A 732,347-nucleotide genomic window follows, 5' to 3' on the forward strand; every position below is an offset into this window, starting at 1 on the left:
TCCTGCGACACGCAGTGAATACACTTTAGAAGATTACAATAACGGTAATGTAATTGCCGGTGTACCGGGCGCATTGAGTAACCAGCCTCCTGCTGATGCCTCTATCCCACAAGATGTGGCGCAGATGAAAGATGGCTCTCTGATGGGGCAAGGGGCTGTTCACAAAGAAGCGACCCGAAACTTTGAATTAGATACGACAATCAGCCACGAGCGCCGTCAAACAGGTGTGATTAACCGTCAAACTGTCGCTGTTGCAATTAAGAACCGAAGCAGCGTCAACCCGGAAACGGGTGAAGTCACCTATACACCTGTAAGCGATAGTGAATTGCAAGCCATTCGTCAGGTATTGGTTGGTGCCGTTGGTTTCAGTGAAAACCGTGGTGACTTGCTGAATGTATTGAGTATGAACTTTGCTGAACCCGAAGTTGAAACTATTGCTGATGTGCCAATTTGGGAGCACCCGAATTTCAACGATTGGATTCGTTGGTTGGCAAGTGCAGCAGTGATTATGGTTATCGTGTTGGTGCTGGTACGCCCTGCGATGAAGAAACTCCTCAATCCATCTGTGGATGACGATGATCAACTATACGGACCTGATGGTTTACCGATTGGTATCGATGGGGAAACCAGCCTGATTGGTAGTGATATAGAAGGTGGGGAACTGTTTGAGTTTGGCTCTGGCATAGACTTACCGAATTTACATAAAGACGAGGATGTACTCAAAGCAGTACGTGCTCTGGTTGCCAACGAACCTGAGCTTGCAGCTCAAGTAGTTAAGAACTGGGTGGCTAACGATGCCTAATGAAATAATCAATCAAGACAACCGAGAGCTAACTGAATTAGAAAAAGAAATTGCTGATATTCCCGGTGAAGAGCGTGCAGCAATTTTGCTACTGAGTCTCAATGAGGCAGATGCAGCGGCAATTATCCGTCACCTTGAACCTAAACAGGTGCAACGTGTGGGTAGTGCTATGGCGCGGGCAAAAGACCTGAGCCAAGGCAAAGTAACGGCAGTACACCGCGCGTTTTTGGAAGATATCCAGAAATACACCAATATCGGTATGGGCAGCGAAGACTTCATGCGTAATGCGTTGGTTGCTGCACTGGGTGAAGATAAAGCGAATAACTTGGTTGACCAAATCCTGTTGGGTACCGGTTCTAAAGGTCTGGACTCTTTGAAATGGATGGACCCTCGTCAGGTTGCGAGCATTATCGTCAACGAGCACCCACAAATTCAGACTATCGTATTGTCTTATTTGGACCCAGATCAATCCGCAGAAATACTGGCGCAGTTTGCTGAACGTGATCGTCTAGACTTAATGATGCGTATTGCTAACCTTGAAGAAGTTCAACCTTCAGCACTGGCTGAGTTAAACGAAATCATGGAGAAACAGTTCGCAGGTCAGGCTGGTGCACAAGCAGCGAAGATTGGCGGCTTGAAAGCGGCGGCAGATATCATGAACTACCTCGACAACAATATCGAGGGAGCTCTTATGGATCAGATGCGTGACCAAGACGAAGATTTGGCAACTCAGATTCAAGACCTTATGTTCGTGTTCGAGAACTTGGTCGAAGTCGACGATCAGGGTATTCAGAAATTGCTGCGTGACGTTCCGCAAGACGTTCTACAGAGAGCTCTTAAAGGTGCAGACGACACGTTGCGAGATAAGATCTTCAAGAATATGTCTAAACGTGCTGCTGAATTGATGAAAGATGACTTGGAGGCAATGCCACCGATCAAAGTTTCTGATGTGGAAACGGCGCAGAAAGAGATTCTTGCTATTGCCCGACGTATGGCTGACAACGGTGAGCTGATACTGGGTGGTGGCGCAGACGAGTTCTTATAAAACGAATGGTTGCTGAAATAGCACTGATGACTACATCGGTTTTGTAAAACAGGTCTTCTTAATATAGGACTGTTGTTCAGACAAGATAACAGCCCATAAGGCCAGCTTAACCAGCCGGCCTTTTTTATCTTTAGATAGGAAATATGATGTCAGGTGAAAGAAAGCGCGGTTTTATCCGCCTCGATTCTGATGAAACTGTTGAACAGACGAAAAAGTGGGGTCTACCAGACTACACCTCTGAGATGCATAAAAAAGCAAAGGAAACGGCGCTTAATTATGATCCGAGCTGGATTCCGAATTTCGATGAGCCTGAAACAGAAGAGCCTGTCGTTCTTACTGAAGAAGAAATTGAATTAATCAAACAAGCTGCTTATCAGGAAGGCATTGAGCAAGGCAAAGCAGAAGGTTATCAAGAAGGTTTCCAACTGGGCCAAGAAGCTGGTCATAAAGTCGGCCAGGAAAAAGGCTTTCAAGAAGGTAGTGCTGAAGGTTTGGAAGCTGGCCAGCAAGTTATCCAAGAACACGTTCAAATCTTTATGAGTCTTGCGAACCAATTTGCTCAACCCCTTGAACTGATGAATGCACAGGTTGAAAAGCAGCTGGTGGATATGGTGCTGTCACTAGTGAAAGAAGTCGTGCATGTTGAAGTACAAACTAATCCGCAGGTGATTCTCGACACAGTGAAAGCGTCGGTTGAAGCTCTGCCTATTGCCGGACATGCCATCACACTTAAATTGCATCCAGAAGACTGCGAAATCATCAAGCAGGCTTATGGTGAACATGAACTGGATACCCGCAACTGGACACTCATCAGTGAACCGGCTTTAAGCCGCGGCGATGTTCAAATTGAAGCGGGTGAATCAAGTGTCAATTACCGAATGGAAGACAGAGTTCGCAGTGTATTGCAGAGCTTCTGTGGAACTAACCGTCACCAACAGGGCCATGAATAATGCTTCAACTGGCTGATAGACTCTCACAATATAAAGTCCATGGACTCAAAAGCAGACCAATAGCCTCTGGCAAGTTGGTGAGAGTGGTTGGTTTAACATTAGAAGCCACTGGTTGTCGTGCGCCGATTGGCAGTCTGTGCTGTGTTGAAACCATGTCTGGCTCGATGGAAGCTGAGGTTGTCGGTTTCTCTGGTGATCGTCTATTTTTAATGCCCAGTGAGCAGATCACAGGCGTGCTTCCGGGGGCGAAGGTTACTCCTCTAACCGTCGAAGCAGGTTTGCCTGTTGGTATGGAATTACTCGGTCGAGTAATTGATGGTGTAGGAACACCTCTTGATGGCCTTGGTCCGATTTATACCGACCAAAAGGCATCATTTAACGCTGACCCAATCAACCCTTTAGCACGTAAGCCAATCAGTGAACCGCTAGATGTTGGTATTAAAGCCATCAATGGTCTATTGACGGTCGGTAAAGGCCAGCGTATCGGTTTGTTTGCCGGTTCAGGTGTCGGTAAATCGGTGACCTTGGGCATGATGACTCGAGGTACAACGGCACAAGTCGTTGTGGTGGGGCTCATTGGTGAACGTGGTCGCGAAGTTAAAGAATTTATTGAAGAAATTTTAGGTGTGGATGGCAGACAACGTTCTGTCGTTGTGGCTGCACCTGCGGATTCATCACCATTAATGCGTTTAAAAGGGTGTCAAACTGCGCTGACTATCGCGGAATATTTCCGTGACCAAGGTTTAGACGTACTACTACTCATGGATTCGCTAACCCGTTTTGCGCAAGCTCAGCGTGAAATAGCATTGTCAGTCGGTGAACCTCCTGCAACCAAAGGTTATCCACCTTCGGTGTTTGCTAAATTGCCTGCGCTGGTTGAACGAGCGGGTAACGGCGGTCCTCATCAAGGCTCCATTACTGCATTCTTTACGGTGTTAACCGAAGGGGATGATTTACAAGACCCAATCGCTGATGCTTCTCGCGCGATACTTGATGGTCACATTGTTCTGTCTCGTGAAATGGCCGATGCGGGTCATTACCCAGCTATTGATGTTGAGAAATCGGTCAGCCGTGTTATGCCGCAAATAACCACTGACGAGCATGTATTGATGTCAAAAGCCGTGCGTCAGATATTGTCTACCTGTCGTAAAAACCAAGATCTTGTTTCAATAGGGGCTTACAAACCGGGTACGGATCCTGCGATAGACAGCGCCTTTACTCTTAAACCAAAACTGGATGGTTTCTTACAGCAAACCATGAAAGAGTCGGTACCTTACGATATGTGTATCAGCATGCTTAAGAATGTACTCAATGTGGGGTAATGGCTGAATGGATAATGCTCTCGAATTTTTGCTTGAACAGGCGAAAAGTAAAGAAGATAAAGCAGTGATGGCTTTGGGCAAGGCTCGCAGCGAACTGGAAGACTATTATCATCAGCTTAAACAGATTGAGCAGTATCGCTTGGACTATTGCCAACAGCTTGTGTCACGTGGTCAAGCAGGATTAACCGCCAGTCAGTATGGACACTTAAATCGTTTCTTAACACAACTTGATGAAACCTTATCGAAGCAGCGACAAGCGGAACAGCACTTCAAAACACAAGTAGAGAACTGCGAGTCTTATTGGTTGGATGTCCGTAAACAGCGCCGTTCTTATGAATGGTTAATTGAGAAAAAACAGGCGGAACGTCAGCGTTTAGAAGAGAAACGAGATCAGAAGATGATGGATGAGTTTTCCACACTGAACTTTAACCGTCGACGCACAAATTCTTTGTAGAACTCACTTTTCATTGTCCAGTGAAACTGTCAATTGGCTCGTTTTTTGCAGTTCTTTATACAATTTTAACGCGAACAGATTAGCAACCCTTTGCTGACGGGAAATCCCCGTCTTAAGCGGCAAAGGTTTGCAGTGATTAATGCGAGTGAGCTGTGTATGAATGTCAATGTAACTCCTTCAGTAGAGACTTCGAAAGTCACCAATGTCGCTAAGCCTGCGTCTGCGCAGGATTTAGTGAGTGGTGATAGTGGAGAATCAAAAGGCTTTTTGGAAAGACTGGCTTCACTGCTGCTTGGTAAAAGTGATGCTCCTGCCTCTAGCGATAGCGCTTCCGATGCGAAGGATATCAAATCTGTAGAAGGCTCAGAAATGAAAGCAACCAGCACTGATGAGCTTCTTAGCCAAGGTGATGATGTTGATAAAATCGCTGTTAAAGCTGAAAGTGACGCTGACGTTTCCGTTGAGCCCAAGTTAGTGTCAGATGACGAGAGTGCTGAGGTTCCAGAAAACCTCAAGCGTTTCATTGCGTCTGAAGAGCCTGAACACGCTGAAATAAAAGCGAAAACGGCCAAGGCGATGGATGAGGGTGATAAGATCTTAGGCCGTTTGCAAGAAGCAAATCAAACTCTGGTTAAAAAGGATGGCAAGGCTTTGCCACATGAAAAAGAGACCGATCTTTCTGAGCAAATTGCACAATCTGAAAAAATGCAAAGTGGTGCTGATTCAGAACTCGATCCAGAGCTGGTCGCTCAGTTGAATTCGACCCAATCTCAAACATTGCAACAAGATCCACCTCTGAAGTATTCAGAGACTGATGTCGATGTACTGGCAACACCAGAAACAAACGCTAAAGATATCAAAGTGCTGAGTGACAGTGAACAAGCCGCCATTTTGGCTAACCAGTCTAAGCTCACTGAAGCGAATGTGCCAAATCAAGAAGCTTTGGCGGCTCAAGGTGTTAACGTTTCAAAAAGCGCCGCAGTTTCACAACAAGTTATGGACTCTCAAGATACCTCAGATTCACAAGATATGTTGGTTTCAAAAGAAGCGTTAGCACCTGCAGCGATTCCTTGGGGTAATATCAATACTGAAGCGGCAAATGTAGCGGCCGAGGTGAGCAGTCTCAGTGATGGCAAAGTCGCGGTTAAATCAGCAGCACATGCAGCGGTCTCACAGCCTTTGCTTCAAGGCGCACAAAACCCACAGGGAATGTTAAGCCAAGCAGACAAGGCGATGATGGCGCAATCTCAAATGCCTGTCCATGCTGAAGCTCAGGCACAGATGCAACAAGTTACGAACGTTCAGGCTAACCCAATGTTAGCTGGAGCGATGACAAATCAGATTGACCCGACAGTAAATCAAGCTGCTCTTAAAGCTGGTTTAGGCGCTAAAGCGTTAAATGCGTTGATGGAAGGTAATAAACACAGCGAAGGTGCCGATTCACATTTGGCACAGCAACTTTCAGCGGCAGCGGGCCAGCAGGGATTAAACAGTCCTCAAAGTTTACGTAGTGAGCCTCTACAAGTGGCTCAACAAAACATACCTTTGCAGTTATCCAGAGGTGATATGGCGGCTGAGCAGATGGCAGAACGTGTACAAGTGATGCTATCTAAGAACTTGAAGAATATTGATATTCGCCTTGACCCACCCGAGCTTGGCCGTATGCATATTCGTATGAATATGAATGGCGACGGTGCAACGGTACATTTTACTGTGGCTAACCAACAAGCTCGTGATGCTCTTGAACAATCCATGCCAAGACTGCGTGAAATGTTGAATAACCAAGGTGTTCAGTTAGGAGATACATCTGTTCAGCAACAAAGTTCTGGTCAGCAGCAGCGCTATGCGGCAAGTGGAGATGGTTCCGGTGGTCAATCTGCGAGCGGTGATAACCGACAAAGTGAAGAAAACCTTGATACAAACGTCAAACTTGATTTGAATGTGGCTTCAAAGCGTGATGGAATCAGTTATTACGCTTAAACTAAGTAAAAAATAACAACATAGAGAACATTATGGCTGTTGAAGAACTCCCAGCAGAAGCTCCGAAAGGTAAAAAGAAACTACTGATCATCATTATTGCTGTCGTTGTGTTGTTAGTTGGCGGTGTCGCAGCCTTTTTCCTCATGGGCTCCGACGATTCAAGTCAAGATAGTGAAATGAGCACTAGCCAAGCTTCTACTCAGGTAGAGCCGGTTTCTTATGTAAACATTGCTCAGCCGTTTGTGTTTAATGTGACCAGTGATACTCGCAATCGCGTAGTTCAAATTAAAGTACAGCTAATGGTTAGAGGCAGCGAGAACGACAACCTTGCTCGTTATCACTCTCCTCTGATTGAAAGTACATTGCTTGCAACGTTTGCCTCTGCAACGGTTGAGCAATTGCGAGAAGTGACAGGCCGTATTGAGCTACGTGATAAAGCGACCGATGACATTAAAGCCGTAATGACGAAAGTGGTTGGTAAACCTGTCATTGAACGTGTGTTGTTTACTGATTTTGTAATGCAGTAGGTGAAGAGTGACCGATCTATTAAGCCAAGACGAAATTGATGCGCTACTCCACGGGGTAGATACCGTTGACGAAGTAGAAGAAAACCTCGACACTGCGGATGAAAGTGCCATCTCGTTCGACTTCTCGTCACAAGATCGTATTGTTCGTGGTCGAATGCCAACGCTCGAACTTATCAACGAGCGTTTTGCCCGTCATATGCGGATCAGTTTGTTTAACATGTTGCGTAAAACCGCCGAAGTATCGATCAACGGCGTGCAAATGATGAAGTTCGGCGAATATCAAAACACCCTTTATGTTCCTACCAGTTTGAACATGGTTCGTTTCCGTCCGCTTAAAGGGACGGCACTTGTAACCATGGAAGCTCGTCTTGTTTTTATCTTGGTAGAAAACTTCTTTGGTGGTGATGGCCGATATCATGCGCGTATCGAAGGGCGTGAATTTACCCCAACCGAGCGTCGTGTTACTCAGCTACTGCTTAAAATTGTGTTTGGCGATTACAAAGAAGCTTGGTCTCCAGTGATGGGGGTTGAATTTGAATACTTGGATTCGGAAGTAAACCCAAGTATGGCGAACATTGTCAGCCCAACAGAAGTGATTGTTGTGAGCTCATTCCATATTGAAGTGGATGGCGGCGGCGGTGATTTCCACGTTGTTATGCCTTATTCGATGGTTGAGCCTATCCGAGAGCTTCTTGATGCGGGTGTTCAGTCAGACAAGATGGAAACAGACGTTCGTTGGAGCTCGGCGCTTCGCGAAGAGATCATGGACGTGCCTGTTAACTTCCGAGTGAATTTATTAGAACAAGATATTGCGTTACGTGATCTTATGGAGCTTCAGGCGGGGGATATCATTCCAATTAAGATGCCTGAACATGCCGTTATGTTTGTTGAGGAATTGCCAACCTATCGCGTCAAAATGGGACGCTCTGGTGAAAAAATGGCAGTTCAGATTTCAGAAAAAATTAGACGTCCTGATGTGGTTAAAACTGACCTCGCATTTCTTGGCAAAGATATTATTGCCGAGTTAGATGACGAGGAAGATGAAGACGACGAAGAGTTGATTGATTAATAGAATAGGTAGCCTAGATGTCAAAGTCAGATGATCAAAAGCTTGCAGATGAGTGGGCAGCAGCCCTTGGCGAAGATCCAAGCGCGCCAGATATAGATGTTGATGAAATTTTAGCGGCACCTTTGGATGAGTTAAAAGACACCACTTCACCAATTACGGATGATGAGCGTCGTAAACTTGATACCATCATGGATATTCCCGTGACCATTTCAATGGAAGTTGGGCGCTCTAAAATCAGTATCCGTAACTTGCTGCAACTTAACCAAGGTTCCGTTGTGGAGCTTGATCGTATTGCTGGTGAGTCTCTGGATGTGATGGTTAACGGCACGCTGATTGCTCACGGCGAAGTGGTTGTGGTCAACGATAAGTTCGGTATCCGTTTAACGGACGTAATTAGTCAAACAGAACGTATTAAGAAATTGAGATAACATTATGCGAAAATTCATAGTGTTATCTTTGATTACCAGCCCTGCGCTGGCAGCTCAAAGCGATCAGTTCGATATAGCGACTACATTAGGGTCGCTATTGTTCGTTATAGCCATCATCATTGGTATGGCCTGGTTACTCAAACGGATGCGAGTCCCTGCATTTGGTCAGCAAAAGGGCTTGAGCGTCGTTCGCCAGTTACCTATTGGCACCAAAGAGCGTTTGATGATAGTACAAGCGGGAGAGGAGCAATTTCTGATTGGTGTGACATCTCAGTCAGTTCAGTTGATCTCTAAATTGGAAACTCCATTGACTCAGGAGGAGCTAGAGTCGGTACCATTTTCTAACACTTTGACTCAGCTACTAAAAAAGAATGATAAAAACACACCTGTTTGATGTGTTGCGCAATCTATGGGCTCGCTTAGCGCTTATTGTCTGGGTGAGCGCTTTGGTATTTACGCCGTTAGCTTACGCGCAACAAGAGCTGGAAACACCTATCCCTACAACGGCTGCAGGTGCGCAGGATGTCACTGTGACTGCAATGCAAAAAGACCAAGGTGCTTCACGTACTATCGCTATGGGCAGTAGCAGTGGTGGTGCGGGAATTCCCGCTTTTACCATGACCACCAATCCGGATGGCAGCGAAGATTACTCGATAAACTTACAAATTTTAGCCTTAATGACCATGCTGGGCTTTTTGCCTGCCATGGTCATTTTGATGACTTCATTTACCCGAATCGTGGTGGTGATGTCGATACTTCGACAGGCGATGGGTTTGCAGCAAACACCATCAAACCAAGTCATCATTGGTATCGCCATCTTTTTGACCTTCTTCATCATGTCACCGGTGATAAACAAGATTAATGAAGAGGCGGTGCAGCCATATCTGAATGAACAGATGACCGCTAAACAAGCGTTTGATACCGCCCAAATCCCAATGAAGGATTTCATGCTCAAGCAGACTCGCGTGAAAGACTTGGAAACCTTCGTCAACATATCTGGCTCTGATGTGCAAAATCCAGAAGATGTCTCTATGGCGGTATTGATTCCAGCGTTTATCACATCTGAGCTGAAAACCGCTTTCCAGATTGGCTTTATGCTGTTTTTGCCATTTTTGATTATTGATTTGGTGGTGGCTTCGATATTAATGGCAATGGGTATGATGATGCTGTCTCCGATGATCGTTTCATTGCCATTTAAACTTATGTTGTTTGTGTTAGTTGATGGATGGAACTTGATTCTCTCCACGCTCGCCGGCAGTTTTGCGTTATAGCGAGGAGAGTGTATGACTCCTGAGGTATTTGTTGAAATCTTTCGCGACGCGTTATGGATGGTGCTCATTATGGTGTGCGCTATCATAGTCCCTAGTCTGCTGATTGGTTTGGTGGTGGCTATTTTTCAGGCCGCTACGTCAATCAACGAACAAACCTTAAGTTTTTTGCCGCGTTTGATCGTTACACTGCTGGCTTTGATGGCGTTTGCACACTGGATGGTGCAAATGCAGATGGATTTCTTCTATTCCATGATTGAGCGTTTGCCTCAAGTTCTCTACTAGGAGCAAGCATGGAGTACCCAGCCACCGTCGTCCTTGATTTTATCGCCAATTATTTTTGGCCATATACGCGCATCTCCGCGATGTTGATGGTAATGACGGTAACGGGGGCCCGCTTTGTTTCTGCTCGAATCCGACTCTATTTCGGCTTAGCCTTAACCTTGGCAATCATGCCCGCCATTCCAGCGGTGCCGGAAAACATTCAACTGCTTTCTCTTCAAGGGTTTATGATCACCTTGGAGCAGTTGGTTATCGGTGTATCGATGGGGATGGTGACGCAGTTTATTATTCAAACCTTCGTTATGCTCGGCCAGATACTTGGTATGCAGTCGAGCTTAGGTTTCGCTTCCATGGTGGACCCTGCTAACGGTCAGAACACGCCGTTGCTTGGCCAGCTATTCATGTTTTTAGCCACTATGTTTTTCCTTGCCAGTGATGGGCATTTAAAGATGATTCAACTGCTGGCATTTAGCTTTAAAAGCTTACCCATTGGAGGGGGAGGGCTGAACAACTTAGATTTCCAGCAGATGGCTTTATGGTTCGGAACTATATTTAAAGTGGCGTTGAGTATGTCGCTGTCGGGCATCATTGCGTTGCTGACAGTGAACTTGTCATTTGGTGTTATGACTCGTGCTGCACCGCAGTTGAATATTTTCTCATTGGGTTTTGCATTTGCCTTGATGGTAGGCTTGCTGCTTTGTTGGTTTATCATCAGTGGTCTTTACACTCACTACGAACTCTATTGGTTGCAAGGCGAGCAACAAGTGTGCAGCCTCATCCGGTTAGATTGTTAGCTTTAGGAGGCTGAGTTGGCAGAATCAGACGGTCAAGAAAGGACCGAAGACGCCACGCCCAGACGGTTGCAACAGGCCAAAGAAAAAGGTCAGGTTGCGCGGTCGAAGGAGCTGGCTTCTGTATCGGTATTAGTGGTTGGCGCAGTATCTCTGATGTGGTTCGGAGAAACGTTAGCTGGCGGACTTTTTGCTTCTATGCGACGTTTGTTCAGTTTGAGCCGAGAGGAAATTTTCGATCTCGGAAAGCTGTTTGATATCGCCTCATCGGCTCTCGTTAATCTTCTTCTTCCGCTTTTACTTGTGCTTATTACCCTGTTTATTGCTGCTTTGATTGGCGCTGCTGGTGTAGGCGGTGTGAACTTCTCTATGGAAGCGGCAATGCCGAAATTTTCGAAATTGAATCCACTCAGTGGCTTCAAGCGAATGTTTGGCTTACAAAGCTGGGTTGAGTTGATCAAGTCGATATTAAAGGTTTCTTTAGTCGCTGGAGTGGCGTTCACCTTAATCGACCGCTCAAAGCACGATCTGTTTCAGTTAAGCTTAGATGTGTTCCCGCAAAATATTTTCCATGCTTTGGATATCTTGCTTAACTTCGTGCTGTTGATTAGCTGTTCATTGTTGGTGGTTGTCGCAATTGATATTCCTTTCCAAATTTGGCAACACGCCAACCAGCTGAAAATGACTAAGCAAGAAGTGAAAGACGAGTACAAAGATACGGAAGGTAAACCAGAGGTTAAGGGCCGTATCCGAATGCTGCAACGTGAAGCCGCCCAGCGCCGGATGATGGCAGAAGTGCCTCAGGCCGACGTTATCATTACCAACCCGGATCACTTCTCTGTTGCGTTACGATACAAGCAAAATTCCGATAGAGCACCTGTGGTGGTCGCTAAAGGTGTTGACCATATGGCTATGAAAATTCGGGAAGTGGCGCGCGAGCATGACATCATGATTGTTCCGGCTCCGCCATTGGCGCGGGCCTTATACCATACCACTGAATTAGAACAGGAAATTCCAGACGGCTTGTTCGTGGCGGTGGCTCAGGTTCTGGCGTACATCTTCCAGCTTAAACAATATCGTCGTAAAGGTGGTCAGCGTCCGATACTTCAAGAAGAGAAGATGCCAATTCCGCCGGACATGCGTTACTGATCCTAAAAGACGTCATCTCAGATAAATGCTATGCATTGTCTGGGATGACGAAATAGTACGATTTATTTTTCTGGGATAGAAATCAAAACCAGCAGTGCGCCAGCGCCGCCAAACTCTAATGGCGCTTGATGAAATGCCATCACGTCAGGGTGCTGAGCTAACCACAGCGGCACTTTTTGCTTCAGAATATGCTTACCGATGCCGTGCTGCACACAAGCGGTGTGCACACTCTCTTTTACGCAGTAAGCGATCATTGCGCCAAGCTCACGTTTGGCTTCCTGCTGAGTCATGCCGTGCATATCTAAGAACACGTCCGGCACGTAGACACCACGACGAAGTTTTTTCACTTCATATTTAGACACATCATCACGAGCGTAGCGGGTTGGACCCTCTTCGCTGAGTAGAGGTACAAACTCGTCAGAGAAGTAAAAGTTACTGTCGCTGGCTTCACGTGAATCTTTGATGATTTCTTTTTGTTTAGCATTTCTGTTTGGCTGCTGGACTATGGTATCCTGCGTTAACTTTTTTACGCCCTTTACTGCATCGCGAAACATTGCAAAATCATCGTCAGCGTCTAAATAATTATTGTCGTTGTAATCGGTGTCTTTTTTGCTCATTAGAATTGGTTAATCAGTTACTAATCAATATTCGCAGTATTGTAGCGCTTTTCGGAGGCAATTTTGGATAAGATTTTTGTAGAAGAAGCCGTTTCGGAACTTCACACCCTTCAGGACATGATTCGTTGGACGGTTAGCCGTTTTAATGCAGCCAATTTATTTTATGGTCATGGAACGGATAATGCGTGGGATGAAGCGGTGCAACTTGTGCTGCCAACCCTATATCTGCCGATCGACGTGCCTCCTCATGCTTTGAACTCTCGCTTAACATCTAGCGAGCGTTTACGTATTGTTGAACGTGTTATCACTCGTATTAAAGATCGCACTCCAACCGCTTATTTAACTAATAAAGCGTGGTTCTGTGGGTTAGAGTTTTTCGTTGATGAGCGTGTACTTGTACCTCGTTCGCCAATTGGTGAGCTTATTCAAGCGCAATTCTCACCTTGGCTGGTTGAAGAACCAACTCGCATTATGGATCTGTGTACTGGCAGCGGTTGTATTGCGATTGCTTGTGCGTATGCATTCCCAGAAGCGGAAGTGGACGCGATTGATATTTCAACTGATGCCTTAGCGGTAGCAGAACAAAACATTCAAGATCATGGTCTTGAACAGCAAGTGTACCCGATTCGTTCGGATCTGTTCCGTGATTTACCAGAGTCTCAATACGATATTATCGTTTCTAACCCACCGTATGTGGATCAGGAAGATATGGACAGCTTGCCTGAAGAGTTCAAACATGAACCTGCGCTAGGTCTTGCTGCGGGTAGCGATGGCTTGAAACTGGTTCGCCGTATTCTTGCCAACGCACCTCGTTACCTATCAGAAAACGGTATCTTGATTTGTGAAGTGGGCAACTCGATGATTCATATGATGGATCAGTACCCACACATTCCATTCACTTGGTTAGAGTTTGAAAATGGCGGTCATGGCGTGTTTATGCTGACACGTCAGCAACTGCTCGAATGTGCTGAAGATTTCGTACTTTATATCGATTAATTTCGAACTCTCGTAAAGCGCCGACCTTAGTGTCGGCGTTTTCATTTTTGGGTCAGTTATTTTTGTCCAAATTGATGCGGTTAAGGGCTTTACATCAAAACGTAATAAAGCCACTATGAATCCACGAAGAATAGCTATCAGTATGTTGGAAGTAGTTCGTTCCTACTTTCAGCGCACTAATTTGAGGAAGTAATGGCAGGAAACAGTATCGGACAACATTTCCGAGTAACCACATTCGGAGAAAGTCACGGTATCGCACTTGGATGTATCGTAGACGGATGCCCTCCGGGACTAGAGATTAGCGAGGCAGATTTACAACTCGACCTAGACCGTCGTCGCCCGGGCACATCTCGTTATACCACTCAGCGCCGTGAACCGGATGAAGTGAAAATTCTTTCTGGGGTTTTTGAAGGAAAAACCACAGGTACGTCGATTGGATTACTGATTGAAAATACCGATCAGCGTTCAAAAGACTACTCTGAAATCAAAGATAAATTCCGCCCAGGCCACGCTGACTACACTTACCATCAGAAATACGGCATTCGTGATTACCGTGGTGGTGGTCGTTCGTCTGCTCGTGAAACGGCAATGCGCGTTGCTGCGGGTGGTATTGCGAAGAAATATCTTAAGCAAGAATTTGGTGTCGAAATACGTGCTTACTTATCACAAATGGGTGATGTCTCAATTGATAAAGTGGATTGGAATGAAATCGAAAACAACGCTTTCTTCTGCCCAGATGTCGATAAAGTGGAAGCATTTGACCAACTGATCCGTGACCTGAAAAAAGAAGGTGACTCTATCGGCGCCAAAATCCAGGTGGTTGCAACCAATCTTCCTGTCGGTTTAGGTGAACCAGTATTTGATCGCTTAGATGCAGACATCGCACATGCGTTGATGAGCATTAACGCGGTGAAAGGTGTTGAAATCGGTGATGGTTTTGATGTGGTCAATCAACGTGGCAGTCAGCACCGTGATCCACTCTCACCAGAAGGCTTTAAGAGCAACCACGCTGGCGGTATATTAGGTGGCATTTCTACGGGGCAGGACATTGTCGCGAACATTGCACTTAAACCAACATCGAGCATTACGGTTCCGGGTGACACAATCACTCGTGCTGGTGAGCCAACGCAACTGATTACGAAAGGTCGTCATGACCCATGTGTTGGTATTCGCGCGGTGCCAATTGCTGAAGCTATGCTGGCGATTGTATTGATGGATCATCTGTTACGTCATCGTGGTCAAAACTACGGTGTTACAACAGAAACGCCTCATATCTAATTTCAGCTCTAGTTGATTATTAACGCCCTCATTTGAGGGCGTTTTCTTTTGCGCACTCAAATGAGGAAGTAACGATGCTTTTAAAATGGGATCATAGTGGCAAGCTGCAGCTCGCAACGCTTTACCTCAGAGCAAAAAGCCGCGAAAATGCAGCTCGTTGTTAACTTCATTCGTCGCATACCCAAGAACTTGCTGTTATGTCTCACCAATACACTGATTTGATCGACATCTTTAACCAAACTTTCTTTAGCTCGTTTAACACTAAGCTGGAGTTAGGTGGAGATGAGCCTGTCTATTTGCCTGCAGATGATAAGGTGGACTATCACCGAATTATCTTTGCTCGCGGTTTCTATGCCTCTGCTTTGCATGAAATTGCGCACTGGTGTGTGGCTGGCCCTGAGCGTCGTTTATTGGAAGATTTTGGTTACTGGTATCATCCCGATGGTCGTTCTGAGCAAGTGCAGGCAGAGTTTGAGAAAGTCGAAATTCGTCCTCAAGCTTATGAGTGGATATTGTCGCTCAGTGCAGGGTTTCCTTTTACGGTAAGTTGTGACAACCTTAGCGGCGATTTTGAACCAGACCGTCTGGCATTCATGGCGAAAGTCCATCAAGAAGTCTTGAGTATTTTGCAACATGGATTACCTGAACGAGTGAAAATGCTTTCTCAGGCATTACAGTCGTTTTATCAGACACCGGAATTAACGGCTGATCAGTTTGTGATTTGTTGACCAATGCTTAACTGAACAGTTGTGATAAAACTAGGTATTCGTAAACATGATTATTGAATTTGAAGAAAAACTTTTAGAGCTGATTGATACACGTATTGCCACTGCATCGGATGATGAACTGTTTGCTGGTGGTTATTTACGTGGACACATCTCACTATCTGCCGCATCGTGTGAAGAAGAAGGCATTGAAGACGTTTCTGAGCTAAAAGCACGAATTGAAAAAAGTTTGGAGGAAGCTCGCACAGAGTTGACGCCAGCGGACCGCATTATTGTCTCGGACTTATGGAACGAGCTATCGAATCAAGCTTAGTCTCCGCTTAGAGTACGAAATATAAGATGGCAGCGATTACGCTGCTATTTTTATATGTGGATTATTCATCGATAAATATGGATATGCTGGCCGCTGTTTGTACCAATAATGCATCATTCAAAATTTTTGAATGACCTCATACAATAATTCGGCTTGTTGGCGAAGTGTTCAAAGTTTAATCTAATCACATCGAAACAGCACACAGGATTATCGTCATGAAAGTTATCGCATTTGGTGCAAGCACCAGTTCAACTTCTATTAACAAAGCATTGGCAACTTATACAGCAAATTTGATTGATGGTGCTGAAGTTCAAGTGCTCGATATTAATAATTACCACGTACCTATGTTCAGCGAAGATCTGGAAAAAGAGATTGGTCAGGCAGAGGGCGCATTAGGTTTCCTGCGTGATTTATCACAAGCTGATGCTTTTGTTATCTCATTTGCAGAGCACAACGGCCATTATCCGGCAGCGTACAAAAACCTGTTTGACTGGGCGACACGTATCGACCGTGAAGTATTCAAAAATAAGCCTGCGGTTTACCTAGCAACATCTCCTGGTCCTGGCGGTGCAACATCTGTATTAGCAGCAGCTTCTGGCTCTGCTGGTTACTTCGGCGGCAATGTAAAAGCGACAGTTTCTGTACCAAGCTTCTATGACAACTTCGATATGGAAAGTGGCGTCGTGACGAATGAAAGCATCGCGGCTCAACTTAAAGAAGCGGTAGCAACACTGGTTGCTTAAGCGCTTCGATTATAAAAACAACAAAGCCTCGCACTGCGAGGCTTTGTTGTTTCTGAGGACAAGATTACCAACCCATCTTACTATCATTTGGCTGAAAAATTATTCAGTAGATCATGACGATTTATCTAGGTAGTAACAATTTAATCACTAATAATTATGGCAATAACGATATGTCAATATTTATATTGATATTATCTTTCATTATTCGGTTAAAAACTCATCAATTAGTAATTATTTCACCATTTTAATGTAAAAAAATGTGACTCTTATTCACGCGGGTGAATATAATTTTGATTTTATAGTGTTTTGATGCATATATGCGTGTTCATTTAGTGACTTAGATAGTGAGATATATAGATATGTCTAAAGAAGGAAGTGTCGCGCCTAAAGAGCGAATCAATATTAAGTATGTACCTGCGACAGGTGATGCTCAGGCTGAAGTTGAATTGCCACTCAAAACATTAGTCGTTGGTGACTTTAAAGGTCATCCCGAAGAAACTCTTCTCGAGGAGCGTAGCACCGTTTCAGTCGATAAAAATAACTTCGAGTCGGTGATGCGTGAAAGTGAACTTAGTTTATCGACGTCTGTACGAAGCAAGTTAAGTGATGATGAAAATGTAGATCTACCTGTTGAACTACGTTTTAGCTCACTCGCTGATTTCTCACCAGATTCAATTGCGAATCAAGTACCTGAGTTAAACAAGTTGATTGAGCTTCGTGAAGCTCTTGTTGCATTGAAAGGTCCTCTCGGCAACATTCCAGCTTTTCGCGATCGTTTGCAAGAATTACTGCACTCTCAGGAATCTCGCGACAAACTGCTTGAAGAGCTCAGTTTAGTTAGTGAAGAAGCTAAATAAAATAATAGACTGAGAACATTCGTCATTTAATGGATTAGGAAATACCTGATGTCTACAGAAACGGTACTAGAAAGACCCCAGCTAGCTGAAGGCGGCTTACTCGATGAAATCATGGCACAAACCAAAATTGCTCCAAGTGAAGAAGGCTATGATATTGCTAAAAAAGGTGTTGCCGCGTTTATTGAGAATCTCATCGGCTCTCAGCAAGTGGGAGAAGCGGTGAATAAATCTCTCGTTGACCAAATGTTGGTTGAGTTAGATAAAAAAATTAGTGCCCAAATGGATGAAATACTTCACAACGAAAAGTTTCAACAAATGGAATCCTCATGGCGTGGGCTAAAACTGTTGGTAGATCGCACCGATTTTGGTGAAAACAATAAAATTGATCTTCTTCATGTTACCAAAGAAGAGTTACTTGACGACTTCGAATTTGCGCCAGAAACGACACAATCTGGTCTGTACAAGCACGTATACTCATCAGGTTATGGCCAGTTTGGTGGTGAACCTACAGGTGCGATTATCGGTAATTTTAGTTTTACACCTTCGACGCCTGACATGAAGCTGCTTCAGTATATGGGAGCATTAGGGGCGATGGCTCATGCGCCATTTATTTCAAGCGTTGGCCCTGAGTTCTTCGGTATTGATTCTTTTGAAGAACTGCCAAATATTAAAGATGTAAAATCGATTTTTGAAAGTCCGAAGTACACCAAATGGCGTTCACTTCGTGAGTCTGAAGATGCTCGTTACCTAGGGTTAACAGCCCCCCGTTTCCTATTGCGTGTTCCTTATGACCCAACCGAAAACCCAATTAAGTCATTTAACTACGAAGAGAGTGTCGCCCAATCCCACGAACATTATCTTTGGGGTAATACTGCTTTCGCGTTTGCGACACGTTTAACAGACAGTTTTGCTAAATACCGCTGGTGTCCTAACATCATTGGTCCGCAAAGTGGTGGTGCCGTTGAAGACCTACCAGTCCACGTGTTTGAGGCTATGGGAGCGCTTCAAGCGAAGATCCCAACGGAAGTCCTCATCACTGACCGTAAAGAGTTTGAATTAGCAGAAGAAGGTTTCATCGCCTTAACAATGCGTAAAGGCAGTGACAATGCTGCGTTCTTTTCAGCAAATTCAATCCAAAAACCCAAGATTTTCCCAAATACCAAAGAAGGTAAAGAAGCGGAAACCAATTACAAGTTGGGTACTCAATTACCTTACATGATGATCATTAACCGCCTAGCTCATTATATTAAAGTGCTGCAGCGCGAACAGATTGGTTCATGGAAAGAGCGTCAAGATTTAGAGCGTGAATTGAATACTTGGATAAAACAATTTGTGGCGGATCAAGAAAACCCACCGGCAGACGTTCGTAGTCGCCGTCCATTGCGTGCAGCGAAGATCGAAGTGGCAGACGTAGACGGTAATCCAGGTTGGTACCAGGTATCTCTTTCTGTTCGTCCTCATTTCAAGTACATGGGGGCAAACTTTGAATTGTCATTGGTCGGCCGGTTAGATCAGGCATAACCATTATGACGTACTTTGCTCCAGAAGAAAGTACGTTCGGTGTTGGCTTCTTTGAACGCTTAGAAGCCAATACTAAGAACGTTTCTTTAACGCAAGGTCCAGAGCCAAATGATGTTCTCAACTCAATTAAAAGTAACGTCTCCAAGATTTTAAATACACGTGTCGGTGGTGCCCAAAGTTCACCAAGCCTAGGGTTGATTGATTTCAACGATGCTACGCTAGATACCTTAGATCTATCGCTGAAGGTTAAATTAGCGATTCAAGACTGTTTACATAATTTTGAGCCGAGACTAAAGAACATTGAAGTGTTCGCCGAGACAAACAGTTTCAATCCGCTGTCGTTACAGTTCAGAATTACTGCAGAAATTAACAGTGATGCTATTCATGACCGCGTTCAAATCAGTTTGCTTCTGGATCAAAATAGAAAATATCTAGTGATTTAGGGATTATGACCCAAGACAAATACTTCAGAGAGGAGCTAGCTTTTCTCAAAGAGCAAGGGCGTGAATTTACTGAAATTCACCCTCAGCTCTCTCGATTCTTGCACGGAAGAACGATGGACCCCGATGTAGAAAGGCTGCTGGAGGGTTTTGCGTTTCTTACTGCGCGCTTGCGAGAAAAAGTTGAGGATGAATTCCCAGAGCTGACCCATTCAATGATCAATATGCTCTGGCCCAACTACTTAAGGCCAATCCCAAGCATGACGATCTTAGCGTTCACACCAGATAAAAGTGTCAGTGAAAAGCAGGTGATTGGCAAAGGAACTCAAGTAGATAGCAAACAAGTATTTGGCACAAAATGTCACTTCAGCACTTGCCGTGTTGTCGAGCTCTATCCATTAACCTGTAAGGATGTAAAAGCGCAACATACACGCGAAGCGACAACGATTGAACTATCACTTGAGATGTTAGGTGATACCACGGTAGGCAGTGCGCTACTGGATAACCTGCGCTTTTATCTGGGAGGTGATAAATACAGCTCACAGATGATCTATTTGTGGCTCAATCATTATTTAGACAAGGTCACCATCGACGTTAATGGTACTCAATTTTCACTTGGTGAAGGTTGCTTTAAAACGGTTGGTTTCGACAGTGATGACGCTCTGCTTCCTTATCCAACCAATGTTTATGAAGGGTATCGAGTTCTGCAAGAATACCTGTCATTTCCTGAAGCATTCCATTTCTTTGACTTGGTCGGATTTGATAGAGCAATACCGAAAAATGTCACCGGGGCATTCACAATTCAGTTGTATTTTTCAAAGACTCTACCAGCTGACGTTAGGGTCCGAAAAGATAACTTTCAGCTGTATTGCACTCCGATTATCAATTTATTCGAACACGATGCAGATCCTATAGCGTTATCCGGCCGTCAATCTGAATATCGTATTACGCCATCTAGCCGTTATCCATCTCATTATGAAGTTTTCAATGTTGAGTCAGTAACGGGTTGGCAAAATTCAGCGAATGAAGGTAGACGGGTTCGTGGTGCAAAACGCGTTTATTCCTCGTTTGAAAGTTTCCAGCACGAAGTTGAACGGGTACGCAATCGCAATGCTCTTTATTACCGCACTCGCGTTAAAGAGAGTATTCGTGGTGATGGATTTGATTCCTTTATCTCGTTTGTCCGCAGTGATGAAACGGTCTCATTCGATGTTGATGAAGCGGTTTCGATTAAGCTCAACTGTACCAATAGACTATTACCGCTAGAGCTTGGGATTGGAGATATTTGTCAGTCGACAGACACGTCTCCACCATTTGCAACCTTTGCTAACGTATCAGTGCCTTCACAATCACTTCGCCCTGTTTTGGACGGAAGTTTACTGTGGACGTTGATCTCTAACTTATCACTCAATTATTTATCACTGTTATCCAAAGATGCGCTTAGTAGTGTGCTACGAGCTTATGATTTTCGTGCATTGGTTGATCGTCAAGCTGAGCGAGTCTCGCGGCAACGTCTCGCTGCAATTCAGGAAATAGAATCAAAACCTGTTGATAAGGTATTGCGCGGGTTGCCTGTGAGAGGGTTACAGTCAACCTTGTATATTGACCAGTCTGGCTTTGGATCCGAGGGGGACTTGTTCCTATTTGGCACAGTGCTCAGTCATTTCTTTGCTTTATACGCAAGCATTAATTCATTTCATGAACTTAATGTAGTCAATATTACTAATCAGGAAAGATATACATGGGGTACACAGACGGGGATGCAGCCACTCATTTAACGGGTGACTTGAGGCAAACCGTTGAATCTGTGTTGCCACAAGACGTTCATGGCTACAACTTTTATCAACTTGTTGAGTTGCTACAAAAGTTATTCGAACTAAACCCAGAAAACGATGATTGGGAGCGTCAGTGCAAACTAGTATTCAGTGGTAACCCTAGCCTAGGTTTCTCGCCTAGCGATGTTAGTCAGCTAGAGAAGCGAGATGACGAACGTTTGGTAATGATGACTAATTTCTTTGGCTTGTCTGGTGCCCAATCGCCATTGCCTGGATTCGTGGTCGAGCAGTTGTTGAATGAATACCCTGGTGGGATGAAACAGCCATTCTTCGATTTTTTTAACAATCGATTAATCAACCTTGTGTATCGAATTTGGCGTAAGTATCGCTACTTCATACGCTTTCAACCTGATGCACAAGACGATTTTTCTGCTCAGTTGTTGTCTTTAGTTGGACTAGGCTCTCCGGATCTACGTGGTGAGACTCCGATCAACTGGTGCAAGATGTTGGCTTACTCTGGCACTTTGGCTGGACGTAGCCGTTCACCGCAAGTGGTGTCAGGGATTATTGCTCACTGTTTTGATTTGGAAGAGGTTGAAATTAGTCAATGGACTCGACGTAAAGTGAGTATTGATGTTGCTCAGCAAACTACGTTAGGGGGGCCAAATTCGCAATTGGGCGTGACCTCTCTAATAGGAGAATCCATCGTTGACTGCAATGGTAAGTTTACGATTTGTATTCGCCAATTGTCGCGCAGTAAATTTTCTGACTTTTTACCTTCAGGGCAAGAGTTTGAACCACTATGCAAACTGGTTGAATTCATATTACGCGAGCAAATGGCTTACGACTTGGAATTGACGATGGATGAAGATGAGGCTCCCGATTTCGTTTTGGGCGAACAGTCAGGTATCGCACTCGGTTGGACATCCTTTCTTGGCACCAGTTCAAGAGCGAAAAGTGTATTAATACAAGTGAGGCAATAACAATGGGTTCTTCGGATCAACCTAATTTAACCTTGTTGGTGATAAACGCACAGCAACTGGAATCCGGTCTTTCTGCTGTAACGCAGTGGCAGAGTTCTGGCGGCATAATCGGCTCAGGACATCTTAGCCAATGGGTTCTAAAGGACTCCGATGGTCAAATCAAAAGTGAGCACTGCGAAGTGCTGATGGTTGATGGCGCATTTTGTATCCGAGATTTAAGTGGGGATACATACATCAATGCAACGGAAATGCCGCTAGGTACAGGACAACTTGCCAAACTTGCCCACAAAGACCATATCAAAATTGGTCCTTACGAACTTAGAGTGATGGTGGGGGACTATGAAGATGACCATACTTCTGGCCCTTTAAGCCAACTGTTTGAAGAGACCACTGAAGACTTACTCGCGGATGACATGATAGATATCGACACTGTCGTCAAACAAGAACATGAAGTCAGCACCGAGCCGCTGGGTGCTTTAGATGTTCTTATGAAAGTAAATGATGAAGAGTCTTTCATTCATGATGAACTTGAAGTCACAACTGAGGAAAACCAGCCCTCTATCGTTCCTAACGAAGATTTAACGCTGCGTACACCAAATTTTACCGTGCAAGCCGATAGTGACAATGAAATTGGCTCATCAATGACGCTCAAACGCATTCTTAGCTTTGGCTTTGGTAAGAAAGCAGTAATTCAGAGTAAATCAACGCAACAACAAAATATTTATCAAGCTAATGAGCTTGAGCCAAACCAACAGACAACTCATGACAACGTTTCAGAGGGCCTCCATATGGACGAGCAAACATTAGATTTGCTAGAGGAAGAAGTAGCAAAAAGCATTCAGCCAGAAGCAAGTGTGACCAAAACCCAATCAGCAACGGGTGGTCATCTATTGACAGGACCTATGCTTACTGGCTTAGGCGTACAAGTTGACCAGACCGATGATATTGAGCGTATGCATATGCTCTCTCAAGAGATGGGCGAGTCTCTACAAGCTTGTATTCAAGGTTTGCTTGACTTGCATAAACAGGTCTGTGACGGACGATTTGGCACGTTAAACCGTAATTTGCAACCGATAGAAGATAACCCGCTACGTTTAGGGTTGTCCTATCAAGAAACGATTAAAACTTTATATGATGCAGAGAAAAGTGCTGTTCATTTGTCGGCACCCGCCGCCATCGCAGAAAGTTTGCGTAATGTTCAAGCGCACAACGAAGCGATGCAATATGCCACCAGTGAAGCCTTAAGACAAATCCTCGGCGCCTTTTCACCGCAAGTGCTGCAACGTCGTTTCCAAAATTATAAACGCTCTCATCAAGAAACCGCTCATAACACGGACGCATGGGCCTGGAATATGTACTGCAACTACTATCAAGAGTTAACGTCACATCGGCAAAAAGGTTTTGAAAAACTGTTCTGGGAGATTTTCGAGCAAACGTATGACAAGAAAATTCGAGAGAAACAACTGGAGTTTTAGTCGTGAGGAATCTGTTATGGATTAGCCTGCTTGCTCTAATCCTTACTGCATGTAGTAGTGAGCCTGAACGTTACGATCCTACCGAGTTACCTACTAAAGTGACGTTCAGTATTGTCGCTGGTGATGGCGTTAACCCGAGCCTTTGGGGACAGGCCTCGCCTGTCGAAATTCAGGTTTTTGAGTTGGCGGATGATTCGATGTTTATGTCATCAAGTTATGACCAGTTAAAAGCTGATTACGAGAAGGCACTGAAAAGCAATTTCGTCAGAAGCTACGATTACGTATTGATGCCGGGACAGTTCAAGTTTATCACCCAGATAGAAGTGGATGAAGAGACGAATTATATCGGCATCATGGCTAACTTTTCTGACATTGAGCTGAGTGAGTGGAAGAAAGCCGTCAAAGTACTAAATAAAGGAAGGGAGTATCACCTTTTGATGCTTCTCGATGAATACGACGTGAAGTTGGAAAAGGTGGAATAAACAAGATGTTTTCACGCAATCGTGTTATTTGGAATGAAGGCTTATTTATTAAGCCGCAACACTTCCAGCAACAACAAAGGTACACCGAATACTATATTGACGAACGAATGAGTTCTGTCAGCCGTTATTTATATGGTGTTTCAGAGTTTTCCTTAAATCCAGAATACCTATCGTTCGGTCGTATCGCTATTGAACGTGCTGTTGGCATCATGCCTGATGGAACCGCGTTCCGCATTCCTCAAGAAGACGCCGTACCTGATGCGCTAGAGATTGATGATGCATCTCTAGCTAATCAATTGGTGTACTTAGCGATTCCGTTACGTAGTGAGTCTTTGATGGAGGTTAACTGGCCAGAAGTTCAAGGTACGGGACGCTATGAAAACCGCCGTCTCGAAGTCCGTGACGTGCATACTGTACAAGGTGACATGACTACTATTGACGTGTCCCCTGTGCGGGTTCAGTTGATGCTAGAAAAAGAAGACCGCAGTGCTTACGCCTCGATGGCTATTGGTCGCATTTTAGAAAAACGTCCTGACGGGAGTGTGGTGATGGATGCAGATTTTATTCCGTGTCACCTTAACGTGGTCGGTAATTTGGCTCTGCACCGTTTTGTTAATGAAATTTCGGGTCTAATGCACGAACGTGCGAAGAATATTGCTCAGCGGATTAGTTCCCCGTCGCAAGGTGGCGTCGCAGATGTTTCCGATTTTATGTTACTTCAAGCTCTCAACCGTTTGCAGCCCCAACTCCAACATTTGGCGAAATTACGTAGCCTACATCCAGAGCGCTTGTTTGAGTGTTTATCGACGGTTGCTGGTGAGCTAGCGACCTTCACTGATGAAAGTCGCTTACCGCCCAAAATCCTCAGTTACAACCATGATATGCCGACGGAGTCTTTCTGGCCTTTGATTCGTAATTTACGTCAATCGCTGAGTGTTGTGCTTGAACCAAGAGCCGTTTCCATTCAGCTAGATAAGCGTAAATATGGCTTGATGGTCGCGCCAATTCAAGATCCGCAGTTGATGGAAAGTGCCGACTTCATTGTCGCTGTTAAGGCTCGTATGCCGATGGATGAGCTACGACGTCAATTTACTCAGCAAACGAAAGTTTCATCGGTTGAGAAAATTCGTGAACTTATTTCGCTTCAATTACCTGGTATCCCTTTGGTTGTATTACCTGTTGCCCCTCGTCAGCTTCCTTATCACGCAGGCTATACCTATTACCAATTGGATAAAACCAGCAGTGCCTGGAACATGCTTCAGCACTCTAGTGGTTTTGCTTTCCACGTTGCCGCGGCATTTCAAGAGCTGGATCTGCAATTCTGGGCGATTAGGAGTTAAGTATGGATATCAGTAAAAAAGAAAGCAAACTCAGTAGTTTGTTGTTTGATGGCGCCGAGAAGATAAATCATGACCAAGATTACTGGTTCCAATTGCGTGGTAGTTTGAATAATCCATTGATTGATGCTGCGACGCCATTGTTTGGTTTGGCATTGCGAGTTCGACAGTTGACAGAATGTGAAAACGTTGAAGTCATTTACCAGCAAGTGGTTGAAGAGATTAAAACCATTGAAATCGAGTTAACGGAGCTAGGTTATGAGCACGCAGTTCTAATGGCTTATCGTTATATTCTGTGTACGTTTTTGGATGAATCCGTGATGGGGACTTCATGGGGCGCCTCAACGGTTTGGGCGGAACATTCGATGTTATCACGCTTTCATAACGAAACTTGGGGTGGGGAGAAAGTGTTTACCATTCTTAAACGCCTTGAATCTGAACCCAAACAATACAAGTCGTTGCTCGAATTTATCTACCAATGTTTAGTTCTGGGTTTTGAAGGTAAATATCGCGTGATTGAATCAGGAAAGAGTGAACGCGAAAAAGTCATTAGCCAGTTGCACAAACTACTGAATCGAGATCATGAGGCGGATATCGTCCAGCTTACCAGTGCGACTGAGCATGTCGTGCGATCCAAATATCAATTAAGTAAGCAGCTACCTTTGTGGTCGATATTTGCTGGCTTTATCGTGATATCGATTAGCGTGTTTATTGGCTACAGCTATTTGCTGCATGTCAAAACCAGTGACGTAATTGAACAACTCAATCAAATTCTATAAATATAATTAAGGCTAGGTACTTGTCGTGATACGTATTGAACTACCAATTCTTATTGCCAAATTAAATCAACAAAGCAAACTTGCCCTAGAGCAGGCAGCTTCTCTGTGTATTGAACGTCAGCAAAGTGAAATTACTTTTGAACACTATCTTGAAGTGTTGTTAGACAATCCTCTTTCGGATGTTCGCGTTATTTTTAAGCAGTCAGATGTATCTATTGATGACATTAAACAAGCGATTGTGACTCTTTTTTCTCGCGAGCAAGCGCTTGATAGTTACCCGGTATTTTCACCGCTATTGGTAGAACTGCTTCAAGAAGCTTGGTTATTGTCGACCACTGAGCTGAATCAAAGTGAACTTCGTTCAGGGGCTATTCTATTGACGGCTCTAACCCGCGCTGATCGATACATGGACCACAAGTTGGTACGTATTGTCGATACCATCAATCGAGAGAGTTTGAAAAAGCATTTCGATATGATTCTCGCGCACTCGTCGGAAACTCAAATCGAGTTAGCTTCGCAAGGGGGAAAGGCGCTGGCAAAAGACGGCAGTGATTCGTCTATTTTGGATAAATATTGTACCAATGTTACCCAGCAGGCTCGTAAAAATGAACTTGACCCCGTTCTGTGCCGTGAGAACGAAATCAATCTCATGATTGATATCCTATGTCGACGACGTAAGAACAACCCTATTGTCGTCGGTGATGCAGGTGTCGGTAAAAGTGCCATGATTGAAGGTTTGGCGCTTCGTGTGGTTTCCGGCTCAGTGCCATTAAAATTGCAAGGCGTTGAACTTTATTCACTCGATTTAGGTCTGCTTCAAGCTGGCGCATCTGTGAAAGGTGAGTTTGAGAAACGCCTTAAGGGTGTGATAGATGCTATTAAACACTCACCCAAACCAATAATTCTGTTTATTGATGAAGCGCATACCTTGATTGGGGCTGGCAACCAAGAAGGCGGCGGAGATGCCGCTAATTTGCTAAAACCTGCTCTTGCTCGCGGTGAATTGAGCACCATTGCCGCTACAACTTGGAAAGAGTACAAAAAATACTTCGAGAAAGATCCGGCTTTAACGCGTCGTTTTCAACTTGTCAAATTGGAAGAGCCGAATGTTGAACAGGCCGTTGATATTCTGCGTGGATTGAATTCTGTGTATGAAAAAAATCATAACGTTCTGATCACCGATGACGCGTTGAAAGCGGCAGCCGAATTGTCGGTGCGCTACATATCGGGCAGACAACTACCTGATAAAGCGATAGATGTACTTGATACTGCTTGTGCTCGCATTGCGATTAACCTGACGGCACCACCCAAACGTATAGCGTTTATCGAAACGGCTTGTCACCAACGACAACTTGAAATTGATATGTTAGAGCGCGCCCAATTATTGGGTAAAGATGTTGATCGTGAACGCCTTGAAGAGCTGACAGAGCAAGAAGCGAAAGATGAGCAAGAGAGAGATAGATTGACCGCTCAGTGGCAGCAGCAAAAATTGCTGGTTGAAGACATTATAGATCTAAGAGCGTCACTTACTTCGGCTCAACAAGAGACACTTTCTTCCGAGCAGCGTGAGCAAGCGCTGGCTACTATTCGTGAAAAATATCAGCAGCTAGAAACTATACCGCATTCTGAACGTTTGATTCACCCCCAAGTGGATGCTCAGCAAGTTGCGGAGGTGATAGCAGATTGGACGGGTGTACCCGTTGATCAAATGAACAGTGATGAGCTGCATAAGATCACTCATCTAACGAGCATTTTAAGTCAGTCAATTAAGGGACAGGGGGTTGCGATTGAACGGATTCATAAGCACCTTCTGACCGCTCGCGCAGACTTACGTCGGCCTGGTCGTCCAAAAGGCGCTTTTTTGCTTGTAGGACCAAGTGGTGTAGGTAAAACAGAAACCGTGGTTCAACTTGCTAATCACCTATATGGCGGCAAACAATTCCTGACCACGATCAATATGTCTGAGTATCAAGAAAAACATACAGTATCGCGTTTGATTGGCTCGCCTCCGGGTTATGTTGGCTACGGCGAAGGCGGCATATTGACGGAAGCTATTCGTAAGATGCCATATTCAGTGGTTTTGCTTGATGAAGTAGAAAAAGCACATCCAGAAGTATTGAATCTCTTTTATCAAGCGTTTGATAAGGGGGAGATTGCGGATGGTGAAGGCCGAGTCATAGATTGTCAGAATATTGTGTTTTTCTTAACTTCAAATTTAGGCTTCGAAACGATAGTCGATTACGCCGATCGAGTTGAACAATTGGATGATGCTCTCTATCCACAGTTGGCTGCTTTCTTCAAACCCGCGCTACTGGCAAGGATGGAAATTGTTCCTTATATGCCACTGAATCCAGAAGTGCTTGAGTCTATCGTCCGTTTCAAGCTTTCACGTCTAGAAACACTATTCCATGAGCGTTACGCCGCTGAAGTTGTAATTGACGATTCCTTAATTGATGAAATTTTGTCTCGTGCGACTCGTTCTGAAAATGGTGCACGTATGTTGGAAGCGATTATTGATGGTCAATTACTTCCCCCTATTTCCTTGTCGTTATTGAACAAACTTTCTGAACAGCAGCCAGTGATTCGTATCTATCTGGCGGCACAAGACGGAGAGTTTATTGGAGAGGTTGAGTAGTGATGTCTAACTGGTTAGAGCGAATCACAGATCTTATTGGAATCAAGATCAAGAGTGAATTGATAGATCGGTTTGTAGAAATTATTGTTGCTGAGTTGAGCCTGTCTAATTGCATGGTGCTCATGCCTAACGCCGAGGGACGTCGTCTTATTCCTTATAATGGGAAGAATAACTTTTCGTGGCAGGTAGATGACCTCAACCATCCATTTAGTCATGTTTTGCAGAGTTCATTACCAATGACGCTCTCTTCGGATGAGTTGCTGTTTTGGCAATCTGACCGTGCGTTTAATGAGTTAGTTGCTGGTGTTGGTATGTTTGAAAGCGTTTGTATTTATCCTCTGCCGATTAACTCGAAACAAGTACAGTTAATATTATTCATGTTGGGCGACGAGCGCGCAGTAAGTCGAGCTTTTTCAAGTCAGGTATGTATTAAGTTTGTTGATGTATTTACTAAACAATGGCACTTGCTTGAGAAAATGGAACGTGAACAGCGGGATATCAAGGTGTTGTCTGAATCTCTCAGCGACATTCAGCGAGATACAAAGCAACGAGATATGGCGGATAAACTTTCTCTATCCTTGATAGGAAAAAGTAGTGCTATGCAAAAGCTTCGCCAACAAATTGTTAGTGCGGCAGAGTCAAAATTGTCGGTGATGGTTCAAGGTGACACAGGAACAGGTAAAGAGTTAGTTGCTCAGGCTATTCATCAACTATCCAATTGTAATGCAGAGCCATTGGTTGCTATTAATTGCGCCGCCATTCCGGAAAACCTGCTTGAAAGTGAGTTATTTGGATACTGTAAAGGGGCATTTTCTGGTGCAGAATCTGATCGTAAAGGCCTGATTGCTCAAGCGAATGGTGGAACTCTATTTCTTGACGAAATAGGTGATATGCCACTTTCTTTACAGGCAAAGCTGCTGCGCGTTTTAGAAACCAAGCAATTTCGCCCTATTGGGGGAAAGCAGGAATTGAGCTCTGATTTTCGTTTGGTTTCGGCCACTCATGTCAACTTGCTTGATCAAGTACGTAAAAATCAGTTTCGTCAGGATTTATATTACCGCCTGTTTCAATATCCTCTAACACTGCCGCGTTTGTCTGAACGTCTTGAAGATATCGCTCAATTAAGCCAGCACTTTGTTAGTGAGTTCAATCGACAGCATGGTACTCAAATACGCGGTTTACATTATCGTGCTTTGGATTGTTTAAAGCAGTACACCTTCCCTGGCAATGTCCGTGAGTTAAAGCATTTAGTGGAATTTGGTTGCGCCCAATGCCGCAATGAATCTGAAATCGATGAAAGCTGTTTTACGAATCGCATTGCTTGTTTGAATCTTGAGCGTGAAAGTGCCGAGCCTGTAATTCAGCAAAGAGCTGTATCTACGTTGATGAGTGAGCATTCTCCTGCTCTGTCACAAGGAAATCTATCGACCATCAATGATTTGAAACAAGCGGTTAATGAATATGAAGAGCAGATTATTCGTGAACGCTTGGAGCTATTTTCAGGTGATCGTAGTAAGGCGGCGGTGAGTTTAGGTATCCCAAAGCGCACTTTCGCCTATAAATGTCGGAAGCTGGAAATCAAATTGTTATGAATACTTCAACTTACATACTGACCGTATTGATGAGCGGAATACTGTTCAGCATTCAGACTATGGCGAATGATTCTGTAGTGTCACAGCTGGATCGTGCGCAGCAGTGCACTTTAATCCTTGAGCGCTTAGAGCGGCTAAGTTGCTTTGATCAAGTGATGGGCACGCCAACCCTACTGCCGTCTTCAACGATGAATGATGATAAACCTCAAGCGTGGTATACCGCGTTTTCTACGGCTCTGAAAGCTCAACCAATTAATGTCATTGAGCAAGGCGACAAAGAGAATGGCGATGCGTGGCTGACGCTATCCGTGCCGCAAACGCAAGAGCAGCTATCACCAGTGTTGATGATGAGTTGTATCAATAATATTAGCCGTATTGAATTAGCGCTACCCGTTCCGTTGGAAGATGCGCGCATTAAAGTCTCAGTCGCTTATGGCCCTAAACAATATTGGCGCAGCGATGATGTTGGAGTGCTGTTCTCTTCAGCAAGAGGGTTACCTGCGATTTCAATGATGAAAGCGATGACGAAAAACTCTCGGTTAATTCTGCGCTCAAACTCTCCCCAGATTGATGGCTTACAATTTGACGCTGGGCAGTTAAGTAAAGCTTTAGTCCCATTACGGCAACGGTGTGGATGGTAACGATGGATATTACTCAATATCGAGCGAGTATCGTTCGCCCAATTTGTACTGCGTCACCAACAGGTGAACGACTGTTAGATGAGCCGTTGTTTGATTTTATTGAAGATCAAATGATGAAGGTCGGCTCGCTATCTCATGCGGCTGTGCAGTGGCAGGAGGTCGAGCATAGCGTTGTCACTTTGTTGAATGAAAAAAGTAAAGATATCAAGCTACTGGTTTATCTTTTGCAGTGCTTACATCATCAATTGACTCCCAAACGCTTGATCACTTCTTTTGGCGTTATGAGTGATTTTATTGCGCACTATTGGCAAGACAGTTTTCCCGCACCAGGTAAGCGCGGCAATCTTCCTAGACGAAAGTTTTTCAGCCAAATCTGTCAACGCTTTGCACTGGCGGTTAATAAGTTTGATTTCTCGGTGCTCGATAGCCAAGACAGAGATGAACTGCAGCAAGTGGTGCAAGAGTGGCAGGCCGTGATAGAGGCGAATGAACTATTATCTGATGTCGCAGAGTCGGTCGCGATGACGACTTTTAGTCAACTTAAGAAAGCACAAGAGCGTGAGAAAGTGGCGCAAGCTGCTGATCAAAAGCCAGCCAAGTCGGCCAGTACATCTCCAAGTCCGGCATCTTCTTTAGCGATCGATAACTCGAGTGACAAAGCTGCGAAACAAACATTGCTAAAAGTCGCTGAATATTTGTCGGAACAAGAGTCCTCTGGCGCGTTAGCTATTCGTGTGCGACGTCATGCGTTATGGGGAGCGATTGCCACGCTTCCTGATCACGACCATTTAGGCCAAACCTTACTAAGAGGAATGCAAATCGAGCGAGTCAAAGAATATCAAGATCAGATGCATTCCCCTGATCTGGCGTTGTGGCGGCGCGTTGAACATAGCTTAACTATCTCACCTTATTGGTTTGAAGGTCAGTTAATGAGTCATGATATCGCTAAGGCATTAGGTCAAGATGGATGGTGTAAAGCTATTATAGAAGAAAATCAATCATTTATTGAACGTTTTCCCACAGTGCTAGATCTTAAGTTTAAAGGAGGATCGCCATTTGTCACTGATGCGGTTCGAGAGTGGTTAACGGCTTATCAAAGCTTTGATGCTACCGCATCCAATTCGGGGTGTTGGCAGGATCAACGCGAAGAAGCGTTCACTTTGGCTAAAGAAGGGGGCATCGCCGTGGCGATGTCAATGCTCAATGATGGTTTAGTGGCAGCAACAGAGCCTCGCGATCGTTTTTACTGGCGCTTATTGAGTGCTGATCTACTTAAACACAATCACCTAGATGCTATGGCTAAAGAACAATATCAAACTTTAAAACAAGAAATTATACAGACGAGCGTTACCGAATGGGAGCCGTCACTCATTGAGCAACTAGAACGAAACACCGCGTCAGATTAAGCTAAGGGACTATCCATGTGGAAAAGTATCATTGGGATCGTTAAAAAATGTAAGCCGGGTATAGCAGCAGCGCTTCCAATTCTGTTGTTTACACTCTTTATTTTATTAAATGTCGCTATTTGGTGGGCCGGTCCTTGGTTAGAGATTCAAGGCAATAAACCATTAGAGACTGTATTTGCTCGAGGTTTAGCGAGCGCGTTGTTTATTCTTTTTTCCTTATCTGCTTGGGGGCTTTTGCAATCGCGCAGACTGCGAGGTTTTAAAAATCAACAAAAGCACGAAGAGCAATTAAGGCAAGACCCTATACAGGTATATGAAATACGCCAAGAAGCAGAACTTAACGGCGTAATGAAGGAGATGAAACAAAGTCTCAACACTCGTAATTATCTTTATGCGTTACCTTGGTATTTAGTGCTTGGCTTGGAAAATGCGGGTAAAACGAGTTTGATTAACCGTTCTGGGCAGAATTTTGCTTTATCTTCCGTCATGCGCGCTTCTGGCCAAAAGAGTGAAAATCCATATTCATTTGATTGGTGGATTGGTAATGAATCAGTACTCATTGATCCTGATGGTGAATTGTTGACTCAAGGTAATCGCAGCGAAGACGATGATAGTGAACTTGAGCGCCGTTTGTGGCTTCACTTTGTTAACTGGTTAGAAAAAACCCGCAGTCGCAGGCCGCTAAATGGTGTGGTTCTCGCATTAGACGTGTCACATTTGGCAACTTCTACGGTGACTGAACGTAAAGCTTACGCCAATTTATTGCGTGCGCGTATTCGTGAACTAATGGAAACGCTGGCTACCCGTTTACCCGTGTACATTACTTTAACTAAGCTTGATCTTCTCTACGGTTTTGAACCTTTCTTTAAGCATTATTCGAAAGCGCAACGTGATGAGGTACTAGGCTTTACCTTTTCACTTGAGTCGGTCGATAACCTCGATCATTGGTTGGAAGAGTTTTCTCGTGATTACAGTCAATTTGTTTTAAGCATTAATGAGCTCTTTCCTCACGCTGTCGCTGAATCCATCGAACAGGAGGAGCGTGATGCTATTTATAGCTTTACGCGTCAAATGTCGGGTTTACAAAGTATCTTGAAACAGTTCTTCCAAGATGCACTTTCTAGTGATCAGTTTTCAACATCAGCACTGGTCCGTGGCGCATACTTTACGTCTGTTTATCAACAAGGTGTGCCGTGTAATGCTTTTGGTGATTCAGCTTCACGCCGGTATGGTCTATCTCATGCGGTTAACAAAGCTCAAAATGCCAAAAATTCAACGGTTTATTTTACTCAGCAGCTATTTAGTAACATTATTTACCCTGAAGCAGGACTTGCATCGGACAATTTCCGCGTTGCAAAACATAAACGCCGTTTAATGGGATTGTCATTTACCGCTTGTTTGGTTGCATCAGTACTGCTGTTGGGAGCTTGGCATCGTAACTACATCATTAACGTCAATCATTCTGACGCGGTGTTAGCGAAGGTAAATGAATATAAAGCTAAGTACCCCTCAAACCTAGAATTGGCATCGCAAAAGGATATATTGGGACCGCTGAACAAAATCCGTCAAGCGACGTTGGAGTTTGGCTTCTTTCGCGATAAACCACACTACATCTCGGATTTAGGTCTCTATCAAGGTCATACCATTGGGCCAATGGTCGAAAATACATACTTAAATTTGCTAGAGAGCCGCTTTTTACCGTTGTTGATGGCCGATGTTGTCGTAGCACTTGAGAAAGCTAAAACTGAAGAAGAAAAACTGGCTGTTCTGCGAGTTTATAGAATGATGGTTGATAAAAGTGGTCGTTATAAGGATTATGTTCTTGATTACTTTGGTAAGTATTGGCAAAGCGCGTATGCAGGACAAAAGCAAGTTCAAGGCGAATTGCTTGACCACTTAGATTATGCCATGCGACATACTGATTTGGCTGGAGATAGAGCGGTAGGTGATCAGTTCGCAGAGCGTGCAATGAAACCGTATGATCAAACGATTGCTCGTGTTCAAGCTGAACTTAGCAGTATGCCAAACGATCAGCGTGTTTATCGAAATTTAAAACTGAATGCGCAAACGGTGCTTGGGCCTTCTATTAGCATTCGTAATTTAGTCGGGCCCATCTTTGATATCGTATTCGAAGAACGAGTGTCTAACAAAAACTTATCTATGTATATCCCGCAAATGCTGACGAAGGAAGGTTTTGAGAACTATTTTATGCCACGTTCTGAGTCGGTTTCTGAGCTTGCTCTTATCGACAGTTGGGTGCTCGGTCAGTCAAAAACGGCACAGTTCAGTGAAGCAGACAAACAAGTGTTGCGAGAGAAAATACGTAATCTCTATGTTGCCGATTATGTGAATACTTGGCGCACGGCGTTGAATGAAATCGATATGAAATATTTTAGCGATATCAATGAAGGAGTGATGGTTTTAGAGAATTTAACTGGGCACGTTGAGCCACTCCAGAGATTGCTAAGAACGCTAGAGAACAACACGCAAGTCATCTCTGGACTAAACCCAGATAGTGAAGCAGGTGAAGAACTATTAAAAAGTGCTAAGTACAAGGTGGCTTCTAACATTCAGTCTCCTTTTGCTGAACTGAATTTGATGCTTAGACCAGTCGGTGATCAACCAGCATATATCAATGAAGTTTTGTCTTCTGTTGATGAATTGAAAAATTACCTGAAGTCAATTCAAGAATCACCTGATGTAGGAATGGCAGCATTGGATGCGACCAAAGCGCGTGTCAAATTAGTGAGTGCCGATCCTATTTACACTCTAAAGCGTATTTCGTCTGGTTTGCCAAGACCACTTGATAGCATGATCGCCAAGCTTGCTGATGAAAGTTGGTACGTGGTCAAGCAAGAAGCAATTAAACATTTGGAAGTTCGCTGGTATGAGGATGTTTACCAGCCTTACTACACCAAGTTAGCGAGTCGTTATCCGTTCAATGCGGAATCGGGAAAAGATGTAGCATTGGAGGATTTTGAATCCTTCTTTGCACCAAAAGGAACACTGGACAATTTCTATAATAATCAGTTGAAAGTCTTTATCGAAGAGAACATTGCGGTTGATGAATACGATACTGCACAGTCGCTTATTCGTCCTGAAGTTTTGGCACAAATTGAGCAGGCACAGAGAATTCGCCAGGCTTTTTTCAATCGTAAAGGGATTCTAGATGTAAACTTTTCTGTTGAGCCATTGCAATTGAGCGGCAACAAGCGCAGAAGTGTTCTCAACGTTGATGGACAGTATCTGACTTATAGTCATGGCACTCGCGAAGGGGTCGAGCTGATTTGGCCAAACACACTGCGTAATTCTGCGGTATCGAAAGTCACATTAGTGCCAACTAAATCGAATTTGTCTCCGAGAAGCATCAACATGAAAGGTCCTTGGGCATTTTTCAGATTACTGGACAAAGGTAATGTTATGTCAGCGAGTAAAACTTCGGTTGATTACCGATTTGTCGTTGATGGTGGAGATATGGTGTACCGACTCAATGCGGAATCTGATGCCAATCCATTCACGGAACGATTGTTTAAGTCGTTTAAGTTATCTAAGACTCTTTACTAAAACATGTTAAGGAGTGAGGTGGCTCGCTCCTTTCTTACCGGGACGCAGTATCTATGTCCAATACAGTTTTACTGGATCAAGTGGTTTACCATATAACGTCTGATTCAGACGCAATCAGACATCTAGATAGTTACCAAAAGGTGAGGGATGAAATTAATAGTCGTTTTAATCCTTTATCTGGAGGTACCAATTGGCAAGAGGTTTATCGCTGGAGTGAGCAATTAGCCCAAGGGGCTGGTGTTGATTTACTGATGAGTAGTTATCTCACAATTGCTAAGCTTAAAATCGAAGGTCTTTCCGGCTACGCAAATGGATTAGAGCTATTGATGCATTGTTTGAGTTTGCTACCTAAGCCGGATTCCAAGTCAGCCAAAATGCGCAAGGAAGTCTTGGATTGGGTTAATAGTAAGGCGATTATTGAGCTAAATAAGATGAAACCAGCTCAAGAACAGCTACGTGACCTTTATCGTAGTGAGAGGATATGTGGAACAATTCATCACTGGATGTCTATCCAACAGCCTGACATTAGTGTCGATTTTGAAGGGGTGGGTTTTGCACTCTTTGAGCATATTGATAAGATTGAAACTCGCTATTACACGGCGTTAAAACGCCAAGACAAGCAACTTAATGAAAATGCAGATCGTGTTTCGCGTAAACGCCATTACTATACTTTAGCTACAACATGTCTGGTTACCGCAGCCTTAAGTCTTACTGGTTTATGGCTTTACTATCATCCGAACTTGTGGAACAAATATCCGTTCAAGCAATCGCTTGAAGTTCCCGTTCTGACGACAAATAATCTTGATAGTTACGTTGCAAATACCCCACCGAATAGAATAGCTTCGGTTCAATCTGAAATGGTGTCTATGTATCAGTCTTCTATTGAAGAGAAAATACAAACATCGATTGAGCAACCGTACTTGAAGGCGATAGAGCAGCGTGATGTTTTACAGAGGCTCTATGCTGGAAATGAGCAAGTTAATCAGATCAGTCAGGTTCTTTACCAAGATCAGAAACTAGCTCTTGAACAGACGGATCAGTTCGTAGCCAAATTTAGTGAAATTCGAACGAAGATGGCCAATATTGCATTGTTAGCCAAGAAGCGTCGTTGGTCTCAGATATCAGACGAAACGAAATCTTTAGAGCAGTTTGCTGTCAGTTTATCGCCAATCTACGGTCGTGTTGGCTATATTGAAAGCTTGATAGAAGATCAACACTATCAACATGCACAAGAAGAGTTAGCAGAACTAAAATGGCGTCTGAACAATCTTAGTTGGAAGGTGGCGGCTTTAGATACCGAACTATCTACGTTACAGGACTAAGCTTAACGTCCTATTAGGTATTCCTAATAGGACGTTATCATTATTTCGTAGAGCAATTTGCCTGTTCCCATAGCGCATCGTAGTAATAGTATTGGGTTGAATTCCATGATTGAGCCAGAGTATTAGCATCGGTCAGTAACTCAGGCGAAAGAACACTGGACAATGTGTTGAGGTTTTCATCTATCTTTTTATAAAGACGACTGAAACGTGCGGTGCCAGCATTTTCAAGGTAGTTAAGGTAATAGGCGTACGCTTTGGCTAAATCTTGTGGCACAAAGTTGTATCTTTCGCTATTACCTTGATAAATGAGCCCCAAGCTTGCAACCGAAGGTAAATCTCCAAGTTCTGCATTTATCTCACGCCAGTATAAAGCTTGATCAAACTTTCCTTCTTGTTCGAGTATTGTGATGACGTGCCTAATAGCAGGGATAACCCCCTTTTTTGCTTCGGTTAAATATATTGCCTTGGCTTCTTCTATAGGTAGCTGCCCTGCGTAAGCTAAATATGCATTTGGCAGTTCAAGTTTCACTGCTTGTTGCAATTCATAATCTGACAACGCTTTGTGCTCGATGCTGTTGTGATACTGCGATAGTCTAAAATACGCTTGCGCTGGTTTTTCAGCACCTAAGTTTATCAATTGGTTGTAGTAGTGCTGCTGCCATTGTAAGCGTTCTTGTCTCGTTAACCACTCGCCCTTTTCATAGAGAAACCTCATTGACTCTAAGTGGCCTTGGTTAGCAACATTCTCTAGTTTTTTTTTGCTCTGCTCAGGAAAATTTTTCGGCTGTGTTTGAAAGGCAAGTAGTCTTGCGTTTAGATAGGCCGCATCTTGATTTCCTTGATCGGCAGCGTAGGTGAGCCATTCTTCGGCTTCAGTGAACTTATATTGTGCGTAAAGCAAACAACCTTTGTGGAAAGCATCATCCACTGAACCTTGGTTAAAAGGCTCATTATTTTTCGCCTGTAGATAAAAAGGCGTAAATACGCACCATAAAGAGAGCGGGATGAGGATTTTACTCACATTAAACGTCCTAGTTATTCTATTTATAATAGCTAAAGCAAAAAGCATTCCAGTTTAGAGTTCGTGTGTTTATGCGCTTCATACACACGTTTTTGGTATTCGAGCAATAAGTTGCCCGGCTTGGGCAACTTATTGCTCGATTTAGGCAACTTATTGCTCGATCCAATGAGGGATTAATTGGCAGCCCTTTATTCTTCAACACTTAGTGATTGGCATAGATATTGTTATATCGCTATTGTCATCCACATAAATGAAGGAATTTGTAATGCCAACTCCATGTTATATCTCTATTGACGGTGAAACTCAGGGTCTTATCACTGCAGGTGCATGTACCGCTGACTCTATCGGTGATTCATTTGTCGAAGGTCACGAAGACGAAATGCTGGTTCAAAAGTTTGACCACATTGTGACGGTTCCTACTGATCCACAATCAGGTCAGCCTTCTGGTCAACGTGTCCACAAACCATTTCAGTTCACGGTTTCTCTAAACAAAGCTGTGCCACTTTTATACAACGCACTTTCATCGGGAGAGAAGATGAAGACGGTTGAACTAAAATGGTATCGCACTTCTATCGAAGGTAAACAAGAGAACTTCTTCACCACTAAGCTGGAAAACGCATCTATCATAGATATTCGTTGTGAAATGCCACACTGCCAAGATCCATCAATGTCAGACTTTACTCAAAACCTAACAGTGTCAATGTCTTACCGTAAGATTACTTGGGACCATGTTAACGCAGGTACGTCAGGTGCTGACGACTGGCGTAAACCTATCGAAGCATAATTCAGCTTCATTTTCTGTGGCTCATCTACGGGTGAGCCCCTGAAAGTCTTAATGACAAATTATTCTCTAGGTGATGATTTGTCGTTAAGGTTTTTCGGTTGACGTAAAAAGGAGGGGAATCGTGGCAACATTGAAGTTCACCATGTACTCCTTATTTTTCATTTATCGATAGCCGAGTTGTGCTATCCGTTAGGAGGTATTATGCCACAAGCAGCAAGGGTGGGTGATATCGGCTCAGAGCATGATTGCTTTCCGCCGACACCTATTACGTCAGGAAGCTCTACGGTGATGATTAATTATCTGCCAGCGGTTCGGCAAGGCGATCCACTACAAGCCCATGGTTGTCCTTGTGACAAAACGCCTCATGGTAATCACCCTAGAAGTGTGGCAGGCGGTTCATCTGGTGTTTTTATTGATGGTAAACCAGCGGCTCGTTTAGGTGATGCAATTGATTGTGGCGGTACAATCGCCACGGCTTCATCTGATGTCATGATTGGATAGTGCAATGATGAAGAGTGCTGTTATCGATGTGTTGTGTCTTTTTGTATATGTTCATTGACAGGGTGTTTCATTCGCGTCGCATTAAGTCAAAAAGGTTTGATATCGAGCTAGTAAAATAATATGAGCATATGCTTCTAAGGTTGATTCCCAACCTTAGAATGCAAATAGTCAAAATGATAGTTTTGAGCAAGGTAATTAAAAAAGCTATCTCTTAACTTTCGTGAAGACTTAGCCAGTCAAAGCTTTCCCTTTACGTAACTTTCTTACCCACATTCTGCTTGGATGAAGCGTTTCAAGCACATCGTTAGGTAGAGGCATCGGGTCACCATTCATTTGCGAAGCAAGCAGTTCTGCCATTAGTGGCGCCGAACTCAAACCGCGAGAGCCTAATCCAATCAATGCGTACAACTGAGGATATTGGGCTATATCAGAAGCGTCGCTCTCGCTCATCCCGTTTAGTTTGGAATATTGTTCTGCTATTGCTTCAAAGTTCCCCAAGTTACCTACAAACGGAAGATGATCCCGACTTACGCAGCGAATGCCTTGGCGAGATTGGTTTTCGCTCACATCGACACTGTTTGGCCATGATTGCTGAGGTAAGCAGTTTTTTAGACGCTGAGCATTTTCAACTTGTGCCTGCGGGTCGAACTCGTGATCTAAATGGGAACGGTCGTAACTGGCACCAATACAGTGGTGCTGATTGTTTGGGTTACATGGCGTCATATAACCGTCGTAGCAGAGCACGGTTTTCAACTGCTGCAATTCGCTGTTGGTTGGAATATGGCTCACTTGGCCTTTTACTTTTCCAAGAGGGACAAATTGTGTCTGAGTCAGGCTATCAAACAGATGCCCAGTGGCGATAACAACCGCTTGGTGGTGAAGTTTTTTCTCTCCACAGGTCAGTTGCCACTGTTTATCTTCTTCTTGCCAGTCGAGCGAATCAATATGGTGCTGGTAGTAAACCTTTAGCCTAGCTTGTTGCTCTAACTCAGCAATTAAACCTTGAGTTAACTGAGCTGGGGACAGCCAGCCCCCCATAGGGTAGGAGATACTCTCAACATCTACTGGCAAACCCACTGTTTGGTTGGTCTGTTCAATATTATTCTTGAATACCAACTCTGGCGAAAAATCCGCTTTCAACATGGTGTGCAGTTTTTTGCTCGATTTGTCATCCCACATTAGCTGAGTCACGCCACTCCAGTCATGGTCAAACGAAACGGTCTTTGCTGCTTGGTCGATAAATTGGCGAGCAAATAAAAAGGCCGGAGCAAACACACGTGATACGCCAGAGTGTTCACCATTAAGCAGTGGATAAACAGCACCTTGACGATTGCCTGACGCGCCTTTCGCAGGGGCTTCATCTTTACAATAGATGGAAACGTTAATGCCTCTAGCCGTAAGCGTCTTCGCAAGCGTTGCACTGGCAATACCACCACCAATAATGGCAACGTTATGCAAATCTTCTGTTGCTTCGACATTAAACCAAGGCTTAATGTTGCTGTACGCCACTTTCTCTTTGAGCTTGCCAGCAATCATTTCTCGTTTAGTACCGAAGCCTTTGACTTTCTTCATATCAAAGCCAGCTTCAATTAATCCTCTACGCACGAAACCCGCTGCCGTGAAAGTTGCACAGGTACAGTCTTGCTTGGCCAGTTTTGCCATACCATCGAACAGATCTTGGTTCCACATTTCAGGGTTTTTGCTTGGTGCGAAGCCATCCAAAAACCAGGCATCAACAATACCTTGCTTTAGGGTTGGCACTTTTGGCATGCAGTCTTTAATGTCACCAAACCACAAATCGAGCGTAATAGCGCCGTTAGCTAAGATGATACGGTGACATTCCGGAACGGCAATCGGATAGAATTCATGGAGTTGTTGGGCGTATTCAGCCAGTTCAGGCCAAGATTCATGCGCTTTAATTAAGTCAGCCTTACTAAGCGGGAACTTCTCAAAACTGATGAAATGTAATGATTGTAGTATCGCTTCGGGGTTTTGCTGTCTAAACTTCTCAAACCAATGCCAAACTGCGAGGAAGTTTAATCCAGTACCAAATCCAGTTTCGGCAATAACAAAACGCTTTTGGTCATAATCTTGCCATCTTTGAGGAAGATTATTTTGAGTTAGAAACACATAGCGAGTTTCTTCCAGTCCATTGACGTTTGAAAAATAAACATCATCGAACTGGTCTGAAACCGGCGTTCCGGCATCATTCCAGCCAAGCTGTGCGTTAGTTATGGATGTCATAGTAGGAAAATTCTTTCAAATTCGGCGAAATATTGTCGAGATTGTACGGATTTATGGGAAAGCTGACCACTTTTGAAGTCCATCTTCGTTATCATTTAACGAATTATTGAATAATAGGAATGTCACATGAAACGAGTCGTAATCACCGGTATGGGTATTGTTTCAAGTATCGGTAACAACGTCGAAGAAGTTTTATCGTCTCTTAAAGCTGGCAAATCAGGCATCACAGGCTCTGAGCAATTTAAAGAGCAAGGTCTTCGCTCTCAGGTTTGGGGTAACTTGAAGATGAACCCTGCTGACCATATTGATCGCAAACAAATGCGCTTTATGGGTGATGCGGCGGCATTTGCTTACCTATCAATGGAACAAGCAATCGCTGATGCGGGCCTTGCTCCTGAACACGTTTCTAATGATCGTACAGGTATTGTTGCAGGTTCTGGTGGTGCATCATCACTGAACCAAGTGATCGCTGTCGATACTCTTCGTGAGAAAGGCGTTAAGCGTATTGGTCCATACATGGTACCGCGCACAATGTCTTCAACAGTTTCTGCATGTTTGGCAACGCCATTCAAAATCCGTGGTGTGAACTACTCCATCAGTTCTGCATGTGCAACTTCAGCACACTGTATTGGTCACGCAATGGAGCTTATCCAACTGGGTAAACAAGACATCGTATTTGCAGGTGGTGGTGAAGAGCTGGATTGGTCATTGACTATGATGTTCGATGCAATGGGCGCACTATCAACAAAATACAATGATTCACCAGACAAAGCGTCTCGTACTTATGATGCTGGCCGTGACGGTTTCGTTATCTCTGGTGGCGGCGGTATGGTTGTTATCGAAGAACTTGAGCACGCACTTGCTCGTGGCGCGAAAATCTACGGTGAGATCATCGGCTACGGTGCGACCTCTGACGGCTACGACATGGTTGCACCATCAGGTGAAGGTGCTGTGCGTTGTATGAAGATGGCAATGCAAGGCATCGACAAAGTGGATTACGTGAACACTCACGGTACTTCAACTCCTGTTGGTGACGTGAAAGAACTTGGTGCTATCCAAGAAGTATTCGGCGGCAACAGCCCAGCAATTTCTGCAACGAAAGCAATGACAGGTCATGCTCTAGGTGCAGCGGGTGTACACGAAGCGATTTACTCAACTCTAATGCTACACCACGGCTTCATCGCGCCAAGCATTAACATCGAGAACCTAGACGAAGCTGCAGATGGTCTGGATATCGTGTCTGAAATGCGTGAGCAAGAGCTGACAACAGTTATGTCAAACAGCTTTGGATTCGGTGGTACTAACGCCACTCTAGTAATTAAGAAGTACGAAGCTTAAGAGACCAAGGATACCGTAAGGTAATACCAATTGGAGTAATGACTTACTTAGATTGGTATTTTGGTTTCCAGAACCGATCAGCTTGACTGATCAAACAGACGCTGACTTTGTCCCATGGAGAGCGGGACGAGATCCTTTTGTTCTGGATATTGCCCAGTGGCTATCATTGCCACTGGGTATTTTTATTTTAGGGCTTAAGCCTATTATCCTCGACACCTCCCGCTCTTTTTTGCACAATGCCAGCTATAGAAGGGAAACAAGCCCCTATGGTTCAAATCAGGGTTAAATTCTGCAATGAAAATCTTAATCGATGAAAATATGCCTTACGCTGAAGAATTATTCAGCCAATTGGGCGAAGTGATTCTTAAACCCGGTCGTACTCTAACTGCTGACGATTTAGTCGATGTAGATGCGCTAATGATTCGCTCAGTAACCAAAGTAGATGAAGCGTTATTGAGCAAGGCTAATAAACTACGATTTGTCGGAACGGCAACTGCTGGTATGGACCATGTTGATCAAGCGTTACTTGAGAAACGTGATATTTTCTTTACCGCTGCTCCGGGTTGTAACAAGGTTGGCGTTGCTGAATATGTAGTCAGTGTTCTGATGGTTTTGTCACAGCAACATGGTTTTTCTATTTTTGAAAAGACAGTCGGTATTGTTGGGGCTGGGCAAGTAGGTACTTACCTATCTGAATGTTTAACAGGTATGGGAATTAACGTTCTTCTGAACGATCCACCGAAGCAGGCAGAAGGAGACTCTCGCGAGTTTACTCCTCTCGATGAGTTATTAAGTAAAGCAGATGTCATCACTCTGCATACTCCGATAACCACTGACGGTGAATGGCCGACCCATCATCTGATTAACGAACAAGTACTTGAAAACCTGAGAGACGATCAAATTCTGATTAACGCTGCTCGTGGCCCAATCGTCGATAACGCAGCTCTGAAAGCTCGTCTACAAAAACAAGACGGTTTTATCGCAGCTCTAGACGTGTTTGAGTTTGAACCACAAGTGGATATGGAGCTGTTGCCCCTGCTTGCGTTTGCTACACCACACGTAGCAGGCTACGGTTTAGAAGGTAAAGCTCGTGGTACCACAATGATCTTCAATAGTTATTGTGAGTACATCGAATCAAGTGCTTGGGCTAATCCTTCAGCTTTACTGCCAATCGCACCTATTCCTAAAGTTATACTGGAACGTGCTTGGGACGAAGCAACATTATTTAATTTGATTCAACTCGTCTACGATGTAAGAAAAGACGATGCGCAGTTCCGTCGTGAAATTAGTCAACCGGGTGCATTTGACTTAATGCGTAAGAATTATTGGGACAGACGCGAGTATAGCGCGATCACACTTGTCGGTGATGAGCTGTCCAACTTAGCACCGCTAGAGAAATTAGGTTTTAGAATTGAGGTAACCAATGAGCCAGCAATTTAATGTAGCAATCTTCGGCGCGACAGGCGCAGTCGGTGAAACAATGTTAGAAGTTCTCAAGGAGCGTAAGTTTCCTGTTGATGAACTGTTCTTGTTGGCGAGTGAGCGTAGCGAAGGCAAAACTTACCGTTTTAACGGTAAAACGATTGAGGTTCAGAATGTAGAAAACTTCGATTGGTCCCAAGCACATATCGCGCTGTTCTCGGCAGGTGGTGATCTATCTGAAAAATGGGCACCAATTGCTGCAGATGCTGGTGTAGTGGTTATCGATAATACCTCACAATTCCGTTACGACTACGATGTACCTCTGGTTGTGCCTGAGGTTAACCCAGAAGCGATTGCAGAGTTCCGCAACCGCAATATCATTGCTAACCCTAACTGTTCAACCATTCAAATGTTGGTGGCGTTAAAACCAATTTATGACGCGGTGGGCATCGAACGTATTAACGTATCGACTTACCAGTCTGTATCGGGTGCGGGTAAGTCTGGTATCGATGAGCTAGCAGGGCAAACTGCGAAACTGTTGAATGGTCTGCCAGCTGAGAACAATGCATTCAGCCAGCAAATTGCGTTTAACTGTATTCCTCAAATCGATGTATTTATGGATAACGGTTACACCAAAGAAGAGATGAAGATGGTGTGGGAAACTCAAAAAATATTCAACGATCCTTCAATCATGGTTAACCCGACTTGTGTTCGTGTACCTGTCTTTTATGGTCATGCGGAAGCGGTTCATATTGAAACCAGTTCGCCAATTGATGCAAGCCAAGTAATTGAGCTTTTGCAGCAAACTGAAGGTGTTCGAGTATTTGAAGGGAATGATTTCCCAACTCAAGTCCGTGATGCTGGTGGTATTGACGAAGTATTGGTTGGTCGCATTCGCAACGATATCAGCCACCACAGCGGTATTAACCTATGGGTAGTCGCTGATAACGTACGTAAAGGTGCGGCAACCAACGCAGTGCAAATTGCAGAAGTATTGGTTCGCGATTACTTCTAAGCGTTGAACTCTGGAAAAATAAGAAAGGGAGTGTGTAAACACTCCCTTTTTTCTATATAAAAAAACCGAGTGCATTAATCACTCGGTTTCTTCAATTAGAGGTACTGACAAACGTAATTATTTTTTCGATTTATGTGCGTCTGGATTATCTTTACACGTACCGTCACCACATTTACCGTACAAGTATAAACTGTGGTTGGTTAATTGAACGTTGTATTGCTGGGCAATCTCTCTTTGACGTTGTTCAATCACTTCATCAGAAAATTCAATGACTTCACCACAATCTAAACAAACAAGGTGGTCGTGATGGTGCTGAGTTGATAATTCAAATACTGACTTGCCGCCTTCAAAATGATGTCGAGTCACTATACCTGCATCATCAAATTGATTTAGAACTCGGTAAACAGTCGCAAGACCGATCTCTTCGCCAAGATCAATCAGCTTCTTGTAGAGCTCTTCAGCACTAATATGTTGGCACTCAGGCTGTTGTAAAACTTCTAAAATCTTTAGCCTTGGTAGGGTTACCTTAAGACCAGCATCTTTTAGCGCTTGGTTATTGTCTGACATATATCTTCCCGTTGATGATCTGCAGTAACTAACAGAATTCAATGTTGCCCAGCATTATAGGTTACTCGCACTGAACAATAAACCACGAAGTTCAGAGGGTTACTAGTGTTTTCTCTTAAAGTCGTGCTATGTCACTGATATAAGTGATTAGACCAGTTACAATTATTTAACATTAATTCTGTTTTTTATGGCGCCATAAGCGAATCCATTTGCGGGTGCAGGCGCAAAGCAATCTAGAGTCTAAGGCACGGATAGCATGAATAAAATACTCTCGAAGCTATATAAACCTAATATTGTGAAGTATGCATTGAATAGTTGGCCTCCTTTTTGGGGGGCGGGTATAAAAATAGAGTCGATTAGCACGGATTTTCGCGAAGCAAAAATGCGCTTGAAATTACGCTGGTGGAACAAAAATGCTAACCGAAGCCAATATGGTGGCAGCATTTTTTCTCTCACTGACCCCGTTTATTCGTTGATGTTAATGGGTATTCTTGGTGAGCAGTATTACGTGTGGGATAAAGAGGCGAGCATTAACTTTATTAAACCGGGACATTCCGATCTGTTTGCAGAATTTAGGATTACTGATGAGCAGTTAAATTCAATTTTAAAAATGACTGCGACAGGAGATAAGTGTTTTCCTGAATTCATCATTCATGTAAAGAATGCTCGAGGCGAAGTAGTTTCAGAAGTGCACCGAAAACTCTATGTTCGTAAGAAACCGAAGTATCGCTCCGAAGAAGATGAAGAGGTATGTACTGAGTCGGCTAATTAGAGCCGACTGTCGTTAAATATTCGCGACATAAATCCAACCATGCTTTTGCTGTTCGGGACACATATCTCTCCGAATGCCAAATCGCACCTAACTTCCAGTCAATACTTGGGATCATCGTCCTTACTATGATGCCTTCACCTTGGATTCGATGACATAAGGGCTCTGGCAAAAAAGCGACTCCAACACCACTTTTGACCAGAGCGACTAGAAAGTCCCACTGGCTGCTTCGGGCTGCAATGATTGGAACGATACTTTCACTCACACATGCCTGATCAATGTAATCGCTGAGTGTGAAGTCTTCGGTATAGAGGTAGAAAGGTTCTCCTTTTATATCTTGCCAATGGATATTAGTCATGTCACTCCAAGGTTTACAGTCAGGCAATACTACGCAGATAGGATAGGTATCTAGGGGTAAAGCGTTAAGCTCCAACGTGGGATTGAGAGAAAGCATAGTGACGGCAACATCCAGCTCGCCACTAGAGACCGCTTGTTCTATTTTCCTTCCGCCGTATTCTACTATGGTCATTTCTACTTCTGGATAGCGCAGACGGTACTGGCGAATCAACCCTGCGTAAACGTGACCAACCATTGGCGGAATACCTAAACGAAGATGCCCTCGTTTTAGTTCATTCAGGTCGATCAACTCGGCGTCGAGCTGAGACATTTGAGCCAGAATTTCTTGAGCCCGTTGATATACAATTTCGCCAGCATCAGTAAGAGAGAAAAGTCGTCCTTGTCGGTGTAATAATGGTTGATCGACTTCCTCTTCCAAGCTTCGAATCATTTTGCTGATGGTTGGCTGAGTAACAAACAGTTTCTCTGAAGCCCGAGTAAAACTTTTTTCATTAACGAGCTCTACAAAGTATCTCAGTGCTTTTATGTCCATGATTACAATCCGATGATTTTAACTATTCCATAATGGCATAAATTTTATAATAAAAAGTCATTTTATGAAGGTTTTACCTCTTCATATACTGAGAACAGTTATTTTGCGGTAAAGGAATATTGGATGAAAAAGTTAAGCGATGCCTTGTTCACTTTTCTTCAAATCTTTGCGTTAGCGTTGGTTTGGTTAGTCTCTGACTATCTAGTGAAAGCGTTTCATTTTCCGATACCAGCCAATTTGACTGGGCTAGTTTTACTGCTTGGTCTGATTTTTAGCAAAGTCGTCAATGTTGAATGGCTAAGAAAAGGGGCGACTTGGTTGCTGGCAGAAATGCTGTTGTTTTTTGTACCTGCGGTTGTTGCGGTGGTTAATTATCAAGATTTATTAAAGCAAGAAGGAATGAGAATTATGGCTGTGCTACTTGTAAGCACTGTGCTAGTCATTGCTTCAACGGCCTGGGTGGTGGAAAAGTTATATCGTTTTGAACTGAAAAGAGCTCGTCAAAAAAGTAATATTAACACCGTGGCAAAAAGCTTATGAGTAATTCGTTATTGGGCATTTTATGCCTGCTGTTAACCGTTGTTTTCTATTACGGCAGTAAATGGCTTTATCAGAGAAAGCGTACTATTTTGTTGACGCCTCTTTTATTGGCACCTTTATTATTGGTCGTGGTTGTTCTCGGTTTTCACATTCCCTATCAAGACTACATGACCGATTCGCACTGGCTACTGTGGATGCTTGGGCCTGCAACTGTCGCATTTGCTATCCCGATTTATGACAATCGAAGGTTGATTCAACACCATTGGCTTTCTTTATCGGTTGGTGTGTTGGTGTCTGTTTTTGTGGCAGTAGGCTCAACCGTGTTGCTCGCTCGCTGGCTTAATCTTTCTGAATTGCTGCAACGGAGCCTAGCAATGCGTTCTGTGACTACGCCCTTTGCAGTAGAAGCATCAAAGTCGATTGGTGGTCAAAGCGATCTGACGGCATTGTTTGTTGTAATAACAGGTTTGCTTGGTATGGCGATGGGAGAATTGATATTAACCGTATGTGCTATTCGTTCTAGGATGGGAAAAGGCGCGAGTTTAGGTGCTTCTGCACATGGTGCAGGAACGGCAAAAGCGTATCAAATGGGCTCCTCTGAAGGTGTTGTTTCCAGTGTCGCGATGATGATTGCTGGAATGGTAACGGTATTGCTTGCCCCCTTAATAGGCCAGTTACTTTGGTAGAATTGAGGCCATTGGTTAAACCGGAAGAATAAAAAAGCCCCCGCATGTGCAGAGGCTATTTATTAATCGCTAAGGGAATAACTTAGTCTTCAAGTTCTGCAAGACACATCTCTTCGTAAACTTGTTGTACCCACTTAGTGACGCGCTCTTCTGTCAATTCAGGTTGGCGGTCTTCATCGATACATAAGCCTACAAAGTGTTTTTCATCTACAAGTGCTTTAGATGCTTCAAACTCGTAGCCTTCTGTAGACCAGTTACCTACGATAGTTGCACCTTTCGCTTCAACGATGTCACGTACTGTACCCATCGCGTCACAGAAGTATTCTGCGTAATCTTCTTGGTCACCACAGCCGAAAATCGCTACCAGTTTAGTAGAGAAGTCGATCGCTTCTAATTCTGGGAAAAAATCATCCCAGTCGCATTGAGCTTCACCGTAGTACCACGTAGGAATACCTAGAAGTAAAAGATCGAAGTTATCGATGTCCTCTTTGCTGCTTTTCGCAATATCTTGAACATGAACCAGATTTTTACCGAGTTGTTTTTGAATCATCTTTGCAATCGCTTCGGTGTTACCTGTATCGCTACCAAAGAAGATACCTACACTTGCCATAGAGCCTTTACCTTTAAATTGTTATGGGTTGCGGGGAAATCGATGGGCTGGGTGAATTAACCCAAGCCAGTGCCTTCCCAACTGAGTTGGATAAGACCTTTTGCGATAAAGCCTGCACAACCTAAAAATAGAACTAACCAAACAATACGACGGCCAAAAACCGGTACATTACCTTGTTTTAATACATCTTTAATCGCCATACCGATTAAGAAAAAGATAGATGCAAAAAGCAAGTCTAGCCCGATAGATTCGAGCATATTCATGTAGTCGTACAGCATGGGTATCCTTTATGCCAATTTGCTTGCGCGCACTATACCACTGTTATTAAGCAAAGTTAATGGATGCAACATTACCGAATTCACACTTAGTTGGCTTATTGGCTAAAAATTGCTCTTTAGTCAATAAACTTACGAATTGCGCGTAATACTTCTGCTGGTTTTTCTGCATGTAACCAGTGACCTGTGTTAGCAATGACGTGTGCTTTTGCCTGCTTAAACTGCGCTTGTATTTGAGGTTGATGCTCAGAGGTTAAATAGTCTGAGTTACCACCTTTAATAAACAGAGTTGGAACATCACAAGGAGCAATGGGTTCCCAGCCGATGATATTCGAGTAATTCTGTTTGATGCTCGGCACATTGAAACGCCAAGTCATATGATCATCTTGTTTAGTGAGCGATTTACCCAAGAACTGGCGAACACCGTCTTCTTCGATATGCTGTGCTAATAACGCCATAACTTCACTGCGTGAAGAAGGTTTACTTTCCAGTACGGCATCTAACCCTGCGATAACGGCATCATGTTTGCGTTTGCTGTACTTGACGGGAGACATATCAAGCACCACGAGTTTCTCTATTCTCGACGCATCAATATCCGCTAGCTTCATCGCGACTTTGCCACCCATTGAGTGACCAATCACAATTGCTTTTGCGATGTTGAGTGATTCAAGAAGCTGCTTTACATCGTTAGCCATAACTTCATAGTCGTGTTCATCACTATGAAAGGACTGACCATGGTTGCGCAGGTCAACACTCAGTACTTGGTGATCGATTTTTAAATCGCGGGCGAGTAACCCCAAATTGTCTAAGTTGCCAAATAAGCCGTGGATCAAAACAACGGTGTGACCCTCACCTTCGAGTTTATAATTTAGATGTGCTGACATTTTATCTTATTAGTGATTGGTTTAACGTAGAGTCTCGGCAAAGATCTCGCTATAATCCCTCAGAGTTTAAACATTGAGATTGTGAAAAGCGAATGAAAACAATAGAGGTTGATGAGGATCTATACCGCTACATCGCGGGTCAAACCCTTCATATCGGTGAGAGCGCGTCTGATATTTTGCGCCGTCTGTTGGATGTAGATAACAAGAGTGCATCTTCTGCCAAGCCAGAAGCTCCTGCTGTGTCTGCTGTAGCTGCTGAACCGAAAGGTATCGTTGTGAGTAAAGATGCTGCTCAAGAAACGAAAGTAGATAGCGTAAAAGAAATGCGCACTTTACTGATTTCTGATGAGTTTGCGGGATTAAAGAAAGCAGTCGACCGTTTTATGTTGGTGCTGTCCACACTTTACCGTATTGATTCGGCAAGTTTCTCTGACGCGATGTCAGTTAAAGGCCGTAAACGCGTGTATTTTGCTGACAACGAACAGACTTTATTGGCGAATGGTCAAACAACGAAGCCAAAAGCAATTCCTAATACGCCATTTTGGGTTATCACTAACAACAACACCAGTCGCAAACAGCAGATGGTTGAACAAGTGATGACGCTAATGAATTTCCCTGCGGACATTATCGAGAAAGTAACTAACGCTATCTAAAACGAAAGTTAACTAAAGAGAAAGCGCGATCTAAATCTCGAACTGAAAAACAAAAAAGTCTGATTCAAACCTCATAATGCACAATATAAAGTTCGTATTATGAGGTTTTATTTTGTCTGAATTTTAGAAAGGATGTCATTATGGCTATGCACCCACGAGCAGGGCAGAAAGCGCAACAAGAAGATTTACATAACATTCCTGCGTTAGTTGCAAACTACTTCCTCCTCCAACCAGAACCCAGTAATCCGGCTCACAAAGTAGAGTTCGGCACATCTGGTCACCGCGGTACGGCGGATAAATCTACTTTCAACGAAAATCATATTTTGGCGATTGCGCAGGCTGTGGTTGAGGTTCGTGCAGAACAAGGTACAAAAGGGCCTTTATTTGTCGGTAAAGATACTCACGCTCTTTCTGAACCTGCGTTTAGCTCGGTGATTGAAGTCCTGATTGCAAATGGTGTTGAAGTGATTGTTCAAGAAAACAACGGCTATACACCTACTCCGGGTATTTCTCATGCAATCCTGACTTACAACCTAAAGCATGACGAAAAAGCAGACGGTATTGTGATCACTCCGTCTCACAACCCACCTCAGGATGGTGGTATCAAATACAACCCGACCCATGGTGGTCCTGCTGAAGGTCAGTTAACCAAAGCGATAGAAGATCGCGCTAACCAAATCATTGCTAACAATATGCAAGATGTAAAACGTGTAGCGGTTAGCGAAGCAAAACAATCTCCGCTGTTCAAACAAGTGGATTTGGTGAAGCCTTATATTGATGACTTAGTCAACGTTATCGATATGGAAGCGATTCAAAAAGCCAACCTGAAAATTGGTGTTGATCCACTAGGTGGTAGCGGTATTGATTACTGGCGTCAAATTGGTAAGGCATACAATCTAGATTTAACGCTAGTGAGCGAAGCAATTGACCCAACGTTCCAGTTTATGTCTTTAGATAAAGATGGTGTGGTTCGTATGGACTGTTCATCACCTTATGCGATGGCTGGTCTGCTTGCGCTTAAAGATGAGTATGATCTGGCATTTGGTAATGACCCAGATTACGACCGCCACGGTATTGTTACGCCTAAAGGCCTGATGAATCCAAACCATTTCTTAGCGGTGTGTATCGATTACCTCTACCGTCATCGTGAAGGTTGGGGCAAAGAGGTTGCAGTTGGTAAAACACTGGTATCTAGCGCAATTATTGACAAAGTAGTCGCAGACCTTGGTCGTGAACTGTGCGAAGTACCAGTTGGCTTCAAATGGTTTGTGGATGGCTTATACAGCGGCAAATTTGGCTTTGGCGGCGAAGAAAGTGCAGGTGCTTCTTTCCTACGTAAAGATGGCACACCTTGGTCAACGGATAAAGACGGCATCATTTTATGCTTACTAGCGGCTGAAATTACCGCTGTGACGGGTAAAAACCCTCAGCAATATTATGATGAATTGGCAGCTAAGCACGGTGAATCGAGCTACAACCGGATTCAAGCGGTAGCAAATGGCCCTCAGAAAGACGTACTAAGTAAACTTTCTGCGGAAATGGTATCTGCTCAAACATTGGCTGGTGACCCAATTACCGCTCGTCTTACTCATGCTCCGGGTAATGGTGCAGCGATTGGCGGTTTGAAAGTAACCACTGAATTTGGTTGGTTCGCAGCTCGTCCGTCAGGCACTGAAGATATCTATAAAATTTACTGCGAGAGCTTCAAAGGCGAAGAGCACTTAGCTCAGATAGAGAAAGAAGCTCAAGAGATCGTAAATCAGGTGTTTAAAGCAGCTGGCTTATAAGCAACGAAAGTTGAGAAGAGGCGACTTGTTCGCCTCTTTTTTTATGCGTCTAATTCTTGGGCCACTCTTCCGGCATGATAAACCAGAAAACGCCTGATTCAGACTGACAGTGAACAAAGCCCGATTCAGAAGGTGTGTAAATAGGCGAGGATTCATTTCTACCCGTTAACCACTGAGACTTTTCTATCACATAAAGCCGCTCTTCAACCTGATCAACTTGAGATTGATAGCACCAGTGTCCTGATATCTGGCTCGAATTCAGCTTATATCCTCCACACTCAGTGGGTGTTGGCTCAGAATTGAAAGGGTTGATGTATAAGCGCCCTTGCATAAGTAGCCGGGGAACAGCGTTTTTCCATAACGGATAACGTTTGGAAAATTGTTCATGACTGGAGAGAGGGAGCTGATGTTCAAGCATATGAGCTAATTTTAGGTCCAGTCTATCCTGAGCATTAGGTCCATACCAAAATCCTTGATGCAGTAGATAAAATTTTACTGCGACTTCCCAATGTTCAAACTGTTCACTTTTTTTGTTCTTTAGAATGAAATCGACAGCACCGATGGTTTTACCTTCGTGGTTAAGTTGGATTTCTTCTGCGATGGAGCTATAAGTGGGGGCTAGTGTGAATAGTTTTGAACACAAGTGTTGATAAACAAATCCCAGACGTCGGTTTCCTCGATAAGGACCCCAGTCAACCTCTGCGTTATGAATGAAAGGAGGGGTACTGACAATTGGTGGTTTCGCTTCAAATAAAGAAGGCGTTGTAATCACCCAATCGAATAGCGGTTTTAAGTCCATGCTTTCGCCTGTCCATGCTTTACATTAGAATTGTTATAACCCTGCTATAGTCAATAAGCAATGGAAATTAAAATGAATAATTTACAATTAGAAGCCCATTTAAACGAGCTTCTATCTCCGCAGCTAATTAAAGATTACTGCCCAAACGGTCTTCAAATCGAAGGTAAAAAAGAAGTCAAAAAAATCATTACTGGTGTGACTGCATCTAAAGCGCTTATCGAAGAAGCGATTAAGCACAATGCTGATGCAATACTAGTTCACCACGGTTATTTCTGGAAAGGTGAGAGCGAGTCGATACGTGGAATGAAAGGTCAGCGTATTCGTCAGTTAATCAAAAATGACATCAACCTTTTTGCTTACCACCTGCCGTTAGATATTCATCCGGATCTGGGTAACAACGCACAGCTCGCCAAGTTATTGGAAATTAAAACTGAGGGTGGGTTAGAAGGTCACCCGCAATCTGTGGCCATGTTTGGTTCGTTCGAACACCCACTGACAGGTCAACAGATTGAGCAAAGAATCGCACAAGTGCTCAATCGTCAGCCTTTGCATATTGCACCAGAGTATGCGGATAAAGAAATAAAAACAGTAGGTTGGTGCACTGGAGGTGGTCAGGACTATATTGAATTGGCAGCTGCACAAGGGTTGGATGCGTTTATCTCTGGTGAGATTTCAGAGCGTACCACATACTCAGCACGTGAAATGAATATTCATTATTTTTCGGCAGGGCATCATGCAACCGAGCGTTACGGTGTTAAAGCTCTCGGTGAGTGGTTGGCAGATCAGCACGGTTTTGATGTGACTTTTATTGATATTGATAATCCAGTCTAGTCGGTCATTGAAATAAAAAGAGCGAGATAATATCTCGCTCTTTTTTCGTACGTATTAATGCGGAGTTATTCGCGCTCGTGTAGAGGCTCGAAATCACGCATTTTCAGACCAGTGTACAGCTGACGCGGACGACCGATACGGTTCGAAGGATCGCTGTGCATTTCGTTCCAGTGAGCAATCCAACCGATAGTACGAGACATCGCGAAGATTACGGTAAACATAGATACTGGGATACCAATCGCTTTAAGAATGATACCTGAGTAGAAGTCTACGTTCGGGTAAAGTTTCTTCTCGATGAAGTACTCATCAGAAAGTGCAATACGCTCAAGTTCCATAGCAACGTCCAGAAGTGGATCGTTGATATTAAGCTCTTTAAGAACGTCATGACATGCTTCACGCATAACCGTTGCGCGAGGGTCGTAGTTTTTGTAAACACGGTGACCGAAGCCCATTAGGCGGAACGGGTCATCTTTATCCTTAGCACGCTCAACGTATTCAGGAATTTTATCTACAGAACCGATCTCTTCAAGCATACGTAGACATGCTTCGTTAGCACCACCGTGAGCAGGACCCCAAAGAGAGGCAATACCTGCTGCAATACATGCAAACGGGTTAGCACCCGAAGAACCAGCTAGACGCACTGTCGAAGTTGATGCGTTTTGTTCATGGTCTGCGTGAAGGGTAAAGATTTTATCCATCGCGCGAGCAACCACAGGGTTTACGTCATACTCTTCACATGGTGTTGCAAACATCATATGCAGGAAGTTTTCTGCATAGCCAAGATCATTACGTGGGTAAATGAATGGTTGACCTACAGAGTACTTGTAACACATTGCTGCCAATGTTGGCATTTTAGACAGTAGACGGTATGCCGCAATTTCGCGGTGTTGGTCATTATTGATGTCTAAAGAGTCATGGTAGAAGGCTGCCAGAGCACCAACTACACCACACATAACGGCCATTGGGTGAGCATCACGACGGAAGCCGTGGAAGAAGCTTGCGATTTGCTCATGTACCATAGTGTGGCGAGTTACAATTTTCTTGAACTCGTCGTATTTTTCACGAGTAGGGGATTCACCGTAAAGAAGGATGTAACACACTTCTAAATAGTCGGCGTTATTGGCTAATTGATCGATAGGGTAACCGCGGTGTAGCAGAACACCTTTGTCGCCGTCGATGTAAGTGATTTGAGATTCACAGGATGCAGTGGCAAGAAAACCCGGGTCAAATGTAAAGTAGCCATTCGCTCCAAGTTTGCGAACATCGATTACTTGTGGGCCGATACTCCCGTCCATAATCGGCAGTTCAATTGGCGCTTTACCTTCAATATGAAGGGTCGCTTTCTTATCTGCCATAACAATCTCCTTTGTTTATTATTTAATCCGTCCAGGATGTTTTGTGTGCCTTTTTTTACGTCTGATCTACATCAAAGTCAATTTTCTTCATCTGATGTGTGCACTTTCTTTGATTTTTTATACATATAAAGTTAAAAATCTGTTCTATGTAGCAAAAATTGTTACATCAATTGTATTAGAATGTTGCCAGCCGTATATTGGCGCAGTTAATTTTGGTGGAAACCTTATAAATTCAAGGCTAGAAACAATTAGAATGAGAGGTTTTTATTCTGGTTGTTAACAATTTATTTACAATTTAAGTGCTAGATATGGCGGTTATTTGTTAAGTAAGTGTTAAGTTTTATGGCTTTGCCACCAAAAAACATCCATAACTATAAATGCTCAATGGAGCTGAGTGAGCAAGCCCGTGAAAGAAAGAAAGTCAAGACCTGTTAATTTAGATTTACAGACCATTAGCTTTCCGATTAGCGCAATCGCATCAATCCTTCACCGTGTGTCAGGGGTTATTACGTTTGTCGCTGTCGGCATACTGCTTTGGTTACTATCCTTATCATTATCTTCGCCACAAGGCTTCATGGACGCGAGTCATCTTGTAGGTGGTTTTTTTGCCAAGTTTATTCTTTGGGGCATTTTAACCGCTTTGGCCTACCACATTGCTGGTGGTATTCGTCATTTATTGATGGATCTTGGTCATTTCGAGGAGCTTGAATCTGGAGCAATGAGTGCGAAAGTTGCTTTCGCTGCAACAGCCGTTCTATCTGTATTGGCGGGGATCTTGGTATGGTAAAAAACGTTTCTTCATTCGGTCGCAATGGAGTTCATGATTTCTTACTAATTCGCTCTACCGCGATCATCATGACTCTTTATACGATCTATCTCGTGAGTTTCTGCGCTTTCACAGATATCTCATATGTCTCATGGACGTCCTTCTTTGGAGGTACGTTTACTAAAGTCTTCACAATGTTGGCGTTAGTTTCAGTTCTTATCCACGGCTGGATTGGCTTATGGCAAGTACTAACTGACTACGTAAAGTGTTCAAAACTTCGTGGCGGTCTTCAATTAGTCGTCATTGCAATTCTGTTTGGATACTTCTTCTCTGGCCTGTTTGTTTTGTGGGGTGCGTAAGTGACTATTCCTGTTCGTGAGTTTGATGCCGTAGTAATCGGCGCTGGTGGTGCTGGCATGCGTGCTGCACTGCAAATTTCTGAGCAAGGCCTATCTTGTGCTTTGCTATCTAAAGTATTCCCAACTCGTTCACACACAGTATCTGCTCAAGGTGGTATTACCGTTGCTCTTGGTAACTCTCACAAAGATAACTGGCAGTGGCACATGTACGATACGGTAAAAGGTTCTGATTACATCGGTGACCAAAACGCTATCGAATATATGTGTAAGAACGGTCCTGAATCTGTTATCGAACTAGAGCGTATGGGGCTGCCATTCTCTCGTTTTGAAGATGGTTCAATCTATCAACGTCCGTTTGGTGGTCAATCTAAAGAGTTTGGTGGTGAGCAAGCTGCTCGTACAGCGGCTGCGGCAGACCGTACTGGTCACGCGCTACTGCACACTCTTTACCAACAAAACATCAAACATAAGACAACCATTTTCTCTGAGTGGTACGCACTGGATTTAGTGAAGAACCAAGATGGTGCCATCTTAGGTTGTACTGCTCTATGTATGGAAACTGGTGAGATTTGTTACTTCAAATCTAAAGCAACGATTCTGGCAACAGGTGGTGCGGGTCGTATCTACGCGTCTACGACTAACGCTCATATCAATACTGGTGACGGTGTGGGTATGGCACTGCGTGCTGGCGTACCAATGCAAGACATGGAAATGTGGCAATTCCACCCAACTGGTATTGCAGGTGCGGGTGTACTGGTAACGGAAGGTTGTCGTGGTGAAGGTGGTTACCTTCTAAATAAAGACGGCGAACGTTTCATGGAACGTTATGCTCCAAACGCAAAAGACCTAGCGGGTCGCGACGTTGTTGCTCGTTCAATGATGATTGAAATTCGTGAAGGTCGTGGTTGTGATGGCCCTTGGGGTCCACACATCAAACTGAAACTGGATCACCTAGGTAGAGATGTTCTTGAATCTCGTCTACCAGGTATCTGTGAGCTTTCTCGTACCTTTGCTCACGTTGATCCAGTAAAAGAACCAATTCCAGTTATCCCAACCTGTCACTACATGATGGGTGGTGTACCAACGCAAGTTTCTGGTCAAGCGATCAAACAAGATGCTTCTGGTAAAGATATGGAAGTTCAAGGCTTGTTCGCTTGTGGTGAGATTGCATCAGTATCTGTTCACGGTGCAAACCGTCTGGGTGGTAACTCACTGCTTGACCTAGTGGTATTCGGTCGTGCAACCGGTCTTCACCTAGGTGAAGCTCTTGCGGCGCAATCAGAAGCACGTCCAGCAACTGAATCGGATATCGAAGCTTCACTAGCGCGTACCATGCGTTGGGAAAATAGCAAAGGTGGCGAAGACCCATTCCAAATCCGTAAAGACCTACAACGCTGCATGCAAAACAGCTTCTCGGTATTCCGTGAAGGTGATGCAATGGCACAAGGTCTAGAAGAGCTGAAAGTGATTCGTGAACGCCTAAAAGAAGCTCATCTTTCAGACAAGTCTTCTGAGTTCAACACTCAACGTATTGAGTGTCTAGAGCTAGATAACTTGATGGAAACAGCATTCTCAACGGCTGTTGCGGCGAACTACCGTACAGAAAGCCGTGGCGCACATGCTCGCTTCGATTTCCCAGACCGTGATGATGCTAACTGGCTATGTCACTCTATCTATAACCCAGAGACGGAACAGATGAGCAAGCGTGATGTAAACATGACGCCTGTGCATCGTGAAGCGTTCCCTCCAAAAATCCGTACATACTAAGGGAGGATTAACCAATGAAATTGAACTTCTCTTTGTATCGTTACAATCCGGATGTAGACAACAAGCCGTATATGAAAGACTATGTGCTTGAGGTTAAAGAAGGTTCGGATATGATGGTTCTTGATGCACTGATTTTGCTGAAAGAACAAGATCCTACAATCGCATTCCGTCGTTCATGTCGTGAAGGTGTTTGTGGTTCCGATGGTTTAAACATGAATGGTAAAAACGGTCTGGCATGTATCACGCCTTTATCTGCTCTGAAAGGCGATAAGATAGTGATTCGTCCACTACCTGGTTTGCCAGTTGTTCGTGACTTGATCGTTGATATGACCCAGTTCTATGACAACTATGCAAAAGTAAAACCGTTCCTGATCTCTGAAGGTGATTTGCCACCTTCACGTGAAAACTTACAGTCTCCTGAAGAGCGAGCGCATTTAGATGGTCTGTACGAATGTATCATGTGTGCATGTTGTACAACTTCATGTCCGTCGTTCTGGTGGAACCCTGATAAGTTTATTGGTCCTGCAGGTCTTTTAGCTGCTTATCGATGGTTAATTGATAGCCGTGACACAGCGACAGATGAACGCTTATCTAATCTTGATGATGCATTCAGCGTTTTTCGTTGCCATGGCATCATGAATTGTGTAAGTGTCTGTCCTAAAGGGTTAAATCCGACGAAAGCAATCGGCCACATTAAATCGATGCTGATTAATCGTTCTGTTTAAATAGTCACAAGATTGCAGGCCTTAGGGCCTGCCTTTGTAGCTCGGCGTAGACCGAAGCAAACGTGAAACCTACTAGTTAAGGGAAAATAATGCACAACGGCGTGATGAAGGCATGGCTCGAGTCTTCACACTTGGCTGGCGCCAATGCAACTTATGTAGAAGATATCTACGAACTGTATCTAAGTGATCCCGATCTGGTAAGTGAGGAGTGGAAACGTGTTTTTGATGGTCTGCCTACGCAGCCTGACAATGTGGTTGAACAACCGCATTCACGTGTCCGTGATTACTTCCGACGACTCGCTCAAGAGACAAAGCATTACAATGTCCAAGTTAGTGACCCCGAAGTCGATGCAAAACAAGTAAAAGTATTACAGCTTATCAATGCTTACCGCTTCCGCGGACATGAAGCTGCTAAACTTGACCCCCTAAATTTGTGGAAACGCCCACCTGTGGCGGAATTGGATCCTGCTTTCCACAATCTTACCGAAGATGATATGGAAGAAACCTTTAACGTTGGTTCTTTTGCCGTTGGCACAGAAACCATGAAGTTAAAGGACATCTACAAATCTCTAGAACAGACTTATTGTGGTTCTATCGGTGCTGAATACATGCACATGACAGACACTGAGCAAAAGCGTTGGATCCAACAACGTTTAGAATCAGTAGTCGGTCAGCCATCTTTTACTCTTGAAGAGAAAACTACTTTCCTTGATGAATTAACCGCAGCGGAAGGCCTTGAGCGCTACTTAGGCGCAAAATTCCCAGGCGCGAAACGATTCTCACTGGAAGGTGGTGATGCATTAATCCCAATGACTAAAGAGCTGATTCGTCATGCTGGTAAAAACGGTATGCGTGAAGTTGTTGTTGGTATGGCGCACCGTGGTCGCTTGAATATGCTCGTTAACGTTTTGGGTAAAAAACCTCAAGGCTTGTTTGATGAGTTTGCTGGCAAGCACGACGAAACATGGGGTACAGGTGACGTTAAATATCACCAAGGTTTCTCAGCGGATTTCGCAACTCCCGGTGGCGATGTCCACCTAGCACTGGCGTTTAACCCTTCTCACCTTGAGATTGTAAACCCAGTAGTAATGGGCTCAGTGCGCGCACGTCAAGATCGTCTAGGCGATGAAGATGGCAGCAAAGTACTTCCTATTACGATTCACGGTGACTCTGCGGTTGCAGGTCAAGGTGTCGTAGCTGAAACATTTAACATGTCACAGGCTCGTGGTTACTGTGTTGGCGGTACGGTTCGTATCGTGGTGAATAACCAAGTTGGTTTCACGACTTCAAACCCTCGCGACACCCGCTCTACGATGTACTGTACTGACATCGCGAAAATGGTTCAGGCGCCAATCTTCCACGTTAACTCTGATGATCCAGAAGCGGTTGCTTTCGTAACTCGCATTGCCCTCGACTACCGTAATGAGTTCAAACGTGATGTTGTAATTGACCTAGTTTGTTACCGTCGCCATGGTCACAACGAAGCTGATGAGCCAAATGCAACTCAGCCTTTGATGTACCAAAAAATCAAAAAACACCCAACACCACGTAAGCTATACGCTGATGTGCTGATCGATCGTAAAGAATGCGATATTGAGACAGCCACTCAATTAGTGAATGAATATCGTGATGCATTGGATCGTGGTGAAGTCGTCGTTAAAGAATGGCGTCCAATGGCAATGCACTCAGTAGACTGGTCTCCGTATTTAGGCCACGACTGGAATATTGATTGGGACAGCCAAATTGATCTTGACCGCCTGAAAGAGCTTGCTTCACGTACTTGTGCGCATCCAGAGAGTCATAAACTACAAAGTCGTGTGGAAAAAATCTACAACGACCGTAAGTCAATGATTACTGGTGAGAAGAAACTTGATTGGGGTATGGCGGAAACGCTGGCTTACGCAACTTTGGTTGATATCGGTAAGCGAATTCGTATCTCTGGTCAGGATTCTGGTCGTGGTACTTTCTTCCACCGTCATTCGGTTCTACACAACCAAGCAGACGCGAGCACGTACATTCCTTTAGCTAATATTCATGACAATCAAGGTCCATTCGAAGTTCTGGACTCAGTATTGTCCGAAGAAGCGGTATTGGCATTTGAATATGGTTATGCGACAGCGGAACCTGGCGGTTTAACGATTTGGGAAGCACAGTTTGGTGACTTCGCGAACGGCGCTCAGGTTGTTATCGACCAATTCATCTCTTCTGGTGAACAGAAGTGGGCTCGCCTATGTGGATTGACTATGCTGTTGCCTCACGGCTACGAAGGTCAAGGTCCAGAGCACTCATCTGCACGTCTAGAACGTTACCTGCAGCTATGTGCAGAGCAAAACATGCAAGTTATCGTACCTTCTACACCAGCACAGGTTTACCACATGCTGCGTCGTCAGGTTGTACGTAAGATGCGTCGTCCGCTCATTGTTATGTCACCAAAATCTCTGCTTCGTCATCCTCTATGTGTGTCAAGCATGGAAGAGCTAGCGCAAGGAACATTCTTGCCAGCTATCGGTGAAATTGACGATTTGAACCCTGCTAACGTTAAACGCGTTGTATTCTGTTCAGGTAAAGTTTACTACGACTTGTTAGAGCAACGTCGTAGCAATGAACAAGATGATGTTGCTATCGTTCGTATTGAACAGCTTTACCCATTCCCGATGGAAGAAGTACAAGCGGCTATCGAACAATACACCAATGCTGTTGATTATGTTTGGTGCCAAGAAGAGCCTCAAAACCAAGGCGCTTGGTACTGTAGTCAACACAATTTCCGTGCGGCGATTCCAGCAGGCGCCGATTTGAAATATGCAGGCCGTCCTGCTTCTGCATCACCAGCAGTAGGCTATATGTCGGTACACTTGAAGCAACAGAAAGCGTTAGTTGATGACGCTCTGAACATAGCTTAAGAACTAGAAGTAAAAGGAAGAGACAGATATGACAATTGAAATTCTGGTTCCAGACTTACCTGAATCAGTAGCGGACGCAACTGTCGCGACTTGGCACAAAAAACCGGGTGATACGGTTGCTCGTGACGAAGTCATTGTTGAAATCGAAACTGATAAAGTTGTTTTAGAAGTACCAGCTCCAGAAGAGGGTGTACTAGAAGCGATTCTTGAAGAAGAAGGTGCAACCGTTCTTTCTAAACAACTACTTGCACGCCTAACTCCTGGAGTTGTAGCAGGCGAGCCAACTAAAGACTCAGCGGATTCAAGCACAGCTTCTCCAGACAAACGCCACAAAGCGACGTTGACTGAAGAAACGAATGACGCACTAAGTCCAGCAGTTCGTCGTCTTCTTGCAGAACACAGCTTAGAAGCGAGTGACGTGAAAGGTTCTGGTGTAGGTGGTCGCATTACACGTGAAGACATCGAAGCGCACCTAGCAGCAAACAAAGCAGCGCCAGCACCTGTTGCGGAAGAAGCAGCGCCAGCTGCGGTTGCAGCTCGTAGCGAAAAACGCGTACCGATGACTCGTCTTCGTAAGCGTATTGCCGAGCGTCTGCTTGAAGCGAAGAACAGCACTGCAATGTTGACGACGTTCAACGAAGTCAACATGAAGCCTATTATGGATCTTCGTGCGCAGTATCAAGACCAATTTGAGAAGCGCCACGGCATTCGTCTTGGTTTTATGTCTTTCTACGTGAAAGCCGTAACAGAAGCTCTAAAACGTTACCCAGAAGTGAATGCTTCATTGGATGGCGACGACATCGTTTACCACAACTTCTTTGATATCAGTATTGCGGTATCAACACCTCGTGGTTTGGTGACGCCAGTGCTTAGAGATGCGGATACGCTTGGGTTTGCTCAAGTTGAAAAAGGCATCAAAGAACTCGCACTTAAAGGTCGTGACGGTAAGTTGACGGTAGATGAATTAGTGGGTGGTAACTTCACTATCACTAACGGTGGTGTCTTTGGCTCGCTAATGTCTACGCCAATCATCAACCCACCACAAGCAGCAATCTTGGGTATGCACAAGATCCAAGATCGCGCGATGGTAGTGGACGGCAAGATTGAAATCTTACCTATGATGTACCTAGCACTATCTTACGATCACCGTTTAATCGATGGCCGTGAGTCAGTCGGCTTCTTAGTAACCGTTAAGGAACTACTAGAAGATCCTGCACGTCTGCTATTAGACATTTAATATCGCTAAAACGTCTAGTTGCCCTAGGGTGACTAGACGCCCATAGCGCCCAAGGCTAGACTGCCCAACATCTGGCCTTCATATAAGTTTCAACGACTTATTTGTAAAGCCCTACGAACGCGAACGCAGCCAAGACTGTAGCGTTATGGAAATAATAATTCCTTCAAAGGAAGAACAAACGGAATATCAAAATGAATTTGCATGAATACCAAGCCAAACAGCTGTTTGCAGAATTTGGATTGCCTGTACCAGAAGGTTATGCATGTGATACGCCTCAAGAAGCTTTCGAAGCAGCAGGCCGTATCAGTACAGCAAAAAAAGTCGTTAAGTGTCAGGTTCACGCAGGCGGTCGCGGTAAAGCGGGCGGTGTAGAACTTCACGATACTAAAGAAGGCGTTAAAGAGTTCGCTCAAAAGTGGTTAGGTAAAAACCTAGTTACTTACCAAACAGACGCAAATGGTCAGCCTGTTGCTAAGATTCTGGTTGAAGAAGCGTCAAACATCGCAAATGAACTGTACCTAGGTGCAGTTGTTGACCGTGCTACACGTAAAATTGTGTTCATGGCGTCAACAGAAGGTGGTGTAGAAATTGAAAAAGTTGCTGAAGAAACGCCAGAGTTAATTCACAAAGCAGCAATTGATCCACTCGTAGGCCCTCAAGCTTACCAAGGCCGTGAACTTGCGTTCAAACTGGGTCTTGCAGGTGACCAAATTAAACAATTCGTTAAGATCTTCTTAGGTCTTGGCCAAATGTTCTCTCAGTACGATCTAGCTCTACTAGAGATCAACCCGCTTGTTATTACTGGCGAAGGCAACCTATTGTGCCTAGACGGTAAAATCAACATCGACTCAAACGCTATGTACCGTCAACCTAAACTGCGTGAAATGCACGATCCTTCACAGGAAGACGAGCGTGAAGCACACGCAGCTCAGTGGGAACTGAACTACGTAGCTCTAGACGGTAACGTTGGCTGTATGGTTAACGGTGCTGGTCTGGCAATGGGTACAATGGACATTGTTAACCTACACGGTGGCAAACCTGCAAACTTCCTAGATGTAGGTGGTGGTGCAACGAAAGAGCGTGTAGCTGAAGCATTTAAGATCATCCTATCTGATGATAATGTGAAAGCCGTTCTAGTAAACATCTTTGGTGGTATCGTACGCTGTGACATGATCGCAGAAGGTATTATCGGAGCTGTGAAAGAAGTTGGCGTAAACGTTCCGGTTGTTGTTCGTCTTGAAGGTACGAACGCGGTACTTGGTCGCGAAGTTCTTGCAAGTTCTGGTCTTGATATCATTGCAGCTGAGTCGCTAACTGACGCAGCTCAGAAAGTTGTTGCTGCTGCGGAGGGCAAATAATGTCTGTACTTATTAACAAAGATACTAAAGTGATCTGCCAAGGTTTCACTGGTGGACAAGGTACTTTCCACTCTGAGCAAGCGATCGCTTACGGAACGCAAATGGTCGGTGGTGCTTCTCCGGGTAAAGGTGGTCAAACTCACCTAGGTCTACCTGTGTTCAACACTGTACGCGAAGCAGTAGAAGCAACTGGCGCTACAGCGACAGTAATCTACGTACCAGCAGCATTCTGTAAAGATGCAATTCTAGAAGCTATTGATGCAGGTATTCAGCTAATCGTAACAATCACTGAAGGCATTCCAACCATCGATATGATCGATGTGAAAGTGAAGCTGGAAGAAACTGGCGTACGTATGATCGGTCCTAACTGTCCGGGTGTTATCACGCCTGATGAATGTAAGATTGGTATCATGCCAGGTCACATTCATAAGAAAGGTAAAGTAGGTATCGTATCTCGTTCAGGTACTCTGACTTATGAAGCTGTTAAACAGACGACTGACGAAGGTTTTGGCCAGTCTACGTGTGTTGGTATCGGTGGTGACCCAATTCCTGGTTCAAACTTTATCGATATTCTAAAACTGTTCCAAGAAGACCCAGAAACTGAAGCAATCGTAATGATTGGCGAAATCGGTGGTACTGCGGAAGAAGAAGCGGCAGCGTTCATCAAAGAAAACGTGACTAAGCCTGTTGTTTCTTATATTGCGGGTGTGACTGCTCCTCCGGGTAAACGTATGGGCCACGCTGGTGCGATTATCTCTGGTGGTAAAGGTACGGCTGACGAGAAGTTTGCTGCACTAGAGTCAGCTGGCGTGAAAACGGTTAAGAGCCTAGCGGACATCGGTAAAGCTCTACGTGAAGTTACCGGCTGGTAATTTCATCCAAGATAAAGAAAACCCAAGCTTAGGCTTGGGTTTTTTATTGGAAGCTTTACTGTATTAAAGAAAATTAACTTCTTTTTACGATATGGCTCAGCATGAACAGTGTGCTTGCGCTAATAACAACTGACGGACCGGCTGGTGTGTCGAAGTGCCAAGATAAAGTCAGTCCGCACAGTACGCTGATGATGCCGATCAGAGCGGCAAACAGTGCCATTTGCTCTGGTGTTTGAGCCAGTCGTCTTGCGGTGGCTGCCGGAATTATAAGCAGTGACGTCATGATCAGAGCACCGACGAACTTCATCCCAACAGCAATCACCAAACCAACTAATAACATGAGTACCAAACGCATCAGGTCAATGTTGATGCCTTCTACCGAAGCAAGTTCTTCATTAACACTGCTTGAGAGCAATGGCCGCCAAAACAGATACAGAATCGCACCTACAATGACCACTCCGCTCCAGATAAAGATTAGGTCAGAAGGGTTTACTGCAAGTAGATCGCCGAACAGATAACTCATTAAATCGATACGAACGTTGTCTAGAAAACTAACAGCAATCAGACCGAGCGATAGTGAGCTGTGAGCCAATATGCCGAGTAGTGTATCGGTAGCAACCAACTGCTGCTTTTGCAGCGTCACTAAAATGAAGGCCAATCCTAAACAACAAATAAGCAGCGCGAAGTAAAGGTTGATGTCCAAAAGAAAGCCCAACGCAAGCCCCATAAGAGAGGCGTGAGCTAACGTGTCGCCGAAGTAGGCCATTTTGCGCCAAACGACAAAAGAACCTAGTGGTCCTGCAATAATCGCAATACCAATACCAGCAAGAATCGATGGAAGTAGAAATTCAATCATGTTGATGATGACCATGGGAGTGGTGAGAACATGTACCAGCATCGCCTTTTACAGGTTGACCAGAAAGATCGTGATGATGGTGCTCATGGTTATGATGATAAAACGCCAATGTTTCTCTGCTACGGTCACCGAACAAAGCAATATAACTTGGGTGTTTGGTGATGTGCTCTGGTGTGCCGGAACAACACACGTGGTGATGCAAACAAATCACCTCATCAGTTTTTGCCATTACCAGATGAAGATCATGGGAAACCATAAATACACCACAGCCGAAACGCTGACGAATGGTATTAATTAAATCGTATAAGTCAATTTGACCTTGCACGTCAACACCTTGAGCCGGTTCATCCAATACTAAGATGTCCGGTCTTTGTAGCAAAGCTCGTGCAAGCAGTACTCGTTGGTTTTCACCACCTGAGAGTTTGTGCATATCATTTTTTGCCAAATGTTCGGCACCAACCAGTCTCATCGCTTCGGTGAGTTCCTGACGGCTATACTTACCAGCGAGTTTAAGAAAACGTTCTACGGTGAGTGGTAACGTATCGTTAAGTTTAAGTTTCTGCGGGACGTAGCCAATCTTTACATTTTTAGCTTTGACGATATTACCTGAAGTCGGTGTATGAAGACCGAGTAGTACTCTAACTAAAGTCGATTTTCCTGCTCCATTTGGTCCGATAAGGGTCGTTATCTTTCCTTTTGAAAGAGCAAGGTTGACGCGATCTAATACTCGGAGTTGGTTGAAATCTACGCAGATATCTTGCAACTCAATAAGCGCTGACATTAATGGAACTCATTTGCAATTGACTGATGTTATAATGTAACATTTATCCAATATTAACGCCACAGGATATACAAGATCCCATGTTTTCAAGAATCACTCTTTTATTGAGTCTAATTGTTTTACCGTTTTCTAGTTGGGCAAATACCATTCTGACAAGTATTAAACCGATTCAGATGATAACGCATGAGTTGACTCTGGGAGTGACCGAGCCAGAAGTTTTGCTCTCAGCCAATGCGTCACCACACGACTACGCGCTACGACCTTCTGATGTGAAAACCATTCGTCGCAGTTCGTTGGTTATTTGGTTTGGTAAGGATCTGGAACCTTTTCTGGAGAAAGTTCTCAGTCAGCAAGACAACGTATTAACACTAAGTGAAATACCAGATTTGAAGCTGCGCTCTTATGGCGAAACGGGACACGAACATCAACATGATGGTCATAACCATGGAACTCATGACCCACACTTTTGGTTGGGCGTAGAGCCGGTAGAGCAGGTGGCAAAAGCGATTACACAAGCTCTTGTTACTTCAGATGTAGCGCATAAAGACATATACAACAAAAATTTGAGCGACTTTATTAACTCATTACATCAAACAGATAAAGAAATTGCCGCGAAGCTAGACCAAGTAAAGCATAAGCCGTATTACGTTTTCCATGATGCTTATGATTACTTTGAGCAGCATTATGGCTTAAACAACATTGGACATTTCACGGTGAGCCCAGACAGAAAGCCAGGTGCAAAGACTCTTATTAGCATACGTAAGGTTTTGGCTGCCAATGAAGCAAAATGTGTTTTTTCTGAGCCACAGTTTCAACCAGCGGTGATTGAGAGTGTGGTAAGAGGTAGTGATGCTCAAATAGGAGTGTTAGATCCTCTAGGCATAGATATTCCTGTAGAAAAAGGCAGTTATTTTGCTTTTCTTCATTCTATGAGTGACAGCTTTTATGGATGTCTCGCAAAATAACTTTGAGTACTCAGGCTATTACCTAACAATATTTGCGCATACTCACTCAATGAAAGGCGATGGTATATCGCTTTTCTTTTGTGATTCTCGCTGAGAAATCAAATTTTATTACACATACCCCTTCAACTGCCGCTGTTTTTCTATACAATGCGAGTTCTTTTTTTTCGCGAATTAACTTTCGCAACCCTCCTTGGTCGTAGAAAGGGCTTATTTTGTATCGCATCTTGTGTCTTGTCTTTGCTGTCTTCTACTTTGGCGTGTTTTCAGCAAACGCCATAGAAAAGTCTCCCTCTGTGTTTTATCCACTGCCAACTCAAACACAGGGTAAAGTCTACGCAGCTAAGAGTTTATTCGTTGGTGATGCGGGTGGTATTTGGCTGCACGATGTCCATGGCAAAATACGCTTTTTTGACGGGCAAGCGATTTTGCCTCGGCAAGGTTCCATCTTATCCAAGGATTATCAGCAGCTGGTTTATTTAAATAATGCTTTTTGGACAGTGTTAGGCGGGAGCCTCAATAAAATATCAACCAATGACATACGAACCCGTGTCGTGGATCTTCCTGTGGGGACTGTCATCGATAAGATAGGCGTCTCTGGAAAGTCTATTTGGATGGTAAGCAAAGATTATTTCTACACATACAACACCCAATCGCTATTGCTCGAGTCTTACTCGCTAAAAACACTGACCCATTTTGATAAGTCAAAGAGGGTCGTGGTTAATGATGCGACATTCGGCATTTCAAAGTGGGTTCTAGCAACAAACTCAGGTGTTTTCTTATCTGAAAATCACAGTTTCAGTCATGTGCCTCGTTCTGGAGATGATTACGTTGAAACTTTATTTTTTTCGGAAAAGCGTAGAGAGATGCTCGTTGGCACACTGGATGGTGTGTTGTTAGTCGATTTAAACAACAAATCACTAGAGCCTCAAAAGATTGCCAAATCGCATGTTCTGTCTATTGCCGAAACAGAAAATGAATATTGGATAGGGACCGAAAATGGTTTGTTTGTTCATTCATTGGTGAATCAAAGCACAACTAAGTTAAAGAGCAACGTACATAGCGGCTACTCGCTTAAAGGGCATAAAATATTTTCCCTAGTAAACGATGCGCAAGGGGGCATATGGATCGCTTCTGAAAAAGGTGTTTTTTACTACTCAATGTTTGGGCAGAAATTTAATCGAGTTTTGACCAAAAAGTTAACCAAAAGTGGTTTGAGCACAGATCTCAAGGGCATTGCATATTTGAAAGATAGCGATGAGTTTTTGCTCACAACATCAGTTGGCGTTACACGCATTAACTTTAAGCATCAATTACTAAAAGACCGTATTTATGATGGGCAAGTCAACGATAGTGTCTTGACGGGCAATGATTTATGGTTGGCAACCGATGAAGGACTCGTCAAGTTCGATATTACAGAATCAAAAGTAGTAGAGACATTGCTTCCGCTTTTACTCACTCACGTTAAAGTTGATCGAATTGAGGTGGATCGCCAAGGTGAAATATGGGGTGTTTCTGGTAATAAGCTGTGGTCATACAATACTGTTACCAAAGCGTTTGTTGAATATGGTGACGATTGGATAGTTGACGCTTATCTTCCAGCAACGATCACTCAATTAAAAGCTACGCGGCATAATGGCATCATAATAGGTACTGAGCACGGTACCTATTCGATTAGAAATCAGAGAATCACTTTTAATAGTGTGAGCAGTGAGTATGGTCAAAATCACTCGGTGATTGAAGATCAAGATGGAAGTGTCTGGTTCGCAAGTGATTATGGCGTGTACAAACAGCGTAATGAGAGTGGTGCTCTGCTCCCTATTATGTTGGCTGAAGATAGCATTAGCCCCAAATGCTTAATGGAAACGTCTGAAGGGATTTGGTTATCCTCATCTAGAGGATTAACCCTTTATAGTCATCAAGGTTTAGTTAAGAAACAATTTGGCGAGCCTTATGGTTTAATCAACAATGAGTTTCTTCCTAGCATTTGCGCTTCGAGCCAAGGTTCGGCGTACCCACAGCTAGTGATTGGCTCTGCACAGGGTTTAGTAAAGGTTTCTGCAGAAGAGCTGTCCGTCTCAAGTTTGCCTCATTCACCGGTCATTATTAGCCAAATCAAGGTTGATAATAAGCTTCTATCGGTAGGGGGACCGTCAGAGTTTAGGGTTGATTATGGCCGTTCACTGAGCCTGACTTTTGGTGCTTTACCTCAAACAGTGAACTTGAGTATCGAGTATAAGTTAACGGAAAGCAGTCCGTGGCTACCAATTGAGGGATCTCAGCTCACTCTGGAACATTTGCGTCCGGGGAATTATCAGCTCCTTCTGCGTAGTTCTACACTAGAACAGCGCCCCAAAATTGAAAGCTATGTATCTTTTCGCGTCATAGAGCCTTGGTATCTCTCTATGACGGCCTTTGTCGTATATGTACTGAGCCTTATCTCGTTGTTGATATTCGTTGTTTGGTGGCGCTCAAGAATGATGATGAAAGCAAACCACTTACTCCAAGAGCAAGTGGATTTGAAAACCAGTCAGCTTAGACACCAAAGTAAAATCGTGCTCAGTAATAACTTGCAACTTCGTAAACAGATTCAAGTTCGCCATGCACTGTTGGAAAACATTTTACTGGCGATAGAACCAAGGTTAGAAAAGTTAAAGCTTGGCGCTCGTGACGCAAATCAGGCCGAATTAGAAACACTAGTGGAAGAAGCTAGGATTGAGTTGGAACAAGTTAAAAATGTACGTTCAGATAGTGAGTCAACGACACTAACGCACAACTTATCTCTGGTTCTAGAATCTGTAGTAAGCAGTTGGAGTGATGAGTTCGGTATTGCTGGAATGATTCTCGATGTGGAGATTCAGAACAGAAAAAGCTATGTAGAATTACAGCAGTTTAATCTGGACGTGATTTTTAATGCCTTATTTGCGGAAGCAATGAAACGTCTATCCAAGAGTCAGACATTGATTGTTCGTTGTTATGAAGTCGATGCGCGTGTTTTTGTGACAATGAGTGACCAAGGCATAAGTGCCAAAAATGTCGAACAAACAATGACAACCACCTCAGGGTTCGCGCTCAATCAGCTCAGTGATCTTGTTGAGCAATCGGGGGGCGATATGAATGTGTATGTGACTAAGGAACAGAATATCGTACAGTTGTCTTGGCCAATTGCAGATATTGAACAATTGGAAACAGACCTAGGTTCATATTCAACCTATTCAGCGGACAGAATCTTGGATGACACAGAGTGTCAGTGGCTAAATAAAGTTGAACAGCTTGTTGTCGACAACTTTTCTGATGCTGAGTTTAGTACAGCCAACGTAGTTAAAATAATGTTTATGTCTGAACGGAGTTTCCAGAGACGCTTCAAGATGGCTACAGGTAAAACATTCAAAGAATATCTCAACGAAGTACGATTGGAGAAAGCGTGTCAACGCTTGTTAAGTGGAGAGAAGGTGTCACAGGCTGCGTTTGAGTGTGGCTTTAATGATCCTTCTTATTTTAGTCAGCGTTTTAAACACCATTTCGGCTTGTCACCTACTCAGTTTATTGATGAGCACCAAGATTAGGTACCCATCTTCCAGATTCCCGTCTTAAGTTTTCGGCTTATTCTTAAAAGCTTTCAATAGGCATAACTATTTACTCCTATTGGAAGCTTTCCTATTGGAACGCCTAGTCAAATCAACGCAAGTTAAAGCTACTGAATTGAAGGTTATTTTCACCAATCAAAGCTAATTGAAATGTCAGATAACGGCAGTAGGAGAGCGAGCATTAGTCTGTTCTTAAGTTCTTTTGGTTAGATATAAATGAAGGAACTTGATTCGGTGTCAGCAGATAAAAAAAACCGTGGTATAGCCGGGGGACTATACCACGGGTGCCAAAGACACCTTCGCTTGCTGCCGGAGTGACATAGCATCACTTCTGGAATAAATGTCTTCGAGAATGTGTGAAGACGGGAATGACTATAATCAAACCGTATTTATACCCTTATAAAATTAACGACAATTTTCTATAAGAAAAACGACAACACAATTCGTTTAGTTTAACTCATTGTTATTTATGGTTTTATTTTGTCTTTGCACGACGTATTGAAAAGCCAGTATGTTTTATTATTTAAAAGTACCTTTTGAAATTGACGTTTTTGACGAGATTAAAGAAGCCATTTAGAAGAGTTGTCATTTTAGCAATATTTGATTTCACGCAATATTTGTTGGCGAGTAGGAGGGTATCATTCACATATCAAATAAAAATGTTTCTCATTAACACTACGATTGGCGAAATGCATTATGAAACTATCTGACTTAAATGATGGCGACCGGGGCACTGTTCTTACAATGAACGGTTTGTCTAATGAGGTTAGGAAAAAGCTTATGGTAATGGGTTTATTGCCAAATACCGAAGTGACGCTGATTCGTAGAGCACCTATGGGCGATCCGCTACAAGTTGAAGTGAGAGGAATATCTTTAGCAGTGAGAGAGAGCATTGCATCGTCTATTGAAGTGGAGAAAGCATAATGCAATATCAAGTGCTTACGGTAGGTAACCCTAACAGTGGTAAAACAACTCTGTTTAATGGTCTAACTGGTGCAAAACAGCAGGTGGGGAACTGGGCAGGAGTCACCGTTGAGAAAAAAACTGGCCGTTATTCCCACTCTGGTGATGACTTTAGACTGACGGACTTACCGGGAATCTATGCATTAGACAGTGGTAACGATAGCAATAGTATTGATGAGTCGATTGCATCAAGAGCGGTATTAACTCATCCGGCGGATCTGATAATCAACGTTGTGGATGTAACCAGTTTAGAACGCAGTCTCTATATGACTTTACAGCTGCGTGAACTCGGCAGACCGATGGTTGTTGTTCTTAATAAGATGGATGCTCTCAAGCGTGAGCGTCAACGTATTGATACCAAATTGCTCGCGAAAATGTTGGGTTGCCCTGTATTTACCCTTTCAGCCAATAACAGAGAACAAGTTCGTCGTTTCAAAGAGAAACTGCATAAGCAACTTATTCAAGGTATCGCTCTCAAAGATATTGAACTGAATTATGGCGAAAACTTTGAAGCGTCAATTCAGCACTTAATCCCATTATTTAAAGAGCAAGATGTTTCTGCACGAGCTCTAGCTATTCGTGCTCTTGAAAACGATTTAATGGTCATTAACAGCTTGCCTGAAGCTGACCGCGCAGAAGTCTATAAACAGCAAAAAGAGTGCGGACTGGATATTGACTTACATGTGGCAGACACCAAGTACACTTTTCTCCATGAACAGTGCAAACAAATTCGTTGTAGTGAAGGTAAGCTGAGTCATAGCTTTACTGAGAAAGCCGATAAAATCATTTTAAATAAATGGATTGGAGTGCCTTTCTTCTTCGCCGTGATGTATCTGATGTTTATGTTCTCTATCAACATTGGTAGTGCGTTTATCGACTTCTTTGATATCGGCGTGGGCGCCTTGCTGGTTGATGGAGGGCATTATCTGCTTGATAATCATCTCCCCGTTTGGCTCGTGACTGTGCTGGTGGATGGTGTTGGTGGCGGTATCCAAACCGTAGCGACCTTTATTCCTGTTATTGCCTGTTTGTATCTATTCTTAGCTGTATTGGAAAGTTCAGGCTATATGTCACGTGCAGCATTCGTTCTTGATAAGGTGATGCAAAAAATCGGTCTACCGGGTAAAGCGTTTGTACCTTTGGTACTCGGTTTTGGCTGTAACGTGCCTGCGATCATGGCTACTCGTACTTTAGACCAAGAACGCGAACGTAAGTTAGCGGCTTCTATGGCTCCGTTTATGTCGTGCGGTGCACGTTTACCTGTTTATGCACTGTTTGCAGCAGCCTTCTTCCCGCAGAGTGGTCAAAACATTGTCTTTGCGCTTTATCTACTCGGTATTGTTGCTGCGGTGTTTACCGGCTGGGTTCTCAAGAAAACACTTTACCCAGGTTCAAGTGATAGCTTAGTGATGGAAATGCCTGACTATGAGCTTCCAACACTGCAAAACGTACTGATTAAAACGTGGCAAAAGCTTAACCGCTTTGTGCTTGGCGCTGGTAAAACTATTGTTCTTGTGGTGGCGATTTTAAGCTTCTTAAACTCTGTAGGTACTGATGGTTCTTTCGGTAATCAAGATAGCGAAGCCTCAGTGTTGTCCAAAGCTGCACAGGTTGTGACTCCGGTATTTGCACCTATTGGTGTGAATAAAGATAACTGGCCCGCAACGGTCGGTATCATTACGGGGATATTCGCCAAAGAGGCGGTTGTTGGTACGTTGAACAATCTTTACACCACAGTAAGTGATGAAGAAGGTGCCGAATTTGATTTAATGGCGAGTTTAGAGGAAGCGGTGATGTCAGTTCCTGAAAACTTAATGGGACTGAGTTTCTCTGACCCACTGGGTATTGAGATCGGTGACCTTTCTGATAATGAAGCAGTTGCTCAAGAACAGGAGGTGGATTCTTCAATCTTCGGTAACTTGCACTCACATTTCGAAAGTGGCAGTGCAGCATTTTCTTACCTGATCATGATTCTGCTCTACACGCCTTGTGTCGCCGCTATGGGTGCATACGTTCGTGAGTTCGGTAAAAAGTATTCTTACTTTATTGCCGCATGGACAATGGGCTTAGCATATGGTTGTGCGGCAATATTCTATCAAGCGGTAAATTTAGCCAGTCATCCGCTATCAAGCATCAGTTGGATAGTTGCCATTGTTGCTGTTTACTACACCGTTTTCCAAATGCTGAAGAAAGCTGGGCGTAAACAGCATGTTCTTGAGGTTCAAGTGGCATGATTTTGACCGAACTGAAACAGGCGATTGAGGAGCAGGGAAGTATCACACGTAAGGAACTGGCTAAGCGGTTTTCAATCAGTGAAGACGGTGTTGATGCCATGCTTGCTATTTGGATCAAGAAGGGAGTCATTTCGCGCCAGATAGATACCAATGCTGCTCAATATGTAACGCGAGTGCGTTATATCATCAACAAACAAGATAGCCTTTCAGTTACGGTCACAATGTAATAGAAATAATGTCATTGACGAAATAAAGAGAAAGCCGCATTAAGCGGCTTTCTCTTTGAGTATTCAAAGTTAATGGTTACACGCAACGTTAAGCGGTGACAAAAATGTTGCTCATCGACAGCAAACTGCGTAGCTTCACCAACATCTCTTCCTGTAGTTTCTCACTACGAACTGTACCCTTCGTATTTCCCCAAATAGGCCCAGGCCAAGCGATATCGTCTTCGAAGCGCGCAATATGGTGGATATGCAGTTGAGGAACCATGTTGCCTAAAGCGCCGAGGTTAAGCTTTGCTGGTTGGAATAACGCTTCCAAAGCTTGATTGACTGCCTGAGATTCGACAAGAAACTGCTGCTGTTCATTCATTGGTAAATGGTGCAGTTCTTTTAGATTCGCTTTTTTAGGTACCAAGATAACCCATGGCACAGCGTCGTCTTTATGGAGTAGAGCAACACAGAGCGGGAAATGGCCAATCACATCGGTATCTTTAGCAAGTTGTGGGTGAAGGTGAAAACTCATATAGAACATCCATGATAAAAACTGAAATGATTATACGATAATGCAGACAAAAAAGGTTGGCATGTTGCCAACCTTTTTTCACTTTGTTTGTAGTGACAAACTGTATTACATGCGCTCTAGTGTATTAATACCAAGCAATGACAAGCCTTGTTTGATGGTCTTCGCTGTTAGCGCAGCCAGTTTCAAACGGCTTTGTTTTACCTGCTCATCTTCAGCAACTAGGATTGGGCATGCCTCGTAGAAGCTAGAGAATTGACCCGCAAGTTCGAACAGGTAGCTACACATGATGTGAGGTTGACCTTCACGAGCTACGGCTTGTACTGCTTCTTCAAATTGAAGCAGTTTCGCGATCAATGCTTTCTCTTTCTCTTCTGTAACTTTGATGTCACCGCTCAGTTCATCCATTGACAAACCGGCTTTAGCAAAGATAGAAGCAACGCGAGTGTAAGCGTATTGCATGTACGGTGCAGTATTGCCTTCAAACGCTAGCATGTTGTCCCAGTCAAACACGTAGTCAGTTGTACGGTGTTTAGACAGGTCAGCATACTTCACAGCCGCCATTGCTACTGTAGTAGCAATCTCAGCTTTCTCTTCGCTTGATAGTTCAGGGTTCTTAGATTCGATCAGAGTCGCTGCACGTTCTTCTGCTTCATCGAGAAGATCAGCTAGACGAACAGTACCGCCTGCGCGAGTCTTGAATGGGCGACCATCTTTACCCAGCATCATGCCGAATGCGTGGTGCTCTAAAGACACTTCTTCTGGGATGTAACCTGCTTTGCGAACAATTGTCCAAGCTTGCATCAGGTGTTGATGTTGACGTGAGTCGATGAAGTACAACACGCGGTCAGCACCTAGAGTTTCGTAACGGTATTTCGCACATGCAATATCGGTCGTGGTGTAAAGGAAACCGCCGTCGCGTTTTTGGATGATAACGCCCATAGGCTCACCATCTTTGTTTTTGTATTCGTCTAGGAATACAACCTGTGCGCCGTCATCTTCTTGTGCCAAGCCTTTTTCTTTAAGGTCTGCCACGATAGCTGGAAGCATGTCGTTGTACATGCTTTCACCCATTACGTCATCACGAGTAAGAGATACGTTTAGGCGATCGTAGTTACGCTGGTTTTGAACCATAGTTACGTCAACCAGTTTCTTCCACATATCTAGACAGAATTGGTCGCCACCTTGCAGTTTTACAACGTATCCACGTGCTTTTACTGCGAACTCTTCGTCTTCATCGTAAAGCTTTTTCGATTCACGGTAGAAACCTTCAAGGTCAGAAAGCTCCATTGACACTTCGCCAGACTCTTGTTGGATACGCTCAAGGTTTGCGATTAGCATACCGAACTGAGTTCCCCAGTCACCAATGTGGTTAGCACGAATGACTTTGTGGCCCAAGAACTCAAGTGTACGAACAACCGCATCACCGATGATGGTAGAACGTAGGTGGCCTACGTGCATCTCTTTCGCAACGTTAGGAGCTGAGTAGTCAGCCACGATAGTTTGTTGTTCTTCAACTGCCACACCTAGACGTCGGTCTGCAAGCGCAGCTTCAGCTTGAGCAGCAAGGAACTCTTCGCTTAGGAAGATATTGATAAAGCCCGGTCCAGCAATTTCTGTTTTGCTTGCGATACCGTCGAGATCGAGAACATCCAAGACTTTTTGTGCGAATTCTCGCGGATTTGTACCTAACTGTTTAGCAACGCCCATCACGCCGTTGGCTTGGTAATCACCAAACTGTGCTTTTGCAGATTGGCGAACGGCAGCAGGGCTTCCTGCTGGTGCGCCAGCGGCTTCAAGAGCCTGAGATACTTTGTCATTAATCAGTGCTTGAATATTCACTCGGGTGTCCTTCAATTCTGGGAATTGGTTGCGTATGCATAAAAATCACTACATGGTTGTAAATCACCAGACAGTAGTGAATGCATATCTTGATCTAGTTCATAAATTGGCGCACATAATAACAATTTTATTGGCGCGCTTATAGGGAAGAAATTGCGAAATTTACTACTTTTCCGCGTGCTTTTGATAGTATCGGTGAAAAATCATTATTTTGGACGCGTAAAATGCTTCAGCCTTTGCTAGATGTAGGTCTTCATCCTAATCAGATGAAACAAAACTTAGGAAATTTTATCGAAAAAATTCAGCAATTAACGTCTGTGTTGCAGTTGGATTTATCGGCCTATCAACTTGACCATATCGCGATGCGGATCAACGACTTGGATTTAGCAAAATTAGCACATCAAGCTTGGGCTCATGAAGGGGAGGTGATCTCTCAAACTCAGATTAATGGCCGCCCAATTATTGTGATCGCATTTAATCAACCATTGGCGATTAAAACGTGGCAAATCGAGTGTTTAGAACTGCCTTATCCCGCAGAAGGTAAGATTTACCCTGAACAAAGTTGGGAACATGTAGAATTTGTTGTGCCTTCAGAAGCTCAAACTGCTGATGAATATCTGGAGGATTTGAAACAGGTGTTTCCTGATTTTGCGTTGAACTGGAGCAATCTTGCAGACAAAGGTGTCAAAGTGAAGCTATCGAGTCCCAAGGGCGAAGGTGAGCGATTGAATAACCCGACGGTGGCATTCAAGTGGCAGGGAGTATGTATTAAATTACACCCTCACTCGCTGAAAAATATCATTGAATCGGAACAGTAGCCGCCTGAAAGGACTATCAAATCACAAATAGGAGTTGTATTACGCAACTCCTATTTCTATGCAATTTTAGCCGATGTCATACGCTTTTGGTCTGAGCTGGAATTCTTCCGTTGACCCAATTTCTAGCCCTAAATGAAGGGGTTCGCAGTCCTGATGAGCATTGCCAAGAGTATGCATAATGAGTCGGTTGGCCGTTCTTGGTTTAAGTGTATTAACTACGAAACGAATCATATCGGATTTGCTCAGTTGTTTGAGCTCTTCAAGTACGATGTCCCGTTGATTGAAGTTCCAATCTTTATTGCCGATCGCGACCCATAAGCGTTGTGCTCGTGTTCTGAGTGTCGGATCTGGCGTAGAAATTTGATTCCACAAACCACGCTTACTGCTATGCCATTCGTAATCATTCAGTTCAAGCAGAACCAAATAAAATGCATTCAGAAACTCATCAATGGAAAAAATGAGATCGCTTGGGGCTGCATTGGGTGATTGTACGTAAAGTACCAAACCCGGATGACGATTCATTGGCATGTTGCCCGTCCCAACCATGTAGCCCAACTGCTGTTTGGTACGAATCTCATGGAAGAAGGTTGCCGACATTAAGTGATTCGCCAGCGAATAGAGCGCGATGTTGCGTGGCTCTGTATCTTCACACTGATAGTAAACCACAATCGCTGAATCATCTTGGTTGCAGTTCAGTTCACGCTGGAAAGTTCCGCTGTTACCCAACATCACAAGAGGGCGGAGAGACTCTTCGTACGTTTGGTTTTGAACTCTTAATGCATCTTTGAGCACTTCTGCCATATCGTGCGCGTCTTGTGTTTGCCAGTCGCCATAAACAAACATCTCGACATGCAAGTTGGCAAGAATCAAATCGACGAACTCTGCTAGATCGTCAACCTCTATTGTTTCTAGCGCTTCAAGCAGAGCAGGATAAGGCGGATTGTTGGGCTGCAATAGCCCCGTCATATTACTAAACAACTGAGAAATGGGTTTGTCGTGAGCCGCATTACGCCAGTTGCGCAGCATTTGTTGCTTGATGGTGTCGAAGCGTTTGGAACTGAAACTACGCTCCGCGAATTTAGACAAAATCATTTCCATCAACTGAGGTTGCTTCTGACTGAAACCAGAAATAGTGAGCGTTACGCCACCTTGATGGGCATACATGTTGTACCCCATACCTGCAATCTCTGCTTGATAGGTCTCTTTCGCCAATGAATCCAAAAACATCTCAACACAAAGACGTGTTTTGACAATGTTTTGCACATTCGCGACGGAGTGTGGGCTATCGATGGCGATGTAAATCACGCCTTTTGGTACACGAAATTTTGCGTCTTGCATGTGCCATAAACGGAAGCCGGGTAAGTCTTGCAATATCTGTGGTTGCGGTTGTGCATCGACAACAGGTTTAGGGTCCAGATCGTAACAGATGAACGGGTTTTTAGGCGGCAGAATCAGAGGCCACGTCTTGTCATTCGTAGCATAGATACTCTTTTGTTCCTCACTAAAAGGTTCAACAGAGTAAGGGGTAAAGTACCAGTTGGCTTCTTTATCGTAATTCTGCCCTTGGGCAATGACAGTTACCCGAAGGTTGTCTGGCGACAAATAAGGCAGAAAACTTCTTAGCAACGCCTCATCATAGCCTTTCATCAGGTAGTCGCCGTAAATGGTATCTTCAGCGGCGTAATGCTGCATATTGACGACTAAGTGGCTGACGATATCCATAGGACGGTTTGTTTCTTGGAAGCGGAAAGCCGATTCCAATACCGCACGTTTCTCAAGGTAACGCCACTCGTCCAAACCTTGTTCCTCAATTAACCGAAGGTATTGAAACAGTGCTTGAATAATTTCGTCTGTCTTTTTCAGCCCTTTCGCAGTCAGTGTGCAACTGATAGAAAATTCGCGATAATTGCTGCCACTGGCACCACCTCCTGCTGAAAGTGACGTTATCCAACCTTTATCTTTCAGTGCCAACAGTAAGCTGCCATCACCTTCATAACCGATTAAATGCGCAAAGTAAGACAAGGGTTTGTAGGGATAATGAGCATCTACGTTAGGCATAGGGAAGTTCATTACCAGCTTACGAATTTCTTTTAACGGCTCGACGCGAATGGTAAGGCCCGTTTGTTCAGGAGTGACAAACGGTTCGCTGATTGATTTTCCGCGTCTGTGTTTGTTTTCAATGGCTGAAAATTTATCGGTGACCCATTGTTCCATCTCATCAAGAGTTTGCGGCCCCATAAGCGTCAGCGTCATGATGTCTGACGAATACTGCTCGGCATGAAACGCAATAATTTCTTCACGGATGGATTTTTCTTCTCTGTCGCCTAATGTATCGAGATTACCTACAGAGAACTTTGCAAACGGATGGTGTGGGTTTACCGTCTCTTTTTGTACCTGATACAAGCGGCGAGAATCGTCATTGAGCTTCAACTTGTACTCTGAATCGACAGCGTGGCGTTCTTTGTCTAACGCTTCTTCATTGAATAATGGAGCGGCAAAAAATTGACTAAAACGGTCGAGTGCTTTTTCAAATGCGCTGGTTGTTACGTCGAAGAAATAACAGGTATGTTCTGTCCCTGTCCACGCATTATTGCTGCCACCATGTTGGCTGATAAAACTCTGAAATTCGCCAACTTTTGGGTAGGCTTTAGTGCCTAAAAACAACATGTGTTCAAGATAGTGAGCCATACCTTGACGATCAATAGGGTCATCAAAATGTCCTACGTTGACCGCGAGTGCAGCAGCAGATTTTTGCGCACTTTCATCTTGGATCAACAGCACTCTCAGCGCATTTGGCAGAGTGAAGTGTCGATAGCGGTTTGAATCATTAGGACTTATGTGCACAGGGAATCTCCGGAGTAGCACGGGATCTTAAGTATGGCGCTGATACTACTTACCGCAAATACGAGATCGGGTTTTTATGAACTGGATATTTATAAACGAGAGCGCTTATAAACTTGGAACTTTTAATAACACATTGTCATTTTAGTCTTTTCGCTGGGTTTTTAACAGACTGATAGTTTTGAAATTTACGCTAATTTGGGGCCTTTGAGCGATAAATGCAATGGATGTACCTAGACTCAACGGAGATAAATGGCATGAGAGTTGCGTAATATAAAGGACTCACAAATTGCGGCAAAAGTGGTCGCGAAATAGGGTGAAAGGCGATTATAATCGCCGCCAAGCAGCAACAGACTGCATTAAACCTAAGGTAAAAAAGATGAAAATTTTTATTATGCGTCACGGAGAAGCCCAGCATTATGCTCCCAGTGATGCAGAGCGAGCCTTGACGGATAGAGGTCGGAATGAGTCTGTCGCTGTTGCAAGAGCAGGGGTGACTCAGAAGAATATTACACATATAGACAAAGTGTTTGTGAGCCCTTACTTGCGCGCTCAACAAACTTGGCAAGAGATATCGCAACACTTTTCGGCAGATATGGTTGAAGTGTGTGAAGAGATCACACCATACGGTCAGTCAGAAGATGTCTTCGAGTTTGTTGCTGCCTGCGTTGAAACAGAACGACTGGAATCGGTTTTGCTGGTGTCACATTTACCTCTCGTAGGGTATTTGGTTTCTGAGTTTGTTCCGGGAATGGTTGCACCTATGTTTCCGACCTCTGGATTAGTGTGTATTGAATATGATGTCGCCGCTCGCAAAGGCGAACTGCTGTGGAATATTCACCCCTAATCAGACAAAACGTACTGAGGCTACCGCAAGGTGGCCTTTTTTGTGTCTAACGTTCTGTATATTTGTAAGTGTTTGTTTTGTACTGAGCAGCCATTAATTTGGCGCTATAGCATGGACTGAAAATTGCATCCTCCGGCTAAAATGTTGTCATTTAGAGACTTTTACGAACTTAGCTTCGTGAAAGCAGCAAACTAAATACAGCAACCCGAATTCTTAAATTTTAGTATTAACGAATAGTTTATAGGCCTATGAAGTTTACTCTGCCATTTGCGGATAAGTTACCTTCCATTCCACAGCGCAGCATGCCAGCAATTGGTGCGCCTATTATGGTGCTTGCGACACTGGGAATGGTCGTTCTGCCGATCCCTGCCTTTTTGTTGGACTTGTTCTTTACCTTCAATATCGCATTGTCGATGGTAGTGTTGTTAGTGACGGTTTATACCCGTAGACCTCTGGATTTCGCTGCATTTCCGACGGTACTGCTTATCGCGACCTTACTTCGCTTAGCTTTGAACGTTGCATCAACGCGTGTGGTTTTGCTGAAAGGTCATGAAGGGGGCAACGCGGCTGGTAACGTTATCGAGGCATTTGGTAGCGTGGTTATCGGTGGTAACTATGCCGTTGGTTTAGTGGTATTCCTTATCCTGATGATCATCAACTTCATGGTTGTCACCAAAGGTGCGGGTCGTATTTCTGAAGTTAGTGCTCGCTTTACCTTGGATGCTTTGCCCGGTAAGCAAATGGCAATTGATGCCGACTTAAATGCAGGTTTGATTGATCAAGAACAAGCGCGCACCCGTCGCTTTGAAGTGACGAAAGAAGCCGACTTCTACGGTTCAATGGATGGTGCTTCTAAGTTTGTTAAAGGGGACGCCATCGCTGGTATCCTAATTCTATTTATTAACATCATCGGTGGTTTGGCTATCGGTATGGCTCAATATGGTTTGGGCTTTAGCGAAGCGATTGAAATTTATACCCTATTAACCATCGGTGATGGCTTAGTCGCTCAGATCCCATCGCTCTTACTGTCTATTGGCGCAGCAATCATGGTAACGCGTCAAAATACCGATGAAGACATGGGCGAACAGGTCATCTTCCAACTTTTTGATAACCCGAAAGCGCTGATGATAACTGCCGGAATACTTGGTGTTATGGGTATTGTTCCGGGAATGCCTCATTTCGCTTTCTTGCTGCTTGCTTCGATTGCTGGTGGCTCTGCGTACTGGATTCAACGCAAACAGAAATCTGAAAAAGAAGAAACCACCAAACTTCCAGCCACAATAGATGGCGAAGCTCCATCACAAAAAGAACTCTCTTGGGATGATGTACAGCCAGTAGACATCATTGGTCTAGAAGTGGGCTATCGCTTAATTCCTTTGGTGGACAGAGATCAAGGCGGAGAATTGCTAGAGCGTGTGAAAGGGGTGCGTAAGAAGCTATCGCAAGACTTTGGTTTCCTTATTCCTGCTGTACATATTCGCGACAACTTAGAACTCACACCGAACAGTTACCGCATTACCTTGATGGGAGTTGCTGCCGGTGAAGCAGAAATTCGCCCTGACCAAGAGCTCGCTATCAACCCGGGGCAAGTCTACGGCATGATTGAAGGCGAACGCACCTTTGACCCAGCTTTCGGCCTTGAAGCTGTTTGGATTCGTGAAGACCAACGTGAGCATGCCCAAGCTTTGGGGTACACAGTTGTTGACTCGTCTACCGTACTGGCGACACATCTGAGTCAACTGTTAACCAATAATGCTTCCCAGTTACTTGGTCACGAAGAAGTGCAGAATTTACTTGAAATGCTTGGGCGGTCAACGCCGAAGCTGGTCGAAGGTTTTGTGCCTGATCAGCTCTCATTGGGCGTAGTGGTGAAAGTTCTGCAGAATCTTCTTAACGAAGCCATACCTATTCGCGACATCCGAACCATAGTTCAGACACTTTCTGAATACGCCAGTAAGAGTCAAGAACCTGACATCTTGACAGCGGCTGTGCGCATATCATTGAAGCGTCTAATCGTTCAGGAAATCAATGGTATAGAGCCAGAGCTACCTGTGATTACATTGATACCAGAGCTGGAACAAATATTGCATCAAACTATGCAAGCTTCAGGTGGCGAGTCTGCGGGCATTGAACCGGGACTTGCTGAAAGGTTACAAATGGCATTGAGCCAAGCAACACAAGAACAAGAATTGAAAGGTGAGCCAGCAGTATTGCTCACTTCAGGTGTTCTCCGCTCGACACTGGCTAAGTTTGTGAAAAATACCATTCCTAGCTTACGTGTCCTTTCGTACCAAGAGATACCTGACGAGAAACAAATTCGAATTGTGCAGGCGGTAGGTAATTAGCTGTTGTTAGATAATTAGTTCGCCTCACGTTAAAGACGGATATCAGCTTTGAAAATAAAACGATTTTTTGCCAAAGATATGAAAACTGCGCTACTCCAAGTCAAAGAAGAGTTGGGCGTGGATGCGGTGATCATGTCGAATAAAAAAGTCGCTGGTGGTGTCGAAATCGTGGCGGCAGTGGATGGTGAGCCGTCTGCGTCTCCAGCTGTATCACAGCCGAGAACTCAACAACCTTACAGCTCCCAACCAAGATTCAGTAACAGTCAGGTTTCTCAATCTTTGACGAGACAACCTGCCCGACGCGAACTGGAAGAAGACCGAGTCAGCTTGCAGGCTAGCGCAGCCGAAGGTCGCTCAATGACGCAACGTTTCGCTAATATGCTTAAGCAGTACAGCAACGGAGCAATGCCAGAACAAGACTCTCGTCGTTCGGAGAATGAAGATTCTCTTTCTGCTTTACTACAACGTCAAAGAGAAACCAGCCATTCAAATCAATCCAGCGCACCGCAATCTAAAGTAAGTCGTTGGGCTGAAGAAGAGACCAATCAAGAGCAACGTAAGCTACGTTTAGATCCATCTCGCTTTGAGCGCAATCATCCTGAAGAAGCGAAAGTTTCTGCGCAAGATTTAGAAAATATGCGTGAAGAGATGACTTCAATCCGTCGTCTTTTAGAGCACCAAGTATCTGGTCTGATGTGGCAAGAAGTTGAACGTCGTGAACCACTACGAGCAATGCTGATTAAGCGTTTAGAGCGTATGGGTGTATCACTCGATTTAGCTGACCAACTAGCTTGTTATATTCCAGAAGATACTCCACCACCTAAAGCTTGGAAAGCCTTGTTAGGCTTAGTGTCAGACCAAATACCAGTCGTAAAACAAGACATCTTAAAACGTGGTGGTGTTGTGGCTCTTTTAGGTCCAACAGGGGTGGGTAAAACAACTACAGTGGCTAAGCTTGCGGCTCGTGCTGCAATGGAGTTTGGCTCTGACAATGTTGCACTGGTCACGACAGATACCTACCGTATCGGCGCACATGAGCAGTTGTCGATTTACGGAAGAATTATGGGTTGTCCTGTAAGAGTTGCTAAAGATTCCAAAGAGTTAGCCGAAGTAATATATCAGTTGAGAAATCGCCGACTCGTTTTGGTCGATACAGCAGGTATGGGACAACGTGATGTTCGCTTATCCGAACAGCTAGATACCTTGATGCAAGAGAGTGGGGAAGTGATTCACAGCTACCTTGTTCTGCCTGCAACAGCGCAGAGAAAGGTACTGCAGGAAACCATCGAACACTTTAGAAGAATTCCTCTTTCAGGTTGCATCATGACTAAGCTCGATGAATGTTTGAGCTTAGGTGAGTTTGTCAGTGTGGTAGTTCAAAACTCATTACCTGTCGCGTACATAGCGAATGGACAACGTGTACCTGAAGACATTGTGCTTGCTCAGCCTAAATACATGGTGGCAAAGGCAAACGAATTACTAGAGAAGTCGACAGAAAATGAACCTCACTATTGGAATAGTGATTCAGAGAAATTCTAGGCGGCGTACAGATATGACGAATAAAATGATATATGACCAAGCAAGCGGCTTACGTCGCTTATCTCAGCCATCGCTAACCAAAGTCATTACGGTGACTGGTGGTAAAGGTGGTGTGGGCAAATCAAACGTAACCTTAGGCATGGCTATTTGTATGGCTCGCGAAGGTAAAAAAGTCATGGTTCTGGATGCAGACCTCGGCCTAGCCAATATCGACGTTATGCTCGGTATTCGTCCTAAGCGTAACCTAGGGCATGTGCTTGCTGGCGAGTGTGAGCTAAAAGATGCTATAACTGAAGGACCGCACGGTATTCAGATTATTCCAGCGACTTCAGGTACGCAGTCGATGACAGAACTGTCACATGCGCAACATGTCGGCTTAATTCGAGCGTTTGGTACGCTGGAAGATGAGATGGACGTGCTTTTAGTCGATACAGCGGCCGGTATTTCTGATATGGTTGTCAGCTTTGCTCGAGCAGCACAAGATGTTGTGGTTGTTGTGTGTGATGAGCCGACTTCAATCACAGATGCATATGCGTTGATCAAACTTTTAAGCAGAGAACACCAAGTTCGACGATTTAAGATTGTTGCAAACATGGTGAGAAGTTATCGTGAAGGTCGGGAATTATTTGCTAAATTGACATTAGTCACAGAACGCTTCTTGAATGTCAGCCTTGAACTCGTAGCATGTATTCCTCTGGACGATAATGTTCGTCAGGCAGTGAAAAGACAACGCAACGTGGTTGATGCATTCCCGCGTTCTCCGGCCTCTTTAGCGATTAGCTCATTGGCAAATAAAGCAACCACGTGGCCAATACCGAAAACACCAAGTGGCCATTTAGAATTTTTTGTTGAGCGGCTACTTAATCGATCAGAAACAGTAGAGGAACCATTTGGTGAATAAAGCGCTTACCTACAATCAATATGGAGCTTTGAACAGCCAACAGCTGTTTCTTGAGCAATATTCTGTATTGGTTAAGCGTATTGCACATCACTTGATTGGACGCCTGCCGCCCAACGTTTTGATTGACGACTTAATCCAAGCCGGGATGATTGGTCTGCTTGAAGCTCAAAAGAATTATGATGGGAGTAAAGGCGCTAGCTTTGAAACCTATGCAGGAATTCGAATTCGTGGAGCTATGCTCGATGATATTCGACGCGGTGACTGGGTACCGCGCTCGGTGCACAGACACAACCGAGAAATTAGCCAGGCGATCTCTGAATTAGAAGGAATACTAAATCGAGATCCTAGCGATGCCGAAGTTGCCAAGCATTTAAATATGCCGCTTGACCAGTATCATACTGTGTTAAGTGATATTAACTGCTCGCGCATTGTCGGCATCGAAGACTTAGGTGTTTCGGACGATGCTATTTCCCCACTGGAAGATGATGAGGATAACTCTCCATTTCAAGGTGTTGCTGATGAATCGTTCCGTAAAGCATTGGTTGAGTCAATAAAATCACTTCCGGAGCGTGAAGCCTTAGTACTTTCGCTCTATTATGATGAAGAGTTAAACTTGAAAGAAATTGGTGAAGTCATTGGTGTGAGTGAGTCCCGAGTAAGCCAAATACTAAGCCAATCTATGCAACGTCTAAGAACAAAGTTAAGTTCTTGGACACAAAATGACTAAATATCACTGATTTCGAACTCAGTGGAGGCAATTTTGAATAAAAACATGAAGATCCTTATTGTTGATGACTTTTCAACAATGCGCCGTATTGTAAAGAATCTACTTCGTGATTTGGGCTTCAATAATACACAAGAAGCAGACGATGGTTTGACGGCATTGCCAATGCTCAAAAAGGGTGAGTTTGACTTTGTTGTAACAGACTGGAACATGCCTGGTATGCAAGGAATCGATCTGTTGAAGCATATTCGTTCAGACGCTGAACTGAAGCATCTTCCTGTTTTGATGATTACTGCAGAAGCAAAGCGCGAACAGATCATCGAAGCCGCTCAAGCTGGCGTTAATGGTTACATTGTGAAGCCGTTTACAGCCGCGACCCTTAAAGAAAAATTAGAAAAAATATTCGAACGTCTATAACACTTTTGCTAGGACGAAGGTGCTCTATTCATTAAGCGTGTAAGGCTATATCAGAATGATTTCATTAGAACAAGCCAAAGAACTCGTTGAATTGCTAGAGAATGGATTGCAAGACGAAGCGAATCTATTTCTAAAGCGAGTCTTTGAGTCTGAACGTAACCCGATGTTTAAAGAGATCGGGGAACTGACCCGAGATCTACATGATTCACTTCAGCAGTTTCAAATTGACGATCGAATCACAGAAATTGCTAAGGATGAGATTCCTGACGCAAGGACTCGGTTAACCTACGTAATAGAAAAAACGGAAGTCGCAGCAAACAAAACAATGGATGCTGTAGACCGTTGTATGCCTATTGCTGACAGTCTACATGAAACATTACTGCTTGTTCGTCCTCAATGGAACGAACTTATGCGTGGTCAAATAGAACTCAGCGAATTCAAAGCGTTATGTCATCGTGTTGATGAACTATTGTCACAAGTTGAAGGTGACAGTAGTGAGTTGCGTGGTCAACTAACTGAAATATTGATGGCGCAAGACTTCCAAGATTTGACCGGTCAAATTATTCGCCGCGTTATTACTTTGGTGAACGAAGTAGAACAACGTTTGGTCGATATTTTGACGGCGTTTGGTAAAGAACAATCAGAACAACAGAAACAAATAGTTAGCGAGAAAAAAGCATCAACTCAAGCTGAAGGACCAATTTTGAATCCTCATCAGAGAGAAGATGCTGTCGCATCTCAAGACGAAGTAGACGATTTATTGTCGAGTCTTGGTTTTTAGGGGTAACGTATGAGCTACGATTTAGACGAAGACATTCTTCAAGACTTTTTGGTTGAAGCAGGTGAAATCCTCGAGTTGCTTTCTGAGCAATTAGTCGAGTTAGAAAATGACCCTGAAAACAAAGATCTGTTAAACGCAATCTTCCGCGGCTTCCACACAGTAAAAGGTGGCGCAGGCTTCTTATCTCTAACAGAGTTGGTAGAAACTTGTCACGGCGCGGAAAACGTGTTCGATATTTTACGTAATGGTCAACGCAGTGTTACCCCAAGCTTGATGGATACTATGCTTCGTTCACTTGATACCGTGAATGAACAGTTCCGAGCCGTTCAAGATGGCGAACCGTTGACACCTGCTGACCCAGCACTCCTTGATGAGCTACATAACTTATGTAAGCCAGAATCTGAAGATGCTCCTGCTGCGGTTGCTGAAGAACCTGTCGTTGATGAAATTGTTGAACAACCAGTCGTTGAAGCTCCGGTTCAAAACCCGCCAGAAGAAACGAAATTGTCGGCTGATTCTATCGACGAAATTACTCAAGACGAATTTGAAAAGCTATTAGATGAGTTGCACGGTAAGGGCAAAAGCCCAGCAGGCGTTGCGGCACAATCTGAAGCCGCTCCTGTGACACCAAGCGCATCGACAAATGCGGACTTAAGCGGTGATATCACCGATGATGAGTTTGAAAAGCTGCTTGATGAACTGCACGGTAAGGGTAAAAGCCCGACCAACAGCAGTGCACCTGAACAGCCTGCTGAGCCTGTTGCTCCAAGTAAGCCTGCTCAACCAGCGGCATCGAGTGCAGTAGGGGCTGACGGCGACTTAATGACCGATGAAGAATTTGAAAAACTTCTCGATGAATTGCACGGTTCAGGTAAAGGGCCTTCAATTGAAGAGCTAGATATGGCAACGCGTCCAGCGGCTGCCAACCCTCAGCCAGCAGAACCAGCAGCGGCAGCAAAAGCCCCTGCGCCAAAAGCAGTTGCGCCTACAGTAGCAGCGGCAGAGAAACCAGTGGTTCCTGCGGTGAAAGAACCTGCAGAAAAACGTGAAGTGGCGGCGGCTAAGAAACCGCAGAACCAAGCAGAAGCAACGGTGCGTGTGGATACTTCAACTTTAGATGTCATCATGAATATGGTGGGTGAGTTGGTGTTGGTACGTAATCGTCTGTTAAGCCTTGGATTAAATAGTAACGACGAAGAAATGTCTAAAGCGGTTGCAAATCTTGATGTCGTCACGGCTGATTTACAAGGCGCCGTGATGAAAACCCGCATGCAGCCAATTAAGAAAGTCTTTGGCCGTTTCCCTCGCGTGGTTCGAGACTTGGCGCGTAGCTTAAATAAAGACATCGTGCTTGAAATGCGCGGTGAAGAGACTGACCTCGACAAAAACTTGGTTGAAGCACTAGCGGATCCATTGATTCACTTGGTTCGTAACTCGGTAGACCACGGTATTGAAATGCCGGATGATCGAGCGATGTCTGGCAAGTCTCGTACCGGTAAAGTGATCCTTTCTGCTTCACAAGAAGGTGATCATATTGAACTGGCTATCGTTGATGATGGCGCAGGTATGGACCCTCAAAAACTACGTTCTATTGCGGTTAAGCGTGGAATGATGGATGAAGATGCAGCCTCTCGCCTGACTGACAAAGAGTGCTTTAACCTTATCTTCATGCCTGGTTTCTCCAGTAAAGAGAAGATCTCTGATATCTCAGGTCGTGGTGTAGGGATGGACGTTGTAAAAACGGCTATCAACACCTTAAACGGTTCAATCGATATCGATTCTGAGCTGGGTAAAGGCACTAAGATCACAATCAAAGTACCGCTTACTCTGGCGATTTTGCCAACACTAATGGTTGGTGTCGCAGGGCATCCATTTGCGCTGCCATTGGCTAGCGTGAACGAAATTTTCCACTTAGATTTAGGCAGAACTAACGTTGTTGATGGACAGTTGACGATCATTGTTCGCGACAAGTCGATTCCGCTTTTCTATCTGCAAAACTGGCTAGCACCGCAAGCGGGTCAAGTAGAAGCGCGTAAAGGACATGGGCATGTGGTTATTGTTCAGCTAGGCAGCCAGCGTGTTGGTTTCGTTGTTGATACTTTAATTGGTCAAGAAGAAGTGGTTATCAAACCACTGGATAAATTACTGCAAGGTACTCCGGGTATGGCTGGTGCGACAATTACCAGTGACGGACACATTGCATTAATTCTTGATGTTCCAGATCTTCTTAAACGCTATGCAGCCGCTTCTCGAGTTTAAGTAAGAGTATAAATTTAAGGAAAACTATGGCGATTAAAGTATTAGTTGTTGATGACTCAAGTTTTTTCCGACGCAGAGTAAGCGAAATCATAAACTCTGAAGCACGACTTGAAGTCATCGATGTCGCAACTAACGGTAAAGAAGCGGTTGAAAAAGCCGAACGTCTAAAGCCAGATGTGATTACTATGGATATTGAGATGCCTGTGATGGACGGTATTACAGCCGTCCGTCAAATCATGGCATCAAATCCGACACCGATTTTGATGTTTTCTTCGTTAACGCAAGAAGGTGCTAAAGCAACGTTAGACGCACTAGACGCAGGCGCTTTAGATTTCTTACCGAAGAAGTTTGAAGATATTGCACGTAATCGCGATGAAGCAGTGAGCTTGCTACAGCAACGAGTGATTCAAATCGCTGCGAAAAAGAGTTTTATGCGCCGTCCAATTGGCGGTGCAACGCGCTCTGCGACAACCTCTACTGCGACATCAACAACCAGTCCATTTGGACGCGCCCAAGCAAACACGACAGCGTCGGCTGCACCTGCAGCAAGACCTTCGTCTTCTATGGCTCGCTTCAAAGCTTCTGGTAAAAGTTATCAGCTAACTGCTATTGGTACCTCTACTGGTGGTCCGGTTGCGCTACAAAAGATTCTGACTAAACTGCCAGCCAATTATCCTCATCCGATTGTTCTTGTTCAGCATATGCCAGCAACGTTTACCGCTGCATTCGCGAGCCGTTTGAATTCACTATGCAAAATTCAAGTCAAAGAAGCTGAAGATGGCGATCCACTACGTCCAGGTGTCGCTTATTTAGCACCGGGTGGTAAGCAAATGATGCTGGAAGGCCGTCCGGGCGCTGCGAAAATTCGTATTCTGGATGGTGGTGAACGCATGAACTATAAGCCATGCGTGGATGTCACCTTTGGATCTGCGGCAAAAGTTTATAACGATAAAGTGCTGTCAATGATTTTGACCGGTATGGGTGCTGATGGACGCGAAGGTTCTCGAATGCTGAAATCTGCGGGTTCAACCATTTGGGCACAAGATGAAGCAAGTTGCGTGGTGTATGGCATGCCACAAGCTGTCGCGAAATCAGGTATTTCATCTGAAGATCTGCCACTAGACCGGATTGCTGAAAGAATGCTGGTTGAAGTAGGTCTTGCATAAGGATATTTAATGATTGTTTGGAGCGTTGCAAACCAAAAGGGTGGCGTAGGTAAAACCACAACAACGATTACGTTAGCCGGTTTGTTAAGTAAACAAGGAAAACGCGTCTTGCTGGTGGATACCGATCCACACGCATCGTTAACGACGTATCTGGGTTACGATTCAGATAGCGTTCCAACCAGCTTGTTCGATCTGTTTCAGTTAAAAGAGTATAACGAACAAAGCGTTAAACCTTTGATATTAAAAACCGACGTTGAAGGTATTGACCTGATTCCTGCGCATATGTCGCTGGCGACTTTAGACCGTGTTATGGGTAACCGTAGTGGAATGGGGTTAATCCTTAAGCGTGCATTAATGGCTTTGCGTCAACGTTATGATTATGTACTGATTGATTGTCCGCCTATTTTGGGTGTGATGATGGTCAATGCGCTGGCAGCAAGTGACCGAATACTTATCCCTGTACAAACTGAATTTCTAGCGATGAAAGGGTTGGAGCGCATGGTTCGTACTCTTGCCATTATGCAGAAGTCACGGAGTCGCGAATTTAAAGTGACGATCGTACCAACTATGTACGACAAACGTACTCGCGCATCGTTGCAAACCTTAACACAGCTTAAGAAAGACTACCCCGATCAGGTGTGGTCTTCAGCAGTACCTATTGATACCAAATTTAGAGATGCAAGTTTGAAGCGCTTACCTGCATCCCATTTCGCCGAGGGTAGTCGCGGCGTATTTGCTTATAAACAGTTGCTATTGTATTTGGAGAGGCTTGCTATTAATGAGCAGTAGCCATTCACTATCAAGTGAACAAGCATTAGATGATTATTTTACGGCTCTTCTAGAAGAAGAGTTGATAGAAGAGCAGCCCGTTGAAAAGGAGCTGGAACTGGCTCCTATGGTTCAATCTGTTCCAGAAAAAAGTTATTTGGATGATTCTCTAGACGACTTACAAGAACTAGAGATGCCCAATCTGGAAGATGTTCAGCGTCTGTTGAGCCAGATGGAAGCAAGTAATCCTGTGGCTGAACTCGAGCTTGAACAGGTATTGGAACAGAACACACTTGATATTCAAGTTGCGACGCAACCAGTTGTAGAAGAACCCAGTATTCAAGAACCCGTTATTGAAGAGATTCAAGAATGGGACTTAGAAACAGACATCACACAAGTTGAACCTGAGGCTAAAGTTGTAACGACTGAGGTCGAAGTAAAAGAAGTTAGTGTAGAAAACGAAATTGCAGACATTGAACCAGAGATTGTGGTTGAAGAGCACGTTGATGTTGAACTACAAACTCAATCAGGTGCAGCGGATCTTGGACATTGGGAAACACCAGTCAGAGACCAAAATTTCCAAGTTCTATACTTCGATGTCAATGGTGTAACATTTGCTGTTCCACTGGATGAACTGGGCGGTATCCATCGTAAGGCTGAACTTAATCACCTTATTGGGCGTCCAGCTTGGTACTTAGGTTTACAGACTAACCGCGATTCTCAACTTGATGTCGTTGATACGGCAAAGTGGGTTATGGCAGAAAAGCTGCGTGACGATAGTTACAAAGAAGCGTACCAATATATTGTTATGTTGGGAGAGAGCATGTGGGGTCTGGCGTGTTCTCAGCTGTTGGGGACAGAAACGCTAAGCAGTGAAAACATTCGCTGGCGAGAGCAGGTCGGTAAACGTCCGTGGCTTGCTGGTATGGTTAAAGAAAAAATGTGTGCTTTGATCCATGTTGAAGCATTGATAGCTATGCTTAATGCAGGGCTTGATGTAAAAGCATTAGATAAATAGCTCTGGATAAAATAATATTTTTGTCGGTAACGACTTAGAGAGGAAAAGGTATGTCTCAAGCTAACGAAGTTGAAGTTAGAAAAGAACACTCGAAGGATGAAGTACTTCAGTGGGTGACGTTCCAACTAGAAGAAGAAACCTATGGCATCAACGTAATGCAAGTGCGTGAGGTACTTCGTTACACTGAAATCGCTCCTGTACCAGGTGCGCCAGACTATGTCCTAGGTATCATCAACTTACGTGGTAACGTAGTGACGGTTATCGACACGCGTTCTCGTTTCGGTTTGATGCCGGGTGAAACCAGTGACAACACTCGTATCATAGTGATCGAATCTGAACGTCAAGTGATCGGTATCTTGGTTGATAGCGTGGCTGAGGTTGTATACCTACGTTCTTCTGAAATTGATACCACTCCAAGTGTTGGTACAGATGAAAGCTCTAAGTTCATCCAAGGCGTAAGCAACCGTGACGGTAAACTGCTGATCTTGGTTGACCTAAATAAACTGCTTTCTGACGAAGAATGGGACGAAATGGCTCATCTATAATGAATGAGTTGATGTCTTATGCATCTCCGTTTTTAGCGGGTGGTGTTGCACTGTTAGTGATGCTGATTGGTTTGGTGTGGGTTAGTCTACGCCGAGCCATGATACGTCAGGGTGACTATTTCAGGCAGCAACTTCGACATTCTGATAAAGAACAGCAGAAAGCGAGCAAGCAGCTGTTAGAGGTGCGCTCAGTCGTTGTTGGTCTTGGCAAAACAGTTAATGATCAACAAGAGATTATCAAGCACCTTAACGACAGGTTGAAGGAACTTGAAAACGCCGATACAGATGCGCGCTTATACAGTCGAGCGAGCAAAATGGTCAAACTCGGTGCCGATCTAGACGAACTGATCGAAGAGTGTGAATTACCGAAAGCTGAAGCTGAACTGATGATGTCTTTGCAGAAGAAACTGCAGGGTAAAGAGGCGATTCCGCCATTAGCGAGTCATCCAGAAGGCAAAGCGCGTGTGGTGCCGAACAGGCCGCCAGTGCGAAAGCAATCTCGTTAGAAACATTCATTAAGTCTAAAAGGAAGCCATTCGCTTCCTTTTTTTGTTTTTTCGAGGTGGTTGTTTTTAATCACAAAGTGGTAAAAGAAAAACAAATAACTAAAAATTAACAGATTCTTACGTAGTTTCGTGATTAGTAATACCCTTCATCTATTTTGTCTAAACTGTGGTGTGTTAATATAGCAGACCCTAATTTGTTCTATAGAAGCTCATGCTGGACGTTAACAATCTCACTGCTATTCGCGATGAAAAGGTGCTATTCGAGCATTTGTCATTCAATATCGACGCGGGCGAACTCGTCCAGATTGAAGGTCGAAATGGTACAGGTAAAACGACTTTGTTGCGTATTATCACAGGCCTTGCTGACCGCGACGAAGGCGAGATTTACTGGAACAAGGTCAATATCGAAGAAGATAGAGACAGCTACCATACAGATTTACTATTTTTGGGGCATCAAACCGGTATTAAGCGAGAGCTAACGGCCTTTGAGAATTTGCATTTTTACCAATCAGTGCATTCATCAAAAAATAGCAAAGAAGACATCTATCAAGCATTGGTGCAAGTTGGTTTGGTTGGTCGAGAGGATGTTCCAGTTGCTAAATTGTCGGCTGGACAACAGCGACGCGTCGCTTTAGCAAGGTTATGGCTAAGCGAACAGAAGTTGTGGATTTTGGATGAACCTTTGACCGCGATTGATAAACAAGGTGTGAAAGTATTGGAAGCTCTGTTTCTAAAACATGCGGAAAATGGCGGTATTGTTATTCTAACTACGCACCAAGATATGTTCGCCGATCACGACAAGTTGCGTAAAATCAAACTGGGAGACGCCTAATGTTTTCAACCATGGCGATGATCATTCGGCGTGAACTCCTAATCGCTTTCCGACGCCAAGCCGATATTTTTAATCCTCTGTGGTTTTTTATCATCGTGATTACTTTGTTTCCGCTCAGCATTGGTCCAGAGCCGGGGCTGCTTTCTCGGATTGCTCCGGGTATTGTATGGGTTGCGGCACTTCTCTCAGCTTTACTCTCTTTAGAGCGCTTGTTCCGTGATGACTTTCAAGATGGTGCTCTTGAGCAGATGATGATAATGCCAGCGCCACTTTCTGTTGTTGCTCTGTCAAAAGTGATAGCACACTGGTTACTTACTGGTGTACCTCTGATATTAATAAGTCCATTGTTGGCTATTCTGTTGTCGTTGAATTTTGATACTTGGCTTGGTGTGGTAGCGACACTGTTGCTTGGGACACCAACGCTGAGTTTTATTGGTGCTATCGGTGTAGCATTGACGGTTGGTCTACAAAAAGGTGGCGTGCTGCTCAGCCTTGTAGTCTTGCCTTTGTATATACCGATCTTAATTTTCGCTACCTCAGCGATAGATGCAGCTTCTTTGGGAATGGCTTACAACGGGCAATTGGCCATATTAGCTGCAATGCTGGTTGGAGCGATGACATTAACACCGTTCGCGATTAGCGCCGCATTGCGAGTAAGTGTTAACTAACAAAAAGTATTTTAATTTAGCCTAAATTTACATAAAAAACTTAACATCAATAAGTTAAGTATTAGAAGCAAAGTGAGGACAAACAATGTGGAAATGGCTCCATCCCTACGCTAAGCCAGAATCTGCGTATCAGTTATGTGGGAAGTTTTTCCCTTGGTTCACTGTTTTAGCTTTTGCCTGTTTGACCGCGGGAACAGTCTGGGGACTTGCATTTGCTCCGTCGGACTACCAGCAAGGTGATAGTTTCAGGCTTATCTATATTCACGTGCCTTCAGCAATTTGGTCGATGGGTGCTTACATGTCGATGGCAATCGCCGCCTTTATCGGCATTGTTTGGCAGGTGAGATTATCCAATATGGCAGCATTAGCCATGGCACCTATCGGTGCGGTATTCACCTTTATCGCACTTATTACTGGTGCAGTGTGGGGAAAACCTATGTGGGGTGCTTGGTGGGTTTGGGATGCTCGCCTGACTTCAGAATTAATTCTGCTTTTCCTTTACCTTGGCGTTATTGCTCTTTACCACGCTTTTGACGATCAAAAAACGGCAGCGAAAGCGGCAGGCATTTTAGCAATTGTCGGTGTGATTAACCTGCCAATCATTCATTTCTCTGTGGAATGGTGGAACACGTTACATCAAGGCGCAACGATCACTAAGTTTGAGAAGCCTTCTATCTCCGCCAGTATGTTGTGGCCTCTGTTACTGAATATTTTTGGCTTTGCCTTTTTCTTCGGTGCCTTAACAGTTGCACGCTTGAGAAACGAAATTATCAGCAAAGAGAGTCATCGTCCGTGGGTTATCCAACTAGCCCAAGCAGAGAAAGGAGAGTAACCATGCATTTTGAAACTTGGTCAGATTTTTTCGCGATGGGTGGCTACGCCAGCTACGTTTGGGGTGGTTTCGGCATTACCTATTTATCGATGGCTGTTTTATGGTTTTTGAGTATCAATCGTAGTAAGGCGCTGATGAAAGAAGTTAGAAATAAAATTAAGCGTCAAGAGCGTATTGAAGCGGCCAAACATATGGAGAACACACTGTGAACCCAAGACGTAAAAAGAGGCTCGGTATTGTCCTCGCTATTCTCATTGGTTTAGGCACGACAACAGGTTTGATTCTCTATGCATTAAGCCAAAATATGGACTTATTCTATACGCCGACAGAATTAGTGAACGGTAAAGATGGTAAGAAGCCAGAGGTTGGTCAGCGCTTACGTATTGGCGGAATGGTCACTGTTGGGTCGGTTAAACGCGATCCTAACTCGCTAAAAGTCAGCTTTTTATTGCACGACGTTGGCCCATCAGTCACTGTGGTTTACGAAGGCATTCTTCCTGATTTGTTCCGTGAAGGTCAGGGCATTGTTGCTCAAGGCGTATTAGTGGATGCGACCACAGTTGAAGCTTTTGAAGTGCTGGCTAAGCATGACGAAGAATATATGCCACCTGAAATTGCAGAAGCGATGGAAAAGAACCATGCGCCGATGACGTATACAGCAGAACAAAAACAAGGAAGTGATCAATGATTGCAGAAATAGGTCACTTTGCCCTGATTATTTCGTTGGGCTTAGCGGTATTGCTCAGCCTACTGCCTTTAGTTGGCGCATCAAGAAATAACACATTATTAATGAACTCCGCCCGTCCTCTGGCGTGGGGGATGTTCTCATTTTTGTTATTGTCATTCGGCATTTTGCTTTGGGCATTCTATACCAATGATTTCACGGTTAAATACGTAGCAAGTAACTCAAATAGCCTGCTCCCATGGTATTACCGATTAACTGCGGTTTGGGGAGCGCACGAAGGTTCGCTTCTGTTGTGGGTGTTAATTCAGGCTGCTTGGACTGTTGCGGTTGCAAGTTTTAGCCGTGGTATGCCGCAAGAATCGGTGGCGCGCGTACTTGCTGTTATGGGTATGATCTCCGTAGGTTTCCTACTGTTTATCATTGTCACCTCTAACCCGTTCTTACGCACATTGCCTTATTTCCCTATCGACGGGCGCGATTTGAACCCATTGCTGCAAGACCCAGGTCTAATCATTCACCCACCGATGTTATACATGGGGTATGTAGGTTTTTCTGTAGCCTTCTCTTTTGCGATTGCATCACTCATGACGGGACGTCTTGATACCGCTTGGGCTCGCTGGTCTCGTCCTTGGACAACGGCGGCTTGGTTGTTTCTGACTATGGGTATCGTTCTAGGCTCATGGTGGGCTTACTATGAACTTGGCTGGGGTGGCTGGTGGTTCTGGGATCCAGTAGAGAACGCATCATTTATGCCTTGGCTAGCGGGTACCGCTTTAATCCACTCGCTTGCCGTGACGGAAAAACGTGGCACGTTTAAAGCTTGGACGGTTCTGCTTGCGATTTCTGCATTCTCACTAAGCCTACTGGGTACATTCCTAGTGCGTTCGGGTATTCTGGTTTCTGTGCATGCATTTGCTTCTGATCCTGCACGCGGAATGTTCATTTTAGCTTTCCTAGTCTTTGTTATCGGCGGATCTTTACTGCTGTTTGCAGTGAAAGGAGCATCGGTACGAGCGCGAGGAAATTATGAGCTGGTATCACGTGAAAACGCGCTTCTAGCCAATAACGTATTACTGATTACCGCCTTGGTTGTGGTTTTGATTGGTACTCTGTTACCACTGGTTCATAAGCAGTTAGGTCTTGGATCTGTTTCAATTGGTGCGCCATTCTTTAACAGTTTGTTTAGCTGGTTGATGGTGCCATTTGCCTTATTGCTTGGCATTGGTCCACTGGTTCGCTGGAAGCGAGATAACCTTTCTGTTTTAGCGAAACCTATGGCTATTTCCGCTGTTGGCTCTCTCGCATTGGCGGCTGCTTGTGTATTCGTAACGGCAGAGTCGTATACCGGTCTGGCGTTTATGGGCTGGGTAATGGCGTGGTGGATTATCTTATTGCATGGTTATGAGGTTCATCAACGTGCCACTCACCGCCATACCTTTATGGTCGGTGTGAAGCAGATTCATCGAAGTCATTGGTCAATGGTTCTTGGTCACATTGGTTTAGCGATTACGATTATTGGTATTGCTATGGTGCAAAACTACAGCATCGAACGTGATGTGCGTTTAGCACCGGGTGAGCATTTCCAGTTGAACGAGTACGACTTCTATTTCAAAGGCTTACTTGATCGTGATGGGCCGAACTATGACGGCTATGTTGCTCAGTTCGAAGTTACAAAGAATGGTCAGTACGTCAATACATTGAATGCTGAGAAACGTTTCTACAATACAGCTAAGTCTATGATGACAGAAGCTGCGATTGACCGCGGAATTACTCGTGACCTTTATATCGCAATGGGTGAGCGCCTTGATAACAGTGATGCATGGGCCGTTCGTCTGTATTACAAACCGTTTGTACGATGGATTTGGGCTGGCGGTATATTGATGGCTATCGGCGGCATTCTCGCAATCAGTGATAAACGTTACCGCTTCAGAAAAACAGCAGTGAAGGAGGCTTAAATGAACAAGAAGATATTATTTATCCCTCTGGTTGTTTTTCTCGGTTTAGTTGCCATTTTTAGCACTCAATTGATGAGAAACGCTGGTGGTGACGACCCAACTAAGTTGGAATCGGTTCTTGTAGGCAAACAAGTACCTGAGTTTCGTTTAGAAGACTTAGCTGAACCCGGCAAGCTTTACGATCAATCTATATTCCGTGGCGAGCCGCTGCTGCTTAACGTTTGGGCGACTTGGTGCCCAACGTGTTATGCCGAGCACCAGTACTTAAATGAACTTTCCAAGCAAGATGTGAAAATTATTGGCTTAAACTACAAAGACCAACGCGATAAGGCCGTTCAATGGTTGAATGAATTGGGTAACCCATACCTTATCAGCCTGTTTGACGGCAACGGTATGCTTGGATTGGATCTTGGTGTTTATGGTGCCCCAGAGACATTTCTGATTGATGCTAACGGCGTGATTCGTTATCGCCATGTTGGTGATGTTAACCCGACTAACTGGAAACAAACATTGGCTCCGATATATGAGCAACTGTTGCAGGAGGCGAAGCAATGAGAGCTAAGTTATTCGCTTTAATCGCTGCCGCACTGCTGTCTTTTTCGGTCATTGCTGCTATTGATGTTTACGATTTCGATACACCAGAGCAAGAAGCTCAGTTTCATGAATTGAGTAATACTCTGCGTTGCCCTAAGTGTCAGAACAATTCTATTGCGGATTCTAACGCGGCGTTGGCTCAGGACTTACGTCAAAAAGTCTACGAGATGACCAAAGAGGGGAAATCCAAAAGTGACATTATCGATTACATGATTGCCCGTTACGGCAACTTCGTTACTTACAATCCACCATTAACGGTTTCTACCGCGATTTTGTGGGTCGCTCCTCTGTCTGTATTAGTGATTGGCTTTGTTGTTATTGTTTTACGCACTAAGCGCCGCAAAGTCAGTACTGAAGCTGGAGAGTGGGACGAAAACAAAGAACAACGTTTGAAAGCCTTATTGGAAGAAGATAAAGACGGAGATAAGCAGTAATGACTTTATTTTGGGTGTTAACGCTAATTCTTGTCGCGATTGCGTGTGTCTTTGTCGCTATTCCAATGCTTAAACCAAAAGCGAATAACGATGCTGCACTGCGTGACGATCTCAACAAAGCTTTCTACAAAGATCGACTTGCCGAATTAGCGGTCGAAACCGATGAAGGTTTAGTTGAAGACCAGCAAGAGCTGGTCGCGGATCTTAAACAATCGCTACTGGACGATATTCCAAATGACCAGAACAAGACCGAAGAGCGAGCTTTATCAACCTCTATGGTTCTTGTTCCTTCGCTTATTCTTGTGGTGGCATTGAGCTATGGCTTGTATGCCGTTTTTGGTAATTACCAAAAAGTGCAGCATTGGCAAGATATTAGCCAGAACCTTCCTGAGTTATCGAAGAAGCTGATGAACCCTCAAGGGGTTGAGCTGAGCGATAAAGAGATGGAAGACTTAACCTTAGCTTTAAGAACGCGTCTCCATTATGAACCACAAGATTCGACAGGTTGGTTGCTGCTAGGTCGTATCGGTTTGGCGAATCGTGATATGGAAACCGCGATTGGTGCGATGAAGAAAGCGTACGCCATCGAACCGCAAGATGGTGATATTAAGTTAGGTTATGCGCAAGCTTTGATGCTCTCGAATGACCAGATTGATCAGCAAAGTGCTCGCACACTACTGAATAAAATGCTGAAAGCTGACTACGTTGATTTACGTGTCTATTCGTTGCTGGCATTTGATGCATTTGAACGTCAGGATTATCCAACTGCGATTGAACACTGGAAGTCTATGCAACAAATGATTGGTCCTAATGATGGTCGTTACGAAATGTTGTCACGCAGTATCGCCAGTGCAAAAGCCAAAATGGAACCAACGGTGCTGGATGATCATTCAATTTCAGTTTCAATTTCATTGGGCAGTGAAGTGGTACTACCGAGCCAAGGTGTTGTGATTGTCTCTGTGCATTCAGCAGATGGTGCGCCAATGCCTATCGCTGCTGCAAGATATCCGCTGGGCAAGTTCCCGTTCACAGTTATTATGGATGATTCGAACAGCATGATGCAGGGACGTAAGTTGTCTGATTTACCAGCCCTGATTGTTCGAGTTCGAGTTGACTCTGACGGCAATGTGGCTACTCGAGACGGCGATTGGTTTGGGGAAAGCCAAGTCGTTGAACTGGGAAGTGAGGTAAAAGTTGAAATCAATAAACAGTTTTAATACTGTACCTTTATAAAAAACCAGAAGGTCAATGTTTTCATTGGCCTTCTGTCGATTGGTTAAGGAAATAATAATAATGATCAGCCGATTAACAAGGATTGTCTTACTGAGCTTGATGGTTGCCATCACCGGGTGTAGTTCCGTTCCTGACAATCAAAACGCGTCAGATCCACAAGTCAATGACCCTTTTGAAGGGTTCAACCGCACGATGTGGGCATTGAACTATGATTACCTAGATCCTTATTTTGTGCGTCCCGTTTCTCTTGCTTATGTAGACTACACGCCGGACCCTGTTCGCCACGGTATCTCTAACTTTCTTTCGAATCTCGATGAACCTTCGAGCATGATCAATAACTTATTGATGGGAAATGGTAAGAAAGCACTCGATCACTTCAACCGCTTCTGGATTAACTCAACGTTTGGTTTGCTTGGCTTGATCGATATCGCTTCCGAAGCTGGAATTACAAAACATGGTGAAAAGGCCTTTAGCGATGCAATTGGGCATCATGGTGTGGGGAAAGGGCCTTATGTCATGGTTCCAGGCTACGGTCCTGTTGTAGTACGCGAAGCTGGCGATGTGGTTGATGGCTTATATGCACCACTCTCGTACTTAAATATCTGGGCATCAGTAGGCAAATGGGCTTTGGAAGGTATGGAAACCCGTGCAGCTTTAGTAAACCAAGAAGCACTATTAGATAGTTCTCCCGATTCCTACTCTTTCACTCGCGCGGCTTATCTGCAGCGCAGAGACTTTACTGCTGAAGTGGAAAAGCCAACGGAAGTCGATAACAGCGAAGAAGATTACCTTGATTCCTATATGGAAGAGGGCTTTTAGTCTTTTGCTGATCACTATTCGTTAGGCTGACATTACTCGTCCGCTGAAATATTCATTCGCGACAATGTATTCTGTGTTGCGAATGAGATCATCCTGAACTTCTACCCAATGATTTTTATGCTTGCTAGCTGAAAGCATGGGAACAACGCCGCCTACTCGAATATTGAAAGGAACCAGCTCCTTCGCCCAACTTTGTGTAAATCCAGACACCATACAACTGGCATTTTCTATGCCGGAACAATCTTGGCTGTCATTGAGTGAAATGACATTCACAATCACTCCTTTGATGTTATGTTGACGCATACGTTCGGTGCAAGCCTGACCAAAAGAAAATAAAGAAGATGCCATTAAAGCCAGTTTCTTAATAAACAACTCGGTTGGCTTTTCATCGATCAGAGATGGCATTGGCGAAGACGGCCAATTGTTGATCAGCACATCGGGAACGGTGTGATAACTCGATTCAATACTGTCGAACATCCTATTTAAACTCTCTTGTGAATGGTCTCTAAGGTGGTAGCAATCAACGTGATTTGAGAGTTCTCTACAGCGGTTGAAGGTTTCATATAAACCTTGTTTATCTGTATCACATAAAATGACGGTTGCACCGAGGCAGGTGAAATGCGTCGCGAGAGTACTGCCTAGCTGTGAGCTTGCTGAAGTTATTAAAACAATGGCGCTTTTAATTTCCATAGTACGCACCTTCTGTTTGGTTTTTAGTTATTTCGATTAACTTTCGAACAGTAAGAATGGGTGAAGGATGTGACACTTTGTGTGAATGAACTCAAAGAAAAGGTTTAGTTTCTATTATCAGTGACCATTTTGAGCAGTGTTTCACACTCTAAAGCAATGACCTGAGAATGTTCGCACTAAAACTACTTGTTCGTTGACCTAAGTCTGTGCTCGCAATTGATCATGTCGATATGCGGTGGTCAGCTTATTGTACAGATCGAATGGTAATGTCTTTGGTGGCGTTTTTACCGCGAGATGGCGCCTCTCATGTCCGGAAAGGTTGAGATAAACGTCCTCTGGAAGATCTTGTGTATCCTCGGGCAAATAAGTCAGTACTTCAGGAGTGAGGTAGTGACAGAGTTTGGCGCTCGCAAGCCCCCCATGATGGAAGAGTTCTGCTTGTTTAGCGGATATCGCATAGGAACTTTGATCGTTCCTAAGTGGTTGTGGCTCTGCCAGCTCAAAGCGTTCTCGCAAGAGATCGTCAGTAGTTTCCGGCTGTTCAACTTGTTCAACGGGTGTATTGTCCCGAACATCATTGGAGAAGAGGGCGACAAGTAAAGAAAAGTCGGCTCGTCGTCCTTGATGGACGGCGTGACAAATCCCTGAACCTATGTTCAGTTCATTGATAATCCCCGCTTTATCTAATGTATGTACTTGCATTTTGTTCTCCACTTGATGCTCTTATAACGGCAACGAGAACAAATTCTTTAGTTTAGAAAGACAAAAAAAGCCTGCAAATTTGCAGGCTTAGCATCGTTTGTTTTTTAATCGCTTGAGCTGCGACTAGAAATTATTTAGCTAGGTTAGCAGCTACGAATTCCCAGTTAACTAGAGCCCAGAAACCGTTCATGTAATCTGGACGTAGGTTACGGTAGTCGATGTAGTACGCGTGTTCCCATAGGTCAACAGTTAGAAGTGGAGTTACACCTTCTTCTGTGATTGGAGTCGCTGCGTTAGAAGTGTTAACGATAGCTAGAGAACCGTCAGCTTTTTTCACTAACCAAGTCCAAGATGAACCGAAGTTGTTGATTGCTGAATCAGTGAATTTTGCTTTGAATTCTTCGAAAGAACCGAATGCTGCATTGATTGCTTCAGCCACTGCACCTGTTGGTTCGCCACCTGCGTTTGGCGCTAGACAGTGCCAGTAGAAAGTGTGGTTCCAAACTTGTGCCGCGTTGTTGAAAACACCGCCAGTAGAAGTTTTGATGATCTCTTCTAGAGTTTTGCCTTCGAATTCAGTTCCTGGTACTAGACCGTTTAGCTTAACAACGTAAGTGTTGTGGTGCTTACCGTAGTGGTACTCAAGAGTTTCTGCAGAGATATGTGGTTCTAGTGCGTCTTTTGCGTAAGGAAGAGCTGGTAGTTCAAATGCCATTGCTCGATTCTCCATATAGGTGAAGAGAGAGAACTCTCTCGATTGCTTCCAATGTCGTTTTTTGTTTTCGTCGATACGACTGACTGTATACCCAAGTAATTTCAAGATACTGGACTCAGAGCTTCATCAACGAGTTCAGATCAATAAAAATAACTGTAGAAATGGTCATCCCCTTTCAAAGCTATTTGCCGCCGAGATGGGCTCGTTGATGAGATCCCAAAGGGCGAGTTTTATTCGCTTTTATCCTACGTTACTGATTTTCAACGTAGAATGACTATGTTTGTAAATCAGTGCCTTGTTTAAAAGCGAATAAATTCTCGCTGAACAAGCATCTTGAGGTTACTTGGGTATATGTATTTTAGCAACTTTTTACTTTATTAAAACCCCAATTCATAATAAAAGTGTTTTATATCAGATCAACAACGACTGAGGCGTTTTAAACGCAAGCGGATATCCTTCGAAGCTGGTTAAGCTGATAGACTCCAAAAATAGTAGGCTAAGCTTTTAATAATTTCGAATGATATGGAGAGGATGAAGTTTAAAGTCCATACTGATAATGTGCTTTTTATTCTCACTTAATGATTTAGAATGTGGGCATCAAAGACGACCCCATTAAGAGGAAGCAATGGAAACCATCGACAAGATCAAACAGCAAATTGAAGAAAACGCGATCCTTCTTTACATGAAAGGCTCACCTAAGCTGCCAAGCTGTGGTTTCTCTTCTCAAGCTGCACAAGCGCTAATGGCTTGTGGTGAAAAATTTGCGTATGTAGACATCCTACAAAATCCAGACATTCGTGCTGAACTACCTGTGTACGCTCAATGGCCGACATTCCCACAACTTTGGATTGAAGGTGAATTGATTGGTGGTTGTGACATCATTTTGGAAATGTTCCAAAAAGGCGAACTTCAACCTCTAATTAAAGAAGCAGCAGCACGTTCTGCAAGCAACGAAGAGTAATACTGTTTAAATTTACAGTTTTTCTTGATTTATTAAGGCCACATTCGATAATGTGGCCTTAATTTTTTCAGCTACCTGTAACGATACCATGAGCCGATTATTCATCGCCGAGAAGCCAAGTCTAGGCCGAGCAATTGCAGATGCGTTGCCCAAGCCACACAAAAAGGATCAGGGTTTTATTCGATGTGCAAATGGTGACGTGGTGACGTGGTGCATCGGGCATTTGCTTGAGCAAGTTGAGCCAGATGCTTATGACGAACGTTATAAGAAATGGAACCTAGCTGACCTGCCGATTGTACCAGAGCAGTGGCAATTAAGGCCGAGAAAAACCGCCAGTAAGCAACTGACGGTAGTGCGTAAACTGATTAAAGAGCACTCAGAAATCATTCACGCAGGAGACCCAGACAGAGAAGGGCAGTTGCTGGTGGATGAAGTGATCGATTACTGCAAAGTTGCCAGCAATAAGAAATCGTCAATTCAACGTCTTCTTATTAGCGACCTCAACTTACCTGCAGTAAAACGCGCACTTTCTAATATGCGCAGTAATCGCGATTTCATTCCGCTGTCTGTTTCTGCATTAGCGCGTTCTCGCGCTGACTGGCTATATGGGATGAACATGTCACGCGCCTACACTTTGCTGGGACAAAAAGCTGGCTATCAAGGCGTGTTGTCGGTTGGTCGTGTGCAAACACCGATTTTAGGTCTGGTCGTTCGACGTGATGAAGAGATAGAAAACTTCATTCCACGCGATTATTTTACCTTGCATGCGTTAATTCCTTATCAAGACGCTAATGGAGCGTTTGATATCCGCGCTCGTTGGAAGCCGAGTGAAGCGTGTAAGCCTTGGCAAGATGATGAGGGTAGAGTTCTCAATCGTAAGCTGGTGGAAAATGTTGCTCAGCGGATCGCTGGTCAGCCTGCTAAAGTGGTGGAGTCTGAGCAGAATCAAACCAAGCAGTCTGCGCCATTACCTTACTCACTCTCAGCCTTACAGATAGATGCGGCAAAGCGCTATAACATGAGCGCGCAGCAGGTTCTTGATACCTGCCAGAGTTTGTATGAAAAACATAAGCTGATTACTTACCCGCGTTCAGATTGTCGCTATCTTCCTAAAGAGCATTTGGCTCAGGCTTCTTCCGTGGTCGATGCTATCGCCAACAATGCCAAGGAGCTTGATTCTGCCATTTCTGGAGCAAATTTATCTCTTAAATCCAGAGCGTGGAATGACGCCAAAGTGGATGCCCATCATGCGATCATTCCGACCCCTAAAAAAGCATCAGTCAATGCGCTCTCTAGCTATGAAATGAAAGTTTACCAGCTTATCGCTCGGCAATATCTGATGCAGTTTTATCCGCAAGCGGTCTATGCCGAAGCCAAGTTGGTGTTCGATATTGCTGGCGGCACTTTCATTGCGTCTGGTCGTCAACTGGTGTCCGCAGGTTGGAAAGCTTTAACGGGTAAGTCAGAAGAACAAGACGACGGCGTTGATACCGTGCCGCCTTTAGTCGTTGGTACGGAACTCATTTGTCGTGAAGGTGAAATTAAAGATAGAAAAACAGAACCGCCAAAGTATTTTACGGAAGCAACGCTACTACAAGCAATGACAGGTATTGCCCGTTTTGTTGAAGATAAAGAACTGAAAAAAATACTGCGAGAAACGGATGGTTTGGGAACAGAAGCCACCCGCGCAGGGATATTGGATACGTTGTTTAAACGTCAGCTATTAAAACGAGACGGCAAAATCATTCGCAGTACACCGGCGGGAAGGGGCTTAATCCATGCATTGCCTAGTGAGTCTACCTTCCCAGATATGACAGCTCACTGGGAACACCAACTGCAAGCGATGGCTGAACGAGGTCAAGCGTATCAACCGTTTATGCAAGCACTGCACGAGCGTATTGATCAGCTAATGGCACAAGTAAAAACTGGACCTGTACCCGAATCGTTAAGGTCGCTGCCTGCTGTTGAACGACCAGCATTTAAGCGTAAAAAGCGCAGCTATGCGAAAAGTAGGACAAAATCGAATGGGGCGTCATAATGCACGCCTCATATCATTGTTTAAACTGGCTTGTTAACCTGCATTCATCTGGAGTAATCAAGTAGCAGACATGATCCCATTGGTTTATCACTCTATTTATTCTCAATTGCCTTTACCGGAAGGGCATCGTTATCCCATCAATAAATACCGCCTGTTATATGAAGCCATTGTTGAGAAGCAACGTCATAATCAGGAGTGGAAATCTACTTTTCAGTTCAGGGAACCGCAAGCTCTTACTCTAAGGGCGGTCAAGCAAATACATGATGAGCAGTATGTGGAAGAGCTTTGCTCTGGTTCTCTTCCCGCCGCCAAAATGCGGCGTATTGGTTTTCCATGGAGTGAAGCTTTGATCGAACGGACACTGACCTCTGCGGCTGGTACCTGTTTAGCGGCTGAACTGGCGTTGAAACATGGTCGAGCTTTGCACTTAAGTGGCGGTTATCACCATGCACACAAAGACTTTGGTAGTGGTTTCTGTCTGTTTAATGATTTGGTGCTGGCAGCCCAACACGCTATTGAAAGCTTTGATATTGATAAAGTGCTGATCGTCGATAGCGACGTGCATCATGGTGATGGGACCGCAACGCTCTGTGCTGAACGAGACGACATCATTACGCTCTCATTCCATTGTGATAAAAATTTCCCTGCTCGTAAGCCTGAATCGAACTTAGATGTTGCGCTTCCCAGAGAGACTGGGGATGAAGAGTTTCTCAGCCATTTTAAGTCGGTGGTCGAAATGGCGGTGAATCTTTATCAGCCTGAGCTGATTATCTATGATGCTGGAATTGATATTCATCGTGATGACGAACTCGGGTATTTCAACATATCAACGCAAGCTATTTATTATCGAGACTGCTTTATGATGCAGTTGACTCGAAACAAACAGATACCGCTAGCGTGTGTAGTTGGAGGCGGTTACCGAAGCGACCATCAAACTTTAGTACCGATTCATATGCAGTTGTTTGAGGCCGCTTTGGCGGTCGGTCCATAGCTTCCTAGCAAGAAAAAGCCACTGCATGTCAGTGGCTTTCCTATATCGTTTAACGCTCAGTTTTTATAAAGCAGCAAACGCCTTAGCAACGCGCTCTACATTGTGCTCGTTCAGGCCAGCAAGACACATACGACCGCTATTGATGAGGTATATTGCGTGTTCTTTGCGTAGCGTTTCTACTTGTTGCTGAGTAAAGCCTGTATAGCTAAACATCCCTTTCTGTTTAATCAGGAAGCTGAAATCCGCCTCTGGACGCAAAGTAGCGAGTTGGTCATGCAATGTTTTACGCATGGTTTCAATACGACTGCGCATGCCTTCCACTTCATTAAGCCAAATCGCTTTTAACTCTTGGGTGTTCAGAACGTTAGATACAACCACTGCTCCATGTTTTGCTGGGCTTGAGTAGTTACGGCGGACAGTCGCTTTTAGCTGACCTAAAACCCGAGAAGCTTCTTCTTCATTTCCACAAACGACAGATAGTCCACCTACACGCTCACCGTATAGAGAGAAAGTTTTAGAAAAGGAGTTACTGACAAAACTGACGACATCGGTTTCTAAGGCAATTTTACGGATAACGTAAGCATCTTCACTGATACCTTCACCGTAGCCCTGATAAGCCATATCGAAGAAAGGAATCAGTTTGTTTTTCTTAACAACCTCAATCACTTGATCCCATTGAGCATTCGTTAAATCCACACCAGTTGGGTTATGGCAACATGGGTGTAGTAGGACAATGCTTTGTTCCGGCAAAGAGTCGATAGTAGAAAGCATGCCATCGAAGTCAAGCATTTTGGTCTCTGGGTTGAAGTAAGGGTAAGTATTCACTTCGAAGCCAGCACCAGCAAAAATAGCGTGGTGGTTTTCCCACGTTGGATTGCTAACCCAAACTTTTGAGTGTGGGAAATAGTGGTGAAGGAAATCCGCACCAACCATTAATGCACCTGAACCGCCCAAAGATTGAATGGTCGCAATACGATTTGCCTCTAGAGCAGGGTGACTTGCACCAAATACTAATTGCTGTACCGCTGAACGGTATTGCACCAGGCCATCCATGGGTAGATAAATGCATGGTTGGCTTTCGGCTTGTGCTAATTGTGTCTGTGATTTCGCGACTGAATCTAGCGTCGGGATTTTGCCGTTTTCATCATAGTAAAGACCAATACTTAGGTTCACTTTTTCAGATCTGTCATCAGCCATAAACTGTTCCATAAGGGACAGAATAGGATCTCCAGCATAAGCGGTTACATGGTTAAGCACAGAAATTCTCCTTAATATATTTGTTACTTGATAACGATCTGAGCGATGGTTGAATGCGATTTTTTAGTTGAGCACTCGTCCACATACTGTGGATAAAGGGTTTTAAGTGTCTGAACACGGATAGCGACACTAACATAATTGTTACATTAACAGCCATCAAAAACCTACGCGAAACGAGCGAAATATCGGGAAAAATGAACGCATGCAAATTGTTTGTTCAATTTGATGTAGAACTTGGTGTTACGTCTCGGCACTCACAAGAACTGAATTTTGCATTCTATTCCTAACAAAGCGGTTTGAATAAATGATCTGAATGTTTTTTAGTCAGCGTTTGGGAAGTTATGGCAGGAGAAATAATTCAATAGATGTAGGTATTTTCCTGTTTTGCAAGACCTTATCTTACGCACAGACTTCGTCTGATACTATGAAGCGTCGGAGGGGTTCAAATGTCTTTAAGCTTCAAAAATTACACTGTATTGGTTGCTGATGATTCTAGGTTGGTGACAAGCACTATTACGTCTTTACTGAAAAAGCTTGGCTGCGAGCAAATTCACTGCGCCTATAAGCCGTTGGATGTAATAGCGAAGTGCAGACAGAACCAATTTGATCTGATTATCTGTGATTACAACTTTCAGAGTTTTATTAATGGATTTCAGTTATTAGAAGAACTCAATCATTTAAAGCTACTTCCTTCACATACGGCTTTCATGTTCCTTACTGGCGAGAACGACTTACGTGTTGTGCGCTCCATTATTGATGCTGAGCCGGATGACTATTTATTAAAGCCGTTCAAAAATCAGTTCTTTATAGACCGTTTAACCAACGCGATTAAACGCAGACTGGCATTGTTACCGATTTACGAGCAACTGATTAAGCATGATTACTACGGCGTTATCAAAGCATGTAAAGAGTGTCTGGATACTCGTCCGGAATACTCTAAGTTGATTCGAAAATTCAAGGCTAATGCGTTGGTTCGTTGTAAGGAATATCACAGCGCACGAAGCGAATATGAACAAATGCTCAGTGAAGACAATTTCGACTGGATAAAGACCGCACTAGCTAACACCTTCATTGAAACTGATGATGTAAATCGTGCAAAAGAAATTCTCGAAACAGTAAAAAGTAAGGATGAAAACCCTTATTACCACGATGAAATGTCAAGTATTGCTGTGCTGAACAACGATCTTCCACAGGCAATCACTCATCTTAAGCAATCCGCGATGTTGTTAGATTCGGGCGCTGAGCGTGAGTTAGTGATAGCAAACTTGTCACTAGCCAATGAGAATTATGATGATGCGGTAACTTACATGACGCGTTATTACGAGAAGAATAGAAACACCTTCAGAGGCAGTGTTTACACTCAGCTGAATTTAGTGCGTTGCCACTTGTATAAGGCAAAAGGCATAAAAAATAAGAGTTTGTTTGAACGTCAGCTACAGTCACTCAATCCTTTTATTGATGAAGTGAGAAAGCGGCCCAGCCTTGAGCATGTGCATCGCCTAATCATTTCACACATCGCGTTGATTCGAGGTGATCTCAAATTGGCGATCAATGAACTCAAGCCAGTTATTCAGCATATTAAGAGTATGCATTTCTATGACATCTACCACTTGGGGTATTTGTTGGAGCAGTGTTCGTACTTTAATGAAGTAAAACAGATATTACCTCAATGCCGTGTGGCGATGGACGAAAACCAACATCCGAGTATTTTAAGAAGCCAAACACATATGCTTTTAAGCTTTGAGTCGAGATTACAGGGTGTGATTGAAGAAATTGAGACGCTACGAAAGCAAATTTCAGATGCCGTCATTACACAAGGGGATTCGGAGGCAATGACGCACTACATTGACCTGTATTTCCGTTTACACGAGCTATCACCTAACTCTAGAAAGCTATGTATGGCTATCGTTAAATTCATTGCTCAGTACCCATTTGAGTATGACGGTAACTATAAGATTTTTGACAAGATAAAAGAGTGTCATGAAGTAATCGAAAAATTGTCTACGGAAGAAGAGCTAGTCGAAGCAAATAGCCTGGTTCAATACGAAGCCGCCAAGAGGAATATCTCTTTAGTCCTCACCAATTAAAGCTGCGTGTCAGCTCTATTCTTTGAATCCGTGCACGGTTAATGGCTAGTAAGACAGGGGCTGGTTCTTTTGAGTGGTGAATAGAGCAATTCGGATAAGAAAAGATTTTACTTAATCAGAAAAGAAAAAAGCCTCTGAAATCAGAGGCTTTTTTCTAGAATGTGGCGGAGAGATAGGGATTTGAACCCTAGGTACGCTATTAACGTACGCCGGTTTTCAAGACCGGTGCTTTCAACCACTCAGCCATCTCTCCGTTGTTGAAGCGAATATTAACGACCTCTTGGATTCTTGTAAAGCCCTTAATTAACTGTTTGCTCTAATAATGAACGTTTTAGCGATATTTTTTTATTGTCGGCCTTTTTAACAGTTTGAATGTTATGAATAAGTTGAACAATTATTGGGGAAATGAAGAGAAAATCGAAGGGAGAGCGCTGAGTATGGCTTTTATGCGATCAAGTTTATTTGCTTCAATGAGAAAGCCCGTAGCTTATTCAGCTACGGGCTTTAGGTGTATGGTCGGACTGAGAGGATTTGAACCTCCGACCCCCGACACCCCATGACGGTGCGCTACCAAGCTGCGCTACAGTCCGATTCACGTAATCTAATCAGTTTTTTTGTGGTCGTCAATATGAAAGTATTTTAACTTGCTGATTTAATTGTCTTTCACGTAAAAACGTTGCAGCTCCGTGAACCCCTGCATTAAGACTGGCAGAGTCGGATTTTCTTCTTTTAAGCGTTGGTAGTTGTCGTCGTAGAGTTTGAAGTTACCGAACTTGTCTATCACTGTGGTTTGATCATCGGTGATAAGGGCTAATTCACGTGAATCACCAGCGAGAATCCACTTTCTCTTCGTTTCGTTAAACATGTTTCGGCCACTGCTGAAATCACTTGGGTTGGAAGATACCCCCAATAAATCCTGCATGATTGTGACAGAGAAATCTAAGTGGCTTGAACGGTGGTTGTAGACTCCAGCAACTCTTCCTGGCCAATGGACAATCATAGGCACTTGCAGTTGGAAACGGCTGTAGTTGCTATTTGAACCCCAGCTGTTTGTTTTCGTTTCATTAAACTCAGTTCCGTGGTTAGAGGTAATTACCACAACCGTGCTGTCTAACAGCTCCAGCTCTGCGAGTTTAGTGAACAGTAAGTGCAGTTCGTTGTCCGCTAGAGTCACGGAATGATTGTAGCCAGCGCGTAGTCGGTCACTGGTCGAACCGTTTGATGCCACACCATCGTACTGGTCGAAGTTATCAACGGTAGAAAGTTCTAAGTAGCTAAACCAAGGTTGCTTCTTCTGCTCAACCCAAGAAGACCAGCGAGCGATGGTTTGTTCATCGTTGCTTGTTTCTGGATCAAATGGCGCTTTAGACATTGGTAGCTTGCGGAAAATCGTTTCCTGATAGAGAGGATCTTCAAAGTTTACGCCGCTAAAGAGACCGAACTGGTAATTCTGTGATTCTAGTACATCGAGCATGATTGGCGCTGTGCCTTGCGCTTCAATGCTGCTCGCATAGCTACTCGGCAGGCCGTAGAACAGACCAAATAAACCAAACATATCGTTACTCGAACTGTAATGATTGGTGAAGTTTAGGTTCTCGCTAGCAAACTGATACGTGTTGGGCATCAGTTCTGGTGTTAACACGTCAGCGCGCAGATTATTGACGCTGACCAACAGGATATTGAGGTTGTTGGCTCGGCGGCCAAATTTGATTTCTTCGATTGGGTAGTTAACCAGATCAACCGTATTTTGAGTCTCTTCCAGTCGTTTGAGATATTCATCTCGATCCAATAAACCATGCTTCTCCATAAACGATTTCGCAGTCATAGGGTATGACAGTGGGAAATTCGATTTTTGGCTTGTCACTGGGCTGTAGAAATAAGCGTCAGACCAGACATAAATCAGATGGCTTGCGATAAAACTGACGAAGAATACTGCAGCGAGAGGGCGACCCACTCGTTTGTGACTTAACTTGCGTTGTTTACGCCATACCCACTCAGATAAACCAAGTTGCAGTAGGAAAATAAGAGGAAGTACGACAAATAGATGCTGCAGATCTGTTCTTACAGCGCTGCTCTCATCACTAAATAATAGCTCCCAAACCACTGGCGTTAAGTGCAGGTTGATGGTTTGGTACGCTTGGGTATCAATAAGCAGTACTGTGAGTCCGAATGTTGCGAAACAGACGGACACAAAACGGAACAGTGACCTTGAGGGAATTAAAAATGTTAACGGGAAAAGTGTTAACAGATAGATAGCAAATACTAAGAAGCCAAAGTGACCTACCCAAGATAGCGTGAGATAGAGCTGCCCTAAGAAAGTTTCTGGCCACGGCGATTGTGCGATGTATCTGGTACCAATCAGCATTGCTGCAATGATATTAAAGAAGGCAAACCAATGCCCCCAACCTACTAGACGTGATACGCGTTCGCTGTATGTGTTGCCGCTATCTACCATGTACTTTTCTATTTATCCGTATTTATTTAAATTCAGTCTGCTAATGAAGACATCAATGCTTGAGAAAACTTTTCCGCAATCGCTTTTCGTTGCGATGCAGCAACATTTTGATTTAAAACGTTGGTCGCGACATTTCCCGCAATCATCAGGGAAAGTTCAGGAGACGCATTATGTTTATCAAGAACGGCAGCGATTTCGGTCAGGATAGTTTCAACTTTTTCGTCGCTGTATTTCGATGTAATAGGCATAAATACTCTAATGATGATAGTAAAAACGGCTTATGATAACCTACTATGCCTTACAACTGAAACCAGAACGATGATTATTTCACTATGAGTCTGCACCTTTCTAATGTCATTTTGCATCAACTAAGCAAAAACAATAACGACGAGCTAACGGTTACCTTCCGTGCTCAATCTCTTGATAATGATACATCAACAGAAAACCTAGTATCCGAATTGCATCGAGTTTTTAATGCAAAAGCTGGCAAAGGTTTTGGCTCTTTCAAGTCTGACAGTGATTTTCAAAACTGGTTGCAAGAAATGCGTCAAAGCGAGCGTTCGTTTTACGAATTTTCTCAAATCAGTGCGCAACGTCTCAAAGACGAACTGTCGAAATATCCGTTTGCCGATGAAGGTATCTTGGTGATGGCTGAATATCAGTCATTAGCCACCGATTATCTTTTGATTGGTATTCTTCCTTTGAATCAAAGTTTGAAGGTGACAGAAGGCTTAGACATCAGTGCAACTGATTATCTGGATATCAATAAAATGGATATTGTTGCCCGCGTGGATTTGTCGAGTTTTGAAACGGACAAAGAATCGAATCGCTATCTTTCTTATATTAAAGGCCGTGTAGGACGTAAAGTTTCAGATTTCTTTTTAGATTTCCTGCAAGCGGAAGTTGGCCTCGATGCGAAAGTGCAAAACAAAGTTCTGATGCAAGCAGTTGAAGATTTCTGTAGCGATTCAAAGCTGGAAAAAGACGAAGCGATTAACTACAAGAAACAAGTTTACGATTATTGCAATGATCAGATAAAAGCGGGCGAAGAAGTTCAGGTGAAAGAGCTATCAGGCGAATTGCCTCCAGCTCAGGATGGCACCAGCTTCATGGATTTCACTCGCGAGCATGGTTACGAATTAGAAGAAAGCTTTCCAGGTGATCGCTCCACCATGAGAAAACTGACTAAATATGTCGGTGCTGGTGGTGGCTTGAACATTAGTTTCGACAGCTTACTGATGGGGGAGCGTGTATTTTATGATCCTGAAACCGATACCCTGACTATCAAAGGTACGCCGCCAAACTTGCGTGATCAGCTGACTCGGAAAAGCTAGCCACGTTTAAATGTTGTGAAACACAGAAAGAGAGCCTTATCAGCTCTCTTTTTATTTGCATTAAAACTTGAGTTTTGAGAGCCAATCTACGCAAGATGAATGTGGAAGGTATATGATTGTATTTAATCAATATTGAATGCTGGGACAAGGAATGTTTTTAGAGCGTCATCAGAGTAATTTTATCTATAAGTCGATAGCTATCATTGGTGTTATTTGGCTCCTGTGTGTGCTGGCGATTTTTGCTCAATATAGACAAACAGCAAAAATGAGCGACGATGTTGTTGAATTAGGTAACAACATAATGTCGTTTCATAACTCCCTTCACTTTAGATCTCCGTATCGTGTTATTCACACAAATGATATGTCTCTGAATATTCAATTAATCTATTCATTGCGAGTGCAGTTAGAAGCCGATTATGAACGCTCATTTTTTCAGCCAGATGTAACGCACTTACTCTATGTTATTGATAAATTTATAGAAAAAAGCCAGTTATTCTTAAGTTCGGACTTAGACATCCTCAATATGGTTGAACAACTGAAATTGTTACGTTCAGAGTATCAACATCAACCTGAAATTAGACATTTTTATGTAGATATAGGAGCGTATCTTTTCGAAGCTCTATTTACAGAAGGAGAGCAAAGCGCTGAAATCTATAGGTCTTTGGATCAAATAATGGTTGCATCACAGGCGATGTCGCCTGACGACAGGCAGCATCTACAGCTTACCTTGGCAAAGGTTTCCAAATTATTAAGTCATTACGCGGAAAGCGGGAACTTAGTTAACAGACTACTCCAGCATGAGGTTTATCAAGAGTTATATACTCTCGAGCACGAATATTTTAAGTTGTTTGGTTTTATAAATACTCTCTTGATGCTTTTAGGTGTTTTGCTTATTGCGAGTCTTATTATCGTTGTGCTGTTTAATCAAAGGCTATCCAGAAAAGCATTTGAATTGCTCGATAGCGACCCAGTCCAAGAGCAAGTGGCAGAAAAAAACAGCGCTCAGACCAAACAAAACAAAGAGAAAGAGAGTTTGGAGAGTGTTCAACAAGTTCCTTCTGTGAGTACATCCTTTGAATCCAAGATAGACATTCCGCAAATGCTAAGTTCACTTAATGATGATAAAGAATCGGTAAAAATGCTGTTGCGTGTATTTATCGAAGATCATTATGAAGATAGTGAAAAACTCCAACAGCAAATATCTTCTGATTTAGGAGCTGCAGTCAGAACAGTACACAGTTTAAAAAGTGTTGCAGGTACGATTGGTGCGACTGAGCTCAGGATGATTGCAATGGAAATTGAAGCCAAATTAAAACGAGAAGAAATGCCTTCGGAAAAAGAAATTCAGGAACTGGCTAATTGTCTAAATGAAAGCGTCAAAAGTGCCCAGTTTTGGCTAGAGCAAGCTTCGTTTTAGTGGTTCGTTCATGCTGGAAGTTATCGTCTAGCTCGCTGATTCCTATTTGACATGTTCTGTGCTGTTTTTTTGATGGAATTGGCGAGTAGTGTTAGGAATTTCTGTTTCTAATTGAAATATTTAGTTCTAATCCTATTAATTCTTGATTACGTGGTCGCATACTGTGCCGTTTGAAATCGGGTTTATCAGTTAGTGATATTGTTTTTACTGTATCTATTTGTTTTTTAAATACATATTGGTGGGTGTTATTTTCTTTTGTAAGAGGTTGTACAAAATTAGAATGATGAAATTTTGTTCTGATTCAAAGTTTTGTCGTCAAAATTCGCCGAGATAAAGAATATTTTGTTACTAATATGCCTTTTAAAGCCACATCATTATGTTAAGTTAATATACTTATAAGATTTGACGATGGAAGGGAGCGGGTTGCGTCGTATTCCTTTCTATGAAAGCAACAATATAATCATTTTTATAAGAAACGCTTGAGATTTTAGTCTGAACCACTTATAGATGGTGAATTGTTTTTATCAAGAACACACGGAGAATTAGTGCGATGAGAGTAGGTTTAGTGGGTTGGCGTGGCATGGTTGGTTCGGTACTCATGCAACGTATGGTTGAAGAAGGTGATTTTAATCTAATTGAACCCGTATTCTACAGTACCTCACAAATTGGTATCCCTGCGCCAAATTTAGGCAAAGATGCAGGAATGCTTCAGGATGCTTTCGATATTGAGAGCCTTAAACAGCTTGACGCTATTATTACTTGTCAAGGTGGTGGCTATACCGAAAAGGTATACCCAGCATTACGTCAAGCAGGTTGGAAAGGTTACTGGATTGATGCTGCATCGACTCTACGTATGGCTTCTGACTCTATCATCACGCTAGATCCTGTGAACTTGAAGCAAATTCAACAAGGCATCCACACTGGAACTAACACGTTTGTAGGCGGTAACTGTACTGTTAGTTTGATGCTAATGGGACTTGGTGGCCTATTTGAAAAAGGCTTGGTCGAGTGGACCAGTGCAATGACTTACCAAGCTGCATCAGGTGCTGGTGCACAGAATATGCGTGAACTTATTTCTCAAATGGGTGTGATTAATGATTCAGTGAGTTCTGAACTTGCGAATCCATCTAGCTCTATTCTTGATATCGATAAGAAAGTTGCGGAAACCATGCGTTCTTCATCTTTCCCTACTGACCAGTTTGGTGTTCCACTTGCTGGTTCTTTGATCCCTTGGATTGATGTGAAACGTGACAATGGTCAAAGCAAAGAAGAGTGGAAAGCTGGTGTTGAAGCGAACAAAATTCTTGGCACTCAAGACTCTCCAGTGTTGATCGACGGCACTTGTGTTCGTATTGGTGCGATGCGTTGCCACTCTCAGGCACTCACTATCAAGTTAAAACAAAATGTTCCAATGGATGAAATCGAAGAGATCATCGCTTCACACAACGAGTGGGTAAAAGTCATTCCAAACGAACGCGATATTACTTCTCAAGAGCTTTCTCCAGCTAAAGTGACGGGCACTATGTCTGTTCCTGTCGGTCGTCTGCGTAAGATGGCGATGGGCGATGACTTCCTCAATGCATTCACAGTTGGTGACCAACTACTTTGGGGTGCTGCAGAGCCGCTACGTCGTACACTCCGTATTATTCTTTCTGAAAAATAATACAGTGTGAAATATCAAAAGCGCCTTAGGGCGCTTTTTTTGTGTTTGTAATTCGGCTTAGTGGAGTCTGATCAAAAAGTACCACTAATTTCACTGGAGAATACGCACGCAGTGAGGGATTTATCCTACATCGCAAAAGGCATGCACCTATTTTTATTGTGTCTATGATTGCTAGCATTAACAGCCATAAATAGAAACGTTAAATAATACAAAAAGATTATTTTGCTGAATGTTTTCTATGTACTTGCTGAATGATTTTGAAGCGTGTTTTGTTGATGGCTGCAGATAGGTTTATGTCACTTATACTTAGCGTAAAAAAGTTCTTCATCGTAGTGTTTGCTACTCTTTTTGTATCTTTCAAAGCTTATGCTCTTGATGGAATTAAAGCATTTGAAGAGCACAAAATGGTGATGTTGCTTATACATCCCAAGACAGGGAGTATTGTGAAAGCTAATCCCTCAGCAGCAGAGTTTTATGGCTACTCAAAACTTGAGTTAGAATCTATGAAGATTCAAGAAATTAACACTCTGAGCCCTGAAGCAACTCACGCGGAAATGCAGTTGGCTCGAAAAGAGAAAAGAAACTACTTTATTTTTAAGCACCGCTTAAAAAATGGAAGCTTAAAAACGGTAGAAGTTTCGTCTATTCCTACAACCTACCGAGGTCATAACGTCCTTTTCTCAATCGTTCGAGATATTTCTGAATATCGCGCAGCTCAAGAAGGGCTTTGGCATTTCCAACACCGGCTCGACGATATGGTCAAAGAGCAATCTGCTCAACTGACATCTACCCATCAGCAGCAATTAATTATCTTTACAGTGTTATCGATGTTTTTAGTTCTTGCACTCGCTGCATTAAGTCGGGTACTGATAAAGCAGAGAAACACAAAAGCCCAGCTCGAAGACGAGAAGAAACGCCTCTCAGATGTTATTTGGGCTGCGAACATCGGCACTTGGGAATGGGATATTCAAAGTGACCAGTTAACCTTAAATGATTACGCTTATGATATGGTGGGTTATCAACGTTGGGCGGATTTTCCAATTAAACGCGCAGGTTTAAAGCCGCTTTGTCATTCTGATGACTGGGATAATGCACAAGAAAATATGCGGGCGAAATTGGCTGGTGAAGTGAAGTTTTTTCAGACCGAGGTTAGGGTAAGGCACAGGCAAGGTCACTGGGTTTGGATTCTGGTGAGGGGTCGAGTCATCAAGAGGACATATAGCAGTCAAACACCACTTACCGTTGCGGGCACCTATCAAGATATTACTTTGCAAAAAGAGCTCAACACCCAGCTATACCAATACGCAAATACAGACCAATTGGCTGAGATCCCCAACCGACGCTCGTTCCACAATCAACTCGATATGATGGAAGATAGTGAGCATCAATATAGTCTGTTTTACATGGATTTAAATAAATTTAAGTACGTCAATGATAAGTATGGGCACGCTGCTGGAGATCAGGTCATTAAGAATGTTGGTCAGAGGTTAAAAAATGTTCTTCGTGGCTCGGATAATGTTTACCGTCTCGGTGGTGATGAATTTGCAGTTATCATCAAAGGTCTGAAAAGTATCGCAGATGCTTCTGTTATCGCGAATAAATTTGTGAATGTTTTGTGCGAGCCACACATTCTAGAAGAGGCGTGGAATGCTAGTGTCGTCGTCCCACCAAGCATAGGTGTTGCATTCTATTCAGCCAATGGGCTTAGTTCTGAGGCTTTGATTCAGCGCGCTGATCAAATGATGTATTTAGCTAAGCATAATTATCCTGAAGGGGGGTATGAAATCTATCAAGAAAAATCAGCTGCCGCATAAACGGTTTTGCTGATTACCACCACTGGTGAACAATACTCAAAGTAAACCATAAACAATCTATAGAGCATACCGCATAGGAAATGACGGATGCTTACAAGCTCTATAATCACTAAGTTTTAGTTGTATTAACGGGTACTACTCGTTTATCTGGGTCGGCCAGCTCACTTCCACAATGCTTACAGAATAGGGCATCTGACTCATGTCCCGACAATGAACAGTTAGGACATTTCACTAATGCTCGGTGAGCATTCATCTCTTGATGTAGTTCCGCGGTAATAATACCTGTCGGCACGGCAAGTATTGAATAACCCAATAACATAGTGAGCGCCGCCAATCCTTTACCCAGCGTTGTCTGCGGTACAACGTCGCCATAACCTACGGTTGTGATGGTCACTATTGCCCAATAGATACTTTGCGGAATGCTGGTAAAGCCGTGTTCAGGCCCTTCAATGATGTAAATAAATGACCCCAAAATAGTGACCAGAATTGCAACCGTACTGAAAAAAATAATGATTTTCCTTCTGGCACCCAGCAATGACCTTAACAGTATATTGGAATCTTGAAGGTAACGAACCAGTTTAAGGATACGGAATATACGCATGACTCGCAGGGCTCGTACAACACCGACTAATGATGCGGAAGGAAACAAGATAACGAGATATGTCGGCAATATCGCAACAAGATCGATGACACCGTAGAAACTTTTTGCGTAAGCGGTGGGTTTGGGTGAGCAATAAAGTCGAGTTAAATATTCAATGGTGAATAGAGCTGTAAAACCGTATTCAATCAACTTGAACTCCTCACGCCATTTCGCATCAAGGCTTGGAATGGAGCTTAGAACCAGTACGATCAAAGAGGTGAAAATAGCGATGATAAGTGCAATGTCGAAAATTTTTCCCGCTTTGGTGTGGGTACCAAAGATGATGACATAGAGCTGATGTTTTAAATTTTCATTTGAGAAAGACATGATAGAGCGACCTAACGTTTTTTATCGCTCTATCATAGCCTTAGGGCAGCGTTTAAGCCAATCCTGGGAACAGGCTACGTAAGCCATTAGTGATAAATTCGATGCCTAACGCACCAAGTATCAAGCCCATGATACGGGTGATCACGTTGATACCGGTCTGGCCTAGCAGTTTCACAATATAAGGTGCTGAGCGGAACAGTAACCATGAGCACAATGCGAAGAAAGCGATAGTGACAACAATACCTGTGGTATCCATTAACCCAGGGTAACGAGAGCCATATACGATAGTTGAACTGATGGCACCTGGACCGGCCATGAGAGGCATTGCCAGCGGAACCACGCCAATTTGTTCGCGGCTGATGTATTCCGATTTCTCTTGTTTGTTTTGCTTATCTTCACCCAACTTACCACTCATCATTGAAAAGGCGATGCTCATAAGCAGTAAACCACCGGCTACGCGGAATGAGTCGAGAGAAATGCTGAACATGTCTAGCAACATTTGACCGCCCAGAAGCGCCGTGATCAGAATGACAGCTACAGCAATATTTGCAGTGGCCGCGGTTTTGTTCTTTTCCTCTGGAGTCATATGCCCAGTGAGGGAAACGAAAACTGGCATAATCCCAACAGGGTTAACTGCAGCGACTAAACCCAGAAAGAACTGGAGAAAAATAGCAATTTCGAACGACATGTCGGGTTCTCTTATTTTTCATAGGATTGAAATTAATTGCGCGTAATCTAAGTCAAACATAGCAAAATCACGAATGAAAAAATTTGCTGTTTTATGCAGCTTATACGTGAGAAAAACTAATTATGGTCGATAATTGATAATTAGTTGTTTCAGTTGTGTGTGTTTTAATTTGTTGTTTGATGGTGTTTTTTAACATATGTCCTATTTTGATAAAAAAAATCACATCTACTGGTGAGTCAAAGTGAAATGGATATACTATGAGTAGCACATAAAAGCTTGTCTACATGTAGTAATGTTGTACAAAAATGAAACTTTTTTACACGATGTTGTATTTTTTTTAGATTTTTGGTTCGAATGCGGTATTTTTAATCAGTTTATTTTATTAGGTATTTTTCAATAAATACAATTGGTTAGGTGGTATCTCTGGGGCTTTCTACCCATAAAGGGATAATTAGTTTTTCATAACTGATCTGAGTCAATTTTTTTCACGTAGTGAAATATTATACTCAGCCATGAAAGCAATTTACTAAGTTCGTTGTTATTAAGTCTCTGAAGTTTTAATAAAAATGCACATACAACATGCTTAATAAAGAGTTTTTAATTTTTAATTTTTTTATTTTAGGAGATCCATTATGCCTGTAACTAATCTGGCTGAACTAGATGCTCTAGTAGCTCGCGTTAAAGCGGCTCAAGCTGAGTTTGCTACTTACTCTCAAGAGCAAGTAGACAAAATCTTCCGTGCAGCATCTCTTGCAGCTAACCAAGCTCGTATCCCTCTAGCGCAACAAGCGGTAGCGGAATCTGGCATGGGTATCGTTGAAGATAAAGTAATCAAAAACCACTTCGCTTCTGAATACATCTACAACAAATACAAAGATGAAAAAACTTGTGGTGTGCTAGAAGAAGACGACAGCATGGGCACAATGACTATCGCAGAGCCTGTGGGCATCATCTGTGGTATCGTTCCAACGACTAACCCAACATCTACTGCAATCTTCAAATCTTTGATTTCTTTGAAGACTCGTAACGGTATTATTTTCTCACCACACCCACGTGCTAAAAATTCTACAAACGATGCAGCTAAACTGGTTCTAGACGCAGCAGTAGCAGCAGGCGCGCCAAAAGACATCATCGGTTGGATCGACCAACCATCTGTAGAGCTATCTAACGCTCTTATGAAACACGAAGGTATCGCACTTATCCTTGCTACTGGTGGTCCAGGCATGGTTAAAGCAGCTTACTCTTCTGGTAAACCAGCTATCGGTGTTGGTGCGGGTAACGTTCCAGTTGTTATCGATGAAACAGCAGACATCAAACGTGCAGTAGCTTCTGTTCTTATGTCAAAAACTTTCGATAACGGCGTAGTGTGTGCTTCTGAGCAGGCTGTAATCGTTCATAAAGACGTATACGAAGAAGTTAAAGAGCGTTTTGCTTCTCACAAAGCTCACGTACTAAGCAAAGCAGATGCTGACAAAGTACGTAAAACAATCCTTATCGACGGTGCGCTTAACGCGAAAATCGTTGGTCAACCTGCTGCAGCAATCGCAGAAATGGCAGGTGTTAAAGTTCCTGCAGATACTAAAGTACTTATCGGTGAAGGTCTTGGTAAAGTTGCTTACGAAGACGAGTTTGCGCACGAAAAACTATCACCATGTCTAGGTATGTTTAAAGCTGACAGCTTCGAAGACGCTGTTGAGCAAGCGGTAACAATGGTTGAGATCGGTGGTATCGGTCACACATCTGGTCTATACACAAACCAAGACGTTAACGCTGATCGTATTCGTTACTTCGGTGACAAGATGAAGACTGCTCGTATTCTTGTAAACATCCCTACTACTCACGGTGGTATCGGTGACCTTTACAACTTCAACGTAGCTCCATCTTTAACGTTAGGTTGTGGTTCATGGGGTGGTAACTCTATCTCTGAGAACGTTGGTCCTAAACACCTAATCAACAAGAAAATTGTTGCTAAGCGAGCTGAAAACATGTTGTGGCACAAACTACCTAAGTCAATCTACTTCCGTCGTGGTAGCCTTCCAATCGCTCTTAGCGACCTAGAAGGTAAAAAACGCGCATTCCTTGTAACTGACCGTTTCCTATTCAACAACGGTTACGCTGACGAAATCGTACAGCTACTAAAAGCTCAAGGCATGGAAGTTCAAACTTTCTTTGATGTAGAAGCGGATCCAACGCTATCTGTAGTAGAGAAAGGTGCGGCTCAAATGGCTAGCTACCAACCAGACGTTATCCTAGCTCTAGGTGGTGGTTCACCAATGGATGCTGCGAAGATCATGTGGGTAATGTACGAGCACCCAGAAACTCACTTCGAAGAACTAGCAATGCGCTTTATGGATATCCGTAAACGTATCTACAAGTTCCCTAAAATGGGTCAAAAAGCTGAGCTTGTATGTATCACTACAACTTCAGGTACTGGTTCAGAAGTTACACCTTTCGCGGTTGTTACTGACGACAAAACTGGTGCTAAATACCCACTAGCTGACTACGAGCTAACTCCTAACATGGCTATCGTTGATGCGAACCTTGTTATGAACATGCCTAAGTCTCTAACAGCGTTTGGTGGTTACGATGCAGTGACTCACGCTCTTGAAGCATACGTATCTGTTCTTGCGAACGAATACTCTGACGGTCAAGCTCTACAAGCACTTAAGATGCTTAAAGAGTACCTACCTTCAAGCTACGCGAATGGCGCTAACGACCCAATCGCTCGTGAGAAAGTACACAACGCAGCAACTATCGCTGGTGTAGCGTTTGCAAACGCATTCTTGGGTGTTTGTCACTCAATGGCTCACAAGATTGGTGCTGAGTTCCACATTCCTCACGGTCTTGCTAACGCATTGCTTATCTCTAACGTTGTACGTTACAACGCGAACGATAACCCAACTAAACAAACAGCGTTCTCTCAATACGACCGTCCACAAGCACGTCGTCGTTACGCAGAAGTTGCTGAGCACTTAGGTCTGGCTCAACCAGGCGACCGTACAGCACAGAAAATTGAACGTCTGCTAACATGGTTGGAAGAGCTTAAGAAAGATCTTGATATTCCACTATCAATTCAAGCAGCAGGTGTAAACGAAGCAGACTTCCTAGCTAAAGTTGATGAACTAGCGGTTGACGCGTTTGATGACCAATGTACTGGTGCAAACCCACGTTACCCTCTAATCACTGAGCTACAAGATGTTCTAAAAGCTTCTTACTACGGTAAAGCTTTCGTTGAAGGTGAAACTTTCGAAGGTACTACTGTAATCAAGAAGAAAGCTGACCAAGTAGCTCCAGCAGCTGCTAAAGCAGATAAAAAAGTAAAAGCTTAATTTGAGATAGGTTTTCGCTAGCACGATAACCAAATCAAGAAAGCAAAAGCCCCACCTCGGTGGGGCTTTTTTATTTTGATAAAAACATGACTGAAATCAATTAGATATGTTGCATGTGCCGCGTGTGCTTATTATCCTGTGCATGAAAATAATAAACATAGTAATAATAAATCTAAGGAAAATTGAATGAATAAAAAGGCTGTATTGCAAGTTTTGGGGCTTGCTCTAGTAACTAATTTCATTATTGGCTGTGCGAGTACTTCTGAATCCACATCTACAACTCAGGTTACTAATTCACAGGAAAATATTACGCAAGTAGCAGGGGATATTCCTGCTGATAGTAAGTTTTCAAAGATAACTGTTGGTATGTCAATGGGGCAGGTCTATGACACTATTGGCCAACCCACAGATACATTGAGTTATATTACAGGTAAATCATTTATCCCATTTTATTTTGGTAGTGATGCCGCGCGAGTTGAAGCTTTATATAAAGGAGAAGGTCGCATAGTCTTTACTGGTGGTACTGGCTTTGGTGCGAGAGTTTTTAAAGTGTATAAGGTTACATATAACCCAAGTGAGCCTGGCTACAACATGTAATCAATTTTAAAAGAAGGCAATATAAAATTGCCTTCTTTTTTAGCATTATGTCCACATCACCAAAATAGCCGCGAGAGCAACGAGAATCAATCCAAAGCCATCTTTGATTCGGACTTTTTGTTTAAGCCATAGAACAGATATCAACATAGTAAAGAAGATTTCAACCTGACCTAAAGTCTTTACATAAGGGACGGCTTGCAACGACATAGCGCTAAACCAGCCAATTGAGCCTAGGCAACTGGTGAAGCTGGTTAAGAAGACGATTTTGGGTCTAGCGAATAAGGCTTTTAGCGTATCCACATCTGTGAGGACTAAATAGCTGATTAGGATAAGAGTTTGAAGGGAAATAACTAAAAGTAATACCCAAGCCGCACCATAAGGAAAGGGCAACCCTAACGCGATACTGGCTTCTCGAACCCACAAAGACGTTAACGCAAAAGCGCTGCCACAGCTGATCCCCAAAATAACGGTAGGCAAGGATATTTGACGAAAACTGCCTTGAGTACTCAATAAGAATACGCCGATACCGCCTAAAAACACTCCGAACCACCCCAACAAAGTCAGTTGTGTGCCGAAGAAAAGCATACCTAACAGTGCCGCAACTAGCGCTTCGCTTTTGGCAAGCCCAGCTCCCACAGCGTAATTATTAAATTTGAACAATCTAACCATAAGTGCAGTAGCAAGGATCTGCATTGTCGCCGCGCCAACAATGTATGTGATGAAGAGGGAATTAAAGTTGGGTAGCGAGATAGGTTCTATGACATATAAAGAGATTAAATACAGAGCGGCTATAGGACTTGCCCAAAGAAAACGTGCCAAAGTGACGCCTGCCGTTTTCACATCACCTGACAAGTGACTTTGAAAAGCGTTACGCCAAGACTGCATAAAAGCAGCGAAAAGAGTGAACAGAATCCATGTCATGTTAAGAACATCCAAAGAGATAACAAAAAGTTGTCGTGCCAGAGGCGGCACGTGCACAGGCATATCACTATGCAACTAATCGGTTGCTATATCAAATGGAGAGATAAGAAAAAGCCTCTCAAATGAGAGGCTTAGATTTGTTAATTAACAAGAGGTCAACTAGCCAGCAAGTACATCTGTAGCAACTTTATAGCTAGGATCTTCTTTAACGTTTATCTCAACTAGGCTGCCCGCTTTATGCAGTAATGCACGACAGTCTTGGCTTAGGTGACGTAAATGTAGTGTTTTACCTACTGAAGCATAACGTTCAGCTAATGTTTCAATCGCCTCAATGGCAGAGTGGTCAGCCACTCGTGACTGAGCGAAATCGACAATGACATCTTGTGGGTCGTTTTGTGCGTCAAATAACTCTAAGAAGTTTGCGGCAGAACCAAAGAAAATAGGGCCATTAACCTTGTAAACTTTAGAACCTTCTTCATTGAGCTGGCTGCTTGCGTAGATGTGTTTAGCATGTTCCCAGGCAAACATCAGTGCAGAAGTAATTACCCCAACACCTACCGCAATAGCTAAGTCAGTAAATACAGTAACAACCGTTACCAGTACGATGACAAAGAAATCCTGCTTAGGTACACGACGAGCAAGCTTGAATGTCGCCCATTCAAACGTGCCTATGACGACCATAAACATCACACCAACCAGTGCCGCCAACGGAATCATTTCAATCAGAGATGCAGCAAACAGGATAAAGACCAGCAACATTACAGCAGCCACGATACCAGAAAGGCGTCCACGGCCACCGGAGTTAATGTTAATCATCGACTGACCAATCATCGCACAGCCACCCATAGCGCCAAACACAGAACAGGTAATGTTCGCAAGACCTTGCCCCATACATTCACGATTTGACTTACCTCGAGTATTGGTCATTTCGTCGAGAACAGTCAGCGTCAGTAAAGACTCAATCAAACCGATAGCTGCCAAAATGACAGAATATGGAAGAATGATTTGCAATGTTTCTAGTGTCATTGGGACAACAGGGAAAGCAAAAGTTGGCAGTGTACCAGCAAGCGTTGCGCCGTCATTACCCGACATCGCACGCAAGAAATCGACAACTGTACGCGTTTCTAAGCCGAGTCCTTGTACCAGTAAAGTGACGGTAACAATTGCGGCTAATGAAGATGGAACTGCAGTGGTGATTTTAGGTAGAAAGTGAATAATCGCCATAGTCAAAGCGACCAAACCTAACATGAGGAAAAGTTGATCGCTTGGAAGCCATGTAAGCGTGCCACTCAAATCAGGAGCTTTGAACTGACCTAATTGTGCTAGGAAGATAACAATAGCTAAGCCATTCACGAAACCGATCATTACAGGGTGAGGAACCATGCGAATGAACTTGCCAAGCCTAAATAAACCGGCGGCAATTTGCAGTACACCCGTAAACAAAATAGCGGCAAACAGGTATTGTACACCATGGCTTGATACCAGACTGACCATAACCACAGCCATTGCACCCGTTGCTCCAGAGATCATACCTGGACGGCCACCGAAAATAGAAGTTACTAGGCCAACAATAAAAGCTGCGTATAGGCCAACCATAGGATCGACACCCGCTACGAATGCGAAGGCAACCGCTTCTGGTACTAGTGCTAAAGCAACAGTAAGACCCGAAAGAACGTCATTTTTTACAGAGTGTTTGGAAAACTGGGGAAATTCAAACATGAGTTGAGTGTTTTTCCTGATAATTAATGGTGAACCGACTTTATCTAAAACGCTCATTGAATCGAAATGGGATGTACCAAATGAAACCTCATTCGGCAAAAAGGGTATTCAATAGGCTGAACGCGTTAAGTTAAAGATGAATGGCGGATGCTACAGAATTGTGTGATGAAGTTCAATAATGAACCAATAATCAAGAGCAATGAGTCTGTTGCAATAATAAAAAAGCCACCCGAAGGTGGCTTTTACAGGGTTTTTAATTAGTAACCTTGAGGTTTCGCCATGGCAGAACCCGCTTGGTTGCGAGCAACTTGGCTACCGGCACCGATAGGTTCGTATCGCTCAGTGCGGAAAGGAGCTGCATTAACTGCAATTTCCTTAACCTCTTGTGGGCCAGAAGCTTTAGTCATTGGTGATGACGCATGACCTTTTGCTGGGGCTGTCACACTGGCTTTCTTCGTCGGTTCAACAACTGGTTCTGGAGTCGTAGTGGCTTGCTCTGCTACTTCTTCGACTGCAACTTCAACTACAGGCGTTTCTGTTGTTGGTTGTTCAATGGTTTCAACTGCAGGAACCTGTTCAACTTCAGGTTGAATAGCCGCAACTTGTTCAACGACCGCTTCTTCAACAACAGTTGTTTGTTCCGCTGCGATGTTTTCAACTACTGGTGCTTCAATCACTGGCTCCGCTGCTTTTTCAACGGGTGCTTCCGCACGACGAACAATCACTTTACCCATCGCCATTTCAGGGAAAGCATAACCACCCATTACCGGAGCAGTTACCGCTGTATTTTCAATAGCAACTTCAGGTTGAGGTTGAGCTTTAACCACAGGTTTAGCTAAGTCGTAGCGTGGCATTACTTTACCCATAGCCATCTCTGGAGATGCTACACCACCTTTACGTAGGCGGAATGGGTTAGGGCGACGATCACGACCACGGCGACGACGTTGACCACTTGCTCGCAGGTGACGAGGAGAACGGCGATTACGACGCTGTTTCTGCTCATCTTGCTGCTCTGCATTATTATCATTGCCGTTGTTCTCTTGAGCTAAATCAGCCTTAGGTGCTTGAGCAACAGGCGCTTGAGTATCTGTCACTAGTGATTCATCAACGACTTCTGTTTCTTCAGATTGTTGACTGTTCACACGAACCTGTTTATTCAGCTTACGACGTTGACGACGTTCTTTAACCGCTGCCGCTTTAGTTTTCTGAGCCTCGCTGGTTGGCTTTTCAACCACTTCCTGCTGTGCTTCAGCCGCTAACTGGCGACCTTCTTGTTGAAGTTTGTTTGGCTTCGTATCATTGCGATCGCGTTTATTACGACGTTCCTGCTTAGGCTTACGCTCTTGTTGCTTGCTTTCGGCAGCAACAGGCTGGTTATTCTCAGATTTGTCGTTCGCCTTATCGCTTGGTTTACGGCGATTTCTGTCGCGAGAGTTGTTGTTACGACGGCGGTCGTTACGTTCACGACGTTGAGGTTGTTTCTTACGTTCGTTTTCCGCTTCGCTTGTTTCTTTTACCTGTTCTTTCTTCTCTTCTTCTGCAGAAGCGAAAATATTAGCCAATGCTTTAAAGAAGCGGCTAACCAGTCCAGGTTTTTGTTCAGTAATAACGGTTTCTTTAGGGGCTTCTACTTTTGGTTTTGCAACAGGCGCAGGCGCTGACTGTGCTGGTGATGCGAAGCCTTTCAGAGCAGGTTCTTCAATGCGTTTTGGACGGAAGTCTTGCTCACCCACTTCTTTACTTTCAGCTTCTTTTAGTGCTTCCAGCTTTCTTGGGATCAAGTAAGAAAGAATTTCATGCTCTTCACCTTCACGCACACGTACTACCTCGAAATGAGGTGTTTCCATGTCTGAGTTCGGAACAATAGTAATTTTAACTTCTTGGATACGCTCAATGTGATTGATAGAACGACGTTTTTCATTCAGTAGGTATGAAGCAATGGAAACCGGTACGACAGCCAATACTTGTGCTGTATTGTCTTTCAATGCTTCTTCTTCGATGAGACGAAGAACAGATAACGCTAAAGACTCGTTGTCACGAACCACACCCGTGCCCGAACAACGCGGACAAATGTGGTGGCTTGCTTCTGCCAGAGAAGGGCTCAAACGTTGACGAGACATTTCTAGCAGGCCAAAGCGTGAAATACGGCCTATTTGTACGCGAGCTCGGTCTAGGCGAACGGCATCACGCAAGCGGTTTTCCACTTCACGCTGGTGGCGAACAGGCGTCATATCGATAAAGTCGATAACAACGAGACCACCTAAATCACGTAGGCGTAATTGGCGTGCAATTTCATCTGCGGCTTCTAAGTTAGTGTTCAGTGCCGTCTCTTCAATATCGCCGCCTTTGGTTGCGCGTGCTGAGTTGATATCAATAGAGGTTAGCGCTTCTGTAGGGTCAATAACAATTGAACCACCAGAAGGCAGGCGAACTTCACGTTGGAATGCAGATTCGATTTGGCTTTCGATCTGGAAGTGGCTAAATAGCGGTACTTCGCCTTCGTATTTTTTAACACGGTTTACGAAATCAGGGCGAACTAGACGGATATGGTCCAGCGCGCGCTCATAGATAGTGTTGCTATCTATTAAGATTTCACCGATATCACGACGCAAGTAGTCACGAATCGCTCGCACGATTACGTTACTTTCTTGGTGGATCAGCAATGGTGCTGGATTCGAATCAGATGCTTGTTTGATTGCAGCCCAGTGGTTAAGTAGAACGTTTAAGTCCCATTCTAACTCTTCACCGTTTTTGCCAACCCCCGCAGTACGAACGATTAGGCCCATACCTTGTGGTAGTTCTAAAGAGCTCAATGCTGCTTTTAGCTCAGTACGCTCATCACCTTCGATACGACGAGAGATTCCGCCGGCACGAGGGTTGTTAGGCATAAGAACTAAGTAGCTACCAGCAAGAGAGATGAATGTTGTTAGAGCTGCGCCTTTGCTACCACGTTCCTCTTTTTCAACTTGAACGATAACTTCTTGACCTTCTTTAAGCACTTCTTTAATGCTTGGACGGCCTTGATAGGTATAACCTTCTGGGAAGTATTCGCGAGCAATTTCTTTAAGAGGGAGGAAACCGTGTCTTTCAGCGCCGTAATCAACGAAAGCAGCTTCTAGACTTGGTTCAATACGGGTAATACGGCCTTTGTAGATATTCGCTTTTTTAGATTCATGTCCAGGACTTTCGATATCAAGATCGAACAATCGCTGGCCATCAACCAAAGCGACACGCAACTCTTCTTTCTGAGTCGCGTTAATTAGCATTCTTTTCATTTAAAAATCTCGTAATTTTTTCTTTGTTTTGATTATTGTTCTTGTCGCGTTTGGTTCGTTTTCACGGTGCCAGATCCCATGGCTTAATTCATTACAGCCTCCCGGCTGGAGGGATGCTCTGAGGGCACGTCAGTCATCACAAGCATAAACAGCCTGTGATCCGCATAGAGGCGGATTTACTCATCATGAAAGGCGAAGAGTAGAGCAACAAGAAACCTTAACCTGAAATGTCTTACGCCAATGCAGCACCAAGTTATAGGTTTACTACTCGTTTATTGCTTTAATTAAACAGTAAAAATAGAAACATACCAGTTCAATTATTGCAGGTGTGAACTATAGCAGTGACTGCTAGTCACAGCAATGTGCTTTATTAGAAAGCGCTTAAAAATTTCAAGCTATCTCCAAAAGTGTTTCCTAGTCAGCATCAAATCTGAGCAAAATGGAAGAGAAGTTTGCATTTTATCAATAGCTAATAGCCCAATTCTCGGGCGTAATGAGCAATGTGATGTTTATTTCAACGAGTTATTAAAAAAAAGCATCCGAAAAGCGATTTTTAATCACGAAGAAAATGTGAATTCACGCAGATTCAGTTAGAATAGTTGCCATGAACGAAATCAGAACTCAAGTCCAATTCATCGACATAGATGAAGATATGGCTGGTCAGCGCATCGATAACTTTCTGCGTAACCAATTAAAATCAATCCCCAAAAGCATGATTTACCGAATCTTGCGAAAGGGAGAAGTGCGCGTAAACAAAAAGCGCATCAAAGCTGAATATAAGCTCGAAGCTGGAGACGTAGTTCGTATACCTCCTGTAACGATCGAAGCGAAGCCTGAGGAAGCAACGGCACCAAGTACAAAACTGAATAAAGTTGCGGAACTTGAGCATTGTATTCTTCATGAAGATGACCATGTGCTGATATTGAATAAACCGTCAGGAACAGCGGTGCATGGTGGGAGCGGCCTAAAGTTTGGAGCTATTGAAGCCCTGCGTGCTCTGCGTCCACAAGCTCGTTTTCTAGAACTGGTACATCGAATTGACCGTGACACATCTGGTATTTTGTTGGTTGCTAAAAAGCGCTCGGCATTGCGCCACCTACAAGCTCAGTTCCGCGAAAAAACAGTGCAGAAATACTATTTTGCTCTGGTAATGGGTGAGTGGGAGAGCAAATGGAAGGTCGTTAACGCGCCTCTGCTAAAGAACGAAGTGAATAGCATTGTTCGAGTCAATTCCAAAGGTAAGCCTTCAGAAACGCGTTTTAAGATCCTTGAAAAGTTTGAGCAGGCGACTTTGATTCAGGCAAGCCCGATTACCGGACGAACTCACCAGATCCGTGTTCATACCCAATATATGGGGCATCCTATTGCATGGGATGATCGATATGGTGATCGCCGTTTTGATGCCTACACAGCCCAGTTCGGTATTGACCGTTTGTTCTTACATGCTGCAAACATTCGATTTGTACATCCAGCGACTGAAGAGCAAATGGAAATTAACGCTCCACTGGATAGCAAACTAGAGAAAGCTCTTGTTCAACTGCGAGCCGCTAAGTAATGAGAAGGCTTGTGTTCAACAAGCCTTTTTTAGCTTGCAACATCAACGAAGTTTATAGAACTGGGAAATGTTCGTTTTCCAGCAACTGGATAAGCTGGATAAGCGGAAGACCGACTAATGTATTAGGGTCATCACCTTCGAGCTTGTCGAATAGGGTTATTCCCAACCCTTCACTTTTAAAGCTGCCAGCGCAGTTTAAAGGCATTTCTTTTTCGACATAACGTTCTACCATCTCTCGCTTAAGTGGGCGAAAATGCACTGTGAATGTATCAAGCGTAACCTGACTTTTCTGTGTCTCAGAGTTATACAGTGCTAAACCTGTGTAAAAGGTAATCGCTTTGCCACTTTGGCTCATTAATTGTTCAACCGCTTTTTGTTTGGTATGCGGTTTGCCAACTATTTGTCCGTCAATCACGCAAACTTGATCTGACCCGATGATTAAACTTGGTGTTTTCACAACACAAGAGCGTGCTTTTTGTTCCGCCAGTCTTTGTACTAAAGCTTGAGGTGACTCGCTTGTTTGGGGTGTTTCATCACAATTGGGTTGTGCCGTGACGAAGGGAATATCGAGCTTTTTCAGTAACTGCTGACGAAAAGGCGAAGTGGAAGCTAAAACTAGTTGGTAATTTTGCATTTTACATTACAATTATCGTTAAGTTTATGTGCAGCATATAGCATTCAATGTTGTTGACCATAATTCTCTCCGTGAAAAGGGAAAAAATTGTATTTTTTACCTTTTTCTTTGACTAAATTTGTTTTGGAAGATAATATTCGCGCCCTATGCAAAAGGTAAAGATACCGCGAACGGTTGATCCGGGTAAAGCGGCTCAAAAACGACTTGATTACGATGGCATCATCCAAATGAGTCTTTTGAAGCGCTTAGAGGAATCAGTCGCTAGCGTAAAACGCGACGCACAAGTCTCATTGTCATTTGGGCTTGATGAACAACAACTCGTAGTTATCTCTGGTAAAGCTAACATCGAAGTTGATTTAGAGTGTCAGCGCTGTAATGAGGTTTTCGCACATGAGTGCGAAGTTGAATTCACTTATTCCCCGATTACGGGCAAAAAAAGTGATGAAGAAATTCCCGAAGATTATGATTTGGTAGATCCTAATGAGTACGGTGAAATAGACCTAATTCAGCTAGTTGAAGACGAGTTCATCTTAAGTTTGCCTCAAGTAGCAATGCATGAAGATGCGGATTGTAGCGTGAAATCAGACAATATGGTGTTTGGTGACATTCCAGAAGAAATTTTGGAAGAAAAACCGAATCCATTCGATGTTTTAAAAAGTTTGAAGAAGTAATTCTTTAAGACCATTAACATAGGAGTAGGGTCAATGGCCGTACAAAAAAACCGTAAAACACGTTCTAAGCGTGGTATGCGTCGTTCACACGATGCGCTTTCTGCAGCTGCACTATCTGTAGACGCGACTTCAGGTGAAACACACCTACGCCACAACGTAACTGCTGAAGGTTACTACCGTGGTAAAAAGGTTATCAACAAGTAAGGTTGACCTTTGCAAAATTTAACCGTTGCACTTGATGCAATGGGCGGGGATTTCGGTCCTCGCGTAACAGTGCCTGCCGCCGTGCAGGCACTGTCGCATTTCCCAGAGCTAAAAGTGACTCTCATCGGTGATCAAACTGAGATCGCCCAACAACTTTCTTTCTTAGGTTACGAACCGAACGCTCGCTTGAGTGTCGTAAATAGTGACCGCGTCATTTCGAATTCAGAAAAACCCTCTTTGGCATTGCGTCACAGTGTTGGCACCTCCATGGGTATGGCTATTGATCTTGTCGCTGACGGTCAAGCCGATGCATGTGTGAGTGCTGGCAATACCGGTGCATTGATGGCGTTATCCCGTTTTAGGCTTAAACTATTGCCAGGTATTGATCGCCCAGCGCTAGTTTCAGCATTACCAACCGCATCAGGTGGTAAAACATGGATGCTGGATTTAGGCGCAAATGTTTCTAGTGATGCAGATTCTTTATTTCAATTTGCAGTGATGGGGGCAGCATTAGCTGAGCAACATTTAGGTCGACCTGCTCGTGTAGCGATTTTGAATATCGGTGCAGAAGAGATTAAAGGTAATGATTTAGTTAAACGTTGTGCAGAAATGCTGAGCCAAACACACGCTGTGAATTTTATCGGCTACATTGAAGGGAACCAATTATTAATTGATGCAGCAGATGTTGTCGTATGCGATGGTTTCGTTGGCAATGTTTGTTTAAAAGCCTGTGAAGGAACGGCACAACTTTTTATCGATAGGCTAAAAAATAAGTTTTTAGGCTCATCTATAAAAGGTTGGATTGCGAAAAAGCTGTTTTCTGAACTATTTACTGAGTTAAAAACACTGAACCCCGACCAGTATAACGGTGCAAGTTTGCTAGGATTGCGCGGCATTGTAATAAAAAGTCATGGAAGTGCTGATGTACCCGCTGTCGTGAATGCGATTTCAGAGGCGGTGCATGAAGTTAAACGACAAGTACCCAGCCGTATAAGCGATCGTTTGGAAGCGGTTTTACTCGAGAGGCATTATTAGTCTTCATGTATAGCAAAATTTTAGGTACTGGCAGCTACCTGCCATCTCAAGTGCGTACTAACGCTGATTTAGAGAAAATGGTAGATACTAGTGATGAGTGGATTGTCACTCGTACCGGTATTCGCGAGCGTCGTATTGCAGCTGAAGATGAAACAGTTGCCGATATGGCGTTTTATGCAGCACAAAATGCGATCGAAATGGCGGGCATTGATAAAAACGACATCGATCTCATTATCGTGGCAACCACAAGCAGCAGCCATACGTTTCCTTCATCTGCCTGTCAGGTTCAAGGGAAACTGGGCATTAAAGGCTGCCCAGCTTTTGACTTAGCCGCTGCGTGTTCAGGCTTTATTTACGCACTCTCGGTTGCAGATCAGCATATCAAGACCGGCATGTGTAAAAATGCATTGGTTATTGGTGCCGACGCGCTGTCAAAAAGTTGTGACCCAACGGATCGCTCAACCATCATTTTATTTGGTGATGCTGCTGGTGCAGTAGTACTGGGCGCAAGTAAAGAGCCGGGTATTCTTTCAACTCACATCTATTCAGATGGTGAGTTCGGTGAATTGTTGAGCTTACCAGTGCCAGAGCGTGGTGGTGATGCTGACAAATGGCTGTACATGGCTGGTAATGAAGTCTTTAAAGTGGCGGTGACTCAGTTGTCTAAGCTGGTTAAAGATACGTTAGAAGCAAACAACATGCATAAGTCTGAGTTGGATTGGCTGGTTCCGCATCAAGCGAACTATCGCATTATTTCTGCGACAGCGAAAAAACTCTCTATGTCTCTTGACCAAGTAGTATTAACGTTGGACAGACACGGTAATACTTCGGCGGCGACGGTTCCAACGGCGCTTGATGAAGCGGTTCGTGACGGCCGTATCAAACGTGGTCAAAACCTATTATTAGAAGCTTTTGGTGGCGGTTTCACCTGGGGCTCAGCTTTGGTTAAATTTTAACAACGTTACATTATAACCATACGGTTTTTGTAATAATTGAACGTTACTATAGTCTTTAAGGCGTTGAAATAACGCCTTAATCATTTTTGAGGAAACAGCAATGAGCAAGTTTGCTATCGTATTTCCAGGTCAAGGTTCTCAAGCTATCGGTATGCTTGCAGAGCTTGCACAGCAGTATGATGTAGTTAACCAAACCTTTGCAGAAGCATCTGATGCATTGGGCTATGATTTGTGGGCATTGGTTCAAAACGGTCCTGTTGAAGATCTAAACCAAACTTTCCGTACACAGCCTGCATTACTTACAGCGTCTGTTGCTATTTGGCGTGTATGGCAAGAACTGGGCTTGGAACAACCAACGGTTCTTGCAGGTCACAGCTTAGGTGAGTATTCAGCACTAGTGTGTGCAGGTGTAATCGACTTCAAACAGGCGATCAGCTTAGTTGAGCTTCGTGGTAAAGCGATGCAAGATGCCGTTCCTGCTGGTACTGGCGCAATGTATGCGATCATCGGCCTTGCTGATGAAGCGATTGCTAAAGCTTGTGAAGAAGCGGCACAGGGTGAAGTGGTTTCTCCAGTAAACTTTAACTCGCCAGGTCAAGTGGTGATTGCTGGTCAAAAAGACGCAGTTGAACGTGCTGGTGCATTATGTAAAGAAGCGGGCGCTAAACGTGCGTTGCCTCTGCCTGTTTCTGTTCCTTCACATTGTGCATTGATGAAGCCTGCAGCTGAACGTTTAGCTGCTGCTTTAGCTGAAATTGAATTCAATACGCCTCAAATCCCTGTGATTAACAATGTGGACGTTGTTGCGGAAACAGATCCTGCAAAAATTAAAGACGCACTTGTTCGCCAGCTTTACAGCCCGGTACGTTGGACTGAAGGCGTAGAGAAGATGAGTGAACAGGGCGTTGAGAAACTGCTAGAAATGGGTCCAGGTAAAGTTCTGACTGGCCTAACTAAACGTATTGTAAAAACCTTAGACGCAGCAGCAGTGAACGATATTGTTTCACTAGAAGCAGCTAAGTAAATATAGGAACCAAACATGAGTCAATTCATGAGTTTAGAAGGCAAAGTTGCACTAGTTACTGGTGCAAGCCGTGGTATTGGTAAAGCTATCGCTGAACTATTTGTAGAACGCGGTGCTACAGTAATTGGTACTGCAACGAGCGAGAGCGGCGCGCAAGCAATCAGCGCTTATCTTGGCGATAACGGTAAGGGTTTAGCTCTTAACGTTACTGATGCAGAATCTATTGAGACAGTATTGAAAGCAATCAACGATGAGTTTGGTGCAATCGATATTCTAGTGAACAACGCAGGTATCACTCGTGATAACTTGTTGATGCGTATGAAAGACGACGAATGGTCAGATATTTTAGATACTAACCTGACTTCGATCTTCCGTATGTCGAAAGCTGTACTACGCGGTATGATGAAAAAGCGTAGTGGCCGTATCATCAACGTCGGTTCTGTTGTCGGTACTATGGGTAACGCTGGACAGGCAAACTATGCGGCAGCAAAAGCAGGTGTGATTGGTTTTACAAAATCAATGGCACGTGAAGTTGCTTCTCGTGGTGTGACTGTTAACACTGTGGCTCCAGGTTTTATCGAAACAGATATGACAAAAGCACTGAATGATGAGCAACGTGCTGCTACACTTGCACAAGTACCAGCTGGTCGTTTAGGTGATCCACGTGAAATTGCTTCTGCAGTTGCATTTTTGGCTTCACCAGAAGGCGCTTATATTACGGGCGAAACTTTGCACGTAAATGGCGGCATGTATATGGTTTAATGCCATTTTTGTGCTAAGTTGGAAACAGAGTTGTATTTGTTAACGACTTTGTACATGAATTGATATAAAAATGCGCAAGATTTGTGCATGATATATGTCATAAATGGTGTGAATTTCGGTTAAAATCGCCAAATTTGTGGTTTGACCAGCAAGGACCCCCTTGCAACTTTCCCTAGTTAGAATAAACTACGGAATCATCGCATTAGGCGAAATCTGTAAAGGAAAAGAAAAAATGAGCAACATCGAAGAACGCGTAAAGAAAATCATTGTTGAACAGCTAGGTGTAGACGAAGCAGAAGTTAAAAACGAAGCTTCTTTCGTTGAAGATCTAGGTGCGGATTCTCTAGACACTGTAGAACTAGTTATGGCTCTAGAAGAAGAATTTGACACTGAGATTCCTGACGAAGAAGCAGAGAAAATCACTACTGTTCAAGCTGCGATCGACTACGTAAACAGCGCTCAGTAATGTCTCTTCCCAGGCGGTCATCTGACCGCCTGAGTTTTTCTCAATCATCTTTACCTCTCATAGAATTTTTCAATTCCCGGAGAATATGATCGTGTCCAAGCGTCGTGTCGTTGTCACTGGCATGGGTATGTTGTCACCAGTGGGCAACACAGTAGAATCTTCTTGGAAAGCCCTGCTAGCTGGTCAAAGTGGTATTGTTAATATTGATCACTTTGATACAACCAATTTTTCAACTCGTTTCGCAGGTCTTGTTAAAGACTTTAATTGCGAAGATTACATGTCTAAAAAAGAAGCCCGCAAGATGGATTTGTTTATCCAATATGGTATTGCTGCGGGTATTCAAGCATTAGACGATTCTGGTTTATCGATCACTGAAGAAAATGCTCCACGTGTTGGTGTTGCTATTGGTTCAGGTATCGGTGGTCTGGAATTGATTGAAAGTGGCCATTGTTCACTTTTAGAAAAAGGCCCACGTAAAGTTAGCCCTTTCTTTGTACCATCAACCATCGTAAACATGATTGCTGGTAACCTATCTATTATGCGTGGTCTACGTGGTCCAAACATCGCTATTTCAACAGCATGTACGACTGGTTTACACAACATCGGTCATGCCGCTCGTATGATTGCATACGGTGATGCAGAAGCTATGGTTGCTGGTGGTGCAGAAAAAGCATCAACGCCGTTAGGTATGGCTGGTTTCGGTGCTGCTAAAGCGTTATCGACTCGTAATGATGAGCCTCAAAAAGCTTCTCGCCCTTGGGACAAAGACCGTGATGGTTTTGTACTAGGCGACGGCGCAGGCATTATGGTACTTGAAGAGTACGAACATGCTAAAGCTCGTGGCGCTAAAATTTACGCAGAAATCGTAGGCTTCGGTATGTCTGGTGATGCTTATCACATGACTTCACCAAGCGAAGACGGTTCTGGTGGCGCACTGGCGATGGAAGCTGCGATGCGTGATGCAGGCTTAACTGGTGTTCAAATCGGTTATGTGAATGCTCACGGCACATCGACTCCTGCGGGTGACGTTGCTGAAGTGAAAGGCATCAAACGTGCGTTAGGCGAAGAAGGTTCGAAACAAGTTCTTATCTCTTCGACTAAGTCAATGACTGGACACCTATTAGGTGCAGCGGGTTCTGTTGAATCTATCATCACAGTTATGTCGCTCGTTGATCAAGTTGTTCCACCAACAATTAACCTCGAAAACCAAGAAGAAGGTTTAGACGTTGATCTTGTTCCAAACACTGCACGTAAAGTGGAAGGTATGGAATACGCAATGTGTAACTCGTTTGGTTTTGGTGGTACAAACGGATCATTGATCTTTAAACGCGTATAAAGTTCATCGAACTGTACTTGTTTTGAAACGGCTTGATGCTTAGCATTAGGCCGTTTCTTTATTTTCAGGGAGCGGAAATATGTTTTGGATAAATGGTGAACCGAATGACCTTATTTCAGTAAGCGATCGCTCATTTCAATACGGTGATGGATGCTTTACGACTATGTTGACCAAGCATGGTGAAATTCAGCATTGGCAATTTCATCTAGACCGTATGGAAGCGTGCTTAAAAGTCCTCGGTATTCCGTTTCCCGATTGGTTGCAAGTCGAACAATGGTTGAAACGAGCTCTTCTTTCTGATGAGAGGGCTGGTCTTAAATTGCATATTACCCGAGGCACAGGTGGGCGAGGGTACAGCCCGGCACAAGTCACGCAACCTAACGTTACGATTAGCAACTTTTCTTTTCCCTCTCACTATGCACAATGGCAATCCGAAGGTTTGCAACTTGGTATTTGTTCCCAGCGTATGGGATTAAATCCTATGCTTGCGGGGCACAAACATAACAATCGCCTTGAGCAGGTTCTACTCAAAAACGAAATGGATTTGGCTGGCTATCTCGATGGTTTATGTTTGGATATTCAAGGACATATTGTTGAGACTACTGCCGCCAATATTTTTTGGGTAAAAGGTGCTACTTTGTATACGCCTTCGCTAAAAAATGCAGGTGTTTCAGGTGTGGCTCGTAGAATTATATTAGAATACGCCCATCAACTTAATTTGAAGGTGGTTAAAGGTGATTTCGAACTCGATCATCTTGATAATGCCGAAGAAGTTTTTATCTCTAATTCACTGTTAGAGATCGCGCCTGTGGTTCAAATATCGGAGCGTAAGTACTCGATTGGACAACAGACGTTAAGAATTCAGGAGAAATTTAATTCGTGATTAAAAAGTTATCTTTTCTATTGGTCGTTCTTTTGCTGTGTGTAGCGGGTACCTATTTTTATATACAAAGCGAAGTGAACAGCTATCTTGCCCAACCTTTAAAAATAGAAGAGCCACAAATAGTCACTATTCAAAGTGGCACCAGCTTAAATCGAGCTATGTCTATGCTGGTGGAAAAGAGCTGGATCAATCCCACGTCATTGACTTCACTCATTCATCGATTGCACCCTGAGCTCGCTGGTTTAAAAGCAGGGACTTATCAGCTCACACCAGATATGACGTTAAACCAAGCATTGAGTCTAGTCATTTCAGGTAAAGAACATCAGTTTGCTATCACGTTCGTAGAAGGTAGTCGTTTCGCTGAATGGAGAGATATCCTCGCTAACAATCCTTATCTGAAACACACATTAGCTGGTTTGTCTGAGAAAGATATAGCTCAAAAATTAGGGATTGAACGAGATAAGCTGGAAGGTCTATTTCTTGCGGAAACTTACCATTTTACTAATGGTGTAAGTGACTTAGATATTTTGAAGCGTGCGCATGTAAAGCTGAACGACATTCTTACCGCTGAGTGGGATAAACGACAAAGTGGTTTACCCCTGAAATCGTCCTACGAAGCGCTGATTTTGGCATCAATCATTGAAAAAGAAACCGCAGTAGAAGATGAGAGAACGCAGATCTCATCGGTATTTGTTAATCGACTCAACAAGCGTATGCGGCTTCAAACAGACCCTACAGTGATTTATGGCATGGGTGAAAATTACGATGGGAACATTCGTAAGAAAGATCTCAAAGCTCCCACACCGTACAACACGTATGTAATTTTTGGTTTACCTCCAACGCCTATTGCTATGGCGGGCCCAGCGTCAATCAATGCGGCACTAAATCCAGACCAAAGCAGTTATTTGTACTTTGTCGCCAGTGGTAACGGTGGTCATGTGTTTTCCAAGACACTGGCAGAGCATAACCGCGCAGTACGCGCCTATCTAAAGCAGATTCGTAATCAATAATGAACTCAAAATTTATCGTAGTAGAAGGCCTAGAAGGGGCTGGGAAAAGTACCGCTATTCAAGCGATTGTAGAAACCTTACATGAATTTGGTGTCGACCAAATCACGCGTACTCGCGAGCCTGGTGGCACTGTACTAGCAGAGAAAATGCGTGAATTGGTGAAGCAGGAACACGAAGGTGAGGTACTGCAAGACATGACCGAACTGCTTCTTATGTATGCTGCACGTGTTCAGCTGGTTGAGAATGTTATTAAACCCGCTCTTGAAAAAGGAAATTGGGTGGTTGGTGATCGCCATGATATGTCTTCGCAGGCTTATCAAGGAGGAGGTCGCCAAATCTCACGTCAAACCATGCAAAGTTTGAAACAGACGACTCTGGGTGACTTCAAGCCTGATTTAACCCTTTATCTCGATATCGACCCTAAAGTAGGTTTAGAGCGTGCACGAGGACGTGGTGAGCTTGATCGTATCGAGAAAATGGATATCAGCTTCTTTGAGCGTACGAGAGAGCGCTATCTAGAAATTGCAGGTTCGGACAATTCGGTGATAGTAGTCAATGCAGAACAAACCATAGACAAAGTAGCGCAGGATATTAAGTACCAGCTACAACAATGGCTGAAGAGCATATAGGGAGCAATATGCGAGAACTCCATTCTTGGTTACAAAGCAGCTGGAATAGCTGGAAGCATCAATTAGACAGCAATAGTTTCGCTTCGGCGACCTTGTTGTCATCCTCTCCCGGCTTAGAAACATTTCAGTTAGCCGAGCAATTTGCACGTTCATTAATGTGCAGCACTTCCACAAGTGAACCTTGCGGCTTTTGTCATGGTTGTGATTTGATGCAATCAGGTAATCATCCTGATTACCATGTTGTAAAACCTGAAAAAGAAGGAAAGGCGATTACCGTAGAGCAGATACGACAGTGTAATCGCATTGCTCAGGAGTCTTCTCAGCTCTCAGGCTATAGGCTGTTCGTGATTGAACCCGCAGAGGCGATGAACGAGTCAGCAGCGAACGCATTACTGAAGACACTCGAAGAGCCGCCAGAAAAGTGTGTGTTTGTTCTTATTGCTTCAAAAGCCAGTAATTTGCTACCTACGATTGTTAGTCGATGTCAGCAAGTTACGATTCCGGACCCACAATCAGCGATCGTCACTCAATGGTTACAGAATGAATTGGGTGCTGATATTGAGCCCTATGTTGCTCACATTAATGGTGATGCTCCTATACAGACCAAAGCTTTTATTCAAGCCGGTGATTTAGATGCGTATAAGTCTATTGAAGAGAGTTTGATTGCTGCGGTGCAAGGCGATACAGAAGCCGCACTGAAATGCGCGAGTAAACTTAATGAGTCTCCGATTGTGCGCTTAACTTGGCTTTGGTATTTACTTACCGACGCTCAAAAAGCACATTTTGGTGTCGTTCAGCCAAACTTTACTCCCGGATGTCATACTTTATCATCAGTATTGAACTATGTTGTTTTAGAGCAACAGAGTTCAGAACTTGCCAACTTAATAGAAAAGCTACGCCATTTCACTGGTCTAAATAGTGAGCTTTTAATTATGGATTGGATATTTAAATTTAATGAGGAAACATGTTTGTAGATTCACACTGTCATCTGGATAAACTGGATTATCAAGATTTACACACTGATATATCAGATGTGGTGAACAAAGCCGCTCAAGCGAATGTAAAACAGCTATTGTCGGTTGGTGTTACGCTAGATTCGTTTCCTAACATGATTGAAATGATCACGCCATTTGAGAATGTCCATGCCACATGCGGTGTTCACCCATTAGATGTGGAAAGTGAGTTCGCGTTGGATAAGTTTCACGAATATGCCAAACATCCTAAGGTCGTTGCGATTGGTGAAACTGGCTTGGATTATCATTATCAACCTGAAACCGCAGAGTTGCAGAAGTTGCGTTTCTCCCAGCAAATAGAAACCGCAGTAGCACTCAATAAACCGCTGATCATCCATACGCGCAATGCACGAGAAGACACCTTGACGATGCTAAAACAAGGTGGAGCAGAACGCTGCGGTGGCGTGATTCATTGTTTCACTGAAGATTTAGCTTTTGCTGAAGCGGCGATGGATTTAGGTTTTTACATATCTATCTCAGGGATTGTTACATTTAGACAAGCAACAGAACTGAAAGAAGTTGTGAAAGTGCTGCCTATTGAACGCTTGCTCATTGAAACGGATTCTCCATACCTAGCCCCAGTTCCACATCGAGGCAAAGAGAACCAACCAGCTTATGTTGTTGAGGTTGCTGCGTACATAGCGCAGTTAAAAGGATGTTCACTTTCTGAAATTGCGGAAAAAACGACCCAAAACTACCATGATCTTTTTTTGCGATAGAAATCAACATTTGGTGTAAAAAGGAGCGTTTGCTCCTTTTTTTATTGGAAAAGTCGAGAAAAGTGGAGTTTAGGTATCTTGTTTACTAAATATGTTGATTTTGAGAGGCTAAAACAAACCAATGTAATTTTGTTACATAAAATAACATGATGCCCAATTTTATTTACGCAGTAAAATTATTGGTTTTAACTTTTAAAGCCATTAAAAACAAATAGATATGTAGCTTGTAATGCTTTTCAGAGGTCAGATCTGATTGTGATCTGCCTAATACTTTGAAACTTAATTTCGTAACTAAGTAGAATCCATGAGGAGCATCAATATATATTTAGAGCCGGAAAATATAATACATTTTGTGGTTACATTTTCATTGGGTGCTAACATTTAGGCTACGGGGGTGTGCCGTTAGAACCCAAAAATTCTAATAACTTAATCAGGAGCATAAACATGTTTAAAAACGCTTTTGCTAACCTGCAAAAAGTTGGTAAGTCCTTGATGCTACCAGTATCAGTACTACCAGTTGCAGGTATTTTGCTTGGTGTGGGTGCGGCGAACTTTAGCTGGCTACCAGAAGTAGTATCACACTTAATGGAACAAGCTGGCGGTTCTGTATTCGGTCAAATGGCACTTCTTTTCGCTGTTGGTGTATCTTTAGGTTTCACTAATAACGATGGTGTTTCAGGTTTGTCTGCGATCGTTGGCTACGGCATCATGATTGCTACGCTAAACGTGATGGGCGATGCAATGGGTGTTGGCCACATCGAAACTGGTGTTTTAGGTGGTATCCTTGCTGGTGGTGTTGCTGCTTGGGCATTCAACCGTTTCTATAAAATCCAACTTCCAGAGTACCTAGGTTTCTTTGCAGGTAAACGTGCGGTTCCAATCATCACTGGTTTCCTATCAATTGGTCTTGGTGTAATTCTTTCTATCATTTGGCCACCAATTGGTAGCGTGATTGCTTCTTTCTCTGATTGGGCTGCAAACCAAAACCCTGTTACTGCTTTTGGTATCTACGGTATTGTTGAGCGTTCTCTAATCCCATTCGGTCTACACCACATTTGGAACGTACCATTCTTCTACGAAGCAGGTACTTGTACAAATGGTGCTGGTGAAGTTGCTCACGGTATCATGACTTGTTTCCTTACTGCTGATGACGCTTCTCGCGCAGCGGGTAATGGTTTCGGTCAGCTAGCAGGTGGTTACCTATTCAAGATGTTCGGTCTTCCAGCGGCTGCAATTGCAATTGCACACAGCGCTAAACCAGAAAACCGTGCAAAAGTAATGGGTATCATGGCTTCTGCAGCACTGACTTCATTCCTAACTGGTATTACTGAACCAATCGAGTTCTCGTTCCTATTCATCGCTCCAGTACTATACGCAATTCACGCAGTACTAGCTGGCGTTGCATACATGCTAACGAACTCTCTAGGTGTTGTTCACGGTCACACATTCTCTAACGGTTTCATCGACTTCGTGGTTCAATCTCCACGCGCTGAAAACATGTTACTGCTTGTTGGTCTAGGCATCGCTTACGCAGTACTTTACTACGTAGTATTCACTTTCGTTATCCGTGCAATGGACATTAAAACTCCAGGCCGTGAAGACGAAACAGAAGATTCAACAGCGGCTACTGGTACTGAAATGGCTGGTGAACTTGTTGCTGCATTCGGTGGTAAAGAGAACATCACTAACTTAGACGCATGTATCACTCGTCTACGTGTATCAGTTGCTGATACTGAAGTTGTTGACCAAGACAAACTGAAAAAACTTGGTGCAGCTGGCGTAGTTGTAGTATCTGGTGGCGTTCAAGCTATCTTCGGTACTAAGTCTGACAACCTTAAAACAGATATGGATGAGTGGATCCGTAACCACGGTTAATCCTCAGACATTTCTTCCCCTATAGAAAAGGAGACTTCGGTCTCCTTTTTTTGTGTATAAATTCCTACAAATTTCTGATATTCCCTCACCGCACAATGACACAACTGAAAGGTTGCTTGGGTACCTTGTTACTTTTGTATAGCAATGGTACTTGGAATTACATATGAAGAAATTAGGGATTGTCGCCTTACTACTTGGCACCTCATTCGCTGTTCATGCACAACAAAACAAAGGCTTCGAAGTCGGTATGGCTTTAGACCAACAGCTAAGCGCTGTATTTGAAATCGACGACCAATATCGTTTTATTTTAGGTAACGATGGTGCGGCATTTGATTACATCTTCGCTCAGGGAAGCTTCAACAGCCCAGATGTGCCTTTTGACTGGTATGTCGGAGGTGGTGCGTGGGCTGAATGGGAAGATGATTTTGGTGCTCGGCTACCGTTAGGCATCAATTGGCAGTTCAACAACCGCTTTAACCTTTATGGTCAGGTACACCCTGAAATCAACTTCTATGGCGGCCCTGAATTGCAGATTGGAGCAGCATTAGGTCTCACTTATCATTTTTAATATCAGTACATATTTAGTTATGTGATTACCCGCCTTTCCCGACTTAAGTAGTTAACCGTATCATATAGGTGTGTTGTCTTAGCCATGCTGAACATGGCTGGACTTAATCCTATTTGAACAAGAGTGTGAACACTTGATGCTGGATGTTAAAAACAAAAACTTTATTGTCACCGGAGCGACATCTGGTATTGGGCGTTTGTTAACAAAGCGATTGGTAGAGTTAGGCGCTAATGTGGCTTTCTGTGGGCGCTCTGAAAGCAAACTCAGTGGATTAGTTTCTGAATTAACGAAATTTGATAGCCCAATTTATTATCAGGCATTTGATGCCACAAACGTCGAGTTGATTAATCAGTTTGTTGCTGACGTCAATAAAACATTGGGTAGTATCGATGTGCTGGTTAATTGTGCCGGTGCCAATACATCGAGAAGTGCTATCGCAGATTTATCAGTCGATGATCTAATGGGCTTAGTACAACTGAACATGATGTCTCCATTCGTCTTCATGAAACAAGTCTACAATGCTTCGATGAAGCCTAGAGGGCAGGGTGTTGTCATTAACGTTCTGTCTACCGTGTGTGGGTTTTCTAATGAAGGGATCGGTGCTTACACAGCCTCAAAGGCTGGAATGGATGCTTTAACGAAAGTTTTTCGAAAAGAAGTAAGGGAACGTGGCGTGAAAGTGTGCGCGATTTATCCCGGTGGTGTCGATACGCCTTTCCGGGCAGCCGATCGACCAGAGTACTTAGACCCAGAGCAAGTGGTGGATGCGATTTTGTTTATGGCGAGTCAAAACGGCATTTCTAGTGTAGATGAATTAGTCATTCGACCTTTGGTCGAGAAAAATTATTGCTAGAGCTTGGAAGTTCACCTGTCCATATCAAATAAAAAAACCGGCGTGATGCCGGTTTTTCTTTAACTGGATGATTTACTTGTCCATTGCTTTCTTGATACAGATAGCAGCGCCACCCCAAGTGATACCAAGACCAATGATCATCATAATAATTGCGCTAGCTGTCATTAGTTCGCCTCCTTACGGCTGGTTAGGTTAACAAGTACACCAAATACAAGTAGTACGCCAATGATTGCCCAACCTAGAGTTAGGTCGTAACCACCGTAGCCTTCAGTAAACAGTGTAATAAGTTTTGTAGCAATGATGATTGCTAGCATTACGGGAGTGACAAAACGTAAACAGATGTCAAACCATACGCCCACACTGAAATCCGAAATGCTGTTCACGTATTTACGTACGTCAGAGACTTTTAGCAACAAAGTCATTAGTGCGATTTCAACGAAACAACTTGCCATGATACCTACGTTGTTTGCGAAGTGGTCAACTAGGTCAAGTAACAGTAGACCACCGTTGGTCGCAAATGCCATAGAGATCACTACGCCTGAACCAATAACGATGTTCGCAGCTTTCTTGCGGCTCCAGTTTAGCTTATCGATCACTGCTGAAGTCACAGCTTCCATGATAGAGATGTGTGAGCTTAGACCCGCAACAACCAGTGCAAGGAAGAATAGTGGACCTAAAATGTATGGAACTGGTAAAAGGTTAATTGCCGCTGGCAGTGTTACGAATGCCAGACCAACACCTGCAGAAACAACTTCTGTTAGAGGTTTGCCTTGCTCTTGAGCCATGTAGCCCAGTACAGAGAAAATCATGATACCTGCAAGAATAGAGAAACCACAGTTGATCAATACCGTCATAAACGCATTGTTCGTGATGTCTGACTTCTCTGGTAGGTAGCTTGAGTAAGCCAGCATGATTGCAAAACCGATACTTAGCGTAAAGAAGATCTGACCGTAAGCTGCCGCCCAAACTTTCACATCCCAAATCTTACTGAAATCTGGTTCGAACATGTAGTTCACGCCATCAAGCGCACCAGGAAGGAAAATCATACGTGCAATCAGACCCACTACCATGATGAATAGGATAGGCATCATGATCTTAGAAGCACGCTCGATACCAGCTTTTACACCACCAACGATAGCTGCATAAGTGACTGCCCAAGCGATGAGCATAGCGAATGCAATATTCCATTGGATGTCACCAAGGTTGGTTGGAGAATTGTCGCCAAGCGCCAAGTATTCACTAAAGAAGAATGCATTAGTATCTGTACCCCAACCTTGAGTAAATGACAAACCAAAGTAAGAGATAGCCCAACCAATAACAGCCACATAGTACACTGCGATAAGCGCAGCAATACCTACTTGGAACCAGCCTAACCATTCGAATTTAGAATTGATCTTAGCTAGTGTAGATGGCGCTGAACCACGGTGCTTTTGACCCATGCTGAATTCAAGGATCATGAAAGGGATACCCGCAGTAAGCAGTGCGAAGATATATGGAATGAAAAATGCGCCGCCGCCGTTTTCATAAGCCATGTAAGGGAAACGCCAAATGTTTCCAAGACCGATTGCAGAACCCACTGCAGCTAGGATAAACCCAACACGGGATCCCCATTGTTCTCGCTTCATGTTTTACTCCTTTACGACACTCTGAGGTCTGAAGCTTCTCTGCGGCTATCACTGGCGAATATGGTTGTTGTGGATATTTTTAGCGTTCTATAGAACTGCCGAATAAATTATCTATCATCCATGATTCTGTGAAAAGTTAGAATTAAATTTTGTTTGCCTCAAGAAAACCTAGAGTTTTATTCTTTATTATCTGATGTGTGTTTGCGAAATCTGAAATATTCAGCTACGCATGGTATCGAGACTACAGATTTGTTCTGTTAATAGCAATAGATCATAAATGTTAGTTTTCTGTATTTACATAGTTTTATTGGGCGATAAATTGGTATTAATTTGGTTTAAAGTGTTGCTACTTTATTATTTGTTGGCTTAATTGATGTTTATATGGTGTGTTTGTAATTGATATCACTATTAAAAACTATAGTGTGTATGACTGAAAAATATACAATCGCCAGTGAATACCTCCACCTTTCACTCTTTATCTAAAATAAGAAGGGGTTAGGTACAGACATCAATAATCAATGGTTAAACAAGTACGTTATTTTGTTTTCTAGTGAATCTGAATACGTGATATGGCGATTGAGTTATTGTGAGGGCAATTGCATAATTGTATGTGAAAAATCGACAATTCTTGATGGCTCCCTTTACTGATGTTATTAATTTGTTAAGTAAAAGGAGGTCTGTATGGAACATGATCTAAAGTTTGCAGTGCTTGCCACTGCCGTTATCTTCACGGTACTTGTCGGTTTTGGATTGATTGCAATAACACACTAACTGATAAGGGTTCTACTTATGCCTAATAGTGGAACTGTTACTAATCTAGATAACAAAGTCGATGTGATTCGACTATCCAAATTCATCGGCGGTAAAAACGCTCTGGTTGCTCAAGGTGGTGGTCAGAGAGGAATATTTACCGCTGGTGTTTTAGATGCCTTTAATCTCGCCAACTTCGATCCATTCGATGAATTTTATGGTACCTCTGCTGGTGCACTAAATCTCAGTGCTTTTCTCTGTCGTCAGCACGGCCTAGGCAAAGCTTTTATCACAGAGTTAACGACCACACCCGAATTTTTCCATCTCTTTAGTTACATTCGTAGAAAGCAATATATGGATCTCGACTGGGCGTTAGAAAAAATTTGTGATTTCCCATTTTATATGGATATAGACATGGGACGCAGGGTATTGGGTTCTCGTAAAGCAATGGCAGCTGTGACATCCTCATTGACATTGAGCGATGAGTACTTCCCTATGTTAGCAAGTAACTGGAAGGATATAATGAGAGCCACATGCGCTATTCCTCGCTTATATCCAAAAGAAGTCGAGTTGAACAATAGGCTTTATATTGATGGTGGAGTCTCTGCTTCCATCCCCGTTCAGGAGGCTTGGCGTCGTGAAGCCCGTTTTATTACGGTGATCAGAACAGAAGAAATGGATTCTGAATCAGATTTGTTAATGCAGGATGAAAAACTTCGTCAGGAAGATATTAAATGGTTCAGAGATTCTTTTAACAGTATTCAAAACCAGTGGCAGAACCGTTTGGGTCAATGGAAGCAAGACTGGAATCGCTTCTTCCAGCAACAAATAGCACGTTCAAAAGAATTGAAAAATGAGCAAAAACACCTGCAAACGCTTAATGGTGGTCGTTGGTTATTTGGTGCAGACGATATCTATCGATTGAGTCATCTGCTTGGAGATAAATTTGATTCAGGGTTAGCAGATATGTTGATGGTGCATTATCAAACTTATTCTTTGACCAGAGAATTCCTGAACTCACCACCCGATGACGTTTTTATCGTGCAAATTGCACCAAGCAGCCCTCTTAAGTCATCTTCTCTGATGAGCAACAAGGAGGATCTGCTACACGATTATGAACTAGGTGTCGAAGCTGGAAATCGTTTTATCAATTTGTTTTCGCAAGCAGGAGAGATAAAAGCGGAACGCATTATTCGTGCAGATTTTAATTCTCTGGAAATTGGCGAATAACTCACTCTAGAACAAGTAGAGTGAGTTATTACGTCAGGGTATACCAGTTAGAAGACGGGCAGAATACGCATGCAGTTTGTTGAACCTTCAACTTCCATCACATCACCTTGAGTAATGATAACTAAGTCACCAAATTCCAACAGTTTCCTTTCTTTAAGCGATTCCAATGCAGATTGAGCTGCGATGAACCCTTCTTCTTGTTTACTATCGAAATAGTATGGTGTTACGCCTCTGTATAGCGCGCAACGGTTAAGTGCTCGCTCATTTCGTGACATGGCAAAGATTGGTAACACTGAGTTTAAGCGAGACGTCATTAATGCTGTGCGTCCCGATTCAGTCAGAGTGACCATGGCTTGCACACCTTCCAAATGGTTGGCCGCATAAATGGTTGACATGGCGATGGTTTCTTCTGAAGTGGCAAAAGAACGATCGATACGATAGTTCTGCTGATTCGATTCAATGGTTTTTTCCGCACCAATACAGACTTCAGCCATAGCTTTTACTGTTTCAACGGGATATTTGCCCGCAGCCGTTTCTCCAGATAGCATTACGGCATCAGTACCATCAAGTACCGCATTTGCTACATCCATGACCTCGGCTCGTGTTGGCATAGGGTTAGCTATCATCGACTCCATCATTTGCGTGGCGGTTATCACTACGCGGTTAAGTGCTTTCGCGCGGTGGATCAGTTTTTTCTGCACACCAACGAGTTCCGGATCGCCAATTTCGACACCCAGATCGCCACGAGCGACCATGATCACGTCAGATGCCATGATGATATCGTCAATATTTTCATCGTTCGAGACGGTTTCTGCGCGTTCCACCTTCGCTACCAAGCCTGCTTCTAATCCTGCGTCTCGAGCCAATCGGCGTGCGTAATTCATATCCGCCCCATTGCGAGGGAATGACACTGCAAGGTAATCAACTTTGATTTCAGCCGCGAGTAGGATGTCGCGTTTATCTTTCTCGGTCAGTGCATCGGCGGAAAGGCCGCCGCCTTTTTTGTTGATACCTTTGTTATTTGATAAAGGGCCACCAATCAGGACTGAGGTGAAAATCTTGTTGTGTTCAACAGACAACACTTGAAGTTGTACTCTGCCGTCATCGAGCAGAAGAATGTCGTCTCTTTTGACATCATTTGGTAGAGCTTTGTAGTCAATGCCAACAGCATCTTGATCCCCCATACCTGGGGCAAGTTCAGCATCAAGGATAAACCGGTCACCTTCATTCAATTGAATTGGTCCGTCTTTGAATGTTGAAACGCGGATTTTAGGGCCTTGTAAATCACCCAAAATGGCGACATGTTTTCCTAGTTTCGCTGCAATTTCGCGAACTTTTTGTGCTCTCAGTTTGTGGTCTTCCGCAGAGCCGTGCGAGAAGTTCATCCGTACTACGTTTACCCCTGATTTTATGATTTGCTCTAGTACGTCGTCTTTATCTGTGGACGGGCCGAGTGTGGTAACAATTTTTGTACGTCTTTGACCTGAACTCATGGTGATCTCCTACAGTGATCGGGCAGATAAGGTATCGAGGATTTTTTAATTATAAGCAACGCTTCATGCTACTTTAGATGATGGTTATAAAATTGTTACATAAGTCTGAGAATTTTGTGGGAATTTGGCCTTTATGCTCAATGTCTTCCAAATAATTTTGCTTTAAAAAAAAGTTTTCCAAACACTCATTGTGGGACTAGGTAGGTCTGACAATTTGACTGAATACACAAAGTTCTGAGTATATACGTGATGCTGGTCACGGGTATTTACCAAAGCCCTTCACAATTACTTCGCAAAGTAAAAAAATTGGCAGGTTGTTGTTTTTTGGAGCGTACTATGTACATGGCTCAACCAGGCCATATTGACCACATTAAGCAGGTCAATGCTGGTCGTGTGTATAAATTGATTGACCAAAAGGGTCCGATATCTCGTATCGATTTATCGAAAGAGAGCGAACTCGCGCCTGCAAGTATTACTAAAATTACTCGCGAGCTTATTGATGCGCACCTAATTCATGAAACAACGGTTCAAGAAGCTATCAGTCGTGGTCGTCCTGCCGTCGGTTTGCAAACCAACAATGAAGGTTGGCAGTTTCTTTCGATGCGTCTTGGACGAGGGTATTTAACGATCGCACTTCATGAGCTTGGTGGCGAAGTCCTGATTGATACTAAGATTGAAATTCATGAAATCGATCAAGACGACGTTCTTCAGCGCCTTTTATTTGAAATCGAAGAGTTTTTCCAAACTTATGCTGACCAACTCGATCGCGTAACGAGCATAGCGATCACCTTGCCGGGTTTAGTTAATTCGGAAAAAGGCATTGTTTTGCAGATGCCTCACTACAATGTGAATAATCTGGCATTAGGGCCAGAAATTTACAAAGCAACTGGGCTACCCGTATTTGTTGCTAACGACACTCGCGCTTGGGCTTTGGCTGAAAAGTTATTTGGTCATTCGCAAGACGTTGATAATTCAATTTTGATTTCAATACACCATGGTTTAGGCGCTGGCATCATTCTAGATGGCCGAGTGCTTCAAGGTCGTAACGGTAATATTGGTGAGCTTGGACATATCCAAATTGATCGAAATGGTAAACGTTGCCACTGTGGTAATATCGGCTGTCTCGAAACGGTTGCCAGTTCTCAAGCGATTCGAGAGCAAGTCGCAGAGCGCATTGCCAATGGTGAAGCTTCAAGCCTGAGTGAAATTGCAGAAATCACGATCGAAGATATTTGTTCAGCGGCTGCAGAAGGGGATCCTCTTGCGGTTGAAGTGATTGAGCAACTTGGTGCCTATTTAGGTTCGGCGATTGCTATCGTTATAAACCTATTTAACCCAGAAAAAATTCTTATTGGTGGGGTTATCAATCAAGCGAAAAGCGTGTTATATCCAGCAATTCAGCAGTGTATCGAACAACAAAGCCTGCCTGTTTATCATCAAGACTTGAAGCTGGTGGAGTCTCGTTTTTACAAGCAGGCAACGATGCCAGGTGCAGCGCTTGTAAAGCAAGCATTGTATGACGGTTTGTTACTGATGAAGGTCGTCGAAGGATAATTATCACATTACCTTCAGTACTATCATTTACATTTATCCTTTGTAGCTATACTGTTATTGGGTTTTAATAGTTTGCGGAATTTTCTATGTCAGGTGTTTTAAATTCAGTCGATCAACGTACTAACTTGGTTGGCGAAAACCGACTTGAGTTATTGCTTTTTAGCTTAAACAGCCGTCAATTGTTTGCTATTAACGTATTTAAGGTTAGAGAAGTCATTAAAGTACCTCATCTAACTAAAATGCCCGGGTCGCATCGCAATATTACTGGGGTTGCAACACTTCGTGGTGTACCAGTACCGATCATCGACCTGCGCCAGGCGATTGGGTTTCCTCCATCTCGATTAGAAAAGCCAGAACAAAACCTGATTATTACGGAATATAACCGCACAACTCAGGGGTTTCTCGTTGGTCAAGTTCGCAACATTGTTAACACTGCATGGACTGAAATTGAGCCGCCACCAAAGTCAGCGGGGCGTTCAAATTATTTGACTGCAATTACCCATATTAAAGAGCAGGATCAAACCAATATCGTCGAAATTATTGATGTCGAGAAAGTACTTGCAGAGATCATCGAATACGATGTTTCTATTTCTGAAGAACTGCTTGACCACAATATCTTGGGTGAAATGGTAGGTCGTAATGTTCTGATTGTGGATGACTCTTCAACTGCACGAAACCAGATTAAAGATACTTTGTCACAGCTTGGTCTTAATATCATTGAGTGTCGTGATGGTCTGGAAGCTTTGAATTTGCTCAAATCTTGGTGTGATGCGGGTAAAAACATCAACGATGAGCTTTTAATGATGATTACTGACGCTGAAATGCCAGAAATGGACGGCTATCGTTTAACCCATGAAGTTCGCAATGACCCGCGTATGAAAGATCTATTTATTACTTTGAATACTTCTTTGAGCGGCAGCTTTAACGAAGCTATGGTTCAGAAAGTCGGTTGTAACCGATTTATTTCTAAGTTCCAACCTGACTTGTTGGTACAGGTGGCTCAAGAACGTCTTCGAGAAGTTTTATAAGAGTAAAAAGGCGCTGAATATTCAGCGCTTTTTTGTATCCTTTGTTTGCTACCTTGTTGTTGCTTACAAGTGGAGCTCTTATGCGTTTCGGCTTAGTGAAAATCTCTCGATCGGCTTTGTAGCTGTGTTAGGTGATGAGTGATATCAATCAGTTTCCCTGCGATCACATGCACCACATTCTCTTCTTTCTCGACAATCCCTTTTACCATTAACACCTTGGCGCTGATATAAGCACTTTTTTGTGCTCTGGCTGTTGCTTGCCAAACAACAGTATTAATATTTCCGGTATCGTCTTCCAGCGTAAAAAACGTTACGCCAGCGGCAGTACCGGGAGCTTGTCGTCCGGTGACGACACCTGCGACGGTAACGAGTGACTTATGCGGGAGATTCATCAGGTCTTTATGACGAGTGAATTTGCCCAAAATGCCAGCTTTGTCTAATAAGGTAATCGGATGCTGGCTGAGAGACAGCCCTAGTGACGCATAATCTTCAATCAGATCTTCCATCGCTGATGGTGAGTGTTGAATCATGCGTTCATCTTCTTGATAGTGTTCAAATAACGGCAGGTCAGAAAGAGAATCCATGATCGCCCAGCGAGTGTCATAGCGGTTATTGGTCAAACGATGTAGCGCATTAGCCGAAGCCAGTGATTCCATATCTTTCTGATTAATTCCGGCACTTTTCAGCTGGTTAACATGTTGAAATCCGCGAGTAGGGCGAGCGCGAAGCAGTTGCTCGCTTCCTGAGTTGCTTAACCCTTTCACCAGACGCAAACCGAGTTGAATAGCAAAGCCTTGCTGGTGGCGGACGACTTGATGCTCAATAGCCGAATGATTAACGCAAACAGGCAAAACCACAATACCGTGTCTTTGAGCATCCTGAATCAGTTGTGATGGACTATAAAATCCCATAGGCAGACTATTGAGCAACGAGACGTAGAACGCTTCCGGATAGTAGTATTTGAGCCATGCCGAACAATATGCCAAAACAGCAAATGACGCCGAGTGGCTTTCTGGGAAACCGTATTCCCCGAAGCCACAAATCTGATCGTAGATCCGTTCTGCAAACTCCTTCTCATATCCGCGTGCCAGCATACCGTTGATTAATTTAGGTCTGAATTTATCCAACTCGCCGCTTTTTTTCCAAGATGCCATAGCACGGCGAAGCTGATCGGCCTCGCCTCCACTGAAGCCCGCTGCGACCATTGCAATTTTTATCACTTGTTCCTGAAAAATGGGTACCCCCATTGTGCGCTCCAAAACATCTTTCACTTCTTGAGATGGGAAAGTGGTTTGTTCAATGCCATTACGACGTTTCAGAAACGGGTGCACCATATCTCCTTGAATAGGGCCGGGACGCACTATCGCAATTTGAATCACTAAATCGTAATAGGTTCGAGGTTTGAGTCGTGGCAGCATGCTCATTTGCGCGCGCGACTCAATCTGAAACACCCCCACGGTATCGGCGCGTTGTATCATCCCATATACGTTTTCGTCGTCTTTTAGACGTGTGATGTCAGCAATACTGAGCTTTCGTTGATGGTGGTGTTCAATCATAGTGAAACATTTACGAATCGCTGTAAGCATACCTAGTGCCAGCACATCGACTTTCATAAGCCCGAGGCTTTCTAAATCGTCTTTATCCCACTGAATAATGGTTCGTTCAGGCATGGCTGCGTTTTCGACGGCGATGAGCTCATACAAAGGCCCAGAGGAAATAACAAAGCCACCCACATGTTGTGAGAGGTGACGAGGGAACGACTGAATTTCGTTAACCAGATCAATAAACAATTGCCCTTTGTGAGACTGCGGTTGTAGCCCTAACTCAATGATCTGGGCTTGCCAGCCGAGCTTACTGTCTCTGCGGTTAATATTTTTGATAAAGAAATCGAGTTGAGTTTCGCTAATCCCCAACGCTTTCCCCACATCTCGAATGGCGCTTTTTAAGCGATAAGTTATCACTGTCGCAGCCAATGCGGCCCGCTCTCTTCCATATTTCTGATATAGATATTGAATGACTTCTTCACGTCTCTCGTGTTCAAAATCGACATCAATATCTGGCGGCTCTTGTCGTTCTTTACTAATAAAGCGTTCAAATAGCACCGCGACTTGGCGAGGGTCGACAGCGGTTATCTCTAAGCAGTAACAGACAATAGAGTTAGCGGCAGAGCCTCGGCCTTGATATAGGATGCCTCTGCTTTTGGCGAACATGACAATGTCGTGAATAGTCAGAAAATAGAACGGATAATTGAGTTCATCAATCAGAGAGAGTTCTTTATCTATGGTTGCCTGAATATCGTGAGGTACGCCTTCGGGAAAGCGGAGAAGTTTGCCTTTTTCAACCAGCTGACGCAGATGTTCCATAGGTTTGGCGCCATCTGGAATCAGTTCGCTTGGATACTCGTATTGCAGGTCACTCAGTTTGAAGTGACACAGTTCTGCAATGCGTACGCTCTCTTCTAACCATTCACTTGGGAATATTTTGGAGAGCTTTGTTTTGCTACGCAGTGCCCGTTCAGTATTACCAATTAGGTGAGCCTGAATGTGTTCGACACTCTGGTTATGCTTGATGGCCGTCAGAACATGTTGCAGTGGAAGGCGCGTGGCAGTATGCATCAGAACACCGCCACATGCCGTGACGGGCAAACTCAGTTGTTGAGCCAGTTCCTGACAGTGCGAAATATAGTGATGATCATTCGCGCCGAGATGACGTTGAACGGCAATCCATAAACGACCTTGATGATATTGCTTCAGCCACTTTCCCCAATAGGTGTTGTTGTCTTCATCGGTTGGAAGCCATAGAACAAGGCAGTGTTTTGAGGACATTAAATCCCATTCAGACAACTGATAGTTGCCTTTTTCACTGCGCCTGCGAGCATTGGTAATGATTCGACACAACTCAGCATAGGCTTGACGGCTTGGGCACAAAAGTACAACTTGGCACTCTTCATTGAGCCAAAACATACTACCTACAATCTGTTTAATGCCGAGTTTGCGGTCTTTGATGGCAGTATGAGCTCTCACGACGCCAGCGATTGAACACTCGTCGGTAATTGCCAGAGCACGATAGCGTAGAAAATCCGCGTGTTGGATAAGCTCTTCAGCATGAGAAGCACCCGTCAGAAATGAGAAATTGCTTTGGCAAAATAGTTCAGCGTAAGCCATGTCACTACTCTTATAAAATCGTCTGTTCAAAGAGGCATGTTTGCTAAACAAGCCTGCGTTTTAGCTAAACTGGCCATGCAGAAACCATTGTTTATCTTGGTTGCGAAATACCCAAAGCCAGCGGCCTTGTTCGCTGTGGGCAATGAAATAGTCACGAGTAATGGGCTGGTTGTCCCACCATCCGGTGACTATTCGTTCTGGTCCGTGGATGAGCGACACAATTTCGCACAGAGGTTCTGGCTCAGGAAGCAGCAGGCTAGGGCGCAACTCTGGCCTGCGTAATGTATGGGATGTGGATTCTGTTGCTGCTATGTATTGGCTGCGCTTCTCTGGACGAGGGTCGTCACTGAGATTCGGCTTATTGACCCGTGTCTGACCAAGCTTGGCTTGCAGCAGAGTGATCAGCTCCAGTGCTGTCGTCTGACCTTTTTCTCCATCAAAAATGTCCGTCACGCTTTGGTTCATTTCCCCAGAACGAATGACTTTTAACGTCATTGCCAGTACGGGTTGGGAAAGTTGTATTGACTCTAGAGTGAGTTGACAGAGCTTCGCCCATTTTGCACAAGCATATTCTCCCTGTGCTGAAGTAAAATGCAGACTGTTTTTAATGTTATCTCGCTGAGTCAGTATCAGTTCAAGCTCAAAAGCGACCTGATTTCGCAGTGTTAGAAATTGTTCTAATCGTTTCAGCAAACGAGATAAAGGCTTCTCTAACCATTGAACATTCTCAATTTCATACAGCAATTCTAAGTGGCTACAAAAGGCTTCTGGTGGGTGATAGAAGCTTACTGGGTGCTTAAATTGCCCCAAGAGCTTGCCTACGTAGTTCACTAAATCGATATCAAACCGTCTTGCCAGATCTTGTATTGGTACGGCAAGAAGGGCTTTGATGTCTCGAATCCCGACTCTGGCGAGTTTTTCTACCTGTTTAAAATCCAGTTCTGTGGCACTGAGTGGGTAATCGTTAATGGCAGCAAGGATCTTGTCTTTATCATCAATGATGATATTTGAACCGCTTTTTCCAAGCAAAACAGCCGAAAGTGGCGAAAAACCGGAACCATAGCAGTAACGTGTTTTACGTAAACCAAGATGAGCACTCAATGTGTGCCAATAGTTATCCAGACCCGAATACAGAGACAGCATGTTAGTGACTCTTAGCAATATGCCTTTTGGTGGCAGCAACACGATGTCTGAGGTTACCAGATACAACCATTGTGCTATCTCTTCGATGGTTTGATTTTCAACATTCTCATCATAAGGATGAACTTGTAGATCGCTGCACATAGATGCCGCACTGCCTAGCCCCATCCCCATTTTTATGCCTTGCTTTAACGCAGATGTACTGGCTTGAACCACGTGGTTATCCCGCCCTTCAATGATAACCAGAGGGTATTCTTGCTCGGCGTATAAGGTATCCAGTTGTAGTGCTGGAAAATGAAGATAGATCCAAAGCGTCATCGTTAGCCCTGCATACGTTGAGGAAAGGCGATAACTTGTGAAGACGGTTTTGAAGATGACTGCGGGATCACCAAGTTTGGCCAGCGTTCATGCATAGATAACTTGAATGCGCTTAAAGGCCACCCACCTTTGCGTTTGGGCACACTAATTTGCAGACCTTGCGGATCAGCTTGTAGCGATAAACTGAGTGAAACTGGGAGCGAAAATACGCTTTCTTGTGGTGAACGGAAAAGAAACTGCAAGCAACTCCCTGTTTCACTGGCAACATTTAGGCGACGAACCTGATGGACTTCGAGCTTATCTTGCCAAAGCAATACTTGGCTGCATGCACCACTTTTTAGGCACTGCTCGGCAGCCCACAAGGCTTCCTTATGGTTTTTAGGCGTTAAAACCAGTACGTGCTCAAGGCTTATACCTTCACACGTCAGGCTTTCAGCATGCACTATGCCCGGTGGATTAATAAATACCGTTAATCGCTTATCGTGTTGTTTCAGATAAGGATAGATAAGGCGTAATTCACCAATACCCGACAGAGACTGAATTTCAACCACACCATGAGGAGGAAAGCCTCCGGCAAGTTTGTCATCCAGTGTATTGAATCCGGTCGAGTGGGCGCTTTGCTCATACTTTGTTTCAGAGCCTTGCCATAGCCAGTGTTTGTTCTTGAGGTGTTCTATCAGTTCATACATAATAATTTACCTGTATATTTGTACAGTATATTTTGTTGTTTAGAACATTCAAGAAAAAAGTAAGGTTTAGAAACAACAAAGCCTCGCTAAGTGAGCAAGGCTTTGAATCGTTTGATGAAACTCAGTAACTATTTTTTCGGCTGAGCATCAATGCACTGACCATTGACCGCTTTGCTTTCTGGCGCCATCAAATACAAGTATAAAGGCATAATGTCTTGTGGTGTTTTCAGTAGACCAGCGTCTTCCGCAGGGAAAGCTTTTGCTCGCATACCAGTACGAGTACCACCTGGGTTGATAGCATTGACGCGAATATTGGTATCGCTGAGCTCATCGGCAAGCACTTGCATCATGCCTTCAGTCGCAAATTTGGATATCGCATAAGTACCCCAGAACGCGCGACCAGAATGGCCCACTGTTGAGCTGGTGAAAATGATGCGAGCGTCTTCAGATTTGTGCAGCAGAGGCAGCAGAGCTTGAGTCATCAGGAACTGAGATTTGACGTTTACCTGCATCACATCGTCGTAAGAATCTTCGCCGATCTGTTCAAATGGGCTTAGCACACCCAAAATGCTGGCGTTGTGTAAGACACCGTCTAAACGACCGAACTGGCCTTCAATGGTATCCACCATATCCAGATAGTTTTGTTTTGTTGCTCCTTTCATATCTAAAGGAACAATAGCAGGCTGAGCATAGCCAGCGGCTTCAATTTCATCGTAGGTTTGTTCTAATTTCTTCACAGTGCGCCCAAGCAAAATCACTGTCGCACCATGTGCCGCATAAGTGATGGCTGCTTGTTTACCAATGCCGTCACCAGCACCTGTAACTAAAATTACTTTATCTTTTAGGGCGTTTGCAGACACTGAATAATCCACGTTACGTATCCTTATTGTTATGATTTACTTTAAGTCATGATGACAAGGTGGTTACAATACACCAATTCGCATTGAAGAGGATGAGTACATTGGAATTTTTGTTGGACTATGGCTTATTTTTAGCCAAGATCGCGACAGTTGTGGTTGCGATCGTTGTGTTGTTAGTCATTGCTAAATCCGTCGGCGGAAAAGGTGCAGCTAAAGGTGAGTTGGAAGTGACTGACTTAACTAAGCAGAACAAAGAGAACGCTGAACATTTGGAAGCGCACTTACACGATGAATCTTTTTTGAAAGCTCGCCACAAAGCGGAAGCAAAGAGCGAGAAAGAAAAACATAAACAACGCGAAAAAGCCGTTAAGAAAGCAGCAAAAGCGGGCGAGTTAAAAGAAGAACGTGAACCTCACTTATTTGTTTTAGACTTCCACGGCAGTATTGATGCCAAAGAAGTGTCTTCACTGCGCCAAGAAGTCACCGCGATTCTGGCTGTCGCACAGCAAGGTGACGAAGTGTTACTTCGCCTTGAAACGGGTGGCGGTATGGTTCACGGCTATGGTTTGGCGTCTTCACAGTTGGATCGAATTAAAGCCGCTGGCTTACCACTGACTATTGCGGTAGATAAAGTTGCAGCAAGCGGTGGTTACATGATGGCCTGTATTGCGGACAAAATTGTTTCAGCGCCGTTTGCTATTGTGGGTTCCATTGGTGTGGTGGCACAGTTGCCTAACTTCAATAAACTGTTGAAAAAACACAATATCGAATTCGAACAACTGACCGCTGGTGAGTACAAACGTACATTGACTATGTTTGGTGAGAATACGGATAAGGCTCGCGAGAAATTCAAACAAGAGCTGGAAGAGACGCATGTATTGTTTAAAGATTTCATCCGTGAACGTCGCCCAGAGTTAGACCTAGACAAAGTGGCTACCGGTGAGCACTGGTTTGGTACGCAAGCAAAAGAGCTTGGTTTGGTTGATGAAATCAAAACATCGGACGATTTAATTGTTGAAGCGTGCAAAGAGAAGACAGTTTTAGCCCTTCGCTATGTGCAGAAGAAAAAGTTAACCGACAAACTGGCAGGCGTTGCTGGAGAAGCGGCTGACAGTGTTCTACTAAAACTGATCAACCGAGGCCAACGCCCGATAGTGTAGTTGTTTGAATAAGTCTGAAGATCATTCTGAAAGCTACCTAGTTGATAAAAACCTGCTTAGGCAGGTTTTTTATTGTCTGTCGAAAATTAACGTTATAGAAAATGGCTGGTTGAATGTATCTCAGAAGCCAAAGAATCTCTATACGCTCACAGTTATTGGTGGAATGAAAATGTTAGGGTTTACAGTACTGTAGATGAAATAGAAACATGCCGAGATAAAAATGGTCAGGTTTGGCAATGTCGTTTCATTAAGAAAGCATAGTCACTGACTCTCACATTAGGTAGAAATAATGGATAAGATGAAATCATTTCTGAGTATCTTTACTTCGGCTAAACCCAAATCTAGGAAAGTGCATACCGTTAGAACAGACTTTTATCGAGGTCACTTCATAAAACGCAATGCTGATAGTTCAGAGCGTTGGTCCGTGGTATTAGGTGAGAAAATTGCTGTAGGTGAAATAAAATACATTAAAATGACCATCGATCATTGGGCAGATACGGGAACATATGTACCCCCGGAATATTTTAAAAGTAATGATGATCCATCGAATAGACAAACTTTTGATTACAAAAATTTTAAGATAATTAATGACCTTGGTGGGCTGAATGATTGGTATATCATTTACCGAGGGAAATTAATGAAAGGCTCTAAAGATAAAATCATTCAGGTGATTGATCGGATAGAAGAAAAGGTATCTGCCATTAAATAGTTGGCTACCTATCTCTGTAATTAAGGTATAAATATAGGACGTTTTTACTTCTTTAAGTATTGACGATTTTTCATTTCGGCAGTTGATGCCAGCAGTAAACCACCGAGTAAACCAGCCAGATGCGCTTCGGTTGCGACTCGTGCACCAATCATTTCTGCGGTACTGGTGGAGGCACCGAATAACTGCTCACTGGCGACTTTTAATATTACGCCAATAACCAGTAACCAGCTGCTCTTTCGCCCGTCTAAAGCTTCTTTCAACGCATAAAAAGCAAACAACCCATGCAGCGCTCCAGATAGGCCTACATAGCTACTCATATTGGTTAATAACAGACTCAAGCCTATCCAAGAACTGATAAGTAAAGTGAGCACGGCAAAGTTGCGAGATTTGGGTTGAAATAGGTAACCAATGACCCACAAACCTAACAGGTTCATCGCCAAATGGGCAAAGTTGGTATGAGTGAAGTTTCCTGTTACGATCCGCCACCATTGACCATTTTCTATTGCACCAGCTTGCCAAGCCATTATATGGCTGAGAGGCTCAAACTGAAGCCCAAAGCAAACGGCGGTGACTATAGATAACAGCAGGTAAAGATTCACAAAATGTCTCGTTATTGTTCTCAGTGTGGAAAGGCACGTAAAGCGTGTATCTGCGACAACATTGTTGCGCTTGATTCGCAGGTCGAGCTTATCATCCTTCAACATCCAACAGAAGAATACCGACCTATGGGAACGGCGCGCATTTTAAGTTTGTCACTGGCCAACAGCCGTCTGTTGGTTGGGGAAGACTTTCGCGAGCATAGTGACCTGAACCAACTATTAGCAGAGCCAGATGTTCAGCATTTTGTTCTGTATCCCAATGATGTTTCTCAATCGGCAGCGGACGTAGCGTTATCTGTTGAGAAAAAAATCCGCATCATTTTGCTCGATGGAACATGGAAAAAAGCATTCAAGATGTGGCAGCTAAATACTCAGCTTCACCATCTGCCTTGCTTGCATTTGCCAGAAGATTTGAAAGGCAATTATCGAATTCGCAAAGCGCCAAGCGAAAATGCGCTATCAACCGTTGAAGCGGGTTTCCATATTCTAAGCTTAATGCAGCCAGAGAAAGACTTTTCACCTCTTTTAGATACATTTGAAGCCATGATCGATTATCAAATTCAGCAAATGCCTGCTGGCGTATTTGAGAAAAACTATCGTTCTTAGGCCGTTCTTAAGCGCGTGTTAATAATGGGTGTGAGCAGAGAATAACTGCTGATGTAGTCGCTGTGCATAGGCATCTGTCATTGCAGAAATATAATCGCAAATAACGCGTAACCCATCGCCTGATGTTTGCTCTGCGTTGAGCCATTTTTCCTTGGTGGCGGAAGGAAGCAGCCTTTCCGGATCAGCGGCTAATGCTTCAAACATATCCATAATGATTTGTTGACCTTTGTACTCAACGCGCTGCACTTCAGGAATTTGAATGACATATTGGCTAACAAAGTGCTTAAGCACTTCCAAAGCCGTTGCCATGTGGGGTTCCAAGTAAGCATTTAACGCGAGCAATTCACTGTGGAAAGGCGCATCGACGGGCTGAATACTAATGCTGGTGAGCAGAGCATTGACTATGCCGCCTATAGCATCCTTGCGCACATGGTGTTTGCCAGAAAAAAGCATATCACTGAGCTTGCCTGTATTCTCACCAAACCAAGGATCGCCACATTTCTCCAACTGAACAGCCGCTTCACTCCACTGCTGACGAGTGACCATACCAAGTACAATCGCATCTTCTAAGTCGTGAACACCGTAGGCAATGTCATCGGCGAGTTCCATGATGGAACAATCAAGCGATTTAAAGCGAGTTTTCTGATGCTGATAGGGCGATTTTACTCCATCACGCATTTGGCTGATCAGTGCTCTGTCGTGAGTATCAAGAGGTTCTAAAACCCAGTCAAAAACAAAGCTATCACAGTTATAAACCCCTTTGGCAGGGGCCCAATCTTTTGCTTTTAACTGACGTTGGTGAGGAACGGATTCCGGTATTTTTTCTGCACGGGTTGCACTCAGTAGGGCGGGATATTTCAAGAGTCCGAGCAGAGTACGTCGCGCAAGGTTCATACCGTGATGTTCAGTGTAAGGTTCTAAGCTGGTGACAATTCTGAACGTCTGAGCGTTGCCTTCAAAACCACCATGTTCACGCATCATATAGTTCAATGCGACTTCACCACCGTGCCCATAAGGCGGGTGCCCAATATCGTGCGCTAAACAAAGCGAGTCAACTAATGTGTCGCTGCCTAATAATTCGCTGAATTCGGGTTGCTTGAGTTTGAGTTGCGCGACGATACCTGTACCAATTTGAGCAGCTTCCAAAGAGTGAGTCAGGCGAGTGCGGTGGAAATCGTTCAGGCTGGTACCGTGAACCTGAGTTTTTGCTTGCAGGCGTCGAAAAGCGGCGGAGTGGAGTATACGTGCTCTGTCTCGTTGGAAAGGGCTGCGATGATCGTTACGGCGAATTTTATGTTCGTCGTTCTTACGCTCTTGCCATAGAACATCATATTCGAGGTTGTTTTGCTGATCGCTCTCTTTATGATTTTCATTTGGAACAGATGCTTGCATGGCGAACTCCTACGACGTTTTTATAAAACTTACAGCGAGTTAACTGATTTCGTCCAGTGTTAATTCGAAGCTAGGGGCGAAGGTCTGAAGAAAATACTCCATTTCTTGCGAATAACGCTCTTTCAATGTTACGTCTAAGCGTTTTTTCGCTAATGCATATTCGTGATTACCCGCACTAAGCTCTTCTAAGCATTTCAGATAAGCACAGATGCAATCTGCTTGTTTGACGATAGCCGCATCATCTGGATGTGAAGATTCTGAGACTAAGAAAGGCTCGAAGTCTTCATGGAGTTCTTCAGGCAACATAGAAAGAAGACGCTTTTCTGCCGCCGCTTCTATCTTTTTGTACTCTTTAGCGATATCTGGATTGTAGTACTTAATAGGCGTTGGTAAATCACCAGTTAACACTTCGCTGCTATCGTGGTACATCGCCAAAATGGCTATGCGCTCAGGATTGAGTTTTCCACCAAATTTTTTGTTTTTAATCACTGCCAAGGCATGAGCAACAAAAGCCACTTGCAGGCTGTGCTCTGAGATATTTTCCTTAGAAATTGAACGCATTAATGGCCAGCGTTGAATCAGCTTCATTCGGGCGAGGTGGGCGAAAAAATGACTCTCTTGCATAACATTCCAACTTGTTCAGCATAAAAAACGGGCTCTCTTGAGTGTACAGAAGAGAGCCCGTTAATTCTAATACTCTTACCGCTTGGCGTTTCAGCGTAGTTGTCTGCTCTGATGACTTACATTCAATACACACCAAATGGTTCGTTCAGTTCCAAATATCGGCTTATTGACTGTAAGTGCTTAGGAAACGTTCAAAGCGTCCGATGGCGATTTCCAGATCTTCAACGTGTGGTAGCGTTACGATACGGAAATGGTCAGGCTTCGGCCAGTTAAAGCCTGTGCCTTGAACCAACAGTACTTTTTCCTGAACTAAGAAATCCAACACCATTTTTTGGTCATCTTTGATGTTGTACATCTTAGTGTCGATTTTCGGGAACAAGTACATCGCGCCTTTCGGTTTCACACAAGAAACCCCGGGGATCTGGTTAATCATTTCCCATGCTTTGTCACGCTGCTCTAACAGACGACCACCGGGAAGGATCAGTTCATTGATACTTTGGTACCCACCTAATGCCGTTTGAATAGCATGCTGCATTGGTACGTTTGCACACAAACGCATCGAGGCCAGCATTTCAAGACCTGAGATATAGCCTTTAGCTTGATGTTTAGGGCCTGTCAGGAACATCCAGCCACTACGGAAACCACAAACTCGGTAAGCTTTAGACAGACCATTGAAGGTCACAACCAGAACATCTTCTGTCAGCGTTGCCACTGAAGTGTGTGTTGCACCGTCATAAAGGACTTTGTCGTAAATCTCATCTGCGAAAATGATCAACTTATGCTGACGAGCAATTTCAATCACTTCTAACAGAAAATCACGGCTATAAACCGCACCAGTAGGGTTGTTCGGGTTAATCAGAACAATACCGCGAGTTTTTGGCGTGATTTTCTTTTTAATGTCATCCAGATCTGGATACCAGTCGGCTTGTTCATCACAGATGTAATGCACCGCAGTACCACCAGAAAGAGACACAGCGGCTGTCCATAACGGATAGTCAGGCGCTGGCACTAACATTTCGTCGCCATTATTCAGTAGGGCTTGCATAGACATTACGATCAGTTCAGATGCGCCGTTACCTAAGTAAACGTCTTCGACGTCTAGGCTGCGGATACCTTTCTTCTGATAGTGCTGAACAACAGCTTTACGAGCGGAATAAATACCTTTCGAATCACAATAGCCTTGCGAAGTCGGCATATTACGGATCACGTCAACCAGGATTTCGTCTGGGGCGTCGAAGCCAAATGGGGCTGGGTTACCGATATTTAACTTCAGTATTTTATGCCCCTCTTCCTCCATGCGCTTAGCATGTTTGAGTACAGGACCCCTAATGTCGTAGCAGACATTATCGAGTTTTGACGACATCCCGATATTTTGCATTTTTTTATTCCTGAGAAAGGTTGAATTTCTTTATTAAACTAACTCAAATAGAATTTTTTTAGAATATAAATCTGAAAAAAGTCTACTTTATGGTGAGTGAGCTGAAAGCTATTTTGTTTAAGTGATGTAAAAGATAGAGCATAACCTTGATTTAAATAAGTTCTCTCAATAGAGTAGCCAAAGGTATACCAAATCTCCTTAACTACGAGGTTGTTTTGTCTAAATTTTATCAAGCCGTTGCTCAGTTAATTGAGCAAGTAAGTAACGCGAGAGAAAACGATGTTCGTTTTGTCCAAGAGCTGGCAGATAAGCCACCATTCGCGTTTATAGATTGGCTTGAAGCCCAACCTATTTTCCCTAAATTTTACTGGCAATCCCGAGACACTCGTGACGAAGTGGTCGCATTAGGCCAGCTATACACTTTTACTGAACCAGAACCGGCTTACGCTATTTTGGGCGAAGGCCAGCGAGTATGGGGCGGACGTTCTTTTGATGGACGTACGGAAAAGAACCGTTACTGCATGGCTTCTTTTTTCTTTCTGCCACAGATTGAGTTGATCCGTTTTGATGATAAATGGTCATTAGCCGCTAACGTGAGCCACGAAAAACACCGGACATTAGCCACGCTCAACAAACTGCTAGTGGATGTTACACCAATTCGCACGCTGCAAAGTGAGATTGTGCATGTGACGCATACTCCGGACGAAGACGGTTGGAATCACCTTGTAGAGAAAGTGCTGCATGGGATAGAACAACAAGACTTCAAAAAAGTGGTTCTGGCACGAAAAACAAGCTTGCAATTAGACAGCAATTTAAGTGCTGCTCAGCTTTTAAAAGCCAGCTATGCGCAGAACCATCACAGCTTCCATTTTCTGCTATCGATTGATACAAAACACAGTTTTATGGGCTCTACGCCGGAACGTTTGTATTATCGCCAAGGAAGTGAACTGCAGACTGAAGCGTTGGCTGGCACAATCGGACGAGGTCACAATGCCAGTCAGGATTTAGAACTAGCAAATTGGTTAACGAAAGATACAAAGAATCTGAATGAAAACCAGTTGGTCGTGGATGATATCGTTGAGCGTTTACAGCCTCATTCTAATCAAGTGTTTGTTGAACAAGAGGCACGTTTGATTCGCTTACGCAAAGTTCAACATTTAAAACGTGCGATTCGTGCGGAGTTGAAAAAAGGTATTAACGGCATTCAATTATTGAGTGCGCTACAACCGACAGCAGCCGTAGCAGGGCTGCCTCGTAAAGCGGCGTTGGATTTTATTACCCAAAATGAGCCCTTCGCGCGCGGTTGGTATGCAGGATCTATGGGCTACTTTAGTCATCAAAAAGCGGAGTTTTGTGTTGCGATTCGCAGCGCATTAGTGCTGGAAAAAGAAGTTCAGCTTTTTGCCGGTGCGGGGATTGTTCCTGGCTCTGTTGCAGAACATGAGTGGCAGGAGCTGGATAAGAAAATGTCTACATTGCTCAGTTTAATCTCAGACAAGTTACCTCTGGGAGTGGCTTCATGAGCCAAGATCAAGCGGTACTGAACCGAATTTGGTGCAAGGTGATCTTAGAAGAGTTGGCGCGCTTTGGCGTGACCGAAGTCTGCGTGGCTCCGGGTTCTCGTTCTACTCCTTTGACACTTGAAGCAGACGCAAACGCAAAGCTAAACCTTCACACACACTATGATGAAAGAGGGCTTGGTTTTCTTGCATCAGGCTTAGCAAAAGCAAGCCACAAGCCTGTCGCAGTTATTGTTACATCAGGCACGGCGGTAGCAAATTTACTTCCAGCGATTGCAGAAGCAAAACTAACTGGTGAAAAACTGATTGTTCTTACTGCCGACCGCCCTGTTGAATTGGTGGGTTGTGGCGCGAACCAAGCGATTGTGCAGCATGACATCTTTTCTTCGCATGTGACCAACGCGATTTACCTGCCTAGTCCTGACGTGGGGATTTCCCTAAATTGGTTACTGACTACTGTTGATGATGTTTGTTATCAACAGGAGCAGTCGGGCAGTGCCATCCATATAAACTGTCCATTCCCCGAACCACTCTATTCTAATGGTGATGATTCACAGTATCAGGATTATCTCGCTACGATTGGTGAATGGTCGCAATCCGAACAAATTTACAGCCAGCGTCACTTTGGCGCTTCAAAGGTTTCTCTTATCTCCAATGAAATACTGAGTAAGAAAGGTGTTGTTATCGTTGGCTCGGTAAGTTTAAGAGAGGCTCTAGCGGCGAGACAGTTCGCCGAAAAACTGGGGTGGCCACTGTTGTGTGACCCTCAATCAGGTATTAACAGCCAATGGGCACACTTTGATTTGTGGCTGCAAAATGCTTCTGCAAAAACTCAGCTTAATCAATGTGAGCAAATTGTTCAGTTTGGCTCACGTATCGTCTCCAAGCGTTTAAATCAGTGGCTCTCGGAACAAGTGAGTCAAAGAAATTGCCAATATGGCTATGTTTCCTCTAGCTTGGACAGAAACAATCCCGCGCATCTTCCTCAGCAACATTGGGTCGCAGAAATTTCTGATTGGGTCACTTCTGCCATAGAGCAGTGGACTGCGCTAACGCCGTTGCAATCTGGCTGGGCGGACTCATTGATAGCGTATTCAACAGCCATTTCACAATTGGCGAAGTTGCATTTATCTCAGCAGCATTTAACCGAAATCGCAGTCGCACTTGAACTGAGTGACGCTGAAACGGATACGGCGTTGTTTTTGGGCAACAGCTTGATTGTGCGTTTAGCGGATATGTTCAGCGTGATAGAGCAACGTGACGTGTACTCAAATCGTGGAGCGTCTGGTATTGACGGACTTGTTGCGACAGCGGCTGGCGTACATCGCGCGATTGATAAACCTATGTTGATGATATTGGGTGATACCTCGCTGCTTTATGATCTCAACTCGTTGGCTTTAGTGCGCGCAAGTAAACACCCGCTGGTGATCGTTGTCTGCAATAACGATGGTGGAGCGATATTCGATTTACTTCCAGTACCTGCTGAAAAGCGTGAAGCGCTTTACCAGATGCCACATGGAATGAATTTTAAAGCCGCAGCAGCGCAATTTGGTTTGCACTATGCGCAACCTGAGACGCTTCAAGCTTATCACTCTTTGGTGCAAGAACATTTGCAGTCGGGTGAGGGATGCCTGCTGGTGGAGGTCATCACTCCACCTCAACAAGCTTCAGCACAAATCAAGCAACTGACCGCTCAGATTCATGCTTTATAGTCACTCTTGCTTTGAGCAAACCACCAAAGAAGGCGAGCCAGTTCTGGTCTTTTTGCATGGTTTGCTGGGCAGCGGCGAAGACTGGCAATCCTCGGTTGAACAACTGCCTAAGAGCAATTGGATCACCATAGACCTTCCCGGGCATGGTCAAAGTCAAGATCATACCTGTTCAGACTTTTCTCAGTGTTGCCAACAAATTTCTCACACAATTCTTTCCCAAATAGAACCTAATACACCCGTTATTTTGATTGGATACTCATTGGGCGGTCGCATCGCCATGTTAGGCGCTGCGCTTGAACTGTTTTCGAGTATCAACCTTGTTGGTTTGGTTATCGAAGGTGGGAATTTTGGTTTACAGAGCGAACTAGAGAAAAAACAACGCTGGGAAAATGATAGTCGGTGGGCGCAACGATTTCGATTAGAACCGATTGAGCAAGTATTGAACGATTGGTATCAGCAAGCAGTGTTTAGTTCACTAAATGATGAGCAAAGACAAACTCTGATCACAAAGCGCAGTGCTAATCTTGGGAACCACATAGCAAATATGCTGTTATCAACATCGTTGGCAAATCAACCATACTTATTACCTGCATTGCAGCAACTTTCGTTGCCAGTGCTTTATGTGTGTGGAGCAAACGATCACAAATTTCGTCAACTCGCCGAACAGAGCGGGCTGACTTACTGTCAGATTGAAAGCGCAGGACACAATGTTCATCAAGAACAGCCCTGTGCTTTTGCGAAGACAATTCAGCGATTTATAGACTCACTCCACAAAAAAGTGAGAAGCAACAATATTGGGAATCACCATGGCTAAAACAGTAGGCATTTCAGAAGAAGAACTATACGCACCAGTGGCGTGGCATGATTGCAGTGGTAGTTTTGAAGATATTCACTACCACAAATCTGAAGATGGTATCGCGAAAATTACCATCGCTCGTCCTCAAGTACGTAACGCATTCCGCCCTCAAACCGTAAAAGAGATGATCAATGCGTTAGCAGATGCTCGTTACGACGAAGGTGTGGGTGTCATTATCTTAACGGGTTTAGGTGAAGATGCATTCTGCTCTGGTGGCGACCAGAAAATTCGTGGCGACTACGGCGGTTACAAAGACGACACTGGCACTCACCACCTGAACGTGTTGGATTTCCAACGCCAAATTCGTACTTGTCCAAAACCTGTGATCGCATCGGTTGCGGGCTGGGCTGTGGGTGGCGGTCACGTGCTGCACATGATGTGTGATCTTACTATCGCGGCCGAAAATGCCCAGTTTGGTCAAACTGGACCAAAAGTGGGCTCATTCGATGGCGGCTGGGGTGCCTCTTATATGGCTCGCATCGTGGGGCAGAAAAAGGCACGCGAGATCTGGTTCCTTTGCCGTTTCTACGACGCTCAGGAAGCCTTGGATATGGGCTTAGTTAACACTGTTGTTCCACTGGCTGAACTTGAAAAAGAGACGGTACGTTGGTGTCGTGAAGTGTTGCAACACAGTCCTATGGCGCTTCGTTGTTTGAAAGCAGCACTGAATGCTGACTGTGATGGTCAGGCTGGTCTTCAAGAGTTGGCGGGTAACGCAACTATGTTGTTCTACATGACTGACGAAGGTCAGGAAGGGCGCAATGCGTTTAATGAAAAACGTCGTCCAGACTTCAACAAGTTCCCTCGCAACCCTTAATGTTGCAGACGCTTATGGTTAATGGCTGATCGTTTTTTAACTATTAGCCTTACGAAATTAGGGTCAGTAGTCTCGTTACTCTGACCCATAGTCAACAAAATTAGGTTTTATATGCGCAGTGCAAAACTGTACCGCTATGCATTACCCATGGATAGCGGAGTGATTCTTCGTGAAGAGAAACTGACTGTACGCGAAGGTTTTGTTGTTGAACTTCGTGAAGATGGAAAAGTAGGGCTCGGGGAAATTGCGCCCTTAAAAGGATTCAGCATCGAAACGCCAGATGAAGCGGGTGCGTTGGCAAAAGAGCAGCTTGAACTTTGGGTTCAAGGACAAGTACTTAATTACGATGAATTGTTCCCGTCAGTCGCCTTCGGGTTATCGATGGCGGAATTGGAGTTAGCTGGTGGTTTACCACAAGAGGGTGAGTATAACGCTGCACCACTTTGTACTGGTGACCCAGACGATCTCATTCCAACGTTGAACAATATGCCTGGCAGAAAAGTGGCGAAAATCAAAGTGGGTTTATACGAACCGATTCGTGACGGCATGTTGGTGAATCTATTCTTAGAATCCATGCCAGACCTTTATCTCCGCTTGGATGCCAATCGAGCTTGGACCAAAGAAAAAGCTGCGAAGTTTGCCCAATATATCGCGCCTTCAAGACGCAGTAGAATTGCTTATCTTGAAGAGCCGTGTATGTCGCCAAGTGACAGTCTGGCTTTTGCTATTGATACCGGTATCGGAATTGCGTGGGATGAAACCTTGCAACACTCGGTTCGCAGTGATGAATTCAAACTTGAACAATTGGTAGGGGCGAAAGCCATTGTTATCAAGCCAACGCTGATAGGTTCTGTTGAGCGTTGTAAGTCCTTGATTGAAAAAGCTAAGGCGTTAAACATTCAGGCAGTGGTCAGTTCAAGTATTGAATCAAGTTTAGGTTTAACTCAGTTAGCTCGTTTGTCTAAATGGCTGATGCCGGAAGAAATTCCGGGGCTAGATACGATAGGGCTGTTTAAGACTCAGCTTGTTACCTCATGGCCGTATTGCAATAGTCCGGTTGAGAACCTCGAAGACCAAGAGCTTATCTGGTCGTCGGAGACAGCATGACCCCTTGGCAATATTATCAACAGTGTCACCCAGATAGGGTGGCACTTTGCTTTTATGACCCACAAGGTGAAGAGCAGCGGTTGACGTGGCTGCAACTTAGCCGCCTTGTAGAGCAACACCAAGCGGCTCTGCTAGCGAAGGGAATCAAAGCGGGTGAGGTACTCACTTTAGTGGGTAAAAACCACATACAAATGCTTATGTGGTTTTTGGCTGCCCAACAATCTGGGGTAGTGTGCGCTTTTGCCATGCCTCAAACGATTTCTCAGCTGACGGACAAGCTCGATACCCTCTACAAACCATCTCAAACGGCTTATGTGTGGTTGGCGGATAGCGCTCAATGTCGAGCGGAAGACTTTCAAAACATTGAGAGAAAAATAGCGTTCATCGAATTTGACACTCATCTTTGCAACGCTAGTTCTGTTTCGCTTCACTCACAGTACAAGGCTGACAACTTAGCCAGCATCATTTTTACTTCAGGTTCCACAGGCAAACCTAAAGCTGTCGCTCATACTCACAGTCAGCATCTTGCCTCTGCTCAGGGGTTATTGGACGTTTTCCGTTTTCAATCTGGTGATACATGGTTACTGAGCTTGCCTATGTATCATGTATCTGGATTAGCGATTGTTTATCGTTGGTTATGTTCAGGAGCCTGCTTGAAAATAGGCTCTGGGGATCTTGTTCAAGATATCCAAGGTGTCACTCACGCTTCTTTAGTTCCCACACAATTAAAGCGTCTTCTCGATAGTAAGCAAACACTTACACTTACCCATGTGTTACTTGGCGGAAGCCATATTCCACATCAGCTTAGCCAACAAGCCGCGGCGTTGGGAATTGAAACCTGGCTAGGTTATGGGATGACGGAAGCCGCCTCGACAGTAACGGCGAAACGAGTTGATGACACAGCTACGACTGGCAAGGTACTTTCTCAGAGGAAAGTCATGCTGGAAGGCGAACGTATTTATATTGGCGGAGAGACGCTTGCTCAGGGTTACTACTTTCAGGGAGTAGTAACGCCGATAGTGAATGAGCAGGGGTGGTTTGACAGTAAAGATTTAGGTCAGTGGGTCGGTGACGAATTAGTGATTATTGGTCGTGCTGACAACTTATTTATCTCTGGTGGAGAAAACATTCACTGTGAAGAGATTGAAAGCGTATTGAACCAGCATCCAGATATTCAGCTTGCGATGGTTGTTCCGGTAACCGATGCAGAATATGGCGCTCGTCCGCTGGCAGTGATTCACAGCCAACAGCGTTTCGAAAAACCAGATGGCGATAAGTTATGCAGTGACAAACTTGAAAAGTTCAAATGGCCGATTGCGTATTTCCAGATGCCGGACAAACTGCTAGAAACAGGGATAAAAGTCTCTCGCAAAGCGGTCAAAGACTGGTTGAAGGATCATCAGAATCAATACACGCCGCTATGAACTGCACTTGTGAACTGAAAATCGAGAGTCTGTGAACTTAAAACCGAAAGTTAAAAGCTGCGGTTATGAGTTAGTCCAAAACAGAATTTCTCTTCTTATAACTCATGAGCATAATAGACCCAGATATTTGAGGATTTAAGACTATAGTGTCTATGTTCAAGGGGCTGTTATGTTCAAAGGGCTTTTTATTGTCACCATCGTGTTGCAACTATTGATTGCTCTTACGCAAAGCGGATGGGTACGCTCGGTGGCGGAACTGAGTGCATTTTTACTTGTTGTATTGTTCACTTTTACGGTTAAACCGCTCTCCGTCAAGCAGGAGTCTTTAAACGGTCAGAAGTAACCAGCTCAAAGATGATACCGATATCGTAATCCAAAGAATCACACCAAACAGTAGTGGCTTAGGTCCCGACGCTTTCAAACGTGCCGGCGAAATACTGCAACCAATCAAAAATAGACAGATCACTAATGCTTGTTTAGCAATCGAAAATACGCCTTGATAGATTTGTTGCCACTGTGGAAATAAGTCACTGAACCCAATTGCCAGACAGTAGAAAAGAATGAAATAGGGAATGGTCAGCTTACGTGAATGGCTCTTGAACATCCAAGCACTCACCAAGGCTACTGGCACAATCCAAAGCGCTCGCGCCAATTTAAGCGTCGTTGCTGTTTTAAGTGCTTCTTCACCATAAGCGGACGCTGCGCCAACAACAGAAGACGTATCGTGAATGGCAATAGCAGCCCACGTACCAAACGTATGTTGGTCGAGTGACAACGCGTGCCCAATCATTGGAAAGATAAACAGTGCGATAGAATTCAATACAAAAACAGTGCCCAAAGCCAAGCCGGTTTGGTCATCATCGGCGTTAATTGCCGGAGCGACTGCTGCTATGGCACTTCCGCCACAAATTGCAGTACCAGATGCAATTAAATGCCCCGTTTTCTTCTCAAGTCCCATTGCTTTGGCAACCAAAGTGCCAATAACGAGTGTACCGCAGATAGTTGCCAGAATAAGGCCAATACCATCACTGGTAACCGTTAACGCTTGTTGTAAAGGAATGCCAAAACCTAAGCCAACGATAGAGTAAGCCAACAGTTTCTTGGTGAGCTTTGCGATAGGAATGTGCGCGGGAACCCAGCCTAGGGAAGCCATCAGAAAACCCATAACCAAAGCACTAGGAGACGTAATCCAAGGAGAAAGGCAAAGTGCGCCACCCAGCCAAAATGGTAGGTGAATAGGTTTGATGTTCATAGTGACTACCTTACAACATTCACAGACAATGTTCGGAACCCCGTATCAACACGCGTTTGATAAGAAAGGCTTTCTAAACGGTTTGGATTGGCATTGTAACGAGAAGTGGTTGGTCAGGAAATCTTAATGTATTGAACATATGTTTAGATAAACTGAACAAAGGGTGTTTTCTGTGTTAGGTGATGTAATGAAGGCTTCCCAAAAAGGAGCCTTCCAACAAAATATTTCTTGATACAAGCGGCTATTATTGCCAATTACCGCGTAATTGAGACACCTTTTCGAACATCACTTCGGAGGACGCTTGTTCAGAAGCTACTGGTTGGCCTGCTTCAATTTCTAAGCGCGACCAAAAACGACTCGGCAGCCCTTTACAGGCACGCCCTTTACAGCGGCTAAAGTAACTGCCCCATAATCCTTTCAACGCTACAGGTATTACTGGAACAGGGCTGCGTTTTAGAATGATGTCTAACCCTCGCATAAACTCATTCATTTCACCGTCTGCCGTCAAACGGCCTTCAGGGAAAATACACACCAGATGACCTTCATTCAAAGCCTGTTCAACATCATTGAACGCTCGGAGTATAGAACGTCTGTTGCGAGCGCAGATAGGGATCACGCCTGCACGCTTTAAAAAGCCTCTTAACACCGGGAGGTTTGCATAGTCTTCTTCCATCACAAAGCGAATCAGGCGAGGGCTGGCTGCGCTAAGGAGCAAGGCATCCATGTAACTAACGTGATTGCAGACAAGCAACGCGCCACCGTGTTCTGGGATGTTATTAAGGTTTTTGTGTTTCACACGATAGATAGTATGGGTTAATGCCCAAACCAAAAAACGAACCGCAAAGATAGGAACCTGTAAGAACACAAACACAGCCGTTAATAGGTTGATCACCGAGATAACGACAAATAGCTGGGTTATAGAGAGTTCCAACACTGACAAACACACAATCCCAAGGATCGCACTGCCAACCATGAACAACGAGTTATAGATGTTGAGCGCCGCGATAACTTGTGCTCGTTGGGTCTCTTTAGCGCGTTGTTGCATTAAGGCATAAAGTGGAACAATGAATACACCACCTGATGCGCCTAGCAGCAGTAAATAGCTGAACAAAGGCCAGAGAGGCTGGTAGAGGACGAACTCACTAAACTGATGAAAGATAGGCAGTGATTCAGGAATGCTGGTCGCCATCAAATAGCCGAATACGGTAATGCCTAAGCTGCCGATAGGCACGATACCAATTTCAATTCGGTGATTTGACAGTTTGTCACAACTTAATGACCCGATTGCGATGCCGATTGAGAACAGGGCAAGCAAGAAAGAAACCGCACTCTCAGTGCCTTTGAGATGGAGCTTAGTGAAGTTTGGAAACTGAGTTAAATAAGTTGCACCAAGGAACCAAAACCAGCTGATTGCCATAATACAAAGCAAAATAGTGCGGTCGCTTTTTGCAATCGATAGTGTGTGGCGAGTCTGGCGGATAGGGCGCCAAGTAAAATGAATATGCGGGTTACCCGCAGGTGCTTGTGGTATGAAGCGGCTAGCCAGATAACCACAAAGTGAAAACAGAACCACACAACCTGCCGCAATGTATTTGGCGTGGTCAAGTGAGGCAATAACGCCTGCGCCAATTGTACCGATTAATATGGCAAGGAAGGTTCCTGCCTCTACTAGGGCATTCCCAGAAACTAGCTCATTGGCCTTAAGTTGTTGAGGCAATAGTGCATATTTTACAGGGCCGAAGAACGCAGATTGCGTCCCCATCAAAAACAACATCAATAGCAGTACAAGGTAGCTTTCGGTAATAAAGCCGATTGCTCCCAAACACATAATGGCGATTTCAATCAGTTTGACCTTGCGGATAAACCAAGACTTTTCATATTTGTCTGCAAGTACGCCAGCGGAAGCTGAAAAAAGAAAAAACGGAAGAATAAATAATCCTGCCGCTAAATTGATAAACAGATGACTTGAAATGGGCAGGATAGCACTGCCTGAGAAGGCGACGAAAAGCAGCAAAACATTCTTGAAAATGTTGTCATTGAAAGCGCCAAAAAACTGCGTCACAAAATACGGAAGAAAACGTCGCTGACTGAGCAACGGTGTGTGATGTTGTGACATCCTATGTCCTTATTAGTGTGCCCATTTACTCAAGTAGTTAGAGAGTAGGTTCTGAATCAGCTTCTTGCCATCAATCGGTTCGTCTGCGAAAAATTTGTCATCAACACTTAACAACGTAATACCATGTACACCAGCCCAAAGCACACGGCTTGCTTGCAACACTTCGCGAGGAGAGCGCTGCGGTGCAAATATTGTAAGTAAATCTTCCAGCATACTGGTCATATTATCAATGCGTTCAGCTTGCCATTCTGGGAGAGCTTCACCGTTCATCTTATGTTCGAAAATAAGTTGCCAACGGTGAGGGTTTCTTTGAGCGAAATCGTGGTAACAATAGGCGAGTTCGTAGAGGGCTTGTTCAGAGTCGTGACACTGACTGACCACCTCATTTGCTTCTAGAGCCAACTCGTCAAGAGTCTGAGCAACCACATGAAGTAACAACAGGTTATAGCTGCCGAACACATTCACTAATGTGCTTGGTACATAACCAATCATGTTTGCTACTTTACGCAAACTGAGTTCGTGATAGGAATGTTCAGTTAAAAAATCCTTTACGGAACTGAGTGTGAGAGTGATCAATTCCTCTCGTGTGTGATCGTTTCGTCTCGCCATAACCGGGATAGAATAATGAACAATGTTCGATATTCTAATAAGCATGGTCAGGGGCGTCAAACATTAGGTTTGCAATATTCTGATACAAGTCCTCACTGTAAAAGCGTTTTATTGTCTGAGTGAAGTGGATATGATGTGTTACAAATATAGGTAAACCCGTCTTAATTGAAGCCGCAGCGGTGTGAGCTACACATAGCCGCCCTACTGCAATCCAATGAATTTGGGTATAACACTATTGCACCCTCGTACAAATATAACGTGAAGGATAAGTATGAAACGTCTGTTCTCGCTGATCGCACTGCTGATGGTTTCTGTCGCTGTCTCACCGATAGCTGAAGCTAAAAAGTTTGGTGGCGGTAAGTCATTTGGTAAGAGTTTTAAAACAGCTCCTGCTCCTAAGCAGCAAAGCCAAAATACAAGTACCATCAACAAAGATACTTCTAAAGCTGCGCAAACTTCAGGCAAGAAAGGTCTGATGGGTGGTCTGTTAGGTGGTTTACTAGCAGGTGGTTTATTAGCTGCGTTCTTCGGTGGAGCGTTTGAGGGTATTCAGTTCCTAGATATTCTTATCATGGGTTTGATTGCTTATTTTGCTTTCAAGTTCTTGCGCGGTATGCTGGCAGCAAAACAGGGCAGCATGAATCAGAGTCAACAGCAGCCTGCTTTCGGCGGTGTAAACCGTAACATGCATGAGCAGCCAAACGTACATAACTTTGAGCAACCACAAGCAGCAGGCGGTTTCGGTACGACAGCAACAAGTGATGTACCGCACAACTACCCACCGGGTTTTGATCAATCGGCTTTCATCAGTGGCTCTCGCGAACACTACCGTATTCTTCAAGGCGCTTGGAACTTCAATCAACTTGAAACTATCGAAGAGTATGTATCACCAAGTCTATTCGCTGACCTTAAAGAAGAGCGTGCGAAGCTGGAAGGTGAACAACACACAGACGTAATGTATGTGGATGCTGAAATTGTTCGCGCAGACTATGATGCGGACAAAGCTCAACTTAGTCTTCAGTTCAGTGGTCGCTACCGCGACACAGTAGAAGGTGTCGAAGAGAATATCGAAGATATCTGGCACCTAGAGCGCGACCTAACAGTGCCAAATGCACCTTGGTTGATTGTTGGTATTCAAGCTTAATCAATCACGTCACAAAATTGCTTTTATATAACGCCCGAGCTTGTCTTGGGCGTTTTTTTATTGGCATGATAGTCAACAATCTAACCAGACAACGTAACGTTGAGTGGTAAAGTCAAACAACAAAGGGAAAAATCATGGCTGAATTCAAATACAAAAACCTAAGCCAAGAAGAACAAGACAAGCTTGATGCGGCGGTGTTTCGTCGCTTGTTAGCACATCTTGATGAAAATAAAGACGTGCAAAATATTGATTTAATGATACTTGCTGGTTTCTGCCGTAACTGCTTTTGTAAGTGGTATCAAGCCGAAGCAGAAAATGCAGGGAAAGATTTGTCGATTGATGATGCCCGTGAGCGTGTGTACGGCATGACTTATGATGAGTGGAAAGCAAACCATCAATTGCCAGCAACGCCAGAGCAACTCGCTGCATTTGAAGCAAAGCAGAAAAAATAGACACTTAAACAAATAAAAAGCCGCCAGTGTTGCCTGTTCTTGAGTAACAGTACAAATACAATGGCGGCTTTATTGTCTCTCAGATTTGCAGCAATACAGGTTAGGTTACTTTAGTGGTAAGTAAACATCGGTTTGCAAAGCGTTTTTGTCGGTGTCTGGAGCAATATTCAGGTAATGGAAAAAACAAGGTTTACCACTTGGCTGTTCGCCGCTGGAGGGTAACCAGTTTCTATACAGCTTATAGACTGTTTGGCTGATCAGATCCAAACTGCCGTAGTGTCTTAATACGGCACATTTGCCACCTGTCAGCATGCCGTTCACCACTCCGAAACGATTATCTGGAATATCTTCTTCGATACTTCCCGCGATATCAAAGCGAAAATTTTTGTTGTCCGTTTCGTTAGGGTCACTGTATGGAATACCGAAGGTGTCACTGGTTGTGATAGGGGACAATCCCGTTTCTTTGCGCCATGCCACGAAATTTTCTACACTGTTCATCAAATGCTCAGGCGCACCTTGATGAGTATAAATAGCCACTTTTCTAGGCGTAAAATCAACAATACGCACTTCCACTATGATTCTCCTGACTTTTCTTTGTTCAACAAGACTATAAAAGAAAAGTGGCAATAAATCTGTCTCTCAGTTCCTAATTCAACTTATGAGAAAAATATTACTCCAGCTCGCCAGTTTTAGAGAAAATTTCAAGCTTGGCTAAATATGGAGAAAGGTCGCCAATGTTTTTTTCTACCCAATCTGCGTTGTAATAGGTATCAAGATAACGTTCGCCGCTGTCACACAGTAAAGTCACAATAGATCCCGTTTCACCTTTGCGTTTCATTTCGCAGGCAAGCTGTAATGCACCATAGAGGTTGGTTCCTGTAGATGCTCCGGCTTTTCTGCCAAGAATGCCTTCTAACCAGTGAACCGTTGCCACACTTGCTGCGTCTGGAATCTGTAGCATTTCATCAACAACATTCGGAATAAAACTTGGTTCTACTCGTGGGCGACCTATACCTTCAATTTTGCTGCCGCAATCTAGCGTGATATCAGGGTTACGGGTTTTATAGAAATCGAAAAACACCGAGTTCTGCGGATCTACAACGCACAATTTAGTGTCGTATTGTTGATAGCGAATAAAGCGCCCGATAGTTGCGGAAGTACCGCCGGTGCCCGGGCTCATCACAATCCATGCTGGAACTGGGTGGTCTTCCATTTTCATCTGACTGTAGATGCTGTCAGCGATATTGCTGTTACCACGCCAGTCGGTTGCTCTTTCAGCATAGGTAAACTGATCCATGTAATGACCATTCAGCTCTGCTGCCAAACGGCGTGATTCTGCATAGATCTGATCAGAACGATCGACTAAATGTGCCTTACCACCGTAAAACTCTATTTGTTCAATTTTCTTAATTGCCGTGCACTTAGGCATGACGGCGATAAAAGGCAAACCGAGTAAGCGAGCAAAATAGGCTTCTGAAACAGCAGTACTACCAGAAGAGGATTCAATAATTGGGGTCTCTGGACCAATCCAACCATTACAAATGGCATAGAGAAACAGAGATCGGGCAAGGCGGTGCTTTAGGGAACCCGTAGGGTGGGTACTTTCATCTTTCAGATATATATCAATACCCTGTAAACACGGTAAATCAAGTTTGATTAAATGGGTGTCAGCAGAACGTTGATAGTCAGCTTCGATTTTTCGAATTGCGCTGTTTATCCATTGATGGTCGGTACACATGTTTTTTCTCCCTAAAGTTTATATTCATAATCTAGCGATTTATCAGGAGAAAAACTTTGCTAATTTTTTCTTGTTTGTTTAATTTTGGAGAAAATAATTCTCTCTGAATGGGTGTTTGTATGGCTTTGGATAAGGTTGACCGCAAAATATTAGCAATATTGCAGCAGGACAGTACGGTTTCTCTAAATGATTTGGCGGAAGCGGTAAACTTAACGACGACGCCATGTTGGAAACGTCTCAAAAAGTTGGAAGAGTCAGGTGTTATTGCTAAGCGCGTGGCGTTGTTAAATCCAGAATCGCTGGGTTTATGCTTTACCGTGTTTGTCTTGGTTCAGACCAGTGATCATTCCCATGAGTGGTATCAGAAGTTTGTCGTAACCGTGGAGGAATTTCCAGAAGTGATGGAATTCTACCGTATGGCGGGGGAATACGACTACATGATGAAGGTGCTCGTCAAAGACATGAAAGACTATGACCAGTTCTATAAAAAACTGGTCAACAGTGTTGCGGGTCTTAACAACGTGACTTCAACATTTGCTATGGAATCGCTGAAATACACCACTGAGCTACCATTAGGACATTAATTTTGGCCAATCTTGAAGAGAGTTAACCAAATATCCAAGCAATCAGAAAAATAACGGCCAGCATCACGCCAAACGCCTTGAGTAACGGTTTGATTTCAGTAGAGCCACCTTTCGGTGGTTGGTTACAACAGCCCATAATTTCCTCCGATTAGGTTAAGAATATACCGTTACTGTAATCCTTAACCTAAGGGGAGAGTAAAGAGGAAATTACGATTTATAGCGCATGACGCCTTCTTGAACGGCAGTCGCGACTAAATGGCCTTGCTGATTGTAAATTTCGCCACGTACTAAGCCGCGAGTGTTGCTTGCAGTCGGACTTTCAATGGCAAACAACAGCCACTCATCCATCTTAAATGGTCGGTGATACCAGATAGAATGGTCGATGGTCGCCACTTGGAACTTGGGTGTAAGCAGTGTGACCTCATGAGGATGTAATGCAGTGACTAAAAATCCCCAGTCAGAGGCATAACCCAAAATATATTGGTGGATTAGCTGGTTGTCCGGCATTTGGCCGTTCGCCTTCATCCACAGATATTGTTTAGGCTCGGCTTTTTGTGGTTTCAGAGGATTGATAACCGTAACAGGGCGAATCTCAATCGGTTTTTCACCACACAGTATTTTTTTAACCTTTTCAGGAAGCAGATGGGCGACTTGAGAGGCCAATTCGGATTCAGAGGCAAAGTTTTCTGGACCGGGAATATCAGGCATGGTGTTCTGATGTTCAAACCCATCAGCTACACCGTGATATGAAGCTGTGAGGTAAAAAATAGGGCGTCCGTTCTGTATCGCTTTGACTCGTCGGGTACTGAAGCTTTTTCCATCACGAAGATTTTCAACATCATAGATAATCGGTTTTTCAGTATCGCCTGGGTATAGGAAATAGCTGTGGAATGAATGAACTGTACGATCTGGATCAACCGTATAATGCGCAGCAGAAAGAGCTTGCCCTATCACTTGTCCACCATAGACTTGAGGTAATCCTAAGTTTTCACTTTCTCCACGAAATAAGCCTTCTTCTAATTTTTCTAGTTGCAGCAAGTTCAATAACTCTTGCAGAGGTTTACTCATAGCTTGTTACCTTTTCCTTATAATTCTTTATTTGACGCTGTTAGTTTGTTTATTGAGTCAATTGTTTGTCAATAGCGGATCTAACTCCGTGACTGATATGACACATCTCGACTATTATTCAGTTAACGTGTTGATTTAAAAACACAGCTATTGAATGAGTATTAAGTATATTAGTGGTAACTGAAGCAATATGACAGCCTAGGGCGCTGAATCTATACTGATTTGAATGAAACTAGCTTGGTCAAAAGATCTTAGAAGAGAGGCAAAATGAGAAAAATAATACTGTTGGTTGCATCGTTAGTGGTGGGGTCTATTTTTATGGTCGGTTGCCAAAGTTCTGAGGCGTCAAAGCCACAACAAAAAATCCAGTCTATTACCGGCACGGTCGCTTACCGTGAGCGAATTGCATTACCCGACGACGCGCAAGTTACCGTCGTATTGCAAGATGTATCGAAAATGGATACCGCAGCGGTAGTGATTGCAAAACAGCAATTTATTACCAATGGTCACCAAGTTCCTTTGACTTTTGATTTGGCTTACGACAGCACTAAGATTCAGGAAAATCATCGTTACAGTGTTTCTGCCCGTATTGAGGTGAACGGTAAACTGCGCTTTATTACAGATACTCACTATGCAGTCATTACCGATGACAATGCGACAACACACGTTGATTTGCGATTAATCGGCGTAGGGACGAAATAAGCCTACAGCGGTTTACCCCCGTTAAAAAGAATGGCAGCTTTAGGGCTGCCATTTGTATTTCTTAAGAGATATTTTTCCGTTGCTGCTTACAGCAATGCCTTCTGCGACTAACTGTTCTCTCTGTCTTTCCCAGTCAGGTCCTGTTAAAGAAATCTCACCTTTGCTGTTAATGACTCTAAACCAAGGCAATTTACTTCCTTCAGGGAGATTGCCGAGCGCTTTACCCACATGTCGTGCGTATCCGGGATAACCCGCCATTTTCGCTATCTCACCATAGGTAGACACTTTCCCTTCAGGGATTTGATAAATCACAGTGAAGATATGTGATAGAAATTGGTCCATACTGAGTCAGTCCTAGTTCGAAATTTACCAAAGGTCGGTTTAAGGTATAGGAGGTTTATTCTCAACTTTTCTGTTTAATACTGCAATGTGAGTGAATGCAAACACCGTTGTACCTGACTTTGTATTGGTAGTTTGGGTAAACTTGTTCGCGACCTTGGCTAACGAACTTTATATTACGCAGTTCCAATGAGCAGATTGAATGAAAATGCAGCAAAAAAATCAAATCTAGCGCAAAAATATACCGTACGGTTTGTAAAAGCTTTATGCAATCGAACTCAGTTTCGATACTATTATTCCATACAATAAATAAAAATTATTATTCTCAACGTCTATGTCCAGAACCATGCACATTTGTAGTTGGTTGTTGGTGCTTTTGTGTTCTTCTCAAGCATTTGCCGCTAATACCGATGACTCACATAAAGTCTATTTCGTCGCTACAGAAGCCGACGATGTAGTATCACGCGTTATATTTGATGATGTTGCATATCGCTTTAATATTGATATCGAATATGTCAATTACTCTAGTTTTGACGCCATTTTAAAATCCGTTGAAGCCGGGATCAGTGATTTTGCAGCGAATGTGACTTATACCCCTGAGCGTGCCGAGCGTTTCGATTTTTCTCGCCCGACCAATATTGAATATACCTACCTGTTTAGCAAAGCGAATCTTCATTTGGAGGACATGCATAGAGTTGGTGTACCTGCGGGCACTATTTATGGAGACTTAATTCTTCAAAACTATCCTAAGATTGAGTTGGTCGATTATTACGGTTCAGTAGAAGCAAAATCGCTGCTGGAAAACAACAGAGTTGATGGGGTGGTAGATGCGATAAACCAGCTAAAGCCGATGCTATTAGCGGGATTTGATGCCCAGCTTCTTAACGACAGAATCTCTATTCAACCCGTATCTATCGTGACGCCAAAAGGTGAAAACAAAGATCTACTGCTCGAAATCGAGCGCTACGTTCATTCCGCACGAGTGCAGAAGTTGCTACGTGAGTCTATACAAAAATATCAGTTTGATATTCGCAAGCATGCATTACGCCAAGCTGTGATAGACAGTGGTTTGAACATGCAGCGACCGCTAAAAGTGAAGTTGGAAAATGTGAGCCCTTATGCCACTTATCATACTGATGGTGGGGTAAGTGGCATCAGCGCAGATGTTGTTTTTCGCGCCTGTGACATTTTGCTGTTGAAGTGTGAGTTAGCCAGTAAAGCAAATGAAACATGGGAGAGCATGTACAATGATATTCGTCAGCAACACATTGACATCCTTGCTCCATTGACTATCACAGAGCAGCGTAAGAGCTTAGTTAATTTCAGCGAAAGCTATTACCATCCTGAAGCCGTGATGATCAAAAGAGAAGGTTACAAGGACTTTGTTTACAGCAATGTGTCTGAGCTAATCGCAGAGCGAATTGGCGTAATCAAAGACGATTTCTTTGAAGACCTGTTGCATCGCATGCTCCCATACAAAGAACTGTATACCTTCCTCACTCAAGAGGAACAGATTGAAGGGTTGTTGACAGGCAAGGTTGACTACATTGTTATGAGCCGAGGCAATTTCAATCTCTTTTTACGTGAATCCGATCAGTTGTTACCTTTTGTTGAAGATTCAATGATCGGTGGTTTCTATAAGTTTGATGTTGCTATCGGTTTTACCAAAACACCTTTGGGCGAATCGTTGGCATCACTATTTAGTCGCGCGATTAAAATGATGGATACGCAGAAAATCATAAAAACGTATGATTACCAGCCCGACTGGCGAGCTACGTTAGTGGTTGAAAAGCGTTTTACGCGTCATAGCCAATGGCTATTTGCGACAGCCTTTGCTTTATTAGTTATTGTCGTTTTCTATCTACACAAGCAATCAAATACCGATAACTTAACCAAATTGCGAAACAGACGGGCTCTGTATCGTCGATACAGCAGAGGGTTAGCAGGTAGAATCTCCGTTGTTTATCTCGACTTGAATCATTTCAAACAAATCAACGACAGTTATGGACACGAAATTGGAGACAAGGTGCTTAAACAACTTGCACATAGAATCCAACAAATCTGGCAAGGGCACGCATATCGTATTGGTGGTGATGAGTTCATTTTGGTTGGTAATATAAAACGAGAACAGTTGGAAGATATTCAAGCTTATCTGAAACGTTTTTTGTTTGTTGATGTTGAACGTGATGTGAGTTTTGACGTGACGGTTGCGGTGGGCATCTCAACAGGGCGTGATAGCTACATGTCTCTACAAGAGGTGTTACACCAAACTGATCAAGCTATGTATGAAACAAAACATCAAAGAAATGTAGTTACACCGATTCGAATGAGGCATCGATAAACGAATCAGATTCCTTCGATTTGTTTAAATGGTGTCCAATTGGTTCACAATCAAAGACATTACTTGGATTTAGGCTTGCAATGATGAAGTCGATGCTTGATAATCCTTCCCACTCTTTGGCACGAACCAAAGATGCTCTATGGGGGCCCTGGTCCTCCCGCAACACTAGTTCGTAAACCTGGTCAGGTCCGGAAGGAAGCAGCCACAGCGAATGACGTGTGTGCCGGGATGTGGCTGGGGCTTCCACCCATCTAAAACCCGCTAATTTCTTTTTTATCCTCTATCTAACGTAATAGACCGAATAGAAGTTTATCTCTCATTTACTTTCAATTTTCGGATTCAAGCGTTCTTGAAGGACTCTCAATATCTCAAGGCAATGGGCTATCACAGTATGGTTGTCACCACTCATATATGCGGTGGTAATAGCACCTTCTTTTAGCACACATATTGATTCAAATAATATCGGGTCTTTACTGCGAAGATGCCTTTGAATTACTTGGCGTACTTGCAGTTTGTGCTGGTTACAGAAACGAGAAATTTCACAACTAGTATCGCTAAACTCTGCGGATGTATTTATAAAAAAACACCCTCTGAAATCTCCTAACGCAGGTTCTTGATTATCAAACCAACTGGCTAACGACTTGAATAAGTTTTCGATGACACTGGCATCAGAGTCTGAATCGGAAAGCTTGCTTTCTAGCCAGTCAATAAAACGTTCATTACGTTGGTGTAAAGCCGCTAATATCAGCGCCTCTTTACTATCAAAATCCTTATACAAAGTTCTTTTCGCCACACCGGCGGATTTTAGAATTTCATTGATCCCTATGCTGTTGATTCCGTTCTGATAAAAAAGCTCTAACGCTGTATCGATTAATATCTGACGTTTTTTACTCATATGCACTCTCCTTAAAAACTATGTTGACACAAGTAGACCATTCTGTCTATTTTATAAATGTAGACAAGATGGTCTACCAAAAGGAGAGCAATTACGTATGAACAGTATTATTTTGTCAATTATTGCGGGGGTTGGAGCGAGTATCGCTATCGGCACTTTGTCTTATTTTGACCATACCTTTTACGACATCGCATTATTGATGGCACCATTTGGTGCTACCACGGTGCTGGTGTTTGGTGTTCCAGACAGTCCATTGGCTCAGCCAAAAAATGTGATTTTAGGGCATTTGTTAACAGCTTTTGTTGGGGTGTTTTTTGTACAGTATGTTGGCGTATCGCCTATATATTTGGCCTTGGCCACAGGAATTGCGGTTAGTCTGATGTTGGTGACGAAAACCACGCATCCACCAGCTGGCGCGAATCCATTGTTAATTATGTTATCAGGACAAAGTTGGGGATTTTTGATTACCCCAGTTCTCATTGGGGCTATCGTCATTGTATTGGTTGGCAAAAGTGTTGGGATTGTAAGGCAGAGATGGATTTTAAATAACTCCCAGTTTTGATAGCCAATAGTGCAAGGGTAACCAAATCTGAAGTTTAGGTGAGATCGTGTTCTGCTTTTGAATGGACTCACCTTTGTTCCATTCTGCTCATTCCTACACAAAAAGATAAAGAAAACATGAGAGCTGATGGCAGCATTTGTCGCTGCTGTATTACTATTTATAAATCAATCAGTTAATGCTGAACGTGATTCATCAAACATTAATAGGTTAAAAAATAACCAGTTCAATGAACTGAATCACATCTATTTGTTCAGCACTTTGATCCTCAATCTTTTGTCTGCAATTTTGATAGCTGAAACGATTCAGCTTAAATGTCAGAAAAATTATTTAGAGGATCAAACTATGAAAATCAAACCGCTTATTGCAGCTCTTACTTTGGTTGCACCGCTTTATGCCACTGCAGCAGAATTTACCCTAACCGATACTGCAACGAATACTTATGTTGAGAATTGGGAAATTACGAACCAAAAACTTGGTTTTGGAACTATCCCTTTTAGCATAGAAAAAGTGCGCTTACACGGTGGTAAGCAAGAAGGCGTTGACGTTATTGTTATAAAGAATGGTGAGCTAGAAGTGACCTTAGTACCAACCAGAGGCATGGGTATTTTTGATGTTAAGAAAAACGGAAAGCGAGTGTTAGGTTGGGATTCACCAGTAAAAGAAATTGTTAATCCGGTCTACATTGATTTAGAAAGTCGTAACGGGTTAGGTTGGTTGGATGGCTTCAACGAAATGATGGTGCGATGTGGTTATGAGTGGACGGGCCATCCCGGGGTAGATGAAAACGGTCAACTGCTCAGCTTGCATGGACGGGCTCAAAATACCCCTAGTTCAACAATTAAAGTTATTATTGGCGATGAGGCTCCACATACTATTACTGTCGAAGGTGAAATTTCGGAAAGGACATTTAAAAAAGCCGAATTGGTTACGAAAACGTCGTTTTCTATCACTCCGGGAGAGAACAGTTTCTCGCTCAATGATACTTTGACCAACAAATCTGATTATGACGATGAATACCAAATTATTTATCACTCTAACTTTGGCAACCCAATTTTGGAAAAAGGTGCAAAAGTGTATGCCGCTGCCAGTGAAATTTCACCATTCAATAGCTATGCCGACAAAGGTTTAAAAGATTGGCAAACTTACTTAGGTCCAACTAAGGGTTATGATGAGATGGTTTACAATCTAAAACCTGTCGCAGATAAGAGTGGAAACACATTAGCTGTTTTACATAACAAGGCGGGCAACCTTGGTGTATCAATGCAATACAATACCAGCCAATTGCCAGTTCTGACGATTTGGAAAAACACAGATACGTTGCAACAAGGTTATGTTACGGGAATTGAACCTGGTACCAGTTACGCCTATAACACCAAGTTCCAGCGTCCTCTGGGCCTAGTCCCAACGATTCATGCAGGAGAAAGCAAACATTTTGATCTTACGTATACTGTATTGTCTTCTTCAGCAGAAGTGGATAGTGCGGTTGAAGGAGTGAATAAACTTCTTGATGGTAAAGCAGTGAAGCAAGTGCATGAGCCAATTGTCGATCTAACTAAAGTTCAGTAAGCCATCATTGCAGAGGGGAGTTTATCCCCTCTGTTATTTTGTCAAATTGGAGACTCACGACTACCTTTATGAACGTTGCCAATTCGAACCTAATCTGATGGTTCCATTTTTTCTTCAGTATCTGCTTTCACATCCTCAAAGACGGCCTCTTGGCAATGTTTGACTAGGCTTCTTTTTGCCGTATTTACAATCAACCTGTGAGTGGTTTAAACATTAAAATCCCATGTTGTTATATCAATAGATTGAAATAAATCTTGCAAAATGTTTGAGTAATCAAGTATTGTGCAACAATTAAATCAACAAGAGGATCAAACGTGGATAACATTTCAATTATCACACAACAGGCATTTATAGGTTCACTGTTAAGTAAAAAATTGGACTTATCCCTTAGTGTTCATGGGGTTAGCTTCACGGAATTTACAATCATGTATCATTTGCATTCAGCTTTTGAAAGCAAACTGAGTCGTGTGCATTTGGCTGAAAAAATAGGACTGACAGCTTCTGGTGTAACAAGAGTATTGCTACCCATGGAGAAAAATCATTTAGTTTTCAAGGAGAGTAATCCCAGAGATGCGCGCCAAAGTTTAGTGGTTTTGACGGATGTTGGTCATGAAGTGCTAACAGATGCCCTAGTTACTGTTAAACATACCGCTGACTCCATATTTTCTTTATTGGATCAAGAAGAGCTGTCTACGCTGCAAGCCATCATCAATAAGCTGAAGCTCTAGTGTTTCAGCTTAGTTTGAAAGATTTAAATAACAGCAGGTTATTTAAATAGGAGCATGTGATGAAAAAGATTAATCACAGACAAAAACTCATTGAGAAAATAGGACATTCTGTCGTTCAGAAGGCGTTGATCTGTGATTCGATAAGGACAACCTATTTAACTATTGGAGACGGTTTTCCCGTTGTATTACTGCATGGAGCAGGTGCCGGAGCGGTCACTTGGTATCCGTCAATGGATGCCATTGCTAAAAATTTTCGTATTCTAGTGCCAGACATTGTGGGGTATGGAGAGTCGGATAAGCCAGACGCACTTTATGACCGAGCTTATTTTTCGGGTTGGTTGAAAGCATTTTTATCGGAGTTAGGAGAGGAAAAAGTACACCTTGTCGGATTAAGTCAAGGAGGTGCTATTGCTATTCAGTTTGCATTAGACAATCCAGATATGGTGGATAAGTTAGTACTTGTTAACTCGGGAGGATTGGGCGCACGGCCTTCGTTTTGGCCAATGATAGGAATGATTTGGATGAACAGTTTTCCGTCTTTGCTTGCAAGTCGTTTTAATTCTCAATATTTATTAACTCGTCCAGAGAATAGAGAACCGAGTCATATTCACTATTCTATTGAAGTACTGAAAAAGCCCGGTGGTAAAAAGGCTTTTGCTCAAGGCAAAGGGGCAGCTGTATCAGCAATAGATATGAATTTACTTGCTCAAATAACTCATCAAACCCTCGTTATAGTGGGGGAAAATGATAGATTGTTTTCTAGCGAATATGGAGAAAGGGCTAGCCAGATAATACCGAATGCGGAGCTTATTCGGATACAAGACGCTGGGCATTTGCCTTTAATGGATCAGCAGAGGTTTTTAATCAAGCCTTATGTGCATTTTTAGAACGTTAGTCTATGAATGCTGAGGATGTTGATTCTTCTCATTCAAAAGGACTAGATGACCAATGTCAGGCCATACAGTTTTTCTAAAGTACACTTTTCTAGGTATTGAAAACACTCCTCTTCCCAAGAACTTAGAAAGAGGAGCGAGTATTTAACTAGACTTTGAAGTATTCCAGTTCGTTTGTTTGAGCTTCAGCTAGCTGAGCAAGTTCGGTAGAAGCTTGCAGAGTTTGATGAATAGCGGAAACATTTCGGTTCACTAAATCAAATGTATGGGTAATGGACTGAGAAATTTCCTCAGTTACGGCAAACTGCTGCTGGGATGCTGTGGCCACCAAAGTGTTGATATCAGAAATCGACTGCGAAGCTGATGCTATTTCTTCAAATGCTGCTTTGATTTGATCTGCCAGAGCGACAGAATCTTCTATTAAATCAACATTTTCCATCATGTTTTTGTTGGCTTTATCTGACTGGCCGCGCAATCTTTCTATGATTTTTTGAATGCTGACCGTTGATTCTTGAGTGCGTGTTGCAAGAACCCTGACTTCATCTGCAACAACTGAGAAACCACGGCCTTGTTCACCAGCACGTGCAGCTTCAATTGCCGCATTGAGGGCGAGCAAGTTAGTCTGTTCAGAAATATTATTGATAACTTCGGTAACACTACCGATTTCCAACACCAACTGACTGAGTTCACTAACAATGCTTGCTGTGTTGGTCACCGATTGGCTGATCTTATCGGTCAAGACGATGTTTTGTTCGAGCGTTTGTTTACCGTTTATTACGCTGTCTTGGGTTTTTCTCGCTTCATCTTCTGCCATGACGGCTTTGTTGCTCACTTCTTGAGACGTAGAAGACAGCTCGTTGATCGCAGTAGAAACTTGTTCCATTTGTTGTAATTCATCTTGAGCGTTCTTTTGCGTTTCATTCATCACAACGTTCAGTTCTTGCGCTGAAGAGGATACATTTTCTGAAATGCTAAGCGAGTTTTTGATCAATGAAGAAAGCTGAGCTGAAAGGTTCACAAGAGAAAGGTATATACCCGTTTCTTTACCTGTTTGAGTAAAGTTGTGAGATAGATTACCTGTCGCCATTTCTTTCATCAGTGCTGCAATTTCATCCGGTGCACCACCTACAGGTCTTAGAACTAACTTATTGATGATAAACATTAATACTGCGCTAGCCAAAATAATAGAGATTAAACCCGTAATAGCTGCGTAAATAAGTTGGTCGTTCGCGCCTTGTTCGATTTCACTGTTAGGTGTGAAGGTAACAAAGTTCCAGCCACTGATTTCTAGATGGGTCCAAAAAGCGGTAAAATCAGTATCCTTTCCTCTCACAACAGCTGTGTAGCTTAGCTCAGGATTTGAATCATTAAACTCTTTATATCTTGGTCGCTCATCAAAGATATTTTTGCCAATAAGCTCAGGATAAGGTGAATGTAAAATTGATCCGTCATGAGCATAGAGGAACATGTCTTTTTTATCTGCAAAGGTGCCTAATACCGCGCTTGCTTTGACATTAGCTGTAATTGCTGTGTCATTATTTAGCTTGTAAATAACCGCAATAACTAGGTGTCCTGTGGCCGCAGATTTAAATGGTTCAGAGACGTAAAACTCTTTGCCTTGATTAAACACAGCATTGTAGTAAGAGCGGTTCATCTCTTTAGCATTGAAAGGTAATTTTTCACCTTCAGAGCTGAACAAACTACCATCACTGGTCAAAATCGCAACGGATTCACTGACATCTTGTTGAACTCGCTGCAAGGTTCTTAGTTGTCGGATTACATGAGAGGCTAAAGTGCCGCCTTCAGTATCACCTTCAAATGTACTCAGTGCGGCAAGCTCACTGCGATAACTTTCGAACTTGGCGTTTAGAGTGGCTTCAATAGTTGCGTTGTGTTCTCGCAACAAATCTTTATGCTGGTGAATGCTTTCATTTCTAAAAGCTCGGTAATCTAACGCTGCTATTAGTATTACAATAGCGGCAATGAGCAGACTCAGTGCGCCGATGGTCTGTAGTTTGAATCTATTCATGATCCCCTCATATGGCAATTCGCAATCTTTAAATATATACACTATGAATGAATAATCTATTTGTGCCGACTATATATTTTTTATCCCTAATTCGGTAGGCAAAGTTTATAGAGTTTTCCTAAAACATATTTTGGGTCAATTTCAGTCCCCAACTCTATATGAAATAAGGGTCTTATTGTGTGTATATTGAGTTTAGTTGGTAATCATGATGATGAGAAATTCATATGAGTGAATAAGATTCGGTTAATAATTCGACGCTAGTAGCGCACGATAAACATGCTCGTAACCAATACTTATAGCAACAAAAATAAGTAAAGCAGACATCAGAAAATTGAACGTTTTGAAATACATTGGGTTTTCAATGCGTTTCCCCATCACCATGCCAGCCAAGGAATAACTGCTCGGCGCGCCAAAGGCGAGAAGGGCTAAACCTGCAGACCAAACGACGATCGCACTGCCACTAATACCCGCTGCCGGAAACTGAATGGTTGAAATTGGCATAGTGGCAACCAGTGCTTTAGGGTTAAGCAGTTGCATAAATAACCCGTTATTAAAATTCAATACAGACACGTTTGCTTTATTGTCTGAGATATTGATATTTGCACGAAAGACTTTCCACGCAATATAAACAATGTAAATACAACCAATTAGACTGATGTATGGCAGTAGGGAAGGATTAATAAATTTAAGCCCAAGGAAACCGAGAAATATAAACAGAATCAACATGGCACACCCCACGCCAGCGAAAAAGCCAATATGTTCACGAGTTTTACCATTTAATCCACTGTGCAGACCTAATAGGTTAATTGGCCCAGGGGTGTACATTACACCAATGGCATAAGCGAGAATTTCTAACATTGAAAGCTCCAAATGTATGGAATTAAGAACAGAGTTGTAGCTGGTATTGTTTAGGCGTCATGCCAAACGTTCTTTTGAAATGACGATTGAGATGACTGTTATCCGCAAAGCCAGACAACTGGGCAACGTGGCTTGAAGGTAAGCCTGTCTCCAAATATTTACGCGCAGCATTAATTCGGCAGTTCAGCACGTATTGATGAGGGGTAATACCGAACTGACGATGAAATAAGCGAATAAAATGATATTTCGACATAGCCGCGGCTTGAGCAACGTCATCAATGGAAATATCTTGGTCAATATGATCGATGATGAAATCTTTTGCTCTGGTTAACAGGCTATCTTTTTTCGACAAAGGTGTATGGAAATCATGATTGAGTTTTCCAGCTTTGCGTACTAAAGAATGCGCAATATGAAATAGCCCGCTTTCAAACTCGATAGTCGAGTGGTTTGAATCACTGACGAGTTGGTGCATAGCCAGAATTTGGTGTCTTAGCACGGGGTCATTCAGTAACGGTTTCTCAACTCTTAAAGAGGCATCTTTGCTATAACCCAGAGCCTGAAAAAGCGGCTTCAATTCATTGGGATGAATATAGAGCATGACATATTCAAGGCTTTCACTAACGCCGGAATGACCGTCGTGCACATCCTCAGGGTTGAAGAGCAGTACTCCGCCTGCTGGGCTTTTATGGAAAGCGTTTTGGCAGAAAAAATCTTGGCGACCTTTCAGAGTAACGCCAAGGGAATACTCCTCATGCGCATGTTTGGTATAAGAAAAATCGCTCATAGTCGCTTCTAGTGTGGTGACTAGTTGCTTTTGACTACTGCTGAACTGAAAGCGATTTTCTTGTTTGGCACTCAAAACGATTCCCTTAACGTGTGATTCCTATAGTTCCCAGTATAGTTACTCGCTGAATCGAAAACTTGAACAAAATTGCTCATTATTGCTCTTGGACATCAAACTTAATAAATATCCATTTGTCTTGTTACCGCTGCCATGGCAATGCCTAAGGCAATGGCGGTTAACGGTCTTTTAGTTGTTAAAGCGAATATCGCTGTCATCGCAAGTGCGAGTTTTGCTCCCATATCACCTTGGATAAACAGCGGCGCAATAATCGCAACTAACACTGAGCCAGACATTGCCGCAATGAACTGTTGTACTTTGTGATTAATTGGCACAAAACTCATGACAAACACACCGCCCCAGCGAGTGACGAGAGTGACCAGTGCCATGATAAGAATGATTAGTAGAGTGCCAGAACCTGCGGTATCAATGCTCATGTGTTTCTTCCTTCAGAATAATACCCAGTAAACCACCGACTAAAGCGCCAGCAAAAACATGACTGTTTTCTGGTAGATATAAATAAGCTAAAACTGACGCCACGGCAGCGCCACCCCAAATGATCATGGTGCGTTGATCTTTCTTACCTTCCAGAACCATGGTGAGCAAAAAGCACGACATCACCATATCGAGACCAAAGGCTTTTGGGTCGCTGATAGAACTACCGAAATAGAGGCCTAGCCAAGTGCCTGCGATCCAGAAAACCCACATGGTTAACCCGCCACCAAGTAATATGCCCAACGCTTTGCCATATTCTCTGCGATTAAACGCCTGCAAAGACATCGCCCAGTTGGAATCGGATGCCACCATCATCACGCCGTAACGCTTTAACGGATGGAGATGTTTTAACCAAGGGTAAAGAGAGGCACCCATCAACAGATGTCTGGCGTTGATAGCAAAAACAGTGACGACCAGCGGGAGAATAGGCACTTCAGTACCCCATAAATCCAAACTACCAAACTGAGACGCTCCAGCAAAAACCGCTGCACTCATCAATACAGTAGAAACGTTGTCTAAACCCGTTTGTGAAGCAGCCAATCCGAAAGCGGCACCAAAGATAGCAACAAAGAGTGAGATAGGTAAGAATTTTCGAACACCAGCATAGAAGTGGTGGGCTGAAAACCTGAGATCGTTTAAATCCGTTTCCGACAAAAGAAGTCCCTTATGTTATCAAGAAGGCAATTATGCTTATGATTTCTTATGTTGAGGTTATAAGGAACTTTTTCAATCCATTAACAAAATAAAAACAACCGAGTGTGTTGAACGGGGAACTAGACGAAGTCGCTGGATACGTGAATTACTCTTTAATACTGTTTGTCAGCTTTCCATAGATATAGGCGAGTTCCGCAACAGTATGAGCTGAGAATTTCTTTAACAGGCTTGCTCTGTGTACTTCAACGGTGCGCATTGCAATGCAAAGTTCGTCAGCAATACGGATGTTGCGTTTGCCTGAAATAATCAGTCTGAGTATGTCTTTTTCACGCTTGGTCAGCGAGTCGTAACAAGCCTTGGCATCAACCCAGTCGAGTTTGGCCGCAGATTGGACTTGTCCATCAATAATGGCTTGTACCAATTCATCACCTTTTACCGGCTTTTGAAAAAAGTGAATTGCGCCTTCTTGCAAAGCGTCGACAGCCATTGGGATGTCACCATGGCCTGTGAGGTAAATGATCGCCAAAGGACTGTTGGCTTCATTAAGTATTTGATGAACCTGCTGACCTCGAAGTTGTGGCATACGGCTGTCCAATATCACACAGCCCGGCTTGGTTATGTCGACAGAATCCAGAAACAGTTGGCCGTCTGCAAATGTAGTCACTTTAAAATCGTGTTCTTCAAGCATAAAGGCGAGTGAATCGCGAACGGACTCGTCATCGTCGACGACATAAACAGGAAGTTGTGTATTGATGTGGTTCATAAGTGATATTCCTGATGATCCATTAAAAATAGGGCAGCGAAAGCGTGACCACACAGCCGTGAGGTTCTATAGACTCCAACAGAATCTGACCATGGTGGGTTTCCATAACATCTCGGCATATGGCTAACCCTAAGCCAAGTCCATTATCTTTGGTTGTAAAGAAGGTGTCGTTTACTTCATTTCCCGCTAACCCAGTGCCATTGTCTATGATCTTAACCAGCAGGCTGTCCTGATGGTATTCAGTCTCTACAGTAATGGTTGCTTGATAGTCTTCAGTTTTATGGCGTTGTTGGAAGCTGATACAGGCATCAATGGCGTTATTTAACAAGTTCACGAACACTTGCTGCATGCCCACGGAATCAATGTCAGCGGCAATGACGTCACCTTCCGTTTGGCGTACCAGCAAAACCGAGTGTTTCTGTAAGCGGTAATGCATTAACTCTAGGGTGTCGGTTATCAGATCTTCTACATTGTTCGGTTGCTTTTCGATGCTGCGTTTCTTAATGAGATTGCGTAGACGATGAATAATGGCATCCGCTCTATCCACCTCTTTTTGAATTTTATGAAAGACCGGCACGATATCTTCATTCGGTCTTTGTTTAGAAAGTCTCAATAAGCCACCTTCACTGTAATTTCGTATTGCAGCGAGAGGTTGGTTGATTTCATGTGCAAGGCTGCTTCCCAGCTCATCGACAATGGCTACGCGCTGAGAGTGTTCAAGCTGCTCACTTTTTTCTTTGAGTCGAGATTGTGTCTGTTCCAGAGCTTGCTTACTTTTGCTGAAACGGTATTCAAGCCAAAAGTGATAAGCGTTCAAAACGATGACAAATACAAATACTGCCCATGCCCATTCCTGATGAAACCGCAGCCAACGAAAAGCTTCTTTCCACCAGGGTTCTTGAAATGGGTGAAGGTCTAATGCCTGATAAAGTTTATCAATGGACAAAAGGCTGGCGGGAGATGTCCAGCCAGAGGCTCCGGCAGTGATGGCCGCTTGGCTGTCTGATGGCATTGCCAGTAAGGCGCGAGTGACCTGTTTTGCCAGTTGAGAAGATGCACGTTCCGTTTTTGCAAACGACCAGTTTGGATAAAGGCGAGTCGATACCTGACAAGGAAAATCATTGGGTGTCTGCGCGTTAATTACTCGATAAGCGTTGGCTTCCAATAATCCTTCTTGTTGCATGGTTTCGAGTAGGCACACTGGAACTATTGCTGCGTCGACAATCTTGTCTCGCAGTTGGTAGAGATTGGCGTCGATCGGAAAGCCCAGAAAACGAACATTGGCGAAGAAGTCATTCGGGTTGATTCCCATTTCTAACACTTGATAGCGCAGCGTCAGATAACCCCCGAACGCGCGTTCTGAAACCGCAGCCATCGGTTTTCCCGCCAACTCTTCGATTTTGAAATACGGAGCGTCTTTTTGTACTACCACAGCTGAGCCAATGGTGTGATTAAAGTGACCGGTTAGACCGCTGTTGAGGGTGGCTAACCACGACAGTTCAAACTGTCTGCCCAAACGTACCGCTTGGCCGGGATTGGTCAGGATGAAATCCATGCTCTGATTCTGAACGGCGGTTGCCATACTTTCTAAGTCCAGAGGATGGAGTATAAAGTCGCTATCAGGAATTTGTTGGCTCAGCCAATCCATAGTGGGTTGCCAACGCTGCTGTGCGTACAAATTGCCTCGTATGGCTAACACACCAATATCAACAGAGTGTTTCTCTGTTGATTGCCCAAAGCTGAACGCAGAAAACAGCAGAGAGATACTTGCCAATAGCAGAGCTGCAATGTGCTGTATACCCGTTCTCATCATCGCCTGAATTGTCCGTTTGAAATCCTTATATGGCTAAGAATAACAGCATCTTACTGCTAGCTACATTTGTTTTAGATCAACTTTGATCTGGGTATGTGGAAATCCACTATATCGGCAAGCGGGGGCTTTTCTGACAATAAACTCAGACCCCTTATAAATTTAGCAGGTGAGTGATGGATACGAGCAAAAGACGTTTCATGAGTGCCGTTACTGCTGGCGCTGCTTTGATTCCAATCACGGGTGTTGGAACTGCAACAGCAAGTACCGTGATACGAAATAACCAGTCGCCAGACAGAAAAGGACAAACCGGTAAGCGTTACGCCATGGTGATTGATTTGCGTAAGTGTGTTGGTTGTCAGGCGTGTACGGTTGGTTGCAGTGTGGAAAACCAGATGCCGATTGGTCAGTTCAGAACCACAGTCAAACAATACGAAGTGACTCTGGACGATGGCTCACCTTCAACGCAAAACGTAAAAGCTTTCACCTTGCCTCGTTTGTGTAACCACTGCGACAACCCTCCTTGTGTTGCGGTTTGTCCGGTACAAGCCACCTTTCAGCGTGACGATGGCATTGTGATGGTCGATAACAGCCGTTGTGTTGCCTGCGCTTACTGCGTTCAGGCTTGTCCTTATGATGCACGCGTCATCAACCATGACACTTTGACCGCCGATAAATGCACCTTCTGTGCTCATCGTCTTGAAAAAGGGCTGTTGCCTGCTTGCGTGGAAACCTGTGTAGGTGGCGCAAGGGTGATTGGCGACATCAATGACCCGAACAGTCACGTCAGTCAGTTAATCGCAGAGCATGGTGATGATCTCAAGGTTCTAAAGCCGAATGAAAATACCCGTCCACATGTGTTCTACATCGGCATGAACGAAAGGTTTGTTCATCCATTGCAAGGGCAATCTGTGATTTTTGAACCGCAAGGAGAATCAGTATGAACATTGCCGAAGTTCTCGTTCAACCTCAGGCTGTTGCTTGGCTGCCATGGGCCGTTCAGTATTTCTTCTACATTGGTTCGGCTTATGCAGCAGCGATACTGTTTGTGATTGCGTTAAAGTTTGATCAACAAAGTAGCCATCGTCTGCGTGCAGCGTTGGTGCTTACTATGGCGATTGGCGCTGTAGTTGGCCCGCTTGCACTGACTGGCGATCTTCATCAGCCGGGTAGAGCATGGCATTTCTACCTATATTTCACACCATGGTCATGGATGTCGTTAGGTTCTCTATTGTTACCCGTGTTTTCTGGCTTGGCGTTAATCACGGCTTGGTTGTATTTGCGTAATGACTTGATGAAATTAAGTGATAGCCAAGGAAAAGTGTTCAAATGGATTTCCAAACTGACGCTGGGTCAATGGCAGATCTCTCATAAACACATGCTGGCAGTGTCTCTGTTAACGGCTCTTTCTGGCTTAACCATTGCGGTGTATACCGGCGCAGAGATCATGGCAGTACATTCGCGCCCTTTGTGGAATCAGCCTGCGTCGCCATTGTTTTGGTTTGTGTCCGCTTTCTTAGGTGCTGTAGGTTTTACCCTGTTTGTCTGGCTGCTTTTCCCAAACAAAAGTAAACAAGAGTCACTGACGTCCTTCGACCTTAACCTGTTGAAAAAAACAGTCTCTTTGAGCAGCGTTCTTTCCTTAGTTCTTGTGCCGATTTGGGCGTCGAATAATCAGACGTTTTCGCTATACCTCAGCAATGAGTGGGTGCATCAACTGGCGATGATTTCAGTTTTGATGCTACTCAGCGTTATCTGGGGAATGTTTTGTCTGCGTGAGCATTACAGCAAGACAGGTTTGCTAGTGATGGCGTTGTTGGCACTTGGCGCTGCATGGGTTGTACGTTGGGTCACCATGATGCAGGTTCAGACCATTGCCAAATACGATATGGGACCGATTCCGTATCAGATTCCATTAGGCTCGGATGGCTTATTGGGCATTGTAGGGATGTTCGGTCTATGGCTGGCTCTTGCTCTGCTTGCCAGCGAGTTAGTTTCATCTAGTGCCCCACGACTCACATCTACTCATCAATAATTAGAGGAACAGTTCTATGGACAATAAACGTCGTCAGTTTTTGAAGTCTGGCCTCGCCGTTGGTGGTGTAGGTGCGTTTGCAGCAGGTTATGCGACCACAACGAAGCATATGGTAGAAGGCGCGGTTGAAGGTAAAGCTGGCAGCCCAACTAAGGATATTCATCATGGTAACTCACTTGAAGCTGAATACACGGTCAACGCAAAGGGGAATTTGATTCCCAATCCAAATCAGCGAGTAGCGCCTTCAATGTGTTTTGGTTGTTGGACGTTGTGCGGTTTGCGGGTACGTATCGATAATAAAACTGATGAGATTTTACGTATCAGTGGCAATCCGTATCACCCGTTGTCGCACCAAAATGCGATTCCATTTGAGACACCGGTTAAAGACGCATATTTGAGTTTGGCTGGTGAAGCTGGCTTGGAAGGACGCTCTACAGCATGTGCTCGTGGCAATGGTATGTTGGAGATTCGAAATAGCCCATATCGTATTACTCAGCCATTAAAACGAGTGGGTAAACGCGGCGAAGGACGTTGGATTCCTATCAGCTACGAACAACTTCTGGAAGAGATTATCGAAGGTGGTGACCTTTTCGGTGAAGGGCATGTGGATGGTTTACGAGCGATACGTGATGTAAAAACACCGCTCGATCCGGACAATCCCGAATACGGTCCTAAAGCCAACCAGTTGCTGGTTACTAATGCCTCGAATGAAGGGCGTGACGATATCATCAAGCGCTTTGCCTTTAACAGTTTCGGCACTCGCAACTTTGGCCATCATGGTTCGTACTGTGGTTACGCGTTTCGTGCCGGCAGTGGTGCTCTGCTTAATGATTTAGACAAATATGCCCATTTAAAACCTGACTTTGATAACGCGGAATATGTGATTTTTATTGGAATGTCGCCTGCTCAGGCGGGTAATCCGTTTAAACGTCAGGCGCGCCAGTTAGCGCAGGCCAGAACCAGTGGCAAGTTGGAATACACCATAGTGACGCCGAGCTTGCCTGCCGGTTCATCCAGTCTTGCCGCCGCAGACAGAAATAACTGGCTACCTATCAATCCGGGCAGCGACTCAGCTTTAGTGCTGGGAATGATTCAGTGGATCATTGAAAATCAACGTTACAACCATAGCTTTCTCGCCCAACCGGGTGTTGAGGCAATGAAAAAGGCGGGTAACGCTCATTGGTGCAACGCGACTCACTTAGTCATCAGTGACGAAACGCATACAAGAAACGGCAGCTTTCTTCGCGCTTCGGATATGGGTTTACCGTTTACGGGTGAGCCTCGTTCAGACACTGACCCTTATGTGGTTGTTAACGCAACAAGTGGTGAGTTCGCTTTACATACTCAGAGTGACGCAGCGGCTTTGTTTGTTGAAACAGAGGTCAAGCTGGGTAGCGAATTGGTTAAGGTGAAGTCCTCTTTACAACGTTTAAAAGAAGAGGCGTTCAAATATGATTTAGACTTTTACAGCCAACAATGCGGGATTGCTAAAGAAGACATTATTGCTCTTGCTAAGCGTTTTACCAGCTATGGCACTAAAGCGGTTGTCGATACGCACGGTGGTAACATGCATAGCAATGGTTTCTACAACTCGTTTACCATTTTGATGCTTAATGCGCTGGTGGGGAATATTAATCTCAAAGGCGGAGCAATGGCTAAAGCAGGTGGTTATCCGACTTCAGCTAATGGTCCTCGTTATGACTTCACTAAATTTGAAGGTAAAGTGGGGCCAAAAGGGATTTTCCTTTCTCGCAGTAAATTCCCGTATCAGAAAACCAGTGAGTACAAGCGACGGGTAGCGGCAGGTGAATCACCGTACCCTACGCGGGCACCATGGTACCCAATATCCGCTCCGCTTTTAACAGAACATTTATCCGCAGCTGTGGATGGCTACCCTTATCGCATAAAAGCGTGGATCAATCATATAGCGAACCCACTTTATGGTGTGCCGGGGCTAAAAACGTTATTGGAAGATAAGCTCAAAGATCCAAAACAGTTAGGTCTGATTGTGTCTGTGGATGCCTTCATCAACGAAACCACATCGCTGTCTGACTATCTGGTTCCAGATACCGTGACGTATGAAAGCTGGGGGATGGCTGGTCCATGGCACGGTGTGCCAGTAAAAGCGGTCACAGCACGTTGGCCGATTGTTGAGCCTCACACCGAAAAAACAGCGGATGGTCGTCCAATCTGTCTGGAAAACTTCTTGATCGATGTAGCGAAGAAAATGCAGTTGGGCGGCTTTGGTGAAAACGCCGTTAAGGATGCTCAAGGGCAGTGGCATGCCATTCATAGCGCCGAAGATTTTTACTTACGTTCGGCGGCCAACTTAGCTTATGTCAAAGGTGGCGTGCCTGATGTTTCTGCGGAAGACATTGCTTGGTCTGGATTGGAAAGACTACTACCAGCGATGCAGAAAGTGTTAACGCCTGAAGAGATGAAGAGAGTCGCGTTTATTTTTGCTCGTGGAGGAAGATTTGAGAACGCAACGGAAGCCTATAAAGGCGAAGAGATGAAGTATAAGTGGAATCATCCGGTGGCGATTTGGAATGAAAAGGTAGGTACTTCTCGTAATACCATGACCGGCGAACTGTACACTGGCTGCCCGAGCTGGCATCCGCAGAAACTGAGTGACGGTACGCCAATGGAGGATAAATACCCTAAGAGCGAATGGCCAATGTCACTCACCAATTTTAAATCCAACATTCACAGCGCGGTTTCGAACTTGTCACCACGTCTACATTCGATAAAAGGAACCAATCCGGTCTATATCCATCCGAAGGATGCACAAGATGCGGGTATTGAAACTGGAGACCTTTTTGTTGTGGAAACGCCGAGTGCTCAAATTAAGGCGACAGCTATGGTGCTTGATGGTATTCAACCGGGGACATTAGGTTTCGAGCACGGCTTTGGTCATACCGAATTAGGCGAACGCGCTCACTGGATTGGCGACAAACAACAGCCTGTGAAAATGAAGACCAGTGATGGTGTCAACATCAACGATATTGGCATGATTGACCCAACCCGTGAAGGCAAAGGCGTATTGCTCGACTGGGTGGTGGGTGCTGCTGCACGTCAATCACTGCCAGCTCGGATATATAAAGCATAAGACAAAGCACTTAGTGACTTGCAACACCGCTTTTCGTCGTAGTGATAGAGGCGGTGTTTTCTGTCGTTATGTGGAAATCCACAATAGTCGAATTACTAATAATCCTGACAATAGTAGGAGTGATAATAGAAGTAGTAATAGTGAGTCAGCATGTCAAATTTACAACTATGGGCCGCTTTGCCCATGCTGGTTGCTTCAGCCAGTATTCAGGCGGTGGAAATGCCAGCCAAAGCTGGCGTCTGTACCAGTTGTCATGGGCAGGATGGGAAAGGCCAGCCAAATATTGCTCCGATGCTAGCAGGGTTAAATGCGGAATATCTGGATAGTCAAATTCAGCTGTTCTTATCCGGTGAACGTAAAGATCCCCTAATGAGCCCTATGGCAAAAGAGCTGAGTGATCCTCAAATTCGCAAAGAAGTAACCGAGTACTATGCGTCATTGCCTAGCTATGAGTTTACCAATCTCGAGCAGCGCGGTTCTCAAGCCGATATCAGCACCCCTTATCGAAAACTGGTTTATCAGGGGGACTGGGACAGAAATATACCCGCGTGCGCCACTTGTCATGCAGCCAGTGGGATGGGCGTGGGCCAATTTCCTCGCTTAGCAAGTCAACATGCTTATTATCTGAAAAAGCAACTTCACGATTGGAAGAAGGGTTCCCGTAGTGGAGACCCACTCAATATGATGTCTACCATTGCCCAAAAGCTAACAGACGATGAAATAGAAAACTTGTCGTTCTACTTTGCGTCATTTCGATACTAGGAGTTTGCTATGAAAGTCATTTATTCATTGTTGGCGTTCAGCATGCTTTCTGTATCGGCAAAAGCAAATACTGAGTTGCCTGACCGTCAGGCTGAATTACCTGCAGCAAAGAAAAACAGCCAAGCCGAATATCTTGTACCAAGAGATTTAACCACTATCACCAACGATGAATTTGGAGAGAAGGTTAAACTCGGTTACTCATTGTTCGTTAATTCACAGCAGATGCGTGGAAAGTACGTTGGCAATGACCAGAACTGTGTGAACTGTCATATGGAAGCGGGTCGCAAGGCTAACTCAGCACCTTTGTGGGCTGCGTATATGGCTTATCCTGCATACCGTAAAAAGAATGATCGCGTAAACAGCTACGCTGACCGAATTCAAGGGTGTTTTACTTATTCGATGAACGGAAAGCCGCCTGCTTATGATTCTCCGGAATTGGTTGCGTTGAGTGCTTATGCTTATTGGTTAGCCATGGGCGGTTTGATGGATCAGCATGGTCTGGAAAATGAACCTGTGCCAGCTTTAGACGATAAGCAGTTGCAAATCGGTGGTAAGGCCGAGTCGTTTCCCATGCCAGAAGTTATCGCTCAGGCTCTTCCGGTTGATAAACGTGGCAGTTTAGTAGGGCGAGGTTATCCAAAGATCGCAAATCCTGAACTGGAACCTTCACTTGAGCGTGGAACGCAGGTTTATGCAGACAATTGCGCCGCTTGTCATATGAAAGATGGGCAAGGTGTCTCGGATAGCGAGGGGCACTCCTATATTCCGCCTTTGTGGGGCAAAAATGCATATAACTGGGGCGCGGGCATGCACCGTATTAATACTGCGGCTTACTTCATTTATGAAAACATGCCATTGGGTAAAAGCGTTCAGTTAACTGTACAAGAAGCTTGGGATGTCGCTGCCTTCGTGAACAGCCATGAACGCCCACAAGACCCAAGATTTAAGGGCAACCTTGAGGCGAATGCTAAAAAATATCACAACCACCAAGGCTACTACGGTAAGTCAGTAAATGGTCATGTGCTAGGTAGCGATGCTTTTCCTTCTGCGGTTGTGAAGTAATAAATACAGCACTCGTCATTGCTGCTGTTAAAGCCTAAAAAAAGGGCTCTACTGAAGTAGAGCCCTTTGTCGTTAACAGGAGATAAAATGTATGATTTAAGCTTGTTTGCGAATTAGGTAATCAAACGCACCTAGACTCGCTTTTGCACCTTCACCCATAGCAATAATGATTTGCTTGTAAGGTACGGTTGTAGCGTCACCAGCAGCGAAGACACCTTCCATGCTAGTTTCGCCGCGGCTGCCTACTTCGATTTCACCACGAGCAGACAACTCGACATCAGAATCCTTTAACCATTCAGTGTTTGGTACAAGGCCGATTTGTACAAAGATACCTGATAGCTCAATTTCTTTGATTTCATCTGTATTGCGGTCTTTGTATTTCAAGCTTGTAACACGCTTTCCGTCACCGACTACTTCAGTCGTTTGAGCCATTGTGATGATTTCAACGTTTGGCAGAGAGTTTGCCTTGTTGATCAACACTTGATCAGCACGTAGCGTGTCAGCGAACTCAAGAACAGTCACATGTTCAACGATACCTGCTAGGTCAATTGCCGCTTCGATACCTGAATTACCACCACCGATTACCGCTGTTTTCTTGCCTTTGAATAGTGGGCCGTCACAGTGTGGGCAGTAAGCAACACCTTTGTTACGGTATTCCTGTTCTCCCGGTACGTTCATCTCTCTCCAGCGTGCTCCCGGACTTAAGATGAGACTCTTACTCTTAAGGGTTGCACCGCTTTCAAGGCTGACATGGATGTAACCATCTTCTGTGTATTGAGCGCCCATTAGCTTGTCGGCTTGTTGCTCAGTAATGATGTCCACACCGTATTCTTTTAGGTGTTCACCTAAATCGTGCGCCAGTTTTGGACCTTCAGTATGTTTAACCGAAATGAAGTTTTCGATTGCCATGGTATCCATTACTTGGCCGCCCAAGCGCTTAGCTACAACGCCAGTGCGAATGCCTTTACGAGCAGCGTATACCGCAGCCGCGCTACCACCAGGGCCACCACCGATAACAAGAACATCGTATGGTTCTTTTTCGTTTAGGCTTGCTGCTGCTTTGTCTGCTGAGCCGTCATCAATTTTGTTCAGGATTTCAGTCAGAGACATACGGCCTTGACCGAACAGTTCGCCATTTACGAATACGCTTGGTACCGCCATGATGTCGCGAGACTTCACTTCATCTTGGAACAGTGCGCCGTCGATCATTGTTGTACGAATGTCTGGGTTGATAGAAGACATCATGTTGAACGCTTGAACGACGTCTGGACAGTTTTGGCAAGACAGCGAGATAAAGATCTCTACATCGAGCTTTTTGTCCAATTTAGCGATTTGTTCAATCGTTTCTGCTTCTAGCTTAATTGGATGACCACCTGAATGAAGTAGTGCCAATACTAGAGAGGTAAACTCGTGTCCCATTGGAAGACCAGCAAAACGTAGCTGAGTGCCTTTTTTAGGGTTTGTTACTGTCATTACTGGACGGCGAGCGCTTGCTGCGTCATCGCGAGTCACAGTGACTAAATCGCTTAGCTCTGCAATTTCGTTCGCTAGTGATTGGATATCATTGGATGCCTTGCTTTCATCTAGGCTGACCACTAACTGAACTTCTTCTTTAAGGTTGCTAAGATATTGTTTTAATTGTTGTTTAATCGCCTGATCTAACATTTTTGTTATACCTGTTCGTAATTCTATTAAAGAGAGCGGTCACTCTGGATAAATTCAATTATTTTATTTTGCTGAGGGGGAGAGCCAGTCAAGCTCGTAGGTCGTTAGGTACATTGCCTGACCAGCTCTCTAATTCAGCAACCTTCCTATTTGAAGCCGCCGAACAGCTACAAATGGATTAGGTTTTAAGCTTTATGCTTAGATTTTGCCTACTAGGTCTAGAGAAGGCGCTAGCGTTTCTTCGCCTTCTTTCCATTTAGCTGGACATACTTCACCTGGGTGAGAAGCAACGTATTGTGCAGCTTTGATTTTACGTAGTAGGTCTTCTGCGTCACGACCGATGCCTTCAGCTGTTACTTCAACTGCTTGGATAACACCTTCTGGGTCGATTACGAAAGTAGCGCGGTCTGCTAGACCTTGACCTTCACGCATAACACCGAAGTTGTTTGTGATGTTGCCAGTTTGGTCGCCTAACATGTAGTAGTTGATTTTGCCGATTGTGTCTGAGCTATCGTGCCATGCTTTGTGAGTGAAGTGAGTGTCAGTTGATACTGAGAACACTTCTACGCCACGAGATTGAAGCTCTTCGTAGTGGTCAGCTAGGTCACCTAGCTCAGTTGGACATACGAATGTGAAGTCTGCTGGGTAGAAGAAGAATACAGCCCATTTGCCTAGTACGTCTTTCTCAGAAATGTCTACGAATTTGCCGTCTTTGAATGCCGTTGCGTTAAATGGTTTGATAGTAGTGTTAATCATTTTTTTACCTTCCTAAAAGTTTTTTGGTTTGGCAATTTCTGTCTCTTGCCTTCGAGATGTATATTCACATGAAGAGGTGATTAAGAAAAATTGCTTGTTCTTATTGAATTGATTGGTAAAAGCTATTGGTTACTAAAAGGTGTTGGTTAGTAAAAGCTATTGGTAGGTATTGCAGACTTTGTTCGGTGAAACAAAAAGGGACGCTAAGCGTCCCTTTACTTTTTGATCAAGTGCCAACCTGACGTTGTAAGCGTGTTATTCGTCAGCAACGTGAGAAACAGCTAACACGCCCCGTACTGCTCGTTTCCAGCCGTTGTAACGTTGAGCTCGTTTTGCTTCATCTTGTGCTGGTTCAAAGACTCGGTCGATTTCAGCTTTATCAGCCACTTCATCTAAAGAGCCCCAGTAACCGACAGCAAGTCCCGCTAAGTATGCCGCGCCGAGAGCCGTCACTTCTGTAACCTTAGGACGTTGCACATCGGTATTGAGAATGTCTGATTGGAACTGCATGAGGAAGTTGTTCGCTACCGCACCACCATCAACACGCAGGGTCGCCAGTTTGATACCCGAATCCGCTTGCATTGCATCAATTACGTCACGGCTTTGATAGGCAATACTTTCCAATGTTGCGCGAATGATGTGGTTGATACCTGTGCCGCGACTCATACCTACGATAGTACCGCGAGCATACGCATCCCAGTATGGAGCGCCAAGACCTGTAAAGGCTGGAACCACATAAACACCATTTGAAGAGTCCACTTTGGTTGCAAAATATTCAGAATCTTTTGCATCAGTGATGAGTTTCATTTCATCACGAAGCCATTGAATAGCTGCGCCGCCAATAAACACTGAACCCTCTAGTGCGTAAGAGACTTTACCTTCAGGGTCACAAGCTAGCGTTGTTAACAAGCCGTTTTTCGACGTCACTTTCTCTTTACCAGTGTTCATTAACAAGAAACAGCCAGTACCATAGGTGTTCTTAGCTTGACCCGGTTGAACACACATTTGACCAAATAGCGCGGCTTGTTGGTCACCAGCAATGCCTGCGATTGGAATACGAGTACCGCCTTTACCACCGATGTTAGTTTCGCCATAGACTTCAGAGGATGCTTTCACTTCTGGCATCATTGATAGCGGAATATCCAGCTCTTTAAGGATTTTTTCATCCCATTGAAGAGTATTGATATTAAACAACAGGGTACGAGAAGCATTGGTATAGTCAGTGACATGGACACGACCTTGAGTCATTTTCCATACCAGCCAAGTATCAACCGTACCAAACAGCAATTTGCCTTCTTGTGCAAGTTCGCGTGCGCCAGCAACGTTCTCAAGCACCCATTTCACTTTTGTGCCAGAGAAATATGGGTCAAGCAGCAAACCTGTGTTTTCACGTACATACTCTTCAAAGCCGTCAATCTTCTTCAGCTCTGCACAGATATCAGCAGTGCGGCGACATTGCCACACAATCGCATTGTAGACAGGTTCGCCGGTTTCTTTGTTCCAAACAATGGTGGTTTCACGTTGGTTAGTAATACCAATCGCAGCTACTTGGTCTGAGCGAATGCCTTTTTGGCCTAATGCTTCAACCAATGTAGAGCTTTGTGTCGCGTAAATTTCTAGGGGGTCGTGTTCCACCCAACCCGATTCAGGGTAGATTTGAGTAAACTCGCGTTGTGCAACACTCACTATGTTTGCGTCATGATCGAGCACTACCGCTCGTGAACTTGTCGTGCCTTGGTCAAGAGCAACAATATATTTATTATTCATAGGTAGGGATCCTTTCACTTTATTGGATTTATTCTTTTTATTGCTCAAACCTGAGCTTCTGAATCTTCTGTAATTTCACATTCTTCGCATTGATTTGGAATAGTACAACCTGTCCCGACTGTCGGTACGTACGCACCAATAAATTTAGGATAAGCCCAACCACCAAAACAAGCACCAGCAACGGTTGCTACTATCGGAATGATAAAGTAGGGAATATCTTTAGCCCCACTAAGCGCGTAATCCCATCCTGCTAGGTATGCAAATAATTTTGGACCAAAGTCACGAGCAGGATTCATCGCAAAGCCAGTTAGTGGACCTAACGAACCACCAATAGTCGCAACTACAATACCAATCAGAAGTGGGTTTAGCGGACCGCGTGCAGCACCGTTATTTTCATCACCTAACGCCAAAATTGCGAACATCAGTACCGCTGTAATGGCAAATTCTACAGCAAATGCACCAGAAAAAGATAAAGCAGGGTTAGGGTATGTTGAAAAAATGCCAGCGGTAGCAAGTGCTTCTGGTGTATTACGAGCGATACCGTTTGTCACTTCCCACGCAGTAAATAAATTGCTGTAAAGTCCATAAACAATTGCAGCAGCACAAAATGCTCCGGCAACTTGAGAAGCTATATAAGGTATAACTTTAGATTTTTCGAAGCCATGAAAAGCGGCAAGCGCTATGGTCACGGCGGGATTAATGTGTGCGCCTGAGACACCCGCAGTGCAGTAGACAGCAATGGCAACTGCAAGGCCCCAAACGATAGAGATTTCCCATTGCCCAAACTGAGCATTGGTCAATACGAGTGCGGCTACACATCCGACACCAAAAAATATGAGCAAACCCGTACCTATGAACTCGGCAATACACTCACCAATGAGAGTATGTTGTTTTTTATTAGCCATAATATATTTCCTTGGACGTTGATTTGGCATTATCCCGTACAGATAATGTGGGCATTATGTTAATCAAAAGGATTCGCATGAAACTATATGGCGCTCTCAAAATGAGCAAACGAACAATTAAATGTTCATTTTATGTTCGCAATTGTTAAGCAATGCACAGTTTTGTATCAAATTAGTTCAATAAGGCAAAGTGGTGATAAAGAGCAAAGTTGTACAGATCAGCGAAGATTAAGTGACTTATTCAGCAGTGTATTTATCTATATATTTCAAATGTGAACATGAAGAAGTACACTGCTAGTTATTGGAAACAGTCAATCAGGATCTACTTTGAAAGCCATTAAACGTCATCAAGAAATCATCGAGTTAGTGAAAGCTCAGGGATATGTCAGCACCGAAGATCTTGTTGAGCGATTCAATGTTAGCCCTCAAACTATTCGAAGAGATCTCAATGAGCTTGCCGACCTTAACCAAATCAAACGAAACCATGGTGGCGCGACCATAGTCACCAGTTCTGAAAACTCTTCTTACCAAACGCGCAAAGTCTCTCATCAACAAGAAAAACAACGTATTGCATTGAAGCTGGCTCAACATATTCCAGATGGCGCGACCTTGTTTATTGATATCGGTACCACGCCAGAAGCCGTTGCAAGAGCGTTACTACAAAACCATCAGAACTTACGCATTGTGACCAACAATATTAATGTTGCGTCACTACTTATGACCAAGCCGGATTTCAAAGTGATACTGGCTGGTGGTGAAGTTCGCAACCGAGATGGCGGTGTGACTGGCGAGGCGACCATGGATTTTATTTCTCAGTTTCGCCTCGACTTCGGTATTTTGGGGATCAGTGGCATTGATTTCGATGGTTCGCTCTTAGACTTTGATTATCATGAAGTTAGAGTTAAAAAAGCCATCATCGAGAATAGCCGTAGTGTCTATTTAGGCGTTGACCATACTAAGTTTGGGCGCAATGCCATGGTAAAACTGGGTGGAATCGAGGAGGTTGATCTGGTGATTACCGATCAAATGCCGCCTGAGAGCATCTGTGCCATTATCCGCGAGCATGAGATTCAGCTCGATATTGTTTGATAATGTTCGTTTTAAAAACCAGTCATCGTTTTGACTGGTTTTTTTAGCTCTTTTTTATGTCATTCTTATGAAATGCACTCTATTTTTTATCATTTATCCCCATCCATTAGCTAAAATAAACATAATTTGTGCTCGAACGAACATTTTTAGTTAAATTTTCGCACATTTAATCTTTTTGATGTCACACTAAAAACGCGTTAATTAAGGGTGGGGCGACAATGAATTCTACAGTTCGATTTGAAACCGACGTTGTCATCATTGGTGGTGGTGCGACAGGTACAGGGATTATGCGTGATTGTGCTCTGAGGGGCATAAAGTGCATTTTGCTAGAGAAAGACGATTTGGCGTCAGGTACCACAGGGCGAAATCACGGCTTATTACATTCTGGTGCGCGTTATGCCGTCACTGATCAACATTCCGCAAAAGAATGCATTCAAGAAAACCGAATACTGAAGAAAATCGCTCGACACTGTATTGAAGACACTGGCGGTTTGTTCATCACATTGCCTGAAGATGATTTGGGTTTTCAAAAAACCTTTATTGAGCAATGTAAAGCCGCTGATATCGATGTAGAAACTCTTTCGCCAAAAGATGCGCTTCGTTTAGAACCGAATACTAACCCTGAGTTAATTGGTGCCGTCAAAGTGCCAGATGGCACGCTCGACCCATTTCGCCTTTGTTCGTCTAACGTACTTGATGCCAAAGAGCACGGAGCACGTTTGTTTAACCATTCACGCGTCGTTTCTTTGATCCGTGAAGGCGACACCGTACTGGGTGTGAAATGTATCAATACTCAAACAAACCAACCTTTTGAAGTTATTGCCCAGCAAGTGATTAACGCGGCGGGTATTTGGGGGCAGGGCATCTGTGAATACGCAGAGCTGGATATAAAGATGTTCCCTGCAAAAGGCTCGTTGCTGATCCTTGATTATCGAATCAATAATCTGGTGATAAACCGCTGTCGTAAACCATCGGATGCAGACATTTTGGTGCCGGGCGATACCATCTCTTTAATTGGCACTACCTCAGAGCATATCGATTACGACATGATAGACGATCTGCATGTGACTGCCGCAGAAGTGGATTTACTGCTGGAAGAAGGTATCAAGTTAGCACCGATCATGAGAAATACCCGAGTGCTTAGAGCTTATGCCGGCGTTAGGCCTTTAGTTTCTCTCAGTGGCGACAGCTCTGGCAGAAACATTAGCCGCGGAATTGTATTGCTCGACCATCAGGAACGCGATGGTCTAAAAGGTCTCATGACAATTACTGGCGGCAAGTTAATGACTTACCGCTTGATGGCGGAACAGGCAACGGATCTTGTTGCGAGCAAACTTGGCAATACTGCGCCTTGTATTACCCATACCAAGCCATTACCAGGGTCTGTCGAATCTCCGAAAGCTCTGCGAAAAAGCGCCAGCATCGCTAAACCTGTTTATGAATCCGCCATCTACCGTCATGGAGAAAGGGCAGAAGCTTTTCTCTCTGAACAACCTCGCAGTCAGGCGATTGTGTGTGAATGTGAAATGGTCACCGCAGGTGAAATTGAGTACGCAATTAAAAAACTGGACGTAAAAAACCTCGTGGATTTACGTCGACGCACTCGCTTGGGGATGGGACCGTGTCAGGGAGAACTGTGTGCCTATCGCGCTGCGAGTTTGTTCCAAGAGTATGGCGATATCGGTGGTCATGAATCGGCACTGCTGCTCAAAGAATTTTTGGAAGAGCGCTGGAAGGGAATTAAACCTATTTTTTGGGGAGATGCCCTACGAGAGGCGGAGTTCAGCTACTGGATCTATGAAGGGTTATTCGGCTGTGGAGACATTGAACCACAAGCAGAGCCTTTTATTGAACCAGCGAGTATCGACAAACCTACCATTACACCGTCAACGCAGGAGCAAGAACAGCAATGATGAATTACGATGTCATAGTGATTGGTAGTGGAATTGCAGGCTATTCGGCTGCCATTAAATGTTTAGAACACGGGTTAAAAACGGCGGTGGTGAGCAGTGGACAGAGTGCTTTACATTTTTCGTCCGGCTCTATCGATTTGCTTTCACATTCCCCGTTAACGCATAAGTTAATTGACGATCCTTGGGCTGAAATTGACGCTTTACCAAAAGCGCTTCCACAGCACCCTTATGCGAAAGTCGGCGGTAAAAATGTTCGTTCAGCCATGAACTGGTACCAGCAGATGCTTGCGGCAAATGGACTTGCCATGAGCACTTTGCCTTCGTCGCACAATCATTTTCGAATTACCACTCTAGGTACCTTGAAATCGACTTGGCTCTCTCAGCCTTATGTTGAAAAAATAGAACAGAATTTTTCAAATCTGGCGCAATTTAAACGCATTGTGATGATCGCTGTCGACGGCTTCAGAGATTTTCAGCCACATATTGCGCTTGGAAACTTGCAGCAACACCCAGCGTTTAAAGATATAACCATCAAAACAGCCAAAGTCAGCTTAACCGCGTTTGGGCAACTGAATCGTAACCCGTACGATCTAAGGTCGATTGATATTTCGAGGATCTTAAGAGATGAAGTTCAGTTCACCGAATTTGCCAATCAACTAATGAAAGTTGCCACGCAGGAAGATCTGTTGGTGATGCCGTCCATTATGGGTAATGGCGATGGCCTAGAGTTGATGCATAAACTCAGTCGTTATACGGGTCTCCATTTGCATGAAGTGCCAACCATGCCACCTTTACTGCTCGGTATTCGTATTGAGGATGTCATGATGCACGCCTTCATCAAAAAAGGCGGTGTGCTGCACAAAGGTGATGAAGTGCTTGGCGGTCAGTTTGAGGATCAAGGCGGCAGTATGAATTTGGCGTCTATCCAAACCAAAAAAATGGGCGATATGAATCTGACGGCGAAACACTACATACTTGCTTCCGGCAGCTTCTTCAGTAAGGGGCTGATAGCGAACCAGAACTCAATCAAAGAGCCCATCTTTAATTTGGACACGGAAGTGACGGGTGAAAGAGATGAGTGGCATCAGCATGATTTCTTCAGCTCTAAGCCGCATCCATTCTTGTCCTTTGGCGTTGTGACTGATAAGAATTTCTCCCCGTTTATCCAAGGGCAAAAGGTGAACAATTTGCATTGTATTGGCGCGATTTTAAGTGGCTACAATCCTATTACCCACGGATGTGGTGGAGGTGTAGCAGTCAGCACTGCTTATTGGGTTGTCGAGGAAATTGTTGCGGGTTTACGAAGCGAATTACTAATGAAGGAGGTGAGTGCATGACAGTGGCAAGCAGAGATACCACCTTTGACCAATGCATTAAATGCACTGTTTGTACTGTGTACTGTCCGGTAGCAAAGGCGAACCCAGATTTTCCGGGACCAAAACAATGCGGACCAGACGGTGAGCGACTACGCATCAAAAGCCCAGAGTTTTATGATGATATGTTGAAACACTGTACCAACTGCAAACGCTGTGAAACGGCATGCCCGTCAGGTGTGCGTATTGGCGATATTATTGCGGTGGCAAGAGGCAAGTTCGGCAAGCGCCCGATGAATCCTAAGCTGGTGCGTGATTTTGTCTTGAGCCATACCGATCTGTTCGGCTCACTCGCCACACCATTTGCACCGATCGTGAATGCCGCGACGCAACTGCCTTTGGTGAAGAAGATCATGCACAAGACGATAGGTGTGCATGAACATAAATCTTTGCCTAAGTATTCGCACGGCACGTTTAGAAATTGGTTTAAGAAAAACGTCACCGAACAGTCGATTTACCCGAGAGCGGTCAGCTACTACCACGGCTGTTATGTTAACTATAACCACCCTCAACTGGGGAAAGATTTTATTCGTGTGATGAACGCCATGAACATTGGTGTGCGTTTACTGGAAAAAGAAAAGTGCTGTGGCGTAGCGATGATAGCGAACGGCTTCCACGATAAAGCAAGAAAGAACGCAGAGTTTAATATTGAGCATGTAGGCAAGGCCATCGAACAAGACAGTATTGCCGTATTGTCTACCTCTTCAACTTGCTCTTTCACCTTGCAGGAGGAATACCCTCACGTGCTCGGCGTTGAAAACGAAAATGTAGTGAACAAGATCCACTATGTGAGCCGCTTTCTGTTGAAAGAGTTTATGAGTGGCAACTTGCCAAAAATGAAACCGCTCAATAAGAAAATTGTTTACCACACGCCTTGTCACCTTGAAAGAAGTGGAGGCGCCGTTTTTACCATTGAAGTTCTGAAGATGATTCCAGGTTTAGAAGTGGTTGTGCTTGATAGTGAATGTTGTGGTCTTGCGGGTACTTATGGTTTTAAAGAGGAAAACTACGATGTATCTATGAAGATAGGGGATGACCTATTTAGCAAGATTAGGCGTTCAAACGCAGATTACGCCATTACCGATTGCGAAACCTGTAAGTGGCAAATTGAGGAAAATACTCAGCTAGAGTGTATTCATCCAGTGAGTCTGATAGCAGAAGCGCTGCTTTAACAAGAGCAGCATTGATGATTGTCTGTCTGGTTATGCAGATGAAAGTGCTCAATATCGACGCCAACGCATCAGATATGATCATGTCTATGTTCTCGGGCATCATTAACTTAGGTATTGGCGCAGGTGCATTGATCGGCGGTAAAGTGATTCTCTATATGTCTCTTGAAGGCATCGGATACTTGAGTGCTATTTTCGTTTTGCTATCACTGCTCTGGATTTTGTTCCTGATGAAGCGATATACCGCAATTCGATAGTACTGTGATTTTAAATACCGGCTAGCTCACTTCTAGTCGGTGTCCCTCTTGTTTAGAATTAAAATGCTGCTAATTAGTCAAAATGCTTCAATTCTGACATGTAGTTATGTGGAAAATTATGAACATAACGTAGGATAAAACGGATTGGGGATGTGAAAGGTAAGTTGTAAATAATTGATTGATATAATTTTATTAATCATTAACGGCATTTACTAATCGCAATGAGCAATCGAAAAATCTTCATATCACCGATATTGAGAAGTAAGTTAAAAAAATCTCATATTATCTTGCCTAAAAAGAGCTTTTTCTCCGCGTTTAATCTGGCTTCCGACACGATTAAAATTGAACCTTATTCAAGATTCTGTAGCGGACGAAACTTATGTAACATGGGGGCGTTCTCGTATTCGAACTCTACTCTTGATCTGCATGCGACAGTAGGCAGGTATACGAGCATTGCTTCGAATGTAAGGCTGATGTCTATTGGGCATCCTCTGGATCGATTCACAACATCCAATATTAGTTATTGTCATCCTCGATATTTAAAGCACTCATCTTATAGATATTCACCATTTGAAGAACCCGAGGGAATCACTATTGGTAATGATGTTTGGATCGGCAATGACGTCCTGTTTAAAAAAGGTCTGACTATCGGTGATGGCTCAGTGGTGGCCGCGAACTCTGTAGTGACTAAAGATGTTCCACCTTATGCCGTCGTAGGCGGAGTTCCTGCAAAAATATTGAAGTATAGGTTTTCTGAAAGTATCAGACAAAAACTTCTCGAACTCGAATGGTGGAAATATGATTTTAGAGATTTCATCGGACAGAAAAATCTAGAAGTCGATTTAGATATAACAGCGTTTGTTCCGGTTCTAGAGGAGATGATTAAGGGTAATGAAATTAAACCCTATGAACCTCAACCTATTTGTATATAAAGAAGATGCGAGATTACTAGCTCTACTTCCTTCAAGTTAAACGAGTCACTTATCCGAGACGAGATTACCAATAGCTTGCGTGGACTCACGCGCGACCAATTCACCGTCGTATGCTTTATGGCTGGTAAGGTTGCTTTGCTTATTCGCCAGCATTAAGGCAAGGGCTGTAGCATCTTGGGTTAATCGGATAATCGGCAGTGATACCGTTGACAGGCTTGGAATCGCATAGGCGGCTGCAGGTTCGTTGTCGATACCAATCACAGACACATCTTGCGGAACTCTCAAACCGTGGTCGTGCAATGCACGGATTGCACCAATTGCCATATCATCGTTACAGGCAAAAATAGCAGTGAACTTGTCACCTGTTTGCAGCAGGATTTGCGCGCCTTTATAACCACCTTCTAAGGTGTTATCACCTTCCACAATCCAGTTTTTCTTTTCTGGTATACCAGCCACATTAAGCTGGTTTTTGTACGCTTCTAAACGTAACCGCCCCGTTTCACTTTGGATTGGAGAAGTAATACAAGCGATGTGCTTATGACCTAACTGAATAAGGTGATCCATCGCTAATGTGGCTAATTGAGTTTGTTTCAAACCAAAACTCGATAGCGATTCCGCTTTGAGCTGGCGGTTTAATATCACTAATGGCTGGGCGATTTTCTGTTGCAGTTCAACCAATTCAGATTCGGACAGATGACGACTATAAAGCAGAATGGCATCACAGCGTTGGTTAGCAATGGTTTCAACCGATTCGCGTTCACCTTCTGCGCTGTTCTTGCTGCGAATAACCAACAGCTTTTTGCCAGCCTGAAGGGCGGCTTGCCCAGCATGATGGAGGACGCTGCCAAAATAGCTGCTCCTAAATTCAGGAAGAACGAGGCCGATAGAGTTGGATGTATTGGTTGCCAAAGCCTGTGCAAGTGTATTGGGTTGATATCCCAACTCTTTCATTACAGAAAGAACCGCATTTCTGGTGACTTCTTTGACCTGAGGGCTGTTGTTGAGTACTCGTGACACCGTCGCTTTGGAAACGCCAGCGGCTTTGCACACATCATTTATGGTTGCCATACAATTCCTTATCTATCCGACTCGACATACCTACACATGATAGGCATGTCGAGAGGGAGACAAGTTTAGCCAATTTCAATTGAATTTTGAAAGGCTTATTTAGCGGATGTGTGGCGGCTAGATAACTTCGCCGTTGGTTTCGATAACTTTCTTGTACCAGTGGAAGCTTTTCTTCTTCGAACGCGCCATTGTACCGCTGCCATCATCGTGTTTATCAACATAGATAAAGCCATAACGTTTTCTGTATTCACCTGTGGTGAAAGAAACACAGTCAATACAGCCCCAAGGCGTGTAACCCATCACATCAACGCCGTCATAACTAATGGCTTGTTTCACCGCTTTAATGTGTGAGCCAAGGTAGTCAATGCGGTAGTCATCGTTGATTGAGCCGTCTTGTTCTAACTGGTCTATGGCACCAAGTCCATTCTCTACAATGAAGATTGGCTTTTGGTAACGCTCGTAAAGCTCTGAGAGGGCATAACGTAAGCCGTCTGGGTCAATTTGCCATTCCCAGTCAGACGCTGGTAAATAAGGGTTTAAACGACTTCCTTCAAACAGTGACGGAGTGTTGGTTGACTCATCGATTTTTACTGAAACGATGTTGCTCATGTAGTAGCTGATCGCCAGATAATCTGCACAACCTTCACGCAGAACAACATCGTCACCAGGCTGCATGTCGACGGTAATCCCTTTACGTTGCCACTCTTTGAGTAGGTAGCTTGGGTAGTAACCACGAACTTGCACGTCACTAAATTGGTATTTCTCACGCATCATTTCCTGTGCAAGCAGCATATCTTCAGGTCGGCATGAAGCTGGGTAGAGTGGCATCATATGGATCATGCTACCAATTTTGAAATCAGGGTTGATAGCGTGACCTAGTTTAACCACGAGTGCACTCGCAAGGAACTGGTGGTGAAGCACTTGATACAGCATTTGTTCAGGATTTTCGTAGTCGCTGTAAATCATCCCAGAATTGCAGTAACCCCAGATAGGCAGTTTCCAGTTACGTTGGTTGTTGATCTCGTTAAAGGTGATCCAGTATTTGACTTTATTTTTGTAACGTTCCATCACGGTTAAGCTGAATTTCACAAAAAAATCCATTACCTGACGGTTCTTCCAACTGCCGTACTCTTTTACTAAATGGTTTGGCATTTCGAAGTGAGAAAGGGTGATCACAGGTTCAATGCTGTATTTCAGCAGTTCATCAAAAAGATCATCGTAGTACTGAAGCCCCGCTTCGTTTGGCGTCTCTTCATCACCATTTGGGAAGATACGTGTCCAAGCGATCGACGTGCGGAAACACTTGAAGCCCATCTCAGCAAATAGAGCCACATCACCTTTGAAGTGACCGTAAAAATCAACCGCTTCGTGGTTTGGGTAAAATTTATCGGATTCAACGGTTTCGGTGATAACGCGAGGTATACCATGTGCACCTTTGGTGAGAACGTCAACCACGCTAGGGCCTTTCCCATCTTTGTTCCAAGCGCCTTCAACCTGATGCGCCGCCACTGCTCCGCCCCAGAGAAAATCCTTCGGAAAACCTTGTTGTGACATAGTGATACCTTCTCAAATAAAGTGAATGAGCCTAAATAGAATAGGTGAGTTATAGGCATTCTAATCCAGTTATTGATAAAATGAAACCGGTTACAATTTGGGTTTTGATAAGAACATAAGTGATAAATAGATATAGAAAGAAAAAAAGCCACGAGTGAATGCTCGTGGCGAAGGGAAGGAACGCTTAGAGTTTATAACCGCTAAAAACACGACAGCAGTGAATAAATGGAGCGGTTCAGAACACTAAGGTAGGTCAAAAACCAAGGCTGTTGCGCGCAAATCACTGTTGTTGTAGAAGCTCAAGTACTCCTCAGAAACGATTTTCGCGCCGTCTCCCGGTGTCAGTTGAGTATCGTTAACGAACAGTTCGCTGTTGATTTGATGAACATACACACGGCGACCCTTCTCAACCTGATAGCTGATCTCAGTATGAGGTTCCAAAATGAGTTGGTGCAGCTTTGCATCTTGTTTGATCTGTAATGTGCCGCTTTCGCCCGTAGGTGTGACAACGGTGGTTAATCCTGCTTCTTGTCCAAAATCTTTCTGTTGGTAACCCGGTTTGCCGCCATAAGTGTTTGGCTGAATCCATATTTGTAAAAACTTCAACGTCTCACTGGTGGATGCATTGAATTCACTGTGCGCAATACCACGACCAGCAGACATCAATTGAAACTCTCCAGCCGGAAGCTTTTCAATGTTACCTTCGCTGTCTTTATGCGCAATGGTGCCTTGTAGAACATAGCTGATGATTTCCATGTCCTGATGGCTATGGGTTTCAAAGCCAGCACTTGGCGTAACGGTGTCATCATTAATCACGCGAAGCTCAGAAAAGCCCATGTGTTTAGGATCAAAATAGCTCCCAAAAGAAAATGTATGTCTGCTGTCTAACCAGCCAAAATTCGCGCGGCCGCGTTGTGATGCTTTTCTAATTTCAATCATAGTGTTCTCCTCACTTGGCTCGCTCCCAAATGAACAACAGGGTCATTAACAGAAATGCCAATCTATGAAAGAGATGTTAGAGCGTTAAGCACTACGATTACAGCCGCTGAATTCGTTGCCCTTATTCGAAAATTTAGAATGAGAGCAACGTGACGGTTTGAGCCGAAAAGAGTGGGGCGTTTGTATTTTAACCTCTCCTTAACTACGGATGATTTAATCTGCTACCAGTTAAAATGTTATTTGTGAATTAGATGCGCCGAACCGTTATACGAAGGATTGCGAAAATAGTATCCTTGGCGCTTCTGTTTCGATATCGAACGGTAAAAATTGCGTTAGGAAGGTTAGGTTCGGCAAATGTTAAAGGCATTATTAGTTGAAGATGATTTGGATCTTGCAACGGCATTAATTGACTATATGTCATTGGAAGATATTGATTGTGACTACGCTTCCGATGGTCAGGTTGGCTATAACCTGATTATGGCTAATCGCTATGACGTTATTATTCTCGACCTGAACTTGCCGAAAATCGAAGGTTTAGTGGTTTGTGAACGTATTCGTAATAACGGGGTTGAAACACCCGTTCTGATGCTGACAGCGCGTGATACCCTTGATGACAAACTAGAAGGTTTTAGTCGTGGTACGGATGATTATCTGGTGAAGCCATTTGCTATGGAAGAATTGTTGGTTCGCATGAAAGTGCTGGCCAAACGTCGTAGTGGACAAGTTTCTAAACTAGCGATTGCCGATCTTGAACTGGATCTCAGTCACCGCCAAGCGACCAGAGCAGGAACCCTTCTTAAACTTTCACCTATTGCCTTGAAAATTCTTGAAATATTGATGAGAGAGTATCCGTCTGGTGTTTCAAGAGAAAAAATCATCCAAACGGTTTGGGGGGATGAACAGCCCGATAGCAATAGTTTAAAAGTGCATATTTTTAACCTAAGGAAACAGGTAGACCAGAATGATTGGATGCCATTGATTCATACGATTCCCGGTTTTGGTTTTGCGATTACTTCTCAGGTTGCGTCATGAAAATTCGCCGTAGTCTAAAAATATTCATTGTCTGCACAATTATGGGAATGGCGACCATCACGGTTGTCGGTTTCTCTACGCTAACCGCCAGCTATTTTGAAGAAGGATTAGACAGCGGATTGCGGATTAACATGCAGGAAATTGGCCGTTTTACTTCTGTGGATTCACCGAAAACCATTCTGGGTTTTCATGTCGTCCGTCAATGGGAAGATGTAGACCCCGAAATCAGACAAGTATTTCCCCAGCCAACCCAACATTTGGATTTCAATAAACGAGTCTTTCGAGAACATTGGTATTCTGAGCCAAATAGAGCCTTATTCTTGCTTAGATACGAACGCAGTAACAATGACGTTCTCTATATCTCACGTATTATCGACGAGTTTGAAGCGGCTGATCTTAGTGCCCGTCTCAACCAAGATAAGCTCCCTCATTTATGCCAAATTCTTGTTTATGCCGCGATAGCTCTGGCAATGTTCGCGGTGTGTATGTACTTTGTGGGGCAACTGGTAGCCAATCCAATAGAACGTCTAGCTAAATGGGCGAAAACGTTGACGCCATGTCAACTCAACCGTCCCCTTCCAGACTTCCATTATAACGAACTCAATCGATTGGCAATGATTGTCAAAAACAGCTTGTCTTCGGTAGAAGAAACATTACACCGCGAACACAAGTTTCTGGCTCATGCGAGCCATGAGTTGAGAACACCAATCGCGGTGGTTCGCAGTAATACGGAGTTAATGGCTAAATTGGTTGATAAACCCAACTCCATTGATAAGCAAAAAGAAGTGCTGGAACGCATACTAAGAGCGAGTGTCACTATGACTGACCTCTGCGACACGTTGTTATGGCTCAACAGAGGGCGACATAATGAATTGCAGCTGACACAAGTCAACCTTGGTGAGCTGATAAAACAGTTGTGCCAAGATTTGAATTACCTGATTCGGGACAAGGCTGTACACGTTGAGGTTAGCGTGTCCGGCGGAGTATTTGAGTTGCCCGCGACCTTGAGCAGAATCGTCCTAAGTAACCTGATTCGAAACGCTTTTCAGCATACTTTACGTGGTCAAGTGGTGATTGAGCAGGTTGGTTCACAAGTCACGATTATGAACCGTGACGAAAGTTGCGGCGATACTCAAAACCAACTTGGGTTTGGTTTAGGTCTTGAGTTAACGCAAAGAATTGTACGTCATTATCAATGGGACTTTACGATTGAAGAGTTCGCCGACGGCCGCGATGTTCGAATCAAATTTTCCACCCAATAGCAATATGATCCCTATTGCTAAAAGCGTTAGTTAGTAGCACACTCCGCGCAATTTGTATCGCTGCTGTTGCGTGGAGTTTTATTGAATGTTCGCCATCCCTCCTTTGTTAATCACTATTGGTTTATTGCTAATCAGTAATGTCTTTATGACATTTGCTTGGTATGCCCATCTGCGAGAGTTGGGTCACAAGCCTTGGATTGTCGCAGCCTTGCTAAGCTGGGGGATTGCGCTGTTTGAGTATCTCTTTCAAGTACCAGCCAACCGTATTGGTTACACGGTACTAAATCTTGGTCAGTTAAAAATATTACAGGAAGTGATCACGCTAACCGTGTTTGTTCCTTTTGCTCTTATTTATATGAAAGAACCCTTTCGGATGGATTTTGTTTGGGCTGGGCTTTGTCTATTAGGTGCGGTTTTCTTTATTTTCCGGCCACAAATCATCGCAGCATTTTCATAGTACTTCAGGAATTCAGGACAAAAAATACCCACTACAAAAGTAGTGGGTAATGAAAAGCGTAATAATTGAGGGGGATTACGCTAACGCTTGGGTATTTTGTTTCGCTTTAGCTCGAATACCTAGAACGATGGTCAAGCCGAACGCCACTGCAAATGAAATCGCCATGCCTACAACGTAGTAGCTAATTTTATCTGGAGTGATTGAGATAATGCCTGGTAAGCCAGCTGCACCTAGTGCTTGTGCTTTAACATTAAACAGTGTGATGAACGCGCTGGATACTGCTGCACCAGTGATAGCTGCAATAAACGGATAACGTAGTTTTAAGTTCACACCGAACATTGCTGGCTCAGTAATACCAAGTAGCGCTGTAATGCCGGAAGGAATAGCAATACCTTTTAGCTTGATATCTTTAGTGCTGAAACCAACCGCTAGAGCCGCCGCACCTTGTGCTACGTTAGACATTGCCGCGATAGGGAAGATGAAAGTACCGCCAGTTACTGCAATATCTGCAAGAAGTTGCGTTTCGATTGCGATAAAGCTGTGGTGCATACCTGTGATTACGAAAGGAGCGTAGATAAAGCCGAACAGTGCGCCGCCAACAAAACCTGCAGAATCGTATAGCCAGTTCAGACCATCACCAAGCATGAAACCAACATCACGAGTGATAGGACCAACTAATGTGAAGGTTAGGAAACCTGTGATGAAAATTGCCAACATAGGTGTAAGAAGGTTATCCAGCACTGATGGGATAAACTTACGCAGGCCATTTTCAACTTTGGCAAGGATAAATGCTGATACCAGTACAGGCAGAACAGAACCTTGGTAACCTACTTTTTGAATTTCTAGGCCAAGAATGTTCCAAGTCGGTACGGTTCCTGATACAGATGCGCTACCGAATCCCCAACCATTAAGAAGATCAGGGTGAACCATCAGCATACCAAGTGCTGCACCAAGGAAAGGGTTACCGCCAAATTTGCGAGATGCTGAGAATGCTAGCAATACCGGTAGGTATACAAAAGGGGCGTTAGCAAAAGTGTTAATCATGCTAGCGAGGTCAGCCAAACCTGGGTTAGCGTCGATCAGCGATTGTCCTTCAATGAACAGACCTTGTGCTGTTAAGACGTTGAATAGACCCATCAACAGACCGCCAGCTACGATAGCCGGAATAATCGGAACAAAGATATCCGAAAGTCCTTTCACTGCGCGTTGTACGATGTTCTGTTTTTCAGCGCCGGCGCTAGCAACGTCACTGGTCGACATTTCTGACATACCAGTTAATTTTGCCATCTCGGCATACACTTGGTTAACGATGCCAGAACCAAAGATAATCTGGTATTGACCAGCAACTTTAAATTGTCCTTTCACACCATCAAGTGATTCAATTGCCGCTTCGTCAATAAGAGCATCGTCTTTTAACGCTAAGCGTAAGCGTGTCGCACAATGTGCTAAAGCTTGGATATTTGCTTTACCACCTAAATGGTCGAGAAGCTGTTTTGCTATGACTGGATAGTCCATAACTCACCCCGTTTCATGTTAATAGTCAGTATATACCCGTCTCGTTTGGAGCTGCAGTTTCTTCACTGGCTTTCGCTCATCTGCTGTCTTTCTGCAAGCCCACTTGACAGGTTAGATTAAAATTGGTTCTTAATTTTTATTTTGGGAACGTTTGCAAAACTAATTCTTGTTAAAAAATAGCTCATGGTCAAAAGCAAACGGTTAATATTGTGAAGACGATCGCTAAAAGCATAGGCAGAAATGACAAAAACAAGGGTAGAATCACGATATATAAATCGAAGAATGCAAATAAAATTGCAATCAATCCCAATGTGATTTGATAGGGTGCTTTATGGCAAGTTTACACGATGTTGCTAGGTTATCTGGTGTATCGAAATCTACGGTATCTCGTGTTATCAATAACGAGTATGGTGTTAAAGAGTCAACAAAAATCAGGGTGTTAGAAGCTGTCAAAGAGTGCGGTTACGTAGTCAATCAGGTCGCAAAAGACTTAAAATCACAAAAGACTAATTTGGTAGGCGTGATTGTTCCCCGCGTCAGTTCACACGCGACAGCACAAGGTGTTGACGGTTTAACGGCCATTTTTGAGCAAGCGGGAAAGCATGTTTTATTAGCCAACACTCATCAGGTTCATGCAAAAGAACTTGAATATATTCAGATATTTAACCAAAAACGTGTAGAAGGGATTATTTTCTACGCGACACATCTAGATGCACCGTTAGTGAAAGCAATCCAGAGTTCTAATGTACCTGTCGTGCTCGTCGGCCAAGACGGTTCGATCTATAACATTCCAAGTGTGGTACATGATGATATGCGAGTTGGTTTCGAAGCGGGAAATCGTTTGGTTGCAGCGGGGTGCAAACGTGTTGGTTTTATCGGGGTACAGGCAGACGATATTGCTGTTGATATCCAACGTTCACAGGGTTTGGAGCAATCTTTAAACTTTCATCAATTGTCTCTTCTATTCCATACTCACAGTGACTTTTCTATTGAATCGGGTTATCGACTAACAAAACAACAGTTGAAAGCATTTCCGGATATGGATGGCTTGTTTTGTGCTACCGACAGGATTGCTTTGGGTGCTATCCGAGCTTTGCAAGAGCAAGGGGTTAAAGTGGGCAAACAGATTAAAGTACTCGGCGTTGGTAATGACGAGCTTTCTTCTGTCAGCACTCCTAGCTTATCAACTTTCAACTATGCATTTGATAAAGCTGGAGAAAATGCTGCAAAAATGCTGTTGGAACGCATTACAGGCAAAGGCCTGGAGATGAGCAAAGTTGTACTCACTTTCCAAAATATAGACCGAGAAACCTGCTAGTTTCCTACCTATAGGTTGTCTGGGCTTTGTGCCCAGCTTCACACTAAACAGACTCTTTCTTCATCTATCCGCTTAAATACTTGCTAAATGAGTGGTTGTTTTATATTTTGAGAACGTTCCCGAAATAATTTGCAAGAAAACGCATATTTTCGTTTTCGCTAGAATTTAACTAGGTAAGACTATGTCTCTACAATTCCTTATCGAACTCGCTGGTGGTGTTGATAACATCGTACGTATTTTGGCTCCAGAAGGGCAGGTGGTTGTTGCCGTAAAAGAGGCTGAAAAGGTGTTAAAGTGTCCAGATTCTGTGAAAGCAGAATCGGTGTTAGGTGAATGGCAATTGTCCATGCCGAGAAGCAGCGCCATCGCCATCAACGATGAGGATTTGGCATCCTTAGGTCGTTTGATTGCCAAGAAGCAAATCGCATCTGCTCAAGAACATCTGCAACCTGCGCACTGTTCTTATCGTCCACAATGGCACATCTCACCACCGCAAGGTCTGTTAAATGATCCCAACGGTTTTGTTTACCACAATGGTGAGTACTATCTGTTCTATCAGTGGTATCCCTACGCTTGTGAGCATAAAGACAAATACTGGGTTCTGTTAAAAAGCCGCGATTTGATCAACTGGAATTGGCAATCTATCGCTCTTACACCTTCTGACTGGTTTGATAGTCACGGAGTGTTCTCTGGTCATGCTGTGAGCCACGAAGGGGAGTTATTGCTTTTCTATACTGGCAACACACGTTTAGGTCATGATCGTCAAAGACAAACGATGCAATGTGTCGCACGTTTAAACGAAGACAATACGACTGAGAAACTGGGTCCTGTGATCCGCACTCTACCCGATGGTGTGACTGAACACTTCCGAGACCCCAAAATACTTTATCGCCAAAACAAGTGGCATATGTTGCTGGGCGCGCAAACTACCGATCTGCAAGGGCGTTTGGCGGTATATCACTCAAATGACTTGATGAACTGGGATTTTGACTCTCTTTATGGTGATGAAATCGCACCTTTTGGCTACATGTGGGAATGCCCAGATATGTTTGAGCTAAGCGGTGATCTCTTCTTCGTGTTTGGGCCACAAGGGATTAAATCTGATAACCCGAACCATACCATTGGGCATCAAAATCGCATTTATCATGTTGAGCAGGATAGTGAAGGGAAAATTCATTTCCTTGACGGTTGGCAACTGGATGCGGGCTTTGATTTCTATGCGCCTCAAACCCTGCAAACGGAAGATGGCCGAAGAGTGATGGTAGGTTGGATGGGGTTACCCGATGAAGTTAACCAACCAAGTTGTGACAATGGTTGGATACATCAGTTGACTGCATTAAGAGAGCTTAAATGGGTGAACGGAAAGATTGTTCAAACCCCAATTCGTGAGCTTTCTGAACTCAGAGAGTCAACATCAAGCTTGGAGCTTGGTATCAATCCTGTTGATGTCAAAACCAAAAGCTTTGAGCTTAACGTGGAACTGTCTTGGGGAAGCGCATTGATACTAATGGCTGACGAAGACTATGGCGTGAAGTTACAGCTTGATACAGAGAAGGGCGTACTTCGTTTTGACCGTAGCCAAACTCAAATTAGAGAAGGCGATGTTATTCGTGAGTTGCCTTTAGATACAGACAAAGCGGTTCATTTGCAAATACTTGCCGATAACTCATCGTTGGAAGTGTTTATCAACCATGGTGAATATGTAATGACGGGCAGAGTGTTTACACCTGAGTCAGCAACACGAATCACTTTAGAAGGTTCGAACGCTAGCGCTGAGTTTGCACCATTGAAATCGGTTGTGGAATCGACGTTTGCGCCAGTTGTCTAGCTGAAAGTAGACAAACGTTTGATAAAAGAAAGCCACCTCGAATAGGTGGCTTTGTTGTATTTAAAAGCGGTTACTTTGAATGCTTACTGAAGGAATTCTTTCAGCGCTTGTTGATTTGGCAAAGCCGTCATTGCGCCTTTTTGGGTGGTTGCTAAAGCGCCGCAACCGTGAGCACATTCGACTGCAAGAGCAATATTCTCTGCTGTTTGCCAGTCTGGAGTTTGCGAAAGCTGGTATAACAGTCCTCCGACAAACGCATCGCCAGCACCTGTAGTATCAACGGGTTTCACCACTTTACCGCTGACTAACGTCTGGTTTTCTTTGGTTACGACAAGAGCGCCTTTAGCCCCTTGAGTAATGATGACCAGAGGAATATTCAGTTCTTTGACGACATTCAAACCTTGTTCTATGGAATCGGTATTTGTAAGCAGTGTAAGTTCTTCTTCTGAAAACTTAACCACATCCGCTTTCGCGACTGCTCGCATGACTGTTTCAATAATCTCTTGCGGTTTCTGCCAGACTTCTGGACGAAGGTTAGGGTCAAAGCTAAAGCTTCCTCCCGCCTGCTTGATTTGTTCAATCGCTTCGAAAGTGCTGCTACGGCTAGGTTCATTTGCGAGAGCAATTGAGCACACATGCAGCCAGTCACCCTGATGGAAGTTTGGAATGTCACTGGTTTGCAGAAATTGGTCAGCACTCGGTTTCACCATGAAAGTGAAGCTGCGTTCACCACTGTCATCCAGATCGACCACCACAGTAGAAGTTCGCTGGTCGTTATCCAAGACAAGATAGCGGCTATCTACCTGTTCTTGTGAAAGCGTCTGGTTCATAAATCTGCCCATCGGGTCATTTCCCACTCTGCCAAAGAAGGCGCTTTGCCCACCAAGACGCGCAATCGCCACTGCGACATTTGCCGGAGCACCGCCAGGGCATTTGAGATAATGGTTTTCTCCGTCAGGAATTAAATCAACGACAGCGTCGCCAGTTACCCAAACAGTATTCATTGTGTCTCTCCATCGAATCTTAACTTCAAATGCGGCTAGTATAATTGAGTTTTCGGTAACGTTCCCGAAATTGATTTAATTATCCAATCTTGTTAACAATTTTTATCGAAGTATAGGATAGGAGACAAAAAAACCGCCCTTTTTATCTTACGAAATAAGGACGGCTTTAAAACTTATCGCTGACATTTAAACGGATTGCTGGTGGTTAATCGGCAACTCGTTTGAAGATAATTGAGGTGTTAATGCCACCGAAAGCGAAGTTGTTACTCATTACATAGTCGATTTGCATTTCACGACCTGTGCCTGTGATGTAATCAAGATCGCCACACTCTGGGTCAAGATTATTGAGGTTAAGTGTCGGGTTAAACCAGCCAGTATGCATCATCTCTAAGCTCAGCCAAGCTTCCACCGCGCCACAGGCACCAAGAGTATGGCCAAAGTAGCTCTTAAGGGAACTGATTGGCACTCTACCGATGGCTTTTTCAGTTGCGTTGCTCTCTGCAATATCACCACGATCGGTCGCTGTACCATGCGCAGAGACATAGCCAATTTTATCAGGAGAGAGGTTCGCGTCTTTCAGCGCCAACTCCATACAAATCTGCATAGTTTCCATTTGAGGCTGAGTGACGTGTGCCGCGTCGCAATTGCTGGCGAAGCCAACGATTTCCGCGTAGATCTTCGCACCGCGAGCTTTGGCGTGTTCGTACTCTTCTAAGACCAGAGTGCCCGCACCTTCACCAATCACGAGACCATCACGATCTTTGTCGTATGGGCTAGGGGTGGTCTTTGGCGCATCGTTTTTCAGACTGGTTGCAAATAGGGTATCGAATACCGCTGATTCAGTCGGACAAAGTTCTTCACCACCGCCAGCGACCATAACCGTCTGGTATCCGTGCTTAATCGCTTCATACGCATAACCAATCGCTTGGCTTCCTGATGTACAGGCACTGCTGGTTGGAATTACACGACCACGAAGGCCGAAAAACAGACCTACGTTGACTGCAGTGGTATGGGGCATCATTTGCACATAAGTCGTCGCGGTAATCGCTCTGGTGGTTTTCTCATTCAGCATTACGCCGAATGCGCCAACAGCGTCGGTACTGCCTGTTGAAGAGCCGTAAGCGATACCTGTTTGGCCGTTAGTGAGGACTTCGTTACCGATTAAGCCTGCTTGAATCAGTGCATTCTCTGTGGCGACTGTTGCCAGCATAGAAACACGTCCCATCCCACGAACTTGCTTACGTTTATAGTGTTTCGGTAATTCAAAATCAGTGACTGGTGCCGCCAGTTTTGTATTCAGTCCGTCATATTGTTCATATGAGGACATATATTGAGTAGCGTTTTCGCAAGCGCGCAAACGAGGTTCTATGCTCGCCCAGTCGTTACCAAACGCAGTAACTCCGGACATACCCGTTACAACAACTCTGCGGTTCATACGAGACCTCCGTTTACAGAAATAACTTGGCGAGTGACATATCCAGCAATATCCGACATCAAGTAACTAACTAGACCTGCCACTTCTTCTGGCTCACCCATGCGGCGCAGAGGAACAAGTGGCAGTGCATGTTCTTTGACGTGTTCATCAACCATGCCAGTATCAATTAAGCCTGGCGCGACACAGTTCACCGTGATTTTACGTTTTGCCAGCTCTAAAGCCAGTGACTTCGTTGCACCAATTACACCAGCTTTTGCCGCGCTGTAGTTGGTTTGACCACGGTTACCCGCAATACCTGATACAGACGCTAAAGTGACAATTCGCCCGCCTTTACGTAGTTGGACCATAGGCATCACACAAGGGTGCAACACATTGTAGAAACTGTCGAGGTTGGTATGGATAACGCCATCCCACTCTTCTTCTGTCATTGCAGGGAACGCCGTATCACGAGTAATACCTGCATTATTCACAACACCGTAATAAGCACCGTGTTGTTCAATATCGGCTTCAATCTTACTTCTGCATTCTGCTCGATTGCTAATATCAAATCTGATCAACCGGCCTGAGCCGCCATTTTCGACAATCGTATCAAGTGTTTCTTGGGCACCGTTTTGGTCTCCCATGTAATGAACGACGATGTCGAAGCCATCTTTACCTAGCGCAATAGCAATGGCTTTGCCTATCCCTTTACTGGCACCAGTGACGAGAACTTGTCGGGTCATACATGACTCCTAATTTTCATTTCTTGTAATTTTTCTTGTGTAGGAACATAAACGTTCAGTTGGCACTGAGCAACTACATTCCCTTGGTATTCTATTCGGCCGGAAAAAACAGCCATTCCATTATCTTCCATTACTTGCTCTGCGAAGATATCCAGCGTCTGACCTTGGGTGAATTGGTCACACTCTGTGGTGTAGCGACGGCTGCCTAATAAAAATCCGATGGGCGGTTCTTGACCTTTTTGCAGTGCTTGATAACCAGACCAAGCCGCGATGGATTGCGCCATAAACTCAATGCCAACATAAGCGGGTACTGTATTGGTCTCAGGGTTGAAGAACATTAAGTGTTTATCAATATCCACCTGACTATGGATGGATTTCTCCCCGATAGACAAAGCGCGGTCAACCAGAATCATTGGATTATCATGAGGCAGCAGTGTTTCGATTGCAGGTAATTTAGTCATGGGTATATCCAAAAATTAAGCTGATGTTGTTGCCACCAAAAGCAAAAGAGTTACTGAGAATAGCTTTGCCGCCCAGATATTGTTCGCTTTCTACCAGTGCAATTTCAATATCGTCTGCTTTGTTTGCACAACGCTGCATAGGCAGTGGTAACTGATGACGCAAAATGTGCCAAGCAATAGCGGCTTCGGTCGCACTCGCTGCACCAAGGGTGTGACCCGTTAAAGGTTTGGTAGAACTGACGGGAACGCTGTCACCAAAGACGCGGTAGATGGCTTTGCTTTCCATGCTGTCGTTCAGTGGGGTTGCGGTGCCATGAGCATTGATATAACCAATATCTGTGGGTGTGAGCCCCGCATCTTCAAGCGCTTTTTGCATGGCTTGTTCTGCTCCATTGCCTTCAGGATGAGGCGCGGAAATGTGGTGAGCATCAGAGCTGTCACCTGCCCCCAACAATGCAATATCACTGGGTTCTGTGCTTAACAGCATAAATGCTGCGGATTCACCAATATTAATGCCAGAACGGTCAGCGCTAAATGGTTGGCAAAGCTGATTCGACAGAGCTTCTAGGCCATTAAAACCATTCAGTGTCAGTTTACAAATGGAATCGACACCACCAACCAATACAGCATCAACAATGCCTGCCTGAAGCATACGTTTTGCACTGATAAAAACGCGGCCACTGGAAGAGCAAGCGGTTGAAATAGCGTAGCAAGGTCCGGTGATATTGAAGTAATCCGCAACGAAATGAGCACTGTCACCCAGCTCTTGCTTGGTGTAGTGATAATCTTCTGGGAAAGCTCCTTGGTCGATTTTTTGCGCGTAGGCTATTTCACCATCGGCAATACCAGAGGTACTGGTGCCAACAATGACGGCAATCCGATCTACCCCGTATTGTTCAATAGCATTTTCGACGCTGGATTTGATCTGTAAGAGAGCAGACAAAGCGAGCTGATTGTTGCGTGTCGAATACTTTGACAATGGCTGAGGGATCTGTGGAAGCGCCTCAGTGACTCGCCCAATCACAGTGGGTGTATGGGTGTTGAGAATTTCGTTGTCTATGAGCATGCCTTTTGACTGCCCAGATTGTAGCGCTTGATGAATAGCGTCCGCTTCACTCCCTAGCGCAGAGTGAAAACCACAATCATGAATAAACACAGGAAAAGAAGTTGAAGAATTCATCTAGGTTTTCTACTGTTCTGACGTTATTAATTTAGCTTGATGACTTAATGTCTGGATAGTGATCGAATAGTTCAATGGCTTATTTAAAAACTGAATATCACCGTCGAGTGGTGTTTTGCCAGCATAACTAATGATCAGTACGGGTTCCCCAGCTTCGTTTTTAATTGTACGTTGATGTGGCTCATCAACGATTGACCACCTTACCTTATTTAACGGTGCTTCCCAAGCACTTCGAGGCCATAGGGTGATCATCAGATTAAATAACACTTGTTCAGGTTTCGGTAGGGTATTTTCTAAACCGTTTAACACCTGGGTGGAAATATTTTCACCATCGTAATCCAATGACAGCAATCGAGTTCCCCAAGAAGAGAAACCCGCTAAAACAATATGCTGCGCATCAATTTGTAACTGCACGGGCAATTGTTGAGTTTGCGTATTACCTTGCTCATCTTGCCACTGCGCCGAGATTAACTGAGTCGCGTTAAGAGACTGATCCAACTCATTGGGCAATGGCAGTTCTACCCAAATATCCTGACCGATTTCCACTTGTGTCGAAGAGGTGTGGGGTTGCAAACTACAGCCACCAAGCCATATGCAAGTAAAGAGTGTTATGAGCCATTTCATTGATTTATTTGCCTTTTAATTGCAAGTGGAGAAAGCAACCAAGCGACAAAAATGCCGCTTAATGTCGTTAAGCCGAAACTGTGAATGGCGTGGGTTTCACTCAATGACAACAAGCCAAATGAAAGTAGCGTGGTCATAGCTGACAGAGTAATCGCCAGTAAAGTGCTCCGGCTTTGTTCCTGTTCGGCAAAAAATAGTGTGTAGTCAATACCTATCCCTACGACGAGTACTAACGCCAGCAAGTTAAACAGGTTAAGTGTTGAACCCGTTAGTGTGGTAATCGCGATGCCGACTAAGCAGGCAACCACACACGGGAACACAATTCGTATTGTGTGTGCAAAACCGTAACGTTTAGTCAGTAGCAAAGAGATGCCGATCAAAGCTACCGCTAACAGTTCCATCACTTTGGTTCGATATTCGCCAAACAAAGCAGAGATTTCTCCGGCTTTATCCAAGTAACTGATGTCTACCCGTTGGCTGGCAAAAGTGCGTATTTCATCCGCATTACTTACATCTCTGAGCATGATGACAGACGCAACGTTCCCTCCAATTTTACCTAGATAAAGGAACTGAATTGGTTCTGAAACGCTTTGGTTTAGGTAGTCCGATAAACTAACCGGAATCATGGGCTCAGTCAGCGTTGGTTGTGCAGACAATTTTAAGGACTCAGCAAGTGATGCGCCATAACTCTGATAAAGATTGCTAACCAGTTGATAGTCAGATTCTTGCCTCGCAAGTGAGGGTAGATACTGGCTTAGACTCTGATAGCCGCTGATGACTTGTTGCTGTTTCCAGTGAATCAACGTGTTGTCTAGCTGCTCAAGTTTTGTCAGTAGTTGTTCATCCGTTTCTGCGCGTACAACCAACATCTGCTGCGAAGATTTCACACCAGCGACTTGATTAATCAACTCTTCCTGTTGCTTGAGTTCTTTGGGCATAGCTTGTAGCTGGCGAATGTCATCATCGTAGTTCACTTGCGTTAATTGAACTGCGCTGAAAATCAGTAACGCCAAAGGTAGAGACGTTCTGACACTGCGTTTTTGCCATTGTGCTAACCACCAACACCATAACATTTCGCCGGGTAACGGACGTTTTGCTGTCGCTTTACGTGCAAGGATGGGATACCAAGCGACCACTGTTGCGTAGGCCGCAATTAAACCGATGGCTGAGAATAGCGCGAGTTGTTGCAAACCGGGAAATGGCGCAATCAGTAAGCCTAAGTAGCCAATTAAACTGGTAATCAGTCCAAGAGTAATGGCGGTGAAGATATGTTGCAGTCCTTTGACGCTGTCCCACTTATCTTGCGCGGCTAAGCGATCGGTTAGGTAATGAAAGGCATAATCGATAGAAACACCGATTAAACTTGCACCAAAGACCAAACTGAACAAATGGACTTTACCGAAGATGACTGTGGTTGCTACAAGCGCGACCAAAAGCCCGACGCTGATGGAGAGTAGAGCTAACAGTAAAGGCGCAGCACTGCGAAAGACAAATAGGACAATGACAACGACACCCAGTAGCGAGAACAAGCCAATGGTACTGATCTCTGATTTCGCACTTTGAGTGCCAAAGTCCGCATAGAACAGCACGCCAGTGTGCGAGCTATCCACATCGTATTGCGCTTTTAAAGACTGTTCTAAACTGTTGAGTTTTGGAACCACTTGTTGAGCGCTCATACTGTAGGGTGAATCAACCAAAGTGGCAGTGATCAGCACATAGGTGTCGTTTTGATAGTGTGTCGTCAGGAAACCTTGCTGAATCTGAAATTGAGTTGTGAGTTGGTTTAGGTGACTCAAATAATCACGAAACAGCAAAAACGGGTCGCTGCTTAATTCAGAACCAGTAACACCAGAAAAAGGGTTATAAATGGTTTGAATGACTTTCTGAACTTGCTGCTCTGGAGCATGTTCAAGACGAGAGCGTTGCTCGTCGGATAAAAACTGAAAACGATGAGAGAAGTAGTAACTACTCCAAGCATTTTGCTTCTGTTGATCAATTTTGCCACTAACTTGGGCAAATTCGGTCAGGCTTGATAGTGAGTTTTGTAAACTTTCAGCTGCACTAAACAGTTGTTGGTCGTTGTTGCCCTTGAGGACAAACACCACCTTGTCACTGACACTGCTGGTGACTTTATCAAAAGCCAGTTGAGCCAACGGGTCTTGGCGGCTTTGAGGAAGCAGCTTCATAATGTCAGTTTCAATGGGTACCGATGAGCTAAAGCCCCACTGTTTCAACAACAGGGCACAGCTAAGTACGACCAACACAAGCCAGAATATCGCCAGCTTGGAATGATTAAAACTGGAACTGAGCTTGTTCAGCATCCGTCAAATTCTCAGGTTGGTGAGTTTGATTGGTAAAGGTGATTTCAGTTTTGTCGCCTCTTACTTCCTGCAGAACTAATGAATCAATATCTTGATTGCCTTGTAAAACGATCGACTTGAACACCGCATTCAGCGGCGCTTCTTTTGGTATCATCACCAACTGCCAGTGTTCATTTTGAGGAGCAAATTGCAGATCAAACTGACTCTTAAGCTGTTGCGTATCACCGTGAAATACGGACAAAAAGATTTTGCTGAAGTAAAACGCCATCGGGTTGTCTTTGGCATTAATCACTTGTGCTGGCTGATTGGCGAAAGTTTGTCGCAGCTTGTCCTGAGTCAGCACCAGATTGACAGGAAACGGTGTGTTTTGCAGCCATAGTAATCCGTGTTGTTTTTCAAGCAGAAACGAGCCTTTGGATACCAAAGGCTGTTCAAACATGGCGAGGGTTCGGCTTTGGGTAAAGTCTCCACGCACAATCGAATGCTGCTGTAATTGGGTTTGCAATGAGGCCAAATCCGTCACTTGAGCAAAAGCGCTAGCGGTCGCTAGTAAGCTCAATGCAACAGACTTTGTGATGCATTTAAATGCCTTCATCATTGCAAACACTCCCCAGTTTGATGCCAATGTTCAACTTTATCTAAGAACAGTTTCGGTGAGACAAAACACATTTCTTGCTCAGCGATGCTGACTGCGACTTGAGTGGTATGAGCCTTACACATTCTTTGGCTTGTTTTGGCGTCAAAAATGACGTAATCAATGCGTAGACGGTTTTCCCACTCGGTCAGCTTGGCGCTGATACGGATTTCATGGTTAAACGGGATGGCTTTTACATATTTCACGCGAGTATCAATAACAGGCCACATGTGGCCTGATTCACTCATCGCTATGTAGCCGTAAGCGATTTTATCCAGCAATACACGGCGCGCTTCTTCAAAGTAGCGGAAGTAGTTGCCGTGATAAATCACTCCCATAGGATCTGCATCTTGGAACGAAGTGGTCACTTTCACTTCGGCCTCTAATGGGAAATTGATGTTCTCCATTGACACTCCTAGTACAGCTTCCAGTGTTGTGACTGAATGCGCTCAATACATAAACGCAGCTCTGTTTCTAACGGACGATCTTCTACCACAAACATAAAGTCCTGCTGAACATTGGCAACAATCTGATTGACGCTGGCGCTCATATGACGCTCATCAATCTCATTCTGGCGCTTGCGCAGCTCAATAGCTTGAACAGAGGCAAGCAGCGAAGCCGCAGCTACTTGTTCGGTCAATTGCAATACGCGCAAACAGTCGCGAGCGGCGATTGTGCCCATGCTCACTTTGTCTTGGTTGTGGCACTCTGTAGAACGCGAGAATACGCTCGCAGGCATGGTGTGTTTCAATGCTTCTGCCGTCCAAGCTGAAATACCAATTTGTACCGCTTTAAAACCGTGGTTGATCGGTTTACGTTCGCCTTCTGCACCAGTTAAGTTAAACGGAAGACCGTTATTGAACTTGTAATCCATTAACTGTGCCATTTGACGATCCAGCAGGTCAGCTAAGTTCGCAACGCAGGTTTTGAGTGTATCCATTGCCATGGCAATATGACCGCCATAGAAGTGACCACCGTGCAGTACGCGTTCGTTATCACCATCAATTATTGGGTTGTCATTGGCGCTGTTAAGTTCATTTTCGATCAGCTGACGCAACCAAGGTAGGGCATCTTGCACCGTGCCAATGACATGTGGTGCACAGCGTAGTGAATAGCGGTCTTGTAAGCGGTCACTATTACGAGGCGGACGCTCGGCTTGTAGATCGGCTCTTAACCAAGCTGCAATTTGCTGTTGACCAGGGTGAGGCTTCACTGCAAATAACGCTTCATCAAAATGGAAGTCGTTACCTTGCATGCCAATCGAAACAAGAGCCGTGATTTTAGTGCACAGCTGAGCCAGATATTCAGCGCGCTGATAAGCCAAACAGGCTAACGCTGTCATCACTGAAGTACCATTCATTAAAGCTAAGCCTTCTTTTGGCTTAAGTTTAATTGGCGTTAAGCCAAGTTCTGCGAACACCTCTTGTGTTGAACGAATTTCACCTTTGTAAAGTACTTCGCGTTCGCCAATCAACGTTGCTGCAACGTATGAAAGTGGTGTTAAGTCACCACTTGCACCTACAGAACCTTCTTGTGGAATACGTGGCGCAATATCGTGATTAATCAGATTGATTATTTGATTGAGCACATCGTGTGACACGCCTGACACACCCTGAGCGAGTGAGCATAAACGAGTTGCCAATACTGCGCGTGATTGTTGGTGAGTAAGTACTTCGCCCAAACCACAGCCATGAAATCGGGTTAGGTGCAATGGCAGTTCTTCTACCAAGTTTGGCGGAATCGCGACGGTACAAGAATCACCATAACCTGTGGTTACACCGTAAATGACACCTTCTTCTTTGAGCAGGCGTTCTAAAAAGGCTACGCCTCGGTCGATCTTCGCAGTAAATTCGGCTGAAGAGTTAATCGAAGCTGAAGCGCCTTGTGCGATCGAAACAACGTCCTCAATGGTCAGACGCTGCGCGCCGAATAAAATGTTATTGTCGTTTGTCTTCGTCATGGTTTTTGCTTAATTCCCAGAAGTTGAAGAAGTTGTACCACTGTAATGGTGCTTTCATTGTGTAGTGTTGCAAGCGATCGGCATATTGCTGAACCACTTGTTGCAACGATTGTTGCCTTGTTGCACGAGGCAATTTAATACTGTCACTAAAATGCTCAAAGTAAACATCGAAATGCGGATGCCTACTTTGGTCATCGCGCAGTCCAAAAATAAGGTATACAGGAGCCTCTAGCACGGAAGCCAACATAAAGGGGCCTTGAGGAAAAGGTGCAGGTTTGCCAAGAAAATCTGCCCAAACAACTCGGCTTTCTACGCTGGTGGAAGTTCTGTCACCTACGATCACCACCCATTCACCACGTTCGATCATTTGCTGGAGCATAATCGCTGTGTCAGGACCAAGTTTACTCACTTGTATAAGATTCAGTTCTGATTTTGGATTGACTGCTTTCATGACAGCGTTGAAGCGTTCGGCATGCTCTGTAAACACCAAAGCGTTTATCTTTAAATGCGTGTGGCGTCGACTCAACGCACGGCACAGTTCAATATTGCCTAAATGCGAACCTAGTAGAAGCAGGCCGCGCTTTTGCTCAACCAGTGATGTGAGTTGCTCTTGACCATGTATGGTCAGGTTATTGATATTGAAATCGCCTCTCCATGCCGCCAGTTTATCGAGCATGGTTTCACCGAATGACAGTAAATGGTTATAGCTGGTTAGATTTTTGGCAAGTGGCAACTGTTCTTGCTCAGCGAAAGCTTTTACTTGAATAAGGAACTGTTCTGATGAGGTTTTCGCCTGCCTGCCAGTGAGGTGATAGTAGCCCATAACCAGCTTTAATATGGCACGAAAGACCTTGCGTCCCAGTAACTTGTAGACAGCCATCAGCACTTTAATACCCAGTACAGTCCCGCGTTCTTGGCGTTTAGACCAATGCGCTTCGGTGTCTTGATTTTTTTTACGCAGCAGTAATTGAGGAATACGTGGCAGCATGCCAAAAAATAGCCGTGTATGCATCCAGCTAATTTTTACGTTATCCCAGAGTGAGTCGAAGTGGGATATACCGTTTTCTGGATAAATAACCCGAGTATTGACGAATTTAAACTGCACGCCATTCCAGAACATGCGAACAAAGATTTCTGTGTCGAAATCCATTCGACTGCCGATATCGTTGTGATTCATTACTTCAATCGCCGCTTGTACCGGATAAGCGCGGAAGCCACACATGCTGTCTTTAATTTCTAAAGAGAGTGTTTCAATCCAAACCCAGATGTGTGTGACGTATCGGCCGTATAGGCGAGCTTTCGGAACGCTCTCGTCATAAACGGGTTGTCCCGAAATCAAGTGATGAGGATGAGTCTTCGAAGCTTCGATAAGATTCGGCAATGCACTGATGTCATGCTGACCGTCAGCATCAATCTGAATCACATGGCTGTACCCGAGCCAATGCGCATGACGTATCCCTGCAATCACTGCACCACCTTTGCCTTGGTTTTTAGGCAAAGTAATTAGTGAAACATTTTCTCGTTTAGCCGCTTCTGACAGAGCAAACTTGGTCTCTTTATCACTGCCGTCATCGACGAGGAACACGGGAAGATTGAAACTAGCGAGTGAGTCCAACACTCCAGCCACGGTTCCACCATGGTTGTAACAGGGAATCAAAAAGCATGGGCGATAATCAAGCTTGCTCACGGGAATCTCCCAGCTTCATTTTGCCTGATGAATGGGTTACTGCTTCGCCATTTCTATTAGACTGATAGTTAAACGCTAGCTTCTGTTTGTTCTCATCCCAAGTTAAGCTCAAAGTTACTTCGGTATTGGGCAAGATAGGTTCCTGAAACTTAATCACTTCCATGCCCTTAAAATGCGCAGGCGTATTGAGATATTGACGCGCATAAAAGATCGCCCAATCGATTTGGGTGACGCCAGGGAGAAGGGGGAAGTGATTAAAATGCCCCTTAAAATCTTCGATATCTGCGTCCACTTTAAAAGTGAGCAGTACATGGTGTTCTGTTTGCTCGCAAGCCAGTAACGTTGGTTTTCTTTTAGCCATCATATAATCGGCGTTTTCTTCGTTTTTATTGGAATAATGTTTCAAGCTCGGCGACTTGGCGCTTACCTTGACTGTTTAATGGGATCTCTTTTACCACTCTAAAACTGCGTGGTACAGCAATAGGTTCTAACCAACGTCTCAGTTCATTGCGCAGTAGTAGCCAAAACTTGCCTTTGCCAAGCTCAGTCAGTTTTGTTTTACCGCTCTCTGTCAGTACTATTGCTGCCGCTAAAATTAATCGATCTGCCTGTTGCATTGGAATAACTGCACACTCTTGAACGTAGTCTAACTGGTCAACGCGTTTTTCTACTTCTACCAGTGACACACGTTTCTCTTCAACTTTGATTATCCGATCCGTGCGACCTTTCAAAATAAACTGATTATCAGACACGAATTCACATTCGTCAGCAGTTTGATACCAGCCAGTTGGGTCGATATGTGCAGAACGTAAGCGTAAGCAACGCTCGTGATTTAACTCTGCTTCCACTTTGGGAAACAGTGACCACGGGGTTTGCTCTGTCGTTTGCTGGCGATAAGCGATACCGCCAGTTTCTGTACTACCAAATACTTCTATTGGCTTGAAGCTAAACAACTCTTGTGCGTGGTTTGCCGCCACAAAAGGCAGCGGTCCACCTGATGAAAAGAGGCATCTCAGTTTTGTAGGCTGGTGTTCTTCAGTCAATCGTTTTAGTAGTGCAGGGCTGCTAATTAAAACCGTATCTTGATTAGCATGATGCGTGATTTGTTCGGGAAACTCTAAATTGTGTCGGGCGAACGGGTTGGCCGAGCATAAAGGCCACAAAACTCTGAACAACAACCCATAAATATGTTGATGAGAAACCGTACTCTCAATTCGGCTGTTAGAGATTTGTTCTCCCCACAACGAATGTAGAATATCAACTTCAACACTGAGCTGACTTAAGGTCTTATGAATCGCTTTTGGTGTACCACTAGAACCTGAAGTAAACAGAATAAGTTGGATGCTTTCTGGAGAAAGAGCAGCAAAAACGAACGGGCTACTATTGTGGCCTGTAGTGATAAGCTTTGTCTCGGTATTGCGTAATGGTGAGATTGATTCATCGCACAATAATAGGTCAAATTGCGAACTCAGCTCTTCCAAAGCTTCCGGTTGATAATTACCCGGCAAAATGACCGTTTTTCCCGCATAGAATAGGGCAAATAAGCCAACGCTACACAAATAGCTGTCGCGAGCACAAAGGGCGACTTTTTGGTGTGGAGTTTCATTTATCAAGTTGATGTGATAACTCACATCGGCAAGAAACTGAGTCCAAGTAATGTCGCCCTCAGAGCCAAACGCAACCAAAGTATTTTCGCGTTTTTCTAGTAACAACTGAGAGAGAGAACTAAATGCCGTACAGCTTGATGTCATTGAATTGCTAATCCTTGCGAACAAATTGACGTACCACCCATTCGACTGCAAAAAGAGCACCAATCAAAAGGTAGCTAATCAGACCGTTATATAAGGTCCAAATCTCAATGGGTAAGAAACAGGTGTATAACGCTGTTATGCCGTTAAATAAGAAAAACAGACACCAGATTTGAGTCACTTTCCGTGTGTAGTCAACACCACTCTGTGGAAGGTCTGGCTCTTGTAATCTGGCGAGCCTTTCGATGATGGTTTGCGGTTGCTTTAAACTGCTTGCGAACACCATCAACATGCAAGCATTGACGGCAACAGGATAAAACAGCAGCCAGCCTTTGCTGCGAAACAGAATTCCTAAAACAATTAAAGTGATCCCGATAAGACCACTTATAATTGCTAACTGTTTGAATTCTTTAAGTTTGGTTCGACTTGCTGTGAAAATGCGTAATACAAAGAATACAGCAAGTACTGCACCTAAAATACCGAGGCCGAACTTATCAATACCGAAGTAAATTGCAAATGGATACGCGAGCAGGACAATTGCAGACAAACCTGTCAGCAAGTGGCGCATTAGGCTTCCTTCAGCAGTTCTACTACTGATTCAACCACGTCATCGACAGTACGTACCATTTTAAACTCTTCTGGTTTGATTTTTTTACCAGTCACGTTTTGCAGGTGTACCACGAGGTCAACGGCGTCAATGCTATCTAGATCAAGATCTTGGTATAGATGTGCTTCAGGTTGAATGTCTGCTTCATCAATTTCAAAAAGTTCGACCAGAGCATCTTTTACTTGGTCAAAAACCTGTTGCTTATTTAAATCTTTCATAATCGTTTCTACAAATTAGTTGCTAGTTTGAGATGAAATATACGCTGCTAGGTTAGCCACTGATGCGAAGTGTTGGCGCGTATTTGAATCATCAGCATCGATTACGATGTTATATTTCTTTTTAATTGCCAAGCCAAGCTCAAGTGCATCGATAGAGTCTAGTCCTAGTCCATCCCCGAATAATGGCGCTTCTGTTTCAATTTCATCAATTGAGATGTCTTCAAGGTTTAATGCGTCGATAATCAACTGCTTAATTTCGTTATGTAGTACTTCCACGGGAACCTACTTAGTTATTATTGATAGATGGAAAAATAGCTTCAGCAAGATGGCTATTAAGCCTTCTTGCTGCTGAAGTTGGGTTATTAGTTTGCTCTATAAAGGGCATGACCTCAACTTTATCCTTAACTTCAACATGGAAAAAAGGCTTGGTATCGGGAACTTGATACCATTTTTTTTCTTTTGTGAGAAAGCTAGGAGAAACGGAAATATGTATTATGCGTAAGTCTCTTTGTGTGCGAATGGCTATTTGAGCCGCACCGCGCTGAAGCTTCGACGCTTTCCCCGGAGTTGTGCGGGTCCCTTCTGGGAATACAAGTAGAACGTTACCTCGTTCAAATCGTTCGTCGCATAAGTCAAGCAGATCATCTGGCGTCTCATTGGGAATATAACCCGCCGCTTTAACAATATGCTTCATAAATGGATTCGACCATATGGCTGCTTTTACTAAGCAGTCGCATTGCTTTAGTTGTGAAGCGACTAAAACGTAATCAATCAAGCTAGGGTGATTGGCGACAATAAGGCAGTCCTTATCGCTGGCTAGAACATCTGCGCCGTCAATTCGGTAATCAATAGCACCCGTCAATTTCATTAAACGACAGAAAAAATTGAATGTAATACGAATGACATTTTGTACTCGATATTCACGCTGAATCGTGTTTGGGGTAGTCAGCCTAATTAAAGGAATAATGATGAAACTGAGTGTTAAACCGCCTAAACCAAAAATTGCGAAACAGAGTCCAGTCGCAAAAATTCGCCAATATTTATTTACAGCATTCATGCTTGCTGCCATTCCCATGATGTTCTTTCACCTTCAATTATCCAGTGAGATTGTTTGCATAAATAGTTTGTCAAAAAGCAAAGCGCTTGAGGTAGGGGGGTGATACTAGCTGATTTTTTGCATTGTGCAACTTGCCACGTATTACCAGCGGATAAAATTAAACCTAATGCATATCCTTTGAACTGTTTGTCTTCGTATACTGAATAATCTTCAGGCAGAGGTTGATCAAAATCGACCAGTAATATTTTGGCATTTGGATACTGCTTAAGATACAACCAAGCTTCGATAAGTGCACTGTGGAAGGTGTTTTCACCAGCAGCAATAGAAGTGACTGGAATCGCTTTTTTTGTCGCTATGGTTGTTAAACCTGCCGCCGTGTTATGCACCGATTGAGAAAAGTTCATCGGAGAAGCTTCTTCGCCAGCAAGGATATTTTTGATTAACTCTGCACTTCGATGCAGTTCACCATGACGACTTGAAAATACCAAGTAATCAATGGGTTTTTGTTGTAGAAGATGAATCGCCGTTTGTACCGCGAGTTTACTCAACGGACTCATACGACGGCGCATCATTGGCGGTATTAGGCCTGACTCGATGGTTTCATCTTCTGGCCATTGATGTGTTTGAGACCACTGTTCCCATGCGGCCTGCTCTTGAATACCCAAGCTATTTGCTGACCAAGCATCGATATTAAATGAGACTAAATGCAACTGATTTGACATAACGTATTGATTTGTTGTTGAGCACATTAAATACTATGCTCGTTTATTAATATTCCCCAATCAAAGCAAGGAAATGCAATGAAAGCAATAAAATACACGATTTCGATTCTATTAGTTGTTCTTTTAGCTGGCTGTGGACGTGTTCAACCAATAATGAACGTAGAGAATACTCCGGTTGCGTACAATCTTCAAAGTGATGAAGTGAAAGCCGCGATTGTCGTTGCTGCAACTAATAGAGGTTGGATGATATCAAACAGCACTCCAACTGAATTAACTGCCAAACTTGTGGCTCGAGATCATAGCGCAGAAGTTCGCATTCCTTATAGTGACAAATATTATTCCATCATTTATGTCGGTTCTGTGAATTTGAAAGCGGGTGGTGGCAATATTCACCGTAATTACAATCGCTGGGTTAATAATCTGAACGTGGATATTCAGAAACAATTGGCTAGAGCGTCAGTAAAATAATTTCAAATAAATATATTTAGGCTTTTTCGTGTTTGAACAAAAACAAGATCCTTATAACGCTCTAGAAGCGAAAACCGAGGCGCAGAAGCTATCTTTTGCGCCGATTATTTTTCATACCGCACGTACATTACGTGATTTAGGTATTTTAACTGAATTGGATAAAGCGGGTTCGCAAGGCGCGAACGCAGAAACGCTTTCCAAAGCGACTGGTGTCTCTGAGTATGGAGTAAAAGTCCTTCTTGATATGGCGATTAGTGCCCATATCGTGCTGTGGGAAAAGCCAAATTATATATTGGCGAATCTCGGCCATTTCATTCTTCATGATGGTATGACTCGCGCCAATATGGATTTCACGGCGGATGTTTGTTATGCCGCAATGATGCATTTAACAGAGTCTATTACGGAAGGTAAGCCTGCCGGACTTAAAGAGTTGGGAGAGTGGGAAACCATTTACCAAGGTCTTTCTCGTTTACCAGAAAAAGCAAAGCAGAGCTGGTTCCAGTTCGACCATTTTTACTCTGACCGCTCTTTTCCAATTCTTCTTGAACGTGTATTCGCTTCAAAACCTAAATCTTTGGTTGATATTGGTGGTAACACGGGTAAATGGGCGATGAAGTGCTGTCATTATGACCAAGATGTTCAAGTAACGATTGTTGATCTTCCTCAACAGCTTGAAATGGCACTCAAAAATGCCGAAGAAAATGGGTTTTCGAAACGCGTGAAAGGCTATCCAGCCAACATGTTAGATAAAGACCAATCTCTTCCAGAGCAAGCGGATGTGTGGTGGATGAGCCAATTTCTAGACTGTTTCTCGCCGATGGAAATTCTGAGTATTCTGCAAAGAGTAAAACAGCAGCTAAAGCCAGATTCAAAAGTCTATATTTTGGAGTTATTCTGGGATGCGCAGAAATATGATGCAGCTTCATACAGCTTGAACGCCACCTCGCTTTATTTCACCTGTCTAGCAAATGGTAACAGCCGTTTCTATCGCAGCGATGATTTTCTAGAGATCGTTGATGCGGCTGGATTAGAAGTGGTGGAGCGCACAGACCATATTGGTCTAGGGCATACGTTATTAGAGCTAAAAGCAAAATAAAAATAATAGTCAGAGAATATTTGTAATGGACATACAGCAACGTCAGGTCGTTATTATTGGCGCCGGCCCGTCAGGTTCGACGGCCGCTGCTTTGCTTAACAAGCAAGGTATCGATGTTTTAGTGCTTGAAAAAATGCAGTTTCCTCGCTTCTCCATCGGAGAGAGCTTGCTGCCCGCGTGCATGGAAGTGGTTGAGGATGCCGGTATGCTGCAAGCGGTTGAAGAGGCGGGATTCCAGTTTAAAAATGGCGCTGCTTTTCGCAAAAATGGTGTCTATATCGAATTCGACTTTTGCAATAAATTCACTCCGGGCCCAGGTACAACTTTTCAAGTACAAAGAGCAAACTTCGATAAAGTTCTTGCTGACAGTGCTCAAAGCCAAGGGGTCGAAATTCGCTACCAGCATGAAGTGAAAAGCATAGAATTTGAAGACTCGATTTCGATCCTGTCGGTAGAGGACGAGCTTGGCAATATTTATCAACTTCAAACATCGTACGTGTTAGACGCTAGCGGCTTTGGTCGAGTGTTGCCAAAGCTATTAAGTCTTGAAGAACCTTCGTGCTTACCTGCACGCAAAGCTATTTTTACCCACACTGTCGACCACATAGATGCAGATAAACATCTCTATGATAGAAATAAAATTCTTATTTCTGTGCATCCGCAGCATTCGGATGTGTGGTATTGGCTCATCCCTTTCTCTAACGGAGTTTGCTCAATAGGTGTGGTAGCAATGCCAGAGTTTTTTGAAGGCTATTCTGAAGACAAAATAGAAGCGATTAAACAACTGGTGCGAGAGGAACCATATTTGGCACTATTGCTTGATCACGCAGAATATCCCAACGCAGCCGGAGAGCTCAAAGGGTATTCTGCCAACGTTAAACATTTGGCTACGTCGCATTATGCGCTGCTTGGAAATGCCGGAGAGTTTCTTGACCCAGTGTTTTCATCTGGTGTGACAATTGCAATGAAATCAGCGCAATTGGCCAGTCAATGTGTACTTCGCCAAATAAATGGTGAACCTGTTGACTGGAAGAATGATTATGAAACACCGTTGATGGTTGGAGTGAATGCGTTTAGAACGTATGTTGAAGGTTGGTACGACGGTACACTTCAAGATGTTATTTACTACGAAAAGCCAAATTCAAGAATTAAGCAGATGATCTGTTCGATATTGGCGGGTTACGCTTGGGATTCCAACAATCCTTATGTGAACGAATCTAAGCGCAGATTGACTAGCTTAGCTGAACTTATTCGCAGTTCATAAACGCTCGACAATAGAACTCATAGAGTTGCAGAGTGCAATTCTGCAGAACTATTCAGTACATCAATAATGATCTCTGATGCTCTCAAACTGGGCACAGAGATCTATCTTAGTGCAGACGAGTGAGATCGCTCACAAATCCTTCTCATTGGATGAGATGAAAATCACACAAACTCCCTAAAATTGTGCACAAAATGTTAATTTCATGGTTATTTTCTAGCGCAAGATGCTGAGAATGCGGCTTTGGTTAGACAAATCGAGATTTAAATCTGATGTAAAGGATTACTTTCCATTGTTGTCCTGAAAATTCGATCTAAGTTGGGTTTAGTGTCTGAATATTCATTATTGATAAGAATATAATCTCTTTTTATTCTGATTTTGTGGCAAATTGCTTCAATGCTTGATAATGTTTGCCGCATTCTTTGTATGGAAATGTCTAGAAATAGTCTATTTCATAATCTTTCTGGTTAGCCGTTCTAGCCGATATGCAAAGAAGTCATGGATGCAAAATTAAAACTTGGAGTTTATACAAATGTATAAGAACAAAATCACACAGGCACTATTACTAGGTGCTGGTCTCGCGGTGGCAACAACTTCTCTTACAGCTTTTGCTGCTAACGTCCCAGCAGGTACTAAGCTAGCACCAGTGCAAGAGATTGTTCGTGGTAACGGTACAGAAGTCGCTACTATCGATCCGCACAAATCTCAAGGTGTTCCAGAATCACACGTTATTCGCGACCTACTAGAAGGCTTGGTAAACCAAGATGCTGACGGTAAGGTTATTCCTGGTGTAGCAGATCGCTGGGAAACATCAGACAACAAGACGTTCACTTTCCATATTCGTGAAGGCGCTAAGTGGTCTAACGGCGATCCTGTAACTGCACAAGATTTCGTATACAGCTGGCAACGTGCTGTTGATCCTGCAACTGCTTCTCCATACTCTTGGTACATGGAAATGACCCAGATGAAGAACGCAGCTGACATCATTGCTGGGAAAAAAGACAAGAGTGAGCTAGGTGTACACGCTAAAGATGCGAACACGCTAGTTGTTGAACTAGACTCTGCAGTTCCATATTTTGTAATGATGACTGGTCATACAACAATGAAACCAGTAAATCAGGCGACAGTTGAGAAGTTTGGCGACCAATGGACCAAACCTGAACACTTCGTTGGCAACGGTGCTTATGTTGTTGATAACTGGGTTGTGAACGAGCGTTTAGTACTTAAACGTAACCCTCAATATTGGGATGATTCACACACTGTAATCAACAAAGTAACTTTCCTACCAATTGAAAACCAAGTTGCTGAAATGAACCGCTTCCTAGCAGGCGAGATCGATATCAGCTACGACGTTCCTGTTGAGCACTTCCGTCGTCTTAAGAAAGAGCACCCAGATTTGGTTTCTGTAGTGGGTAACCTATGTTCTTACTACTACTCATTCAACACTAAGAAAAAGCCATTTGATGACGTACGCGTACGTAAAGCAATTTCTTACGCAATTGACCGCAACATCGTAAGTGATGCAATCATGGGTCAAGGTCAGAAACCAGCTTACTTCCTAACGCCTGAGATCACTTCTGGTTTCAACCCTGTGATGCCAGCTTACGGCAAGATGACTCAGAAACAGCGTAACGAAGAAGCAGCTCGTCTACTTGCTGAAGCTGGTTACGGTAAAGACAACCCACTTAAGTTCACTCTTCTTTACAATACTTCAGAAAACCACAAAAAGGTTGCTGTAGCGATTGGTTCTATGTGGAAGAAAACTTTGGGTCTAGATGTCACTCTAGAAAACCAAGAGTGGAAAACTTACCTATCTTCTAAAGACCAAGGTGACTTCGAAGTTGCTCGCGCTGGTTGGTGTGGTGACTACAACGAAGCGTCTTCATTCCTAACTTTGATGACAAGTAACAACACTACTGGTGGTCAACACTGGGGCAACAAAGAGTACGATGCAATTATCGATAAAGCTCTGACTTCTACTTCTGAAGAAGAACGTCAAAAACTTTATGCAGAGGCGGAAGCTCTAATGGCGAAAGAAATGCCTATCGCTCCAATTTATCAGTATGTTAAGACTCGTCTGCTTTCTCCGAAAGTAGGTGGTTTCCCTGCAAACAACGCAGAAGAAAAGATCTACTCAAAAGATCTGTACATCAAAGCTGAATAAATTAGCAAAGCTATAAAATTATAATTAAGTAATATTCTGCATGTGCTTGAGGTTCGCGGATGGTACATGCAGTATTTTTTTGTTTTAAATAGTCACAGACTGGAAGAGTGAGTTTATGTTTAAATTCATTATTAGACGAGTTCTGGAAGCAATCCCAACTATGTTGGTATTGATTACAGTTTCGTTTTTTCTCATGCGTTTCGCACCAGGAAACCCTTTCTCAAGCGAGCGCGCATTACCGCCAGAAGTTATGGCGAATATTGAAGCAAAATATGGGCTTGATAAGCCTGTATTAGAGCAGTACACCACATATCTAACTAATGTTTTACAAGGTGATTTTGGTCCTTCATTTAAGTACCTTGATTATTCGGTAAACGAGCTGATTTTTGCAGCGTTACCAGTGTCAGCTAAAGTAGGCTTTGCCGCTTTCATCTTCACTGTAATTATGGGTGTCGCTGTCGGAACACTTGCCGCTTTGAGGCAAAATACATGGCTGGATTACTCAATTATGGCTACGGCTATGATAGGTGTTGTAATGCCATCGTTCGTTCTTGCACCTGTATTGATTTATATCTTCTCTATTAATTTAGGTTGGTTCCCTGCTGGGGGCTGGTTAGATGGGTCCTTTAAATATATGGCTCTGCCGGTTCTTGGTATGTCTCTGTTATACGTAGCAACGTTTGCACGTATTACTCGTGGTTCAATGATTGAAACTCTAAACAGTAACTTCATTCGAACGGCTCGAGCAAAAGGGTTGAGCTATCCTTACATCGTCGTTAAGCATGCCTTGAAACCTGCTATGTTGCCTGTCGTTTCTTATATGGGACCTGCGTTCGTAGGTATCATTACTGGTTCGGTTGTTATCGAAACCATCTTTGGTCTTCCAGGTATCGGTAAGCTGTTTGTAAACGCGGCATTTAACCGTGACTACTCTCTGGTAATGGGTGTAACCATTCTTATTGGTTTCTTATTTATCCTGTTCAACGCAATTGTAGATATTTTGTTGGCAGCGATTGACCCGAAAATTCGTTACTAAGGAAGTATTACTATGTTGACGAAAAAAGAAAATCTGGAAGCGATTGAAAAGTTTTCCGAAAATCTTGAAATCGAGGGTCGCAGCCTGTGGCAGGACGCTCGTATCCGCTTTATGCGAAATAAAGCAGCGATGGTAAGTTTATTTATTCTCATGCTTATGACGTTGGCGGTTATTTTCTTGCCAATGATTGCTCCTTTTACTTATGACGATACAGACTGGTACGCAATGCACGTTGCACCAAATGCAGAGCATTGGTTCGGTACAGACAGTTTAGGGCGTGATATCTACGTTCGTACTTTGGTCGGTGGCCGAATCTCTCTGATGGTCGGTGTCATGGGAGCACTGGTTGCCGTATTGATCGGTACGCTTTACGGCGCGGCGTCTGGTTTCATCGGTGGTCGTGTTGACCGTATCATGATGCGTATTCTTGAAATCCTATACGCAGTACCATTCATGTTCTTGGTTATCGTATTGGTGACCTTCTTTGGGCGTAATATTGTTCTGATCTTCGTGGCTATCGGTGCTATTGCATGGCTTGATATGGCGCGTATCGTACGTGGTCAAACACTGAGCCTGCGTAGCAAAGAGTTCATCGAAGCGGCGCACGTCTGTGGTGTGAGCAACTGGAAGATCATTACTCGTCATATCGTTCCAAACGTATTAGGTATTGTTGCAGTTTACTCAACACTACTAATCCCAAGCATGATTCTGACTGAATCATTCTTATCTTTCCTTGGTTTAGGTGTTCAAGAGCCTATGACAAGCTGGGGGGCACTATTGCAAGAAGGTGCAAACACAATGGAAATTGCAGTATGGCAGCTTGGCTTCCCTGCGGCATTCATGGTGGTCACACTGTTCTGCTTTAACTATGTGGGTGACGGTCTACGTGACGCGCTGGATCCAAAAGACAGATAAGAATTGAGGAAGTAGTAATGGCTTTATTAGATGTCAAAGACCTGCGTGTAGAGTTCACTACCCAAGATGGTATTGTTACCGCAGTAAACGATTTGAACTTCTCACTGAACCAAGGTGAGACACTAGGTATCGTTGGTGAATCTGGTTCGGGTAAATCCCAAACAGTATTCTCAATCATGGGCCTGTTGGCTAAGAACGGTATCATTTCTGGTAGCGCAAAGTTTGAAGGAAAGGAAATTCTAAACCTACCTGAAAAAGAGCTTAATAAAGTTCGCGCTGAACAAATTGCAATGATCTTCCAAGACCCGATGACATCGCTTAACCCTTATATGAAGGTTAGCGACCAGTTGATGGAAGTGTTAATGCTGCACAAAGGCATGAGCAAAGCAGAAGCGTTTGAAGAGTCTGTTCGCATGTTGGAAGCGGTTAAAATTCCAGAAGCTCGCAAACGTATCACAATGTACCCGCATGAGTTCTCTGGCGGTATGCGTCAGCGTGTAATGATTGCGATGGCTCTGCTATGTCGTCCAAAACTGTTGATTGCTGATGAACCGACCACGGCATTAGATGTAACGGTTCAGGCTCAGATTATGGATCTTCTTAATGAACTGAAATCTGAATTCAACACGGCAATCATCATGATCACGCACGATTTGGGTGTGGTTGCCGGTTCTTGTGACAAAGTGCTTGTGATGTACGCAGGTCGTACAATGGAATACGGTACGGTTGATGAGATCTTCTATCAACCGAGCCACCCATATGCGGAAGGCTTGTTGAAAGCAATCCCACGCTTGGATACAGAAGGTGATGTGTTACCAACCATTCCGGGTAACCCGCCAAACTTACTTCGTCTACCACCGGGCTGTCCTTATCAAGAGCGCTGCCATCGTGTAATGGACCGCTGTAAACGTGAAGCGCCGATCCTGACTCCATTTGGCAATGATCGTCAACGCGCATGTTTTTCTGACTGGGAGACTTGGACGAAATGAGTGTAGATAAGAAATTACTGTTAGATGTTAAAGAGCTAAAAGTACACTTTGACATTGCGACTAAATCAGCATGGCCTTGGGCTAAACCGTTAAAACTGAAAGCGGTTGATGGTGTTAACGTTCGCCTTTACGAAGGTGAAACCCTAGGCGTTGTAGGTGAATCAGGTTGTGGTAAGTCCACATTTGCTCGTGCAATTATCGGCTTGGTACAAGCGACTGAGGGTGAAGTTGTGTGGTTGGGTCAAGACTTGACTCGCATGCAAGAGGTGAAGCGTCGCGAAACTCGTAAAGAGATTCAGATGATTTTCCAAGACCCTCTAGCATCATTGAACCCACGTATGACGGTTGGGGACATCATCGCTGAGCCACTTCAGACTTTCTACCCAGAGCTTTCTAAGCAAGAAGTGAAAGATCGCGTTAAAGAGATGATGGCGAAAGTAGGGCTATTACCAAACGTAATCAACCGTTATCCGCACGAATTCTCAGGTGGTCAGTGCCAACGTATTGGTATTGCTCGTGCATTGATTCTGAATCCGAAGATGATTATCTGTGATGAACCAGTGTCAGCACTCGACGTATCGATTCAGGCTCAAGTGGTTAACCTGCTACAAGAGTTGCAACGCGAGCTGGGTTTAAGTTTAGTTTTCATTGCTCACGACTTGTCGGTTGTTAAGCATATTTCTGACCGTGTGTTAGTAATGTACTTAGGCAACGCTGTTGAGCTTGGTGAAGCTGAAGCACTGTTTGCCAATCCTAAGCACCCATACACCAAAGCTTTGATGTCTGCTGTACCCATTCCAGATCCAAAACTGGAACGTGCAAAGACGATTCAAATGCTTGAAGGCGATTTACCTTCGCCAATTAACCCGCCATCGGGATGTGTTTTCAGAACTCGTTGCCCTCAAGCGACAGAGATCTGCGCTCAAACTAAGCCACAAATTCAAGGGTCAGATACCCATGCAGTTTCGTGCTTACACGTTGAGATGTAAATTCAGCCTGTGACGGGCATAAGCGCGGCTTCTTTTTGAGTCGCGCTTTTTTTGTGCCCTAGAAACCTTCAAAAAATTCGAATGACTAAGCCAAAACCCTTCGGGTGAGTATTCAGCTCCATCAACTATAATGACCCCCAGAAGTAAGTATTAGTGAAGGGGTGATTAATGGGAAAGTTAGTTGAAGGTGTCTGGCAAGATGTTTGGTACGACACGAAAAGCAATGACGGAAAATTCGTTCGCGAAGACGCAGGATTTCGCGATTGGATTGACAATCGTACTGACGCCAAGTTTTCACCCGAAGCTGGTCGTTATCATTTGTATGTCTCTTTGGCTTGCCCATGGGCGCACCGTACACTGATTTTTCGCGAGCTGAAGCAACTGCAAGACATTATCGATGTCACCATTGTTTGCCCAGATATGCTCCATGATGGTTGGAAGTTCGGCATTCCTGAACCTCTATTTGGACACACTAAACTTCATCAAATCTATACCCAAGCGAAACCAGACTATTCAGGCCGCGTTACTGTGCCAGTGTTATGGGACAAGAAACATCAAACCATCGTAAGTAACGAATCGTCTGAAATTATTCGCATGTTTAACCGTGCGTTTAATGAGTTAACAGATAATCACGTTGATTATTATCCAGACGCGCTACGCAATGTTATCGATGAGTGGAATGACTATATCTATCCAAACATTAACAATGGCGTTTATCGCTGTGGTTTTGCAACTACTCAGGAAGCCTACGAAGAAGCGTATGAGTCTTTGTTTGAAGCATTAGACAAAGTGGATGCACATCTGGCTCATAATCGGTACCTAGCGGGCTCTAGCATCACAGAGGCAGACTGGCGTCTATTTACCACGCTTATTCGCTTTGACTCAGTTTACGTTGGCCATTTTAAGTGCAACAAAAAGAGAATTGCAGACTACCCAAATTTGAACGGTTATTTGAAAGAGCTATACCAAGTTCCGGGAATAAAAGAGACCACTGACTTTTACCATATCAAGCGGCACTATTACTTCAGTCATACCAATATTAATCCGACCCAAATCGTTCCGGTGGGGCCAGAATTGGATTTAGAGTCTCCTCATTGTAGAGGATAAAGAAAAAGCGCATCAAGGTGATGCGCTTTATAAAATCTATAGAAGTGGTTTAATGACCAGACCAAGTATAAGTTGTCGTTAAGAAGTATAAGGTTGGGTCATTGAAACTGCCTTGACCATATGCACCGAATTCAGCGGCGTTAACTTTTGAATCATCAATCAGTGCTACCTCAAATGCTAAACCGATTGTGCTTCCATTACTGAGTGTGTATTCAGCTCCAGTACCAATTCGCCACGCATCACCCGTTGGGACTGTAAAGTCACCCGCAGATTGGTTCTTATACATGCCAGAGTCAAAGGCAACACCTGCGTTCCAAACCAATCTTTGGTTAATTTGGTAACGAGAGCCAACAGATAAATGATAGGTATCTTCGGTTGGTGTGCCAGTAAGAGTATCGTATTCACTCCAGTCTTCCCATCCAAGATTCCCCATAATAGCTAGCTTATCGTTAAGCTGGTGGAAAGCACTGAAGACTAACGTTTGTGGTATCAGTGCTTTTTGAGTACCCATTGCGCCACCATCAAAACTGAGTTCAGTTTCAGAAGAGTAGCCAAGTCCCAGACGAGTATCGGCGTTTAGAGAATATAGTAAGCCCAATTTAGCGTTATAAGCGATGTCTGTATCATCTTCTTTTATGTCAGTACCCAAATTTGCATCAATGTCAAACATGCCATACTGAATGCCAACTCCTGCGCCTACAGACCATTGGTCATTAATTTTGTAAGAAGCGGTTGGCTGAATGGTGAGAGCCTGTGTTACAGCGGTTTTAATTGGAAAGTTGTCATATTCTAGCCCCAGACCATAAGTACCATATACACCTAAGCCTAATGTCACCTTGTCATTCATTTGCTGACTGTAGAATGCAGAGCCGAGTGGCACGAAACCGACGATGTTGCCAGCGCTATTGCCGTTATCCATTTGGTATTCTGTATCGCCATACAATGCCATTAAACCGCCTGTAAACGATTGCCCTTCGACATTTGATAAACCAGCAGGGTTAGCAGCCATAACCGATGCGTCTTGCGCGCGAGCGGCTTTACCTGCAGAAGTTAAACCAACATCATTGGTACCAAGTTCGCTTAACAAAACACCAGCGGAGTATGCGGAAGTGCTCGCTAGAATTGTGCTAGCGATGAGGGGTTTTTTCAGTAGATTCATGTTATTAGACTTATAAAGTGGAAAATTAGTAGCCGTAGTATTCTATTGAGCGTGGCTTGGTAGATATGTAGGAATTTACGACAAACACTTGTTGGAAGGGATTAAACTTTGTTAAGAATAAAAAAAGCCGCAACCTAAGTTGCGGCTTTTACAAATAATATCCAGGAGACCTAAGTGAAGACTATTTTGCTTCTTGGTCTGCTTGGATAGCGGTAAGAGCAATCGTGTACACGATATCGTCAACTAACGCACCACGCGAAAGGTCGTTAACTGGCTTACGCATACCCTGTAGCATAGGACCGATTGATACAAGATCTGCAGAACGTTGTACGGCTTTGTAAGTCGTATTACCAGTGTTTAGGTCTGGGAATACGAATACTGTCGCTTTACCTGCAACTGGAGAGTTAGGAGCTTTAGACGCTGCTACGTTTTCCATGATTGCTGCATCGTATTGTAGAGGACCGTCGATCATAAGATCTGGGCGTTTCTCTTGAGCAATACGAGTTGCTTCACGTACTTTATCAACGTCTGCACCTTTACCAGATTCACCAGTAGAGTAGGAGATCATTGCTACGCGTGGGTCGATACCGAATGCTGCAGCAGAGTCAGCAGATTGGATAGCGATTTCAGCAAGTTGTTCTGCTGTTGGATCTGGGTTGATTGCACAGTCACCGTATACCAATACTTGATCAGGCAGAAGCATGAAGAAGATTGAAGAAACGATAGACGCATTTGGTGCAGTCTTGATGATTTGGAACGGAGGTACGATAGTGTTCGCAGTTGTGTGAACGGCGCCAGACACTAGGCCGTCAACTTCGTCCGCTTCAAGCATCATTGTGCCTAGGAAAACCGAATCTTCTAGCTTTTCACGAGCTACAACTTCAGTCATGCCTTTCGCGCCACGTAGTTCAACTAAACGAGCAACGTAGTTTTCACGAACTGAATCCGCATCGATGATTTCAACGCCAGCACCTAGCTCAACACCTTGTTGTGCAGCAACGCGACGAATTTCGTCTGGGTTACCTAAAAGTACACACGTTGCGATACCGCGCTCAGCACAGATAGCTGCCGCTTTTACTGTACGTGGCTCATCACCTTCAGGAAGAACGATACGTTTACCTGCGCGACGAGCAAATTCAGTTAGCTGGTAACGGAATGCTGGTGGGCTTAGACGACGGATGCCTTGAGTGCCTTCAGATAGAGAATCAATCCAAGGGCCATCAATGTGGCTTGCTACGTGTTCGCTGATGAACTCGATACGCTCTTTATCGTCAGCAGGTACTTCTAGGCTGAAGCTTTGAAGATTCAGTGAAGTCTGCCAAGTGTTACCTTGCGCTTTGAAAATTGGTAAGCCAGAGTCAAATGCTGGTTTACATAGGTCTACGATTTCCGATGGAATATCGTAACCGCCAGTAAGCAGTACCGCACCGATCTCAACACCGTTCATTGCCGCAAGAGAAGCCGCAACGATAACGTCTGGACGGTCTGCAGAAGTTACTAGTAAAGAACCCGGTTTGAAGTGTTCAATCATGTGAGGGATTGAACGTGCACAGAACGTAATGCTCTTAATACGGCGAGTATTGATTTCACCAGCACTAATGATTTCTGCATTTAGGTGCTTAGCCATATCCACTGCGCGAGTCGCGATCAATTCGATGTTCCATGGCACACAACCTAGAACACGGATAGGACTAGTATTGAAGATTTGCATTACTTCAAGATTTGTTTGAATCGCACTATCTGCGTCATCGAACATTTCTGAAAGGTCTGGACGAGTACGACCAGCTTCATCAACAGGAGCGTTAAGCTTGTTGATAATCACACCTTTAATGTTCTTGTTCTTAGTACCACCAAAGTTTGAACAAGCGATTTCAATGCGCTCTTTCAGCTGAGTTGGATTGTTAGTACCAGGCGTTGCAACGAAAACAATCTCTGCACCAAGAGTTGCTGCAATTTCAGCATTCACTTGGTTCGCAAATGGGTGTTTGCGAGTTGGAACAAGACCTTCAATCAGAGTAACTTCTGAATCGCTGTTGATTTGGTTATAACGCTCAACGATAGTCTCAAGCAGCTCGTCCATTTTCTCTGAGCCGATTAGAGTCTCAGCTGTAGACATTGGTAGCGGTTCAGCAATTTTTATATCGCTGTTACGACCGATGATGGTTGAAGTTAGATCTGGCTGATCTTCACCACTGCGTGGCTGAGCAATAGGCTTGTAGAAAGAAACGTTTACGCCTTTACGCTCCATAGCGCGTAAAATACCCATGCTCGCACTGGTTAAACCCACGCCAGCACTGATAGGGATAAGCATAATAGTACGGGACATCTGTAAAGTACCTCAAACTATTGGATGCAATCTAAGAGATAGATTGGATTGAAATAAAGCCTAGCTAAAAATTCAAGAGTGAATATTAACGAAGCCCCTATAGAAATCTGGCTAACCTTTAGGTTAGCCAGTTAGAAACTTAAAGACCTGTTAGAGTCGCGGTGTCTTCAGCAATGACCAACTCTTCGTTGGTTGCGATAACCATTGCTGGTACGCGGCTTTGAGCTGTAGTGATAACGCCTTCGCCACCGAAACGTGCTTTCAGGTTTGCTTCACTGTCTACTTCGATACCGAAGATAGCTAGACGGTTAAGAACCATTTCACGGATTGGTGCTGAGTTCTCACCGATACCGCCGGTGAATACGATAGCGTCTAGACGACCTTCCATGCTTGCAGTGTAACCAGCAACGTACTTCGCTAGACGGTGACAGAATACATCCATCGCACGAGTCGCTTCTTCTTTAGTACCGTAGTTGTCTTCAACAAAGCGGCAATCAGATGTCACACCAGTTAGGCCAAGTAAGCCAGATTCTTTTGTGAACATGGTATTGATTTCTGCCACGCTCATGTCAAGTTTATCGTGTAGGAAGAACACTACTGCAGGATCTAAGTCACCACAACGAGTGCCCATTACCAGACCTTCAAGTGGAGTCAGACCCATAGAAGTGTCTACTGACTGACCGTTCTTGATTGCACAAACTGAAGCACCGTTGCCTAGGTGGCAGTTGATGATGTTCAGTTCGCTTGCAGGCTTACCCAGACGCTCAGCTGCTTCACGAGCAATGAAACGATGAGATGTGCCGTGTGCGCCGTAGCGACGGATACCGTGATCAGTGTAAAGGTTATATGGCAGTGCATACAGGTACGCTTCTGCTGGCATGGTTTGATGGAACGCAGTGTCGAATACAACAACGTTTTGAAGCTCTGGGAACGCTTTTTGCGCTGCACGAATACCGATCACGTGAGCTGGGTTGTGCAGAGGTGCAAAGATAGCTGCTTCTTCAATTCCCTTGATAGTTGCTTCATCAACCAACATAGAATGTGTAAATTGCTCACCGCCGTGTACAACACGGTGACCGATGGCTTTCAGTTGCTCTGCCAGTTCTGGCTTAGAAGCAAGAATAGTTTCAACGATGAAAGTCAGAGCTTCATCGTGTGCAGCGCCTTCACCCAATTGTGCCTCGTGCTTACCATCAAGTTTCCACTTGATTCGTGCTTCTGGAAGGTGTAGACATTCAGCAAGGCCTGAAAGGAATTCGTCGCCATTTTGTGCATCGACAATAGCGAACTTCAGTGAAGAACTACCGCAGTTTAAAACTAAAACTAGCTTAGACATGTGTGACTACCTGTAATAATCGGTTAGGACAAAATCAATGACAAGAATAGTAGATGCATAAGCAATTGGTACTAATCTTAATCAATAAAGCTTTAACTTCCTTATCAAGAGACGAGACTTCGTCATTGAAATCGTCTGCTGCTTTCCTTGCAGATTAGTCTTAAAGTTGCCTAAATTGTAAATAAGGGCAACAATGAGATTGAGAGTCCGCAAAGGATAGCGATAATGGGGTAATATAACAAAAAAAATTTGAAACAATATTAGCTTTTATCAAATTTTTACGTTATTCGTTGAACTATTCAACTATTTTTTAGCGAATTCGCCCGCAAGAGGCGATAACTGAGAGTGAGGAAGTGGTATGAGTAATCGTGTCGGAATCATCCACAGCTTGAAAGACGGTCAAAAGTACATGCAAGTTTGGCCCATGAGGAAGGAGCTGAATTTGCTTTTTCCAGAATCGCGAATCATTAAAGCGACGCGTTTTGGTATCAAAGTGATGCCTGCTGTTGCTGCTATTAGCGTGTTAACTCAAATGAGTTTTCAAAATGTTCAAGCTATGCCACAAGCGGTTGTCGTTGCTTTATTTGCTATCAGCTTACCGTTGCAAGGTATGTGGTGGTTAGGTAACAGAGCGAATACACAGTTACCTCCAGCGCTTGCAGGTTGGTATCGCGAAATTCATGCAAAAATTGTTGAAACAGGTTCTGCTCTCGAACCGATAAAATCCAAGCCTAGATACAAAGAGCTGGCTATGGTACTGAATCGTGCATTCCGTCAGCTTGACAAAACCGCTTTAGAACGCTGGTTTTAACTAAACGAATTTTTAAGGCTCTAATCCATCGATTGGGGCCTTTTCGTTTTCCGATATGAAGCTATCTTCACTGCTATTGTAATGGCTTTCTGTTGAGTAAAAAATAGTCGTTATTTGCCTTCTTTTGACCACTTCACTCAAGATCCTGTTTCTTCCTCTCTTTTTGTTATTTCGCTGTTAAATGTTTCTTCCCTTTCCTCATAGTTACTGGTAATAATGTCCATAAGTGCATGCTAATTGCACAATAACTAAAAAACATTACACAACATCATATTACTATATGCTTTAAATCAAGGAGTTAAGATGAAAGCAAGCAAGGTCATTGCTACCGCCGTTCTAGCCGGAGCTGCATTACTTTCTTCCCACAGCATTATGGCTAAAACCGCTAAAGTTGCGGTTTCACAGATCGTAGAACACCCAGCACTCGATGCAACACGTCAAGGTCTACTTGATGGCCTGAAAGCTAAAGGCTATGAAGAAGGCAAAAACCTAGAGTTTGACTTCAAAACAGCACAAGGTAACCCAGCTATTGCTGTGCAAATTGCACGTCAATTTGTGGGTGAAAACCCAGATGTATTGGTCGGTATTGCAACACCTACGGCACAAGCTCTAGTGTCTGCGACTAAAAATATTCCAGTTGTATTTACTGCGGTAACTGACCCAGTAGGTGCAAAGCTGGTAGCGTCAATGGAACAACCCGGTAAAAACGTTACAGGTCTTTCAGACCTTTCTCCTGTTGAACAACACGTAGAGTTGATTAAAGAAATCATGCCAAACGTGAAATCAATTGGTGTGGTTTACAACCCGGGTGAAGCAAACGCTGTAAGCTTGATGGAGTTACTAAAAGCAGCTACGAAGAAAAACGGTATTACTCTGGTTGAAGCAACTGCTCTGAAAAGTGCAGATGTACAGTCTGCGACACAAGCAATCTCTGCAAAATCAGACGTTATTTACGCTCTGATTGACAACACTGTTGCGAGTGCAATTGAAGGTATGATCGTTGCTGCAAATCAAGCTAAGACACCTGTTTTTGGCGCGGCTACTTCTTATGTAGAGCGTGGTGCAGTTGCTAGCCTTGGCTTCGACTACTACCAAATCGGCGTTCAAACAGCGGATTACGTAGCCGCTATTTTGGAAGGTGCAGCTCCTGGTTCTTTGGATGTTAAAGTTGCTAAAGGTTCTGATTTAGTGATTAACAAGACTGCGGCTGAAAAGCTAGGTCTAGTAATTCCTAAGTCCGTAATGGATCGCGCAACAAGCGTTAAATAGAACCATTGTTAAAAGAGTTGGCGTAGTAGTACGCCAACTTGATTAAGCAGAGAAGGGAGTTTGTATGTCTGCTTTTGCCTTTTTTGGCGCCTTAGAGGTTGGCCTTATCTACGGTCTGGTAGCACTGGGTGTTTACCTGACTTTCCGAGTTCTTGATTTTCCAGATTTGAGTGTTGATGGTAGTTTCCCTATGGGTGCTGCTGTTGCTGCAACCGCGATTGTTTCTGGTATCGACCCATGGATTGCTACAGGGTTAGCTATCATTGCTGGTGCGGCAACGGGGTGGGTAACGGCGTTTTTAACGGTTCGTTGCGGAATTCTTCATCTATTAGCATCAATCCTTACTATGATTGCTGCGTTCTCAATTAACATCCGAATTATGGGACGTCCTAACTTAGCTCTGCTAGGTGAAGATACGATCCTGACACCATTTGAATCGATGGGCGATCCAATGCTCATTCGTCCTTTGATTGTAGCGGTACTAGTACTTATTTCTGCTCTGTTCGTTGTTCGTCTACTGAACAGTGATTTCGGTTTGGGGCTTCGCGCCACTGGCGTAAATGCTCGAATGGTTGCAGCGCAAGGCGCGAGCACGGCATTTTATACTTACTTTTGCTTAGCGCTTTCAAATGGCTTTGTAGGCTTCGCTGGTGCTTTGTTTGCACAAACCAACAGCTTTGCCGACGTAACTTCCGGCGTGGGTACTATCGTAGTAGGTTTGGCCGCTGTAATTCTAGGTCAAACACTGATTCCTGGTCGTAAAATTTGGGTGGCTGTCACTGCAGTTATTGTGGGTTCAGTTCTTTATCGTTTAGCGGTGGCATTTGCATTGAGTTCGGGAATGTTTGGTTTACAGGCATCGGATTTAAACCTTGTGACTGCTGTACTGGTTGCTCTGGCGTTAATCATGCCGAGAATGAAAAGGAATCGAAAACCAAAAAAGGGTAGTGAGCCTGCTAAGAAGTCAGTGGTATCTAAGCAGGTTAAGTCGTCAGGAGAAGTATTATGATCCATTTAGAAGATATTCAAGTTACGTTTAATCCTGGCACTATCCTTGAGAACCGTGCGTTAAGAGGTGTAGATCTGAAAGTGCCAGAACACCAATTTCTTACGGTTATCGGCTCAAATGGTGCGGGTAAATCAACACTACTAGGTGCGGTAACCGGTGAAACGCCTATGGTTGGTGGTAAGGTCAATATCGATGATATTGATGTGACTCGCCGTAGCGTGGACCAACGTGCTAGTTTGTGTGCTCGTGTGTTTCAAGACCCGTTAGCGGGCACTTGCGGTGCGTTAACCATTGAAGAGAATATGGCGCTTGCCTATATGCGTGGCAAACGCCGTGGTTGGAAGCACTCGCTTTCTACCAATCGCCGCAAACTGTTTCAGGAGCGAATCAGTATCCTTGGTTTAGGTTTGGAAGACCGTCTTGGAGACAACATAGGATTATTGTCTGGTGGTCAACGTCAGGCTGTAAGTCTGGTGATGGCAACACTTTCAGACAGTAAGTTATTACTACTTGATGAACATACTGCGGCTCTAGATCCTCGCATGGCTGCTTTCATTATTGATTTGACTAAAAAAATCGTTAAAGAGTTTAACCTCACGGTAATGATGGTGACTCACTCAATGAAAGATGCGTTAGCGTGTGGTGATAGAACAGTAATGTTGCACCAAGGCGAAATCGTGTTGGATGTGTCCGGTGAGCAGCGCGCAAGTATGCAAGTGCCTGACCTTCTAGAAATGTTCTCTAAAGTTCGCGGTGAAGAACTGTCTGACGATAGCTTGCTACTGAACTAACTTTTCGTTCTCATCCTACTAAACGTGATCCTCTTTGCACTATGCGTAAATCGCAAACTGTGTAAGGAGGATTTTTCTTTTTAAACAACGAGGTAAGTTAACAGGCAACAGGAATCATATATCAGGGGAACAGCATGTCCTTACCTTTCGCTTTTCATGCCCAAACATCTGACGGTTTGTCTTACCAAGAGGGTCAGTTGACACTTGTCCTAAACACAGAGTCTGATTTGTATCAGAAGGTGTATGTGAGACATGAACCGGATAATGAAGAATCACTGGTGGAAATGAAGCGTTGTGGAAAGTTAGGACGCTTAAACCAATGGAGCGCAACTATCCCTGTCAATCCGGATAAATCACTTACCCATTATGTGTTTAAGATGTTAAGTGCCAATGCGCAACATTGGCTTGATGCCAGAGGTGTGCATAACCGGATTCCACCTCGTGAGTATCATTTTAAATATGACGTTTTACACCAGCCTCCGGAGTGGGTAAAAGAGCAGATTTTCTATCAAATATTTCCTGACCGCTTCTGCAACGGTAATCCTGACATCAGCGTTAAGACCAATGAATATTCTGTTCGTGGCGGCAAACGCAATGTGATCGCAAAACAGTGGGGTGAACCGGTCAGCTCCCATGACTCACATGGTTCTTTGGAATTCTACGGAGGCGATTTGGCGGGTGTCAAAAGTAAGTTAGAGTATCTAGAGCAACTCGGTATCACGACTGTCTATCTGAACCCTATATTTACCTCACTGAGTAATCATAAATATGACACGACGGATTACTTCAATGTTGACCCTCATCTAGGCACCAATGAAGAGTTTGCTCAGTTGTGTGCTGAGATTCATCAACGTGGAATGAAGGTTGTACTTGATGCGGTGTTCAATCATACCTCCGCTGAACATCCTTGGTTTGACCGTTTCAACCATTATGGTAATGGCGCGTATTGCTCTGAGAAATCACCTTATCGAGACTATTACTTGTTTGATCAAGATAACTACTACGCTTGCTGGAAAGGTGTTGAGAACTTACCCGTGTTGAACTTTTTAAACGAAGAGGTGCGTGATTATATTTATCAGGGCAAGGATTCGGTGATTAAACATTGGCTGCGTCCGCCTTACTCAATTGATGGATGGCGTTTTGATGTGATTCATATGCTGGGTGAGGGCTCAGGAGCCATCAACAACGCCTACTACGTAAAACAGTTCCGTGATTCGGTGAAACATGAGAATCAACAAGCTTATGTTTTAGGGGAACACTTCTTTGAAGCGACTCAATGGCTTCAGGGAGATCAAGAAGATGGGGCGATGAATTACTATGGTTTTGCGCACCCTGTTCGAGCATGGTTGACGAAGCAAGATATCGCTTATGACCCTATTTCCATTAGCGCAGAGGAATTTGTGGAGTGGATTGTTGAAGCTCAGGCGAAAGTGCCTTGGCTGAATCAATTGGCGCAGCTTAATCAACTGGATAGCCACGACACTATGCGTTGGGCAAGCTTGGTTAATGGTGACGAGGCACTGATTGAAATCGGCTTAGTGTTGCTGATGACTATGGTGGGTACACCCTGTATTTACTATGGAACTGAGGTGAATATGCAAGGTGGGTTAGACCCTGATAACCGTCGCTGTTTTCCTTGGGAAGAGGTTGAGAATTCTGAACAGATAGAGCGATTCAAAAAGCTTGTAGAGTTGAGAAGAAAACATCCAGCATTACAACAGGGCGCTTTGCAGATTTTGTATGCTCAGGATAATTGTATTGCTTATGCACGTACCTATGGTGAAGACGTGGTCATCGTTGTGGTAAACACTCATTCCGATACGACTAAGCAGGTTTGCCTACCAATATGGAAACTTGGTTTAGAACAAGGCGTGGCAGAGTATTGGGATACAAGCTCAAATAAAGTTTTTGAAAACGGTGAACTCGTTGTCCATATAGAAAGTAGAAACGCACAGATAGTTGTTTTATAAATTTTCTGTCCATTTAATTGTAATTTTCATGTACTTAATTGCATTATAGAGACGATGTGAGCAACTGTTCAGTAGTTATTTGTACTACGATATTGTGTAGAAAACTGCGGTTGGTTAAGTTCTTTTTATCTCTAATGTGAAGCACATATTTAATGAAAAAAAATCGTTTTAGTTTAAAAGCTGTCTTATTTGGTCCATTACTGTTCTCTATGTTGTTAGTAGTAACGATCATTTACAGCTATGTTCGCTTCATGGATAGTCTTATTGATGATGAGTACTCGCGTATAGAATCGACGCTTGTGCGAACAACCAAAGTTATCAGAGCGTTAGAATACAGCCTAACTCATTACGTAAACTCAGATTCATTACTACCTATTGAGCATAAAAGCTTTGTTGAAGGAGACTTGTGTAAGATTACGCCTGCAGAAGACGTATCACTGTTTCGAAGCGAAGATACGAGAGCTGTTAAGCCGCAAGAAATGAGCTATATGATGGTCGGTCGATTTGACTTGTGTGACGAAAACCGTCTCATAAGCAGACAGGTCATGAAAAGTATGTCGTTAGCTCCACTGATTTCTGTGCTTCACGGTTTAGATGACTATATATTAGGCGTCCACTTTGTTAGCAAAGATGACTATGTTATTTCTTCACCAGACAGTTTAGCTAAGAGTTTAACTTCAGACATTTTAGCAACGTTGAAGTCCAGACCGTTCTGGACCAATACTATCGATAACGAAGATATTATTACTGTCTCGGGACCTACAACTTTCGACAGTTTGTTTTTTGGTAAGGAAATTCTGGCGTTATCGATTCCAGTCGTTTATCAAGAAGCTTTTCAAGGCGTTGCTCTTGTTCAGCTTGATATTGGCAAGCTAATTGGCGAAACAAAATTACTCGCTGGTAAAGTTAGAATGGTGAATACGGAGGCTGAACCGCTACCTACAAATGCCTATAGAGTAAAGCCTGTAGAGTTGGCTGATCTGAAGCTTAATCATGCTCTCTATTATGAGCTTAATTGGCCAGTTGAATTTCATTATTTCCTGAGCAATCAAACGAGCAGCATAGGTTTGGTGCTTATTATCTATTTTGCTGGCGTTGTAGGCTTCTTCTACATGAATACCCGTCAGGAAAACTCCTATTTTAAACGCTTGGCAAATCGTGACCCGATGACAGGGCTTCTAAACAGAAGAGGTTTAGAAGCGTTCCTCCATGCAACGAATCACAATAAATATTTTTCTATTTCCGTGTTGGATATTGATAATTTTAAATCGATTAATGACACTTACGGTCATGATGTTGGTGATGACGCCATTCGTTACATTGGGGAACAAATAGAAAAAAGCATTCGTGATTCAGATGCGGTGGCACGATTTGGTGGAGAAGAATTTGTAGTATATGTAACTGCGTCTGAGAGTAATCAGATAGAGCAGATCATGCATAGGGTTACGCATGCAATTAACGTGGACTCCAAAACCATTACACCTAGTGGTTTTACGGTCTCGGGCGGTGTTGTGATTAGCGAAAGTGCTCAAGGCTGCGATTTCGACAAACTGTTCAAAATCGCAGACGAGAAGCTTTATCAAGCAAAAACAACGGGTAAAAACAAATTGGTGTTTTAGGCAAAGTGTTACGCGTAAAGAGAATCTCTATAACGTTTTAAATGATCAACCATGGCATCAACATCATTTTTAACGCGAATCTCTCGGAATAATTCTGCTGCGTCAGGGTAAGCCTGACGCAGATATGAAAACCACTGCTTCACTCTATTTGGGTAGTATTTAGCTTTATCGCCATTCACTTCAAATTCAGAGTATTTAATTAGCAGTTCCACCACCTCATTCCAAGACATAGCTTTTTGGTTGTGCTTCACCATATTGCCTAGGTTAGGTATGTTCAGAGCGCCACGGCATACCATAAGAGAATCGACACCAGTAGTTTTTATGCAATCCTGACCGTCTTGATAGCTCCATACTTCACCATTGGCAATCAATGGAACGGATGTTTTTTGGCGAATGTTATCAATGTATTCCCACTTGATTTCACTTGCCTTATAGCCGCCCATTTTGGTTCGAGCATGAATCGTTAACTCATCGGCGTTAGCTTGTGACACAGCGTCAACGATCTCGTAGCAGTCTTCAGGGTCTTCCCAGCCAAGGCGAATTTTAGCGGAAACTGGGATGTGCGCTGGAACCGCCTCTCTACATGCTTTAACCACTTGATAGATAAGTTCTGGCTGTTGTAACAGAGCAGCACCGCCTTTGCTTTTATTGACGGTTTTCGCAGGGCATCCAAAGTTCAGATCAATACCGTACGCACCTAGGCTTGCTGCTCGAACGGCGTTTTCTGCCATCCAAACCGGTTCTTGTCCTAGTAACTGAACTTTGACAGGTACACCAGATTTAGTCGCAGAACCTTGCTTTAGTTCCGGACAGAGACGATAGAACATATGATCTGGAAGCGTTTGGTCGATGACACGCACAAACTCAGTGACGCAGAAATCATAGTCATTGATTTCTGTCAGCATTTCACGCATCAGGCTATCTAATACGCCCTCCATAGGGCCTAAAACAACTCGCATACTAAGATCTTATTACTACCGTCTAAAATGGAGGCGAGATTGTAGAGGTATGATGGTGAAATGTCACGAAATCCGCACTAGACCTTTGTGAACTGAGTTGGCAGGCATGCCTTACGTAATCAAATATGAGCTTTAGGAAACAATCAGGAGAAACTTCGGGTGATACGCACAAGAACTTATCGGAAAGTTCAGGTTATAATGCGCCAATAATCGTAATTATCAAAAATCTAGAAGAGTTTAAATGAGTTATCAATTTGTGAATTTAAGTTCAGTGGAACGCAGTGAATCACCTGCTTTTATCGAAGGTGTTGTTCTGGCTGCAAACTTAGCGACCAAGCCTTTAGATCCTGAAACATGGTTAAGTTCAGTATTTGGCGACCAGGCTGAAACTTTAAAGACTCTGATTACCGATCAAATCAACGCTCAATATCACGAGCTTAAGCTCAACGAATATGGGTTGCTCTATATGCTTGAGCAGCAAGACTCGGGTTTTGACGAGGCGTTGGCGGACTTTGCTGAAGGCTTTATGACACTATGGCCAACAATTGAGCCTTTGTGGCAAGAAGTCGCAACGTCAGATGGTTCTATTCGAATGCTACAAGCACTACTGACAACACTGATGCTTGCTATTGACGAAGAACAGACTCACGAGCAGATGCAGCAAGCGGGTTTCACTGAGCTGCCAAAACTTGAAAATATGGTGAAACAATTGGATCTGATGATTCACGAAGTCGCTCTGGCCGCTGATGAAGCCATGATTGGCGCAAAAACTCAGAACGTAAACCCATATAAAGATATTGGGCGCAATGAAATTTGCCCATGTGGAAGCGGTAAGAAGTTTAAACATTGTTGCGGAAGCTAAGCCTCTTTTTCCGTTGTACAGCAGCACTAACTTTCGCTAAAAGTGGCGAGTTTCGAACTTTTTCCACACAAGATTGACATAACAAGGAAGAATCTTAGATATAACTTCCTTACATCAATTGGCTAGGAGCCGAATAGCAATGAAAAAATGGTTAGCTCTTTTATTCTGTAGTTTCTCTGTATTGGCGACGCCTAAAGAGAATTTAAGTGAGCGTCTCGCGTTGGCCGACGGGTTTAGCGCCAAGTTTGAACAGCAAGTGATTAGCCCAGATGGCGAAATCGTAATGGATGGTAGTGGTTTAGTGGATATCGCTCGTCCAAGCCTTTTCCGTTGGGAAACACTTGATCCAGATGAAAATTTGCTGGTTTCTGATGGCGAATCGCTCTGGTATTACAGCCCATTTATCGAACAGGTCACGATCTATAACCAAGAACAAGCGATGGAGCAGACTCCATTTGTATTGCTTACGCGCAACCGCACCAGCGATTGGGATGCTTACAAAGTTGAACAAGACAATGATGTGTTTACCTTAACGCCAACGGCTGTTGAATCAAATCAGGGGCAATTTCAAATCACGATTGATGAAAAAGGCGTGGTAAAAGGTTTTAATGTAATAGAACAAGATGGTCAGAGAAGCCTGTTTAGTTTTAACAATGTAAAACAGCAGAAGCCAGCAATGGATCGATTTACATTTAATGTTCCCGAAGGCGTGGAAGTTGATGACCAACGTAACTAACGATGGATCTAGGTAATTGGTACAGTGAGTAACTACTCTTTAGATTTTTCAGGGGACGAAGATTTTCGTCCCCTTGCCGCACGTATGCGTCCGCAAACCGTTGAACAATATATTGGTCAACAACATATATTGGCTGTCGGTAAGCCTTTGCGTAAGGCTCTGGAAGCAGGGCAAATCCACTCGATGATTTTGTGGGGGCCTCCGGGTACCGGTAAAACAACGCTGGCTGAAGTGGCAGCAAACTATGCAAACGCTGAAGTAGAGCGCGTTTCCGCCGTTACCTCAGGTGTAAAAGAGATCCGTCTTGCGATTGAAAAAGCTCGAGAGAACAAGCTAACTGGACGTCGCACCATACTGTTTGTCGATGAGGTTCACCGATTTAATAAATCACAGCAGGACGCTTTCCTGCCACATATTGAAGACGGTACGGTTACTTTTATTGGCGCAACTACCGAAAACCCTTCGTTTGAACTTAACAACGCTCTGTTATCACGAGCGCGTGTTTACAAGCTAACGTCATTAACTAAAGAAGAGATTCTTCAGGCGTTGGAGCAAGCCGTCAATGATTCAGAGCGCGGTCTGGGTAAAACTAAAGCCATATTTAAAGACAACGTTTTGGAGCGTTTATCTGAGCTGGTGAATGGTGATGCGCGAATGTCACTCAACTACCTTGAGCTGCTTTATGATATGGCGGAGGAAGATAGTGATGGGAACAAGCTGATTACTTTAAGTCTTCTGGCTGAAGTCGCAGGGGAGAAAGTCTCTCGCTTTGATAACAAAGGTGATATTTGGTACGACTTAATCTCAGCGGTTCACAAGTCTATCCGTGGTTCAAACCCGGATGGCGCCTTGTATTGGGCTGCACGTATGATTTCTGCTGGTTGTGACCCTTTATATATTGCTCGACGTTTATTGGCGATTGCCTCTGAAGATATTGGTAATGCTGACCCGCGAGCAATGCAAGTGGCTTTGTCTGCTTGGGACTGTTTTACCCGAGTAGGTCCAGCAGAGGGTGAACGTGCTATAGCGCAAGCGATTGTTTATTTAGCCTGTGCACCAAAAAGTAATGCGGTGTATACAGCATGGAAACAAGCATTGTCAGACGCCCATAACTTGCCTGAATATGAAGTGCCTCATCATTTACGAAATGCACCAACCAGTTTGATGAAAGATTTAGGCTATGGCGCTGAATATCGCTATGCCCATGATGAACCCGGTGCTTATGCCGCTGGTGAGCGTTATTTGCCGCTTGAAATGACAGGAACCCGCTACTATCAGCCAACAAATCGAGGCTTAGAGACCAAGATTGGTGAAAAGTTAGATTATCTGGCGGATTTAGACGCAAAAAGCCCACAAAAGCGCTATGAAAAATAGTGTCTTTTCGTTATCTTTGACAAGTTAAAAATTCAATACGTATGGCTTGCTTAAAAAGCAAGCACTTACGTCTTTTCGATACTCAAAAGCATAGGATTAACAATGCTGGATTCTAAATTACTTCGTACAGAGCTGGATGAAACAGCTGCAAAACTGGCACGTCGCGGTTTTAAACTCGACGTCGATACAATTCGTACACTTGAAGAACAACGTAAGTCCATTCAAGTAGAAGTTGAAAATTTACAATCCTCGCGTAACTCGATCTCTAAGCAAATCGGTCAATTGATGTCCAAAGGCGACAAAGAAGGCGCTGAAGAGATCAAAAAGCAGATCGGTACATTGGGTGACGACCTTGATGCAAAAAAAGTGGAATTGGACCAAGTTCAAGCTCAGCTAGATACAATTACACAAACGCTACCAAATATCCCAGATGATTCTGTGCCAGACGGTAAAGATGAAAACGACAACGTAGAAGTTGCACGTTGGGGCGAGCCAAAGACTTACGACTTTGAATTAAAAGATCACGTAGACCTTGGCGAAATGGGTGATGGTTTAGATTTTGCGAGTGCAACGAAAATTACTGGTGCACGTTTCATCGTAATGAAAGGCCAATTCGCGCGCCTTCATCGTGCAATTGCGCAATTCATGTTGGATCTGCATACAGAGCAGCATGGTTACACTGAAATGTACGTTCCTTACCTAGTGAATGCAGACAGCCTGTTTGGCACGGGTCAGCTTCCTAAGTTCGGCCAAGACTTGTTCCATACTGAGCCGCTAACTGAAAAAGTGAACGATGAAGAGCCTCGTAAGCTTTCATTGATTCCAACTGCTGAAGTGCCTGTAACAAACCTAGTGCGTGACACCATCACTGATGAAACAGATCTTCCGTTGAAGATGACGGCTCACACACCATGTTTCCGTTCTGAAGCAGGTTCATATGGCCGTGATACACGTGGTTTGATTCGTATGCACCAGTTCGACAAAGTTGAGCTAGTACAAATCACTAAGCCTGAAGATTCTATGGCAGCGCTAGAAGAATTGACGGGCCACGCTGAGAAAGTATTGCAGCTTCTTGAGCTTCCATACCGTAAAGTTGTGCTATGTACAGGTGATATGGGCTTTGGCTCTCGTAAAACATACGATTTGGAAGTTTGGGTACCAGCTCAACAGACTTACCGTGAGATCTCTTCATGTTCAAACATGTGGGATTTCCAAGCTCGTCGTATGCAAGCGCGCTTCCGTCGTAAAGGCGAGAAGAAACCTGAACTTGTACACACACTAAATGGTTCTGGTCTAGCAGTTGGCCGTACAATGGTTGCAATTCTAGAGAACAACCAGCTTGCAGATGGTCGTATCGAAGTCCCAACTGTACTTCAGAAGTACATGGGTGGCGCGACTCACATCGGCTAATGCTGATAGGCTAATCAAGCAATAACGACTAAACACCGAGCTCGAAAGAGTTCGGTGTTTTTTTATGCCTTTAAATCGAGACTGGTTTTAGGATATTTGCGAATAGGTTCCTGTTTTTTAACAATTAAACTTAAATAACTAGAACTGCGCCGATGCAAATTAGTTCATAAGTTTACGAGTAATAGGCGACTCAATACCCTCTTTGAAATGTGATCTTAGTGCAAAAAGTTGCACTGATGATATTTTGATAAGGAGCTATTGTGAAAACACTTAGACTATCGATTCTTGCCATATCTGTTGGTGCCATTGTTGGCTGCGGTGGTGAAGATTCTTCTCCGGCGAATACCACAAGGGAAGCTACTGTTTATAAGGCAGAAGTGGCCGATGAGTATCTTGAAGATGCACTTGTTTGGTTAGATTTGAATAATAATTACCAATTAGATGCTGGAGAACCCAACTCATATACCGACTCGGCTGGTAACGCGTTGTTAGAAATAACAGCGATCGACAATGTGCCTCAAGCGTATTCTCTTATTGCATCCGCAATGAAAGATCGCACCATCAATAGAAAAACAGGCGATAAAGTCAGCAAATCTTACATGATGGTAGCGCCCGCAGGGGTTCAAAGAATTTCACCAGTTTCACATCTAATCTACTCCAAGCAAAAAACAGAAGGTTTAGATTTTGAGCAAGCGGCATCGACAGTTGCTGCTATTGTTGGCGAGGTTAGCGAGCAAGAATTGCTAAATTTCCTCAACAAGCAAGAAAATAAAACACTTCAAGCACTGTCTCATACTTTGGCTAGCGTCATGCCTGAAGCTGACATCCCATTAACACAGCAACAACTTGTTCAATCACATCCAGATTTGGAAAGGGTGGTTGTGGCTTTTAACAATCGTTCAAATAAAAAGTTAGAAGCAGATATTGAATCTGTAAGCGCTGAAAACCTCATACCTGTAGCACTCGATGAAACCGCAACTACTGATGTCAGTGAGCCAAGTGACAGCAAAAAGATAGTTGAAGTGGGATTACCAGTGCTTAACATCCAAAGTTCGACGCCAACCACAACAACCAATACTAGCGTTTTAAGTCAGCCCGTTGAACCAGCTCTCGTAAAAGCAGTAATCCCAACACTGGAAGTAGTGGGGGAGACATCAACGACAGATAGTCAGACTTCAAATGAGACAACTCCAACGTCAGAGGCAGTAACGACGAAAACGGGTGATCAAGGTACGGCACAACTTCCAGTGAGTAATACTCCAGCGACAGACCAACCTTTAAGTCCTGAACAAGGAGTTCAAGACAGTACTTCACCTAGCGTTGTGACTGAAACAGAAACTACAGGGAAGAGCCTGCCAAACGAGGCGCTTCCGACTACAGCTGCAGTAACGACGGGAACAGATACTCAAGGCACGGCTCAACTTCCAGTGAGTAATACTCCAGCGACAGACCAAGCTGTAACTACCGCACAAGGAATTCAAGACAGTACTTCACCTAGCGCTGTAACTGAAACAGAAACTACAGGGAATAGCCTGCCCAACGAGACGCTTCCGACGACAGATGCAGTAACGACGGGAACAGATACTGAAGGCACGGCTCAACTTCCAGAGATTAATACTCCAGCGACAGACCAACCTTTAAGTCCTGAACAAGGAGTTCAAAGCAGTACTTCATCTGGCGTTGTGGCTGAAACAGAAACTACAGGGAATAACCTGCCAAACGAGACGCTTCCGACTACAGATGCAGTAACGACGGGAACAGATACTGAAGGCACGGCTCAACTTCCAGAGATTAATACTCCAGCGACAGACCAACCTTTAAGTCCTGAACAAGGAGTTCAAAGCAGTACTTCATCTGGCGTTGTGGCTGAAACAGAAACTACAGGGAATAACCTGCCAAACGAGACGCTTCCGACTACAGATGCAGTAACGACGGGAACAGATACTCAAGGTACAGTGCAACTTCCAGAGAATAATGTTCCGTCGACAGACCAAGTTTTAAGTTCCGAACAAGGAACTGGTGAAGGGTCTTCATCTGGCGTTGTGGCTGAGACAGATAATACAGGGAGTATACTCCCAAGCGAGACTTTGCCAACGTCAGAGGTAGTGACATCGGGTACAGATGCTCAAGGTACAGCGCAACTTCCAGAGAGTAATCCTCCGGCGCCAGAGCAACCTTTAAGTCCTGAGCAAGTAACTAGTGAAGGTTCTTCACCTAGTGCTGTGACTGAAACAGAAATTACAGGGAATAGCCTCCCAAGCGAGACTGTGCCAGCATTAGAGCCAGCAACAACTGGAACGGATATTGAGGCGAAGACACAAAATCCACCTCCCAATAATGCTGAAGAACAACCCTTTCAAACTCTGGTTGCTACTGATTTAGACATACTAGTCACAAGGGTTTCGGCTGATTTTGTTGCTGCAGAAGAAAGAAGTGCCCTAGGTCAGTCTAAGAGCTTAGATGTTTTGGCATCGAAGCTTCGATACGACCTACAAGCGGATGGTCGTTGGTTGGATATAAATTATGAGCGAACAAATAGCGATCAATGGCCTGCAGAACAGCACTTAAAAAGGTTGGAAACAATTGCCGCGGCGTTTCACAAAACTAACAATCAAGAATATAAGCTGTTTGCAAATAAAGCCTTAAAGTTCTGGTTGATAACGAAACCCATTATGACAGGATGGTGGAGTGAGTATGGTGAGTACCACTCATTGGCACAGGTTGCCTTCTTATTGGGTGATGGTTTAGAGGTAGACTTGAAGTCGCAAGTTATAAGTCTCCTAGCGAATGCACCTAGCAAGCAACAACTGGGCTTAAATCGCGTTGATGAAGCAGTGACCAGCATATATTACGGGTTGTTGAGTCAGCAAGAATCTCTTGTGAGCGCTGGTCTTGAAGAGTTGGCCCAGATAATACTAGATACTGCAGTGATTGGTGAATCACCAGATTGGTCTTCGTTTTTAAGCCAACAATTAAATAGTGGAAAAACAGGAGAGGAGATTTTTTATTCCATCTTACGTTGGGCCTACAACGTAAATGATCTTCCTTGGAAGTTTAGTGAGTACAGTGCTCAAATTTTAGCGAGCATTTTACTTGACGGTATACGTTGGATGCAGAGTTTTGAACAGTTGGGTTTAGATGTACCCAGTGGAGAAATTGGTCAGCAAATTGAAGCGACTCAGTCTGGGGCGAGCACTGGCACATTACCTACCAGCATGGATATGGTCGCAGCACTTTTCCCCACTCGTAACAACGAGGCGATAGCTTACAAGGGCCAAGTGTATGACAACCAAGTTACTGGACTGAACGGCTTCAAACAGTTTTTGCTTGCTGATTCAACAGTGACTGCGACGGATAACTTCATGTTTGGTATTAAAATGGACTCAATACGTGCTTTACCAGAAGCCAGTGATGATGCGCATATAAAATTTTGGACGGGACTTGGCAGTACGTCATTAATTCAATCGGGTAAGGAACATGAGAGTCTTAATTCTGTGCTCGATTTTACGAAAATCCCTGGTGTTACTGCACCGCAATACCCTATGCCACCAACATATGATTCAGATACCTTACGTTATATGGAATTTTATGGTGGGGCTACAAACGGCAAAGTGGGTGTGACAACGGTATCTATAAATATGAGTGCATACCGTGTCGTGGGGAGTGGTCCAACTCAACAGTATGTTTGGACACCCTCAACGACCGTTCGAGATGAACTTTTCGCCAATAAATCTTGGTTCAGTTTTGGTGAACAGATTGTTGTACTTGGATCTGGCATTAGTTCAACACATTTAGAACCTGTATTTACAACCATCAACCAAACAGCATTAAACGGGCCAGTAACGTTAAGCAACAGAGACAACTTAGTCATTGGTAGTCACGATATCTCACCGTATCCTTGGATACACCATGATGGGGTAGGTTATGTTTTCTGGGATCACTCAAAACGTTCGGCTTTGATCGATAGTCGTCAAGCGGTTGCAGCTGATGGCACTAAAGTAAGCAAAGATGTTTTTACTTTAACTATTCCACACGATCCGGAACCTAAGGATAAGTCGTATCAATATATTATGCTGCCGAGTATAGATGCTCAGAAAATGTCTGAGTACCAACAGAATATACCAGTTAAAGTACTGTCCAACACAAGGGGAGTTCATGCTGTTGAAGATACGGAGAAAAACATCATTAGCGCAGTGTTCTTCGCTGCTAGCGAGTTAGAAGTAGATCCAGATTATAAGATTAAAGTGGATTCTCCTTCTGTGGTGATACTGGATAGAAGTGGATTTAATACAAAAGTGAACGTGTCTACACCCGCTAAAGATTATCGAGGTATTAACATTACTATCACCGCTAATGGTGTGCCGAAAACACACCGTGTAGTAACTCCGGGAGGGGAGAAGACGGGCAGCAGCGTGTCTTTCGAATTTGAATCAAATCAGGGGATTTATTCGCTTGATGATCCCCAAGAATTTAATGGTTATATGACGCATCTGCCAGTAGAGGATGTGTTCGTTCAAGGTGGTTGGCACGTATCGACCCAATACGGAAGCTTGGGGTATATGCAGCTTAAAAATGGTACGGATGTGAATCATCGCAGAAGTTTAGTTCGATATGATCTTTCTCTGGCTGAACCTCAACAAATTAGCAGAGCGACTCTAAGATTGTTTGTTCGAGGTATCAGAAATGATGGAACATTAAAGCGTTCAATCGTTGCAAGATTAGTGCATACGACGGATTGGAATGAGCTCAACACCACCTACAGCACATTCCCTCAAGTGACGATAATCAAAGAGTCGCAACCGATTTATGTAGGTAGGGAAGTAGAAGGGAAATGGATTGATATCGATGTGACAGACTTGATGCGCGATGTTCAGCCAGACCAGAAGGATAACATAGTGTTTGAACTCGCTGACTTAACACCAGATTATTTGGGGGATTATATTAGTTTTGCGACCAAAGAATTTGGCTATAAAGGCCCTCAGCTAATTTTGGAATAAGTTGTAAGTAGCAACAAGGCGGATACTTCTTTGGGGTTAGTGTGTTCGTTGTTGTTTGGAGCAGGTTTGCACACAGTTAGTGCGTGGCTGAACCATCTCATTTAGCTAATATGTTGATTTATAGTGATATTGCTGTTGGCATTCGTATTGCTATAACAAATTAAAGCAAATCTGATTAAAGTTAACTTGTCCAAGTTGACCGTAATAGGCAAAGACGCCTTACTTCCCTGAGAAGTAAGGCGTCTTTTTATTTGTCATAAGAGCAGGGAAGTGATGATGGCAGTAAACAAAACTCAAACAACATGCCCGTACTGCGGTGTCGGCTGTGGTGTGGTGGCAAATAAAGATTCAATAGAGGGTGATAAGCAACATCCAGCCAATCAGGGCGCTCTATGCGTCAAAGGCTCAGCATTAAAAGAGAGCTTAGCAATGCCATCTCGTCTCCTTTATCCCAAGATGCAAGGACAAGAGATCTCTTGGGATCAGGCGAGTGATGAGATAGCACAAAGAATCCATCAAGCAATTCAGAAGCATGGTCCAGACTCTGTGGCTATGTACGTCTCAGGGCAAATACTGACTGAAGATTACTACGTTGCGAACAAGCTGATGAAGGGCTACGTAGGTAGCGCAAATATCGATACCAACTCTCGGCTTTGTATGTCTTCTGCAGTTGCGGCGCATGTGCGTGCTTTTGGAGAAGATGTGGTTCCAGTAAATTATGACGACATTGCTCATGCTGATTTACTTGTTCTGATTGGAGCCAATACCGCATGGACCCACCCAGTATTGTTTAGGCGTATTCAACAAGCCCGTGAAAATAACCCTGATTTAAAATTGGTAGTCATTGACCCAAGAAAAACGGTGACCGCTGAGCAGGCTGACTTGCATCTTGCGATCGAAAATGATGGTGACGTCTTGCTGTACAACGGTTTACTCCGTTTCCTGATAGACCAGAATGCGTTGAATGAAGACTATATTGATGCATCAACAGAAGGCTTTTCTGAACTGGAAAAAGAAGTGAAGTCCGAGCGTTACAAGTTAGAAAATGTGGCGCGCGCATTAAATCTAACTCTGAATGAAGTCACCACTTTTTATCGCTGGTTTAGTCATAAACCCAAAGCTCTGAGTTTGTTTTGTCAGGGTATCAATCAGTCTGAATCTGGTGTGGATAAAGGCAACGCGATTATCAATGCGCACCTTGCCAGCGGAAAAATCGGCAAACAAGGGTGTGGTCCCTTTTCTCTAACAGGGCAACCAAATGCGATGGGCGGTAGAGAAGTTGGTGGACTAGCAAACCAGCTCGCCGTGCATCGTGGCTTTGATACTGAATCAGTACGTTTAGTTAAAGAGTATTGGCAATCACCATCGATTGCCACTAAACCGGGCCTTAAGGCAGTCGATCTTTTTGAAGCTGTCGAAGCGGGGAAAATCAAGGTGCTGTGGATTATGGCAACCAACCCTGTTGTTTCGTTACCGAATAGCGACCAAGTCCGCCGAGCTTTGAAACGTTGTGACTTTGTGGTGGTGTCTGACATTACCGAACAAAGTGATGTGGCAGAGTTCGCTGACCTCGTGCTGCCCGCTGCAGGATGGGGTGAAAAACAGGGGATGGTGACTAACTCTGAGCGTCGTATGTCTCGTCAGCGCGCGTTTCTACCCGCACCGGGAGAAGCAAAACCGGATTGGTGGGCAATGACTCAGGTAGGAAAAAAACTGTGCTCAAAGTTGAACTGTGAATCCGGATTTGAGTTCGACAGTGAAGCGGCTATTTTTCGTGAGTTTGCGGGTCTCAGCGCAATCAACACAGATTCCAATTATCTGTTCGACCTCTCTAAATTCGCTTCCATGAGCGATGACGAGTATGCGAACTGGCAGCCAACGCAGTGGCCGTTAGAAACAGAAGCGCCTTACCGTGATGGCGTGTTTTCTACCTCTTCGGGTAAAGCTCAATTTGTTGCGGTAACCGCACCTTCGGCACCAAATAATGGCTGGTGGCTCAACACGGGTAGATTGCGAGATCAGTGGCATACCATGACGCGAACAGGCCATATCGCAAAACTCGCTGCGGGAGAAGTTGAGCCAACGATTTATGTCAACAAACTCAGCGCAGAAACCATAGGGCTACAAGAAGGTTACTGCGCTGCGATACGTGGTATCTCGGATGAATCCGATTCGTGTATTTTTGCCAAGGTGAAATTTGATGATGGGCTCAGCGGTAAACAGCTATTTATGTCTATGCATTGGGCGGGGCGCTATGGTGGTCAATCTCAAGTCAACCGAACGGTTTCAAACGTGGTCGACCCTATCTCGGGTCAGCCGGCATTCAAATCTTCAAACGTGCATATTGCTGCCGTCCAGATGCAAAGCTATGGCATCTATGTTGGGCTGGAGAGAGATTTACCCAGCTGTGATTACAGTAGTTATCAACTGGATGATAACGCAGCCATTATGCGTTTTGCGAACCTCACCACATTAGATAAATCGATGTTTGCTGTTAGCCAAGGAGAAAAAGTTTTCCGCTGGGATCTACCACAAGGCTGGATGATGGTGATAGGCCGTCAAACTGGCAACCAGCAGCAAATGACAGTGACGGGTGTGTTGCTTATTTCTCCGCAACCACTGGAGCAAGATTACACCGCTATCACAGCCTTAATCGGCAAGCCACTAAGCTTGAGCTCTATTATCTCGATTGCCGGAGAAAAGGCGCAAAGTCAGCTGGTATGCAGCTGTTTTAGAGTGACCGATAAGCAGATTCAAACCGCCATAGAAGAGGACGGCTGTGTATCGTTAAATCAGCTCCAATCCAAACTGAAATGTGGCTCGAATTGCGGTTCATGTCTGCCGGAAGTCAACAAAATTCTTAAAAGCTATCAGACGATTGCTGTGAGCAAGGCATAAGGAATTTGCTATGAAAATGAGATCCAACACAACAGCGCATACACATGAAAGCTTCACTGTTCATGAGCGTCATTATTGTGAAACACTTAATTTGCCGCGCCGCAGTTCTTCGAATGGAACACAAGGCTTTGTCTACTTGGTTGGAGCAGGACCAAACGACCCTGATTTATTGACGGTGAAAGCACTGAAAGTTATTCAAACGGCAGATGTGGTGGTGTATGACCGATTAGTTGGGCGTGAGATACTCGACCTTGTTAATCCCGACGCAGAAATGGTCTACGTAGGCAAACGCTGCGGGTTACCTAGCCTCAAACAGGAGGAAACTAACCGCTTGCTGGTGGAGTTTGCACAAAAAGGACTGCAAGTTGTGCGTTTAAAAGGCGGAGATCCGTTCATATTTGGCCGCGGTGGTGAAGAAGCGCTGGAACTGGTTAAACACAATATCGCTTATCAAGTGATTCCGGGGATTACTGCTGCTATCGGTTGCTCATCAAGCGCTCTGATCCCTTTAACTCATAGACAAGTCTCTCGTAGTGTTACGTTAATTACAGGTCAAGTGGTCACTGGCGCTCTTCCTGCATGGGCGGGGCTGGTGGCTAGCGGTCAAACTCTGGTTTTCTATATGGGGCTGGAGAATGCAAGTTCGATACAAGAAGGCTTAATTCAGCATGGTCTGTCGGCGGACACTCCTGTTGCTGTGGTTGGACAAGGCTGCTCAGTCAATCAAACGGTTGTTACCTTTGAGCTTCATCAGCTCACACAAACAGCAAATGATCTAAAAGGATTAAGTCCTGCATTGATTATTATGGGCGATGTGGTCAAGCTTAGAGAACAGTTAATTCAAACCGCACAAGCGACACGTTTTCAAGCGGAGTCTGCGCATCTATAAGCTTTATTTGTAAGCGATGAGGTTGTCATGAGCATAATAAAAGAGTGTATTCGAACAGTAGGACGAGGAGAGAGGGGAAGAAAACCGCTCACCTTTGATCAAGCATTTCAGGTGATGGATGAGTACCTCAATGGTGAATGCGATGATGATCAAATGGCGATGCTTCTGATGCTGATTCGAGTACAAAATGAAACCAACGACGAAATCGCCGGTTTTGTAAAAGCATTCCAATCTCGGGTTCCGAATCTTGGGGCAGATATTGACTGGCCGTGCTATGCGGGAAAACGTGCAAGCGCCGGAAAGCCTTGGCATCTGTTGGCGGCAAAAATCCTCGCTGATAACGGTTTTAAAGTGTTGCTTCATGGCTACAACGATAAGCCAGCTTCACGTGAACATGCTGAAGACTACCTGCCTGCCCTCGGCATTCCTATGGCGTCAAACACGGAACACGCACAACTGCTATTGCAGACAGGAAGCATTGCCTATTTGCCTCTGAACGCATTTGCACCACAAGCAGAGTTAATGATCAGTTGGAAAAACCGCTATGGGTTAAGAACTCCCATTAATACTGTTGTTCGAGCACTCAATCCCGGTGGAGGCAAGATTGGTATTCGCGGTAGTTTTCATCCCGGTTTCCAACAGTTGCATGCAGAAGTCGAACATGTCATTGGCAAAACCTCACACGCGGTAGTCTCGTTTAAAGGCGTGTCAGGGGAATCGGAATACAACCCTAAAGTCAGCCAGACAGTTTGGTTGAGTCAGCCATCAGGCGTTGAATCTTTCTATTGGCCAGAGCAGTACATATCAGAAATTGAAACAGTGGCGAACTGCCCGATGAATACGCCACAAGAAGACTTGAAGATGATGGCTAACACTGTGGTATCGACTATGGCAGCAGTGTTGTTTGCGCAGTGTCATGACAGAGAAAAAGCGTATGAAACCGCTTATTTGTACTGGAAAACTCACGTGCACAATCATTAATCTGTGTTTTGATTATTTTAACATACCCATAAAGTAGTAATTATTTAACGAAATCAACTCTAACTATATGTTTTTATTATATTAAATTTTAAATAATTGGATTGGTACATTCCTTGCTCAATTGAATACAGGATTCGATCAAACAGGGAATGGTTATGTCACTTTCAACAGCTTCTCAGCCAGTCATTGTATGCAGTGATAATATTAGTGACCAAGCAGATATCAGCGCCAAATTGGCGCTGCATTACGATCACATTCTGGCCTGTCAGCTAGCTCAGTTAGAGAAAATGGTTGGGTGTGATAATGACTCAATTGTGGTGGTCTCTTGGCGTCAGCCAACGGCTGAACTGCGCTTGATAGTCGAGTTTTGCAAGAATAAGAAAATCCCTCTCCTTGTCATTCTTAAGCAGCTAAATTCTAATGATATCAGCAGATTGCCTCAGTCCAATGATTTCGTTGTTCTTCCTTTTGATTCTTCATTTGACCTCAAACCTTGGATTGATTACTCAATTCAGGTTCGTGATCAAAGCATCGCGTTGCAACAAGAAATACAGATGCTTACGTCGAAATTGGAAGAGAGAAAATGGGTTGAAAAAGCCAAAGGATTGCTAATGAAAATGCATGCGATCGATGAAGAGAATGCCTATCGCGTGTTAAGAAGCTCGGCAATGCAATCCAGTTTATCTATGGCGCAGGTAGCGAAGAACGTGATTCATACTTTCGATAGTATCAATGGTAATTAATACTTTGGGGGTAGGAGGAAATTGTTGATTTGGTGCAGGTTGCACTTAGAAATGCAGGATAATTGCTATAAATTTAAATGTTTAATGTTAAGTCGTTGAAAAATAATAACTATAAAATGTGGCATACAAATTGGATTACTGTTTACAGATAAAATTTAAGTAAGACTTCAGACATCATCAACGGCGGTGATGAAAGAAATAGCAAAGGTGCTACTGCTCAATTGGGCAGTAGCACCTTTTTTTGTTTTTGGGATTCGTTATAAGGAAAAGGAGTATTGCTATGCAATATATCAAGCCATGGATGCGCACTTTAGTGCTCGGCGCTTCACTTGCAACTTCAGCTTCACTGCTCAGTACCACTGCGTATGCAGAGATTGGTGAGCCGGAAATTGAAGATCTTAAATTTGGATTTATTAAGCTAACCGATATGGCACCCCTCGCGGTTGCTTATGAGCAAGGTTATTTTGAAGACGAAGGTTTATACGTCACGTTAGAAGCGCAAGCAAACTGGAAAGTACTGTTAGACCGAGTGATTGACGGTGAGCTGGATGGCGCACATATGCTAGCAGGTCAGCCTCTTGGTGCCACTATTGGCATAGGTACAAAAGCAGAAGTCGTCACCGCGTTTAGCATGGATTTGAACGGCAATGCGATTACGGTATCGAATAACACTTGGGAGCAAATGAAGCCATTTCTTGCCAAAGAAAGTGACGGAAAAATTGCTCATCCAATTAAAGCGGACGCTTTGAAACCTGTTATCTCTAAGTATCGTGACGAAGGTAAGTCGTTCAACATGGGGATGGTCTTCCCTGTCTCGACTCATAACTACGAATTGCGTTACTGGTTAGCCGCAGGCGGTATCAACCCGGGTTATTACGCGCCTACTACCGGTGATAACAGTGGTCAGCTAAAAGCCGATGTTCTGTTAAGTGTAACGCCTCCTCCGCAGATGCCATCAACCATGGAAGCAGGCACGATTCAGGGCTACTGCGTTGGTGAACCGTGGAACCAACAGGCGGTGTTCAAAGGGATTGGCGTCCCAGTGGTAACGGACTACGAGATCTGGAAAAACAACCCAGAAAAAGTCTTCGGTGTGTCAAAAGCTTGGGCAGATAAATACCCGAACACGCATCTTCGTGTGGTGCGAGCTTTGATTCGAGCTGCGTATTGGTTAGACGAGAACAACAATGCTAACCGACAAGAAGCGGTGAAACTGCTGGCGAAAAGTCAGTACGTGGGTGCAGATGCAGAAGTCATTGCCAACTCCATGACGGGTACGTTTGAGTACGAGAAAGGAGACAAGCGTGATGTGCCTGATTTCAACGTTTTCTTCCGTCATAACGCGACTTATCCGTACTACAGTGATGCGATTTGGTATCTCACTCAAATGCGTCGTTGGGGCCAGATTCCCGAGGAGAAATCTGATAATTGGTACATGGATATCGCCAAAGAGGTCTATCGCCCTGACATCTATCAACAAGCGGCTGAGTCTTTGATTGAAGATGGCACGTTAACAGCGAAGGATTTCCCTGATTTCAAACAATTGGATGGATTCCGCGCTCCGCAGAAGCACTTCATCGACAACATAGTGTATGACGGCCATCAGCCGAATGCTTATCTGGAGAAGTTCTCTATCGGCCTAAAAGGCAAAGACAAAGTTTAAGCCTTTCGCTTGGAGGCTCGGTGAGTCTCCAAGCAAACAGATATACAAGGAAGTTCTAGGGTGACAGACCCTAAAAGACAGATAGCCAAGGAGTTTGCTATGTCGACTAATGTTATTTCACTGATTCCCAGCCGCACGCAAGTCGTGAGCCGTAGCAAGATGGTCTTGTGGCCAATGCTCGGAATCTGCTTTTTTCTTATGTTCTGGCATTTGGCTGCCAAACAGGTAGAGACCTCATTAGGTACCTTGCCGGGCCCAGTTCAAACCTTTACACAGTTCAGTAATTTGGTTGATGAGCACTTTAAGGAACGAGAGAAAGAAGTGGCATTTATTGAGAGGCAAGAAAAACGCAACCAAACCAAATTGGCTAAGAATCCGGACGCAAAAGTGAAGATTCGTCCATACACAGGCAAACCAACCTTTTTTGACCAAATTGGTACCAGTTTAGTCACGGTTTCCGCAGGCTTTTTGTTGGCTTCCGTTATCGCCATTCCGCTTGGCATTGTGTTGGGGCTAAATCAAGGGATGTATCAGGCATTTAACCCGATTATTCAGCTACTCAAACCCGTATCACCGCTAGCATGGTTACCTATTGTCACCATGGTGGTGAGTGCGACTTATGTCAGCGATGACCCAATGTTTGCTAAATCGTTCGTCAACTCACTGTTTACCGTCGCTCTTTGTAGCTTGTGGCCAACGCTTATCAATACTGCGGTGGGTGTGACCAGCGTGGACAAAGACCTGCTCAATGTGAGCAAAGTCTTGCGCCTATCTTGGTGGGCACACATTCGTACCATTGTTCTACCTTCTGCGATTCCAATGATTTTTACCGGTTTACGTCTATCGCTGGGTATTGCGTGGATGGTTCTTATTGCGGCTGAAATGCTGGCACAAAACCCAGGGCTCGGAAAATTCGTTTGGGATGAGTTCCAAAATGGCAGTTCGGCCTCACTGGGCAGAATTATGGTTGCGGTGTTTGTCATCGGCTTTATCGGTCTGTTACTGGATAGAGGCATGCTCAAACTGCAAAAACGCCTGTCTTGGAACAAACAACAAGAACTTCGCTAAAGGAGAAATCTCATGTCAAAAGCATTTTTAGATCTATCACAACTCGGCATGCGTTTCCCGACGCCACAAGGTGAATTTGTGGCACTGAAAAACGTCGATTTGCAAATTCAAAAAGGCGAGTTCATTTCACTTATCGGTCACTCAGGCTGCGGTAAATCAACTGTGTTAAACCTTGTTGCTGGACTGCATAACCCAACTGATGGCGGTGTGATTCTGGACGGTCGCGAGGTTGATGGTCCGGGACCTGAGCGTGCCGTTGTATTCCAGAACCATTCTCTATTGCCTTGGTTGACCGTGTATCAAAACGTTGAACTAGCGGTGAAACAAATCGCCAAAGGTCAATCGAAAAGTTGGATTAAAGAGCAGGTGGAACACTACCTGAATTTGATTCAAATGGATCATGCTGCAGATAAAAAGCCGGATGAAATTTCAGGTGGTATGAAGCAGCGTGTAGGTATTGCGCGTGCACTGGCGTTGCAACCGAAAGTGCTGTTGATGGATGAGCCGTTTGGCGCACTGGATGCATTGACACGTGCACGTTTGCAAGACGCCACGATGAAGATTCAGGCAGAGCTGAATAACACCGTCATCATGATTACTCACGATGTGGATGAAGCCGTATTGTTGTCAGACAAAATCGTCATGATGACCAATGGTCCTGCTGCCACGGTGGGCGAAGTGCTTGAGATTGATCTACCAAGACCACGTGACCGAGTCGCGTTGGCAGACAACCCGACGTATCAAAAATATCGTCAATCGGTACTGCGCTTTTTGTATGAAAAGCAAACCAAAACAGAAGCAGCTCAAAAAGTCGCTGCTCCTATGGCAAAAACGGCTTAAGGAAGAGTCTCATGATGGAACATATCGTTATTGTCGGCAACGGAATGGTTGGACATCACCTTGTTGCGAAATTGGTTGAGCAGCAAGCTCATTTAGAAAAACGTATTACTGTGATTGGTGAAGAGCGGTTTATCGCCTATGACCGTGTACAACTCTCTTCTCTGTTTTCAGGTAAGTCCCATGAAGACTTAATGTTAAGCAGTGAAGAGTGGTATCAAAAACACGGCATCAATCTGATTTTAGGCAGTGAAGTGACGGCGGTTAACCGTGTTCAAAAAAGCATTATTTTAGATGGTGATGATGTTTTGGGGTACGACACGCTTGTACTAGCAACGGGTTCATATCCATTTGTTCCGCCAGTACCGGGTCATGAACGTGATGGCATTTTTGTCTATCGCACGCTTGATGATCTTTCTTCGATTCGCAACGCTTGTGATAAAGCAAAAACGGGTGCTGTGATTGGCGGTGGTTTGCTGGGTTTAGAAGCGGCAAACGCGTTGCGCCTTTTAGGTGTTGAAACCCATGTCATCGAATTCGCACCTCGTTTAATGCCTGTGCAGTTAGATGATGGTGCGGGTACGGTTTTGAAAGAGAAAATCGAAAAGCTCGGCTTAACCGTCCATACCTCTACTGCGACAGAAAAAATTATTGATGGAGAAACCGCGAAACACCGCATGGTGTTTAAAGATGCCGAACCTTTGGAAGTGGACGTGATTGTATTTTCGGCAGGTATTCGACCGCAAGATGCGCTGGCTCGCCAATGTGGCTTAGAAATCGGTGAACGTGGCGGTATTGTGATTAATGATAGCTGCCAAACCAGTGATGCAAACATCTACGCCATTGGTGAGTGTGCACTATGGCAACAACGCATCTTCGGCTTGGTTGCTCCGGGGTATGCAATGGCTCGTGCGGTAGCCGGACAAATCATGGGGCAGGGCGGTGATTTCACTGGCGCTGATATGAGTACCAAGTTAAAGCTGTTGGGTGTGGATGTGGCTTCGATCGGCGATGCGCAGATGCAAACTGAAGGTGCTCAAGAACTTGTTTTGCAAGATACCTGTACTGGAAGTTATAAAAAACTGGTGGTCGATCAAAGTGGTACTCAGCTATTGGGCGCCATTCTTGTTGGTGATAACTCAGATTATGATGCGCTGCTGCAAGCTTACTTAAACAAAACGGTGTTACCGGAACATCCCGCTTATCTGCTGTTTGACACCTCTTCACTCAGCGGTGAAGTCTCTGACGACACTATGATCTGTTCTTGTCATAACGTGACGAAAGGCGCACTGGTTCAGGCTATTCATGCAGGCGCGGTAGAGTTGAATGATCTCAAAGCCGTAACCAAAGCGGGTACTGGCTGTGGTGGCTGTTCAAGCATGGTGAAATCAGTGCTAGATGCAGAGCTGGTGGCAATGGGTATGGAAGTGAACAACCACGTTTGCGAACACTTTGAGTATTCGCGCCAAGAGCTGTTCCATATCTGTCAGGTTGAAGAGATCAAAGATTTCGATAGCTTACTGGAAAAACACGGGCATGGTTTAGGATGTGATTTATGTAAACCAACCGCGGCGTCAATTTTCGCTTCCCTGTGGAATGAACACATTATGGAGCCGCAATTAAGCCGTTTACAGGATACCAATGACGCATTTATGGCGAACATGCAAAAAGACGGTTCTTACTCGATTGTGCCACGTGTTCCGGGCGGAGAAATTACACCGGATAAGCTAATTGTGTTGGGTGAAGTCGCTAAGAAATATGATCTCTACACCAAGATAACCGGTGGTCAACGGGTCGATCTGTTTGGCGCGCAAATGGAGCAGCTACCGGAAATCTGGCGTGAACTGATAAACGCGGGTTTTGAAACAGGGCATGCTTATGGTAAGTCTTTGCGCACAGTGAAATCTTGCGTCGGCTCTACTTGGTGTCGCTATGGTGTGGATGACTCCGTGGGCTTGGCGATTGAATTGGAAAATCGCTACAAAGGTCTGCGTTCACCCCATAAAATTAAATTTGCAGTATCTGGCTGTACTCGTGAATGTGCTGAAGCACAAAGCAAAGACATTGGTGTGATCGCCACTGAGAACGGCTGGAACCTTTATGTTTGTGGTAATGGCGGTATGCGTCCGCGTCACGCCGACTTACTGGCATCTGATCTTTCAAAAGAGCAGTTAATTGCGTTGATTGACCGGGTACTCATGTTCTATGTGCGCACCGCAGATAAACTGCAACGCACGTCAGTATGGCTGGAGAACTTAGAAGGCGGATTGGACTATCTGAAACAAGTCGTCATTGAAGACTCTCTAGAGTTGTGTGATCAGTTGGAACAGCAAATGTCAAATGTCATTAATTCCTATCAATGTGAATGGAAGAGCACTGTGGAATCGGAAGAGAAATTGCGTAAATTCCGCCCGTTTATCAATCACGACGAGGGAAGTATGGCGTTGCCTTATCAACGTATACGTGAACAGCGTATCCCAGTAGTTCAGGAGCTTTAATTATGATGGAACGTATTTGTAGACTGGATGATCTAATGCCGTTACAAGGCTGCGGAGCGTTGATTGGTGGAGAGCAAGTCGCACTGTTCTTGATTCCTCATACCGAACAGAAAGTGTTTGCAGTGCAAAACTGGGACCCTATTGGTCAGGCGAATGTGATCAGTCGTGGTATCGTTGGTGATGTGAAAGGAGAGATTTGCGTTGCCTCCCCACTGTATAAACAACACTTTAAACTCGAAACGGGTGAATGTGTCGAGAAGCCAGAATTCCAGCTAAAAACGTGGAATGTTTTCATTGAAGATGGGGAAGTGTATCTAGCAAATTCAAACGTTGCTGCGGCTTAAGAGATCGCTAAGGGTTTCATCGAGCGTTCGAGGGCGGATACAAAACAGATACGGGCGTCTTACACAGGTAAGACGCCCTTATTATTTAATGTTTGTCGGCGATAACAACGACAGGTTTTTTCTTAAATTTCTCACGCAGTGTTTGCATCATCACAAAGAACACTGGGGTGAGTAGGGTGCCAACAAATGTTGATAAGATCATGCCACCAAACACAGCGAAACCGAGAGAATGGCGAGACGCCGCGCCTGCTCCCGATGCAATCACCAGTGGGAATACCCCCCAGATGAAAGCAAACGCAGTCATCTGCACAGCTCGGAAACGTATTCGAGCTGCTTCCATTGCTGCCTCAAGGATTGAGAGCCCTCTGTTTTCGCGTAGAACTTTGGCGAACTCAACAATTAAAATCGCCACCTTGGCGGACATACCTATCAGTATCACCACACCTATCTGTACATATAGGTCGAACGCTTGCCCTGCCATGATCAATGCTGCAACCGCGCCCAATACCGCAATCGGTACTGCCATCATTACCGCTGCCGGAATGGTCCAACTCTCATACTGAGCAACCAAGAACAGGTAGGTGAATATCAAAGAGAGTGCAAACGCAATCGGTGCCATGTTGCCCGCTTTCATTTCCTGATACGTCATACCTGACCATTCGTACGAGTAGCCGCTTGGTAGCTCTTCAGCAGCCAGCTTTTCAATCGCTTTCACCACATCGCCAGAACTGAAACCTGCGGCAGGAGCACCATTGATAGTCGCTGCACTGAACATGTTGTAGTTTGAAAGCGTATCTGGGCCAAATATCGGTTTGATTTTAATCAGCGTACCTAATGGCACCATATTTCCCGTTGTACTACGAACATAGAGACGGCCAATATCATCAATATTGTCGCGATATTGTTGTTCTGCTTGAACTTTCACCTGATATGAACGACCAAATTTATTGAAATCGGAAATATAGGCACCACCCAGTTGTGACTGTAAAGTGGAGAATATTTCGTTCAACGGCACGCCCAATGAGATGGCTTTATCTCGGTCGACATCAATGAAACGCTGCGGAATATTGGCGCGGAATATTGAGAATGCTCTCGCGACTTCTGGCAGTTGGTTTATTTTGGCTACGAAATCCGCTGTGGTGCTCGCCAGCTCTTGAGGAGAACGACCTAAGTTGTCCTGTAATATCAAGTTGAAGCCATCAACTGCACCCATACCTTTTATCGCGGGGGTTGCGAATACAAATGAAGCTGCATCTGGGTTGGCATTGAGCATTTGTGTAACTTTTTGCATCAGAACACGTTGGTGTAAAGCCGGATCTTTACGTTGGCTCCAGTTATCTAGTTTGATGATCAACATGCCTGAGTTGGGAATCGCAGCCATGTTAATCACTGAGAAGCCCGCAACAGAAACCACGTTTTCTACGCCGTCGAGCTGGCGCAGTTCATCCACGTATTTTTCCATCAATGGCGCAGTACGCTGCAAAGCAGCGGCGTCAGGTAAGCGCATTTCCACCATAAATACGCCCTTGTCTTCGTTTGGAACGAAAGCAGAAGGAAGCTGCATAAAACTGAAGAACAGTGTGGCAATTAAAGCGCCATAGATCACCACACTCAGCAACATGCGCTTACCAAGAAAGCCTACTAATCCCCGATATTTTGATGTGATAGCTTCAAACCCGCGGTTAAATGCGCGTAAAGGAGCGATAGGCGTAGAATGCTCGGATTTCAACATCAAAGCACACAGCGCTGGTGTTAGGGTTAGCGCGTTCACGGCAGAAATCAACACCGATACACAAATGGTCACGGCGAACTGGTTGAACATTTTGCCAGAGATTCCCGGCAGTAAGGCCACTGGAACAAATACAGCAAGAAGGATCAGAGTCGTCGCCAGTACAGGCCCCGTGACTTCTTTCATCGCTTGAATTGTGGCGGGAATAGGGTCTAGATGTTCTTCATGGATGACCCTTTCCACGTTTTCGACCACGATGATGGCGTCATCCACCACGATACCGATGGCGAGAATCAGACCAAACAGCGAGATGGTATTGATGGTCATACCCATAACACCCATCACAGCAAAGGTTGCAATGATTGAGACCGGAATCGCAAGGGTTGGGATGATGGTTGCACGCCAGTTTTGCAGGAACACGTATACCACCAATGTCACCAGTAACACGGCAATAATCAGCGTTTCATAAACTTCATCAATTGATGTCTCTACATACTCTGTAGAGTCGTATGCGATGTCATACACAAGGTCATCGGGGAATGATTGTTCATATTGTTGCATCGCTTCTTTAATGCGTTCCATTACCTCCAACGCATTTGCAGTAGGCAACTGATAGAGTGCAAGTACAGCAGCTGGCTCGTTATTCATCCGGCCATCGGCTTCATAACCTTGAGCGCCGACTTCAATGCGCGCCACGTCTTTTAGACGAATTAATGAACCATTCGGATTGGCTTTAACGATGATCTTTTCAAATTCTTCCGCGGTTTGTAATCGCCCTTTAACCTGCAAAACATACTGATGTTGTTGTTCGTCTGGAGCTGGCATGCCGCCAATTTTACCGGCTGCGACCTGTACGTTTTGCGTTTTGATTGCTCCAATCACATCCGATGCCGACAGCTTTAGAGACGCCAGTTTATTGGGCTGTAACCAAACACGCATCGAATAGTCTTTTTTACCCAACAGGGTAATATCACTCATGCCTTCAATACGTTTTAAGCGTTCTACGATATTCAGGTCTGCATAGTTTGAAAGGTAGATGCTGTCGTGTGTCTGCTTCGGCGATCGCAAAGTGATTACACCAAGCATGTCGGAAGATTTCTTGCGAACAGTAACGCCAATTTGGTTAACTTCTTGTGGCAGAGAAGAAGACGCTTGAGAGACAAGGTTGTTGACCCGAACTTGGGCCATATCGCCATCTGAGCCAACACGAAAGTAGACGCGCAAGGTATACGTGCCATCATTACCAATAACGGAGGACATGTAGATCATGTCTTCAACGCCATTCACCTTCGCTTCAATTGGCTGAGCAACGGTTTTTTTCACCACATCAGCACTTGCTCCGGGATACATAGTACTGACGGTTATCACGGTAGGTGAAATTTGTGGGTATTCCGACACAGGCAATACTTTTAGAGCGATAAGCCCCATCAGTGTCATCGCCAGCGAAATAACCAGTGCAAATTTAGGTCGATAGATAAAAAATTTACTTAACATAATTATGCCTAACTCGCTTTATTCGCTGGAACAGTGACATCGTTGGCTTGTACTTTCATACCGACACGGACTTTTTGTAGTCCTTTTACAATCACTTTTTCGTCTTCTGCTAATCCGGCGGTCACTGCTTTGTTGGTGCCGTATGTTTGTCCCAGTTCGATTTCACGACGATCGACGACGTCGTCACTGTTTACTACCATAACGTAGTCTCCAGATTGGTCTTGCTGCACTGATGCTGCAGGGACGAGTAACCCTTCGATGGTTTTGCCTTTTAGGCTAATGGTTAAGTTGCCGTATTCACCCGGCATGAGCGAGTATTTGGTATTGGCGAAGGTGGCTTCGGCTTGGATTGAACCTGTATCAAGGTCGATTTTGTTGCCTACTGCGTAAATTTTACCGTCTGCTGGGTATTCACTGCCGTCAGATAAATTTAACGCCAAGTCCACATCAAGTTTGCCTTCATCGGCTCTTACTGCATCGACAACGTTGCGTATACGTCGATAAAGTTTTTCATCAATATTGAATCGAAAGTGGATGGGGTCGATTTGGGTCAGGGAGACTAAAGGTTTTAACTGCAATGTTGTGATGCGGTCACCCACTCGATAGTTACTAAATCCGACTCGGCCTGAAAATGGTGCTCGAATAGTTGAAAAATCGAGATCGAGCTGCGCTGAAAGCAACGAGGCTTCCGCACCTTTCACAGAGGCTGTCGCTGTCGCCTGTTTAGCGATGGCATCATCGTACTGCTGTTCGCTGATGCTTTTATCTTTAATCAGCTTCTTCGCTCTGTCTGCTTCGCGATTGGCGAGAGAGAGCTCAGCCTGAGCTTTTTGTAATGATGCTTTCGCGTACGCCAGTGCTGCTTTATATGGGCGGGGATCGATTTGGAACAAAATCTGATCTTTTTCCACCATATCACCATCTTTAAAATGAACTTCAGTCAGCTCACCGTTGACTCTTGGCATTATGTCGATGTCGTTTTCTGCGACCGTTCTACCAATAAAAGAGTGATAAGGCGTAATTTCCGAAGCATGCATTGTCACAGTTTCGACGATAGGCGCGGCAACTTGCTGTTTTTGTGTGACGTCCTTACAGCCCAAAAGAAGTAGGGAAACAATAGCTGTAGAAGTTAGGACATACTTGTTGTCGAATCTCATTATTAGGACCTGTAGGTTTGATAGTTATTCTCTTAACGCAGCTTTTTGCTGTCATTGGATGAGCCTGCTTTGAATAGACAACGTGGTTAACTTCCGTCTTAGCGATGAGTCGTTCAACGCTAAGTCAGAAGCTTTTGCTTTTTTTGTTTTCGCGAATCGAGTTTGTAATAGAAAGTTACAATTCGCTTTGGGGGCAATATTAAATAAAAGGAGGGGGTAGAAATGTCCGATAATGTTTAGTTTTGCAATTTCGTCGGGAAAACCGTACTTGCCAATTTGGAAAGTTTAACTCTCATTTCGGGCAAAACAGGCTGGATCCAACAACGCTGCGCTAATAGCTTTAAGCAGTTTGTGCAGGTGCTCTGGCTGGCTAATGTATGGCGGCATAATGTAAATCAAGCGACCGAAAGGGCGAATCCATACGCCCATCTCAACAAACAGAGCCTGAATATTTTCCATGTTGACTGGATGATGGGTTTCAATCACGCCGATAGCGCCTAAATAACGAATCTGTTTCACCTCAGAATATGACTCAAACTGCACCAACTCTTCGGCAAAGAAAGCTTCAATTTGCTTAACCTGCTTTTGCCATTGTCCAGAGGCAATGATATCTAAGCTGGCTGAAGCGACAGCGCAAGCGAGCGGGTTACCCATAAACGTTGGTCCATGCATAAAGCAGCCGGCTTCCCCACCACAAACAGTATCGGCAACTTTTTGGGTGGTCAGAGTGGCAGAAAGAGTCATGTAGCCACCCGTTAATGCTTTGCCTACACAAAGAATGTCTGGCTGTACATCGGCGTGTTCACACGCAAATAATTTGCCCGTTCTGCCAAACCCTGTCGCGATTTCATCCAATATCAACAGTAGGTTGAATTCATCGCAGAGCTGTCGAACTTGGCGCAAAAACTCAGGGTGATAGATACGCATCCCGCCTGCACCTTGCACAATCGGTTCCATTATTACAGCGGCTATCTGCTGGTGATGCTGGGTTAGCTTATGACGAAAATCTTCGATATCTGACTCATCCCACTCTTGCCAAAAGTCGCCTTGTGGTGAATCTGCAAAGATGTGCTCTGGAAGAAAACCTTTATAAAGGCTGTGCATCGAGTTATCAGGGTCGGTCACGGACATCGCCGCAAAAGTGTCACCGTGGTATCCGTGGCGTAGTGTCAGGAATTTTGAGCGGCTCTCACCTTTTGCATGCCAATACTGCAATGCCATTTTCAGGCTAACTTCCACGGCAACAGATCCGGAATCTGCCAAAAATACCTGCTGCAAATTACTTGGAGCGAGCGAAAGTAGTTTTTTACACACATCAATGGCTGGCTGGTGGGTTATCCCGCCAAACATCACATGAGACATCTTATCAATCTGCTGATGTGCCGCCAGATTAAGCAGAGGATGGTTGTAACCGTGTATCGCCGACCACCAAGAAGACATGCCATCAACCAGTTGATTTCCTTGTTCTAAATAGAGGTGAACGCCTTCTGCGTGTGTCACAGGGTAGCAGGTCAGAGGTGCCAGCGTGGAAGTGTAAGGGTGCCATATATGCTGGCGATCAAAGGTTAAGTCCATTCTAAACTCGCAATCAAAAGTGATTAAGAAATAATCTAACGTAAACTTTTTGTGATCTATCGTGTTGACAGTCTATCGCGTGTCGTTAGACTAACCAAGCATAAATGCCTAGAAGTGCTCGGTTTTTGATCGGCGAGTTAAGCGAGAGAAGAGCCCTCAGTGAGAAAGGCACAGAACAATAATTATCAATAAGGATTACGCGTGGAAATTCGTCATAACTGGACAGTGTCTGAAGTAAAAACACTGCTTGAAAAGCCATTCATGGATCTACTGTTTGAAGCTCAGTTGGTTCATCGTCAATATCAGCCTCACAACCATGTTCAAGTAAGCACATTGCTGTCAATTAAAACCGGTGCTTGCCCTGAAGACTGTAAATATTGCCCTCAAAGTGCTCATTATCGTACCGATGTCGAGAAAGAACGCTTAATGGAAGTCGAGCGTGTACTGGATGCCGCACGTAAGGCGAAAAATTCAGGTTCAACACGTTTCTGTATGGGTGCCGCGTGGAAAAATCCGAAAAGCAGGGATATGCCATACCTTAAAGAGATGATTTCTGGCGTGAAAAATATGGGCTTAGAAACCTGTATGACGCTGGGAATGCTTAATGCAGAACAAGCGAATGAACTGGCTGAGGCTGGCTTGGATTATTACAACCATAACCTTGATACCTCACCTGAGTATTACGGAAATATCATTACAACCCGTACTTATCAGGATCGATTAGACACACTCTCTCACGTGCGCGAAGCAGGGATGAAAATCTGTTCGGGTGGCATTATTGGTATGGGTGAAAGTACTAATGACCGTGCAGGTTTGTTAGTTGAACTGGCTAACTTATCGGTTCAGCCTGAAAGTGTGCCAATTAACATGTTGGTGAAAGTAAAAGGTACGCCGCTGGAAGATGTTGAAGATGTTGAACCTTTTGACTTCATTCGCTTGATTGCTGTGGCTCGTATCATGATGCCTAAGTCTGCGGTGCGTTTGTCTGCAGGGCGCGAAAAAATGAACGAGCAGATGCAGGCACTATGTTTTATGGCTGGCGCAAACTCAATCTTCTACGGTTGCAAGTTATTAACCACACCGAACCCTGCAGAAGACAGCGACATGCTGCTGTTCAACAAGCTTGGCATTAACAGCCAGCAAGTTGTACAGAAGCCGGATGAAATCGCTGAGAATGAGTTGCTTGATCGCGTAGTAGAGCGTGTTGCCTCTCGTCCAACTGCCGACGATTTATTCTATGACGCTACAGTTTAAGTCTCGCATTCACGAGGCATTACTTGAACGGGAAAATTTCGGTTTAACTCGCTCGCTTCAGGTGCTACAAGGCGGAAATCGGGTCTCAACTCAGTGTGGTGACACTGAGTTTATCAACTTTTCCAGCAACGACTATCTGGGGCTTGCCAGTGATAAAGCGCTGACTAGTGCGTGGCAAGCCGGACTGGATATTTACGGCGCAGGAAGCGGTGCTTCTCCTTTGGTTACTGGGTTTTCAGCGGCGCATGCCAGCTTGGAACGTTCGCTATGTGAGTGGCTTGGCTTTGATCGAGCGATACTGTTTGGCTCTGGCTTCAGTGCTAATCAGGCGTTGCTTTTTACTCTGATGCGTAAGGACGATTTGCTGCTACAAGATAAGCTGAATCATGCTTCATTAATGGAAGCTGGGATGCTTTGCCAAGCAACAATGAAGCGCTTTAAGCACAACGATCTCCAACACCTATCTCAACTGCTCTCTGGTGACCACAATGCGTTGGTGGTGACGGAAGGTGTGTTTAGTATGGATGGCGACAGGTCTCCACTGGAAGAAATTCATCAATTAACACGAAACAATGCTTGGTTGATGGTCGATGATGCCCATGGCGTCGGAGTTTTAGGTGATAACGGAGCCGGTAGCTGCAATGCGGCGGGTATCCAGCCCCAAATACTGGTAGTGACGTTCGGTAAAGCATTTGGACTCTCGGGAGCGGCTATTCTGTGTAGCGAAGAGGTGGGAAATTATCTTACTCAGTTCGCTCGACATCATGTCTATTCGACAGCAATTCCTCCTTCGCAGGCGCATGCCATTACTCATGCCGTTGGCATGATTCAAACTCAGCAATGGCGGCGTGAAAAGCTGCATGAGCTGTCTCAGGTTTATGATGAACTATTGCAGTCAGTTGACGGCTATGTAGAGACGTCTACACCGATCAAACCTTTTATTTTGGGGAAATCTCAGCAGGCACTGAACGTTGCTCGACAACTGAAAGAAAAGGGATTTTGGATGACTGCTATTCGTCCACCAACAGTTCCTGAAGGTTCAGCGCGATTACGTATCACGCTCACTGCAAATCACAACGTCAAAGATATTTGTGCGTTAGCGAGCGCTTTAGCTCAGTGTATGGAGTCAAATAAATGAGTGAATTAGCCTTACGCTCAGAGATTGACAGCAAAGACAAATCCGCCATTTCAAGCGCCTTTAGCAAAGCCGCATCGACCTATGATAAACATGCGGCATTTCAGCGCGATGTTGGTCATCGTCTGTTAAAGCTGCTACCCACAGATTTATCTGGGCTTCGGGTTCTCGATTTAGGCTGTGGTACGGGCTATTTTTCACGACAACTTCAGCAGCTCGGAGCGAAAGTGGTGTGCGCCGATCTCTCTCCGGCTATGCTCGAACAGGCGAGAGAGCGTTGTGGTGAGGACTCGCTCACGTATGTTCAAGCCGATGCGGAACAACTGCCTTTTTCTGCTGGCGAGTTTGATATTGTTTTTTCAAGTCTGGCTCTTCAGTGGTGTGACGATTTATCCTCGCCTCTGGCTGAAATACGACGTGTACTCAAACCATTAGGTCGTGGTTACTTTTCCACTTTGCTTGATGGCTCCCTGATTGAGCTTAAGCAGTCATGGCGGAAAATTGATTCTCATCAACATGTTAATGAGTTCATTTCTTTCAATCAGGTAAAAATTGCGTTAGCGCAAGCCGAGGTTCCTAAGCATCACTTAAACTTGGCCGAGATGATTGTTTGGTATGACACTGCTTTTGAGCTGATGCGCGATTTAAAAGGCATCGGGGCGAACCATATCCATTCAAGATCTCAGGGGTTGACGGGAAGACGGGCACTGATTCAAGTCGAACAGGCCTACGAGCGATTTCGAAGTCAGCAAGGTTCTTTACCTGCAACATATCAGGTTTGTTTAGGGGTAATTTATCGATGATAAATGCATTTTTTATTGCGGGTACGGACACCGATGTTGGTAAAACAGTGGCTTCAAAAGCGATATTGCAAGCGATTGCCAGTAAGGGCTTTACAACAATTGGCTATAAACCAGTAGCCGCGGGTTGTGAGAGAACAGAGCAGGGTTTACGTAACTCTGACGCGCTCCATCTCATGAAAGTAGCGACACAAGAGATGCCGTATGACGACGTCAATCCATACGCGCTAGCATTGCCTGCATCGCCACACATTGCAGCTAAGCACGAGAATCTGACTATTGATTACAAGGTATTGAGTGACAAGCTTGATTACTTGAAAACAAAAGCGGATACCGTATTGGTTGAAGGTGCGGGTGGCTGGAGAGTGCCAGTTTCTGATACAGACTGTTTATCGACTTGGGTTAAGCAAGAGAAATTACCAGTTGTATTAGTGGTAGGGGTGAAACTTGGTTGCTTAAGTCACGCTCTGCTTACGGCGGAAAGTATTGAAGCGGACGGTTTGACGATTGTTGGTTGGGTGGCAAACCGTATTAACCCAGGCACTGAGCACTACGCTGAAATTATTGAGGTGTTGGAATCTCGTATTCGTGCACCAAAACTGGGTGAAATCCCATATGTTCCAAGTGCTAAACGCACGGAACTTGGTAAATACATCAACCTTGAACCTTTGATGGAAAAGGAGCTCGCGTAGTCGGGTTCTAAACCAAACATCCTGAGATAGCTTGGGTATAAGGCAAACAAAAGGGCTGCATTAGTGCAGCCCTTTTTAAAATCTGTTTGATTACATTTCTTTGTTCAAACCAAGCATAGCGAATGCTTGTTGAGTTTCAGCAATATGTTGTTGCACTGACTGTTGTTGGTCAATTCCTAGTTGCAACTTCGCCTCTTCTTCAGTTAAGCCTAAATGGCAGCGGAGTAGGTCGATTGCCATTTTATAACTTTGAGCTTCAGCCATGATGATATCCTTCGTTATGATTTCTCTCTCACTGTTCGGAATTTAATCTCTTTCGACTTGTGTCTCAATACGACAAAAGTCTAACTCAGTAGAGATCGGATCTGTTTACATTATAGCCACATAATTGACATTAAATGTTTCAATTTAACACTTAACCTTGTTTTTTAAATCGCAGACACTATGTATTAGAAAACTCCTGAAGCCTTTGTGTGGAATACCTTAGTGACTTTGGGTTAATAGTCAGCTTTCCTCAACGGAGATAATTAATGAAGCGAGTATTGTTATTCTTGGCAACCAACCTAGCCGTCGTAATGGTGCTAAGTGTTGTTTTGAATATTGTTTATGCCACTACAGGGATGCAATCGGGTAGTTTGTCTGGCTTGCTCGTAATGGCAGCCGTGTTTGGTTTCGGCGGTTCATTTATTTCACTCTTGATGTCAAAGAGGATGGCTCTGAGTTCGGTGGGTGGTGTTGTGATTGAAAACCCACGTAACGAAATGGAGCACTGGCTGCTGGAAACGGTGAAGCGTCAGTCGCAGCAAGCAGGTATTGGTATGCCTACTGTTGCTATTTACGATTCTCCAGACATGAATGCATTCGCAACTGGCGCAAAACGTGATGATTCATTAGTGGCGGTTTCTACAGGTCTGCTACATAACATGACACGTGATGAAGCCGAAGCAGTGCTTGCTCATGAAGTTAGCCACATTGCAAACGGTGATATGGTTACCATGACCTTAATGCAAGGGGTAGTGAATACATTCGTGATCTTCTTGTCGCGCTTCATTGCTAACATTATTGCTTCTCGTAACAGTGATGAAGAAGGTCAGGGCAGCAACATGATGGTGTACTTCGGTGTTTCTATGGTGCTTGAATTGGTATTAGGCTTCTTAGCAAGCTTCATTACCATGTGGTACAGCCGTCATCGCGAGTTCCATGCCGATGCGGGTGCTGCCCAATTGGTCGGTAAGCATAAGATGATCGCGGCACTTGAGCGTTTGAAGATGAGCTACGAACCTCAATTGGAAGGTTCTATGATGGCGTTCGGTATCAATGGTAAACGTACGATGACTGAGCTATTGATGAGCCATCCACCGCTTGATAAACGTATTGCGGCATTGCGCAATTCTTAAAATATAAGAGCCAGCTTCCGAGCTGGCTTTTTTGTCCCACCAATTTCCCCTTAACATCCCGTTAATTTTTTCTGCTAATGAATTCTTACAAAAAGTTGTACAAATATTTTTTTGTACAACTTTTCTTTGTGCGCTATCCTAACACTTAACTTATACGGAAAATAAATTTGTACAGGTTTAGCGAATATGGATATCCAAGTTATCGCCCAGTTTTACCAACAGCTCAGTAAAGACAATTTGCATTTACTGCCAGAGGTTTATCACGAGCAGGTGGTATTTGAAGATGCGGCACATCGGATAGAAGGGCTGGAAGCACTGCAAAGCTATTTTGCTAACCTTTATCAGAATGTTGAGCGATGTGAGTTTTCAATTGCCGAGCAACATCAGTCCAACAATGACGGATTTATTACTTGGACTATGCATTTGCAACATCCCAAGTTATCCGGTGGTAATCCAATTGATGTTACTGGTATGAGCCACCTTAAGTTTGCCGATGGCAAGGTTATATCCCACCGAGATTATTTTGATCTGGGCGAAATGCTTTACGAGCACATCCCTTTACTTGGTGGAATTATTAGAAGTATTAAGCGGAGGCTGGGCCAATGAGTGCAGTACTGATTACCGGAGCAACATCTGGCATTGGGCAGCAACTGGCCTTGGATTATGCCAAACGAGGATGGCAAGTCATCGCTTGTGGGAGAAATAAAGAATCTTTGGCTAGGCTAGATGAAGCGTATCCAAATGTTGACACTTGCGAGTTTGATATTACTGACCGCGTGCAGACATTCAACGCTTTGCGCAGTTTACCGTTGACTCCAGACCTTTGGCTTCTTAACGCGGGTAATTGTGAGTATATCGATAATGGAGAAATGGACTCGAAACTGGTTGAGCGAGTGTTTCAAACCAATGTATTTGGTTTGACCAATATTATTGAAGCGATAGAACCTCATTTAGTTTCAGGGCACAGAGTGGCGGTGGTCAGTTCAATCGCGAGTGAGTTGGCCTTGCCAAGAGCGGAAGCCTATGGTGCGTCCAAAGCTGCAGTCGGTTATATCGCACGCTCATTACGCTTGGATTGGCGCGACCGAGGCGTGGAAGTGTCTACAATTTTTCCAGGTTTCGTTGATACACCGCTTACCGCAAAAAATACATTTTCTATGCCTATGCTCGTCAGCGTAGAACAAGCATCACAAGCAATTCAGAAAGGTTTAGACAAGGGGCTAGCGAACATTTATTTCCCCAAACGATTTACCTGGATTCTAAGAATACTCGGGTCATTACCTTACTCATGGCAGCACTCTGTGACTGGTCTGCTATTTCGGTCTTAAAAGGAAAACAAGATGAAGATTGCAATTATTGGTACAGGTATTTCTGGTTTGTCTTGCGGTTACTATCTGCATGAACAACATGACATCACGGTATTTGAAGCCAATGATTACATTGGTGGTCATACAGCAACGGTAGACGTTGAACTCGGTGGAACAACTTACGCCGTCGATACCGGTTTTATTGTTTATAACGATCGTACTTATCCTAACTTTATTAGTTTAATGGCCGAGTTAGGGGTGAAAACCACGCCGACCGAAATGAGTTTCAGTGTTCGAAATGATGCGAATGGTCTTGAATACAATGGTCATACGATCATGACTCTGTTTGCTCAGAAACGTAATTGGCTGAATCCTCGTTTCTATCAGTTTATTTCCGAAATTTTGCGTTTTAACAAGTTAGCCAAACAAGAAGCTAAGGAGTCTGAAGTCAATCTGCAAACTCTTGGGCAGTTTCTCAATCATCACGGTTTTTCTCATTATTTCTGTGAAAACTACATTCTTCCAATGGGTGCTGCGATTTGGTCATCGTCTCTGGCGGATATGCGTGCGTTTCCACTCACATTTTTCCTACGATTTTTCTTAAATCACGGGCTGCTTGATATCAGCAATCGTCCGAAATGGAACGTGATTCAAGGTGGGTCTCGCTCTTACATTGAGCCGCTTACCCAAGGGTTTAAGCAGAGTATTCGAACCAGTTCACCTGTCGACAAAGTAAAACGTGTTGCAGGTGGCGTTGAAGTAACAAGTCTTGGTAAAACCGAGTGGTTCGATGAAGTGATTTTTGCTTGTCACAGCGATCAGGCGCTTTCGATGCTGGAAGACTCCACAGAGAACGAGCAGCAAATTCTGTCTCAGCTTGGTTATCAAGCGAACGAAGTCATTCTACATACCGATACGAATTTATTGCCTAAGCGTAAAGCGGCTTGGGCGTCATGGAACTATTGGTTGAGAGGAGATGAAGGGCAGGATTCTCTCCTACCTTCACTCACCTATAACATGAATATTTTGCAGCATATTGATGCGCCAGAGACTTTCTGTGTGTCACTAAATAGCAGTGAGCACATCGATCCGAGCAAGATTCTTCGCAGCTTTGTTTATCACCATCCAGTGTTTACTGAAGAGTCGATTAAAGCGCAGCAGCGTAAATCAGAAATCAGCGGCGAAAATCATACTTGGTTCTGTGGCGCATACTGGCACAACGGTTTCCATGAAGATGGTGTGCGAAGCGCTTTGGATGTGGTGACGAACATAACGCGCGTGAATGATGCCAAGATGAAAGGGGCTGCGTAATGTCAGCCTTGAATAGCCAACTACTCGTCGGCAGTGTGAGGCACAGACGCTTCACTCCTAAGAACCATGCGCTGACCTATTCCTTGTTTATGCCCTGCATTGACTTGGATGAATGGACTTCGCTGTCACAAAAAGTATGGGGACTAGGTGAAAAGTGGTGGCATTGGGCAAGGTTGCGCCGTGAAGATTATCTCGGAGGTGGAGAACTCAAGCAGGCTGTTCAAGATAAAGTGTTCGAACTCACAGGTGAGAGAGTTGAAGGCAGGGTGTTTGCAGTGATCCACTTGCGCTACTTAGGTATCTATTTCAGCCCTGTAAATTTCTATTACCTCTATGACGAGAATGATGAGTGGCGTTATTTGCTGGCAGAGGTCAGTAACACGCCTTGGAATGAACGCCACTACTACGCGATACCAGCGGAAATGGGTGCAGACGGAGAGAACTGGCAACACGACAAAGCGTTTCATGTCTCTCCGTTTAATCCGATAGATCAGCAGTATCAGTGGAAGTTAAAACCGTTGACTGAGTCTTTAATGGTGCATTTGGAGTGTCATCGCGAAGGTAAAGCGTTCGACGCAACTCTGGCAATGAAAGGGCAAGAGTTCACCACTAAGAGTTTGCTTGCTTTGCTAGTAAAAACACCGGTAATGGCGATTAAAGTGACATTAGGGATTTACTGGCATGCGCTGAAACTATGGATGAAAGGTGTGCCGATTCATGATCATCCGAACACACAAAAAAAAGAAAACAATCGTAGTAAGGAGAATACGCAATGATAAATGTGACTTCTATGGATATGCCAATCAGCTTATCTGTGTGGCAGAAAAGCGCTCGCAACGTTGCATTTAAATGTTTGCAGTACTTGGATGTCGGCAGCTTAACGATTGTGGAGTCTTTTTCTGATCAGGCGTCTAATCAGCAGCAGTTTGGTCATAAAAATCAAAATGAACCTCATGCTGTGATCTGGGTTAAGCATCCTGATTTTTATTCGCGACTATTGAAAGGTGGCAGCATTGCAGCCGCAGAAGCGTATATGGATGACTGGTGGGATAGCCCAAATCTAACGGTTTTAATGGAGCTCATGGCGAAAAACATGAGTGCGTTAGACAGAATCGAGCAACGCAGCAGTTGGTTAACACAATGGGCGTATAAGGTTGGCCATTGGTTTAAACGAAACTCGATTGATCAGGCAAAAGAAAACATCGAAGCGCATTATGATCTCGGTAATGAACTTTACAAGACTTTCCTAGATAAACGAATGCTCTACTCAAGTGCGTTGTACTCGTCGCCAAATGACACGTTAGAGCAAGCTCAGATTAACAAGATGGAACGCCTCTGCCAGCAGTTAGAACTGAAACCGAGTGACCACGTGATTGAAATCGGTACCGGTTGGGGCGCTATGGCGATTTACATGGCTCAAACTTACGGATGCCATGTCACTACCACCACCATTTCGGAAGAACAATACAGTTATGCGAAGGAGCAGATAGAGAGAGCGGGTTTGGGTGACCGTGTCACCTTGTTGAAGCAAGACTACCGATTGTTGGAAGGTCAGTACGACAAACTGGTTTCTATCGAAATGATTGAAGCCGTCGGTAAGCAGTATCTCAAGTCTTACATTAAGAAGTGCCAGTCGTTACTAAAACCGAAAGGTTTAATGGCAATACAAGCAATTACCATCGCCGATCAACGTTACGACTATTACAGCAATAATGTTGATTTTATTCAGAAATATATTTTCCCGGGTGGTTTTTTGCCTTCAGTCACCGTACTCACTCAAACGGCTACTCAGCACAGTGATTTAATTACTCGAGATATTTTTGATTTAGGGCTCGATTATGCGCAGACGCTGAAAGACTGGAGGCTACGTTTTGAACAGTCGTTAGAGCAAGTTTCACTACTTGGCTATGACGAGCGTTTCATTCGTATGTGGCGTTACTACTTCTGTTATTGCGAAGGTGGCTTTAACGCACGAACCATCAGCACTATCCATATGACACTGCAACGAGGCTAACTGTGGGGCGCTTATTTGTCGTATCACTCTGGTTCCAGATAATCTGGTTTCTTGCTGTTCTAGGGCAGGAACGCTTTCAGTGGCTGACTCTGGCTTTGGGGCTATTGACCTTAGGTTACGCAGCGTATTCGAGTCGTGATGATATTGGCAGGGTATTAGCGCTTGGCGTCGGCGGAGTTGCTTTAGATTCTTTTAATAGTGCATTTGGCCTATTGGTATTTAAAAGCGCGCATGTACCTGTGTGGCTAGCCGTGCTCTGGTTGGTTTTTGTCTGGTACGCAAGACAATGGGTACCGCACCTAAGCAAATATCCTAAAGGGTTGGTGATGCTGTTTGTCGGGGTCTGTGGTGCCTTGAGTTATTGGGCTGGATATAAATTTTCAGCGGTTGAATTTTCATATTCCGTTGTAGGGTCACTCGCTGTTTTAACTGTGCAATGGGGTGGTGTAGCGTGGCTAATCATGAGGGTGTTTGCAAATGATTACTCAGTTTCGAACAATAGTCCTGATACTGCTAGCTCTCGTCAGCGTTAGTGTCTGCGCAACGGGAAATGCAAATAATGTTGTTCGCCAGTGGCAACAGTGGCCAATTGTTGGTCAGGCGACGCTGTCTTGGCTCTGGTTGGATATTTACTCTTCTCAGTTACGTTCGCCGGATGGCAAATACAAGCTGGAGGGAGATATTTCACCGCATCCAATTGCGTTGGAAATTCGCTATCTCAGGGATATTAGTAGTACTCAGTTGCTAGAAGCAACAGAGGAGCAATGGCAAAAGCAAGGTTTCAGTGATGAGAAGATCGCCACTTGGATGCCCACGTTAACGGCTATATTCCCTAGCGTGAAGACGGGTGAAAAGCTGATTTATGTTACAGATGGAAGTGCGGGCGAGTTCGTCTATATCTCCGATTCTGGTGAACAAAAAGTGGTGGGGAAGATTGATGACGAATCATTAAATGATGCGTTTCTTGCGATTTGGTTATCACCTAAAACGGAATATCAAACCTTGCGTCAACAACTATTAGGGATGAATCGATGATGAGTTGGGTTAAAAAGAGTTTCGTAGCGTCATTATTATTGCTGTTGACGGCATGCAGCGCCGAATTGTCGGATTATCAGCAAAGTGAACCTAAGTTTGACTTGTTTGGTTATTTTGAAGGTAATACAAAAGCTTGGGGAATGGTGCAAGATTATACCGACAAACAGAATCGTCGTTTTAAAGTGGACATTGAAGGGCATATTATCGGCAACACTTTGACGCTGACTGAAGATTTTGTCTTTGATGATGGCGAGAAGAGCCAACGAGTTTGGGTTATACAGCGTTCATCGAACGGTTTTTATCTTGGGCGAGCTGACGATGTTATTGGTGACGCTATCGGGCAGGAAGTCGGTAACGCACTTCAATGGAAGTATGATTTCTTGTTAAAAATGGATGATGGAGAAATTGAGGTTACTTTTGATGATTGGCTTTATCGCCAAGATGAGACTCGGGTATTTAACATCACTAAAATTAAAAAGTTTGGCATTGAAGTGGGGCAGGTAACGCTGTTCTTCGAAAAGAGTCAATAAACAAACTTATGGTAAATAAAAAGGGAGGCACAGCCTCCCTTTCTTAATGTATTTAAAGCTTACAGCTTGTCAGTTAGCTCAATAGCTTGACCGATATAGCTTGCAGGAGTCATTTCTTTCAAACGTGCTTTTTCTTCTTCTGGCAGTTCTAGGCCATCGATGAAGTTACGCATCGCTTCTCCGTCAACACGCTTACCACGAGTCAGCTCTTTTAGCTTCTCATATGGTTTTTCAATGCCGTAGCGGCGCATCACTGTTTGTACTGGCTCTGCCAATACTTCCCAGTTCTTGTCCAGTTCAGCCAACAGTGCTTCGCGGTTCACTTCTAGCTTGCTGATACCTTTCAGAGTCGACGTGTAGGCAATGATTGCATAGCCAACACCCACGCCTAGGTTACGTAGTACAGTTGAGTCTGTAAGGTCACGTTGCCAACGAGATATAGGCAGTTTTTGTGCTAGGTGAGTAAACACTGCGTTCGCCAGACCCAAGTTACCTTCAGAGTTTTCGAAGTCGATTGGGTTAACTTTGTGCGGCATGGTTGAAGAACCGATTTCGCCAGCAATGGTTCTTTGCTTGAAGTGACCTAGAGCAATGTAGCCCCAAACGTCACGGTCGAAGTCGATCAGAATCGTGTTGAAACGTGCCACGGCATCAAATAGCTCAGCGATGTAATCGTGAGGTTCGATTTGAGTTGTGTACGGGTTCCAAGTTACGCCAAGAGATTCTGTCACGAACTCTTCGCTGAATTTGTGCCAATCAACTGTTGGGTAAGCAGAAAGGTGTGCGTTGTAGTTACCTACAGCACCGTTGATTTTCGCTAGGATCTCAACGTTTTCGATTTGCTTGTATTGACGTTCCATACGGTACGCAACGTTCGCCATCTCTTTACCCATAGTCGATGGAGAAGCCGGCTGGCCGTGTGTACGAGATAGAAGTGGGATATCACGGTATTCAACCGCTAAGCCACGGATAGCATCAATGATGTTACGGATTTCAGGAAGAATAACCGTATCACGAGCTTCTTTAAGCATCAGCGCGTGAGACGTGTTGTTGATGTCTTCAGAAGTACATGCAAAGTGAATGAATTCATTAACTGCGTGAAGCTCAGGAACGCCAGCAACTTTTTCTTTTAAGAAATATTCCACTGCTTTTACGTCGTGGTTAGTTGTGCGCTCGATATCTTTGATACGTTGTGCATCAGCTTCACTGAAGTTTGCTGCAACGCTATCAAGGAATTGGTTTGCTTCTTCACTGAATGCAGGAACTTCTGCAATCTCAGCTGTTGCTGCAAGCTTCTGTAACCAGCGAATTTCAACGATAGTACGGTATTTAAGTAAGCCAAATTCACTAAAAATACTGCGTAGTGCAATAGTTTTACTGCCGTAACGGCCGTCTACTGGTGAAACAGCAGTCAATGCTGACAGTTCCATGATCTTCTCCTGAATTGGTTTCTAAATTTCGTGTGCTTTATACCAGTATCAATGGCAATTGTCACTAATATTGCGCAAACGATTGCGCGAGATTTATGTTACTCAAAACCGTTGAGTAAAAAATTAGCTCGCATTGTGCGAGCTAATGATCACATTCTGGCCAGTAATATCTTGGCTTGATCAACCATCTTCTTACGTCCGAAGACCAAATGAAGACGTCGTCCGCCTACTTGACGCCAAAGTACTGCACAACGAATACCAGATAATAATAGTGCACGTACTTTTTGTTGGTTAGCCGTTTGCTGCAATACCGCTGGAGTTCCCGCAACTTGAATGCGAGGCCCGATAGGGCTAATGACATCGAGATAAACACTTGCTAAGTTGCTGATCATCTGTTCATCAAGCAAATCGAAATGTTCGACTTGACGTTCGATCATTTGAATACGGTCACCCAGTTGAGACATCGCATCTCTGCGGCTGGTCAATTTACGTTCTAAAGCCAGTAAGCTAATAATATAGCGAGTGATAGCACTGCCCGCAGGGGTGCTATCAATACCATTCACCAGACACTCAAGACCAACTTTCAAATCGGCTTCGCTACCAAAAACACTGATGGTGTTGCTTGGATTGGTCGACAAAATGGCACGCAGTGAAGTTTCAAACGCGTCTGAATCACAGTAACCGTCTTTCGCTACTTTTTGCACTAAAGCGACAGCTTGGCAAATTCCAGCAAATGCGATAGTTCGGTCATAAATTGTGTTAGCCACGTAAATACTCCTTAGGGTCTGTTAACCTTTTGAGGTTAAATTTTGTTCGAGTTAAAAGCGTTTTAATCACGGCGCAAGGAATTTAGCTTAGTTATTCTAAGTGAATAACTTGCTAACAAATACGTTGTTCAATAATGCCGCCACCCAGACATACATCGCCTTGGTAGAAAACAGCAGACTGTCCTGGGGTAACTGCGACTTGTGGGTCATCAAACATCACCTTGATGTTGTTGTCATCCACTGGGATAACGGTACAAGGAATGTCCGTTTGACGGTAACGAGTCTTCACTGAGCAACGGAACGCCTCTTTTATAGGAGTACGGTCAACCCAGTGCAGTTGTGAAGCCATTAATCCGTATGATTTCAATAACGGATGGTCTGCGCCTTGCACAGCGATAAGCACGTTACGCTTGAGATCTTTCTCTGCTACATACCATGGTTCTTCGTTACCGCCGCCGCCTTTTTGGCCACCAATGTGCAGTCCTTTACGTTGACCTAATGTGTGGTACATAAGGCCTTGATGTTCGCCAATAACTTTACCTTCAGGGGTTTCAATTTTACCCGGTTGGGCAGGCAAATAGCGAGACAAGAAGTCTGTAAATTTGCGCTCGCCGATAAAACAGATACCGGTTGAATCTTTTTTCTTCGCAGTGATTAAACCTTGCTCTTCGGCAATACGGCGAACTTCTGGTTTCTCTAATTCACCGACCGGGAACAAACTGCGTGCAACCTGTTCGTGGCTCAGTGTATATAAGAAGTAGCTTTGGTCTTTGTTGTTATCTTTACCACGTAGCATTTGTGGCTTTTCACCCTCTTCTACGAAGGTGCGACGAACATAGTGACCCATAGCTATATAGTCTGCATCTAACACTTCATCTGCAAACTCTAAAAATGCTTTGAACTTGATTTCTTTGTTACAAAGAATGTCTGGGTTTGGAGTGCGACCCGCTTTGTATTCCGCTAAGAAATATTCGAACACGTTGTCCCAGTATTCCGCTGCGAAATTGATCGTGTGTAAATAGATACCAAGTTTGTCGCAGACAGCCTGTGCATCGGCAAGATCTTCTGCTGCCGTACAATATTCTTCGTTATCGTCTTCTTCCCAGTTCTTCATGAACAAGCCTTCTACCTGATAGCCTTGTTGTTGAAGAAGATATGCTGAAACGGAAGAATCAACGCCACCTGACATGCCTACAATGACTTTCTTTTGGCTGTTTGCGTTGCGGTTATCTGACATGACTTAATACCACTTGATTGACTTGGACGCAGATTCTAACAGAAAGACTTTTTTGAGGACAGATCAGAGACTGAGTTCACACTTCTGATTTGGTGTGTTTTCGCTTCATTGATGCGGTAAATGGAAATGTAATCGTTATCTAAAATACTTGTGTAAAAAACTTTTACTACGTAAACGTTTGCTATCCTTTGTTGAGTTGCTGCCGTATTAGACGCAATGTAAAATTCCGGCTCTTTTCTTCTCACGCACCTAATTAATCGTTATGAAATTTCCTGGCCAACGTAAGTCAAAGCATTACTTTCCAGTCGATGCTCGTGATCCATTAGTCATCCAAGCGCAAGATAATAAGATATTGTCTCGCACACATATTATCGGTATTGATCAGACCTTGGTTGATATTGAAGCCAAAGTGGATTCCGAACTCATCGAGCGTTATGGCTTGAGCAAAGGACATTCTTTAGTCATTGATGACCAGACGGCGGAAGCTCTATACACAGAGCTAAAGCAAAATGGTCTAATCAAAAATGAATTTGCGGGTGGGACGATCGGTAATACGTTGCACAATTATTCTGTGCTAGCAGATGACCGTTCAACTTTATTGGGCGTGATGAGCCAAGATATTAAAATTGGCAGCTACGGTTATCGTTATTTATGTAATACCTCTAGCCGAATGGACCTAAATTATCTGCAAGGTGTTGATGGTGCGATTGGTCGTTGTTTCGCGTTAATTACAGAAGACGGAGAACGTACTTTTGCAATTAGCGAAGGCCAAATGAATAAGCTTCATCCAGACAGTATTCCTGAAAAAATATTTAAAAATGCATCTGCTTTGGTTATCACTGCATATTTGGTTCGTTGCAAAGAAGGCGATCCAATGCCACAAGCAACAATGCGCGCAATTGAATATGCAAAGAAATATGATGTGCCAGTTGTATTAACGCTAGGAACAAAATTTGTTATTCAAGATGACCCTCAATATTGGCAGGAATTTTTGCACGACCATGTTTCTGTTGTCGCGATGAATGAAGATGAAGCAGAAGCATTAACTGGCGAAAGTGATCCATTAAAGGCATCGGATAAAGCATTAGATTGGGTTGATTTAGTGTTATGTACCGCTGGGCCTGTAGGTTTATATATGGCGGGTTATACCGAAGAAGAAAGTAAAAGAGAGACTTCTTTACCATTATTGCCGGGTGCTATTCCAGAGTTTAACCGCTTCGAATTTAGCCGCCCAGCAACCAGATTGAGCTGCGAAAATCCAACTCGAGTTTATTCTCATATTTCACCTTATATGGGTGGGCCTGAGAAAATTAAGAACACGAATGGGGCAGGTGATGCAGCTTTGTCAGCATTACTTCATGATATGGCAGCCAATAAATACCATAAAGGTAATGTGCCAAATTCAAGTAAGCACCAACATAATTTCTTAACCTATTCTTCTTTCTCACAAGTTTGTAAATATGCAAACCGCGTAAGTTACGAAGTGTTGGCTCAGCATTCTCCACGCTTATCTCGTGGTCTTCCTGAACGTGAAGACAGCTTAGAAGAAGCGTATTGGGAAAGATAAAACTAGCCTAAATAAAGTTATATTTATCAATATGACCAAATAATAGGTATAAAAAAGGCTCCGAGTTCGGAGCCTTTTTTTGACAACTAGAAAATTAAATTTCGAATTGTTCTAGAGATTTGCCTTCATCTAAAGCTTTTTGAATTGCTGAAGGTGTGCGGCCTTGGCCTGTCCATGTTTTCTCTACGCCATTGTCCATGTATTTATATTTCGCTGGACGTGGTGCGCGTTTACCTTTTGCTTTTGATTTAGATTTTGTTTCGCCAGCAAGAGCAGAAATTAACGCTTCAACATCAATACCGTCATTTGCAATTTGTTCAGCAATTGCTGCTAATTTTGCTTCTTGTTCAGCTTGAGCCGCTTGTTCTTTTTCTTCAGATTCTCTGCGCTCTTCAACTACGATCGTTAATTTATCAAGCGCTTCTTCAAGTTGCTCTAAAGTTAGATCGCGTGAAAATGCACGAAGACTACGAATATTTAATAGAGTTTTAGTGATTTCCGACATTTCTTAATCCTGTTTAATTTAAATAATTAACTGGGTAATAATAAACTGACTTATTAGTTCTTACAATATAATTAATCCAACATTAATGTAAATATTCTGAAATTTCCACCATAGTCGTAATTAAAGTTTACCCTTTAAATTTTAGCCATAAAAATAGAAAGGAAATATTAGAACATCAGAGCATCAGACACGTGTCATTTTTATGCAATTAATCTAATTAGGTCTAAAGCGATAAGCTTCAGATTATGAAATATTATTCATTCTCGCAGTGAATAAATGGATGCAATGAAAGTTGAAATTCTATGTTGCATTGATAGTTTTGTTAAGTACAATACGTCACACCTAAAGCGGAGTATGTTTAATGATCACGCAATATCTAGATTGCGTAGGTGATTGTTCTGTCTCCGACGTAGAGGAGCGATATTGATCAGTATCCAGTATTGGGGTGATACCAATGAGTACCGGAGAAAGGCCATATCGCCGAAGTTAGTCAGTTCATCAAGCTGCTAGCTGGGGTTGTCATCGAATAGGGACAACACTGCCATAGTCTATATTGTTGTTAAACTATGGAGCGCTACTGTAGGGTTGGGTGGAGTGTTCACTTCCCTTTCGCTTAGTTCAACATTAATTGCATTGAATATATTCGATGTGGTTTATCTGCAGTAGATCTCTAACCGAAATATTATTGGTTTTTGAAGATCATGAATTTATTAGATTTTGCATCGTCTCCTTTGTCGCTAATCCCAGCGTTAGTGGCGTTGAGTCTCGCTATTATTACTCGTCGTGTACTTGTTTCTCTTGGAATGGGTATTGCCCTTGGTGCGTTATTACTTGCTGATTACTCAGTAGGTGATGCCATTAGCTATGTTGCCACAAAAGTAACCAACGTATTTGTTGAAGACGGCGGTCTGAATACTTGGAATATGAGTATTGTTGGCTTCTTGCTGCTATTGGGCATGATGACTGCACTATTAACGCTTTCTGGCGGTACTCGTGCATTTGCAGAGTGGGCTCAAGTTCGCGTAAAGAGTAAACGTGGTTCAAAATTACTTGCTGCGTTCTTAGGTGTTTTCATTTTCGTTGATGACTATTTCAACAGCTTAGCGGTTGGCTCAATTTCTCGTCCTGTTACTGACCGCTTCTATGTGTCTCGCGCTAAACTTGCTTACATCCTAGATTCTACTGCTGCGCCTATGTGCGTTGTTATGCCAGCTTCAAGTTGGGGCGCGTACATTATGACGATTATCGGTGGCATTTTGGTGTCTCACGGTATTACCGATTATTCGCCTCTAGGTGCTTACCTGCGTTTAGTTCCGATGAACTTCTATGCTGTGTTCGCTCTATTAATGGTGTTTGCGGTTGTCTGGTTCCAAATGGATATCGGTCAGATGCGTCGTCATGAAATTAATGCTTCTCAAGGACAAGGTTTCGACGATGACCTGTCTGAGAATGACGAACAAGCTCGTGATTTAAATGATGAGCTTGATATCCGAGAAAGTGATAAGGGTAAAGTCTCTGATCTTATTTTCCCAATCGTATTACTGATTATCGCAACCGTTGGTTCAATGCTGTATACCGGTGGCAAAGCATTAGCAGCCGATGGTAAAGCGTTCGACGTACTTGGTGCATTTGAAAATACCGATGTTGGTACATCACTTATTTACGGCGGTTTAGTCGGTTTAGCGGTTGCTCTGTTCACCGTAGTCAAACAAGGTATCGCTATTTCTGAAATTGCACGCACGCTTTGGATTGGTGCTAAGTCGATGTTTGGTGCGATCTTAATCCTTGTATTTGCATGGACGATTGGTTCAGTCATCGGTGACATGAAAACGGGCGCGTACCTCTCTTCTTTAGCTCAAGGTAATATCGACCCACATTGGTTACCAGTTATCTTATTCTTGCTATCAGGCATTATGGCATTCTCTACGGGCACTTCTTGGGGCACATTCGGTATCATGCTGCCAATCGCGGGTGATATGGCTGGCGCTACAGAAATTGCTCTGATGCTACCAATGTTGAGTGCGGTGTTAGCAGGCTCGGTTTTTGGTGACCACTGTTCTCCAATTTCAGACACAACCATTTTGTCTTCTACAGGCGCACGTTGTAATCATATCGACCACGTAGCGACTCAGCTACCATATGCATTAGCGGTTGCTGGTGTATCATGCGTTGGTTTCATCGTTCTTGGTATGACGTTGTCAGTACTGGCTTCTTTGGCTGCATCGACAGTGGCATTTATTGCCGTATGCTTTGCGTTTAACACGCTAGCAAAATCTAAGTTGGTTACCCTCAAAGAAGCTTAATATTTTATATTTCTGCATATTAGAGGAGGCTTAAGCCTCCTTTTTTTGTGCTCGAAAAGTAGCAGTCAGAAAAAGATGACAAAAAGTGAAATTTTTTGTTGAAAAATGAGACGAGCTTAGATAGTGTTGAAAGCAATCCAGTGAACACATTCGGTGTAATTAAGTATGCGTAATTTTGTCATGAATATTCATCATCACCATCATCCCTAAGAGTCTTTCGGGAGATGTACGCATACCCGGGAGACAGGAATCTCCCGGCGGCTAAATCAAAGCATTTTTAAGATTTTAGACCCTTGGGAGACCAATCTCTCAAGGGTTTTTTACTATCTAGACTATTTAAAACTTAAAGATTTCAATATTTTACGAAGGAAGAATGTAATGCAAACACAACGCCTAAGAATAGCAGTACAAAAGAAAGGTCGTTTAAGCGACGAATGCCAAGGTTTACTGAAGAAGTGTGGTGTGAAGTTTAATGTCATGGGAGAGCGTTTAGTTGTTCACTCACTAAATATGCCGATTGACCTGCTTCTTGTCCGTGATGACGATATCCCAGGTTTGATTATGGATGGTGTTGTTGATCTGGGTTTTGTGGGTGAAAACGTGTTGGAAGAAACCCGTTATGATCGTATTGCTCTAAACCAGCCAAGCGAGTTCGTTGATCTTCGTCGTATGGACTTTGGTGGTTGCCGTCTTTCAATCGCAATTGACAAAGATGTGGAATACAACGGTCCACAAGATCTCAAAGGCAAACGTATTGCAACTACCTATCCTCAACTTTTAAAAGCGTATATGGCTGAACAGGGTATCGATTTTAGTACCTGTATGTTAACTGGCTCGGTTGAAGTTGCTCCTCGTGCGGGTCTTGCTGATGCGATAGCGGATTTAGTTTCAACAGGCGCTACACTTGAAGCAAATGGCTTAAAAGAAGTTGAAGTGATTTTCCAATCAAAAGCGAAACTGATTCAACGTACAGGTGAGTTCGCGCCAGATAAAGCTGAGCTGATTGACCGTCTTCTGACTCGTATGAACGGTGTGCAACAAGCGAAAGAATCCAAGTACATCATGCTGCACGCGCCTGTAGACAAACTACCGCTAATCACCGCTTTACTTCCAGGTGCAGAAGATCCAACCGTGCTGCCACTTTCAGCCGATAAAACTCGCGTAGCCGTACACCTCGTCAGTGCAGAAAACTTGTTCTGGGAAACAATGGAAAAGTTAAAAGCCCTTGGTGCAAGTTCTATTCTTGTATTACCAATTGAGAAGATGATGGAGTAATCCCGATGAGAACGATCGTTTGGCAATCGCTGAGTGAAACTCAGCAAGACTCAGTATTGGAACGTCCAGCTATCGCTGAAGGTGCGAACATCACTGCTGCGGTTGCGGAAGTTATTGCCAAAGTTCGAGCGGAAGGTGACTCTGCTCTATTAGAACTTACTGAGAAATTCGATAAGTGTAAGCCGGAATCAATTCGAGTTTCGGCAGCAGAGATTGATGCGGCATGTGAACGTCTTGATGATGAAATGAAGCAAGCGTTGGAATTGGCTTACAACAACATCTCCAAATTTCACAAAGCACAAAAAGCAGCGCCAATTAAAGTTGAAACGATGCCGGGTGTTGTGTGCGAACAGGTGACTCGCGCAATCAATAAGGTTGGCTTGTACATTCCGGGCGGAAGCGCACCATTACCGTCAACCGTATTGATGCTTGGTGTGCCTGCGCAAATTGCGGGTTGTCGTAAAGTGGTACTTTGTTCTCCACCGCCAATTGCAGATGAAATTCTTTATGTGGCGAAGCTTTGTAAGATCGATGAGGTTTATAACGTAGGTGGCGGCCAAGCGATTGCAGCAATGGCTTACGGTACCGAAAGCGTAGCGAAAGTGGATAAGATTTTTGGTCCGGGCAATGCCTATGTAACGGAAGCAAAACGCCAAGTCAGCAATGATTTTCGTGGCGCTGCGATTGATATGCCTGCTGGGCCTTCGGAAGTATTGGTGATTGCTGATGAAACAGCGGATGCTGATTTTATTGCCGCAGATCTTCTTAGCCAAGCCGAGCACGGTCCTGATTCCCAAGTTGTATTGGTAACGCCTTCACCTGTGGTTGCGGATCAAGTGGCAGATGCGGTTCAAAAACAGCTTAAGTCACTATCTCGCGCAGCTACCGCAGAGAAAGCCCTCGCTTCAAGCTTAATTATCATTGCTGAATCGTTAACACAGGCTGTCTCCATCTCTAACTACTATGGTCCAGAGCACCTGATTGTTCAGACTAAGAATCCTCGTGAATTAGTTCCTCTGCTAGACAATGCAGGTTCAATTTTCTTAGGTGACTGGTCGCCAGAATCAGTGGGTGATTACGCTTCAGGCACTAATCACGTGCTACCAACCTACGGATACACTCGCACATACTCAAGTTTAGGTTTAGCGGATTTCAGCAAACGTATGACAGTGCAGGAGTTGAGTGCTGATGGTCTGAAAGCACTGGCACCAACCGTTGTTAAAATGGCTGAAGCGGAAGGTTTAGATGCACACAAACGAGCCGTTACGATCCGTATTGAAAAGCTTGGTATTGAAAAAGGACAAAAGGCGTAACCATCATGGAAAAACTCGCTCGCAAACAAGTTCAAGAATTAACGCCTTATCTTTCTGCTCGTCGTATTGGCGGCAGTGGTGACGTTTGGTTAAACGCCAATGAGTCACCATTCAACAACGAATACAAAACCAATTTCGCTCGTTTAAACCGCTATAGCGAATGTCAGCCTCCTGAGCTAATTAATGCTTATGCAGCATACGCTGGTGTTAAACCTGAGCAAGTACTAACTTCTCGCGGTGCCGATGAAGGTATTGAGCTACTGGTACGTGCTTTCTGTGAGCCAAACCAAGACGCGATTCTATTCTGTCCGCCAACTTATGGTATGTATGCGATTAGTGCTGAAACCATTGGTGTTGAACACAAGAAAGTACCTCTCACAGCAGAATGGCAGTTGGATTTAGCTAACATTGAAGCGAACCTAGACAACGTGAAGCTGGTGTTTGTATGTAGTCCTAACAACCCAACGGGGAACTTGGTTAAGCGTGAGGACATTGTTGCTCTGCTAGAAATGACCAAAGACCGCGCGATTGTTGTGATGGACGAAGCGTATATCGATTTCTGTCCAGAAGCATCAACGGTCGATTTATTAGCACAGTATCCAAACTTAGCGATTCTACGCACGCTATCAAAAGCGTTTGCTCTTGCTGGCCTTCGCTGTGGTTTTACTCTTGCCAATGAAGAATTGATTAATGTGCTGTTAAAGGTCATCGCACCATACCCAGTGCCAGTACCAGTGGCGGAAATTGCGACTCAAGCACTGTCAGAAGCTGGTCTTGCTCGTGCTAAATACCAAGTGCTGGATTTGAATGCCAACCGAGCTTATATGCAAGTGGGACTTTCGATGGTCAGTGGTGTCGAAGTGTTTGAAGGTTGGGGCAACTATTTACTGGTTAAATTCCCTGATGGCGATGCGTTATTCAAAGCCGCTTGGGATGCAGGAATTATTTTGCGCAACTCACCGATTGAAGATTGCGTGCGTATTAGCGTAGGCAACAGAGAAGAGTGCGAAAAAACAGTCGCGTTTATTCGTAACTACTACCAATAGAAAGGATTCTACAATGAGCACCCAACAGAAAATTCTCTTTATCGATCGTGATGGCACCTTAATTGTTGAGCCTCCGGTGGATTTTCAGGTTGACCGTTTAGACAAACTTAAACTGGAACCGTTTGTTATCCCAAGTTTGCTGACTCTGCAAGATGCTGGCTATCGCTTAGTGATGGTCACTAACCAAGATGGTCTGGGCACGAGCAGCTACCCACAAGAAGACTTCGATGCACCACACAACATGATGATGGACATCTTCTCTTCTCAAGGTGTGAAGTTTGACGATGTGCTGATTTGCCCACACTTTGAAAAAGACAACTGTTCTTGCCGTAAGCCGAAGTTAGGTATGGTGAAAGAGTACCTTCAAGGTGGCAAAGTCGATTTCAAATCATCAGTTGTAATCGGTGACCGAGTCACGGATCTGCAACTGGCAGAGAACATGGCTATCCGTGGTATTCAGTACAATCCTGAAACCATGAACTGGCCACAAATCGTAAAAGATCTCACCGTTAAAGCTCGTACAGCAAGTGTGGTGCGTAAGACCAAAGAAACCGATATCAAGGTAGCGGTGAATTTGGACGAGACTGGCGGTAACGAAATCGAAACAGGTCTGGGTTTCTTTGACCACATGCTTGATCAAATCGCCACTCACGGTGGTTTCCAGTTGAAGCTTAAAGTGGATGGTGATTTACACATCGACGATCACCACACCGTTGAAGATACAGCGTTAGCTTTAGGCCAAGCGATTAAAGAAGCCTTAGGTGATAAGCGTGGTATTGGTCGTTTCGGATTCACACTGCCAATGGACGAATGTTTAGCGCAATGTGCATTAGATCTATCGGGTCGTCCTTACTTGAAATTTGACGCTGAGTTCAGTCGTCCAGAAGTTGGCGATTTATCCACTGAGATGGTTTATCACTTCTTCCGTTCACTGACTGACACACTAGCGTGCACTCTGCACTTGTCTTCTACTGGTGAGAATGACCACCATATTATTGAAAGCTTATTTAAGGCGTTTGGTCGTACACTGCGTCAAGCTATTCAAGTACAAGGAAACGAGTTGCCAAGCAGCAAAGGGGTTCTCTAATGGCGAAGGAACAAAAAGTTGTCATCATTGATACTGGCTGTGCCAACGTTTCATCAGTGAAGTTCGCGATTGAACGTTTGGGCTACCCAGTCACTATCTCAAAAGACCCAGCAGTAGTTCTTGCTGCGGATAAGTTGTTCTTACCGGGGGTAGGAACAGCCAGCGAAGCGATGAAGAATCTTGAAGAACGTAACTTAATCGAGCTTGTGGCGAAGGTAGATAAACCGCTACTAGGTATCTGTTTAGGTATGCAGTTACTCGGCAAGCTTTCTGAAGAGAAAGGGCAGAAAGCGGATGAGATCGTTGAGTGTCTTGGATTGGTTCAAGGTGAAGTTCGCTTAATGCAAACCGGCGATTTGCCATTGCCTCACATGGGTTGGAATACAGTTTCGGCTAAAGCTGGTAACCCACTATTCAAAGATATTGAAGAGGGTGAGTACTTCTATTTTGTACACAGCTTTGCAATGCCAGTGGGTGATTATACGATCGCACAATGTGACTACGGAAATCCATTTAGCGCAGCGATTCAAAATGGCAACTATTACGGTGTTCAATTTCACCCAGAGCGTTCATCAAAAGCCGGTTCTAAATTAATTCAGAACTTCCTAGAGCTCTAAATGATAAACGAAAGCTGTAAGCGATAAAGCGGCATATCGAATAAGGAACAGAAATGATTATTCCCGCATTAGATTTAATTGAAGGTCAGGTTGTTCGCCTATATCAAGGTGATTACGGCCAAGTGACGGAATATAAAGTCGACCCAATTGAACAATTTAATTTGTACAACAAAGCTGGTGCAGACTGGCTTCACCTAGTGGATTTAACCGGCGCGAAAGACACCAGTGCGCGTCAGTTAGACCTGATCGCTAAGTTACTCGCGGGTACGCCAGCTAATATTCAAATTGGTGGTGGTGTTCGCAGCGAGCAAGACGTTATTGATTTGCTTGAAGCTGGTGCGCAACGCGTTGTGGTTGGTTCAACAGCCGTCAAGCAGCCTGAACTCGTTAAAGGTTGGATGAGCAAATACGGCGCTGAGAAAATTGTCTTGGCTCTGGATATCAATATCGACGCTGACGGTACGCGCAAAGTGGCGATTTCTGGTTGGCAGGAAGATTCTGGTGTCACCATTGAAGCCCTGATTGAAGATTACCTAACAGTCGGTTTGAAACATGTACTGTGTACGGACATTTCACGCGATGGCACTTTAGCTGGCTCTAACGTTGAGCTGTATGTCGACCTGTGCAAACAATACCCACAAGTTCAGTTTCAATCTTCAGGTGGTATCGGCAGTTTAGCGGATATTGAAGCGCTAAAAGGCAGCGGTGTGGCAGGTGTGATTGTTGGTCGCGCTCTGCTTGATGGCAAATTCACCACAGAGGAGGCGTTCGCATGTTGGCAAAACGTATAATTCCTTGTCTGGATGTTCGTGACGGTCAGGTTGTAAAAGGTGTTCAGTTTCGTAATCACGAAATCATTGGTGACATCGTTCCGCTAGCAAAACGTTATGCGGAAGAGGGCGCTGATGAATTGGTTTTTTATGATATTACGGCATCAAGTGATGGTCGTGTGGTCGACAAAAGCTGGGTGGCTCGCGTTGCAGAAGTCATCGACATTCCGTTCTGTGTGGCTGGTGGTATTAAATCAGCCGAAGATGCGGCACGCATTCTTGAGTTCGGCGCAGATAAAGTCTCGATTAACTCACCAGCGTTAGCCAACCCTCAGCTAATCACTGATTTAGCAGATAAGTTTGGAGTGCAATGTATCGTTGTCGGTATCGATTCATACTTTGATAAAGAAACCGGTAAATATCAGGTTTACCAGTTCACGGGTGATGAAGCGCGCACTAAAGCGACCCAGTGGGAAACCAAAGATTGGGTTCAGGAAGTTCAAAAACGTGGTGCAGGCGAAATCGTATTGAACATGATGAACCAAGACGGCGTACGTAACGGTTACGATCTTGAACAACTCAACATGGTTCGTTCTGTGTGTCATGTGCCATTAATAGCTTCTGGCGGTGCGGGTGCAATGGAGCACTTTGCCGACGCATTCAAATTGGCGAATGTAGACGGTGCTCTAGCAGCGTCTGTTTTCCACAAGCAAATCATCAATATTGGTGAACTCAAGCAATATTTAAAACAACAAGCGGTTGAGGTGAGACTATGAGCCTAGCGGAACGTATTAATTGGGAAAAGGTTGATGGTCTTGTTCCTGCAATAGTGCAGGATTTCGGTTCAAGCCAAGTGCTTATGATGGGCTACATGAACCAAGAAGCGTTAGCTAAAACATTAGAAACAGAGCAAGTTACTTTCTATTCGCGCACCAAACAGCGTTTATGGACCAAAGGCGAAACTTCGGGCAATGTGCTGCAATTGAAAAATATTGCTTTGGATTGTGACCAAGATACCTTGCTAGTGAAAGTGAATCCGATTGGACCAACCTGCCACACGGGTACAACAACTTGTTGGGACAGCGATGCACAAGAGGAGTCACAAATGGTGTGGCTTCATCAACTTGAGCAGCTATTGGCTGCCCGCAAGAGTGCCGACCCTGAATCTTCTTACACTGCGAGTCTTTATGCCCGTGGCACCAAACGTATTTCGCAGAAAGTGGGCGAAGAAGGGGTTGAAGTTGCGCTTGCGGCGACGTCGGGCGATAAGGCGGAACTAGTTTGTGAATCAGCGGATTTGATTTATCACTTGTTGGTACTGCTTCAAGACCAAGGCTTATCTATGAGTGACGTGATTAATAAGCTGAAAGAGCGTCATAAGTAGTCGCTTAAAGTCTATAAATTAGCGCCACAATGAACATCCAAGTAATCTGAGTACTTGGTAGGCCAGCCATATATGAACACGGCACTTTGAAAAAGAGCCGTGTTTAATCTCAGAAGCCGTACAAACAGGTGGTGTTGAGCTACAAGTGAACGATCCGCCACAAAGTGTCCAAGCAACGATTTTCGTACAGATTTCACTGATATTCCGTATATATTTAATCAAGGCGATCATCAACCCATCAGCTACAAATTCGGCTACCCTTGAAACTCGTTAAACGTCTGATTAGGTTGAACACAGACGGTACAGTTTCTTCCTCCGTTTTTGGCATCGTATAGCGCTTGATCACAGAGCTGAATTAAACGTTCAAATGAAACATTGTTTCCTTGGTATTGAACAAGTCCAATGCTGGCTGTTGACTGAATGGTTTGAGATTCCAATAAGTTCAATGGTGACGTCGCCCATGTCTGACGAAAGCGTTCAACAACGTTAAGCCCATCGCTTAGATTGGTTTCGGGCAGAAGGATGACAAATTCCTCGCCACCATAACGAAAACAGACGTCATTAATCCGTAAGATTGTTTTTGCTAAACTAGCAAATTCTTTAAGGACTAGATCTCCAACTGAGTGGCCATATTGGTCATTAACTTTTTTAAAATGGTCAATGTCGACCATTGCGATACAATAGGGGCGGTCTTTTCTCTCGCTGGCCTTATGCATAACCTCAAGCCGTGACATTCCCTCACGTCGGTTAGGAAGCCCTGTTAACTCATCGGTAGAAGCCAAATCTGCCAAAGAATATTCCAATCGTTTTCTTTCCGTTATATCGAAGGCGACGCCTAAAAGCCCTGCTACTGCCCCATATGAGTCAGTAAAAGTTTGTTTGTGAAATTGTACTGCGTGAAGTAATCCTTGAGGTGAAGTAATCTCGGTTTCATAAATGTCCACACCTCCGCGGTCTAACAATTCTTTGTCTTTAGCAAAAAAGACATCCGCATCAGCTTTATCCCATATGTCGTATACTGTTTTCCCAATTAATTGATCGCGTTCTAGTGACATAAAATCCATGTACGCTTTGTTGCATTCGGTATATCTACCATCTTTATCTTTAACGAAGATGGGAATTGGAATCAGATCCGTAAAAAGATCAAGTAGATGGCGATTGGTGTTGATGAACTCGATAATATCTTTGCCCATGCATGCTCCTCAGATAATTATTGTATTAAGTATGAAACATAGAAGCGCTTCTTCCAATCTTCTCATTTTTCAAGGATTTTCGTTTTGTTGAAATTACACCTCTTTAATTTACAGGTGAATCGCAGACATACTTCTATCTGCGTCATTTCTGAGACTCACTAGTAATTGAATTGCAAAGAACTCGTTTGGATAAAATTGCCGCATGTTTAGCTAGAGGAATTGCCACTTTAGAAAGTGACATTTTTTGAACTTCACTGCCAATTTGCTTTTTTCTAATATAAACACGCCACTATTTAATAGGCAGGATATATAGACCAAGAGCTCATCTTCCGCTTCTTGGTAGGCCGTGCGGGGCTCGAACCCGCGACCGATTGATTAAGAGTCAACTACTCTACCAACTGAGTTAACGGCCTACGTATTGGGAAGAACACTCTTACACAACGAATTATAGTCTCGATTTGGCTACTTTTTCGTTGTAAAACATATAAATTGCAGAAAAGACAATTTCATTGTTATTCTGTCCGCCATTAGTCGGGGAGCCTTTGGGCTGAGATCGCATTGCGAGACCCGTTGAACCTGATTCAGTTAATACTGACGTAGGGAACTAATTCAATCTTTGCGATTGTTTATCTCGTCTTGTCGTCTCTAGCGGATGCGTTGTCGAGAAACTGTTCCTGTACGTTTACCTTTAAGGAACAGTTATGCCTAAAACCAATTCAATTCCCGTTGTACTGACGATTGCCGGATCGGACAGTGGTGGTGGTGCGGGTATTCAAGCGGATATCAAAGCGATATCAGCGACTGGCAGTTACGCCGCTTCGGTTATCACGGCCATTACCTCTCAAAATACCTTAGGTGTGTTTGATATCTTGCCTGTGCCTCTTCCTCATATCGAAAGTCAGTTAGATGCCGTATTCCAAGATCTTAATATTGTCTCAGTAAAGATTGGCATGCTGGCAGATAGCGATATCATCAATTTGGTGGCGGATAAGCTAGAACAGTATCGACCACAACACATTGTGTTGGATACAGTCATGGTGGCAACCAGCGGTGATTTACTGTTGAAAGAAACTGCAATCGATAGCCTGAAGGAGCGTTTATTGCCTCTCGCTAGCATTATTACGCCCAATCTGCCAGAAGCCGCCGCGCTGACAGGGCTAGCAGTGCCAAGAGACACTAAACAGATTGAGTACATGGTCACTGCAATGCGTCAGTTAAGTACTTCTGCAGTGTTGCTCAAAGGTGGGCATTTAGAGGCGTCTGCTAATAGTGACGATCTGCTGATTACCCAGCATGAAACTCACAGGTTAAACGCTGAGAGAATTCACACTCTCAACACCCATGGTACGGGCTGTACTTTGTCTTCAGCAATAGCGTCGTTTTTGGCTCAGGGAGAAGATATGCTTTCAGCGGTTAGTCATGCCAAGCAATACATTACACAAGCGATAAGGCATGCTGATTCACTCAATGTTGGACAGGGCCGAGGCCCCGTCGATCATTTCTTTATGCTGCATCAATAGTAATTTCTTTCCACTCGCCGGGCTGAAGATCGCCTAATTCTATGTTGCCCATTGAATAGCGAATCAGACGCAGAGTAGGGAAACCAATATGCGCTGTCATGCGTCTTACCTGACGGTTACGACCTTCAATGATGGTAATGGCAAGCCAAGTGGTTGGAATGGCAGCTCGAAAACGCACTGGTGGATTTCGCGGCCACAACTTGGGTTCATCAATGACCACAACTTGAGCTGGGAGCGTTGGCCCATCTTTTAGGGTTACTCCGTTTCGAAGTGGCTCTAAATCTGATTCTGTCGGTGCACCTTCAACCTGAACCCAGTAGGTTTTAGGCGATTTTGATTCTGGCTGAGTCAGTTTGGCTTGTAAAATACCATCGTTGGTTAATACCATCAGACCTTCGCTGTCGCGATCCAGTCGGCCTGCCGCGTACACATCTTTGACTGTTATGAAATCCGCGAGCGTTTTTCTGCCTTCACCATCAGTAAATTGGCTCAACGTGTCATAAGGTTTATTAAAAACAATGACTTTACGATCTTCAATGTTCACTTTTGGCTTTTGAACCGCAGGTTTACGTACTCTTTGTTTGGTCGAAGTGCGCCCTGAAGAACGATTTCCTTGTTTGAAACGCGGTTTATGTGTCGAGTGAGGAGCCTTAGCTGTGCTACTACGCGAGCTGGATGACATGTTAACTACCTTGCAAAAATGTAAATGAAGTGTGTTTGAAAGTTTTCTGAAACTCGCTTTTGCGCTATCATTTTCGCGCCCAGAAATAGGATAAACGACAAGATGATAGACTATTATCCTAGTTTTGTTTAATTATAACGATCTTCACTCAAGGACTGTCTCGAAGACTCATTATGGTGGTTCGCACAAAGAAGTTATTCGAACACAAAAGGAAAGAGTGAGACTATCGTGCACAAGTTTGGGATGTTTCCCGCTTGAGCCGTACATTCACACAACACATGCCCGTGTGTTGTTAGAACAAATAGGGAAAGTTCATGCCAACAAATAAACCTACAATTATTTATACAATTACAGACGAAGCCCCAGCTCTAGCTACATATTCATTGCTGCCAATTATCCAGTCATTCACGGCATCGTCAGGTATTGAAATTGAAACTCGTGATATTTCTTTAGCAAGTCGTATTCTTGCTAACTTCCCAGAGCATTTGAAAGAAGACCAGCGTGTTGGTGACGCTCTGACGGAACTCGGTGAACTTGCACAAACTCCTGAAGCGAACATCATCAAACTACCAAACATCTCAGCATCGGTTCCACAGCTAAAAACGGCGATCAAAGAACTCCAAGATAAAGGTTTTTCACTTCCAAATTACCCAGAAGAGCCAGCTTCTTACGAAGAAGAAGCGATTAAAGCGACTTATGACAGAATCAAGGGTAGTGCGGTAAACCCAGTGCTACGTGAAGGTAACTCTGACCGTCGCGCTCCTGCATCAGTGAAAAACTACGCGAGGAAGAACCCGCATTCAATGGGTGCTTGGTCTGCGGATTCTAAATCTCACGTTTCGAGCATGAATGATAAAGATTTCTTCGGTACTGAAAAATCAGTCACTGTAGACGGTGCAACAGAAGTTTCTATTCAGTTTGTAGGCAAAGATGGTTCAACGAAAGAACTGAAAAAGCCTTTTGCACTGAAAGACAAAGAAATTATTGATGCAAGCGTTTTGAACAAAAAAGCTCTGGTAGAGTTTTTCGAAAAAGAAATTGCGGAAGCAAAAGAACAAGACGTTCTGCTTTCTCTGCACATGAAAGCAACCATGATGAAAGTGTCTGACCCAGTCATCTTTGGTCATGCAGTTAAGGTTTACTACAAAGAAGTGTTTGAAAAGTACGGTGACGTATTTGAGCAACTTGGTGTTGATGTAAACAACGGTCTAGGTGATGTGTACGCGAAAATCCAATCTTTACCTCAAGCACAACGTGAAGAGATCGAAGCTGCACTTCAGGCGGTTTATGCAACTCAACCGCCACTAGCAATGGTTGACTCTGATCGCGGTATTACCAACCTACACGTACCTAGCGACATTATCGTTGACGCGTCTATGCCAGCGATGATTCGTTCATCTGGTCAAATGTGGGGTCCAGACGGTAAGCAGAAAGATACTAAAGCAATGATCCCAGATCGTTGTTACGCTGGCGTTTATCAAGCAGTGATCGAATTCTGTAAAGAGAACGGTGCATTTGATCCAACCACTATGGGTAGCGTACCAAACGTGGGTCTTATGGCTCAAAAAGCAGAAGAATACGGTTCACACGATAAAACTTTCATCCTTGATGCAGACGGTGCTGTGCGTGTTGTTGACGCGGCAGGTAACGTATTGCTTGAGCAAGAAGTTGAAGCGGGTGATATCTTCCGTATGTGCCAAGTTAAAGACGCACCAATTCAAGATTGGGTTAAGCTTGCTGTAAACCGTGCTCGTGCAACGAATACACCGGCAGTATTCTGGTTAGATGAAGCACGCGCTCACGATGCTGAACTGATTAAGAAAGTGAATCAGTATCTGCCTGAACACGATACTTCTGGTCTGGAAATCAAGATTCTTTCACCTGTGGATGCAACGCTATACTCTCTAGCACGTATCAAAGAAGGTAAAGATACGATTTCTGTAACAGGTAACGTACTGCGTGATTACCTAACGGATTTGTTCCCAATTCTTGAGCTAGGTACTTCTGCGAAGATGCTTTCAATTGTTCCACTAATGAACGGTGGTGGTCTGTTTGAAACGGGTGCTGGTGGTTCGGCACCTAAGCACGTGCAACAAGTTCAAAAAGAGAACCATCTACGTTGGGATTCATTAGGTGAATTCCTCGCGTTAGCGGCTTCTCTAGAGCATCTGAGTGTGGTGACTGGCAACGCGAAAGCACAAATATTGGCTGATGCATTGGATAAAGCGACAGGTAAATTCCTAGACCTTAACAAATCTCCATCACGTAAAGTCGGTGAGCTAGATAACCGTGGTAGTCATTACTACCTAGCAGCATACTGGGCGGAAGCGCTAGCAGCGCAAACTCAAGATGCCGACCTTGCAGCTGAATTTGCACCAGTGGCTGAGCAGCTACTTGCTAACGAAGAGAAAATTGTGTCTGAGTTAAATGGTGCTCAAGGCGTTGCGGGTGATTTAGGTGGTTACTATGCGTTTAACGATGCCTTGGTTTCTAACCTAATGCGTCCAAGTGCAACACTGAACAGCATCGTAGATCGCGCATAAGTTCAAACGGTTTACGAAAAAATACAAAACCCGCCAAGAGGCGGGTTTTTCATATCTATCAATTAATAAATCGTTAGCGTTCAAATGACCTGTGGGTCAGTTAATTGTAAGGATTTACTTGGCAGCGAACTATTTAGATTGTTGCCCTTCAATAGGCACGACACTACTAGCGTGGTAGCCTTTAGGTCCCTGTTCAACTTCATATGCTACTTGCTGTCCCGCTTTCAATGTGCGGTAGCCATCCATTTGGATAGTAGAATAATGAGCAAAAATGTCTCCATCTTCGCCTTCTGGACAGATAAAACCAAATCCTTTGGCGTTATTGAACCATTTTACTGTACCTGTAGCCATGCTATACGTCCCTCATGCATTTTGTTACTGATGTTGTTGCGGAGAAATTACTCTTATTGATTTACTACGTAGATAGTTTGATCAAATGACTTGATGTTTATAACTCCAATTAGTGAATATAGATTCAGCCGCTGCCAAATTTTTAGTCACTATTTGACCAATGTAGTCAATGATTGACCACAGTCAATAGGAGATTGGTATAAAAATGCATACTTTTATAGCCAAATCACTTTTGAGAATTCCATAACCAGTGTTTCTTGAAATTAAAGTATGCTATTCATGCTTTAAATGCGTTAAAAAAATGTGACTAATAAATGAACGTTTGACTTAAAGTTGATTGATAATAGCGATGTTTTATTTGCAGCGATGCAATTGCTGCATTAGTCTCTAAGTAAGGTTGTTTCTTCATCTTTACTGACAATTCCTTAATCTATGAACTGTAAGACGCGTAAGTTTAAGGTGTATTTTATAGGAATAGCCCCACAATAACCGACATGAATAAAAATTTCGAATGGGTAACTCCAGACTCAGATCTACTGGAGAGAGAGAAAACAGCAACAAAACCACCGTCGATGTATAACGTTATACTGAATAATGATGATTACACGCCGATGGATTTTGTTATAGAAATCCTTGAACGCTTCTTCTCTATGGACATAGAAAAAGCGACACAAGTGATGCTCAAAGTTCATTATGAAGGGAAAGCAATTTGTGGCACGTTTACTGCAGAAGTAGCAGAGACGAAAGTCGCTCAGGTGACAATGTACGCACGGGAAAACGAGCATCCACTGCTTTGTACGATGGAAAAAACGTAACATTTGCAGACGTGGTTGTTCTTTAAGGAGGCCTTATGCTTAACAAAGAACTAGAGTCGAGTCTAAATGGCGCGTTCGCTCGAGCGCGGGACAAAAGACATGAATTCATGACCGTCGAGCACCTCCTACTAGCATTGTTAGAGAACGATGCGGCGAAGGAAGCATTATTGGCCTGCCAGGCAGATATAGATGTTTTGCGTCGAGAGCTTGACGTATTTATTGATCAGACAACACCTCTTATCCCAGATAACGATGAAACACGCGAAACTCAGCCAACGCTCAGTTTCCAACGTGTATTACAACGTGCAGTGTTCCACGTTCAGTCATCTGGTCGCAGTGAAGTCACTGGTGCAAACGTTCTGGTCGCTATTTTTAGCGAACAGGAATCTCATGCAGCTTATCTATTGAAAAAGAACGATATTAGTCGATTGGATATCGTTAACTACATTTCGCATGGCATAACCAAAGCATCCAGTTCAAGCGAAGATCCATCTTCTGATTCTTTTGGTACGGAGAGTTCCGACGAATCTCCAGCTGATGAAAGACTAGAAAGCTTTGCAACAAACTTGAATCAGTTAGCTGGACAAGGCCAAATCGACCCTCTAATAGGTCGTGATAAAGAACTCGAGCGTACGATTCAAGTGCTATGCCGTCGTCGCAAGAATAACCCATTGTTGGTTGGTGAGGCAGGTGTAGGTAAAACCGCTATTGCTGAAGGCTTAGCGTGGAGAATTGTCGAAGGGCAAGTACCGGAAGTCATTCAAGATAGTGTCATCTACTCACTGGATATTGGCTCATTGCTTGCGGGTACCAAATACCGTGGTGACTTTGAGAAACGTTTCAAAACGATTCTTAAACAGCTTGAGAAAGAGAAAGATGCAATCCTCTTTATAGACGAAATTCATACCATCATTGGCGCTGGTGCTGCATCTGGTGGTCAAGTTGACGCTGCGAATCTAATTAAACCTCTACTAAGTAGCGGTAAGTTGCGTTGTATTGGTTCAACTACCTATCAAGAGTACAGCAACATTTTTGAGAAAGAGCGTGCGCTTTCTCGTCGATTCCAAAAAATTGACGTTGTAGAACCATCACTGGATGACACAACCAAAATATTGATGGGATTAAAGCCTAAATACGAAGCTCACCATGATGTGCGTTACACCAATAAAGCACTTCGCGCTGCGGTTGAATTGTCAGCGAAATACATCAATGAGCGTCACTTACCAGACAAAGCTATTGATGTTATCGATGAAGCTGGTGCGCGTGTTCGTCTAATGCCAGTGAGTCGTCGCAAGAAAACCGTCGGTGTGGCTGAGATTGAGTCTATGGTTGCAAAAATGGCTCGCATCCCAGAGAAGTCTGTTTCTTCTTCGGACAAAGACATTCTGAAAAATCTTGATAAGAAAATGAAGATGCTGGTGTTTGGACAAGATGATGCGATAGATGTGTTAACCGAATCCATCAAACTAACTCGTGCTGGTTTGGGGGCAGATAACCGTCCTGTCGGTTCATTCTTGTTTGCTGGCCCTACGGGCGTAGGTAAAACAGAAGTAACGGTTCAACTCTCTAAACTGTTGGGTATTGAACTACTTCGGTTTGATATGTCTGAGTACGGTGAACGTCACTCTGTAAGCCGTTTGATCGGTGCTCCTCCGGGTTATGTTGGTTATGACCAAGGCGGCTTGTTAACGGATGCAGTGATTAAGAACCCACACGCTGTGGTGCTTTTAGACGAAATTGAAAAAGCACACCCAGATATCTTTAACTTGCTATTACAAGTAATGGATAACGGTACGCTAACAGACAACAACGGTCGCAAAGCGGATTTCCGTAACATCATCCTAGTGATGACAACCAACGCTGGTGTGGCTGAAACAGTGAAGAAATCGATAGGTTTGATTCAGCAGGATCACAGCCATGATGCGATGTCTGAAATAAAGAAAGTGTTCACGCCAGAATTCCGTAACCGTCTAGACCATACTATTTGGTTTAACAGTTTGGATGAAAGTGTGATTCACCAAGTGGTTGATAAGTTCATCGTCGAGCTACAAGTTCAATTGGATGCTCGTGGCGTTTCTCTTGAAGTTTCAGAAGACGCTCGTCACTGGTTAGCTCTGAAAGGCTATGACCGTGAAATGGGTGCTCGCCCAATGGGACGAGTGATTCAAGAACAATTGAAGAAACCATTGGCTAATGAGCTGCTATTTGGTGCATTGGTTGATGGCGGTACGGTGAAAGTGGCTCTGAAAGATGATCATCTTGTCTTTGAGTACTTAGGTGCCAAAGAAGAAGTGCTGCACTGAGAACCTAACATCATATAGCATCAGTCAAAGAGCAAATCTTTAAAATGTAATACCCGTCAGATTAAGTAATCTGACGGGTATTTTTGATCTTGTAACTAATATGAGATTTTCTAATAACAATTTATCCGTTTCCGTGTATTAAAAATAAGCTGGTTTTTGTGAAGTAAATCTAAAAATAGCGCGTTGATTTTATGTCTGTGAATACTGTATCTAAAACTTTAGTTTTGGATAAAATATTCACATTTTATAAATTAGTGGTAATCTTGCATCAATATGCACATATAGATTTTCTATTTAATTTTACTGCTAGTTATCAACCTAAGCCTTTATATGAAAAAAGTTCTAGTTATTTCTTACTCTCAAAGTGGCCAGCTTTCTAAGTTTGTTGAATCATCAACAAAACCTCTTTGCCAAAGTGATGATATACATGTTGATTATCACATTTTGGAGCCAGTGAAACCTTACCCATATCCATGGTCTTTTTACCCTTTTTTTGATGCGTTTCCAGAAGCAGTTTATATGAATGGATGTGAGTTAAAAGCCGCTTCAAATTTAGCTGATGAGTATGATTTAGTTATTATCGCGTATACAGTCTGGTTTCTGGCACCTGCTATTCCAATTACTGGTTTTTTAAAAACAGAGCAGGCTAAAAAGCTATTAAAAGACAAACCCGTTGTTACTCTTATTGCTTGTCGTGATATGTGGGTTATGGCTCAAGAGAAAATGAAATCTCTAATAGCCGAATGCGGTGGGCATTTGATTGATAACGCGGTATTAACCGATCAAAGTGGCACTATTTACTCATTTGTCACTACGCCTCGTTGGTTGCTAACCGGTAAAAAAGATCCTTTTTGGATATTTCCGGCGGCCGGTGTCAGCGAACAAGATATTAAAGAAAGTGCTCGATTTGGCGAACGCTTAGCATCGGCATTAGCGCAGGATTTGGAAAAAGAGAAGAAACCGCTATTGACCAATTTGAATGCCGTTAAAGTTAACGGTAAGTTAGTTAGCTCCGAAAAAATAGCGACCCGCTCGTTTATGATTTGGGGAAAACTAATTCAATTATCAGGAAAGCCGGGTGCTTTATCCCGTAAAGTTATCATTACTGTCTATGTGATGTTTTTAGTTGCAATGATTCTCACTTTGGTACCCATTAACTTACTTGCTAAGAAGCTTATTTCACCCTTGATGAAAGATTCGATTGATAAAAGTATTAAATACTATGAAAAACCCTCCGGACGATAAAATGAATAAAAAAGTATATATAAACGATGTCCAAGCTTTTTTGCCGAATGAAGCGGTAAGCAACAAGCAGATAGAAAGCGTTTTAGGACAAGTTGGCGATCGTCCATCAAGAGCTAAAAATCTTATATTACGTTCCAATCAAATTAAGCAGCGATATTATGCGATTGATCCTGAGACAGGAAATACAACACATACGAATGCACAATTAACCGCAGAAGCAATCAAACGGCTTAACTCAGAAATTTTTAATATCAAAGATATAGAGCTTCTTGCTTGTGGAACAACTATCGCCGATCAACTACTGCCAAATCACGCGTTAATGGTGCATGGCGAACTTAACATCCCTAGCTGTGAAGTGGTTGCATTGGCGGGAATCTGCTTAGCAGGAACAATGTCACTAAAGTATGGCTATATGTCTATATTAAGTGGTCAAAGCAACAATGCAGTTGTAACCGGTTCCGAAAATGCTTCTGCTATGATGAGAGCGAGTCAATTTGAAGCGGAAGTATCAAGTAAGGTAGAAGAGCTAGAACGTCAGCCAGAAATCGCGTTTGAAAAAGACTTTTTGCGCTGGATGCTAAGTGATGGAGCAGGAGCTGCACTTCTTAGCGATCATAAAAATGACCATGGTATTTCGCTTGAAATAGAGTGGATTGAGCAGAAGTCCTACGCGAACGAGCTAGATGCTTGTATGTATGCGGGTGCTGAAAAATTAGAAGATGGCCGTTTACAAGGGTGGAGAGAATACTCTGCTCAGTCGTGGTTAGACAAATCAATATTTTCTGTAAAACAAGACGTAAAACAACTAAATGAAAATATTGTGGAATATACGGTGACACGACCGCTCAGAGATCTTGTTGCTAGCGGCAAAGTGAATCCTGATGAAGTCACTTACTTCCTTCCTCATTACTCTTCGGGATATTTCCGCGATCGATTATATCAAGGCATGTTAGAGGCTAATTGCGATATCCCACAAGATCGCTGGTTTACAAACTTATCAACCAAAGGGAATACCGGCTCTGCGTCTATCTATATTATTTTGGAAGAGCTGTTCCATTCAGAGCGGTTAAAAGTGGGTGACACATTGTTGTGTTACGTACCAGAAAGTGGGCGTTTTTCTACGGCCTTTATGCAGCTTAAGGTGGTGTAATGGAAGCGAATAAGGTACCTCAAGACCACTCTTCTACTTACGCTAACAACGCTAAAGCTTTGTATGCGACCAGTGAGTCTGGTGAATATAGTGTTGTGAAATCGTCGGGCTGGGAAGCTGAAGAGCTGGTGACCAAACAAGCTCTCAATGAATTTGAGCGTCAGGCTATTGCAGCTTATAAACGGGTCGAAAGTGGAGACAGATCTCCCTTGTATTACCATATGTATGCTCAACGCATGGATATCACAGTCTTGGCACAGTCTGTCGGTTGGTTCCAGTGGCGAGTTAAACGTCATATGAAACCTACAGTTTTTGCCAAGCTTTCAATAAAAAAGTTGAATGCATACAGTGATGCGCTTGGGATCAGCGTTGAACAATTATCCACCTTGCCAGAGCTCAATGTTGAGGAAAACGATCATGAGTAGTAACGGTTTTTCCCACAAACACTATGCACACTGTGAAAGTGGAGTTATGTCATCGATACTGACTCATCATGGTTTGCCTTTGTCTGAGCCAATGGTATTTGGCTTGTCCAGTGCTCTTACCTTTGCTTACCTTCCGTTTGTGAAGTTAAGCGGAATGCCTTTAATCGCTTATCGTTCTATGCCTAAATCAATCATCAAAGGCGTGCAAAAAGCATTAGGGGTGAAGATGAAAGTTGAGACATTTTCTAAACCCGCTCAAGGCACAGAAAGGCTCGATTCGTTGTTGGCTGACGGAAAAATCGTTGGTGCGCAAACCTCTGTATTTTGGCTTCCATATTTCCCGGAGGAGATGCGGTTCCATTTTAATGCTCATAATCTCGTTGTTGTTGGCAAAGAAGATAGTACCTATACCATTAGCGATCCGGTGTTCGAACATCTGGTTTCTTCCGATGAAAGTGCATTGCAAAAGGCCCGCTTTGTGAAGGGAGTTATGGCGCCTAAAGGTGCATTGTATTATCCGACCTATGTCCCTTCATCGGTTGATTTTCCTGTGATCATCGAAAAGAGTATCAAAAAAACCGCTAAATCGATGTTGAAAACTCCGGTACCTATTGCGGGACTTAAGGGGATGTATTTTCTGGCCAAACATATCCGAGCACTAGAAAATAAAGATGATCACTACGCTAAATTATTTTTGGGTCATATCATCCGCATGCAGGAAGAAATTGGTACGGGCGGGGCAGGTTTCCGATATATCTACGCGTCATTTCTACAAGAATCTGCGGCACTTATTAATAATCAAGCTTTGGAAAATGCATCAAAAGATATGACGATGATTGGTGATGAATGGCGAGAGTTTGCGTTATTGATTGCTAAAGCAATCCGTCCCAAAAATAAACAAGCGATTGATTATTCGATGATTGCATCCAAATTAGAATCCATTGCTGGTCAAGAACAACAGCTTTATCAATCACTTCTGAGAGCCTTTTAATGATCCAAATCGAGGCACTAACCAAGTCATACAATGAAGTTAAAGCGTTAGACAAATTATCACTAGTTATTCCTTCCAACTGTATCTTTGGTTTACTCGGGCCGAACGGGGCAGGGAAAAGCACGCTTATGTCTATCTTGAATGGTTTACTCGCTTATGATGCGGGTAGCGTAACTTTCTTCGGGATGCCTTTGACGCAAAACCTGAAGGAAATTCGCGAGCGTTGTTCGTTGATACCTCAAAGTCTCGCCTTTTATGAACATTTAACGGTGAAAGAGAATTTGAATTTTTTTGCGGGTATTCAGGGAATTAAAGGTGAACGTTTTCATCAAAACTTTGAATATGCCATTGAAACAAACCGTTTATCTTCAATGCTGGCGCGAAAGGCATCAACGTTGTCTGGTGGACAAAAACGTCGGCTTAACATCGCTATTGGCTTGTTGAACAATCCTGACATCCTGTTTTTTGACGAACCAACAGTTGGTATCGACCCTGAGTCACGTAATGAGATTTTGGACGGTATTAAAGCTTACGCCAATGACAATAAAACGATTGTCTATACCTCTCATTACATGCCTGAAATTGAAAAGATTTGCGATGAAGTTGCGATCATTAACGCAGGGAAAATAATCAAACAGGGAACCATCGATGAGATGGTTAACAATCATGAGGCGCAACAAGTTGTTGTTGAACTCTATCCTCAAACTCAATCTGTTGATGGTTTATTTGAAACGCAGTCGCTGGTGCAAGTGATCAATAACGAAACTTTGTTGCTCAATACCACTGAGGCTTCAGTGATTGCTCAGGTGCTTAACGTGCTGGAAGCAAATCGACTTAAAGTAAAAAACATTCGTTATGGAACAACAACCTTAGAATCGATGTTTATCCAGTTGACGTCTAAGGAGCGCAGCGATGTTTAGAGCGATGCTGACCAAAGAGTTCTTGCTGATAGGTCGTGATAAACATGCATTAGCGGCACTGTTTATTATGCCAGCAGTGTTTATTCTGATCATGTCTATCGCCTTAAAAGATGTCATGAATGACGATAAATCGCTAATGAGTTATATCGTGGTAGACAGAGACCAAAGTCATGCGAGTCAAACATTAGTAACGGAATTAGCAGAAACGCCATCTTTCTCACAACTGGAGTTCAGTGGAGAGTCTTACCTCACCCCTGAAGAGGAAGGGGTTCAGTTTATAGTTGATATACCTGAAGGCTTTGAAAGCGACTTATCGAAAATAACGTTGACGGTTGCCGCCGATACTTCGCCATCATTGCTAAGTATTTTTAAAAGTCAGATGTCGCTGATTGTGATGAAAAATCAGTTAGACACCATGAATTCAGCTATTCAAAAGCAGTTTGGTTCCCGTGGCGGGCAAGAAGCTAAGTCGTTTAACGATGATTTTATTGAAGTAAATTATGCCAAGTTTGCACAAAATGAAAAACCGACCTCAACACAGCAAAGTGTACCTTCTTGGATAGTCTTCGGTTTATTTTTCGTCATCATTCCGATGTCCACCATCTTTATCAATGAGAAAAAGCAAAACACATTAAGACGGCTTCTGACGATGAATGTCAGTATTCTTAATTTATTTGCTGGGAAAATCCTTCCCTATATGCTGATTAATCAAGTTCAGGTATGGCTAATGATTGGGGTAGGCATGTTCGTCGTTCCTTATTTCGGTGCGGCACCGTTGACGATTTCCGGTTCTGTTTTTGGATTGATGCTGGTCTCTTTAGCGTTAAGTATCTCTGCTATTGGCCTGTCTATTTTAATTGCGACTTCGGTAGATAGTGTGGAACAAGCAACAACCATAGGTGGGATAATTAATATTCTCCTAGGTGCTATCGGCGGCGTAATGGTGCCAAAAGTCGTGATGCCAGAATCTATGCAGACATTGAGTAACCTATCTCCGATGTCATGGGGGCTTGAGGGCTTCCTAGATATATTTTTGCGTAGCGGTGGAGTACAAGACATTATTCCAGAAGCTATCGCTTTGACTCTGTTTGGTTTTATATCTCTTAGCCTTGCGGCTGTTATATTTACATTTAAAAAAAGGAAAGAAGCATGAGAGGCTCTTTAGATAATGAATTCAAATTAAAACTAAAGACAATGATTCTTGAAGAGTGCGATCGTGATGATGTTGATGCAGATGATCTCTCTGACGACGTCATACTGTTTTCTCCGGAGAGTGAACTTGAGTTTGATTCCGTTGATGGATTGCAGATCTCGATGCTCCTACAGCGACACTTTAACTTGCGTTTAGTGGACCCGAAAGAGTTCCGCCGTGTGGTCACGACGATCAATCATCTTGCCGACCATCTGCAACCGGAATAGTTTCATGATCACTATTTTAGCGGGAGAAGTTCTCAGTGCTTTGGGCGACAAACAACAGCAAGTAGAAGCGTTACAGAAAGGTGAGTTTTTCGTTCAGAGTAAAACCCTACAGGTATTCGATCAGCAACAAACGATTCCTTACTATTCGATACGTAATGAAGGAAAGTTCGATGCGTTGTTCGACCCTGTTCCATATTTGACAGCATTAATCGATTTGATTTTCGAACAGTGTTCAATTGAGCCTAGTCAGCGTTCACGGTGTGGCTTGTTTGTTGGCTGTGCTGCTAATGATTTATCTTTGTCTGTTCCTCTTGGTGAGAGCATCAAGCAGCAAGAAATACTCTCCATTGCAAAACAGAGAGTTGGAAATGGGCGATATGCAGAACGGCTAAGTGAGCATTTGGGGTTGAATGACTTTAGCCTTACTTACAATACAGCCTGTACTTCAAGTTCAAATGCGATTTTAGACGCCGCTACTATGCTTGAGAGTCAGATATTGGATTACGCGTTAGTCGTTGGGATTGAAACCTTTGCAGATCACTCAGCAGAGGGGTTTGTCTCTATGCAACTTTTGGCGACTGAAAGTTGTAAGCCGTTTGATTTGACTAGGGATGGTTTGATACTGGGCGAGTCATTAAGTGTGATTCTCATGAGTCGTAGCGATATTAAGCCATCTCCTTGGCATTTTCTTGGCGGGGATGGCCGTTGTGAAACTCACAGTGTCACAGGTGTGAATCCCGATGGCTCTGGCGTGGCGAAAGTGATTCAACAAGCTTTGGATAATGCAGGTATTTCTTCTCAGGATATTCGAGCTATTAAGGCGCACGGCACAGCGAGTCATTTGAGCGATTTAGCCGAGATTAATGGTATTAGGTCAGTGTTTAAGGCAGCCCCTCCGTTTTTCTCTCTGAAGCCCTATATAGGCCATACTTTAGGAAGCTGTGGAACGAGCGAATTAGTATTGATGATGAATGCCATTGATCAAGGTTTTATTCCACAAACGCCCAACTTTGCAACTATTGACCCTGAAATGAGCTTATCTCCTACTCAGGAGCCGATTTCATGTGAACAAGGTATCTTTTTGATCAATTGTTTTGGTTTTGGCGGCAATAACAATGTTTTTGTGATTGAAAAGCAGGAGGCATGATGTATATCCACCAAGTCTCTTCATTTTATGTTCATCGGGATCCTTCTGTTGATATCAAGCAAGAATGCAAGAAAGTTGCGTCGAGTTATATTCGTAGAACGGACCGATTTATTCAACTGGGAATATTGGGTGTCTCAGGTATAAAGGATATATCTTCGGATACCGCTCTTTATCTGGTTTCAGGGCAGGGTGACTTGTCAGTATTTTGCCGTTTATGTGAGCAGCGATATATTGAAAAAACACCACCAAAGCCAGTGGATTTTATTAACTCACTAAGCAACACCGCAGGTTTTTACATTAGCAAATATCTCGGTTTAGACAGCTCTAATCTGAATTTATCGCATCAAAGTTTTGTGGTTGAGAATGCATTGCGACTTTCCAGCGCCAAATTAAGCCTGAAGCGAGAATCCCAGATTTTATTCGGTGGAATCGATGAGCGAGCCAGCGAAACAAGTTCTCCTCATCGCTACTTAGATTTAAATGATGACGTGGCGATTGGCGAAGGTTCGAATTGGTTGCTCCTGAGCCAAGAGCAAAACAATGCATTAGCTCAAGTTGTGCATGTATCAGAGATGATGGATTACGATGGTTTTACAAGGTATTTAGATTCGATAGAAGAAGATTGCTATGTTGTGATGAGTGACAGAATGAATGACATATCTCGCGCGAAGGTAATGGGGTGCGAATGTCTTGAATTGTTTGATGTAGCTTGCGACTTTTATGAAACGAATGTGCTCTATGCTATAAATCGATTTGTTGAAACTAGGTCAGGTAAACTGCAATTTATCAATTGCTTAGATGGAAAGTATTGTGTCACGGTGATAAATACAGAAATTTAGTTGTAAAGAATCAATAGTGAAATGAAAGGGAAGCATTTGCTTCCCTTTTTAGTGTTTTACGCATCAAATCTTTCGACTATTTAAACATGCGCTTTTAATTCTTTGGAACAGCAACAAAAAACGGAGCCCTAAGCTCCGCTTTTTGTTATATTCGAAAATCAGAGATTAACGAGCACGGAAGACGATGCGGCCTTTTGATAGGTCGTATGGAGTCATCTCAACAGTAACTTTGTCACCCGTTAGAATACGAATGTAGTTTTTACGCATTTTACCAGAGATGTGAGCCGTTACTACGTGACCGTTTTCAAGCTCAACACGGAACATTGTGTTTGGAAGAGTATCAAGGACAGTACCTTGCATCTCAATTACGTCTTCTTTAGCCATTTAATCCTCTTTAGAAATGTGGCGCAAATCAACGGCCTATCGTGCCGATGATTGTTAAACAAGTTAAGTTGGGGCGTATTCTACCCTTGCCAACGCTGATTTACTAGCCTTTGATGGCGTTGGAAGCGCACTTTATAGTTCATAGCGGGGCATTCGTCGATTTGATAGCCTAAGTAAAGCCACTGTTTATGGGTGTTTCTGCAATATTCAAGCTGAATTAAGACAGCCAGAGTACCAATTGAAAGTGGGGATGCTGGGTCAAAAAAAGTATAAAACGCACTCGCGCTATTGGGCAGAATATCCGTCACTGCAACCGCAATAAGCTGATTCTCTTCATAGATATGAAGAAACTGGGTGTTTAGCCATTGGGAATTGGCGAATTTATCAAATTCATCTTTCTGTGGTGGGTACATGGTGCCATCACGATGACGTGCCTTAATGTACTTAGCGTAGAGAGAAAACCAGTTCTCATCTAACTTGGGTTTGAGTTCCCAAGTTAGATGCTGTTTTATCTTGTTGATTAAGCGTTTCTGACTTCTCGAAGGGGTAAAGCCAGGAACGGAAACACGCAAAGCGTGGCAGGCGCTACACGTATCGCAGTGCGGTTTGTAAATCGTATCGCCACTTCGGCGAAAACCATTGGCGAGGAGAATTTCATAGTTTTCATCAGACTGCATACTGCTATCGAGTGCGACAGCAACACGTTCCATGCGGTCTTTGAGATAACTGCATGGGTGATTGTTTGTCAGGCCAATTCTAATTTGGTGTATATCAGAACTCACGCTTTACTCCTAAACAGACTCAGATTCATCTGCAATGCCAATACTGAGCCACTGGCGTTTGAAACACGCTTCTTTTATTGTTTTGTCCCTAAAAGATAGCAATGAATGTATAAATTCGTCACGTGGCAATTCAAATGCGCCTAATGAAGCGAGATGTGGGTTCATTACTTGGCAGTCAATGAGCTGTCCGCCGTATTTTGCAAAGTGACGACAGAAATACCACAAGGCAATTTTCGAAGCATTGGTTTGCGTACTGAACATAGATTCACCGCAAAAAATCTGCCCCATCTGAATACCGTATAAACCACCGATAAGCTTTTCGTTCTGCCATACTTCAACAGAGTGGCATTTACCTAGATCCGCCAGTTCACCATAGGCTTCGCGCATTTCGGTATGAATCCATGTCTGCTCGGGCGAGCGAGTGGCCGCGCACATTTCAATAACTTTCTTGGTTGCGTGGTTGATGCTGACCAAATATTGCTGCTTGCGCTGAAATTTTTTCACACTTTTGGCCGCTTTGAATGTCTTAGGATCAAACACTGCTCGCGGAGAGGGGCTCCACCATAAAATGGGCTCACCGGGTCCATACCAAGGGAAAATGCCATTTCTGTAGGCGTTATAAATTCGATTTGGATTGAGATCTCCACCAAAAGCGAGCAAGCCGTTAGGGTCTTCTAGTGCTTCATAGGGAGAAGGGAAGCCGTAATCATTAGCAGACAGCTCTGGAAGATAAATCGTCATCGAAACCCCAGGGTTGATTAGGAGAGAAAATGAAAAAGTGGATTTGGATCATATTGATTTTTCCGTTGTTTGCCAATGCTGGTTATCAACGTAACCAAGCCAGAGCCGTAAACGAAGTCGTTTTTGGAACGATAGAAAGCGTACGCTATATTTCTCAACAAGAGGTTGTTCAGTCTAAAGCAAATGGCTGGGAAACTTTGCTTGGCGCTGTGGTTGGTGGTGTGATTGGCAATCAATTTGGTGATGGTCATGGACGCGAGGTCGCCACGGCAGTCGGTGCTATTGCAGGAGGAAGTATCGCGCATAAGAATGCGAATCGAACCTACAGCATTGAATATCGTTTAGTGGAACTTTTGATAGAAACGAAAGACGGAAAATGGATTGATATTATCCAAGATGTCGACCCCCAAATGCTGTTCAGCAAAGAAGATAGAGTGCGAATTTTATACTTTGATGATGGCGTCCGTGTGGACAAAGAAATGTGATGACTAAAAATTCACGACGACTAGAGATTTAGGCTAGTTTTCATGGTTGAATTTCGTTAGTCTGCCAGTACGAAGAATTTTACATCGCTCCAGATAAAAAGAGATATGAGAGCGGTGCAAGGAAACACAGCATTAATGGAAAGCCTTACGTTACAACCCATTCAAAAAATCAGTGGGGAAGTGAATCTCCCAGGTTCGAAAAGTGTATCAAACCGCGCCTTGTTACTCGCAGCTTTGGCTAAAGGAACAACGCGACTCACGAATTTGCTCGACAGTGACGATATTCGCCATATGTTGAACGCACTCACCAAACTTGGTGTTCAATATCAATTATCTGACGATAAAACAGTGTGTGAAGTTGAAGGTCTGGGTAAGCCGTTTACCGCAGATCAGGCTCAAGAACTGTTTTTGGGTAACGCGGGTACAGCAATGCGCCCGCTTGCGGCAGCATTGTGTTTAGGCTCGGGTGACTATGTTCTGACTGGCGAACCTCGTATGAAGGAACGCCCAATTGGTCACTTAGTGGATGCCCTGCGTCAAGCAGGTGCGGATATTGAATATCTGGAAAATGAAAACTTTCCGCCACTACGCATCAAAGGCACTGGTTTAGAATCCGGAACGGTAGAAATTGATGGTTCAATTTCAAGCCAGTTTTTGACCGCATTCTTGATGTCTGCTCCGCTTGCGAAAGGCGATATCACGATCAAAATTATTGGTGAATTGGTTTCTAAACCTTATATCGACATCACCCTTAATATCATGCAGCAGTTTGGCGTTCAGGTTGAAAACCATGATTACCAAGAGTTTGTTGTTCGTGCTGGTCAAAGCTACGTATCACCGGGTAACTTTTTGGTTGAGGGTGATGCCTCTTCTGCCTCTTACTTCCTTGCTGCTGCGGCAATTAAAGGTGGTGAGATTAAAGTGACGGGTATTGGGAAAAACAGTATTCAAGGGGATATTCAATTTGCTGATGCGCTTGAGAAAATGGGCGCAGAAATTGAGTGGGGCGATGACTATGTGATTGCACGTCGCGGTGAGTTAAACGCAGTTGATCTTGATTTCAACCATATTCCAGATGCAGCGATGACTATCGCTACAACCGCGCTTTTTGCCAAAGGCACTACAGCAATTCGTAACGTGTACAACTGGCGAGTGAAAGAGACTGACCGCCTTACAGCTATGGCGACAGAGCTACGTAAAGTGGGGGCAGAAGTGGAAGAGGGAGAGGACTACATCATTATCACTCCTCCAGCTAAGCTCACTCACGCTGCCATTGACACTTATGACGATCACCGCATGGCAATGTGTTTCTCACTCGTTGCGTTAAGTGACACGCCAGTGACGATTAATGACCCTAAATGTACATCAAAAACTTTCCCAGATTATTTTGAGAAATTTGCAAGTTTGAGTCATTAATTGATTGAAATAAAAGCCTCATTTGAGGCTTTTATTATTTTTCGACACTGAACTCTTTTGACAGTTGATGAGCTAGGTATTTGAACATATTAAATACCACTGTCGTTTTTTCGGTTGGTAAGCCGTTTTCGTCTAGAAAGTAGTTACCTTTGAATACCAGAACATCGTCTTTTTCTTCAACACTGTCCGCTCTTAAACCTTCGAAGTACTGCTCGTGGTCTTGAATTAATTGGTTCGCAATAAGCAGCAGTTCAAATTCACTGACTGTTTTTTTGTCATTCATTAATGTGTTACCTCATAAAACGAAATCTGAAACTGAATTGATTGGGTAATTAAATTGCCATAAGCAGGTGTTGTCAATTCAGCATACTATTTGAGTAATTATGTGGAAGTGTAATGTGACTGGCAGTCAATTCCATGATCAAAAACAGAAATGGTAGGATTTGTGAAATGGCAACTTTTGTGATTTGCTCCATATTTAATGGGTTTATAGTCGCGTCTCGGAATAAGCCATTCTAGTATGTGCGGGTTTTTGAACGTAGAAGCACAATTCGTCGATTTGTCGAGCAAACAAAGAGGATTTTAAAAAAACAAGTTGATCTTCTTGTTGTTCGGCTCGATAGTAAAAAAAGAAGCAACCTTGTAGAGCGCCGTTTGATTGAGCGTTTTCATAGTGATTAAGGGCATTTGAGTCAAATTATGGGTAAATCACTCGTTATAGTGGAATCACCAGCCAAGGCGAAAACAATTAATAAATACCTTGGTAAAGACTTCATTGTTAAGTCTAGTGTCGGTCATGTCCGCGATCTACCAACTGCAGGTCAAAGCACTGCAACAACAGCTGCCAAAAAAGCTGCTGCGGTATCAAAAAATTTAAGCGTAGAAGAAAAAGCTCGTCTAAAAAAAGAGAAAGAGCGTAGCTCCCTAATCAAAAAAATGGGTATCGACCCTTATCATGGTTGGGAAGCGAATTACCAAATTCTGCCGGGTAAAGAAAAAGTTGTAGCAGAGTTACAGAAGCTGGCGAAAGATGCTGACCACGTCTATCTCGCAACCGATTTGGACCGCGAGGGAGAGGCTATCGCTTGGCACCTTCGTGAGATCATCGGTGGCGATGAAGAGCGATACAAACGTGTAGTGTTTAACGAAATTACTAAGAATGCTATCCAACAAGCCTTCCAAAAACCGGGAGACTTGAACATGGATGGCGTTAACGCGCAGCAAGCACGTCGTTTTATGGACCGTGTCGTGGGCTTTATGGTTTCCCCTCTATTGTGGAAAAAAGTCGCTCGTGGCTTGTCTGCGGGGCGCGTGCAATCAGTAGCGGTAAAACTGCTGGTAGAGCGTGAGCGTGCGATTAAAGCATTTATCCCTGAAGAGTTTTGGGATATTCACGCCGATACCACTACGCCGGCTAAAGAAGCGTTTCGTCTTCAAGTCGCGCAGAAAAACGGCGAAGCCTTCAGACCAACAAACGAAACTGACGCTATGGCGTCTGTGGCTACATTACAAAAAGCCGCTTACGAAGTTTGCAAACGTGAAGATCGCCCAACCAGCAGTAAAGCAAGCGCGCCGTTCATTACATCGACACTGCAACAAGCAGCGAGTACACGCTTAGGCTACGGTGTTAAAAAGACCATGATGTTAGCTCAGCGTCTTTATGAGGCAGGTTACATCACTTATATGCGTACTGACTCAACCAATTTGAGTTCAGAGGCTGTAGATGCGGTTCGCGAATATATTAACTCTGAGTTTGGTGCTGATTATTTACCTGCGAAAGCGAAAGTTTACGGTAGCAAAGAGGGTGCTCAAGAGGCGCACGAAGCGATTCGTCCTTCAAGTGTGGATGTGAAAGCTGAAGACCTTGATGGTATGGAAGCGGACGCTCATAAACTTTATGCACTGATTTGGAACCAGTTTGTTGCTTGTCAAATGACAGATGCCAAATACGATTCAACCACAGTTAGTGTTAAAGCTGCTGAATACACGTTGAAAGCAAAAGGTCGTATTCTGAAATTCGATGGCTGGACTCGCGTTCAACGCCCATTGGGTAAAAATGAAGACCAAATTCTTCCAGCGGTTAAAGTCGGCGATAAGCTTTCACTTGAGAAGTTGGACCCAAGACAGCAATTTACTAAACCGCCAGCTCGTTATACCGAAGCTGCATTGGTTAAAGAACTTGAGAAACGTGGTATTGGTCGTCCTTCGACTTACGCTTCAATCATCTCAACCATTCAAGACCGTGGTTATGTAAAAGTTGACCAGCGTCGTTTCTATGCTGAGAAAATGGGTGAAATCGTCACTGACCGTCTAGACGAAAGTTTCGATGATCTTATGAACTACGACTTCACTGCACGTATGGAAGAGAAGTTGGACCAAATCGCCGTTGGCGAAACCAGTTGGAAAGAAGTTCTAGATAGCTTCTTTAACGATTTCAGCACCGATTTGGAAAAAGCAGAGCAAGATGAAGAACATGGCGGTATGAAACCAAATCATATCGTAGAAACCAGTATTCTTTGTCCTACTTGTTCACGCCCGATGGGTATCCGTACTGCATCAACAGGTGTGTTCCTAGGCTGTTCTGGTTATGCCTTGCCACCAAAAGAGCGTTGTAAAACAACGATCAACCTTGGTGACGAAGAAGGCATTATCAACGTATTAGAAGAAGACGTAGAAACCGCGGCTCTTCGTGCGAAGAAACGTTGCCCAATTTGTGAAACGGCAATGGATGCATATCTGATTGACGATAAGCGTAAGTTACACGTTTGTGGTAATAACCCGAACTGTGATGGTTACATCGTCGAACAAGGTGAGTTCAAGGTTAAAGGTTACGACGGCCCTGTTGTTGAGTGTGATAAATGTGGCTCAGACATGGTGCTAAAAAATGGCCGCTTCGGTAAGTACATGGGTTGTACTAACGAGGAGTGTAAAAACACTCGTAAGATTCTACGTAATGGTGAAGTCGCTCCACCAAAAGAAGACCCTGTGCATTTCCCAGAACTACCATGTGAAAACTCAGATGCGTATTTTGTTCTGCGTGACGGTGCTTCTGGACTGTTCTTTGCTGCAAGTAACTTCCCTAAATCTCGAGAAACTCGTGCGCCATTAGTTGAAGAGCTGGCTAAGTATCAGGAACGTCTCCCAGAGAAATTCCATTACCTAGCAACAGCACCAGCAAAAGATCCAGATGGTCGTCCGGCTGTAGTTCGTTTTAGTCGCAAGAGTAAAGAACACTATGTCCGTACCGAGAATGATGGTAAGCCATCAGGCTGGACTGCGCTTTACATTGATGGCAAGTGGGAAGTAACAGATAAGCGTAAAAAAGCTTAATTGATGTTCTCGAAAGAAAACCAAAAGGGTAGCTCATAGCTACCCTTTTTGCGTTCTTGGATTTGTTTTTTCAATTTGCGCGACTCGCTAACGAGTTATTGTCTGGTTAGTGTAATTAAAATAACCGAACTTGTGCTGGAACTCATAATTTAGAATATTACCCATAACTAATGAATGACTATGTCATCTTTTACATACTTTCTACTGCTATAAACTACTCAGCAGATATGTAACTTATTGCTTTTCTTGTCAGTTATTTGAAAAAACATGGAGCAGTCTGCAACGCTACCTTGCCCCCCCCCCCCAATTAAAAACACAAGGTAGACGTAAATATAATAAATGGAGAGTTATATATGTTTGGTGTATTAGGAATGATATTGGCTGGAGGCGAGGGATCTCGTTTGATGCCATTAACCGAAACGCGTTCAAAACCCTCAGTGCCTTTCGGTGGCAGCTACCGGTTGATTGATTTTGCTCTAAATAATTTTGTGAATGCTGACTTAATGAGAATTTATGTATTAACTCAGTTTAAGTCGCAATCTCTTAATATACACATGAAGAAAGGTTGGAACGTCTCTGGTATTACAAATCGTTTTATCGACATTATCCCAGCGCAAATGCGGGATGGTAAACGTTGGTATGAAGGGACAGCAGATGCCATTTATCAAAATATTGTGTTTGTTGAACAATCGGGTGCTGCAGATGTTTGTATTTTTGGCTCTGACCACGTTTACAAAATGGATGTGCGTCAAATGCTTGATTACCATCTTAAAAAACAAGCAAAGCTGACGGTAGCGGCTTTGCGTATGCCAAGGTCAGAAGCTTCAAAATTTGGCGTTATTGAGGTGGATGAAGAAGGGAAGATGATTGGGTTTGAGGAAAAGCCTGATAATCCTAAACCAATTCCGGGAGATCCAGACTGGAGTTTAGTTTCTATGGGAAACTACATTTTTAAGTCAACGGTTCTCTGTGATGAGTTGAGAGAAGATGCGGTGAATCCTGATTCAAGCCATGATTTTGGCAAAGACATCATCCCCAAGATGTTTTCTCAAGGTGGCGTTTATGTGTATGATTTTTCTCAAAACAAAATAAAAGGTGAGATAGAAACGACCTATTGGCGCGATGTAGGTACGATAGAATCCTATTGGTCGGCCCATATGGATCTGCTATCTAAGAATCCTCCGTTCTCTTTGTACAACCGTAGTTGGCCCTTACATACGTATTATCCACCACTGCCTCCTGCGACTTTTGTCGATTCTGGTGAACGTAAGGTCAAAATTACAGACAGCTTAATTTCCGGCGGCAGTTATATCCAAGGTTCAACCATTTACAAGTCAGTTTTGGGGTTCAGAAGCAATATTGCGGCTGGTTCTATGATTAGTGAATCCGTTATCTTAGGTGACGTAAAAATAGGGGCAGGGTGTTCAATTAAGCGTACCATTATCGACAAGCATGTCGAAATCGCCCCCGGTACTGTCATTGGTGAAAACTTAGAATTGGATAGACAACGGTTCCACGTATCTGATGAAGGAATAGTGGTCATTGCCAAAGGGATGAAAGTGGGATTCTAATTAACTTGTGGTAATGGCTATAAAGGGAAGCGTAATGCTTCCCTTTATTAATTTAAACTTAAGGCTATGATTTTTATAAATTAATAGCGAGATGCAAAAGGCTTATTGGCGGGGTGTTGGAGCAATAGGCCCCTATTGGGATGCCGAGATGGAACTCTTGTCTAAGAACCCACCGTTCTCTTTGTACAGTCGAATTTGGCTATTGCATAGCCATGATCCACCGTTATTACTTACAACTTTTGTTGATTCTGGTGAGCGTAAGGTTAAAATCAAAGACAGTTTGATTTCAGGTGATAGTTATATCCAAGGATCAACGATTTACAAATCTGTTTTGGGATTTAGAAGCAATATTGCAACTGGCTCTTTGATTAGTGAATCTGTTATCTTGGGTGATGTGAAAGTAGGAGCGGGCTGCTCGATTCGCGAACCATCATCGACAAACAGGTTGAAATCGCCCCGTCACTATCATTGGTGAAAATTTAGAATTGAACCGACAACGATTCCATGTATCTGACGACGGAATCGACGTCATAGAAGAAGGAACGAAAGTTGGATTCTAGCAAGGAACAACTCAATGTGTGGTTTACCGTTTCGGAAGTTCAAGGACTAGTAAAAAGTGGAGGTTTGGCTGACGTTGCCAAGGCTCTGCCAAAAGCCTTACAGGAACTCGGTCATCAAGTCGCCATTGTTTTACCAGGCTACCGCACGGTACCAGACAAAAATTCATCGCCAGTGATTCTCGAAACAGAACTCACTCATTGGCCTCATATTCGTTATCAGGTGCGCCAAATAGAACTAGAAGGCGTGCCAATTTATCTTGTTGATTGCGATGCTTACTTTGACCGTCCTGAAATGTACGCAGAGAACAATCAAGCCTATCATGACAACGGGGAACGCTTTGGTTTCTTCTCCTCCGCTTGCTTGGATGTTTTGCCTAAGTTAGGAATTAAGCCTGATATCATTCATGCCAATGACTGGCATACGGGTTTAGTGCCTTTCCTCTTGAAAACTCGTTTCAAGAGTGACCCATATTTTGCGGATGTGAAAAGCGTCATTACCATCCATAACGCAATGTTTAAAGGCGTATTCTCTCATCATCAATTGGAAGTAATTCCAGAGCTCAACCTCTCTGGGATGGAGTTTCTAGAATATGGTCACGACCATATTAGTATGCTCAGAGCAGGTATTGCATTTGCCGACAAAGTAAATGCGGTAAGCCCGAATTACGCGTCAGAACTTCTTACTCCTCTTGGCTCTCATGGTTTGGTTGATGACTTTGTGCGTCGTGCCCGTGATTTACATGGCATCGTTAACGGCTGTGATTATAGCGAGTGGAACCCTCAAACTGACACATATTTGCCTGAAGTATATTCAGACGATGCTGAGTCATTGAAGAAAGGGAAAGCTGCAAGCAAGAAAGTATTGCAAGAAGAGTTGCAGCTACCGCAACGCGATGTCCCAATGTTTGGGATGGTGTGTCGACTGACTCACCAGAAAGGTTTCCATTACATTCTTCCTATTTTGGAGAAGTTTCTGCACAACGATGTGCAGTTGGTTATTGTGGGAACGGGAGAGCCAGAAGTGGCTGCTCAGCTACATAAAATAGCAAGCATTTATCCTACACAGTTTGCGTTTGTTGAGGCATACAGCAACCGATTTGCACACCTAGTCGAAGCTGGCTCTGATTTCTTCTTGATGCCTTCTGAATTTGAAGCGTGTGGGTTAAACCAAATCTACAGCATGGCATATGGCACTCTGCCTATTGTACGAGAAGTTGGTGGTCTCAAAGATACGGTATTAGATTATGACAAATACCCGAATGAGGCGACGGGATTTGGATTCCTCGAGCCATCGCCAGAAGCTTTACTGATCACTATGCAACGTGCACTACTGTTTTATCTACAGCACCCAGATTTGCTGTTAGAAGTTCAGCAGCGGGCAATGAGGCGTGACTTTAGCTGGCGAGAATCTGCGTTAGAATATGTAAAAATGTATCACTACGCGATTTTTGACTAGAGATTCAATTCAATAAAAACAGAGCCTTAGTGCTCTGTTTTTGATCTGGTTGGCGTTGAAAGACATTTTTTAACAACTCCAATCACTCTGAAAGGCAAGTCTGTGCTAATCTCTGTGTCATCTTTTTGGCTTCAATTAAGTGGTATCAATGCCCCAAAGCATGCTTTTTCATAAAACTTACAATCATCCAACAAGTCAGGAATGGGTGGTATTTGTTCATGGTGCAGGAGGCAGCTCAGCTATTTGGTTTAAGCAAATTAAAGCGTATAAACAGCACTTCAACTTGTTGTTTGTTGATTTGCGTGGACATGGTAAATCACCTCAACTCATCAAGGATCTGATCAGTAATAAGTACACGTTTAAGTCAGTAACATTAGATGTGCTACGAGTGCTCGATCATCTTAAGATTCAGTCCGCACATTTTGTCGGAATGTCATTGGGCACCATTATTGTTCGTAATCTTGCTGAGCTTGCTACGGAGCGAGTCAGTTCTATGGTCTTGGGTGGTGCGGTTACCCGTTTAGACGTGCGTTCTCAAATATTGGTTAAGCTTGGGCATATGAGTAAAAACTTTGTGCCGTACATGTGGCTCTATCGTTTATTTGCTTACATTGTTATGCCTCAGCGTAGTCAGAAGCAATCACGAAACTTATTTGTTAGAGAAGCAAAGAAACTGTGCCAGAAAGAGTTCAAGCGTTGGTTTACGCTTACCGCGGAAATTAACCCAATGATGCGTTGTTTCCGTGACAGAGAGTTGCCGATTCCAACATTGTATTTGATGGGAGAGCGCGACTATATGTTTATTCAGCCAGTTAAAGATATGGTTGAATTACATGAGAAGAGTGAACTTTGGGAAATTCCGAATTGCGGTCATGTATGCAATATTGAGCAGCCTGAAGTGTTTAACCAAGTTTCTATCGATTTCATCAACAAACAGTTAACCATTAAAGCTTAATCGCTTCCTCAACGTCCTCAACGTCCTCAGCGCCGCAGTTCCAACATAACCCGAACTGCGGCTCATTGTATTCTCCACAGTGTTCACAACACCATTCAGGCTCATTTCCCTCTATGGGTTGCAGGTAGTCATGGACAATGGCTTCTGACTGCTTGATGAAATTCAGGTTCAGTAACCAGACATAGGGTGAGGACGACTCATCAAATGGGATTTCCCCTCGGACGCTAAAAAGGGTTTCGCCTCTTACTTCGCAAGGAATGTTTTGTTGACGTAATAATCCGCACACGATATGTGCTTCAGCTGGATGCTGAGCGATGAATATTTTCATTTTACTCGTTGGTGACGGCTCTCTTTTGAAGTTTAGACAGTAACCATTTAGCAACGAAAGGGAATACACCCAATAAAGCGAATGAGAGCAGAACCGTTGGTGAGACGATCCCCGCTAGCGTTTTTATATCGGCCAACTGTGTGCCCGCGTTAAGGTAAACAGCGGTTCCCGGTAACATACCTAACTGACTTACCAAATAGTAACGAAGGGTGGAAATGGGTGTTAGTCCCATTAAAAGATTGATGAGAAAAAAAGGGAACACGGGAATGAGTCTTAGTGTAAAGAGATAAAAAGCACCGTCTTTTTTTACTCCCGCATTGATCGCTTTAAGTTTGTCGCTAAAGCGTTGTTGAACCCAATTTCTAAGTAAATAGCGGCTGCTGAGAAAAGCGAGCGTTGCGCCTATGGTACTTGCAAAGGACACTAGAGCAAGACTAAACCAAAAGCCAAACAGAGCTGCTCCCAATAGAGTGACAACCGCTGCGCCGGGAATGGAAAAGGCTGTAATAACCACATAGGCAACAAAATATATCAGTGCGGAGTAGAAAAGGTTTTGCTCAATGTAGTGAGAAAGACTTGCTTGCTGTGCTTTTGCATTTTCAAGAGTCAGATATTGGCTAAACTCAACACCCAAAAAAACAACCACAGTAACTAAAACTAATCCCAGTATCAGTTTACGACTCATCAAATACTCCAAAACAGTCGGACAATCATCATTATTTATATTTCTACTATCTATGGTTGATTAGAAAGGCAAAGTCGAACTTTAATTTCACTTTGGGTTCAACTTTTCTTAAAACAGAAAGCTTCAGAAAAACAAAAAGCACTCCAAAAGAGTGCTTTTATACATTAGGTAGTTTTTAGATTTATAACTTCTGCATGAGCTCGTCGCGACGAGATTGAGGAATCACCGACCAGTGTTTACCTTCAATTGCGCCTTCTAATGCCCACAGCAACTCTAAACCAACCGTTGTCGTTTGAGTTTCTTGCACCGCTCTAAACGCAGCGACTGCTCCTCTCTGTTGCAGCATGTCAACAGAATCGATGCCAGCTTTTTTCAGCATACGTTCAGTTGCTAAACGCATGTTGGGGAGATCTTTCAGACGATCGGGTTTAGCTTTTGCTTGAGCTTCTCGTTCTTGCTTTGCGGCTTCTAAAGCTTGTTTCGCTTGTTCAATAATCTGCTCCGGGGTTTCCCAAGCATTTTCAGGTAAAGCGAAGTATTTTGTGACAACAGGGAACCCACGTTTTTTATAAACGTATGGCTCATACCCTTGTTGTTGGAAGTTCTTTGAGGAGTGATCATCCGCGCGAATGTGTAGGCGGTCATTAACCACCAGAGCAAACATCGCGTCGTCGATGAAAATGCCGAACCCTCCAAACATTGAACGTGATTTCACACATCCAAGCTGCTCGAAAAGCCGCATTGAGTCTTTTAGTACTGGTTTATCCATGCTGTTAATCTCGGTGTATTTACTAATACGCCACCAAATTCAGGTCCGAGAGAATAGCAAAAGAATACATAGAGTATGTCAATCAATGGTCAACTCATGTATATCTTTTTGCCATCGGCAACCCCGCTACCTACCACTAATGAATAAACATTTTTGGTTTAGGCCGGAGGCTTTGCGTCCCACCTTTTCAGATGGTTTGCCCTGTGCGTGACATTACTTACAAAATAATAATCAAAAATTTGAATAAGCATCACACTTATCTGCACTAAATGTGATTTTAGTTCAAAAAATTAACTTTATGTTTGCTGTTTTTATTGCTAAGGAAAATTTTGTGAGAGATGTCTCTAAAGCCCTAGAGAGTTCTAGGGCTCAATTGAGAGTAACTTATTATTTTGTTAGATCTTTTACTGTATCGCGTTCAACGATTTCTGGATGCATTTCAAAGATACGGCGTTCGTGTTCTTTATCTTTAATACGCTCTAGCAGGATCTCGAAGGCGTTTTTACCCACACGACGCTTCGGCTGGTGGATAGTTGTCAGTGGTGGAGAGAAGTACTCAGCCAACTCAATGTTGTCGTATCCAATGACTGAAATATCGTCAGGTACTCGAACCCCTTTTTGCTGCAGACGTGACATTAGCCCAAGTGCCATTGTGTCATTGAAGCAGAATACTGCAGTTGGCATTTTGTCCATCGCAATGATCTTATCCGCTGCTAGAACGGCAGTGTCACACTCAAAGTTACCTTCTAGAATCCAGTTGTCATTCACAACTAAATTTGCTTCTTCCATTGCGCGACGGAACCCTGCGATACGTTCCTGACAAGCCAGTTTGTTCAAGTGACCGCTAAGACAAGCGATGTCTTTGTGGCCTCTGTCGATAAGGTACTTAGTGGCTAAGTAACCACCCAGTTCAGAGTTGTCTATAATCTTGTCGGCTTTAGACGCTTCAGGGCCCCAATCCATAATAACTTTTGGTATGTCAGCATGTGATTCAAGCATTTCTGACAGTTCTTGAGTTAAGTCAGAGCACATCACCAGAATGCCATCAACACGTTTTTCCGCCAGCATGCGGATGTAGTCTCTTTGCTTCTCGTAAATGCCACCAGTGTTACACAGAATGAGCGTGTAACCTTGGCGATAACAGTAGCTTTCTACACCATCAATAACTTCAGAGAAGAACAAGTTGGTAGATTGAGTCACCAACATACCAATAGTGCGTGTAGTGTTACATTTCAAGCTACGTGCTACTGCACTAGGTGCGTAGTTTAGCTCTTTTACTGCTTCAAGAACTTTCTCTTGAGTTGCTTCAGCAACAAAGCGAGTCTTATTTATTACGTGTGATACGGTTGTGGTTGATACGCCAGCTAAGCGAGCAACATCTTTAATCGTAGCCATAGATTTGTCCTGTTTTGACTGCTGATTTTAGCTAAATTTTATTAGGTCAAACAAACCTGATTACTGGCCATATTCAGCAGCGGCGAAGTTGAAAAGCTTCTTGCCTAAAGTCACTAAAACACAAAAACCGCTTTGAAACAGCGGTTTGCGTTTTAAATAATGATTCATCATATTTTGCTGTTGAGTTTAAACCGCAAACGGTTAGCTCGCAACGTCAAATCATATGCGTAAACTTAACTGCAGTCACAATTCATTGCCTAAGTTGAGACACTGATGAGAATCAGTTGCCAGTAAGGTAATGCAGGTCCAGTTCTAAAAAAGCGACCAATAATACGGATATTGATGAATAAAACCCTAGTTTATCGACGCTTGAGCAATGAAAAGAAAATTCTGGTACCCAGCTCAGCAAATGATTACGGATATATTGCGCTTGGAACTGAAGTGCTTTCTCCATATGGGGTTCTTTTTCTAACTCGTTCGAACGGATAATTAGATGACCAAGAAAATCCAATTCGATAGAAAGATGGTCATAGGACTCATCTGACTGCTTTTGTACGTGAACCCCGTTTTGTTCCATGAGCAGAGCAATTGCTTGCTCCGGGGTTTCGTCAACACACTTAGATTTATCAAAATAGAGCGATGCATAGGGGAGTGCAGAGTTTTCATCACACTTGGAAAATAGATGATAAAAGCTGTTGGCTATTTGAACTTGGGCATCTTGTTGTTTGAGGAGCCGGTTGAGAACTGAAATGAACTTTTGGCTAGCATCAGCCAAATGTGCATTCTCTCCAAGTCCTGCTAGGAAGTTATGAATTTCTGGAGAGTCATAACGGGCCACTTCTTGCTCGGTCAGTTCATTGGCAAACAGACCTGAAAGCCACCAGTAAATTTCAGCACGTTTTTCATTGAATGCTTTAATTTCTTTCATCGTTTAGCTCCGGTTCAGCCTTTTTATAAGTCTAAGCAATAATTGAGCTTTATATGAAATTTACCGTTCAAATTGTTCAGAAGTTGTACTGTGTGGATAAGAAAAAACCCGCACTAGGCGGGTCTTATATAGAGAGTGAAAGATTATTGCTGGTTTTGTGTCGCTGTTTCTTCATAACCTGCAACATAGTCACGAAGACTCTGCCAAAGTTGACCTAAGCTCTCGTGCCAGAATCTCTCTGTTTGTTCCAAATAACGCGCTTTCGGCGTGTATTTCTCCCAAGGCTGAGCAATGTTCACCTGCGCTAGGAAGTTGGTTGGCGCAGGGATAGGGTTTAATCCTGCCGATTCAAACTCTTTAATCGCTCTTTCCATATGGCTAGCAGAAGTCACAAGTACCAGCTTTCTGTTTTGGACGAAAGCGGCGGCTTGCCTAGCTTCTTCCCATGTGTCTTTTGCCGTTTCCAACAATACAATGTCAGATTTAGCGACGCCAAGTGCCAAAGCAACGCGTGCAAGCATTCGAGCATGGCTGAACTCACTGCCACCGGAGTAGCCAGAAAGAATCAGTTTAGATCCCGGATACATGCGAACAATCCGAATACCTTCGGCTAAACGCATCAATGCAGTACGAGAGAGTTCGGACGTAGGAGGTATGTCGTCGTCAACGACATGACCGTTACCTAAGACCATCACATAGTCAATGGTGCCCTCCACAGGAAGGAACGCAGAGTATTGACGCTCCAGCGGCATCAATAAACGGGTTGATATTGGTTGGAACGAAATAAGGAAAAGACTGGTGAGTGAAAATAAAACGATGAGGCTGCCAGTCTTTCGCTTGGCAGTAAACATAATCAGCATTAAGCCGATAAATCCCACAATCAGCAGTGCTGGCAAGGGCATTAAAAAGGATGAAACAATCTTTTTCAGCTCAAACATAAACAAAATAGTCCGAAAAAACAGCACTTGATAATAAAAAGGGATAAACCCTCTTTATTCCTGCTATTCCTATGACAAAATAGCAGCACGAATTCGTTATGATAACTCAAGCCGCCGTGACAGAAGATCGCAATTTCGACGATATTGCCCACAAATTTGCAAAAAACATTTATGGCTCTGACAAAGGAGAAATCCGCCAAGTCATTGTTTGGGAAGATCTCGCACAGATATTAACCAATTTTGACCAATCAGAATCTCCATTGCATGTACTTGATGCTGGTGGTGGGCTCGCACAGATGTCGCAGAAGATCGCCAAACTCGGGCATCGGGTCACCTTATGTGATCTTTCTTCTGAAATGCTCAATCTTGCAAAACAGGATATTGCCAATCATGGCTTGCTTGATCAATATCATCTGGTTCATTCTCCTGTGCAAAATATTCAGGAGCATTTAAGTGAACCGGTTGATGTACTGATGTTTCACGCAGTGATGGAGTGGTTGGCAGACCCTAAACCGGCATTGGAAAACTTGTTAGATCAGGTTAAACCAGGTGGTATGGCGTCTGTCATGTTCTACAACTATCACGGGCTCGTTTATAAGAATGCGGTTTGTGGCAACATTCCTCATGTATTAGAGGGGATGCCGCACCGGAAACGATTCAAGCTACAACCTCAAACCGGATTACTTCCTACGGAAGTGTACCAATGGATAGAGGATGCAGGGTTTGAGATACAAGGAAAATCGGGTATTCGCTGTTTCAGTGATTATATTGGCAATGTGAAAAACATGGGCGAATACCAATACGATGATGTATTGGCTTTAGAACGAAAATTTTGTCGTCAAGAGCCATACCTCTCATTAGGCCGATACATACATGTATGGGCTAAGAAAAAACAATAACAGGAATAACAATGGGTGAGTTAACTCAGGAAGCTGTTGAGCAACCTATTGATGAATTGGTTAGCTGGGTAAAACAGCATGATTTCTCATTAAATCTATCGACTGAGCGACTCGCATTTCTCATTGCAATCGCAGTGCTGAGTAACGAAAGATTTGATGAAGAACTCGGTGAAGGCGAGTTGCACGATGCATTCACTATAGTCACTCGAATGTTTGAAGATACAGGTGAAGCGTCGGCTTTTCGTGCTAACAACGCCATTAATGAGCTAGTTAAACAACGCCTAATCAGTCGCTTTACCAGCGAACTCACTGAAGGCGCAAGCATATATCGCCTGTCGCCACTGGCGATAGGTATTACTGATTACTACGTTCGTCATAGAGAGTTCTCTAAGCTTAAGCTATCTATCCAACTCTCAATGTTGGCAGACGAAATGGCAAAAGCCGTGGAATCTGCGCAGCAAGGTGGTTCAGTTGGATACTGGAAAAAGAACGTTTTCGGTGTATTGAAATACTCTGTGGGTGAAATCTTTGACCGCATCGATTTAAACCAGCGCGTCATGGACGAACAACAGCAATCCGTTAAAGAGCAAATCGCAGAGCTTCTGAATAAAGATTGGCGAGAAGCGATTAATAACTGTGAAGCGCTGCTTTCAGAAACGTCTTCTACGCTTCGTGAGTTGCAAGATACCTTGCAAACCGCAGGCGATGATCTTCAAACTCAGATTTTAGATATTCAGGAAATCGTGTATGGCGATCCTGAACTTGAGTTTATTGAAGAGACCTTATACAGCTTGCAGATGAAACTTGACCGTATAACGAGTTGGGGGCAGCAGGCGATTGACTTGTGGATTGGTTATGACCGCCATGTGCATAAGTTCATTCGCACCGCTATTGATATGGACCAAAACCGCGCGTTTAGCCAACGTCTTCGTCAATCCTTTAATGACTACTTTGAGCAACCTTGGTATTTGACCTATGCCGATGCTGAACGTCTGATGGATCTACGTGATGAAGCCTTAATACTTCGTGATGATGAAGTCACAGGCAGCGTTCCAGACGAAGTGGAATACGAAGAGTTCCAGCAAGTAAACGATGAACTTGCTGAGAGAATTGGCGCTATGCTGCAAGTGCATAAAGACCAAGGACAAGCGATAGATTTGGGTGCGGTATTGCGCGATTACCTCGCCGCTCATCCAAAAACTCATCATTTTGATTTAGCACGAATTGTTGTTGATCAAGCCGTTCGACTCGGTTACTCCGAATCGGATTACCGAGCGATTCAGCCGGACTGGCAAGCAATCAACGATTTTGGTGCAAAGGTACAAGCAAATGTCATCGACAGATATTAATGAATACATGCCAGAAAATCTGGCAAAAGCGATCAGCAATCCGCTTTTCCCTGCACTGGATAGTGCCTTGCGTGCAGGTCGACATGTTTCCAGCGACGATTTAGATAATCACGCATTCCTATCGGATTTTGAAACGGAACTGGCGCATTTTTACCAACGTTATAACACAGAACTGGTACGTGCCCCTGAAGGCTTCTTTTACTTGCGTCCGCGTTCTACAACATTGATCAGCCGCAGTATTTTGTCCGAGCTGGACATGCTGGTGGGTAAAGTGTTGTGTTTCCTCTATCTCAGCCCAGAGCGTTTGGCTCATGAGGGTATCTTTACCAATCAAGAGTTGTATGAAGAGCTGCTTGCGCTAACCGATGAGAAAAAGCTCATGAAGTTAGTGACCAACAGAGCGAACGGTTCTGATTTGGATAAAGAGAAACTGTTTGAAAAAGTTCGTGCATCACTTCGCCGTTTACGTCGTCTAGGCATGATCATCAATATCGGTGAAACCACAAAATTCAGTATCAGTGAAGCGGTATTCCGTTTCGGCGCTGATGTACGAGTCGGTGACGATATGCGTGAAGCGCAATTGCGCCTAATCCGTGATGGCGAGGCTGTTGTGCATACACAGGAACCCAATCAACATAGTTTGTTAGATGAAGGTTTATTAGAGGAAGGCCTGTTAGATGAGCACTCGCTAACAGATGAAGACCCCCTAACAGAGCAAGTCGATGAAACAGAATTGGAAGGTGACGCATGATTGAAAGAGGTAAATATCAATCGCTGACCATGGTCAACTGGAACGGCTTCTTTGCTCGTACTTTTGATATTGATAGCTTAGTCACGACCTTATCAGGTGGTAACGGTGCTGGTAAATCGACCACTATGGCTGCATTTATCACTGCGCTTATCCCTGACCAAAGCTTACTGCATTTCCGAAATACAACAGAAGCGGGTAGCTCGCAAGCGTCTCGTGACAAAGGTCTGTTCGGTAAGTTGCAACCGGGGGCCTGTTACGCGGCACTTGATGTGGTGAACTCTCGCAAACAACGATTACTGTTTGGTGTGAAGCTGCAACAGGTTGCTGGCCGTGATAAGAAAGTGGATATCAAACCATTCCTTATTCAAGGTTTACCTAGCCACATCAAACCGACGGACATCCTAATCGAAACGGTTTCAGACAAACATGCGCGCGTACGTCAAATCAACGACGTAAAAGCTGCTGTGTCTGCAATTGAAGGCGCGCACTTCAAAGCGTTCAGTTCGACTGTGGATTACCACGCGCAAATGTTTGAGTTTGGCGTTCTGCCGAAGAAACTGCGCGGTAGTAGTGACCGTTCTAAATTCTATCGTTTAATCGAAGCCTCTTTGTACGGCGGTATTTCAAGTGCGATTACTCGTTCGCTTCGTGATTACCTGTTGCCACAAAATGGCGGGGTAAAGAAAGCGTTCCAAGATATGGAATCAGCGTTGCGTGAAAACCGCATGACGCTGGAAGCGATCAAATCAACCCAAGCCGACCGCGATCTGTTCAAGCACCTAATTACGGAATCGACCAACTACGTAGCGGCTGATTACATGCGTCATGCCAATGACCGCCGTAACAAGGTTGGACAGACCCTAGAACTGCGCAAAGAGTTGTTAAGCTCCCGTGAAACCTTGATTGAGCAAAACAGTTTGCTTAACCGAGTGCATGAAGAACTTGAAATGTTGGTAGAGCAAGAATCTGCACTTGAGCAAGACCATCAGGGTGCTTCTGACCATCTGCAACTGGTTCAAAACGCATTGCGCCAGCAAGAGAAAATTGAACGCTATCAGGATGATCTTGAAGAGCTGAACATGCGTCTTGAAGAACAGATGATGGTGGTGGAAGAAGCTCAGGAGCGCTTATTAGAAGCCGAAGAGCAGGCGACAGTTGCGGAAGAAGAGGTGGATAGCCTCAAGACGCAACTGGCCGATTACCAGCAAGCTCTGGATGTTCAACAAACCCGTGCACTGCAATACCAACAAGCATTGCAAGCGCTAGATAAAGCGCAGCAGCTACTGGGTGATGATGCTATCAGTGCTGAAAACGCCGTAGCGAAAGTGGCAGAGCTTAAGCAGCAACAGGAAGTGCGCACTTCAGAGTTGCTGTCTCTGAAACACAAACTGGATATGTCGTCTGCGGCAGCGTCTCAGTTTGAGAATGCGTTTAGCTTAGTGAAGCGCGTGTTGGGCAATGTTGAACGCCAAGATGCAGCTCAACAAGCAAGAACACTGATTCGTCGTGCTAATGAAGCCCAACAAGTGACGCAAAACGAACAACAATGGTATGCGCAGCAACGAGATTTAGAACGTCGCTTAGAGCAACAAACCGCTGTTCGTAAACTTGTTGATGACTACCAAAAACAACACAAAGTCACTTTGAGTGATGAAATGGCGGTAGAGCAAGAGCTAGAGCGCCATCAAGCGGTATTGGAAAACTTAGAATCGACACAAGAAGAACTGCGTGAGAAACGCAGTGAACAGCGTCGCCTAGAGCAAGACCAACAGCAGAAAATTACTCAGCTTGAAGTTATCGCTCCTGCTTGGATTAAAGCAAACGATGCACTAGAAGTTCTACGTGAGCAAAGCGGTGCAGAGCTGGCTAACAGCCAATCTGTTATGGCAGAAATGCAGCAGGTATTGGAGCAGGAGAAAATCCAATCCAACGCTAAAGATAAGCTTGCTGAGCGTCGTGAGGTTCTAGATCAAGAAATTGAACGTTTAGCATCTCCAAGTGGTTCGAACGATCCTCGTTTGAAAGGTTTAGCCGATACGCTAGGTGGTGTATTGCTGTCGGAAATTTATGACGATATCACCATTGACGATGCGCCATATTTCAGTGCGATGTATGGCCCTGCACGTCACGCGATTGTGGTTTCTGACCTGACAGGTATCAAAGAAAAACTGATTGAACTGGATGATTGTCCTGAAGATCTCTACCTGATTGAAGGCGATGTAGACGCGTTCGACGACAGTTCATTCAATGCCGAAGAACTGGATGGCGCTGTTTGTGTTCAGTTCAATGACCGTCAGATCCGTTATTCACGTCTGCCAGCTATCCCTCTGTTTGGTCGCGCTGCGCGTGAACAGCGTTTAGATCTATTACGCTCTGAGCGTGAAGACGTAGTTGAGCAACATGCGAAAGCTGCTTTTGATTCGCAAAAGCTGCAACGTCTATACACCAGCTTCAATGAGTTTGTCGCCAAGCATCTGCACGTGGCGTTTGATGCAGATCCAGAGCAAGCAATTCAAGTGGCGCGTGATAAACGTAACCAAATCGCTCGTACTTTGGCTGAGTTAGACAGTCAGGATCAACAACAACGCAGTCAAGTGCAGCTCAGCAAACAAGCGATTTCTGCACTAGATAAAATTGCGCCGAACATGTTGCTGATTGAAGATGATTCTCTAGCGGAACGAGTAGAAGAAATCGCGCAAAAGATTGCTCAGTTGAGTGAATCGAAAAGCTTTATTTCGGCTCATGGAAAGACGATTGTTGAGCTCGAAAAAGTGGTCAATGCGCTGGATGCAGATCCAGAGCAATTCGACGCACTGGAAGAGCAATATCAACAAGCGGATGCAAACCTCCAACAATTGAAAGCGCAGATTTTTGCGTTGTCTGATTTGGTTGAACGCCGTCATCACTTTGCTTATTCAGACTCAGTGGATATGTTGAGTCAAAGTAGTGAATTAAGTGAGCAGTTGAAAGCGAAGCTAGTGCAAGCGGAAAGCACCCGTAATCGTACTCGTGAAGAGCTGAAACAGTCTCAAGCACAAATTGGTCAATACAATCAGGTATTGGCATCGCTAAAGAGCTCGCATCAGGCAAAACTTGAAACGGTTCAAGAGTTTAAGCAAGAACTACAAGAGTTTGGTGTTCATGCAGATGAAGGTGCGCTTGAGCGTGCACAACGTCGCCGTGACGAACTGAATGAACGTCTGCATACTTCTCGAGCTCGTAAGAGTGAGTACGAGCGTACCATTACCTCTACCGAACTTGAGATGAAGTCTCTGGCGAAGCGTCTTAAGAAAGTCGAGAAAGACTACCGTGATTTACGTACTTTCGTTGTGAATGCAAAAGCGGGCTGGTGTTCTGTACTGCGTTTAGCGCGCGAAAACGATGTAGAGCGCCGTCTGCACAAACGTGAACTTGCTTATTTGTCGGCGGATGAACTGCGTTCTATGTCAGACAAATCATTAGGTGCGCTTCGTTTAGCGGTAGCAAATAATGAAGATCTGCGTGATGCGCTACGTCAGTCGGAAGACAATGCTCGCCCTGAACGTAAAGTATTGTTCTATATCGCTGTTTACCAGCATCTTCGCGAACGCATTCGTCAAGACATCATTCGTACTGATGACCCAGTTGAAGCTATCGAAGAGATGGAAGTGGAGCTGGCACGTCTAACCGAAGAGTTGACTCAGCGTGAGAACCGTTTGGCTATCAGCTCTGAATCGGTGGCGAGCATTATTCGCAAAACCATTCAGCGTGAACAGAACCGAATCCGTATGCTGAACCAAGGCTTGTCAAACATTGCCTTTGGTCAGGTGAAAGGCGTTCGTCTGAATGTTAAAGTTCGTGAAAGTCATGAAATCCTATTAACAGGATTGTCAGATAACCATGAGCAGCACAGAGATCTTTTTGAAAGCTCTCGCTACACCTTCTCAGAAGCGATGGCGAAGCTATTCCAACGTGTGAACCCGCATATCGATATGGGGCAGCGCTCGGCTCAGGTTCTGGGTGAAGAGATGCTGGATTACCGTAACTACTTAGAACTGAGTGTTGAGGTAAGTCGTGGTTCAGATGGTTGGTTACAAGCGGAATCTGGAGCACTGTCTACCGGTGAAGCAATTGGTACCGGTCAGTCAATTTTGCTGATGGTGGTTCAAAGCTGGGAAGAAGAGTCTCGTCGTCTGCGTAGTAAAGATATCGTTCCATGTCGTCTGCTGTTCTTGGATGAGGCTGCGCGTCTTGACTCTAAGTCAATTGCAACGCTGTTTGAGCTATGTGATCGCTTAGATATGCAGCTTCTGATTGCGGCACCTGAAAACATCAGCCCAGAGAAGGGGACAACCTATAAACTGGTGCGTAAGGTGTTTAAAGACCACGAGCACGTTCACGTGGTTGGCTTAAGAGGCTTCGGACAAACGGAAAAACCGAAATCCGAAGAGCAGTTATTAGCCGAAGAGCTCAGTTAATAACGGAAACCTAATAAAAAACGCCTTCTTGAAAGAAGGCGTTTTTGTTTCTAATCACACAAGGTTAAAGGTAGTAAACATTAAGCGCAGTTGTATTTGTTAACTTAAATAAGCCTTACTAACAGAAACACACTGATTCACGACGTCTGCAATAGAACCCGTAATATCGATTTGGTGAGTATTTGGTTCTTGCGATGAAGGCATTTCAAGAGTAGCGAATTGGCTGTCGAGCAGTGACAACGGCATAAAGTGACCTTCTCGGTTTTGCATTCGTTGTGCAATCACTTCTTTGTCGGCATGAAGATGCAGGAACACCACATTGTTATTATCTTCACGTATTTTGTCGCGATACGTCTGCTTTAACGCCGAGCAAACTATCACGCCGATTTCGTTTTTCTTTTCGATGCTAAAAACAGAGTCACGGACTCGCTCTAGCCAAGGGGCTCGGTCATCATCATTCAGTGCTTGACCTTGAGACATTTTAATTACGTTGGCTTTAGGATGCAGATCGTCACCATCAATAAACTTACCGTTAATGGCTCTTGCGAAATGCTCACCTACGGTTGATTTTCCTGTGCAGCATACGCCCATGATGATGAACACTGCAGAATGTTGGTTTTTGTTATCGCTCATAGTTTGACTCAAATTGATTTTAGTTTTTGTTAGAGGCTTCATTGATGAGGCTAGGGAATAGGTCAGAGAGGTTAACTCTGACCTATGGATCGGTTCTTAGGTTGGGTTGCTAACGATGAAAGATGCGAACAACGACCTCGTAAGTCTTGCCCGCAGTGATATTTTCAATCACGTTCGATGATAGGCAGTGGCCGTCTACAACAATGCCTGCTTCACTCTCACTGCTTACCGCTTGGTATTCAACATCGAATGTCGCACCACGGAATTGACGCAATACATGAGCATGTTTCCAGTCAGAAGGTAATTGCGGTGCAATCACAAGACCTTGTTGGCAACCTTTCAAACCAAATAACTCCTCAATCACTAAGCGGTAGTACCATGCGCCAGTACCTGTATTAAACAGGTTGCTTGAACGTCCTGCGGTTTCAGGGAACTGGTAGTATGCCCCGCGATAGTAATTTGGAATGTATACAGGGAGCTGACCTCGTTGAGCAAAGGAATCACTTTCTGGATCGGCTAACATCTTTCTCAGGGTCTTAAAGGCTCTGTCGGACTGTTTAATGTTGTACATACTCGCAGCATAAAAAGCAGCGGCATGGTTATAGACAGAACCATTCTCACCAGAGCCTGGCCATTTTTGCGTAACACGGCCAACATCTTCTCGCATAGCTGTAAATGCAGGGGCGCATAACATCACACCATAAGGCGTATCCAATTGCTCATCTACGGCTTTGAGCATTCGTGCGGTTTGTTGTTCATTAGGCATATTGGCTAGGAAAGCCCAACTTTGTGTATTTAAGAAGATACGTCCTTCTTTGTCCTCAGGTACGCCGAAAGTCACACCGTCATCAGTGATACCACGAGCATACCAGTCACCCTGCCATAAATACTCGTCGGCAATAACCGCAAGTTCATCGACGGTTTTTTGGAACTGGTCGATTTTCTCGCTGTGATTAACACCGCGAGATTGGTGAATCCAAGATTGCAGAGCAAAACTTAATGCTTGAGTTAACCAGCCTGAAACTCCTTTGCCTTTGTAACCCACCATATTCATCGGGTCACACCAATCTCCCTGAGCAATATAAGGCAAGCCGCGTTCATCGCGTGCGTGACACATGTACTCCATGGCAAGGTTCATGTGTTCCAGTACGCAGCTCTTCTCGTCGGAATCAGCCCAAGCGACAGGTTCATTGAGCAGAGCCCAATCATTGGTTTCATTTAAATACGCTTCCAGAATCAGCGTCAGCCAGACTGAGTGGTCTGTATGAGGGATCTGGTTGATATATTTTAATTCGGCTTCTGGTGTTAACAGAATGCCATCAGGCATTTCACCATCGCGTTTCTGCTGTGCCAAAGAAGTGAGAATAACCTGCTTAGTCTCATGGCTGTTGACATAGGCCATGCCCATGCCATCTTGCAAATAGTTACGTGTCTGTGGGTCAGTGGTTAATCGATGCGTATCCCCATGGTAGAACACCTGACGAGGCAACCAGTTATTAACGAACTGATCAAAGATTTTGTCCGGTGTTGATACCTGTAGCACCCCTTTACCCGACTCAATGTAGTTTTCGTAACGAGTGACAGTCTGGTTCCTATTTGCGCCCAGAGTCTGCTCTAGGGTGTCGCTGATCTCGGCTTTATCCAATGCTGGTCCGAATACAAAGTTAAACTCTTGTTCTTCTTCAGATTGCAGGTTTAGTGCAAACTGCATTATGCACGCTGGCATTTCATAGTAGTTGGCTTGATCACTCAGCGCGTTACCTTGTTGTAGGGCTGTTGGATTATGTAAGCCTCCTTGCCCTTCAAAGCGGGGAATGCTGGTTTCAAAATGAGTCGGGCGCACATCACAAGCTAAGTATGTGATGTCTTTAAAATGTTTATTCTTCTCGTAGTCCTCAAGCTTTTGGTATGGCGTGATCGAGGTACAAACAATCGAATTCAGCGTTTCATCGTAGTGAGCCGCCATGTTCATCCAAGACATATAGCCGACCGGAAAGTAGGGGACGAGCGAGATCTTTCTCGCCTTATTGTCACGATTCACAACCTTGACCTTCCATAGTTCAGCAACAAAATCAGCGCTAAGGGTGAGAGTTATCTCCAGTTCAATACCGAAACACTTGATGTGCCATTTAATATCGTTGAGGCCAGGTAGGAACTGATAGCTATCGAGCTCTTTCTTCATTGGTGCAAATGGTGCTGAGAACATCTCACCGCTTTCATCATCTCTCAGATAAAAAAAGCGACCTGGATGGTGGGCGAAGTACGGTTGCTCTGGCTGCATAAAACTGGTGGCCGCCATATTCGGATTGTGAGCGTATTTTTTAGGCTCAGGGTTCATATATTGAGCTACAGCGTAACCTTGACAATTCACATGAATCATCATCTTCTTATTCCATAAATATCCCGCGCTGTTGGGTACTAGTGTTGGGTCATCTAGTAAGAAGCGTTTGCCGGAGTCAATATAGTGTGTCATTCAATAGGCCTCTGAAATACTACTTAGTTTCCAATTGTTTTACTGAGTGGGTTGAATTGCGGATAGATAACGTTGGCTCAAAACGAGTCTTTATTGGCAGTGATTCGCCGTAACATAAATTGAGGATCTGGTGGCAAGCATTGATAGAGATTTCTTCTAGTGGAATGCGCACGCTGGTTAACGATGGCGAGGCATATTCAGCCAAGTCAATGTCGTCATAACCAATCACCGATACCTGCTTGCCAACGACGATACCTTGTTCGTTCAGTGTAGAGATCGCCGCCATGGCGCTATTGTCGTTACCACAAAATAGAGCGGTAAATGGGATACCTTTATCAATCAGGCGTTGAGTGGCAGCGCGGCCCAGTTCGAAACTATAGCCGCCGGATTCAATTAACTCTGGTTTCACCTGTATGCCAGATTCAGCCAGACGGTCGATGAAGCCTTGATGACGACTGATAGCATCTTGTGCATTCATACGTCCCGTGACGATGGCAATCTCGGTGTGTCCCAACTCAACTAGGTGTTCCGCGGCTAAGCGACCACCTTGGTAATGATTAGCACAGAAAGTTTTGTCTATTAATTCTTCGACATCACGGTTAATAAACACCACTTTAGGGTAGCGAGCTTCGATTTTCGCTAGTTGGACAACGGATAACTCAGGGCATGACATCAAAATGCCGTCGCAATCACGTTCAATCAAGTAATCGAGGCACTTGATTCGTTCTTCATCGTTTTGTGCATCTTCAGCGTTGGCCAGAATGATGTGCTTGTCCCGCTTGCGGAGTTCTCGCTCAATGGTTTGCAACATTTTTCTATGAAATGAGCCAGAGAAAGAGGGTACCCAAAGGCCAACAATATCTGAACGTTTTGACGACAGTGAACGCGCCATACTGTTCGGACGATAATTTAATTCTGCCATCGCAGCTGCGATTTTTTTGCCTGCTTTGGGTGAAACAGAAGCGTTTCCCGAAAGGTGTCTGGAAACGGTTCCGACTCCAACTCCCGCCAATTTGGCTACATCTTTTATCGTCGCCATAGATTTCTACTCACTTACCTAAACTACTGCTTTTAGCTCATGTTAGAGCCATATTTTGCATATTTACAGATTTTTTTCGCCTAAAACTATTAATTTATGCATTTAGTGATCAGTTCCTCATATTGATATATTTAATAAAAGATCTTCTAGAAGAGTCTTATTTATAGATATATAAAATATAAAAATGGAATCGATTCCATTTTAAACCATTATGATTCACGTTAATTATTATTAATAGACACAATAACGAACTCTAAAGGTACCCCCATGATTAAGAAACTTACTTTGGCTGCCGCTATTACCCTCGCTACCGCGCCAGCTTTTGCTAAAGAAGAAGCAGAAGTGATGCACTGGTGGACTTCCGGCGGCGAATCTGCAGCGATTAAGGTCTTAGCCGATGCTTTTGAGGCGCAAGGTGGAACTTGGAAAGATAGCGCAGTGGCGGGTGGTTCAAATGCTCGTAGTGCCGCAATCAACCGTATGATTGGTGGTTCCCCAACGACAGCGGCTCTATTTAATACTTCTCAGCAGTATCACGAGATGATTGCAGAAGACATGCTGAACAATATCGATGAAGTAGCGAAAGCCAATAACTGGGAACAAATCTTGCCGCAACCGACTTTGAACGCCATCAAGGTTAATGGCCATTTCTATGCGGCTCCTGTGAACATTCATATGCCGGGTTGGTTCTGGTATTCAAAAGAAGCATTTGCTAAAGCGGGTATTGAGAAAGAGCCTACTACGGTTGATGAACTGTTTTCAGCTCTAGATAAACTTAAAGCTGCAGGCTATATCCCTCTGGCTCTAGGTGGTCAAAACTGGCAAGAAAACCTAATGTTTGCCACCGTTCTAAGTAACGTAGGCGGCAAGCAGCTTTACCTTGATGCGCTAGGTAAGCGTGATAGTAAAACACTTAACTCAGCGGAATTTAGAAAGGTTGTTGATACTTTCTTGAAACTTAAGCCATACGTAGATGCAGGTTCTCCGGGGCGTAACTGGAATGATACAACCAGTCTCGTTATCAACGATAAAGCGGGTATTCAAATCATGGGTGACTGGGCGAAAGGTGAGTTCACTCAAGCCAACAAAATTCCTGGTCAAGATTATGGTTGTTTCCCAGGTCTAGGCGATGATTCTCTTTACATCGTGGGTGGTGACGTATTTGTATTCCCGAAAACCGACGATAAAGGACAAATCGCAGTCCAACATAAACTGGTTGAATCAATGCTAAGCCCTGAGACGCAAGTTAAGTTCAATAACTTGAAAGGTTCGATCCCAGTGCGTACCGATGTCGATGTTTCAAGCATGGATATTTGTGCACAAAAAGGTGCAGCGATCCTAAAAGTGGCTGACCGTCAGGTACCTGATGGCTCAATGCTGATGGAAGAATATCTATACGGTTCACTTAAAGATGCTGTGACTGAAGTATGGAACGCGCAAGAGATGACAACAGACAAAGCAGTAACCATCTTTACTCAAGCTCTTCGTGACTAATATTGCTTTCACTGATAAGGCGTACTTCGGTGCGCCTTTTTGAAGTTTGTCTCTCTTATTTTGACTTATCTTGGAGTGCATCGATGAATGTTGCTGCGGTGCAAAGACACCTAAAACGTAACGCACTTGCCTATTTGGCAGCCTTACCGATGGCACTGACCGTGTTGATTGCCTACATGGGCACTATGTTCTGGTCGGTTCGTCTTTCATTTTCTAGTTCAAGAATGTTGCCTAAAAGTGACTTCGTTGGGTTCTCTCAGTATGAGCGACTATTCAGCACTTCCCGCTGGGTCACCTCGCTGGAAAATTTACTGGTCATTGCTTTTCTATTTCTCGCAATCTGTTTTGTGCTGGGTTTTTTATTGGCTGTTTTTATAGATCAAAAAATTAAAGCTGAGAGCTTCTTCAGAACCGTATTTTTGTTCCCTTATGCCATGTCTTTTATCGTAACGGGTTTAGTGTGGCAGTGGATATTTAATCCACAGTTGGGTATCCAAAAAACAATGATTTCCTTGGGTTGGGAATCTTTCTCTTTTGATTGGATTGTTAACCCCGATATGGTGCTCTATACCGTCGTTATTGCTGCGGTATGGCAGGGTGCAGGTCTTGTAATGGCACTGCTTCTGGCTGGTCTTCGTGGCATTGATGACGATTTATGGAAAGCGACCAAAATAGACGGCATTCCGACTTGGCGTGTCTATATCAGCATTATTCTGCCTATGCTACGCCCAATGATTATCACGACAGTCGTTTTACTCTCTATCAGCATCATCAAGATGTATGACGTTGTTGTCGCAATGACTGGCGGCGGACCCGGTGTGGCAAGTGAAGTTCCGGCTAAGTTCATCATGGATAACCTATTTGAACGCGCCAATATCGGATTGGCGACTGCAGCATCGACCGTGATGCTAACGACTGTCTTGTGCTTAATCGCGCCATTCATCTACTCAAATTACATTAAGAAATAAGGTGGGTAACTTATGTCGGCGACACATTCACCTACAATGAAATTGACCGCGTCAGAGCGACCGATGTCCGTTAAAGCACAATGGGGACGCTTTGGCGTTTACGGATTTTTAACCATTACAGCACTGTTCTTTTTGTTGCCTCTGTACGTGATGCTGGTGACGTCATTTAAAGAACTGGACGAGATTCGCTTATCTTCTATTTTTGCGCTTCCGCAAAACTTCTCATGGGATGCATGGAAAGTGGCATGGAGCAGTGCATGTACAGGCTTGCAGTGTAATGGTCTACAAGTAGGTTTCTGGAACTCAGTCCGTATCTTAATTCCAAGTGTGGTTATCTCTGTGCTATTCGGTGCCATCAACGGATACGCTCTGTCATTTTGGAAAATTAAGGGCGCGAACCTGCTTTTTGCTTGCCTACTTCTAGGCGCATTTATCCCTTATCAAGTGTTTATCTATCCCTTGATTCGAGTTTATGCAGATATTGGTATTTACGGCACTTTGACTGGCGTAGTGGTATCTCACGTCATTTTCGGTATGCCAATCATGACGCTGTTGTTTAGAAACTATTACAGCACTCTACCGATGGAGCTGTTTAATGCTGCGCGCATAGACGGAGCAGGTTTCTTCAAGGTGTTCTTCAATATCATGCTGCCAATGTCAGTGCCAATTATCATTGTGGCGGTGATCATGCAGGTGACCAATATCTGGAATGACTTCTTAATCGGTTTGGTCTTCGCGGGTAACGACAACCTGCCAATGACCGTCCAACTCAATAACATCGTGAATACAACAACAGGCGAGCGTGCCTATAACGTCAATATGGCCGCTACCATTCTTACATCACTTGTACCGCTAATCATTTATGTCGCTTCTGGGCGTTGGTTTGTTCGTGGTATCGCCTCTGGTGCAGTAAAAGGGTAATTTTATGGGAATCGTAAACATCAGTAAGCTCGACATCAGCTACGAGTCGACAAAAATCGTTAAACAGTTAGACCTTGTTATTGATGATGGTGAGTTTCTCGTACTGCTCGGCCCTTCAGGCTGTGGGAAATCTACGCTACTTAATGCAATCGGTGGTTTGATTGATACCAGTGGTGGAAGCATCCATTTTGATGGTAAAGACGTGACTTGGGCAGATCCTAAAGATCGTGGCATTGGCATGGTCTTCCAGTCTTATGCTCTGTACCCAACCATGAGTGTTGAGAAAAACATGTCTTTCGGGTTGCGTATTGCCGGCGTAGATAAGGCAACCATTGATAAGAAGGTTGCTTGGGCTGCCAAATTGTTGCAGCTAGAGCCGCTACTAAAACGCAAACCTTCAGCACTTTCAGGCGGACAACGTCAACGTGTTGCGATTGGCCGAGCGTTAGTTCGCGATGCGGATATCTATCTGTTTGATGAGCCTTTATCGAACCTAGATGCGAAACTGCGTGCGGAATTAAGGCTAGAAATCAAAAAGCTACATAAGACGCTCAAATCAACAATGATCTATGTAACACACGATCAAATTGAGGCGTTGACTCTAGCAGACCGCATTGCAGTAATGAAAGATGGCATTATTCAACAATTGGATACCCCTCATAATGTCTATAACAAACCGCAAAACCTGTTTGTTGCGACGTTTTTAGGTTCTCCTGCAATGAACTGTATTAAAGGGCATCTAAGCGTAAGTGCGGATAAAGTGTTGTTTAAATCAGCGGATTTGCATATCGATGTGAGTGGGTACCCATTTGTTGAACAGCCTGTGGATGGTGCGTCAGTAACGTTAGGTGTGCGTCCTGAACACTTAATTGCAGAGCATAATGAAGACGCCTCTGACAACGTTATTCAAGGGGTAGTGGAGTTGGTTGAGCCTATGGGTTCTGATACCTTGGTTTGGACCAAGTTTACCGAGCAACACACTCTATCTCACCGAGTGACGTCGGAAGACCAACTGTCTGTAGGCGATTCATTTAAAGTGAAAGTTGAAGCAACCAAATGCTCGATTTTTGATACTCAGTCGACTCAGCGTCTATAACGTCGTTGCGCTGAAAAATCCTGTGACGTCTTTTTCTTTCTGTCACTCAAAGGAAAGCGAGGCTAAGGTTTAGTTCATGTGTGTTAAACCTTAAACTCGTAGATAACGTGGAGAAGCTGGCTTTGAGTCGGCTTCTTCATTTTGCTTTTTGGGAAAAAAATAACAGGGAACATTTATGTCTGAAACTACCTTTAACTGGGGAATTATTGCCCCAGGTCGGATTGCCCACAACTTCGCTAAAGCCCTTAAAATTGTACCCAACGCAAGTTTGTACGCGGTTGCCAGTTCTAACCTAGAGCGAGCGCAAGCTTTCGCCCTAGAGTACGATTGCGAGAACGCTTACGATGAATACCAAACTCTCATTGATGACCCTCAAGTAGATGCTATCTATATAGCCAACCCACATCGCTTTCACTTTGAGTGCGCTAGAAAATGCCTGATAGCGGGTAAGGCAGTACTGTGTGAGAAACCTATAACCGTCAATGAAGCTCAAATTCAAGAATTGATAAGTTTGGCGGAGAAGCATCAAACCTTTTTGATGGAAGCCGTATGGACACGCTTTCTACCCGTTTGGCAACAGGTGATGACTTGGCTTAGTGAACAACGTATTGGCGATATACGCTTTATGAGCTCGTCTTTTTCTTTCAATGTTCCGCGAGATGAAAGTGACCGTTTGTTAAATAATGAGCTTGCTGGTGGCGCTTTGCTTGATACTGGTATTTATAACCTCACGATGTCCCAATTTGTGATGAAGTGTGAGCCAAGCTCAATCGTTGCCAACGGTATGATAGGTGAAACCAATGTCGATGAGCGCACAAGCGTGATTCTTGATTACGACGGTGTTGCTAGCCAGTTCACTTGCGGGCTAAATGTTACCTTGGACAACAACTTTAAACTCTATGGCAGCAAAGGTAGCATTACCATCGACCCAATGTTCTGGGCGGCAACCAAAGCAGTTCTAAGTGTTAACGGGGAAGATGATCAGGTTATAGAGCTTCCTTTCAGAGCTACCGGGTTTGAATATCAAATCGAAGAGGTGATGAACTGTATTGCTCAAGGCAAACTGCAAAGTGACGTTATCAGCTGGCAGGACAGTATTAATACTATGAAAAACATGGATGAAATTCGCCGACAAATTGGGCTGGAATACGCATTCTTAAACCGTGATTAGTCGCTTGAGTACCGTCAGCTAGGCGGCAGTACAAATAACGCCTAAAAGATAACTTCCAACATTCAGCCAGCTATTTAAACGCTGGCTGAGTGCTTTCTAGTTAAAGTGCAATAGCACGAACTCGATGAACAGACGCACTCGCATTGGTAGGTTATCGCGGTCGCGATACAGCATATGTAATGTGCGAGCTTTACTACTCCAGTCGGGTAGCACGTGATTCATTTCACCTTGAGCGACCATAGGAAGCGCAAAGTAATCGGGCACGTATCCAATACCTAAGCCTGTTTTAATAGCGTGAGTTAGCATTACAATTTCATCCACTTCCAGCCTTACACCCTTATTAGGATGATAATCAAACTCTTCGCCACTCTCTTTGTGTACCAACTGCCACGGTATCATAGGGCGGCAAACGACTGTGGGATGACCGCATAGCTTGTCTGGTGTGGTTATGCCGGAAATATCATAGTCGGGATGAGAGCACAAAATGAAGTGGATGTGCTTTAACGGCCTTGCAATCCAGTTGTCGACCACGGTGTTCCCAACTCTAAACACCACGTCCATGCCTTCCGCTTCAATATCAATCAAGGTGTTGGAAAAACTAAGATCTAGTTGAATGTCGGGATATTTCAGCAAGAACTCATAAAAAATGGCACGCAGAAACTGAGACCCTGCATTGATTGGCGCGGAAATGCGGATTTTTCCTTGAGGTTGATATTTATCCCGATGCAGATCTTCGTCAATATCATTGAGTTCATCAAACAGAGCGACTGAGCGTTGAAAATATTGCTCACCGATACTGGTTAAGACTACGCGATGTGCATCTCGATTGAGCAGACGAAGTTGTAAATCGGTTTCTAGCTGTCGTATGCGGCGACTCAAAGTTGAGAGAGGCATACTCAAAGATTGGGCGGCATCTTTGAAGCTGCCCAAACGTGCTACAGTACAAAAACAGCGCAGATCGTCTAACGAATAGCTAGGTTTCATTATTGGCATTTACCGTCTTAATATTGCTTGTTTATCCAACTATTGAAATCAATACACTAAGGAATACATTTTTACAAGTCATCTGGAGTGACGATGAAATCTGATTCAACGATGAAAGCAGTTATCCTTCTTATTATTTGTACCTTCTTTTGGGGTAGTTGCTTTCCAATTGGTAAACACGTTTTAGAGGAAGTTCATGCTCTTACATTGGTGTTCTGGCGCTTCGTCGTCGCGGCTTTGTGTCTGGCTGTATATCTCAAGGCTGTGCGCATACCTAAATTGAACTTGAGTTCGAATCAATGGGTTTGGGTTATAGCCGTTAGCGCTGTGGGAATAGGTGGGCTGAATCTCGGTTTGTTTACTGGCTTGGCTTCTACCAATGCAACGAACGGTTCATTAATTATGGCACTTAGTCCTTTAATGACATCTCTCATAGCCTGTGTTGCGCTTCGAACTCTACCGTCTGCTTTGCAGTGTTTTAGCTTGCTGGTCAGTTTGACGGGGGTTCTGATGGTAATCACCAACGGGCATTTTGAGACGCTATATTCTATGCAAATCAACCACGGTGATAAGCTGATATTCTTTGGAATGCTGGCATGGAGTTTCTACACATACTTCAGCCAAGGTATCAGTCGCTGGATGCCAGTGATTCCTTATACCTTCGTGGGAATGTTAAGTGGAGCCGTTGTTATTGGTGTTATGTGTTTGGCAACGCCAGAGGTGCATCCATTCGCTGAGTTATGGAATAGTTCAGCCTTGGGTGTATCGGAAGTATTGTATATAGGGGTATTTGGTACCGTTGCTGGCTATCTGTTGTGGCTAAACGGTGTGCGACACTTAGGTTCTGCCAATGCGGCGTTGTTTTTCAACTTTGTACCCATTTTCTCGGTATTGACCTCGTATATGCTCGGTCAAGCGGTGACAGAATTACAATTGCTTGGCATTGCCGTTGTTATCACAGGCTTATTACTGCCACGTATTTCGCTGTTTAAACGCGGGTCAAAAACCTGCTCAGAATCCTAGGTGGGAACACTATCATTTCAATCATAAAGGCGGAAACTTTCCGCCTTTATCGCTTAAGAATTAAGCCCTAGCACTTTGCAAACGTGAAGGCATTCTTGCCCGATTTTTTCACCTTATACATTGCATCATCTGCAATCTTTAGTAGATCTTTCAGGTTATCAGCATCTTCCGGATATGAAGCGATGCCGATACTGGCATTCACTTTAACGATGCCGCTAGGCAGAGAAATAGGTTCAGCTAAACAATTAAGGGTTCGCATAGCAATACTCTCTGTATCGTTGGCACCGAGTTGCAGTATGACAAACTCATCACCACCGACACGAGCTAAAATATCTGACTGACGAATTACGGACTTAATACGCTGTGCAACAATTTTTAGTACTTCATCCCCAATATCATGACCATGTTTATCATTGATTTGCTTAAAACCATCAAGATCAATAAACAGTGCTCGTACACTTTCACCATGTGTTGTGGCATCGTTCAAAAACTGCTTTGCGGCTTCTTGCATATGATGCAGGCTAGAAACTTGAGTCAAAGTATCGGTCATGGCGATATGGTGTAAGTTTTCATGTGCCTGTTCTAGTTCCGCTAATGCTTCATAAAGTTCGGTCACATCATACTCAACCACCAGCAACAAAAACTCTCCAGTTAAAGGGTGGCGAGTGCGTCTAATATCGAGCGAATGCTGACGCTCGCCTTCGGCTGTGCGCATAATGTAATCCCAACGACCACCTTTTTCCTCGATTGCTTTCGCCAGACATTCTCGCCCCTGTTCTGGAGATGCGAAACGCGCCACGAACACACTCTGTCCTTCGGGTATTGGTTTGCTATTTAAATGAGCATAAGTTTCTGTGGCGGCAGGATTTTCAATCACGATTTCGCCAGCATCGGTAAAAGTAGTCGCAGCGACTCGTGTATAACGCATAGCTTCTACCAACAATAGATTCTCGGGCTGCTGACCCAATTCTACTTTCTCGTTAATAAAAGCAATGATTCCACGATGCTTTTCAGGACCTAATAACACAGCCCTATGCATCATAAAGACAGTTTTGGGTTTTCCGTTAGGGTAGGTTGTCCATGGATCTATCGTCAGACCATTTTTAGCCGCAAGTTCAAATGTCTGCGCTGTTCGATCTTTTGCACCTTGAGTGTCACCAGAGAGGTCTTTATCAATAAGTTGTTGAACATTGTCTAATCCCCAAAAGTCGACGGCGGCCTGATTTCCCCACCACCAACCATGTTTATCGAGGTCAAAAAACCAAACCACATTAGGAATGAGTTCATACAAAGCTAATTCATCGTGGCTTTTGATATGGACCAAATGGTCGTAGTTACTTTTGCTTTCCATGCTCTAAGTCAACTCATCTACAATGTCTGAAAACAGTAAAATCATCATATCATTGCATTTGAGAGAGAACAGTAGCTCGGTGCATACCTATCTCACACTAGTGATAAATCCCCACTGAGATTAGTGACATGAACGTCGAATTTATTCATCACGATAAAGCAGTGCTGGATTCAAAACAGTTATGCATGAGTTTTTGGTCAAACATTGCTAGCCATAAGGCGACTCAATTTGTACAGCTTTATGATGTTAAGCTCTAAATAACACCAGATTTAGCAATAAAAATATCGCCATGCTAGCTACTGTTGTAAGCAATACATTCTTAGTTTTCCACGCCAGAATTCCTGCCAGTAAGGACGCCCAAATGTAAGGATTCGTGGTATCCAACCACAACAATTTTTCATGGGTAAACACAATCGGTGCCCAGATTGCGGTAAGCACTGCTGGACCAGAATAACTTAAAAAACGTTGTAGGTTGGGGCTTAGACGCAGTGGCAACATAGGTTCTAGAAACACATAACGGCTCAAGAAAACTAATGCTGTCATTGCAAGTATTGATAACATAATCATACACGTACCCCTTGCAACTGTTCGGTAGCATAACCCGCTAGCATCGCGCCAACACTAGCGACCATAAGGCTGCCATCTAGATTGATCACTGTTAAGCTCACTGAAAGTAGTATTGCTACCAAGACAGACACAACCATTGGCAAACTCTTTATATTTGGTATCACGATTGCAATAAATGTCGCCGCGACAGCAAACTCCAGCCCTAGTTCGTTCAGTGAAGGGATGTGACTACCAGCAACAATACCAACGAGAGTCGCGAAGTTCCAAATCAGATAAAAACTTAATCCAGCACCGAGCGCGTACCATCGGTTGAACTGCTGCTCTTTCTGTTGGCCACACAACGCAAACAACTCATCGGTTAACAAAAAACCGAGGATGAGTCGCCAACGAGTTGGCAGTGGACTGATTTTACTACGCATCGACACACTATAGAGAACATGACGAGAGGTAATAAATAGTGTGGTGAGCAACATAGTCATCAGGCCTGCACCTGCTTTGATCATCCCGGTTGCGACAAGTTGCGCTGAACCAGCAAATAAAATTGCTGATAGCGCCTGACTTTCAAACGGATTCAATCCAGCATCAATAGCGAATGAGCCTGCAAGTAGCCCCCAGGGCAAAACAGCCACGCTCAACGGTAGCATGGCAATGGTTCCTTGCCAGAAGGAACGGGATTTTGATTCAGTGTATGAATGCCGTGACAAAACTGTACTACTCATGAAGTCATCCTAGTTGTGAATACTAACGTTATACGAAACACGCTAAATTTAAGGTTTGAAGCTGAAATTAGCTGGAATCATGACATCACAGTGGTGAGGAAAATACTTGTACAAAGTTGCTGCTTAAAAAGGGTAGTAACGACTTAATGTTGAATGTATTGCTTGGGTGTAATTCCCATCGCTTTTTTAAAGTGGCGGTGGAGATGGCTTTGATCGTGAAAGCCGCATTCATGTGCGGTATCGGAAATCGAATGTCCAGCTTTGAGTAGCCTACGGGCATAACGTAGTCGAGCCTGAATTTGGTATGCGTGAGGTGGAAATCCAAATTGTTTCTGAAATGCCCGTACCAAATGAAACGGACTGATACCGGCCAATTTAGCAAGTTCCTCCAATGAAACATCGGCCTGTGGAAAGTCATCGAGAAACTCTTTTACCAAAGTTAACTGCTGCTGAGCTTTGGATATTTCAACTGGCTTAGGCGGAGTTTTACCATGACGTGCCATTAGCTTGACTAAACTGGCGTACACCAGAGTTTCGCGCAGTAGGCGGTTATCGGATTTTTCTAGAGTAGAAAATACTAGGCGAAATTGATTGGCAAGCTCTGGGTCATTTACCACTGCTTCGGGAAAGTAAGGAGTGCCATAACTGCTATTGCCGAGTTCTCGGCTAATGGTCTGAAACTGATCGGGTAGTGGATACATTGCTTTGTAGGCCCAGCCGCCTTCTGCTGCTGAATGACCAGTATGCATTTCGTCAGCATTGACCAGAATAATAGTGTCTTGCGGGGCTATGTGATTTGCTCCCGTACGATAGAAACGCTGTGCACCGCGTTCAATTACACCGACAGTGTATCCTTCATGGCTGTGACGGGAGAAATTCTGGGTCTCATATTTAGCGTCGAGTAGCTCAATTCCACCAAGTTCATCTGCTACTTGAAACTTTGCACTTTCCTTTGATTTGAGGGAGCGTTGTTTGTCCATAATCCACTCTTTGTACGACGGCTGTTTAGTTTACACCTAAATCTGCTTTGTGTTTTGTACAAAATTGCTCACATGACGGAGGATAAAATAATAAACATAGTTTGTTTTATTGTTTGGATTATAGTGATTCCTATTGTCGCTGATAAAAAACGAAATCTATTAAATTTGGAATGGACAGCTTACAGACTGGATACCCGTTCTCTTCGGGGTGTGTTGCTCGGCATTTTGTTACGTAGAAATGCCACTTTCTTTGCTAGAGCTGGCACTTTTACAGTTTAATCCGTTTCTCTTTGGCTTAATTAATTTCATACCACCATTATGAAATAGAGTGTCTATGATATTGGTGCCTATTTCGGTATCAATTGTCGCCCAAAGCTTAATGACCGTGTTACTTTCGATTTGAGTGAAGATAATCAAGGTCGAATGAATGCTACGAGTGTGTACATTGAAGGTATACATGTACCTATAATCGTTTTATTCAGCTAACCCATAGTAAATGCTGCTACTCACTAACACTCTGACTACAAATTGAAGTGACTAAATAAACGAGGCATGATGGTTACAATCTAATCGGTTCGTTTTGTAACATACCTGAAGGAATGTTTAGATTTATGGAGATTAAATAATGGACTACTTGTTATTTTTGCTGATTTGCATTGTTGCAACGTTTACGCCAGGCCCAGCTGTTTTTCTAGCTGTAAAGAATACCGCTATCTACGGATTAAATAAGGCACTTTGGGGTATGCTTGGTAACGTGTTGGCTATGTTGAGTATGGCTGCATTATCGGCTGCGGGATTGAGTACAGTGATTCTCACTTCCGAATATCTGTATTTGGCTATAAAAATATTAGGTGGTTCGTATCTTATTTATCTTGGTATTCAGTATTGGATTTCGAAAAAAAATAAAGTTATTTCCGAGGAAAGTTATACGACTGATAAAAGCAATCTTCGCTTATTTTTTGAGTCCTACCTCGTAGGAGTAACGAATCCCAAAGCCATCGCATTTTACACAGCTTTATTTCCTCAGTTTTTAAATGTAGAGCAACCAATTATGTCGCAGTTTTTTGCGCTTTCTCTGACGTTTGCTTGTTTTTCTTTCTCCGCCCTTGTTTCTTATGCTCTTGTTACCTCTAAATTTTCAAGTTTGTTCTCCAGAAGTCATCTAAGCAGATTAATTAACAGGGCTGCGGGTACAATATTTATTGGCTTTGGTATCTCATTGCTATCGAGCAACAAAGCATAGCTGGTCATTTAAATTAATTTTTTCACTTGAGATTATCCAGTTTTGCGGTTCAGTTTTTTTGCAACTAACTTGTGCCCCAAGACGTGCTAGAGCTGTTACTCGCAACATTTCTGCCAACTACCTAATGACTTAAATTGACTAATCCGAAGTAATAATTGTCTACTTGGCAATAGCTGATGTGGGTATGTGAGCAGCTAAGCCATCTATTCATTAATAGCGATACTTCGCACATGCAATTCTTGATTTTATATAGTTTCCGAGCCACTTTTATATGTGCAGCTTTATGCATTGGTCTAGCTTCACTATTTAAAGGATAACTGGGTACATTATTATGAACACATGGAAGCTCTCACATCTCGCAACCGCTACAAGTTGCTATATAGCGACTCTCATTTTGGCACCTTATGCTATCGCAAATACATCTGAAAATGATGTGCCTAAGAATCCGTTAAAAGAAGCCTACTTTGGTGAGCAACACGTCCACACTGGTGTATCTATGGATGCGTTTATTGCCGGCAACAGGCTAACACCAGATGATGCGTATCGATTTGCTCAAGGCGAAGAGATCATGGTTAACGGCAGTATGCACAAAATCAAACGCCCACTGGATTTTGTCGCAGTGACCGATCACTCTGAGTTTATGGGAGAAGCATATAGCCTGATGAATGAAGGCGCTCCGGGTTATGATCATGAAATTGCTGTCGCGTTTCGCGAAGCGCCGGATCTTGATACGGCATTGAAGCTTTACGGTAAGTACGTCCTTGCGCCTTTAGCTGGTGGCGGTGACCCTCACCCCGAATTTTTCCAAGGTATCAAAGCGATAAAATCGACATGGAAGAAAAATTACGAAGCAACAGAAAAGCATTATCAACCGGGTAAATTTACTACTATTCATGCCTATGAATGGACCTCTGCACCTGGCGGCTCGAACCAGCATCGCAATGTTTTCTTCCGCGATACAAATGTACCCGAAATGCCATTTTCCTCAAACGATGGTGCGGATCCGGAAATGCTATGGGCTTGGATGCAAACTCAACGTGACGATGGAAAAAAGGTATTTGCTATTCCTCATAACTCTAATGAATCAAAAGGTTTGTTATTTGCAGAAGCGAGCCTGACTGGTGTGCCAATTAACGAAGAGTATGCCAAAACTCGGGCAAGTATGGAGCCGTTAGTCGAGATGATGCAAGTCAAAGGAAATTCTGAAGTTGTCCCAAATTTCTGGCCAAACGATGAATTTGCTGATTTTGAAAACGCTTTGACGATTCAAAAATTTAACGGCCGTGGTTTCATAAAAGAAAACTTCGTCCGTTATGGATTGGGTCGAGGTATCAAGTATCATGCTGAGCTAGGAATTAACCCATTTAAGTACGGCTTTGTTGGCGGAACAGATAGTCACAATGGTACGCCGAGTAACGTTGAAGAAGACAATTACAAAGTGGGTAGCCATGGTTACGCAGATCAAACTGCTCAAGTTCGCTCTACATCAATATTAGAAGGTGAGATGTCCATCGCTGATTCTAACCCTGGAGCTCTTACAGCAGTTTGGGCAGAGTCGAACACACGCGGTGCGATTTGGGATTCGATGCTCGCGAAGGAAACTTTCGCAACAAGCGGTCCTCGAATGAAAGTACGTTTCTTTGCCGGACAAGGCTTCTCGAAAAGCTATGCGAGTTACGAAGCATTGGTCACCGATGGTTATAAAAAAGGTGTACCAATGGGAGGTGATTACAAAGGTTCAAAAGCGCCTCAGTTCCTAGTTTGGGCGATGAAAGATCCTATTGGTCCTAATCTAGACCGCATCCAGATTATTAAAGGCTGGATTGAAAATGGTGAGCCGAGAGATACCGTTTATAACGTTGTCGCTTCGGGTAAACGTTTGAAATCGGATGGAACTGTCGCACCTATTGATGCGCCAATAAATTTAAATACTGGTGAGTTTAACTCTGAAAAAGGTGACCCTGAGTTGATGGGTGTTTGGACTGATCCGAACTGGAACCCTAAACAGGAAGCGTTTTATTATGTTCGTGTTCTCCAGTTGCCAACGGCTCGATGGACACTTTACGACGAGTTACGTGAGGGTGTGAAGTACCCAGATGATGTGAAGCGACAAATCGTTGAACGTGCCTGGGCGTCGCCAATTTGGTATGAGGTGAAGTAAACTCAACATGATTAAAAGTATTATTAGAGAACCCCTTTTTCATTTTGCTGTTTTAGGTGGTCTGCTTTTCTCAGCCTGGTCGTGGGTAAGCCCATCGACCTCGGCTGAGAGCAATAAAGATACGATTGTGATCGACCAAAGCCGCCTTAATCATCTTGAGACGCTTTGGAAAGCTCAGTGGAAACGCGACCCCGCTCCTGAAGATGTGGCTGCAATTATCGATCGTCATTTACGTCAGGAGGTGTTCTATCGTGAAGCGCTCAATATGGGGCTTGATAAAGATGATGATATAATACGGACTCGCTTGGCGCAGAAAATGGAAGCAGTCGCGAGTGATTTGAGCTCTCTTATGAAGCCACCTACTGATGCCGATCTGCGAGCGTTTCATCAACAGCGAGCTGATCTCTTTACCCTCCCTGATGCAATAGCTTTCGAGCAGATTCTTTTCTTACCTTCAGAAATGGACAGTCCAGAATTAGAGCAGTTGCTGGCGGATCTTCAAGTAGGTGGTGAACTTCCTGACGATAGGCTGAACAAACTTTCGGTTTCATCGGATTGGGAACTCACCTCAGTGCAAATCATTAATAATTCGTTTGGAAGTGATTTTTCTGAGACTCTAGCTCAAACTCCGGTGGGGGAGTGGGTTGGACCAATCCGATCAGGACTTGGATATCATCTGGTGCGAGTTCGAGAAAGTGAACCCGCTCATTTGGCACCTTTTGACGAAATTGAAGAGTATGTCGCGCAGCAATATGAATACTACGCCGTATTAGATGCTCAGAAAGAGATGTTCCAGGCGTTATTGGATAGATATCAGGTGCAGATCACCGCGAATAATGTTCCTGAACAAATAATGCAGGAGTACACACAGCCATGATGTTTCGCTTTGTGGTTAAATTGCTGGTCTGTCTACTTGCTTGTCTCTCTGCCGCACAAGCTCACGAAGTGAGGCCAGCCTATTTACAAATTGATGAGCAGTCGCCAAAGCAATATGAGCTGTTATGGAAGATCCCGACGAAAGATGGCATGGTTCAAAATATCCGTCCCGCATTTGATTCAGGTTTTACGCTGACACCACTACCGGGTCAAAACGTTATCAATGGCTTTGTTCTTTTCCGCTATCGCCTGATTGGTGAAAAAGATCTTGCGGGTTCGACACTGGTGATCGAAAACCTTAACCGTACGGCAATGGATACATTAGTAAACATTTCGCTACTTGATGGTTCTCACTACAGTTTATTGCTGAAACCGCGAGAAAACGCCATTGAGATACCACAGGCTGAAACTGGCTTGCAGTTGGTCTTTTCCTATACGCGTTTGGGTATCGAACACATACTTGAAGGCTGGGATCATCTGGCCTTTGTAGCGGCGCTCATGTTGATTGTGAGTGGATGGCCGATGTTATTTAAGACCATTACCGCATTTACTGTAGCGCACTCGATTACATTGGGTCTTGCAACACTGGATTATGTCTCTTTGCCGCCGCCGCCGGTAGAAGCGATGATCGCACTCAGTATTGTTCTGATTACAGCCGAAGCGATACAGCTTCGCAATGGTCGTCAGACTCTTGCCAGTCGCTGGCCTTGGACTCTGGCTTTTACCTTTGGCTTATTGCACGGTTTTGGTTTTGCAGGTGCACTAAAAGAAATCGGTCTTCCGCAAGTCGATGTTCCTGTAGCACTCCTGTTCTTTAATGTGGGGGTGGAATTGGGACAACTGCTGTTTATCGCTACCTTGCTGGCTCTCATTGGACTCTATCGCAAGCTCGCCACATTTCCTAAAGCAGCGCCCGTCTATTCCGCTTATTGTATTGGCACTTTGGCGACATTCTGGTTGATAGAGCGCTTAGATTCGATGTTTATCAGCTAGTAAGGTTTTGTTCACCGGAGTCGTCGGTGTGAGTTCCGTATCGTGTCGGCCGACACGAATCTGTCCCTTTTCTTGCCAGTAACCTTCTACCTCACAAATCACAGTGAGGTGGTTTGACCTACTTCTTCTAATCAGCATAGTGTCTATGACAGTGGGGTCTTACCAACTTAGCCAACTAGTTCGAATAGGCCGTCTTATTTCTATTTTTTAACCTACCGAAGAAACGTGTTCTCTGTTAGAGTCACCGTCAACTACGCTATTGAATAAAGACACTCACAGATCGCATGTCATTGATGGATTTTTATTCACCCTTAGAACTCATTTTAGGAATCCCTAGTGACTAACAACGAAATTTTACGTCGTATCCAACACGCGTTAAACCTTAAAAACGCGCAGATATTGAAAGCTTTCGGGCAGGCCGAAGTCACTGTGGCTCACGATAAAGTGGCAAACTGGTTAAAAGATGAAAGCGACAAATCTTGCGTTAAGATGAAGGATCAAGAGTTAGCGGTATTCTTAAATGGCTTTATTAACCTCAAGCGAGGAAAAAAAGACGGCGAGCAACCTAAGCCAGAAGTCACGTTGACCAACAACATGATTCTCATGAAGCTGCGCATTGCGCTAGACATGAAAGCAGAAGATGTGTTGGACGTATTAGAAGTGGTTGGTACTAGTTTAAGTAAATACGAAATTGGTGCGTATTTCCGCAAGCCAAACAACAAAAACTACAAACAGTGTGAAGACCAACTGCTGTGCGACTTCTTAAATGGTGTGCAGTTTACCAATCGTCCCGATTCTGAAGAGTTTACTGGGTAATTTTTATCTCGAATCGAACGTGGTAATTGATTAAAAAAGCGAGAACCATTTTATTTGGCTACTCGCTTTTATCATGCTAAAGACCGATATTAGAGCTTCACAATCGCGTCTACTCTTTGTCTTTCTTCAGTAGATACCTATCAAACCACGCTGAAATCTGGTCGGCTTTTAGAATCAAGACACACACCGCCTCCTATGACCCTACCAAGATAAACCCAAGCTAAAACCTTAAGCCAGTTAGGGGCCACTATTCTGGTCAAGATGTTCCAGACATCTTGTAGTGATTAACTAAAACTGGCCACGTATATAGAGTTTCCCATGCTTTTGGTCATGTGTGCAGAGTCACGACTGACGCCATTGGTAACACGAATTTGCTCCATTTATTGTTCATCGGGTTCCTCGAACAGATTGTATAGAGGATCACCTAACACATTTTACTAATGCTACAAGGCGAATAGTTTTTGGATTACTGTTCAAACCTCATGTACAACCATTGAGGCTCTCCTTACTCAATACACATATTTACTGACTAAAATGGGAACAAAGTATTTACTTTTGAATCCAAGAGAGATTTCAATTTATTAAGCCCTTCGCATAGCCTCGCTTCAGTGCTGACTGACATTAATGAAAGACGGATATGACCAGTTTCTATGCCATTTACGTCAAAATAGCTACCACTGCTGACAAGGATATTCTGATTTTTAGCTTGTTGGACTAGGTGCTCAGCTTTCCATTGTTCTGGTAAAGGTAACCAGATGTGATATCCAGTGGATCTGCATTGAATCGTTGGGATGATCTCGCGAGCCATTAACTGCCTTTCTTGAGCAGTGCTACGTTGAGAGTTTGCTAATTCAAATGCTTCTCCTGTTTCTATCATGTGGGTTGCAGCGCTAAAGTTGATGGGAGATGGAAGCCAGATAGTCGCTCGTATATGGGCATTTAGCAGAGCAATCTGGCTATCGGGCGCTTTGATATAGCCACATCTCATAGCTGGACTGATTGCTTTCGAAAGTGCCGAGATATGAAAGGAGAGTTCTGGAATAAAGTTACTGATAGCGGGTATTGGCTTCTCATCAAGAAAACAGTAAATGTCATCTTCAACAAGCCATATATTATGTTGACGAATAACCTTAGCTACTTCTTCCCGGCGAAATTCAGGCATCGTGATTCCAGTAGGGTTCTGGTGCGATGGTACGATAATTACCAACTTAGGTTTGTGCTCAGCAATAACAGAATCTAAAGCGTCTGGAGATACGCCATATTCATCCATCGGAACACCCACGATATTGCGCTCAGAAAGATTGGCTATAGCAAAAATACCTGGATAAGTAAGAGACTCTACAGCGATGGTATCACCAGGTTTCGTCATGGCGTCGATGAGTAGAGAGAGTGCATGTTGTGCGCCACTGGTCAGAATTGTATTGTTGGCATTCCCACCTTCCAAACCATAGTGTTCAGCCCAAGTTGCCCCAGCCTGACGATGGGTTTCATGTCCTGAATGCTCAACATAGCCGATCAGTTCCGATGTTATTTTATTCGCTGTGGATTGATAAGCTCGTTGAAGTGAATCAACATTTTTGTGCAGACAAGGCTGAAGAATAGAAAAATTATAATCGTCACTATGTTCAGGGGCCTGGATCGCTTTACCCAAATCAGACCTTTCACATACATAAGTTCCCCGACCAACGTGTGATTCAATTCTCCCTTTATCTGCAAGTAGGTTGTAGGCTTTGGCGACGGTCGCTGGTGTCGTTTCCAGTTCATCGGCAAGCACTCTGTGAGTCGGTAGCTTTGAGTTAGGTTTATATTCTCCCATTTCTATTCGACTCTCGATGATCTTGGCAATTTTGACAAACTTGGCGTTGCTCACTGGCGCTCCTACAGATACTTCAATAACTCTCAAAGATAGTTACCTAGTTTAATTCATTTAAAAAATTATAAACATAAGTAAATTGCTCATATTGACATATGTCAATGTGATCAATTAAGGTATTTCAATGTGATAAACATCGTCAGTAAAAAGGGAACAACATGAATAATTCAAATAACATTTCAAAAGTCGCTTTCATTGGTTTGGGTGTAATGGGATATCCAATGGCAGGACATCTTTCAAATCGTGGCTTTGACGTTACTGTCTATAACCGTACGACTTCAAAGGCTCAAAATTGGGCAACTGAATATGCGGGTAAGTTTGCGGTTACACCATCAGAAGCGTCTGAGGGAGCCGATGTTGTTGCACTCTGTGTCGGAAATGATGATGACGTTCGAAGCGTCATATATGGTGATACTGGTGTACTTAACAGTATGTGTGCAGGGTCGGTATTGCTCGATCACACAACAACATCGGCTGAGCTGGCTGAGGAACTTGCTTCGAAGTGTGCAGCGAAAGGCATACATTTCATTGACGCTCCAGTGTCAGGTGGTCAGGCAGGCGCTCAAAATGGCGTGTTAACCATCATGTGCGGTGGGCAAAAAGACGTTTTTGACGCCATTTCTCCATTACTTTCAAGTTATTCAAATCAAGTCGTTCTGCTGGGTGACAACGGTCAGGGGCAGAGATGCAAGATGGTTAATCAGATATGTATTGCTGGGGTTTTAAAAGGACTCAGTGAAGCGGTGCTTCTTGCCCAGAAATCAGGTCTGAACATAGAGCAGGTTGTTGATGTGCTAAAGCATGGAGCAGCAGGATCATGGCAGATGGAAAACCGTGCAGTCACTATGTCTGAGAACAAGTTTGACTTTGGGTTTGCAATTGACTGGATGCGCAAAGACCTCAGGTTTTGTCTTAACGAAGCAGAAAAGCATGGGTTATCTCTCCCTCTTACTAAAGAAGTTGATCGTCAGTACCTCTCTTTGCAAGAAAAAGGGTTCGGTCGTCTTGATACATCAGTGCTGATAAAAGCATGTGGAAATGAATAGTTGGAGAGATACCGATGGAATGGTTAGGAAGTGATATCACGCTTTTAATACTAATAGCATTAATGGTATCGGCCTTTGCGGCCGGTTTCATTGACTCCGTAGCCGGAGGAGGAGGGCTCATTTTAGTTCCTTCTTTTATCCTTGCGGGATTACCGCCTCAATTGGCTCTGGGGCAAGAAAAAATTGTCAGTACGTTAGGAACTATCGCAGCTATTCGAAATTTTGTTCGAAATAAGAAAGTAATTTGGACCGCAGTGGCAACCGGTATCCCAGCCGGGTTAATTGGTGCGTATGCTGGTGCACAAGCGATTCTCTACTTTAACCCTGAGACAATCGGAAAAATCATTCTTTTTATGCTTCCGTTCGGAATTATTTTATCTTTCATTCCTAAGAAGGATCGCAATGAAGAAAACTCAGCTCCAATCAATAAAACAGTCATTCTATTTGGTGTTCCGGCTGCTGTATTTGTAATTGGTTTTTATGACGGCTTTTTCGGTCCAGGTACAGGTAGCTTTCTGATTTTAGCTTTGCATTACTTACTGAGATTTGATTTAGTTTCGTCATCAGCCACTTCAAAGTTGTTTAATTTTTCTTCTAATATCGGCGCGTTATTTGCCTTTATGATTGCAGGTAATGTCCTATATATGCTGGCCATACCTTTAGTAGCAATGAACTTATTAGGCAACCATGTTGGGAGCTCATCAGCAATGAAGTATGGCGCCAAATTGATTCAACGAACCATTTCAGTATCACTCAGTCTACTGATGATTTCGCTGGGTTATAAATTCCTGTTCTAAAAACTAGACACTAAATTTATACGATAGAACTCTGATCCAATGCGGATGAGAGTTCTAGTATTAATCTAAGCTATCTGAACAACTACACTGTCAGCCAAGATTATGTTTTTTCCCATACCTGACTTAATCCGCATTTTCCTAAATTAAGTAGAAACTCTAACGCGCTTCTGTCCAAATAGTTTGTTACAACTCTGCAGTTCGTGTGTGTGATCACCAAGTGATTTTGTGTTTGAAAATTTACATATATGGAATTTCAGATATATGATATTCCATATATATTAATCGTAAATTCTACTTCGCACTATGCTCGAGCCAATCCTGCTTTACAAAGCACTTTCAGAAGAAACTCGCCTAAAATCTCTGCTTTTAATGCATAGCCAAGGGGAGCTGTGTGTCTGTGACCTAATGGCGGCGCTTAGTATCAGCCAGCCCAAAATATCTCGGCATCTTGCCGAACTACGAAAGCACGGGCTTGTTCTGGATGAGCGACGTGGTAAGTGGGTTTACTACCGAATCAGTCCCACGCTAGCTCCTTGGGTCAAGCAAGTGCTGGAAATCACACTTAAACATAATTTGTCACTTATCGAGCCAGGGTTGCAGTTCATCAAAGGTACATCATGTTCGAATGGCGTGAACGAATAATGCTCTATTCCGTTGGTTTATCAATTTCAAATTAAAGAGGTTTGTATGGGTAATGTCTCAAGCAGTGTCGATACCAGCGCATCTGAAAAAATGAGTTTTCTTGATCGATACTTAACCGTATGGATTTTTCTTGCAATGGCAGCTGGTGTAGGGATAGGGGTGTTATTTCCTCAAGTCGCTCAGTGGAACGAAAGCCTATCTGTTGGTTCAACCAATATCCCACTTGCCATTGGCTTAATCTTAATGATGTACCCGCCATTGGCGAAAGTGAACTATAGCCTTTTAGGTGAGGTGACTCGTGATAAACGCGCGATAACACTTTCTTTAGTGATGAACTGGCTCGTGGGACCGCTTTTGATGTTCACATTAGCCATCATTTTCTTACGCGACCAGCCAGGTTATATGGTTGGATTAATCCTGATTGGGCTTGCACGATGTATTGCAATGGTCTTAGTCTGGAACGATATCAGCGGCGGCAACAAAGAGTACGGGGCAACCTTAGTCGCCTTAAATAGCGCGTTTCAAATTGTCACTTACAGTTTTATGGCATGGCTGTTTATCACTGTTTTACCCCCTTACTTTGGTCTTGAAAGTTTCGTCGTTGATGTCACGATCTGGGATATTGCACAAAGCGTCTTAATTTACTTAGGTATCCCTTTCATAGCGGGATTCTTAAGCCGTAAGCTATTGGTCTCAGCAAAAGGTGAACAGTGGTACAACGAAGTCTTTATCCCTCGTATTTCGCCAATCACTTTGATTGCACTTTTGGCAACCATCGTTTTGATGTTTAGTCTGAAAGGGGAAATGATCATCGAGTTACCAATGGATGTTTTCAGTATTGCTGTGCCATTGATCATCTATTTTATGGTGATGTTTTTTGCGAGCTTCTACATCGGTAAACGTATGGGGATCCCTTACGACCAAAATGCTTCTATCGCCTTTACTTCATCAGGTAACAACTTCGAACTGGCTATCGCCGTATCAATCGCTGTGTTTGGATTAAACTCTGACCAAGCGTTTGCTGGTGTAATTGGACCTTTGGTAGAAGTGCCAGTCCTAATCGCTTTGGTTAACGTCGCTTTGAGAGTGAAGAGGAAATACTACGCTTAACAGTGATGTCTACATGTTTCAAAATTAGTGCGCATTTCACGGTTGGCGCTTCTAGCTCATTCTTGCTTGGTTAACCCGAAACCTTACTTATACGTTTACGTTTTTACCATATTTTATGTTATTCGAGAGGGAGCTCTGAATATATTTGTTCTGTATCATCATAAATATCAGTAAATTCAATAAATTATTTGAGATTAAAAACGGTTTTGAGTATTTATATTGAGTAACATGTCTACCTTTATAAAAATAGAAGAGCAGGTTTTCATAGCTGTCCGATACTGCAAGAGATGTGGTTAAGACACCGAGCACCTCGAACTTATTAAGCAAAAAGCATCCAAATATGGAAAGAGTAAGAAGGAGCAGTTCAAAGCATTTATTGCGGGTTTCTTCGGTGGAATAGCTAACTTTAATTGATTTCTAATATGAGTACTTTTATCAAAACCCTCACGCTTGAAGCCGCCGTTGTTTTAGCAGTCATGTACGGTGTCCGTACCTTTTTCGATTACTTATCTGTGATAGCTCTTGTTGATTACTTAGCGTATAGCGGCATATGCATATTAATACTAGCTGTGGTTTCTATAGAGGATAGCACCTCTGTTAGTCTGAATTTGTTCGGCAACATGATACAACGTGAAACTATTCGTAGTGACGACAAAAGGTTGGGCAGTGGTAACAAAGGCACCTTTTCCATTCGAATGGGAATTATTGGTATATCGCTGCTCATGGTTAGTGCAGCAGTCGCTTACTTAGCGGAGTAACGAGTATTTAAATTCTGCAGATAATCTGGATTAAGACTGATACCTAAGTCGGCTGTATACCACTAGGAGGTCTCTTCGGTGGATTTTCTGCTTTGTTTACCATCTAAGCTTTTAAGGAAAAAATGAAAAAAATTGCTTTTGCAATCATTTGTTTAATAGCTCCAAGTTATTGCTATTCCAACACAGAAATTGGGTTTCCTTTCCAGAAGAAGTTTGAAATTTTTAAGGTCGTTGGAAATAGTGCAGATGAAATTGAGAATTCTTTTAGTGGAAGTAAGCCAAATTTTCTTAAAATGAAGGGTTTTGACGGTTATACGGCATGGAAGTATAACTTTCACACAAACGATGAGACTTGTGAAATTTATGACTTTGGCTTGCGGATTACCTATACGCTCCCGCAACTTGAAATGTCGATACTTTCACCAGAATCAACAAAAGAGTATCGTTCTTATATAGAAAAGCTCTACCAACATGAGCAGGTTCATTGTGCTCTTACTGTAAAATATATGCGTGAGATTTTTCTCGCTTTTAAAGCAGGACAACATGGAGAGTGTGGTTCTGCTAACCAGAGAACTATAGAGTTAGAACGTGAGTTAAAAGAAGATAACGAGCTTTTTGATGTCTATACATCACATGGCGAAATTGAACTGGCTGAGTCGCCATTCGGTGAAGAAAGCTACTTAAAAGTATGTGAAATACCATATGAACCAATTTCACCACACATATAACAAACGTCTAAGCCTTAAACATCCTTTTTCTGATCTGAAAGAAGAACGAACCGTATTTCTGAAGCTAGCATCAACAGCACTCCATTAGTTACTCAGGCTTCGGCCAACAAAAGTAATTTTCCATAGAATTTCTTCTCGACCTAATGCTGCTTTGGCTTGTTGTCTGATAATGCAAGAACCATCGAGCATAACTAATGGTACAGGTTTAGTGGTATCAAGAAATTCTTTAAAATATTTGTTTGCAGGTCCATACCAAGTGTAACCCTCCTCGAGTTAAAACACGAAGAGGGTTTGTTTTTGAGGCTAAGCAATCAGCTCTTGAGTTTCCACGGATGCTTCTGGTTTCACATGCGAAGCTGTTTTTCCTTTTAACTCCATCATGAGTTGTTTAACTAAAACTCCGTAGATAAACATCATTGGTAGTCCCGCGACCACGCACAATGATTTAATGGTATTGATGTTGCCACCCGTTAAGAACACGCTGAAACTGATTAGTGCAATCGCTCCTGCCCACATCAGTTTGACCTTGTTGTCTGGGTCTCCGTTTAGGGATAGCTGATTGGTCGTTAGCATTGAGGTGGCGACACTTGCGCTCGACATCGTGGTCAACATCAAGAAGAACTGAATGACCAAAAAGACCGCAAGAACCACGTTATTTGCTGGCAAGGTTTTTATTAAAGAGACGACGGCAAACGTCAATCCGCCACTGCTCATCCACTCTTGAACTGGGTAACCACCTAAAAGTTGGGCCCAAACAGCATACCCGCCAAAGATTGAAATAAAGAATGCACATCCTAGCGCTCCCATTGAGATGGTATACAAGATGACTTCACGAATAGTGCGGCCTCTCGATATCCGTGTAATAAACAACCCCATCATGATTAAGTACGCGTAGTACCAGAACCAATAATATTGAGTCCACGCTTGAGGGAAACCACTTTTCTGCACCGGATCTGTCCAAAGGGACATGCGGAAGAAGCTATCTAGCATGACACCGAGCGAATCCGTCGCGTTGTTCAGCACAAATTGGGGATTTGATGAAAACAGCACAAACAAGGCGAAGAGAATCGCAGCGATGACGGTGTAATCAGATACCTTGCTGATGCCTTTGTTAAAACCCACCAGTGTCACCGAGAATAAAACCAATACGAACAAGAAAATGATGCCGCCTTGTAGCATCAAGTTGTTCTCTATCCCAAATAGCTCTGCCGTTCCCGCACTGAGCAGCGTGACCGTTAACGCTAATGAACTCGCAAAAGCCGCTAGCGTTCCGAAGATAGCTAATAGATCGACGCATTTACCCACGACAGGGTTCTTACCTAGTACTGGTTCACACAATGTGGATAGCTTCAGTGTGCGGCGTTTTTGTACGTAGAAAGCATAAGCAAAAGGAATTGCTGGAAAGCAATAGATCGCCCATCCTGTAATCCCCCAGTGGAACATTGAATAAGTGACCGACCAGGCCGCTGCGGTGTAACTGTTCGCTTCTGCAAATAATGGTGGAGATTGTAGGTAGTACATCGGTTCACCGATGCCCCAATAAATGAGCGATGCACCAACACCAGCCGTAAAAATCATGCCGCCAAAAGAGAAGTTCGAGTACTCAGGTGTTCCTTCACCTAATCGGATATCACCATACTTGGAGAATGCCAACCAAAGCAGAAAACCAACAAGAGCAAGACTGCTGATTTGTACCAACCACCCAAACCAGTAGGTAACAAACGTCATGCCGTTACTTGCCATTGCTTGTGACTGCTCAGGGAACATTGAAGAGACAAGCAAAATAAGCAGGACAGTGATAATCGCAGGAATGGTGAGTCCGAGATTAAGATTCTTCAAGAGTGTCTCTCCACGCCGTTAGCACTTCAATGTGACTAGGCTCAATGCCACAACAGCCGCCAATGATACTCGCCCCTAAACGGTGCCACGTTTTAGCGTATTCTAAATACTCTGTTGGAGAGAAGTTTCTAAGTCCTTGATATGACTCATTAGCTTGGTGATTCGCTTTAATCGGCGCAAAGCTGTTGGCGTAAACACCAATAGCCAGCGTTTTTCCTGTGCGTTCCAATACCAGATTCACGTCTTTGAGGGCTTGTTCAATCACTTCAGGAATTGAGCAGTTAAAGAAAACCCCCGTTGCTTTAGTATCAAGAAGTGCTTCCACGGCGTCTGTGACAAGTTCACCAGAGCGCAGACGGGATACTTCACTGACTTCATCTTCTAAAGTGAAAGAGATATAAGAGGGTTTGTCGGTTTTAGACAGGACTTTGGCTACTACTCGAGCTTCACTAAGGCTTGCAACGGTTTCTGCCAACCAAATATCAACATGTGGCTCCTGAGCTTCAAATAAACTGACAGCGATGTCGTAGGCGCTCTTTTCTTCAAACAAATCAGGTCGATAAGAACCAAACGCAGGAGGAATAGAGCCAGCGATAAGCACTTCTTTTTGTGACAGGGTCACTGCATCGCGTGCAGTTTTAGCTGCTTTTTCTGCCAGTTCACGTCCTCGCTCTTCATACAGCTCTTCACCTAGATGAAACGGAACACATGCATAGCTGTTTACGGTAATAATTTGTGCGCCCGCATCAATAAAACCTTGGTGCGCTTGCTTAACATGTTGCGGGGATTCAATCAGTGCCTGAGCACTCCAAAGAGGTTGAGAAAAAGGTGCGCCGATGCGTTTTAGCTCGCGCCCCATGCCGCCATCCAATATTGTAAGATTCACTATTTAGACTTCCATACTGCTAAACTCTATATGAACATTCAATCACAATATGAAGTAAGTGAAAGTTACATTTCATCATAATCAACATGAAGAAACTTCATGTTGAAGCGTTGGAGATAGATGCTTACATGATCTGTACCATCGAAACTAGACTGTAGATAAAGAGATTTTTCCTGAAGTTATTCATGAATTGCCAAATTAAATAGAAATCCTAAGGCGGTTTTGTCCAGATGTGTGCGAGAGACGGTTCTCTCTAACAAATAGTTATCCAGATAGCTGTCGTGCTTTCGCCATTCCGGGCTACCGAACTTGAAAGCAAAAAATATGAAGAGAGTATCTAGTATCGATTTAACTTTTGTCGTAAATACCATCTATGGTCATAAGTTACGGTTCCGTTTGTGGCTAGAAGTTTATTTCTGACCAGCTATGCTCGCATTTTTGGATAGAAGGGAAAAATAACGATGACTACGAACTTTATAGTGAAGCCACTTGAGAAAAACATTTTTGCTGAACTGTTAAATCAGAGTGAAGAACAACTAGCAGAAGTTAATGCTAGATGGCTGATTGCAGACTCAAAGCCTGGCTATCCTTGTCGAGTATCATTGATAGAAGCTGAAGTTGGAGAGCGAGTTTTGCTCATCCCATTTAAGCATCATGATGTTCCATCACCTTATCAAGCCTCTGGCCCTATTTTCATTCGCGAAAATGCTGAAACAGCCGAGTTGGAAATTAACGAAATACCTGAAATATTAACAAAAAGACTGTTGTCTGTGAGGGCATACAATACTGAGAACTTGATGATTCACGCAGAAACCGCACAAGGTGCAGAATTGGAAAATGTTATCCGTAATCAGTTTTTTAACAGTGAAGTCGCATACCTGCAAATTCATAATGCAAACCCTGGTTGTTTCAATTGTAACGTTCACCGAGCCTAGTAAGCGTACGAGCTTTCAACATACTATTCCCGATGAACCAACTTAGAATGATACTTTCACTTGGTTTGTGTCCAAACCTTTTACCCATACAAAAAAGCCAGAGAATTCATCTCTGGCTTTGTGTTTTAGGAGAAGGGGGGAGTGATTACTCTTCTTTGGCTCCAAAATGTTTGGCGGCGTAAGCAACACGCTCTTCTGCTGATGGGTAAATCATCGGTGTGCCGAGACTCTCAATATGTTGCAGACGAGGTAGAAGACCAGCACCGTTTGCGATTTGAATCGCTAGACCGGGGCGGGCGTTAAGTTCTAGCACCATAGGCCCTTCTTCTTTGTCGAGCACCATATCCGTACCCATATAACCAAGGCCTGTCATTTCCCAAGCACTTGCCGCAAGCGTTAACAAACGTTTCCAGTGAGGTACCTGAAGGGTATTCAGTTCTTTTCCGGTATCAGGGTGAAGTTTGATAGGGCGGTTGAACTGAACAGCACGCACCGCTTTACCCGAAGCAATATCAATACCCACGCCAACAGCACCTTGGTGCAAGTTCGCTTTACCGTCAGAAGCGGATGTGGAAAGACGCATCATCGCCATTACTGGGTAGCCTTTAAATACGATAATACGCACATCGGGCACACCTTCGTAACTGAAGCCGTCAAAACAGTCATCGAACTTAATCAGGTTTTCAACGACAGCAACGTCGTTCTTACCACCCAAAGAGAACAGGCCAGCCAATGCATTGCTCACATGGCGTTCTACGTCTTCTTTGTTGATGGTTGAACCCGAAGGTTTGGTATACACGCCATCTTTGTGTGACGTGATAACCAGAATCCCTTTACCGCCACTACCACGAGCGGGTTTGATAACAAACCCCTGCCAGTCTTTGACCATCTCATGGATATGCTTTACGTCACCTTGGTTGCTCACGACACCGATGAGCTTTGGTACCGTTGCGCCAGCTTGCTGAGCAATCAGCTTTGTTTTGAGCTTGTCATCCACCAATGGGTATTTAGAACGGTCATTGTAACGACCAATATAAGCGTGGTTACGCTTGTTCATTCCCATAATCCCTTTGTGCTTTAGCTTAAAGGGTGATGTGTATTCTGAGAGATTAAGAAACATATTAATCTCCGTCTACAAGAGGCTTAAATCGACGCAACTCTGTGATGCGGTAACCTGTGTATGTACCTAGTAGCAAGATGATACCCAGAACAATCAGTTGTAGACCGATGAAGTTAAAGGTCAGGTGCTGTACATAAGAGTTGGTCATTGCCAAGTAAATTAATACTGCCGTTAGAAGTGAGCCGCCGCCTTGCAACACGACTTCTTTCGCGCCTTCTTCTTCCCATAGGATAGACATACGTTCGATTGTCCAAGAGAGGATAATCATAGGGAAGAAAGTAATGGTTAAGCCTTCTGTTAAGCCAATCTTGAAGGCTACAACAGTAAAGATAGAAATAATCAATATTACCGCGATGATAACTGCGGATATCCGCGCGACCAGTAGCAAGTTCAGCTTGGATAGGTAACTTCGAATAATAAGCCCCGTCCCGACAATAAGTAGGAAGCCAATAATACCCGTTGTTAGCTGTGTCTGAACGAATGCCACAGCAATCAGAACAGGCATGAATGTGCCGGATGTCTTAAGACCAATGATCACGCGTAGGAACACAACAATCAGTGCGCCAATCGGGATCAGCATGATGGTTTTAAACATCGCTTGTTCTTCAAGTGGCAAGCTGTGAATCGAGAGGTTTAGCAGACCATCAGCATCAACTTTGTTGTCGGTTGCCTGCTGTGGTGACACTTCTTGAGCGATCATGCTGAAGTGCACTTGGCTATTACGGCCACCAATCACATCCAATAGCGATACGTTCGATTCATCCCAAACGAGTAGGTTTGGATGAGAAGGTTGCGTGCCCGTTTCTGGGTTGAAAAGAACCCATTTCTTACCATCCCACACTTGGTTCATGTGTTGAATGGTTTGACGACGACGCCCATCTTCAAGATGAATAACACCCACAACTTTGTTTGGAATCTGAGCGTAAGAAAGTAGCTTTTCCGCCGCTTCTACTTTACTCATCTTATTGGTAAGTAACGCCGCGTTTTGGCTTTCAGAATCGTTCAGGTTTTTGATTAATTCGCGCGAGAAAGAGATATCGTCGGCAGAGCGTTCGGTAGCGCGGTTAATCAGAGCAATTGCAGCGGTTTCTACAGGGCCTTCAAACGTCGGTTTGACCACTTCTTGCATTGGAGGAACCGTGGTGACTTTTGCTTGAGGGTCTACAAGAAACTGCGTTTTGTAGTAAATCGTTTGAGGACCTTGAGCTTGTCGGATAGACCATTCAGCACGTCGGCCAGATTGGTCACTGACATAGGAAATGCCGTAACCGGGTGAAGAGGCGGTTTCGCCGATAAGGGTGTAGCCATTTTGCGTGTGAGGAGCAGCAAGAGAAACCTTAGCTTCTTTGCCTAATGCGTTAAATTCTATCCTAGCTTCAACATCCCAAATTTGGCGGGTTTCACCAGGTGTCCAAGGTACTCCATAATTTTGATGACGGAGCACACTTAAAGCAATCCCAGCTGCAATCAGTAAAAAAACTGATAGATAAAATGGAACTCTTGACGTCATAAGTTACCTTTATTTTTGTTATTAATTTGTCTCTGTGTGAATGTATTTACGACTGACATCCACTACAGCTATGTCACGAATAAACTCGCGCCCTAGCAAGATAGGATGGCTCATTTGAGAGCGGTCTGCCAGCGTAAATTCTGTTTTTTCGTTGATGCTACCAATTTTAACCCATAGCTGAACAACTGCACGTCTTTCAGTCTCTTCATTGGTCGATTGGCGAATTCGTACGTAACGTATAATTGGCGATTCTATCCAATTTGAATCATCAGGTTTGTTTTCTCCGTCTGATAAATGAAAACGAACCCATTTCTTACCATTACGTTCAAATTCCGAAATATCAATCGCATTGAGTGAAGACGTTGCTGCACCAGTATCTACACGGGCATCGAACATTTGATCAAGCGCTTTAATTTCTACGTGTTCGATTTCACCCAGAACTAACTTATGTTGCGGTTGTGGCTTGGGCACGAATTGTTGTTTAGAGGTAGGAGACTTTTTAACGCTTTTCGGTGCACGTTTTGCTGCGATGACTTTTAGTTCTTTCACATCATCCGCTAAGGTCAGAACTTTGCTTTCTAGGCTATCGATATAATCATTCTGATTACTAAGTTGAAGCTGTAAATTGGTTATTTCATTAGTGATTTGGGCATTTGACTGCTGAATCGCAGTAAGTGTGGCTTGATGATATTCATCACCATTCATTAGGGTACAACCAGAAAGTAAGCCTAGAGCTACAATTGGTGCTATGCGCTTAAACATTTACGGCCTTATTTATTTGTTTTTACAGTGATATTTGACGACACAAAGATGACGATTTCATCCAGCCGATAGGATAACTTTGAAAGAGGGAGAGAGAGTTAAAACTGTGTCAAAAGATCCCGGATTTACTTATTCCTTCAGCGCTGCCGGAGCTTACATAGCCACATAAAGTTGCAGTACTGCAACTTTATGTGATTTGAGAACGATCTGAAGGTGATTAAGGGTTCTTTGCCACCAAAATTGCACGTCTTGGTGCTGGATAACCTTCAACGGTTTTGCTTGGGTCACTTGGATCAATGTAATCCGGCAGAGAGTTATGGGTCATCCATTCGGTTGTGCGTTGCTCATCAACGGATGTTACGTTCTCATCGACGATTCTCACGTCAACAAAGCCCACTTTTTCTAGCCATGCTTTTAACGCCAAAGCGGACGGGAAGAAGTACACATTGCGCATTTGTGCGTAGCGATCAAACGGAACCAATACGGCATTTTCGTCGCCTTCGATGACAAGCGTCTCCAATATTAATTCACCACCAGAGACGAGCTGGTTTTTCAGTTGAATCAAATGGTCGATCGGAGAACGGCGATGATACAGAACACCCATGCTGAATACTGTATCAAACGCTTTCAGTTCAGGAAGTTGCTCAATACCTAACGGTAACAAGTGCACCTTTTGGTTATCACCCATTAGCTTACGTACAGCTTCAAACTGAACTAGGAACAACTCTGAAGGGTCAATACCAATCACTTGATATGCACCTTCACCCAGCATGCGCCACATGTGGTAGCCGTTACCACAACCCACATCCAATACGGAACGGTTCTTTAACGGTGAAATATGTGGAAGCAGACGATCCCATTTCCAGTCTGAGCGCCATTCAGTATCGATATGAATGCCGTGCAGGTGGTAAGGGCCTTTACGCCAAGGGTGGAAAGTCTTGAGCAAATTCTCCAGTTTTTTCTGTTCACCATCAGCGAGTGGTTCACTGTTGCTGACAGTTACCGACTCTTTCAGGTCGATATGATCTGGTTGCGAGCTTGAAATTTTGTTTAAAGCGCGCAACCAGCGATCCAAGTCACCGTGAGGTTGTTGTTGCCAGTCAGTAAGTTGTTGAGGCAAGACATTGAGCCAAGGTTGCAGGCGTGTGTCTTGCGCAAGCAATTGATAGACATTAGCAAAATTCAACATGGAGAATCCTAATCAAAAATTTGAGACCCTAAAAACAATAAAGAGAAGCTGAAGGTAAGGGCGGTACTTCAGCCTCTAAAATCTTATTTGATGGCAAACATTGAGCCGAAGTTAAAGCACTGGAACCAAACTTCGAAGCTGGAGAAGCCCAATTTTGCAAAACGCTCTTTGTGCAGTTCGATAGAATCTGGAAGCATAACGTTTTCAATTGCACTGCGCTTTTGGCTAATTTCCAATTCGCTATAACCGTTTGCACGTTTGAAATCATGATGCAGGTCGATAAGCAGTTCGTGGGCACTTTCGTTATCGAAAACGAACTTCTCTGACACAATCAGAATGCCGCCCGGACGTAAGCCTGCATAGATTTTTTCCAGCAAAGAGTAGCGATCTTCTGGAGATAAAAATTGCAAAGTGAAGTTCAGCACAACCATAGATGCATTGCTGATTTCGATATCGCGGATATCCGCTTCAATCACTTCTACAGGGGTATCCGAACGGTAAGCGTTCACATGCAGTTTGCAGCGTTCAACCATCGCATGAGAGTTATCAACTGCGATGATGTTGCAGCCTTCCTGTTGAATGTGGCGGCGAATTGATAGCGTGGCAGCACCAAGCGAGCAACCTAAGTCGTACACTTGAGTGTTTGGTTTTACGAATCGCTCTGCCAACATACCAATAGCAGAAATGATGTTGCTGTATCCCGGAACCGAACGCTGAATCATGTCCGGAAAGACTTCAACCACACGCTCATCAAACGTGAAATCGCCAATCTTATCGATTGGGGCAGAAAAGATAGTGTCTTTTGGGCTCATTGTTGACCTCACGCCGAAGCAAAATGCCTACTTAAACAGTAGATGGTTCAAGAAAAGGCGCGTATTTTATGAAAAAATGTGGCGTCTGTCATTAAATGCAGCTTATGTATTTATTTCTAAAACATACTTAGTTGATTTGTATCGCTTTGAGCGGGGAATTGCGCTAAATCCGGCAGAGTGACTACGCTTTGCAAACGTTGGTAAATCGCCAGCGCTAACTCCGGAGCATAGTTGTTGTCTGGAGTATGAATCATCACATAAGGTTGTTTTCCCTCGGCAATCCAAGTCGGCAGCTTTTGAACCCAAGGTTCGAAGAAGGGCATGTTGGCATCCATGTCTGGATGACCGATAAAACGAATCATCGGTTTATTTCCGGTCGAAATTGCGTGAACCGGCACTCTGGGTTTTTTCTGCTGCGCATCAATAATGACATCAGAGTTTCTTTCTGCTGAGAAAAGAGGGCGACTATCCATAATGATGCGGTCGATGTTTTCTTCGTTCAGCCACTGATTCAGTGCTTTCTCTGCCTCCCCTTTAGTGAAAAAACTTGGATGTCTGACTTCCACACCCAAAGGAAATTGCGCTGGGAAATAACGTCGAAACTTCTTTAATTGTTCCAGATGAGTTGGGCCAAAAGCGGCAGGCAGTTGAATGGTCCACATGCCTACTTTTTCATGTAACGGTTCCATCAAGCTCATAAAGGCTTTCAGTTCGTCCTGACAACCATTCAACATGTTCTGGTGAGTAATGGATTTCGGCAGTTTAAAAGTAAATCGGAATGACTCTGGTGTTGCCGCTTTCCAATTGTTGACTGTCGCGGGGGACGGAGAGGCGTAAAAGGTAGTATTGCCCTCTACCGTATGAAATACCTGAGCGTATTTTTCGAGTCGCTGTGATGCTTGAGTACCACTTCCGTAGAAATGCTGCTGCCAGAAAGGGTGAGACCACATCGTCAGTCCGAGTCGAAGAGGGTATTCCATTGCATCCATAGCCAGTGTTGTTTGCTCTTTTTGTTGTTTATCGTCACGAGAGTTTTGAAGAATACGATACTTTAGCGCTATAATCAGCGCCAATTTTTCCATGTTGCAGATGCTATTGTCGCTAAAATGGCGGTTTATTGTACTAAATGTCAGCAACGATGGATAAAACACAACAAATTGTATTCTGGAAGGTCGATTTTATACGTCTTTCAGCGTATAAATGGAACTTTTCCGTGGCAGAGTCCTTTCTTGAAGAAAAGTTGTTCTGAACAACTACTTCAACAGAGTTGATTGTGTCGCATAGAATTTGATGACTTATTAAGAGATTGGGAATTTCATTATGCGTAGCCATTATTGTGGTCACCTGAACAAGTCCCTTGCAGGACAAACTGTGGAGCTGTGCGGTTGGGTTAACCGTCGTCGTGATTTAGGCGGTCTTATCTTCATTGATATGCGAGATCGTGAAGGTATCGTTCAGGTGGTTGTTGATCCGGATATGGCAGACGTCTTTGAAGTTGCTAACCAACTTCGTAATGAGTTCTGTATCAAGTTGACGGGTGAAGTTCGCGCTCGTCCAGATAGCCAAATCAACAAAGACATGGCAACCGGTGAAGTAGAAATTTTGGCAACTGGCCTTTCTATTATCAACCGCAGTGATGCACTGCCTCTAGACTTCAACCAGAAGAACTCAGAAGAGCAACGTCTGAAATACCGTTACTTGGACCTACGTCGTCCAGAAATGAGCGACCGCATTAAGCTACGTGCAAAAGCATCAAGCTTTGTTCGCCGTTTCCTAGATAGCAACGATTTCCTAGATATCGAAACACCAGTACTGACGAAAGCAACACCTGAAGGCGCTCGCGACTATTTGGTACCAAGCCGTGTTCACAAAGGTAGCTTTTACGCGCTTCCTCAGTCTCCTCAGCTATTCAAACAGCTGCTGATGATGTCTGGTTTTGACCGTTACTACCAAATCGTTAAGTGTTTCCGTGATGAAGACTTACGTGCTGACCGTCAGCCTGAATTCACTCAGATCGATATCGAAACGTCATTCATGAGCGCAGAACAAGTTCGCGCTGTGACTGAGAAAATGATCCGTGAAATGTGGTTAGAGCTGAAAGGTGTAGATTTGGGCGAGTTCCCAATCATGCCTTACTCAGAAGCGATGCGTCGTTTCGGTAGCGATAAGCCGGATCTACGTAACCCACTAGAGTTGGTTGATGTTGCTGATCTGCTTAAAGAGGTAGATTTCAAAGTATTCTCTGGCCCAGCGAACGATGAGAACGGCCGTGTGGCTGCTTTACGCGTACCTGGCGGTGCTGCACTGAGCCGTAAACAAATCGATGAATACACTTCATTCGTCGCGATTTACGGTGCGAAAGGTTTGGCATGGATGAAAGTGAATGACCTAGCAGCAGGTGCTGAAGGCATTCAATCTCCAGTAGCGAAATTCCTGACTGCAGAGATCATTGCGTCTATCATCGAACGTACTGGCGCTCAAAATGGCGATATCATCCTATTTGGTGCAGACAAAGCGAACATCGTTGCTGAAGCTATCGGTGCGCTACGTTTGAAAGTAGGTAAAGACCTAGAGCTAACCGATACTTCAACTTGGGCTCCACTATGGGTTATCGACTTCCCAATGTTTGAAAGCGATGGTGAAGGTAATGTTGCAGCAATGCACCACCCATTCACGTCTCCTCTGAACATGACTCCAGAAGAGTTGAAGGCAAACCCAACTGCTGCGCTTTCTAACGCATACGACATGGTACTAAACGGCTACGAAGTGGGTGGTGGTTCTGTGCGTATTCACGATGCACAAATGCAAGCAGCAGTATTCGATATCCTAGGTATTGAAGCTGACGAGCAACAACTTAAGTTCGGTTTCCTATTGGATGCTCTTAAGTTCGGTACGCCTCCACACGCAGGTCTTGCATTCGGTCTTGACCGTCTAGTGATGCTGCTATGTGGTACTGATAACATCCGTGATGTTATTGCGTTCCCTAAAACAACCGCTGCTGCGTGTCTGTTGACTGATGCGCCAAGTTTGGCAAACCCAGCGGCTCTTGAAGAGCTAGCAATTGCTGTAACTGTTGCGAAAGAAAAAGCAGAGTAATTCCTGCGTTGATTTGAGGGTGGCTAACTAGCCACCCTTTTTATTGTCTAACTGATAGTGGATCAAAGTAAGTATTCTCTTTGCTTTGTATAATCCCCACAAAATGATTTTGAATAAGATAGGAAATTTGTCCCTTGGCTCAGATGTATTTTTACTACTCTGCAATGAATGCAGGTAAATCAACCACACTGCTGCAATCGTCTTTTAACTATCAAGAACGTGGGATGACACCTGTTATCTTTACCGCAGCAATTGATGACCGCTATGGCATTGGTAAAGTGAGTTCGCGTATTGGTCTGGAATCAGAGGCGCATCTATTTCAAGCCGAAACAAACCTTTTTGAAGCGATCAAAAGTCTCAATGAAGATGAAAAACGCCATTGTGTATTGGTTGATGAGTGCCAGTTCCTGTCTAAAGAGCAGGTTTATCAGTTAACAGAAGTGGTTGATAAGCTACATATCCCAGTACTGTGTTATGGTCTGCGCACAGACTTCCTTGGTGAACTGTTTGAAGGCAGTAAGTACCTGCTTTCATGGGCAGATAAGCTGGTGGAATTGAAAACCATCTGTCATTGTGGACGTAAAGCGAACATGGTTATCCGTACCGATGAACATGGCAATGCGATTTCAGAAGGTGATCAAGTCGCGATTGGTGGCAACGATAAATACGTCTCTGTCTGCCGAATGCATTACAAAGAAGCATTGGGTAAATAGCGAAAATAAATAAAGAAAAAGGATGGCATTGCCATCCTTTTTTGCTTCACAAGCTCCGTATCTATTAGGCGGCCAGTGGCTTTAATGCTGAATAGGCTTGTAATACTTCCTCTGGGATTTCCTGTTCAATCTGGAAACCTTTGGCAGGGTAGCTTTGAATACGCTCAAAATCGCCAATCAGCGCTTCAACGACGAAGTCTAACGTCAGGTCTTCAGTCAGATAATCAAAGAAACTATTCGCCTGAGACGTCACTTGCAGTGATTCCAGTTCCTCTGGCCATTGCTGCATAAAAGTCGCATACGCTCGTCTTTCCATATAAGGCTTCTGAACTAAAATGATTTTTTTGGCTGTGATGCCTTTTTTCTTTAGAAGCTCGTAGGTGAAAAGTACATTTTCGCCACTGTTAGAAGAACGCGGCTCTAGCAGTATGGCGTCACTTGGTAAGCCGCAATCTTTTGCCACTTCAGCGAAAGTTACTGCTTCGCTGCGTTCAAATAGTCCTTCAGTGAAACGACCATGACCGCCAGAGAATACAACCAAAGGAGCCAAGCCTTGATGATAAAGGGACGCTGCAACTTCGGCGACACGAGTATCGTTGCTTCCAAGAACAATGATGACATCGGCTTTCTGTAGCTGGTGTCCCATTTGCATATATTGCCAAAGCGTTTCTAAATGCTGATAAATTCGTTTACTCATCGCCTTACAAGGCCTCCAGAGTGTGAGAATAGTGAAACTTGTATCCCGCTTTGATGAGTTTGTCACTGACAATTCTCTTGTCTGCAACATCAACAATTGGAGGGAGTTCTTCATCCAAATTTGCGGCTTTAAGAGCGGCTTGATAGAACTCAGCTTTGCTCACAGTCGCAGGAGTGGTGGCGTTAACTATCGTATGGTTGAGGTGCTCAATAGCAAAAACTGTCGCACCGATAGCATCGTTGAGGTGCAGCATGTTTGCTGGCGCCAATCGACTGACCTGCTTTAACTTAGCCGCAAAGCGGGAAGGGTGACGATTGGGGCCAATAAGACCACTGCATCGAACAATGACGTAATCTAAGCCTGAGTCTATTACAGTTTGTTCCGCCTGCAACATCTTCTTCGCATTGGCTGAGAATTCATCGTTATTTACAGTCAGCTCAAGAGATGCATCTTGTTCACACATTTCGTCTGCTCGGTCGGGATAGACAGTGGTTGAACTGATCATGACCAACTTTTGAACTTCCGAAGACAGAGCTTTTTCAGTTAAGGTTTGCCATTGGGTAATGTATTCATCACCTTGTCCACGGCGAAAGCCCGGGGGGAAACTACCGACAACGGTATCAATGTTGAACTTGGAAAGTGTATCAGCTAGACCTTGGGGGTTATTGAGGTCACAAACAAAACCAGCGATTCCATTTTCTTTAAGCTCTAATAGACCTGCATCGGATGTTCTGCTGGCGATCACCGAATAGCCTTGCTTATCTAGCTGTTTGGCGAGCGGTAAACCTAACCAGCCTGCACCAATAATAGCGATTCGTTTCATCGTTTTACCTTTAACAATGGCTTTGTCTAAATACTATCGCTTGTAACGGCTAAATACTAATTGTTCTCTGAAGGTGGAGGATTATTAAAATTCATTAACGCCATTTTCAGCATTAAAGAACTAATCTTAAGAGTTTTAACTCACAAATAACATTACAGCTCTCATGGATAATTAATTCATCGACGCCAAGCTGATGAAAATAAATTAGCGAAGCGTTGGATAGTTTCCAATAACAATAATAGGAATTTCCATGAACATGAATATCAAAAGTGTAATGATTGGTACCGCCCTAGCTTCTGTAGCGTTTATGCCGTTGAGTAGTGCAGTGGCAAAGGACTACCCGCCTAAAACTATGTCTTTTATTGCTCCCGCTGGTGCAGGTGGTGGCTGGGACTTAACCATACGTACAGTCGCTAAAACGTTGAAAGACACCAAGCTAGTTAAATCGAATATGCCGATTACTAACCGACCTGGTGGTGGTGGTGCAGTGAACCTAGCTTACATGCAGACTCAGATGGGTAAAGACAATTTAATCTCTGTTTACTCCCCACCAATTTTGCTCACACATTTAACCGGATCAAGTAAATATAGCTACAAAGATACGACTCCTCTCGCTCGATTAATTACTGATTACGGCGCGTTTGTTGTTTCTAAAGATTCCAAATATACCTCGATTAAAGAAGTAATGGATGCTCTAAAAAAGGATCCAAAATCGGTGAAAATTGGTGGTACTTCTTCTGCGGGTAGTATGGACCACATTCAGTTCCTTATGGTTGCGAAGGCGGCTGGTGTGCCGAAGTTAAACCAAATTGACTACATCTCTTTCCAAGATGGTGGTGCGGTTGCTCAAGTATTGGGTGGACACGTAGACCTTATCTCTACAGGACTTGGTGACGTAGTTCAGTTGGTGAAAAGCGGCAACTTGCGCGCATTAGCACAAACAGCAGATAAACGTGTTGGCGAAGGTGTTATCGCGGATATCCCGACAGTGAAAGAACAAGGCATTGATACAACGTTTGAAAACTGGCGTGGCCTGTTCGGACCAAAAGATATGCCTGATTACGCGGTTGCTTACTGGGGCACAACGCTTAAAAACATGGTTGAGTCACCGGAGTGGGCCGAAGCTCGTAAACGTAACGGTTGGGATGCCGCATATCAAAATGGTGAAGATTTCACTAAGTTCCTAGCCAAAACTAACGACCAATATAAAGAAATTTTAGACGAAATTTTCGCTAAAAAATAATGTTCTGTTCCTACTACATAAGAGGGGAATATTCCCTCTTATTCTTGATTTAAAAATAATTAAATCTAGCAATAAGGTCTTGTTCCTATGAAGAAAAATGATGTCAGTCCTAATTGGGACGCATTCACGGGATTATTTGCAATAGGTTTTGGCGTTATTTACGGATATATGTCGTATTCGATGCCAAGAGCTGCATTTGGTAATCCTATGGATCCAATTTATTTCCCTCTTGGAGTATCCGCAATTTCATTTTTAATCGGTATTCTTTTACTGGTTAAAAGCAATTTTAATGCTTCAGTACAAGCATATAAAAACTTGATTAACGAAGATGCTAGCAAGAAAAATGACCGTCGCCGTATTTTATATACCTGTCTTCTTTCGGTTGGCTACGCGCTTATATTTGAACATCTAGGATACGTTATCAGCACATTTCTATTTATGGTTGTGATGATGACAATTACTAGTGGGAAAGAGGATTGGAAAAAAAGTGTCGTTATCTCGCTTGTATTTTCTGTCGGCGTTTATTTCATATTTAACACGCTATTAAGTATTAGCCTTCCACCATTACCATTCGGGGAATAGGGTGAACTATTATGATGGATACTTTATCTAACTTAGTGAATGGATTTGGCGTCGCTTTACAGCCTTACCATCTATTACTTGTAACTGTGGGCGGCGTACTCGGCACTATCGTCGGTATGTTGCCTGGCTTAGGCCCTGCGACAGGTGTTGCGGTGCTATTGCCGATGACTTTTGCGATGGGACCTACGGCTGCATTGATCACTATGACTGGTGTTTATATCGGTGCAATGTTCGGTGGTTCGCGCAGTTCTATTTTGATTAACACTCCGGGAGACGGTGCAGCCTTGGCCGCAACTTTTGATGGCTACCCAATGGCAATGAAAGGCCGTGCTGAATCTGCGTTGGCCATTTCTGCAATAGCGTCATTAGTCGGCGGTACTATTGCGGCTATCCTGATGACATTATTGGCTGAGCCAGTGGCGAGTTTTGCCTTAAAATTTGGTCCTGCTGAGTACTTCTTGTTAATGGTCGCCGCGCTATCTATGACAGCTTCCATGTCTAAAGGAAACATGCTCAAAGGCTTCTTCTCTATGGTGATCGGCTTAGCAATAGCCACTATTGGTATCGATGCGCAGTCTGGGGTTGAACGTTTCACTTTCGGTAACCTTGAGCTTCAAACGGGTGTTGATTTCCTTGTTGTTATTATTGGTATCTATGCACTAGGTGAAGTATTTAAGAGCTTCCGTTCATTAAGTGAAGGTACGAAGAAAGCGCAAACCAAGTTCAAACGTATTTGGATTAGTGGTGATGATTGGTCTCGTTCAAAATGGCCGATTCTACGTAGTGCTCCAGTTGGGTTTATTATCGGTTCTCTACCCGGTGCGGGCGGTACGATGGCATCGCTTATGTGCTACAACAATGAGAAGCAACTCTCCAAAAACAGCGAAGAATTTGGTAAGGGTGCTATTGAGGGGCTAGCTGCACCAGAATCTGCAAATAACGCAGCGTCTATCGGTGCAATGATCCCAATGTTATCACTAGGTGTACCAGGGTCTGGTACGACGGCTGTGATGATGGGTGCACTATTGATGTTGGGTATTCAACCAGGGCCGCTTCTATTCACTCAATATCCAGAAACAGCATGGGGTCTTATCGCGAGTATGTTTGTTGCCAACATCATCTTAGCGGTGGTGAATATCCCACTCGCTGGTGTATTGGTTCGAGTGCTAGCCATTCCACCAAAAATGCTTTACCCAATTGTATTAGGTCTTGCATTCATTGGTTGTTACGCAATTAGTAACTCAGTTATTGACTTCTATATCCTAGCTATTTTAGGTGTGGCTGGTGTAGTGATGAAGCGTGCTCATGTGCCTACAGCGCCGATGATTCTTGCTTGTATCGTAGGTGGCACGATGGAGCAGTCATTCCGTCAAGCATTTAGAATCTCAAACCAAGAATTGTCGATCTTTACTCACTCAACCGTTGCTCAAGTGCTCATTGCTATTACTGTTTTGTCAATTGCCGTACCTCTGATTGGTATGCTACGTAATCGCAAACAACAAGCTCAAGTGGCTTAAATGGTATCTCAACAGTGAACTAAGAAGTCAGCTCGGATTTATCTGGGCTGGCTCTTTTTTGTTTATGAATGGGTTTTCAATTTAGAGCGTGATGCTCACCGTGAGAGAATAAATTCATAAACGCCATAAACAGTTTTAATGCTTCTTTATAGATTGCTCGAAAGTCACTAAATTATTTATAGGACTTAAGATAATTCGTTATCCGTTTTGTTGTTGAGAGATCGCTGTGTTTGATACATACCAATTCCAGAAAATTAATACTCAAAATAGCAGCCAAATGGAAAAGGTGCGGCAGTTCTTGCTTAGTATGGGGTTAGGGATAGATGCCGATGTCGAGTTTTTTGTCATTGCTTTGAATTCTGCCGCAGTTGTTGGATGCGCGGGGTTGGCTGGACACACACTCAAGTCGGTAGCCGTTTCTCCGGACTTACAGGGAACGGGGTTGTCAACGCGATTACTCACTGAAGTTGTCACGAATGCTTATGACATGGGACGTTATAACCTGTTTATCTACACCAAGCCAGATAATTACCGCATGTTCCACGAAGCGGGATTTCACCAACTTACCGCCGTAAAAGACAGAGTTGTCTTATTGGAAAACAGCAAAACAAGACTTAAGGAACATTGCGAAAATTTAAGTAGCTTTGCTCAACCGGGTGAAAAAATTGGCAGTATTGTTATGAATGCCAATCCGTTTACCAACGGACATCGCTATTTAGTAAAGCATGCTTCAGAAAACTGTGACTGGGTGCATCTGTTTGTTGTGAAGGAAGACCGTTCTTTCTTTTCCTATTCAGACCGCCTAAATATGATCAAAGCGGGCGTGAAAGAGTTTAACAACGTCACAGTTCATGCTGGCTCTGACTACATCATATCCAGAGCGACTTTCCCAAGTTATTTTCTAAAGGATGAGGGAGTAATTAATTACTGCCATACCGCTGTAGATTTGCAAATTTTCCGTCAGTATATTGCTCCAGCCTTAGGTATAACGCACCGATATGTAGGAACGGAACCGATTTGTAAGGTAACCCGTTTCTACAATCAGCAAATGCACCAGTGGTTATCGACACCAACCATTGACAGCCCTAAAGTGACTTACGTAGAAATTCCTCGCTGTGAAGAAGCAGACTCACCAATATCGGCTTCTTTAGTTAGACAGTTATTATTTGAAAACAACTGGCAAGCTATTGAAAAAATTGTTCCAGAAACGACTTATGCTTATTTACATCAACTGTTTAAGGAAGACACTTCCGCCTATCACGCGAAGAGAAAACAAGCGGCGCTAAGAATTGCCCAAGCAAAGCAATTGAGCATGAGTTGACAGTAGAACTAAGCTGACGGTCGATCAGTAAAATAAAAAAGAGAACTGAGCGGCTTAAATAGAGGGGCGGTCAGTTCCCAATAATAGAGAGATAATTTTTATGGTAACTCGCACAGAGTTAAACAGAATTAGAACTGTGCGATGATTGAGTTGATTTTGTGCTTTATTTCATCAACAGAATGACGATGATTCATTGAACAGTAACTGGCGGGATATTGGCACAGAATGCAGCGTCTAGGTTCCATCTGAGAACCTCTCCTGGAAACCGCATAGCCTTGCGGGTCAATAATATCAATGTTGAATAGGTCGCCTAGTGGGTGACTGTTTTCAATTTTCACCATAGCACGCTTTAAATTTGTCGTAGTGATACCTTTCACCACAAACACTGATTCTAGATTCGAATTATTGGTGGCATCTTCGTGCTCTAGCACCATCGCATTCAAGAGCGCTAATTTTTTGTTCACTTCTTCTAACGCCAACTTATAAACAAAATGAGCCTGTTCACTTTCATTAAGCTCACTGGAAATATTCGTTTTGACGATAATTAAAGGAAGTTCATATTTTCTTGTTAATTGAGTTTGTCGCTTTAGATTATTTAAACAAATTTGATGAACATCATACAAAGACATAACACTCCCCATGATGAGTTTTCCTCTTCAGACCAATATCCCACTAATGCTAATAACAGAGGTATCTAGTAACTGAGGAGTGAAATACAAATTATGGTAAATCTTGTGTTGTTAATGGATTAAATGAATTTATTTCTTTGAGTGTATCTTTCAATTTGGGCAAGAATCTTGGGTGAAACCAATTAAATTTATTTACGCCATTTAATACGTTTAATGGTTCCAATTGAATGATGTGCTTCACGAAGTCCATTCCTTCTATTTCGTTAGACTATTTGAACTTTCAATATCCAAAGGTTCGAAAGATGAACGAAGGTCCAATTATTCTTGAAGGCGTCAATCTTATGTTTCTGGGCATGGGATTCGTTTTTTGTTTTCTAGCGCTCCTAGTCGCGGCAACCCGTCTGTTATCCATTTTATCGATTAAGTTTTCACCCCCTGAAAAAGCGGTTGTTTCAACAAATAAACCAGTTTCTACCGTCGCGCAGGATGACAATTTGGTCGCCGCGATTTCCGCAGTACTACACCACCACAATCAAAAAATTAATAAGCAAGTTCAGGCTTGAGGTTAGAGGAATTTAATATGTCTAAAATAGCTAAACCACTCGGTATTACTGACGTTGCATTGCGTGACGCACATCAATCGCTACTCGCTACGCGAATGAGATTAGATGATATGTTGCCGATAGCATCTAAGCTCGATGAAATTGGCTATTGGTCACTAGAATCTTGGGGTGGTGCGACTTTTGACTCCTGCATCCGATTCTTAGGCGAAGATCCGTGGGCGCGTCTAAGAGAGTTAAAAAAAGCAATGCCAAACACCAAGCAACAAATGTTATTGCGTGGTCAAAATATCCTAGGTTATCGCCATTATGCCGATGATGTTGTCGATAAGTTTGTTGAGCGTGCTGTAGTCAATGGTATGGATGTTTTCCGTATCTTTGATGCATTAAATGACACTCGTAACATGAAACGCGCAATCCAAGCGGTAAACAACCAAGGCGCACATGCACAAGGTACCATCTGTTATACAACCAGCCCTGTTCATACCATGCAATCATGGGTTGATGTGGCAGAGCAACTTTTGGAATGTGGCGTTAGTTCGATTGCGATTAAAGATATGTCCGGTGTTATGTCTCCGTACGAGGCTTATGAACTGGTTTCTAACTTGAAGAAACTTGTGGATGTTGAGCTTCATCTTCACTGCCACTCCACAGCGGGTATTGCGGATATGACATTGCTTAAAGCGATTGAAGCTGGCGTTGACCGCGTAGATACCGCGATTTCTTCTATGAGTGGTACTTACGGTCATCCATCGACTGAATCGATCGTTGCGGCATTGAAAGGAACGGAACGCGACACTGGGTTAGATATCGAGAAATTGGAAAGCATTGCCGCTTACTTTAGAGACGTTCGTAAAAAATACCACGCTTTTGAAGGCCAACTAAAAGGCTCCGATTCACGCATTCTTGTTGCTCAAGTTCCAGGCGGAATGCTAACGAACATGGAAGGTCAGTTAAAGCAACAAAACGCGTTGGATAAAATCGATGAAGTACTGACAGAAATTCCGAAAGTCAGAAAAGACCTAGGTTATATCCCGCTAGTAACACCAACTTCTCAAATCGTGGGTACTCAAGCCGTTATTAACGTCATGATGGGTGAACGTTATAAAACCATCACCAAAGAAACGGCAGGGGTATTAAAAGGTGAGTATGGTAAAACACCAGCGCCAGTTGATTCAGAGTTGCAAAAACGTGTACTCGATGGCGCTGAAGTGATCACTTGCCGACCAGCAGATCTCATTGAACCTGAAATCGACCAGCTAATGGAATCGGTAGTGAATCAGGCGCAGGAAAAAGGCATCGAACTGGCTGAAAATAGCATTGATGATGTACTAACTGTCGCTCTGTTTGACCAGGTCGCGTGGAAGTTTTTGGCTAATCGCAATAATCCAGAGGCTTTTGAGCCAGTTCCAACTGTTGCCGAAGTGGTTAAACAGCCTAAAGCAGCGAAGCCTTCAGACAAAGCTGTATACACAGTGAACGTGAACAATCAGGCTTACGTAGTTCAAATCAACGAAGGTGCTGATCCTGAAGTTCTGGCTGCTTCAACGAGTGCTCCTGTTGCCGCAGAACAGCCGGTTGTTTCTTCGGGTTCGGCTGAACCAGTTTCCGCTCCGCTAGCAGGTAACATCTGGAAAATTCACAAAAAAATTGGTGATATGGTCAAAGAAGGTGAAACATTGCTAATTCTCGAAGCGATGAAAATGGAAACCGAGATTAAGGCGTTTCGTGACGGTAAAGTCGAGTCAATGGCTGTATCAGAAGGCGATGCGGTTCAGGTCGGTGATGAACTATTTGCATTGGCATAAGGATCTGAAATGGACAGTGTAATCGGTTTAATCAGTGATTTTGGCATTCTCCATCTTCAATGGGGCCAATTTCTGATGATTATCATTGGTATGATTCTGCTCTATCTGGCAATCGTGAAAGGTTTCGAGCCATTGTTGCTCGTGCCTATCGGATTGGGCGGAATTCTTTCAAACTTGCCTGACGCGAACCTCGCCATTAATGCGGTAGATGCTGCTATTCACGCTGGCAAAGCAGATGTAATGCAAGCATTCGCGCAGATACTCAACGTTGTAGAATCTACGCCGGATGCGATCAAGCATGCTGTGCAGATGGCCACTCCTGAGCAGAAGATGCATTTGGGTTTGCTTGCTGAGCAATATCAATACTCTGACGGCATGCTATACACCTTTTACCATGTAGCCATTGCCTCTGGGGTAGGGCCTCTGGTGATATTTATGGGTGTAGGCGCTATGACGGACTTTGGTCCGCTATTAGCCAATCCTAAAACTTTGCTACTGGGAGCCGCTGCGCAATTCGGTATTTTTGCCACGGTGTTGGGTGCGCTTGGTCTAAGTCAGCTAGGGATAATGAATTTCAGCGTAGCTCAAGCTGCAGCTATCGGCATTATTGGTGGTGCAGATGGGCCTACGGCTATTTATGTATCAAGCCTGCTCGCTCCTGAACTCCTAGGCGCGATTGCTGTGGCAGCATACTCATATATGGCATTGGTTCCTATGATTCAGCCACCGATCATGCGTGCGCTGACAACAGAGGCGGAACGTAAAATCGAAATGAAGCAACTTCGCAAAGTCGGCAAGATCGAGAAAGTGTGCTTCCCGCTAATGTTGCTGGTTCTTATTGCTATGTTGTTGCCTTCAGCAACACCACTGATGGGAATGTTTTGTTTTGGTAACTTGATGCGTGAATGTGGTGTTGTCGAACGCCTTTCTGATACAGCACAAAATGCACTTATCAACATAGTGACGATATTCCTTGGATTATCTGTGGGTTCAAAACTTATGGCAGATAAGTTTTTACAACCACAAACACTTGGAATTTTGGCTCTAGGGATTGTTGCTTTCTGTGTGGGAACCGCAGCAGGCCTTTTGATGGCGAAACTAATGAACAGGCTCTGTGTTGAAAAAGTTAACCCATTAATTGGTTCTGCAGGTGTATCAGCAGTGCCAATGGCAGCTCGAGTATCAAACAAACTGGGCTTAGAATCGAACTCACAAAACTTCCTACTTATGCATGCAATGGGTCCTAATGTTGCGGGCGTTATTGGGTCAGCGGTTGCCGCCGGCGTAATGATTAAATATGTACTTGGCTAATCATTGGAGAAATCAGTAACGAAGGAGGGAGACAGCGTTCTCCCTCTCTGCGTTTTCATCATCTTTTGACACACATTACTAACTTGGCTGGCGAAACAGGCTAACATTCGTATCTGAATTGAGCACTTTATAAGTTCGCATTAATTAATAATAAGGAAATAAATGTATGAATATGATGGAAAAGATGAAGACTGGAGCTTCTTTTCGCGTCAAAGTTTTTCTTCTTATTTTTGCTCTTATGAGCCTTCAAATGATTTTCATGGGTGTGAACTTTCATCAGTCCTTACTTGATACGCTTGAGCATCAGGTTGGAACACGAGCGCTAATTCAAGCGAAGGAAATTGCTAGTGACCCGAACTTAATTCAGGAAGTTAGGATAAAAAACATCCCAGCAATAGAGAGAATCATTAATCGTTTAACCAAAATATCGGATGCGAGTTTTATTGTCATTGGTGATGACGATGGCATACGCTTATCTCACCCGATAAAAGAAAATATTGGTTTGCCGATGCAAGGCGGGGATAACGCTGCCGCATTAGAGAGGGGTGAATCCTATATATCTGTTCGCAAAGGTTCTTTGGGATATGGCGTTCGCGGTAAAAGTGCCATTGTAGACTTCGACGGTGAAATCATTGGTGTTGTTTCTGTTGGGTACCTGTTTAACCGATTTGACCAATGGCTTGTATTCTATGCAAAACCAGTTTCTTTTGAACTGGGAGCAATTCTGCTGTTAACGCTGATAGGCGCTTGGCTTTTCTCCAGTCATATCAAAAAGAAAATGAATGGAATGGAGCCTTCAGAAATTGCGTTAGCACTTTACTTGCAGCGTTCTATTTTGCAATCCGTGTATGAAGGGATCATCGCCATCGATAAAACTGGCAAGATTCTCGTAGTAAATAAAAGTGCGATTGATTTGCTAGGTACCGATAAACAAGTGAGTGAAATAAAGAATAGAAGCATTTTGGAATATCTCAATCACACTCAGTTCTTTTTTCAAACTCCCTACGAAGAAAATATAAAAGATGAAATTGTATCTATTAATGGACAAACTCTGATTGCTAATAGAGTCGCCATTTTTGATAAAGATATGTTAATTGGTTGGGTAATCAGTTTTAGGCACAAGAATGATATAAATTCATTAACGGCTGAATTGACTCAAATCAAACAATATACAGATAGCTTGAGAGTAATGAGGCATGAGCATGCGAACAAATTATCAACAATATCGGGTTTAATTGAGATTGGTGAATATGAATCTGCGCTCTCATTAATTAATAATGAAAATACGAAAAAACAACAACTTATTGATTTCATACGTGCAAGAATAAAATGCAAACAAGTCGCGGGTATATTACTTGGGAAATATGCTCGATCTCAAGAACTGGGACTTCAGTTACAGTTTGATCCTACCTGTCAGTTATATAATTTACCGGACAATATTGATGATGATGAATTATCCGCAATTATAGGTAACTTGATCGACAACGCATTTGAAGCGACGCTTAAAAATCCTGAAAGCGATAAAGTAATAACATTACTTATTACAGATGCAGGAAAAGAATTAGTTATTGAAATTGGTGATAATGGATGCGGCATTGATCCTGAAATAGCAGGAACGATTTTTAACCGAGGCGTTACAAGTAAAAATGATGATAAAGGGCATGGTATTGGCCTGTATCTGATTAATCGTTATGTAACGAATGCCGGTGGTGTCATCTTGGTCGACAACGCAGAGCCTAAGGGCACTATTTTTTCTATTTTTATTCCAAAGAACGGTAACAGATAATGGACTCTATAGATGTTTTAATCGTTGAAGATGAAGTTGGAATTGCTGAGTTACATGCACAATTTTTAAGGCAGATGATGCGTTTTAGGCCAGTAGGTATCGCTAATACTATTAGCATGGCTAAAACAATGCTCAAGGTTAATAAGCCGAAATTAATTATATTAGATAACTTTCTTCCCGACGGTTTAGGCATTGATTTGTTAAGAAGTATCGTTGCGGATAAATCAGATTCAAAACCAGATGTTATATTGATCACAGCTTCTAGCGAAATGGAAACGGTTAAAGAGGCAATGCACTGTGGATGCTTCGATTATTTACTAAAACCCGTATCGTATGTTCGCTTGAAGGATACATTAAATCGCTATGTTCAATATAATAGTGCAATAAATGCTTACGATAATATTAGCCAACGCCATGTCGACGACCTTTTCAATATTCAGGCTAGAGAAAAATCAGCGAATACCTTGCCGAAAGGTATTGGTGAACTGACCTTAGATAAAATAAAGCAGACCTTTATTGAAAACACGGGGATTAAATATACGGCTGAAAGGCTAGGAGAGCAGGTCGGCATCAGTAAGACAACGGCGAGACGTTATTTAGAGTATTGCTCAGCAAATGGTTTCTTAGATGCTGAGAATGAGCATGGTCGAGTGGGACGTCCTGAGCGAGTCTACGTAAAAACCAATTAAACACTTCTTAATTTGAAAAACGGCTAAAGATATCTTTAGCCGTTTCTTTATTGCCCCAGACTAAACGAAATAATTTAAACCATTTAAATCATTAATGGTTTTTAGCTTCCGACTAAACATGATTAGCATCGCCAAAAACATCGCGGATAGCAAAGAGAATAGACGTTAGTTATTCGGCAGTGACTTTCATTGCCTTTATTCAATTTCCTGCCATCCGAAATGGGGTCCATGAGGTGCACATATGATAATCAGTCAGCGATCATACGCTGGAACATTGGAATCTAGCGACTTACTCGTCGAAATAGTCCCGTCAGCCACAAATAGCTTGGATATAGAAATTACCAGTTCCGTTGAAAAGCAATTTGGAGAGTTAATCCGAAATACGGTCATCAGCACTTTGTCAGAGATGGGCGTTCAGTCTGCGTTGGTCAAGATCAACGATAAGGGTGCTTTGGACTGTGTCATCAAAGCCAGAGTTCAAGCCGCTGTGATTCGTGCAACAGCTGCCAATGATATTGTTTGGGGGACTTTAAAATGAGCAAGTTACGCAGAAGTATGTTGTTTGTCCCCGGTTCAAATGCCGCGATGTTAAGTAACTCATTTATTTATAACCCAGATGCCATCATGTTTGATTTGGAAGATTCCGTATCAATACGTGAGAAAGACACCGCACGAATGCTCGTCTTCAATGCACTTCAACATCCTATGTATAAAAACATTGAAACCATCGTGCGCGTTAACGGTTTGGATACGGACTTTGGTCCTCTTGATGTAAAGGCAGTGGTAAAAGCTGGCGTGAATGCTGTGCGTTTGGCTAAAACGGACAGTGCACAAGATGTGCACAATATGGAAGCACTCATTACTGAAGCTGAGATGGAGTTTGGTCGTGAAATTGGCAGTACAAAAATGCTTGCTGCGATTGAATCTGCAATGGGGATCAATAATGCAGTTGAAATTGCGAAAGCATCAAGCCGATTGATCGGTATCGCTTTGGGTGCGGAAGATTATGTTCGTGACCTCAGAACCCAACGCACTGCTGAAGGTGTAGAACTCTTGTTTGCACGGTGTTCCATTCTTCAAGCCGCAAGAGCAGCAGGAATTATGGCGTTTGATACTGTCTATTCTGACGCAAACAATGAAGAAGGCTTCATTCACGAAGCTGAACACATCAAATCTCTAGGCTTTGACGGCAAATCACTGATTAACCCTCGCCAAATTGAAATTATCCACAACATCTTTGCTCCGACCCAAAAAGAAGTTGATCACGCAAATGCCGTGATTGAAGTGGCGGCAGAGGCAGAAGCCCAAGGCTCAGGCGTTGTGTCGCTTAACGGCAAGATGGTTGACGCGCCAATCATAGAGCGTGCTCGGTGGACACTACAACGTGCGCAATCAGGAATCAGACAGTAGGGCAATATGATGACAACTATGACTAATGCAATTGATCGTAAAATAGATATTGATGTTGAGAGATGCCCAACATTGTTGCCATATTCTGGTGCGCATGAGCTGACTTCTCATCTGCTAAACAGAAACACCAAAAGAAGCCGCAAACTGTTTGAAAGCGTAGAAGAGGCCATTAAAAGCGTAGGCTTGGCTGATGGCATGACGATTTCGTTTCATCACTCATTCCGAGGCGGAGACAAAATCATCAATATAGTGATGAAGGTGATCGCTTCGATGGGCTTTAAAGATCTTACTTTAGCTTCAAGCTCACTCTCTGATATTCACTCGCCACTTGTTGAACATATAAAAAATGGAGTAGTGAAGAAAATATACACATCTGGAATGCGTGGACAATTGGCTGACGAAATCTCCCGAGGTTTATTGGCTGAGCCAGTTCATATTCACTCCCATGGTGGGCGTGTTCACCTCGTGCAGAGTGGTGAACTGAATATCGATGTCGCGTTTATCGGCGTATCAAGTAGTGATGAATTCGGTAATGCCAATGCGGTAAAAGGGCAGTCTCGCTGTGGTTCTCTTGGATACGCACAAATAGATGCTCAGTATGCGAGAAAAACTGTTGTGCTTACTGAGTCTGTCGTTGATTTTCCAAACACACCAGCATCAATCGCTCAAGACCAAGTTGATGCCGTTGTGAAGGTGGCAGAAGTAGGGGATGCATCCAAGATTGGTGGCGATGCAACGCGTATGACGACCAATCCACGTGAGTTGTTAATTGCTCGCAAGGCGGCAGATGTTATTGAGCATTCAGGTTATTTCAAAGTTGGCTTTAACTTACAAACCGGTTCTGGCGGCGCATCTTTGGCGGTGACTCGCTTTTTAGAAGATAAGATGGTCAGACGAAACATTACGGCGAACTTTGGTCTCGGGGGCATTACGGCCACAATGGTTGCACTGCACGAGAAAGGGCTCATTAAAACGCTACTTGATGTGCAGTCATTCGATTCTGTTGCTGCCGACTCATTAGCTCGAAATCCTAATCATATTGAAATTTCTGCCAATCAGTACGCAAACCCTTCTTCTAAAGGGGCGATGGTCGATCGATTGGATGTCGTTATTCTCAGTGCTTTAGAAATAGATACTGAATTTAACGTCAACGTTATCACGGGTTCAGACGGTGTGATACGAGGAGCGTCTGGTGGTCACAGTGATACCGCTGCGGCAGCAAATCTCACTATCGTTGTTGCTCCGTTAATCCGTGGTCGAATCCCAACCGTTGTTAACTCTGTATTGAATGTCGTGACTCCGGGGACGCAAATTGACGTACTAGTCACCGATCACGGTATCGCTGTCAATCCGAACCGCGAAGAAGTTAAGGCTCGGTTGAACAACGCGGGAATTCAGACCATGGATATCCATGAACTGCAACAACGCGCTGAGTCTTTGACGGGTATACCAAAGCCCATTGAGTACTTAGATAATGTCGTTGGCTATGTACGTTACCGTGACGGTTCTGTGATTGACGTGATTCGTCAGGTTAAGGAGTAAATCGTGTATCGAGGACCAGCAATTACCCTAGAGCAGGTCTTAGAGAATCGAGAGCTTCGTGCGCATCGGCAAAGAGAATGGGTTTCGACCCATTCTCTGCCTATTGTGAGCTTTACGATTAATATGCCCGGTAGTGTCAAGCTGAATCAAATATCTCAAATCGGATTTAAAGCTGGTCAGGAAGAAATCAGAAAGGCCTGTATGCAGTCGGGTTGTTCGAGTTTTATCAGCCAATCGTTCATCAATGATTGTGGTTGTGAATCGATAAGTGCGATTGGCGGCATTTCTCCCCAGCAGTTGAAGCGTTTGATGATAGAGGTGGAAGACACCCATCCATTAGGTCGTCTGTTTGATATCGATGTTTTTGATTCTCAAGGCGTGGCGCTTTCTCGCGACCAGCTTGGGTTTGCAAGACGGCGATGTTTCATTTGTGGCAGAGACGCAAAATTGTGCGCTCGAAATCGAGTTCATCCACTTCCGGCCCTGATTGACAAATTGAGTGAGATTATTCATGAATACCACTAATTCTTTACGTTGGCTTCTGAGCGACTGTTGCTTATATCAGAAAACAGATTGTGGAACCTTTGAACTCAATATTTGCGAACTGGTAGGGAATCTGGCCTATCATGCGATGATGCTTGAAGTTCATCTGACGCCAAAACCTGGCTTGGTTGACTGTGTCTCCACCGGAGCACACCGTGACATGAACATCGATACCTTTGTAACAAGTGCAAATAGCCTGCGCCCTTACATGCTGAAGTTTGTTAAATCCGGTTACGATCAATATCTAAATGCGCCCTCGAATCTCCTTCCTAACCTTCGTAAAATTGGCATCGAAGCCGAAAGAGCAATGTTTACCGCGACCGCGGGCGTTAATACCCATAAAGGGATGATTTTTACGCTTGGTTTGATTTGTGGCGCAGTAGGCTGGTTATACAAAAAAGAATCCACATTCGAATCTTCTCGAATTCAATCGGTAATTAAGGAATGCTGCGCACAGTTGGTTACTGATGAGCTTGAGAACTCAAATAAAATTCCCGTTACGGCTGGGGAACAAATGTATCGCCGTTATGGGTTAGCGGGAATCAGAGGTGAGGCGGCAAGAGGCTACCCTATGATTTTTGATTGCGCTCTACCAACTTATGAGCTGGCAATAGAAAAAGGTTTATCTGAAGAACAAGCCATGTTTAAGACCTTGTTGATGATTATGTCGCGTAATGAAGATTCAAACTTAGTTCATCGAGGGGGGATTGAAGGTCTTGAATATGTAAAGGGACATTCAAAATCATTGTTGGAAAGCTGCGCAGTTGATGATGGCAACTTTGAACAACGAATGCTGGATTACGATAAACAACTTGTAGAAAAAAATCTAAGTCCAGGTGGAAGCGCAGATTTACTGGCCGCTACTTGGCTGATTGCACAGCTAAACTTACTTAATCGCTAATCGCTAATCGCTAACCGCCATAATCGAAATCGAATAGAAGTTCGTTACTCAATAAAAAAAGGCAATGGAAAAGAACTCCCATTGCCCACCAACAAATCCCTACAATTAAATCAGTGTTGATCAAAACCTATTGGAACTACTTCGATATCATTTTCCAGCTCAATTGGGTTGTGGAAGTTTTCGTAGTGATGCTGGCAAAGGGGTATCTGAAATACATCGTCGGTTTGGTTATTCGAAGAGCTTAGATTTTGGCTTTTAACCAGAACCTGACGCGTATATTTGTTTGTACAGTTTACTTCCGCACAAAATGTATTTTTTAATTTGTTTTTTGAATCAGAGAATTCATTTATCAGATTTGATTCACTATCTAATATATTGTTTACGAGCATATCGTAATCCTTTGACGTTCTTTGTTTATTATTCGATGGATAATCGCTATAAAGTGAATCCGATAGGGACAAGTTCAACATTGTCCAGGATTTCCAATTGACTGCATTCTTTGTTCCCGTGCTCTGTGCACAACGGGATCACGTAGATAGACTCTTTTTGATCATTAGGGTCAGCAACAAAAATGGCTTGGTTGTGATTTCTTGCACAGTTAGGCACTGAACATTTTTCATGGCTACTTTTACTAAAGTATTTCCAATATGAGAGCCAGTTTTCTTTTGCTTTTTGAGTAATGAATTCTTCAGGTAATCGTGAAACTAACATGATTTTATCCTCTTGGACTAATAATCTGCTTGCCGTTATTACAACGCCTATTGGCGTTTCAGTTTCTAATTAAATTCATATGTTTTTGTGGTTTTTAAAGAATATTTAAATTTTATGGAGGAAATCTAGTCAGAAATTTTATTGAGGATATTTTTGTGATTAAAAGTAAGCAACTTGCGAATAAGAAAACTACTCAGAGCGGACTTAATACGCTTCGATGGCGAGGTTAGCGACGGGAGCATCAAACGAGACTCTGATGTGTGCGATGTCCGTTTCTTAGCACGCAGCGTGTTAGCTGTTCATTCTGTAATTTATGTTTATGAAAAGTTTGTGTTTTATTATTTTTATCTATGAATTAAAGTGCCTTAGCTCGCTATGTTTTCGTTAAGGCGTCATGTTTTCGTTGAGAACATACCTCAGTCAAGATGGTGGAGCAGGTTGGCACTATTCAGTTGTAAAAATAATAAGGTCTAATCAATGACAAATATTAGAATGACACTACTGGCTTCAGTGGTCGTCTTTGCGCTTGCAGGATGTCAAAGTACATCCGAACCCGTTTCTCTCACCCAAGAAACAAATCATGTTGAACAATCTGTAGAAACTCAGTTCGCTGAGATCGATCAGGTCTACCAAAACTGGTTGGAAGTACTGAAAGACAGCGATGGCCTGTCACTGTATTCACCAAGCCATTTCAAACAACTGGCAGACGCGTGGTCAAGTTCTACAGACGTTTATAAACAAGTCGAATCTGAGCCAGCGTTAATTAAGAAAGACTACTCGTTATTCTCCAGCAAGAGTTATAAGCAAGTCTTTGAAGAGAACATTGCGAAGGTAGAAACTTCTTATCGCGAGCTTCAAGGGTTTAAGCTGAAAGCAGACAACGCGTTAGCCGACTCAATTGCACAAATGGCGTATTTAGATAGCATCGCAACCGTTAGTTATTTCCCTTCTGACTACAAAAAAGTAGATGCAGACTATCGCAATTTGTTTATCGATGTACGTGATGACAAGCTTGAAGCTGCGCAGGAAAAACAAGTGAAATTCCTAGCGAAGGCAAAACTGTTAGAGGTTAAGGTTAACCACAAAATTTATATCGAACCTTTAGAGAAGCAAGCAGCAGTACTTAAGAAAGAAGGGCTGTCTCGCGTTGCTCCGTTAACCTTTAACCGAGTAGAAGGTGAGATTACCTTAGCGACGAATGTTGTTTCTACTAATCCTAGAGATACGCAAAGTGTTCAGAACGCCGTTAAGCGAGTGGAGTTTGAGTTGAAACACGTTGCTCAAGTCGCGCATCAAGTTAAGTTGTTAGCCGCTATTGAAGACAACAAGTTCGAGCCCATCGTGCTTGAAATGGAAAATAACTTATTTGCTATCTCTCAGAAAATCGATGGTTCCGATTACCGTGACACTATGTTGCGTGAACAGGCAGAACGCATTCTTACCAGCGTGGAAGGTCTAGTTGCGGCTGATAAAACCAATGCTCTAAAAGAGCAGGTAAATGCGTTAACAGTTAAAGTCGAGACGTTAGAAGCGGATAATAAGAAGCAAGTTGAGGCTCTTGCACAAGCCTCAGAGAAAGAGCAGCAGCTTCAGCAACAGAAAACGCGCGATGAAAAGTATATTCGCCGTATGGATGAGTTGGTTGCTTCTTTAAAGCAGCTTCAGGTTGCACCAGCTACTAAACCCGCAAGCGAAGTTGAAGCTCCGGTAAACGCAGCAACACCAGTGGAAAGCGCACCGTTAAGTGAAGAGATTGCAATGCCGGTTGAAAGTGCAGCACAAAGTGATGCTAGCTAACTCAATTTAAAACAGCAGAAACAAGAAGAGCGCCATTGGCGCTCTTCTTTATTGATTTCAGGATGTTTATGCCGTCAATACTCTCAAAATACGGTCTGCGTTTTCAGCCATTTCAATACCTTCATCAGTCAGGTATCCACCGTCAGGCAGAGTGCATAGACCTTTATCATGGAGTCGTTTTGCGGCTTCTTGCATAGCTTCGCCCGCTTCGTTATGTACTTTAATACCCGTTGCAGCACTGCTGATGTCAAATTGCACAAGAAGATTTAATTCATCTAAGTGTTGTTGGGAAAATTTCATGACACACCCTTCTTACTCGTTAAGTTAAGTTCACAATAGGCGTAGCCATAAAAAGACGCAACGACCTAAAAACAGAAGTGTTAGCTAGAACCAATATGGGCGTTTTTTACACATAACAAAAACTTTACAACCTATGTGGTATAAGGCTTTAGTAAATTACATTACGTTATTAAAATTCTGTTTTTTATTATCAAACAGTATTTAATTTGTCTGTGAGGTATTTCGAAGTGCTCCCGAAATAAACATTTTTAGTTAACGCAAAAATAGCCCTTGAATAATCGTGGTTTTGGAGCGATTATCGCGAGCTATCTTTGTATCAAAATGTAACTTTTAATTATGGAACATAGTCAATTCGATTCGTTGCTCCCTCCTCAGATGGCTGAACGTGCCGCTGAGACAGGTGTTGGTAAAGCAACCAAAGCCGCATACAAATCTTTTCTTCTAGCCATTTCTGCGGGTATTCATATTGGTATTGCATTTGTGTTTTACACCGTAGTGACCACTGGCGCTCATGATTTACCTTATGGCGTTACGAAATTATTGGGCGGTATCGCGTTCAGCTTAGGCCTTATTCTTGTCGTCATTACTGGAGGTGAGTTGTTTACCAGTACCGTTCTTACGCTGGTGGCAAAAGCGAGCGGAAAAATTTCATGGCTTCAGTTGATGAAAAACTGGACGGTGGTATATCTGGGTAACCTTGCAGGTTCTGTCTTATTAGTCGCTATTATGTTGTCTACGCGTCAATACATGGAAGATGGTGGTCAGCTTGGACTGAACGCTATGGCAATTTCACAACACAAACTTCATCATACTTTTCTTCAGGCGTTTTCTCTGGGTTTGATGTGTAACATTTTGGTTTGTTTAGCCGTTTGGATGACGTTCAGTGCTCGCTCATTAACAGACAAGGTTATGGTATTGGTGTTACCTGTCGCTATGTTTGTATCATCTGGTTTTGAACACTGCATCGCGAATATGTTCCAAGTACCTATGGCTATCGGTATTAAAAATTTTGCTCCGGAAGCATTCTGGCAAATGACTGGTGCAAATATCGCTGATTATGCTGATCTCAATATGATGGAATTTATCGTGAATAACTTAATTCCGGTAACTCTGGGCAACGTTGTTGGCGGTGGTGTGTTTGTTGGTATGTGGTACTGGTTGATTTACCTGAAAGATTAGTCCTGACGGACGTTAATATCAGACTAAAAAAGAAAAGCGGCAAAAATGCCGCTTTTTTCATGATTTCTATCTCAAGCTTTTGTTGCGCAACAAAACTCGTTATTCACCTTATCCACAATTTCTGTGGATAACCTGTTTTAAATACAGTGTGTAAACGCAACTAAATGATTTTTTCAATAATTGTGCACAAATTACGTGCGACAAACGCACTATTTTAGGGTGTTAAATAAAGGTGATAATTTGTACTGCTTTTCAATTTCTAGTCACGAAATGTCACATTTACGCGACCTTCTTTGGTAAAAGTAGCCTTTAAGGTCAAATGAATGGATAAAGTGAGAGAAATCGTCATCATCACAAAGATGGCTATCATAATCATCAATTGATATTTGATGGCGACAAGGGGGGAAGCCCCACCCAGTATTTGCCCTGTCATCATACCTGGTAGTGTTACTAAACCCGTTGTTGCCATTGAAGCAAGAATAGGAGCGTTTGCTTTTCGTAGTGCGTTCCTGACAAAATCCCGCGAAGCATATTGAGGTGATGCACCTAATGAGATTGCCGCTTCGTATTCACTCTTTCGCTCTTCGAAAGCTGTGAATAAGTTCTGCAAAGCAACGATGTTTCCACTCAGGCTATTTCCTAGAAGCATTCCGGCTAACGGGATCAGATATTGTGCACTGTACCAAGGTGATGGTTGAACAATACCGAAACAGAGAATGGTCACAATCGGGAATAGTCCTGCAGCTAAACCCAAAGTAATGGGTATGAGCAACTTATTGGTTGGAAGGCGGGTTTTTGAAACGATAGAACTGGCTCCGACAAGTATCATCAATGAGAGCCAAACAAGGTTGACCCAAATGCTGTTGAGCTTGAAGAGATATTCCAAATACATACCTACGAGCACAAGCTGTACCGTCATTCGCCCGACGGAAATGAAGATCTCTTTACCGATACCCAGTTGATAAATTCTACTCACCATCACGGGAATAATGAGCACCGAACTAAAAATAGCTAATTGCCACCATGCGATATCAATCGTGCTGTTCACCTTTTCTCCCGTTTAAATGTTGTTCGTCTTTGAAATCTGTTTGCTAATTATTACTTAACTCATGATTCCAACAAGCAAAAAATCGATGAGTTAGTCACTCTTTATTGATTTAGCTCCATGAAGAGTTCCGCAAAATAAGTACAGTACTCATCTTTATGTGTTGTTTACCCTTAGGGTCAGAATAATAGGAAAAGTGATGATTTTAGTAGTCGGTCATAAGAATCCAGACAGTGATAGTATTTGTAGCGCATTAGTGGCTGCCGAACTGTTGAAAGCTCGCGGTTTAGAAGCAAAAGCGGTACGCCAAGGCGAAATTAATCGTGAAACTCAACATATCTTGACGACCGCAGGCGCTGATCAACCTGAATTGCGTACTAGCGTAGCAGGTGAAAAAGTTTGGCTAGTGGACTACACCGACTTAGCTCAAGCTCCTGATGACTTAAATGATGCAGAAATTTTAGGTATTGTTGACCACCACCGTTTAGGTGACGTGATGACAGTGAACCCACTGGAAGCATGGATTTGGCCTGTAGGCTGCACCAGCACCATTTTGTTTAACCTATTCAAAATGGAAAATGCACCCATCACTAAGCAAACAGCAACGCTTATGATCTCTGCTATTCTTTCTGACACTGTTGGCTTTGCTTCTCCAACTTGTACTCAAAAAGACAAAGATGCGGTTGCTGAGCTGGCTGTTCTGGCTGAAATCGAAGACTTAGAGGCATTTATCCAAGCGCTTCTGATTGCTAAAACAGACATTGAAGGCTTATCTGCGGCTGAACTGGTTGAGAAAGACTTAAAAGCGTACCCATTTAATGGTCGTGATGTTGTCGTTGGTCAAATTGAATTGGCGACATTAGACCAAGTTACCACTATGATTGATGCGCTAGAAGCGGATTTGGAGCGTCGTTGCGAACAAGAGAACCTCGCGTTTGCAGCTCTAATGTTGACTGATATCACTACAGCACAAACCCGTTTGCTGTTTAAAGGTGAATGGTCAGAGAAACTGGCGAAGCATCTGTCTGATGGAGTATTGATGATGGAAAATACTCTAAGCCGTAAGAAGCAAGGCTGGCCTTGGTTACAGACTGAGCTAGCTTAATCGCTGATTTCGGGTATGATGCCCAGCCTAATAAAGGTTTTAACGCCCATAGCTTAGAAACTGCTGTGGGCGTTTTGTTTGGAGGCTAATATGTCCAATGCGTTAACCGCGGAACAAATCGCGACAATTAATCAGTACGATCAAGAGCAGCGCTTTAAATACTGTATTAAGGAAATTGTAGCGAACCAGCAAGTGTGGATTCTTAAAGATGAACACGGTTGCGTGATGCTCAATACTGAAGATGACGATTGTGTGCCAGTATGGCCAAATCGTGAGTTTGCTGAAGCTTGGGCAACTGGCGAATGGAGTTCGTGTGAAGCAGAAGCGATTTCATACAACAAATGGCGCAGTCGTTGGACAAGCGGCCTAGAACAAGATGATTTGTCAGTGGTTGTTTTTCCAAATGAAAACGAAGAAGGTGTTGTGTTGTTTCCTGACGAGTTTGATTTCGAACTCGACAAGCAGAACGCTCGTCGTTAATTAGCGAAACCACTGATAGAGTGGTGAAGATTGAGATTCTTTAAGGGCCTGCTTTAGCAGGCCTTTTTGTTGATACTGTTTTATTAATTTTCTGAGCACAGGGCGTGCTTGTGATTCGGTCATGCCGGTTTTTAATTCTGGTTCATAGAGTAACTTCAGCAAAACCACATCCAGAGGTGAGAGCAAGTCTTCGGGTGTTTTATCATTAAAAATGGAAGGGTAGGCGAACTCAGAGTCGTTTGGTAAACCAAGGGTTTGCGTGATTTCCTCGACAATACAAGCGACCAGCTTTCCGTGGCTGCGAGCTTGATCTACAGGGATGACCACTGTCGCAGAGATAATCTCATGGGTTTTCGGGTTCGTTTTGTAGCCAGCTTGGCATACGGCTCCGAACATATGTTTGGCCGATTTTTCCCCCATCTCTCGCTTAATATCTTCACCCCAGCTTTTTTGTTGGGTGAAAATCCAAACGATGTTGGCTTCTTGGCGCGTATTCACTCTGTAGATCGGGTGATTAATGATTTGATTGATATGTTTGATATGAGCATCGGCCAGTTCATCATGCAAGGCTTGGTCGCCCACTTTATGCTGTATCCAGATTTTTATGGGTTGCTGCCACTTTACTAACGGCTTTTTGCCCACGGAATACTCATTTCTCAGTGCTACATGGATAAATGCCCGTTCCACGAATGAGGCGTCTTGCCAGTTGTTTTGAGCGTTAACTTTGGTGCTGACAAGCAGCACCAAAAGAAAGGAAAGAGTTATATACGTTCGGCCTATTTGAAGCATGGGGCCTTATTGAAATGGCTCTCAATCATACGTTGAGTAATAGGGTGTTGGGGTTCAGACAATACTTCTAGTGTGTCGCCAAATTCGACCACTTCGCCTTCATGCATGACCATCACTTTGTCTGTGATGTGTTTAATCACACCGATATGCTGCGATACGTAGATAAACGATACGCCCATCTCTTCTTGCAGCTCTAAGAACAAGTTGATGATCTGAGAACGCATTGCCATATCCAATCCATTCAGAGCTTCATCTGCGATGATGATAGAAGGCTGCAAAATCAAAGCTCGCGCAAGACACACACGTTGTTTTTGACCTGTAGCTAGCATCTGTGGATAAAAGTAGGCGTGTTCTGGCAGTAAGCCAACTCGAAGCAATGTCTCTTTGACGCGCTTTTCTCTCGCTTCAGGTAGCATACTGGTGTTCCGTTTTAACGGAGCTTCCAAAATGCGACCAATTGGAAGTCGAGGGTTGAGTGACGTATTCGGGTCTTGGAAGATCATTCGTATCAGCTTACAGCGTGTTGAATAATCTTTGTGCTCGAGTAATTCGCCGTTAACGCGAATTTCGCCACCTGTTGGTTCAATCATCCCCGCCAGCATACGTGCAAGGGTTGATTTACCTGAACCATTCTGGCCGATAAACCCGAGCGTTTGGCCCGCTTCAAGAGTAAAGCTCACTGGTTTAACCGCTTCTTGTACTTTCTTACGGAAAAGACCAGAGCGCGTTACAAAGTTCTTTTTTAGGTCACTGACTTCTAGTAATGAAACGCTCATGATTTTTGCTCTACGTTAAGAGGGAAGTGACAGGCAAACTTATGGCTTTTAATGATCTTAGTTCGCGGAACTTCAACACATTGCTTTTTCGCGTACGGACAACGAGGGCCCAAGCGGCACCCAATTGGTAAATGCTGTAACGGAGGAATGGAGCCGGGCAGTGAATGTAACTTCTGTTTATGTGGAATCCAGTCGCTGAAATCCGGCATCGCTTTTAGCAACGCTGACGTATAAGGATGTTTTGGCTCAGTGAGAATCTTGTTGGTGTCTGCAGACTCTACCGACTGACCACAGTACATCACAGTGATGCGGTTTGCCCATTGAGTAATGGTGGTTAAGTCATGACCGACAAGCAGAATCGAAGTATTGTTAACCTGATTCATGCGGCTCAATAAACGTAATATTTGCGACTGCGTGATTGGGTCTAAGTCATTAGTCGGTTCATCCGCAATGAGTAGCCTAGGTTTAGCGGCGATCGCCATCGCAATCATCACTTTTTGACATTCACCATCCGTCAGTTCATACGGATAGCTGCTCATCAGTCGTTTATGATCTTTGATGCCTACTTTGTGTAACAGCGCAACCGCTTGCTTGTGACGCCAAGTGAAGCGTTGCCACCATTTGCCTTCAAATGTGCGTGTCGGGATCGATTCTATCAACTGTTTGCCCACCTCTTCTGAAGGGTCCAAACAGGTTGATGGTTCTTGGAATATCATCGCGATATCGCGAGCAATCACACGGCGCCTTTCTCGCGGAGTTAATTGCAATAAATCAATATTGCCCAGACGCATACGGTCTGCGGTAATTCGCCAGTTGTCTTTGCAAACTCCGACAATCGCTTTCGCGACCAAGCTCTTACCAGAGCCGGACTCACCCACTAGGCCGCGAATTTCACCTTCGTTAAGGGTTAGGCTCATACGGTCTACCGCTTTAACGATGCCTTGAGGAGTATCAATCTCAATAGTCAGATGACGAATATCTAATAATGGCATTATTCGACTCCTGCATTTAATGCTTGGCGCGCGCCTTCACCGACAAGGTTAATCATAACTACGGTGTACATGATCGCGAGGCCGGGTAGGGTGACTGTCCAAGGGGCTAAGTAAATGAGTTCTACAGAGTCACCCAAAATAGCCCCCCATTCAGTACTTGGCGCTTGTGCCCCAAGCCCCAAGAAACCTAATGCTGTTATATCAAGAATAGCAATAGACAGCGCCATCGTTATTTCTTGGGCCAACATTGGCAGAGTGTTTGGCAGAATAGAATGCCATAACAAGTAGAAGTCACTTGCACCATCAAGACGCGCCGCCATGATGTAATCTTTCTCTATCTCGTTGTGCACGGCGATATAAACCGAGCGTACGAACCTTGGAATCAGAGCGAGACAGATCGCCAGCAATACGTTGAACTCACCAAAGCCAAGGAAAGCGACGAAAATAATCGCCAGCAGTAATGAAGGAATGGACATTACTGTATCTAACAGGTGGTTCAATGTACTGGATAAAAGACCTTTGGTCATACCGGCAAGAATACCGATAACACAGCCGATAACGGCTGCGATAAAGGTAATAATGACCGAAGCGCCAAAAGTGAGCAGAGACCCATCAATAAGGCGTGACAAGATGTCGCGTCCTAAGTCATCTGTGCCTAGGAAGTATTCAACTGAACCTGAAGGATCCCAAGATGGGGGCATTAAAAGATGACCACTTGGACTATGAGGGTCATGAGGCATTAGCCAAGGTGAAGTGAGCGTAATGACGATGATTAGAGCTAAGCTCCACAATCCAAACATAGCAAGGCTGTTGGCTCGGTAGCTGCGCCAAAAACGTTCAAACTGTGTGGGAATGCGCTCTTCCTGATAAATATTATTTGTTAGCATACCATTCCTTTCTCACCAGAGGGTTGATCATCGCGCCGATCAAATCCGATAGGATATTCGCGGTTAATACTAAAGATCCGACCGCAATCACACCTGCTTGAATAGACATGTAGTCTTTATTTGATAATGCATCAAGCAACCAACGGCCAATGCCAGGCCAGTTGAAAATCGATTCAGTGATGATGGCAAGAGTCAGCATGCTCGAAAGCTGAACACCAAATTTTGGAATAATGGGTGGAATCGCATTACGCAACACGTGTTGAGTAATAATTTTGTAGTAAGACAAGCCTTTAATACGCGCAGCGCGCACGTAGTTTTGCGACATAACATCAGCAACTGACGCTCGCATCAAACGAATAACCTGAGTGGTTGGTGCTAATGCTAATACAAAACACGGCAAAATCATGTGTTGAAATACGCTATGCAGAATGTTGGCACTATTAACGCCTTTGGCTAAGAACGCATCTATAAGGATGAAGCCTGTTACTGGTTCTACTTCATACAACAGGTCGTATCGCCCTGAGACGGGGAACATCCCATAATGCAGTGAGAAGATCATGATCATCATCAAGGCTACCCAATACAGCGGAGCCGAGTAACCCATCATCGAAGTGAACGATATAACGGTATCAATCCATTTGCCTTGCTTCATCCCTGCAATGGTGCCAATGGGTAGCCCGATAAATAGAGACAGCAAAAAAGCAATCAAACATAGTTCAAGTGTGGCAGGGAAAACTTTGACCAATTCAGACGCAATATCAACACCGCCTTTCGTTGTGCCAAAATTGAACTGATAAAGCTCGCCAAGATACATCCACCAACCGTACCAGAAATCTTGAATAGCCCATGGAGACTCAGGTTCAAGGCGTAGCAGGCTATAACCAACCAAAGTCAGAATAAGCAATGTGATAATAAATAGGTTAAAGCGGCGTACCGTATAGATAAACATTATTCGGCAATCCTCTTAACATTATTAAACGGTTCGACGCTAAACGGACTTAGACGAAAGCCAGTTAACGTTTTGTTGTACGCTTTAAATTGCATTCCATGTGCAATCGGAATGACAGGAAACTCTTGGTTCAAAATGGTCTGTGCCTGTTTATAAAGATTGAGTCGATATCGAGGTCGTTCAACTTCTAATGCTAAATCGAGCAGAAAATCGAAATCACTGTTACACCACATAGAGGCGTTCAGCCCAGCACGGTTTGCACCACATGAAAGCAGTGGACGCAAGAAATTATCCGGGTCACCAGTATCACCTGTCCAGCCTCTTAGGAACAGGTCAATATGACTCTTTTCTGCCAATTGAGAACGGTTGACATTACTTTCAGGAATCAGGTGCAGAGTCACTCCAACATCCGCAAGATTTGACTGAATCATTTCAGCCATTTTTCGAGGGCTTGGGTTGTAAGAGCGAGGTTCGATAGGCACAGACATCGACAGTTCTAGTCCATTCGCATACCCAGCATCTCTTAACAAACCAAGTGCGTAGTTACGGTCATAGCGGATTTGAACATCGTCTTTTTGATAAGCCCATGAGCTTGGTGGCAAAATATTGTAAGCAATACTGCCTGTGCCGTAATAGACAGAATCGAGAATGTTTTGACGGTTAATTGCAAAGTTCAGCGCCTTACGCACGCGTACATCATTCAGAGCTGGATGAGAAGTGTTCACTGCGATAAAAGCCACGTTCATCGCGGGCTTAATCGAAAGGTTGATGTTGTCTTGCTTTTGAATAACAGGTATCTGACTGGAAATCGGGAAACTCAATACGTCACATTCGTTACGAAGTAGCTTAGCTAGTGTACCAGTACCACGTTGAGAAATATCGAACACTACCTGCTTCATAATGGCAGGATGTTTCCAATATCCTTCATGACGACGCAAACGCACTAGGTCGTTAGTTTTAAACTCATCAAGATAAAAAGGTCCTGTGCCGACAGGTAAATCGTCGATATTGTGTTTTTCGTCTTTAATTTGCAGTTGCTGACCATACTCTTCTGACAAAATAACCGCGTGAGTGGTTGATATATTTGATAAAAAGCTATTATCTGGACGGCTAAGAGTGAATTTTACGGTTTGGTCATCAAGCGCAGCTACGTTTTTCAGAAGACTGCGAAAGTTAATCCCAGCAAACCAAGGGTAGTTGCCATTGCTTACGTAGTGGTATGGATGAGTGGGATCAATGATGCGTTTAAAGCTGAATACCACATCTTTGGCATTAAGTGTACGTGTTGGTGTGAACCAAGATGTGGTGTGGAAATTAACACCGCTACGTAAAGTAAACGTGTATTCGGTTCCGTCTTCACTGACTTGCCATTGAGTTGCAATATTGGGTACGGGAGTGTGTGTATCCGGATCAAGCTTTAGCAGAGTATCGTACAATTGCGGGCTTAATGCTTCAGATGTAATACCACTATCGACTAACTGAGGATTAAAGGTATTAGGGCTGCCTTGACCACAATAAACAAAGCCGCTTTGGCGGATTTTTGTATGATCAATTTCTTCTCCACAGCCAGCAAGAAGGCTAAGTCCGCATAATCCGAGCGTGATTCGTAATAAAGTGTTCATATAGAAAAACAGTGTGGGAAACGAAGCAAAGTAACTAGTCCATTGAAGTTGCGAGCGACATGTGGTCGAAAAGCGCTAAAAGTAACAATCACGTTTGCCTCAAAATCCTGCTAATTTACCATTCTTTCAGGTGTTAAACCAAGAAAAAGGTTACTGCGTATACCCAAGTAAGCTCACGATGCTTGTTCAGCGAGAATTAATTCGCTCTTAGGCAAGGCACTGATTTGAATACATAGTTATTCTACGTAGAAAATCAGTAACGCGGCATAGGAGCGAATTAAACTCGCCCTTTGGGAGCTCATCAACGAGCTCATTTCTGCGCTCAATAACGTTGAAAGGGAATTCCATTCCTTCCGTTATTAATCTTGATCTAAACTCGTTGATGAAGCTCTGAATCCTGCATCTTGAGCTTACTTGGGTATATAGGGTTATTCGCTTTTGGAAAGTTGATACTTTCTCATCAGCCCTCGAAATTGATGATAGCTTAAACCGAGCGATTTAGCGGCTTGCCTTTGATTAAACTTGGCATATTTCAGCGATTCGTTGATAACGTATTTGTCTTGCTGTTCCTGCCACTGTTTAAAATCCATTGGGAAATTGAGCTCAGTTTGGCTTTCTTCTTGCCGGTTAAGTGTTTCACAAGGCTGTTGAGGTTCTTCTAGTTGCCAATGTTTTTGGAACGGATCAAAAATTAATGCATCGATCGGAGAGTCAGCTGTTCCGTGTTGGTATACCGCACGCTCTACAACGTTTTTCAGCTCTCGAATATTACCCGGCCATCGATATTCTGTAAGGCTTTGTACTGCTTGGGGGGTAAAACCAGCAAAGAAAGGCAGTTCAAGCTCTCTGCACATACGGATAGCGAAATATTCCGCCAGCAGAACAATATCGTCCTTGCGCTCTCTAAGAGGTGGAAGGTGAATAACATCAAATGCTAACCTATCAAGCAGGTCAGCTCTAAAGTCACCCTCTTGAGCAAGCCTTGGTAAGTCAGCATTGGTCGCACATACTAAGCGGACATTAGCGTTGAGGGCCTGATTGCCGCCAACACGTTCATATTGTCCGTATTCAATGACCCTCAGCAATTTCTCTTGTACCGACAATGGTGCCGTAGCGAGTTCATCCAGAAACAAGGTTCCCCCTTCAGCACGTTCAAAGCGACCTTGGTGCCGGCCTTTCGAGCCCGTGAAAGAACCTGATTCATGGCCGAAAAGCTCGGAATCAATTAAACCTTCGCTAAGCGTAGAACAGTTCAGTGAAATTAACGGTTGGTCCCAACGTTTTGACAGATAATGCAAGCGTTGTGCGATCAGTTCTTTACCAGTTCCGCGCTCACCGACGATAAGTACCGGACGCTCAATTGGAGCCAAGCGAGAGACTTTGTCCAGAACGGTGTGGAACGCTGGGGATTCCCCAATTAAATTTTGTTGCACAGTTATCTCTCTCTATCCATAACAAGACGTTATCGGTCACCGCATCTGTTTCGCTAAGTAACGGATGAATAGTTGGTGAAATTTACCAACAGTTGGCTAAATCGTTTATAGCATAGTCCTGTCTTTTGGGTAATTCAATGTAAGTTACTGAAAAATAAAGTCATGAAATTTGGCATGGAACTTGGAATACACAAGAGGTAACTAGGCTGTGACAGGTTTGAACAGCGAATTGATAACTAAGGAGTCAAATATGGGCATTTTTTCTCGTTTTGCAGACATCGTAAATTCCAATATCAGCGCATTACTAGATAAAGCGGAAGATCCTGAAAAAATGATTCGTCTCATTATTCAAGAGATGGAAGATACTCTGGTGGAAGTTCGCACTAATTCCGCCAAAGCGATAGCAGACAAAAAAGAACTCGCACGTAAAGTGGCAAGTATCGATGATCAAATCGAAGACTGGCAAAACAAAGCGACATTGGCACTGAACAAGCAGCGTGACGATTTAGCTCGTGCCGCTTTGATTGAAAAACAGAAATTACAATCGGTTCTGAAAAGCTTACATACAGAACAAACATTGGTCGAAGAAACCATTGATAAGCTCACTGGTGAAATCACTAAGTTAGAAAGCAAAATCACGGAGACACGCGCTAAGCAACAGGCTTTGGCTATCCGTTCTCAATCGGCGGTAAACCGTCGTAATGTGCAACGTCATTTGCATACCAGTCGCACAGAAGAAGCGATGTCGAAGTTTGAACAATACTCACGTAAAGTGGATGAGTTAGAAGCAGAAGCGGATCTTTACGCTCAGTCTGCGCAAGGAAAGTCTCTCGACCAAGAATTTGCAGAGCTTCAGGCGCAAGATGAAATTGAGCAAGAACTGGCAAAGCTTAAACAGCAAATGAAACAAAATCAGCAATAGAACAATAAAATGAATAATAGGAGGAGGCTATGACCTCAGTATTTTTTGCTGGACCTCTCATCGTCTTTCTGATTTTTGTCGCTCCACTGTGGTTGCTTCTTCACTATCGCAGCAAACGTAAAGTGGGTAGTGGGCTTTCTTCAGAAGACTATGAAATGCTGCAACAGCTTTCGGAAAAAGCGAGTGGCTTACAATCGCGAGTAGAAACACTGGAACGAATTCTGGATGCAGAATCTCCAAATTGGAGACGTAACTATGACTAGCCGAGAATTATATCGAGACCCTATCAATGGCAAAATAGGTGGCGTGTGCGCTGGTTTAGCGAACTACTTTGGCTTAGAAGTCTGGATTGTTCGCATACTGGTTATCTCTGCGGCGCTCTTGGGCGGCGGCTTTTTGATTGTATTAGCTTATCTTGCATTAATGTTGATGCTAGAAAAGCAGCCTTATCAGTATGAGCAAACCGTTAAGTCTCAACGTGAACATACATTGAAAAGCAAGCCGTGGGAGCAGGGGCAAACCGCTGGAGCATTGCTGAATACTTTGAATGGAGACTTAGCCAAAGTAGAAAAACGGGTGCGCAATATGGAAGCATATGTCACTTCAGACGCATTTAAAGTGAATCGAGAATTCAATAAGTTATAATCCACTCATTGAGCGGACTAACAAGGAACAATTTGATGTCAGATAAGGCAGATAACACGTGTGCTTGGGCGATGAAGAATCCTCTAGAGCGAGAGTATCATGATGCAGAATGGGGCGTTCCTGTGCATGATGACGTCAAACTGTTCGAATTTATCACTCTAGAAGGTGCGCAGGCTGGTTTAAGTTGGATAACAATTCTGAAAAAACGAGAAGGCTATCGCCAAGCGTTTGAGAATTTCGATATTAACCAGTTAGCGAAGTACGATGAATCGCACGTTCAAAAGATTATCGAGCATTATGATGTGGTTAAGCACAAAGGGAAAATTGCGTCTGTGTTTTCTAACGCCCGTGCCGCGATTGAACTTCAGAAAGAGTTTGGTTCGTTAGATAAAGCGCTATGGCAGTTTGTTGGTGGTCAACCTAAAGTTAATAACTGGCAGGAGATGAGCCAAGTGCCCGTCTCGACAGAAGAGTCAAAAGCCATGAGTAAGTTTCTTAAGAAGCGAGGCTTTAAATTTGTCGGCGAAACCATCTGCTACTCCCTCATGCAAGCCGTTGGTATGGTGAACGATCACCTTGAGCATTGCCCTAAGAAATAAGATCTAGGCGAGAACATCGCCGTAATAGTCAGTAGCAATAAAAAAGAGCACTTAGGTGCTCTTTTGCTTTTGGATTTTTGTCTTTTCTGGTCGATTTTCTGCTGTTAGGCGGTAACCGCCTGCTCCAAAATAACCGAATTGTAGCGAGATAATCCGTCTTCTAAATCGGCAATCAAATCGTTCACATCTTCAAGACCAATATGCAGACGAATTAACGTACCTTCAAAGTTAGGGTGTGCTACTGTGCGCAGGCTGTTAAAGCTGTTTGGCTCATTGGCCAAAATCAGGCTTTCAAAACCACCCCATGAATAACCCATGCTGAAATGTTTCATTCCATCTAATAGAGCGGTGGTTGCTTTAGGGCAACTTGTTTTCAGCACAAATGAAAATAGACCGTTGCCGCCAGTGAAGTCGCGTTTAAAAATTTCATGACCGGGACAAGAAGGTAAACCTGGATGGCGAACATGATCGACCTCTGGGCGTTCTGCAAGCCACTGAGCAACTTTGATACTGCTTTCAGCATGTTGGCGTAGACGAACATCAAGAGTGCGTAACCCTCGTAAACCCAGATACGCATCGTCTGGCGATATACATTGCCCCATCAAATAACTTTGTTCACGCAGTTGAGGCCAGTATTTTTCAACGCAAACCGCAGTACCTAACATGACGTCTGAGTGACCAACGATGTATTTCGTTGCTGCTTGAACCGAAATATCAACACCATGATCAAATGGGGAGAAGTTCACACCTGCGCCCCAGGTGTTATCTAACACCACAATAATCTCATGCTCGTGAGCAATGCTTGAAAGCAGAGGAACATCCTGAACTTCCATGGTGATAGATCCCGGAGATTCTAAAAACATCATCTTGGTGTTTGGTTTGATGAGTGTACGGATGTCTTCGCCAATCATTGGGTCGAAGTAGGTCGTTTCTACGCCTAACTTAGCGAGGATTTTTTCGCAGAAATCACGAGTCGGTTCGTAACAGGTATCCACCATCAGAATATGGTCACCAGTTTCAACAAAAGACAAAATGGTGTTGCTTATTGCTGCTGTACCGCAAGGGTAGAGCGCACAGCCAGCACCGCCTTCAACTTCGTTCATTGCTTCCTGAAAAGCGAAATGTGTGGTTGTGCCACGGCGTCCATAAAACAAAGTTTTGTTGGCGCGGTTGATTGTTGCGTGATTTTTTTCCGCAACGCTGTTAAACACGATTGTTGAAGCTCGTTGAACGGGCGGGTTAACTACACCGTTGGTCCATTTTTTGTCGCGACCAGCGGTTACAAGCGTAGTCTTTTTTCCTTCTGCCATGGTTTGTCCTTGTTAAATGCATCGTTTGACTATTTAAAACATGGAGGCATGTTTAAATGCAACCCTGCAAAGGCAAAAAGATCAAAGAAGTGGGTTAAATAGGTAGAACACACGTTCGAGGAACCTATGGCTAAGCGGACGCTTTTCCCAGTTCTCATATTCCACTTGTTGAGACTGTTCAATATAGCTTTGCTGCAACCAGTACATTTCTTCGGTGAACTCTTGGTCGTCTACTGCGAGTGTTACCTCGAAGTTGAGCCATAAGCTGCGCATATCCAGATTAACGGTTCCGACTAAACAGAACTTTCTATCAATCACTACGGATTTGGTGTGCAAAAGGCCGCCATAAAACTTATGGATGGTGACCCCGGCTTCCAACAATTCGCCGTAAAAAGATCGAGATGCCCATTGAACCATTAAGGAGTCATTCTTCATTGGAATGATTAAGTCGACCTTGATGCCACGCTGTGCAGTCATTTTTAGTGTGGCTAGCAGGTCTGCACTTGGCACGAAATACGGTGTCGTAATACACACAGATTCGTTCGCTTGATTGATGGCTAAGGTTAAAACCTGAGAGATCAAATTCTCTGGCATACCTGGGCCGGAAGGGACAACCTGAACAGGATGCTGCGGCAAAATTGGGTTAATTTGGCATTCAGGTTGTGGCGGTAGTTCACGTATCCCGCTTTCAACTTCCCAGTCCCAACAGTGAATAGCAGAAAGTACGTTTACCGTTGGACCTGTTATCCGAACCATAATATCAATCCACTGCCCGACACCGGAATCTTGTTTGAAATAGGCAGGGTCAACCATGTTCATTGAGCCGGTATAAGCCACTTTGTTATCAATAACGATGATTTTTCGATGTTGGCGAAGATCGAGACGACGAAGGAATATACGCCAAGGACTCACTTCCAGTGCTTGAATCAGTTCAATGCCCGCATCACGCATCATCTTTTCCCAATGACTGCGGAAAAAGCGAGGGCTGCCAGCGGAATCTAAAAGCACTTTTACATCGACCCCACGTTTCGCCGCCTGAATGAGTGCGGATGCAACGGAGTCGGCTAATCCACCCGGATGCCAAATGTAGAAAACAATTCGTATTCTGGACTTCGCTTGCTCAATGTCTTCAATGATGGAGTGAAGGATCTCATTGGGAGAATTTAACAGTGACAAGGTATTACCCGATAGAGCGGGGATGCCCATTCGGTAATTACATAGCTCATCAATCTTAGAAATATGCGCACCCATCGCTTCAGGCATATGTGCCTTACATGCATTCAAAGACTTAAACCATTCACCAAACGGAGTGAACATCTCTTTCGCTCGGTCTGCGCGTTTGCGCCCTAAATTCAGTTCACCGAAAAGGAAATAACAAATCACACCCAGTATCGGCAGGATATAAATGACCATTAGCCAGGCTAAAGAGACACTAACAGAGTTGCGTTTAAGTACCACACGTATGGTGACACCAGCCACAAGGAACCAGTAGAGAGCGATGCCTGCTAATGTTAAGAAATGATAAACCTTATCCATGAGTCACTTATATATAAAAAACCTAATTCTGATATTAAGTCGAAAGCATAAGTGAAGAAAGAAATTAGCGTAAATGAATGTAAAAGATAGGCAGACGGATACTTTTGATGCGAAGAGTTTGTAGGAATAAATTCTTACAAAAAGACCAAAAAAGCATCATTTAATCTATTAAATAGACATCAATGCCATAAATTAGTCTGTTCGGGCTTCCAATTTTATTCTCAAACTGTTTTACTTGCCACCGCTTCGATATCTATTGATAGATTTGTTTGTGTAAAGATAACTTTACACTCAAATATAGATATCGACATACATATAACGTAAACACACACATCGGTATAAAAATTATGGCAAGTAGTTCTAGAGGACAGTTTACCTCTCGATTTGGCTTCATTATGGCAGCAGCAGGTTCCGCTGTAGGCTTAGGAAATGTTTGGGGCTTTCCAACCCAAGCTGCCAGTAATGGTGGTGCAGTATTTCTTTTTGTTTATTTGCTGATGGTTTTCCTACTTGCATTTCCAATGTTAGTAGCAGAGCTGACTATTGGTCGTTATGGTCAGTCGAACTCAATCAGTTCGTTCAAATCAGTTTGGCCTAAAGGAAAAGCTGGCGCTGTCTTTCTTGGTGTTGTTGGCCTAATCGTGGTGTCTTTGATTCTGGCTTTCTATGCAATTGTTGCCGGTTGGCTGATTGGATCTTTCTTCGGTAGTGGCTTAACTCTGATTGGAATGGACAGTGCGGCACACTGGCTAACCAGTTTTGGTACGGAACGTAACTTAGTTCTTATGGTGGCATTTATGGCTATCACTATGTACGTTGTTCGCAGTGGAGTCGCTGATGGTATCGAAAAATGGTCAACTCGTTTGATGCCAATATTGTTTGTGTTGTTTGCTCTATTAACGGTTTACATCTTTACTCAAGAAGGCTCAATGGAAGGCTTGAAGATGTACCTTATCCCTGACTTTTCTCACTTCACGCCTTCTTTAATTGTAGGTGCGATGGGGCAAGCGTTCTTCTCTCTGTCTTTAGGTGTGTGTGTAATGACCACTTACGGCTCGTACCTGAAGAAAGATACTAATATTCCGAAAACAGCAGCGCAAGTAGCTTTGATCGATACGGGCGTTGCGTTTATTGCTGGTCTAGTGATTTTGCCAGCGATGTTTGTTGCTAAAAACCACGGTGTTGAAATCTTCTCTGAATCTGGCGAACTTTTGAACTCGGATACACTTGTGTTCACAGTGCTTCCTGCGATGTTCGATACCATGGGTGCTGTTGGTGCAATCGTAGGTTTGGTGTTCTTCTTACTGATGATCATCGCGGCGCTGACGTCTTCAATTTCAATGCTAGAAGTTCCTGTTTCTTGTGCCACGGAAGAGCTAAAACAAAACCGTAATACAGCAGTACTTTGGATTGGCGGTTTGGTGACGATTGCGTCTGGTGTGATTGTTATGAACTTCTCAAGCCTATTCGGTTTGGTGATTCAGTTCACGACGGTTTACTCACAGCCAATTATCGCACTGTTAATTACGCTTCTTGCGGGTTGGATTTGGAACCGTAACCAAGTATTGAATGAACTTAAGCAAGGCTACCCAGAAATTGAAAGTAGCTGGTTCTGGAAAATTTGGCCGACTTACGTACGTTTCGTATGTCCGGTACTGATGCTGCTGGTGTTCTTCGCATAATTCGTTATCCGCATCATTCCAAATGTTTGATTTGATAAGGCCGCTTTAAGCGGCCTTTGTTTATCTGAATGCTTCTGTATCTGACAGAAGTCAGCAACATAATGTTTTACTGACCTTTAGTCTCAGTTGAGTATAATGGCCGTCCATTATTGAGGGGCATCATGTTCGATATTCTATTTACTCACTCTGATTTTCTCGTCATCAATAAGCATCCGAATGTTTCGGTACACAAAGATGATGGCGATACCATGCTGTTACAAGAAGTTGGCAAAGTCAGCGGCGATTCTCAGCTTTATTTAGTTCATCGACTCGATAAAATGACGTCAGGGATATTATTGCTTGCGCGAAATTCCCAAGCTGCGCGTGAACTTTCTCAAGCATTTGCTCACCGTGATGTTGAAAAGTTCTATTTAGCCCTTGGCAGTAAGAAACCAAAGAAAAAACAAGGCCTAATCAGTGGTGATATGGAGCGTTCTCGTCGGGCGTCTTGGAAACTGATTGCAACACAGAATAACCCAGCAGTGACTCAATTTTTCTCAGCTTCGGCAGAGCCGGGTGAGAGACTATTCTTGTGTAAACCACATACAGGAAAAACGCATCAGATTCGTGTGGCGCTTAAATCGATTGGTTCAGCAATCGTAGGTGATCCCATTTATAACGCTTCAGATGACGCCGATCGCGGGTATTTACACGCCTTTGCTCTTAAGTTTATTTATGCTGGCGAAACCTTTCAGTTTCTATGTGACCCAAGAGGAAAAGAGTACCTTGGGAAGAAGTGGAACAGCGAAGTGGTGAGTCAAAACATCGAATTATGGTTACAACCTTGGTCACTTAACTGGCCAACAGTGAAAAAGTAATATTATGCAACTATCAGCTTTACCCGTTTTTTTTGAAGAGCTCAATGCTCAGCTCGCACAAGCCCCAGATGAAGTTCGTCGACTATTTCATGGTCGAGGTCAACGTTGGGAAGGTTTGGAGCAAATTACTTGTGACTGGTTACAAGGGCAACTGGTTGTAAACTTGTTTAAAGAAGTGGAAGAAGAGTTTCTTCAAGCATTAGAACAAGGCTTGCAAGCTTTATCGCAATCGTCGTTATGGCAACAGCGAAACGGCAGCTGCATTTTGCTTCAACACCGTTACGCTGACGGAGCGCCTTCCCAAGTGCTATGGGGAGAGTTGAATTCAAGACCTGTTGTGGTTGAAAGCGGATTGAAGTATCAGCTTGATATTGGCAGAAACCAAAACTTTGGCTTGTTCCTCGATATGCGTTTAGGCCGTGACTGGGTGAGAGAACACGCAAAACATAAGAACGTACTTAACCTGTTTGCTTACACCTGTGGCTTTTCTGTGGCCGCAATTGCTGGTGGAGCCGATAAAGTCGTCAATGTCGATATGGCGAAAGGTTCTTTGTCGAAAGGGCGTGAAAATCATCTGATTAATGATCACAACCTCAATAAAGTGAGTTTTCTTGGTCACGATATCTTTAAATCGTGGGGGAAAATCAAAAAAGCGGGTCCTTATGATCTGATTGTCATTGATCCGCCTTCTTTTCAGAAAGGCAGTTTTGCGTTAACCAAAGACTACCAAAGAATTCTTCGTCGTCTTCCTGATCTATTGACGGAGGATGGGGAAGTGCTGGCTTGCGTTAACTCGCCAATGGTAAGCAGCGATTTTCTGATTGAAGGAATGAAAGCTGAAGCACCAGACTTAAACTTCCAATATCGTTTGGATAACCCGCCAGAGTTTGCAGATATCAATTCTGAATCAGCACTGAAAGCCTTGGTTTTTAGTTAAAGTGTTTAGCTAACGGACGTTTAGGTGTGCGTTTAACCCGAAAACAAAAATAGCAGCCAATGGCTGCTATTTTTTTATGATTCATTTTATGTGACTAAACGCTTAGTTCATGTAATCGCTAAGTTTAAATGTTAATGTGTGGACTTCGGTTTTTAGTACCAATGAATCTTTAGTGAGTGTCATGTCGCTCCACTCTTGTAGCGTTTGAGAAACCGCTTGTTCAGTATCCATGATGTCACCGATACACATTTTCATGGTTTTGCCCATTTTCTCAATACGGAACTTGTTGTCTTTCACTTCCGCTTGACCGAAAAAGTTGTTACAGCCAGCGTTGCCATTGGCAATCATTTTTTCGCCAATTTCTAAGTTAGGAGTTTTTAAGCGTTCATTCTTCACTAGATCTTTACCATCAACCTGAACAAGTTCCCAGTTGTGGTGTTGTAGGTCTTGAGCCGTAATTTGCACTTCATCACCAGTACTTTTACAAGCCGTTAGAATTACAGGTAGCGTTACCGCCGCAAGTAGCGATTTTGAAATCAGCTTCATATGATTCACTCCGAATATGGAAATTCCGCTCAGTATAGTCAATAAAACACTGTTTTTGTCAGCATGCGGTCATAGATTGAGCCTGAAATCACATCAATTTGCTTGTTACTTATTGAAATGTATAAATATTGTCTGATTGTTGATTGCCGTATGTAAGACAATTCCTAAAGTTGTTTAACACTTTTACGAACGATAAGTGTTGGTTCGAGTTGAATAATCTCTGGCTGATTGCTCAGCTTATTGATTTTTTTAAGCAAAGTATCAACAGCCGCTTTACCTAAGCGATATTTAGGCTGGTGAATGGTTGTTAACGACGGAGACATGAACTTGGCAATGTGAATGTCGTCGTAACCTATGATGGAGATGTCATCAGGAATAGAGAGGTTGTTTTCATTCGCCGCGTTAATCACACCCATTGCCATCATGTCATTACTCACAAAGAGAGCGCTGGGCAGCGAGTTTAACTTCATCAGTTTGATAAAAGTGTCATAGCCCCCTTGGCATTCAAAGTTAGACTCCAAGACCCACTCTGGGTGTATTTCCAAATGAGCTTCACGTAGTGCGCGTTTATAGCCTTCATAGCGCATCTGAGCCTGATGATGATTCAAAGGTCCCGTAATACAACCGATCTCTTTATGACCACTCTCGATCAGATGTTTGGTGGCCATGTATCCACCGAGCAGAGAGTTATCCTGAATCTTATCGCTGGAAAATGACATCGGTCCCCAGTCCATCACCACGACAGGGATATCAGGGTAGCGTTCAAACTCATCAATGCGTTCACCCACCAATGTTGAACACATCAAAATGATGCCATCTACGCGTTTTTGCAGCAGGGTATTGATTGAGGCTTTCATACGTTCGTGATCGCCTTCAGTGTTACACAAAATCAAGTTGTAACCCTGTTGGTAACAGTTACGTTCAACACCTTTGACCACTTCACCAAAGAAAGGGTTGGTTGATGTTGTCATCAACATACCTATGGTTTTGGTGCGGTTCATTTTCAGGCTGCGAGCTAAAGCGGATGGGGCGTAGTTGAGTTCTTGAGCGGCTTTGTTAACCCGTTCCGCAATCTCATCGCTTACGAAACGGGTCTTATTGATCACATGGCTAACAGTCGATGTTGAAACTCCTGCGAGTTTTGCTAAATCCTTCATTGTTGCCATGTCATCAGTATCCTTTACTTTTGTTCAGCTAAGAATGCATCAACCTCAGAGCGTTGTGGGATAGAGGTCTGCGCACCAAAGCGGGTGACAGAAATCGCTGCGGCTGCATGTGCAAATTTAATTGCTGATTCTAAAGGCATTTCTTCTAACAAGCCAGTAACAAAAGCACCGTTAAAGGTATCACCAGCTGCAGTTGTGTCTGTCGCTTTTACTCTGAATCCTGGAATAATGATGCCTTTGCCATGCTGACTTAACCAGACGCCTTTGGCACCGAGAGTAATCATGACGGTTTCGATCCCTTTACTGTGAAGGACATCCGCCGCTTTCTGTGCTGATTCATCGTCGCAAACGGTAACACCTGTCAGCACTTCCGCCTCAGTTTCATTCGGTGTAATGATATCGACGCAGCTCAACAGTTCGTCTGGCAATTCACGTGCAGGGGCAGGGTTCAGAATGACCTGAGTCTGCGCACTTTTTGCTACTTGAGCGGCTTGAATAATCCCATCTAGTGGTGTTTCAAGTTGAGCAAGCAGGTATTGCGCATTACGTATTTGCTCAAGATGCGGTTCAATGGCTTGTGCGGTCAGCTTTGCATTCGCTTCGGCAGAAATACAGATGCTGTTTTCGCCGCTGTCAGAGACCTGAATCATCGCGATACCCGTAGGGCAGTTTGGTTGGAGTTTGACCCCTGAGACGTTGATGCCATCTACTTTAAAGCTTTCGCGAATGTTAATGCCGAACGGGTCATCACCCACACAGGCAATAAATCCGACATCGGCTTTCAATCGAGCTGCCGCTACAGCTTGGTTTGCACCTTTGCCTCCTGGTATCACTTGGTAATTGCGGCCGTGAAGTGTTTCGCCTGGGCGAGGAAAAGTCGGTACTTGAAGAACATGGTCTGCATTGACACTACCGAATACCACCAACTTATTCATAGAAGAAGTCCTCAGTGTTTTAGGAAAAAAGAGAGGTTTAAGGTCTTTATTTACTTAACACGTTAAAGTTTAAACATTAAAACTGTCTTTTTTCACCCTCCCCGCAAGGAGAGGGTGCGATTAGAAATTAAGAATTGATTCGCAATTACTTAGTGATGACTTTTAGTGGAACTGGGATGTACTCGTCCACTTTTTCGCCTTTCAGTACTTTGTCAGCGGTTTCTACACCTAGCGCACCGATCATATCAGGCTGTTGAGCGACAGTAGCGGCCAATTTGCCACGCTGTACTGCTGCAATACCGTCGTCTGTGCCGTCAAAGCCAACAATCATGACGTTTTTACCAGAAGCCTGAACTGCGCGAAGTGCGCCTAGCGCCATTTCGTCGTTCTGTGCAAATACCGCTTCAACATCTGGGTTAGCTGCTAGTAAGTTTTCCATTACGTTCAGACCTTTCGTGCGGTCGAAATCTGCTGGCTGGCTAGCGAGTAGTTGCATTTGGCTGCCTTTAACCGCGTTCATAAAGCCTTCACCACGCTCACGAGCTGCAGATGTACCAGCAATACCTTCCAGTTGAATAACTTTGGCTTTCTCACCCACTTTTTCCATGATGAAGTGACCCGCCATTTCGCCGCCAACAATGTTGTCAGATGCAATGTGGCTCACAACGTCACCACGGCTTGCACCACGGTCTAGTGTTAATACTGGAATCTTAGCGTTGTTCGCAATGCGAATTGCGTTCGATACTGCATCTGAATCCGTTGGGTTGATTAGGATTGCTTTCACGCCACGAACAGTAAGATCTTCCACGTTTGAAAGCTCTTTACTTGGGTCGTTTTGTGAATCTAAAACGATAAGGTTATAGCCGAGCTCTTTTGCTTTTGCTTCTGCGCCATCTTTCATCGTAACGAAGAATGGGTTATTCAGCGTAGAGACGACAATTGCCATCGTATCTTGCGCGTATGCAGAGACAGAAACAGAGGTAGATAGCAGTGCAGCTGAAATCAGAGTTGCCAATTTTTTCATTTTAATTTCCTTATGCTGGGGGAGACCTAACCGAAGTTAGGTCAGTTGTTTCACGGGTTATTTGTTTTTATTGTCTACAAGTACTGCAAGCAGGATAACCACTGCTTTTGCAATCATTTGGTAGTAAGAAGACACATCTAGTAGGTTGAGTGCGTTGTTCAGGAAGCCGATAATCAAAGCACCAATCAATGTGCCCATGATCTTACCGCGGCCGCCGAGTAGGCTGGTGCCACCTAATACAACTGCTGCAATTGCATCGAGCTCATAGCCCATGCCTGCTGTAGGTTGCGCAGACGATAGACGCGATGTCACGATGATGCCTGCTAGTGCTGCAAGAAGGCCACAGATTGAGTAAACGCCGATTTTAACTTTGTCTACGTTGATACCTGAAAGACGTGTCGCTGATTCGTTACCGCCTGATGCATATACGTAGCGGCCAAAACGAGTGTGATTTAGAAGGTACCAAGCAGCGGCAAATACGATTGCCATCAACCATACCGGAACTGGAATACCTAGCATGTAGCCTGTACCAAACCATGCAAATGCATCCGCCGTATCGGTAAAACCAGTAGAGATTGGTCGACCGTCGGTGTAAACCATGGTTACACCACGTAGCAAAGTCATGGTAACTAGGGTTGCGATAAATGCCTGAACTTTACCTTTGGCAATCACGAAACCACTGATTGCCCCTAGTGCAGCACCAGCGATAAGTGCTGTTGGTACAGCAATTAATACCGGAACTTCAATGGCAATAAGACTTGCAGCGAAAGCTCCACAAAGAGCAAGTACAGAACCGACACTCAGGTCGATACCACCAGTGAGAATAACTAACGTCATACCTACGGCGATAATTGCGTTTACCGATGTCTGACGAAGAATGTTCATCAGGTTATCCATGGTAAAAAAGTTTGGGTTTAAAAAAGAGACAACCATGATCAGAAACAGCAAAGCGATCAGTGATTTCTGTTCGATCAGCCACTCTTTACTCAGCCACTTCTTTTCGCTGACAGAATTTATTTTATTCATAGTGTTAGTACTCATGCTGCTTCCTCGTTCACCGTTTTACCCACGGCACACGCTAATAGATTTTCTTGGTTGGCGTCTTTAGCTGAAAACTCACCGCTGATTCGACCTTCATGCATCACAATGATGCGGTCACTCATACCCAAGACTTCTGGCATTTCTGAAGACACCAAAATGATGCTCATGCCTTCCGCTTTGAACTTATTGATTAACTGATAGATTTCTTTCTTCGCACCGACATCGACACCGCGAGTAGGTTCATCAAGAATCAGTACTTTTGGACGGGTCATTAAACCTTTAGCGATAGCCACTTTCTGTTGGTTACCACCGGACAAATTGCCAATGATCTGATTTCTTGATGGTGTTTTGATATTGAAAAGCTGGATAAAGTCTTCCACTGCAATAGCTTCATCGTTGTGTTGAAGCTGAATGCCTTTAGAAAGCTTATTCAAAGCGCAAAGAGACATGTTTTCTTTCACGGACAGCCCCAATACCAGGCCGTCACCTTTACGGTCTTCAGAGATGTATGCGATACCGTTAGCCAATCCGTCTTGAGGGCTGACTGGGTTTATCGTGCGTCCATCTAAATTAATGACGCCACTCTCTGATGGCAGTGCGCCATAAATGACTTTCATCAACTCAGTACGACCAGCACCCATCAAGCCAGATACGCCAAGGATTTCACCTTTTTTGAGAGTAAAGCTCACGTCGTGAACACCGGAGCCTGTTAAGCCAATCACTTCTAAACAAGTGTCACCGTGTTTAACCTCAATACGTGGGTACTGCTCTTCTAGCTTACGGCCCACCATCATTTCAATCAGGCCATCTTCATTGATATCGGCGACTGGGCATTCACCGATAAACTTACCGTCACGTAGTACCGTTACGTCATCACAAATTTCGAAGATCTCTTTTAAGCGATGGGAGATATAAACAATTCCGCAGCCTTGTTCACGCAGTTCGTTAATGACTTTGAACAACGACTCTGTTTCAGTATCGGTAAGCGCATCTGTGGGTTCGTCCATGATGATGACTTTGGATTCGAACGATAATGCCTTGGCGATTTCTACCATCTGTTGTTCGCCGAGGCTCAGTGCGCCTAACTGAGTTTTTGAACTGTATTTTACGTTTAGGCGAGCGAGTAACTTGTCCGCTTGCTGATACATTTCATTCCACAGGATGCGCCCCATTGGGCTGGTTTTTTCGCGACCAAGAAAGATGTTTTCTGCAATCGTCAGCTCTGGGATCAGGTTAAGCTCTTGGTGAATAATGCTGATACCCGCTTGCTGAGAATCTCTTGGTCCTTTAAACGACGCAGGTTGTCCTTGATATTGAATGTCACCAGCATCTTTGGTGTAGATGCCAGTTAACACTTTCATCAAGGTTGATTTGCCAGCACCGTTCTCGCCCATAAGCGCCATGACACGGCCGGGATAGACATTCAGACCTGCTTGATCGAGCGCTTTAACCCCCGGGAAGGCTTTATCAATGTTGCTTAGCGCTAAAATTGGTTGAGTCATGCTCTTTCCTCAATTGTTGAGTGGGAGATGGAATTAAAAAACCACACCAGCTTGGAAAATGACGTTTGCGTACGGGGTACATTCGCCCGTTCTAATAACCGCACGGCTATCTTGAGTGCGTACTTTGAATTCTTCGTGCGACACGTAAGCAACATTGATGGTTTTGCCACCGCGTGACTCTTCGGCTTTGAGTTCTTGAAGTAAAGCAGCATGAAGTTCAGGGCTAACCTGAGAGAACTCGCTGGCCATTACGACCCCCTCAATTTGAGACTCAGACAGAATGACGCGAACGGTCTCTAAGAAACTAGGAACGCCATGAGTCAAGGCTAAATCGATACGCAGTGTTTCTTCCGGAATGGGCAAACCAGCATCGCAGATAGTGATCTCGTCGGTATGACCTAATGTTGCTGTCAAGTAAGAGAGTTCTGAGTTCAGTAGGGCGCTTTTTTTCATTGTTTTACCTTTGTAATCGCAAATGTTTTGTCTTTGGAACAAAGTGTTTTTATCGCTGTAACGGTAAAAAAACAGTTCATCGAAACGTTTCGATGAACTCTAGGCGATTAATTTGAAGCTGAACAGTGAGAGAAATTTCTTGTGTGATAATGATCGACGAAATTGACTGATAGGATGAAGATTAGGTGATCGAAATCACTTTGTTTATAGGTTTATTACCTTTAAGGCGGTCAAACTTACTTAAGAAATGCTAAATCACGCAAATTGGTTAGAATTTGTTGATTGAACCAACGCTTTTCTATACTTATAACTGTAAAAACAGGCTAAAAGTAACAAGCTTGAAACATAAGACTTGATGAACCAATCAGCGAACAGAAGGAATACTCATGGAGCAGCTTGAATTTTTTACTGTGCCCAGTCCTTGTATTGGTGTTTGCTCGATGGACGATAAAGGGTACTGCCGAGGCTGCATGCGTAAGCGTGAAGAAAGGTTTGGATGGCTGGAAATGACGCCAGCGCAGCAAATTCATGTAATCAAACTGTGCAGGCAGCGTTATCGCCGAAAAATGGCACAAAACAAAGCATTAAACGAAGGGGCTCCCGAATCCGAGAGCCCGCAACAATCCTTGTTTTAGGACGATGTAATAATGACTTGGTCTATTTTAAAGACCAAAGATCACTGACCCAGCCACCAGCATGAGCGTCAAAGTGTGCCCCGCTAAATTTGCTGTTCACATCTTTAAAAGGTTCAGAATTACATTGTTCGGACATGATTGCTCGTATATGGCAAGCCATTGGGTCAGTAGGATCGGCGTTGGATGCTTGTGTTCTGATTGCCACTTCTTTGATCAGTTGCAATCGGTAGCTGTTACTCGCGCGTTTCATTTTGACCTCCGTAAACGATGTGACCATTAAAAAAGTTAGGATCTGCTCATTTTTTAGTCAATGCAGAACCTGCCATATTTTTTCTAATGCGTAATCGTTCACAAAGTTGTTTGAGACACCATGCAAGCGTCATTCAATTATGAGTTGCGACAAATTCTCACAGCATAATTCATTGCTCTAATCTAAAGATTTCTTGAATCGCAACGATGCGACAATCAATCCCAGTACGGTAAATCCTGCTAGCCATATCGTATCTTTCCAAAGGTCCGCCAAATCCGCTCCTCTTAGCACAATGCCCCGAATCAGGCGCATAAAGTGGGTTGCAGGTAATACTTCGGATATCCATTGTGCTGCGACGGGCATCCCTTCATACGGGAACATAAAACCTGAAAGCAAAATTGAGGGAAGTAGGATAAATACTGTCATCTGCATGGCTTGAAGTTGAGTGTTTGCCAGCGTCGAAATCATCAGGCCAAGGGTTAAACTCGCAGAAATAAACAGTAAGGTACCAAATAAAATCTGGCTAATATCACCGTTAATGGGTACTGCAAAAATGTAGTGTCCTAAGCCGAGAATGATGAACACCTGAATCAGACCAACAAAGATATACGGAACAATTTTCGCAACCATCAGTTCGATAGGGTGTATCGGCGTTGTGATCAGCAATTCCAAATTGCCTCGTTCTCTTTCACGCACAATGGCAGCGCTGGTAAAGAGGATCATTGTCATGGTCAATATGACGCCTAAAAGACCGGGGACTATATTGACGGCTGAGCGGCGGCTCGGGTTATACAGTAACGTCACTTCGAATGTAGGCGTGATCGCGGGTTTAATCTTGAAATCGAAATCAGTAAGGGGCATGGCTCTCAGACCCATGATAGATCCGGCGATAATGGTGTCTGAACCATCAACCAGCCACTGTCCCAACTCTCTGCCTTCCTGCAAACGTTGAAGTAAGCCTTTTGGCAAGATCAAAGCCGCACGAACCTCTCCTTGTTCAATGGCATGCTCCGCCTGTTTAGCGGTTGCGAATTGCTTGGTCACTGTGACCACTTGTGTGGCTTTGATTGATTCAGTAAGCAAACGGCCAAATGCGCTCTGGCTTTGGTCGACAACGGCTACCGGAATGTTGCGTACATCAGTATTGATCGCATAACCAAATAACAACAGCTGAATCAAAGGAATCATTACCACCATGCCAAACGTGATACGGTCACGGGACAACTGGCGCAGTTCCTTGATCATCACCGCTTTCATTCGAAACAGACTATTCATTGGCGGCCTTTCCCTGTAACTGAGACAAACACATCTTCTAAGCTAGGACGGGCAATCGTCAGCTCCGCAGTGACTAAACTCGGTTCGATGGATTTTAACCACTCGATTGGATTGGTGACTTCGCGATGAATAAGAACACGTAGTCGCACGCCGAGTTGCGCTGCTGAACGAACTTGCGGATATGAGGTTAACGACTCTTTGAGTTTGCGAAGATTTGCCGCCTTTACTTCAACAATGTTCACGCCCATTTGCTGCATGAGTTTTTCCGGCTCATCATCAGCGCGAATTTCACCTGATTCCATGATTGCAAGCCTATGGCAACGTTCCGCTTCATCCATGTAATGGGTAGTGACAAGAATGGTTGTTCCTTGAGAGGAGAGATCAAACAGCTGTTCCCAAAATTCACGGCGGTTTTCTGGGTCAACGGCGGAAGTCGGTTCATCAAGAAACAGCAGTTCAGGGTTGTGCATAGTGGCTGCTGCGAGAGCGAGACGTTGTTTCTGTCCGCCACTCATACTTGATACGCGCTGTTTTCGGCGTTCATCTAAGCCGTAAGTTTTCAGTTGTTCGTTGGTTCGTTGTGTGAGCGCTTTTCGGTTCATACCGAAAATCTGACCCATAAACTGCAAATTTTCTTCAACGGTGAGTTCGTCGTAGAGTGAAAATTTTTGCGTCATATAGCCAATTTTCAAACGCAATTGTTCTGACTGTCTGGGGATCTCTAAGCCCAAAACATTCACAGATCCGGACGTGGGGCTTAACAAGCCAGTAAGTACACGAATCGTGGTGGATTTCCCGCAGCCATTGGGTCCTAAAAAACCATAGATACTGCCTTTGGGTACGTTTAAATTGATACCTTCTATTGCCGTAAAATCGCCAAACTTCTTAACAACGTGTTCTGCCTGAATTGCGTAATCTGTCATTGTCGCTCCTAAGGCAAATCTACTTGCGCAGGAATGCCTGATGGCAAGCTTTGCGCATCATCGGATAAATCAATTTCTGCCAGATACATTAATCGCGCTCGTTCATTTTCAGTCAGCGCGTAGTAGGGCGTAAATGAAGGTTCGTTTGCTATCCAACGCACTGTGCCTTGGTAGGTTTGTTCCAAACCATCCACATGCACTTGTAACTGTGTCCCTTGAGTCAGCTTAACTCGATAAGGTTCTGGTACGTATACGCGCGCATAGGGGGAATTATTGGCTTGAACCACAGCCACAATACTGCCGACAGAAACACGTTCGCCTAGATTGTAAGGAAGATTATCAAGTACACCATCACGGGTCGAGATAATGGTCAGCTCATCGAGTTTCTGCTGTTGTACCGCAGTGTTGGCTATGGCTGCATCCAGTTCTGCTTTTGCTTGTTCAATGTCTTCTAAGCGAGTGCCTGCAGTGAGTTTTGCAAATTCTTCTTTTGCAGAGTCAAGTTCGGCTCTTGCTGAGTCTCTGGCGGATAAGGCGGTATCTTTTTCTGATTCACTGATGAGGTTTTTGGACACCAGCTCTGCTTTGCGGCGATAGTTTTTGTTTGCTTCGGTCAACTTTGCTGTTGCTAAGGTCACTTTAGCTTGCGCTACGGCAATGTCTTCTGGGCGTTCACCATTAGTCAGCTTGGTCAGATAAGCCTTTGCTTTTGCTTGTTGTGCAATCGCTTGTGCAAGCATTGCTTGTTGGCTGGTGGTATCCAATCTAACCAATACGTCGCCAGTTGTAACTTGACTGCCTTCCTTTACAGGAAGCTCCCTGATGATCTCGTTGCTGGTGGCCGAAAAAGTAACTCTATCTCGTTCCAATGTCCCGAGAGCTTGAGGACTTTCGTCAGCGGTACAGGCAACGAGCAGCGGTAAAAGGAGCAACAAAGCGCCGAGTGATTTCATAACAGGCTCCGTGGAAATCCAATAATTAGTCGATTAGAAAACAAGCAGTATAAGTTTATGTTCATTAAGGGCTTTCATGCACTCATTATTAACAAAGGGTGTGAGCTAAGAAACCTCATTTCTCACAATCAAGTCATTCCAGCTCGATTAACTTCTCGCAATGCATCCCGATTGAATATGCTTCGCAGTTATTTACGGAACATGAAGACAATTTTTATCATCAGTCTCAGAAAGCCGAAGAGTAAGTAACGTACGGTTTCGCTTCCTTTTTATGATGCGACCCAGTTTATCAACTGGTTAATAAATAAGGATAAAACGTGAAGACTTTCAAATATTCACTTTTAGCCATTTCGTTAATGGCGGTGATTGGTTGTAAAGAGAGTGCTCCTACCCCCGAGGCTCAAAAAAATTCTAAAGGAGCGACCCAAGTGACTCAAAACGATGGATCCGAGCACAGGGAAAGAAAAGTCAACACTCAAGACTTTGAAGTTTTGAAGCAAAGAGTTATTCCTGATTTTGTCGCAAGCTCTGAAGCTTCAGCTAAGAAACAAGGTAAGACATTGGCAGCATTGAGCGATGAATATCTCGCTTCGATTTCCGAGCAAGGATCATGGGCGGATGTTAATTACCAGCAAGTTGAAAAGCCGGGGTGGCAACCGAGTTTACACTTGGACCGTTTAGTGATTATGGCGGCTCAATACAATAAGAATCCGTCGCCGGAATTAGGTAAATCGGTCAGTAACGCGCTCACCTATTGGCTAGATGCGGATCCGAAAAGCTGGAACTGGTGGTGGCACGACATCGGGATTCCAAAACGCATAGGTTACAGTGCAGTGATGGCTAAAGAGGCTTTAGATGGCGTTTTACTCGAAAGGATTGCTCGCTATTTGCCTGATACACCAAACTACTCGCCAAATAACCCCAACAGCCCGATCCCGAAAGCGGCGAACCGAACAGATATTGCTTTAGCGGTATTAAACAGAGGTTTACTCACCGGAGATGCCGAAATGGTCGGCAAAGCAATTTCAGACATTGAAGAGACTATTGCTGTGAGCACGGCAGAGGGGATTCAGCACGACTACTCTTTCCATCAGCACGGACCACAACTTTATACGTCTGGTTACGGCCCTGTGTGGTTTGATGCCGCAGCAAAATGGGCGAGTTTTGTTGATGGCTTACCATGGCAATTTGCAGCGGAGAAAACAGAGATTCTCGTATCGTACATGATGGATGGGCAACGTTGGTCTAAACGTCATGGTCAGTGGGACTACAACACGATGAGTCGAGGCATTAGTCGCGTAAAAGCAACGGAATATATGGCCGAAGCTGCAAGAGGGTTTCCCGAAAACACACCCATGGATTTAGTTGCTAAATGGGCGCCAGAACGAGCTCAAGATGCGCAACATTTTAAAAGCCATGAGTTCGGAGATGCAGGTTCAGGATTAAATGGTTTTAAACACTTCTGGCGCAGCGATTATTCAGTGAAATCCGCCGATGGACATATGTTCAGTATCGGAATGAACTCTCAACGAGTTGAACCAGCCGAAGCAGGTAATGGTGAAAACTTAAAAGGATTCTGGCTTGGGTTCGGTAGTACCTTCTTGCTACAACGTGGCAATGAGTATCACAACATCTTCCCTGTATGGGATTGGTCACTTGTTCCGGGTGTTACCGCTCCTGAATACGTAGGGCAAGCCGCAGATTGGGGACGCATCATGCAGCCGGATGTGTCGTTTGTGGGAGGTGTGTCCAACGGCAAGTTTGGTGTTACCGTGATGGATATGGATATTGACATTCGACATGCAGAAACGGCGCATTCAACTCAGCCAAATTTCTATAAGTACGGAGAAGGGAAAGGGCGAACCCAAGCGAAGAAAGCATGGTTTAGCTTTGCGGATGAAGTGGTTGCCCTTGGTGCAGGTATTTATTCTACCCACCATGAAAACGTCAATACATCGGTTAACCAAGTTCTGCTTAATGGACAAGTTACGGTTGATGGCAAGACGCTCGAACATGGGCAGCGTGTACTTTCTGACAGCAAATGGGTACACCACGATAACGTAGGTTATGTGTTCCCTGAAAACTGGCATGGCAAGCTTTCCAATCAGACACAAACCGGTGATTGGAATTCCATTCGAACCGCGAATAAGTCCGAATCAGTAAGTAAAGAAGTGTTTACTTTGTCGATCAGTCACGGAGTTAAACCGGAGAATCAAAGCTATCAATACATTATGGTTCCAGGATCGCAAGCTGAACAAGTTGCCATTTATGCATTGAGCATTCCGGCATCCGTAATAGCAAACACCGAAAAAATTCAAGCGGTTACACATAAAGGCCTTAATGTCACGGGGATTGTTTTCCACCAAGCCGGAGAAGTGGAACTGGGTGAGGGAACAGTAGTAAAAGTTAACCTTCCAAGTGTGCTTCTCATTGATGAAAGTGGTGAAAAACCTTTGTTGAGTGTGTCGACTCCAGGTCGAAGCTTTGCGCCTCTTGAATTAACTCTGGAGTCTGCAAAGTATGGCAACGTGACTCATTCTATTTTGACTCCGGGTGGTGAGGCAGAAACAGGACAAACACTGACGTTCTCTTGGGAGGAGAAAATTGACAATTCGTCTCGCCATGCCGCACTCGTGCAGCAACAAAAAGCGTTAGCGAGCCAAAGCGAGTTTGAACTGTTCGCCGAAGCGGACACGGAAGTTCAAGGTGGTCGCTATGCGGATGAAAATTTCGACATTGTTTCTCGTTGGGATTTGTATGTTGGTCAAATAGCTGACAAAGAATCGCAAGAGGCTAACGCTACCAAAACTTCAAAATCGCTGCTTAAGTTTAATCTAGAACGATTAAAGGATACGCCAGTTAAGAAAGCGATGTTGAAACTCCATGTTCGTGACGTTAGCGGTGCGGCAGAGCAAGTCATTAACTTACTTAAACTGGACAATACCGACTGGCATGAAAGTTACGTTACATGGAATGATGTTGATGGTACGGCATTGCCAACCAATCAGGCTTACACCATTAGTGACAAAGACAAGAAACAATGGGTTGAGTTAGACGTGACGGAACTTGTTGAAATGGCTCGTAAGCAAGGTGTTTTAAGCTTGATGCTTGAGAATGCAAGCGAAGGTTTTGTCGCTTTCGGATCGGATGAAACCGAGCAAATTCCAATGCTGGCAATCGAACGAGTGGTAGATACTCAATAGCAGAGTGATGAACAACAAATAGATGTTGTTGAAGTACAAACGGTGGTCAATGACCACCGTTTTTTATCCCTATTACTTTGTTGCCGTTCTTCCAATAACGAAAAGCCTGTTTCGTCTGTTTTGGATCAAAGTAGAGTAGGTGGGTTGCCGCTAAGGTAAACACAGTTTTCGCTAAGTTGATGGAGACAACTTAAATGAACAAATGTGGACAGTGTCGACAATTTTCCCGCACGCCTGACAATCAAAAAGATTTGTGTGGTGCTTGGGAGCAACCTACCTCTGCAACGAGAGTGGCGTGTGAGTACTTCATGCCGAAAAAGCCACTTCGCAATGTGGAACCGATAACGAAGCAGCCTTAGCGTTAGTTCAATATTCCTACTTGTTAAATGCCTCTATTGCTTAGCTTCCAGTTTGTCCAGCAGCGCTTTTTTCGGTTTTGCTACTACACCGTAAATGAAAGCGACGGGTAGACCTACTGCCAAAAGCAGAATGATAGACACCACGATAATCAGGGTAATTACCAGTTTCCACATCACGCTATCCAACACATTCAATGAAATGCTTGGGATATGGTCTTTGGATACATCAAACAGTTTTTCTGTGTTGCTGACAAAATCAGGATACTGTGCCAGCATTTCGAGCACGTCGTTATTGATGGACTCAAGGCTAAGCGCAATTCCTGCTAAGGAGTCGTTAACCTGAGGCAGTTCGCGAGCCGTGTTAGGAATAGTTTCCAGCATGGTATTCACAGAGTTGGTCAACTGAGTAGCACTTCCAATCATTTCAGATAGCTTTTGTTGGTTATCTGGCGACAGTTCCACATCACTTTTCGCTAAGGTGTCCAACGAGCCTGATAAGGCTTGCATCGCTTCAGCCAACTTCTGAGTGGCTTCACCGACGGTGGTTAACTCAACATTGACTGAGTTTACGTTGACATCTAGAACGGGCGATTTAGCGGGTTTAGCCTCTGTTAACGGAGCTTCGGCTGCAAAAATAGAGGCGCTAAAAAGTAGAGAAAGAAATAGCCCTAAAGTAGGTAACCTGCGGGAGAGGATGTTCGCTTTCATCATGTTGCCTTAGTAAGTGGAAGATAACGTCATTATAACCATGAAACTAAGTACATATAGTTCCGCATCCCTTATTTTTTTACAGTATTAATGGTGAGAAAGTGAAAAGGAGCACAGGTAAGTGCTCCTTTTTTGATGTTCGGGAGTGAGGGTTAACCGATTTTAAACTGGCCTACATCTTTAGACAGTTTATTAACTGAACTGCCTACCCGTTTCGCTACTTCGTTAATCTCATTAGACAAACCTTGGCTCACTCGGTTTTGTTCGTTTAAGTGTTCAAGGTTGGTGCTCAACTCTTCTGACACACTGCTTTGCTCCTCAGTTGCTGTGGCGATCTGAGTTGCCATGTCACTAACGATTGTTGCGGAAGACTGAATTGATTCAAACATTTGCTGAATGTTTAGCGATAACTCAACGTTCTTCTCAACACGGTTTGAACCATCTAAGATTGAACTAACCGCATCTTTTACACCACTTTGTAACTTGTCGATCATGTTCTGAATTTCTTCAGTGGATTTTTGCGTTTTGCTTGCCAGAGAACGAACTTCGTCAGCAACCACTGCGAAGCCTCTGCCTTGTTCACCGGCTCGCGCTGCTTCAATTGCGGCATTAAGAGCGAGCAAGTTAGTTTGTTCTGCGATGTTACGAATCACTTCGAGTACTGTAGCGATATTGTTTGATTCACTCGCCAACTGCTCAATCACTTGGTTGGCTTTTTTGATGGAATTCGCGAGTTGGTTAATCTCATCCACTGAGTTGTCAATAATCTTCATACCCTGAGTGGTGAGCTCTGCGGTGTGATCCGTTTCGTTCGCTGTGCTTAGAGTCCGTTCTGCCACTTCGCGAATGGACACACTGAACTCATTCACCGCCGCAGCGATTTGCTCAATGCTTCTCGTTTGTTCATTACTTACACGTTGAGCATTCTCGTGAGTATTTGTAAGTTGAACCGCATTGTTTTCTAGCGACGTGCTGCTTGACGATATTTCAGAAATGAGGGTTTGCAGTTTAGCCACAAAATCATCGAATGCCGAAGCCAACTTACCCAGTTCGTCCGTGCGTTTGGAGTTGATGCGTTGTGTTAAGTCACCATCTCCTTCGCTGATCTCTTTGATACGTCGAGATAGATCATTGACACTGCTGACCAGCACTTTAGGAACGACATAACTTAACGCTCCAGTAAGGATGATGATGAAGGTTACGAATATCAACATGTAGAGCTCCATTTTTGAAGTCTCTTCTGAGAATTCATTTACTTCGACGTTGGCCTGTGAATCTAGCTCTTGACTGGCAATATCATAGAGATCTCGTAAACTCTGGAAATCATCAGAAACTGTTGAACCAAGTAACGCTTCAGCTTCTTTGGTATTACCTTTATCTACCAGTTTGAAAAACTCATTCGATGACTGCTCCCATTTTCTAAAACGGTTTTCAAAGTCATTCACTTTGCTCGTAATTGCAGGGTGGTCATCCATCAGATTTTTAAACTTCATCATGCGGTCATAAGCTTGCTTAGCATTGTCTTTGAAGTCTTTTAAATCGTCTTGCCCCGGACTGAGCAAATAATGGAGTTGAGCAACATAAGCTTGATATAAATCTCGGTCTGCATTGAGAACGAAAGAAACAGAAGGAAGGAACTGATGACCAAAATCATCTACACCTTTGTTTAGTTTTTTGGTTAGCGTGCCGTAGGTTAGAAATAAGATAATGAGCGATAAAACTGCAATCCCCATTGATATAGAAAGTTTCGCTCTAATGCTCTTTGTTACTATCCCGAACATAAATCACCTCATGTGACAAAAATGCAAGTACAACACTGACGATTTATTTTCTTATTATTTGTTTTAATTTAATTGATAAACAAAACAACTGCAATGCAGACAGCCAATATGCATCAATACATGAAAGTGTGTGGATAAAACGTGAATGTTGCTTAAATAAATATTTCTGCGTTTGAAAGTTGTTTTTTGTTAGCTAATTGTTCTGAGGATGTTCGTTTAGAAGTGGTATTTGTTTTGATAAAAATATATTAGAGTAAATACGTCAATTAAAAAATCATTAAAATAAAATTTATGTAAATAAAACATAGTGTTAGTGGTTTTGTTTCTGTTTTTTACTTTTATTTCAAGGTATTAAGTTAGGGAATGGTGAATGTCAAATGCAGATTCGGTTCTTTCTATCTCTTTTTAAATGTCGGATGTAATCAAAATGTCGATTGTCTAGTGTTGTTCGCGATAAAAATATAGATGAGAAACATGTTTAAGTACAGTGACATAGTTATTTTCGTAATAAATAGAAAGAGTAGATAAATATGGATAGAGACAACCTAAATGTTGTCGAAAACCCATTAAACGTTTTATACAGCTATTTTGTAGAGTGTGATGACAGTGATGCACTAGATCTTCTCTACAAGTTGGAACAAGGATGTTGCTAGTTACCAAAGAGAGAAAGACCATATTGAGTGGGCTTTTCTCTCTCTAACATTTTGCGCTTATGCAAGCCTTGAAACATCAACAGAAACACTCAATGCCTGAGAGTCTCCACCATCGAAAATAACACCTTGTAGTGGCGTTACGTCTGCGTAATCTCGTCCCCAACCGGTGACGATGTGTTGCTCTGAAGGTATTAAGTTGTTGGTTGGATCGAACTCAACCCAACCTAGCTCTGGTACAAAAATCGCGAACCATGCATGAGAGGCATCTGCACCGATTAACTTTTCTTGTCCGGGAGGCGGTAGGGTTTCAATATAACCGCTCATATAACGAGCTGGTAAACCTACCGAACGTAAACATCCAATGGCAAGGTGCGCAAAATCCTGACAGACCCCTCGTTTTTCTTTCAACACTTCTTCAGCTGGCGTAGTGACATCTGTTGCTGTTGGATCAAACGTGAACTCGGAGTATATGTGATGCGTAAACGCTTTTGCCGCAGCTAGTACAGGCTGATTGTCTGCAAAAAAGGGCAGAGCGTAATCGCGCAAGGTTTCTGAACACATGATTTGTTCTGAATCCAAACAATATTCTTTGGCCATTCTTAAGGCTGAGGTATCTGCGCTATTCAATAATGAGCGAAGCTCCCCACAGGTCAGCGGATGCTGCTCGGTTTTATCCGACCAACTTGGTGTATTGATATCAAAATAACTCACCACATCAATGGTGAGTTTTTTATGCGATTCCTGAATAGAAAAGTAGAAAGTCGAATTACCGAAGTAGTCTTTGCCTTCTCGCTGATATATCGGCGTAGGATGCACCTGAATTCGGCGGTTAAGACAGCGCTGACGCTCTGTATCTCTTGGTAGCAAGTGCGCCATGTTATAGCACAATGTTACTGGTGCACTGTATTCATAGGTAGTAGTGTGTCGCACGCGGTACTTCATACGTCCAATTTCCATTTCGGTTTAACTAACTGTTGTGGTCCCGCAGTGTGGTCGAAATACTTATCGCTGATCAGTGAAGTAAACTGCTCCAATTGCTCGGTAATTTTGGCCATCAGCTGCGACAGTTGTAGACGAGTTTCCGTTTCGTCATTAATTTGCGCTAACGCTTCCAAATCGGTTAGTTGGATATCCGTTAGAGTTTGAATGATCAAACGGCTCTCTTGAGTTAATCCACCTGGAATGTAATTTTGGTGACGCGGCAAGACATTGAGAAATTCACGGAGTCGTTCTAACTGGTACACCAGCGCTCTTGGGTTAGTGGTATCTACCATTAATAGATCGAGACCGAATGCCACTCTCGTTCGTGTATGATATCTACGACGGAAGGAGATCAACGCTTCCATACTCAAAAGAACGGATTCCAAAACTTGCTGTTGAGCAAGGCCAACCAAAGGCTTTGTTAGTGTAGATTGCAGAAGATTTGCAGTTTGAAGCGCACGTTCAGTTCGGCGTCCAATTTGCTGGAAGACCCAATCTAGTCCACGTAGCATACTTTCATGGTTCAAACCAGAAAGGGCTAGTAAAGTCGTCACTAATCCATCCAATGATTCTTCAGGAATGGCAGGCAAACCAAATTCATAAGCACGATCAACCGCTGCAATGTGGTCTCGTAGTTCGTTAAGAATGATTCGGGTATCCGCAGATAGCATCTCTTTCACTTGTTCACCGCAAGCCAACAAGGACTGTAAGTTCGCTTTAATACTTCCTACACGGCTACCGTTAGTGACTAGGTCGGCTAGCTCTTTGTTTGGATTTTCAAACAGCGCCGCATCGCCTGCTGTAAAGCCAGGTAAGCAGTGTGTTTGATGGGAAATTGCTTCTAGCAAAATATCTCGGCTTTCAGGGGCCAGAGACTCTAGACCATTAAGCTGTTTGAATACTGTCCTCATTAAACGCAGGCTAATTTCAGCGCGTTCTGCGTAACGTCCAAACCAGAACAAGTTCTCCACTACGCGACTTGGCATACTGGTTTGCTGCGCCACATCGATTGACTTATCAAACAGAGACTGATGAGAGAGATCAGGTCCGTGGGACATGATCCAAGTATCTTTACTGCGTGAGCCTGAGAGTTTAGTAACGATGTAATCTTCAGTAGACTCTGCTACACGAGTCAATCCACCGGGCATGACGGTGTAGTGGTCTTTGTCTGCAACGGTAAACGCTTTTAACAAGCTTGGTCTGGCTTGGATGTGTTGCTCTGACCAGATAGGTAACATCGATCCCGGTACATAGCTTTGAGCAACGTACATATACGGACGCTTTTCAATCATGGCTAACGTTTTGACACGGTCTTCGTCTGACAAACAGTGACCGTAAATCGTTGGTTGCCCCATGCTACGGCACGCTGGTTTGATTATTAGCTGCCCAAGATTCTCTTTGACATAGCCTAGGCTCGATTTGTCTCCACACCACCATGTGTTTACTGTTGGGATAAGAAGTTCTTCGCCTAGTAAATATTGACAAATCTTTGGCAAGAAGGCGTAAAGAGCCGGAGCTTCTAGAACACCACCGCCAAGTGGGTTTGCCAAAATAACGTTGCCAGCACGAGCAACCTCTAGTAAACCGGGAACGCCGAGTAGCGAGTCAGCGTTTAGCTCTGCTTGGTCGCAGTATGCATCATCAAGACGACGCAAGATAACGTCTACTTGTGATAAGCCATTTAGGGACTTTAGCCATACTTTACCGTTACGTACGGTTAAGTCAGCGCCCTGAACAAGCGGGTAACCTAAGTAGTTTGCCAAATAAGCGTGCTCAAAGTAGGTGCTACTATATGCACCCGGAGTGAGCACAACGATAAGTGGTGAATCGGCTTTGTGACTGGCTAGGTGTGAAAGAGTATTGCGCAGCGTGTGGAAGAAAGCAGATAGGCGTCTCACATTTCCTTGGCGGAAGATGCTCGGCATTACGCGTGAAATAACGGTGCGGTTTTCTAAAGCATATCCGAAGCCCGAAGGTGCCTGCGTGTGGTCGCCAATAACAATATGGTTACCTTGTGTATCACGTACTAAATCAACGGAGTGCAGGATTAACTGTTTCTCACCAGGCATTTTTATACCGTGGCATGCGCGCAGAAAGCCGGGATGACTGAATATAATTTCAGACGGGATAATACCGTCCTTAATCAGATTTTGTTCACCGTAGATATCTTTTAAAATGAGGTCATAGAGATTCGACCGTTGAACTAATCCTTTTTCCAGCTTTTGCCATTCCTGCCAATGGATCAAATTAGGAATGACATCTAATGCCCAAACATCTGGTGCGAGTGGGTCATTTTTTAAGTCGTAAGTAGCACCATCGTCACGCAAAATGCGCTGAGCTCTTTGGTGGCGATCATCTAGACCATCAACATCCAGCTTATTCAAATGTTCAAGCAAAGGTTTCCAGTGCGAGCGTGGTGTGCTCTGTTCATCATACACTTCGTCAAAAGCACAAGAAGAGGCTGGATAAGGACGAGCAAGGAGCGATGTTTCCATCTGTTCTTGCTCGTTTGAGTTGCTTGACTGGTCAGGTCTGGATTGTTGCATCATTATTTCTTCTGACTACCTCACGTAATAGGACGTTAATTATACACATTCGTTTTAAAGTTAGCGCGAGCCATTTTACTGGCTCGCGTTATCTCTTCTATTCAAGTTTAGGTTTGGTTGTACAAGAACTTTGTATAAGTGCTATTTAGAGTACCTAGCCTTAGCCTGATAATCCCGTTTTCTGAGATCTAGCGTGTGAGGATATTCATTGCAAATCTCTTCACTTGGTGGAGACATCGGCCGCGGAACATCGGTATGTTCATAGAACTGACGTAGCGCATTGAACTCAGGTTTTACTTCAAAAGGACCTTGTGTAAACCCGTGATCCCAGAATCGGTTGACCCGACGAGCTTCGGCTTCATTGCTGTTCACTGGCAAAGTTTCGTACGTTCGACCACCCGCGTGGCTCACGTGATAAGTACACCCGCCAATGGATAGACCATTCCAAGTGTCGATAATGTCAAACACAAGTGGTGCATCGACACCAAGTGTCGGGTGTAAAGCGGACGGTGGCGACCAGGCTCGATATCTTACAGCCGCAACATATTCACCTTTACGACCCGTAGACCGCAGCGGCACTCGGCGTCCGTTACAGGTGAGTAAATAGCGACCTTCGGTTAAGCCAGTAATACGAACTTGTAATCGTTCTACGGATGAATCCACATATCTTGCAGTTCCTGAATGAGTAATTTCCTCACCGAGTACATGCCAAGGTTCGATTGCCCAACGCAATTCCAGCTCCATATCATCGATTTGCTGGCGGCCATAATGTGGGAAGCGGAATTCTTCAAAAGGAGCAAGCCATTCCAGCTTAAACGGATAGCCGTGACGTTGCAGATCTTCCACCACTTCTTTAATGTCCTGCCAGACGTAGTGAGGCATCATAAATTTGTCGTGTAGGGAAGTACCCCAACGAATCAGGGGTTTGTGATAAGGATTTTTCCAGAATCGGGCGACCAGACAGCGCAATAAAAGAGTTTGAACCAGCGACATTCTGGCGTGTGGTGGCATTTCAAATCCACGAAACTCAAGGATACCAAGACGTCCGCTGCTACTGCCTGCGGAGTAAAGCTTATCGATACAGAATTCAGAACGATGTGTATTGCCTGTGATATCGACCAGTAGATTGCGCATCAGCCGGTCCACAAGCCATGGTTCATCGACTATCCCTTCAGGCATGTTCTGGAACGCGATTTCCATTTCGTACAGCGCTTCATCTCTACCTTCGTCAGGGCGAGGAGCTTGGCTAGTTGGACCGATAAACATCCCTGAAAACAGATAGGACAAGCCCGGATGGTGTTGCCAGTAATTAACAAAGCTACGCAGTAAATCCGGTTTACGCAGCATTGGGCTGTCAGAAGGTGTCGCGCCACCAAGCGTAATGTGGTTACCGCCACCCGTACCCGTATGACGTCCATCAAGCATGAACTTCTCTGTCCCTAATCGGCATAGGTGAGCCTGTTCGTAAAGCGTTTCGGTGTTGTAAACCAGTTCTTTCCAGCTATGCGCGGGATGAATGTTAACCTCGATAACCCCCGGATCGGGCGTGATTAATAGCTTTTGCAAGCGGTAATCTTTCGGTGGTTCATAACCTTCAATCACAACGGGCATTGAGAGTTCAAGCGCGGTCACTTCAATGAAATGCATCAAGGACACATAGTGTTCTAAAGACGTCATCGGAGGCAAAAACAGATGTAAGCGACCCTCTCTTGGTTCAATACAAAGCGCAGTATGAATAACCGCTTTCGATATGGTCTGCTTTTGTTCTACCTGTGCTTGTTTTTGATAGCTTTGAGCTTGGTTTAGCGATTCAGTAAACGAGTAAACAGGCAGGGCTTCTCTTTGTTCGAACGGATCGCGCTCGGGAACAATCTCTTCCTGACTGATTGGGGGAAGCGAGTTTAGAGGTAAGCGGAAACCCATTGGGCTATCGCCGGGAATTAAGGTAATGACGTCACTGCGCATTGGCCACATAGAGCTTTGCCACTGACCATCAAAATAGCTCAGTGGAAGCACATAACCTGTTGATGTATCGAGCCCTCGGGTCAGCAGTTTTGCTAAACGTCTGCGTTCCAAATCGTCTTTAAGGGATGCTTTTTTCGGATTCACCGAGTCGGGTAAAGATCGTTCCAGCCACAAATAGTAGAGTGAATCTTCATAAGCGGGTTGCAGATACTTACGGTCTAGCGATAGTTGCTGACATAAGGTTTCACCAAAGCGCTGTGCGTGTTGCACGTTGTATTGATAGTCTTTGTCGACACGAGCCAGCAACTGAGGGTGACTCCATAACGCTTCACCATCGGTACGCCAAAAATAACCGAGCGCCCACCTTGGTAACTCTTCACCCGGATACCATTTCCCTTGCCCATAGTGGAGTAAACCCTCTGAACCAAATTTGTCTTTGAGCTTGAGTAATAGATCCTTGGAGAGACGGAGTTTGTCAGCGCCCAGAGCGCCAGTGTTCCATTGCTCAGAGTCCATATCATCGATGGAGACGAATGTCGGTTCTCCACCCATTGTTAGGCGAACGTCTTCTTCGTCTAAGACTTTATCGACAGCATTACCCAATGCTTTGATATTTTCCCACTCATCATCGCTGTAAGGTTTTGTCACACGGGGGTCTTCATGAATACGAATGACCGTGTTGGTGTAGCCAAATTCGCATTCACACTCATCCACCATGCCCGTAATCGGTGCGGCAGAAGCAGGGTCTGCGGTACAGGCTAAGGGAATATGGCCTTCACCAGCGAACAAACCGCTGGTGGGGTCTAAACCTACCCAGCCAGCACCCGGAAGATAAACTTCGCACCATGCGTGCAAGTCGGTGAAGTCTTGTTCTGGTCCAGAAGGGCCATCCAACGCTTTGACATCCGCGGTAAGCTGAACCAAGTATCCAGACGCAAAGCGAGCCGCTAATCCAAGATTACGCAGCACTTCAATTAATAGCCATGCAGTGTCTCGGCAAGAACCTTTCTTCAGTGCGAGAGTCTCTTCGGCACTTTGAACTCCCGGTTCTAAACGTATGCCGTATTCAATTTGTTGTGAAAGCTGACTGTTGAGCTTAGAAAGAAAAGTCACAATCGGTGTTTCACTCCGGTCGACATCCTTTAACCAAGCTGAAAGCAACGGATTTGGCTCATCGTGTTTTAAATAAGGAGTCAGTTCTTCTTCAAGTAAGCTGTCATATTTGAACGGATAAGTTTCCGCGTACTCTTCAATAAAGAAATCAAAGGGGTTAATCACCGTCATATCGGCGATGACTTCCACTTCAAATTGCAACTTACGCATTTTTTCTGGGAACACTAGCCGCGCCTGATAGTTTCCAAATGCATCTTGTTGCCAATTGATAAAGTGCTTTTCCGGTAAGACTTTGAGTGAGTACCCATGAATGTGCGTGCGCGAGTGTGGTGCCGGACGGAGGCGCAACACATGCGGAGAAACATTCACATCGCGGTCAAACTCATAGGTTGTTTTGTGTAATATCGCAACGCGAATGGTCATGCAGCTTCTCCATGTCGGAAGTGGAACCAAGTTTCTCGTATCTGACTATGTAGGTCGATAATGGCTAACTGAACGTCATTGAGATAGTTACTAAATTCGATATTAAGCTCTTTAGCATTTTCGACACCGTTGGTGTTTTGCAGTAGACGATTAACTTCAACAACCACTTCTTCCGCACTAGGTAGGGCTTCGGCTGCGATTTTGAGTTGCGTTAAGCAAAATGTTTGAGAACGAGGGAAGAACTCATCCATTAACAAGAACGTAGCCGCATCTTCACCAGTGACTGAAGCACGCATCGTTCTGCGATAGTTAAGATAGGCACTCTGAGATTTAAGGACTTTTGACCATAATACTTGCTCAAGGTGAAGACGCTCTTCTTCACTTGATTGGTTCATGATAGACACTGCGGAATCCAAAATGCGCGTATTCATATCTGCACGCTCTAGGTAGCGACCCAAGATAATGAAGCTCCAGCCTGCATCGCGGCGCATTGCATTAGCAAGAAGGCCAATCACTTTTTGGCATCCTTCAATGATTTCGTTCAAATAGACATGGCGATTTGAACGGTTGATTCCTGTCTGAATGTGTTTTTTTGCGTAGATGTTCAGTTCGTTGATCTGCTCCCACATCTCTTCAGGAACGACATCTCGAGAGGTACGAATATTTTCGCGTACCATATTGAGAGACGCGAGTAGGGAACTAGGGTTATCCATGTCAGAAAGTAAATATTTCACCACATTACGTTCGCCGTGATCTTTGTATTTGCTGGTGTAATCAATAACGCTGCCGTTGATTTCAATAAGGTTGTACCAAGAAATTCGAATGTCTCTTGGTAAGTCATACAGCAGTTCATCGTAAACATTTAATAAGCGAGCAATGTTCTCGACTCGCTCCAAATAACGTGCGCTCCAGTAAAGGCGTTCAGCAACTCTTGATAACATTGTTACTCTCCTTTTGACTTAACAATCCATGTGTCTTTACTACCACCGCCTTGTGACGAGTTAACGACAAGGGAGCCTTTTTTCAACGCAACGCGAGTCAGTCCACCCGTCGTGACATAGATTTTGTTACTTTGCAAAATGAATGGACGTAAATCCAAATGACGAGGTTCGATACAATTGGTGTCGACCAGTGTAGGTGCAGTGGAGAGTTTTAGTGTTGGTTGCGCTATGTAATTACGTGGGTTCTTTTGTATTAAGTCAGCAAATAGAACACGTTCTTCTTCTGTAGAGTGGGGACCAACAAGCATACCGTAACCACCGGACTCGTTGGCGGGTTTTACGACGAGTTTATCAAGGTTAGCTAACACGTAAGCACGTTGTTCTTCGTCTTCACACAGGAAGGTTTCTACGTTCGGTAGAATCGGTTCTTCATCCAGATAATAGCGAATCAGAGCAGGAACGTAGGCGTAAACCACTTTGTCGTCGGCTACCCCAGCTCCTGGTGCATTAGCCAGTGCTACATTACCAGCTTTCCAAGCACGCATTAATCCGGGAACACCAAGCATAGAATCAGGATGAAACACTTCTGGGTCAATAAACTCGTCATCGATACGGCGATAGATAACGTCAACTCGCTCTGGTCCATAGATGGTTTTCATGTAGACACAGTCGTCGGTATCGACATATAAATCGCCCCCCTCAACCAGCTCAACACCCATTTGCTGCGCAAGGAATGCGTGTTCGAAATAGGCAGAGTTATAGATGCCCGGAGTCAGCACTACAATTTCTGGATGTTCGACGGCGCGGGGTGAAAGTGCTGCCAGCATATCAAACAGTCTTGATGTGTATGAGTCGACAGGAAGAATATCGTCATTTTCAAATAACTCTGGAAGAACGCGTTTTGTTATGGCTCGGTTTTCGAGCATATACGATACGCCTGAAGGAACACGTAGGTTATCTTCGAGCACATAGAATTGGCCATTGTCGGCACGCACCAAATCGGTGCCACAAATGTGAGCCCAAACACCAAAAGCGGGCGACACCCCGATGCACTCAGGTCGGAAGTTTTTCGATTCTTCAATAATATGTTTTGGAATTATGCCGTCTTTGATGCACTTCTGATCGTGATAAAGGTCATCAATAAAACGGTTGAGAGCGGTGAGTCGTTGTTTTAATCCTTTTTCAGCAACCTGCCAGTCTTTGGCATCAATGGTGCGCGGTATGATGTCGAAGGGCCAAGCTCTGTCGATATTTCCCTCTTCGGTGTAAACCGTAAAACTGATCCCCATTTCCTGAATGGTGACTTCAGCCGTAAGCCTACGTTTTTCAAGTTCTTCAGCAGGTAATGATTCTAAATAGGTGAGCAGTTGTGATGCCGATTGACGAGGCTGACCTTGACTATCAATGAGTTCATCAAAGAACAGTTCGGAGTTGTAGTTGTTAGTTAATTTATCCATGGGCGTTCCGTCCTTGTATGGCAACCAACCGTGAAGATGTGATCGGCACTTTCAGCAATGGTGTGCCTAATCAAAGTTGGTTGCCTTTTAACTTCCTGTTAAGGCTTAATTGAAGTTAATACTTCTCTACCTGAACCTTGTTGTAAGGCCTGGTACATGGTTGCATAAGCAAAAAGTAAGCCAGAGCTATGAGTAGAGATAAACGTTTTGGAAAGCTGGTGTTACGTCAAATGTGTTGTTTCAAATTGAAAACAAAGAAGTGCGCGCAAATTTAACAATGCGGCACTTCAGTAGGTAAACATAGGATAGACGTTAATAATTACTAAAGTAGATTGTTTTTTAAGGAAAAAAGAAGAGGGCTACTGTGATTTCTTTGAGGCATGAAAGTTCAAGACGCAAGTTTTGCATACGCAGGCTTTTCGTCTCATTTCAGGTGGGATTTGTAAAAGCAATTCTTCAGGGAAGGCGATTGCAGGGTCGTTGCACCAACAGGATTTCTTAATATCGAGCGCACCTAAGTTAATACAGGAATTCGGTTTACCACATAAAGGGCAAATGAGTGGGTCAGGTTTAAGTCCAGTAATATTCAAAACTGAGTTCTCTTTGTCATACTCGCTTTCGTTACGTATCGAGAGTTATACACTGAGTTTAGATACATTGCATAGTTAAAAAGCATGGCGTATGCCTGCTAGAGCCATTACGTTGTGATACTTCATCTTGGGATTCAAAAGATAAAAGAAAATCATGGTCATATCAAAGAACTACTACACTGATTGAATTAACGTATTCACTGATTATTAATTACAAGGAAAGTGCTATGTCCCTAGAAAATGGTAAACAGGAAGTGACAGTTGTTGATATTAAAATGCCATTTATGTCGATGGTCGTTTTTATGGTGAAATTTGCCATCGCTTCAATTCCAGCGTTCATCATTATAAGCCTCATATTGACGTTGCTAATGGCTCTATTCGGAGGCATGTTTCATGGAATGGGGAGATATTAGCGCTACTTAAACGACGAACCTACGATATGGTGTAGAGCTATAATATCAATCTGTTGTGTGTTCTTTTCGCTATTTAACTTAACTCATAAACAACTGTTTTGGTGTTAGATTATTGCGGCTGTCATGGTTGAGTTTCTTCGAGTTACGTAAACAAGGTGATTAAGCTATAATCTCACCCTTTTTTGTATTTAAGAACGCGGTAATAACGTGATTCTTTTTGAACGGTTTGATAATGCACACACTTGAACAATTGCGCTCTGGAGAGTTACATGGGATTCGTCGATTAAAACTGTCCTGTGGTTTAACTGAGTTTCCTCAAGAAATTTTCTCGTTGTCTGAAACGTTGGAGATTCTCGACTTAACAGGAAACCAACTGTCATCACTACCAAACAACCTAGAGCAGCTCACCAAGTTAAGAGTGATTTTCTGTTCGCAAAATCGATTTAAACAATTGCCCACAGTATTAGGACGGTGCTCGTCATTAAGTATGGTTGGTTTTAAATCCAATCAAATTACAGATGTGCCAGCCGCTTCTTTACCACCCCAATTGCGCTGGCTTATTTTGACGGACAACCGTGTTCAATCCCTACCTGAAAATATTGGCCAATGTTCCAAGCTGCAGAAACTGATGTTGGCAGGAAACCAGCTTTCCTCTCTGCCTGAATCATTAGCTCTCTGCCATCGTTTGGAGCTAATCCGTATGTCAGCGAATCAGCTTGAAGCTTTGCCTGAGTGGATATTCACTTTACCCAAGCTAACGTGGTTAGCTTATGCGGGAAATCCTTTTGTAGAGCGATTGGAAGCGCAAGCTTTAGAAAACTCGATGGCGGGTATTCATTGGCATCAGCTAGATATGAATGAACTGCTCGGTGAAGGCGCTTCAGGCTTGATATATCGCGCTAGCTTATCTCGTGGTGAGGTGAATCATCCTGTAGCGGTGAAACTGTTTAAAGGGGCAATGACCAGTGATGGATTGCCAATGTGCGAAATGGCCTCAACGATGATAGCAGGTCAACATTACGCTTTAACGCAGACTCTTGGACGTATTCAACACCATCCTTCCGGTACAGATGGCCTTGTTATGGAACTCATTCCTGATGAATTTAATAATTTGGCTCAGCCACCAAGTCTTGAATCTTGTACGCGTGATGTTTACTCACCGGAAAAGCAGTTTTCCACGTCAGCGTTATTTAGCGTTGCAGTCGCTATCGCAGACGCAGTAAATCATCTTCATCAACAGGGTGTAATGCATGGCGATTTGTATGCTCATAACATACTGACCACACCATCAGGTGAAGCATTGCTAAGTGATTATGGAGCGGCATCCTTTTTTGATGCAGATGAACATTATCAAGCTGCGAGACTGCAACGTATAGAAGCAAGAGCGTTCGGATGCTTGTTGGAAGAGTTGACAGAACGTTGTGATGACTTAAATGAAGACGTTCGAAAGAAACTAGATGCACTGATTGAGAATTGTCTGGAGCCTGAAATCATGGCTCGACCTACATTCGAGAATATATGTAGCGCTTTACGTTCTATCCAGTCATTAGCTTGATCATTTGCTAAGTTAGCAATGATTAATGTGCCGCGAATCATTCGCTGAAGTCGCCCAGAAGAATCTGGGCTGACTTAAGTATCGATCATCTGGTCGCAGAGATTACTCAACTATGAGAAAGGCAAACTAGCTCAAGCCTATATTCTACCCACATCGAATTACAGAAGTCAGAAGTCTTAAATACCTACCATTTGTGGCTAAAAAAGTGCTGGCGAACCTGTTTCAGGCCTGTCTCAATTGAACAACAGATTATAAAAAGGCTATTTAGATCAAATCAGTAGTCAATCTCATTTATAAATCTAAGCGGATGATAATTAGATGTCGTTTTTATGCCAAAACGAGCCTGTAAACGAGGCTCTTATAACTGCTGCGCGTTGTTTTCCTCATCAGGTAGCGCGTGTAAAACTAAGTAAAACTCAGTTGAAAGTATTGGATTCGATCAAGGTGGGGGAGCAGGTCACTGCAGTAGAAGTTGCCGCTCGCTGCAGCCTATCAACCTCATTTGCTAGTACATTGCTTAAGACACTGATGCAGAAAGAATATTTAACAAGAAAGGCTATGACGGAACGAACGGGTGGGGTAGAGTTTGGGTATATGCTTTTGTAGTCGGGGAAATTATATGAAAAAAGATGAGATAGCAGAGTTGACGAAAGAAGCGATTGAATTAGCCATTGATCAGCTCGTGACAAATGAATTAGTTAAAGAGATTCCTGTGGTGAATGTTGTGGTTAATCTGCTTAAGCTTGGAACAAATAGCATCCCAGATTACCTTTTTGCACGAAAACTAAATGTATTTCTAAATGATTTGGATTCTGTCCCAGAAAAAGAAAAAGTTAAGCTGAAGAACAAACTAGCGAGTAAAGAAAAAAATGTAGAAAGACTATATGAGCAATTGCTCAATTGTATTAACAAGCTATCTGATGAACGAAAAGCCAGTTTTATAGCCCGTGTTTTTCTTGGTTACATTAATGAAGTGGTTGATTTGAAAACTTTTAAACGTAGTTTAGAAGCAATAGATATGGTTTTCGTAGATGATTTGTATCTATTTGTCGATGAATGTGCAAAGAACGATGGAGCATTGCCAAGTAACCAAGAGATTTTTGACAATATGCCATCAATATTTAATAGTTCTTTAGCCATTGATAACGCTCAGACGATGTCTTCTCCTTATTCTAATTCTCAGTGTTCTAATTATCTAGGAACTCTATCAGCTAGAGATATTATCCAGAAAGAAGTTTCTCCTTTGGGGCTAAAGCTGCTTTCAGCTTATGAGTATGGTAATGACTTGCTGTGTAAAAGATAGGTTCTTCTGAGGATTATTGATATTCACACGAGGCCAACTCGCGCGAAATAAAAATTTTTCGGTGCTCTAAAGCACCACCGCCAAAACGCTAGTTAATATTCTTTTTGAAGCTCTTGAAGTAAACGTGATGCGTAACGCAAGTGATTGCAGACATTTAGTTGATAGTATGATAAACGGTAACTCTATGATTATTAGCATTATAGCTGTTAAGTGTCAGGGGGATGTTTGAAAACACTGCTTAACTCACTACAAGAAAACACTATTAGTAGATTAAAAAATCCTCTTGTTGGAGCCTATGTATTTTCTTGGACTATTTGGAATATCACTGATGTTATTGTTTTTTTGTTGAGCGATACCAATGGAAAAATTGCAATGGTCAAAGGGTCTACGTTTGAAGTTCATAATGATTTCTTAGTACCTCTAGGACTATGTTTTATTTATCTTGTTTTTGTCCCAGTACTTAACATGTGTTACGAAAGGATTGTCGATGGAGTCATTAATAAGCGACGTAATGCTTTCAAACAAAAGACTCTGCAAGATCATTACTATTCGGTAAAAAGAACTACTGTTGCTAAGTTAGATTCTGACGAAGAAGAAAATAGGAAATTACGAGATAGGCAGTTAGACAATTGGGTTGTTGAAAAGCAGAAAATGTCAGAAACGATCATTCAGTTTAGATCTGAGCACGCTGATAAAATGGCCAAAATTGACACTGAAGTAGCAAGTTACCGAGAGGAAATTCGACGCTTAAATGGAGATGTATATGATGTTACTACAGACGCGGAAACAATAAGGGCAGACCTAACACGTACCGTCAAAGAGATAAGGGAGAGTATTGAGAAACTGAAAAATATCAAAACGCTACCTGTTGAAGCTTTAAGTATCAGTGACGAAATAATTCATTCCATTAATCGTTCTCGTAAAGTACTACAATTACCTTTAGAACTTCCAAGGCGAAGGAATTTTGAAGAGTATCCACAGTATCTAGAGCCTCCAATGGATTTTGATGATGATATTCCGTTCTGAGATCACGTAGAAACCCCAAGCCAATGCTTGGGGCTTCTCTTTCCATCCTACCTACGTAGCAACATCGCTTGCTCAGCACACATAGCTAATTGAGATAGGGCAGTATCGGCAACGTTCGTAAAGTAACCCGGCTCTTTTAGTAACTTCGGAATATCCTCAGTGCGGAACACTACACAGTCTTCAGGAATGGGTTCCATTGATACAACATGACCCTTTTCCATGCTCATCAAAACACGCATGCTGCTTGGTGGCATTAAAGGCATTATTTCGTTGGGTGTGTTTTGCTTTGTCCAGTGCTTCCATAGGACATCATCACATTCATTTTGGTATTGAAGTCTTTCTTGATTCCTAAATCAAGGATAGCTCTCTTCATAAAGTAAAATCAGCTTAAAAAGAACGCTTTTTAGGCTAGAAAAATTTCTACGACTCAGATCATAAAATAATCTCCACATCAAGTACTTAAGTGATTTATTGGTATATTGTTCCATAAAATCCAAATCAATAGACGTAGTAATTTGAAGGAAGGAACGCGTATGACTGAATTAAATCGTAGAATTGTACATGCCTTGTATTTAGATGACTGGCAGTACGAAGGTGGTAATCGTGCTACGTTGCTAAGGAGCTCAGTACGAGTAAAACCTGATGAATATGAAGTTGAAATGAGAGATCATATTTTCTGTCCAGAGTGTTTTACTAATTTAATACGTGTCCCCCAGGATAAAGACCATACAACATCTAGTATGGAAGCTCATTTTCGTCATCTTGGCCGATATAGTGGCGTTAAATGCCACTTAAGATCTGGTAAAAAAGCACCTGGCAAAAAATACACTAGTTTCGAATCAGTTACTCAAGCAATAGATAATGAAGAATTGGTTATTGTTAGTGGATTTATGAAAGACAAGCCAGAACAGCGTCCAGTTGGTACTCCTACTCCATTTGATGAAGCTCAGATTGAAGACGTTGATGGTCCTGAAGCTGAAGTACCTCTTGGTGTTCACGATGGTGAGACATTTAAAGTGCCTAGCAAAATCACTTCTCTGAGAGGGATCTGCCGAGACTTCGATAAAAACTACTATAGATACTATTTTTTACCGGGGTATCAACATGCAATAGCCTTAACCTCATTGTTGCACGATGTAGCAGGTGTGACTAAAGAAGATACTAAACCTAAATTGTATTTTGCGAAGTTAAGGAATTCCGTCCATCACGGTAATCCACCAAAAGATAGTAATATTCGAATGACCTACTTAGACAAATCTCCGACCGTTAAAGACTTCTGTATTAAAACGCCACACTGGTTACAGCATGAACATGGTATAGGAAATAATACAGAAGGGCGTTATGTACTTATTTACGGAAAGGTTACAGAGAACGGTATAGGTCTGTGTTTTGAAGATCTAGGATGGGGTGAGTTAGCTCTAGTTCCAGAGAAATACAACTACCTGATAGAGGATGTATATGCTGCTGCTCACGCCGAAGATTAGGAAAATGAGGGCAATATAAACTACTGTATAATACCACCTTTATACCACCCTAATTACACCCATAAACTAGTCAAGTATTCTAAGTGTTTGTAATTGAAGGTTAAAATGGCTTTTTTCGGCTTTTAAAACGGTGAAACCCCGATGTTGGTAGCATCGGGGTTTCGAATTTTTAGACTTATCAGATGGTAAGGCTGATTTATCTTATATATGCAAAAGGTGGATTCTATCCAGCTAATTCCTTGGTGGGGAATTAGATACGGATGAAGTCCATGTGCTCAACTTTTGGCTTAAACACGTGACGTTGTACGTCTTGTGGCTTAACCTTAACTTCAGCACCATCAATCACTAGAACGATACCTTCGTAGAACTCAGGTTTGTCCATTTGGTTAATCACTTCGTCGTGGTTTAGAGTGATTGATACAGGCGCTGCCTCACCACCGTAAACGATAGCAGGGAATAGGCCAGCGTGACGTAGGCGGCGGCTCGCACCTTTACCTAGTTCAGTACGTACTACTGCTTCAAATTTCATAGTATTTACTCTCAAAATTAGTAAAAATTGGATGCACAACACAATGCGACCTTGTGTTGTAATAACGTTTGATAAATCAAGTGTGTCTATCAAAACGAGCGCGGATACTATCATTCAATCAGGGATGTAGCAATAAAAATGTCGTGATGAAGGTGAATCTTATCCATATGTATCCCTTATTGAGCAAGGATTCATCAAGCTGTTGTTACAGGTAGAGTTAATGTTGCCTTTAAGCCGCCTAATTGCCCTTTTGAAAGCGACAATTTTCCTCGGTAACTGTGTGCCATTTCGCTCACGATATTGAGCCCTAAACCTGTTCCCGGTACGGTTTCATCTAAACGAATCCCGCGCTTTATCGCATGCTCTATATCTTCTTCACTGATACCCGCACCATCATCTTCCACACAGATATTGATTCGTTCTTTGCCTTCAGCAACGCTGTAAACCCTTATTAGTGAATTTGCCCACTTGTAACTGTTCTCGAGCAGGTTGCCGATCATTTCATCGAAATCTGTCGGTTCTACCGCAACGGAGAGGTTTGAGTCTAATTCATTGACCAATGTGATTTCACGTGCGGCATAAACTTTATCAAAGGCCATTGAAATAGCATCCACTCGTTCGCAGGCTGAGGTTTTCACTGCGAGAATGTTCGCAGAGCCTGCCATACGTGCTCGGCCGAGATGGTAATCTATATGTTGCTGAATTTGCTCGATAGGTTCCTGTAGCTTTTCTTTGTTCTCTTCACTCAGAGTTGCTACTTCGTTTCTAAGTACTGAAAGCGGAGTTTTTAGAGCATGTGATAGGTTACCTGCATGGTTGCGAGCGCGTTCTAACAGCTCTTGATAGTGGAACAGCAGTGCGTTGAGGTCTTTAACTAATGGGTAAACTTCTTTCGGGTAATTTTCATTGAGGCCGGACCGTTCACCTTTGCGCAGCAAAGCGAGCTCATTTTGCATTTTTCTTAGTGGCCAAAGCGACCAGGAAATCTGTGCACTTATCAGTATTAAAACACCGGAAAAGAGCAGGGCAAGAATGATCCAAAGTTGACCAATCACTTGCTTGAGCGTCTGCTGAATAGGGGATTCATCCATACCGACGATGATGTGGATCGGGCGAGAGTATTCAGGCAAATAGATATTTTGAGTGAGAACAACTAAGTTTTCGTCTTTTGCTCCCTTATAAAGGGTTTTGTGACCGTGCTGCTCGGAAACCAGTGTTTTGTCCCAGAGTGATCTGGAGCGAATGGAGTTTTCGCTACCATTTTCATCAATAGTCATAGACCAATAAACACCACTGTAGGGTTGGTTGAATCTGGGATCGGAAAGACGGCGGCTAAGACTAAGTCTGCCGTTACTATCTGCTTCCAAATTAGCTGTGAGTTCATCCATTGAAAGACGCAACTGACTTTGGGCATCTTCAACCAAGTAGTCTTTTACCATACTAGGGATAAGATAACCGGCAGCAAGTATCATGGCGCTCAGCCACAGAATGGCAGCCAGCAGTAAGCGGTTTTTAATACTGAGATGTTTTAACGGTGTGTATCTTAACGAAAAGTGTCTATTGGGCATGCAGTTGATACCCCAAACCTCTCACTGTTTTGATGACATCCGGTGCTACTTTTTTGCGAATACGGCCAATGAACACTTCTATTGTGTTGGAGTCTCGGTCGAAATCTTGTTTGTAGATATGTTCAACCAGTTCACTGCGTGAAATCACCTTATCCGGATTATGCATGAAATAAGCGATGACTTTGTATTCCAGTGCCGTAAGGTTTAGCGGTTGGTCTTTCCACATTACAACGGAGCTTCTGGTGTCGAGGCTGAGGTTGCCAACCTGTAAAACGGGCGATGCGTTACCGGAAGCTCGGCGTAATTGGGAACGAATACGCGCGATCAGTTCAACCAGTTCAAAAGGTTTGGTTAGGTAATCATCAGCACCTGCGTTTAAGCCTTCAACGCGTTGTGTCAGTGTATCGCGGGCACTGAGTATGATCACTGGTGTATTGATTTGCTCATCACGCAGGTTATTCAGTACCGATATACCGTCTAGTTTAGGCAAACCTAAGTCAAGAACGATACAATCCCATTCCTCGGTTGTTGCTCTGTATAGTGCGTCTTCGCCGTCAAAAGAAGCTTCTGGCACCCAGCCAGCGTCCTCTAACGCCGCTATAATTTGTTCACTGAGTTTGTGGTCGTCTTCAACTACAAGAATCTTCATTGTGCGTCTCTGTTTTTAATTATGCTAAGCACGTCTCTGCCTTTGATAGACATTAGCTCAAGAGTTGTTGCGTTGTACTCAACACGTATCACTTTATCTTCATGAACTAATTTTAAATCGTAAATCCATTCAGAGTCATCTTCTTCAAGTTCGACTTTAATAAGACGGCCATTAAGTTGATTGTCTATTGCTGCGTAGAGCTCTGAAAAAGGTTTGATCAGTCCTTTTTGAACGGCGTCATACACTTCATCCTGATCTTCATCGATTTTGACTTGAGTCCCTTCTTTATAGGTATCCTGAATGGGATCATTAAGCGCAGGTTGCTCGGCAAAGGCTAGTGAGGTTGCCCCTATAGAACACAAGCCTGCCAGAAGAGCAATCAAAGAAGCGGTATGGAGTTTTGAGTTAAGCATGTGAAGCGTCCGTTACGTCATGATTGGTGCAGTATAAAAATCGCAATATGAATAGGATGTGAATTCTATCGTCCTGAAAGACCGAGAAGTTACACTAGCTCATCTGCGAATATTTTGTCGCGCATTTTCCAGAATCGGCCAGATTTTCTGGCAATCACAAATTGTGGTGGACGGAAACGATGTTGATTATCGACCACTTTTGATGGTGAAGCCTCTTCGAAAGGACGGTGTCTGTCTGCTAAATGAGGGCGGACAAAACGTTCTTTAAACACGGCTTTCTGTTTGGGAGTGGTCAATGCCCAGAACTCATGAACCTGCGCATTATTGTCACCAATATAAGTCACTTTTAACTGCGATTTGCCTTTGTCATCTTTGTGAACGTTTAAGGTCATGTTTAAACATTCGAACACCAAGGCATCTTTAAGATTCAATGCTTCTTTAAGTTTCTTATCTGGGTCAACCAAAGTGGCATCACACTCGTGGCAGATGCGTGCTGCGATATCGTTGTCTGCTCCGCACTCACCACAATACTTGGCTCTGAAACGGTATCCACAATGTTCGCGCTCGTTGGTTTCTTCATCGGTGAAGTAGCCTTGGCATTTTCGCCCGTAGTGCTCGATAAGAAAGCCGTTTGCATCAAGTTTGCCCCAGAAGTTATTGTTGAATCCGCAGGCAGGACAGGGAATCGTAATGATTTCGCTGGTGGAGTCAGGCTTAGGGTCGCCGACTTCGGGTTGATAAAGGTCGTAGGTATTACCTGCATAATCGAGCACGAGACACTCGTCTTTTCCTTCAGATAAACGAAGCCCACGCCCCACAATTTGTTGGTACAAACTGACGGATTCTGTCGGTCTCAGAATGGCAATCAAGTCGACATGCGGTGCGTCAAACCCTGTTGTCAGTACTGACACGTTGACCAGATACTTAATTTCACGCTGCTTAAATGCTTGAATAATACGGTCACGTTCTGGTGAAGGGGTATCACCGATCACTAGCGCTGAATGCTCTTCAGGCAATAACTCCATGATTTCTTGCGCGTGACGCACAGTGGCAGCAAAAATCATCACACCTTGTTTGTCTTTAGAAAGCTCAATGATTTGAGTCACAATCTGCGGCGTTGCACGCTTGGATTGCTCGATGACTAAATCCAGTTCAGATTCTTTGTATCGTCCAGTATTAGCAGGTTTGAGTTGAGAAAAGTCATAGCTGAGAACGGGCGCGTCAATTAAGCGTGCATGAGTTAAGAACCCTTCATCCAACAAGTACTGAATAGGCAGTTCGAAGATGCAGTCACGAAAGAAACGAGTCTCTTCGCTGCGCACGAGTCCGCGAGTGTGATACTGATAAATCCAACCCATGCCTAATCGGTAAGGCGTTGCGGTTAATCCAAGAACTTTCATGCCCGGATTCAGTTCCAACAGATGGGAAATTACCTTTTGATAACTGCTGTTTTTATCGTCAGGAACGCGGTGGCATTCGTCAATAACCAGCAGAGAAAACTGGTTTTTAAATGAATCCAAATTGCGCACTACAGACTGAACCGATGCAAATACTACTTGTTGATCCGTTTCTTTTCGCCCTAGACCTGCCGAGAAAATGGATCCTGTTAAACCGTAACCTTCATACTTGGCATGGTTTTGTTCTACCAACTCTTTTACGTGAGCGAGCACCAGAACGCGTCCTTTCGCTAATCTTGCCAATTCTGCAATGACCAAGCTTTTGCCCGCACCTGTTGGCAGCACTATAACTGCAGGTGTGGAATGCTTGCGAAAGTAGTGAATAACAGCTTTCACTGAGTCAGCTTGATAAGGGCGAAGTGTATACATGCAAATGGGCGAATAATTCTGTGAAATAGCTCAACTAATTTGAGTGACTTGCGTATAATACCCGACTTCAAGCAGATGAGGTATTCATGCGTTTAGATAAATTTTTGTGTGACGCGCTAGGTACAACGCGCAAAGAGTCGACTCAAATTATTAAAAGTGGCGAAGTCACCGTTGAGGGTGTTGTTCAGAAAGTCGGGTCGTTTAAAGTGACAGAGCAGTCTGATGTTGAATGGCAAGGCCGTGAAATAAAAATCAGCGGTCCGCGTTACATCATGCTTTACAAACCACAAGGTTATGTTTGTTCGCATGAAGATGGTTTTAATCACACCGCTTTTGTTCTGCTTGATGAAGTGAATATGAATGACTTGCATTTTGCAGGGCGATTAGATGTCGATACGACGGGCTTAGTGCTTATCACCGATGATGGCCAATGGTCTCACCGCATTACTTCTCCGAAACACAAATGTGACAAATTATACCGTGTTTGGCTTGATGACCCTATCCAAGCAGACTACCAAGAAAAATTTGCAACAGGCATCGAACTGCGTAACGAACGCGAGTTGACACTTCCTGCACAAATGGATGTGATTGATGAGAAGCAAGTACTTCTGACGATTCATGAAGGTAAGTATCACCAAGTGAAACGAATGTTTGCAGCACTGGGTAATAAGGTGGTGGGACTTCATCGTGAGCGTGTAGGTAGCATCGTTCTGGATGAATCATTAGAACCTGGCGAGTATCGCTACCTTACCGAAGACGAAGTTGCTTCAATCTGGAAGTGATCGCTTCATTAACTATTTGTTTTTGAATACATTGATTATCGCTAAACAAGCGAATCATGAGGAAGCTATTGTTTCCTCCAAAAAGCAGCATTCCGATACAGTTCTTGTAACTTGGACATTGAGTCCTTCCTTATAAGCTATTATTGAGTGCGTCATTTCGATGATGTGCTTGTTCTAACATCGACCGGAGATATATGACACCAAATACTACGTCGCCCGCTAGTGACGCCGCTAAGATCAGCTTTGTAATGTTCATCGTTTTAGGTGCGATAGGTGCCTTAACACCTCTGGCCATTGATATGTATTTGCCAGCAATGCCAGCGATTGCCAAAGATTTAGGCGTAAGCGCAGGGGCGGTACAAATTACGCTGACAGCTTATACCGCAGGTTTTGCTATTGGTCAGTTGCTGCACGGGCCATTGGCGGACAGTTTTGGTCGCCGTCCAGTGATGCTTGTGGGCATCGCCTTATTTGCTATTGCCTCTATTGTCAGTGCAACCACCAATGGTATTGATGCATTAACGTATATTCGTACCGCACAAGGCTTTGCAGGCGCTGCGGCAGCGGTAGTGATTCAGGCGGTTGTGCGCGACCTGTATGATCGTGAAGATTTCGCGCGTGCGATGTCATTCGTGACACTGGTGATTACTCTAGCGCCTCTGGCTGCGCCTATGATTGGTGGTCATTTAGCCGTATGGTTTGGCTGGCGGTCGATATTCTGGGTTTTGGCAATCTTTGCCTTTGTTGTCATCGTAATGGTGCTTTGGAAAATTCCAGAAACACTCTCAGCTGAAAATCGTCAACCCCTGCATTTCCGCAGTACTATTCGCAACTATGTGCAGTTGTGCCGCGCTGGCTTTGCGATGGGTCTGATATTCTCTGGCGCGTTCTCGTTTGCCGGTATGTTTGCTTTCCTGACCGCTGGCTCATTCGTTTATATTGATTTGTATGGCGTTAGCCCAAGTGAGTTCGGTTATCTGTTTGGTCTTAACATTGTCGCTATGATTGCTATGACTAGCCTTAACGGACGTTTCGTCAAGAAAGTGGGCTCTCATGCCATGCTACGTTTTGGCTTATTCATTCAGTTAATGGCGGGCTTTGGTTTGTTCTTAAGCTGGCTGATGGGTTGGGGGCTGTGGGGTACAGTGCCATTTGTCGTGATGTTTGTGGGTACGATTTCAACCATCGGCAGTAACTCTATGGCTCTATTATTAAGCCGTTACCCTAGGATGGCGGGCACGGCCTCGTCATTAGCGGGAACGCTAAGATTTGGTACAGGTTCGGTGGTTGGTGCTATCGTTGCATCAATGCCTAGTGGTGTTGCATGGCCGATGATATTGGTTATGTCTGCCTGTTCAGTACTTTCAGCAACCTTCTATTGGACATTAGGAAGAAAAGCATAGTGTCAGAATATTACTTAGAAATTCAAAATGTCGTTAACTCAGCATTGAGTGAATTAGCCGCTGAGCATGAATCCGGGAAACTGGTGAATGCGCCAGTTGCCAACAACCATTTTCTTGTTCATTGGGTATCTAAAGCGATCAAAGCACAACGTTTTGACCGCTGTGTCGTTGATGACTTAACTCGTTGGCTGAAGGCTGGTCGCTCTAAAGGCAATCAGTCAGAGTTACTGTTTACTTTCAAACGTATCTCGGCTTTTTATAAAAATTTCTATCAAAGTGAAACGAATAACGTCATCACTGATAGCAAGATTGAAGCGTTTTTAGATCAGATGGAGCAGGCTGATTGGGAAGTTTCAACTTCTGAGCCTCTGGTTGGTGCTGGCAAAGTACAGATCTTTACTGACGGTCAAAACTCGTTGGCTTTGTGTTCGGAGCAGTGTGATTCTTGCTTTGATGGTGAACTGATGGTGAAGCCGATGAACTGGTTTGTGCGCGGTAATCATGCCCAGTTTGTTGAAATGGCGAGTGCCGCGGGCTTTATGGTGCATAAGCAAACCGACTATAAATCGAATGTGAAATATCACGGCGAGTATCTTGTTTTTCCCGCTAATCAGGGCAAACAACAGGCAGAGATTCCGTTGTCGTTTAAAGCGGAATAGTTTGTCTTTTTAGTATTTTGAAAGGCTCTGCGAGAATTCTCAGAGCCTTTTTTACACTCCACTTATGGCTTATCTTTTGCCTTTCTGACTATCGGCTTTTCTGACTATCGCTTTAACCATGCCGTTAAAGATAAACAAGTGTGCAGGCATCATCACGAACCAATACATGAGACCGAGGAAGCCCTGCGGGTGCCACCAAGCGGTAACATTCAGTTCACGCTGGTCTCCATAGTCTTTAATGGTAAATTCTAATCGCCCTAAACCGGGGCCTTTCATTCCAAAAAACAGCGATAAAAACTGATTGGGGTCACAGCGAATAACTTTCCATGAATCGATATAGTCGCCAACTTTGAGTTCTGGACCTTCGGGACTGCGACGAACTGGACGTCCGCCACCAAAGAAAATATCTAGCCATTCTCTAGTACGCCAAAGCGAATTGGCGAAGAAGTAACCTTCTTCTTTACTACCAATGGTTTTAACGATTTGCCATAACTCACTGTTGGTTAAATCGGTTGTTATCGTTGCTCCCGCTTGTTTTGGATAATAACCAAAACCGGGTTGCCATCTTTTTAATGCGTTAGGTTCAAAGCCCCAAACTTTACTGCGAACAAAGGTTCCCTCGTGTTCGATAGTGCTTTTTACTGCATCACGGTAGGGGATCAGTGTTTGTGGATACAGTGCGGTTAGTTGATGAGAATCGGCCACGTAGTCATGTTCTAAACCCGCAAGAAGAGCGCGCCCAATATTTGAAGGAACAGAAGTCACAACCCCTAACCAGTAAGAGGCCATTTGCGGGGTAAGCAGTGATGTAGACCATAACCGAAACGGCTTACCTGCCAAATCACAAATGATCTGAAATTGCTCACGATAGGATAGGGTGTCAGGGCCGCCAGCCTGATAAAGCTGATGAGAAGTCGGTTGCTCTTTGGCAAGTTGCAGCAGGTAGTGATTCAAATTTTCTAGTGCGATAGGATTCGCTTTTGAATCCACCCATTTCGGTGTGATGAGAACTGGCAGGTTGTAAACGAAATCTCGCATGATTTCAAAAGCAGCAGAGCCTGGACCAATAATGACACCCGCGCGCAGCTCTGTAATTGGGACATGACTTTTTCTCAGTATTTCACCCGTTTGCTGACGCGCCTTTAAGTGCTCTGAATTTCCAGTTTGTGGCTGAAGCGCACTGAGATAAATCACGTGTTTTACCTGACTTATATCCAGCGCCTGTTTGAAATTACTCGCTAAAGAGAGTTCATACTCTGCAAAATCATGACCTTGAGCCATTCCATGAACCAAGAAGAACACGAGATCGAATTGCGGTACTAACTCCATTGTCGCCTTTTTATCGGCAAGGTCGAGATGGGTGATGGTCAGTTTTGCATGGGGTGCTACGCGAGCTTGTAAGTAGTCAATGTGACGAGCTGCGGCGGTAACTTCGTAGCCTTCGTTGAGCAGTAACGGTAATAGCTGCGAACCAACATAGCCAGATGCGCCAAGCACGAGTACTTTTTTCATTCATTATCCTTGCATTATGTTGGTTAGATTATGCACTAATGAGTATAATAGCCACTTACTTTTTCTCTTTCTATCAATCCTTTGTCTCTAGGGGTGTCGTTTGTCTCTGTTATCCCAAGTTCTACTCCATACAAAAGGCGATTTTTTACGTCGCTTAGTCGCGATAGCGCTTCCTATTAGCTTGCAAATGTTGCTGCTTTCGAGCCGTGGATTGGTCGATGTATTAATGCTTGGTCAGTTGGGAGAGGCAGAAATAGCCGCAGTTGGTGTTGCTGCGCGTGCTACCTTTGTTTCAACCATTATGCTTGTTGGTATTTCAGCGGGTGGCGCTTTGCTTTCTGCGCAGTTCTGGGGGGCAGGAGATCGCGACGGACTAAGAAGCAGCACAGCATTGACGTGGTTAATGTCGATGACATTTGCTCTGTTTACGGTCGTCTTGTTTGTCATTTTTCCGCACGACATTATGGCGTTGACGACAGATTCAGAAATGGTCAACGAACTTGGCAGTCAGTATTTAGTTATTACTTCCGTAAGTATGTTTGCCATAGCCAGCGCAAACAGTATGGCTGTCGGACTTCGAGCGATGCATAAGCCGGGAATCAGTACTTTCTTTAGTGCCATTGGCATTGGCTCGAACGTATTGCTGAACTGGGTTTTTATCTTCGGGAAATTAGGTGTTCCGGCTTTAGGTATTAAAGGGGCGGCTATTGCTACAGTGTTAAGTAGTGCGATAGAAGTGGCGTGTTTATATGGTTACCTCTACAGCAAAAAACACCTATTGGCGTTTGGTTTTGAGGACATACGTAAAGTAGTTGAACTGAACAATGTGGTTCGGTTCTTAAAACTGTCGTTGCCAACCACGTTCAACTTCCTTGCTTGGTCTGGTGGATTATTCGTTTATCACGCGATCATGGGGCAAACCGGCGTGCAGGGGCTTGCTGCGTTATCGGTCATGACTCCGGTTGAATCTATTTCGCTAAGCTTGTTGATCGGTCTCTCCAACGCAGCCGCGGTATTAATTGGTAACCAGCTAGGTGCAAAAAATTATGAGGCGGTTTACTACCAAGCTATTGGAGTGATTGGCGTTAACTTTATTACCGCCATTTTTATGTCTGGATTGCTGTATCTGCTGCAAATTCCTATTCTCAATTCGTTTAGCGCTCTAACGGAAGAGACGCGAGTACTTGTCGAAGAATTTATGCTGATTTTGAGTTTGGGTATCGTTCTTCGTTCAATACCAATGGTAGCGATTGTCGGTGTACTGCGTGCAGGTGGAGATGTGAAATTCTGTCTAGGTCAGGATTTGATTGCCCAATGGGTTGTTGGTATTCCGCTTGCTGCTTTTGCTGCGCTTTATCTTAATGCTAGCCCTGAATGGATCTACTTTTTGTTTTTAAGTGAAGAGGTGGTGAAATGGGTGGGGTGCTTTTATCGCGTAAGAAGTAAGAAGTGGATGCGAAATTTAATCGGAAGTTGAATTTTGTCTACCGAGTTGCTGTATTTTACAACAACTCGGTGTGAGAACGCTGCAAAATACTTCCTACTGAAAGGGAATTAGTGTAGATTCTGAGTCCAATTTTAGTCTACGGTGATGATTGATGTTACAGCTGGTAAACCTGAGCAAAGGATATGTAGATGGTGGTGAATTCCATCCTGTGCTGCAGGGCGCTGAACTGACGATTCATCAAGGCGATCAACTGGCTCTAATGGGCGAAAGCGGTTCTGGTAAAAGTACCTTGCTAAACCTTATTGCGGGCTTAGATGTTGTTGATTCCGGTGAAATTTGGTTTCCAGATTTCGCAATGCACAACACTTCTGAATTTCAAAGAACGGCTTACCGTCGTAACAACATCGGTCATATTTTCCAGCAGTTTAACCTCCTTCCTACGCTTAATATTGCCGACAACATCCGTTTTTGCCGCCAATTAAAAGGCTTGCCTGAAGATACAGGATTATGGCGTCAGATCATTTCTGCGCTTGACCTAATGCCACTGCTAGGTCGATACCCTGAAGAAGCTTCGGGTGGTCAGCAGCAAAGAGCAGCGATTGCGCGTGCTTTATATATGGAACCTAAGATCCTCTTAGCTGACGAGCCGACAGGTAGTTTAGACGAACGCAACGCTGAGGCAGTGATGAGGCTGCTGACTTCACTGGCAAGGCAACTTAAATGTACCTTGTTTCTTGTGACTCACAGTGAGAGGGTTGCAAAGCATATGGAAGGATGTATTCGTCTTCAAGGGGGACACCTTCATGTTATGGCCCGTAGTTAAAGCACTACTCGGTCACTATCGTCGTTATCCTTTACAGATCATTCTCGTCTGGTTTGGTCTTACCCTTGGTATTTCTCTTCTTGTTGGTGTAACTGCGATTAATCAACACGCTCGTCAAAGTTACGAAAATGGTGAAAAACTTTTTGCCAATCCTCTGCCTTATCGCATTCGTACGAAACAAGTCGCTAATAAAATTCCCCAAGGTTTTTATATCCAGTTACGCCGTGATGGTTTTCATCAGTGTGCTCCTCTTGATAGCTATCGCCTGACAACGAAACTTGGTAAGGATATAACGCTACTCGGTATTGATCCTTTAGCTTTTGTTCCTGCCGTAGGCAAAAAAACACTGAGCGATATCAAAGCATTGGAACTGATGCAACCTCCGTATCCGGTTATGGTTGGGCAAGAGTATGCAGCTCACCAAGGCTGGGAAGATGGCGATATGATTCAATTGCACGACGGTGAGCAACTTGGTCCGTTGGTTATTGACCGCCATGGTATGGTGAGTGGTACCCGATTAGTTGCTGATATGTCTTTGGTGCGACAACTGAAGAAAAGCTCAGGCTTTTCCGTGATTGCTTGCGGCCCAATGCCTGAAGAAAAGCTTGAAAAACTGGCGGGCAGTTTGCCAAACGGCATGATTTTGGTTCGTAGTACACGTTCAGAATTGGAATCACTGACCAAAGCGTTCCATATGAATCTCACCGCGATGGGTATGCTTTCTTTCTTAGTCGGACTGTTTATTTTTTACCAAGCGATGTCTTTATCGTTGATTCAGCGTCAGCGTTTAGTGGGTATGTTGCGTCAAACTGGTGTGAATGGTTGGCAATTGGCGCAAGCGCTAATGCTTGAGCTTTTTGCGTTGGTTTTTGTGAGCTGGGTTTGCGGTAATGGCTTAGGTCTTTTGCTGGCAAATCAACTGATTCCTTCGGTGTCAGTCAGTCTCGCCGATTTATATAACGCAAATGTAGGTTTGTCGATCGACTGGGACTGGGAATGGAGCAGTTACAGCTTGTTGATGGCAGTGTGCGGGACTTTTGCTTCTTGTGCTTGGCCTTTGGTACGTTTATTAAAATCTCAGCCTATCCGTTTAAGTACCCGTTTGTCGCTCGCAAGATTTGCTGGTTCGGAGTTTAGCATTCAGGCTTTTATCGGTGGCGCTTTGGCTGTTGCCGCTATCGCTATTTATCAGGCGCCCAAAACACAATCAACGGGTTACACGATTATTGCATTAATGCTAGTGAGTGCTGCACTGTTTACCCCATTTGTAATTTGGAAACTATTTAATAGCTTTTCCTATAGTTTACGTTGGGTAAAAGCTCGCTGGTTCTTTGCCGACGCGGCTGCAAGCATGAGTTACCGTGGCGTAGCTACCATGGCATTTATGATTGCAATGGCAGCCAATATAGGTGTGGTTACCATGGTGGGTAGCTTCCGAGATACCACTGACAAGTGGCTCAATCAACGATTAGCAGCAGACATGTATTTATATCCTACGAACAGTTCTGCTTCTATGATCAGTGGTTGGTTAGGTAATCAGTCTGAAGTTAAAGATGTATGGTGGCGCTGGGAAAAACAGTTTCCTTCCAATAAAGGTACGTTGCAAGTCGTGAGTACTGGTGATTCCGAAGGTGAGGCGAACTCACTGACGGTGAAACTTGGTATTCCTAACTACTGGTACTATTTGCATCACTCCAAAGGCATTATGGTCAGCGAATCAATGGCCATTAAACTGAATCTGAAACCGGGAGATATGGTAGATCTCTCAGAGCCTCTTGGTTCAGGCTGGCAAATTGTCGGGGTATATTACGATTATGGTAACCCTTACAACCAAATCATGATGTCACACGAGAACTGGTTACACGCTTTTGCTGGCACTGGCGATGTTGCATTGGGTATTGTTCTGAATGACGGAGCAGAGGGTGAGAAGCTCAATAGTAAATTGCATTCGCTTTTCCACCTTGATGCAGAGCGTGTAATGGATAACAGTACTATTCATCGTCAGGCAATGCGGGTGTTTGATAGAACATTTGTGATTGCAGATACTTTAGGCAACATAACTTTGCTTATCGCTGTCTGCGGTATCTTTTTTGCGACTTTGGCGGGTGAGCTATCTCGTCAGAAACACATCGCTTTGTTACGTTGTTTAGGTGTATCTACAAAAGAGTTGGTTGGTTTGGGTGCATTGCAGCTGTTTGTTTTTGGTTTGATTTCGATGTTGATTGCAATGCCACTAGGCTTGGGGCTGGCGAAACTGGTTGTCGATGTGGTGATCCGTCCTTCCTTTGGCTGGACGATGGAGCTGATAATTGTTCCAATGACCTATGTAAAAACGGTCGTCCTTTCGATGTTAGCGCTGATCGTTGCAGGGGCTCTACCTATTTTCCGTTTAGTTCGTAAGTCACCGATGAAGTCATTGAGGGATGCTTTGTAATGAAAGTTCGAGTAAGCCTCAAGTATCTGATTGGTTTATTGATTTTTGCCTCAGTCGTCTCTGTTACGAGTATTGTTTATCATGACTATCAGTTTGAAGACGAAGTTGAGCCCAACAATGAGATAAGAGCGCTTTTGTCTTCGGATTCAAAGCATGCTTTCTCACCAGTGTTGCCAAATAATCCTGTTACTTTACCAAAAGATTCACCTTTTCATCCTGACTATCAGCAGGAATGGTTTCACTATTTTGCCAATGTCCGTGACAAACAAGGTCATTCTTATTCTGTTCAGTGGAGTTTTTTCCGTATCGCTCATGACGAGCGGCTAGAGGAACTTGGTTGGTTAAACTCGCAAGTTTATTTCTCGTCCGCAGTGATTTCTTCAAACAGAAAGGTTTGGCGAGAGCAGCGAGTAGCTCGTGGTGGTATTGGTCAGGCTGGAGTCAATGCTTTGCCTCTGCGTATGTGGATTGATGATTGGGCATGGCGTGCATTGGGAAGAAATCTTTTTCCTGGGCATCTTGACGTTAAAACGGATACCTTCAGTCTTTCTCTATACAGTGATTTAAGTGGACCGTACGTTTTACCCGGAGACAAAGGTTTTCAAAGAAAACACGAAACAGAACCAACGGCGACATACAACCTGGAAGCGCCATTTATTAAGGTTTATGGTCAGCTAAAGTTGACGAAGGACACTGATCCAATTGCGGTTGAAGGCTCGGCTTTCATGAGCAAAGAATGGGGCAGTGGTTTGATGTCGAACAAACAACAGGGCTGGGACAAGTTTGTATTGAAGCTCGATGAAGACACGACTTTATCTGTAAATCGCTACCGACATGAAGAAGAACTGCCATATTTGTTTGGAACCTTGTCTTCAAAAGAAAAAACCATCGTTTTGCAGAACAAAGATATTGCTATTCTACCACTCAATAAAACAGTGATAGAGGGGGGTAGAGTATTACCTTTGGAATGGCGCATCTTGGTACCCAGATACAACATCGACCTGAAAACAGCACCAGTGAACAAACAGTCTTGGTTACCTTTTGTTGTTCCTTATTGGGAAGGAGCAATAAAGACAACGGGTACCGATATAGCGCAAGGCTATATGCAGCTAACAGGTTATTAGCGGCTAGTTAAAATGATGAATAGAAAGGAGCGAATGCTCCTTTTTCCGTATTTGGAGGTGAGATATTTCAGTAACCAACATTGTTTAGACAATTAATTCTTTCCTATACTTACCAAATAGTAGTTAATACGGAATATGTGTTCTAAATGTTTGTTTGTTTCGGAAAAGCCGAAGGGTGGAGTCATTACAAGCGATTGTTCAAGAATGTTCTAAAGCACTAAACTCCTGTGCATCTGTTCTAAATCATGTATCGAGATAACGAAATTATAAGGACGATAAATGACTGATATCATTCGCGACTTTTTAAAAATGGAGTCTGCTGGTGGCATAATTTTGGTAATTGCAGCCGCTGTAGCTATGGTAATTGCCAACTCTCCGCTTAATGAGTTCTACCAAGCGGGTCTTCATACGTACATTTTGGGTATGTCTGTTTCACACTGGATCAACGATGGCTTGATGGCTATTTTCTTCCTGTTGATCGGTTTAGAGGTAAAACGCGAATTGCTCGAGGGAGCTCTAAAATCGCGTGAGACCGCGATTTTCCCAGCAATTGCGGCTGTGGGTGGTATGCTTGCCCCTGCGCTTATTTATGTGATGTTTAACATCTCTAACGAAACCGCGATTCAAGGTTGGGCCATTCCAGCAGCAACGGATATCGCATTTGCTTTAGGTATCATGGCATTACTGGGTAGCCGTGTTCCAATCAGTTTGAAGGTATTCTTGCTTGCTTTGGCAATTATCGATGACTTGGGCGTGGTAGTCATTATTGCATTGTTCTATAGCGGCGATTTGTCGACGATGGCGCTTGCTGTTGGCTTCCTGATGACGGCGATATTGTTCATCATGAACGCGAAGCATGTGACCAAGATTAGTTTGTACTTAATCATTGGCTTTATTCTTTGGGTGGCGGTACTGAAATCTGGAGTTCACGCAACGTTAGCGGGTGTGGTTATTGGTTTCTCTATTCCTTTAAAAGGTAAAGATAAAGAGCATTCGCCATTGAAGCATTTGGAACACGGTCTTCATTCATACGTAGCTTTCGGTATATTGCCTCTGTTTGCATTCGCTAATGCGGGTATTTCACTTGAAGGTGTTTCACTGAGTGGTTTGACTCAAGCTTTACCATTGGGTGTAGCGCTAGGACTGTTTATTGGTAAGCCGTTAGGTATTTTTAGCTTCAGCTGGGTTGCGGTAAAACTGGGTATTGCGAAATTACCTGAAGGCATTGGCATGAAACATATATTCGCGGTGTCTGTACTTTGTGGTATTGGCTTTACAATGTCGATTTTCATTTCATCGCTGGCCTTTGGTGCGGACTTTGTAAACTTCGATACCTATGCTCGTCTTGGTATCTTGATGGGTTCCACCTTAGCGGCTGTCGTTGGTTATTTCCTGCTAAGTGCGTCACTGCCAAAGAAAAAAGCAGCCTAATCGACGTTTTTAACATAGACCTTGAAAACAAAAAGCGACGAAGTTTGAAAACAAAAAGCCCCTCGATTAAATATCTGAGGGGCTTTTTTTATAAGCGGAGCGTTACACTAACGTTTTTTCAACGTTGAGAATATGGTCCACTCTTCGACGACTTTTTCTTTTAGACCAACCACGGTCGCTGTTACTTTTCGGTTTACCGCATGCGCAGCTGGGTCATCTCCTGGGTTTTCTAAGCGGCTTTCACCATAACCAACAATTCTGACTCGGTTTGGGCTGATATCGTACGAAAGCAATTTTTGTTCTACTGCTTCCGCTCGTTTCTTAGATAGTTCCAAGTTGTATTCATCGGACCCTACTTTACTGGTGTAACCTTGAATTTCTATAGAAGCTGATTTGTACGTTTTTAAAAAGTCGGCCATGGTTTGTATTTGGTTCGCAAATACAGGGTTGATTTCATAGGAATCATTGGCAAACAGTATACGCAGTTGACGCTCATCTTGGTCCCGTCGCACTTCGCCGCAGCCATCATTGTCTACTTCAGAGCCCTCAGGGGTTCCCGGGCAGATATCTCGACCATTCACCACGCCATCTTGGTCGTCATCTTGTAAATCGGCAATTTGGTTGGCCGTCGGTGTTGCCATGTATTCGTACTCTTCAGCACTGTATACCGACGTTGATAAGGTAAGGCCAGCGAGTATTGCTAGTGACAGAATGTTCATCTTCATAATTAATACTCCACTTCCTTGGTCCATTCTTCAGGAATATCAACCAGAAGTGCGTCGATTAATACTCCCGTCGCGTTCATTACACGATATTTAGCGTATTGCTCGGCATAGTGAGCATCTAGATACTCTTTACGAGCTTCAAATAACTCGTTTTCGGTGTTTAACAAATCAAGCAAGGTACGTTGACCAATGCCATATTGTTTCTCGTAAGCAATAACGGTTTGCGCAGATGAGTCAACATGGTCAGCTAAGAAGTTTTTCTGTTGAAGTGTTAAATCGAGAGCACTCCAAGATAAGCGCAAGCTTTCTTCAATTTGACGATAAGCGCTGTCTCTTAAGTCTTTTGCCTTATTTAATTGGTAAGCAGAACTTTCACTGCGGTCACTATCGCTACCACCGTTATACAAGTTGTATCTCATGCGCAGCATTGCAACGGTTTCATCGGCATTCCCTTCATAACCTCCTGCATCGTCTCGCCATGTTTGGCGTGCTTCGATGGAAAACGTCGGGTAGTAAGGCGCTTTAGACTGTTTGTATTGGAAACGCGCCGCATCTACATCTGTTTTAGCGATTTTGATGACAGGGTGTTTATCAAATGCCTCAACTAACGCATCGGTCAGCGATAAAGGAATTTTTGATTCATCGGCACGAGGGTAAATCAACCCTAGAGGTTCTTGTCCTACAAGTCGGCGAAACTGAGTATGAGTATCAAAAAGGTTGTTCTGAGCCGCCAGTAGATTACCTTGTGCCTTTGCAATCCGAGCCTCTACCTGAGTTAAATCTGCCGTTGAACCTACACCTGAGTCGACTCGTTTTTTAATGTCTCGGTAAATATCAACATGCACAGATAAATTGCTTTCAGAAAGAGCTAAGATCTCCGTGGCTTTCACTGCATTGAGATAGACATCGGTGACTTGGAGTGCCAAGTTTGATGCGTCATCTAACAGTTGCAACCTCGTGGATTCTGCTTCAGCGGCGGTTCTATCCATATCGTTTAATGTACCATTACCATCCCACAAAAGTTGGTTGAGGATAATGCTAGCTTCTTTTCGGGTGAGGTCGGTATCGTCACGTCCGCTCGTTGAAGCTGGGCGAATACCTTCGTAGCCAATGCCTGCGTCCAAATCAATAGTAGGAAGATATTTACCGCCTGACGCTTTGCTGTCATTAACGGTACTTACGTATTGGTTGTAGCTAGCTTTTATATCAGGATTATTTGCTAATGCTATGGCGACGGCTTGCTCTAATGTTTGCGCATAAGCAGAGGCGGAAGCCAGTAGCAAACATCCTGTTAAGAATGAAAGTTTCCGTTTCACTATGAAGCTCCTTAATGTGGAATTATCTCTTACTCGACCATTGAGATACTTCATTTTTGGGGGCGAGTGATAAAAGGTCATGCCTTAGTTTATGCAAGCTTAGTTTATAAATTAGGATTTTGAGAGTTTAGTTCAAAAAAGTACCAATGATTATTTCCCTTATTTATTGAAACCTTAGTTGATGTTTAGGCCTTTGCTCTACTAAATCAGTTGAATGTCCAATTAGCTCTTACTAATGTTTAAGTATGAAAACTGCTCACGCAGTGGCGTGTGAACACCCATACAAGTTGTAGTGTAAGAGACGGTGGGCATACGTGTTATTGACACGCTCATAGGGAATAGGCTCATGAATGCACGTACACTCAGCCAATTTATGTTAGCTAACATAACTTTGGTCATAGATAGGCAAGGTCAAATTCGAGAACTTACCGCTGGCGCTGCACCTGCTCCCGGTGAGGTGGTGATGACGGTGAGTGACGGGCCTGATCCACAGGTCCAAGCCCAGTTAATTCAACCTGATAATCAACCAACCCAGCTCAACCTCGATGATGAGATCGCTCAAATTCTCGCGCAATTAGAGCAAGGTGTTGACCCTACATTAAATCCTGATCAAGCAACCGCCGCTGGTGGAGCAAATGGTTCCAGCCCTACTGACACGGGTACCATTGATATGACACTTGCTGAGGTACTAGCTCAAACAGCATTTGATACTCATGGTCTCCAAGATTCAGGTCTCTCTCAAACACAAAGTTTGGCTATTGACTTAGTCGTTGCACAAGCTCTCGCACCTATCGCTCCTGTTGTAAGTGCCGCGGCATTAGAGGCAGATCAATCGCCTTATTTCGTTGACGACGGTTTAGATGATGAAGATACACACGATACATCTGTAGATGAAAATGAAGATGGTCAGGTAGAAGCGTACAACATAAGCTATTTTGAAAACAGCGTCGGTATTGACGGCGAAAATCCAACTGTTTTGGGGCAAGTAAAAGCATTTGACCCTGATTTCCCTGATGGTGGTGGCACGCTTGAATTTTCACTTGAGGTAGACCCCGACCACCCAAATGATATTAACTATTTCACTATCGATAAAGAAACAGGTGAAATCTATTTAACAGCTGAAGGCGCTGCTGCGTATACAAATGACTTTGAAGATTCAAACGGACCAGACAACGAGCATCATGTTTACGTTGTGGTATCTGATGGGTTTAACCCTTCTGTAAAGGTGCCTGTTACACTTAATGAAATGAACGTAAATGAGCCGCCAGCCTTTGTTGATACGTCTTACTCTGATAAAACAGACGAATCTGATGACCCAAATAATTATTTGCCAGGAAATGACTTTGAAGAGGCGACGAATGATGGCGAAAGTCCTGCAATAGCAACTTATAAATTTTATTACGACGAAAATAAAGGCGAAGGAGATACTATTGGCCAAGTTCAAGCTACTGATGTTGATACTGTTAACTTAAACTACGGTATTGAAAATAATGTATCGGTGACTGTTGGCGAAAATACGTTTGATTTATACCAAATCAATTCTTCGACTGGTGAAATTAGTTTAACCGCTCTCGGTGCTCAATATTATTCAAATTATGAAGATGGGGATAATGACCATCAAATAACAGTTTATGTACAAGAAGATTTTGGAGAAGGAGAGCTCGGAGACAAGGTGTATGCGACTGTAGAATTATTTGAACGAAATGTAAATGAATCGCCTTTGGGTGAAAACTTCACACTGGACGTAACCGATGCCGAAGGCGTTCTGTTTGATTTCGGTGACGGTAAAGGAGAAGTTAAATTAGTCAAAGTTGTGTTTGATAATAACTTGGTACCTTCGGAAGATCACATCTCAGATGAAGATGTAGATTACTTATCAACTAACCCTGTACTTGATGACCCAAATCAAGACCTGATCGAGTCGCAAGAACTGTTTATTTATATAAGCCAATTGCCTGAACAAGGTTCTTTGTACTATTGGAATGCTGAACAGAATAATTATGTTCTTATCGAAGAAGGTGATCTGTACGTAGACGGTAACGCCAGTCCTACGAAATTTGACCCAAACAGCATTTATTACAAAGCTGGGGAGCCAAATGCATTTACGATTAATGAAGATACAACCTACACAAAATATGAAAATGGTGATGCTTTCTATACCTTGAGTAATGGAGCAATAATAATTGTATCTGCGACTAGTGAGCTGGGTGGTGGTTCTAAGGGAGAAGTGTCATTTGAAACAAATAATGGTAACGATGATAACAACCAAGGAGAGGGCTTTGGTGTCGACACGGGTAATGGGATCAATAATGGCGAAACCTTAATATTCGATTTAAGTGCTAACCCACTTAGTTCAGTTTCATTCGGCGTTGATGGTTTGAACAGCAATCATCAGGCAACGGTCGTTTATACGTACCTTGATGGAACGAAATCAGACCCAATGTATTATGGTGATGGTTCTGTTAGTCAAAGCTCAGACGTTAGCTATTCTGCTCCTGATGATAATCCAATAGTCCAGATTGAGTTCAGTGAATCAACTCACACTAGTGGTAGTGAGTCGAATTCTAGTAGTGGCTCAAACTATGTTGTTTCTTATATCTCTGGTGAAGAAGCGGTTCTCAACGACCCGGTTTTCGAATACACGGTGGTTGATTCTGAAGACGCAATGCCATTAGATGAAAACGGGGAAGTTATAACTTACCAAGTATCTTTAGATGTTGAAAACGCATATGAAAGTAATGTGGTTTATGCGAATACAGGAAACGATGAACTGGTGGGTGATGATGGGACAAACATCTTCACATGGCTTGATTCCGCTTTAGATAACAGCACTGACACAGTTAAAAACTTCGCGTTAGGTAGCGATAAAATTGATGTTAGGGACATCCTTGAAGAAGATGGAAACGATGCAAATAATTTACAACAGTTAGTAGAGAACATTGATGTTTCAGTTGTTGATAACGATGTGACTCTTGTTGTTACTCACGATGCTGGTGAGCAAAGCATTGTAATTGAAAATCTTGATTTAGCCACATATGACGTAGGCGGAAGTTTTGATGCAGCAGCTTTCTTGAATGATGTATTAAAAACCACCGACACCACATCATAGTTAATATTAGCGATTCAAAGCCCTTGCCATGCAAGGGCTTTTCTTTTTTGTATCGTTTATATACCGAACAATCCTTCACTGTTGCATGTTCTTTTTGTAAGAAAGATCGATATTCATAGTCAATTTTCTATTGCTAAAACTATCAAAATTATGTTAATTTCCGCTCCAATCTCGGACTGAGTTTCTGGGGGATACGCGTAATGACCATTCAGGCTGATTGTGACATTACGTAGGGTAGGTATCAGCAAGTCCTTTTGTTGATAGACGGGATACTTAATGCTGTGGGAACAGCATACTTATGGGAAACCCAACATTGAATTCATTTAAACTACAACCAGTAATCAGCTTTGTACTTCCAGAATGCCCTGTTTATGAAAACAGCAGCATTACAGAACCTTGATCCTCTGTTTTAGTTAATTGCTATCAAAAAAGATGGCCCAGTATTCCGTATCTGTGTTTTACAGACGGAACGTTTTGCTATTTGTCGTTTCTCTTATTTAAGTCAGCGTAGAGAAATGAACAGAAATTTATTATTTTTCAAGGTGATGGAAATGAGTACAGCCTTTGAAGTCGATAACACTATCGCAACCGTAATTTCAAACCAAATTCCAGTCGTAGACGGTGTTTACGATCTTACTCCTGATGAAGTTCTCCTTGAACAAGCAGAACACGAGTCTGAAGTACGTTCATATCCACGTCGTTTACCTATTGCTATCAAACAAGCCTACGGCTGTTTGGTAGAAGATACTCGTGGCCAAATCTTTCTAGATTGTTTGGCAGGTGCGGGTACGCTGGCGTTAGGTTACAACCATCCTGAGATTAATCAGGCGCTTAAACAACAGTTAGATACGGGTTTACCGTACCAAACGCTTGATATTGCTACTAAGTCTAAAACAGACTTCATTAAAGCAGTGAAAGGTTTCTTACCTTCTGAGCTTGGTGATAACTGTGTAGTTCAGTTCACTGGCCCTTCTGGTGCCGATGCCGTTGAAGCGGCAATCAAGCTTGCAAAGCAAACCACGGGTCGTAATACCATGTTTGCCTTCCGTGGTGCTTACCATGGTATGACAAATGGTACTATGGGCATGATGGGTAACCTAAACACGAAAGCGCGCCGTACTGGCTTGATGTCAGACGTACACTTTATGCCTTTCCCGTACAACATTCGTTGCCCATTCGGTCTGGGTGGTGACGAAGGCGCGAAAGCGAGCATTCGTTACATCGAACGCCTGTTGAACGATGATGAATCTGGCATTATGAAGCCCGCCGCTATTATTGTTGAACCGGTGCAGGGTGAAGGTGGCGTTATACCAGCACCTACGTTCTGGCTACGCGAGCTACGCCGAATCTGTGACGAGCATGAAATCCTGCTCATCCTCGATGAAATACAGTGTGGCGTTGGTAAAACTGGTTACAACTTCGCATTTGAAGAAGCGGGTATTGTTCCTGACGTACTTTGTCTTTCTAAAGCCATTGGCGGTGGTTTGCCAATGGCGCTATTGGTGATCAACAAGAAGTTTGATACATGGAAGCCAGGTGAGCACACCGGTACGTTCCGTGGTAACCAATTAGCCATGGTTTCTGGTGCGAAAGCATTGGAAATTATCAATCGTGACAGCCTAGTAGAGCACGCAAACATTGCGGGCCAATACCTACGTATGGGCTTAGAAAAAATTCAAAGCCGCGTGAACTGTATTGCAGAAGTACGTGGTAAAGGTTTGATGCTGGGTCTTGAAATTAAAGATCCAAGTGGTGAACTGAATAAGTTTGGTGAGCCAAAATCTGCGCCCCAATTAACGCTTGGCATTCAGCGTGCAGCGCTTGAACGTGGTCTGATGGTTGAGAAAGGTGGCCGAGATGGTTCGGTTATTCGTTTCCTTCCACCATTGATTATCTCTTTTGAGCAAATCGACTTCGCACTGCGTACTCTAGAAGAAGCGATTCTTGCTGCTGGTGGCGGTCATAAAGACCCAGAGCCAAGCAACCAAGAGTGGAAGAAACACTTCATCCAAACAGGTGAGATGGGCAGCACTGAGTTCTCTAAAGTGATGAACCACACGACTGCGGCTATGAAAGCGGTATTCGAACAAGTGAATGCACCATACTCAGGTATGGATCCAAAAGCGTTAGAAGAAGCGATTTACGCGGTTGACCTTGATAACAAGAATGCTTCCCTAAACGAAGTGATTTCAGACACGGCTGATTTGGTCGCGAAGAACTCTATCATTGTTCAACACCCAGACTGTATCGCTCACCTTCATACTCCACCGTTGATGCCATCTGTGGTTGCTGAAGCGATCATTGCGTCTTTGAACCAATCTATGGATTCATGGGACCAGGCTTCTGCCGCAACATTTGTTGAGCAGAAAGTGGTTGATTGGATGTGTGCTAAGTATGAACTAGGCGCAGACGCTGACGGTATCTTCACCAGTGGTGGTACTCAGAGCAACCAAATGGGCTTAATGCTGGCTCGTGACTGGATTGCTGACAAACTAAGCGGTCACTCGATTCAGAAACTGGGTCTACCAGATTACGCAGACAAACTTCGCATTATCTGTTCGAAGAAATCGCACTTCACAGTGCAGAAGTCAGCTTCCTGGATGGGCTTAGGTGAGAAAGCGGTTCTGACAGTCGATGCTATGCCAAACGGCACGATGGATGTGACTAAGCTTGAAGCCGCTGTGGAAGCAGCGAAAGCGGAAGGTTTGATTCCGTTTGCAGTGGTTGGTACAGCAGGCACGACTGACCACGGCGCGATTGATGATCTAGCGACTATCGCTGATGTTTCAGAAAAACACGACCTATGGATGCACGTAGACAGTGCATACGGTGGCGCGTTGATTTTGAGCAGCCATAAAGACCGTTTGAACGGTGTAGAACGTGCTCACTCAGTGAGCGTGGACTTCCACAAATTGTTCTTCCAAACCATCAGCTGTGGCGCTCTGCTTCTTAAAGATAAGAGCAACTTCAAGTTCCTGCTACACCATGCAGATTACTTAAACCGCGAACACGACACTTTGCCAAATTTGGTTGATAAGTCTATCGCGACAACAAAACGATTTGATGCCTTGAAAGTGTTTATGACCATGCAAAACGTTGGTCCTAAACAACTGGGCGCAATGTATGACCACTTATTAGAACAAACTCTGGAAGTGGCCGATTTGGTTCGTCAGCATAAAGCGTTTGAGCTTTTGGCTGAACCATCTTTGTCTACCGTGTTATTCCGCGCTGTAGACAGCCAAGCGACTGATTTTGATGAGCTTAACAAAGCTGTTCGAATGGAAGCGCTGGTACGTGGTATCGCTGTACTTGGCGAAACCATTGTGGATGGCAAAACTGCCTTGAAATTCACAATCTTGAACCCATGCTTGAAGATTTCGGACTTCGAATCTCTACTGGCTAAAATTGAAACTCTAGCGTCAGAGCTAGCGAAATAAAGGTATAGGATATAATGTCAATTCTACAGATTGGTGCGGGCGGTGTTGGTTGGGTCGTTGCACATAAAGCGGCTCAAAACAACGACGTGCTGGGTGATATTACCATTGCTTCTCGTTCTATCGGGAAGTGTGAGAAGATCATTGAATCAATTAAGGGTAAAAATAACTTAAAAGATTCTACTAAGAAGCTAGAAGCTCGTGCGGTTGATGCAGATGACGTAGACGCGTTGGTTGCATTAATTAAAGAGGTTAAGCCAGATCTTGTGATTAACGCTGGCCCTCCTTGGGTTAACGTTGCAATCATGGAAGCGTGTTATCAAGCAAAAGTATCTTACCTAGATACATCAGTAGCGGTAGATCTTTGCTCTGAAGGTCAGCAGGTTCCTGAAGCTTACGATCCACAATGGGCGTTCCGAGAGAAGTTTAAGGAAGCGGGTATCACTGGTATTCTAGGCGCTGGTTTCGATCCAGGCGTAGTAAGTGTATTTGCGGCATATGCAGCGAAGCACTTGTTTGATGAAATCGATACTATCGACGTCATGGATGTGAACGCAGGTGACCACGGTAAGAAGTTCGCAACCAACTTCGACCCAGAAACCAACATGCTTGAAATTCAGGGTGATTCTTTCTACTGGGAAAATGGCGAATGGAAAGTGGTTCCATGTCATACACGTATGCTTGAGTTTGATTTTCCGAACTGTGGTCCATTTAAAGTGTACTCAATGGCGCACGATGAAGTTCGCTCTCTGAAAGAGTTCATTCCAGCAAAACGTATTGAATTCTGGATGGGCTTCGGCGATCGCTACTTAAATTACTTCAACTGTATGCGTGATATTGGTCTATTAAGCCCAGACCCAATCACACTGCAAGATGGTACTGTAGTTCAGCCTCTACACGTTCTGAAAGCATTGCTTCCAGACCCAACATCTTTGGCACCAGGTTACACTGGCTTAACTTGTATTGGTACTTGGGTACAAGGTAAGAAAGATGGTAAAGAGCGCAGTGTCTTTATCTACAACAATGCAGACCACGAAGTGGCATACAAAGATGTAGAACATCAAGCGATTGCATACACTACTGGTGTTCCTGCAATTACAGCTGCTCTACAATACTTCCGTGGCGAATGGGCAGAAGCTGGCGTGTTCAACATGGAGCAGCTAAACCCAGATGTGTTCTTGGAGACTATGCCAGAGATTGGTCTAGGCTGGGATGTTCTGGAATTAGAACCAGGTCAACCAGACATTAAGATCCTTAAATAAGATAGAGTCTTTAACTCACTTATTTAACAGAAAGCCGATGCGTTAGCGTCGGCTTTGTTCAATTTTAGAGTGAAGGTAGAAATGCAAAAAAGCGAACTAAAAACTCCGTACTTCATGATTGATGAAGACAAGTTGATTGCGAATTTAGAAATCGCTAAACGCTTGAAAGAGCTGTCAGGTGTTAAATTGGTTTTGGCGCTGAAGTGCTTTTCCACTTGGGGTGTGTTTGACATCATCAAACCGTACCTTGACGGAACAACGAGCTCGGGTCCATTCGAAGTTAAATTAGGCTACGAGAAGTTTGGCGGTGAAACTCACGCATACAGTGTTGGTTACAGCGAAGATGACGTTAAAGAAGTGGCGGACATCTGTGACAAGATGATCTTCAACTCACAATCTCAACTTTCTGCGTACCGTCACCTTGTGGAAGGTAAAGCGTCAATCGGTTTGCGTCTTAATCCAGGTGTTAGCTACGCAGGTCAAGACCTTGCTAACCCAGCACGCAAATTTTCTCGCCTAGGTGTACAGGCAGATCAGATTGACGAGTCGGTATTCGATTCGATTAATGGTGTGATGTTCCACATGAACTGTGAAAACAAAGATGTGGATGCCTTCATCGGCTTGCTGGATTCTATTTCTGAGCGTTTTGGAGAGTACCTAAACAAACTGGATTGGGTAAGCATGGGCGGTGGCGTGTTCTTCACTTGGCCGGGTTATGACGTAGAAAAACTGGGCTTGGCACTGAAAGCGTTCTCTGAAAAACATGGCGTGCAACTATACCTAGAGCCGGGCGAAGCGATCATCACTAAAACAACTGACTTAGTAGTGACAGTGGTTGATATCGTAGAAAACGGTATGAAGACGGCGATTGTCGACTCTGCCACCGAAGCACACCGTTTAGATACACTTATCTATAATGAGCCTGCTTCAGTACTGGAGGCCAGTGAATCTGGCGAGCATGAATACGTGATTGGTTCGTGTTCATGTTTGGCTGGTGACCAATTCTGTATTGCTAAGTTTGATCAGCCACTGCAAATTGGTCAGAAGCTTCACATCTTGGACAGTGCGGGTTACACCATGGTGAAACTCAACTGGTTCAATGGCTTGAAGATGCCTTCTGTTTACTGTGAACGCAGCAACGGTGAGATTCAAAAGCTGAACGAGTTTGGTTACCAAGACTTCAAACGTTCGCTTTCTCAATGGTCTGTTAAATAAGACGTTGCGAATAATGAAAAACCACCGCAAACCGCGGTGGTTTTTTTATACGGTCGGTTATTAAGATTCAATAATAACGCGAGTATCTTCACTTAGTGCTTCTAGTTCACTCGCCACATCTTTGATTTGACGCTCAACAGGTAAACGCACGGCTAAGTTTGCAGTAAACAAGCTAGAGCTTACACCACCTCCGCCAGCAATAAACACGCGTTGGCAATCCATATCAAGAATATGTACATCTTGTTCATCAAGAACATGGGTGATCTCGTTAACTACTCCGTAGCGGTCGTTAGAATCAATACGAATTTGGTAGATCTTATCTTCGAGTTGCACGTGCTCAGCGACGTCGACTATTTTTACCAGTAGATCTGGCGTTGCATAGAATGCTTCCTTGACAACATCTGCATTCTCTTCCGGTATTTCGATTTTGATAACTGCGGCAACTTGGTCTTCAATAAAATTAACTTTACTAATTAGCCATTTACCATTATTTTCATTTGTCGCAGCGGCCAAGGATTTGATTGTTGCGGGTGTTGCTTTTCCAACGAAACTTACAATAAAGGTACAAGTCATATGAGGCCTCCGAACATCATTACAAAATCACTTTTCTATTTGAGTTTAGGCGTTATATGTCTTTGAGACTTGACCCATGTCAATTTTTTGATGTCGCGATATTCTAATATTTTCATTTATTTAACCCTCAGCACAATTGTTCAAGCCTGTGTCCGTCGAACCTGTTAATTGCTCTCTTATAAAAATAGCTTGTTTGTTAATTAATGTTTAAATCCTGTGATCATCCGCATAGACTTATAGTAACAGTTACCGGTAACATTGAGTCTCAAGGTTACCGGTAACATAAAAATATAATCCGGTATTTACGTGAAGCAAATAAGGATAGACAAATGAAAGCTATGACGAGAACGCTTATCGCTACTGCTGTGACAGGCCTAGTGTCCATGTCAGCGATGGCGGCTGATTTCAAACTGAAAATTCAGTCTTCTGATCCATCGGGTGACCGCAACTTCCAAATTCAACAAGTTTGGGCTGATAACGTTGAAAAAATGTCTGGCGGTCGCATCGACATTGACTTGTTGCCAGTAGGTGCAGTTGTTAAACACACAGAAACGCTAAGCTCAATCAAAATGGGTATTCTTGATGGCCACGTAACAGCTACAGAGTTCTTCTCTGGTCAAGATCCAGCATTCGGCCTATTAGGTAACATGGTTGGCGCTTGGTCTGACACGACTCAACTTCTTCAATACATGAACTACGGCGGTGGTAACGAGCTTCTAACTGAGCTTTACAAACCTTACGGCGTTAAGTTTATTGGTGCATCGACGACTGGTGTAGAATCTCTTGTTTCTAAAAAGCCGCTTGATAGCGTTGCAGATTTGAAAGGTCTAAAACTACGTGCTCCAGAAGGTCTGGTTCAGCAAGTTTTTGCAGCAGCAGGTGCAACTCCAGTTAACCTACCGGGTTCTGAAGTGTTCACTGGCCTTAGCAAAGGCGTTATTGATGCAGCGGACTACACAGTATTCTCTACAAACCAAAAAGCGGGTATGAATGATGTTGCGGCACACCCTGTTCAACCTGGTTTCCACTCTCTACCGCTGATCGATATTTCTATTAGTCAGAAGAAATGGGACAAGATGCCTGAAGATTTGCAACAAATCCTGAAGACATCTGTACGTGATTTCTCTTACGACATTACGACACAGCTAAAAATTGCTGACCAAGCGGCAGTAAAAGAAGCGAACGCGAATCCAAATATCACGATCCACAACTGGTCTGATGAAGAGCGTAAGAAGTTCCGTGCTATCGCTCGTGAACAATGGAAAGTATTTGCTGAGCGTTCACCAAATGCACAAAAGGTTTACGAGTCAGTGACTGCGTTCCTAGAGAAGAACGACCTACTGTAATCGAAGTACTTCCTTTATTTAGAGAGGGTGTTTCGGCCCTCTCTCATTTCACTAAAAGAGTTCGTTATGAGCGAGAATAAGCTACAGGCTACATCACACCTTGATGATCAGCCAAAGAACGCATTAGACCGAGCAATCATACGTATCGGAAACACCCTTAGCTTGTTGTTTCTTTTGACTGTTGCGATTTCTTTCTACGAAGTTGTTATGCGCTACGTTTTTGACGCACCAACGACGTGGGTACATGAAACGGCAGCCTTTATCGGCGGATGTTTGTTTGTATTCGGTGGTGTGTATGCAATGGCTTCGAACAAGCACGTTCGAGTGGTTCTTATCTACGACAATGTTTCAAAGCGCGCTAAACACTATCTCAATATGGTTCACCATACTGTCGGTTTGGCGTTCGCATTAATGATGGCTTATGCCTCATATATCACGGTAGAAAGTGCATGGTTTGCTCCTTGGGGAGAGATGCGTTTAGAAACATCCGGTTCAGCTTTCAACCCGCCTTATCCTGCGCTGCTTAAAGCGGTTATTTTTATCACTTTGGTCATTTTGGTAGTGCAGTTTGTTCTGCATATGATTCAAGAGATTCAAGCCTTAAGGAATAAACACGATGTTTGATTTATCTTCTATTGGTATTGAATGGGGCAGCTTGCTGATGCTGGTCATGATGATCGGCTTATTGCTGACCGGTATGCAGCTTGCGTTTGTTACCTGTTTTGTCGCTATCGTATTTACTCTTGGCTGGTTTGGTGTTGACGCGATTCCTTTGGTCACCAGCCGCATGTACAGTTTTGCGTCGGACTACATTTTCTTAGCCATTCCGATGTTCGTATTAATGGCAGCCATGCTGGATCGCTCGGGTATCGCCAAAGATCTGTTCGACGCTATGAAGTCTGTGGGACGTAAAGTTCGCGGTGGTGTTGCAGTTCAGACTCTATTGGTTGCGGTTCTACTGGCATCAATGTCTGGTGTTATCGGTGGTGAAACCGTTCTGTTAGGTATTTTGGCACTACCGCAAATGCTTCGCTTGGGCTATGACCGTAAGTTAGCTATTGGTACAACGTGTGCGGGTGGGGCGCTAGGTACTATGCTTCCGCCAAGTATCGTTCTTATCATCTATGGTATGACCGCAAGCGTATCGATTGGTGATCTGTTTAAAGCGGCATTTATCCCTGCATTTATTCTAGCGACTTGTTATATCGCTTATGTATTGATTCGTTGTTATATCAATCCTTCTTTGGCTCCTGATTTTAGTGATGAAGATTCAGCAGACGATAATAAGCCAAGTTACTTCAAAGCACTTTTCTTCCCATTGTTATCCGTGGCAGTGGTTCTCGGCAGTATTTATAGCGGTGTTGCTTCTGTGACTGAAGCTTCAGCTCTTGGTGTCGTTGGTATCATGATTAGCGCGGTAATCCGTAAAGAAATGAGCTGGAAGATGCTGCAAGAGAGTGCGATGGCGACGATGCGTACCTGTGGGATGATCATCTGGATTGGTATTGGTGCGAGTGCTTTGGTTGGTATATACAACCTGATGGGTGGTATCGACTTCGTTGAAGAAACCATTCTTACTCTTTCTGGTGGCAGTGCATTCGCAACGCTGTTCATTATGATGGTGATTCTACTGGTACTAGGTATGTTCTTGGACTGGGTTGGTGTTGCACTGTTAACCATGCCAATTTTTGTACCTATTATCACGAATTTAGGATTTGACCCGATTTGGTTTGGTGTCGTGTTCTGTCTGAACATGCAGGTATCGTTCTTATCACCACCATTTGGTCCAGCTGCGTTCTACCTAAAATCGGTAGCACCAAAAGAAATCAGTTTAGGCGAAATATTCCAATCACTGATTCCATTCATATTTATGCAAATTTTTGTTCTGGGTTTGGTCATTGCTTTCCCGCAGCTCGCTATGTGGTGGAAATAAAAGCAACCCTTTTTATTGAATTTAGTAAGGCGGCTACGGTGAGAGTAGTCTAGGGAAGTGTGTTCAATGAACCCAAAAAAAATATTGGTTATGGGAGTTTCAGGTTGTGGTAAGAGCTCAGTTGGCAGCGCTATCGCAAAAGCATTGAACCTGAAATTCTTTGACGGTGACGACTACCACTCTGAGCAGAGTGTAGAAAAAATGAAGCAAGGAATTCCTCTTACTGATGAAGACCGTATTGGGTGGTTACAACGTTTGAACACTCTGTTTTTGGAGCATGAGTCAGCGGTGATCGCTTGCTCTGCTCTTAAACCAGAGTACAGAGACATTCTGCGTAACAACAATCAGGATTTAGCTATAGTCTATTTGCAAGGTGACTACGACACCATTTGGGCTCGTTTGTCGCAGCGCGCAAATCACTATTTCCATGGCGAGAAGATGTTGAAAAGTCAGTTTGATACTTTGATTGAACCTGAAGATGACGAAGCCATTTTTGTTGATGTTTCAGCATCAATGGAAGAGGTATTAGAGCAGGCTCTGCAAGGACTTCGCTACAAAGGAGAAAGCGCTTGAGTTATCAGATTGCAATGATTGGATTAGGCGTTATGGGCAAAAGTCTTGCGCTTAATCTGGTTGATCATGGGTTTTCAGTGGTGGGCTTCGACCTGAGCCAAAGTCACTGTTTACGAGCAGATAAAGAAGCTCAAGCACTCTCATTGAACCGGAATAAAGGGCAGTTCAAAGTTGCTCAGAATCTGAAGGATTTGCTTTCTTCTTTGGCATCGCCAAGAGTCATCGCATTATCGGTTCCTGCTGGCGAGGTTGTTGATCAAGTCATCGAGCAACTACTGCAAAATGGCTTGGAAGCGCAAGATATTGTTATCGACACTGGTAACAGTTTGTGGACTGACTCGGAGCGTAGAGAAGAAGTGTTCGCTGATCGTTTACGCTTTTTCAGCACAGCGGTGTCTGGCGGTGAACAAGGTGCTCGACACGGCCCATCTTTAATGGCAAGTGGCGATCCTATTGCATGGAAGCACGTTGAACCTATGTGGACTGCAATTGCCGCTAAGGTCGATTCGAACGGCTTATCCATCGATTCTCATCAGTCAGGTGAGGCATGTGCCGCATACTTAGGTCCGGCTGGTGCAGGGCATTACGTGAAGATGGTGCACAACGGCATTGAATATGCCGATATGCAAATTATCTGTGAAGCGTATCAGTACATGCGCCAAGTTTTGCTGATGTCTGCCACCGAAATCGGTGAAGTGTTTACTGTCTGGAACCAAGGTGCGCTCAACAGTTATTTGATGGAAATCAGTGCAGACATACTCAAGCAACAAGATCCAAGAACGGGTAATTCGTTGGTGGATATGATTCTGGATGTCGCGGAGCAAAAAGGTACTGGGCTATGGACAGCGGTCAATGCGCTGCAAATGGGAAGCCCTGCAACCACGATTGCTCAGGCTGTGTTTGCCAGAGCATTAAGCGCTAACAAAGGGCGTCGAGCAAAAGCCTCTTCCATATTGCCTTCAGTGAAGCAAACTTGCTTAGAAGACAAGACACAGGCTCTGAAAGCATTAGAAGATGGCTTGTATTGCGCGAAATTAGTCACTTATGCCCAAGGTTTTGACTTACTCAAAAGTAAATCAGAGCTTGAGCGCTGGCAGCTTAATTTCTCGGACATTGCGAAAATATGGCGTTCGGGCTGCATTATACGAGCGGCATTCCTGCAAAACATTTCTGCTGTATATGAGCAAAATTCTGAACTTGAACATCTGCTATTTGCTGAAGATTTCATTGAGCAGCTTTCCAAGCGAGTATTAGGGTGGAGAACGTGCAGTGCTCAGGCAATATTGTCAGGTGTTGCTATGCCAGCAATGACCTCCGCTCTGAATTACTACGACGCTTTGTCGAGCTCACAATCGCCAGCTAATTTGTTACAAGCGCAGCGAGACTATTTCGGTGCGCATACCTATGCGCGGGTAGATGAGCCGTCTACGGAAAAGTTTCATTTGCTCTGGGAGAGTGAAACTCGGTTAGAAACTAAACATTAATCAATAAGCGCTCTTTATGTGGGCGCTTTTTTGATAGCGGAGTCAAATAAATAAGTGTCATTAAGTCTATTTCTCTATTGATCTCTTGAGTACAATGTTACCAGTAACAAAGAGAATAATTATTTATGGTGAGTAAGAAAAAACGTCCGACGCTTCAGGATGTAGCAAATTTAGTCGGAGTGACCAAAATGACAGTCAGTCGCTGTCTACGTGACCCCAATTCTGTCTCTCCAGCTGTAAAAGAGAAAGTCCTCGCTGCGGTCGAGGAACTGGGTTATATCCCCAACCGCGCGCCAGATATCTTATCGAATGCGAAAAGCCATGCGATTGGTGTTTTAGTCCCGTCTTTAACTAACCAAGTATTTGCTGAAGTTATTCGAGGCATCGAGCAAGTGACTGGCCCCGCTGGCTACCAAACTATGCTTGCGCACTATGGCTATAGTTCTGAACTGGAAGAGCAGAGTGTGGCTTCATTACTCTCCTATAACGTGGACGCTATTATCCTGTCGGAAAATGTTCACTCAGAAAGGGTGAAAAAAATGCTGCAAGTCGCGTCTATTCCAGTGGTTGAAATTATGGACTCGATTTCGCCGAGAATTGAACAAGCCGTGGGTTTTGACAATTTCTCAGCGGCGAAAGATATGACCAAAGCAATGTTGGCAAAGGGATGCAAGCAGATTGTCTATTTAGCAGCTCGTATGGACGAACGTACCCGTCAAAAAATGTCTGGTTTTAATCAGGCGATGAGTGAGGCTGGCTTAGAACCTTTGGCGCTCCAAACGGAATCGGCCTCATCGTTTACTTTGGGTGCAAAGTTATTAGGTGATGCAATTGAAAAACATCCCAAGGTTGACGGCATATTTTGTACTAACGATGACTTAGCGATTGGTGCGTTTTATGAGTGCGTAAGGCGAAACATCTCTGTTCCTAAGCAAATTTCAATTGCAGGTTTTCATGGGCACGATATTAGTCAGGCTATGACACCTAGGCTAGCAACCGTGGTCACACCACGTGAAAAAATCGGGCAGATAGCGGCAAGAGAGATCATGAATCGACTCAATGGCGAGAAGGAATACCAAGAATGTATTGATCTTGGCTACAGAATTGAGTTGGGAGAGAGTATTTAAAAGCGCCAACACGGCGCTTTTAAATATCAAAAATTGAGATTAGAACGTTACTTTAAAGTTTAAAGAGTAGAACTGATCGTCGTAAGGTACACCTGAACTTAGCGCGAAGTTCGCTGCATCACTGTTTCCATACCAAGGGTCCGTTTGCAGCTGAAGTTCGGCTGAACCTCCCCAAGCATTGCTCACCCAGCCGTGTATATGACCAACAGGGTTTAGGAAAAATAAGCTTATGTCGCCGACTGTTTCTGAACCTAGGACTTCACCGCCATTGGCGACAATTTCTTGCTCTGTCTCGAACATGATTTCGCCAACAACCGCGCCAAAGAATGGTGTGATAAATAGATCTTGATAGGAAGGTACTTCTGCAAACGCTTCTACGCCGTATTCCCAGAAGAACGCAGACATTGTGAAAGAATACAAGAAAGACTGAAACTCGTTGTAACCAGCATGACGTGCTGCTGTGTAGTACACGCCGCCAAAATAGGGGTGCATGATGTAGTTTAAGTAGTGTTCGTCTCTGTCCCATACTGGTCCAGATGAGACATTATCTTTCCATTTCTGCCCTAAGCCGCTAAGGTTACGATCCTCTGCATCCCATTTAGTGACAGATTCAGGAAGAAGAGTCATCAAAGCCACTGTAGCAACGCTCAACCCTAATATGGTATAGGTTTGCTGTCTTAAATACTCTTCGTCTTTTTCATTAGATACAGTCAGGTAGCGGGGAAGTGGTTGATCTATTTGCAAGTCTTGTTGCTCAGAGAGGCTCATCGAAAATGGAGATGGTGCCTGATAAGAAAGTGGAGTACTAAACGCACAAAAAGAATCAGCACAGTTTACTGAGTAGTCAAGTTCAAGCGGGTGTTGGTCAAAGTATGTCGTTGCATTTGCACATGCAGACATTGATAACGTGAGGGCTGTGATGGTTTTCTTTAGCACAAAAGGCTCCAAGGCACTGTTTTTGATGATCACTGTCACAATTATCCATTAAAGTCTTGAGCATGGAAACATCAAATTGCACATAAACGTAAAACTTCTGGAGAAATAGCTCATTCCAGAGGATATAGTGAACGTTATATAGCCGAGTATAGGTTAGGTAAATTTATTAAGGGTGAGAATATGCTCAAAGTTGCAATGTTAAGCACTGGCGAGGAAGTGTTGCATGGAGATATCGTTGATACCAATGCAGCTTGGTTGTCACGAGAGTTTTTCCAAAATGGTTTTGCGTTAAACAAACGCTCAACGGTAGGAGATGCTAAAACGTCATTGGTCGAAGAGCTATTAATGTTGAGCTTCAACGCCGATGTGGTAGTTGTCAACGGTGGCTTAGGACCAACAACTGATGATCTAAGCTCTGAGTGCGCAGCGTTAGCCGCAGAGCAAGACCTCAAACTGTTTCCAGAGTGGCTAGAGAAACTCGAAGCGTTTTTTGCGAAACGTAAAATCAAAATGCCGGAAAGCAATATAAAACAAGCCATGCTGCCTGAAAAAGCGATCATCCTTGATAACCCAATTGGCACAGCCTGCGGGTTTAAGGTTCAAATTAATGATTGCTGGTTCTATTTCACGCCGGGTGTGCCAAAAGAGTTTAAGCTCATGGTCAGTGAGCAAATATTGCCAGACTTGAAAAAGCAGTATCCACAACAGGCAGGTTTAGAGTGTAGTCGTCTTTATACATTTGGCACGACAGAGTCGGGTATATCCGACAAGTTGGATAAACTTCAGCTTCCTCAGGGCTATGTGCTGGGTTACCGCTCTTATCTGCCGTTTATTGAAGTAAAGCTGTTTGGTCCTCGGAATGACATAGATACGCGAGTAAAACTGCTACAAATGATATACGCGCATTTAGAGCAACATGTTGTCAGTGTGGATGAACCAATGCTAGAACACATTGGTCATCTTATGGCTGAAAAAGCGATGTCACTTGCTCTGGCTGAACAATCAACTAAAGGTTGGCTATCTAATTGGCTGCTGAGCAATGCAGAGATAGAGAAGCTGAGTGGTCATAGTTGGATACTAAGCCATAAGGCGGAGGAAGGTTTGGGGCATCAAGACCCGCTGGCAGCTTCTTTTGCATTGGCAGCGGCAACGAAAGAAAAGTGCGCGACCGATCTTTCACTTGTGACGGGTATGCTCAATGAAGAGCATTTCACGGTTTCCCTGTCTGCTCCACAAGGGGAATGGGGGCAAACGTTGAAGTTCAACCGCGCTTATACCACGTCAGAACAGAGGCAACTTATCGGCACCATTGCCGCTGATATGTTACGTCGTTACTTGGAAGGAAAACCTATTCTTGCCAAGTACAGTTCAGTGACGACAGCTAAAGACATGTATCTTCCCAGTAGTGTTTTGAGTTGATCTACACTCCTTAAGTCCTACCAAGTTTTATTTTCCGTATGATGAATGGTAATAAGCTGATGAATAATTAGCTTATTACCAAAGTCGGCTTTATCTCTTTTCTTATGCGTAAATTGTCTAAGTTCTAAACCGATGATTTTAAGAGAGGTAAAAATTCGTCTCATAAATGAGTCCGAAATTTCTTAATTTTGTTTGTAAAATGAAAACTCGTCGCTGTGACTTCGGCAGGAGGCTGGATATGTTTTCACAATCAAAAATCTTAGTGTGGTACGAAATTGCAAGCCAAAAAGTAGTGTTAGGAGAGGCACTTACCGGCAGTGGTGAGGATCATGATGTTGTTTCATTGTGGCGCCATGCGCCAGTCGATAACAATAATTCAAGCTATCCAGGCTATCGCTTGTCTTTGTATGACGATGGCGGTAGGGAAATCGGTCATAAATCTGTTTCTATGGGAACGGCAGATGAGATCCTATTTGGAATGAACAAAGCCAGAGCTTAGCTCTGGCTTCAATGTTATTTCTGCTTATACGAGTGAATAACCTAGGGTTATGCTCGTTTCGCTTTCGGCTGGTAATGCACATCGGATAGTTCAACTGGCGTTTTTGCTTTACATATGCAAGGCAAAATTTCGTTGCTTTGCGTATACGCCATTGCAAAACCAACATACTCGACTTCGCCGGAGAGAAGCGTGCAACGACACGCTCCACAATGACCATCTCGGCAGTTGTATTCCGGCTCTAACCCAGCTTGCTCCATGGTTTCAAGCAATGTGTTTGAAGGGTTAGATTCAATAGTGATTATTTTGTTGATTTTGACCGTTGCCATTACAGCTCAAAGCCCTCGAAATCATCTGCGCCAACTTCGTTATCGATCTGACCAACGAGGTATGAGCTGATTTCTGCTTCCTGCGGAGCAACTTGAACGTTATCAGACGATAACCATGCGTTGATCCATGGAATAGGGTTGCTGGTTGCATTCGGGTACGCTGCATCAAGGCCAACCGCTTGCATACGGATGTTAGTGATGTACTCAACGTATTGAGACAGAATATCTTTGTTCAGACCAATCATAGATCCGTCTTTGAACAGGTATTCAGACCACTCTTTCTCTTGTTCAGCTGCAGCTTTAAACAACTCAAAACACTCTTGTTTACACTCTTCTGCAATTTGCAGGAACTCAAAATCATCCATGCCGTTACGAAGCAGGTTGATCATATGCTGAGTACCGGTAAGGTGCAGTGCTTCGTCACGAGCAATAAGCTTGATGATTTTCGCGTTACCTTCCATTAATTCACGTTCTGCAAAAGCAAATGAACAAGCAAAGCTTACGTAGAAACGAATCGCTTCTAGTGCGTTTACTGACATCAAGCATAGGTATAGTTGCTTTTTAAGTGCAGACAAGCTTACTTTGATTGTCTCGCCATTAACCGTGTGAGTACCTTCGCCGTATCGGTGGTAATCGTTGCTTAACTGGATCAGCGTGTCATAGTAATGTGCAATGTCTTTCGCTCGTTTGATGATGTGTTCATTTTCTACGATATCGTCAAACACTACCGCTGGGTCATTAACGATGTTACGGATAATGTGTGTGTACGAACGAGAGTGAATCGTTTCTGAGAAAGACCAAGTTTCAATCCACGTTTCCAACTCTGGTAGTGAAACCAGTGGAAGTAGGGCAACGTTAGGGCTGCGGCCTTGGATTGAATCAAGCAGAGTCTGATATTTCAAGTTCGAGATGAAAATGTGCTTTTCATGATCAGGTAACTTGTTGTAATCAATACGGTCACTTGAAACGTCAACTTCTTCAGGACGCCAGAAGAACGAAAGTTGTTTTTCGATCAGTTTTTCAAAAATGTCGTATTTTTGTTGGTCATAGCGAGCCACGTTAACTGGCTGACCAAGAAACATTGGTTCTTTAAGTTGGTTATTCTTTTTCTGAGTAAAAGTACTGTAAGCCATTTGCTGTCATCCATTTTGCCCTTTGCCTTCGTCAAAGGGCATTCAAATCAGTTAAAAATTCGAGTCAATTAGATTAGATCTTACAACCGCCGCCAGCGCAGTCGTCATCTTGTGGCTGCACCACGTCTTTTTGATCGTCTTTCGCACCATCACGAGTGTTATGGTAGTACAGCGTCTTCACACCAAACTTGTATGCAGTCAGCAGATCCTGAAGCAGTTTCTTCATTGGCACTTTGCCAGATTCAAACTTGCTCGGGTCGTAGTTGGTGTTCGCTGAAATAGCTTGGTCAACGAACTTCTGCATAATACCAACTAGGTGTAGATAACCATCGTTAGAACCAATGTTCCAAAGCAACTCGTAGTTTTCTTTGTATTTAAGGAACTCTGGTACAACTTGCTTCAAAATGCCGTCTTTTGATGCTTTTACCGATACGTAACCACGAGGTGCTTCAATACCGTTAGTTGCATTCGAAATCTGAGAAGATGTCTCAGAAGGCATCAGTGCAGTCAGAGTTGAGTTACGTAGACCGTGCTCCATGATTTCTGTACGTAGCGCGTCCCAATCGTAATGAAGTTCTTCATCACAGATTTTATCGAGATCACGTTTGTACGTATCGATTGGTAGCAAGCCTTTCGCGTAATTAGTTTCGTCAAATAGAGGACACTTGCCGTGTTCTTTCGCTAGCTGTACGGAAGCTTTTAGCAAGTAGTATTGCATTGCTTCAAAAGTACGGTGTGTCAGAGCATTTGCGCTGCCGTCTGAGTATTTAACGCCATTCTTCGCTAGGTAGTATGCGTAGTTAATCACACCTACGCCAAGCGTACGACGATTCATAGTTGACTTATAAGCGGCTGGTAGTGGGTAGTCTTGATAATCTAACAAAGCATCAAGCGCGCGAACCACTAGGTCTGCTAGCTCTTCAAAATCGTCTAGATTTTCAATCGAACCTAGGTTGAATGCAGACAGAGTACAAAGTGCAATTTCACCATTGTCATCTTCAACGTTAGTTAAAGGTTTGGTTGGTAGTGCAATTTCCAAACATAGGTTTGATTGACGAACCGGAGCCACACTCGCATCAAACGGACTGTGAGTATTACAGTGGTCAACGTTCTGAATGTAAATGCGGCCTGTTGAAGCTCGTTCCTGCATGAGTAGCGTGAACATTTCAAGAGCTTTAACAGTTGTCTTCTTAATCGACGTATCGTTCTCGTACTTCACATATAGACGCTCGAATTCTTCCTGATCTTGGAAGAAGGCATCGTAAAGTCCAGGTACGTCAGAAGGAGAGAACAGAGTGATGTTTCCGCCTTCAACTAAACGTTGATACATCAGTTTGTTTAGCTGAACACCGTAGTCCATATGACGAACACGGTTTTCTTCAACACCACGGTTGTTCTTAAGAACGAGTAGAGACTGAGCTTCGCCGTGCCATAGAGGGTAGAATACAGTTGCTGCACCACCACGGACACCGCCTTGAGAACAACATTTCACTGCTGTTTGGAAGTATTTGTAGAATGGAATACAACCTGTGTGGAAAGCTTCACCGCCACGGATTTCTGAGCCCAATGCACGAATACGGCCGGCGTTGATACCAATACCTGCGCGTTGAGAAACGTAACGAACAATTGAGCTCGCTGTTGCGTTAATAGAATCTAGGCTGTCACCACACTCAATCAGAACACATGAACTGAACTGACGGGTAGGGGTACGTACACCAGACATAATTGGTGTAGGTAGAGAAATCTTGAATGTTGACGTCGCATCATAGAAACGCTTGATGTATTCCAAACGTGTGTCTTTTGGATATTTCGCAAACAAACATGCTGCTACAAGAATGTATAGGAACTGAGCACTCTCATAAATCTGACCTGTTACGCGGTTTTGTACAAAGTACTTACCTTCAAGCTGTTTGACTGCAGCGTATGAGAAGTTTAGGTCACGACGGTGATCGATGAAGCTGTCTAGCTTGATGAAATCTTCACGCGTGTAATCTTCCATTAAGTGCTTGTCGTATTTGCCCTTTTCCACCATCGACGAAACGTGGTCTAATAGTGTTGGTGGCTCATATTGACCATAAGCTTTCTTACGTAGGTGGAATACCGCTAATCGAGCAGCTAAATATTGGTAGTCTGGACTCTCTTCAGAGATCAGGTCAGCTGCTGATTTAATAATCGTTTCATGGATGTCTGATGTGGTAATGCCATCGTAGAACTGGATGTGAGCACGAAGTTCCACTTGTGATACAGAGACATTTTGTAGGCCTTCAGCAGCCCATGTGATCACTCGATGGATCTTATCCAGATCAATAGTTTCTTTGCGGCCATCACGCTTTGTGACAGTGAGTTGTTGGTTCATTCTGCTTCATTTCCCTAACAAAACTGATTAAAACCGTTTTTATATGTAATTCTTGTAAAATTATTAACGGTTTTGTGATTATGCTCTTCCTATATGTAGTGGCCTAGACACTACATATAGGGGTGCATCAGTGTTCGAGTTACAACATAGTGCTATAACCCCTTTAATGCAAGTTACAGTTTAGGGGAAACTTTGTGGATAACTTTGAAAATGAAAAAAAACGTTAGTAGCCACTAACTGATGATCTAAGAACAGAGTTGATTGTAAAAAATCGAGCTTTCAAGATTGGTTTATTCGTAACCGATCGAAAAAAAATTTCCTTGATCTTTAACTAAAAATTCGAGCCAAATTTTGTTGATTCAAAATGGAACACAATGCACGAAAAACGTGCATAAAAATGAAATGTTTCTCGAAGAAAATGAGGGTTAAAAAACCCTCATTTTTGCGACCAGAATATTTACCATCAGAACAAACGTGTGTGAACGATGTAGTTCACATCGACATTTTTCCCTAAGCGATAGCTATCAGTTAGCGGGTTATAGAGAAGTCCGGTAATACCTTGCTCTTTAAGGTGCGTTTGATCGACCATTTTAAGTAGCTCAGAAGGACGGATAAACTTCTCGTGGTCGTGGGTACCGTCAGGGACAATCTTCATTAGCTTTTCCGCCCCTACAATAGCAAAAAGATACGACTTAATGTTGCGGTTCAAGGTAGAAAAGAAGACGTGACCGTTCGGTTTGACCAATGCTGCGCAGGCCTGAACGACTGAAAGCGGGTCAGGGACGTGTTCCAGCATTTCCATACAAGTCACCACATCATAGGTTTGTGGGTTTTCTTTTGCGTGTTCTTCGATTGTACTCTGAATATAAGTGAGCTTAGTTCCCGTCTCTAATGCGTGAAGACGAGCAACCTCCAGAGGTTCTTTGCCCATATCTAAGCCAGTCACTTCTGCGCCTTCACGAGCCATGCTTTCTGCCAAAATGCCTCCACCGCAGCCAACGTCCAGTACTTTCTTGCCAAAAAGACCATCGGCTTTGTCGAGAACGTAATTGAGACGAAGAGGGTTAATCTGGTGAAGAGGTTTGAATTCGCCTTCTAGATCCCACCAACGAGAGGCCATGTCCTCGAATTTTTTTATTTCGTTAGGGTCGACGTTTTGATTTTGAGTTGTCGTCATAGTGAATTTGCCTTTAATACTCATCCGTGGTTACGTTGGCATTATAACGTTATGAGTAAATCAAACCAGTTGTTCTCTGTTGGTTTAACCAAGATTTGATTGTTTCGTAAATATATGGGTAAAAATTAACCATTTATCAGTTGGATATGGGAGAAGTGTGTAATTTCTCCACATTTTAGAGGCAACAAACATCACAACCTGATAAAAGGGCAATGAAAGTTATGCCGAACCGTTATAAGTTGTGTTATATTTTTTCACCTTATAAGTATCAATAATATCTGGAAATTGGAAAACAGTGTCTATTCGGCTTATTTATAGTAATAGCTCACTGTCTGGATATACCGATCAAACTATAGAGGGATAAAGGCTCTATGAGCGATCTAGCTAAAGAGATCACGCCCGTAAACATTGAAGATGAGCTTCGAGGTTCATACCTAGACTATGCGATGTCAGTTATCGTTGGTCGTGCTCTTCCAGATGTGCGTGATGGTCTAAAACCAGTACACCGCCGCGTTCTATTTGCTATGAACGTGTTGGGCAACGATTGGAATAAACCATATAAGAAATCTGCCCGTGTGGTAGGTGACGTAATCGGTAAATATCACCCACATGGTGATAGTGCTGTATACGATACGATTGTACGTATGGCACAGCCGTTCTCACTTCGCTATATGCTAGCGGATGGTCAAGGTAACTTCGGTTCAATTGATGGCGACTCTGCTGCGGCAATGCGTTATACCGAAGTCCGCATGGCCAAAATTGCCCATGAATTGTTGGCTGATTTAGATAAAGAAACGGTTGATTACGTAGATAACTACGATGGTACTGAGCAGATTCCTGCAGTATTACCAACTAAAGTTCCTAACCTGCTTGTGAATGGTGCATCAGGCATCGCAGTAGGTATGGCAACAAATATTCCGCCACACAACTTAACCGAAGTTGTGAATGGATGTTTGGCATTCATCGACAATGAAGACATCACTATTGATGAGTTGATGGATTACATCCCAGGACCAGATTTCCCAACCGCTGCATTGATTAGTGGTCGTAAAGGTATCATCGATGCCTATAAGACTGGTCGCGGTAAAGTTTACATGCGCTCTAAAGCTGATATTGAAGCGGATAAGAGTGGCAAAGAGACCATCATCGTTTCTGAAATTCCGTACCAAGTGAACAAAGCTCGCTTGATCGAGAAAATTGCAGAACTTGTAAAAGATAAGAAAGTTGAAGGCATCAGCGCACTACGTGACGAATCTGATAAAGATGGTATGCGTATTGTTATTGAATGTAGACGTGATGCAGTAGGTGAAGTTGTTCTGAATAACCTATATGCAAACACTCAACTTCAAACGACTTTCGGGATAAACATGGTTGCCCTTGAACACGGCCAGCCAAAACTGTTTAACCTGAAAGAGATGATCAAGTGCTTCGTTAACCACCGTCGTGAAGTGGTGACTCGTCGTACTATTTTCGAATTACGCAAAGCTCGTGAACGTGCTCATATCCTTGAAGGTTTAGCACTAGCATTGGCAAATATCGATGAAATTATCGATTTGATTCGTAAAGCTCCAACGCCAGCAGAAGCAAAAGTTGGCCTGATTTCACGTGGCTGGGATCTAGGCAACGTAGCGGCAATGCTTGAGCGTGCTGGTACAGATGCAGCTCGCCCTGAGTGGTTAGAAGCTCAGTATGGTATTCGTGACGGTCAATATTTCTTAACAGAGCAACAAGCTCAGGCGATTCTAGAACTTCGTTTACACCGTTTAACAGGTCTAGAACACGAGAAGATTCTTGATGAATACAAACAGCTTCTAGAAGAAATTGCAGAGCTACTGCATATTCTTAGCAGCACAGAGCGCTTGATGGAAGTCATCCGTGAAGAGCTAGAAACGGTTCGTGATGCTTTTGGTGACGCACGTCGTACAGAAATCACAGCAGCAAGCCATGACATTGATATGGAAGAGCTGATTGCTCGTGAAGATGTTGTTGTGACTCTATCTCACGAAGGTTATGTGAAGTATCAGATTCTAAGCGATTATGAATCTCAACGTCGTGGTGGCCGTGGTAAGAGTGCAACGCGCATGAAAGACGAAGATTATATCGAACGTCTACTTGTCGCGAACACTCATGACAACATTCTATGTTTCTCAACGCGTGGTAAGACATATCGTCTGAAGACGTATCAATTGCCATTAGCGAGCCGTACTGCTCGTGGTAAGCCAATTGTTAACTTACTGCCACTTGCAGAAAACGAACGTATCACAGCGATTCTGCCTGTAACTGAGTTCAGTGAAGATAAATTTATCTTTATGGCAACCGGCGATGGTACTGTTAAGAAGACGTCTCTAGACCAGTTCGCTAACGTGCGTGCAAACGGTCTGATTGCTCTTAACCTACGTGATGAAGACTCGCTAATCGGTGTTGATATTACAGACGGTAACAACGACATCATGTTGTTCTCGCAATCAGGTAAAGTTGTCCGATTCAACGAGCAACAAGTTCGTGCAATGGGACGTACTGCAGCTGGTGTCCGTGGTATGAAACTGAACGGCGATGATCAAATCGTTTCTCTGATCGTTCCTAAGACTGACGGTAACGTGCTGACAGTAACCGAAAATGGTTATGGTAAGCAGACTGTTCTAAGCGAATACCCAGCGAAGAGCCGTGCAACACAAGGTGTTGTGTCTATTAAAGTCTCAGAGCGTAACGGTCTCGTTGTTGGTGCGGTTCAAGTGGAAGAAGGCGACGAATTCATGATGATCACTAACGCAGGTACACTAGTACGTACTCGTGTTGCTGAAGTGAGTCAAGTTGGTCGTAACACTCAAGGTGTAACACTTATCCGTACAGCGGAAGACGAGAAAGTTGTAGCACTACAACGAATCGAAGAAATTGAAGAATCTGAACTTCCTGAAGGGGAAGAGGGTGATGAAGTCGTTGATTCGTCAGTAGAGTCGGCGGATACCGTTGACATTGAGAGTGATGATTCTGGCGCTGATAGTGAAAGTGAATCAGAATAAATAATCTTCACCGTATAAAAAGCCGAGTATTTAATACTCGGCTTTTTTTATCTAATAAATTTTCAACACCACTTAATTGAAATATCTACGTAAATAAAAAGCCCTAATTAAGTCGAAATCCAAATAAATAAAATATTAGTATTTATTAATGTATAGCCAATAGATAATAAATGATAAGACGTCACATTAGAGCGCAGTAACTATGAATAAACAGCAGAATTCTACACAGAAATCTTAGTGATCATTAGGCTAAGGTAATTGATCTATCTGCATATTTTGGATCAAAAATGCTCCTATAAAAAATCAAATGTAAAGTGTGATGATAGTTCCATTAATATGTTTTTTGTCACAAAATTGAATTTTAAATGGTATTATTTTTGAGAATTAATGCTTATTAATGGATTAAGGCAGTGGACCAACTGATGATTTATAAATTGAAAGAAGCTTTTCATGAGCAAATTAGTTCTCTGCAACCATATACTTCTACTCAGTCTAAACCAACGTTATCGTTATTAACTGCAGAAGAATTGAAAGAGCTAGAACAGATTTGGATTGACTTCACTATGTGGAAAAAAACTCAGAAAAGCTAAGTCAATCTAGTACTTTTTACCCAGCTTAATACAGCTGGGTTTTTTATTGCCGTTTTTCCAAATTGTTATATTATAACAACAAAGCTTAATGAATCTTACAGAGCGCGTTTCTATAAGTTACTTGAGTGGATAAAGAGATTATGATCTTTTCATTGAAAACTAGCGGGCCAATCCCCATAGTTATGGCAAGATTAACTGATTCGAATGCATGGACTCTCGACGTGGCTGAGCATTAGCTCTGCTAAATATGAGAAGAAGATAAATTATTACCACTGTGCATAAGTAATGTTTGAGTGAAGTGAGTACAGATATGGCGGAAGTAAGAGCCAGAGTTGACTTTAAGGTCGGCGCTAAAAGCAGCATTGATGCTGAAATCCTCTCTTTCAAAGGATTAAAAACAGATAAAGAGCACGTTGCTGTTATCTTCAAATCCGTTGATAAGTCCCAAGAGATTCCATTAGTCCGTATGCACTCGGAGTGTTTAACTGGTGATGTATTCCATTCGTCGCGTTGCGATTGTGGTGAGCAGTTGGAAGAAACCATTGAAAAGATGGGTGAGTTTGGCGGAATTATTCTCTATCTGCGTCAAGAGGGCCGAGGTATTGGTCTTTATAACAAGATCGATGCTTACCGCTTACAAAGCCAGGGGATGAATACCTACGAAGCCAACAATCATTTAGGTTTTGGCGACGATCTACGAGATTTCACTGAAGCGGCACAAATGTTAAAAGCCTTGGGTGTAAGTAAGATTCGATTGATTACTAATAACCCTAAAAAAGTCAACGAACTAAAGCAGCATGGTATTGAGATCGTTGAAGTTGTTAATACAGCTGCCCATATTAAATCAGGCAATGAAAGCTATTTAAAAGCAAAAGTCTCACATGGAAAGCACAACTTAAAACTTTAATTGTTCGTCACTTTTGCATAAAAAAACCTCACTTCGGTGAGGTTTTTTTTGTTACAGCTTGCAAATAAATTGTAAATTTGTATTATTCGTAACTAATAGTGCAAATGATAATAATTAGCACTACCATTAAAGTTGCTCAACAAGGATGCTTCAATGAAAGTGAAATCGTTTTTAGTCCAATCTATCGCCGCTTCTTTAACTTTAGCGAGTGCTGCAAGCATGGCCGCAGTTACCCAACAACAAGTTGTAGAAAATTATGCAGATATTGCGCACGCAGTATTCGCTGACTCATTGACTACAGCAAAAGGGCTTGAAAAGTCAGTGAATGCTTTTCTAACTGCACCTTCAGAAACAAATCTACAAGATGTTAAAAAGGCTTGGCTAGCTGCGCGCGTACCGTACCAGCAGTCTGAAGTTTTCCGTTTCGGTAACGCAGTCGTTGATGACTGGGAAGGGCAGCTAAACGCTTGGCCTTTGGATGAAGGGTTGATCGATTACGTTGCGACCGATTACCAATATGAACTTGGCAATGAAGGCGCAAGTGCAAACATTATTGGTAACAAGGCTATCACGATCGGCGCAACGACAATTGATGCATCTACCATTACACCTGAACTCATTGCCAGCCTGAACGAAGTTGGTGGTTCAGAAGCTAATGTAGCATCTGGATACCATGCCATTGAGTTCTTGCTTTGGGGGCAAGATCTAAACGGTACCAACCCCGGTGCTGGTGAACGTCCTTATACCGATTATGTTCAAGGTGCTGAGTGTACTAATGGTCACTGTGACCGACGCGCTCAATACTTAAAAGCTTCAGTTCAGCTTCTTGTACAAGATCTAGAGTGGATGGAAAAGCAGTGGTCAGCATCAGAAAAAGGCAATTACCGTCAAGAGCTTCTTTCAGACTCAGCAACCAATGGCATTCGTAAAATGTTGTTCGGCATGGGTTCTTTGTCTCTTGGTGAGTTAGCTGGTGAGCGTATGAAAGTGGCGCTAGAAGCCAATTCTACTGAAGATGAGCACGATTGTTTCTCTGACAACACGCATAATTCTCACTACTTTAATGAACAAGGTATTTACAACGTTTACACGGGGTCATATTCACGTGTAGACGGTTCTAAACTTTCAGGGGCCAGCATTAATGATTTAGTCGCTGACAAAGATTCATCAACGGCGAAAGATATCCTGGCTCAGTTTGAAGCCTCTCGTGTACAAGTGGGTGAGTTAGTGAAATCAGCTGAACAAAACAACCAGCACTTTGATCAGCTAATCGCAGCTGATAATGCTGAAGGCAACGCACTGGTCAACAAGGCTATTGCTGGTTTAGTTGCTCAGACGGCTTCTATTGAGCGTGCAGCAAGTATTATCGGTATCGATAATCTTAATCCCGATAGCGCCGACCACGAATTTTAATTCCGATGGCCAATGAGTTCTCTCAGAGAGTTTAATGATGAAGAGAGAACTCATCTATACCCAATCACAAGACCTTCAAACGAGGTTCCACTGATTGGGTTTCTTGCTTTTTAAATGATGAGAAAGACGTAATGAAGTCGTATTTTTCAGTACTAATATTGAGCTTGGTCTCTTGCTATGCTTTGGCTGAAGATGTGAAATCCGGTGGCAGTACCAGTACAACGAAATCTGGTCCTAATGCTTATTCTCTGCCAGCATCAAACTTGCCAATGGCAAAGCGCTTAGATTTTAGTGTGGGTAACAGTTTTTTTCGTAATCCCTGGGTTCCTGCTCCTTCATCAACCGACGCCCGCGATGGTCTTGGTCCTCTTTTCAATACCAATGGTTGTCAGAATTGCCATATCAAAGACGGACGCGGTCATCCGCCTGAAGAAAATGATACCCAAGCGGTTTCTATGCTTGTACGTTTGAGTATTCCTGCCGAAACAGCAGCACAAAAAGCCATTTATGATCGGGCAGGCGTAGTACCTGAACCCGTTTACGGTGATCAGCTACAAGACTTCGCTCTTCCGGGGAAAAAAGCGGAGGGCTCGATTGAAATTACATACGATGAAGTCGTGGTCAAGTTTGCCGATGGTACTCCTGTACTATTACGAAAACCGAACCTTTCTATTCAAAAACTAGGTTATGGCTCCTTGCATCCGAAGACTCAGTTTTCTGCGCGTGTCGCTCCGCCTATGATTGGCTTAGGTCTGTTAGAAGCCATTCCAGAACAGACGATTCTTTCTTGGCAAGATGAGAACGACACTGATGGTGATGGAATCTCTGGTCGTGTAAACCGAGTGTGGGATGTCCGTGAAGATAAAAAGGTCATAGGGCGTTTCGGTTGGAAAGCAGGGCAACCTTCGCTCATGCAGCAAAATGCCGCAGCTTTTAATGGTGACCTAGGGTTGACCAGTAGTCTCTTCCCAAAAGAAAACTGCAGTGTGCATCAAACACTTTGTCGTCAAGTTCCTAACGGTGGCGAACCAGAAGTGAGTGACAATATACTCGGCTTCGTAGAATTTTATTCGCAACACTTAGCCGTACCAGTGCGTCGAAATGTGGATGATCCTAAAGTACAGCACGGTAAAAAGCTGTTTGCCGAAGTAGGATGTAATCGCTGTCATAAAACACAAATTAAAACGGCGAAGTTAGAAGGCAGGCCTGCTTTGTCAGAACAAATTATTCATCCATATACTGATTTACTGTTGCACGATATGGGTGAGGCTCTAAGTGATGATCGCCCAGAAGCCCTTGCATCAGGTAACGAATGGCGAACGCCGCCGCTATGGGGCATTGGTTATACAGAGGAAGTGAATAACCATACTTACTTCCTTCATGACGGACGAGCACGAAATCTTATGGAAGCGGTGCTTTGGCATGGGGGTGAAGCTCAATCTGCCAAAGAAAAAGTACTTCAGTTCAATAAGCAAGAACGAGAAGCCTTAATCGCATTTTTAAATTCTTTATAAAGTCATTCTTTGTTAGGTGTTTATATGACCTTCAAACAGTTTCTGCCAAGTATATTGGTACTGAGCTTAACCGCTTGCCAGACAAGCCAGATAACTTCGCACGCGCAGCAAACCCAACACGTAAGCCAAGCTACTTACTTGGTGGAGTATCAAGCTGCAAATCATTTTTCTTTGCAGGCCCATTCATTAGCCGAGGCGTTTTCTGAGTACTGTCAGACAGATTCCGTGGACATCGCGGAGACCAAACAACAATGGCATAGCACTATGCTTGCGTGGATGGCATTACAAGGTCAGGAGCGGGGACCTGCTGATGCTCTTGCTCAAAGTTGGAATGTGCAATTTTGGCCAGATAAGAAAAACACTACTGGTCTGAAAATGGGGGCGCTAACTAAGCAGGATAAAGCTTGGACGGCCTCCGACATTGCTGAAAACAGTGTCACGGTACAAGGTCTTGGCGCGATTGAATGGTTACTCTACGATTCCAAATCGCCGCTGACCACTTCGAAGGTTAAGGCATGCATGTCAGCTACGGCAATCAGTGAAAATCTGGCAAACAGAGCAGATACCATTGAAAAGGCGTGGCGCACAAACCCTTGGACAAAACTGGATGCTCAAACATGGAGATCGGAATACATAGCGCTGTTATCTAATCAGCTAGAATTTTCCATGTCTAAGTTAAGCCGTCCTCTAGCGAATATCGGTAAACCTCGCCCATATTTCTCTGAATCATGGCGATCTAAAACGTCTCTGTTCAACCTACAAGCCAATATTGAAGCGATGCAAGCGCTGTATTTATCTGATGGCGATGGTTTAGACAAAATGCTGAGAGACCGTGGGCTGATTGATTTAGCCGAACGCGTGAAAACGCAATATGCGAACCTTGTTGCGACGTGGCCTGAAGAGGGCAGTTTGTTCGACCTGTTGCAAACAAAAGAGGGATACCGAACTGTATTGTCTCAGTACAACAAATTGGATCAACTTAAGTACTTACTGCATGACGAAGTATCTGTGGAATTAGACGTAGTGATAGGATTTAACGCAACCGATGGTGACTGATAATACTCGCCGCTCATTGCTGAAAGCGGCGCTCTTCGGTGTTTGCACGCCGGTAATTCCATTTGGTTGTGCAAGCAATAGTAATCAAAATCGAGCTGTACTAGTGGGCTGCGCAGTCAAAAATCGCAATCAATTTAGCGCGGTTGTGGCTGATAAGCACGGGCAATCCATTCTTCAGTTACCTTTACCTGCTAGAGGGCATGGGGTCGCTATTCATCCTCATATGAGTCAAGCCGTTGCCTTTGGCCGCCGTCCGGGTGAGTTTATGATGGTTTTTGACTATCAGAGTGGCGAGATGATAGCGCTCAATTCGTCCGGTTCTCAGCGACATTTTTATGGGCATGGTGTGTATTCCAATGATGGCTTCTGGTTGTTTGCTACTGAAGGTGAGAGAGGAACCAGTAGGGGGATCATTGGTGTTTATGACGTTCAAAAAGGCTACCAGAAAATCGATGAGCTGACAGGGTTTGGTATTGGTCCACATGAGGTGATTATGATGCCTGATGACACTCTAGCGATTGGTGTTGGTGGTGTTCATACGAATGGCAGAGCGCCTTTAAATATCGAGACGATGAAGCCAAGCCTTACCTATCTGTCTATGAATGGAATGGTATTAGAACAGGTTTCATTACCTGATCATCATTTAAGTATTCGTCATCTTGCTCATGACGGCAGTGAAACTGTGTTGTGTGGGCAACAATATCGTGGGCAACCAGAAGATACGCCGTCATTGATTGCCATGCATACCCGTGGTGGAGAAATGCAGCCTTTGCTTGCTGAACCTGAAGAATGGGCTCGGTTTAATCATTATATTGCAAGCATAGCGGCTACGGATAAATGGATACTGGCTACATCTCCGGTCGGCAACTGCTATGGTATTTGGTCGAAAGAGACTCGTCGCTTAGTTGAACTGGCTCCTTTACCGGATGCTTCAGGTGTTGTTGTGCATGGTGACCAGTTTCAGGTAAGCTCAGGTGCTGGGATGGTAGTGAGAAATCAATATCCTCATGGCGCGGAAACAAGTGTATCAAATGTGCAATGGGATAATCACTGGTCAGCAATTGTTTAATTTTGTCATAACAATTGACTATTTCTTTGCCATACTCAATTTATAGGTTGTTGAGTTAGGCGTCGTTATATGAAGAAAAATCGTTTTTTTGCAGTGTTGCTTATTTTGTTCAGTGTTTCGATTTCAGCAGCAGAAAAACGGCTTTCTGAATTGGGTTGGATTGAACCTGATTCACCGGTCTTGTCACTGTTAGCATATCCGCAACGAGTTGAGCATATATATCAAGAAAATAATGCTCAACTCATTTGGATCGATTTAGTCACCATTAAAAAGTTCGAGCAGCAACTTGAAGTCATTCATCGCGCTGGTATCAGTCCACTGCTTGATAGACGTCTAGGATACTTGCAAAAGTACCGTGAGAAGAATGCGTGGTTTGAGTATGACTTACTAGCCACCGATACGCTTATCATGTATCTGAGTTACGCAGAGCAGGCAACCAAGCTAGGGCAACAATGGTTCTTTGAAGGTAAAAAACTCACATACACCCTCCCATTACCTAGTGAAAATGCCTTTGTTTCTCTAGAAGTCGCTGTGGCCACAAATGGTATTGCTGAGCTGGTTCAGTCTTATACGCCTAATGATGTGTCATACAAGCCTCTGATGACGGCATACAATGCTCTGCTTGAAAAAGAATCAGAGTCTATTCCTCGTTATAACCAGAAAGGTTTAATAAAACCGGGTGATAAACTTGATGACAGAGCGTTGTTGATCGATCGCCTGTCTCTCGTCAACATAGATATGAGTCACGTGAGTGACAGTGTCACATGGTATGACAACAGTCTGATGAAAGTGGTTAAACGATTTCAACGAATGCATGGCCTCAAGTCAGACGGAATTATAGGTCCAGACACGTTAAAATGGATCAATCTTTCAGTGAAATCCCGCTTAGCCCTTCTGGCTTTGAATGCGGAACGCAGTCGCTTATGGTCACAGGAAGAAGATACTGTGATTGTGGTCAATATCCCCGGTTTTGAAATGAAATACTGGTATTCCGGTAAACCCGTATTTTCGTCAAAAGTGGTGGTGGGAAGTGTTAAACGCCCAACCCCATTAATGTCGATTAAGCTTGATTCCGTGATTTTAAATCCTACTTGGAATGTGCCCAGAAAAATCATGGTGGAAGATATCCTTCCACTGGCGAAAAGAGATGCAAACTATTTTAGTCGCCACCATATTGAAATTATTAAAAGCTGGAACTCAGACAAGATTTTGGATCCCAAAGGGATAGATTGGACAAGTGTCGACCCAGACACATTCCCGTACCGAATGCGCCAGCAATCAGGACGTCAAAATGCTCTGGGTTTGTACAAATTTAATACGCCGAATGCCCGTGCTATTTATTTACACGATACGCCAAGCAAACATCTGTTCAACAGTCCATCGAGAGCGTTCAGTTCAGGTTGTATTCGTGTTCAGGACGCGTCGATTTTTGCCGCTAAAATATTCGAAACTCAGGGTATTGATGAATCCAAACTGAAAGATGAGCAGAAGCCCAGCAACAAGTCGATTGCTTTGAAGAAGCGAATCCCTGTTCACATCATCTACCAAACTGTTTGGTACGAAGGCGGAAGTCTTCAGTATAGGGACGATGTTTACCGTTTGGATGCTCAAGTCCGTGGATGATCGGCAAAGGGCGGCAATCCAGCCGCCTTTGTAATTCACTTCAAAGTTTACTCAAAATTTACACAATAAAGTTTTTCTTTATGTTCAATCACTAAAGCTATAAATCACCGTATAAAGAGATTTTGTGCACAAAATATGCATTTGACCTTCACTGGCGAGTCCGTTAAGTTTCGCGCTCTGTTTGAAATTTAATCAGTAGTAAAGGTGTTGGTTTGATTGTATCTCGACGTGATTTTTTGAAATATGCTGGAAGTGGTTTAGTGGTTGCTGCCTGTTTGCCTAACATTGCACAAGCCTCTCTTCCTGATGAACCTCGTGTTTTAGCGCTGAATAACCTGCACACGGGTGAAACGTTAGAAAGCTGTTATTTCAATGGTCAACGATATGTGCGTTCAGAACTTAAAAGACTCAACCACATCTGCCGAGATTTCCGTCGTAACGAAGTTCATCCTATGGATAAAAAGTTGTTCGACCAGCTAACTCGTATTCAAACTTTACTCGGCTGCGAAGCTGAAGTGCAGATTATTTCTGGTTACCGCTCTCCGGCAACGAATGAAATGCTTCGTCAAAACTCAAATGGTGTCGCGCAGAAGAGCTTCCATATGATGGGAAAGGCATTCGATTTCCGTCTTGATGGCGTTTCGTTGAAACAAGTTCACGAAGCTGCACTAAGCTTAAAGGCGGGCGGTGTTGGCTATTATCCTCGTAGCGGCTTTGTACACATTGATACTGGTCCAGTGCGTAACTGGCAAGGCGCGTAGCTTGTCAAACTAAGGCTCTAGTGGCATAGTTCGAACAATTTCGAATATCGAACAAGGTTTGTTTTATGTCTTTACAATATCAAGTTGTCCCCGTGACGAGCTTCGCTCAAAACTGTTCAATCGTTTGGTGTGATGAAACCATGGAAGGCGTTGTTGTCGATCCGGGTGGTGACGTCAAACAATTGAAAGCGATAATCGATGAGCTGGGCGTGAAAATCCTTCACATTGTGCTTACTCATGGTCACTTAGATCATGTTGGCGGTACGGAAGCATTGGCTGAACAGCTTGGCAATATCGATGTTGTTGGTCCACACAAAGCCGATAACTTCTGGCTACAAGGTTTAGAAGGCCAAAGCCAAATGTTTGGTTTTCCACTCACAGAACCGTTTGAGCCAAACCAATGGCTGAATGAAGGTGATACGGTAACTTTCGGTAAACAGACACTCCAAGTCATTCATACACCGGGCCACACTCCGGGCCATGTTGTTTTATTTAGCGAACAAGCGCGACTGGCTTTTGTTGGTGATGTACTGTTCCACGGTAGTATTGGTCGTACAGACTTCCCTCAAGGGAATCATGGTGAATTGCTCAACTCTATCAAAACCAAGCTGTGGCCATTAGGTAATGATGTAACCTTTATTCCGGGACACGGTCCGAAATCAACATTCGGTCATGAGCGATTACACAATCACTACGTTGCTGATGAAATGCCACTTTATTGATCGAAATTTTCTGGCTCGGCGGCTGCAAGGTAGCGCCGAGCTAACCCTACAAATTCTTCTGCACTTCTGTCTAAATCATTGGCAGAGATAAAAACGTCATAATCGTAATATTGACGTTGATACTTCATTCTATTTGCCAACATAGCCATTAATCCTGAGTAGCTTTTAGTTGCAGACTCTTTGTACTGCTGAGCATCCAACACCATATCTTCAAATTTCGTTTCCTGATTTTTTTGTCGAGCGCCTAGATAGAGCAGAGCACGCTGACTTAAAAGGATTTCAGAGGCGATGCGCGGACAAATACTGTCAAGGTAAGGAGAGTAGTGTCTGAGTTTGATGCCAATCCATGGCAACGGATGATGCCATCCATCTTGTTCGAACGTACAAATGCCGATTTTACTAATGTTATTCCAACGTAAAACCCAGCCACCACGAAAAAGGTGCTGCTGAAAGTGAGTTGCTGTGAAGGTGTAGCCAACTCGACTTTTTCTAATCAACCAGTATCCAACCACTAACAATACACAAATAGCGATAACAGCGACTAAAGCTTGTCGCCAACTGGGTGACCAAATAACAAACCCCAAAGCCAAAAAAGTAGCCGCGATGACTACCCATCTCACATAGGGAGAACGCAAGTCAAAGTGATGATTGGCAATATGAATACTCTGCATAGAAATAACATACACTCTCAATAAAACTGTTTTTATCCTCAGTATTACAACTGTGGCACACCAAAATATACATGTATAAATTGTAGCCATAAACGTGCGATAGATGCATTTTTGCGGGAGAACTTGACCTCAATGCTACAAATGACAGCTGAATTTTGGTATAAAACGCGCTTCAAATTTTCACCACTGCGAAAAAAGCAGTGAAATGGAGACATACTCGATGAGACTTGCTCATAAGCGCAAAGTGCAGGCTAAACTGCAAAAGCGTGTTAAAGCGACTGTAGCGAACCTATCTTCAGCAACGAAAACTGCGAAACCTGCAGCTGAAAAGAAAGTTGTAGAGAAAAAAGTAGCTAAACCAGCGGTTGAAAAAGTTGTTGCTCAATCAGCAGCGATTAAAGTTGACGTAGAATTAACGCCTAAGCAACAACAGGTTCTTGATATTGTTGTTAAAAATGCGGAAGGCATTAATCCTAAGTCTATTGGCCTAGAAGCAGGTCAAGAAGACGCTAAAGCGGCTTCTTGGGCAACAGGTGCACTTAAAAAACTACTTGAAGAAAACCTTGTAGTGAAAGAGCAGTTAGCGGGTAACAAAGTCATCTACAAAGCGGTGTAGTTTATTTCGCAACTTCAATCTTTAAAGCCCCGGTATCACCGGGGCTTTTTCATTTCGGCTTCCCAACCCAATTTAAAATTTTAAATTGCACTTAATGTCCTCTGTCACAGTTTCGAAAACAAAACGTAAATTTTTGATCTGGAAAAGCAGTTACGTAGAAATTCAAAGTCTGAAAATTTCATCTTCAGTAAATAATATTTAAAACATATAGATACAAACTTCATGGTGTATAGAGTACGTATATATACGTAAGACTATGGTTTTATATGGTGCTCGTGATGTTATTTCTTTGCGTAATCATGCTCATTTTTTATTGATCAAAGTTCACCCAGAGTGTGTGGTGAACTGAAGTGCTGCTGAAGTACCACTGCACTGACCAATAACAAAAGGACGTGAACAATGAGTCTGATTCATCAATCTGTAAAACGAGTTATGACAACGAGTATGGTAGCGCTTACAGCGTGCTTTGCTCTACTGTCAACATCGGCGTCTGCTGATGAAAAAGTGTACCGCTTAAAGCTAGCTGAAACATGGGGACCAAACTTCCCGATTTTCGGCGATGCAACGAAGAACATGGCTGCGATGGCAAAGAAAATGTCTAACGGTCGCCTGCAAATTCGCATCGACTCAGCTAACAAACACAAAGCGCCGTTAGGCGTGTTCGACATGGTGAAGTCAGGTCAGTATGACTTGGGTCACTCCGCATCTTATTACTGGAAAGGCAAGGTTCCAAACACGCTTTATTTCACTTCTATGCCATTCGGTATGACTGCGCCTGAACAATACGCTTGGTTCTATCACGGTGGTGGTATGGAGCTGATGGAGAAAGTGTATGAACCTCACAACATGCTGTCTTTCCCTGGCGGTAATACCGATATCCAGATGGGGGGTTGGTTCCAAAAAGAGATCAATTCACTGGAAGATCTTAAAGGTCTGAAAATGCGTATTCCTGGCTTTGCTGGTGAAGTGCTTGCTGAACTGGGTGCCAAGCCAACGAATATCGCACCGGGCGAGCTATATACCTCGCTAGAACGCCGTACAATCGATGCACTTGAGTGGGTTGGTCCATCTCTTGACTTACGTATGGGCTTCCACAAAATCGCTCCTTACTACTACACAGGTTGGCATGAGCCAGCTACAGAGTTGCAGTTTCTAGTGAACAAACGTACTTGGGAAAAATTACCTGAGGATCTGCGTGAAATCTTGCGTGTTGCAATGCGCACGGCTGCTTACGACATGTATGCACAATCTGTACATGAAAGTGGTAAGAACTGGGTTTCAATCAAAACTGAGTATCCAGACGTAAAAGTAAAAGACTTCCCACCAGAGGTAATCAAAGCACTTCGTGATGCAAATGGTCGCCTACTTGCAGATCACGCAGCTAAAGATCCACTAGCGAAAGAGATTCAAGAGTCACAAGAAAACTATCTGAAACAAGTTCGCCAATGGACTGATATCTCTATGCGCGCGTATCTAAACAACGAAGCACAGTAGTTTTAATTAAAAGCTGCTGAGAAGCCCAAGAAAATATAACTAAGCTCCGCTAGCTCATTCCAGATATACAGGGTTAAGCGGAGCATATTTGCAAATTCCATGGAGTCGGGAATGAGAAGTCTCATCTATATCGAAAGACTGTTTAATCGCATCAGCGATTTTCTTGGTTGGTTATCCAGCATTCTATTCGTACTGCTTGTGGCGAACGTGGTTTACGACGTCATTATGCGATACGCCTTTAATGACGTATCTATTGCCTTTCAAGAGCTCGAATGGCACCTGTTCTCTGCCGTGTTCATGCTTGGTATTCCGTATGCGCTAAAAGCGGGTGGTCATGTTCGGGTAGACATCTTCTATGAGCAACTCTCTAACAAAGCACAAGCAGTCATCGATCTATTAGGCACTCTTATCCTGTTACTTCCGTTCTGTCTGCTGGTGGCTTACTTCGGTATTGATTATGCCAAAGAGAGTTATGAGCTTGGTGAAACATCGGGTGACCCGGGTGGTTTACCTCATCGATGGATTATTAAAAGCCTAATTTCAGTGGCGTTCTTCTTTATGGCAATGAGTGGTATCGGCATGATTCTGCACTCGCTGAACCGAATCGTGAACCCACAGCTTTTGCATACCAACTTTAAAGATTCGAAGTAAAAGGAAAAAACAATGATCGGAATCGTGATGTTCTTTGTAGCGCTATTTGCACTACTTCTAGGTTTCCCCGTTGCTTTTACCTTCGGAGGAATCGCACTGATATTTGGTGTTTGGGCGGAAGGCATAGAAATGTTTGCTTTTATGCCGTATCGAATTCAATCCATCATGCAAAACACCGTGTTGATGGCCGTGCCGCTGTTTGTATTTATGGGTTTGGTACTGCAAAAAACACGCTTAGCTGAACAGTTGCTGGAGTCTATGGGACGCCTGTTTGGTGGTGTGCGTGGTGGTATCGCCATTTCAACCGTATTGGTCGGCGCTCTGCTTGCCGCATCAACCGGTGTTGTTGGTGCTTCAGTGGTGGCGATGGGGCTAATTTCTTTACCTGTGATGCTGAAATATAACTATGACAAAGGCCTTGCTTGCGGAACGATTTGTGCGTCGGGAACACTGGGACAAATTATTCCACCCTCTATCGTGTTGATCTTGCTTGGCGATGTATTGGGTGTACCTGTTGGTGACTTATTCCAAGCTGCATTGTGGCCGGGTTTGGTCTTGGTTGGCGCTTATATTGTTTACATTCTGATTTACTCAAAAATGAATCCAGAAGCTGCAATGCCTATTGGCCGAGATGAATCTATTTCTCGCAAAGAAGAAGTGATTACTGCCTTAAAAGCGGTGATACCACCATTGGCACTGATTATCGTGGTTCTTGGCTCCATATTTGCGGGTGTTGCCACACCAACTGAATCAGCAGCATTGGGTGGTGCTGGTGCTTTGATCCTTGCGATGCTTTACGGTCAATTTAGCTGGAAGATGGTGTATGAAGCGTCAAAAGAGACGGTCAATGTAACAGCGATGGTGTTCGCAATTTTGCTTGGCGCGACAGCATTTTCTATGGCATTTACCTACACGGGTGGTGACATTCTAGTTGAAGAGTGGATGCTATCCATTCCCGGTGACAAATGGGGCTTCCTCATTGCAACTATGATTGTGATTTTGATCCTCGGATTCTTTATCGATTTTGTCGAAATCTGTTTCATCATCGTGCCGATTCTAGCGCCTGTTGCGAGTACGCTCGGTATTGAAATGACTTGGTTTGCTATCTTAGTGGCGATGAACTTACAGACATCTTTCTTAACGCCACCATTTGGTTTCAGTCTGTTCTATTTAAAAGGAGTAGCACCGAAATCCGTTACTACCATGGATATTTATAGAGGCGTAATGCCATTTATTGCGATTCAGATATTGGTGTTGGCTTCGCTTTTAGTCTTTCCAGAATTCTACGGAATGTGATCCAATTCTTGGTTGTACAATGAATTGGTCAAACACACCTTAGAAGTTGCTAAAGTATTGCAGCTTACTGATTGTCGAACTCTCGGCGGCCAGTAAGCTGTTTTTATTTTTGCAAAGAGATCTTTGGGAAACGGAATGCCTTTAAAAGCTAAACTGATACTGCTGACGTTATTGCCCCTGCTTCTTGTGACCGCAAGTATTAGTTGGATCTCAATTCATCAGGCGAAAACACTTGGCCAGCGTGAAGTTGAAATTTTTCGCATCAATCTAATCAAAGCACGAGAAACAGCACTTAAAGATAGTGTCGATCTCGCGCTGGATTCGATCTCTCATATCTATAACAACGATTCTTTACCCACAGAACAAGCGCAAGAAGAAGTGAAAGCGATTCTAACTAAGCTTCGTTATGGCTCTGATGGTTACTTTTTTGCGTACGATGGTAATGGTGTCAATCTGGTTCACCCCATACAACCAGAATTAATCGGTCAAAATTTACTGCGTTTGCAGGACAAAGAGGGCGACTTCCTGATTGAAGCTCTTCTTTTTCAGGCACAGTCTGGTGGCGGTTTTCATCAGTATTTATGGCAAAAGCCGTCAACAAAAGAGACTGTAACGAAACTCAGCTATGTCGCGTGGTTGGACAAATGGCAATGGATGGTGGGCACGGGTCTCTATATCGAAGATGTAAGACAAGAAGTCGCATCCATGCAGTCGGCGATAAACAAAAACATCGAAACGACCTTCTTCTCTGTGATGGTGATTCTAGCGGTGACAATGGCCGTGATCATCGTGCTGACTCTGGCCATTAACCTTCATGAACATCGCCTTGCTGACAAGAACTTAAAAGAGCTGGCTCATAAAACGGTGATGTTTCAGGAGGATGAAAAGAAACATTTGGCACGTGAACTTCATGACGGCATCAATCAGTTACTGGTGTCGAGCAAGTGCCATTTAGAACTGCTCGATCATAAACTGAAAGGGGATACCTTAGTTTTGCATGTTGAAAAGGCGCAGCAATCATTGATGACCGCGATAAATGAAGTGCGGCGTATTTCTCACAATTTACGCCCTAGTGCTTTGGACGACATCGGATTGCAAGCCGCGCTTACGACATTGCTGGAAGATTTCCAAGCGCACTCAAATATTCAAATTGAGACCTTGTTTGATACCCAACCGGATAAACTGAAGTCGGAAGCAGCGACTACTTTATATCGGGTGGTTCAAGAGTCCCTAAATAATATTCGCAAACACTCCCAAGCGAAGAAAGTAACGGTGATTCTGCATCAAATGGGTAATATGCTTCAGTTAATGGTGAGAGATGACGGTGTTGGTTTTAACGTTAAAGAAGCGCTCAACAAGCGGGGAATAGGCTTGCGTAATATGCGTGAGCGCGTCGAGTTTATTGGCGGTGAATTTGAGCTAATCAGCGAAGCTGGTTTTGGTACAGAGATTACGGTGTTATTGCGATTGGATGGATTAGTGTATGGAAAAACCAATTAGAGTTGTCATAGTCGATGACCATCAGGTGGTGCTGGAAGGTTTCATGGCTCGTCTTGAATTGGAACCAGAAATAAAAGTCGTCGCCACTGCAAGTAATGGTCTTGAAGCCTTAGATGTGGTTAAACAACATCAGCCGGACGTCATTCTGATGGACGTCAGTATGCCGATAATGAATGGCATTGACGCGACTCGATTAATCAAAGAAGAAGTGCCTGATGCAAAAGTACTGATGCTGACTATGCATGATAATCGTGAGTACATAATGAAAGTGATGCAGGCGGGAGCCGTGGGTTATATGCTCAAAGAGATTTCTGCATCTAAGATGGTTCAGGCAATCAAAACAGTGAATCAAGGTTCCACGTATTTTTGTGAGTCGGTGACACAAACACTGTTCACTGGTGAAATCACACCCGCCATCAATAAACCTAACCCTCTGAGCCGGAGGGAAGAAGCAGTGTTAAAACTGGTTGCACAAGGTTGTAGCAGCAAGAAAATTGCGTCTCTATTGAACATCAGTTATCGCACAGTTGAGACACACCGACAAAATATTAAACATAAGCTGGATATACACTCGACAGCAGAGTTAGCTAAGTACGCGGTGCAACACGGTTTGTTGGAATAAATGTGCTTAAGAGTTTGTAACTAAAATAAAAAAAGGTTGGGATATCCCAACCTTTTTTCATTAAATCATCTATTCTTCATTTTTAGTGATGCTACCGATTTCGAGTAGAGGTGCGACGTCTATGTTTTCCGCATTCATCATTGAGGAAAGTCTTTGAACAGAGGAAAGCAATAGGCTTTGCTCCCAATCGGCGAGTTTTTGGAAACGCTGAACAAAGCTTTCTTGAAGTGGCGCAGGTGCTTGTTCTAACAACACTTTTCCGGACTCGGTGAGATGCGCGTGAACCTTACGTTTGTCTGCAACGCTACGAATACGCTGAACATAACCGTTTCGCTCAAGACGATCGAGTATGGTTGTTGCAGTGGCTTGACTCATATTCGTGTGCTTGGAGAGTTCTCTAATTGTGACTTCACCTAATTCTTTAATTGCACGCATGAGAATAAGTTGCGGCCCCGTTAAGCCTGCATTTTTGCTAAGCTTCTTAGAGTGTAGATCGATGGCTCTAATGATCTGGCGAATTGCCACTAGAACTTCTTCATGTTTTTCCACGGTTAGCTGTCCAGTAAAAGCGTTGAGATTTTCTAGCGCGACAATAGCGTAGTTGGTCGCTATTGAAAAGCATAGAAGTCAAACTTTTTATCTTTACAACGAGGCAATGTATAACTGGCTTAAATCATAATAATGTTTCGTGTACAAATCATATTGAATATCTTTTGTGGTGAAATATTAGTCGTTCAAACATAATTATTAATTAATATTGTGTTTATTTTGAGCTATTTGTAGATTTGAAAATGGTCACGTGTACAATGTAGACCTCTTATTGTTGAGTTAATAGTTATGAGTACAAAGTAATTTTTGGGACTTCAGTAAGAACTTACTTCTTACTCATAGTTATTTGAGTTCAATTTAGATTGATTCAAAGAGAGGACAAATGACAAAAGGTATTGATAAATACAGTATTGACAGTACCGACTATACGGTAGGTCAAGACAACATTCAGAAGTGGGGATTTGATGTCCACAACTCTGTATTCGGTATAAGCGCTGGCTTAATATTGCTGTTCTTGTTGACAATTTTAGTTGTCGACGCAGATACAGCAAAATCAGCATTGGACGGTTTGAAGTGGCAGATCATTGGGTCATTCGACTGGCTATTTATATGGGCTGGTAACATTTTTGTTCTTTTCTGTTTAGCCTTAGTAGTCTCTCCATACGGTAAAATTCGCCTTGGCGGTGATGATGCCGTAGCGGATCACTCATTTATCTCATGGCTCTCAATGCTTTTTGCTGCGGGTATGGGTATAGGTTTGATGTTCTGGAGTGTGGCTGAACCAGTCGCTTATTTTACAGGTTGGTATGAAACACCTCTCGGTGTCGCCGCCAACTCTCCAGAGGCTGCAAAACTGGCTCTGGGTGCAACAATGTTCCACTGGGGCTTACACCCTTGGGCGATCTACGGTGTTGTGGCGCTTTCGCTCGCGTTCTTCTGCTACAACAAAGGACTGCCACTCTCTATCCGTTCTATCTTCTATCCAATTCTAGGTGATAGAGCATGGGGCTGGGCAGGGCACATTGTTGATATTCTAGCGGTAATTGCAACGCTGTTTGGTCTTGCAACGTCGTTAGGTCTTGGTGCGCAACAAGCGGCTAGTGGTATCCATCATGTGTTTGGAATTGACGCTGGGATTGGTTTGCAGGTAGCCGTTATTATTGTTGTTACACTACTGGCAACCATTTCCGTCGTCCGTGGTATTGATGGTGGTGTAAAAGTTATCTCTAACATCAACATGGTCGTAGCGTTCCTGTTACTGATTTTGGTGGCACTGATTGGCTACACAGTTACCTTTGCCGCGATTCCGACCACGTTAATGTCATACATTGAAAACATTCTTCCATTGAGTAATCCACATGGCCGTGCTGACGAAGCGTGGTTCCAAGGTTGGACTGTATTCTACTGGGCTTGGTGGATTTCATGGTCACCATTTGTAGGTATGTTTATCGCTCGTGTATCTCGAGGTCGTACTATCCGTGAATTTATTACCGCCGTTCTTATTGTTCCAACAGTCGTCACTTTGATTTGGATGTCTGTGTTTGGTGGCTTAGCTGTTGAGCAAGTGGTCGACAAAATTGGCGAACTCGGCTCACACGGTTTGACGGACGTCTCTCTGGCGATGTTCCAAATGTTTGATAGTTTACCTTACGGTACTATGTTATCCATGATTGCGGTGATTCTGGTATTGGTGTTCTTTATTACCTCTTCAGATTCGGGTTCATTGGTTATCGATAGTATTACTGCGGGTGGTAAGCTTGATTCTCCTGTTGCTCAGCGAGTGTTCTGGGCAATGATGGAAGGCTTGATTGCGATTGCTTTACTTTGGATTGGCGGTACAGAAGCGGTACAAGCGCTGCAAGCCGGAGCGATTTCAACGGCGTTACCATTTACGTTTGTACTACTGTTGATGTGTGTCAGCTTAGTGATGGGCTTACGTACTGAAACGTTTAAACGATAGGTTATACAGCTCATAGTAAAAAGCCGCCTTTCGAAGGCGGCTTTTTTGTGCATGTTGGTTAGAGTTCAGAACACCAGCTCTTAACGCCAGAGTGTCCGAATATTTAGCTGCGGACTGTAATGATAAGCAACTTGAGCTTGGAAAAGTTCTGCGGTCGCGACAGCGTCCGTCAGGGCATGGTGAGGCGTGTAAGCAGGTAGACCATAGCGAGCTCTTGATTGTCCAAGTCGCACCGACTCTTGCTTTTTACCTTTTAGCTTATTCCATATGCCGCTGGTTGTTCTTTTCTGAATGAGGGATTCGATTTCCATCGTATCGACAACCGGAAATTCGATACCTTCATTGATTCTGAGCTTTAAGGCTTTATCCAGAAATTCACGTTCGATATGTCGGTAGTGAACCACCATGATTTTACCTGACAACTCAGCGAGTACCTCTTCCATAATACCGGAGAGATCTGGGGCATCGATGATGTCACTGTGGGTGATACCATGTATCACTACCGAATGTTCGTCCAGCTTTTGTCTTGGTCGTACTATCCAGTGCTTGGCTCGGTTGAGATATATTCGATTCAAGGTAAAAGGCACAATGCCAATGGTGATGATATCGTCTTTATCGGAGTCCAATCCTGTGGTTTCAAAATCCATAGCGATAAACTCAATATCGCTAATTGGTGTACTGCCATCGACCATTTCTGGCTGATAAAAGTTCTTTAGCAGCGGGTGAGTCACTACGTTTCTTTTGCTTTGATATTTGTAGGGCCAGTCAATACTTGGCGCCTGAAACAGACGTTTCATGGTGTCCCTTATTTAAATTTATTACTGGCTTGATAGCGGTATTTTAAGAAGTTCTGAGCATTACTTAAAATTTGGAAGGCGTCTTTTAAGTTACGTCGTTCAAATTCAGAAAGATTCTCAGGTTCGATATTGTTATCCGCTTCGATATTGTTCTCAACATCAAACGCTTGGTGGCGAATACGTACCATGGAGATGAACTCAAGAGCATCGCGCAAGTCTTCACCTCTGCCTTTAGGCAAAATGCCTGCGTCGATAACGTTGTCGAGGCGTTCAAACGAGTTTTTCGCCCGCGACCCTACGGCCAATGCATGTACCCGTATTAAGTCAGCAAGTGGTGCTGTTCCACGTCGCTTTAAGTTGATGGAGTTGTTATGACGCCCATCTTTCTCCATTACAAAGCTTTTGAAGAAGCCAAGAGGCGGTGTTCGGTTCAGCGCGTTACGTGCTAGGCAAGCTAAGAATCGATTGTTTCTACGGGCACGGCGAACGATGAAACCATTCAACATTTCTGCCCATTTTAAGCGACCATAAACACCGTCTAGGTCGAAGAATATCGAAGCATTCAAAAGTGCTTTAGGGTTCGGATTATCAATCCAATCGGCAAAGCACGCTTCCCATTCTTGGCGTGTCATACGCCACATTGGATTGGTCGCCATGATATCACCGGTGCAATAGCTGTAACCGCACTGATCCAAAGCATCACAAACGAACTTGGCTAGGTTGGCAAAATACTCTCCATGAGCTTCTTCGTTGTAGCTATCGTCTAAGATAATGGCATTATCTTGGTCAGTGACGACCAGCTGTTCATCCCTTCCCATCGATCCAAGCGCCAAAAAGCAGTAAGGAATAGGAGGGGGGCCGAAGGTCTCTTCCGCCAGCTCCAAAATACGTTGTTTAAAACTGCGGCCAATGGTCGACATCGCAGTGCCCACCATGTGCGAGTTGGCGTCCTCATTGACAAGTCTGACAAAGGCGTCTTTAACTTGCTTAGACAGTGTTGCTAAGTCATCAACACTGTTTTGTTGGAATATGCTACTAACCAATAGTAGTGAGTTTTGGGACTCATAACGAATGATGTCAGTAATGTTCAGAATGCCAATTGGCTTTTTGTCTTTTAAAACGGGGAGGTGATGGACGTTATAACGCAGCATCATCAACATCGCTTCGTAAACGTAGGCGTTGTGATCTAAGAACATCACTTCTGATGTCATCACATCAGTAATCGGTGCTTGATGGTCAATACCGGTTGCCAATACTCGATGGCATAAGTCTTTTTCTGTGATGATTCCAATGACTGGGCTTTGATCATCTTCGTTATCTTCAAAGATTTCAGGGTCGATCACCAATAGTGAAGAGTCATTTTCCTCCGCCATTTTGATAGCGGCTTCTTGTATAGTGGCGTCTTTGAATACGTAAGGCGCTTCACCCGTTAAAATGCGTTTTACTTTTGATGTGGTTAAGTCATTTTGTTCTGAACTGTTTGACACGGCTTGGCGAAGACGAGCGTTATCTTCGACTTCAACATAATCGGCAAAAGCATCGTGTTCTTCATAGAGTGACTGAAACACAAATTCTGGAATGCAATAGACAAGCGTATCTTCAATGGCGGTGACAGGAAAACGTACTTTGTTGTTAGTGAGCAATCCCATTTGACCGAATAGTCCGCCTTCGGTTAATCGGTTATACAGTTCACCTTTACGTCGATAAACTTCAACCGTGCCACTGCGAATCATATAGAGATCTTGGATATGATCGCCAAGGTGGATGATTGGTGTGTCCTGTCTGTAGTAAGCAATTTCTATATGGTGAGCGATATGTTCTAGAATTTCTTCTGGTAACTCAGAGAAAGGGATGTGTTGGCTAAGGAAATTCTTAATTTCTGATAGCTCGGCTTCCATATAGGCTCCTTGAAAGATGCGTTATGTGGACGTAATGAACGTAAGAGTCTGTCAATACAAGAAAATGTAAATTGTACACGACTTTTCTCGTGAACGCAGATTCTATGGCTGTATCTCATAATCTTTTGCTACTTTCGACTAAGCTAAAGGAAGTGAGGCAAGAAATTCAAGGAGTTGTTGATGAAAAAATGGGCAGTGCTTATCTCATCGATGTTGCTATCTTCATCTGTTTTTTCACATGAGCTAACTGAAGCGACTCCGCTTCAGTATGATTATGTATATGGAAGTGTTAGTTCAGGCTCTTACCGATCTTATTCAACCGATGGCGACAATGCGAGTGCGGTTATTGTTGGAATAAACCATAAATTTGATGACAGTAACTTGCTGTGGAGTGCAGATTATGGCTCTCGGTTTGTTCACCCTAACAACGTAACTATTGATCACTATTTACTCCGTGTTGGTATCGGTTATCGTTGGTTATTGGCTGACAAACTGGATTTAGTCACTAATGGCAAAATAGGTGCATTAAGAATCGATGCTGGAGATAAAGAAACCGACTTTGTTTATAGCGTAGACCTTGGTTTAAGGTATGCCGTTACCAAAAAATTCGAAACGTCACTGTTTGCTGAAACACTCAGAAATAAGTGGCTGGATGAAAATGTCTATACATTGAGTGGCGATTATTATTTCTATCCTAAATTTGCTCTTGGTGGTTTTGTCTCTTACCGCGATGGCGAGCGAGGCACATCGATTCGAGAAGCGGGTATCTTGGCAAAATTCAATTATTAACGAGTTTCTAAACAAACATGTACAAAAAAGCCGACCAAAGGGTCGGCTTTTAGCTGTCAGATAAGGATTAAAGTACCGCTTTAATACCTTTGCAAAGAGGAAGCATATTTGACTTAGTCATGCCCGCTACGCTGATACGGCCAGAACCAACGATGTAGATGCCAAATTCTTCTTTCAGACGAGCCACTTGCTCCTTGTTTAGACCAGAGAAAGAGAACATGCCATTTTGACGTTCGATGAAGCTGAAGTCTGCAGTCACACCTTGTTCTTTCAGAGTAGCAACGAACAGTTCACGCATCTCTTGAATACGTTCACGCATTTCCGCCACTTCCGCTTCCCATTCTGCGCGCAGCTCAGCGTTGTTCAGAATGTATGTAACTACTGCTGCACCGTGTGCTGGTGGGTTAGAGTAGATAGAACGAATGATAGCTTTAACTTGAGAGAACGCTGTCTCTGCAACTTCAGAAGAAGGTGCAACTAAAGTGAACGCACCAACACGCTCGTTGTACAAACCAAAGTTCTTAGAGAACGAGCTTGCTACAAGAATTTCGCTGTTGTACTTAGCAAAAATACGTAGACCTTCAGCATCTTCTTCTACACCTTTTGCGAAACCTTGGTATGCAAAGTCAAACATAGGTAAAAGACCTTTTTCAGCCACTAATTTAGCTAGCGTTTCCCACTCTTCCGCTGTTGGATCGATACCCGTTGGGTTATGACAGCATCCGTGTAGCAATACAATATCACCAGCTTCTGCTTTCGCTAGGTCAGCAACCATAGCTGCGAAATCTTTATCTTTCGCTTCTGCGTTGTAGTAAGAATACTGTGCAACTTCCAGACCCGCGGCAGAGAACACACCGTTGTGGTTCGCCCAAGTTGGATTACTGATCCATACTTTCACGTCACCTAGTTGACGTTTGATGAACTCACCCGCCACACGTAGAGCGCCAGTACCACCAGGTGCTTGAGCTGTTTTCGCTAGCTGCTTAGTTACGATGTCTGAGTCTGCACCGAATAACAGCTTTTGTACTGCCAAACCGTACTCGGCCGTACCTTCGATAGTTAGATAAGATTTTGTTTTTTCAGATTCAAGTAGAGCCGCTTCTGCTTTTTTAACGGTAGCTAAAACAGGGGTTTGGCCTGCTTCATTTTTATAAATACCAACGCCCAGGTTAATTTTCTCAGCGCGAGGGTCTTTTTTAAACTCTTCAGTTAGGCCAAGAATAGGGTCAGCAGGGGCCGCGACAACTTTTTCAAACATAATGCTCATCCATGTAAGTTAGGTGGAAGGAAATCCAGTCAAATTTATCGTATTTATACCTTTCTGTACCAACGCTGACAACAGTGGTGTTTAGAAAATTTCAAAATAATTTAACTTGCTTGATGATTAATGCTTAAAGGTCGCTTTTCTTATGAAAAGGTTATCGTCTTTTGCAGGAAATGAAGTAGAAAAGTGTTACGAACTTGTTTACGAAAGCTGTTCGAGAGTACTGGAATGACCAGAGAACAGTGGTGTGTAATTGCAGTCTGGGTGGCAGTAATTACTGAAATGAGAATGAAAGGCTAATACCGGTTTCACTGCCGCTAAAATAGGGCGCAATTTTCACATCAGAAATAGCGTTAACTTGTGTATCTACTGTGTATTGCAAACCTGCTGAAATCGCGATTGCAGCGGCAGCACTCGGTAAAAAATTGCTGTCACTATTTTCATCAAGATAACCCACTAAGGTTGATGCTGCGACAGTTGAAAGATCTAAGCCGCTGGTTTTGTTTGTTTTATAGGTTGTGTATTGTTCGTTTGAGGCAACTTGCATCGATGAATCGTTGACTGCAAACTGATCATTAGTGAATGCATTAGCAGCAGTATGAATTAAAAGTAATCCAGCAAAAGAGGCAAAAGCGAGTTTTGTCATAATGCTCACCGACTCATACAGTTAGTTGATAGGGGACAACAGTGTCTTTCTGAAACGGATAGTGCAGGGAGTAACTTAAGAAAAACTTAAGAAAGTGGAAAAATCTTAAGGAAAGGCTTTGTTGTTCACAAAATTGTAGTCATAGAAAGAGAAAAACCTCCGTAATAGGAGGTCTTTCTTCAACGCATTCACTGGTCAGCCGTGGTTAATCTTGATTTTCGTTGAGATGTTTAACGATGGCTTTCTTTGCATCTTCTTCTGTGGGGATTTGACCTTCTTCGACATCCAACGGTTGTTTTGGGTGTAAGCCCAATGCATCTTCCGCAATATGTAACCAATCTGGGCGCCAATAATAGGGATCCGGAGCTTCTGGATGGTCCCAACTGTGCACGCTATCTTTTATGCCGTTGTAGTTGAGATCTTCCAATCTAAAGACTTTCATAACTTCCTCCAAAAAAACGTTATTCCTTTGAAAGTATGGAACATAATTTTTCCAAGTGAAAGCAAGTTTTAACACCACCAGCGACTCGACACCGCTATGTATGTTAATGGCGCATTAGAAAATGCCATCAAAAATAAGTGAGCCACGAGCATCTGTTTAGGTATTTATCACAACAACTGTATCGGTTCACCTTTCTCTTAATGTGGTTTAATCAACGTAAAACAACCTCTTAGTTAGGAGTGATGATGAAAAAGCAGTTGGTAAAACATGAACTAACACTGATTACAGTGGCGATATTTAGTGCTTTCTTGCTTGTGTTTGCACACCTCATTTTGGCCAAATCATTTGCACAATATGCGTGGGTTGAATACACCGCGGCGGTCATTCCGTTCGTTATCTTTAGCCTGTGTTTTGTGGGCGTAAGGTATGCGTTGAAAGCAGATCAAGAAGAAAGATAACTTGTTTGAGTGCCAGACAAAATAAAAGACCTCCACTTGGGAGGTCTTTTAACATTACGTATCACCAAAAAGGGATTAGAAGTTCGCTGAGCGAGGAGTACGAGGGAATGGAATCACGTCACGAACGTTACCCATACCTGTTACGTAAGACACTAGACGCTCGAAACCTAAACCGAAACCAGCGTGAGGTACAGTACCGTAGCGACGTAGGTCGCGGTACCAGCTCATGTGCTCAGGGTCGATGCCCATCTCAACCATACGTGCATCAAGGATGTCTAAACGCTCTTCACGTTGAGAACCACCAATGATTTCACCAATACCCGGTGCTAGAACGTCCATCGCAGCAACTGTTTTACCATCGTCATTCAGACGCATGTAGAATGCTTTGATGTCTTTCGGATAGTTTTTAACGATTACTGGTGCTTTGAAGTGTTCTTCTGCAAGGAAACGCTCATGTTCAGAAGACATGTCGATACCCCATTCAACAGGGAACTCAAACTCACGCCCAGAATCCAGAAGAATTTGGATTGCGTCAGTGTAATCTACTTGTGCGAAATCAGATTTAACGAACTGTTCCAGACGAGTGATGGCTTCTTTGTCGATACGTTGTGCAAAGAACTCTAGGTCATCACGACGCTCTTCAAGTACAGCTTTAAATACGTACTTAAGCATGTCTTCAGCAAGTTTCGCTACATCATCGAGTTCAGCAAATGCAACTTCAGGCTCAACCATCCAGAATTCAGCAAGGTGGCGGCTAGTGTTTGAGTTTTCAGCACGGAAAGTAGGACCGAAAGTGTACACTTTGCTCAATGCACAAGCGTACGCTTCTGCGTTTAGCTGACCAGATACAGTCAGGAATGTTTCTTTACCGAAGAAATCTTCGTTGTAGTCTACATTGCCTTTGTCATCCAGAGGAAGGTTAGCGTGATCCAAAGTCGAAACGCGGAACATCTCACCAGCACCTTCTGCATCAGATGCAGTAATTAGTGGTGCAGACATCCAGAAGTAACCTTGCTCATGGTAGAAGCGGTGAATTGCCTGAGAAAGGCAGTTACGTACGCGAGCCACAGCGCCAATCACGTTAGTACGTGGACGAAGGTGTGCTACTTCACGAAGATACTCGATAGAGTGACGAGTTTTTGCCATTGGGTACGTATCCGCATCTTCAACCCAGCCAACAACTTTTACGCCAGTTGCAGCCAGTTCGAAATCTTGACCTTTCGCTGGAGACTCAACAATCTTACCCGTTACTTCAACAGAGCAGCCAGTAGTTAGCTTTAATACTTCGTTTTCGTAATTATTAAGATTATTTGGGACCACGGCCTGAATCGGGTCGAAACAAGAGCCGTCATAAATGGCAAGGAAAGAGATTCCAGCTTTGGAATCACGACGTGAACGGATCCAGCCGCGTACAGTGACTTCACTGTCTACTGCTAGCTTGCCGCCAAGTACGTCAGTTACAGGCGCGTAAGTCATGTTTGATATAGTCTCCATTGAGGTAAACATACAACCCAATGAGTTTTTCGTCATTATTGTTGATTAAATAGACGATTCATTGGGTTGGATAGAATTCTTATTAATTCAACGGGACATATTACCTGTCAATTCGTCAGCTTCAACCTTTAATCTTACTTTGGTGGTTAATTCTTACGCGAAAGAGTAAATTGATTGAGCAAAGATTCCAGTTGTTGCGACAATTGCTCTAGATTTAAGCTGATTTCTCGTGTTTCTGTTGCTGAATGAGAAGTGTCTTGCGCATGGCGCGCGATCACTTCTACTTTTTGTTGAACATTCTGGCTCACTTGCGTCGTCATTTGTGTCTGACTCTGAATACTTTCTGTGTGTTCAAGAACCTGTTTCATTTCAGTGACCACATTTCTCATCGCAGCAGAGAGCTCCTCAATTTCGTTTGAGCGTGTATGTGCTTCTGAACAAACGCTATCTACAGAGACCATAGACTCTTCGCTCTCTTTTTGGAACTGGGCGATAATCTTTTCAATATTCCCAGTCGCTTCTGCGGTGCGTGAAGCGAGATTACGAACTTCGTCAGCCACCACGGCGAACCCTCGGCCTTGTTCGCCTGCTCGTGCAGCTTCAATCGCAGCGTTCAGTGCCAGAAGGTTAGTTTGTTCAGCGATCCCTTTGATAACACCTAATATGGTAGAAACTTCCCCTGTTTGGTTGTTCAGTTGCGCTATCTTGTTTTTCACGTCTTCAATGTCACCGACTAAGTTCTTAATGTCTTCGCTGGCAGAATGCGCTTGCAAAGCGCTGCTTTGGGCGACATCAGTGGTGTGTTTTACTAACACGGCTGCATCGGTGGTCGACATTTCAACTTCGTGTTGTTTGTTCTGCATTTCTTCGATGTTGTACTGTACGTCGGAGGTTTCACTCTGTTGATTATTTGCTGCTCTATCTGTCACCTGCGCGACACCCGTTAACTGATTAGCGGAAGAGGCGAGGGAATGTGAGGTCGTTTGGACTTGTTGCAAGCTGTCCGATACCGTGTCCATCAGGGAGTTGATAGAGGCGGCGAGTTGACCCAGCTCATCCTTTTTACCGTTGTCGAGTCGTGGTGAAAGGTCTTTGCTTTTACTGACCTGACTCATAAACAGTGTGGTTTTCTGTAGAGGTCTAACAATGAAACGTTTAATCAGCGTGAGTGTAATCAAGAAACCAACTATAGCGATAGCGGCCATGATTCCTACACCGACTAGTGTTCTGTGGTTAATCAGGCTGTTGATATGACTTAGGTTGTATTCAAGGCGGATAACACCCAGCACTTCACCCTCAGGAGCCATATGACACGCGACGCAGTTTGTACCACGGTAGTTCTCGCTGGATTTCATTGGCAGAGCGACAACAATGCCTTTACCCCAACTTGCTTCGATCGGCTCTAGGATGTATTCGCCTTTCAGAGCACGTTTATCAATATCATCAACGGGAGCTTGGTTTTCCTGCCCCGGACCATAAAGTTTACTCACTAAATCAGAGCGCAAAACACGCACTTGTTCGATACCATCTTGTGCCAAGGCTTTTTGACGTAGAGTTTCTTTCTGAGCCATGGTGCCGGTAAGCATCATCATGTTGAGGCTATCGAAATAGTTGCTTGCTTTATCGTGTAGTTGTTCACCCAAGACGGAGTTAATCAGATCACGTTGCTGAATAGACTGATAGATGGTCGAACTAGCCAGAACCAGTGCGAAAACCGTCACCAGCGTCAGAAGTAGTTTAGAGGTAATTGTTGAGCTCATAATGGTCTTATTGTTATAGAGTTATTAAATATTATTTAAGTAAATATAGACGTTAGAAATTAAAGGGAAAATGAGTGTTTTTGTTACTGTGACCACATACAAAATATGGATTTTATATTTGTGACACAGAAATGCTGTGCTCAGAAATTTGACGCTGCTGCCATAATTTCGACATCGAATTATTGTTTTGTTCAAACTGAAATTGCAGTGAAAAGTGAGATCCTACGCTTGTTTCCTAGTGTCAGATTACTTACTATTGCGCCTCATTTTTACTAGCCAGATTGATAGACTGATCACCAATATGAAGACTGAAATTTACAAAGAGTTCATGTTCGAAGCCGCGCACCACTTACCGCATGTGCCAGAAGGGCATAAATGCGGGCGTCTGCATGGACACTCATTTTTGGTTCGCCTATACGTAGCTGGCGATGTTGACCCACATACTGGTTGGTTAGTGGATTTTGCAGAAATCAAAGCTGCATTCAAACCTATCTATAATAGATTGGATCACTACTACCTGAATGATATTGAAGGGTTAGAAAACCCGACCAGTGAAGTTCTTGCGAAGTGGATTTGGCAACAGTTGAAACCATCTTTGCCTTTGCTGAGCAAAGTTGAAATCAAAGAAACGTGTACTGCTGGCTGTATCTATACTGGCGAAGCTTAACTCTCTCTGTAGCGGCTGATTCGTCGAAGCTTCAAGCTGAAAAAGAAAACCACCTTAGCTCTGCATCGTTTAACTTTATATCGTTTAACAATGCATGAAGTGTCAGGTGGTTTTTTTGTACCTTGAGTTTGTTAATTCAGACTCTTTTATTCAACTTTAGAACGTTGTATTTCATCTGAAGAGGCTTTTTCAAGCTTGATTGCGATGAACTTAGACGTTGGAGTAAAGGTTCTTTCCCCATAACTATCTAAAGGAACAAGGGGATTGGTTTCAGGGTAGTAGGCTGCTGCCTGACCTTTAGGGATATCGTACGCGACTAAGGTAAAACCTTGCACTCTACGTGTAACGCCATCTTCCCAAAGCGACACCATATCCACCTTATCACCGTTTTTAAATCCAAGTTTGGCAATATCATCTTCATTGATAAATAGCACTTCACGCATGCCAAATACACCGCGATAGCGGTCGTTCAAACCATACAGAGTGGTGTTGTATTGATCGTGTGAACGCATAGTTTGCAGAATCAGATCGGGCTTATTGCCTTGCTCTAAAACAGCCTCGTTGATGAGTTGTTTGGGTAATGGGCTGTCACTAAACTGTGCTTTGCCAGATGAGGTATTCCAATTGCGTTCTGTTGCAGAGTTTACAAGGTGGAAACCACCTGGATTACGCAGTTTTTGATTGAAATCGGTAAAGCCTGGAATAGTCTCAGAAATCAAATCGCGGATACGTTCGTAATTCTGAATTACCCAGTTCCAGTCAATTGGATGGCAGCCCAAGGTGGCATGTGCAATTCCGGCAATAATCGCTGGCTCTGAACGTAAATGTTCCGAGCGCGGCTCTAACTGACCATAGGAGATGTGGACCATACTGAAGGTATCTTCAACGGTCACGCCTTGCGGGCCGTGATCTTGAACATCGATCTCTGTGCGTCCTAAACATGGAAGGATAAGAGCATCTTTTCCTGTCACCAAGTGTGAGCGATTGAGCTTGGTTGAGATATGAACCGTCAGGTCGCAATTTTTCATCGCCAAATGTGTACGTTCAGTATCCGGAGTCGCTTGAGCGAAGTTGCCCCCTAAGCCGATAAAGACTTTCGACTTGTGTTCTTCCATCGCTTTAATCGCTTGGACTGTGTTGTGGCCAACTTCACGAGGAACACTAAAGTTGAAGCGGCGCTCAATGTTATCAAGAAAGGCTTTTGACGGTTTTTCATCAATGCCCATAGTGCGGTCACCCTGCACGTTACTGTGACCGCGAACGGGAGAAAGACCAGCGCCCGGTTTACCTACGTTGCCTCGCAACATTTGCACGTTCGCTACTTCTTTAATGGTTGGAACGGAGTGACGATGTTGGGTCAAACCCATAGCCCAGCACATGATCACACGATCTGAACGGCGATACATATCGGCGACCATCTCAATTTCGCTCAATTCGAGACCAGATTGCTCGGTGATGTGTTCCCATGTGGTCGCATCGACTTCTTTTAAATATTCGTCAATACCAATGGTGTGCTCACTGATGAACGCTCTGTCAAATACCGCTTTTCCATTGGTTTCCAGAGCTTCGCGCTCCCATTGCAGCAAGTATTTAGCAATGCCACGAAAGACAGCCATATCGCCACCGAGAGCTGGTCGCAAGTATGCAGTGTTGGTTGGCTTAGAACCATTGCTGAGCATTTCAATTGGCACTTGCGGGTTTTGAAATCGCTCCAGTCCTCTTTCTTTCAGGGGGTTTAGGCAGATCACTTGCGCACCACGTTTAACAGCTTCACGCAAAGGTTCCAGCATACGTGGGTGGTTGGTTCCCGGATTCTGACCAATCACAAAAATTGCATCGGCTTTGGCAAAGTCGTCAAAAATCACCGTTCCTTTGCCAACACCAATGGTGTCCTTCATACCAATTGCACTTGCTTCATGACACATGTTGGAGCAGTCAGGAAAATTGTTAGTACCGAAAGCACGTACGAACAGTTGGTATAAGAATGCCGCTTCGTTGCTTGCGCGACCAGAGGTATAAAACTCAGCCTGATGCGGCGATTCAAGCTGGTTGAGATGTTTGGCGACTAACTGATACGCCTCGTCCCAGCTCACCGGAACGTAGTGATCGCTAGCAGAGTCGTATTTCATCGGATGAGTAATACGACCTTGATATTCAAGCCAATAATCGGTTTGTTTCAATAGTGATGAAACGCTGTGAGTGGCGAAAAACTCTGGGTCAACCACGCGATTGGTCGCTTCCCAGTTAACCGCTTTTGCGCCGTTTTCGCAGAAATTTACTTTTCCGCTTTCCGGTGATTCTCCCCATGCACAACCAGGGCAGTCAAAGCCCCCATTTTGGTTCGTTTTAAGCATGGTACGAATGTTTTTAACCGCATTCTCGCTGCCCCACCAACTTTTAGTGACGGCTTTCAATGCCCCCCAACCACCAGCAGGACCTTTATATTGCTTTATGTGTTCTTTTTGACTCACGACTTTACTCCTCACGAACAGGAACAACAGCAAACAGGAGTACCGGTGAAAACAGGCGCGATATGGGAATAAAGCGGAAGTAGTAATACGGCTTATTTTGGTTTTAGAAGAGTCCTGCTTACTGCTTTTAAATTTCAGATTTGGATCTGCTGACATTATGTCTTGATCTAAATCAAAGATTATTGTGTCCCAAGATATGCGTCCAATTGATATTACCGACTGAGTGATAAACAGAATCTATGACGAATGGAGAAAGGGAATGAATAACTACTGATAAACCGCATGTATCAGCTAGGACACAATATGGCTGAAAATACGGCTATTGCGCTTGTATTTCCTTGTATGGCAAATGTTTGTCTGATAGCAGTTATCTATCACGCTATAGATAATTTAGATTTGACCCTTGTATTTGATAAGAATAACCTTGATTTAGATCAATTATTGCTGCGTTTTTTCCTATTCGTCATTTCCTGAAAAAACGCTCTTTTCACATACGGTTTAGGTCTTGTAATCGACAATGGATATCAAACAACTTAAGTACTTAATCGCCTTAGATCAGACCAAGCATTTTGGTCAGGCGGCGGCATTGTGTCATATCACGCAGCCAACATTGTCGATGAGGATTAGACGTTTAGAAGAAGAGCTCGAGCTTGAACTCATCAAAAGAAGCCAACGATTTGAAGGGTTTACCGAAGCGGGTGACCGGATTCTTGCTTGGGCAAAAACGGTATTAGCTGCTCACGATGGGCTACAAGCTGAAGCGGCTAACTGTCGAGGACAGTTGGTTGGTTCATTGAGATTGGGCATGGTTCCTTTGGCAAGCCAGAATCCAATGCAGCTCATTAAACCACTGTCAGAACTCTATCCAGAGTTACGTTTTCAGATAATGTCTATGGCTTCTGAGCAGATCATAGATAAGCTCAATCGTAATCAGCTTGATTTGGGCATGTGTTATATCGATCAGGTAAATACGAGCTATTTTGACGTGGTGGAAATGAGCTCTACAGATTTAGGCGTGCTTTACGATCATCGTTATTTTGACTTTGCTGAAGACATTGTTATGTGGGAGTCCTTAAGCAGCATTCCGTTAGGCTTGTTATCAAAAGGCATGCACTACCGCCATTCCATTGATTTGAGCTTCGGTAGCAAAGGGCTTGTGCCACAAACGGTGATTGAAAGTAATTCTACTTTTCACCTCATCCAAGCCGTCACCAGCGGGCTTTGCTGTGCAATCATGCCGCTGAATTCAGGGTTAGCAGAACTCAACGAACAGCTACGTATCGTCCCGATTGAGAAAGCGGTGGTGCATTCACCTCTGGTTTTACTCAAACGTAAACAAGAGCCCTCATCGGCACTTGTTGATCAGTGCTTTGCTGAAGCGAAGAGTCTGTTTGCTAAGCCTAAGCCATGCATTCAAGCTGTGGAGGTGATTTGATGTCCTGTACCATAGATAGCCAAAATTACAGTGAACTGCATGATTTTAACCAAGCCCCAGCTGCACCGATCGCGCATTACTACCGTGAGTTAACGGGTGAAAGTGAAGTTCTGGATGCTCCGTTAGCCAGTGAATCGGCTTTGGCAATCAGTTACAACGGCATCAATCAAGCGGTGATGATGGTCACCCCCGGTCATCTTGAAGATTTCGTTCGCGGCTTTAGTCTTAGTTCAGGTATTGTGAGTAGTTTTAGCGAAATTAGAGATATCGAAATTGGCGGGCAGGGCGATTCTCACTTCGCAGAAGTGGAAATCAGTAACCGCGCTTTTTGGGATCTGAAGAATCAACGCCGTCATATGGCCGGCACTACTGGTTGTGGTATCTGTGGTGTAGCCGCTCTTGAACAGGCTCTTCCTGATTTATGCCCGCTAGATTCATCGTCACCACCTAATCCGCTAGTCTTTGAAGGGTTGAGAGAGAGAATATCTCAGCATCAGAAAGCGGCAAAAATTTCCGGAGCACTGCACGCCGCGTTATTTGCCAATACGAAAGGGGAGATTGTGCTCTGCCGCGAGGACATTGGTCGTCACAATGCGCTAGATAAACTGATTGGTGCAATGGCATCAGAGCAGTTAAACACCAAAAATGGTTTTGCAATAGTGACCAGTCGTTGCAGCCTAGAGCTTATCCATAAAGCCGTAAGAGCAAAGCTTTCAACGCTGGTGTGTTTATCTGCCCCAACCGCATTAACAGTCGAATGGGCAAGAAGAAATAATCTTAACCTGATTCATCTGCCTCATTCTGGCTCGCCGAGGCTATATAGCCCTGCGCCATAGCTTCAATCTTTGATTGTTTATGTACATGTTTTAAAAACAAAAAAGCCTGACGATAATTCATCAGGCTTTCATTAATGAGATCAGAAGCTAACGATTAGCAGATCACTTTAACCGCTAAACCACCTTGTGATGTTTCACGGTATTTTGCGTTCATGTCTTTACCGGTTTCCAGCATGGTTTCAATCACTTTATCTAGAGAAACACGTGGTGCTGAAGAACGGCGCATCGCCATACGGGTAGAGTTGATCGCTTTGACAGCAGCAATACCATTACGTTCGATACATGGTACCTGTACTTGTCCCGCTACTGGGTCACACGTCAGACCTAAGTTGTGTTCCATGGCAATTTCAGCCGCCATACACACTTGTTCAGGGCTTCCACCTAACAGTGCAGCAAGACCGCCAGCCGCCATTGAACAAGCTACACCTACTTCGCCTTGGCAACCTACTTCCGCGCCAGAGATAGAAGCGTTTTGCTTGTACAAACCACCGATAGCACCAGAAGCTGCGAAGTAACGCGTATAATCTTTTTCCGTTACCGTCTGGATGAACTTGTCATAGTATGCAAGTACCGCAGGGATGATGCCACACGCGCCATTAGTCGGTGCTGTAACCACACGGCCACCCGCTGCGTTTTCTTCATTCACAGCGAAAGCGTACATGTTTACCCAGTCAACAACCGCCATAGGGTCATTCGTGATTTTTTCAGAAGTCAAAAGCTGCTGACGTAGCGCAGCAGAGCGGCGAGGTACACGTAGCGGACCTGGAAGAATACCTTCAGTACCCATACCACGTTCCATACACTCTTGCATGGTGCGCCAGATATTTGCGAAGTACTCTTTTACTTCAACATCACTATGAAGGGCTTTTTCGTTCTCCATTACTAGTGTGCTGATAGAAAGTCCACTCTCTTTACACTGGTTAACTAGCTCTTCTGCTGTGTTAAACGGGTAAGGAACGGATACCTCTGTTTTTGCTTTCTGACCGAAATGCTCTTCATCAACAATAAAACCGCCACCGATAGAGTAGTAGGTTTTGCTGTAAACAACGTCGTCATTGTTCCACGCGTGAATGGACATGCCGTTTTCGTGCAGAGACAAGAAGCTCTTATGGAACACCATGCCATATTCACGTGGAAAAGCGACGGTATGATTGTGCGTACCAACAGGAAGACGTTCAGTCTTCTGAACGCTTTCAATAAAACCTGGAATACTATCGATATCAACATGCTCAGGAGTGTTACCTGCTAAGCCCATGATGATAGCAACATCTGTATGGTGACCTTTCCCTGTCAGCGATAATGATCCATAAACGTCAACGGTAATTTTGGTGATGTCCTGCAGCTTATCCATTGCGATTAAGTCATCAACAAATTGTTTACCGGCTTTCATTGGTCCAACTGTATGTGAGCTCGAAGGACCGATGCCAATTTTATAGATATCAAACACACTAATCATAGCGATTACCTCAAACTAAGCCTCCTATATAAAGGAGGCTTATTACTATTATATTTTTAGTTTAATCGGACTTTACAAAGTTTGGGACTAAAACGCGCCGTAGATTACAGAACTAATCGCTGCAAGACCACAAATAACTGTGAAAATTTGTACCGGAGCTGAAGTCTTGTACTTCGCCATCGCAGGAACTTTATGCATTGCGAATACAGGCATTAAGAATAGGATAGCAGCAATCATTGGTGCACCCATTGTTTCAATCATGCCTAGGATGCTTGGGTTAACAATTGCAACGATCCAAGTAGTAAGAACGATGAACAATAGAGACGTTTTTTCAATCTTGCTTACTGGTGATTGTGAGCGAGATTTGATTAGACCAACCAGACCTTCGTGAGCGCCAAGGAAGTGACCGAAGTAGCTAGATGTAATAGCAGCGAAAGCAACCAGTGGGCCCATGTAAGAGATCAGTGGAGATTCATGAATGTTAGCGAGGTAAGACAAAACAGAAATATTTTGAGCTTTTGCTTCTGCTAGTTGCTCTGGAGATAGAGAAAGAACAACAGAGAATACAAAGAACATAACAAAACCCATCAGCATCATAGCAGCGCCGCCAGTGATTGAGTCTGTTTTCTGAACTGCGTCTTCACCGTATTTCATACGCTGTTCTTTAGAGAACTGAGAAATGATAGGGCTGTGGTTGAATGAGAACACAATAATTGGGATAGCTAGCCAAATGATTGAAGGCATTGAAGACCAATCAGGTGCCACTTCTACCATTGAGCTGTTCCACTCAGGGATAAGATAGAAAGACAAAGCCAGCAGAATGGCTACAAGTGGGTATACCATCGCTGAAGTCGCTTTCAGCATCAGTTCTTTACCAAACAAAACACCTGCAGTCATTGCAGCGATCAATAGGCCAGACAATAACCAGCGAGGAATGGATTCCATACCTATTTGGTTTACTAGGAATGAATCAACCGTATTAGTAATACCAACGCCGTAAATAAGAACGATAGGGTAAATAGCGAAGAAGTAAGCGAAAGTAATAAGGTTTGCGCCAGTTTTACCGAAATGTTCTTCTACTGTGTCAGTGATGTCTGCTTCAGGGTTTTTCGCTGAAAGAACAAAGCGAGCCAAACTTTTGTGAGCAAACCATGTCATTGGGGCTGCGATCAATGCCAAAATAACTAATGGCCAAAAACCACCCGCACCCGCTTTAATCGGAAGAAATAGTACACCTGCACCTACAGCTGTACCAAAAAGTGAGAGAGTCCATGCAAAATCTTGATAAGTCCATTTATTAGAAGATTGTTCTGATTTTTCGATAGCAATCGATGTGTTCATTTTTTATATCTCAATTTTTTATGGGAAAATAATTTCGGGTGCAATTCTCTTTGTTTGAGTTGCAAAAAAAGTTGATATAAATCACATCAAAGTACAGGTGACTAAGTTGTTTATTCAAAATAACATCTAGATCACGATTATCACGTGCTACATATGAATTATTTTGAGGGTTTTGATTAAAATAACTAATGCGAGGTTGCCAGTATTGAAACTATCTATGATTGCGCTTAAGTCGTACGCATTATTTATGTTAATAATTCAGGATTTATTTGTATGAGATATTGATGTGGCGTTGCAAAGCTTGGATGATTTGTGCCGTCATCCCCCAAATGAAGTGCCGCTGATAGGGGATGGCAAATATTCGGTGAGGCTGACTTTTAACCTGAAAAATACCCGAATAGAGTTTGTTTTTATCCAGTAGATGATCGGCGGGAACTTCAAATACCTCTTCAACTTCATTCGGATCGATTGCCGCCTGATAGTCTGGATTAATAAAAGCCATAATAGGTGTGACTGAGAACTTACTGATGGTCACAATTTCTGGTAACTGACCGAAAGTTTCGATGTCAGAAGCCGTAATACCAATTTCTTCTTCGGCTTCACGAATCGCTGTTCTGTACAGGGTTCTATCGCCTTCTTCGTATTTGCCACCCGGAAAGCTGATTTGACCAGGATGATGCTTGAGATGTTCTGCGCGTTTGGTCAAAACAATGTTCAACCCATGCTCTCTTTGTACAAATCCAATCAGTACCGATGCTTTGCGTAGTGAATCTCTTGGGATTTTGTCGTAGCGACGCGTTGATTCAATATGATAATCAACGGTTTGATGAAGTTGGAATCGTTGTATAAGTTCCGCTTTAGTGAGTGGTGATCTTGCTTTCATGCTGATCCAATCGCTTTATTTCGATGTTTTTAGAAAAGACAACCAGACAAGTGTTCGTGTTAGGCAGAGACTTATCTGGTATTCCACTTATCTTTCTAATATAGGCAAGATTCTACTCAGTTTGTCCAACGTTTCCTGAAATTCTGATTCACATTGGCTGTCAGCAACCACGCCACCGCCAGCCCAAGCATAGATTTTGTGATTGTGGGCAACAAGGGTGCGAATTGTAATGCTGGTGTCCATTTGCCCGTGGCGACTAATGTAACCAATAGAGCCACAATATGCGCTGCGACGGTGAGGTTCGAGTTCTTCAATGATTTCCATCGCACGCACTTTCGGAGCTCCTGTAATAGAACCGCCCGGAAAGCCTGCTTTTAGTAAATCACAAGCAGAATACTGGCTATCTAGCTTGGCACGAATGGTACTGACAAGATGGTGAACTGCAGGGAAGCTCTCAATATGAAACAGTTTAGGCACATGTACAGAGCCTGGCGCGGCCACACGACCTATGTCATTACGCAGCAAATCCACAATCATCAGATTTTCGGCCTGATCCTTCTCTGCATTAACAAGTTCTGATGCGAAAGCATCATCTAATACTTTATCTTGGCTTCTTGGGCGAGTGCCTTTTATCGGTTTGGTTTCGATGTCGTCTCCACGCAACTGTAAGAAACGCTCTGGCGAAACACTTAAAATTGCCCCTTCTTCAGTACGAATAAAGGCAGAGAAGGGCGCTTGGTTGTGGTTTTCTAATTTAAGATACGCTTGCCATTCAGAGCCTTGATAATGAGCTTCGAAACGCTGTGCAAGGTTGATCTGATAACAGTCACCAGATTTTAAATACTCCTGAACCTGCGCAAACTTTTCAGCATAGCTTTCCGGGGTCATGTTCGATTGCCAAGCAGTTGTGAGTGAAAAGGCTTGTTTGGCTTTTGAGTCGTGGTTGTCGCCGCCTTGCATTTCCAGCCACTGTTGCGCCTGATCCAAGTTAATCCCAACCCATTGAGCCGTTTTGTTATGGTGATCGATCACAATCGCCCATTCATAAATACCCACAGCCATATCTGGCATGTTGATATCGTGTTTGGCAAGAGTAGGGAGTTTCTCGACTCTGCGGCCTAAATCATAGGAAAAATAGCCGACCGCGCCGCCGACAAATGGCAGGCTCTCACTATAACTTTGCTCAGGCAGATACTGATTTTGCAAAGTAGCAAGCAGTGCAAATGGGTCTTCTAAAGATGAAGTTACACCGGAGGGTTCAGTGATGATGGTTTCTTCATCGGTGGTTGTGAGTGTCGCTATTGGGTTCGCAACCAAAATGTCGTAGCGGCTGTCGATATGTGTCTCAGAAGCAGAGCGTAACAGCATGGCCCAAGGGTGGTTTTCTACCTTTGAAAACAGTTGAGTTGCAATATCCGTATGATAGGTAAGTGCTTTTGACTGAATGCTTTTTTGTTCGTTTTTATTCATTTTAATAGATTGTCATTTTAGTAATTTGTGACAAAGAGACCGTTCACCGAATGGCGCGTTGAGGAAAGCAAGAGTATCATAAAGCCACTTGATGGGCTCACCAATTCCATGCAATTTTCTGATTCAAAGGTAAGCTCTTTAAAGCTCAAGGAAGCATAACAATAAAAGAGGCAAGCAATGACGGTAATTCGACAACAAGACGTAATCAGTAGTGTAGCTGATGCTCTACAATACATTTCTTACTATCACCCGCTAGATTTTGTCAAAGCCCTAGAAGAAGCCTACAACAAAGAAGAAAGCCAAGCTGCGAAAGATGCTATCGCGCAAATCCTGATAAACTCTCGCATGTCGGCAGAAGGTCACCGTCCTATCTGTCAGGATACAGGTATTGTAACTTGCTTTGTTAACATTGGTATGGCTGTTCAGTGGGACTCTACTGATATGACGGTTCAACAAATGGTGGACGAAGGCGTTCGTCAGGCATACACCAATCCCGACAACCCACTGCGTGCATCTGTTTTGATGGACCCGGCTGGTAAACGTATTAACACCAAAGACAATACGCCAGCGGTAGTACATATCAATATGGTTCCGGGTAATAAAGTTGAAATTCAAATCGCAGCTAAAGGCGGCGGTAGTGAAAACAAAACGAAAATGGTGATGTTAAACCCGTCTGACGATATTGCAGAATGGGTAGAAAAAACACTGCCAACTATGGGCGCTGGTTGGTGTCCTCCGGGTATGCTAGGCATTGGTATTGGAGGCACAGCTGAGAAAGCGGCTGTGTTGGCGAAAGAATCATTGATGGAACACATCGATATTCAAGAGCTGATTGCTCGTGGACCACAAAATGCGGAAGAAGAACTGCGTATTGATATCTTTAACCGTGTAAACAAATTAGGTATTGGTGCTCAAGGTCTTGGCGGTTTAACCACTGTTGTTGACGTTAAAATCAAAACAGCACCAACACACGCAGCGTCTAAACCAGTGTGTTTGATTCCAAACTGTGCAGCAACGCGTCACGTACATTTCACTCTTGACGGTTCAGGTCCTGCGGAACTGACGCCACCGAAGCTGGAAGATTGGCCACAAATTACGTGGGAAGCAGGTTCGAATACTCGTCGAGTTAACCTGGATACCGTGACGGCAGAAGATGTACAGTCTTGGAGAACGGGTGAAACAGTACTGCTTTCAGGCAAGATCCTAACAGGTCGAGATGCTGCGCATAAGCGTATTCAAACCATGCTACAAAATGGCGAGAAGCTACCTGAAGGTGTCGATCTAAAAGACAAGTTTATTTACTACGTAGGTCCTGTTGATGCTGTGGGTGATGAAGCGGTTGGTCCTGCTGGTCCAACAACCTCAACGCGTATGGATAAATTTACTGACATGATGCTGGAAGAAGTGGGCATTATGGGCATGATTGGTAAAGCAGAGCGTGGCGCGGCAACGGTTGAATCGATTAAGAAACACAAAGCGGTTTATCTGATGGCAGTAGGTGGTGCAGCTTACCTTGTTGCTAAAGCGATTAAGAAAGCTCGTGTGGTTGCTTTTGAAGACTTAGGTATGGAAGCGATTTACGAGTTTGAAGTGGAAGATATGCCAGTGACCGTTGCAGTTGACTCTACAGGAGCAAATGCACACCAAACTGGTCCAGATACTTGGCGTGTGAAAATCGCTGAAGCGGCCAAGTAATTCTTAATAAAGATAATATTTACCAATAAATCACAAAAAGTGCGGCGAAAGCGGCACTTTTTGTCTATATAATGCTTTAATAATTATTGGCTTGTTAACTTATTGAAACGTCAGGAGAGCATGATGCCTCGCTTTATAAAAATTCTTCAAATCCTCATAGCCGTGGTTATCGGTGCATTTGTGGGCTACGACCTTATTCTTCATGGGATCAGCATCTTTGATGATAAGTACGTAACGATTACTTGCGTACTGTTTGTTATGTTGGAAATCGCTCTGTTTGTTATTTACAAGCTGATTGAAGAAGATTAATCGTTTAAAAACGAATACTAAGCCTCTGATTTTATTCAGGGGCTTTTTTATTCATCTCGTATTAAGATTAACAACGTCATGATGCGCTAAAGATTTTCTGGGAGACTGTCAATGAAGCGAATTCGCCAAGAAGTGAATGACTTAATTAATCGTGGTTTAGATGCTCATGTGAGATTAGCCGTTACGGGACTGTCCCGTGCAGGCAAAACCGCATTTATTACGTCGTTGGTGAATCAACTCCTCCATACGTCCACACATGATAATTTACCGTTGCTTGCGGCAGCGCGAGACAAGCGAATTATAGGCGCGAAACGCGTTCCTCAAACTAATCTAATGGTACCGCGTTTCGGCTATGACGAAGCAATGGTGCAATTGCAATCTACGCCACCAGAATGGCCAGTGCCGACTCGCGATGTGAGTGAAATTCGTTTAGCGATTAAATACAAAACGAAGAAGCGAACGAAAAAGTTACTGAGTAGTACATCGACTCTGTATATGGACATTATTGATTATCCAGGGGAGTGGTTGCTTGACTTACCCATGCTTGAACTTGATTTTGCTACGTGGTCCGCTCAACAGTTTAATGCCATGCATGGGGTGAGAGCGGAATTGGCGAAACCTTGGCTTGAAGCGCTAGACAAACTCGATTTGAATGAAGAAGCGAACGAGAAAACATTGGCGCATATTGCTTCGCTTTATACTGACTACTTGCACAAATGTAAGGAGTCTGGATTGCACTGGGTTCAGCCAGGAAGATTTGTTTTACCCGGAGAACTGGAAGGCGCACCGGTGCTGCAATTTTTCCCTTGTCGAAATGTTGAAGCATCGTCTAAGGCAGATAAACATAGTGTTTTATCTCTGCTGAAAAAACGTTATGAGGAATATCAAAACAAGGTGGTTAAAGCTTTCTACAAGCATCATTTTTCAACCTTTGATCGTCAAATCGTATTGGTCGATTGTCTTTCCCCTCTGAATGACGGCCATGAATCGTTTATGGATATGCGCAGTGCGCTTGAACAAATTATGCATAGCTTCCGTTATGGCAGAAATGGTTTATTGAAACGTATCTTCTCTCCTAAGATTGATAGAGTGCTGTTTGCGGCAACCAAGGCTGATCACATAACCCCTGACCAATATGGAAACTTAGTGTCACTGCTTCAGCAGATGATACATCCCGCTTGGCAATCGGCAGCGTATGAAAACATTGAGATGAGCTGTATTAGTATGGCTTCAATTCGCGCAACCAAATCCGGTCATATTGATACTAGCGAAGGCAAAGTGCCAGCTATTCAGGGTATCACTGAGGCGGGAGAGTCGCTTACTTTGTATCCGGGAGAAGTGCCGAACAAGTTACCAAATCCTGATTTTTGGCAAAAAAGCCGTTTTGATTTCACTTCCTTCCGCCCAGCGAACATGAATCATGATGAGCCTTGCCAGCATATTCGAGTAGACAAAGCGCTAGATATTTTGATTGGAGATAAGCTTCAATGAGCGATTTAAAAGCCAAACAAGTCTTCACTCAGTCGTTAGACAAAGAAAATGATGAGATTGAACTCACCGCGCAAAAGCAATTTTCTGAGCAAGAGAAGTTCGTCCCATCAGTTGCTGAGATTGAAGAAAGTAAAATTGAAACGCAGCTAGAGCAAATTATCCGACCTAAGCGAGGTCGCCGCTGGCTGGTCTCCGGCTTATTAGTGGGCTTTGGCGGTCTTGTTACATGGCAAGCGATAGACTCTGTAGTTCAGGCGATTCAAAGTTCGGATTGGTTGAGTCTTGGCTGGACAGGTTTTATTGCTACTCTGGCATCTTTAGGATTAGGAGCGCTAGGACGAGAACTTTGGAAGCTGCGTAAGTTGAGAAATCATTTTTCAACTCAGGAACACGCGGAAGCCCTAATGACGAAAGACCGAGTTGGTAAGGGAGAGGCGTTTTGCGAATCACTGGCAAAACAGAGTGGAGTGTTACCTACCGCACCAGCTTATGAGCGCTGGAAAAACAGCGTTAGTGACAGCCACAGTGATGCTGAAATACTAGATATGTATGATGCTATGGTCGTGAGTGAGCAAGATAAGAAAGCCACTCAGCTTGTGTCTAAGTTCTCGACTGAAGCAGCAGCGTTGGTCGCCATAAGTCCGTTGGCTATTGCGGATATGTTGCTGGTGGCTTGGCGCAATTTCACCATGATTGACCAATTAGCGCAGTTGTATGGTGTTGAACTTGGTTATTGGTCTCGTTTGAAGTTGTTTAAGTCTGTATTAGTCAATATGGCCGCCGCAGGGGCAAGTGAGTTGGTCATTGATGCCAGCATGGATCTGCTATCTATGGATTTAGCGGGTAAGGTATCGGCACGAGCAGGACAAGGGATCGGTGTCGGTATCTTAACGGCGCGTTTGGGTTTAAAAGCAATGACTTTGTTACGTCCGTTACCATGGCATAAAGATCGCGCTGTAAAATTGAGTGCAATACGCAAACAAATCGTTACGAAAGTTACCGCATTGACTGTTAAGTAAGAGAAAACACACGGTAAGCACACAGATTACTTGACGCATTTCAACCCTTGATAGAAACTACTGTCAACTTTTCGTGACACTTTCTTATTAGGGAAATCATTCTGTGCGCCTTGAAGTATTTTGCGAAGATAGACTTGGTCTGACTCGAGAACTCCTCGACTTACTCGCCTCTAGAAATATCGATTTACGCGGTATCGAAATTGATATTTCCGGAATCATTTACTTAAACTGCCCAGACATTGATTTTGAAACTTTCAGTGAGTTAATGGCGGAAATTCGTAGGATTTCCGGCGTTAAAGACGTGCGAAAAATTCAGTTCATGCCAATGGAAAGGCACAATACGGAACTGATTTCCTTATTGAATAACTTGCCCGATGCGGTGCTATCGATCGACCTCAAGGGCTCAGTTGATATGGCTAACCATTCTGCATTGTCTCTGTTTAACAAAGACACTGGCGATATGAATGGCGTACACATCTCAACGCTGTTACCAAGTTTCAATTTCCAACGTTGGATAGAAGGCAGCAAATCCCGTTTGCGCGAGGAAATCGTGTTGGATGGTTTGGATTACTTGATGGAAATGATGCCTGTTTACATCACAGGCGAATCTAAAGAGTCGACCTTTGCCAGCGCTATGATGATCATTCGCCCTCGAGTCTCGGGCGTTGCAACTGAAACTCAGCTTTCTCTGCATAACAACCTTGGCTTCGAACATTTTGTTGGGATTTCGAATCGTCATAAGGCGCTTATCACCCAAGCGAAAAAACTTGCGATGCTCGATCAGCCCCTGCTAATTGAAGGGGATACAGGTACGGGTAAAGAGATGCTTGCACGAGCTTGTCATAATCGCTCAGACCGCGCCGCTCATCCATTCTTGGTTTTAAGCTGTGCTTCTATGCCTGATGACGTAGCAGAAACAGAGTTGTTTGGCCATGCTCCCGGTTCGTTCAATCATGAACAAGGTCACAAAGGCATTTTCGAGCAAGCGAATGGCGGCACGGTACTGCTGGATGAAATCGGTGAAATGAGCCCGCATCTGCAAATTAAGCTGTTACGTTTCTTGCAAGATGGCACTTTCCGCCGCGTTGGTGAAGAACACGAAATCCATGTCAATGTGCGTGTGATTGCTTCTACACGTTATAAGCTGGCTGAGTTGGCTGAATCCGGCAAGTTCCGCGAAGATCTTTTCTACCGTCTCAATGTTCTGACTTTGACTATTCCACCGCTACGAGAGCGCCCGAGCGATGTTCAGCCTCTATTGGAACTGTTTATTGCCAAGCACACAGCAAAATTGGGTATGCCTAAGCCGAAACTCGATGACGGCCTGCTCGATCAACTGGCTTTGTATCAATGGCCGGGTAATATCCGCCAACTAGACAATATGGTTTTACGTGCACTTACTGAGTTGCAAGGCGATGTGATTACCGCAGAGCTTTTCCATCTACCACAGTTGGAAAGCAACAATGTGGGTACTACCAATATTAACCTTGATGGGTCTCTGGACGACATTATGAAAGAATACGAAGCTCAAGTGCTTGACCGTTTGTATCAGTCTTTCCCTTCAAGCCGTAAATTGGCGAAGCGCTTAGACGTGTCACACACTTCTGTTGCCAACAAGCTTCGAGATTATGGGATTAAGAAACGTTGATTGAATCTAACAGCACGCCATCTTCAGTCTACGAAACGGATGGCGAAATACGATTGGTTACCGCTCAGTTGAGCGATGCGGAGCGTATCGCTCAATACTTCAGAGAGAACCGAGAACACTTAAAACCTTGGGACCCAGCTCGTGAAGAGGCATTCTTTACTGCGGAAGGTTGGCAGCAAAGATTGCTGAAGCTCACAGAGGTACACAAGCTTTCTTTGGGCTACTACCTGCTGATTATTGATGCCAAGACCGATAGAATGCTTGGCACAATCTCATTTAGCAATTTAAACCGTTTTCCTATTCACACCTGTAACGTTGGATATTCACTTGCCAGTAATGCGCAAGGCAAAGGAACCATGACCCGCGCATTACAAATGGCATGCAACTACATGTTTTCTGTTCAGAATATGCATCGCATTATGGCGGCTTATATTCCCCGTAACAAACGCAGTGAAGGTGTACTTGAACGGGTGGGTTTCTTGCACGAAGGGCACGCCAAAGACTACATATTGATTAACGGTAAGTGGGAAGACCACAATCTCATGTCTCTCATTAACGCGCACTGGAAAGAGGAATAATATGAATCAACGATTGCAACAACAGCTCAATCTGGTTTTGGAATTAGACAGACTAAAATCTGTGTTGCGTCGTACTCGTATTCAATGTGCGGAAGATAGATTAGAAAACAGTGCAGAGCACAGCTGGCACGTGGCTATGATGGCTCTTGTGATGCAAGAGCATGCGAATGAACCTGTCGATATTAGTCGGGTTTTGAAAATGTTATTGATGCATGACATGGTTGAAATTGATACTGGCGACACCTTTGTATATGATGCAGCAGCTTCAAAAGAGCAAGCACAGAAAGAGCTGGCTGCCGCTGAGAGGTTGTTTGGGTTATTACCAGATGATCAGGCTGAAGAGCTGTTTTCTCTATGGCGCGAATTCGAAGCCGCCGAAACCGCGGACGCTAAGTTTGCCAAAGCGCTCGACAGATTGATTCCAATGATGCTGAATTTCAACAATCAGGGGATTGGTTGGAGAGAGAACAACGTAACTCGCCAACAAGCATTAACCGTGAATCGTCGTATTGACGATGGTTCACATACGCTGTGGGAATATGCGCAGCAAATGATTGAACAAGCCACCGAAAATGGATGGCTCAAAGCTTAAGGACATTTCATGTCGTATTTGCCTTTGGATGATTACCAAAGAAAATGGATTTTTACTCATCAATCTATGCCGGTTCCTGAAGAGGATTTGGCACAGATTAAACCTATGACTCAACTTCGAGCCGCTCAGTATTGGAAAGAAAACCTCAGCTCGCAGAGCCCAGATGCCGAACGTTTTAGCTCTCAAGACTGGCCAAGTAAGGCTGGCAGCTGGTCGAACGAAGTGGACTGGATGGCAGAGTGGGAGAGTGATGATGAAGCACTACCACAAGCTGTGTTAGAACATATTGATTGGCAAGATGATGTAACTGTGTATTTTTGTTATGAAAAATACAATGTGATTGAAACCAAATGGTCAGTATTTAAACGTCACTGGAAGAATTTCTTATTCTACGATGACGGACCAATTCTGCTTGGTCGCCGTCGCAAAGAGGCGCTGTGGTTTAATACCAATGGCAAAGTGAAATTGGGCAATCATGACTAAACACAATCCGGCTTAGGCCGGATTTTCTTTTTCTTCATTTTTCTGTTTGATGCTAACGGACACGAGTTTGTGTCTAAGCCCTCATTTTTGACATGTTGTTTTGAGGGAACACTGAATCGTTGATCTCACTCCTAACTTTTTGTTTTCTCTCTTCCATAATGTACCAGTTAGTTTGAATAGCGGTGTCATATCAAAATCTGTCATTTTTCTTTCAAGCAATTGCGCTAAGAACATCGCTTAGGGCAATACAGAACGGATTATTGTTGGCGTTGGTATTGATACTCCATTTTTTCAAATTGGTTTAACCAGCAGCAAGGAAGAGCAGTGATGGTACGCCCTTACTTAAAATTTATTATTCCAATTGTAATACCTTTACTTATTTTGCTTATGCCGTTGTCGGCTTTTCCGTTCGATGGTTTAACGCTTATCCAGCAACGTGTCATTGCAATTTTCTTACTTGCGGCACTTTTGTGGGTGTTTGAACCGATCCCAATTTATGCCACTTCTGTCGTCATCATTGTCCTCGAATTGCTGATGCTGTCGAATAAGGGGCTTATTCTTTTTCGTTTAAACGAATCGCAACCTGAGTTTGGGCACTTGCTTAAATACAGCGATATCATGGCAACCTTCGCAAGCCCAATTATTATGCTGTTTCTCGGCGGTTTCTTTTTGGCGATGGCGGCAACTAAGTACCGATTGGATGTCAACTTAGCTCGGGTATTGCTCAAGCCTTTCGGTCAGAATCCGAAATACGTAATGCTTGGCTTGATGCTGATCACGGGCGTTTTTTCGATGTTTATGTCCAATACGGCGACAACAGCGATGATGCTTTCTATTTTGGCACCGGTTATTGCGGTATTTGGGCCTAAAGACCCGGGAAGAATCGCGTTTGCTCTGTGCATTCCTGTCGCGGCTAATATTGGCGGGATCGGAACGCCTATTGGGACTCCGCCCAACGCCATCGCCCTTAAATATCTGGTCGGTGACAATCTCATCACATTTGGCGAATGGATGGCATTCGGTGTGCCATTTGTCGTCGTAATGATGGCGTTATCATGGTTTCTAATTTGCTCAATCTACAAAGCGGATCAGCAACGAATTGAGCTGACGATCAAAGGCAAATTCCTTAAGACACCAAAGGCTATGGTTGTGTATATCACTTTTGCAGCGACTATTTTGCTTTGGTTGGTTGGGGATTTACACGGTATGAACTCCTATACCGTGGCTCTAATTCCTGTCGCGGTATTCTCAGTAACAGGGATCATCAATAAAGAAGATTTGAAAAAAATCTCTTGGGATGTGCTCTGGCTGGTATCCGGCGGTATCGCATTGGGTCTGGCGTTAGATAAAACAGGGTTAGCCGCACTGGTTGTTCACAGTATTCCTTTCGGTGATTTTTCTCCGTATGTGGTGTTGTTCGGTGCAGCATTGTTATGTCTGTTGATGGCTAACTTTATGTCTCATACCGCAACCGCAAACTTACTGATGCCGATAATGGCAGCGTTGGGTGCTTCTATGACATCTCTTAACACGCTGGGTGGTGAAGTTACGTTAATCTTAGTTGTTACCTTTTCGGCATCTTTGGGCATGTCATTGCCTATCAGTACACCTCCTAATGCTTTGGCTCATGCTACTGGCTATGTTCAAAGTAATCAGATGGCAAAAGTTGGCGTTATTCTGGGGGTGGTAGGGGTGCTTTTGAGTTTTGTTATGGTCGCGGCACTGAATGTGGTCGGATTCATTGGTTAGTCGGCAAATAGCATGAATGAACAAGAACGCACGCTTGTAGATCGTTACTTCAGAAACAGTGATAAAACGATAACCCTGCCTTCAGGCAGTAAAGTGATTCAACAAGATGGTTACAACGACCGTCTCTACTACGTCCATTCTGGTGAACTGCTGGGGGATTATGAAGAGTTTGAAGGTCGTCATGTAAAAGTGTTCTCTGCCTCTAAAGGCGCGTTCATTGGCGTACACAGTTTTTTTTCTGGAACATGGACTGCTTCGTCAACCGTTGTCGCACAAACTGAGGTAAAACTGAGTTGGATTGACAGGCACACGGAAACCTTGGACGCCGAGACATTTGGTCCACTCAGTACACAGTTTATGCCAGTTATTGTTGCAGAATTGAATCGTCGCCAGCGTCGCGCGCATCAGGAAGCAGTGGCAAAAGAGAAAGCTTTAGAAAAACTGCACTCGGCTGAACAGATGACCACATTGGCGCAGTTGGCCGCTGGCATTTCCCATGAGCTGAACAATGCAATTGGTGTAGTGAGCAGCAAAAGTGAGCGTCTTGAAAGCCTTTTTATGGAACTGTTGGAAGAAGTTCACCCCGAGGCCAGTCAGTTTTTTGATTATGGATTAATGCATGGTCAAAAAGTCTCTTCCAGTGAAGCCAGACGGCGAGGATTGATTTTAGAACGTAAGTATCAACTGCCTAAAAACGTTGCGAGAGAACTTGCGCGCGCCGTACCGGAAGACGAACTTTCATCTCATTGGATAGGTAACGCCAATCTTGCCATTCGATATTGGCAAATGGGAAGGGATTTACACGATTTACGTGTGGCGTCGAGCCATGCAGTAGGGATTGTGAAGTCCGTCAAGCAGCTTGCCAGAAGTGAAGTCAATCTCAATGAAGAGCTAGATATTAACGACACCATAAACAGGGCATTGACTCTTTTGCAAAGCGACTTACGCAGGGTGTCAGTGAGAATGAGGCCGGGTAATTTGCCCAAGTTAAAAGGTTCACAAACAGAATGGGTTCAGGTGTGGGTCAACATCATTAAGAACGCTTGTGATGCGATGATGGTGACATCAGAACCAAGATTAGATATTCAAACCAAATATAGTAAGCATCGCCTTCTTGTGACTTTGACCAATAACGGCCCTGAAATTGGTGAACTTACAAGGCGAAAAATATTTCAACCGAGCTTCACGACTAAAAAAGATGGTCTGTCGTTCGGTTTAGGTCTGGGGTTGTCTATCGTGAAGCGAATTGTTTCAAGTTATGGCGGAAGTATCGCGGTCAAAAGCGATCAAGAAGCAACCATTTTCAGAATAAAGTTACCAGTAGAGGATGACCATGGAGAAACTTAATATCATATGCGTGGATGACCAAAGGGAAGTGTTAAGTGCCGTCCTGCAAGACCTTGAACCACTTTGTTTCTGGCTGAATATTGAAGACTGTGAATCAGCCTCTGAAGCGTTAGATCTTATGGATGAACTCGATGCTAACGGTGAGCATGTTGCTTTAGTCATCTCCGACCATGTTATGCCAGAGAAAACAGGAGTTGAACTCCTTACAGAAATTAGTGCCGATACTCGTTTTATCCATACCAAGAAAGTACTTCTCACAGGGCAGGCAACCCATTCTGACACTATCAATGCCATTAATAACGCTGGTATTAACCGCTACTTTGAAAAGCCTTGGGGTACAAGCGAATTAGTGGAATGTGTCAGGACATTAGTCACTGAATTCATCTTTGATAAAGGCCTTGATTATACTGAATGGCAAACGAATCTAGACCAGTCTGTGGTGCTGAATCGATTGCGTTAAGTCTTAGTCTAAGAAGGCTAGTTCAAGATTAACTTCAAGTTAGTATTATCTGAAAACAAACCGAAGTTGTGACTTTTCTTTGGGGCTCCTGAACTGTGGTGGTTAATGTTTAGGAGTACTCAATCTTCGTTTCTGAATAGCTTTGTTCGCTGATTCATCCATTCAAAAACTCATATCTTTTTGGAATTCCGTCTTTTTTTAAGTCACTCGCATAAATTTGTGTGCATTTAGGTGCGCATTAATCAAAGGCGTATATTCACTAGGTGTTTAACGCAAAGAGAATATTCCGATGACTAGATACTGCAAGTGTTGCAAAGTTCCGACAGAACATAAAGAGAGCCTAGTGCGTAAACCGTCGAGTTATGACACCGACAAATCGATACTAGGGCGTGTCACCTTGTTTATACATGAGTTCATTAATGGCGGTCATTACTACAACATGAATCGCTATGTCACCTGCACAATCTGCCGTAAAAAGACACTTGAGAATATGGGCAATGAGTTCGAGTAAGGCTCTTGTTTTCATCGCTTTATCTTGTTGGTCAAGCGCATTGAACTTTACGTTGCTGGTTAGCAATATAGGCATCGAACAGTAACAAACCAATAAACGAACATATGATAGCGCCTAAGCACAGCAACAGTGGTGCTTTAAAACCAAAGTATTGTGAGATAACACCCATGGTACTCGTTCCGATCATAGTACCTGCAAGCATCGAATTTGTATAAAACGCTGACGCTTTACCTACCGTTGTAGGAGCAAAATCTTGCATGATGGTAATGCCAAGGCCAACAAAAATGCCGAAAAAGAGCCCATTTAAAATCTGCAAAGCAAACAAAATATTCAGCGAGGTATTGAAATACATACCTATATAGAAAGCAGCGCCCGCTAAAAACCCCAAACGCAACACTTGGCTTTTACCAAAACGCTGTGCCCAGCCAACGGCTAACAGCATCACAGGAATTTCAATCGCTGCTGTTATTCCCATTAAGATTCCAGGATACGATTTCGATAAGCCGAGTTCTTGCGTCATAAAAAGGGGCATAGAACTGATATAAGTACTGTTTGCTATGTTAGTGATAAGCACCACAATTCCAAGAAACCAAACCGCAGCAGGCAATTTGGTTTTAGGTTTATTTTTTATTTTGTCGGTTTCTAAGACTGGCATTTGGAAGAAGAGCATAATCCAAATCATCACAAAGCTTGCAATAGCTGCTGAAATATAAAAGTTGTTGTCAAAACCAAAGTGGTCAACCGAAAAAAACGCTAAAGGTGGACCAAATATCCAAAGAAATGAAACCGAAGAACGCATTTGAGAATTGAGCTTGGCGCTGTTTTTTCCTGTTGAATCTGCGTAGCGCCTTATCACGGCCAAGATAAGAGGAATAGAGCTTGAAGCTACAGGCATTAAGAGACAACCAATAACGATGGCATGCCAAAATTCTGTAGCGAGAGAAAACATGATGGCCGCAGAAAAAATACCGGCAAGAGAGAGTAACAGCAGAAACTTGCTTGGTACGCCTTTATCAATCAACCCCGTCAGCTTTTGACTGACAATCATTGTCATCAATGCCGTTAAGGATGTATAGAGCCCAATCAAGGCTGGTTCTGTATGAAGCTCACTAACAAGAAACAAGCTCATAATGGGCATAATAAAAGAGAAAGCGAGAGCGGTGAGTCCATTTACTGCGAACAAAACCGGAGTTTGGCTTTTAAACAACGTCTATCTCCTATGAGTGTGAGTAGTGACAAATGCTATTCCACACTCCGTAACGTGACATTTTTTATGAGCTTGGACGTAAATATCTCATATGCCTTGGGCTGTGAATGAATGTTAAATTTAGGTTGATGTTCAATCAACTAAGAACTGACTTACACGACCAACTTCTGCTAAAGCGATTCGGTCAGCTTCAGTTGCAACAGGGGCGTTATCAATGTCATACCAGTTAACTGCGTCCGCTTCTAATGGAACAATTGCTCCTTCCCATTCGGTAATAACGTAATAGTGCAATAGCTGAAGTTCAATGGTTGGATGATAGAGTGAACATAGATACTTCGCATTTTTAGGTGTTATATCAAGCTCTTCTTTTAGTTCTCGTAATAACGCTAGCTGCTGAGTTTCACCGACCTCTAAATGACCACCGGGTATTGCAATCATGCCGGGATCAGTTTCTTTTAACTTTGACCGATGTTCCAATAGAACTTGTTTATCTTTCAACAGGATGAATGACACACATTCAAATACTTCCATTCTTATTTCCACTTGATAATCCTTCGATTAGTTTGAAAGCATAGCATGAACATCCTGTGTCGAAGAGAGGGTCACAAAAAATCGTGTTTATTGTTATCGGGTAAAAAAAATTATTAGGATCTTAAAACATAAAAACTTATTTGATCGAAAGAATAACCTAAATAAAAGAGTTGTTTCTATATAATTGATTTAAATATTGAAAGAGTAATCGCTCTAAAATAAGTTCTTTGATTTTCTGGAATTAAAATAAGTAGATTTTGGTCACAGCCTTTCTATATGATACACGCTATATCTCATATATAAGTAGTATCTAAAGTTAGTTAGCTTATTGTTTATATTGATTATTAAAATAAAATAAATTCATCTCGTCGAACGGCAACATTCTTATAATCAATAACTTAAGGACATAAGAGATGTACCATTCTTCTTCGCACACACCAACATTGCTCGTCATAGACGATATCCCAGAGAATCTCAGTTTAATGTATAAACTGTTGAAAGATGATTACAAAGTTAAAGGTGCCAATAGTGGAGACAGAGGCTTAGCGATAGCTATTTGTGATCAGCCAGACCTAATTTTACTCGATGTTATGATGCCTGATATGGATGGTTTTGAAGTCTGTTCATACTTAAAATCAAACCCTTTAACTAAAAATATCCCCGTTATATTTATCACTGCAAAAACTGAAAATGTTGATGAAAGGAAAGGTCTAGAACTTGGTGCTGTGGACTACATTACTAAGCCGATTGTACCCGAAATCGTCAAGGCTCGGGTTAAAACGCACTTATCACTAAAAATGGCATCAGATCTCCTGAAAGGTGAAAAAGAATCATTGGAAAAGGAGGTTCAAAAGAGAACTCAAGAGAGCATTAAGCAACTTGAAGAAATGCATGTTATTCAGGATATCGCGTTTAATGCGATGATTTCACTTGCGGAGACTCGTGACAATGAAACTGGCAATCACATTCGACGCACGCAGCATTACATTAGGCTTCTTGCAGAACGTCTACGTTTAGAACCTAACTACACCAATCAGTTGGACGACAATGTCGTCAACTTGCTCTTCAAGTCGGCACCGTTACACGATATTGGGAAAATTGGCATCCCTGACCACATCTTGATGAAGAAAGGCAAGCTAACGGTGGAAGAGTTTGAAATTATGAAAACTCACACCACAATTGGTTTTGAAGCGATCAACAAAGCTGAAGAGATCAATGGTAAAGCCACAAGTTTTCTCCGTATTGCAAAAGAGATAGCGCATTCTCATCATGAGAAGTGGGATGGTACGGGCTATCCGCAAGGGTTATCTGGTGAAGACATTCCACTTTCGGCACGACTTATGGCGATTGTTGATGTTTATGATGCGTTAATCAGTAAGCGCATATATAAACAGGCCTTTACACATGATGAAGCTATCAGAATGATTCGCAGTGAAAAAGGCGCTCATTTTGACCCAATTATCGTCGACGCATTTCTGGATATTAAAGAGGATATCCACTCGATTGCCTTACGCTACGCGTGATTTACTATGAATAAAGAAAACCAACTAAGTGTACAAGCATGGGTGTGGCGTTCCATGGTCAAAACCGGAATCATTCCGTTGATTTTGGTTGAACTGTTGCTCGTTACCATCTACTTGATCAGTAACCATTTCATCAGTTCTGACAACATGGACTACATACATTCTCAGGTTAATAACGAACTCTATATTACTTCTTCTATCGAAAGTGATTTAGTGCGAGAGCGCATAAGTTCGGTATCTCGGCTTGCAGAAATATACAGGAATGAAACGCAAAGGGTGTTAGCTGAAGAACTGCGTCCTGATGAAGTTGATATGTCTAATTTGGCATTCAGTGATAATGGCGTTTTATATACCAAACAGGATCATGGTGGTGCTGCATCTTTTTATTCCTCCTACACAAAAAAGACAGACAAGGATTTGGATAGAATATTTAAACTTGCCAAATTAGACCCTTTGATGAAAGAAATTAAACGTAGCGATCCATTTATTGCTGCTGTCTATTTTAATAGTTGGGATTCTTATAATCACATCTATCCTTGGTTTCACACACTTGAGCAATACCCAGCGGATATGAATATCCCAGAATACAATTTTTACTATTTGGCTACGGATGAATATAACCCAGAGAGAAAGGTTGTGTGGACCGAAGTCTATATTGATCCTGCAGGGCAGGGTTGGATGACTTCAGCAATTGCGCCTGTATATAACGGAGATAAATTGGAAGGTGTGATTGGTATAGACATTACTGTGGATACCATCGTCAATAACATACAAAACTTGATTGTTCCCTGGAATGGCTACGCAATTCTCGCAAACAGCGAAGGAACTATCATGGCTCTGCCGCCGAAAGGTGAACAGGACCTTAATATTAAAGAGCTGAAACAGCACAATTATAAAAGCGCAGTCACACAAGAGATGTTCAAGCCCGAAGACTTTAATCTGTTCAAAAGGGCAGACACAAAAGCTTTGGAGCCGCAATTTGATGGTCAGAATCAAGGGCTGACTAAGCTGGTACTTAACAACGAAAACAAGTTGGTCTCTTGGGTAACTATTCCTGAAACAAACTGGAAAGTGCTTTTTGTTGTTGATGAAAACGAAATGTACCGAGAGTCGATGGCCTTAAAAGAGAAATATCAGGGTATTGGGTACATCATGATCTTTGGGTTGATCGGATTCTATATCCTCTTCTTAGCTTATACTTGGATGGTATCCAAACGAATGAGTGAAGCGATTGCGGCACCGCTATCGCAAATCAGAAATATGTTCCATAAGATGAGTTCCGGTAATTTTGATGTTTCTCATGAACAGTTTAATCTCAAAGAGTTAAATGACACAGCCAAGGCAACCATAATAATGGGTGGTCGATTAGGCAAATTAACTAATGAACTGAAAACGGCAAAGATAGAGGCTGAGGAAGCAAATATAGCCAAAAGCCAGTTCATTTCAAATATTAGCCATGAAATTAGAACACCGATGAACTCAATCTTGGCTCTGTCAGATATGTTACTCGCCAACACTGTTAATAACGAACAGCGTGATTCTTTGGTGAGAATTAAAAAGTCGGGTGAACACTTATTATTGGTCATTAATGATGTGTTGGATTTATCAAAAATCGAATCCGGGCACCTTAATATAGAAAAAATCCCATTTAATATTTATTCCATTGCTCAAGATGTGTACGAGCTTTGTGAAGCAAAAGTTTCCACAAAAGGTTTGGGTTTGCACGTTGATGTAGAGGAAAATATTCCAACATTATTAGGCGATCCATTACGTATCAAGCAAGTTTTACTTAACTTTGTCGCTAACGCCGCTAAATTTACTGCTCAAGGAAGCATCAGCGTCACTATACATGTTGTCTCAACTTCAGGTGACCAAACGAAACTACGCATCGAAGTAAACGATACTGGAATTGGTTTAACTGACGAAGAACAGTTAAAAATCTTCGAAAGCTTTCAGCAAGCTGATACCTCAACAACTCGCAAATATGGTGGTACAGGGTTAGGTCTAACAATTTCTAGGAGCATAGCTAAATTGATGGATGGTGAGATCGGTGTTGATAGCAGACCGGGAGAGGGCAGTACTTTTTGGTTCGAGGTTACGCTGGATACGAGTTTCGAAGAGAGTTCTGAACAGCTTAATAATTCAATGCGATTAAGCAATCTTGACTATAACACGAAGTATCAAGAATCAGATGCTGAGGATTTGGAAGATATCGATTTAGAACAGTTGATTGAAAAGCTTAACTATTTGAATCAACTATTGAATGATAACAACCTCGCTGCGGAAGAATACTTTCAACAGCAAAAACTCTATTTTGATAAAGTAGTACCCAATTGCAGTAACCAATTAGCCGCGTTCATTTCTAGTTGTGACTATACCAGTGCACTTGCCGCTACAGACAGAATAGAAAAATCGTTAAAAGAGAAAGTGTGAATCTACACCCATCGCCGTTAAGATGTTTCGGCGTTATAAAAGGCAGTAACGGGAATAGCCATTACTGCCTTTCTATTGACTGCTGATTTTCTGTTACTTTTACATCGATTAATGGTTTACCGATGTTGAATAAACATTAATTATTACCGTCCCCATCAATATAAAACTCATCCCAACAATGGCGTAAATATCGAGTTTTTGCCCATAAATAAGCCAAGATATACTGGCAACCAGAACAATTCCGACTCCGCACCAAATGGCGTAAGCAATGCCTAAAGACATAGCGTTTACTGTAATTGACAAGAAATAAAAGGCGAGAGCATAAGTAATCAGCACGCCTGCCGTAACTGGGAGGGAAGTAAACTGATTGGTCTTCGGCAAATAAGATGTTGCGATAACTTCTAATAAAATTGCGATCATCAATGTCGCTAGAGGAGGTAAAGCAAGCATGAGACGAGTATTCCGATGAAATTAAGAGCTTAGTTGCCTAATAATAAACCTAAAATGTTGCGGATTTTTTAAATCGTCAACATCAAAGGAACCAAACAGTAGAGTTAAAAGTCATCGATAGAAGAAAAGCAAACGTCGAGTAAGCTGTTAACGCTTTGGCGTTGGTTCTTTGATGGTGTAGAGCTGAGTTTGATGCTCTTCGCAGGTTGTTTCACAGTTACAAACTTTATCAACTCCCACATTTGATAAGCCACCACAACTACCTTGAATAGGCTTTCTTTTGGCCATCACTCCTAGCGTCATTAGTAAAACAAAAGCAATAAAAGCAACGAAAGTAATCAGGTAAATCATATTGGCCAACTCCTCTTAGTGGTGAAACTTGTGAAGACTGCGGAGGTTTCTTAGCGTCTTTGCATCAAGACGGCTTTCATTAGGTTCCCATTTAAAGGTAGAACTAGCTTGTTTGTTTTTACAGCAAGTATGGGACTTATTCTGTTTATTGACGGAAGGTTTTGCGTAACTTATGTCTTCAATTGGAACCAGTTGAGAGGCGTCAAATGCATGAATATCAGCCCCCCTTTTGAGTGTGAATACTTTTATCCCCTGAGCAAATAAGCTGGAAAGCATAGCTTCACCGATGTTTTTGATGATCACGGCATCTACATTGTGAGCGGCTAACAGAGAAAGCATTTGAGCCTTCTTACCACAGGTTTGAGACTTTTCAGGTGTTATTAAGTCAATCGTTTCTTCTTGTTTAGTAACATCATCGATAACCAAAAACTGAGGTGCTTTGGAATAGTGATTAAACAACTTGTCATTGCTGACAGGAATTGCGTATTTCATAACCTTGTCCTTGTTTGTAAATTATATGCCCGATAAAAAGACGATTTCGTTGATTTGTTAAATCTTTACATGATTTGACATGTTACATCGGGGTGATACAGCAGATAATGAACTAATAAATGGCATATGCCAATTACTTATTGTGAAATTTAAGTATTCAAATTTTGTTCATTTACAGGTATAACAAGGGTCTAAGCTTAATCTGCGCCAAAAAGCGCAATTCTTGATAGCATATTTTAAATGTGAAATTCCATGTTTATATATGAACGAAATGTTGTTTTAATGTGATCTGCATCACTTGGAAAACGCGAAATAAGTCTCGCTGTTACACTATGTTACGTACGAGGTCTGTTTTTGCATGTGGCCTCAAACAATTTAAACAAACAGTTACAATTGTTAATTACGTCTAACAAAATCCTATCTGGCTCACACAATTCGTCCTGTTTATCAATATACTTCAATGCGTAAACGTTTTCATTGGAATGGTAAACGTTTCCCTACACGTATATTAATAAAGACAAATAGGACACTTACATGAGAAAGCTAACTGCACTTGCTATGCTAACTGCTGGTATGGGTTTCGCAACACAAACTCTAGCTGACACCACTTTGGGTTTCACTATCTACAAATATGATGACAACTTCATGTCTGTTGTACGCCAAGCTATCGAAAAAGAAGCTGCTGGCGACAAAGACGTTCGTCTTCTAATGAATGACTCTCAAAACAGCCAATCAATGCAAAACGACCAAGTTGACGTTATGTTGGCTCGTGGCGTTCAAGCGCTTGCTATCAACCTTGTAGACCCAGCTGCAGCACCTTCTATTATCAGCAAAGCGAAAATCGATGATGTACCAGTTGTTTTCTACAACAAAGAACCAAGTGCAGCAGCACTTGCAAGCTACGATAAAGCTTACTATGTAGGTACTGACTCTAAAGAATCAGGCGTTATCCAAGGCGACCTAATCGCACAACACTGGAAAGCGAACAAGTCTTGGGACAAAAACGGTGACGGCGTTCTTCAATACGTAATGTTGAAAGGTGAACCAGGTCACCCAGATGCAGAAGCTCGTACAACTTACTCTGTTAAGCAAATCAATGAGAACGGTATCAAAACTGAAGAGCTTCACATGGATACTGGTATGTGGGATACCGCAATGGCTAAAGATAAAATGGATGCATGGTTATCTGGCCCTAACGGCAGCAAAATCGAAGTTGTTATCGCAAACAACGACGGTATGGCAATGGGTGCAATCGAAGCACTACGTGGCGCTGGCCAAAAAATCCCTGTATTCGGTGTTGACGCACTAGCTGAAGCTCTAGCTCTAGTTAAGTCTGGCGAAATGGCTGGTACTGTACTAAACGATGCAACCTCTCAAGCTAAAGCAACATTCGAACTAGCTCGTAACCTAGCTGAAGGCAAATCAGCAACTGAAGGTACTCAGTGGGAAATGCAGGACAAAGTTGTTCGCGTTCCTTACGTAGGTGTTGATAAGTCAACTCTAGAGTAACAGACGTTATATTTAGGGGGCGCTCAGCCCCCTATATTTACCCGTTAATATCTTAATTAATATTCTTTAATTGATATTTATTGGTTTCAAATTAAAAACAATTAAGTGATGCCATGGTAGATCAAACACATGAATTCCTGTTAGAAATGACAGGGGTGAGTAAATCATTTCCAGGTGTAAAGGCATTAGATAAAGTTAATTTAAAAGTTCGACCGCATTCAATTCACGCTTTAATGGGTGAGAATGGTGCGGGTAAATCGACGCTATTAAAATGTCTATTTGGAATTTACGAAAAAGATGAAGGCGATATTATTTTCTTAGGAAAACATATTAACTTCTCCTCTTCTAAAGAAGCATTAGAATCTGGCGTGTCCATGGTTCACCAAGAATTAAACCAGGTTAAACAATGTTCAGTAATGGATAATATCTGGCTTGGGCGCTATCCAAGAAAAGGTTTATTTGTTGATCACGATAAAATGTATCGAGACACAAAAGCTATTTTCGAAGAGTTAGATATTAATATTGATCCACGAGTTAAAGTTGCGACTTTATCAGTGTCTCAAATGCAGATGTTGGAAATTGCGAAAGCATTTTCTTACGATGCAAAAATAGTGATCATGGATGAGCCGACTTCTTCACTAACAGAAAAAGAAGTTAATCACTTATTTACCATTATCAACAAGCTGAAGGATAAAGGCTGTGGTGTGGTATATATCTCTCACAAAATGGAAGAGATATTCTCTATCTGTGATGAAATTACCATTCTACGTGATGGTCAATGGGTAGATACACGCCCACTGAAAGGCCTAGATATGGATAAGATCATTTCGATGATGGTAGGCCGAGAACTCACTCACCGTTTCCCAGAGAAGACTAACGTTCCTAAAGAAGTCATCTTAGAGGTGAATAACCTGACAGCGTTGAACCAGCCTTCAATTCAAGACATCTCGTTTGAACTTAGAGCGGGCGAAATTCTAGGTGTAGCAGGTCTTGTTGGTTCACGTCGTACAGATATCGTTGAAACGATTTTTGGTATTCGTGAAAGAAGTGAAGGGCATATTGTTCTTCATGGACGTGAAATGAAAAACCGCGATGCACATGAAGCTATTCGCAATGGTTTTGCATTGGTAACTGAAGAACGTCGTTCAACCGGTATTTACGGAAACCTCGATATTACTTTTAACTCATTAGTTGCAAACGTTGATGAGTATAAAACTAAAACTGGTTTATTAAGTAATAAAAAAATGAAGAGTGATACTCAGTGGGTAATTGATTCGATGAGTGTTAAAACACCAACGCATCAAACTCAAATAGGTTCACTTTCAGGTGGTAACCAACAGAAAGTTATTATTGGGCGCTGGTTGTTAACTCAGCCAGAAATATTAATGTTGGACGAACCAACTCGTGGTATCGACGTGGGCGCAAAATTTGAAATTTATCAACTAATGTTGGAGCTCGCGAAGAAAAATAAAGGAATCATTATGATTTCTTCTGAAATGCCAGAGTTATTAGGTACTACCGATCGAATTTTAGTAATGAGTAACGGCCGCGCAGCGGGAATCGTTAATACTAAAGAAACCACTCAGACTGAAATATTAGAGCTAGCCTCTCGTTACCTCTAGGGAAACTATTATGGATGCTGTTAAGTCATTTGCATTAAAGCACTTAAAAGAAGGTGCTATTTACGCGGTTCTGTTTATTTTATTAGCGGTTATCGTTATTCAAGAACCATCATTTTTAAGCTTACGAAATTTAAGTAACATTCTTACTCAGTCTTCTGTGCGCGTTATTATTGCGCTTGGTGTTGCGGGTCTTATCGTTACACAGGGTACCGACTTATCTGCAGGTCGTCAGGTAGGTTTAGCTGCGGTTATCTCAGCAACCTTGCTACAGTCGATTGAAAACGTTAACAAAGTGTTCCCAAGTATTGGTGATGTGCCAATCGTAGCGGTTATCCTTTGTGTATGTTTCATTGGTGCAATCATCGGTCTAGTGAACGGCGTGATCGTTGCTTACTTGAAAGTAACCCCTTTCATCGCAACACTGGGCACCATGATCATCGTTTATGGTATTAACTCTCTTTACTACGACGCAGTAGGTGCTTCACCAATCGCGGGCTTTGACGAGCGCTTCACTGTATTCACTCAAGGCTTTATTCGATTTGGTGGGTTCCGATTCTCGTACATAACCTTCTACGCCATTATCGCTGTAATATTCATGTGGATACTTTGGAACAAGACAGTATTTGGTAAAAACATCTTCGCAGTTGGTGGTAACCCAGAAGCGGCAAAAGTATCAGGTGTTAACGTACCAATGACTCTACTAAAAGTGTACGCACTTTCAGGTGTCTTCTATGCGTTCGGTGGTATGTTGGAAGCGGGTCGTATCGGTAGTGCAACTAACAACTTAGGTTTCTTGTACGAACTTGATGCAATCGCAGCCTGTGTGGTAGGTGGTGTATCCTTCGCCGGTGGTGTTGGTAGTATCGCCGGTGTAGTAACGGGTGTTCTAATCTTCACCGTTATCAACTACGGTATGACTTACATCGGTGTTAGCCCTTACTGGCAGTACATCATCAAAGGTTCAATCATCGTATTCGCGGTAGCATTGGACTCAATGAAGTACGCAAACAAGAAATAAGATTCATCTTCGAATCATACATAGCGCTGCTCCGGCAGCGCTTTTTTCATATTAAGAAAAGTGAACCCGTTCATTAGAACCTAAGAATGAGCAGCAAGGTTATGAGTCTCTTCCTTGACTCATCTTGTCTAAGTGCACTATTCTACGTCCATCATTTCTTTAGGAGATTACGCCAATATGAATAACTAAACCTGTTATCCACTTTTACTTTATTTTTTGGATTCACAGGGTTAGTAGGCGTAGCTCACTTTCTGATATTTAATTGCAGCCATGTTTTGGGTATATATTGCCTGAATTTGTGTTTTTGCAACGATCTCATCTCTAAATATTTATGCTACGGCCTTTGTCCCTGTCATACAGGAGGCAACTTATGCCATTTTTACAAGCAAATAATTTAAGCTTTCAATTTGATAACGGAGAGATGTTGTTTCAGCAGGTCTCTTGTTCGATGACTACTTATCGTGTTGGGTTGGTCGGACGTAACGGTATCGGAAAATCTATCCTTGCCTCGATATTAATTGGGGAACAAACACCTTCCGATGGCTCAGTATCAGTACCCCAATCATACGCTGTTTATCGCCAGCAACCTTCGCATTTGTTATCCGGTGATTTATCGATTGCACAGTTTTTAGGTAAAGACGACATACTGGAAGCTCTTAAGCAGATTCAATCTGGTGATTGTTCTGAGTACTGGTTCGAAGTGGTTGGGGAACAATGGGATATTTTCAATCGCCTGAGTCAGCAGCTTAAGCAGATGGGCTTACCACCTGATCCTGATTTCCCTTGCGCTAAACTAAGTGGCGGACAACTCGCTCGACTACAACTTTGGCAGTTGTTGGATAGTGACGTTGAGTTATTGATTCTTGATGAGCCTTCCAACCATCTTGATAGCCAAGCAAAGCAGTGGTTAATTGACGCAATGCGCGTTTTCGACGGCGCTATTCTGCTTATCAGCCATGACCGCGAGTTACTCCGTGAAATGGAAGAAATTTGGGAGCTTTCAGGGTTGGGGTTGCAGGTGTTTGGCGGTAATTACGACATTTACGCTGAACAGAAACGCGCCGAGCTACAAGCTGTAGAGCGACAACTTAATAGCATTGATAAACAGAAAAAGAAGCTGGAAGAGCAGGCGCAGCGAAATCGGGAAAAGGCTGAACAAAGAGCAGCACAAGGTAACAGGTTACGTAAGGAGGGGAGTCAGGCGAAAATTCTACTTGATGGTAAGAAAGACAAGGCAACGGCGAGCGCTTCAAATCGCAGTAAAAACGAACAACATCGTCAAGTTTCTCTGCAAGAAAAGGCACAGACCTTGAAAGCCAGAAAAGAGCTGATGAAAGAGCAAAAGATTTATTTGGCTGACAGTCAAAGTCGCTTACGAAAAGTGGTAACAATGCTCGAAGGTGTATTGCCTTTTGGTCGCTCTGAACCTATCACGTTACAAATTCATAGTGATGACAAAATCCACCTTACGGGCAGAAATGGATGTGGGAAATCCACCTTTTTAAAAACGTTATTAGGTGTGTTTTCACTTAAGAAAGGGGAAATGCAATTGAATACGTCATTGTATTATCTAGACCAACACTTCGGATCTATTCACCCCCAGTTATCGATGCTGGATAACTTGATAGAACAGTGTCATGGAATGAAAGAAAGTGATGCACGAACCTTGCTTGCCGGAATAGGGTTTCGGCGTGACAGTGTCTTTCGTCTTGGACATATGCTGAGTGGCGGTGAAAAGATGAAGTTAGCTATGTTGATTGTTAGCCACCAGCTAGAGCAACCTTTGCTGTTACTTGATGAGCCCGATAATCACCTCGATCTCGATTCTAAAATCATGCTTGCGCAGGCTTTGTCGAATTACCGAGGAGGCTTCATTCTCGTTAGCCATGATCATGATTTTGCTGATGAATCTGGCGTGAATCGGAAAATTTGTTTTTGAGCTTGATACTTTTTACGCTTCATACATAGCGAGATAGAACTTGTGGAGCAATATGGTGTTGCTCCATTTCTCTTTGTACTCATGTGATAAGAAATGGTTCATCTTGTTTGTGTTACATTTTCATTGATTCAAACAAAGTATACTGGTGGTTTCGTCCCCTTATATGATGTCTACATACCTATAGCTGAGGAGTTGCTGTGGATGTAATCAAGAAATTAGAGCAGATGATGGTGATGGATGAATCGAGTTGGCGTAGACATTCAAATCCATGGAGCGTCTATAGCCGTTTTTCGGTTTTGCCAATTATCTCTCTCGCATTTTGGTCGCGGGAGTGGATAGGAAGCTATTCAATAATTGCGATTGTGTTCGCTTTTTGTTGGCTGTGGCTCAATCCTAGATTATTTCCAGCGCCAGAGAAAACAAACAACTGGGCTTCAATGGCAACATTCGGTGAGCGTATTTATCTAAAAAGAAAGGTTGAACCCATACCTCATCACCATATCAAACCAATTTTAGTTCTGCAGTCGCTAACGTCTTTAGGGATACCTGTATTTATCTACGGCTTGTGGAGTTTAGATCTAAGCTTGGTGTTGGCTGGAAACCTTTGGATAATGGTGTTCAAAGCTTGGTTTGTTGATCGAATGGTATGGTTGTACCTAGATATGAAAGACTCTAAAACGGAGTATGCAAGCTGGCTTAAATAACGCCAAGCAATACCACTTCAACTATCTTAGTACTGATTGGTTTGAATGTTTGCAGATTCAAAACTCTGAAATCAACTACCGAGAGTTATTCGGTAGTTGATTTATATTGACGTGTATTTACTCGACGTTGTTTACCCATTTATCTGATTTGAACCATTTATCATGGATACGTTGGTAGGTTCCGTCCCCTTTAATTTGACGCAGATAATTGTTCAGGAAGTTTAGAAAATCAGCATCGCCTTGGCGTACCGCCCAGCCCAGAGGTTCAAAAGTGAAACTCTCATCTAAATGAACCACAGTGTCTTTGTGCTGTGTTTCATACATAGCGTTGTAAGGAAAGTCATAGACAAAAGCATCTGCTTGCCCATTTGCAATTTGCAGTGCAGCGTCGGCAGACGTTTCATAAAGATCGATTTTGGCACCGTATAAGTACTTTTTAGCCGCTTCCGCACCAGTAGTACCCATTTGAGTTGCAACTGTGTATTGCCCATTGTTCAGGTCACGGAACGAATGAACTTTGTCTGCAAGCTTCGGTGAAATAAGAATGGTCTGGCCAACTTCAATGTAAGGTTCGGCAAAGTTGACGCTCAAATTACGTTCAGGTGTAATTGTCATACCGCCGATGAAATCACATTTTCCGGTCTTTAGCGCAGGAATAATACCATCCCAAGCCGTATTCACCGGAACAAACTTAACATTGATCGAGCGTGCCATCTGCTTAGCGAGGTCGATATCAAACCCGACGTAATTTCCTGTTTTATCAGTCATTTCGAATGGAATGTAACCAGACTCAAAACAGAACTTAAGCTCACCTGAACTTAAGATCCCATTCAATGCCGATTCTGCAGCATTTGCATTTACTGGGGAAAAAAGAGTGAAAAGCGCAACTGAAGAGGCGAGCACGCCTCGAAATTGTTGTTTAAAAGGTTTTAACTTCATTTTATACATCCAAATGTTTTTATTTTTTTAGTGTTGTGTCTGGTCTGAGAATATCAGACGGTAAAGCCTATGAATGATGAAGAATTTACACGAATAATCAATACATTATTCTTTATAAGATATTCTAATTTTTTCCCCCATTCAGAATACATTCTCCCAGCACCTTTAATGGTTAAAAACTGTTCTGTTGGTTGAGGGGGATCTAAAAGGCATTAAGTAATGACAGCGATAACTGGCACACTCACTTGGCGATAGTTAGTCCGATTATTGCGCTTAACGGTTCCGTGCAATACGATGAGGAACAAGTTTAACGGTGTGGAGTGGAATGCTGTGGCAGAGACTGTTCGGGATGTAAATCAGCGTTTTTGGAACAATAAGGACATTCCCTATTTAACGATCAGAACCACTTGTCACAGTACACAGAGTTACAAAGCTCATAGCCACAGTGAACTGTCCATAGGTATTATTGAGTCTGGAGAGACACGACTATCTCTACCTGATGGCAATGTCGTTCTCAAAAAAGACGATATTATTCTGATAGAGCCTAATATTGTCCACGCCTGCAACCCTGTCGCAAACGGGCCTCGTAGCTATCACATGTTATATATCGATAATGGCTGGTGTTGTGAGACGTTGTCGAAGATCTACGGATACGAGGTCACCCAATATCATTGTGAGCAGAAGCTGCACTCTGTAATGGAAGGGGACACCGACTTATCCGGTTTAATGTTCAAATTGTTGGATCAGCCATCTCAGAGTGTGGTGACTGAAGTTGAGAGTCGCTTATTGAATTTGGTGAGTCGTCACTGTGTACCGCAACGGCACAATGAAGTCGAAAGTGAGTTAGTTGCACAGTTACGAGACCGACTGCTTCAGGATATTGCTAGCGCGCCATCTCTGGACGTTGTGTCGCAGGAGCTGGGGCGACCCAAAGAAACATTGATTAGACTATTTAAGAAGCAGCTTGGTATTACGCCCAAGGCATTTTTAAATAACAGCCGTATCGAAAGAGCGAAGATCTTACTTAAGTCGGGGATGAACATTGTTGATGTTGCGGCAGAGGTCGGTTACTCCGACCAGAGCCAATTACATCGCACGTTCGTCAACTATACCGCCTCAACACCACGTCAATATCAGCAAGTAACGTCAATTTTCGACAATAATTGTTAAGTTGGAAAACCTATAGTCTGACAACAGTTTTGGCTATAGGTAAATATTCATGTCACTTTCAACTCTTTTCCCCGTTGCTTTTCCCGCATTGGCGCTGGCTCACTTTGTTGCACTTTTAAGCCCTGGGCAGGACTTTTTCTTAATTGTTGGTCACTCTATTCGTCATAGATTGCAAGGTAGTCTATTTATCTGCCTTGGTGTCGCGCTAGGTAATGCGCTTTATATAGCACTAGCCATACTGGGTTGGACAAACATTCGAGACAATCAGCTCGTGTTTTCCTCGGTGGAAATGTTGGGGGCTATCTATCTTTTGTGGATAGGGCAACGTTTACTGAGAAGTCAAAAAACAGAGACATTAGTCGAGGCTGAACATGAGCAAGGGAAAGCTCCGTCAGCTATCAACCAGCTGTTCCTTGGTTTGAATTCAGCGTTGCTCAACCCAAAGAATGCTCTGTTCTACATGAGCTTAATGACCGTTATTCTGGGTAGTGAAGTCACATTGATTCAGCAAGTCTCTTGCGGAGTATGGATGTTTTTTGCGGTATTACTCTGGGATCTATTTATCGCATCTGCGATTGGGCGTCCACGCATTCAGAAGCAACTCAAAGCGGTGATACACATTATAGAAAGGGTGGCTGGATTAGTGCTGATCTTCTTTGGAATAACGTTATTTACGGGCTACTTAGCCTAACGGCGCTACCAAAAACTTAGTTTTGATATGGCTACACTTAACCACTTTGCAAATGGTGTGTATTTGAAAGCGAGGTTAAAACCCTCGCTTTTTCCAGAACTGTCCTTCATCGCGGGCAACAACTTTGAATGACTTCTCGGCAATGGTTTTACCTTCCATTTCTAACGTCATACGCCATTCGCCGAAGTTGCTCTCTAGTCCGTTAATCGGGCAGAGCACTTGAATCGTGTCTCCGAGATAGAAGTTCCAGTCGTTGCTGCGAACATACACCTCACCATCAAATGGCGCTAAAACTTGCCCTTTTTTGTTGATAATACCGGGATGGTGGATACAAAACTGAAGAAGCTGACCCTTAGCTTTTTTAATATTGACGATAAAACCAAACTCAATCTCTTCCTCGGCGGTAATCACCTGAGTAAATTCTTTTATTTTCGGCAGTTCTTTGGCTTTGGCATCCCAATGGGAATAGATCCCATAGGAAGTCATTTCTATCAGAGGAGTACGTTTTGCCACTGGTTCATGCTCGCTATTTGAATGTGTGGCGATTCTACTTAAATACCTAGGGGTGTTCAAACGACGTCTTGATCAAAAAAGATAAGCAAAAAAAAAGCGCCCGTTGGAGGGCGCAAAGATAACACAGTGATAAACATTATTTATCAATTAAGAACGACAGCTAGCGAATAAATCCATATTAGGATTGTAGGCTTTAGTGCTTACATCCATGATGCCAAGCAATGAATGGAACACATTGTCTTGAGAGTACTGGTGGCTTGTAGCGTGATTTTTGAGACAGTCTGTTTTTAGATGCTTCTCTTGTTTAAATCCATCAGACAGCCAAACAATAAGCGGTACATGCGTTTGGTTGTCTGGTGCCAAGCCGTAAGGCATACCATGTAAGAACATGCCGTTTTCACCCAATGATTCACCATGGTCAGAGATATAAACCAGTGCTGTATTGTATTTGTCTTGCAGCGCTTTTAATTTATCAATAGTTTGTGCAACCACGTAATCGGTATAAGCGATGGTGTTGTCATAAGTATTGACGATCTGGTCAACACTGCAGTTTTCGATATCGCTACGAGGACAGTCTGGTTGGAATGCACCCATCTCTTTTGGATAGCGTTGGAAATAAGTAGGACCGTGGCTACCAATAAGGTGCATCACCATCATGCGGTTGCCTTTTAGCTCATCCACTTTTTGGTCGAAGTTTTCCAGCATTGCCATGTCATAGCAGGTTTCACCGTTACACATATCATCAACACGTTTACGATTGATTTCGGTTTTCTTAATACGTTTTGCAACTTCTTTGTCGCCGCCATCGTTCTCTTGCCAAGCAACGTCTACGCCAGCGTGACTCAGAATATCCAGCACGTTGTCTTGATTGTCAGCAACATCACGACTGAAATCGCTTTTGTCCATTGCCGAAAACATACAAGGTACGGAAACCGCTGTGGCCGTGCCACAAGAGCTCACATCTTTAAACGAAATTACGTTGAGATCTCGGGTGTAAGGGTTAGTCGGGCGCTTATAACCATTTAGCTCATAGTTATACGTACGCGCCGTTTCACCAAGTAAGAAAACAAACAGTGTTGGCTTGGTATCAGCCGCTGCTAATGCTTCAGGCGATTGTTTTGCGTCTAGGCCAAGCTCGTGATAGACAATGGGCGTAGAAAAGTATTTCTGTTTTACAAATTTAGTGGTGCTGTATACAAACTGAGTAGGAATGATCAGCTTTTTCAAGTAACTATTGTTACGACCCACAGATGCGTAATCCTGATAGTACATCATGGCAACCACACCAATTACTACCAATGATGCCATCATTGAACCCAGTTTTTTCAATGTGAAGTTTAACCATGAGCTCGGTTTTTTGATTTTGGTAAAGGCGAGTATACCTGCTGGAAGTAGTCCAAATAGGGCAACCCAACCAAAAGAATATAGACTTAGGTAAGAGCCTGCTTCACTAGAATCGGTTTCAACAATATTGTTGATCATGTCTGTATCAAACAGTGTTCCGTAGTTATAACTTGCGTAACTGACAAAGCTAGAGACGATGATTAACGTGATGAAGAAAGGCTTAGTAATGTATGGCCAGCTAAACAGATTGAACAAAAAGTTCAAAGCCGCTGCGAAGAAAAAAGGCAAAGAGATAATGAAGCCGATTTTCACACTATCAAGTTTACCGAAAATATCGGCCAGCGCTGAATACACGGGTAGATTCATTACTAAAGCGAAAAACGTGGCAAGTACTAAGGTAATACCAGCATAAGAAAGCGAGAAGTTTGGTTTAATTAGTTTCATAGTGTTACACCAAAATTATTAGCCAAGTAAAAGCAGCAAATGCCAAAGCAACAAACACCGCCGCCGAGCCAATATCTTTGGCGCGTCCGCTGAGTTCGTGTTTTTCACTACCAATTCGGTCAACTACGGCTTCTATCGCTGAGTTGAGTAGTTCTGCGAGTAAAACCAGTGTTAAAGAACCCACCATAGCGATGCGTTCCAGGTTGGTAACAGGGAGAAAAAACAGACTCATGGTGAGTAGGGCAGAAGCGACCAATTCCTGACGAAATGCGGCTTCGTTAATCCATGCAGCTTGGAGCCCTTTTAATGAATAGCCTGTTGCGAAAATAATGCGTTGAATACCTGTTCTACCTGGCTTCACGGTTTGTACCTCTAAGAGAATTTGTTTCTATACCGCAGATACTACGAGTACAAGCGTGAAATTTATGTCGACAAAAAATAAAGAACTCACTCATAAGTTTATTTTTTCAAATACAAAAAAAGCCTAGTGCGAACACTAGGCTTGAATAAATACGTTGGATGAGTAACTACGAAACTTTGGCCGTTTGTGGACGACGGAGTTTCTGGGCGATCAATACTGCAATTGGGCTGGTGAGTACTATCACTGAAATCACAGTAAATGCCAGTGTGATAGGACGTTCCCATAAGAAGCTAATTTCACCGTCAGAGATCATTAACGCGCGGCGTAAATTCTCTTCCATCAAACCACCCAGGATAAACCCAAGTAGTAGGGGAGCTAACGGGAAGTTAGCCAGACGTAATGCAATAGCGCCCATCGCAATAAGAATCATAATAAACACGTCCATCGTGTTAAATGAAACTAAGTACACCCCTGTGATTGAGAAGAACAGAATCATTGGCAGCAGTACGGTTCTTGGCACAGCCAATAACTTTGAAATGTATGGGATCAGCGGTAAGTTCAAAATCAGTAGAACAATATTGCCCACATACATAGAAATAATTACCGACCAGAAGACGTCCGGGTGGTCAACAAACAGTCTTGGACCCGGTTGAATACCATAAGCAATCAATGCACCAAGCATAATCGCAGTGGTACCTGACCCCGGAATACCCAGCGTAAGCAGTGGAACAAAGGAACCGCTTGAAGCCGCGTTATTTGCTGATTCTGGAGCCACTAAGCCACGTAATGAGCCTTTACCAAATTCTTCACGCTTGTTTTTCGGTGCAAGGTTACGTTCCATACCATAGCTCAGGAACGCTGCAATGGTTGCACCTGCGCCCGGTAAAACACCGGTAAAGAAGCCGAGGAGTGATGAGCGAAGTGCTACTGGTGCTGCTTCACGTACTTCTTCCTTTGTCACTTTCATACTGCCGATGTTTTTAAGCTTATCGCTTTCATCATTTCGCGTATCCGTTTCAGGTTTTAAAATCCCCATTAAGGTTTCACCCAGTGCGAAAGTAGCCATGGCCAATAGTAAAAAGCTGAAACCATCCATCAGGTCCGTTAAGCCAAAGGTAAAGCGTTCAACGCCGATGCCTTTATCGATCCCCACAGTGGAAAGCATCAAACCGAGAATCGTCATCATCCAAGCTTTAAGTACTTGCCCTTTGCCTGCAAACGCAGCAACGGCAGAAAGCCCCATCATCATCAACGCAAAGTAATCTGAAGATTGGAAACTGAGCGAGACTTTCGCCAGTGCAGGAGCGGCAACCAACAACATGATGGCTGACAAAGTACCACCCGTGAATGATGCATAAGCTGCCAATGCTAATGCTTTACCCGCTTGCCCTTTTTGAGCCATAGGGTAGCCATCAAAAGCGGTAACCACGGTCGACGAACAACCCGGCGCGTTGATCAAAATGGACGATGTTGAACCACCAAAAATGGCGCCATAGTAAACACCGGCCATTAAAATTAAACCTGAAGAAGGATCCAAACCGTAGGTGATAGGGATCATCAATGCTATAGCTGAGATAGGCCCTAAGCCCGGCAACATACCAATGAAGGTACCGACAAAACATCCGACGATAACCATTAATAAGTTAAATGGCATTACGGCGGTAGAAAGCCCTTGCAAAATTCCGTCTAACATAATCCGTTCCTACCAAATAGAGAAAATAAGACCGGGCTCTAGGTATACATCCAGCCCTTTGGTTAATAACAAATAGAATGCGAAAACAAACGGGAAAGAAGCGCCAAACAGCACAGACTTACGACGTTCGCCCAGTAAATAGAAACCCGCTAAAAGGAAAAAACCCGTTGCCAGCACAAAGCCTAAATAAGTTAAGCCAACGCCATACAGCGTCATCAGCACCAGAAAACCAATCAGCAGTTTCCAGTTGAAATCTAATACCGCACCGCTCTTCTTATCTGGTTGACCTGCAATCAACAGAAGAAGCGATAATCCAACACCGATATAGGTCAAGATAGTGGGTAGTGTTCTGGCGTTGAAGGGTTCATATTCATCGCCGGGAAACATAGGGATCTGAGAGGTTTGATACCCATAGCAAAGACAAAGCACTAGAAAGACCATTGCGCCCACTCGATCGCGGCACAATAAGTTTTCTTTGCTGAATAAATTCGTTGGCGACTCCGACATATCCAACTCCATGTTTTACGTAGTCATTAATTTGGAAAAAAAGAACCGTAATTGAGCAAGGTAATGAACATCATTAACCAAAAGTAAGTCATTCGCTGCTAGTCGAATTTCCAACCAATAAACAAAGGAGTAATAAGCACACTCAATTACGGGGAAAATGTGGGGCAAGGATGAGTTGCCCCATTGGAGAGATTATTTCAGGAAACCTAATTCGCGCATTAGATCACCCATTTGCTTTTCTTGATCTTCCAAGAATGCAAAGAACTCTTTATCTGCTTTGTAGGTGTCAATCCAACCGTTACGGTCACGAACCACTTTCCACTCATCCGTCGTGTACATTTTGCTAAGAGCCGCATTCCATTCGTCGATTTTCTCTTGGCTTACGCCCGGAGCTGCGAAGAAACCACGCCAGTTAGCAAATACGGTTGGGTTGTTGTAGTCACTAAGAGTTGGAATATCAGGAGCAGATTCAAGACGTTTTGGTGCCGTGATAGCCAGAACTTTTACCTGACCATTGCGAGACATTTCCAGTACTTCACCTAAACCTGTAGATAGAAGCTGAGTTTCGCCAGAAAGCAGTGCCGCCATTGCTTTACCGCCTGCATCATACGCAATGTAACGTACGGCTTTAGGGTCTAGTCCTTGACCTTTAAATGCAGCTGCTGCAACTAAGTGGTCCATACTACCGCGAGCCGAACCACCAGCAATTTTCACGCTTTTAGGGTTGTTTTTGAAATCAGCAACCACTTCTTCCCAAGAGTTGTACTTTGAATCGGCAGCGACCACGAGTGCGCCGTAATCCGCGACAGTTGCTGCGACTGGTGTCAAATCACGAAATGATTGAGGGAACACACCTGAAAGAGAGCGAACAACGATAGGTGTAGAGTTCACCATCAAAGTATCTTCTTGGCGTTCTGCTGTTTCAATAAGGTGTGCAATAGCTTTACCGCCGCCGCCACCAGAAAGGTTTTGGTAAGAAACACTGTCGATTAGGTGCGTTTTCATTAACACGTCACCAGTACCACGAGCAGTCATATCCCAACCACCGCCAGCGCCACCAGGGATTAAAAAGTGAATTTTTTCTAGCTCTGCAGCCATGCTAGGTAGTGAGAACATAGCCGCAAGAAGCGACGCAGTGAGGGTCGGTTTAATATGTTTTAACATTTTCACGTTCCTTATGTGTACGCATCATCCAGTCACGGATGACGCTTATAGTTATGTTTCCCGTATGTAGGGCATAATTTGCTTAACGGGTAGTGAAATGTTATGAGTGTGTTAACGATAAGTCTTTAAAGACGAGATAAAAATAATATTGTTTATTGCGTCGATTTTGTTCATAAAGTTCACGCCACTGCTAGCGAGAATGTGTCGTGGATAAACTGGTGAGCAAATCGCAAATTAGTGCAATTGCTCACTGTGTTTAAAAGTAAATATGTGGCTTAATTCAGAGTGTTGGAAACGGTGGAGAACACAACATGGCAGTTAGGTTGTATTTGGGTGGCGCTCGCAGCGGAAATACCTCATTTGCGGAGCAGCAAGCGATGACATTGTTAAACCAAGGGAATGGCATTCATCCATACACTAAGTTGCACTATGTGGCGACCGTAGAAGCTTTCGACCAAGAAATGAAAGCGCGTATTTCTTTGCGTCAAGCACGCAGAGATGAACAGTGGAACCATCATGAATGTCCATTAGAGTTAGCAAAAATACTGATGAGTTTTAATGAGCAAGACATAGTGTTGGTCGATTGTCTGGCGGTTTGGCTTAATAACCTGATTCATTGCCTGGGAGATAATGCAGATAGCGAACAGATAAAGCTGAAACTGGACGAGCTAACTCAAGCGCTGGCCGAAACACATGCCACCATACTGTGTGTTTCAACTGAAGTAGGGTTGGGTATTGTGCCGAAGAATGCGCTGAGCCGGTTGTATGTCGACCATTGTGGATGGATGAACCAAGCCGTTGCTAAAGTCGCCGAACAGGTCGATTTTGTTGTTGCTGGATTACCAATGAATTTGAAGAGGTTTCAATGAGTCTAAGTGCAAACATGTTTAATCTTTATCTCTTGAGACATGGAAAAACCCAAGGTAAGCCAGCACTAAACGGTCATATAGATGTGGTCGTTCATGACTCTATCCAAAGTGCTATCGCGCACTCTGTTTTACAGAAGTACACGTTTAGCAAAGTCTATTCTTCGCCTCTGACACGATGTAAAAGAGTGGCAGAACTTATCACTGAACTTAATCCTGCTTTAAAACTCGTTATTGATCCAAGATTAAAAGAGCAGAACTTTGGTGATTATGATGGCGTACCTTTTGATGATTTAACTCAGGAATGGAAAAAATTGGAGCAGTTTTGGGCTAATCCTGCACAGAACACCTTACCTAATGCTGAAACTCTGAAAGAGGGGTATGAACGGGTTACTCAGGCTTGGGAGCAAATCGTTCAACACTGCGTGCAGGATACTTTGATTGTGGCTCACGGTGGCCCCATTCGTTACATCATTGCACATGTTCTTGGACTCGACTGGCAAAACCCTCAGCTATATACCTCTTTATCTATTGCGAATCAGAGCATCACACATATTCAAATCAGCAAGTTTGGCGACAAAGTGTTTTTCTCGGTTAAAGGCGTCGCGATACCACTGGTTTAATACATCTATTCTACTGGTTTTATAAAGCTGCATTCAGTTTACTGAGTTTATTGGATGCGTTTACAGTTCTTTTTTTGTCCAAATATACATAATTTACATATTCAGTTTTTTTACCTTTCATATACTTAACTTGGAAGTTGCTTAGATTAAAGTAACTTCTGGTTTTCAAAGCGGTCGCAAGCATTTATGTCATTTTAATTCAATAAATACAATTGGTTATTAGTTATTCTTGAGTTTGTTATTGTTTTTTAGAAAGCAAGTAATGCCAATTCGAGAGGCTTTGTGACTCTACCTTGTCAAAAAATTAATGCTTAGATGATCACGAAAATGAGGGTTAGATCTTACTTAATTATGATGGCGAATGTTAACCTGAATTGTAAACGTTTCCATATTGCTTTAATGAATGGTGAACACGGAATGTTTTCATCGTGCAAATCAGTGGTTGGTTGAAGTGATATGGCACCCTACTCATAAAAAAGAGAATGTGATTATGAATAAGAAAATGCTTAAGAATATGCTTGCAACCTCAATTGGTTTGGCGTGTTTCAGTAATGCAGCACTTGCCGACGAAATTACCGTGTGGGCTTGGGATCCAAACTTTAACGTTGCGATTATGGAAGAAGCAGCGAAGGTTTACATGAAAGACCACCCAGACACTACGTTTAATGTCGTGGATTTTGCGAAAGCTGACTTAGAGCAAAAACTGCATACTATGCTTGCATCAGGCGTGACGTCATCACTTCCTGATGTGGTTCTTATTGAAGATTACAACGCTCAAAAATACCTTCAGTCTTACCCAGGTGCTTTTGCGCCTATGACAAAAGACGTTGATTACAAAAACTTTGCTCCATACAAAGTAAACCTTATGACGCTGAACGGTGAAGTGTACGGCTTGCCTTTCGATACTGGCGTTACGGGTATGTACTACCGCACTGACTTGCTAGAGAAGGCTGGTTTTACTGCTAAAGATTTAGAGAACATCACTTGGGAACGTTTCATCGAAATTGGTAAGCAAGTGAAAGAGAAGACAGGCGTCGCTATGCTGGGTATGAACCCGGATGATCTTGGTCTGGTTCGTGTCATGATGCAGTCGGGTGGTGAGTGGTATTTCAATAAAGACGGTTCTTTAAATATCACGACCAACGAGTCACTGAAAGAAGCACTAAAAGTATTTAAAGATTTGATGAGCCCAGAAGTCTCTCGCCCAACAATCGGTTGGTCTGAGTGGGTTGGTTCATTAAACCGTGGTCAAGTGGCTTCTATTGTTACCGGTGTATGGATTACGCCATCTGTTGAAGCGGGCAAAGATCAGGCTGGTAAGTGGGCGGTAACAGCGACACCACGTCTACAAAAAGCTGGCGCAGTAAATGCCTCTAACTTAGGTGGTTCTAGCTGGTACGTACTGAACTCTTCAAAAGAGAAGCAAGAAGCGATTAAGTTCCTTAACGAAACCTTTGGTTCTAACGTGCCATTCTACGAAACCATTCTTAAAGAGCGTGGTGCAGTTGGCTCCTATATGCCTTCTGGTCAATCCGCAGCTTACCAGTACAGCAATGCGTTTTTTGGTGGTCAGAAAATCTACGCCAATTTCACGGATTGGCTAGGTAAGATCCCAGAAGTGAATTACGGCATCTACACCTATGAAGTTGACGCGGCATTAAGCTCAATGTTACCTGCGATTGTTCAGGGGGCGCCAATCAAGAAAGTGTTGGGCGATGTTCAACAACAACTTGAGTTCCAACTACGTTAATTGTCTTCCTTAGGCACCTATAAAGGTGCCTAAGTGCCTTGTTTTCAATGCTTTCTTGGTTGTCTTATGGATACTTCTACTGCCATCAGTAAAAAACAGAAAAAGAGCAAAAAAAGCTTTCACCGCTTTTACGATATTAACGGTTGGTCGTTTGTTCTTCCTGCTGTCGTTCTCGTCAGCCTCTTTATGATTTACCCGATTTTGAGCTCGCTCTGGATGTCTCTGCATTCTGGGCGTGGCGTCATGATGCAGTTCGTCGGTTTTGACAATGTATTGCGTCTGTTTAACGACCCATTTTTCCTAAAATCACTGAAGAATACCTTCATCTTTCTTGTGGTTCAGGTACCAGTGATGATTTTGCTTTCACTGATTCTTTCTTCGTGCCTGAATGCACCTAACCTGAAGTTCCGTAGCTTGTTCCGGCTCGCGATTTTCCTGCCTTGTGTTACGTCGCTGGTGGCTTACTCAATCCTATTTAAGAGTATGTTTTCGTACGAAGGGATCATTAATTCATTCTTACTGTGGACGCACATTGTGAGTGAACCTATCCCTTGGTTGTCTGATCCTTTCTGGGCCAAAGTGACGATTATTATTGCGATTACTTGGCGTTGGACAGGATACAACATGATTTTCTTCCTTTCTGCGATGCAAAATATTGATAAGTCGATCTACGAAGCCGCACGTATGGAAGGGGTGAGTCCAACTAAGCAGTTCTTCTTTATTACCGTGCCTTTGCTGAAACCGGTGATTCTGTTTACTACTGTAATGTCGACGATTGGTACGCTGCAATTGTTTGATGAAGTGGTCAACATTACCGCTGGTGGTCCAGCGAATGAGACCATGACGCTTTCGATGTACATCTACAACTTATCGTTCAAGTTCGTACCGAACTTCGGTTATGCCGCAACCGTGTCATACGTCATCGTATTCTTCGCTGCCGTACTTGCGATTATGCAATTTAAGATCGCTAAGGATAAATAACGATGGATAAGAACAAACTTAACCGCGCTTTGATGTATCTATTCCTAACCGTGTTCTCTTTAATATCGCTATTCCCGTTTTACTGGATGGTGGTATCGAGCACGAATACGGCAACGGACATTAACAAAGGCAAATTCAGTTTTGGTGATCAGCTATTCGCCAACATCAGTCGATTGAGCGAGCAGGTGGATCTGGGACTTATTTTCTGGAACACCAGCAAAATCGCCATTGTCAGTACTCTGGTGACTCTATTGATCTCTTCAATGGCAGGGTATGGCTTTGAAGTTTACAAAAGTAAAGTGCGCGACCGTGTTTATGGTGCATTACTGCTGACTATGATGATACCGTTTGCCGCGCTGATGATTCCGCTATTTACACTGATGGCGAAAGCACAACTGTTGGATACCCACGCCGCGGTAATGCTGCCAACTATCGCATCAGTATTCATTGTTTTCTACTTCCGCCAATGCACCAAAGCATTCCCGCATGAGTTGATTGATGCGGCCCGAGTGGATGGCGTAAAAGATTGGAAAATCTATCTATTTGTTTACATCCCTGTGATGAAAACCACTTATGCCGCTGCGTTTATCATTGTGTTCATGACATCGTGGAACGCATTTTTATGGCCACTGATCGTGTTGCAATCTGCCGAATTAAAAACAATTAACCTCGTTTTATCATCTTTATCGTCTGCCTATTTCCCTGATTTCGGAATCATCATGGTGGGAACTGTTATTGCGACGCTTCCGACACTGGCTGTGTTTTTCGCGATGCAGAAGCAATTCGTTGCAGGTATGACAGGTTCGGTGAAATAAGTCTGGAATAATAAAAATGAGAACATTTGAACAAATTATTAGTGCTCGCGAATGGGAAAATCAGCATGTAACTCATCACAATGTTGTTGCTGCTCACGCGCCGCTTAAAGCGTACACAAGTAAAGAAGCCGCATTAACAAAACAAGAGTCTGAGAACCAGTTATCACTGAACGGTGAGTGGAAATTCAAGCTGTTTGACCGCCCTGAAAGCGTATTAGCGGCGTCGGTTGAATCGGATTTCGATGATTCCGCGTGGGACACAATTGCAGTACCTAGCAACTGGCAATTACAAGGTTACGACAAACCGATTTACACCAATGTGAAGTATCCGTTTGCGGATACTCCTCCTTATGTACCAGAGGAAAACCCGACGGGTTTGTATCGCCTAAACTTTAACGTGCCAAAACACTTCGCAGGTAAGCGTCAAACCATTACGTTTGATGGTGTGAACTCTGCATTCCATCTTTGGTGTAACGGCAAGTGGGTAGGGTATTCACAAGATAGCCGCCTTGCCGCAGAGTTCGACTTAACTGATTTCTTAATGGAAGGTGAAAACCAGCTTTCAGCGATGGTGATTCGTTGGTCTGATGGTTCGTATCTTGAAGACCAAGATATGTGGTGGCTAAGCGGTATTTTCCGTAACGTTACACTATTAGCGAAACCACAAATCTCAATTCAAGACGTGCAAATATTAACGCCACTGGATGCGTGTTATCGCGATGGTTGGTTGAATGTTACAACCAGTATTAGCGAGAAAAATTCAGCGAACCGTGTTGATGTTGAGCTGTTTGACGCACAAGGCAACTCAGTGTTTGGCGTGAAGTCTGCAAACTGTGGGCAACGTATTATCGACGAGAAAGGTCCGTGGCTAGAGCGCGCAGAGCACAACATCTACGTTGAGAACCCACATAAGTGGAGCGCCGAATCGCCATACTTATACCGTTGCGTTGTCACTTTATACAGTGGTGAAGAGCAACTTGATTGCGAAGCTTACAATGTGGGTTTCCGTAGTGTAGAAATCTCCGATGGCCTGCTTAAGGTTAACGGTAAAGCGATTTTGGTTCGAGGTGCTAACCGCCATGAGCATCATCCAGAAACCGGTCATACCATGAATCGTGAAACTATGCTGCAAGATATCAAACTGCTTAAGCAGCATAACTTCAATGCAGTTCGTACCGCTCACTATCCAAATGATCCGTTGTGGTACGAGCTATGTGACGAATACGGTTTGTATTTGGTGGATGAAGCGAACATTGAAACGCACGGTCAGTTCCCGATGTGTCGTCTTTCTGATGACACCACCTGGCTAAATGCCTACATGCGCCGTATTACTCGTTTGGTTGAACGCGATAAAAACCATCCGTCTGTGATCATTTGGTCACTCGGTAACGAGTCGGGTATTGGTGGCAACCATCATGCTATGTATCAATGGACCAAACTGCGTGACCCATCACGCCCGATTCAGTACGAAGGTGGCGGTTCAAATACAGCAGCGACTGACATCATCGTGCCGATGTATTCACGTGTCGATAAAGACCAAGTGCATCACATCGACCCAACGGTGACTCCGAAGTACGCATTGAAAAAATGGCTAGGTTTACCGGGTGAGCATCGTCCACTGATTTTGTGTGAATACGCTCATGCGATGGGTAACAGCTTGGGTAGCTTCAACAAATATTGGCAAGCCTTCCGTGATTATCCACGTCTGCAAGGCGGCTTCATTTGGGACTGGGTTGACCAAGGCATCACTAAAACCGACGAGAACGGTACCAAATATTGGGCCTACGGTGGCGATTTCGGTGATGAAATAAACGACCGTCAGTTCTGTATCAATGGTTTGATTTTCCCAGATCGCACTGTGCATCCAACTGTTTTGGAAGCGAAACACGCACAGCAGTTCTACCAGTTTCAACTGCTTGGTACTGAACCATTAATCATTAAAGTGACCAGTGAGAACTTGTTTACCTCTTCAGAGAATGAACAGCTTTCTTGGACGATCACAGAGGACGGCGCAGTTATTGAAAGCAGTGAAATGCCTCTGGTTGTCGATGCTGAGCAGTCTATTGAGCTACTACTTACTCAGGTATTACCGGAAGCTAAAGTCGGTAAGTCGTATCACTTGAATCTTAAGGTTAGTTTGATTAGCGATACTGCATGGGCACAAGCGGGTCATACTACGGCTACTCATCAATTTGAATTGCCATCAGCACTATCACTGGCATTAAAGAAAGCAAAACCAAGAGGTGTTTTGACTTCATCAATGTTTGCAGATAACGCAATGATAAGCGGTGAAGGCTTTTCTATACGCTTTAATAAAGAAACAGGCGTGATTGATAGCTGGATTGTGGGTGGCGAAGAGAAATTAGTTTCTGGACCAAAAGACAACTTCTATCGCGCACCGTTGGACAACGATATCGGTGTGAGTGAAGTTGACCGCGTCGATCCAAATGCATGGTCTGCTCGTTGGGATGCTGCAGGCATCAATCAGCTTGATGTTGAATGTGTTGAGTTACAACTGTTTGATAAACCAAATGCAGTTGAGGTTGTGACTCAGTTTGCACACAAAAACTCACACGGCGTGTTAATGGCGACGGTATGGACATACCGCATTTTCGCAGATGGAACGGTATCAATAGATGTTGATGCTCGCGTTGCGAAAGGTGCGCCTCCATTGGCACGTGTCGGCATGGAACTGGCGTTACCGCAGAAACAGCAATCGATAGAGTGGCTTGGTCGCGGCCCACATGAGAACTACCCAGACCGTTTGGATTCAGCGCACATTGGTTGTTACAAAGCTAGCCAAGATGAGATGCACACTGGATACATCTTCCCATCAGACAGCGGTTTACGTTGCGATGTAAAAGAAGCGCAAGTTGGCGAGCTTACTGTACAAGGAGATTTCCATTTCTCAGTAAGCCGTTTTGCTCAAGACAACATTGCTCAAGCAAAACATACCAACGAATTGAAAGACAGTGGCAACTTGTTCGTGAGAATAGATGGATTCCATATGGGTGTTGGCGGCGATGATTCATGGACACCTAGCGTGCATGACGAATTTAAACTCGACCGCGAACGTTACCGTTACCAAGTTGAATTGAAGTTTTAATCAGCTGCCGTCTGTGCTGGCAATTGTGTTGCCAGCGCATTATCGGTAGAGAGCTATCGAATGGCTCTCTAAAGACGCAAATTTAAGGATGTAAAGATGGCAAATATTAATCTTTCCAATGTTGTTAAACGCTATGGCGAACATACAGTGATTCATGGTGTTGACCTCGATATTAAGCATGGTGAATTCGTGGTGTTTGTTGGCCCGTCTGGTTGTGGGAAATCAACATTATTACGCCTTATCGCTGGCTTAGAAGACATCACCGATGGCGTTTTGTGTATTGATGATGAAGTGGTTAACCATGTTGACCCAGCAGAGCGTGGCATTGCAATGGTGTTCCAGTCTTATGCTCTTTATCCACATCTAACTGTGGAAGAGAACATGGGCTTTGGCATGAAAATGAACGGTTTTCCTAAAGCTGAAATCAAACAGCGCGTTGATGCCGCTGCCAAAGCACTGCAACTTGACCACTTAATGGATCGCAAACCAAAAGATATGTCCGGCGGACAACGCCAACGTGTCGCGATTGGCCGAGCGATTGTACGTAACCCGAAAGTGTTCTTGTTTGATGAACCGTTATCCAACCTTGATGCTGAGCTGCGTGTTGATATGCGTTTGCAGATCTCCAGTCTTCATCGTGAACTTGCGACTACCATGATTTACGTTACTCACGATCAAGTAGAGGCCATGACGCTAGCGGACAAAATAGTAGTGTTGAGAGATGGCCGCATTGAGCAAGTCGGTTCACCACTTGAACTCTATAATCGCCCAGCGAATGAGTTCGTCGCAGGCTTCATTGGTTCCCCTAAAATGAATATGCTGCCAGCGAAAGTTACTCATATTGGTGAAGATGGCGCAACACTTAAACTGCCGGACGGTCAATCCGTCACTCTGCATATTGACCTTTCAAAAGTTGCGGTAGGAGATAAGCTGACTTTTGGCTTGCGCCCTGAACATCTTACTGTTGGTGGAGAGGGTGACTATATACTGCATTTCAAAACGGAAGCGGTTGAACGACTAGGCAATAGCACGTATCTGTTTGGCGTTGTGGGTGGATTTGAGAACAACAAAGTTCATCTATCTGGTGATGTTGCTGTAAAACGTGGTGAAGAGATTGAGCTCACGTTTAACCGAGAAAATTGTCACGTGTTCAAAGACTCTTTATGTATTTCTAACCTTTAGTTTTTGAATTTAAACCTTTATTTATTGGCGGATACGGTTAAACGTTCCGCCTGTATTATATTCCTAACTTTGATAAAGGGCTTTTAACCCCACTAGCACCACGATTGATAACGTGCGTGTAGATCTGTGTTGTTTTGACGTCTGAGTGGCCGAGTTGTTCTTGGACAGTACGTATATCACTTCCTGACTCGAGCAAATGGGTAGCAAATGAGTGCCTGAATGTGTGGCAGGTGATCGTTTTATGCGAATTCATTTTAGCCGATGCTTTTCTGATGATTTTTTGTAATGAGTTACCATGAAGATGGTGTCGAAACCATCTAGTATCCAAACCAAATTGGCTAAGATGTAAAGACGGAAACAGGAACTGCCAATCTAAACTCTTAGCTGCATAAGGGAATTTTTCTGCTAAGCGGTAGGGGATGGTTGCTCCAGAATACTCCGGTGTAGTTATATCTTGCTGATGAATCAGGCGTACTTTAGTGATTTGGTTGTACAAAGGAGCATGAAGTTCTTCAGCCAGCGTAACTACTCGACTTTTCCCTCCCTTACTGTTCCAAATACGTACAGCACCGTAGTCAAAATCAATATCCTTCACCCTAAGGCGGACGGTTTCCATCAAACGCAATCCAGAACCATACATCAATTGAAAAGGTAAACGCGATTGAACAGGAATAAGCGAGAAAACTTGTACTACTTCTTTTGGTGTTAGAACGACGGGTAGCTTTTTGTTCTTTGTCGACTTTTGGAATCTCATATCCAAATCAAGAGGCTTAGAAAGAAAATCGCGATATAAAAAGACAAGGGCATTTAAAGCAAGAGCTTGTGTTGCTGCAGAAACTTTTAGCTGGACGACCAGGTTTGTTAAAAATGCTTCAACTTCTTCTCGACCTAGCTTGTTGGGATGTTGGTTGTTGTTGAAACGAATGAATTGAACTATCCAATAACAGTAAGTATGAACGGTGGTTTTGGCGTAATGCCTCGCGATCATAAATTCGGTTAAGTCATTTAAAAATGGAGACTTCATACTCTTACCTTAGAAAGTGATTGGCAGCTTTCGGTATGAAACCATGGTGTGGGTAGATTAACAGGAGTAAGTCCACATTTTGAGAGGAGACTTTAAGTAAATAATGCAGAACTCATTATTTTTTATTAAGTTAACAGACATTATGTAAACATTAAATTCAACTTATATGGCACAGTTCTAAGGGAGTCGTTCCATATAAGAACTGTTAGTAGGTCAGGATGAATAAACAAAAACTCAAGCATCTAATTCACCAAGTTCCAGAGTTGATCGAAACAGCTGAAGTGTGCCTGGAAGTAGGGTTGCCAAACTTTTATATTGCAGGCGGTGCTATTACTCAAATCATCTGGAATAGTCTCGAAAGTAAACCGCTGCTTGCTCAAGTTAAAGACTTTGATGTTGTCTATTTTGACAGCTCTAATCATGCTAACGAAGATGAATTCAAAAATCGTATTTGTTCACGGTTAAGTCATGGTGTCGACGTTGATGTAAAAAACCAAGCAATCATACATGAGCGATATTCCAAGAAGTTTGGCTGTTCCATACAGGCATACGAGCGGGTTGAACAAGGTATCGAATCTTGGCTTTCTGCCTTTGCTATTGGGTTCACACTAGATAGCTCAGGAAACATTAAATTGTTTTCCCCTTATGGGTTAGAGGACGCATTTAATATGTTGATCAAACCTAACAAAAAAGCAATGACAGAAGCTAACTACAACAAAATGACCGCTGGCTATAGGGCTAGGTGGCATAACGTACAGGTGCTCCCTTGGAGTTGACCTACTAACAAACAATTTAAGAGGGATTCACAACGCTTGGCATTTTTGCTTCTACTTCAGATTTAGTGTTTATGGCACAATGTCTTAGGTTGGGTGGTAGCGTTGCTCACCCCTTAATTGGTCGTTATATTTTATGAAGGGAGTTAGAAATGCAGCAATATGAGCTAGCTGTCAAATTTTATGAGGCAGCAAGGGCTGAGTTAATCGAACGAATTCGTCTTCGGGAAAATATTATTTTGTTCTACGTTGGTGCCGTCGCGACCTTGCTTGGTGTTGCTTTCGGAAAAGAGAATGTAAATAACGAGATTTTGTTTGTTATCCCTCTTCTTTCCTTGGCTGCGTCGATACTGGTTTCACATCACAACTCTCTTATTGGGGCATTAGGTTTATATTGTTCAGTCGAATTGAAGAATAGCCTGAACTCTAATCTTGAAAATCCAGTTGTTCAGTGGGATGAGTCAAAAGCGCTAATTCAAGGCTCCTCTAAGGCTGTTCGAACCCGCCTCATTCCCCACTTACTTGTTATCTCTGCTCCTGCTTTAATCGCGTTGATTGTCAATATTCATTACCTCTCAACTTTGTGGAGTTGGGATGCAGTCGTCTGGTTCATGGGTTTTTGTTGTTTTATTAGTAGTATTATTTACATATGTTTATCAGGACGAGATCGAAAACGTAATTTTGGGGAAATATGTCGTAAAAATAAAATATAACAATCAATTTAAGAGGGATTCACAACGCTTGGCATTTTTGCTTCTACTTCAAAATTAGTGTTTATGGCACAATGCTTTAGGTTGGGTGGTAGCGTTGCTCACCCCTTAATTGGGCGTTAGCTGGAAAATTAAAAGAGCCGTTTTGTTCCGGTTTTGTGGTTAAAGCTTTACACCTGAAATTTCGCGTGTTTCAACTATCTCGCCAGTGGCACTTTCATTTAAGTGGTTGAATTCGGCTAAACCTTTTTACTTTTAGTGGTGTGTTTGTTGAGTTCTTTGGTGTGGCTTCTTTGAAGTTGTAACTGGCTCGTGACTAATAAAACTCTTCGCTTATTATTGTTGGCTTCATCGTAATTTTTCTTAGTCAGTTATGTTTCGTGGACTAGGTTTCAGTTTTATAGCTGCACCTTTACATTGTGGTCGTATAGTCATAATGTATTTCAAATTATGCATTTGGGTGCAAACATCACACTCCAACGCAACCAGCTAACAAGGCGCTTAAGTCGGACTGCAAACCTGTGGCGGTTTTGGTTCAATTGGGTAGGGTGTTTACGGTGGTTATTTTGCGTTTAGTGGTGTTTGCAGCCACTTAGCTTAGCGTTATGTGCTTCAAGGGAGAATTAGGTTGGATACCAAAGTAATATACGTTGAGAGAGATAAGCACTATCTGGAATTTACCGCATTATTCGAAGAATACGCATCAGATTTTCCCGAGGAAATTCGGTCGAAAGTCGTAGGACAGTTATTTGAGTTACCGTATTTTCATGGATTTATTTGTTTCGTGAATAATCAGCCGGCAGCGTGCGCTGTATGCTACGAATCGTTTTCGACATACCGTGCCATGAAATTACTCAATATTCATGATTTTATGGTTTCAGAACGCTATCGAGGAAAAGGATTGGGTAAGGTTCTACTTAATGGTATTGAGCAATACTGTAACGCTAATGAGTATTTAAAAATCACCTTGGAAGTAAACAACAACAATGCAGTGGCTAAAAAGTTATATCAGTCTTGTGGCTTCCAAGATTATCAAGTTGAGCAAAAAGACTTGAATCATTGGCAAAAATATCTCGTTTAGAACGCACATAACAAGGCGCTTAAGACGGACTGCAAACCTGTGGCGGTTTTGGTTCAAGTTGGCTAGTGTGTTACGGTGGTTGTTTTAGCTTAGGTGGTGTTTGCAGCCACTTAGCTTAGCGTTATGTTGCTAGGTGAAGTGTAAGGGGTAAGATGCTAAATTTATTGTTGTTAGCAATCTCATTACAACTGCTGTTGTGGTCGTATTTGAAGAGTCTACGGGGTTCTTTGGTCTTAATTTTTGGTCTGACTATGCTTTCTTTGTTGTGATGACCCTTTGGGGAATAGCAGCATTATTCTTTATGTATCCTCCAGAAGGTGGTTTTGGTGGCGATGAAGCGGAAAGGGTAGCTGGTTCAATGGTAGATGGCTCGGTGGCTGATGAAATTGACGACGAACGTTTTTCATCAAACACGATATTATGCATCAAGCTTTTTGTTTCTGGGCTTACCAGCGTTTTTGGCGTGCTTAATAGCGAGCTTCGTAACATAACAAGGCATTTAAGAGGGATTCACAACGCTTGGCAGTTTTGGTTTAAATTTGCTTAAGTGTTTATGGCACAATGCTTTAGGTTGGGTGGTAGCGTTGTTCACCCCTTAATTGGGCGTTAGGTTTTACAGTGAATATGCATTTGAATGACACTGTATTTGCATACAGTTATTGTGCTACTATTCATAGCATTTAATGATGGTTAGATAGCAAAATGAAAGAGTTTAAACTTAAAGATAATGTAGTTCTTAGATATCACGACCTTCCTGGCGAGGAAATTCCAATTATTTTCATTCATGGTCTTGGATGTGCATCTTCATTTGATTATCCACAAGTAGCTACAAATGGTGGCTTAGTTAATCATAGATGTATACTTGTCGATTTAATCGGCTCTGGATACAGTGACAAACCTGCGTTGTTCGATTATACAATAGCTAATCATGCTAAATATCTCGAAGAGCTATTAAGATATTTGCGCATAGATAATATTGTAATCTTTGGTCACAGCATGGGTGGTGCGGTATCTATTGCATTAGCAAACTGCGTAAGAGATAAAGTTAAAGCTATTATTCTAAGTGAGGCAAATCTTGATTCTGGTGGTGGCTTTTTCAGTAAAAAAATCGCAAATTATAGTGAAAGTGATTTTATGAAATTTGGGTATGCGAACATTCTTCAAGAGAGTATTTCAAGTGGCAATACTGAATGGGCGGCAGGGCTATCAAACAGTTCACCAATAGCCATTCACCGAAATTCAGTATCTTTGATAAAAGGTCAAACGCCAAGTTGGCGCCAAATCTATTATTCACTGGATGCCTCTAAAACATATATTTATGGAAGTGAAAGTTTACCTGACCCAGATTATGATGAGTTGGTTAGTCATAATATTAACGTTGCAGTTGTAGCCAATGCGGGACATTCAATGGCATGGGAGAATCCAGAAGGATTGGCATCAATAATTAAGAAGTCGATTCAACAAACCTAACAAAGCGTTTAAGAGGGATTCTCAACGCTTGGCATTTTCAGTTTGATTCGGCACAATGGTTTAGGTTAGGTGGCAGCGTTACTCACCCCTTAACGCGGCGTTAGTTTGCCCACCGACTACAATCAGTCGGTAGGGAATTTCTGCTTCTGGTGTAGAACTCGCATTATACGAATTACTGAGCCGTCAACCCAGTAGGAAACAATCATCGAGATTTCGGGGGTAATTAGTAGTCGCCCTCGAATACCATCTCGTTGAACACCCATCAGTGGTTGTTCAAGTAAATTCTCTACTTTAGTTTCGATGATTTCGTCAGTTTTATCTGCCGCGTCAGGGTTGAAGTCATAAAGAAACTCAAAGATCTTTTCACGATCATTTAGCGATTCTTCTTCCCATAAAATCATTGTTGACCTCGGTTACGAATCTTAGCTTTTCGCTCAGCCATTCGTGCTTTTGCTGAGTCGTGATCAACAAATGAAGCTTTTCCTGAGTCAAACTTCTCAAATGCTAGGTTTACTTGTTCAGTCAACCAATTGTCGTGAGATAATGCTTTTCGTTGTTGCTCAGCCATTTGCTCGGTAAGCTCACGGCAAGCATCGCTAAGTGTGCGTCCTTGGCTCTCTGCCATTTGTTGAGCTAAGCGTTTAACTTCGTCATCAACACGAAATTGAATTCTAGTGTCCATGAGTAACTCCTAAATTTACGTGTGTACAAATGTTAGCACTAGCGTTAGGCAAGGGCAACTAACAAAGCATTTAAGACGGATTCCCAACGCTCGGCATTTTTGCTTTGCTTCAGTTTCAGTGTTTACGGCACAATACTTTAAGTGTGGTGGTCTGCGTTGCTCACCCCTTAACAGGGCGTTAGTTTACCAATTAAGTTCTTCACCCTAAATTCAAGTGAAGGGTGAAAAATCAATCATAAGTGGTTTTGTGGTAGTTGTGACTGACCAAGTACAGCTACAACCAAAATGAAGCTGTCTTCTTTTGTAAAGTAAGCTGTGTGCTTACCAACAGGGAAGTAAAACCCTTTGGGGTATAGTTGATCGCAACTTCGACCAACTTCTGGATTGTCAGCAAGCATTTGAAACCCAGTCAGTAACGTATCTTTATAGTTGCGCCACTGCATCTCTGAAAAGTTATTAACGGTGTAGTTTCTTATTTTTAGTAAGTGGGCCTGAGCTAATTTGCTAAGTTTGTATTTATTCTTTTGCATAGGGGATTACAAGGCGCTCAAGAAGTCTTCACCATCGACCACGTTGCCTTGCGCTAAGTCTTGTTTGGCTGACTCGAAGCAATGTTTAAGGTAGTCAGCTTTCATTGCCTCCAGATCTTCAAAATCTTTAATAGACATCACTACTACGGCGTCTTTGTTGTTTTTGCTAATCTTTACTGGTTCACGTTGGGCGCTAAGAAGTAGCTCACCAAAATTACGTTTCGCATCATTTGCGGTTAATGTGTGCATGGCCAATCTCCAAACCTGGAATTACAATAGATTATAGCTGGTCGCATGAAATGGTCAATTTAATTAAATCGTGCGATTTATGCGAAAAGTAAACTAACAAACTCTTCAAGAGGGATTCGCAACGCTCGGCGGTTTTAGTTTGATTTGGCTATTGCGTTTACGGTGTAATAATTGATTATCGTGGTAGTGTTGCTCACCACTTAAGCGGGCGTTATGCTTCAATGAAGAGACAGTCAGGAGGTTATTATGGATTTGACCCAAATTACCGAGTTTATCGGGTGGTGTGCTGTTATTAATGTTTCTGTTTTAATCATCACTAGCATTTTGTTGATGCTGCTAAAAGATCGAGTCGCTTCTTATCACAGTAAGTTATTCAATATTCCAGCGGATAGTTTAAATACTCTATATTTGAGTTACTTGAGTTACTTTAAAATCGTTACGCTCACATTCTTTATTGCGCCATATTTAGCTTTAAAAATCATAGTGTAAGTAGTGTGAGCCAGAAGCATAACAAACGCTTTAAGATGGATTCGCAACGCTTGGCATTTTTGCTTCTACTTCAATTTTAGTGGTTACGGTACAATGCCTTAGGTTTGGGTGGTAGCGTTGCTCACCCCTTAATTGGGCGTTATAACGCAGTAGAGTTCATCACACATATTAAGGATTGTATGGAAGAATATTGGAATCCAATGGTGCCAGAATTATCGGTATCAGACTTCTCAAAATCACGGAATTTTTACTGTGAAATCTTAGGATTTAAGGTTAGAAGTCAAAGAACAAAACCAGATTTTGCTTACATCGAATTTGAACAAGTACAAATCATGTTGGAGCAAATTCATGATAACGGTTGGGTGACAGGAAGCTTAGAAGCGCCGTTCGGGCGTGGTGTAAATTTTCAAATTGAACTATCGAATATCGAGCCTGTTTATGAACGTCTGAAGTTAGCTGGGATATCATTGTTCAAAGAACTAAAAGATACATGGTATGACGTTGGCCATAGCCTTTCTGGGCAGCGCGAGTTTTTAGTGCAAGACCCAGATGGTTACCTTTTGAGGTTTTCGCAATATCTTGGTGAAAAGTCTAAGTCATAAAAACAGCGTTATAACAAACGCTTTAAGACGGATTCGCAACGCTTGGCGGTTTCGGTTTGATTTGGCTTTTACGTTTACGGTGTAATAATTGATTATCGTGGTAGCGTTTCTCACCACTTAATGTGGCGTTAACTGGAAATGTTAAGAGCAGCTTTGTCCAAGTTTTGTGGTTCGAGCTTTGTACCAGAAAGTTCAGTTATTTCGACTATCTCGCCAGTGGCACTTTCAATTAAATGATTGAATCTGCCCAAGCCGCTTACTTTTAATGATGTGTTTGTCGAATTCTTTGGTGTGGATTCTTTGAAGTTGTAACTGGTTCGTGACTAATATAGCTCTTCGCTTGTTATGGTTGGCTTCATAGTAATTCTTGGAGCCAGTTATGTTTCGTGGGCTAGGTTTCTGTTTTTTAGCTGCCCCTTTTACATTGTGTTCGTATAGTCATAATGTATTTCAAATTATGCATTTGGGTGCAAATATCAAACTTCAACGCAACCAGCTAACAAGGCGCTTAAGCCGGACTGCAAACCTGTGCCAGTTTTGGTTTTAATTGGGTTTTGTGTTTTCGGTGGTTATTTTGAGTTTGTGGGTGTTTGCAGCTACTTAGCTTAGCGATAGTGCTAAGGCGAGTGTAGTAGGAAAATTATGAGTAAATTAAGAAAATTATGTAAAGAGTTAGAAAATCGGTTTTCGACCAAGTTCTTTGTATATTTGCCAAAAGAGTACAATGAAAGGGATGATAAATGGCCGCTTATAGTTTCACTACATGGAAGTGGGGAACGGGGCTCCGATCTAGAACTGTTGAAGAAAGAAGGGATACCAAAGCTGATTGAGGAGGGTGCCGACTTTCCTTTCGTGATGGTCTTTCCTCAATGTGAGGCTTTCTCGGCTTGGGATCCTGATAGAATTAAGTTACTCGTTGAAGAACTTGTTAACTCCTACCATATTGATCAATCTAGGTTATACCTTACCGGCTATAGTCTGGGAGGATACGGAACTTGGGCTACCGCCATTAAGTACCCTGAACTGTTTGCTGCAATAGCCCCAATTTGCGGATTTGCTCTGTTGAATGATGTTGCTAGACTCTCCAGTATTCCGGTCTGGACTTTTAATGGCGAAAATGACGAGGTTATGCCGTATAAGGTAACGGAAGAGATAGCTAACATTATCAACAAGAGCGGTGGTGATGCCAAGTTTACTCTATATGTAGATACTGGCCATAATTGCTGGGATGAAACGTATAGAAATGAAGAGCTTTATACGTGGTTTATGTCGCACAAAGGGCACTAACAAACTGCTTAAAGGGACAAAAAAAACAGGCCACTTTTTGCTCGGTTTGGTTTTGGGATTACGGCTGGTCCGGTTGGGTGCAATAGTATGTTTTTTGCCCATTAGCAGGGCGTTATGTAGCAAGGAGGTTCGGTGTGCTTAAGTTTTTGAATAAAAAGTCTTATGTTCAGTCAGTCGCTCAAGATGTTGCTCCTAAACTGTGTGCTAAATTTGGGAAAAAGCACGTCTATTCGTTTCAGGAAATTAGTTGGGTATTGAGCGAGAATAAGCGCAGTGATGACCAGTTCTATAAGTCAATTTCTTATGGCATGTTGCTGCCTTACAGCAAAGAGTTGGCTATCGAGTTACACGAAGACTTAGGTGACTTATTAGAGTTTCAAAAGTCTGTCGGAAAGATCTTATTTAACGTGTTGGAAGTTCCTTCTTTTGAAAGCTACTTGTTATATGCAGACGTAAATGTTGCACCGAAGGGTAAAGTTACGAACACGAGTTTAGACAGCTCTGGTGGAATAGACTTTCTTGATTTGGGTAGTAGTGACTAGCTACATAACAAACGCTTTAAGACGGTTTCGCAACGCTCGGCGGTTTTTGTTTGATGTGGCTTTGTGTTTACAGCGTACTAATTAAGTGTTGTGGTAGAGTTGCTCACCCCTTAACAGGGCGTTATGTGACTACGAGATATGGAAAATAAAAAGAATAAAAAGTTGTTAGTTGTTGGTTCGCTATTTATTGTGGTCGTTTTATTTTTTGTCGGTAAACGAGGTGGTAAGGAATTGTCACTTCCTGTTTGTGAACCAATTTCTAAAGTTTATACCCCCGTACATTTTTTTGTTGATGATTCAATTAGTTCGCTGAGAATTGAAGAGTTTATTGACTATTCAAATCTTGTTCTAGAAAACTCGTGCATCCCAATAAGACGTACACTTACTGGCATCACTAAACTTGATCTTACAGGTTTCAAAAGCGAAGACAGCGGTAAGTTACACCAACAGTTAGTTCTCAAGGTTGGTAATGCGACTCTTGAGCCATTGCAAAAGACTGGAAGCTATTATGTGCTAGTTCTTCCTAAAGAATTTCCTTTTTCTCAAAATAGTGCAGGAGTTGCTCATGTAAATTTTAGTCGTAGCTTTTTGGTTTTATCGTCTGATGCAGAACCCCATGTTTTAGAACATGAGTTAGGGCATCTAGCGTGGGCATGGCACGACAATACGCCGATACACTGGTTAAAAGGGCAGCTTTTAACAGAACATCACAAGCAAATAAAGCCATATGCATTTGGAGCACAGTGCGACGAAGCTGGAACGGTCATGACAAATGCAGAGAAATCATTGCCAGTCTACTCATCACCGAATGTTAAGTATTATGGTAAATCTTGTGGGAATGCTGAAACGGCAGATAATGCACGTCATATGCGCGAGTTCGCTCAATCGCTGATGTCTGTGCCGTAACATAACAAGACGCTCTGCAAACGCTTGGCAGTTTTTGTTTAATTTTGCTTTTGCGTTTACGGTGTAATAATTAAGTATCGTGATAGCGTTGCTCATCCCTTAACAGAGCTTTATACGGAGAAATTGAGATTGAAGAATGTGGAAGCTTTTTTGGTTAATTCCTTTACTGCGAATGGAACTGGTGGAAATCCTGCGGGTGTAGTGCTCCACGCCGAACATTTGTCGAACGAAGAAAAATTACAAATAGCACAAGTTGTTGGTTATTCGGAAACTGCGTTTGTTTCTCGCGATGACGAAGCTGACTTTGAGTTGTCCTTTTACACCATAACAGGTGAAGTTGATTTCTGTGGACATGCCACATTGGCTGCATTTTCGACAATGTATCAAGACGGAATCATAACCGAAGGTAAATATCTTCAAAGGACTAAAGCAGGTTTGCTTGTGGTAACTATAGAGGCTAATGGACATATCGTTATGGAGCAGAAGTTACCAGAATTTCTTGGAGAGTTTAGTTATGAGGTTATATCGGAGTTAATTGGACTAGACTTGACAATACTTGAGTCAACTCAGTTACCGGTTGAGGTTATTTCAACAGGCTTACCTGATATTATTGTCCCAGTGCCTTTTGGGTATCTTGATAAAATTCAAGTGAATGAAAATTTAACCAGTGAGTTCTGTGAAAGGCATGATGTAATTAGTATCCATGCTTTTGAGTTGTGTGAGAAAACAAGTAAAGTGACAGCAAGTTGTCGTAATTTCGCTCCATTGTTTGGCATTCCAGAGGAGTCTGCGACAGGGAGTGCGAGCGGAGCATTAGCATGTTACTTGGCTAAACATCTTCCTAATACACATTCGAATAGCTTTACTTTTGAGCAAGGTCGGGCGATGGAGTGTGTTTCAAGAATTACAGCGTCTGTGGAGTCGAGCGATCAGGGAATTATGAAGGTTAGGGTTGGTGGTTTTGCTCATAAAGTTGGCAGGAAGAAAATCACCGTATAACAGAGCATTAAGAGTGATTCGCAACGTGTTGCAGTTTAGTTTTACGGTGAATATTGTTTATGGCGCAATGCGGTAGCTTTTGTATGGCGTTGCTCACACCATGACAGGGCGTTATAAGTAATTGTCAGTCTCGGATCTAGGAACGAAAAGATGAAGTGTTCAGTATTTATAGCAACCAGTACAGACGGTTATATCGCAGATGAAAATGGCGGTTTGGATTGGCTTCAAGTATCAGGTAACCAGGAAGCTGATATGAGTAAAAACCCGGATATGGGCTTTGCTGGTTATATAAGCTCCGTTGATTGTATGGTCATGGGGCGTAAATGTATGGAAACTATCTCTAGATTTAATCTTACCTCTGAGCAGTGGCCTTATGGTGATATAAAAATTTATGTCTTGAGCAATACACTTAAGACAGCGCCTGAAAACCTTTCAGATAAAGTTGAGATGTACTCTGGATGCCTATCAGATTTAGTGCGTAAACTTGATCAAGACGGTTATAAGCACGCTTATATTGATGGTGGCGCTACAATTACTTCATTTTTAAATCAACAACTGATCAATGAAATCACAATAACAAGGGTTCCTGTGATTCTAGGTGGAGGTATTCCACTTTTTGGTAAATTGGAAAAACCTGTTCAGCTCCGAAAAGCTTCAGCAACAGTGTTTCCTAATGATTACATTCAAACCAAGTATTCAGTAAATTACTAATAACAAACGCTTTAAGAGGGATTCGCAACGCTTGGCGGTTTTGATTTGGCTTAAGTGTTCTCGGCACAATGGATTAGGCTAGATGGTGGTGTTGTCACCCCTTAATGCGGCGGGAGGCTATCGGTGAAACCAATAGATATTGGAAAGGCGTATGATCAAATTACTCACCTTTGGGAGAGCAAAGATTTCAATATGAGTAATGGTATTGAAGCACATCAGAAAGCTATTACTTTTGCTAAAGGTCGTGGTAATGCTTTGGATATTGGGTGTGGTTGTACTGGACGTTTTATTGAATTGCTGGAAAACGAGGGGTTCATTCCTTCAGGTTTAGATGTTTCAACAAAAATGTTACAGCTTGCTCGTAACAAATACCCTAGTGTTGACTTTGTTGAAGCAGATATTTGTAGTTATGAGTTAACTTCAAAATATGACTTTATTACAGCATGGGATAGCATTTGGCATATCCCTCTTTCAGAGCAGCGAAATGTCCTTTCGAAAATCGTAAATGCTCTAAATGTAGGCGGCGTCCTTATTTTTTCATTTGGTGGTACTGCTGAGGCTGGCTCCCATACTGATGACTTTATGGGGCCTGAAGTCTATTACTCATCGCTAGGCATAAATGGCTTCTTAGAATTGTTCATAGAGCTAGGTTGTATCATTAGACATTTAGAGTTCGATCATTATCCAGAGTTACATACGTACTTAATAATAGAAAAAGCCTAACAAAGCGTTAAAGGCAGATTCGCAGCGCGAGGCATTTTTAGTATAAATTGGATTTGGTGTCTACGACACAATGGTTTAGGTAGGGTGGTGTCGCTCACCACTGTGTTTCAGTAAAAAATACAAGGACTATGTATGTTTATCATTTCTTTGACTTATCAGGTGTCTCTAGACAAAGTGGATACTTTTCTTTCTGAACATGTGAATTATCTCAATGAGCAATATGCCAAAGGCTACTTCATTTTATCTGGGCGCAAAGAACCAAGAACTGGCGGTGTCATTATTTCCACTATTTGCGACCGAAACAAACTGAATGAAGTGTTAGCTCAAGACCCTTTTCACAGAGAAGGTTTGGCTTGCTATGAAGTAACAGAGATAGTGCCAACAAAAGCGTCAGAAAGGCTAGAATTCCTCGTTTAGTATCTGGTACATAACAAGGCGTTCAAGACGGATTTGCAATGTGCGTAGGCCTTGGCTAACAGGAACAGTGATTTTTGAATTCGTGGTGTTTGCGGCCACTTAGCTTATAGTTATATAAAATAACCTCATCCTTGAGGTTATTTAGTTGCTATAGCGCTCGAATCTTAGTGATTTCGTCGTGAGAAATGCCTAGAGACTCAAGGAATTTCTGGTGTTCTTCTGGTTCCAGCTCTTCAAACTTTTGATGCCACTTGACCATATCAGTTTCTGTGAATCCCGCTGCAACCATGATTTCTACCCAACGTTCTTTATTCACAATGTTTTCCTCTAATAGACTTGGTTCTTGAAGCAAAACGACAACAGCTTTTTGCTGTGCTCGTAAGTTTTGGATCTCTCTTTCTAGCTCATTGAAGTGATCTTTCAATATCTGAGATTGAGATTCCCCATTTCGGTTTAATAACGTGCGAATGCTGGCCACTGACAGTCCATACGAACGGTAGGAGGTAATAGCTTCTAGGCGTTTAATCTCTTTCTTGCCATACCAACGGTATCCGTTCGCAGAACGGTGAGATGGCATCAAAAGCTCTTCCTTTTCGTAGTACAAAATAGTTGTACGAGAAATTCCGAACTGTTTCGCGATTTGGGTGACAGTCAGCATATATGCTCCATTGTTTGACCGAATGTGCATCTTGAACCCTAGCCTTGTAGACGGGTCAATAGTTTAATTGTACATTCCTTTGATGTGGCATGACGTGCATAACAAACGCTTTAAGGTGGGGCAGCAATACTCGGCACTTTTCGGTTTGATTTAGTTAGTGCGTTTACGGTGTAATAATTGAGCATTTTGGTAATGTCGCTACACCTAAGCGGGCATTATGTACATAGGAGTATAATGGAAATTACGAAAGCGCAACTCAGTCATCAAGATCAGTTTAAAGACTACGCTCAATCTTGTATCGCAGATGGCTTAGTGCTTTATGATGAAGCAAAAATTGATAGTAGTTCGTACCTAAAAAAGAGAATCGCATACTCCAAAGGACTAGAATTGCCTGATGGTTGGGCACCAATAACAACTTATTTTTGTATGGAGTCTGGTGTAATTCTTGGTTCAATCAGAGTTCGTCACGGTACAAATGAATACATTGAAAACGTCATAGGTCATATCGGCTATGAAACTAGACCAACAGCTCGAGGTAAAGGCGTTGCCTCATTCCTGCTCGCTTGGGTTCGTGACAATGTTGTATCTGACTCAGTCATTGTTACCTGTTCAATTGACAACCCAGCATCACAGAAGGTTATCGAAAATTGTGGTGGTGAATACCTTGGTAACTACACCGATGACAGCGAGGGTGTGGTAAGGCGCTACCGTTTAACGCGCAGATAGCAAAGCGTTCGCAACGCTTGGCATTTTTCATTCTAGGCCTATTTGTGTTCATGGCACAAAGGGTAGCTTTGGTTATGGATCCTTAACGCAACATTATACAAACTTGCAAAATTTAATATGGAAAATGAATTGAAAGATTATGACGTTTATCTGTTCGATATGGACGGAACATTGGTAAATTCAGAGCCTTTAAAGGGTAAAGCGTTAGCATTAGCTTGCTTGGATTATGGTGTGCAAGTTGACCACAACATCTATAAAGATGTCATGGGTGAAAGTTGGCAGGTTGTAACAGGGCATTTTTTTGTTCATGCAAATATTTCACCCGATTTAACAGAGTTTAATCGTTTATTTCGAGCTCACTACGAAAAGATGCTAAATGACGAACTTGAACTCAATACGGGCGCTAAGGCGTACATTGAGCAGTTGAAGCAATCAGGCAAAAAATGCGGAGTTGTCAGTTCAGCAGCAACGTGGATGGTTGAGAGTATTTTGACCTCATTGCAGCTAGAGAATGCTTTTGATCTGGTTATTACTCAAGAGCACGTCACTAAGCATAAGCCAGACCCTGAAGCCTATAATCTTGCGCTTGCCCATTTTTCCGTATCACCAGAGCAAACCATCGTGTTTGAAGATTCCACTGCGGGTGTACGTGCAGGTAAATCTAGCGGCTGTGATGTTATCGCTTTTCAACATGACTTTAATGGCAAAAATGACCTAAGCGATGCAATCAAAGTAATTAGTACATATGAAGAAATGTTTGCATAACAAGGCGCTCAATTCAGACTACAAACCTTTGGCGGTTTAGGTTCAGATTGGCTTGTGTGTTTACCGTGGTTATTTTGAGTTTAGTGGTGTTTGCAGTCACTTAGCAAATCGTTAACCCAATCCAGAAAAAAGGAGATTTATATCCGCATGGAAGTTGTATTTGTAAGGCATGGAGTTCCTGACTACTCGTTATCTGACGAGCGAGGAATGAGTCAACTTGAAAAAGATTATGCGCCTCTACATAGAGATTACATACGTGAGTTGCACGCTGTTGCTCATGACATTCAATTCGAGAATGCAGAAGTTATTATATCGTCACCGTATACAAGAGCGCTTCAAACAGCAGAAATTATAAACCGTAAACTTGGTTTAGAACTCTTTGTTGAACATGATCTGCGAGAATGGCGAGCTGACTTGGATGGTGGCTATGTAGATCTTCAAGAAAGAGATCGCCGTTGGCATGAGTATCGCGCCACACTGAAAAATAAAGTGGAACCTAATAATGTTCCTTATGAGTCTTGGCTAGAACTAAGAAACCGTACAGAAAGTGTGTTATCGCGATACAAGCATTACTCTAAGGTAATCGTAGTATCACATTTCAATGTGTTTGAAAGTTTGGCTGGATATCAAGAACAGGGTATTGGTTGTGGTAGCTATCGTTCGCTAACGTTGGATAACTTGGACTAGCACAGTGCATAAGAAGGAATGCCATCGCATGGCGTTGTCGGTCTAGTGAGTATTTGTGGTACGGCATTTAGTTGAGCGATGCGTTAACGTAGCCAACCTCTTAGGCGAGTCTTATGGCTCACAAGATAAGCAATCTCAGAAATAGAGGTTGTTCGCATTCAATTTACGGTATCATGCTCAATTGACCAAACTGTAGATATCTATGCTTATACCAACTAAAACCACTTATACCTCAAATGTCTCTTGCTCAAACTGCAAAGCTTGTTGTTGCCGTCTTGAGGTTATGATCATCTCGGATACTGGCGTGCCAGAAAAATTCATCGAACGAGACCAATATGGCGGTGAAACAATGATGCGATTAAATGACGGTTGGTGTGCCGCTTTAGATAGGGACACTCACATGTGCACAATTTATGAAAATCGTCCTTGGATATGTCGTGAATTCGAAATGGGATCTAATGAGTGCCTAGATGAACGTGTTAAGTTCCTATAAGGCAATTTGTTCCACGTGAGCAAATTGTTGCCCTGTCAATTTTGCACAACATTTGGTTAGAATCGGGTCGAGATGTACCTGCTATTGCTACAAGTATAACCACTCAAAATCATGGTTTAACCATACGGAACCAATGTTTAATGCACATTCTATCGTGAAGCAGTTTGGTATGCGGTTGGTCTAAGTATCCATTCACTCTGTCGTGCGGCGTTACGTGCTATAAAATATGACATACCCAATATTTATTTAATTGCTTAAGTGTAACTATTGTCTTGCTCAGGGTAGAGCTGAAATGTCTGGTAATAAAAATGAGCAAGGTAATTCTAATTTTTCTGGTTAGTCTAGGTGTTACATCAGCTGCATTTGGTCACTCTGGCGGTACCAATTCCAGTGGATGTCATACAAATCATAAAACGGGTGACTATCACTGTCATAATCGTAAGTAATACTAATAATTAAAGGTGTGTTATCTCATAGCGTTTATAGATAAAAAGGAGCTAAAGTCGGATTGCAAATCCATGGCGGGTTTGATTTGAATCAGATTTAGTGTCTACGCAATAATGGGCTAGGTTGGTAGCGATGTATGCTACTTAATTGGGTGTTTTATCAACAATTTAGGAGATATATCAATGGCTTATTCTGAGGCGAGATGCCTTTGCGGTTCCGTAAAAATTACGGCTGAAAACATCAATCCTAAGTTCACGGTTTGCCACTGTCAGTCATGCCGAACTTGGGGAGGTGCTCCATTCTTTGCTGTGAAATGTGGTACTCAAGTGAAAGTAGAGGGCGGCGAGAAAGTAAAAATGTACGAGTCTTCTTCTTGGGCTTCTCGAGGTTTCTGCACTGAATGCGGAACTCATTTGTTCTATAAATTAAAAGAAACAGGTGAATACAACATGCCAGTGGGCCTATTTCCCAATCTAGAAGGGTTAGAAATGGATATGCAATATTTTAGTGATATGCGCCCAAGTTATTATTGCTTTACCAATGAGACTAAGGAAATGACAACGGAAGAAATCATGGCCTATTTTGCCGATAAGCAATAGCAAACCTATAAACAGGTGTTGAAGCCAAACTGCAAACCTGCGTTGGTTATTTGGGGTTTAGTTGTGGTTTGCAGCTACTTAGGCTAGCCATTATGTTTTTAGTTGAGCAAACAAAAAGGATTTACTGATGAATGTGGATAAAGCGAAAAAACGAATATTGAAACGAGTACAAAGAGGTTTCAAGGGTTATCCGCAAATCTCAATAGAGTATTTCGGTAAAACAACAGCTATGGCTACGGAAGTCGCTATCACCTTTTTATCTGAAGAGAATAGCGAGCCTCAAATACAACGATTCACGAGTGATAAAGACGTAAGAGAAGACGAAGCGATTCAGTCGGTATTGTTAAAAATCATTGAGCGAGCAGAAGCTAATACAGTATTAGAGAGTCGAGTCATATCGGTTTGTTAAAGGTTTCCGGTATGTTTCATTGTGCTTTCATTTGAGCGTTGAAAAGGGAACATAATAGGGTTTCAAGTAAGGGGGCAATCTTTTGGTGTGTTTAGATTAAGACGTCTAGCTTATTTGATTCTGTCATTTTACCCCCTTTATTTCAGATGCTTATCTAGTAGTTATACGGATTGGCTTTAGGGTGATGACAAATTTTTTCGGGTTCTATGGTATGGTTTTTACCCATAAGCACGGTGTTGGTGGATGGGGTATCCAATGGACAAATTAGTTAAGGATCGCTTTGATGAATATCCTGAGAGCGCTCGAGTTCGATTAGAGAAACTGAGAAGCTTAGTTCTTCAAATTGCCACTGAATTGAATTTAGGGGAAGTTGAGGAGTCTCTAAAATGGGGTGAGCCAAGCTACAGTGTTACAACTGGCAGTCCCGTAAGATTGAACTGGAAAATGAAGTCACCCAATAATTATTATCTGTTCTTTAATTGTCAAACCAGCCTAATTGATACTTTCCGAGAGCTGTATAGTGAAGAGCTAGAGTTTCAAGGAAATAGAGCAATAATCTTGTCCTTATCAGAACCGCTACCAGAAACGCCTATCAAGCACTGTCTAGAGTTGGCTTTAACTTATAAGCTGCGTAAACACTTACCTCTTCTAGGGACGACTTGCCCTATGCTAGGCTACTAAATTAAAGACGTTTTATTCATGAAGTGTGCAGGGAACAGCTGTACTATACACATGATGAAAATGTTATGTTTACGGAGAAAAGATGATTCAGTGGCCATGTGTTTTTAAGTTAGATGGTGATGCGGAACTGATGTTTATGTCCTCTGAGATTCAGTTGAGTAACGAGTTAAATGCACTAATTTGGGATAGTGCAGACCGTTTAATTGATATTAGTGGTCAATGTTACGCAATAAAAACGGCTGAGAAAGGCTACAGGTATGAACCAGAAGGTGAGTGTCTCTCTTTAGAGGATGTCACTCATTTAGTTAGAGAACATGAGTTTTCTAAAGCAGCTATGTGCATAACTAAAATACAGTTTTCTTCTATTCAACAAGCCATTATGTCTCTGGCAACTGACAATTGAACACCACAAGACATAGAAGCCTAGTGAACAGTGTGAGTGTTGAGGGTGGCAGCAGAATCTTAACAAGCTATTGCTTACGCTTGTAACGTACACTACCGTCGGGTTCTTGGACGATCATGTTCAAGTAAGCCGTTTTTATATTAGTAATTTAGTTTTGGCATTGTACGTACTATTAACGCTGTTGCGAAAGGTTCTTACATGTCGCATTAAAAGGAATAAATATGGTTGTGCTTAGGAAAATGCGACAAGAAGAATATCCTGCTTATTGTCACTACTTTATCGACGATTACAGTCAAGAAATAGCAGCTAATTATGGTCACTCTATAGAGTTGGCAACCGAGCAGGCTAAAAAGGAACTGAACCGTTGCTTCCCCAATGGTTTAGAGGGGTGTGAGCATGAATTGTTATGTATTGAAGCTGACGTTGAGGGGCAGTTGATCCTTGTTGGTTATTTGTGGCACTCAGTTAATGTCTCTGAACAGTCTACTTTTATATATGATTTCTTTGTGTCCGCTGAGTATCGAGGTTTTGGCTTTGGAACTCAAGCCATCTCAGCTTTGGAAAAACAGATGCAAGATGCAGGTGTTAAGCAAATAAAGTTGAGAGTCGCTTATCAAAATGAGCGAGCCCTCAAACTGTATCAAGAAGTCGGCTTTGTTATTACGGGCTTTAATATGTCGAAGAAAATTGGTAACGAGTAACTACGACGTAGCAACAAATAACATGCGAAGTTTTTAAGTCGGTTTTTGCAGTTTTGGAACAATGGGTTGATTGAGTTTTACCCCTTTATGGTCTTTGGAAAGGAGACAGAAAATGAGTTCTGATGAGATTAAAAACGTAGTTTTTGACATCGGCAATGTTGTCGTTCGTTGGGCTCCGCTGGAGATTATCAGACTCACATTTGGCGATAGCAATACTGTTGAAGAAAGAGCGAAGTTAATATTCCAGTCTGAAACTTGGCTACGTTTGAATAAAGGTGAAATAACAGAAAACGAAGCGAAGGCTCAATATAAGGACGCGCTAGGTTTAACGGAATTAGAATGTGAACGCCTGTTTTATTACGTGAAACAAACTCAAATACTCATTTATGGCTCTGTTGACCTAATAAAACGCTGTAAATCTGCCGGTTTCAATGTTCTAGCGTTAACTGACAATGTTCACGAAATTGTCTCCCACTTAAAATCAACCTACACATTTTGGGATTTGTTTGATGGAGCAATCGTTTCAGCAGAAGTGGGGCTGTTGAAACCTCAACCTGAGATCTACCAGTTACTGCTTTCTCGTTATGCTCTAAATGCATCTGAAACGGTGTTTATTGATGATATGCCAAATAATGTGAAAGGGGCAGAATTCGTCGGAATATCGGTGATTCAGTTTGAAAACGTAGTCCAGTGTGAGCTGGCCTTGAGGTTATTAGGCGTTCGTGTTTAATGGTAAAACACCCTTTGCTTGATGTCTTTGTGTACATAATAAATTATTGCTTAATCAAGGAATCTAGATGCTTAACAAGGAAAATACAGGCCTGATAGTTGTAGATGTGCAGGGAAAACTTGCCAGAATAGTCTCTGGCAGTGAAGCGGTGATTTCAAACTGTGCAAAATTGGTTAAAGGAGCACAAGTTCTTCAGTTACCCACTATTTGGCTAGAACAAAACCCAGACAAACTGGGGAAGACGGTTGAAGAGTTGCAAACGCTACTGAATGTTCAAAATCCAATTAGAAAATTTACTTTTGATGCCTGTAGAGAGCCTGCTTTTGTAGACGCAATTAGAGCATCCGGTAAAACCTCTTGGTTAGTTTGTGGCATTGAGGCTCATATATGTGTGTATCAAACGGTTATCCATCTCAAAGCAATGGGTTTTGAGGTTCATCTAGTCTCAGACTGTGTTTCATCTCGTGACCAATCGAATAAAGATCTCGCGATACAGAAACTGGTCAGCTCCGGAGTTGATATCACGGGGTTAGAGATGTGTCTCTATGAGTTGGTAGAAGACTGTCGCGCGCCGGAATTTAAAGATATCCTTAACTTAATTAAGTAGATAACTACTTGTGTTCCAATCTTTTTGTCTACGCCTAGGCATCTGCGGTCATAAATCTGTTCAGTTTCAATGCCGAAGTATTTACTGGCTAAAGCGGTAGAAAAATAAACGAGTTAAGAAACATGTGTCTTTGGGAGGCTTCATGAAGAAAATTTTGCTCGTCATCAGCGCGCTGATTTTAGGTGGCTGTCTTGGCATGCCGGAAACAGTAAAGCCTGTAAGTGGCTTCGAACTTCAAAATTACCTTGGTAAATGGTACGAAATTGCGCGTCTAGACCACTCTTTTGAAGAAGGGTTAAGTCAGGTCACGGCTGAGTATTCGCTTCGAGATGATGGCGGGGTGTCGGTATTAAATAGAGGATATTCGGCAAGTGACGATGAATGGAAAGAAGCTGAAGGCAAAGCTTACTTTGTCAATAGTGATTCAGAAGGTTACCTCAAAGTTTCATTCTTCGGTCCATTTTACGGCTCATATGTGGTTTTTGCCTTAGAGCGTAACAATTATGACTATGCATTTATCTCAGGTCCTAATACTCACTATCTGTGGCTATTAGCGAGGACGCCAACCGTAGAATCTGAAGTTATAACTCAATTTGTCCAAATGGCGAAAGAGCGTGGTTTTGATACGGATAAGCTGATTTTTGTTGAGCAGGAATAAAGCCTGTTTGATTGAAGTGCTATTAAACGGGCTACAGCTGTAAAAAGGATGGTAGAATACGCGCTCAGAATAACTATCCGCCAGAAGACTATTATGACTCGTGATTACTCCTTTGACTGCCTTGTAACTATGCCTCGCCATGAATTGGAAGAATTCAGCGTGAGAATGATCAGCAAAATGGTTCCTGAAGACGTAATGAATGAAATCTTTACGTTTGAACAAGAAGAAGTTGATAGTGAAGAACGCATGATGTCAGCGCGTTTAGATGCAATGCTGCGTATGACAGCCATTGCGCTAAGTGAAATTCAACAAGCTTTTGATGATTCAGAAAATGCTAAACAGAACAGTGAAAGAATGACCCGCTTGGTTCTTTGGCACTTCTATGCGATATCGTTCAACTTGGAGCAAGCGATTACGCTCGAAACACATTGTGAACTGGTTGAACAGTTGTTGGCTAAAGCCCCCGTCGATGCATTTGGTTGGGTTAATGCGCTCACAGAGCTTTTGCACACCTATGCGGATATTAACGCAAAGCAAAACCCTCAAGATTAGATTAACTGTCAACCATTGGAAAATAAGGAAATACCTGTGGAGCTATACGTCTATCAAGTCGACTCATTCACTTCTGAAGTTTTCAAAGGCAATCCAGCAGGGGTGTGTATTACCGATACCGCGCTAGATGAATCTACAATGTTCGCAATTGCTGCTGAAATGGCGGTCTCAGAAACCGCATTTTTGGTGACAGACACGATGCAGTTACGTTGGTTTACTCCTGAGGTTGAAGTAAAGCTTTGTGGTCACGGCACTCTAGCGGTTGCGCATGTTTTACAAGAGCAGGGGCTGTATCAAGTTGGTGACCGTATTGAATTTAATACTCTATCTGGTGTGTTAACGGCTGAGTTGGGAACTGAGGATATTCATCTTACATTTCCTGCACCTGAACTAAGTATGGACGTGGAAATTGACGAACAACTCATTGAACGTTTAGGTATACCAAGACCCCAAGTTGTTGATTACGGCTGCTTTGATTCTAAACAGTTGATCGTCATTAATGACGAAGCACATCTGCATCAACTTAATCCCGATTTTAGTGGTCTTCTTAAACTCAAAGGTCGAGGCCTAGTGGTTACAGCTAAATCGAAGGATGACGTGGACTTCGTATCTCGATATTTCGCACCTTGGGTTGGCGTTAACGAAGACCCTGTAACAGGTTCAGCACACTGTGCTCTGAGCGTCTATTGGTCAACGGTACTTAATAAAACTAAGTTGAAAGGGTACCAAGCGTCACGTCGGGGTGGTTTTGTTGATGTTGAGCAGCTCGACGTTAATACAGTAAAGCTTTCTGGCAAGGCAGTTACGGTACTGAAAGGTCAAATGAGGATCGCTTGAACCCACTGTTAGTAGGGAAGGACTTGTTTTCTCTGTATCGCTTCTCTAACGCTTGTATTTGGCCACTTTAACTTACAAAAGAGATTGATTCGTTGGAGAAGTCATATTAGTCTGCAGACGTCTATACATCTAAATAAAGAATATAAGGGAGTTTGTATGTCAGGTCAGCAGTTGGTTACCATATTAGATGGCGGTATGGGCAGAGAGTTGAAGCGCCGTGGAGCTCCATTTCGTCAGCCAGAGTGGTCAGCATTGGCTATGATGGAAGCGCCGGAAGTTGTGGGTGAAGTACACCGTTCATTCATTCAAAATGGTGCTCAAGTAATTACGACTAACAGTTATGCACTTGTGCCTTTCCACATTGGTCAAGAGTGCTTCGATGCTCAAGCTCAACTATTGGCAGACCGAGCGGGAAAGGTCGCCAGAGAAGCAGTTGTTGCAGAAGGTAAGCAAACGTTAGTTGCGGGTTCTATTCCTCCATTGTTTGGCTCATATCGCGCCGATCTCTATCAACCTGAAAATGCAGAAAAGATTGCGTCGCCACTTATCAAAGGGCTAGATGCTCATATTGATGTATGGCTTGCTGAAACACAGAGTCTGATTGCAGAATCCACTACTATTTATCAACAGGTAAGAGCACTAGGAACAGGAAATAAGCCATTTTGGGTTTCATTTACCCTAAACGACAGTGAGAAAACTGACGTACCGCAGCTTCGCTCAGGCGAGACTGTTAAACAGGCGGTTGAAGCTATGGCAGCACTGAATGTGAATGCAATTTTGTTTAACTGCAGTCAACCAGAAATTATGGAAGATGCTTTAATTGTTGCGAGAACGACGCTGGAATCACTTAATGCCGAAGGGATTCAACTTGGTGTTTATGCAAATGCATTTCCCCCTACAACAAAAGAAGCAACAGCGAATGACGGATTAGATGAACTCCGTGATGATCTCAATCTAACCGTATACGCAGAGATTGCAGACAAATGGCATAAGCAAGGCGCGAGTTTGATTGGCGGTTGTTGTGGCATAGGTCCTGAGCATATCAATGAGTTGAGCAAACATTTTTCTGCTTATCTTCGTTAATAGAAGCTTAGACAACAAATAAAGTCTCATATTGAGCACACTAATTTAATTAAACTGAAGGTTGGTTGTTAATTTCAGCTATCTTTTTGGGGAGAGTTACTTGTTTAGCTCTCCCTTATACCCACCTAATTTAAAAGTGCTTTCCAAATCGTTATAAAAGCATCGTCAGGTAATTTCCTTTGCTCCTGAGCATCCCCAAATTGGTCTTCAGAACACTAGGTATACAAATTGTGCTCTATAGTTGACCCAAGATGAATTCGTTTTGCTTAAACGTCTGCTAACAGCTAACTTCAATATAAATAACGTTTTAAAAACTAACAGATATGATTGATAAAACAGTTAAACCTGCGGATTACAATAAGATGTCTTGCAAACAATGCTTAGAGAATAGCGATCTTGGCTTTGACTTCACAATGGCCTTTCAACCCATTATTCAATATTCAACCCAAACGGTATTTGGCTATGAAGCATTGGTAAGAGGAACGCATAATGAATCGGCGTTATCTGTTATTGAGAAAGTGAATGATGAAAACAGATACCGGTTTGATCAACTTTGTCGAGTTAAGGCAATTGCTCTTGCTTCGAAGCTATATATTGATGCTGTTTTGAGTATTAACTTTCTGCCTAATGCCGTGTATCGACCAGAACTTTGTATTCGTACCACGTTAGAAGCTGCAAAGGAGTACAGCTTCCCAATCGAAAACATCATGTTTGAATTTACGGAAGTGGAACAAGTTAAAGATAATGCGCACATAAAGCACATTGTTGAGTGTTACAAAAATTTAGGTTTCAGAACGGCGGTTGATGATTTTGGATCGGGTTACTCAGGGTTGAATCTTTTGTCAGGCTTTCAAACAGACATCGTTAAACTGGATATGGAGTTAATCCGAAACATAGATAAGGACCCTGTTAAACAAACGATCATAAAACATTGTTTGGCTATGTTTGCAGAACTTAATATTACGCCGCTTGCAGAGGGTATCGAGACCAAAGAAGAGGTAATTTTCTTGAAAGATGCCGGTATCGATTTAATGCAAGGTTACTATTTTGCCAAACCCGGATTCGAATCCCTTCCTAGTGTCGACTTCAATCTTCTTTGATTCTGTCTCTACAAGATCAAGGCTTTCAATAGAAAAGATCTTGTTTATTGTCGACACATTTTGTTTTTCATTAATGTTGTCGACAACCCATTTCCCTCCCTATAAAACGAAATAATCACATAAATATTAAAATACATTAGGTTAGGGTAATTTGTTGCCTTTAATGATAAATTGCTAATGTTATACCTTAGTCTAAGTTGTCGACAATTAGCTTGATTGTCGACAATCTGATCGTCTAAAGTAACGTCATTCCTTGATGAGCGTTTAAGCAACAGAGCGCTGAACAAGCAAAATGAAGAGACAACATGAATAGTGAATTAAAAAAGCCAGCGAACAGCGACAAAGAAAATACCAAGTCAGAAAACCTGACAGAGTATTTAATTGAAGCGATTGTAGAAGGGCAAATTGCTCCTGGTAGCAAGATCTCTGAGCCTGAGCTAGCCAAGCGTTTTCAAGTAAGCCGCGGACCTTTGCGTGAAGCGTTAATGCGCATTGAAGGTTTAGGCTTAATTGAACGAATTCCTCATGTTGGCGCACGAGTCATTCAATTCTCATCTGAAAAGTTAGTAGAGCTATACGCTGTGCGTGAAGCATTAGAAGGAATGGCGGCGCGTCTTGCTGCTCGTAATATCACAGAAATCGAAATTGCAGGTTTGGAAACACTATTGTCGACACACTCTGCACATATCGATCAAGTTGACGGTGCCTCTTACTTCCACCAGCAAGGTGATTTTGACTTTCACTATCGCATTATTAAGGCAAGCCGCAATAGTCAGCTAGTTTCTCTTCTGTGTGATGAGCTTTATCACTTGCTGCGCATGTATCGATACCAGTCTCCACGTGCACAGTCTCGTCCTGTTGAAGCTTTGGACGAACATAAATTTATCCTGCAAGCGATTCGTAATAGAGATGAAGAGCTGGCAGAAATGCTGATGCGTCGCCACATATCAAGAAGCCGACGTTTAATAGAACAACAGATTCTAAGCGAAGCTAAAGATCTAGATTAAGGAGAATCACATGTTGAGCCCAGGAGCAAAGTTTCGACTTGCAGTTAAAACCAATAACCCACTACAGATTGTTGGCACTATAAACCCATATTGCGCCATGATGGCGAAAAAATTGGGCCACCAAGCGATTTATCTTTCTGGTGGCGGCATTGCCAATGCGTCATACGGATTACCGGATCTTGGAATCACCACACTCAATGACGTACTGGTGGATGTTGACCGCATTACTAATGCGTGTGACTTACCACTTCTTGTCGATATCGACACTGGTTTTGGTGGTGCTTTCAACATTGGTCGCACTATTAAAGCTATGGAAAAAGCGGGTGCTGCTGCGGTTCACATGGAAGACCAAGTGGCGCAAAAACGTTGTGGTCACCGTCCGAATAAAGCCATTGTTAGTTTGGAAGAGATGGCTGATCGAGTTAAAGCCGCGGTTGATGCTCGCTATAACCCAGAGTTTGTGATTATGGCTCGTACTGATGCGCTTGCCGTGGAAGGTATGGACAGTGCCATTGAACGTGCCATTGCTTGTGTTGAAGCGGGTGCAGATATGATCTTCCCAGAAGCTATGACGGAACTTCAACAATATGAACGTTTTTCAACGGCTCTGCATTCAGCAACAGGTAAACACGTCCCAATTCTTGCCAACATTACTGAATTTGGTCAAACACCTCTGTACAACTGCGAAGAGCTAGGGAAATCAAAAGTCGATATGGTGCTTTACCCGCTCAGTGCATTCCGTGCAATGAACAAAGCGGCTGAAATGGTTTACAGCCATATTTTGGAAAACGGTAATCAGGAAGCTCTGCTCGATAGTATGCAAACGCGAAAAGAGTTGTATGAATATCTGAATTACCACAGTTACGAAGACAAGCTAGACCAACTGTTTAGCAAGTAACCGTAATCAAGATTCAATCCCTACTTGTAGCTGTGCTGTAAGTGGGGAAGCCCAAGAAAACTGAAAATAGTGTTTAGACAAGGCTTTTAAAGAAACATAGAAACATAGTAAACGTATAGCTTACGTTTTCTCTAATAATCCAATAACGTGAAACTGCTGAGCAAAAGCACCCACGAGGTGGACCCAAGGAGGTCGGCTTTTATAGCCCGAAGCAAAGCGACAAAAGGAGTTCAACATGCCTCATTCCCCTAAAGGAGAGCTAGGCGGAGCTGGCCTACGCGGTCAAAGTGCTGGAAGCACCGCTTTATGTACGGTTGGTAAAACAGGTACAGGTCTAACTTACCGTGGTTACGACATCACAGATTTAGCCAACCATGCACAGTTTGAAGAAGTTGCTCATTTACTGTTAGTAGGGCATTTGCCAAACCAAACTGAATTAGACCAATACAAAACGCGTCTGATTGGTTTGCGTGGCTTACCACAACCTCTCAAAGAAGCACTTGAGTTAATTCCAGCAGACGCTCATCCCATGGATGTGATGCGCACTGGTTGTTCAATGCTAGGTAACTTAGAAACTGAACAAGATTTTTCACAACAAGTTGCCGCTACGGAAAGAATGTTAGCCTTGTTCCCAGCCATTATCTGTTATTGGTATAGATTCAGCCATGACGGCGTGCGCATTGATACCGAAGATCGCAGCGAAGATTCGATTGGTGGTTACTTCTTAAAAATGCTGACAGATAAAGTGCCAAGCGAGCTGTTTAAACAAGTGATGCATACTTCATTGATTGTTTATGCTGAGCACGAATTCAATGCTTCAACTTTTGCTGCACGTGTGTGTGCTTCAACGTTATCTGACTTGCACTCATGTGTGACAGCTGCGATCGGCACTTTGCGAGGACCACTGCATGGTGGTGCAAACGAAGCTGCGATGGAAATGATTGAAAACTGGCAGACACCGGATGAAGCAGAACAAAACATAATGCGGATGCTGGCGAACAAAGACAAAATCATGGGCTTTGGTCATGCTATCTATCGAGAAAGCGATCCGCGTAATGCACTGATCAAACGATGGTCAAAAGAACTTTCTGAATTTGTTGGTGATAAACAACTTTACGCTGTTTCTGAACGTGTCGAAGCCGTGATGAAACGTGAAAAAGACCTGTTCTGTAACGCTGATTTCTTCCACGCCTCTGCTTATCACTTTATGGGCATTCCAACTAAGCTATTCACGCCAATATTTGTGATGAGTCGTTTAACTGGTTGGGCAGCACATGTGTACGAGCAACGTGCGAATAACCGAATTATTCGTCCAAGCGCAGATTACACTGGCCCAGATCATCAAGAATGGGTGCCAATCGAAAAACGTAGTTAACCGTCTAAAAGGCGCTGTACTTATAAAGTGCAGCGCCTTGTTTAATACACATTAAAGCCACTCTTACAAAATCAAATAGGACGGAGTGAGAAGGAAGAAGCGATGAACAATACTTATAAAAAAACGCTTCCGGGAAGCCAGATTAGTTATTTTGACACTCGTGAAGCCGTTAATCAGATATCTCCAAATGCTTACGAAAAGCTGCCTTATACTTCGCGCGTACTTGCGGAAAATTTAGTGCGACGCTGCGATCCTGAAACATTAGTTGATTCACTAAAACAGATTATTGAACGCAAACGCGATATGGATTTCCCTTGGTATCCAGCTCGTGTGGTCTGCCACGATATTTTAGGACAAACCGCCTTAGTTGACCTTGCTGGTCTGCGTGATGCGATTGCAGATCAGGGTGGTGATCCAGCCAAAGTTAACCCAGTGGTTGAAACTCAGCTGATCGTTGATCACTCGCTTGCTGTTGAACATGCCGGATTCGATCCCGAAGCCTTTGATAAAAACCGTGCGATAGAAGAACGTCGTAACGAAGACCGATTTCATTTTATCGAATGGTGTAAAACCGCATTTGAGAATGTCAGTGTTATCCCTGCGGGTAACGGCATCATGCACCAGATCAACCTAGAAAAAATGTCGCCAGTGATTCAACTTAAAGATGGCGTCGCATTTCCTGATACTTGTGTGGGGACAGACAGTCATACGCCACACGTCGATTCACTCGGTGTAATTGCTATCGGTGTTGGTGGATTAGAAGCTGAAACCGTCATGCTAGGTCGTCCTTCAATGATGCGTTTACCGGACATCGTTGGTGTGAAACTGACTGGTAAGCGTAAACCGGGTATTACCGCTACTGACATTGTGTTGGCTATTACCGAATTTCTGCGTAATGAAAAAGTAGTCTCGTGCTACTTAGAATTCTTCGGTGAAGGTGCCAAAGATCTCACCATCGGTGACCGTGCAACCATCTCTAACATGACACCAGAATACGGTGCGAGCGCGGGTATGTTCTACATCGATGAGCAGACCATCAACTACCTAAAACTGACTGGTCGCGATGCTGAGCAAGTTGCCTTAGTTGAGCAATACGCTAAAGAGACGGGCTTATGGTCTGATAGCCTTGAAAACGCAGAATATGAGCGTGTGCTTGAGTTTGATTTATCAAGCGTAGAGCGCAACTTAGCTGGTCCTTCCAATCCGCATCGTCGCCTGCCTACTTCTCAACTAGCTGCTCGCGGTATTGCGGGTAAGTGGGAAGAGGTCGAGGGAGAAATGCCGGACGGTGCAGTGATCATCGCGGCAATTACCTCTTGTACCAACACCAGCAACCCTCGCAACGTGGTTGCTGCCGGTTTGCTGGCTAAAAAAGCCAATCAGCTAGGGCTGGTTCGCAAACCTTGGGTGAAAACTTCATTCGCACCAGGTTCTAAAGTGGCAAAACTTTATCTAGAAGAAGCAGGATTATTACCCGAACTTGAACAGCTAGGGTTCGGAATTGTTGGGTATGCTTGTACTACCTGTAATGGTATGAGTGGTGCGTTAGATCCTGTGATTCAGCAGGAGATCATTGACCGGGACCTATACGCTACCGCGGTATTGTCTGGTAACCGTAACTTCGATGGTCGTATTCATCCTTATGCCAAACAAGCATTTCTGGCGTCTCCGCCGCTTGTGGTTGCGTATGCTTTAGCGGGCACCATTCGTTTTGATATTGAACGTGATGCGTTAGGCCATGACGCAAATGGCAATCCTATTTATCTCAATGACGTTTGGCCAAGTGATGAAGAGATCGATCAAGTTGTGGGTCAACACGTTAAACCAGAGCAGTTTAATCAAGTCTACATTCAGATGTTTAAACTGGATGACGCGGAAAAGAGCAGCAGCCCACTGTATGACTGGCGCCCGATGAGTACCTATATTCGTCGACCACCATATTGGGAAGGCGCGCTAGCTGGAGAAAGAACTTTAAAAGGTATGCGTCCATTAGCGGTATTGGGTGACAACATCACTACTGACCATTTGTCGCCTTCGAATGCGATTCTGGCATCCAGCGCGGCAGGGGAATACCTGACGAAGATGAATGTACCAGAAGAAGATTTTAACTCTTATGCGACACACCGTGGCGATCACTTAACCGCGCAACGTGCAACCTTTGCTAACCCGAAACTGTTTAACGAAATGGTGAAGGAAAATGGTGAAGTGGTGCAGGGCTCTCTCGCTCGTATTGAACCAGAAGGCAAAGTGACTCGCATGTGGGAAGCGATTGAAACCTACATGGAACGTAAACAACCGTTGATTATTGTTGCGGGTGCAGATTACGGACAAGGTTCATCGCGAGACTGGGCTGCCAAAGGTGTTCGTCTTGCTGGTGTTGAAGCGATCGTCGCAGAAGGCTTTGAACGAATTCACCGCACAAACTTAGTCGGCATGGGCGTACTTCCATTGCAGTTTAAAAACGGCGTGAATCGCAAAACTTTGTCCTTGGATGGTACTGAACTTTACGATGTGGTAGGTGAAATTAAACCGGGTGTGGATTTGGCATTGGTCATTACTCGTAGCAACGGTGAAAAGCTGGATGTGGCGGTAACGTGTCGATTGGATACTGCTGATGAAGTGAATGTGTATAACGCAGGCGGTGTATTGCAACGCTTTGCTCAAGATTTTTTAGCGCAGTAGGAGGTAGAGAATGGCTTCTCAAGTAAAAGTTCCTGCAACCTACATGCGTGGTGGAACCAGTAAAGGCGTGTTTTTTAAGCTTGATGACTTACCAACAGCAGCGCAAGTTGCGGGGGAGGCGCGCGATAAACTTCTGATGCGCGTTATTGGCAGTCCAGATCCTTATGGCAAACAAATTGATGGTATGGGAGCGGCAACGTCCAGCACAAGCAAGACTGTGATCGTGTCGAAAAGTGAACGTGCTGATCACGATGTTGATTATCTGTTCGGTCAGGTGTCTATCGATAGTCCGTTTGTCGATTGGAGTGGTAATTGCGGCAACTTATCTGCAGCCATTGGACCGTTTGCTATTCATGCCGGTCTCATTCCTGAATCGCGGATTCCTGACAACGGCATAGTAGAAGTGCGCGTGTGGCAGGTGAATATCAGCAAAACTATTGTGGTTCATGTGCCTATCGTTAATGGTTTGGTTCAGGAAACGGGTGATTTCGAACTGGACGGTGTGACTTTCCCTGCCGCTGAAATTCAAGTCGATTTTATGGATCCTGCTGACGGTGAAGGTTCTATGTTCCCAACGGGTAATTTGGTGGACGATTTAGTCGTCCCGGACGTTGGTACGCTCAATGTCACCATGATTAATGCAGGAATACCGACTGTTTTTGTTGATGCGGCTGCGATTGGCTATCAGGGCACAGAATTGCAAGATGACATCAATAACGACGTCGAAGCATTGGCAATGTTTGAAAAAATTCGCGCTTATGGCGCGTTAAAGATGGGCTTAATCCAAGATATAGAAGAGGCGAAAATACGCCAGCATACGCCTAAAGTGGCGTTTGTTGCGAAGCCGAAAACGTATCAATCGTCGAGTGGTAAAACCGTTCTAGAGTCAGATGTTGATGTACTGGTTAGAGCGCTCTCTATGGGTAAATTGCACCACGCAATGATGGGGACAGCTGCCGTCTCCATCGCTGCGGCGGCTTGCGTACCCGGCACCTTAGTTAATTTGGCTGCTGGTGGTGGAGAAAAACAATCTGTTACTTTTGGTCACCCGTCTGGAACATTAAGGGTAGGGGCAAAAGCCAGTGCGACAGAACAAAACGGCTGGAAAGTAGAAAAAGCCGTGATGAGTCGCAGCGCACGAGTGTTAATGGAAGGATGGGTAAGAGTTCCCGCTGAAACCATAGAAACTTGTTAAGCCAGAACATTATTCCAAGTTGCCTTTGGCGACAAAACTTGGGGTATAAAAAGGAGAAGCACAATGTCTGCGTATTTGAAGGAATATCTATGGGCAAAAGAGCAACCGGAATCGTTCTGGCATGCGCAAGCCCAGAAAATCGACTGGTTTGAATTTCCGCAAACTATTTTAAAGAAAGATGAAAACGGCATCGAACGCTGGTATCCCGATGGTTTGCTCAATACATCTTGGCTTGCATTGGATTATCACTGCGAGCAAGGTCGAGGCGACCAAACCGCACTCATTTATGATTCGCCTGTGACAGGTAAGAAACAGCGTTATAGCTATTTCGCATTACGTGACACTGTAGCGCGTATCGCTGGCATGCTAGCTGACCAAGGTGTCACCAAGGGTGACCGAGTGATTATCTATATGCCGATGATCCCGGAAGCGGCAATGGCGATGTTAGCTTGTGCTCGTCTTGGTGCAATCCATTCTGTGGTATTCGGTGGTTTTGCACCAAACGAGCTTGCCGTTCGTATTGAAGATGCCGAACCTAAAGTGATCATGACAGCTTCGTGCGGCATTGAAATCAATAAGGTTATTCCATACAAGCCTATGGTCGATAAAGCCATTATGGATAGCCGCTGGAAACCAGAGAAAGTGGTGGTATTCCAACGTCCAGAATGCCTAGCAGACCTAGATAACGAACGCGATTTAGATTGGAGCGCACAGTTCGAGAAAGCGCTGCCTCATGCGTGTGTACCCGTGTTGGCAACAGACCCGCTCTACATTCTCTATACCTCAGGTACCACGGGTAAGCCGAAAGGCGTGGTTCGTGATAACGGTGGACACGCCGTTGCCATGAAGTACTCAATGAGCTGTATCTACGATATGCCGCAAGACGGCGTGTTTTGGGCAGCGTCAGATGTGGGCTGGGTAGTAGGGCATTCCTACATTGTGTACGCGCCGCTTATTCATGGTTGCACGACGATTTTATACGAAGGTAAACCTGTAAGAACGCCGGATCCGGGCGCTTTCTGGCGTGTTTGTCAGGAATACAAGGTGACGGCTTTGTTCTCTGCGCCAACGGCTTTCCGTGCCATTAAGAAAGAAGACCCGAATGGCGATCTTTTAGAGAAGTACAATCTGAATCATCTGAAAACGATTTTTATGGCTGGTGAGCGATTAGACCCACCAACTCTAGAGTGGGTGCAAGAGAAAACCAACAAACCTGTGATTGATCACTGGTGGCAAACAGAAACAGGATGGGCAATTGCGGGCAACCCGACAGGTATTGAACTGATGCCTGTAAAAGCGGGGTCTGCGACTAAGCCGATTCCGGGCTATCAGGTCGAAATTTTAAACGAAGTGGGTGAGGTTCTTCCGCCCAACCAACAGGGGTTTGTGGCACTGAAAAGGCCGTTGCCACCAAGCTGCTTAACGACAGTTTGGCGTAACCATGATCGCTTCGAAACGGGGTATTTAGCCCAGTTCCCTGATTATTATGTGTCGGGTGATGGTGGTTATCTGGATGAAGACGGGTACCTGTTCATCATGGGACGAATTGATGATGTGATTAACGTTGCTGGACACCGACTCTCAACTGGTGAGATGGAAGAGATTGTTGGCGCACACCCAGCGGTGGCAGAATGCGCGGTTGTCGGTGTGCATGATGAACTCAAAGGCCAGCTTCCATTGGGCCTAGTTGTATTGAAAGACGGTGTAAAAGTTGATCTAGACTCGTTGGAATCTGAATTGATCAGTAGTGTTCGTAGCCATATTGGTGCCGTCGCATGCTTTAAACATGCTTTGGTGGTAGAGCGCTTACCGAAGACTCGTTCAGGAAAGATATTACGCCGTATTATCCGTCAGATTGCAGACGGAGAAAGTTACACTGTCCCTTCTACAATTGATGACCCAGGTAGTTTGAATGAGCTAGAGAAAGTTCTGCACGTTTAATCTGCTGTTGTTGGTACATATTTTCTACTTCTATGTTCATGGCGAACATTTGTGCTCCGTTCTCGGGGCACTTTTTTTGCTCCATCATTTTCCATCTTTCTCTTCACCTTCTAGAACTTAAAAAAATTACACTTTGAAACATTTTGAAAAACAGAGAGTTACTGTTCTATGTATAAATTTAATGAATCAATAGGCTTTACATATAATAAGTAATGCTTACTATATGTAATAACTTGTTACATGTACCATCCTGTAAACCTCAAAAACAACCAACATAGGTAATGTTATGACAACTCCATCGATAGGGTATTTGCTTTGGGATGTGACTCGCATCGTACGTAAACGCTACGAATCTGCGTCGAGTTCTACATGCTTAACGCTGGCTCAAGCAAAAGCGTTGTCGCACATCGCTTGTCGACAAGGTGTTAAACAGGTCGATTTGGCGGAAGTGTTAGACATCAAACCTATGACGTTAGTCAGAGTGATCGATTCACTGGTTGAGGAAGGATTTGTTGAAAGACGTCCTGATCCCACAGACAGACGTGCTCATCTCATTTATTTGCTTCCAGCGGCGGATGAGCAACTCAAAAAGGTGAAAAGTGTCGCCAATGGTATCTGGGCAGAAGCGCTGGACGGCCTTTCGGAACAAGAAATCGAGCAGTTTGTTAAAACGCTCAATCATATACATAGCAATCTTTCTTTAGAAAACAAACCAAAGTCTTAATTTTCAGGAACACCTCGTATGTCTAATTCCAAACCAGAGCATGAACAACCGGTTTCAACATTAGTGCCTAAATCGCGTCGTAAAACCAAGCGTGCCGTTATGCTCTTTATCGTCCCTTTACTCGCTGTGGCTGGCGGTGTCGCCATCTATCTGCATGGCGGTAGATATGTTGAAACAGAAAATGCTTATGTTAAAGCGGATAAAACTTCCATCACTTCTGAAGTCTCTGGACGTATTGTTGATGTGCCAGTGAAAGAGAACCAGTTTGTGAAAGCAGGGGACTTGCTGCTTCAAATTGATCCGACGTCATACAAAATCGCCGTCGAACAAGCACGCGCCAATTTGAATGATGTAAAGACCACGCTAACGACATTGAAAGCTGAATACCAAAGCAAACTGGCTAACATTGAAGTATCAAAAAGCCAGCACGAATACCTGAAGAAAGAAGAAAAGCGTCAACTTGACCTACTGAAGAAGAAGTACACCTCTCAATCACAATATGATTCAGCTCGTCAGAATACGCTTCTGGTTGAACTCGAAGTGAATGCGCTTAAAAAAGGCTTAAAACAAGTAGAAGAAAGCTTAGGTGGTGACGTAAATGCACCTATTGAACAGCATCCCAAATATCGTGCAGCAGTAGCTGCGCTCGACAAAGCAGAAAATGACCTTGCTCACGTGAGTTTGTACGCACCTGCTGATGGTGTTGTGACTAAAGTGGTTGAAAAAGGTCAGTACATTTCACCGGGAAGTCTGGCAATGATGTTGGTGTCGGATTCAGATATCTGGGTTGAAGCAAACTTCACCGAAACTGAGCTCACTCATGTGAAAGCCGGTCAAGAGGTTGAAGTGAAAGTAGACTACGCTCCAGGCTTTACTTGGAAAGGTAAAGTGGAAAGTTTAAGCCCAGCTACGGGCGCTGAGTTCTCGGTTATTCCTGCACAAAACGCAACGGGTAACTGGGTGAAAATCGCGCAACGTTTACCAATCCGTATTCATTTAGATCAAGAAGAAGGTGCGCCTAAATTGCGTGCTGGTTTGAGTGCTGTGGTAACGGTTGATACTCACTATCAACGTCACTTGTCACTGTAAGCGGAGCTAGACGATGAATAGTCACGTCGAAGCAGTAGCGGAAGAGGAACCATCCAGCAAACGGGCATTTATCACGCTGTCGGTTATGCTCGCTACTATTATGCAGGCGCTGGATACCACGATTGCAAACGTAGCACTGCCTCATATGAAAGGCACCATGAGCGCAACTCAGGATCAGATTTCTTGGGTACTGACGTCTTATATTGTTGCTTCAGCCATCGCGATGCCGTTAACGGGATTTGTGGCTGCACGCATTGGTCGTAAGCGCTTGTTTTTGTATTCAGTGGTGGGTTTTACTTTTGCTTCTGTACTTTGCGGTGCAGCACAATCTCTGGAACAAATTATTTTGTTCCGTCTGTTGCAGGGCATTTTTGGCGCCAGTCTGGTGCCACTATCACAGTCCGTTTTGCTCGATACTTACCCGACAGAACAGCATGGCTCCGCTATGGCAATGTGGGGTGTTGGTGTCATGGTTGGCCCTATCTTAGGTCCATCACTAGGCGGCTGGTTGACCGAGTATTACAATTGGCGTTGGGTATTCTACATCAACGTACCGTTCGGCATTATGGCGTGGTTGGGTATTGCGGCTTATGTAAAAGAGACCAAACTCGACCCTGAGCGCCGCTTTGACCTTTTTGGTTTTGCATTGTTGGGTATTGCGATCGGTAGCTTACAGATGTTCTTGGATAGGGGAGAATCACTTAACTGGTTCTCAAGCCTAGAAGTGATCGTTGAGGCTTCTTTAGCGGTTATTACCTTCTACATGTTTGCCGTGCATATGTTTACCCATAGGGCGCCATTTCTTGATCCTATGATGTTCAAAGACCGAAACTACGTTGTCGGTTTGTTGTTCGGCTTTATGATTGGGGTAATTTTGCTGGCAACGATGGCTCTACTTCCGCCATTTTTACAAAACTTCATGGGCTATCCAGTACTGGATGTCGGTTTGTTACTGACGCCCCGTGGTTTCGGAACCATGACCGGAATGATGATTGTCGGGCGCTTATCAGGAAAAGTGGATCTGCGCTATCTAGTGACGATTGGTTTGTTACTGATGATTGTTTCACTGTGGCAAATGACTAAGTTCTCAGTAGACATTACACGTTGGGAAATTGTCTGGACAGGTACTGTTCAGGGGCTTGGCTTAGGTTTGGTGTTTGTGCCGCTGTCGACATTAACCTTCTCTACGTTAGCACCTCGTTACCGGAATGAAGGTACCGCGTTGTACAGTTTAGTGAGAAACATAGGCAGTAGTATCGGTATATCTTTGGTGACGACTTATTTGTCTCACCGTGTGCAAATTAACCATGCTGTTTACTCCGAACACATCAATCACTTTAACTCTGCTTTACAAGATGCGGTTCAGAAAGGTGTTTACGATCTTTCAACTACCGCAGGGTTAGTGAACTTAAACAACGTGGTGACCAAGCAAGCGTATATCTTCGGTTATCTGCAAGATTTTCGTTTTATGATGTACGTGTGCATCATCATGCTACCTCTATTGGTCTTATTACGCAGACCGGGAGCCAGTAAATAGCCTCTAACAACAGAAACGTCCTTAATTGGACGTTTTCTTTTTTAATTTCAAATAAACGCCGTTAGCAGTGCTCTTTTCAACGTTATCTTATAAAATCCAAATAAGCTTAATTTTTAACGGCATACAACCATGTCCAACCTTTCGATTGTTGCTGCTCGCGCAGAAGATTTAGAAGTACTCAATGATTTGATGTATGAATTGCATCATGAGCATCACTGTGCCTGTCCTGAACATTTTAAAACTGCTGAAGAAATCGAACAGGAAAAAAGCATTGGTCGCTATCTCGATGATCCGGAATGTCTGGTTTATGTCGCCAAGCAACATGATTCGATCATTGGTTTTATCACTGGTCATTTTTGTGAATTAATTTCGACAGTCAGTAAACCTGTGCCTATGGGCAGTATCGATGAACTGTATGTTTTACCTGAGTTTCGCCAACAGGGTGTTGCTACTTTGCTTTATAAGAAGCTCGAAACAACCTTGATAGATTATGGCGTTAAACAAGTCTTTGTAGAGGTGTGGGCATTTAATCAAAATGCTCATCGTTTCTATGAGGATTCAGGATTTGAGCCTCATATTGCATGGCTGAGAAAATCGGTTAAGCATAACTAATATAACGAATAAATAACGTAGAGTAAGTTTAGTGTTTCAACGTCGGCTGTTAGAAGTTTTTGCCGTTTTTTGGCTTTTATACCTGTTACCTGTTCAAGCCCAAGAGCAGGAGGGCTCTGCTACGCCTGAAGTATCAGCTACTCCGTATAAAGGCGCTTTGTGTCTGATTAAGGCGGATGACAAGATTGTTCTGGTTAAGGAAATTATCACCAAACAACTGTCGATTCCCGGTGGTACCATCAAACCCGGTGAACCACCACAACTTGCTGCTCAAAGAGAAACCTGGGAAGAAACTGGCATTGTTGTTACGGTTGGGGAAGAGCTAGGTCATACAGATAAAGCGGTATTCTTTAATTGTGTCAGTTCATCTGAAATTGTTGCTTATCAATACCGTAACTCAATGGGAGGATATGAGTTACCCGTTTGGTTTGCTCCGCATTATGGTGTTGAAGTGTCGAGTGCAATGCTGATAGATCCGCTATATGTGGATGCAGAGCAATATCGTTTTCCCAACGAGTGGGACTCAACCATTGAGATGTTTCAACGTGTTACCGACCAGCCCACTAAATTCGTGACAGACCTTGTTCAGGCAGCTCCGAGTGTTCATCAAACTGAACTGAAATGGATTCAAGCCTTCCAGTTATGGGTGAGTAAATTGCCTGAACAATGGCGTAGTTTTATCCATAATTTTTTATTTAGCGGGAATATATTGGCGTCGCCTATTTGGGGGATTATTCTCTTTCCTTTGCTCTATTGGCGTTGTGGTAAATCGGTTTGCTACAAAGCGAGTTTTGCTATCAGCATAACGTCATTGGTGTGTTTGTTTGCTCAACAAGGATTTACCTTGCCTCGGCCTCACGTTTATCTACCGTCACTGCAACTGATCTCAAGTTACGGCAATAGTTTTCCAAGCCTACCAGTTGCTGTGTGGAGCAGTATTGGTATCTTGCTTGTGACTGAAAAGGAGAGGCTAGGTGGACATCGGTTTGGTGTGGCTTACTGGCTTTCTACCATTTGGTTAATATTGTCGAAGTTTTATTCAGGAAGCGCATTTATTACCGATATGGCTATAGGAGTGTTTCTCGGCCTGTTAATTACTTGGAATGTTATTCGTTTCGATATCAAAAGAACGGAGCAAGCGCGTACGTTCATGGGCTCTCGCCGTGCCTGGTGGGGTATCAGTTTGGTTGCTGCTATTTTGGCTTACTACTGGCAGTTACCCGTTTTTTCTGCTTGGTTGGTGGTGCTGATTGTTATAGCACTCATGACGACTACCCTGAAGAATCAAAGAGAGTACTTGTCACTGATTCAATGTGTACTGTTTACTCTGTTGTTATCCGTTACTTATATGATGTTCTCTTACTTCGCGACTTTTGTGTCGTCTAGTGGTATCTGGTCTTTGGCCGTCGAAATTTCACGGTATCCGGCAATGATTATCGTATTCGTAGTGATGATTAAACTGACCTCATCACCAAGCTCAGTGACCAAAAAGCCCAGTTAAACTGGGCTTTAACTTAACATTAGCAGTGAGAATTAACGCATTAGATAGGTTCTGATGAATTCGCTGATCTTGATCAGATCCGCAACCGCGATGAACTCTTCGGTGGTGTGCACTTTTGACATACCCGTTGACAGGTTAACCGTGGTTAAGCCTTTTTCATTGAAGTTATTCGCATCACTACCGCCGCCCGTGCTTTTCGTTCTAGGTTCAATATCCATAGATTCGAACACTTGCTTGATCGTTGCGATGTGCGGGTGAGAATCATCCATAACAAAGGCGTTGTAAGAGCGCTGAGAATCAATTTCTACTGTCGCTCCGTGTTTTTCAGCGACCGCTTCAAAGGTATCGACCATATGTTTTACTTGAGCTGCCAGTTTTTCATTGTTGAGAGAACGCGCTTCAGCGACGATGGTGAGTTCAGGCATTACGATGTTTGTTGCCAAACCGCCGTTTACCATACCGATGTTCGCTGTCGTTGTTTCATCAATACGCAATAAGTTCATTTGCGTAATGGCATCCGCTGCAACGGAAATTGCGCTAATACCTTCTTCTGGCGCTAGTCCTGCGTGTGCAGGTTTACCGTGAATGGTGACATTCAGTTTTTGTTGGCCGGGTGCCGCGGTAATAATGGTGCCAATTGGACCGCCGGTATCAAGAACGATCGCTTTGTCCGACTGAATGTAGTTCATATCAAAGTGTTTTGAACCCATCAAGCCGCCTTCTTCGTGAACGGTAAAAGCGATTTCAATAGTTTGATGTGCGGTATTTTCTTCTTTCAGACTTTTGACTGCTTCAAGAATGGCAGCGATACCTGATTTGTCGTCACCACCCAAAATAGTATTACCCGCAGAGCGAATAATGCCATCTTCAATGACTGGTTGAATTCCATTTCCCGGGCTTACCGTATCCATATGGCATGAGAAAACTGTGCTTCCAGCAAGCGAACCTTCTAGGCGAGCATAGATGTTGTAGCCGTTTGAAACGCTTTCTGGAACAGGAAGTTTGTGCACTTCAAACCCAAGGTCTACAAGTTGAGCTGAAAGGACATCGGCAAATGCCTTCTCTTTGCCTGACTCACTGTCGATTTGGATGATTTCTAGAAAGTGTTCAATAAGACGCTGATCGTTAATAACAGGCATAACATAATCTCTAAGGAAAACAGGAGATGTACCATGCCTCTCGACGTTGCGTTTAGCCCTGAGTTAAATCAACAAATGTTCGAAAAATAATGCGGTTATCGACAGCGGGCACGAAAATGAGAACCTAATTCAATAGGCTATTCCTATTGAATTAATGGATTCATACGATTTCTATTTAACATCACCGGCGCTTATTATTCTCTCAACGAAGCAAAGAATATCAACATAAGAGGTGATGTTATGAAAAAGAATCTTATTGGTCTCGATAAAGAACAGAGCCTAGAACTCGCAGAAGCATTGAATAATTTACTGGCTAACTATCAGGTGTTTTACATGAACACTCGTGGTTATCACTGGAACATTAAAGGTAAAAAATTCTTTGAATTACATGCAAAATTTGAAGAAATCTATACAGATCTACAATTGAAGATTGATGAAATCGCAGAACGTATTCTTACTCTTGAAGTTCAGCCTGTACACAGCTTTAGCCAGTATGTAGAGCGTTCAAAAATTAACGAACACACCAATGCTACTGATGGCGACAGCACCATGAAAGGTCTAGTGGAAGGTTTCAGCTTACTGATTGGACAACAGCGCAAGGTACTGAGTTACGCGTCAGAAGTGGGTGATGAAGGTACTGCAGCATTAATGAGTGACTACATTCGTGAGCAAGAGAAGCTAATCTGGATGTTAAGTGCTTGGCTTGATTAAAACTTGTTTGCTCTGCCGATAATCTTTCGAACGCTAATCACTTGTTGATTGGCGTTTTTGCGTTTGCTCCTAAGTCAAATCGCGTAATGAGTTGGACATTGACCTTGTGATTGACCTACATCAGAATAGCGGGAAATAATCGTTGGCTTTTAATTTAAATTAAAACAATGTTTCAATTATCACGTTTTATCCTAGTGGATAACGGTAAACTGCGTGCAGTTGTAACACTTATATAGGATCCTTGTCGTGTTTGTAGGTAAAACGTCACACCTTGAGTTTGCTGGCTTCTTAGCGCCAGAGCTTAAAAAAATAATTACATCAGTATTGGATCGTTTAGAGACGCCAATTGAAAATGGTCGTCACGAAATTGATGGTTCAAATGTATTCTTTATGCTGGTGGATGACCACACTCAGCTTTTAGAACAACGTAAATCCGAATGCCATAGTCGTTATTTAGATGTGCAAATTCTGCTTGAAGGTAAAGAATCGTTTGGCTATAGCTTAACGCCATTTAAAGGCTTGGATGAGGATTTTCTTGCTGAGAAAGATCTCGCATTCAGTGAGCAATTAGCGTCTGAACAATTTGTATCACTTACTGCTGGTGAGTTTATTGTTTTCTACCCAGGCCAACCTCATCGTCCATTGGTAGCAACGGATAACAAACCAATGCCAGTGCGTAAAGCGATCATCAAAGTAGATAAGTCATTATTCGCGTAATTACTCAGCTACCTAAGTTAGAACGCCCGCAATAGCGGGCGTTTTTGCAACCTAATGATCATTTAACTGAGTTAAATTAAATGAAGCGACTTGGCCAGTCAGAAAATATGGCGTCAACTTTGTCGAGATGTGGGAAGCGTTCTGCTTCATTGACTGTATAACACCAGATTTGAAAGTGGTGCTGTTTCAAATACTGGATGTGCTTCTCAGTGATCCACTTATAGTTCAGGTTGCAGCTAAAGGCGTTGACTTCATCAAGAAGCGCTTTGTCTTTTGCAGATAAACGCTCACTCAGTACGCCTAATTTATAGCCAGAGCAGTGCTGGTGTAGTTCGCGGATGATCTCGTGGCTAAAGCTCGACAACACAATCTGCTCTTTAGCGATAGGGTGCTGATCCAATTGCTGTTTGAGTTGAGAAACCACACTGGTGACATCGTGTTTATCGACTTTGACTTCGAGATTCAGACCTAGATGATGACGTTGCGCCAGTTCAAGCAACTCATCCAGCGTCATAATACTTTCACCTGTAAATTGCTCAGAGAACCATGCTCCAAAATCAAAATTCTTGAGCTCTGCAAGAGTATAAGCATCCACACGACCTTTACCGTTGCTACAGCGATTAATGGTGTGATCATGACAAACGATAAGTATGTTGTCCTTGGTAGGTTGAATATCTACTTCGACCCAGGACAAACCCATATCGATAGCCGCTTGAACACTCACACGAGTATTTTCTGGATAGGTGCCTGCAACACCTCGGTGACCGACAACGATCAGAGACATACAAATTCCTTTATTGAAAATGAGAGCTGAACAGTTCTACGCAACCACCAGTTCAACTTGGTGGGAGTGGCATAACGTCATAAATTCATTGGTGGCTTCATCGGCAAATAGTCGCTTTATTTCTGATAGTTCGCCACTCACAACGGGAGCATAGCGCCCCAACTTTGTTTTGTCTGCAACTAACCAACATTGTTGACTTTGTTCGATGATCGCCCGCGTTAGTCCTGACTCTTCTGGCGTAAAATCCAGTAATTGTCCTTTATCGTTAAAGCCTCCGACACCGAAAATTCCAATTTTAATGTTGAACTGTCGGTAAAACCCGGTAGTGGTTTCACCCACGGTATCTTCATCCGAAGGGCGAACAGCGCCGCCCGCCAGATAGACAGCAATATTGGGGTTGCGGCTTAAGGTTAACGCCGCATTGATATTGTTGGTTACGACTGTTAACCCCGGATGGTCAAGCAGAGCCTGTGCAACGTATTTGGGGGTTGTTCCAATGCCGAGAAAAATACTGGTGCCCTCGGGCAGCTCTTTCACTACTCGTTGTGCGATTTTTTGCTTTGCAGAAAGATTGACCAACTCGCGATTGGTAAACGACAAATTGTCATTCGGGCTGGGTAGGGAAATGCCGCCGTGCACTCTGCGAACCATACCTTTGTCGCTAAGGTCATTCATATCTTTGCGAATTGTCTGAACGGAGACATCAAAGCGCTGTGACAATAGGTCGCTGGACAACACGCCGTGAGCGTGTTGTAGGTACTCCAATATCTGTTTTTGTCTGGTAGATAAACTCACATCAATCCTTACGCTATGGCTCGTTTAGCAAGAGATACAGGGCAAAGACGTTTGCCTTGTTCGTCAAACAGATGAAGATTAGTGCGAGATACCGAAATACTCAGTGGTGCGTTGTTGTCCAGATTCATTTCAGGCGTCACGGCAATAAAACTGTCGTCGCTATCTATGCTGTTTAAGCTGCCATGAACAAGTTGGTTTGGCCCCAAAGGCTCAACAACATGAATGGATAATTCCAGTGTAATGGCATCACTACTTGAATTTGAATGAGTAATCTCTGCGTGTTCAGGACGAACTCCTAGCGTGAGGTTTTCCATACTCAGATCTTCATATTCAGGTAGAAAGAACTGCTTACCAGCGACGTGTAGCTGACCATGAACTAAGGATGCCGGTATAAAGTTCATCGCAGGGCTACCAATAAAGCTCGCAACGAATGTACTTGCCGGCTTGTGATATACCTCTGCAGGGGTGCCAACTTGTTCAATACCACGATGCGATCGGCCAATGTCATTGCTTCCACTTGGTCATGGGTAACATACACGCTGGTTACTCCCAGTTCTCTTTGCAGCTTTTTGATCTCTAGTCGCATGTGCGCGCGAAGAGCCGCATCAAGATTCGACAAAGGTTCATCAAATAGAAACAGTTGAGGGTCACGAACGATCGCGCGTCCCATTGCGACACGCTGACGCTGACCGCCAGAGAGCTTTGCTGGTTTTCGGTCAAGGTATTCTTCTATTTTCAGTGTTTTAGCAACTTTTTGAATCTTCTGCTCTATGGTGCTTTTATCAACGCCGCGATTCTTCAAACCATAGGCTAAGTTGTTGTAAACACTCATGTGCGGATAAAGTGCATAGTTCTGGAATACCATCGCAATATCGCGTTTTGCTGGCTTTTCTGTGTCTACGCGACGTCCCGCCAAATGAATTTCACCGCTGGTGATGCTTTCCAAGCCTGCGATTGAACGCAAGATCGAAGACTTACCGCAGCCAGATGGCCCTACTAGTACCAAAAACTCGCCTTCGTTAATGGAAAGGTCTACGCCTTTCACTGCTTGGTGGCCGTTTTCGTATGTTTTTACTAATTGTTTGATATCTAACATTACGTTGTCCTGCTTAATGCTTGCAGAGCTATGTACCAGATGCATTGCGTTATTATTTTTCACTTTCAATTAATCCTTTAACGAACCAACGTTGAAATATCACTACAACCAATACTGGCGGTAGCATCGCGAGAATGACCATGGCAAAGGCATAGTCGTATCTAGGGCTATTGGTTTCATTGATGTTATTGAGAATCTGCTTGATGCCCATGACGATGGTGTTGTAGTGCTCATTTGTGGTCATCATGATCGGCCACAAGTACTGGTTCCAGCCCACAACAAACATGATGATAAAGATGGCAGTCATCATGGTTTTCGATAGCGGAAACAAGATATCAATGAAGAATCGAACAGGGCCTGCGTTATCTAATTGCGCTGCTTCCAACAGTTCATCCGGGATGGTTTTAAAAAACTGACGAAAGAAAAAAGTTGCGGTGGCAGAAGCAATTAAAGGCAGGATTAATCCTGAATAACTGTTGAGCATACCTAAGCTCGATACCACCTCATAAGAGGGAATGATTCGAACCTCAAGCGGCAGAAGTAGCGTGACAAATATCAGCCAGAACCACGCGCTGGCATAAGGCAGGCGGAAATATACCAGCGCATAAGCTGCCATCATTGAAATGATGATTTTGCCGATAGCAAAGCCAAGCCCCATGATCACCGAGTTGAAGATCATGGTTTTTGCTGTGACATCCCCAGTAAAACCAAGGCTTTTGTTCCATGCTTCGCTATACACCGCTGACAGGTTGTTGCCGATATCCCATTGCAGACCTTGGCTTACCAGAACGTTAGGTTCATGGGTTGAACTGGCAAAAATCAACCATAACGGCACCAGCATAAACAGGGCACCAAGAATCAATATCAAATGATCGGAGAGAGAATTACTTTTCATCGGGTTCCCTTAGTAATGCACGCGTTTTTCAACAAAACGGAACTGTATAAAGGTCAATGCCAATACCAGTAGTAACAGCACCACTGATTGTGCTGAACTGCCGCCCAAATCTGCGCCAACAAAGCCGTCACGGTAGACTTTGTAAACCAGCGAAGTGGTTGAGCCCCCGGGACCGCCGTCTGTCAATGTGTCAATAACGCCGAAAGTGTCGAAAAATGCGTAGGTGAGGTTAATCACCAGCAGGAAAAATCCGGTTGGAGCGAGAAGCGGGAAGGTAATGGTCCAGAAGCGTTTGCTGTCACTGACACAATCCAGCGTCGCAGCCTCTTTTACGGCGTACGAAATCGACTGAAGACCTGCGAGGAAGTAAACAAAGTTCACCGCAACCTGCTTCCACACAGAAACCAAAATAAGTGCAATGGTGGCATCAAACGGGTCGGTTTGAACACTGAATTTCCAACCCAGATGTTCTAAGAAATCAGTAAGAACGCCAATATGCGGGTTAAATAAGAAACCACCTATGATGCCAGCGATCGCGGGGGCAACCGCATACACCCATGTGAGCGTAACTTTGTATGCGCTTTGTCCGTGAATAATGTTGTCAGCTTTTACCGCAAGTAAAAGCGCAATCGCTAGTGACAAAAACGATACTAGGATGGAGAAAATTAGCGTGAATCCGAGAGATTCTAAATACTCTGAAGATTGAAAAAGAATTTGGTAATTTTCAAACCAGACAAACGTTGAAGACATGCCCCATGGATCTTCAAGCATGAAAGAGAGATAAACGGCTTTTGCTGCAGGATAAACGAAAAAAATGGCAATAATTGCGATCTGCGGAGCAAGCAAAAAGTAGGGCATTGGAGAGTGAAAAAATTGTTGTCGACGTTCCACAAGCTTTGTCCAATTGATAAAAAGAAATGCCCACTGAACCTAATGTCCAGTGGGCTGGTACAGAGTTATTTCACTGTGCGTGCAAAACGATTCAGTAGTTTGTCGCTTTCGTCTTCCACTTTGTCCAGACTTGCCTGAACAGTTGAACGACCTGCGAAAATGTTGTCGAATTCACGGTGCATTACTTCACGAATTTGTGGGTAGAAACCTAGACGATAGCCTTTGTTCCATTCGCCTGAAGCTAAGCTTAGCTGTTTAACGCCCACTTCCGCATCTGGCTGTTCATTGTAGTAACCAGATTTCTTAGTCAATTCGTAAGCAGCATTGGTAACAGGTACATATCCTGTTGTTTTGTGCCAATACATTTGTACTTCTGGCTTAGTCAGGTAAGCAAAGAAGTTCGCAACACCTTTGTCTTGTTCTTTACTGTGACCACTCATGGCAAATAGCGCAGCACCACCAATAAAGGTATGCACACCTTTGTCATTGAGTTTTTCCCAATAAGGAAGGTAAGTGGTGCCCAGATCGAACTTCACTCGACTGCGTAGGCCGCCGAATGAACCTGAAGAACCCATCCACATTGCCACTTCTTGACGCTCGAATGGTGTTTGGTTTGCGTCCCAGTCACTACCGTAATACTTGAAGTAACCTTTGTCCGACCACTCTTTAAGTTTGTTGAAATGCATCACCATGTCTTTGGTGTTGAACATAATTTTTGAGGATAGATCTTTGTAACCATTTTCTTTATCAGCGAGAGGTAGGTTATGACGAGACTTAAAGTTCTCGAACATGATCCAAGGCGTGTGTGATTCTGAAAATGCGACATAACCTTTTGCTTTTAGCTTTTTGGCCAAAGCTTCTAGCTGCTCATAGGTCTTAGGTGCTTCGCCACCGACTTTCGCTAAGATATCTTTGTTGTAATAAAGAACAGGTGTAGAACTGTTAAATGGCATACCGATCATTTTGCCGTTGCTGTCCGCATAGAAATTACGAACACCCGCTAAGTAGTCTTGTGCAGAGAATGGGAAACCTGCATCAATCATAATGTCCTGAACAGGTTTCGCTACGCCCGGAGCATTCATAATCGTCGCGGCACCAGCATCAAACACTTGAAGAATGTTTGGTGATTGACCAGCACGAAACGAAGCAATACCCGCGGTTAGTGTTTCTGTGTAAGAGCCTTTAAATACAGGCGTGATTTTGTATTCGTTTTGCGAAGCGTTAAAGTCCGAAGCGATTTTGTTTACTGTTTCGCCCAGTTGTCCGCCCATTGCGTGCCACCACGTAATTTCAGTCGCTGCAAATGAAGTTCCTGAAACTGTTGCTGAAAGCAACCCTGCTACCCATAGCTTATTCATTGACTTTATTCCTTGTTAGGTTTCGAACGATACTGTTTGTGTTTCGTTTGATGCTATGGTGGCGAAGAAATGTTTCACATAGGTGGACGAAAAATGTCACTAAGGTTAAAGATTTATGGATCAGGTGACTTCAATCACATTAATAAAGGACAAATGACTTGCACCAATTTGGAACATGGCGATTGACTAATGAACTATAAAAGAGCGATATTGCAGCCAATAACGCCATAATCTAGCTATATTGCAAAATATAATTGGAATGAATGTTGCTAATACTAGTAAAATCTACAATCCTAAGTTTGATCTTGTTTAAGTTGTTCAAGGAACGAATATGAAAATTGGTGTTATTGGTGCTGGTGCTGTTGGAGTAGGTATCTGTAACTACTTATTAACTTTAGGTAGTGTGAGTGAGTTGACGATTCTTGACCGCGATGTAAAACGTGCAGAAGGCGAAGCTTTCGATTTCAGACACACAGCGGCACTGACTTTCTCTAAAAATACCCGTATTACGCCGACCGATGATTACATGGAGTTGATTGGTGCTGATATCGTGGTCATTACCGCTGGGGCTCAAATTCAACAAGGCCAGACACGTATGGACTTGGCAGAAATCAACGCAAAGATTGGTGTTGATATTGCGAAGAAAATCGAACGCGTTGCACCTAAAGCGATACTTATCGTTGTAACCAACCCTTGTGACATTGTCACACATAGTATTGTGGCGAACACAGGTTATAGCCCTTCACGCGTTATTTCCGCAGGTTGTGTGATTGATACGGCTCGTTTGATGGCGATTGTGGCTCAGCGTGTCAACCTAGACCCTAAAAATGTGTTTGGTTATGTGTTAGGTGAACATGGTAGTGAGTGTTTTACACCTAAGAGCTTGATCAGCATTGCAGGGCAGCCTGCTGACTATTACTGTGATTCGAACAATATTCCACGAATTGATGCAGATGAACTGCTGGAATCGGTAAAGCAGGCAGGTTTTGAAATCTTCAAACGCAAAAACAATACCGTACATGGTATAGCGGCAAGCGTGTTCCGTATTATTCAGGCAATTATGATCAACGAACACTCGGTGCTGCCAGTCGGTACACTGTTACGTGGTGAATATGGCTACAAAGATGTTGTTCTGAGCTTACCTGCGGTAATTGGTAAGAATGGGGTAGAGAAGATACTCATTCATCCTTTTACAGAAGAAGAAAAGCAACGTTTGGACGAGATTACAGCAAACTTACGTAATCAAATGATCCATGTGGCTAAGCTTACTGGACTAAGTTACTAAAATTAGCGGTTATGAAAAGGTGGTTTATGCCACCTTTTTTCATTCTTAACTCCATTACTTATCTCAATTCTCTTTAAACGCTTTTCATCACTTCGAATTCAGCACATTATTGGTTGCAACTAAAAAAGGTTCTAACTAGATAATCACGATAGTTCAAATTACAGTTGATAATGAGAGCCTTTATCATTAACATCCAAACACAATAATGCGCTATTTGATTAAGATGATGAATTTTTTAAAATCCAGTTTTATCCTTATTTCTGCATCAATGGCTTTGCCCATTCACGCCAATACGCTTGATGACGCAAAATCGATTCAAGACAAAACCAATGCGGCTTCAGCTGCGAGTCAGAAGAAAATCGATAAGAGTTCTGATTCTGCAATCGAGCTGCAGGCTGAAATTGAACAGCTCAGTGAGCAAGTAAAAAATTTAGAAGTGTATCGAAATCACTTACGGGCTCTAGTGGATAATCAGAAACAAGAAATGGTGAGTCTGGATAAGCAAATCGAAGAGATCAAAGATACACGTCAGGGCATTGTTCCCCTTATGTATAAGATGATTGATGGTTTGCAGAGTGTTCTTGAGCAAGACAAACCTATCCGTTTACAAGCGCGTACCAATCGTCTTGAGCAGCTAAAATCTCTTATGCCGAGAGCGGATGTCAGTGATGCTGAAAAATTCAGAAGAATTCTCGAAGCCTACCAAATCGAAATGGATTACGGCCGTAAACTTGGTTCTTACAAAGGTCAAATTAGTTTAAATAACAACGAGTCAGTCGATGCCGATATTCTCTATCTGGGTAGAGTGGCTTTAATTGCCCGTAATCCAAATGCAAGCCAATATTGGACTTGGGATCAAGCGAAGAAGCAATGGCAACCGCTTGAAAGTAGTTATAAATCAGACCTTGATACAGCTTATAGTTTAGCGGCGAAACAAATAGCGCCAACGCTGGTTACTCTGCCTGTGTCACTTGTTAATGCGGAGGCAAACTAATATGAACAACAAATTTGCTCCGTTACTCTGTGCTGTGTTGTTCATCGGTGCAAACGCATCCACTGTTGCGGCGACGGATATTGTTAGCAAAGCGAAAACAGAAAATACAGTACAACGTAATCACGATGTAAAACGTGAAGCGGAATTTAAGCTGACTGAGCAACAACTGAAGGATAAAAAGGCTCAGTTGCTGGCGATGCGTAACAATTTGCAAAAACAAGCCGATAAGCTTTCTGCCGAGTTTTCTAAAAATGAAGATTCACTGGCACGTTTAGAAGAAAAACTGCGTCTGGAAACGGGTAGCCTTGGCGAAATTTTTGGCGTTGTTCGTCAAAACGCGAAAGAAATTCAAGGGGATCTTTCTCAATCTGTCACCGGTGTTGACCGCCAAGTCAAAGCTGGCGTGATTGAAGATATCGTTGCTGCTAAATCTTTGCCTTCGATGAAACAGCTCACGGGTTTATGGCAATCGATGCAAGAGCAGATCACCGCGAGTGGAGAAATGTCTACCACAAATGTAACTTTGATTGATGGAGAAGGGCGCAAGCAGACAGTTGAGGCTACTCGTCTCGGTGCTTTTGGATTGGTTTCAGACCAGGGATACCTGCAATGGAATAATGGCCGAAAAGACGCTGTCGCGTATTCAGTTCAGCCCGAAAATGCACCGACGCTTAATTCGTTAACGGCTTTAAAAAATGGCGTTGTTTCATCCGTTGTTATGGACCCATCACACGGTATTTTGCTACAGCAGTTAGCTTTAACGCCTACGCTGGAACAGCGACTAGAAGCGGGTGGTGTAGTCGGAAAGATCATACTTGTGCTATTGGCTATCGGTTTAGTGATTGCTTTATATCGTGGTGCTTCGCTGGCGATTGCTCGTCAAAAGATCACTGCGCAGCTTAAAAGTCCACAGCAGCCCGGAAACAATCCGCTGGGTCGAGTTCTTTCTGTTCACGACAAAGAAAAACATCGTAGTGTTGAAGCGCTAGAATTGCGTCTTTTAGAAGCCGTTGTTGATGAACAAACAGGTTTAGAAAAAGGTTTGTCAATGCTTAAGCTGCTAGCAGCACTTGCGCCTATGCTTGGTCTGCTTGGTACCGTAACAGGCATGATCGAAACTTTCCAAGTTATCACTCAGTTCGGTAACGGCGACCCTAAAGTTATGGCGGGCGGTATTTCGATGGCGCTAGTGACTACTGTATTAGGTCTTGTTGCTGCAATGCCGCTGTTACTTGCACACAATATTTTAAGTACTCAGGCAGAGAACATCCGCAATATTTTGGAAAAACAGGGTATTGGTTTAGTCGCAGAGCAAGCTGAACGCGAAAGCTGCGAAACTGGTTCTGCGAACATGGTCAATGCGGCATAAGGGTTGAAGATGCAAGCTGACTGGTTAATGTCACTCAATGATCTGTTTTTACCACTGACTGAGTTTATGGATCAGGGTGGTGCAGTATTGTGGTGGTTAGCAGCGGTTGTTGCGGTGTATTGGTTGTTGGTTATCGAACGTATTCTTTATCTGGTGTTTACTTTTCCTAAGCAGCGTAAACAGTGGATTGAGCAATGGCATCAGCGTAGTGAGCATCACTCATGGCACGCTCACGCCATTAAGCAAGGTTGGATTGGGCAAGCACACATCGCCTTAACTCAGAATCTCAACGTCATTAAAGTGATGGTTTCTATCTGTCCAATGCTGGGTTTACTAGGCACAGTGACGGGGATGATCTCCGTCTTTGATGTGATGGCAACACAGGGCAGCAGCGATCCAAAATTAATGGCGTCAGGTATTTCACTGGCCACGTTGCCGACCCTGGCTGGTATGGTTGCTGCGTTAGCCGGTATGTTTGTTCATGCTCGCCTAGTGAAAACCTGTCGTCTGTTAGAAATGAAATTAGAAAAATCTTTAAGGAGTCAACGATGAGACTCGGTCGACGTCAATCACAGCAAGAAGAGGCTCAAATAGACCTCACATCTATGTTGGATATCGTATTTATCATGTTGATTTTCTTCATCGTGACCAGTTCCTTTGTGCGTGAATCAGGTGTGGAAGTCAATCGTCCTACGGCTTCAAATGTGGTCAGCCAAAAAGACGCAGGTATTTTCGTAGCCATTACTTCTGCGAACGACATTTTTATTGATAAACGACAAGTAGATGTTGAACGAGTGCAGGCGACACTAGAGCATCTGTTATTGGAACAACCTGAAGCGTCGTTGGTGATACAGGCTGACGAACATGCTTATAACGGTACTGTCGTAAAAGTCATGGATGCCGCCAAAGGTGCTGGGGTTAAGAGTATAGCACTTGCTGCGGAGAAGCGTTGATGCTGCGTTTATTGTTCGCAACGCCGATAGCTGCACTTATCTCTCTCAGCCTGTTTTCATTTATGGCTTGGATGATTGACAACGGCAATCAAGGTGCGCCAAAAGCGAGCCAACCTCTTAGCTTTAACATGGTGATGTTAGAGCAAAAAAATCAAGTGCAACGCAGACAACGAAGTGTTCCAGAACAACCCGAATTACCAGAACCGCCGCCTGAATCGCCTGTTTCGAAAAAACAGACTGCTGTAGCAAACAGTTCTCAACTTTCGAGCGTTCCATCACTTGGTTTAGATACAGCAATCAATGGTATTGCTATCAACGCTCCAACCTTTGGCGATATTAGTGCGAATCAACAAGCGATGCCACTCCATCGTGTCGAACCAACATATCCAGCTCGTGCTTTGCAAAGGGGCATTGAAGGCCATGTGGTGATGAGTTTTACCATTGACGAAACAGGTCAACCAACAGATATCGAAGTTCTGGAAGCTGAACCTAAACGAGTGTTTGAGCGTGAAGCGACACGAGCGCTGAGAAACTGGAAGTACCAACCCAAACTAGTAGATGGCAAAGCGGTTACTCAACCCGGACAATCTGTGAAATTGGAGTTTAAGTTAGCCAAATGATGAAACGAATGATCATCGGTCTACTACTGATGAGTTCCGCATCTTGGAGTGCTGCTGCGGAGTTGAGTCAGTATGCAGCAAACAAAGCGATGAAAGCTAATCAGTTAGCGCAAGACAACAAATTGTCTCAGGCGATTGAAACGTTGAGTATGGCCGATGTTTCTCGAGCTTATGATAAGGCTTACTTTTCTCGAATGCTTGGCGTTTTCTATTGGCAGAATGAACAGCTCAAACCGGCCATCACGGCATTGGAACAAGCAGTTGCAAGTGGCGAACTCAAAGATGACCAAGGTTGGCTTACAGAGCGTATGTTAGCGGATCTGCTGTTGATGAATCAGCAGTATAAGCAAGCGTTGCCTCATTACTATAAGTTAAGCAAAAACATACCAACAACGCAGAATGCCAGCGAACTATGGTTAAGAATTGCTCAAGTTCACTACCAGATGGAGCAGTGGCAAAAAACACTGGCTGCAATCACTGAATATGACAAATTCAAACAACCGGATAGCGTAACTCCTCTTTCGGTTAAATTGGGAGCACAGCTTCAGCTTGAGCGCTGGGAGCAAGCGATTCCAACTCTCAAGAAACTGATCAACCTGGAGCCACAGCGCAGCAATTGGTGGTTGCAATTGGTTAACTTGGAGCTGAAAACCGGCAAGAAAAAAGACGCATTGAGCAGTTTGGGTTTAGCTCAACTGCAAAAAATCGAATTGAGTGATGCTGATTTACGTTTATTAGCTCAACTTTACGCACATAACGGTGTTCCTGAGCGTGCTGGGCTTGTATTAGAGCAGTTGGAAGATGCGCAGACTAATGTGGATTTGATCACCGAGCGTGCTTATTACTGGCAACAAGCAAAAGAGTGGGACAAAGCGATCGATGCATGGGCGTTAGCTGCCAAATTTGATGCGAAGTACCACTGGAATATCGCTCAACTACTTATTCAGCAAGCCCGTTATGAAGACGCATTATCTGAACTGGACAATGTAAAAGAGAAGGCAAAACAAGCTCAAGTTGCTTTAGCCCGCACCAAGGCTCTGTACAAACTAAACCAGCTTGAACCTGCCCTGATTGAAGCGAAGAAAGCGAATAATCTTGAGCCCTCAGAAGAAGCAAAAAGCTGGATAAAGTATTTAACTCAGTTACGCAAAGTAAAAGAGAACCAAACTTCTTGAGAAATAGCCTATTTATAGGCCAGCTTGTCGCGAAATTATAATATATATCATTTGAAAGTTTTTAATGGTACGGCTGTTATCAATGGGTTTATCCACTCTACATTTCGAAAAATTATTCCTTCATGCTAGGCAAATTACACCGTATTTGGATGGTTACCTTGAAGATACAACCACATTCAATGAGCCGACCCATTCTTTAAGTCCTGAGTCGATTGAACTCCTATATACAGAAATCGCCAAGAGTAATCCGGAAGCTGGTCAAGCTTATTGGCTAACTCGCACATGGGATTTGCTTTGTTGGCAGCCAATTTTCGTTTCTTTTGTGGCGATCTATACACAGCGAGCGCTACCTGACGTTTCAACCATTTTTCAACACAAACAAAACTGTTTTATTGCAGGGTTTAGTTTTAGAGATCATGAATGGACACATGCTTGTCGTACAACACTCATTAATAAAGCAGGGCAGCAATTATCTCATCTGTTTCAAACTTATAGCGATGCGATCAATCAGTGGGGAAGAATTCGTCCGGGTTTCACGCATCATCTATTCGCTGATCAGCTGTTAAATTGCTTAGTACGTTTACAAGAAATCAGACCAAGTTACTCAAATAACACCATTCGTCGGCAAGCAGAGCTTTGGTTAGATGCATGTAATTTACCGAACAAACATATCAATAGCTTAAAAGTGGACGAAACCTCGAACAAACTGAAACTTGTTAGAACAAGTTGTTGCCTGGTCCATAAATGTAAGGGGCGGTCACTATGTGCAAATTGCCCGCGCCTCGAAGAAAACAAATCCGCCAAACAGATTGCAGCTAAGCAAGCTTTTGTTTAATCGGATATATCTATCCAATTGATAAATCAAACCCATTTGCTAGCTTAGCCACTAACATTTATCTTTATACGGTAACGACGATAACAAGGATTTAAATAGTGTCAGGACAAAAAGCATTAGTAGTAGAAGGTGGGGCAATGCGTGGCATTTTTGCCAGCGGCGTGCTTGATTCATTTATGGAACTAAACCACTGCCCATATGATTTTGTAATGGGAGTTTCTGCTGGCGCTTCTAATCTTGTCAGTTATTTGTCCAATCAACCGCTGCGCAGTTATCAGGTAATCACACAACTGGCTACCAGTAGCGAGTTCTATAATCCGCGCCGCTTTCTAAAAGGCGGTGATTTGGTCGATGTCCGCTGGCTGATTGATGAAGCGAATAAACGTTATCCCATTAATGAAGAAGCGCTTTTTTCTTCCGTACCGTTTTACGCTGCCGCGACAAATATCCAAACAGGCAAGCCAGACTACTATCAAGTGACACCAGAAAATTTTGTTACTGCTATTGAAGCGACATCAGCCTTGCCTTTGGTATATAAGAAAACGCCTTGTTTTGATGGGCAATGTTATACCGATGGTGGTGTATCAGATTCTATTCCAGTTAAAGAGGCTTATCGTCGAGGTGCCAGAGACATTACAGTCGTGCTTTCACATCCAGAAAGTTACGAAATGCCGAAAGTGAAAAGCGAATGGATGATGAAAAAATTATTTTCTCGCTATCCAGAAGTCGCTAAGTCAGTCACTGCGCGAGCTGAAAAGTATAACGGTTCACTTGAGTTTATTCGTAACCCGCCTAAAGACGCTCATATACGGGTTATTGCACCACCTGAGCATTTTGCGGTTAAACGCCTAACCATGAACAAAGCGGCATTAGATCATGGATACAGTATGGGCTTGATTGCCGGTCGTATGCATGTCCATAGTTTGAAAGAGTAGGAGCACATTATGAGCTTTATTGAGAAAATGATCGTCTTTGTGTGTGAAATCGACACATATCAGAGTGTAATAGCAGGATTAGAAGATACCTATTTAGAAAGTGAAAACGATTAAACCACATAAAAAAGGTCAGCAATAGCTGACCTTTAATCTAACATTCAAACCCATCTACTTAGATGCGAAATCCAGCTGAATTTGTTCGTCCTGTTTTTGTATCCATAGCAGTCTCAAGCTCAACATTATCGCCGCTGAGCTCAGTCCCACGATAAAGCCTATCCAAAAACCTTTGGCGCCCATTGGTTCAACAATCCAATCTGTCATCGCCAGCACATATCCGGTTGGTAAACCGAGCAACCAATAGGCAATAAAAGTTCGCACAAATATGGCATTCATATCTTTATATCCACGCAGAGAACCAGCAGCGATCACTTGAATTGCATCAGTACATTGATAAATAGACGCAAAGATTAGCAATTGCATGGTCAAGTTAATCACTTCTCTGTTGTCGGTATAGAGGTACGCGATTTGTTCACGGAATATCAGCGTCAGGGCTGCAGTCAATAATGCTGTTACAACACCGACAAATAGTCCGACGTGCGACGCGACTGCAGCACCTTGAACATCTTCTTCACCCAAAGTATGACCTACACGAATTGATACTGCCGCACCAATACTCATCGGTAACATAAAAATTAAAGAAGAGAAGTTGATGGCTACTTGATGAGAAGCAACAACCAGTGAACCCAGAGGCGCTAAGGCAACAGCTACAACAGCAAAGAGTGTAACCTCAAAAAAGATAGATGCTGCAACCGGTAATCCAAGCTTGAATAAACGCCATTGAGGCTTGAATTCAGGCTTGTGGAATTGTTCAAACAACTTAATGTGTGCAAGACGGTTCGATGTCGCCACATAGAACAACAACATCAAAAACATTAGCCAGTAAACGATTAGAGTCGCTACGCCACAACCAACACCGCCAAGTGCAGGTGCGCCTAACTTACCATAAACGAAGATCCAGTTGAGCGGGATGTTGATCAATAGGCCAAAGAAACCAATCACCATCGCAGGTTTAGTCAGAGACATACCTTCGGCAAAACTGCGCAATACCTGAAATAGCAAGAATGCAGGCACGGCGAAGATCATCGCAGTGATATAACCGATGGTTTTTTGCGCCATTAAAATTTCAACTTCCATTACTTCCAAAATAGCACCAGCTTGTAGAAGCACTATGATGGTTGGAATCGAAACGATTAAAGCTAAAAATCCACCCTGATGTATAGTCGATGCGATTTTATGCTGTCTTCCAGAGCCATTTAGCTGAGCAACAACAGGCACTAATGCCATCAAAAGCCCAATACCAAATAGAATGGTCGGCATCCAAATGCTTGAAGCAACGGATACTGCCGCTAAGTCGGTCGCGCTTACGCCACCAGCCATAACGGTATCGACAAAACTCATACCGGTTTGAGCTATCGAAGCAATGAGAACTGGCGTTGATAACTTTACTAATTTCTTTATTTCATTTTTATAATGTTGCACAAACTTCTCCGAACGGAATATTTACTGCTTAATTAATCGGCGGGTCGTACTGGTGGGAATGATAAAGAAATGTCACACTGATCACCACGAAAAACTATCGGAAATACTAAATGTTTACTGGGATTGTGCAAGGCATGGCGAAAGTCGTGGCTATTGATAAAAAAGACAAATTTCAAACCCATGTTATTGAGCTAGAGGCCCCATTAAATCAAGGGATATCTATTGGTGCTTCAATTGCACACAACGGTTGCTGTTTAACCGTTACTCATATCGATGGAAATCGTGTTTCATTCGATTTAATGCAAGAAACACTTAAGCTGACTAACCTAGGTGAGATCGAAGTCGGCTCCATGGTTAACATCGAAAGAGCAGCTAAATTTGGTGATGAAATTGGTGGGCACACTATGTCTGGTCACATTATGGATACCGCTATCATTAAAGACGTGATTGAAACACCAAACAACAAAACGATTTGGTTTGAACTGTCACCGCAATATATAAAGTATGTTTTGCCGAAAGGATTTATTGGTTTAGATGGCTGCTCGCTGACAATAGGAGAAGTCAGAGAGAATAGTTTTAATGTTCACCTCATTCCTGAAACGTTACAGAGAACGCTCTTTGGTCAACGAACTGTCGGTGACAAAGTAAATGTTGAGCTTGACCCACAAACTCAGGCGATTGTAGATACCGTTGAACGAGTGCTGGCTACCAAACAATAAGTTCTTTGCCAGACCAAAATCAAAAGCGGTTAGAAAATTTGTTCGTCATCCGCATCGACTTGAAGTTCTACTATGTCTAATTGCTCATTGATCATCAAATTCATGTGGATCGGATTACAGCATGCCGGGCAGTCATCATAAAACTCTTGGCTGCCATTCGATGAATCCAACGTCACTGGAACATGGTGCCCGCAATGGGGGCATAGAATCGATTTTTGTATGAAGTTTTTCATTTTGATTCTCGCTTTGTTTTTTTGTTGTTCTCAATTTAATAGTAAGACGAGAAGTTGATTCTGAACGAGAAATAAGTGCAATTTTCGACTATGTCACAAAGAAAAAAGAGCTAACGTTGTTTAGCTCTTTTCTTGTTTAATTTTAGTAAGATACTTATCTCATCGATAAGTTTAGAACGACAGAATTTTCTTAACTAGATACTCAGCTTCATCTAAGTAATGACCACCAAAATGATTGTAGTGGTTAAGTATGTGATAGAGGTTATAAATGTCTTTGCGTTCAACATATCCAAATTCTAAGGGCAGTACTTCTTCATACGCTTGGTAGAACTCAGGCTGAAACCCGCTGAACAGCTCTGTCATAGCAATATCACACTCTCTGTCACCCCAATAAGAGGAAGGGTCGTAACAGATAGGGCCAATCGGTGAATTTGCGACATTCTCATTCCACAAATTTCCATGAAGCAATGATGGTCGGGGAGTGTGGTTAGCGAGCCTTTGCTTAATCACTTCAACGAATTCGTCGATGTTAACTAGGTGAATGCCTTTTTCATGCATCAACTGAAGTTGCCAACCAATTCTTTGTTCTGCAAAAAATTGGCACCATTTTTTGGTCCAATTGTTCGGTTGAACAATACAACCTAAGTAGTTATCGATATCGAAACCGTATTCTTTTTGATCTCCCCATTGATGTAACTTAGCCAGTTCAAGCCCGAGTTTGAAGCTGTTAGTCGCATCATCAAGAGGTTTGGTAACTAGGTAGTTGAGGATGATAAAAGAATGATCTTTGGTACTGCCAGTAAGCACATGTTCGGGAACATGAATACTGTCACTCTCTCGTAGAATACGGAGGTTTTCGGTTTCAGCTTCAAAATTCGGTAAAAAATTACGATCATTTAGCTTCACAAAATACCGCTCTTTACCGTCGGTAATCATATAACTTTCACTAATGTCCCCACCTTGTAATTTTGTTTTCTCAACAAGGTCAAACTGGAACATTAAAGTATCGGAGAGTTGTTGGGTGATAGCTTGCCACATAGTATGAACTCCATGACCGTCTCTTAGTCCGTATTAGTTTAGAACATCCGATGAGACTTTACTGAACCGTAAAGCAAATAATTTCATTAACTTAGTTTTGCTATGCAGTTAATCAGCATATTTGTGAACTTACTCATAAAACGTTTCACGAACGATATTGCCTTTTGATTGAATAGAAAGTCACAATGAGTTTAATAAAATAGTTAAGTCGCTAATTAAGAGCATAAAGCCTATAGCTTTCTTGTACTAAGTTAGATTTTTATCAATGAATCGTTTGATATTTCATCAAGCAAACATATCAAATGTGTGAAATTTTCCTCACATGGCTTAGTATTATTGAAGGTACAGTGAGTTACTGGTGACGAAGCAGTAAAGCGGAGAATTAAAGTGGTTGTAGAAACCGATGGTTATTTAGCGCTAATAGAACATCTTGCGTTCAACATGGATGTCTTCACCCGTGGCGGCGACACCGGTGAAGAAAGCGTAGAAGATGTCGTTACTGATATGGTAGCGAGTAACATTATGGCTGTTTTTGAACAAAACCCTGAGCTTCATTCGAGTGTACGTTTCCAACTTCTTAAAGAAGCGGATTCTGTAGTAGAAGATTTGGGAGAAGTGTTAGCCGGGGTATGGGCAAAACCTGCGACGAATGATCAAATCATTTTTCTGGATGAATACATCGCGCTGGTTAAAAATTTATTTGATACAGCAGTAGCGACTTACGATTAAATCAATTAGTCATGCTGTCCACTCTCCTGAATTGCCAAAATTTGGATGCCCAATAGGGGTTATCAAGACGAGATATGATGACCCCTTGTGATGTGGATGCATGCATGAATCTGAGATTCCCCAAATATACACCAACATGATTCGTTGTTTTTGACGTTTTAAAGAAGACTAAATCTCCGTATTTAGCCGCGTTATACTTAACACTCTCACCTATTTTACTTTGTGACTTAGTCGTTCTTGGCAAAGGTAGCTGCCAAGCATCACGATAGGCTATCTGCACAAATGCCGAGCAATCAATTCCATTTTTATTATTCCCACCTAAACGGTAGGGCACGCCTTGCCACTGGTTGTAGACACTAAAAAACGACGCTTCGCGCTCGGCAACTTTTTCAATTCCGGTATTTGAAGATAAAAGGCTTTTGTCTTGAGTTATTGAATATTGAGAACTCTGATTTTGAGCACATCCTGTGACCAATGAAAGCATAAAAAACCAAGACAGAGGGCGGTAAATTATTGGTTGTTGAAATAAATTTGTCATAAAAAATACCTAATATACCGAACGTTATATTTGAACTGGTACTGGACTACCTTTGAAATGAATAATTCTGCCAAGCACCGAATAACGTTTTCGCTTATTCAAACACTTTCCTTTATTTTTATCACCATAACCATACTTGTCATAGCGCTTTCTGTCACCAGTGTTCGTGGCATAGACAAAATCGGCTATCAATTTAGTCACTTATCAGAACGAGCATTACCGTTATCAACCAATAATGCTGCGTTAACGCAAAACATTCTTGAACAAGCGAAATACATTGGTTACAGCACCAGAGTAAAAACCGTTGATGAACTGAATAATATCCGAGCTGAACTATTAACTCTGGATCAAAATGCGGATCTTCGTTTAGAAGAGATGAAAGGAATTACTCAGGAGTTCGGGACGTTGATTGACCCGACAATACAAGAAGAACTAACAAAAAATATCGATAAGTTTTCTCAGCTTTCCGCTGCAATTACACAGTCACAGCAAACTCAGCTTGAGCAAACTGCGAAGATTACCGAACAAGCTACAGGTTTCCGATATGGATTAAGTTCAATTGGACCCGAAATGAACCGTATCGCCTCTTTTTTAGCTGTGGATAATCCAGAGTCAATGGATGCGGCGAATCGCTTTGTCGCAGCTTCAGGCGTGATGGAAAGCACCTTCCTGCTCTTCATGGTTCAAGAAGATATGGAACTGGCGAAAAAAGAGTATAAAGAACTGAAAACGCGTATCTCTGGTTTAGAGCTGGCTTTTGACGATTTCAAAGAGTGGCACCCTGATGTCAATGAGTTTGCAAGTCTGACTGCGCCTTACCAGATGGTTCTCGACGGGTTTAAATCGGGCGGTATTCTCGATCAGATCATGGTTCGTTTGGAAACCGCACAAACACAAAATGCTGATTTTACTCAAGCGGCCTTAATGGCGGATACCATTGCGGCACAACTTTCGACACTGTCTAACATCACCACCAATATCATTCAAACTAAAGAGCATGAAGTACAAAAAACCATTAGTGATATGACTCTGGCATTGCTTATCGGTGGAGGGGTATTGGTTGCTATCGTTGTGCTCTCTTGGCTTGGTTTACGTGTTTGGGTAAACAAAGGGATGCGTAACATTACGAAGAATCTAACCTATATGACAGAGCATGATTTCAGTCATACAGCTCAGTTGGTTGGACCTATGGAATTCCATAATCTTTCTGAAAAACTTAATCAAGTTATCCAGTCGACTAATGAGTCGTTGACAACCGTCACCTCTAACTGCGAATCGCTTTATCAAACTGCGCAGTTTAGCCATGACGCGGCGGAGCACTCGAATCATGGATTAACTATCCAGAACGAAGCACTGTTAAGCATGGTCACAACGATAAACCAGCTAGAAGCCTCGATACGAGAAATCGCAGGGGTGACTAATGATTCCTATACAGATTCGGTTACAGCAGCAGAGCATTCTTCTCAGGGTGTGAAAGCGGTGGAGCAGAATCGTTACCGACTGGAAGCGTTAGAAGGGTCTTTGAATACCAATGAATCTGCGATGTCTGAGCTGGATACCAGCGTTTCACGCATTAGTGAATTGGTCGATCTCATCACTGGCATTGCAGAAAGCACAAACTTACTCGCGCTAAACGCGGCGATCGAGGCTGCACGTGCCGGTGAACATGGTCGTGGTTTTGCCGTGGTTGCAGATGAAGTACGTAAACTGGCGAAAGATACAACGCAGCAAACCGGTAGTATTCGTGACATGATGAGTCAGCTTGAGGCGTCTGCTGCGAAATCTCGTCAAGCAGTGATTGATTCTAGGAATGAAATGGCGTCTGCGCTTCAATCAAGCGAAGAAGTAAAACTGACTTTTGCGGATATCGAAAGTGCTGTGAACCATATCAGAGCAAGAATAGAGCAGATTTCAGTTGCAACGGAAGAGCAGGAGCGTGCGACCGCGGATGTCAGTCGTTCAATCGTACAAATTTCAGATCAGGCAACACAAACAAAGCAGCAGATAGAGTCTATGGTTGACAGCTCGCAACAAGTCTCAGACATCGCAGGACAACAAAAAGCGATGCTTGATAAATATGCTTTGAGCTAATCAACTCGTCACTCTCTACTTCTCTCTAAATGGTTGGGTAAGCATTTTATCCAACCATTGTTCTCTAGAACGCTTGAACATCGGTAAGCCAATTCTCATCTCATCATGCCCAAAATAAGGCTGAGCGATGTAGGTACCGAACAAGCGATCCCAAATAGATAAGAAAAAACCAAAATTGGAGTGGGTTTCTCGCTCAATGACTGAGTGGTGAACTCTGTGCATATCTGGCGTTACGATAAGTTTTCGTAGCCAAGCATCGAGTTTTAATGGCAGTCTTGCGTTGCTGTGATTGAACATCGCGCTAGCGTTTAGCACAACTTCAAATGCAACCACAGCCCAGACTGGCGCACCAATTAAGGTTACCGCTCCGATTTTGATCCACATAGAAATCAATATTTCGATAGGATGGAACCGTGCCCCAGTAGTCACGTCAATGTCCTGATCAGCATGATGCATGCGATGCAAACGCCAAAGAAAAGGAATACTGTGGAACATGATGTGTTGCCAATAAATCACACCATCAAGTAACACAACAGAAAAGATAAGCGCCCAGAACGGAGAAATATCCAGCCAGTTCATAAGGCCAAATGAGTGAGCTTCTGCCCAGCTTGCCGCCGACATGGCGACAACTGGCATCAACAGCGCAATCAACATGCTGTTCAATCCGACTAAACCTAAATTGTTTATCCAGCGAATCGACTTGCTCTGAGAAAGGTGTTTACGAGGCGCATTTGACTCCCAAAATGCGCAAATAAATAACACAAGAATAAAAAACGCTAGCCTGACGGTTTCTGGTTGGTAGGACATATCCACCTCCGTGTGGTACCCATTTACGATTTTACAATGTTGATGTAATCCAATCCGTGTCTCCAATTCAAATTGCGCTGGAGAACTCAAGTAACAGCAGTTAAACTCTGCGCCACTTTTAGTCATTCTAAGTTTTCAGTACTTCTAACGTATCAGTACTTCTACCAAATATGAGAATCCATGCTTTCCATCGTTTGTACCAATATCGGCTCGAACGATCAACAAAACCTTTTCTTGCACGCGGATGTAAAATTCAGCGTTGTGCGTATTGTAATGTCGGTCTGACTCATTGCTTGTGTCAACATCAGCCAAACATTGAGACGCAAGTAGCGGTTTTACTTATTGTTTCTCAGCAGGAAGTCTTTAAGCCGAGTAACACTGGCAGACTTATTGCCGACACAGTGAAAGAAACTTATGTCTATCAGTGGAGCCGTACAGATCCTGATTCTCAGATGTTAGATCTTTTACAAAATCCTGCTTACTTTCCAGTTCTCGTGTTTCCAGCAGAAACGGAAGAAGAACATTCAAGAGTCATGCATGAAGTTGAGAGCATCGCTGCGGGCAAAAAGCCTTTGCTTATCTTTGTTGATGGTAGTTGGCGTGAAGCAAAAAGAATCGTTCGAAAATCACCTTATCTCGCTGGTTTACCACTGATCTCCATTGAGCCTCAGGTACTTTCACAGTATGTGATGAGAAAATCAGATAATGAGCAACATCTTGCTACCGCTGAAGTTGCCAGCCTGGTGTTGGACAAGTTTGGTGAACGTCTTGGTGCAGAAACGTTGCGTCTATGGTTTGAAACGTTCAAAGAAAGCTATCTTCTAGGCAAAACTCGAATCAAACCGAAAGAAGAAAAAACCGCATTGCGAGAGTATTTGCTGTTCAAGCAAAGTTTAGATTGAGACTCAGCACTCAATACTGCTTCACATTTACGCAATCAGTATTTGTAGCCAGATAAATAAGTGTTTGGTCACGGATTGCATAGGGTCTGTTGTGGATAATAAGCCAATATTTTTTAATCGCGAATTAATTGCGCAAATATCAAGAACATACCTAAGCTTTATATCGGTTAACAGATGGCGCAATTGGTGAGTGAGTCGATTTGAATAATTTCCCTATTACTGGGATAGAGTAGGAGAGGTTTGCATGTATTACGGCTTTGATGTCGGTGGCACTAAGATTGAATTTGGTGCGTTCAACGAGAAACTTGAACGCGTTGCAACTGAACGTGTTCCGACACCAACGGAAGATTACCAACAACTTGTTGAAACCATTGCTGGCCTAGTTGCTAAATATGACGCTGAATTTGGTGTAGAAGGTACGATCGGTTTAGGTTTACCGGGTATGGAAGACGCTGACGATGCAACTGTATTGACAGTAAACGTGCCATCCGCAAAAGGTAAACCACTACGTGCCGATCTAGAAGCTAAGATTGGTCGTAGCGTAAAAATTGAAAACGATGCGAACTGTTTTGCACTTTCTGAAGCATGGGATGATGAACTGAAAGACGAGCTATCAGTACTTGGTTTGATCTTAGGTACTGGATTTGGCGGTGGCCTTATCTATAACGGTAAGGTGTTTTCAGGTCGTAACCACGTAGCGGGTGAAATCGGCCATATGCGTCTTCCTATTGATGCATGGTTCCATCTAGGCGGTGATAGTAAAGCACCTCTTCTAGAATGTGGTTGTGGCAATAAAGGCTGTATGGATAACTATCTTTCAGGTCGAGGTTTTGAGCTGATTTATGCTCACAACAACGGTGAGAAAAAGAAAGCTATCGACATCATCAACGCTTATAACGAAGGTGAAGAGAAAGCAGTAAAACATGTTGACCTTTTCATGGAACTACTCGCAATCTGCTTTGGTAACATTTTCACTGCACATGATCCACATGTGGTTGTTCTTGGTGGTGGTCTATCAAACTTTGAGTTGATTTACCAAGAAGTGCCAAAACGTATTTCTAAACATCTGCTTTCTGTGGCTAAATGTCCGAAAATCATCAAAGCCAAACACGGTGATTCAGGCGGCGTACGCGGTGCAGCATTCTTGAACATCAAGTAATGCGGTAGAGAATAAAAACAAAGAAGGGCTTGATTATTCAAGCCCTTCTTTTTTACTTCTAGTTGCTTACTTAACTTGAGGTTTTGGTTTTTTACCCACACCTAAGTTTTCTTTTGGTTTTAAGGTGATGACACCAAAACCTAGCTTTTTGAAATGGTTGTCGCGATAGTTGCGAACTGCTTTAGAGTCAGAAATTAGTTCTAGCTGCTGCTCCATTTTCAGATAGTCGGTAATGTCTATGCCTTCTGCTTCAGCGACAGCTTCGTGGATATTTCTGTGCTGTTGGTAAGAGAAAGTCAGCGTCTTCTCTTCGTCTTTGTAGGTATAAATAATCGTGCGAGCCATAGCTTCTCTCGTTTGCAGCAAATTCTAAGCGCTAGATTCTGCCTTGAAGCGGGATAATTGTCACGCTTTCGCCGACTTTAACTGTGTCTACTGCCGGAGATATTTCAATTAAGCAGTTGGCTTCACTCATAGAGCGTAAAATCCCTGAACCTTGTTTGCCTGTCGATTTTACTGTCAGCTGTCCAAGTTCATTAAAGCTGTAAATGCCACGAGTGAACTCAGTTCGCCCTTGGCGTGAACGGAGATCTTCTGTTGCAACCGCAGGCACTTTCAATGGATTCCAGTTTACTTCACCTTGCATTTTACGCAGGGCTGGCTCGACAAAATTAATGAACGAGACCATAACGGCAACCGGATTTCCGGGTAAACCAAAGATAGGTGTATCGTTAATTTTTCCGAATGCGAGAGGTCGTCCCGGACGCATGTTGATACGCCAAAATTCTATCGTGCCCAAGGACTCAAGCGCCGACTTAATGAAATCGGCATCACCGACAGAGACACCACCAGAGGTCAATACAACGTCTGCTGATTGAGAAGCGTTGTTCAAAGCATCAATCATGGATTGCTCATCATCTTCGATGATTCCAAGATCTATGGTCTCGCAACCTAAATGAGCTAACAGCCCCATAAGTGTGTATCGATTAGAATCAAATATGTGTGAATCACTGGCAGCTGTGCCTGGAGCCTGAACTTCGTTTCCTGTAGAAAAAATAGCGACTTTTAATTTGCGATAAACCGGAGCACCGTTCATTCCCAAAGACGCCAGCATGCCAATTTCAGGTGAAGATAAACGCTGACCTATTGGGAAAACGTTCTGGCCTATGGCTAAGTCTTCACCCGCTTGGCGGACATTTTGACCAGCTTTAATTGTTGCGCTGCCAAAAGTCACTGTTTCGCCAGTTACGATTGCTTGTTCACGCATAATGACAGTGTCAGCACCTTCGGGAACCGCAGCACCAGTCATAATCTTCACAGCCTGACCCTGTTCAACAACGTTTGCGTAAACATCGCCAGCCATTATCTCTGCTACAACTTGATAGTATTCTCTATTTAAGTCGTTGCCTCGTATTGCAAAACCATCCATAGCCGAGTTTCTGTAGCTCGGCACATTGACTGGTGACGTAATGTCTTTCGCCAATACTCGGTTATAGATTTGCGATAAATCGATAGCTTCAATATCTGTCAGAGTCTGCACACGTTCGAGTATCGCTTGTCGACCTTGTTCTACCGATAAAAAAGAAGGAGACAAGGTATCACAGCTACCCGAGGTTGGTTTTTCTGCGCCAAAATCATTGGCGTAATCCACAACAAACTGAGCGATGACATCTAAATCGTTGATGTTGAGCTGCGGCAGTTCGCTTTCAACCACTTCGTCTGCAGCAATCGCAATAATGTTTTTATCGTTTGGGTACAACCAAGGTTTATTGAGTTCGTTTCTGTGTAACTCAACTTTGGGAAAGGCAATGTTTTTACAACCTTCGACCAAGATAATGTCTAATTTTTCGCTGTCAAAACGGCTAAGCAGATAGTTGAACTCTGCTTCTGCATCCGGAGTTTCCGTCATCATGACATGACGATTACGTGATGCGATGAGCATTTGGCTTGCGCCAGCTTTGCGTAATCGATAACTGTCTTTGCCCGGAATATCTACATCAAAGTCATGATGAGCATGTTTTAAAACACCTAAGCGAAGCCCCGCATTCGTTAATTTAGGAATGAGCGCTTCGAGCAATGTCGTCTTGCCAGTTCCTGAGTATGCGGCGAAACCTAATAAAGGCAGAGAAGGGCGTTGAGGACTCATATTTGTAACGCTCCGAATTGCGCCAGCTCATCTGGCGTATTTAAATTGACAAAACACTGTGGCGAATCACTGAAGTCGACGTAGTCAGTATGGCAGTCGTTATAAAGCAAGATTATCTTTCTGTCGCCACGCTCTAAGAATGCAGTAAGTTTTGGCAAAACACGTTTATGGTAGAGCGTAAATACAGGCTGAGAATGCTCTCCATCGTGCGCAACGACAATATCGCTTTCGTCGTTGACTGCCTGACAAAAGCGTTCAACAAGATCATCGGATATTAACGGACTATCACAAGGGACAAAACCGACCCAATCCGTCTGTGCATTCACTAAGCCACTGTGAATTCCCCCTAAAGGCCCGGGGAAGCCATTAAAACTGTCGCTAATGACGGTTCCATAGTGGCGATATTTATCGAGATTGCGATTGGCATTAATCAGGATTTGCGAAGCCTGTGGCTGTAATCGTTCAATGACATGTTCAATTAGCGGTTTGTTATTAAGCTTAATAAGCCCTTTATCATTTCCACCCATTCGAGTCGCTTGCCCACCGGCAAGAATGACCCAACTAGTTTGAGAGGGAAGTAACATTGGTTCTCTCTTTTTCTGGTTTTACTATGTGTAGCAATGGTGTTTCGATAAGCGTGCAATCATTAATCCACCACTGTTTTTTGCATATTGCAGTTAATGCGTTCGCTTGATGACTGGTGATAACAAGGCTGGAACCTCGAGCCAACAAATCCTTCGCCATGATAACGAGTCTGTCGATGGATTCCTGGTCGAGTGACGCACTCGGTTCGTCCATGAGCAAAATAGAAGGATTAAGAATCCATGCTCGAGCCATAGCTACACGCTGCTTCTCCCCGCCAGACAAAACAGAGATATGTTCGTCTGCGAGAGTTTCTAAACCCACCATACGTAATGCATTTATCACTGTAGAGCGCTTTTCTTTTGCGTTAAGTGAAGAAAATTTAATTCCGTACAGTACGTTTTGATAAACGGTAGCATCAAACAGATAGGGTGTTTGATGCAGATAAATAACTTCATGGTGAGCAGATGGATGTATCAATCGCTGCCACCAACGAAATGAGTTTGAAACACTTCCTGTTGAAGGTTTCTGCAAACCCGCCAAAATTTTAAGTAAGGTTGTTTTTCCGACGCCATTATCACCTTTTAGATAGATAGCATCGTTTGGCCCAATAGACAGACGATCGATATGGAATAGCACTCGATCTTTAAAACGCATTGATAATTTTTGAGCGCTGAGTGTTATTGTCATTCTTGTCCTTACGTTCTCAAAAAGCCTTTTCCGCGCATTGCGGAAAGTGCAAAATTCAAGGCCAATGCTAAGCATAGTAGCACCATTCCTAATGCAACTCCTTGAGCAAAAGCGCCTTTACGGCTCTCCATAGCAATTGCGGTCGGGATATTTCGGGTCAAACCCATTATGTTTCCGCCCACCATCATCGAGCAGCCCACTTCAGTGACGATTCTTGAAAAGCTTGCGATGACGGCCGCCAACAACGGAAAACGTGTTTCCCAGATAATAGTAGCGGCGATCCTTGGTGTTGAAGCCCCTAGAGTCATCGCAGTTTCGACAGAACGTCGGTCACTGGATTGCAAAGTGCCATGCATCATAGACACCAGAATAGGGAAGCAAATCATCATCTGACCAAGGATCATCGCCTTTTGCGTAAAAAGTAGAGACCAGTTTCCCATTGGTCCTGAGCGTGACAGTAGCATGTATAAAAGCAAACCAATCACTACTGTTGGAACCGCTTGAAGTGTGTTTATCACTGACAGCAGAAGCCATTTTCCGCGAAAGTTGCTGTAAGCAAGCAAAAACGAAAAAAGCATAGCCGGAATTAACACCATACAGATTGCTGATAACGAAACGCTGAAGGAGACCGCAACGATCTCCCAAAGTTCAGCGTCAAAATTGATCAGTAATCTCAGTGCGTCTTGAGTAGTCTGCCAGAGGCTCATACACGACCGTTATTTGTCTGCGTTCGCAACAAAAAGTTGTTGTCCATTAAGGGTAAAACTGTTGATTTTCTGTTGTCCTTCTTCAGAAACCAGCCAATCACTAAACGCTTTGGCACCTTGGTAATTTGTTGCTGGGTAACGTTCATGATTGATGAGAATCACTTGGTATGGGTTAAACAGTTTGTCATCACCTTCAAACACAATTTTAAGGTCAAGTTTGTTCTGATAGGCGAGCCAAGTGCCGCGGTCTGTAAGCGTATAAGCTTGAAGTTCAGAAGCCATGTTAAGTGTTGGCCCCATTCCTTGACCTACCGACTTATAACCACCAAAGTTTGGTTCAATCTTTGCCTGAGCCCAAATACCAAGCTCTTTCTTGTGTGTACCAGAATCATCACCTCGGGAAATGAATGTCACACCATCTTTAGCAATATGACTAAAAGCATCTAGGATATTTTTTTGTTGCGCGATTTTAGCTGGATCATTGTTAGGGCCAACTAAAACAAAATCGTTGTACATCAGTTTGCGAGGCAGTACACCGAATCCTTTATCAACAAAGTCTGCTTCTGATTTCGGCGCGTGTGTCATAACCAAATCGACGTCACCGTTTTCACCCATTTTTAGCGCTTTACCGGTACCCGTTGCGATGACATCCACTTTGTAGCCTGCTTCTTTTTCAAAAGTTGGCAGAAGGTAGTCTAATAACCCTGAATGGTAGGTACTGGTCGTGGTGGCTAAGCGTATACGGTGTGTATCATCAGCGCTTGATGCTGAGTAACTGACTAAAACCAATGACGTTGCTGCAAGAGCAAGAGTAATCTTATTATTCATTTTGAAATCCATTTTAATTGTAATTGTGGGCTGAGCTAGATTGATTGCTAATCTACCTACAAGCGATGAATGAATCGCCTTATAGCACACCAGACATAGCAAACTAGATGCCAAAATTAAAGCTAGGCTTTTTGTGTGGGAAATAGACAATATCATGATTATTCTTACAAAATTAGGCGATAGCGCACATTTGTAGGGACAAAATGTCTCAATAAGGACACATCGGTAGTATGGTTATGTGAGTCGTTATGTCCTAATGAATTATCTTTGAGAAACTCATGAGCAATACTATAGATTCAAAGCAAGCTCCTTTATATCAGGCGTTTTCGGTTCTTGTTGTCGACGACGAAATAGGCATGCAGGCCATTTTGAAAAAAGCCTTAAGCAAATGGTTTTCTAAAGTGGATTGTGCGAACTCTATTGAAGAAGCGGAATCACTGCGTACGGCGAATCACTACGATTTAATCATTCTGGATATCAATTTACCCGGTCGATCCGGTATTGAATGGGAAGAAGCCTTTAGCGACGAATATCATAAAGCTGAAGTGATCTTTATGACTGGTTATGCCGACTTGGAAACCGCGATTAGAGCGCTAAAACTCGGTGCGTCAGATTTCATTCTCAAACCCTTCAATTTAGAGCAGATGATGCAGGCTGTTAAGCGCTGTATGGACAAATGCTTAAGTGCCCGCATGCAATATGCGTTAAAGCATGACTTCGAGCGCCACACTACAAGTCAAATTATTGGTCAGTCAGACAAAACGAAACAACTCAAGCAGTTAATCTTACAGTTTGCCCCCTCAAGAGCCTCTGTATTGATTGAAGGTGAATCTGGAACAGGTAAAGAACTGGTAGCACGAGGTATTCACGAGGCCAGTGGACGCAAAGGTCCATTTGTTCCCGTTAACTGTGGTGCCATTGCTCCAGAATTACTAGAAAGTGAACTGTTTGGCCACACGTCTGGAGCGTTTACTGGCGCGAAGAAAAGTCGTGAAGGTCTATTCAGAGTTGCTAATGGTGGCACTCTGTTTCTCGATGAGATCGGAGAGATGCCTTTAACCATGCAATCTTCTCTGCTACGAGTTTTAGAACAACGAGCGATTCGTCCCGTAGGTTCTGAAAAAGAGATCAATGTCGATGTACGAATCGTTGCCGCAACTAACCGCAATTTGCAAAAAGAAGTCGAACATGGCCGATTCCGCAGCGATCTTTATTACCGTCTCAACGTACTAAAAATTGATGTTACTCCTTTACGTGATCGTAAGAGCGACTTAAGAGAACTGGTGCCATTTTTTACTCAAAAACTGTGTAACGAACTTGCAGTGCCAGTACCTAAATGGGCGCACGAAGATATTAGCGCAATGAATGATTACGATTGGCCGGGTAATATCCGAGAACTAAAGAACCTGATAGAGCGCTGCATATTACTGGGTAAACCTCTTGCGCATTATTGGCGAGAAATGAATGGAATTGCTCAACCAACCAATATTTCAGTGACGGTGTCACATGTTGCAGGTGTGCCTGAGTACATTGATAACAAAAAAAATGATCTGGCTGCGGGCTATCCTAATGCTTGGACACTCAAGGACGTCGAGCGTGCGCATATTGAGCAACTGGTTGATTTTCATGATGGTAATAAATCAGCTGCCGCAAGAGATTTGGGTGTAGCAAGGAAGACATTAGAGCGTAAGTACAAAGAGTGGGAAAGCGAAGGTACTGAAAATGTGGAATGATTTTCCACTGTGGCGTAAATGGAAACATCGCTTCCAGACGATGGTTCGCTATCGTCTTTTGATCCTGACTTCAGTCCCCATAGCTTTCACTTTACTTGCGTTGATTGCGATTTCAATTTACTGGTCTCTTCATTACACATGGCAAAGTACACTTGTTGATGTTGCTGAAAGATTGAGTGTTGCAAACAAATCAATTTCAATTCAACAACAGAATCAAGCAGACCGGATTCAGGCACTTGCGGACTCTTATGAATTTCAGGTGCGTTTGAACCAACAATCAGTGAGTTCGGTTGAAACTTGGGTAAAAAGCCAGAAACAACGTTATCAACTCGATTTCCTGGCTTTTAAGCCCGTCAGGACGTTAGAGAACAAAGCCTACTATGACGAGTTGAGTCGTAAAAAGACCTTTTTTGATGTGCTGGATGGTCAAACGCTACAAGAGTTAGAACCCCATTTGGCACAACGCGCAAAAGTGAAAGTGTTGAACGGTGATGATGTAGAAAGCAGAGGATTAGTCAGCCGTTCGGTAATAACGGTGTACGACAGTGCCAACAAAGCGATTGGCTTTCTTGATGGTGGTGAGCTACTGAACAACAGTAGTGGATTGATCGACGAGATTCGCGATATTGTTTACCCGTATACTGACGATAAGTCCAAGCCAATGGGTACCGTTACTTTATTTTTAGACGACCTACGCGTCAGCACCAACGTGCCTCTCGATAGTGAGGAAAGAGAAGGGCGTGCAATAGGCACCCGAGTATCTAACGAAGTAAAGCATTCTGTTCTTGGTAGTGGCGAAAATTGGATTGACCGAGCATATGTTTATGATGCTTGGTATATCACTGCTTATCAGCCGATCCGCAATCACAACAATCAAGTCATCGGCATGCTATATACCGGCTATTTAATGTGGCCGCTTGTCAAAACTTATCTTACTAACATTTTTGAAATCGCGGTGACGACCTTAATACTGCTGGCGGTATCAAGTCTGTTTGTCTATCGCGGGTCTCGCGATCTTTTCCGCCCCATTGAGCGTATACATCGCGTAGTGAAGCTTGTTCAGTTGGGTAAAAACCAGCGTATTGGTCCACTTGGTTTAGATGAAAAGCATGAGTTAGCACAACTGGCAAAGCAGTTTGACAACATGCTTGATCTACTTCAGCAGCGAAATGATGAAATTCAGAATGCAGCTTACGAACTGGAAGAAAAAGTTCACTCTAGAACGACCAAGCTGAGAGAAAAAACCGAACAACTAGAACACCATATTGAACTGCTGCACACCACGCGCGACAAATTGATTGTGCATGAAAAACTGGCTGCTCTGGGTGAATTGACCGCGGGGATCGCCCACGAAATCAATAACCCAACAGCAGTGATCTTAGGTAACACTGAGTTAATTCAATTTGAATTAGGTGAAGACGGCGCTCGTATTGAAGAAGAGATTCAGGCGATTTTGGAACAGGTGGATAGAATCCGAAATATTACTCGCAGTTTGCTTCAATATAGCCGACAAGGTGGCGTGCAAGATGAAATTACCTGGCAGCACGTCAACCCAATCATTGAAGAAAGTATCACACTGGTCAAAACTGGCGCTAAAAAGCGAGATATAGAGTTTGTTGTTGATCTTAACGCTCGTAAATCCGTCGAAGTTAATCGCCATCTGCTGTTGCAGATTCTGGTTAACTTGCAGATGAATGCTATCCACGCTATGAACGGTAAAGGCAAACTGACGATACAAAGCCAAGATTGGATTGAAGACGATCGCTGTGCTGGCGCTATCATAACGATTGAAGATCAAGGTTGCGGCATTAAGCCAGAAAATCTTAAACGTATTTTTGACCCGTTTTATACCACTAAGCGTGATGGTACCGGGTTAGGCTTATCTGTATCTCAAAGTATGCTCAGTCAAACCGGTGGTGAGATCAGAGTGCAGTCAGAAGTCGGTAAGGGCAGTGTGTTCAGTGTTTTCCTGCCTGTAAAAGTAGAAACAGACCAGATCATCGCTAAATCAGTCTCTTAATGTCGATAAAGCAAAATGCCTCGATACGGAGGCATTTTGTTATCAGTCTAAAACTAGCGTTTCAAATAGTAGCGAAGATCTATTGTGCGTGAATCGCAATTTTCGGTGGTTTAATCCCGTGTTGTTTGAATTCATCCATGACCCGCAAAGTAATATCTGTCTCAAACAACTTCTCATACGCTGTATCGACCACATAAGCTTTACAGGTTAACTGAACCGCCAAATAATTATCGGTAATGGTTTGTTTCACCAATACAGTTACCGGTTTAGGTAAATGAATATATCGGCTGGAAGAGGCGGCCTCTTGGATAAGATTGCGCGCTAAAACGATGTCTTCGTCCATACCAACATAAAAAGGAATCACCACCTGCATATCAAGGGCACCATAATTACCACTGACGGCTACTTCGTTTAAGAACTTGTTGTTTGGGATGGTAATGATGTCGTCTGACAGAGTACGCATACGGACAGAACGCAAGCCAATGGTGATGATATCGCCATAATGCCCTTCAAATGTGACACGGTCACCAACCTGAAACGGGCGGTCTATCATAACCGTCATCCCTGCGATAAACGATGCTGCCAAGTCTTTTAGAGCAAAGCCGACGGACACCGCTAACGTACCACCAATCAAAGCCAGAATATGGTCATTGATCCTGAAACTAAGGACAAACACCACCACACCAGCGCCCATGTAAATAAAGAACTGGAGAAACGATTGGAGCTTTTGCAGCAACATTCGATATTGCGCAAACTGACTGCCAATTGTCTCAACTAATGAGCTCATGAACTTCAGCAACAGCCAAGTGGCAGCAATGATTAGGATAGAGAATAGTACGCCGCTCCATCGGACTAAGCTGGCGATCTGTTGAAAGCTCTCGGCACTGACGGACTCTTCCGTCGCATAACTTGGTAATGCAAGACAGAGTAAAGCCAAAGCAATAAAACGTGAATACATGTGAGTAGTACTTTTCTTCATTGTTTATTTCACCAGTAGATGTTGGCGATCGAGAACGTTGGTAATCGTGCGATACCAGTGATCAGACACACGAGCTTTATCTTCCGCCCATTCCAGATATCCACGACTTTGGAAATAACGCACGATACCGATGACTTCAGCAATACTTAGCTGAGTGCACTTGGACAACTCTTCACTCGAAGCCACCTCAAGCTGCACAATAGACCGTAGAACTGCCAACATAGGTTTGGGCATCTGCTCCAGATCTTGCGAGTCGGGAACATGGAACAAATTGACATTAACTACTCCCGTTTCTTTATTGCGGTTCAAAGAACGGCGGAAGAAACGCAACGCAACGGTAGGGTTCCCGTCGGAGTAGTGCCAAAGAATACGGTAGAAGCCTTGTTTTGCGCGTTCGTCATCGCTGGAATCATCTTGATCCCACTGACGAGGTACAACAAGCCCTTCAAAACTTACAGGTGATTCAATCTCTTTATTAATCCGACTATCGAGTAGCTTAACCATCTGCTTTTCATTCCAGCGAGGAAGAACCGTAACCCAGTCAAACAACAAACGTTCGCCACGTGCTCTATCAACAAAGCGCCAGTTCGACTTCTCAATGGCCATAATCACGCGGTGATTTTTCTTAGAGCGACGAAGTAGGTTGGTGAGCTTCATTAAACTGTTTAATCCACCGACCATAGGTTTCACCAGACGTTGAGCGTTATCTATTGCAATTAGATAGGTTTGCTCGCTCTTACGTAAATAGGAGAGGATTTGAATCTCTGACGAATCGGCATCTAAACCTAAACTTAACGCCAGCAGTTCCAGTAGTTCTGTGTAGCCAGAATAAGGGCAGTTCAGATACAAAGGTTCGGCGTTTTTGACCTTATGCAGCAAGGTATAAAGCAAAGTCGTGGTACCGATACCCCGTTCACCAGTAACGACGCAGATTGCCGGACTGTCAGTCAGTAAGTAGCGGGATAACTGCTTTATTTCGTCAGCGGCATAATCAATCAGTTCGCTATCCATAGACCCCGGTAGAATGTACTCAAAGGCTTCATCACCTTTGATACGCACGTGGTTATGGTCAGAAGTAATACTTTCATTCTGCTTGGCCACTTCAATTCTAAACAGATAAGCAAGAGCCTGACTAAAGAAGGTGTAGTTTGAAAGCGCTGCAATAAGCCGGTATTGCAACGTATGCATTAACAGCCACGCTAGAGTAATGGTGGTAGCGAACACTCTGACAGCGAACGAATCTTTCTTACTGATGGTCCAGTTAACCCAAAGCGGTCTGTCTGAGGCTTTTTCTGCATACGCAAAAATACGTTCGCGCCACAGATTTAGCACCGACACGATCATGACAAAGAACCATGCATACATGGTATTGAGAATCCAGTAGTAGATGGTTCCTTTACCCAATGTGCGCATCGAAAGTTGAAGAATCACACCCGTAATGATCACCGTCCAAACAATACGGCGAATAGTGCTGAGTCTTAACGCCATTAGCGCTTTATTCGAGGTATGGCTGGTTCTGTAGGTAAATTCCAGAATCAAGCTGACTGCGATAGAACCGCCCCAAATCCACCAAATGAAAATTTCGAGATAGACGAGGTGCTGTAAACTCTTAATTTCAGCAAGGACTTGCAGTGAGAAAGTAATCGCAACTAACCAAGCGATAGCTTTATTAGCTTTGCTGGCATACCAGACAATGCGTGCCCAAAGCGAAGGTTCTGATTTATCTTTTAAATAGGTATTGCGAAACAGCTCAATGAGTCGTCTGCTGTGTGTTAGCCACCATACCAATAAAAAGTAGATAAACAGCACCTTACACACTGACCAGATAAAAGGTACAGGTGAAATTAACAAGTCATCGAAGAGTGATTGGAAACTACGAATCTGAAAATAAAACAGGTATTCGGCACTCAGTTGAGCAACTTTCCATTCCTGTTTGAATTGGAGTACTCCTGTCGGGCCAAATCCAGTCACTTCAGCACGAATTTGTTCATCAGCTAAACGAAGTAACTGCTGTTTTGAATGAGTTAAACTCACCTGAGTAAGATAGGATTGTTCTAAGTTAAACCAATTGAAGTCATCATTTTGATTACGATAGGCGACCAAAGCCTGTGAGAAATCAGTAATGTTATTCGATTGAAGAGATAACGTTGAGCGTAACAGGTTGGCGACTTGAACATATTCATTTTGGGTCATGAATAGAGAGTCTGGAAGTTCCTTTATCTGCTGCTCAATTTCTAAAGCACTGTTGTTTGCTGTAGGCGTGGTATTGATATCATTAATATCCCATTCGGCATGGGCTATTTGTCCATTCACTAACCAAAATATCAAAAAAAGACGTAACAGAATTTGCATATGCGTTGTCATTAAAGTAAGCCATTGATTTCATAAAACAGTGTAGATCGTATATCCGGTTTTAGATACAGATATCCAGACTTAAAAATGCAATCAAAATAACGCGGTATCAAATCTGATACGCCATTGTATAAAGCTTTATTTTTCTATGGAATTGCAGCCATTATTAGCATTCATCAGACAAATGGCCTTTAACATCGAACTGAATTTTCTCAATGCCACTGTAGACCTGAAAACGGCGGCCCTTCGCTCGGGCAATGGTGGTGATACCAAACTGATGAGCAAGTTCTAATCCCATTTGTGTCACGCCAGAACGAGATAACAAGACAGGTATTCCCATTTGAGCAACTTTGATGACCATCTCTGAAGTTAATCTGCCTGTGGTATAAAAGATCTTATTATCGCCAGTTTCACCTTTGATCCACATTTCACCTGCCAGAGTATCGACGGCGTTATGGCGACCAACATCTTCGACAAAAGAAAGGACTGAGTTGCCTTGGCAAACGGCGCAACCATGAACGGCTCCGGCAGCTTTGTAGGTGTCGTTATGATGGGTTAACGCTTCGAGCGCGTCATATATTTCAGACTGTTTAATTGCCGTTTGAGGAACCTTGTAGCCTTCAAGCTGCTTCATCACATTGCCGTACATAGTTCCCTGACCACAACCAGAGGTAACGGTTTTTTTCTTTAGTGCAGGTTCTAAGTGTTCAAGAGACTCTTTAGTAACAATAGCTGCTGTATTGGTTTCCCAATCAATGATGACAGATTCCAACGCTTCAGGATCGCTAAGAAAACTTTGGTTCTTCAGATAACCCAACACAAGAGATTCAGGGCGAGAACCCAGAGTCATCAGCGTCACAATCTCTTTCCAGTTAAGCATTACCGTTAACGGACGTTCACATGCGATAGATTTGGTCAGACGCTCGCCATATTCGTCAAAGACTTCAACTTCGATAGTTTGAAATGGGTTTTCACTGGTTTTTATGATTTTAGGTTGTGCCACGTGAGTTTCCTGATGGAGTAATAGGAGTACAACGAAACAGCAAGTTTCATTCCATTGCTTTTGTTTGGTGATTACGTCGATTAGGACATTTTCATCATTTAACCGCAAATTAATGCGACATTTAACCCATGACTTTCGCAAATTTCCAACTAGGCTTGAGTCAATGGCTCATTATTTGCTTTGTGTCACCTTAAACATAAACCAGAACAATCATTGATTAGGTTTCCTATGTCAGAAAAACAAATACAAGCTCAACCTCTTGTAGCAAATCAACCTTTGGCAAAAACCGAAAACAGTTGGCCGATAAATTGTCGCCTTAAAGAACATGAAATCACGGCAGGAATGTGGATCACTACACAATGGCAGTTGCTTGGCTTTGACTTGGTTGTAGACGAGAACTCACAGCATGTTGCAACGTTAGAGCTATACCGAGATGAACGAACAGATTATCGCTTTAACCTCAGCTCCCAAAGCCCAAAACTGTTTTTAATTTTGGAACAGCCAGAAGACGGAGAAACACCGAAAATTATCCGCTTGATCGCCTCACAAAGTGTCGCTGGTCAGTATATGGATGGTGAATATTTAGTCCTGTCGAATGACATGCCGCTACCTGTGCAAGCGTGGATGGAAGCTTTCATCGGCCGACACGGCGAACTGTTAGAAGTTCGTGGTAAGAAGCGTAAAGGCGCGGGGAGGTCTAGTGGTCAATGATTCATTCTTAACGCGCTGGTCAAAACGCAAGCTTGAGGGAGATAAAGACACTCAGGTAGAAGATGCGAAGGCAGGATTGGAGGCTGATTCAGCTAACTCTGATGCTGCCATTGACCTAACAAGCGAACACAGAACAGACGAAAACCTATCTTCAGACGTTGAAACGTTACAAGAAACTGGCAAGGCTCAATCGCTTGCCTCTCTGCTGACTTCAGAAGCAGATAAAGAGATCAAAAAGACCGCATTACGTAAGCTATTCTTCGGTGGTGAGTTTAGTGAAGTATGTCAAATGAATGATTACGCTCAGGACTTCAGTACCATCAAACCTCTGTCATCTGATGTTGCTAATACATTGAGAGGATGGTTGAAAGAGTCGACCGAAAACTCTGAGCAACAGGAAGAGCTTGAGTCTGAACAACCAGAACTGCTTGCGCAGCATAGTAAGGTGGAAGAAGCTGAGCAAATTGAAGAAACAGCAGTAGAGGTTGACTCTGAACTCTCTGATTTAGAAGGTGAGACAAAAAATACCATATAAAACATAGGTACATTTTGACTAAACGGTAAGTTAGCTGTTGGGACAAATTGTCTCACAAGGCAACAATACCCTTAGTTAGCTTATTGTTATCCTTGTATCTTGTTGTAAATATTGAAAAGTTTTCCTGGAACGCTATTTGCTAATGTAGGTTCATATCCAGATAAAAAGTGTGTGGATAAACACTGGAAGCGAGCAAATGCTAAAACAATATTTACAACAATCGACTTCGCAAAATGGAATCGCACGGTACTCTGCCATTGAAAATACCGTCGAATTATCTAACCTCATTCCGCCGACGGTGAGTTATGAGTCCTCTGGCGATACTTTGATTATTGGGCCTACCAGCCTGATTGAACGTATCGCAGAACAATTACCTCAAGTTCAATCTATCTCCTTACTTTCCATTGACGGGGAAAAGGGCAAACAATCCAATATCTACTTTGCAGATAGTGTCCAGATTAGTGGATATCTCGGAAGCTTTGACGTGCTGGTGCAAAATCATGGCGTTACCACCAGCCTATCAAAAGTCGCTGTAGGAAAAGATTCGTTCGATATCATCCTTGATATGTCACTCAACGGCGTTATGACTGAAGAGGTTCCTGTTCCGGGATATTTCCCTGTAGGGCGAGGGTATCCAAAACTGGCTGACGCACTCGAGCAAATCCCTAATTTGGTCGGCACTTTTGATAAACCGAAATATTTCCGACTAGATACGGACTTATGTGCGCATAGTTCACGCGGTGTAAAAGGCTGCGAACGTTGTGTGGATGCCTGTCCTGCGGGTGCGTTATCAAGCGAAGGTTCAGAAAAAACAGGGCATAGAATTGAGATCAACCCTTATCTGTGTCAAGGCGTTGGTACCTGTGCCACCGCTTGTCCTACCGAAGCTATTCATTACGCATTACCTACACCTAAAGAGACACAAAAGTTTGTCGAGCGTTTGCTCAAAAACTATTTTCAAGCGGGCGGAGAAAAACCTGTTGTTCTGATTTGTAGCTCAGAACACGAGACGTATAATCTGATGACGTTAAAGGCTCTGCCTGAAAACGTTATTCCGGTGACTGTCGATGAACTGCCATCCATCGGTATTGATACTTGGTTTGCAGCATTAACCAATGGAGCGACTCAAGTTCTTTTCGCTGCTAGTCGTCGAATGCCGAAAACCATTCAACGTATTCTGGAACAAGAAGTAGCAACCGCTCAAACCTTACTTTCTCAGTTAGGCTTAGCAAAAGAGACAATAAACATCCTCTATTTAGAGTCGCTTCGCGAAGGGGCTCCGACTCTAATCACTGATGATCTTCAATTACGTTTAGGTGAATTAGAAGGGAACAAGCGTGCCCGTTTATTTACCTCGCTTGATGCACTTGCTGAACAATTCAGTATCGAGAAAGTGGCGCAGCCATTAGAAGCTTCTTCCGTTTACGGGACAATTGAGTGTTCAACTAAAGATTGTACTTTGTGTATGGGATGCGTTGCTGTTTGTCCAACAAGAGCACTTCATCATGAAGGAGATATTCCGGGGATTCAGTTTGTTGAACAGGACTGCGTTCAATGTGGCTTGTGTATCAAAGCTTGTCCTGAAAATGCTTTAACAAGTGTTAAGCAAATGAACTGGGATAAAACAGCACGTCAATCGGCGATCACGCTCCATCAGGAAGAACCAGCGAAATGTCTACGCTGCCATAAGCCATTCGCTCCTCAATCTATGATCACTATGTTGCAGAATAAGTTACAAGGTCACTCGCACTTTGCGACTGCTGAATCTTTGAACCGTATTGCTATGTGTGAAGACTGCCGTGTGATTGATGTATTTGAGTCTATGGCTAACGATCCAGAACAACAGTTGAGATATTAGGAGTAGCAAATGAAACAGGCACAATCAATGCGTTCAGATATCTATCTGTTATTGGCGACGCTATTTCGCCAAGTGCCCAGCAAAGAACTGCTCGATTTTCTCGCTGAGTTAGAGTTTGAAGACAACGGTACGCCTATGGCGCAGGCTTGGTCTGAAATCGTTCATGCATCGAAGAATACCAATGTTGAGCAACTGGGAGATGAATACCAAGAACTGTTTATCGGTATCGGTCGGGGTGAAGTCGTACCTTTTGCCTCTTGGCATTTAACAGGCTCGCTAATGGAAAAACCGCTGGCTGAAATTCGAACCTTTCTAAGTCAGCTAGGTTTAGAGCGAAAAGAAAATGTGAAAGAACCTGAAGATCATATTTCAGCGCTTTGCGAAACCATGGCGTATTTGTGCGAGCAACCAGAACCCGTTCAACAATCATTTTTCAATCGTCATTTAGCGCCTTGGTATGAACGTCTTGCCGTTCAAATTACCGGAGCGCAACACACCCGTTATTACCATGCTGTTGCCACGTTAATGCGTGCATTTTTGTCGTTAGAAAATGTGTCATTTACCGAGGCGAAGGTAAGTAAACGTAATACTCACAAAATAGAAGTAAAGAACCTGACTGAATAAGCGCGTAGAGCGCTTTCAGACTTACCTTGTTGGCAACAATAGGGACGAGATAAGGAAGCAAAGATGAAAAAACAACAACAAGACATCGATAAAAGCAGACGTGACCTGCTCAAAGGACTTGGAACTGCCGCGGTTGCCGGTGCTGTGGGCTCAACCGTTTCTCAGAGTGTCAGTGCGCAAGAACCGTCTTTGAATGTATCTACAACAAAAAAAGAAGGTTATCACGAGACACAACACATTCGTGATTACTACGACACTCTATAGGAGCTCGCAGATGAGACTAACTAAACGTTCTGATAACGTAACAAAAGAAAAGAATCAGCTCGGTATTAGCCGTCGTGCCTTCATGAAAAACAGCTCTTTAGCAGCTGGTGGTGCAGTTGTCGGTACAAGTATGTTTTCTCCGGGAATGATCAAAAAGGTGCAAGCAGAAGAAGTTGATCGTAATGCCAAAACTGAAGTGAAGCGTACTATCTGTTCTCACTGTTCTGTGGGTTGTGGTATCTATGCTGAAGTTCAAAATGGTGTTTGGACAGGTCAGGAACCCGCGTTTGACCACCCATTTAACGCTGGTGGACACTGTGCAAAAGGTGCTGCTCTGCGTGAACACGGCCACGGTGAGCGTCGTCTGAAATACCCGATGAAACTCGAAAATGGTAAGTGGAAAAAGATCTCTTGGGATCAAGCCATTAACGAAATTGGTGACAATGTTCTGAAAATCCGTGAAGAGTCAGGTCCTGATTCTGTTTACTGGCTTGGCAGTGCTAAACACAGTAACGAACAAGCGTATCTGTTCAGAAAAATGGCATCGCTATGGGGCACTAATAACGTTGACCACCAAGCGCGTATTTGTCACTCAACAACAGTAGCCGGTGTAGCAAACACTTGGGGCTACGGAGCCATGACCAACTCTTTTAACGATATGCACAACAGCAAATCGATTCTGTTTATTGGCTCTAATCCTGCTGAAGCTCACCCTGTGGCGATGCAGCACATCTTAATCGCTAAAGAGAAGAACAATTGTAAGATTGTTGTCGCTGACCCAAGACGTACCCGTACTGCGGCAAAAGCAGATCATTTCGTCTCTTTGCGCCCAGGTACCGACGTGGCATTTATCTGGGGTTTGCTATGGCACGTATTCAATAATCAGTGGGAAGATAAAGAATTCATTCGTCAGCGTGTATTCGGTATGGATGAAATTCGCGCTGAGGTGGCGAAATGGAACCCGAAAGAAGTAGAGCGTGTTACAGGTGTGAGCGAAGAAGATGTTTATCACACGGCGAAATTGTTATCCGAAAACCGCCCCGGTTGTGTGGTCTGGTGTATGGGGGGTACTCAGCACACCACAGGTAACAACAATACTCGCGCATACTGTGTACTTGAATTGGCTCTCGGAAATTTGGGCAAATCTGGCGGTGGTGCAAATATCTTCCGTGGTCACGACAACGTTCAAGGTGCAACGGACTTAGGCGTACTTTCTCATACTCTTCCGGGTTACTACGGCTTACTTGATGGTTCTTGGAAACATTGGGCTCGCGTGTGGGATGTCGATTTCGAGTGGATTAAAAATCGATTCGACCAGAAAGAGTATCGTGGTCACAAGCCAATGAACAACATGGGTATTCCTGTATCGCGTTGGATTGATGGTGTGCTTGAAGATAAATCTAACATCGAGCAGAACGACAACATTCGCGCCATGTTCTACTGGGGCCATGCTGTAAACTCGCAAACTCGTGGCGTTGAGATGAGAAAAGCGATGCAGAAATTGGACATGATGGTCATAGTCGATCCATATCCAACAGTCGCAGCGGTGATGAACGATCGTACAGATGGCGTTTATCTGCTTCCAGCAACCACTCAGTTCGAAACTTACGGCAGTGTGACGGCATCTAACCGTTCTATTCAGTGGCGTGATCAAGTCATTGAACCATTGTTTGATTCGAAACCAGACCACGAAATAATGTATTTGCTTTCAAGCAAACTGGGGTTCGCAGATCAGCTGTTTAAGCACATTAAAGTCGAAAATAACCAGCCAGTCATCGAAGATATCACTCGTGAATTTAATAAAGGGATGTGGACGGTTGGTTATACAGGACAAAGCCCAGAGCGCCTGAAGGCGCATCAACAAAACTGGCATACCTTCCACAAAACAACACTCTCTGCAGAAGGTGGGCCAGTTAACGGTGAAACCTATGGTTTGCCTTGGCCATGTTGGGGCACACCAGAAATGAAGCATCCAGGTACACACATCCTGTATGACACATCTAAAGCAGTTGCCGATGGCGGTGGCACTTTCCGTGCCCGTTACGGTGTTGAGTTCGAGGGTAAAAACCTGCTTGCTGAAGATAGCTTCTCCAAAGGAAGTGAAATCGAAGATGGTTATCCAGAATTCAGCGCTAAGCTACTGCAACATCTTGGTTGGTGGGATGATCTTACTCCTGAAGAGAAAGCCGAAGCGCAAGGCAAGAACTGGAAAACCGATTTATCCGGCGGTATTCAGCGTGTAGCTATCAAGCATGGCTGTATTCCATTCGGTAATGCAAAAGCGCGCACCATCGTATGGCAGTTCCCAGACCGTGTGCCGTTGCACCGAGAGCCGTTATACACACCACGCAGAGATTTGATTGCTGATTATCCGACTTGGGATGATGCTGAGTCTATCTATCGTCTGCCAACGCTTTATAAATCCATTCAGGATCAGGACAAGTCGAAAGAATACCCAATTATTCTGACTTCAGGTCGTTTGGTTGAGTATGAAGGTGGTGGTGAAGAGACACGTTCAAATCCGTGGCTAGCTGAACTTCAACAAGAAATGTTTGTTGAGGTGAACCCTAAAGATGCCAATGATTTAGGCTTCAGAGATGGCGATATGGTTTGGGTTGAAGGTGCGGAGAAAGGGCGCATTCACGTTAAAGCGATGGTTACTCGACGTGTACGTCCGGGAATGGCATTCATTCCGTTCCACTTCGGCGGTAAGTTCCAAGGTGAAGACCTAAGAGGCAGGTACCCTGAAGGTACACAGCCATATGTTGTTGGCGAGTCAGCGAACATCGCAACCACTTACGGTTACGATCCAACGACTCAGATGCAAGAAACGAAAGTCACACTATGTAACATCCGTAAAGCGTAAGGAGCACCGCGATGGCTAGAATGAAATTCCTATGTGACACCAAGCGCTGCATCGAATGCAACGGTTGTGTGACTGCATGTAAAAACGAAAACGACGACGCATTAGAGTGGGGTATCCAACGTCGACGAGTTGTAACACTTAACGATGGCGAACCGGGTGAAAACTCGATTTCTGTTGCGTGTATGCACTGTACCGATGCGCCTTGTATGGCAGTTTGCCCAGCAGACTGTTTCGTACACACTGAAGACGGTATTGTTCTGCACAACAAGGATCTTTGTATCGGTTGTGGCTACTGTCTGTTCGCTTGCCCATTCGGTGCACCACAATTTCCCAAGCAAACGGCATTTGGTGAGCGTGGAAAAATGGACAAATGTACTTTCTGTGCAGGCGGCCCTGAAACGGAAGTGGGTTCTGAAGAAGAACGTAAAAAATACGGTGCGAACCGCATTGCTGCAGGCAAACTTCCAATGTGTGCTTCACTGTGTTCAACCAAAGCGCTTATGGCGGGTGATGCCGAGACAGTTTCAGATATCTTCCGTCAACGTGTTGTTGAGCGCGGTGCAAAAGGTGCTGGCTGGACCAATGGTGAAGATCTTTCCTATGATGCAACGAGGAGCTAGTAGCCTATGCGAAATTTAATTGTTCGCGTTGCTGGTCGAGTGCTGCCTTTATTGGCAGCACTGCTTTGCTTAGCTTTTCCACCTGCGTTTGCAGAAGAAGGTGGCAAAGCCGTAAATGGCAAGGCAGATGTTGCGCAGAGTGAGATGAGCCAACTCGCTGGTGCTGATTACTGGCGACAAGTTCGTCAAGGTGTGTCTGGATATACCACCTCTCAGTCACCTGAGCATGGTGTTTTGATCAGTAAGCCGGGCGAAACGTGGTTTATTTTGAAAGAGAAATGGATGTCTCCAGCGGGTGCTGTCGCGATTTTCGGCAGTATTGCTTTGGTTATTCTGGCGTACGTAATTGTTGGCCCGATTATGTTGAGTAAACCAAGAACGGGGAGAAAGTTAAATCGCTGGTCTAGGTTAGATAGGGCGCTGCATTGGTCTATGGCGTTCACATTCTTGACGCTGGCGTTCAGTGGTTTGATGTTGGTGTATGGCAAACACTTCCTAAAGCCGTATATTCCGTCTGAGCTTTGGGGATATATAGTTTTTGCCGCTAAGCAATATCACAACTATGTGGGGCCTCTGTTCTTTGTACTGTTAGTGTTTATCCTTCTTAAATGGTGGCGTAAATCGCTGTTCACTAAAGTGGATGTTCAATGGGCAATGAAACTGGGTGGAATGGTTGGTAAGCATAAAGGTACACATCCGTCTGCAGGATTCTCAAATGCTGGTGAAAAAGCGGTGTACTGGTTGTTGATTGTGTTTGGTGCCTTCGCAGCTGTGAGTGGTTTGTTCCTTGATTTCCCTATCTTTGGTCAAACCCGTCGCGATATGGAGATGTCTAACCTTGTCCATATGTTCTCAGCACTGATTTTAATCTGTGGTTTCGTGTTCCATATCTATATTGGTTTGTTTGGTATGGAAGGTGCGTTAGAAGGCATGGTCACGGGTAAGGTCGATGAAACTTGGGCTAAAGAGCATCACGATTTATGGTATGAGGAAATGAAAGCCAAAGGAGAAGTTGAAGAAGCGGATGCCGTTTCCAACAAGACTCAATCTCCACCGATGGGGGAGCCAATGCATGACAAGCGCTAATACTATGCAAGCTTCGGATAACAAGTCCGTGTGGTTTGTTTACATCGCTAACCTGTTAACACCGTTTACCTGCTTAATCTCCGGCGTAATCGGCATTATTTATGCCGGATATCGTCTGGATAAAAATGAGGATGGGGAAGTCGCCAATTCGCATTACTATGGTTTGATCCGTAGCTTCTTCCTCTTTTTGACCTTCTTTGTGGTACTAATTGTCACTGTCGCCACTACCAACGGGCTTATTATGGGTGTTAACCGTTACTGGTACGCACATTCATGGTTAACCACCGTTGGCGGCGCTATTCCCTATATCGGAGCATTAATCGCTCTGTTTGCCATTTCACTTTGGTTTATAAGAATGGTTAAAGGAATGCAACAGTTGAAAAATAACATTCCTCATGCACCTTCGAAGGGGCCGAATTTGTAGAACTCTGCGGAAATTATAAGCGAACATCAGGATGAAATAGACCTAATCTAAGTTATAGAAAACAACGGTTTCACTAAAAAATCGCCTTATTTGAAGAGGCGATTTTTTTTTACAATTCAGTAAATATTGTTTTTTGTGATCGCATATTTTATTACTTAAAAGTTTATGTAGTGCGCCTGATTTGTAGTGTTTTTACCAGAGCTTTAATGCAATTTTTATTAATAATTGATGGCAGTTATATAAGCAATATTGAAATAATAAGTAACGACTTATTATCGGAAATAACCTACAAAAATAATTAATTAAACTTAAATACATCAGCATTAATTTTTGTTGTTATGTGAAGTAATAATTGATGTTCTTTATTGGCTAAAAATAAAGCAAATAAAGAGCAATCTAACATAGGTTAAATTTTAAACAGGCACAGGCATATAAGCCCATCTGGTATCGCTGGGATTAATACCGGAGGATTGATAACCAATAGACGTGCCAAGCCTAGTAATAGGAATCAAATTTAATTCCGTTAAAAGCATCGATAATGGCGTGAGTTATTATTTCTTTTTAAACAAACATATACAGATAGTTAGTGCGTAATGTGCATAAAGCACTAATCTAACGGAGAGAAAAATGAGTGCTAAGATTCGGTTTCTCAGTTTTACTGGTGGACTATTATCTACCGTTATAGTTTTAATCACGCTAGTAAGCTTTTACAACTTCAAGTCTTCATCGGTGTCTGGTTATACCAATCAATTGCAAACACAGGCACAACTGATTTTGGAATCCGTAGACCAAAAGATTCAACGTTATTTTGATAGCCTAAACTTAATGAGTGATATGCTAGCTATTGATGCTCAGGGGAATATCGATGTCGAAAAAGTAACAGGTAAACTAACGCATATGATGGAGAATCTAAATATAGTCTCTGCTTATGTTGGGTTGGAGAGCGGTGTTACTTACTTACCTTCTGGTGAAATAAAAAACTTTAACGCCAAAAAACTTAATCGAGAATGGTACACGCGTATATTTTCCGGAGAAAAGGAAATTATTACAACTCCGTTCACCAGTTCATCCGGTGATCTTGTTATGGCCTTGGCTGTTCCTGTCACTAGACAAGGAAAAGTTGTAGCAACACTTAACTTGAATATTCCGATCAATTCGATAACGCACTACATTGAGAGTCTTTCTGAATCAAATCAAATCTTTACCGCTCGCGAAGATGGTTTCTTGCTAAGTGCCATCTATCCTGATTTCATCGGCAAAAACCTATACGAAAAGCGTCCATCCTATAGTGCTTATCGTGATAGACCTGGCGTCGGTCACTATTATAACTCTAATGGTAAAACCTATTTTGTTATCAATGCAAAAGCAAAAACAACTGGTTGGACAGTATGGGCTTGGGATACAAAAGAAAATATTGAATCAGCCTCGAGACATAATCTCTTCCAAAGTATCGGTCTATCAATAGTACTTATAACAACAACACTCGTGGCGCTGTACTTCTTAATCACTAAACTCATGTATGTTCCTATCGGCGGAGAACCGAAGCAGATAGAGCGTATGGTACAGCAGGTCTCGGAAGGCGATTTAACGATATCCAACACCAACTACCAGAATACGACGGGTATTTTGGCCGCTACGTTATCAATGGTGGCAAATTTCCGTAATATCATTAAGCAGATAAACAGCGCCACTGACCATTTAGGTGACGCTTCACAGAGAATATCGGATGTAGCAACAACCGTTAATCAAAGTTCAGAAAATCAGATGGAACAGCTTGAACAATCAGCAACAGCAATGAATGAAATGTCTATTACTGTATGTGAGGTTGCGAGAAATGCTCAAGATGCGTCAGTGGCTGCTGAGCAGGCATATTCACACTCATTACAAGGCATGAACGTTGTCAATGACATGAACAACAGCATTAACAATTTAGTTCAGGGGATCGAGAATGTTGTTGAGGTTAACTGTAAACTGGAGGCCGAAACACAAAGTATTGACGGCATTTTAGAAGTCATTGATGGTATCTCAGAACAAACTAACCTGTTAGCACTAAATGCAGCGATTGAAGCAGCAAGAGCGGGCGAGTATGGACGTGGTTTTGCTGTGGTAGCAGATGAGGTGCGTAGCTTAGCTAACCGCACTAAGGAGAGTACCAGCGAAATCCAGACAATGATTTCCCACTTGCAAATTGAGGCTAAACGTTCTGTAAAACTCATGCAAGCCAATATGGCAGATGCTTTGACGACGTCAGAAAAATCTGGTGCTGCTAACGACGCGTTGGTGTCTATACAAACCTCTGTATCCGCTATTCAAAATATGAACGAGCAAATAGCGACTGCAGCTGAACAGCAAACGCTCGTAGCAACAGAGATTAATTCCAATATTACAGCAATCAGCGAGTTGGCTAAGTCTACCTTTGAAAGTTCCAACAGTAATATGGCTATGGCCAACGAGTTAACTGATATTGCTGAATCGTTGAACAAATCAGTAGATCTGTTTAAGTTATAGGGGGATTGGGCCTTAGCCTTTTTAGCAATTAAGGCCCATTGAATTTGAGCAGAAACCGTCCTGATTCTCGTTGAAAATTTCTACAAAACCCACCCATATTAGTTGTGGGTGGATTTTTGTACAATAATAGTGCGCACCATAATGGTTCATTTGTACCAATGTGGTGCTATTTATTGCTCCTACATCTTTCCTTTCTCAGTTCTCTATTCCTTATCAAAATTGATAATTTATTAATATTCAAAAGGTTAACTTTTTAATTATTGATTTTATTAATATTGGAATACATCTTGCTCATGCAGGGCATAAACATAATAAATTCACCATCATTGTGAATTGCAAAACATTTAGCACCTAGTTGGTGCGATTTTTATTCTGCATGGAGTGTAACGAGAATGACTCAAACCGAAAGTCAGGTTTATGGAGCTGTACAAGCCCTGACCCAAAGTTCAGATACTTTATTTTTGCTGCTTGGCGCCATCATGGTGTTTTTAATGCATTCTGGGTTCGCATTTTTGGAAGTAGGGACGGTTCGTAAGAAAAACCAAGTTAACGCATTAGTAAAAATTCTAGCGGACTTTGGTGTATCAACTATCGCTTATTTCTTTATTGGTTACTGGATTGCTTACGGCGCTAACTTTTTTGCTGACGCAGAAACATTAGCTCAAGGTAATGGTTACGAGTTGGTAAAGTTCTTTTTCCTTCTTACTTTTGCGGCAGCTATTCCAGCAATTGTATCGGGTGGTATCGCTGAACGCGCGCGCTTTTATCCAGTTCTTATTGCAACGTTTTTTACTGTCGGTCTCGTTTATCCTTTCTTTGAAGGGATCATCTGGAACGGAAATTATGGCATTCAAGAAGCTTTCGAAAACCGTTTTGGTGCAGGTTTCCACGATTTCGCCGGTTCTGTTGTAGTACACAGTGTCGGTGGCTGGATTGCACTCGTTGCGGTTTACTTTTTAGGTATGCGTAAAGGTCGTATTCGCGCTGGTAAGCATACTAACTTTGCACCTTCAAACATTCCATTTTTAGCCTTAGGTGCCTGGATTTTATGTGTTGGTTGGTTTGGGTTTAACGTTATGTCTGCGCAAGCAATGGCAGGGATTAGCGGCCTAGTTGCGATGAACTCATTGATGGCAATGGTAGGGGGTATCCTAGCTTCGCTTGTGGTTGGCAAAAATGACCCAGGCTTCATTCATAATGGACCTTTAGCAGGTCTCGTCGCTGTATGTGCAGGCTCTGATATCATGCACCCGCTTGGTGCATTGATCACAGGTGTTGTCGCTGGTGCACTATTCGTATGGCTATTCACACAACTGCAAAACAAAACCAAAATTGATGATGTGCTAGGTGTTTGGCCTTTACATGGTGTGTGTGGTGCTTGGGGTGGTATCGCTGCTGGTATTTTCGGTCAAACGGCTCTAGGTGGCTTAGGTGGCGTAAGTTTAACCGTTCAAGTGATTGGTACTCTGATGGGTATTGCTGTTGCTCTCGTTGGCGCATTCGTGGTGTATGGAGCGCTAAACGCTTTAACTGGCTTGCGTTTATCGGAAGAGGAAGAATTTATTGGTGCTGACTTAGCTGTACACAAGATTTCCTCTGTGAACGAAGAATAGCATTTCGCTTTGTTTTAGTATTCGAGCATTTAATAAGAGCAGGCCAATGGTCTGCTCTTATCTTTTCTGAATCACATAACAACTAATTAGTACTAAAATTAAGACTATTGTCTAACGGCGAAAACTACAGTTGAGTTGGCTTCAGTGCTAATCTAGCTCAAAGCTATTCAGTATAAGGATGTCGTATGAAATTTCCGTATCGCAATGTTGTTGTGCTCACTGGAGCTGGAATCTCTGCGGAATCGGGTATTCAGACCTTTCGTGCTCAAGATGGGCTTTGGGAAAATCATCGAATCGAAGATGTTGCTACACCGGAAGGTTTTGCTAAAGATCCAGATTTAGTTCAGGACTTTTATAACCAACGTCGCCGCAAGTTACAGTCTGATGCCATTAATCCTAATGCAGCGCATATTGCTTTGGGTAAGCTTGAAAAAGAGCTTGATGGCAAAGTCACCATTATCACTCAGAACATTGACAATTTGCATGAACGCGGCGGAAGCCAAAACATCATTCATATGCACGGCGAACTGCTAAAAGCGCGTTGTAGCGTGTCTAATCAAACCATAGAGCAGAAAGGGGATTTGTTGACTGGCGACTTGTGCCATTGTTGTCAAATACCTGCGCAGATGCGTCCTCATATTGTTTGGTTTGGCGAAATGCCCCTGAGAATGGGAGACATCTACTCAGCGCTTGAAGAAGCAGACTTGTTCATTTCAATTGGTACTTCTGGAGTGGTTTACCCTGCAGCAGGTTTTGTACATGATGCAAAAATGCACGGTGCACACACGATTGAGATAAATTTGGAGCCGAGTGCGGTGGAAAGTGAGTTTGCTGAAAAACGTTATGGTAAAGCGAGTATAGAAGTTCCTCGTCTAGTCGAAGAAATTCTGGAACTTCAACAACCTGATTTCAAAGTCGGCAACCATTAGTTCCTTTGTTATTCTTAAACTTTCTACTATAACTAGCACGCCCAAGGCGCTAGTTTTAGCAGACAAAAAAAGCGGCTAAAAGCCGCTTTTTCAATACACTTCGTTCGATTACATATCAACTTTAAGTTTTTGGAAGTATTCTTCGTAAAGAACGCTAGCCTCACCAACTTCGTCTTGCCATTCACCACTGTCCATAATAGCTTGCGGTGGGAAGATATTTGGATCGTTTGCAAATTCTTCAGGAAGTAACTTATATGCTGCTTTAACGGGTGTTGGGTAACCGATTTCTAGCGCAATTTTCGCTGCATTATCTGGACGAAGCAGGAAGTTGATCATTTTATGAGCTGCTTCAATGTTCGCCGCTCCAGCTGGAATTGCTAGGCTGTCCATCCAAAATATCGCGCCTTTTTCTGGCCAAATAATATCGATGTTTGCACCTTCTTCACGAGCCATATATGCAGAACCGTTCCACAGCATGCCAAGCGATACTTCGCCTGCTAAATAAGGGTTTGCTGGGAAGTCTGAATTGAATACCAATACATTTGGCATTAACTTTTTCAGCTCTTCATAGGCTGCTTCAATTTCTTTCGGGTCGGTAGTGTTAGGAGAATAGCCTAGCTTAACTAAAGCAATATGGAAGACTTCACGAGAGTCGTCCATCATCATTAGTTGTCCTTCCCATTTTGCATCCCATAAATCGCCCCAATTATGGATGGTTGATTTATCCAGCATATCAGTGTTAATGCCGATACCTGTTGCGCCCCAAATGTAAGGGATTGAATAGCTGTTGTTTGGATCAAAAGGTTTATTTAAGTAGTTAGGATCCAAACCTGCAAAATTAGAAAGCTTAGACTTATCAATTTCTAGAAGCATACCTTCCTTACGCATTTTAGAAACAAAATACGTTGAAGGGACAACTAAGTCGTAGCCTGAACCTTGTGTTTTAAGCTTAGCGTACATACTCTCGTTAGATTCGTATGTAGAGTAGATGACTTTAATACCTGTTTCCTTGGTAAAGTCTTCTAGAACTTCGTTTGGAATATATTCTGACCAGTTATAGAAATAAAGTTCTTGGTCAGTAGCCATTGCATTGGTAGTGAATAGAGTCGCGGCAAATAGAGCGCCAGCATACAGTTTACTTTTCATTACTTTTCCATGTTTTGTGCAAGAGCCTACCTAGGCAAACGCGTGATCAAATAGAAAAAGTAGTATAACAGCTCGAAAAAAAATAGGCAGCCAAAGCTGCCTATTTAATTCTTTTTATAGGGTTATTGACCCGCTTTAAGCTTCATGAAGTAGTCTTCATATTTCACTGTTTTGTCGCCAACAGCAGCTTGCCATTCCACACGATCAAGATCTTCTTGAGAAGGGAACAGTGGTGCTACGTCTTTGAATTTTTCATTCGATTGAGCAACAGCTGTTAGGTAACCAGTGTCGTTAGAGATTTGCTCAGCGATTTCTGGACGTAGTAGGAAGTCGATCATCTTATGAGCTGCATCGATGTGTTTTGCACCTGATGCAATAGCAAAGTTGTCAACCCAACCGATACCACCTTCTTTAGGGAACACAAGTTTAAGTGGTAGGCCTTCTTTTTGTGCAGCTGCCGCAGAACCGTTCCAAAGCATACCTAGACCAACTTCACCAGCTAGGTAAGGGTCAGCAGGGTTGTCTGAGTTAAACACCAATACGTTTGGCATTAATTTTTGTAGCTCAGCATATGCTTCGTCGATTTGTTTTTCGTCAGTGGTGTTGCCTGAATAACCCAATTTACGTAATGCGATGTGGAATACTTCACGAGTATCGTCCATCAGCATTAGTTGACCTTTAAGCTCTGGTTTCCATAGGTCGCCCCAGCTTTGGAAGTCGTTTGGATCATACATGTCTGTGTTTACCGCAAGACCAGTAATAGCCACAACGTGTGGGATAGAGTAGTCGTTATTTGGATCGAAAGGTTTGTTTAGATAGTTAGTATCCAAATTTTTGAAGTTGGTAAGTTTTGACTTATCAATCTTCTGAATCATGCCTTCGTCGCGCATTTTAGATACGAAGTAAGTTGAAGGAACAACAAGGTCGTAACCTTCGTTGTGAGTCTTCAGCTTCGCATATAGAGTTTCATTCGACTCGTAAGTTGAATAGATTACTTTGATACCGGTTTCCGCAGTAAACTGCTCTAGGATACCGCTGTTAATGTACGGTCCCCAGTTCATGAATACCAGTTCTTTATCCTCTGCTACTGCTTGCGCAGATAACAGTGAAAGCGCACATGCACTACCAGCTAATAAAGTAGCCCATTTTTTCATTGACGTTAGCTCCAAACCAAACGTTGCCCCAAGGGCATTTTTAAAGGATAACGGAATAACATGTGCTATTCCGTTTCGAATTTCAGTTAGTCAATTAACTGAAAATTATTTCACTTTCTCTTTTGCCAGCAGTTGTGAAGTCACAACAAGTACCAGCGAAACAACCAACATTACGGTTGCCAGTGCGTTCACTTCCGGTGAGATACCTACTTTAACCATTGAGTAGATCTTCAATGGCAGAATTTCGTATGTCGGACCTGTCACGAACGAACTGATAATTACGTCATCCAGAGATAGGGTAAAGCTTAATAACCAACCAGCTGCGACCGCAGGTTTAGCAAGAGGTAGAATGATTTTCTTCAATATTACCCATTCACTCGCACCCAAATCTTTTGCTGCTTCTAACATTTTTACATCGAAGCCATTAAGACGACTGAACACAGTCACAACAACAAATGGCAGACAGAACGTAATATGAGCGATGAGTAGCGTCAAAAAGCCAAGCTTCGCGCCTAACACTAAGAATAGTGCAAGCAGCGAAATTGCCATAACGATGTCAGGAGACATCATCACAACAAACAACATACCATTAACCATGTTCTTTCCACGGAACTGGTAACGAAATAGGGCAACAGCCGTCAAACTACCAATGATAGTGGCTGCAGTCGCAGAAAAAACAGCAACGCTAATAGAGTGCCATGCCGCTTGCATTAAGCTGTCATTGTTCACTAAAGCGTGGTACCACTTGGTGGTGAAGCCACCCCATTTAATACCGAATTTGTTCGCATTAAATGAGTTTGCAATTAACACAATGATTGGTAAGTACAAAAACAAGTACACTAAGCTCATAAAGCTAAATCTAACAACTCTTCCCATTAGTCTAGCTCCACTTTCTTATTCAACAATTTGCCAGCACGGTAATATGCGTAAAGCATGACCGCCATTGCGATGGTCAATGCAATACTTGTTGCTGCACCAAAAGGCCAGTCGCGTGCGTTCAATACTTGGCTCTTTATCACGTTACCAATTAGCAAGTTTTTCGCGCCACCAAGTAAATCTGAAATGTAGAACATTCCTAGGGCGGGCAGAAGAACAAGCAAACAACCGCCGATAATGCCTGGCATAGTCAGAGGCAAAATAACCTTGGTTAACGTTTGGAACTTATTCGCACCAAGATCACGAGCGGCTTCAATATATGTGTCATCCAATTTTTCGATCGCTGAATAAAGCGGAAGAATCATGAATGGCAATAAGATGTACACCAAACCAATCATTACTGCTGTTTCTGTATACATAAGACGCAGCGGAGCATCGATAAGGCCGATGCCCAACAGTGCCTTATTCAAAATACCCTGTGTGCCTAGAACAATCTTCAAGCCGTATGTACGAATTAATGAGTTTGTCCAAAACGGAACTATAACCAAAAACAGCATAATCGGACGCCATTTCTCAGGCATCTTAGCGACGATATAAGCAAACGGATAACCGAAAATTAAACACAAAATAGTTGCTACGATCGCCATATAGAAAGAATGAAGCATTACTTTCCCATATAGCGGATCTAACAATCTTAAGTAGTTATCGAAGGTAAACGTCATCTCAATCAGATTCGCTTCGTCACGAGTTAGAAAACTCGTTCCGATAATCATCAGGTTAGGAATCAGAACAAAAAGTACTAACCAGCCAACAATTAAACTGATGATTGAAGTCTGAAGATTAAGCTTCTTGCTCATCATTGAGGACTACCTCCCAGCTTTCTACCCAAGTGATAGTAACTTTTTGGCCGATAGAGTGGTCAACGTCAGGATCATCTTCGTTAAAGAATTCACTAACCATAACACTCATGCCCGAATCCAGTTGTACTACGGATTCTAAAGTCATGCCTTTGTAGGTGCGATCTGTCACGTGACCAACGATGCCTCTGGTCTCTGACTCTTTGATCTCTTCGATGCGTAAATCTTCAGGACGAAGAAGTACTTGGAGTTTGTCACCAGCATTAACAGGTTTGTCGTAATAAACCACAGATTCAACGCCTTCGATATCAACTAGAATACGTTTTTCATCAAGACGTTTAATGGTAGACGCAGAAAAAACGTTAATTTCGCCGATAAAACGAGCAACAAATAGGTTCTTAGGCTCTTCGTAAATTTCACGTGGCGAACCATCTTGTTCGATATTACCGTCACGCATAACGATGATGCGGTCAGACATTGACAAGGCTTCTTCTTGGTCGTGAGTTACAAAAATAAAGGTGATGCCAAGTTGACGCTGTAAATGCTTAAGTTCGCTTTGCATCTGCTTACGCAATTTGTAATCAAGAGCAGAAAGAGATTCATCTAACAGAAGTACTTTTGGTTTATTCACAACTGCGCGCGCAATAGCGATACGTTGTTGTTGACCACCCGAAAGTTGGTGCGGCTTACGTTGCGCCATTTGTTCCAAACGAACCATGCGCAATGCTTCCATTACTCGAGGTTCGATATCATTGGCAGGTACTTTTTGCATACGCAGACCAAACGCTACGTTTTCAAAAACCGTCATGTGTGGGAACAGAGCGTAACTTTGGAATACGGTATTGACGTGTCGTTGCTCAGCAGGAACTTGAGTAACGTCTTGACTATCCAGTAGAATCTGACCGCTATCAGTAGATTCAAAACCTGCTATCATTCTTAAAACGGTAGTTTTACCACACCCTGATGGGCCAAGAATGGTTAGGAATTCACCATGATTAACATCTAACTGCAAGTTTCCAATGATCTGTTTACCATCAAAACTTTTACTGATACCAGATAGTCTAACAACTGGTTTTCCTACTGAATTTGGTTTGTTCAACGTCTGTCTTTCTCCACCCTGATCCGAAGATAAGTTAACTAGAAGGTGTAAACTATCTACTTGTTGGACCTGTTAAATAAGTACAAATTAGTGGCGCATGATAATCACGAAAAAGGCGATCTCAAAGAGTTTTCTTATCTTGAAACACAAAAAGTTTTGCAGTTAAAAGCAAACTTTCATTAACATCCAGCTTGTAATAACTATCAATGCTTTCAGTTGGTTAATTATCAACCATATTAATAGGAAAGCAAGACGCAAAACGAGATTCGATTTTAGACTCGGGTGCATTTCAGTATAATGAATCAAAATTTCTGTTGTCATATTGCTAACCCAAATATGACTCGCCAACTTAGGGCATTTTATGAACAAGGATATAGAGAGAGATTTCAACGTAGGTGGTACTGTAGAGCAAGCGCTGTCAGGCCAATACCAACTGAAAGTTGGTGAGGTTCTGAAAGAGTCTTGGGATACAACACTAAAGCATTTTGTCTCTTTTTCCCCAGCAATCGTAGTAATGATTGCCATACAAATTGCAATATTTTTCGTCGCACTGAAGCTTCAGCTTGGTGATCCTTCTGCAATTATTACTGCGTTAGAGCAAGGTTCTAATTTCCCTGAGGGGATGATTGAGGCAATTTTCATTGCTAACTTTAGTTACGAAGTTGTCAGTGCGCCTATTTTTGCGGGCGTGAGTCTGATGGCGATGAGCCATGCTGCCGGCTTAAAAACGAAAACTCGACACATTAGTAAAGGTCTACAGTTTACTATCCCTGTTATCTTGGCTACGTTAGTCGGGTTGGTGCTTCAAGGAATCGCAGGAATGATTTTTCCTTTGCTTTCTATGTATCTTTCTATCGCTTTTAGTAACTCTATCTTACTGATTTGTGAGAAGAGAGTCCCACCTATGCAATCGTTGTTTCTATCACTTCGTGCAGCAAATAAAAAGCTTTTGCCCCTCGCATCGCTTTACTTAATTGTGATGATTATGTTTGTAGCAGCTGCGCTCATGTACGGAATAGGCTTGATTTTTGTTGTTCCGTTTTTCTTCCACTTAAAAGGAATTATTTACCGCAACATGTTTGGGGTACGTTTAAAGATCATCACTACCAGTAAAGATAATGATGACAATCAGGATAATAACTCTCAGGTATTCAATGCATAAATTTTTTCAAGTTACCGTTTTGGGCGGAATATTCGCAGTTGCTGGTTGGGGCTATTACAATTTTGAAAGCCAAAAAAGCCTGACTGAATCTGTTGTTAATAAAGGTAAAGCAGTTTCAAAGGCACCAGACTTTACTGCTTATACCGATGTGAATGAGAAAAAACACGCATTCTTCTCATACCTAAAACCTGGGATTGCTTTAGAAAACCAACGAATAGAAAAAGAAAGAGAAAGGCTGATTCGTCTTAAAGAGCATCTTGAATCTGGTTCAATGGCTGACTCTGACATCGACGATGCGAAACACCTCTCTCGACTCTATCAGGTTGAAATGCAAGGTGGAGTAGTCACTGCCGATTGGATAGACAACATGCTGCATAGAGTCGATGTCATTCCTGAAGCTTTAGTACTCACGCAAGCCGCAAATGAGTCTGCTTGGGGCACATCACGATTTGCTCGCACGGCAAAAAACTATTTTGGCCAATGGTGTTATAGCAAAGGATGCGGAGTGGTTCCGTTACAGCGTAGCGAGGGGATGACTCATGAAGTGGCAAAATTCAAGTCTGTTCAGGAGTCTATTCATCGTTATTTTATGAATGTGAATAGAAACCAAGCTTACTTTGACTTGCGCGAAATCCGTTTCCAACTTCGAGAAGACGGCGCGGATTTATTGAGTATGAGTAGTGCAATGGAAATGAGTAATGGCTTAACGAAATATTCTGAAAGAGGTGAAGACTACATTCAGGATTTACAGGCCATGATGCGTCATAACGAACAATTTTGGACAAATTAATGAAAGGAATTACCTCGTTAGCCTTAGGGCTAATTTGTGCCAGCTTTTCTATCAATGCTGTCGCTCAAGAATACATGTTTACTTATAGCAAACTGTATTCATCTATTAAAAACAACAACAAACCTGAATACCCAGATGTAAAAGTCGGTGTTTTTTTCGTCAATGCTGATACCAAAAAGCTATGCACGATTGAAAAAGCATGGATGGAGAAAGAAAAGCATTACGAACTGGTTCCTAGCAGCAACATCCATGAACTTCTGCTACCTATTGATGAAAACCTTAAACAAGCGAACCCACTAGTGTTTGTTGATACTCCGCAGGATTTTCGTTGTGATTTTTCCCTAGTCGTAATGACAAAATCCGCTCTATCTGGGCAAGTTCCGTATGCTGACGTAGAAAAATTGCTTCCACAGATGCAGGAAATGCTCGAATCGTTAGGCGGTATGTTCTCTAGTTGGTTCACACCTGAAGTTGAAGGTGTGACATTAGAGTTTGCGAACAACTTGAATGGCTTCATCCAGTTAAGTAACGGTTCAGACGTTGAAATAGTGAATGGCAAAGCTCAGGTATCTTTATCGCAGATTGGAAAAGATGGGTGGATGAAACTCCCCGAAGAAACCACCCGAGTTCTGCCATATTTACCAACGGCAAAAAAATGACATCAAAAAGGCTGCAATTTATGCAGCCTTTTTACTCTCTGTACACCTGTATCAGGTATCAGGTATCAGACGTTAGTCACGTCCAATTTCAAGCTTGGATCAAATTCCATTACGCTATCTTCGTCCTGAATTGGCATTGCCGGAATATCTTCCTTATCAAAACCAATATCGCCACCGTTAATCACACCAGACTCACTGTTAATAGATTTAAAATCAAACAGTTCGAAATCAGCTAAGTGACTAGGCACGACATTTTGCATAGCGCGGAACATAGACTCAATTCGACCAGGGAATTGCTTATCCCAAGTATTCAGCATCTGCTTAATATTCTGGCGCTGTAGGTTTGGCTGTGAGCCACACAGGTTGCACGGAATAATAGGGTAGTCACGCATGCTTGCGTACTTGATGATATCTTTCTCACGGCAATATGCCAGAGGACGGATTACCACGTGTTCACCGTTGTCAGAAACAAGCTTAGGTGGCATACCTTTCATTTTTCCGCCATAGAACATGTTGAGGAACAAGGTCTCAAGAATGTCGTCTCTATGGTGCCCAAGTGCAATTTTAGTCGCACCTAATTCTTTAGCCGTGCGGTACAAAATACCACGGCGTAAACGCGAGCAAAGGGAACAGGTTGTTTTACCTTCAGGGACTTTATCCTTCACGATTGAGTAGGTGTCTTCTTCTACAATTTTATACTCAACGCCAAGCTGCTCTAAATACGCAGGTAGAATGTGCTCTGGGAAACCAGGCTGCTTCTGATCAAGGTTTACTGCTACCAACTCAAAAGAGACAGGTGCGCTCTTTTGTAAGCTCATTAAGATTTCAAGCATAGTAAAGCTATCTTTGCCGCCAGATAGACAGACCATGATACGGTCGCCATCTTCAATCATGTTGAAATCAGCGATTGCTTGGCCTGTATTACGACGAATACGCTTTTGCAATTTGTTGAAATTGTATTGTTGAGCTTTGGTTAGCTCTTGAGTTTGCTCAGTCATCAGGTTGCAGTCTTTAATCTTAGAAACAAAATGAAGTGCGTATGATACGGATAAATGAACGATATGCCAGAGTTAAGCGTTCAAGCACAAAAAAAAGTCCCTAGACTTCGTTTAGGGACTTTATGACGTTTGCAGATTGTTATGAAGCAATGGTTGGATCAAGTGGGCTAACATACCCTTTAGGTTTTAGTGCCATAACATCACAGTTAATTTTATCAATCACTTGCTCAGCAGTATTACCTATAAACACTGCAGACAAACCTGTTCGACCAGTCGTGCCTAAGATAACCATCGCAGCATTGAGCTTTTCAGCCGCTTGAGGAATGACATCTTCAGGTAAACCTTGTTGAACGAGTGTGTGTTCTTCATCTATACCATGCTTCTGACGTAACGCCTTCATGGCAGTTAAATGGTGCCCACGTACAGCATCTGTGTAGGTTGTCGGGTCAAACTCCGGCAGTTCGATTGTGATATTTGCTGGAGTAACAGGATAAGCGTTAACCAAATATGGGGTTGTTCCTAAACGTTCAGATATATTTAAAAGCTGCTCGACCATTCTGTCATTAAGATCTAAGTGTGTTTCAACTTCAGAACCGACATGGACAGATGCAAGAATGTTCGCATTCTCTGGCCAATCTGAATTCTTAACTAACAAGACCGGAATAGGGCATTTACGGAGTAGATGCCAATCAGTAGGAGTGAAGATCACTGACTCCAAAACGTCATGCTTACGAGTACTTTTGATTAATATATCGTGCTCACCAGCAAATACCTCACCGATGATTGCTTCATAAGGACGATTATGCCAGACGACTTTAACATCAAAAATGATCGATTCTTTGATGTATGGCTCTGCGACTTTCTTCATCCACTGTTCGCGCTGATGGATAACACCACGTCTCATAGCATCTCGTTCTTCACCAGATAACATGGATGTCATGTCATAGGAGAAGTCATAGATAGATAGAAAAAACGTTATATGACTTGTTGAGCGACTTTTCTTAGCTAATTGAATAGCTCGGGCTAAAGCGGGTTGTTCATCATGATTTATATCAGCTACAACCAAAATTTTGTTGTAAATACTCATAACAAACTCCTTATCGTTTCGGAGATTTCTTGTTTAAGAGTAGCTTAGAAGTTGCGAGAGGTTTAGCAAAAAAAGAGGGATTATAGAAGAAGTATGACGTAGCTCATTATTGAGCTACGTCATTGATGTTTATTTACTTTCTTTAGAGACGCCAGCCAATTCCATCAAAGCATCATGATTGATAATAGTGATGTATTTGCCTTTTACACTCAGGATTTCTGATTTTTGGAAACGGCCAAGTAGGCGACTAATTGTTTCAACAGTCAGTCCTAAGTAGTTACCGATATCACCACGAGTCATGGTTAATCGGAATTCTCTTGGACTAAAACCACGTTGAGAAAAACGAGTAGAAAGGTTGAACAAGAAAGCCGCTAGACGTTCTTCAGCGTTCTTCTTAGATAACAGGAGAATCATCTCTTGGTCGCCCTTAATTTCATTACTCATTAAGCGCATAATTTGTTGGCGAAGTTTAGGCATTTTGCCTGAAAGGTCATCTAAGATTTCGTAAGGAATTTCACAAACCATAGAAGTCTCAAGCGCTTGAGCAAAACTAGGGTGTGCATCACCGGTAATTGCATCAAAACCGACTAGATCACCAGCAAGATGGAAAGCTGTAATCTGTTCGTCACCTTGTTCAGTAATGGTATAGCTTTTGATCGTGCCTGAACGAATTGCGTATAAAGACTTCAGCTCGTCACCAGCTTTAAATAGTTCCTGACCTTTTTGAATTGGCTTTTTTCGCTCAATAATTTGGTCAAGTTGATCCAATTCAGACTCGTTTAGAGTGAATGGAATACATAGTTGGCTAATACTACAATCTTGACAGTGAATTGCACATCCACCAGATTGAATTCGCTTCGCAGCAGGCTTTTCCGAAATCATAACGACCTTTCACTAATTGATTTACATCAATATTTTAGCATCCCTTCACACTAAAGGATAGTTAAAAAAATCATTTTGCTAATCAATCATCTAACTAAGATTAACCAGCATATTAATCGCGCTGTAACCGGTATATATGCCGTAACAAATGATTGAAATTGCAGCAATAGTCCTAAAAGTAGGTGATTGCTGTAACTGCTTAATCTGTGTTGCTCCAAATCCAACAAGTAACATAGATGGCAAGGTTCCAAGGCCGAATGCCCCCATAATCAGAGCTCCCTCAGCGGTACTACCGGAAACAGCCGCCCACGTTAGCGCAGAGTAAACTAAACCGCAAGGTAGCCACCCCCAGATAATTCCAAAAGGTAGAGCGTGCCAGCTTTTTTTTAATGGAAGAAGTTTTCGCCCCAAAGGAGAAATGAATTTCCATATGCCAGTACCGAGCTTTTCTAATTTGAGTAGACCAAACCACCAACGACCGACATACAAACCGAGAATAACCATCATAACTGCTGACAAAATTCTCAGCCAAATTAGTGAATGATTGAGTGTCGATATTTGCGTTAATGTTGTGGCTAACCCACCAATCAGTGCGCCAAAAACGCAGTAACTGAAAATACGCCCAACATTATAAAATAGGATGGGTAGAATCGATTTATTAGATCCTTGACCAATACTCAGCAGGCTACCTAAACCACCACACATTCCAACACAATGGCCAGTACCTAATAGCCCAACAAAAAAAGCGCCAACGAAATCAGCGTTCATCTTTCTTTTCGTTATCAGAAGGACTCTTTGGCGTTAAATGCTCATCCTCATCAAATAAGATATTGTGACCTTGGCGTTCTAGATCTTCGAACTGATCACTTTTGACCGCCCATAAAAAGATGGCAACTGCTACGGCCACAATGACTATCGCGATGGGAATTAAAATATACAAGCTTTCCATTTAGTTATTCTGTTCCTTCAATAATCGAAGAGAGTTAGATACTACTATAATCGAGCTCGCAGACATACCTACAACCGCGACATAAGGGGCAACAAACCCTGCAACAGCCAAAGGTAAAATAACCACGTTGTATCCCAAAGCCCAAGCAAGGTTTTGCCTGATAATTCTGCGAGTCTTTAAAGCGAGTTCTCTAGCATCAAGTAGGCGATCGAGTTTGTCTCCAAGCAGCACCATATCAGCAGAAGCTTTTGCAACATCAGTACCACCGCCCATAGCAACAGACAGATGAGCACCAGCAAGGGTTGGGGCATCATTGATCCCATCACCGACCATCAATGTGATGTCTTTCGAATCCAGAGAACGCAAATAGTTCAGCTTATCTTCAGGCTTAGCTTGTGCAATAACGTTATCGACACCGAGTTCACTTGCGACGGTTTCTGCATTTACTTGAGAGTCACCCGTTAATAATGTGATTCGAATACCCGCTTGGTGGAACTTATTAATGAAGCTCTTGGCTTCAGAGCGAATAGGGTCTTGATAATAGAAAGTCGCCACATGCTGTGAATCAATAGACATATATACCGCATTTCGCTCGTTGGTGATGCCTTTGTTAACAAGTGCGTATTCCGCGTTACCAACACAAATATGGTGTTCGTCAAGCGTGCCTTCTATCCCTGAACCTATGATGTTTTTAACGTCGGACGCAACAACGTCAGCATTCAGGTAAGGTTTGAATGCACGAGCAATAGGGTGGTTTGCGTATTGTTCCAGCTCAGCCGCTATCGCTAAACATTGTTCTTTTGTCCACTCTTGCGAATGTACTTTGACACTACTGATTTCGATGTTGCCACGAGTCAACGTACCCGTTTTATCCAAAACCAGATGATTCACATTACATAGAGTTTCAAACACATGGTTTTTACGAAGTAGGATGCCAAAACTGCCAAGGCGAGAAGTGGCACAGGTTATTGCCGTTGGTGTTGCTAATGAAAGAGCACAAGGGCAGGTAGCAACAAGCACAGATAACATAATCCAAAAAGCATCGTCTGGACGCGAGTTATGCCAGAACAGCCATGTACCTAAAGCAATGACCAAAATGATGGCGACAAAGTATCTCGCCACAACATCTGCTATTTCAGCAATTTTCGGTTTCGATGATTGAGCATCGTCTTGGAGGCGAACGATATTTGAAATTACCGAATCTGCTTTTGTCGCCGTGACTTCAAGGTCAAATGATTCATCGCCGTTTAGTGTCCCTGCGTATACTGCATCGCCAATATTTTTAACAACAGGCAGAGGCTCACCGGTTAACATGGATTCATCAACAAGAATTCGGTTTGAAATAACCGCACCGTCTGCGGGAATGTGCTCTCCGGGCAAAACGCGAATTTTCTCTCCAATTTGCAGAGTCTTAACTGGCGTTTGAGAACCATCTAGACGAGTGGCGATTGCTGGAATTAATTTTAATAGGTTTCCACTGGCCGCCGCAGCTTTTCGTCTTGCTCGCATTTCCAGAAAACGTCCCACCAGTAAGAAGAAGGTGAACATGGAAATGGATTCAAAAAAAACTTCGCCTTTTTGAGTAACCGTTGCAAATAAACTTGCGACATAAGCAAAGATCAAAGCGATAGACACGGGAACATCCATGCCCAATGTACGACCTTTAATGCTTCGCCATGCATTGACATAAAATGGGAATGCTGAATATAGAAGCACAGGAGTAGCAAACAACAAACTTACCCAGCGAAAATAGTTTTTAAACTCACCGTCCAGATCACCAAAAGCTTCCAAGTACAAAGCAACCGCAAGCATCATAACTTGCATAGTCGCTAGACCTGCAATACCGAGTCGATATAGATATTGCTTCATTGATTGGTGATATTGAGCTTCGTGCTTATCGGCTTCAAAAGGCGCAGCTTTGTAACCTAGATTATGAATGCGAGAAAGTATATCGCTGAGTTTTGCCGAAGACTTATCCCAACTGAGCAAAGCTCTATTCGTAGTGGTATTGACACGAATACCGATAACACCGGGCTCTTTAACTAATTGTTTTTCTATCAGCCAAGCACAAGCCGCACAGGATACACCTTCGAGTGACAATGTCACTTCGGAATGAGAATCCACATTTCTCACGAATTCGGCTTGGACATCTGAGTTATCGTAATGAATTAAGGCTTTTAGCTGTTCCGGAACTAACTCCACTTTATCCGCAGTGGTTGTTCGGTATTGGTAGTAGGACACGAGTCCATTCTCAACGATAGTTTCTGCCACAGTTTTACATCCTGGGCAGCACATGTCGCGCTCTTCGTTGAGAATCGTTACTTTGAAATCGGTGTTGTCTGGTACTTCTTCACCGCAGTGGTAACACGCTTTGTTCATATCACTAGTTCATCAGTTGGGTCGGTGAAGCAGAAGGGAATGTAACTCGACCTTGAACTAACCATTCACCATTGTGTGGGGTTAATTCGATGAACCAAGGACCTTGCATTTCTTCATCGCGAGTAATCTTATAATTACCCTTTGCATCAGCGGTAATCAGCTGTGAAAAGTCTCTATCGGCAAGGGTTCTGTGAGCGAACATTGCTTGTATAGCAGGATAGTGATCCAATTTACCTTTGTTAAACTGGATAATAATTTCATTGCCTTGAGAGCTAACAGTAGCATTAAGACCGAGATCCTTGGCTATGTGTATCTTAGACAAATCGACATTAATACCTTTACCTTTTTTATAGTAATCCTCAGTAACCAATGAAACTGAGTTATTCGAAAACACGATAACCGTAACGATTGTCCATACAACAACAGTAAGAGGAAGGATAATCAGGAACCACGGCCAAAATTGTTTATACCAAGGCTTTACCATAAAAAAGTTCTCTACAACAAAAAGAAGGGCTTAAACTAAGAAGTTTTAAATTTAAGAAAAAATCAGCCCCTAGGAAAGGGGCTGTTATTAGATTTTTACTATTTATCTGAATTACTTAGGCTCCAGACATAAGAAGCAACGAGTTGCACCTTGTCTTCACCTAGAATGTCAATCCATGCAGGCATTACACCTGAACGACCGTACATAACTGTTTCAGTTACAGCGGCACGTGAATCGCCGAACAACCAATCTTGGTCTGTCAGGTCAGGCGCACCTACAGCAGGGTTACCTTTACCATCTGTACCGTGACAAGCTGCACAAACAACGAAGCGGGCTTTACCTGCTTCAGCTTCACGAGCATTGACAGAACGACCACTTAGGCTAAGTGCGTAACTTACTACTTCAGCTACACCTTGCTCACCCAATGCATCCTTCCATGCTGGCATTTGACCGATACGACCGTGACGAATCGTTGTCACGATTGCATCAGGTTCACCACCGTATAGCCACGCGTTATCAGTTAGGTTAGGGAAACCTTTCTGACCGCGAGCATCAGAGCCGTGACACTGAGAACAGTTTTGCAGGAACAAACGTTGTCCAACTTTCAATGCATCAGGATCTGCTGCAATTTCAGGAACAGGGCGCAGTTCTGTACCACCATCTTTGTATGCTAAACGCTTGAAAGCTTCACCGAAGTACGCATCAGCGTCATCAAGTTCTTTCGCGTATTGAACAAGAGTTTTTGTTTCTTGAGCTTTAGCGATAGAAGCTTTTGATTCTTCCAATGTACGTACTTTTTGGTCTGAACTTTGCCAGCCTAAAACACCTTTAAAATTTCCCAAACCTGGGTAAAGCGTTAGATAGACAGCAGCAAAGATGAACGTACTAACAAATAGATAGGTCCACCACTTAGGCAGTGGGTTGTTTATCTCGCGAATACCATCGTATTCGTGGCCCATGTCAGCGCCTTCTTCAACACCCATTTTGTCTTTAAGACACCAAACGAGAAGAATTGCGCATCCAAGTAGGGTACCAACCGTAATTACGATGATCCAAAGACTCCAAAATGTCGTCATTACTCAGTCACTCCTTGTTCTTATTAGAGGGTGTTTCTTTTTGTTCGTCTGCAAAGATCAAGTTTGCGGCTTCGTCAAAACGCGCTTTACGCTTTTTGCCAAACGCCCACCAAACAACTCCGATGAAGCAGACAAACAACGTTATGGTCCAAATACTGTGAATAGTACCGATATCCATAATTACCTCTGTTATTTCATTGCGTGACCAATAGACTGAAGGTAAGCAATGATGGCATCCATCTCTGTTTTTCCTTCAACATCTTTCGACGCATTCGCTATTTGCTCATCTGTATATGGTACGCCAAACTGATTGCGGAAAAGCTCAAGTTTCTTCTGAGTGATTTTTCCATCCAGTACGTTTTCAGCTAACCAAGGGAAAGCAGGCATATTCGATTCAGGAACTAGCTCACGAGGATTCGTCAAGTGAACACGGTGCCATTCATCTGAATAACGACCACCAACACGAGCAAGGTCAGGACCAGTACGCTTAGAACCCCATAAGAATGGATGTTCCCAAACACTTTCACCTGCTACAGAGTAGTGTCCATAGCGTTCTGTTTCAGAACGGAAAGGACGAACCATTTGGCTGTGACACACGTTACAGCCTTCACGGATGTAAATATCACGACCTTCCATCTGCAATGCAGTGTATGGTTTCAGGTTTTCTACTGGCTCAGTAGTTTGCTTTTGGAAAATCAACGGTGTGATTTCAACTAAAGCACCCCAACTGATGGCGAATACAATCATAATTGCCAACAAACCGACGTTACGTTCGATAATGCCATGGCGATTATTAGAATCTGAACTCATTCTTTAAATCTCCTTACGCTGGTTGTTGGATAGCTTTTAGGCTGTGATTCGGAGCTGAAATCGTCTTATATGTGTTGTATGCCATTAGGAACATGCCAGATAAGAAAATAAAACCACCGATGAAACGTACGGTATAGAACGGGTACGAAGCCTGTACAGACTCTACAAAGCTGTAAGTTAGCGTACCGTCAGAGTTAACTGCACGCCACATCAAGCCTTGCATTACACCCGAAATCCACATCGCCACGATGTACAGTACAGTACCGATTGTTGCTAACCAGAAGTGAGCATTAATTAGGCTAACTGAATACATACGTTCTTGATTAAACAGGCGCGGGATCAAGTGGTATACAGAACCAATCGATACCATTGCAACCCAGCCCAAAGCACCAGAGTGAACGTGACCAATCGTCCAGTCAGTGTAATGAGATAGTGCGTTGACTGTCTTAATCGACATCATTGGGCCTTCGAAGGTAGACATACCGTAGAAAGACAATGATACGATTAGGAAACGTAGGATAGGGTCATAACGTAGCTTATGCCATGCACCTGACAACGTCATGATACCGTTGATCATACCACCCCAAGAAGGAGCGAATAGAACCAAAGACATCACCATGCCCAGAGACTGAGTCCAGTCTGGAAGAGCGGTGTAGTGTAGGTGGTGAGGACCGGCCCAGATGTAAAGTGAAATCAATGCCCAAAAGTGAACAATTGATAAACGGTAAGAGTAAACTGGACGTTCTGCTTGCTTAGGTACGAAATAGTACATCATACCTAGGAAACCAGCGGTTAGTAGGAAACCTACTGCGTTGTGACCATACCACCATTGCACCATAGCATCGACAGCACCTGAATAAATCGAATATGACTTAGTCATTGATACTGGGATTGCCATGCTGTTAACAATATGTAGAACAGCAACAGTAATGATGAAGGCTCCAAAGAACCAGTTTGCTACATATATATGAGACGTTTTACGTTTCACAAGTGTTCCAAAGAACACCACTGCGTAAGAAACCCATACTACTGCAATAGCAATATCGATAGGCCACTCTAACTCAGCGTATTCTTTACCAGAGGTAAAACCTAATGGTAGAGAAATTGCTGCGGATAAAATGATTGCTTGCCATCCCCAAAAGGTAAATGCAACAAGCGGCCCACCAAATAAACGAGTTTGACAGGTACGCTGTACAACATAATAAGATGTTGCGAACAGGGCACTTGTACCAAACGCGAATATCACCGCATTAGTATGCAATGGACGGAGACGACTATACGTCAGCCACGGCGTATCAAAGTTTAGCTGTGGCCAAACTAATTGAGCGGCAATCAAAACACCTACACCCATTCCTACAATACCCCAGAGAATAGTCACTAAGGTAAATTGACGAACGACTGTATAGTTATAGTTTTGTTCAAGCTGCTTTTCTTGGCTCATTTTGCATGCTTCCAATGTCTAATTAACTACACTTTTCTTCCAACACGACAAATGTCGCAATGCCACCCAAATCCACAACAAAATTAAAGTTTTATCAAAACGTTAATAGCTATTGCTGACTTTACGAAAAAGTGGCATTTTCAAGCAAAAAAGTATACTGCAATTAACAATTCAATGACAGTGTAGTAACCTTACCCTTTATCAGGTTTTGCCCTTTTATTTCAAAACTTTGAACTTTGTTACACGAGGAACCCGTTCAAATGGCTGCTGAAAAGCTTACAAAACACAGGCTTGCTCAAATTATCGTCACTTTAGCCTTGCTTCTCGTCGCATTTTTTTGGAGAACGATCACATATACAGAGTTCGTCACTGTTACTTGCAGTCCGCAGCCAAATTGTTTTGTATTTGTAAATAATCAAAAAATAACTGTTACAAAAAATGATAGGCAATCGGGAGTGTTGAATGTTTATCCAATCCCATTAGATTGGGACGTTACCTATGATGGAGAGTGGATCCGAAACGCTCAAAATGTTGTCCTTTTTCCTAAAGCCGACAAAGTTAATAACGTTGATGCCTTTATTATTAATAACTCGGTAAAGGTTCAGGTTGAAAACTAGTTCATATCGTTCAATTTGTAAGACAAATGTGACATAGGGAGGGGCGTGTCAAACATATCTAAATTATTATGAGGTATAAATTAATTAGGATTGTACTTATAAGTAATTCGTAAATGCGACTTGAAACAGCTATTTCAAATAACCCAGATATAAATGATGCCATCAAAGAAATTAAGGGCTCTATCAAACTTGCAGGAATCAGTGCAATAGTCTGCTATTACACCGAAGCTTATAGTAATCAAAACCTTTCCCATTATTTCTCAAGTCACTTCTCCAACATCCCCCTAATTGGTTGCTCCTCATGTAATGGACTGATGACGGATACTGGCATACACAGCGGCACCGTCATTGGTGTTATGGCCATTTACGATAACTCAAAGAGCAGTGCTTACGGCACAGCTTATGCCAGTATCAAAGATTGCACTAAATACGAAGATGTCGTGCGCTTTGCAGTCTATGAAGCTCTTCTCAAAGCGAACCGAGTCGGTGAGGTCCCAGATTTTATCCTTCTTCATTCTACACCAGGAAATGAAGAACGTATTATAGAAGCAATTGACTCACTGTTCGGAACCCAAGTGCCCATTATCGGTGGCACAGCGGCCGACAATAATATCGTCGGAAACTGGTCAGTCTCCAATGAACATTACGATTCATCTGATGCTTTAACACTGCTCGTCGGTTTTCTTTCCATCCCTGTAGCCACGAGTTTGAGTGTCGGATATTCACCGACTGAGCACTCTGGTTTGGTTACCGAAGCCAGTGGTCGCTATATCTACGCTATTGATAAAAAACCAGCAAAACAGGTCTATCAGCAATGGTTGAGTGAGCACTCAGGGCTATCGAATTTAGATGAATATTTGTTTGATTATGTCTCTGAATTTCCTATCGGCAATGTGGTTGGCCAAATAGATAATCACCCATATTTTAAATTGTCACACCCAATACGTATCACTGACGATGATGCTTTAGAAATGTTTTCCGAAAGCAAAGTAGGAGAGACCATTACTTTAATGACTGGTTCAAAAGATCACCTGATAGAGAGAGCGTCTAGATTTGTAATAGACGCAAACACAAAGCACTACAATGAAACAGAGATGATTGGCGGTGTAATAATTTTTTGCGCCGGTTCTATGCTGCATTTAGGAAAACAAATGAGAGAAGTGTATGAAAAAATCACTAATCAAATGAATGGTTGTCCTTTCATCTGTCCTTTTACCTTTGGTGAACAAGGAAAGCTTGTCGGTGGTGAAAATGCCCACGGCAATTTAATGATTTCATCTGCAATCTTTTACGAGTCAGAGCACTATCTATGAAGCAGCAATACATTGAACATTTCAACGAGACGCTGCTTGAGTTAGAACGTAGTAGAGAGCGCGAACGCCTAATAACCGAAGAAAACCAAGTCATCCTAGCGGCTTTATCTGCACTTAGCCGAGCAGAAAACAAGTATCAAATATTCGATGAACTCAAAAGAGTGTTAAGACGATACATTAAATTCAATGACTTCATCGTAATATCTAAAGGAAAAGACAGTACAAGATACTCTACATTCCTGACTTCAAATATTGCGTTTACAGGGAAGAACTGGTTAAACGGAACAAAATTTCAGCGCGTACTTGATGGCGAATCCATCATACTTTTTGAACCCATCAAGCTTGATGAGTTTAAAAACCTTAACAGATTTCTAAAAAATCAGATTGAGTCGGCTCTCATCACCGGCATTCGAACTCAAACGTCAGATTCAGTGTTGTTACTGCTCGGGAAGAAAAAAGGTCAATTCAGTCTAGATATGAAGACAACGCTACTTCGATTTAGGCCGCTTATAGAAAGAGCAATCAGCGATATTGAATATAAAGAAGAGTTACAAAGACTTGTTGATATAAAGACCAAAGAACTGGTTGTGGCACAACAACTTGCAGAGCAGGCAAACAAATCTAAATCTCAGTTCTTAGCCATGATGAGTCATGAGTTAAGAACACCGCTGAATGCTGTGTTAGGTTTAATTGATGTATTAAGAGATACATCTAGCATTCATCAACTGGATCTGTTGGAACAGATGGAGCATTCCGCTGAATTGCTGCTAGTGATCATCAACGATGTACTGGATCTGAGCCGTATTGAGTCTGGGCACTTTAAGCTACAGTGTCACAAAGTAAATCTATACCACAAACTAAATCATGCTCTGGAATACCACCGCCAGCTTGCTGAAGATAAAGGCATAGCTTTTTGCGTTGATGTCAAACTTTGTCCTACAACAGAGTATCTAGTCGATCCTGTTCGTTTAACTCAAATACTGTTTAATGTTGTAGGTAACGCCGTTAAATTCACAGAGAAAGGCATAGTCACAGTGTCACTTTATGACCTCGACGGAAAATTGAATATTCAGGTCAACGATACGGGTATAGGAATAGAAAGCGACAGAGTTGAACAACTGTTCTCACCATTTATACAAGCGGATAGCTCGCATACTCGAAATTATGGCGGCACAGGGCTAGGGTTAACCATAACCAAACATCTTGTAGAACTGATGAACGGAACAATTTCTGTTAGCAGCACATTACATAAAGGAAGTTGCTTTGAAATTACGATTCCTCTGAAAGATAGTTGCAAGGAAGTATCCAAGGGCACAATAACCAATGCGGCAACTAAGAAGAACCAAGAGAAGACTTATAATATTCTGGTAGTGGAAGACACGAAAACTAATCAGATAGTAATACAGTTGATGCTGAGCCGCTTGGGTTACAACGTGACACTCGCAGATAACGGCAAACAAGCCGTAGAACTCCTTAAACACGACGAACAATTCGATTTGGTTTTTATGGATATTTCGATGCCAGTGATGGATGGAATTGAAGCAACGAAACAAATTCGAGCCAAAAACATAAATATTCCAATCATTGCGCTAACAGCACATACCATGGATGACGATAAAGACGAATGCCTTAAAGCAGGCATGAATGACTTTATGCTTAAACCAATGCGTATCAATGAAATTTCTTTAGTAATAGAAAGGTTTACCGTCTAATAACTACATTTTTATCACAGATGATAAATGTAGTTATTAGGTATTTTATGGTAAATGCTAATTATGTAAAACGCAGCGGCAACAGAGTAGTTATACGTGCAATACAGGTATGTTATTCGAAGCTAGAAAAGTCTATTTAACATAACATACATAATACGTAGTCTCTAATGGGCTCTAATGGGGCGACAATCGCACCGCAAATCATTGATATTGCTGTAAAACCTAGCCCGTTATACTTTTTTGCAATGTTAGACCACAGCATTTTTATGTCTGGATTGTCATTTCTATCAGCGTGACAACCTAGTAAAGCAAGCTCTGGGTCGATTCCTGCATTTTCTGCGAGAAAAACTGCTTGTGAATCAGTCATGTAGCGCTTACAACTTCTGAATTCAGATATTCTAGACGCAGATATATTCATATCTAGCGCAATTTGCTTGTCTTGTACGTAGTTTTGAGCCTGTTTATAGGCATCTAACAGTTCATTTTGATACATGGCAAGTCCTCCATTTTCCTCAAGTTTAGCTCAATCGTTCCCAAAATTGGTATCTTGCGCTTCCCGAATCTGGGATTTATAGTTCCCAAATCTGGGATTTAGACCACTTCGGGCGTTCGCCCTTGAAGCTTTCGCTTGTTGTGGTCGCCTCTATTTCAACTGTTCAAGGTGGTTGGTATGTTTCAAATTGTTGGTGGTTGTCTTTGCTCTGAATCTCTCATGATTCATCCTACGGATGATAAATATTCTTTTGTTGCGTCTCTTGATTATTGTAACGCTACTGTTTACACGTGGATGGAGCATGATTTCACGGTAGAACATTTTCATCATTCGGTGGTTGTTAACGATGAAGATAACGTTGTTTATCAGAAATTACAGTTCGGTCAGTCACTCACCTTTACCTTTGAAACTAATTTAGATTTTCTTACTTTCTGCTCGTTTGTTGGTCTTGACTTGCTTCCTAAATCCATTGAGGAGGCTTGAATGGAAAACGCTTTATTAATGACGGCTGCTGACGTCGATATGATTGCTCAAGCTATCGCAATGTACTGCATGGTTTGGTACTTCGTTTGTCGTTTGGGTTATGAAGCAATTATTTATCTTGTTCATCATCTCCATAGCTTAAAAAAATCTGCCGAGGGCAAATTCGATGCGTGAATCTGTCTTTGACCTCAAAACTCAACGCTTTGAAACAGTAGACTTTCAAGCGGTTCAAACACTGAACACTGCGCCTCATGTTTATGATAACCAGTTAGTTAGACCGTTTACTTTTGTCGACCATGCAAATCCGTCTTTAAGTCCTCGTCGTCAAGCCTTGCTTTCACAGATTCATTCTGTAGACGTGAGTGACAATGTCACGCATAAACCGTCCTTGTGTACAGAACTCTATGCCGTGACTCGTCGTCATGGTGACTTTGCGCCTTACATGGTTCAGGCGTTTACCAACATCACCAAACAAAAAGACGCAATGACCGCCTTATCAATGATTCGTGAAGCCGATGAACGTTTGCGCTCTGGTGGTGTTCGCGTGTCCCGCACTGATGAAGAAGTCATTGAACTGGCTAAAACCAAATCCAAAGCGTTCAGCAAAATTCTTTGTCGCATTGATGATATTGATGCCCGTTTTGCCAAAGCTGAAAAACTGCTTTCTGGTTTGGGGCTTTCGTTCCGTGAAGAGTTGGTCAAACGCATGAAAAAATCGGGGCAACTCGAATCTCTTTGTAATCGCGCATGTTGTGATAAATGGCTTCGTCGTCAACTTCGTCGCCAGTATTTCGCGCAAGTTGAAGCTGTGGCGCGTGACTTGCTCCTTGTGAACGCAAAGGAAAATCCATATTGCTCAATGCACAGCGTAAAGACGCTCCGTATGCGAAATTCTGAAACGCTTCAGGCTTTATCTAATACCGTGTGTTATGTCGAAGATGACCCTGAAACATGGTTCACTTTACAGGAGCTTTCCGCTAAATCGACGGCTAACCCTGTGATTCGTCGCGCTGAAATGTTTGTACGCCTCAAAGCGTTTGAAGAAATCTGCAAGGATTCGGGTCACGTTGCCATGTTCTACACGGTCACAGCCCCTTCTCGCTTTCACGTTTACCAAGGTGACAAGGTGAATCCTAAATGGGAAAAGGCGGGTAAACCTACCGCTATTGATGCTCATAATCACCTTATGCATGTGTTAGATGCGTTTCGCAAAGACTTAGATAAACAGGACGTGAAAATCTACGGTCTTAGAATCGTAGAGCCTCACCATGACGGTACACCGCATCATCACATGTTGTTCTTTATTCATCCTGACCACAAAGATTTGGTCACTCGTACGCTCAAGCATCACGCTTTAGCCGATTCGCCAAAGGAAAAAGGCGCGCAGAAATACCGCTTCAAAGCAGAAGAAATCGACTTCAAAAAAGGCTCTGCGGTGGGCTATGTCGCCAAGTACCTTTCTAAAAATATCGACGGACAACACATCGACAAAGACCGTAATTCTGACAAGTCCGGTCAAGATGCGGCTGAATCCGTTGTCTCATTTAATCGCGTTAATGGGGTTCGCCAGTTTCAGTTTTATGGTGGTCCTTCGGTTACTTCGTGGCGTGAAATGCGTCGTTTCCGCGAAGAATTCAAAGAGGACGATGCAGTGATTACCAGTAACCAATTCACCAAAGAAGAGCATTTTGTCCTTGAATCGATTCGCCGTGCTGCGGATATCGGTGATTTTAAAGCGTTTGTCATGGCTATGGGTGGCGTTTTCGTTCGACGTAACGACCAAACAATCCGACCTGTTTACGCTAAGAAAATTGACGTTGCAGGACTCTTCAAGCAAACCCGATACGGGGATGAAATGAGCGCGGCTATTCAAGGCATTCTCTTCAAAGGGAAGACCATCCCTACCCGCTTTAAAGACTGGAAATTTGAGAACAAGCGTAACTTCGTTCGTGGTATTCGCAACATTATGAACGGCACCAAAATGGTGTTTGAAACGTTAGAAGACGAATTTGAGTACCACCGCATGCAGCTTGAAGAGTTTCAACGCCTGCAAGATGAAGCCTTTTTTATGATGCAGGATTACGCCTCTATTGAACCCTGCGTTATGTATCAAGATGAAATCTATTTCATCGATGACGCTCTTTCCTTCGGGTCGGACGGGCGGGCGCAGCCGCCGTCGACCGGAGGCTTGGACTTGTGTCACTAACTGTCGCCATTCATTTTTAATAAGGAAACACACATGATTGCTAAAGGTATGATTCAGGATATTGACGATATCCAACAAGTTAGCCGCACTAACCCGACTACAGGTGAACACACTCAATCGGGTGTGATCAAAGTGCTGACCTCTAAACCCACTCAAGTTATCGACGTTCGCGTAAACGTTGACCTCTGGAAAGAGTCACAAAACGGCAAGCACTTTGAATCTCTTGTCGGTAAACAGTTCGAATTCTTAGTTGAGTACAACCAGTACAGCTTCACGGATGCCTCTGGTGCGGCTCGTTCTGGTACGACTATGAACCTGTTTAACCTCCCTGCTGCACCTAAAGCAAACTAATTCAACCGGAGGCTAAACCATGATTTGTGTTCAAGCTGTTAATGACGTTCTTCAAGTCGTGAACTTAGCCGCTGGTGAATCTTGTCCATATATCTCTTTGTATGACTCCTCAGATTTTGGAAACCCTGACGGTGTTCTTACTTTAGCTGATATTGCCAGTTTGGCTGGTGCTGCTGCGGGGCTGTATGGACTTGTTTTTGTTATAAAACTTGTAATTTCACAACTCGGTTTTAGATAAGGAATCTATTATGAAAAACTTACTTGTTAAGGCTGGCATTGTTGCGGCTACTGCTGTTCTTACTTCCCCTGCTTTCGCTGCTATTGATGTAACTGCTGCTACTACAGCAATTACTGATGATGGTGGTGCCGCTATCGCTGCTATCGGTGGCGCGTTGATTGGTCTGGCTGGTACGGCTGTTGTCTTTAAATGGGCTAAAGGCGCTATCTTCGGTTAAACCTCAGTCCCCAAAGGAGGAGTTTTCTCCTCCTTTTTCTCGTTGGAGTTCGTCATGCCTACTTATATACACGTCAATGACATTGTTTACCTGTTTGTACTCTTCGTCACTGTAGACGCTATTCGTCGCATGTTTTAGGTGGGTTATGAAAAAATACATTCTTCTGATTTTTTTATCTTTTTCTTTCTACACTCATGCTGAAATTGTCAGATATTCTAGCTATGGCAATAACTACAATCTTGTTGAAAAGTGTTCTGGCTTAAAGCTTGGTGATGTCATCGAATCCAGTTCACTGTCTTCTCTTTGTCCTTCTGGTAAATCTTGGACAGACGGCTATACCTACACTGTTCAGAGTTCTTACTTTAGTTATCCCGGCTTTTTTGTTGATGTCTCTCGTAGTGATGGGCGTATGTTGTATGGATCGATTTCTCTTTCTACTGCTACGTGTGACAGCCCTAATGAGATAAACCCGCAAACTGGTAAATGTGAAGAACCTCCTGAAGACCAATGTCAAGCTGGTTATGTTTATGACTACAACACGGAATCATGTGTTGATGACCCTGATGATGATTTTTGTGGTGAGATGTTCGCGTCTTCTTATAATTCTTGTTGGGAGTCTAACGGGAAATTTAACCACTCTGCTTGGCAATGCGATGAGTCATCGCATGATTATTCTTATTCCTGTGATGTGACGGACGCTGATAAATGTTATTTCGGTCAACCTAGTTATCCTGATTGTTTAGGTAATTCTGACAATGCGGACGCTCCTGACTCTAACTATAATCCCGATTCACCTAGTTCTATTACACCTGATGCCCCTTTTGAAAAATCTGAACCTGATGCCGTAGCACCTACGGACAACACAGACACGGCTGTTTTAGCTGCTATTCAAAACATGAATAGGGACTTAAACAACGCAAACTCACAATTGTCTGCTGACCTCAATAATGGCGTTGCTTCGCTCAATATGTCGATTGACCAGACAAACAAAAACCTTGATTCCATTGGCGTACTACTTGAGAACTCTTACAACCAAGATACCCAAGCACGTCAAGAAGCACTTAACTTTTATGGTCAAAATCTGGCGGGTTTAAGTTCGCTTAATAATTCGGTCAATGGTGTTAATGGTTCACTTGGTAAACTCAATTCTGACTTAAACAACGGATTTTCTAATTTAGGCGAATCGGTAGGTACTGGCTTTGATTCCCTTAACACCACTCTTGGTGAACAGTTCGGCACACTTGGTGAAGGTCTTGCTGATGGTTTTGGTTCGGTTACCGATGGTTTGAACAATCTCAAAGACTCTATTAATGGCACCGTGAGCACTTCTGCTTGTGACACCTTCAGTTGTGATGGTTCTGCTGCTGCTTGTTATCTTGCTCATCAAGCTTGGTTTGATGAATGTTCTGCCAGTGCTGCAAGTCTCAATGTTACTGAAGAAGGGTCAAATCTTATTAGTGACCTTAAGACTATGGGCGAAGGTGCATTCGACGAAAATGGAGCACTTAAGAATTTTCATACTGATAGCGAATCAACAATGGAAAACTATTTGAAAGCGTACACCACAGAAAACGGATTCCGTTTCTCTGCTAGTTGTCCTGAGCCTCGCACCTATGATTTAAAAATTGCCCGAATGACATTAGACATGTCTCCATTTTGTTCATTGGCTTTGGTGTTCAGGGCACTGCTAATGGCTGGCGCTTCAATTATGTCACTCCTTATGTTTGCTAAACACTTATAGGTGATCACATGGCTATCATCGTTAATATCATTACTTATTTAATAACCCTCTTTCGTGCGGCTTTACCTTGGATTGCTGGCGCGATTGGTGCGAATGTCGGTCAATTGTTCCTTAGCATGGGATTTGGTGTCGTTTCGTTCGCTGGCTTTGATTATCTCATTGGTTACTTTATGGATATTGCTGTCAGCTCATTAAATGGGCTCGGTGATGTGGGCTATTTTGGCGCCGATATCGTTAACCTGCTTGGTTATATGTGGCTTGATAAAGCGCTTAACCTTTTGTGTTCGAGTGCGGTTGCATTGCTTGTTATTAAAGGCGTTCGCGGTGGTGTGCTTACTCGTCAAGTTTGGTACAAGCCAGGCACTAAAACGGGAGGCATGGAAGGATGATTTATTTACGAACGGGTTTACCGGGTGCGTCAAAAACACTTAATAGCTTACGTGAATTAGTTGTCTCTTATGATGCTGAACGACCAAAATTTTATAACAACATAAAACTATTAATGCTTGATATTGAGGTGTGCAAGTCGTTCTCTGGTTGGTTCTATGGTTGGTATTTTCCACGAATCAAAGATAATGCCGCTAAGAAAAAATTGATTAAGATAATGAAGCCGATTCACGATGACGGCGAATTTTTATCGCTGTCGGATGCGCCTTGGCTTAACACTCATTATGAAAGTCACAATCACTTTGATACTTGGTTATATTGGGTTGAACGTGTCTACCCTAAGAAAGCTATTGAGAAATTGAAATTGATCTTATCGGCGGCTAGTGATGATTATGCTGATAAGTTTGAATTAGTACTCCCTTTGAATCTTCACTTTCAGCATTTTGAAGACCCGCATAAGTGGATGCAGCTTCCCAAACGCTCCATTATCTTGATTGACGAATGCCAGCAATTTTTCCCTCCTCGTGCAAATGGCTCTCGCGTTCCTGACGCTATTGCGGCACTTGAAACACATCGACACGGTGGCTACGACTTACACTTTATTACTCAAGATAGAACGCTATGTGATGCCAACTTAAGAAAGCTGGTAGGTAAACATATTCACTTTTTCAATCCGTTTGGTGGCGCTCGTGTAACTCGTAAAGAGGCACAAAAGACCTTTGATCCGAATGATTATCACGACTCCAAACAAGCAACTAAGAAAGTCATTAAACGGGATAAGTCATTCTATGGGGTCTATTGGTCTGCTGAGATTCATACTCATAAGGGCAAAATCCCGATGATGTTTTATGTGGGACTGTTTTTGATATTGGGTATCGCGTTTGCGGTCTATACGTTCAGTAATAAGTTTTTGGTGGAAAAGCCCAAAGTTGAAACGACAATCCCAGATGTATCAAGCTCTACAACCGTAAAAGATACCGGTTCTAATTCTACTGACACCTTAGAAGAACAACTAAAAACGCAGCTTAGCCAATTGGTCAAAGATGTTTATATATCGGGTTCAATCATGCGCGTAGGCTCTAAGTTCAAATCTTATGAATATGTGTTTTATCGTGCTACTGATGAAGCAATTTTTGACCCATATTCTATTGGCTTGGTTGTTGAACCTATGGACAAGTGTCTTGCAAATGTAAAGCTTGGAGGCATTGTTTACCCTATCACTTGTAACCCGTTTTATGTTCGACAAGTTGTTGAAGATACTGATGAAAGTAGTAACGATATGGAGGGACTAGGTTCAAATCCTGATAAGCATAAGCCTAATATTAAGCTGTTCTAGCCCCGCAGGGATAA

General features: G+C 43.5%; 673 protein-coding genes, 3 tRNA genes, 1 other RNA gene, 5 pseudogenes, 3 riboswitches and 1 other annotated feature (1 of these 686 only partly in view). Of the genes and pseudogenes, 439 read left to right on the forward strand and 243 right to left on the reverse strand.

Annotation, left to right across the window (positions count from 1 at the left end):
• The 14 genes from fliF to flhB form a co-directional block, all read left to right on the forward strand.
• Positions 1–802, forward strand: the final stretch of a protein-coding gene (gene fliF / locus HUO09_RS01655; protein ID WP_167412966.1) for a flagellar basal-body MS-ring/collar protein FliF. Its footprint begins 947 nt before the window's first position; only the last 802 of its 1,749 coding nucleotides appear in the window; its start codon lies beyond the left edge, outside the window; the stop codon is at positions 800–802.
• The gene (fliG, locus tag HUO09_RS01660; protein WP_167412965.1) at positions 795–1,847 is read left to right on the forward strand and encodes a flagellar motor switch protein FliG; all 1,053 of its coding nucleotides are present in this window, start codon (positions 795–797) and stop codon (positions 1,845–1,847) included. Before fliF ends, fliG begins: the two co-directional genes overlap by 8 nt.
• Positions 1,848–1,993: 146 nt before the next feature.
• Positions 1,994–2,797, forward strand: coding sequence for a flagellar assembly protein FliH (gene fliH / locus HUO09_RS01665; RefSeq protein WP_188232780.1), 804 nt, complete (start codon positions 1,994–1,996; stop codon positions 2,795–2,797).
• Positions 2,797–4,119 (forward strand): flagellar protein export ATPase FliI, encoded by a 1,323-nt coding sequence (gene fliI, locus HUO09_RS01670; RefSeq protein WP_167412963.1) that lies wholly within the window; start codon positions 2,797–2,799, stop codon positions 4,117–4,119. The genes fliH and fliI overlap by 1 nt, the downstream gene beginning before the upstream one ends.
• 7 nt (positions 4,120–4,126) lie before the next feature.
• Positions 4,127–4,573, forward strand: coding sequence for a flagellar export protein FliJ (gene fliJ, locus HUO09_RS01675; protein ID WP_167412962.1), 447 nt, complete (start codon positions 4,127–4,129; stop codon positions 4,571–4,573).
• 156 nt (positions 4,574–4,729) lie between these two features.
• Entirely contained in the window at positions 4,730–6,553 is a 1,824-nt protein-coding gene (locus HUO09_RS01680) for a flagellar hook-length control protein FliK (protein ID WP_188232781.1), read from the forward strand.
• A gap of 32 nt (positions 6,554–6,585) precedes the next feature.
• A complete protein-coding gene (gene fliL / locus HUO09_RS01685; RefSeq protein WP_188232782.1) occupies positions 6,586–7,080 on the forward strand; it encodes a flagellar basal body-associated protein FliL in 495 nt (164 codons plus the stop codon).
• A 7-nt stretch (positions 7,081–7,087) separates the two neighbouring features.
• A complete protein-coding gene (gene fliM / locus HUO09_RS01690; RefSeq protein WP_167412959.1) occupies positions 7,088–8,149 on the forward strand; it encodes a flagellar motor switch protein FliM in 1,062 nt (353 codons plus the stop codon).
• Between the two features lie 17 nt (positions 8,150–8,166).
• A complete protein-coding gene (gene fliN / locus HUO09_RS01695) occupies positions 8,167–8,577 on the forward strand; it encodes a flagellar motor switch protein FliN (RefSeq protein WP_102963102.1) in 411 nt (136 codons plus the stop codon).
• A 4-nt stretch (positions 8,578–8,581) separates the two neighbouring features.
• Positions 8,582–8,971 carry a flagellar biosynthetic protein FliO gene (fliO, locus tag HUO09_RS01700; protein ID WP_188232783.1) on the forward strand — a complete coding sequence of 130 codons (390 nt, stop codon included), beginning with the start codon at positions 8,582–8,584 and terminating at the stop codon, positions 8,969–8,971.
• On the forward strand, positions 8,949–9,848 hold the full coding sequence (gene fliP / locus HUO09_RS01705) for a flagellar type III secretion system pore protein FliP (protein ID WP_167412957.1): 900 nt from the start codon (positions 8,949–8,951) through the stop codon (positions 9,846–9,848). Before fliO ends, fliP begins: the two co-directional genes overlap by 23 nt.
• Before the next feature lie 12 nt (positions 9,849–9,860).
• Positions 9,861–10,130 carry a flagellar biosynthesis protein FliQ gene (gene fliQ / locus HUO09_RS01710; protein ID WP_188232784.1) on the forward strand — a complete coding sequence of 90 codons (270 nt, stop codon included), beginning with the start codon at positions 9,861–9,863 and terminating at the stop codon, positions 10,128–10,130.
• 8 nt (positions 10,131–10,138) lie between these two features.
• Positions 10,139–10,921, forward strand: a complete 783-nt coding sequence (gene fliR / locus HUO09_RS01715) for a flagellar biosynthetic protein FliR (RefSeq protein ID WP_167412955.1) — start codon at positions 10,139–10,141, stop codon at positions 10,919–10,921.
• 15 nt (positions 10,922–10,936) lie between these two features.
• Complete coding sequence (gene flhB / locus HUO09_RS01720; RefSeq protein ID WP_167412954.1) at positions 10,937–12,067, forward strand: flagellar biosynthesis protein FlhB; 1,131 nt, start codon at positions 10,937–10,939, stop codon at positions 12,065–12,067.
• Positions 12,068–12,129: 62 nt separating this feature from the next.
• Here the strand turns inward: flhB and smrB are convergent, their stop codons facing one another.
• Complete coding sequence (gene smrB, locus HUO09_RS01725) at positions 12,130–12,684, reverse strand: endonuclease SmrB (RefSeq protein WP_188232785.1); 555 nt, start codon at positions 12,682–12,684, stop codon at positions 12,130–12,132.
• A 63-nt stretch (positions 12,685–12,747) separates the two neighbouring features.
• On the opposite strand from smrB, the gene prmB reads away from it, so the two are divergent.
• From prmB to HUO09_RS01825, 20 genes are all read left to right on the forward strand, one after another.
• The gene (prmB, locus tag HUO09_RS01730) at positions 12,748–13,680 is read left to right on the forward strand and encodes a 50S ribosomal protein L3 N(5)-glutamine methyltransferase (RefSeq protein WP_188232786.1); all 933 of its coding nucleotides are present in this window, start codon (positions 12,748–12,750) and stop codon (positions 13,678–13,680) included.
• 192 nt (positions 13,681–13,872) lie between these two features.
• Positions 13,873–14,958, forward strand: coding sequence for a chorismate synthase (gene aroC, locus HUO09_RS01735; protein WP_167412951.1), 1,086 nt, complete (start codon positions 13,873–13,875; stop codon positions 14,956–14,958).
• Between the two features lie 197 nt (positions 14,959–15,155).
• Positions 15,156–15,686: an elongation factor P hydroxylase gene (locus tag HUO09_RS01740; protein ID WP_167412950.1), complete on the forward strand. Its 531-nt coding sequence runs from the start codon at positions 15,156–15,158 to the stop codon at positions 15,684–15,686.
• Positions 15,687–15,732: 46 nt separating this feature from the next.
• Entirely contained in the window at positions 15,733–15,996 is a 264-nt protein-coding gene (locus HUO09_RS01745; RefSeq protein WP_167412949.1) for a YfcL family protein, read from the forward strand.
• A 215-nt stretch (positions 15,997–16,211) separates the two neighbouring features.
• On the forward strand, positions 16,212–16,739 hold the full coding sequence (locus HUO09_RS01750; protein ID WP_167412948.1) for an NADPH-dependent FMN reductase: 528 nt from the start codon (positions 16,212–16,214) through the stop codon (positions 16,737–16,739).
• 359 nt (positions 16,740–17,098) lie between these two features.
• Positions 17,099–17,596 (forward strand): type VI secretion system contractile sheath small subunit, encoded by a 498-nt coding sequence (tssB, locus tag HUO09_RS01755; protein ID WP_167412750.1) that lies wholly within the window; start codon positions 17,099–17,101, stop codon positions 17,594–17,596.
• A 45-nt stretch (positions 17,597–17,641) separates the two neighbouring features.
• On the forward strand, positions 17,642–19,117 hold the full coding sequence (gene tssC / locus HUO09_RS01760; protein ID WP_175579752.1) for a type VI secretion system contractile sheath large subunit: 1,476 nt from the start codon (positions 17,642–17,644) through the stop codon (positions 19,115–19,117).
• 5 nt (positions 19,118–19,122) lie between these two features.
• Positions 19,123–19,560: a type VI secretion system baseplate subunit TssE gene (tssE, locus tag HUO09_RS01765; RefSeq protein ID WP_188232787.1), complete on the forward strand. Its 438-nt coding sequence runs from the start codon at positions 19,123–19,125 to the stop codon at positions 19,558–19,560.
• A gap of 5 nt (positions 19,561–19,565) precedes the next feature.
• On the forward strand, positions 19,566–21,335 hold the full coding sequence (gene tssF / locus HUO09_RS01770) for a type VI secretion system baseplate subunit TssF (RefSeq protein WP_188232788.1): 1,770 nt from the start codon (positions 19,566–19,568) through the stop codon (positions 21,333–21,335).
• Entirely contained in the window at positions 21,299–22,315 is a 1,017-nt protein-coding gene (gene tssG, locus HUO09_RS01775; protein ID WP_188232789.1) for a type VI secretion system baseplate subunit TssG, read from the forward strand. Before tssF ends, tssG begins: the two co-directional genes overlap by 37 nt.
• Positions 22,316–22,317: 2 nt before the next feature.
• Entirely contained in the window at positions 22,318–23,790 is a 1,473-nt protein-coding gene (tagH, locus tag HUO09_RS01780) for a type VI secretion system-associated FHA domain protein TagH (protein ID WP_188232790.1), read from the forward strand.
• A 2-nt stretch (positions 23,791–23,792) separates the two neighbouring features.
• Positions 23,793–24,272, forward strand: a complete 480-nt coding sequence (gene tssJ, locus HUO09_RS01785) for a type VI secretion system lipoprotein TssJ (protein WP_167412744.1) — start codon at positions 23,793–23,795, stop codon at positions 24,270–24,272.
• 5 nt (positions 24,273–24,277) lie between these two features.
• A complete protein-coding gene (gene tssK, locus HUO09_RS01790; RefSeq protein ID WP_167412743.1) occupies positions 24,278–25,612 on the forward strand; it encodes a type VI secretion system baseplate subunit TssK in 1,335 nt (444 codons plus the stop codon).
• Between the two features lie 2 nt (positions 25,613–25,614).
• Positions 25,615–26,388 carry a type IVB secretion system protein IcmH/DotU gene (gene icmH / locus HUO09_RS01795; protein WP_167412742.1) on the forward strand — a complete coding sequence of 258 codons (774 nt, stop codon included), beginning with the start codon at positions 25,615–25,617 and terminating at the stop codon, positions 26,386–26,388.
• 25 nt (positions 26,389–26,413) lie between these two features.
• The gene (tssH, locus tag HUO09_RS01800) at positions 26,414–29,023 is read left to right on the forward strand and encodes a type VI secretion system ATPase TssH (protein WP_188232791.1); all 2,610 of its coding nucleotides are present in this window, start codon (positions 26,414–26,416) and stop codon (positions 29,021–29,023) included.
• 2 nt (positions 29,024–29,025) lie between these two features.
• Positions 29,026–30,615: a sigma-54-dependent Fis family transcriptional regulator gene (locus tag HUO09_RS01805; protein WP_188232792.1), complete on the forward strand. Its 1,590-nt coding sequence runs from the start codon at positions 29,026–29,028 to the stop codon at positions 30,613–30,615.
• Positions 30,612–31,256 carry a type VI secretion system-associated protein VasI gene (gene vasI, locus HUO09_RS01810; protein ID WP_188232793.1) on the forward strand — a complete coding sequence of 215 codons (645 nt, stop codon included), beginning with the start codon at positions 30,612–30,614 and terminating at the stop codon, positions 31,254–31,256. The genes HUO09_RS01805 and vasI overlap by 4 nt, the downstream gene beginning before the upstream one ends.
• Before the next feature lie 2 nt (positions 31,257–31,258).
• Complete coding sequence (gene tssA, locus HUO09_RS01815; RefSeq protein WP_167412738.1) at positions 31,259–32,662, forward strand: type VI secretion system protein TssA; 1,404 nt, start codon at positions 31,259–31,261, stop codon at positions 32,660–32,662.
• Positions 32,663–32,722: 60 nt separating this feature from the next.
• Positions 32,723–36,226 (forward strand): type VI secretion system membrane subunit TssM, encoded by a 3,504-nt coding sequence (gene tssM, locus HUO09_RS01820; RefSeq protein ID WP_188233178.1) that lies wholly within the window; start codon positions 32,723–32,725, stop codon positions 36,224–36,226.
• 53 nt (positions 36,227–36,279) lie between these two features.
• Positions 36,280–37,548: a type VI secretion system ImpA family N-terminal domain-containing protein gene (locus HUO09_RS01825; RefSeq protein WP_188232794.1), complete on the forward strand. Its 1,269-nt coding sequence runs from the start codon at positions 36,280–36,282 to the stop codon at positions 37,546–37,548.
• A 40-nt stretch (positions 37,549–37,588) separates the two neighbouring features.
• Here the strand turns inward: HUO09_RS01825 and HUO09_RS01830 are convergent, their stop codons facing one another.
• Positions 37,589–38,569: a sel1 repeat family protein gene (locus HUO09_RS01830; RefSeq protein ID WP_188232795.1), complete on the reverse strand. Its 981-nt coding sequence runs from the start codon at positions 38,567–38,569 to the stop codon at positions 37,589–37,591.
• Positions 38,570–38,834: 265 nt separating this feature from the next.
• On the opposite strand from HUO09_RS01830, the gene HUO09_RS01835 reads away from it, so the two are divergent.
• Both HUO09_RS01835 and HUO09_RS01840 read left to right on the forward strand, forming a co-directional pair.
• Positions 38,835–39,353 (forward strand): Hcp family type VI secretion system effector, encoded by a 519-nt coding sequence (locus HUO09_RS01835; RefSeq protein WP_167412734.1) that lies wholly within the window; start codon positions 38,835–38,837, stop codon positions 39,351–39,353.
• Between the two features lie 201 nt (positions 39,354–39,554).
• Positions 39,555–39,854: a type VI secretion system PAAR protein gene (locus HUO09_RS01840; protein ID WP_167412733.1), complete on the forward strand. Its 300-nt coding sequence runs from the start codon at positions 39,555–39,557 to the stop codon at positions 39,852–39,854.
• Positions 39,855–40,082: 228 nt separating this feature from the next.
• Here the strand turns inward: HUO09_RS01840 and mnmC are convergent, their stop codons facing one another.
• Positions 40,083–42,098: a bifunctional tRNA (5-methylaminomethyl-2-thiouridine)(34)-methyltransferase MnmD/FAD-dependent 5-carboxymethylaminomethyl-2-thiouridine(34) oxidoreductase MnmC gene (gene mnmC, locus HUO09_RS01845; protein ID WP_188232796.1), complete on the reverse strand. Its 2,016-nt coding sequence runs from the start codon at positions 42,096–42,098 to the stop codon at positions 40,083–40,085.
• Between the two features lie 126 nt (positions 42,099–42,224).
• Here mnmC and fabB point away from each other — a divergent pair, with 126 nt between their 5' ends.
• The 3 genes from fabB to HUO09_RS01860 all read left to right on the forward strand — a co-directional run bounded on the left by fabB (position 42,225) and on the right by HUO09_RS01860 (position 45,873).
• Positions 42,225–43,436, forward strand: coding sequence for a beta-ketoacyl-ACP synthase I (gene fabB, locus HUO09_RS01850; RefSeq protein WP_188232797.1), 1,212 nt, complete (start codon positions 42,225–42,227; stop codon positions 43,434–43,436).
• Between the two features lie 294 nt (positions 43,437–43,730).
• A complete protein-coding gene (locus tag HUO09_RS01855; RefSeq protein ID WP_167412946.1) occupies positions 43,731–44,876 on the forward strand; it encodes a 4-phosphoerythronate dehydrogenase in 1,146 nt (381 codons plus the stop codon).
• A complete protein-coding gene (locus tag HUO09_RS01860) occupies positions 44,860–45,873 on the forward strand; it encodes an aspartate-semialdehyde dehydrogenase (protein ID WP_167412945.1) in 1,014 nt (337 codons plus the stop codon). Before HUO09_RS01855 ends, HUO09_RS01860 begins: the two co-directional genes overlap by 17 nt.
• Positions 45,874–45,990: 117 nt before the next feature.
• Here HUO09_RS01860 and fcrX read toward each other — a convergent pair whose 3' ends face one another.
• Complete coding sequence (fcrX, locus tag HUO09_RS01865) at positions 45,991–46,440, reverse strand: ferric iron uptake transcriptional regulator FcrX (RefSeq protein ID WP_167412944.1); 450 nt, start codon at positions 46,438–46,440, stop codon at positions 45,991–45,993.
• A gap of 256 nt (positions 46,441–46,696) precedes the next feature.
• Between fcrX and HUO09_RS01870 the strand changes: the two genes are divergently transcribed.
• Positions 46,697–47,212, forward strand: a complete 516-nt coding sequence (locus HUO09_RS01870) for a DUF4442 domain-containing protein (RefSeq protein WP_167412943.1) — start codon at positions 46,697–46,699, stop codon at positions 47,210–47,212.
• Here HUO09_RS01870 and HUO09_RS01875 read toward each other — a convergent pair.
• On the reverse strand, positions 47,205–48,098 hold the full coding sequence (locus tag HUO09_RS01875; protein WP_188232798.1) for a LysR family transcriptional regulator: 894 nt from the start codon (positions 48,096–48,098) through the stop codon (positions 47,205–47,207). The two genes, HUO09_RS01870 and HUO09_RS01875, sit on opposite strands and share 8 nt — an antisense overlap.
• A 123-nt stretch (positions 48,099–48,221) precedes the next feature.
• On the opposite strand from HUO09_RS01875, the gene HUO09_RS01880 reads away from it, so the two are divergent.
• Positions 48,222–48,638: a CidA/LrgA family protein gene (locus HUO09_RS01880; RefSeq protein WP_167412941.1), complete on the forward strand. Its 417-nt coding sequence runs from the start codon at positions 48,222–48,224 to the stop codon at positions 48,636–48,638.
• Complete coding sequence (locus tag HUO09_RS01885) at positions 48,635–49,324, forward strand: LrgB family protein (protein WP_188232799.1); 690 nt, start codon at positions 48,635–48,637, stop codon at positions 49,322–49,324. The genes HUO09_RS01880 and HUO09_RS01885 overlap by 4 nt, the downstream gene beginning before the upstream one ends.
• Before the next feature lie 82 nt (positions 49,325–49,406).
• Here the strand turns inward: HUO09_RS01885 and fldA are convergent, their stop codons facing one another.
• The 3 genes from fldA to HUO09_RS01900 all read right to left on the reverse strand — a co-directional run bounded on the left by fldA (position 49,407) and on the right by HUO09_RS01900 (position 51,093).
• The gene (gene fldA, locus HUO09_RS01890; protein ID WP_188232800.1) at positions 49,407–49,934 is read right to left on the reverse strand and encodes a flavodoxin FldA; all 528 of its coding nucleotides are present in this window, start codon (positions 49,932–49,934) and stop codon (positions 49,407–49,409) included.
• 56 nt (positions 49,935–49,990) lie between these two features.
• A complete protein-coding gene (locus HUO09_RS01895) occupies positions 49,991–50,212 on the reverse strand; it encodes a DUF2788 domain-containing protein (RefSeq protein WP_039424790.1) in 222 nt (73 codons plus the stop codon).
• A 116-nt stretch (positions 50,213–50,328) separates the two neighbouring features.
• The gene (locus HUO09_RS01900; RefSeq protein ID WP_167412939.1) at positions 50,329–51,093 is read right to left on the reverse strand and encodes an alpha/beta fold hydrolase; all 765 of its coding nucleotides are present in this window, start codon (positions 51,091–51,093) and stop codon (positions 50,329–50,331) included.
• Between the two features lie 92 nt (positions 51,094–51,185).
• Between HUO09_RS01900 and seqA the strand changes: the two genes are divergently transcribed.
• A complete protein-coding gene (gene seqA, locus HUO09_RS01905) occupies positions 51,186–51,746 on the forward strand; it encodes a replication initiation negative regulator SeqA (RefSeq protein ID WP_167412938.1) in 561 nt (186 codons plus the stop codon).
• 140 nt (positions 51,747–51,886) lie between these two features.
• Positions 51,887–53,533 carry a phosphoglucomutase (alpha-D-glucose-1,6-bisphosphate-dependent) gene (gene pgm / locus HUO09_RS01910; protein ID WP_188232801.1) on the forward strand — a complete coding sequence of 549 codons (1,647 nt, stop codon included), beginning with the start codon at positions 51,887–51,889 and terminating at the stop codon, positions 53,531–53,533.
• A 49-nt stretch (positions 53,534–53,582) separates the two neighbouring features.
• Here the strand turns inward: pgm and HUO09_RS01915 are convergent, their stop codons facing one another.
• Positions 53,583–54,332, reverse strand: a complete 750-nt coding sequence (locus tag HUO09_RS01915) for a DUF1853 family protein (protein ID WP_188232802.1) — start codon at positions 54,330–54,332, stop codon at positions 53,583–53,585.
• Between the two features lie 72 nt (positions 54,333–54,404).
• On the opposite strand from HUO09_RS01915, the gene HUO09_RS01920 reads away from it, so the two are divergent.
• A complete protein-coding gene (locus HUO09_RS01920; protein WP_188232803.1) occupies positions 54,405–55,163 on the forward strand; it encodes a Nif3-like dinuclear metal center hexameric protein in 759 nt (252 codons plus the stop codon).
• A 65-nt stretch (positions 55,164–55,228) separates the two neighbouring features.
• On the opposite strand, the gene HUO09_RS01925 is transcribed toward HUO09_RS01920, so the two are convergent.
• Positions 55,229–56,518, reverse strand: coding sequence for a citrate synthase (locus HUO09_RS01925; RefSeq protein ID WP_167412934.1), 1,290 nt, complete (start codon positions 56,516–56,518; stop codon positions 55,229–55,231).
• A 394-nt stretch (positions 56,519–56,912) separates the two neighbouring features.
• Between HUO09_RS01925 and sdhC the strand changes: the two genes are divergently transcribed.
• From sdhC to sucD, 8 genes are all read left to right on the forward strand, one after another.
• Positions 56,913–57,305, forward strand: coding sequence for a succinate dehydrogenase cytochrome b556 subunit (gene sdhC, locus HUO09_RS01930; protein ID WP_188232804.1), 393 nt, complete (start codon positions 56,913–56,915; stop codon positions 57,303–57,305).
• Positions 57,299–57,643 carry a succinate dehydrogenase, hydrophobic membrane anchor protein gene (gene sdhD, locus HUO09_RS01935; RefSeq protein WP_167412932.1) on the forward strand — a complete coding sequence of 115 codons (345 nt, stop codon included), beginning with the start codon at positions 57,299–57,301 and terminating at the stop codon, positions 57,641–57,643. Before sdhC ends, sdhD begins: the two co-directional genes overlap by 7 nt.
• Complete coding sequence (sdhA, locus tag HUO09_RS01940; RefSeq protein ID WP_188232805.1) at positions 57,644–59,410, forward strand: succinate dehydrogenase flavoprotein subunit; 1,767 nt, start codon at positions 57,644–57,646, stop codon at positions 59,408–59,410. It abuts the gene before it with no gap.
• A gap of 14 nt (positions 59,411–59,424) precedes the next feature.
• Entirely contained in the window at positions 59,425–60,135 is a 711-nt protein-coding gene (locus HUO09_RS01945) for a succinate dehydrogenase iron-sulfur subunit (protein ID WP_167412930.1), read from the forward strand.
• Between the two features lie 89 nt (positions 60,136–60,224).
• The gene (gene sucA / locus HUO09_RS01950) at positions 60,225–63,035 is read left to right on the forward strand and encodes a 2-oxoglutarate dehydrogenase E1 component (protein ID WP_167412929.1); all 2,811 of its coding nucleotides are present in this window, start codon (positions 60,225–60,227) and stop codon (positions 63,033–63,035) included.
• Between the two features lie 28 nt (positions 63,036–63,063).
• On the forward strand, positions 63,064–64,272 hold the full coding sequence (odhB, locus tag HUO09_RS01955; protein WP_167412928.1) for a 2-oxoglutarate dehydrogenase complex dihydrolipoyllysine-residue succinyltransferase: 1,209 nt from the start codon (positions 63,064–63,066) through the stop codon (positions 64,270–64,272).
• Positions 64,273–64,463: 191 nt separating this feature from the next.
• Positions 64,464–65,630, forward strand: coding sequence for an ADP-forming succinate--CoA ligase subunit beta (sucC, locus tag HUO09_RS01960; protein ID WP_188232806.1), 1,167 nt, complete (start codon positions 64,464–64,466; stop codon positions 65,628–65,630).
• A complete protein-coding gene (sucD, locus tag HUO09_RS01965) occupies positions 65,630–66,502 on the forward strand; it encodes a succinate--CoA ligase subunit alpha (protein ID WP_188232807.1) in 873 nt (290 codons plus the stop codon). The genes sucC and sucD overlap by 1 nt, the downstream gene beginning before the upstream one ends.
• Positions 66,503–66,575: 73 nt before the next feature.
• Here sucD and znuB read toward each other — a convergent pair whose 3' ends face one another.
• Both znuB and znuC read right to left on the reverse strand, forming a co-directional pair.
• A complete protein-coding gene (gene znuB, locus HUO09_RS01970) occupies positions 66,576–67,358 on the reverse strand; it encodes a zinc ABC transporter permease subunit ZnuB (protein WP_167413682.1) in 783 nt (260 codons plus the stop codon).
• A complete protein-coding gene (gene znuC / locus HUO09_RS01975; RefSeq protein WP_188232808.1) occupies positions 67,351–68,139 on the reverse strand; it encodes a zinc ABC transporter ATP-binding protein ZnuC in 789 nt (262 codons plus the stop codon). The genes znuB and znuC overlap by 8 nt, the downstream gene beginning before the upstream one ends.
• An 80-nt stretch (positions 68,140–68,219) precedes the next feature.
• Here znuC and znuA point away from each other — a divergent pair, with 80 nt between their 5' ends.
• The 5 genes from znuA to HUO09_RS02000 all read left to right on the forward strand — a co-directional run bounded on the left by znuA (position 68,220) and on the right by HUO09_RS02000 (position 76,112).
• Complete coding sequence (gene znuA, locus HUO09_RS01980) at positions 68,220–69,104, forward strand: zinc ABC transporter substrate-binding protein ZnuA (RefSeq protein WP_188232809.1); 885 nt, start codon at positions 68,220–68,222, stop codon at positions 69,102–69,104.
• A gap of 212 nt (positions 69,105–69,316) precedes the next feature.
• Entirely contained in the window at positions 69,317–72,667 is a 3,351-nt protein-coding gene (locus tag HUO09_RS01985; RefSeq protein ID WP_188232810.1) for a helix-turn-helix domain-containing protein, read from the forward strand.
• Between the two features lie 717 nt (positions 72,668–73,384).
• Positions 73,385–73,612 (forward strand): FeoA family protein, encoded by a 228-nt coding sequence (locus tag HUO09_RS01990; protein WP_102940817.1) that lies wholly within the window; start codon positions 73,385–73,387, stop codon positions 73,610–73,612.
• Positions 73,612–75,885: a Fe(2+) transporter permease subunit FeoB gene (gene feoB / locus HUO09_RS01995; protein ID WP_188232811.1), complete on the forward strand. Its 2,274-nt coding sequence runs from the start codon at positions 73,612–73,614 to the stop codon at positions 75,883–75,885. The genes HUO09_RS01990 and feoB overlap by 1 nt, the downstream gene beginning before the upstream one ends.
• Positions 75,882–76,112 (forward strand): FeoC-like transcriptional regulator, encoded by a 231-nt coding sequence (locus HUO09_RS02000; RefSeq protein ID WP_188232812.1) that lies wholly within the window; start codon positions 75,882–75,884, stop codon positions 76,110–76,112. Before feoB ends, HUO09_RS02000 begins: the two co-directional genes overlap by 4 nt.
• An 88-nt stretch (positions 76,113–76,200) precedes the next feature.
• Here the strand turns inward: HUO09_RS02000 and HUO09_RS02005 are convergent, their stop codons facing one another.
• Positions 76,201–76,629 (reverse strand): HIT domain-containing protein, encoded by a 429-nt coding sequence (locus HUO09_RS02005; protein WP_188232813.1) that lies wholly within the window; start codon positions 76,627–76,629, stop codon positions 76,201–76,203.
• 105 nt (positions 76,630–76,734) lie between these two features.
• Positions 76,735–78,468, reverse strand: coding sequence for an arginine--tRNA ligase (argS, locus tag HUO09_RS02010; RefSeq protein ID WP_188232814.1), 1,734 nt, complete (start codon positions 78,466–78,468; stop codon positions 76,735–76,737).
• Positions 78,469–78,692: 224 nt separating this feature from the next.
• On the opposite strand from argS, the gene HUO09_RS02015 reads away from it, so the two are divergent.
• Positions 78,693–79,286, forward strand: a complete 594-nt coding sequence (locus tag HUO09_RS02015; protein WP_188232815.1) for a VOC family protein — start codon at positions 78,693–78,695, stop codon at positions 79,284–79,286.
• 66 nt (positions 79,287–79,352) lie between these two features.
• On the opposite strand, the gene HUO09_RS02020 is transcribed toward HUO09_RS02015, so the two are convergent.
• Positions 79,353–82,130 carry an insulinase family protein gene (locus tag HUO09_RS02020; RefSeq protein ID WP_188232816.1) on the reverse strand — a complete coding sequence of 926 codons (2,778 nt, stop codon included), beginning with the start codon at positions 82,128–82,130 and terminating at the stop codon, positions 79,353–79,355.
• Positions 82,131–82,506: 376 nt separating this feature from the next.
• Here HUO09_RS02020 and sixA point away from each other — a divergent pair, with 376 nt between their 5' ends.
• From sixA to HUO09_RS02135, 24 genes and pseudogenes are all read left to right on the forward strand, one after another.
• Entirely contained in the window at positions 82,507–82,974 is a 468-nt protein-coding gene (sixA, locus tag HUO09_RS02025; protein ID WP_167412998.1) for a phosphohistidine phosphatase SixA, read from the forward strand.
• 248 nt (positions 82,975–83,222) lie between these two features.
• The gene (flhA, locus tag HUO09_RS02030; RefSeq protein WP_167412999.1) at positions 83,223–85,319 is read left to right on the forward strand and encodes a flagellar biosynthesis protein FlhA; all 2,097 of its coding nucleotides are present in this window, start codon (positions 83,223–83,225) and stop codon (positions 85,317–85,319) included.
• A 48-nt stretch (positions 85,320–85,367) separates the two neighbouring features.
• A pseudogene (locus HUO09_RS22575) lies at positions 85,368–85,796 on the forward strand (flagellar biosynthesis protein FlhF); the annotation flags it as partial.
• Between the two features lie 45 nt (positions 85,797–85,841).
• Positions 85,842–86,858 (forward strand): annotated as a pseudogene (gene flhF, locus HUO09_RS02035) (flagellar biosynthesis protein FlhF); the annotation flags it as partial.
• Between the two features lie 13 nt (positions 86,859–86,871).
• Positions 86,872–87,759, forward strand: a complete 888-nt coding sequence (locus HUO09_RS02040; RefSeq protein WP_042483851.1) for a MinD/ParA family protein — start codon at positions 86,872–86,874, stop codon at positions 87,757–87,759.
• Positions 87,752–88,486, forward strand: a complete 735-nt coding sequence (locus HUO09_RS02045; protein WP_167413001.1) for an RNA polymerase sigma factor FliA — start codon at positions 87,752–87,754, stop codon at positions 88,484–88,486. The genes HUO09_RS02040 and HUO09_RS02045 overlap by 8 nt, the downstream gene beginning before the upstream one ends.
• Positions 88,487–88,531: 45 nt before the next feature.
• A complete protein-coding gene (gene cheY, locus HUO09_RS02050) occupies positions 88,532–88,900 on the forward strand; it encodes a chemotaxis response regulator CheY (RefSeq protein WP_167413010.1) in 369 nt (122 codons plus the stop codon).
• 55 nt (positions 88,901–88,955) lie between these two features.
• A complete protein-coding gene (locus tag HUO09_RS02055; RefSeq protein WP_167413002.1) occupies positions 88,956–89,681 on the forward strand; it encodes a protein phosphatase CheZ in 726 nt (241 codons plus the stop codon).
• Between the two features lie 9 nt (positions 89,682–89,690).
• A complete protein-coding gene (locus tag HUO09_RS02060; protein WP_167413003.1) occupies positions 89,691–91,940 on the forward strand; it encodes a chemotaxis protein CheA in 2,250 nt (749 codons plus the stop codon).
• 26 nt (positions 91,941–91,966) lie between these two features.
• Complete coding sequence (locus HUO09_RS02065) at positions 91,967–93,106, forward strand: chemotaxis response regulator protein-glutamate methylesterase (protein ID WP_188232818.1); 1,140 nt, start codon at positions 91,967–91,969, stop codon at positions 93,104–93,106.
• Between the two features lie 9 nt (positions 93,107–93,115).
• Positions 93,116–93,895 carry a ParA family protein gene (locus HUO09_RS02070; RefSeq protein WP_167413005.1) on the forward strand — a complete coding sequence of 260 codons (780 nt, stop codon included), beginning with the start codon at positions 93,116–93,118 and terminating at the stop codon, positions 93,893–93,895.
• Entirely contained in the window at positions 93,885–94,892 is a 1,008-nt protein-coding gene (locus HUO09_RS02075; RefSeq protein ID WP_188232819.1) for a chemotaxis protein CheW, read from the forward strand. Before HUO09_RS02070 ends, HUO09_RS02075 begins: the two co-directional genes overlap by 11 nt.
• Before the next feature lie 50 nt (positions 94,893–94,942).
• Positions 94,943–95,437 carry a chemotaxis protein CheW gene (locus tag HUO09_RS02080; RefSeq protein WP_042483825.1) on the forward strand — a complete coding sequence of 165 codons (495 nt, stop codon included), beginning with the start codon at positions 94,943–94,945 and terminating at the stop codon, positions 95,435–95,437.
• Positions 95,413–95,943, forward strand: a complete 531-nt coding sequence (locus HUO09_RS02085; protein ID WP_188232820.1) for a DUF2802 domain-containing protein — start codon at positions 95,413–95,415, stop codon at positions 95,941–95,943. Before HUO09_RS02080 ends, HUO09_RS02085 begins: the two co-directional genes overlap by 25 nt.
• 211 nt (positions 95,944–96,154) lie before the next feature.
• On the forward strand, positions 96,155–96,775 hold the full coding sequence (gene ccmA, locus HUO09_RS02090) for a cytochrome c biogenesis heme-transporting ATPase CcmA (RefSeq protein ID WP_188232821.1): 621 nt from the start codon (positions 96,155–96,157) through the stop codon (positions 96,773–96,775).
• Positions 96,775–97,443 carry a heme exporter protein CcmB gene (gene ccmB / locus HUO09_RS02095; protein ID WP_167413009.1) on the forward strand — a complete coding sequence of 223 codons (669 nt, stop codon included), beginning with the start codon at positions 96,775–96,777 and terminating at the stop codon, positions 97,441–97,443. The genes ccmA and ccmB overlap by 1 nt, the downstream gene beginning before the upstream one ends.
• A gap of 85 nt (positions 97,444–97,528) precedes the next feature.
• Positions 97,529–98,275 (forward strand): heme ABC transporter permease, encoded by a 747-nt coding sequence (locus tag HUO09_RS02100; RefSeq protein WP_188232822.1) that lies wholly within the window; start codon positions 97,529–97,531, stop codon positions 98,273–98,275.
• A 2-nt stretch (positions 98,276–98,277) separates the two neighbouring features.
• Positions 98,278–98,484 (forward strand): heme exporter protein CcmD, encoded by a 207-nt coding sequence (gene ccmD, locus HUO09_RS02105; protein ID WP_042483811.1) that lies wholly within the window; start codon positions 98,278–98,280, stop codon positions 98,482–98,484.
• A complete protein-coding gene (ccmE, locus tag HUO09_RS02110) occupies positions 98,481–98,963 on the forward strand; it encodes a cytochrome c maturation protein CcmE (RefSeq protein ID WP_167413383.1) in 483 nt (160 codons plus the stop codon). Before ccmD ends, ccmE begins: the two co-directional genes overlap by 4 nt.
• Entirely contained in the window at positions 98,960–100,915 is a 1,956-nt protein-coding gene (locus HUO09_RS02115; RefSeq protein ID WP_188232823.1) for a heme lyase CcmF/NrfE family subunit, read from the forward strand. The genes ccmE and HUO09_RS02115 overlap by 4 nt, the downstream gene beginning before the upstream one ends.
• On the forward strand, positions 100,916–101,470 hold the full coding sequence (locus HUO09_RS02120) for a DsbE family thiol:disulfide interchange protein (protein WP_188232824.1): 555 nt from the start codon (positions 100,916–100,918) through the stop codon (positions 101,468–101,470).
• Positions 101,467–101,943, forward strand: coding sequence for a cytochrome c-type biogenesis protein (locus HUO09_RS02125; protein ID WP_188232825.1), 477 nt, complete (start codon positions 101,467–101,469; stop codon positions 101,941–101,943). Before HUO09_RS02120 ends, HUO09_RS02125 begins: the two co-directional genes overlap by 4 nt.
• On the forward strand, positions 101,943–103,160 hold the full coding sequence (gene ccmI / locus HUO09_RS02130) for a c-type cytochrome biogenesis protein CcmI (RefSeq protein WP_188232826.1): 1,218 nt from the start codon (positions 101,943–101,945) through the stop codon (positions 103,158–103,160). The genes HUO09_RS02125 and ccmI overlap by 1 nt, the downstream gene beginning before the upstream one ends.
• A gap of 76 nt (positions 103,161–103,236) precedes the next feature.
• A complete protein-coding gene (locus tag HUO09_RS02135) occupies positions 103,237–103,995 on the forward strand; it encodes a VacJ family lipoprotein (protein WP_188232827.1) in 759 nt (252 codons plus the stop codon).
• A 21-nt stretch (positions 103,996–104,016) separates the two neighbouring features.
• Here HUO09_RS02135 and HUO09_RS02140 read toward each other — a convergent pair whose 3' ends face one another.
• The 3 genes from HUO09_RS02140 to sodB form a co-directional block, all read right to left on the reverse strand.
• A complete protein-coding gene (locus HUO09_RS02140; protein WP_167413377.1) occupies positions 104,017–104,685 on the reverse strand; it encodes an SDR family oxidoreductase in 669 nt (222 codons plus the stop codon).
• 198 nt (positions 104,686–104,883) lie between these two features.
• Positions 104,884–105,387 carry a VC2046/SO_2500 family protein gene (locus HUO09_RS02145; protein WP_188232828.1) on the reverse strand — a complete coding sequence of 168 codons (504 nt, stop codon included), beginning with the start codon at positions 105,385–105,387 and terminating at the stop codon, positions 104,884–104,886.
• Between the two features lie 130 nt (positions 105,388–105,517).
• Positions 105,518–106,102 carry a superoxide dismutase [Fe] gene (sodB, locus tag HUO09_RS02150; RefSeq protein WP_042483784.1) on the reverse strand — a complete coding sequence of 195 codons (585 nt, stop codon included), beginning with the start codon at positions 106,100–106,102 and terminating at the stop codon, positions 105,518–105,520.
• A gap of 625 nt (positions 106,103–106,727) precedes the next feature.
• Between sodB and HUO09_RS02155 the strand changes: the two genes are divergently transcribed.
• From HUO09_RS02155 to HUO09_RS02165, 3 genes are all read left to right on the forward strand, one after another.
• Positions 106,728–107,063, forward strand: coding sequence for a Grx4 family monothiol glutaredoxin (locus tag HUO09_RS02155; protein WP_167413375.1), 336 nt, complete (start codon positions 106,728–106,730; stop codon positions 107,061–107,063).
• Positions 107,064–107,151: 88 nt separating this feature from the next.
• Positions 107,152–109,101, forward strand: coding sequence for a DNA topoisomerase III (locus tag HUO09_RS02160; protein ID WP_188232829.1), 1,950 nt, complete (start codon positions 107,152–107,154; stop codon positions 109,099–109,101).
• Positions 109,102–109,171: 70 nt separating this feature from the next.
• Positions 109,172–110,092, forward strand: coding sequence for a histone deacetylase (locus HUO09_RS02165; protein ID WP_188232830.1), 921 nt, complete (start codon positions 109,172–109,174; stop codon positions 110,090–110,092).
• Positions 110,093–110,155: 63 nt separating this feature from the next.
• Here the strand turns inward: HUO09_RS02165 and HUO09_RS02170 are convergent, their stop codons facing one another.
• Positions 110,156–111,349, reverse strand: a complete 1,194-nt coding sequence (locus tag HUO09_RS02170; RefSeq protein ID WP_188232831.1) for an amino acid aminotransferase — start codon at positions 111,347–111,349, stop codon at positions 110,156–110,158.
• Positions 111,350–111,795: 446 nt separating this feature from the next.
• Here HUO09_RS02170 and HUO09_RS02175 point away from each other — a divergent pair, with 446 nt between their 5' ends.
• The gene (locus HUO09_RS02175; RefSeq protein WP_167413371.1) at positions 111,796–113,436 is read left to right on the forward strand and encodes a response regulator; all 1,641 of its coding nucleotides are present in this window, start codon (positions 111,796–111,798) and stop codon (positions 113,434–113,436) included.
• A gap of 162 nt (positions 113,437–113,598) precedes the next feature.
• Here the strand turns inward: HUO09_RS02175 and HUO09_RS02180 are convergent.
• The 4 genes from HUO09_RS02180 to HUO09_RS02195 form a co-directional block, all read right to left on the reverse strand.
• Positions 113,599–113,689 (reverse strand) — tRNA-Ser (locus HUO09_RS02180).
• 260 nt (positions 113,690–113,949) lie between these two features.
• A tRNA-Pro gene (locus HUO09_RS02185) sits at positions 113,950–114,026 on the reverse strand.
• Between the two features lie 62 nt (positions 114,027–114,088).
• Entirely contained in the window at positions 114,089–115,891 is a 1,803-nt protein-coding gene (locus tag HUO09_RS02190) for a DUF3413 domain-containing protein (RefSeq protein WP_167413839.1), read from the reverse strand.
• Between the two features lie 32 nt (positions 115,892–115,923).
• Positions 115,924–116,139, reverse strand: a complete 216-nt coding sequence (locus HUO09_RS02195) for a YejL family protein (RefSeq protein ID WP_042483648.1) — start codon at positions 116,137–116,139, stop codon at positions 115,924–115,926.
• Positions 116,140–116,223: 84 nt separating this feature from the next.
• Here HUO09_RS02195 and yejK point away from each other — a divergent pair, with 84 nt between their 5' ends.
• The 4 genes from yejK to HUO09_RS02215 all read left to right on the forward strand — a co-directional run bounded on the left by yejK (position 116,224) and on the right by HUO09_RS02215 (position 122,119).
• Positions 116,224–117,225, forward strand: a complete 1,002-nt coding sequence (gene yejK, locus HUO09_RS02200; RefSeq protein ID WP_188232832.1) for a nucleoid-associated protein YejK — start codon at positions 116,224–116,226, stop codon at positions 117,223–117,225.
• A 151-nt stretch (positions 117,226–117,376) separates the two neighbouring features.
• Entirely contained in the window at positions 117,377–118,642 is a 1,266-nt protein-coding gene (locus HUO09_RS02205) for an Hpt domain-containing protein (protein WP_188232833.1), read from the forward strand.
• A gap of 550 nt (positions 118,643–119,192) precedes the next feature.
• A complete protein-coding gene (gene asd, locus HUO09_RS02210) occupies positions 119,193–120,305 on the forward strand; it encodes an aspartate-semialdehyde dehydrogenase (RefSeq protein ID WP_167412085.1) in 1,113 nt (370 codons plus the stop codon).
• Between the two features lie 251 nt (positions 120,306–120,556).
• Positions 120,557–122,119 carry a diguanylate cyclase domain-containing protein gene (locus HUO09_RS02215; protein WP_188232834.1) on the forward strand — a complete coding sequence of 521 codons (1,563 nt, stop codon included), beginning with the start codon at positions 120,557–120,559 and terminating at the stop codon, positions 122,117–122,119.
• A gap of 109 nt (positions 122,120–122,228) precedes the next feature.
• Here HUO09_RS02215 and HUO09_RS02220 read toward each other — a convergent pair whose 3' ends face one another.
• Together HUO09_RS02220 and HUO09_RS02225 are read right to left on the reverse strand one after the other, a co-directional pair.
• On the reverse strand, positions 122,229–123,086 hold the full coding sequence (locus HUO09_RS02220) for an ion transporter (protein WP_188232835.1): 858 nt from the start codon (positions 123,084–123,086) through the stop codon (positions 122,229–122,231).
• 52 nt (positions 123,087–123,138) lie between these two features.
• Positions 123,139–123,774, reverse strand: coding sequence for a YchE family NAAT transporter (locus HUO09_RS02225; RefSeq protein WP_102940779.1), 636 nt, complete (start codon positions 123,772–123,774; stop codon positions 123,139–123,141).
• A 632-nt stretch (positions 123,775–124,406) separates the two neighbouring features.
• Here HUO09_RS02225 and adhE point away from each other — a divergent pair.
• Entirely contained in the window at positions 124,407–127,103 is a 2,697-nt protein-coding gene (gene adhE, locus HUO09_RS02230) for a bifunctional acetaldehyde-CoA/alcohol dehydrogenase (protein ID WP_167412088.1), read from the forward strand.
• 186 nt (positions 127,104–127,289) lie between these two features.
• Complete coding sequence (locus tag HUO09_RS02235; RefSeq protein ID WP_167412089.1) at positions 127,290–127,700, forward strand: hypothetical protein; 411 nt, start codon at positions 127,290–127,292, stop codon at positions 127,698–127,700.
• A 45-nt stretch (positions 127,701–127,745) separates the two neighbouring features.
• Here HUO09_RS02235 and HUO09_RS02240 read toward each other — a convergent pair whose 3' ends face one another.
• The 3 genes from HUO09_RS02240 to rne form a co-directional block, all read right to left on the reverse strand.
• Positions 127,746–128,621 (reverse strand): DMT family transporter, encoded by an 876-nt coding sequence (locus HUO09_RS02240; protein ID WP_167412090.1) that lies wholly within the window; start codon positions 128,619–128,621, stop codon positions 127,746–127,748.
• A 159-nt stretch (positions 128,622–128,780) separates the two neighbouring features.
• Positions 128,781–130,340, reverse strand: coding sequence for a SulP family inorganic anion transporter (locus HUO09_RS02245; protein WP_188232836.1), 1,560 nt, complete (start codon positions 130,338–130,340; stop codon positions 128,781–128,783).
• A 257-nt stretch (positions 130,341–130,597) separates the two neighbouring features.
• Positions 130,598–133,615, reverse strand: a complete 3,018-nt coding sequence (rne, locus tag HUO09_RS02250) for a ribonuclease E (protein WP_188232837.1) — start codon at positions 133,613–133,615, stop codon at positions 130,598–130,600.
• A 604-nt stretch (positions 133,616–134,219) separates the two neighbouring features.
• Between rne and rluC the strand changes: the two genes are divergently transcribed.
• Positions 134,220–135,170 (forward strand): 23S rRNA pseudouridine(955/2504/2580) synthase RluC, encoded by a 951-nt coding sequence (gene rluC, locus HUO09_RS02255; protein WP_188232838.1) that lies wholly within the window; start codon positions 134,220–134,222, stop codon positions 135,168–135,170.
• Between the two features lie 52 nt (positions 135,171–135,222).
• On the opposite strand, the gene HUO09_RS02260 is transcribed toward rluC, so the two are convergent.
• Positions 135,223–135,804, reverse strand: a complete 582-nt coding sequence (locus HUO09_RS02260) for a nucleoside triphosphate pyrophosphatase (RefSeq protein ID WP_188232839.1) — start codon at positions 135,802–135,804, stop codon at positions 135,223–135,225.
• Between the two features lie 146 nt (positions 135,805–135,950).
• On the opposite strand from HUO09_RS02260, the gene yceD reads away from it, so the two are divergent.
• From yceD to HUO09_RS02340, 16 genes are all read left to right on the forward strand, one after another.
• On the forward strand, positions 135,951–136,475 hold the full coding sequence (gene yceD, locus HUO09_RS02265; protein WP_167412095.1) for a 23S rRNA accumulation protein YceD: 525 nt from the start codon (positions 135,951–135,953) through the stop codon (positions 136,473–136,475).
• Positions 136,476–136,508: 33 nt separating this feature from the next.
• A complete protein-coding gene (rpmF, locus tag HUO09_RS02270; protein ID WP_167412096.1) occupies positions 136,509–136,679 on the forward strand; it encodes a 50S ribosomal protein L32 in 171 nt (56 codons plus the stop codon).
• Positions 136,680–136,688: 9 nt separating this feature from the next.
• Entirely contained in the window at positions 136,689–137,714 is a 1,026-nt protein-coding gene (gene plsX, locus HUO09_RS02275) for a phosphate acyltransferase PlsX (RefSeq protein ID WP_188232840.1), read from the forward strand.
• A gap of 5 nt (positions 137,715–137,719) precedes the next feature.
• Complete coding sequence (locus HUO09_RS02280) at positions 137,720–138,670, forward strand: beta-ketoacyl-ACP synthase III (RefSeq protein ID WP_167412098.1); 951 nt, start codon at positions 137,720–137,722, stop codon at positions 138,668–138,670.
• 100 nt (positions 138,671–138,770) lie between these two features.
• Positions 138,771–139,694, forward strand: a complete 924-nt coding sequence (gene fabD, locus HUO09_RS02285; RefSeq protein ID WP_188232841.1) for an ACP S-malonyltransferase — start codon at positions 138,771–138,773, stop codon at positions 139,692–139,694.
• A 27-nt stretch (positions 139,695–139,721) separates the two neighbouring features.
• Entirely contained in the window at positions 139,722–140,456 is a 735-nt protein-coding gene (fabG, locus tag HUO09_RS02290; protein WP_167412117.1) for a 3-oxoacyl-ACP reductase FabG, read from the forward strand.
• A gap of 232 nt (positions 140,457–140,688) precedes the next feature.
• Entirely contained in the window at positions 140,689–140,922 is a 234-nt protein-coding gene (gene acpP / locus HUO09_RS02295) for an acyl carrier protein (protein WP_014204679.1), read from the forward strand.
• A 91-nt stretch (positions 140,923–141,013) separates the two neighbouring features.
• On the forward strand, positions 141,014–142,258 hold the full coding sequence (fabF, locus tag HUO09_RS02300; RefSeq protein WP_188232842.1) for a beta-ketoacyl-ACP synthase II: 1,245 nt from the start codon (positions 141,014–141,016) through the stop codon (positions 142,256–142,258).
• 79 nt (positions 142,259–142,337) lie between these two features.
• On the forward strand, positions 142,338–143,141 hold the full coding sequence (gene pabC, locus HUO09_RS02305) for an aminodeoxychorismate lyase (protein WP_188232843.1): 804 nt from the start codon (positions 142,338–142,340) through the stop codon (positions 143,139–143,141).
• Entirely contained in the window at positions 143,138–144,151 is a 1,014-nt protein-coding gene (gene mltG / locus HUO09_RS02310; RefSeq protein WP_167412102.1) for an endolytic transglycosylase MltG, read from the forward strand. The genes pabC and mltG overlap by 4 nt, the downstream gene beginning before the upstream one ends.
• Positions 144,151–144,780: a dTMP kinase gene (gene tmk / locus HUO09_RS02315; RefSeq protein WP_188232844.1), complete on the forward strand. Its 630-nt coding sequence runs from the start codon at positions 144,151–144,153 to the stop codon at positions 144,778–144,780. The genes mltG and tmk overlap by 1 nt, the downstream gene beginning before the upstream one ends.
• Positions 144,781–144,788: 8 nt before the next feature.
• Positions 144,789–145,754, forward strand: a complete 966-nt coding sequence (gene holB / locus HUO09_RS02320) for a DNA polymerase III subunit delta' (RefSeq protein ID WP_188232845.1) — start codon at positions 144,789–144,791, stop codon at positions 145,752–145,754.
• The gene (locus HUO09_RS02325; protein ID WP_167412105.1) at positions 145,745–146,512 is read left to right on the forward strand and encodes a TatD family hydrolase; all 768 of its coding nucleotides are present in this window, start codon (positions 145,745–145,747) and stop codon (positions 146,510–146,512) included. Before holB ends, HUO09_RS02325 begins: the two co-directional genes overlap by 10 nt.
• A 444-nt stretch (positions 146,513–146,956) precedes the next feature.
• The gene (gene ptsG, locus HUO09_RS02330; RefSeq protein WP_167412106.1) at positions 146,957–148,387 is read left to right on the forward strand and encodes a PTS glucose transporter subunit IIBC; all 1,431 of its coding nucleotides are present in this window, start codon (positions 146,957–146,959) and stop codon (positions 148,385–148,387) included.
• A 163-nt stretch (positions 148,388–148,550) separates the two neighbouring features.
• Complete coding sequence (locus tag HUO09_RS02335) at positions 148,551–148,955, forward strand: hypothetical protein (RefSeq protein WP_188232846.1); 405 nt, start codon at positions 148,551–148,553, stop codon at positions 148,953–148,955.
• A gap of 136 nt (positions 148,956–149,091) precedes the next feature.
• Positions 149,092–149,808 carry an SDR family oxidoreductase gene (locus tag HUO09_RS02340; RefSeq protein WP_167412108.1) on the forward strand — a complete coding sequence of 239 codons (717 nt, stop codon included), beginning with the start codon at positions 149,092–149,094 and terminating at the stop codon, positions 149,806–149,808.
• Positions 149,809–149,880: 72 nt separating this feature from the next.
• Here the strand turns inward: HUO09_RS02340 and HUO09_RS02345 are convergent, their stop codons facing one another.
• On the reverse strand, positions 149,881–149,973 hold the full coding sequence (locus HUO09_RS02345; protein ID WP_167412109.1) for a MetS family NSS transporter small subunit: 93 nt from the start codon (positions 149,971–149,973) through the stop codon (positions 149,881–149,883).
• The gene (locus tag HUO09_RS02350) at positions 149,973–151,433 is read right to left on the reverse strand and encodes a sodium-dependent transporter (protein WP_188232847.1); all 1,461 of its coding nucleotides are present in this window, start codon (positions 151,431–151,433) and stop codon (positions 149,973–149,975) included. Before HUO09_RS02350 ends, HUO09_RS02345 begins: the two co-directional genes overlap by 1 nt.
• Positions 151,434–152,114: 681 nt before the next feature.
• Between HUO09_RS02350 and HUO09_RS02355 the strand changes: the two genes are divergently transcribed.
• A complete protein-coding gene (locus tag HUO09_RS02355; protein WP_102940759.1) occupies positions 152,115–152,204 on the forward strand; it encodes a YnhF family membrane protein in 90 nt (29 codons plus the stop codon).
• An 18-nt stretch (positions 152,205–152,222) separates the two neighbouring features.
• On the forward strand, positions 152,223–153,413 hold the full coding sequence (locus HUO09_RS02360) for a patatin family protein (RefSeq protein ID WP_167412111.1): 1,191 nt from the start codon (positions 152,223–152,225) through the stop codon (positions 153,411–153,413).
• Positions 153,414–153,460: 47 nt separating this feature from the next.
• On the opposite strand, the gene pyk is transcribed toward HUO09_RS02360, so the two are convergent.
• On the reverse strand, positions 153,461–154,906 hold the full coding sequence (gene pyk, locus HUO09_RS02365) for a pyruvate kinase (RefSeq protein ID WP_167412112.1): 1,446 nt from the start codon (positions 154,904–154,906) through the stop codon (positions 153,461–153,463).
• Between the two features lie 336 nt (positions 154,907–155,242).
• On the opposite strand from pyk, the gene HUO09_RS02370 reads away from it, so the two are divergent.
• Entirely contained in the window at positions 155,243–156,460 is a 1,218-nt protein-coding gene (locus HUO09_RS02370; RefSeq protein WP_167412113.1) for an ROK family protein, read from the forward strand.
• An 86-nt stretch (positions 156,461–156,546) separates the two neighbouring features.
• Positions 156,547–157,488 (forward strand): chemotaxis protein CheV, encoded by a 942-nt coding sequence (locus HUO09_RS02375; RefSeq protein ID WP_167412114.1) that lies wholly within the window; start codon positions 156,547–156,549, stop codon positions 157,486–157,488.
• A 92-nt stretch (positions 157,489–157,580) separates the two neighbouring features.
• Here HUO09_RS02375 and HUO09_RS02380 read toward each other — a convergent pair whose 3' ends face one another.
• The 4 genes from HUO09_RS02380 to HUO09_RS02395 all read right to left on the reverse strand — a co-directional run bounded on the left by HUO09_RS02380 (position 157,581) and on the right by HUO09_RS02395 (position 163,671).
• Positions 157,581–160,652 carry an error-prone DNA polymerase gene (locus HUO09_RS02380; RefSeq protein ID WP_188232848.1) on the reverse strand — a complete coding sequence of 1,024 codons (3,072 nt, stop codon included), beginning with the start codon at positions 160,650–160,652 and terminating at the stop codon, positions 157,581–157,583.
• Between the two features lie 60 nt (positions 160,653–160,712).
• Positions 160,713–162,110 carry a DNA polymerase Y family protein gene (locus HUO09_RS02385; protein WP_188232849.1) on the reverse strand — a complete coding sequence of 466 codons (1,398 nt, stop codon included), beginning with the start codon at positions 162,108–162,110 and terminating at the stop codon, positions 160,713–160,715.
• 2 nt (positions 162,111–162,112) lie between these two features.
• Entirely contained in the window at positions 162,113–162,799 is a 687-nt protein-coding gene (gene imuA / locus HUO09_RS02390) for a translesion DNA synthesis-associated protein ImuA (protein ID WP_188232850.1), read from the reverse strand.
• Between the two features lie 128 nt (positions 162,800–162,927).
• Positions 162,928–163,671, reverse strand: a complete 744-nt coding sequence (locus HUO09_RS02395; RefSeq protein WP_167411327.1) for a YciK family oxidoreductase — start codon at positions 163,669–163,671, stop codon at positions 162,928–162,930.
• Between the two features lie 89 nt (positions 163,672–163,760).
• Here HUO09_RS02395 and sohB point away from each other — a divergent pair, with 89 nt between their 5' ends.
• Both sohB and HUO09_RS02405 read left to right on the forward strand, forming a co-directional pair.
• The gene (gene sohB / locus HUO09_RS02400; RefSeq protein ID WP_188232851.1) at positions 163,761–164,819 is read left to right on the forward strand and encodes a protease SohB; all 1,059 of its coding nucleotides are present in this window, start codon (positions 163,761–163,763) and stop codon (positions 164,817–164,819) included.
• A 289-nt stretch (positions 164,820–165,108) separates the two neighbouring features.
• Positions 165,109–165,528, forward strand: coding sequence for a DUF3319 domain-containing protein (locus tag HUO09_RS02405; protein WP_188232852.1), 420 nt, complete (start codon positions 165,109–165,111; stop codon positions 165,526–165,528).
• Between the two features lie 44 nt (positions 165,529–165,572).
• Here the strand turns inward: HUO09_RS02405 and rrtA are convergent, their stop codons facing one another.
• The gene (gene rrtA, locus HUO09_RS02410) at positions 165,573–166,127 is read right to left on the reverse strand and encodes a rhombosortase (RefSeq protein ID WP_188232853.1); all 555 of its coding nucleotides are present in this window, start codon (positions 166,125–166,127) and stop codon (positions 165,573–165,575) included.
• A 3-nt stretch (positions 166,128–166,130) separates the two neighbouring features.
• On the opposite strand from rrtA, the gene HUO09_RS02415 reads away from it, so the two are divergent.
• Entirely contained in the window at positions 166,131–166,733 is a 603-nt protein-coding gene (locus tag HUO09_RS02415; RefSeq protein ID WP_188232854.1) for a tRNA-uridine aminocarboxypropyltransferase, read from the forward strand.
• Positions 166,734–166,751: 18 nt separating this feature from the next.
• Here HUO09_RS02415 and HUO09_RS02420 read toward each other — a convergent pair whose 3' ends face one another.
• From HUO09_RS02420 to HUO09_RS02430, 3 genes are all read right to left on the reverse strand, one after another.
• Positions 166,752–168,125 carry an anti-phage deoxyguanosine triphosphatase gene (locus HUO09_RS02420; protein ID WP_188232855.1) on the reverse strand — a complete coding sequence of 458 codons (1,374 nt, stop codon included), beginning with the start codon at positions 168,123–168,125 and terminating at the stop codon, positions 166,752–166,754.
• Positions 168,126–168,164: 39 nt separating this feature from the next.
• Positions 168,165–168,749, reverse strand: a complete 585-nt coding sequence (gene yfbR, locus HUO09_RS02425) for a 5'-deoxynucleotidase (RefSeq protein ID WP_167411332.1) — start codon at positions 168,747–168,749, stop codon at positions 168,165–168,167.
• Positions 168,750–168,912: 163 nt separating this feature from the next.
• On the reverse strand, positions 168,913–170,127 hold the full coding sequence (locus tag HUO09_RS02430) for a pyridoxal phosphate-dependent aminotransferase (protein WP_188232856.1): 1,215 nt from the start codon (positions 170,125–170,127) through the stop codon (positions 168,913–168,915).
• A 215-nt stretch (positions 170,128–170,342) separates the two neighbouring features.
• On the opposite strand from HUO09_RS02430, the gene HUO09_RS02435 reads away from it, so the two are divergent.
• The 7 genes from HUO09_RS02435 to HUO09_RS02465 all read left to right on the forward strand — a co-directional run bounded on the left by HUO09_RS02435 (position 170,343) and on the right by HUO09_RS02465 (position 177,906).
• Positions 170,343–171,650, forward strand: a complete 1,308-nt coding sequence (locus tag HUO09_RS02435; protein ID WP_188232857.1) for an isochorismate synthase MenF — start codon at positions 170,343–170,345, stop codon at positions 171,648–171,650.
• On the forward strand, positions 171,647–173,359 hold the full coding sequence (gene menD, locus HUO09_RS02440; protein WP_188232858.1) for a 2-succinyl-5-enolpyruvyl-6-hydroxy-3-cyclohexene-1-carboxylic-acid synthase: 1,713 nt from the start codon (positions 171,647–171,649) through the stop codon (positions 173,357–173,359). The genes HUO09_RS02435 and menD overlap by 4 nt, the downstream gene beginning before the upstream one ends.
• A complete protein-coding gene (gene menH / locus HUO09_RS02445) occupies positions 173,349–174,173 on the forward strand; it encodes a 2-succinyl-6-hydroxy-2,4-cyclohexadiene-1-carboxylate synthase (RefSeq protein ID WP_188232859.1) in 825 nt (274 codons plus the stop codon). Before menD ends, menH begins: the two co-directional genes overlap by 11 nt.
• Entirely contained in the window at positions 174,166–175,032 is an 867-nt protein-coding gene (gene menB / locus HUO09_RS02450; RefSeq protein WP_188232860.1) for a 1,4-dihydroxy-2-naphthoyl-CoA synthase, read from the forward strand. The genes menH and menB overlap by 8 nt, the downstream gene beginning before the upstream one ends.
• A 111-nt stretch (positions 175,033–175,143) precedes the next feature.
• Entirely contained in the window at positions 175,144–176,139 is a 996-nt protein-coding gene (gene menC, locus HUO09_RS02455) for an o-succinylbenzoate synthase (RefSeq protein ID WP_188232861.1), read from the forward strand.
• Positions 176,136–177,563 carry an o-succinylbenzoate--CoA ligase gene (gene menE / locus HUO09_RS02460; protein WP_188232862.1) on the forward strand — a complete coding sequence of 476 codons (1,428 nt, stop codon included), beginning with the start codon at positions 176,136–176,138 and terminating at the stop codon, positions 177,561–177,563. The genes menC and menE overlap by 4 nt, the downstream gene beginning before the upstream one ends.
• A 169-nt stretch (positions 177,564–177,732) precedes the next feature.
• The gene (locus tag HUO09_RS02465) at positions 177,733–177,906 is read left to right on the forward strand and encodes a hypothetical protein (RefSeq protein ID WP_188232863.1); all 174 of its coding nucleotides are present in this window, start codon (positions 177,733–177,735) and stop codon (positions 177,904–177,906) included.
• On the opposite strand, the gene HUO09_RS02470 is transcribed toward HUO09_RS02465, so the two are convergent.
• From HUO09_RS02470 to HUO09_RS02480, 3 genes are all read right to left on the reverse strand, one after another.
• Positions 177,889–178,815 carry a YeiH family protein gene (locus HUO09_RS02470; RefSeq protein WP_188232864.1) on the reverse strand — a complete coding sequence of 309 codons (927 nt, stop codon included), beginning with the start codon at positions 178,813–178,815 and terminating at the stop codon, positions 177,889–177,891. The two genes, HUO09_RS02465 and HUO09_RS02470, sit on opposite strands and share 18 nt — an antisense overlap.
• Before the next feature lie 244 nt (positions 178,816–179,059).
• Positions 179,060–180,931 (reverse strand): MFS transporter, encoded by a 1,872-nt coding sequence (locus HUO09_RS02475; RefSeq protein ID WP_188232865.1) that lies wholly within the window; start codon positions 180,929–180,931, stop codon positions 179,060–179,062.
• Between the two features lie 12 nt (positions 180,932–180,943).
• The gene (locus HUO09_RS02480) at positions 180,944–181,540 is read right to left on the reverse strand and encodes a TetR/AcrR family transcriptional regulator (protein ID WP_167411343.1); all 597 of its coding nucleotides are present in this window, start codon (positions 181,538–181,540) and stop codon (positions 180,944–180,946) included.
• 271 nt (positions 181,541–181,811) lie between these two features.
• Here HUO09_RS02480 and HUO09_RS02485 point away from each other — a divergent pair, with 271 nt between their 5' ends.
• Both HUO09_RS02485 and HUO09_RS02490 read left to right on the forward strand, forming a co-directional pair.
• Positions 181,812–182,684 carry a Tim44 domain-containing protein gene (locus tag HUO09_RS02485; RefSeq protein ID WP_188232866.1) on the forward strand — a complete coding sequence of 291 codons (873 nt, stop codon included), beginning with the start codon at positions 181,812–181,814 and terminating at the stop codon, positions 182,682–182,684.
• Between the two features lie 134 nt (positions 182,685–182,818).
• Positions 182,819–183,136 carry a DUF1244 domain-containing protein gene (locus HUO09_RS02490; protein WP_102940737.1) on the forward strand — a complete coding sequence of 106 codons (318 nt, stop codon included), beginning with the start codon at positions 182,819–182,821 and terminating at the stop codon, positions 183,134–183,136.
• 105 nt (positions 183,137–183,241) lie between these two features.
• Here the strand turns inward: HUO09_RS02490 and HUO09_RS02495 are convergent, their stop codons facing one another.
• Both HUO09_RS02495 and HUO09_RS02500 read right to left on the reverse strand, forming a co-directional pair.
• Positions 183,242–183,709 carry a GyrI-like domain-containing protein gene (locus tag HUO09_RS02495; RefSeq protein WP_188232867.1) on the reverse strand — a complete coding sequence of 156 codons (468 nt, stop codon included), beginning with the start codon at positions 183,707–183,709 and terminating at the stop codon, positions 183,242–183,244.
• Positions 183,710–183,806: 97 nt separating this feature from the next.
• Complete coding sequence (locus HUO09_RS02500; RefSeq protein ID WP_188232868.1) at positions 183,807–184,874, reverse strand: PLP-dependent cysteine synthase family protein; 1,068 nt, start codon at positions 184,872–184,874, stop codon at positions 183,807–183,809.
• Between the two features lie 119 nt (positions 184,875–184,993).
• On the opposite strand from HUO09_RS02500, the gene HUO09_RS02505 reads away from it, so the two are divergent.
• On the forward strand, positions 184,994–185,458 hold the full coding sequence (locus tag HUO09_RS02505) for an Lrp/AsnC family transcriptional regulator (protein WP_188232869.1): 465 nt from the start codon (positions 184,994–184,996) through the stop codon (positions 185,456–185,458).
• Between the two features lie 207 nt (positions 185,459–185,665).
• Here HUO09_RS02505 and tesB read toward each other — a convergent pair whose 3' ends face one another.
• Positions 185,666–186,526 carry an acyl-CoA thioesterase II gene (gene tesB / locus HUO09_RS02510; RefSeq protein ID WP_188232870.1) on the reverse strand — a complete coding sequence of 287 codons (861 nt, stop codon included), beginning with the start codon at positions 186,524–186,526 and terminating at the stop codon, positions 185,666–185,668.
• 267 nt (positions 186,527–186,793) lie between these two features.
• Between tesB and HUO09_RS02515 the strand changes: the two genes are divergently transcribed.
• A complete protein-coding gene (locus tag HUO09_RS02515) occupies positions 186,794–187,228 on the forward strand; it encodes a YbaY family lipoprotein (protein ID WP_188232871.1) in 435 nt (144 codons plus the stop codon).
• Between the two features lie 39 nt (positions 187,229–187,267).
• On the opposite strand, the gene HUO09_RS02520 is transcribed toward HUO09_RS02515, so the two are convergent.
• Positions 187,268–187,570, reverse strand: a complete 303-nt coding sequence (locus tag HUO09_RS02520) for a DNA base-flipping protein (protein WP_167411376.1) — start codon at positions 187,568–187,570, stop codon at positions 187,268–187,270.
• A 343-nt stretch (positions 187,571–187,913) separates the two neighbouring features.
• Between HUO09_RS02520 and HUO09_RS02525 the strand changes: the two genes are divergently transcribed.
• The gene (locus tag HUO09_RS02525) at positions 187,914–189,908 is read left to right on the forward strand and encodes a GGDEF domain-containing protein (protein ID WP_223159274.1); all 1,995 of its coding nucleotides are present in this window, start codon (positions 187,914–187,916) and stop codon (positions 189,906–189,908) included.
• Between the two features lie 146 nt (positions 189,909–190,054).
• Positions 190,055–190,151: signal recognition particle sRNA small type (ffs, locus tag HUO09_RS02530), an RNA gene on the forward strand.
• A 73-nt stretch (positions 190,152–190,224) separates the two neighbouring features.
• Here ffs and HUO09_RS02535 read toward each other — a convergent pair.
• Positions 190,225–190,803, reverse strand: coding sequence for a TetR/AcrR family transcriptional regulator (locus HUO09_RS02535; RefSeq protein ID WP_188232872.1), 579 nt, complete (start codon positions 190,801–190,803; stop codon positions 190,225–190,227).
• A gap of 97 nt (positions 190,804–190,900) precedes the next feature.
• On the opposite strand from HUO09_RS02535, the gene HUO09_RS02540 reads away from it, so the two are divergent.
• The 4 genes from HUO09_RS02540 (at position 190,901) to HUO09_RS02555 (ending at position 194,546) form a co-directional block, all read left to right on the forward strand.
• Positions 190,901–191,365, forward strand: a complete 465-nt coding sequence (locus HUO09_RS02540; protein ID WP_188232873.1) for an HPP family protein — start codon at positions 190,901–190,903, stop codon at positions 191,363–191,365.
• Between the two features lie 342 nt (positions 191,366–191,707).
• Positions 191,708–192,931: an aldose 1-epimerase family protein gene (locus HUO09_RS02545; protein WP_188232874.1), complete on the forward strand. Its 1,224-nt coding sequence runs from the start codon at positions 191,708–191,710 to the stop codon at positions 192,929–192,931.
• Positions 192,932–193,245: 314 nt separating this feature from the next.
• Positions 193,246–193,659 carry a MarR family winged helix-turn-helix transcriptional regulator gene (locus HUO09_RS02550; RefSeq protein ID WP_188232875.1) on the forward strand — a complete coding sequence of 138 codons (414 nt, stop codon included), beginning with the start codon at positions 193,246–193,248 and terminating at the stop codon, positions 193,657–193,659.
• A gap of 59 nt (positions 193,660–193,718) precedes the next feature.
• A complete protein-coding gene (locus HUO09_RS02555) occupies positions 193,719–194,546 on the forward strand; it encodes an alpha/beta fold hydrolase (protein WP_223159275.1) in 828 nt (275 codons plus the stop codon).
• A gap of 154 nt (positions 194,547–194,700) precedes the next feature.
• Here HUO09_RS02555 and HUO09_RS02560 read toward each other — a convergent pair whose 3' ends face one another.
• The 7 genes from HUO09_RS02560 to HUO09_RS02590 all read right to left on the reverse strand — a co-directional run bounded on the left by HUO09_RS02560 (position 194,701) and on the right by HUO09_RS02590 (position 202,002).
• Positions 194,701–196,581, reverse strand: coding sequence for a methyl-accepting chemotaxis protein (locus tag HUO09_RS02560; protein ID WP_188232876.1), 1,881 nt, complete (start codon positions 196,579–196,581; stop codon positions 194,701–194,703).
• A gap of 243 nt (positions 196,582–196,824) precedes the next feature.
• A complete protein-coding gene (locus HUO09_RS02565) occupies positions 196,825–197,439 on the reverse strand; it encodes a LysE family translocator (protein ID WP_188232877.1) in 615 nt (204 codons plus the stop codon).
• 22 nt (positions 197,440–197,461) lie between these two features.
• Positions 197,462–198,298 (reverse strand): AraC family transcriptional regulator, encoded by an 837-nt coding sequence (locus tag HUO09_RS02570; RefSeq protein WP_223159276.1) that lies wholly within the window; start codon positions 198,296–198,298, stop codon positions 197,462–197,464.
• 101 nt (positions 198,299–198,399) lie between these two features.
• Positions 198,400–198,717 carry an AzlD family protein gene (locus HUO09_RS02575; protein ID WP_102942637.1) on the reverse strand — a complete coding sequence of 106 codons (318 nt, stop codon included), beginning with the start codon at positions 198,715–198,717 and terminating at the stop codon, positions 198,400–198,402.
• The gene (locus HUO09_RS02580) at positions 198,707–199,429 is read right to left on the reverse strand and encodes an AzlC family ABC transporter permease (RefSeq protein ID WP_188232878.1); all 723 of its coding nucleotides are present in this window, start codon (positions 199,427–199,429) and stop codon (positions 198,707–198,709) included. Before HUO09_RS02580 ends, HUO09_RS02575 begins: the two co-directional genes overlap by 11 nt.
• Positions 199,430–199,574: 145 nt before the next feature.
• On the reverse strand, positions 199,575–200,192 hold the full coding sequence (locus HUO09_RS02585) for a response regulator transcription factor (RefSeq protein WP_188232879.1): 618 nt from the start codon (positions 200,190–200,192) through the stop codon (positions 199,575–199,577).
• A 22-nt stretch (positions 200,193–200,214) separates the two neighbouring features.
• Entirely contained in the window at positions 200,215–202,002 is a 1,788-nt protein-coding gene (locus tag HUO09_RS02590; protein WP_188233180.1) for a PhnD/SsuA/transferrin family substrate-binding protein, read from the reverse strand.
• Between the two features lie 176 nt (positions 202,003–202,178).
• On the opposite strand from HUO09_RS02590, the gene dsrO reads away from it, so the two are divergent.
• The 5 genes from dsrO (at position 202,179) to HUO09_RS02615 (ending at position 208,970) form a co-directional block, all read left to right on the forward strand.
• Entirely contained in the window at positions 202,179–202,946 is a 768-nt protein-coding gene (gene dsrO, locus HUO09_RS02595; RefSeq protein WP_188232880.1) for a sulfate reduction electron transfer complex DsrMKJOP subunit DsrO, read from the forward strand.
• Positions 202,943–204,037 (forward strand): NrfD/PsrC family molybdoenzyme membrane anchor subunit, encoded by a 1,095-nt coding sequence (gene nrfD / locus HUO09_RS02600; protein WP_188232881.1) that lies wholly within the window; start codon positions 202,943–202,945, stop codon positions 204,035–204,037. Before dsrO ends, nrfD begins: the two co-directional genes overlap by 4 nt.
• 16 nt (positions 204,038–204,053) lie before the next feature.
• Complete coding sequence (locus tag HUO09_RS02605) at positions 204,054–207,146, forward strand: tetrathionate reductase subunit A (RefSeq protein WP_188232882.1); 3,093 nt, start codon at positions 204,054–204,056, stop codon at positions 207,144–207,146.
• A gap of 183 nt (positions 207,147–207,329) precedes the next feature.
• Positions 207,330–207,908 carry a c-type cytochrome gene (locus HUO09_RS02610; RefSeq protein WP_223159302.1) on the forward strand — a complete coding sequence of 193 codons (579 nt, stop codon included), beginning with the start codon at positions 207,330–207,332 and terminating at the stop codon, positions 207,906–207,908.
• Positions 207,909–207,917: 9 nt separating this feature from the next.
• A complete protein-coding gene (locus HUO09_RS02615; RefSeq protein WP_188232884.1) occupies positions 207,918–208,970 on the forward strand; it encodes a c-type cytochrome in 1,053 nt (350 codons plus the stop codon).
• 96 nt (positions 208,971–209,066) lie between these two features.
• Here the strand turns inward: HUO09_RS02615 and ahpF are convergent, their stop codons facing one another.
• The 4 genes from ahpF to HUO09_RS02635 all read right to left on the reverse strand — a co-directional run bounded on the left by ahpF (position 209,067) and on the right by HUO09_RS02635 (position 214,063).
• Positions 209,067–210,635, reverse strand: coding sequence for an alkyl hydroperoxide reductase subunit F (gene ahpF / locus HUO09_RS02620; RefSeq protein WP_188232885.1), 1,569 nt, complete (start codon positions 210,633–210,635; stop codon positions 209,067–209,069).
• Positions 210,636–210,833: 198 nt separating this feature from the next.
• The gene (gene ahpC, locus HUO09_RS02625) at positions 210,834–211,391 is read right to left on the reverse strand and encodes an alkyl hydroperoxide reductase subunit C (RefSeq protein ID WP_188232886.1); all 558 of its coding nucleotides are present in this window, start codon (positions 211,389–211,391) and stop codon (positions 210,834–210,836) included.
• Positions 211,392–211,646: 255 nt separating this feature from the next.
• Positions 211,647–213,158 carry a glycerol kinase GlpK gene (gene glpK, locus HUO09_RS02630; RefSeq protein WP_167410559.1) on the reverse strand — a complete coding sequence of 504 codons (1,512 nt, stop codon included), beginning with the start codon at positions 213,156–213,158 and terminating at the stop codon, positions 211,647–211,649.
• 44 nt (positions 213,159–213,202) lie between these two features.
• Positions 213,203–214,063 carry an MIP/aquaporin family protein gene (locus HUO09_RS02635; protein ID WP_167410558.1) on the reverse strand — a complete coding sequence of 287 codons (861 nt, stop codon included), beginning with the start codon at positions 214,061–214,063 and terminating at the stop codon, positions 213,203–213,205.
• 327 nt (positions 214,064–214,390) lie between these two features.
• On the opposite strand from HUO09_RS02635, the gene HUO09_RS02640 reads away from it, so the two are divergent.
• From HUO09_RS02640 to HUO09_RS22530, 6 genes are all read left to right on the forward strand, one after another.
• Entirely contained in the window at positions 214,391–215,152 is a 762-nt protein-coding gene (locus HUO09_RS02640) for a DeoR/GlpR family transcriptional regulator (RefSeq protein ID WP_167410557.1), read from the forward strand.
• 218 nt (positions 215,153–215,370) lie between these two features.
• Positions 215,371–217,065, forward strand: a complete 1,695-nt coding sequence (gene glpA / locus HUO09_RS02645; RefSeq protein ID WP_188232887.1) for an anaerobic glycerol-3-phosphate dehydrogenase subunit A — start codon at positions 215,371–215,373, stop codon at positions 217,063–217,065.
• Positions 217,062–218,402: a glycerol-3-phosphate dehydrogenase subunit GlpB gene (gene glpB / locus HUO09_RS02650; protein ID WP_188232888.1), complete on the forward strand. Its 1,341-nt coding sequence runs from the start codon at positions 217,062–217,064 to the stop codon at positions 218,400–218,402. Before glpA ends, glpB begins: the two co-directional genes overlap by 4 nt.
• On the forward strand, positions 218,399–219,610 hold the full coding sequence (glpC, locus tag HUO09_RS02655) for an anaerobic glycerol-3-phosphate dehydrogenase subunit GlpC (RefSeq protein WP_188232889.1): 1,212 nt from the start codon (positions 218,399–218,401) through the stop codon (positions 219,608–219,610). Before glpB ends, glpC begins: the two co-directional genes overlap by 4 nt.
• A 14-nt stretch (positions 219,611–219,624) precedes the next feature.
• Positions 219,625–219,864: a hypothetical protein gene (locus HUO09_RS02660; RefSeq protein ID WP_188232890.1), complete on the forward strand. Its 240-nt coding sequence runs from the start codon at positions 219,625–219,627 to the stop codon at positions 219,862–219,864.
• Between the two features lie 473 nt (positions 219,865–220,337).
• Positions 220,338–220,796, forward strand: coding sequence for a CatB-related O-acetyltransferase (locus HUO09_RS22530; protein WP_306464302.1), 459 nt, complete (start codon positions 220,338–220,340; stop codon positions 220,794–220,796).
• Between the two features lie 45 nt (positions 220,797–220,841).
• On the opposite strand, the gene HUO09_RS02670 is transcribed toward HUO09_RS22530, so the two are convergent.
• From HUO09_RS02670 to HUO09_RS02680, 3 genes are all read right to left on the reverse strand, one after another.
• On the reverse strand, positions 220,842–221,864 hold the full coding sequence (locus HUO09_RS02670) for a LacI family DNA-binding transcriptional regulator (RefSeq protein ID WP_188232891.1): 1,023 nt from the start codon (positions 221,862–221,864) through the stop codon (positions 220,842–220,844).
• A 117-nt stretch (positions 221,865–221,981) separates the two neighbouring features.
• Positions 221,982–223,418: a 6-phospho-beta-glucosidase gene (locus HUO09_RS02675; protein WP_188232892.1), complete on the reverse strand. Its 1,437-nt coding sequence runs from the start codon at positions 223,416–223,418 to the stop codon at positions 221,982–221,984.
• A 243-nt stretch (positions 223,419–223,661) separates the two neighbouring features.
• Entirely contained in the window at positions 223,662–224,357 is a 696-nt protein-coding gene (locus HUO09_RS02680; RefSeq protein WP_188232893.1) for a pirin family protein, read from the reverse strand.
• Between the two features lie 354 nt (positions 224,358–224,711).
• Here HUO09_RS02680 and HUO09_RS02685 point away from each other — a divergent pair, with 354 nt between their 5' ends.
• The 3 genes from HUO09_RS02685 (at position 224,712) to HUO09_RS02695 (ending at position 227,108) form a co-directional block, all read left to right on the forward strand.
• The gene (locus HUO09_RS02685) at positions 224,712–225,389 is read left to right on the forward strand and encodes a response regulator transcription factor (RefSeq protein ID WP_167410549.1); all 678 of its coding nucleotides are present in this window, start codon (positions 224,712–224,714) and stop codon (positions 225,387–225,389) included.
• Complete coding sequence (locus tag HUO09_RS02690) at positions 225,386–226,651, forward strand: HAMP domain-containing sensor histidine kinase (RefSeq protein WP_188232894.1); 1,266 nt, start codon at positions 225,386–225,388, stop codon at positions 226,649–226,651. Before HUO09_RS02685 ends, HUO09_RS02690 begins: the two co-directional genes overlap by 4 nt.
• A 94-nt stretch (positions 226,652–226,745) precedes the next feature.
• On the forward strand, positions 226,746–227,108 hold the full coding sequence (locus HUO09_RS02695) for a DMT family protein (RefSeq protein WP_368484407.1): 363 nt from the start codon (positions 226,746–226,748) through the stop codon (positions 227,106–227,108).
• A 75-nt stretch (positions 227,109–227,183) separates the two neighbouring features.
• Here HUO09_RS02695 and HUO09_RS02700 read toward each other — a convergent pair whose 3' ends face one another.
• Positions 227,184–228,623, reverse strand: coding sequence for a sucrose-specific PTS transporter subunit IIBC (locus HUO09_RS02700; RefSeq protein WP_167410546.1), 1,440 nt, complete (start codon positions 228,621–228,623; stop codon positions 227,184–227,186).
• 331 nt (positions 228,624–228,954) lie between these two features.
• On the opposite strand from HUO09_RS02700, the gene HUO09_RS02705 reads away from it, so the two are divergent.
• Together HUO09_RS02705 and HUO09_RS02710 are read left to right on the forward strand one after the other, a co-directional pair.
• Positions 228,955–229,941, forward strand: a complete 987-nt coding sequence (locus HUO09_RS02705; protein WP_188232895.1) for a LacI family DNA-binding transcriptional regulator — start codon at positions 228,955–228,957, stop codon at positions 229,939–229,941.
• A gap of 181 nt (positions 229,942–230,122) precedes the next feature.
• Positions 230,123–231,769, forward strand: coding sequence for a glycoside hydrolase family 32 protein (locus HUO09_RS02710; protein ID WP_188232896.1), 1,647 nt, complete (start codon positions 230,123–230,125; stop codon positions 231,767–231,769).
• Positions 231,770–231,852: 83 nt separating this feature from the next.
• Here HUO09_RS02710 and HUO09_RS02715 read toward each other — a convergent pair whose 3' ends face one another.
• The 18 genes from HUO09_RS02715 to HUO09_RS02800 all read right to left on the reverse strand — a co-directional run bounded on the left by HUO09_RS02715 (position 231,853) and on the right by HUO09_RS02800 (position 248,149).
• Positions 231,853–232,773: an aminoimidazole riboside kinase gene (locus HUO09_RS02715; RefSeq protein WP_188232897.1), complete on the reverse strand. Its 921-nt coding sequence runs from the start codon at positions 232,771–232,773 to the stop codon at positions 231,853–231,855.
• Between the two features lie 205 nt (positions 232,774–232,978).
• A complete protein-coding gene (locus HUO09_RS02720) occupies positions 232,979–234,208 on the reverse strand; it encodes a beta-ketoacyl-ACP synthase (protein WP_188232898.1) in 1,230 nt (409 codons plus the stop codon).
• Positions 234,205–234,930, reverse strand: coding sequence for a 3-ketoacyl-ACP reductase FabG2 (locus tag HUO09_RS02725; RefSeq protein ID WP_188232899.1), 726 nt, complete (start codon positions 234,928–234,930; stop codon positions 234,205–234,207). Before HUO09_RS02725 ends, HUO09_RS02720 begins: the two co-directional genes overlap by 4 nt.
• A complete protein-coding gene (locus tag HUO09_RS02730; RefSeq protein WP_188232900.1) occupies positions 234,927–235,391 on the reverse strand; it encodes a hotdog family protein in 465 nt (154 codons plus the stop codon). The genes HUO09_RS02725 and HUO09_RS02730 overlap by 4 nt, the downstream gene beginning before the upstream one ends.
• A complete protein-coding gene (locus HUO09_RS02735) occupies positions 235,384–236,571 on the reverse strand; it encodes a beta-ketoacyl-[acyl-carrier-protein] synthase family protein (RefSeq protein WP_188232901.1) in 1,188 nt (395 codons plus the stop codon). Before HUO09_RS02735 ends, HUO09_RS02730 begins: the two co-directional genes overlap by 8 nt.
• A 9-nt stretch (positions 236,572–236,580) precedes the next feature.
• Positions 236,581–237,195, reverse strand: coding sequence for a DUF3261 domain-containing protein (locus HUO09_RS02740; RefSeq protein ID WP_188232902.1), 615 nt, complete (start codon positions 237,193–237,195; stop codon positions 236,581–236,583).
• Positions 237,192–239,516: an MMPL family transporter gene (locus tag HUO09_RS02745; RefSeq protein WP_188232903.1), complete on the reverse strand. Its 2,325-nt coding sequence runs from the start codon at positions 239,514–239,516 to the stop codon at positions 237,192–237,194. Before HUO09_RS02745 ends, HUO09_RS02740 begins: the two co-directional genes overlap by 4 nt.
• The gene (locus HUO09_RS02750) at positions 239,488–240,114 is read right to left on the reverse strand and encodes an outer membrane lipoprotein carrier protein LolA (protein ID WP_188232904.1); all 627 of its coding nucleotides are present in this window, start codon (positions 240,112–240,114) and stop codon (positions 239,488–239,490) included. Before HUO09_RS02750 ends, HUO09_RS02745 begins: the two co-directional genes overlap by 29 nt.
• A complete protein-coding gene (locus HUO09_RS02755; protein WP_188232905.1) occupies positions 240,111–240,557 on the reverse strand; it encodes a thioesterase family protein in 447 nt (148 codons plus the stop codon). The genes HUO09_RS02750 and HUO09_RS02755 overlap by 4 nt, the downstream gene beginning before the upstream one ends.
• Positions 240,558–240,565: 8 nt before the next feature.
• The gene (gene hutH / locus HUO09_RS02760; protein ID WP_188232906.1) at positions 240,566–242,110 is read right to left on the reverse strand and encodes a histidine ammonia-lyase; all 1,545 of its coding nucleotides are present in this window, start codon (positions 242,108–242,110) and stop codon (positions 240,566–240,568) included.
• Entirely contained in the window at positions 242,088–243,797 is a 1,710-nt protein-coding gene (locus HUO09_RS02765; RefSeq protein WP_188232907.1) for a glycosyltransferase family 2 protein, read from the reverse strand. Before HUO09_RS02765 ends, hutH begins: the two co-directional genes overlap by 23 nt.
• Complete coding sequence (locus tag HUO09_RS02770) at positions 243,784–244,158, reverse strand: 3-hydroxyacyl-ACP dehydratase (RefSeq protein ID WP_188233182.1); 375 nt, start codon at positions 244,156–244,158, stop codon at positions 243,784–243,786. Before HUO09_RS02770 ends, HUO09_RS02765 begins: the two co-directional genes overlap by 14 nt.
• Before the next feature lie 25 nt (positions 244,159–244,183).
• Complete coding sequence (locus tag HUO09_RS02775) at positions 244,184–245,548, reverse strand: AMP-binding protein (RefSeq protein ID WP_188232908.1); 1,365 nt, start codon at positions 245,546–245,548, stop codon at positions 244,184–244,186.
• A 7-nt stretch (positions 245,549–245,555) separates the two neighbouring features.
• Positions 245,556–246,113 (reverse strand): hypothetical protein, encoded by a 558-nt coding sequence (locus HUO09_RS02780; RefSeq protein ID WP_167410530.1) that lies wholly within the window; start codon positions 246,111–246,113, stop codon positions 245,556–245,558.
• Positions 246,113–246,370: an acyl carrier protein gene (locus HUO09_RS02785; protein WP_167410529.1), complete on the reverse strand. Its 258-nt coding sequence runs from the start codon at positions 246,368–246,370 to the stop codon at positions 246,113–246,115. Before HUO09_RS02785 ends, HUO09_RS02780 begins: the two co-directional genes overlap by 1 nt.
• A gap of 15 nt (positions 246,371–246,385) precedes the next feature.
• Positions 246,386–246,646 (reverse strand): phosphopantetheine-binding protein, encoded by a 261-nt coding sequence (locus HUO09_RS02790; protein ID WP_102942681.1) that lies wholly within the window; start codon positions 246,644–246,646, stop codon positions 246,386–246,388.
• A gap of 10 nt (positions 246,647–246,656) precedes the next feature.
• Positions 246,657–247,427: a 1-acyl-sn-glycerol-3-phosphate acyltransferase gene (locus HUO09_RS02795; RefSeq protein WP_188233183.1), complete on the reverse strand. Its 771-nt coding sequence runs from the start codon at positions 247,425–247,427 to the stop codon at positions 246,657–246,659.
• Complete coding sequence (locus HUO09_RS02800) at positions 247,424–248,149, reverse strand: beta-ketoacyl synthase chain length factor (protein ID WP_188232909.1); 726 nt, start codon at positions 248,147–248,149, stop codon at positions 247,424–247,426. Before HUO09_RS02800 ends, HUO09_RS02795 begins: the two co-directional genes overlap by 4 nt.
• Positions 248,150–248,227: 78 nt before the next feature.
• Between HUO09_RS02800 and HUO09_RS02805 the strand changes: the two genes are divergently transcribed.
• From HUO09_RS02805 to HUO09_RS02845, 9 genes are all read left to right on the forward strand, one after another.
• On the forward strand, positions 248,228–248,617 hold the full coding sequence (locus tag HUO09_RS02805; RefSeq protein ID WP_167410527.1) for a hypothetical protein: 390 nt from the start codon (positions 248,228–248,230) through the stop codon (positions 248,615–248,617).
• Between the two features lie 10 nt (positions 248,618–248,627).
• The gene (locus HUO09_RS02810) at positions 248,628–249,713 is read left to right on the forward strand and encodes a methyltransferase (RefSeq protein ID WP_373563681.1); all 1,086 of its coding nucleotides are present in this window, start codon (positions 248,628–248,630) and stop codon (positions 249,711–249,713) included.
• Positions 249,714–249,738: 25 nt separating this feature from the next.
• Positions 249,739–250,977, forward strand: coding sequence for an NAD(P)/FAD-dependent oxidoreductase (locus HUO09_RS02815; RefSeq protein WP_188232910.1), 1,239 nt, complete (start codon positions 249,739–249,741; stop codon positions 250,975–250,977).
• 529 nt (positions 250,978–251,506) lie between these two features.
• Positions 251,507–253,138: an ABC transporter substrate-binding protein gene (locus HUO09_RS02820; protein WP_167410524.1), complete on the forward strand. Its 1,632-nt coding sequence runs from the start codon at positions 251,507–251,509 to the stop codon at positions 253,136–253,138.
• 115 nt (positions 253,139–253,253) lie between these two features.
• On the forward strand, positions 253,254–254,174 hold the full coding sequence (gene oppB, locus HUO09_RS02825; protein WP_167410523.1) for an oligopeptide ABC transporter permease OppB: 921 nt from the start codon (positions 253,254–253,256) through the stop codon (positions 254,172–254,174).
• A 12-nt stretch (positions 254,175–254,186) separates the two neighbouring features.
• Entirely contained in the window at positions 254,187–255,089 is a 903-nt protein-coding gene (oppC, locus tag HUO09_RS02830) for an oligopeptide ABC transporter permease OppC (RefSeq protein WP_167410522.1), read from the forward strand.
• A gap of 17 nt (positions 255,090–255,106) precedes the next feature.
• On the forward strand, positions 255,107–256,078 hold the full coding sequence (locus HUO09_RS02835) for an ABC transporter ATP-binding protein (RefSeq protein WP_102942688.1): 972 nt from the start codon (positions 255,107–255,109) through the stop codon (positions 256,076–256,078).
• Positions 256,075–257,067, forward strand: coding sequence for a murein tripeptide/oligopeptide ABC transporter ATP binding protein OppF (oppF, locus tag HUO09_RS02840; RefSeq protein WP_167410521.1), 993 nt, complete (start codon positions 256,075–256,077; stop codon positions 257,065–257,067). The genes HUO09_RS02835 and oppF overlap by 4 nt, the downstream gene beginning before the upstream one ends.
• 168 nt (positions 257,068–257,235) lie before the next feature.
• On the forward strand, positions 257,236–258,174 hold the full coding sequence (locus tag HUO09_RS02845) for a glutathione S-transferase family protein (protein ID WP_188232911.1): 939 nt from the start codon (positions 257,236–257,238) through the stop codon (positions 258,172–258,174).
• A 49-nt stretch (positions 258,175–258,223) separates the two neighbouring features.
• Here HUO09_RS02845 and HUO09_RS02850 read toward each other — a convergent pair whose 3' ends face one another.
• The 3 genes from HUO09_RS02850 to HUO09_RS02860 all read right to left on the reverse strand — a co-directional run bounded on the left by HUO09_RS02850 (position 258,224) and on the right by HUO09_RS02860 (position 262,995).
• Positions 258,224–259,333: an OmpP1/FadL family transporter gene (locus tag HUO09_RS02850; protein ID WP_188232912.1), complete on the reverse strand. Its 1,110-nt coding sequence runs from the start codon at positions 259,331–259,333 to the stop codon at positions 258,224–258,226.
• Positions 259,334–259,514: 181 nt separating this feature from the next.
• The gene (gene pta / locus HUO09_RS02855) at positions 259,515–261,659 is read right to left on the reverse strand and encodes a phosphate acetyltransferase (protein ID WP_167410517.1); all 2,145 of its coding nucleotides are present in this window, start codon (positions 261,657–261,659) and stop codon (positions 259,515–259,517) included.
• A 139-nt stretch (positions 261,660–261,798) separates the two neighbouring features.
• Positions 261,799–262,995, reverse strand: a complete 1,197-nt coding sequence (locus HUO09_RS02860; RefSeq protein WP_167410516.1) for an acetate kinase — start codon at positions 262,993–262,995, stop codon at positions 261,799–261,801.
• 358 nt (positions 262,996–263,353) lie between these two features.
• On the opposite strand from HUO09_RS02860, the gene yfbV reads away from it, so the two are divergent.
• The 6 genes from yfbV to HUO09_RS02890 all read left to right on the forward strand — a co-directional run bounded on the left by yfbV (position 263,354) and on the right by HUO09_RS02890 (position 270,464).
• On the forward strand, positions 263,354–263,806 hold the full coding sequence (gene yfbV / locus HUO09_RS02865) for a terminus macrodomain insulation protein YfbV (RefSeq protein ID WP_102942693.1): 453 nt from the start codon (positions 263,354–263,356) through the stop codon (positions 263,804–263,806).
• A 303-nt stretch (positions 263,807–264,109) separates the two neighbouring features.
• Positions 264,110–265,075 (forward strand): ABC transporter substrate-binding protein, encoded by a 966-nt coding sequence (locus HUO09_RS02870; protein WP_167410515.1) that lies wholly within the window; start codon positions 264,110–264,112, stop codon positions 265,073–265,075.
• A gap of 64 nt (positions 265,076–265,139) precedes the next feature.
• Positions 265,140–266,084, forward strand: coding sequence for an ABC transporter permease (locus HUO09_RS02875; protein WP_167410514.1), 945 nt, complete (start codon positions 265,140–265,142; stop codon positions 266,082–266,084).
• Positions 266,081–266,875 (forward strand): ABC transporter ATP-binding protein, encoded by a 795-nt coding sequence (locus HUO09_RS02880; RefSeq protein ID WP_188232913.1) that lies wholly within the window; start codon positions 266,081–266,083, stop codon positions 266,873–266,875. Before HUO09_RS02875 ends, HUO09_RS02880 begins: the two co-directional genes overlap by 4 nt.
• 134 nt (positions 266,876–267,009) lie before the next feature.
• The gene (gene malZ / locus HUO09_RS02885; RefSeq protein ID WP_188232914.1) at positions 267,010–268,845 is read left to right on the forward strand and encodes a maltodextrin glucosidase; all 1,836 of its coding nucleotides are present in this window, start codon (positions 267,010–267,012) and stop codon (positions 268,843–268,845) included.
• 152 nt (positions 268,846–268,997) lie between these two features.
• Positions 268,998–270,464: a GGDEF domain-containing protein gene (locus HUO09_RS02890; protein ID WP_188232915.1), complete on the forward strand. Its 1,467-nt coding sequence runs from the start codon at positions 268,998–269,000 to the stop codon at positions 270,462–270,464.
• A gap of 8 nt (positions 270,465–270,472) precedes the next feature.
• On the opposite strand, the gene dusC is transcribed toward HUO09_RS02890, so the two are convergent.
• Positions 270,473–271,423 carry a tRNA dihydrouridine(16) synthase DusC gene (gene dusC / locus HUO09_RS02895; protein ID WP_188232916.1) on the reverse strand — a complete coding sequence of 317 codons (951 nt, stop codon included), beginning with the start codon at positions 271,421–271,423 and terminating at the stop codon, positions 270,473–270,475.
• Positions 271,424–271,664: 241 nt separating this feature from the next.
• Here dusC and HUO09_RS02900 point away from each other — a divergent pair, with 241 nt between their 5' ends.
• The 14 genes from HUO09_RS02900 to nirD all read left to right on the forward strand — a co-directional run bounded on the left by HUO09_RS02900 (position 271,665) and on the right by nirD (position 292,723).
• On the forward strand, positions 271,665–272,285 hold the full coding sequence (locus HUO09_RS02900; RefSeq protein ID WP_188232917.1) for a YecA family protein: 621 nt from the start codon (positions 271,665–271,667) through the stop codon (positions 272,283–272,285).
• Between the two features lie 139 nt (positions 272,286–272,424).
• Positions 272,425–273,021 (forward strand): outer membrane lipoprotein chaperone LolA, encoded by a 597-nt coding sequence (gene lolA / locus HUO09_RS02905; protein ID WP_188232918.1) that lies wholly within the window; start codon positions 272,425–272,427, stop codon positions 273,019–273,021.
• A gap of 24 nt (positions 273,022–273,045) precedes the next feature.
• Positions 273,046–274,395, forward strand: coding sequence for a replication-associated recombination protein A (locus tag HUO09_RS02910; protein ID WP_167410507.1), 1,350 nt, complete (start codon positions 273,046–273,048; stop codon positions 274,393–274,395).
• Positions 274,396–274,497: 102 nt separating this feature from the next.
• Positions 274,498–275,805 carry a serine--tRNA ligase gene (serS, locus tag HUO09_RS02915; protein WP_167410506.1) on the forward strand — a complete coding sequence of 436 codons (1,308 nt, stop codon included), beginning with the start codon at positions 274,498–274,500 and terminating at the stop codon, positions 275,803–275,805.
• Positions 275,806–276,065: 260 nt separating this feature from the next.
• Positions 276,066–280,802, forward strand: coding sequence for a polysaccharide lyase family 8 super-sandwich domain-containing protein (locus HUO09_RS02920; protein ID WP_188232919.1), 4,737 nt, complete (start codon positions 276,066–276,068; stop codon positions 280,800–280,802).
• A gap of 276 nt (positions 280,803–281,078) precedes the next feature.
• Entirely contained in the window at positions 281,079–283,700 is a 2,622-nt protein-coding gene (locus HUO09_RS02925; protein ID WP_373563676.1) for a nitrate reductase, read from the forward strand.
• A 10-nt stretch (positions 283,701–283,710) separates the two neighbouring features.
• On the forward strand, positions 283,711–284,589 hold the full coding sequence (cobA, locus tag HUO09_RS02930; protein ID WP_188232920.1) for a uroporphyrinogen-III C-methyltransferase: 879 nt from the start codon (positions 283,711–283,713) through the stop codon (positions 284,587–284,589).
• Positions 284,590–284,616: 27 nt separating this feature from the next.
• Positions 284,617–285,570 carry a glycosyl transferase family protein gene (locus HUO09_RS02935; RefSeq protein WP_188232921.1) on the forward strand — a complete coding sequence of 318 codons (954 nt, stop codon included), beginning with the start codon at positions 284,617–284,619 and terminating at the stop codon, positions 285,568–285,570.
• A gap of 155 nt (positions 285,571–285,725) precedes the next feature.
• Positions 285,726–286,313 carry an ANTAR domain-containing response regulator gene (locus HUO09_RS02940; RefSeq protein ID WP_188232922.1) on the forward strand — a complete coding sequence of 196 codons (588 nt, stop codon included), beginning with the start codon at positions 285,726–285,728 and terminating at the stop codon, positions 286,311–286,313.
• A gap of 280 nt (positions 286,314–286,593) precedes the next feature.
• Positions 286,594–287,976 (forward strand): CmpA/NrtA family ABC transporter substrate-binding protein, encoded by a 1,383-nt coding sequence (locus tag HUO09_RS02945; RefSeq protein WP_167410501.1) that lies wholly within the window; start codon positions 286,594–286,596, stop codon positions 287,974–287,976.
• Positions 287,977–288,075: 99 nt separating this feature from the next.
• Positions 288,076–289,044 carry an ABC transporter permease gene (locus HUO09_RS02950; protein WP_188232923.1) on the forward strand — a complete coding sequence of 323 codons (969 nt, stop codon included), beginning with the start codon at positions 288,076–288,078 and terminating at the stop codon, positions 289,042–289,044.
• Between the two features lie 12 nt (positions 289,045–289,056).
• The gene (locus HUO09_RS02955; protein WP_188232924.1) at positions 289,057–289,884 is read left to right on the forward strand and encodes an ABC transporter ATP-binding protein; all 828 of its coding nucleotides are present in this window, start codon (positions 289,057–289,059) and stop codon (positions 289,882–289,884) included.
• Positions 289,885–289,898: 14 nt separating this feature from the next.
• A complete protein-coding gene (nirB, locus tag HUO09_RS02960; RefSeq protein ID WP_188233185.1) occupies positions 289,899–292,379 on the forward strand; it encodes a nitrite reductase large subunit NirB in 2,481 nt (826 codons plus the stop codon).
• A 2-nt stretch (positions 292,380–292,381) separates the two neighbouring features.
• Entirely contained in the window at positions 292,382–292,723 is a 342-nt protein-coding gene (nirD, locus tag HUO09_RS02965; protein WP_167410499.1) for a nitrite reductase small subunit NirD, read from the forward strand.
• Between the two features lie 85 nt (positions 292,724–292,808).
• Here nirD and HUO09_RS02970 read toward each other — a convergent pair whose 3' ends face one another.
• The 3 genes from HUO09_RS02970 to bioA form a co-directional block, all read right to left on the reverse strand.
• Positions 292,809–295,946: an efflux RND transporter permease subunit gene (locus HUO09_RS02970; RefSeq protein ID WP_188232925.1), complete on the reverse strand. Its 3,138-nt coding sequence runs from the start codon at positions 295,944–295,946 to the stop codon at positions 292,809–292,811.
• Positions 295,947–295,954: 8 nt separating this feature from the next.
• Positions 295,955–297,103: an efflux RND transporter periplasmic adaptor subunit gene (locus tag HUO09_RS02975; protein ID WP_167410497.1), complete on the reverse strand. Its 1,149-nt coding sequence runs from the start codon at positions 297,101–297,103 to the stop codon at positions 295,955–295,957.
• Positions 297,104–297,388: 285 nt separating this feature from the next.
• Positions 297,389–298,678: an adenosylmethionine--8-amino-7-oxononanoate transaminase gene (gene bioA, locus HUO09_RS02980; protein ID WP_188232926.1), complete on the reverse strand. Its 1,290-nt coding sequence runs from the start codon at positions 298,676–298,678 to the stop codon at positions 297,389–297,391.
• Positions 298,679–298,879: 201 nt separating this feature from the next.
• Here bioA and bioB point away from each other — a divergent pair, with 201 nt between their 5' ends.
• From bioB to bioD, 4 genes are read left to right on the forward strand one after another with little or no spacing between them, the layout of a single operon-like run.
• The gene (gene bioB / locus HUO09_RS02985; protein ID WP_167410495.1) at positions 298,880–299,932 is read left to right on the forward strand and encodes a biotin synthase BioB; all 1,053 of its coding nucleotides are present in this window, start codon (positions 298,880–298,882) and stop codon (positions 299,930–299,932) included.
• The gene (gene bioF / locus HUO09_RS02990; RefSeq protein WP_188232927.1) at positions 299,916–301,070 is read left to right on the forward strand and encodes an 8-amino-7-oxononanoate synthase; all 1,155 of its coding nucleotides are present in this window, start codon (positions 299,916–299,918) and stop codon (positions 301,068–301,070) included. The genes bioB and bioF overlap by 17 nt, the downstream gene beginning before the upstream one ends.
• A complete protein-coding gene (gene bioC, locus HUO09_RS02995) occupies positions 301,067–301,870 on the forward strand; it encodes a malonyl-ACP O-methyltransferase BioC (RefSeq protein ID WP_188232928.1) in 804 nt (267 codons plus the stop codon). Before bioF ends, bioC begins: the two co-directional genes overlap by 4 nt.
• Positions 301,867–302,559: a dethiobiotin synthase gene (bioD, locus tag HUO09_RS03000; RefSeq protein WP_167410492.1), complete on the forward strand. Its 693-nt coding sequence runs from the start codon at positions 301,867–301,869 to the stop codon at positions 302,557–302,559. Before bioC ends, bioD begins: the two co-directional genes overlap by 4 nt.
• A 90-nt stretch (positions 302,560–302,649) precedes the next feature.
• Here bioD and HUO09_RS03005 read toward each other — a convergent pair whose 3' ends face one another.
• On the reverse strand, positions 302,650–302,823 hold the full coding sequence (locus HUO09_RS03005; RefSeq protein ID WP_167410491.1) for a hypothetical protein: 174 nt from the start codon (positions 302,821–302,823) through the stop codon (positions 302,650–302,652).
• A gap of 266 nt (positions 302,824–303,089) precedes the next feature.
• Here HUO09_RS03005 and htpX point away from each other — a divergent pair, with 266 nt between their 5' ends.
• The 9 genes from htpX to HUO09_RS03050 all read left to right on the forward strand — a co-directional run bounded on the left by htpX (position 303,090) and on the right by HUO09_RS03050 (position 310,153).
• Positions 303,090–303,956, forward strand: coding sequence for a protease HtpX (gene htpX, locus HUO09_RS03010; RefSeq protein ID WP_188232929.1), 867 nt, complete (start codon positions 303,090–303,092; stop codon positions 303,954–303,956).
• Between the two features lie 186 nt (positions 303,957–304,142).
• Positions 304,143–304,562, forward strand: coding sequence for a nuclear transport factor 2 family protein (locus tag HUO09_RS03015; RefSeq protein ID WP_167410489.1), 420 nt, complete (start codon positions 304,143–304,145; stop codon positions 304,560–304,562).
• A complete protein-coding gene (locus tag HUO09_RS03020) occupies positions 304,559–305,284 on the forward strand; it encodes an SDR family NAD(P)-dependent oxidoreductase (protein WP_188232930.1) in 726 nt (241 codons plus the stop codon). Before HUO09_RS03015 ends, HUO09_RS03020 begins: the two co-directional genes overlap by 4 nt.
• A gap of 12 nt (positions 305,285–305,296) precedes the next feature.
• Positions 305,297–306,574 (forward strand): NAD(P)/FAD-dependent oxidoreductase, encoded by a 1,278-nt coding sequence (locus HUO09_RS03025; protein ID WP_188232931.1) that lies wholly within the window; start codon positions 305,297–305,299, stop codon positions 306,572–306,574.
• Positions 306,574–307,350, forward strand: coding sequence for a DUF1365 domain-containing protein (locus HUO09_RS03030; RefSeq protein WP_188232932.1), 777 nt, complete (start codon positions 306,574–306,576; stop codon positions 307,348–307,350). The genes HUO09_RS03025 and HUO09_RS03030 overlap by 1 nt, the downstream gene beginning before the upstream one ends.
• Positions 307,347–308,588 carry a cyclopropane-fatty-acyl-phospholipid synthase family protein gene (locus HUO09_RS03035; RefSeq protein WP_188232933.1) on the forward strand — a complete coding sequence of 414 codons (1,242 nt, stop codon included), beginning with the start codon at positions 307,347–307,349 and terminating at the stop codon, positions 308,586–308,588. Before HUO09_RS03030 ends, HUO09_RS03035 begins: the two co-directional genes overlap by 4 nt.
• A gap of 2 nt (positions 308,589–308,590) precedes the next feature.
• A complete protein-coding gene (locus tag HUO09_RS03040; RefSeq protein ID WP_188232934.1) occupies positions 308,591–309,121 on the forward strand; it encodes a DUF2878 domain-containing protein in 531 nt (176 codons plus the stop codon).
• Complete coding sequence (locus tag HUO09_RS03045) at positions 309,066–309,623, forward strand: chalcone isomerase family protein (RefSeq protein WP_188232935.1); 558 nt, start codon at positions 309,066–309,068, stop codon at positions 309,621–309,623. Before HUO09_RS03040 ends, HUO09_RS03045 begins: the two co-directional genes overlap by 56 nt.
• Positions 309,623–310,153 (forward strand): DUF3833 domain-containing protein, encoded by a 531-nt coding sequence (locus tag HUO09_RS03050; RefSeq protein ID WP_188233186.1) that lies wholly within the window; start codon positions 309,623–309,625, stop codon positions 310,151–310,153. The genes HUO09_RS03045 and HUO09_RS03050 overlap by 1 nt, the downstream gene beginning before the upstream one ends.
• A gap of 59 nt (positions 310,154–310,212) precedes the next feature.
• Here HUO09_RS03050 and purB read toward each other — a convergent pair whose 3' ends face one another.
• The 3 genes from purB to mnmA all read right to left on the reverse strand — a co-directional run bounded on the left by purB (position 310,213) and on the right by mnmA (position 313,587).
• Positions 310,213–311,583 (reverse strand): adenylosuccinate lyase, encoded by a 1,371-nt coding sequence (gene purB / locus HUO09_RS03055; protein WP_188232936.1) that lies wholly within the window; start codon positions 311,581–311,583, stop codon positions 310,213–310,215.
• Positions 311,584–311,732: 149 nt separating this feature from the next.
• Positions 311,733–312,350 (reverse strand): high frequency lysogenization protein HflD, encoded by a 618-nt coding sequence (hflD, locus tag HUO09_RS03060; RefSeq protein ID WP_188232937.1) that lies wholly within the window; start codon positions 312,348–312,350, stop codon positions 311,733–311,735.
• 112 nt (positions 312,351–312,462) lie between these two features.
• On the reverse strand, positions 312,463–313,587 hold the full coding sequence (gene mnmA, locus HUO09_RS03065; RefSeq protein ID WP_188232938.1) for a tRNA 2-thiouridine(34) synthase MnmA: 1,125 nt from the start codon (positions 313,585–313,587) through the stop codon (positions 312,463–312,465).
• 262 nt (positions 313,588–313,849) lie between these two features.
• On the opposite strand from mnmA, the gene HUO09_RS03070 reads away from it, so the two are divergent.
• Positions 313,850–315,154 carry an inosine/guanosine kinase gene (locus HUO09_RS03070; RefSeq protein ID WP_167410479.1) on the forward strand — a complete coding sequence of 435 codons (1,305 nt, stop codon included), beginning with the start codon at positions 313,850–313,852 and terminating at the stop codon, positions 315,152–315,154.
• 94 nt (positions 315,155–315,248) lie between these two features.
• Here HUO09_RS03070 and HUO09_RS03075 read toward each other — a convergent pair whose 3' ends face one another.
• Positions 315,249–315,659 carry an H-NS family nucleoid-associated regulatory protein gene (locus HUO09_RS03075; protein ID WP_167410478.1) on the reverse strand — a complete coding sequence of 137 codons (411 nt, stop codon included), beginning with the start codon at positions 315,657–315,659 and terminating at the stop codon, positions 315,249–315,251.
• Positions 315,660–316,061: 402 nt separating this feature from the next.
• A riboswitch (Lysine riboswitch) is annotated at positions 316,062–316,244 on the forward strand.
• Between the two features lie 116 nt (positions 316,245–316,360).
• Between HUO09_RS03075 and HUO09_RS03080 the strand changes: the two genes are divergently transcribed.
• From HUO09_RS03080 to hisIE, 9 genes are all read left to right on the forward strand, one after another.
• Positions 316,361–317,962, forward strand: coding sequence for a Na+/H+ antiporter NhaC family protein (locus HUO09_RS03080; RefSeq protein WP_188232939.1), 1,602 nt, complete (start codon positions 316,361–316,363; stop codon positions 317,960–317,962).
• Between the two features lie 188 nt (positions 317,963–318,150).
• Positions 318,151–318,287, forward strand: a sequence feature (His leader region).
• Between the two features lie 53 nt (positions 318,288–318,340).
• The gene (gene hisG, locus HUO09_RS03085; protein ID WP_167410476.1) at positions 318,341–319,237 is read left to right on the forward strand and encodes an ATP phosphoribosyltransferase; all 897 of its coding nucleotides are present in this window, start codon (positions 318,341–318,343) and stop codon (positions 319,235–319,237) included.
• Positions 319,238–319,242: 5 nt separating this feature from the next.
• Entirely contained in the window at positions 319,243–320,550 is a 1,308-nt protein-coding gene (hisD, locus tag HUO09_RS03090) for a histidinol dehydrogenase (RefSeq protein ID WP_167410475.1), read from the forward strand.
• Positions 320,551–320,555: 5 nt separating this feature from the next.
• Positions 320,556–321,596, forward strand: a complete 1,041-nt coding sequence (gene hisC / locus HUO09_RS03095) for a histidinol-phosphate transaminase (RefSeq protein ID WP_188232940.1) — start codon at positions 320,556–320,558, stop codon at positions 321,594–321,596.
• Between the two features lie 13 nt (positions 321,597–321,609).
• Positions 321,610–322,683 carry a bifunctional histidinol-phosphatase/imidazoleglycerol-phosphate dehydratase HisB gene (gene hisB / locus HUO09_RS03100; RefSeq protein ID WP_167410473.1) on the forward strand — a complete coding sequence of 358 codons (1,074 nt, stop codon included), beginning with the start codon at positions 321,610–321,612 and terminating at the stop codon, positions 322,681–322,683.
• Positions 322,683–323,300, forward strand: coding sequence for an imidazole glycerol phosphate synthase subunit HisH (gene hisH / locus HUO09_RS03105; RefSeq protein ID WP_167410472.1), 618 nt, complete (start codon positions 322,683–322,685; stop codon positions 323,298–323,300). Before hisB ends, hisH begins: the two co-directional genes overlap by 1 nt.
• A gap of 53 nt (positions 323,301–323,353) precedes the next feature.
• Positions 323,354–324,091 carry a 1-(5-phosphoribosyl)-5-[(5-phosphoribosylamino)methylideneamino]imidazole-4-carboxamide isomerase gene (gene hisA, locus HUO09_RS03110; RefSeq protein WP_188232941.1) on the forward strand — a complete coding sequence of 246 codons (738 nt, stop codon included), beginning with the start codon at positions 323,354–323,356 and terminating at the stop codon, positions 324,089–324,091.
• A complete protein-coding gene (hisF, locus tag HUO09_RS03115) occupies positions 324,073–324,846 on the forward strand; it encodes an imidazole glycerol phosphate synthase subunit HisF (RefSeq protein WP_188232942.1) in 774 nt (257 codons plus the stop codon). The genes hisA and hisF overlap by 19 nt, the downstream gene beginning before the upstream one ends.
• Positions 324,843–325,454 carry a bifunctional phosphoribosyl-AMP cyclohydrolase/phosphoribosyl-ATP diphosphatase HisIE gene (gene hisIE, locus HUO09_RS03120; RefSeq protein WP_188232943.1) on the forward strand — a complete coding sequence of 204 codons (612 nt, stop codon included), beginning with the start codon at positions 324,843–324,845 and terminating at the stop codon, positions 325,452–325,454. The genes hisF and hisIE overlap by 4 nt, the downstream gene beginning before the upstream one ends.
• Positions 325,455–325,708: 254 nt before the next feature.
• Here hisIE and HUO09_RS03125 read toward each other — a convergent pair whose 3' ends face one another.
• Both HUO09_RS03125 and HUO09_RS03130 read right to left on the reverse strand, forming a co-directional pair.
• Complete coding sequence (locus HUO09_RS03125) at positions 325,709–326,647, reverse strand: GGDEF domain-containing protein (protein ID WP_188232944.1); 939 nt, start codon at positions 326,645–326,647, stop codon at positions 325,709–325,711.
• Between the two features lie 337 nt (positions 326,648–326,984).
• Positions 326,985–327,060, reverse strand: a tRNA-Lys gene (locus HUO09_RS03130).
• 109 nt (positions 327,061–327,169) lie between these two features.
• Positions 327,170–327,267: riboswitch (TPP riboswitch) on the forward strand.
• A gap of 81 nt (positions 327,268–327,348) precedes the next feature.
• Here HUO09_RS03130 and thiD point away from each other — a divergent pair.
• Positions 327,349–328,167 (forward strand): bifunctional hydroxymethylpyrimidine kinase/phosphomethylpyrimidine kinase, encoded by an 819-nt coding sequence (thiD, locus tag HUO09_RS03135; protein WP_188232945.1) that lies wholly within the window; start codon positions 327,349–327,351, stop codon positions 328,165–328,167.
• Here thiD and rluE read toward each other — a convergent pair.
• A complete protein-coding gene (rluE, locus tag HUO09_RS03140) occupies positions 328,151–328,849 on the reverse strand; it encodes a 23S rRNA pseudouridine(2457) synthase RluE (RefSeq protein WP_167410467.1) in 699 nt (232 codons plus the stop codon). The genes thiD and rluE overlap by 17 nt on opposite strands.
• A 314-nt stretch (positions 328,850–329,163) precedes the next feature.
• Here rluE and HUO09_RS03145 point away from each other — a divergent pair, with 314 nt between their 5' ends.
• Positions 329,164–331,392: an NADP-dependent isocitrate dehydrogenase gene (locus HUO09_RS03145; protein WP_188232946.1), complete on the forward strand. Its 2,229-nt coding sequence runs from the start codon at positions 329,164–329,166 to the stop codon at positions 331,390–331,392.
• A gap of 129 nt (positions 331,393–331,521) precedes the next feature.
• Here HUO09_RS03145 and cspD read toward each other — a convergent pair whose 3' ends face one another.
• Positions 331,522–331,743, reverse strand: a complete 222-nt coding sequence (gene cspD / locus HUO09_RS03150) for a cold shock domain-containing protein CspD (RefSeq protein WP_042481960.1) — start codon at positions 331,741–331,743, stop codon at positions 331,522–331,524.
• Between the two features lie 494 nt (positions 331,744–332,237).
• Here cspD and clpS point away from each other — a divergent pair, with 494 nt between their 5' ends.
• From clpS to HUO09_RS03205, 11 genes are all read left to right on the forward strand, one after another.
• Positions 332,238–332,558 carry an ATP-dependent Clp protease adapter ClpS gene (clpS, locus tag HUO09_RS03155; protein WP_167410465.1) on the forward strand — a complete coding sequence of 107 codons (321 nt, stop codon included), beginning with the start codon at positions 332,238–332,240 and terminating at the stop codon, positions 332,556–332,558.
• A gap of 35 nt (positions 332,559–332,593) precedes the next feature.
• A complete protein-coding gene (clpA, locus tag HUO09_RS03160; RefSeq protein ID WP_167410464.1) occupies positions 332,594–334,861 on the forward strand; it encodes an ATP-dependent Clp protease ATP-binding subunit ClpA in 2,268 nt (755 codons plus the stop codon).
• 330 nt (positions 334,862–335,191) lie between these two features.
• Positions 335,192–336,106 carry a dialkylrecorsinol condensing enzyme gene (locus HUO09_RS03165; protein ID WP_188232947.1) on the forward strand — a complete coding sequence of 305 codons (915 nt, stop codon included), beginning with the start codon at positions 335,192–335,194 and terminating at the stop codon, positions 336,104–336,106.
• Position 336,107: 1 nt separating this feature from the next.
• Entirely contained in the window at positions 336,108–337,256 is a 1,149-nt protein-coding gene (locus tag HUO09_RS03170) for a beta-ketoacyl-ACP synthase III (RefSeq protein WP_188232948.1), read from the forward strand.
• Complete coding sequence (locus tag HUO09_RS03175; protein WP_188232949.1) at positions 337,256–337,681, forward strand: hypothetical protein; 426 nt, start codon at positions 337,256–337,258, stop codon at positions 337,679–337,681. The genes HUO09_RS03170 and HUO09_RS03175 overlap by 1 nt, the downstream gene beginning before the upstream one ends.
• A complete protein-coding gene (locus HUO09_RS03180; RefSeq protein ID WP_167410461.1) occupies positions 337,674–338,672 on the forward strand; it encodes a BtrH N-terminal domain-containing protein in 999 nt (332 codons plus the stop codon). The genes HUO09_RS03175 and HUO09_RS03180 overlap by 8 nt, the downstream gene beginning before the upstream one ends.
• Positions 338,672–339,592, forward strand: coding sequence for an ABC transporter ATP-binding protein (locus tag HUO09_RS03185; protein WP_188232950.1), 921 nt, complete (start codon positions 338,672–338,674; stop codon positions 339,590–339,592). Before HUO09_RS03180 ends, HUO09_RS03185 begins: the two co-directional genes overlap by 1 nt.
• Positions 339,585–340,745 (forward strand): ABC transporter permease, encoded by a 1,161-nt coding sequence (locus tag HUO09_RS03190; protein ID WP_188232951.1) that lies wholly within the window; start codon positions 339,585–339,587, stop codon positions 340,743–340,745. Before HUO09_RS03185 ends, HUO09_RS03190 begins: the two co-directional genes overlap by 8 nt.
• The gene (locus HUO09_RS03195) at positions 340,742–341,011 is read left to right on the forward strand and encodes an acyl carrier protein (protein ID WP_188232952.1); all 270 of its coding nucleotides are present in this window, start codon (positions 340,742–340,744) and stop codon (positions 341,009–341,011) included. The genes HUO09_RS03190 and HUO09_RS03195 overlap by 4 nt, the downstream gene beginning before the upstream one ends.
• Before the next feature lie 4 nt (positions 341,012–341,015).
• Positions 341,016–342,158 (forward strand): beta-ketoacyl synthase N-terminal-like domain-containing protein, encoded by a 1,143-nt coding sequence (locus HUO09_RS03200; protein ID WP_188232953.1) that lies wholly within the window; start codon positions 341,016–341,018, stop codon positions 342,156–342,158.
• Positions 342,155–342,997: a hypothetical protein gene (locus tag HUO09_RS03205; protein ID WP_188232954.1), complete on the forward strand. Its 843-nt coding sequence runs from the start codon at positions 342,155–342,157 to the stop codon at positions 342,995–342,997. Before HUO09_RS03200 ends, HUO09_RS03205 begins: the two co-directional genes overlap by 4 nt.
• A gap of 165 nt (positions 342,998–343,162) precedes the next feature.
• Here the strand turns inward: HUO09_RS03205 and infA are convergent, their stop codons facing one another.
• The 3 genes from infA to aat form a co-directional block, all read right to left on the reverse strand.
• Positions 343,163–343,381: a translation initiation factor IF-1 gene (gene infA, locus HUO09_RS03210; protein WP_001040192.1), complete on the reverse strand. Its 219-nt coding sequence runs from the start codon at positions 343,379–343,381 to the stop codon at positions 343,163–343,165.
• Positions 343,382–343,461: 80 nt separating this feature from the next.
• Entirely contained in the window at positions 343,462–344,163 is a 702-nt protein-coding gene (locus HUO09_RS03215) for an arginyltransferase (protein ID WP_188232955.1), read from the reverse strand.
• A 9-nt stretch (positions 344,164–344,172) separates the two neighbouring features.
• Positions 344,173–344,904, reverse strand: a complete 732-nt coding sequence (aat, locus tag HUO09_RS03220) for a leucyl/phenylalanyl-tRNA--protein transferase (RefSeq protein WP_188232956.1) — start codon at positions 344,902–344,904, stop codon at positions 344,173–344,175.
• 29 nt (positions 344,905–344,933) lie between these two features.
• On the opposite strand from aat, the gene HUO09_RS03225 reads away from it, so the two are divergent.
• Both HUO09_RS03225 and aroA read left to right on the forward strand, forming a co-directional pair.
• Complete coding sequence (locus HUO09_RS03225) at positions 344,934–345,389, forward strand: glycine zipper 2TM domain-containing protein (RefSeq protein WP_167412706.1); 456 nt, start codon at positions 344,934–344,936, stop codon at positions 345,387–345,389.
• A gap of 135 nt (positions 345,390–345,524) precedes the next feature.
• The gene (aroA, locus tag HUO09_RS03230) at positions 345,525–346,805 is read left to right on the forward strand and encodes a 3-phosphoshikimate 1-carboxyvinyltransferase (protein ID WP_188232957.1); all 1,281 of its coding nucleotides are present in this window, start codon (positions 345,525–345,527) and stop codon (positions 346,803–346,805) included.
• Between the two features lie 34 nt (positions 346,806–346,839).
• On the opposite strand, the gene HUO09_RS03235 is transcribed toward aroA, so the two are convergent.
• Positions 346,840–347,088, reverse strand: coding sequence for a DUF2498 family protein (locus tag HUO09_RS03235; RefSeq protein ID WP_167412704.1), 249 nt, complete (start codon positions 347,086–347,088; stop codon positions 346,840–346,842).
• A 416-nt stretch (positions 347,089–347,504) separates the two neighbouring features.
• On the opposite strand from HUO09_RS03235, the gene topA reads away from it, so the two are divergent.
• The 5 genes and pseudogenes from topA to HUO09_RS03260 all read left to right on the forward strand — a co-directional run bounded on the left by topA (position 347,505) and on the right by HUO09_RS03260 (position 354,677).
• Positions 347,505–350,135: a type I DNA topoisomerase gene (gene topA, locus HUO09_RS03240; protein WP_188232958.1), complete on the forward strand. Its 2,631-nt coding sequence runs from the start codon at positions 347,505–347,507 to the stop codon at positions 350,133–350,135.
• 353 nt (positions 350,136–350,488) lie between these two features.
• Positions 350,489–351,706, forward strand: coding sequence for a glucose-1-phosphate adenylyltransferase (gene glgC / locus HUO09_RS03245; protein ID WP_167412702.1), 1,218 nt, complete (start codon positions 350,489–350,491; stop codon positions 351,704–351,706).
• Between the two features lie 97 nt (positions 351,707–351,803).
• A pseudogene (gene glgC / locus HUO09_RS03250) lies at positions 351,804–352,266 on the forward strand (glucose-1-phosphate adenylyltransferase); the annotation flags it as partial.
• The gene (glgA, locus tag HUO09_RS03255; protein WP_188232959.1) at positions 352,256–353,722 is read left to right on the forward strand and encodes a glycogen synthase GlgA; all 1,467 of its coding nucleotides are present in this window, start codon (positions 352,256–352,258) and stop codon (positions 353,720–353,722) included. The pseudogene glgC (HUO09_RS03250) and the gene glgA, both read left to right, overlap by 11 nt.
• A 148-nt stretch (positions 353,723–353,870) precedes the next feature.
• Positions 353,871–354,677: an alpha/beta fold hydrolase gene (locus HUO09_RS03260; protein WP_167412700.1), complete on the forward strand. Its 807-nt coding sequence runs from the start codon at positions 353,871–353,873 to the stop codon at positions 354,675–354,677.
• On the opposite strand, the gene HUO09_RS03265 is transcribed toward HUO09_RS03260, so the two are convergent.
• The 6 genes from HUO09_RS03265 to elyC all read right to left on the reverse strand — a co-directional run bounded on the left by HUO09_RS03265 (position 354,667) and on the right by elyC (position 359,747).
• Positions 354,667–355,005: a DUF2007 domain-containing protein gene (locus HUO09_RS03265; protein ID WP_167412699.1), complete on the reverse strand. Its 339-nt coding sequence runs from the start codon at positions 355,003–355,005 to the stop codon at positions 354,667–354,669. The two genes, HUO09_RS03260 and HUO09_RS03265, sit on opposite strands and share 11 nt — an antisense overlap.
• A 1-nt stretch (position 355,006) precedes the next feature.
• Positions 355,007–355,690: a TVP38/TMEM64 family protein gene (locus tag HUO09_RS03270; protein ID WP_188232960.1), complete on the reverse strand. Its 684-nt coding sequence runs from the start codon at positions 355,688–355,690 to the stop codon at positions 355,007–355,009.
• A 181-nt stretch (positions 355,691–355,871) separates the two neighbouring features.
• On the reverse strand, positions 355,872–356,459 hold the full coding sequence (locus tag HUO09_RS03275; RefSeq protein ID WP_167412697.1) for a TfoX/Sxy family DNA transformation protein: 588 nt from the start codon (positions 356,457–356,459) through the stop codon (positions 355,872–355,874).
• A gap of 113 nt (positions 356,460–356,572) precedes the next feature.
• A riboswitch (cyclic di-GMP riboswitch) is annotated at positions 356,573–356,670 on the reverse strand.
• Between the two features lie 176 nt (positions 356,671–356,846).
• Complete coding sequence (gene purR / locus HUO09_RS03280) at positions 356,847–357,854, reverse strand: HTH-type transcriptional repressor PurR (RefSeq protein ID WP_167412696.1); 1,008 nt, start codon at positions 357,852–357,854, stop codon at positions 356,847–356,849.
• A 280-nt stretch (positions 357,855–358,134) separates the two neighbouring features.
• Complete coding sequence (torD, locus tag HUO09_RS03285; protein ID WP_188232961.1) at positions 358,135–358,782, reverse strand: molecular chaperone TorD; 648 nt, start codon at positions 358,780–358,782, stop codon at positions 358,135–358,137.
• 143 nt (positions 358,783–358,925) lie between these two features.
• Positions 358,926–359,747 carry an envelope biogenesis factor ElyC gene (elyC, locus tag HUO09_RS03290; RefSeq protein WP_188232962.1) on the reverse strand — a complete coding sequence of 274 codons (822 nt, stop codon included), beginning with the start codon at positions 359,745–359,747 and terminating at the stop codon, positions 358,926–358,928.
• 89 nt (positions 359,748–359,836) lie between these two features.
• On the opposite strand from elyC, the gene cmoM reads away from it, so the two are divergent.
• Genes cmoM through mukB form a run of 4 tightly spaced genes read left to right on the forward strand, consistent with a single transcriptional unit; the run spans position 359,837 to position 367,176 of the window.
• A complete protein-coding gene (gene cmoM, locus HUO09_RS03295; RefSeq protein WP_167412710.1) occupies positions 359,837–360,619 on the forward strand; it encodes a tRNA uridine 5-oxyacetic acid(34) methyltransferase CmoM in 783 nt (260 codons plus the stop codon).
• 11 nt (positions 360,620–360,630) lie between these two features.
• The gene (mukF, locus tag HUO09_RS03300) at positions 360,631–361,968 is read left to right on the forward strand and encodes a chromosome partition protein MukF (RefSeq protein WP_167412693.1); all 1,338 of its coding nucleotides are present in this window, start codon (positions 360,631–360,633) and stop codon (positions 361,966–361,968) included.
• Complete coding sequence (mukE, locus tag HUO09_RS03305; protein WP_188232963.1) at positions 361,949–362,719, forward strand: chromosome partition protein MukE; 771 nt, start codon at positions 361,949–361,951, stop codon at positions 362,717–362,719. The genes mukF and mukE overlap by 20 nt, the downstream gene beginning before the upstream one ends.
• Positions 362,716–367,176, forward strand: a complete 4,461-nt coding sequence (gene mukB / locus HUO09_RS03310; RefSeq protein WP_188232964.1) for a chromosome partition protein MukB — start codon at positions 362,716–362,718, stop codon at positions 367,174–367,176. The genes mukE and mukB overlap by 4 nt, the downstream gene beginning before the upstream one ends.
• A 99-nt stretch (positions 367,177–367,275) precedes the next feature.
• Here mukB and HUO09_RS03315 read toward each other — a convergent pair whose 3' ends face one another.
• The 3 genes from HUO09_RS03315 to HUO09_RS03325 form a co-directional block, all read right to left on the reverse strand.
• On the reverse strand, positions 367,276–367,809 hold the full coding sequence (locus HUO09_RS03315; protein WP_223159277.1) for a gluconokinase: 534 nt from the start codon (positions 367,807–367,809) through the stop codon (positions 367,276–367,278).
• A 109-nt stretch (positions 367,810–367,918) separates the two neighbouring features.
• Positions 367,919–370,282 (reverse strand): GH36-type glycosyl hydrolase domain-containing protein, encoded by a 2,364-nt coding sequence (locus tag HUO09_RS03320; RefSeq protein ID WP_188232965.1) that lies wholly within the window; start codon positions 370,280–370,282, stop codon positions 367,919–367,921.
• A 19-nt stretch (positions 370,283–370,301) separates the two neighbouring features.
• Complete coding sequence (locus tag HUO09_RS03325; RefSeq protein ID WP_167413863.1) at positions 370,302–371,321, reverse strand: LacI family DNA-binding transcriptional regulator; 1,020 nt, start codon at positions 371,319–371,321, stop codon at positions 370,302–370,304.
• A 267-nt stretch (positions 371,322–371,588) separates the two neighbouring features.
• Between HUO09_RS03325 and HUO09_RS03330 the strand changes: the two genes are divergently transcribed.
• From HUO09_RS03330 to HUO09_RS03350, 5 genes are all read left to right on the forward strand, one after another.
• Positions 371,589–372,815 (forward strand): ABC transporter substrate-binding protein, encoded by a 1,227-nt coding sequence (locus tag HUO09_RS03330; protein WP_188232966.1) that lies wholly within the window; start codon positions 371,589–371,591, stop codon positions 372,813–372,815.
• Positions 372,816–372,898: 83 nt separating this feature from the next.
• Positions 372,899–373,783 carry a carbohydrate ABC transporter permease gene (locus HUO09_RS03335; protein WP_167413186.1) on the forward strand — a complete coding sequence of 295 codons (885 nt, stop codon included), beginning with the start codon at positions 372,899–372,901 and terminating at the stop codon, positions 373,781–373,783.
• Positions 373,784–373,795: 12 nt separating this feature from the next.
• On the forward strand, positions 373,796–374,704 hold the full coding sequence (locus tag HUO09_RS03340; RefSeq protein ID WP_188232967.1) for a carbohydrate ABC transporter permease: 909 nt from the start codon (positions 373,796–373,798) through the stop codon (positions 374,702–374,704).
• A gap of 4 nt (positions 374,705–374,708) precedes the next feature.
• Positions 374,709–375,800, forward strand: coding sequence for an ABC transporter ATP-binding protein (locus HUO09_RS03345; protein ID WP_188232968.1), 1,092 nt, complete (start codon positions 374,709–374,711; stop codon positions 375,798–375,800).
• A gap of 175 nt (positions 375,801–375,975) precedes the next feature.
• Positions 375,976–376,971 carry a Gfo/Idh/MocA family protein gene (locus HUO09_RS03350; RefSeq protein WP_188232969.1) on the forward strand — a complete coding sequence of 332 codons (996 nt, stop codon included), beginning with the start codon at positions 375,976–375,978 and terminating at the stop codon, positions 376,969–376,971.
• A gap of 96 nt (positions 376,972–377,067) precedes the next feature.
• Here HUO09_RS03350 and HUO09_RS03355 read toward each other — a convergent pair whose 3' ends face one another.
• Positions 377,068–377,955 (reverse strand): LysR family transcriptional regulator, encoded by an 888-nt coding sequence (locus HUO09_RS03355; protein ID WP_188232970.1) that lies wholly within the window; start codon positions 377,953–377,955, stop codon positions 377,068–377,070.
• A gap of 93 nt (positions 377,956–378,048) precedes the next feature.
• Here HUO09_RS03355 and HUO09_RS03360 point away from each other — a divergent pair, with 93 nt between their 5' ends.
• The gene (locus HUO09_RS03360) at positions 378,049–378,978 is read left to right on the forward strand and encodes a DMT family transporter (protein WP_188232971.1); all 930 of its coding nucleotides are present in this window, start codon (positions 378,049–378,051) and stop codon (positions 378,976–378,978) included.
• 67 nt (positions 378,979–379,045) lie between these two features.
• Here HUO09_RS03360 and HUO09_RS03365 read toward each other — a convergent pair whose 3' ends face one another.
• The 4 genes from HUO09_RS03365 to HUO09_RS03380 form a co-directional block, all read right to left on the reverse strand.
• On the reverse strand, positions 379,046–380,329 hold the full coding sequence (locus tag HUO09_RS03365) for a GGDEF domain-containing protein (RefSeq protein ID WP_188232972.1): 1,284 nt from the start codon (positions 380,327–380,329) through the stop codon (positions 379,046–379,048).
• 246 nt (positions 380,330–380,575) lie between these two features.
• Positions 380,576–380,896: an AzlD domain-containing protein gene (locus tag HUO09_RS03370; RefSeq protein ID WP_188232973.1), complete on the reverse strand. Its 321-nt coding sequence runs from the start codon at positions 380,894–380,896 to the stop codon at positions 380,576–380,578.
• Positions 380,893–381,615: an AzlC family ABC transporter permease gene (locus HUO09_RS03375; RefSeq protein ID WP_188232974.1), complete on the reverse strand. Its 723-nt coding sequence runs from the start codon at positions 381,613–381,615 to the stop codon at positions 380,893–380,895. Before HUO09_RS03375 ends, HUO09_RS03370 begins: the two co-directional genes overlap by 4 nt.
• A gap of 143 nt (positions 381,616–381,758) precedes the next feature.
• A complete protein-coding gene (locus HUO09_RS03380; RefSeq protein ID WP_188232975.1) occupies positions 381,759–382,595 on the reverse strand; it encodes an AraC family transcriptional regulator in 837 nt (278 codons plus the stop codon).
• 625 nt (positions 382,596–383,220) lie between these two features.
• Here HUO09_RS03380 and HUO09_RS03385 point away from each other — a divergent pair.
• From HUO09_RS03385 to HUO09_RS03405, 5 genes are all read left to right on the forward strand, one after another.
• Complete coding sequence (locus tag HUO09_RS03385; RefSeq protein WP_167413174.1) at positions 383,221–383,838, forward strand: LysE family translocator; 618 nt, start codon at positions 383,221–383,223, stop codon at positions 383,836–383,838.
• A 331-nt stretch (positions 383,839–384,169) separates the two neighbouring features.
• Positions 384,170–385,999: a DUF3604 domain-containing protein gene (locus HUO09_RS03390; RefSeq protein ID WP_188232976.1), complete on the forward strand. Its 1,830-nt coding sequence runs from the start codon at positions 384,170–384,172 to the stop codon at positions 385,997–385,999.
• A 127-nt stretch (positions 386,000–386,126) separates the two neighbouring features.
• Positions 386,127–386,876: a peptidyl-prolyl cis-trans isomerase gene (locus tag HUO09_RS03395; protein ID WP_188232977.1), complete on the forward strand. Its 750-nt coding sequence runs from the start codon at positions 386,127–386,129 to the stop codon at positions 386,874–386,876.
• Positions 386,873–387,868: a HupE/UreJ family protein gene (locus tag HUO09_RS03400; protein ID WP_223159278.1), complete on the forward strand. Its 996-nt coding sequence runs from the start codon at positions 386,873–386,875 to the stop codon at positions 387,866–387,868. The genes HUO09_RS03395 and HUO09_RS03400 overlap by 4 nt, the downstream gene beginning before the upstream one ends.
• 336 nt (positions 387,869–388,204) lie before the next feature.
• The gene (locus HUO09_RS03405; protein WP_167413171.1) at positions 388,205–388,684 is read left to right on the forward strand and encodes a DUF1456 family protein; all 480 of its coding nucleotides are present in this window, start codon (positions 388,205–388,207) and stop codon (positions 388,682–388,684) included.
• A 529-nt stretch (positions 388,685–389,213) separates the two neighbouring features.
• On the opposite strand, the gene HUO09_RS03410 is transcribed toward HUO09_RS03405, so the two are convergent.
• Complete coding sequence (locus HUO09_RS03410) at positions 389,214–390,554, reverse strand: PLP-dependent aminotransferase family protein (protein ID WP_188232978.1); 1,341 nt, start codon at positions 390,552–390,554, stop codon at positions 389,214–389,216.
• Between the two features lie 161 nt (positions 390,555–390,715).
• Between HUO09_RS03410 and HUO09_RS03415 the strand changes: the two genes are divergently transcribed.
• From HUO09_RS03415 to HUO09_RS03440, 6 genes are all read left to right on the forward strand, one after another.
• Positions 390,716–391,603, forward strand: coding sequence for an NAD(P)-dependent oxidoreductase (locus tag HUO09_RS03415; protein WP_188232979.1), 888 nt, complete (start codon positions 390,716–390,718; stop codon positions 391,601–391,603).
• A 14-nt stretch (positions 391,604–391,617) separates the two neighbouring features.
• Entirely contained in the window at positions 391,618–392,400 is a 783-nt protein-coding gene (locus HUO09_RS03420) for a TSUP family transporter (RefSeq protein ID WP_167412686.1), read from the forward strand.
• A gap of 303 nt (positions 392,401–392,703) precedes the next feature.
• Positions 392,704–393,042, forward strand: a complete 339-nt coding sequence (locus HUO09_RS03425; protein WP_188232980.1) for a metalloregulator ArsR/SmtB family transcription factor — start codon at positions 392,704–392,706, stop codon at positions 393,040–393,042.
• A 45-nt stretch (positions 393,043–393,087) separates the two neighbouring features.
• Positions 393,088–394,152: an ACR3 family arsenite efflux transporter gene (gene arsB, locus HUO09_RS03430; protein WP_188232981.1), complete on the forward strand. Its 1,065-nt coding sequence runs from the start codon at positions 393,088–393,090 to the stop codon at positions 394,150–394,152.
• A gap of 422 nt (positions 394,153–394,574) precedes the next feature.
• Positions 394,575–394,910, forward strand: coding sequence for a hypothetical protein (locus HUO09_RS03435; RefSeq protein WP_188232982.1), 336 nt, complete (start codon positions 394,575–394,577; stop codon positions 394,908–394,910).
• Between the two features lie 122 nt (positions 394,911–395,032).
• Positions 395,033–395,638, forward strand: coding sequence for a DUF922 domain-containing protein (locus HUO09_RS03440; protein ID WP_188232983.1), 606 nt, complete (start codon positions 395,033–395,035; stop codon positions 395,636–395,638).
• Positions 395,639–395,941: 303 nt separating this feature from the next.
• On the opposite strand, the gene HUO09_RS03445 is transcribed toward HUO09_RS03440, so the two are convergent.
• Positions 395,942–397,477 (reverse strand): BCCT family transporter, encoded by a 1,536-nt coding sequence (locus HUO09_RS03445; protein ID WP_188232984.1) that lies wholly within the window; start codon positions 397,475–397,477, stop codon positions 395,942–395,944.
• On the reverse strand, positions 397,464–398,366 hold the full coding sequence (locus HUO09_RS03450; protein ID WP_188233189.1) for a homocysteine S-methyltransferase family protein: 903 nt from the start codon (positions 398,364–398,366) through the stop codon (positions 397,464–397,466). The genes HUO09_RS03445 and HUO09_RS03450 overlap by 14 nt, the downstream gene beginning before the upstream one ends.
• Before the next feature lie 458 nt (positions 398,367–398,824).
• Between HUO09_RS03450 and HUO09_RS03455 the strand changes: the two genes are divergently transcribed.
• Positions 398,825–399,298: a DUF1203 domain-containing protein gene (locus HUO09_RS03455; protein ID WP_188232985.1), complete on the forward strand. Its 474-nt coding sequence runs from the start codon at positions 398,825–398,827 to the stop codon at positions 399,296–399,298.
• Positions 399,299–399,443: 145 nt separating this feature from the next.
• Here HUO09_RS03455 and HUO09_RS03460 read toward each other — a convergent pair whose 3' ends face one another.
• From HUO09_RS03460 to HUO09_RS03485, 6 genes are all read right to left on the reverse strand, one after another.
• On the reverse strand, positions 399,444–400,418 hold the full coding sequence (locus tag HUO09_RS03460) for an alpha-L-glutamate ligase-like protein (RefSeq protein WP_167412680.1): 975 nt from the start codon (positions 400,416–400,418) through the stop codon (positions 399,444–399,446).
• A 1-nt stretch (position 400,419) separates the two neighbouring features.
• Complete coding sequence (locus HUO09_RS03465) at positions 400,420–401,928, reverse strand: inactive transglutaminase family protein (RefSeq protein WP_167412679.1); 1,509 nt, start codon at positions 401,926–401,928, stop codon at positions 400,420–400,422.
• Between the two features lie 21 nt (positions 401,929–401,949).
• Complete coding sequence (locus HUO09_RS03470; protein ID WP_188232986.1) at positions 401,950–402,690, reverse strand: ATP-dependent zinc protease; 741 nt, start codon at positions 402,688–402,690, stop codon at positions 401,950–401,952.
• 217 nt (positions 402,691–402,907) lie between these two features.
• Positions 402,908–403,879, reverse strand: coding sequence for a tRNA 5-methoxyuridine(34)/uridine 5-oxyacetic acid(34) synthase CmoB (cmoB, locus tag HUO09_RS03475; RefSeq protein ID WP_167412677.1), 972 nt, complete (start codon positions 403,877–403,879; stop codon positions 402,908–402,910).
• Between the two features lie 83 nt (positions 403,880–403,962).
• Positions 403,963–404,691, reverse strand: coding sequence for a carboxy-S-adenosyl-L-methionine synthase CmoA (gene cmoA, locus HUO09_RS03480; protein WP_167412676.1), 729 nt, complete (start codon positions 404,689–404,691; stop codon positions 403,963–403,965).
• Between the two features lie 116 nt (positions 404,692–404,807).
• On the reverse strand, positions 404,808–405,671 hold the full coding sequence (locus HUO09_RS03485) for a DUF72 domain-containing protein (RefSeq protein ID WP_223159311.1): 864 nt from the start codon (positions 405,669–405,671) through the stop codon (positions 404,808–404,810).
• Between the two features lie 340 nt (positions 405,672–406,011).
• On the opposite strand from HUO09_RS03485, the gene aspS reads away from it, so the two are divergent.
• Both aspS and HUO09_RS03495 read left to right on the forward strand, forming a co-directional pair.
• A complete protein-coding gene (gene aspS / locus HUO09_RS03490; RefSeq protein ID WP_167412675.1) occupies positions 406,012–407,787 on the forward strand; it encodes an aspartate--tRNA ligase in 1,776 nt (591 codons plus the stop codon).
• A gap of 134 nt (positions 407,788–407,921) precedes the next feature.
• Positions 407,922–408,500 (forward strand): thymidine kinase, encoded by a 579-nt coding sequence (locus HUO09_RS03495; RefSeq protein ID WP_188232987.1) that lies wholly within the window; start codon positions 407,922–407,924, stop codon positions 408,498–408,500.
• A 64-nt stretch (positions 408,501–408,564) separates the two neighbouring features.
• On the opposite strand, the gene HUO09_RS03500 is transcribed toward HUO09_RS03495, so the two are convergent.
• Both HUO09_RS03500 and HUO09_RS03505 read right to left on the reverse strand, forming a co-directional pair.
• On the reverse strand, positions 408,565–409,197 hold the full coding sequence (locus tag HUO09_RS03500; RefSeq protein WP_167412673.1) for a YdcF family protein: 633 nt from the start codon (positions 409,195–409,197) through the stop codon (positions 408,565–408,567).
• Positions 409,198–409,201: 4 nt separating this feature from the next.
• The gene (locus tag HUO09_RS03505) at positions 409,202–410,020 is read right to left on the reverse strand and encodes an NAD(P)H-binding protein (protein WP_188232988.1); all 819 of its coding nucleotides are present in this window, start codon (positions 410,018–410,020) and stop codon (positions 409,202–409,204) included.
• Positions 410,021–410,270: 250 nt separating this feature from the next.
• Between HUO09_RS03505 and HUO09_RS03510 the strand changes: the two genes are divergently transcribed.
• From HUO09_RS03510 to citC, 4 genes are all read left to right on the forward strand, one after another.
• Positions 410,271–411,263: a tripartite tricarboxylate transporter substrate binding protein gene (locus HUO09_RS03510; RefSeq protein ID WP_167412671.1), complete on the forward strand. Its 993-nt coding sequence runs from the start codon at positions 410,271–410,273 to the stop codon at positions 411,261–411,263.
• An 87-nt stretch (positions 411,264–411,350) separates the two neighbouring features.
• On the forward strand, positions 411,351–411,845 hold the full coding sequence (locus HUO09_RS03515) for a tripartite tricarboxylate transporter TctB family protein (protein ID WP_188232989.1): 495 nt from the start codon (positions 411,351–411,353) through the stop codon (positions 411,843–411,845).
• Between the two features lie 11 nt (positions 411,846–411,856).
• On the forward strand, positions 411,857–413,362 hold the full coding sequence (locus HUO09_RS03520) for a tripartite tricarboxylate transporter permease (RefSeq protein ID WP_217701676.1): 1,506 nt from the start codon (positions 411,857–411,859) through the stop codon (positions 413,360–413,362).
• 226 nt (positions 413,363–413,588) lie between these two features.
• On the forward strand, positions 413,589–414,683 hold the full coding sequence (gene citC, locus HUO09_RS03525) for a [citrate (pro-3S)-lyase] ligase (protein ID WP_167412669.1): 1,095 nt from the start codon (positions 413,589–413,591) through the stop codon (positions 414,681–414,683).
• A gap of 128 nt (positions 414,684–414,811) precedes the next feature.
• Here the strand turns inward: citC and citX (HUO09_RS03530) are convergent, their stop codons facing one another.
• Entirely contained in the window at positions 414,812–415,312 is a 501-nt protein-coding gene (gene citX, locus HUO09_RS03530; protein WP_188232990.1) for a citrate lyase holo-[acyl-carrier protein] synthase, read from the reverse strand.
• Between the two features lie 302 nt (positions 415,313–415,614).
• Here citX (HUO09_RS03530) and HUO09_RS03535 point away from each other — a divergent pair, with 302 nt between their 5' ends.
• The 10 genes from HUO09_RS03535 (at position 415,615) to citG (ending at position 425,862) form a co-directional block, all read left to right on the forward strand.
• A complete protein-coding gene (locus tag HUO09_RS03535; protein ID WP_188232991.1) occupies positions 415,615–415,875 on the forward strand; it encodes an OadG family protein in 261 nt (86 codons plus the stop codon).
• Positions 415,876–415,892: 17 nt separating this feature from the next.
• A complete protein-coding gene (oadA, locus tag HUO09_RS03540) occupies positions 415,893–417,680 on the forward strand; it encodes a sodium-extruding oxaloacetate decarboxylase subunit alpha (protein ID WP_188232992.1) in 1,788 nt (595 codons plus the stop codon).
• 9 nt (positions 417,681–417,689) lie between these two features.
• Positions 417,690–418,991 carry a sodium ion-translocating decarboxylase subunit beta gene (locus tag HUO09_RS03545; protein WP_188232993.1) on the forward strand — a complete coding sequence of 434 codons (1,302 nt, stop codon included), beginning with the start codon at positions 417,690–417,692 and terminating at the stop codon, positions 418,989–418,991.
• Between the two features lie 166 nt (positions 418,992–419,157).
• The gene (locus HUO09_RS03550; RefSeq protein ID WP_188232994.1) at positions 419,158–420,777 is read left to right on the forward strand and encodes a sensor histidine kinase; all 1,620 of its coding nucleotides are present in this window, start codon (positions 419,158–419,160) and stop codon (positions 420,775–420,777) included.
• Positions 420,774–421,466 carry a response regulator gene (locus HUO09_RS03555; protein ID WP_188233191.1) on the forward strand — a complete coding sequence of 231 codons (693 nt, stop codon included), beginning with the start codon at positions 420,774–420,776 and terminating at the stop codon, positions 421,464–421,466. Before HUO09_RS03550 ends, HUO09_RS03555 begins: the two co-directional genes overlap by 4 nt.
• Before the next feature lie 241 nt (positions 421,467–421,707).
• Positions 421,708–422,004, forward strand: a complete 297-nt coding sequence (citD, locus tag HUO09_RS03560) for a citrate lyase acyl carrier protein (RefSeq protein ID WP_167411761.1) — start codon at positions 421,708–421,710, stop codon at positions 422,002–422,004.
• Positions 422,001–422,876 carry a citrate (pro-3S)-lyase subunit beta gene (gene citE / locus HUO09_RS03565; protein WP_167411760.1) on the forward strand — a complete coding sequence of 292 codons (876 nt, stop codon included), beginning with the start codon at positions 422,001–422,003 and terminating at the stop codon, positions 422,874–422,876. The genes citD and citE overlap by 4 nt, the downstream gene beginning before the upstream one ends.
• 72 nt (positions 422,877–422,948) lie before the next feature.
• Positions 422,949–424,418 carry a citrate lyase subunit alpha gene (gene citF / locus HUO09_RS03570; protein ID WP_188233192.1) on the forward strand — a complete coding sequence of 490 codons (1,470 nt, stop codon included), beginning with the start codon at positions 422,949–422,951 and terminating at the stop codon, positions 424,416–424,418.
• 3 nt (positions 424,419–424,421) lie between these two features.
• Entirely contained in the window at positions 424,422–424,943 is a 522-nt protein-coding gene (gene citX / locus HUO09_RS03575; RefSeq protein WP_188232995.1) for a citrate lyase holo-[acyl-carrier protein] synthase, read from the forward strand.
• Positions 424,930–425,862, forward strand: a complete 933-nt coding sequence (citG, locus tag HUO09_RS03580) for a triphosphoribosyl-dephospho-CoA synthase CitG (protein ID WP_188232996.1) — start codon at positions 424,930–424,932, stop codon at positions 425,860–425,862. Before citX (HUO09_RS03575) ends, citG begins: the two co-directional genes overlap by 14 nt.
• A gap of 435 nt (positions 425,863–426,297) precedes the next feature.
• Here the strand turns inward: citG and HUO09_RS03585 are convergent, their stop codons facing one another.
• Positions 426,298–426,573 carry a hypothetical protein gene (locus HUO09_RS03585; protein WP_167411757.1) on the reverse strand — a complete coding sequence of 92 codons (276 nt, stop codon included), beginning with the start codon at positions 426,571–426,573 and terminating at the stop codon, positions 426,298–426,300.
• A gap of 477 nt (positions 426,574–427,050) precedes the next feature.
• Here HUO09_RS03585 and HUO09_RS03590 point away from each other — a divergent pair, with 477 nt between their 5' ends.
• Positions 427,051–428,370 (forward strand): DNA repair protein, encoded by a 1,320-nt coding sequence (locus HUO09_RS03590; RefSeq protein WP_188232997.1) that lies wholly within the window; start codon positions 427,051–427,053, stop codon positions 428,368–428,370.
• A 66-nt stretch (positions 428,371–428,436) separates the two neighbouring features.
• Here the strand turns inward: HUO09_RS03590 and HUO09_RS03595 are convergent, their stop codons facing one another.
• Positions 428,437–428,670 (reverse strand): TIGR02647 family protein, encoded by a 234-nt coding sequence (locus HUO09_RS03595; protein WP_167411755.1) that lies wholly within the window; start codon positions 428,668–428,670, stop codon positions 428,437–428,439.
• Between the two features lie 336 nt (positions 428,671–429,006).
• On the opposite strand from HUO09_RS03595, the gene focA reads away from it, so the two are divergent.
• Positions 429,007–429,849 carry a formate transporter FocA gene (gene focA, locus HUO09_RS03600; RefSeq protein ID WP_188232998.1) on the forward strand — a complete coding sequence of 281 codons (843 nt, stop codon included), beginning with the start codon at positions 429,007–429,009 and terminating at the stop codon, positions 429,847–429,849.
• 259 nt (positions 429,850–430,108) lie between these two features.
• Here focA and HUO09_RS03605 read toward each other — a convergent pair whose 3' ends face one another.
• Positions 430,109–430,897 carry an ABC transporter permease gene (locus HUO09_RS03605; RefSeq protein ID WP_167411753.1) on the reverse strand — a complete coding sequence of 263 codons (789 nt, stop codon included), beginning with the start codon at positions 430,895–430,897 and terminating at the stop codon, positions 430,109–430,111.
• Between the two features lie 196 nt (positions 430,898–431,093).
• On the opposite strand from HUO09_RS03605, the gene HUO09_RS03610 reads away from it, so the two are divergent.
• Positions 431,094–431,999, forward strand: coding sequence for a manganese-dependent inorganic pyrophosphatase (locus HUO09_RS03610; RefSeq protein WP_188232999.1), 906 nt, complete (start codon positions 431,094–431,096; stop codon positions 431,997–431,999).
• Positions 432,000–432,089: 90 nt separating this feature from the next.
• Positions 432,090–432,479 carry a DUF2750 domain-containing protein gene (locus HUO09_RS03615; protein WP_167411751.1) on the forward strand — a complete coding sequence of 130 codons (390 nt, stop codon included), beginning with the start codon at positions 432,090–432,092 and terminating at the stop codon, positions 432,477–432,479.
• On the opposite strand, the gene HUO09_RS03620 is transcribed toward HUO09_RS03615, so the two are convergent.
• The 7 genes from HUO09_RS03620 to pspF form a co-directional block, all read right to left on the reverse strand.
• On the reverse strand, positions 432,480–433,268 hold the full coding sequence (locus HUO09_RS03620; protein ID WP_188233000.1) for a DUF2927 domain-containing protein: 789 nt from the start codon (positions 433,266–433,268) through the stop codon (positions 432,480–432,482). It abuts the gene before it with no gap.
• Positions 433,256–434,044 carry an ATP-binding cassette domain-containing protein gene (locus HUO09_RS03625; protein ID WP_167411749.1) on the reverse strand — a complete coding sequence of 263 codons (789 nt, stop codon included), beginning with the start codon at positions 434,042–434,044 and terminating at the stop codon, positions 433,256–433,258. The genes HUO09_RS03620 and HUO09_RS03625 overlap by 13 nt, the downstream gene beginning before the upstream one ends.
• Positions 434,041–435,036 (reverse strand): oligopeptide/dipeptide ABC transporter ATP-binding protein, encoded by a 996-nt coding sequence (locus tag HUO09_RS03630; RefSeq protein WP_167411748.1) that lies wholly within the window; start codon positions 435,034–435,036, stop codon positions 434,041–434,043. The genes HUO09_RS03625 and HUO09_RS03630 overlap by 4 nt, the downstream gene beginning before the upstream one ends.
• Complete coding sequence (gene sapC, locus HUO09_RS03635) at positions 435,036–435,923, reverse strand: putrescine export ABC transporter permease SapC (RefSeq protein WP_167411747.1); 888 nt, start codon at positions 435,921–435,923, stop codon at positions 435,036–435,038. Before sapC ends, HUO09_RS03630 begins: the two co-directional genes overlap by 1 nt.
• A complete protein-coding gene (locus HUO09_RS03640; RefSeq protein WP_188233001.1) occupies positions 435,910–436,872 on the reverse strand; it encodes an ABC transporter permease subunit in 963 nt (320 codons plus the stop codon). The genes sapC and HUO09_RS03640 overlap by 14 nt, the downstream gene beginning before the upstream one ends.
• Positions 436,872–438,494 (reverse strand): ABC transporter substrate-binding protein SapA, encoded by a 1,623-nt coding sequence (gene sapA / locus HUO09_RS03645; protein ID WP_167411745.1) that lies wholly within the window; start codon positions 438,492–438,494, stop codon positions 436,872–436,874. The genes HUO09_RS03640 and sapA overlap by 1 nt, the downstream gene beginning before the upstream one ends.
• Positions 438,495–438,922: 428 nt before the next feature.
• The gene (gene pspF, locus HUO09_RS03650; RefSeq protein WP_188233002.1) at positions 438,923–439,927 is read right to left on the reverse strand and encodes a phage shock protein operon transcriptional activator; all 1,005 of its coding nucleotides are present in this window, start codon (positions 439,925–439,927) and stop codon (positions 438,923–438,925) included.
• 250 nt (positions 439,928–440,177) lie between these two features.
• On the opposite strand from pspF, the gene pspA reads away from it, so the two are divergent.
• Genes pspA through HUO09_RS03670 form a run of 4 tightly spaced genes read left to right on the forward strand, consistent with a single transcriptional unit; the run spans position 440,178 to position 442,093 of the window.
• The gene (gene pspA / locus HUO09_RS03655) at positions 440,178–440,849 is read left to right on the forward strand and encodes a phage shock protein PspA (RefSeq protein ID WP_167411743.1); all 672 of its coding nucleotides are present in this window, start codon (positions 440,178–440,180) and stop codon (positions 440,847–440,849) included.
• Between the two features lie 29 nt (positions 440,850–440,878).
• Positions 440,879–441,112: an envelope stress response membrane protein PspB gene (pspB, locus tag HUO09_RS03660; protein ID WP_167411742.1), complete on the forward strand. Its 234-nt coding sequence runs from the start codon at positions 440,879–440,881 to the stop codon at positions 441,110–441,112.
• Positions 441,105–441,494, forward strand: coding sequence for an envelope stress response membrane protein PspC (pspC, locus tag HUO09_RS03665; protein ID WP_188233003.1), 390 nt, complete (start codon positions 441,105–441,107; stop codon positions 441,492–441,494). Before pspB ends, pspC begins: the two co-directional genes overlap by 8 nt.
• Before the next feature lie 35 nt (positions 441,495–441,529).
• Positions 441,530–442,093 (forward strand): DNA-3-methyladenine glycosylase I, encoded by a 564-nt coding sequence (locus HUO09_RS03670; RefSeq protein ID WP_167411740.1) that lies wholly within the window; start codon positions 441,530–441,532, stop codon positions 442,091–442,093.
• A gap of 104 nt (positions 442,094–442,197) precedes the next feature.
• Here the strand turns inward: HUO09_RS03670 and HUO09_RS03675 are convergent, their stop codons facing one another.
• Both HUO09_RS03675 and cls read right to left on the reverse strand, forming a co-directional pair.
• On the reverse strand, positions 442,198–443,403 hold the full coding sequence (locus tag HUO09_RS03675; RefSeq protein WP_188233004.1) for a cystathionine beta-lyase: 1,206 nt from the start codon (positions 443,401–443,403) through the stop codon (positions 442,198–442,200).
• An 81-nt stretch (positions 443,404–443,484) separates the two neighbouring features.
• Positions 443,485–444,939, reverse strand: a complete 1,455-nt coding sequence (gene cls / locus HUO09_RS03680; RefSeq protein WP_188233005.1) for a cardiolipin synthase — start codon at positions 444,937–444,939, stop codon at positions 443,485–443,487.
• 347 nt (positions 444,940–445,286) lie between these two features.
• Here cls and HUO09_RS03685 point away from each other — a divergent pair, with 347 nt between their 5' ends.
• From HUO09_RS03685 to HUO09_RS03695, 3 genes are all read left to right on the forward strand, one after another.
• Positions 445,287–446,621: a sodium-dependent transporter gene (locus HUO09_RS03685; protein ID WP_188233006.1), complete on the forward strand. Its 1,335-nt coding sequence runs from the start codon at positions 445,287–445,289 to the stop codon at positions 446,619–446,621.
• A 161-nt stretch (positions 446,622–446,782) separates the two neighbouring features.
• Positions 446,783–447,478, forward strand: coding sequence for a TIGR01621 family pseudouridine synthase (locus HUO09_RS03690; protein ID WP_167411736.1), 696 nt, complete (start codon positions 446,783–446,785; stop codon positions 447,476–447,478).
• 4 nt (positions 447,479–447,482) lie between these two features.
• Complete coding sequence (locus HUO09_RS03695; RefSeq protein WP_188233007.1) at positions 447,483–448,415, forward strand: class I SAM-dependent methyltransferase; 933 nt, start codon at positions 447,483–447,485, stop codon at positions 448,413–448,415.
• A 102-nt stretch (positions 448,416–448,517) separates the two neighbouring features.
• On the opposite strand, the gene HUO09_RS03700 is transcribed toward HUO09_RS03695, so the two are convergent.
• The 7 genes from HUO09_RS03700 to rbsD form a co-directional block, all read right to left on the reverse strand.
• Positions 448,518–448,961 (reverse strand): META domain-containing protein, encoded by a 444-nt coding sequence (locus tag HUO09_RS03700; RefSeq protein ID WP_167411734.1) that lies wholly within the window; start codon positions 448,959–448,961, stop codon positions 448,518–448,520.
• Between the two features lie 164 nt (positions 448,962–449,125).
• Positions 449,126–450,127, reverse strand: coding sequence for a substrate-binding domain-containing protein (locus tag HUO09_RS03705; protein WP_167411733.1), 1,002 nt, complete (start codon positions 450,125–450,127; stop codon positions 449,126–449,128).
• Between the two features lie 14 nt (positions 450,128–450,141).
• On the reverse strand, positions 450,142–451,062 hold the full coding sequence (gene rbsK / locus HUO09_RS03710; RefSeq protein WP_188233008.1) for a ribokinase: 921 nt from the start codon (positions 451,060–451,062) through the stop codon (positions 450,142–450,144).
• Between the two features lie 145 nt (positions 451,063–451,207).
• Positions 451,208–452,086 (reverse strand): ribose ABC transporter substrate-binding protein RbsB, encoded by an 879-nt coding sequence (gene rbsB / locus HUO09_RS03715; protein ID WP_167411731.1) that lies wholly within the window; start codon positions 452,084–452,086, stop codon positions 451,208–451,210.
• A 57-nt stretch (positions 452,087–452,143) separates the two neighbouring features.
• Positions 452,144–453,127 (reverse strand): ribose ABC transporter permease, encoded by a 984-nt coding sequence (gene rbsC, locus HUO09_RS03720; RefSeq protein ID WP_188233009.1) that lies wholly within the window; start codon positions 453,125–453,127, stop codon positions 452,144–452,146.
• Complete coding sequence (gene rbsA, locus HUO09_RS03725; RefSeq protein WP_167411729.1) at positions 453,124–454,629, reverse strand: ribose ABC transporter ATP-binding protein RbsA; 1,506 nt, start codon at positions 454,627–454,629, stop codon at positions 453,124–453,126. Before rbsA ends, rbsC begins: the two co-directional genes overlap by 4 nt.
• A 33-nt stretch (positions 454,630–454,662) precedes the next feature.
• A complete protein-coding gene (gene rbsD / locus HUO09_RS03730; protein WP_188233010.1) occupies positions 454,663–455,082 on the reverse strand; it encodes a D-ribose pyranase in 420 nt (139 codons plus the stop codon).
• 386 nt (positions 455,083–455,468) lie between these two features.
• Here rbsD and HUO09_RS03735 point away from each other — a divergent pair, with 386 nt between their 5' ends.
• A complete protein-coding gene (locus HUO09_RS03735) occupies positions 455,469–455,717 on the forward strand; it encodes a DUF1289 domain-containing protein (protein WP_167411727.1) in 249 nt (82 codons plus the stop codon).
• 22 nt (positions 455,718–455,739) lie between these two features.
• Here HUO09_RS03735 and HUO09_RS03740 read toward each other — a convergent pair whose 3' ends face one another.
• The 4 genes from HUO09_RS03740 to HUO09_RS03755 form a co-directional block, all read right to left on the reverse strand.
• The gene (locus tag HUO09_RS03740) at positions 455,740–455,967 is read right to left on the reverse strand and encodes a hypothetical protein (RefSeq protein WP_167411726.1); all 228 of its coding nucleotides are present in this window, start codon (positions 455,965–455,967) and stop codon (positions 455,740–455,742) included.
• A 177-nt stretch (positions 455,968–456,144) separates the two neighbouring features.
• Positions 456,145–457,242 carry an ABC transporter permease gene (locus HUO09_RS03745; RefSeq protein WP_188233011.1) on the reverse strand — a complete coding sequence of 366 codons (1,098 nt, stop codon included), beginning with the start codon at positions 457,240–457,242 and terminating at the stop codon, positions 456,145–456,147.
• A complete protein-coding gene (locus HUO09_RS03750) occupies positions 457,239–458,165 on the reverse strand; it encodes an ABC transporter ATP-binding protein (protein ID WP_188233012.1) in 927 nt (308 codons plus the stop codon). The genes HUO09_RS03745 and HUO09_RS03750 overlap by 4 nt, the downstream gene beginning before the upstream one ends.
• An 8-nt stretch (positions 458,166–458,173) precedes the next feature.
• Entirely contained in the window at positions 458,174–459,118 is a 945-nt protein-coding gene (locus HUO09_RS03755) for an HlyD family secretion protein (protein WP_167411723.1), read from the reverse strand.
• A 317-nt stretch (positions 459,119–459,435) separates the two neighbouring features.
• On the opposite strand from HUO09_RS03755, the gene HUO09_RS03760 reads away from it, so the two are divergent.
• Together HUO09_RS03760 and HUO09_RS03765 are read left to right on the forward strand one after the other, a co-directional pair.
• Complete coding sequence (locus HUO09_RS03760; protein ID WP_188233013.1) at positions 459,436–462,321, forward strand: polysaccharide lyase family 8 super-sandwich domain-containing protein; 2,886 nt, start codon at positions 459,436–459,438, stop codon at positions 462,319–462,321.
• Positions 462,322–462,515: 194 nt separating this feature from the next.
• On the forward strand, positions 462,516–462,680 hold the full coding sequence (locus tag HUO09_RS03765) for a hypothetical protein (RefSeq protein ID WP_188233014.1): 165 nt from the start codon (positions 462,516–462,518) through the stop codon (positions 462,678–462,680).
• A 33-nt stretch (positions 462,681–462,713) separates the two neighbouring features.
• Here HUO09_RS03765 and HUO09_RS03770 read toward each other — a convergent pair whose 3' ends face one another.
• Positions 462,714–463,388: a hypothetical protein gene (locus tag HUO09_RS03770; protein ID WP_188233015.1), complete on the reverse strand. Its 675-nt coding sequence runs from the start codon at positions 463,386–463,388 to the stop codon at positions 462,714–462,716.
• Between the two features lie 152 nt (positions 463,389–463,540).
• Positions 463,541–465,169 (reverse strand): methyl-accepting chemotaxis protein, encoded by a 1,629-nt coding sequence (locus HUO09_RS03775; RefSeq protein ID WP_188233016.1) that lies wholly within the window; start codon positions 465,167–465,169, stop codon positions 463,541–463,543.
• A 530-nt stretch (positions 465,170–465,699) separates the two neighbouring features.
• Here HUO09_RS03775 and cowN point away from each other — a divergent pair.
• A complete protein-coding gene (gene cowN, locus HUO09_RS22465) occupies positions 465,700–465,822 on the forward strand; it encodes a N(2)-fixation sustaining protein CowN (RefSeq protein WP_262926939.1) in 123 nt (40 codons plus the stop codon).
• A gap of 57 nt (positions 465,823–465,879) precedes the next feature.
• Here the strand turns inward: cowN and HUO09_RS03780 are convergent, their stop codons facing one another.
• The 6 genes from HUO09_RS03780 to HUO09_RS03805 all read right to left on the reverse strand — a co-directional run bounded on the left by HUO09_RS03780 (position 465,880) and on the right by HUO09_RS03805 (position 475,838).
• Complete coding sequence (locus HUO09_RS03780) at positions 465,880–466,764, reverse strand: transglutaminase family protein (protein WP_188233017.1); 885 nt, start codon at positions 466,762–466,764, stop codon at positions 465,880–465,882.
• Positions 466,761–469,352 carry a circularly permuted type 2 ATP-grasp protein gene (locus HUO09_RS03785; RefSeq protein ID WP_223159279.1) on the reverse strand — a complete coding sequence of 864 codons (2,592 nt, stop codon included), beginning with the start codon at positions 469,350–469,352 and terminating at the stop codon, positions 466,761–466,763. Before HUO09_RS03785 ends, HUO09_RS03780 begins: the two co-directional genes overlap by 4 nt.
• A gap of 138 nt (positions 469,353–469,490) precedes the next feature.
• Positions 469,491–472,850: a DUF2126 domain-containing protein gene (locus HUO09_RS03790; protein WP_188233018.1), complete on the reverse strand. Its 3,360-nt coding sequence runs from the start codon at positions 472,848–472,850 to the stop codon at positions 469,491–469,493.
• Positions 472,847–473,791, reverse strand: a complete 945-nt coding sequence (locus HUO09_RS03795) for an alpha-E domain-containing protein (protein WP_167411716.1) — start codon at positions 473,789–473,791, stop codon at positions 472,847–472,849. Before HUO09_RS03795 ends, HUO09_RS03790 begins: the two co-directional genes overlap by 4 nt.
• A gap of 2 nt (positions 473,792–473,793) precedes the next feature.
• Positions 473,794–475,248: a circularly permuted type 2 ATP-grasp protein gene (locus HUO09_RS03800; protein ID WP_188233019.1), complete on the reverse strand. Its 1,455-nt coding sequence runs from the start codon at positions 475,246–475,248 to the stop codon at positions 473,794–473,796.
• Positions 475,249–475,607: 359 nt separating this feature from the next.
• Positions 475,608–475,838, reverse strand: a complete 231-nt coding sequence (locus tag HUO09_RS03805; protein ID WP_223159280.1) for a cysteine-rich CWC family protein — start codon at positions 475,836–475,838, stop codon at positions 475,608–475,610.
• Between the two features lie 227 nt (positions 475,839–476,065).
• Between HUO09_RS03805 and HUO09_RS03810 the strand changes: the two genes are divergently transcribed.
• The 5 genes from HUO09_RS03810 to HUO09_RS03830 all read left to right on the forward strand — a co-directional run bounded on the left by HUO09_RS03810 (position 476,066) and on the right by HUO09_RS03830 (position 480,135).
• Positions 476,066–476,251, forward strand: coding sequence for a hypothetical protein (locus tag HUO09_RS03810; RefSeq protein WP_167411714.1), 186 nt, complete (start codon positions 476,066–476,068; stop codon positions 476,249–476,251).
• Between the two features lie 232 nt (positions 476,252–476,483).
• Positions 476,484–477,806, forward strand: a complete 1,323-nt coding sequence (locus HUO09_RS03815; RefSeq protein WP_223159281.1) for a leucine-rich repeat-containing protein kinase family protein — start codon at positions 476,484–476,486, stop codon at positions 477,804–477,806.
• 318 nt (positions 477,807–478,124) lie between these two features.
• Complete coding sequence (locus HUO09_RS03820) at positions 478,125–478,412, forward strand: MarR family transcriptional regulator (RefSeq protein WP_188233020.1); 288 nt, start codon at positions 478,125–478,127, stop codon at positions 478,410–478,412.
• A gap of 13 nt (positions 478,413–478,425) precedes the next feature.
• Positions 478,426–479,109 (forward strand): hypothetical protein, encoded by a 684-nt coding sequence (locus HUO09_RS03825; protein ID WP_188233021.1) that lies wholly within the window; start codon positions 478,426–478,428, stop codon positions 479,107–479,109.
• Between the two features lie 225 nt (positions 479,110–479,334).
• A complete protein-coding gene (locus tag HUO09_RS03830; protein ID WP_188233022.1) occupies positions 479,335–480,135 on the forward strand; it encodes a hypothetical protein in 801 nt (266 codons plus the stop codon).
• Positions 480,136–480,182: 47 nt separating this feature from the next.
• Here HUO09_RS03830 and HUO09_RS03835 read toward each other — a convergent pair whose 3' ends face one another.
• Positions 480,183–480,362: a hypothetical protein gene (locus HUO09_RS03835; protein ID WP_188233023.1), complete on the reverse strand. Its 180-nt coding sequence runs from the start codon at positions 480,360–480,362 to the stop codon at positions 480,183–480,185.
• A gap of 306 nt (positions 480,363–480,668) precedes the next feature.
• On the opposite strand from HUO09_RS03835, the gene HUO09_RS03840 reads away from it, so the two are divergent.
• Positions 480,669–481,619, forward strand: a complete 951-nt coding sequence (locus tag HUO09_RS03840) for a hypothetical protein (protein WP_188233024.1) — start codon at positions 480,669–480,671, stop codon at positions 481,617–481,619.
• A 250-nt stretch (positions 481,620–481,869) separates the two neighbouring features.
• On the opposite strand, the gene rplY is transcribed toward HUO09_RS03840, so the two are convergent.
• The 5 genes from rplY to HUO09_RS03865 form a co-directional block, all read right to left on the reverse strand.
• Positions 481,870–482,148 (reverse strand): 50S ribosomal protein L25, encoded by a 279-nt coding sequence (rplY, locus tag HUO09_RS03845; protein WP_167411713.1) that lies wholly within the window; start codon positions 482,146–482,148, stop codon positions 481,870–481,872.
• A gap of 194 nt (positions 482,149–482,342) precedes the next feature.
• Positions 482,343–483,716, reverse strand: a complete 1,374-nt coding sequence (locus tag HUO09_RS03850; protein WP_188233025.1) for an ATP-binding protein — start codon at positions 483,714–483,716, stop codon at positions 482,343–482,345.
• Positions 483,706–484,365, reverse strand: a complete 660-nt coding sequence (locus HUO09_RS03855) for a response regulator transcription factor (RefSeq protein WP_167411711.1) — start codon at positions 484,363–484,365, stop codon at positions 483,706–483,708. Before HUO09_RS03855 ends, HUO09_RS03850 begins: the two co-directional genes overlap by 11 nt.
• Positions 484,362–484,778, reverse strand: a complete 417-nt coding sequence (locus HUO09_RS03860) for a PepSY domain-containing protein (RefSeq protein WP_223159282.1) — start codon at positions 484,776–484,778, stop codon at positions 484,362–484,364. Before HUO09_RS03860 ends, HUO09_RS03855 begins: the two co-directional genes overlap by 4 nt.
• An 89-nt stretch (positions 484,779–484,867) precedes the next feature.
• Positions 484,868–486,604, reverse strand: a complete 1,737-nt coding sequence (locus HUO09_RS03865; protein WP_188233026.1) for a DEAD/DEAH box helicase — start codon at positions 486,602–486,604, stop codon at positions 484,868–484,870.
• An 86-nt stretch (positions 486,605–486,690) separates the two neighbouring features.
• On the opposite strand from HUO09_RS03865, the gene rsuA reads away from it, so the two are divergent.
• The 3 genes from rsuA to HUO09_RS03880 all read left to right on the forward strand — a co-directional run bounded on the left by rsuA (position 486,691) and on the right by HUO09_RS03880 (position 489,448).
• Positions 486,691–487,386, forward strand: a complete 696-nt coding sequence (rsuA, locus tag HUO09_RS03870) for a 16S rRNA pseudouridine(516) synthase RsuA (protein ID WP_188233027.1) — start codon at positions 486,691–486,693, stop codon at positions 487,384–487,386.
• A gap of 194 nt (positions 487,387–487,580) precedes the next feature.
• Positions 487,581–488,789 carry a Bcr/CflA family multidrug efflux MFS transporter gene (locus tag HUO09_RS03875; protein WP_188233028.1) on the forward strand — a complete coding sequence of 403 codons (1,209 nt, stop codon included), beginning with the start codon at positions 487,581–487,583 and terminating at the stop codon, positions 488,787–488,789.
• Complete coding sequence (locus HUO09_RS03880) at positions 488,789–489,448, forward strand: DUF2913 family protein (RefSeq protein ID WP_188233029.1); 660 nt, start codon at positions 488,789–488,791, stop codon at positions 489,446–489,448. The genes HUO09_RS03875 and HUO09_RS03880 overlap by 1 nt, the downstream gene beginning before the upstream one ends.
• 69 nt (positions 489,449–489,517) lie before the next feature.
• Here the strand turns inward: HUO09_RS03880 and HUO09_RS03885 are convergent, their stop codons facing one another.
• Entirely contained in the window at positions 489,518–490,960 is a 1,443-nt protein-coding gene (locus HUO09_RS03885; RefSeq protein WP_188233030.1) for a DUF2867 domain-containing protein, read from the reverse strand.
• 100 nt (positions 490,961–491,060) lie between these two features.
• Here HUO09_RS03885 and HUO09_RS03890 point away from each other — a divergent pair, with 100 nt between their 5' ends.
• The 5 genes from HUO09_RS03890 (at position 491,061) to nhaA (ending at position 498,219) form a co-directional block, all read left to right on the forward strand.
• A complete protein-coding gene (locus HUO09_RS03890; RefSeq protein WP_223159284.1) occupies positions 491,061–492,437 on the forward strand; it encodes an MATE family efflux transporter in 1,377 nt (458 codons plus the stop codon).
• A gap of 121 nt (positions 492,438–492,558) precedes the next feature.
• Positions 492,559–493,230, forward strand: coding sequence for an ABC transporter ATP-binding protein (locus tag HUO09_RS03895; protein ID WP_167413132.1), 672 nt, complete (start codon positions 492,559–492,561; stop codon positions 493,228–493,230).
• A complete protein-coding gene (locus tag HUO09_RS03900; protein ID WP_188233031.1) occupies positions 493,211–495,664 on the forward strand; it encodes an ABC transporter permease in 2,454 nt (817 codons plus the stop codon). Before HUO09_RS03895 ends, HUO09_RS03900 begins: the two co-directional genes overlap by 20 nt.
• A complete protein-coding gene (locus tag HUO09_RS03905) occupies positions 495,664–496,788 on the forward strand; it encodes a lipocalin-like domain-containing protein (protein ID WP_188233032.1) in 1,125 nt (374 codons plus the stop codon). The genes HUO09_RS03900 and HUO09_RS03905 overlap by 1 nt, the downstream gene beginning before the upstream one ends.
• 279 nt (positions 496,789–497,067) lie before the next feature.
• The gene (gene nhaA / locus HUO09_RS03910) at positions 497,068–498,219 is read left to right on the forward strand and encodes a Na+/H+ antiporter NhaA (RefSeq protein WP_167413135.1); all 1,152 of its coding nucleotides are present in this window, start codon (positions 497,068–497,070) and stop codon (positions 498,217–498,219) included.
• Between the two features lie 107 nt (positions 498,220–498,326).
• Here nhaA and HUO09_RS03915 read toward each other — a convergent pair whose 3' ends face one another.
• Positions 498,327–498,947: an OmpA family protein gene (locus HUO09_RS03915; protein ID WP_373563682.1), complete on the reverse strand. Its 621-nt coding sequence runs from the start codon at positions 498,945–498,947 to the stop codon at positions 498,327–498,329.
• Entirely contained in the window at positions 498,947–500,260 is a 1,314-nt protein-coding gene (locus HUO09_RS03920) for a TolC family outer membrane protein (RefSeq protein WP_368484439.1), read from the reverse strand. The genes HUO09_RS03915 and HUO09_RS03920 overlap by 1 nt, the downstream gene beginning before the upstream one ends.
• Positions 500,261–500,606: 346 nt before the next feature.
• Here HUO09_RS03920 and HUO09_RS03925 point away from each other — a divergent pair, with 346 nt between their 5' ends.
• The 4 genes from HUO09_RS03925 (at position 500,607) to nspC (ending at position 509,280) form a co-directional block, all read left to right on the forward strand.
• Complete coding sequence (locus HUO09_RS03925; protein WP_188233033.1) at positions 500,607–503,369, forward strand: type I secretion C-terminal target domain-containing protein; 2,763 nt, start codon at positions 500,607–500,609, stop codon at positions 503,367–503,369.
• A gap of 551 nt (positions 503,370–503,920) precedes the next feature.
• A complete protein-coding gene (locus HUO09_RS03930; RefSeq protein ID WP_188233034.1) occupies positions 503,921–506,806 on the forward strand; it encodes a pyridoxal phosphate-dependent class III aminotransferase in 2,886 nt (961 codons plus the stop codon).
• Between the two features lie 14 nt (positions 506,807–506,820).
• Positions 506,821–508,065, forward strand: coding sequence for a carboxynorspermidine synthase (locus tag HUO09_RS03935; RefSeq protein ID WP_188233035.1), 1,245 nt, complete (start codon positions 506,821–506,823; stop codon positions 508,063–508,065).
• Positions 508,066–508,146: 81 nt separating this feature from the next.
• On the forward strand, positions 508,147–509,280 hold the full coding sequence (nspC, locus tag HUO09_RS03940) for a carboxynorspermidine decarboxylase (protein WP_188233036.1): 1,134 nt from the start codon (positions 508,147–508,149) through the stop codon (positions 509,278–509,280).
• A 60-nt stretch (positions 509,281–509,340) separates the two neighbouring features.
• On the opposite strand, the gene HUO09_RS03945 is transcribed toward nspC, so the two are convergent.
• A complete protein-coding gene (locus HUO09_RS03945) occupies positions 509,341–509,853 on the reverse strand; it encodes a glycine cleavage system protein R (protein WP_188233037.1) in 513 nt (170 codons plus the stop codon).
• 329 nt (positions 509,854–510,182) lie between these two features.
• Between HUO09_RS03945 and HUO09_RS03950 the strand changes: the two genes are divergently transcribed.
• The 6 genes from HUO09_RS03950 to gntR all read left to right on the forward strand — a co-directional run bounded on the left by HUO09_RS03950 (position 510,183) and on the right by gntR (position 516,316).
• Entirely contained in the window at positions 510,183–511,199 is a 1,017-nt protein-coding gene (locus HUO09_RS03950; RefSeq protein WP_167413825.1) for a TRAP transporter substrate-binding protein, read from the forward strand.
• 66 nt (positions 511,200–511,265) lie between these two features.
• Complete coding sequence (locus tag HUO09_RS03955) at positions 511,266–511,823, forward strand: TRAP transporter small permease subunit (protein ID WP_167413826.1); 558 nt, start codon at positions 511,266–511,268, stop codon at positions 511,821–511,823.
• On the forward strand, positions 511,816–513,132 hold the full coding sequence (locus HUO09_RS03960; RefSeq protein WP_188233038.1) for a TRAP transporter large permease subunit: 1,317 nt from the start codon (positions 511,816–511,818) through the stop codon (positions 513,130–513,132). The genes HUO09_RS03955 and HUO09_RS03960 overlap by 8 nt, the downstream gene beginning before the upstream one ends.
• A gap of 66 nt (positions 513,133–513,198) precedes the next feature.
• Complete coding sequence (locus HUO09_RS03965; RefSeq protein WP_188233039.1) at positions 513,199–513,705, forward strand: gluconokinase; 507 nt, start codon at positions 513,199–513,201, stop codon at positions 513,703–513,705.
• Between the two features lie 14 nt (positions 513,706–513,719).
• Positions 513,720–515,189 carry an NADP-dependent phosphogluconate dehydrogenase gene (gene gndA, locus HUO09_RS03970; protein WP_188233198.1) on the forward strand — a complete coding sequence of 490 codons (1,470 nt, stop codon included), beginning with the start codon at positions 513,720–513,722 and terminating at the stop codon, positions 515,187–515,189.
• A gap of 125 nt (positions 515,190–515,314) precedes the next feature.
• The gene (gene gntR, locus HUO09_RS03975) at positions 515,315–516,316 is read left to right on the forward strand and encodes a gluconate operon transcriptional repressor GntR (protein ID WP_167412796.1); all 1,002 of its coding nucleotides are present in this window, start codon (positions 515,315–515,317) and stop codon (positions 516,314–516,316) included.
• Between the two features lie 39 nt (positions 516,317–516,355).
• Here the strand turns inward: gntR and HUO09_RS03980 are convergent, their stop codons facing one another.
• Complete coding sequence (locus HUO09_RS03980) at positions 516,356–517,291, reverse strand: DUF3943 domain-containing protein (RefSeq protein WP_373563677.1); 936 nt, start codon at positions 517,289–517,291, stop codon at positions 516,356–516,358.
• 141 nt (positions 517,292–517,432) lie between these two features.
• On the opposite strand from HUO09_RS03980, the gene HUO09_RS03985 reads away from it, so the two are divergent.
• A complete protein-coding gene (locus HUO09_RS03985; protein ID WP_167412798.1) occupies positions 517,433–518,671 on the forward strand; it encodes a CinA family nicotinamide mononucleotide deamidase-related protein in 1,239 nt (412 codons plus the stop codon).
• Between the two features lie 238 nt (positions 518,672–518,909).
• Positions 518,910–519,170, forward strand: coding sequence for a hypothetical protein (locus HUO09_RS03990; RefSeq protein WP_042487736.1), 261 nt, complete (start codon positions 518,910–518,912; stop codon positions 519,168–519,170).
• A 47-nt stretch (positions 519,171–519,217) separates the two neighbouring features.
• Here HUO09_RS03990 and yfaE read toward each other — a convergent pair whose 3' ends face one another.
• The 4 genes from yfaE to ubiG all read right to left on the reverse strand — a co-directional run bounded on the left by yfaE (position 519,218) and on the right by ubiG (position 524,162).
• Entirely contained in the window at positions 519,218–519,496 is a 279-nt protein-coding gene (gene yfaE, locus HUO09_RS03995) for a class I ribonucleotide reductase maintenance protein YfaE (RefSeq protein WP_102953075.1), read from the reverse strand.
• On the reverse strand, positions 519,496–520,629 hold the full coding sequence (gene nrdB / locus HUO09_RS04000; RefSeq protein ID WP_167412800.1) for a class Ia ribonucleoside-diphosphate reductase subunit beta: 1,134 nt from the start codon (positions 520,627–520,629) through the stop codon (positions 519,496–519,498). The genes yfaE and nrdB overlap by 1 nt, the downstream gene beginning before the upstream one ends.
• 73 nt (positions 520,630–520,702) lie before the next feature.
• Positions 520,703–522,985 carry a class 1a ribonucleoside-diphosphate reductase subunit alpha gene (gene nrdA, locus HUO09_RS04005; RefSeq protein ID WP_167412801.1) on the reverse strand — a complete coding sequence of 761 codons (2,283 nt, stop codon included), beginning with the start codon at positions 522,983–522,985 and terminating at the stop codon, positions 520,703–520,705.
• 463 nt (positions 522,986–523,448) lie between these two features.
• The gene (gene ubiG, locus HUO09_RS04010) at positions 523,449–524,162 is read right to left on the reverse strand and encodes a bifunctional 2-polyprenyl-6-hydroxyphenol methylase/3-demethylubiquinol 3-O-methyltransferase UbiG (protein WP_188233041.1); all 714 of its coding nucleotides are present in this window, start codon (positions 524,160–524,162) and stop codon (positions 523,449–523,451) included.
• A 371-nt stretch (positions 524,163–524,533) separates the two neighbouring features.
• On the opposite strand from ubiG, the gene gyrA reads away from it, so the two are divergent.
• From gyrA to HUO09_RS04060, 10 genes are all read left to right on the forward strand, one after another.
• Complete coding sequence (gyrA, locus tag HUO09_RS04015; protein ID WP_188233042.1) at positions 524,534–527,182, forward strand: DNA topoisomerase (ATP-hydrolyzing) subunit A; 2,649 nt, start codon at positions 524,534–524,536, stop codon at positions 527,180–527,182.
• Between the two features lie 410 nt (positions 527,183–527,592).
• Positions 527,593–527,772: a hypothetical protein gene (locus HUO09_RS04020; RefSeq protein WP_167412804.1), complete on the forward strand. Its 180-nt coding sequence runs from the start codon at positions 527,593–527,595 to the stop codon at positions 527,770–527,772.
• Between the two features lie 310 nt (positions 527,773–528,082).
• On the forward strand, positions 528,083–528,679 hold the full coding sequence (gene ribA / locus HUO09_RS04025; protein ID WP_167412815.1) for a GTP cyclohydrolase II: 597 nt from the start codon (positions 528,083–528,085) through the stop codon (positions 528,677–528,679).
• Between the two features lie 153 nt (positions 528,680–528,832).
• On the forward strand, positions 528,833–530,092 hold the full coding sequence (locus tag HUO09_RS04030) for an imelysin family protein (RefSeq protein ID WP_188233043.1): 1,260 nt from the start codon (positions 528,833–528,835) through the stop codon (positions 530,090–530,092).
• A gap of 131 nt (positions 530,093–530,223) precedes the next feature.
• Entirely contained in the window at positions 530,224–531,606 is a 1,383-nt protein-coding gene (locus HUO09_RS04035; protein WP_188233044.1) for a di-heme oxidoredictase family protein, read from the forward strand.
• 24 nt (positions 531,607–531,630) lie between these two features.
• On the forward strand, positions 531,631–532,662 hold the full coding sequence (locus tag HUO09_RS04040; RefSeq protein ID WP_188233045.1) for an imelysin family protein: 1,032 nt from the start codon (positions 531,631–531,633) through the stop codon (positions 532,660–532,662).
• Positions 532,652–533,731 carry a DUF1513 domain-containing protein gene (locus HUO09_RS04045; RefSeq protein ID WP_188233046.1) on the forward strand — a complete coding sequence of 360 codons (1,080 nt, stop codon included), beginning with the start codon at positions 532,652–532,654 and terminating at the stop codon, positions 533,729–533,731. The genes HUO09_RS04040 and HUO09_RS04045 overlap by 11 nt, the downstream gene beginning before the upstream one ends.
• A gap of 69 nt (positions 533,732–533,800) precedes the next feature.
• Positions 533,801–535,354 carry a murein L,D-transpeptidase gene (locus HUO09_RS04050; RefSeq protein WP_188233047.1) on the forward strand — a complete coding sequence of 518 codons (1,554 nt, stop codon included), beginning with the start codon at positions 533,801–533,803 and terminating at the stop codon, positions 535,352–535,354.
• 212 nt (positions 535,355–535,566) lie between these two features.
• The gene (locus tag HUO09_RS04055) at positions 535,567–536,115 is read left to right on the forward strand and encodes a YcbK family protein (RefSeq protein WP_188233048.1); all 549 of its coding nucleotides are present in this window, start codon (positions 535,567–535,569) and stop codon (positions 536,113–536,115) included.
• A 65-nt stretch (positions 536,116–536,180) separates the two neighbouring features.
• Positions 536,181–536,837: an MBL fold metallo-hydrolase gene (locus tag HUO09_RS04060; RefSeq protein ID WP_167412811.1), complete on the forward strand. Its 657-nt coding sequence runs from the start codon at positions 536,181–536,183 to the stop codon at positions 536,835–536,837.
• On the opposite strand, the gene HUO09_RS04065 is transcribed toward HUO09_RS04060, so the two are convergent.
• Positions 536,831–537,508, reverse strand: a complete 678-nt coding sequence (locus HUO09_RS04065; protein ID WP_167412812.1) for a DUF2982 domain-containing protein — start codon at positions 537,506–537,508, stop codon at positions 536,831–536,833. The two genes, HUO09_RS04060 and HUO09_RS04065, sit on opposite strands and share 7 nt — an antisense overlap.
• A gap of 220 nt (positions 537,509–537,728) precedes the next feature.
• Here HUO09_RS04065 and HUO09_RS04070 point away from each other — a divergent pair, with 220 nt between their 5' ends.
• The 6 genes from HUO09_RS04070 (at position 537,729) to HUO09_RS04095 (ending at position 543,687) form a co-directional block, all read left to right on the forward strand.
• On the forward strand, positions 537,729–538,124 hold the full coding sequence (locus HUO09_RS04070) for a MarR family transcriptional regulator (protein ID WP_188233049.1): 396 nt from the start codon (positions 537,729–537,731) through the stop codon (positions 538,122–538,124).
• A 399-nt stretch (positions 538,125–538,523) separates the two neighbouring features.
• On the forward strand, positions 538,524–539,618 hold the full coding sequence (locus HUO09_RS04075) for a TRAP transporter substrate-binding protein (protein WP_167412435.1): 1,095 nt from the start codon (positions 538,524–538,526) through the stop codon (positions 539,616–539,618).
• Positions 539,619–539,729: 111 nt separating this feature from the next.
• Positions 539,730–540,269, forward strand: coding sequence for a TRAP transporter small permease subunit (locus HUO09_RS04080; RefSeq protein WP_188233050.1), 540 nt, complete (start codon positions 539,730–539,732; stop codon positions 540,267–540,269).
• Positions 540,270–540,281: 12 nt separating this feature from the next.
• Positions 540,282–541,565, forward strand: coding sequence for a TRAP transporter large permease subunit (locus HUO09_RS04085; protein ID WP_167412433.1), 1,284 nt, complete (start codon positions 540,282–540,284; stop codon positions 541,563–541,565).
• A 135-nt stretch (positions 541,566–541,700) separates the two neighbouring features.
• Entirely contained in the window at positions 541,701–543,065 is a 1,365-nt protein-coding gene (locus HUO09_RS04090) for a cache domain-containing protein (RefSeq protein WP_188233051.1), read from the forward strand.
• The gene (locus HUO09_RS04095; protein ID WP_167412431.1) at positions 543,049–543,687 is read left to right on the forward strand and encodes a response regulator transcription factor; all 639 of its coding nucleotides are present in this window, start codon (positions 543,049–543,051) and stop codon (positions 543,685–543,687) included. The genes HUO09_RS04090 and HUO09_RS04095 overlap by 17 nt, the downstream gene beginning before the upstream one ends.
• A gap of 69 nt (positions 543,688–543,756) precedes the next feature.
• Here HUO09_RS04095 and HUO09_RS04100 read toward each other — a convergent pair whose 3' ends face one another.
• Positions 543,757–544,236: a MarR family transcriptional regulator gene (locus HUO09_RS04100; protein WP_167412430.1), complete on the reverse strand. Its 480-nt coding sequence runs from the start codon at positions 544,234–544,236 to the stop codon at positions 543,757–543,759.
• 382 nt (positions 544,237–544,618) lie between these two features.
• On the opposite strand from HUO09_RS04100, the gene HUO09_RS04105 reads away from it, so the two are divergent.
• Entirely contained in the window at positions 544,619–546,196 is a 1,578-nt protein-coding gene (locus HUO09_RS04105) for a BCCT family transporter (protein ID WP_167412429.1), read from the forward strand.
• Positions 546,197–546,276: 80 nt separating this feature from the next.
• Here the strand turns inward: HUO09_RS04105 and HUO09_RS04110 are convergent, their stop codons facing one another.
• Together HUO09_RS04110 and HUO09_RS04115 are read right to left on the reverse strand one after the other, a co-directional pair.
• Complete coding sequence (locus HUO09_RS04110) at positions 546,277–546,993, reverse strand: 3'-5' exonuclease (RefSeq protein WP_167412428.1); 717 nt, start codon at positions 546,991–546,993, stop codon at positions 546,277–546,279.
• 8 nt (positions 546,994–547,001) lie between these two features.
• Positions 547,002–548,891 (reverse strand): DUF294 nucleotidyltransferase-like domain-containing protein, encoded by a 1,890-nt coding sequence (locus HUO09_RS04115; RefSeq protein ID WP_167412427.1) that lies wholly within the window; start codon positions 548,889–548,891, stop codon positions 547,002–547,004.
• A gap of 180 nt (positions 548,892–549,071) precedes the next feature.
• Here HUO09_RS04115 and HUO09_RS04120 point away from each other — a divergent pair, with 180 nt between their 5' ends.
• Positions 549,072–549,680 carry a porin family protein gene (locus HUO09_RS04120; protein ID WP_223159285.1) on the forward strand — a complete coding sequence of 203 codons (609 nt, stop codon included), beginning with the start codon at positions 549,072–549,074 and terminating at the stop codon, positions 549,678–549,680.
• 67 nt (positions 549,681–549,747) lie between these two features.
• Here the strand turns inward: HUO09_RS04120 and HUO09_RS04125 are convergent, their stop codons facing one another.
• The 3 genes from HUO09_RS04125 to HUO09_RS04135 all read right to left on the reverse strand — a co-directional run bounded on the left by HUO09_RS04125 (position 549,748) and on the right by HUO09_RS04135 (position 552,032).
• Complete coding sequence (locus HUO09_RS04125; protein WP_188233052.1) at positions 549,748–550,938, reverse strand: amino acid aminotransferase; 1,191 nt, start codon at positions 550,936–550,938, stop codon at positions 549,748–549,750.
• Positions 550,939–551,218: 280 nt separating this feature from the next.
• Positions 551,219–551,590: a hypothetical protein gene (locus HUO09_RS04130; RefSeq protein ID WP_167412425.1), complete on the reverse strand. Its 372-nt coding sequence runs from the start codon at positions 551,588–551,590 to the stop codon at positions 551,219–551,221.
• Positions 551,591–551,795: 205 nt separating this feature from the next.
• Positions 551,796–552,032, reverse strand: a complete 237-nt coding sequence (locus tag HUO09_RS04135; RefSeq protein WP_167412424.1) for a hypothetical protein — start codon at positions 552,030–552,032, stop codon at positions 551,796–551,798.
• A 245-nt stretch (positions 552,033–552,277) separates the two neighbouring features.
• Between HUO09_RS04135 and HUO09_RS04140 the strand changes: the two genes are divergently transcribed.
• Positions 552,278–552,490 carry a hypothetical protein gene (locus tag HUO09_RS04140; RefSeq protein ID WP_167412423.1) on the forward strand — a complete coding sequence of 71 codons (213 nt, stop codon included), beginning with the start codon at positions 552,278–552,280 and terminating at the stop codon, positions 552,488–552,490.
• Positions 552,491–552,565: 75 nt separating this feature from the next.
• Here the strand turns inward: HUO09_RS04140 and asnS are convergent, their stop codons facing one another.
• Positions 552,566–553,966 (reverse strand): asparagine--tRNA ligase, encoded by a 1,401-nt coding sequence (gene asnS, locus HUO09_RS04145; RefSeq protein ID WP_167412422.1) that lies wholly within the window; start codon positions 553,964–553,966, stop codon positions 552,566–552,568.
• Between the two features lie 164 nt (positions 553,967–554,130).
• A complete protein-coding gene (locus tag HUO09_RS04150) occupies positions 554,131–555,744 on the reverse strand; it encodes a methyl-accepting chemotaxis protein (protein ID WP_188233053.1) in 1,614 nt (537 codons plus the stop codon).
• A 301-nt stretch (positions 555,745–556,045) separates the two neighbouring features.
• On the opposite strand from HUO09_RS04150, the gene queD reads away from it, so the two are divergent.
• On the forward strand, positions 556,046–556,411 hold the full coding sequence (gene queD, locus HUO09_RS04155; RefSeq protein WP_165311528.1) for a 6-carboxytetrahydropterin synthase QueD: 366 nt from the start codon (positions 556,046–556,048) through the stop codon (positions 556,409–556,411).
• A gap of 146 nt (positions 556,412–556,557) precedes the next feature.
• Here queD and HUO09_RS04160 read toward each other — a convergent pair whose 3' ends face one another.
• On the reverse strand, positions 556,558–558,882 hold the full coding sequence (locus HUO09_RS04160; RefSeq protein WP_188233054.1) for an FdhF/YdeP family oxidoreductase: 2,325 nt from the start codon (positions 558,880–558,882) through the stop codon (positions 556,558–556,560).
• A 303-nt stretch (positions 558,883–559,185) separates the two neighbouring features.
• Here HUO09_RS04160 and HUO09_RS04165 point away from each other — a divergent pair, with 303 nt between their 5' ends.
• The 3 genes from HUO09_RS04165 to fdhD are packed head-to-tail and all read left to right on the forward strand — an operon-like array spanning position 559,186 to position 561,153.
• Positions 559,186–559,356, forward strand: coding sequence for a hypothetical protein (locus HUO09_RS04165; RefSeq protein WP_188233055.1), 171 nt, complete (start codon positions 559,186–559,188; stop codon positions 559,354–559,356).
• A 43-nt stretch (positions 559,357–559,399) separates the two neighbouring features.
• Positions 559,400–560,317, forward strand: a complete 918-nt coding sequence (locus HUO09_RS04170; RefSeq protein WP_188233056.1) for a LysR family transcriptional regulator — start codon at positions 559,400–559,402, stop codon at positions 560,315–560,317.
• The gene (gene fdhD, locus HUO09_RS04175) at positions 560,317–561,153 is read left to right on the forward strand and encodes a formate dehydrogenase accessory sulfurtransferase FdhD (protein ID WP_188233057.1); all 837 of its coding nucleotides are present in this window, start codon (positions 560,317–560,319) and stop codon (positions 561,151–561,153) included. Before HUO09_RS04170 ends, fdhD begins: the two co-directional genes overlap by 1 nt.
• A 94-nt stretch (positions 561,154–561,247) precedes the next feature.
• On the opposite strand, the gene HUO09_RS04180 is transcribed toward fdhD, so the two are convergent.
• From HUO09_RS04180 to pabB, 4 genes are all read right to left on the reverse strand, one after another.
• Positions 561,248–562,609, reverse strand: a complete 1,362-nt coding sequence (locus HUO09_RS04180) for an L-serine ammonia-lyase (RefSeq protein WP_188233058.1) — start codon at positions 562,607–562,609, stop codon at positions 561,248–561,250.
• Between the two features lie 87 nt (positions 562,610–562,696).
• The gene (locus HUO09_RS04185; RefSeq protein WP_188233059.1) at positions 562,697–563,950 is read right to left on the reverse strand and encodes an aromatic amino acid transport family protein; all 1,254 of its coding nucleotides are present in this window, start codon (positions 563,948–563,950) and stop codon (positions 562,697–562,699) included.
• A gap of 265 nt (positions 563,951–564,215) precedes the next feature.
• Positions 564,216–564,833: a CoA pyrophosphatase gene (locus HUO09_RS04190; RefSeq protein ID WP_188233060.1), complete on the reverse strand. Its 618-nt coding sequence runs from the start codon at positions 564,831–564,833 to the stop codon at positions 564,216–564,218.
• A gap of 87 nt (positions 564,834–564,920) precedes the next feature.
• Positions 564,921–566,303 carry an aminodeoxychorismate synthase component 1 gene (gene pabB, locus HUO09_RS04195; RefSeq protein ID WP_188233061.1) on the reverse strand — a complete coding sequence of 461 codons (1,383 nt, stop codon included), beginning with the start codon at positions 566,301–566,303 and terminating at the stop codon, positions 564,921–564,923.
• 177 nt (positions 566,304–566,480) lie between these two features.
• On the opposite strand from pabB, the gene HUO09_RS04200 reads away from it, so the two are divergent.
• From HUO09_RS04200 to HUO09_RS04255, 12 genes are all read left to right on the forward strand, one after another.
• Positions 566,481–567,998, forward strand: coding sequence for a fumarate hydratase (locus HUO09_RS04200; protein WP_188233062.1), 1,518 nt, complete (start codon positions 566,481–566,483; stop codon positions 567,996–567,998).
• 123 nt (positions 567,999–568,121) lie between these two features.
• On the forward strand, positions 568,122–568,307 hold the full coding sequence (locus tag HUO09_RS04205; protein WP_042487601.1) for a hypothetical protein: 186 nt from the start codon (positions 568,122–568,124) through the stop codon (positions 568,305–568,307).
• A 111-nt stretch (positions 568,308–568,418) separates the two neighbouring features.
• The gene (locus HUO09_RS04210) at positions 568,419–569,798 is read left to right on the forward strand and encodes a YcjX family protein (RefSeq protein ID WP_188233063.1); all 1,380 of its coding nucleotides are present in this window, start codon (positions 568,419–568,421) and stop codon (positions 569,796–569,798) included.
• The gene (locus HUO09_RS04215) at positions 569,795–570,817 is read left to right on the forward strand and encodes a YcjF family protein (protein WP_188233064.1); all 1,023 of its coding nucleotides are present in this window, start codon (positions 569,795–569,797) and stop codon (positions 570,815–570,817) included. Before HUO09_RS04210 ends, HUO09_RS04215 begins: the two co-directional genes overlap by 4 nt.
• A 103-nt stretch (positions 570,818–570,920) precedes the next feature.
• Positions 570,921–572,465 carry a transcriptional regulator TyrR gene (gene tyrR, locus HUO09_RS04220; RefSeq protein ID WP_188233065.1) on the forward strand — a complete coding sequence of 515 codons (1,545 nt, stop codon included), beginning with the start codon at positions 570,921–570,923 and terminating at the stop codon, positions 572,463–572,465.
• A complete protein-coding gene (rimJ, locus tag HUO09_RS04225) occupies positions 572,465–573,043 on the forward strand; it encodes a ribosomal protein S5-alanine N-acetyltransferase (RefSeq protein ID WP_373563683.1) in 579 nt (192 codons plus the stop codon). The genes tyrR and rimJ overlap by 1 nt, the downstream gene beginning before the upstream one ends.
• Position 573,044: 1 nt before the next feature.
• Positions 573,045–573,635, forward strand: a complete 591-nt coding sequence (locus tag HUO09_RS04230; RefSeq protein ID WP_188233067.1) for an HD domain-containing protein — start codon at positions 573,045–573,047, stop codon at positions 573,633–573,635.
• A gap of 9 nt (positions 573,636–573,644) precedes the next feature.
• The gene (locus tag HUO09_RS04235; protein WP_167412788.1) at positions 573,645–574,118 is read left to right on the forward strand and encodes a DUF2947 domain-containing protein; all 474 of its coding nucleotides are present in this window, start codon (positions 573,645–573,647) and stop codon (positions 574,116–574,118) included.
• 327 nt (positions 574,119–574,445) lie between these two features.
• The gene (locus HUO09_RS04240) at positions 574,446–575,867 is read left to right on the forward strand and encodes a DASS family sodium-coupled anion symporter (protein ID WP_188233200.1); all 1,422 of its coding nucleotides are present in this window, start codon (positions 574,446–574,448) and stop codon (positions 575,865–575,867) included.
• Positions 575,868–575,879: 12 nt separating this feature from the next.
• Positions 575,880–577,214: an ATP-binding protein gene (locus HUO09_RS04245; protein ID WP_188233068.1), complete on the forward strand. Its 1,335-nt coding sequence runs from the start codon at positions 575,880–575,882 to the stop codon at positions 577,212–577,214.
• Positions 577,201–577,674, forward strand: coding sequence for a response regulator (locus tag HUO09_RS04250; RefSeq protein WP_188233069.1), 474 nt, complete (start codon positions 577,201–577,203; stop codon positions 577,672–577,674). The genes HUO09_RS04245 and HUO09_RS04250 overlap by 14 nt, the downstream gene beginning before the upstream one ends.
• Positions 577,675–577,963: 289 nt before the next feature.
• Positions 577,964–578,185, forward strand: a complete 222-nt coding sequence (locus HUO09_RS04255; protein WP_188233070.1) for a hypothetical protein — start codon at positions 577,964–577,966, stop codon at positions 578,183–578,185.
• Between the two features lie 31 nt (positions 578,186–578,216).
• Here HUO09_RS04255 and HUO09_RS04260 read toward each other — a convergent pair whose 3' ends face one another.
• The gene (locus HUO09_RS04260; protein ID WP_188233071.1) at positions 578,217–579,392 is read right to left on the reverse strand and encodes a sugar efflux transporter; all 1,176 of its coding nucleotides are present in this window, start codon (positions 579,390–579,392) and stop codon (positions 578,217–578,219) included.
• A 132-nt stretch (positions 579,393–579,524) separates the two neighbouring features.
• Entirely contained in the window at positions 579,525–579,923 is a 399-nt protein-coding gene (locus tag HUO09_RS04265) for an NUDIX hydrolase (protein WP_188233072.1), read from the reverse strand.
• Positions 579,924–580,336: 413 nt separating this feature from the next.
• Here HUO09_RS04265 and HUO09_RS04270 point away from each other — a divergent pair, with 413 nt between their 5' ends.
• Together HUO09_RS04270 and HUO09_RS04275 are read left to right on the forward strand one after the other, a co-directional pair.
• Positions 580,337–581,446 (forward strand): two-component system response regulator, encoded by a 1,110-nt coding sequence (locus HUO09_RS04270; RefSeq protein ID WP_188233073.1) that lies wholly within the window; start codon positions 580,337–580,339, stop codon positions 581,444–581,446.
• A gap of 6 nt (positions 581,447–581,452) precedes the next feature.
• Positions 581,453–583,879, forward strand: coding sequence for a hybrid sensor histidine kinase/response regulator (locus tag HUO09_RS04275; protein WP_188233074.1), 2,427 nt, complete (start codon positions 581,453–581,455; stop codon positions 583,877–583,879).
• Positions 583,880–583,987: 108 nt separating this feature from the next.
• On the opposite strand, the gene HUO09_RS04280 is transcribed toward HUO09_RS04275, so the two are convergent.
• From HUO09_RS04280 to HUO09_RS04290, 3 genes are all read right to left on the reverse strand, one after another.
• Entirely contained in the window at positions 583,988–584,329 is a 342-nt protein-coding gene (locus HUO09_RS04280; protein ID WP_167412781.1) for a multidrug efflux SMR transporter, read from the reverse strand.
• A 147-nt stretch (positions 584,330–584,476) separates the two neighbouring features.
• Positions 584,477–584,680, reverse strand: a complete 204-nt coding sequence (gene nqrM / locus HUO09_RS04285; RefSeq protein ID WP_167412780.1) for a (Na+)-NQR maturation NqrM — start codon at positions 584,678–584,680, stop codon at positions 584,477–584,479.
• A gap of 15 nt (positions 584,681–584,695) precedes the next feature.
• The gene (locus HUO09_RS04290; protein ID WP_188233075.1) at positions 584,696–585,172 is read right to left on the reverse strand and encodes a NifB/NifX family molybdenum-iron cluster-binding protein; all 477 of its coding nucleotides are present in this window, start codon (positions 585,170–585,172) and stop codon (positions 584,696–584,698) included.
• 534 nt (positions 585,173–585,706) lie between these two features.
• On the opposite strand from HUO09_RS04290, the gene mglB reads away from it, so the two are divergent.
• The 5 genes from mglB (at position 585,707) to HUO09_RS04315 (ending at position 591,964) form a co-directional block, all read left to right on the forward strand.
• Positions 585,707–586,681, forward strand: coding sequence for a galactose/glucose ABC transporter substrate-binding protein MglB (gene mglB / locus HUO09_RS04295; RefSeq protein WP_167412778.1), 975 nt, complete (start codon positions 585,707–585,709; stop codon positions 586,679–586,681).
• A 113-nt stretch (positions 586,682–586,794) separates the two neighbouring features.
• Positions 586,795–588,303 (forward strand): galactose/methyl galactoside ABC transporter ATP-binding protein MglA, encoded by a 1,509-nt coding sequence (gene mglA / locus HUO09_RS04300; RefSeq protein WP_167412777.1) that lies wholly within the window; start codon positions 586,795–586,797, stop codon positions 588,301–588,303.
• 10 nt (positions 588,304–588,313) lie between these two features.
• Positions 588,314–589,321 (forward strand): galactose/methyl galactoside ABC transporter permease MglC, encoded by a 1,008-nt coding sequence (gene mglC / locus HUO09_RS04305; RefSeq protein WP_167412776.1) that lies wholly within the window; start codon positions 588,314–588,316, stop codon positions 589,319–589,321.
• Positions 589,322–589,691: 370 nt separating this feature from the next.
• Positions 589,692–591,260: an ABC-F family ATP-binding cassette domain-containing protein gene (locus tag HUO09_RS04310; protein WP_188233076.1), complete on the forward strand. Its 1,569-nt coding sequence runs from the start codon at positions 589,692–589,694 to the stop codon at positions 591,258–591,260.
• A 197-nt stretch (positions 591,261–591,457) separates the two neighbouring features.
• Positions 591,458–591,964 carry a DUF6653 family protein gene (locus HUO09_RS04315; RefSeq protein WP_188233077.1) on the forward strand — a complete coding sequence of 169 codons (507 nt, stop codon included), beginning with the start codon at positions 591,458–591,460 and terminating at the stop codon, positions 591,962–591,964.
• 117 nt (positions 591,965–592,081) lie between these two features.
• Here HUO09_RS04315 and HUO09_RS04320 read toward each other — a convergent pair whose 3' ends face one another.
• On the reverse strand, positions 592,082–592,903 hold the full coding sequence (locus tag HUO09_RS04320; protein WP_188233078.1) for a transporter substrate-binding domain-containing protein: 822 nt from the start codon (positions 592,901–592,903) through the stop codon (positions 592,082–592,084).
• Between the two features lie 330 nt (positions 592,904–593,233).
• Here HUO09_RS04320 and HUO09_RS04325 point away from each other — a divergent pair, with 330 nt between their 5' ends.
• Both HUO09_RS04325 and HUO09_RS04330 read left to right on the forward strand, forming a co-directional pair.
• Entirely contained in the window at positions 593,234–594,073 is an 840-nt protein-coding gene (locus HUO09_RS04325; RefSeq protein ID WP_368484435.1) for an AraC family transcriptional regulator, read from the forward strand.
• A 49-nt stretch (positions 594,074–594,122) separates the two neighbouring features.
• Positions 594,123–594,764, forward strand: coding sequence for a LysE family translocator (locus HUO09_RS04330; protein ID WP_188233079.1), 642 nt, complete (start codon positions 594,123–594,125; stop codon positions 594,762–594,764).
• Between the two features lie 75 nt (positions 594,765–594,839).
• Here the strand turns inward: HUO09_RS04330 and HUO09_RS04335 are convergent, their stop codons facing one another.
• The 6 genes from HUO09_RS04335 to HUO09_RS04360 all read right to left on the reverse strand — a co-directional run bounded on the left by HUO09_RS04335 (position 594,840) and on the right by HUO09_RS04360 (position 600,790).
• A complete protein-coding gene (locus tag HUO09_RS04335) occupies positions 594,840–595,277 on the reverse strand; it encodes a DUF3859 domain-containing protein (protein WP_188233080.1) in 438 nt (145 codons plus the stop codon).
• Positions 595,278–595,424: 147 nt separating this feature from the next.
• A complete protein-coding gene (locus HUO09_RS04340; protein WP_188233081.1) occupies positions 595,425–597,065 on the reverse strand; it encodes a phosphoethanolamine transferase in 1,641 nt (546 codons plus the stop codon).
• Between the two features lie 4 nt (positions 597,066–597,069).
• Entirely contained in the window at positions 597,070–597,426 is a 357-nt protein-coding gene (locus HUO09_RS04345) for a diacylglycerol kinase (RefSeq protein ID WP_167413415.1), read from the reverse strand.
• Positions 597,427–597,592: 166 nt separating this feature from the next.
• On the reverse strand, positions 597,593–599,119 hold the full coding sequence (locus HUO09_RS04350) for a tripartite tricarboxylate transporter permease (RefSeq protein ID WP_167413414.1): 1,527 nt from the start codon (positions 599,117–599,119) through the stop codon (positions 597,593–597,595).
• 9 nt (positions 599,120–599,128) lie between these two features.
• The gene (locus tag HUO09_RS04355; RefSeq protein ID WP_167413413.1) at positions 599,129–599,626 is read right to left on the reverse strand and encodes a tripartite tricarboxylate transporter TctB family protein; all 498 of its coding nucleotides are present in this window, start codon (positions 599,624–599,626) and stop codon (positions 599,129–599,131) included.
• Positions 599,627–599,818: 192 nt separating this feature from the next.
• Positions 599,819–600,790, reverse strand: coding sequence for a tripartite tricarboxylate transporter substrate binding protein (locus HUO09_RS04360; protein WP_167413412.1), 972 nt, complete (start codon positions 600,788–600,790; stop codon positions 599,819–599,821).
• Positions 600,791–601,101: 311 nt separating this feature from the next.
• On the opposite strand from HUO09_RS04360, the gene cobU reads away from it, so the two are divergent.
• The 7 genes from cobU (at position 601,102) to HUO09_RS04395 (ending at position 610,113) form a co-directional block, all read left to right on the forward strand.
• The gene (gene cobU, locus HUO09_RS04365; protein WP_188233082.1) at positions 601,102–601,659 is read left to right on the forward strand and encodes a bifunctional adenosylcobinamide kinase/adenosylcobinamide-phosphate guanylyltransferase; all 558 of its coding nucleotides are present in this window, start codon (positions 601,102–601,104) and stop codon (positions 601,657–601,659) included.
• The gene (locus tag HUO09_RS04370; RefSeq protein WP_223159286.1) at positions 601,656–602,279 is read left to right on the forward strand and encodes a histidine phosphatase family protein; all 624 of its coding nucleotides are present in this window, start codon (positions 601,656–601,658) and stop codon (positions 602,277–602,279) included. Before cobU ends, HUO09_RS04370 begins: the two co-directional genes overlap by 4 nt.
• A 490-nt stretch (positions 602,280–602,769) precedes the next feature.
• Positions 602,770–604,029 carry an ABC transporter substrate-binding protein gene (locus tag HUO09_RS04375; protein WP_188233083.1) on the forward strand — a complete coding sequence of 420 codons (1,260 nt, stop codon included), beginning with the start codon at positions 602,770–602,772 and terminating at the stop codon, positions 604,027–604,029.
• 66 nt (positions 604,030–604,095) lie between these two features.
• Positions 604,096–605,010 (forward strand): carbohydrate ABC transporter permease, encoded by a 915-nt coding sequence (locus tag HUO09_RS04380; protein WP_167413409.1) that lies wholly within the window; start codon positions 604,096–604,098, stop codon positions 605,008–605,010.
• Positions 605,011–605,012: 2 nt separating this feature from the next.
• Positions 605,013–605,825, forward strand: a complete 813-nt coding sequence (locus HUO09_RS04385; RefSeq protein WP_167413408.1) for a carbohydrate ABC transporter permease — start codon at positions 605,013–605,015, stop codon at positions 605,823–605,825.
• Between the two features lie 16 nt (positions 605,826–605,841).
• Entirely contained in the window at positions 605,842–608,931 is a 3,090-nt protein-coding gene (locus HUO09_RS04390) for a beta-galactosidase (protein ID WP_188233084.1), read from the forward strand.
• 96 nt (positions 608,932–609,027) lie between these two features.
• Positions 609,028–610,113, forward strand: a complete 1,086-nt coding sequence (locus HUO09_RS04395) for an ABC transporter ATP-binding protein (RefSeq protein ID WP_167413406.1) — start codon at positions 609,028–609,030, stop codon at positions 610,111–610,113.
• A gap of 55 nt (positions 610,114–610,168) precedes the next feature.
• Here HUO09_RS04395 and HUO09_RS04400 read toward each other — a convergent pair whose 3' ends face one another.
• Positions 610,169–611,137 (reverse strand): integron integrase, encoded by a 969-nt coding sequence (locus HUO09_RS04400; RefSeq protein ID WP_188233085.1) that lies wholly within the window; start codon positions 611,135–611,137, stop codon positions 610,169–610,171.
• A 218-nt stretch (positions 611,138–611,355) separates the two neighbouring features.
• Here HUO09_RS04400 and HUO09_RS04405 point away from each other — a divergent pair, with 218 nt between their 5' ends.
• The 5 genes and pseudogenes from HUO09_RS04405 (at position 611,356) to HUO09_RS04425 (ending at position 615,171) form a co-directional block, all read left to right on the forward strand.
• Positions 611,356–611,913, forward strand: a complete 558-nt coding sequence (locus tag HUO09_RS04405; protein ID WP_188233086.1) for a nucleotidyltransferase family protein — start codon at positions 611,356–611,358, stop codon at positions 611,911–611,913.
• Between the two features lie 149 nt (positions 611,914–612,062).
• Positions 612,063–612,623 (forward strand): hypothetical protein, encoded by a 561-nt coding sequence (locus HUO09_RS04410; protein WP_167413803.1) that lies wholly within the window; start codon positions 612,063–612,065, stop codon positions 612,621–612,623.
• Positions 612,624–613,248: 625 nt separating this feature from the next.
• Positions 613,249–613,701 carry a GNAT family N-acetyltransferase gene (locus tag HUO09_RS04415; RefSeq protein WP_223159287.1) on the forward strand — a complete coding sequence of 151 codons (453 nt, stop codon included), beginning with the start codon at positions 613,249–613,251 and terminating at the stop codon, positions 613,699–613,701.
• Positions 613,702–613,864: 163 nt separating this feature from the next.
• Positions 613,865–614,192 (forward strand): annotated as a pseudogene (locus tag HUO09_RS04420) (hypothetical protein).
• A gap of 211 nt (positions 614,193–614,403) precedes the next feature.
• Positions 614,404–615,171, forward strand: a complete 768-nt coding sequence (locus HUO09_RS04425) for an alpha/beta fold hydrolase (protein ID WP_188233087.1) — start codon at positions 614,404–614,406, stop codon at positions 615,169–615,171.
• A gap of 122 nt (positions 615,172–615,293) precedes the next feature.
• Here HUO09_RS04425 and HUO09_RS04430 read toward each other — a convergent pair whose 3' ends face one another.
• From HUO09_RS04430 to HUO09_RS04445, 4 genes are all read right to left on the reverse strand, one after another.
• Positions 615,294–615,572, reverse strand: coding sequence for a type II toxin-antitoxin system RelE/ParE family toxin (locus tag HUO09_RS04430; protein ID WP_188233088.1), 279 nt, complete (start codon positions 615,570–615,572; stop codon positions 615,294–615,296).
• A complete protein-coding gene (locus tag HUO09_RS04435; RefSeq protein ID WP_053312147.1) occupies positions 615,569–615,853 on the reverse strand; it encodes a type II toxin-antitoxin system RelB/DinJ family antitoxin in 285 nt (94 codons plus the stop codon). The genes HUO09_RS04430 and HUO09_RS04435 overlap by 4 nt, the downstream gene beginning before the upstream one ends.
• A 233-nt stretch (positions 615,854–616,086) precedes the next feature.
• A complete protein-coding gene (locus HUO09_RS04440) occupies positions 616,087–616,383 on the reverse strand; it encodes a type II toxin-antitoxin system RelE/ParE family toxin (RefSeq protein WP_167413680.1) in 297 nt (98 codons plus the stop codon).
• 6 nt (positions 616,384–616,389) lie between these two features.
• Complete coding sequence (locus HUO09_RS04445; RefSeq protein ID WP_167413679.1) at positions 616,390–616,632, reverse strand: type II toxin-antitoxin system Phd/YefM family antitoxin; 243 nt, start codon at positions 616,630–616,632, stop codon at positions 616,390–616,392.
• Positions 616,633–616,878: 246 nt separating this feature from the next.
• Here HUO09_RS04445 and HUO09_RS04450 point away from each other — a divergent pair, with 246 nt between their 5' ends.
• The 9 genes from HUO09_RS04450 (at position 616,879) to HUO09_RS04490 (ending at position 623,308) form a co-directional block, all read left to right on the forward strand.
• Positions 616,879–617,121, forward strand: coding sequence for a DUF6868 family protein (locus tag HUO09_RS04450; RefSeq protein WP_188233089.1), 243 nt, complete (start codon positions 616,879–616,881; stop codon positions 617,119–617,121).
• 179 nt (positions 617,122–617,300) lie between these two features.
• Positions 617,301–617,723 carry a VOC family protein gene (locus HUO09_RS04455; RefSeq protein ID WP_188233090.1) on the forward strand — a complete coding sequence of 141 codons (423 nt, stop codon included), beginning with the start codon at positions 617,301–617,303 and terminating at the stop codon, positions 617,721–617,723.
• 642 nt (positions 617,724–618,365) lie between these two features.
• Positions 618,366–619,010, forward strand: coding sequence for a prolyl oligopeptidase family serine peptidase (locus HUO09_RS04460; protein ID WP_188233091.1), 645 nt, complete (start codon positions 618,366–618,368; stop codon positions 619,008–619,010).
• A gap of 134 nt (positions 619,011–619,144) precedes the next feature.
• On the forward strand, positions 619,145–619,552 hold the full coding sequence (locus HUO09_RS04465) for a hypothetical protein (RefSeq protein WP_188233092.1): 408 nt from the start codon (positions 619,145–619,147) through the stop codon (positions 619,550–619,552).
• A 138-nt stretch (positions 619,553–619,690) separates the two neighbouring features.
• Entirely contained in the window at positions 619,691–620,458 is a 768-nt protein-coding gene (locus tag HUO09_RS04470) for a hypothetical protein (protein WP_188233093.1), read from the forward strand.
• Between the two features lie 129 nt (positions 620,459–620,587).
• A complete protein-coding gene (locus tag HUO09_RS04475) occupies positions 620,588–621,457 on the forward strand; it encodes a PhzF family phenazine biosynthesis protein (protein WP_188233094.1) in 870 nt (289 codons plus the stop codon).
• 150 nt (positions 621,458–621,607) lie between these two features.
• Entirely contained in the window at positions 621,608–622,168 is a 561-nt protein-coding gene (locus HUO09_RS04480; protein WP_188233095.1) for a dihydrofolate reductase family protein, read from the forward strand.
• A gap of 123 nt (positions 622,169–622,291) precedes the next feature.
• Positions 622,292–622,891 (forward strand): class I SAM-dependent methyltransferase, encoded by a 600-nt coding sequence (locus HUO09_RS04485; RefSeq protein ID WP_167413673.1) that lies wholly within the window; start codon positions 622,292–622,294, stop codon positions 622,889–622,891.
• Between the two features lie 132 nt (positions 622,892–623,023).
• Positions 623,024–623,308: a YciI family protein gene (locus HUO09_RS04490; RefSeq protein ID WP_167413672.1), complete on the forward strand. Its 285-nt coding sequence runs from the start codon at positions 623,024–623,026 to the stop codon at positions 623,306–623,308.
• A gap of 148 nt (positions 623,309–623,456) precedes the next feature.
• Here HUO09_RS04490 and HUO09_RS04495 read toward each other — a convergent pair whose 3' ends face one another.
• Entirely contained in the window at positions 623,457–623,966 is a 510-nt protein-coding gene (locus HUO09_RS04495; RefSeq protein ID WP_188233096.1) for a MerR family transcriptional regulator, read from the reverse strand.
• 234 nt (positions 623,967–624,200) lie between these two features.
• Here HUO09_RS04495 and HUO09_RS04500 point away from each other — a divergent pair, with 234 nt between their 5' ends.
• The 28 genes from HUO09_RS04500 (at position 624,201) to HUO09_RS04635 (ending at position 650,005) form a co-directional block, all read left to right on the forward strand.
• Complete coding sequence (locus tag HUO09_RS04500; protein WP_188233097.1) at positions 624,201–624,692, forward strand: GNAT family N-acetyltransferase; 492 nt, start codon at positions 624,201–624,203, stop codon at positions 624,690–624,692.
• Between the two features lie 117 nt (positions 624,693–624,809).
• Positions 624,810–625,457, forward strand: a complete 648-nt coding sequence (locus HUO09_RS04505; RefSeq protein WP_188233098.1) for an HAD family phosphatase — start codon at positions 624,810–624,812, stop codon at positions 625,455–625,457.
• Between the two features lie 147 nt (positions 625,458–625,604).
• A complete protein-coding gene (locus tag HUO09_RS04510; RefSeq protein WP_188233099.1) occupies positions 625,605–626,144 on the forward strand; it encodes a histidine phosphatase family protein in 540 nt (179 codons plus the stop codon).
• A gap of 202 nt (positions 626,145–626,346) precedes the next feature.
• A complete protein-coding gene (locus tag HUO09_RS04515) occupies positions 626,347–626,637 on the forward strand; it encodes a YkgJ family cysteine cluster protein (protein WP_167412251.1) in 291 nt (96 codons plus the stop codon).
• Between the two features lie 308 nt (positions 626,638–626,945).
• Positions 626,946–627,083, forward strand: a complete 138-nt coding sequence (locus tag HUO09_RS04520; RefSeq protein ID WP_167412250.1) for a YHYH domain-containing protein — start codon at positions 626,946–626,948, stop codon at positions 627,081–627,083.
• 183 nt (positions 627,084–627,266) lie between these two features.
• A complete protein-coding gene (locus HUO09_RS04525; protein ID WP_167412249.1) occupies positions 627,267–627,683 on the forward strand; it encodes a GFA family protein in 417 nt (138 codons plus the stop codon).
• Positions 627,684–627,810: 127 nt separating this feature from the next.
• The gene (locus HUO09_RS04530) at positions 627,811–628,092 is read left to right on the forward strand and encodes a hypothetical protein (RefSeq protein WP_175579712.1); all 282 of its coding nucleotides are present in this window, start codon (positions 627,811–627,813) and stop codon (positions 628,090–628,092) included.
• 255 nt (positions 628,093–628,347) lie between these two features.
• On the forward strand, positions 628,348–628,773 hold the full coding sequence (locus HUO09_RS04535; protein ID WP_188233100.1) for a DUF1801 domain-containing protein: 426 nt from the start codon (positions 628,348–628,350) through the stop codon (positions 628,771–628,773).
• 82 nt (positions 628,774–628,855) lie between these two features.
• Positions 628,856–629,176, forward strand: coding sequence for a DUF4144 family protein (locus HUO09_RS04540; protein ID WP_188233101.1), 321 nt, complete (start codon positions 628,856–628,858; stop codon positions 629,174–629,176).
• 221 nt (positions 629,177–629,397) lie between these two features.
• Positions 629,398–629,877: a GNAT family N-acetyltransferase gene (locus HUO09_RS04545; protein WP_188233102.1), complete on the forward strand. Its 480-nt coding sequence runs from the start codon at positions 629,398–629,400 to the stop codon at positions 629,875–629,877.
• Positions 629,878–629,989: 112 nt separating this feature from the next.
• On the forward strand, positions 629,990–630,607 hold the full coding sequence (locus HUO09_RS04550; protein WP_188233103.1) for an HAD family phosphatase: 618 nt from the start codon (positions 629,990–629,992) through the stop codon (positions 630,605–630,607).
• A gap of 67 nt (positions 630,608–630,674) precedes the next feature.
• Positions 630,675–631,214: a hydrolase gene (locus tag HUO09_RS04555; protein WP_188233104.1), complete on the forward strand. Its 540-nt coding sequence runs from the start codon at positions 630,675–630,677 to the stop codon at positions 631,212–631,214.
• 142 nt (positions 631,215–631,356) lie between these two features.
• Positions 631,357–631,872, forward strand: coding sequence for a lipocalin family protein (locus tag HUO09_RS04560; protein ID WP_188233105.1), 516 nt, complete (start codon positions 631,357–631,359; stop codon positions 631,870–631,872).
• 93 nt (positions 631,873–631,965) lie between these two features.
• Complete coding sequence (locus HUO09_RS04565; RefSeq protein ID WP_188233106.1) at positions 631,966–632,424, forward strand: exoribonuclease R; 459 nt, start codon at positions 631,966–631,968, stop codon at positions 632,422–632,424.
• Positions 632,425–632,460: 36 nt separating this feature from the next.
• Positions 632,461–633,261: a PhzF family phenazine biosynthesis protein gene (locus tag HUO09_RS04570; protein WP_188233107.1), complete on the forward strand. Its 801-nt coding sequence runs from the start codon at positions 632,461–632,463 to the stop codon at positions 633,259–633,261.
• A 156-nt stretch (positions 633,262–633,417) separates the two neighbouring features.
• Positions 633,418–634,344 carry a homocysteine S-methyltransferase family protein gene (locus HUO09_RS04575; RefSeq protein ID WP_188233108.1) on the forward strand — a complete coding sequence of 309 codons (927 nt, stop codon included), beginning with the start codon at positions 633,418–633,420 and terminating at the stop codon, positions 634,342–634,344.
• 362 nt (positions 634,345–634,706) lie between these two features.
• Complete coding sequence (locus HUO09_RS04580) at positions 634,707–635,444, forward strand: EAL domain-containing protein (protein ID WP_223159320.1); 738 nt, start codon at positions 634,707–634,709, stop codon at positions 635,442–635,444.
• Between the two features lie 305 nt (positions 635,445–635,749).
• Positions 635,750–636,451: a GntR family transcriptional regulator gene (locus HUO09_RS04585; protein WP_167412239.1), complete on the forward strand. Its 702-nt coding sequence runs from the start codon at positions 635,750–635,752 to the stop codon at positions 636,449–636,451.
• A 10-nt stretch (positions 636,452–636,461) separates the two neighbouring features.
• On the forward strand, positions 636,462–637,349 hold the full coding sequence (gene prpB / locus HUO09_RS04590; RefSeq protein WP_167412238.1) for a methylisocitrate lyase: 888 nt from the start codon (positions 636,462–636,464) through the stop codon (positions 637,347–637,349).
• 235 nt (positions 637,350–637,584) lie between these two features.
• Complete coding sequence (prpC, locus tag HUO09_RS04595) at positions 637,585–638,724, forward strand: 2-methylcitrate synthase (protein ID WP_188233110.1); 1,140 nt, start codon at positions 637,585–637,587, stop codon at positions 638,722–638,724.
• Between the two features lie 102 nt (positions 638,725–638,826).
• Positions 638,827–641,406, forward strand: a complete 2,580-nt coding sequence (gene acnD / locus HUO09_RS04600) for a Fe/S-dependent 2-methylisocitrate dehydratase AcnD (RefSeq protein ID WP_188233111.1) — start codon at positions 638,827–638,829, stop codon at positions 641,404–641,406.
• Between the two features lie 10 nt (positions 641,407–641,416).
• On the forward strand, positions 641,417–642,601 hold the full coding sequence (gene prpF, locus HUO09_RS04605; protein ID WP_188233112.1) for a 2-methylaconitate cis-trans isomerase PrpF: 1,185 nt from the start codon (positions 641,417–641,419) through the stop codon (positions 642,599–642,601).
• A 63-nt stretch (positions 642,602–642,664) separates the two neighbouring features.
• Positions 642,665–644,542, forward strand: coding sequence for a propionyl-CoA synthetase (locus HUO09_RS04610; protein ID WP_167412234.1), 1,878 nt, complete (start codon positions 642,665–642,667; stop codon positions 644,540–644,542).
• Positions 644,543–644,828: 286 nt separating this feature from the next.
• On the forward strand, positions 644,829–645,266 hold the full coding sequence (locus HUO09_RS04615) for a MarR family winged helix-turn-helix transcriptional regulator (protein ID WP_102954912.1): 438 nt from the start codon (positions 644,829–644,831) through the stop codon (positions 645,264–645,266).
• Positions 645,267–645,284: 18 nt separating this feature from the next.
• Positions 645,285–646,355 (forward strand): HlyD family secretion protein, encoded by a 1,071-nt coding sequence (locus HUO09_RS04620; RefSeq protein WP_188233113.1) that lies wholly within the window; start codon positions 645,285–645,287, stop codon positions 646,353–646,355.
• 13 nt (positions 646,356–646,368) lie between these two features.
• The gene (locus HUO09_RS04625; RefSeq protein ID WP_188233114.1) at positions 646,369–647,892 is read left to right on the forward strand and encodes a DHA2 family efflux MFS transporter permease subunit; all 1,524 of its coding nucleotides are present in this window, start codon (positions 646,369–646,371) and stop codon (positions 647,890–647,892) included.
• Between the two features lie 129 nt (positions 647,893–648,021).
• Entirely contained in the window at positions 648,022–648,504 is a 483-nt protein-coding gene (locus HUO09_RS04630; protein WP_188233115.1) for a GNAT family N-acetyltransferase, read from the forward strand.
• A 31-nt stretch (positions 648,505–648,535) separates the two neighbouring features.
• Positions 648,536–650,005: a bifunctional NUDIX hydrolase/phosphatase PAP2 family protein gene (locus tag HUO09_RS04635; RefSeq protein WP_373563678.1), complete on the forward strand. Its 1,470-nt coding sequence runs from the start codon at positions 648,536–648,538 to the stop codon at positions 650,003–650,005.
• 32 nt (positions 650,006–650,037) lie between these two features.
• Here the strand turns inward: HUO09_RS04635 and HUO09_RS04640 are convergent, their stop codons facing one another.
• Positions 650,038–651,144, reverse strand: coding sequence for a M20/M25/M40 family metallo-hydrolase (locus HUO09_RS04640; protein ID WP_188233116.1), 1,107 nt, complete (start codon positions 651,142–651,144; stop codon positions 650,038–650,040).
• A 240-nt stretch (positions 651,145–651,384) separates the two neighbouring features.
• Between HUO09_RS04640 and HUO09_RS04645 the strand changes: the two genes are divergently transcribed.
• Entirely contained in the window at positions 651,385–651,855 is a 471-nt protein-coding gene (locus HUO09_RS04645) for a Dps family protein (RefSeq protein ID WP_167412228.1), read from the forward strand.
• Between the two features lie 246 nt (positions 651,856–652,101).
• On the forward strand, positions 652,102–652,572 hold the full coding sequence (locus HUO09_RS04650) for a YhcH/YjgK/YiaL family protein (RefSeq protein WP_167412227.1): 471 nt from the start codon (positions 652,102–652,104) through the stop codon (positions 652,570–652,572).
• Positions 652,573–652,648: 76 nt separating this feature from the next.
• On the opposite strand, the gene HUO09_RS04655 is transcribed toward HUO09_RS04650, so the two are convergent.
• The 6 genes and pseudogenes from HUO09_RS04655 to HUO09_RS04680 all read right to left on the reverse strand — a co-directional run bounded on the left by HUO09_RS04655 (position 652,649) and on the right by HUO09_RS04680 (position 658,391).
• A complete protein-coding gene (locus HUO09_RS04655) occupies positions 652,649–653,356 on the reverse strand; it encodes a glycerophosphoryl diester phosphodiesterase (RefSeq protein ID WP_188233117.1) in 708 nt (235 codons plus the stop codon).
• A 36-nt stretch (positions 653,357–653,392) separates the two neighbouring features.
• Positions 653,393–654,151: a DeoR/GlpR family DNA-binding transcription regulator gene (locus HUO09_RS04660; RefSeq protein ID WP_188233118.1), complete on the reverse strand. Its 759-nt coding sequence runs from the start codon at positions 654,149–654,151 to the stop codon at positions 653,393–653,395.
• A gap of 8 nt (positions 654,152–654,159) precedes the next feature.
• Positions 654,160–655,316: pseudogene (gene ugpC, locus HUO09_RS04665) on the reverse strand (sn-glycerol-3-phosphate ABC transporter ATP-binding protein UgpC).
• Complete coding sequence (ugpE, locus tag HUO09_RS04670; protein ID WP_167412224.1) at positions 655,300–656,142, reverse strand: sn-glycerol-3-phosphate ABC transporter permease UgpE; 843 nt, start codon at positions 656,140–656,142, stop codon at positions 655,300–655,302. Before ugpE ends, ugpC begins: the two are co-directional and overlap by 17 nt.
• Positions 656,143–656,151: 9 nt before the next feature.
• Complete coding sequence (locus tag HUO09_RS04675; protein ID WP_167412223.1) at positions 656,152–657,033, reverse strand: ABC transporter permease subunit; 882 nt, start codon at positions 657,031–657,033, stop codon at positions 656,152–656,154.
• Positions 657,034–657,098: 65 nt separating this feature from the next.
• Positions 657,099–658,391: an extracellular solute-binding protein gene (locus tag HUO09_RS04680; RefSeq protein WP_188233119.1), complete on the reverse strand. Its 1,293-nt coding sequence runs from the start codon at positions 658,389–658,391 to the stop codon at positions 657,099–657,101.
• A 331-nt stretch (positions 658,392–658,722) separates the two neighbouring features.
• Between HUO09_RS04680 and HUO09_RS04685 the strand changes: the two genes are divergently transcribed.
• The 9 genes from HUO09_RS04685 (at position 658,723) to HUO09_RS04725 (ending at position 666,557) form a co-directional block, all read left to right on the forward strand.
• The gene (locus HUO09_RS04685; protein ID WP_167412221.1) at positions 658,723–659,676 is read left to right on the forward strand and encodes an L-lactate dehydrogenase; all 954 of its coding nucleotides are present in this window, start codon (positions 658,723–658,725) and stop codon (positions 659,674–659,676) included.
• A 226-nt stretch (positions 659,677–659,902) separates the two neighbouring features.
• Positions 659,903–660,670, forward strand: a complete 768-nt coding sequence (locus HUO09_RS04690; protein ID WP_188233203.1) for a DUF3450 domain-containing protein — start codon at positions 659,903–659,905, stop codon at positions 660,668–660,670.
• Between the two features lies 1 nt (position 660,671).
• The gene (locus HUO09_RS04695; protein WP_188233120.1) at positions 660,672–662,039 is read left to right on the forward strand and encodes a MotA/TolQ/ExbB proton channel family protein; all 1,368 of its coding nucleotides are present in this window, start codon (positions 660,672–660,674) and stop codon (positions 662,037–662,039) included.
• A gap of 9 nt (positions 662,040–662,048) precedes the next feature.
• Positions 662,049–662,591: a MotA/TolQ/ExbB proton channel family protein gene (locus HUO09_RS04700; protein WP_167412540.1), complete on the forward strand. Its 543-nt coding sequence runs from the start codon at positions 662,049–662,051 to the stop codon at positions 662,589–662,591.
• The gene (locus HUO09_RS04705; protein WP_188233121.1) at positions 662,588–662,992 is read left to right on the forward strand and encodes a biopolymer transporter ExbD; all 405 of its coding nucleotides are present in this window, start codon (positions 662,588–662,590) and stop codon (positions 662,990–662,992) included. The genes HUO09_RS04700 and HUO09_RS04705 overlap by 4 nt, the downstream gene beginning before the upstream one ends.
• Positions 662,992–663,612 carry an energy transducer TonB gene (locus HUO09_RS04710; RefSeq protein WP_188233122.1) on the forward strand — a complete coding sequence of 207 codons (621 nt, stop codon included), beginning with the start codon at positions 662,992–662,994 and terminating at the stop codon, positions 663,610–663,612. The genes HUO09_RS04705 and HUO09_RS04710 overlap by 1 nt, the downstream gene beginning before the upstream one ends.
• Entirely contained in the window at positions 663,612–664,787 is a 1,176-nt protein-coding gene (locus tag HUO09_RS04715) for a lipopolysaccharide assembly protein LapB (RefSeq protein ID WP_188233204.1), read from the forward strand. Before HUO09_RS04710 ends, HUO09_RS04715 begins: the two co-directional genes overlap by 1 nt.
• An 82-nt stretch (positions 664,788–664,869) precedes the next feature.
• Entirely contained in the window at positions 664,870–665,622 is a 753-nt protein-coding gene (locus HUO09_RS04720) for a siderophore ferric iron reductase (protein ID WP_188233123.1), read from the forward strand.
• Positions 665,623–665,720: 98 nt separating this feature from the next.
• Positions 665,721–666,557, forward strand: a complete 837-nt coding sequence (locus HUO09_RS04725) for a patatin family protein (protein WP_188233124.1) — start codon at positions 665,721–665,723, stop codon at positions 666,555–666,557.
• A 168-nt stretch (positions 666,558–666,725) separates the two neighbouring features.
• On the opposite strand, the gene HUO09_RS04730 is transcribed toward HUO09_RS04725, so the two are convergent.
• Positions 666,726–668,096 carry an MATE family efflux transporter gene (locus tag HUO09_RS04730; protein WP_188233125.1) on the reverse strand — a complete coding sequence of 457 codons (1,371 nt, stop codon included), beginning with the start codon at positions 668,094–668,096 and terminating at the stop codon, positions 666,726–666,728.
• A gap of 110 nt (positions 668,097–668,206) precedes the next feature.
• Between HUO09_RS04730 and HUO09_RS04735 the strand changes: the two genes are divergently transcribed.
• Complete coding sequence (locus HUO09_RS04735) at positions 668,207–668,815, forward strand: riboflavin synthase subunit alpha (protein ID WP_188233126.1); 609 nt, start codon at positions 668,207–668,209, stop codon at positions 668,813–668,815.
• Positions 668,816–668,844: 29 nt separating this feature from the next.
• Here the strand turns inward: HUO09_RS04735 and HUO09_RS04740 are convergent, their stop codons facing one another.
• Positions 668,845–669,048 carry a CPXCG motif-containing cysteine-rich protein gene (locus HUO09_RS04740; RefSeq protein WP_167412532.1) on the reverse strand — a complete coding sequence of 68 codons (204 nt, stop codon included), beginning with the start codon at positions 669,046–669,048 and terminating at the stop codon, positions 668,845–668,847.
• A gap of 171 nt (positions 669,049–669,219) precedes the next feature.
• Positions 669,220–670,086, reverse strand: a complete 867-nt coding sequence (locus tag HUO09_RS04745; protein WP_167412531.1) for a fructosamine kinase family protein — start codon at positions 670,084–670,086, stop codon at positions 669,220–669,222.
• 387 nt (positions 670,087–670,473) lie between these two features.
• On the opposite strand from HUO09_RS04745, the gene HUO09_RS04750 reads away from it, so the two are divergent.
• Positions 670,474–670,815: a DUF3802 family protein gene (locus HUO09_RS04750; protein ID WP_167412530.1), complete on the forward strand. Its 342-nt coding sequence runs from the start codon at positions 670,474–670,476 to the stop codon at positions 670,813–670,815.
• Position 670,816: 1 nt separating this feature from the next.
• On the opposite strand, the gene HUO09_RS04755 is transcribed toward HUO09_RS04750, so the two are convergent.
• Entirely contained in the window at positions 670,817–671,353 is a 537-nt protein-coding gene (locus HUO09_RS04755; RefSeq protein ID WP_306464304.1) for an NlpC/P60 family protein, read from the reverse strand.
• 57 nt (positions 671,354–671,410) lie between these two features.
• On the opposite strand from HUO09_RS04755, the gene HUO09_RS04760 reads away from it, so the two are divergent.
• A complete protein-coding gene (locus HUO09_RS04760; protein WP_188233127.1) occupies positions 671,411–673,444 on the forward strand; it encodes a methyl-accepting chemotaxis protein in 2,034 nt (677 codons plus the stop codon).
• A gap of 15 nt (positions 673,445–673,459) precedes the next feature.
• On the opposite strand, the gene HUO09_RS04765 is transcribed toward HUO09_RS04760, so the two are convergent.
• On the reverse strand, positions 673,460–674,251 hold the full coding sequence (locus tag HUO09_RS04765) for a sterol desaturase family protein (protein ID WP_188233128.1): 792 nt from the start codon (positions 674,249–674,251) through the stop codon (positions 673,460–673,462).
• Between the two features lie 170 nt (positions 674,252–674,421).
• On the opposite strand from HUO09_RS04765, the gene HUO09_RS04770 reads away from it, so the two are divergent.
• Together HUO09_RS04770 and nagK are read left to right on the forward strand one after the other, a co-directional pair.
• The gene (locus HUO09_RS04770) at positions 674,422–675,153 is read left to right on the forward strand and encodes a tRNA-uridine aminocarboxypropyltransferase (RefSeq protein ID WP_188233129.1); all 732 of its coding nucleotides are present in this window, start codon (positions 674,422–674,424) and stop codon (positions 675,151–675,153) included.
• Between the two features lie 244 nt (positions 675,154–675,397).
• Entirely contained in the window at positions 675,398–676,312 is a 915-nt protein-coding gene (gene nagK / locus HUO09_RS04775; RefSeq protein WP_188233130.1) for an N-acetylglucosamine kinase, read from the forward strand.
• 66 nt (positions 676,313–676,378) lie between these two features.
• On the opposite strand, the gene HUO09_RS04780 is transcribed toward nagK, so the two are convergent.
• Genes HUO09_RS04780 through HUO09_RS04805 form a run of 6 tightly spaced genes read right to left on the reverse strand, consistent with a single transcriptional unit; the run spans position 676,379 to position 681,265 of the window.
• Entirely contained in the window at positions 676,379–676,657 is a 279-nt protein-coding gene (locus HUO09_RS04780) for a DUF2960 domain-containing protein (protein WP_167412525.1), read from the reverse strand.
• 31 nt (positions 676,658–676,688) lie between these two features.
• A complete protein-coding gene (locus tag HUO09_RS04785) occupies positions 676,689–678,458 on the reverse strand; it encodes a bifunctional molybdopterin-guanine dinucleotide biosynthesis adaptor protein MobB/molybdopterin molybdotransferase MoeA (protein WP_188233131.1) in 1,770 nt (589 codons plus the stop codon).
• A complete protein-coding gene (gene mobA / locus HUO09_RS04790) occupies positions 678,455–679,042 on the reverse strand; it encodes a molybdenum cofactor guanylyltransferase MobA (RefSeq protein WP_188233132.1) in 588 nt (195 codons plus the stop codon). Before mobA ends, HUO09_RS04785 begins: the two co-directional genes overlap by 4 nt.
• On the reverse strand, positions 679,020–679,730 hold the full coding sequence (locus tag HUO09_RS04795; protein WP_188233133.1) for an energy-coupling factor ABC transporter ATP-binding protein: 711 nt from the start codon (positions 679,728–679,730) through the stop codon (positions 679,020–679,022). Before HUO09_RS04795 ends, mobA begins: the two co-directional genes overlap by 23 nt.
• Positions 679,731–679,738: 8 nt before the next feature.
• The gene (locus HUO09_RS04800; protein WP_188233134.1) at positions 679,739–680,437 is read right to left on the reverse strand and encodes an ABC transporter permease; all 699 of its coding nucleotides are present in this window, start codon (positions 680,435–680,437) and stop codon (positions 679,739–679,741) included.
• A gap of 9 nt (positions 680,438–680,446) precedes the next feature.
• Entirely contained in the window at positions 680,447–681,265 is an 819-nt protein-coding gene (locus tag HUO09_RS04805; RefSeq protein ID WP_254869259.1) for a substrate-binding domain-containing protein, read from the reverse strand.
• Positions 681,266–681,543: 278 nt separating this feature from the next.
• Between HUO09_RS04805 and HUO09_RS04810 the strand changes: the two genes are divergently transcribed.
• Together HUO09_RS04810 and HUO09_RS04815 are read left to right on the forward strand one after the other, a co-directional pair.
• Positions 681,544–682,998, forward strand: coding sequence for a sigma-54 dependent transcriptional regulator (locus tag HUO09_RS04810; RefSeq protein ID WP_188233135.1), 1,455 nt, complete (start codon positions 681,544–681,546; stop codon positions 682,996–682,998).
• Complete coding sequence (locus HUO09_RS04815) at positions 682,988–685,018, forward strand: cache domain-containing protein (protein ID WP_188233136.1); 2,031 nt, start codon at positions 682,988–682,990, stop codon at positions 685,016–685,018. Before HUO09_RS04810 ends, HUO09_RS04815 begins: the two co-directional genes overlap by 11 nt.
• Positions 685,019–685,097: 79 nt before the next feature.
• Here the strand turns inward: HUO09_RS04815 and HUO09_RS04820 are convergent, their stop codons facing one another.
• From HUO09_RS04820 to HUO09_RS04830, 3 genes are all read right to left on the reverse strand, one after another.
• The gene (locus tag HUO09_RS04820; protein WP_188233205.1) at positions 685,098–685,976 is read right to left on the reverse strand and encodes a mechanosensitive ion channel family protein; all 879 of its coding nucleotides are present in this window, start codon (positions 685,974–685,976) and stop codon (positions 685,098–685,100) included.
• A 24-nt stretch (positions 685,977–686,000) separates the two neighbouring features.
• Complete coding sequence (locus HUO09_RS04825) at positions 686,001–688,349, reverse strand: AAA family ATPase (protein ID WP_188233137.1); 2,349 nt, start codon at positions 688,347–688,349, stop codon at positions 686,001–686,003.
• Between the two features lie 166 nt (positions 688,350–688,515).
• On the reverse strand, positions 688,516–689,352 hold the full coding sequence (locus HUO09_RS04830) for a formate dehydrogenase accessory sulfurtransferase FdhD (protein WP_167412516.1): 837 nt from the start codon (positions 689,350–689,352) through the stop codon (positions 688,516–688,518).
• 228 nt (positions 689,353–689,580) lie between these two features.
• Between HUO09_RS04830 and HUO09_RS04835 the strand changes: the two genes are divergently transcribed.
• The 12 genes from HUO09_RS04835 to cobB all read left to right on the forward strand — a co-directional run bounded on the left by HUO09_RS04835 (position 689,581) and on the right by cobB (position 703,390).
• Positions 689,581–690,063, forward strand: a complete 483-nt coding sequence (locus tag HUO09_RS04835; RefSeq protein ID WP_188233138.1) for a DUF3305 domain-containing protein — start codon at positions 689,581–689,583, stop codon at positions 690,061–690,063.
• On the forward strand, positions 690,053–690,598 hold the full coding sequence (locus HUO09_RS04840; protein ID WP_188233139.1) for a DUF3306 domain-containing protein: 546 nt from the start codon (positions 690,053–690,055) through the stop codon (positions 690,596–690,598). The genes HUO09_RS04835 and HUO09_RS04840 overlap by 11 nt, the downstream gene beginning before the upstream one ends.
• Positions 690,599–690,794: 196 nt before the next feature.
• Complete coding sequence (locus HUO09_RS04845) at positions 690,795–692,456, forward strand: 4Fe-4S dicluster domain-containing protein (protein WP_188233140.1); 1,662 nt, start codon at positions 690,795–690,797, stop codon at positions 692,454–692,456.
• A 9-nt stretch (positions 692,457–692,465) separates the two neighbouring features.
• Positions 692,466–693,080, forward strand: coding sequence for a molecular chaperone (locus HUO09_RS04850; RefSeq protein WP_188233141.1), 615 nt, complete (start codon positions 692,466–692,468; stop codon positions 693,078–693,080).
• 63 nt (positions 693,081–693,143) lie between these two features.
• Entirely contained in the window at positions 693,144–693,344 is a 201-nt protein-coding gene (locus HUO09_RS04855; protein ID WP_167413658.1) for a twin-arginine translocation signal domain-containing protein, read from the forward strand.
• A 10-nt stretch (positions 693,345–693,354) separates the two neighbouring features.
• Positions 693,355–696,210, forward strand: coding sequence for a formate dehydrogenase subunit alpha (locus HUO09_RS04860; protein ID WP_188233142.1), 2,856 nt, complete (start codon positions 693,355–693,357; stop codon positions 696,208–696,210).
• Positions 696,211–696,221: 11 nt separating this feature from the next.
• Positions 696,222–696,830: a formate dehydrogenase FDH3 subunit beta gene (fdh3B, locus tag HUO09_RS04865; RefSeq protein WP_188233143.1), complete on the forward strand. Its 609-nt coding sequence runs from the start codon at positions 696,222–696,224 to the stop codon at positions 696,828–696,830.
• A gap of 6 nt (positions 696,831–696,836) precedes the next feature.
• On the forward strand, positions 696,837–697,916 hold the full coding sequence (locus HUO09_RS04870) for a formate dehydrogenase subunit gamma (protein WP_188233144.1): 1,080 nt from the start codon (positions 696,837–696,839) through the stop codon (positions 697,914–697,916).
• Positions 697,917–697,920: 4 nt separating this feature from the next.
• Positions 697,921–698,340: a hypothetical protein gene (locus HUO09_RS04875; RefSeq protein WP_188233206.1), complete on the forward strand. Its 420-nt coding sequence runs from the start codon at positions 697,921–697,923 to the stop codon at positions 698,338–698,340.
• Positions 698,341–698,967: 627 nt separating this feature from the next.
• The gene (locus HUO09_RS04880) at positions 698,968–700,848 is read left to right on the forward strand and encodes a methyl-accepting chemotaxis protein (RefSeq protein ID WP_188233145.1); all 1,881 of its coding nucleotides are present in this window, start codon (positions 698,968–698,970) and stop codon (positions 700,846–700,848) included.
• A 392-nt stretch (positions 700,849–701,240) separates the two neighbouring features.
• A complete protein-coding gene (locus HUO09_RS04885; protein ID WP_188233146.1) occupies positions 701,241–702,461 on the forward strand; it encodes an ammonium transporter in 1,221 nt (406 codons plus the stop codon).
• A 185-nt stretch (positions 702,462–702,646) separates the two neighbouring features.
• The gene (cobB, locus tag HUO09_RS04890; RefSeq protein ID WP_167412664.1) at positions 702,647–703,390 is read left to right on the forward strand and encodes a Sir2 family NAD+-dependent deacetylase; all 744 of its coding nucleotides are present in this window, start codon (positions 702,647–702,649) and stop codon (positions 703,388–703,390) included.
• A gap of 108 nt (positions 703,391–703,498) precedes the next feature.
• On the opposite strand, the gene HUO09_RS04895 is transcribed toward cobB, so the two are convergent.
• The 5 genes from HUO09_RS04895 to potA form a co-directional block, all read right to left on the reverse strand.
• Positions 703,499–704,536, reverse strand: coding sequence for an extracellular solute-binding protein (locus HUO09_RS04895; protein ID WP_167412663.1), 1,038 nt, complete (start codon positions 704,534–704,536; stop codon positions 703,499–703,501).
• 122 nt (positions 704,537–704,658) lie between these two features.
• A complete protein-coding gene (locus HUO09_RS04900) occupies positions 704,659–705,690 on the reverse strand; it encodes an extracellular solute-binding protein (protein ID WP_167412662.1) in 1,032 nt (343 codons plus the stop codon).
• A gap of 105 nt (positions 705,691–705,795) precedes the next feature.
• On the reverse strand, positions 705,796–706,566 hold the full coding sequence (gene potC, locus HUO09_RS04905) for a spermidine/putrescine ABC transporter permease PotC (RefSeq protein WP_167412661.1): 771 nt from the start codon (positions 706,564–706,566) through the stop codon (positions 705,796–705,798).
• Positions 706,566–707,423, reverse strand: coding sequence for a spermidine/putrescine ABC transporter permease PotB (potB, locus tag HUO09_RS04910; RefSeq protein ID WP_175579744.1), 858 nt, complete (start codon positions 707,421–707,423; stop codon positions 706,566–706,568). The genes potC and potB overlap by 1 nt, the downstream gene beginning before the upstream one ends.
• The gene (potA, locus tag HUO09_RS04915; protein ID WP_167412659.1) at positions 707,407–708,522 is read right to left on the reverse strand and encodes a spermidine/putrescine ABC transporter ATP-binding protein PotA; all 1,116 of its coding nucleotides are present in this window, start codon (positions 708,520–708,522) and stop codon (positions 707,407–707,409) included. The genes potB and potA overlap by 17 nt, the downstream gene beginning before the upstream one ends.
• A gap of 361 nt (positions 708,523–708,883) precedes the next feature.
• Between potA and HUO09_RS04920 the strand changes: the two genes are divergently transcribed.
• The 3 genes from HUO09_RS04920 to HUO09_RS04930 are packed head-to-tail and all read left to right on the forward strand — an operon-like array spanning position 708,884 to position 711,133.
• Entirely contained in the window at positions 708,884–709,684 is an 801-nt protein-coding gene (locus HUO09_RS04920) for a hypothetical protein (RefSeq protein ID WP_167412658.1), read from the forward strand.
• Positions 709,677–710,474 (forward strand): glucosaminidase domain-containing protein, encoded by a 798-nt coding sequence (locus tag HUO09_RS04925; protein ID WP_188233147.1) that lies wholly within the window; start codon positions 709,677–709,679, stop codon positions 710,472–710,474. Before HUO09_RS04920 ends, HUO09_RS04925 begins: the two co-directional genes overlap by 8 nt.
• A complete protein-coding gene (locus HUO09_RS04930) occupies positions 710,474–711,133 on the forward strand; it encodes a DUF2987 domain-containing protein (protein ID WP_188233148.1) in 660 nt (219 codons plus the stop codon). Before HUO09_RS04925 ends, HUO09_RS04930 begins: the two co-directional genes overlap by 1 nt.
• A gap of 65 nt (positions 711,134–711,198) precedes the next feature.
• On the opposite strand, the gene ttcA is transcribed toward HUO09_RS04930, so the two are convergent.
• The 11 genes from ttcA to ccoN all read right to left on the reverse strand — a co-directional run bounded on the left by ttcA (position 711,199) and on the right by ccoN (position 721,239).
• A complete protein-coding gene (ttcA, locus tag HUO09_RS04935) occupies positions 711,199–712,131 on the reverse strand; it encodes a tRNA 2-thiocytidine(32) synthetase TtcA (RefSeq protein WP_188233149.1) in 933 nt (310 codons plus the stop codon).
• Positions 712,132–712,270: 139 nt separating this feature from the next.
• On the reverse strand, positions 712,271–713,218 hold the full coding sequence (gene uspE, locus HUO09_RS04940) for a universal stress protein UspE (protein WP_188233150.1): 948 nt from the start codon (positions 713,216–713,218) through the stop codon (positions 712,271–712,273).
• Between the two features lie 129 nt (positions 713,219–713,347).
• A complete protein-coding gene (locus HUO09_RS04945) occupies positions 713,348–714,100 on the reverse strand; it encodes an FNR family transcription factor (RefSeq protein WP_167412653.1) in 753 nt (250 codons plus the stop codon).
• Positions 714,101–714,190: 90 nt separating this feature from the next.
• A complete protein-coding gene (locus HUO09_RS04950; RefSeq protein ID WP_167412652.1) occupies positions 714,191–714,868 on the reverse strand; it encodes a sulfite exporter TauE/SafE family protein in 678 nt (225 codons plus the stop codon).
• Positions 714,858–715,049, reverse strand: a complete 192-nt coding sequence (gene ccoS / locus HUO09_RS04955; protein ID WP_167412651.1) for a cbb3-type cytochrome oxidase assembly protein CcoS — start codon at positions 715,047–715,049, stop codon at positions 714,858–714,860. Before ccoS ends, HUO09_RS04950 begins: the two co-directional genes overlap by 11 nt.
• Positions 715,050–717,428 carry a heavy metal translocating P-type ATPase gene (locus HUO09_RS04960; RefSeq protein WP_188233151.1) on the reverse strand — a complete coding sequence of 793 codons (2,379 nt, stop codon included), beginning with the start codon at positions 717,426–717,428 and terminating at the stop codon, positions 715,050–715,052.
• A 4-nt stretch (positions 717,429–717,432) separates the two neighbouring features.
• The gene (locus HUO09_RS04965) at positions 717,433–717,912 is read right to left on the reverse strand and encodes a FixH family protein (protein ID WP_167412649.1); all 480 of its coding nucleotides are present in this window, start codon (positions 717,910–717,912) and stop codon (positions 717,433–717,435) included.
• A gap of 98 nt (positions 717,913–718,010) precedes the next feature.
• Positions 718,011–718,988 carry a cytochrome-c oxidase, cbb3-type subunit III gene (gene ccoP / locus HUO09_RS04970; protein WP_167412648.1) on the reverse strand — a complete coding sequence of 326 codons (978 nt, stop codon included), beginning with the start codon at positions 718,986–718,988 and terminating at the stop codon, positions 718,011–718,013.
• Positions 718,989–718,995: 7 nt separating this feature from the next.
• On the reverse strand, positions 718,996–719,166 hold the full coding sequence (locus HUO09_RS04975) for a CcoQ/FixQ family Cbb3-type cytochrome c oxidase assembly chaperone (protein WP_042482410.1): 171 nt from the start codon (positions 719,164–719,166) through the stop codon (positions 718,996–718,998).
• Between the two features lie 11 nt (positions 719,167–719,177).
• The gene (gene ccoO / locus HUO09_RS04980; RefSeq protein WP_167412647.1) at positions 719,178–719,798 is read right to left on the reverse strand and encodes a cytochrome-c oxidase, cbb3-type subunit II; all 621 of its coding nucleotides are present in this window, start codon (positions 719,796–719,798) and stop codon (positions 719,178–719,180) included.
• A gap of 13 nt (positions 719,799–719,811) precedes the next feature.
• Positions 719,812–721,239, reverse strand: a complete 1,428-nt coding sequence (ccoN, locus tag HUO09_RS04985; RefSeq protein ID WP_042482416.1) for a cytochrome-c oxidase, cbb3-type subunit I — start codon at positions 721,237–721,239, stop codon at positions 719,812–719,814.
• Between the two features lie 260 nt (positions 721,240–721,499).
• Between ccoN and HUO09_RS04990 the strand changes: the two genes are divergently transcribed.
• From HUO09_RS04990 to HUO09_RS05000, 3 genes are all read left to right on the forward strand, one after another.
• Positions 721,500–721,856 carry a hypothetical protein gene (locus HUO09_RS04990; RefSeq protein ID WP_167412639.1) on the forward strand — a complete coding sequence of 119 codons (357 nt, stop codon included), beginning with the start codon at positions 721,500–721,502 and terminating at the stop codon, positions 721,854–721,856.
• A 113-nt stretch (positions 721,857–721,969) separates the two neighbouring features.
• Positions 721,970–723,169, forward strand: a complete 1,200-nt coding sequence (locus HUO09_RS04995; RefSeq protein ID WP_188233152.1) for an FIST signal transduction protein — start codon at positions 721,970–721,972, stop codon at positions 723,167–723,169.
• Positions 723,166–724,881 carry a response regulator gene (locus HUO09_RS05000; RefSeq protein ID WP_188233153.1) on the forward strand — a complete coding sequence of 572 codons (1,716 nt, stop codon included), beginning with the start codon at positions 723,166–723,168 and terminating at the stop codon, positions 724,879–724,881. The genes HUO09_RS04995 and HUO09_RS05000 overlap by 4 nt, the downstream gene beginning before the upstream one ends.
• Positions 724,882–725,017: 136 nt before the next feature.
• Here the strand turns inward: HUO09_RS05000 and HUO09_RS05005 are convergent, their stop codons facing one another.
• Positions 725,018–725,374, reverse strand: coding sequence for a DUF3693 domain-containing protein (locus HUO09_RS05005; protein WP_188233154.1), 357 nt, complete (start codon positions 725,372–725,374; stop codon positions 725,018–725,020).
• A gap of 177 nt (positions 725,375–725,551) precedes the next feature.
• Between HUO09_RS05005 and HUO09_RS05010 the strand changes: the two genes are divergently transcribed.
• The 9 genes from HUO09_RS05010 (at position 725,552) to HUO09_RS05050 (ending at position 732,333) form a co-directional block, all read left to right on the forward strand.
• Positions 725,552–725,857 carry a hypothetical protein gene (locus HUO09_RS05010; protein ID WP_188233155.1) on the forward strand — a complete coding sequence of 102 codons (306 nt, stop codon included), beginning with the start codon at positions 725,552–725,554 and terminating at the stop codon, positions 725,855–725,857.
• Positions 725,858–726,031, forward strand: coding sequence for a hypothetical protein (locus tag HUO09_RS05015; RefSeq protein WP_188233156.1), 174 nt, complete (start codon positions 725,858–725,860; stop codon positions 726,029–726,031).
• The gene (locus HUO09_RS05020; RefSeq protein ID WP_188233157.1) at positions 726,024–728,063 is read left to right on the forward strand and encodes a replication endonuclease; all 2,040 of its coding nucleotides are present in this window, start codon (positions 726,024–726,026) and stop codon (positions 728,061–728,063) included. The genes HUO09_RS05015 and HUO09_RS05020 overlap by 8 nt, the downstream gene beginning before the upstream one ends.
• 33 nt (positions 728,064–728,096) lie before the next feature.
• Positions 728,097–728,414 carry a hypothetical protein gene (locus HUO09_RS05025; RefSeq protein ID WP_188233158.1) on the forward strand — a complete coding sequence of 106 codons (318 nt, stop codon included), beginning with the start codon at positions 728,097–728,099 and terminating at the stop codon, positions 728,412–728,414.
• A 19-nt stretch (positions 728,415–728,433) separates the two neighbouring features.
• Positions 728,434–728,652: a hypothetical protein gene (locus HUO09_RS05030; RefSeq protein WP_188233159.1), complete on the forward strand. Its 219-nt coding sequence runs from the start codon at positions 728,434–728,436 to the stop codon at positions 728,650–728,652.
• A gap of 10 nt (positions 728,653–728,662) precedes the next feature.
• Positions 728,663–728,869: a major capsid protein gene (locus tag HUO09_RS05035; RefSeq protein ID WP_188233160.1), complete on the forward strand. Its 207-nt coding sequence runs from the start codon at positions 728,663–728,665 to the stop codon at positions 728,867–728,869.
• Between the two features lie 145 nt (positions 728,870–729,014).
• Positions 729,015–730,610: a virulence factor TspB C-terminal domain-related protein gene (locus HUO09_RS05040; RefSeq protein WP_188233161.1), complete on the forward strand. Its 1,596-nt coding sequence runs from the start codon at positions 729,015–729,017 to the stop codon at positions 730,608–730,610.
• 8 nt (positions 730,611–730,618) lie between these two features.
• Positions 730,619–730,999, forward strand: a complete 381-nt coding sequence (locus HUO09_RS05045; RefSeq protein ID WP_188233162.1) for a DUF2523 family protein — start codon at positions 730,619–730,621, stop codon at positions 730,997–730,999.
• Positions 730,996–732,333, forward strand: coding sequence for a zonular occludens toxin domain-containing protein (locus HUO09_RS05050; RefSeq protein ID WP_188233163.1), 1,338 nt, complete (start codon positions 730,996–730,998; stop codon positions 732,331–732,333). Before HUO09_RS05045 ends, HUO09_RS05050 begins: the two co-directional genes overlap by 4 nt.
• Positions 732,334–732,347 lie beyond the last annotated feature (14 nt).

Origin of the sequence: Vibrio sp. Y2-5 (assembly GCF_014596725.1) — a bacterium.
GTDB lineage: Bacteria > Pseudomonadota > Gammaproteobacteria > Enterobacterales > Vibrionaceae > Vibrio.

What these genes read in the sequence shown, in the direction of transcription:
- fliG (WP_167412965.1), top strand. Translation starts at nt 795, where the DNA reads ATGCCTAATGAAATAATCAATCAAGACAACCGAGAGCTAACTGAATTA.
- fliH (WP_188232780.1), top strand. Translation starts at nt 1,994, where the DNA reads ATGTCAGGTGAAAGAAAGCGCGGTTTTATCCGCCTCGATTCTGATGAA.
- fliI (WP_167412963.1), top strand. Translation starts at nt 2,797, where the DNA reads ATGCTTCAACTGGCTGATAGACTCTCACAATATAAAGTCCATGGACTC.
- fliJ (WP_167412962.1), top strand. Translation starts at nt 4,127, where the DNA reads ATGGATAATGCTCTCGAATTTTTGCTTGAACAGGCGAAAAGTAAAGAA.
- HUO09_RS01680 (WP_188232781.1), top strand. Translation starts at nt 4,730, where the DNA reads ATGAATGTCAATGTAACTCCTTCAGTAGAGACTTCGAAAGTCACCAAT.
- fliL (WP_188232782.1), top strand. Translation starts at nt 6,586, where the DNA reads ATGGCTGTTGAAGAACTCCCAGCAGAAGCTCCGAAAGGTAAAAAGAAA.
- fliN (WP_102963102.1), top strand. Translation starts at nt 8,167, where the DNA reads ATGTCAAAGTCAGATGATCAAAAGCTTGCAGATGAGTGGGCAGCAGCC.
- fliO (WP_188232783.1), top strand. Translation starts at nt 8,582, where the DNA reads ATGCGAAAATTCATAGTGTTATCTTTGATTACCAGCCCTGCGCTGGCA.
- fliP (WP_167412957.1), top strand. Translation starts at nt 8,949, where the DNA reads ATGATAAAAACACACCTGTTTGATGTGTTGCGCAATCTATGGGCTCGC.
- fliQ (WP_188232784.1), top strand. Translation starts at nt 9,861, where the DNA reads ATGACTCCTGAGGTATTTGTTGAAATCTTTCGCGACGCGTTATGGATG.
- fliR (WP_167412955.1), top strand. Translation starts at nt 10,139, where the DNA reads ATGGAGTACCCAGCCACCGTCGTCCTTGATTTTATCGCCAATTATTTT.
- smrB (WP_188232785.1), bottom strand. Translation starts at nt 12,684, where the DNA reads ATGAGCAAAAAAGACACCGATTACAACGACAATAATTATTTAGACGCT.
- aroC (WP_167412951.1), top strand. Translation starts at nt 13,873, where the DNA reads ATGGCAGGAAACAGTATCGGACAACATTTCCGAGTAACCACATTCGGA.
- HUO09_RS01740 (WP_167412950.1), top strand. Translation starts at nt 15,156, where the DNA reads ATGTCTCACCAATACACTGATTTGATCGACATCTTTAACCAAACTTTC.
- HUO09_RS01745 (WP_167412949.1), top strand. Translation starts at nt 15,733, where the DNA reads ATGATTATTGAATTTGAAGAAAAACTTTTAGAGCTGATTGATACACGT.
- HUO09_RS01750 (WP_167412948.1), top strand. Translation starts at nt 16,212, where the DNA reads ATGAAAGTTATCGCATTTGGTGCAAGCACCAGTTCAACTTCTATTAAC.
- tssB (WP_167412750.1), top strand. Translation starts at nt 17,099, where the DNA reads ATGTCTAAAGAAGGAAGTGTCGCGCCTAAAGAGCGAATCAATATTAAG.
- tssE (WP_188232787.1), top strand. Translation starts at nt 19,123, where the DNA reads ATGACGTACTTTGCTCCAGAAGAAAGTACGTTCGGTGTTGGCTTCTTT.
- tssF (WP_188232788.1), top strand. Translation starts at nt 19,566, where the DNA reads ATGACCCAAGACAAATACTTCAGAGAGGAGCTAGCTTTTCTCAAAGAG.
- tssG (WP_188232789.1), top strand. Translation starts at nt 21,299, where the DNA reads ATGGGGTACACAGACGGGGATGCAGCCACTCATTTAACGGGTGACTTG.
- tagH (WP_188232790.1), top strand. Translation starts at nt 22,318, where the DNA reads ATGGGTTCTTCGGATCAACCTAATTTAACCTTGTTGGTGATAAACGCA.
- tssK (WP_167412743.1), top strand. Translation starts at nt 24,278, where the DNA reads ATGTTTTCACGCAATCGTGTTATTTGGAATGAAGGCTTATTTATTAAG.
- icmH (WP_167412742.1), top strand. Translation starts at nt 25,615, where the DNA reads ATGGATATCAGTAAAAAAGAAAGCAAACTCAGTAGTTTGTTGTTTGAT.
- HUO09_RS01805 (WP_188232792.1), top strand. Translation starts at nt 29,026, where the DNA reads ATGTCTAACTGGTTAGAGCGAATCACAGATCTTATTGGAATCAAGATC.
- vasI (WP_188232793.1), top strand. Translation starts at nt 30,612, where the DNA reads ATGAATACTTCAACTTACATACTGACCGTATTGATGAGCGGAATACTG.
- tssA (WP_167412738.1), top strand. Translation starts at nt 31,259, where the DNA reads ATGGATATTACTCAATATCGAGCGAGTATCGTTCGCCCAATTTGTACT.
- HUO09_RS01825 (WP_188232794.1), top strand. Translation starts at nt 36,280, where the DNA reads ATGTCCAATACAGTTTTACTGGATCAAGTGGTTTACCATATAACGTCT.
- HUO09_RS01835 (WP_167412734.1), top strand. Translation starts at nt 38,835, where the DNA reads ATGCCAACTCCATGTTATATCTCTATTGACGGTGAAACTCAGGGTCTT.
- HUO09_RS01840 (WP_167412733.1), top strand. Translation starts at nt 39,555, where the DNA reads ATGCCACAAGCAGCAAGGGTGGGTGATATCGGCTCAGAGCATGATTGC.
- mnmC (WP_188232796.1), bottom strand. Translation starts at nt 42,098, where the DNA reads ATGACATCCATAACTAACGCACAGCTTGGCTGGAATGATGCCGGAACG.
- fabB (WP_188232797.1), top strand. Translation starts at nt 42,225, where the DNA reads ATGAAACGAGTCGTAATCACCGGTATGGGTATTGTTTCAAGTATCGGT.
- HUO09_RS01855 (WP_167412946.1), top strand. Translation starts at nt 43,731, where the DNA reads ATGAAAATCTTAATCGATGAAAATATGCCTTACGCTGAAGAATTATTC.
- HUO09_RS01860 (WP_167412945.1), top strand. Translation starts at nt 44,860, where the DNA reads ATGAGCCAGCAATTTAATGTAGCAATCTTCGGCGCGACAGGCGCAGTC.
- fcrX (WP_167412944.1), bottom strand. Translation starts at nt 46,440, where the DNA reads ATGTCAGACAATAACCAAGCGCTAAAAGATGCTGGTCTTAAGGTAACC.
- HUO09_RS01870 (WP_167412943.1), top strand. Translation starts at nt 46,697, where the DNA reads ATGAATAAAATACTCTCGAAGCTATATAAACCTAATATTGTGAAGTAT.
- HUO09_RS01875 (WP_188232798.1), bottom strand. Translation starts at nt 48,098, where the DNA reads ATGGACATAAAAGCACTGAGATACTTTGTAGAGCTCGTTAATGAAAAA.
- HUO09_RS01880 (WP_167412941.1), top strand. Translation starts at nt 48,222, where the DNA reads ATGAAAAAGTTAAGCGATGCCTTGTTCACTTTTCTTCAAATCTTTGCG.
- HUO09_RS01885 (WP_188232799.1), top strand. Translation starts at nt 48,635, where the DNA reads ATGAGTAATTCGTTATTGGGCATTTTATGCCTGCTGTTAACCGTTGTT.
- fldA (WP_188232800.1), bottom strand. Translation starts at nt 49,934, where the DNA reads ATGGCAAGTGTAGGTATCTTCTTTGGTAGCGATACAGGTAACACCGAA.
- HUO09_RS01895 (WP_039424790.1), bottom strand. Translation starts at nt 50,212, where the DNA reads ATGCTGTACGACTACATGAATATGCTCGAATCTATCGGGCTAGACTTG.
- HUO09_RS01900 (WP_167412939.1), bottom strand. Translation starts at nt 51,093, where the DNA reads ATGTCAGCACATCTAAATTATAAACTCGAAGGTGAGGGTCACACCGTT.
- seqA (WP_167412938.1), top strand. Translation starts at nt 51,186, where the DNA reads ATGAAAACAATAGAGGTTGATGAGGATCTATACCGCTACATCGCGGGT.
- pgm (WP_188232801.1), top strand. Translation starts at nt 51,887, where the DNA reads ATGGCTATGCACCCACGAGCAGGGCAGAAAGCGCAACAAGAAGATTTA.
- HUO09_RS01915 (WP_188232802.1), bottom strand. Translation starts at nt 54,332, where the DNA reads ATGGACTTAAAACCGCTATTCGATTGGGTGATTACAACGCCTTCTTTA.
- HUO09_RS01920 (WP_188232803.1), top strand. Translation starts at nt 54,405, where the DNA reads ATGAATAATTTACAATTAGAAGCCCATTTAAACGAGCTTCTATCTCCG.
- HUO09_RS01925 (WP_167412934.1), bottom strand. Translation starts at nt 56,518, where the DNA reads ATGGCAGATAAGAAAGCGACCCTTCATATTGAAGGTAAAGCGCCAATT.
- sdhD (WP_167412932.1), top strand. Translation starts at nt 57,299, where the DNA reads ATGGTAAAAAACGTTTCTTCATTCGGTCGCAATGGAGTTCATGATTTC.
- HUO09_RS01945 (WP_167412930.1), top strand. Translation starts at nt 59,425, where the DNA reads ATGAAATTGAACTTCTCTTTGTATCGTTACAATCCGGATGTAGACAAC.
- sucA (WP_167412929.1), top strand. Translation starts at nt 60,225, where the DNA reads ATGCACAACGGCGTGATGAAGGCATGGCTCGAGTCTTCACACTTGGCT.
- odhB (WP_167412928.1), top strand. Translation starts at nt 63,064, where the DNA reads ATGACAATTGAAATTCTGGTTCCAGACTTACCTGAATCAGTAGCGGAC.
- sucC (WP_188232806.1), top strand. Translation starts at nt 64,464, where the DNA reads ATGAATTTGCATGAATACCAAGCCAAACAGCTGTTTGCAGAATTTGGA.
- sucD (WP_188232807.1), top strand. Translation starts at nt 65,630, where the DNA reads ATGTCTGTACTTATTAACAAAGATACTAAAGTGATCTGCCAAGGTTTC.
- znuB (WP_167413682.1), bottom strand. Translation starts at nt 67,358, where the DNA reads ATGATTGAATTTCTACTTCCATCGATTCTTGCTGGTATTGGTATTGCG.
- znuC (WP_188232808.1), bottom strand. Translation starts at nt 68,139, where the DNA reads ATGTCAGCGCTTATTGAGTTGCAAGATATCTGCGTAGATTTCAACCAA.
- znuA (WP_188232809.1), top strand. Translation starts at nt 68,220, where the DNA reads ATGTTTTCAAGAATCACTCTTTTATTGAGTCTAATTGTTTTACCGTTT.
- HUO09_RS01990 (WP_102940817.1), top strand. Translation starts at nt 73,385, where the DNA reads ATGAAACTATCTGACTTAAATGATGGCGACCGGGGCACTGTTCTTACA.
- feoB (WP_188232811.1), top strand. Translation starts at nt 73,612, where the DNA reads ATGCAATATCAAGTGCTTACGGTAGGTAACCCTAACAGTGGTAAAACA.
- HUO09_RS02000 (WP_188232812.1), top strand. Translation starts at nt 75,882, where the DNA reads ATGATTTTGACCGAACTGAAACAGGCGATTGAGGAGCAGGGAAGTATC.
- HUO09_RS02005 (WP_188232813.1), bottom strand. Translation starts at nt 76,629, where the DNA reads ATGAGTTTTCACCTTCACCCACAACTTGCTAAAGATACCGATGTGATT.
- HUO09_RS02015 (WP_188232815.1), top strand. Translation starts at nt 78,693, where the DNA reads ATGCTTCAGCCTTTGCTAGATGTAGGTCTTCATCCTAATCAGATGAAA.
- sixA (WP_167412998.1), top strand. Translation starts at nt 82,507, where the DNA reads ATGAAAATTTTTATTATGCGTCACGGAGAAGCCCAGCATTATGCTCCC.
- flhA (WP_167412999.1), top strand. Translation starts at nt 83,223, where the DNA reads ATGAAGTTTACTCTGCCATTTGCGGATAAGTTACCTTCCATTCCACAG.
- HUO09_RS02040 (WP_042483851.1), top strand. Translation starts at nt 86,872, where the DNA reads ATGACGAATAAAATGATATATGACCAAGCAAGCGGCTTACGTCGCTTA.
- cheY (WP_167413010.1), top strand. Translation starts at nt 88,532, where the DNA reads ATGAAGATCCTTATTGTTGATGACTTTTCAACAATGCGCCGTATTGTA.
- HUO09_RS02055 (WP_167413002.1), top strand. Translation starts at nt 88,956, where the DNA reads ATGATTTCATTAGAACAAGCCAAAGAACTCGTTGAATTGCTAGAGAAT.
- HUO09_RS02060 (WP_167413003.1), top strand. Translation starts at nt 89,691, where the DNA reads ATGAGCTACGATTTAGACGAAGACATTCTTCAAGACTTTTTGGTTGAA.
- HUO09_RS02065 (WP_188232818.1), top strand. Translation starts at nt 91,967, where the DNA reads ATGGCGATTAAAGTATTAGTTGTTGATGACTCAAGTTTTTTCCGACGC.
- HUO09_RS02070 (WP_167413005.1), top strand. Translation starts at nt 93,116, where the DNA reads ATGATTGTTTGGAGCGTTGCAAACCAAAAGGGTGGCGTAGGTAAAACC.
- HUO09_RS02075 (WP_188232819.1), top strand. Translation starts at nt 93,885, where the DNA reads ATGAGCAGTAGCCATTCACTATCAAGTGAACAAGCATTAGATGATTAT.
- HUO09_RS02080 (WP_042483825.1), top strand. Translation starts at nt 94,943, where the DNA reads ATGTCTCAAGCTAACGAAGTTGAAGTTAGAAAAGAACACTCGAAGGAT.
- HUO09_RS02085 (WP_188232820.1), top strand. Translation starts at nt 95,413, where the DNA reads ATGGGACGAAATGGCTCATCTATAATGAATGAGTTGATGTCTTATGCA.
- ccmA (WP_188232821.1), top strand. Translation starts at nt 96,155, where the DNA reads ATGCTGGACGTTAACAATCTCACTGCTATTCGCGATGAAAAGGTGCTA.
- ccmB (WP_167413009.1), top strand. Translation starts at nt 96,775, where the DNA reads ATGTTTTCAACCATGGCGATGATCATTCGGCGTGAACTCCTAATCGCT.
- HUO09_RS02100 (WP_188232822.1), top strand. Translation starts at nt 97,529, where the DNA reads ATGTGGAAATGGCTCCATCCCTACGCTAAGCCAGAATCTGCGTATCAG.
- ccmD (WP_042483811.1), top strand. Translation starts at nt 98,278, where the DNA reads ATGCATTTTGAAACTTGGTCAGATTTTTTCGCGATGGGTGGCTACGCC.
- HUO09_RS02115 (WP_188232823.1), top strand. Translation starts at nt 98,960, where the DNA reads ATGATTGCAGAAATAGGTCACTTTGCCCTGATTATTTCGTTGGGCTTA.
- HUO09_RS02120 (WP_188232824.1), top strand. Translation starts at nt 100,916, where the DNA reads ATGAACAAGAAGATATTATTTATCCCTCTGGTTGTTTTTCTCGGTTTA.
- HUO09_RS02125 (WP_188232825.1), top strand. Translation starts at nt 101,467, where the DNA reads ATGAGAGCTAAGTTATTCGCTTTAATCGCTGCCGCACTGCTGTCTTTT.
- ccmI (WP_188232826.1), top strand. Translation starts at nt 101,943, where the DNA reads ATGACTTTATTTTGGGTGTTAACGCTAATTCTTGTCGCGATTGCGTGT.
- HUO09_RS02135 (WP_188232827.1), top strand. Translation starts at nt 103,237, where the DNA reads ATGATCAGCCGATTAACAAGGATTGTCTTACTGAGCTTGATGGTTGCC.
- HUO09_RS02140 (WP_167413377.1), bottom strand. Translation starts at nt 104,685, where the DNA reads ATGGAAATTAAAAGCGCCATTGTTTTAATAACTTCAGCAAGCTCACAG.
- HUO09_RS02145 (WP_188232828.1), bottom strand. Translation starts at nt 105,387, where the DNA reads ATGCAAGTACATACATTAGATAAAGCGGGGATTATCAATGAACTGAAC.
- sodB (WP_042483784.1), bottom strand. Translation starts at nt 106,102, where the DNA reads ATGGCATTTGAACTACCAGCTCTTCCTTACGCAAAAGACGCACTAGAA.
- HUO09_RS02155 (WP_167413375.1), top strand. Translation starts at nt 106,728, where the DNA reads ATGGAAACCATCGACAAGATCAAACAGCAAATTGAAGAAAACGCGATC.
- HUO09_RS02160 (WP_188232829.1), top strand. Translation starts at nt 107,152, where the DNA reads ATGAGCCGATTATTCATCGCCGAGAAGCCAAGTCTAGGCCGAGCAATT.
- HUO09_RS02165 (WP_188232830.1), top strand. Translation starts at nt 109,172, where the DNA reads ATGATCCCATTGGTTTATCACTCTATTTATTCTCAATTGCCTTTACCG.
- HUO09_RS02175 (WP_167413371.1), top strand. Translation starts at nt 111,796, where the DNA reads ATGTCTTTAAGCTTCAAAAATTACACTGTATTGGTTGCTGATGATTCT.
- HUO09_RS02190 (WP_167413839.1), bottom strand. Translation starts at nt 115,891, where the DNA reads ATGGTAGATAGCGGCAACACATACAGCGAACGCGTATCACGTCTAGTA.
- HUO09_RS02195 (WP_042483648.1), bottom strand. Translation starts at nt 116,139, where the DNA reads ATGCCTATTACATCGAAATACAGCGACGAAAAAGTTGAAACTATCCTG.
- yejK (WP_188232832.1), top strand. Translation starts at nt 116,224, where the DNA reads ATGAGTCTGCACCTTTCTAATGTCATTTTGCATCAACTAAGCAAAAAC.
- HUO09_RS02205 (WP_188232833.1), top strand. Translation starts at nt 117,377, where the DNA reads ATGTTTTTAGAGCGTCATCAGAGTAATTTTATCTATAAGTCGATAGCT.
- asd (WP_167412085.1), top strand. Translation starts at nt 119,193, where the DNA reads ATGAGAGTAGGTTTAGTGGGTTGGCGTGGCATGGTTGGTTCGGTACTC.
- HUO09_RS02215 (WP_188232834.1), top strand. Translation starts at nt 120,557, where the DNA reads ATGATTTTGAAGCGTGTTTTGTTGATGGCTGCAGATAGGTTTATGTCA.
- HUO09_RS02220 (WP_188232835.1), bottom strand. Translation starts at nt 123,086, where the DNA reads ATGTCTTTCTCAAATGAAAATTTAAAACATCAGCTCTATGTCATCATC.
- HUO09_RS02225 (WP_102940779.1), bottom strand. Translation starts at nt 123,774, where the DNA reads ATGTCGTTCGAAATTGCTATTTTTCTCCAGTTCTTTCTGGGTTTAGTC.
- adhE (WP_167412088.1), top strand. Translation starts at nt 124,407, where the DNA reads ATGCCTGTAACTAATCTGGCTGAACTAGATGCTCTAGTAGCTCGCGTT.
- HUO09_RS02235 (WP_167412089.1), top strand. Translation starts at nt 127,290, where the DNA reads ATGAATAAAAAGGCTGTATTGCAAGTTTTGGGGCTTGCTCTAGTAACT.
- HUO09_RS02240 (WP_167412090.1), bottom strand. Translation starts at nt 128,621, where the DNA reads ATGACATGGATTCTGTTCACTCTTTTCGCTGCTTTTATGCAGTCTTGG.
- HUO09_RS02245 (WP_188232836.1), bottom strand. Translation starts at nt 130,340, where the DNA reads ATGTTTGAATTTCCCCAGTTTTCCAAACACTCTGTAAAAAATGACGTT.
- rne (WP_188232837.1), bottom strand. Translation starts at nt 133,615, where the DNA reads ATGAAAAGAATGCTAATTAACGCGACTCAGAAAGAAGAGTTGCGTGTC.
- rluC (WP_188232838.1), top strand. Translation starts at nt 134,220, where the DNA reads ATGAACGAAATCAGAACTCAAGTCCAATTCATCGACATAGATGAAGAT.
- HUO09_RS02260 (WP_188232839.1), bottom strand. Translation starts at nt 135,804, where the DNA reads ATGCAAAATTACCAACTAGTTTTAGCTTCCACTTCGCCTTTTCGTCAG.
- yceD (WP_167412095.1), top strand. Translation starts at nt 135,951, where the DNA reads ATGCAAAAGGTAAAGATACCGCGAACGGTTGATCCGGGTAAAGCGGCT.
- rpmF (WP_167412096.1), top strand. Translation starts at nt 136,509, where the DNA reads ATGGCCGTACAAAAAAACCGTAAAACACGTTCTAAGCGTGGTATGCGT.
- HUO09_RS02280 (WP_167412098.1), top strand. Translation starts at nt 137,720, where the DNA reads ATGTATAGCAAAATTTTAGGTACTGGCAGCTACCTGCCATCTCAAGTG.
- fabD (WP_188232841.1), top strand. Translation starts at nt 138,771, where the DNA reads ATGAGCAAGTTTGCTATCGTATTTCCAGGTCAAGGTTCTCAAGCTATC.
- fabG (WP_167412117.1), top strand. Translation starts at nt 139,722, where the DNA reads ATGAGTTTAGAAGGCAAAGTTGCACTAGTTACTGGTGCAAGCCGTGGT.
- acpP (WP_014204679.1), top strand. Translation starts at nt 140,689, where the DNA reads ATGAGCAACATCGAAGAACGCGTAAAGAAAATCATTGTTGAACAGCTA.
- pabC (WP_188232843.1), top strand. Translation starts at nt 142,338, where the DNA reads ATGTTTTGGATAAATGGTGAACCGAATGACCTTATTTCAGTAAGCGAT.
- tmk (WP_188232844.1), top strand. Translation starts at nt 144,151, where the DNA reads ATGAACTCAAAATTTATCGTAGTAGAAGGCCTAGAAGGGGCTGGGAAA.
- holB (WP_188232845.1), top strand. Translation starts at nt 144,789, where the DNA reads ATGCGAGAACTCCATTCTTGGTTACAAAGCAGCTGGAATAGCTGGAAG.
- HUO09_RS02325 (WP_167412105.1), top strand. Translation starts at nt 145,745, where the DNA reads ATGTTTGTAGATTCACACTGTCATCTGGATAAACTGGATTATCAAGAT.
- ptsG (WP_167412106.1), top strand. Translation starts at nt 146,957, where the DNA reads ATGTTTAAAAACGCTTTTGCTAACCTGCAAAAAGTTGGTAAGTCCTTG.
- HUO09_RS02335 (WP_188232846.1), top strand. Translation starts at nt 148,551, where the DNA reads ATGAAGAAATTAGGGATTGTCGCCTTACTACTTGGCACCTCATTCGCT.
- HUO09_RS02340 (WP_167412108.1), top strand. Translation starts at nt 149,092, where the DNA reads ATGCTGGATGTTAAAAACAAAAACTTTATTGTCACCGGAGCGACATCT.
- HUO09_RS02345 (WP_167412109.1), bottom strand. Translation starts at nt 149,973, where the DNA reads ATGACAGCTAGCGCAATTATTATGATGATCATTGGTCTTGGTATCACT.
- HUO09_RS02350 (WP_188232847.1), bottom strand. Translation starts at nt 151,433, where the DNA reads ATGAAGCGAGAACAATGGGGATCCCGTGTTGGGTTTATCCTAGCTGCA.
- HUO09_RS02355 (WP_102940759.1), top strand. Translation starts at nt 152,115, where the DNA reads ATGGAACATGATCTAAAGTTTGCAGTGCTTGCCACTGCCGTTATCTTC.
- HUO09_RS02360 (WP_167412111.1), top strand. Translation starts at nt 152,223, where the DNA reads ATGCCTAATAGTGGAACTGTTACTAATCTAGATAACAAAGTCGATGTG.
- pyk (WP_167412112.1), bottom strand. Translation starts at nt 154,906, where the DNA reads ATGAGTTCAGGTCAAAGACGTACAAAAATTGTTACCACACTCGGCCCG.
- HUO09_RS02370 (WP_167412113.1), top strand. Translation starts at nt 155,243, where the DNA reads ATGTACATGGCTCAACCAGGCCATATTGACCACATTAAGCAGGTCAAT.
- HUO09_RS02375 (WP_167412114.1), top strand. Translation starts at nt 156,547, where the DNA reads ATGTCAGGTGTTTTAAATTCAGTCGATCAACGTACTAACTTGGTTGGC.
- HUO09_RS02380 (WP_188232848.1), bottom strand. Translation starts at nt 160,652, where the DNA reads ATGGCTTACGCTGAACTATTTTGCCAAAGCAATTTCTCATTTCTGACG.
- HUO09_RS02385 (WP_188232849.1), bottom strand. Translation starts at nt 162,110, where the DNA reads ATGACGCTTTGGATCTATCTTCATTTTCCAGCACTACAACTGGATACC.
- imuA (WP_188232850.1), bottom strand. Translation starts at nt 162,799, where the DNA reads ATGTATGAACTGATAGAACACCTCAAGAACAAACACTGGCTATGGCAA.
- HUO09_RS02405 (WP_188232852.1), top strand. Translation starts at nt 165,109, where the DNA reads ATGGATAAGATGAAATCATTTCTGAGTATCTTTACTTCGGCTAAACCC.
- HUO09_RS02415 (WP_188232854.1), top strand. Translation starts at nt 166,131, where the DNA reads ATGTCTCGTTATTGTTCTCAGTGTGGAAAGGCACGTAAAGCGTGTATC.
- HUO09_RS02420 (WP_188232855.1), bottom strand. Translation starts at nt 168,125, where the DNA reads ATGCAAGCATCTGTTCCAAATGAAAATCATAAAGAGAGCGATCAGCAA.
- yfbR (WP_167411332.1), bottom strand. Translation starts at nt 168,749, where the DNA reads ATGCAAGAGAGTCATTTTTTCGCCCACCTCGCCCGAATGAAGCTGATT.
- HUO09_RS02430 (WP_188232856.1), bottom strand. Translation starts at nt 170,127, where the DNA reads ATGCAAAATATCGGGATGTCGTCAAAACTCGATAATGTCTGCTACGAC.
- menD (WP_188232858.1), top strand. Translation starts at nt 171,647, where the DNA reads ATGAGCCAAGATCAAGCGGTACTGAACCGAATTTGGTGCAAGGTGATC.
- menH (WP_188232859.1), top strand. Translation starts at nt 173,349, where the DNA reads ATGCTTTATAGTCACTCTTGCTTTGAGCAAACCACCAAAGAAGGCGAG.
- menB (WP_188232860.1), top strand. Translation starts at nt 174,166, where the DNA reads ATGGCTAAAACAGTAGGCATTTCAGAAGAAGAACTATACGCACCAGTG.
- menC (WP_188232861.1), top strand. Translation starts at nt 175,144, where the DNA reads ATGCGCAGTGCAAAACTGTACCGCTATGCATTACCCATGGATAGCGGA.
- menE (WP_188232862.1), top strand. Translation starts at nt 176,136, where the DNA reads ATGACCCCTTGGCAATATTATCAACAGTGTCACCCAGATAGGGTGGCA.
- HUO09_RS02465 (WP_188232863.1), top strand. Translation starts at nt 177,733, where the DNA reads ATGTTCAAAGGGCTTTTTATTGTCACCATCGTGTTGCAACTATTGATT.
- HUO09_RS02470 (WP_188232864.1), bottom strand. Translation starts at nt 178,815, where the DNA reads ATGAACATCAAACCTATTCACCTACCATTTTGGCTGGGTGGCGCACTT.
- HUO09_RS02475 (WP_188232865.1), bottom strand. Translation starts at nt 180,931, where the DNA reads ATGTCACAACATCACACACCGTTGCTCAGTCAGCGACGTTTTCTTCCG.
- HUO09_RS02480 (WP_167411343.1), bottom strand. Translation starts at nt 181,540, where the DNA reads ATGGCGAGACGAAACGATCACACACGAGAGGAATTGATCACTCTCACA.
- HUO09_RS02485 (WP_188232866.1), top strand. Translation starts at nt 181,812, where the DNA reads ATGAAACGTCTGTTCTCGCTGATCGCACTGCTGATGGTTTCTGTCGCT.
- HUO09_RS02490 (WP_102940737.1), top strand. Translation starts at nt 182,819, where the DNA reads ATGGCTGAATTCAAATACAAAAACCTAAGCCAAGAAGAACAAGACAAG.
- HUO09_RS02500 (WP_188232868.1), bottom strand. Translation starts at nt 184,874, where the DNA reads ATGTGTACCGACCATCAATGGATAAACAGCGCAATTCGAAAAATCGAA.
- HUO09_RS02505 (WP_188232869.1), top strand. Translation starts at nt 184,994, where the DNA reads ATGGCTTTGGATAAGGTTGACCGCAAAATATTAGCAATATTGCAGCAG.
- tesB (WP_188232870.1), bottom strand. Translation starts at nt 186,526, where the DNA reads ATGAGTAAACCTCTGCAAGAGTTATTGAACTTGCTGCAACTAGAAAAA.
- HUO09_RS02515 (WP_188232871.1), top strand. Translation starts at nt 186,794, where the DNA reads ATGAGAAAAATAATACTGTTGGTTGCATCGTTAGTGGTGGGGTCTATT.
- HUO09_RS02520 (WP_167411376.1), bottom strand. Translation starts at nt 187,570, where the DNA reads ATGGACCAATTTCTATCACATATCTTCACTGTGATTTATCAAATCCCT.
- HUO09_RS02525 (WP_223159274.1), top strand. Translation starts at nt 187,914, where the DNA reads ATGCACATTTGTAGTTGGTTGTTGGTGCTTTTGTGTTCTTCTCAAGCA.
- HUO09_RS02535 (WP_188232872.1), bottom strand. Translation starts at nt 190,803, where the DNA reads ATGAGTAAAAAACGTCAGATATTAATCGATACAGCGTTAGAGCTTTTT.
- HUO09_RS02540 (WP_188232873.1), top strand. Translation starts at nt 190,901, where the DNA reads ATGAACAGTATTATTTTGTCAATTATTGCGGGGGTTGGAGCGAGTATC.
- HUO09_RS02545 (WP_188232874.1), top strand. Translation starts at nt 191,708, where the DNA reads ATGAAAATCAAACCGCTTATTGCAGCTCTTACTTTGGTTGCACCGCTT.
- HUO09_RS02555 (WP_223159275.1), top strand. Translation starts at nt 193,719, where the DNA reads ATGAAAAAGATTAATCACAGACAAAAACTCATTGAGAAAATAGGACAT.
- HUO09_RS02560 (WP_188232876.1), bottom strand. Translation starts at nt 196,581, where the DNA reads ATGAATAGATTCAAACTACAGACCATCGGCGCACTGAGTCTGCTCATT.
- HUO09_RS02565 (WP_188232877.1), bottom strand. Translation starts at nt 197,439, where the DNA reads ATGTTAGAAATTCTCGCTTATGCCATTGGTGTAATGTACACCCCTGGG.
- HUO09_RS02575 (WP_102942637.1), bottom strand. Translation starts at nt 198,717, where the DNA reads ATGAGCATTGATACCGCAGGTTCTGGCACTCTACTAATCATTCTTATC.
- HUO09_RS02585 (WP_188232879.1), bottom strand. Translation starts at nt 200,192, where the DNA reads ATGAACCACATCAATACACAACTTCCTGTTTATGTCGTCGACGATGAC.
- HUO09_RS02590 (WP_188233180.1), bottom strand. Translation starts at nt 202,002, where the DNA reads ATGAGAACGGGTATACAGCACATTGCAGCTCTGCTATTGGCAAGTATC.
- dsrO (WP_188232880.1), top strand. Translation starts at nt 202,179, where the DNA reads ATGGATACGAGCAAAAGACGTTTCATGAGTGCCGTTACTGCTGGCGCT.
- nrfD (WP_188232881.1), top strand. Translation starts at nt 202,943, where the DNA reads ATGAACATTGCCGAAGTTCTCGTTCAACCTCAGGCTGTTGCTTGGCTG.
- HUO09_RS02605 (WP_188232882.1), top strand. Translation starts at nt 204,054, where the DNA reads ATGGACAATAAACGTCGTCAGTTTTTGAAGTCTGGCCTCGCCGTTGGT.
- HUO09_RS02610 (WP_223159302.1), top strand. Translation starts at nt 207,330, where the DNA reads ATGCTGGTTGCTTCAGCCAGTATTCAGGCGGTGGAAATGCCAGCCAAA.
- HUO09_RS02615 (WP_188232884.1), top strand. Translation starts at nt 207,918, where the DNA reads ATGAAAGTCATTTATTCATTGTTGGCGTTCAGCATGCTTTCTGTATCG.
- ahpF (WP_188232885.1), bottom strand. Translation starts at nt 210,635, where the DNA reads ATGTTAGATCAGGCGATTAAACAACAATTAAAACAATATCTTAGCAAC.
- ahpC (WP_188232886.1), bottom strand. Translation starts at nt 211,391, where the DNA reads ATGATTAACACTACTATCAAACCATTTAACGCAACGGCATTCAAAGAC.
- glpK (WP_167410559.1), bottom strand. Translation starts at nt 213,158, where the DNA reads ATGAATAATAAATATATTGTTGCTCTTGACCAAGGCACGACAAGTTCA.
- HUO09_RS02635 (WP_167410558.1), bottom strand. Translation starts at nt 214,063, where the DNA reads ATGGCTAATAAAAAACAACATACTCTCATTGGTGAGTGTATTGCCGAG.
- glpA (WP_188232887.1), top strand. Translation starts at nt 215,371, where the DNA reads ATGAATTCTACAGTTCGATTTGAAACCGACGTTGTCATCATTGGTGGT.
- glpB (WP_188232888.1), top strand. Translation starts at nt 217,062, where the DNA reads ATGATGAATTACGATGTCATAGTGATTGGTAGTGGAATTGCAGGCTAT.
- glpC (WP_188232889.1), top strand. Translation starts at nt 218,399, where the DNA reads ATGACAGTGGCAAGCAGAGATACCACCTTTGACCAATGCATTAAATGC.
- HUO09_RS02660 (WP_188232890.1), top strand. Translation starts at nt 219,625, where the DNA reads ATGATTGTCTGTCTGGTTATGCAGATGAAAGTGCTCAATATCGACGCC.
- HUO09_RS22530 (WP_306464302.1), top strand. Translation starts at nt 220,338, where the DNA reads ATGTCTATTGGGCATCCTCTGGATCGATTCACAACATCCAATATTAGT.
- HUO09_RS02670 (WP_188232891.1), bottom strand. Translation starts at nt 221,864, where the DNA reads ATGGCAACCATAAATGATGTGTGCAAAGCCGCTGGCGTTTCCAAAGCG.
- HUO09_RS02675 (WP_188232892.1), bottom strand. Translation starts at nt 223,418, where the DNA reads ATGTCACAACAAGGTTTTCCGAAGGATTTTCTCTGGGGCGGAGCAGTG.
- HUO09_RS02680 (WP_188232893.1), bottom strand. Translation starts at nt 224,357, where the DNA reads ATGATTGAAATTAGAAAAGCATCACAACGCGGCCGCGCGAATTTTGGC.
- HUO09_RS02685 (WP_167410549.1), top strand. Translation starts at nt 224,712, where the DNA reads ATGTTAAAGGCATTATTAGTTGAAGATGATTTGGATCTTGCAACGGCA.
- HUO09_RS02690 (WP_188232894.1), top strand. Translation starts at nt 225,386, where the DNA reads ATGAAAATTCGCCGTAGTCTAAAAATATTCATTGTCTGCACAATTATG.
- HUO09_RS02700 (WP_167410546.1), bottom strand. Translation starts at nt 228,623, where the DNA reads ATGGACTATCCAGTCATAGCAAAACAGCTTCTCGACCATTTAGGTGGT.
- HUO09_RS02705 (WP_188232895.1), top strand. Translation starts at nt 228,955, where the DNA reads ATGGCAAGTTTACACGATGTTGCTAGGTTATCTGGTGTATCGAAATCT.
- HUO09_RS02710 (WP_188232896.1), top strand. Translation starts at nt 230,123, where the DNA reads ATGTCTCTACAATTCCTTATCGAACTCGCTGGTGGTGTTGATAACATC.
- HUO09_RS02715 (WP_188232897.1), bottom strand. Translation starts at nt 232,773, where the DNA reads ATGAATACTGTTTGGGTAACTGGCGACGCTGTCGTTGATTTAATTCCT.
- HUO09_RS02720 (WP_188232898.1), bottom strand. Translation starts at nt 234,208, where the DNA reads ATGAACCGCAGAGTTGTTGTAACGGGTATGTCCGGAGTTACTGCGTTT.
- HUO09_RS02725 (WP_188232899.1), bottom strand. Translation starts at nt 234,930, where the DNA reads ATGACCCGACAAGTTCTCGTCACTGGTGCCAGTAAAGGGATAGGCAAA.
- HUO09_RS02730 (WP_188232900.1), bottom strand. Translation starts at nt 235,391, where the DNA reads ATGACTAAATTACCTGCAATCGAAACACTGCTGCCTCATGATAATCCA.
- HUO09_RS02735 (WP_188232901.1), bottom strand. Translation starts at nt 236,571, where the DNA reads ATGAATTCTTCAACTTCTTTTCCTGTGTTTATTCATGATTGTGGTTTT.
- HUO09_RS02740 (WP_188232902.1), bottom strand. Translation starts at nt 237,195, where the DNA reads ATGAAATGGCTCATAACACTCTTTACTTGCATATGGCTTGGTGGCTGT.
- HUO09_RS02745 (WP_188232903.1), bottom strand. Translation starts at nt 239,516, where the DNA reads ATGCTGAACAAGCTCAGTTCCAGTTTTAATCATTCCAAGCTGGCGATA.
- HUO09_RS02750 (WP_188232904.1), bottom strand. Translation starts at nt 240,114, where the DNA reads ATGATGAAGGCATTTAAATGCATCACAAAGTCTGTTGCATTGAGCTTA.
- HUO09_RS02755 (WP_188232905.1), bottom strand. Translation starts at nt 240,557, where the DNA reads ATGGAGAACATCAATTTCCCATTAGAGGCCGAAGTGAAAGTGACCACT.
- hutH (WP_188232906.1), bottom strand. Translation starts at nt 242,110, where the DNA reads ATGACGAAGACAAACGACAATAACATTTTATTCGGCGCGCAGCGTCTG.
- HUO09_RS02770 (WP_188233182.1), bottom strand. Translation starts at nt 244,158, where the DNA reads ATGGCTAAAAGAAAACCAACGTTACTGGCTTGCGAGCAAACAGAACAC.
- HUO09_RS02775 (WP_188232908.1), bottom strand. Translation starts at nt 245,548, where the DNA reads ATGACATCAAGCTGTACGGCATTTAGTTCTCTCTCTCAGTTGTTACTA.
- HUO09_RS02780 (WP_167410530.1), bottom strand. Translation starts at nt 246,113, where the DNA reads ATGCGCCACTTGCTGACAGGTTTGTCTGCAATTGTCCTGCTCGCGTAT.
- HUO09_RS02785 (WP_167410529.1), bottom strand. Translation starts at nt 246,370, where the DNA reads ATGAAAGATTTAAATAAGCAACAGGTTTTTGACCAAGTAAAAGATGCT.
- HUO09_RS02795 (WP_188233183.1), bottom strand. Translation starts at nt 247,427, where the DNA reads ATGAATGCTGTAAATAAATATTGGCGAATTTTTGCGACTGGACTCTGT.
- HUO09_RS02800 (WP_188232909.1), bottom strand. Translation starts at nt 248,149, where the DNA reads ATGTCAAATCAGTTGCATTTAGTCTCATTTAATATCGATGCTTGGTCA.
- HUO09_RS02805 (WP_167410527.1), top strand. Translation starts at nt 248,228, where the DNA reads ATGAAAGCAATAAAATACACGATTTCGATTCTATTAGTTGTTCTTTTA.
- HUO09_RS02815 (WP_188232910.1), top strand. Translation starts at nt 249,739, where the DNA reads ATGGACATACAGCAACGTCAGGTCGTTATTATTGGCGCCGGCCCGTCA.
- HUO09_RS02820 (WP_167410524.1), top strand. Translation starts at nt 251,507, where the DNA reads ATGTATAAGAACAAAATCACACAGGCACTATTACTAGGTGCTGGTCTC.
- oppB (WP_167410523.1), top strand. Translation starts at nt 253,254, where the DNA reads ATGTTTAAATTCATTATTAGACGAGTTCTGGAAGCAATCCCAACTATG.
- oppC (WP_167410522.1), top strand. Translation starts at nt 254,187, where the DNA reads ATGTTGACGAAAAAAGAAAATCTGGAAGCGATTGAAAAGTTTTCCGAA.
- HUO09_RS02835 (WP_102942688.1), top strand. Translation starts at nt 255,107, where the DNA reads ATGGCTTTATTAGATGTCAAAGACCTGCGTGTAGAGTTCACTACCCAA.
- oppF (WP_167410521.1), top strand. Translation starts at nt 256,075, where the DNA reads ATGAGTGTAGATAAGAAATTACTGTTAGATGTTAAAGAGCTAAAAGTA.
- HUO09_RS02845 (WP_188232911.1), top strand. Translation starts at nt 257,236, where the DNA reads ATGGGAAAGTTAGTTGAAGGTGTCTGGCAAGATGTTTGGTACGACACG.
- HUO09_RS02850 (WP_188232912.1), bottom strand. Translation starts at nt 259,333, where the DNA reads ATGAATCTACTGAAAAAACCCCTCATCGCTAGCACAATTCTAGCGAGC.
- pta (WP_167410517.1), bottom strand. Translation starts at nt 261,659, where the DNA reads ATGTCCCGTACTATTATGCTTATCCCTATCAGTGCTGGCGTGGGTTTA.
- HUO09_RS02860 (WP_167410516.1), bottom strand. Translation starts at nt 262,995, where the DNA reads ATGTCTAAGCTAGTTTTAGTTTTAAACTGCGGTAGTTCTTCACTGAAG.
- yfbV (WP_102942693.1), top strand. Translation starts at nt 263,354, where the DNA reads ATGAGTAATCGTGTCGGAATCATCCACAGCTTGAAAGACGGTCAAAAG.
- HUO09_RS02870 (WP_167410515.1), top strand. Translation starts at nt 264,110, where the DNA reads ATGAAAGCAAGCAAGGTCATTGCTACCGCCGTTCTAGCCGGAGCTGCA.
- HUO09_RS02875 (WP_167410514.1), top strand. Translation starts at nt 265,140, where the DNA reads ATGTCTGCTTTTGCCTTTTTTGGCGCCTTAGAGGTTGGCCTTATCTAC.
- HUO09_RS02880 (WP_188232913.1), top strand. Translation starts at nt 266,081, where the DNA reads ATGATCCATTTAGAAGATATTCAAGTTACGTTTAATCCTGGCACTATC.
- malZ (WP_188232914.1), top strand. Translation starts at nt 267,010, where the DNA reads ATGTCCTTACCTTTCGCTTTTCATGCCCAAACATCTGACGGTTTGTCT.
- HUO09_RS02890 (WP_188232915.1), top strand. Translation starts at nt 268,998, where the DNA reads ATGAAAAAAAATCGTTTTAGTTTAAAAGCTGTCTTATTTGGTCCATTA.
- dusC (WP_188232916.1), bottom strand. Translation starts at nt 271,423, where the DNA reads ATGCGAGTTGTTTTAGGCCCTATGGAGGGCGTATTAGATAGCCTGATG.
- HUO09_RS02900 (WP_188232917.1), top strand. Translation starts at nt 271,665, where the DNA reads ATGAGTTATCAATTTGTGAATTTAAGTTCAGTGGAACGCAGTGAATCA.
- lolA (WP_188232918.1), top strand. Translation starts at nt 272,425, where the DNA reads ATGAAAAAATGGTTAGCTCTTTTATTCTGTAGTTTCTCTGTATTGGCG.
- serS (WP_167410506.1), top strand. Translation starts at nt 274,498, where the DNA reads ATGCTGGATTCTAAATTACTTCGTACAGAGCTGGATGAAACAGCTGCA.
- HUO09_RS02925 (WP_373563676.1), top strand. Translation starts at nt 281,079, where the DNA reads ATGGCAGTAAACAAAACTCAAACAACATGCCCGTACTGCGGTGTCGGC.
- cobA (WP_188232920.1), top strand. Translation starts at nt 283,711, where the DNA reads ATGAAAATGAGATCCAACACAACAGCGCATACACATGAAAGCTTCACT.
- HUO09_RS02935 (WP_188232921.1), top strand. Translation starts at nt 284,617, where the DNA reads ATGAGCATAATAAAAGAGTGTATTCGAACAGTAGGACGAGGAGAGAGG.
- HUO09_RS02940 (WP_188232922.1), top strand. Translation starts at nt 285,726, where the DNA reads ATGTCACTTTCAACAGCTTCTCAGCCAGTCATTGTATGCAGTGATAAT.
- HUO09_RS02945 (WP_167410501.1), top strand. Translation starts at nt 286,594, where the DNA reads ATGCAATATATCAAGCCATGGATGCGCACTTTAGTGCTCGGCGCTTCA.
- HUO09_RS02950 (WP_188232923.1), top strand. Translation starts at nt 288,076, where the DNA reads ATGTCGACTAATGTTATTTCACTGATTCCCAGCCGCACGCAAGTCGTG.
- HUO09_RS02955 (WP_188232924.1), top strand. Translation starts at nt 289,057, where the DNA reads ATGTCAAAAGCATTTTTAGATCTATCACAACTCGGCATGCGTTTCCCG.
- nirB (WP_188233185.1), top strand. Translation starts at nt 289,899, where the DNA reads ATGGAACATATCGTTATTGTCGGCAACGGAATGGTTGGACATCACCTT.
- nirD (WP_167410499.1), top strand. Translation starts at nt 292,382, where the DNA reads ATGATGGAACGTATTTGTAGACTGGATGATCTAATGCCGTTACAAGGC.
- HUO09_RS02970 (WP_188232925.1), bottom strand. Translation starts at nt 295,946, where the DNA reads ATGTTAAGTAAATTTTTTATCTATCGACCTAAATTTGCACTGGTTATT.
- HUO09_RS02975 (WP_167410497.1), bottom strand. Translation starts at nt 297,103, where the DNA reads ATGAGATTCGACAACAAGTATGTCCTAACTTCTACAGCTATTGTTTCC.
- bioA (WP_188232926.1), bottom strand. Translation starts at nt 298,678, where the DNA reads ATGGACTTAACCTTTGATCGCCAGCATATATGGCACCCTTACACTTCC.
- bioF (WP_188232927.1), top strand. Translation starts at nt 299,916, where the DNA reads ATGACGCTACAGTTTAAGTCTCGCATTCACGAGGCATTACTTGAACGG.
- bioC (WP_188232928.1), top strand. Translation starts at nt 301,067, where the DNA reads ATGAGTGAATTAGCCTTACGCTCAGAGATTGACAGCAAAGACAAATCC.
- bioD (WP_167410492.1), top strand. Translation starts at nt 301,867, where the DNA reads ATGATAAATGCATTTTTTATTGCGGGTACGGACACCGATGTTGGTAAA.
- HUO09_RS03005 (WP_167410491.1), bottom strand. Translation starts at nt 302,823, where the DNA reads ATGGCTGAAGCTCAAAGTTATAAAATGGCAATCGACCTACTCCGCTGC.
- htpX (WP_188232929.1), top strand. Translation starts at nt 303,090, where the DNA reads ATGAAGCGAGTATTGTTATTCTTGGCAACCAACCTAGCCGTCGTAATG.
- HUO09_RS03015 (WP_167410489.1), top strand. Translation starts at nt 304,143, where the DNA reads ATGGATATCCAAGTTATCGCCCAGTTTTACCAACAGCTCAGTAAAGAC.
- HUO09_RS03020 (WP_188232930.1), top strand. Translation starts at nt 304,559, where the DNA reads ATGAGTGCAGTACTGATTACCGGAGCAACATCTGGCATTGGGCAGCAA.
- HUO09_RS03025 (WP_188232931.1), top strand. Translation starts at nt 305,297, where the DNA reads ATGAAGATTGCAATTATTGGTACAGGTATTTCTGGTTTGTCTTGCGGT.
- HUO09_RS03030 (WP_188232932.1), top strand. Translation starts at nt 306,574, where the DNA reads ATGTCAGCCTTGAATAGCCAACTACTCGTCGGCAGTGTGAGGCACAGA.
- HUO09_RS03035 (WP_188232933.1), top strand. Translation starts at nt 307,347, where the DNA reads ATGATAAATGTGACTTCTATGGATATGCCAATCAGCTTATCTGTGTGG.
- HUO09_RS03045 (WP_188232935.1), top strand. Translation starts at nt 309,066, where the DNA reads ATGATTACTCAGTTTCGAACAATAGTCCTGATACTGCTAGCTCTCGTC.
- HUO09_RS03050 (WP_188233186.1), top strand. Translation starts at nt 309,623, where the DNA reads ATGAGTTGGGTTAAAAAGAGTTTCGTAGCGTCATTATTATTGCTGTTG.
- purB (WP_188232936.1), bottom strand. Translation starts at nt 311,583, where the DNA reads ATGGAACTGTCAGCATTGACTGCTGTTTCACCAGTAGACGGCCGTTAC.
- mnmA (WP_188232938.1), bottom strand. Translation starts at nt 313,587, where the DNA reads ATGTCAGATAACCGCAACGCAAACAGCCAAAAGAAAGTCATTGTAGGC.
- HUO09_RS03070 (WP_167410479.1), top strand. Translation starts at nt 313,850, where the DNA reads ATGAAATTTCCTGGCCAACGTAAGTCAAAGCATTACTTTCCAGTCGAT.
- HUO09_RS03075 (WP_167410478.1), bottom strand. Translation starts at nt 315,659, where the DNA reads ATGTCGGAAATCACTAAAACTCTATTAAATATTCGTAGTCTTCGTGCA.
- HUO09_RS03080 (WP_188232939.1), top strand. Translation starts at nt 316,361, where the DNA reads ATGAATTTATTAGATTTTGCATCGTCTCCTTTGTCGCTAATCCCAGCG.
- hisG (WP_167410476.1), top strand. Translation starts at nt 318,341, where the DNA reads ATGCAAACACAACGCCTAAGAATAGCAGTACAAAAGAAAGGTCGTTTA.
- hisD (WP_167410475.1), top strand. Translation starts at nt 319,243, where the DNA reads ATGAGAACGATCGTTTGGCAATCGCTGAGTGAAACTCAGCAAGACTCA.
- hisC (WP_188232940.1), top strand. Translation starts at nt 320,556, where the DNA reads ATGGAAAAACTCGCTCGCAAACAAGTTCAAGAATTAACGCCTTATCTT.
- hisB (WP_167410473.1), top strand. Translation starts at nt 321,610, where the DNA reads ATGAGCACCCAACAGAAAATTCTCTTTATCGATCGTGATGGCACCTTA.
- hisH (WP_167410472.1), top strand. Translation starts at nt 322,683, where the DNA reads ATGGCGAAGGAACAAAAAGTTGTCATCATTGATACTGGCTGTGCCAAC.
- hisA (WP_188232941.1), top strand. Translation starts at nt 323,354, where the DNA reads ATGATTATTCCCGCATTAGATTTAATTGAAGGTCAGGTTGTTCGCCTA.
- hisF (WP_188232942.1), top strand. Translation starts at nt 324,073, where the DNA reads ATGTTGGCAAAACGTATAATTCCTTGTCTGGATGTTCGTGACGGTCAG.
- hisIE (WP_188232943.1), top strand. Translation starts at nt 324,843, where the DNA reads ATGAGCCTAGCGGAACGTATTAATTGGGAAAAGGTTGATGGTCTTGTT.
- HUO09_RS03125 (WP_188232944.1), bottom strand. Translation starts at nt 326,647, where the DNA reads ATGGGCAAAGATATTATCGAGTTCATCAACACCAATCGCCATCTACTT.
- thiD (WP_188232945.1), top strand. Translation starts at nt 327,349, where the DNA reads ATGCCTAAAACCAATTCAATTCCCGTTGTACTGACGATTGCCGGATCG.
- rluE (WP_167410467.1), bottom strand. Translation starts at nt 328,849, where the DNA reads ATGTCATCCAGCTCGCGTAGTAGCACAGCTAAGGCTCCTCACTCGACA.
- HUO09_RS03145 (WP_188232946.1), top strand. Translation starts at nt 329,164, where the DNA reads ATGCCAACAAATAAACCTACAATTATTTATACAATTACAGACGAAGCC.
- cspD (WP_042481960.1), bottom strand. Translation starts at nt 331,743, where the DNA reads ATGGCTACAGGTACAGTAAAATGGTTCAATAACGCCAAAGGATTTGGT.
- clpS (WP_167410465.1), top strand. Translation starts at nt 332,238, where the DNA reads ATGAATAAAAATTTCGAATGGGTAACTCCAGACTCAGATCTACTGGAG.
- clpA (WP_167410464.1), top strand. Translation starts at nt 332,594, where the DNA reads ATGCTTAACAAAGAACTAGAGTCGAGTCTAAATGGCGCGTTCGCTCGA.
- HUO09_RS03165 (WP_188232947.1), top strand. Translation starts at nt 335,192, where the DNA reads ATGAAAAAAGTTCTAGTTATTTCTTACTCTCAAAGTGGCCAGCTTTCT.
- HUO09_RS03170 (WP_188232948.1), top strand. Translation starts at nt 336,108, where the DNA reads ATGAATAAAAAAGTATATATAAACGATGTCCAAGCTTTTTTGCCGAAT.
- HUO09_RS03175 (WP_188232949.1), top strand. Translation starts at nt 337,256, where the DNA reads ATGGAAGCGAATAAGGTACCTCAAGACCACTCTTCTACTTACGCTAAC.
- HUO09_RS03180 (WP_167410461.1), top strand. Translation starts at nt 337,674, where the DNA reads ATGAGTAGTAACGGTTTTTCCCACAAACACTATGCACACTGTGAAAGT.
- HUO09_RS03185 (WP_188232950.1), top strand. Translation starts at nt 338,672, where the DNA reads ATGATCCAAATCGAGGCACTAACCAAGTCATACAATGAAGTTAAAGCG.
- HUO09_RS03190 (WP_188232951.1), top strand. Translation starts at nt 339,585, where the DNA reads ATGTTTAGAGCGATGCTGACCAAAGAGTTCTTGCTGATAGGTCGTGAT.
- HUO09_RS03195 (WP_188232952.1), top strand. Translation starts at nt 340,742, where the DNA reads ATGAGAGGCTCTTTAGATAATGAATTCAAATTAAAACTAAAGACAATG.
- HUO09_RS03200 (WP_188232953.1), top strand. Translation starts at nt 341,016, where the DNA reads ATGATCACTATTTTAGCGGGAGAAGTTCTCAGTGCTTTGGGCGACAAA.
- HUO09_RS03205 (WP_188232954.1), top strand. Translation starts at nt 342,155, where the DNA reads ATGATGTATATCCACCAAGTCTCTTCATTTTATGTTCATCGGGATCCT.
- infA (WP_001040192.1), bottom strand. Translation starts at nt 343,381, where the DNA reads ATGGCTAAAGAAGACGTAATTGAGATGCAAGGTACTGTCCTTGATACT.
- aat (WP_188232956.1), bottom strand. Translation starts at nt 344,904, where the DNA reads ATGACGATTTATCTTCCAGAGCTGTCTGCTAATGATTACGGCTTCCCT.
- HUO09_RS03225 (WP_167412706.1), top strand. Translation starts at nt 344,934, where the DNA reads ATGAAAAAGTGGATTTGGATCATATTGATTTTTCCGTTGTTTGCCAAT.
- aroA (WP_188232957.1), top strand. Translation starts at nt 345,525, where the DNA reads ATGGAAAGCCTTACGTTACAACCCATTCAAAAAATCAGTGGGGAAGTG.
- HUO09_RS03235 (WP_167412704.1), bottom strand. Translation starts at nt 347,088, where the DNA reads ATGAATGACAAAAAAACAGTCAGTGAATTTGAACTGCTGCTTATTGCG.
- topA (WP_188232958.1), top strand. Translation starts at nt 347,505, where the DNA reads ATGGGTAAATCACTCGTTATAGTGGAATCACCAGCCAAGGCGAAAACA.
- glgC (WP_167412702.1), top strand. Translation starts at nt 350,489, where the DNA reads ATGTTTGGTGTATTAGGAATGATATTGGCTGGAGGCGAGGGATCTCGT.
- HUO09_RS03260 (WP_167412700.1), top strand. Translation starts at nt 353,871, where the DNA reads ATGCCCCAAAGCATGCTTTTTCATAAAACTTACAATCATCCAACAAGT.
- HUO09_RS03265 (WP_167412699.1), bottom strand. Translation starts at nt 355,005, where the DNA reads ATGAAAATATTCATCGCTCAGCATCCAGCTGAAGCACATATCGTGTGC.
- HUO09_RS03270 (WP_188232960.1), bottom strand. Translation starts at nt 355,690, where the DNA reads ATGAGTCGTAAACTGATACTGGGATTAGTTTTAGTTACTGTGGTTGTT.
- HUO09_RS03275 (WP_167412697.1), bottom strand. Translation starts at nt 356,459, where the DNA reads ATGGATAAACCAGTACTAAAAGACTCAATGCGGCTTTTCGAGCAGCTT.
- purR (WP_167412696.1), bottom strand. Translation starts at nt 357,854, where the DNA reads ATGGCTACGATTAAAGATGTTGCTCGCTTAGCTGGCGTATCAACCACA.
- torD (WP_188232961.1), bottom strand. Translation starts at nt 358,782, where the DNA reads ATGAAAGAAATTAAAGCATTCAATGAAAAACGTGCTGAAATTTACTGG.
- mukF (WP_167412693.1), top strand. Translation starts at nt 360,631, where the DNA reads ATGGGTGAGTTAACTCAGGAAGCTGTTGAGCAACCTATTGATGAATTG.
- mukE (WP_188232963.1), top strand. Translation starts at nt 361,949, where the DNA reads ATGTCATCGACAGATATTAATGAATACATGCCAGAAAATCTGGCAAAA.
- mukB (WP_188232964.1), top strand. Translation starts at nt 362,716, where the DNA reads ATGATTGAAAGAGGTAAATATCAATCGCTGACCATGGTCAACTGGAAC.
- HUO09_RS03315 (WP_223159277.1), bottom strand. Translation starts at nt 367,809, where the DNA reads ATGAGCGATAACAAAAACCAACATTCTGCAGTGTTCATCATCATGGGC.
- HUO09_RS03320 (WP_188232965.1), bottom strand. Translation starts at nt 370,282, where the DNA reads ATGACACACTATATTGACTCCGGCAAACGCTTCTTACTAGATGACCCA.
- HUO09_RS03325 (WP_167413863.1), bottom strand. Translation starts at nt 371,321, where the DNA reads ATGGCGACGATAAAAGATGTAGCCAAATTGGCGGGAGTTGGAGTCGGA.
- HUO09_RS03330 (WP_188232966.1), top strand. Translation starts at nt 371,589, where the DNA reads ATGATTAAGAAACTTACTTTGGCTGCCGCTATTACCCTCGCTACCGCG.
- HUO09_RS03335 (WP_167413186.1), top strand. Translation starts at nt 372,899, where the DNA reads ATGAATGTTGCTGCGGTGCAAAGACACCTAAAACGTAACGCACTTGCC.
- HUO09_RS03340 (WP_188232967.1), top strand. Translation starts at nt 373,796, where the DNA reads ATGTCGGCGACACATTCACCTACAATGAAATTGACCGCGTCAGAGCGA.
- HUO09_RS03345 (WP_188232968.1), top strand. Translation starts at nt 374,709, where the DNA reads ATGGGAATCGTAAACATCAGTAAGCTCGACATCAGCTACGAGTCGACA.
- HUO09_RS03350 (WP_188232969.1), top strand. Translation starts at nt 375,976, where the DNA reads ATGTCTGAAACTACCTTTAACTGGGGAATTATTGCCCCAGGTCGGATT.
- HUO09_RS03355 (WP_188232970.1), bottom strand. Translation starts at nt 377,955, where the DNA reads ATGAAACCTAGCTATTCGTTAGACGATCTGCGCTGTTTTTGTACTGTA.
- HUO09_RS03360 (WP_188232971.1), top strand. Translation starts at nt 378,049, where the DNA reads ATGAAATCTGATTCAACGATGAAAGCAGTTATCCTTCTTATTATTTGT.
- HUO09_RS03365 (WP_188232972.1), bottom strand. Translation starts at nt 380,329, where the DNA reads ATGGAAAGCAAAAGTAACTACGACCATTTGGTCCATATCAAAAGCCAC.
- HUO09_RS03370 (WP_188232973.1), bottom strand. Translation starts at nt 380,896, where the DNA reads ATGATTATGTTATCAATACTTGCAATGACAGCATTAGTTTTCTTGAGC.
- HUO09_RS03375 (WP_188232974.1), bottom strand. Translation starts at nt 381,615, where the DNA reads ATGAGTAGTACAGTTTTGTCACGGCATTCATACACTGAATCAAAATCC.
- HUO09_RS03380 (WP_188232975.1), bottom strand. Translation starts at nt 382,595, where the DNA reads ATGGACAAACAACGCTCCCTCAAATCAAAGGAAAGTGCAAAGTTTCAA.
- HUO09_RS03385 (WP_167413174.1), top strand. Translation starts at nt 383,221, where the DNA reads ATGGACTACTTGTTATTTTTGCTGATTTGCATTGTTGCAACGTTTACG.
- HUO09_RS03390 (WP_188232976.1), top strand. Translation starts at nt 384,170, where the DNA reads ATGAACACATGGAAGCTCTCACATCTCGCAACCGCTACAAGTTGCTAT.
- HUO09_RS03400 (WP_223159278.1), top strand. Translation starts at nt 386,873, where the DNA reads ATGATGTTTCGCTTTGTGGTTAAATTGCTGGTCTGTCTACTTGCTTGT.
- HUO09_RS03415 (WP_188232979.1), top strand. Translation starts at nt 390,716, where the DNA reads ATGAATAATTCAAATAACATTTCAAAAGTCGCTTTCATTGGTTTGGGT.
- HUO09_RS03420 (WP_167412686.1), top strand. Translation starts at nt 391,618, where the DNA reads ATGGAATGGTTAGGAAGTGATATCACGCTTTTAATACTAATAGCATTA.
- HUO09_RS03425 (WP_188232980.1), top strand. Translation starts at nt 392,704, where the DNA reads ATGCTCGAGCCAATCCTGCTTTACAAAGCACTTTCAGAAGAAACTCGC.
- arsB (WP_188232981.1), top strand. Translation starts at nt 393,088, where the DNA reads ATGGGTAATGTCTCAAGCAGTGTCGATACCAGCGCATCTGAAAAAATG.
- HUO09_RS03435 (WP_188232982.1), top strand. Translation starts at nt 394,575, where the DNA reads ATGAGTACTTTTATCAAAACCCTCACGCTTGAAGCCGCCGTTGTTTTA.
- HUO09_RS03440 (WP_188232983.1), top strand. Translation starts at nt 395,033, where the DNA reads ATGAAAAAAATTGCTTTTGCAATCATTTGTTTAATAGCTCCAAGTTAT.
- HUO09_RS03455 (WP_188232985.1), top strand. Translation starts at nt 398,825, where the DNA reads ATGACTACGAACTTTATAGTGAAGCCACTTGAGAAAAACATTTTTGCT.
- HUO09_RS03460 (WP_167412680.1), bottom strand. Translation starts at nt 400,418, where the DNA reads ATGTTTCTTAATCTCTCAGAATACACATCACCCTTTAAGCTAAAGCAC.
- HUO09_RS03465 (WP_167412679.1), bottom strand. Translation starts at nt 401,928, where the DNA reads ATGACGTCAAGAGTTCCATTTTATCTATCAGTTTTTTTACTGATTGCA.
- HUO09_RS03470 (WP_188232986.1), bottom strand. Translation starts at nt 402,690, where the DNA reads ATGTTTAAGCGCATAGCACCAATTGTAGCTCTAGGCTTACTTTCTGGT.
- cmoB (WP_167412677.1), bottom strand. Translation starts at nt 403,879, where the DNA reads ATGTTGAATTTTGCTAATGTCTATCAATTGCTTGCGCAAGACACACGC.
- cmoA (WP_167412676.1), bottom strand. Translation starts at nt 404,691, where the DNA reads ATGAGCCCAAAAGACACTATCTTTTCTGCCCCAATCGATAAGATTGGC.
- HUO09_RS03485 (WP_223159311.1), bottom strand. Translation starts at nt 405,671, where the DNA reads ATGGAATACCCTCTTCGACTCGGACTGACGATGTGGTCTCACCCTTTC.
- aspS (WP_167412675.1), top strand. Translation starts at nt 406,012, where the DNA reads ATGCGTAGCCATTATTGTGGTCACCTGAACAAGTCCCTTGCAGGACAA.
- HUO09_RS03500 (WP_167412673.1), bottom strand. Translation starts at nt 409,197, where the DNA reads ATGAGTAAACGAATTTATCAGCATTTAGAAACGCTTTGGCAATATATG.
- HUO09_RS03505 (WP_188232988.1), bottom strand. Translation starts at nt 410,020, where the DNA reads ATGAAACGAATCGCTATTATTGGTGCAGGCTGGTTAGGTTTACCGCTC.
- HUO09_RS03510 (WP_167412671.1), top strand. Translation starts at nt 410,271, where the DNA reads ATGAACATGAATATCAAAAGTGTAATGATTGGTACCGCCCTAGCTTCT.
- HUO09_RS03515 (WP_188232989.1), top strand. Translation starts at nt 411,351, where the DNA reads ATGAAGAAAAATGATGTCAGTCCTAATTGGGACGCATTCACGGGATTA.
- HUO09_RS03520 (WP_217701676.1), top strand. Translation starts at nt 411,857, where the DNA reads ATGATGGATACTTTATCTAACTTAGTGAATGGATTTGGCGTCGCTTTA.
- citX (WP_188232990.1), bottom strand. Translation starts at nt 415,312, where the DNA reads ATGTCTTTGTATGATGTTCATCAAATTTGTTTAAATAATCTAAAGCGA.
- HUO09_RS03535 (WP_188232991.1), top strand. Translation starts at nt 415,615, where the DNA reads ATGAACGAAGGTCCAATTATTCTTGAAGGCGTCAATCTTATGTTTCTG.
- oadA (WP_188232992.1), top strand. Translation starts at nt 415,893, where the DNA reads ATGTCTAAAATAGCTAAACCACTCGGTATTACTGACGTTGCATTGCGT.
- HUO09_RS03545 (WP_188232993.1), top strand. Translation starts at nt 417,690, where the DNA reads ATGGACAGTGTAATCGGTTTAATCAGTGATTTTGGCATTCTCCATCTT.
- HUO09_RS03550 (WP_188232994.1), top strand. Translation starts at nt 419,158, where the DNA reads ATGAATATGATGGAAAAGATGAAGACTGGAGCTTCTTTTCGCGTCAAA.
- citD (WP_167411761.1), top strand. Translation starts at nt 421,708, where the DNA reads ATGATAATCAGTCAGCGATCATACGCTGGAACATTGGAATCTAGCGAC.
- citE (WP_167411760.1), top strand. Translation starts at nt 422,001, where the DNA reads ATGAGCAAGTTACGCAGAAGTATGTTGTTTGTCCCCGGTTCAAATGCC.
- citG (WP_188232996.1), top strand. Translation starts at nt 424,930, where the DNA reads ATGAATACCACTAATTCTTTACGTTGGCTTCTGAGCGACTGTTGCTTA.
- HUO09_RS03585 (WP_167411757.1), bottom strand. Translation starts at nt 426,573, where the DNA reads ATGTTAGTTTCACGATTACCTGAAGAATTCATTACTCAAAAAGCAAAA.
- HUO09_RS03590 (WP_188232997.1), top strand. Translation starts at nt 427,051, where the DNA reads ATGACAAATATTAGAATGACACTACTGGCTTCAGTGGTCGTCTTTGCG.
- HUO09_RS03595 (WP_167411755.1), bottom strand. Translation starts at nt 428,670, where the DNA reads ATGAAATTTTCCCAACAACACTTAGATGAATTAAATCTTCTTGTGCAA.
- focA (WP_188232998.1), top strand. Translation starts at nt 429,007, where the DNA reads ATGGAACATAGTCAATTCGATTCGTTGCTCCCTCCTCAGATGGCTGAA.
- HUO09_RS03610 (WP_188232999.1), top strand. Translation starts at nt 431,094, where the DNA reads ATGATTTTAGTAGTCGGTCATAAGAATCCAGACAGTGATAGTATTTGT.
- HUO09_RS03615 (WP_167411751.1), top strand. Translation starts at nt 432,090, where the DNA reads ATGTCCAATGCGTTAACCGCGGAACAAATCGCGACAATTAATCAGTAC.
- HUO09_RS03620 (WP_188233000.1), bottom strand. Translation starts at nt 433,268, where the DNA reads ATGCTTCAAATAGGCCGAACGTATATAACTCTTTCCTTTCTTTTGGTG.
- HUO09_RS03625 (WP_167411749.1), bottom strand. Translation starts at nt 434,044, where the DNA reads ATGAGCGTTTCATTACTAGAAGTCAGTGACCTAAAAAAGAACTTTGTA.
- HUO09_RS03630 (WP_167411748.1), bottom strand. Translation starts at nt 435,036, where the DNA reads ATGCCATTATTAGATATTCGTCATCTGACTATTGAGATTGATACTCCT.
- sapC (WP_167411747.1), bottom strand. Translation starts at nt 435,923, where the DNA reads ATGCTAACAAATAATATTTATCAGGAAGAGCGCATTCCCACACAGTTT.
- HUO09_RS03640 (WP_188233001.1), bottom strand. Translation starts at nt 436,872, where the DNA reads ATGTTTATCTATACGGTACGCCGCTTTAACCTATTTATTATCACATTG.
- sapA (WP_167411745.1), bottom strand. Translation starts at nt 438,494, where the DNA reads ATGAACACTTTATTACGAATCACGCTCGGATTATGCGGACTTAGCCTT.
- pspA (WP_167411743.1), top strand. Translation starts at nt 440,178, where the DNA reads ATGGGCATTTTTTCTCGTTTTGCAGACATCGTAAATTCCAATATCAGC.
- pspB (WP_167411742.1), top strand. Translation starts at nt 440,879, where the DNA reads ATGACCTCAGTATTTTTTGCTGGACCTCTCATCGTCTTTCTGATTTTT.
- pspC (WP_188233003.1), top strand. Translation starts at nt 441,105, where the DNA reads ATGACTAGCCGAGAATTATATCGAGACCCTATCAATGGCAAAATAGGT.
- HUO09_RS03670 (WP_167411740.1), top strand. Translation starts at nt 441,530, where the DNA reads ATGTCAGATAAGGCAGATAACACGTGTGCTTGGGCGATGAAGAATCCT.
- HUO09_RS03675 (WP_188233004.1), bottom strand. Translation starts at nt 443,403, where the DNA reads ATGGCAGAAGGAAAAAAGACTACGCTTGTAACCGCTGGTCGCGACAAA.
- cls (WP_188233005.1), bottom strand. Translation starts at nt 444,939, where the DNA reads ATGGATAAGGTTTATCATTTCTTAACATTAGCAGGCATCGCTCTCTAC.
- HUO09_RS03685 (WP_188233006.1), top strand. Translation starts at nt 445,287, where the DNA reads ATGGCAAGTAGTTCTAGAGGACAGTTTACCTCTCGATTTGGCTTCATT.
- HUO09_RS03690 (WP_167411736.1), top strand. Translation starts at nt 446,783, where the DNA reads ATGTTCGATATTCTATTTACTCACTCTGATTTTCTCGTCATCAATAAG.
- HUO09_RS03695 (WP_188233007.1), top strand. Translation starts at nt 447,483, where the DNA reads ATGCAACTATCAGCTTTACCCGTTTTTTTTGAAGAGCTCAATGCTCAG.
- HUO09_RS03700 (WP_167411734.1), bottom strand. Translation starts at nt 448,961, where the DNA reads ATGAAGCTGATTTCAAAATCGCTACTTGCGGCGGTAACGCTACCTGTA.
- HUO09_RS03705 (WP_167411733.1), bottom strand. Translation starts at nt 450,127, where the DNA reads ATGGCAACAATGAAGGATTTAGCAAAACTCGCAGGAGTTTCAACATCG.
- rbsK (WP_188233008.1), bottom strand. Translation starts at nt 451,062, where the DNA reads ATGAATAAGTTGGTGGTATTCGGTAGTGTCAATGCAGACCATGTTCTT.
- rbsB (WP_167411731.1), bottom strand. Translation starts at nt 452,086, where the DNA reads ATGAAAAAATTGGCAACTCTGATTTCAGCTGCACTGCTATCTACCTCT.
- rbsC (WP_188233009.1), bottom strand. Translation starts at nt 453,127, where the DNA reads ATGAGTACTAACACTATGAATAAAATAAATTCTGTCAGCGAAAAGAAG.
- rbsA (WP_167411729.1), bottom strand. Translation starts at nt 454,629, where the DNA reads ATGACTCAACCAATTTTAGCGCTAAGCAACATTGATAAAGCCTTCCCG.
- rbsD (WP_188233010.1), bottom strand. Translation starts at nt 455,082, where the DNA reads ATGAAAAAAAGCGCCCTACTGAACTCAGAACTCTCTTACTTGACAGCA.
- HUO09_RS03735 (WP_167411727.1), top strand. Translation starts at nt 455,469, where the DNA reads ATGGAGCAGCTTGAATTTTTTACTGTGCCCAGTCCTTGTATTGGTGTT.
- HUO09_RS03740 (WP_167411726.1), bottom strand. Translation starts at nt 455,967, where the DNA reads ATGAAACGCGCGAGTAACAGCTACCGATTGCAACTGATCAAAGAAGTG.
- HUO09_RS03745 (WP_188233011.1), bottom strand. Translation starts at nt 457,242, where the DNA reads ATGAATAGTCTGTTTCGAATGAAAGCGGTGATGATCAAGGAACTGCGC.
- HUO09_RS03750 (WP_188233012.1), bottom strand. Translation starts at nt 458,165, where the DNA reads ATGACAGATTACGCAATTCAGGCAGAACACGTTGTTAAGAAGTTTGGC.
- HUO09_RS03755 (WP_167411723.1), bottom strand. Translation starts at nt 459,118, where the DNA reads ATGAAATCACTCGGCGCTTTGTTGCTCCTTTTACCGCTGCTCGTTGCC.
- HUO09_RS03765 (WP_188233014.1), top strand. Translation starts at nt 462,516, where the DNA reads ATGAACAAATGTGGACAGTGTCGACAATTTTCCCGCACGCCTGACAAT.
- HUO09_RS03770 (WP_188233015.1), bottom strand. Translation starts at nt 463,388, where the DNA reads ATGAAAGCGAACATCCTCTCCCGCAGGTTACCTACTTTAGGGCTATTT.
- HUO09_RS03775 (WP_188233016.1), bottom strand. Translation starts at nt 465,169, where the DNA reads ATGTTCGGGATAGTAACAAAGAGCATTAGAGCGAAACTTTCTATATCA.
- cowN (WP_262926939.1), top strand. Translation starts at nt 465,700, where the DNA reads ATGGATAGAGACAACCTAAATGTTGTCGAAAACCCATTAAACGTTTTA.
- HUO09_RS03780 (WP_188233017.1), bottom strand. Translation starts at nt 466,764, where the DNA reads ATGAAGTACCGCGTGCGACACACTACTACCTATGAATACAGTGCACCA.
- HUO09_RS03785 (WP_223159279.1), bottom strand. Translation starts at nt 469,352, where the DNA reads ATGATGCAACAATCCAGACCTGACCAGTCAAGCAACTCAAACGAGCAA.
- HUO09_RS03790 (WP_188233018.1), bottom strand. Translation starts at nt 472,850, where the DNA reads ATGACCATTCGCGTTGCGATATTACACAAAACAACCTATGAGTTTGAC.
- HUO09_RS03795 (WP_167411716.1), bottom strand. Translation starts at nt 473,791, where the DNA reads ATGTTATCAAGAGTTGCTGAACGCCTTTACTGGAGCGCACGTTATTTG.
- HUO09_RS03800 (WP_188233019.1), bottom strand. Translation starts at nt 475,248, where the DNA reads ATGGATAAATTAACTAACAACTACAACTCCGAACTGTTCTTTGATGAA.
- HUO09_RS03810 (WP_167411714.1), top strand. Translation starts at nt 476,066, where the DNA reads ATGTCCCTAGAAAATGGTAAACAGGAAGTGACAGTTGTTGATATTAAA.
- HUO09_RS03815 (WP_223159281.1), top strand. Translation starts at nt 476,484, where the DNA reads ATGCACACACTTGAACAATTGCGCTCTGGAGAGTTACATGGGATTCGT.
- HUO09_RS03820 (WP_188233020.1), top strand. Translation starts at nt 478,125, where the DNA reads ATGTCGTTTTTATGCCAAAACGAGCCTGTAAACGAGGCTCTTATAACT.
- HUO09_RS03825 (WP_188233021.1), top strand. Translation starts at nt 478,426, where the DNA reads ATGAAAAAAGATGAGATAGCAGAGTTGACGAAAGAAGCGATTGAATTA.
- HUO09_RS03835 (WP_188233023.1), bottom strand. Translation starts at nt 480,362, where the DNA reads ATGAGCATGGAAAAGGGTCATGTTGTATCAATGGAACCCATTCCTGAA.
- HUO09_RS03840 (WP_188233024.1), top strand. Translation starts at nt 480,669, where the DNA reads ATGACTGAATTAAATCGTAGAATTGTACATGCCTTGTATTTAGATGAC.
- rplY (WP_167411713.1), bottom strand. Translation starts at nt 482,148, where the DNA reads ATGAAATTTGAAGCAGTAGTACGTACTGAACTAGGTAAAGGTGCGAGC.
- HUO09_RS03850 (WP_188233025.1), bottom strand. Translation starts at nt 483,716, where the DNA reads ATGCCCAATAGACACTTTTCGTTAAGATACACACCGTTAAAACATCTC.
- HUO09_RS03855 (WP_167411711.1), bottom strand. Translation starts at nt 484,365, where the DNA reads ATGAAGATTCTTGTAGTTGAAGACGACCACAAACTCAGTGAACAAATT.
- HUO09_RS03860 (WP_223159282.1), bottom strand. Translation starts at nt 484,778, where the DNA reads ATGCTTAACTCAAAACTCCATACCGCTTCTTTGATTGCTCTTCTGGCA.
- HUO09_RS03865 (WP_188233026.1), bottom strand. Translation starts at nt 486,604, where the DNA reads ATGTATACACTTCGCCCTTATCAAGCTGACTCAGTGAAAGCTGTTATT.
- rsuA (WP_188233027.1), top strand. Translation starts at nt 486,691, where the DNA reads ATGCGTTTAGATAAATTTTTGTGTGACGCGCTAGGTACAACGCGCAAA.
- HUO09_RS03875 (WP_188233028.1), top strand. Translation starts at nt 487,581, where the DNA reads ATGACACCAAATACTACGTCGCCCGCTAGTGACGCCGCTAAGATCAGC.
- HUO09_RS03885 (WP_188233030.1), bottom strand. Translation starts at nt 490,960, where the DNA reads ATGAAAAAAGTACTCGTGCTTGGCGCATCTGGCTATGTTGGTTCGCAG.
- HUO09_RS03895 (WP_167413132.1), top strand. Translation starts at nt 492,559, where the DNA reads ATGTTACAGCTGGTAAACCTGAGCAAAGGATATGTAGATGGTGGTGAA.
- HUO09_RS03900 (WP_188233031.1), top strand. Translation starts at nt 493,211, where the DNA reads ATGTTATGGCCCGTAGTTAAAGCACTACTCGGTCACTATCGTCGTTAT.
- HUO09_RS03905 (WP_188233032.1), top strand. Translation starts at nt 495,664, where the DNA reads ATGAAAGTTCGAGTAAGCCTCAAGTATCTGATTGGTTTATTGATTTTT.
- nhaA (WP_167413135.1), top strand. Translation starts at nt 497,068, where the DNA reads ATGACTGATATCATTCGCGACTTTTTAAAAATGGAGTCTGCTGGTGGC.
- HUO09_RS03925 (WP_188233033.1), top strand. Translation starts at nt 500,607, where the DNA reads ATGAATGCACGTACACTCAGCCAATTTATGTTAGCTAACATAACTTTG.
- HUO09_RS03930 (WP_188233034.1), top strand. Translation starts at nt 503,921, where the DNA reads ATGAGTACAGCCTTTGAAGTCGATAACACTATCGCAACCGTAATTTCA.
- HUO09_RS03935 (WP_188233035.1), top strand. Translation starts at nt 506,821, where the DNA reads ATGTCAATTCTACAGATTGGTGCGGGCGGTGTTGGTTGGGTCGTTGCA.
- nspC (WP_188233036.1), top strand. Translation starts at nt 508,147, where the DNA reads ATGCAAAAAAGCGAACTAAAAACTCCGTACTTCATGATTGATGAAGAC.
- HUO09_RS03945 (WP_188233037.1), bottom strand. Translation starts at nt 509,853, where the DNA reads ATGACTTGTACCTTTATTGTAAGTTTCGTTGGAAAAGCAACACCCGCA.
- HUO09_RS03950 (WP_167413825.1), top strand. Translation starts at nt 510,183, where the DNA reads ATGAAAGCTATGACGAGAACGCTTATCGCTACTGCTGTGACAGGCCTA.
- HUO09_RS03955 (WP_167413826.1), top strand. Translation starts at nt 511,266, where the DNA reads ATGAGCGAGAATAAGCTACAGGCTACATCACACCTTGATGATCAGCCA.
- HUO09_RS03960 (WP_188233038.1), top strand. Translation starts at nt 511,816, where the DNA reads ATGTTTGATTTATCTTCTATTGGTATTGAATGGGGCAGCTTGCTGATG.
- HUO09_RS03965 (WP_188233039.1), top strand. Translation starts at nt 513,199, where the DNA reads ATGAACCCAAAAAAAATATTGGTTATGGGAGTTTCAGGTTGTGGTAAG.
- gndA (WP_188233198.1), top strand. Translation starts at nt 513,720, where the DNA reads ATGATTGGATTAGGCGTTATGGGCAAAAGTCTTGCGCTTAATCTGGTT.
- gntR (WP_167412796.1), top strand. Translation starts at nt 515,315, where the DNA reads ATGGTGAGTAAGAAAAAACGTCCGACGCTTCAGGATGTAGCAAATTTA.
- HUO09_RS03985 (WP_167412798.1), top strand. Translation starts at nt 517,433, where the DNA reads ATGCTCAAAGTTGCAATGTTAAGCACTGGCGAGGAAGTGTTGCATGGA.
- HUO09_RS03990 (WP_042487736.1), top strand. Translation starts at nt 518,910, where the DNA reads ATGTTTTCACAATCAAAAATCTTAGTGTGGTACGAAATTGCAAGCCAA.
- yfaE (WP_102953075.1), bottom strand. Translation starts at nt 519,496, where the DNA reads ATGGCAACGGTCAAAATCAACAAAATAATCACTATTGAATCTAACCCT.
- nrdB (WP_167412800.1), bottom strand. Translation starts at nt 520,629, where the DNA reads ATGGCTTACAGTACTTTTACTCAGAAAAAGAATAACCAACTTAAAGAA.
- nrdA (WP_167412801.1), bottom strand. Translation starts at nt 522,985, where the DNA reads ATGAACCAACAACTCACTGTCACAAAGCGTGATGGCCGCAAAGAAACT.
- ubiG (WP_188233041.1), bottom strand. Translation starts at nt 524,162, where the DNA reads ATGACGACAACTCAAAATCAAAACGTCGACCCTAACGAAATAAAAAAA.
- gyrA (WP_188233042.1), top strand. Translation starts at nt 524,534, where the DNA reads ATGAGCGATCTAGCTAAAGAGATCACGCCCGTAAACATTGAAGATGAG.
- ribA (WP_167412815.1), top strand. Translation starts at nt 528,083, where the DNA reads ATGGCGGAAGTAAGAGCCAGAGTTGACTTTAAGGTCGGCGCTAAAAGC.
- HUO09_RS04030 (WP_188233043.1), top strand. Translation starts at nt 528,833, where the DNA reads ATGAAAGTGAAATCGTTTTTAGTCCAATCTATCGCCGCTTCTTTAACT.
- HUO09_RS04035 (WP_188233044.1), top strand. Translation starts at nt 530,224, where the DNA reads ATGAAGTCGTATTTTTCAGTACTAATATTGAGCTTGGTCTCTTGCTAT.
- HUO09_RS04040 (WP_188233045.1), top strand. Translation starts at nt 531,631, where the DNA reads ATGACCTTCAAACAGTTTCTGCCAAGTATATTGGTACTGAGCTTAACC.
- HUO09_RS04045 (WP_188233046.1), top strand. Translation starts at nt 532,652, where the DNA reads ATGGTGACTGATAATACTCGCCGCTCATTGCTGAAAGCGGCGCTCTTC.
- HUO09_RS04050 (WP_188233047.1), top strand. Translation starts at nt 533,801, where the DNA reads ATGAAGAAAAATCGTTTTTTTGCAGTGTTGCTTATTTTGTTCAGTGTT.
- HUO09_RS04060 (WP_167412811.1), top strand. Translation starts at nt 536,181, where the DNA reads ATGTCTTTACAATATCAAGTTGTCCCCGTGACGAGCTTCGCTCAAAAC.
- HUO09_RS04065 (WP_167412812.1), bottom strand. Translation starts at nt 537,508, where the DNA reads ATGCAGAGTATTCATATTGCCAATCATCACTTTGACTTGCGTTCTCCC.
- HUO09_RS04070 (WP_188233049.1), top strand. Translation starts at nt 537,729, where the DNA reads ATGAGACTTGCTCATAAGCGCAAAGTGCAGGCTAAACTGCAAAAGCGT.
- HUO09_RS04075 (WP_167412435.1), top strand. Translation starts at nt 538,524, where the DNA reads ATGAGTCTGATTCATCAATCTGTAAAACGAGTTATGACAACGAGTATG.
- HUO09_RS04080 (WP_188233050.1), top strand. Translation starts at nt 539,730, where the DNA reads ATGAGAAGTCTCATCTATATCGAAAGACTGTTTAATCGCATCAGCGAT.
- HUO09_RS04085 (WP_167412433.1), top strand. Translation starts at nt 540,282, where the DNA reads ATGATCGGAATCGTGATGTTCTTTGTAGCGCTATTTGCACTACTTCTA.
- HUO09_RS04090 (WP_188233051.1), top strand. Translation starts at nt 541,701, where the DNA reads ATGCCTTTAAAAGCTAAACTGATACTGCTGACGTTATTGCCCCTGCTT.
- HUO09_RS04095 (WP_167412431.1), top strand. Translation starts at nt 543,049, where the DNA reads ATGGAAAAACCAATTAGAGTTGTCATAGTCGATGACCATCAGGTGGTG.
- HUO09_RS04105 (WP_167412429.1), top strand. Translation starts at nt 544,619, where the DNA reads ATGACAAAAGGTATTGATAAATACAGTATTGACAGTACCGACTATACG.
- HUO09_RS04110 (WP_167412428.1), bottom strand. Translation starts at nt 546,993, where the DNA reads ATGAAACGTCTGTTTCAGGCGCCAAGTATTGACTGGCCCTACAAATAT.
- HUO09_RS04115 (WP_167412427.1), bottom strand. Translation starts at nt 548,891, where the DNA reads ATGGAAGCCGAGCTATCAGAAATTAAGAATTTCCTTAGCCAACACATC.
- HUO09_RS04120 (WP_223159285.1), top strand. Translation starts at nt 549,072, where the DNA reads ATGAAAAAATGGGCAGTGCTTATCTCATCGATGTTGCTATCTTCATCT.
- HUO09_RS04125 (WP_188233052.1), bottom strand. Translation starts at nt 550,938, where the DNA reads ATGTTTGAAAAAGTTGTCGCGGCCCCTGCTGACCCTATTCTTGGCCTA.
- HUO09_RS04130 (WP_167412425.1), bottom strand. Translation starts at nt 551,590, where the DNA reads ATGACAAAACTCGCTTTTGCCTCTTTTGCTGGATTACTTTTAATTCAT.
- HUO09_RS04135 (WP_167412424.1), bottom strand. Translation starts at nt 552,032, where the DNA reads ATGAAAGTCTTTAGATTGGAAGATCTCAACTACAACGGCATAAAAGAT.
- HUO09_RS04140 (WP_167412423.1), top strand. Translation starts at nt 552,278, where the DNA reads ATGAAAAAGCAGTTGGTAAAACATGAACTAACACTGATTACAGTGGCG.
- asnS (WP_167412422.1), bottom strand. Translation starts at nt 553,966, where the DNA reads ATGACTTACGCGCCTGTAACTGACGTACTTGGCGGCAAGCTAGCAGTA.
- HUO09_RS04150 (WP_188233053.1), bottom strand. Translation starts at nt 555,744, where the DNA reads ATGAGCTCAACAATTACCTCTAAACTACTTCTGACGCTGGTGACGGTT.
- queD (WP_165311528.1), top strand. Translation starts at nt 556,046, where the DNA reads ATGAAGACTGAAATTTACAAAGAGTTCATGTTCGAAGCCGCGCACCAC.
- HUO09_RS04165 (WP_188233055.1), top strand. Translation starts at nt 559,186, where the DNA reads ATGGCTGAAAATACGGCTATTGCGCTTGTATTTCCTTGTATGGCAAAT.
- HUO09_RS04170 (WP_188233056.1), top strand. Translation starts at nt 559,400, where the DNA reads ATGGATATCAAACAACTTAAGTACTTAATCGCCTTAGATCAGACCAAG.
- fdhD (WP_188233057.1), top strand. Translation starts at nt 560,317, where the DNA reads ATGTCCTGTACCATAGATAGCCAAAATTACAGTGAACTGCATGATTTT.
- HUO09_RS04180 (WP_188233058.1), bottom strand. Translation starts at nt 562,609, where the DNA reads ATGATTAGTGTGTTTGATATCTATAAAATTGGCATCGGTCCTTCGAGC.
- HUO09_RS04185 (WP_188233059.1), bottom strand. Translation starts at nt 563,950, where the DNA reads ATGAACACATCGATTGCTATCGAAAAATCAGAACAATCTTCTAATAAA.
- HUO09_RS04190 (WP_188233060.1), bottom strand. Translation starts at nt 564,833, where the DNA reads ATGAAAGCAAGATCACCACTCACTAAAGCGGAACTTATACAACGATTC.
- pabB (WP_188233061.1), bottom strand. Translation starts at nt 566,303, where the DNA reads ATGAATAAAAACGAACAAAAAAGCATTCAGTCAAAAGCACTTACCTAT.
- HUO09_RS04200 (WP_188233062.1), top strand. Translation starts at nt 566,481, where the DNA reads ATGACGGTAATTCGACAACAAGACGTAATCAGTAGTGTAGCTGATGCT.
- HUO09_RS04205 (WP_042487601.1), top strand. Translation starts at nt 568,122, where the DNA reads ATGCCTCGCTTTATAAAAATTCTTCAAATCCTCATAGCCGTGGTTATC.
- HUO09_RS04210 (WP_188233063.1), top strand. Translation starts at nt 568,419, where the DNA reads ATGAAGCGAATTCGCCAAGAAGTGAATGACTTAATTAATCGTGGTTTA.
- HUO09_RS04215 (WP_188233064.1), top strand. Translation starts at nt 569,795, where the DNA reads ATGAGCGATTTAAAAGCCAAACAAGTCTTCACTCAGTCGTTAGACAAA.
- HUO09_RS04230 (WP_188233067.1), top strand. Translation starts at nt 573,045, where the DNA reads ATGAATCAACGATTGCAACAACAGCTCAATCTGGTTTTGGAATTAGAC.
- HUO09_RS04235 (WP_167412788.1), top strand. Translation starts at nt 573,645, where the DNA reads ATGTCGTATTTGCCTTTGGATGATTACCAAAGAAAATGGATTTTTACT.
- HUO09_RS04240 (WP_188233200.1), top strand. Translation starts at nt 574,446, where the DNA reads ATGGTACGCCCTTACTTAAAATTTATTATTCCAATTGTAATACCTTTA.
- HUO09_RS04245 (WP_188233068.1), top strand. Translation starts at nt 575,880, where the DNA reads ATGAATGAACAAGAACGCACGCTTGTAGATCGTTACTTCAGAAACAGT.
- HUO09_RS04250 (WP_188233069.1), top strand. Translation starts at nt 577,201, where the DNA reads ATGGAGAAACTTAATATCATATGCGTGGATGACCAAAGGGAAGTGTTA.
- HUO09_RS04255 (WP_188233070.1), top strand. Translation starts at nt 577,964, where the DNA reads ATGACTAGATACTGCAAGTGTTGCAAAGTTCCGACAGAACATAAAGAG.
- HUO09_RS04265 (WP_188233072.1), bottom strand. Translation starts at nt 579,923, where the DNA reads ATGGAAGTATTTGAATGTGTGTCATTCATCCTGTTGAAAGATAAACAA.
- HUO09_RS04270 (WP_188233073.1), top strand. Translation starts at nt 580,337, where the DNA reads ATGTACCATTCTTCTTCGCACACACCAACATTGCTCGTCATAGACGAT.
- HUO09_RS04275 (WP_188233074.1), top strand. Translation starts at nt 581,453, where the DNA reads ATGAATAAAGAAAACCAACTAAGTGTACAAGCATGGGTGTGGCGTTCC.
- HUO09_RS04280 (WP_167412781.1), bottom strand. Translation starts at nt 584,329, where the DNA reads ATGCTTGCTTTACCTCCTCTAGCGACATTGATGATCGCAATTTTATTA.
- nqrM (WP_167412780.1), bottom strand. Translation starts at nt 584,680, where the DNA reads ATGATTTACCTGATTACTTTCGTTGCTTTTATTGCTTTTGTTTTACTA.
- HUO09_RS04290 (WP_188233075.1), bottom strand. Translation starts at nt 585,172, where the DNA reads ATGAAATACGCAATTCCTGTCAGCAATGACAAGTTGTTTAATCACTAT.
- mglB (WP_167412778.1), top strand. Translation starts at nt 585,707, where the DNA reads ATGAGAAAGCTAACTGCACTTGCTATGCTAACTGCTGGTATGGGTTTC.
- mglA (WP_167412777.1), top strand. Translation starts at nt 586,795, where the DNA reads ATGGTAGATCAAACACATGAATTCCTGTTAGAAATGACAGGGGTGAGT.
- mglC (WP_167412776.1), top strand. Translation starts at nt 588,314, where the DNA reads ATGGATGCTGTTAAGTCATTTGCATTAAAGCACTTAAAAGAAGGTGCT.
- HUO09_RS04310 (WP_188233076.1), top strand. Translation starts at nt 589,692, where the DNA reads ATGCCATTTTTACAAGCAAATAATTTAAGCTTTCAATTTGATAACGGA.
- HUO09_RS04320 (WP_188233078.1), bottom strand. Translation starts at nt 592,903, where the DNA reads ATGAAGTTAAAACCTTTTAAACAACAATTTCGAGGCGTGCTCGCCTCT.
- HUO09_RS04330 (WP_188233079.1), top strand. Translation starts at nt 594,123, where the DNA reads ATGTCACTTTCAACTCTTTTCCCCGTTGCTTTTCCCGCATTGGCGCTG.
- HUO09_RS04340 (WP_188233081.1), bottom strand. Translation starts at nt 597,065, where the DNA reads ATGAAACTAATTAAACCAAACTTCTCGCTTTCTTATGCTGGTATTACC.
- HUO09_RS04350 (WP_167413414.1), bottom strand. Translation starts at nt 599,119, where the DNA reads ATGTTAGACGGAATTTTGCAAGGGCTTTCTACCGCCGTAATGCCATTT.
- HUO09_RS04355 (WP_167413413.1), bottom strand. Translation starts at nt 599,626, where the DNA reads ATGTCGGAGTCGCCAACGAATTTATTCAGCAAAGAAAACTTATTGTGC.
- HUO09_RS04360 (WP_167413412.1), bottom strand. Translation starts at nt 600,790, where the DNA reads ATGTTAAAACATATTAAACCGACCCTCACTGCGTCGCTTCTTGCGGCT.
- cobU (WP_188233082.1), top strand. Translation starts at nt 601,102, where the DNA reads ATGGCAGTTAGGTTGTATTTGGGTGGCGCTCGCAGCGGAAATACCTCA.
- HUO09_RS04370 (WP_223159286.1), top strand. Translation starts at nt 601,656, where the DNA reads ATGAGTCTAAGTGCAAACATGTTTAATCTTTATCTCTTGAGACATGGA.
- HUO09_RS04375 (WP_188233083.1), top strand. Translation starts at nt 602,770, where the DNA reads ATGAATAAGAAAATGCTTAAGAATATGCTTGCAACCTCAATTGGTTTG.
- HUO09_RS04380 (WP_167413409.1), top strand. Translation starts at nt 604,096, where the DNA reads ATGGATACTTCTACTGCCATCAGTAAAAAACAGAAAAAGAGCAAAAAA.
- HUO09_RS04385 (WP_167413408.1), top strand. Translation starts at nt 605,013, where the DNA reads ATGGATAAGAACAAACTTAACCGCGCTTTGATGTATCTATTCCTAACC.
- HUO09_RS04390 (WP_188233084.1), top strand. Translation starts at nt 605,842, where the DNA reads ATGAGAACATTTGAACAAATTATTAGTGCTCGCGAATGGGAAAATCAG.
- HUO09_RS04395 (WP_167413406.1), top strand. Translation starts at nt 609,028, where the DNA reads ATGGCAAATATTAATCTTTCCAATGTTGTTAAACGCTATGGCGAACAT.
- HUO09_RS04400 (WP_188233085.1), bottom strand. Translation starts at nt 611,137, where the DNA reads ATGAAGTCTCCATTTTTAAATGACTTAACCGAATTTATGATCGCGAGG.
- HUO09_RS04405 (WP_188233086.1), top strand. Translation starts at nt 611,356, where the DNA reads ATGAATAAACAAAAACTCAAGCATCTAATTCACCAAGTTCCAGAGTTG.
- HUO09_RS04410 (WP_167413803.1), top strand. Translation starts at nt 612,063, where the DNA reads ATGCAGCAATATGAGCTAGCTGTCAAATTTTATGAGGCAGCAAGGGCT.
- HUO09_RS04425 (WP_188233087.1), top strand. Translation starts at nt 614,404, where the DNA reads ATGAAAGAGTTTAAACTTAAAGATAATGTAGTTCTTAGATATCACGAC.
- HUO09_RS04430 (WP_188233088.1), bottom strand. Translation starts at nt 615,572, where the DNA reads ATGATTTTATGGGAAGAAGAATCGCTAAATGATCGTGAAAAGATCTTT.
- HUO09_RS04435 (WP_053312147.1), bottom strand. Translation starts at nt 615,853, where the DNA reads ATGGACACTAGAATTCAATTTCGTGTTGATGACGAAGTTAAACGCTTA.
- HUO09_RS04440 (WP_167413680.1), bottom strand. Translation starts at nt 616,383, where the DNA reads ATGCAAAAGAATAAATACAAACTTAGCAAATTAGCTCAGGCCCACTTA.
- HUO09_RS04445 (WP_167413679.1), bottom strand. Translation starts at nt 616,632, where the DNA reads ATGCACACATTAACCGCAAATGATGCGAAACGTAATTTTGGTGAGCTA.
- HUO09_RS04450 (WP_188233089.1), top strand. Translation starts at nt 616,879, where the DNA reads ATGGATTTGACCCAAATTACCGAGTTTATCGGGTGGTGTGCTGTTATT.
- HUO09_RS04455 (WP_188233090.1), top strand. Translation starts at nt 617,301, where the DNA reads ATGGAAGAATATTGGAATCCAATGGTGCCAGAATTATCGGTATCAGAC.
- HUO09_RS04460 (WP_188233091.1), top strand. Translation starts at nt 618,366, where the DNA reads ATGAGTAAATTAAGAAAATTATGTAAAGAGTTAGAAAATCGGTTTTCG.
- HUO09_RS04470 (WP_188233093.1), top strand. Translation starts at nt 619,691, where the DNA reads ATGGAAAATAAAAAGAATAAAAAGTTGTTAGTTGTTGGTTCGCTATTT.
- HUO09_RS04480 (WP_188233095.1), top strand. Translation starts at nt 621,608, where the DNA reads ATGAAGTGTTCAGTATTTATAGCAACCAGTACAGACGGTTATATCGCA.
- HUO09_RS04490 (WP_167413672.1), top strand. Translation starts at nt 623,024, where the DNA reads ATGTTTATCATTTCTTTGACTTATCAGGTGTCTCTAGACAAAGTGGAT.
- HUO09_RS04495 (WP_188233096.1), bottom strand. Translation starts at nt 623,966, where the DNA reads ATGCTGACTGTCACCCAAATCGCGAAACAGTTCGGAATTTCTCGTACA.
- HUO09_RS04500 (WP_188233097.1), top strand. Translation starts at nt 624,201, where the DNA reads ATGGAAATTACGAAAGCGCAACTCAGTCATCAAGATCAGTTTAAAGAC.
- HUO09_RS04505 (WP_188233098.1), top strand. Translation starts at nt 624,810, where the DNA reads ATGGAAAATGAATTGAAAGATTATGACGTTTATCTGTTCGATATGGAC.
- HUO09_RS04510 (WP_188233099.1), top strand. Translation starts at nt 625,605, where the DNA reads ATGGAAGTTGTATTTGTAAGGCATGGAGTTCCTGACTACTCGTTATCT.
- HUO09_RS04515 (WP_167412251.1), top strand. Translation starts at nt 626,347, where the DNA reads ATGCTTATACCAACTAAAACCACTTATACCTCAAATGTCTCTTGCTCA.
- HUO09_RS04520 (WP_167412250.1), top strand. Translation starts at nt 626,946, where the DNA reads ATGAGCAAGGTAATTCTAATTTTTCTGGTTAGTCTAGGTGTTACATCA.
- HUO09_RS04525 (WP_167412249.1), top strand. Translation starts at nt 627,267, where the DNA reads ATGGCTTATTCTGAGGCGAGATGCCTTTGCGGTTCCGTAAAAATTACG.
- HUO09_RS04530 (WP_175579712.1), top strand. Translation starts at nt 627,811, where the DNA reads ATGAATGTGGATAAAGCGAAAAAACGAATATTGAAACGAGTACAAAGA.
- HUO09_RS04535 (WP_188233100.1), top strand. Translation starts at nt 628,348, where the DNA reads ATGGACAAATTAGTTAAGGATCGCTTTGATGAATATCCTGAGAGCGCT.
- HUO09_RS04540 (WP_188233101.1), top strand. Translation starts at nt 628,856, where the DNA reads ATGATTCAGTGGCCATGTGTTTTTAAGTTAGATGGTGATGCGGAACTG.
- HUO09_RS04545 (WP_188233102.1), top strand. Translation starts at nt 629,398, where the DNA reads ATGGTTGTGCTTAGGAAAATGCGACAAGAAGAATATCCTGCTTATTGT.
- HUO09_RS04550 (WP_188233103.1), top strand. Translation starts at nt 629,990, where the DNA reads ATGAGTTCTGATGAGATTAAAAACGTAGTTTTTGACATCGGCAATGTT.
- HUO09_RS04555 (WP_188233104.1), top strand. Translation starts at nt 630,675, where the DNA reads ATGCTTAACAAGGAAAATACAGGCCTGATAGTTGTAGATGTGCAGGGA.
- HUO09_RS04560 (WP_188233105.1), top strand. Translation starts at nt 631,357, where the DNA reads ATGAAGAAAATTTTGCTCGTCATCAGCGCGCTGATTTTAGGTGGCTGT.
- HUO09_RS04565 (WP_188233106.1), top strand. Translation starts at nt 631,966, where the DNA reads ATGACTCGTGATTACTCCTTTGACTGCCTTGTAACTATGCCTCGCCAT.
- HUO09_RS04575 (WP_188233108.1), top strand. Translation starts at nt 633,418, where the DNA reads ATGTCAGGTCAGCAGTTGGTTACCATATTAGATGGCGGTATGGGCAGA.
- HUO09_RS04580 (WP_223159320.1), top strand. Translation starts at nt 634,707, where the DNA reads ATGTCTTGCAAACAATGCTTAGAGAATAGCGATCTTGGCTTTGACTTC.
- HUO09_RS04585 (WP_167412239.1), top strand. Translation starts at nt 635,750, where the DNA reads ATGAATAGTGAATTAAAAAAGCCAGCGAACAGCGACAAAGAAAATACC.
- prpB (WP_167412238.1), top strand. Translation starts at nt 636,462, where the DNA reads ATGTTGAGCCCAGGAGCAAAGTTTCGACTTGCAGTTAAAACCAATAAC.
- prpC (WP_188233110.1), top strand. Translation starts at nt 637,585, where the DNA reads ATGCCTCATTCCCCTAAAGGAGAGCTAGGCGGAGCTGGCCTACGCGGT.
- acnD (WP_188233111.1), top strand. Translation starts at nt 638,827, where the DNA reads ATGAACAATACTTATAAAAAAACGCTTCCGGGAAGCCAGATTAGTTAT.
- prpF (WP_188233112.1), top strand. Translation starts at nt 641,417, where the DNA reads ATGGCTTCTCAAGTAAAAGTTCCTGCAACCTACATGCGTGGTGGAACC.
- HUO09_RS04610 (WP_167412234.1), top strand. Translation starts at nt 642,665, where the DNA reads ATGTCTGCGTATTTGAAGGAATATCTATGGGCAAAAGAGCAACCGGAA.
- HUO09_RS04615 (WP_102954912.1), top strand. Translation starts at nt 644,829, where the DNA reads ATGACAACTCCATCGATAGGGTATTTGCTTTGGGATGTGACTCGCATC.
- HUO09_RS04620 (WP_188233113.1), top strand. Translation starts at nt 645,285, where the DNA reads ATGTCTAATTCCAAACCAGAGCATGAACAACCGGTTTCAACATTAGTG.
- HUO09_RS04625 (WP_188233114.1), top strand. Translation starts at nt 646,369, where the DNA reads ATGAATAGTCACGTCGAAGCAGTAGCGGAAGAGGAACCATCCAGCAAA.
- HUO09_RS04630 (WP_188233115.1), top strand. Translation starts at nt 648,022, where the DNA reads ATGTCCAACCTTTCGATTGTTGCTGCTCGCGCAGAAGATTTAGAAGTA.
- HUO09_RS04640 (WP_188233116.1), bottom strand. Translation starts at nt 651,144, where the DNA reads ATGCCTGTTATTAACGATCAGCGTCTTATTGAACACTTTCTAGAAATC.
- HUO09_RS04645 (WP_167412228.1), top strand. Translation starts at nt 651,385, where the DNA reads ATGAAAAAGAATCTTATTGGTCTCGATAAAGAACAGAGCCTAGAACTC.
- HUO09_RS04655 (WP_188233117.1), bottom strand. Translation starts at nt 653,356, where the DNA reads ATGTCTCTGATCGTTGTCGGTCACCGAGGTGTTGCAGGCACCTATCCA.
- ugpE (WP_167412224.1), bottom strand. Translation starts at nt 656,142, where the DNA reads ATGAAAAGTAATTCTCTCTCCGATCATTTGATATTGATTCTTGGTGCC.
- HUO09_RS04680 (WP_188233119.1), bottom strand. Translation starts at nt 658,391, where the DNA reads ATGAATAAGCTATGGGTAGCAGGGTTGCTTTCAGCAACAGTTTCAGGA.
- HUO09_RS04685 (WP_167412221.1), top strand. Translation starts at nt 658,723, where the DNA reads ATGAAAATTGGTGTTATTGGTGCTGGTGCTGTTGGAGTAGGTATCTGT.
- HUO09_RS04690 (WP_188233203.1), top strand. Translation starts at nt 659,903, where the DNA reads ATGAATTTTTTAAAATCCAGTTTTATCCTTATTTCTGCATCAATGGCT.
- HUO09_RS04695 (WP_188233120.1), top strand. Translation starts at nt 660,672, where the DNA reads ATGAACAACAAATTTGCTCCGTTACTCTGTGCTGTGTTGTTCATCGGT.
- HUO09_RS04700 (WP_167412540.1), top strand. Translation starts at nt 662,049, where the DNA reads ATGCAAGCTGACTGGTTAATGTCACTCAATGATCTGTTTTTACCACTG.
- HUO09_RS04705 (WP_188233121.1), top strand. Translation starts at nt 662,588, where the DNA reads ATGAGACTCGGTCGACGTCAATCACAGCAAGAAGAGGCTCAAATAGAC.
- HUO09_RS04710 (WP_188233122.1), top strand. Translation starts at nt 662,992, where the DNA reads ATGCTGCGTTTATTGTTCGCAACGCCGATAGCTGCACTTATCTCTCTC.
- HUO09_RS04715 (WP_188233204.1), top strand. Translation starts at nt 663,612, where the DNA reads ATGAAACGAATGATCATCGGTCTACTACTGATGAGTTCCGCATCTTGG.
- HUO09_RS04720 (WP_188233123.1), top strand. Translation starts at nt 664,870, where the DNA reads ATGGGTTTATCCACTCTACATTTCGAAAAATTATTCCTTCATGCTAGG.
- HUO09_RS04735 (WP_188233126.1), top strand. Translation starts at nt 668,207, where the DNA reads ATGTTTACTGGGATTGTGCAAGGCATGGCGAAAGTCGTGGCTATTGAT.
- HUO09_RS04740 (WP_167412532.1), bottom strand. Translation starts at nt 669,048, where the DNA reads ATGAAAAACTTCATACAAAAATCGATTCTATGCCCCCATTGCGGGCAC.
- HUO09_RS04745 (WP_167412531.1), bottom strand. Translation starts at nt 670,086, where the DNA reads ATGTGGCAAGCTATCACCCAACAACTCTCCGATACTTTAATGTTCCAG.
- HUO09_RS04755 (WP_306464304.1), bottom strand. Translation starts at nt 671,353, where the DNA reads ATGACAAATTTATTTCAACAACCAATAATTTACCGCCCTCTGTCTTGG.
- HUO09_RS04760 (WP_188233127.1), top strand. Translation starts at nt 671,411, where the DNA reads ATGAATAATTCTGCCAAGCACCGAATAACGTTTTCGCTTATTCAAACA.
- HUO09_RS04765 (WP_188233128.1), bottom strand. Translation starts at nt 674,251, where the DNA reads ATGTCCTACCAACCAGAAACCGTCAGGCTAGCGTTTTTTATTCTTGTG.
- HUO09_RS04770 (WP_188233129.1), top strand. Translation starts at nt 674,422, where the DNA reads ATGAGAATCCATGCTTTCCATCGTTTGTACCAATATCGGCTCGAACGA.
- nagK (WP_188233130.1), top strand. Translation starts at nt 675,398, where the DNA reads ATGTATTACGGCTTTGATGTCGGTGGCACTAAGATTGAATTTGGTGCG.
- HUO09_RS04780 (WP_167412525.1), bottom strand. Translation starts at nt 676,657, where the DNA reads ATGGCTCGCACGATTATTTATACCTACAAAGACGAAGAGAAGACGCTG.
- HUO09_RS04785 (WP_188233131.1), bottom strand. Translation starts at nt 678,458, where the DNA reads ATGAGTCCTCAACGCCCTTCTCTGCCTTTATTAGGTTTCGCCGCATAC.
- mobA (WP_188233132.1), bottom strand. Translation starts at nt 679,042, where the DNA reads ATGTTACTTCCCTCTCAAACTAGTTGGGTCATTCTTGCCGGTGGGCAA.
- HUO09_RS04795 (WP_188233133.1), bottom strand. Translation starts at nt 679,730, where the DNA reads ATGACAATAACACTCAGCGCTCAAAAATTATCAATGCGTTTTAAAGAT.
- HUO09_RS04800 (WP_188233134.1), bottom strand. Translation starts at nt 680,437, where the DNA reads ATGAGCCTCTGGCAGACTACTCAAGACGCACTGAGATTACTGATCAAT.
- HUO09_RS04805 (WP_254869259.1), bottom strand. Translation starts at nt 681,265, where the DNA reads ATGAATAATAAGATTACTCTTGCTCTTGCAGCAACGTCATTGGTTTTA.
- HUO09_RS04810 (WP_188233135.1), top strand. Translation starts at nt 681,544, where the DNA reads ATGAGCAATACTATAGATTCAAAGCAAGCTCCTTTATATCAGGCGTTT.
- HUO09_RS04815 (WP_188233136.1), top strand. Translation starts at nt 682,988, where the DNA reads ATGTGGAATGATTTTCCACTGTGGCGTAAATGGAAACATCGCTTCCAG.
- HUO09_RS04820 (WP_188233205.1), bottom strand. Translation starts at nt 685,976, where the DNA reads ATGTATTCACGTTTTATTGCTTTGGCTTTACTCTGTCTTGCATTACCA.
- HUO09_RS04825 (WP_188233137.1), bottom strand. Translation starts at nt 688,349, where the DNA reads ATGCAAATTCTGTTACGTCTTTTTTTGATATTTTGGTTAGTGAATGGA.
- HUO09_RS04835 (WP_188233138.1), top strand. Translation starts at nt 689,581, where the DNA reads ATGTCAGAAAAACAAATACAAGCTCAACCTCTTGTAGCAAATCAACCT.
- HUO09_RS04845 (WP_188233140.1), top strand. Translation starts at nt 690,795, where the DNA reads ATGCTAAAACAATATTTACAACAATCGACTTCGCAAAATGGAATCGCA.
- HUO09_RS04850 (WP_188233141.1), top strand. Translation starts at nt 692,466, where the DNA reads ATGAAACAGGCACAATCAATGCGTTCAGATATCTATCTGTTATTGGCG.
- HUO09_RS04855 (WP_167413658.1), top strand. Translation starts at nt 693,144, where the DNA reads ATGAAAAAACAACAACAAGACATCGATAAAAGCAGACGTGACCTGCTC.
- HUO09_RS04860 (WP_188233142.1), top strand. Translation starts at nt 693,355, where the DNA reads ATGAGACTAACTAAACGTTCTGATAACGTAACAAAAGAAAAGAATCAG.
- fdh3B (WP_188233143.1), top strand. Translation starts at nt 696,222, where the DNA reads ATGGCTAGAATGAAATTCCTATGTGACACCAAGCGCTGCATCGAATGC.
- HUO09_RS04870 (WP_188233144.1), top strand. Translation starts at nt 696,837, where the DNA reads ATGCGAAATTTAATTGTTCGCGTTGCTGGTCGAGTGCTGCCTTTATTG.
- HUO09_RS04875 (WP_188233206.1), top strand. Translation starts at nt 697,921, where the DNA reads ATGCAAGCTTCGGATAACAAGTCCGTGTGGTTTGTTTACATCGCTAAC.
- HUO09_RS04880 (WP_188233145.1), top strand. Translation starts at nt 698,968, where the DNA reads ATGAGTGCTAAGATTCGGTTTCTCAGTTTTACTGGTGGACTATTATCT.
- HUO09_RS04885 (WP_188233146.1), top strand. Translation starts at nt 701,241, where the DNA reads ATGACTCAAACCGAAAGTCAGGTTTATGGAGCTGTACAAGCCCTGACC.
- cobB (WP_167412664.1), top strand. Translation starts at nt 702,647, where the DNA reads ATGAAATTTCCGTATCGCAATGTTGTTGTGCTCACTGGAGCTGGAATC.
- HUO09_RS04895 (WP_167412663.1), bottom strand. Translation starts at nt 704,536, where the DNA reads ATGAAAAGTAAACTGTATGCTGGCGCTCTATTTGCCGCGACTCTATTC.
- HUO09_RS04900 (WP_167412662.1), bottom strand. Translation starts at nt 705,690, where the DNA reads ATGAAAAAATGGGCTACTTTATTAGCTGGTAGTGCATGTGCGCTTTCA.
- potC (WP_167412661.1), bottom strand. Translation starts at nt 706,566, where the DNA reads ATGGGAAGAGTTGTTAGATTTAGCTTTATGAGCTTAGTGTACTTGTTT.
- potB (WP_175579744.1), bottom strand. Translation starts at nt 707,423, where the DNA reads ATGAGCAAGAAGCTTAATCTTCAGACTTCAATCATCAGTTTAATTGTT.
- HUO09_RS04920 (WP_167412658.1), top strand. Translation starts at nt 708,884, where the DNA reads ATGAACAAGGATATAGAGAGAGATTTCAACGTAGGTGGTACTGTAGAG.
- HUO09_RS04925 (WP_188233147.1), top strand. Translation starts at nt 709,677, where the DNA reads ATGCATAAATTTTTTCAAGTTACCGTTTTGGGCGGAATATTCGCAGTT.
- HUO09_RS04930 (WP_188233148.1), top strand. Translation starts at nt 710,474, where the DNA reads ATGAAAGGAATTACCTCGTTAGCCTTAGGGCTAATTTGTGCCAGCTTT.
- ttcA (WP_188233149.1), bottom strand. Translation starts at nt 712,131, where the DNA reads ATGACTGAGCAAACTCAAGAGCTAACCAAAGCTCAACAATACAATTTC.
- uspE (WP_188233150.1), bottom strand. Translation starts at nt 713,218, where the DNA reads ATGAGTATTTACAACAAAATTTTGGTTGTAGCTGATATAAATCATGAT.
- HUO09_RS04945 (WP_167412653.1), bottom strand. Translation starts at nt 714,100, where the DNA reads ATGATTTCGGAAAAGCCTGCTGCGAAGCGAATTCAATCTGGTGGATGT.
- HUO09_RS04950 (WP_167412652.1), bottom strand. Translation starts at nt 714,868, where the DNA reads ATGAACGCTGATTTCGTTGGCGCTTTTTTTGTTGGGCTATTAGGTACT.
- ccoS (WP_167412651.1), bottom strand. Translation starts at nt 715,049, where the DNA reads ATGGAAAGCTTGTATATTTTAATTCCCATCGCGATAGTCATTGTGGCC.
- HUO09_RS04960 (WP_188233151.1), bottom strand. Translation starts at nt 717,428, where the DNA reads ATGAACAAAGCGTGTTACCACTGCGGTGAAGAAGTACCAGACAACACC.
- HUO09_RS04965 (WP_167412649.1), bottom strand. Translation starts at nt 717,912, where the DNA reads ATGGTAAAGCCTTGGTATAAACAATTTTGGCCGTGGTTCCTGATTATC.
- ccoP (WP_167412648.1), bottom strand. Translation starts at nt 718,988, where the DNA reads ATGACGACATTTTGGAGTCTTTGGATCATCGTAATTACGGTTGGTACC.
- HUO09_RS04975 (WP_042482410.1), bottom strand. Translation starts at nt 719,166, where the DNA reads ATGGATATCGGTACTATTCACAGTATTTGGACCATAACGTTGTTTGTC.
- ccoO (WP_167412647.1), bottom strand. Translation starts at nt 719,798, where the DNA reads ATGAGTTCAGATTCTAATAATCGCCATGGCATTATCGAACGTAACGTC.
- ccoN (WP_042482416.1), bottom strand. Translation starts at nt 721,239, where the DNA reads ATGAGCCAAGAAAAGCAGCTTGAACAAAACTATAACTATACAGTCGTT.
- HUO09_RS04990 (WP_167412639.1), top strand. Translation starts at nt 721,500, where the DNA reads ATGGCTGCTGAAAAGCTTACAAAACACAGGCTTGCTCAAATTATCGTC.
- HUO09_RS04995 (WP_188233152.1), top strand. Translation starts at nt 721,970, where the DNA reads ATGCGACTTGAAACAGCTATTTCAAATAACCCAGATATAAATGATGCC.
- HUO09_RS05000 (WP_188233153.1), top strand. Translation starts at nt 723,166, where the DNA reads ATGAAGCAGCAATACATTGAACATTTCAACGAGACGCTGCTTGAGTTA.
- HUO09_RS05005 (WP_188233154.1), bottom strand. Translation starts at nt 725,374, where the DNA reads ATGTATCAAAATGAACTGTTAGATGCCTATAAACAGGCTCAAAACTAC.
- HUO09_RS05010 (WP_188233155.1), top strand. Translation starts at nt 725,552, where the DNA reads ATGTTTCAAATTGTTGGTGGTTGTCTTTGCTCTGAATCTCTCATGATT.
- HUO09_RS05015 (WP_188233156.1), top strand. Translation starts at nt 725,858, where the DNA reads ATGGAAAACGCTTTATTAATGACGGCTGCTGACGTCGATATGATTGCT.
- HUO09_RS05020 (WP_188233157.1), top strand. Translation starts at nt 726,024, where the DNA reads ATGCGTGAATCTGTCTTTGACCTCAAAACTCAACGCTTTGAAACAGTA.
- HUO09_RS05025 (WP_188233158.1), top strand. Translation starts at nt 728,097, where the DNA reads ATGATTGCTAAAGGTATGATTCAGGATATTGACGATATCCAACAAGTT.
- HUO09_RS05030 (WP_188233159.1), top strand. Translation starts at nt 728,434, where the DNA reads ATGATTTGTGTTCAAGCTGTTAATGACGTTCTTCAAGTCGTGAACTTA.
- HUO09_RS05035 (WP_188233160.1), top strand. Translation starts at nt 728,663, where the DNA reads ATGAAAAACTTACTTGTTAAGGCTGGCATTGTTGCGGCTACTGCTGTT.
- HUO09_RS05040 (WP_188233161.1), top strand. Translation starts at nt 729,015, where the DNA reads ATGAAAAAATACATTCTTCTGATTTTTTTATCTTTTTCTTTCTACACT.
- HUO09_RS05045 (WP_188233162.1), top strand. Translation starts at nt 730,619, where the DNA reads ATGGCTATCATCGTTAATATCATTACTTATTTAATAACCCTCTTTCGT.
- HUO09_RS05050 (WP_188233163.1), top strand. Translation starts at nt 730,996, where the DNA reads ATGATTTATTTACGAACGGGTTTACCGGGTGCGTCAAAAACACTTAAT.